The sequence below is a fragment of the Leifsonia psychrotolerans genome (genome assembly GCF_013410665.1).
Classification (GTDB): Bacteria; Actinomycetota; Actinomycetes; order Actinomycetales; family Microbacteriaceae; genus Cryobacterium; species Cryobacterium psychrotolerans_A.
Genome location: NZ_JACCFM010000001.1, coordinates 515,370 through 1,438,115, shown reverse-complemented (window position 1 = coordinate 1,438,115; position 922,746 = coordinate 515,370). Strand labels below are relative to the sequence as shown.

At 63.7% G+C, this 922,746-nt stretch carries 867 protein-coding genes, 18 tRNA genes, 1 other RNA gene, 11 pseudogenes and 1 riboswitch (2 of these 898 running past the window's edge); of the genes and pseudogenes, 369 read left to right on the top strand and 528 right to left on the bottom strand.

Translation table 11 applies throughout. The features are described 5' to 3' along the window. Positions 1-463, top strand: the 3' end of a protein-coding gene (locus tag HNR05_RS06735) for a glucose-6-phosphate dehydrogenase (RefSeq protein WP_179578320.1). It extends 914 nt beyond the left edge of the window; 463 of the gene's 1,377 nt are visible here — the last part of the coding sequence; its start codon lies off the left edge, out of view; the stop codon is at positions 461-463. Here the strand turns inward: HNR05_RS06735 and HNR05_RS06730 are convergent. Both HNR05_RS06730 and HNR05_RS06725 read right to left on the bottom strand, forming a co-directional pair. Then, complete coding sequence (locus tag HNR05_RS06730) at positions 460-855, bottom strand: hypothetical protein (protein ID WP_179578319.1); 396 nt, start codon at positions 853-855, stop codon at positions 460-462. The two genes, HNR05_RS06735 and HNR05_RS06730, sit on opposite strands and share 4 nt — an antisense overlap. 89 nt (positions 856-944) lie before the next feature. Next, entirely contained in the window at positions 945-1,133 is a 189-nt protein-coding gene (locus tag HNR05_RS06725; RefSeq protein WP_179578318.1) for a hypothetical protein, read from the bottom strand. Positions 1,134-1,317: 184 nt separating this feature from the next. Between HNR05_RS06725 and HNR05_RS06720 the strand changes: the two genes are divergently transcribed. The 10 genes from HNR05_RS06720 to serA all read left to right on the top strand — a co-directional run bounded on the left by HNR05_RS06720 (position 1,318) and on the right by serA (position 13,882). Continuing rightward, a complete protein-coding gene (locus HNR05_RS06720) occupies positions 1,318-3,501 on the top strand; it encodes a bifunctional alpha,alpha-trehalose-phosphate synthase (UDP-forming)/trehalose-phosphatase (protein WP_343062491.1) in 2,184 nt (727 codons plus the stop codon). 112 nt (positions 3,502-3,613) lie between these two features. After that, complete coding sequence (gene ilvD, locus HNR05_RS06715; RefSeq protein ID WP_179578317.1) at positions 3,614-5,308, top strand: dihydroxy-acid dehydratase; 1,695 nt, start codon at positions 3,614-3,616, stop codon at positions 5,306-5,308. A gap of 133 nt (positions 5,309-5,441) precedes the next feature. Further along, the gene (locus tag HNR05_RS06710; RefSeq protein ID WP_425485101.1) at positions 5,442-7,181 is read left to right on the top strand and encodes an acetolactate synthase large subunit; all 1,740 of its coding nucleotides are present in this window, start codon (positions 5,442-5,444) and stop codon (positions 7,179-7,181) included. Between the two features lie 3 nt (positions 7,182-7,184). After that, positions 7,185-7,694, top strand: a complete 510-nt coding sequence (ilvN, locus tag HNR05_RS06705) for an acetolactate synthase small subunit (protein ID WP_179578315.1) — start codon at positions 7,185-7,187, stop codon at positions 7,692-7,694. 77 nt (positions 7,695-7,771) lie between these two features. Beyond that, complete coding sequence (gene ilvC, locus HNR05_RS06700; protein WP_179578314.1) at positions 7,772-8,800, top strand: ketol-acid reductoisomerase; 1,029 nt, start codon at positions 7,772-7,774, stop codon at positions 8,798-8,800. A 166-nt stretch (positions 8,801-8,966) separates the two neighbouring features. Next, positions 8,967-10,487 carry a M81 family metallopeptidase gene (locus HNR05_RS06695; protein ID WP_218869054.1) on the top strand — a complete coding sequence of 507 codons (1,521 nt, stop codon included), beginning with the start codon at positions 8,967-8,969 and terminating at the stop codon, positions 10,485-10,487. A gap of 30 nt (positions 10,488-10,517) precedes the next feature. Continuing rightward, entirely contained in the window at positions 10,518-11,267 is a 750-nt protein-coding gene (locus HNR05_RS06690; RefSeq protein ID WP_179578312.1) for a copper homeostasis protein CutC, read from the top strand. Then, a complete protein-coding gene (locus HNR05_RS06685; RefSeq protein WP_179578311.1) occupies positions 11,264-11,791 on the top strand; it encodes a DNA polymerase III subunit gamma/tau in 528 nt (175 codons plus the stop codon). The genes HNR05_RS06690 and HNR05_RS06685 overlap by 4 nt, the downstream gene beginning before the upstream one ends. After that, positions 11,791-12,165: a hypothetical protein gene (locus HNR05_RS06680; RefSeq protein ID WP_179578310.1), complete on the top strand. Its 375-nt coding sequence runs from the start codon at positions 11,791-11,793 to the stop codon at positions 12,163-12,165. Before HNR05_RS06685 ends, HNR05_RS06680 begins: the two co-directional genes overlap by 1 nt. 124 nt (positions 12,166-12,289) lie before the next feature. Beyond that, a complete protein-coding gene (gene serA / locus HNR05_RS06675) occupies positions 12,290-13,882 on the top strand; it encodes a phosphoglycerate dehydrogenase (RefSeq protein WP_179580644.1) in 1,593 nt (530 codons plus the stop codon). 77 nt (positions 13,883-13,959) lie between these two features. Here serA and HNR05_RS06670 read toward each other — a convergent pair whose 3' ends face one another. Continuing rightward, positions 13,960-14,547 (bottom strand): TetR/AcrR family transcriptional regulator, encoded by a 588-nt coding sequence (locus tag HNR05_RS06670; protein WP_246318364.1) that lies wholly within the window; start codon positions 14,545-14,547, stop codon positions 13,960-13,962. 47 nt (positions 14,548-14,594) lie between these two features. On the opposite strand from HNR05_RS06670, the gene HNR05_RS06665 reads away from it, so the two are divergent. From HNR05_RS06665 to HNR05_RS06650, 4 genes are read left to right on the top strand one after another with little or no spacing between them, the layout of a single operon-like run. Further along, complete coding sequence (locus HNR05_RS06665) at positions 14,595-16,160, top strand: MFS transporter (protein ID WP_179578309.1); 1,566 nt, start codon at positions 14,595-14,597, stop codon at positions 16,158-16,160. Positions 16,161-16,216: 56 nt separating this feature from the next. Continuing rightward, positions 16,217-17,284 (top strand): 3-isopropylmalate dehydrogenase, encoded by a 1,068-nt coding sequence (locus HNR05_RS06660; RefSeq protein ID WP_179578308.1) that lies wholly within the window; start codon positions 16,217-16,219, stop codon positions 17,282-17,284. A 45-nt stretch (positions 17,285-17,329) separates the two neighbouring features. Next, positions 17,330-18,442 carry a branched-chain amino acid aminotransferase gene (locus tag HNR05_RS06655; RefSeq protein WP_179578307.1) on the top strand — a complete coding sequence of 371 codons (1,113 nt, stop codon included), beginning with the start codon at positions 17,330-17,332 and terminating at the stop codon, positions 18,440-18,442. 28 nt (positions 18,443-18,470) lie between these two features. Continuing rightward, on the top strand, positions 18,471-19,235 hold the full coding sequence (locus HNR05_RS06650; RefSeq protein ID WP_179578306.1) for a fumarylacetoacetate hydrolase family protein: 765 nt from the start codon (positions 18,471-18,473) through the stop codon (positions 19,233-19,235). Between the two features lie 21 nt (positions 19,236-19,256). Here the strand turns inward: HNR05_RS06650 and HNR05_RS06645 are convergent, their stop codons facing one another. Further along, positions 19,257-20,336, bottom strand: coding sequence for an aminotransferase class V-fold PLP-dependent enzyme (locus tag HNR05_RS06645; RefSeq protein ID WP_179578305.1), 1,080 nt, complete (start codon positions 20,334-20,336; stop codon positions 19,257-19,259). An 81-nt stretch (positions 20,337-20,417) separates the two neighbouring features. On the opposite strand from HNR05_RS06645, the gene HNR05_RS06640 reads away from it, so the two are divergent. From HNR05_RS06640 to HNR05_RS06615, 6 genes are all read left to right on the top strand, one after another. Continuing rightward, positions 20,418-21,452 carry a LysR family transcriptional regulator gene (locus HNR05_RS06640; protein ID WP_179578304.1) on the top strand — a complete coding sequence of 345 codons (1,035 nt, stop codon included), beginning with the start codon at positions 20,418-20,420 and terminating at the stop codon, positions 21,450-21,452. 11 nt (positions 21,453-21,463) lie between these two features. Beyond that, a complete protein-coding gene (gene gltX / locus HNR05_RS06635; RefSeq protein WP_179578303.1) occupies positions 21,464-22,984 on the top strand; it encodes a glutamate--tRNA ligase in 1,521 nt (506 codons plus the stop codon). Beyond that, positions 22,981-23,943, top strand: coding sequence for an NAD(P)/FAD-dependent oxidoreductase (locus HNR05_RS06630; protein ID WP_179578302.1), 963 nt, complete (start codon positions 22,981-22,983; stop codon positions 23,941-23,943). Before gltX ends, HNR05_RS06630 begins: the two co-directional genes overlap by 4 nt. An 82-nt stretch (positions 23,944-24,025) precedes the next feature. Beyond that, positions 24,026-24,097 (top strand) — tRNA-Gln (locus tag HNR05_RS06625). A 73-nt stretch (positions 24,098-24,170) separates the two neighbouring features. After that, the gene (locus tag HNR05_RS17920; RefSeq protein ID WP_343062490.1) at positions 24,171-24,488 is read left to right on the top strand and encodes a helix-turn-helix transcriptional regulator; all 318 of its coding nucleotides are present in this window, start codon (positions 24,171-24,173) and stop codon (positions 24,486-24,488) included. Continuing rightward, complete coding sequence (locus HNR05_RS06615) at positions 24,481-25,686, top strand: tyrosine-type recombinase/integrase (protein WP_179578301.1); 1,206 nt, start codon at positions 24,481-24,483, stop codon at positions 25,684-25,686. Before HNR05_RS17920 ends, HNR05_RS06615 begins: the two co-directional genes overlap by 8 nt. Positions 25,687-25,814: 128 nt before the next feature. Here HNR05_RS06615 and HNR05_RS06610 read toward each other — a convergent pair whose 3' ends face one another. Next, entirely contained in the window at positions 25,815-25,988 is a 174-nt protein-coding gene (locus HNR05_RS06610) for a hypothetical protein (RefSeq protein WP_179578300.1), read from the bottom strand. A gap of 387 nt (positions 25,989-26,375) precedes the next feature. Next, complete coding sequence (locus tag HNR05_RS06605; protein WP_179578299.1) at positions 26,376-26,675, bottom strand: integrase core domain-containing protein; 300 nt, start codon at positions 26,673-26,675, stop codon at positions 26,376-26,378. A 70-nt stretch (positions 26,676-26,745) separates the two neighbouring features. On the opposite strand from HNR05_RS06605, the pseudogene HNR05_RS17535 reads away from it, so the two are divergent. From HNR05_RS17535 to HNR05_RS06590, 3 genes and pseudogenes are all read left to right on the top strand, one after another. Beyond that, a pseudogene (locus tag HNR05_RS17535) lies at positions 26,746-27,057 on the top strand (integrase core domain-containing protein); the annotation flags it as partial. Between the two features lie 190 nt (positions 27,058-27,247). After that, on the top strand, positions 27,248-27,403 hold the full coding sequence (locus HNR05_RS17530) for a hypothetical protein (RefSeq protein ID WP_246318363.1): 156 nt from the start codon (positions 27,248-27,250) through the stop codon (positions 27,401-27,403). A 731-nt stretch (positions 27,404-28,134) separates the two neighbouring features. Then, positions 28,135-28,497 carry a hypothetical protein gene (locus HNR05_RS06590; protein WP_179578297.1) on the top strand — a complete coding sequence of 121 codons (363 nt, stop codon included), beginning with the start codon at positions 28,135-28,137 and terminating at the stop codon, positions 28,495-28,497. A gap of 105 nt (positions 28,498-28,602) precedes the next feature. On the opposite strand, the gene HNR05_RS06585 is transcribed toward HNR05_RS06590, so the two are convergent. Together HNR05_RS06585 and HNR05_RS06580 are read right to left on the bottom strand one after the other, a co-directional pair. Further along, a complete protein-coding gene (locus tag HNR05_RS06585) occupies positions 28,603-31,908 on the bottom strand; it encodes a hypothetical protein (RefSeq protein ID WP_179578296.1) in 3,306 nt (1,101 codons plus the stop codon). A 378-nt stretch (positions 31,909-32,286) separates the two neighbouring features. Further along, positions 32,287-33,188 (bottom strand): annotated as a pseudogene (locus HNR05_RS06580) (IS982 family transposase). A 239-nt stretch (positions 33,189-33,427) separates the two neighbouring features. Between HNR05_RS06580 and HNR05_RS06575 the strand changes: the two are divergent. After that, a complete protein-coding gene (locus tag HNR05_RS06575) occupies positions 33,428-34,672 on the top strand; it encodes an IS256 family transposase (RefSeq protein WP_179577758.1) in 1,245 nt (414 codons plus the stop codon). 42 nt (positions 34,673-34,714) lie between these two features. On the opposite strand, the gene HNR05_RS06570 is transcribed toward HNR05_RS06575, so the two are convergent. From HNR05_RS06570 to HNR05_RS06560, 3 genes are all read right to left on the bottom strand, one after another. After that, positions 34,715-35,779 carry an IS630 family transposase gene (locus HNR05_RS06570; RefSeq protein ID WP_179578295.1) on the bottom strand — a complete coding sequence of 355 codons (1,065 nt, stop codon included), beginning with the start codon at positions 35,777-35,779 and terminating at the stop codon, positions 34,715-34,717. Between the two features lie 553 nt (positions 35,780-36,332). Beyond that, entirely contained in the window at positions 36,333-37,748 is a 1,416-nt protein-coding gene (locus tag HNR05_RS06565; RefSeq protein ID WP_425485100.1) for an IS1182 family transposase, read from the bottom strand. A gap of 163 nt (positions 37,749-37,911) precedes the next feature. After that, the gene (locus tag HNR05_RS06560; protein WP_179578293.1) at positions 37,912-38,517 is read right to left on the bottom strand and encodes a hypothetical protein; all 606 of its coding nucleotides are present in this window, start codon (positions 38,515-38,517) and stop codon (positions 37,912-37,914) included. An 889-nt stretch (positions 38,518-39,406) separates the two neighbouring features. On the opposite strand from HNR05_RS06560, the gene istA (HNR05_RS06550) reads away from it, so the two are divergent. The 3 genes from istA (HNR05_RS06550) to HNR05_RS06540 all read left to right on the top strand — a co-directional run bounded on the left by istA (HNR05_RS06550) (position 39,407) and on the right by HNR05_RS06540 (position 41,903). Next, complete coding sequence (gene istA, locus HNR05_RS06550; RefSeq protein WP_179580434.1) at positions 39,407-40,873, top strand: IS21 family transposase; 1,467 nt, start codon at positions 39,407-39,409, stop codon at positions 40,871-40,873. Then, complete coding sequence (gene istB / locus HNR05_RS06545) at positions 40,870-41,601, top strand: IS21-like element helper ATPase IstB (protein WP_179577398.1); 732 nt, start codon at positions 40,870-40,872, stop codon at positions 41,599-41,601. Before istA (HNR05_RS06550) ends, istB (HNR05_RS06545) begins: the two co-directional genes overlap by 4 nt. Positions 41,602-41,717: 116 nt before the next feature. After that, entirely contained in the window at positions 41,718-41,903 is a 186-nt protein-coding gene (locus HNR05_RS06540; RefSeq protein ID WP_179578292.1) for an integrase core domain-containing protein, read from the top strand. Positions 41,904-42,490: 587 nt separating this feature from the next. Here the strand turns inward: HNR05_RS06540 and HNR05_RS06535 are convergent. From HNR05_RS06535 to HNR05_RS06510, 6 genes and pseudogenes are all read right to left on the bottom strand, one after another. Then, positions 42,491-43,144: a hypothetical protein gene (locus HNR05_RS06535; protein ID WP_179578291.1), complete on the bottom strand. Its 654-nt coding sequence runs from the start codon at positions 43,142-43,144 to the stop codon at positions 42,491-42,493. Between the two features lie 15 nt (positions 43,145-43,159). Then, positions 43,160-43,639 carry a single-stranded DNA-binding protein gene (locus tag HNR05_RS06530; RefSeq protein WP_179578290.1) on the bottom strand — a complete coding sequence of 160 codons (480 nt, stop codon included), beginning with the start codon at positions 43,637-43,639 and terminating at the stop codon, positions 43,160-43,162. Positions 43,640-43,714: 75 nt separating this feature from the next. After that, positions 43,715-45,487 (bottom strand): TraM recognition domain-containing protein, encoded by a 1,773-nt coding sequence (locus HNR05_RS06525; RefSeq protein WP_179578289.1) that lies wholly within the window; start codon positions 45,485-45,487, stop codon positions 43,715-43,717. Further along, the gene (locus HNR05_RS06520) at positions 45,484-46,059 is read right to left on the bottom strand and encodes a hypothetical protein (protein ID WP_246318362.1); all 576 of its coding nucleotides are present in this window, start codon (positions 46,057-46,059) and stop codon (positions 45,484-45,486) included. The genes HNR05_RS06525 and HNR05_RS06520 overlap by 4 nt, the downstream gene beginning before the upstream one ends. After that, positions 46,059-46,289: pseudogene (locus tag HNR05_RS06515) on the bottom strand (ATP-binding protein); the annotation flags it as partial. The pseudogene HNR05_RS06515 and the gene HNR05_RS06520, both read right to left, overlap by 1 nt. Before the next feature lie 683 nt (positions 46,290-46,972). Next, the gene (locus HNR05_RS06510; protein ID WP_179578288.1) at positions 46,973-48,094 is read right to left on the bottom strand and encodes a chymotrypsin family serine protease; all 1,122 of its coding nucleotides are present in this window, start codon (positions 48,092-48,094) and stop codon (positions 46,973-46,975) included. A 100-nt stretch (positions 48,095-48,194) separates the two neighbouring features. Here HNR05_RS06510 and HNR05_RS06505 point away from each other — a divergent pair. The 6 genes and pseudogenes from HNR05_RS06505 (at position 48,195) to HNR05_RS06480 (ending at position 55,778) form a co-directional block, all read left to right on the top strand. Further along, positions 48,195-49,486 (top strand): IS3 family transposase gene (locus HNR05_RS06505; RefSeq protein WP_179577428.1). Its coding sequence is split into 2 segments (ribosomal slippage): positions 48,195-48,465 and positions 48,465-49,486, totalling 1,293 coding nucleotides; the frame shifts between segments, so codons are not numbered across the junction. Positions 49,487-49,720: 234 nt separating this feature from the next. Continuing rightward, positions 49,721-50,647 (top strand): hypothetical protein, encoded by a 927-nt coding sequence (locus HNR05_RS06500; RefSeq protein WP_179578287.1) that lies wholly within the window; start codon positions 49,721-49,723, stop codon positions 50,645-50,647. A 647-nt stretch (positions 50,648-51,294) separates the two neighbouring features. Continuing rightward, complete coding sequence (locus HNR05_RS06495; protein WP_179578286.1) at positions 51,295-51,936, top strand: IS3 family transposase; 642 nt, start codon at positions 51,295-51,297, stop codon at positions 51,934-51,936. A gap of 69 nt (positions 51,937-52,005) precedes the next feature. Continuing rightward, positions 52,006-53,816, top strand: a pseudogene (locus tag HNR05_RS06490) (IS481 family transposase). A 39-nt stretch (positions 53,817-53,855) separates the two neighbouring features. After that, on the top strand, positions 53,856-55,292 hold the full coding sequence (locus tag HNR05_RS06485) for an IS30 family transposase (protein WP_179578285.1): 1,437 nt from the start codon (positions 53,856-53,858) through the stop codon (positions 55,290-55,292). Between the two features lie 219 nt (positions 55,293-55,511). After that, positions 55,512-55,778, top strand: a complete 267-nt coding sequence (locus HNR05_RS06480) for a hypothetical protein (protein ID WP_179578284.1) — start codon at positions 55,512-55,514, stop codon at positions 55,776-55,778. Positions 55,779-55,816: 38 nt separating this feature from the next. Here HNR05_RS06480 and HNR05_RS18055 read toward each other — a convergent pair. After that, a pseudogene (locus HNR05_RS18055) lies at positions 55,817-55,927 on the bottom strand (IS1/IS1595 family N-terminal zinc-binding domain-containing protein); the annotation flags it as partial. A 531-nt stretch (positions 55,928-56,458) separates the two neighbouring features. Beyond that, entirely contained in the window at positions 56,459-59,521 is a 3,063-nt protein-coding gene (locus HNR05_RS06475; RefSeq protein ID WP_179578283.1) for a beta strand repeat-containing protein, read from the bottom strand. A gap of 309 nt (positions 59,522-59,830) precedes the next feature. Between HNR05_RS06475 and HNR05_RS06470 the strand changes: the two genes are divergently transcribed. From HNR05_RS06470 to HNR05_RS06460, 3 genes are all read left to right on the top strand, one after another. Continuing rightward, complete coding sequence (locus HNR05_RS06470) at positions 59,831-61,591, top strand: alkaline phosphatase family protein (RefSeq protein WP_179578282.1); 1,761 nt, start codon at positions 59,831-59,833, stop codon at positions 61,589-61,591. Between the two features lie 202 nt (positions 61,592-61,793). Further along, the gene (locus tag HNR05_RS06465; protein ID WP_179578281.1) at positions 61,794-67,427 is read left to right on the top strand and encodes an Ig-like domain-containing protein; all 5,634 of its coding nucleotides are present in this window, start codon (positions 61,794-61,796) and stop codon (positions 67,425-67,427) included. A 97-nt stretch (positions 67,428-67,524) separates the two neighbouring features. Further along, positions 67,525-69,210 carry a copper resistance protein CopC gene (locus HNR05_RS06460; RefSeq protein WP_179578280.1) on the top strand — a complete coding sequence of 562 codons (1,686 nt, stop codon included), beginning with the start codon at positions 67,525-67,527 and terminating at the stop codon, positions 69,208-69,210. Between the two features lie 69 nt (positions 69,211-69,279). On the opposite strand, the gene HNR05_RS06455 is transcribed toward HNR05_RS06460, so the two are convergent. Further along, entirely contained in the window at positions 69,280-70,386 is a 1,107-nt protein-coding gene (locus HNR05_RS06455; protein WP_179578279.1) for a sensor histidine kinase, read from the bottom strand. Next, on the bottom strand, positions 70,361-71,038 hold the full coding sequence (locus tag HNR05_RS17915) for a response regulator (RefSeq protein WP_179578278.1): 678 nt from the start codon (positions 71,036-71,038) through the stop codon (positions 70,361-70,363). Before HNR05_RS17915 ends, HNR05_RS06455 begins: the two co-directional genes overlap by 26 nt. Before the next feature lie 401 nt (positions 71,039-71,439). Between HNR05_RS17915 and HNR05_RS06445 the strand changes: the two genes are divergently transcribed. Together HNR05_RS06445 and HNR05_RS06440 are read left to right on the top strand one after the other, a co-directional pair. Further along, complete coding sequence (locus HNR05_RS06445; protein ID WP_179578277.1) at positions 71,440-71,700, top strand: DUF6458 family protein; 261 nt, start codon at positions 71,440-71,442, stop codon at positions 71,698-71,700. Between the two features lie 63 nt (positions 71,701-71,763). Beyond that, positions 71,764-72,513, top strand: a complete 750-nt coding sequence (locus tag HNR05_RS06440) for a phosphatase PAP2 family protein (protein WP_179578276.1) — start codon at positions 71,764-71,766, stop codon at positions 72,511-72,513. Between the two features lie 7 nt (positions 72,514-72,520). Here the strand turns inward: HNR05_RS06440 and HNR05_RS06435 are convergent, their stop codons facing one another. Then, positions 72,521-73,333: a DUF1206 domain-containing protein gene (locus HNR05_RS06435; RefSeq protein ID WP_179578275.1), complete on the bottom strand. Its 813-nt coding sequence runs from the start codon at positions 73,331-73,333 to the stop codon at positions 72,521-72,523. 38 nt (positions 73,334-73,371) lie between these two features. Here HNR05_RS06435 and HNR05_RS06430 point away from each other — a divergent pair, with 38 nt between their 5' ends. The 8 genes from HNR05_RS06430 to HNR05_RS06395 all read left to right on the top strand — a co-directional run bounded on the left by HNR05_RS06430 (position 73,372) and on the right by HNR05_RS06395 (position 81,102). Next, on the top strand, positions 73,372-74,112 hold the full coding sequence (locus HNR05_RS06430; protein ID WP_179578274.1) for a phosphatase PAP2 family protein: 741 nt from the start codon (positions 73,372-73,374) through the stop codon (positions 74,110-74,112). A gap of 45 nt (positions 74,113-74,157) precedes the next feature. Next, positions 74,158-75,126: a diacylglycerol/lipid kinase family protein gene (locus HNR05_RS06425; protein WP_179578273.1), complete on the top strand. Its 969-nt coding sequence runs from the start codon at positions 74,158-74,160 to the stop codon at positions 75,124-75,126. Positions 75,127-75,165: 39 nt separating this feature from the next. Continuing rightward, on the top strand, positions 75,166-76,773 hold the full coding sequence (locus HNR05_RS06420; RefSeq protein ID WP_179578272.1) for a phospholipase D-like domain-containing protein: 1,608 nt from the start codon (positions 75,166-75,168) through the stop codon (positions 76,771-76,773). 155 nt (positions 76,774-76,928) lie between these two features. Beyond that, positions 76,929-77,660, top strand: coding sequence for a phosphatase PAP2 family protein (locus HNR05_RS06415; protein WP_179578271.1), 732 nt, complete (start codon positions 76,929-76,931; stop codon positions 77,658-77,660). 58 nt (positions 77,661-77,718) lie between these two features. Then, on the top strand, positions 77,719-78,384 hold the full coding sequence (locus HNR05_RS06410) for a response regulator transcription factor (protein ID WP_179578270.1): 666 nt from the start codon (positions 77,719-77,721) through the stop codon (positions 78,382-78,384). A gap of 14 nt (positions 78,385-78,398) precedes the next feature. After that, the gene (locus HNR05_RS06405; RefSeq protein WP_179578269.1) at positions 78,399-79,406 is read left to right on the top strand and encodes an ATP-binding protein; all 1,008 of its coding nucleotides are present in this window, start codon (positions 78,399-78,401) and stop codon (positions 79,404-79,406) included. A 218-nt stretch (positions 79,407-79,624) separates the two neighbouring features. Beyond that, the gene (locus HNR05_RS06400; protein WP_218868827.1) at positions 79,625-80,428 is read left to right on the top strand and encodes a COG4705 family protein; all 804 of its coding nucleotides are present in this window, start codon (positions 79,625-79,627) and stop codon (positions 80,426-80,428) included. After that, complete coding sequence (locus HNR05_RS06395; protein WP_179578267.1) at positions 80,407-81,102, top strand: DedA family protein; 696 nt, start codon at positions 80,407-80,409, stop codon at positions 81,100-81,102. The genes HNR05_RS06400 and HNR05_RS06395 overlap by 22 nt, the downstream gene beginning before the upstream one ends. A gap of 96 nt (positions 81,103-81,198) precedes the next feature. Here HNR05_RS06395 and HNR05_RS06390 read toward each other — a convergent pair whose 3' ends face one another. Further along, entirely contained in the window at positions 81,199-82,170 is a 972-nt protein-coding gene (locus tag HNR05_RS06390) for a hypothetical protein (protein ID WP_218868826.1), read from the bottom strand. Next, positions 82,148-82,885: a cytochrome b N-terminal domain-containing protein gene (locus tag HNR05_RS06385; RefSeq protein WP_179578266.1), complete on the bottom strand. Its 738-nt coding sequence runs from the start codon at positions 82,883-82,885 to the stop codon at positions 82,148-82,150. The genes HNR05_RS06390 and HNR05_RS06385 overlap by 23 nt, the downstream gene beginning before the upstream one ends. Before the next feature lie 243 nt (positions 82,886-83,128). Here HNR05_RS06385 and HNR05_RS06380 point away from each other — a divergent pair, with 243 nt between their 5' ends. Continuing rightward, a complete protein-coding gene (locus HNR05_RS06380) occupies positions 83,129-83,662 on the top strand; it encodes a DUF488 domain-containing protein (protein WP_179578265.1) in 534 nt (177 codons plus the stop codon). 55 nt (positions 83,663-83,717) lie between these two features. On the opposite strand, the gene HNR05_RS06375 is transcribed toward HNR05_RS06380, so the two are convergent. The 3 genes from HNR05_RS06375 to HNR05_RS06365 are packed head-to-tail and all read right to left on the bottom strand — an operon-like array spanning position 83,718 to position 85,184. Continuing rightward, complete coding sequence (locus tag HNR05_RS06375; protein WP_179578264.1) at positions 83,718-84,050, bottom strand: hypothetical protein; 333 nt, start codon at positions 84,048-84,050, stop codon at positions 83,718-83,720. Continuing rightward, the gene (locus tag HNR05_RS06370) at positions 84,043-84,642 is read right to left on the bottom strand and encodes an Asp23/Gls24 family envelope stress response protein (protein WP_179578263.1); all 600 of its coding nucleotides are present in this window, start codon (positions 84,640-84,642) and stop codon (positions 84,043-84,045) included. The genes HNR05_RS06375 and HNR05_RS06370 overlap by 8 nt, the downstream gene beginning before the upstream one ends. Next, positions 84,639-85,184 carry an RNA polymerase sigma factor gene (locus tag HNR05_RS06365; RefSeq protein WP_246318361.1) on the bottom strand — a complete coding sequence of 182 codons (546 nt, stop codon included), beginning with the start codon at positions 85,182-85,184 and terminating at the stop codon, positions 84,639-84,641. Before HNR05_RS06365 ends, HNR05_RS06370 begins: the two co-directional genes overlap by 4 nt. 275 nt (positions 85,185-85,459) lie before the next feature. Between HNR05_RS06365 and HNR05_RS06360 the strand changes: the two genes are divergently transcribed. The 6 genes from HNR05_RS06360 to HNR05_RS06335 all read left to right on the top strand — a co-directional run bounded on the left by HNR05_RS06360 (position 85,460) and on the right by HNR05_RS06335 (position 88,009). Further along, positions 85,460-85,939 (top strand): Asp23/Gls24 family envelope stress response protein, encoded by a 480-nt coding sequence (locus tag HNR05_RS06360; RefSeq protein ID WP_179578261.1) that lies wholly within the window; start codon positions 85,460-85,462, stop codon positions 85,937-85,939. After that, positions 85,936-86,127 (top strand): DUF2273 domain-containing protein, encoded by a 192-nt coding sequence (locus tag HNR05_RS06355; RefSeq protein WP_179578260.1) that lies wholly within the window; start codon positions 85,936-85,938, stop codon positions 86,125-86,127. Before HNR05_RS06360 ends, HNR05_RS06355 begins: the two co-directional genes overlap by 4 nt. Next, entirely contained in the window at positions 86,124-86,504 is a 381-nt protein-coding gene (locus HNR05_RS06350) for a hypothetical protein (protein WP_179578259.1), read from the top strand. The genes HNR05_RS06355 and HNR05_RS06350 overlap by 4 nt, the downstream gene beginning before the upstream one ends. A 59-nt stretch (positions 86,505-86,563) precedes the next feature. Next, positions 86,564-87,082 (top strand): DUF6286 domain-containing protein, encoded by a 519-nt coding sequence (locus HNR05_RS06345; RefSeq protein ID WP_179578258.1) that lies wholly within the window; start codon positions 86,564-86,566, stop codon positions 87,080-87,082. Further along, positions 87,079-87,765: a hypothetical protein gene (locus HNR05_RS06340; RefSeq protein ID WP_179578257.1), complete on the top strand. Its 687-nt coding sequence runs from the start codon at positions 87,079-87,081 to the stop codon at positions 87,763-87,765. Before HNR05_RS06345 ends, HNR05_RS06340 begins: the two co-directional genes overlap by 4 nt. A gap of 70 nt (positions 87,766-87,835) precedes the next feature. Then, positions 87,836-88,009 (top strand): CsbD family protein, encoded by a 174-nt coding sequence (locus tag HNR05_RS06335; RefSeq protein WP_179578256.1) that lies wholly within the window; start codon positions 87,836-87,838, stop codon positions 88,007-88,009. Positions 88,010-88,669: 660 nt separating this feature from the next. On the opposite strand, the gene HNR05_RS06330 is transcribed toward HNR05_RS06335, so the two are convergent. The 4 genes from HNR05_RS06330 to HNR05_RS06315 form a co-directional block, all read right to left on the bottom strand. Then, the gene (locus tag HNR05_RS06330) at positions 88,670-89,185 is read right to left on the bottom strand and encodes an RDD family protein (protein ID WP_179578255.1); all 516 of its coding nucleotides are present in this window, start codon (positions 89,183-89,185) and stop codon (positions 88,670-88,672) included. Between the two features lie 126 nt (positions 89,186-89,311). After that, a complete protein-coding gene (locus tag HNR05_RS06325) occupies positions 89,312-90,250 on the bottom strand; it encodes an ABC transporter substrate-binding protein (RefSeq protein ID WP_179578254.1) in 939 nt (312 codons plus the stop codon). After that, positions 90,250-91,035 carry an ABC transporter permease gene (locus tag HNR05_RS06320; protein ID WP_343062489.1) on the bottom strand — a complete coding sequence of 262 codons (786 nt, stop codon included), beginning with the start codon at positions 91,033-91,035 and terminating at the stop codon, positions 90,250-90,252. Before HNR05_RS06320 ends, HNR05_RS06325 begins: the two co-directional genes overlap by 1 nt. Further along, on the bottom strand, positions 91,032-91,715 hold the full coding sequence (locus HNR05_RS06315) for an ABC transporter permease (protein ID WP_179578253.1): 684 nt from the start codon (positions 91,713-91,715) through the stop codon (positions 91,032-91,034). Before HNR05_RS06315 ends, HNR05_RS06320 begins: the two co-directional genes overlap by 4 nt. 187 nt (positions 91,716-91,902) lie before the next feature. Here HNR05_RS06315 and HNR05_RS06310 point away from each other — a divergent pair, with 187 nt between their 5' ends. Continuing rightward, complete coding sequence (locus HNR05_RS06310; RefSeq protein WP_179578252.1) at positions 91,903-92,694, top strand: ABC transporter ATP-binding protein; 792 nt, start codon at positions 91,903-91,905, stop codon at positions 92,692-92,694. Next, the gene (locus HNR05_RS06305; RefSeq protein WP_179578251.1) at positions 92,687-93,460 is read left to right on the top strand and encodes an ABC transporter permease; all 774 of its coding nucleotides are present in this window, start codon (positions 92,687-92,689) and stop codon (positions 93,458-93,460) included. Before HNR05_RS06310 ends, HNR05_RS06305 begins: the two co-directional genes overlap by 8 nt. Positions 93,461-93,559: 99 nt before the next feature. On the opposite strand, the gene HNR05_RS06300 is transcribed toward HNR05_RS06305, so the two are convergent. Continuing rightward, positions 93,560-94,198, bottom strand: coding sequence for an MBL fold metallo-hydrolase (locus HNR05_RS06300; RefSeq protein ID WP_179578250.1), 639 nt, complete (start codon positions 94,196-94,198; stop codon positions 93,560-93,562). 89 nt (positions 94,199-94,287) lie between these two features. On the opposite strand from HNR05_RS06300, the gene HNR05_RS06295 reads away from it, so the two are divergent. The 10 genes from HNR05_RS06295 to HNR05_RS06250 all read left to right on the top strand — a co-directional run bounded on the left by HNR05_RS06295 (position 94,288) and on the right by HNR05_RS06250 (position 103,986). Further along, positions 94,288-95,190 carry a diacylglycerol/lipid kinase family protein gene (locus HNR05_RS06295; RefSeq protein WP_179578249.1) on the top strand — a complete coding sequence of 301 codons (903 nt, stop codon included), beginning with the start codon at positions 94,288-94,290 and terminating at the stop codon, positions 95,188-95,190. A 57-nt stretch (positions 95,191-95,247) separates the two neighbouring features. Then, positions 95,248-95,323 (top strand) — tRNA-Glu (locus HNR05_RS06290). Between the two features lie 251 nt (positions 95,324-95,574). Then, positions 95,575-96,600: a TerC/Alx family metal homeostasis membrane protein gene (locus tag HNR05_RS06285; protein WP_179578248.1), complete on the top strand. Its 1,026-nt coding sequence runs from the start codon at positions 95,575-95,577 to the stop codon at positions 96,598-96,600. A gap of 62 nt (positions 96,601-96,662) precedes the next feature. After that, on the top strand, positions 96,663-97,484 hold the full coding sequence (locus HNR05_RS06280) for a PP2C family protein-serine/threonine phosphatase (RefSeq protein WP_343062488.1): 822 nt from the start codon (positions 96,663-96,665) through the stop codon (positions 97,482-97,484). A 118-nt stretch (positions 97,485-97,602) separates the two neighbouring features. Then, the gene (leuC, locus tag HNR05_RS06275) at positions 97,603-99,072 is read left to right on the top strand and encodes a 3-isopropylmalate dehydratase large subunit (RefSeq protein ID WP_179578247.1); all 1,470 of its coding nucleotides are present in this window, start codon (positions 97,603-97,605) and stop codon (positions 99,070-99,072) included. 2 nt (positions 99,073-99,074) lie between these two features. Then, the gene (gene leuD, locus HNR05_RS06270) at positions 99,075-99,671 is read left to right on the top strand and encodes a 3-isopropylmalate dehydratase small subunit (RefSeq protein WP_179578246.1); all 597 of its coding nucleotides are present in this window, start codon (positions 99,075-99,077) and stop codon (positions 99,669-99,671) included. Positions 99,672-99,678: 7 nt separating this feature from the next. Continuing rightward, on the top strand, positions 99,679-101,049 hold the full coding sequence (gene murA / locus HNR05_RS06265) for a UDP-N-acetylglucosamine 1-carboxyvinyltransferase (RefSeq protein ID WP_179578245.1): 1,371 nt from the start codon (positions 99,679-99,681) through the stop codon (positions 101,047-101,049). Positions 101,050-101,191: 142 nt separating this feature from the next. Continuing rightward, positions 101,192-101,869, top strand: coding sequence for a lysophospholipid acyltransferase family protein (locus HNR05_RS06260; RefSeq protein WP_179580626.1), 678 nt, complete (start codon positions 101,192-101,194; stop codon positions 101,867-101,869). A 25-nt stretch (positions 101,870-101,894) separates the two neighbouring features. Continuing rightward, positions 101,895-102,983 carry an NAD(P)H-dependent glycerol-3-phosphate dehydrogenase gene (locus tag HNR05_RS06255; RefSeq protein WP_343062487.1) on the top strand — a complete coding sequence of 363 codons (1,089 nt, stop codon included), beginning with the start codon at positions 101,895-101,897 and terminating at the stop codon, positions 102,981-102,983. Continuing rightward, positions 102,889-103,986 carry a D-alanine--D-alanine ligase family protein gene (locus tag HNR05_RS06250; RefSeq protein ID WP_179578243.1) on the top strand — a complete coding sequence of 366 codons (1,098 nt, stop codon included), beginning with the start codon at positions 102,889-102,891 and terminating at the stop codon, positions 103,984-103,986. Before HNR05_RS06255 ends, HNR05_RS06250 begins: the two co-directional genes overlap by 95 nt. A 17-nt stretch (positions 103,987-104,003) precedes the next feature. On the opposite strand, the gene HNR05_RS06245 is transcribed toward HNR05_RS06250, so the two are convergent. After that, positions 104,004-104,510: a DUF3515 family protein gene (locus tag HNR05_RS06245; protein ID WP_179578242.1), complete on the bottom strand. Its 507-nt coding sequence runs from the start codon at positions 104,508-104,510 to the stop codon at positions 104,004-104,006. 24 nt (positions 104,511-104,534) lie between these two features. Between HNR05_RS06245 and thiL the strand changes: the two genes are divergently transcribed. Next, a complete protein-coding gene (gene thiL / locus HNR05_RS06240) occupies positions 104,535-105,542 on the top strand; it encodes a thiamine-phosphate kinase (protein WP_179578241.1) in 1,008 nt (335 codons plus the stop codon). On the opposite strand, the gene rsmD is transcribed toward thiL, so the two are convergent. Then, positions 105,532-106,104 carry a 16S rRNA (guanine(966)-N(2))-methyltransferase RsmD gene (rsmD, locus tag HNR05_RS06235; protein WP_179578240.1) on the bottom strand — a complete coding sequence of 191 codons (573 nt, stop codon included), beginning with the start codon at positions 106,102-106,104 and terminating at the stop codon, positions 105,532-105,534. The genes thiL and rsmD overlap by 11 nt on opposite strands. 106 nt (positions 106,105-106,210) lie before the next feature. Between rsmD and HNR05_RS06230 the strand changes: the two genes are divergently transcribed. From HNR05_RS06230 to smc, 15 genes are all read left to right on the top strand, one after another. Continuing rightward, entirely contained in the window at positions 106,211-108,475 is a 2,265-nt protein-coding gene (locus tag HNR05_RS06230; RefSeq protein ID WP_179578239.1) for an ATP-dependent DNA helicase RecG, read from the top strand. A gap of 67 nt (positions 108,476-108,542) precedes the next feature. Then, on the top strand, positions 108,543-109,031 hold the full coding sequence (coaD, locus tag HNR05_RS06225; protein ID WP_179578238.1) for a pantetheine-phosphate adenylyltransferase: 489 nt from the start codon (positions 108,543-108,545) through the stop codon (positions 109,029-109,031). Between the two features lie 98 nt (positions 109,032-109,129). Continuing rightward, positions 109,130-110,104, top strand: coding sequence for an AAA family ATPase (locus HNR05_RS06220; protein WP_246318359.1), 975 nt, complete (start codon positions 109,130-109,132; stop codon positions 110,102-110,104). Between the two features lie 2 nt (positions 110,105-110,106). Next, positions 110,107-111,459, top strand: coding sequence for a DUF58 domain-containing protein (locus HNR05_RS06215; RefSeq protein ID WP_179578236.1), 1,353 nt, complete (start codon positions 110,107-110,109; stop codon positions 111,457-111,459). Next, a complete protein-coding gene (locus HNR05_RS06210) occupies positions 111,446-113,827 on the top strand; it encodes a transglutaminase TgpA family protein (protein ID WP_179578235.1) in 2,382 nt (793 codons plus the stop codon). The genes HNR05_RS06215 and HNR05_RS06210 overlap by 14 nt, the downstream gene beginning before the upstream one ends. Positions 113,828-113,837: 10 nt before the next feature. Beyond that, positions 113,838-114,410 (top strand): YceD family protein, encoded by a 573-nt coding sequence (locus HNR05_RS06205; protein ID WP_343062486.1) that lies wholly within the window; start codon positions 113,838-113,840, stop codon positions 114,408-114,410. Between the two features lie 2 nt (positions 114,411-114,412). Further along, positions 114,413-114,616 carry a 50S ribosomal protein L32 gene (gene rpmF / locus HNR05_RS06200; protein WP_179578234.1) on the top strand — a complete coding sequence of 68 codons (204 nt, stop codon included), beginning with the start codon at positions 114,413-114,415 and terminating at the stop codon, positions 114,614-114,616. Positions 114,617-114,640: 24 nt separating this feature from the next. Next, positions 114,641-115,357, top strand: coding sequence for a ribonuclease III (gene rnc, locus HNR05_RS06195; protein WP_179578233.1), 717 nt, complete (start codon positions 114,641-114,643; stop codon positions 115,355-115,357). Continuing rightward, the gene (gene mutM, locus HNR05_RS06190) at positions 115,341-116,261 is read left to right on the top strand and encodes a bifunctional DNA-formamidopyrimidine glycosylase/DNA-(apurinic or apyrimidinic site) lyase (protein ID WP_179578232.1); all 921 of its coding nucleotides are present in this window, start codon (positions 115,341-115,343) and stop codon (positions 116,259-116,261) included. Before rnc ends, mutM begins: the two co-directional genes overlap by 17 nt. Before the next feature lie 73 nt (positions 116,262-116,334). Beyond that, entirely contained in the window at positions 116,335-116,880 is a 546-nt protein-coding gene (locus tag HNR05_RS06185; RefSeq protein WP_179578231.1) for a hypothetical protein, read from the top strand. Positions 116,881-117,071: 191 nt separating this feature from the next. Next, positions 117,072-117,230, top strand: coding sequence for a hypothetical protein (locus HNR05_RS17355; RefSeq protein WP_218868823.1), 159 nt, complete (start codon positions 117,072-117,074; stop codon positions 117,228-117,230). A gap of 181 nt (positions 117,231-117,411) precedes the next feature. After that, entirely contained in the window at positions 117,412-117,804 is a 393-nt protein-coding gene (locus HNR05_RS06180) for a GntR family transcriptional regulator (RefSeq protein ID WP_218869049.1), read from the top strand. Beyond that, complete coding sequence (locus tag HNR05_RS06175; protein ID WP_179578230.1) at positions 117,801-118,712, top strand: ABC transporter ATP-binding protein; 912 nt, start codon at positions 117,801-117,803, stop codon at positions 118,710-118,712. The genes HNR05_RS06180 and HNR05_RS06175 overlap by 4 nt, the downstream gene beginning before the upstream one ends. 47 nt (positions 118,713-118,759) lie before the next feature. Next, positions 118,760-119,527, top strand: a complete 768-nt coding sequence (locus HNR05_RS06170) for a hypothetical protein (RefSeq protein WP_179578229.1) — start codon at positions 118,760-118,762, stop codon at positions 119,525-119,527. Between the two features lie 78 nt (positions 119,528-119,605). Continuing rightward, complete coding sequence (gene smc / locus HNR05_RS06165; RefSeq protein ID WP_179578228.1) at positions 119,606-123,139, top strand: chromosome segregation protein SMC; 3,534 nt, start codon at positions 119,606-119,608, stop codon at positions 123,137-123,139. 18 nt (positions 123,140-123,157) lie between these two features. On the opposite strand, the gene HNR05_RS06160 is transcribed toward smc, so the two are convergent. After that, the gene (locus HNR05_RS06160) at positions 123,158-124,549 is read right to left on the bottom strand and encodes an FAD-binding protein (RefSeq protein ID WP_179578227.1); all 1,392 of its coding nucleotides are present in this window, start codon (positions 124,547-124,549) and stop codon (positions 123,158-123,160) included. A gap of 138 nt (positions 124,550-124,687) precedes the next feature. Between HNR05_RS06160 and ftsY the strand changes: the two genes are divergently transcribed. From ftsY to dprA, 17 genes are all read left to right on the top strand, one after another. Next, positions 124,688-125,563, top strand: coding sequence for a signal recognition particle-docking protein FtsY (ftsY, locus tag HNR05_RS06155; protein ID WP_179578226.1), 876 nt, complete (start codon positions 124,688-124,690; stop codon positions 125,561-125,563). Between the two features lie 9 nt (positions 125,564-125,572). Beyond that, positions 125,573-126,076 (top strand): DUF2004 domain-containing protein, encoded by a 504-nt coding sequence (locus tag HNR05_RS06150; RefSeq protein ID WP_179578225.1) that lies wholly within the window; start codon positions 125,573-125,575, stop codon positions 126,074-126,076. A gap of 39 nt (positions 126,077-126,115) precedes the next feature. Then, the gene (gene ffh / locus HNR05_RS06145) at positions 126,116-127,684 is read left to right on the top strand and encodes a signal recognition particle protein (RefSeq protein WP_179578224.1); all 1,569 of its coding nucleotides are present in this window, start codon (positions 126,116-126,118) and stop codon (positions 127,682-127,684) included. 6 nt (positions 127,685-127,690) lie between these two features. After that, positions 127,691-128,485: an LLM class F420-dependent oxidoreductase gene (locus HNR05_RS06140; protein ID WP_179578223.1), complete on the top strand. Its 795-nt coding sequence runs from the start codon at positions 127,691-127,693 to the stop codon at positions 128,483-128,485. 207 nt (positions 128,486-128,692) lie between these two features. After that, on the top strand, positions 128,693-129,109 hold the full coding sequence (rpsP, locus tag HNR05_RS06135; protein ID WP_179578222.1) for a 30S ribosomal protein S16: 417 nt from the start codon (positions 128,693-128,695) through the stop codon (positions 129,107-129,109). A 3-nt stretch (positions 129,110-129,112) separates the two neighbouring features. Beyond that, positions 129,113-129,349: an RNA-binding protein gene (locus HNR05_RS06130; RefSeq protein WP_179578221.1), complete on the top strand. Its 237-nt coding sequence runs from the start codon at positions 129,113-129,115 to the stop codon at positions 129,347-129,349. Between the two features lies 1 nt (position 129,350). Next, positions 129,351-129,953: a ribosome maturation factor RimM gene (gene rimM, locus HNR05_RS06125; RefSeq protein ID WP_343062482.1), complete on the top strand. Its 603-nt coding sequence runs from the start codon at positions 129,351-129,353 to the stop codon at positions 129,951-129,953. Between the two features lie 72 nt (positions 129,954-130,025). Further along, positions 130,026-130,748 (top strand): tRNA (guanosine(37)-N1)-methyltransferase TrmD, encoded by a 723-nt coding sequence (gene trmD, locus HNR05_RS06120; protein ID WP_179578220.1) that lies wholly within the window; start codon positions 130,026-130,028, stop codon positions 130,746-130,748. 27 nt (positions 130,749-130,775) lie between these two features. Further along, positions 130,776-131,291, top strand: a complete 516-nt coding sequence (locus HNR05_RS06115) for a hypothetical protein (protein ID WP_179578219.1) — start codon at positions 130,776-130,778, stop codon at positions 131,289-131,291. 201 nt (positions 131,292-131,492) lie between these two features. Then, positions 131,493-131,834: a 50S ribosomal protein L19 gene (rplS, locus tag HNR05_RS06110; RefSeq protein WP_179578218.1), complete on the top strand. Its 342-nt coding sequence runs from the start codon at positions 131,493-131,495 to the stop codon at positions 131,832-131,834. 77 nt (positions 131,835-131,911) lie between these two features. Beyond that, entirely contained in the window at positions 131,912-132,658 is a 747-nt protein-coding gene (gene lepB / locus HNR05_RS06105) for a signal peptidase I (RefSeq protein ID WP_179578217.1), read from the top strand. Further along, positions 132,658-133,311 (top strand): ribonuclease HII, encoded by a 654-nt coding sequence (gene rnhB / locus HNR05_RS06100; RefSeq protein ID WP_179578216.1) that lies wholly within the window; start codon positions 132,658-132,660, stop codon positions 133,309-133,311. The genes lepB and rnhB overlap by 1 nt, the downstream gene beginning before the upstream one ends. 12 nt (positions 133,312-133,323) lie before the next feature. Continuing rightward, the gene (locus HNR05_RS06095; protein ID WP_179578215.1) at positions 133,324-133,647 is read left to right on the top strand and encodes a DUF2469 domain-containing protein; all 324 of its coding nucleotides are present in this window, start codon (positions 133,324-133,326) and stop codon (positions 133,645-133,647) included. A 57-nt stretch (positions 133,648-133,704) separates the two neighbouring features. Continuing rightward, the gene (locus HNR05_RS06090) at positions 133,705-135,114 is read left to right on the top strand and encodes a glyceraldehyde-3-phosphate dehydrogenase (RefSeq protein WP_425485099.1); all 1,410 of its coding nucleotides are present in this window, start codon (positions 133,705-133,707) and stop codon (positions 135,112-135,114) included. Between the two features lie 164 nt (positions 135,115-135,278). Further along, positions 135,279-135,635 carry a YraN family protein gene (locus HNR05_RS06085; protein WP_179578213.1) on the top strand — a complete coding sequence of 119 codons (357 nt, stop codon included), beginning with the start codon at positions 135,279-135,281 and terminating at the stop codon, positions 135,633-135,635. Beyond that, on the top strand, positions 135,635-137,170 hold the full coding sequence (locus HNR05_RS06080; protein WP_179578212.1) for a YifB family Mg chelatase-like AAA ATPase: 1,536 nt from the start codon (positions 135,635-135,637) through the stop codon (positions 137,168-137,170). Before HNR05_RS06085 ends, HNR05_RS06080 begins: the two co-directional genes overlap by 1 nt. Further along, complete coding sequence (dprA, locus tag HNR05_RS06075; protein WP_179578211.1) at positions 137,167-138,423, top strand: DNA-processing protein DprA; 1,257 nt, start codon at positions 137,167-137,169, stop codon at positions 138,421-138,423. The genes HNR05_RS06080 and dprA overlap by 4 nt, the downstream gene beginning before the upstream one ends. On the opposite strand, the gene HNR05_RS06070 is transcribed toward dprA, so the two are convergent. After that, positions 138,406-139,806, bottom strand: a complete 1,401-nt coding sequence (locus HNR05_RS06070) for a leucine-rich repeat protein (protein WP_218868822.1) — start codon at positions 139,804-139,806, stop codon at positions 138,406-138,408. The two genes, dprA and HNR05_RS06070, sit on opposite strands and share 18 nt — an antisense overlap. Positions 139,807-139,994: 188 nt before the next feature. On the opposite strand from HNR05_RS06070, the gene HNR05_RS06065 reads away from it, so the two are divergent. Both HNR05_RS06065 and HNR05_RS06060 read left to right on the top strand, forming a co-directional pair. Further along, on the top strand, positions 139,995-140,903 hold the full coding sequence (locus HNR05_RS06065) for a phosphodiesterase (RefSeq protein ID WP_179578209.1): 909 nt from the start codon (positions 139,995-139,997) through the stop codon (positions 140,901-140,903). Next, positions 140,903-141,826, top strand: a complete 924-nt coding sequence (locus HNR05_RS06060; protein WP_179578208.1) for a tyrosine recombinase XerC — start codon at positions 140,903-140,905, stop codon at positions 141,824-141,826. Before HNR05_RS06065 ends, HNR05_RS06060 begins: the two co-directional genes overlap by 1 nt. On the opposite strand, the gene HNR05_RS06055 is transcribed toward HNR05_RS06060, so the two are convergent. Beyond that, positions 141,804-142,343 carry a murein hydrolase activator EnvC family protein gene (locus tag HNR05_RS06055; protein ID WP_179578207.1) on the bottom strand — a complete coding sequence of 180 codons (540 nt, stop codon included), beginning with the start codon at positions 142,341-142,343 and terminating at the stop codon, positions 141,804-141,806. The two genes, HNR05_RS06060 and HNR05_RS06055, sit on opposite strands and share 23 nt — an antisense overlap. A 318-nt stretch (positions 142,344-142,661) precedes the next feature. On the opposite strand from HNR05_RS06055, the gene rpsB reads away from it, so the two are divergent. From rpsB to HNR05_RS06010, 9 genes are all read left to right on the top strand, one after another. Then, positions 142,662-143,570, top strand: a complete 909-nt coding sequence (gene rpsB, locus HNR05_RS06050) for a 30S ribosomal protein S2 (RefSeq protein WP_179578206.1) — start codon at positions 142,662-142,664, stop codon at positions 143,568-143,570. An 11-nt stretch (positions 143,571-143,581) separates the two neighbouring features. Continuing rightward, on the top strand, positions 143,582-144,409 hold the full coding sequence (tsf, locus tag HNR05_RS06045; protein ID WP_179578205.1) for a translation elongation factor Ts: 828 nt from the start codon (positions 143,582-143,584) through the stop codon (positions 144,407-144,409). 108 nt (positions 144,410-144,517) lie between these two features. Further along, positions 144,518-145,249 (top strand): UMP kinase, encoded by a 732-nt coding sequence (pyrH, locus tag HNR05_RS06040; RefSeq protein WP_179578204.1) that lies wholly within the window; start codon positions 144,518-144,520, stop codon positions 145,247-145,249. Positions 145,250-145,280: 31 nt separating this feature from the next. After that, a complete protein-coding gene (frr, locus tag HNR05_RS06035) occupies positions 145,281-145,835 on the top strand; it encodes a ribosome recycling factor (RefSeq protein WP_179578203.1) in 555 nt (184 codons plus the stop codon). 14 nt (positions 145,836-145,849) lie between these two features. After that, the gene (locus HNR05_RS06030; RefSeq protein ID WP_179578202.1) at positions 145,850-146,830 is read left to right on the top strand and encodes a phosphatidate cytidylyltransferase; all 981 of its coding nucleotides are present in this window, start codon (positions 145,850-145,852) and stop codon (positions 146,828-146,830) included. A 48-nt stretch (positions 146,831-146,878) separates the two neighbouring features. Next, entirely contained in the window at positions 146,879-147,427 is a 549-nt protein-coding gene (locus tag HNR05_RS06025) for a DivIVA domain-containing protein (RefSeq protein ID WP_179578201.1), read from the top strand. Positions 147,428-147,540: 113 nt separating this feature from the next. Beyond that, positions 147,541-148,140, top strand: coding sequence for an aggregation-promoting factor C-terminal-like domain-containing protein (locus tag HNR05_RS06020; RefSeq protein WP_179578200.1), 600 nt, complete (start codon positions 147,541-147,543; stop codon positions 148,138-148,140). Positions 148,141-148,186: 46 nt separating this feature from the next. Then, positions 148,187-148,486, top strand: a complete 300-nt coding sequence (locus HNR05_RS06015) for an Rv1322 family protein (protein WP_179578199.1) — start codon at positions 148,187-148,189, stop codon at positions 148,484-148,486. Between the two features lie 33 nt (positions 148,487-148,519). Beyond that, complete coding sequence (locus HNR05_RS06010) at positions 148,520-149,248, top strand: alpha/beta hydrolase (protein ID WP_179578198.1); 729 nt, start codon at positions 148,520-148,522, stop codon at positions 149,246-149,248. A 15-nt stretch (positions 149,249-149,263) separates the two neighbouring features. Here the strand turns inward: HNR05_RS06010 and HNR05_RS06005 are convergent, their stop codons facing one another. Both HNR05_RS06005 and HNR05_RS06000 read right to left on the bottom strand, forming a co-directional pair. Then, positions 149,264-150,313 carry an AI-2E family transporter gene (locus tag HNR05_RS06005; protein WP_179578197.1) on the bottom strand — a complete coding sequence of 350 codons (1,050 nt, stop codon included), beginning with the start codon at positions 150,311-150,313 and terminating at the stop codon, positions 149,264-149,266. A gap of 39 nt (positions 150,314-150,352) precedes the next feature. Next, the gene (locus HNR05_RS06000; protein WP_179578196.1) at positions 150,353-151,966 is read right to left on the bottom strand and encodes a DivIVA domain-containing protein; all 1,614 of its coding nucleotides are present in this window, start codon (positions 151,964-151,966) and stop codon (positions 150,353-150,355) included. Positions 151,967-152,179: 213 nt separating this feature from the next. Here HNR05_RS06000 and HNR05_RS05995 point away from each other — a divergent pair, with 213 nt between their 5' ends. Both HNR05_RS05995 and HNR05_RS05990 read left to right on the top strand, forming a co-directional pair. Further along, a complete protein-coding gene (locus HNR05_RS05995; protein WP_179578195.1) occupies positions 152,180-154,021 on the top strand; it encodes a DUF8094 domain-containing protein in 1,842 nt (613 codons plus the stop codon). Further along, a complete protein-coding gene (locus tag HNR05_RS05990; RefSeq protein WP_179578194.1) occupies positions 154,018-155,001 on the top strand; it encodes a tetratricopeptide repeat protein in 984 nt (327 codons plus the stop codon). The genes HNR05_RS05995 and HNR05_RS05990 overlap by 4 nt, the downstream gene beginning before the upstream one ends. Positions 155,002-155,048: 47 nt before the next feature. Here HNR05_RS05990 and glgB read toward each other — a convergent pair whose 3' ends face one another. Together glgB and HNR05_RS05980 are read right to left on the bottom strand one after the other, a co-directional pair. After that, positions 155,049-157,265: a 1,4-alpha-glucan branching protein GlgB gene (gene glgB, locus HNR05_RS05985; RefSeq protein ID WP_179578193.1), complete on the bottom strand. Its 2,217-nt coding sequence runs from the start codon at positions 157,263-157,265 to the stop codon at positions 155,049-155,051. Continuing rightward, a complete protein-coding gene (locus HNR05_RS05980) occupies positions 157,262-159,298 on the bottom strand; it encodes an alpha-1,4-glucan--maltose-1-phosphate maltosyltransferase (protein WP_343062481.1) in 2,037 nt (678 codons plus the stop codon). Before HNR05_RS05980 ends, glgB begins: the two co-directional genes overlap by 4 nt. A gap of 81 nt (positions 159,299-159,379) precedes the next feature. Between HNR05_RS05980 and glgP the strand changes: the two genes are divergently transcribed. Further along, the gene (glgP, locus tag HNR05_RS05975; RefSeq protein WP_179578192.1) at positions 159,380-161,992 is read left to right on the top strand and encodes an alpha-glucan family phosphorylase; all 2,613 of its coding nucleotides are present in this window, start codon (positions 159,380-159,382) and stop codon (positions 161,990-161,992) included. A gap of 21 nt (positions 161,993-162,013) precedes the next feature. Here the strand turns inward: glgP and ybaK are convergent, their stop codons facing one another. Together ybaK and glgX are read right to left on the bottom strand one after the other, a co-directional pair. After that, the gene (ybaK, locus tag HNR05_RS05970; RefSeq protein WP_343062480.1) at positions 162,014-162,508 is read right to left on the bottom strand and encodes a Cys-tRNA(Pro) deacylase; all 495 of its coding nucleotides are present in this window, start codon (positions 162,506-162,508) and stop codon (positions 162,014-162,016) included. Positions 162,509-162,512: 4 nt separating this feature from the next. Beyond that, positions 162,513-164,567, bottom strand: coding sequence for a glycogen debranching protein GlgX (gene glgX, locus HNR05_RS05965; protein ID WP_179578190.1), 2,055 nt, complete (start codon positions 164,565-164,567; stop codon positions 162,513-162,515). 33 nt (positions 164,568-164,600) lie between these two features. Between glgX and HNR05_RS05960 the strand changes: the two genes are divergently transcribed. Beyond that, positions 164,601-165,788, top strand: coding sequence for a cysteine desulfurase family protein (locus tag HNR05_RS05960; RefSeq protein ID WP_179578189.1), 1,188 nt, complete (start codon positions 164,601-164,603; stop codon positions 165,786-165,788). Between the two features lie 47 nt (positions 165,789-165,835). Continuing rightward, the gene (gene mnmA, locus HNR05_RS05955; RefSeq protein ID WP_179578188.1) at positions 165,836-167,005 is read left to right on the top strand and encodes a tRNA 2-thiouridine(34) synthase MnmA; all 1,170 of its coding nucleotides are present in this window, start codon (positions 165,836-165,838) and stop codon (positions 167,003-167,005) included. Here the strand turns inward: mnmA and HNR05_RS05950 are convergent. Beyond that, a complete protein-coding gene (locus HNR05_RS05950; protein ID WP_179578187.1) occupies positions 166,995-167,624 on the bottom strand; it encodes a hypothetical protein in 630 nt (209 codons plus the stop codon). The genes mnmA and HNR05_RS05950 overlap by 11 nt on opposite strands. Before the next feature lie 49 nt (positions 167,625-167,673). Between HNR05_RS05950 and HNR05_RS05945 the strand changes: the two genes are divergently transcribed. The 8 genes from HNR05_RS05945 to HNR05_RS05910 all read left to right on the top strand — a co-directional run bounded on the left by HNR05_RS05945 (position 167,674) and on the right by HNR05_RS05910 (position 177,745). Further along, entirely contained in the window at positions 167,674-169,107 is a 1,434-nt protein-coding gene (locus HNR05_RS05945; RefSeq protein ID WP_179578186.1) for a cellulase family glycosylhydrolase, read from the top strand. A gap of 51 nt (positions 169,108-169,158) precedes the next feature. Continuing rightward, positions 169,159-171,441: an NAD-dependent DNA ligase LigA gene (ligA, locus tag HNR05_RS05940; protein ID WP_343062479.1), complete on the top strand. Its 2,283-nt coding sequence runs from the start codon at positions 169,159-169,161 to the stop codon at positions 171,439-171,441. Positions 171,442-171,642: 201 nt separating this feature from the next. Continuing rightward, a complete protein-coding gene (locus HNR05_RS05935) occupies positions 171,643-172,920 on the top strand; it encodes an alpha/beta hydrolase (RefSeq protein WP_179578185.1) in 1,278 nt (425 codons plus the stop codon). A 37-nt stretch (positions 172,921-172,957) separates the two neighbouring features. After that, positions 172,958-173,254: an Asp-tRNA(Asn)/Glu-tRNA(Gln) amidotransferase subunit GatC gene (gatC, locus tag HNR05_RS05930; protein ID WP_179578184.1), complete on the top strand. Its 297-nt coding sequence runs from the start codon at positions 172,958-172,960 to the stop codon at positions 173,252-173,254. Positions 173,255-173,256: 2 nt separating this feature from the next. Further along, on the top strand, positions 173,257-174,837 hold the full coding sequence (gatA, locus tag HNR05_RS05925) for an Asp-tRNA(Asn)/Glu-tRNA(Gln) amidotransferase subunit GatA (protein WP_179578183.1): 1,581 nt from the start codon (positions 173,257-173,259) through the stop codon (positions 174,835-174,837). Further along, positions 174,837-176,342, top strand: coding sequence for an Asp-tRNA(Asn)/Glu-tRNA(Gln) amidotransferase subunit GatB (gene gatB, locus HNR05_RS05920; RefSeq protein ID WP_179578182.1), 1,506 nt, complete (start codon positions 174,837-174,839; stop codon positions 176,340-176,342). Before gatA ends, gatB begins: the two co-directional genes overlap by 1 nt. A gap of 2 nt (positions 176,343-176,344) precedes the next feature. Then, entirely contained in the window at positions 176,345-176,650 is a 306-nt protein-coding gene (locus HNR05_RS05915; protein WP_179578181.1) for a hypothetical protein, read from the top strand. Continuing rightward, entirely contained in the window at positions 176,651-177,745 is a 1,095-nt protein-coding gene (locus HNR05_RS05910) for a VIT1/CCC1 transporter family protein (protein ID WP_179578180.1), read from the top strand. 17 nt (positions 177,746-177,762) lie between these two features. On the opposite strand, the gene HNR05_RS05905 is transcribed toward HNR05_RS05910, so the two are convergent. The 6 genes from HNR05_RS05905 to HNR05_RS05880 form a co-directional block, all read right to left on the bottom strand. Continuing rightward, a complete protein-coding gene (locus HNR05_RS05905; RefSeq protein WP_179578179.1) occupies positions 177,763-178,524 on the bottom strand; it encodes an anti-sigma factor domain-containing protein in 762 nt (253 codons plus the stop codon). Further along, positions 178,511-179,059: a sigma-70 family RNA polymerase sigma factor gene (locus HNR05_RS05900; RefSeq protein WP_179578178.1), complete on the bottom strand. Its 549-nt coding sequence runs from the start codon at positions 179,057-179,059 to the stop codon at positions 178,511-178,513. Before HNR05_RS05900 ends, HNR05_RS05905 begins: the two co-directional genes overlap by 14 nt. Positions 179,060-179,162: 103 nt before the next feature. Continuing rightward, a complete protein-coding gene (locus HNR05_RS05895; RefSeq protein WP_179578177.1) occupies positions 179,163-179,828 on the bottom strand; it encodes a class F sortase in 666 nt (221 codons plus the stop codon). A 19-nt stretch (positions 179,829-179,847) separates the two neighbouring features. After that, entirely contained in the window at positions 179,848-180,669 is an 822-nt protein-coding gene (locus HNR05_RS05890; RefSeq protein WP_179578176.1) for a DUF4397 domain-containing protein, read from the bottom strand. Positions 180,670-180,820: 151 nt separating this feature from the next. After that, positions 180,821-181,609 carry a cache domain-containing protein gene (locus HNR05_RS05885; RefSeq protein ID WP_179578175.1) on the bottom strand — a complete coding sequence of 263 codons (789 nt, stop codon included), beginning with the start codon at positions 181,607-181,609 and terminating at the stop codon, positions 180,821-180,823. Continuing rightward, positions 181,606-182,364, bottom strand: coding sequence for a FadR/GntR family transcriptional regulator (locus HNR05_RS05880; protein WP_179578174.1), 759 nt, complete (start codon positions 182,362-182,364; stop codon positions 181,606-181,608). The genes HNR05_RS05885 and HNR05_RS05880 overlap by 4 nt, the downstream gene beginning before the upstream one ends. Positions 182,365-182,479: 115 nt before the next feature. On the opposite strand from HNR05_RS05880, the gene HNR05_RS05875 reads away from it, so the two are divergent. The 4 genes from HNR05_RS05875 (at position 182,480) to HNR05_RS05860 (ending at position 186,546) form a co-directional block, all read left to right on the top strand. Next, positions 182,480-183,511: an ATP-binding cassette domain-containing protein gene (locus HNR05_RS05875; protein ID WP_179578173.1), complete on the top strand. Its 1,032-nt coding sequence runs from the start codon at positions 182,480-182,482 to the stop codon at positions 183,509-183,511. A 51-nt stretch (positions 183,512-183,562) separates the two neighbouring features. Further along, on the top strand, positions 183,563-184,750 hold the full coding sequence (locus HNR05_RS05870; protein WP_179578172.1) for an ABC transporter substrate-binding protein: 1,188 nt from the start codon (positions 183,563-183,565) through the stop codon (positions 184,748-184,750). 65 nt (positions 184,751-184,815) lie between these two features. Beyond that, positions 184,816-185,736, top strand: a complete 921-nt coding sequence (locus HNR05_RS05865) for an ABC transporter permease (protein WP_179578171.1) — start codon at positions 184,816-184,818, stop codon at positions 185,734-185,736. Positions 185,737-185,745: 9 nt separating this feature from the next. Continuing rightward, a complete protein-coding gene (locus HNR05_RS05860) occupies positions 185,746-186,546 on the top strand; it encodes an ABC transporter permease subunit (protein ID WP_179578170.1) in 801 nt (266 codons plus the stop codon). A 70-nt stretch (positions 186,547-186,616) separates the two neighbouring features. Here the strand turns inward: HNR05_RS05860 and HNR05_RS05855 are convergent, their stop codons facing one another. Next, the gene (locus tag HNR05_RS05855) at positions 186,617-188,311 is read right to left on the bottom strand and encodes an HNH endonuclease signature motif containing protein (RefSeq protein ID WP_179578169.1); all 1,695 of its coding nucleotides are present in this window, start codon (positions 188,309-188,311) and stop codon (positions 186,617-186,619) included. Positions 188,312-189,193: 882 nt separating this feature from the next. Then, positions 189,194-189,760, bottom strand: coding sequence for a TIGR03086 family metal-binding protein (locus tag HNR05_RS05850; RefSeq protein WP_343062478.1), 567 nt, complete (start codon positions 189,758-189,760; stop codon positions 189,194-189,196). A 109-nt stretch (positions 189,761-189,869) separates the two neighbouring features. Between HNR05_RS05850 and HNR05_RS05845 the strand changes: the two genes are divergently transcribed. From HNR05_RS05845 to HNR05_RS05835, 3 genes are all read left to right on the top strand, one after another. Next, entirely contained in the window at positions 189,870-191,108 is a 1,239-nt protein-coding gene (locus tag HNR05_RS05845; protein WP_179578167.1) for a DNA polymerase IV, read from the top strand. 4 nt (positions 191,109-191,112) lie between these two features. Beyond that, positions 191,113-191,445, top strand: a complete 333-nt coding sequence (locus HNR05_RS05840; RefSeq protein WP_179578166.1) for a spore germination protein GerW family protein — start codon at positions 191,113-191,115, stop codon at positions 191,443-191,445. Between the two features lie 129 nt (positions 191,446-191,574). Continuing rightward, positions 191,575-192,309: an avidin-fold protein gene (locus HNR05_RS05835; protein WP_218868820.1), complete on the top strand. Its 735-nt coding sequence runs from the start codon at positions 191,575-191,577 to the stop codon at positions 192,307-192,309. A 4-nt stretch (positions 192,310-192,313) separates the two neighbouring features. Here the strand turns inward: HNR05_RS05835 and HNR05_RS05830 are convergent, their stop codons facing one another. Continuing rightward, on the bottom strand, positions 192,314-192,901 hold the full coding sequence (locus HNR05_RS05830) for an Lrp/AsnC family transcriptional regulator (RefSeq protein ID WP_179578165.1): 588 nt from the start codon (positions 192,899-192,901) through the stop codon (positions 192,314-192,316). Between the two features lie 206 nt (positions 192,902-193,107). On the opposite strand from HNR05_RS05830, the gene HNR05_RS05825 reads away from it, so the two are divergent. From HNR05_RS05825 to HNR05_RS05805, 5 genes are read left to right on the top strand one after another with little or no spacing between them, the layout of a single operon-like run. After that, the gene (locus tag HNR05_RS05825; RefSeq protein ID WP_246318357.1) at positions 193,108-194,685 is read left to right on the top strand and encodes an ABC transporter substrate-binding protein; all 1,578 of its coding nucleotides are present in this window, start codon (positions 193,108-193,110) and stop codon (positions 194,683-194,685) included. Positions 194,686-194,708: 23 nt separating this feature from the next. Further along, positions 194,709-195,770 (top strand): ABC transporter permease subunit, encoded by a 1,062-nt coding sequence (locus HNR05_RS05820; protein WP_179578164.1) that lies wholly within the window; start codon positions 194,709-194,711, stop codon positions 195,768-195,770. Continuing rightward, positions 195,767-196,615, top strand: a complete 849-nt coding sequence (locus HNR05_RS05815; protein ID WP_179578163.1) for an ABC transporter permease — start codon at positions 195,767-195,769, stop codon at positions 196,613-196,615. The genes HNR05_RS05820 and HNR05_RS05815 overlap by 4 nt, the downstream gene beginning before the upstream one ends. A 2-nt stretch (positions 196,616-196,617) precedes the next feature. Next, positions 196,618-197,463, top strand: a complete 846-nt coding sequence (locus HNR05_RS05810) for an ABC transporter ATP-binding protein (RefSeq protein WP_246318356.1) — start codon at positions 196,618-196,620, stop codon at positions 197,461-197,463. Continuing rightward, positions 197,460-198,302: an ABC transporter ATP-binding protein gene (locus tag HNR05_RS05805; RefSeq protein ID WP_179578162.1), complete on the top strand. Its 843-nt coding sequence runs from the start codon at positions 197,460-197,462 to the stop codon at positions 198,300-198,302. The genes HNR05_RS05810 and HNR05_RS05805 overlap by 4 nt, the downstream gene beginning before the upstream one ends. A 259-nt stretch (positions 198,303-198,561) precedes the next feature. Here the strand turns inward: HNR05_RS05805 and HNR05_RS05800 are convergent. Further along, positions 198,562-198,647: transfer RNA gene (locus HNR05_RS05800), tRNA-Leu, on the bottom strand. Between the two features lie 38 nt (positions 198,648-198,685). Between HNR05_RS05800 and HNR05_RS05795 the strand changes: the two genes are divergently transcribed. Beyond that, a complete protein-coding gene (locus tag HNR05_RS05795) occupies positions 198,686-199,291 on the top strand; it encodes a response regulator (RefSeq protein ID WP_179578161.1) in 606 nt (201 codons plus the stop codon). Between the two features lie 113 nt (positions 199,292-199,404). On the opposite strand, the gene HNR05_RS05790 is transcribed toward HNR05_RS05795, so the two are convergent. Continuing rightward, a complete protein-coding gene (locus tag HNR05_RS05790; protein WP_179578160.1) occupies positions 199,405-199,830 on the bottom strand; it encodes a hotdog fold thioesterase in 426 nt (141 codons plus the stop codon). A gap of 82 nt (positions 199,831-199,912) precedes the next feature. Between HNR05_RS05790 and polA the strand changes: the two genes are divergently transcribed. The 17 genes and pseudogenes from polA (at position 199,913) to HNR05_RS05705 (ending at position 221,775) form a co-directional block, all read left to right on the top strand. Then, entirely contained in the window at positions 199,913-202,555 is a 2,643-nt protein-coding gene (polA, locus tag HNR05_RS05785; RefSeq protein WP_218868819.1) for a DNA polymerase I, read from the top strand. A 51-nt stretch (positions 202,556-202,606) separates the two neighbouring features. Next, positions 202,607-204,283, top strand: a complete 1,677-nt coding sequence (locus HNR05_RS05780; RefSeq protein WP_179578158.1) for a DUF885 domain-containing protein — start codon at positions 202,607-202,609, stop codon at positions 204,281-204,283. Between the two features lie 9 nt (positions 204,284-204,292). Next, positions 204,293-204,775, top strand: a pseudogene (locus HNR05_RS18050) (DUF4166 domain-containing protein); the annotation flags it as partial. Further along, positions 204,749-205,734 (top strand): annotated as a pseudogene (locus HNR05_RS18045) (epimerase). The pseudogenes HNR05_RS18050 and HNR05_RS18045, both read left to right, overlap by 27 nt. A 118-nt stretch (positions 205,735-205,852) precedes the next feature. Continuing rightward, positions 205,853-207,310, top strand: a complete 1,458-nt coding sequence (gene rpsA, locus HNR05_RS05765; protein WP_179578157.1) for a 30S ribosomal protein S1 — start codon at positions 205,853-205,855, stop codon at positions 207,308-207,310. Between the two features lie 90 nt (positions 207,311-207,400). Beyond that, positions 207,401-208,030 carry a dephospho-CoA kinase gene (gene coaE, locus HNR05_RS05760; protein ID WP_179578156.1) on the top strand — a complete coding sequence of 210 codons (630 nt, stop codon included), beginning with the start codon at positions 207,401-207,403 and terminating at the stop codon, positions 208,028-208,030. Positions 208,031-208,039: 9 nt separating this feature from the next. Then, complete coding sequence (gene uvrB / locus HNR05_RS05755; RefSeq protein WP_179578155.1) at positions 208,040-210,118, top strand: excinuclease ABC subunit UvrB; 2,079 nt, start codon at positions 208,040-208,042, stop codon at positions 210,116-210,118. A gap of 112 nt (positions 210,119-210,230) precedes the next feature. Continuing rightward, complete coding sequence (uvrA, locus tag HNR05_RS05750) at positions 210,231-213,107, top strand: excinuclease ABC subunit UvrA (protein ID WP_179578154.1); 2,877 nt, start codon at positions 210,231-210,233, stop codon at positions 213,105-213,107. Further along, positions 213,107-215,119: an excinuclease ABC subunit UvrC gene (gene uvrC / locus HNR05_RS05745; RefSeq protein ID WP_179578153.1), complete on the top strand. Its 2,013-nt coding sequence runs from the start codon at positions 213,107-213,109 to the stop codon at positions 215,117-215,119. Before uvrA ends, uvrC begins: the two co-directional genes overlap by 1 nt. A 61-nt stretch (positions 215,120-215,180) precedes the next feature. Beyond that, positions 215,181-216,056 carry an RNase adapter RapZ gene (gene rapZ, locus HNR05_RS05740; RefSeq protein ID WP_179578152.1) on the top strand — a complete coding sequence of 292 codons (876 nt, stop codon included), beginning with the start codon at positions 215,181-215,183 and terminating at the stop codon, positions 216,054-216,056. A gap of 52 nt (positions 216,057-216,108) precedes the next feature. Further along, positions 216,109-217,089 carry a DNA-binding protein WhiA gene (gene whiA / locus HNR05_RS05735; RefSeq protein WP_179578151.1) on the top strand — a complete coding sequence of 327 codons (981 nt, stop codon included), beginning with the start codon at positions 216,109-216,111 and terminating at the stop codon, positions 217,087-217,089. 137 nt (positions 217,090-217,226) lie between these two features. Then, a complete protein-coding gene (locus HNR05_RS05730) occupies positions 217,227-217,853 on the top strand; it encodes a superoxide dismutase (protein WP_179578150.1) in 627 nt (208 codons plus the stop codon). Between the two features lie 93 nt (positions 217,854-217,946). After that, positions 217,947-218,954, top strand: a complete 1,008-nt coding sequence (gene gap, locus HNR05_RS05725) for a type I glyceraldehyde-3-phosphate dehydrogenase (RefSeq protein WP_179578149.1) — start codon at positions 217,947-217,949, stop codon at positions 218,952-218,954. A gap of 10 nt (positions 218,955-218,964) precedes the next feature. Further along, entirely contained in the window at positions 218,965-220,179 is a 1,215-nt protein-coding gene (locus HNR05_RS05720; RefSeq protein WP_179578148.1) for a phosphoglycerate kinase, read from the top strand. Further along, entirely contained in the window at positions 220,170-220,970 is an 801-nt protein-coding gene (gene tpiA, locus HNR05_RS05715; RefSeq protein ID WP_179578147.1) for a triose-phosphate isomerase, read from the top strand. The genes HNR05_RS05720 and tpiA overlap by 10 nt, the downstream gene beginning before the upstream one ends. 132 nt (positions 220,971-221,102) lie before the next feature. After that, a complete protein-coding gene (gene secG, locus HNR05_RS05710; RefSeq protein WP_179578146.1) occupies positions 221,103-221,354 on the top strand; it encodes a preprotein translocase subunit SecG in 252 nt (83 codons plus the stop codon). 52 nt (positions 221,355-221,406) lie between these two features. Continuing rightward, positions 221,407-221,775, top strand: a complete 369-nt coding sequence (locus HNR05_RS05705) for an RNA polymerase-binding protein RbpA (RefSeq protein WP_179578145.1) — start codon at positions 221,407-221,409, stop codon at positions 221,773-221,775. Between the two features lie 95 nt (positions 221,776-221,870). Here HNR05_RS05705 and pgl read toward each other — a convergent pair whose 3' ends face one another. Genes pgl through tkt form a run of 6 tightly spaced genes read right to left on the bottom strand, consistent with a single transcriptional unit; the run spans position 221,871 to position 230,054 of the window. Continuing rightward, positions 221,871-222,641: a 6-phosphogluconolactonase gene (gene pgl / locus HNR05_RS05700; protein WP_179578144.1), complete on the bottom strand. Its 771-nt coding sequence runs from the start codon at positions 222,639-222,641 to the stop codon at positions 221,871-221,873. Continuing rightward, positions 222,638-223,606 (bottom strand): glucose-6-phosphate dehydrogenase assembly protein OpcA, encoded by a 969-nt coding sequence (locus HNR05_RS05695; protein ID WP_179578143.1) that lies wholly within the window; start codon positions 223,604-223,606, stop codon positions 222,638-222,640. Before HNR05_RS05695 ends, pgl begins: the two co-directional genes overlap by 4 nt. Beyond that, the gene (zwf, locus tag HNR05_RS05690; RefSeq protein ID WP_179578142.1) at positions 223,603-225,144 is read right to left on the bottom strand and encodes a glucose-6-phosphate dehydrogenase; all 1,542 of its coding nucleotides are present in this window, start codon (positions 225,142-225,144) and stop codon (positions 223,603-223,605) included. Before zwf ends, HNR05_RS05695 begins: the two co-directional genes overlap by 4 nt. Positions 225,145-225,174: 30 nt before the next feature. Further along, positions 225,175-226,782 (bottom strand): glucose-6-phosphate isomerase, encoded by a 1,608-nt coding sequence (locus HNR05_RS05685; RefSeq protein ID WP_179578141.1) that lies wholly within the window; start codon positions 226,780-226,782, stop codon positions 225,175-225,177. A gap of 2 nt (positions 226,783-226,784) precedes the next feature. Then, positions 226,785-227,906, bottom strand: coding sequence for a transaldolase (gene tal, locus HNR05_RS05680; protein ID WP_179578140.1), 1,122 nt, complete (start codon positions 227,904-227,906; stop codon positions 226,785-226,787). Between the two features lie 54 nt (positions 227,907-227,960). Next, positions 227,961-230,054, bottom strand: coding sequence for a transketolase (tkt, locus tag HNR05_RS05675; protein ID WP_179578139.1), 2,094 nt, complete (start codon positions 230,052-230,054; stop codon positions 227,961-227,963). Between the two features lie 297 nt (positions 230,055-230,351). On the opposite strand from tkt, the gene HNR05_RS05670 reads away from it, so the two are divergent. Further along, positions 230,352-231,272 carry a heme o synthase gene (locus tag HNR05_RS05670; RefSeq protein WP_179578138.1) on the top strand — a complete coding sequence of 307 codons (921 nt, stop codon included), beginning with the start codon at positions 230,352-230,354 and terminating at the stop codon, positions 231,270-231,272. Positions 231,273-231,285: 13 nt separating this feature from the next. On the opposite strand, the gene HNR05_RS05665 is transcribed toward HNR05_RS05670, so the two are convergent. Next, complete coding sequence (locus tag HNR05_RS05665; protein ID WP_179578137.1) at positions 231,286-231,900, bottom strand: hypothetical protein; 615 nt, start codon at positions 231,898-231,900, stop codon at positions 231,286-231,288. An 85-nt stretch (positions 231,901-231,985) separates the two neighbouring features. Next, on the bottom strand, positions 231,986-232,936 hold the full coding sequence (locus tag HNR05_RS05660) for a COX15/CtaA family protein (protein WP_179578136.1): 951 nt from the start codon (positions 232,934-232,936) through the stop codon (positions 231,986-231,988). A 277-nt stretch (positions 232,937-233,213) separates the two neighbouring features. Here HNR05_RS05660 and sufB point away from each other — a divergent pair, with 277 nt between their 5' ends. The 7 genes from sufB to HNR05_RS05625 all read left to right on the top strand — a co-directional run bounded on the left by sufB (position 233,214) and on the right by HNR05_RS05625 (position 239,854). Continuing rightward, positions 233,214-234,632 carry a Fe-S cluster assembly protein SufB gene (sufB, locus tag HNR05_RS05655; RefSeq protein WP_179578135.1) on the top strand — a complete coding sequence of 473 codons (1,419 nt, stop codon included), beginning with the start codon at positions 233,214-233,216 and terminating at the stop codon, positions 234,630-234,632. Positions 234,633-234,716: 84 nt separating this feature from the next. Beyond that, positions 234,717-235,886, top strand: coding sequence for a Fe-S cluster assembly protein SufD (sufD, locus tag HNR05_RS05650; protein ID WP_179580608.1), 1,170 nt, complete (start codon positions 234,717-234,719; stop codon positions 235,884-235,886). A 3-nt stretch (positions 235,887-235,889) separates the two neighbouring features. Further along, positions 235,890-236,216 carry a non-heme iron oxygenase ferredoxin subunit gene (locus tag HNR05_RS05645; protein WP_179578134.1) on the top strand — a complete coding sequence of 109 codons (327 nt, stop codon included), beginning with the start codon at positions 235,890-235,892 and terminating at the stop codon, positions 236,214-236,216. A 62-nt stretch (positions 236,217-236,278) separates the two neighbouring features. Then, complete coding sequence (gene sufC, locus HNR05_RS05640; RefSeq protein WP_179578133.1) at positions 236,279-237,043, top strand: Fe-S cluster assembly ATPase SufC; 765 nt, start codon at positions 236,279-236,281, stop codon at positions 237,041-237,043. 4 nt (positions 237,044-237,047) lie between these two features. Continuing rightward, a complete protein-coding gene (locus tag HNR05_RS05635) occupies positions 237,048-237,377 on the top strand; it encodes a metal-sulfur cluster assembly factor (protein ID WP_179578132.1) in 330 nt (109 codons plus the stop codon). Positions 237,378-237,529: 152 nt separating this feature from the next. Then, on the top strand, positions 237,530-238,159 hold the full coding sequence (locus tag HNR05_RS05630) for a TetR/AcrR family transcriptional regulator (protein ID WP_179578131.1): 630 nt from the start codon (positions 237,530-237,532) through the stop codon (positions 238,157-238,159). Positions 238,160-238,255: 96 nt separating this feature from the next. Further along, a complete protein-coding gene (locus HNR05_RS05625; protein WP_179578130.1) occupies positions 238,256-239,854 on the top strand; it encodes an ATP-binding cassette domain-containing protein in 1,599 nt (532 codons plus the stop codon). Positions 239,855-239,915: 61 nt separating this feature from the next. On the opposite strand, the gene HNR05_RS05620 is transcribed toward HNR05_RS05625, so the two are convergent. Genes HNR05_RS05620 through HNR05_RS05610 form a run of 3 tightly spaced genes read right to left on the bottom strand, consistent with a single transcriptional unit; the run spans position 239,916 to position 241,305 of the window. Continuing rightward, the gene (locus tag HNR05_RS05620) at positions 239,916-240,758 is read right to left on the bottom strand and encodes an SURF1 family cytochrome oxidase biogenesis protein (protein WP_179578129.1); all 843 of its coding nucleotides are present in this window, start codon (positions 240,756-240,758) and stop codon (positions 239,916-239,918) included. After that, positions 240,755-240,973, bottom strand: a complete 219-nt coding sequence (locus HNR05_RS05615; protein WP_179578128.1) for a hypothetical protein — start codon at positions 240,971-240,973, stop codon at positions 240,755-240,757. Before HNR05_RS05615 ends, HNR05_RS05620 begins: the two co-directional genes overlap by 4 nt. Further along, positions 240,973-241,305: a DUF3099 domain-containing protein gene (locus HNR05_RS05610; protein WP_179578127.1), complete on the bottom strand. Its 333-nt coding sequence runs from the start codon at positions 241,303-241,305 to the stop codon at positions 240,973-240,975. The genes HNR05_RS05615 and HNR05_RS05610 overlap by 1 nt, the downstream gene beginning before the upstream one ends. 138 nt (positions 241,306-241,443) lie before the next feature. Between HNR05_RS05610 and fabG the strand changes: the two genes are divergently transcribed. Continuing rightward, the gene (fabG, locus tag HNR05_RS05605; RefSeq protein ID WP_179578126.1) at positions 241,444-242,154 is read left to right on the top strand and encodes a 3-oxoacyl-ACP reductase FabG; all 711 of its coding nucleotides are present in this window, start codon (positions 241,444-241,446) and stop codon (positions 242,152-242,154) included. A gap of 23 nt (positions 242,155-242,177) precedes the next feature. On the opposite strand, the gene serB is transcribed toward fabG, so the two are convergent. After that, on the bottom strand, positions 242,178-242,825 hold the full coding sequence (gene serB, locus HNR05_RS05600) for a phosphoserine phosphatase SerB (protein WP_179578125.1): 648 nt from the start codon (positions 242,823-242,825) through the stop codon (positions 242,178-242,180). Then, positions 242,822-244,066, bottom strand: coding sequence for a glucose-1-phosphate adenylyltransferase (locus HNR05_RS05595; RefSeq protein ID WP_179578124.1), 1,245 nt, complete (start codon positions 244,064-244,066; stop codon positions 242,822-242,824). Before HNR05_RS05595 ends, serB begins: the two co-directional genes overlap by 4 nt. An 81-nt stretch (positions 244,067-244,147) precedes the next feature. Here HNR05_RS05595 and glgA point away from each other — a divergent pair, with 81 nt between their 5' ends. From glgA to HNR05_RS05580, 3 genes are all read left to right on the top strand, one after another. Beyond that, entirely contained in the window at positions 244,148-245,329 is a 1,182-nt protein-coding gene (glgA, locus tag HNR05_RS05590; RefSeq protein WP_179578123.1) for a glycogen synthase, read from the top strand. Positions 245,330-245,379: 50 nt separating this feature from the next. Continuing rightward, entirely contained in the window at positions 245,380-246,162 is a 783-nt protein-coding gene (locus HNR05_RS05585; protein WP_179578122.1) for an ABC transporter ATP-binding protein, read from the top strand. Positions 246,163-246,375: 213 nt separating this feature from the next. Then, on the top strand, positions 246,376-246,627 hold the full coding sequence (locus HNR05_RS05580; RefSeq protein ID WP_179578121.1) for a type B 50S ribosomal protein L31: 252 nt from the start codon (positions 246,376-246,378) through the stop codon (positions 246,625-246,627). A gap of 96 nt (positions 246,628-246,723) precedes the next feature. On the opposite strand, the gene HNR05_RS05575 is transcribed toward HNR05_RS05580, so the two are convergent. Beyond that, positions 246,724-247,410, bottom strand: coding sequence for a 3'-5' exonuclease (locus HNR05_RS05575; protein ID WP_179578120.1), 687 nt, complete (start codon positions 247,408-247,410; stop codon positions 246,724-246,726). Between the two features lie 82 nt (positions 247,411-247,492). Further along, on the bottom strand, positions 247,493-249,190 hold the full coding sequence (treS, locus tag HNR05_RS05570) for a maltose alpha-D-glucosyltransferase (RefSeq protein WP_179578119.1): 1,698 nt from the start codon (positions 249,188-249,190) through the stop codon (positions 247,493-247,495). Between the two features lie 167 nt (positions 249,191-249,357). On the opposite strand from treS, the gene HNR05_RS05565 reads away from it, so the two are divergent. Both HNR05_RS05565 and HNR05_RS05560 read left to right on the top strand, forming a co-directional pair. Next, positions 249,358-250,257, top strand: coding sequence for an alpha/beta fold hydrolase (locus tag HNR05_RS05565; protein WP_179580606.1), 900 nt, complete (start codon positions 249,358-249,360; stop codon positions 250,255-250,257). Then, positions 250,254-251,324: a glycosyltransferase gene (locus tag HNR05_RS05560; protein ID WP_179578118.1), complete on the top strand. Its 1,071-nt coding sequence runs from the start codon at positions 250,254-250,256 to the stop codon at positions 251,322-251,324. The genes HNR05_RS05565 and HNR05_RS05560 overlap by 4 nt, the downstream gene beginning before the upstream one ends. A gap of 7 nt (positions 251,325-251,331) precedes the next feature. On the opposite strand, the gene HNR05_RS05555 is transcribed toward HNR05_RS05560, so the two are convergent. Then, on the bottom strand, positions 251,332-251,931 hold the full coding sequence (locus tag HNR05_RS05555; protein ID WP_179578117.1) for a histidine phosphatase family protein: 600 nt from the start codon (positions 251,929-251,931) through the stop codon (positions 251,332-251,334). Positions 251,932-251,960: 29 nt separating this feature from the next. Next, complete coding sequence (locus tag HNR05_RS05550) at positions 251,961-252,860, bottom strand: NAD-dependent protein deacetylase (RefSeq protein WP_179578116.1); 900 nt, start codon at positions 252,858-252,860, stop codon at positions 251,961-251,963. Between the two features lie 105 nt (positions 252,861-252,965). On the opposite strand from HNR05_RS05550, the gene HNR05_RS05545 reads away from it, so the two are divergent. The 4 genes from HNR05_RS05545 (at position 252,966) to HNR05_RS05530 (ending at position 259,700) form a co-directional block, all read left to right on the top strand. Beyond that, a complete protein-coding gene (locus HNR05_RS05545) occupies positions 252,966-253,769 on the top strand; it encodes a TrmH family RNA methyltransferase (RefSeq protein WP_179578115.1) in 804 nt (267 codons plus the stop codon). Between the two features lie 28 nt (positions 253,770-253,797). Continuing rightward, on the top strand, positions 253,798-255,024 hold the full coding sequence (locus tag HNR05_RS05540) for a D-alanyl-D-alanine carboxypeptidase family protein (protein ID WP_218868817.1): 1,227 nt from the start codon (positions 253,798-253,800) through the stop codon (positions 255,022-255,024). 621 nt (positions 255,025-255,645) lie between these two features. After that, positions 255,646-257,331, top strand: coding sequence for an HNH endonuclease signature motif containing protein (locus tag HNR05_RS05535; RefSeq protein ID WP_179578114.1), 1,686 nt, complete (start codon positions 255,646-255,648; stop codon positions 257,329-257,331). 560 nt (positions 257,332-257,891) lie between these two features. Further along, complete coding sequence (locus HNR05_RS05530) at positions 257,892-259,700, top strand: DEAD/DEAH box helicase family protein (RefSeq protein WP_179580602.1); 1,809 nt, start codon at positions 257,892-257,894, stop codon at positions 259,698-259,700. 14 nt (positions 259,701-259,714) lie between these two features. Here the strand turns inward: HNR05_RS05530 and HNR05_RS05525 are convergent, their stop codons facing one another. Beyond that, positions 259,715-260,665, bottom strand: a complete 951-nt coding sequence (locus tag HNR05_RS05525) for an FUSC family protein (protein ID WP_179578113.1) — start codon at positions 260,663-260,665, stop codon at positions 259,715-259,717. Positions 260,666-260,767: 102 nt separating this feature from the next. After that, positions 260,768-261,943: a trans-sulfuration enzyme family protein gene (locus HNR05_RS05520; protein ID WP_179578112.1), complete on the bottom strand. Its 1,176-nt coding sequence runs from the start codon at positions 261,941-261,943 to the stop codon at positions 260,768-260,770. A gap of 105 nt (positions 261,944-262,048) precedes the next feature. Between HNR05_RS05520 and HNR05_RS05515 the strand changes: the two genes are divergently transcribed. Beyond that, the gene (locus HNR05_RS05515) at positions 262,049-262,528 is read left to right on the top strand and encodes an Lrp/AsnC family transcriptional regulator (protein WP_179578111.1); all 480 of its coding nucleotides are present in this window, start codon (positions 262,049-262,051) and stop codon (positions 262,526-262,528) included. A 91-nt stretch (positions 262,529-262,619) separates the two neighbouring features. Here HNR05_RS05515 and cspE read toward each other — a convergent pair whose 3' ends face one another. The 6 genes from cspE to HNR05_RS05485 form a co-directional block, all read right to left on the bottom strand. After that, complete coding sequence (gene cspE, locus HNR05_RS05510; RefSeq protein ID WP_055814297.1) at positions 262,620-262,823, bottom strand: transcription antiterminator/RNA stability regulator CspE; 204 nt, start codon at positions 262,821-262,823, stop codon at positions 262,620-262,622. Between the two features lie 194 nt (positions 262,824-263,017). Then, positions 263,018-263,863: a DUF3097 domain-containing protein gene (locus tag HNR05_RS05505; RefSeq protein WP_179578110.1), complete on the bottom strand. Its 846-nt coding sequence runs from the start codon at positions 263,861-263,863 to the stop codon at positions 263,018-263,020. An 81-nt stretch (positions 263,864-263,944) separates the two neighbouring features. Continuing rightward, on the bottom strand, positions 263,945-267,343 hold the full coding sequence (locus HNR05_RS05500) for an error-prone DNA polymerase (RefSeq protein WP_179578109.1): 3,399 nt from the start codon (positions 267,341-267,343) through the stop codon (positions 263,945-263,947). A 14-nt stretch (positions 267,344-267,357) separates the two neighbouring features. Beyond that, positions 267,358-268,971: a DNA polymerase Y family protein gene (locus tag HNR05_RS05495; RefSeq protein WP_179578108.1), complete on the bottom strand. Its 1,614-nt coding sequence runs from the start codon at positions 268,969-268,971 to the stop codon at positions 267,358-267,360. Between the two features lie 2 nt (positions 268,972-268,973). Further along, a complete protein-coding gene (gene imuA' / locus HNR05_RS05490; RefSeq protein WP_179578107.1) occupies positions 268,974-269,828 on the bottom strand; it encodes a DnaE2-dependent mutagenesis accessory factor ImuA' in 855 nt (284 codons plus the stop codon). 97 nt (positions 269,829-269,925) lie between these two features. Next, entirely contained in the window at positions 269,926-270,771 is an 846-nt protein-coding gene (locus tag HNR05_RS05485) for a slipin family protein (protein WP_179578106.1), read from the bottom strand. Positions 270,772-270,892: 121 nt separating this feature from the next. On the opposite strand from HNR05_RS05485, the gene HNR05_RS05480 reads away from it, so the two are divergent. Next, complete coding sequence (locus tag HNR05_RS05480) at positions 270,893-271,594, top strand: SOS response-associated peptidase (protein WP_179578105.1); 702 nt, start codon at positions 270,893-270,895, stop codon at positions 271,592-271,594. Between the two features lie 111 nt (positions 271,595-271,705). Here HNR05_RS05480 and HNR05_RS05475 read toward each other — a convergent pair whose 3' ends face one another. From HNR05_RS05475 to HNR05_RS05465, 3 genes are read right to left on the bottom strand one after another with little or no spacing between them, the layout of a single operon-like run. Further along, the gene (locus HNR05_RS05475; RefSeq protein ID WP_179578104.1) at positions 271,706-272,776 is read right to left on the bottom strand and encodes an enoyl-CoA hydratase/isomerase family protein; all 1,071 of its coding nucleotides are present in this window, start codon (positions 272,774-272,776) and stop codon (positions 271,706-271,708) included. Positions 272,777-272,800: 24 nt separating this feature from the next. Continuing rightward, the gene (locus HNR05_RS05470; RefSeq protein WP_343062474.1) at positions 272,801-273,250 is read right to left on the bottom strand and encodes an SRPBCC family protein; all 450 of its coding nucleotides are present in this window, start codon (positions 273,248-273,250) and stop codon (positions 272,801-272,803) included. A 4-nt stretch (positions 273,251-273,254) separates the two neighbouring features. After that, positions 273,255-273,716, bottom strand: coding sequence for a Dps family protein (locus HNR05_RS05465; RefSeq protein ID WP_343062473.1), 462 nt, complete (start codon positions 273,714-273,716; stop codon positions 273,255-273,257). Positions 273,717-273,915: 199 nt separating this feature from the next. On the opposite strand from HNR05_RS05465, the gene HNR05_RS05460 reads away from it, so the two are divergent. Beyond that, on the top strand, positions 273,916-274,080 hold the full coding sequence (locus HNR05_RS05460) for a hypothetical protein (protein ID WP_179578102.1): 165 nt from the start codon (positions 273,916-273,918) through the stop codon (positions 274,078-274,080). A 43-nt stretch (positions 274,081-274,123) separates the two neighbouring features. Here the strand turns inward: HNR05_RS05460 and HNR05_RS05455 are convergent, their stop codons facing one another. Beyond that, positions 274,124-274,777, bottom strand: a complete 654-nt coding sequence (locus HNR05_RS05455) for a DUF1345 domain-containing protein (protein ID WP_179578101.1) — start codon at positions 274,775-274,777, stop codon at positions 274,124-274,126. 179 nt (positions 274,778-274,956) lie between these two features. Between HNR05_RS05455 and HNR05_RS05450 the strand changes: the two genes are divergently transcribed. After that, entirely contained in the window at positions 274,957-275,895 is a 939-nt protein-coding gene (locus tag HNR05_RS05450; RefSeq protein ID WP_179578100.1) for a DnaJ domain-containing protein, read from the top strand. A gap of 37 nt (positions 275,896-275,932) precedes the next feature. On the opposite strand, the gene HNR05_RS05445 is transcribed toward HNR05_RS05450, so the two are convergent. Beyond that, a complete protein-coding gene (locus tag HNR05_RS05445; protein ID WP_218868814.1) occupies positions 275,933-276,808 on the bottom strand; it encodes a hypothetical protein in 876 nt (291 codons plus the stop codon). Between the two features lie 35 nt (positions 276,809-276,843). On the opposite strand from HNR05_RS05445, the gene HNR05_RS05440 reads away from it, so the two are divergent. From HNR05_RS05440 to HNR05_RS05430, 3 genes are all read left to right on the top strand, one after another. Then, a complete protein-coding gene (locus HNR05_RS05440) occupies positions 276,844-277,215 on the top strand; it encodes a hypothetical protein (RefSeq protein ID WP_179578099.1) in 372 nt (123 codons plus the stop codon). Between the two features lie 50 nt (positions 277,216-277,265). Further along, the gene (locus tag HNR05_RS05435) at positions 277,266-277,895 is read left to right on the top strand and encodes a hypothetical protein (protein WP_179578098.1); all 630 of its coding nucleotides are present in this window, start codon (positions 277,266-277,268) and stop codon (positions 277,893-277,895) included. 381 nt (positions 277,896-278,276) lie between these two features. Next, complete coding sequence (locus tag HNR05_RS05430; protein WP_179578097.1) at positions 278,277-278,456, top strand: hypothetical protein; 180 nt, start codon at positions 278,277-278,279, stop codon at positions 278,454-278,456. Between the two features lie 158 nt (positions 278,457-278,614). Here the strand turns inward: HNR05_RS05430 and HNR05_RS05425 are convergent. Further along, positions 278,615-278,699, bottom strand: a tRNA-Leu gene (locus HNR05_RS05425). Positions 278,700-278,856: 157 nt separating this feature from the next. Between HNR05_RS05425 and HNR05_RS05420 the strand changes: the two genes are divergently transcribed. The 3 genes from HNR05_RS05420 to mshC are packed head-to-tail and all read left to right on the top strand — an operon-like array spanning position 278,857 to position 282,344. Further along, positions 278,857-280,182, top strand: a complete 1,326-nt coding sequence (locus HNR05_RS05420; RefSeq protein ID WP_179578096.1) for a M20/M25/M40 family metallo-hydrolase — start codon at positions 278,857-278,859, stop codon at positions 280,180-280,182. Positions 280,183-280,200: 18 nt separating this feature from the next. Further along, the gene (locus tag HNR05_RS05415) at positions 280,201-281,055 is read left to right on the top strand and encodes an undecaprenyl-diphosphate phosphatase (protein ID WP_179578095.1); all 855 of its coding nucleotides are present in this window, start codon (positions 280,201-280,203) and stop codon (positions 281,053-281,055) included. 14 nt (positions 281,056-281,069) lie between these two features. Beyond that, a complete protein-coding gene (mshC, locus tag HNR05_RS05410) occupies positions 281,070-282,344 on the top strand; it encodes a cysteine--1-D-myo-inosityl 2-amino-2-deoxy-alpha-D-glucopyranoside ligase (RefSeq protein ID WP_179578094.1) in 1,275 nt (424 codons plus the stop codon). Between the two features lie 31 nt (positions 282,345-282,375). On the opposite strand, the gene HNR05_RS05405 is transcribed toward mshC, so the two are convergent. Next, positions 282,376-283,320, bottom strand: a complete 945-nt coding sequence (locus tag HNR05_RS05405) for a proteasome assembly chaperone family protein (protein ID WP_343062472.1) — start codon at positions 283,318-283,320, stop codon at positions 282,376-282,378. A 133-nt stretch (positions 283,321-283,453) separates the two neighbouring features. Here HNR05_RS05405 and HNR05_RS05400 point away from each other — a divergent pair, with 133 nt between their 5' ends. From HNR05_RS05400 to HNR05_RS05380, 5 genes are all read left to right on the top strand, one after another. Continuing rightward, entirely contained in the window at positions 283,454-284,173 is a 720-nt protein-coding gene (locus HNR05_RS05400) for an HAD family hydrolase (protein WP_179578092.1), read from the top strand. After that, positions 284,170-285,171 carry a tRNA (adenine-N1)-methyltransferase gene (locus HNR05_RS05395; protein ID WP_179578091.1) on the top strand — a complete coding sequence of 334 codons (1,002 nt, stop codon included), beginning with the start codon at positions 284,170-284,172 and terminating at the stop codon, positions 285,169-285,171. Before HNR05_RS05400 ends, HNR05_RS05395 begins: the two co-directional genes overlap by 4 nt. 105 nt (positions 285,172-285,276) lie before the next feature. Continuing rightward, positions 285,277-286,245, top strand: coding sequence for an FKBP-type peptidyl-prolyl cis-trans isomerase (locus HNR05_RS05390; RefSeq protein ID WP_179578090.1), 969 nt, complete (start codon positions 285,277-285,279; stop codon positions 286,243-286,245). 115 nt (positions 286,246-286,360) lie between these two features. Further along, positions 286,361-287,398, top strand: coding sequence for a WYL domain-containing protein (locus HNR05_RS05385; protein ID WP_179578089.1), 1,038 nt, complete (start codon positions 286,361-286,363; stop codon positions 287,396-287,398). Beyond that, positions 287,395-288,405 carry a helix-turn-helix transcriptional regulator gene (locus HNR05_RS05380; RefSeq protein WP_179578088.1) on the top strand — a complete coding sequence of 337 codons (1,011 nt, stop codon included), beginning with the start codon at positions 287,395-287,397 and terminating at the stop codon, positions 288,403-288,405. The genes HNR05_RS05385 and HNR05_RS05380 overlap by 4 nt, the downstream gene beginning before the upstream one ends. 210 nt (positions 288,406-288,615) lie before the next feature. On the opposite strand, the gene HNR05_RS05375 is transcribed toward HNR05_RS05380, so the two are convergent. Next, complete coding sequence (locus HNR05_RS05375; RefSeq protein WP_179578087.1) at positions 288,616-288,753, bottom strand: hypothetical protein; 138 nt, start codon at positions 288,751-288,753, stop codon at positions 288,616-288,618. A gap of 28 nt (positions 288,754-288,781) precedes the next feature. On the opposite strand from HNR05_RS05375, the gene HNR05_RS05370 reads away from it, so the two are divergent. From HNR05_RS05370 to lnt, 4 genes are read left to right on the top strand one after another with little or no spacing between them, the layout of a single operon-like run. Then, positions 288,782-288,982: a Sec-independent protein translocase subunit TatA gene (locus HNR05_RS05370; RefSeq protein ID WP_179578086.1), complete on the top strand. Its 201-nt coding sequence runs from the start codon at positions 288,782-288,784 to the stop codon at positions 288,980-288,982. A gap of 47 nt (positions 288,983-289,029) precedes the next feature. Continuing rightward, positions 289,030-289,782, top strand: a complete 753-nt coding sequence (gene tatC / locus HNR05_RS05365) for a twin-arginine translocase subunit TatC (RefSeq protein ID WP_179578085.1) — start codon at positions 289,030-289,032, stop codon at positions 289,780-289,782. A gap of 10 nt (positions 289,783-289,792) precedes the next feature. After that, the gene (locus HNR05_RS05360) at positions 289,793-292,234 is read left to right on the top strand and encodes a DEAD/DEAH box helicase (RefSeq protein WP_179578084.1); all 2,442 of its coding nucleotides are present in this window, start codon (positions 289,793-289,795) and stop codon (positions 292,232-292,234) included. Continuing rightward, positions 292,235-293,782, top strand: coding sequence for an apolipoprotein N-acyltransferase (gene lnt / locus HNR05_RS05355; RefSeq protein ID WP_343062470.1), 1,548 nt, complete (start codon positions 292,235-292,237; stop codon positions 293,780-293,782). It abuts the gene before it with no gap. A gap of 139 nt (positions 293,783-293,921) precedes the next feature. On the opposite strand, the gene HNR05_RS05350 is transcribed toward lnt, so the two are convergent. The 4 genes from HNR05_RS05350 to HNR05_RS05335 form a co-directional block, all read right to left on the bottom strand. Beyond that, entirely contained in the window at positions 293,922-294,287 is a 366-nt protein-coding gene (locus HNR05_RS05350; RefSeq protein ID WP_179578083.1) for an RNA polymerase-binding protein RbpA, read from the bottom strand. Between the two features lie 90 nt (positions 294,288-294,377). Next, entirely contained in the window at positions 294,378-295,145 is a 768-nt protein-coding gene (locus HNR05_RS05345) for a glycerophosphodiester phosphodiesterase family protein (RefSeq protein WP_179578082.1), read from the bottom strand. Between the two features lie 7 nt (positions 295,146-295,152). Then, the gene (locus HNR05_RS05340) at positions 295,153-296,112 is read right to left on the bottom strand and encodes an SPFH domain-containing protein (RefSeq protein WP_179578081.1); all 960 of its coding nucleotides are present in this window, start codon (positions 296,110-296,112) and stop codon (positions 295,153-295,155) included. Beyond that, complete coding sequence (locus HNR05_RS05335; RefSeq protein ID WP_179578080.1) at positions 296,109-296,582, bottom strand: NfeD family protein; 474 nt, start codon at positions 296,580-296,582, stop codon at positions 296,109-296,111. The genes HNR05_RS05340 and HNR05_RS05335 overlap by 4 nt, the downstream gene beginning before the upstream one ends. Positions 296,583-296,691: 109 nt before the next feature. Between HNR05_RS05335 and HNR05_RS05330 the strand changes: the two genes are divergently transcribed. Next, positions 296,692-297,453 (top strand): SDR family oxidoreductase, encoded by a 762-nt coding sequence (locus HNR05_RS05330; RefSeq protein WP_179578079.1) that lies wholly within the window; start codon positions 296,692-296,694, stop codon positions 297,451-297,453. 65 nt (positions 297,454-297,518) lie between these two features. On the opposite strand, the gene HNR05_RS05325 is transcribed toward HNR05_RS05330, so the two are convergent. The 5 genes from HNR05_RS05325 to dhaK form a co-directional block, all read right to left on the bottom strand. Beyond that, positions 297,519-298,115: an HdeD family acid-resistance protein gene (locus tag HNR05_RS05325; RefSeq protein ID WP_179578078.1), complete on the bottom strand. Its 597-nt coding sequence runs from the start codon at positions 298,113-298,115 to the stop codon at positions 297,519-297,521. A gap of 225 nt (positions 298,116-298,340) precedes the next feature. After that, on the bottom strand, positions 298,341-298,655 hold the full coding sequence (locus HNR05_RS05320) for a hypothetical protein (protein ID WP_179578077.1): 315 nt from the start codon (positions 298,653-298,655) through the stop codon (positions 298,341-298,343). A 63-nt stretch (positions 298,656-298,718) separates the two neighbouring features. After that, the gene (dhaM, locus tag HNR05_RS05315; protein ID WP_179578076.1) at positions 298,719-299,423 is read right to left on the bottom strand and encodes a dihydroxyacetone kinase phosphoryl donor subunit DhaM; all 705 of its coding nucleotides are present in this window, start codon (positions 299,421-299,423) and stop codon (positions 298,719-298,721) included. Then, entirely contained in the window at positions 299,420-300,055 is a 636-nt protein-coding gene (gene dhaL, locus HNR05_RS05310) for a dihydroxyacetone kinase subunit DhaL (protein WP_179580595.1), read from the bottom strand. Before dhaL ends, dhaM begins: the two co-directional genes overlap by 4 nt. A 10-nt stretch (positions 300,056-300,065) precedes the next feature. After that, positions 300,066-301,067, bottom strand: a complete 1,002-nt coding sequence (gene dhaK, locus HNR05_RS05305) for a dihydroxyacetone kinase subunit DhaK (protein ID WP_179578075.1) — start codon at positions 301,065-301,067, stop codon at positions 300,066-300,068. A 167-nt stretch (positions 301,068-301,234) separates the two neighbouring features. Between dhaK and glpK the strand changes: the two genes are divergently transcribed. Then, positions 301,235-302,749 (top strand): glycerol kinase GlpK, encoded by a 1,515-nt coding sequence (gene glpK / locus HNR05_RS05300; RefSeq protein ID WP_179578074.1) that lies wholly within the window; start codon positions 301,235-301,237, stop codon positions 302,747-302,749. Between the two features lie 6 nt (positions 302,750-302,755). Here glpK and trpD read toward each other — a convergent pair whose 3' ends face one another. Beyond that, positions 302,756-303,808, bottom strand: a complete 1,053-nt coding sequence (gene trpD, locus HNR05_RS05295) for an anthranilate phosphoribosyltransferase (RefSeq protein ID WP_179578073.1) — start codon at positions 303,806-303,808, stop codon at positions 302,756-302,758. A gap of 145 nt (positions 303,809-303,953) precedes the next feature. Between trpD and ctaE the strand changes: the two genes are divergently transcribed. The 6 genes and pseudogenes from ctaE (at position 303,954) to HNR05_RS05270 (ending at position 309,044) form a co-directional block, all read left to right on the top strand. Then, entirely contained in the window at positions 303,954-304,583 is a 630-nt protein-coding gene (gene ctaE, locus HNR05_RS05290) for an aa3-type cytochrome oxidase subunit III (protein WP_343062468.1), read from the top strand. A gap of 24 nt (positions 304,584-304,607) precedes the next feature. Beyond that, positions 304,608-305,420, top strand: coding sequence for a cytochrome bc1 complex diheme cytochrome c subunit (qcrC, locus tag HNR05_RS05285; protein ID WP_179578072.1), 813 nt, complete (start codon positions 304,608-304,610; stop codon positions 305,418-305,420). A 48-nt stretch (positions 305,421-305,468) separates the two neighbouring features. Further along, the gene (qcrA, locus tag HNR05_RS05280; RefSeq protein ID WP_179578071.1) at positions 305,469-306,539 is read left to right on the top strand and encodes a cytochrome bc1 complex Rieske iron-sulfur subunit; all 1,071 of its coding nucleotides are present in this window, start codon (positions 305,469-305,471) and stop codon (positions 306,537-306,539) included. Beyond that, positions 306,536-308,155: a cytochrome bc1 complex cytochrome b subunit gene (gene qcrB / locus HNR05_RS05275; protein WP_179578070.1), complete on the top strand. Its 1,620-nt coding sequence runs from the start codon at positions 306,536-306,538 to the stop codon at positions 308,153-308,155. The genes qcrA and qcrB overlap by 4 nt, the downstream gene beginning before the upstream one ends. 37 nt (positions 308,156-308,192) lie before the next feature. Then, positions 308,193-308,321 (top strand): annotated as a pseudogene (locus tag HNR05_RS18040) (putative RNA methyltransferase); the annotation flags it as partial. A gap of 42 nt (positions 308,322-308,363) precedes the next feature. Beyond that, positions 308,364-309,044 carry a methyltransferase domain-containing protein gene (locus HNR05_RS05270; RefSeq protein ID WP_179578069.1) on the top strand — a complete coding sequence of 227 codons (681 nt, stop codon included), beginning with the start codon at positions 308,364-308,366 and terminating at the stop codon, positions 309,042-309,044. Positions 309,045-309,411: 367 nt separating this feature from the next. Here the strand turns inward: HNR05_RS05270 and istB (HNR05_RS05265) are convergent, their stop codons facing one another. The 7 genes and pseudogenes from istB (HNR05_RS05265) to HNR05_RS05235 form a co-directional block, all read right to left on the bottom strand. Further along, entirely contained in the window at positions 309,412-310,191 is a 780-nt protein-coding gene (istB, locus tag HNR05_RS05265) for an IS21-like element helper ATPase IstB (RefSeq protein ID WP_343062467.1), read from the bottom strand. Next, a pseudogene (istA, locus tag HNR05_RS17900) lies at positions 310,188-311,745 on the bottom strand (IS21 family transposase). The gene istB (HNR05_RS05265) and the pseudogene istA (HNR05_RS17900) overlap by 4 nt, the downstream one beginning before the upstream one ends. A 760-nt stretch (positions 311,746-312,505) precedes the next feature. Beyond that, entirely contained in the window at positions 312,506-312,928 is a 423-nt protein-coding gene (locus tag HNR05_RS05255; protein ID WP_179578068.1) for a cytochrome c oxidase subunit 4, read from the bottom strand. Next, positions 312,929-314,659, bottom strand: a complete 1,731-nt coding sequence (gene ctaD, locus HNR05_RS05250) for an aa3-type cytochrome oxidase subunit I (RefSeq protein WP_179578067.1) — start codon at positions 314,657-314,659, stop codon at positions 312,929-312,931. A 3-nt stretch (positions 314,660-314,662) separates the two neighbouring features. Further along, on the bottom strand, positions 314,663-315,550 hold the full coding sequence (gene ctaC / locus HNR05_RS05245) for an aa3-type cytochrome oxidase subunit II (protein WP_179578066.1): 888 nt from the start codon (positions 315,548-315,550) through the stop codon (positions 314,663-314,665). 213 nt (positions 315,551-315,763) lie between these two features. Then, positions 315,764-316,141 carry an iron-sulfur cluster insertion protein ErpA gene (gene erpA / locus HNR05_RS05240; RefSeq protein WP_179578065.1) on the bottom strand — a complete coding sequence of 126 codons (378 nt, stop codon included), beginning with the start codon at positions 316,139-316,141 and terminating at the stop codon, positions 315,764-315,766. Positions 316,142-316,213: 72 nt separating this feature from the next. Then, on the bottom strand, positions 316,214-317,656 hold the full coding sequence (locus tag HNR05_RS05235) for a dipeptidase (protein ID WP_179578064.1): 1,443 nt from the start codon (positions 317,654-317,656) through the stop codon (positions 316,214-316,216). A gap of 38 nt (positions 317,657-317,694) precedes the next feature. On the opposite strand from HNR05_RS05235, the gene HNR05_RS05230 reads away from it, so the two are divergent. Next, positions 317,695-318,294: a DUF3043 domain-containing protein gene (locus HNR05_RS05230; protein WP_343062466.1), complete on the top strand. Its 600-nt coding sequence runs from the start codon at positions 317,695-317,697 to the stop codon at positions 318,292-318,294. Positions 318,295-318,345: 51 nt separating this feature from the next. On the opposite strand, the gene HNR05_RS05225 is transcribed toward HNR05_RS05230, so the two are convergent. Next, complete coding sequence (locus HNR05_RS05225) at positions 318,346-319,491, bottom strand: alkaline phosphatase family protein (RefSeq protein ID WP_179578063.1); 1,146 nt, start codon at positions 319,489-319,491, stop codon at positions 318,346-318,348. Between the two features lie 116 nt (positions 319,492-319,607). Here HNR05_RS05225 and HNR05_RS05220 point away from each other — a divergent pair, with 116 nt between their 5' ends. Then, a complete protein-coding gene (locus HNR05_RS05220) occupies positions 319,608-322,085 on the top strand; it encodes a DNA gyrase/topoisomerase IV subunit A (RefSeq protein ID WP_179578062.1) in 2,478 nt (825 codons plus the stop codon). Between the two features lie 29 nt (positions 322,086-322,114). On the opposite strand, the gene HNR05_RS05215 is transcribed toward HNR05_RS05220, so the two are convergent. Beyond that, on the bottom strand, positions 322,115-324,193 hold the full coding sequence (locus tag HNR05_RS05215) for a DNA gyrase subunit B (protein ID WP_179578061.1): 2,079 nt from the start codon (positions 324,191-324,193) through the stop codon (positions 322,115-322,117). Between the two features lie 160 nt (positions 324,194-324,353). Here HNR05_RS05215 and HNR05_RS05210 point away from each other — a divergent pair, with 160 nt between their 5' ends. Further along, entirely contained in the window at positions 324,354-324,590 is a 237-nt protein-coding gene (locus tag HNR05_RS05210; RefSeq protein ID WP_179578060.1) for a DUF7455 domain-containing protein, read from the top strand. Positions 324,591-324,654: 64 nt separating this feature from the next. Here HNR05_RS05210 and HNR05_RS05205 read toward each other — a convergent pair whose 3' ends face one another. From HNR05_RS05205 to HNR05_RS05185, 5 genes are all read right to left on the bottom strand, one after another. Next, positions 324,655-325,383, bottom strand: coding sequence for a type 1 glutamine amidotransferase (locus tag HNR05_RS05205; RefSeq protein WP_179578059.1), 729 nt, complete (start codon positions 325,381-325,383; stop codon positions 324,655-324,657). After that, on the bottom strand, positions 325,380-326,648 hold the full coding sequence (locus HNR05_RS05200) for a MurT ligase domain-containing protein (protein WP_179578058.1): 1,269 nt from the start codon (positions 326,646-326,648) through the stop codon (positions 325,380-325,382). Before HNR05_RS05200 ends, HNR05_RS05205 begins: the two co-directional genes overlap by 4 nt. A 9-nt stretch (positions 326,649-326,657) precedes the next feature. Continuing rightward, the gene (locus HNR05_RS05195; protein WP_179578057.1) at positions 326,658-327,890 is read right to left on the bottom strand and encodes an RNA polymerase sigma factor; all 1,233 of its coding nucleotides are present in this window, start codon (positions 327,888-327,890) and stop codon (positions 326,658-326,660) included. A 244-nt stretch (positions 327,891-328,134) separates the two neighbouring features. Continuing rightward, entirely contained in the window at positions 328,135-329,466 is a 1,332-nt protein-coding gene (locus HNR05_RS05190) for an MFS transporter (RefSeq protein WP_179578056.1), read from the bottom strand. Positions 329,467-329,510: 44 nt separating this feature from the next. Continuing rightward, a complete protein-coding gene (locus tag HNR05_RS05185) occupies positions 329,511-330,434 on the bottom strand; it encodes a proteasome assembly chaperone family protein (RefSeq protein ID WP_179578055.1) in 924 nt (307 codons plus the stop codon). A 98-nt stretch (positions 330,435-330,532) separates the two neighbouring features. On the opposite strand from HNR05_RS05185, the gene HNR05_RS05180 reads away from it, so the two are divergent. The 3 genes from HNR05_RS05180 to HNR05_RS05170 all read left to right on the top strand — a co-directional run bounded on the left by HNR05_RS05180 (position 330,533) and on the right by HNR05_RS05170 (position 334,967). Beyond that, positions 330,533-332,029, top strand: coding sequence for a leucyl aminopeptidase (locus tag HNR05_RS05180; RefSeq protein ID WP_179578054.1), 1,497 nt, complete (start codon positions 330,533-330,535; stop codon positions 332,027-332,029). A 105-nt stretch (positions 332,030-332,134) separates the two neighbouring features. After that, positions 332,135-333,508, top strand: coding sequence for a dihydrolipoyl dehydrogenase (gene lpdA, locus HNR05_RS05175; protein ID WP_179578053.1), 1,374 nt, complete (start codon positions 332,135-332,137; stop codon positions 333,506-333,508). Between the two features lie 67 nt (positions 333,509-333,575). Continuing rightward, a complete protein-coding gene (locus tag HNR05_RS05170) occupies positions 333,576-334,967 on the top strand; it encodes a 2-oxo acid dehydrogenase subunit E2 (RefSeq protein WP_179578052.1) in 1,392 nt (463 codons plus the stop codon). A 15-nt stretch (positions 334,968-334,982) separates the two neighbouring features. Here HNR05_RS05170 and HNR05_RS05165 read toward each other — a convergent pair whose 3' ends face one another. After that, on the bottom strand, positions 334,983-336,548 hold the full coding sequence (locus tag HNR05_RS05165) for a serine/threonine-protein kinase (protein ID WP_179578051.1): 1,566 nt from the start codon (positions 336,546-336,548) through the stop codon (positions 334,983-334,985). Between the two features lie 144 nt (positions 336,549-336,692). Here HNR05_RS05165 and HNR05_RS05160 point away from each other — a divergent pair, with 144 nt between their 5' ends. Beyond that, entirely contained in the window at positions 336,693-337,403 is a 711-nt protein-coding gene (locus HNR05_RS05160; RefSeq protein ID WP_179578050.1) for a DUF4191 domain-containing protein, read from the top strand. Between the two features lie 65 nt (positions 337,404-337,468). Here the strand turns inward: HNR05_RS05160 and HNR05_RS05155 are convergent, their stop codons facing one another. Then, positions 337,469-337,897, bottom strand: coding sequence for an RDD family protein (locus HNR05_RS05155; protein ID WP_425485074.1), 429 nt, complete (start codon positions 337,895-337,897; stop codon positions 337,469-337,471). A 177-nt stretch (positions 337,898-338,074) separates the two neighbouring features. Here HNR05_RS05155 and glnA point away from each other — a divergent pair, with 177 nt between their 5' ends. The 3 genes from glnA to HNR05_RS17505 all read left to right on the top strand — a co-directional run bounded on the left by glnA (position 338,075) and on the right by HNR05_RS17505 (position 340,056). After that, entirely contained in the window at positions 338,075-339,499 is a 1,425-nt protein-coding gene (gene glnA / locus HNR05_RS05150) for a type I glutamate--ammonia ligase (RefSeq protein WP_179578048.1), read from the top strand. A 125-nt stretch (positions 339,500-339,624) separates the two neighbouring features. Continuing rightward, on the top strand, positions 339,625-339,753 hold the full coding sequence (locus tag HNR05_RS17510) for an SRPBCC domain-containing protein (protein WP_246318353.1): 129 nt from the start codon (positions 339,625-339,627) through the stop codon (positions 339,751-339,753). A gap of 15 nt (positions 339,754-339,768) precedes the next feature. Next, positions 339,769-340,056 carry an SRPBCC domain-containing protein gene (locus HNR05_RS17505; RefSeq protein WP_343062678.1) on the top strand — a complete coding sequence of 96 codons (288 nt, stop codon included), beginning with the start codon at positions 339,769-339,771 and terminating at the stop codon, positions 340,054-340,056. A gap of 122 nt (positions 340,057-340,178) precedes the next feature. Here the strand turns inward: HNR05_RS17505 and HNR05_RS05140 are convergent, their stop codons facing one another. The 3 genes from HNR05_RS05140 to HNR05_RS05130 all read right to left on the bottom strand — a co-directional run bounded on the left by HNR05_RS05140 (position 340,179) and on the right by HNR05_RS05130 (position 344,949). Continuing rightward, positions 340,179-340,337: a hypothetical protein gene (locus tag HNR05_RS05140; protein WP_179578047.1), complete on the bottom strand. Its 159-nt coding sequence runs from the start codon at positions 340,335-340,337 to the stop codon at positions 340,179-340,181. Positions 340,338-340,588: 251 nt separating this feature from the next. Further along, a complete protein-coding gene (locus HNR05_RS05135; RefSeq protein ID WP_179578046.1) occupies positions 340,589-343,594 on the bottom strand; it encodes a bifunctional [glutamine synthetase] adenylyltransferase/[glutamine synthetase]-adenylyl-L-tyrosine phosphorylase in 3,006 nt (1,001 codons plus the stop codon). A 17-nt stretch (positions 343,595-343,611) separates the two neighbouring features. Beyond that, positions 343,612-344,949, bottom strand: a complete 1,338-nt coding sequence (locus HNR05_RS05130; protein ID WP_179578045.1) for a glutamine synthetase family protein — start codon at positions 344,947-344,949, stop codon at positions 343,612-343,614. Positions 344,950-345,029: 80 nt separating this feature from the next. Between HNR05_RS05130 and panB the strand changes: the two genes are divergently transcribed. Continuing rightward, entirely contained in the window at positions 345,030-345,899 is an 870-nt protein-coding gene (panB, locus tag HNR05_RS05125; RefSeq protein WP_179578044.1) for a 3-methyl-2-oxobutanoate hydroxymethyltransferase, read from the top strand. A 36-nt stretch (positions 345,900-345,935) separates the two neighbouring features. On the opposite strand, the gene HNR05_RS05120 is transcribed toward panB, so the two are convergent. After that, on the bottom strand, positions 345,936-346,124 hold the full coding sequence (locus HNR05_RS05120; protein WP_179578043.1) for an SPOR domain-containing protein: 189 nt from the start codon (positions 346,122-346,124) through the stop codon (positions 345,936-345,938). 12 nt (positions 346,125-346,136) lie between these two features. On the opposite strand from HNR05_RS05120, the gene map reads away from it, so the two are divergent. Further along, the gene (map, locus tag HNR05_RS05115) at positions 346,137-347,003 is read left to right on the top strand and encodes a type I methionyl aminopeptidase (RefSeq protein ID WP_179578042.1); all 867 of its coding nucleotides are present in this window, start codon (positions 346,137-346,139) and stop codon (positions 347,001-347,003) included. A 26-nt stretch (positions 347,004-347,029) separates the two neighbouring features. Here map and HNR05_RS05110 read toward each other — a convergent pair whose 3' ends face one another. Continuing rightward, on the bottom strand, positions 347,030-347,632 hold the full coding sequence (locus HNR05_RS05110; protein ID WP_179578041.1) for a mycothiol-dependent nitroreductase Rv2466c family protein: 603 nt from the start codon (positions 347,630-347,632) through the stop codon (positions 347,030-347,032). Positions 347,633-347,705: 73 nt separating this feature from the next. Here HNR05_RS05110 and HNR05_RS05105 point away from each other — a divergent pair, with 73 nt between their 5' ends. Then, a complete protein-coding gene (locus tag HNR05_RS05105) occupies positions 347,706-349,175 on the top strand; it encodes an SDR family NAD(P)-dependent oxidoreductase (RefSeq protein WP_179578040.1) in 1,470 nt (489 codons plus the stop codon). A gap of 10 nt (positions 349,176-349,185) precedes the next feature. On the opposite strand, the gene HNR05_RS05100 is transcribed toward HNR05_RS05105, so the two are convergent. Beyond that, on the bottom strand, positions 349,186-350,523 hold the full coding sequence (locus HNR05_RS05100; RefSeq protein ID WP_246318352.1) for a glycoside hydrolase 5 family protein: 1,338 nt from the start codon (positions 350,521-350,523) through the stop codon (positions 349,186-349,188). 67 nt (positions 350,524-350,590) lie between these two features. Between HNR05_RS05100 and HNR05_RS05095 the strand changes: the two genes are divergently transcribed. Then, positions 350,591-350,815 (top strand): hypothetical protein, encoded by a 225-nt coding sequence (locus HNR05_RS05095; RefSeq protein WP_179578038.1) that lies wholly within the window; start codon positions 350,591-350,593, stop codon positions 350,813-350,815. A 19-nt stretch (positions 350,816-350,834) separates the two neighbouring features. On the opposite strand, the gene HNR05_RS05090 is transcribed toward HNR05_RS05095, so the two are convergent. Further along, positions 350,835-352,193 carry a CoA transferase gene (locus tag HNR05_RS05090; RefSeq protein WP_218868812.1) on the bottom strand — a complete coding sequence of 453 codons (1,359 nt, stop codon included), beginning with the start codon at positions 352,191-352,193 and terminating at the stop codon, positions 350,835-350,837. A gap of 134 nt (positions 352,194-352,327) precedes the next feature. Here HNR05_RS05090 and pepN point away from each other — a divergent pair, with 134 nt between their 5' ends. The 4 genes from pepN (at position 352,328) to HNR05_RS05070 (ending at position 358,864) form a co-directional block, all read left to right on the top strand. Beyond that, complete coding sequence (gene pepN, locus HNR05_RS05085; RefSeq protein WP_179578037.1) at positions 352,328-354,871, top strand: aminopeptidase N; 2,544 nt, start codon at positions 352,328-352,330, stop codon at positions 354,869-354,871. 707 nt (positions 354,872-355,578) lie between these two features. Next, complete coding sequence (locus HNR05_RS05080; protein WP_179578036.1) at positions 355,579-356,709, top strand: mechanosensitive ion channel family protein; 1,131 nt, start codon at positions 355,579-355,581, stop codon at positions 356,707-356,709. Continuing rightward, on the top strand, positions 356,699-357,133 hold the full coding sequence (locus tag HNR05_RS05075; RefSeq protein WP_218868811.1) for a globin: 435 nt from the start codon (positions 356,699-356,701) through the stop codon (positions 357,131-357,133). Before HNR05_RS05080 ends, HNR05_RS05075 begins: the two co-directional genes overlap by 11 nt. A gap of 69 nt (positions 357,134-357,202) precedes the next feature. Then, positions 357,203-358,864 (top strand): FAD-binding dehydrogenase, encoded by a 1,662-nt coding sequence (locus HNR05_RS05070; RefSeq protein ID WP_179578035.1) that lies wholly within the window; start codon positions 357,203-357,205, stop codon positions 358,862-358,864. A 66-nt stretch (positions 358,865-358,930) separates the two neighbouring features. Here HNR05_RS05070 and HNR05_RS05065 read toward each other — a convergent pair whose 3' ends face one another. The 6 genes from HNR05_RS05065 to gabT all read right to left on the bottom strand — a co-directional run bounded on the left by HNR05_RS05065 (position 358,931) and on the right by gabT (position 366,997). Continuing rightward, entirely contained in the window at positions 358,931-360,499 is a 1,569-nt protein-coding gene (locus tag HNR05_RS05065) for an APC family permease (RefSeq protein WP_179578034.1), read from the bottom strand. 3 nt (positions 360,500-360,502) lie between these two features. After that, positions 360,503-361,381 (bottom strand): universal stress protein, encoded by an 879-nt coding sequence (locus HNR05_RS05060; RefSeq protein WP_179578033.1) that lies wholly within the window; start codon positions 361,379-361,381, stop codon positions 360,503-360,505. A 51-nt stretch (positions 361,382-361,432) separates the two neighbouring features. After that, on the bottom strand, positions 361,433-362,791 hold the full coding sequence (locus HNR05_RS05055) for a flavin monoamine oxidase family protein (protein ID WP_179578032.1): 1,359 nt from the start codon (positions 362,789-362,791) through the stop codon (positions 361,433-361,435). A gap of 77 nt (positions 362,792-362,868) precedes the next feature. Continuing rightward, positions 362,869-364,332 carry an aldehyde dehydrogenase family protein gene (locus HNR05_RS05050; RefSeq protein ID WP_179578031.1) on the bottom strand — a complete coding sequence of 488 codons (1,464 nt, stop codon included), beginning with the start codon at positions 364,330-364,332 and terminating at the stop codon, positions 362,869-362,871. 17 nt (positions 364,333-364,349) lie between these two features. Continuing rightward, positions 364,350-365,627, bottom strand: coding sequence for a Glu/Leu/Phe/Val family dehydrogenase (locus HNR05_RS05045; RefSeq protein ID WP_179578030.1), 1,278 nt, complete (start codon positions 365,625-365,627; stop codon positions 364,350-364,352). Then, entirely contained in the window at positions 365,624-366,997 is a 1,374-nt protein-coding gene (gene gabT, locus HNR05_RS05040) for a 4-aminobutyrate--2-oxoglutarate transaminase (protein ID WP_179580583.1), read from the bottom strand. The genes HNR05_RS05045 and gabT overlap by 4 nt, the downstream gene beginning before the upstream one ends. A gap of 159 nt (positions 366,998-367,156) precedes the next feature. Between gabT and HNR05_RS05035 the strand changes: the two genes are divergently transcribed. Continuing rightward, complete coding sequence (locus tag HNR05_RS05035; RefSeq protein ID WP_179578029.1) at positions 367,157-368,710, top strand: PucR family transcriptional regulator; 1,554 nt, start codon at positions 367,157-367,159, stop codon at positions 368,708-368,710. Here HNR05_RS05035 and HNR05_RS05030 read toward each other — a convergent pair. The 4 genes from HNR05_RS05030 to HNR05_RS05015 all read right to left on the bottom strand — a co-directional run bounded on the left by HNR05_RS05030 (position 368,707) and on the right by HNR05_RS05015 (position 372,109). Beyond that, positions 368,707-369,516: an ABC transporter permease subunit gene (locus HNR05_RS05030; protein WP_179578028.1), complete on the bottom strand. Its 810-nt coding sequence runs from the start codon at positions 369,514-369,516 to the stop codon at positions 368,707-368,709. The genes HNR05_RS05035 and HNR05_RS05030 overlap by 4 nt on opposite strands. A gap of 43 nt (positions 369,517-369,559) precedes the next feature. Beyond that, positions 369,560-370,336: an ABC transporter permease subunit gene (locus HNR05_RS05025; RefSeq protein ID WP_179578027.1), complete on the bottom strand. Its 777-nt coding sequence runs from the start codon at positions 370,334-370,336 to the stop codon at positions 369,560-369,562. After that, positions 370,326-371,276: an ABC transporter ATP-binding protein gene (locus tag HNR05_RS05020; protein WP_179578026.1), complete on the bottom strand. Its 951-nt coding sequence runs from the start codon at positions 371,274-371,276 to the stop codon at positions 370,326-370,328. Before HNR05_RS05020 ends, HNR05_RS05025 begins: the two co-directional genes overlap by 11 nt. Before the next feature lie 143 nt (positions 371,277-371,419). Next, positions 371,420-372,109, bottom strand: coding sequence for a DUF8185 domain-containing protein (locus tag HNR05_RS05015; protein WP_179578025.1), 690 nt, complete (start codon positions 372,107-372,109; stop codon positions 371,420-371,422). A gap of 68 nt (positions 372,110-372,177) precedes the next feature. Here HNR05_RS05015 and HNR05_RS05010 point away from each other — a divergent pair, with 68 nt between their 5' ends. Next, positions 372,178-373,053 (top strand): acyl-CoA thioesterase, encoded by an 876-nt coding sequence (locus HNR05_RS05010; RefSeq protein WP_246318351.1) that lies wholly within the window; start codon positions 372,178-372,180, stop codon positions 373,051-373,053. Between the two features lie 41 nt (positions 373,054-373,094). Here HNR05_RS05010 and HNR05_RS05005 read toward each other — a convergent pair whose 3' ends face one another. From HNR05_RS05005 to HNR05_RS04985, 5 genes are all read right to left on the bottom strand, one after another. Further along, entirely contained in the window at positions 373,095-373,571 is a 477-nt protein-coding gene (locus HNR05_RS05005) for an acyl-CoA thioesterase (protein WP_179578024.1), read from the bottom strand. 11 nt (positions 373,572-373,582) lie between these two features. Next, positions 373,583-375,265, bottom strand: a complete 1,683-nt coding sequence (ettA, locus tag HNR05_RS05000; protein ID WP_179578023.1) for an energy-dependent translational throttle protein EttA — start codon at positions 375,263-375,265, stop codon at positions 373,583-373,585. Between the two features lie 245 nt (positions 375,266-375,510). Then, the gene (locus tag HNR05_RS04995) at positions 375,511-376,662 is read right to left on the bottom strand and encodes a hypothetical protein (protein WP_179578022.1); all 1,152 of its coding nucleotides are present in this window, start codon (positions 376,660-376,662) and stop codon (positions 375,511-375,513) included. A gap of 180 nt (positions 376,663-376,842) precedes the next feature. Then, on the bottom strand, positions 376,843-377,343 hold the full coding sequence (locus HNR05_RS04990) for a DUF6993 domain-containing protein (protein WP_343062460.1): 501 nt from the start codon (positions 377,341-377,343) through the stop codon (positions 376,843-376,845). Positions 377,344-377,400: 57 nt separating this feature from the next. Continuing rightward, positions 377,401-377,901, bottom strand: a complete 501-nt coding sequence (locus HNR05_RS04985) for a single-stranded DNA-binding protein (protein ID WP_179578021.1) — start codon at positions 377,899-377,901, stop codon at positions 377,401-377,403. A gap of 211 nt (positions 377,902-378,112) precedes the next feature. On the opposite strand from HNR05_RS04985, the gene HNR05_RS04980 reads away from it, so the two are divergent. From HNR05_RS04980 to HNR05_RS04965, 4 genes are all read left to right on the top strand, one after another. Then, complete coding sequence (locus tag HNR05_RS04980; RefSeq protein WP_179578020.1) at positions 378,113-379,120, top strand: aldo/keto reductase; 1,008 nt, start codon at positions 378,113-378,115, stop codon at positions 379,118-379,120. A gap of 15 nt (positions 379,121-379,135) precedes the next feature. Next, positions 379,136-380,086: an EamA family transporter gene (locus HNR05_RS17895; RefSeq protein WP_179578019.1), complete on the top strand. Its 951-nt coding sequence runs from the start codon at positions 379,136-379,138 to the stop codon at positions 380,084-380,086. A 104-nt stretch (positions 380,087-380,190) separates the two neighbouring features. Then, complete coding sequence (locus HNR05_RS04970) at positions 380,191-380,415, top strand: hypothetical protein (protein ID WP_246318350.1); 225 nt, start codon at positions 380,191-380,193, stop codon at positions 380,413-380,415. Between the two features lie 102 nt (positions 380,416-380,517). Beyond that, a complete protein-coding gene (locus HNR05_RS04965; RefSeq protein ID WP_179578017.1) occupies positions 380,518-381,192 on the top strand; it encodes a hypothetical protein in 675 nt (224 codons plus the stop codon). Positions 381,193-381,281: 89 nt separating this feature from the next. Here HNR05_RS04965 and nadE read toward each other — a convergent pair whose 3' ends face one another. Continuing rightward, positions 381,282-382,103: an NAD(+) synthase gene (gene nadE, locus HNR05_RS04960; protein ID WP_179578016.1), complete on the bottom strand. Its 822-nt coding sequence runs from the start codon at positions 382,101-382,103 to the stop codon at positions 381,282-381,284. Between the two features lie 150 nt (positions 382,104-382,253). Between nadE and HNR05_RS04955 the strand changes: the two genes are divergently transcribed. The 4 genes from HNR05_RS04955 (at position 382,254) to HNR05_RS04940 (ending at position 384,048) form a co-directional block, all read left to right on the top strand. Beyond that, positions 382,254-382,523, top strand: a complete 270-nt coding sequence (locus HNR05_RS04955) for a hypothetical protein (protein WP_179578015.1) — start codon at positions 382,254-382,256, stop codon at positions 382,521-382,523. A 67-nt stretch (positions 382,524-382,590) separates the two neighbouring features. Further along, complete coding sequence (locus HNR05_RS04950; RefSeq protein ID WP_179578014.1) at positions 382,591-383,466, top strand: tyrosine-type recombinase/integrase; 876 nt, start codon at positions 382,591-382,593, stop codon at positions 383,464-383,466. A 15-nt stretch (positions 383,467-383,481) separates the two neighbouring features. Then, positions 383,482-383,557 (top strand) — tRNA-Arg (locus HNR05_RS04945). An 83-nt stretch (positions 383,558-383,640) separates the two neighbouring features. After that, complete coding sequence (locus tag HNR05_RS04940; RefSeq protein WP_179578013.1) at positions 383,641-384,048, top strand: putative periplasmic lipoprotein; 408 nt, start codon at positions 383,641-383,643, stop codon at positions 384,046-384,048. 217 nt (positions 384,049-384,265) lie between these two features. Here HNR05_RS04940 and HNR05_RS04935 read toward each other — a convergent pair whose 3' ends face one another. The 8 genes from HNR05_RS04935 to HNR05_RS04900 form a co-directional block, all read right to left on the bottom strand. Further along, a complete protein-coding gene (locus HNR05_RS04935) occupies positions 384,266-384,547 on the bottom strand; it encodes a hypothetical protein (RefSeq protein WP_179578012.1) in 282 nt (93 codons plus the stop codon). 2 nt (positions 384,548-384,549) lie between these two features. Then, a complete protein-coding gene (locus HNR05_RS04930; RefSeq protein ID WP_179578011.1) occupies positions 384,550-384,954 on the bottom strand; it encodes a hypothetical protein in 405 nt (134 codons plus the stop codon). 27 nt (positions 384,955-384,981) lie between these two features. After that, positions 384,982-385,677, bottom strand: a complete 696-nt coding sequence (locus tag HNR05_RS04925; RefSeq protein WP_179578010.1) for a M23 family metallopeptidase — start codon at positions 385,675-385,677, stop codon at positions 384,982-384,984. Next, the gene (locus HNR05_RS04920) at positions 385,677-386,543 is read right to left on the bottom strand and encodes a hypothetical protein (protein ID WP_179578009.1); all 867 of its coding nucleotides are present in this window, start codon (positions 386,541-386,543) and stop codon (positions 385,677-385,679) included. The genes HNR05_RS04925 and HNR05_RS04920 overlap by 1 nt, the downstream gene beginning before the upstream one ends. A gap of 65 nt (positions 386,544-386,608) precedes the next feature. Further along, the gene (locus HNR05_RS04915) at positions 386,609-386,827 is read right to left on the bottom strand and encodes a hypothetical protein (protein ID WP_179578008.1); all 219 of its coding nucleotides are present in this window, start codon (positions 386,825-386,827) and stop codon (positions 386,609-386,611) included. A 10-nt stretch (positions 386,828-386,837) separates the two neighbouring features. Then, entirely contained in the window at positions 386,838-388,508 is a 1,671-nt protein-coding gene (locus HNR05_RS04910; protein ID WP_179578007.1) for a Gp37-like protein, read from the bottom strand. Next, positions 388,508-389,380: a phage tail family protein gene (locus HNR05_RS04905; protein WP_179578006.1), complete on the bottom strand. Its 873-nt coding sequence runs from the start codon at positions 389,378-389,380 to the stop codon at positions 388,508-388,510. The genes HNR05_RS04910 and HNR05_RS04905 overlap by 1 nt, the downstream gene beginning before the upstream one ends. Positions 389,381-389,382: 2 nt before the next feature. Continuing rightward, a complete protein-coding gene (locus HNR05_RS04900; RefSeq protein ID WP_179578005.1) occupies positions 389,383-392,277 on the bottom strand; it encodes a phage tail tape measure protein in 2,895 nt (964 codons plus the stop codon). A gap of 44 nt (positions 392,278-392,321) precedes the next feature. Between HNR05_RS04900 and HNR05_RS04895 the strand changes: the two genes are divergently transcribed. Continuing rightward, a complete protein-coding gene (locus HNR05_RS04895; protein ID WP_179578004.1) occupies positions 392,322-392,534 on the top strand; it encodes a hypothetical protein in 213 nt (70 codons plus the stop codon). A gap of 14 nt (positions 392,535-392,548) precedes the next feature. Here the strand turns inward: HNR05_RS04895 and HNR05_RS04890 are convergent, their stop codons facing one another. From HNR05_RS04890 to HNR05_RS04825, 14 genes are all read right to left on the bottom strand, one after another. Continuing rightward, complete coding sequence (locus tag HNR05_RS04890; RefSeq protein WP_179578003.1) at positions 392,549-392,851, bottom strand: hypothetical protein; 303 nt, start codon at positions 392,849-392,851, stop codon at positions 392,549-392,551. Between the two features lie 53 nt (positions 392,852-392,904). Then, the gene (locus tag HNR05_RS04885) at positions 392,905-393,423 is read right to left on the bottom strand and encodes a hypothetical protein (protein ID WP_179578002.1); all 519 of its coding nucleotides are present in this window, start codon (positions 393,421-393,423) and stop codon (positions 392,905-392,907) included. A gap of 91 nt (positions 393,424-393,514) precedes the next feature. Next, positions 393,515-394,015, bottom strand: coding sequence for a phage tail tube protein (locus HNR05_RS04880; protein ID WP_179578001.1), 501 nt, complete (start codon positions 394,013-394,015; stop codon positions 393,515-393,517). 126 nt (positions 394,016-394,141) lie between these two features. Then, entirely contained in the window at positions 394,142-394,561 is a 420-nt protein-coding gene (locus HNR05_RS04875) for a hypothetical protein (RefSeq protein WP_179578000.1), read from the bottom strand. Further along, positions 394,562-394,993 carry a hypothetical protein gene (locus HNR05_RS04870; protein ID WP_179577999.1) on the bottom strand — a complete coding sequence of 144 codons (432 nt, stop codon included), beginning with the start codon at positions 394,991-394,993 and terminating at the stop codon, positions 394,562-394,564. It abuts the gene before it with no gap. Beyond that, positions 394,993-395,394 (bottom strand): DUF6093 family protein, encoded by a 402-nt coding sequence (locus HNR05_RS04865; RefSeq protein ID WP_179577998.1) that lies wholly within the window; start codon positions 395,392-395,394, stop codon positions 394,993-394,995. Before HNR05_RS04865 ends, HNR05_RS04870 begins: the two co-directional genes overlap by 1 nt. Beyond that, on the bottom strand, positions 395,391-395,963 hold the full coding sequence (locus HNR05_RS04860; protein WP_179577997.1) for a hypothetical protein: 573 nt from the start codon (positions 395,961-395,963) through the stop codon (positions 395,391-395,393). The genes HNR05_RS04865 and HNR05_RS04860 overlap by 4 nt, the downstream gene beginning before the upstream one ends. A 14-nt stretch (positions 395,964-395,977) precedes the next feature. Then, positions 395,978-396,823 carry a phage capsid protein gene (locus tag HNR05_RS04855; RefSeq protein ID WP_179577996.1) on the bottom strand — a complete coding sequence of 282 codons (846 nt, stop codon included), beginning with the start codon at positions 396,821-396,823 and terminating at the stop codon, positions 395,978-395,980. A 14-nt stretch (positions 396,824-396,837) separates the two neighbouring features. Next, a complete protein-coding gene (locus HNR05_RS04850; RefSeq protein WP_179577995.1) occupies positions 396,838-397,551 on the bottom strand; it encodes a hypothetical protein in 714 nt (237 codons plus the stop codon). Between the two features lie 78 nt (positions 397,552-397,629). Then, entirely contained in the window at positions 397,630-398,478 is an 849-nt protein-coding gene (locus tag HNR05_RS04845) for a hypothetical protein (protein ID WP_179577994.1), read from the bottom strand. Positions 398,479-398,863: 385 nt separating this feature from the next. Beyond that, complete coding sequence (locus HNR05_RS04840; protein WP_179577993.1) at positions 398,864-400,318, bottom strand: phage portal protein; 1,455 nt, start codon at positions 400,316-400,318, stop codon at positions 398,864-398,866. Positions 400,319-400,334: 16 nt separating this feature from the next. Further along, a complete protein-coding gene (locus HNR05_RS04835) occupies positions 400,335-401,609 on the bottom strand; it encodes a hypothetical protein (RefSeq protein ID WP_218868810.1) in 1,275 nt (424 codons plus the stop codon). A 370-nt stretch (positions 401,610-401,979) separates the two neighbouring features. After that, positions 401,980-402,381, bottom strand: coding sequence for a hypothetical protein (locus HNR05_RS04830; protein WP_179577991.1), 402 nt, complete (start codon positions 402,379-402,381; stop codon positions 401,980-401,982). 656 nt (positions 402,382-403,037) lie between these two features. Continuing rightward, the gene (locus HNR05_RS04825) at positions 403,038-403,250 is read right to left on the bottom strand and encodes a hypothetical protein (RefSeq protein WP_179577990.1); all 213 of its coding nucleotides are present in this window, start codon (positions 403,248-403,250) and stop codon (positions 403,038-403,040) included. Between the two features lie 22 nt (positions 403,251-403,272). On the opposite strand from HNR05_RS04825, the gene HNR05_RS04820 reads away from it, so the two are divergent. After that, on the top strand, positions 403,273-403,467 hold the full coding sequence (locus HNR05_RS04820; protein WP_179577989.1) for a hypothetical protein: 195 nt from the start codon (positions 403,273-403,275) through the stop codon (positions 403,465-403,467). Positions 403,468-403,506: 39 nt separating this feature from the next. Here the strand turns inward: HNR05_RS04820 and HNR05_RS04815 are convergent, their stop codons facing one another. The 20 genes from HNR05_RS04815 to HNR05_RS04725 form a co-directional block, all read right to left on the bottom strand. Continuing rightward, positions 403,507-403,659, bottom strand: a complete 153-nt coding sequence (locus HNR05_RS04815) for a hypothetical protein (protein WP_179577988.1) — start codon at positions 403,657-403,659, stop codon at positions 403,507-403,509. A gap of 687 nt (positions 403,660-404,346) precedes the next feature. Continuing rightward, a tRNA-OTHER gene (locus HNR05_RS04810) sits at positions 404,347-404,419 on the bottom strand. Positions 404,420-404,481: 62 nt separating this feature from the next. Next, a tRNA-OTHER gene (locus tag HNR05_RS04805) sits at positions 404,482-404,540 on the bottom strand. Between the two features lie 294 nt (positions 404,541-404,834). After that, a complete protein-coding gene (locus tag HNR05_RS04800; protein WP_179577987.1) occupies positions 404,835-405,470 on the bottom strand; it encodes a DUF7341 domain-containing protein in 636 nt (211 codons plus the stop codon). Continuing rightward, positions 405,467-405,706 (bottom strand): hypothetical protein, encoded by a 240-nt coding sequence (locus HNR05_RS04795; protein ID WP_179577986.1) that lies wholly within the window; start codon positions 405,704-405,706, stop codon positions 405,467-405,469. The genes HNR05_RS04800 and HNR05_RS04795 overlap by 4 nt, the downstream gene beginning before the upstream one ends. Then, entirely contained in the window at positions 405,706-405,903 is a 198-nt protein-coding gene (locus HNR05_RS04790) for a hypothetical protein (RefSeq protein WP_179577985.1), read from the bottom strand. The genes HNR05_RS04795 and HNR05_RS04790 overlap by 1 nt, the downstream gene beginning before the upstream one ends. Before the next feature lies 1 nt (position 405,904). After that, positions 405,905-406,177 (bottom strand): hypothetical protein, encoded by a 273-nt coding sequence (locus HNR05_RS04785; RefSeq protein WP_179577984.1) that lies wholly within the window; start codon positions 406,175-406,177, stop codon positions 405,905-405,907. Then, the gene (locus HNR05_RS04780; protein ID WP_179577983.1) at positions 406,167-406,358 is read right to left on the bottom strand and encodes a hypothetical protein; all 192 of its coding nucleotides are present in this window, start codon (positions 406,356-406,358) and stop codon (positions 406,167-406,169) included. Before HNR05_RS04780 ends, HNR05_RS04785 begins: the two co-directional genes overlap by 11 nt. Beyond that, the gene (locus HNR05_RS04775) at positions 406,355-406,792 is read right to left on the bottom strand and encodes a hypothetical protein (RefSeq protein WP_179577982.1); all 438 of its coding nucleotides are present in this window, start codon (positions 406,790-406,792) and stop codon (positions 406,355-406,357) included. Before HNR05_RS04775 ends, HNR05_RS04780 begins: the two co-directional genes overlap by 4 nt. Then, entirely contained in the window at positions 406,785-406,952 is a 168-nt protein-coding gene (locus tag HNR05_RS04770) for a hypothetical protein (protein WP_179577981.1), read from the bottom strand. Before HNR05_RS04770 ends, HNR05_RS04775 begins: the two co-directional genes overlap by 8 nt. A gap of 426 nt (positions 406,953-407,378) precedes the next feature. Then, complete coding sequence (locus tag HNR05_RS04765; RefSeq protein WP_179577980.1) at positions 407,379-407,801, bottom strand: hypothetical protein; 423 nt, start codon at positions 407,799-407,801, stop codon at positions 407,379-407,381. After that, the gene (locus HNR05_RS04760) at positions 407,798-408,106 is read right to left on the bottom strand and encodes a hypothetical protein (protein ID WP_179577979.1); all 309 of its coding nucleotides are present in this window, start codon (positions 408,104-408,106) and stop codon (positions 407,798-407,800) included. Before HNR05_RS04760 ends, HNR05_RS04765 begins: the two co-directional genes overlap by 4 nt. Next, entirely contained in the window at positions 408,103-408,420 is a 318-nt protein-coding gene (locus HNR05_RS04755; RefSeq protein ID WP_179577978.1) for a hypothetical protein, read from the bottom strand. Before HNR05_RS04755 ends, HNR05_RS04760 begins: the two co-directional genes overlap by 4 nt. Positions 408,421-408,574: 154 nt before the next feature. Next, on the bottom strand, positions 408,575-409,030 hold the full coding sequence (locus HNR05_RS04750; protein ID WP_179577977.1) for a single-stranded DNA-binding protein: 456 nt from the start codon (positions 409,028-409,030) through the stop codon (positions 408,575-408,577). Positions 409,031-409,032: 2 nt separating this feature from the next. Then, positions 409,033-409,215, bottom strand: a complete 183-nt coding sequence (locus tag HNR05_RS04745) for a hypothetical protein (protein ID WP_179577976.1) — start codon at positions 409,213-409,215, stop codon at positions 409,033-409,035. Continuing rightward, positions 409,215-410,081 carry an LvrA C-terminal domain-related protein gene (locus HNR05_RS04740; protein ID WP_179577975.1) on the bottom strand — a complete coding sequence of 289 codons (867 nt, stop codon included), beginning with the start codon at positions 410,079-410,081 and terminating at the stop codon, positions 409,215-409,217. Before HNR05_RS04740 ends, HNR05_RS04745 begins: the two co-directional genes overlap by 1 nt. 2 nt (positions 410,082-410,083) lie before the next feature. After that, entirely contained in the window at positions 410,084-410,449 is a 366-nt protein-coding gene (locus HNR05_RS04735) for a hypothetical protein (RefSeq protein WP_179577974.1), read from the bottom strand. Then, the gene (locus tag HNR05_RS04730; protein ID WP_179577973.1) at positions 410,446-410,646 is read right to left on the bottom strand and encodes a hypothetical protein; all 201 of its coding nucleotides are present in this window, start codon (positions 410,644-410,646) and stop codon (positions 410,446-410,448) included. Before HNR05_RS04730 ends, HNR05_RS04735 begins: the two co-directional genes overlap by 4 nt. Next, positions 410,643-410,765, bottom strand: coding sequence for a hypothetical protein (locus HNR05_RS17740; protein WP_281369790.1), 123 nt, complete (start codon positions 410,763-410,765; stop codon positions 410,643-410,645). Before HNR05_RS17740 ends, HNR05_RS04730 begins: the two co-directional genes overlap by 4 nt. Next, on the bottom strand, positions 410,762-411,331 hold the full coding sequence (locus HNR05_RS04725) for a hypothetical protein (protein WP_179577972.1): 570 nt from the start codon (positions 411,329-411,331) through the stop codon (positions 410,762-410,764). The genes HNR05_RS17740 and HNR05_RS04725 overlap by 4 nt, the downstream gene beginning before the upstream one ends. A 119-nt stretch (positions 411,332-411,450) precedes the next feature. Here HNR05_RS04725 and HNR05_RS04720 point away from each other — a divergent pair, with 119 nt between their 5' ends. Further along, positions 411,451-411,624: a hypothetical protein gene (locus HNR05_RS04720; protein ID WP_179577971.1), complete on the top strand. Its 174-nt coding sequence runs from the start codon at positions 411,451-411,453 to the stop codon at positions 411,622-411,624. Positions 411,625-411,632: 8 nt separating this feature from the next. On the opposite strand, the gene HNR05_RS04715 is transcribed toward HNR05_RS04720, so the two are convergent. The 16 genes from HNR05_RS04715 to HNR05_RS04640 all read right to left on the bottom strand — a co-directional run bounded on the left by HNR05_RS04715 (position 411,633) and on the right by HNR05_RS04640 (position 421,343). Next, entirely contained in the window at positions 411,633-412,430 is a 798-nt protein-coding gene (locus HNR05_RS04715; RefSeq protein ID WP_179580577.1) for a DNA-methyltransferase, read from the bottom strand. A gap of 119 nt (positions 412,431-412,549) precedes the next feature. Then, positions 412,550-413,119: a hypothetical protein gene (locus HNR05_RS04710; protein ID WP_179577970.1), complete on the bottom strand. Its 570-nt coding sequence runs from the start codon at positions 413,117-413,119 to the stop codon at positions 412,550-412,552. Between the two features lie 446 nt (positions 413,120-413,565). Beyond that, the gene (locus tag HNR05_RS04705) at positions 413,566-414,417 is read right to left on the bottom strand and encodes a PD-(D/E)XK nuclease-like domain-containing protein (protein ID WP_179577969.1); all 852 of its coding nucleotides are present in this window, start codon (positions 414,415-414,417) and stop codon (positions 413,566-413,568) included. Next, positions 414,414-414,812 (bottom strand): RusA family crossover junction endodeoxyribonuclease, encoded by a 399-nt coding sequence (locus HNR05_RS04700; protein WP_218868809.1) that lies wholly within the window; start codon positions 414,810-414,812, stop codon positions 414,414-414,416. The genes HNR05_RS04705 and HNR05_RS04700 overlap by 4 nt, the downstream gene beginning before the upstream one ends. Beyond that, on the bottom strand, positions 414,809-415,078 hold the full coding sequence (locus tag HNR05_RS04695) for a hypothetical protein (protein WP_179577968.1): 270 nt from the start codon (positions 415,076-415,078) through the stop codon (positions 414,809-414,811). The genes HNR05_RS04700 and HNR05_RS04695 overlap by 4 nt, the downstream gene beginning before the upstream one ends. Next, complete coding sequence (locus tag HNR05_RS04690; RefSeq protein ID WP_179577967.1) at positions 415,075-416,361, bottom strand: AAA family ATPase; 1,287 nt, start codon at positions 416,359-416,361, stop codon at positions 415,075-415,077. Before HNR05_RS04690 ends, HNR05_RS04695 begins: the two co-directional genes overlap by 4 nt. Beyond that, positions 416,358-416,549, bottom strand: coding sequence for a hypothetical protein (locus tag HNR05_RS04685; RefSeq protein WP_179577966.1), 192 nt, complete (start codon positions 416,547-416,549; stop codon positions 416,358-416,360). Before HNR05_RS04685 ends, HNR05_RS04690 begins: the two co-directional genes overlap by 4 nt. Beyond that, positions 416,549-416,809, bottom strand: a complete 261-nt coding sequence (locus tag HNR05_RS04680; RefSeq protein ID WP_179577965.1) for a hypothetical protein — start codon at positions 416,807-416,809, stop codon at positions 416,549-416,551. The genes HNR05_RS04685 and HNR05_RS04680 overlap by 1 nt, the downstream gene beginning before the upstream one ends. 88 nt (positions 416,810-416,897) lie before the next feature. Then, on the bottom strand, positions 416,898-417,164 hold the full coding sequence (locus HNR05_RS04675; RefSeq protein WP_179577964.1) for a hypothetical protein: 267 nt from the start codon (positions 417,162-417,164) through the stop codon (positions 416,898-416,900). Next, entirely contained in the window at positions 417,161-417,631 is a 471-nt protein-coding gene (locus HNR05_RS04670) for a hypothetical protein (RefSeq protein ID WP_179577963.1), read from the bottom strand. The genes HNR05_RS04675 and HNR05_RS04670 overlap by 4 nt, the downstream gene beginning before the upstream one ends. A gap of 56 nt (positions 417,632-417,687) precedes the next feature. After that, positions 417,688-417,831 carry a hypothetical protein gene (locus HNR05_RS04665; RefSeq protein WP_179577962.1) on the bottom strand — a complete coding sequence of 48 codons (144 nt, stop codon included), beginning with the start codon at positions 417,829-417,831 and terminating at the stop codon, positions 417,688-417,690. 140 nt (positions 417,832-417,971) lie between these two features. Next, a complete protein-coding gene (locus HNR05_RS04660) occupies positions 417,972-418,148 on the bottom strand; it encodes a hypothetical protein (protein WP_179577961.1) in 177 nt (58 codons plus the stop codon). Between the two features lie 496 nt (positions 418,149-418,644). Beyond that, a complete protein-coding gene (locus tag HNR05_RS04655; protein WP_179577960.1) occupies positions 418,645-419,388 on the bottom strand; it encodes a phage antirepressor KilAC domain-containing protein in 744 nt (247 codons plus the stop codon). Positions 419,389-419,494: 106 nt separating this feature from the next. Then, positions 419,495-420,349 (bottom strand): hypothetical protein, encoded by an 855-nt coding sequence (locus HNR05_RS04650; protein ID WP_179577959.1) that lies wholly within the window; start codon positions 420,347-420,349, stop codon positions 419,495-419,497. Then, entirely contained in the window at positions 420,346-421,119 is a 774-nt protein-coding gene (locus HNR05_RS04645) for a hypothetical protein (RefSeq protein WP_179577958.1), read from the bottom strand. The genes HNR05_RS04650 and HNR05_RS04645 overlap by 4 nt, the downstream gene beginning before the upstream one ends. After that, entirely contained in the window at positions 421,116-421,343 is a 228-nt protein-coding gene (locus HNR05_RS04640) for a helix-turn-helix domain-containing protein (RefSeq protein ID WP_179577957.1), read from the bottom strand. Before HNR05_RS04640 ends, HNR05_RS04645 begins: the two co-directional genes overlap by 4 nt. A 134-nt stretch (positions 421,344-421,477) precedes the next feature. On the opposite strand from HNR05_RS04640, the gene HNR05_RS04635 reads away from it, so the two are divergent. Next, positions 421,478-421,741, top strand: a complete 264-nt coding sequence (locus tag HNR05_RS04635) for a helix-turn-helix domain-containing protein (protein ID WP_179577956.1) — start codon at positions 421,478-421,480, stop codon at positions 421,739-421,741. 114 nt (positions 421,742-421,855) lie between these two features. On the opposite strand, the gene HNR05_RS04630 is transcribed toward HNR05_RS04635, so the two are convergent. Both HNR05_RS04630 and HNR05_RS04625 read right to left on the bottom strand, forming a co-directional pair. Continuing rightward, positions 421,856-422,116, bottom strand: a complete 261-nt coding sequence (locus HNR05_RS04630; protein WP_179577955.1) for a thioredoxin family protein — start codon at positions 422,114-422,116, stop codon at positions 421,856-421,858. Positions 422,117-422,130: 14 nt separating this feature from the next. Continuing rightward, positions 422,131-422,349, bottom strand: a complete 219-nt coding sequence (locus HNR05_RS04625) for an SCO4848 family membrane protein (RefSeq protein ID WP_179577954.1) — start codon at positions 422,347-422,349, stop codon at positions 422,131-422,133. 82 nt (positions 422,350-422,431) lie between these two features. Between HNR05_RS04625 and orn the strand changes: the two genes are divergently transcribed. The 3 genes from orn to HNR05_RS04610 all read left to right on the top strand — a co-directional run bounded on the left by orn (position 422,432) and on the right by HNR05_RS04610 (position 423,655). Next, a complete protein-coding gene (gene orn, locus HNR05_RS04620) occupies positions 422,432-423,052 on the top strand; it encodes an oligoribonuclease (RefSeq protein WP_179577953.1) in 621 nt (206 codons plus the stop codon). A 45-nt stretch (positions 423,053-423,097) separates the two neighbouring features. Further along, positions 423,098-423,173, top strand: a tRNA-His gene (locus HNR05_RS04615). 131 nt (positions 423,174-423,304) lie between these two features. Further along, positions 423,305-423,655: a metallopeptidase family protein gene (locus HNR05_RS04610; protein ID WP_179577952.1), complete on the top strand. Its 351-nt coding sequence runs from the start codon at positions 423,305-423,307 to the stop codon at positions 423,653-423,655. 7 nt (positions 423,656-423,662) lie between these two features. On the opposite strand, the gene HNR05_RS04605 is transcribed toward HNR05_RS04610, so the two are convergent. The 5 genes from HNR05_RS04605 to HNR05_RS04585 are packed head-to-tail and all read right to left on the bottom strand — an operon-like array spanning position 423,663 to position 427,383. Continuing rightward, positions 423,663-423,923, bottom strand: a complete 261-nt coding sequence (locus HNR05_RS04605; RefSeq protein ID WP_179577951.1) for a hypothetical protein — start codon at positions 423,921-423,923, stop codon at positions 423,663-423,665. Positions 423,924-423,952: 29 nt separating this feature from the next. Further along, entirely contained in the window at positions 423,953-424,516 is a 564-nt protein-coding gene (locus tag HNR05_RS04600) for a nucleoside/nucleotide kinase family protein (protein WP_246318349.1), read from the bottom strand. Further along, the gene (locus HNR05_RS04595; protein ID WP_179577950.1) at positions 424,509-425,291 is read right to left on the bottom strand and encodes an energy-coupling factor transporter transmembrane component T family protein; all 783 of its coding nucleotides are present in this window, start codon (positions 425,289-425,291) and stop codon (positions 424,509-424,511) included. Before HNR05_RS04595 ends, HNR05_RS04600 begins: the two co-directional genes overlap by 8 nt. Continuing rightward, on the bottom strand, positions 425,288-426,742 hold the full coding sequence (locus HNR05_RS04590; protein ID WP_179577949.1) for an ABC transporter ATP-binding protein: 1,455 nt from the start codon (positions 426,740-426,742) through the stop codon (positions 425,288-425,290). Before HNR05_RS04590 ends, HNR05_RS04595 begins: the two co-directional genes overlap by 4 nt. Beyond that, entirely contained in the window at positions 426,742-427,383 is a 642-nt protein-coding gene (locus tag HNR05_RS04585) for an ECF transporter S component (protein WP_179577948.1), read from the bottom strand. Before HNR05_RS04585 ends, HNR05_RS04590 begins: the two co-directional genes overlap by 1 nt. A 32-nt stretch (positions 427,384-427,415) precedes the next feature. After that, positions 427,416-427,516, bottom strand: a riboswitch (TPP riboswitch). Between the two features lie 328 nt (positions 427,517-427,844). Between HNR05_RS04585 and HNR05_RS04580 the strand changes: the two genes are divergently transcribed. After that, positions 427,845-428,615 carry a phosphatase PAP2 family protein gene (locus HNR05_RS04580; RefSeq protein WP_179577947.1) on the top strand — a complete coding sequence of 257 codons (771 nt, stop codon included), beginning with the start codon at positions 427,845-427,847 and terminating at the stop codon, positions 428,613-428,615. On the opposite strand, the gene HNR05_RS04575 is transcribed toward HNR05_RS04580, so the two are convergent. After that, positions 428,569-429,729, bottom strand: a complete 1,161-nt coding sequence (locus HNR05_RS04575) for a low temperature requirement protein A (protein ID WP_179577946.1) — start codon at positions 429,727-429,729, stop codon at positions 428,569-428,571. The two genes, HNR05_RS04580 and HNR05_RS04575, sit on opposite strands and share 47 nt — an antisense overlap. Before the next feature lie 188 nt (positions 429,730-429,917). Between HNR05_RS04575 and HNR05_RS04570 the strand changes: the two genes are divergently transcribed. After that, complete coding sequence (locus tag HNR05_RS04570) at positions 429,918-430,070, top strand: hypothetical protein (protein ID WP_179577945.1); 153 nt, start codon at positions 429,918-429,920, stop codon at positions 430,068-430,070. Between the two features lie 101 nt (positions 430,071-430,171). On the opposite strand, the gene pyk is transcribed toward HNR05_RS04570, so the two are convergent. The 30 genes and pseudogenes from pyk to HNR05_RS04420 form a co-directional block, all read right to left on the bottom strand. Further along, the gene (pyk, locus tag HNR05_RS04565; protein ID WP_179577944.1) at positions 430,172-431,617 is read right to left on the bottom strand and encodes a pyruvate kinase; all 1,446 of its coding nucleotides are present in this window, start codon (positions 431,615-431,617) and stop codon (positions 430,172-430,174) included. Between the two features lie 73 nt (positions 431,618-431,690). Next, positions 431,691-433,148 carry a glutamate synthase subunit beta gene (locus HNR05_RS04560; protein WP_179577943.1) on the bottom strand — a complete coding sequence of 486 codons (1,458 nt, stop codon included), beginning with the start codon at positions 433,146-433,148 and terminating at the stop codon, positions 431,691-431,693. Beyond that, positions 433,141-437,718: a glutamate synthase large subunit gene (gene gltB, locus HNR05_RS04555; protein ID WP_179577942.1), complete on the bottom strand. Its 4,578-nt coding sequence runs from the start codon at positions 437,716-437,718 to the stop codon at positions 433,141-433,143. The genes HNR05_RS04560 and gltB overlap by 8 nt, the downstream gene beginning before the upstream one ends. Positions 437,719-437,899: 181 nt before the next feature. Then, positions 437,900-438,874 carry a prolipoprotein diacylglyceryl transferase gene (lgt, locus tag HNR05_RS04550; RefSeq protein ID WP_179577941.1) on the bottom strand — a complete coding sequence of 325 codons (975 nt, stop codon included), beginning with the start codon at positions 438,872-438,874 and terminating at the stop codon, positions 437,900-437,902. A gap of 70 nt (positions 438,875-438,944) precedes the next feature. Beyond that, complete coding sequence (trpA, locus tag HNR05_RS04545) at positions 438,945-439,772, bottom strand: tryptophan synthase subunit alpha (RefSeq protein WP_179577940.1); 828 nt, start codon at positions 439,770-439,772, stop codon at positions 438,945-438,947. Beyond that, positions 439,769-440,980 carry a tryptophan synthase subunit beta gene (gene trpB / locus HNR05_RS04540; RefSeq protein ID WP_179577939.1) on the bottom strand — a complete coding sequence of 404 codons (1,212 nt, stop codon included), beginning with the start codon at positions 440,978-440,980 and terminating at the stop codon, positions 439,769-439,771. Before trpB ends, trpA begins: the two co-directional genes overlap by 4 nt. Next, positions 440,981-441,751 (bottom strand): indole-3-glycerol phosphate synthase TrpC, encoded by a 771-nt coding sequence (gene trpC, locus HNR05_RS04535; protein WP_179580571.1) that lies wholly within the window; start codon positions 441,749-441,751, stop codon positions 440,981-440,983. Between the two features lie 15 nt (positions 441,752-441,766). Next, positions 441,767-441,988 (bottom strand): DUF6704 family protein, encoded by a 222-nt coding sequence (locus tag HNR05_RS04530; RefSeq protein ID WP_179577938.1) that lies wholly within the window; start codon positions 441,986-441,988, stop codon positions 441,767-441,769. Positions 441,989-442,023: 35 nt separating this feature from the next. Beyond that, positions 442,024-442,713, bottom strand: coding sequence for a Trp biosynthesis-associated membrane protein (locus HNR05_RS04525; RefSeq protein ID WP_179577937.1), 690 nt, complete (start codon positions 442,711-442,713; stop codon positions 442,024-442,026). Then, the gene (locus HNR05_RS04520) at positions 442,714-444,246 is read right to left on the bottom strand and encodes an anthranilate synthase component I (protein ID WP_179577936.1); all 1,533 of its coding nucleotides are present in this window, start codon (positions 444,244-444,246) and stop codon (positions 442,714-442,716) included. A gap of 13 nt (positions 444,247-444,259) precedes the next feature. Beyond that, a complete protein-coding gene (gene hisI, locus HNR05_RS04515; protein ID WP_179577935.1) occupies positions 444,260-444,619 on the bottom strand; it encodes a phosphoribosyl-AMP cyclohydrolase in 360 nt (119 codons plus the stop codon). Next, entirely contained in the window at positions 444,619-445,380 is a 762-nt protein-coding gene (gene hisF, locus HNR05_RS04510; protein ID WP_179580569.1) for an imidazole glycerol phosphate synthase subunit HisF, read from the bottom strand. Before hisF ends, hisI begins: the two co-directional genes overlap by 1 nt. A gap of 15 nt (positions 445,381-445,395) precedes the next feature. After that, positions 445,396-446,235, bottom strand: coding sequence for an ATP phosphoribosyltransferase (hisG, locus tag HNR05_RS04505; protein WP_179577934.1), 840 nt, complete (start codon positions 446,233-446,235; stop codon positions 445,396-445,398). 52 nt (positions 446,236-446,287) lie between these two features. Continuing rightward, positions 446,288-446,551 carry a phosphoribosyl-ATP diphosphatase gene (locus HNR05_RS04500; protein WP_179577933.1) on the bottom strand — a complete coding sequence of 88 codons (264 nt, stop codon included), beginning with the start codon at positions 446,549-446,551 and terminating at the stop codon, positions 446,288-446,290. A 12-nt stretch (positions 446,552-446,563) separates the two neighbouring features. Beyond that, positions 446,564-447,229, bottom strand: coding sequence for a ribulose-phosphate 3-epimerase (rpe, locus tag HNR05_RS04495; protein ID WP_179577932.1), 666 nt, complete (start codon positions 447,227-447,229; stop codon positions 446,564-446,566). Between the two features lie 9 nt (positions 447,230-447,238). Beyond that, positions 447,239-448,618, bottom strand: a complete 1,380-nt coding sequence (locus HNR05_RS04490; RefSeq protein ID WP_179577931.1) for an RsmB/NOP family class I SAM-dependent RNA methyltransferase — start codon at positions 448,616-448,618, stop codon at positions 447,239-447,241. After that, positions 448,615-449,532: a methionyl-tRNA formyltransferase gene (gene fmt, locus HNR05_RS04485; RefSeq protein ID WP_179577930.1), complete on the bottom strand. Its 918-nt coding sequence runs from the start codon at positions 449,530-449,532 to the stop codon at positions 448,615-448,617. The genes HNR05_RS04490 and fmt overlap by 4 nt, the downstream gene beginning before the upstream one ends. Further along, entirely contained in the window at positions 449,533-451,548 is a 2,016-nt protein-coding gene (locus tag HNR05_RS04480; RefSeq protein ID WP_179577929.1) for a primosomal protein N' family DNA-binding protein, read from the bottom strand. 2 nt (positions 451,549-451,550) lie between these two features. Next, entirely contained in the window at positions 451,551-452,744 is a 1,194-nt protein-coding gene (gene metK / locus HNR05_RS04475; RefSeq protein WP_179577928.1) for a methionine adenosyltransferase, read from the bottom strand. A gap of 84 nt (positions 452,745-452,828) precedes the next feature. Further along, a complete protein-coding gene (gene coaBC, locus HNR05_RS04470) occupies positions 452,829-454,046 on the bottom strand; it encodes a bifunctional phosphopantothenoylcysteine decarboxylase/phosphopantothenate--cysteine ligase CoaBC (RefSeq protein WP_179577927.1) in 1,218 nt (405 codons plus the stop codon). Positions 454,047-454,082: 36 nt separating this feature from the next. After that, entirely contained in the window at positions 454,083-454,340 is a 258-nt protein-coding gene (rpoZ, locus tag HNR05_RS04465; RefSeq protein WP_179577926.1) for a DNA-directed RNA polymerase subunit omega, read from the bottom strand. An 88-nt stretch (positions 454,341-454,428) separates the two neighbouring features. Further along, a pseudogene (gene gmk / locus HNR05_RS04460) lies at positions 454,429-455,348 on the bottom strand (guanylate kinase). After that, complete coding sequence (pyrF, locus tag HNR05_RS04455; protein WP_343062459.1) at positions 455,341-456,243, bottom strand: orotidine-5'-phosphate decarboxylase; 903 nt, start codon at positions 456,241-456,243, stop codon at positions 455,341-455,343. The pseudogene gmk and the gene pyrF overlap by 8 nt, the downstream one beginning before the upstream one ends. Beyond that, positions 456,243-459,533: a carbamoyl-phosphate synthase large subunit gene (carB, locus tag HNR05_RS04450; protein ID WP_179577925.1), complete on the bottom strand. Its 3,291-nt coding sequence runs from the start codon at positions 459,531-459,533 to the stop codon at positions 456,243-456,245. Before carB ends, pyrF begins: the two co-directional genes overlap by 1 nt. Further along, positions 459,533-460,717: a glutamine-hydrolyzing carbamoyl-phosphate synthase small subunit gene (gene carA / locus HNR05_RS04445; protein ID WP_425485073.1), complete on the bottom strand. Its 1,185-nt coding sequence runs from the start codon at positions 460,715-460,717 to the stop codon at positions 459,533-459,535. The genes carB and carA overlap by 1 nt, the downstream gene beginning before the upstream one ends. Position 460,718: 1 nt before the next feature. Continuing rightward, positions 460,719-461,324, bottom strand: coding sequence for a PH-like domain-containing protein (locus HNR05_RS04440; RefSeq protein WP_179577923.1), 606 nt, complete (start codon positions 461,322-461,324; stop codon positions 460,719-460,721). Further along, complete coding sequence (locus HNR05_RS04435; protein ID WP_179577922.1) at positions 461,317-462,675, bottom strand: dihydroorotase; 1,359 nt, start codon at positions 462,673-462,675, stop codon at positions 461,317-461,319. Before HNR05_RS04435 ends, HNR05_RS04440 begins: the two co-directional genes overlap by 8 nt. Continuing rightward, positions 462,676-463,626: an aspartate carbamoyltransferase catalytic subunit gene (locus tag HNR05_RS04430; RefSeq protein ID WP_179577921.1), complete on the bottom strand. Its 951-nt coding sequence runs from the start codon at positions 463,624-463,626 to the stop codon at positions 462,676-462,678. Then, positions 463,623-464,180: a bifunctional pyr operon transcriptional regulator/uracil phosphoribosyltransferase PyrR gene (gene pyrR / locus HNR05_RS04425; RefSeq protein WP_281369787.1), complete on the bottom strand. Its 558-nt coding sequence runs from the start codon at positions 464,178-464,180 to the stop codon at positions 463,623-463,625. Before pyrR ends, HNR05_RS04430 begins: the two co-directional genes overlap by 4 nt. Before the next feature lie 89 nt (positions 464,181-464,269). Beyond that, positions 464,270-465,745 carry an APC family permease gene (locus HNR05_RS04420; protein ID WP_179577919.1) on the bottom strand — a complete coding sequence of 492 codons (1,476 nt, stop codon included), beginning with the start codon at positions 465,743-465,745 and terminating at the stop codon, positions 464,270-464,272. A gap of 172 nt (positions 465,746-465,917) precedes the next feature. Here HNR05_RS04420 and HNR05_RS04415 point away from each other — a divergent pair, with 172 nt between their 5' ends. Both HNR05_RS04415 and HNR05_RS04410 read left to right on the top strand, forming a co-directional pair. Beyond that, complete coding sequence (locus HNR05_RS04415; protein WP_179577918.1) at positions 465,918-466,445, top strand: SixA phosphatase family protein; 528 nt, start codon at positions 465,918-465,920, stop codon at positions 466,443-466,445. A gap of 194 nt (positions 466,446-466,639) precedes the next feature. Further along, the gene (locus HNR05_RS04410) at positions 466,640-467,689 is read left to right on the top strand and encodes an NAD-dependent epimerase/dehydratase family protein (protein WP_179577917.1); all 1,050 of its coding nucleotides are present in this window, start codon (positions 466,640-466,642) and stop codon (positions 467,687-467,689) included. Positions 467,690-467,700: 11 nt separating this feature from the next. Here HNR05_RS04410 and HNR05_RS04405 read toward each other — a convergent pair whose 3' ends face one another. From HNR05_RS04405 to HNR05_RS04380, 6 genes are all read right to left on the bottom strand, one after another. Beyond that, positions 467,701-468,705 (bottom strand): Rv1681 family radical SAM protein, encoded by a 1,005-nt coding sequence (locus HNR05_RS04405; protein WP_179577916.1) that lies wholly within the window; start codon positions 468,703-468,705, stop codon positions 467,701-467,703. Then, positions 468,699-469,508 (bottom strand): Rv1680 family SBP-like protein, encoded by an 810-nt coding sequence (locus HNR05_RS04400; protein WP_179577915.1) that lies wholly within the window; start codon positions 469,506-469,508, stop codon positions 468,699-468,701. The genes HNR05_RS04405 and HNR05_RS04400 overlap by 7 nt, the downstream gene beginning before the upstream one ends. Positions 469,509-469,513: 5 nt before the next feature. Next, positions 469,514-469,888 (bottom strand): Rv1678 family membrane protein, encoded by a 375-nt coding sequence (locus HNR05_RS04395; protein WP_179577914.1) that lies wholly within the window; start codon positions 469,886-469,888, stop codon positions 469,514-469,516. Then, positions 469,885-470,421, bottom strand: a complete 537-nt coding sequence (locus HNR05_RS04390) for a DoxX family protein (protein WP_179577913.1) — start codon at positions 470,419-470,421, stop codon at positions 469,885-469,887. The genes HNR05_RS04395 and HNR05_RS04390 overlap by 4 nt, the downstream gene beginning before the upstream one ends. Positions 470,422-470,484: 63 nt before the next feature. Further along, positions 470,485-471,636, bottom strand: coding sequence for a sensor histidine kinase (locus tag HNR05_RS04385; RefSeq protein WP_179577912.1), 1,152 nt, complete (start codon positions 471,634-471,636; stop codon positions 470,485-470,487). A 7-nt stretch (positions 471,637-471,643) separates the two neighbouring features. Next, on the bottom strand, positions 471,644-472,363 hold the full coding sequence (locus HNR05_RS04380; protein WP_343062458.1) for a response regulator transcription factor: 720 nt from the start codon (positions 472,361-472,363) through the stop codon (positions 471,644-471,646). A 111-nt stretch (positions 472,364-472,474) separates the two neighbouring features. Between HNR05_RS04380 and HNR05_RS04375 the strand changes: the two genes are divergently transcribed. From HNR05_RS04375 to fadE16, 4 genes are all read left to right on the top strand, one after another. Continuing rightward, positions 472,475-473,137 carry a glycosyltransferase family 2 protein gene (locus HNR05_RS04375; RefSeq protein WP_179577911.1) on the top strand — a complete coding sequence of 221 codons (663 nt, stop codon included), beginning with the start codon at positions 472,475-472,477 and terminating at the stop codon, positions 473,135-473,137. Further along, positions 473,134-473,760 carry a TIGR04282 family arsenosugar biosynthesis glycosyltransferase gene (locus HNR05_RS04370; RefSeq protein ID WP_179577910.1) on the top strand — a complete coding sequence of 209 codons (627 nt, stop codon included), beginning with the start codon at positions 473,134-473,136 and terminating at the stop codon, positions 473,758-473,760. The genes HNR05_RS04375 and HNR05_RS04370 overlap by 4 nt, the downstream gene beginning before the upstream one ends. Then, the gene (locus HNR05_RS04365; RefSeq protein ID WP_179577909.1) at positions 473,757-475,187 is read left to right on the top strand and encodes a glycosyltransferase family 87 protein; all 1,431 of its coding nucleotides are present in this window, start codon (positions 473,757-473,759) and stop codon (positions 475,185-475,187) included. The genes HNR05_RS04370 and HNR05_RS04365 overlap by 4 nt, the downstream gene beginning before the upstream one ends. Before the next feature lie 120 nt (positions 475,188-475,307). After that, entirely contained in the window at positions 475,308-476,441 is a 1,134-nt protein-coding gene (gene fadE16 / locus HNR05_RS04360) for an Rv1679 family acyl-CoA dehydrogenase (RefSeq protein ID WP_179577908.1), read from the top strand. Positions 476,442-476,523: 82 nt separating this feature from the next. Here fadE16 and HNR05_RS04355 read toward each other — a convergent pair whose 3' ends face one another. From HNR05_RS04355 to HNR05_RS04330, 6 genes are all read right to left on the bottom strand, one after another. After that, entirely contained in the window at positions 476,524-477,255 is a 732-nt protein-coding gene (locus HNR05_RS04355; protein WP_179577907.1) for a DsbA family protein, read from the bottom strand. Positions 477,256-477,303: 48 nt separating this feature from the next. Next, positions 477,304-477,723 carry a transcription antitermination factor NusB gene (gene nusB / locus HNR05_RS04350; protein WP_179577906.1) on the bottom strand — a complete coding sequence of 140 codons (420 nt, stop codon included), beginning with the start codon at positions 477,721-477,723 and terminating at the stop codon, positions 477,304-477,306. Next, complete coding sequence (gene efp / locus HNR05_RS04345) at positions 477,723-478,283, bottom strand: elongation factor P (protein ID WP_179577905.1); 561 nt, start codon at positions 478,281-478,283, stop codon at positions 477,723-477,725. The genes nusB and efp overlap by 1 nt, the downstream gene beginning before the upstream one ends. A 91-nt stretch (positions 478,284-478,374) precedes the next feature. Continuing rightward, positions 478,375-478,812, bottom strand: coding sequence for a type II 3-dehydroquinate dehydratase (locus HNR05_RS04340; RefSeq protein ID WP_179577904.1), 438 nt, complete (start codon positions 478,810-478,812; stop codon positions 478,375-478,377). A 74-nt stretch (positions 478,813-478,886) separates the two neighbouring features. After that, on the bottom strand, positions 478,887-480,746 hold the full coding sequence (locus HNR05_RS04335) for a BCCT family transporter (protein WP_179577903.1): 1,860 nt from the start codon (positions 480,744-480,746) through the stop codon (positions 478,887-478,889). Positions 480,747-481,052: 306 nt separating this feature from the next. Continuing rightward, on the bottom strand, positions 481,053-482,717 hold the full coding sequence (locus tag HNR05_RS04330; protein WP_179577902.1) for an HNH endonuclease signature motif containing protein: 1,665 nt from the start codon (positions 482,715-482,717) through the stop codon (positions 481,053-481,055). 691 nt (positions 482,718-483,408) lie between these two features. On the opposite strand from HNR05_RS04330, the gene HNR05_RS04325 reads away from it, so the two are divergent. After that, positions 483,409-483,735, top strand: a complete 327-nt coding sequence (locus HNR05_RS04325) for a cupin domain-containing protein (RefSeq protein ID WP_179577901.1) — start codon at positions 483,409-483,411, stop codon at positions 483,733-483,735. A 15-nt stretch (positions 483,736-483,750) separates the two neighbouring features. Here HNR05_RS04325 and HNR05_RS04320 read toward each other — a convergent pair whose 3' ends face one another. From HNR05_RS04320 to HNR05_RS04305, 4 genes are all read right to left on the bottom strand, one after another. Beyond that, entirely contained in the window at positions 483,751-484,317 is a 567-nt protein-coding gene (locus HNR05_RS04320; protein ID WP_179577900.1) for a hypothetical protein, read from the bottom strand. A gap of 242 nt (positions 484,318-484,559) precedes the next feature. Beyond that, positions 484,560-485,150: a hypothetical protein gene (locus HNR05_RS04315; RefSeq protein WP_179577899.1), complete on the bottom strand. Its 591-nt coding sequence runs from the start codon at positions 485,148-485,150 to the stop codon at positions 484,560-484,562. 89 nt (positions 485,151-485,239) lie between these two features. After that, positions 485,240-486,616 (bottom strand): APC family permease, encoded by a 1,377-nt coding sequence (locus HNR05_RS04310; RefSeq protein WP_179577898.1) that lies wholly within the window; start codon positions 486,614-486,616, stop codon positions 485,240-485,242. A gap of 16 nt (positions 486,617-486,632) precedes the next feature. After that, complete coding sequence (locus tag HNR05_RS04305) at positions 486,633-488,372, bottom strand: amidohydrolase (protein ID WP_343062457.1); 1,740 nt, start codon at positions 488,370-488,372, stop codon at positions 486,633-486,635. 134 nt (positions 488,373-488,506) lie between these two features. Here HNR05_RS04305 and HNR05_RS04300 point away from each other — a divergent pair, with 134 nt between their 5' ends. Then, positions 488,507-489,124, top strand: coding sequence for a TetR/AcrR family transcriptional regulator C-terminal domain-containing protein (locus HNR05_RS04300; RefSeq protein ID WP_179577897.1), 618 nt, complete (start codon positions 488,507-488,509; stop codon positions 489,122-489,124). Here the strand turns inward: HNR05_RS04300 and HNR05_RS04295 are convergent. From HNR05_RS04295 to HNR05_RS04275, 5 genes are all read right to left on the bottom strand, one after another. After that, entirely contained in the window at positions 489,121-489,585 is a 465-nt protein-coding gene (locus HNR05_RS04295; protein WP_179577896.1) for a nucleoside deaminase, read from the bottom strand. The genes HNR05_RS04300 and HNR05_RS04295 overlap by 4 nt on opposite strands. Positions 489,586-489,660: 75 nt before the next feature. Continuing rightward, positions 489,661-490,560: an ABC transporter permease gene (locus tag HNR05_RS04290; protein ID WP_179577895.1), complete on the bottom strand. Its 900-nt coding sequence runs from the start codon at positions 490,558-490,560 to the stop codon at positions 489,661-489,663. Then, entirely contained in the window at positions 490,560-491,621 is a 1,062-nt protein-coding gene (locus HNR05_RS04285; protein WP_179577894.1) for an ABC transporter permease subunit, read from the bottom strand. The genes HNR05_RS04290 and HNR05_RS04285 overlap by 1 nt, the downstream gene beginning before the upstream one ends. Then, positions 491,618-493,255 carry an ATP-binding cassette domain-containing protein gene (locus HNR05_RS04280; RefSeq protein WP_218868808.1) on the bottom strand — a complete coding sequence of 546 codons (1,638 nt, stop codon included), beginning with the start codon at positions 493,253-493,255 and terminating at the stop codon, positions 491,618-491,620. Before HNR05_RS04280 ends, HNR05_RS04285 begins: the two co-directional genes overlap by 4 nt. Continuing rightward, positions 493,255-494,349 carry a BMP family protein gene (locus tag HNR05_RS04275; RefSeq protein ID WP_179577893.1) on the bottom strand — a complete coding sequence of 365 codons (1,095 nt, stop codon included), beginning with the start codon at positions 494,347-494,349 and terminating at the stop codon, positions 493,255-493,257. Before HNR05_RS04275 ends, HNR05_RS04280 begins: the two co-directional genes overlap by 1 nt. A gap of 144 nt (positions 494,350-494,493) precedes the next feature. Between HNR05_RS04275 and HNR05_RS04270 the strand changes: the two genes are divergently transcribed. Together HNR05_RS04270 and HNR05_RS04265 are read left to right on the top strand one after the other, a co-directional pair. Beyond that, complete coding sequence (locus HNR05_RS04270) at positions 494,494-496,116, top strand: PucR family transcriptional regulator (protein ID WP_179577892.1); 1,623 nt, start codon at positions 494,494-494,496, stop codon at positions 496,114-496,116. A 48-nt stretch (positions 496,117-496,164) separates the two neighbouring features. Beyond that, a complete protein-coding gene (locus HNR05_RS04265; protein ID WP_179577891.1) occupies positions 496,165-498,084 on the top strand; it encodes a plasmid pRiA4b ORF-3 family protein in 1,920 nt (639 codons plus the stop codon). Positions 498,085-498,370: 286 nt separating this feature from the next. Here the strand turns inward: HNR05_RS04265 and HNR05_RS04260 are convergent, their stop codons facing one another. Together HNR05_RS04260 and HNR05_RS04255 are read right to left on the bottom strand one after the other, a co-directional pair. Beyond that, a complete protein-coding gene (locus HNR05_RS04260) occupies positions 498,371-499,552 on the bottom strand; it encodes a glycosyltransferase (RefSeq protein WP_179577890.1) in 1,182 nt (393 codons plus the stop codon). Position 499,553: 1 nt separating this feature from the next. Next, positions 499,554-500,165, bottom strand: a complete 612-nt coding sequence (locus tag HNR05_RS04255; protein WP_179577889.1) for a TetR/AcrR family transcriptional regulator — start codon at positions 500,163-500,165, stop codon at positions 499,554-499,556. Between the two features lie 93 nt (positions 500,166-500,258). Between HNR05_RS04255 and HNR05_RS04250 the strand changes: the two genes are divergently transcribed. Both HNR05_RS04250 and HNR05_RS04245 read left to right on the top strand, forming a co-directional pair. Continuing rightward, positions 500,259-501,719 (top strand): plasmid pRiA4b ORF-3 family protein, encoded by a 1,461-nt coding sequence (locus tag HNR05_RS04250; RefSeq protein WP_179577888.1) that lies wholly within the window; start codon positions 500,259-500,261, stop codon positions 501,717-501,719. A gap of 121 nt (positions 501,720-501,840) precedes the next feature. After that, positions 501,841-502,221 (top strand): DUF7715 family protein, encoded by a 381-nt coding sequence (locus HNR05_RS04245; RefSeq protein WP_179577887.1) that lies wholly within the window; start codon positions 501,841-501,843, stop codon positions 502,219-502,221. On the opposite strand, the gene HNR05_RS04240 is transcribed toward HNR05_RS04245, so the two are convergent. Continuing rightward, positions 502,218-502,958: a hypothetical protein gene (locus tag HNR05_RS04240; protein WP_179577886.1), complete on the bottom strand. Its 741-nt coding sequence runs from the start codon at positions 502,956-502,958 to the stop codon at positions 502,218-502,220. The two genes, HNR05_RS04245 and HNR05_RS04240, sit on opposite strands and share 4 nt — an antisense overlap. A 194-nt stretch (positions 502,959-503,152) precedes the next feature. Here HNR05_RS04240 and HNR05_RS04235 point away from each other — a divergent pair, with 194 nt between their 5' ends. Further along, positions 503,153-504,208, top strand: coding sequence for a zinc-dependent alcohol dehydrogenase family protein (locus HNR05_RS04235; protein ID WP_179577885.1), 1,056 nt, complete (start codon positions 503,153-503,155; stop codon positions 504,206-504,208). A 79-nt stretch (positions 504,209-504,287) separates the two neighbouring features. After that, on the top strand, positions 504,288-506,522 hold the full coding sequence (locus HNR05_RS04230) for an MMPL family transporter (protein WP_179577884.1): 2,235 nt from the start codon (positions 504,288-504,290) through the stop codon (positions 506,520-506,522). Between the two features lie 61 nt (positions 506,523-506,583). Here HNR05_RS04230 and HNR05_RS04225 read toward each other — a convergent pair whose 3' ends face one another. Further along, positions 506,584-508,941 carry an ABC transporter permease gene (locus tag HNR05_RS04225; RefSeq protein WP_179577883.1) on the bottom strand — a complete coding sequence of 786 codons (2,358 nt, stop codon included), beginning with the start codon at positions 508,939-508,941 and terminating at the stop codon, positions 506,584-506,586. Positions 508,942-509,270: 329 nt separating this feature from the next. Here HNR05_RS04225 and HNR05_RS04220 point away from each other — a divergent pair, with 329 nt between their 5' ends. Together HNR05_RS04220 and HNR05_RS04215 are read left to right on the top strand one after the other, a co-directional pair. After that, positions 509,271-509,957 carry a TetR family transcriptional regulator gene (locus tag HNR05_RS04220; protein WP_179577882.1) on the top strand — a complete coding sequence of 229 codons (687 nt, stop codon included), beginning with the start codon at positions 509,271-509,273 and terminating at the stop codon, positions 509,955-509,957. Positions 509,958-510,006: 49 nt separating this feature from the next. Continuing rightward, positions 510,007-511,044, top strand: coding sequence for a bifunctional methionine sulfoxide reductase B/A protein (locus tag HNR05_RS04215; RefSeq protein ID WP_179577881.1), 1,038 nt, complete (start codon positions 510,007-510,009; stop codon positions 511,042-511,044). A gap of 18 nt (positions 511,045-511,062) precedes the next feature. On the opposite strand, the gene aroB is transcribed toward HNR05_RS04215, so the two are convergent. From aroB to HNR05_RS04155, 12 genes are all read right to left on the bottom strand, one after another. Beyond that, on the bottom strand, positions 511,063-512,157 hold the full coding sequence (gene aroB / locus HNR05_RS04210) for a 3-dehydroquinate synthase (RefSeq protein WP_179577880.1): 1,095 nt from the start codon (positions 512,155-512,157) through the stop codon (positions 511,063-511,065). Continuing rightward, on the bottom strand, positions 512,154-512,687 hold the full coding sequence (locus tag HNR05_RS04205) for a shikimate kinase (RefSeq protein WP_179577879.1): 534 nt from the start codon (positions 512,685-512,687) through the stop codon (positions 512,154-512,156). The genes aroB and HNR05_RS04205 overlap by 4 nt, the downstream gene beginning before the upstream one ends. A gap of 2 nt (positions 512,688-512,689) precedes the next feature. Continuing rightward, a complete protein-coding gene (gene aroC, locus HNR05_RS04200) occupies positions 512,690-513,898 on the bottom strand; it encodes a chorismate synthase (RefSeq protein WP_179577878.1) in 1,209 nt (402 codons plus the stop codon). Positions 513,899-513,944: 46 nt separating this feature from the next. After that, entirely contained in the window at positions 513,945-514,850 is a 906-nt protein-coding gene (locus tag HNR05_RS04195) for a shikimate dehydrogenase (protein ID WP_179577877.1), read from the bottom strand. Further along, positions 514,828-516,288, bottom strand: a complete 1,461-nt coding sequence (gene mltG / locus HNR05_RS17890; RefSeq protein WP_343062456.1) for an endolytic transglycosylase MltG — start codon at positions 516,286-516,288, stop codon at positions 514,828-514,830. The genes HNR05_RS04195 and mltG overlap by 23 nt, the downstream gene beginning before the upstream one ends. 2 nt (positions 516,289-516,290) lie before the next feature. Beyond that, the gene (ruvX, locus tag HNR05_RS04185) at positions 516,291-516,761 is read right to left on the bottom strand and encodes a Holliday junction resolvase RuvX (RefSeq protein ID WP_179577876.1); all 471 of its coding nucleotides are present in this window, start codon (positions 516,759-516,761) and stop codon (positions 516,291-516,293) included. A 3-nt stretch (positions 516,762-516,764) separates the two neighbouring features. After that, entirely contained in the window at positions 516,765-519,419 is a 2,655-nt protein-coding gene (gene alaS, locus HNR05_RS04180) for an alanine--tRNA ligase (RefSeq protein WP_179577875.1), read from the bottom strand. A 40-nt stretch (positions 519,420-519,459) separates the two neighbouring features. Further along, positions 519,460-519,699 (bottom strand): hypothetical protein, encoded by a 240-nt coding sequence (locus HNR05_RS04175; RefSeq protein WP_179577874.1) that lies wholly within the window; start codon positions 519,697-519,699, stop codon positions 519,460-519,462. 68 nt (positions 519,700-519,767) lie between these two features. Next, positions 519,768-520,142 (bottom strand): DUF948 domain-containing protein, encoded by a 375-nt coding sequence (locus tag HNR05_RS04170; protein ID WP_179577873.1) that lies wholly within the window; start codon positions 520,140-520,142, stop codon positions 519,768-519,770. 124 nt (positions 520,143-520,266) lie between these two features. Then, the gene (gene rpsD, locus HNR05_RS04165; RefSeq protein ID WP_179577872.1) at positions 520,267-520,896 is read right to left on the bottom strand and encodes a 30S ribosomal protein S4; all 630 of its coding nucleotides are present in this window, start codon (positions 520,894-520,896) and stop codon (positions 520,267-520,269) included. A 351-nt stretch (positions 520,897-521,247) separates the two neighbouring features. Then, positions 521,248-522,939, bottom strand: coding sequence for an HNH endonuclease (locus HNR05_RS04160; protein WP_179577871.1), 1,692 nt, complete (start codon positions 522,937-522,939; stop codon positions 521,248-521,250). A gap of 548 nt (positions 522,940-523,487) precedes the next feature. Beyond that, positions 523,488-524,840: a replication-associated recombination protein A gene (locus HNR05_RS04155; protein WP_179577870.1), complete on the bottom strand. Its 1,353-nt coding sequence runs from the start codon at positions 524,838-524,840 to the stop codon at positions 523,488-523,490. A 195-nt stretch (positions 524,841-525,035) separates the two neighbouring features. Here HNR05_RS04155 and HNR05_RS04150 point away from each other — a divergent pair, with 195 nt between their 5' ends. From HNR05_RS04150 to HNR05_RS04140, 3 genes are all read left to right on the top strand, one after another. Further along, positions 525,036-525,839, top strand: coding sequence for a peptidylprolyl isomerase (locus HNR05_RS04150; protein WP_343062454.1), 804 nt, complete (start codon positions 525,036-525,038; stop codon positions 525,837-525,839). Between the two features lie 88 nt (positions 525,840-525,927). After that, positions 525,928-527,160 carry a DUF349 domain-containing protein gene (locus HNR05_RS04145; RefSeq protein ID WP_179577869.1) on the top strand — a complete coding sequence of 411 codons (1,233 nt, stop codon included), beginning with the start codon at positions 525,928-525,930 and terminating at the stop codon, positions 527,158-527,160. Between the two features lie 90 nt (positions 527,161-527,250). Then, complete coding sequence (locus HNR05_RS04140; protein ID WP_179577868.1) at positions 527,251-527,856, top strand: hypothetical protein; 606 nt, start codon at positions 527,251-527,253, stop codon at positions 527,854-527,856. A gap of 142 nt (positions 527,857-527,998) precedes the next feature. On the opposite strand, the gene HNR05_RS04135 is transcribed toward HNR05_RS04140, so the two are convergent. The 13 genes from HNR05_RS04135 to HNR05_RS04075 all read right to left on the bottom strand — a co-directional run bounded on the left by HNR05_RS04135 (position 527,999) and on the right by HNR05_RS04075 (position 542,182). Further along, positions 527,999-530,251 (bottom strand): RelA/SpoT family protein, encoded by a 2,253-nt coding sequence (locus tag HNR05_RS04135; RefSeq protein WP_179577867.1) that lies wholly within the window; start codon positions 530,249-530,251, stop codon positions 527,999-528,001. Positions 530,252-530,321: 70 nt separating this feature from the next. Further along, on the bottom strand, positions 530,322-531,323 hold the full coding sequence (secF, locus tag HNR05_RS04130) for a protein translocase subunit SecF (protein WP_179577866.1): 1,002 nt from the start codon (positions 531,321-531,323) through the stop codon (positions 530,322-530,324). Continuing rightward, a complete protein-coding gene (gene secD, locus HNR05_RS04125) occupies positions 531,323-533,059 on the bottom strand; it encodes a protein translocase subunit SecD (RefSeq protein ID WP_179577865.1) in 1,737 nt (578 codons plus the stop codon). Before secD ends, secF begins: the two co-directional genes overlap by 1 nt. 69 nt (positions 533,060-533,128) lie before the next feature. Continuing rightward, on the bottom strand, positions 533,129-533,524 hold the full coding sequence (gene yajC, locus HNR05_RS04120; protein WP_179577864.1) for a preprotein translocase subunit YajC: 396 nt from the start codon (positions 533,522-533,524) through the stop codon (positions 533,129-533,131). A gap of 75 nt (positions 533,525-533,599) precedes the next feature. Next, positions 533,600-534,649: a Holliday junction branch migration DNA helicase RuvB gene (gene ruvB, locus HNR05_RS04115; RefSeq protein WP_179577863.1), complete on the bottom strand. Its 1,050-nt coding sequence runs from the start codon at positions 534,647-534,649 to the stop codon at positions 533,600-533,602. Next, on the bottom strand, positions 534,646-535,278 hold the full coding sequence (gene ruvA / locus HNR05_RS04110) for a Holliday junction branch migration protein RuvA (RefSeq protein ID WP_179577862.1): 633 nt from the start codon (positions 535,276-535,278) through the stop codon (positions 534,646-534,648). Before ruvA ends, ruvB begins: the two co-directional genes overlap by 4 nt. Continuing rightward, positions 535,275-535,895, bottom strand: a complete 621-nt coding sequence (gene ruvC, locus HNR05_RS04105) for a crossover junction endodeoxyribonuclease RuvC (RefSeq protein ID WP_179580555.1) — start codon at positions 535,893-535,895, stop codon at positions 535,275-535,277. Before ruvC ends, ruvA begins: the two co-directional genes overlap by 4 nt. Positions 535,896-535,905: 10 nt before the next feature. Then, complete coding sequence (locus HNR05_RS04100; protein WP_179577861.1) at positions 535,906-536,670, bottom strand: YebC/PmpR family DNA-binding transcriptional regulator; 765 nt, start codon at positions 536,668-536,670, stop codon at positions 535,906-535,908. A gap of 220 nt (positions 536,671-536,890) precedes the next feature. Next, positions 536,891-537,484: a pyridoxal 5'-phosphate synthase glutaminase subunit PdxT gene (gene pdxT / locus HNR05_RS04095; protein WP_246318348.1), complete on the bottom strand. Its 594-nt coding sequence runs from the start codon at positions 537,482-537,484 to the stop codon at positions 536,891-536,893. Between the two features lie 10 nt (positions 537,485-537,494). Continuing rightward, positions 537,495-538,397 carry a pyridoxal 5'-phosphate synthase lyase subunit PdxS gene (gene pdxS / locus HNR05_RS04090; protein WP_179577859.1) on the bottom strand — a complete coding sequence of 301 codons (903 nt, stop codon included), beginning with the start codon at positions 538,395-538,397 and terminating at the stop codon, positions 537,495-537,497. 96 nt (positions 538,398-538,493) lie between these two features. Continuing rightward, positions 538,494-539,027 (bottom strand): HIT family protein, encoded by a 534-nt coding sequence (locus tag HNR05_RS04085; protein ID WP_343062676.1) that lies wholly within the window; start codon positions 539,025-539,027, stop codon positions 538,494-538,496. A gap of 43 nt (positions 539,028-539,070) precedes the next feature. Next, entirely contained in the window at positions 539,071-541,020 is a 1,950-nt protein-coding gene (gene thrS / locus HNR05_RS04080; RefSeq protein WP_246318501.1) for a threonine--tRNA ligase, read from the bottom strand. A gap of 82 nt (positions 541,021-541,102) precedes the next feature. Beyond that, positions 541,103-542,182 (bottom strand): hypothetical protein, encoded by a 1,080-nt coding sequence (locus tag HNR05_RS04075; RefSeq protein WP_179577857.1) that lies wholly within the window; start codon positions 542,180-542,182, stop codon positions 541,103-541,105. 216 nt (positions 542,183-542,398) lie between these two features. On the opposite strand from HNR05_RS04075, the gene HNR05_RS04070 reads away from it, so the two are divergent. Further along, positions 542,399-543,583: a glycosyltransferase gene (locus HNR05_RS04070; protein ID WP_179577856.1), complete on the top strand. Its 1,185-nt coding sequence runs from the start codon at positions 542,399-542,401 to the stop codon at positions 543,581-543,583. A gap of 118 nt (positions 543,584-543,701) precedes the next feature. On the opposite strand, the gene HNR05_RS04065 is transcribed toward HNR05_RS04070, so the two are convergent. From HNR05_RS04065 to HNR05_RS04055, 3 genes are all read right to left on the bottom strand, one after another. Then, positions 543,702-543,773: transfer RNA gene (locus HNR05_RS04065), tRNA-Val, on the bottom strand. Between the two features lie 29 nt (positions 543,774-543,802). Continuing rightward, positions 543,803-543,873, bottom strand: a tRNA-Cys gene (locus HNR05_RS04060). A gap of 61 nt (positions 543,874-543,934) precedes the next feature. Further along, positions 543,935-544,006 (bottom strand) — tRNA-Gly (locus tag HNR05_RS04055). A gap of 359 nt (positions 544,007-544,365) precedes the next feature. On the opposite strand from HNR05_RS04055, the gene HNR05_RS04050 reads away from it, so the two are divergent. The 3 genes from HNR05_RS04050 (at position 544,366) to HNR05_RS04040 (ending at position 547,885) form a co-directional block, all read left to right on the top strand. Next, a tRNA-Val gene (locus HNR05_RS04050) sits at positions 544,366-544,438 on the top strand. A gap of 363 nt (positions 544,439-544,801) precedes the next feature. Then, entirely contained in the window at positions 544,802-546,097 is a 1,296-nt protein-coding gene (locus tag HNR05_RS04045) for an MFS transporter (protein WP_179577855.1), read from the top strand. A gap of 12 nt (positions 546,098-546,109) precedes the next feature. Then, the gene (locus HNR05_RS04040) at positions 546,110-547,885 is read left to right on the top strand and encodes a sulfatase-like hydrolase/transferase (protein ID WP_179577854.1); all 1,776 of its coding nucleotides are present in this window, start codon (positions 546,110-546,112) and stop codon (positions 547,883-547,885) included. 22 nt (positions 547,886-547,907) lie between these two features. Here the strand turns inward: HNR05_RS04040 and HNR05_RS04035 are convergent, their stop codons facing one another. The 3 genes from HNR05_RS04035 to zapE form a co-directional block, all read right to left on the bottom strand. Further along, positions 547,908-548,438: a type II toxin-antitoxin system PemK/MazF family toxin gene (locus HNR05_RS04035; RefSeq protein WP_343062453.1), complete on the bottom strand. Its 531-nt coding sequence runs from the start codon at positions 548,436-548,438 to the stop codon at positions 547,908-547,910. 567 nt (positions 548,439-549,005) lie between these two features. Further along, complete coding sequence (locus HNR05_RS04030) at positions 549,006-550,229, bottom strand: ammonium transporter (RefSeq protein ID WP_179577853.1); 1,224 nt, start codon at positions 550,227-550,229, stop codon at positions 549,006-549,008. Positions 550,230-550,350: 121 nt separating this feature from the next. Continuing rightward, a complete protein-coding gene (zapE, locus tag HNR05_RS04025) occupies positions 550,351-551,418 on the bottom strand; it encodes a cell division protein ZapE (protein WP_179577852.1) in 1,068 nt (355 codons plus the stop codon). Positions 551,419-551,582: 164 nt separating this feature from the next. Here zapE and HNR05_RS04020 point away from each other — a divergent pair, with 164 nt between their 5' ends. Then, positions 551,583-552,485 carry a sulfurtransferase gene (locus HNR05_RS04020; RefSeq protein WP_179577851.1) on the top strand — a complete coding sequence of 301 codons (903 nt, stop codon included), beginning with the start codon at positions 551,583-551,585 and terminating at the stop codon, positions 552,483-552,485. A gap of 40 nt (positions 552,486-552,525) precedes the next feature. After that, the gene (locus HNR05_RS04015; protein ID WP_179577850.1) at positions 552,526-552,969 is read left to right on the top strand and encodes a SufE family protein; all 444 of its coding nucleotides are present in this window, start codon (positions 552,526-552,528) and stop codon (positions 552,967-552,969) included. Between the two features lie 15 nt (positions 552,970-552,984). Here the strand turns inward: HNR05_RS04015 and HNR05_RS04010 are convergent, their stop codons facing one another. Continuing rightward, a complete protein-coding gene (locus HNR05_RS04010; RefSeq protein WP_179577849.1) occupies positions 552,985-554,133 on the bottom strand; it encodes an alpha/beta fold hydrolase in 1,149 nt (382 codons plus the stop codon). Between the two features lie 112 nt (positions 554,134-554,245). Between HNR05_RS04010 and HNR05_RS04005 the strand changes: the two genes are divergently transcribed. From HNR05_RS04005 to HNR05_RS03990, 4 genes are all read left to right on the top strand, one after another. Continuing rightward, a complete protein-coding gene (locus tag HNR05_RS04005) occupies positions 554,246-554,842 on the top strand; it encodes a DUF3000 family protein (RefSeq protein WP_179577848.1) in 597 nt (198 codons plus the stop codon). After that, entirely contained in the window at positions 554,835-556,058 is a 1,224-nt protein-coding gene (locus HNR05_RS04000; RefSeq protein ID WP_179577847.1) for a ribonuclease D, read from the top strand. Before HNR05_RS04005 ends, HNR05_RS04000 begins: the two co-directional genes overlap by 8 nt. Positions 556,059-556,134: 76 nt before the next feature. Next, positions 556,135-557,334, top strand: coding sequence for an acetyl-CoA C-acyltransferase (locus HNR05_RS03995; protein WP_179577846.1), 1,200 nt, complete (start codon positions 556,135-556,137; stop codon positions 557,332-557,334). A 3-nt stretch (positions 557,335-557,337) separates the two neighbouring features. Continuing rightward, positions 557,338-559,476, top strand: a complete 2,139-nt coding sequence (locus HNR05_RS03990) for a 3-hydroxyacyl-CoA dehydrogenase NAD-binding domain-containing protein (RefSeq protein WP_179577845.1) — start codon at positions 557,338-557,340, stop codon at positions 559,474-559,476. A gap of 261 nt (positions 559,477-559,737) precedes the next feature. Here the strand turns inward: HNR05_RS03990 and dxs are convergent, their stop codons facing one another. Beyond that, positions 559,738-561,684, bottom strand: a complete 1,947-nt coding sequence (gene dxs / locus HNR05_RS03985; RefSeq protein ID WP_179577844.1) for a 1-deoxy-D-xylulose-5-phosphate synthase — start codon at positions 561,682-561,684, stop codon at positions 559,738-559,740. Between the two features lie 154 nt (positions 561,685-561,838). Between dxs and HNR05_RS03980 the strand changes: the two genes are divergently transcribed. The 3 genes from HNR05_RS03980 (at position 561,839) to HNR05_RS03970 (ending at position 564,695) form a co-directional block, all read left to right on the top strand. Further along, positions 561,839-563,332 carry a carboxylesterase/lipase family protein gene (locus HNR05_RS03980; protein ID WP_218868806.1) on the top strand — a complete coding sequence of 498 codons (1,494 nt, stop codon included), beginning with the start codon at positions 561,839-561,841 and terminating at the stop codon, positions 563,330-563,332. Positions 563,333-563,594: 262 nt separating this feature from the next. After that, positions 563,595-564,260, top strand: a complete 666-nt coding sequence (locus HNR05_RS03975; RefSeq protein ID WP_179577843.1) for a DedA family protein — start codon at positions 563,595-563,597, stop codon at positions 564,258-564,260. Positions 564,261-564,371: 111 nt separating this feature from the next. Further along, entirely contained in the window at positions 564,372-564,695 is a 324-nt protein-coding gene (locus tag HNR05_RS03970) for a hypothetical protein (RefSeq protein ID WP_179577842.1), read from the top strand. Positions 564,696-564,726: 31 nt separating this feature from the next. Here the strand turns inward: HNR05_RS03970 and HNR05_RS17885 are convergent, their stop codons facing one another. Continuing rightward, the gene (locus tag HNR05_RS17885) at positions 564,727-565,395 is read right to left on the bottom strand and encodes a thermonuclease family protein (RefSeq protein WP_179577841.1); all 669 of its coding nucleotides are present in this window, start codon (positions 565,393-565,395) and stop codon (positions 564,727-564,729) included. 191 nt (positions 565,396-565,586) lie between these two features. On the opposite strand from HNR05_RS17885, the gene HNR05_RS03960 reads away from it, so the two are divergent. Continuing rightward, entirely contained in the window at positions 565,587-566,141 is a 555-nt protein-coding gene (locus HNR05_RS03960; protein ID WP_179580547.1) for a GNAT family N-acetyltransferase, read from the top strand. Here HNR05_RS03960 and acnA read toward each other — a convergent pair. The 5 genes from acnA to dut all read right to left on the bottom strand — a co-directional run bounded on the left by acnA (position 566,090) and on the right by dut (position 573,439). Then, positions 566,090-568,918, bottom strand: a complete 2,829-nt coding sequence (gene acnA, locus HNR05_RS03955) for an aconitate hydratase AcnA (RefSeq protein ID WP_343062450.1) — start codon at positions 568,916-568,918, stop codon at positions 566,090-566,092. The two genes, HNR05_RS03960 and acnA, sit on opposite strands and share 52 nt — an antisense overlap. 160 nt (positions 568,919-569,078) lie before the next feature. Then, on the bottom strand, positions 569,079-571,505 hold the full coding sequence (locus HNR05_RS03950; RefSeq protein WP_179577840.1) for an HAD-IC family P-type ATPase: 2,427 nt from the start codon (positions 571,503-571,505) through the stop codon (positions 569,079-569,081). 4 nt (positions 571,506-571,509) lie between these two features. Then, complete coding sequence (locus HNR05_RS03945; protein WP_179577839.1) at positions 571,510-572,304, bottom strand: DUF3159 domain-containing protein; 795 nt, start codon at positions 572,302-572,304, stop codon at positions 571,510-571,512. A 44-nt stretch (positions 572,305-572,348) separates the two neighbouring features. Continuing rightward, positions 572,349-572,975 (bottom strand): DUF3710 domain-containing protein, encoded by a 627-nt coding sequence (locus HNR05_RS03940; RefSeq protein ID WP_425485072.1) that lies wholly within the window; start codon positions 572,973-572,975, stop codon positions 572,349-572,351. Then, positions 572,972-573,439, bottom strand: coding sequence for a dUTP diphosphatase (dut, locus tag HNR05_RS03935; RefSeq protein ID WP_179577838.1), 468 nt, complete (start codon positions 573,437-573,439; stop codon positions 572,972-572,974). The genes HNR05_RS03940 and dut overlap by 4 nt, the downstream gene beginning before the upstream one ends. 38 nt (positions 573,440-573,477) lie before the next feature. On the opposite strand from dut, the gene HNR05_RS03930 reads away from it, so the two are divergent. Beyond that, positions 573,478-573,924, top strand: a complete 447-nt coding sequence (locus tag HNR05_RS03930; RefSeq protein WP_179577837.1) for a DUF3093 domain-containing protein — start codon at positions 573,478-573,480, stop codon at positions 573,922-573,924. A 14-nt stretch (positions 573,925-573,938) separates the two neighbouring features. Here HNR05_RS03930 and HNR05_RS03925 read toward each other — a convergent pair whose 3' ends face one another. After that, complete coding sequence (locus HNR05_RS03925; RefSeq protein ID WP_179577836.1) at positions 573,939-574,232, bottom strand: DUF4193 domain-containing protein; 294 nt, start codon at positions 574,230-574,232, stop codon at positions 573,939-573,941. 199 nt (positions 574,233-574,431) lie between these two features. Between HNR05_RS03925 and sepH the strand changes: the two genes are divergently transcribed. Continuing rightward, positions 574,432-575,595, top strand: coding sequence for a septation protein SepH (gene sepH / locus HNR05_RS03920; RefSeq protein WP_179577835.1), 1,164 nt, complete (start codon positions 574,432-574,434; stop codon positions 575,593-575,595). 54 nt (positions 575,596-575,649) lie between these two features. Then, positions 575,650-576,696 carry an aromatic acid exporter family protein gene (locus HNR05_RS03915; RefSeq protein ID WP_179577834.1) on the top strand — a complete coding sequence of 349 codons (1,047 nt, stop codon included), beginning with the start codon at positions 575,650-575,652 and terminating at the stop codon, positions 576,694-576,696. A 115-nt stretch (positions 576,697-576,811) separates the two neighbouring features. Here the strand turns inward: HNR05_RS03915 and HNR05_RS03910 are convergent, their stop codons facing one another. Further along, entirely contained in the window at positions 576,812-577,375 is a 564-nt protein-coding gene (locus tag HNR05_RS03910; protein ID WP_179577833.1) for a YceI family protein, read from the bottom strand. 179 nt (positions 577,376-577,554) lie between these two features. Between HNR05_RS03910 and HNR05_RS03905 the strand changes: the two genes are divergently transcribed. Next, the gene (locus HNR05_RS03905; protein ID WP_179577832.1) at positions 577,555-578,313 is read left to right on the top strand and encodes an oxygenase MpaB family protein; all 759 of its coding nucleotides are present in this window, start codon (positions 577,555-577,557) and stop codon (positions 578,311-578,313) included. A gap of 22 nt (positions 578,314-578,335) precedes the next feature. Here HNR05_RS03905 and HNR05_RS03900 read toward each other — a convergent pair whose 3' ends face one another. From HNR05_RS03900 to HNR05_RS03885, 4 genes are all read right to left on the bottom strand, one after another. Beyond that, the gene (locus HNR05_RS03900; protein ID WP_343062447.1) at positions 578,336-579,046 is read right to left on the bottom strand and encodes a hemerythrin domain-containing protein; all 711 of its coding nucleotides are present in this window, start codon (positions 579,044-579,046) and stop codon (positions 578,336-578,338) included. Between the two features lie 83 nt (positions 579,047-579,129). Beyond that, the gene (locus HNR05_RS03895) at positions 579,130-579,615 is read right to left on the bottom strand and encodes a hypothetical protein (RefSeq protein WP_179577831.1); all 486 of its coding nucleotides are present in this window, start codon (positions 579,613-579,615) and stop codon (positions 579,130-579,132) included. Between the two features lie 31 nt (positions 579,616-579,646). Then, positions 579,647-581,020, bottom strand: coding sequence for a GH1 family beta-glucosidase (locus HNR05_RS03890; RefSeq protein ID WP_179577830.1), 1,374 nt, complete (start codon positions 581,018-581,020; stop codon positions 579,647-579,649). 176 nt (positions 581,021-581,196) lie between these two features. Next, complete coding sequence (locus HNR05_RS03885) at positions 581,197-581,604, bottom strand: YchJ family metal-binding protein (protein WP_179577829.1); 408 nt, start codon at positions 581,602-581,604, stop codon at positions 581,197-581,199. Positions 581,605-581,702: 98 nt separating this feature from the next. On the opposite strand from HNR05_RS03885, the gene HNR05_RS03880 reads away from it, so the two are divergent. Next, a complete protein-coding gene (locus HNR05_RS03880; RefSeq protein ID WP_179577828.1) occupies positions 581,703-582,746 on the top strand; it encodes an SDR family oxidoreductase in 1,044 nt (347 codons plus the stop codon). 46 nt (positions 582,747-582,792) lie between these two features. On the opposite strand, the gene HNR05_RS03875 is transcribed toward HNR05_RS03880, so the two are convergent. From HNR05_RS03875 to rplU, 10 genes are all read right to left on the bottom strand, one after another. Next, positions 582,793-582,866 (bottom strand) — tRNA-Ala (locus HNR05_RS03875). A gap of 75 nt (positions 582,867-582,941) precedes the next feature. Further along, positions 582,942-583,319 carry a ribosome silencing factor gene (rsfS, locus tag HNR05_RS03870; protein ID WP_179577827.1) on the bottom strand — a complete coding sequence of 126 codons (378 nt, stop codon included), beginning with the start codon at positions 583,317-583,319 and terminating at the stop codon, positions 582,942-582,944. Positions 583,320-583,359: 40 nt separating this feature from the next. Then, a complete protein-coding gene (locus HNR05_RS03865; RefSeq protein ID WP_179577826.1) occupies positions 583,360-584,322 on the bottom strand; it encodes a hypothetical protein in 963 nt (320 codons plus the stop codon). Further along, entirely contained in the window at positions 584,319-584,912 is a 594-nt protein-coding gene (gene nadD, locus HNR05_RS03860; RefSeq protein ID WP_425485071.1) for a nicotinate-nucleotide adenylyltransferase, read from the bottom strand. Before nadD ends, HNR05_RS03865 begins: the two co-directional genes overlap by 4 nt. Before the next feature lie 14 nt (positions 584,913-584,926). Then, entirely contained in the window at positions 584,927-585,133 is a 207-nt protein-coding gene (locus tag HNR05_RS03855) for a hypothetical protein (protein WP_179577825.1), read from the bottom strand. A gap of 59 nt (positions 585,134-585,192) precedes the next feature. Next, positions 585,193-586,455: a glutamate-5-semialdehyde dehydrogenase gene (locus HNR05_RS03850; protein WP_179577824.1), complete on the bottom strand. Its 1,263-nt coding sequence runs from the start codon at positions 586,453-586,455 to the stop codon at positions 585,193-585,195. Between the two features lie 9 nt (positions 586,456-586,464). Further along, positions 586,465-587,271 carry a glutamate 5-kinase gene (proB, locus tag HNR05_RS03845; protein WP_179577823.1) on the bottom strand — a complete coding sequence of 269 codons (807 nt, stop codon included), beginning with the start codon at positions 587,269-587,271 and terminating at the stop codon, positions 586,465-586,467. Continuing rightward, a complete protein-coding gene (gene obgE / locus HNR05_RS03840; protein ID WP_179577822.1) occupies positions 587,268-588,851 on the bottom strand; it encodes a GTPase ObgE in 1,584 nt (527 codons plus the stop codon). The genes proB and obgE overlap by 4 nt, the downstream gene beginning before the upstream one ends. A gap of 80 nt (positions 588,852-588,931) precedes the next feature. Further along, complete coding sequence (gene rpmA, locus HNR05_RS03835; protein WP_179577821.1) at positions 588,932-589,189, bottom strand: 50S ribosomal protein L27; 258 nt, start codon at positions 589,187-589,189, stop codon at positions 588,932-588,934. An 18-nt stretch (positions 589,190-589,207) separates the two neighbouring features. Then, on the bottom strand, positions 589,208-589,516 hold the full coding sequence (gene rplU, locus HNR05_RS03830) for a 50S ribosomal protein L21 (RefSeq protein WP_179577820.1): 309 nt from the start codon (positions 589,514-589,516) through the stop codon (positions 589,208-589,210). A gap of 203 nt (positions 589,517-589,719) precedes the next feature. Between rplU and HNR05_RS03825 the strand changes: the two genes are divergently transcribed. Continuing rightward, the gene (locus tag HNR05_RS03825) at positions 589,720-590,001 is read left to right on the top strand and encodes a DUF4031 domain-containing protein (protein ID WP_179577819.1); all 282 of its coding nucleotides are present in this window, start codon (positions 589,720-589,722) and stop codon (positions 589,999-590,001) included. 85 nt (positions 590,002-590,086) lie between these two features. Here HNR05_RS03825 and HNR05_RS03820 read toward each other — a convergent pair whose 3' ends face one another. Continuing rightward, complete coding sequence (locus HNR05_RS03820) at positions 590,087-592,648, bottom strand: Rne/Rng family ribonuclease (protein WP_179580537.1); 2,562 nt, start codon at positions 592,646-592,648, stop codon at positions 590,087-590,089. 278 nt (positions 592,649-592,926) lie between these two features. On the opposite strand from HNR05_RS03820, the gene HNR05_RS03815 reads away from it, so the two are divergent. Next, entirely contained in the window at positions 592,927-593,529 is a 603-nt protein-coding gene (locus HNR05_RS03815; protein WP_179577818.1) for a vitamin K epoxide reductase family protein, read from the top strand. 162 nt (positions 593,530-593,691) lie between these two features. On the opposite strand, the gene ndk is transcribed toward HNR05_RS03815, so the two are convergent. From ndk to HNR05_RS03790, 5 genes are all read right to left on the bottom strand, one after another. Then, positions 593,692-594,114 (bottom strand): nucleoside-diphosphate kinase, encoded by a 423-nt coding sequence (gene ndk / locus HNR05_RS03810; protein WP_179577817.1) that lies wholly within the window; start codon positions 594,112-594,114, stop codon positions 593,692-593,694. After that, positions 594,111-594,434: a DUF4233 domain-containing protein gene (locus HNR05_RS03805; protein ID WP_179577816.1), complete on the bottom strand. Its 324-nt coding sequence runs from the start codon at positions 594,432-594,434 to the stop codon at positions 594,111-594,113. Before HNR05_RS03805 ends, ndk begins: the two co-directional genes overlap by 4 nt. 41 nt (positions 594,435-594,475) lie before the next feature. After that, positions 594,476-595,852, bottom strand: coding sequence for a bifunctional folylpolyglutamate synthase/dihydrofolate synthase (locus HNR05_RS03800; RefSeq protein ID WP_179577815.1), 1,377 nt, complete (start codon positions 595,850-595,852; stop codon positions 594,476-594,478). After that, positions 595,845-599,264 carry an isoleucine--tRNA ligase gene (gene ileS / locus HNR05_RS03795; protein WP_179577814.1) on the bottom strand — a complete coding sequence of 1,140 codons (3,420 nt, stop codon included), beginning with the start codon at positions 599,262-599,264 and terminating at the stop codon, positions 595,845-595,847. Before ileS ends, HNR05_RS03800 begins: the two co-directional genes overlap by 8 nt. Before the next feature lie 249 nt (positions 599,265-599,513). Next, positions 599,514-600,179 carry a TetR family transcriptional regulator gene (locus HNR05_RS03790; RefSeq protein WP_179577813.1) on the bottom strand — a complete coding sequence of 222 codons (666 nt, stop codon included), beginning with the start codon at positions 600,177-600,179 and terminating at the stop codon, positions 599,514-599,516. A 102-nt stretch (positions 600,180-600,281) separates the two neighbouring features. Between HNR05_RS03790 and HNR05_RS03785 the strand changes: the two genes are divergently transcribed. The 7 genes from HNR05_RS03785 (at position 600,282) to HNR05_RS03755 (ending at position 609,000) form a co-directional block, all read left to right on the top strand. Next, positions 600,282-601,952, top strand: a complete 1,671-nt coding sequence (locus HNR05_RS03785) for an ABC transporter substrate-binding protein (RefSeq protein ID WP_179577812.1) — start codon at positions 600,282-600,284, stop codon at positions 601,950-601,952. Continuing rightward, complete coding sequence (locus tag HNR05_RS03780) at positions 601,937-602,938, top strand: ABC transporter permease subunit (protein WP_179577811.1); 1,002 nt, start codon at positions 601,937-601,939, stop codon at positions 602,936-602,938. The genes HNR05_RS03785 and HNR05_RS03780 overlap by 16 nt, the downstream gene beginning before the upstream one ends. Beyond that, positions 602,935-603,792: an ABC transporter permease gene (locus tag HNR05_RS03775; RefSeq protein WP_179577810.1), complete on the top strand. Its 858-nt coding sequence runs from the start codon at positions 602,935-602,937 to the stop codon at positions 603,790-603,792. The genes HNR05_RS03780 and HNR05_RS03775 overlap by 4 nt, the downstream gene beginning before the upstream one ends. Next, positions 603,789-605,534 carry a dipeptide ABC transporter ATP-binding protein gene (locus tag HNR05_RS03770; protein WP_179577809.1) on the top strand — a complete coding sequence of 582 codons (1,746 nt, stop codon included), beginning with the start codon at positions 603,789-603,791 and terminating at the stop codon, positions 605,532-605,534. Before HNR05_RS03775 ends, HNR05_RS03770 begins: the two co-directional genes overlap by 4 nt. A gap of 115 nt (positions 605,535-605,649) precedes the next feature. Beyond that, entirely contained in the window at positions 605,650-608,274 is a 2,625-nt protein-coding gene (valS, locus tag HNR05_RS03765; RefSeq protein WP_179577808.1) for a valine--tRNA ligase, read from the top strand. A 10-nt stretch (positions 608,275-608,284) separates the two neighbouring features. Further along, positions 608,285-608,731, top strand: a complete 447-nt coding sequence (locus HNR05_RS03760; RefSeq protein ID WP_179577807.1) for a GNAT family N-acetyltransferase — start codon at positions 608,285-608,287, stop codon at positions 608,729-608,731. A gap of 2 nt (positions 608,732-608,733) precedes the next feature. Beyond that, positions 608,734-609,000: a hypothetical protein gene (locus HNR05_RS03755; protein ID WP_179577806.1), complete on the top strand. Its 267-nt coding sequence runs from the start codon at positions 608,734-608,736 to the stop codon at positions 608,998-609,000. Between the two features lie 21 nt (positions 609,001-609,021). Here HNR05_RS03755 and HNR05_RS03750 read toward each other — a convergent pair whose 3' ends face one another. Further along, positions 609,022-609,855, bottom strand: a complete 834-nt coding sequence (locus HNR05_RS03750) for a methyltransferase domain-containing protein (RefSeq protein ID WP_179577805.1) — start codon at positions 609,853-609,855, stop codon at positions 609,022-609,024. A 54-nt stretch (positions 609,856-609,909) separates the two neighbouring features. Between HNR05_RS03750 and HNR05_RS03745 the strand changes: the two genes are divergently transcribed. Further along, positions 609,910-611,955 carry a M3 family metallopeptidase gene (locus tag HNR05_RS03745; RefSeq protein WP_179577804.1) on the top strand — a complete coding sequence of 682 codons (2,046 nt, stop codon included), beginning with the start codon at positions 609,910-609,912 and terminating at the stop codon, positions 611,953-611,955. A gap of 210 nt (positions 611,956-612,165) precedes the next feature. Here the strand turns inward: HNR05_RS03745 and HNR05_RS03740 are convergent, their stop codons facing one another. The 6 genes from HNR05_RS03740 to HNR05_RS03715 form a co-directional block, all read right to left on the bottom strand. After that, entirely contained in the window at positions 612,166-613,386 is a 1,221-nt protein-coding gene (locus tag HNR05_RS03740) for a benzoate/H(+) symporter BenE family transporter (RefSeq protein ID WP_218868804.1), read from the bottom strand. A 124-nt stretch (positions 613,387-613,510) separates the two neighbouring features. Then, positions 613,511-614,791, bottom strand: a complete 1,281-nt coding sequence (gene clpX / locus HNR05_RS03735; RefSeq protein ID WP_179577803.1) for an ATP-dependent Clp protease ATP-binding subunit ClpX — start codon at positions 614,789-614,791, stop codon at positions 613,511-613,513. Positions 614,792-614,938: 147 nt separating this feature from the next. Beyond that, positions 614,939-615,607, bottom strand: coding sequence for an ATP-dependent Clp protease proteolytic subunit (locus tag HNR05_RS03730; protein ID WP_179577802.1), 669 nt, complete (start codon positions 615,605-615,607; stop codon positions 614,939-614,941). A gap of 15 nt (positions 615,608-615,622) precedes the next feature. After that, the gene (locus HNR05_RS03725; protein WP_343062675.1) at positions 615,623-616,243 is read right to left on the bottom strand and encodes an ATP-dependent Clp protease proteolytic subunit; all 621 of its coding nucleotides are present in this window, start codon (positions 616,241-616,243) and stop codon (positions 615,623-615,625) included. Positions 616,244-616,408: 165 nt separating this feature from the next. Then, the gene (gene tig, locus HNR05_RS03720) at positions 616,409-617,818 is read right to left on the bottom strand and encodes a trigger factor (RefSeq protein ID WP_179577800.1); all 1,410 of its coding nucleotides are present in this window, start codon (positions 617,816-617,818) and stop codon (positions 616,409-616,411) included. A gap of 39 nt (positions 617,819-617,857) precedes the next feature. Continuing rightward, positions 617,858-617,934, bottom strand: a tRNA-Pro gene (locus HNR05_RS03715). Positions 617,935-618,132: 198 nt separating this feature from the next. Between HNR05_RS03715 and HNR05_RS03710 the strand changes: the two genes are divergently transcribed. Then, positions 618,133-618,203: transfer RNA gene (locus HNR05_RS03710), tRNA-Gly, on the top strand. A 401-nt stretch (positions 618,204-618,604) separates the two neighbouring features. Here HNR05_RS03710 and HNR05_RS03705 read toward each other — a convergent pair. From HNR05_RS03705 to HNR05_RS03695, 3 genes are read right to left on the bottom strand one after another with little or no spacing between them, the layout of a single operon-like run. Further along, entirely contained in the window at positions 618,605-619,294 is a 690-nt protein-coding gene (locus HNR05_RS03705) for an FMN-binding negative transcriptional regulator (protein ID WP_179577799.1), read from the bottom strand. A 33-nt stretch (positions 619,295-619,327) separates the two neighbouring features. Beyond that, complete coding sequence (locus tag HNR05_RS03700; RefSeq protein ID WP_179577798.1) at positions 619,328-620,314, bottom strand: Fpg/Nei family DNA glycosylase; 987 nt, start codon at positions 620,312-620,314, stop codon at positions 619,328-619,330. 2 nt (positions 620,315-620,316) lie between these two features. Next, on the bottom strand, positions 620,317-620,805 hold the full coding sequence (locus HNR05_RS03695; protein ID WP_179577797.1) for a ribose-5-phosphate isomerase: 489 nt from the start codon (positions 620,803-620,805) through the stop codon (positions 620,317-620,319). Positions 620,806-620,874: 69 nt separating this feature from the next. Here HNR05_RS03695 and ppgK point away from each other — a divergent pair, with 69 nt between their 5' ends. Next, positions 620,875-621,657 carry a polyphosphate--glucose phosphotransferase gene (ppgK, locus tag HNR05_RS03690; RefSeq protein WP_179577796.1) on the top strand — a complete coding sequence of 261 codons (783 nt, stop codon included), beginning with the start codon at positions 620,875-620,877 and terminating at the stop codon, positions 621,655-621,657. Between the two features lie 75 nt (positions 621,658-621,732). On the opposite strand, the gene rnpB is transcribed toward ppgK, so the two are convergent. The 7 genes from rnpB to HNR05_RS03655 all read right to left on the bottom strand — a co-directional run bounded on the left by rnpB (position 621,733) and on the right by HNR05_RS03655 (position 628,286). Continuing rightward, an RNA gene (rnpB, locus tag HNR05_RS03685) (RNase P RNA component class A) lies at positions 621,733-622,116 on the bottom strand. 26 nt (positions 622,117-622,142) lie between these two features. Beyond that, positions 622,143-622,880: a CT398-like coiled coil hairpin domain-containing protein gene (locus HNR05_RS03680; RefSeq protein WP_179577795.1), complete on the bottom strand. Its 738-nt coding sequence runs from the start codon at positions 622,878-622,880 to the stop codon at positions 622,143-622,145. A 52-nt stretch (positions 622,881-622,932) separates the two neighbouring features. Beyond that, positions 622,933-623,754, bottom strand: a complete 822-nt coding sequence (locus tag HNR05_RS03675) for a Nif3-like dinuclear metal center hexameric protein (protein ID WP_179577794.1) — start codon at positions 623,752-623,754, stop codon at positions 622,933-622,935. Positions 623,755-623,781: 27 nt separating this feature from the next. Next, positions 623,782-624,216, bottom strand: coding sequence for a hypothetical protein (locus HNR05_RS03670; protein ID WP_179577793.1), 435 nt, complete (start codon positions 624,214-624,216; stop codon positions 623,782-623,784). Between the two features lie 84 nt (positions 624,217-624,300). Further along, positions 624,301-626,202 (bottom strand): APC family permease, encoded by a 1,902-nt coding sequence (locus tag HNR05_RS03665; protein WP_246318493.1) that lies wholly within the window; start codon positions 626,200-626,202, stop codon positions 624,301-624,303. 113 nt (positions 626,203-626,315) lie between these two features. Next, positions 626,316-626,993 carry a response regulator gene (locus HNR05_RS03660; RefSeq protein ID WP_179577791.1) on the bottom strand — a complete coding sequence of 226 codons (678 nt, stop codon included), beginning with the start codon at positions 626,991-626,993 and terminating at the stop codon, positions 626,316-626,318. A gap of 9 nt (positions 626,994-627,002) precedes the next feature. Beyond that, on the bottom strand, positions 627,003-628,286 hold the full coding sequence (locus tag HNR05_RS03655) for a sensor histidine kinase (protein ID WP_179577790.1): 1,284 nt from the start codon (positions 628,284-628,286) through the stop codon (positions 627,003-627,005). Between the two features lie 182 nt (positions 628,287-628,468). Here HNR05_RS03655 and HNR05_RS03650 point away from each other — a divergent pair, with 182 nt between their 5' ends. Beyond that, the gene (locus HNR05_RS03650; protein ID WP_179577789.1) at positions 628,469-629,023 is read left to right on the top strand and encodes a DUF4352 domain-containing protein; all 555 of its coding nucleotides are present in this window, start codon (positions 628,469-628,471) and stop codon (positions 629,021-629,023) included. A 93-nt stretch (positions 629,024-629,116) separates the two neighbouring features. Further along, a complete protein-coding gene (locus tag HNR05_RS03645; RefSeq protein ID WP_179577788.1) occupies positions 629,117-629,611 on the top strand; it encodes a DUF2127 domain-containing protein in 495 nt (164 codons plus the stop codon). Between the two features lie 138 nt (positions 629,612-629,749). Here the strand turns inward: HNR05_RS03645 and HNR05_RS03640 are convergent. Both HNR05_RS03640 and HNR05_RS03635 read right to left on the bottom strand, forming a co-directional pair. Then, positions 629,750-629,822 (bottom strand) — tRNA-Val (locus HNR05_RS03640). 129 nt (positions 629,823-629,951) lie between these two features. Further along, positions 629,952-630,428 carry a peroxiredoxin gene (locus HNR05_RS03635; RefSeq protein ID WP_179577787.1) on the bottom strand — a complete coding sequence of 159 codons (477 nt, stop codon included), beginning with the start codon at positions 630,426-630,428 and terminating at the stop codon, positions 629,952-629,954. 234 nt (positions 630,429-630,662) lie between these two features. On the opposite strand from HNR05_RS03635, the gene aceE reads away from it, so the two are divergent. From aceE to HNR05_RS03600, 7 genes are all read left to right on the top strand, one after another. Next, positions 630,663-633,389, top strand: coding sequence for a pyruvate dehydrogenase (acetyl-transferring), homodimeric type (gene aceE / locus HNR05_RS03630; RefSeq protein WP_179577786.1), 2,727 nt, complete (start codon positions 630,663-630,665; stop codon positions 633,387-633,389). 7 nt (positions 633,390-633,396) lie between these two features. Further along, positions 633,397-634,602, top strand: coding sequence for a helix-turn-helix domain-containing protein (locus HNR05_RS03625; RefSeq protein ID WP_179577785.1), 1,206 nt, complete (start codon positions 633,397-633,399; stop codon positions 634,600-634,602). 750 nt (positions 634,603-635,352) lie between these two features. After that, positions 635,353-636,597: an IS256 family transposase gene (locus HNR05_RS03620; protein WP_179577421.1), complete on the top strand. Its 1,245-nt coding sequence runs from the start codon at positions 635,353-635,355 to the stop codon at positions 636,595-636,597. 411 nt (positions 636,598-637,008) lie between these two features. Further along, positions 637,009-637,929, top strand: a complete 921-nt coding sequence (locus tag HNR05_RS03615; RefSeq protein ID WP_179577784.1) for an acyltransferase domain-containing protein — start codon at positions 637,009-637,011, stop codon at positions 637,927-637,929. Between the two features lie 55 nt (positions 637,930-637,984). Next, a complete protein-coding gene (locus HNR05_RS03610) occupies positions 637,985-638,989 on the top strand; it encodes a beta-ketoacyl-ACP synthase III (protein ID WP_179577783.1) in 1,005 nt (334 codons plus the stop codon). A gap of 61 nt (positions 638,990-639,050) precedes the next feature. Then, on the top strand, positions 639,051-639,299 hold the full coding sequence (locus tag HNR05_RS03605) for an acyl carrier protein (protein WP_179577782.1): 249 nt from the start codon (positions 639,051-639,053) through the stop codon (positions 639,297-639,299). A 134-nt stretch (positions 639,300-639,433) separates the two neighbouring features. Further along, complete coding sequence (locus HNR05_RS03600) at positions 639,434-640,669, top strand: beta-ketoacyl-[acyl-carrier-protein] synthase family protein (RefSeq protein WP_179577781.1); 1,236 nt, start codon at positions 639,434-639,436, stop codon at positions 640,667-640,669. Positions 640,670-640,751: 82 nt separating this feature from the next. Here HNR05_RS03600 and HNR05_RS03595 read toward each other — a convergent pair whose 3' ends face one another. Continuing rightward, on the bottom strand, positions 640,752-641,273 hold the full coding sequence (locus HNR05_RS03595) for a DUF3145 domain-containing protein (protein ID WP_179577780.1): 522 nt from the start codon (positions 641,271-641,273) through the stop codon (positions 640,752-640,754). Between the two features lie 236 nt (positions 641,274-641,509). Here HNR05_RS03595 and HNR05_RS03590 point away from each other — a divergent pair, with 236 nt between their 5' ends. Next, positions 641,510-642,091: a helix-turn-helix transcriptional regulator gene (locus HNR05_RS03590; protein ID WP_179577779.1), complete on the top strand. Its 582-nt coding sequence runs from the start codon at positions 641,510-641,512 to the stop codon at positions 642,089-642,091. Positions 642,092-642,106: 15 nt separating this feature from the next. On the opposite strand, the gene HNR05_RS03585 is transcribed toward HNR05_RS03590, so the two are convergent. Then, entirely contained in the window at positions 642,107-643,843 is a 1,737-nt protein-coding gene (locus HNR05_RS03585) for a bifunctional 3'-5' exonuclease/DNA polymerase (protein WP_179577778.1), read from the bottom strand. A 147-nt stretch (positions 643,844-643,990) separates the two neighbouring features. Between HNR05_RS03585 and HNR05_RS03580 the strand changes: the two genes are divergently transcribed. After that, positions 643,991-644,812, top strand: coding sequence for an MIP/aquaporin family protein (locus HNR05_RS03580; protein ID WP_179577777.1), 822 nt, complete (start codon positions 643,991-643,993; stop codon positions 644,810-644,812). A gap of 44 nt (positions 644,813-644,856) precedes the next feature. Here HNR05_RS03580 and HNR05_RS03575 read toward each other — a convergent pair whose 3' ends face one another. Beyond that, positions 644,857-645,510, bottom strand: coding sequence for a phosphoribosyltransferase family protein (locus HNR05_RS03575; RefSeq protein WP_179577776.1), 654 nt, complete (start codon positions 645,508-645,510; stop codon positions 644,857-644,859). A 300-nt stretch (positions 645,511-645,810) separates the two neighbouring features. Here HNR05_RS03575 and kdpF point away from each other — a divergent pair, with 300 nt between their 5' ends. The 10 genes from kdpF to HNR05_RS17350 all read left to right on the top strand — a co-directional run bounded on the left by kdpF (position 645,811) and on the right by HNR05_RS17350 (position 658,422). Then, positions 645,811-645,918, top strand: a complete 108-nt coding sequence (gene kdpF / locus HNR05_RS17880; protein WP_218868802.1) for a K(+)-transporting ATPase subunit F — start codon at positions 645,811-645,813, stop codon at positions 645,916-645,918. Beyond that, positions 645,918-647,591 carry a potassium-transporting ATPase subunit KdpA gene (gene kdpA, locus HNR05_RS03565; protein WP_179577775.1) on the top strand — a complete coding sequence of 558 codons (1,674 nt, stop codon included), beginning with the start codon at positions 645,918-645,920 and terminating at the stop codon, positions 647,589-647,591. The genes kdpF and kdpA overlap by 1 nt, the downstream gene beginning before the upstream one ends. 4 nt (positions 647,592-647,595) lie before the next feature. Beyond that, on the top strand, positions 647,596-649,758 hold the full coding sequence (gene kdpB / locus HNR05_RS03560; protein WP_179577774.1) for a potassium-transporting ATPase subunit KdpB: 2,163 nt from the start codon (positions 647,596-647,598) through the stop codon (positions 649,756-649,758). A gap of 23 nt (positions 649,759-649,781) precedes the next feature. Beyond that, positions 649,782-650,420, top strand: coding sequence for a potassium-transporting ATPase subunit KdpC (gene kdpC / locus HNR05_RS03555; RefSeq protein ID WP_179577773.1), 639 nt, complete (start codon positions 649,782-649,784; stop codon positions 650,418-650,420). Positions 650,421-650,423: 3 nt separating this feature from the next. Beyond that, positions 650,424-652,937, top strand: coding sequence for a DUF4118 domain-containing protein (locus HNR05_RS03550; protein ID WP_179577772.1), 2,514 nt, complete (start codon positions 650,424-650,426; stop codon positions 652,935-652,937). After that, the gene (locus tag HNR05_RS03545) at positions 652,934-653,659 is read left to right on the top strand and encodes a response regulator (protein ID WP_179577771.1); all 726 of its coding nucleotides are present in this window, start codon (positions 652,934-652,936) and stop codon (positions 653,657-653,659) included. Before HNR05_RS03550 ends, HNR05_RS03545 begins: the two co-directional genes overlap by 4 nt. A 161-nt stretch (positions 653,660-653,820) precedes the next feature. Next, complete coding sequence (locus tag HNR05_RS03540) at positions 653,821-654,594, top strand: metal-dependent hydrolase (protein ID WP_179577770.1); 774 nt, start codon at positions 653,821-653,823, stop codon at positions 654,592-654,594. Positions 654,595-654,660: 66 nt separating this feature from the next. Beyond that, positions 654,661-655,047, top strand: coding sequence for an META domain-containing protein (locus HNR05_RS03535; RefSeq protein WP_179577769.1), 387 nt, complete (start codon positions 654,661-654,663; stop codon positions 655,045-655,047). 239 nt (positions 655,048-655,286) lie between these two features. Further along, positions 655,287-657,365 (top strand): MMPL family transporter, encoded by a 2,079-nt coding sequence (locus HNR05_RS03530; RefSeq protein ID WP_218868801.1) that lies wholly within the window; start codon positions 655,287-655,289, stop codon positions 657,363-657,365. A gap of 553 nt (positions 657,366-657,918) precedes the next feature. Continuing rightward, positions 657,919-658,422 (top strand): type II toxin-antitoxin system Phd/YefM family antitoxin, encoded by a 504-nt coding sequence (locus tag HNR05_RS17350; RefSeq protein ID WP_218868800.1) that lies wholly within the window; start codon positions 657,919-657,921, stop codon positions 658,420-658,422. 1,252 nt (positions 658,423-659,674) lie between these two features. On the opposite strand, the gene HNR05_RS03520 is transcribed toward HNR05_RS17350, so the two are convergent. Both HNR05_RS03520 and HNR05_RS03515 read right to left on the bottom strand, forming a co-directional pair. After that, complete coding sequence (locus HNR05_RS03520) at positions 659,675-660,262, bottom strand: DUF305 domain-containing protein (protein ID WP_246318344.1); 588 nt, start codon at positions 660,260-660,262, stop codon at positions 659,675-659,677. An 83-nt stretch (positions 660,263-660,345) separates the two neighbouring features. Further along, the gene (locus HNR05_RS03515; RefSeq protein ID WP_218868799.1) at positions 660,346-660,837 is read right to left on the bottom strand and encodes a hypothetical protein; all 492 of its coding nucleotides are present in this window, start codon (positions 660,835-660,837) and stop codon (positions 660,346-660,348) included. Between the two features lie 235 nt (positions 660,838-661,072). On the opposite strand from HNR05_RS03515, the gene HNR05_RS03510 reads away from it, so the two are divergent. Both HNR05_RS03510 and HNR05_RS03505 read left to right on the top strand, forming a co-directional pair. Further along, on the top strand, positions 661,073-661,339 hold the full coding sequence (locus HNR05_RS03510) for an SHOCT domain-containing protein (RefSeq protein WP_179577766.1): 267 nt from the start codon (positions 661,073-661,075) through the stop codon (positions 661,337-661,339). Beyond that, complete coding sequence (locus HNR05_RS03505; protein ID WP_179577765.1) at positions 661,339-662,802, top strand: multicopper oxidase family protein; 1,464 nt, start codon at positions 661,339-661,341, stop codon at positions 662,800-662,802. The genes HNR05_RS03510 and HNR05_RS03505 overlap by 1 nt, the downstream gene beginning before the upstream one ends. 30 nt (positions 662,803-662,832) lie before the next feature. On the opposite strand, the gene HNR05_RS03500 is transcribed toward HNR05_RS03505, so the two are convergent. The 6 genes from HNR05_RS03500 to HNR05_RS03475 form a co-directional block, all read right to left on the bottom strand. After that, a complete protein-coding gene (locus HNR05_RS03500) occupies positions 662,833-664,131 on the bottom strand; it encodes an APC family permease (RefSeq protein ID WP_179577764.1) in 1,299 nt (432 codons plus the stop codon). A 48-nt stretch (positions 664,132-664,179) separates the two neighbouring features. Beyond that, positions 664,180-665,058: a WD40/YVTN/BNR-like repeat-containing protein gene (locus HNR05_RS03495; RefSeq protein WP_179577763.1), complete on the bottom strand. Its 879-nt coding sequence runs from the start codon at positions 665,056-665,058 to the stop codon at positions 664,180-664,182. A gap of 158 nt (positions 665,059-665,216) precedes the next feature. Then, positions 665,217-665,759 (bottom strand): DUF6153 family protein, encoded by a 543-nt coding sequence (locus tag HNR05_RS03490; protein WP_179577762.1) that lies wholly within the window; start codon positions 665,757-665,759, stop codon positions 665,217-665,219. Positions 665,760-665,832: 73 nt separating this feature from the next. Beyond that, complete coding sequence (locus HNR05_RS03485) at positions 665,833-667,974, bottom strand: heavy metal translocating P-type ATPase (RefSeq protein WP_179577761.1); 2,142 nt, start codon at positions 667,972-667,974, stop codon at positions 665,833-665,835. An 85-nt stretch (positions 667,975-668,059) separates the two neighbouring features. Then, on the bottom strand, positions 668,060-668,386 hold the full coding sequence (locus tag HNR05_RS03480; protein WP_179577760.1) for a heavy-metal-associated domain-containing protein: 327 nt from the start codon (positions 668,384-668,386) through the stop codon (positions 668,060-668,062). A 23-nt stretch (positions 668,387-668,409) separates the two neighbouring features. Then, positions 668,410-668,691 carry a metal-sensing transcriptional repressor gene (locus tag HNR05_RS03475; RefSeq protein WP_179577759.1) on the bottom strand — a complete coding sequence of 94 codons (282 nt, stop codon included), beginning with the start codon at positions 668,689-668,691 and terminating at the stop codon, positions 668,410-668,412. 770 nt (positions 668,692-669,461) lie between these two features. Here HNR05_RS03475 and HNR05_RS03470 point away from each other — a divergent pair. Further along, positions 669,462-670,421, top strand: a pseudogene (locus tag HNR05_RS03470) (type IV secretory system conjugative DNA transfer family protein); the annotation flags it as partial. 83 nt (positions 670,422-670,504) lie between these two features. Here HNR05_RS03470 and HNR05_RS03465 read toward each other — a convergent pair. Further along, a complete protein-coding gene (locus HNR05_RS03465; protein ID WP_179577758.1) occupies positions 670,505-671,749 on the bottom strand; it encodes an IS256 family transposase in 1,245 nt (414 codons plus the stop codon). Positions 671,750-671,807: 58 nt separating this feature from the next. On the opposite strand from HNR05_RS03465, the gene HNR05_RS03460 reads away from it, so the two are divergent. Together HNR05_RS03460 and HNR05_RS03455 are read left to right on the top strand one after the other, a co-directional pair. Next, positions 671,808-672,416 carry a single-stranded DNA-binding protein gene (locus HNR05_RS03460; protein WP_343062442.1) on the top strand — a complete coding sequence of 203 codons (609 nt, stop codon included), beginning with the start codon at positions 671,808-671,810 and terminating at the stop codon, positions 672,414-672,416. Positions 672,417-672,425: 9 nt separating this feature from the next. Further along, positions 672,426-673,010: a hypothetical protein gene (locus HNR05_RS03455; protein ID WP_179577757.1), complete on the top strand. Its 585-nt coding sequence runs from the start codon at positions 672,426-672,428 to the stop codon at positions 673,008-673,010. Between the two features lie 101 nt (positions 673,011-673,111). Here the strand turns inward: HNR05_RS03455 and HNR05_RS03450 are convergent, their stop codons facing one another. Continuing rightward, positions 673,112-673,351 carry a hypothetical protein gene (locus HNR05_RS03450; RefSeq protein WP_179577756.1) on the bottom strand — a complete coding sequence of 80 codons (240 nt, stop codon included), beginning with the start codon at positions 673,349-673,351 and terminating at the stop codon, positions 673,112-673,114. A 475-nt stretch (positions 673,352-673,826) separates the two neighbouring features. Here HNR05_RS03450 and HNR05_RS03445 point away from each other — a divergent pair. Beyond that, positions 673,827-674,971, top strand: a protein-coding gene (locus tag HNR05_RS03445; RefSeq protein WP_179577755.1) for an IS3 family transposase whose coding sequence is annotated in 2 segments (ribosomal slippage) — positions 673,827-674,106 and positions 674,106-674,971 — 1,146 coding nt in all. Because the reading frame shifts where the segments join, the coding sequence is not laid out codon by codon here. Between the two features lie 85 nt (positions 674,972-675,056). Here HNR05_RS03445 and HNR05_RS03440 read toward each other — a convergent pair. From HNR05_RS03440 to HNR05_RS03420, 6 genes are all read right to left on the bottom strand, one after another. After that, positions 675,057-675,977 (bottom strand): tyrosine-type recombinase/integrase, encoded by a 921-nt coding sequence (locus HNR05_RS03440; protein WP_179577754.1) that lies wholly within the window; start codon positions 675,975-675,977, stop codon positions 675,057-675,059. Positions 675,978-676,243: 266 nt separating this feature from the next. Continuing rightward, the gene (locus HNR05_RS18035; protein ID WP_425485070.1) at positions 676,244-676,405 is read right to left on the bottom strand and encodes a helix-turn-helix transcriptional regulator; all 162 of its coding nucleotides are present in this window, start codon (positions 676,403-676,405) and stop codon (positions 676,244-676,246) included. Between the two features lie 6 nt (positions 676,406-676,411). Further along, positions 676,412-676,534, bottom strand: a complete 123-nt coding sequence (locus HNR05_RS18030; RefSeq protein WP_425485069.1) for a hypothetical protein — start codon at positions 676,532-676,534, stop codon at positions 676,412-676,414. A 107-nt stretch (positions 676,535-676,641) separates the two neighbouring features. Then, positions 676,642-676,715: transfer RNA gene (locus HNR05_RS03430), tRNA-Ile, on the bottom strand. Positions 676,716-676,841: 126 nt separating this feature from the next. Then, positions 676,842-678,083: a glycosyltransferase gene (locus HNR05_RS03425; RefSeq protein WP_218868995.1), complete on the bottom strand. Its 1,242-nt coding sequence runs from the start codon at positions 678,081-678,083 to the stop codon at positions 676,842-676,844. Positions 678,084-678,255: 172 nt separating this feature from the next. After that, positions 678,256-679,167, bottom strand: a complete 912-nt coding sequence (locus HNR05_RS03420; RefSeq protein ID WP_179577752.1) for a DMT family transporter — start codon at positions 679,165-679,167, stop codon at positions 678,256-678,258. Between the two features lie 40 nt (positions 679,168-679,207). On the opposite strand from HNR05_RS03420, the gene def reads away from it, so the two are divergent. After that, positions 679,208-679,774, top strand: a complete 567-nt coding sequence (gene def, locus HNR05_RS03415) for a peptide deformylase (RefSeq protein WP_179577751.1) — start codon at positions 679,208-679,210, stop codon at positions 679,772-679,774. A gap of 4 nt (positions 679,775-679,778) precedes the next feature. Here the strand turns inward: def and HNR05_RS03410 are convergent, their stop codons facing one another. From HNR05_RS03410 to dusB, 14 genes are all read right to left on the bottom strand, one after another. Continuing rightward, positions 679,779-680,084, bottom strand: coding sequence for an AzlD domain-containing protein (locus HNR05_RS03410; protein WP_179577750.1), 306 nt, complete (start codon positions 680,082-680,084; stop codon positions 679,779-679,781). Continuing rightward, entirely contained in the window at positions 680,081-680,779 is a 699-nt protein-coding gene (locus HNR05_RS03405) for an AzlC family ABC transporter permease (RefSeq protein ID WP_179577749.1), read from the bottom strand. Before HNR05_RS03405 ends, HNR05_RS03410 begins: the two co-directional genes overlap by 4 nt. Before the next feature lie 19 nt (positions 680,780-680,798). Further along, positions 680,799-681,677 carry a sensor histidine kinase gene (locus tag HNR05_RS03400; RefSeq protein ID WP_179577748.1) on the bottom strand — a complete coding sequence of 293 codons (879 nt, stop codon included), beginning with the start codon at positions 681,675-681,677 and terminating at the stop codon, positions 680,799-680,801. Positions 681,678-681,793: 116 nt separating this feature from the next. Beyond that, entirely contained in the window at positions 681,794-684,496 is a 2,703-nt protein-coding gene (locus HNR05_RS03395) for a DUF8696 domain-containing protein (protein WP_179577747.1), read from the bottom strand. 248 nt (positions 684,497-684,744) lie between these two features. After that, a tRNA-Asn gene (locus HNR05_RS03390) sits at positions 684,745-684,817 on the bottom strand. Between the two features lie 64 nt (positions 684,818-684,881). Further along, entirely contained in the window at positions 684,882-685,850 is a 969-nt protein-coding gene (locus HNR05_RS03385; protein WP_246318485.1) for a D-isomer specific 2-hydroxyacid dehydrogenase family protein, read from the bottom strand. 102 nt (positions 685,851-685,952) lie between these two features. Further along, positions 685,953-686,870 carry an ATP-binding cassette domain-containing protein gene (locus HNR05_RS03380; RefSeq protein ID WP_179577746.1) on the bottom strand — a complete coding sequence of 306 codons (918 nt, stop codon included), beginning with the start codon at positions 686,868-686,870 and terminating at the stop codon, positions 685,953-685,955. 4 nt (positions 686,871-686,874) lie between these two features. After that, entirely contained in the window at positions 686,875-688,587 is a 1,713-nt protein-coding gene (locus tag HNR05_RS03375; RefSeq protein ID WP_179580515.1) for a dipeptide ABC transporter ATP-binding protein, read from the bottom strand. A gap of 20 nt (positions 688,588-688,607) precedes the next feature. After that, positions 688,608-689,696 (bottom strand): ABC transporter permease, encoded by a 1,089-nt coding sequence (locus HNR05_RS03370; RefSeq protein WP_179577745.1) that lies wholly within the window; start codon positions 689,694-689,696, stop codon positions 688,608-688,610. 2 nt (positions 689,697-689,698) lie between these two features. Further along, positions 689,699-690,790 (bottom strand): ABC transporter permease, encoded by a 1,092-nt coding sequence (locus HNR05_RS03365; RefSeq protein WP_179577744.1) that lies wholly within the window; start codon positions 690,788-690,790, stop codon positions 689,699-689,701. A gap of 99 nt (positions 690,791-690,889) precedes the next feature. Further along, positions 690,890-692,527, bottom strand: coding sequence for an ABC transporter substrate-binding protein (locus tag HNR05_RS03360; protein ID WP_179577743.1), 1,638 nt, complete (start codon positions 692,525-692,527; stop codon positions 690,890-690,892). A gap of 216 nt (positions 692,528-692,743) precedes the next feature. Continuing rightward, positions 692,744-694,618, bottom strand: a complete 1,875-nt coding sequence (gene dnaG / locus HNR05_RS03355; RefSeq protein ID WP_179577742.1) for a DNA primase — start codon at positions 694,616-694,618, stop codon at positions 692,744-692,746. 48 nt (positions 694,619-694,666) lie between these two features. After that, entirely contained in the window at positions 694,667-695,917 is a 1,251-nt protein-coding gene (locus HNR05_RS03350; RefSeq protein WP_179577741.1) for a deoxyguanosinetriphosphate triphosphohydrolase, read from the bottom strand. Between the two features lie 76 nt (positions 695,918-695,993). After that, a complete protein-coding gene (gene dusB, locus HNR05_RS03345) occupies positions 695,994-697,157 on the bottom strand; it encodes a tRNA dihydrouridine synthase DusB (protein WP_425485068.1) in 1,164 nt (387 codons plus the stop codon). Positions 697,158-697,191: 34 nt separating this feature from the next. On the opposite strand from dusB, the gene HNR05_RS03340 reads away from it, so the two are divergent. Next, positions 697,192-697,707: an aminoacyl-tRNA deacylase gene (locus tag HNR05_RS03340; protein ID WP_179577740.1), complete on the top strand. Its 516-nt coding sequence runs from the start codon at positions 697,192-697,194 to the stop codon at positions 697,705-697,707. A gap of 151 nt (positions 697,708-697,858) precedes the next feature. Here the strand turns inward: HNR05_RS03340 and HNR05_RS17730 are convergent, their stop codons facing one another. From HNR05_RS17730 to recO, 4 genes are read right to left on the bottom strand one after another with little or no spacing between them, the layout of a single operon-like run. Then, entirely contained in the window at positions 697,859-697,990 is a 132-nt protein-coding gene (locus HNR05_RS17730; protein ID WP_281369785.1) for a hypothetical protein, read from the bottom strand. Positions 697,991-697,997: 7 nt separating this feature from the next. Continuing rightward, positions 697,998-698,675: a DsbA family protein gene (locus HNR05_RS03335; protein ID WP_179577739.1), complete on the bottom strand. Its 678-nt coding sequence runs from the start codon at positions 698,673-698,675 to the stop codon at positions 697,998-698,000. Between the two features lie 38 nt (positions 698,676-698,713). Then, positions 698,714-699,544, bottom strand: coding sequence for an isoprenyl transferase (locus HNR05_RS03330; RefSeq protein ID WP_179577738.1), 831 nt, complete (start codon positions 699,542-699,544; stop codon positions 698,714-698,716). Then, the gene (gene recO / locus HNR05_RS03325; protein ID WP_179577737.1) at positions 699,541-700,263 is read right to left on the bottom strand and encodes a DNA repair protein RecO; all 723 of its coding nucleotides are present in this window, start codon (positions 700,261-700,263) and stop codon (positions 699,541-699,543) included. Before recO ends, HNR05_RS03330 begins: the two co-directional genes overlap by 4 nt. A 99-nt stretch (positions 700,264-700,362) precedes the next feature. On the opposite strand from recO, the gene HNR05_RS03320 reads away from it, so the two are divergent. Both HNR05_RS03320 and HNR05_RS03315 read left to right on the top strand, forming a co-directional pair. After that, positions 700,363-701,022, top strand: coding sequence for a TRIC cation channel family protein (locus HNR05_RS03320; protein ID WP_179577736.1), 660 nt, complete (start codon positions 700,363-700,365; stop codon positions 701,020-701,022). Positions 701,023-701,108: 86 nt separating this feature from the next. Beyond that, complete coding sequence (locus tag HNR05_RS03315; protein ID WP_179577735.1) at positions 701,109-701,843, top strand: hypothetical protein; 735 nt, start codon at positions 701,109-701,111, stop codon at positions 701,841-701,843. Here HNR05_RS03315 and leuA read toward each other — a convergent pair. Both leuA and HNR05_RS03305 read right to left on the bottom strand, forming a co-directional pair. Continuing rightward, positions 701,840-703,606, bottom strand: coding sequence for a 2-isopropylmalate synthase (gene leuA, locus HNR05_RS03310; RefSeq protein WP_179577734.1), 1,767 nt, complete (start codon positions 703,604-703,606; stop codon positions 701,840-701,842). The two genes, HNR05_RS03315 and leuA, sit on opposite strands and share 4 nt — an antisense overlap. A 441-nt stretch (positions 703,607-704,047) precedes the next feature. Further along, the gene (locus HNR05_RS03305; RefSeq protein WP_179577733.1) at positions 704,048-704,224 is read right to left on the bottom strand and encodes a hypothetical protein; all 177 of its coding nucleotides are present in this window, start codon (positions 704,222-704,224) and stop codon (positions 704,048-704,050) included. A 16-nt stretch (positions 704,225-704,240) separates the two neighbouring features. Between HNR05_RS03305 and HNR05_RS03300 the strand changes: the two genes are divergently transcribed. Further along, positions 704,241-705,641 carry a recombinase family protein gene (locus tag HNR05_RS03300; protein ID WP_179577732.1) on the top strand — a complete coding sequence of 467 codons (1,401 nt, stop codon included), beginning with the start codon at positions 704,241-704,243 and terminating at the stop codon, positions 705,639-705,641. 165 nt (positions 705,642-705,806) lie between these two features. On the opposite strand, the gene HNR05_RS03295 is transcribed toward HNR05_RS03300, so the two are convergent. Continuing rightward, a complete protein-coding gene (locus HNR05_RS03295; protein ID WP_179577731.1) occupies positions 705,807-706,586 on the bottom strand; it encodes a rolling circle replication-associated protein in 780 nt (259 codons plus the stop codon). 438 nt (positions 706,587-707,024) lie between these two features. Between HNR05_RS03295 and HNR05_RS03290 the strand changes: the two genes are divergently transcribed. Then, the gene (locus tag HNR05_RS03290; RefSeq protein ID WP_179577730.1) at positions 707,025-707,732 is read left to right on the top strand and encodes a TIGR02391 family protein; all 708 of its coding nucleotides are present in this window, start codon (positions 707,025-707,027) and stop codon (positions 707,730-707,732) included. A 6-nt stretch (positions 707,733-707,738) separates the two neighbouring features. Here HNR05_RS03290 and HNR05_RS03285 read toward each other — a convergent pair whose 3' ends face one another. From HNR05_RS03285 to HNR05_RS17490, 6 genes are all read right to left on the bottom strand, one after another. Then, positions 707,739-709,352 carry an HNH endonuclease signature motif containing protein gene (locus HNR05_RS03285; protein WP_179577729.1) on the bottom strand — a complete coding sequence of 538 codons (1,614 nt, stop codon included), beginning with the start codon at positions 709,350-709,352 and terminating at the stop codon, positions 707,739-707,741. Positions 709,353-709,509: 157 nt separating this feature from the next. Next, a complete protein-coding gene (locus tag HNR05_RS03280; protein ID WP_179577728.1) occupies positions 709,510-709,800 on the bottom strand; it encodes a hypothetical protein in 291 nt (96 codons plus the stop codon). Between the two features lie 208 nt (positions 709,801-710,008). Next, positions 710,009-712,465 (bottom strand): bifunctional lysylphosphatidylglycerol flippase/synthetase MprF, encoded by a 2,457-nt coding sequence (locus HNR05_RS03275; protein WP_246318342.1) that lies wholly within the window; start codon positions 712,463-712,465, stop codon positions 710,009-710,011. After that, complete coding sequence (locus HNR05_RS03270) at positions 712,462-713,715, bottom strand: alpha/beta hydrolase (RefSeq protein WP_179577727.1); 1,254 nt, start codon at positions 713,713-713,715, stop codon at positions 712,462-712,464. The genes HNR05_RS03275 and HNR05_RS03270 overlap by 4 nt, the downstream gene beginning before the upstream one ends. A gap of 126 nt (positions 713,716-713,841) precedes the next feature. Continuing rightward, positions 713,842-714,540, bottom strand: a complete 699-nt coding sequence (locus tag HNR05_RS03265) for a response regulator (RefSeq protein WP_425485098.1) — start codon at positions 714,538-714,540, stop codon at positions 713,842-713,844. Next, entirely contained in the window at positions 714,540-716,402 is a 1,863-nt protein-coding gene (locus tag HNR05_RS17490) for a sensor histidine kinase (protein ID WP_246318341.1), read from the bottom strand. Before HNR05_RS17490 ends, HNR05_RS03265 begins: the two co-directional genes overlap by 1 nt. A gap of 170 nt (positions 716,403-716,572) precedes the next feature. Between HNR05_RS17490 and HNR05_RS03255 the strand changes: the two genes are divergently transcribed. Further along, on the top strand, positions 716,573-717,325 hold the full coding sequence (locus HNR05_RS03255) for an SDR family oxidoreductase (protein ID WP_179577725.1): 753 nt from the start codon (positions 716,573-716,575) through the stop codon (positions 717,323-717,325). A 56-nt stretch (positions 717,326-717,381) separates the two neighbouring features. On the opposite strand, the gene era is transcribed toward HNR05_RS03255, so the two are convergent. From era to hrcA, 8 genes are read right to left on the bottom strand one after another with little or no spacing between them, the layout of a single operon-like run. After that, on the bottom strand, positions 717,382-718,284 hold the full coding sequence (gene era, locus HNR05_RS03250) for a GTPase Era (protein WP_179577724.1): 903 nt from the start codon (positions 718,282-718,284) through the stop codon (positions 717,382-717,384). After that, positions 718,268-719,596 (bottom strand): hemolysin family protein, encoded by a 1,329-nt coding sequence (locus tag HNR05_RS03245; RefSeq protein WP_179577723.1) that lies wholly within the window; start codon positions 719,594-719,596, stop codon positions 718,268-718,270. The genes era and HNR05_RS03245 overlap by 17 nt, the downstream gene beginning before the upstream one ends. After that, positions 719,596-720,060 carry an rRNA maturation RNase YbeY gene (gene ybeY / locus HNR05_RS03240; RefSeq protein ID WP_179577722.1) on the bottom strand — a complete coding sequence of 155 codons (465 nt, stop codon included), beginning with the start codon at positions 720,058-720,060 and terminating at the stop codon, positions 719,596-719,598. Before ybeY ends, HNR05_RS03245 begins: the two co-directional genes overlap by 1 nt. Beyond that, positions 720,057-721,073, bottom strand: coding sequence for a PhoH family protein (locus HNR05_RS03235; RefSeq protein WP_246318482.1), 1,017 nt, complete (start codon positions 721,071-721,073; stop codon positions 720,057-720,059). The genes ybeY and HNR05_RS03235 overlap by 4 nt, the downstream gene beginning before the upstream one ends. A gap of 58 nt (positions 721,074-721,131) precedes the next feature. After that, positions 721,132-721,494 carry an HIT domain-containing protein gene (locus tag HNR05_RS03230; protein ID WP_179577720.1) on the bottom strand — a complete coding sequence of 121 codons (363 nt, stop codon included), beginning with the start codon at positions 721,492-721,494 and terminating at the stop codon, positions 721,132-721,134. A 19-nt stretch (positions 721,495-721,513) separates the two neighbouring features. Continuing rightward, the gene (locus HNR05_RS03225) at positions 721,514-722,305 is read right to left on the bottom strand and encodes a 16S rRNA (uracil(1498)-N(3))-methyltransferase (protein ID WP_179577719.1); all 792 of its coding nucleotides are present in this window, start codon (positions 722,303-722,305) and stop codon (positions 721,514-721,516) included. A 5-nt stretch (positions 722,306-722,310) separates the two neighbouring features. Beyond that, positions 722,311-723,417 carry a molecular chaperone DnaJ gene (gene dnaJ / locus HNR05_RS03220; protein WP_179577718.1) on the bottom strand — a complete coding sequence of 369 codons (1,107 nt, stop codon included), beginning with the start codon at positions 723,415-723,417 and terminating at the stop codon, positions 722,311-722,313. Positions 723,418-723,445: 28 nt separating this feature from the next. Next, the gene (gene hrcA / locus HNR05_RS03215) at positions 723,446-724,468 is read right to left on the bottom strand and encodes a heat-inducible transcriptional repressor HrcA (RefSeq protein WP_179577717.1); all 1,023 of its coding nucleotides are present in this window, start codon (positions 724,466-724,468) and stop codon (positions 723,446-723,448) included. Positions 724,469-724,620: 152 nt separating this feature from the next. On the opposite strand from hrcA, the gene HNR05_RS03210 reads away from it, so the two are divergent. Together HNR05_RS03210 and HNR05_RS03205 are read left to right on the top strand one after the other, a co-directional pair. After that, positions 724,621-725,064: a DUF4870 domain-containing protein gene (locus HNR05_RS03210; protein ID WP_179577716.1), complete on the top strand. Its 444-nt coding sequence runs from the start codon at positions 724,621-724,623 to the stop codon at positions 725,062-725,064. Positions 725,065-725,107: 43 nt separating this feature from the next. Next, a complete protein-coding gene (locus HNR05_RS03205; RefSeq protein WP_179577715.1) occupies positions 725,108-725,482 on the top strand; it encodes a DUF4870 domain-containing protein in 375 nt (124 codons plus the stop codon). Between the two features lie 75 nt (positions 725,483-725,557). Here HNR05_RS03205 and hemW read toward each other — a convergent pair whose 3' ends face one another. Genes hemW through HNR05_RS03185 form a run of 4 tightly spaced genes read right to left on the bottom strand, consistent with a single transcriptional unit; the run spans position 725,558 to position 729,844 of the window. Further along, positions 725,558-726,787: a radical SAM family heme chaperone HemW gene (hemW, locus tag HNR05_RS03200; protein ID WP_179577714.1), complete on the bottom strand. Its 1,230-nt coding sequence runs from the start codon at positions 726,785-726,787 to the stop codon at positions 725,558-725,560. 2 nt (positions 726,788-726,789) lie between these two features. Continuing rightward, positions 726,790-727,437: a DUF1990 domain-containing protein gene (locus HNR05_RS03195; protein ID WP_179577713.1), complete on the bottom strand. Its 648-nt coding sequence runs from the start codon at positions 727,435-727,437 to the stop codon at positions 726,790-726,792. 4 nt (positions 727,438-727,441) lie between these two features. After that, on the bottom strand, positions 727,442-729,292 hold the full coding sequence (lepA, locus tag HNR05_RS03190; RefSeq protein WP_179577712.1) for a translation elongation factor 4: 1,851 nt from the start codon (positions 729,290-729,292) through the stop codon (positions 727,442-727,444). Positions 729,293-729,349: 57 nt separating this feature from the next. After that, positions 729,350-729,844 carry a DUF2087 domain-containing protein gene (locus tag HNR05_RS03185; RefSeq protein ID WP_179577711.1) on the bottom strand — a complete coding sequence of 165 codons (495 nt, stop codon included), beginning with the start codon at positions 729,842-729,844 and terminating at the stop codon, positions 729,350-729,352. Positions 729,845-729,948: 104 nt separating this feature from the next. Here HNR05_RS03185 and HNR05_RS03180 point away from each other — a divergent pair, with 104 nt between their 5' ends. The 6 genes from HNR05_RS03180 to rpsT all read left to right on the top strand — a co-directional run bounded on the left by HNR05_RS03180 (position 729,949) and on the right by rpsT (position 735,405). Beyond that, positions 729,949-731,280, top strand: a complete 1,332-nt coding sequence (locus HNR05_RS03180; RefSeq protein ID WP_179577710.1) for a sensor histidine kinase — start codon at positions 729,949-729,951, stop codon at positions 731,278-731,280. Then, entirely contained in the window at positions 731,277-731,903 is a 627-nt protein-coding gene (locus HNR05_RS03175) for a response regulator transcription factor (RefSeq protein WP_179577709.1), read from the top strand. The genes HNR05_RS03180 and HNR05_RS03175 overlap by 4 nt, the downstream gene beginning before the upstream one ends. Then, positions 731,903-732,619, top strand: a complete 717-nt coding sequence (locus HNR05_RS03170; RefSeq protein WP_179577708.1) for an alpha/beta fold hydrolase — start codon at positions 731,903-731,905, stop codon at positions 732,617-732,619. The genes HNR05_RS03175 and HNR05_RS03170 overlap by 1 nt, the downstream gene beginning before the upstream one ends. A 393-nt stretch (positions 732,620-733,012) precedes the next feature. Next, a complete protein-coding gene (locus HNR05_RS03165; protein ID WP_179577707.1) occupies positions 733,013-734,794 on the top strand; it encodes an HNH endonuclease signature motif containing protein in 1,782 nt (593 codons plus the stop codon). A 66-nt stretch (positions 734,795-734,860) separates the two neighbouring features. Then, entirely contained in the window at positions 734,861-734,995 is a 135-nt protein-coding gene (locus tag HNR05_RS17725) for a hypothetical protein (RefSeq protein WP_281369784.1), read from the top strand. A 149-nt stretch (positions 734,996-735,144) separates the two neighbouring features. After that, the gene (gene rpsT, locus HNR05_RS03160) at positions 735,145-735,405 is read left to right on the top strand and encodes a 30S ribosomal protein S20 (protein ID WP_179577706.1); all 261 of its coding nucleotides are present in this window, start codon (positions 735,145-735,147) and stop codon (positions 735,403-735,405) included. 101 nt (positions 735,406-735,506) lie between these two features. On the opposite strand, the gene holA is transcribed toward rpsT, so the two are convergent. From holA to HNR05_RS03135, 5 genes are all read right to left on the bottom strand, one after another. Next, entirely contained in the window at positions 735,507-736,550 is a 1,044-nt protein-coding gene (holA, locus tag HNR05_RS03155; protein ID WP_179577705.1) for a DNA polymerase III subunit delta, read from the bottom strand. A 48-nt stretch (positions 736,551-736,598) separates the two neighbouring features. Then, on the bottom strand, positions 736,599-739,121 hold the full coding sequence (locus HNR05_RS03150) for a ComEC/Rec2 family competence protein (RefSeq protein ID WP_179577704.1): 2,523 nt from the start codon (positions 739,119-739,121) through the stop codon (positions 736,599-736,601). Then, positions 739,118-739,855, bottom strand: coding sequence for a helix-hairpin-helix domain-containing protein (locus tag HNR05_RS03145; protein ID WP_179577703.1), 738 nt, complete (start codon positions 739,853-739,855; stop codon positions 739,118-739,120). Before HNR05_RS03145 ends, HNR05_RS03150 begins: the two co-directional genes overlap by 4 nt. Before the next feature lie 129 nt (positions 739,856-739,984). Continuing rightward, complete coding sequence (gene leuS / locus HNR05_RS03140; protein WP_179577702.1) at positions 739,985-742,513, bottom strand: leucine--tRNA ligase; 2,529 nt, start codon at positions 742,511-742,513, stop codon at positions 739,985-739,987. A 43-nt stretch (positions 742,514-742,556) separates the two neighbouring features. After that, positions 742,557-743,999 (bottom strand): chorismate-binding protein, encoded by a 1,443-nt coding sequence (locus tag HNR05_RS03135; protein ID WP_179577701.1) that lies wholly within the window; start codon positions 743,997-743,999, stop codon positions 742,557-742,559. Between the two features lie 58 nt (positions 744,000-744,057). Between HNR05_RS03135 and HNR05_RS03130 the strand changes: the two genes are divergently transcribed. After that, complete coding sequence (locus tag HNR05_RS03130; protein ID WP_179577700.1) at positions 744,058-744,714, top strand: DedA family protein; 657 nt, start codon at positions 744,058-744,060, stop codon at positions 744,712-744,714. Here HNR05_RS03130 and cydC read toward each other — a convergent pair. From cydC to HNR05_RS03110, 4 genes are read right to left on the bottom strand one after another with little or no spacing between them, the layout of a single operon-like run. Next, positions 744,711-746,393: a thiol reductant ABC exporter subunit CydC gene (cydC, locus tag HNR05_RS03125; protein WP_179577699.1), complete on the bottom strand. Its 1,683-nt coding sequence runs from the start codon at positions 746,391-746,393 to the stop codon at positions 744,711-744,713. The two genes, HNR05_RS03130 and cydC, sit on opposite strands and share 4 nt — an antisense overlap. Next, complete coding sequence (gene cydD / locus HNR05_RS03120) at positions 746,386-748,023, bottom strand: thiol reductant ABC exporter subunit CydD (RefSeq protein ID WP_179577698.1); 1,638 nt, start codon at positions 748,021-748,023, stop codon at positions 746,386-746,388. The genes cydC and cydD overlap by 8 nt, the downstream gene beginning before the upstream one ends. 4 nt (positions 748,024-748,027) lie before the next feature. Next, entirely contained in the window at positions 748,028-749,032 is a 1,005-nt protein-coding gene (cydB, locus tag HNR05_RS03115; RefSeq protein WP_179577697.1) for a cytochrome d ubiquinol oxidase subunit II, read from the bottom strand. A gap of 9 nt (positions 749,033-749,041) precedes the next feature. After that, positions 749,042-750,451 carry a cytochrome ubiquinol oxidase subunit I gene (locus HNR05_RS03110; protein WP_179577696.1) on the bottom strand — a complete coding sequence of 470 codons (1,410 nt, stop codon included), beginning with the start codon at positions 750,449-750,451 and terminating at the stop codon, positions 749,042-749,044. Positions 750,452-750,557: 106 nt separating this feature from the next. Here HNR05_RS03110 and HNR05_RS03105 point away from each other — a divergent pair, with 106 nt between their 5' ends. Both HNR05_RS03105 and HNR05_RS03100 read left to right on the top strand, forming a co-directional pair. Next, complete coding sequence (locus HNR05_RS03105; protein WP_179577695.1) at positions 750,558-750,935, top strand: BlaI/MecI/CopY family transcriptional regulator; 378 nt, start codon at positions 750,558-750,560, stop codon at positions 750,933-750,935. A gap of 27 nt (positions 750,936-750,962) precedes the next feature. Next, positions 750,963-751,919 (top strand): M48 family metalloprotease, encoded by a 957-nt coding sequence (locus tag HNR05_RS03100; RefSeq protein ID WP_179577694.1) that lies wholly within the window; start codon positions 750,963-750,965, stop codon positions 751,917-751,919. A 20-nt stretch (positions 751,920-751,939) separates the two neighbouring features. Here the strand turns inward: HNR05_RS03100 and HNR05_RS03095 are convergent, their stop codons facing one another. From HNR05_RS03095 to HNR05_RS03075, 5 genes are all read right to left on the bottom strand, one after another. After that, entirely contained in the window at positions 751,940-752,866 is a 927-nt protein-coding gene (locus tag HNR05_RS03095) for an ABC transporter substrate-binding protein (RefSeq protein ID WP_179577693.1), read from the bottom strand. Beyond that, entirely contained in the window at positions 752,850-753,605 is a 756-nt protein-coding gene (locus tag HNR05_RS03090; RefSeq protein ID WP_179577692.1) for an ABC transporter permease, read from the bottom strand. The genes HNR05_RS03095 and HNR05_RS03090 overlap by 17 nt, the downstream gene beginning before the upstream one ends. Continuing rightward, positions 753,602-754,261 carry an ABC transporter permease subunit gene (locus tag HNR05_RS03085; RefSeq protein WP_179577691.1) on the bottom strand — a complete coding sequence of 220 codons (660 nt, stop codon included), beginning with the start codon at positions 754,259-754,261 and terminating at the stop codon, positions 753,602-753,604. The genes HNR05_RS03090 and HNR05_RS03085 overlap by 4 nt, the downstream gene beginning before the upstream one ends. Further along, positions 754,258-755,106 (bottom strand): ABC transporter ATP-binding protein, encoded by an 849-nt coding sequence (locus tag HNR05_RS03080; protein WP_179577690.1) that lies wholly within the window; start codon positions 755,104-755,106, stop codon positions 754,258-754,260. Before HNR05_RS03080 ends, HNR05_RS03085 begins: the two co-directional genes overlap by 4 nt. A 99-nt stretch (positions 755,107-755,205) precedes the next feature. Further along, positions 755,206-755,901, bottom strand: a complete 696-nt coding sequence (locus HNR05_RS03075) for a TetR/AcrR family transcriptional regulator (protein WP_343062440.1) — start codon at positions 755,899-755,901, stop codon at positions 755,206-755,208. Positions 755,902-756,023: 122 nt separating this feature from the next. On the opposite strand from HNR05_RS03075, the gene HNR05_RS03070 reads away from it, so the two are divergent. Next, positions 756,024-757,103 carry an App1 family protein phosphatidate phosphatase gene (locus HNR05_RS03070; RefSeq protein WP_343062439.1) on the top strand — a complete coding sequence of 360 codons (1,080 nt, stop codon included), beginning with the start codon at positions 756,024-756,026 and terminating at the stop codon, positions 757,101-757,103. A 19-nt stretch (positions 757,104-757,122) separates the two neighbouring features. Here HNR05_RS03070 and HNR05_RS03065 read toward each other — a convergent pair whose 3' ends face one another. Genes HNR05_RS03065 through hisD form a run of 3 tightly spaced genes read right to left on the bottom strand, consistent with a single transcriptional unit; the run spans position 757,123 to position 759,956 of the window. Beyond that, a complete protein-coding gene (locus tag HNR05_RS03065; protein ID WP_179577689.1) occupies positions 757,123-758,154 on the bottom strand; it encodes a quinone-dependent dihydroorotate dehydrogenase in 1,032 nt (343 codons plus the stop codon). Between the two features lie 10 nt (positions 758,155-758,164). Continuing rightward, the gene (gene nrdR / locus HNR05_RS03060; protein WP_179577688.1) at positions 758,165-758,620 is read right to left on the bottom strand and encodes a transcriptional regulator NrdR; all 456 of its coding nucleotides are present in this window, start codon (positions 758,618-758,620) and stop codon (positions 758,165-758,167) included. 25 nt (positions 758,621-758,645) lie between these two features. Continuing rightward, positions 758,646-759,956 carry a histidinol dehydrogenase gene (gene hisD / locus HNR05_RS03055; RefSeq protein ID WP_179577687.1) on the bottom strand — a complete coding sequence of 437 codons (1,311 nt, stop codon included), beginning with the start codon at positions 759,954-759,956 and terminating at the stop codon, positions 758,646-758,648. A gap of 87 nt (positions 759,957-760,043) precedes the next feature. On the opposite strand from hisD, the gene HNR05_RS03050 reads away from it, so the two are divergent. Then, on the top strand, positions 760,044-760,568 hold the full coding sequence (locus tag HNR05_RS03050) for a flavin reductase family protein (protein ID WP_179577686.1): 525 nt from the start codon (positions 760,044-760,046) through the stop codon (positions 760,566-760,568). On the opposite strand, the gene HNR05_RS03045 is transcribed toward HNR05_RS03050, so the two are convergent. The 22 genes from HNR05_RS03045 to HNR05_RS02940 all read right to left on the bottom strand — a co-directional run bounded on the left by HNR05_RS03045 (position 760,565) and on the right by HNR05_RS02940 (position 784,904). Then, the gene (locus HNR05_RS03045) at positions 760,565-761,338 is read right to left on the bottom strand and encodes a lysophospholipid acyltransferase family protein (protein WP_179577685.1); all 774 of its coding nucleotides are present in this window, start codon (positions 761,336-761,338) and stop codon (positions 760,565-760,567) included. The two genes, HNR05_RS03050 and HNR05_RS03045, sit on opposite strands and share 4 nt — an antisense overlap. A 34-nt stretch (positions 761,339-761,372) precedes the next feature. Further along, positions 761,373-764,897 (bottom strand): DNA polymerase III subunit alpha, encoded by a 3,525-nt coding sequence (gene dnaE, locus HNR05_RS03040; RefSeq protein ID WP_281369783.1) that lies wholly within the window; start codon positions 764,895-764,897, stop codon positions 761,373-761,375. A 38-nt stretch (positions 764,898-764,935) separates the two neighbouring features. Continuing rightward, positions 764,936-765,859, bottom strand: a complete 924-nt coding sequence (locus HNR05_RS03035) for an RluA family pseudouridine synthase (protein WP_179577684.1) — start codon at positions 765,857-765,859, stop codon at positions 764,936-764,938. Between the two features lie 8 nt (positions 765,860-765,867). Beyond that, complete coding sequence (gene lspA, locus HNR05_RS03030; protein ID WP_179577683.1) at positions 765,868-766,500, bottom strand: signal peptidase II; 633 nt, start codon at positions 766,498-766,500, stop codon at positions 765,868-765,870. After that, entirely contained in the window at positions 766,490-767,146 is a 657-nt protein-coding gene (locus tag HNR05_RS03025) for a DivIVA domain-containing protein (RefSeq protein ID WP_179577682.1), read from the bottom strand. Before HNR05_RS03025 ends, lspA begins: the two co-directional genes overlap by 11 nt. A gap of 99 nt (positions 767,147-767,245) precedes the next feature. Continuing rightward, positions 767,246-767,539 carry a YggT family protein gene (locus HNR05_RS03020; protein ID WP_179577681.1) on the bottom strand — a complete coding sequence of 98 codons (294 nt, stop codon included), beginning with the start codon at positions 767,537-767,539 and terminating at the stop codon, positions 767,246-767,248. A 7-nt stretch (positions 767,540-767,546) separates the two neighbouring features. Further along, positions 767,547-768,047 carry a cell division protein SepF gene (locus HNR05_RS03015; protein WP_179577680.1) on the bottom strand — a complete coding sequence of 167 codons (501 nt, stop codon included), beginning with the start codon at positions 768,045-768,047 and terminating at the stop codon, positions 767,547-767,549. A gap of 36 nt (positions 768,048-768,083) precedes the next feature. After that, positions 768,084-768,770 carry a YggS family pyridoxal phosphate-dependent enzyme gene (locus tag HNR05_RS03010; protein ID WP_179577679.1) on the bottom strand — a complete coding sequence of 229 codons (687 nt, stop codon included), beginning with the start codon at positions 768,768-768,770 and terminating at the stop codon, positions 768,084-768,086. Between the two features lie 5 nt (positions 768,771-768,775). After that, positions 768,776-769,933: a cell division protein FtsZ gene (gene ftsZ / locus HNR05_RS03005; protein ID WP_179577678.1), complete on the bottom strand. Its 1,158-nt coding sequence runs from the start codon at positions 769,931-769,933 to the stop codon at positions 768,776-768,778. Positions 769,934-770,072: 139 nt separating this feature from the next. Further along, entirely contained in the window at positions 770,073-771,080 is a 1,008-nt protein-coding gene (locus tag HNR05_RS03000) for a cell division protein FtsQ/DivIB (RefSeq protein ID WP_179577677.1), read from the bottom strand. A 13-nt stretch (positions 771,081-771,093) separates the two neighbouring features. Then, positions 771,094-772,491 (bottom strand): UDP-N-acetylmuramate--L-alanine ligase, encoded by a 1,398-nt coding sequence (murC, locus tag HNR05_RS02995; protein WP_179577676.1) that lies wholly within the window; start codon positions 772,489-772,491, stop codon positions 771,094-771,096. Between the two features lie 86 nt (positions 772,492-772,577). Continuing rightward, positions 772,578-773,645, bottom strand: a complete 1,068-nt coding sequence (locus tag HNR05_RS02990) for a UDP-N-acetylglucosamine--N-acetylmuramyl-(pentapeptide) pyrophosphoryl-undecaprenol N-acetylglucosamine transferase (RefSeq protein ID WP_179577675.1) — start codon at positions 773,643-773,645, stop codon at positions 772,578-772,580. Then, positions 773,642-774,844 (bottom strand): putative lipid II flippase FtsW, encoded by a 1,203-nt coding sequence (ftsW, locus tag HNR05_RS02985; RefSeq protein WP_343062438.1) that lies wholly within the window; start codon positions 774,842-774,844, stop codon positions 773,642-773,644. The genes HNR05_RS02990 and ftsW overlap by 4 nt, the downstream gene beginning before the upstream one ends. Further along, a complete protein-coding gene (gene murD / locus HNR05_RS02980; RefSeq protein ID WP_246318339.1) occupies positions 774,822-776,342 on the bottom strand; it encodes a UDP-N-acetylmuramoyl-L-alanine--D-glutamate ligase in 1,521 nt (506 codons plus the stop codon). The genes ftsW and murD overlap by 23 nt, the downstream gene beginning before the upstream one ends. Continuing rightward, positions 776,327-777,418, bottom strand: a complete 1,092-nt coding sequence (mraY, locus tag HNR05_RS02975) for a phospho-N-acetylmuramoyl-pentapeptide-transferase (protein WP_179577673.1) — start codon at positions 777,416-777,418, stop codon at positions 776,327-776,329. Before mraY ends, murD begins: the two co-directional genes overlap by 16 nt. Further along, positions 777,415-778,845, bottom strand: coding sequence for a UDP-N-acetylmuramoyl-tripeptide--D-alanyl-D-alanine ligase (locus HNR05_RS02970; protein ID WP_179577672.1), 1,431 nt, complete (start codon positions 778,843-778,845; stop codon positions 777,415-777,417). The genes mraY and HNR05_RS02970 overlap by 4 nt, the downstream gene beginning before the upstream one ends. Further along, positions 778,846-780,390, bottom strand: coding sequence for a UDP-N-acetylmuramyl-tripeptide synthetase (locus HNR05_RS02965; protein ID WP_179577671.1), 1,545 nt, complete (start codon positions 780,388-780,390; stop codon positions 778,846-778,848). A gap of 12 nt (positions 780,391-780,402) precedes the next feature. Continuing rightward, positions 780,403-782,187, bottom strand: coding sequence for a peptidoglycan D,D-transpeptidase FtsI family protein (locus HNR05_RS02960; protein ID WP_179577670.1), 1,785 nt, complete (start codon positions 782,185-782,187; stop codon positions 780,403-780,405). Positions 782,188-782,190: 3 nt separating this feature from the next. Further along, positions 782,191-782,805: a cell division protein FtsL gene (gene ftsL / locus HNR05_RS02955; protein ID WP_179577669.1), complete on the bottom strand. Its 615-nt coding sequence runs from the start codon at positions 782,803-782,805 to the stop codon at positions 782,191-782,193. Further along, entirely contained in the window at positions 782,802-783,755 is a 954-nt protein-coding gene (gene rsmH, locus HNR05_RS02950; RefSeq protein WP_179577668.1) for a 16S rRNA (cytosine(1402)-N(4))-methyltransferase RsmH, read from the bottom strand. Before rsmH ends, ftsL begins: the two co-directional genes overlap by 4 nt. A 107-nt stretch (positions 783,756-783,862) precedes the next feature. Then, positions 783,863-784,294, bottom strand: coding sequence for a division/cell wall cluster transcriptional repressor MraZ (mraZ, locus tag HNR05_RS02945; protein WP_179577667.1), 432 nt, complete (start codon positions 784,292-784,294; stop codon positions 783,863-783,865). 217 nt (positions 784,295-784,511) lie between these two features. Next, on the bottom strand, positions 784,512-784,904 hold the full coding sequence (locus HNR05_RS02940) for an SCO2097 family morphological protein (protein ID WP_179577666.1): 393 nt from the start codon (positions 784,902-784,904) through the stop codon (positions 784,512-784,514). Positions 784,905-784,979: 75 nt separating this feature from the next. On the opposite strand from HNR05_RS02940, the gene HNR05_RS02935 reads away from it, so the two are divergent. After that, positions 784,980-786,065, top strand: a complete 1,086-nt coding sequence (locus tag HNR05_RS02935; RefSeq protein ID WP_179577665.1) for a polyprenyl synthetase family protein — start codon at positions 784,980-784,982, stop codon at positions 786,063-786,065. Between the two features lie 8 nt (positions 786,066-786,073). On the opposite strand, the gene HNR05_RS02930 is transcribed toward HNR05_RS02935, so the two are convergent. Further along, entirely contained in the window at positions 786,074-786,415 is a 342-nt protein-coding gene (locus tag HNR05_RS02930; protein WP_179577664.1) for an Rv2175c family DNA-binding protein, read from the bottom strand. A gap of 171 nt (positions 786,416-786,586) precedes the next feature. Between HNR05_RS02930 and HNR05_RS02925 the strand changes: the two genes are divergently transcribed. Next, positions 786,587-787,858, top strand: a complete 1,272-nt coding sequence (locus HNR05_RS02925) for a muramidase family protein (RefSeq protein ID WP_246318338.1) — start codon at positions 786,587-786,589, stop codon at positions 787,856-787,858. Between the two features lie 115 nt (positions 787,859-787,973). Next, positions 787,974-789,929 (top strand): Stk1 family PASTA domain-containing Ser/Thr kinase, encoded by a 1,956-nt coding sequence (gene pknB, locus HNR05_RS02920; RefSeq protein ID WP_218868975.1) that lies wholly within the window; start codon positions 787,974-787,976, stop codon positions 789,927-789,929. 72 nt (positions 789,930-790,001) lie between these two features. On the opposite strand, the gene HNR05_RS02915 is transcribed toward pknB, so the two are convergent. The 3 genes from HNR05_RS02915 to HNR05_RS02905 all read right to left on the bottom strand — a co-directional run bounded on the left by HNR05_RS02915 (position 790,002) and on the right by HNR05_RS02905 (position 793,142). Then, a complete protein-coding gene (locus tag HNR05_RS02915; RefSeq protein ID WP_179580497.1) occupies positions 790,002-791,330 on the bottom strand; it encodes a class II 3-deoxy-7-phosphoheptulonate synthase in 1,329 nt (442 codons plus the stop codon). Between the two features lie 131 nt (positions 791,331-791,461). Beyond that, on the bottom strand, positions 791,462-792,151 hold the full coding sequence (locus tag HNR05_RS02910; RefSeq protein WP_179577662.1) for a lysophospholipid acyltransferase family protein: 690 nt from the start codon (positions 792,149-792,151) through the stop codon (positions 791,462-791,464). A gap of 43 nt (positions 792,152-792,194) precedes the next feature. Beyond that, entirely contained in the window at positions 792,195-793,142 is a 948-nt protein-coding gene (locus HNR05_RS02905) for an ROK family glucokinase (protein ID WP_179577661.1), read from the bottom strand. Between the two features lie 170 nt (positions 793,143-793,312). Here HNR05_RS02905 and HNR05_RS02900 point away from each other — a divergent pair, with 170 nt between their 5' ends. Then, entirely contained in the window at positions 793,313-795,148 is a 1,836-nt protein-coding gene (locus HNR05_RS02900; protein WP_179577660.1) for an AMP-binding protein, read from the top strand. A gap of 57 nt (positions 795,149-795,205) precedes the next feature. Here the strand turns inward: HNR05_RS02900 and HNR05_RS02895 are convergent, their stop codons facing one another. The 3 genes from HNR05_RS02895 to HNR05_RS02885 form a co-directional block, all read right to left on the bottom strand. Further along, a complete protein-coding gene (locus HNR05_RS02895; RefSeq protein ID WP_179577659.1) occupies positions 795,206-795,697 on the bottom strand; it encodes a peptide deformylase in 492 nt (163 codons plus the stop codon). A 64-nt stretch (positions 795,698-795,761) separates the two neighbouring features. Further along, positions 795,762-797,102, bottom strand: a complete 1,341-nt coding sequence (locus tag HNR05_RS02890) for a MinD/ParA family ATP-binding protein (protein WP_246318336.1) — start codon at positions 797,100-797,102, stop codon at positions 795,762-795,764. A gap of 34 nt (positions 797,103-797,136) precedes the next feature. Further along, positions 797,137-800,541, bottom strand: a complete 3,405-nt coding sequence (locus HNR05_RS02885; RefSeq protein WP_179577658.1) for a pyruvate carboxylase — start codon at positions 800,539-800,541, stop codon at positions 797,137-797,139. A 77-nt stretch (positions 800,542-800,618) separates the two neighbouring features. Here HNR05_RS02885 and HNR05_RS02880 point away from each other — a divergent pair, with 77 nt between their 5' ends. Beyond that, positions 800,619-801,434 carry an AAA family ATPase gene (locus HNR05_RS02880; RefSeq protein ID WP_179577657.1) on the top strand — a complete coding sequence of 272 codons (816 nt, stop codon included), beginning with the start codon at positions 800,619-800,621 and terminating at the stop codon, positions 801,432-801,434. Positions 801,435-801,507: 73 nt separating this feature from the next. Here HNR05_RS02880 and HNR05_RS02875 read toward each other — a convergent pair whose 3' ends face one another. The 6 genes from HNR05_RS02875 to HNR05_RS02850 form a co-directional block, all read right to left on the bottom strand. Then, the gene (locus tag HNR05_RS02875; protein ID WP_179577656.1) at positions 801,508-802,059 is read right to left on the bottom strand and encodes a MerR family transcriptional regulator; all 552 of its coding nucleotides are present in this window, start codon (positions 802,057-802,059) and stop codon (positions 801,508-801,510) included. Between the two features lie 248 nt (positions 802,060-802,307). Beyond that, positions 802,308-803,006 (bottom strand): transcriptional regulator FtsR, encoded by a 699-nt coding sequence (gene ftsR / locus HNR05_RS02870; protein ID WP_179577655.1) that lies wholly within the window; start codon positions 803,004-803,006, stop codon positions 802,308-802,310. Beyond that, positions 803,006-803,458, bottom strand: a complete 453-nt coding sequence (locus HNR05_RS17485) for an FHA domain-containing protein (protein WP_179580493.1) — start codon at positions 803,456-803,458, stop codon at positions 803,006-803,008. Before HNR05_RS17485 ends, ftsR begins: the two co-directional genes overlap by 1 nt. 49 nt (positions 803,459-803,507) lie before the next feature. After that, positions 803,508-804,125 carry a CDP-alcohol phosphatidyltransferase family protein gene (locus tag HNR05_RS02860; RefSeq protein WP_343062435.1) on the bottom strand — a complete coding sequence of 206 codons (618 nt, stop codon included), beginning with the start codon at positions 804,123-804,125 and terminating at the stop codon, positions 803,508-803,510. Between the two features lie 11 nt (positions 804,126-804,136). Next, positions 804,137-804,610, bottom strand: a complete 474-nt coding sequence (locus HNR05_RS02855) for an NUDIX domain-containing protein (protein ID WP_179577654.1) — start codon at positions 804,608-804,610, stop codon at positions 804,137-804,139. Between the two features lie 22 nt (positions 804,611-804,632). After that, the gene (locus HNR05_RS02850) at positions 804,633-805,187 is read right to left on the bottom strand and encodes an adenine phosphoribosyltransferase (RefSeq protein ID WP_179577653.1); all 555 of its coding nucleotides are present in this window, start codon (positions 805,185-805,187) and stop codon (positions 804,633-804,635) included. Positions 805,188-805,236: 49 nt separating this feature from the next. Between HNR05_RS02850 and HNR05_RS02845 the strand changes: the two genes are divergently transcribed. Continuing rightward, positions 805,237-805,608, top strand: a complete 372-nt coding sequence (locus HNR05_RS02845; protein WP_179577652.1) for an RNA-binding S4 domain-containing protein — start codon at positions 805,237-805,239, stop codon at positions 805,606-805,608. Between the two features lie 12 nt (positions 805,609-805,620). Here the strand turns inward: HNR05_RS02845 and HNR05_RS02840 are convergent, their stop codons facing one another. Further along, positions 805,621-807,054, bottom strand: a complete 1,434-nt coding sequence (locus HNR05_RS02840; RefSeq protein WP_179577651.1) for a lipase maturation factor family protein — start codon at positions 807,052-807,054, stop codon at positions 805,621-805,623. A gap of 143 nt (positions 807,055-807,197) precedes the next feature. Beyond that, entirely contained in the window at positions 807,198-808,673 is a 1,476-nt protein-coding gene (locus HNR05_RS02835; protein ID WP_179577650.1) for a flotillin family protein, read from the bottom strand. A 111-nt stretch (positions 808,674-808,784) separates the two neighbouring features. On the opposite strand from HNR05_RS02835, the gene clpS reads away from it, so the two are divergent. Together clpS and HNR05_RS02825 are read left to right on the top strand one after the other, a co-directional pair. Further along, positions 808,785-809,069, top strand: coding sequence for an ATP-dependent Clp protease adapter ClpS (gene clpS, locus HNR05_RS02830; RefSeq protein WP_343062434.1), 285 nt, complete (start codon positions 808,785-808,787; stop codon positions 809,067-809,069). Continuing rightward, positions 809,066-809,578: a DUF2017 family protein gene (locus HNR05_RS02825; RefSeq protein ID WP_179577649.1), complete on the top strand. Its 513-nt coding sequence runs from the start codon at positions 809,066-809,068 to the stop codon at positions 809,576-809,578. The genes clpS and HNR05_RS02825 overlap by 4 nt, the downstream gene beginning before the upstream one ends. Here HNR05_RS02825 and csrA read toward each other — a convergent pair. Both csrA and HNR05_RS02815 read right to left on the bottom strand, forming a co-directional pair. Then, the gene (gene csrA / locus HNR05_RS02820) at positions 809,552-809,812 is read right to left on the bottom strand and encodes a carbon storage regulator CsrA (protein WP_179577648.1); all 261 of its coding nucleotides are present in this window, start codon (positions 809,810-809,812) and stop codon (positions 809,552-809,554) included. The two genes, HNR05_RS02825 and csrA, sit on opposite strands and share 27 nt — an antisense overlap. A gap of 21 nt (positions 809,813-809,833) precedes the next feature. Continuing rightward, entirely contained in the window at positions 809,834-810,655 is an 822-nt protein-coding gene (locus HNR05_RS02815) for a sigma-70 family RNA polymerase sigma factor (RefSeq protein WP_179577647.1), read from the bottom strand. A 317-nt stretch (positions 810,656-810,972) separates the two neighbouring features. Between HNR05_RS02815 and HNR05_RS02810 the strand changes: the two genes are divergently transcribed. The 4 genes from HNR05_RS02810 to fliW are packed head-to-tail and all read left to right on the top strand — an operon-like array spanning position 810,973 to position 814,162. Further along, positions 810,973-811,458, top strand: coding sequence for a flagellar protein FlgN (locus HNR05_RS02810; protein ID WP_179577646.1), 486 nt, complete (start codon positions 810,973-810,975; stop codon positions 811,456-811,458). Continuing rightward, positions 811,458-812,876 (top strand): flagellar hook-associated protein FlgK, encoded by a 1,419-nt coding sequence (gene flgK, locus HNR05_RS02805; RefSeq protein ID WP_179577645.1) that lies wholly within the window; start codon positions 811,458-811,460, stop codon positions 812,874-812,876. The genes HNR05_RS02810 and flgK overlap by 1 nt, the downstream gene beginning before the upstream one ends. Positions 812,877-812,879: 3 nt before the next feature. Continuing rightward, positions 812,880-813,761 carry a flagellar hook-associated protein FlgL gene (gene flgL / locus HNR05_RS02800; protein WP_179577644.1) on the top strand — a complete coding sequence of 294 codons (882 nt, stop codon included), beginning with the start codon at positions 812,880-812,882 and terminating at the stop codon, positions 813,759-813,761. Then, complete coding sequence (fliW, locus tag HNR05_RS02795) at positions 813,758-814,162, top strand: flagellar assembly protein FliW (protein ID WP_179577643.1); 405 nt, start codon at positions 813,758-813,760, stop codon at positions 814,160-814,162. Before flgL ends, fliW begins: the two co-directional genes overlap by 4 nt. Before the next feature lie 117 nt (positions 814,163-814,279). On the opposite strand, the gene HNR05_RS02790 is transcribed toward fliW, so the two are convergent. The 30 genes from HNR05_RS02790 to HNR05_RS02645 form a co-directional block, all read right to left on the bottom strand. Beyond that, positions 814,280-816,034, bottom strand: coding sequence for an HNH endonuclease (locus HNR05_RS02790; protein WP_179577642.1), 1,755 nt, complete (start codon positions 816,032-816,034; stop codon positions 814,280-814,282). An 840-nt stretch (positions 816,035-816,874) separates the two neighbouring features. Then, the gene (locus HNR05_RS02785) at positions 816,875-817,786 is read right to left on the bottom strand and encodes a hypothetical protein (protein ID WP_179577641.1); all 912 of its coding nucleotides are present in this window, start codon (positions 817,784-817,786) and stop codon (positions 816,875-816,877) included. Between the two features lie 25 nt (positions 817,787-817,811). After that, complete coding sequence (locus HNR05_RS02780) at positions 817,812-819,812, bottom strand: flagellar biosynthesis protein FlhA (protein ID WP_246318475.1); 2,001 nt, start codon at positions 819,810-819,812, stop codon at positions 817,812-817,814. A 53-nt stretch (positions 819,813-819,865) separates the two neighbouring features. Further along, positions 819,866-820,963, bottom strand: coding sequence for an EscU/YscU/HrcU family type III secretion system export apparatus switch protein (locus HNR05_RS02775; RefSeq protein ID WP_179577639.1), 1,098 nt, complete (start codon positions 820,961-820,963; stop codon positions 819,866-819,868). Then, on the bottom strand, positions 820,964-821,722 hold the full coding sequence (locus HNR05_RS02770) for a flagellar biosynthetic protein FliR (RefSeq protein ID WP_179577638.1): 759 nt from the start codon (positions 821,720-821,722) through the stop codon (positions 820,964-820,966). A 2-nt stretch (positions 821,723-821,724) separates the two neighbouring features. Next, the gene (fliQ, locus tag HNR05_RS02765) at positions 821,725-821,997 is read right to left on the bottom strand and encodes a flagellar biosynthesis protein FliQ (protein WP_179577637.1); all 273 of its coding nucleotides are present in this window, start codon (positions 821,995-821,997) and stop codon (positions 821,725-821,727) included. Beyond that, positions 821,997-822,827: a flagellar type III secretion system pore protein FliP gene (gene fliP, locus HNR05_RS02760; RefSeq protein WP_246318335.1), complete on the bottom strand. Its 831-nt coding sequence runs from the start codon at positions 822,825-822,827 to the stop codon at positions 821,997-821,999. Before fliP ends, fliQ begins: the two co-directional genes overlap by 1 nt. Before the next feature lie 29 nt (positions 822,828-822,856). Next, positions 822,857-823,318 (bottom strand): flagellar biosynthetic protein FliO, encoded by a 462-nt coding sequence (locus HNR05_RS02755; protein WP_179577636.1) that lies wholly within the window; start codon positions 823,316-823,318, stop codon positions 822,857-822,859. After that, entirely contained in the window at positions 823,318-824,016 is a 699-nt protein-coding gene (gene fliN, locus HNR05_RS02750) for a flagellar motor switch protein FliN (protein WP_179577635.1), read from the bottom strand. Before fliN ends, HNR05_RS02755 begins: the two co-directional genes overlap by 1 nt. Positions 824,017-824,018: 2 nt before the next feature. Then, entirely contained in the window at positions 824,019-824,921 is a 903-nt protein-coding gene (locus tag HNR05_RS02745; protein ID WP_179577634.1) for a flagellar motor switch protein FliM, read from the bottom strand. Positions 824,922-824,997: 76 nt separating this feature from the next. Further along, complete coding sequence (locus tag HNR05_RS02740; protein ID WP_179577633.1) at positions 824,998-825,798, bottom strand: flagellar motor protein MotB; 801 nt, start codon at positions 825,796-825,798, stop codon at positions 824,998-825,000. Next, complete coding sequence (locus tag HNR05_RS02735; protein ID WP_179577632.1) at positions 825,795-826,616, bottom strand: motility protein A; 822 nt, start codon at positions 826,614-826,616, stop codon at positions 825,795-825,797. The genes HNR05_RS02740 and HNR05_RS02735 overlap by 4 nt, the downstream gene beginning before the upstream one ends. After that, a complete protein-coding gene (locus tag HNR05_RS02730; protein WP_179577631.1) occupies positions 826,616-826,897 on the bottom strand; it encodes a flagellar FlbD family protein in 282 nt (93 codons plus the stop codon). The genes HNR05_RS02735 and HNR05_RS02730 overlap by 1 nt, the downstream gene beginning before the upstream one ends. Before the next feature lie 211 nt (positions 826,898-827,108). Next, positions 827,109-828,269, bottom strand: coding sequence for a flagellar basal-body rod protein FlgF (gene flgF, locus HNR05_RS02725; protein ID WP_179577630.1), 1,161 nt, complete (start codon positions 828,267-828,269; stop codon positions 827,109-827,111). Between the two features lie 55 nt (positions 828,270-828,324). Then, positions 828,325-828,771, bottom strand: coding sequence for a flagellar hook capping FlgD N-terminal domain-containing protein (locus HNR05_RS02720; protein ID WP_179577629.1), 447 nt, complete (start codon positions 828,769-828,771; stop codon positions 828,325-828,327). Between the two features lie 15 nt (positions 828,772-828,786). After that, a complete protein-coding gene (locus HNR05_RS02715; protein ID WP_179577628.1) occupies positions 828,787-830,124 on the bottom strand; it encodes a flagellar hook-length control protein FliK in 1,338 nt (445 codons plus the stop codon). After that, the gene (locus tag HNR05_RS02710) at positions 830,121-830,840 is read right to left on the bottom strand and encodes a C40 family peptidase (RefSeq protein ID WP_179577627.1); all 720 of its coding nucleotides are present in this window, start codon (positions 830,838-830,840) and stop codon (positions 830,121-830,123) included. The genes HNR05_RS02715 and HNR05_RS02710 overlap by 4 nt, the downstream gene beginning before the upstream one ends. A 2-nt stretch (positions 830,841-830,842) precedes the next feature. Continuing rightward, positions 830,843-831,265, bottom strand: coding sequence for a flagellar export protein FliJ (locus HNR05_RS02705; protein WP_179577626.1), 423 nt, complete (start codon positions 831,263-831,265; stop codon positions 830,843-830,845). Beyond that, positions 831,265-832,593 (bottom strand): FliI/YscN family ATPase, encoded by a 1,329-nt coding sequence (locus tag HNR05_RS02700; RefSeq protein WP_179577625.1) that lies wholly within the window; start codon positions 832,591-832,593, stop codon positions 831,265-831,267. Before HNR05_RS02700 ends, HNR05_RS02705 begins: the two co-directional genes overlap by 1 nt. Beyond that, positions 832,590-833,195, bottom strand: coding sequence for a FliH/SctL family protein (locus HNR05_RS02695; RefSeq protein WP_179577624.1), 606 nt, complete (start codon positions 833,193-833,195; stop codon positions 832,590-832,592). The genes HNR05_RS02700 and HNR05_RS02695 overlap by 4 nt, the downstream gene beginning before the upstream one ends. Next, positions 833,188-834,207, bottom strand: coding sequence for a flagellar motor switch protein FliG (gene fliG, locus HNR05_RS02690; protein ID WP_179577623.1), 1,020 nt, complete (start codon positions 834,205-834,207; stop codon positions 833,188-833,190). Before fliG ends, HNR05_RS02695 begins: the two co-directional genes overlap by 8 nt. Continuing rightward, entirely contained in the window at positions 834,204-835,784 is a 1,581-nt protein-coding gene (fliF, locus tag HNR05_RS02685; RefSeq protein WP_179577622.1) for a flagellar basal-body MS-ring/collar protein FliF, read from the bottom strand. Before fliF ends, fliG begins: the two co-directional genes overlap by 4 nt. Continuing rightward, the gene (fliE, locus tag HNR05_RS02680) at positions 835,784-836,089 is read right to left on the bottom strand and encodes a flagellar hook-basal body complex protein FliE (RefSeq protein WP_179577621.1); all 306 of its coding nucleotides are present in this window, start codon (positions 836,087-836,089) and stop codon (positions 835,784-835,786) included. Before fliE ends, fliF begins: the two co-directional genes overlap by 1 nt. After that, positions 836,089-836,481: a flagellar basal body rod protein FlgC gene (locus HNR05_RS02675; RefSeq protein ID WP_179577620.1), complete on the bottom strand. Its 393-nt coding sequence runs from the start codon at positions 836,479-836,481 to the stop codon at positions 836,089-836,091. The genes fliE and HNR05_RS02675 overlap by 1 nt, the downstream gene beginning before the upstream one ends. Then, positions 836,481-836,822, bottom strand: coding sequence for a flagellar basal body rod protein FlgB (gene flgB / locus HNR05_RS02670; protein WP_179577619.1), 342 nt, complete (start codon positions 836,820-836,822; stop codon positions 836,481-836,483). Before flgB ends, HNR05_RS02675 begins: the two co-directional genes overlap by 1 nt. A gap of 121 nt (positions 836,823-836,943) precedes the next feature. Further along, positions 836,944-837,225, bottom strand: coding sequence for a hypothetical protein (locus HNR05_RS02665; RefSeq protein WP_179577618.1), 282 nt, complete (start codon positions 837,223-837,225; stop codon positions 836,944-836,946). Beyond that, on the bottom strand, positions 837,215-837,637 hold the full coding sequence (gene fliS, locus HNR05_RS02660) for a flagellar export chaperone FliS (RefSeq protein WP_179577617.1): 423 nt from the start codon (positions 837,635-837,637) through the stop codon (positions 837,215-837,217). The genes HNR05_RS02665 and fliS overlap by 11 nt, the downstream gene beginning before the upstream one ends. Positions 837,638-837,678: 41 nt before the next feature. After that, positions 837,679-839,070: a flagellar filament capping protein FliD gene (gene fliD, locus HNR05_RS02655; protein WP_179577616.1), complete on the bottom strand. Its 1,392-nt coding sequence runs from the start codon at positions 839,068-839,070 to the stop codon at positions 837,679-837,681. A 135-nt stretch (positions 839,071-839,205) separates the two neighbouring features. Further along, entirely contained in the window at positions 839,206-840,039 is an 834-nt protein-coding gene (locus HNR05_RS02650) for a flagellin N-terminal helical domain-containing protein (RefSeq protein ID WP_218868791.1), read from the bottom strand. Between the two features lie 112 nt (positions 840,040-840,151). Continuing rightward, the gene (locus tag HNR05_RS02645) at positions 840,152-842,356 is read right to left on the bottom strand and encodes a transglycosylase domain-containing protein (RefSeq protein WP_179577615.1); all 2,205 of its coding nucleotides are present in this window, start codon (positions 842,354-842,356) and stop codon (positions 840,152-840,154) included. A gap of 230 nt (positions 842,357-842,586) precedes the next feature. On the opposite strand from HNR05_RS02645, the gene HNR05_RS02640 reads away from it, so the two are divergent. Together HNR05_RS02640 and HNR05_RS02635 are read left to right on the top strand one after the other, a co-directional pair. Further along, complete coding sequence (locus HNR05_RS02640; protein WP_179577614.1) at positions 842,587-843,591, top strand: PrsW family intramembrane metalloprotease; 1,005 nt, start codon at positions 842,587-842,589, stop codon at positions 843,589-843,591. Further along, positions 843,588-845,015, top strand: a complete 1,428-nt coding sequence (locus HNR05_RS02635) for an MFS transporter (protein ID WP_179577613.1) — start codon at positions 843,588-843,590, stop codon at positions 845,013-845,015. The genes HNR05_RS02640 and HNR05_RS02635 overlap by 4 nt, the downstream gene beginning before the upstream one ends. A 9-nt stretch (positions 845,016-845,024) precedes the next feature. On the opposite strand, the gene HNR05_RS02630 is transcribed toward HNR05_RS02635, so the two are convergent. The 6 genes from HNR05_RS02630 to HNR05_RS02605 all read right to left on the bottom strand — a co-directional run bounded on the left by HNR05_RS02630 (position 845,025) and on the right by HNR05_RS02605 (position 850,196). Then, the gene (locus HNR05_RS02630; protein ID WP_491044421.1) at positions 845,025-845,909 is read right to left on the bottom strand and encodes an ABC transporter permease; all 885 of its coding nucleotides are present in this window, start codon (positions 845,907-845,909) and stop codon (positions 845,025-845,027) included. After that, entirely contained in the window at positions 845,899-846,846 is a 948-nt protein-coding gene (locus HNR05_RS02625; protein ID WP_343062431.1) for an ABC transporter ATP-binding protein, read from the bottom strand. Before HNR05_RS02625 ends, HNR05_RS02630 begins: the two co-directional genes overlap by 11 nt. Further along, positions 846,843-847,901 (bottom strand): LolA family protein, encoded by a 1,059-nt coding sequence (locus tag HNR05_RS02620; protein ID WP_179577612.1) that lies wholly within the window; start codon positions 847,899-847,901, stop codon positions 846,843-846,845. The genes HNR05_RS02625 and HNR05_RS02620 overlap by 4 nt, the downstream gene beginning before the upstream one ends. Before the next feature lie 75 nt (positions 847,902-847,976). Then, on the bottom strand, positions 847,977-848,543 hold the full coding sequence (locus tag HNR05_RS02615) for a hypothetical protein (RefSeq protein WP_179577611.1): 567 nt from the start codon (positions 848,541-848,543) through the stop codon (positions 847,977-847,979). A gap of 82 nt (positions 848,544-848,625) precedes the next feature. Beyond that, entirely contained in the window at positions 848,626-849,450 is an 825-nt protein-coding gene (locus tag HNR05_RS02610; protein ID WP_179577610.1) for a cytochrome c biogenesis CcdA family protein, read from the bottom strand. Then, a complete protein-coding gene (locus HNR05_RS02605; protein ID WP_179577609.1) occupies positions 849,450-850,196 on the bottom strand; it encodes a DsbA family protein in 747 nt (248 codons plus the stop codon). Before HNR05_RS02605 ends, HNR05_RS02610 begins: the two co-directional genes overlap by 1 nt. Positions 850,197-850,308: 112 nt before the next feature. Between HNR05_RS02605 and HNR05_RS02600 the strand changes: the two genes are divergently transcribed. The 3 genes from HNR05_RS02600 to crcB are packed head-to-tail and all read left to right on the top strand — an operon-like array spanning position 850,309 to position 851,656. Next, positions 850,309-850,827, top strand: coding sequence for a universal stress protein (locus tag HNR05_RS02600; RefSeq protein ID WP_179577608.1), 519 nt, complete (start codon positions 850,309-850,311; stop codon positions 850,825-850,827). Positions 850,828-850,829: 2 nt separating this feature from the next. Further along, positions 850,830-851,282, top strand: a complete 453-nt coding sequence (locus tag HNR05_RS02595) for a CrcB family protein (RefSeq protein WP_179577607.1) — start codon at positions 850,830-850,832, stop codon at positions 851,280-851,282. Next, a complete protein-coding gene (gene crcB / locus HNR05_RS02590; protein ID WP_179577606.1) occupies positions 851,279-851,656 on the top strand; it encodes a fluoride efflux transporter CrcB in 378 nt (125 codons plus the stop codon). Before HNR05_RS02595 ends, crcB begins: the two co-directional genes overlap by 4 nt. Positions 851,657-851,688: 32 nt before the next feature. Here the strand turns inward: crcB and HNR05_RS02585 are convergent, their stop codons facing one another. The 6 genes from HNR05_RS02585 to HNR05_RS02560 form a co-directional block, all read right to left on the bottom strand. Beyond that, a complete protein-coding gene (locus HNR05_RS02585; protein ID WP_179577605.1) occupies positions 851,689-852,471 on the bottom strand; it encodes an SDR family oxidoreductase in 783 nt (260 codons plus the stop codon). 35 nt (positions 852,472-852,506) lie between these two features. Further along, positions 852,507-853,031 carry a MarR family winged helix-turn-helix transcriptional regulator gene (locus HNR05_RS02580; protein WP_179577604.1) on the bottom strand — a complete coding sequence of 175 codons (525 nt, stop codon included), beginning with the start codon at positions 853,029-853,031 and terminating at the stop codon, positions 852,507-852,509. Between the two features lie 82 nt (positions 853,032-853,113). Further along, entirely contained in the window at positions 853,114-854,577 is a 1,464-nt protein-coding gene (locus HNR05_RS02575; protein ID WP_179577603.1) for an MFS transporter, read from the bottom strand. Further along, complete coding sequence (locus HNR05_RS02570; protein ID WP_179577602.1) at positions 854,570-856,627, bottom strand: ABC transporter ATP-binding protein; 2,058 nt, start codon at positions 856,625-856,627, stop codon at positions 854,570-854,572. Before HNR05_RS02570 ends, HNR05_RS02575 begins: the two co-directional genes overlap by 8 nt. A 2-nt stretch (positions 856,628-856,629) precedes the next feature. Continuing rightward, the gene (locus tag HNR05_RS02565; protein WP_179577601.1) at positions 856,630-858,366 is read right to left on the bottom strand and encodes an ABC transporter transmembrane domain-containing protein; all 1,737 of its coding nucleotides are present in this window, start codon (positions 858,364-858,366) and stop codon (positions 856,630-856,632) included. Between the two features lie 140 nt (positions 858,367-858,506). Beyond that, a complete protein-coding gene (locus tag HNR05_RS02560; protein ID WP_179577600.1) occupies positions 858,507-858,713 on the bottom strand; it encodes a hypothetical protein in 207 nt (68 codons plus the stop codon). Positions 858,714-858,863: 150 nt separating this feature from the next. Here HNR05_RS02560 and HNR05_RS02555 point away from each other — a divergent pair, with 150 nt between their 5' ends. Together HNR05_RS02555 and HNR05_RS02550 are read left to right on the top strand one after the other, a co-directional pair. Beyond that, complete coding sequence (locus HNR05_RS02555) at positions 858,864-860,078, top strand: CaiB/BaiF CoA transferase family protein (protein WP_179577599.1); 1,215 nt, start codon at positions 858,864-858,866, stop codon at positions 860,076-860,078. A 5-nt stretch (positions 860,079-860,083) separates the two neighbouring features. Next, positions 860,084-861,271, top strand: coding sequence for an acyl-CoA dehydrogenase family protein (locus HNR05_RS02550; RefSeq protein WP_179577598.1), 1,188 nt, complete (start codon positions 860,084-860,086; stop codon positions 861,269-861,271). Positions 861,272-861,529: 258 nt separating this feature from the next. On the opposite strand, the gene HNR05_RS02545 is transcribed toward HNR05_RS02550, so the two are convergent. From HNR05_RS02545 to HNR05_RS17480, 5 genes are all read right to left on the bottom strand, one after another. After that, entirely contained in the window at positions 861,530-863,131 is a 1,602-nt protein-coding gene (locus HNR05_RS02545; RefSeq protein ID WP_179577597.1) for an HNH endonuclease, read from the bottom strand. A 357-nt stretch (positions 863,132-863,488) separates the two neighbouring features. Then, positions 863,489-864,055: a hypothetical protein gene (locus HNR05_RS02540; protein WP_179577596.1), complete on the bottom strand. Its 567-nt coding sequence runs from the start codon at positions 864,053-864,055 to the stop codon at positions 863,489-863,491. Between the two features lie 263 nt (positions 864,056-864,318). Further along, positions 864,319-864,915, bottom strand: coding sequence for a hypothetical protein (locus HNR05_RS02535; RefSeq protein ID WP_179577595.1), 597 nt, complete (start codon positions 864,913-864,915; stop codon positions 864,319-864,321). A 67-nt stretch (positions 864,916-864,982) separates the two neighbouring features. Next, positions 864,983-865,804 (bottom strand): aggregation-promoting factor C-terminal-like domain-containing protein, encoded by an 822-nt coding sequence (locus HNR05_RS02530; RefSeq protein WP_179577594.1) that lies wholly within the window; start codon positions 865,802-865,804, stop codon positions 864,983-864,985. 404 nt (positions 865,805-866,208) lie between these two features. After that, the gene (locus HNR05_RS17480) at positions 866,209-867,240 is read right to left on the bottom strand and encodes an aggregation-promoting factor C-terminal-like domain-containing protein (RefSeq protein ID WP_246318334.1); all 1,032 of its coding nucleotides are present in this window, start codon (positions 867,238-867,240) and stop codon (positions 866,209-866,211) included. Positions 867,241-867,401: 161 nt separating this feature from the next. Between HNR05_RS17480 and HNR05_RS02520 the strand changes: the two genes are divergently transcribed. Beyond that, a complete protein-coding gene (locus tag HNR05_RS02520) occupies positions 867,402-867,755 on the top strand; it encodes an MmcQ/YjbR family DNA-binding protein (RefSeq protein ID WP_179577593.1) in 354 nt (117 codons plus the stop codon). Positions 867,756-867,807: 52 nt separating this feature from the next. On the opposite strand, the gene HNR05_RS02515 is transcribed toward HNR05_RS02520, so the two are convergent. The 4 genes from HNR05_RS02515 to HNR05_RS02500 all read right to left on the bottom strand — a co-directional run bounded on the left by HNR05_RS02515 (position 867,808) and on the right by HNR05_RS02500 (position 874,194). Beyond that, a complete protein-coding gene (locus tag HNR05_RS02515) occupies positions 867,808-868,542 on the bottom strand; it encodes a peptidoglycan DD-metalloendopeptidase family protein (RefSeq protein ID WP_179577592.1) in 735 nt (244 codons plus the stop codon). A gap of 380 nt (positions 868,543-868,922) precedes the next feature. Then, positions 868,923-872,120, bottom strand: a complete 3,198-nt coding sequence (locus tag HNR05_RS02510; RefSeq protein ID WP_179577591.1) for an HsdR family type I site-specific deoxyribonuclease — start codon at positions 872,118-872,120, stop codon at positions 868,923-868,925. Positions 872,121-872,476: 356 nt separating this feature from the next. Further along, a complete protein-coding gene (locus HNR05_RS02505; protein ID WP_246318333.1) occupies positions 872,477-872,917 on the bottom strand; it encodes a helix-turn-helix domain-containing protein in 441 nt (146 codons plus the stop codon). Between the two features lie 206 nt (positions 872,918-873,123). Continuing rightward, positions 873,124-874,194, bottom strand: a complete 1,071-nt coding sequence (locus HNR05_RS02500; protein ID WP_179577590.1) for a PDDEXK nuclease domain-containing protein — start codon at positions 874,192-874,194, stop codon at positions 873,124-873,126. A gap of 160 nt (positions 874,195-874,354) precedes the next feature. Here HNR05_RS02500 and HNR05_RS02495 point away from each other — a divergent pair, with 160 nt between their 5' ends. After that, entirely contained in the window at positions 874,355-875,941 is a 1,587-nt protein-coding gene (locus tag HNR05_RS02495) for an SNIPE associated domain-containing protein (RefSeq protein WP_179577589.1), read from the top strand. A 47-nt stretch (positions 875,942-875,988) separates the two neighbouring features. On the opposite strand, the gene HNR05_RS02490 is transcribed toward HNR05_RS02495, so the two are convergent. The 6 genes from HNR05_RS02490 to HNR05_RS02465 form a co-directional block, all read right to left on the bottom strand. After that, positions 875,989-876,294, bottom strand: coding sequence for a helix-turn-helix domain-containing protein (locus tag HNR05_RS02490; protein WP_179577588.1), 306 nt, complete (start codon positions 876,292-876,294; stop codon positions 875,989-875,991). Next, positions 876,294-876,653 carry a type II toxin-antitoxin system RelE/ParE family toxin gene (locus HNR05_RS02485; RefSeq protein ID WP_246318332.1) on the bottom strand — a complete coding sequence of 120 codons (360 nt, stop codon included), beginning with the start codon at positions 876,651-876,653 and terminating at the stop codon, positions 876,294-876,296. Before HNR05_RS02485 ends, HNR05_RS02490 begins: the two co-directional genes overlap by 1 nt. Before the next feature lie 61 nt (positions 876,654-876,714). Continuing rightward, positions 876,715-877,698 carry a 5'-nucleotidase gene (locus HNR05_RS02480; protein WP_179577586.1) on the bottom strand — a complete coding sequence of 328 codons (984 nt, stop codon included), beginning with the start codon at positions 877,696-877,698 and terminating at the stop codon, positions 876,715-876,717. A gap of 3 nt (positions 877,699-877,701) precedes the next feature. Beyond that, positions 877,702-878,835 (bottom strand): restriction endonuclease subunit S, encoded by a 1,134-nt coding sequence (locus HNR05_RS02475; RefSeq protein ID WP_179577585.1) that lies wholly within the window; start codon positions 878,833-878,835, stop codon positions 877,702-877,704. After that, entirely contained in the window at positions 878,832-880,628 is a 1,797-nt protein-coding gene (locus tag HNR05_RS02470) for a type I restriction-modification system subunit M (protein WP_343062430.1), read from the bottom strand. Before HNR05_RS02470 ends, HNR05_RS02475 begins: the two co-directional genes overlap by 4 nt. After that, positions 880,628-882,808: a hypothetical protein gene (locus HNR05_RS02465; RefSeq protein ID WP_179577584.1), complete on the bottom strand. Its 2,181-nt coding sequence runs from the start codon at positions 882,806-882,808 to the stop codon at positions 880,628-880,630. Before HNR05_RS02465 ends, HNR05_RS02470 begins: the two co-directional genes overlap by 1 nt. Positions 882,809-883,071: 263 nt before the next feature. Between HNR05_RS02465 and HNR05_RS02460 the strand changes: the two genes are divergently transcribed. Beyond that, a complete protein-coding gene (locus HNR05_RS02460; RefSeq protein ID WP_179577583.1) occupies positions 883,072-883,605 on the top strand; it encodes a hypothetical protein in 534 nt (177 codons plus the stop codon). Positions 883,606-883,668: 63 nt separating this feature from the next. Continuing rightward, a complete protein-coding gene (locus tag HNR05_RS02455) occupies positions 883,669-884,799 on the top strand; it encodes a TM2 domain-containing protein (protein ID WP_179577582.1) in 1,131 nt (376 codons plus the stop codon). Between the two features lie 150 nt (positions 884,800-884,949). Here the strand turns inward: HNR05_RS02455 and HNR05_RS17475 are convergent, their stop codons facing one another. The 6 genes from HNR05_RS17475 to HNR05_RS02430 form a co-directional block, all read right to left on the bottom strand. Continuing rightward, entirely contained in the window at positions 884,950-885,354 is a 405-nt protein-coding gene (locus HNR05_RS17475; RefSeq protein WP_343062673.1) for an SbcC/MukB-like Walker B domain-containing protein, read from the bottom strand. Next, the gene (locus tag HNR05_RS17875) at positions 885,254-888,400 is read right to left on the bottom strand and encodes an ATP-binding protein (protein WP_179577581.1); all 3,147 of its coding nucleotides are present in this window, start codon (positions 888,398-888,400) and stop codon (positions 885,254-885,256) included. Before HNR05_RS17875 ends, HNR05_RS17475 begins: the two co-directional genes overlap by 101 nt. After that, on the bottom strand, positions 888,397-889,173 hold the full coding sequence (locus HNR05_RS02445) for a DUF4194 domain-containing protein (protein WP_218868790.1): 777 nt from the start codon (positions 889,171-889,173) through the stop codon (positions 888,397-888,399). The genes HNR05_RS17875 and HNR05_RS02445 overlap by 4 nt, the downstream gene beginning before the upstream one ends. Further along, positions 889,163-890,719: a DUF3375 family protein gene (locus HNR05_RS02440; protein WP_179577579.1), complete on the bottom strand. Its 1,557-nt coding sequence runs from the start codon at positions 890,717-890,719 to the stop codon at positions 889,163-889,165. The genes HNR05_RS02445 and HNR05_RS02440 overlap by 11 nt, the downstream gene beginning before the upstream one ends. 163 nt (positions 890,720-890,882) lie before the next feature. Continuing rightward, positions 890,883-892,541, bottom strand: a complete 1,659-nt coding sequence (locus HNR05_RS02435) for a cation:proton antiporter domain-containing protein (protein ID WP_179577578.1) — start codon at positions 892,539-892,541, stop codon at positions 890,883-890,885. Between the two features lie 157 nt (positions 892,542-892,698). Continuing rightward, positions 892,699-893,607 (bottom strand): LysR family transcriptional regulator, encoded by a 909-nt coding sequence (locus tag HNR05_RS02430; protein ID WP_179577577.1) that lies wholly within the window; start codon positions 893,605-893,607, stop codon positions 892,699-892,701. A gap of 123 nt (positions 893,608-893,730) precedes the next feature. Here HNR05_RS02430 and HNR05_RS02425 point away from each other — a divergent pair, with 123 nt between their 5' ends. The 4 genes from HNR05_RS02425 to HNR05_RS02410 are packed head-to-tail and all read left to right on the top strand — an operon-like array spanning position 893,731 to position 897,527. Continuing rightward, positions 893,731-894,642 carry a pseudouridine-5'-phosphate glycosidase gene (locus HNR05_RS02425; protein WP_179577576.1) on the top strand — a complete coding sequence of 304 codons (912 nt, stop codon included), beginning with the start codon at positions 893,731-893,733 and terminating at the stop codon, positions 894,640-894,642. A gap of 58 nt (positions 894,643-894,700) precedes the next feature. After that, positions 894,701-895,534, top strand: a complete 834-nt coding sequence (locus HNR05_RS02420) for a carbohydrate kinase family protein (RefSeq protein ID WP_218868789.1) — start codon at positions 894,701-894,703, stop codon at positions 895,532-895,534. A gap of 57 nt (positions 895,535-895,591) precedes the next feature. Next, a complete protein-coding gene (locus HNR05_RS02415; protein ID WP_179577574.1) occupies positions 895,592-896,206 on the top strand; it encodes a phosphoribosylanthranilate isomerase in 615 nt (204 codons plus the stop codon). 49 nt (positions 896,207-896,255) lie between these two features. Beyond that, the gene (locus HNR05_RS02410) at positions 896,256-897,527 is read left to right on the top strand and encodes an MFS transporter (RefSeq protein WP_179577573.1); all 1,272 of its coding nucleotides are present in this window, start codon (positions 896,256-896,258) and stop codon (positions 897,525-897,527) included. A gap of 3 nt (positions 897,528-897,530) precedes the next feature. On the opposite strand, the gene HNR05_RS02405 is transcribed toward HNR05_RS02410, so the two are convergent. After that, entirely contained in the window at positions 897,531-897,689 is a 159-nt protein-coding gene (locus tag HNR05_RS02405; protein ID WP_179577572.1) for a hypothetical protein, read from the bottom strand. A 139-nt stretch (positions 897,690-897,828) separates the two neighbouring features. Here HNR05_RS02405 and HNR05_RS02400 point away from each other — a divergent pair, with 139 nt between their 5' ends. Next, entirely contained in the window at positions 897,829-898,650 is an 822-nt protein-coding gene (locus HNR05_RS02400) for a putative protein N(5)-glutamine methyltransferase (RefSeq protein ID WP_179577571.1), read from the top strand. Between the two features lie 114 nt (positions 898,651-898,764). On the opposite strand, the gene HNR05_RS02395 is transcribed toward HNR05_RS02400, so the two are convergent. The 4 genes from HNR05_RS02395 to mgtA form a co-directional block, all read right to left on the bottom strand. Beyond that, entirely contained in the window at positions 898,765-900,450 is a 1,686-nt protein-coding gene (locus tag HNR05_RS02395; RefSeq protein ID WP_179577570.1) for a long-chain-fatty-acid--CoA ligase, read from the bottom strand. Positions 900,451-900,490: 40 nt separating this feature from the next. Next, on the bottom strand, positions 900,491-901,672 hold the full coding sequence (locus HNR05_RS17870) for a DUF8805 domain-containing protein (RefSeq protein WP_179577569.1): 1,182 nt from the start codon (positions 901,670-901,672) through the stop codon (positions 900,491-900,493). A 24-nt stretch (positions 901,673-901,696) separates the two neighbouring features. Next, the gene (locus HNR05_RS02385) at positions 901,697-902,140 is read right to left on the bottom strand and encodes a DoxX family protein (protein WP_179577568.1); all 444 of its coding nucleotides are present in this window, start codon (positions 902,138-902,140) and stop codon (positions 901,697-901,699) included. Positions 902,141-902,228: 88 nt separating this feature from the next. After that, the gene (mgtA, locus tag HNR05_RS02380; RefSeq protein ID WP_179577567.1) at positions 902,229-904,880 is read right to left on the bottom strand and encodes a magnesium-translocating P-type ATPase; all 2,652 of its coding nucleotides are present in this window, start codon (positions 904,878-904,880) and stop codon (positions 902,229-902,231) included. A gap of 163 nt (positions 904,881-905,043) precedes the next feature. On the opposite strand from mgtA, the gene HNR05_RS02375 reads away from it, so the two are divergent. The 3 genes from HNR05_RS02375 (at position 905,044) to HNR05_RS02370 (ending at position 908,852) form a co-directional block, all read left to right on the top strand. Beyond that, positions 905,044-906,873, top strand: a complete 1,830-nt coding sequence (locus HNR05_RS02375) for a DEAD/DEAH box helicase (RefSeq protein WP_179577566.1) — start codon at positions 905,044-905,046, stop codon at positions 906,871-906,873. Positions 906,874-906,977: 104 nt separating this feature from the next. Beyond that, positions 906,978-907,139, top strand: coding sequence for a hypothetical protein (locus HNR05_RS17460; protein ID WP_246318330.1), 162 nt, complete (start codon positions 906,978-906,980; stop codon positions 907,137-907,139). 78 nt (positions 907,140-907,217) lie between these two features. Next, positions 907,218-908,852 carry an alkyl/aryl-sulfatase gene (locus tag HNR05_RS02370; RefSeq protein WP_343062429.1) on the top strand — a complete coding sequence of 545 codons (1,635 nt, stop codon included), beginning with the start codon at positions 907,218-907,220 and terminating at the stop codon, positions 908,850-908,852. Here the strand turns inward: HNR05_RS02370 and HNR05_RS02365 are convergent. Next, entirely contained in the window at positions 908,842-909,315 is a 474-nt protein-coding gene (locus HNR05_RS02365) for a methyltransferase family protein (protein ID WP_179577565.1), read from the bottom strand. The two genes, HNR05_RS02370 and HNR05_RS02365, sit on opposite strands and share 11 nt — an antisense overlap. A gap of 111 nt (positions 909,316-909,426) precedes the next feature. On the opposite strand from HNR05_RS02365, the gene HNR05_RS02360 reads away from it, so the two are divergent. The 3 genes from HNR05_RS02360 (at position 909,427) to HNR05_RS02350 (ending at position 912,602) form a co-directional block, all read left to right on the top strand. Next, a complete protein-coding gene (locus HNR05_RS02360) occupies positions 909,427-910,053 on the top strand; it encodes a hypothetical protein (RefSeq protein ID WP_179577564.1) in 627 nt (208 codons plus the stop codon). A gap of 109 nt (positions 910,054-910,162) precedes the next feature. After that, positions 910,163-911,416, top strand: a complete 1,254-nt coding sequence (locus HNR05_RS02355; protein WP_343062428.1) for an ANL family adenylate-forming protein — start codon at positions 910,163-910,165, stop codon at positions 911,414-911,416. Continuing rightward, positions 911,409-912,602, top strand: coding sequence for a thiolase family protein (locus HNR05_RS02350; RefSeq protein ID WP_179577563.1), 1,194 nt, complete (start codon positions 911,409-911,411; stop codon positions 912,600-912,602). The genes HNR05_RS02355 and HNR05_RS02350 overlap by 8 nt, the downstream gene beginning before the upstream one ends. Positions 912,603-912,609: 7 nt before the next feature. On the opposite strand, the gene HNR05_RS02345 is transcribed toward HNR05_RS02350, so the two are convergent. Next, positions 912,610-914,049 (bottom strand): trimethylamine monooxygenase, encoded by a 1,440-nt coding sequence (locus HNR05_RS02345; protein WP_491044420.1) that lies wholly within the window; start codon positions 914,047-914,049, stop codon positions 912,610-912,612. Between the two features lie 138 nt (positions 914,050-914,187). Next, positions 914,188-915,318 carry a cation:proton antiporter domain-containing protein gene (locus HNR05_RS02340; RefSeq protein ID WP_179577561.1) on the bottom strand — a complete coding sequence of 377 codons (1,131 nt, stop codon included), beginning with the start codon at positions 915,316-915,318 and terminating at the stop codon, positions 914,188-914,190. A gap of 122 nt (positions 915,319-915,440) precedes the next feature. On the opposite strand from HNR05_RS02340, the gene HNR05_RS02335 reads away from it, so the two are divergent. Both HNR05_RS02335 and HNR05_RS02330 read left to right on the top strand, forming a co-directional pair. Beyond that, complete coding sequence (locus HNR05_RS02335; protein ID WP_179577560.1) at positions 915,441-915,605, top strand: hypothetical protein; 165 nt, start codon at positions 915,441-915,443, stop codon at positions 915,603-915,605. A 9-nt stretch (positions 915,606-915,614) separates the two neighbouring features. Further along, positions 915,615-916,502, top strand: a complete 888-nt coding sequence (locus tag HNR05_RS02330) for a class I SAM-dependent methyltransferase (RefSeq protein ID WP_179577559.1) — start codon at positions 915,615-915,617, stop codon at positions 916,500-916,502. 34 nt (positions 916,503-916,536) lie between these two features. Here the strand turns inward: HNR05_RS02330 and HNR05_RS02325 are convergent, their stop codons facing one another. The 3 genes from HNR05_RS02325 to HNR05_RS02315 are packed head-to-tail and all read right to left on the bottom strand — an operon-like array spanning position 916,537 to position 919,152. Further along, positions 916,537-917,163, bottom strand: coding sequence for a TetR/AcrR family transcriptional regulator (locus HNR05_RS02325; RefSeq protein WP_179577558.1), 627 nt, complete (start codon positions 917,161-917,163; stop codon positions 916,537-916,539). Beyond that, positions 917,156-918,451, bottom strand: coding sequence for an ABC transporter permease (locus HNR05_RS02320; RefSeq protein ID WP_179577557.1), 1,296 nt, complete (start codon positions 918,449-918,451; stop codon positions 917,156-917,158). The genes HNR05_RS02325 and HNR05_RS02320 overlap by 8 nt, the downstream gene beginning before the upstream one ends. Then, entirely contained in the window at positions 918,448-919,152 is a 705-nt protein-coding gene (locus HNR05_RS02315; protein ID WP_179577556.1) for an ABC transporter ATP-binding protein, read from the bottom strand. The genes HNR05_RS02320 and HNR05_RS02315 overlap by 4 nt, the downstream gene beginning before the upstream one ends. Positions 919,153-919,366: 214 nt before the next feature. Here HNR05_RS02315 and HNR05_RS02310 point away from each other — a divergent pair, with 214 nt between their 5' ends. Then, positions 919,367-920,977: a DUF222 domain-containing protein gene (locus tag HNR05_RS02310; protein WP_179577555.1), complete on the top strand. Its 1,611-nt coding sequence runs from the start codon at positions 919,367-919,369 to the stop codon at positions 920,975-920,977. 92 nt (positions 920,978-921,069) lie between these two features. On the opposite strand, the gene HNR05_RS02305 is transcribed toward HNR05_RS02310, so the two are convergent. After that, positions 921,070-922,464, bottom strand: coding sequence for a basic amino acid/polyamine antiporter (locus tag HNR05_RS02305; protein ID WP_179580466.1), 1,395 nt, complete (start codon positions 922,462-922,464; stop codon positions 921,070-921,072). Between the two features lie 140 nt (positions 922,465-922,604). Continuing rightward, on the bottom strand, positions 922,605-922,746 hold the 3' portion of the coding sequence (locus HNR05_RS02300) for a choice-of-anchor Q domain-containing protein (RefSeq protein ID WP_179580464.1). 1,457 nt of this gene lie beyond the right edge of the window; the window shows 142 of its 1,599 coding nt (coding positions 1,458-1,599); its start codon lies off the right edge, out of view — the gene reads right to left on this strand; the stop codon is at positions 922,605-922,607.

Below are 922,746 nucleotides of genomic sequence, written 5' to 3'. Positions count from 1 at the left end.
GGTGACGGTCGACATCAATACCTGGCGCTGGACCGGCGTGCCGTTCACGCTGCGCTCGGGCAAGGCGCTGGGGCAGCGGCGGCGCGAAATCGTGATCACGTTCAAGCCGGCTCCGCATCTTCCTACTGGGTTGGAGGGACGAGACGACCCGAGCGTGTTGCGCATCATGTTGGCGCCCGACGAAATGGCACTCGAAATCAACATCAATGGTCCAAGCGATCCGCGCGTTCTGGAACGCGCGAGCCTGACCGCGACGTTCGGGCCCGGGCAGCTGTTGGCGTACGGCGAAGTTCTCGAGAGCCTGTTTGACGGCGACCCCGCCTTGTCGGTGCGGGGCGACACCGCGGTGGAATGTTGGCGGATTGTGGCACCGGTTTTGACGGCCTGGCGTGATGGAACGGTACCGCTTGACGACTACCCGGCCGGTACGGCAGGCCCGGCCGATTGGGCTCCGCTCGGCTAAGAAATCTCGCCGGCGAGCGCCATGTTCTGAGCGCCCGTGGGGGCGACGGAGGCGGGGGGAGCGGTATGCGGATCAACCCAGACCGAGATCGGCGCCGGAGTCCACGGGAAGGCCGTGGGTTCGACCGAGCGTTCGCCACGGAGTTCCGCCTTTTCGGTCGCGAGCAGTGTCGTGAGAAGCGTGGCGACTTCGTGAGCTTTCAGGGCATGGAAAAACACATCGGTGTCGTCGGCCGTCCGCGGAATCAATGTCCATTGCCCGGTGGCACCGATGAGTTCGGCGAGTCGATCGTGGAGTAGCTCGAATACCCGTTCATCGCTGAGCTCGGGAAGCGCAGTCTGGATGACGGGAGCGTGAATGACTGGTGCGACGCGACGTCGGCGACCGAACACGAGGAGCCCCTCTCTGAAAAGAATGCAGGCATCTCTAGTGTCGCCGCCACCACGCCATACGCCGCTCTGACACGCCGCAGACTGCGCGGTCAGTCTTCGATTTCGCGCCTGTTGGCCTCCGTGATCACGGTTCCGATGGCGACGGCAGCGCTGGCCGCCCAGCCCACCCAGATCAAGATCAGGCGCCAATCGCGTGGACCATGACGCGTTGCCTGCACGACACTCCAGGCGCCGGTGATCACTCCCAGCATTGCGCTGTTGAAGATGAATCGTCGCATCGCGACCTCCCAGGCTTGTCGAAAGTGGTCTCGTTGAAACCCACAGTACCGGCAAGGATGCCGACTGGTAGCCTCGGAATCATCACACAAGGCGTGGTTCGTCGTAACCCGCCGGACGGGCGCTGCTATTTCTTTACCAACCCAGCAATCAAATTCCTGTGGCCGCGCCACGACGTTTTCGTTCGTGGTGGTGTCCAACCGGCTGCCCGTCGATCATGAGCTCGCCGAGGACGGAACCGCGACGTGGCGCGCGTCACCCGGCGGGCTTGTCACGGCGCTCGAACCGCTGATGCGTGCCTCCGGTGGTGTCTGGGTGGGATGGCCGGGAGTCGCCGACCAGGAGTTCGAGCCATTTGAGAACGACGGAATCTCGCTGGTTCCCGTTTCGCTCAGCCAGCACGATCTGGAGTTCTACTACGAGGGCTTCTCCAATGACACACTCTGGCCGCTCTATCACGACGTGATTTCACCGCCGAGCTTCCACCGGGAGTGGTGGGATTCCTACGTTGAGGTCAACCGCCGATTTGCTGATGCTGTCGCAGCGGTCGCCGCGCCGGGTGCGACAGTGTGGGTGCACGATTATCAGCTCCAACTGGTGCCGCGGATGCTGCGCGAAGCTCGTCCCGACCTGGTGATCGGGTTCTTCAACCACATCCCTTTTCCGCCGTACGGGATCTATTCTCAGTTGCCGTGGCGCAAACAGATCCTCGACGGGCTCCTCGGCGCGGATCTGATCGGATTCCAACGCGTGGCCGATGCCGGAAATTTCTCGCGCGCAGTCCGTCGCCTGTTCGGCTATCCGACGCGGGGCACTGCGATTGACGTTCCCGACGGAGGGCAACGGTTCCGCCGGGTCGTCGCGCGGCACTTCCCGATCTCGATCGATGCCAATGCGTTCGAAGAACTCGCACGGCGACCCGATATTCAGGCACGATCCCGCCAGATTCGAGACGAACTCGGTAACCCGAAGACGATTATTCTCGGGGTGGATCGCCTGGACTACACCAAGGGCATCGGGCACCGATTGAAGGCATACGGTGAGCTTCTGGCCGAAGGCCGGTTGATCGCCGAGGACGTCACTCTGGTGCAGGTGGCAAGTCCCTCCCGCGAGCGCGTCGGAGCCTATATGGATCTCCGTGACGAAATCGAGCTCGCCGTTGGCCGTATGAACGGCGACTACTCGACGATCGGTCACCCGGCAGTGAGCTACCACCACCACGGCTACCCTCGTGAAGAGATGGTCGCCCTCTATCTGGCCGCAGACGTCATGCTCGTGACGGCACTGCGCGACGGGATGAACCTTGTCGCCAAAGAATATGTCGCCGTGCGGTTCGACGAAGACGGTGTTCTCGTACTCAGCGAGTTCACCGGGGCATCCGACCAGCTCAAGCAGGCCGTGTTGATCAATCCGCACGATATCGAAGACGTCAAGTCGGCGATTCTGCTCGCCGTGAATATGCCGAAGCCGGAACGAAAACGGCGGATGCGCGCCCTGCGTCGCAAGGTCTTCGACAACGATGTGGCGGCTTGGTCGGCCTCGTTCCTCGAAACCTTGACCGGGGCCGCGAAGGTGGCGCCGGGTGTGCCGGAGAACCTCGTTGCTGCTCTCAAAGAACTCAGCGCGGCCGACACGCTGCTCGTGGCTCTCGACTTCGACGGCACCATCGCGCCGTATGTCGACGACCCGGACGAGGCCCGCGCGGTCGACGGGGTGGCCGAGGCCGTACGGCGCCTGCTCGACCTTGATGGCGTGCGTGTGGCGTACGTGTCAGGCCGCGCATTGGCGAGCCTGCGCCATGTTGCGGAGCCACCCGAAAACGTGCTCTTGACCGGCTCGCACGGCGTCGAAGTGAAGCTCGACACCCCCACCATTGAACTCAACCTCGTGGCGGGTGAGATCGAACAACTCGAAACCCTGGGCCGGGTTCTGGAACGCATTGCCGGCTCGGTGTCGGGAGCCTGGGTCGAACACAAGCCGGCCGGCCTGGTCTTGCACACCCGAATGGCTAGTCGTGAGGAAGGAATGGCCGCGCAGCGGGAAGCTCGCGCTCAGGTCGAAGAACTTCTTCCGCTCATGACAGTGCGGGAGGGGAAGAACGTGTTGGAATTCTCGGTGCGCTCCCGCACAAAAGGTGATGCCCTCACGCTGCTTCGTGACCACACGGGTGCAGACCGCGTGATGTACGCCGGAGACGACGTGACCGATGAAGACGCTTTTGCCGTGCTGCATGCGGGGGACCTGGGGCTGAAGATCGGTCCGGGAGCCTCGCTGGCGGGGTTCCGTGTGCATGGTCCGGAGGAAGTCGCGCAGGTGTTGGCCCTGCTGGCCGACTTCCGGAGTGCGGCGGTCGCCGCGCGGTCCCGCTAGGTTCGCTGCTGCACTCGGAGGGAGCCGCCGCAGTACGTCGGATGAGGTGGGTCTGAGAGGAGGTTCGGAGAGGTGCGCCGTTGCGGCGTCGCCGAGGTTCTAGACTCTTTGCATGTCTGAGTTCGATCTGAAACCGAGAAGCCGCGTCGTCACCGACGGAATCGAAGCAACTACCTCACGGGGAATGCTTCGTGCCGTTGGAATGGGTGATGCTGATTGGGAGAAGCCCCAGATCGGAATCGCGAGCTCCTGGAACGAAATCACCCCGTGCAATCTGTCGCTCGACCGCCTGGCGCAGGCGTCGAAAGAAGGAGTGCATTCCGGGGGCGGCTACCCGCTGCAGTTCGGCACGATCTCCGTCTCCGACGGCATCTCCATGGGCCATGAGGGAATGCACTTCTCACTCGTCTCCCGGGAGGTTATCGCCGACTCCGTGGAAACCGTCATGATGGCCGAGCGGCTCGACGGCTCCGTGCTGCTGGCCGGCTGCGACAAGTCGCTGCCCGGCATGCTCATGGCCGCCGCGCGTCTCGACCTCGCCTCGGTTTTCCTCTACGCCGGATCGATTGCGCCGGGCTGGGTCAAGCTCTCCGACGGCACCGAAAAAGACATCACCATCATCGACTCTTTTGAAGCGGTCGGCGCGGTCAAGGCCGGCCGGATGACAGTCGAAGACGCCAAGCGCATCGAGTGCGCCTTCGCGCCGGGCGAGGGTGCCTGTGGCGGAATGTACACTGCGAACACCATGGCCAGTGTCGCCGAGGCTCTGGGAATGAGTCTGCCCGGCTCCGCCTCGCCCGCCTCGGCCGACCGCCGTCGTGACTACTACGCGCACCGCTCGGGTGAAGCCGTCGTGAACATGCTGCGTCTCGGTATCACCGCCCGCGACATCCTCACCAAAAAGGCGTTTGAGAACGCGATCGCGGTGGCCATGGCTTTCGGCGGTTCGACCAACGTTGTCTTGCACCTGCTCGCGATCGCCCGTGAGGCCGAGGTCGATCTGACTCTTGACGACTTCAACCGCATCGGCGACACGGTTCCGCACATCGGCGACCTCAAGCCGTTCGGCAAATATGTGATGAACGACGTTGACCGTCACGGTGGAGTGCCGGCCGTGATGGCAGCACTGCTCGAAGCCGGTCTGATTCACGGCGACGCCCTCACTGTCACCGGTAAGACCGTGGCCGAGAACCTGGCCGAGATTAACCCGCCGGAGCTCGACGGCGAAGTCATCCGCACTCTCGACAACCCGATCCACGCCACCGGTGGCCTGACCATCCTCAAGGGCACCTTCGCGCCCGAGGGCGCTGTCGTGAAGACGGCCGGCTTTGACGCATCGATCTTCGAGGGACCCGCCCGCGTGTTCGAGCGGGAGCGTGGCGCGATGGATGCTCTGACAGAAGGCCTGATCAACAAGGGCGACGTGGTCGTCATCCGTTACGAAGGCCCGAAGGGGGGCCCCGGCATGCGCGAGATGCTTGCCATCACCGCGGCCATCAAGGGTGCTGGGCTCGGCAGCGATGTACTACTATTGACTGACGGACGATTCTCAGGCGGCACAACCGGACTGTGCATCGGCCACATAGCACCCGAAGCGGTGGACGCAGGTCCCATCGCCTTCGTGCGCGATGGTGATCTGATACGGGTCGATATCGCAGCTCGCACGCTCGACCTACTTGTCGACGAATCAGAGCTCGCCGCCCGCCGAGAAGGCTGGGCCCCACTGCCCCCGCGCTACACCCGCGGTGTTCTCGCCAAGTACGCCAAGCTTGTTCATTCAGCGGCCGAAGGCGCAATCACCGGGTAATTAGCACCCACCATCCGTTACAGAAGTTGGGAACTCACCTCTCATGACCACGGAATCTATGCCCGTGCCATCTCCATCCACCTCCGCTCAGTCCGCGAGCAGCCAGCGCGGCGACGGCGCAACCGAACCGGTGATGATCACCGGGTCTGATGCAATTCTGCGCACACTCGAGAAACTGGGCGTCACCGATGTCTTCGGCATCCCGGGCGGTGCCGTCATCCCGTTCTACGATGCCCTCATGGCCCAGGATGCGATCCGTCACATCCTCGTGCGGCACGAGCAAGGTGCGGGCCACGCTGCCGAGGGGTACGCCTCGGCGAGCAATCACGTCGGTGTCTGCATCGCGACATCGGGTCCCGGTGCCACCAACCTGGTCACCGCGATCGCCGACGCCTACATGGACTCCGTTCCGCTTTTGGCGATCACGGGCCAGGTGTTCTCAACCCTGATGGGGAGCGACGCTTTTCAGGAGGCCGACATCGTGGGAATCACGATGCCGATCACGAAGCACTCGTTCCTCGTGCGTCGGGCTGAAGACATCTCCGCCGCTGTCGCCGCGGCCTATCACATTGCGTCGACGGGTCGCCCCGGCCCCGTTCTTGTTGACATCACGAAGGACGCTCAGCAGGGCATGACCGCGTTTTCGTGGCCGCCCAAGGTCGACCTGCCCGGCTACCGCCCGATCACCAAGGCGCACGGTAAGCAGGTTCAGGCCGCGGCCCAGCTGCTGGTCAAAGCCACGAAGCCCGTGCTCTATGTCGGCGGTGGCGTCATCCGCGCCCAGGCTTCGAGCGAGCTGTTGGCCCTGGCCGAAGCGACGGGTGCTCCCGTCGTGACCACGCTGATGGCGCGCGGGGCATTCCCCGACTCGCACCAACAGCACCTCGGCATGCCGGGAATGCACGGCACTGTTCCCGCAGTGCTCGCGCTGCAAGAATCAGATTTGATCATTGCGCTCGGCGCTCGGTTCGACGACCGGGTAACCGGGAAGACGAGCGAGTTCGCACCGGGCGCTCAGATTGTTCACGTCGATGTCGACCCGGCCGAGATCTCGAAGATCCGCACGGCAGACGTGCCTATCGTTGGCGATGCCAAGGATGTCATCGCCGACCTCACCGTTGCCTTTGCCGAGGCGAAGGGCGATTCTGAGCTGGACACCGCGGCGTGGTGGAGCTACCTGAACGGTCTGCGCGAGAAGTTCCCGCTCGGTTATACGGAGCCCGCCGACGGTCTGCTGGCCCCCCAGTACGTCATCAAGCGCATCGGCGAGCTGACCGGGCCGGAGGGCATCTATGCCGCCGGTGTGGGCCAGCACCAGATGTGGGCGGCGCAGTTCATCAAGTACGAGCGCCCGAACGCCTGGCTGAACTCCGGTGGCGCCGGAACCATGGGGTACTCGGTTCCCGCCGCGATGGGCGCGAAGGTTGCCCAACCTGACCGAGTGGTCTGGTCGATTGACGGCGACGGATGCTTCCAGATGACCAACCAGGAGTTGGCCACCTGCACCATCAACAACATTCCGATCAAGGTCGCGATCATCAACAACTCGTCGCTCGGCATGGTTCGCCAGTGGCAGACCCTGTTCTATGACGGACGGCACTCGTTCACCGATCTCAACACCGGTCACGACACCCAAATGGTGCCTGACTTCCTGAAGATGGCCGACGCGTACGGTGCCCTCGGCATCCGTGTCACGCGTGCCGACCAGGTCGACGACGCGATCAAGCTGGCACTGGCCACCAACGACCGCCCGGTCGTGATCGACTTCGTGGTCAGCCGTGACGCCATGGTCTGGCCGATGGTGCCGCAGGGCGTCAGTAACAGCCAGGTTCAATATGCCAAAAATCTAGCCCCGACCTGGGAAGAGGAGTAAGCCATGAGCACCCACGTTCTGAGCCTCCTCGTGGAGGACAAACCCGGTCTGCTGACCCGCGTGGCCGGCCTGTTCGCCCGTCGCGGCTTCAATATTGAAAGCCTCGCTGTCGGTCACAGCGAGATCGAAGGGCTCTCGCGCATCACGATCGTCGTTGATGTCGAAGACCAGCCGCTCGAGCAGGTGACCAAGCAGCTCAACAAGCTGATCAACGTCATCAAGATCGTCGAGTTAGACCCTGCACAGTCAGTGTTGCGCGAACACCTTCTCATCAAAGTGCGGGTCGACAACTCGACGCGTTCCCAGGTGCTCGAGGCCGTCACGCTGTTCCGTGCGCGTGTCGTCGACGTGGCGACGGATGCCGTCGTCATCGAGGTCACCGGAGACTCCGGCAAGACTCAGGCGCTGCTTCGGGTGCTTGAACCCTACGGAATCAAAGAGCTGGCGCAGTCCGGCTTGCTTGCGATCGGCCGCGGTTCGAAGTCGATCACAGAACGCGTGTTCAAGAACTAGACCAACCCCCGGTGATCGCACGTGTCGAGATCCGGGTCTCGACAAGCTCGACCAACGATAATCAAGGAGAAATACCCGTGTCAGAGATTTTCTACGACAAAGACGCAGACCTGTCGATCATCCAGGGCAAGAAGGTCGCCGTTATCGGTTACGGCTCGCAGGGCCACGCCCACGCGCAGAACCTGCGCGACTCCGGTGTCGAGGTCGTTGTCGGCCTCAAGGAGGGCTCGAAGTCGACGCCCAAGGCGCAGGAAGCCGGTTTCACCGTGCTGACCGCCGCCGAGGCATCCGCCTGGGCTGACGTCATCGTCATCCTCGCACCCGACCAGGTGCAGCGTCACCTGTACGCTGACGACGTCAAGCCGAACCTGGCTGACGGCAAGACCCTCGTCTTCGGCCACGGATTCAACATCCGCTTCGGCTACATCGAGGCTCCCGAGGGCGTCGATGTCGTCATGGTCGCTCCGAAGGGCCCGGGTCACACCGTGCGCCGCGAGTACGAAGCTGGCCGCGGCGTTCCCGTCATCGTTGCCGTCGAGAAGGATGCGACCGGCAACGCCTGGCCGCTGACCCTGAGCTACGCCAAGGCGATCGGTGGCCTGCGTGCCGGCGGCATCAAGACCACCTTCACCGAAGAGACCGAGACCGACCTGTTCGGTGAGCAGGCTGTGCTCTGTGGTGGCGCGTCGCAGCTCATCCAGTACGGCTTCGAGGTGCTGACCGAGGCCGGTTACCAGCCGCAGGTCGCCTACTTCGAGGTGCTGCACGAGCTCAAGCTCATCGTCGACCTGATGTGGGAGGGTGGCATCGCCAAGCAACGTTGGAGTGTCTCCGACACCGCTGAGTACGGCGACTACGTCTCCGGCCCGCGCGTCATCGACCCGAGTGTCAAGGAAAACATGAAGGCCGTTCTCGCCGACATCCAGAACGGTGCATTCGCAGACCGCTTCATCACGGACCAGGACGCCGGAGCTCCGGAGTTCCTCGCGCTGCGCAAGAAGGGCGAAGAGCACCCGATCGAGGCCACCGGCCGTGAGCTGCGCAAGCTGTTCGCCTGGAACGCGTCGAACGACGACGACTATGTGGATGGCGAAGCCGCCCGCTAGTCTCTCGGCTCGCTGAGTTCAGAAAGCCCGTCTCGACATTGTCGAGACGGGCTTTCTCACGTGTGCGGCACCGTAGGCTAGTCAGGCCGCACGTCAGTGCGTGCGAACGTGTGAAGGGATACCAGCAGTGACGACGACCGATGCATCCGAAATTTGGTGTGGACCGCTGGACGCGGTCGACGAGGGAGGGCTTTCCCGCCCGCGTATCGGCATCGGCGGAATTGCGATCGAGTCAAGCACCTTCTCCCCGCATATCAGCGCCGACGACGCCTTCACGGTGCGTGAGGGCGACGTTTTGCTCGCCTACTATCCGTTCCTCGCTCCAGGTAGTGAGTTGCGCGACGCGGCCGAGTGGCTCCCGCTCATGCAAGGCCGCGCTCTCCCCGGAGGCGCCGTTGCCCGCGAGACCTACGACAGCATGAAGCAGCAGATTCTCGACGGCATCGCAGCGAACGGTCCGTTCGACGGATTCTTCTTTGACATCCACGGGGCCATGAGCGTCGTGGGGCTGGTCGACGCTGAAGCAGACCTGGCGCGCGCCGTTCGCGCCGCCCTCGGCCCCGATGTGCTGATCTCCGCCGCGATGGATTTGCACGGCAATGTGTCCCGGGAACTGCTCGACGAGGTCGACCTCATCACCGCATACCGCATGGCACCGCACGAAGACGAGTGGAACACCAAAGAACGTGCTGTCTTCAACCTGCTGGGCCAGCTTCGTTCCTCGGTCGGCACCGATCCCGCGGCCAGACGCCCGTTCAAGGCCTGGGTGCAGGTTCCCGTGCTTCTGCCGGGTGAGAAGACCAGCACCCGCATCGAACCCGCGGCCAGCATCTATGCGCAGGTTCCTCTGATCGAAGCCCTCGAGGGTGTGCTCGACGCAGCGGTCTGGGTCGGCTATGCCTGGGCTGACGAACCTCGTTGTCAGGCCGCAGTGGTGGTCACCGGCTACGACCAGGCCCTCATTCAGTCCGAGGCGTCACGCCTCGGACGACTCTACTGGGATTCCCGTGCCGATTTCGAATTCGTCGCCGATGCTCTGCCCTTGACGGAGTCGATCGATGCGGCGCTGGCGGCCCCTGACCAGCGCCCATTCGTGATCTCGGACTCGGGTGACAACCCGACGGCGGGTGGTGCCGGAGACGTCTCGTGGACTCTCGGTGAGCTACTCGCCCGCCCCGAGTTCCAGGACGGCGCAGTCAGCGTCATCCACGCGTCGATCTTCGACAGCGCTGCCGTCGAGCAGGCCGTCGCGGCCGGTGTCGGTGCGCACGTCGATCTGCAGGTCGGCGGTCGTGTCGACCCGGGCCCACGTGGTCCCGTCGCGCTGTCCGGCACCGTGTTCTCGATTACCGAAGGCGATCCGATCGCCGGCACCCAGGTTGTCATTCAGTCCGGTGGCGTCCACGCGATTATCACGTCGCGGCGCAAACCTTTCCACTACATTGCAGATTTCACGGCGTTGGGTCTTGATCCGCACTCCACCGACATCGTTGTGGTGAAAATTGGGTATCTGGAGCCAGAACTCTTCGAGCTGGCGGTGGGGTGGAAGCTCGCGCTGACGCCCGGCGGCGTCGATCAGGATCTGCTCCGGCTGGGCCACAGTCACCTCGCGCCCGGCGTCTTCCCGTTCGCTGATGCGGGTGACGATCCGGAGCTCGAAGCCATCGTCACGCGCCGCGTATCCTAACAACCGAACGACGTGATTTTCAGGAGAATAATGCCCACTCGAATTCCAGACGTTGAAATTGCAATTCAGGATGTCGACGGTCTCGGCGTTGCCCTCGCGGTGGGAGCCGACCGGGTCGAGTTGTGCAGCGCCCTCGGTGTCGGCGGCCTGACCCCGTCGATCGGCATCATCGAGTCGACCGTCGAGACCGCCGCTGCAGCGGGCAAACCCGGATTCGTACAGGTGCTGGTGCGCCCGAGGCCGGGCGGATTCGTCTACTCGTCCGCCGAAATCGACACGACGGTGCGTGACATCCGTGCCGCACGGCACGCCGGTGTCGGCGGTGTCGTCGTCGGCGCACTCACGGCTGACAATCGGGTGGATGTCGCAGCCACCCGAGCCTTCATCGATGCGGCGGAGGGGATCACTGTCACGTTCCACCGCGCGATCGATGCCGGGGGAGACCCGATGGCTGCGCTCGACGCGTTGATCGAGCTGGGGGTCGATCGGGTACTGACGTCCGGCGGGTATGAGCGGAGTCTCGACGGCCGCGATGTTCTCGCGGCTTTGGCCACGCGTTCCGCGGGGCGTCTGCAGATCATGGCGGGCGGCGGTGTGAGCGTGGAGAGTATCGTTGCGCTGCGCGCGGCTGGCGTTGACGCCGTGCACCTCTCGGCTAAGCGAGCGGTGAGTACTGCTGGTCCGACCGGTCCCGGCGGTGGGTTGGCGTTCTTCGACGTGACGGATGCCGACGTGGCGGCAGCAGCGGTGGCGGCGGCGCGCAGTACCCTGGAGCCATGACCCCAAAGGATGAACCCGAGGACGCGCTGAGTTGGGCCGGTGACGACGACCCGACGCTGGCCCCCGGACCGAGCGATTCCGCAGAGTTGCCGGAAGGCTGGACTGTCGTGGGCCCGGCGACCGCCCAGACCGCCCAGACCGCCCAGACCACTCACACTCAGCCTGTGGCCGCTCAGAGCGCTGAGCGCCCTCAGGTTGCGGCCGAGGATTCTGACGCCAGAGCAGGCTCGCAGATCGGCAGTTCGATCGCCCTCGTGGGACTGGGAGTGCTCGGCGGTATTTACCTTCTGTATACGATCGGCTGGTTCGTCGGTGTCTCGCGCATTCGCAACCCACTCGCCGACCCAGTGGGCGAATTCATGTTCACGCTCGGGACCTGGCTGGCCGTTGCGGCAGCACCCCTCTGGTTCGGCGCAACATTCTGGTTGACGATCGATCGCCGACGCGTGCGCATCCTCTGGCTGGTGATCGGCGTCGTTCTGCTGGTGCCGATTCCGTTTATCACTGGGGTGGGAGCGCTCTGATGACCGAACTGAATGCCAACACGGATGCCGTGACCGCGGGTGCAGCACAGCGCACCACGCCGCGCTGGCTGAGCCTCGTGATCGCGATCGTCTTCGGGATCTTCTACGTCTACGACATGTGGGAGGCCATCGGAAACCTCGTCGGGCTCAACAACGCGGCGCTGAGTCTTGACACCGCGCTGAGCGGCTGGGGCTGGAGTGTCTTGATCGGTGCCATTGTGTTGCCGGTCGTGGTCTTCGCGCTGGCGTACCTGCTGGGCCGTCAACGCGGGGCGCTGGCGCAGGCCGTGCTCCTCTTCGTGGGTCTGGCCCTGGTGGCGGTGCTCACGCTCGACATCATGGTGACGTTCGGTTTGGGGCGCTTGCTCGTTTAGGTGTGATTTCAGCGCCCACGACAGCCAGTAGAATCGCTTAATATCTGGCGCCCCACGGTCGCGGCGCACGCATCCATTGTCGAATCATGCAATCGAAGGATCTATTTCCGTGTCAAATGCCGCCCTGTCGAAGCCGGTTGTACTGATCGCAGAGGAGCTTTCGCCCGCTACGGTCGATGCGCTGGGCCCCTCCTGCGAGATCCGAAATGTTGATGGCACGGATCGCGCTTCCCTTCTGGCCGAGCTGGCCACGGCATCCGCTGTTCTGGTGCGGTCTGCCACGAAGATGGATGCCGAAGCGATCGCCGCCGCGCCACTGTTGAAGGTCATCGCGCGTGCGGGTGTCGGTCTCGACAACGTCGACATCAAGGCGGCCACGGCGGCCGGCGTCATGGTTGTCAACGCGCCGACGTCGAACATCATCTCGGCGGCAGAGCTCACCGTCGGCCATATTCTGAGCCTGGCCCGCCACATCCCGGCTGCCCACGGCGCCCTGGCCGAAGGCCAGTGGAAGCGCTCGAAGTACACCGGCATCGAACTGTATGAAAAGACCGTCGGCATCATCGGTCTCGGCCGGATCGGGGCCTTGATTACGACCCGACTTCAGGCCTTCGGCGTCAACGTCATCGCCTACGACCCGTACATCACCTCGGCTCGCGCGCAGCAGCTCGGTGTGCGCCCGGTCAGCCTCGATGAGTTGCTTGAGCAGTCGGACTTCATCTCGATCCACATGCCGAAGACCCCCGAGACCACGGGCATGATCGGCGCCGAACAGCTGAAGCGCATGAAGCCGACGGCCTTCGTTGTCAACGTCGCACGCGGTGGGCTGATCGACGAGGCTGCACTGTATGAGGCACTGGTCGCCGGCACGATTGCCGGTGCCGGGCTCGACGTGTTCGTCAGCGAACCGCCGACCAACTCGCCGTTGCTCGGCCTGCCGAACATCATCACCACCCCGCACCTCGGCGCTTCGACCGACGAGGCGCAGGAGAAGGCCGGCGTCTCTGTTGCGAAGTCCGTGCGCCTTGCGCTCGCGGGCGAGCTGGTTCCGGATGCCGTCAACGTGGCCGGTGGAGTGATTGACCCCTACGTCCGCCCCGGAATTCCGATGGTCGAGAAGCTCGGTCAGGTCTTCTCCGGCCTCGCCTCACACAGCCCCCTCACGAGCGTAGACATCGAGGTGCGCGGCGAGCTCGTCGCCTATGACGTCAGCGTTCTCAAGCTGGCCGCACTCAAGGGCATTTTCACGAACGTTGTCAGCGAATCCGTCTCGTACGTGAACGCGCCGCTGCTTGCCGAGCAGCGCGGAATCGCAACCCGGATGATCACGGACGCCGATTCGCCGGAATACCGCAACGTGATCACCTTGCGCGGTGCGCTGGCCGATGGGTCGCAGGTCTCGGTCTCCGGAACCCTCACCGGCACCAAGCAGATCGAAAAGATCGTCGAGATCAACGGCTACGAGGTCGAGGTTCCGTTCGCAAAGAACCTCATCGTCATGCTGTACACCGACCGTCCGGGCATCGTCGCCGTCTACGGCCGCGAGTTTGGCGAGGCCGAGATCAACATTGCCGGCATGCAGATCGCACGCCACGTGGCGGGGGGAAAGGCGCTCAGCGTCCTGACCGTCGACTCGCCGGTTCCGGCAGGCCTGCTCTCCTCGGTGCGCGACGCAATCAGCGCCGACCTGATGGTGGAGATCGACCTCACCGAGTAATTTCTCAGCGGAAAAAGAGGGCGAGCCGTTGCGGCTCGCCCTCTTTTTCGCTGTGGTCGGGCGTCGAGCGCGGGCGTTCAGGCGCGCGGTGGAATAACCCGCGCAATGACGTTCAGCAGCCGGTCGAGCCCGGCCTCCGAGACGTCGTAGCCGGAACTGACGATTCCGTCGGACACGGTCGACTCGTAGTAGAGACCGTCACTGATCAGAGCGACCAACTGTGCGACGTCACGGTCACCCACGGCCTCTTCGATCACCTCGACCCATTGCCGCCGAAAGCCGGCCAACATCTCACTCGCTTGCGGATGCGAGCCCTGGGCCAATCGGGTGACCGCGACGAATGTGCGGTCGAGCGGAGTTCCGGTGCTCGCCGAGGTGCGAATCAAGAAGTCCACCGCGCCCGCGGGTGCCGAGCGGATGTCGAGGATGTCGGCGGCGACAAGCACGCCGAGCCGAGCCAGGAGGCCTTCGATCAATGCGGCCTTCGAGCCGAAATGATAGAGCAGGCCGCCCTTCGACACCCCGGCGGAGGCCGCGACGCCGTCGAGGGTTGCTGCACGCTCTCCATGCTCGATCAGAAGATCCTCAAACGAGTCAAGGAGTCGATCGCGAGTCGGAGTGGGTGGTGCCATTCCCTCAGCGTAGCGAGCAGTGTGGTGAGCCATGGGAATCACTGTACCGGCTGGACGGTATAGTGGACGAACATCCTCGAATGAGAAAGTTGCTTTCCGTGTCCTCCCACACCGGCTCCCATCCCACACTCGCGCCCACATCAGTCGACGCCGACGGACCCCGTGCGGGCCGTCGCGGCTGGTGGGCGCTGGCCGTCCTGATGCTGCCGGTGCTGTTGATTTCGATCGACAACACGGTCTTGAATTTGGCGCTTCCGGCCATTTCTGAAGCGCTGAAGCCGAGCGGCACCGAGCTGCTCTGGATGATCGACATTTACCCACTCGTGCTCGCGGCCCTGCTCGTGTCGATGGGGAGCCTGGGGGACCGCGTTGGTCGCCGCACGCTTCTTCTGGTCGGCTCGGCCGGTTTCGGTGTCGTCTCGGTGCTGGCGTCATTTTCGACGAGCATCGAATTACTGATCATTGCCCGCGGAACGCTCGGATTCTTCGGCGCGATGCTGATGCCGTCGACCATGTCACTGCTGCGTTCGATCTTCACGAATCGCGACCAGCGGCGGCTCGCGATCGCGATCTGGGCGAGCGGGTTCGCCGCCGGATCGGCATTTGGTCCCGTCATCGGGGGATTCCTGCTCGAGCACTACGCCTGGGGTTCCGTCTTCCTGCTCGCCGTGCCATTCCTCGTGCCACTGTTCATTTTCGTACCGATGCTGGTGCCCGAATCCCGCGACCCCGACCCGGGGCGCATCGACGTGATCAGCATCCTGCTCTCGCTCGCGGCCATGGCGCCGGTGGTCTTTGGGATCAAGACGTTCGCCGAACGCGGGTTGGAGGTTGTTCCTGTCGTGTCGGTGCTGATCGGACTCGGCGCGGGCGTTCTTTTCGTGCGCCGTCAGTCCCGCCTCAGCCATCCCATGCTGGACCTCCGGCTGTTTCATCGAGGAGCGTTCAGTGGCGCGATCGGGGTGAACCTGCTGAGCGTTGTCGCTCTCGTCGGCGGACTGTTCTTCGTCTCGCAGTACCTGCAGCTCGTCCTGGGACTGTCACCGCTTACTGCCGGTCTCGTGCTGGTGCCGGGCCTGATTGTCATGATCGCATCCGGCCTCGTGGTCGTGCCCATCGCCCGGCGAGTGCGTCCGGCCATTCTGATTCCGATCGGTTTGCTCATTTCGGCATCCGGTTACGCCGCAGTGGCGCTGATCGGCGACGGCATCACGGCGGTTGGTATCGGCGTTGTGTTTGTCGCCCTGGGCGTTGGTATCGGTGCCGCCGAGACGGTCTCGAACGAGTTGGTCATCGCGAATGCGCCGGCCGAGAAAATGGGAGCGGCTTCGGCGGTGAGCGAGACAGCGTATGAATTGGGCGCGGTGCTCGGCACAGCTATCCTCGGCACGATTCTGACGGCTGCCTACCGCAACGCGGTTGTGCTGCCGGACGGCCTGAGCGCCGCCCAGCAGGAAGCCGCCCACGAAACGTTGGGGGGCGCTGTTGCCGTCGCCGAGCAGTTGCCGACGGAAATCGCCTCCGAACTTCTGGTGTCGGCGCAGCACGCCTTCGCAAGTGGAATCGGGCCGACGGCGTGGATCGGGGCCGGGCTGGTGCTCGCCGCCGCGGTCGTGGCCGTCACCACACTCCGAAAGGCCCACTAGCCCCGTCAGGTCGCAGTAGGGTTTATTGACCACACCCATACGACACACGGAGCGCTATGTCACGTCAGATCAAGCTTGCACTCATTCCCGGCGACGGCATCGGGCCGGAAGTCGTCGCCGAGGCCGTCAAGGTGCTCGACGCCGTGACCGCCGGATCCGACGTGCAGATCGACAAGACGCACTTCTCGCTGGGGGCGGCTCGGTTCCTCGAGACCGGCGATGTGCTCACCGACGCTGACCTTGCGGCGATCTCCTCCCACGACGCCATCCTGCTGGGCGCGGTCGGGGGAGTACCGGGCGATCCGCGTTTGGCGAACGCCAACATCGAGCGTGGGCTGCTGCTGAAACTCCGCTTCAGCCTCGACCACTACGTGAACCTGCGCCCGAGTGTGCTGTTCCCCGGTGTCGCCAGCCCGCTCGCAGAGCCCGGCGACGTCGACTTCCTCGTCGTGCGCGAAGGCACAGAAGGCCCGTACGTGGGTAACGGTGGGGTCATTCGGCAGGGAACTCCGCATGAGATCGCGAACGAGGTCTCGGTCAACACGGCCTATGGCGTCGAGCGCGTTGTGCGCTACGCCTTCGAGGCGGCGCGTGCGCGCTCGCGCAAGAAGCTGACCCTCGTGCACAAGACCAACGTTCTCGTTTTCTCGGGCAGCCTGTGGCAGCGCACCACGAACGCCGTGGCGGCCGAATACCCCGACGTGGCGGTCGACTACCTGCACGTCGACGCCGCGACGATTTTTCTTGTCACCAACCCGAGTAGATTTGATGTCATCGTCACGGACAACCTCTTTGGCGACATTCTGACCGATCTTGCAGCCGCAATCAGCGGCGGCATCGGCCTGGCGGCATCCGGGAATATCAACCCCGATGGCCACTTCCCCAGCATGTTCGAACCGGTCCACGGTTCGGCGCCCGATATTGCGGGCATGCAGGTGGCCGACCCGACCGCGGCAATTCTTTCTGTCGCCCTCCTGCTCGACCATCTCGGCCTCGCGGATGCCGCTGCCCGCGTGAGTGCAGCGGTGACCGCCGATATCGCCGCCCGGCGGGGTACCGATGCCCCGGCATCACGCACGACGAGTGCCGTTGGCGACGCGATCGTCGCCCGACTGAGTAACTAATAAACAGCGCCTGACCGAGCGCACTGCAAAGACAAAGGATCTTCTATGACCGACGCATCCGCCACCACGTTCCCGCTGAGCTTCGCCCTCACTCCGTCTCAGGCGGCTCGCGCCGACGCTGAGCGTGAGGCCGTCTTGGCCGACCCCGGCTTCGGTAAGCACTTCACCGACCACATGGTCACAATCGACTGGACGGTCGAGGCAGGCTGGCACGACGCTCGTGTCGTTCCCTACGGCCCGCTTCAGATTGACCCGGCCTCGGCCGTGCTGCACTACGCCCAGGAGATCTTCGAGGGGCTGAAGGCATACCGTCATGCCGACGGCTCCATCTGGACGTTCCGCCCCGAGAAGAACGCCGAGCGCCTGCAGCGTTCAGCCCGCCGCTTGGCGCTGCCCGAGTTGTCTGTCGCTGACTTCATCGAGTCGGTCACGCAGCTCGTGCGGATCGACTCGAGCTGGGTGCCGACCGCAGCAGAGGCAAGCCTCTATCTGCGCCCGTTCATGATCGCCAACGAGAACTTCCTGGGCGTGCGCGCGGCTCAGACTGTGGCCTTTCACGTCATCGCGAGTCCGGCCGGCGCCTACTTTTCCAACGGCGTCGCACCGGTGAAGATCTGGCTCTCGTCGGAATACTCGCGTGCCGGTCGCGGTGGAACGGGAGCGGCGAAGTGCGGCGGCAACTACGCAGCGTCCCTTCTGCCTCAGATGGAGGCAGCCGAAAACGGATGCGCGCAGGTTCTCTTCCTCGACGGTGAGACCGGAACCCACGTCGACGAACTCGGAGGGATGAACGTCTTCTTCGTGTACGGCACCGATCGCCTCGTCACCCCGCGCCTGACCGGCACAATCCTCGAGGGCGTCACTCGCGACAGCATCATCCAGCTCGCACAGGACCGCGGGATGACGGTGGACGAGCGTGACGTGAGCATTGCCGAGTGGCGCGACGGTGTCGCATCCGGAGCCATCACCGAGGTCTTCGCCTGTGGCACGGCCGCCGTTATCACTCCAATTTCGCAGCTCAAGGCCGCGGATTTCGAGATCGGCGATGCCGATTCCCCGGCCGGCACCATCACGATGGCGCTGCGGGAAGAACTCACCGATATCCAGCACGGACGTCGCCCAGACCGCCACGGCTGGCTGACGCGCCTCGACGCGTAGTCGTCCGGCAAACCCCGAACGGAACACCATGAAAATCGCACGCTTCGCCCACCAGAACGCCATCGCCTACGGAATCATCGACGACGAAGATCTGGTGGTGTTGAAGGGCGACCCGCTGTTTGCCGGGTTCGAGCCGACGGGGGATCGCGTACCGCTTCACGGTGTCACGCTGCTGGCCCCCGTCATTCCCCGTTCCAAGGTCGTGGCGGTGGGCAAGAACTATCACGACCACGCGGCAGAAATGGGCGGCGAGGCACCTGCCGCACCGCTGCTGTTCCTCAAGCCGAACACCGCCGTCGTCGGCCCTGGAGACGCGATCGTCCTTCCGCCGCAGTCGAGCCAGATTGAGCACGAGGGCGAGTTGGCCATCGTGATTGGGCGGATTGCGAAGAACGTCTCGGCCGAGAATGCCGAGCGGTATATCTTCGGCTACACCGTGGCCAACGACGTGACGGCTCGTGACCTGCAGCACGCAGACGGCCAGTGGGCCAGGGCCAAGGGTTTTGACACGTTCTGCCCACTTGGCCCGGTTATCGAGACGGAGCTCGACGTCGATGAACAGACCATTCAAACGCGTGTGAACGGTGAGGTGCGCCAGTCGGGCGTGCTGGCCGACATGGTGCATAAGGTGGGGGCGATCGTCGAGTACGCGTCGAGCGTCTGGACGCTGCTTCCCGGCGACGTGATTCTGACGGGAACACCGGCCGGTGTCGGCCCGATCGAGAATGGTGACACGGTCGAGGTCGAGATCAGCGGCATCGGAGTCCTCCGGAATCCTGTCGTACGCGCCTAGCGCGACGGGCCACCCTGAGCGCTAAGCCAGGGCGTTGAGCGCATCGGCGACGTCGGTGGCGTCATTCCAGAGATGGAAGGCGGCGCGAGCCCGTCCGGCGCGGGCCGAGGCGGTGATGCCCGCGTGAGCGAGCCGAGAGACGTCGTTTTCGGCGGCATCCGGCCAGGTGACAATCGCCTGCCCTTGGCGGGGGATGCCGAGGCCATCGCAGAGGGCGTCGCCGAGCCCGACGGCGTGATCGCGCACAGCAGCGATATCGAGGCGGCTGAAAAGTTCGAGGGCCGGGCGGGCGCCAACCCAGGCCGGCCAGGCCGGAGAGACATCGAAGCGGCGGGCATCGGCTGCCAGGTTCATTTCGGGGCCGTAGCACGAGGCCCACGGGTTGCCTCCGGCATACCAGCCGACCTGGCTGGGGCGGAGACGGGGCAGAAAATCGTCTGACACCGTGAGGAACGCGACGCCGCGTGGCGAACAGAGCCATTTATACGCGTGGCAGGCCGTTGCGTCGAAGAGCGATGCGTTCACGGGAAGCCAGCCCGTGGCTTGCGTGGTGTCGCAGAACGTGCGCGCGCCGTGCGCTCGTGCGGCGGCGACGATCGAATCCGTGTCGGCGAGAGCGCCCGTCGCAGACTGCACGAGCGAAAATGCGACGAGCCAGGTGCGGGGGCCGATGTGATCGGCCAGGGTGTCGAGTGAAGCGTGCCGCACCGTGACGCCGCGGTGGGCCTGAGCGAGAAAGGGGAACACCATCGAGCTGAAGTCGCCGTCGACGCAGAGAACTTCGGCGCCATCCGGCACGGATGCGGCGAGAAGGTTGGCCATCACCGAGACCTGTGAGCCAATTGCGACCTGCGCCGGGCGCACGTTGACGAGGGCTGCGTACGTGCTTCGCACGTCATCGACAACGGCGCCATAATGGCCGGGATTCGCCCGACCGGCGGCCCAGTCTTGTGCGTCCTGGGTGAGAGCGTCGACGGTATCGCGGCTGGGGAGCCCCATCGTGCACGCCGCGAGGTAGCCGCGCGCCACACCGTACCGAGATTGGGCGTCGGCGAGACTGAGAACGGCTGTGTCGGGCGTGATGTCGGCTGGTGCTGGCATGGTGACAGCTTGCCCCGAGGCAATATATTCGACAACCGCCGGTAGATGATGCAAAGCATAAGGTCCCGTTATGGTTGGAACATGAGTCCTACTCCCGTGACCGGTTCCGACCTCGATGCCCATGCGCTGCGTGCGGTGCGTGCGGTGGCGGAGTTCGGCTCGATCACGGCCGCTGCTGTCGCGCTCGGCTACAGTCAGCCGGCCATCAGCCAGCTTCTGAAGCGGCTCGAGCAGCGCCTGGGGATGCCTGTGGTTGAGCGGGTCGGGCGCGGGGTGCGACTGAGCGCGGCCGGCGAGGTGCTCGCGCGGCACGCGCTGACGGTCACGACTGCGCTCGACACCGCCGCCGCCGAACTGGCTGAATTGCAGGGGCTGCGGGCGGGCCGCATCCGACTCGCTGCATTTCCCTCTGCCTCAGCCAGTCTCGTGCCGCAGCTGCTGGCGCGGCTGAGTGCGCGGCATCCGAACGTGACGGTCACGTATTTGGAGGCCGAGCCGCCCGAAGCCGTTGCCGCGGTGCGCGAAAACAGAGTCGACGTGGCCCTCACGTTTAGCTATCCGGGCGACCACTCCGACCCGTTTCCCGGCAGTGCCAGCGGGTTGAGTCAGATCGAGCTGTGCCGTGACGAGATGATGCTCGTGTTGCCGGCCGCACACCGTCTGGCCGAACGCGATTTGATCGACCTCGTGGATCTGTCCGATTCGACGTGGATCGGCGGCTGCCCGCGGTGCCGCGGTCACCTGCTCGAACTCTGCGATCGTAGCGGCTTCAGTCCACGGATCGCCTTCGAAACAGACAACGTGCAGGCGGTACTGGGGCTGGTCGCCGCTGGAATCGGCGTCGCCATGCTCCCCGCAATGGCACTGGAATCATCGGGAGGCGACGATCGGGTGGTCATTCGTCCGACCGCCGCGCGGGATCATCGCACCGTGCATCTCGTGACGGCGGTGGGGGCCGAACGGATGCCGGCACTGTCTGTTGCGGTGCGGCAACTCGTCGCGCTCACGGGCGCGGCGGGACAGTCCACCGTTTCATCCCGGGCTGAAAGTGCCGACGTGGCATGCGCAGAACCACACACCAGCCATACAGCCCGCTCCGAGCGCACTCTGAACTAGAATCGGTTGTGATGTCTGAGACAATTTCGCACCCCTTTTCCACGGCCACCGGAACCGACGTTCGTGTGCGCTTCTGCCCCTCGCCCACCGGAACGCCGCACGTCGGGTTGATTCGCACGGCCCTGTTCAACTGGGCCTACGCGCGCCACACCGGCGGCAAGCTCATCTTCCGCATTGAAGACACGGATGCCGCGCGCGACAGCGAGGAGAGTTTCGGTCAGATTCTCGAGGGTCTGCGCTGGCTCAACCTGGATTGGGATGAGGGTGTCGACGCCGGGGGACCGCACGGTCCGTACCGTCAATCTGAGCGCTCCGACATCTACCGTGATGTGATCGCCCAGCTTGTCGCCTCCGGCCACATTTACGAGAGCTTCGCCACCGGCGAAGAGATCGAGGCGCGGAATGTGTCTCTCGGTCGCGACCCGAAAATGGGTTACGACAACTTCGAGCGGGACCTGACGAGTGAGCAGAAGGCCGCTTACCGCGCCGAAGGGCGCTCGCCCGCGCTGCGATTGCGTGTGCCGGATGAAGACCTCTCCTTCGACGACCTGGTTCGCGGCGAGATCACGTTCCCGGCGGGCTCATTCAGCGACTTCGTCGTGGTGCGTCCGAACGGGCATCCGCTCTACCCATTTGTGAACCCCGTCGACGACGCTCTCATGGGCGTCACGCACGTGCTGCGCGGCGAGGATTTGCTGTCGTCGACACCCCGCCAGATCGCGCTCTACCACGCGCTGATCGACATCGGACTGGCCACCTTTGTGCCGCGTTTCGGCCATCTGCCCTACGTGATGGGCGAGGGAAACAAGAAGCTCTCCAAGCGGGACCCTTCCTCGAACCTCTTTCACCACCGTGATCGCGGCTTCATTCCCGAGGGCCTCGTGAACTACTTGGCGTTGCTCGGATGGTCGCTCACCCATGATCGCGATGTCTTCTCGATCGATGAAATGATCGCCGCCTTCGACGTCGAGAACGTGAACCCCAACCCGGCCCGATTCGATCTCAAAAAGGCCGAATCGATCAACGGCGACCACATCCGCCTGCTTGATACCGCTGACTTCGCTGAGCGCACGATTCCCTACCTCGTCGCAGCCGGTGTTCTCTCCGAGCCGCTGACTGATGAGCAACGGGCAGTGCTCAGCGCCGCGGCACCGCTCGTGCAGGAGCGAATCGCCCTCCTCGGCGAGGCTCCGGCCATGCTCGGCTTCCTCTTCAGGCCGGGCGCTGATCTCGTACATGAAGCAGATGCCCGTGCCTCGCTTCCGCAGAACGCCGGCGAGATCCTCGACGCATCCGCCGCTGCACTCGGTGATATTCCCGAATCGGAATGGAACACCGAGCGCGTGCATGTCACGCTCACCGAGGCTCTCATCGAGACGCTCGCGCTCAAGCCACGCGTGGCGTTCGGGCCGCTACGGGTCGCGATTTCGGGGCGTAAAGTATCGCCACCGCTGTTTGAATCGATGGAGATCCTGGGTAAGACCGAATCGCTCGCCAGGCTTGCACGTTTGTCGGACACTCTCACGGCATGACCGACCAGTACGACGTCGTGATCATCGGCGCGGGCCCGGCAGGGCTCGCCGCCGGTTTGAGCTTGGTGCGTGCGCGTCGGCGCACTCTCATGATCGATAGCAATCGGCCCCGCAATGCGGCTACGCTCCGTTCGCACGGATTCATCACCCGCGATGGGGTCTCACCGCTTGAATTGCGAAAGATCGGCCGGGGGGAATTCGAGGGCTACCCAGCGGCGCAATTCCACACCGCACTCGCTCTCTCCGTCACAGCGACTAACGTCGATGAGATCTCGGGGGATCTGTCATTTCACGAATCCCGATTCAGAGTGGTGACGCGCGGATTGCGTGGTGAAGCAAGCCGTGACGTCAGCGCGCGCACTGTGCTCATTGCGACAGGCCTGCTCGAGACGCTGCCGGCATTGCCCAGCATCCGTGCCTGGTACGGAACCAATGTGCATAGCTGCATCGACTGTGATGGCTACGAGAAGGCGGATGCCGCGCTGGCCTTGATCGGCGAGTCCGACGATCTTGCCGAACGCGCTCTGCTGATCTCGCAGTGGACGAGCGATCTGATCGTGTTCACGAACGCTGTTGGAACCGTCACCGCTGCGGACGAGGCAGCATTATTGCGCCGCGGCATCCGTGTGGACCGTCGCCCGATCGCGGACGTGGTCGGCGAGCGTGGAGCGATGACCGGCGTGCTTCTTGCCGACGGTGAGGTCATCGCGCGTGAGGGTGGCTTCGTGCGCCCGGGGTGGGCGCCCGCCATCGACTACCTCGACGCCTCGGTGCTCGGGCAGCTGGAGAGGGATCGTGACGGACTCGTCGTGGTCGATGATCAGGGCCGCACCTCGATTGCGGGGCTGTACGCGGCGGGGGACTCCACTCCGCCCGGCGCTGAACAGCTGATGGTAGCTGCCGGCCTCGGGGCGCGTGCGGCTGCGGCGATCAACCGCGACCTTATCGGCCCACTCTAGACACGCCCGAGTGTGCTCGGTTTGGAGCGGCTCTGCACTCTGGGCTAGGGTAGATCCCGGTTCGTTCTTCGGAAAAAACCGATGGGGTATGGTGTAATTGGCAACACGGCTGATTCTGGTTCAGTTGTTCTTGGTTCGAGTCCAGGTACCCCAGCAGTAAAAGGCGCAGGATTCCGCGGCGATATCATCTATCGCCCATCCTGTCCACGAGGCCCGAAACGGCCCGTGTGACCAGAAACGGCCCAATAACCCCCGTGCGGGGTGGTCGCGGCGTTCTGCTGCCCGGGTGGATACGGACCCGTCCCGACCCAGCCGGGCTGCTCACGGCTTCGGTCGTGCACCTGGTGGGTATGGACCCGACGACGCAGATTGCTCCGACATTCCTCACGCAGCGGGAACTCGCCGAGTTGCTCCAACTGCCCGAGCGGACGTTGGAGGACTGGCGCCTGGCGCACACCGGTCCGCCGTATCTGAAGCTTGGCCGACACGTGCGATACGACCTTCATGATGTGCTCGCCTGGGTCCAGGAGCAACGGCATGGCTAGGCCGCAGATCCCAGCCGGTGAGCTGGGCAACATCGTCGTAGGTATCCTTCCGAGCGGCCGGTACCGAGCCCGCGCGTCCATCCGTGACGACAGCGGAGCCCTGCAGCGACTGGCCGCGGTGGCCGACACCGAGGAAGCAGCGCGAGCTGATGTCCGCCGGCAGGCGATGGCGATCGGCACCGGCAGTTCCGGGGCACTCTCGCCGTCGAGCACGATCGCCGAAGCGGTCGCGCTCTGGCTGTCCCAGATCCTCACCCGGGCGAAGGCCGGCAGCCTCGCGTACTCGACCTACGAGTCGTACGAGACGACCGCGCGGGTGATCATCGTGCCGCGCTGCGGGGGAGTCCGGTTGGACCGGCTGACCGTCGGCCGCTGCGACCGCATCCTGCAGCGGATCCTGGAGGAGGAGACGATTTCGAAAGCACGTCGTGCCCGAGCGGTGTTGAGTCTCGTGTGCGGCTACGCCGTGCGCGACGACGCGCTGGGGCGCAACCCCGTACGCGACGTGCAGCGCCTGCCGACATCGCCGAAGAAGGAGTCCGCGCTCACTCCCAAGCAGATCAACGCCATCCGCGAGCTCATGCAGCAGTGGCGGGTCACGCGGGATGACGGCCCAAGGCCCAACTACCGCTCCTTGATCGACGGCATGGACATCATGCTCGGTACCTCGGTGCGTATCGGAGAGTGCCTCGGCCTGCGCCGCTGCGACGTGGACATGACAACCCAACCGCCGACCCTCACGGTCAACGGCACGATCGTCAGTACCAAGGCGCAAGGAACGCACCGAAAGGATTCGCCCAAGCGCTCCCGACAGCGGCGGAGCATCGCGCTTCCGTCGATGGCCGCAGCGGCCGTGCGCCGTCGGCTGGCACTTGCCGAACCCGACCCGCAGGCATTCTTGTTCCCCACGAGGACCGGCCGCTCGCTGAGCGTCAGCAACTACGAGCGCCTGCTCCGCGCGTTCGTAGACGCCGAGCGCACGGTGCTGTCTTCTCTCGACATCGACGTCGACGAATACACGACTCACCTATATCGGCGGACGGCCGCGACGCTCATCGAGCGAGCCGCGGGAATCACGCTTGCATCTCGGCTGCTCGGGCACGCGAGCGAGCAGATTACGCGGAGCAGCTACGTCGTGACCGCTGAGCAGGTCGACCCGGTGACGGCAGAGATCCTCGATCAGGTCCTCGGTGGGTGACTGCCGTCAGGTGCCGCGCAGCAGGGCCGATGCGAGGTATTTCCGACCGCGCTGCCACCCGAGCGTTGCGCCCGCGACACTAACGGAGCTCTTCATCGATCGAGGGAGAACGGAGGCGTTGGCTCGGATCACTCGCCGTCACACAGGACTGAAATCCACCTGGGTGCCGTATAGAATGCGGCCTCGGCCTCGCGCCATCTGGCGATGTCGTCGACGACGAACTGTACGACATCTTCATCGCGAACGCCGATGACGGCCATGTTCTCGCAGATTGAGCGATCAGGATCGAGCACGGCGTTCACGGCTCAGATCATGGACGAGGCCTTCGGCGACCTCTTTTGCACGTCGCTCACCGAACGCCTCGCCCGTTAGGACGCGGCAGCGAACCCCGCGGCCAGGTCGGCGTAGAACGCGCCCTCTGCCGCGCAACGCTGGGCGATATCGTCGAACACGAACTGCACGATGACCTGCGGACGGGTCACTGATCATGGACCGGAAGCTGCTCCTCGGAAGGTTCCAGAAGCCGCGGGAGGCCAGCTGAGAGATGTTGGCATTGGCGGTCAGGTCTTCGTAGTCCTGGACGGGGTGACGGTATTGCCGGTCCGGGGGCTCTTGCGTATGACGCCCGCGGGCCCAATACCGGGACACCCACGAACACCTTCGCAATCCGGTGTGAACCGTCCCGGTTTTCATGCCGCTGTTTTGTTAGCGGCTCCACCGGTTGATGGGACGTTGATTTCATCGTAGTAGGCGGCCTCGTACTCCTCGGGCGGAACGTTCCCGAGGGCACTGTGCAGACGCTCGTTGTTGTACCAATCGACCCAATCGAAGGTGAGCTCTTCCACGTCGGCGAGCGTCTTCAGCGGGCCCGACCGGAACGGTGATCCCTTCTGCACGGCTTCGTTCTTGTAGAGCCCCATGACCGTCTCGGCGGCCGCGTTGTCATACGCGTCACCGACCGACCCGATCGAGGCGACCAGGCCCTCCAACTCGACGGTCTCGGTGAACCGAATCGACGTGTACTGCGATCCCGCATCGCTGTTAAGCCGAATTCGGCTTAACAGCGATCGCGGCGTGCAGTATCGTGCCGTGCGCTACACCGACCGCCTCGCCGAGGCCGAAGCGGTCGCCTCGGTCGGGTCCAAAGGCGATAGCTATGACAACGCGATGGCCGAGGCATTGAACTCGCTCTTCAAAGCCGAACTGATCCGCAACCGCGGCCCCTGGAAAGGGATCGATGATCTCGAGATCGCGGTCGCGGAATACATTGACTGGTACAACCATCGCCGGCTCCATGGCGAGATTGAATATTCGCGTTCTTGGGGGCCATTGTTATTGCCGTCGGGGGCCAGCGATGCGATCAACGGTTGATGTTATTGGGGGCCAGGGGTAACACGCCGCCGGGCACCACGAAATTCGTGAAGAAGCCGGCCGCGCTCGCGCTCCTCCCGATTTCCGGGTGGCCTCTCGCTCAGCCCGCCGAGGAAGGGCGGGGCGCGTTGCTCGATGCTCTTGGATCGGCGCGACGTCAACATCGTCACCTCGACGGCGTTCCGCACCAGTGCGGCATAAGGGCGGGCGCCAGGGTCTCGGCTCTGACGATCACACCGACGTCGATGCCGACGCGATCACCGACCGCATCGTGCAGGACGCCATTTGGGCAGAGAACGGTGTCCACAATATGCGAGAACACACCGCCGGCCAGGTCAAGGCGTAAAGGCTCGCGCGGTCGGGCGCCAGCGGCCCCCGACCGCGCGACAGCCCGGCACCGAACGGCAATACCAGTTGCCCCCGAAGGCAATATTCAATGGCCCCCGACCCCGCAAATACTCAAGATCGGTCATATTCCCCCGGTCGAGGCCGAGAGCAACTTCTATTCACACCTGCCCGCCCTCAGAGAGATGGAACGGGTCTAACCGAGCCTCTAACAAACTCGGGGCTTGACAGATCGAGGTATCGCGCACCATCGTCTTTGACGCACCCCGCCACGCCCGTGCCTTCTTCGGCGCATTGGTGAGGGATAACTTGGATATCGGTCGACCGGAAAGTGTCGAGTTGCTCTTCACCGGTCACGCCCCGCACTCCCGCCGGGCGCATCCGATCGTGAACCGGACACCATGCAAAACCAGAATCGTCACCGTCGGCACCCAAGTCACGGTGAACGCGTTCTTCAAGCACTCTCGGATCAAACAGTATTTGAAAGACGGTCGTGCCCTGCGGATCGAGACTGTCATCAACTCTCCGAGAGATCTGCAATGCCTGCGTCGTCTGGAACACCTGGACGAGCTACAACCCAAAGCCCGTGACATCAATGCCCGACTGCTTGATAATGAATGTGTCGGGTAGGACTGTGTCCTTGCGAGCCCAGCCTTTGAGCGGGTCGCGTCCCCCACGGTCTCCGCGAACGGGAGATGGGCTCCAGCCATCCGTTTTGGCGACCCTCGGGTCATGGCCCTGCTCGGCGCACTGTGTGTCAGCCTCAACATTCTCGGATTCACCCACAGGAGCCTGCGCGCCCTGATGAACCAGTTCCTTGACACCGACTACAGCCAGAACCAGATGAGCTACGACCTTGCCCGGCTCCGCGTGAACGGCCTGATCCAACGCCGACCCCACACAAACAGTTACACCCTCACCCGCGACGGCCTACGCGTGGCCTTGTTCTACACGAAAGTGCACAACCGGCTCCTACGGCCGCTGATCGCCGCCGACGCCCCGCCCGCACCAGCCGAGTTACGGCAAGCACTGAAGACCATCGACAACCAGATCGGCAACTACATCAACGACGCACAGTTGGTAATCACAGCCTAAAACTCACGACAAAACTCCGACTTCTGGCCACCAAGTAAAGCTAGGGCAGGACGCCCGCGCAGCGCTACTACATAACGAATGCCCCGCGGTGGCCGTCCTCAACAGTTACGCTCCCGCTCGGCCCGGATATGAGCAAGAGGCCGACTGAGGGTTCGGCCTACTCAGCGGCGGCCCAAACAACTCGTAACTCTCCACCTCCCAGTTGTAGGTCCAGAGCATTCCTGACTCATCCAGATAGGAATCGAGGTCAATCACATGGCTCGCACTACTCGGCAGCGATTCATATGGCTCGACCAAGTCTGGGTAGTAGAAGTTGAATCGGTAGAGTTCGGTTTCGTCAGCGCTAAGCAACCCGTCAACTGACCCCCACTCGGAAAGCAGGGCTCGCTCATACTGACGCGTGCCTGGGTCCTTCACCAAGGCTTCACCGAAAGACGCCGTCCAGAGGTACCCATCAGTATCAATAGCCAGAATGTTCTGGTCTACGACATGCACCTCTTTGAAAGAGACTCCGGATGGCGATATCTGCCGCGACGAATAGTCAAACAGCAAGTAATTGTTCACGATTTCTTCGCTATCCCAGCCCCAAAGGCCCCAAACATACACGGAACCGCTTGTGGTCACCCCAGCGGCGGTGGAGAAGCTCCCTCCGGAAGAGGTTCGAGAACCGCTGCCAGACGCAAAGACAAAATCGGTTCCCGGCATCACTTTGGCAAATGTGTCTGACCTCTGAAAAGTCTCGTGGGTTCCACTCTGATTGCTGCCAACGCCAGAGACATAGCCACTCTGCCAAAGGCCCCCCGTCGTATCGATAGCAAGTATCACATGGGGCTGCCAGGATGCGGAAACAAACGAGGTTCCAGGCGATATAACTACTCGATACCCAACCGCAGGAGAGCTTGAAGGCTCAACCAAAGCTCCGCTCGATGTTATGGCGAGGGATGCATACAAGGGGCCCTGCAGCATGCGAGCGAAATCCGTGTATTGCGATTCCCAAACAGGCAAGCCAGGATTTGCGAAAGGTGATCTCAGGTTCGGCAGCCCCCTAATCGCCACGTTTAGCTGCTGCGCTGAACACGAACTGAGTGCCGCCTGAGCTGCACTGAACACGCCAGAATAGCTCCAGAGTCGACCTCGACTGTCAATTTGAGCGCTTCTGCTTGAGCCCTCCTCCCATCGCAAGGACGGATCCCGCGTCGTCTCGGCGAAAAAGACGTCCAAGAAGCAAGGGGAGTCGTCCCCTATGAGACATATGAAGCCAACTTGGTTGAACGCTTGGATATTCGTCCACTGCCGTTCGCCGTCGTAGGAGTACCAGGCCTCGTGGCTTGGCATCTTGCGTCTCTGTCCAACGACGCTAACGGTGCCGTCGCGCCATGCATGCACAATGGCTGTCGATGCAATCTCACCCACCTGAATCCCAAGGGGTAGCTTGCAGAAGGGGTCTCCGGCAAGAAGATCCAGAGTAATAGAGACGTACTCGTTGGTCGCATCATGTGGAATAAATCGAAGACCGTCGTCATCGGCCCTGCGCGTCGCGATCACGTCATCGGTCACAGCGTCACGAAGCTTGGTTAGGCCGACTTGCTTCGACGTGGAAGTAGCTTTCGAATCAAAATTGTAAGTGAACCCCATTTGGGTTCGGAAAGTGCCGCCGTTCCCGGGCTGTTCAAATGTGCGATCGTCGCCCGAAAATGCAATGCCATTGTTCTCCGGAATTTCCTGAAAAGCAACGCACGCATCGGTGAATACCCCAGAAATACGCCGATCACTGATGAAGGTCCTGTAGTCAAACGAGAATGTCTTCGCTTCAAAGCTGGCCGAGGGCGTTGAACGCGCGGCGGCAGGCTGCGACAGGACTTGGGTTGATGTGAGCTGCTTTGACGACAGAATTGTGTCCGACACCCCTCCTACCCGTATTTCTGTTTCGGGCCCCGAATTGCCAGCGGCATCAGTCTGATAGGCAAACCAAACGTACTCGGCGTCGTCCGTGAGGTCGCTTACGCCGCAGTCAAAGTGCCCCTGCGCGTCTGCCACTCCGGAGCAGACGCTCGAACGATCCAGACCTAGGACAGACACTGTGGCCCCTGGTTTACCAACTGCTGAAACCTCGATCTGTCCGAACTCGACGTTGGTCCCGAGTGACGGCCGTTCTACTGCGACCGCCGGCGGGAGTCCAGCAGATAGCGAAACTGGCTCGCTTGATAGCAACCTCGGCTCAGGCTCCGAAAGATCCTGAAGTTCCTGCTGGGCGAACCAGACGTATGAACTGTCTGAATTGAGGCCAGTAATTGCGCATTCAAACGACCCCGTCGCTGTAGCGACAGCGTCACACCCTGTTGTGCGGTCGGCGGACCAAATTCCTACGTCGCTTTCTGGTTCCGCCTCGCCAGCCACAATCAGCACCCCGTTGGTCAATGGCTGTGTCGCTGGTGGAAGTCCAATTAGCGTTACGGGAGGAAGCCCATATCCCCAGCTAATTGAAACATCCGTGCTGTGAACTCCGCCAGGTGAAACCTGTTTCGCACTCCACGGTGTCAGAAAAAGCTCTGGGTCTTGCACCGTGCATGAGAATTCACCTGCCGGGTCAGACCCGACGACGCTACATACTGGTGCTCCATTTGCGTCAACTATGACTACCATGGCTCCCAGCAGGGAGACTCCGCTCACGTCAATTGACGAGCCCGGCGCAGCATCCGTTGAGATCGGGGAAGAAATCGTGGGCGGCGGCGGCGTTTTCAAGGGGCTTTCGTCGGCTTCCTTTACCGCCAGGATTGAATATTCGTGCTCTGCACCTGATTGCAAGTCGGTCAATGCGAAATAGGTGCTCTGGGTTGATGACACCTCCGAACCGTCCATTAGTACGGTGTAGTAGTCGGCCTGGGAGTCTACCGACCAGGCCAATGCCACCGTGGTGGGCGTATTGGCAACGACCAGATTTGGCAGGGCGTACTCGAGAGGGGTTAGAGGATCTACGTCCCAATCGATTGTGCCAAGGGTTGGTCCCTCATCAGGGTCTGGATCGGGATCATACGCATTAAGAGGATCCATCGGGTCCAACGGTAAGACGGGCAACGCGGTACTTTGCGTACTGGCCGAATACACTGTAATCACTACCGGAGTACCGAGTGTGGTCTGGCCCGTAAGAACGTCACGTGGTCCATTGATACTTGCAGGAGAATCGAGGACCACCGCATTTCCCTCTTGGTCCTCAAAGGAGCTAAGATTCGCAAGATCTAACGCGAGCGGATAGTCATTGCTTTCCTCAGCCATCGCTGGAACTGATTCCGAACTCACGACGAGACCAATCAGTACGAGTCCAGACAACGCGACGCTTAAAATTCGACGAAAATCGATCACGATTCCATCCCCCTTGAGACGACTCTGGTTCTTCTCGAAGGGAAAGGTCAATGCTCGGTTCCCCGTGCCATTATTAGCAGATCACTAACTTGCATCGCGCCCCCCTTTCGGGGAGCCTACTGAAGCACCTAGTGATCCTTGGTGTCCGAAACCTTGACGATTGTCTTGAGTTTTTGAACGGCGTATCGTGTGCTTCACCGCTCCACAATTGCAGGAAGTTTTTCCTGACCAGCCATTTGGGTGGCACGACTGATCATTTCAGTGATCAGCACTTCGGCGTAGCGGTTGGCCCCGGGCAGATTTTGTGCACCGCAGGCGTTAGTCGGAGTGCGCACAATCAGGCGACAGCCCCTGAAGCCGGCGACCGACGCAAGAATCGCACCATTCCGCTCGGCGGTCAGAGGAGAATCCTCACTGGATGAATGAGTCCTAATGGTCGTAGGCGATGAGGGATCGTTTGTTGGGCGTGCCGATGAGCCAGTTGTGCCAGATTCCCGCAGCCAGGGCGAGTAAACGGCCGGCGACGCGGGAGTAGAGCCCGGTCGGGGTGCGTCCGCCGTGGTCTTCGAGGGTGAGTTGGCCTTTCAGGGTGTCGAACACGGACTCGACCCATTGGCGGATGCCGCCGAGTTTCCCGAATCGGGGTTTCTCGTCCTTGCGGTCAGGGCGGATCAGTTGGGCCTCGAGCTCGTTGGTGATGAAGGCTTCGAAGTCGCGTCCGGCGAAGCCTTTGTCACCGATGATGATCTGACCGGGGCGGATCAGGTGCTTGTCGTGGCGGAGCATGGCCTCGGCCGCTTCGCGTTCCCCAATCTTCGGGCCCGCGAGGCCCCAGACGACGGGCATGCCGTCCGGGGTGCAGACCAGATAGAGCCGGAATCCCCAAAGAAGCGGGAGTGTGAAGCGCAGTAGCCGTAACCGGCGTGGCCGGCCAAATCTGAGCGCTTCACGGTCTCTCTCGATTTCCCGCACGGCACCGGGGTGGAATCGATGAGCCGGTTGATCTCGCCCCAGGATGGCGTGTCTCGGGCGAGTTCGGTGATGACCGCGGAGAGCAGCCCGGTGGCCTGCCGGACACGTTTGCCCCACCCGGACTGTTGGGGCAGGTTCGGGAACATGCCGGCCAGGTGGGTGTGGGCGTAGCGGATCCATTTCCGGTCGGCGGCGATGCCGAGCAGGTGCTGGGCGACGACGAGGCAGAGCAGCTCGACATCGGTCAGGACGGGTTTCCGGCCGGGGTGTTTGTCTCGCGACAAGCCGATTGCGGGCAAGATCCGATCGTCCACATGCACGTACAGTGTGGTCAGGAGGGTGTTGAGGTCAGTTTTCACACACCGGGTTTAACACCCTCCGCCAGCGCTTGCTCGGATTAACGCGCCGGTAGTTCATATGAACTAGTGTCCTGCGCCGGTAGTTCGTTGTAGAAGTCGTTTGAGGGATTCGAGGGTCACGTCCCGTGTAGTGGTGTAAATCTCGGCGTTTGAGCGTTGCTTCGCCAACGTGAAGAGCCACCGTGCGATGGTCAGTGAGAACCGTTCAAAGTTCCTCACAGAAAAGACACAAACACACGATGGCTCTTGACCAGTCTGCCCTGCTTGACCTGCTCGCTCAACTCAAGCTCACCGATGTCACCGACCGGATCCGGTCTGCGACGGAATCGCTCTACCAGGAACTGATCGATGCGGAGGCGACCGCGTTCATCGGCGCCGCGCCATTCGAACGCTCCGACGGGCGCACCACCCACCGCAACGGCACCCGCCCACGCACGTTGACCACCACGGCCGGGGACCTGGATTTGAAGATCCCGAAGCTGCGTGCCGGCACGTTCTTTCCCGCGCTGCTGGAGCGCCGCCGGCGGGTCGACCAGGCGTTGTTCGCGGTGGTGATGGAAGCGTATGTGCACGGGGTGTCCACCCGGAAAGTCGACGATCTCGTCAAGGCGCTTGGCGCGGACTCCGGCATTTCCAAGTCCGAAGTCTCTCGTATTTGCGCCAGCCTCGACGCGGAGGTCGGGCAGTTCCGCGACCGCTCCCTGTCGACTCACGACTTCCCGTATGTGTTCCTCGACGCGACGTACTGCAAAGCCCGGGTGAATCACCGCATTGTGTCCCAAGCGGTCGTCGTCGCGGTCGGTGTCGCCGCCGACGGACGCCGGGAAGTCCTCGGATTCGATGTCGGAGACACCGAGAACGAGCCGTTCTGGACCGGCTTCCTGCGGTCGTTGAAGGCCCGCGGGTTGGACGGCGTGAAGCTGGTCATGTCCGACGCGCACACCGGGCTGAAGAAAGCCATCGGGACCGTGTTTCAAGGCGCCAGCTGGCAGCGCTGCCGGGTGCATTTCATGCGCAACGTGCTCGCCGTCGTGCCCAAGGGCAGCCAGGAAATGGTCGGCTCGATCATTCGCACCATCTTTGCCCAGCCCGACAAGGAACACATCCTGAAGCAGTTCGGCGAGGTCACCACGATGCTGCAGCGTTCACACCCCAAGGTCGCACTGATGCTCGTCGACGCCCAACACGACGTGCTCGCGTTCGCTGACTTTCCGCAGCGTCACTGGCGGCAGATCTGGTCCACCAACCCGTTGGAACGCGTCAACAAGGAGATAAAGCGCCGCACCGACGTCGTCGGCGTGTTCCCGAATCCTGCGGCGCTCCTCCGGCTCGCCGGGGCCGTGCTGGTCGAGCAGCACGACGAGTGGGAAGCCGCCGACCGGCGCTACTTCTCCGAAGCGTCCATGCTCGAACTCACGATCATGAACGCCCGGCCCGAAACCGTCGAGCAGGTGACCGCACTCCCCGAGCTGAAGGCCGCCTAAACTAAAACAACTGACCCGCACGGTGTTGAGAAACTCCACCACTCAGCGGGACGTGACCGATTCGAGGATCTGTTCCGCGGACTTGGTCCAGATGAATGGCTTCGGGTTCTCGTTCCATCCTTTGACCCATTTGCGGATGTCGAATTCGAGCGCCTGGACACTGCGGTGGTCTGAACGCTGCAGAAGGTCAGCGGTGACGTAGGCGACGAACCGTTCGACCTGGTTGATCCAGGATGAGTACGTCGGCGTGAAGTGCATGTGGAACCGGGGATGCGCTTCGAGCCATTTGACGATCGTGGGGCTCTTGTGAGTGCTGTAGTTGTCGCAGACCAGATGAACCTCTAACTCGTCGGGGACTTCGGTGTCGATCTTGGTCAGGAACTTCTTGAACTCGATGGCCCGGTGGCGGCGGTGGATGCTGGAGATGACGGTGCCGTCGAGGGTGTTGAACGCGGCGAACAGGCTGGTCGTGCCGTGGCGCACATAGTCGTGGGTGCGTTTCTCGGGCATGCCCGGCATCATCGGGAACGCCGGCTGTGAACGAGCCAGGGCCTGCACCTGGGACTTCTCGTCGACGCAATAGACAACGGCCGCCTCGGGTGGATTCAGATACAGGCCGACGATGTCGTAGACCTTCTCCACGAACTGCGGATCGTTCGAGAGCTTGAACCCGTCCTCCCGATGCGGTTTCAGCTCGAATGCTTTCCAGATCCGTCCGATCGTGGACTTCGACAAACCCGAACGTTCAGCCATCTTCGACCGGGACCAGTGGGTTGCGTTCTTCGGCGTCGATTCGAGCGTGTTGACGACAACCTCTTCGATTTGCTCGGCAGTGATCGTCGGCGGGCGCCCGGGCCGCGGCTCGTCGACCAAGCCATCCAGCCGAGACTCAACGAAGCGGGCCCGCCACTTGCTGACCGTGTTCGTCGAGCAGTGCACCCGCTCGGCCACCGCCTTGTTATCCAGGCCTTCACCGCAGCCGAGGATGATCCGTGACCGCAACGCCAACGCCTGCGAGGACTTCGCTCGCCTGGACCAACGCAGAAGTTGCTCCCGCTCCTCAGTGGTCAGAATCAGCTCAGTCTTGGGGCGTCCAGTTCTTGGCATACCTCATTTTACAACTTAACAAATGAATTTCAGGAGCAGGACACTAGCGCCAGGCTGCTGCCCGAGAACCTATTAGGACTCACTCATCCAGTGAGGATTCTCCTCTGACCGCCGAGCGGAATGGTGCGATTCTTGCGTCGGTCGCCGGCTTCAGGGGCTGTCGCCTGATTGTGCGCACTCCGACTAACGCCTGCGGTGCACAAAATCTGCCCGGGGCCAACCGCTACGCCGAAGTGCTGATCACTGAAATGATCAGTCGTGCCACCCAAATGGCTGGTCAGGAAAAACTTCCTGCAATTGTGGAGCGGTGAAACACACGATACGCCGTTCAAAAACTCAAGACAATCGTCAAAGTTTCGGACACCAAGGATCACTAGGAGCGCGGGTCAGTAGTGGCGCTAATCCTCGGCAGGGTTAGCGATAGTGCTGTCGCGGCGGCTCTGAACCGGTCCGGGAGGCCGAGGTTTTCGAATTTGGTGCGTTACGGTGCCGACTGAAAACAGGGCCAGCACCGCGTTGCATCATTCGCCAGTTGGGCGGCCCGCCCTGCCCTTTAGGTCGCTGGGCGGGCTATGAGCGCGGCTTGCGCGGCCAGAATCGCTTTGGTTTTCATGGTGTGCAGTTTCATCAGGTTGTGGCAGGCGGCCAACAGATCCCACTCGTGGGCCGCTTGCTCCAGCCCGCGCAGCAACACGAACTTCACTTGCCGAGTGTGGATCTGACCAAACACCGGCTCCACGATCGCTTTGCGCCTGGCGTAGGCCGCGCAGCCCTTGCCCGTTTTGAGTTTGCGTGCCATGCGTTCTCGGAGCGTCGCATTGGCCGGGATCCGGCCCCGGGGAATCTCAGGAACACACTCACCATGTTTCACTCTCCCCGTCGCGATGAAGAATTCCGTCTGCCCGTCACGGTTCGCCTCAACCGTCTTCGCGTAGTCGAGGTTCGTTCCCGAGCAGTAACCGGCATCGGCGAGGACCTGCCGGGGCAATACACCCACCGTTTCGTGGAGCTTCTGAACCAGCGGCACGACCTGTTCAACATCCACGGCGACATTCGTCAGCGTCGTCGCGACGATAATCTGGTAATCCGCATCAACGATCGCTTGCGCGTTGTAGCAGTAGTGAAACGAGCCGTCCGCGGTCTTCATGATCCGAGCGTCCGGGTCGGTGAAGTTACGTTGCGCTTTCGGAGCGACGACCGCGTTCTTCGCCGCGTCCTCGCCCTTCCGGGTGACGTCTTCGTCGTCATCATCACCCTTCTCACGGGCCTTCTTCTCCGCGTCTTTCCGGGCCCGAGCCGCCGCGTCGGCTTCCAACGCGGCCTTCGCCTCGGCAAGTTTCACCAGGCGAGTCTCCCGCCGGGCCAACTCGTCCGGCAGCTCATCACCGCGCTTGTCTTTGCCGAAACGGGCGTCCTCGGCGTCATCGATCGCGTCAGCATCAGCCAGAAGCGCGGAGACCTCCTCGGCGAGGATCTTCTGCTTCTCGCTCAACCGGGCATAACTCATCGCTTTGCGCCGGGACGCGTTCGCCCGCACCTTCGTTCCATCCAAAGCGACCTGACCCAAGGACACCATTCCGGCCGCCCGGCAGAGCTCTAACGCTTGCAAGAACACATTCCCTAACGCGGAAAGGTGACGTTTCCGGAATCGGGCGATGGAACGAAAATCGGGTGCTTGCTGCGCGGCCAACCAACGAAACGCGACCACATCCACGCAGACCCGCTCCAACTCCCGCGAGGAACGCACGCCGACGCAGTAACCATAAAGGAGCACACGCACCATCAGCCGAGGGTCATACGGCGGCTGCCCCTTCGTCTTGGCATAGGAAGCATAAAACTTACTCAGATCCAGAGACTCGACAATGTCCGCGATGAAACGAGACAAGTGGGTCTGCGGCAGCCAGTCCTCCAACGACGGCGGCACCAACATCACCGCGGCCGGCTCAAACGCCCGAAACCGCTTATTCACCCCAGCCCCAGCCTCGACGCCCTGATCGACGGGGTCCACATGCTCAAGCTCAGCCGCGGGAAACAGGCCATCCGAATCGCTCATAACCAATTTTCCCAGCCCGGAGACCCCGGGCGGGGAAATCGGTCGGCGTTTTAAGATTCGCCACTACTGACCCGCGCTCCTAGGGCAGGAAACCTATTGTCGCGAGCGCAAGACCGGGAACGCTAGCAAGCGTGACACGGATCCAGCTGTTCTTGCAGAGCTCATAGATGATGTTCCCGAGGATTGAGCACCACATTCCGGGAAAGAAGGCAATGAACCCTCCCCCCAGAGGATCGCCCCACCGGAAAGTACCGAAAATGAATCCGGATAACACTGCAAGACATGTCCCGACTACGCCAACAAACAGCCCCCGCATGACCCATGATTCAATTGCAGCTTCCAGCTTGAACCTCGAATAGAGGGTAGCTATCAGCACCGCGAGCACGACGGGGATAAGAGCCCAGGTTGAGGCGGCAAGATTGCCTGCGGCAATGAGTAGTGGAGAGAACTCTTCCCCCAGTATCGTGTGGCACGACGGCGATTTTCGAAGACATAAGTTGTTCTGGAAGAGGGACACGTACAAGAGCGCACCGAGTGCGAACACCGTGTAGCTGGAAACCACAGCAACGATCACGACGGGCGGTCGCCGATGCCACCATTTGTTCGAGGGCTTTGCGGGGCTGTCGGACGGCACTGTCGCGTAGGCGGAACTGTGTCCCTGACGTTTCGGCATAGCGTACAGCATGGCACCATTGGGGGCGAATCGCAGCTAGCGACCTACCTAAAACACGCGAACAGTCAAGAAGCAGTGCGAGTTTGTACCCTCCATAGCTAGGCAAACCGGCCGTGCGGCAATTGGCGGTCGAGGTGCCGACCCTTCTGCAAGGACGCTATGCGAGAGCAGGAAGGACCATCGACCGTGGGAATCCAGCACTGCGCACGTACGAAGTGCTTTCAGCTGGGACGCTGGCGAGGATCAATCAGCAATCGCTGACCGTCCCGTACCCTATCTCTTCGATATACGAAATCGGGATTGAATGCCGCCACCCCCACCGCGCCCCTCGCCCGACTCGCTGAAGACAGGCTCCGCATTCTTCACAGCCTCCGATAACACCAAATGGTTAAGCCGAGGAAATGGTGACCAGCCCCCGCCAACACTGGCCAGCACCCGACTCCTCGGCTTAACGTCAACCTCGGCATAATCCGAGTTAAGCCGAATTCGGCTTAACTCGGACCGCGACGCCCAATACGCGTCCGGACAGATCACCGCGTTCGCTACGGCGAACGGCATCACCCGGTCGATGGGATACACCGGGATCTGCTGGGACAACGCCCTGGCCGAGAGCTTCTTCGCGACCTTTGTGTGTGATCAACTCTTTGTAGGCCGTTTCGGCGCTGGATTCCTGCCAAGTTAGTGGCTGGTTTCCTGCCAAAAGAGCGCTAAGAATCAGGCCAGCAACTCCCCGCCGCGACGATGGGTTCGGGGACTGCGCGAGATTGAGATCACCCGGTGGCCGAGGCCGTCTCCAAAGCGATGGAGACATGGGCCCGCCACCGCCCAGATAGGTTCCTTACGGCGTGTCTACTGCCAAGCGGTCGCGCCGGAAGGAACCAGGAAGCAGATGACGGTACCCATGTCCGTGCAAGAAAATATCAGAACACTCGATTCCCAAGGAATCACGGGCCGTGAAATCGCCCGCCGGTTGGGAGTCAGCCGCGACGCGGTGGTGAAATACGCCGGCCAACTGGACTACTCACCGAGGCCGCCAGCGCCGGTGGCCAGGCCCGCCGGCTCGGCCATGACCGGGTTCGAAGCGACCGTTGAAAAGTGGTTGGGCGAGGACCAGCGCCGGCCGCGCAAGCAACGGCATACGGCCAAACGGGTCTTCGACCGGTTGGTCGCCGAGCAGGCTTTCACCGGCAGTTATTCGCCGGTGCAACGCTTCGTGAAGAAGTGGAACGCCCTCCACCGCCAGGCCGGTGAGGGCTTTACCGAACTGGTCTGGCCCGCCGGCACCGCGCAGGTCGACTTCGGGCAGGCCGAGGCCATCATCGGCGGAACCCGGCAGGTCCTACACATCTTCGTCGTCACGTTCCCGTTCTCGAACATGCGCTTCGTGCAGGCCTACCGCGGCGAAACAGCTGAGTGCGTTTGCCACGGGCTACGCACCGTGTTCGAGCACATCGGCGCCGCACCCCGGCACCTGGTCTTCGACAATGCCACCGGCATTGGCCGACGCGTGGGCACCAAAGTCGTCGAGAGCACACTGTTCGGCGCGTTCAAACTGCACTACCGATCCGAGTCCCGGTACTGCAATCCGTATTCCGGCCACGAGAAGGGCAACGTCGAGAACGCGGTCGGGTTCCTCCGCCGCAACCTGATGGTCCCCGAGCCCGAAGCGGCCACACTGCAGGGCCTGAACGCGGTCCTGATGGCGCGGTGCCTGGCGTTAGCGCCGGCGTTGCACTATCGCAAGGGCCTGCCCGTGGGCGAGCTCTTCGCCCAAGACGTCGCCGCGTCTCTGGCACTGCCCGGCGTGGGGTTTGACCCGGTGCGATACGAGTCCCGCACCGCCGACAAGACCGGGAACCTGCTCATCGACGGGAACACCTACGCGGCCGGGTCTGCCTTCCACAGCCGCACCCTCACCATCGGGCTCCGCCACGACGTCGTCGAGATCCTCGACGAGCACGCCACACCCGTCCGCTCCCTCCCGCGCGCGTTCGGGAGGCAGACGGAGACGATCTTCGAACCGGCCGCCCTGCTGCCATTACTGGTGACCAAGCCCGGAGCCTGGGGGCATTCCCAGCTCCGACCGTTGGTCCCCGAGCCGGTTCGCGACTGGCTCGACACAGCTACCGCCACCAATCGGCGCCGACTGCTCAGCGCCGTCGATGCCGCGTCGGGATCGGCCGGTTTCGACGCCGCTATCACTGCTGCTGACCTGCTCATCCAGCGCGGAGATATCCCCGAGATCGCCGCACTGGGCATGCTCGCCCGGCGCTTGGCCGACGGCACCACCCCGGCAGCGGAAAACGTGGACCTGAGTGTTTATGACATCTTCACCAGCGTCAACACCGTGACGGGAGAAATAGCATGAGCCTCGTCACCGTGCAGGACATCATCGAGACCGGCCGTCAGGCGTCGCTGACCAACACCGTGCTGGCCGAATGGGCAGAGAAAGGCACCCCGAAGCAGCGTGAGTACCTGCACGGGATGCTCCTCGCCGAGCACGAATCCCGGCAAGCATCACGCCGCCAACGACTGTTGAGCGCCGCCCGGCTCCCGGCGTTGAAATCACTCACAGGTTTCGACTACTCCAACGTCAAGTTCCCCGAAGACTACGGCCGGGAAGAGCTGACGTCGTTAGAGTTCATCAACAGGGCCGAGGACCTCGTCCTCTACGGCGATGTCGGCACCGGCAAAACCCACCTCGCCAGTGCTCTGGTCGCCGCCGCCTGCCAGCAAGGGATCCCGGCACGCTTCTTCACTACCTCGTCACTGGTTTTGCAACTACGCCGCGCCAAAGACGAAGGCCGCCTCGATCGGGAACTGGCCAACATAGCCAAAAATCGATTACTCGCAATTGACGAATTCGGCTACTTGCCGATCGATACCGAGGGCGCCCGGCTCCTGTTCCAAGTCATCGCGGACGGTTATGAAAAAAGAAGCCTGATCATCACCACAAACCTCGAGTTCTCCCGCTGGGGAACGGTATTCGGCGACGACAACATGGCCGCAGCCGTCATCGACCGCATCGTCCACCACGGTCGCCTCCTCCAGTTTCGCGGCGAGTCCTACCGCGTCAAACACGCCCTCATGAAATAGCCCCGGCCCAAAAAACCGGCCGTTGAGGCCGCCGTGCTCAACTGGCCGGAAACGGTGCCGCACTGGCCGGTTAATTAGCGCTGAAATGGCCGGCTTCAAGTTGACAAAACACAACCTTGAAAACGGAGTTCTACTACCGCCGCATTTGGCCCACCCGGGCCCGCGCGATCCGCGACGTCGCCGCATGGATCGAGGACCGCTACAACCGCCGCCGGCGGCACTCCTCGATCGGGCAGGTCACACCCGTGGACTTCGAGATGCAATACTCGTCACAGGCCGCTGAGATCCAACTCGCCGCTTAACCCGTGTCCACTCGCTGGGGTCAAGGCCACACCCATGCGCGGAGAAATCTCTTGTGGCCTTGCCGCTCTCCGGCTAAGTTGAATCAACCTTGGACTGCCCGTTGGGCTTGGCTTGGGTTCGCGGTTGGAAGTTCGACTCTACTTTTGGTCATCGCTACCGGCGCCATCACTATCGGTTGCATCTCACTCTTCACTCACAACATGACAGGACGCAAGAGCCTGAAATCCGTGAAGCAAGTCAGGGCAGCAGAGAAAGAGGCTCCTATGAGAAAGGCAGTTAGCGGTTTCGCTCTCTACATTTCAAACGTCAGTAGCGGAGTCCTAGGCACGGTTCTCTTTGAGATGGCCACCCGAACCAAACCTTGCGGTCAGAAAGCTAGCTGTGCGGTATGTGTAACGTCTGCTCACTGGTCGCGAAACTGTGTCGCAAGCGGTTCCGCTTCCGGTCTATTTCAGCCGATGCCTTTCACTCGAGTGAGGACCAGTTCGCACCCCCGGGGAACTAAGTAGTGCACGCTGCGCTCGGCGTCCTGCTCTGAGCGTGCGCGCTGTGCGCGTCGTTCAGAGGTCGCCGAGCACCTCATCCGTCAAGAAGAGGCAGAGGCCTCCGCGGCCAGGTCGGCGTAGAACGCGTCTTCGGCCGCGCGGCGTTGCTCGACATCCTCGAACACGAACTGCACGAAGTCTTCGTCACGATCGGTGATGGCCGAGTCCTCGACGGTGAGCGCCGGGCCTTCTCCGGGCCAGCTTGTTTGCCGCGTCGGCCGGTCACTGTCCAGCCGCGTCCCGGATGCGGCCACCCAATCACGCAGGCGTTGCCGGGCGTCCGAGAAGTCGCGGTGCCAGCCCAGCGGGGCGGAGCCATTCTGCTCGGGGTCATACGCGGACAACCAGTGCAGGTGCAGCGCCGACAATTCCCACACCAGCTCGGGGTGGCGGTGCCAGGACGGCGGAATGGCATTTGCGCCGAGTCCGTAGGTGCGGCGCAGCCAGTTCACCCAGGCGTTCAACTCCAGCCACTCGGTCTCGGCCTCATCGGCGGTGAGCAGGTTCCAGTTGATCGGGTGGGGTGGCTCAGGCAGCGATTGGTCGTCAAAGGCGCCGGCTTCGTCAGCGTCGGGGGGCTCAGGCTCGTCGGGCTCACCTCCGTCGGGCGACGGGTCGTCTGCACGTGGGTCCTCGTCTGCTCCGAGGGACTCAGCGCGTTTATCACCGAGCAAGGTCTGGTCGTTGTGTCGCATTGTTCGCTCTCCCGCTCAGAGCGAAGGCGCCGTGACGGGCGGGGTGGCCGCAGGCGATGCCGGTTCGATAGGCGGGAAAACTGACTGCTCGGCGGCCCGCTCAACGCTCGGAGCCGGCTCGACGCCCGTGGCCTGTCGGCGGCTGCGGTCGACGGTGTAGATCGTGCGGGCAACGTCGTGCCCGAGCCGTTTGGCAACAAATTCCTCACCGGCTACGGTCTGCCCGTCCTTCTCGTAGGAGTACGCGTGGATGTAGCCCTCGGCGATGAAGCTGTCAGCCTTGGCAAACTGCTCATACGCCCGCTCAGCGCTGCGCCGGTACATCACTAGGTCGTGGAAGCTCGTCTCGTCCTGGGTGAAGCTGCCGTCGTCGTGGCGAATGTAGTGCTCGCGCCCGACTCGAGCGTAGAACTTGGCGTCGCCCTTGGACGTGAACGAGAGCTGCGGGTTGGAGGCGATGAATCCCGATAGAGACTCCTGGGTTCGGATGGCCATTAGATTATTCCTTGTCTGTCACACGGACCCCGGTGGGGCTGTTCATATCAGGCAGGTGCGCACGCAAAACCCAAGTCAGACTCGGCGCAGCAGCGCCTCGATCCCGGCGCGGTCGGCGAGGAGGTCGCGCACCTCCGGGCGGGTGGTCCATTCGCGCATCCGTGTCACGATCGGCGGTGCGGAGCGCAGCAGCACCAGAGCGGTGCCGTAGGGGAACATACGAATGACATCGGGAGGCATGATCGCGACCCGACGCACGGAAAGCTGGGCTGAGCGGGAACCGCGGTCGCCGACGGTTTGCGAATCGGTGATCTCGTCCCGCTCGCCGATGAGGTTGGTGAGGTCTTGGAGGTCGCGGGCGTTAGACGCGCCGCCGAGGATGATCTTGACAATGGAGGCGTTCCAGATCGCGGTGGCTGCGTTGTCGCCCCACTTCTCCCGCGCCTGGGCGAGGGACTGCAGAACCGGCATCGTCGTGATGCCGGTGCCACCGCCCTCGGCCATCAGAACGGGCAGCGACGGTAGCGGCGCAAGGTTGCCAATCTCGTCGAGGGCGAACAGCACTGGAGGGTCGAGTCGCGCGCCGGCCGAGTGAACAGCCATCCGTCGGGCGGTCTCCACGAGGTCTTCGATGAACGCCGCAACCAGCGCCGACGCAGCACCGGCTCCGGCGCCGGTCGCCAGCAGATACAAGGTGCCCGACTCGCGCAAGAACGCCTCAGGGTCAAACGCCTCATCCTCACGCGGACTGACCGCATCAAGCACCCTCGGGTCCGCGAGCGCCGACAGGGCAAGTGAGACGCCTTGCCAAATGGAGTCGCGGGTGCGCGGATCTGACTCGATCATCGCCCCCAACGACTCGGCCCACCCCATCGCAGCCCCGGGATTCGACGTGAGGATCGCCACGGCATCGGCGGCAGCCGAAGGGTCAAGCGTCCACCGGAACAGCTCGGAAGGCGGCCGATGATCGAGGGCGGCGGCATGGAGCAGAGCCTGGAGTGCGGTGCGGGTCTTGCCCTCCCAAAATCCGCCATTGTCCACGCCTCCACCGCCAAGTCCAGTGCCGGCGGCCAGACCCGTCGCACGGATCATTGCCGTGAGTGGGTCGTCGCATCCGCGCACGGGCGACCAGCGCAGCCCCGCGGGCAGTCCGTCGGCGAGGTGCTGAGGGTCGAACACTGCGGTGGGGCCCCGCCGTTCGCGCGCCCGAAGTGTCGCGGTGAGGTTGTCGGGGCGGGTCGACGTCGTCACGACGGCGCCGGGCGCATCGAGGATTGAATTGATGACGATGTGCGTGCCCTTGCCCGAGCGAGGCGGACCGATTAGCAGGATCGAGTCTTCCACGCTCGCCCACACCCGCCGGCCGTGCGACGTGCCAAGCAGATAGCCGACATCGACAGCCCGTGGTTTCTCCAATGACGGCCGTAGCGTGCGCGCTCGGCGGAGCAGCGCGGCATCGGATGCCGTGCGCGCGACATCGGCGCGGGTGGCGGTCCCAGCGATGCGATACGGGTCCTTGTTGGATTGTCGACCGTGCTCTATAAACTGCCGCCAGGCCCACGCAGCGGCTGTCCCTGCGACGCCAAGGAAGATGCTTGCGATAGTCCAGAAGGCGACTGGATTCAGATTCGGACTACCGAGCGGCGTGCCGGGATTCACCGCATAGAAGAGCACCCCAATCCCGCCACCGAATCCCGCCGTCGGTTGCGCCACTCCTGTCACCCAAGCGGCGACAAACCCCGCGACACGCAGCAACCCTGAGAGCCCAGCCACGGCCACGAGCCCACCCAAGGCGAGATTCGTCAGCTCGTCGCCGTGCGCACCCGATCCCATTGCCGAGCCGTTCATCGCGCGTGTACGAGTATGAGCGTGCCGGAAATTCGGCCAAGCAAGATGACTTCGCTGGTCGCGCTGAAGGCCCGGATGTCTTCCGTCACAAATGACCGGGCAGAACCGTCCGGGGCAGCACCGGTGTGCGCGACAATGACCGCGACGGCGACATCCTCGCCGGGAATGAACCCCTCACCGCCGACTATCGTCTGCGCCTCGATCGGCGCTGGAATGAGCGATACGGGGGACGGCTCAGGCTCTCGCATCAGACCCGGCACCGGTGCACGATTCCGTCGCGCAAAGGGGGTGATGATGTCCGTGAACACCGTCCCGTCGGCTTCGTTGACCTCCACACGTACCGGGCAGTGGCGTTGCACGGTCAGCTCATCGAGAATCGTCGCAAACGAGGAACGCCCCCAGGGCGGTCCGAACGGCGGCGGCGCATACGGCTCACCATCGACCGTCACAGTCATGGTCGCATCCGGGCCGATCGTCATCACGACGAGCGGCAGTGCCACCGGCATGTCTACCCAAGGCTCGCCATAGTTCGCCGACATGGTGCGCCGGTAACGGGGCTGCGGGCGGCTCATTACACGCCCCCGGTCATGCGGCTCGTCGTATCGAACAACGCCAGCTCCGCCGGATGGAGTTGGTGCTGCACGACGAAGCTGCGGTCCTTGATCCGCCACAGTCCCTGCCCGGTGCCGAGGCCCGGCAGGAGCGCCTGCTCCGTGCCGGTCAGGCCAAGCGCGGTTCCGGTCGAGCCGAGTTGATCGGCCTCTTGCCGGTAGATGATGCGCGTCTCGGCATTCGCCAGCAGCTCCGCGGGATTCTGCCCCAACAGCGGGTTGCCGAACCGGCCGAGACGACTCTCAGTTGTTCTTGGTTCGAATGCAGGTGCCCCAGCACTAACCCCTGAATCTCCTCCGAGATTAGGGGTTTTCGTATTTCTACGCTTACTGCCCGCCCCGGAAGCATTTCAATGTTCGAGCTGTTTGGGAGATGAGAGCGGAAGTCGGCGCGAAGTCCGTACTATCGATTGAGGCTAGGACAAGGGCGGAAGTGTTCCGATCTTCTCTCCATCGAGATGCACCGCGATAGAACTACTAGTGTCCAAGCCTCGGGGAGTGGTCGCGATGTAGCTCGTCATTCTCACGTCAGCGGAACAGTCCTCGGGAGTCGGAGCCGTGTCGATCGCGATCCTAGAACTGGACTCCACAATCAGTGATTCGGGAACCAGCCCGCAGCCGCCGCCTGTCAACGTGAGTATGATCTCGTCGCCCTGGGGATCGGACCACGCAACAGGAATCTCACTGCTTGTCCCGTCGATGGGTTTCCATACGGGAGCGGGATTAGCAGTAACCGAAGGAATCGGTGCAGCTGGCGCTGTACAGCCAGTGACCGCTAGGGCAAGAAGGGTAAGCAGAGTGAGCGAGATCCTGGCATTGCCGGGTCGGGCCGTCGAGTAGGAGATCTTCGCACTCATAAGTCCTCAATTCATCGTTAGTCCAAGGAGAGATTCCACATCGACATTATCGGTCCAATGTTTGTGATTCGGCCCCAGTTATTGCACCCTCGGCCTCCGCTGCTTGCGAACTGAGTCGACCAATTCGAACAGGTAACGGTGCTGTTTGTGCCATTATTTCGCACAGACGTGATAATGCCGAGGCCGTACGTTACTCCATTGATCGTCGCGTACGCGGGCCCGCCGCTATCGCCCGGGCCAATGGATTGATCGTTGCCATTCATGATGGTCGTCAGGTTGAGTACGAGGTGAGTCACGCTGCCGTACGAGATATACGCGTTCGTATTGACCTCGGAGGCCGTGAATCCGCAGTATTCGCCGTCGTAGGCGCCGCTTATACACAGCGGCATGCCGGCCCACGGATTCGAGAACGCGTTGATTTCGATGAGCCCGGTGCCGTTGGTCGCGCCAGTCCACATCGAACGAGAGCCATCTGCAGATATCAGCTCGGCATCTGGCGCATTGTTTGCAAACGACCGATTTGTGACGCCACCAATGAAGCTGTTGATCCCGTGACTTATCGGAGAGGTGGCGTAGTTGTACACGGAAGCTGTCAAACCGAAGCAGTGGCCAGCCGTCAAGATGTACTTGTTGCCATTGGTATTCCATTTGACGGGGAATGAACTTGTACACCCCCTGCTGCTACGGTCGGTGATGAAATCGCCTCCGTACCATTCTGGATTGTCCGACCAGCGCGCATTGGCGCCCTGGTCCTCAATGGCGGCGCCGTACTCAACCTCCACACCGACACCATATTGTCGCTGGAGCGAACTCACCCGTTCGCTATTTTGGTCCGACACCTTGAGGAGAATACTGATGTCCTGGGTGATGCCGACGCTTACTGTCCCGGTCAGCGCGCCGTTCGCTATGTCAGAGCCAATCTTTGCAAATGTTGCTTCAGCTTGAACGCTGGTGAGGTGGCCCAACCTCAGGTCAATCTTGTCGGGTGGCACAGCCAGCAGATCGCTGACCTTAGATAGATCGCCCTCGTCGATCCGAGTAAGGTAGATCGCCAGCACATCTTGATCGTCGTTCTTGCCGGTGGCCATGCCGCCGTATTTGTCAGGGAATACCTGCGGACCGATGTCTCGGATCTTCATCGCTCCATAAAAGACGGCATCCGACAACGGGTACGGAGCTGGCTCTGACTGAACCGTCCCTGATTTCCTGCCGCTTTCTTTCTGGTGAAAGGATTCGGTTATGCCCAAGAAACACCCAACAGAGGTTCGCGAGCGAGCGGTTCGTATGACCCTTGATCGTTTGAAGGATTACCCGTCGATGTGGGCTGCGTGCCGAGACCTGGCACCGAAGCTGAACATCGGCGCGGAGACGTTGCGGAAGTGGGTCACCCAGGCGCAGGCCGACGCCGGCGAACGGACCGGCCCCACGAGCGAGGAGCTTGAGGAGATTAAACGTCTCAAGCGGGAGAACCGGGATCTGAGGGAAACGAACGACATCCTCAAAGCGGCGGCGTCTTTCTTCGCGAGGGAGCTCGACCCTCGCAACCGTCCATAGTTGCTTTCATCCTGGGGATGAAGGCGAACGGCCATGGAGTCGAGTTGACGTGTGGCGTCCTGCGCGAGCAGGGCGTCGCCGTTACTTCACGGTCGTATCGTGCGTGGAAGACCCGCGCTGCCGCCGCACGAACCCGGAATGATGCCGCCCTCATCGACATCTTCAAGACGCTGCGGGTGAGGGATGCGAAGGGCCGGCAGCAGCCCGAGGTTCTCTACGGGCGGCGGAAGATGACGGCGTGGCTGGCCCGCAGCGGGTTCTCGGACGTGTCCAAGCACACCGTCGACCGGTTGATGCGTCTGGAGGGCATGAACGGCCTCGTCCGCGGGCGCAAGCCCCGCACATCGACGTCGTCTGGGAAGGACTCGGCTCGGGCTCCTGACCTCCTCAAACGCAACTTCACTGCGCCCCGCCCGAACCATAGCTGGGTGACGGACTTCACCTACGTGCCGACGTGGGGCGGTTTCGTTTATATTGCCTTCGCGATCGACCTGTTTTCGCGGGCGATCGTTGGCTGGCAAGCCTCGACGGTGAAGGACACCCCATTCGTCGAGGAGTGTTTGAAGATGGCGCTCTGGCGCCGCGACCACGCCGGTCACGCGGTGAAACCGGGAATGATTCATCACTCCGACGCCGGGTCGCAATACACGTCGATTCGGTTCACCGAGACCGTCGTCCTCGAAGGTCTCGTGGCCTCGATCGGGAGCGTCGGCGACGCCTACGACAACGCGGCCGCCGAGACCGTCATGGGGCTCTACAAGAACGAGGCCATCGCAAAGAACTCACCGTTCATGACGGGCCCGTTGAAGACCCTCGCCGATGTTGAAGCAGTCACCTTCGACTGGCTCGATTGGTACAACAATCGGCGCCTGCACAGCTCGCTTGGGAACATGCCGCCCGAGGAATACGAGCGCAACTACTACGCTGAAACAAACGGCCCGTTAAACGACGAAGCCGCCAACAAAACGGCGGCATGAAATCCGGGACGGTTCACAATTTCTCCCGGCTCCAGTGTTCTGGCAGGATATGTCCGGGGGGAGGTTTCTCTCGTTGACGGGAGAACTAGATGATGAAATTCAGGACAACAACTCGAGTGCGGGGGGGTAGGACTAACAGTATTTGTTTCGATAGCACTTGTTGCCGGTTCGATTCAGCCGGCTTACGCCGACGAGATACCCGACATCACAAACCCCTCTGAGATCATCTCGGCGTTGGCACCGGAACTACTAGCAGAATCTCCTGCTCGCCAAGACAGCATCGAGATTTCTGGCGGAACAGATGGGGAAGGCGTCGCTCTAACCGTGCCTGATCTGGCTCCCGACGGACTAGGCGTCACGTTTGGAATCAGCTTTACCGTGGACTATGCCACCGAATCTGACTCGGTAGATTCCGGCCTCACCGTCCTGACCACTACGAGTGACGACGTGTCTGCCTACGTCCAGCCGATGGCCACGGGTGTGCGCGTCCTCACTGCTATTGCAAGCGCCGAAGCGCCAGGCGACTACACCTACACTTTTGACGTTCCTGAAGGCACTTCCCTTGTTGAGGGCGTCGGTCGCTACTATCTGTCGGACGACGATCGGGTTTTGGGCGCACTCTTGCCCCCGTGGGCAGTAGACGCTGCGGGAGAATCAGTCCCGACCTCATATTCATGGGCTGACGGAAAACTTACACAGCACGTCGATCTTTCGTCGCCACGCATCTCGTTTCCTGTGCTTGCAGATCCCGCCTGGGGTTACGCTGTCGAGTACAAGCTCACCAAAACGGTGGCAGCGAACAAAGCACTACTCAAGAAATGTTTCAAGTGCTATTTCCCGGTTCCGGGAGCTCCCAAAGCATTCCCAAAGGTTGGCCAATTGCTTCCGCTGATGGTGGGGCCGGCGAACTTTAATTGCACATTCAAGAACGAATTCAATGCAACCAACTGGTTTGCGTTCCAGTTTGATGCGACGAAAGCCCATGTTGACAAACTTGGATCAAATATTGTGTTCGAGTTCAGAGCTTTGAGCAACGGAACTCGATATCTGATGGTCTCCGCTTACGTAGTCAATGACGCGTTCTGGTTGAAGAATCCTGCTTACCAGGCGGGTACGTATGTCAACTGGAAAAATTTCGCCAGCAATCTGAATAAGGCGTAGGGCATTGTCTGCTCATTTTTTTGTCCTGGCCTATGGACTGTTAGAGAGAGGGACGTGCTTGTGAGCCAGTTCAATAAAGCAGGTGTTGGTCTTCTGCTCTTCGCTGCTGCTTCGGTAGGTGGTGGAGGGATCGGTTTCAGCGTCGGACTCGCTACATCTTTGCCTAGTCCGTTCGCTCCTTGGATAGCCACGTTAGGCGCTGTCATCGGCGCGATCAGTGGCCTTGTGTCAATGCTCGTGGGCCTGTTGGCCTATCAGTCGACTCGGAGCCTTCGTGCGGACAAGGCAAGAGGGGGTGTAGTTGTCGGCCTTGCCGCCTTCGGCGCTACAGCTACGGCATGGGCGCTTCTCACCATGGGCAATGCGTCGTATGTTGTGCCTCTGGTCACCGCAACATTCGTAGTTAGCGCATTAGCGGCCGCGGTTGTCTATCCAGGTCTACACCGGACCTGTGGTTCCGCGTCTGCGTGACGAACTTCGCCTGCAAAGAATTCTGCGGCACTGCCCAGGAGCTCGCCAGGGGGGAGCGCTTGCGGTCATTCTGCGCGGTTGTGGGTTTACGGGCGTCCTGAACGTAGACGATGTCCTTGCCGTGCTACGCATGTTCCTCCCCTGAACGAACCTGGGGGCGGCGGCGGCCCAGGTTCATGCAGGCCAAGTTGACGGCAGCAAGCTTGATGGCGGCAGGTGGAGCACGAGATGGTCTTCCGGGATCTGTTCTGCGTGAGCAGGGCGTGCAGGTCGCTCCACGGTCGTATCGGGCATGGAAGAAGCGACCGCCCGCAGCACGTACGATCGATGACGCGGCCGTCGTCGACGTGCTGCGCGGACTTCGCGAACGAGACCAGAAAGGCCCCCAGAAACCCGAGGTGCTCTACGGGCGCCGAAAGATGACGGCGTGGCTGGCCCGGCAAGGATTCGACGGGATCAGCAAGCACACCGTCGACCGACTGATGCGCCAAGAGGGCATGAATGGGCTCGTGCGCGGCCGGCGCACCCGCACCACCATCCCAGGCAAGGACGGCCTCCGCGCAGTCGATCTGCTCAACCGGGACTTCAGCTCCCCGCGCCCGAACCACGCCTGGGTGACGGACTTCACCTACGTGCCAACGTCTTGGATTCCAGCGATCGTCGCAACACCGACGACGAGGAGTTGGGATGTCGGCGAGGAAATGTACAGAACAGCAGAGGATTGCGTTCATGGCGATGATCGATCGTGGGTGCTCGGTTCGTGCCGCCGCTACCACGGTCGGGGTGCATTGACGTGTAAGGGTTCAAGACATGTTTGACCCCTCGTCATCGGGACATCATTGACGCTTCATCCGTCAGCATCAGCCTCAAATTCATGCCGAATAAGGATGAATCAGTTGCCGAGATCGCCGCGCGAGTGTCCGTGGAGATCAAGTTCCGGGCAGTGACGGCGGTCCGCGAGGGCAGCCGCATTGTCGACGTCGCCGAACAGTTCGGGGTATCGCGACAGACAGTGACAGCGTGGAAGAAGCGTTACGACGCCGATGGACTTGCCGGACTGGCTGCGGCGTCGCGACGGCCACACTCGAGCCCCAACCGAATCGCTCCGGAGGTGGAGGCGTGGATCTGCGAGATGCGGCGTGAGCATCGTCGCTGGGGCGCCCGGCGAATCGCCTATGAGCTGAAACTGCAGATAGCAGACCGCGGCCCATCACGGTCGACGGTGCACAGGGTGCTAGTGCGAAATGGTTTGGTCAATGCCCAGGAGCAGCAGCACAAACGTGTCTACAAACGGTGGGCCAGGGAAACGCCGATGCATCTGTGGCAGCTCGACCTGGTCGGCGGCGTCCACATCGAGGGCGGTCGCGAGTGCAAGATCCTGACCGGCATCGACGATCACTCCCGATTCGTTGTCGTTGCGGCGGTACTCGAGCGGCCTTCTGGCATTGCCGTCGTCGAAGCGTTCATCGCGGCGATGCACCAGTGGGGCGTCCCGTTCGAGGTGCTGACCGATAATGGAAAACAGTTCACAGGCAAGTTCACCCGGCCGTTGCCGGTGGAAGTCTTGTTTGAGCGAACGTGTCGTGAGCACGGCATCTCGGCGCGCTTGACGAAACGTCGCTCCCCGACCACCACGGGAAAGATCGAACGCTTCCACCGCACTCTGCGACGGGAGTTGCTCGATGAAGTCGGAGCCTTCGCCTCGATCGAGGCAGCCCAAGCTGCGGTCACCGAGTGGGTTCACGCCTACAACACCCAACGCCCTCACCAGTCGTTGGACATGGCCACCCCTGCGAGCCTATTCCGCCCACGACCAACGTTGTCGGCGTCAGCGGCTGCGCCAGAGACGGCCGGCACCGATGTCGTGGCCGCCCAGACGTCACAGATGCCGCGCATTGCGGAGTCAACCGCACCCACGGCCCTCGAGATCGATCTGCGCGTCCCTCCCTCGGGCGTGGTGGCTCTCGCTGGCATCCAACAGCTGTGGCTCGGCAAAGCACTCGCGGGTCAGACGGTCACCATCTGGACAGACCTCACTAGCACCCACACGCTACTCGGGGACGAAGTCATCAAAACCATTCCGTCACGGCTGACCACCGCTGACCTGGACCGGCTCAAAATGCGTGGGGCACGTCCAGGACGCTCCGAACCTGCCCTTCCCGCGGTCAACCCCGACAGGCCATCGGGCATACAAGGTCCTGTCGAGGTCGACCGCACCGCGACCCGCGACGGCGTCGTGACTCTCCTCGGACACCATTTGACGCTCGGTGTCCGGAACGCACGACAACGCGTGACCTTGCGGATCGACGGCGGCTTGATCCATGTCATCGCCGGCGGCCACCTCGTCAAGACGATGCCCAACCCACTCTCACCCCTCGATGCAAAGCGTCTATCGGGCGTGCGCCAGGCAACTACGCCGCTGCCACCGGCTCCGGCATCAGGACCACAACGAGTTCAGCGAACAGTTCCCAAGGACGGGGTCGTCATGGTCGCCGGCCAACGTCTCCGAGTCGGCCGCACTCACACCGGGAAAATCATCACCGTCATCGTCGAGGATCACCACTTCCGGGTACTCGACGGAGAGGCCGAACTCTCACTCCACGCACGCACATCAACCAAGGCGATCCGAAACTTCAACGCTCACAGGAGCCCAAAACGTCAAGCATCTCCCGACGACATCACGTCAAAGATGTCCTGACCCCATACACGTCAGCATCCAGATGCTGGATACAAATGGATGAAGCTGGCTGGGTTATCGACGCCTCGGAGCACGCAACGGCGCTACTCAGCGGAAGAAAAGGCTGAGTTCCTCCGGCGCCTTGCTCTCACGAGGAACGTGTCGAAAGTCGCTCGCGAACTCGGCTTCAACCGAGTCACTTGCTACGTCTGGGCGCAGAAGGCCGGAATTTTCACCTCCGCTGCCTCCGACGCTAAACGGCAGCAATTCCTCCAGCTGCGACGGGACGGATTCTCTCGTAGAGTTGCCGCCGAGCAGTTGGGGGTTGAGAACCACCAGGCGTTCGACTGGGACAAGGGCATCCGTGTCTTCTCGAAGGGCCGCATCCATCCCGATGGGCGTGTGGTTCCTTACCGTCCGGCAGAGATACTTTCGAACGTGAAGAACTCTAGAACTGCGTGGGTCCAAGGCGAGCGCGTCGCGCTCGACAAGATCGAGAAGGTCATCAACCCCCGCTTCGTGAGTCTCCTCGACCGAGAAAGGATCAAGGACCTGCAGATGGCAGGTAGATCGATCCGACAGATTGCGGTCGCTCTCGGCCGGGCGCCGTCGACAATCAGTCGAGAACTGCGACGCAACACTGTCGGCCGCAGCGGTTACCTGTCCCACACCGCCCACCGCGCCTCAGCGAAGCGTCGCGAACGACCTCGTACCGCCAGACTCGCCCGGGAGGGGCCCCTGCGCGACTATGTGGCGGGAAAGCTGACCAAGCGATGGTCCCCGGGGCAGATCAGTCATCGTCTTCGGCGAGACTTTCCCCATGACCGGGAGATGCGCGTGAGTGTCGAGACGATCTACCAGGCCGTCTACGTTCATGCCCGCGGCGAGCTCACCAAGGAGCTCACTGCCGGGCTCCGTCGGGGTCGCCGACGCCGGAAGTCTCACAAAAGTGCGACGGCCCGCACCAGTCGATTCACCGACACGATGACGCCGTTGTCCGAGAGGCCCGCGGAGGTCAACGATCGAACGATTCCCGGGCATTGGGAGGGCGATCTCATTATCGGCGCGGGAAGCGGGTCGGCCGTCGCGACGCTCGTCGAGCGCACCACCCGATATGTACTCCTCGGGCATCTCCCGATCGAACGGACCGCGGACGCAGTCCGCGACAGCATCGTCACCGCGTTCAGCGTGCTTCCCGCCCAGTTGCGTCGCACGTTGACGTGGGATCAAGGGGTGGAGATGAGCGAGCACCGAAGCTTTGTCAGGGCGACCGACATGGCGGTCTACTTCTGCGAGGCTGGCTCGCCCTGGCAGCGCGGCACGAACGAGAACACGAACGGGCTCCTGCGCCAATACTTGCCTCGCAAAAGTGACTTGCGCACCTTCACCCTCGCCGACCTCGAATCAATCGCGGCGGAACTCAACGAGCGGCCTCGGAAGACCCTCGGCTGGGAGACTCCGGCCGAACGCTTCACTGCTTTACTAGACACTGCATAGATTAGAGCGTTGCGACGATCGCTGGAATCCAAGCCGGTCCGGGTTCGTCTACGTCGCCTTCGCGATCGACCTCTACTCGAGGGCGATCGTCGGCTGGGACGCCGCGACGATTAAGGACACGGCGTTCGTCGAATGCTGCCTGAAAATGGCGCTCGCGCGCCGTGACCACACCAGCAGAGGCCTTCAACGAACAGCTACGGTTGCTGCAACAACCAGGTGTTGCATCGACCGGTTGAACTCGCCCAATACACGTCGATTCGGTTCACCGACACCGTCGCCTTGGAGGGGCTGGTGGCGTCGATCGGATCAGTCGGCGACGCCTACGACAACGCGGCCGCCGAGACGGTGATGGGGCTCTACAAGAACGAAGCCGTCACCTCCCAGCACCACGCGTTGTTGCGCCGCAGCGACCGGCCGGTTTTCGTGCCGGTGATCTCGGCCTGGGACTGCTTGCCGAGCAGCCATGCCACGAACTGTTCGAGCTGATGCCTTCGGCTCAGATCAGGGCGCTTACGCACCGCGGAAGAACCGCACTCGGGGCAGCGCCACCGTTGGGTTCCCGCAGCGGTCCGCCCGTTCTTGACCAGGCCCCGTTTGAATATCAGACACAGGCTCGAATTGAAGGTAGTAACCACAGCTAAAGGCTGCCGAGTAAGACGAACCCGCGCTTGCCCAGTGCTGGCGCGGCTAGATCAAGATTCCATCCACACGTTTTGGCCCCTTACCCCCGATTCACCGGACTGGCAGCCGCGTACTATTCCACCCGGTTGCTATCGATGAGGGGCGCCGCCGAAGAACTTTGAGGAAGGCCTCGCCCGCAGCGGCGCCGAGGCGACGGCGACTCATTCTTTCCAGATTGACGCCGGTTCGACAAAGTTTGAGAGGCCAGCAATGAACTCGACATCGATCCGCGGAAATAAGTTGTAGGCGATGTTCTTGGGGGTCCGGATTGCACCGCTGGACCATTGAGCCGTTAGTGTCGCAAACACGACCTTGTTAGCGTTAGGTCCGGTCGCTGCCCTGTTCGCACCCACGTGGCTATGCGGCGTTCCTCGGGTGCGAGGCGTCTGGGCTCGCACGATTGTCCTCTCATGGGGCTCGCCAAAGTCATCCGCGAAGTGTAACGGCGATCGCGCGGCGGACTGCGGTGAGGCTGAGGCCGCGTCTTAGCTATTGGTGCCCTTTGGGCGTCGGCCAATACGGACGAAGGCAAGACCGATAAGGGTCAAGGCAAGAGTCAGACCGGTTAGCGGCCATACGGGCAGATCCTGTCCGGTGGAGGCAAGCTCCACTCCTGTCCCCAGGCTGCTGGAAGGTCCTGTGCCCGATTGAGGTGCGGCAGCGATAGTCGATGCCGTTTCCAGATAACCGGTTGTCCCGTCGGCTGTGACGCCGGCGGCGACGAAGGTGTGGTCGCCGATAAGATTCGGCACCTGGATGGTCGCAGCGAACGTTCCGTCTGCGTCGGCGGTCGCCTGTCCGACAACGACCGGGAGCGAGTATACGCCGAGGATGATTGGTGCCCCCGCGGCGAATCCGCCGCCGCTGAGGTGCAGGGTCTGCCCGACGGTCGTGTGCGCAGTGACCCCATACAGCCTTCCGGTGCTCGCGGGAAGACCCAGCGGGAGGACACTGGTCGGGGGCAGCACGACCTGGACGATGAGCGACTGCACGGCATCCGGGCCCACGCCGTTGGAGGCCGTCACGGTCAGCAAATACCCGGCTGGCGCAACAGTCGTCGTCCCGGACAGTGTGCCTGTCCCGTCGCCGTTGTCGGTGAATGCGAGACCGTTGGGCACAGTGCCGGTGACGGTCAGGGTGGCCGGCGCGGCGGGCGCACCGGTTTCGGCGGTGACCGTGAACGAGCCTCGTACTCCGGCGGTGAAGGTCGTCGTCGGGTCGCTCGTGATGCGGGGCGGGCCGTCGACGGTCACAACGAGGTGCTGCACCGTGTCGACCGTTACACCGTTGGACTCCGTGATCGTCAACGGGTAGGTTCCCGGGGCGTTTGGCGTGCCGGCCAGGGTGGCCGTCCCGTCGCGGTTGTCAACGAAGCTCACACCTGCCGGTAGCGTCCCAGTCACAGTCAAGGTCGGCGGCGAAGGGTGACCGCCATCCGTCGTTACGGTGAAGCTTCCCGCCGACCCGGAGGCGAACCTCACGTGATCGGCGCTCGTGATGGTGCCCGACTCATTGACCGCGAGCGTGAACGCCTGGTCGGTGTGCCCGGCGGAGGTCGTCGCGGTAAAGGTCAGCGCGAAGGTTCCGCCGGTGCCGGAGGCGGGTATCCCCGAGAGCGTCGCAGAACCGTCACCGCCGTCGGCGAATATCACCCCGGCTGGGAGTTCCCCCGTCTCGGTCAGCACGGTGGCGGACGGGAAGCCCGCCGTCGTACCGATTGTGAACGTTCCGGCGGCGCCGACCGCGAATGCCTCGGTGCTTGCCGTGGTGAAAGCCGGCAGCTCGGTGACCGTCAGAGTGAACGCCTGTGTCGCGTTGAGGGCCGAACCGTTCGACGCCGTCAGGGTCACGGGGTAGCTGCCACCCGAGCCGACGGCGGGAGTGCCCGTGAGACTCGCCGTTCCGTCGCCGTTGTCGACAAACGAGACTCCGCTCGGCAGAGACCCCTGTTCCGTCAGTACGGTTGCAACGGGAAAGCCCGCTGCGGTCGTGATACTGAACGAGCCAGCCTGACCTACCACGAGCGTGGCATGGTCGGCGCTAGTGAACAGAGGCGGCCCGTGGACTGTCAGCGTGAAGCTCTGAACGGCCGGTGCGGTCGCGCCCCCGGTCGCAGTCGCGCGCACCGTCACGTCATATGTACCGGCCGTCCCGGCCGCGGGAGTGCCGGACAGCACGGCGGTCCCATCGCCGTAATCGACGAATGTGACACCCGAGGGAAGGGATCCGGTCTCAGTGAGTGCGGTGGCCGTTGGGTAGCCAGACGTCGTGGTCACGGCAAAAGTGCCCGCCGAACCGACGGTGAACGTCGCGTGGTCAGCGCTGGTGATCGTCGGGGACTGGTCGACGTTCAGGGTGAAGATCTGCGATGCGCTCGGGGCAAATCCGTTCGCGGCGCGGAGCGTGAACACGTAGGTTGCGCCCGCACCGGCCGGTGGTGTGCCGGTGAGCGAGCCGGTCCCGTCACCGTTGTCAGTCAGCGTGAGCCACGCCGGGAACTGCGCACCCGTCCTCGACAGCGTGGCGCTCGGGATGCCGCTGGTGGTGATCGCGGAACTCCCGGCAGCGCCGACCGAGAAGGTCGTCGTGTTCGCGCTGGTGAAGGCGGGGGCCGTCCCGACCAGCAGTGTTGCCCCGGTGGCCGTGGCGGACGAGGCCGAGTTGGTGAAGACGGCGCGGTACATGTTGCCGTCATCACCGGCGACGGCAGTGAACGTGTACGTGGTGTTCGTCGCTCCGGCGATGTTCGTGTACGACGCTCCGCCGTTCGTCGAACGCTGCCATTGCACGGTCGGAACCGGTACGCCGCTAGCGTGCGCGGTGAAGCTCGCCGATGCGCCCGGGTTCACGGTCTGATCGGCCGGATTGGCGGTGACGGTGGGTGCCTGATTCACCTGGATGATCAGGGCCTGCGATCCGTGCGGCGAGACACCGTTCATGGCGCCGAGCGTGACCGGGTAAGTCCCACCGCTTCCGGCGGTGGGGGTGCCCATGATGGTTGCCGTTCCATTCCCGTTGTCGGTGAAGGTGAGCCCGGCCGGCAGGGATCCGGTCTCCGTGATCGTCGACACGGTGGGTGCGCCGCTGGTCGTGACGGCGAAGCTCCCTGCGGTGCCGGTACGGAAGGTCGCGGCCGACGCGCTCGTGAACGCCGGCGGCTGCCCAACTGTCACGGTGAAGGTCTGCATCGCATTTGGTGATGTGCCGTTGGATGCCGTCAGCGTGATCGGGAAAGCTCCGCCTGGTCCAGTCGGGCTGCCTGCGAGCGTTGCGGTCCCGTCGCCGTTGTCGGTGAAGGTGAGACCGGCAGGAAGAGTCCCGCTCCTGGTGATCGCGGGTGTCGGAGACCCGGTCGTTGTCGCGGTGAAGGACCCTGCCTGGCCGACGGAGAAGTTCGCACCGTTTGGGCTGGTGATGGCGGGCGCCTGGTCGCCCGCTGCGTACGCCATGCTGGGAAGGAGTGCGAGTTGCGCCACCACAGCGAGTGAGACGACCATCGCCAGCCTCGGGACGACACGGCGGATCTTCGCGGCTAGCAATGTGCCCATATCGGGTATTCCCCTTACGGCGGTAAACACCGCTTATACACGTGGGGCTACGCCCTCAACTCGTTCTGCACCTGTGGCACAACTGACCTCGGCAGACACCAGCGTGCTTAATGTATCTGAAACGACGGGGCCAAACAAGACCACGTGATTCGCGTCTGCCCGCTCAGCCTGGCTTTGGGCGCGAGGTGGTTTCCGGTTTCCCCGTGAGTTGAACTGTTGATGTCCATCTGGTCGGTGAGGGTGTGTGGTGAACTAGCCGAGGGCACATGATTCCTGTCGTACCATGAGGAAACTCGATGGGATGCTTTGATGGACGAAAACCAGCCACCGTCCTCCGCGCCGAAGGACCTGCCCGATGCCACACGTCGAACGTTTCTGAAGCGACTGGGGATTGGTGTCGCCGGTGCCGCGACGCTGGGTGCGGCCGGGGTCGCTATCGGGTCTGCCGTCACCGGCCCGCGAAAGCCACTCACGTTCGAGGATGAGGAATCTGACCCGACGAAGGCGTTCGACCACGTGGTGGTGGTCATGTTCGAGAACAGGTCCTTCGATAACGTGCTGGGGTGGCTGTACAAGCCCACCGAGGTTCCCGCAGGATCATCGTTCGATGGTTTGCACCAGGGCTCGTATTCCAACCCGATCCCGGGCACGGCCGAGACGATCGCCGCGCACGTGTATTCGGGGTCGACGGATGTGGTGATGTCGAGTCCGATCCCTGACCCGGGCGAAGCGTACTCGCACGTGAACACGCAAATCTTCGGCACGGTCGATCCTGAATCGAACAGGGATCTGCATAAGAACGGGTTGAGCGCACCTTACAACGCGCCGTCACCGGGACAGAAGCCGACGATGTCGGGATTCGTCGAGGATTACATCATCAACTACGAGGCCCTCGCGAAAGGCGCACGGACGCCGACCAAAGCGGAATTTTCGCTGGCGATGGGCGGGTTCTCGCCCGAGATGCTCCCGGTGTTCTCGGCACTCGCCAAAGAGTTCGCCGTGTTCGACCATTGGTTCGGGGCAGTGCCGTCGCAGACATACTGCAACCGTTCGTTCTTTCACGCGTCCACCTCCAACGGGTTCGTCACCAATCGTGGCAACGGGGGGTATGAAAAATGGTTCGACCCGCAGCGTTCCGCCGCACCGACTATCTTCAACCGGCTCACGGACGAGGGGCTGGACTGGCGGGTGTACTACGACAAGGCACAGCTGATTTCGCTGACCGGGATGATGCATGCCACTGCCACCCAGAAATACTGGAAGACGAACTTCCGCACGATGGAGCAGTTCTACCTCGATGTCGCCGAGGGGAATCTTCCGGCGTATTCATTCGTCGAGCCGAGGATGGTCTTCAACCACAACGACATGCACCCACCCTACGGCGAACTCCAGGTAGGGAACAACGGGGAGAGCGGTGTCGTCGTCAATGCGGCGGTGTCCGATGTGCGTGCCGGTGACAAGCTCCTCCACGAGCTCTACACAGCCCTGCGCACGTCCAACAGCAGCATGGGTTCACATGCGCTGAACACTGCCATGCTGGTCACCTTTGATGAGCACGGCGGCACCTATGACCATGTGCCCCCACCGGCTGCGACGCCGCCGGGAACGGGGGAGAAGGGCGAGATGGGCTTCGCGTTCGACCGTCTTGGACCTCGGGTCCCCGCCATCCTGATTTCCGCATATACCGCGCGGAACACCATCATCAATACGACGAAGCACCACGGGTCGCTCATCAGCACCCTCACCCGACAGCACGGCCTGATGCCCCTCACTCACCGGGATGAGGAGGGATCGGACATGTTCGATGCCATCAACCTCACGACGGCTCGCCCTCTGGTCGAGTGGCCGATTACCCACGCGGCGTACGTTCCGGCGGATATCGACGGGGAGCTTGACCCGAGAGCCGAACAGAACAAGGCGAAGAAGCTCAGCAATCCGGCTCAGGGCTTGCTCGGGATGCTGATCACCAAATTCGGCGACCCCGCAGCTCCGGTCCCCGACAGTTACGAAGATGCGTACGCGGCGTTGACCGAGCTGGGACAGGGCCTGTTCGGCACAGTCGATCCGTAGCATCCGGGTGGAGGACATACTCATGAGCCGAATCAGCTCCAAGCACGTGAGCGCGGATTCAGGTCAGCAGGCACACGCGCTGTGCTCGTAGCCGCCGTTTCTGGCGAGATGACACTTGTGTCATAAATGGCCCTTTTGGCCCCTCGGGCGAGGATTCTCATCGCTAAGAGTCCGCAGCCCGCGCCAATTGTTAGGGGACACCATGCAAAAACCTGCCCGCCCACCCTTCCAGCAGGTCCCAAGGCGTCGCTCTGCCGGGCAGTCCGTCATCGCGATCGCCGTTGCGTTGGCGCTGCTGATCAGCGGCGTTGGCCCCTGGGGAGGGATGCGCAACCTCTTCCAACCCGATGCGGCCCAGGCCGATACCCCGGCGAGCGCCACAGACATGACGAAGGTGCCACACTACTTCGGCCCGTACCCCAACTGGGCGAACAGCCCGCAGACGTTGGCGGACGCGATGGTGAAGATCAGCGTCGGAACTCCGACACCGGTTCTCTTCGGCAACGCGCTGACCAAGCGCATGTACGCGACTGACTACGCGAAGCCGACTGGCGAGTTGGGTCCGGTGCTGGTCGTGCTCGACCACACCAAGCTGCCCGACGGCACCCTCAACGACTTCCAGAGCTGGAACCAGGGCATCGCCGGAGCGAGCCCGACCACCTCCGCGGGGAACCTCTTCCACGCGCTGGTGCTGCGTCCCACCGGCACCGCGGGGGAGTACACGGTCGTCTACGCCAGTGACCAGTTGACGGTGCCGACGCCGGCTGCGGACACCGGAGAGGTCACGACCTATTCAGTCCCCGCGGTGCACGTGCAGAAGAACGACGTGATCGGCTTCTACGGCCAGGGGATTCCGGTAGACACGGATATCCCGGCCAACGGCGATACTTTGAGCACGCCGGCGACCGGTGACACGACGCTGGCCACCAACGTCGCCCCCGCCACGGACAGCACGATCACGCTCGGCGCCTCGAACTACCCGAACTTCTCTCACGACCGCACCTACTCGTTTGGTGCCAACGTCACGCCGACGGTCACCGACCCGAGCACGGGCGCGGAGGCTACGGCCTCGGTCGATCCGAAGACGGGCGCCATCTCCGGTGTCACGGTAACCAGCCCGGGGGCCGGCTACGCGGTTCCGCCCAAAGTGGAGATCCTGACGGCTGGAATCACGCCGACCACGGTGGCTCAGGCCACCGCCAAGATCGCCACTGGCGTCATTACTCTCATTGACGTCAACGAGACCGGGTACGGGTTCACCGCGCCGACGGTGACTCTGACCGGCGGAAACCCCTCTGCGGGCTCCGCGGCGCATGCGTTGGCCAGCGGGGCAGTCGATAACCTGACGCTGACCGACGGCGGAAAGGGGTATCCGGCCCAGCCGCTACTGACCATCTCCAAGCCTGACCTGGTCGGCGGCGAGCAGGCAACCGGCAGTGCGACGATGGATGCCAACGGCGTGGTCACCGGCGTCGAGATTGCGAACGCGGGCAGCGGGTACACCTCCGCCCCGACCGTCACCCTCGCCGACGCCAGCAAGACCGCTCCCGAACTGGCGGCCAAAGTCGAGGCAACCATCGGTATCACCCGCATCGACGTCACTGATGGTGGTGCGGGCTACGATTCCGCACCAACCGTGACGATCGCCGACACCGTGGGCACAGCTGACAAGGGTGCCAGTGCCACCGCCAAGGTCGCGGTCAAGGGTTCGGTCACTGACATTGTGGTCACCACCCCCGGGGCGGGCTATCTGACCCCCGGGATCAAGAAGTTTGTTGACACCCTTCCAGGGCAGGGAGAAGCCAACGCTAATGACCTCGGCCAGTACATCCCGGTCGCGGTGCCCGACACCACGACCTACCCCGGAACCGACTACTACGAGATCGCGGTCGTGCAGTACCGGATGAAGTTCCACCGCGACTTGCCGGCCACGTTGCTCCGCGGGTACGTTCAGCTCTCGACCAGCGTCGTCCCCGGCAAGAAGGTCGCCCTGGGCAACGCCAACCTCGACCCAGCCCTCGCCGACAGCCCGATCAGCTTCACCGGAGTGGATAAGCCGCACTATCTCGGCCCGACGATCCTCGCCACGAAGAACAAGCCTGTTCGTGTCCTGTTCCGTAACCTGTTGCCTACTGGCGTTGATGGAGATCTGTTTCTCCCGGTCGACACCTCGGTGATGGGTGCGGGTGCCGGACCGGACATGATGACGCTCAACCCTGCCACGAACATCCCCGAGGACATGGCACAGGACGAGGGGAGTGTCCTCGACGGTGTGCGCAACCCGATGTGCGGGGAAGCGCTGAAGCCGACCACGTGCTACTCGGAGAACCGTGCCACTTTGCACCTCCACGGCGGCATTACCCCGTGGATCAGCGATGGGACACCGCACCAGTGGGTCACCCCCACGGGTGAGAACACGGCATACCCGAAGGGCGTCAGTGTCAGCAACGTCCCGGACATGCCCGACCCCGGCCCCGGTGCGGAGACCTTCTTCTACACCAATCAGCAAAGTGCGCGGATGATGTTCTACCACGACCACTCATGGGGTATCACTCGGCTCAATGTGTATGCCGGCGAGGAAGCGGGATACATGATCACCGACGAGACAGAGCAGAAGCTGATGGCTCCGGGTGGTGCTCTCGACGGTCTCGGCATGGGGATCCCGCTCACCATCCAGGACAAGACTTTTGTGCCAAGCGCGACGCGGATGGCTCAGCTCGACCCGACCTGGGACGCGAAGAAGTGGGGTGGGGAGGGTAACCTCTGGCAGCCACACGTCTACATGCCTGCGCAAAACCCGGGCGACCCCAGCGGGATGAGCGCCTTCGGGCGCTGGTTCTACGGCCCGTGGTTCTGGCCGCCGGCCAAGGACGCCAAGTACCCGCCCATGGCCAACCCCTACTTCGATCCCAACTGCGACCCGAATGTGGCTGACTTCTGTGAGCCGGCCCTAGTCCCGTCGACGCCCAACAACTCGGTGGGAATGGAGGCCTTCCACGACACGCCTGTGGTGAACGGCACCGCCTACCCCACGACGACCATGGATCCAAAGTCCTATCGGTTCCGAATCCTCAACGGCTCCGACGACCGGTTCTGGAACCTTTCCTGGTATGTCGCCGACCCGGCAACCGGCACGGAGGTCGCGTTGAAGGCCAGCGAGCTCGCACTGGCACAGACGGACCCGGTCGTCATGCCGACGCCGGACACCACGAAGAGCCCCAAGGGCCCAGACTGGATCCAGATTGGCAACGAGGGCGGCTTCCTGCCGACCCCAGCCGTGGTCCCCGCCCACGAGACCACATTCATCACCGACGCAACCCGGTTCGATGTCGGCAACGTCGACCAGCACTCTTTGCTGCTCGCTCCAGCCGAACGGGCCGACGTCATCGTCGACTTCTCCGCTTACCGGGGGAAGACGCTGATTCTCTATAACGACGCACCAGCGGCGTTCCCTGGCCGGATCCCCGGTTACGACTATTACACCGGTGGACCAGACATGTCCCCAGCTGGCGCTCCGACAACCTTGCCCGGCTACGGACCTGACACCCGCTCCGTCATGCAGGTCAAGGTGTCGAACGCGGCGCCCGCGCTGGCTTTCGACCGCCCGAACACCACGGCTGACCAGATGGGTAAGCTGATGGCCGCGTTCGACCACCACACCGACGCGGCCGGCAATCCCGCCGGGGTCTTTGAGTCCAGCCAGAATCCAATCGTGGTCGGCCAGTCGGCGTACAACCAGGCCTATGGGACGAACTTCGTCCGCAATGGCTACTGCAACGCGGCCGTCACCCCGGCCGCCACGTGCGACGGCTTCGCCCGTATCGCTGAGCAGGGAGGAGAGCAGTTCAAGTTCGACACTCTGTCGGGCAACCAGCTCAGCATCCCTATCGAGGGCAAGAGCGTCCACGATGAGATGAATGCCGCGAACTTCGATGAGTGGGGCCGCATGAGCGGCAACATCGGGTTGGAGGCGCCAGGGGCAACACCGCTTCTGCAAAACATCATTCTCTACCCGTACGTCAACCCGGTCACGGAGAAATTGGACGGAACAAAGGGGACCAACAGCCTCAAAGTAACCCCGATATCCACCAACGCCGACGGCACCCAGATCTGGAAAATCACACACAATGGTGTGGACACGCACCCGCTGCACTTCCACCTCAACGACGTCCAGTTGCTGAACAGAGTCACCTGGGACAACATCATCATTCCTCCTGAACCGACAGAAATTGGCTGGAAGGACACAGTGCGGGTCAGTCCGCTGGAGGACACCATCGTGGCGGTCCGGCCCATCCTGCCAAAACTCCCGTTTGCCATCCCGGATAGCAACCGGCCGCTGAACCCGATGATGCCGCTGGGTGCCAAGGGCTCGACGACCGGCCCGAACGGATACGAAGCAGGGTTCAACAACACCGATACCAACGGGAATCCGATCGATCCAATCAGCAACGTCATGACCAACTTCGGCTGGGAATATGTGTGGCACTGCCACATCCTCAGCCATGAGGAGATGGACATGATGCGGCCTATCTCGGTCAGCGCGCCTCGCACCCTGGCGGATGCCTCAGTCGTGAGTTTCACCCGACCCGCGAGTGACGTACTGCTGAGTTGGACGGACGGGACCCCGGTGGCAATAACTGATCCCACTACCTGGGGAAATGCGAAGAACGAGATCGGATACAAGATTGAGCGTGCGCCACTAACCAATGGCACGGCTGGTACGTACGCCCAGATTGCCACCACGCTGGCGAACGTCACGACCTACACCGACAAGACCGCCGGTGCCGGACAATACGCATACCGGGTGACAGCCTGGAATGCGGCCGGAAACACGGTGTCCGCGCCTGTGCTCACTGCCACCACCGTTGCCACGGTGCCGAAGGCTACCAACCAGAACCCCTCATCCGGGGTGACAAATGTGGCGACCAATGTTCGGCCGACCGTCACCTTCAACGAGGCCGTCACCGGCGTTAGCAACACCACGTTCACGCTGAAGCAGGGCACCACGGCCGTTGCGTCCGCGGTGACGTACAACGCGGGGACGCGAACGGCTACGCTCACCCCGTCGTCGGCACTGAACGCTGACAAGACGTACACACTCTCGTTGACCACGGCTATCAAGAGCGTGTCAGGTGGCTCGCTGGCAGCGACGAGTTGGACCTTCATCACCGGTCCTGCCCCGAGGGTCACCAACACCAATCCGGCGGCCGGCGCCACCGGCGTCGGTCGGGGAACCACCACCACGCGAACCCCGTTGAGAGCAACATTCAGCGAAGCCGTGACCGGGCTCCCGACCACCGCCGCCAGTACCTCCAACTTCACGTTGAAGCTGGGGACGGCGACCATCGCCTCGAAGGTGACGTACAACGCCTCCACCCGGGTCGCCACCCTGACCCCGGATGCCCCGTTGGTCAGTGACCGCAGGTACACACTGTCCCTGAGCAACAGAGTCAAGGACGTGGCAGGCAACCCGCTCCCCGCCACGACGTGGACGTTCGTCACCGGCCCCGCCCCGGTCGTCACGGCTCGAACCCCGGCGGTCAACGCCACTCGGGTCAGCCGCACGGCGAACATCACCGCAACCTTCAGCGAGGCTGTCACTGGCCTGCCGAGCAGGGCTGCGATGAGTGGGAACTTCACCATCAAGCGCACGTCGAACGGTTCACTCTTCACCTCGGTCGTCAGCTACTCGAGCACGACGAAAGTGGCAACGCTCAACCCGACCGGCACGCTGTTGGCCAACACCCAATACACCGTCTCCCTCAGTAGCGGGATCAAGGACGCCGCTGGCAATCCGCTGGCTCCCGTCACGTGGACCTTCACAACGGGCACCTAGCAGATCCCACAACACGCACCGCCGCCCGGACATCGGGGCCGGGCGGCGGTGCCACCGGCCTTGCACGGTCACTCCCATGCAGGACAAGGAGGCTATTGTGCCGAGAAGAACGCCGCCCGGGACCAGTAACCCGGAAGCCCGCGCCCGGGGCCTGCTGGTCCGCTGGCTCCTCGGGCTGTTGCTTGCAACAGTGACGCTGCTGCTACTGCTGCCCGCGACCCCGGCCTTCGCCCACGCAGAGCTGCTGTCCACGATGCCGGCAGACGGTGCGTTATTGGCTGAGGCGCCAAGATCTGTCGCTCTGACCTTTGACGAGGAGGTCTTTCTGGTTCCCGAGGGCTTCCAGCTCTACGACGCCAACGGCGGCCATCGCACGGTGTCTGCGGAGGCTGTAGACGCGACTGTTCGTGTTAACCTCCCGTCTGGGCTCGCCGAGGGCAACTACGTGCTCGGTTGGCGGGTGGTTTCCGACGACTCTCACCCGGAATCCGGGGTTCTGTCGTTCACCGTGGGCCTAGCCAGTGCATCGGTACCGACCGTCGTCGAGAACGACGCCGGGCCGGTGGACGCCCTCTACGGGATTCTCACCGCGCTTGGCTATCTGGGCCTGTTCTGTCTCGTGGGCCTCACCGTTTTCGACCTCTGTGTCGCCCGTACCTCGGCGGTGGGCCATCGGCTACCCCGGGTGGCCGCACTCGTCGCCGTGAGCGCATACGTGCTGCTGGTGCCCCTCGCTGTGGCGCGCCAGCGGGGGCTGGCTCTCGGTGCGTTAGTCAATCCAACGGTCGTCTCCGCGGGATGGTCAGGGGGTGCTGCGGTGACGCTGGTCCTCGCCGCCTCCGGGGCCGCGCTGATGCTGCTCGGGGGGCGGTTGCCGCGCCGGGCGGGCGTGTGGGTCGGGGCGGTGGGGGTCGCGGTGGCGCTGGTGTCGGTGCTCCCTGTCGGCCACACCCGGACATTCGGACCCAGCTGGCTGGTGATGGGCGCCGATGTGGTCCATGCCGCAACGGCAGCGGTGTGGTTTGGAGGTCTCGTGGCTCTGATCCTCCACGTGACCCGCGCCCGACGGCGGAAGGACGATCCGGCCGAGGCGGCCAAGGTCCTGGCCAGGTTCTCCACCCTTGCAGGGGGTCTCGTCGTCCTGCTGGGCATTACCGGGACAATCTTGGCCGTGGTGATCGTCGGTTCGGTGCCTGCCCTCGTGGGCAGCGCCTACGGTCACCTGTTGCTGGCCAAGCTCGGCATGGTCGCGCTGATCGGCGGTCTTGCGGCGTGGAACCGGTTCGGCCTCGTCCCTCGCCTAGAGCGCGATCGAATCACCTGGCAGGGCTGGCGTCACCTGACATTGGCGATCCGACTGGAAATGGTGGGCTTGGTGGTGGTCATTGGGCTCACCACAGCACTAACGCTGCAGAACCCTCGCGCGACCGACACCTTCGCTGAGCCGACTCCCGTGGGGATTCCGGTGCTTGCCGAGCTCGGTACCGGTCACCTGACCGGCCGGTTCGGCCCGGGCGTGGCGGGGGTCAACATCATCACATTTTCCCTCACCGACGCGGGGGGTGCCCCCATCGAACCGCTCGACATTCCGCAGGTCAGTGTGTCCGAGCCGAACCTGAGCCTCGGACCCCTGGCAGCCACGGTCGAGCCCGGGATGACGCCGGGTAGCTTCCGGGCCGAGGTCGTGCTGCCCGTGGCGGGTCAGTGGAAGATCACTGCCGCTGTTCGGATCAACGAGTTGGAGCGGCCGGCAGCCATCACCGATGTGGTCGTCGTGGAATGAACCAAACCGGTTCCAACGAGAAGTGCGACGCCGGACGCTCCGCGCCCGAACGCGGAGAGGCATCCGCTTTCAGGGGCGAACGTCGAGCAATTCACCGGGGGGATCACGGTCTGCCGAATCGTAGACGGTTTCGGCGAGGGGAGGAGGGAGCGCTGACAGCAGCGGGAGTTGAAGAGTGAAAGTGGTACCGTGACCGAGCGAGCTGGTCACCGAGACGGTCCCGCCGCGCGCTTCCGTGGCGGCTCTGACGATAGCCAGACCCAGGCCGCTGCCCGCCCTCTCGCCTGCGGTCGACGCGGTCCGGAAGATCTCGAAAACGGTGTCCAAATCGGCGGCGGGAATGCCCGCGCCAGTGTCCTGAACGGTCAGTACCAGGTGGCCGCCCCGCGCATCCGCTGTCATCGCGATGGTGTCTCCGGGACCGGTGAACCTGACCGCATTCTCGAGCAGGCAGTCCAGCACTGCCTCGAGTCGCTCGTTATCGCCTTGCACAGTGCCGACTGCGCTCCGAGCGCTCCAGATTCGGTCGGCCGTAACCGACCATCTGCGCAAGATTTCGACCAGCATTCGGTCGACGTCGACCGGCTCGGGTGCCGACACATCCACGACCCGGACCAGGGTGAGCAAGTTGGTCGCCAATGCGGAAGCCTTGACGAGTTCGGCCACCACTAGTCGGGCGTCCTCGCGCACCGTTGGCTCGGCTGACTGGTCAGCGATGAGTTGCGCGTAGCCGCGGGCGATGGTCAATCGGGTGCGGACCTCATGCGAACCAAAACGGGCGGCGTTCTCCCGCTGCTCACTGCGGTGACGTTCCGCTTGCTGCAAAGCCTGCAGCCGAGCCTGTGCGGTCCACTGCCGGTTCACGTGCCATATTAACAGCGAGATGATGGCCCCCATCAGGAAGATCTCGCTACATTCTTCCCAATTGATGACCCCGGTCATCGCGTGGCGGACGAGGGCCACCCCCGTCACTATTGTTATGACGATGAAGACGACGACGGTGGCGCGTCGAGGCCACGGGCATAGTCCGTAGAGGAGCGCGAAACTGGCCCAGACGAGGTGATAGGGGATAGTTTCATTGCCGGGCAGCGCAAAGGTGAGGTAGCAATTCACCCCTGCGAAGATCGCCCACGCGACGACGAGGACTGTCTTAAGCCGTGATCCGATATCCAACATTACGCACCGTTTCGATCTTGTCGTTGGACAGTTTCCAACGCAGCCGGCGAACGCAGACGTCGACGACGTTCGTGCCGGTGTCAAATTTCGTCCCCCAGACCCACTCGAGCAGTTCGGCCCGGGTACACGGCTCGGGTGCCCGCTGGACGAGGAAGGACAACAGCACGAACTCCCGCTGGGTCAACGGAATGCGGCGCCCCTCGACCACGAGCTCCCGTTGCAGAAGGTCGATCTCGATTCCCGCGCTGCGGAGGTAGCGGGTGGCCTTTGCGGCCGAGGCCATCGACATTGCGGGCGTCCGTAGACGGGTATTGACCCGGGCGAGTAACTCGGCATTGTCGAACGGTTTGGCCAGGAAATCCACTGCACCGCCCTCCAGAACTCTGACTCTGGTCGTCACGTGTGTCATCGATGACAACACCAAAACTCGACTCGAGGGACGAAAACGCATCAGCTCGGCGAGAACATCCTCGCCGCGTCCGTCCGGCAGCAGGAGGTCCAGGAGGATGAGATCCGGGTCGACTGTGCGGATCGCACGGAGGGCATCGACAGCCGTGCCAACCACGGTGACGGTGTAGTCGGGAACGCAGAGGATGCGGCCGAGGAGTCGGGCCAATACGGGCTCGTCCTCGACGACTACGATTCGATTCACGTCGGTGTCCGTTTCTCCCGCGTCGCGTCAGTTTCGCCACGTGCGGGGGGCAATCGCACAACTTCAATTCCGGTTCGCGCCACAGCCGGGTTTCCGTGGCTGCGAAAGCAATGTAGCGCGGATGTCCTCCAAATGGGGGACTCGCAGGCACCCCCAAAGGGGGCACATTACGCATCGGTGAAAGTGCGTCTCGTCGCTGGTGATAGGGGCAGGGAGGGCACATGCATCCGGTCGAGGGACGAAGGGATCGCTGAGGGCTGACTGCTTCAGGGCTGCATCGCAGCCCGCTCGACGATGAATGAGTATCATTGGCCCATTCGGTATGACACGAAGTTGAGTGTCAGACGACATTCACAGAATCGGGCGGACCAGCGATAGAAATTCGCTCGGAGAGGATAATCATGGGAATCGGTACAGGAATTGCGTTAGTTGTGATCGGAGCTATTTTGGCGTTCGCGGTCAACGTTGATCTCGGCGGAGTCGTGAACCTCTCCCTCATCGGCTACATCCTGATGGGGGCCGGTGTCGTGGTGTTCCTCATCAGCCTTGTCCTTGTGTTGCGTCGCCGTACGTCGACTGCGACGACCCGCACAGCGGTCGATCCCGCGAGTGGTGAGCAGATCACCCGCAGCACCCGCGACACGAATGACCCTCTGGTCTAACTTCTCTGGAGTGACTCGACCTCGGTGCAAACGTGGGGTGGGTTGTTCGAAGGGAGGTCAGCGATGACAGTACCTGCGAGCGACGCGCCTGGGGCCCTGCGTCGGTTCCACGAGAAGTTCATCGTCGAAGTCCGACCTATGCCGGCACCCTCGCGCCGCAACCTGTATATCGTTGCCGGCGTGCTCGCCGCGATCGGGTTGGTCGCTTTCTTTGTGATTCTGGATTCCGTGCGGGAGAGCGACGGTCTTTCCGTGATCGACAAACCGGTACAGGCGTGGCTAGAAGGGCTGCTCTCGCCGACGCTGACGGTCGTGATGGCGATCATCGCCACGGTTTTTGGGCCGATCGCCCTGCCGATCATCGTCCTCGTTACCACGGTGTGGTGGGGTTTCGCGGCACAGCACGCGTGGCGTCCTGCGCTTCTTGCCGTATCCATGATCGTTGGTGTCGCGACTGTCCAGATCCTTGCTCCCGTCATTGACCGCCAGCGACCGGCGATCAGCACAATGCTGCTCGGGGTGGATCACACTCCATCGTTTCCGTCAGGGCATGTGATGGGTGCGACCGACTTCCTCCTGATCACCACGTTCCTGGTATTCTCGCGTCGCCGTAATCCGGTCGGGACGGTGATCGCTTTCATCGTGGCAGTCATCCTCGCCCTCGCGACTGCCGCATGCCGGATCTACTTGGGATACCACTGGCCGACCGATGTGCTCGCCTCCATCTCGCTCTCCCTGGTACTGCTCGGGGTCGTGATCGCCGTCGACACCGGGCGGACTGTTCGAGTCGAGCCGCCAGCAGCGCCGGAGTAGGAGCGGATCAGAGCAGGGCGAGTCGAGCGCGGAAGAACGCGTAGATGCCGTAGGTGATCCACCCCACGCCGATCGCGATCAGCACGGCGACGCCGAATGGCACACTGAGGAACGACTTGAGCGCACCGTCCAATCCGGTCGTCTTGCTTGGATCGTGTGTCGCAGCACCGATGAGGAACAGCACCCCGACCGCGCCGAGAGCCACTCCGCGGGCCACGTAGCCGACAGTGCCGAGGATTCTCACCCCACTGCCCGCGAGACCGGATGGCACACGGATGTCCCGTTCGAAGCGTTTGCTGACCCCCTTGAACACCATGTAGCCGCCAACGCCGAGCAAAGCCAGCCCAATGACGAAGACGATGACGACGCCGCCTGGAGTCTTGATCAGCGCGGCCCCCATCGTGCTGGTGGATTGGGCAGAACTCGCGGTTCCCCCCATCGCGAAGGTGTAGGCGGTGAAAGCGAGGACGAGGTAGATGATGCCTTTGGCGAGGCTCTCCACGATGTGCGCGGCCCGCGAACGCTTGCCATCCCAGGAGTGATCGAGTACGGCGCTGAGAAGCAGCCACAGGCCGAGGGAGGTAAAGGCGATTGCGGCGGCCCACAACAAAAACAGGCCGCCCGGAGCCTGGGTGAGCTGGGCGAGCGCCCCGGACTGGTCGGCTTCCTTACCGCTGCCGGTGCCGGTTGCCAGGGCAATGGCGATGGAGCCGATGATGATGTGGAGAAGCCCGCTTGCGACGAAGCCCGCGCGGGCGAGAACGCGCAGCGCCGTGCTGTTCTGGGCCGTCTGGGCCGCCTGCTTCGGTGAAGAGGCCATGGCGCCAATCATAGCGACGCCCCGCCTACGATCGATGAATGGACGAAAAGTTGAGGAATATCGTCGACGGGGATGGTCCTGGTGAGGTGCGGATCGCTCGATTGTGGTGGGTGGTCTCGGGTGCCGGGGCTATTCTTCTCGTCATCCTCCTCGCTGCGGTGATCTTCTACCGAGAGGCCAATAAGCCGTTCGGCTTCGAGGTTGAGTGGATGGGGGAGCTGGTCGAGGCGCGCGCCCCGGTGTGGACGATCCCGGCGCTCGTGTTCAACTGGGTCGGCGGCGGTATCAGTTCAATTGTCTTCGTGCCGCTCACAATAATTGGTGGGCTGTTGATCTGGCGGCGCCCGTGGGCAGCCCTCTATTACGCGGTCGCGGCCGTGACGAGCGTGACACTGGTGCTGATCATCAAGAACCTTGTGGGGCGCCCGCGACCGACGGAGATCCTCGTGCAACCCGATTTTGGCTCCTTCCCGTCCGGCCACAGTGCGAATGCGGCACTCATTGCGACGACGCTCGGCATCATCTTCTGGCGAACATGGATCTGGGTGGCCGGTACGGTCTACACCGTTCTGATGATGCTCAGTCGGACCTACCTCGGTGCCCATTGGATCTCGGACACTATCGGCGGCTTGCTCATTGGGGTCGGTGTCGCAGTCATCCTCTGGGCACCTTTCGCCATGCGGCTCTACCGTGAGCGACGGCTACCCCACCCGCCGATCTGGGTGAAGCGGGGCCGGCATCCTGCGCTCCCGGATGCGGCGGGCCAGGTCAAGCCATAACCCCCAAGCGTGTGTGTGGATTGACACGCCCCGTAGGGTGGGTGCATGCGCGCTACCGTTATCTACAACCCGGTCAAAGTCGAGCTGGATAGTCTCAAGGCCGCGGCGGCTCGGGCCGAGAAACGCCACGGCTGGGACGAATCTCTGTGGATCGCGACGACCGAGGAGGATCCCGGCGTCGCCCAAGCAGGCGAGGCCATTGAGAATTCCGCCGATGTCGTGATCGCCGCTGGGGGCGACGGCACCGTTCGTGCAATCGGAGAGGGCTTGCATGGCTCGGGAATCCCTCTCGCGCTCCTGCCCTCCGGAACGGGCAACCTACTCGCGCGCAACCTCGACTTATCGCTGCGTGACCTCGACGACGCCGTCGAGACGGCCTTCTCAGGCGTCGACAGGCCGATCGACGTGGGCATCATCGACCTCCGGCGGCCGGAGTCGTCGGTGGATCGCCGTGCATTTCTCGTGATGGCAGGCTTGGGTATCGATGCCCAGATGATCGAGAACACCGATCCCGCCCTGAAAAAGCGCGCAGGCTGGCTGGCCTACGTGACCTCCGTCGTCAGGTCGCTTCGCGACGGCAACGAGCTCCATGTCCGGTATCGTCTGGGCGACGGTGCCACTCGTCGGTCGACGGTGCACACGTTCATCGTCGGCAACTGCGGGTCGCTCCCCGCCAACATGGTGCTCATGCCAGATGCGCAGATCGACGACGGTCTCCTCGACATCGTGATGCTGCGTCCGGAGGGCGCGCTGGGGTGGGTGCGGATCTGGATTCGTGTGGCCTGGGAAAACGGGATCCTCCGGCGCACTCGCACGGGTCGGCGCCTTCTTGGTAGGTCGAAACCCATCAGACCACTGGTATATGAAAAATGCGCGACCCTCGAAGCAAGCTTCGGGCGGCCCGAGAAGATCGAGCTGGACGGGGATGCTTTCGGTGAGGTGACCGCGATCCGTGTGAGCATCGACGGCGGAGGCCTGCTCGTCCGCATGCCGCGCGACGAAACGGCAAACTGACTGCTCCTCCTGCATGTGGCCCTGAGTAGAATTCGTGGGGTGAACAACGACGTCGGTGAGTGGTTCCTGAACCATGCAGAGCGGGGGAACGCGGCTGGCGCGCAACCCGGGTCTGTTGAGCCACGCTCGTGGTCGGAGGGCAACCTTGTTCGCCCTCTTGTGCACGGGGCGACATACTTCGCCCGGTTACACGAAGAACTAGCGGCATTGCGGCCCGGCGACCGGGTCTGGTTCACCGACTGGCGTGGGGATGTGGACGAGCGGCTGCTACCGGATGGCCCAACGATCGGCGAGTTGCTCGCGGGGCTCGCGGCTGCAGGGGTGAAAGTGCGGGGGTTGGTCTGGCGGTCGCACGGCGCGCGCGCGTCGGCGCCGATGAGCGGAACAACTAATGCGCTCTTTGGTCGCCAGATCAACGAGGCCGGGGGAGAAGTCCTGCTGGATCAGCGAGTGCGTCCGTTTGGGTCCCACCATCAGAAGTTCTTCGTTCTTCGGCGTCGTGACGATCCGTCGCGGGATGTCGCGTTCGTCGGCGGGATCGATCTCTGCCACAGTCGCCGTGATGATGCCGACCACGCGGGTGACCCGCAAGCACTGAGCATCAATTCCCGGTATGGAGACCGGCCCCCGTGGCACGATGCCGCTCTCGAGCTCCGAGGCCCCGTCGTCGCCGATGTGTTGGCCGTGTTCGCCGAACGCTGGAATGACCCCAACCCCTTGGACAGCCGCACCCCGTACCGGATGCTCGTGCAACGACTCGCCGACATGCCCCGTCACCCCAAGCCGCTCCCCGAGGCCGCTCCGCCCCCACCCCCGGCCGGTCCGCATGCTGTTCAGTTGTTGCGAACCTACGCCCCGAAACGGCCGCCGTTTCCCTTCGCTCCAGCCGGGGAGCGCAGCATTGCGCGTGCCTATGTGAAAGCCTTTGCCCGAGCTCGCTCATTCATCTATATCGAGGACCAATATCTGTGGTCGGCGGAAATCGCCGGGCAGCTCGCCAAGGCGCTCATCCGCAACCCTCAGCTTCAGGTGATCGTGGTGGTGCCCCGCTACCCCGACTCGGACGGCCCTCTCGCGGGGCCCCCCAGTCGTCTCGGTCAACTCCGTGCACTCTCGATGCTGCATCGCGCAGCACCTGACCGGTTCGGGGTATTTGACCTCGAAAACGTCGGGGGTACTCCGGTCTACATCCACGCGAAGATCTGCATCATCGACGACACGTGGTTCACCTGCGGGTCGGACAATTTCAACCGACGCTCGTGGACCACGGACAGCGAAATCACCTGCGCCGTCCTCGATGCCCCCCACGACAATCGGGTCGAGCGCGGCGTACGCATTGAAGATCAGCCTTCTGACCGGTTAGCCCGAGATTTGCGTCTGCAACTCTGGGCCGAACATCTGGGCCTCACGCATGATGACCCCCTGCTCGATACCGAAGACGGCCTCACGCTCTGGAGGTCCGCTGCGAATGCTCTGGATCAGTGGCACGAAACCGGACGCAGCTCCCCGCGGCCGATCGGACGCGCACGCCAGCACCACACTGAACCCGTCTCCCGGCTTCAACGCCTCTGGGCGGCACCGATCAACCGAATCATTGTTGACCCGGACTCCCGACCGCGCAAATTGCGCCAGACCTCGCAGTTCTGAAATGCACGGTAGTGCGCTCACCACGCCACAGCCGATGAGTATTCGAGGTGCGCAGTGGCGGTGCGAGCAGAGAACGCATTCTTAGAGGAATCTGAGGCTCCCGGTCGCAGACTCAAGTGGTTGGCCCGATGGAAGCCACTGCAGAAACGAGTGAAATGACAGTGTTAATTTCGATGCCCGACGTGTCGACGGCGAGGCGGGCAGACCCCCTGCGCCCTCTCGCCCACCCGGTTTCGCTGGTCATCGCGAGTGTCGTCGCACTCTGCGCGGTCGTCGGATTCGGTTTGTTCGTCGCCGGTTCGTCGGGCTGGTCGACCTCCGAGCTCGGCGTCGATCAATGGCTGAGCCTGCGACACTCACCGGTTCTCGATGGCATCGCACTCACGATTGCCTGGCTGTTTGATCCGGCAATGGCCGGGGTGATCGTCCTGGTCTCGGCAGCGGTTGTGGGAATCGTCACCCGCAACCCCGGGCGGGTTCTGACGCTGCTTGGCATGATCGCCGTCGCCTGGGGCGGAAGCGAAGTGCTCAAACGGATCGTGCACCTGCCACGACCCGATGCCACCCTGCTGGCGCATCCACTGCTCACCGAGCACTCGTTCAGCTACCCAAGCGGGCACACGTGCTTCGTTGTAGCCCTCGGCGCCGCGGTGATCTTCCTCGTTCGGGATCACCGGTATCGACCGGTGATCACCGCCGTGGCGATCCTCGCGACGGTTCTCGTTGCGGTGTCTCGCGTCTACCTTGGTGTTCACTACCCAACGGACGTCGCGGCGTCGATCGTCTACTCGGTCGCGGCATCCATTCTTGCGCTCGTCGTCTGGTTGCGGTACGTGTTGCCGCACTTTCCGGCCGCACTCAGGGAACGGCCGTCGCGTCAGGTCTGAACTGCGTGGAAAGGGCAGTTAGATTTGTCACCAAGCGAAACGGAAAAACGAGCACACCATGAGCACGACGCAGCCTCGACTCCTTCTGATCGAAGACGACCGCGAACTCGGACCGCTGATCAGGGGCGTGCTTGAGGCGACCTACCACGTCGAGTTGGTGGCCGACGGCCAGGCTGGCCTTGACCTGGCCATCCGTGTCGATTTCGACGTACTCGTCATCGACCGCCGGCTGCCGACCCTCGATGGGCTGAGCGTTGTGCAGGCGTTGCGCGCGCACCACGTCACGACGCCGATCCTGCTTCTCACCGCGCTCGGCACGATCGCCGACAAGGTTGACGGGTTGGATGCAGGCGCCAACGATTACCTGGTCAAGCCATTCGATTTCGACGAACTGCTCGCCCGCCTCCGGGCGCTTACCCGGGAGTTCACCAGCGAGGGACCGGCCGTCGACATCGGTGAGTGGACCTTTTACCCGGATGACCACAGCATCCACTCACCGCACATCGGTCGCATCCTGTTGACGCCCCGCGAGTCAGATCTGTTGCGGCTGTTCGCCACCCAGCCTGATCGCACGTTCAGCCGCGAGCAGGTCTTGCATACTGTCTTTCAGGTCGGTGAGCAACCGGGAACCGTCGATACCTACGTGCACTATCTGCGCCGCAAGACCGATAAGGACATTGTGTTGACCGTGCGGGGCCGTGGCTATCGTTTGGGCCAGCTGTGAGCGGGCCTCGAGGGGTGGCCGTCGATAGCGATGCCGCCGCGGTTGGGCGTGCGGCACGGATCATCGGCTGGCAGATCACCGCCGGGGCCACGGCACTTGTGCTGTTCCTGGTGCTCGCCTCCGTGATTTTCATCATCAACCAATCGCAGCCGGCCGAACTTCTTGAAAGGCCGAAACCCGGCGAGAGCCGTATCTATATCGACTCGACAGCCGTGCTCGTCGCCCTGATTGTGGTCGGGATCGTCGCCATTGCGATCGCCGGAGTGCTCAGCTGGGTTGTCGCCCGGCGAGCAGTGCGCCCCCTCGGCGATGCGCTGCGGATGCAGCGAAGTTTCGTCGCGGATGCGAGCCACGAACTCCGCACCCCACTCACCGTACTTGACGCACGGATCCAGGTGTTGCAACGGGGGCTTGCTCCGAGCAACCCGCTCTCGCCGCCGATGGCAGACATCCGTCGAGACACTCTCGCTCTTGTTGGGGTCGTCAACGACCTGCTGTTGGCTGCGGCGAACGAGGCGCCGGAGGGAGCGGTCCCGGTCGTCAACGTTGTTCCTCTGGTGGAACAGTCAGTGGAATCGATGCGGGTTCTGGGCGACCAACGGGGGGTGCGGGTCGAGTTCGTGCACGAACACGGGCACAACCACGCGGCCACGGGTGAGGTTCTGGCCTCTATTCCGGCGACGAGTATTCAACGTTGCGTCGTGGCGCTACTGGATAACGCGATCGCTCATTCTCCGAATGGATCTCGGGTTTCGGTGACGCTTCAGGTGTCGAAGTCAACCTTCGATCTGGTGGTCGCCGACCAGGGCACGGGAATTCAGGGCATTGATCCTGCGCACATATTTGATAGGTTCGCGCACTCGACAGCGCCTGAGTACCCGTCGGAACATCCACGGAGTGGGTTTGGCATCGGGCTTTCTCTTGTCCGCGAGATTGCGGTGCGAAACGGCGGGCGGGTCAAGCTGAGTGCAACCTCGCCGGCTGGAACGACGTTCGTGATCACCTTTCCGTTGGTCCGTTGATCGGGCTCACCCCCGCTGATCGAGCTCACCCCAGCTGATCGAGCTCACCCCCGTTGATGAGCTCACCCCCGCTGATCGAGCGTGTCGAGATCCAGGGACCACCTCTCGAGATCGGTCCGCGACAGGCCCGACCACCGGCTCTTGGACGTTTCTGAGAACGCATCCGCTCAACTGGACAGACACGGGCGCACACTGCGCCCCCACCGAAACGGATGCCCATGTCAGATCTCACGGCGACACGTGTCGACCGACGCGTTTCCACCGGCCGGAGCAAGGTTCCTGAGCCCACTGCCATCTTTTGGACCATCAAGATCCTCGCCACCACGGTCGGCGAAACGTTTGCCGACCTTCTGGCGACGAACCTGAATCTTGGCCTGACTAACACCACCATCGTGATGGGAGCATTGCTCGCAATCGTGCTCGTTCTCCAGTTCCGCTCGATCCGCTACGTGCCTGGAATCTACTGGCTGGCCGTCGTCCTGATCAGCATTGTCGGCACACTGATCACTGACAATCTCACCGACAACTTCGGCATCCCGCTCGTAACGACAACCATCGTCTTCGCCATCGCACTCGCCGTCGTTTTCGCCGTCTGGTACGCCAGCGAACGCAGCCTGTCTATCCACTCGATCACGACGCGGCGCCGTGAAGGGTTTTACTGGCTCGCGATTCTCTTTACCTTCGCACTCGGGACCGCGGCCGGCGACCTGATTGCCGAAGGCCTCAACCTCGGCTACTTCGTCTCAGCGCTGCTCTTTGCCGTCGGAATTGCCCTGGTCGGCTGCGCCTACCGGTTCGCAAAGTTGAACGCGATCTTCGCGTTCTGGCTGGCATACATTTTGACCCGACCGCTCGGTGCTTCACTCGGTGACTTGCTCTCGCAGCCGCTGGCGGACGGTGGACTGGGCCTCGGAACCATCGGGACCAGTGCCATGTTCCTCGTCGCGATCCTTGGCCTGATCATCTCTGTGACCGTCACCCAATCGAAGGAGTTGGTCTCATGGCAGGCGGATCGCCGATGAGCAGCGGGCTGAGCAGTGGCATTCTCGACCCGCAAGCGCTGATCGGCAGCGCGGGCGTCTGGGGCTTGGCCGTTGTCTGTCTGATCGTGTTCGCCGAGACTGCACTGCTCGTCGGGTTCTTTCTGCCCGGTGACACCCTGCTCTTCTTCACCGGCGTGCTCACCCTCACCGGCGCGCTGCACGCCCCGCTCGGGGTGGTGGTTGCTGCCGTGAGTGTCGCGGCAATCCTCGGTGATCAGGTGGGCTATCTGATCGGCCGCCGGGCCGGGACGGCAGTCTTCAACCGCAAGGAATCCGGGCTGTTCAGCCGGGCCAGTGTCGCACAGACCGAATCCTTCTTCGAGCGGTTCGGATCCATGACGGTCACGATCGCCCGCTTCGTGCCGGTCGTTCGCACCTTCGCACCGGTCATCGCGGGCGTTGGTTCGATGCGCTACCGCTCATTTATCATCTTCAACGTGATCGGTGCCGTCGGATGGGCCGGTTCGGTCATTCTGCTCGGCTTCGGCCTCGGTCATATCCCTGGGGTCGCCCAGTTCACGGCACAGTACATCGACCTGATCCTGGTCGGCATCGTTGTGCTCTCGACGGTTCCCGTGCTCGTGCGCAGCCTGCTCGTGCGTCGGCGGGCACGATCGAGGCGAGCGGATGCGTTGAATCGCACCCTTGACTAAAATAACTGTCGGTGCTGGCGGACTGCTGTCGCCGATGCTCGTCTCGATCTGCGCTGGCGCCTTCGGGCCACCGGCGGTGGTTCTCGTACGCGTCGTCTAGCGCCGCCGGTAATAGTCGCGCCAGATGAGCCGATGGATCGGGATCCAGCGCGGCACCGAGCGCAATCCGGGAATGAACGGGATGAGCGCGAGAATCACCGTGAGAACCAGCATGATGAGAACGACCATGAGGTCCGCGTTCGCCAAATTGCCGATTAAGGGAACCTGGTACCAGAACGAGAAAAGCCAGAGCCAGGATTGGCCCGGATAGTTGCCGGTCTCATTCATCACTCCCCACTGGTCACCCGTGAGATGCATGCTGTCGGCGAGTCCCGGAAAATACGCGCCATCGCCCAGGAAGAGAATGCTGCGCGTGTAGTCGGTGTTGAAGAATCCGCCCTCAGACTGGATGGCTCCGTCGAGGGCGCCGGCACGGGCGACCTTCAGAAGGCTGTTCGTGAGGCTCGGCACGGGTCCGTAGTTGCCAGCCTGAATCTGTCCGGGATCGTTGTTCGGCGCCTTCGCCAACGCGTCGGAATAGGCCATCGCCCACGACTCCCTGGTCGCGGCGGGGGCGCTGTTCCAGACGGCGCGTGCAACAGCCCCAGCCTGGAGAACCGTCAGCGGCGTCGTCACAAAGTCCGTCGCGGTGTCGACGGGCAGACGGATGCCGGAGAGGCTCTGCAGATCTATCGGACCGAGCGTCTGGGTGGCGCCGGTCGTCGCGGAGTAGGGCGGACCATACGAGGCAGTGTCGGAGGTGCCGGCGAGTTCAGCCGCAGCCGTCGCCACGAAATCATTCGGTGCGGCGATCGACCACGACTGCAGTGTGATGCTGGGTTCATCCGGCGAACTGGCAATCGCGGCCAGCCCGACGGCAAGCACGCCCACGACGATGACGCCGATCGACAGTTCCTTGAAGAGGTCGTACTCACGTTCCGCCCCGCGCCAGGGTCTCGCAGCGAGAGCGTGTCGGCGGCGGGCCACATCCGTGCGTGCGTTGGGTTCATCGTGATTCTGGTTCAACATGATGTGAACTCGCCTCCGCTCGCGGGAGTGCGTCGCCCAGTTCTGCATCGCGCAGCTGTGCATCGCTCTCGTCGGCCTCGAGCGGGGGCACGACCCCGTGCATCCGCACGAGGATGACGTGCATCGCCACGATGACGATGACCGCGAGGGGGAGGAGCGTGATGTGCCACATGAGCATCTGGCCGAGATTCGCCACGTTGAACCACGCGCCGATGCCCGTCGCATTGAGGGCATCCTTTGCCTCGAAAGCGATCCACTGCGCGTCGAAATTGGTTTGAACCAGATACCCGGTGAACGCGGCAACAATCGATACAGCAAAAGAAAACACGCCCGTGATCCAGGTGAGGGCTCGATGTCCACGCCAGGCAGCCATCCAAAATTTGCCCCAGAGATGTACGACCATGAAGACGAAGAACAGCTCGACGCTCCAGAGGTGCACGCTGTTGACAAAGTGTCCGAACGCCGAGAGGTGGTACCACATCGGTCCGTTCAAACTGAGAACGACGCCGGATGCGATGATGAAGATCAGTGCGGCCAAGGCACCCATGCCGAAGACGTAGATCCAGGAGGCGACGTAGCTCGGCTGGGTGTTCGGCAGCAGCTTGTCGGGCGGAAGCTTCTTCAGGAGCCAGCGGCGGGAGCGCCCCGTCCACGACCGATCGACTTCGGCATCGCCGTCAGTCCCCGCCGTTTGCGCCGGTGTCTCGACGCTCATTTCCTTCTCCTGGTACCGGGGAATGGAACGACAAGGGCAAGGACAAACAGAGCCAGCATGACGAGGATGATGATCAGGTTTCCCAGCTGAATATCGAATATGCCCCAACTCAAATAGATGCCGCCCATGGAATCCTCCAGAGTTTCGGTGGTTCACTCACGAGCTTGCTCGCTGCTCGCCTGAGTAGGTAGGGACCTTGGTCCCGACTTGGGGCAGCGGCACCGCCGGAGCCACAATGGGGAGATGGGCCCAACGAAGGTGTTTACGATCGGCCATTCGACGCATCCGCTCGACGAGTTCATTCTGATGCTCGAGAACAACGCGGTTCAGCGGCTGATCGATGTGCGAAGTGTGCCAGGATCCCGCCACAATCCACAGTTCGGTGAGCACGAACTCGCCCGAAGCATGCCGAACGCAGGCATCGACTATGGGCGGCTTCCGAAATTGGGTGGGTTGCGGCACACGCCCGTGGCCCAGGCGACCATCAACGGAGCGTGGCGAAACAAGAGCTTCAGCAGCTACGCCGACTACATGCAGACGACCGACTTCGCTGAGGGTATCGACGAGCTCATTTCCTTGGCTCGTGAGCAAACGGTGGCCATCATGTGCGCTGAAGCCGTTCCATGGCGTTGCCATCGGTCTCTGATTGGCGATGCTTTGCTTGCCCGACAGATCAGGGTCGACGACATTATGAGCGCGACATCCACTCGGCCGCACTCGATGACCCGCTTCGCACAGGTGGCGGGAACGCGTGTCTGGTATCCACCGGAATCGTGATGGTGGCATCTCACGTCACGGTGACTGAGTGCGCTCCGAGATTCTGGCTTGACAATCAGGCGATGCGGTTCACCGTGAGCGTGATTGTCGTGTGAACGGTCGTGCCGACAGCACCGCGGAGAAGCTCCCGAATCGCCGCGACGACGAGCGTTGTGGTGAGGGGCGTGGGGATCTGGGCGCTAACGGCAACATTGGCGTGGATCGCGAGGTTGTTGTCTTCTAGCCGGACCGAGACGTGTGCGGGCGGTACGGAGCGTGCTCCGAGCCCCGAGCGGATCTTTCTGGCCGCGGTGTCGGTGGCACCCTCGCTTGGGTACACCCCTACGACGCCGGGGATCCGTTCGATGGCGGCGGTGAGCCGGGATGGGAGTGTTGTCGCGTCAACCATCGAGCCGGGCCTCTCTCGAATGTACGTCGATCGCATGGGCGTCGGCGACAGTGATGTTGATGGCTGCAACGTGCAATTCGGTGTGGTCGACGAGCGACCGAGAGAGGGCATCTCGAAGAAGGTGAATGAGTGAGGGAATGGATTCGCGCCAGTAGACGCTCACCGCCACATTCACAGTCACCAGTGCGCCGGGAACCGTGACCTCGCCGGCAAGCGAGCAGCTGATCATGAGAACTCCCGGCACCGCGTCCCCAACCGTGCGCAGGAGCCCACGCACGGCTCCTTCAGTCACGTGAAGTTGAACGGCCGGGTCGGGGTGAGACAGGGGGATCATTCGGCCGGCCCTGGATTCGGTGCCGAGGCGCGAGAGGATCGTCGCGATCCACCCCTGAGCCAGTGGTGCGGAAAGCTCGCCATCACGTTCGATCAGCGGCACGGAGAGGCTGCGCAGTCGGGCAAGCGCGGCTAACACCATTTGGGCTTGGGGGGAGCTTTCAATCTGCGGATCGCGCGGGGTGCGTCCCCGGTCGAGGTAATCGGTGAGCTGTTCCACCGGGTACTCGTCGCGTGGGGGGCCGCTGGGTTCGCTCATCTCCAGCCCTCCATCGTCCGAATCAGCGTTGCTCTGGCTCGGGCCAGTGTGCCACGCACGGCTGGATGCGAGATGCCCAGTTGCTCGGCGATCTCATCGTAGGAGCATCCGCCCACCTCATACAGCAACCAGCACTCGCGTTGCGCCGTGGGAAGCTGAAGCAACGCGGAAGAAAGGTCCTCGACTGCCGAACGGATCTCAACAATGTGCTCTGTTTGCTGGGCTGCGGGAGATGAAAATGCCTCGGCGGTCAGCGTGGCAGTCGGTTTGCGCGCGCGGATCACATCGAAGCTCTTGCGGCTGACGACCCGCATCAGCCAGGCACGCGCGGCCGAATAGTCGCTGAGGCTTTCCAACTGTTCCCACGCGGTGATGAACGTTTCCTGCACGACGTCGTCGGCTTCGTTGGAGGAGTTGAGGAGGCGCTGTGCATAAGCACGCATGCCCGGCGCGTGTCGCCGAATCAGCACCTCGAACGCCTGCTTGTCCCCGTCGATTGTGCGGGAAACCAGGACGTTGTCGGCCACGCGAGTGAGGGCCAATCCGCCGCTGCCTTCACCCATTTTCACCGCCGACAGTTGTGTGATTCAGAACATGACGCTTTCGCTTACGTCTTACCTGCACATCTACAACTGCACAAGCCCATGCCCACCCGCGGTGACGGTGTGACCGCGTGGGCGCTGTCCGCTCGGACCGACAGCATCTTTTGTTGTCGCGGACGTGACGTTTCGCGTCGGTCACACGTCTTATGGGTAGATCGAAAATTTGTGCGCACGGATCAGCCGATGCATGCGCTGTGAAATCAAGGAGCAGTCAGATGGCAAACGAGAATCTCAATCAGAGCACGTCTGGCCAAACGGTCCAGCCGGGCGCGGCGCGCATCCCTGCGGCAACGGGGATGAGTTCGAGCGGGAAGACAGTGATCGCTGATGGTGTGATCGCCAAGGTTGCGAGCATCGCCGCGCGCGAAGTTCCGGGCGTCTACGCACTGGGTGGGGGCGCCGAACGGATGCTCGGTGCCGTGCGTGATGTGATCGGTAATACCGATCACGGACAGGGTGTCCGTGTCGAGGTGGGCGAAACCCAGGTCGCGGCCGACCTGACAATCGTCGCTGACTACCCGGTCCCACTGCAAAAGGTCGCCGACGATGTGCGTGCTGCGGTCTACCAGGTCATTCAGGAGCTCGTCGGCATGGAAGTCACTGAGGTGAATGTGACTATTTCTGATGTGCACACCGGAGATGACGACGCGCAATCAACGGGCGAGAATGTCGGTAAGGGAGCGCGAGTCCAGTGAGCCACACCATTGTCGGTGCGGCGATCGGGGCGGTGCTCGCTCTGACCTGGATCACGTTCGGCTTTTGGGCTTTCGTGTTCGTCGCTGCCGCCATGGTGATTGGCGCAATCGTGGCCCGGCTCATGGACGGGAAGATCAGCCTGTCCGGCATTGTCGCGGCGTTCCGCGGGAAACGCACCTCCTCATGACAGACCGGGACCAGCCGGCGGGCTCCAGCACCTTGGTCGGCCGCAACAGGATCACGGCGCGGGCGCTCAGAGCCGTGGCTGCGGCAGCGGTCGCCGAGACACTGAACGTCGCGGGCCGGGCTGTGAGCGCTGACTTGGCCGACGATCACGGAAAGCTGGCGGTCACAGTACGTGCCGCCATCCCGGTGGTGTCTTTGGCCGCTATCCAGAGGAATCCGCGAGCGCTGGAGCTCTCTGGTGGAACCCTCCTGGAGCGGTGTGAGCGAGCGCAACGGCAGACGAAGGAGCGAGTCGAGCAACTGACCGGCCGGCGTGTGTCCCGGGTAGATATTCGTGTGACCAACGCCCGGATCGAGGGGGAGGAGCGAGTGAGATGAGAGACCGGCGTTCACTCTATCGGCGCATCGTACGCCGGGAGACACACTCGTCTCGATCCGTGCTGGCTGTTCTGCTCGCCGTCGTCGTGATGATCTTCAGCGCCTGGGTGGCCACCGAGTCGGTCTTGAACGTATTGGGTATGCGGGCGTTGCTGGTTGCACCCCGAGACGCGGCGAAGGCGATCGTCGGTATTCCGGATCAGCCGATGCCCGTGTTGATCCTGATCGGTGCGAGTGCGGTCGTCGTCGGATTGATCATTGTGCTGGCAGGGCTCCTGCCGGGGCGGCGCCCTCGCCATCACCTGATCAACGACCGTCTAGCCATGGTCGTCGACAACGAGGTCGTTGCGTCCGCGCTGGCGCGCCGCGCCGCGCTGGTTGCCGGGGTCGATCCTGACAACGTCAGCGTGAGCGTGTCACACCGCCATGCCGTCGTTCGCCTGACACCGGTTTCCGGCCTGCCGGTTGACGAGGCACTCGTGAACGACGTCATTGGGGAGGAATTGGCGTCGTATGGTCTTCGTCCTCAAATGCGTGCGACGGTACTGATTAGATCGGAAGGGAAAGTCGGCGCATGAATAGCACCAATCGTGTCTTGAATCGCTTGCTGATCTTGCTCGTCGGATTCGCTCTGCTGGCAGCCGGAATCGCGGCGATTCTGCTCGGAACTGTCACGTCCATTCGTGACGGCTGGAAGCAGAATGCACCCGATGTCTACCGCACAGTCAGCAACTGGCTGGAGACCACGCCACTGACTTCCACCGGGCACAGCTGGATTTGGATAGCGCTTGCGCTGGTGTGCGTGCTCGTGATCATCCTCATGCTTCTGTTCATCTTTCGGCAAGGTCGCGGCCACGCCGGAAGCCTTGTTGCACGGCGCACCTCCGGTGCGTCGTCGCACCAGCAGGTCGGGGGCACCGTCATCATTGACGCCGCAGTGGCACAGCAGACGCTTCTTGAGTCGTTGAACGGCAACACTGAATTCGTCTCGTCCTCTGTTTCGACATACCGCATTCACCGGCAACAGGTGCTGAAGATTTCAACCGCAGTGCGACGCGGTGTCTCCCCTCCACGAGCGGCCGACACGATTCAGATGAGTCTGCAGGCGTGGGACCGACTTCTCGGAACCCAAGTCCCGACGCTCATTCAGCTCAGCGGTGGGGTCAGAACCCGACTGAGTTCAACGACCAGGCTCCCGGAGCACGCCACACAAAACGTTCAGCCAACGGCTCCGCTTGAGAGTGAAGTCGTAGCGCGTTAGCCCTCACGGAAACGAGCCAGGGCTCGATGTGAACGACACGTCGGGCAGACCGCACAGAAGGAAGAGAACAATGAGCACATCGGACAAAGCCCGTCACGAAGCAGAAAACGTAAAAGGGAAAATCAAGGAAGCCGTCGGGCATGCCACGGGCGATGACGAAAAGGTCGTGGAAGGCAAGGGGGATCAGGCCAGCGCGAAACTGAAGAAGGCTGGCGACGACGTCAAGGATGCGTTCACGAGCTAAACCGCTTCAGTCCGTAAAAGTGGATGCCCTCGCACCGGCCGCTCTGGCTCGGTGAGAGGGCATCCACCCGAGTGCGCTCGCCACGAGGTGACGCGCCCAATGATGCCTAGGCCGGCCGCTGTCCGGGCCCCGGCTCTGGGGCTACTGGTCCTTCGTCCTCATGCTCGGCATCCTCCGAGCGTGGATGTTGTCCTGGTCCGGGCTCCGGAACGACGTCCTCTTCCTCGTAATCGGGAACCTCGGAGCTGTCGTCTGGCCGTTGGCCGGGTCCGGGCTCCGGAACGACGTCCTCTTCCTCGTCGTCGGGAGCATCCGAGCCTCCGCTTGGCCGTTGTCCTGGCCCGGGTTCTGGCACTACTTCATTGTCGAGATCTGGATTGGTCATCTTCGGGTCCTCTCAGTGTTCTCGGGTTACCGATCGAGTCTGTCGCGAAGCGCTCGTCACAGCCTGAGCACAGAGTACTCGGGGTACCCACGCCGGGCGAGGTTCGAGAGCGATGGATTGCCGCCCGGTGCAGCGATTCACATCTCGGGTGCAGAATGCCGAGCGTAGTTTCGGCCGGATGGTCCGCACTGTCGAGACAGGGCGGTTCGAGCGCAGTCGCCTGACTCGCCGTGATCGGGTCGCTCGTGACGGCCGTCGAAATCTACTTCGCACGGTTAGCTTCGTTGTAGCGCCCGGGTTTCGGCTTTGTCGATGCTCACGTGGTGCGTGCGCACTACTGGATCGGTTGAACCGTTCAAAGCGCTCAGAAGCGAGTTGAGGGGCACAAAGTAGAACAGAACGGTGCGCAGAAACATCAACCATCCGCTGCGCCACATTCCAGGTCCTGATCCGTCGCGTAACTTCACCAGCCTCGTGCCGGCTATGAGGGTTCCGAGGGAATTCCCTCCGACGCAGAAAAAACCGTAGAGCCACGGAAAAAAGAGCACCATCACGATGCCCACGAACACGCCGACGTCAACGCTGTAGGACAAATCGGCCATGCCGACTCCGGCGAGTGCGGACACCAACAGGACGATGCCCATGTCGACCGCCCAGGCGGCGATGATTCGCCGATCCCGGGCACGCACGCCCCGGCTGCCATCAAGGAAAGGTCCGGTGCGTTCGCCGCTCCAGGCTCCAATGCTGGCCTCGGCTGGCTGCGCGTGCACATCGAGCACAGGATGGCTCATGAGAGGCCTGCCCCTGAAAGCAGGGGCAGGCCGGATGTCGTATAAGCGGGGATCATTTCTGAATCCTATTGGATCACGGAAACCGTCGGCGGGCCATGCTGTGACTGGCGGCGCAGGATGCCGTTTCTACTTCTTCAGCAACCCCTCCTTCGTCAGCCAGTCGCGTGCTGCGACGGCCGGCTGGGTCTTCGAATCGCCCTCGACCTGGTCGCGCAATGCGATCAACTGGTCGGTCGTGAGTGTGGCGGAGATGGCATTGAGCACCGTTGCGAGCTTGGCACTGTAGATGCTCTTATTGAGAAACGGGATGACGTTCTGTGCTGCAATCAAATGCTTCGGGTCGTCGAGTACCTTCAGCTTCGCCGTGACCAAATCCGGAGAGGTCGTATAGATGTCTGCAACCTGAACCGCATTATCGACGAGTGCCTTCACCGTCGCCGGTCCGCCGTAGTCCTCGATCGACGTGAAGGTGACCTGAGTGACACCGTAGGTCTCCTTGAGCCCAGGGATGCCGTATGGGAGTGTTCCAAACTGCGGGTTGGCGCCCAGCGCGAAGGGTTCAATCTTTGACAGATCCCCGATCGAGCTGAGACCGTATTTGGCGGCCATGGCCTGCGTGACGACGTAGGCGTCTTTATCCTCAGCGGGGGACGGATCGAGGAGTTGGAAGTCGCTCGGCACTGCCGTCTTCAGAGCGCTGTCGACTTCATCCGTCGTGCGCGCGGTGGCTTTCGTGTCGTAGAAGAAGAGCAGATTGCCGTTGTACTCGGGCATCAGGTTGATGGACCCGTCGATCAGTGCGGGGATCGTAGTCTGGCGTGGTCCGAGGCCGAACTTGGTCGACACGGTGAAGCCCGCATTCTCGAGAGCGAGGGCGTAAATGTTGCCGAGAATCTCGCTCTCCGGAAAGTTGAAGGAGCCGACGATGATCTTTGCTCCTTGCGCACCGGTCGTCTCGGGCGCTGCCTTCGTGGGATCGGAGGTCGAGCATCCGACGAGCGCGACGAGCGCACCGAGTGCGAGCGTTCCGGCGAGAAAACGGGTGCTACTTCTGGCTGTGGACATCAGGGGTTCCCTTCTTTGGCGGACGATAGTGCAAACGGTCTCTGCAGTGAGGGCTGAAAGCGAGCCTTCACTTTTCTGCGGGCCGGCCGGGGAGGGCCGCCTCGGCGAGTGAGTCGCTGGGTCAGCGCAAAGAGGCCGTCGATGACGAGCGCGAGCACGGTGACCAGAAGGGCGCCGCCCAGGATCTCGTTGTTGTTGTTCAGGCTGATTCCCGACGCGATGATGGCGCCAAGCCCGCCCAGCGAGATGTAGGACGCAATCACGGCCGTCGCGATCACCTGCAGCACGGCCGCACGGATACCGCCGATAATCAGGGGGAGCGACAGCGGAATCTCGACTTTGAACAGAATCTGCCGCTCGGTCATCCCCACCGCTCGAGCGGCATCAACGGTCTCCGGATCGACGGACTCCACACCGGCGTAGGCCCCGGCGAGGATTGATGGGATGGCGAGCACGATGAAGGCGATGATCGAGGCGATGAAGGCGGTCGCCGTGAACGGCACGGTCAGTCCGATGACCACGAAGAGGGCGCCCAGAAGACCGAGGGTGGGCACGGCTCGCATCGCGCCGCTGAAGCCGATGACGAACTGACGCCCGCGCCCTGTGTGGCCGATGTAGAACCCGAGCGGCAGGGCGATTGCGGCAGCGATGGCCACCGACACGAGCGTGTAGGTGAGGTGCTCAATGATGCGGTCTTGGATCGGCAGCGGACTCTGCGAACCGGGCACATAATTGGCGGGGTCGACAAGCCACGCGAGTGCGCTGAGAAAGAACTGCACAGTCACGCACCCCGTTCCAGTGTGACGAGCGACGGTTCGCGGCGGCCCCGTTTGGTACCACGTGGCCAGGGCATCAGCATGTGGCCGATCCAGACCAAGATGCTGTCGAACACGAGCGCGATCAGCAGGCTTGCCACGATGCCGACCGCAATCTCTTCGAAGAATTGTCGCTGTTGGCCGTCGGTGAACAGATACCCGAGGTTGGCGGAGCCGACGAGTGCGCCCACCGAAACGAGAGCGACGGTGCTCGCCGAAACGACGCGCATACCGGCGAGCAGAACCGGCCCGGCGAGCGGAAACTCGACCGTCCAGAACAGCGACCAACGGGAGTGCCCGAGCCCGGTCGCGGCTTCGATTGTGTCTGCTGGAACGGAAGCGAACGCATCCGACGCCGACCGCACCATCACTGCAATCGCATAGATCGTGAGGGCGACCACGATGTTGATCGGGTCGGTGATGCGAGTGCCGAGAACGTAGGGGAGGATCACGAACAAGGGCAGCGATGGAATCGTATAGAGCAGGCTGCCGCCGCCGACGATGACAGACCGCCACGACTTCCATCGGCTGGCCAGCCACCCCAGAGGAACGGCCGCACAGAAGCCGAGGGCGATCGGCGGGACGCTGAGGAGCACGTGATTGACCGTGAGCTGGCTGATGAGACCAAAATTCGAAATGATCCAGTTCATACGACCGATCCATTCGTCGGCGGAAGCGGGCCTTCACGAAGTATCTACCCAAATTGGGGGAAATGCCCCTGTGCGTTATGAATTCGATTCATGCCGGAGGGGTCGGAACCGTGAGGGCAAGGCCTCTGGCCATCCCAATGCGTGACTCGTGAGCAGGAATACGGTTCGTCAGGCATATATTTGCGTCATGGTTGATGACAAGCAGCCGGGCACCGCGTCTCGAATTCTGAGCGTCACCGATTTGGTTGTGCGCTATGGTGCTCAAATCGCCGTCGATGGCGTGACACTCGCGGTCGAGACCGGCGAGATTTTCGGTTTACTCGGACCGAACGGCGCCGGCAAGACGAGCACACTCAGCGCAATAGAAGGACTCGTCAAGCCACAGTCCGGGGCGGTGATCATCGATGGCATTGACGTGCTGCGCGACCCGATTGCGGCCAAGGCGCGCATCGGCGTGCAGTTGCAGCAATCCAGCTTTCAACCCGAGCTGTCGATCGAACAGATCGTGCTGCTGTACGCGGGGCTTTACGGGGTCCGACTCTCGAAAATGGAGATCATCGGTCGTCTGCGAGAGATCGGCCTGGACGGGGAACTAGGGAAGTCAGTCAAGAAGCTGTCCGGCGGGCAGCAGCAACGGCTCTCGCTGTTGATCGCGGTTATTCATACTCCGCGCCTGCTGTTGTTAGATGAGCCCACGTCCGGGCTGGATCCGCAATCTCGCCGGCAGCTCTGGAACCGCATCGAGTATCTGCGCGCCGGTGGCGGCAGCATCCTCCTCACGACGCATTCGATGGAGGAGGCGCAGGCCGTCTGCGATCGGGTTGCGATCATCGACAGGGGCACCCTGCTTACAGTTGGAACTCCGAACGAATTGATCGCGAAGCATCGCACGGATCCGCGCGTGCTCAAAGTGGCGCGCACTGAGGTCACCCTGGAAGACGTCTTCATTGGATTGACGGGGAGTGAGATTCGTGACTGAGGGCCAGACCGTAGCGAACGGGCCGTCAGTCTCGCTCATGATGAGGTCGCTGCTTCGTGCTGATCTCGTCGTGCTGGCGCGTAGCGGCCGCACCCTGATTTTGAACATCGCCGTACCGATCGTCATCCTGGTGATCACCAACTTCGGCCACGGCTCGCTCACATTCGGGGGAGCATCATTTCTGATTGGGATGGCCATCACCTACGGGCTCATATCGTCGAGCCTGATCGGATACGCGCTCAATCTGTCCCGCGATCGTGAAATCGGTGTGCTGCAACGGCTGCGGGTCACGCCGGCCCCAACCTGGAGCATCATGGCCAGTCGCATCGTCGTGCAACTCACCGCCAACCTCGTCACGGCGATTATCGTCTTGGTGTTCGGAAGCATCATATATGCGGTGACCTACACGGTCGGCGAGTATCTACTGGTGTTGGCAGTGGCGGTGCTCGGCGGCGCAGTGTTTCTGAGCATTGGCCAAGCAATTGTCGCGCTCATCCGGTCGTCCAGCGTTGTCAATGCGGTGGGACGTGTGCTCTACATCGGACTCATCCTTGTCGGAATACTCGGCGTCACCGGAATTCTCGGCAGTGGGTTTCAATCGTTCGCTGAGTGGACGCCCGTCGGCGCAGTGATCGATCTGTTCAATGGGGTGCTCCACCTCGCAGCGTGGAGTTCGGCCGACACCAACTCCCTCAGTGCATGCGCCGCCTACATCTCGGTGTTTTCGTTCATCGGCATCCGCTGGTTTCGCTGGGAAGCCCGTTGAGAAACCACCCGTCGGCCACCACGTGTGACTGTGCCACCTCGTGTCACTGTGCCACCTCGTGTCACTGTGCCACCTCGTGTCGCAGTGCCAGATCGAGCCCTACAGGTCGAGCGTGTCGCCCGGTTCGAGTGCGAAGAACGTGCCCCCTCCGTGTTCCGTCGCGAATTTGATACGGACATTCGACATTTCTTTACCGGTGCGGGAGAGCACCATCTCATGGGTTGGAAAGCTCTGGCGCGGAGAAACTGCCATGACGTAGTCCATCACCTCGCTGATCTTCAACCAGGGTGCGCCGGCAGGAACCGCGAGGGTGCCAACGTCAACGCCCGCAGGAATCGTGAACGAATCCCCGGCGTAGTAGAGCTCGTCGTTGACCAGCACGCCCACGTTGTCGATCACCGGAATCGAGGAGTGGATCACCGCGTGCGTGGCCCCGAAGAAGCGCAGGGTGAACGGGCCGACCTCGGTGGTGTCGCCGTCGGCGACGACAGTGATCGGGTAACCCGCGGCCGCGGTCGCGACACCGGCCGGCGCGAAGATCACCACATCGGGGTTCATCTCGAGAATGCGGTCAAGCTGCTCTGGAGTCCAGTGGTCGGCATGCTCGTGGGTGATCACGACGGCCGCCGTGTTCGCCGTTTCGGTCAGTGCCGTCGTGAACGACCCCGGGTCGATGTACAGCTTCGTGCCGGATCTCTCCAGCACCAGGGCGGCATGCTCCAACTTGGTGAGTTTCATGCGTCGAGCTAACCCTTCTTTCTCGGCCCATGCAACACGCGCTGGTGGATGGGCCGATTGGGCGTGCAGAGACCGCCATACTCTCCCTTATGCCTGTTTCCGCCCTCCGACTCGCCGTGGCGATCAATCCGCACGCATCCTTTGGGCGTCGAGCGGATGTCGGCCCCCGTGTCGTTGAGGCGCTGCGGGCGGCAGGGCACACGGTTTTCTCCCTGCACGAAGCCAATATCGAACTGTTGCGGTTGAGCGTGCAGGAGAGCGTGCTCGCCGGAATTGATGCTCTCGTGGTCGTGGGCGGTGATGGCATGGTGAGCCTGGGTACGAACGTGGCAGCCGGGACGGCGCTGCCGCTCGCGATCGTCGCCTGTGGCACCGGTAACGACCTTGCGCGAGGCCTGGGTATTCCCACCGGAAACACCGCCGAATCGGTTCAGTATTTACTCGAATCGTTGACGCGGCCACCACGAGCCATTGACGCCGCCCGCGTGTGCCATGGCGGACTGACCACGTGGTTCGCAGGCGCGCTCTCGGCCGGATTCGACGCGGTCGTCAACGAGCGTGCAAATCTCATGACACGCCCGAAAGGGGCGAGCCGCTACATCTTTGCACTCCTGCGTGAGCTACTGACTTTTCGTCCGATTGCCTATCGGGTGACGGTTGATGGTGTCACGTCGGAGGTGCGCGCGATGCTGATTTCGGTGGCCAATAATGTCTCGATCGGCGGGGGGATGCGCATTGCGCCTGAGGCGAAAATCGATGACGGATTCCTTGACCTGTTCCAGGTGAAACCACTGTCTCGTCTGGCGTTTCTTCGGGTCTTTCCGAAAGTATTCTCCGGCACGCATACAGGCCACCCGCGCGTCGAGTTGCGCCTCTGTCGCAGCGTTCGGATCGAGGCAGAGGGGGTTGTCGCCTACGCCGATGGTGAACGGGTCGGAGCCCTCCCCGTGCAGGTCGACATTGCCCCGGGGGCACTCCTCCTCTACGTGTGATTTGCTCAGTTTGGTTCTGTGTGGAACCGTGTGACATACTCATTGAGTTGCAAAAACGGCCCCATCGTTTAGCGGCCTAGGACATCGCCCTCTCACGGCGGTAACGCGGGTTCGAATCCCGCTGGGGTCACCAACACCAGCCCCCGACACGTGATTATCACAGTGCCGGGGGCTTTTTCGTGTGCGCACCGCGTCCGTTCGAACAGGTAGAGTTGGTGCTACGAAGGGGAGTATCCCTCTGAACTCGATTCGGGTTCTATGCCGCATTTCGTCAATACGGGTTCCACGGTTGGAGCCCCGGATGCGGTGGTGCTGAAATTTCAGTACGGGAGAGACTTTCGGGCTTTGTGCTACCCGCACTCCCCGAATGCTGAAAGGCGCCCCGTGACTCTCGCTTTACCCCTCTGGTTTGAAATCGGATCTCTGGTCGTTTTGACCCTGGTGCTCGTGGCCGATCTGCTGATCGTGTACAAACGCCCCCACGTGCCGTCGATGAAAGAAGCCACCCTGTGGGTGGTGTTTTACGTCGCCCTGGCTCTCGTCTTCGCGCTACTCATGCTGCTCTTTGCAGGCGGCGAGTATGCCGGGCAGTTCTTGGCCGGTTGGCTCACGGAATACAGTCTGTCGATTGACAACCTCTTCGTATTCGTCATCATCATGGCCCGGTTCTCGGTACCCAGAAAGTATCAGCAGGAAGTTCTGATGGTCGGCATCATCATCGCCCTTGTGCTGCGCGGAATCTTCATTTTGCTCGGGGCTTCGCTGATCGAGAACTTCAGCTGGATTTTTTACATTTTCGGGGCCTTCCTTCTTTACACGGCCGTGCACCAGGCACTCTCAAAAGAGGAAGACACCGAGAACACCGAGAACGGTCTGATCCGCTACCTGCGCCGTCACATCCCGATTTCGACTGCCTTCGACGGCTCGAAGATGCGCACGCTGGTCAACGGCAAGAAGATCTTCACGCCCATGCTCATCGTGTTCATCGCGATCGGAACGACCGACCTTATATTCGCGCTGGATTCCATCCCGGCGATCTTCGGCATCACGACAAGCCCCTTCATTGTCTTCACCGCAAACGTGTTCGCGCTGATGGGCCTCCGCCAGCTGTATTTCCTGCTCGGTGGGCTGCTCGAACGCCTCGAATATCTCAAATACGGCATCGCCTTCATCCTGTTCTTCATCGGCGTCAAGCTCTTCTTCCACGCACTGCACACCAATGAGGTGCCGTTCATCAACGGCGGCAACGGTGTCGACTGGGCTCCTGAGATTGACACCTGGACCTCGCTGGGCGTCATCATCGCCTCGATGACCATCGCGACGATTGCCAGCCTGATCAAGGCCAACCGCGATGCGCGACGTCGAGGCCACACACTGGCAGAAGAAATCAAGCCGGTCGACAGCGAATAGTCCGCGCAGGCTTGCTACGGTTGAGAGGCGAATGAGGTCGGATTGCGTAAGCGGGGTGTGCAGTGGCTGTAACAGGGCAGGAAGAGCTGACTCTGGACGGAGCGCGTGCCCAGGTGAGCTTCGGCGCTCGTAGCGATGTCGGAGCCGTGCGCAAGGTCAACGAAGACAGCTTTCTCGCCGCTGCCCCCGTATTTCTTGTCGCAGATGGAATGGGCGGTCATGCCCGCGGCGACGAAGCGAGTCGCACCGCGGTGGGCGTGTTTGAGGAGCACATTGAGGTGGGGGCGCCATCCACTCCCGAGCGCATTTTGGATGCCATCCATTCGTCGAATGATGCAGTAGCTGACCTGCACACCGGCGAGGACGTCGGGTCTGCCGTTGCCGGTACCACGCTTGCCGGCGTCGCGTTCGTCGACGCGGGCGATGGGGTGGGTTTATGTTGGATGGCATTCAACATCGGCGACTCGCGCATCTACACCTGGGATGGTCACCAACTCGTGCAGTTGAGCGTCGACCACTCGGTGGTGCAGGAGATGGTGGATGCCGGGCTCCTGCGGACCGAGGATGCCGCAACGCACCCCAAACGAAATGTCATCACCCGGGCCATCGGAACAGATGACTACGCCGACGCCGACGTCTGGCTGATTCCCGTCGAGGGGCGCCAGCGGTTCCTGATCTGTTCTGATGGGCTCAGCACTGAGCTTGACAGCCGCGAAATTGCCCAGATTCTGACGACCGCGGACGAGGTGGAGCCGTCGGCCGCGGCGTTGGCCAGCGCGGCGGACGCCTTGGTCGAGGCGGCAATCGCGCGGGGCGGTCGCGACAATGTGACCGTCATCATGCTCGAATCGACGCTGGCACCCCACGGCGAGGTGTTAGCCTAATTCCATGCTGCGTGGTCGACTCCTTCTTCTCTGCCGCGACGAGTCCTCGTTCTAAGGCCTCCCTCGTCGCGGAGTCTGTCGTCGGCTCATCACCATTGCTGAAGGAAGAGCATCCACCATGAACAACGCACCCGAAACGGGAACCCCCGCGCGCACTTTGGCCGCAAAGGTCTGGGACAAGCACCTCGTCGCCAAGGGCGAAGACGGCACTCCCGACCTGATCTACATCGACTTGCACCTCGTGCACGAGGTCACCAGTCCGCAGGCCTTCGACGGCCTGCGCCTGGCCGGTCGCCCGGTGCGCCGGCCCGATCTGACGATCGCCACTGAAGATCACAACACCCCGACGCTTGCCATCGACAAGCCGATCGCGGATCTGACCAGCCGCACCCAGATTGAGACGTTGCGGCGCAACTGTGCCGAATTCGGCGTTCGCTTGCACTCGCTGGGTGACATTGAGCAGGGCATTGTTCACGTTGTCGGTCCCCAGCTGGGACTGACCCAGCCCGGCATCACCGTAGTCTGCGGCGACTCTCACACCTCCACTCACGGCGCGTTCGGCGCGATGGCATTCGGCATCGGCACCAGCGAGGTGGAGCATGTGATGGCCACCCAGACGTTGCCATTGAAGCCCTTCAAGACCATGGCCATCACCGTTGAAGGCACCTTGCGCCCCGGCGTCACAGCCAAGGACATCATCCTGGCCGTGATCGCCAAGATCGGAACCGGCGGCGGCCAGGGCTACGTCTTGGAATACCGTGGCAGCGCCATCCGTGCCCTCTCGATGGAGGGTCGAATGACGATCTGCAACATGTCGATCGAGGCCGGTGCTCGCGCCGGCATGGTGGCACCCGACCAGATCACTTACGACTACCTGAAGGGCCGCGCACACGCGCCGGAGGGGGAGGACTGGGACGACGCCGTCGCCTACTGGGAGACACTCGCCACCGACGAGGGCGCCACATTCGACGCCGAGGTGGTGCTGGATGCCAACACGCTCGAGCCATTCGTCACCTGGGGGACCAACCCCGGGCAGGGCGTTTCGCTGTCGGAACAGGTTCCGAATCCGGCCGAGATCAGCGACGCCAACGAGCGTTCGGCGGCGGAACGTGCGCTCGAATACATGGATCTCGAAGCCGGCACGCCCATGAAAGACATTCGCGTCGACACCGTGTTCTTGGGTTCCTGCACCAACAGTCGGGTGGAAGATCTGCGTGCCGCTGCCGAGGTCCTGCGGGGCCGCACCATCGCCGATGGCGTGCGGATGCTCGTGGTTCCCGGATCCGCCCGCGTGCGCATCGAGGCCGAGGCCGAGGGCCTTGACAAAATCTTCACCGACTTCGGGGCAGAGTGGCGCTTCGCCGGCTGCTCCATGTGCCTCGGCATGAACCCGGACCAGTTGGCGCCGGGGGAGCGTTGTGCATCCACCAGCAACCGCAACTTCGAAGGCCGGCAGGGCAAGGGCGGCCGCACGCACCTCGTCTCGCCGCTCGTCGCCGCGGCGACCGCCATCCGGGGGACGCTGTCGAGCCCCTGGGATTTGGCGAACGATGCGGAAGCAAACCTGATCACGGACGGAGCAAAATAGTCATGGAAAAGTTCACGACCGTCACCGGTGTGGGTGTGCCGTTGCGCCGCTCCAACGTCGACACCGACCAGATCATCCCCGCCGTATACCTCAAGCGGGTCACCAAAACCGGCTTCGAAGACGCACTCTTCGCCGGTTGGCGCGCCGACCCCGACTTCGTACTGAACCAGCCGGCCTACCAGGGCGCACGCGTGCTGGTGGCCGGCGCGGATTTCGGCACGGGGTCCTCGCGTGAGCACGCGGTCTGGGCGCTGCGCGACTTCGGTTTCGACGTGGTGCTCAGCCCCCGGTTCGGCGACATCTTCCGCGGCAACTCCGGCAAGCAGGGCCTTGTGGCCGGCCAGATCACTGAGGCAGACGCCGAGCTGCTCTGGAGCGCCATCGAGGCGAGTCCCGGCATTGAAATCACAGTCAATCTGGTTGAAAAGACGGCTCACATCGGCGACCTCACAGTCTCATTTGAGATCGACGATTACACTAGGTGGCGGTTACTCGAAGGTCTCGATGACATCGGACTGACCCTGCGCGATGAGGCGCGAATCGTAGAATTCGAATCCCAGCGGGAGTCATGGCGACCCCGCACTCTCCCTGCAAGGTAGGTAATTTGTGAGCACACTCGGTCAAGACGCGCAGAACCATGGCGCAGCCGTCGGTCTCCTCGGTGATCGCATCACCATCCGTGGCGGACGCCCCCTGGTCGGTCGGATTGAGCTGAAGGGTGCGAAGAACCTCGTGACCAAGGCCATGGTCGCGGCTCTCCTCGGCGAAACGCCGAGTGTGCTGAAGGATGTTCCGAACATCAGCGATGTTCGAATCGTGCGAGGCCTGCTTGAGGTTCACGGCGTCAAAGTCACCGACGGCGAGGAGCCCGGCGAGCTCATCCTCGACCCGATCAACGTCGAAAGCGCGCACTTTGCCGACATCGACGCTCACGCGGGTTCGTCGCGTATCCCGATCCTGTTCTGTGGCCCGTTGCTGCACCGACTTGGTGAGGCGTTCATCCCCGACCTCGGGGGCTGCCGCATCGGCGACCGCCCCATCGACTACCACCTCGAGGTGCTGCGCAAGTTCGGCGCCGTCGTCGAAAAGCAGCCGAACGGCATCCGGATGTCGGCGCCGAACGGCCTCAAAGGCACCAAGGTCGACCTGCCATACCCGAGCGTCGGTGCGACCGAGCAGGTGCTGCTCACGGCCGTGCGTGCCGAGGGAATCACGGAGCTCAAGGGCGCGGCGATCGAACCCGAGATCATGGATCTCATCAACATCTTGCAGAAGATGGGTGCCATCATCACCGTCGACACCGACCGAGTGATTCGCATCGAAGGCGTCGAGCAGCTGAGCGGATATCAGCATCGTGCGCTTTTCGACCGCAACGAGGCCGCCAGCTGGGCTGCCGCTGCACTGGCCACCGACGGCGATATCTTCGTCGGCGGTGCCCGTCAGGCCGAAATGATCACCTTCCTGAACGTGTTCCGCAAGGTCGGTGGGGCCTTCGACATTCACGACGACGGCATCCGTTTCTACCACCCTGGTGGAGAGCTGAAGCCCGTCATCATCGAAACCGATGTGCACCCCGGGTTCATGACCGACTGGCAGCAGCCGCTCGTGATCGCCCTCACCAAGGCTCACGGCGTGTCGATCGTGCACGAGACCGTCTATGAGCAGCGTTTCGGCTTCGTCGACGCGCTGGTTGAGATGGGGGCAACGATCCAGATTCACAAGGAATGCCTGGGCGGTCACCCCTGCCGGTTCGGTCAGCGCAACTTCAATCACTCCGCGGTCATCACCGGACCGGCGAAGCTGCGCGGTGCCGACATCGAGGTTCCTGACCTCCGGGGTGGCTTCAGCCATCTGATCGCTGCACTCTCGGCCGAGGGCACGTCAACCGTCAGCAACGTGGGAATCATCGCACGTGGCTACGAAAACTTCATTACCAAGCTCGAGCTGCTCGGGGCGGACTTCGATCTCGAAGGATAATAGGTCTGTGCCAGCTTCACATTCAACGCCAGCCTCGAGTCCAGCGCCAGATTCCGCATCGTCCGCTTCGTCGGGGAGAACGCGCTCTGAAAAGAGCCGGCCGTCGATCTTTTGGCTGCTGGCGGCAATCGCCGTGCCGCCCATGAACCTGATCGCCAAGTTCGAGATCAGGGACCGGGAGAAGTTTCCGACGCAGGGTGCCTTCGTCTTCGCGCCGAACCATTACAGCGAGATTGACCCGGTCGTCATGGGCATGGTCGCCTGGAAACTCGGGCGACTGCCCCGGTTTATGGCCAAGGGCTCGCTGTTCACCATTCCGGTGATCGGCTACCTGCTGACGAAGTCAGGCCAGATTCCCGTGCAGCGGGGCGGATCGATGCGCGGCAGCGAACCGGTGAGAGCAGCAGAGCGCCTCGTCGAGAACGGTCAGATGCTCGTTGTGTACCCGGAGGGCACGCTCACGAGGGACCCCGATATGTGGCCGATGCGGGGCAAAACCGGCGCCGTACGGGTGGCATTGGAACAGAACATCCCGGTCGTTCCTGCCGCTCACTGGGGCACGCAGGGTGTTATGCCCCGGTATTCGAAGAAGATCAGCCTGTTCCCTCGTAAACACATCACCGTGAAGATTGGCGACCCCGTCGATTTGGATCGATTCCGTGGCCGCAGTCTCGACTCGGCGACCTTGGCTGAGGCGACCACCGCTGTCATGGATGCGATCACCGCACTGTTGGAAGACATCCGCGAAGAGAAGGCGCCCACGAAGCGCTGGAACCCCGCAGAACACGATCAGAAAGAGACAGGTCGTTTTGAAGCCTAAGGTTCAGCCAGGAACCCGAGTCGCAGTGCTCGGTGCCGGAAGTTGGGGAACCACGTTCGCCAAGATCCTCACCGATGGTGGAGCAGATGTCATGCTCTGGGCGCGTCGACCAGAGCTCGCGAAAGAGATCACCGAAGGTCGACGCAACAGCGATTACCTGCCGGGAATCAACCTGCCCGTTGGCCTGCGCGCCACATCACGGCTCGACCTGGCTCTGCACGGTGCGGAACAGGTTTTCGTCTCGGTGCCCAGCCAGTCGCTGCGCGAGAACCTGGTCTCCGCCGAACCGTACCTGGCCTCAAACGCGCTCATTGTGTCGCTGATGAAGGGCGTCGAACGCTCGACCGGCCTGCGCATGAGTGAGGTCATCGCCGAGGTCCTCCCGATCGACCCGGCACGCATCGCAGCCATCTCAGGCCCGAATCTCGCGCTTGAGATCGCCAAAGAGCAACCCACCGCAGCCGTCGTTTCCTCGAGCAGCCTCGAGACCGCGCAGGCCATCGCGATGCTCGCCAACACACGCTACTTCCGCACCTTTGTGAACACGGATGTGATCGGTACCGAGTTCGGCGGCGTGCTGAAGAATCTCATCGCCGTGGCCATCGGCATTGTTGACGGGGTCGGTTACGGCGAGAACACCAAGGCTTCGATCATCACGCGCGGGCTCGTTGAGATGACCGATTTTGCGGTCGCGTACGGCGCCCAGCCCGAGACATTGGCGGGTCTCGCTGGTCTCGGCGACCTCATCGCGACCTGTCAGTCGCCGCTGTCGCGCAACAACACCGCGGGTCGCCTGCTCGGTCAGGGGTACAGCATCGCCGATGTGACCAAGCAGATGCAGCAGACCACCGAAGGTCTCGCATCTGTCGGTCCCGTTCTCGAACTGGCGAAGGCGAAGGGCGTCGACATGCCCATTGTCGAGCAGGTGCGCCAGGTGCTGGCTGGCACGCTGCACCCGAAGGACATCGCTCCTCACCTCACAACAGACTCCGGCGAACCGCAGGGCGAAAGGACAATTGATGGACAAGCTCACGGTAGCCGTGCTCTTTGGGGGACGTTCAAGCGAACATTCGATCAGCTGCGCCACGGCGGGCGGAGTACTGACGGCGCTTGACCGCAGCCGCTACACCGTGATCCCGATCGGGATTACACGGGATGGTGCTTTCGTTCTCGAAGACGATTCCCCAGCCAAATTCGCGCTCAACACGCAGTCACTGCCCGAGGTCATCGACAATGGCAGTCGCGTGAGCTGGCCCGAGAGCACCCAGAGTAGAGAACTTCACGTCACCGACGCGTCCGGAACACGCTCGCTCGGTGCCGTTGACCTTGTATTCCCGATTTTGCATGGACCGTTCGGCGAGGATGGCACCATTCAAGGCATGCTCGACCTCGTCGGCTTGCCGTATCTGGGCTCGAAGGTTTTGGCGTCCTCACTCGGTATGGACAAGCACTTCACCAAGACGGTATTTCAGCAGGCAGGGCTGCCCGTCGCTCCATGGCACACCGTCACGGCGGATGCGTGGGCGGCGGCACCCGAAGCGGCCTACGCCGCGCTGGACGAATTGGGGCTACCCGCGTTTGTGAAGCCGGCCCGGGCGGGCTCGAGTGTCGGTGTGAGCCGCGTCGAGAGCCGCGATGAGCTAGCCGGGGCGCTGGCCGTTGCGTTCGCCGAAGATACCAAGGTTCTGATCGAATCGGCGCTCGTCGGGCGTGAGATTGAGGTTGCGGTGTTGCAGGGGCGTCCGGGGGAGCCGACCCGGGCATCCGTGGCCGGTGAAGTCGTCGTCAGCGGCCGTGCCTTCTACGACTTTGCGGCGAAGTACCTCGATGCTCCCGGCATCGATCTGGTCTGTCCGGCTGTGCTCGACACGGCCGAGCTGGCCGAGATGCAGACGCTTGCGATTCGTGCCTTCGACGCTATCGACGGCGCCGGTCTTTCGCGGGTCGACTTCTTTTTGACCGCCGACGGCTGGGTGATTAATGAGATCAACACCATGCCCGGCTTTACCCCCATCTCCATGTTCCCCAGCTGCTGGTTGGCGAGCGGTTTCGACTATCCGAGTCTCATCAACGAACTCATCGACGTGGCGCTGGCGCACGCGGCTCACGGCTCGTAGCCAGCCCCGTACAGCGACTAGGGAGCAGGGGTCGCCTCGGGCAGCTGCAGGTCTTCGGCGCCGACGCACGCGCTGCCGTTGGTCGGCGCATACGAGACCGCGTTCGACAGATCTGCGAGCACTGTCGAGCCGGCCACCGTGCCCGAGTCCAGAACCACTTCGACGGCCGGTTCGCGGCCGTAGGTGGTGAAACGATAGGTGGGCGCGGCGGAATCGTCCTCAATCCAGTCGATGCCGTTGACGCTCACGCAGGCCTGTGTGGTCGGCCCCGGCACGGCGACGCCGCAGTGCAGCAGGATGGACGCCGGGTCGCCCCACGCGCCGGTTCCCTGCGCATTCGTCTCACGCTTCGTCTCATCGGCAACAGCGGCGGGCAGGTGCACCACGACGGCGGCGCAGCCGGCGTCGATCGCATTGGCGGCGGGCTGCAAGGGAACTGCGGCTGCGCATCCGGTCAGCAAAGCTGCACCAGCGGTGAGGGTCAGGGCTGCGGCAGTGAAACGTGCCGGGAATCGGAGAGTCATCGGATCCAGGCTACCGTTTGAGACATGACGAATGCTGCGGAACCGCCTTCCACTCGATCCGAGACGTTGGCCGATCTAAGTGAGGGCCAGGTGCTCGCTCGGATCTTTCCGCGCCTGCCCGACGCGGATGCCGCACTGCTCGGCCCGGGCGACGACTGCGCGATCGTCGCCGCGCCGGACGGCCGATTCGTCGTCACGACCGACATGATGATTCATGGCCCCGACTTTCGGCTCGCTTGGTCGACCCCGTTCGACCTCGGCTGGAAGGCAGCAGCCACCAACCTCTCCGACGTTGCTGCGATGGGTGCGCGCCCGACGGCGCTTGTCGTGGCCATCGCCGCACCGCCGCACACCCCGATCGAAACCATCGAAGGCATTGCGGACGGTCTGCGCTCTGCCTGCGCAGCGCTGTCGCCCGGCTGCGGCGTCGTCGGTGGCGATCTTTCGGCGTCCGACACGCTGACACTTGCCGTGACGGCATTCGGCGACCTTGACGGGCGTGCCGCCGTGCTGCGCTCTGGTGCGCGACCGGGAGACATTGTCGCCCTGGCCGGTCGTCTCGGTGAGGCCGCGGCCGGTCTTGAGCTGCTCTTTCGAGAAGGCGTCGATGAGGCAGGAACCCCGAACGCCGCGCGGGCAGACGCGCTCAAGGTGAGGAATCCGGAACAGCTCGCCGCTCAGCTGCGGCCCGAACCTCCCGTCACGCTCGGTCCGGTTGCGGCGGAGTGCGGAGCAACGGCCATGCTCGACGTCTCAGACGGACTCGCGATCGATGCGGGACGCATCGCCCGGGCCAGTGGGGTGGGAATCGACTTTCGATCGACCGCGCTCGGTGACCACATCGAGCGTGCGCTCAACGGCGGGGAAGACCACGGGCTTCTCGCGACTTTCCCCGCTGGATCCGAGCTTCCCTCCGGATTCCGTGCGCTTGGCACCGTCACTGCAGGGGCCGGCCTGATTCTGGTCGACGGCAAGCCACACTCGCAGGGCGGGTGGGACCCGTACCGCGGGTGGAACGGTGCTATCGGGTAGCCGTTTCGGCGTACCAGACCGTCGTCTCGCCGTATTTCTTGCGGTTCACGAGCACGAGCGCATCGCCCCAGTCAGGCTCGGGTGAACGGGTGCTGCGTTCGACAACGACGAGCGCGTCGTCAGAGAGGAGCGTCGCGAGCGTGGCCAGGTTCTGCGCGAGATCCTCATCGGTCAGCTCGTAGGGCGGGTCGATGAAGACCAAATCGACCTCGGTGGTTGACGAATTCAGGAATGCTTGAACAGATTGGCCCGTCACCAGGATGCGTGGCGCATCTCGTGAGGGAGCCCGCTTCGAGATAGCTTCGGCATTCTTGCGGCAGAGTGCAGCGGCCGTTGAATTCTTCTCGACCAGTGTGACCGAGCGGGCCCCGCGACTGGCGGCTTCCAAGCCGAGCCCGCCGGATCCGGCGTAGAGGTCAAGCACCCGCGTGTGGGCGATGGCATCGCGGGAGTCCAGCGCCGAGAAGATCGCCTCGCGTACGCGGTCGCTTGTGGGCCGGGTGCCGCTCTTCGGAACGGCCAAGGTCAGATTTCCGGCAAAACCGGCGACGATTCGAGTCATGTCGCTTCGAGCCTACCGGTGGGGTGCGACGAGCCTCAATTGCAGCCCTCCCCGATTGCAGCGCTCCTCGGCTGCGAATGACAGTGCTGCCGAATACCATCAAGACATGACTGGTACTCCACCTGCCGACCACCACCACAGTGCTGCGGCTGCCCCGTTGTCGGTGCCTGCCGCAGGTGTGACTCTCGACACCACGGTGCAGGCGCTGGCCGGGGGGCGCACGGCGACACCCTTGACCAAGGCGTTTGGGATCGTCACGGTGGGTGACCTCCTCAACCACTACCCGCGCCGTTATGCGCGCCGTGGTGAACTCACGGCGGTCAGCGAGGTGCCGCAGGGCGAGAACGTCACGCTCGTCGGCGAGGTGCTGTCGGTCGAGAGACGCAGCATGAAGTCGCGCAGTGGTTCCATCGTCGAGGCTCGTATCTCAGACGGTCACGGCATCCTGTACCTCACATTTTTCAATCAGCCGTGGCGCGAGCGCGATTTGCTCCCCGGCCGCCGCGGGATATTTACCGGCAAGGTGACCGCGTACAAATCAAATTTGCAGCTGGCTCACCCCGACTACGAACTGTTCGAACAGGCGAGTGACGCTCCCACTGATTTCGATGCTCAACAACGCTGGTTAGAAGCGCCCATCCCGATCTACCCGGCGACCGCGGCCGTGACCACCTGGACGATCCAGAAGACCATCGCCCTCGCCCTCGACGGGCTCGGCGCACTTCCCGATCCGCTGCCGGACGAGATCCGACGCGAGCGCCGGTTGGTGGGCCACCGTCAGGCACTCGAGCAGGTGCACCGTCCGCAGAAGGATGCGTCGTGGTTACAAGCGCGGGACACCCTGCGTTTCACTGAAGCCTTCGTGTTGCAATGCGCGCTCGTGCAACAGCACAGCGCGGCACGAGAGCGCCACACCCTCGCCCGCACACCGCGTGCCGACGGCTTCCTCGCACATTTCGATGCCGGTCTGCCCTTCACGCTGACGAGAGACCAGAAGATCGTGGGTGCCGAGATCGCGCAGGATCTCGCCTCCACGTCTCCCATGAACCGCCTGGTGCAGGGTGAGGTGGGCTCGGGAAAAACCGTCGTGGCGCTGCGGGCCATGCTGGCCGTTGCCGACTCGGGCGGACAGTCTGCGTTGCTCGCGCCGACCGAAGTTCTGGCCGCCCAGCACCTCCGATCAATCGTGCACATGCTCGGGCCCGACCGCGCGGCTGAGCTTCGACCCCTCTTGCTCACGGGGCAACTCTCGGCCGCCGAGCGCAAGAAGGCGCTGTTGGGAACGGTGTCCGGTCAGTCCCGCATCGTGATCGGAACTCATGCGCTGCTGGGTGATGCGGTGTCGTTTTACGATCTCGGACTGGTGGTTGTCGATGAGCAGCACCGCTTCGGCGTCGAGCAGCGTGAGACGCTGCGGCAGAAGGGAGACACGCCGCCGCATGTGCTCGTGCTCACTGCCACGCCTATTCCGCGCACCATCGCCATGACGGTGTTCGGCGACCTCGATGTGAGCACGATCGCCGAGTTGCCGAGCGGTCGGCAAGGAATCGAGAGCTTTGTCGTGCCTTTGGCTGAGAAGCCGGCCTGGGGTTTACGCGTCTGGACCCGGCTCGCCGAGGAACTCGCGCTCGGTCGACAGGCCTTCGTGGTCTGCTCGGCAATCTCTCCCACTGTTCGTGAGGAGGGCGAGGAGGGCGCGGATGATCCCGGTGAGGGAACCGCGGTGTCGGCCTCGGGGCACCCCGCCGCCAAGGCCAGGCCGACGACGGTTGAAGAACTCATCGTCGAGCTTCGCGCCAAACCCGCTTTGGCGGGCGCTCGCATCGCACCGCTACACGGCCGTATGACGAGCGAGCAGAAAGATCTCACCATGCGTGCCTTTGCGGCCGGTGAACTCGATCTGTTGGTGGCAACCACGGTCATTGAGGTCGGCGTCGATGTGCCCAATGCATCGGCCATGGTCGTGATGGATGCCGACCGGTTCGGCGTCTCCCAGCTGCACCAGCTGCGCGGCCGGGTCGGGCGCGGTGCGGTCCCTGGCCTGTGCTTGCTGGTGACTGAGGCCGAGGCCGAGTCGATGGCGAGACAGCGAGTGGAAACCGTTGCCTCGACTCTGGACGGTTTCGAGCTTGCTCAGGCCGACCTCGAGCTCCGTCGAGAGGGCGACGTTCTCGGTGGCTTGCAATCGGGCGGCAGGTCCTCGCTGCGGCTGCTGCGCGTGGCCACCGACGCCGATTTGATCACCGATGCGCGCGCGGCAGCCCAGCAGCTTGTCGGCGGAGATCCAGGCCTCCGGACGATCCCCGCACTGCGCGAGGCCGTGCGACGTCGCCTCGACGAATCCGAGCGAGCCTGGCTCAGTAAGGGCTAAGAAACGATGCCTTCCAGGTTCATGTCAAGCCGAGCGTGCGACTGCGGCTGGCAGTAGTGTGAAGCGTATGCACCGGATCGCCGTTGTCCCTGGATCATTTGACCCCGTCACGCTCGGGCACCTCGACGTGATCGGGCGCGCCGCCGGTCTCTTCGACGAACTGCATGTGCTTGTCGTGCACAACCCCGGAAAGACTGCGCTCCTGCCCATCGCACAGCGGGTCTCGTTGCTCGAACAGTCCATCGCCGACGCACGCCTGCCAGGCACAATTGTCGTCGCATCCTGGAGCATGGGACTTCTCGTGGACTATTGCATTGATGTCGGGGCCAGTGTGCTCGTCAAAGGGATCCGGTCGCAGATCGACGTGGCATACGAGACACCGATGGCGATCGTCAACCGGCACCTGGCCGCCGTCGAAACCGTGTTCCTGCTTCCCGACCCGGCCAACGCACACGTGTCGAGTTCTCTTGTGCGCCAGGTTGCAGCCCTGGGCGGCGATATTGCTCCGTTCGTCCCGGCTGCGGTCGCTAATTATCTGCAACGGGCGACCGTATGACAGCCGGTTCTGTTCCGCTCCGTGCGGAGGTTCCCTCGATCCTCCGCACGGAGAAATCCACCGCTCGCGGCAGTTCATTCGGTGAGGAGCGTCAGGTGATGCCCAGCTCAGACCTGCACGCTGCTGCGCACGCCATCATCCGCAACGTCGAAACCGTCATCGACGGCAAGACCGACGCGGTTCGCACTGCGCTCACGGTGCTGTTGGCCGGGGGCCACCTCTTGATTGAAGACGTCCCGGGCGTCGGAAAGACGATGCTGGCCAAGGCCCTGGCCACATCAGTCGACTGCTCGGTCAGCCGCATTCAGTTCACGCCGGATTTACTGCCCTCGGATGTGACGGGCGTCTCCGTCTTCAACCAAGCCGAACGACGCTTCGAATTCAAGCGAGGAGCGGTCTTCGCGAATATTGTGATCGGCGACGAGATCAATCGGGCCAGTCCGAAGACCCAGTCGGCGTTGCTGGAATGTATGGAGGAACGCCAGGTCACTGTCGACGGTGTCACGTATCCGCTCACGGCGCCGTTCACCGTGGTGGCCACCCAAAACCCCATTGAGATGGAGGGTACCTACGCATTGCCCGAGGCTCAACGCGATCGATTCATGGCCAGAATCTCGATGGGATACCCCGATACCGGCTCCGAACTGGCCATGCTCGATTCCCGCGATGTCACCAGTCCTCTGTCCCGTCTGTCTGCTGTCGTGTCCGGCGAAGAGTTGCGGGCGATGATGGTCGCGGTACGACACGTTTTCGCCTCTAACGCCGTCAAGGAATACACGGTTGCCCTGGTCCGCGCCACCCGTGACGACAGAGACCTGCGTCTCGGTGCGAGTCCGCGAGCGACACTGCAGCTGATCCGTGCCGCGAAGGCTCAAGCCGCGCTTCACGGGCGAGACTATGTGCTTCCCGACGATATCGACTCTCTTGCCGTACCCGTGCTCAGCCATCGCCTCATCCCCACGGGACGAGCGCTCGGCCATCACCATGATGACAGTGCGCCACTGGTCGAAGAGATCATCACGAGAATCATCGAGTCGACGCCTGTTCCGGCAGGCCTCCCTCGCCAGCCGTAGTCATGTCGGCACTCAGACGGCTCGCCCGCGAGGTGTGGTTGCCTCGATTGACGCGGCGCGGCGTGGGCTTTCTGATCATCGGCAGCGGAGTGTTCCTGGCGGCGCTATTTCTCGACAGACGCGATCTGATCTTCGTCGGTGCCCTCCTGGTTGCCATGCCGATTACAGCGGCGTGCTACGTGGGCTTCCGACAGGTGAAAGTGCAGGTCTCACGGACGTTCCGGCCAGCCGTCGTGTCGGCGGGGAACTCGCTTCGGGTTGCGGTTCAGGTGCGCAACCGGGCCTTCCGCCCGCTATACGGGGTGCGGTGGTCTGAGAGCACGTCTGCCGGATTGTCGGTGCCGGGTGCTGCCGCGCTGCCCGCCCTGGCACGCAGTAGCGGCGCTCGAGGGAGCAGAGCAGACCGTGTTGTCCTCGACTACCGGCTGACGCCGACCTGTCGTGGGCTCTATGACCTCGGGCCGCTCGTGCTCCACACCTACGACCCCTTCGGCCTGGCCTATGGCCGGAGGCTCGGCGGCACGGTGGCCGATCTGATCGTGACGCCCCCGGTCACGGCCTTGCCCGGCCTCGGGCTCGGTGTGGCCGGCGGCGAGGGCAATGCCCGTGAGCTTCTGCATCATCACAATCCGCATTCTGATGAACTGATTGCGCGGGAGTATCGGCCCGGGGACCCATTGCGTCGCGTGAATTGGCCGGCGACGGCTCGGCACGGCGAAATCATGGTGCGGCAGGAAGAACAACGGAGCATCCCCTCGGCACGGCTCGTGCTCGATACGACGATGAGCGGCGTACCCGATCACGACAGCCTCGCGGGCAGCGACTGGTTCTCGCGCCACGACGATGCCTTCGAGACGGCAATAGAACTGACCGCATCAATCGGAGCCCACCTGATCGATGCCGGCTTCCGTGTGGCTGTCTCAGAGCTCGGTGCGAGTCAATTGGCGCCGGGGGCCGGGACCGAAACCGGCGGTCTACGGGGGGACCCCCCGGCCGTTTTTCTTTCGCCGGGTGGAAGCCGCGAGCTTCTCGAAGGCCTGGCTGGCGTCGTGCCGGTTCTGCGCGGCGCACTGCGGGCGGAGGGCCAGCCCGGGAGGACGACGGGGGTGAGTCGTCGGCGTGAACCGACCTTTGCCGTGCTCGTCGCGATCGACGAGGAGGATGTCGCCGACTTGGCCAGGCTGAGCACCACCTCAGATCCGGCCATCGCGTTCGTGATTCACACGATGGGCGCCCCGCTGATCGATCGCCTTACCGACACCGGCTGGACCTGTATCCCCGTTCGGAGCACGCACGAGATCGCGTCGGCCTGGGATCTCGCCCTGCGGGGAAGGTCCGCTCATGACGCGATCTGACACGCGTCATGAGTCCTTGTGGCCGCTCACACTCGCGCTGCTGGTATTTCTCGCTGTGGGCGTCAGCGCATTGGGTGAGCTACTCGCCGGTTCCGGCTGGTGGGTCGCAATGGTGGGCGTTGCCGCCGTCGTGCTGGGTTTCGGGGCGCTATTCCGCAGAGCGGGGATGGATCGACGCCTGGTTCCGTTGGCCGGCGTCGGAGTTCTCGTGGGCGTTCTGACTCTCTTCTTCGGAGCAGGAACCGGCATTGTCTGGCTGATCCCGACGCCGGCGACGATCACTCATCTCGATGGACTGATCGCTGCGGGGTCGGGGTCGATCGCGATGCAGAACATTCCCGCAACGGTCGATAGCGGCATACTCTTTCTTCTGACGGCGGGAGCCGGCCTCCTGGCCGTTGTGATGGATGCCCTCGCGATCGCCTTCCGTTGGCCGGCTCTGGCAGGGCTCCCCGTGCTGATCACGCTCGCCGTGCCCGGCCTCCTGATCGATGGCGGGGCGTCGCCCACAGTCTTGACGCTGGCGGCGGTGGCTTATCTGGGCCTTCTGCGGATCGATGTGCGCCTCAGTCGGCGTGCCGAGGCCCGCCTGGCGTCGAAGGAGCGGAGCGGGCCGTCCGGGGCGCTTCCGGGCCGGAGCGGCCCCGGTCCACTTTGGGGGTCCGTCGTCGTCGGGAGCATCGGCATTGTTGGTGCCCTGGTGCTCAGCATCGTCACCCCGGCGCTCGGAAACAGCGACCTGGTGGGTACTCGGGCGACGGGCTTGCTCTTCGGATCCGGGGTGAGTCCACTGATCGACATCGGCACAGATCTCAGGCGCCCCGAGGCGACCCCCGTTTTGCATTACACGACGTCGGCCAGCGAGCAGCCCTACTTCAAACTGCTGACCCTCGACCGCTTTGCGGGCAATACCTGGACGAGCTCGGATCCGCCGGGACGCACCGACACGCCGGTCGCCGACATGACGAGACCTCCCGCGCTCTCTGAGACGATCCAGACCGTCGAGTCAACGACCCAGGTGAGCATCGACCGTGTGGCGACGACGTGGCTCCCGGCTCCCAGCCCGGCCGTCGCCGTGAACGGGTTGAGGGGGAGTTGGTATTGGAATTCCTCCGCTCAGGTGATCACCAGTGCCAATTCGACGACGCGAGGGCAGCAGTACCGTGTGACCGCTCTGCAACTCGCGCCGACGAAGGAGCAGCTGGGTTCGGCGGGGACCTCGTACCCGGAGAGCATGGGAGTGGACCTGGAAGTTCCGGTTCCACGCCCCGGCATCATCGACCAGACCGCCCGAGAGGTGACGGCAGGTTCGACCTCGCCCTACGAGATGGCGGTTGCCTTGCAGGACTACCTGCGTGGAGAGCAATTCGTGTACACCACGGAGGCCCCGGTATCGAACGACAGCGGGGCCGGAGTTGACGTCATCGGCAGGTTTCTCGAGGTGAAAAGCGGCTACTGCGTGCACTTCGCCTCTGCCATGGCCATCATGGCCAGAACTCTCGGTATCCCGGCACGAATTTCAGTCGGTTACCTACCGGGCGTGCGCGCACAGGCCGCCGGAGTCGGCTCTAACGAATTTCAGGTCGATTCGCATGACCTGCATTCCTGGCCTGAATTGTATTTCGGAGGAATCGGCTGGGTTCCCTTCGAGCCGACGCCCGGCCGCGGAACGGTGCCCGGCTACGCGACACCAACGACCGTGACCGCCCCGCAGACCTCTCCCAATCAGCCCGTACCATCGACCGCACCGCGCCCGCAGCAGGCTCCACACGGCCTCATCGCCGCGGAACCGCCGGCGGCCCAGCGTGAGGCCGAGGCTGCGGGGAGCCTGCAGCGGCTGGTGTTCGTCGGCCTCGGGGTGTTGCTTCTCCTCGCTGCTCCGCTCACCGTGCGTCGACTTCGCCGACGCGGCCGCCTGAGGCGACTCGAGCTTCCTGGGGGAGCTGGGCGAGAGGCGTGGCGTGAGCTGGCCGATTCGGCTCTCGATTATGGACTCGACGTTTCGGACACGCAGACTGCACGCGAACTTGCCTCGGCGATCAACGAGCGTGTCGGGGCACGACCGGAACCGACCGAGGTAGCCGCGGCCGAGGTGGCTTCGGCGCTGCAGCGTCTTCTGGTCGACGAGGAGCGTGCCCGGTACGCGCGCCCGAACGGTACCGGTCCTGTGGGGGAGGCGGTTTCGCCCCTCGAGGCAGCTGTGCGGGAACAAAGCGCGCTCGACCTCCGCGTCGTCACGCGGGCGGTACGCGTCGGTTCAGGCCGCCGCAGCCGTATCCTCGCGTTGGTGCTTCCGGCGTCGCTCTGGCCGTCGGTGCTCGGCGGTCTCCACGTCAGGCGGCACGGACGTGCAGTCCGGGACGCGTAAGATTTGTTCTGTGAGCAAGTTCATCAAAACGCCGTACAAGATTGAAGTGCGCGACCTTATCAACCGACCGGGCACCATGCACGAACGCCACCTCGACATCGTTGTTCCCGACCAGCTCGGTGAGAGTCTCGTGGCGGTGAAGGCCGGTTCGGTGCTGGCCACAGAGCTGCGCCTTGAGTCGCTCCATGAGGGCATTTTGGTGACCGCAGAGGTCTCCGGAATCGCCGCCGGAGAGTGCGGTCGATGCCTGATTGACGTCGAGTTGCCTGTCCAAGTCGAGATTCAGGATCTTTTCGCGTACTCTTTAGACGAAGCTTTTGAGTTTGAGGTTCAAGATGACCACGTGGATCTTGAACCTCTGATCAGGGATGCGGTGGTTTTATCACTGCCCTTCCAGCCGGTTTGCCGGCCGGACTGCCCCGGTCTCGACATGGAGACTGGGCTGCGGCTTGCCGAATCCCCGGTGCTCGAACCACAAGAAATACGCGATCCTCGGTGGTCAGCGCTTGCGGGATTCCAAGCGTTCGAAGACATTAACGCGGATGAAGACATCAACGTTGAAACAGATAGAGAAGAGAAGTAGTCATGGCAGTTCCGAAGCGCCGGCAGTCACGCAGCAACACCCACTCGCGTCGTTCGCAGTGGAAGGCTGAGGCCCCCACGCTGGTCAAGACCGTTGAAAACGGCAAGGTCACCTACAGCCTCCCGCACCGCGCGAAGGTTGTTGAAGACTCCGCGGGCACCCCGCTGTTCATGGAATACAAGGGCCGCAAGGTCGCCGACGTTTAGTCGACAGATTTCGGTATACCAGTCATGACCGGTATGCGCGCCGAGGGTTCGTCTTTACAGACTGCCCTCGGCGTATCTATTGATCCAGAGATTCTCGAGCTCGCGCTGACCCACCGGTCATACGCGTATGAGCACGGTGGGATCCCCACGAACGAACGCCTGGAGTTTCTCGGTGACTCGATTCTCGGGCAAGCCGTGACCGTCATGCTCTACACGGAGTATCCGCACCTCAGCGAGGGGGACCTGGCAAAGCGGCGGGCCAGCCTCGTGTCGACTGCGGCCCTCGCCCAAGTGGCGCGCGGAATCGGCCTCGGGCCGTACATTCGCCTTGGGCGTGGCGAGACTCTCACGGGCGGCAACGACAAGGCTTCGATTCTTGCCGACACCGTCGAAGCGCTCATCGGTGCCGTCTATCTCGATGCAGGCGTTGACGTCTCGACGGCGTTGGTGCTGCGCCTGATCGCACCGTTACGTGCAGACCCGACACGGTTCGGCGCATCGTTGGATCCGAAGACGGCGCTGCAGGAACTGGCCGCGCACCGGGCAGCCGGTGTACCGGTGTACACCGTCACTGAGAGCGGTCCCGATCACTCCAAGGTGTTTGAGGCGACGGTTGCCGTCGGTGCGCTCGTCACCGCACGTGGTCAGGGAACGAGTAAGAAGCATGCCGAAATGGCCGCGGCGCTCGAGGCCTGCGCCATTCTTGGCCGCAGCGACGAGCCGCGTGCCCGAACTTCCTGAAGTCGAGGTCGTGCGGTCCGGAATCGAGCCGGCGATCACGGATGCCGTGATCGCAGGTGTCGAGGTTCTGGAACCTCGGTCCCTGAAGCGGCATGTGGGGAGTCCCGAATCATTCGTCGCGCTTCTCGAAGGGCAACGTCTGACGGCTGCGGTGCGTCGCGGTAAGTTTCTGTGGCTTCCCTTGGCGTCGAGCCGTGCATTGGTCGTGCACCTCGGAATGAGTGGACAGGTTCTCATGCGCACCCCCGGCGCCGCCGCCGATCGGTTGCTACGCATCAGGCTCCACCTCGATCATCCGACACACGGTGAGCTCTGGCTCAACTTTGTCGATCAACGGATCTTTGGAAGCATGGCCGTCGATACGATGCAGCCCACCGCTGACGGGAGGCCAGCCGGGTTCAGCGGTTCCGCCACGGCAGGAAGCTGGTCGACTCTGATCCCCTCGCAAGTGGCGCACATTGCACGGGATCCGCTGGATCCGGCATTCTCTGACAGCGCGTTCTTCACCGCGTTGGCCCGCAAGAATACGGGCATCAAACGCGCCCTTCTCGATCAGGGCCTGATCAGCGGGGTGGGCAACATCTACGCCGACGAGGCGCTCTTTGCCGCACGCCTGCACTACGCGCGGCCCGCGAATTCACTGTCGCGCGCGAAGATGAAGACGCTGCTTGCGGCGGTGCGCAGCATCCTGCAGAAGGCACTCGCCGAGGGGGGTACGAGTTTCGACGCCCAATACGTGAACGTCAACGGCGAATCCGGCTATTTCTCCCACAGCCTGAATGTTTACGGGCAGCAGGGCAAACCGTGCCCGCGCTGTGGCACCACGCTGGTGCGGGAGTCGTTCATGAACCGCGGCTCGCACTTCTGCCCACGCTGTCAGCGCACGCTTGTGTCGTTCCCGTGAAAACGCTGGCGGGACGGTGCGGTGGGTGCATGGTACGTGCCTTCAGAAGGCATCGTTGCGCTAGGGTTGCGCCGTGACCGCGGCTGACCCCCCAGACCTGAACAACGTACCCAACGTGCTCGACTACTTTGCCACGCAGGAGCCTGAGATCGCGCAGTTCGCACAGCTTTTGCTCACCGATGGGGGGAATGTATTGGCGGCCTGGGGGCCTGTACAGATGGCCGTCTGGCACCTTGACGTGCAGCGCGGCGATTGGATTGTGCGGTTTCACAGCGAGCGGGGCTTCGTTGAGTGGGTGACGGTAGCTCGCGCAGCGAGTCCGTCGCCGCAATGGGATGACTTCCGTCCGATAGGTCTTTCAATCTTTATCTGGGCACGCGCAAACGGGGTACCGTTTCGACTCGATGAACCAGACGACATCGATCACGACCTGGTGGCACATGGACGCGATGCGTTGGACTGGTTGAGTGAGGGTCACGACGAGTCCTTCGAGCAGGTGTACCAGGCGTGGATCGGATATCGCCATGCACGAGGCGGACGTGACGGGGACGCCGTGCGATCCCTTCAGGCTCACGTCCTCGCAACCATGGAAGCCGCAGCAGGGGATTCATCGGACTGACGATGGTTGCATCGTTTCTGCCACCAGGGTGCGGACCGCATCGCGCAGAATCGGAGTGCCCGGGCGAGGTATTTCGCCCACAGCCTGAATGGCTTCGGGCGGCAGGGCGACGGCCGACGTGACGACCAAGATGACGGACTACCGGGTCATCCCCCGTGGGTGAGGCCGGCAGCGGGTACGGTGACGCTCCCGTGCTGGCGATCTGGTCAGACACCACGACGCCAGTGGAGCGTGTGGCCGGAGGGATGATCGGCAACGAGATCGGTCACGAGATCGGTCACGAGATTGGTCGCATGACCTTCAGCCTGAACTCGTTAATCCACGACTGCCCCGTCCCCGGTTTCGGTTGATCCCGCGACACGCCGCACCTTATGCCCGCGACACGCCGCAACCGGCGCGGTCACCGAATCCGGGGACAGTGCGGATGCTGAGCGTTGGGGCGCAGGTGTTGACAAGTGCGCCCGCAGATGGTTGGTTAGTTACATAAGTAATTAACCAGTGAACCTAGGTTCACCCGGAAAGTGGGCCATGTTGATCGAGGAAGGCAAGCCGATCTTCGTTCAGATCGCCGAGCAGATCGAAAACGACATCATCGAGGGAAGCCTCGACGAAGAGGCTCAGGTTCCCTCGACGAACGAGTTTGCAGCCTTCTATCGAATCAACCCCGCCACGGCGGGCAAGGGCGTCAACGTGCTGGTCGAAGAAGGAATCCTCTACAAGAAGCGAGGCATCGGCATGTTCGTGGCAACCGGAGCGAGGCAGAGACTTGTGGGCAAGCGAACCGACGAGTTTCGGGAGCGCTTTCTCCGGCCACTTCTGAGCGAGGCAGCGAAACTCGGGATCGCTCCCGCGCAGGTGGCCGAAATGATTCACACGGACACAATTCACACCGACGAGACTCACAAGGAGGCGGTTACCTCATGACCTATACACCAGTTGCTCCGGCCGTGCGCGTCGCGGGCCTCACGAAGCGGTTTGGCCGTTTTACGGCCATCGACGACGTGAGTTTCGACGTGGAATCGAACAAGATCTATGGTTTGCTCGGGCGCAACGGCGCCGGCAAGACCACCATCATGCAACTGCTCACCGGCCAGCAGTTCGCCTCGGGCGGCCAGGTAAACGTCTTCGGCGAAAACCCGGTGGAGAACGCGTCGGTGTTACAGCGAATCTGCTTCATCAAGGAGAGCCAGAAGTACCCGGACAACTTCAAAGTCAAGCATGTGTTGAAAAGCGCGCCGTGGTTTTTCGCCAACTGGGATGCGCAGCTCGCCGACCGACTCGTCGAAGACTTTCGGGTGCCGGTGAATCGTGAGCTCAAGAAGATCTCTCGCGGCCAGCTCTCGGCCGTCGGAGTCATCGTTGGCCTCGCCTCGCGGGCGCCGCTCACCTTCTTCGATGAGCCGTACCTCGGCCTCGACGCCGTCGCTCGGCAGATCTTCTACGACCGCCTGCTCGAGGACTACGCCGAGCATCCACGCACGATAATTCTCTCCACCCACCTGATCGACGAGGTGAGCAACCTGCTGGAGCACGTTCTCCTGGTCGACGAAGGACGCATTCTTCTCGACGAAGACGCCGAACGGTTGCGGGGCAGCGCGTGCACCATTGTCGGGCGCAACGCGGATGTCGATGCTTTCGTCGCAGGCCGCGAGGTGCTGCACCGCGAGGGCATCGGCGGCCTCGCCTCGGTGACCGTGAACGGCTTGACCGAGGAGGAGCGTCGAAACGCGGCCTCGGTCGGACTCGAACTGGGCCCGGTTTCGCTCCAACAGCTGATCGTACGAAAGACGGTCAGATCGGGCCATTCTGAGGATTGGAACGCCCGCTCATGAACACGACGACCACACCATCCGCTCTGTCCTCACCGTTGGAGACGCCCGTGACGAGACAACACCCGCAGGAAGTACCCCGCACGTCGGTGGCCCGCATCTGGAGCGTCGTGCGGATGCACCTCGTCGACCGCCGCACCTACATCGGAATCCCCTGGCTGATCGTCGCATTCGCTTTCGCTGTCAGCATTATCATCTCGAACATCATCGGCTTCGCGACGGGCGAAGGGCTGAGCGGCGTGGCGGCGACGGAAGGCCAACGCTACAGCTGGGCCGTTCTCGCGCCGCAGTGGTACCTCATCGTCGTGGCCGTGCAATCGATCGCCTTCGGGTTTCCGTTCGCTCTCGGCTTCAGCGTGACCCGCCGTGAGTTCTACCTCGGAACCTCACTGCTTTTTGTGCTGATCTCGGCGTTCAACGCCGCGGCGTTCACGCTGCTCACCCAGATTGAAAGGCTCACGCACGGCTGGGGCCTCGGCACGTACATGTTCAACGCACTCTGGTTCGGGCAGGGGGCCTGGTACGTCGACCTGTTGTCGTTCTTCGTGACACAGCTTCTCGTATTCTTCATCGGCGCCTCCATCGCCACGGTCTATATGCGCTGGCGGATGCCGGGCATGCTGATCTTCTGGATCTCGCTCGCGCTCTTGCTGCTCGGTACTGTCGCCCTGATTACGTACACGAGCAGTTGGCCTGCCGTGATCACGTGGTTTTCGGCACAGGGGACGGCCGGAATCTTCGCCTGGTTACTCATCCCCGCGGTCGTGGCCGCAGCCGGCGGGTTCCTCGCATTGCGAAGAGCCACTCCGAAGAACTAGACGCTTCTGCCGCACCGTGTCGGGTACCGTAGACCCAGCACTGTGACAGCAAGCGGTTGACCGGAGAGGGCGGATGCGTTGTATCTGAAGAGCCTCACCCTCAAGGGGTTCAAATCGTTCGCTCAACCAACGACCTTCGCCTTCGAACCCGGCGTGACCTGCGTCGTCGGACCCAACGGCTCCGGCAAGTCGAACGTGGTCGACGCCCTCGCCTGGGTGATGGGGGAGCAGGGTGCGAAGACCCTCCGCGGCGGCAAGATGGAAGACGTCATTTTCGCCGGCACCTCGACTCGCGGCCCTCTCGGCCGTGCGGCGGTGACCCTCACGATCGACAACAGCGACGGCGCTCTGCCCATCGACTACACAGAAGTCACGATTTCACGCACCCTGTTTCGCAACGGGGGAAGCGAATACGCCATCAACGGGCAGACCTGCCGGCTCCTCGACCTGCAGGAATTACTGAGCGACTCTGGCTTGGGTCGCGAGATGCACGTCATCGTCGGACAGGGGCAGCTCGATGCCGTTCTGCAGGCAAGTCCCGAAGATCGGCGCGGATTCATCGAAGAGGCCGCCGGCATCCTCAAACATCGTCGCCGTAAAGAGAAGACACTGCGCAAGCTCGATGCGATGCAGGCCAACCTGACGCGCTTGAGCGATCTGGCGGGGGAGATTCGTCGGCAACTGAAACCTCTCGGCAAACAAGCGGAGATCGCCCGTGAAGCACAGGGGATCGCGGCTGTTGTGCGTGATGCGCGGGCGCGACTTCTGGCCGACGACGTGCTCACGGTACGCACGGCGCTCGACGCACACGGGCGCACCGAGAGCGAGCGTCACTCGGAGCGCTTGGTGGTGCAGGAACAGCTCGAACAGAAGCAGCTGCGCATTCAACGCCTCGAGCAGGCGCACCGGGGCGACGCCGTCGACCGGGCCCGTCGCACGAGTTTCGGATTGGAATCGGTTCAGGAAAGACTGCGTGGGCTCTACACGCTTGCAAATCAGCGGCTGGCATTGCTCGGTGCCGAAGCCATCGAGCGGGACCACGGCCCGACGATCACCCCGGCGATGGTGCACGAGGCCGAGTCCGAGATCGATCGGTTACGCGCTGCCATCGGCACGGCCGAAGCTGCCTGGGCCGCTGCGCAGTCTGTCAGCGCGCGTGCCCGCGGCGAGCTTGATGCAAGTGACGAGCACATCGCTGCGCAGGCAGCCCTGGTCTCGCAACATGACCTCGACATCTCCACACTGACCGGCCTCGCCAACACTGCGGCGTCCCGGCTCGCCGCCGTGCGCGGCGAGGTGTTGCGTCAGATGCACGCGCTGGATGCTGCGAATGAGCGTCGGCTGCAGGCGCAGGGGCGGGTGGATGCATTGAACGCAGAGGGTGATGGGGAAGCCGCCGATGCCGAGACGGATACCGACTTCGCCGACATTGCCGAGCGCGCCCAGGCCGCCGTCGTCACCGGTGAGGCCGATATCGAACGGCTTCGTGACATCCTGCACTCGCACGAACGCGAGCGTGATGCGCTGGCCGCTCGCCACAGCGCGCTGTCACTGGCACTCGATCAAAAAGACGGTTCCTCGGAGCTGATCGGGGCTGGCCTCGACGGTGTGCAGGGGCTCGTCGCCGAACACGTTCGCGTGCGGCCGGGGTTCGAAGCGGCGATCGCCGCAGCGCTGGGCACTCTGGCCGATGCGGTACTGGTGGAGAACCGTGACGCCGCGTTCGTCGCCATTGAGCATGCCCGTGACGCCGATCTGGGTCGAGTCGACGTGATCGTCGGCGACGCTGGCTCACACGGCTCCGTCGCGATGATCGAGCTTCCCGGAATCGTATCGGCGGGCTCGGTCGTCACCGCTCCCGCGGGTGTTCTCGGAATTCTGGCGTCCATTGTGATCGCCGATGATCTCGCGGCAGCACGGGTGGCTCACGCGCGGTTGGTGGCCGCGGCATCCGCCGGACCAGTCACGGTCATCACGAAAGCCGGTGACGTGCTGAGCGAGTTTGTCTTGCGGGGAGGCACCGGAGCCAAGCGCAGCACGCTCGAACTCGTCGCGGAACGCGAGAGTGCGGCCGAACGGTTGAGCGAGGTCGCGGCTCGGATCGAGAGCGAACGTGTCGAATTCGACGAGTTGCGCGCGCTGCTGCAGGCGCATCGCAGCCAGGCGGCGAGCGCGCGGGCGGCTCAGCGCGACCATGATTCCCGCCGCGCCGCTCACGTCGAGAAGGTCAACCGCGCCACCGTGCAGGTCGAGGCGGCTGCAGCCGAGTGTGAGCGGCTGTCGAGCGCTCACGGTCAGACCGGCGCGGCAGTCATCGAGGCCGAAACGGCAGCGAATGCGGCGCTGGCGACGCTGCGCGCCGCGCAGGCCGTGCCGCGGCCGATCCTCGATGTGAGCTCACGCGACGCCCTGTTCGCCCGACTCGAGACAGCCCGTGAACGTGAGGTTGAAGCGCGGCTTCAGGTCGAGACTGCGCGGGAGCGGGTCAGTGCGGCGGAAGCCCACGCTGCCGCGCTCGCACACCAACGTGACGACGAGCGGGCCGCGGCCGACGATGCGGCCCGGCGGGCGGTGATCCGTCGGCGCCATGTGGATGCCGCCACGGCGGTGGCCACTGCGTTGCCGACACTACTGGCCTCTGTCGACGCAGCGGTCAATGAAGCGCGAGTGAAGCTGAACACGGCAGAAGTCGAGCGCAGCAGCCAGGACGAAGAGCTGCACGCGCTTCGTCGAGCCGAATCAACTCTGCGTGACAGGCTGCAAGCGATCACCGAGAACGTGCACGGGCTCGAACTGCAGATCTACGAGAAGCGGCTGCATCTGTCCAACCTGCTCGAGCGAGCGGGCAGCGAATTGGGTCTGGTCGAAGACGTGCTGATCTCCGAGTACGGCCCCGATTTACTCATCTCGCCGACGAACGAACAGGACCCACCCACCCGTTTTGATCGAACGGAACAGCAGAATCGGCTGGCGATCGCGCAACGCACGCTCGCGCAGCTCGGCCGGGTGAACCCACTCGCGCTCGAAGAGTTCGCGGCGCTCGAGCAGCGACACCTCTTTCTGACGGAGCAACTCACCGATCTCACGAAAACCAGGGCCGATCTGCTGACGATCATCGACGATATCGACGGCACGATGGAGCTCATTTTCGCGAGTGCCTTCGACGACACGAAGGCCGCATTCGCCGAGGTGTTCCCCGTGCTTTTCCCAGGCGGCACCGGAAGCATCTGGCTGACCGATCCGGACTCGATGCTGACGACGGGCATCGACGTGTCGGTCAGGCCGGCCGGCAAGAAGATCGAGCGGCTCTCGCTGCTCTCGGGCGGTGAACGCTCGCTTGCCGCTGTCGCGCTGCTGATCGCAATCTTCAAGGCGCGGCCAAGCCCGTTCTACATCATGGATGAGGTTGAGGCGGCACTCGACGACGCAAACCTCGGGCGGCTGCTCACCATTTTTGAGGACTTGCGTGAGACAAGCCAGCTCATCGTGATCACCCACCAAAAGCGCACAATGGAGATCGCGGATGCGCTCTATGGGGTGTCGATGCGGCACGACGGGGTCTCGGCCGTCGTCGGCCAGCGGGTGGGACGCGATCAGGAACGAGTGTCCTGACCGCGTACCAGCATCGGTCTAGGGGAGGGCCCTGTTGCTGCGGAAGAGGTTGTTCGGGTCGACCCGGCGCTTGATCTCGGCCAACCGAGCCAGTGCGGCGGGGGAGTAGGCATCGGCGAGTTGCGCTCCGTTTCCCAGCATTGATGGAAGGTTTCCGCTGCCCGCACGGCCTCGCATCGCCTGGTCAAAGGGGGCAAACACCGCCTGGCGGTCGATGACGCGTGTGGGGTCCATGATGATCGCTGCAGCGAAGGTGACGAAGCCACCGTCGAGGTGCCCGGCCACACCTCCCGAAGCAGCCTGCGCATCCGCCTGGGCGCCACCCAGCGGCCGCACCTGCAACAACGTGAGACCGGCCGGGGTTGCCGCGCGGAAGGCTGCGATGAGAGCGTGCAGACTCTCGGAATCAAGTGTGGCCCCGACCGCCGACCAGTCCTCGGCGGCGCTCGGTGCTGTGGGTTCGTCAGAGACGGCGCCGAGCTGCGAAGGAATGAACTCACGAGTGAGATCGACGAGGGGCGTGACGGCGGCCAGCAAGGGAGCAAGCAACGTCTGGCCCGCGGTCGCGGTGCCGACGAAGACCACGTCGACCGTTGCCACCGTCTGCCCGCGAAGCGGCGGCGGAACCATTTCGATGTCGGGAAGGTTCATCATGCCCAGGATGATGTTGAGTTCGTTCGGGGCGTCGTCCATCAGGCGGGCGGCCTGATCGAAGACGACCTCGGCCACTGCTCCGGGGAACAGAAGGCGCCCGCCGAAGAGAGTCGGAGCCGGGAACAGCGTGATCTCCAGTGCCGTGACGACGCCAAACAATCCGCCGGCGCCTCGCAGTCCCCAGAGCAGGTCGGGGTCGCTCTCGGCGGTGATGCGCTGCAGAGTGCCGGTCGCATCCACGAGCTCGACGGCCACGATTGAGTGGGCCGCGACGCCATAGGTGCGGCTGAACCAGGAATGCCCGCCGGAGAGCAGATAGCCGGCCACCGTGATGTCCGGGTTGGTGCCGGGCAAGGCGATCAGGCCGGTACCGTCCAGCAGTGGCGCAACGCTGCCCCACTTCACGCCGGCACCGATCCGAGCGGTGCGCGAGTGAGCGTCGATCGTCACCTCATCGAAGGCCGTGGTGCGCACAAGGATGCAGTTCTCCATGCTGCCGTTGGCGCCGTGGCCGTTGGGCTGCACGGTCACGGTGAATCCTTCGGCGGCGGCGACGGCGAGGAGCAACTGCACGTCGGCGATAGTACGCGGGTAGGCGACAGCGGCAGGGCGCTGATCGACCGCGAGATTCCACGGGCGACGGGCTGCATCCCAGCCCTCCTCGCCCGGCCGGATGAAGGCGCGACCGAGTTGATCGGCCACGGTCGCCAAAGCGGCCTCTGATCTGGTTGATTCTTCTTCTGACAGCTGCGTCACAGCGAGGCCCTTCAGGGAGTGGTTGGCGGTGCCGAGTGGTTCAGTGCACAGGTTATCGACTCGCCTCGGGTCCCGCCACACAACGCCCGCCACCGTGCGCCATCCGGGAAGAGCTGGACGGCACCGTAGGCTAGACGCATGGCAGATCGCACCCCCTGGTCACTTTCCGGCGCCCTTCGCGGCATGTTCGCGAAGAAGACAATCGACGCTGAGACGTGGGACGATTTGGAAGACGCGCTCATCACAGCCGACTTCGGGCCGGCAATCACCGAGGCGATTGTGGCCGATCTGCGTGCGAAAGTCTCGAAATACAACACGACAGACCCGAAGGATCTGCAGCGGATGCTGCGTGAGGGCATCGAAGAACGCCTTGCCCGCCTCGATTCCACGCTCACTCTCAGTGATCGTCCTGCCGTCGTGCTCGTCGTCGGGGTCAATGGGGTCGGCAAGACCACGACCATCGGTAAGTTTGCGAAGTTTCTGCGCAATCACGGACGGACTGTGCTGATCGGGGCCGCCGACACGTTCCGTGCCGCCGCCGTCGAGCAGCTGGCTACCTGGGCCGACCGGGCCGGTGCCGAGATCGTCAAGCCGCAGGCGCAAGGTCAGGACCCAGCATCCGTCGCGTTTCAAACGGTTGAGCGGGCCAAAGCAGAGAATTTTGAAATCGTCATTATCGACACGGCCGGGCGCTTGCAGACGAAGGGCGGGCTCATGGATGAGCTCACCAAGATTCGTCGGGTGCTCGAAAAGCAGGCACCGATTGCCGAGGTGCTGTTAGTGCTCGACGCGACGACGGGGCAAAACGGACTGGCGCAGGCCGAAGCATTCATCGCACACGCCGGCGTGACGGGACTGGTTCTGACCAAGCTCGACGGTTCCGCAAAGGGCGGCTTTGTTCTCGCAGTTCAGGAGAAGACCGGCATCCCGATCAAATTGGTGGGTCAGGGTGAGGGAATCAACGACCTCACCGGCTTTACCCCTCACGTCTTCGCACAAAATCTCGTCGGATAGGACCCCACCATGACCATCGAACATGACTTCTTCGGCGTACTCGGCAGCGACGGTGCCGGGGAGATGTATTGGTCTGAGGTGACGGAACTGGGCGACCAGAACGTCGACATCACCCTCAGCGCACCGGATGAGGATTCGGTGAAGCCGGAGTCGCTCGACATCGCGGCCGCCATGGTCAACGCGATTGAAGATCTCGACACTCAGGTGCGGGAGTCGCTCGTCGCCGAACTCAGTTCCGAGGGATCGACGACGGCGCAGTTCATCGAGCAGTCCATCGACGACCTCGGTCCCGAAGCGCTCGGTGACGCCGTGATCTGGGATTCGGGTGATCAGCAGATCGATTTTTTGCGCTCACTACGGCTGCAACGGGTGGGCTTCTACCCGCACCACGGCGGCAGCGACGAGCACTTCGCATTGCTCGACTATTCGATCGCACCGCACGAGACCGACACCCTTCTCATCATCGCGATCGACATCAACGGCGACACCGTGACGATCTCCATCGACGACTGAACGTTCAACACTCCTCACTGCGGTTAAACTAGAGCCACAATGGCTACTTTTGGAAACCTCTCAGAACGCCTCGCCGAGACCTTTAAGAATCTCCGCACCAAAGGCAAATTGTCGGCAGCGGATGTCGACGGCACCGTTCGCGAAATCCGTCGCGCTCTTCTCGACGCCGACGTGGCGTTGGCCGTCGTCAAAGACTTCACAGGCAAGGTTCGTGAACGTGCCCTCGGTGATGAGGTCAATAAGGCGCTGAATCCGGCCCAGCAGGTCGTTCAGATCGTCAATGAGGAGCTGATCCAGATCCTCGGTGGCACGCAGCGTCGCCTGGAATTCGCGAAGAAGCCGCCGACCATCATCATGCTGGCCGGTCTGCAGGGTGCGGGTAAGACGACCCTCGCGGGCAAACTGGCGAAGTCACTGGCCAAAGACGGCCATACGCCTCTCCTCGTCGCGGCCGACCTCCAACGACCCAACGCCGTCACCCAGCTGCAGGTCGTGGGCGATCAGGCCGGCGTGCCGGTCTACGCGCCCGAGCCGGGCAACGGCGTGGGCAACCCCGTGAAGGTGGCGCGCGATGCGGTGAAGTTTGCGTCGCAGAAGTTGTATGACGTTGTCATCGTTGACACCGCCGGACGCCTCGGCGTCGACGCCGAGCTGATGAAGCAGGCCGCCGACATCCGTAAGGCCATTGACCCCGACGAGGTGCTCTTCGTCATCGACGCCATGATCGGTCAGGATGCCGTGGCAACGGCCAAGGCGTTCCAGGACGGTGTCGACTTCACCGGTGTCGTCTTGACCAAGCTCGACGGTGATGCCCGCGGTGGCGCCGCACTGTCGGTGGCGTCGATCACCGGGCGCCCCATCATGTTCGCCTCGACGGGCGAAGGCCTTGACGACTTCGAACCGTTCCACCCCGACCGTATGGCCAGCCGCATCCTCGACCTCGGTGACATCCTCACCCTGATCGAGCAGGCGCAGGGTGCTTTTGACGAGGATGAAGCCCGTAAGGTCGCCGAGAAGTTCGCGACCGACAGCTTCACTCTCGACGACTTCCTCGGCCAGATGCAGCAGCTGCGCAACATGGGTTCGATCAAGAAGATGATGGGCATGCTGCCCGGTGCCGGCGCCATGAAGGCGCAGCTTGACAACTTCGATGAGCGTGAGATCGTGCGCACCGAGGCGATCATCCAGTCGATGACGAAGGCTGAGCGGGTCACCCCGAAGCTGCTCAACGGCTCGCGGCGCCTGCGCATTGCGCGTGGTTCAGGCTCGAGCGTCACCGAGGTCAACCAGCTGGTGGCGCGCTTCGAACAGGCCGCAAAGATGATGAAGACCGTCGCCAAGGGGGGTGTGCCGAACATCCCCGGCATGGGACCGATCCCCGGCGCCGGCTTCGGTGGCGGGCGTGGCAAGCAGGTGGCGAAAAAGAAGGGCTCGAAGTCGGGTAACCCGGCCAAGCGTGCCGCCGAAAATGCGGCACTCGCGTCCGGCGAGAAGTCGGTCGCCGCCGGCGACGGTTCAGGCGGGTCAGGATTCGGGCTCGGTGGCGGAGCGAAGGGTGGCCCGACCGAAGACGAGATGGCTGCCCTGCAGAAGATGCTCGGACGTTAGCTCAGCATGACAATTCGTCGAGACCCTCGCCCGGTGCGCTTGGGCGTGCAGATCGCCCCGCAGCACGCCTCCTACGCCACGATCAGGACAGCCGTCGCCGGCGTTGAGGCGCTCGGTGTCGATGTGGTGTTCAACTGGGATCATTTCTTTCCGCTGTCGGGTGAGCCGGATGGGCTGCATTTCGAGTCGTGGTCGCTCCTGGCCGCCTGGGCCGAGCAGACGACGACGATTCAGCTCGGTGCTCTGGTGAACTGCAACAGCTACCGCAACGCCGACCTGCAGGCCGACATGGCCCGCACTATCGATCACATCAGCGGCGGGCGCTTCCTCTTCGGCACGGGAGCCGGCTGGTTCGAGCGCGACTACGACGAATACGGCTACGAGTTCGGTACCCCCGGAACGCGGCTCGACGCGCTCGAATCCGACCTGCAGCGCATCGAAGCCCGCTGGGCGCGGCTCAACCCGCCGCCAACCCGCGACATCCCGATTCTGATCGGCGGAGGCGGCGAGAAGAAAACGCTGCGCATCGTGGCCAAGCACGCCGACATCTGGCACTCGTTCTCGACCCCGGACGTGATGAAGCACAAACTCGGAGTGCTCGACGGCTGGTGCGCGAAGGTCGGTCGTGACATGAGCGATATCGAGATCTCCACCGAGTTGCGCTCACGCACGACCGACGAAGCAGACGCCCTCTACGACCTCGGTACCCGACTCTTCACGCTGGGGCTGTCGGGACCCCACTATGACCTCTCCCCGGTTGTGGACTGGCTGGCCTGGCGCGACAGCAAGAACGCATCCTGAGTTCCACGCCGTCGAACCTGAACATTCGTTCAGAGGGTTGTGCTGCGTCGATTATCGGAATGCGCGGGGATCTGACAGAATGGTGAGTCGAGTGCTCCGTAACCCGACCCTCTAATCAGGTGAAGAGACTCCCATTGAGCTTCTGCCGAGTGTGCCCCCACGCTCACGGCGTTCAGTTCGCCAAATTATCAACATCACAGGAGAATTGTGGCTGTCAAAATCCGTCTGAAGCGTCTGGGAAAGATCCGCGCTCCGTACTACCGCATCGTTGTCGCCGACTCGCGTACCAAGCGCGATGGCCGTGTCATCGAAGAGATCGGTCAGTACCACCCGACCGAAGAGCCCTCGGTTATCAAGGTCGACTCTGAGCGCGCCCTCTACTGGCTGGGCGTCGGCGCGCAGCCGACCGAGCAGGTTGAGGCACTGCTGAAGCTGACCGGCGACTGGGGCACCTTCAAGGGTGACAAGAACGCCGTGAACACCGTTCGCGTCAAGGAGCCCAAGGTTGCCTTCGTCGCCGACGAGAAGAAGAAGCCGGTCCTGAAGCCGAAGGCTGAGAAGCCCGCGGCCAAGGTTGAGGCTCCTGCCGAGGCAGCAGAGAACACCACCGAGGACGAGGCGTAAATTTTGCTCGCTCCCGCACTTGAGCACCTCGTCAAGGGGATCGTCGATCACCCGGACGATGTGCACGTTGCTGCAAAAAACTCCCCCCGCGGCGATGTTCTCGAGGTTCGTGTGAACCCCGAGGACCTCGGTCGGGTCATCGGCCGCTCGGGTCGCACCGCGAAGGCGTTGCGCACCCTGGTGGCTGCACTGGCCGACGGCAAGCGTGTTCGTGTCGACGTCGTCGACACCGACTTCTAAAGTGAACGAGAACACGCCTCCACGCACCCAGCTTCGGGTGGGGCGCCTCACCAAGGCCCATGGCTTGAAGGGTGCGATCAAGCTGGAAATGTTCACGGATGATCCGGGGCGTCGTTTCGTCCCGGGCGCCCGGTTCACTCTTCAGGTGCCGAGCGGTTCGCCGTGGCACGGCAAAACCCTTGAACTCGTCGAACTGCGCTGGTACAACCAGCAGCCGGTCGGCTTTTTCAAGGATGTGCCGGATCGCACTGCCGCTGAAAGCCTGGCCAAAGCGATTCTCTGGATCGAGCAGGATGCGGCAGAAGCATCTGATGAGGAAGACGCCTGGTACGACCACCAACTGGTCGGACTCGCGGTTGTGCGCGACGGGGTGCAGGTCGGAACGATTGCACGTCTCGACCACATGCCCGCTCAAGATCTGCTGATCGTCAAGACGCCCGCGGGCGACGTCATGGTTCCGTTCGTGAAAGCGATCGTTCCGTCCGTCGACATCGCGTCCGGCATCGTAACCGTCACGCCTCCGACAGGATTGTTCGAAGAGCTTCCCGACGAGCCGGACGACGCGCCTTCCGAGGCCGCTCCGTCTGACGAAGCGACCGAATAGGTTCGACACTCTGGCCCACTGCATCCGTTTTCGGAGGCAGTGGGCCATTGCTGTTCCCTTAGAATTAGCCCTATGCGCATCGACATCGTCACGATTTTTCCCGAGTTCTTCGATGTGCTGGACATCTCGCTGCTTGGCAAGGCCCGGCAGGCTGGCCTGATAGACCTGAGCGTGCACAACCTGCGGGACTACACGCACGACCGTCATCGCACGGTTGATGACACGCCCTATGGCGGTGGTGCCGGAATGGTGATGAAGCCCGAGCCGTGGGGCGAAGCGTTCGACGCGATCCTGCCCGAGGCGCAGACGAACGGCGTGACAGAGGGGAGCCCGCTGGTCATCTTCCCCTCACCGGCCGGCGACGTCTTTACTCAGAAGATGGCGCGCGAGCTGGCCGCCGAGCCGCACCTCGCGTTCGGCTGCGGGAGGTATGAAGGCATCGACCAGCGCGTCTTCGATGACACGGCCACGAAATCGCGTGTGCGATTGGTCAGTCTCGGCGACTACGTGCTCAACGGGGGAGAAGTTGCCGTGATGGCGATGATCGAGGCAATTGGACGCCTCATTCCTGGCGTTGTCGGGAATCCCGCGAGTCTCGTCGAAGAGTCACACGAGGACGGTCTGCTTGAGTATCCGAGCTACACCAAGCCGGCACGCTGGCGTGGGCGAGACGTTCCTCCGGTGTTGATGAATGGAAACCACGGCCTGATCGCGGCCTGGCGGCACGAACAGCAGCTCGAGCGCACGGCGCGTGTTCGCCCCGACCTTCTGCCTGCGGCGAACTCAAAGGAATAGTCAGGCGCACCTGGATAGTCTGAACCCGTGATCATCCGTCGCGCATTCTTCTTTTGGCAGTTCATTGCTGTTCTCGCGCTTCCACTCTGGTTGGTGGTGGGCTGGCCAATCTTCGGCGGGGGCGGCTGGCAGGTCTTCGGGGTGTTCCTCGGCGCCGTGGGTCTCGGTGTGGGACTGCTCATCGTGAGCCTGCTGGTTTATGCGCGCAAAGAGGTGCGTACCGACCGAGCGGTGTCCTGGCTGGACGTCGGGGTGCTCAGCCTTTGGCACGCCACGATCATCGCTGTCGGTTTCTATCCTTCCTCGGCGTCGTGGCTGGCGACGGTCATGGTGGTGCTTGGGCTCGCTGCCCTGTGGTGCGCGCTCGGGGAACTCGTTACCGCTGCACGCAAACGGATGCAGTCGATGATGACGTTGATTGAGCAGACTGCCCAGCCGCGTGCTGCGTTCCCTGACTCCAGCCGCCCTGACTCCAGCCGCCACGACGCCAGCCCGAACGACCCCAGCGTCATCATCGTTCAAGAGAAACCGACCGAGCCCTAGCTCGGCCTGAGCGTCTCGCTTTGCGAGGAGGGCCGGTTTCGTGACACAATTAGCGATTGTGCCGCGGCAAGCCTCTGCCACAGGGGAGCTGCATCAAGTCGGCACGCACTCTTTATTCAGTTGCCGAGGCAGCACACGCACTGTGTGGTGCCGGAGCATAAGCCGTGTTCGACCTGTGGCGGGCGCAGAGAGCGAAATATCATGCATATTCTCGACCACGTGGATGCCGCATCCCTGAAGTCGGACATCCCCGCCTTCCGGGCTGGCGACACCGTCAAGGTTCACGTCAACATCGTTGAAGGCACGCGCTCGCGTGTGCAGGTCTTCCAGGGCGTCGTTATCGGCCGCTCCGGTGAAGGCGTTCGCGAAACGTTCTGTGTTCGCAAGGTCAGCTTCCAGGTCGGCGTCGAGCGTACCTTCCCGGTGCACTCGCCGGTGATCGCTGAGATCGAGGTCGTCACACGTGGCGACGTTCGTCGCGCCAAGCTGTACTACCTGCGCAACCTGCGCGGCAAGAAGGCAAAGATCAAGGAAAAGCGCTAACACGACCGTCACAGGTCGTACTGCGCTTTTACTGAGCTCCTCACCCCATAAACTGGGTGAGGAGCTCAGGCGGTTAAATGACAGAAGACACCCTGCCCTCGCGATCGGATCGCCGGGCCTTGGAGACGAAGCGCAAGAAGCGTAGCGTCGCACTATTCATCCGTGACCTGTTGGTCATATTTGTGGTCGCGCTGCTGATCTCATTCCTGATCAAAACATTCCTCATCCGGTCGTTCTACATCCCGTCCGGGTCGATGGAACAGACGCTGCTCGTGAATGACCGCATTCTCGTCAACCAACTCGAACCCACGTTGATGCCGATCGATCGTGGTGACGTGGTTGTCTTCCAAGATCCGGGCGGGTGGCTCAGTCCGCAACCCCAGGTCGAACAGAATCCTCTCGTGGCCAGCGTGGACTGGCTGCTCTCGGTGGTCGGCCTCTCGGCTCCCGACAGCAACGACCACCTCATCAAACGTGTCATCGGACTACCGGGAGACCACGTCGTCTGCTGCAATGCTCTGGGTCAGATGAGTGTGAATGGGGTCCCGCTCTCAGAGCCTTACGTGAAGCTTCCACCCGGGCAATCAAAGGTGTCTGAGGTCAACTTTGACGTCATTGTGCCCCCAGACTCCCTCTGGGTGATGGGCGACAACCGGTATAACTCGAAGGATTCTCGTTTCAACGGCGATACTCCGGGCAAGGGCTTCGTTCCCGTGCGCAATGTCGTCGGCCGTGCGCTCGTGATCAGCTGGCCGATCAACCGCTGGACCTGGCTCGATGACTATCCCGAGGTCTTCCGGGGCGTCGAAGAGGGAACCCGATAGTGGCCGTCGCCGACCCCACCCTGGAATTCGAGCAGTCTCTGTTGGCCGCCGGTGCGCGCTCGGTGATCGGATGCGATGAGGTTGGCCGGGGTGCGCTGGCGGGCCCCGTCGCCGTCGGTTTCGCCGCAATCGATCACTCGGTCGGCCCCATTCCGGTCGGGCTTCGCGATTCCAAGATGCTCAGTGAAAAGCGGCGTGAGGCCCTCGCGCCACTGGCGGAATCCTGGGTGCTGCACTCTGCGGTGGGCCTGGCCTCCGCCGAGGAGGTGGACCGGCTAGGCATTATTGCCTGCCTGGGCCTCGCCGGAAAGCGTGGCCTTGTGGAGTTGCACCACGCCGGGATAGACGTCTCGGAAAGTGTGGTGTTGCTCGATGGCAACGACGATTGGTTGAATAAGGCGCTTTCCACCCCGCTTCGCATCGTCACGCGGGTGAAAGCCGACCGAGACTGTGCGTCGGTCGCCGCGGCATCCGTGATTGCCAAGGTGCACCGCGACCGACTCATGATCGCCGCCGATGCCAGCACGCCCGGCTATGGCTGGGCTGGCAACAAGGGGTATGGCAGCGCCGCGCACCTCAGCGCGATCGCAACGCGCGGGGCAACAGCGCTGCACCGCACCTCGTGGCTGAAGCTTCCCTCCGCCACGGCGTAGGATTGAGTCACCATGGAAGAAGACGAATTCGAGGACTACGACCGCGAGGTCGAGTTGGCGCTGTACCGGGAGTACCGCGACGTCGTCGGGCAATTCCAGTATGTCGTTGAGACGGAGCGACGTTTCTATCTTGCAAACGACGTTGATCTGGTGCGCCGCGACACGGAGCACGATTTCTACTTCGAGTTGACCATGAAAGATGTCTGGGTCTGGGACGTGTACCGTTCTGACCGTTTTGTGAAGTCGGTGCGGGTGCTCACGTTCAAGGACGTCAACGTGGAAGAACTCGCATCAAAGGAGTTCGAGCTGCCCAAAGAACTGGCGCTCGACGAATAACCGAGAAAGGTAACTGCTTTTTTGAGTCAGGAATATGATCAGCGTCGAGAATCCTGGATCGAACGGGAGGCGATGGCTGAGGCCATGATTCCCCTCATCGGCGGTCTCTACCGGCACAACAATGTTGTGACCTCGATCCATGGCCGCAGCCTCATCAACCAGTCGGTGATGGGAGTGGTGAAAGCCCACCGGTTTGCTCGCCAGCTTGACGACGTCGAGCTGGAGCCAGAAGAGACGCTGCCGATGCTGCGCGTGATGAGCGAGATGAAGCTGGGAGCGGCGTCTATCGACCTGGCGCGGCTTAGCCTGGCCTACAAGGCCCAGGACTCCGCCCTCAGTATTGAAGACTTCGTGCGCGAGCAGTTGGCTGACATCGCAGACCAGCACGGTGTCGACGGCCGGTCGAGCACCGATGTCGTACTGTACGGCTTTGGTCGGATCGGACGCCTGGTGGCACGCATCCTGATTGAACACGCCGGGGGTGGGCACGGCCTACGCCTGCGCGCGATCGTCGTGCGTAAGGGGTCAGACAATGACATCACCAAACGTGCGAGCCTGCTGCGCCGCGACTCGGTGCATGGTCCCTTCGACGGCACCATCGTCGTCGATGACGAGGCCAACACGATTCTTGCCAACGGCACTCTGATCCACGTCATCTACTCGAGTGACCCGGCCAGCGTTGACTACACCGCGTATGGCATTCACGACGCGATCGTCGTCGACAACACCGGTCGCTGGCGGGATGCCGACGGGTTGTCCCAGCACTTGAAGTGCCCCGGCGTCGCGCGGGTGCTGCTCACCGCGCCGGGTAAGGGTGCGCTGAAGAATATCGTGCACGGCATCAACCATGACACCATCACCGCCGACGATCGGATCGTCACGGCGGCATCCTGCACCACCAACGCCATTACCCCTGTGTTGAAGGCCATGGTCGACAGGTTCGGCATCGTAGACGGTCACGTCGAGACGGTTCACTCGTTCACGAACGACCAGAACCTGATTGACAACTTCCACAAGGGCGACCGTCGGGGGCGTTCAGCGGCGCTGAACATGGTGATCACCGAAACCGGTGCGGCGAGCGCCGTGGCGAAGGCTCTGCCGGAACTGGCGGGCAAGCTCACCGGCAACGCCATCCGCGTTCCGACGCCTGACGTGTCGATGGCGATCTTGCACCTGAGCCTCGAAAAAGAGGCCACCAAGGACGAGTTGAACACGTACCTGCGAAACATGTCGTTGCACTCGTCATTGCACAAGCAGATCGACTACATCGATTCGCCCGAGGTGGTGTCGAGCGACTTTCTCGGCTCGCGCCGGGCCGGTATCGTCGACGGGCTAGCCACGATCAGCACGGGCAAGAAGGCGATTCTCTATGTCTGGTACGACAACGAGTTCGGCTACAGCTGCCAGGTCGTGCGTGTGCTCGAGGAGATGGCCGGGGTTCACCCGCGCGTGTATCCCGAGGCGTAATCACACGATCTAGTTGCAGCACCCGGCCGGGCCAGAGACATCTGGTCCGGCCGGGTCGTTAACCGGCACCCTCCCCAGGAAGGCCCCCGCCGGGTTGTGCACCGAACCCGCACTTTTCGCTGCCGCCGGCTTCAGCGTCGGCGACACTTCAAGCGGAGGTCGTCATGGCGAAGAAGGATGTGGTGGGCAAGCACGGCGAAGACGTGGCCTGTGACTACCTCGTGGCGCACGGCTATCGGGTGGTCGAACGCAATTGGCGGTGTGTGCAGGGCGAAATCGACGTGATCGCCGAAAAGCGCGGCGCGGTAGTCTTCGTCGAGGTCAAGACTCGATCAGGGCTGGGGTTTGGGCACCCGTTCGAGGCGATCACCGTCGTGAAACTGGCGCGACTGCGCCGGCTCGCCGCGGCCTGGTGTGCACAGGCTGAGCAGCGCCCCCGGCGCATCCGTATCGATGCGATCGCCGTCATCGCGTCGCCCGGTGCGGAACCGGTGATCGAGCATCTCGAGGGTGTGTTCTGATGGGGCACGCGTTGACGCACGCGGTCGCCCTGATTGGGCTCGCTGGGGCGCTCGTCGAAGTCGAGGCCGACATGTCCGACCAGTTGCCGGCCATGGTGCTGATCGGGTTGCCTGACGCGGCGCTGTCGGAGGCGACCTCACGCGTGCGTTCGGCGGCGAAGAACTCGGGTTGCCCGCTCACGCATAAGAAGCTCACGATCAATCTCTCGCCGGCGTCATTGCCGAAACACGGCTCTGGCTTCGATTTGGCCATCGCCCTCGCCTGTCTGGCTGCCGACGACGTGGTCGACGCGTCGTCGGTGAAGTCTGTCGTGCACATTGGTGAGCTCGCGCTCGACGGGCGGCTGCGGCCCATACTCGGAATGCTGCCGTCGGTGGTCGCGGCAGCACTCCACGGACCGTGCACGGTCATGGTTCCGGAAGGAAACGCCGACGAAGCGCGGTTGGTGCCGGGAGTTCGCGTCATCGGAGTGAGTTCCTTGCGTGACGCAGCGATCTGGCACGGCGCGGTGCTCGAGCCGGTTCTGGTGGAGCCTCTGCGCCTTCCGATCGAACCAGACATCCGGGCCGACGACCTTGATCTTTCAGACGTCGTCGGAAACGATGACGTGATTCTCGCCCTGCAGATTGCGGCTGCCGGGGGCCATCACGTGCTGATGGTGGGTCCTCCGGGGGCAGGCAAGTCGATGCTGGCCGCCCGCCTGCCGGGCCTGCTGCCCGATCTTGATGGCCCCGCGTCGCTCGAGGTGAGTTCGCTACGTTCCCTGAGTGGCAGAGGCATCGGAACGTCGCTGATCGTGCGCCCTCCTCTTGAGGCCCCTCATCACACCGCGACGGCAGCGGCAATGGTGGGTGGCGGGAGTGGCCTGATCCGACCGGGTGCGGCGGTGCGGGCGTCACACGGTGTGCTCTTTCTGGATGAGGCGCCCGAATTTGCCGCCTCCGTTCTTGACGCGTTGCGTCAGCCGTTGGAATCGGGTGTCATCAGCATTCACCGGGCCAATGGGGTCGCCCACTTTCCCGCCCGATTTCAGCTGATCATGGCTGCCAACCCGTGTCCGTGTGGTCAGTTCGGCGCGGCAGACCGGGAATGCACCTGCCCGCCCAACTCGAGGCGACGCTATCTCGCCCGCATCTCCGGACCGTTGCTCGACCGCATCGATATTCAGTTGACGATGCGTCGAATCACTGCCGCGCAGCTGCGCGTGGCGACAGACGAACCCCGGTTGTCGACCGCGGAGGCACGGGAACGGGTGATCAACGCGCGTGCCGCAGCCGAGGCGCGGTGGGCGGGCACCCCCTGGTCACTGAACTCACACGTACCGGGCACCTGGCTGCGTGGCCAGCGGATGCGTCTCGCGCGGGCTACGACTGCGCTCCTTGACCGAGCGCTGGAACGAGGCGGCCTCACCATGCGTGGATATGACCGGGTGCTGAAGGTCGCCTGGAGCATCGCTGATCTTGAGGGTGTGAGTGGCCCGGGTGCCGAACACATCGGTCAGGCGCTCTATCTCAGAAAGGGAATGTCATCATGATGCGCTTTGAACTGGACGAGTCCCGTGTGGTGGCGCTGGCCTCGGGAGTGCGCCGCGAGGAGTTTCCCGATGCGGTTGCCGCCGCAGAAGGATTCGCACGTGCCGCGTGGACGACTCTGACCGAACCGGGTGACGGGCTGGCCGGGATGCTCGTCGGCAGTCTGGGAGCGGCGGGCGCATTGAAGCTGATTCTCGAGATGCCCTCGCCACAAAGGCTCGGTACGGCAGTTCGAGAAGCGGGAGTGGCACCCGACGAGGACCTTCTCGAGGCGCTGGGTGAGGCACTGCAACGCTGGACGCCGCGGCTTTCCTCGACCGACGTCATCCATTCGCTCGAACAGGCGTCCCGCACCGGAATCCAACTGCTGCTGCCGGGTGATGAACTGTGGCCCAGCGCCATCGACGACCTCGGTGTTCACGCGCCTTTGGCCTTGTGGTGGCGGGGAGCGCCGCCAGCTTTGGCGGCGCTGGAACGATCGATTGCGCTCGTGGGTGCCCGTGCCTCCACCGGCTACGGCGAACACGTTGCGATGGACTGCGCAGCAGGGCTCGTCGACCGAGGCTTTGCAATTGTGTCGGGAGCCGCGTACGGAATCGACGGTGCGGTGCATCGGTCAGCGCTTGCGAGCGGAGGTCGAACTGTGGCCTTTCTTGCGGGGGGAGTCGATCGGTTCTATCCGAGCGGTCATGACGCTCTGCTGGGCCGAATCGCCGAGGTCGGGGCGGTGCTGTCCGAACTGCCATGCGGCGCCGCACCGACCAAATGGCGGTTTTTGCAACGCAATAGACTCATCGCGGCGTCGAGCAATGCCACCGTCGTTCTGGAGGCCGGTTGGCGTTCGGGCTCTCTCAACACGGCCGGGCACGCAGCGGCTCTCGGGCGCCCACTGGGTGCGGTGCCCGGCCCGGTGACGAGCCCCACCTCGACCGGTTGCCATCGTCTCATCCGTGAGTACGATGCGGTCTGCGTGACGAACGCTGCAGAAATGGCAGAGCTGGCCGGCGCTCGGGAGCAAGCCTCGTTCAACCTCGACGCCGCCCCAGTCGAGGCCACGGGTGCATCGTCCGACGCACGCACGAGCGAACAGATTCGGGTGCTCGATGCGTTGAGCATGCGCTCTCCCCGCACGGTCTCCGACGTCGCCCGGCGGGCCGGACTGACCACTGCGGCGGTGATCAGCGCTTTGGGAGCGCTCGACCTCGAGGGAGGTGTCAGCCGGCGAGAGGCCGGCTGGCTACGCGGACGGCACTGACTGCCGGGGCTTCCCCGTGTGCCGTCGTACCACGATCAGTCCGGCCCCGATGAGCAGCATGGTCAGACTGGCCCCAATCAACCCGGTCTGGTCCAGAACGCCGGTACGGGCGAGTTGGGTGGGCGGGACGTCGTGCGCCGAGGGGCCTGATTGGCCCGGCGTCGTCTCATCGTCCGTAGCTGGCGGAACATCGGCGTTCTTGGTCCAGCCGGCGTAGACAATCGTGTCCGAGTCGATTGCCCCGGTGAACTCGAACGGTGTCGTCAGGGCCTCATCAGCGAACCAACCCGTGAAGGTCCAACCGAGTGCACTGGGAGCCGCCGGCGCGGACGCCGCACCTCCAACAATCACACTCTGCGCCGCGATCGGGTCGCCGTGGCCGTTCAACTCGAATGTCATGGTGGCGAGTGCCTGCGTGGGATAACCGAACCAGGTGGGGCTGGTGTATCCGCCCGCTGCCTGCGCGTCGCCGAATGCCAGCGGATAGGAAACAGTCACGTTGAATGCGGGCCCGAACGAGCCGTCGAAGTCGCCGTTGACGCCGGTGCCGGCAAACACCATGTCGGCGGGGGCCGCGCCGGTGAACGTGACGTTCGTCAGAGTCGAGTTTTGGGCCGTGAAGTCGATGAGCCACGGGTCGGTGAAAGGCTCCCAATCCCAGGCGAAGTTCTGCGTGAACGCACTCCCGGCGATTGACTGGATAGCGGTGCCGATTGTCACGTCCTGCAGCTCGTTGAACGCGAATGCAGCCATATCGATACTGACGACTGAGTCAGGAACGTCGAGCGAAGTGAGCTGGTTGCCGGCAAAAGCAAGACCGCCGATTGTGGTCACCGAACGCCCAAGATCGAGCGACGCCATACCGTTCTGATAGAAGGCGTAGTTGTCGATCGAGATGACTCTGTCTGGAATGACGACGGACTGCAAATAATTGTTGGCAAACGCGTCGTTGCCAATCGATGTCAACTGGCTCGGGAGAGTGATCGTGGTCAGGTCGTTACCTGCGAACGCAAGAGCGCCGATTGTGGTGATGGAGTCCGGCAAGGTCACGTCGGCCAATCCGGCGCCGTCGCCAGACCCTAGGAACGCCTCCTCGGCAATCGTGGTCACGGGATACGCCTGGCCGCCGGCCTCAATGAGGGCAGGAATTGCCAGGGCGGTTTGACCGTTTGAATCAGTGAAGGAGAGCACCGTCGCGCCGGCGGCGGGATTCGCCGAATCGACCGAGTAGGTTAGGCCGTCGATGTCATGAGTGAGCGGTGCTGCGTGAGCCGGAGCTGCGAGTGTGAGGGAGCCGGCAGCGACGAGAATTGCACCGCCCAGCAGGCTGAGTCGTCGAGCAAACCTTCTGGCGTCAATCGTGTGCGCACTTCTCGTATCCAATTCGGGCATTGTGGAAAATCCTGCAATCTCTGTGCGCGCACAGTGGTGGAGTGGCCTGATCTGATCGCGCAGTTCGGGTTCGGCACGTTCGCCAATACTAGTGATTCCGTGTTCGAGGCGTTGTATTCTGGCTGTACTGCGGGAGCTCGATGTGTCGCGTCGAATACCGTCGTGAGCGAGAGGGCCGCATGGCAGTTACACAGCACCAGCTAGGTCAGTATCCGTTGGCGGAACGCGTGATTGTTCATCTGAGCGACACCCACCTACTCAGCCGCCATCGCCCTCTTTACGGAACAATCGACACCGACCGGCTGGTGAGTCGCGTGCTGGAACAAGTGGAACGGTCAGGCTTGCGGCCCGACGCGATCGTTGTCACCGGTGATATCGCAGATCGCGGTGAGGCCGATGCCTACCGGCGCATCCGTGACCTCGTCGAAGCGACGGCGAAGCAGCTTGGCTCACAGCTGATCTGGGTGATGGGAAACCATGACGCACGCGGGGCCTTCCGCACCGAGCTTCTGCGGGAGCCCGCCTCAGCAGAGCCTGTCGACCGCGTCGTTGATATTCGAGGTCTGCGCATCGTCTCACTCGACACAAGCGTGCCCGGCTACCACCACGGCGAACTGGGCGAGACGCAGCTTGACTGGCTGGCCGGTGTACTGCGCGTCCCTGCTCCACACGGCACTCTGCTCGCCCTGCACCACCCGCCGATACCCACGCCATTGTCGCTGATGAGCATTCTCGAGTTGCAGAAGCAGGAGAGGCTCGCCGAGGTCGTCCGAGGGAGCGATATTCGAGCGATCCTGGGTGGGCATCTGCACTACGCCACGACCGGACTCTTCGCGGGAATCCCCGTGTCGGTCGCAGCCGCCACGTGCTACACCATGGATGTCAGTGCGCCGGTGCGCGAACTGACCGGGGTGGTCGGTGGCCAATCATTCAATCTCGTGCACGTGTACGACGACCAGATCGTGCATTCAGTGGTGCCGGTGGGGGAGTTTGATGTCGCAACCCACTTCGACGCGACCTTTCTGGCCCGCTTGGAACTGTTGAACGCCGACGATCGCCTGAACGCCTTCTCGAAACAGGAGCGCTGATGAGCTCCGAGTGGAATGAAATGTCGGTTGCCATCGACAATTTTCTGGCCTACCTGCAGGCCGAGCGCGCGTACTCCCTGCATACCGTGCGTGCGTATCGCTCTGATCTGACCCATCTTCGTGAATTCGCGTCGGCCCGGAACGCGACTGCTGTGCAGGAGCTCACCCTCGATCTGCTGCGCGACTGGGTGTGGCTGGGCAGCCAATCGGGGTTGTCCCGGGCCACCCTGTCACGCCGTTCCGCGGCGGCGCGGAGCTTCACGGCGTGGCTTGTGACGACAGAAACCCTGGCGACGGATCCGGGCGTTCGATTGCGGTCACCGAAACCGGGTCGACCGCTGCCCCGAGTCATCAATCGCTCGCAGATGCACGATCTCTTCGCATCGCTCACGCTTCGTGCCACGAGTGCAGACCCGGCGGCACTGCGCGACCTGGCCATCATCGAGTTGCTCTACGCCTCGGCGCTGCGCGTCTCCGAGCTCGTTGGCCTCGACCTGAGCGATGTCGACTTCGATCGCCTCACCGTTCGGGTCACCGGCAAGGGGGCCAAAGAACGCGTGGTGCCCTTCGGTGTTCCCGCCCAGACCGCACTCGTCGACTACCTGCGTCAAGCCCGCCCGGCGCTGACCGATCCGACTCTGCCCACCGCGGCACTGTTCATCGGGGCCCGGCGGACCCGACTCGGCGTGCGGTCGGTGTATCGACTCGTCGCGGGGCTGGTGTCTGACCTGCCCGGCAACGGCCCGGCCGGCCCGCACGCGCTGCGGCACACGGCAGCCACTCATCTCCTGGACGGAGGAGCGGACCTGCGTGCGGTTCAAGAACTGCTGGGTCACGCCAGTCTGGGTACGACTCAGATTTATACGCATGTCTCGGCCGAGCGGCTCAAGCAGAGCTATCTCACGGCCCACCCTCGCGCCTGAGTGGCTGTAGTGGCTGCAGCGGCAGGAGGACGGCGCGCGGGATGCCCTGGATCAGGGCGAGGGGCGAAATGTACTCCCCGTGGAGCCGCACCCCGACGTGCAGGCAGAGGGAGTCGCAATGGGCGCCCGCCGCGACAGTGCCGATCGGCTGGCCGGTCGTCACCTGATCGCCCACCGAAACCACCGCCGTGACGGGCTCGAAGCTGGAGACCAGATCGCCGTCATGACTGAGCGAGACGATGTCGCGGTCGACAACGTGCCCGGCAAAGCTCACGGTGCCGACGAACGGGGCAATCACGACGGCCCCGGAGCGGGCGTCGAGATCGATACCGCGGTGCCCGGCGGAATAGGGCGTTTCGGGCACCAGGAACGGCCGGATGACCGGTGAATACCCCTGCACCGGCCAGGACCAGCGCGGTGTGGACGAACTCGGCGCGGCGGGTGGGGCTGACGCGCCGGCGAGGCCGACAATGGTCGCGGCCACGACCAACGATCGAATGATTCGCGATGTACTCATGCGGACCAGCGTGCCGAAGGGATGACCCTCCGAGGCCGGGTGAACGCCAAACAGTGGAGAACTCCACGGGTGCCGGAGTGTGCAGGGGCCTTGCCGCACGGGGGAGCACTGTGGAAGTGGTAGAGTTTTTGAAGCATCCCGGTCATTCGGGATGACTACGCGTGCCCACATGGCTCCCACACCCACTCGGTCCTGACTTCCTCATGAAGCGCAGGCGGTTGTGCGCCGGGCACCAGGAGTAATGATCAACCGATCATTGCGCAAACCGATTGTCGTTGTGCTGCCCAGGCGCACAACGTCGGATAAGGAGAACGGCTCATGGCCGTCGTAACAATCCGCCAGCTGCTCGACAGCGGCGTTCACTTCGGGCACCAGACCCGTCGCTGGAACCCGAAGATGAAGCGCTTCATCTTCACCGAGCGTTCGGGCATCTACATCATCGACCTGCAGCAGTCGCTCGCATTCGTCGACAAGGCTTATGACTTCGTCAAGGAGACCGTCGCACACGGCGGAACCATCCTCTTTGTCGGCACCAAGAAGCAGGCACAGGAATCGATCTCGGAGCAGGCGACTCGCGTCGGCCAGCCCTACGTCAACCAGCGCTGGCTCGGTGGCCTCCTCACCAACTTCCAGACCGTGTCGAAGCGTCTCGCTCGCATGAAGGAACTGGAAGAACTGGACTTCGATGACACCGCGAAGAGCGGTTTCACGAAGAAGGAACTGCTCATCAAGAAGCGCGAGCTCGTCAAGCTGCACAAGAGCCTCGGTGGTATCCGCAACCTCACGAAGACGCCGTCGGCGCTGTGGGTTGTCGACACCAACAAGGAGCACCTCGCTATCGACGAAGCCAAGAAGCTTGGTATCCCCGTCATCGCGATCCTCGACACGAACTGCGACCCGGACGACGTCCAGTACCCGATCCCGGGCAACGACGACGCCATCCGTTCGGTCGGCCTGCTGACCCGCATCATTGCGGACGCAGCGGCAGAGGGCCTCATCCAGCGTCACCAGAAGCCTGAAGAGGGCGTCGAGGTTGAGCCGCTGGCTGCCTGGGAAGCAGAGCTTCTCCAGGCCTCAGAGACCACCGAAGCTGAGTCCACCCCGGCCCAGTCCTCCGCCGAGACCGCCAAGGTCGCCGACGCGGCTGTGGCAGCCGTCGAAGCCGACTTCGTCGAAGGCGAAGTTGCCGCGGTTGTTGCAGAGTCCGCCGCTGACGAGACCAAGTAAGGAACCCAGTTATGGCAAGCATTAGCCTCGCTGACGTCAAGGCCCTGCGCGAACGCCTCGGCACCGGCATGGTCGACACCAAGAACGCTCTCGTCGAAGCCGATGGCGACATGGAAAAGGCCGTCGAGATCCTGCGTCTTAAGGGTGCAAAGGGCAACGCCAAGCGCGCTGACCGTTCCACCTCTGAGGGACTCGTCGCCGCCAAGGAAATCGGCAACACGGCCACACTGATCGAACTCGCGTGCGAGACCGACTTTGTTGCGAAGGGCGACAAGTTCGTCGCCCTGGCCGACAAGGTTCTGGATGCGGTTGCCGCCGCCGCTGCGACCACACTTGAGGAAGCTCTTGCAGCTCCCGCGGGTGCCGGTGACGTCGCAACGCTCATCAACGACGAGGCCGCAATCCTCGGCGAGAAGATCGAGCTGCGTCGCATCGCAGCCGTTTCGGGTGAGAACTTCGCAATCTACCTGCACAAGACCAGCAAGGACCTGCCCCCGCAGGTCGGCGTTGTGGTCGGCTACACGGGTGACGACGCAGAAACGGCTCGCAGCATCGCGCAGCACATCTCTTTCGCCGACCCCGAGTTCCTGTCGAAGGACGACGTTCCTGCCGAGGCCGTCGAGTCCGAGCGCAAGATCGTCACCGAAATCTCGAAGAACGAAGGCAAGCCCGAAGCGGCACTGCCCAAGATCGTCGAGGGTCGTGTGAACGCCTTCTTCAAGCAGGTCGCACTGCTCGAGCAGGATTACGCCAAGGACAACAAGCAGTCGGTGTCGAAGGTTCTCTCCGATGCAGGCGTTACGGTCTCAGGCTTCGCCCGATTCAAGGTCGGCGCGTAACTGAAACTATGAGGGAGACCGGATAGCGTAAGCCATCCGGTCTCCCTTTTCTGTGCGCCCACGCGCCAGTAGCTTTATCACCAGGACACAACGGAAGGGCTCGTACGCATGTCAGAAACGATCCAGAATCAGACAACCACGAAGCGCAGAGTTCTCCTCAAGCTTTCCGGCGAGGCATTCGGAGGCGGCGCCCTCGGCGTGAATCCCGACGTGGTGGGCGCGCTCGCCCGTGAAATCGCCGAGGCTGCCAAAACAGTAGAGATTGCCATCGTCGTCGGCGGCGGCAATTTCTTCCGCGGCGCCGAACTTTCCCAGCGCGGCATGGATCGCGGTCGTGCCGATTACATGGGAATGCTGGGTACCGTGATGAACGCCCTCGCGCTGCAGGACTTCCTGGAGCAGGCCGGCGCCGAAACTCGTGTGCAGTCGGCCATCGCGATGACCCAGGTGGCTGAGCCGTATATTCCGCGCCGCGCAGAGCGCCACCTGGAGAAGGGTCGCGTTGTTATTTTCGGTGCCGGCGCCGGGCTGCCGTACTTCTCGACCGACACCGTTGCCGCACAGCGCGCGCTCGAAATCTCGGCCGACGTGGTGCTTGTCGCCAAGAACGGCGTTGACGGCGTGTACTCCGACGACCCGCGGACCAACCCTGACGCACACAAGATCGATGCAATCACCTACCAGGATGCCCTCCAACGCGGGCTGAAGGTCGTTGACTCGACCGCTTTCAGCCTGTGCATGGATAACGGCATGCCGATGCAGGTCTTTGGCATGGCACCGGACGGCAACGTCACGGCGGCTATTCTCGGTGCCGACCTCGGCACCCTCGTGTCCAACTAAGATTAGTGAAGCCCACACAGAAGGAGTCCCCGTGATTACGGATGTTCTGTCCGACGCCGCCGAGCGTATGACTAAGACGCTCGAAGCCGCCAAAGATGATTTTGGCACTGTGCGCACCGGACGCGCCAACCCCCAACTCTTCGCCAAGATCATGGTGAGCTACTACGGTACGCCGACCCCGCTGAACCAGCTGGCGGCACTGCAGAACCAAGAAGCACGCACGCTTCTCATTACCCCCTACGACAAGGGTGCACTGCGCGATATCGAGCAGGCCATCCGCGACACGCCCAACCTGGGAGCCAACGTCGGCAACGACGGCGCCATCATTCGGGCCAGCCTTCCCGAGCTGACCGCTGATCGCCGCAAAGAGTTCGTGAAGATCGTGCGCACCAAGGGTGAAGACGCCAAGGTGTCCGTGCGCAACATCCGTCGCAAGGCGAAAGATGAGCTTGACGCGTTGAAAAGTGAAGTCGGTGACGACGAGGTGGCGCGCGCTGAGAAAGAGCTGGAGCAGATCACGAAGAGCCACGTTGACAGCATCGACGACGCGTTGAAGCGCAAGGAATCCGAACTCCTCGAGCTCTAGGGGAGATCATCGACATGGTGGATGATCCGCAGGGGGGCCGACCGCACCGGCGGGGGCATGGCGTCACCCGTGCCGAATTTCGTGCGCAGGTGCGCCAGAAGCGTGCCGACGTGGAGCGTCAGGTGCACGCGACACGCGCGCAGATCGACGCGACGAACGCCCGTATTGAAGCGCGCACCGGCCGTAACCTCATTCTGGCGATTCTGATCGGCCTGGTGCTGGGTCTCGCCCTGGTGGGCAGCCTCATTTTCATCAAGGAACTGTTCATGGCCTTTGCGGTCGTGATCGTTGGGTTTACGGCGTTTGAATTCGTTCAGGCGCTGCGCCATGCCGGCCGGAACGTGCCGCCTATTCCTGTGGTTATCGCGGCGATCTCCGTGGTCCCGGCCGCGTTCTACTGGGACGCACCGGGACAGTGGCTGACCTTGCTCGGGGGGATCGCCTTCATCGCGCTCTGGCGCGTCGTTGAAATGGCCTGGCCCAGTCGGCGGGTGCCGCCTGCCGACATGTTGAAAGACATCGGCGGCGGATTTCTCGTTCAGGTGTACGTCGTTTTTCTGGCAAGTTTCTCCGTGCTGCTGACGACTCAGCCGGGCGGGGAATGGTGGACCCTGGCGTTTATTCTCCTGGTTGTTTCGGCGGACACCGGCGCCTACGTGAGCGGACTGAATTTCGGCAAACACAAGATGGCGCCGACCATTAGCCCGAAAAAGACCTGGGAAGGCTTTCTGGGCGCGGTGCTCGCGTGCCTGATCGTGGGAGTTCTGCTGGCACTGTTCATGCTGGGCGAGCCGTGGTGGTTCGGGCTGATTTTCGGTGCCGTGATGGTGCTGACCGCGACATTCGGTGATCTTGCAGAATCCCTGATCAAACGTGATCTCGGGATCAAAGACATGAGCTCATGGCTCCCGGGCCACGGGGGGTTCCTCGATCGACTCGATTCGATTCTTCCGTCTGCCGCCGCTGCCTACGCGCTCTACCTGATCTTCGCCTAGCCGTGTCGCCTTTCGACAATGCGTGCGTTCGTGGGGGAGAATGAGCCGGTGAGCACTACGTTTCCTCGAACCGGCAAGAAGACCCTCGGCTATGCCATTTCCCAGGTGGACGACTTCCTCGCCTCCGCCCGGCAGGCGTACGACGCTGCAGGCCCGTCCGACACGCTCACGGCGCAGCAGATCCGCGCCACGGCATTCTCGATGGCAAAGAACGGTTACTCCGCCGAGCATGTGGATGCCGCTCTTGAGCGCCTCGAAGACGCGTTTGCGGCCCGCGAACGTGCCGGAGCGACCCAGGCGGTGGGGGAGGAGGCCTGGCTTGCCGACGCGCAGCGTGAGGCCCAGGTTCTCGTGGCCCGCCTTCGCCGACCAGGCGGAAAGCGCTTTGCCCGGACCAGTTTTTTGAGTATTGGCTACAACCGCACCGATGTCGATCGCTTTTCCTCCCGGCTGGTGAAATACTTCGACAGTGATTTTCCGCTCACCGCCGACGATGTTCGGGGCGCAGTCTTTCGCCCACAACGCGGCGGGTACCGCGAAAACCAGGTCGACGCCGTGCTCGACAGCGTCGTGGACGTCATGTTGGCCGTGCGCTGATCGTGCGTGGCGATCTGGCTCAGGCACGGGATTTCGGCTAGGGTCGAATACCGATGGGTAGATATTCGAAGACAATCGAGCGAGTCGCGGTCGTGAGGCCGGTGAAAGCTCGAATGTACCGACCCCCTTCGCGTAGCCGCGCCGCTCTGTTCGTGTTCGCGTTCACTGCCGCGTCAAGCTTCATCCTCGTGAACGTCGTCGATCCGTATTCTGGCGCAACCGCTTCCCCGTATTACCAAGCGCCCTCGGATCGCTTTGGCGGGTTGAACGAACAAAGCATTGTCGTTGCGTCGACGTTCAACCACACAATCACCCGGGACACCTTCCGCTCGGAGGCCGCACCCCCGCCCCCGCCTCCTCCCGTCGCCGAAACCGCCCGCTTCAGCGCGCCCGCAGCGGCGATTCCGGATCCAGGCTCAGCACAGGCGTACGCTGCCGGCGCCGTGTCCGCTCGCGGCTGGGGAACCGAGCAGTTCGATTGCCTGGTCTCGCTCTGGAGCCGCGAATCGGGCTGGCGAGTGAACGCAATGAACGGCTCGAGCGGGGCTTACGGCATTCCGCAGGCCTTGCCCGGCTCGAAGATGGCCTCAGCGGGCAGCGACTGGGAGACGAACGCGGCAACCCAGATTGAGTGGGGCCTCGGCTACATCGGCGGTCGCTACGGGAGTCCCTGCGGCGCCTGGGCGCACTCTGAGGATGCGGGCTGGTACTAGCCACTTCGCGATCGGTGCGGGCAATTCTCTCCCATAGACTTGTTTCATGCCTCGCAGTAACCGCCCCAAAGGACACCGAAATGGCCCGGGCGAGCCTGAGGCGAACGACCTTTCCCAGCTTCGTGCGGGGTGGCGTCGCAGCGAAACCAAACGTGACGGCGAGTGGAACGTGCAGCCCATCTCGGCTGCCCAGGCGGTGAAGAGCTATCTCTGCCCCGGCTGCAACCTCGAAATCGCCCCGGGGCGTTCACACCTCGTCGCCTGGCGTGCCGACGGTGTGACCGGTGACGCTGCCGACGTTGCCGGGCGCCGACATTGGCATTCGCACTGCTGGCGGATCAAATAGTCACCCACTCGCACTATTCCTGAAGGAGCTCAAATGGAGCACGACACCGTCGAGGTCCGCGGAGGCGTCGAACTGCCGGCCCTGCGCGAGCACATTGAACTGCACACGAGTGACGGAGTGACTCTCGTGGGCGAACTGGCGACGCCCCGTGATCGTGTGCCGGTCGCAACCCTCGTGACCCTGCATCCTCTGCCCACCGCGGGCGGTTTCATGGACTCGCACATTCTGCGCAAGGCATCGGGACGGCTTCCCGCTCTCGCCGACATCGCCGTGCTGCGGTTCAATACGCGTGGAACCAGTTCGCCGCGCGGCACGAGTGGCGGCACGTTCGGTGCGGGTGTCACCGAACGTGCCGATGTTGCCGCGGCAATGGACTTCGTCAGGGCACGGTCATTGCCGAATCCGTGGCTCGTCGGTTGGTCGTTCGGCACGGAATTGGCCATCAAATACGGGCTCGAGCATCCGATCAGGGGCGCCATCCTGCTCTCCCCTCCGCTGCACCGGGCCACGGATGCCGAGTTGGCGGCGTGGGCCGGTGACTCTCGCCGTCTCGTCGCGCTGATCCCAGAACATGACGACTATCTGCAGCCGGCCGAGGCGCGCGAGCGTTTCAGGAGCGTTCCCGACGCCACGTTGATCGCCGTCGATGGTGGCAAACACCTCTGGGTGGGCGAGAACCAGACTCGCCGCGTGCTCAACGAAATCGTCGCGGTTGTCAACCCCGCGGCGGCGCCGTTGCCCACGGTGTGGACGGCGCCGTAGCCGCAGGGCGCGTGTTTAGAGTTCGTTCTGGCGGGGGACCACAACCTGCTTGATGATCATGAGCACCGATGCGGCGACCGGAATCGCGATGAGCGCTCCGAGAAGGCCCAGCAGGCTCCCTCCGGCCAACGCTGCGATCACGACGAGTGCGCCCGGCACCGCAACCGCCCGGTTCATGATGTTCGGGCTGAGAACGTATGCTTCGACCTGCATGTACACGAGATAGTAGATTGCGGCGACGAGCGCGGTGAGCGGTGAACTTCCGATGCCCGGAATTAAACAGGTCAGCACGATGATCACCGAACCCGTGATGGTACCCACCAGCGGAATGAGCGACAGCAGGAACGCGATGAACGCGAGCAGGGCCGGGAATGGAGCCCCGATGATCGAGAGAAAGATGAAGCTGAGCACGCCGTTGCAGGCGGCGAGTGCCGCCTGGCCGACCACATAACGGCCGACGGCCGTCGTGATTTGCTCGCTCAGGTCCGCGAAACGCTCACGCTTTGATGCGGGTACAAGCTGGTACGTCGCGCGTTTGAGGCTTCCGAGGGATGCCGTGAAGTAGAGCGTGAGAATGAGGATGATCAGGCCACCGAAAAGTCCGCTGACGACGGCGAGGCCCGATTGCACGATGGTGGAGGTGATGCTGGTGAGATTGCCTCCGAGGTAGTCGGTGATCGAGGAAGCAATCTTGTCGATCTTGAGGGCCGGGAACTGCTGTTGCAGATCATCGATCAGTGTCGACGTATTGATGCCGTCGATCAGCTGAGGAATGATTTTTGAGAGCTTGGCGACCTGGTCGACGACGATCGGAATGATCGCGAAGACGACGCCGGTGAGTACCCCCAGTACTCCCACCAACACGGTCAAGATGGCGGCCCAGCGCGGGAACTTCTTCTTCTCGAGCCACGATACTGCCGGGTCGAGTCCTAAGGAGAGGAACAGCGCTGCGCCGATGTACGTGATGATCGTTTGCAGGGTGATCACCGAGCTGATGATGAGCAGGCCGACGCCGACGCCGAGCGTGCCGATCAGCCCCAAGCGAAACGCGTTGTGGATCTTCACTGGTTCATCCCCATCTTTCGGTCAACCGGTCACGTGGAACTATTCGGTATCGGAGGCGACCTTCTCGGCTTGCGTCAGAACTCCACGCAGGCTCTCGAAGTAGCCGGCGACGGCATCGCGTTCAATACGAATCTGGGCGAGTCGGGCATCTGCGTCGGCCACGATCGCGTGAGTGCGGTCCTCCGCATCCGCAACGAGCGCGCTCGCCTTGTCTTGAGCGTCCTGCACGATCCGCTCGGCCTGGTCTTCTGCGGCCTGCTTCTGGGCCTTGGCTTCGTCGCGGGCAACCGTGTCGAGTTGCTCATTGAGCGCACGCAGTTCAACGGTTCGATTCGACGTCTCAGTCAGCTGGTTCGTGGCATCCGCTTGGAACTTCTGCGTCTGTGAAACGGCTTCCTGGTGACGGGCAAGCAAGTCCTTCTCTGCCTCGTCACGGCGCGCCTTCAACTCGACCTCGAAGTCGGCACGGGCCTGTTCGATTTCACGCTTCTGCCGGGCAGCCTCGTGCTCGCCCTTCTTGCGAGCTGCGGTGAGGTGATTCTCAAGATCGATTCGAGCCTGTTCGCTCTCGGCCTCGAAGTCGGCCCGGGCCTGCTCCGTGCCCCGGGCAAGGTCGGCTCTGGACTGCTGCACCTCGGCGGCGAGATCTGCCCGAGCGAGACCGAGCTCGTGGGTCACCGCGGCACGTTTGCGGTCGAGTTCACGGGCCAGATCGGTGTGAGCCTGGTCGCTCCGCACGTCGAGGTCGATGCGAGCCTGTTCGATCTCGCGTGCAAGCTCAGTGCGCGCCTGCTCGAGCTCTGCGGCGAGATCGGCGCGTGCATCTTCGATCTCCTGGGCCAGGGCGATTCGACTGGATGCCGTCTCGCGCTCAAGATCCACGCGGGCCTGTTCGGTTTCGGCGGCGAGGTCGATGCGAGTCTGCTCGGTTTCGCGAGTCAGATCTGCACGCTTCTGATCAAGTTCATGGGCGACCTCGGCACGGGTGAGCTCTGTTTCACTCGTAAGTCCTGCCGCAATTTCGCGAGCCTCGGTGGCTTCACGCTGGGCAACGACTCGGACTTCGGCGGCTTCCCGTTCGGCGTCGGAACGGATGGCAGCAACTTCACGCTTTACTGTTGCGCGCAATTCGGCGGCTTCCGTCGCAACGGCACCGCGGGTGAAGGCTGCCTCATGCGCGGCATCCTGCGTGATCAGTTCACGCTCTTCCTGAGCGCGTGCGACCAGATCATCAGCCTCAGCTCGGGCGTCTTCCAGGATCCGTCGGGCCTTGATGGTTGCGTCAGACAGTGTGCGCTCGGCGTGCTCGGTGGCATCGCGACGGAGAGCCTGCACCTCGCCCTCGACGGAGGCGCGCAGCTTGTCTGCGTCGATGTCGGCCTGGGCGATCACGCGGGTTGACTGCTCTTCAGCGACCCGCAGTGTGTTTTCAAGTTTTGTGCCGAGACCCGAAAATGTGGGGCTTCCGACTTCTTCGATCTCGGCGTTGAGCTCGTCGATTCGGGCGGAAAGACGCTTGATCTCTTTGCCGGCCTCGGTGCTTTGTGCGTTGGCCTGAATCAGATCGCGGCGCAGGCCCTGCAGGGCCTTGTCAACCTCGTCCTTGTCATAGCCGCGAAAGGCCTGAGTGAAGTCACCTTCGTCGGTCGCCACGTTTTTCTCCTCATAACGGTGCCCGAACTCAACGAGCCTTGCAATTTTAGCCTGACCGGAGATCCAATCATGCCGACTCGCACAAGGCTACTATTAGGCGGCACTCAGGGTGACCCAGTATCGTTGCGTTTCTGTGTCTGTTGTCTTTCAGGCTCGAAAAGGGGTTGCGCGTACATCATCGCGTCACTGCAATGGCAACACAGGAAGGTATTCGTGCGTTTTGTTTTTGCCATCGTGGCACTCGTCTTATCGGTCGTGATGATCGTGCTCGGCTTCGCCCAGCGAACGGTGTTCCTCGAGCCGGCCTCAACCAGCCTGAGCGCGAGCATTCCCGACGGTGCTCCCTACGCCGTTATCGACGCGTCGGCACTGGCCGCGCATGCAGGGCCGCAAACCCTCACGATCAGTGGCGGTTCACCCGTGTTCATGGCCTATGGGCGCAGCGAAGACGTGCGTGCCTGGGTTGATGGATCGACCTATTCCGACGTGTCGCTGAAGAAGGACGGCACAGCGCTGAAGGCAAAGATCCACACGGCGCCGGCACCTGAGACGCCGTCGTCAACGTCGTCACCGTCGACTCCGTCGCCCTCCTCTCCGCCCGCCATCGGGACGCCGGACGCCACTGCCGCGCTTCCGACGAATCCTGCTGGCTCTGACCTCTGGCTCGAGGAATTCAGCGCGCAGCAGCACCTGACACGAACGATCAACGTGCCGGCGGGAATTTCGGTGATCGTCGCATCGGACGGAACGAAGCCGGCCCCGACTCGGGTGAGCGTCGAATGGCCCACCAATAACGCCACCCCGTGGGCTGGACCCTTGATCGTCGGGGGTGCCGTTCTGGCCCTGATCGGGCTCGCACTCTATCTGTGGGCTCTTCTGCACCTGCGTCGTTCGCAAGGGCCCCGTCGCAACCTTCCGCGAGGTCCCCGAATGCCGAAGCTTCCGCGCGCGCCGCGGCCGAAAGCCATCAAGGCGAGTGAGATCACCGGTCCGCGTCGATCAATGATCGCGATCGTGCCCGTGCTGCTTGTTTCGGGCCTGGTACTCACGGGGTGCTCACCGGATTTCTGGCCCAGCTCGTCCGGCGCGGTCACGCCGACGGCCTCACCCACGTTGGACGCGACAGCAGCTCCCGACGCGGCCGCTGATATCCCGCTCCCGGCCGTGACAGTGCCGCAGCTGGAGCAGATCGTTCACCGCATCGCCGCTGTTGCCACCGAGGCGGACACGTCACTGAGCTCCGACGCGATCGCGACTCGGTTCACCGGGCCCGCGCTGGAACAACGCTTGATCAACTATAAGATCCGTGCCGTGAAGGCAGACGTGGCCCCGGTACAGGCGATCCCTGACTCCACTTTTGCGCTCACCCTTCCCCAGCAGTCGCCAGGATGGCCGCGCATGGTGATGACGGTGGTCGAAGGAACAAACCCCAAGGAAGCTCCGACGGCACTCGTCTTGACGCAGCAGTCGCCGCGCGCCAACTATCTCGTCGAGTACGCCATTCAGCTGGTCCCGGCTGCCCCCGTGCCCGACGTGGCCCCGGCCGCGATCGGTGCCCCGATCATCAAGCCTGACGTCAAACTTCTGGTGTTGCCGCCAGACAAGATCGCCGCGGCTTATGGGGATGTCCTGCAGAAGGGGGAGGCGAGTGAGTACTCCGACCTGTTTGAGGTGAAGGGTGACACCTTCCGTGCTCAGGTTCAGGCCTCTAAGGATCAGACCGCTGCCGAGCTTCCGTCGACCGCCGCGATTGAGTATTCGGTGGCTCCCGGTTCCGGGCAGCCGCTCGCCCTGGCGACGAACGACTCGGGAGGAATCGTCGCCGTGAACCTCAACGAGATCGCGACCGTGAGACCTGTCGACGCCGGCGCAACTGTGAGTTCGAATCCCGATTCGGCCAGTGCGGCGCTGTCGGGTGTGGCGTCATCCGCCAAGGGTCTTCAAAGCACCTATTCCGACCAGCTTCTCTTCCATGTTCCGGCCGCTGGCTCGGGCGAAAAAATTGTTCTCCTTGGTTTCGCCCAAGGACTGATTGCTTCTGTGGAGCTCCCATGACCTCTGTTCCTCCCTCCGGCGTCAATCTCCGTGGCGCTGTCGATCTCTCGTCACTCGTGAACCGACCGGCACCCGGAGCCGCCTCGGCACCCCGCGTGGCGGGCGATCCTGGGGCAACCGGTGCCGGTGCAGCCGGCGCCGTCGTGCCGGTTCCGAGCCTCGTACTCGAGGGCACCGACGCCAACTTCGGTGAGCTGCTTGAGCTTTCGATGAGCGTTCCGGTGATCGTCGGACTGTGGGCCGCGTGGTCAGAGCCGAGCACGACGCTCACCCCCGTACTGGCGAAACTCGCCACCGAGTTCGGCGGGCGTTTCGTGCTCACCACAGTCGATGTCGATGCCAACCCTCAGCTGGCACAGGCGTTTGCCGCGCAATCGGTGCCGACTGTTGCCGCTGTGCTCAGCGGTCAGCCGGTTCAGCTCTTCTCCGGTGCCATCCCTGAAGCCGAGATTCGCGATGTCGTCGCTCGACTGCTCGACCTCGCCGCGCAAAACGGGGTCACTGGTGTCGCGGAATCGACAGATTCAGCAACCGATTCCGCGGCGGCCGAGCCCGTCGAACCGGAATTGCCGCCGCTGCATCAGGCTGCCTATGACGCCATCGAGCGGGCGGACTACCCGGCAGCTATTGCCGCATACAAGTCAGCCCTGGCCAGCGATCCTCGCGACACCATGGCCGTCGCCGGCCTGGCGCAGGTGAGCCTGCTGCACCGGCTGCAGGGTCAGACCATCGAACAGATTCGGAGCCGGGCCGCCGCGGCCCCCGACGATGTCGATGCACAGCTGTTGGTGGCCGACCTCGACCTGTCGGGCGGACATATCGCGGACGCGTTCGACCGGCTGCTGAGGTTGTTTCCGACGCTCGATGCGGCGGGTAAGAACCTGGTGCGGGCGCGACTTCTCGAACTCTTCGAGGTCGTCGGGGTGGAAGACCCTCGGGTGGCCCCGGCTCGTGCACGCTTGGCTGGACTGCTCTACTAACTCCACACCACTTTCAGGTCGTCCTGTCCGTTTCGGCAGCCGTCGTTTCAGTGCCTCAGCTTCAACCAGAGGCCGGCCAGCGGCGGCAGCGTGAGCGAGACAGAGGCCGGTCGGCCCGCCCAAGGCTCGGCCACAGCATGCGCCTGTCCGAGGTTGCCGACGCCGGAACCGCCGAACTCATGGGCATCCGTGTTCAGTAATTCATCCCAGATGCCGGCGGCGGGCAGCCCGATTCGATAGTCGACGTGCGGAGCGCCTGAGAAGTTGAACAGGCAGGCGATGGGGTTGCCGTCTGAGTCCCAACGCAGGAACGAGACGACGTTCTCGGCTGCCGCCCCACCGTCCAACCACTCGAATCCGGCCGAATCATTGTCGAGCGCCCACAGGCTCGGTGTCGCCCGATAGGTTCGGTTCAACGCGCCGACAAGTGCGAAGAGACCTCGGTGGTCGGGCTGGTCGAGCATCCACCAGTCGAGGCCGCGTTGCTCACTCCACTCGGAGCGCTGGCCGAACTCCTGGCCCATGAACAGCAATTGTTTACCCGGATGCGCCCACATGAACGACAGGTACGCGCGCACATTAGCGAGCTGCTGCCACGAGTCGCCGGGCATCTTTGACACCAGGGAACCCTTGCCGTGGACGACCTCGTCATGGCTGATCGGCAACAGAAAATTCTCACTGAACGCATACGCGAACGAGAAGGTGATGTCGTTGTGGTGATACGCGCGATACACCGGATCGACCTGCATGTAGCGCAGCGAGTCGTGCATCCAGCCCATGTTCCACTTGAGCCCGAAGCCCAATCCGCCGGCGAAAGTCGGCGCAGTCACGCCGGGCCAGCTGGTGGATTCTTCGGCGATGATGAGAGTACCCGGGTTGCGCTTATAGGCGGTGGCCGTGACTTCTTGGAGGAGCGCGATCGCCTCGAGATTCTCGCGCCCACCGTGAACGTTCGGCGCCCACTGGCCGTCTTCGCGCGAATAGTCGAGGTAGAGCATCGATGCGACGGCATCGACACGCAACCCGTCGATGTGAAACTCCTCGAGCCAGTAGAGGGCGTTGGCGACCAAGAAATTGCGCACCTGCGGTCGCCCGAAGTCGAAGACGTAGGTGCCCCAATCCAGCTGTTCTCCGCGTCGGGGGTCAGGATGCTCATAGAGGGCCTGGCCGTCAAAACGGGCCAGTGCGAAGTCGTCTTTCGGGAAATGGCCCGGTACCCAGTCCATAATCACGCCGATGTCGGCTTGATGCAGCCTGTCAATCAGGTAGCGCAGGTCGTCGGGATGGCCGAATCTGCTCGTCGGGGCGTAATAGCCGGTCACCTGGTAACCCCACGAGGGCCCATACGGATGCTCCGCGAGCGGCATGAACTCGACGTGCGTGAATGCGAGCTCGTGCAGATATTCGATCAGTTCATCGGCGAGCTCTCGGTAGCCCAGCCCGGGTCGCCACGATCCCACGTGCATCTCGTAGATGCTGAGTGGTGCGTCGTGCGGGTCGGTGGCCGCACGGCGGTGCAGCCAGGCGGCATCCGCCCACTCATAGTTGGTCTGTCCGATCACCGAAGCGGTCTTCGGCGGCAGCTCCGTGTACCGAGCCATCGGGTCCGCTTTGGTGACCCATTCGCCGGCCGCGCCGAGTATCTCAAACTTGTACGCAGAACCCGGCTCCAGTGCCGGCACGAAGATCTCCCAGACGCCCGTGCCGGCCAGGTTGCGCAGGCCATGAGCAATGCCGTTCCAGGCATTGAAATCGCCGATCACCCGCACCGCCTGGGCGTGTGGCGCCCACACCGCGAACGCCGTGCCGGTGGTCGTGCCACGCACGCCGCCGTGGTCACGATAGTGCGCGCCCAGCACCTCCCACAGGCGTTCGTGTCGGCCTTCGCTGATCAGGTGCAGGTCGAGTTCGCCGAGCGTGGGCTGGTAGCGGTAGGGGTCGTCGGTGATCCACGGTGGGGCATCCGCATATCGGGTGTCAATCACGTAGTCCTGGGGCCCCACGATCGACACACCCTGCCAGATGCCGAAGCCGAGGTGGGCCAGCTCGACGCGGGCGCCGGTCGCCAGAACCGCGGTGACCTCGGTGGCGAGGGGGCGGAGGGCACGGATGACGGTGAGCGGGTCGGTAACCTCCGTCGCGCCGAACGGGTGGGCACCGAGCACGGCGTGGGGGTCGGCCGAGGCGCCGTCGGCGATGCGGGCGAGAACCTCAGCGGGGATCTCAGGAACGGGGACGCCTTCGGCGTGCCGGGCGGGTGTCATGGGCGCACTCCGTGTCGTGAGGGGAGAACGTGCAGGATGTGCACGGGTTCGGTGAAGGCATCGAGGCGCACATAATTGTCGCCCGACCAGGTCCAGATCGACCCGGTGATGAGGTCGTGCACGTCGTACGCCTCACCCGGCGCGATGCCGAATCGGCTCACGTCGAGGTGCACCACGCTCTGTCGCACCGAATGAGGGTCGACGTTCGCCACAACGATGACGGCGTCGTGCTGCCCGGTGCCCGTGAACCGGGCATCCAGGAACTTGCTGTAGACGAGGATGCCACTGTCGTCGCTGTCGTGAATGTGCAGATTGCGGAGTTGTCGCAGTGCCGGATGCTCGGCACGGATACGGTTCAGCAGGGTGAGGAACGGGGCCAGGGAAGTGCCTGCCGCCTCGGCCCGCGCGAAACTGCGTGGTCGATACTCGTACTTTTCGCTATCGATGTTCTCTTCGGCCCCCGCCCGGGCAACGCTCTCGAACAGCTCAAAGCCGGCGTAGACGCCCCAGCTGGGGGCCGCCGTCGCGGCGAGTGCCGCGCGGATTTTGAACGCAGCGGGACCGCCGAACTGCAGGTACTCCGTGAGAATGTCCGGCGTGTTCACAAACAGGTTGGGGCGCAGGTAGTCGGCCGTCTCGTGGGCGAGAGAGTCGAAGAACTCCTCGAGCTCCGCCTTTGTGTTGCGCCAGGTGAAATAGGTGTACGACTGCTGGAAGCCCACCTGGGCGAGGGCCTGCAACAGGGCCGGACGGGTGAAGGCCTCGGCGAGGAAGACGACATCTGGGAACTCGGCATTCACCGTCGCAATGAGCCATTCCCAGAAGTCGAGGGGCTTCGTGTGCGGGTTGTCGACCCGGAAGATGCTCACCCCCGTGCCAATCCAGTGCCGCAGCACACGCAGCGCTTCGGCACGGATGCCGACGGGATCGTTGTCGAAATTGATCGGATAGATGTCTTGGTACTTCTTGGGCGGATTCTCGGCGTATGCGATGCTGCCGTCGGGCAGCGTCGTGAACCACTCGGGGTGCTCGTACACCCACGGGTGATCCGGTGAGGCTTGCAGCGCGAAGTCGAGGGCAATGTCGATTCCGGATGCCGCGGCCTGGGCGACGAAGAATCTGAAGTCGTCGAGGGTGCCCAGATCGGGGTGTACCGCATCGTGCCCGCCCGCAGACGAGCCGATGGCCCAGGGCGAACCTGGATCGAACGGGCCGGCCGTCAACGTGTTGTTGGGTCCTTTCCGGAAGGCATGGCCGATCGGATGGATGGGCGGCAGATAGACCACGTCGAAGCCCATTGCCGCCACGTCGGCCAAGCGCGGCGCGGCGGTGCGGAACGTACCACTGGTCCAGGATCCGTCGGGAGCCTTGCGCGCACCCTCCGAGCGGGGGAAGAACTCGTACCAGGAGCCGACCCCGGCCCGGGTGCGCTCCACAACGACCCGGCGGGATTCGGATTCGCTCGCGAGTGAGGTAAGGGGATGCACGGCGAGTGCCGCCTGCAGCGCTGGGTCGTCGACCAGAGCCAGGCGCTCGGCGGCCGGAACGGCGGTGTCGAGGAAGGTGCGGGCGGCCGCGGTGAATCGGCGCTTGTCGGCGGCTGAACGGGCCGGCTCGGCGGCCGCGCGCCGGGCCAGCTCGGCCCCGAGTGCGAACGTCAGCTCGACGTCGAGGTCGGCCGGAATCTTGATTCGCGCCGTGTGGACCCAGGTCGCGAAATCGTCGGAATAGGCGCGTACCCGATACCGCCAGCAGCCCTGCGCGGTGACCTGAACGAGTGCCTCGTAGCGGTCGGTGCCCGGTGCGACGAGCCGCATCGGATGGGAGGTCTCGGTTTCGTTGGGGGAGATGAGCAGCAGGGTGACGCCGATCAGATCGTGCCCTTCGCGAAACGCCGTGGCTCGAAACGGCACCACCTCGCCGACAAACGCCTTCGCCGGCCAGCGATTGTCGTTCAGCTGCGGGGACAAATCGAGGATCGGAATGCGTCCGATGCCGGGGCCTGCTGACTGCTTCTCTGCTCTCGGGGTCACACCTTGACCGTAGCGTGAAATACACTCAAATCAGGCTCTGCGCTGTATCCATTCGTCACAGTGCGCCCCTAGGGTTGAGCCGTGAAGGCGATCCGCAAATTTACCGTCCGTGCTGTTCTTCCCCCTGCGCTGGCCGCACTCGACGAGTTGGCCGGCAACCTGCGCTGGTCCTGGCATGAGCCCACCCGCGTGCTCTTCGATCACATTGAGCCCGAGCTGTGGCGCGAGGTGGGTCACGACCCGACTGCGCTGCTCGGAGCCGTCGCTCCGGCGCGACTCATCGAGCTGGCGTCCGACGTCGACTACGTCGCGGGCGTCAATGCGATGCGCGACGACCTGCGCGAGTATCTCGAGAAGCCGCGGTGGTATCAGGGGCTGGACGGCGACAAACCGGCGGCTATCGCCTACTTCTCACCCGAATTCGGTATCGCCGCAGCGCTGCCGCAGTACTCCGGCGGCCTCGGAATTCTGGCCGGGGACCATCTGAAGAGCGCCTCCGACCTCGGAGTTCCGCTGATCGGTGTCGGATTGTTCTACCGCGCCGGCTACTTCAGTCAGGCGATCGCGGCCGACGGCTGGCAACTCGAAAGCTACCCGCTGCTGGATCCCGACGGGCTGCCCTTGTCGGTGGTCAGGCGCCCCGACGGCTCGGCGATGCCCGTCGCGCTGGCCCTTCCCGACGGCCGTACTTTGCACGCACGCATCTGGAAGGCCGCCGTCGGCCGCATCACCCTGCTGCTTCTCGACACCGACATCCCGGAAAACGACGATGACCTGCGTCAGGTCACCGACCGTCTCTATGGTGGCGGCGGTGAGCATCGGCTGCTGCAGGAGCTGCTGCTGGGCATCGGGGGAGCCCGCGCGGTCAAGCGATGGACCGCGCTCACCGGGCATCCCGAGCCGGATGTCTTTCACACCAACGAGGGCCATGCCGGCTTTCTCGGCCTCGAACGCATCTCGAGCCTGATGGGTGAGGGCCTTGACTTTGGCGAGGCTCTGCAGGTGGCCCGGGCCGGTACCGTTTTCACCACACACACGCCGGTGGCGGCGGGCATCGACAGATTTGAACTCGATCTGGTTCGGCGCTACTTCAGCTCCGATCTTCTGCCGGCCGTGAACGTCGATGACGTGCTGGCGCTCGGCGCCGAGGCCGACGGGGCGGCTGACGTGTTCAACATGGCGGTGATGGGCCTGCGTCTCGGCCAACACGCCAATGGGGTGTCGAAGCTGCACGGCGAAGTGAGCCGACGCCTGTTCGCAGCTCTCTGGCCCGGATTCGACGAATCCGAGATCCCGATCGACTCGATCACCAACGGCGTGCATGCCCCCACCTGGACCGACCCGGCGCTGCTGGCCCTCGCCGAGACTCGGCTCGGCACGAGCGACACGGCGAACGCGGACTGGGCGTCGTCGCGGGTGAGCGATGACGAACTGTGGGCCGTGCGCACCGCACTGCGTCACCAATTTGTGACGGATGCCCGGCTTCGGCTGGCCGACAGCTGGCGCCAGCAGCACCCCGGCGGTACCGTTCCCGGCTGGATCGGCGACGTCTTCGACCCCACCGTGCTCACCATCGGCTTTGCTCGCCGGGTGCCGAGCTACAAACGCCTCACTCTCATGCTGCATGATCCGAATCGGCTGCGCGCCCTCCTCACCCACCCCGAGCATCCGATCCAGATCGTGATCGCGGGGAAGTCGCATCCGGCCGATGACGAGGGCAAGCGTCTGATTCAGCAGATCGTGCAGTTCGCAGACGACCCGAAGTTGAGACAACGGATCGCGTTCCTCCCCGACTACAACATCGCGATGGCCCAGTTGATGTACCCGGGCACCGACGTCTGGTTGAACAACCCGCTGCGGCCGTTCGAGGCCTGTGGCACGTCGGGCATGAAGGCGGCGCTGAACGGCGCGCTCAACCTGTCGATTCTCGACGGCTGGTGGCCTGAATACTATGACGGACAGAACGGCTGGGCCATTCCCTCGGCGAATGCCGGCGGCGATGCTGCCGAACGAGACAGGTTCGAAGCCGAAGCGCTCTACGATTTGATCGAGCATCAGGTTGCGCCCTCGTTCTACGACCGGTCCGAGACGGGCATTCCCGTGCGGTGGGTCGACTCGATCCGGCACTCCCTCGCCGGGCTCTCACCCGAGGTCTCCGCCGACCGGATGGTGAAGGATTACGTCGAGAAGATGTACCGCCCGGCCGGACGGGCCGAGGCTCGGCTGTCGGCCGACAACTACCGAGCCGCGCGGGAGCTCGCCGCCTGGAAACACGCGGTGGTCGAAGCCTGGCCCGGCGTCTCGGTGGCGCATGTCGAATCGGGTGGTGTGGCCGAGGTTCCCGAGGTGGGTGATGAGCTTCATCTGCGGGCTCACGTGCACCTGGGCGGGCTGTCGCCGGACGACGTGAACGTTCAGGTGGTGTACGGAACGAGCCACCGAGACGACGAACTGAGCGACGTGCACGTTCAGACGTTGACACCGGCAACGGGGACCGACCCCGATGCTGCTCCAGACGTGGCTGCGGATGCCGCCCCGGCTGCCGAGGGGAACGGCACCGATGGTGCGCGCCTGTTCGTCGGCACGGTCACGCTGAACCACTCGGGAGGCTTCGGCTACACCGTGCGGGTGGTGCCGAGGCATCCCCTGCTGCACAGCGCAGCCGAAATGGGGCTCGTCGCTGTCGCCGGCTGAGCCGCCTCGCGTGCTGACCCGTTAGCCGCGGGCGAGTGCGACGAAGGTTCCGCCGGTCGCCCGGGCAAGCGCTGCGGGGGCAAGCTCGATGTCGAAACCGCGGCGGCCACCCGAAACGAACACGGTGTCGAAGAGTTCGGCAGACTCGTCGATCACCGTCGTCAACGCGGTTTTCTGACCGATCGGGCTGATGCCGCCCACCACGTAGCCGGTCTTGCGCTCGGCGAGTCGGGGGTCGGCCATTGTCGCCTTCTTGGCGCCGACTGCTGCCGCGAGAGCCTTCAGATCGAGCAGGCCTGTGACCGGCACAATGGCGACCACCAGCACACCGTCCGCATCGGCGAGCAGCGTCTTGAAGACGCGGTCCGGTTCGAGACCGAGCTTCTCCGCAGCCTCGAGCCCGAAATTGGGCGCGGCAGGGTCATGCTCATAGAGGTGCGGCAGAAAGGCGATCCCGGCCTGCGTCAAAGCGAGGGTTGCGGGCGTGCCGGTGCCGCCGGTCGTCTTCTTCACCACGCCTCTAGTCTGCACGGTACAACTGCATCGAGGTTCCGGCGACGACAACCCGGGACCCGGGGCCCAGAGGGGTGACGGCAGCAGCCGGATCGGGAACGGCATCGAGGTTGGAATCCCAGAGCAGGGTGTACGCACTGACCTCTGGATGCTCGGCCAGTGTCACGACGGTGTCCTGCTCAAGGGCATGCACGACCAGCAGTACCCGGTTTCGCTCATTCTGCGTCGGGGTTGAGGCAGTGATGTACTGCAGCGTGCGTTGCTCGGGGGAGTTCCAATCGGATTCCGACATGGAACCGCCGCCGGTGTCGTACCAGTCCATCTGGCTTGAGCCCGGCACATGCTCGCCGAGGCGGGCGTAGTGCTCGGGACGAAGCGCCGGGTTCTCGCGCCGCACCTGCAGCAGGCGGCGCGTGACGCCGTACAGGTCGTGCTGCCAGGGCTCGAACTCCCAGTTGAGCCAGGTCAATTCGCTGTCCTGGCAGTAGGCATTGTTGTTGCCGCGTTGACTGCGCCCGAACTCGTCGCCGGCCGTGATCATCGGCACACCGGCCGAGAGCAGCAGGGTACCGAGTAGGTTGCGCATCGCCTTGCGCCGGGCCGCGAGGATGACCGGATCTGAGCTGGGGCCTTCGACGCCGTGATTGAAGGAGTTATTGGTGTCGGTGCCGTCCCGGTTGGCTTCGCCGTTACCCAGATTGTGCTTCACGTTGTATGCAGTCAGATCGGCCAGCGTGAATCCGTCGTGGGCCGTGATGAAATTGAGGGAGGCAAGCGGTCCACGCTCGGCGGCAAACGTATTCGCCGACCCGGCCAGGCGGGTTGCGAATCGGCCGATCCCGCTGCCGGCCGACCCGCTCTGTCGGGCCTGCGCGATGTCGCCGAGCCAGAAATCCCGCATCCGATCGCGGTAACGATCGTTCCACTCCGTCCATCCGGTGGCGAAATGCCCGGTCTGCCAGCCGCCGGGACCCAGATCCCACGGCTCGGCGATGATCTTCACGCCGGAGAGCCGGGAGTCGTCGCGGATGGCGGTGAGGAGGGGATGGTCGGGCTGAAAGTTCAGATCGGCGTCCCGGCCGAGCGTGACGGCCAGGTCGAACCGGAACCCGTCAATCTGCACCTCGTCGGCCCAGTAGCGCAGGGAGTCGAGCACCAGACGCTGCGGAACCTCGTGTGAATAGTTGACGGTGTTGCCGCATCCGGTCACATCGAGGGAGGCGCCGGAGGCGTCGTGCCGGTAATAGGCGGCATTGTCAATGCCGCGCAGGCTCGTCACCGGCCCACCCAGGCCTTCCTCAGCGGTGTGGTTATAGACCACGTCGAGGATGACCTCGAGGCCGGCCTCATGCAGCAGCCTGACCATTGTTTTGAATTCGGTAAGCACGGCCCCGGGCCCCGCTGCCTGCGCCGATGAGGTTGCGTACTCCGGGTGAGGGCTGAAGAAGTTCGCGGTGTTGTAGCCCCAATAGTTGATGAGTCCCTGTTTGATCAGGCGCTGCTCGGGCAGAAAGGCATGTACCGGAAGCAACTCAACCGAGGTGACACCGAGATCGGTGAGGTAGGCGATCGTCTCGGGGTGGGCGAGTCCGGCGTAGGTGCCGCGCAGTTCGGCGGGGATGGCTCGGTTCTGCTTGGTGAGCCCGCGCACGTGCGCCTCATAGAGCACGGCGCGACCATGCGGAATCTGTGGCTTCGTCGAAGACCCCCAGTCGAATGCGGTGTCGACGACGACCGAGTGGTAGCGGCCGGTTCCGACCCGCACCACGCCCCGCGAATAGGGCTCGATGAGCGTCAGTTCAGGCTGAAAGGCGTTGTTCGTGCCCGACGGACCCGACACTCGAATGCCGTAGCGACGCCCCGGCACCAGCAGAGGCGTCGTCGCCGACCACACATTGTGACTGTCCCGCGCCAGGGGAAGAGTCGTGACGATCCAATTCGGGTCGGTGTCGTCGAAGAGGCAGAGCTCCATGGCATCCGCCTGCTCGGACCATACCCGCAGCTCACCACCACTCGGGGTGAGCCGCACTCCGAGGTCGTGCAGATCATCAGAGGCACTCATGCGTTCTAGAGTAATGAGTGTGAGGTGTGTGAAATGACCGTTTACCTGGACCATGCGGCGACGACACCGATGCTCCCCGCTGCGATTGATGCCTATGCGCAGGCGATGACCCTGGTCGGCAACCCTGCTTCGATCCACAGTCACGGACAGAATGCGAAACGGATGCTCGAGGAGGCTCGCGAGCAGGTGGCCGCGAGCGTCCGCTGCGACCCCATTGAGGTGGTCTTCACCGGCGGGGGAACCGAATCGGTGAACCTGGGAATCAAGGGACTGTACTGGGCGCGCTCGCCGCGCCGCCGCATCCTCGCTCCCGGGGGAGAACACCACGCCACTATCGACACCATTGATTGGTTGGTCAGTCACGAGAACGCCCTCGTCGAGTGGATCCCGCTGGATGCACTCGGCCGGATCGACGTGGCGGCACTCGAGCGCGCAATTGCCCGCAACCCCGACGACGTCGCGCTCGTCACCCTGCTCGCCGCGAACAACGAGGTCGGAACCGTGCAGCCCGTGGCAGACGTGGCGGCACTCGCCGCAGCCCACGGTATCCCCGTTCATATCGACGCCGTGTCGGCCTATGGGCACCAACCGATCGACTTTGCGGCGCTCGCCGCGGTGGGTGTGTCTGCCCTCAGCATTTCGGCCCACAAGATCGGTGGTCCAGTGGGCATCGGTGCCCTCGTTCTGGCCCGCACCGCGAAGGTCGAACCATTGATCCACGGTGGTGGGCAGCAGCGTCAGGTGCGCAGTGGCACACAGGACGTCGCGGCGGCCGTCTCCTTCGCCGTGGCCGCCACGGCGGCAACCGCGCAGATCCGCTCAGAGACTCTGCGTCTGGGCGCCTTGCGTGACCGGCTGGTTGCGGGCGTGCAGGGTGCGGTGCCCGCGGTCGTCGTGAACGGCGACCCGGATGCCGCCGGCCGGCTCGCCGGTACAGCCCACTTCACCTTCGGCGGCTGTGAGGGCGATTCGTTGCTGTTCCTACTCGACGTCGCCGGGGTATCGGTCTCGACAGGGTCGGCCTGCCAGGCCGGCATCGCCGAGCCCTCACACGTCTTACGCGCGATGGGTCGGAGCGAGGTGGAGGCTCGGGGGGCGTTGCGGGTGACGCTCGGACGCACGACCACTGCCGATGACATCGACGCGTTGATCGCAGCACTGCCGGCGGCGTATGCACAGGCGTCGCTCGCCGGGTTCGCCGACCGCACTCCGACGCTTTAGTTTCGGCGGCCGAGCGACACTCAGCCAGTGCCGCGTACACTTATCCGGTGAAGGTTTTAGCAGCAATGAGTGGCGGTGTCGACTCCGCCGTCGCCGCTGCCCGCGCAGTCGAGGCGGGGCATGAGGTCGTGGGGGTGCATCTGGCCCTCAGCCGAATGCCGGGAACGCTCCGCACCGGCGCCCGTGGCTGTTGCACCATTGAAGACTCGATGGATGCCCAGCGCGCCGCCAATATCATCGGGATCCCGTACTACGTCTGGGACTTCTCCGAACGTTTCAAGCTCGACGTCGTTGACGACTTCATCGCCGAATACACGGCCGGGCGCACCCCGAACCCGTGTATGCGCTGCAACGAACGCATCAAGTTCGCCGCGCTGCTCGAGAAGGCGCTCGCGCTCGGATTCGACGCCGTTGCGACCGGCCACTACGCGAACATCGTCACGGATGCCGACGGCAACACGGAGCTGCACCGCGCGGCGGCCTGGGCGAAAGACCAGTCCTACGTGCTGGGCGTGCTCACCGCCGAGCAGTTGGCGCACTCGATGTTCCCGCTCGGGGCGACCCCATCGAAGGCCGAAGTGCGTGCCGAAGCCGCTGAGCGCGGCTTCTCCGTCGCGAATAAACCCGACTCCCACGACATCTGTTTCATTCCCGACGGCAACACCCGTGGCTGGCTCGCCGACAAGGTCGGCGCCGAACCGGGCGCCGTGCTCGACCGGACAGGCGCGGTGATCGGCACGCACGACGGAGCCCTCGCCTTCACGGTCGGTCAGCGCAAGGGGATCAGCGTCGGATTTCCGACCAACGACGGCAAGCCGCGCTTCGTGCTTGAGATTCGCCCCAAGACCAACGAGGTCGTCGTCGGACCCCGTGCGGCCCTCGACATCGCGGAGATCGCCGGCTCGAAGTTCACCTGGGCGGGACTCCCGCCCGCACATCCCGATCTGGCGTTCGACTGTGAGGTGCAGATTCGCGCCCACGCCGACCCGGTTCCCGCTGTCGCACAGGTGGTTCCCCTCGCGGACGCTGACGGTGTCCCCGACGGTGCGGTTGAACTCAAGATCATTCCGAACGAGCCTCTGAACGGCGTCGCACCCGGACAGACCGCCGTGGTCTACGTCGGCACGCGGGTGCTGGGCCAGTGCACGATCGACCGCACGGTCTCTGCGGTCCCCGTCGACCTGGTTGCCGAGTCTCAGGCGGCAGTCAGGGCGTAGCCACACCTCGGTGGGGCTCCGGCCCGATGAGCGGCTCCGGCCCGATGAGCGGCTCCGGCCCGACGAGAGGGGCCGGATCCGTCGCACGGGGACGGCTGGCGAGGCGCACGAGGGCGGCCACGATGCCCGGCAGAATGCCGACGGCGCCACCCCAGATCGCAGCGAACAGCACGGCGCCGACGAGAATGCCGAGATAGCCGATGAGGTTGGCATCGACGACGAACGTGGTGTAGATCGCGCGGATCAGGTTGCCGACGATGACGCCGCAGACACTCGCACCCCAGGCCGCCCAGAATGCACGGGCCGCACCGCCGTTCGGATGTCTGCGGACAGAATTCTCGAGACGCATCGCCGCGACGACAAGCATCGCGGCCGCTGCGATCAGGTCGACAAGAAAGAAGCCCGCGGTGGTGCCGCCGAGTGGGCTGAGGCGAACCGGTGGAATGCCGAAGGGAACGCCGATGGCACCCGGCACGAGAAGCACCGACGCGTGGGTCGCCCAGGAGCCCATGATGCTCCAGGCGCCGAACAACGCTGACGTGAGAAAAAGAATGATGAGGGCCGTCAGCCCGGGGCGGTGGTCGACACTGATCCACCGCGCGAAGATTCGCGTGTGCATACGGCCATACTAGGGTCAGTCGTTTCCGTCACCGTCGAATGGATCCAACATGAATCGTGCTCGGGTCTTCTCCCTGGTTGCTCTGGCTGCCCTGGTTGTCGCCGGAGGTGAGAGTGCATTCGTGCGACAGCTGATGCCGGTTGCGGAGCGTTCGGCGATCACTGATACGAGCGGACGAGCCCTCGGACTGCACGGATTCTCAACCGCCGGGAGTGCTAAGTCGTCTGTCGACGGCCTGCCACGCTTTACCGAGGCGGACCTGGCCCGTGAAAATGCCGACATGGGCACGAATTTCGTGCGGTTCCTGATCTCCTGGCGCGCTGTGGAGCCGCAGCCTGGAATCTACGATCAGGCCTACCTCGCCGAGGTTGAAACCCGCGTCGACTGGTTCGCCAAGCAGGGCTATCACGTCATGCTCGACATGCACCAGGACCTGTGGGGAACCGAGATCGTGCCCGGCATGGGGATCGGAAATGGTGCACCGGGCTGGGCGACGTACACCGACGGTCTTCCGATCGGCCAACACGATATGTGGGAGCTCTATTACCTCGATGCGGGGGTGATCCGGGCGTTCGACAACTTCTGGAACACCACGGGCACCCACCCCGAGTTGATGGACCACTACGTCAACGCATGGAAAGCGGTCGCGACACAGTTTGCCTCCAATCCGACGGTCATCGCCTACGACCTGATGAACGAGCCGTTTGGCGGCACGCTGCAGGGGCCCGCTTTCGAGGCCGGCCCGCTGACGAACCTGTACCAGCAGAGCCTCGACGCCATCCGCACCGTCGATCCCGACAGCTGGGCGTGTCTGGAGCCGCAGGCGATGGGTGTGAACTGGGGTCTGCCGAGCGGTCTGGGCGTCGTGACCGACTCGCGCCCGGGCGAGGCGAGGGTGGCGTTCTGCCCGCACCTCTACCCGCTCGCGATGGATCTCGGCGGCGGCTACTCGGGCGGTTCTCGCGACATGGTCGACGCGACCATCGCCTCGTGGATCGGCAACACGAAACGCACGGCTGCACGGCTCGGGAACGTTCCGATCATTCTCGGTGAATTCGGTCTCGACACGACGCTGCCGGGCGCCCTCGATTATGTGGACACGGTCTACGCGCAGATGGATGGCATCCACGCCGGTGTGGCCTATTGGTCACGTGATAACGGCTTGTGGGGGCCGTACGACACCGACGGCGTCACCGCCCGCAACCTCGTCGCCGCGATCGACAGGCCCTACCTGAGGGCGGTCGCCGGGACTCTCCAGACGCTCTCGAGCGCGCCGGATCGACTCGAATTCAGCTTCACGCCGGATGCCGCAGCCGCCGCCCCGACAGAGCTTTACCTTCCTGCAGTGGGGTTCCCACACGGTGCCGCGGTCGACGGGGCCACGATTGCACACTGGGATACATCGAGACGAATTCTCACGCTGGACGCGCCGGGCAACCCGGCCGCCACGCAGAACATCGTCGTGGTTGCGGCCGACGGCTAATCGCCGCGTGCCCGGCGTTTCGGTGTCGGTCCTGATCTCTAAACTGGGGGAGTGGCAGAGACGACTATCCCCGACGACCTCGACCAAGCCCGCGGCGAAGCTGAAACGTTGACGGTCCGCATTCTCGAACTGCGCGAGGCCTATTACGAAAAAGACGCGGCCGTCGCTTCCGACGAGGACTACGACACGCTGATTCACCGACTGGAGGCGATTGAGAGCGCCTTTCCCGAGCTCGCGAGCCAGGACAGTCCGACCCAGACCGTGGGCGGACGAGCGCAGAGTCTGTTCGACCCGGTCACGCACGCTGAGCGCATGCTCAGCCTCGACAACGTGTTCAGCACCGACGAGTTTGTGGCCTGGTCGGCCAAGGTCGAGAAAGATGCCGGCCGGCCCGTACGCTATCTCTGCGAACTGAAGATCGACGGCCTTGCCATCAACCTGCGCTACGAAAGTGGTGTTCTCGTCTCGGCTGCGACCCGCGGTGACGGCGTCGTCGGCGAAGATGTGACTGAGAACATCGACCTGGTCCCCGGCATTCCTCGGCGCCTGTCCGGCAGCGGGCATCCGTCGCTCGTCGAGGTGCGCGGCGAGGTCTTTTTCCCCGTCGCGGCCTTCCAAGAGTTGAACGCCGAGCAGGAGGCCGCCGGTGAACGGCTCTTCGCCAATCCGCGCAACGCAGCGAGCGGGTCACTGCGTCAGAAGGCCGAGGGTAAGAATGCCGACCAGCTGCGTCTCATGCACGCGCGTCTCTCACGACTGCGCATGCTCGTACACGGCATCGGCGCGTGGGAGAATCCGCCCGTCGAAACCCAATCTGACGTCTATCAACTTGTTGCCACGTGGGGTCTGCCCACCAGTAGCCACTACCGGGTCACCGACCCGGGTGCAGGGGCCGCCGGTGAAGCCGTCGAGTTCATCCGCTACTTCGGTGAACACCGCGGCAGTGTCGAGCACGAGATCGACGGCATCGTGATCAAGATCGATGAATTGGCCTTACACGCCGAGCTGGGGGCGACAAGTCGAGCGCCGCGGTGGGCGATCGCCTACAAATACCCGCCCGAGCAGGTCAACACCACGCTGCTCGACATACGCGTCGGAGTCGGTCGCACCGGACGTGCGACCCCCTACGCCGTGATGGAGCCGGTTCGGGTCGCCGGCAGCGTCGTGCGTCAGGCCACTCTGCACAATCAAGATGTGGTCAAGGCCAAGGGAGTGCTGATCGGCGACACCATCGTTCTGCGGAAGGCGGGCGATGTCATTCCCGAGATTCTCGGGCCGGTCGTCGAACTGCGTGACGGCACCGAACGTGAGTTCGTCATGCCTGAGTACTGCCCCGAATGTGGCACGCGCTTGCGTGCAATGAAAGAGGGCGATATCGATCTGCGCTGCCCGAACGCGAAGGACTGCCCGGCGCAGGTGCGCGGGCGCGTCGAGCATGCGGGTTCCCGCGGCGCCCTCGATGTCGAGGCGCTCGGAGAGGTATCGGCCGCGGCCCTCACCCAGCCGCTCGAACCGGCCGAACCTCCACTGCACACCGAAGCGGGGTTGTTCGACCTGCGCGTCGAAGACATCTTTCCGATCAAGGTCGTGGTGCGTGACTCCGAGACCGGCATGGCCAAGACCAATGACGATGGCAGCGAGCGCACCGACACTCCGTTCAAGCGAGCCCGCAAACCCAAAGAAGACGGTGAATTCGACCCCGCTGCCGCCGAGTTCACCGGGGATGAGTTCTTCGTTCCGTCAACGAACGCGATCAAGCTCATCGCCAACCTCGATAAGGCGAAGACCGCCCCGCTCTGGCGTATTCTGGTGGCCCTCAGCATTCGCCACGTCGGCCCGGTTGCCGCTCGAGCTCTGGCCGGCCACTTCGGCTCACTCGACGCCATTCGGGCCGCGTCCCGGGAAGAACTAGCCGAGGTCGACGGTGTGGGTGGAATCATCGCCGATGCTGTGATTGCCTGGTTCGAGGTTGACTGGCACCAGCACATCCTCATGCGGTGGGCGCAGGCCGGCGTGCAATTCGCAACACCGGGCCACCCGGGGCCGGGGGCTGCTGCGGCCGCCGGCGGAGTGCTTGCGGGTCTCACCGTCGTCGCGACCGGATCTCTTGACGGATTCACGCGAGAGGGCGCACAGGAGGCGATCATTGCGGCCGGAGGCAAATCGGCGTCGAGTGTGTCGAAGAACACCGACTTCGTCGCTGCCGGGCCCGGGGCCGGCTCCAAGCTGGCCAAGGCTGAACAGCTGGGCATCCGAGTACTTGACGCGGATGGTTTCCGCATCCTTCTCACCGCTGGCCCTGAGGGCTTGCCCCCGCTCGCCGTGGCACCGTAACGACGCGCCATAATCACCCCAGAAAGGGGGGAGACAGCGTCTTCGCGGGCCGGACTGCGCTGAGTAGGGTTAAGGCACCGGGTGCCTATCCGGCGTGGGGCCAACGGTGTGCCCTTCGAGTACGAGGGGACCGGCTCGAGTTTGCTGTTCAATCTGGCAGCGGTATTGGCAGTCTCGCTGGCTTTCGGGGGGACGCCCGAAGTGGCAGCTGTTCATGTTGCGCCTGAAATCGCGCCGTCGACGTCTGTCGCGGTGCCTGCCACGCCTGCCGGTTCGGCGACGGTTCTTCCCGTCGCTTTACGGCCCGTTCGTGGGTCTGGTGTCGGTACGTCTCGTGCCGCGGCATCCGGAATCGAAACCCTCACCGCGATGGCCGCGCAGAGCAGTGCAGAGCTGAAGCGGTTCATGTCGTCGCAGCTCGCGAACGTGGATGCGCTGCTCGCCGCCCCGCCCGCGGCGCCCGCCGTGGGTCGATGGTGGCAGGATTTGGGGGCCGATCAGCGCGCAGCCCTCACTCACGCTGCTCCTCGAGTCGTCGGAAACCTCGACGGCATACCATTTCAGACCCGGAACGAGGCCAATCGTCGGGAGCTCTCGGACGCCGTGGCCCAGCTGAAGAAGAGGTTGCGCTCAGCGACGACGGCAGGTGAAGAAAGCGAGCTGGAGTCCGAAAGTGCCCTGCTCGCGCAGGTCAACGCGGCAGTCACGCCCCGGGTGGGTGGGGCTACGCGATACCTGGTGCAACTCGATCCCGCCGACGGCGGGCGGGCGGCGATCGCGATCGGCAATCCCGACACCGCCGACTTCGTGACCTATCTCGTGCCGGGTTTGAATTACGGAGTTCGGGATCAACTCGTCAACTGGGCGGCCACCGCCGAGGACGTGTACGAGGAAGAAAGATCGGTGTTGCGTGCAACCCGATTCCAGACCGACCGGCTCCCCACCGTCTCGGTAATCGCCTGGATCGGATATCAGACGCCGGATCTCTTCACCGTCGGCGGGCTTGAGCGTGCCGAAAACGGTGCCATTCTCCTCGAGCGAGCATGGCAGGGTCTGAGCGTCGCCCGCGGTGCCCACCAGCCGTACCTCAACGTGATCGGTCATTCCTACGGCTCGACTGTGGCACTCGTCGCGTTGGCCAGCGGGGCGGTACGGGCTGATTCGCTCATTCTCGTCGGCTCGCCCGGGAGCCCCGCCCAATCCGTCGAGGAACTCGCTGTCCCGGCGCGCACCGTCTTTGTCGGGGAGGCCGACTGGGATCCGGCAGCCAATAGCGCGTTCTTCGGAAGCGATCCCGGCTCTGCCGCGTTCGGAGCGAATCGGCTCGGCGTCTCGGGATCACGCGATGCGGTAAGCGGCCGGTGGCTGAACGGTTCGATCGGTCACAACGCCTATTTCACCGTCGGAAGCGAGTCGCTGCACAACATGGCGCTCGTCGGCACAAACAATGCGAATCTGGTGACCGGCCGCTCCGAATAGAATTGAAGGATTCACTCGACGAACCGTACGGAGTTTCATGTCTGAAATCACGGCCGAGCAGGTGGCCCACCTGGCACACCTCGCCCGGATCGACCTCAGTCCCGAAGAGATCATTGGTCTCACCATTGATCTCGGCCAGATCGTCGACTCAGTCGCACAGGTCACGGCTGTCGCCACACCTGACGTGCCGGCGACGAGTCACCCGATGCCGCTGACCAACGTCTTCCGGGAAGACGTCGTCGTGCCATCGTTGACGGTCGAGCAGGCACTCTCGGGTGCCCCCGCACGCGACGGCGACAAGTTTCGCGTGCCCGCGATCCTGGACGAGGAGTAACAATGACCGACCTGATCACGCTGTCCGCAGCGAACCTCAGCACCCTCCTTGGCGACGGATCCGTCTCCAGTGTCGAGGTCACGCGTGCCCACCTCGACCGCATCAGTGCGGTCGACAGCGACCTTCACGCGTTTCTGCACGTGGCAGAGGACGCGGCACTTGCTACCGCCGCCGACGTCGACGCGCGGCGCGCATCCGGTGAGAAACTCGGCCCGCTGGCCGGCGTTCCGATCGCCATTAAAGACGTGCTGGCCACGCACGACATGCCCACCACGTCGGGCTCCAAAATTCTCGAGGGCTGGATTCCGCCCTATGACGCCACCGTCGTCGCCCGGTTGCGCGCGGCGCACCTGATCCCACTCGGCAAGACCAACATGGACGAGTTTGCCATGGGGTCCTCGACCGAGCACTCCGCCTATGGCCCGACCCGCAACCCGTGGGATCGCGACAGGATCCCCGGCGGCTCCGGTGGGGGTTCGGCGGCGGCGGTCGCCGCCTTCGAGGCGCCACTGGCCCTCGGCAGCGACACGGGCGGATCGATCCGTCAGCCTGCCGCCGTCACCGGTTCGGTCGGCGTCAAGCCCACCTACGGTGGCGTCTCGCGCTACGGCGCCATCGCCCTCGCCTCGTCGCTCGACCAGGTCGGCCCGGTTTCACGCACGGTGCTCGACTCCGCACTCTTGCACGATGTAATCGGCGGGCACGACCCGTTGGACTCCACGTCGCTGCCGGATGCCTGGCCGTCGATGACCGCTGCGGCACAGGCCGGCCTCGCCGACGGAGCGTTGAAGGGCGTGCGTGTCGGTATCGTGAAAGAACTGAACGGTGCAGGCTTCCAGGCCGGCGTCACGCAGCGCTTCGACGAGACCGTCGCGATGCTCACCCAAGCCGGCGCCGAGATCACCGAGGTCAGTGCGCCAAACTTCGAGCACGCCGTCGCCGCCTACTACCTGATTCTTCCCGCGGAGGCATCCAGCAACCTGGCCCGCTTCGACTCGGTGCGCTTCGGCATCCGTGTCGACCCGGCCGATGGATCGATGACGAGCGAGCGCGTGATGGCCGCCACCCGTGAGGCCGGTTTCGGTCCCGAGGTCAAGCGCCGCATCATCCTCGGTACCTACGCCCTGTCGGCTGGCTACTACGACGCGTACTACGGCAGCGCCCAGAAGGTGCGCACACTCATTCAGCGTGACTTCGCTGCGGCGTTCAGCCAGGTCGACGTGCTCATCTCCCCGAGTGCGCCCACCACCGCCTTCAAGCTGGGCGAGAAGGTCAGCGACCCGATGGCGATGTATCTGAATGACATCACGACGATTCCGGCCAACCTGGCCGGCATTCCCGGAATGAGCCTGCCGATCGGTCTCGCCCCCGAAGACGGCATGCCCGTCGGACTGCAGATCATGGCACCGGCCCGTGCCGATGCTCGCCTGTACACGATCGGCGCCGCCATCGAGCGTCTGGTCGAGTCGAACTGGGGTCACACCCTGCTCAGCCAGACACCCACACTCGTGCCGGGCACCACACTGAACCACCCAGCACTCGGCACTGACCGAGCATTCGTCACCGAAGGGGGCACCCTCTGATGAAGAAGGCTGCACTGATGGACTACGACAAGGCCCTCGAGTTGTACGAGCCGGTGCTCGGCTTCGAGGTTCACGTCGAACTCAACACCAAGACCAAGATGTTCTGCGGCTGTGCCAACGAATTCGGCCAGGGTGCCAACACGAACACCTGCCCGACCTGCCTCGGACTGCCCGGCGGACTGCCGCAGGTGAACAAGCAGGCGGTCGAGTCGAGCATCCGTCTGGGCCTGGCCCTCGGCTGCGAGATCGCCGAGAACTCGCGGTTCGCCCGCAAAAACTACTTCTACCCCGACACGGCGAAGAACTTTCAGACCTCGCAATACGACGATCCGATCGCCTTCGACGGCTCCTTGACCATTGAACTTGAGAGTGGCCGCGTGGTCACCGTCGAGATCGAACGCGCCCACATGGAAGACGACGCGGGAAAGCTCACTCACAAGGGTGGCGCGACGGGCCGCATCCAGGGTGCCGATTACTCGCTCGTCGACTACAACCGTGGTGGCGTGCCGCTTGTCGAGATCGTCACCCGCATGATCGAGGGCGGCGAGGCCGATTCGCCGGAGATTGCCAAGACCTATGTGGCCGCTGTGCGCGAGATCGTCAAGGCGCTCGGCGTCTCGAACGCGCGCATGGAAGAGGGTAACGTGCGCTGCGACGCCAACGTGTCGTTGCGCCCGCGTGGATCCGGCATACTCGGCACTCGCACCGAGACCAAGAACGTCAACTCGTTGCGTTCGATTGAGCGCGCCGTGCGTTACGAGATTCAGCGCCAAGCTGCCGTGCTCTCCGCCGGTGGAACCATCACGCAGGAGACCCGGCACTGGCACGAAGACACGGGCGTGACCAGCGCGGGTCGTCCCAAGAGCGACGCTGACGACTACCGCTACTTCCCGGAGCCCGACTTGCTGCCAATGGCACCGTCGCGCCAATGGGTTGAGGAGCTTCGGGCGACCCTGCCCGAACCGCCCGCCGCCCGCCGGAAGCGACTCCAAGCCGACTGGGGTTTCGCGAACCTGGAATTCCAGGACGTGGTGAACTCCGACCTGCTTGATGCCGTCGAGGCGACTGTCGCCGCCGGCGCCGGCGCTCAGTCTGCCCGCAAGTGGTGGACCGGTGAGATTGCTCGCCTGGCCAATGCGCAGGGTGTGGCATCCGATGCACTCATTCAGCCGGCTCAGGTCGCCGCACTGATCGAACTGGTCGACGCCGGCACCCTCACCGACCGCTTGGCTCGCCAGGTGCTGGAGGGTGTCATCGCCGGCGAAGGAACTCCGGCCGAGGTCGTGCAGTCCCGCGGTTTGGCCGTGGTCTCTGATGATGGCGCGCTGATCGCGGCGATCGATGAGGCACTCGCCAGCCAACCCGACGTCATGGAGAAGATTCGCGACGGGAAGGTGCAGGCCGCCGGCGCTGTGATCGGCGCCGTCATGAAGGCCATGCGGGGCCAAGCGGATGCCGCCCGAGTGCGCGAACTTGTGCTTGAACGCGCGGGAAGCGCGAACTAGGCATGCGTCGACGACGCGACTCCGACGAGTCCGCGACCTCGCACGCCGGCACCGGTTTCGGTGTTGGCGTGCAGGTCGTGGTTCGACTGGATCGGAGCAACTATCCCGGCACGCTCATTCTTGACCCAGCGGGTGTGATCGTCGCTCCCGGCGAGACGCTGGGAGCGGCGTTCTTCGCGCCGCTCAGCAGGCGTGAACCGGTGTGGGAAGTGCAGTTTGAGGAACCGTTCATCGGCCTCGACGGCTCGGGACCGCACGATTCTGCGCGTGTGCCGGAAGGCCAGCTCGAGATCGCGCCCGAGGCGTAGGTGGAAGCGGCACGGGTTCCGAGCGACTCCGATATTCGCCGGTGGCGACGGTATCTCGCCGATGAGCAGGCTGAGGGCGCGGTTTACCGGGACCTCGCACGGCGTCGCAGCGGCGAGGAACGCGAGATTCTCCTTGCCCTTGCTGAGGCTGAGGGCCGCCATGAGGCGCATTGGCGTCAGCTTCTCGGCGAACAGGTCGGCGCGTCACGGCCGGGGGCACTCCGCACCCGGCTGCTCGGCTTCCTCGCCCGGCGCTTCGGTTCGGTGTTCGTGCTGGCCCTCGCACAGCGAGCGGAGGCGCGTTCGCCGTATGAGGCTGACCTCGATGCGACAAATGCGATGGCAGCCGACGAACGCATTCACGAAGAGGTTGTTCGCGGTTTGGCTGCTCGGGGGCGACTGCGGATGTCCGGCACGTTTCGCGCCGCGGTGTTTGGCATCAACGACGGCCTGGTGAGCAACCTGGCCCTGGTGCTCGGCATCGGAGCCACCGGCGTGCCGGCCGTCACCATTTTGTTCACCGGTTTGGCGGGGCTCCTGGCGGGCGCTCTCTCGATGGGCGCGGGGGAGTACGTCTCGGTGCGCTCCCAACGGGAGCTGCTGGAGGCGTCATCGCCGAATCCTGAAACCAGCAGTGCACTGCCGCACCTCGACCTCGAGGCCAACGAACTCACGCTGGTCTACCGGGCCCGAGGAATGTCTCCTGTCGAGGCCCAGCAGCACGCACGTGAGGTGCTGCGTGGCGTCGCCGCAGCCACCGGTGCGGTGGCGGTGCCGGAGGATTCGCTGGCTTCGGTGATCGACGAGCATGAAGCGATCGGCACCGGCATCAGCGCCGCAGTGTCGAGCTTCTGCTTCTTCGCCTCAGGCGCGCTGTTGCCCGTACTGCCGTATCTGCTCGGCATGCAGGGCCTCGCGGCGATCATCGTCGCAGCGCTTCTGGTGGGCCTCGCGCTGCTGGGAACGGGGGCCGTCGTCGGCCTGCTGTCTGGCGCACCGCCGCTGAAACGGGCGCTGCGTCAGCTGGCCATCGGCTTCGGCGCTGCCGCCGTGACCTACCTGCTCGGCCTGGTGTTCGGCACCTCGCTCGGATAACGGCCGAGCGCCCGTGTTCACGGGCCGGTGGAGCCGGGTTCAGTGAACGAGCCGCGCACGATCGAGTCGCCGGAGTGAGCGGGGTTTCCGTCGTCCGGCTCCTGCGAGATGTCCACCACCGAGTATTGGCGCAGGTCGACATCGCTCGGGATGCTGAACTGTCCGCGTGACCCGTCGAGCAAGCCGAGGCTCACGAGCCCCGACGTCTCTGGATTAATCAGCCACACCTCGCGCAGGCCGCCCGACGGGGCATCTAAATTGACCTGCAACTGACGCAATCCATCGATGTCGGCGAGTGTGGCAGAGCCGGAAGCGTTCCAGTTCGGGAACGGCTCTAATGACGCCTCGGCCAAGACTCGTTCCGTTGCGACCGGCCACAGGTTCGTGCCGATCACTCCGGTGATGATACCCACGAACAGGGCGGCAGCGGCCAGCGGCCACCATTGTCTAAAACCACCGGAGCGACTCCGGTCGCGGTGGAGAGGGGTGACGGATGCAGACCTCTCAGCTCGGGGTGTCGGCGGGTCCGTGGTTTGGAGGGGGTCCTTCGCCACGGCATCGGTCAGAGCAAGTTCGGAATGTATCGCGCGCCAGACTCCCGTCGCCGGCATCTCAAGTTTCTCGCCGACAGCAGCACGGCCCGTCGTCACGAGGCTGTGGATCGCCGCCAATTCGGCGGTGCAACGTGGGCATGCGGAGACATGGTCGCGTTGGTCGCGAGTAAGCTCGCCATCACCCAGAGCAATCATGACCACGGTCTCTTCATCAAGATGCATCATTCACCTCCAAACGGGTTCGTAACCGACTCAAGCTTCGTCGAATATGACTCTTCACGGTACCGAGCGGTAACCCGGTGGTGTCAGCGATCTCGGAATGCGTGAACTCACCGTAGAACGCCAAGGTCATCACCTGTCGCGGCACCTCTTCGAGCCGGGCCAGTTCATCGGCCAACACCAAACGATCAACCAGATCGCCGTCGACGACGTGGCTGGCGGTGATCGCTGCGTGAGCGCTCGCATCGTGTACACGCTGCGTTCGTGACCGGGCTTCCAGCGCATCCGCGATTCGACGCCGCGTGATTCCCACCAACCAGGAACCGAGGGCACCACGATCCGAATCGAATGTGGCGCGCCCGCGCCAGGCAGAGATGAAGACCTGCTGAGTCACATCTTCCGCATCTGCGGTCGAGCCGAGTGAGCGCAGCGCGAGGGTATGCACGAGCGGGGCCCATCGTTCATACGCATCGGACAGGGCGCGTTCGTCTCCGGAGCAAAAGGCAAGCGATAGCGCAGAGTCGTCGTGGAATGCGGTCACCTGTCTCTCATTCCCTCCGCCATCGAACAGAGGTGTCTTCGGGGTGGTTCATCAGTGCGAACTCTTTCGGTTGTTCGATGGCTGCCCCAGTCTACTGACCGGTTCACATTCGGGGCAGCGCCGTGACGATGACGTTGGAGAGATACGTGAGTCGCTCGTAGTCGAACTCCCCGCCACAGGTAACGATCGTCAAACGCGGCGCCCCCGTTCGGTCGAAGACGCTGGACCACGGAACATCGTTCTTGATGACAAGGCCCTCCTGCGCTACCTCATAGATCACGTCGGTGCCATCAGTGGTCGTGACGACGACCTCGGTTCCGGGAGTTGCCAGCGGAAGCCTCGCGAGGGGGCCTAGATCGTACCGGAGGGAATCAACGTGGGCCGCGATGACAACGCTGCCGCTGTCGCTGCCCGGCCACGCGCCGTAACGGTACCAGGCAGCATCAGCGGGGTTTTCCGGAAGAGCCATCGCCCCGGTTTCGGCGAGTCCGACGGGCTGGACGGTCATATCGACGTCGAGTGCGTCGATCCGTAGGCGCACCGGCGGTACGGCCTCGGGCTGTTGCGAATCGATCCCGGCGTTCACCCGTGGAACATCCACCTGGGCGGTCGGCGGCGATGAGGGAACTGCGGCTGAGGCACTCGGAGCCTGGGCAGGCTGCTGGGCGTCGCTCGACGTTTTCGTGGGAGCACCCGCACAGCCGACCGAGGTCACGAGCACGGCAAACGCCGCAACGAGAAGCCCGAAGATTCTCGTTGCGGCGTTCATCCTGGAGCTCCTGGGCAGCTTAGCGGCGTGCGTGGGCACGAACGGCGACGGCACCGGCAGCAGCGACCAGCAGCCCGGCAAAGCCAGCGCCGATCCACAGGCCTGTTGCATCGAAGGGAGAGTTCGTGGCTACCAGACCGGCTGATCCTGCGGGGATGCTGGTGGGGTTGGAGTGCAACCCGTCAATCGTCTGGATGGCGAGCTGGAGGTTGTTGGCTTCCAGGCTGCCCCAAGCGTAGACAATGGTGTTCACTCCCTCGGCGACATTGACATCAGCCGGCCCGATGACCGGAGCGGTCGTTCCCGTTGCAGCCACAGAGGCTGACACGACGCCAGCAGGAAGGTTCAACACCTTCTCATCAGGGTTCACCAGGTCGGTGATGACCGGGCTGCCACCGGCGAGGATATCGACTGCGGGGGCCGCTGCTACGTGACGTACGGTGAGGCGACCTTGCCCGGCATCCAGCATCGAGATGTCGTTCGTGAAGAGTGTGGCGCTGGGTTCGCCCGCTGCGGTGAGGTGCGCCACGGCCGTGTAATTCCCACCCGCAGCCAGTGGAAGGTCAATCGGGCCGAGCACGGGGTTCGAGTCATCCGTTGCGTCGGACGCAGTGATGGCCACACTGTACGTGCCGGCGGCCAGCGACAGGGGACCCGCGAGCGTTCCCGGGGTGAAATTGTCGAGCGTGAGTTCACCGTTGACGTAGACGTCGACGGTCAGGTCAGGAATGCCATGCAGTACCGACAGCTGGGCGTCACCCTCAGCCGCGTGTGCCGGTACGAGAGCGGCAACCGCGATGAAGGCTCCGGCGGCGATGCCGGTGGCGAGTAGCTTGCGCATTGTTCTTCCTCCTACTAATGCCCGAGGGCGAAATGTTGCTTTCATAACTACTTCTCTCGGGGGCATCGGTTTGGATGCAGCGGGAGCAGAAAAGTTTTAGAAAGTGTCAGGAGGATCGGGAGCAGCAGGCGGCGGCAGCCGCGGAGAGCGCTTAGGGCTCGGTGAGCGCGGAAACCAAAAGGAGGCCACTTAATCCGCACTCGACGACTTCATAGCCTTCGTCAAGGACTCGGGGGGCGTGGTTGCGGTCAGAAGGCTGCGGTTCGGTCAGTCCGCGCAGACGCAGGAGCGAACCTGTTGCCAATCGAGCGTCGGTCGAGACGAGAACGCGTCCGTCGGGATTCACCAGAGTCGTCGTCGAGCGCGCGGTGTGCAGTTGGGGGAGGAGATTTCGCTCCAAGTCCCGCACGTACATGTCGGCGCCGACAACACCAACGATCTCGCTCCCGAGCCTGACGGGAGTCGTGATGGTGAGCGTGTATTCGTCGGTGCAGAGGTAGTCGACGAAGGGGCCTGTGATGTGTCGGGCCCCGGTGAGAAGGGGCGTGCGCCACCATTCGAGTGTCGTATAGTCCCGAAATCCGTCAGCGCTCGGGTCTGCGAGCACCTGGAGTCGACGGGTCGCTCCCAGCTCGCTCGGTGTGCCAAAGGTGTTGCGATCGCCCAGCCACCAGGCCAGGTGCCACGGTGCATCCGGAATGAAATGTGGCCGGGCGACGAACCCCGCTCCGATCACCAAACCTGTGGGGTCACCCAGCAGGGGCGTGACCTGCGCGCCAACGAGTGCGTCGATGTCCTCGTGTCGGAGACCGTCTGCACGTCGGGAAATGAAGTCTTCGATGAGCTGATTCCACAGGTCGATCTGGGCGAAGGTGCGATCGAAGAGCGCGCTGACCGCGAGCGCGCTCTCGGCAATGGACGTGTGCACGACGTTGTTCACGAGTCTCTCTCTAGTTCGAGTTCTGTTTTCGCATCGATGAGGGCTTCGATCGCCTCGTCGATCAGGATGGCGGTGGCGCGACGCGCGGCATCGGAGTCGACGCTTTCGATGGCGGCCACAATCTGTTTTCGGCGGTCGGCCGCTCGATCGCGATTGGGTTGCTCGCGCAGTCCCAACCAAATGAACGAACCGAATTCGGCCTGCATCCGCAGCTCTTCGCGCACCAGGCGAGCCGATTGGCTCAGAGCTGCAACATCGAGGCTAAACGTGAGTTGACCGCGACGGCACGACCCCTCGTGAGCGCGGTCGATCGTGGCCAGCAGGCGACGAAGGTTTTCGGCGTCGGCCGGGGTGGAGCGGTCGGCCGCCAGTTCGGCAGCCATCGAGGCGATCGCGGAGTAGTGCACCCCGATGTCACGAATTTCGACCCGTGACAGAGCGCGCAGCCGTTCGGCGAGGAGCGCGGGGTAGTCCTGGTCGGTGAAGGTGACGAAGCTTCCGCCGTCGCGACCACGGCGGGTGACAACCAGGCGGTTGTCGCGCAGAGTCTCGAGCGCTTCCCTGGCGGTGACCGTTGCGACCCCGAATTGTTTGGCCAAGTCGGCTTCGCTGGGAAGACGTTCGCCGTTGCCGAGTACTCCGAGCACGATGGCATCGGTGAGACGCTGGCTCACCAACTCCGCGCGACCCGCGCCCTCGAGGGGCGCAAAAACCGCAGCACGGGCCGCTCCGCCCGAGCCGATGTACTGAGGCATGCAGGGCCCTCTCCCATGTTGTAACTCGACCGTAACATCTGGCACTAGCTTTTAGACATCTGTTTCCATATGATTTTGAAATCGCACGGATCTGCGGCTGAGAGAGGCAACACACGTGATAGGTGCAACACCGGCAATCAGGCTGACCGGCCTGACGAAGACGTTCGGCACAGTGAACGCTGTCGACCGCGTCGACCTTGATATTGCTGAAGGCGAGTTCTTCTCGATGCTCGGGCCGTCCGGTTCGGGCAAGACGACGGTTCTGCGACTCATCGCGGGATTCGAGCAGCCGTCCGCGGGCACCATCGAGCTGTTCGGCCGTGATGTGAGCGGGCGGGCACCGTTCGACCGCGACGTGAACACGGTGTTTCAGGACTACGCCCTGTTCCCTCACATGAGTGTTCTCGACAACGTGGCCTATGGCCTTCGGGTGCGCGGCGTCGCCAAGAAGGCGCGTCACGCGCTGGCCCAGGAGGCGCTCGAAAAGGTTCGTCTGGGCGAGTACGGTGCGCGCAAGCCGGCCCAGCTCTCGGGTGGTCAGCGTCAGCGTGTCGCTCTTGCCCGGGCGACCGTCGTGCAGCCCAAGGCACTACTGCTTGACGAGCCGTTGGGCGCCCTCGACCTCAAGCTGCGCGAACAGATGCAGGTCGAACTGAAAGAAATTCAGCGCGATCTCGGGATCACATTCATTTTCGTCACACACGATCAAGAAGAAGCACTGACGCTGAGCGATCGCATCGCAGTGTTCAACAACGGGCGCATCGAGCAGCTCGGCAGTCCCGCTGAGATCTATGAGCGCCCGTCGTCCCCGTTTGTCGCCGCGTTCGTGGGGACCTCGAACTTGTTCGACAACGCGGTGTCCGCCCGGCTTCTCGGTCGCAGCGGGACGCACTCGGTGCGCCCCGAGAAGATGGTTGTCTCTCGAATCGGCAGCTCAGCGTCAACCGCCGTCACCGACCGAACCGCCGTGGGCACCCTCGCCGAGGTCATCTACGTCGGCAGCGGCACCCGGCTCATCATTGACTTGGATGCCGGCATCCGTGTCACGGCCCTCGAACAGAACGACGCGCACCGAGTTGACATCGATCAGCGCGGCGCCCGTGTGCATGTGGGTTGGCACGACCGTGACGTCGTTGCTCTCGCCTGACACGCCCACACCATTTTTCACACACGCACGACCCAAACAACGGAGAAAGCAATGAAACGGTACACAGCACGCCGCGCATCAGCGCTGATGAGCGGACTGGCAGTGGTCTCTGCGGCCCTGCTCCTCACGGCCTGCGGCACCAGCGCCGCCGCACCCAGCGAGACCAAGGCCCAGGCGAAGCTGGGTGATAACGAAGGGCAGGTCTCCCTTCTCGCCTGGCCCGGCTACGTCGAAGATGGCAGCAACGACCCCAACGTCGATTGGGTGAGTGCGTTCGAGAAGGACACGGGCTGCACGGTCACGAGCAAGACCTATGGCACGAGCGACGAGGCCTTCAACCTGATGAAGACTGGCGAGTACGATGTTGTCGCCGCCTCAGGTGACGCATCGTTGCGTCTGGTTGCTGCGGGCGACGTCGCTCCGGTGAATACCGATCTCATCCCGAACTACTCGGGCATCTTTGACTTCCTGAAGATGAAGGCCTGGAACAGTGTCGACGGTGTCTCCTATGGTATCCCGCACGGGTACGGCGCCAATCTGCTGATGTACAACACGGATGTCGTCAGCCCGGCCCCGACCTCGTGGGATGTCGTGTTCGACAAGTCGTCGGACTACGCCGGAAAGGTGACCGCTTACGACTCGCCGATCTACATCGCAGATGCCGCTGTTTATCTGATGGCTCACCAGCCCGACCTCGGCATCACCAACCCATACGCGCTCGACGAGACGCAGCTTGCTGCGGCTGTCGACCTGCTGAAGGCGCAGCGCCCGAACGTCAGCGAGTACTGGTCGGACTACCTCAAGGAGATCCAGGCCTTCGAAACCGGCGACTCAGTCGTCGGAACCACCTGGCAGGTGATCCGCAACTCACTCTCGGAGGGAACCAAGGCCGAGGTTGTGCTTCCGTCCGAAGGAACCACGGGGTGGTCCGACACCTGGATGATTGCGTCAAAGGCCAAGAACCCGAACTGCGCGTACGCCTGGCTCAACTACATTGCCAGCCCGGAAGCCAACGCTGCGGCAACCGAGTACTTCGGTGAAGCGCCGTCGAATATTGGGGCCTGTGACTTCACCGAAAACCCCGATCACTGCGCCACCTTCCACGCCGGCGACGCCGACTACGCGTCGCAGATCTGGTACTGGTCGACCCCGATCGCGAAGTGCCTGGATGGACGCACCGATGTGACCTGCACCGACTACGCAGCCTGGACAACGGCCTGGCAGGAAATCAAGGGCTGATGACGCCGCACCAGACCGAGTCAGTCGGTAGCTCAGTTGGCACGCACGAAGAATCGAGAAGTTGAATGACTGATGTGACGACATCCGTCGCACGGCCCGCCGTTCCCGCACCTCGGGAATCGATGGCCAGGCGCGGATCGATCTTTCTCAGCAAGCACCCACGGGTGCGACTCTCCCTGATTCTCTCCGCGCCATTGTTCTGGCTCGGTCTGGTCTACATCGCGGCGTTGGCCGCGCTGCTTATCACTGCGCTCTGGACCGTGGATAGTTTCACGGGCCAGATCTCTCAAACCTGGACGCTCGACAACATCATCACGGTGCTGACCGGTTCGCTGTACCAAACAGTGACGCTGCGCACAGTGGGAGTTGCGTTGCTCGTCACCGTGATCGACGTGGCCATCGCGCTGCCTATCGCGTTCTACATGGCCAAGGTGGCGAGCCCACGGATGCAGCGCATCCTGGTGATCGCTATCCTCATGCCGCTCTGGGCCAGCTACTTGGTCAAGGCGTACGCCTGGCGTTCGGTGCTCTCGCAGGGAGGCATCTTCGACTGGTTGGTCTCGCCGTTCGGGGGTCAGAGCCCCGGCTATGGCCTTCCGGCCACCATCATCACGCTCTCGTACTTGTGGCTGCCCTACGTGATCCTGCCGATTTATGCCGGGCTGGAACGCGTGCCGGACTCCTTGCTTGAAGCATCCGGCGACCTGGGCGGCAGGACCTTTCCGACTCTGCGTCTGATCGTGCTGCCCATGATTTGGCCGGCGATTATCGCCGGCTCGATCTTCAGTTTCTCGCTGTCGCTCGGCGACTACATCACGGTGAACATCGTGGGTGGTGCGAACCAGATGCTAGGAAACCTTGTGTATACCAATGTCGGGGCAGCGAATAACCTGCCGCTGGCTGCAGCCATCGCCCTCGTCCCGATCTTGATCATCTTCGCCTACCTGGCCGCGGTTCGCCGCACCGGTGCGCTGAACAACCTGTAGGAGCATCCCGTGCGTCTGAGTCGCCCCTCCCGGGTCTTGCTCGGCGGAATCACCGCCGTCATCCTGGCCATTGTCTATCTGCCGCTCCTCGTCGTTCTTCTCAACTCGTTTAGCACCAGCCAGAATCTCACCTGGCCCATTCCCGGTTTCACGCTCGAATGGTGGGGCAAAGCCTTCCAAAGCCAGGGTGCGTTGGATGCCGTTCTCACGAGCGTGCAGATCGCTCTGCTCTCCACGACCGTCGCCCTGGTGCTGGGCACGCTCATTTCGCTCGGGCTCTCGCGGTTCGACTTTTTCGGCCGCGACGCCGTGAGTTTGCTGGTCATTCTGCCGATCGCGTTGCCGGGCATCATCACCGGACTGGCACTCAATAATGGCTTCCGTACCATCCTGGGCGTGCAGCTGTCGCTCATGACCGTCGTGATTGCGCACGCAACCTTCTGCATTGTGACGGTCTTCAACAACGTGATCGCCCGGTTGCGCCGGCTTGGCACCAACTTCGAGGATGCCTCGGCCGACCTCGGCGCCGGCCTCTGGACAACATTTCGGCTTGTCACCTTTCCGCAGCTGCGTTCTGCACTGCTGGCCGGTGGTCTGCTGGCCTTCGCCTTGAGTTTCGACGAGATCATCGTGACCACATTCACGGCTGGCGCGGGTGTTACAACCCTGCCCATCTGGATCCTGAACAATCTCTTCCGGCCGAACCAAGCCCCTGTCGTGAACGTGATCGCCGTCGTGCTCGTGCTCGTCTCGATCATCCCGATCTACGTCGCCCAGAAAATTGCCGGGGCAGAGAAAGTGACCCGCTAAACGGCGTACGCCGAACTCTCGAGCACCGGCCGCGTCAGGCACCCGGTCGACTCGTCGCCGTTGCCGCGGTTCAGTCGGTGCGGTGGGTGTCGGTGCGGTGGCGGTTGGCGTCGCGCCAGGTGCGGCTCGGGTCGATCCAGGCCGGGGCTTTGACCCGGGGTCGGCCGTTGACCATGAGGATCTCCCAGCCGGAGGTTTCGATGGTGTGATGATGTCGCCAACACAACGCCACACCATTGTCGACTTCGGTGACGCCGCCTTTGCTCCAGGGGATCACGTGATGAAACTCGAGCCACTGTGTGGGTGCATCGCAGCCGGGAACGCCGCAGCCGCCGTCGCGGGCGAGGATCGCCCGGCGTTGGGCACGGTTGAACAGTCGTTGCGGATCGGTCAGCGTCAGAACCTCACCGTTCGGACCGAACAGAACCGTTTGGGTGCCTCCGGCACACATCATCTGATCCACCGTACGAAGTGAGATCGGGGCGTCGACGCCGTCGATCCAGCCGACACCGCGACCGGCTTCAATATCATTCACGTTCACATGCACCACCACCGTCGGCGGTGCACCACCAATGCTGGGAGTGCCGTCGGCCTGGGCCAACTGGGTGAACATGCCGCGCAGAATATCGGCCCGCTTCTCACCAGCGGTACGGGTGTCGACATCATCGAACTCATGCCCGGCCGCCCCGGGAAGAGGCACCTCGGCCGAGGCTGCACCCTGACCGTGGTCGTCATGGTCATGGTCATGGTCATGGTCATGGTCATGGTCATGGTCGTCGTGGTCGTGGTCGTCGCGTTCGTGGTCACGGTCGTCGTGCTCGCGGTCGCGCTCGTCAGTCAAGTCGTGTCCGTCGGGACCGTCGTGGGCATCCTGCTCGGAGCGGTCGTCGCGTGCCTCATCGCGGGCTTGCTCGGCGGCCGTCGGAAACGCGGGAGTCTTTCGGGCGGCAATGAACGCGTCGAAGGTGAGGTTCATGATTCCGTACAGATCAGGAGTCACCCCGCCCCGCACCGGGTAGACGCCGTCTTTGAAGCGGCCGAAACTGATCGTGCTCGTCGCCTCACCCTCGACCTCATTCGGCGCCACCCCGTCGGGGTCCAGCGCCGCCTGCCACTGCAACATCTGCACCCGTAGTGAGTCCGCCGAGAACGCAAAGCCCGCGCCCGGCTCACCCTCATTCTCGGCCGTAATCGTTCCCGTCGCCGCAGACACCAGAGCGCGTTCCGCAGCCGCAAGATCATCGGGGGCAACACGCGGGGAGATCTCGGCCAGACCGGACATGATCACCTCCGCCGCATCCACCCCCAGTGAGCCGTCGGCGACCGCGGCACCGACCGTGGGGAACAGGGCGGGGATGATCGTGCCGACGTGTTGCGTGTCCTGCATTCGCAGGCCGAGCGCGCTGCGCCGTTTCGCTTCACGGCCGGAAATGCGGGTGACCCGGGTGATCAGGTCGATGCCACTCGTGCAGCCCCGCTTCGCCGCGAGGGAGTCCCGGCCCAGCCACCGGCCGGAGCGTTCCTCGACCGTCGCCGCCACAGCCACCCGGCCCGCATCAACCAGCCGGCCCACGCCTTCGAACGCGCCGAGCACACCGAGGAGGTCGTCGTCGGTGAATCGGTCGGGGCTGACGGTTCCGAGCCCGGCCCACAGTGCCTGCGTCTGTTCGAGAACCGCCAGCACCGCGGCCGCGGTCGGTGCCGACGCACCCGAGGCGGGTGTCGGCTCCGAGGCGGAGACGGGGGGTGGGGAGGTGATTGACATAGCTCTATTCTCCCAAAGAACGAACATGATTACGAGCTTTTCTCAGTAGCGGTGCATAAGCTATCGTACGTGTGTCTGTGGAGGGAGTAGTGACGCACCCGCGTTCAGACCCTGCCCGCGGGTCTCGAGGGTGGCTCACGGGATCTCGACGAGCTCGATCAGCGGTGTGGGGTCGATCAGCGGTGTGGGCTCGATCAGCGGAAGTGCGCGGGGTCGATCACCGAACCGTGGGCCGAGCGTGTCGAGACCACGGCCCCCGGTCTCGGGACCGGCTCGCGGGATCTCGACGAGCTCGATCGGCGGGGAGGGCTGGATCTGCGGGGTGGGCTGGATCTGCGGGGAGGGCTGGATCTGCGGGGTGGGCTGGATCTGGGGAGGGGTGCGGGGTTGGTCCGCGACCCGTGGGTCGAGCTTGTCGAGACCGCGCTCCCCGGTTTCGAGGGTGGCTCACGGGATCTCGACACGCTCGATCAACGGGTGAGCTCGATCAACGGGTGAGCTCGATCAACGGGTGAGCTCGACCAGCGGTGCGGGCGGGCGCGCGGGTGGACGCACCGCTCCTGGCGCCGGTCTGCGGCCATCGACCAAGTTGGGGGCACACGTCGGCCGAGCCTCCGGCACCACCGACGAAACGGCGTCGATGCAGGGTGGTTCGATCGAGTTGGCAGTATCGGAGACGTGCAGCGTCGGGTCGGATGCCCAGTGCGCATTGATCAACGGTGAGAATATTGTGCTGCCACCTGAATGTGAGCGAGCCGGCGTGGAAGCAGTCGCTGTCGCAAAGGGCGAAGGGCGCAACGCGGTCGATGTCACGTTCGGCAACGACGGGGAAGCATTCCTCCACTCTTTGACGAAAGAGGCCGTCGCAGCAGGCGCTCGGAGCTATCGGTCACGACGATCGTCGCGTCCGGTCAATGCCAGAAGACGCGACTGCAGCGGAGCGTCGTCGGCAAGCGGCACGGGAGAGGCAAACAGTCCGCTCGCTTCAAGTGTCTCCTTCTGCGGTTCGAACACCGTCCAGACTGCTTCGACCAGGCGATCGTCGAGGGACTCATCGGCAGCCGTGGCCCGGGCCAGATCCCATGAGTGGATCGTAACATCCGAGACCTGCTCGCGCAGATAGTCCTCCAGCGCGACCGTGTCGTAGGACAGATGCACCAGAGTGCCGGGGGAGGCGCTGCGCCAGGCTTCGGTGGCCAGCGCCGAGTAGCGCTGCCATTCGGCGGCAAGATCGTTTCCGAGTGGCGCGAGCTCCTGCTTGGCTTCAGACACACGAAGGCCCCGAAGCAGTGGCGGGATCCATTGCTGTTCGAGCACGACATGGCGCACCAGGTCGCGCACCCGCCATTCCGTGTCGGGTGTCGGCGCATCCCAATCGGTGATGGCGTCGACCCGAGCCGAGAACTCGGAGTGGGCTTGGGCCTGAAACGTCAGCCAGTCGTCAGTCACGATGCATCCCTTCTTGTCTGCGCACGCGCGCGCTGTCTTCTGAAACCCTCGCCACGCCCCAAACATTCCGTCTTTTCGCCTTCACAGCGCTACCGGTTAGTGTCGCACCATGAGCAAACAGGACGGAAGAGGGCGGCAGATTTCCGCCCGCACCGTTGATGACAGCTCGGCCACGATTCTGCACATCGATCTTGATGCCTTCTTCGCCTCGGTCGAGTTGCTCGACCACCCCGAACTTGCGCACAAGCCGGTGGTCGTTGGCCATCGCTCCGGACGCTCTGTCGTCACCGCAGCCAACTATGTCGCCAGACGCTACGGGGTCAACTCGGCCATGCCGATGTCGATCGCACTGCGAAAATGCCCGGATGCCGTGGTGCTCGAGCCGCATTTCGAGCGCTACGCGGCCTACTCTCGCCAGGTAATGGCCATCTTCAATGACCTCACGCCACTGGTCGAACAGCTCGGAAGTGACGAGGCGTTCCTGGATGTCGCGGGCGCTCGACGCCTGCACGGTTCGCCTGCCACGATCGGCGGGCTGATCCGCCAACGGGTGCAGGCAGAGACCGGACTGACCTGTTCGGTGGGTGCGGCATCGACCAAGTTCATTGCCAAACTCGCCTCGGGGCGGGCGAAGCCCGATGGGCTGCTGGTCATTCCGGCCGACAAGGCGCTGAATTTCTTGCACCCGCTGCCCGTTGGCGCCATGTGGGGAGTTGGCGCCAGCACCGAGCAGGCTCTGACCCGGCTGGGCGTGCGCACGATCGGTGACATCGCCCACACGCCTCTCGCCGTTCTGACGTCCTCGCTCGGTGAGGTTTCCGGGCACAAGCTTTTCGAGCTGGCCTGGGCGCGAGACGCACGCACGGTGACCGTCGAACGCGAAGAGAAGAGCATCGGCCATGAGATGACCTTCGAATACGACGTGTCCGATCGTGCCGTCTTGCACAGTGAAATCCACCGGCTCAGCGACGAGGTGGGCAGTCGGCTGCGACGAGCGGGTCTGGTCGGGCGCACGGTCGTTCTGAAGCTTCGCTACCCCGATTTCAGCACGGTGACACGGTCACGCACACTTGCCGAACCCACCAATGTCGGCCGCCGCATTTATGAAGAGGCCACTGCAAGTTTCGACGCCCTCGCGACCCGCGGCATCCGTGTGCGCCTGATCGGTGTGCGGATGGAGCAACTCGGCGATGGTGCGGGAACCGCCCAAGGGCTCTGGGACCCCGACGAGGACTGGCGCGAGGCCGAGCTCGCCTTGGATTCGGTACGGGCCAAGTTCGGCCGCGGAATCGTGGGTCCGGCCTCACAACTGAAACCGAAGCGAGCGGATGGCGGTGGGGTAGCCTAGCCGCATGACCAATTTCGTTCTGAAAATCGCGGAAAGCATCGGCAGCATGGGCGTGAAGTCGGCGTACGGGGAACCAATCGACGTAGACGGAGTCACGATTGTGCCCGTCGCACTCGTGCAATTCGGTTTCGGCGGCGGGGAGGACAGCGAAGCTGAGGGTTCAGGACCGGTCGGCGGTGGCGGCGGTGGCATGGCCGTTCCCATCGGCGCCTACGTCACAGAGAACGGCAAGGCCAGGTTCGAGCCCAACCTGATCGCCCTGTTGACCGTCGGAATCCCGTTTGTCTGGGTGGCCGGCCACACACTCTCGCGCGTGATCCGTGCGCTCAAAAAGTAGTTAGACGTTTTGTCGGCAGAAACTCGATTATGCTCTCAACTTTCGAGTGAATCTCCATATTCACCGGATGTTCTGGACTGATTCAAGCGAATTTCTGTACAGAGTGTGGAGGGCCTCATACTCGAGGGCGTGACCACTGAACTGATTTCTGCGCCCATTCCCGCGTCAATCGACGGCCTGGAGTTCGTGATGACCTCCTCGACGGGGAGCGAGGTTGCCGACGCCCCGACGCGTTTTCGTTACCAGCAAGACGGGCAGATGGTCTGGGGTGCCTATCGGGGGGACACCGTGAACGTCGGGCGTTTCGTCGGGCGCAGGGATGGCGACCAGATTACGATCAGCTTTGCTCACCGTCTCACCGACAGCGACGAGATCGTGTTGGGGACGGCCTCAAGTGAGCTGCGGCGCACCGAAGAGGGCACGCTGCATCTCTTCGAGACGTTCGAGAAGAACGGCGAGCCGCAGACGAGCATCTGCATCGAGGCAGAGAGTACCGGCGGCTGGGATGCTGCACTTCCGGCGAGCGAAGGTTCCCCGTCGGTCAACGGGCTGGTTTTTGACCTGTCGACCACGACCGCGAGCGTCGTGGGGGAGACTCCGACCCGCTTCGAGTTCTTCGAAGCCGCTGGAATCACCTGGGGACGCTATTTCGGCGACACCGTGACGACGGGTCACGTTGCCGGGCGCTACCGGGACGGCGTGATTGACGAGTTCTTCGTTCACCACGTCGTGGCGAGTGACGCCACCCTGCTCGGCGAGAGCAGCACCCGCGTTCAGACGCGCGAAGACGGTCGCCTCGAACTCGTCGAAGACTTCGTTCTTGATGGCGTGCCCGGCTACAGTGTGTGCGTGCAGGTGAACTGAGCCGCTAACGCCCGAGGCTGGTCCGGCTCGGGTTCACCCGGGTAAACCGGGTCAGTCCGAGCGGGGCGACAGGTGGCATCCGCGGGGGAAGGTCGCTGGGCAGCAGGAACGGCCGATCGAAGATCTCATCGAGAACGAGCACGGTCTCAACCGACTTGACCTCGGGCAAGGACGCGAGCACGCCGATCACGAAGTCGTGAATCGCACCCACCTCGTCGCCGCGGATGAGCAGCATCACGTCGTGCTCACCCGTCGTGACGCGGCACGACTCGATGGCCGTCATCTGCTCGATGCGACTTCGGAACGAACTCCAGGTTTGTGGATGCACCGAAAGAAAGACCAGGGCGCAGATCCCGAGTCCTGCCTTGGCCGGATCGACGCGGGCGCTGAAGCCCGTGATGACGCCGTCGTCCATCATCTGTTCGACACGGGTGTAGACGTTCGCTCGAGACACGTTGATGCGTTCCGCCAGCGCAGCCATCGAAATACGGCCATTGTCTCTCAGTTCGGCCAAGATCTTGAGGTTGGTCTCATCGAGTGGCTGAGGTGATTGTCCAGGGGGCGGAGGAGTGCTGCTGGCTTTGCTAGACATAATGCTGCTTTTTCCGTTCGAACGAGACGCAATTTCTGTCGAATAAGGCTTTGATTGGACAGACTAGCGGCAACTGTGCAAATCTCAAGCAAAGCCGTCCAGAGGCAGAATGATCGGACGGTCAGGTTGGGCAGCCGCCAAGCGTGGCTTTTTCGCGAGCGATGCTGCTTGACCACAATCCCCAGTTCACGAGAAGGAGTTCCCCCTTGCGCAAGAACACCCGCTACGCCACCACGGCCCTCGGCCTGACTGTGGCGTTGGCCCTGACCGGCTGTGCAGCGTCAGCGCCCCGCGACGGCAATGCTGCCGCCCCCACCAGCGTCGTCATCGACACCGCCTTCACCCTTGAAACCGGCGACCCGGGCCGCAACTACGTCCCCACCGGCTACATGGTGTCGAAGGCCGTCTACGAAACTCTCCTCGACTTCGCCGGCTCCGACGAAAGCACCCCCGTTGCCGGACTCGCCAGCTACACCGCGAACGATGACGCCACCGAGTTCACCTTCACGCTCGACACCGACCGGGTGTTCTCGGACGGCACCCCGATCACCGCTGACGACGTCGTCTTCTCGCTCAACCGCGTGAAGGGCATGACCGAAAGCAAGGCCAACTTCCTGATGGAAGGCATCGAGGTCACGAAGGTCGACGATTCCACCGTCGTGCTGACAACGAAGACACCGTCGCTGAAACTGCCGGCGCTCATGACCAACCCGTCGCTGGCCATCGTCAACTCCGCGGTCGTCATCGAAAACGGTGGAACCACTGACAACTCCGACGCCGCAGAGAAGTTCCTCAACGGCACGTCCGCTGGTTCGGGCCCGTACATCATCGACTCGATTGACTTCGAGTCGCAGGTCGTGTTGACCGAGAACCCGAAGTACAACGGCGCAGAAACGCCCGACTTTACCCGCGTGGTCATCCGCAGTGTTTCCGAGAGTGCCACCCAGAAGATGAACCTCGAGGGTGGAGATTCGCAGGTCGCCATCGACCTGAGCGGCGACCAGGTTGCGGCGCTCGGCTCGAACATCTCCGTCACGTCGACTCCGTCGGCCCAGACGATCTTCCTGCTGCTCAACCAGAATCCGGCCGTCAGCCCGGTCACGTCGAAGCCCGAGTTCGCCTCCGCCGTGCGCTACGCACTCGACTACGACGCCCTGCTCGAACTCGCCGGTGCCGGCTCCGAGCAGGCGACCGGCGTCATCCCGCCGTCGTTCCTCGGCGCGCTCACCGATGGCGTCACGCAGGACCTGGCCGCCTCGAAGAAGGCCCTCGCGGCGTCCGGCTACGCCGGTGAGACCGTCACCCTCGAGTACCCGAACGATTACCCGGTCGGCGGCGTGAGCTTCACCCCGCTCGCCGAGCGCGTTCAGTCACAGCTTGCCGAGGCCGGAATCACGGTTGAGCTCGCTCCGGCGCCGTTCACCACCCAAATCGACGAGTACGTCAACGGCCGTGAAGCCTTCAGTATCTGGTTCTGGGGCCCTGACTACGCCGACTCGGCGAACTTCCTGCCGTTCGCCGCGGGCGCCAAGGTTGGCCTTCGCGCCGGCTGGACCGCAGAGCAGAACCCGGCCATCGTCGAGCTTGCCGCATCCGCTGAGAACGCGACGAGCATGGACCAGCGTGCCGGTGCGTTCAGCGCCTTCGCGCAGGGCCTGCAGGAACAGGGACCGTTCGTTCCGCTCATCGTACCGGGCTCGAACATCGCGACGGCCAAATACATTTCGGGTGTCTCGTACAACTCGACGTGGACGATGGACATCGCCGAACTGCACAACAAGTAGCACCAACCATTAAGGAATCCAGCGTGGGAAAAACCACCCGCGCGACCCGCACGTCCCCGGCCAGGTCTGTCCTGGCCGGGTACGTGCTTCGTCGCCTCGGAATGTCAGTCTTGCTCCTGTTCGGCGTCACACTCGTGACGTTCACTCTCGCGAATCTCGTTCCGGGCAACCCGATCGTGGCCGCACTCGGTGAGGGTGCCGCAAGCAACCCCGCCACCGTGGCCGCGTACATCGCCAAACACGGCCTCGATCAGCCCTTGCCGATGCAATACCTGACCTATCTCGGCAACCTGTTCCAGGGCAACATGGGCGTCTCCCTGCGTACCAGCCAGCCCGTTGCGACCGACCTGCAGAAGGCAATTCCTGCCACGGTCGAAGTGGCCATCGGAGCCATCATCGTGAGCCTCGCCCTGGGCGTGACGCTCGGTTCGATCGCCGCTTACCGCCGCGGCCGGATCAGCGACCAGCTCGTGCGCGTGCTGTCCCTCATCGGCTTGAGCATTCCGACGTTCTGGATGGCGCTGGTCAGCTTCAACTTCTTCTTCCTGCAACTGCGAATCGCCCCCGGCTCCGGCCGACTTTCCCCGATTCTCAGTCCGCCTCCGACCGTGACGGGTCTCTACACCGTCGACGCGCTTCTGGCCGGCCAATGGGTGACCTTCATGGACGCCCTGGCCCACCTGATGCTGCCGGTATTCGTGCTCTCACTCTTCACCATCGGGCTGCTGACTCGGTTCGTGCGCACCTCCGTGTTGGAGGTGCTCGACGCCGATTACGTCAGGGCCGGGCGGGCCAAGGGCCTCGGCGGCCCACGGATGCTCTTCGGCTACGTGCTGCGCGGGGCGTCACTGCCGATCCTCACCATCGTCGGTCTGGCCTTCGGCTCGCTACTGTCCGGCACCGTCCTGGTCGAGGCCGTCTTCGCCTGGCCGGGCCTCGGTAGTTATGCCTACAACTCGGCCACCAGCCTGGACCTGCCCGGAGTGATGGGTGTCGGCCTCGTCGTCGGCTTCATCTACCTGAGCATCAACTTCGCCGTCGACCTTCTCTACGGTGTTCTCGACCCGAGAGTGAGACTCGCATGAAGCGCCGGCTGATCCGCGTGCCGAAGGCCTGGGTGACGCCGCTCGGCGTGATCGGCTTCGTCGTCGCAGCATTCTGGGTGGTTGTCGCGTTCACCGCGCCACTCTTCGTTCCGTTCGACCCGTTGTCTCAGAAACTTCCACGCCTGCAGGCACCCGGCGTCGACACACTGATGGGCACGGATGCCCTGGGCCGCGACATCTTCTCCCGCCTGATGACCGGGGCCAGCGTTACCATTCCGCTCGCACTTCTGCTCGTCGTGATGTCGATGCTCGTGGGCACGCTGATTGGTGCCATTGCCGGCTACTTCGGCACCTGGGTCGACGAGGTGCTGATGCGCCTGACCGACCTGGTCATGGCGTTCCCCACGGTCATCCTCGCCATGGTTGTCGCTGCCGCTCTCGGCCCGTCGCTGTTCAACGCCGTCATCGCGGCCTTCGTCGTGTCGTGGCCGCAATACGCCCGGATGACGCGCAGCATCGTGCTCGGCTTGCGCACGCAGAACTATGTGATGGCCGGTCGGCTGCTGGGCTTCTCGCCCGGCAAGACGCTGCGGGTCGATATCGCCCCGAACGTCGTCGGTCCGATCCTCGTGCTCGCCAGCCTCGACATCGGTACGGCGATTCTGTTGCTCTCGGGGCTGTCGTTCCTCGGCCTCGGTGCGCAGCCGCCGACGCCGGAATGGGGCTCGATGATCTCGGCCGCCATGGCCAATTTCGACAGCTGGTGGATCGGCGTTTTCCCGGGACTGGCGATTCTGACGGTCGTGATGGCGTTCAACTTCTTGGGGGACTCCCTGCGTGACATTTTCGACCCGACGTCCCAGTTGAGCCGGACGGGAGCCTAACCATGACGATGACCACAACTGCCGCATCCGTGACGCCGAGACCCGTTGTGACGGTGCGTGATCTGACGATTGCAATCGGTGCGAAGAAGAGCCCCAAGCGCATCGTGACCGGAATCAGTTTTGATCTGGTTCCCGGACGCATTCAGGGGCTGGCCGGTGAGTCCGGCTCCGGCAAGACGGTTTCGTCGCTCGCGATTCTCGGCCTGCTGCCCGCGAACGCTCAGGTCGGCGGCTCGATTGAGCTCGACGGCACTGAGCTCGTCGGCATGAAGAACCGCGCGTTGAACACGATTCGCGGACGTCGCATCGCGATGATCTTCCAGGACCCGTCCTCAAGCCTGCACCCGCAAATCACTGTCGGGTCGCAGCTGACCGATCATGTGCGCCGCCACCTCAAGCTGAACAAGACGGATGCCCGGGCGCGCGCGATCGAGTTACTGACCCGGGTGCGGGTACCCAGCCCCCACGAGGCGCTGGGGCGGTATCCACACCAGTTCTCCGGCGGCCAGCGACAGCGCATCGCGATCGCCATCGCTCTGGCCTGTGACCCGGTCGTTCTGCTCGCCGACGAGCCCACCACGGCACTTGACGTGACTGTGCAAGCCGGCATCCTGCACCTCGTGAAGGATCTGGCCGTCGAACGTGACCTGGCCGTGCTGCTCGTCACCCACGACCTCGGCGTGATGAGCGCGATTGCCGACGATGTCGCGGTGATGCGGAACGGTGCGATTGTGGAATCAGGCTCCCGCGAGCAGATCTTCACCGACCCGCAGCATGCCTACACGCGCGAACTGCTCGATTCCTTGCCGGGCGCGCAGCGGACCGTCACGAAGGAGAACTCCCGATGAGCGCATTGCTGCAGGTCAGCGACCTTGTCGTCGAATACCACGGGGCACAGGTGGTGCGCGCTGTCGATGAGGTGTCGCTCTCCATCGAGCCCGGCGAGGTGCTCGCCCTGGTGGGAGAGAGTGGCTGCGGAAAGTCCAGCCTGGCTCGGGCCGTCGTCGGCATGGAGAAGCCGCGCTCGGGCAGTGTGAGGTATCGGGGCACCACGGTGCCGCTGCTCGGTGTTCGACGCCGCGAGAAGCGGTTCACCTCGATTCAGATGGTGTTTCAAGACCCGAACTCGTCGCTGAACCCCCGGGTCAAGGTCGGCCAACAGATTAGCGAAGGCATCACAACGGCGCTCGTCCGCGGCGAAGCCGGTTCGGTTCCCGAGGAGTGGCTGGAACGAGTCGGCCTGCCGACCTCGATGGTCGGTCGGTACCCGTACGAGCTGTCGGGCGGTCAACGTCAACGTGTCGCCATTGCCCGAGCGTTGGCAGCGCGGCCCGACGTGCTCGTTGCCGATGAGCCCATTTCGGCCCTGGATGCCTCGAGCCAGGCATCCGTGGCCGACATGATGCGCCGTCTGGCGCTCGACGCCGGGGCCGGCCTGCTGTTCATCTCGCATGACCTTGCGATCGTGCGCCTGATCGCCGACCGCACCGTTGTGATGTACCGCGGTCGGATTGTGGAGTCGGGTGTCTCAGAGCGCATCTGGAGTGACCCGATGCACCCGTACACGCGGGCTTTGCTGTCGGCGATCCCCGAACCGGACGGCCGAGGGGTTCTGCCGGCTGCACCCGCAGCCGAGGCTCCGCTGGAGTGGCGTAGCGCGCTGCCACACGCTCTCGACCGCGTCTAGGTGGCGGCCGCGCACGCCGTCGGTGATGCCGTCGTGCGCTGTCGCGACTCTGCAGATGTTGGTGCTCTCGGCGTCGAGCGGGCGCGTCGCGTGAGATGAACGGATGTGCAGCGCATCCACTCGGGGCGCTGGGCACACTGTCAGGATTTACTGTCGAGACGACAGCAGTCGTCCGGGTGCCCACGAAATCCATCATCCCGTCAGATCAAGAAAAGGCCTGACTCTCCAATGAATCATTGGGGAGTCAGGCCTTCATGTTTGGTGCCGGTGGTGGGACTTGAACCCACACGTCCTTTCGAACAAAGCATTTTGAGTGCTCCGCGTCTGCCATTCCGCCACACCGGCTCACAACACCTCGACAAGAATACCGTAGGCTTTTACCTGTGACTGACCAAGACGTAACCCCCACTCCTCCTCGCCGCGTCGTTGTGGCCGAAGATGAGTCCCTCATCCGCCTCGATATCGTCGAGATTCTCCGCGATAACGGCTTTGACGTTGTCGGCGAGGCCGGTGACGGTGAGACCGCGGTGGCCCTGGCGCGTGAGCTTCGTCCGGACCTCGTGATCATGGACGTCAAGATGCCGTTACTGGATGGCATCTCGGCCGCTGAGCGCCTCTCTAAGGAGCACATCGCTCCCGTCGTGCTACTCACCGCCTTCAGCCAGAAAGAGCTCGTCGAGCGCGCCAGTGAAGCCGGTGCCCTCGCCTACGTGGTGAAGCCGTTCACGCCGAACGACCTGTTGCCCGCCATCGAGATCGCGCTGTCGCGTTACAGCCAGATCATCACCCTCGAGGCCGAAGTCGCCGACCTGGTCGAGCGCTTCGAGACTCGCAAGCTCGTCGATCGCGCCAAGGGCCTGCTCAACGAGAAGATGGGCCTGACCGAGCCCGAAGCGTTCCGCTGGATTCAGAAGGCCTCGATGGACCGCCGTCTGACCATGCACGACGTCTCGCAGGCGATCATCGAACAGCTCTCCGCCAAGAAATAGCCGTTCGCGCAAATCTCTCACCGAAAGCCCGACCACGAGAACCCAAGCCAGGTCGGGCTTTCGTCGTCTCACGACCACGTCGTCTCACGCGTCCACCCGGCTGGGCCCAGTGACTACTTCTGCTGGGGCATGTCCCGAATGATGTTCGTCATGCGAATCGTGCAGCAGCGACGATCCTGATCGTCGGTGATTGCGATCTCGTGAGTCGTCAGCGTGCGACCCAGGTGAATCGGGGTGCAGACGCCCGTGACGAAACCCTGTGTCGCCGAACGCGAGTGCGTGGCATTGATCTCGATGCCAACGGCGAGTTTGCCTGCGCCGGCGAACAGAGTGGCTGCCATCGAACCGAGCGATTCGCCGAGCACAACAAATGCGCCGCCGTGCAGCAACCCGGCCGGCTGTGTGTTGCCGTCGACGGGCATCCGTGCCACGGAACGCTGAATCGAGAACTCGAGAAACTCCAGCCCCATCTTTTCGGCCAGCGCTCCGATGCCGAAGGTCTCGAGCATGCGGGCGGCGGCTGCGGTCTGATCGGTCATGGTCACCTTCGCTGGCTTGCCCGGCAGTGTCGGATGACGCTTGTAGGCTGGGTCTGTGTCGGACTCCGAAAAGCCTACCCTTATGATCATCGACGGCCACTCGCTGGCCTTCAGGGCGTTCTACGCCCTGCCCGTCGACAGCTTCCAAACCCGCGATGGGCAACATACCAATGCCATCCACGGGTTTCTGTCGATGCTTCTCAGTTTGCTGCGCAACGAGAAACCCACCCACATCGCCGTCGCCTTCGATATCTCCCGCTTCTCGTTCCGCACTCGTGAGTATCCCGAGTACAAGGGCACGCGTGGCGAGACGCCGTCGGAGTTCATCGGCCAGATTCCGTTGCTGCAAGACGCATTGGCCGCAATGAACATCACAACCATTACGAAAGAGGACTACGAGGCCGACGACATCCTCGCCACGCTCTCGGTGCGTGGCTCTGAGGCCGGCTACAACGTTCTGGTCGTCTCGGGCGACCGTGATGCCATTCAGCTCGTCAACGACGAGGTCACCCTGCTTTATCCGGCTAGCCAGGGCGTCTCGGCTCTCAAACGTTATGATCCGGATGCCGTGCGCGAACGTTACGGAATCGATCCGCATCAGTATCCCGATGTCGCCGCGCTCGTCGGCGAGACCAGCGACAACCTGATCGGTATCTCGAAGGTGGGGGAGAAGACCGCCGTCAAGTGGCTCGGCCTCTACGGCAGCCTCGACGGAATTCTCGAGCACGCCGACGAAATCACGGGCGTCGTCGGAAACAATCTGCGGGAGCAGAAAGAGAACGCCATCCGTAACCGGCGTCTCAACCGCCTGCTCACCGACCTCGACCTGCCGGTCGGCGTGACCGATCTTGAGCGCAAACCGATCGACGAGCAGGCCGTCCGCGACATGTTCGAACGGCTCGAGTTCAAGAGCCTGCTCGACCGCGTGCTCAAGCTCGAGGGTGGTGGCGGCCCGGCCACGGCCGCCGCCGTCGCGGCGGTCGTCGAGAAGGCCGTTCCCGTTGCACCCCGAGCACAGGATCTTCTCGACGAAGAACTTCGAGCGTGGATCGCGCGCGCTGTAGCCGCAACCCCGCACGGCCTCGGCGTCACAGTCGAGGTGCAGGAGGGCCGTGTGATCGGCTTCGGCCTCGCGAGTCTGACCGAGACGGTCAACCTGCCGTGGCAGGCCGGGCGCAGCGACTACCTGCCGCTCGAAGAGTGGCTGGCAAGCCCGCTGCCCAAAATTCTGCACGATGCCAAACCGCAGCTCAAGGCGCTCGTGCGCAGCGGCTTGGCCTTCGACGGACTCGCCACCGATACGCTCGTTGCCGGCTGGCTGCTGCGCCCGGGCGGGCCCGACAAGACCCTCGCCGACCTCGTCACCCGCTACCTCGACGAGACGCTGCCCACGCACGATCCCAACCAGCTCATGCCTGACGACTCGGCCGGCGTTCCCGTGCAGGCCTGGTATGCGCTGCGCGTGGCCCCCGCGATTCTTGATGCCCTCGACACCGGCTCCCGCCGAGTGAACACCGAGATCGAGATGCCGACGCTGCTCACCCTGGTCGACATGGAGCTCGCCGGTGTGGCCGTGTCGCATCCAGAACTCGCCGAGCTCTCGGCCCAACTGGCCGACACCGCGGCGACCCTGGCCGCCACCGCTTACGGCGAGATCGGCCGTGAGGTGAACCTCGGCTCGCCCAAGCAGTTGCAAGAGGTGCTCTTCGACCAGCTCGGCATGCCCAAGACCCGGGCGAACAAGACGGGCTTCTCAACGGATGCCGGTGCTCTCGCCGATCTCCAGGCCAGCAACCCGCATCCGTTCCTGGGTCTGCTTTTGCAACACCGTGACGCCACAAAGCTGCGCCAGATCGTCGAGACCCTCGACAAGGCCATCGACGAGACGGGTCGCATCCACACCAACTACGTGCAGATCGGCACGGCAACGGGCCGCATCTCGTCGAATGACCCGAACCTGCAGAACATTCCGGTGCGCACGCCTGAGGGTCGGCGTATCCGCGCGGCGTTCCATGCCGGCGAGGGCAGTGAGAGTCTGCTCACCGCCGACTACTCGCAAATCGAAATGCGCATCATGGCGCATCTGTCAGAAGACGCCGGTTTGATCGAAGCATTCAACGCCGGTGAAGACCTGCACCGGTTCGTGGGCGCGCGCATTTTCGGTGTCGCTCCCGAAGACGTCTCCGGCGAGATGCGCTCGAAGGTGAAGGCCATGTCCTACGGCCTCGCCTACGGGCTGAGCGCCTTCGGCCTGTCGAAGCAGCTGCGCATCGAGACCAAAGAAGCCAAGAAGCTGATGACCGATTACTTCGAGCGTTTCGGTGCCGTGCGCGATTATCTGCGTCACGTGGTCGAGCAGGCCAAGGTCGACGGCTACACCGAGACGATCTTCGGCCGTCGCCGACCGTTCCCCGAGTTGCACAGCCCGAACCGCGTGCTGCGCGACAACGCCGAACGTGCCGCGCTCAACGCACCCATCCAGGGTTCCGCGGCCGACATCATGAAGCTGGCCATGAACTCGATCGCCGTCGACCTGAAGGCACGCGACCTTGCGTCGACCATGCTGCTTCAGGTGCATGACGAATTGATCTTCGAGGTGGCACCCGGAGAGTGGGACGTGGTGAAAGATATCGTCACGCATCGGATGCAGACGGCGGCCGAACTGCTCGTTCCGCTCGATGTGCAGGTCGGCCGTGGAGACAACTGGGACTCGGCCGGGCACTGATTCGCCCGAATCGATCGCCGGGGTGTCGTCGGCCTGTTCTAGGCTGAAGGCATGACGAATGAAGCTGCGCGCACCCCGACTCCGATCGATCAGATTGCGGAAGACTGGGTCGACACTCTTGTCGACCTCGACCCGACCATCGGCACTTACATCGGGCGCACCGAGGTCAACGGCCGGCTTGCCGACTACTCGCCGGCCGGCCACGAACGTTCGGTTGCAGAAATCAGCAGGACGATCGCGCGACTCGACGCGGCGGTACCCGTCGACGACGTCGATGTGGTGACGCAGACCGACCTGCGCAGTTCTCTTGCGCTCGAACTCGAAAGCGCCGCGGCGAACCTGCAGCTGCGCGATCTGAACGTCATCGCGTCGCCGCCCCAAGGCATCCGCGATGCGTTCGATCTCATGCCGACGGGCACGATCGACGACTGGGAGACGATCTCTTCGCGCCTCGGCGCCGTTCCCGCGGCCATCGACGGCTACATCGAAACCTTGCGGCTCGGCATCGAACGCGGCGTCACCCCTGCCAAGCGTCAGGTGCGCGAGGTGGTCGAGCAGGCCAAGCGCATTGCGGCCCGTGACGGCTTCTTCACCGGGTTCACGGAGGGTGCGCGTCCGGAGTCCGGCACCATTCCCGATTCACTTGCCACCGACCTGCAGGCCGGCGCCCGCGGTTCGGCTGAGGCGTATGCAAAACTCGCCGGGTTCTTGAGCGACGAGCTCGAGCCGGTCGCCACCGCGAAAGACGCCGTCGGCCGCGAGCACTACGCCCTCGCCTCGCGCCAGTTCCTCGGTGCGACAATCGACCTCGACGAGACCTACGAGTGGGGCATCGAAGAGCTCGCCCGCATGGTCGAAGAGCAAGAGAGCATCGCTCATCAGATCAAGCCGGGTGCTACTGTGCTCGAGGCGATCGAGCTGCTCGATGCCGACCCGTCCCGCAAGCTGTACGGCACCGAAGCCCTTCAGAAATGGATGCAAGAGACCAGCGACCGCGCCGTCGCCGAGCTCTCGGCCAGCCAGTTCGACATTCCCGACGAAATCAAGCGTCTCGAGTGCATGATCGCGCCCACGCAAGAGGGCGGCATCTACTACACCGGCCCCACCGACGATTTCTCCCGCGCGGGTCGCATGTGGTGGTCTGTGCCGCAGGGCGTCACCGAGTTCGACACCTGGCGTGAACTCACGACCGTTTACCATGAGGGTGTTCCGGGCCACCACTTGCAGATCGGTCAGGCCGTCTACAACCGGGCAACACTCAACACCTGGCGCCGCCAGCTGGCCGGTACCTCCGGCCACGCGGAAGGCTGGGCGCTCTACGCCGAGCGTCTGATGGAACAGCTGGGCTACCTTGACGACCCGGCCGACCGACTCGGCATGCTCGACGGACAGCGGATGCGCGCTGCCCGCGTCGTTCTCGACATCGGTGTTCACCTCGAGAAGCAGCTGCCCGACGGCTCCGGCCCGTGGACGGGCGAGTACGCCTTCGAGTTCCTGGGCCAGAACGTGAACATGAACGACGGCTTCGTGAAGTTCGAGGTGAACCGCTACCTCGGCTGGCCGGGCCAAGCCCCGTCATACAAGGTCGGCCAGCGCATCTGGGAGCAGCTGCGCGACGCCTGCCACGAGCGCGAAGGCGCATCCTTCTCGATCAAGGACTTCCACAAACGGGCCCTCGACCTCGGCGGTGTCGGCCTCGACACCCTGCGCTCGACACTGCTGAAGTAGCTCGCACGCGTGTCGGGGAGTCCAGTTCTTTCGCCGTACGAGACAGCGTGGGGCGGGCTCCCCGACACGTTGCATCCGCGATTGCGCCGCTATTTCGGCGCGATCCCGGCGGGCCGGCACGGCTTCGTAACCGGTGTCTTCGAACGGGTCGGAACTCCCCGGCGCTGGCTGTGGCCGTTGCTGACGCTGCTCGGGCGACCGGACGTCATCTTCCCGGGCTGGCATGAGAACGTGCCGTTCACGGTGGTGAACCGTCCGGACGCGTCTGCCGTGCTGGCGGAGCGCACGTTTCACTTCCCCGACGGCGACCGCACCATGGTCGACGCCATCACGGCGGAGGCGACATCGCCGAAATCCGGAGGGCTCGTCGACTATCTCGGCTCCGGGCGCCGCCTGCGTGCGAGCCTGCGGGCATCCGTTTCACAGGGTGCATTGCATCTCACGTCGACCGGGGTCGGCGTACGGATTGGGCGCCGGTGGCTGAATCTGCCGCCGAGACTGTCTTTCATCGGCGGTTACCTCGCCCGGGCCTATCGCGCGGAGGGCGCCGAGGTCTCTCTGATCGGTCGGCAGGGCCCCGACGCGGGTTGGGGCGACACGGCCGGAATCGCCACGTTGCTTGAGGGGGCCGACCTGCTGGTCAACCTCGCCGGGAAGAGCGTGAATTGTCGGTACACGACGGCGAACCGGGTAGAGATCCTGCGTTCGCGGGTCGAGACGACCCGCGAGCTTGCCGATGCGATTCAGGCGTGCACCGTGCCCCCGCGCCTCTGGGTGAATTCGTCGACGGCCACGATCTACCGTCACTCCGAGGATCGGCCGATGACCGAGACCGAAGGAGAGATCGGAACCGGCTTCTCGGTCGGTATCGCCACGGCGTGGGAAGACGCATTCTTCGAGGTCGAGCTGTCGAAGACGCGCAGGGTCGCGCTGCGGATGGCCATCGTGCTCGGCGACGGCAGCGCCCTCGTGCCGCTGATTCGGCTCGCCCAGTTCGGTCTTGGTGGGCCCCAACTCGACGGGGCCTGGTTCGGAACTGCCGCCGGGCGACGTGCCGGCACGTTCCACGAACGCCGCGGGGGAGGCGGTCGACAGAAGTTCAGCTGGATACACTTCGATGACGTGCTCGGCATCATCCGGCACCTCAGCAGAATGAGCGGCTCGACGGCGTCATCAATGCCGCGTCCCCCAATCCGAGCGACAATCGCACGATGATGGCGTCACTTCGTCGGGCGGTGGGTGCGTCATTCGGGCTTCCGATGCCACGCTGGATGCTCGAAATCGGCTCGGTGGCGATCCGCACTGAAACCGAGTTGGTGCTGAAAAGCCGCTGGGTTCTTCCCGACCGGGTCCTGCGTGACGGCTACATCTTCGCCCACCCCGATCTGGAACCGGCGCTGGTCGACATCGTGCATACCCGAAACTTGCCGAATACGCCAGTCAGTAGCTAAGATTGAACGTCACGTTCGTGACGACTCTCACTGCCTCGCGCGGAGAATTCTGAATCTCAAACCCTGATCTTCAGACTGCGTCTGGCCCGATATATGTCCATACTGGAGCAACTACTATATGACAATCGCAACGACCGACAGGGCACCCAAGCAGGTCGCCATCAACGACATCGGATCTGCTGAAGACTTTCTTGCCGCGGTCGAAAAGACGCTGAAATTCTTCAACGATGGAGACCTCATTGAGGGAACCGTCGTGAAGATCGACCGCGACGAGGTTCTCCTCGACGTGGGTTACAAGACCGAGGGTGTCATTCCCTCCCGCGAACTTTCCATCAAGCACGACGTTGACCCTTCCGAGGTTGTCAAGGTCGGCGACCTGGTCGAGGCCCTCGTTCTTCAGAAAGAAGACAAAGAAGGCCGCCTCATCCTGTCGAAGAAGCGTGCTCAGTACGAGCGTGCCTGGGGCGACGTTGAGAAGATCAAGGATGAAGACGGTGTTGTCACCGGCTCGGTCATCGAGGTTGTCAAGGGTGGCCTCATCGTGGACATCGGTCTCCGTGGCTTCCTTCCCGCATCGCTCATCGAGCTGCGTCGCGTTCGCGACCTGACCCCGTACCTGGGCCAGGAAATCGAAGCGAAGATCCTCGAACTCGACAAGAACCGCAACAACGTTGTTCTGTCGCGTCGTGCGCTGCTCGAGCAGACCCAGTCTGAGAGCCGTACCACCTTCCTCAACAACCTCCAGAAGGGACAGGTCCGTAAGGGCGTCGTCTCGTCGATCGTCAACTTCGGTGCGTTCGTCGACCTGGGTGGCGTTGACGGTCTGGTTCACGTCTCCGAACTCAGCTGGAAGCACATCGAGCACGCCAGCGAGGTCGTTGAGGTTGGTCAGGAAGTCACCGTCGAGATCCTCGAGGTTGACCTGGACCGCGAGCGCGTGTCGCTCTCGCTCAAGGCAACGCAGGAAGACCCGTGGCAGGTCTTCGCCCGCACCCACGCCATTGGCCAGGTTGCACCGGGTAAGGTCACCAAGCTCGTTCCGTTCGGTGCGTTCGTTCGCGTTGCCGAGGGCATCGAGGGCCTGGTTCACATCTCCGAGCTGAGCGGCAAGCACGTCGAACTGGCCGAGCAGGTTGTTTCGGTTGGCGACGAGGTCTTCGTCAAGGTCATCGACATCGACCTCGAGCGTCGCCGCATCTCGCTGAGCCTCAAGCAGGCCAACGAGGGTGTCGACCCCGAGGGCACCGAGTTCGACCCGGCCCTCTACGGCATGCTCACCGAGTACGACGACCAGGGCAACTACAAGTACCCTGAAGGCTTCGACCCGGAGACCAACGAGTGGCGCGAAGGCTTCGAGACCCAGCGTGAGAAGTGGGAGCAGGACTACGCTGCAGCCCAGGCTCGCTGGGAAGCTCACAAGAAGCAGGTTGCTTCGGCAAACGACGAGGTCATCGCTGTCGGCGATGTCGCATCGGCTGCTGGCTCCTCCTTCTCGAGCGAGGCTGCCGGCGCCGGCACCCTGGCCGACGACGAGGCCCTGGCTGCACTGCGCGAGAAGCTTTCGGGCGGCAACTAGTAACACTCCGCAGTTCTTCTGAATTGCAGCGCATGAGGCCGGTCCCTTCGGGGGCCGGCCTTGTGCGTTAACCCCGGCTAGAGTTTCACTGTGTATGTGATTGGACTCACCGGCGGGATCGCAGCGGGCAAGAGCACGGTGGCACGGCGTCTCGTCGAGCATGGAGTCACGCATATCGACGCCGACCAGCTCGCCCGCATCGTCGTCGCACCGGGCACGCCGGGCCTGCAAAGCATTCGCGAGACGTTCGGCGCAGGAATGTTGAACTCCGATGGCAGCCTGAACCGGGCGGCGCTTGGCGCACTCGTCTTCGCGGATGGCGCCGCGCGCGCTCAACTCAATGACATCGTGCACCCGGCCGTGCGTGTGCTTTCCGACGCACTCCTCGAGGCTGCCGACGCCGCCGATCCGGAGGCTATCGTCGTCTACGACGTGCCCTTGCTCGTCGAAGCCGCGGTCGGGCATCCATTCGACGTCGTCGTCGTGGCCCATGCCCCAGTAGAAACCCGTATCGCTCGAATGGTCGAACTGCGCGGCATGAGCGAAGCGGATGCCGCGGGCCGCATCGCCGCACAGGCCAGCGATGCCGATCGGCTCGCGATCGCCGACGTCGTGATTGACACCGACGGCACACTCCAGCACACCCTCTCACAGGTCGATGCACTGTTCGAGCGTGTGAGCGCGGCGTCCGCTCAGTCAACTGTCGGTGGTGCTCCCTAAACTGGAGTCATGGAACCCACGCGCTCCGTTCACCCCTTCGAAGTCATCAGCGAGTACACCCCGAGCGGTGACCAGCCCGGAGCTATCGCCGACCTCGCCGCCCGTATCACCGCGGGCGAGACCGACGTCGTGCTGCTGGGCGCCACGGGAACGGGTAAATCGGCGACGACGGCCTGGCTGATCGAGCAGGTACAGCGTCCCACGCTCGTACTCGCCCACAACAAGACGCTCGCGGCGCAGCTGGCCACTGAGTTCCGTGAACTGATGCCGAACAACGCTGTCGAGTACTTTGTGTCGTATTACGACTACTACCAGCCCGAGGCGTACGTGCCGCAGACCGACACGTTCATCGAGAAAGACTCCTCGATCAACCAAGAGGTCGAGCGCCTCCGCCACTCCACCACCAATTCGCTGCTCAGTCGTCGTGACGTGATCGTGGTTTCGACAGTGTCCTGCATCTATGGGCTCGGCACTCCAGAGGGGTACCTCGAAGCGATGATTGCGTTGCAGGTGGGCCAAAAGGTCAACCGGGACTGGCTGGTTCGCAAATTCGTCTCGATGCAATATCAGCGCAACGACGTCGACTTCTCCCGGGGCAACTTTCGGGTGCGTGGCGACACGATCGAGATCATCCCGATGTACGAAGAGCTCGCGATTCGCATCGAGATGTTCGGCGACGAGATCGAGGCGCTCTACAGCCTGCACCCGCTCACCGGCGACATCGTCAAGAAGCTCGACGCGGTATCGGTCTTTCCCGGTTCGCACTACGTGGCGAGCGACGATGTCATGCGGCGCGCGATTGGCACCATCACAGAAGAGCTTACCGAGCGGCTCGAACAGCTGGAGCGCGAAGGCAAACTGCTGGAGGCTCAGCGGCTGCGGATGCGCACCATGTTCGACCTCGAGATGATGGAGCAGATCGGCTTCTGCTCGGGTATCGAAAACTATTCGCGGCACATCGACGCCCGCAAGCCCGGCGAGGCGCCGCACTGTCTACTCGACTATTTTCCCGATGACTTCCTCGTCGTGATCGATGAGTCGCACGTCACGGTGCCGCAGATCGGCGCCATGTATGAGGGCGACTCCTCCCGCAAGCGCACCCTCGTCGATCACGGCTTTCGGCTGCCGAGCGCCCTTGACAACAGGCCGCTCAAATTCGGTGAGTTCAAGAACCGTGTCGGCCAGACGGTGTATCTGTCGGCCACACCGGGCAAATACGAAATGGGAATCGCCGACGGCATCGTCGAACAGATCATTCGGCCGACCGGTCTCATTGACCCTGAGGTGATCATCAAGCCCAGCGAGGGCCAGATCGACGATCTTCTCGAAGAAATTCGAGCTAGGGCCGAGCGAGACGAACGAGTGCTCGTCACCACGCTCACCAAGAAGATGGCCGAAGAGCTCACCGACTACTTCACCGAGGCCGGAGTGCGGGTGCGCTATTTGCACTCCGACGTTGATACGCTGCGTCGCGTCGAGCTGCTCTCCGAGCTGCGGGCCGGTATCTACGACGTGCTGGTGGGCATCAACCTGCTGCGAGAAGGCCTTGACCTGCCCGAGGTCTCGCTCGTCGCCATTCTCGACGCCGACAAAGAGGGCTTCCTGCGCTCGTCGACGTCACTCATTCAGACCATTGGGCGCGCCGCCCGCAATGTGTCAGGCCAGGTCCACATGTACGCTGACCGTATTACGCCGTCGATGGCACAGGCAATTGAAGAGACCAACCGCCGGCGCGAGAAGCAGGTCGCCTACAACACGCTGCACGGCATCGATCCGACGCCGCTCCGCAAGCGCATCGCCGACATCACCGACATCCTGGCACGTGAAGAGGCCGATACCGCGGCACTTTTGGCCGGGCGCGACAAGCGAGGCGGCAAGGGAAGCAAATCTCCGACTCCGAATCTGCGCCGGGTTGGCCTCGCGGCAAACGGGGCCAACGATCTCGAGTCGATCATCGCAGACCTCAACGGGCAGATGCTTCAGGCCGCCGGCGAACTCAAGTTTGAACTCGCGGGTCGCCTGCGCGATGAGGTTGCGGAACTGAAACGCGAGCTGCGCCAGATGGAAAAGGCTGGACATCTCGGCTAAGCAGCCGCACGAGCGACGCACATCGCTCCAATCAGTGAATGTCGAACATATGTTCGCTCAGAGCGGATGCCGGTCAGGCTGTTTCCAAGGCTGGACTGCATAGAATCAACGGGTGTCTATTTCCAAAGTAGCCGGCTCAAAGCTCAGTGTCCGCGGCGCACGTGTGCACAATCTCCATAATGTCGATTTGGAGATCCCGCGTGACTCTCTTGTCGTCTTCACGGGCCTGTCCGGCTCGGGAAAGTCGTCGTTGGCATTCGATACGATTTTTGCCGAGGGGCAGCGACGCTACGTCGAATCTCTGTCGGCCTATGCTCGGCAGTTCCTCGGCCAGGTCGATCGTCCCGACGTCGACTTCATCGAGGGCCTGAGCCCAGCGGTCTCAATTGATCAGAAGTCGACCAACCGTAACCCCCGATCGACGGTCGGCACGATCACCGAGATTTACGACTACATGCGTCTGTTGTGGGCGCGCATCGGTGTTCCGCACTGTGCTGTCTGCGGAGAGATCATCCAGTCGCAGACCGTTCAGCAGATCGCCGACCAGATGATGGAGCTCGAAGCCGGGACTCGATACCAAATTCTGAGCCCTGTCGTGTCGCAGAAGAAAGGCGAGTTCGTCGATCTGTTCAGCGAACTTGCCGCTGGAGGATACTCTCGCGCCGTCGTCGACGGCGAACAGATCCAGCTGAGCGAGCCGCCCACGCTGAAGAAGCAGCAGAAACACGACATCTCGGTCATCGTTGACCGGCTCGTGGCCGCTCCCGAGCTTCTCAGCCGCCTCACCGACTCGCTCGAGACCGCACTCAAACTCACCGACGGTGTCGTTCAGATCAACTACGTCGACCGCGACGGCGACGAGGCCTGGCAGAGCTACTCCGAGAAGCTGTCCTGTCCGAACAACCACCCGGTACAGCTCACCGAAATCGAGCCGCGCACGTTCTCGTTCAACGCACCGTTCGGCGCCTGCCCCGAGTGCTCGGGACTCGGTACTCGCATGTCGGTTGACCAAGATCTGCTGCTCGGCGACCCGACCCTCAGCATTGCCGAGGGCGTCGTGCTGCCTTGGACGACTCAGGGCAAGGGGCTGTTTCAGTACTACGAGAAGCTGCTCGACGGACTTGCCCGCGACCTGAAATTCTCACTCGACACTCCCTGGAAGAAGCTGCCCAGCGACGTGCAGAACGCTGTTCTGCGTGGCGACAACTTCGAGGTGAAGGTCAAGTGGAAAAACCGCTATGGCCGTGAGATGAGTTACACCTCAGGCTTTGAGGGTGTTGTTCCATACATCGAACGGCAGTACCTGCAGGCCGAGACCGACACCCAGCGCCAGCGTTGGGCCGAGTATCTCCGCGAGGTCAACTGCCCGGTCTGTGACGGAACCCGGCTGAAGCCCGAGGTGCTCGCGGTCAAGATCCACGCGTCAAGCATCGCGGATGTCTGTGAGCTGAGTCTCACCGATGCCCGTGCGTTCATGGACACGCTCGAACTCACCGAGCGGGAACAGGCCATTGCCGCACAGGTGCTCCGTGAGATCAAGGTGCGCCTCGACTTCCTGGTGCGGGTCGGCCTCAACTACTTGAACTTGGCACGCGCCGCCGCGACACTGTCGGGTGGCGAAGCGCAGCGCATCCGTCTGGCCACTCAGATCGGTTCCGGGCTCACCGGCGTTCTCTATGTGCTCGACGAGCCGAGCATCGGTCTGCACCAGCGCGACAATCGCCGACTGATTGAGACCCTGGTGGCGTTGCGCGATCTCGGTAACACGCTCATCGTCGTCGAGCACGACGAAGACACCATTCGCACGGCCGACTGGATAGTCGACATCGGACCCGGCGCCGGCGTGAACGGCGGACACGTCGTGCACTCAGGGTCCTACGACGACCTCCTGTTGAATACACAGTCGCTCACGAGCGACTATCTTGCCGGGCGCAAGTCGATCGCGACGCCCACGACACGCAGGCCGCTCGACCCCGAGCGCGAGATCGTGGTCACGGGCGCCGCAGCGAACAACCTCAAGAAGGTCAACGTGAGCTTCCCGCTCGGCACCTTCACGGCCGTCACCGGCGTGAGCGGATCTGGTAAGTCCTCACTCGTGAATGACATCCTCTACCGGGTGCTCGCAAACCGTTTGAACGGTGCACGCAAACTTCCCGGCAAGCACACCCGGGTGACCGGCCTCGACCATCTCGACAAAGTCATTCATGTCGATCAGGCACCCATCGGGCGTACCCCGCGCTCAAACCCGGCTACCTACACGGGTGTCTTCGACCGTATCCGCAACCTGTTCTCGGAAACCATTGAGGCCAAGGCACGGGGCTACCTGCCGGGCCGGTTCAGCTTCAACGTCAAGGGTGGGCGCTGTGAGGCCTGCTCGGGTGATGGCACGTTGAAGATCGAGATGAACTTCTTGCCGGATGTCTATGTGGCCTGTGAGGTCTGCCAGGGCGCTCGGTACAACCGCGACACCCTGACCATCCACTACAAGGGCAAGAACATCGCCGAGGTTCTCGATATGCCCATCAGCGAGGCGGCCGAGTTCTTCGAGCCGATCTCGGCGATTCACCGCTACCTGAAAACGTTGGTTGAGGTGGGTCTGGGCTACGTGCGCCTGGGGCAGAGCGCAACGACGCTGTCGGGCGGCGAAGCGCAGCGGGTGAAGCTCGCGACTGAACTGCAGCGTCGTTCGAACGGACGCAGCGTCTATGTGCTCGACGAACCCACAACGGGTCTGCACTTCGAAGACGTGCGTAAGCTCCTCCTCGTGCTGAACAGCCTCGTCGACAAGGGCAACACGGTGATTGTGATCGAGCACAACCTCGATGTGATCAAGTCGGCGGACTGGGTGATCGACCTGGGACCCGAGGGCGGCTCCGGGGGAGGGCGCGTGCTCGCCACGGGTACGCCGGAACATATCGCCACGGTCAAGAAGAGCCACACGGGCACATTCCTCAAGGAAGTGCTGGCCGCTGACCATTCCGTGACGTAATGGCAGATGCGCTGAGCTACCGTCCGAAGACGGGGGAGATCCCCACCGACCCCGGGGTGTATCGGTTCCGCGACGACACCGGTCGGGTGCTCTACGTCGGCAAGGCCAAGAACCTGCGTGCGCGGTTGAGTAACTACTTCGCACCGCTGACCAGCCTGCACGAGCGCACACGCCGCATGGTGACCACGGCGCGCAGCGTCGAATGGACCGTCGTCGGCACCGAGGTCGAGGCATTGCAGCTCGAGTGGACCTGGATCAACGAGTTCGACCCGCCGTTCAACGTGCAGTTCAAGGACGACAAGTCCTACCCCTACCTGGCGGTGACCCTGGCCGAGGAGGCACCGCGCGTGCTCGTGACGCGCACCACTGGCATGAAGGGCGCTCGCTATTTCGGACCTTACCCGAAGGTCTGGGCCGTATATGAAACGATTGACCTGATGCTCAAAGCGTTTCCGATTCGCACCTGTAACCCAGCCAACTACAAGCGAGCGATGACGAGCGGCAAACCATGTTTTGCGAGCCAGATCGGGCGGTGCTTCGGTCCGTGCTCGCAGAAGGTCACGTTCGACGAGCACCGGGCCGTCGTCAACGAGTTCGTCAGCTTCATGGGCAGCCAGGACCGCAAACTGATCAACACGCTCACCGCTGAAATGAAAGTGGCGGCAGCCGAGCAGAACTATGAACTCGCCGCGAAGCGGCGGGATCAGGCGATGGCGCTCGAAGCCGTGCTCGAGAAGAGCGCCGTGGTGCTGCGTGACTCGGTTGACATCGACCTGTTCGGCATCGAGCAGGACGAATTGGCGGCTGCCGTGCAGCAGTTCATCGTGCGCGGCGGGCGCATCCGTGGAGTGCGCGGGTGGATGGTAGACAAAGAACTCGATGTGTCGACCGGCGAACTGATCGACTCGATTATGCAAACCGTGTACTCCGCCGACAATCCGCCGCCACGCGAGATCGTGGTGCCGGAGCTGCCCGATGATGCTGAGGCTCTTGATGCTTGGCTCGCGCAGATGGCGGGGCGCAAGGTGAAGCTTGTCGCCGCCCAGCGCGGAGAAAAGGCGGCGCTGTTGGCGACGGCCACTCAGAACGCGAAGCAATCGCTCCTGCTCTATAAGTCGCGCCGCAGCTCCGATTTTGTGGCACGCTCGAAGGCGCTGGAAGACATCCAAGAGGCCTTGGAGATGCCCGACGCCCCGCTGCGCATGGAATGCTATGACGTCTCCCACCTTGGCGGCACCAACATCGTTGCCTCAATGGTCGTCTTCGAAGACGGCTTGCCGCGCAAAGATGAGTACCGTCGCTTCAACATCCCAGAGTCCACCGACGACACCGACTCTCTCTACCGCGTACTTACCCGCAGGCTGGCGTACCTGAAGCCCGAGGAGGGTGAGCTGGGCGCCGCTCAGACGGACGCCGCCGCTCAGACGGATGCCGTCGCTCGTGACGGTGCCCAGATGAGGATCACCGAGATCAACCGAGACGGCTCCGCGGCCGGTGAAGGAGGCGTCGAGACGGCGGCAACAGAGGCGGAAGTCGCAGCGCAGGTCGATGACGATGCCGCCAAGCGTCGCAAGAAGTTCAGCTACCGGCCGAACCTGCTCATCGTCGACGGCGGCCAACCTCAGGTCGCGGCGGCGGCGCGTGCTCTGGCCGAGTCCGGGGTCACCGGCATCGTTCTGTGTGGTATCGCCAAGCGACTCGAAGAGATCTGGCTGCCGGACTCCGACTATCCGGTGATCTTACCGCGCAACAGTGACGCACTGTTTCTGATCCAACGCATTCGTGACGAAGCACACCGTTTCGCCATTACGCACCAACGCACGCGGCGCAAGCGCGACATCTCGTCGATTCTGGGCGAGATTCCGGGCCTGGGGCCGGCGCGAGTGAAGCTGTTATTGCGTCACTTCGGCTCCGTCGCTCGTCTACGCGAGGCCTCGGTTGAGCAAATTGGCGACGTTCACGGACTGGGCGATGTGCTCGCGGCCACGATTTACCAGCATTTGCGAGCCTGAACAGGCGCGCAATCGGTAGGCTGAGAGCACAGACTCCCCTCGAACGAAGGCGCTATCGACAATGTCAGCTGAGAACGAGCAGCAGGAGATGCTGATCGTCACTGGAATGTCCGGAGCCGGCCGTTCGACGGTCGCAAACGCCTTGGAAGACCTGGGCTGGTATGTCGTCGACAACCTTCCCCCGCAAATGCTTCGGCCCCTCGTCGAATTGGTCTCTCGGGCCGGAACGAATCTGCCGAAGATCGCGGCCGTGGTCGACATCCGTGGTGGGGAATTCTTCAGCGACTTCCAAGACATCGTCTCCGCGTTGAGAAAAACCGGCACGGTTCGGGTCATCTTCCTGGAGGCCCGAGACGACATTCTGGTTCGCCGCTTCGAATCGGTGCGGCGCCCGCACCCGCTGCAAGGCGATGGCACCCTGCTCGATGGGATCAGCGCGGAGCGAACCCGGTTGCAGGCGGTGCGGGAGTCCAGCGACAGCGTCATCGATACCTCTGATCTGAACATCCATCAGCTGGCAACAACCATCACCGAACGCTTCTCTGACGAAAACACTGCCGGTGTGCAGGTTACAATTATGAGCTTCGGTTTCAAGTACGGGTTACCAACGGATGTTGACCATGTCGCCGATGCCCGCTTCCTGCCGAATCCGTTTTGGGTTCCCGAGCTTCGTTCCCATAACGGTCTCGACGAGCAGGTGCGCGACTTTGTATTGGCTCAGACCGGTGCGCGTGAGTTCATCGATCTCTACGCTGCGTCTTTGGAGCCGGTGCTGGCCGGCTATCAGCGGGAGAACAAACGGCACGCAACCATTTCGATCGGCTGCACGGGCGGAAAGCATCGTTCTGTAGCTCTCGCGGTGGAGCTTGCCACCTTGATCTCGACATTTCCTGGCGTTGCCGTCAGCATCAAACATCGCGATCTGGGTCGCGAATAACTTCGGTCACCACTCCTCGAGGGCGACCAGAACAACAGAATGGAACATACGATTGGCACTCACCGCCGACGTTAAAGACGAACTCACCCGCGTCGAGGTTTCGAAGACCTCGGTTCGGGCCGCCGAGCTGGCCACAATCCTCCGGTTCGCCGGTGGGTTGCACCTGATCTCCGGACGGATCGCGATTGAGTCGGAGCTCGACACCGCCTTGCTCGCTCGGCGTGTGCGCAAAGACCTCGCCGAAATCTATGGCGTTCGGAGTGAAGCAAAAGTGATCCCGGCCTCTGGCCTGCGCCGCACGAATCACTACCTGGTTCGTGTTCTGGAAGGCGGCGAGACACTCGCCCGCCAGACAGGATTGCTTGACGCGCGTCGTCGCCCCATCCGGGGCCTGCCGAACCGTCTGACCACCGGTTCGCGCGAAGAGATCGCCGCCGTCTGGCGGGGTGCGTTCCTCGCTGCTGGCACGCTGACCGACCCGGGCCGCTCCGCTGCGCTCGAAATCACCTGCCCCGGCAACGAGGCGGCGATGGCACTCGTGGGCGCTGCGGGGCGTCTCGGCGTTGCCTCGAAGGCCCGTGAAGTGCGGGGTATCCACCGCGTCGTCATCCGCGATGGCGATGCCATCGGTGCCATGCTCGTACAGATGGGGGCGGCCGAGACCGTTCTCAACTGGGAGGAATTGCGTCAGCGTCGCGAAGTGCGCGCGACAGCCAATCGCCTCGTCAACTTCGATGACGCGAACCTGCGGCGTTCGGCCCAGGCTGCGGTTGCGGCCTGCGCTCGCGTGGACCGCGCCATGGAAATTCTTGGCGACGACATCCCCAAACATCTGCGGTACGCCGGTGAACTTCGGTTGAAGTTCCGTGACTCGAGCCTCGACGAGCTGGGTCACCACGCGGAACCGCCGATGACCAAGGATGCCGTGGCCGGACGCATCCGCCGTCTGCTCGCAATGGCAGACAAGAAGGCCGTCGACCTGAACATTCCGGGCACCGACGCAAACCTTCCGCCCGACCTCGACGACGTTTAGGGAGCTGTTCTCCAGGGGCACTCGGTTCACCGGGTGCCCCCTTTCTGACCTGACTAGACTGAAATAGTCGCTCATGCTGCCGGTGTGTGCTCGCTCTCGAGCCCGTCCAACCGGCAACTCATCAGAGGAGAAACAGAATGCCCGAATACACACTGCCGGCTTTGCCGTACGACTATGCGGCCCTGGAGCCGAGCATCAGCGGCGCCATTATGGAGCTGCACCACGGAAAGCACCACCAGGCGTATGTGACCGGTGCGAACACCGCGCTCGCGCAGCTCGCCGAGGCCCGTGACTCGGGCAACCTGGCCAACGTCAACAAGCTGCAGAAAGACCTCGCCTTCAACTTGGGTGGTCATGTCAACCACTCGATTTTCTGGACGAATATGTCGCCCAACGGCGGCGACAAGCCCACCGGCGAACTCGCCGCGGCCATTGACGACTTCTTCGGTGACTTCGACAAGTTCCAGGCCCACTTCGCTGCCACAGCCCTCGGCGTGCAGGGATCCGGCTGGGCTGTTCTCGCCTGGGACTCAATCGGGCAGCGCCTCATCGTGCAGCAGTTCTTTGACCAGCAGGCCAACTTCGCCGCCGGAACTGTGCCCGTTCTGATGCTTGACGTGTGGGAGCATGCCTACTACCTGGACTACCGCAATGTTCGTGCCGACTACGTCAAGGCCTTCTGGAACATTGTTGATTGGGAAAACGTGCAGAAGCGGTTCGAAACGGCACGCCAGAAGACCAAGGGCCTGCTGCTACTGTCATAGCCAGATGGTGTCCCATGGACCCATCCATGGGACACCGGCGTCCGTCTGATCACCTCCACGCGCCGTAGGCGCCCTCAGTAACAGGAGTTATTCGTGTCTGTAAAGATCGGTATCAACGGGTTCGGCCGAATTGGCCGTAACTACTTCCGTGCAGCTCTCGCCACAGGCAGTGAGCTCGAAATCGTCGCGGTCAATGACCTCACCGACCCGAAGACTCTTGCACACCTGCTCAAGTACGACACCATCACCGGGCGGCTGAACGCGACAGTTGAACTCGACGGTGACCACATCGTCGTCAACGGCAAGCCGATCAAGGTTCTGGCTGAGCGCGACCCGGCCAACCTGCCGTGGGCCGAACTGGGCGTCGACATCGTCATTGAATCCACTGGCTTCTTCACCAAGGCCGAGCTTGCGCGCAAGCACATTGCCGCCGGCGCCAAGAAGGTGCTGGTTTCTGCCCCCGCGACGGGCGACAACGTCGCAACCATCGTGCTCGGCGTCAACGAAGCATCCTACGATGCGGCAGTGCACGACGTCATCTCGAACGCATCCTGCACGACCAACTGCCTCGCACCGTTGGCGAAGGTGTTCATGGATAACTTCGGCATCGAGCGTGGCCTGATGACGACGGTTCACGCGTACACCGCAGACCAGAACCTGCAGGACGGCCCGCACAGCGACCTGCGCCGCGCCCGTGCTGCCGCCGCAAACATCATCCCCACCTCGACAGGGGCGGCCAAGGCTCTCGGCGTGGTCATCCCCGAGTTGATCGGCAAGCTGGACGGTTACGCTCTGCGCGTTCCAGTTCCGACCGGTTCGATCACCGACCTCACCGTGACCGCTTCGCGTCCGGTCACCGTCGAAGAAGTGAACGCGGCCTACAAAGCTGCAGCAGAGGGCCCCCTCAAGGGGATCCTCAGCTACACCGAGGACCCCATCGTCTCCAGTGACATCGTGGGCGACCCGCACTCGTCGATCTTCGACGCCGGCCTGACAAAGGTCATCGGCAACCAGGTTAAGGTTGCCTCCTGGTACGACAACGAGTGGGGTTACTCCAACCGTCTTGTCGACCTGACCGAGTTCGTCGCAGAAAGCCTGTAGGGATAACGCAGTGACGCTCCGCACCATTGAATCGCTTGGCGCTCTGCGCGGCAAGCGTGTCATCGTCCGTTGTGATTTGAATGTGCCGTTGAAAGACGGACAAATCACCGATGACGGCCGCGTGCGGGCGTCGCTGCCGACGCTCACCGCTCTCGTTGCGGCGGGGGCGCGGGTGGTGGTGGTTTCCCACTTGGGGCGCCCCGACGGCAAGCCGAATCCGACGTACAGCCTCGCTCCGGTTGCCGCTCGACTGGCTGAGCTTCTCGATTCCCCGGTCGCCTTCGCCACGGATACCGTCGGCGACGTGGCAACAGCAGTGGTGGACGGCCTGGCCGACGGCGATGTCGCCGTTCTCGAGAACCTGCGTTTCAACGCGGGGGAGACCAGCACGAGTGTCGACGAGCGTGTGGCCTTCGCGGCTCAGCTCGCTTCTCTCGGCGACGCTCTCGTCTCTGACGGCTTCGGTGTCGTACACCGCAAGCAGGCCAGCGTCTACGAGCTGGCCCAGGCTCTGCCGAGTGCGGCCGGACTCCTGATCGCCGCAGAACTTGACGTCCTCGACCGTTTGACTGAGAAACCCGAAGCGCCGTACACGGTCGTGCTCGGCGGCTCGAAAGTGTCAGACAAGCTCGGGGTCATCGGCCATTTGCTTCCGCGTGTGAATTCGCTGCTGATCGGGGGCGGCATGCTGTTCACCTTCCTTGCGGCCCAGGGGCACAAGGTCGGCTCCAGCCTGCTCGAGGCCGACCAGCTCGAAACCGTGCGGGGCTACCTCGCCGAGGCCGATCGCCTCGGCGTGAAGATCGTGCTTCCGACCGACGTCGTCGTTGCCTCGAAATTCGGCGCAGACGCCGACATCATTGTGACCGCGGCAGACGGAATTGAAGACACCCCGTTCGGCGCCTCCGGACTGGGCCTCGACATCGGCCCCGCAACGGCGGCAGTATTTGCCGACATTATTCGTACCTCGAAGACGGTGTTCTGGAACGGCCCCATGGGTGTGTTCGAACTTGCGCCGTTCGCCGAGGGAACTCGTACCGTTGCCGCTGCGCTCACCGAGGTCGATGGCCTCAGCGTGGTCGGCGGTGGCGACTCAGCTGCGGCCGTGCGCATTCTCGGCTTCAACGACGACCAATTCGGTCACATTTCAACCGGTGGCGGCGCAAGCCTCGAGTTCCTCGAGGGTAAGCGACTGCCTGGACTGGAGGTCCTCGGATGGGCATAACTACTCACCCTCGCCGCACGCCACTGATGGCGGGCAACTGGAAGATGAACCTGGATCACCTCCAGGCGATCGCATTTGTGCAGAAGTTGGCGTGGAGTCTCAAGGACGCACGCCACGACTTCTCCACCGTTGAGGTTGCTGTCTTTCCGCCGTTCACCGACCTGCGCTCAGTTCAGACGCTGATCTCGGCTGACAAGCTCCCGATCACCTTCGGTGCACAAGATGTTTCGGCTCACCAATCCGGTGCCTACACCGGCGAGATTTCTGCGGCATTCCTGGCGCAGCTCGAATGCCAGTATGTGATCATCGGCCACTCTGAGCGGCGCACTCTGCACAATGAAACCGACGAGGTCGTCGCAGCGAAGGTGACCGCTGCCCTCGGGCACAACCTGGTGCCCGTGATTTGCGTGGGTGAAACCGCAGCAGACTTGGCCGAACATGGGCCGAGCGCCGTTCCCGTCGCCCAGCTGCGCGCAGCCCTGACCGGAGTGACAAATGCCGCGGACTTCGTCGTCGCCTATGAGCCCGTGTGGGCCATCGGTTCCGGCCAAGCCGCAACGCCGGAGCAGGCCGAACAGGTTGCCAGCGCGCTTCGCGCGGTGGTGAATGAGATGCTCGGACAGGATGTCGCCGACAAGACGCGCATCCTCTACGGCGGTTCGGTCAAGGCCTCCAACATTGCGGGGTTCATGCGAGAGCCAAACGTCGATGGTGCACTCATCGGTGGAGCGAGCCTCGATATTGCTGAGTTTTCGAGCATCGCCCGGTACCAGAAGCACGTCGGAGTTTAGCCTTCGCCACCGGATGCTGACGCGCGTGCCACCGGCACGCGCGGGTTGTTCTGAGACAAGGGCGGCCGTCAGGCTATAATTACCAATGGCTCCGGTGGTGCCGTCATGCCACCGCATTGTGAAAGGTTTCGCGTGGAGATTCTCCAGGTTGTGTTGCAGGTAGTACTCGGAATTACGAGCCTTCTGCTCACCATGCTCATTTTGTTGCATAAGGGTCGCGGTGGCGGCCTCTCCGACATGTTCGGAGGTGGAGTGACGTCGGGTCTGGGTTCATCAGGCGTGGCCGAACGAAACCTCAATCGTTTCACCGTCGCTCTTGGGTTGCTCTGGATCTCGACGATTATCGTCCTCGGTCTGATCACCAAGTTCGACACGGGTGCCTAAGACGACCCTGGTCGTGTGGCACTCACCAACTTTTTTTTAGCAGAGGAACATAATGGCATCTGGTGGAAGCGCAATCCGCGGCTCCCGTGTAGGAGCAGGCCCGATGGGCGAACAGGACCGCGGTTTTCACGCGGACCGCATTAAGGTGTCCTACTGGGATGCCCTCGGCAACGAGACGGTACGCTACTTCGCGGCGAACTTGCCGGACGAAGAAATTCCCGAGACCATCGATTGTCCGACCTCCGGCTTGCCGGCCGGCCGCGACCGTGAGAATCCGCCGTCGGTGGTCAAGCTCGAGCCGTACAAGACTCACCTGGCTTACGTGAAAGAACGTCGCACGGAAGAGGAGGCTGAGTCGCTTCTTGAAGAGGCGCTCGTGCAGCTTCGCATCCGTCGGGGCAAGCTGAAGCCGACGAACTAGTCGACGCGCTGGCGCAATGCCAGACAGACGCGAATGTGGCCCGGTTGAATGAATCAACCGGGCCACACGTGTGCGTGCCTGTGACAGCGCGGGTTTTAGTAGCTCGGCGCAATCAGGTTCGACGGAACTTCAGCGGCGGCCGTCTTGTCGACGAAGAAGACCGTGCGGCGTCGACCCTTGATGCCGGCGACGGGAACTTCGTCGCGACTCGCTCCGGCTAAGGCGAGGCCAAGCGCTGATGCCTTGTCGGCGCCGGCCAGAACCAACCAGACGCGTTCCGACGAATTCAGTGCGGGACGTGTAAGGCTCAGCCGTTCGGGCGGCGGCTTGGGGGAGTTGTGCACCGCGACGACGCTTGATTCCGTCTCACGGATGCCGTTCATATGGGGGAAGAGCGAGGCGATATGGCCATCTGGACCGACACCGAGAAATGTGATGTCAAACCGGGGATAGTCGTCACCATCGGGTGCGGCGGCAGCGAGCTCTGTGGCATACGCGGTGGCCGCATCCTCAAGCGAGACACCGTCGTCTGACGCGGCGAAGGCATGGATGTTCCCGGGCGGGACGGCGATGTGGTCAAGCAGCGCCGACCGGGCTTGGCCCTCATTGCGTTCGGAATCGCCCCGCGGTAGCCACCGCTCGTCACCCCACCAAAACTGCACTCGTTTCCAGTCGATGGTGTCGCGGGCTGCGGAGGCGTTGATGGCCTCGAGCACTCCAATGCCGACGCTGCCACCGGTCAGGACCACAGTCGCAACATCGTTTTCGTCGAGGATATCGACGGTCTTCGTGATGAATCGCGCAGCGACTGAACCGGCCAAGGACTGCTTGTCGGCGTGCACAAGCACGCGCCGTTCGTTCGTCACGAGGTGACTCCGATCTGTTGGGCGACGGGATCAGCCAGGTCGGGCAATCCCCGCGTGATGACCTGACCGTACAATTCGTCGGGGTCGAGACGTCGCAGCTCATCGGCCAGGCAGTCGCGCAGGTTGCGGCGTTTCAAGGACAGATCCTGCGTGGGCTGGCCGGGCTGAACCAGGGTGGCCACGTCGGGTATCTCACGATTCAAAGAAATCACGCCTGATGCGCGGGTGAGCTGCACGCCACGGATGCCGTTGGCGAGCGGGCCGGTGGTGAGCTCGTAGTCGACGGGAACCTGCAAGGCCATCTGCAGCCAAGCCGCAAGGAGTGCGGTCGAGGGGGAGTCGGCGGCACCGGTCACCTGAACCGCCGTCACCGCTTCGTAGGGAGGCTGGTCCAGGACGGCAGCAAGCTGAGCACGCCACAGGGTGAGCCGCGTCCACGCGAAGTCGGTGTCGCCCGGTCGGTAGGTCGTGCACAGTCGGTGCAACGCTTCCTGGGGGTTGGGGCGCGCCGATGCGTCGGTGATTCGACGGTAGGCGATTCGACCCAGTGGCGACTCGGCGGGTATTTCGGGTGCTTCACCGGGCCACCAGGCGACGACTGGAGCATCGGGGAGCAGCAGACCCGTCACGAGGCTTTCGGGGTCGGCGGCAGCCTCGCCGTAGATACGCAGAACGATGACCTCGCTGGCGCCGGCATCGCCGCCGACGCGAATCTCTGCGTCGACGCGCGCCGCGGCATCCGTCGTAGGGGTATCCGCGCCAGTGGTCGACACCACGATGACGCGCATCGGATGCTCACGCGACGCGTCGTTGGCGGCCTCGATCGCTTCTTCCTCATGCCCATGCGTTGCAGCGATGATGAGGGTCAGTACGCGGCCGAGAGCCACAGCGCCACCCTCTTCACGAATGCGTACCAGAGCCTTCGAGATCTTTGATGTGTTGGTGTCGGGTAGATCGACGATCATGGTCGCCTCCAGGTGCGGCCGTCGCGGGCCAAAAGTTTATCGGCGGATTCGGGACCCCACGTGCCGGGACGGTACTGTTCCGGCTGGCCTTGGCCCGCCCAGTACTCTTCGATCGGGTCGAGAATCTTCCAGGAAAGCTCAACCTCTTCGTGCCGCGGGAACAGCGGCGGGTCGCCCAGCAGCACGTCGAGAATGAGACGTTCGTAGGCTTCGGGGCTGGCCTCGGTGAACGCGTGCCCGTAGCCGAAGTCCATCGTGACATCGCGCACCTGCATGCCCACTCCGGGCACCTTCGAACCGAACCGGATCGTCACGCCCTCGTCGGGCTGAACCCGGATGACCAGGGCGTTCTGACCGAGTTCAGCGGTCTGGCTTGCGGCGAAGAGATACTGGGGAGCGCGTTTGAAGACCACAGCGATCTCGGTCACACGGCGCCCCAGACGCTTACCCGCACGGAGGTAGAACGGAACGCCGGACCACCGACGAGTGTCGATCTCAAGGCGCAAAGCCGCATACGTTTCGGTGAGCGATTCGGGGTTCATCCCGTCTTCTTCGAGGAAGCCGAGAACCTTCTCACCGCCCTGCCAGCCTCCGCCGTACTGACCACGCGCCGTGCCCGTTCCGAGATCCTCGGGGAGACGCACGGAGGCCAGAACCTTCTCCTTCTCGTTCCGGAGGTCTGCCGCATCGAACGAAATCGGTTCTTCCATCGCGGTGAGCGCCAGAAGCTGTAGGAGATGATTCTGGATGACGTCGCGGGCGGCGCCGATCCCGTCGTAGTAGCCGGCTCGACCACCGACTCCAATGTCTTCAGCCATTGTGATCTGCACGTGGTCGACGTGGTTCGCGTTCCAGAGCGGCTCGAACATTTGGTTTGCGAAGCGCAGGGCCAAAATGTTTTGCACCGTCTCTTTACCGAGATAGTGGTCGATGCGAAACACGGAGTCGGGTGGGAACACGGACTCGACGACGTCGTTCAACTCGCGGGCTGTTTTCAGGTCGCTGCCAAACGGCTTCTCGATCACAACGCGGCGCCACTGATCCTTCTTCTGATCGGCGAGACCCGAACGACGCAGCTGCTCGGTGACCTGGGGGAACGCCTTGGGCGGGATCGAGAGGTAGAACGCATGGTTTCCCATGGTTCCACGCTCCCGATCCAGCGCATCGATGGTCGTCTTCAGCCGCTCGAAGGAGTCGTCGTCGTCGAAGGTTCCGGAGACGAAACGGATGCCCTCAGCCAGCTGTGCCCAGACATCCTCATGGAATTCCGTCCGCGAATATTCCTTGACGGCGTCGTAGACGACCTTCATGAAATCCTGGTCATCCCAATCCCGTCGGGCGAACCCGACGAGAGCGAACCCGGGCGGTAGGAGCCCCCGGTTGGCAAGGTCATAGACGGCGGGCATGAGTTTCTTACGCGACAGATCCCCGGTGACGCCAAAAATGACGAGACTCGATGGTCCGGCTATGCGGTTGAGGCGATAGTCGGAGGGCGAACGCAGCGGGTTGAACTCCGGAGTAATTTCCACCGGGGACATGCGGCTCCTTTTGAGAAAACGGACGGACTGTTAGCGCAAGGCGTCGAACAGCACGGTGAGGTTCGATGCCGGTTGCGTCAACGTGAGCGTGAGCACAGGGCGCCCATGCTCAGCGAGCACACTGGCGTCGCCGCTGGCTTGGGCTTGGATAAGTTGCCCGAACGTGAACGGTCGGTCGGGAATGTCGAGATCCTCGGCCGGTGTGGCCAGAATTTGCAGGAAGACACCGGTGGCCGGTCCGCCCTTATGGAATTGCCCGGTCGAGTGCAGGAACCGTGGGCCCCAGCCGAACGTGACCGGGCGGTGGCAGAGTGCGGCGACAAGGTCACGAGTCTGTTCGAGCTCGGGCAAAGCGAGACGGTCGACGTACGCCTGGATCGAGACGTAGCCGTCGGGACCCAGCTCTTCTAAGAGTGCATCGACGGCTGAGGCCAGGTCGCTGGCCGCACCGATGACGTGTGGAGTGCCGCGGACCTCGATGCCATCCGAAATGAACGCCGCGGGTTCGGGTTCCGGCCGGGCGTCGAGAAGGCCGCGGGTGGCGACCTTCGCCGATTCCACGTCGGGTTGGTCGAATGGGTTGATACCGAGCAGACGGCCGGCGACAACCGTGGCGTACTCCCAGACCAAGAACGCCGCTCCGAGGGTGCCACTGACGCGGATCTCGTCACGACCGCCATGGTCGCCAAAGATATGGACGCCGGCGTCGTCAACTACGCGAAGCACCTGGAGATCGGCCAGATTCTCGGTGAGCTCGGGAGCATTCGTGCCCAATACGACAGGCAGGATGCCGGTGCTGTTCTTTCCGGTGGATTCCGCGATGAGCTGCTCAGCCCAGTCGGGGAAGCCCACGATGTGGGTACCGTCGGCGACGATGGCCAGTTTGTCGCGTCGCGGCGAGGTTGCGGCGATGGCCGCGCCCAGCACGAGCCCGGGATTGTCGGGCGAGTCGATAGCCAGGGCCAAAGAAATCGATTCGGCCTCGTCGAGCAGTTCTGCGATATCGACGCCGGCCAGGCCGGAGGGGACCAGTCCGAAGGCGGTCAGAGCGGAGTAACGGCCGCCGATATTCGGGTCGGCGTTGAAGACGCGGTAGCCCGCTTCATGGGCCGATGCTTCCAACGGAGAGCCCGGGTCGGTCACGATGATGATGCGCTCGACCGGATCGATTCCGGCGGCCTCGAAAGCACGCTCGAAGACACGACGCTGGCTATCGGTCTCAACCGTTGAACCCGACTTCGATGAGACGACCAGCGCTGTCTGGGCCAAACGATCGGTGAGTGCTGCGAGCACCTGACCTGGATCTGTGGCGTCGAGCACAGTGAGTTCGACGCCCGCGGTGCGCGTGATGACCTCGGGTGCCAGCGACGAGCCGCCCATGCCGGCCAAGGCGATGTGGGTGACTCCCTGGGCCCGCAACTCGTCACGCAGTGCGAGGATCTCAGGCAGGAGCGGGCGTGAAACGACGACGGACTCAGTCCAGCCGAGACGCTTACTGGCCTCATCCTCCGCCGCGGGACCCCACAGCGCTGGGTCCAACGCCGTGATGCCGGATGCGACGAGGTCGTCGACGAGCGCAGGAACCGCGGTGCGGACGGCCTCAGCCGCCGCACCGCTCACCGAGATGCGGAAGCTCATGGTTACGCCGTAACCGGTGCGGCGCCGAGGGCGGTGGCGACAGTTTCGAGTAGTTCATCCCACGAAACGATGAACTTCGCGACACCTTCTTCTTCGAGCACCCGTGTGACATCGTCATACGAGATGCCCTGGGCGGCCAGCGCGTCGAGCACAGCGTTGGCTGCGGCGTAGGAGCCCGTGACGGAGTCGGCCGGAATGACGCCGTGGTCGAAGGTCGCCTCCATGGTCTTCTCCGGCATGGTGTTGACGACCTCCGGGGCGACCAAGTTGGTCACGTAGAGGGTGTCGGGCAGCGACGGGTCTTTGACACCGGTCGAGGCCCAGAGCGGACGCTGCTTGTTGGCGCCGGCTGCACACAGGCCGACGGCTCGCTCGCTGGCGAATTCCTGCTCGTACACCTGATAGGCCAGCTGTGCGTTGGCGACGCCGGCCTGGCTCTTCAGAGCGAGTGCGGCGTCGGTGCCGATTGCTTCGAGGCGGTTGTTGATCTCGGTGTCGACGCGCGACACAAAGAACGAGGCCACGGAGTGGATCGTCGACAGGTCGATGCCTGCAGCCTTCGCCTTCTCCAGGCCAGACAGGTACGCGTTGATGACCTGGCGGTGACGCTCGAGGCTGAAGATCAACGTCACGTTGACGCTGATACCGAGCGCGATCGTCTCTGTGATGGCTTCAAGACCGGCAATGGTCGCCGGGATCTTGATCATGGCGTTGACGCGATCGACCTTGGCCCAGAGCTGCTTGGCCTGGGCGACGGTCCCAGCGCTGTCGTGGGCGAGGCCCGGTTCGACCTCGATCGAGACGCGACCATCGACACCGTTACTGCGGTCATAGACCGGACGGAAGATGTCGCTGGCTGCGGCCACGTCGTCAGTGGTGATCTCGAACACGGCGTTGGCGACGCTGGAGTTCGCTGCGGCGAGTGACGCCACCTGCTCGGCATACGCTTCGCCCTTGCTGAGGGCCCCCGCGAAGATCGTCGGGTTGGTCGTGACGCCGACGACGTTCTTCTCGTCAATCAGTTTCTGCAGTCCACCGGAGACGATGCGGTCGCGCGAGAGGTCATCGAGCCAGATGCTGACGCCAGCAGCGGAAAGCTGGGCGAGGGGAGTGGTTTCAGTCATAATGTCTTTCTCCTTCAAATGCTGTGCTGTATCAAGCGAGCGGTGCATCGGCACCTAGTGCGCGGCGAGGGAATCCTGGGCTGCGGCGACGACGGCTTCCGTTGTCATACCGAATTCGCGGAACAACGTCTTGTAATCGGCCGAGGCACCGAAGTGCTCGATCGAGACGCTGCGACCCGTGTCGCCGACATAGCCTGTCCAGGTCAACGCGATTCCGGCCTCAACCGATACCCGTGCAGTGATCGCCCTCGGCAGCACCGACTCGCGGTACTCATCCGTCTGCTCTTCGAACCACTCCAGGCACGGTGCGGAGACGACGCGAGCGTTGACGCCCTGTGCCTTCAGCGCCTCGCGAGCCTCAACAGCCAGCTGCACTTCGGAACCCGTGGCGATCAGGATCACGTCGGGTGTGCCATTCGGAGCCTCGGCGAGAACATAGGCACCCTTCGCGACGAATTCGGCCGAAGCGAAGACGTCACCGGATGCTGCGCCGTCGCCGCGCTCGAACACCGGGATGTTCTGGCGGGTCAGGGCGAGCCCGGCCGGGCCGTTGCGACGTTCGAGGATCGTCTTCCACGCCCACGCGGTCTCGTTGGCGTCGCCGGGGCGCACGATGTCGAGGCCGGGAATGGCGCGCAGGGTGGCCAGCTGTTCGATCGGCTGGTGGGTGGGGCCATCCTCGCCGAGTGCCACGGAGTCGTGGGTCCAGACGAAGATCGACGGCACCTTCATGAGGGCGGCGAGACGCACTGCCGGGCGCATGTAGTCGCTGAAAATCAGGAAGGTTCCGCCGAAGGCACGCGTGTTGCCGTGCAGCACGATGCCGTTCAGGATCGCAGCCATCGCGTGTTCACGGATGCCGAAGTGCAGCACGCGGCCGTACGTGTTTCCGGTCCACTCGTGCGTGGAGTGCTCGCTCGGAACGAACGATGCTGCACCGGCGATCGTGGTGTTGTTGGACTCGGCGAGGTCGGCTGAGCCGCCCCACAACTCGGGGATGACGGGTCCAAGTGCGTTCAACACCTTGCCGGAAGCGGCACGGGTCGAGACTTCGGTGCCCCGATCGAACACCGGGAGTGCCTCTGCGACACCCTCCGGCAGTTCGCCGGTGAGGATACGGTCAAGCAGGATCTTGCGCTCCGGGTTCGCCGCCGCCCAGGCGTCGAAGGCCACGTTCCACTCGGCGTGCTCTGCTGCACCGCGCACGAGGGCCTGCCGGGTGTGGGCGATAACCTCGTCTGCCACCTCGAAGGTTTGTGCTGGATCGAAACCGAGCACCTCCTTCACAGCGGCAAGCTCTTCGGCGCCGAGTGCAGAGCCGTGAATTTTTCCGGTGTTCTGCTTCTTCGGGCTCGGCCAGCCAATGATGGTCTTCAGGATGATCAGCGACGGCTTGTCGGTCACGGCCTTGGCCGCCTCGATAGCGTCGTTCAGCTCGGCGACGTCTTCAACATATTCGCCGGTCTTCTTCCAGTCGACGACCTGGACGTGCCAGTTGTATGCCTCGTAGCGGGCGTGAACGTCTTCGGTGAAAGCGATGTTGGTGTCGTCTTCGATCGAGATCTGGTTGCTGTCGTAGATCGCGATCAGGTTGCCAAGCTGCTGGTGGCCGGCGAGCGAGGACGCCTCGCTCGTGATGCCTTCCTGCAGGTCGCCGTCGCCGGCGATCACGTAGACGAAGTGGTCGAACGGGCTGGTGCCGGCATCGGCCTCGGGATCGAACAGGCCACGCTCGTAGCGGGCCGCGTAGGCAAAGCCAACCGCAGAGGCGAGGCCCTGGCCGAGTGGTCCGGTCGTGATCTCAACACCGTCCGTGTGCCCGAACTCAGGGTGTCCGGGTGTGAGCGAGCCCCAGGTGCGCAGCGCCTTGAGATCATCGAGTTCGAGGCCGTAGCCGCCGAAATAGAGCTGAACGTACTGGGTGAGCGAACTGTGGCCGACCGAGAGGATGAAACGGTCGCGACCGAGCCAGTCCTTGTCTGCGGGGTCACGGCGCATGACCTTCTGAAACAGGAGGTAGGCAGCGGGGGCCAGGCTCATGGCCGTGCCCGGGTGCCCATTACCCACCTTTTCGACGGCGTCCGCTGCGAGAATTCGCGCGGTGTCCACGGCCTTGTTGTCGATCGAATCCCACTGCAATGCTGCCACTTGTTCTTGACCCTTCTAGAGACACAGAGGGCAGGTTGTCGAAAACCCGCTCCCAATTGAGGTGTAGCGCGCCCGTCGACATCATCGGTTTCGTAGTGATAGGGGCTCCCACCGCTGATCTGCGCGGGGGTGCTATCACATCGAATTCGGGGAGCTCTCCCAGTATACGGAGCACCGAACCCGCAATGTCGATTCCCGGCCACCCTCACACGTGCGACGCGGACCTGCGCGGGCGCGCCCAGGCCTCCTTGAACAAGTGGCCTAGAATCAGGAGGACAGCAGAGCGTTAGAGGAGCAATGGACGTCGCCGTAACAACTCGTACCGATAGCGGACGAATGGGTATCCGCCAGACAATCAAGGCCTACGTGGCCCTGACGAAACCGCGAGTGGTCGAACTGCTACTGGTCGTGACAGCTCCGACCATGATTCTGGCAAAGCAAGGCCTTCCCGACTTCTGGCTGGTTCTGGCGACGCTGATCGGTGGTGCGTGCAGCGCCGGTTCTGCGGGCGCATTCAACTGCTACTTCGACCGTGATATCGACCGGGTGATGAAGCGCACCAAGGGGCGCCCGCTCGTGACCGGTGAGCTCACCGATCGTCAGGCACTTGTTTTTGCGTGGGCTCTGGGAATCTTCTCGATCGGTTGGCTCTGGCTCTTCACCAACCTGCTCGCCGCAGCGCTCTCACTCGGCGCGATCCTCTTGTACGTTGTGTTCTACACGCTCATTCTCAAGCGTCGCACGGCCCAGAACATCGTCTGGGGTGGTGTCGCCGGCTGCATGCCCGTCTTGATCGGCTGGGCGGCGGTCACGAACGACCTGTCCTGGACGCCGTTCATTCTCTTCGCGATCATCTTCCTCTGGACGCCGCCGCACTACTGGCCGTTGTCGATGAAGTACCGCGCCGACTACCAGGCGGCTGGAGTACCGATGCTGGCCGTCGTGCGTGGCCGTGTGCAGGTCGGCCTTCAGGTCATCCTGTATGCCTGGGCAACCGTCGCCTGCTCACTGCTGTTGATCCCCATCGCTGACATGGGCGTGGTCTACACGGCCGTCGCACTCGTGACAGGAGGATGGTTCGTCTACGAGACGCATCGTCTCTACAACCTCGCTATCCGTCACGAGCACGTTTCGCCCATGCGGGTCTTCCACGGCTCGATCGCTTACCTCACGTTGCTGTTTCTGGCCGTGGGAATCGACCCACTGTTACCTTTCTGATCCGCCTGAACCGCTAAAGCACGCGGACGAGTCTCACCTCGACGCGACGGGTGTCGTCGCGGTGGAGCACGAGGGTGACGATTCGTCCTGCCTTCGTGGTGGCGAATGCGCTGAACTCGGCGCAGGTCACTCGCACGGCGGACCGAGAATCTACCCGTGTGTCACCGGGAGGGGTGCGACGCCGCTGAAAATCGATGGTGGCGGGTTCGCCCGGAGCAGCGTCGATGTACTGCTGCCGTCGCGCCTGTCGCTCCGGCCGGAGACCAGAACCCACCTCGTAATGCGATGTGCGGTAGCTGTTCACGACCTGCGCCAGATGCAGGGAGAGTGCGTCGCGCACCGGATCGCCCCGGCGACCGCTCGAACCAGGAACATCGGTGAAGACAAAACCGCGAAATTCCCTGCCCATCATGCCACGGGCTGTCTGTCGAAGACCGAAGTCACCATGCGCATCGGCGAGCCAATAATGTGCCTGGGCTTCGAGGTGTGCGCCGTCCCGGCCGAACCAACTCCATCCGCGCTCCAGCAGCGCGGCCTGCGGCACGAAACCGAAAATGGGCGGACCGAATTCGGCCAATCGTGTGGCATCGTCAGCGAAATTCGGTAGAACATTTCGGGCAGTGTTCATGCCCACAGGATAATCGCCCACTATTCCCCTGAACAGGGGGCATGCGTCGCGAACGACACCGACCGTGATCCCACGGCCGCTCGGCTTAGACCGAACCCGCCGCTGCGGTGGAGGCATCCGTCGGAGCGGCAGCGCTGCTGTCCGTGGTGAGCACAGCGGTCGGTAGCCCCGCCGGTTTTGTGAGGTGCAGGATCAGCGAGACCAGTGCCGAGACCAGCACGCAGGAAAGGATCATGTGGATGCCGACCATAAGCGGCGGAAGACCTGTGCGGGCCTGAAGCAATCCGACTCCGATCTGAACGAGTTCGACGACGAGAAGCAGGGCCGCCCAGGGCAACGTCTGCAGCCGGAGGCGGAATGCTGCGAACAGCAACACGAGGGTCAGCGCGAAAGTCGTGTAGGCCGGCCACGCGTGGATGTGTTGGAGCAACTCGGAGTTCAGACCGTTGCGGGGCGCATTGGCATCGCCCGCGTGCGGGCCGGATCCCGTGGTCATGATGCCGACGAGAACGGTGAGAGCCACGACAACGCTTGTGAGATGCGTGACGATGAGATACCAGCGGGGGACAGCAACAACCCGCGGCCCCATTTCCGTGTAGGTGCGGAACACGAACGCCGTGCACAGCCCCGCCAGAATCGCCGAAATAACAAAGTGCAGCCCGACCACGTAGGGGTTCAGCTGCGTCCAGACGCTGATGCCGCCGATGAACGCCTGGGCGGGAATGCCGAGGCCCGCGAAAAGGGTGAGGCGGAAGAGATCCGGACGGGTCTGACGCATGCGCCAGACGGAGAGAAAGGCCACGATGGCCAAAATTCCGAGCGCGACGCCGAGCAGGCGGTTGCCGAACTCGATCAAGCCGTGGATGCCCATTTCGGGCGTGTTCACGAGGGAATCCGCCGTGCAGGCGGGCCAGGTGGGACAGCCCAATCCTGAACTCGTCAAGCGCACCAGCCCACCGGTTCCGACGAGCAGAATCTGCGCGGCCAGATAGACCCAAGCGATCACTCGAATTCGAGTGTCGACGACTCTGGGCATAATCCGATTCACTGGTTTTACTTCCTGTTCCGCTCAGCAGATGGGAAAACGCTGCCATTCACGACAATTGCCTCCGCCAACCTGTAGAATTAGGTGTTTCATGGACTTCTCACGCTCTGGCGCGTGGTTCGAGCGCAGTGCGAGTCGTCCATGTCAATCTTAGGTACGCAACGTAGCCATCCTCGCAACCCGTTCTCGACAGGGTCTCCTTCTGAAACCATGTCCGGGAATGACCGGACTGATATCCGGGTTGTGCTGGATAGGAGAAGAGGTAAGTATGTCGGACGTCTTGCTTGACCGCCCTGAGCTGGAAAGCCTGGGGGTGTACGAGTTCGGCTGGTCCGACTCCGACGCCGCCGGGGCATCCGCCCGCCGTGGCATCTCACCCGAGGTTGTCACCGACATCTCGAATCTCAAGAGCGAACCCGAATGGATGCTCAAGCGTCGACTCAAGGCGCTGGAGCTCTTCGAACGCAAGCCGATGCCGACCTGGGGTGCAGACCTGTCAGAGATCGACTTCGACAACATCAAATACTTCGTTCGCTCCACCGAGAAGCAGGCCCAAACGTGGGAAGACCTGCCGGATGACATCAAGAACACCTACGAGAAGCTCGGCATCCCCGAAGCGGAGCGTTCGCGCCTCGTCTCCGGTGTTGCGGCCCAGTACGAGTCCGAAGTCGTGTACCACCAGATCAACGAGGACCTCGCGGCCCAGGGCGTCATCTTCATGGACACCGACACGGCTCTGAAAGAACACCCCGAGTTCTTCACCGAGTACTTCGGCACCGTGATTCCGTCGGGTGACAACAAGTTTGCGGCGCTCAACACGGCGGTCTGGTCAGGTGGCTCGTTCGTCTACGTGCCGCCCGGCGTGCACGTCGAGATTCCCCTGCAGGCCTATTTCCGCATCAACACCGAGAACATGGGCCAGTTCGAGCGCACCCTGATCATCGCCGACGAGGGCAGCTACGTTCACTACATCGAGGGCTGCACCGCCCCGATCTACAAGTCTGACTCGCTGCACTCGGCCGTGGTCGAGATCATCGTGAAGAAGAACGCCCGCGTGCGCTACACGACGATCCAGAACTGGTCGAACAACGTCTACAACCTGGTCACCAAGCGTGCAACGGCTGCCGAAGGCGCCACCATGGAGTGGATTGACGGCAACATCGGTTCCAAGGTCACCATGAAGTACCCGTCGATCTATCTGATGGGTGAGCACGCCAAGGGCGAGACCCTGTCTGTCGCATTTGCCGGCCCCGGCCAGCACCAGGATGCCGGCGCCAAGATGATTCACATGGCTCCGTACACGCAGTCCTCGATTGTCTCGAAGTCGATCGCCCGAGGTGGCGGTCGTGCCGGTTACCGTGGTGAAGTTCGGATGGATGCCGCGGCGCACCATTCGGCGAACACCGTGCGGTGCGATGCGCTGCTGGTGGATACCAAGTCACGCTCCGACACCTACCCGGCCATCGACATCCGTGTCGATGACGTGCAGCTCGGCCACGAGGCGACAGTCTCCCGTGTAAGCGAAGAACAGCTCTTCTACCTGATGAGTCGTGGCATGCCGGAGGACGAGGCCATGGCCATGATCGTGCGCGGCTTCATCGAACCCATTGCCCGCGAACTCCCGATGGAGTACGCCCTCGAACTCAACAAGCTCATCGAAATGGGCATGGAAGGATCCGTCGGTTAAATGTCCGTCGCCTCTGTAACTACGAACAACGATAAATCTACGAACAACGCGAACAGCACCAACGGCGACACTGCGTCAGAAGCAATGCCCACCGCCGGACAGCACGGAATCAAAGAGCACTCGGATGGTCGTTTCGGTTTCATCCCGGTGCAGACCCGTTCTGACCGGTTCAAGAGCGTCAACGTCGCCGACTTCGAGGCCGTCACCGGCCGCGAATTGGTGTGGAAGCTTTCGCCTGTCGCCAAATTCACCGATCTGACCGCCGGCACGCTTGACGGCTCGACCTACGACGTGTCGTCAACGGATGTTGCTGGCGTGAGCGTCGACTGGGTGGGTCGCGACGACGCTCGCATCGGTCTCGCGGGGCTGCCGGAAGAGCGCGCTTCTGCGAACGCCTGGGGTGCATTCGAGAAGGCTCTCGCCATCACCGTCAGCGGCGAGGAGCCGAAGGAATTCACCCTCACCCGGGCGAATCTGGGCTCTGCTCCACGTGGTGCTCACACCATCATCGACGCGAAGCCGTTCAGCCAGGCTGTCGTGATCCTCGAGAACACGGGCGATGCCCGCCTGACCGAGAACGTTGAGATCATTCTCGGCGAGTCGGCGAACCTCACGGTGATCACGGTGCAGGAATGGGATGACACCGCAGTTCAGCTGTCGAATCACTTCGCGACGATTGGCCGAGACGCACGTCTCAAGCACATTGTGGTCACACTCGGTGGCAGCATCGTGCGTGTGAATCCGTCGATTCACCTGGTCGGTTCCGGCTCAGACATCGAAGCTCTCGGCCTGTACTTCGCCGACGCCGGTCAGCATCTCGAGCAGCAGGTCTACATCAACCATGTCGGCCCGCACAGTCGCAGCCGCGTCACCTACAAGGGTGCGTTGCAGGGGCAGGGCGCGCGCACGGTGTGGATCGGTGACGTGCTGATCGGCAACACCGCGACCGGTACCGACAGCTACGAACAGAACCGCAACCTCGTGCTGACCGAGGGGACTCGGGCCGACTCAGTGCCGAACCTCGAGATCGAGACCGGCGACATCCTCGGCGCGGGGCACGCCAGTGCCACCGGCCGCTTCGACGATGAGCAACTCTTCTACCTACAGTCGCGCGGTATCAGCGAAGACGAGGCGCGCCGACTTGTCGTGCGCGGCTTCCTCACCGAGATCGTGCAGAAGATCGGCTCAGCGCCGCTCGAAGCCCGGCTTCAGGAAGCGATTGAAACCGAACTGCGCGGAACGGACGGCGAGTAAACCATGGCATCCGTAAAAATTTGCGGTTTCGATGACCTCGAACCCAACCAGGCCGTCAAAGTGGACATCGATGGTGTTCCGATTGCCCTCGTGCGCGACGGCAACGGCGACGTTTTCGCGATCGGTGACACCTGCACGCACGGAGATATCTCTCTGTCAGAGGGTTTCGTCGAAGACGACACCCTGGAGTGCTGGGCGCACGGTTCGAAGTTCTCACTCCGAACCGGCAAGCCGATCACCCTCCCGGCCTACGAACCGGTGCCTGTTTATCAGGTCGAGTTGATTGACGGCGACGTCTACATCGACCCCACTGTCATCCTGCCCGTATAGCTCCCTGAGGCCCAGCCTCCCGGCGCTTGCGCGCTGGAAGAAACGAAAGAGAAAACTGATTCATGTCTGTTCTTGAGATCAAAGACCTGCACGTCAGCGTCGAGACCGACCAGGGCACCAAGCAGATTCTGCGCGGCGTCAACCTCACGATCAATGAGGGCGAGATTCACGCGATCATGGGGCCGAACGGCTCGGGCAAGTCCACCCTGGCGTACACGATCGCCGGCCACCCCAAGTACCACGTTGAGAGCGGATCCATCCTGCTCGACGGCGTCGAGGTGCTCACGATGACCGTCGATGAGCGTGCCCGCGCTGGAATGTTCCTGGCCATGCAGTACCCGGTCGAGATTCCCGGCGTGTCGGTGACGAACTTCCTGCGCACGGCCAAAACCGCGATCGACGGGGAAGCACCACCCATTCGCACCTGGATCAAGGATGTTCGCGGCGCGATGGCGAACCTCAAGATGGACAAGAGTTTTGCCGAGCGAAACGTCAACGAGGGGTTCTCCGGTGGCGAGAAGAAGCGCAACGAGATTCTGCAGCTTGAACTGCTGAAGCCTAAGTTCGCCGTTCTCGATGAGACCGACTCCGGTCTCGACGTCGACGCACTGAAGATCGTCTCCGAGGGCGTCAACCGGGCCAAAGAGACTACGGGGCTGGGCCTGCTGCTGATTACGCACTACACGCGTATCCTGCGCTACATCAAGCCTGACTTCGTTCACGTCTTCGTCAACGGACGCGTGGCCGAGCAGGGAGGCCCCGAGTTGGCGGACCGCCTTGAAGAAGAAGGCTACGATCGCTATTTGACCGAGTCGAACGTAGGCTAATCGTATGGTTTCAACACTGAGTCCGGCGCGCTACGACGAGGTCGAGGAAGCGTTGAAAGACGTCATGGATCCCGAGCTCGGCATCAATATCGTCGACCTCGGGCTCATCTACGACCTGGGCTGGGACGACGACAACGACGCCCTCATCATTCACATGACACTCACGTCGGCCGGCTGCCCGTTGACCGATGTGCTTGAGGAACAGACGGCCGAGGCGCTCGATGGCGTCGTCGACCAGTTCCGCATCAACTGGGTGTGGATGCCGCCGTGGGGTCCCGAGAAGATCACCGATGACGGCCGCGACATGATGCGCGCTCTCGGCTTCTCGATCTAATTCTCGCGCGGGTCGCCCGTCGGTTCGCGTTTCACAGCGCCTTCGTTGTCACAACGAGGGCGCTGTGTGCTTTGTCGTCGCAGGTCGCCTGAGAGGTGCGTGCATAGCACATTCGAACCACATTCAAGTTCATGGAATGCTACTCTAATTTCATGGCTGATCTGGAGACACCCTCGGAAAGACGTCGTCGTGAGCGCGCCGCGGCAACGAAGCAGGAGATTGCCGTTGCCGCGAGCAGGCTTATGCTTTCGCGGGGCTACGTGGCCAGTTCTCTCGCTGCGATTGCGGAGGAAGCCGGTGTGGCGGTACAAACGATCTACAATTCTGTCGGCAATAAGGCCGAGCTGCTCTCTGCTGTGCTTGACCTGGCAGCCGCCGGCCGTGATGCACCGGCGCTCGTTCCCGCAGTGTTGCGCTACCGGGTTGCGGCGGCCACGAGCGCGCCCGTGGTGATTCGGGTACTCGCCGACTGGTTCCTCGAAGTCAACGAACGCACAGCAGATATACACCGAGTGATCAGTCAAGCCGCAACGGTCGACTCGGAGGTGGCGGAGCTCGAGCGTAAACGAGCAGCAGCCCGACTGCACAACTATGGCGAAGCGGCGTCGTCCTTGCGCGTGCTTCACGGCCTTCGCGGCGGAATGAGCGACCATGAAGCAGCCGCCGCAATCTGGGCGCTGGGGCACCCGCAGGTGTACCGCACGCTGGTGACCGAGTTGGGCTGGGGCTCGGTTGCGTATCGCGATTGGGTCGAGAAGGCCCTCCGGGGAAGCCTCGCCTGAGCACGATCGGTGCGCGCGCGGCGCGCGTGCAAATATACTAGAGAGTTGGTCCGGTCGGGCCGTCTCTGTCATCCCTCTTCTGAACGGACTATTGCTGTGCTCAGTGTGCAAGATCTCGAAATCCGAGTGGGGGCACGCGTGCTCATGGAAGGCGTGAACTTCCGCGTCTCCGATGGCGACAAGATTGGCCTCGTTGGTCGTAACGGTGCCGGCAAGACGACCCTGACAAAGACCCTGGCCGGGGAGACGCTGCCCACGAAGGGCAAGATCGAGCGCATCGGGGAGATCGGCTACCTGCCGCAGGACCCGCGTTCGGGTGACCCCGAGATGCTGGCGCGCACGCGCATCCTCGACGCACGTGGTCTCGGCTCGATCGCGCTCGGGATGCAGGAGTCAAGCATGCTCATGGGGGACTCGAATGACTCAATCGCTTCGGCGGCCATGCGCAAGTACGGCTCGCTTACCGATCAGTTCAACGCTCTCGGTGGCTACGCCGCCGAGGCTGAAGCGTCATCCATCGCGAGCAACCTGAGCCTGCCTGACCACATCCTCGACCAGCAACTGAAGACGCTCTCGGGCGGTCAGCGTCGCCGCATCGAGCTGGCCCGAATTCTGTTCTCCGCGGCCGAGACCATGATCCTCGACGAGCCGACCAACCACCTTGACGCCGATTCCGTCGTCTGGTTGCGCGAATTCGTGAAGAGCTACCGTGGCGGATGCATCATCATCAGCCACGACATCGAACTCGTCGGCGAATCGGTGAACCGGGTCTTCTACCTGGATGCAAACCGCACCATCATCGACGTCTACAACATGAACTGGAAGAACTACCTGCGCCAGCGTGCCTCCGATGAGGAGCGCCGTCGCAAGGAACGCATGAACGCCGAAAAGAAGGCGTCGACGTTGCAGATGCAGGCCGCCCGATTCGGTGCGAAGGCCAGCAAGGCCGCCGCAGCTCACCAGATGGTGGCTCGCGCCGAGAAACTTCTCTCCGGCCTCGAGGCCGTACGCGCCGTCGACCGGGTGGCCAAACTGCGCTTTCCCGAGCCGGCTCCCTGCGGCCGCACGCCGATCATGGCGACGAACCTGTCGAAGAGTTACGGCTCGCTTGAAATCTTTGCCGGTGTCGATATGGCCATCGATCGCGGTTCTAAGGTCGTCATCCTGGGACTGAACGGTGCGGGGAAGACGACCATGCTGCGCATGCTGGCCGGCGTCGACGCGTCGGACACCGGTACGATCGAACACGGCCATGGTCTGCGCATCGGCTACTACGCCCAGGAACACGAGACGATCGATGTGAAGCGCTCGGTGCTCGAGAACATGGTGTCCTCATCGCCCAACATCACTGAGATGGAAGCCCGTAAGGTGCTCGGTTCGTTCCTGTTCACGGGTGACGACTCTCACAAGCTCGCCGGTGTGCTTTCCGGCGGTGAGAAGACGAGACTCGCGTTGGCCATGATTGTGGTTTCTGGCGCCAACGTGCTTTTACTCGATGAGCCCACGAACAACTTGGACCCGGCCAGCCGCGAAGAGATTCTGGATGCGCTTGCTCACTACAGTGGGGCCGTTGTGCTGGTCAGTCACGACGAGGGGGCCGTTGAGGCGTTGAACCCCGAGCGTGTGCTGATTCTTCCGGATGGTATCGAGGATCACTGGAATAAGGATTACCTCGACTTGATCACGCTCGCGTAGGCGGCTGAGAATCGACGAAGGCGGCGGGCATGTGCCCGCCGCCTTCGTCATTCCCGTTCGGTCAGCGTCGGGAGTCGAGCAGTGCGTCTTCCACTTCGGCATCGCTGCGCGGCTTCGCGGCCTTGCGCCTCGCACGCTGGGCAGCCCGCTTCTGTTCTTCGGGATCCTCGGAGTTCACATCACGATATTCCTGGCGTACCGCCCAACCGAGGCCGATAAAGGCAAGCACGCCGAAGACGAACCACTGGAACGCATACGAGAGGTGTGGCCCTTCGTCCGCGGGGGGTCGCACGACTGCCACGGGGCGGGTCGCGGAGGCTGGATCCTCAGAGGCCATCAGACCGTAGGCGCCGGTGTAGGTCGGAGTTCCGAGCCGCTTCTCGATTTCGGTGAGGTTGATCGTTGCGACCTGGTTGCCACTCGCGGTCCGGCCGATCAGAGTGGGCTCACTTGCTTTGAGGCGAGCAACGACAGTCACAGTTCCGGTGGGTGCTGCGGGAACGATATCGGGGGCATCCTGTTTGTCGCCGGTCGGCACCCAGCCGCGGTCGACGATGAACACGGTTCCGTCGGAAAGCAGGAGTGGCGTGAGAACCTCGAATCCCGGCGTGATATTCAGTGGGCGGTTGCGCACCAGCATTTCGTCATCGATCAAATAGGTTCCCGTGAGTTGTACCGGAAGCCATTTCTGCGATGCGGTGAACGCGTCGAGGGAGGGCAGCGCCTCCGCCACCGGGATCGGCGCGGCGTCGAAATTGTTGGTGACCTTCGCGATCTCGGCGAGTGCCTGGTCGCGGCGGGCGACTTGCCACATTCCCAATCCGGCGCAGGCCGCGGCAAACAGCATGGCAACGGCAAGATAGCCGGCCCAGCGCTTCGAGACGGCAAACCTCCATCCCCTCATGCGTTGACCGTCATGGCCGCAACCGTCAGGGGAAAATCGCGGGCACCGAGAAACTCGCGCAGATACTCGACATGCTCATCACAGGCAAGCCAGGTCCTGACACGACCCTCTTCATGAATCTTGGGGTTGCGCCAGTCGAGTCGCCAGGTGGCATTCTGCCGACAGCCAGCCCGTGAACAGGTGGGGGAGGTGAGGTCGGCGCCAAGCCCGAGCATTATGAATCCTTCGTATCGGTCGGCGGGCTGGGGGGCAGATCAGCCGACGGCTGGGCATCGGTGCGGCCATCGTCACGACGGAAGACCTGAATTGCCCCAGGCCGAACCACCTGGGACCCCGTTGGATCCGAATGAACGTTGGCGATGACGACGGCAAAATAGGGGAGTGTCACGGCCCCGATGGCGCAGACCAGTAGCCACCAGCCGTGCACGAACAGCATGAGAACGATGCAGATCACGCGGATGCCCATGGCAATCGAATACTTGATCATTCGATTGCGGCGTTCGACCTCGGGCGAGATCGGAAGGGAGGTGATGGACTGCTGTTTCATGGGAGGCTGTCGCTTCGGTGAGCCGGCGGAAGTTCTTTCCTCCAGCCTACGTCTCGTGGGGCATCCGCGGCGACGCTCTAAGCTTGATTTCACAGATCCCCGGCTTTTCGGCAGCTGGGCGACAGATTGGAAGACTGAATGACGACGGCTCGCACTGTTCTTGTTACCGGCGGCAACCGAGGTATCGGTTTCGCCATCGCCGAGGAGTTTCTGGCTCAGGGTCACCGGGTAGCCGTGACCGCACGAAGCGGAAACGGCCCCGAGGGCAGCTTGACGGTGCGCGCAGACGTCACCGACGCAGCATCGATCGACGCGGCGTTCACCGAGATCGAGGCTGCCTATGGACCGGTCGAGGTTGTCGTCGCCAATGCCGGAGTCACCAAAGACATGTTGCTCATGCGCATGTCAGACGAGGATTTCACGTCGGTGATCGACACCAACCTCAGCGGCGCTTTCCGCGTTGTGAAGCGCTCCTCGAAGGGCATGCTGAAAGCGCGTTTTGGGCGCATCATTCTGATCTCAAGCGTGGTCGGGCTGTATGGCTCCGCCGGTCAGGTCAACTACTCCGCGTCGAAGAGCGGACTGGTGGGGCTTGCCCGCTCCGTTACCCGCGAGCTGGGCGCCCGCGGGATCACCGCGAACGTCGTCGCCCCCGGTTTCATCGAAACCGATATGACAGCCGAGCTTCCCGAAGCCCAGCAGATCGAATACAAACGCAACATCCCGGCCGGGCGCTTCGCCACAGCCACCGAGGTTGCCCGGGTAGTCACGTGGCTCGCGAGCGACGACGCCGGCTATATCTCCGGAGCCGTCATCCCCGTCGATGGTGGACTCGGGATGGGCCATTAGGCCTCGACTGAGCTCCTGAGCGTCTAACCGCGGAGCCCGAGCAGCGGGAGGACCGCCGAGAGGTCGGCCACGTCAATGACGAGGTCGGCCTCTTCTTTCACCCGCGGTTTCGCATTGAACGCGACGGAGAGCCCTGCCACAGCCATCATTTTGAGATCATTGGCACCATCGCCGATTGCGATGGTGCGGCTGATCGCGATGTCTTCGCGCGCTGCCCAGTCGAGCAGGGCCTCGGCCTTCGCCGCGGCATCGATGATTGGCCCCCGCAGTCGACCGGTGAGGTGGCCGTCGACGACCTCGAGGCGGTTGGCACGCCAGTGGTCGAGGCCGAGTGACGCGGCAAGCGGGTCGAGCAGTTCATGGAAGCCGCCGGAAACCACGGCGACGGCACTCCCGTGCGCGTGCACCCCGGCAATCAACTCGTGAACGCCGGGAGTCGGGCGGATGAGGCGCCCCACCTCGTCAAACACGCTCGTCGGCAGGCCGGCCAGGGTCGTCACGCGAGCTCTCAAACTTTCGGCGAAGTCGAGTTCGCCGCGCATGGCACGCTCCGTCACGTCGGCGACGAGGTCGCGCGACCCGGCTGCATCCGCCAGGAGTTCGATCACCTCGTCTTCGATCAGTGTCGAATCTGCATCCAGAACAATCAAAAAACGAGTTGAAACAGTCACGGTTGAACGTGCACTCCCTTGCCTACGACGGTAATTCCTGAATCGGTCACGCTAAATCCGCGAGCCAGATCGCGACCCCGGTCCATCCCGATGCTCGCGCCTACTTCAACGACGACATCCTTATCGAGGATGGCACGGTTCACTCGGGCGCCCGAGTGAATCTGAACCCGGTCGAAAACAATGGAATCGACCACTCGGGCACCAGAATCCACCGCTGTCCACGGACCGAGCACACTGCGCTCGACATGAGCGCCGGAGATGACGCAACCGAGTGAGACGATCGAATCGATCGTAGTGCCCAGGGCGCCGGCCCCATCGCGCACAAACTTCGCCGGGGGAGAGTTGAGCTGTTGGCTGAAGATCGGCCAGCCCTGGTTATAGAGGTTGAACACCGGCAACGCAGAGATGAGATCCTGGTGGGCTTCAAAGAACGAATCGATGGTTCCCACGTCGCGCCAGTAGTACCGGTCGCGGTCGGTTGAGCCGGGTACCTCATTGCGTTTGAGATCGTAGACGCCGGCCTCACCGCGCGAGACGAAGTCGGGAATGATGTCGCCGCCCATGTCGTGACTGGAATCCGGCCGATCGCCGTCACGACGCACCGCGTCGATGAGGGCGTCGGCGTTGAAAATATAGTTGCCCATCGAGGCGAATACCTCATGGGGTGCATCGGCCAAGCCCACCGCGTCGGTGGGCTTCTCCGTGAACTCGCTGATGCGGTCGGGGCTGGCCGCGTCGACGGCGATCACGCCGAATTGGTCAGCGAGTTGAATCGGCTGACGGATCGCAGCGACGGTGGCCATCGCTCCGGACGCGATGTGGGCATCGAGCATCTGGCTGAAGTCCATGCGGTAGACGTGATCGGCGCCGACCACCACGACGTAGTCAGGTTTTTCGTCGTGGATCAGGTTGAGGCTTTGCAGGATGGCGTCGGCCGAACCGCTAAACCAGCGTTTGCCCAGGCGCTGTTGGGCCGGAACCGAGGCAATGTACGAGTTGAACAGCCCGCCCGAAACGTGCCAGGTCTGGGAGACGTGCCGGTCGAGGCTGTGCGATTTGTACTGCGTCAGGACGACCAGTTGGGTGAGGCCGGAATTGATCAGGTTGGACAGCGCAAAATCGATCAACCGATAGTGACCACCGAACGGTACTGCCGGTTTCGCGCGGTCTTCAGTCAATGGCATTAATCGCTTGCCTTCGCCACCGGCGAGAACGATTCCAAAGATCTTCGTGGCCTTCATGACTACACAGTAGGGCCTTTGGTTGTCCGATGGGGTGAATGTGAACGTGTGGGACGGTGCAGCCTGCGCTAGCTTTGCTGCATGCGAGTGGATCTGCTGACGAAGGAATACCCGCCCGAGGTGTATGGGGGCGCTGGCGTGCATGTCGCCGAGCTGGTGCGAGCTCTGCGCGCCGATCTCGATGTCGTTGTTCGGTGTTTCGGTGCCCCACGGCACGACCCCGACACATATGCCTACCCGGTGCCGATCGAGTTGACGGATGCGAACGCGACGCTCTCGACGCTGGGCGTCGATCTGCAGATGGCTCACGACGTCGTCGGGGCTGATCTCGTCCATTCCCACACGTGGTACGCCAACGGGGCCGGCCATATTGCCAAGTTATTGCATGGCATCCCGCACGTCGTCACCGCACACAGCCTGGAACCACTGCGGCCGTGGAAGGCGGAACAACTCGGCGGCGGTTATCGGGTGTCGAGCTGGATTGAGAAGACCGCGTTCGAGGCAGCAGACGCCGTGATCGCGGTGAGCGACGGCATGCGACGTGACATTGTGCGCAGCTATCCGGCACTCGACGAGTCGCGAGTGCACGTCGTCTACAACGGGATCGACCTCGAGCGTTGGAAACCGGTCGTGGCTGACGACTGTGTGCGCACCCTCGGCATCGATCCCGACCGTCCCTCCGTTGTTTTCGTTGGACGGATCACCCGACAGAAGGGGCTCCCGTATTTGCTGCGGGCCGCGGCACTGCTGCCCGACGACGTGCAACTGGTGTTATGTGCCGGGGCACCGGACACCCCCGACATCCTCGCGGAGGTCACCGCCGGAGTGCGAGCCTTGCAGGAGCAACGTTCCGGCGTGGTCTGGATCGATCGTTTACTTCCGCAACATGAACTCGCTGCGGTGCTCACCGCGGGCACGGTGTTCGTCTGCCCATCGATCTATGAGCCGCTGGGAATCGTGAACCTCGAGGCGATGGCGTGCGCGCTGCCCGTTGTGGGCACGGCGACGGGCGGCATTCCGGAGGTCGTGTCCGACGGCGTCACCGGCCGGTTGGTGCCGATCGAACAGCGCCAGGACGGAACGGGTACCCCGATAAACCCCGAATTGTTCGTCGCCGACCTGGGCCGGGTGCTGAATGAGGTGCTTGCCGACCCGGCGGCAGCTGCCGAGATGGGGCGTGCCGGGCGATTGCGGGCGGAACGCGAGTTCGGCTGGGGGCAAATCGCCACACGCACCAGGGAGATCTACGCGGGTCTACTCTGACCGGGCGCCGAGGGTTCGGGGTGGGCTGCGGCGCCAGATAACATGGGTCTATGGTCAACGTTCTTCAATTCACCGACGTATCCGTCGTCCGGGGTGGCAACACCATCCTCGACCAAGTGAGCTGGAGTGTCGACGACAATCAGCGCTGGGTGATTCTGGGGCCCAACGGTGCCGGGAAGACCACTACGCTGCAGATCGCCGCAGCGATTGCATACCCGACGACCGGTCAGGCCGAGGTGCTCGAAGAGCCGCTGGGATCCAGTGATGTGTTCGAACTGCGGCCACGCATTGGCTTCGCGTCGACCGCAATGGCGCGCAAGATTCCCGGCGCCGAGAAGGTTATTGACGTCGTGATGACCGCCGCCTACTCGGTCACCGGACGCTGGAACGAAGAGTACGACGAGATTGACGAGCGACGCGCGCAGCGGGTGCTCACCGAATGGCGTCTCGACCACCTCGCCGACCGTAAGTTCGGCACGCTCAGCGACGGCGAGCAGAAGCGTGTGCAGATCGCCCGTGCCGTCATGACCGACCCCGAGATTTTGCTTCTCGATGAGCCGGCAGCAAGCCTTGACCTCGGTGCCCGCGAAGAGCTCCTTCAGCTTCTCGGTGGCTATGCCAGTGAAGCAAGCTCGCCCGCAATCATAATGGTCACGCACCACGTCGAGGAGATTCCGCGTGGCTTTACCCACGTGCTGCTGCTCGCCGGCGGTCGCATCGTCGCGGCCGGTCCGCTGGCTGAGGCGCTCTCGACGGAGTCACTGACCGAAACTTTCGGACTCAACATCGAACTCACCGAAAACGACGGGCGTTACACGGCTCGCGCCGTCTAGAGTTGACTAGATCCACTGCCCGAGTAGATCGCTGCGTGACTGGTCGCAGTTGACCTGACTGGCAGACGCCGATGAAGGTTTCTGCTAAACTTGGTAGCTGGCCCCTGGGCCACTCAGTTTTATCGCCATATTCGGCTTCGTATCACCCGATCATCGCGCAGTACTTACGTAGTTTCATCGCGCTCCACCTCGAATAGCAACAAGGAAGTCTTCATGAAGTCTGACATTCACCCCACGTACGCTCCCGTGGTTTTCCGCGACCTGGCGTCGGGTGCGACGTTCCTGACCCGTTCGACGGTCTCCAGCTCGAAGACGATCGAGTGGGAAGACGGCACCACGTACCCGGTCATCGACGTGGAAATCTCCTCGGAGTCGCACCCGTTCTACACCGGTAAGCAGCGCATCATGGACTCCGCTGGACGCGTTGAGAAGTTCAACACGCGTTACAAGGGCTTCGGCGCGTAACACGTCTTTACAGAAGAAGGCGATCGGCTTCGGCCGATCGCCTTCTTCTGTTGTATCGGGCCAAGGGCTTCTCGGCGACGCTGTCGGGCGCGCGAGCTAGCGCTCTGGCCAGCCGCCGTCTGCCACGAAGCTCGGGTCACGCTCGCGTCGCATATAGGACTGGAAGCTCTCGGCCTGTTCGCGGCTCCAGCTCACTTGGAGCTCGTGGAGTTCGGCGGCGGTGGTCGGCAGCTTGCCGCCGTGTACGCGGGCGATGGCCTGGGCGACGTGTCCGGCGGCGATCGCGTCGGCGCCCGAGTCGTGGGCTGCGTCAAGAACAACCTCGTAGAAGGCGCTTGCCGCTTCGAGCGTGCGCTTCCCTTTGCGGTAGCGGTCGACCGCCTTGTCGATCACCAGTGGGTCGATCACCGGAGTGGGGGAGTCGAGCGGTGCAACTGCATGGCGCCGCGCCTCGCGATTGAGCAAAGTGAAATCGTACGGTGCGTTGTAGGCCACAACGGGAATGCCCTGTTCGAGTGCCCGGCGCAGCGCTGAGACGATCTCGGCGACGGAGGACGCGGCATCGGCCCCGTGGGTGACGGCATGCTCAGTGGTGATTTTGTGCACGGCAGTCGCCTGCATCGGAATTTCAACACCCGGGTTGACGAGCCAATCTGTGCGCTCGGTCACAACTCCGGCAGCGTCAAGAATCGCCACCGTGGCAGAAACAATGCGGCTGGTCTCTACGTCGATTCCCGTTGTCTCAAGGTCGAATACGGCGAGGGTGTCACTCCAATTACTCATGGTCACAGCCTATGGGCGACCACCGACAGCGCCGGCGAGCCACTCCCGTCGGAGCGGCAGATTCACCGGCAGTCCTCTGCGCTCACCCGCAGTGCAGCCAATAAAAGCTCTGGGCTCCCAGCGTGAGCGTGAGGCCGCCGTCGTCGCCAAAGCTCGGGAAGACTGCGCCGCCGAAGATGTCGTAGAGGCGGCTACCGGCGAGTGTTGGATCGTCGATGCGGAACGCGACGGGGTTGTGGGCAAAACTGAACACGCAGAGGACGGTCTCGGGCTGATCACCGTGTTGCGTGCCGGAGCCGGCATATTCGCGAGTGAACGCAAGGACTGACTCATGGTTCGTGGTCAGCACACGGATCTCGCCCAACCCGAATGTCGGATGGGCCTTGCGCACGTGCACGACATTGCGCACCCAGTGCAGCAGCGACCCGGATTGGGCGAGTTGCGCTTCCACATTGGTTTGAGTGTAGTGATACACCAACGATTGGACGACGGGAAGAAAGAGCTTGCCCGGGTCTGCGTCGCTGAACCCGGCGTTGCGGTCCGGCGTCCATTGCATCGGGGTGCGCGAGCTGTCACGGTCAGGCAGCCAGATGTTGTCGCCCATCCCGATTTCATCGCCATAGTAAAGAAACGGGCTTCCCGGAAGGGCAAACAGCAACGCGTGGGCAAGTTCAAGTTCGGCCCGTGAATTGTCGAGCAGCGGCGCAAGTCGGCGACGGATGCCGACGTTGGCGCGCATCCGGGGATCGTAGGCGTACCAGCCGTACATGGCCTGGCGATATTCTTCACTCACCATCTCGAGCGTGAGTTCGTCGTGGTTGCGTAGAAAGACACCCCAGCCCGCACCCTCCGGGATGTCGGTGGTCTCCGAGAGAACCCGCACCAACTCAGCTGCCTGTTGCGAGCGTAGCGAGTAGAAGATACGCGGCATGACCGGAAAATCAAACGCCATGTGGCACTCCGGCTCGTCATCCGACCCGAAGAATGCCGCGACCTCGCGTGGCCACTGGTTCGCCTCGGCAATCATGATGCGTCCCGGGTAATCACGATCGACCATGGCACGCAGCTTCCTCAGGAACTCGTGCGTGGGAGGCTCGCCCTCTCCGTTGCCCTCCTCGGACTCGAACAAGTAGGGGATCGCATCGAGTCGGAACCCGTCAACGCCGAGGTCGAGCCAGAATCGGACGATGTCGAAGATTGCCTCGTGTACGGCCGGATTGTCGAAGTTCAGGTCGGGTTGGTGGGAGAAGAATCGGTGAAAATAGAACTGTCGACGCACAGAATCGAATGCCCAGTTGGATTCCTCGGTGTCGGTGAAGATGATGCGGATGTTCGGGTATTTGTCGTCGGTGTCATTCCAGACATAGAAGTCGCCGTAGGGGCCGTCGGGATCTTCACGCGATTGTTGGAACCAGTCGTGCTGATCAGAGGTGTGATTCATCGGGAGGTCGATGATGATGCGCATATTACGTTCGTGCGCTTTGGTGACGAGGTCTTTGAACTCATCGAGGGTGCCGAATTCGGGCAGGATCGAGTTGTAGTCGGAGACGTCATACCCGCCGTCCCGGAGCGGCGAACGGAAAAACGGGGGAATCCATAGCGCGTCGACGCCCAACCACTGCAGATAGTCCAACTTCGAGACCAGCCCGGCAAGATCGCCCGACCCATCCGCGTTGCTGTCCACGAATGAGCGCACCATCACCTCATAGAACACCGCACGCCTGTACCAACGCGGGTCAAGCGTGAGGCCGGGCAGCTGGATGGGGGCGGTGAAACTCACGTCATAACCTTTCGGCCCAGGGGGAATGGGCGGGTGACTCTAAGACGAGTCTAGATTCAGATGCACGATGTGTGCAGCATGCGTGCAGAAGATGCCCAGTCTCGCCAGTGTGACCCCCGGTATCGGCGGGTGCATTCGCCCAGCCGAGCCCATCTAAACTGAGGATGATGACCGTTCCCTCGCCGTATGCTGATCTGCTCGCCCGGATCCCCCTGCATGAGCACGCCGTGACGGTGCTCGGCAGCACCACCCGGTATTGGGAATATGGGGACTCGGCCGCGCCCACCACCATCGTGATGGTGCACGGTTTTCGCGGCGACCACCACGGGCTGGAGCCCGTCGTCGCCCAGCTGTCAGGCGTACGCATCCTCTCTCCTGACCTTCCCGGCTTTGGCGGATCGGAGCCGCTTCGTCAAGCCGCTCACGATATCGACGGCTACGCCCGGTGGCTGAGCGAGTTCGTGCGCCAGGTGGCGCCGAGCGGGCGTTTTGTTCTTCTCGGCCATTCATTCGGCTCGATCGTCGTGTCGGCGGCTGTGGCGGGCGGTCTGCACCCGGATGACGTGGTGCTGGTCAACCCGATTGCCGCCCCGGCGCTGTCGGGGCCGCGCGGGATCCTCACCCGTCTGGCCGTCTTCTACTACTGGGCCGGCGCGACGCTCCCCGAGCGCCTCGGGTTCGCACTGCTGCGCAACCGCCTCATCGTGAGGGTAACCAGTCTGGCAATGGTGAAGACGTCGGATCCAGCGCTGCGGCGTTGGATTCATGACCAGCACGACACGTACTTCTCGGCGTTTTCTGACCGCCGAGTGGTGCTCGAGGCCTTCCAGGCATCGGTATCGAACGACGTCAGCGAGTTTGCCGCGGCCATCACGCCACGCACGCTCCTGATCGCGGCCGACCGAGACGACATCACTCCGATTTCCGCGCAGTACACCCTGCAGAAGCTGTTCCCGGATGCCTCGCTGCAGGTGATCGAGAACGTCGGGCACCTGATCCATTACGAAATGCCCGCCGCCGCCGCGCGGCACCTGCAGAACTTCTTGGCCGAGGAGAAGACCCCGTGAAAATCGTGTTCGACTGCCGATACACCCGCTTCGACCGTCACGACGGCATCAGCCGGTACACTGCGGGCGTCGTCACCGAGCTGGCCGCGCTGCATCCCGTCACCATGCTGATCAGCGATCACCGTCAGCTCGACCTGCTGCCCACCCTGCCCTGGCAGCTGGTGAGCGCGCCAACGAGCATCCGTGAACCCTTCGTCGCTCGCACGGTCAACCGGCTCAATCCCGATGTGGTCTTCAGCCCCATGCAGACAATGGGTTCGTGGGGCCGCAAATACAAACTGATCCTCACCGTTCACGACCTGATCTATTACCGCAACCGCACCCCTCCGCGCGATCTGGCGGCCCCGATTCGCCTGCTCTGGCGGCTCTACCATCTGGCCTGGTGGCCGCAACGCATGCTGTTGAACCGAGCGGATGCCGTGGTCACGGTCTCAGAGACGACAAAGTCACTGATTGCACAGCATGAACTCACCACCCGCCCGGTGGTGGTGGTGCACAACGCGGCGGATGCCGTGGCGGCTGTTCCCGGGCGACGCGACGCGCCCGAGAAGGCCTCACTGGTCTACATGGGCTCGTTCATGCCCTATAAGAATGTCGAGACTCTGGTGCGCGCCGTGGCTGGCCTACCCGGCTACGAACTGCATCTGATGAGCCGGGTGAGCGATGCTGAACGAGCGCGACTCAGCGCGCTCGCGCCACAGGCAGAACTGATTTTTCACAACGGTGCGTCGGACGAAGAATACGTCGCGACGCTGCGGTCCGCGACGGCCCTGGTGACCGCCTCGCTCGACGAAGGGTTCGGAATTCCGTTGGTCGAGGCCATGGGCCTCGGAATCCCGGTGATCGTCAGTGACATCCCGATCTTCACCGAGATTGGCGGGGATGCTGCGCTCTTCTTCGATCCGACGCTGCCCGACTCGCTCATCGACGCTGTGCAGGAGCTGATGAGACCGGGGGTGTGGGCTGCACGCTCACAGCTCTCGATCGCTCGGGCTCAGAAGTTCACCTGGCGAGCGTCGGCCACGACGCTGTTCAGCCTGTTGAAAGAGACAGTCCGCGGGTCGTGATTGGTGTTCAGCGCGGATGGGGGACGATGTCGTCGATGTGACGCACCGTGGCATCGAAATGCGTGAGTATCAGCTCGTCGTCGGCCCAGACGAAGTCGTGCACCGAGCCATTCGCGATCAGTTCGTCGTGCCGCGGACGTTCGCCCTGTGTGACGTGACGGAGGAGTGTTCCGATCACGCCACCGTGGCTGACGACGAGCACCGATCTGCCCGGATGCTCTGCAGCGATACGCCTGAACGCGGGTAGCACCCGGTCGAGCACGTCTTGCCGGCTTTCGAGGCCGGGCACGGCGACGCCATCCGGAAAGCGCGCCTGTCGTTCGGTGAAGGTGAGCCCCTCGATCTCGCCGTGATGACGTTCGGTGAGGGCAGGAACTGCGTTCGGTCCGGGCAGACCGAGTTCGCCTGCGATGATCCGTGCTGTCTCGTCGGCGCGCGACAGGGGGCTCGACACGATCAGATCCCAGGCGCGCGCCCGCAAGCGCGCGCCAGTCTCTGCCGCCTCGGCCCGGCCGGTTGAGTTGAGCGGGATGTCGGTGCTTCCTTGAATTCTTTTGTGCAGATTCCAGTCGGTCTGGCCGTGGCGCACGATGGAGAATCGTGTCATGGTGCGGGCCTCAGCATTTCTCTCGGGTGTCAATGTAGCCAGTGCTCCGGTGATGAGCCGACAAGTCGCCGGGCTAACCCGGACAGCGATTGTGACGCACCGGCATCCAGTTTAACCAGCGCACGGGCGTCGCCCTTCGTCGCGCCGCGATTGATCACGATGATGGGAAGGGCGCGCCGACGGGCCTGCTCGAGCAGACGGATGCCCGAGTTCACTGCGAGTGAGGACCCCGCCACGATCAGGGCGTCGGCAGCCTCGATGAGCGCGGAGGCCTCGCCGAACCGCTCCGTCGGAACGAACTCGCCGAAGAAGACCACGTCGGGCTTCAGCAGGCCACCGCACACCGAGCACGCCGGAATCTGAAAGCCGTCGATGTCGCTGACCTGTGCGTCGCCGTCGGGGGCCAGAGCGACGGCATCGGGGCTCAGCAGCACCGGGTTGAGTGTGGCCATCCTGTCGGCGATGCTTGCGCGGGCGTAGGTCTGACCGCAGTCGAGACAGAGCACGCGGTCGACGGCGCCGTGCAATTCGACGACACGCGTGGTGCCCGCTCGTTTATGCAAGCCGTCCACGTTCTGGGTGATGACGCCGCTGATCAAGCCCGCCCGCTCCAACGCGACGAGTGAGCGATGTCCCAGGTTGGGCTCGGCCGCGTTGAAGCGTTGCCAGCCGATGTGGCTTCCAGCCCAGTACCGTTTGCGAGCGTGTTCCGAGCCGAGAAAAGCCTGGAACGTCATGGGGGTGCGTTGTGGCGCACCAGCACCGCGATAGTCGGGGATTCCGGAGTCGGTGCTGAGGCCGGCACCGGTCAGCACCGCCGTGTGACGGCTGGCCAAAATATCGGCAATATCGTCAAGAATGGCCTCGACGGCGGGTTCGATGGCCGGTTCAATGCTGGGTTCGAGAGCGTCAGCCCGGTTCACGATCATTGCGGCTTTCCATTTCGTGGTCTACCTGAGTCTAAACACGCCGGTTTCCTCGTTTGTTTCCGACCTGACAGTCTTGGTGTGACCCCAGCGCAGAAAGGTGCCTTCGTGCACATCGTTCGTATTGAGAATCTCGACCAACCCGGCCTGGCCGACTACTCGAGGCTGACCGACGTTGCACTCCGCCGCGTTTCCGAGCCGGAGGGCGGACTCTACATCGCGGAGTCGTCCAAGGTGATCACCCGCGCACTCGCTGCGGGGCATCGGCCTCGTTCGGTGTTGGTGCAGGAACAGTGGCTGGCCGACGTTGAGCCGCTTCTGGCGGATTGGCCCGACGTGCCGGTGTACGTGGGGGAGTCGAAGGTTCTCGAGAAGCTCACGGGCTATAACCTGCACCGTGGCGCCCTCGCGGCCATGCACCGTCCGCAACTCGCCCCCGTCGCCGACATCCTCAGGGATGCCCGTCGCATTGTGATTCTTGAAGACATCGTCGATCACACCAATGTGGGCGCAATTTTTCGTTCCGTGGCCGGTCTGGGTGCCGATGCCGTGCTGATCACGCCCCGCTGTGCCGACCCGCTGTACCGACGCAGTGTTCGGGTGAGCATGGGAACGGTGCTTCAGGTGCCGTGGACCCGTCTGCCCGAGTGGAGCGAAGCCGCACCGTTGCTGCATGACGCGGGATTCCACCTTGCTGCTCTCGCCCTCTCCGATGAAGCGGTCACCCTCGACGCATTCGCGGCGGATGCCCCTGACCGAGTTGCGCTCATTCTCGGGACCGAGGGTGATGGTTTGAGTTCCCAAGCCCTTGCCGTGGCCGACACCGTCGTGACGATTCCGATGCAGCATGGCGTCGATTCGCTCAATGTGGCCTCGGCCAGCGCTCTCGCACTCTACGTACTGCGGGTTTAGTCAGCTTCACGCTGGTTAGGATTGATGAATGCCGCTGTCCCGACGCCAGATCTATCGCCGCCGCCGCACTGTATTTTTCGGGGGGTTTTTGGTCGTCCTCGGCGTGGTGATCTATGGCGTCAGCACGGGCGTGGCGACGCTGCCTGCCGCCGCTGCATCCCTGACTGAGCCGGCACCGCTGACCCAGCCGGCTGCCGCGCCGGCCTGGCCGGGATTTGGGTCCGGAGCGATCGGTGCGGTTGGTTTCGACGGCGTGCTTGCCGCATCTGGCGGAACCGGCCCTGTTCCGATCGCCAGCATCACCAAGACGGTGACGGCTCTCGTGATCCTCGAAGCGAAGCCGCTCGCAGCCGGTGAAGCCGGTCCGACGGTCAGATTCACCGATGCCGATGTCGACATCTACTACGACACCATCGCCGAGAATGGCTCGTCGGCACCCGTGGTGGCCGGGATGGAACTCACCGAGCGGGAAGCTCTCGAGGCGATGCTGCTGCCGTCTGCCAACAACTACGCCGAATCACTGGCAATCTGGGCGTACGGCTCCGTCGATAGTTACCTGGCTGCGGCTTCCACGTGGATCGCTGCACACGGTCTGACCGGCACAACGATCGTTGACACAAGCGGCCTTTCACCAGACAGTGTGAGCACTCCGGCCGATCTCGTCGAAATCGGCAAGCTCGTGCGGGCCGCTCCGGCCCTCGCGGAGATCGTGTCGATGAAGACCGCGGTGCTGCCGACCATCGGCACGGTCAGCAACACCAACAAGCTCCTCGGCGACTTCGGCGTTGACGGTATCAAGACCGGAACCACCGACGAAGCGGGGGCGTGCTTACTGTTTTCAGCCGACGTCACCGTCGGAAACAAGACAGTCACTCTTGTGGGCGTCATGCTGGGCGGAGAGACTCATCCCGAGCTGAACCAAGCGGTCAGTGCACTGATCGAGAGCGCGAAGGCGGGATTCCACGAGGTGGAGCTGACGACTGCAGGAACCTCGATCGGCTCCTATTCCACGGCCTGGGGGCAGTCGGCTCACGCCGTGACGGCAACGGATGCCTCGGCTCTGGTCTGGTCAGACACCCCCATCACGACACGTGCTCAGGCTCAGCCGATGCGGGTCGGCAGCACGGGCGCCGAGGTCGGCACGCTCGATTTCGTCGTGGGCACGCGCACAATCACTGTTCCGCTTGTTCTGCGGGGTGCCCTCACCGATCCGGGGGCCGGCTGGCGATTCTCGCACCCTGGTGAGCTTTTCTAGTAACCCTGAGCGAGTCCAACCCGTTGGTGGAGCCCAACCCCGGTGATCGGGCCCACCCCGGTGATCAGTCCTCCCCGGTGATCGGCCCCGCCCCGCTAATCGAGCCCTCCCCGCCGATCGACCCCACCCCGCTGATCGACCCCACCCCGTTGATCCAGCTCGTCGAGATCCCGTGAGCCACTCTCGGGACGCGGGGGCCGGGGTCTCGACAAGCTCGACCCACGGTCGGTGGTCGGCCCCGTACCCCTCCCGCCGATTGACCCCTCCCGCCGATCGACCCCTCCCGCCGATCGACCCCTCCCCGTTGATCGAGCTCGTCGAGATCCCGTGAGCCAACCTCGAGACGCGGGGGCCGAGGTCTCGACAAGCTCGACCCACGGTCGGTGGTCGGCCCCGTACCCCTCCCGCCGATCGACCCCACCCCGCCGATCGACCCCTCCCGCCGATCGACCCCACCCCGTTGATCGAGCGTGTCGAGATCCCGCGAGCCACCCTCAAGACTGGGGAGCGAAGTCTCCGCCGGCTCCGCCCTCGTTCCCTCCGCAGACACACGTACGAGAACTTATCCACATATACTGAGAAGGGCTCGTAATCATGTTCGTTTTTTCGGAGAATAGAGCTATGTCAATCACCTCCCCACCCCCCGTCTCCGCCCCGGAGCCGACACCCGCCCCGGGTGCAGCGGCACCGACCGCGGCCATGCTGCTGGCGGTGCTCGAGCAGACGCAGGCACTGTGGGCGGGGCTTGGCCTGGTCAGCCCCGACCGGTTCACCGACGACGACCTCCTCGGTGTGCTCGGTGCATTCGAAGGCGTGGGCCGGCTGGTCGATGCGGGCCGGGTGGCTGTGGCGGCGACGGTCGAGGAACGCTCCGGCCGGTGGCTGGGCCGGGACTCCCTCGCCGCGAAGCGGGGCTGCACGAGTGGCATCGACCTGATCACCCGGGTCACCCGGGTTTCTGGCCGTGAAGCGAAACGGCGTAGCGCGCTCGGTCTGCGGATGCGGGACACGCAGCACGTCGGAACGATCATCCCCGCCTTGTTCCCCACGGTGGGTGCCGCGGTCGCTTCGGGCTTGCTGGGGGTGGATGCGGCGGAGGTGATCATGTCCGGTCTGGCCGAGATCTCCCCGCGCGTCGCCCCCGATGATCTTGCGGCCGCGGAACGCGCTCTGGTGTCTGCGGCGACGGGCACGATTACGGCCGAGAATGAGGGTGAGCCGGGCGCGGGCTTTGCGTTCTCGGCGGACTCGATGCGGGTGCAGATGTTGCAGTGGCAGGCGGCGCTGGACCCCGACGGGGTGGCGCCGAACGAGGTCGAGGGTGAGGCGACGAGCACGATCAGTTTCGGCCGCTTCAAAGACGGTGTGTATCCGGTGCGGGGCGGGGTGACTCCTGATCTGTACGGAATCATGAACCTCACCTTCGACGCGTTCATCGCCGCCCGCAAAACCCCCGCGTTCCCCACCGCCGCCGAACAAGCCCGCGACCAGGCGCGTGCCAACGACACCGACGACCGCGCCGAGCACGACGACCGCGCCGAGCAGGATCCCCACGACGGTCCCGACGGACACGACTTGAACGACGAGCACGACCGCGAGCACGACGACCGTGACCACGAACGCGATGACCACGACCACGACCATGACGACCACGACCACGGTTCAGCCTCAGCCGAGGCTCCTCTTCCCGGGTCGGCCGGGCATGAGTTCGATGACGTCGACACCCGTACCGCTGGTGAGAAGCGGGCCGATATTCTGCGCGGCATGTTCACCCAGCTCGCTCAAGCCGACAGCACTCCCAGTATTGGTGGTGCAGCGCCGACGGTGGTGGTGCATGTGAACGTGAACGATATTGAATCCGGTCGCGGTGTCGGCTGGATCGACGGCGTCGACGCCCCCATCTCACTTCGCACGGTCGATCAGATGATGTGTGCCGGAGGCACCCAAACGGTTCTGTTCGGTCCGAACGGTGAGGTTCTCACCCTGACCGATCCGCAACGACTGTTCAACCGCGCCCAACGCCGGGCGATCCTCGCCCGCGACGGCGGCTGCGGCGTTCCCGGCTGCGACGCCCCCACACAGTGGCTCGAGTTTCATCACGTGATCCCCTGGATCAAAGGCGGCACCACCGAAGTCGACAATGGTGTGGCGCTGTGTTGGCGACATCATCACACCATCGAAACCTCCGGCTGGGAGATCCTCATGGTCAACGGCCGACCCCAAGTCAAAGCCCCGGCCTGGATCGACCCGACCCGCACCTGGCGCGACGCCAACCGCCACCGCACCGACACCCACCGCCGCGACTGAGCACGCTGGGGCTAACGCGCCGCGACTGAGCCGCCGCGACTGAGCCGCCGCGACTGAGCCGCCGCGACTGAGCCGCCGCGACTGAGCCGCCGCGACTGAGCCGCCGCGACTGAGCCGCCGCGACTGACGCGCCGCGGTTGAACCCGCCGCGATTGAACCAGTTGTGTCAGATTCCGGCGGGCAAGGTCTGGACTGTCGAGCCGGCTCTGGCGCGTCGTCGGCCCGGTCAGATGACGTCGCCGCCGCCCGACGAAATTGTGATCGGTCCGGGTTCAACGCGAGCGTTGCATCAAGCAGGGAGACGATCTGGTGAATCAGCTTCCCGCGAACAGTAAGATTTTCTGTCGCAGAATCCGAGATCTCGCAGCTCAACACGTTGGTGAGACGATCCGCCTACCTTCCGCCTTCACCAGGAATTTCGGCGTTAGGGTCGCCGATTCGTTCAACAAGATTGCGACTGATTGCCACAGGGCCCGACCGCTGATGCTCTGATCTACTCACGTGCACGTGCTTCCCCTGGCCACGAGCATGGCCACAACTTGATAGATTCTTACGAAGTGATTACTCCACCTGTCTTTGGCCCCGCGCAGGGAACAAGTGCCGCCGAACATCTTTCGCCGTCGTTCCCGGAGCGTGCTGCTTGGGGTACCGCCAGCAAGTTGCGCGCCTGGCAGGCGGAAGCCCTCGAGCTCTATTTCGCGAACGAACCGCGCGACTTTCTGGCCGCAGCAACGCCCGGAGCCGGCAAGACTACGTTCGCGCTGCGCCTGGCCGCAGAGTTGCGTTCTCGGCGAGTGATCGACCGGATTACCGTGGTTGCACCGACTGAGCACCTCAAGAATCAGTGGGCGACCGCGGCGGCCCGCGTCGGGATCCGTCTCGACCCCACATTCCGCAATGCCGACGGCCGTTACGGCAACCACTATCACGGTATCGCCGTCACCTACGCGCAGGTTGCGGCCCGAGCGGCATTGCACCGCGACATCACGCTGTCGAACCGCACGCTCGTGATTCTCGACGAGGTTCACCACGGCGGAGACGCGCTGAGCTGGGGTGATGCGATTCGTGAGGCGTTTGATCCGGCCACCCGGCGACTCTCCCTCACCGGCACTCCCTTTCGCTCCGACACCTCACCGATTCCGTTCGTGAGCTACCTGCCCGATAAGCACGGCATTCGCCTGTCGCAGAGCGACTACAACTATGGCTATGGCCGGGCGCTCGAAGACGGTGTCGTTCGGCCCGTCATGTTCATGGTGTACGCAGGGCACATGACCTGGCGCACCAAGGCCGGCGAAGAGATGGAAGCCAAGCTCGGCGAAGGCAACACCAAAGACATCACCTCCCAGGCCTGGCGCACGGCGCTCGACCCAGGCGGCTCGTGGATCCCGGCAGTGCTGCGCGCGGCCGACCAGCGGCTCACCGAGGTGCGTCATGGGATTCCGGATGCTGGCGGCCTGGTCATCGCGACAGACCAGACGCAGGCGCGCGCCTACGCCTCCATGCTCGAAGAGATCTCGGGCGAGAGCGTGACGGTCGTTCTCTCTGACGAGAAGGAATCCAGCGACCGTATTGACGAGTTCTCGCACAACACCAAACGTTGGATGGTGGCCGTGCGCATGGTGTCTGAGGGTGTCGACGTGCCGCGTCTCGCGGTGGGCGTGTACGCGACCAGCGCCTCCACGCCGCTCTTCTTCGCGCAGGCCATCGGCCGCTTCGTGCGCGCCCGACGCCGGGGTGAGACCGCGTCGATTTTCCTCCCCGATGTGCCGGCGCTTACCGGCCTCGCCGGGGCGATGGAACTGGAACGTGACCATGCCCTCGACCGGCGCAACCGTGACGACGAAGGCGACGGGATGTACAACCCCGAAGATGCCATGGTCGCCGAGGCGAATCGACAGGAGAAGGGCTCCGACTCTCTCGGCGAGGAGTTCCTCTGGCAGGCCATCGACTCACAAGCCACGTTTGATCGTGTTGTGTTCGACGGTGCCGAATTCGGCCAGTTGGCCGAGCCCGGCACCGACGAAGAGTTTGACTTCATTGGAATCCCCGGCCTGCTTGAACCCGAGCAGGTGTCTGAACTGTTGCAGCAGCGCCAGGCCAGGCAGTCGAAGCGTTCCACCGACAAACGCAAAGACTCGGTGACGGGTGAAGAGCAACCGGGGGAGCCGGCGCTCTTCCGCACGCTCAAGGAGCAGCGCTCGGTCTTGAACAGCCTCGTGGGAATTTGGGCGAAGCAGTCCAGCGAACCACACGGAATGGTGCACGCCGAGCTGCGGCAGCTCTGTGGCGGCCCGGCCGTCGCCCAGGCTAGTGTGACCCAACTGCAGAAGCGCATTGACGTACTGCGCCGCCGACTCGGCCGCAGCTAGAGCGAGATTCGACCCTACGTGGTGCTTGGGCTGACCTCGCGCCGGCTTTCCCAGCGCCGAAGCACCAACGCGATGAGCACCGCAACGACAAACCCAATGAGGGTGAAAATCACGCGCTCGATAGTTAACTCGAAGCCGCGGCTCACGTCGCCGAGAGAGGCGAAGATGAGCAGCATCGGCGTCAGCGCAAGGGCCTGCATCAAATACGCCCCTCCCATGGAGTACCACATCAGCAGGAACAAGCAGAGCACTGCCACAATTACGGCACCCCAAACGGGGAGCAGCGTGACGGCAAGTAGCGCAATCACTGCGCCCAGAAAGGTGCCGATTAGCCTCCCGTTGAGTGTCTCTCGCCGCTGATTGGGCAAGGGGCGCAACGCCATCAGGATGGTCACGGCAACCCAGTAGCCGTGGGGAACATTGTTGGCCAAGCTCCAGTACATGACTCCGGCGCACAGTAGTCCCACCACGATGCCGTGTTCCCAGGCCGTGCGGGTCTCAACGGGTTGAATAGGGGCCTGGAATTTCAAAAGACGCACAATCAGTGCCCCCACGGCACCGCCGGCGATAATCCACAAACCCGCCGACCACCAACTGAGGTTAATAGGACCGGCTCCGAAAAGGATGATAATGATGGGTGCCAACGACAAGAGCCCAGCCGAGCGTTGATTGGCGACCGCGAACAGGATTGCCGACAAGAAAATGAGGGCTGCGATCGCCCACGGAGTGGAGCCGGCCCAGGACGCCAACGCTCCCAGGGCGGCACCGATCAGCACCAGGACCGCCGTCTGGCGCGGACGGCTGACCGGGGTGACCGCCATCCCCAACCCCATGGCCAGGCCGAATCCCATGCTCGCCGACGTGCCACCGACCACGCTGACGATGGCCGATGGCACCAGGATGGCGACGAGCAGTTTGAGCGTGGTCGGCAGGGTGCCGGGTTGCGGACGGGTTAAGAATGCCATGGTGATCAAGACCCTTCGCGGGCGCAGATAGACACATTCCTCCCACGCTGGTGCAGCCGCGAGTGGGCCGGGAGGTACCACCCAGAATAGCGCGGCCGAGGTCTAAACCGCGTCGAGCGCCTGCAGGATATCGGCGGTTAGATCATCGGCATGCTCCAGGCCGATAGAGAGACGCACGACCCCCGCAGCCGGGCGGGCACTCGCTTCGACCGGGCGATGCGTCAGCGAGGCCGGATGCTGCACCAAGGAGTCGATCCCGCCGAGCGACACGGCGTGGGTGATGAGTTTGCAGGCTTCGGTGAACCGGCGTGCCGACTCGTAGCCGCCGACCAAGTCGAGGGCGATCAGCGATCCGGCACCGGAGGCCTGCGTGCCAATCAGCCCCTGTGGGTCCTGACCGGGCAGCCCCGGGTAGAGCACGCGCGCAAGCGCCGGGTGCCCGACGAGTCGGCGCGCGACCTCGCCGGCGATCTCCTGTTGTGCGCGTACGCGCACGGGCAGGGTGCGCAGGCCCCGGTGCAGGAGATAGGCGGCAAAGGGGTTCAGCAGTCCGCCGGTCAGTGCGCGCACCTGGCGCAGTCGCACCATCCACTCGTCTGGCCCCGAAACGGTTCCGCCCATGACGTCGCCGTGTCCGCCGAGGTACTTCGTGGCGCTGTGCAGCACCAGCGTGGCCCCGAGCTCGATCGGACGCTGCAGCACGGGAGTGGCAAAGGTGTTGTCGACGAGAACGGGAACCGACCCGGCGGCTGCGACGACGGCGCGGATGTCGACCAGTTCGAGGGTTGGGTTCGCGGGGGATTCCAGAATGACCAGTCCGGTGTTGGCCTGGATCGCGTCGGCGACTCCGTCGACCGTCGCCCAGGTCACCTGAGTGCCGAGCAGACCGGTGTCGAGCACATGGTCGGTTCCGCCGTAGAGCGGGCGCAGTGCGATGATGTGAGGCTTGCCCGCGGCCACGGTTGCCATCAGGGTGGCCGACAGCGCCGCCATACCGGTCGAGTATGCGACCGTGCCCTCCGCCCCTTCCAATGCGCTCAGGGCGTTCTCGAAGCGCGCCACACCGGGCTGCCAGAGCCGCTGGTAGACCGCGGAGTCACCACTGCCGAGCACGCCGCCGGTGGCAAGGTTTTCATAAGAGTCGCCGCCGGCTTCGACACCCGGCAGCGGGTTCGTCGTCGAAAGGTCGATCACCGGAACGTGCGAGCCTGACTCGCTGACCCCCTCCATGCCGGCGTGGACTGCAAGGGTTTCAATGTGTTGTGAGGCAGGGTGCATTAGTTGACCAAAACAGATTCCGAGCCAATGCGCAAGTATCCGCGCAGAATCTGCCAGTGGGCTAAATCGAATCGAATAAACTGTGGGAAACGAAAGTGGGCACGCATGGAATCGAAGAAATCAGAACTCGACAGAGTCGACCGGGCGCTTCTGCGGGCTTTGTCGGTGAATGCGCGTGCCTCGGGTGCGGCTCTGGCCACCGAGATCGGTGTTGCCGAATCGACGGTGTCACTGCGACTGCGCCGGTTGCAGCAACTCGGCCACATTCGAGGCTACCGGGCAAACATCGACCTCGCCGCCCTCGGCGCGTCGCTGCAGGCGCTGATCTCGGTACGTCTCGCCAAGCACGCGCGCGGGCAGATCGACGCATTCCGCAACGCGGCACCCCACTGGCCCGGCGTGATCGGCCTCTTTCACACGGCCGGTGCCGACGATTACCTGCTGCACGTGGCTGCGGCCGACGCCACGCACCTGCGCGACTTTGTACTGGAACATCTCGCTGAGCATCCTGCCGTCGCTCACACCGAGACCAATCTCATCTTTGAGTACGTCGACGGCGACGGCTGGCAGGACCTCGTCAGGTAGGTCGGCGCACGAAAAGAAGGCCCCCGCCGAAGCGGGGGCCTTCTCGTAACTACGCGCTCAGAGAGCGTGCAGATCACGCATCTAAAGTGATTTAGAGAGCGCGGATGTTCTCGGCCTGCGGACCCTTGGGGCCCTGCGTCACCTCGAACTCAACCTTCTGGTTCTCATCGAGCGACTTGTAGCCGCTCGAAGCGATTGCGGAGTAGTGCGCGAACACGTCGGCGCTTCCGTCGTCGGGCGCAATGAAGCCGAAGCCCTTTTCAGCGTTGAACCATTTCACGGTACCTGTTGCCATTTTGAAACTCCTCCAGGAGTGTAAGACCGGCCCCGACTGTCGGGACCGTTCGTCGCGGTATTCGTCGTCCGCTTCCGAAAGGAATGTGGCGCACAGACCGGGGTCAATGCGTTTTAAGACGTGCAAGCACTACAACTTCTTTACAAACCCTAGACCATGAAGATGCAAACTCACCCGAATCTTTCAGAACTTCGTTATGAAGCGTTATCTACCGTTACAAAGTCGATGAGCTGTTCGACACGTCCGAGCAGCTCTGGTTCGAGGTCGGCGAAGGTGCGAACCTGGCCCAGGATGCGCTGCCACGCCCGCGCGATGTCAGCTTGTTCGGCGTGCGGCCACCCCAACGCCTGGCAGATTCCCTTCTTCCATTCGATGCTGCGCGGAATGGTCGGCCAGGCCGTCAGACCGAGCCGAGCGGGTTTCACCGATTGCCAGACATCGACATACGGATGCCCGACGACAAGCACATGCGCGCCGTACGGCCCGCGGGCCACGGCCTCGGCGATGCGGCTCTCCTTGGAGTTCGGTACCAGGTGGTCGACCAGCACGCCGACCTTGCGCGTGGCACTGGGGCTGAACGCGGCGAGGAGCTCCGCGAGATTGTCGACACCCTCGATGTACTCGACGACGACGCCCTCGATGCGCAGATCGGCACCCCATACTTTTTCGACGAGCTCGGCGTCGTGGCGTCCCTCGACGAAGATTCGGCTGGGCAGCGCGACCCGGGCCGGGGCATCCGCAACGGCGAGCGAACCGGACGCCGTTCGTCCGCGCTGAGTGGGGGCTGTGGCTTTCGGTGCCACGAGCACGACCGGCGCGCCGTCGATCAGAAAACCGGGGCCGAGCGGGAACAGCCTCAGTTTGCCGTGTCGATCTTCGAGCGTGACGATCTTCTTCTCGACCCGAATGACCGCGCCGCAAAAGCCCGTGGTGGCTTCTTCGACGACTAAGTCGCGGGTGGCCTCCTGGGTTGGAATTACCTTCTTGCCGACGTCTCGCCAGCCCTGTGCCAGCACGTCGTGTCCGTATCGATCATCCATCACCCACACGACGTTAGCCGAAACCGTTGCGCGCGCTTGGCGAGATCGGGTGACCGGTTCTCGAGAGCAAAACGCGACGAGCTACCGGAAGTCACGGGAATTCATCCGCGCCCCCACCGTCAGCGACTCGAACCGGTCGGCAATCAGATTTGTGACGCCCTCGGGCGAACGCTCCAGGATGCCGCGCACCACGAGGGCGGGCGACTCGCGGGCGATGCGTCGGTAGTGATTCCAGACTCCGATGCCGGCGATCACGTTGAGGGTTCCCGTTTCATCTTCGAGGTTGATGAAGGTGATGCCGCCGGCCGTTGAGGGGCGCTGTCGGTGGGTGACCACGCCGCCAACCTCGATGCGTCGGCCAGACTCGTGCGTGGCCAGCTGCTCGACGCGGAGGGCCCCGCGGGCGTCTAGCTGTGCCCGGGCGTGTCGGATCGGGTGGTCGTCGGTCGAGATTCCGGTCGCCCACAGGTCGTACACCACCTGTTCGGCCGAGCTCAACAGGGGCAGCAGCGGAGGTTGCACGCTGACCATCGACCCGCGCAGGTAGGTGTCTTTGTCTTGGCTGGCATCGCCGGCGTTCCAGAGTGCCTCCCGGCGTTCCAGTCCGAGCGAGTCGAAGGCGCCGGCCGCGGCGAGCGCCTCGAGCTGTTCGGTGTTGGCCCCGACGCGACGGGCGACATCCGCCATCGACGAATAGGGCCCGTAGGCGTCTCGCTCGGCGACCAAACGTTCGGCGAGCTCGTGCCCGATCGTCTTGACTTCGGCCAGGCCGAGCCGCACGGCGAGGGAGGCGTCGCGGCGATGCTGCGCCCCATCGGGCGGCACCGAGCGGTCGAAGAGCGGCACAGGAGGCTGCTCCTGAGCCAGGCAGCTCGCACGGCCCTGTGCTGCGGGGCCAGCCACCGTTTCGAGTCCCGCATCACTGCCCGAGCGCAGGATGTCGGGGCGCAAGACGACGACGCCGTGCCGACGGGCATCCGCCACCAGTGACTGCGGCGAGTAGAACCCCATCGGCTGGGCGCGGAGGAGGGCGGCGAGGAATGCTCCGGGATAGTGCAGTTTGAGCCAGGCGCTCGCGTAGACGAGCAGGGCAAAGCTGATCGAGTGGCTTTCAGCGAAACCGAAGTTCGCAAAGGCCTCGATCTTCTCGTAGATGTTGTCGGCGATGTCACCGGTGATGCCGTTCTCGGCCATGCCCAGGTAGAGCTTGGCCTTGAGCGAGGAGATTTTCTCGACTCCCCGCTTGGATCCCATCGCCCGGCGCAGCAGGTCGGCATCTTCGCCGGTGCACCCGCCGACGGCCATGGCCATTTGCATGAGCTGCTCCTGAAAGAGCGGTACCCCCAGGGTGCGTTCGAGCACCGGCTCAAGCTTCGGATGCAGGTAGGTCACCTCCTCTAAGCCGGTCTTCCGCCGGATGTAGGGGTGAACGGCACCGCCCTGAATCGGGCCGGGGCGGATGAGAGCGATCTCAACCACCAGGTCGTAGAACCGGCGCGGCTGCAACCGGGGGAGTGTGCCCATCTGCGCGCGGCTTTCCACTTGGAAGACGCCGATTGAGTCGGCCCGGCAGAGCATGTCGTAGACACCGGCCTCTTCGCGCGGAATGGTGTCGAGCCCCCACGTTTCGCCGAGATGTTCGTCGACGAGGTCGAAGGTGTACTGCAGTGCGGCGAGCATGCCGAGCCCCAGCAGGTCGAACTTGACCAACCCCATCCAGGCGCAGTCGTCTTTATCCCACTGCAACACCGTGCGTTTCTCTTTACGTGCGTGCTCGATCGGGCACACCTCGCCCACCGGGCGATCGGTGAGGACCATCCCGCCTGAGTGGATGCCGAGGTGTCGAGGAAAGGTGAGCACCTGTTCGGCCAGTTCGACGACTTCAGGCGGAATGTCGTGCTCGCCGCTCGCGACCTGCCCGCCCCAGCGTTCGATCTGCTTCGACCAGGCGTCTTGCTGCCCGGTGCTGTAGCCAAGCGCCTTCGCCATGTCGCGCACGGCGAACCGAGGCCGATACGTGATCACGTTGGCCACCTGCGCGGCATTCATGCGTCCGTACTTCTCGTAGACGTACTGAATGACCTCTTCGCGCCGATCCGAGTCGAAGTCCACGTCGATGTCGGGTTCTTCGTCGCGCAGGCTCGAGAGAAAACGTTCGAACGGCAGTCGATAGAAGATCGAGTCGACGGCGGTGATACCGAGCACGTAACAGACCGCCGAATTGGCGGCCGAGCCGCGTCCCTGGCAGAGAATGCCGCGCCCCTTCGCAAAGTGCACGATGTCGTGCACGATCAGGAAGTAGCCGGAAAAGTCCTTCGCCTCGATCACGGCGAGCTCCTTTTCGAGGCGCACTTTGACGTTGTTGTTGTAGTCGGGATATTTCTCCGCCGCGCCCTTCCAGGTGAGCGCACGCAACCAACTCATCGGGGTATGCCCCTCGGGCACCTGCTGCTTCGGCAGCCGGGGGCGCGCTCGGCGCAGGGAGAAAGCGAGTTCATTGGCCAGAGGAACAGTGCGGGCGACCGCGCCGGGGAACCGAATGAACCGGGCGGCCATTTCGGCGCCGCTGCGCAGGTGTGCGCCGGCGGCGGATGGCAGCCAGCCGTCCATCTCGTCCAGGCTGCGGTGGGCACGCACCGCGGCCAGGGCGCCGGCCAGACGGTGTTCGGCCGGCGTGGCGTAGTGCACGTTGTTCGTGGCGATCACGGGCAGGTTGGCTTCCGTGGCCAGGAGGGCCAGGGTGTCGTTGGTGCTGCTGTCCTGCGGATGCCCGTGGTCGAACAGTTCCACGTAGACGTTGCCCGCGCCAAACAGGTCGACCAGACGGGCCAGTTCGCCCGCAGCGGCCGCCGGCCCGGCCACGGCCAAGGCCTGACGCACGGCGCCCTTACGGCATCCGCTCAGAACCACCCAGTGCCCGTCGGCCTGCGCGGCCAACTCCGACAGGTCGTAGAGGGGGCGGCCTTTCTCGTTTCCGGCGAGTTGAGCGTGGGTGAGGGCGGAGGCGAGCCGGTGATAGCCCTCCTGCCCGCGGGCGAGAACCAGCAGGTGGCTGCCCTCGGGATCGGCGATGCCGTTCTGCGGCGCACCGAGCCCGAGCGAGAGTTCCGCGCCGAAGACCGTCGTGATGTTCGGAAAGCTCTCGGCGGTCTCGGCCAGTCGCACGGCGCCGTAGAAGCCGTCATGATCGGTGAGGGCGAGCGAGGTCAGGCCGAGCCGGCTCGCCTCTTCGAGCAGCTGTTCCGGGGAGCTGGCGCCATCGAGAAAGCTGAAGTTTGAGTGCACATGCAACTCGGCATACGGCACGATCGGGCCGTCGGGCGTCGCGGATTCCTCGTGCGGGGTGTACGGCTGCCGTTTTTTCGACCAGGCCGGGCTGTCGCCGCCGTCGGCTGCGGGTGGTGGCCCGCCGGGGCGACGCCGGTCGGAGAGTGTGCGTTCCAGCTCGGACCAGGGGATCGGCGGATTACTCCAACCCATGGGGATTCCTTTCGTCAGTCATAACGGGCCTCCGCCTTCCACTCATGGTCTTCGAGGGCGAGCAGCCAGGCATCGCCGTCGGCATCGACCACCTGGAACCGGTGCACGGTGCGCCCGCACGCGGCATCCCACCAACGTTCGACGACGGGCCACGGGCCCGCCCAGGCTTCGACCGGCCGCAGGTCGCCGGGGCGGTTCGTGGGTGAGAACCGGTCGGGCAACTCGGTGAGTAGGCCACGCTCGTCGACATCGACCGGCTCGCCGGCCGCGGTGATCAGGGCGATAGGGGGGCGGTCCTGGAACACGGTTGTGGGGGGCAAGCCCGGCATGCTGCCGGGCCACGGCTGCGCTTGCGCTCGGGGGAGGGCGGAAGCACTGCCCGGGACTTCATCGCCCCAGGGCACGAGGATTTGGCGGTCGGCGAGCATACGCCCGCCGCCGATCACCGCGGTGAGTACACCCTGATGGCCAAGCATGCTCTGCACGCGGGTGAGCCCGTGGTGGATGCGCTCGTCGGGGCCGGAGCCCCAGAGGCCCTGTTCGTGGTGACTGGTCGAGTCGACACGTTCAGGCATGATGTGCACCTTGACGATGCCCGAGCGCAGGCCGGCATCGATCGTGCCGCCGCCCTGCAGCTGCCAGCGCACACGGTCGACGACATCGGCCGCGCTGAACCAGCGTGGGTGCAGCCAGCTGCGCAGCGAGATCTCACCCGACTCGGTACGTACCTCGATCTGTACGGCGGTACAGACGAGTCGGGCCTGGGTGAGCCCGTCAATGAATTGCTCGGCCGAGGCGCGGATGGCGAAGGTCACCTGATCGACGCGGTCGAGCGCCGGCTCGAACTCGATCAGCAGGTCGCGCAGTTTCGGCGGCACCCGAGCGACGACGCTGCGACTGTCGAGGCCGCTGGCCTTCTCGTGGGCTTGCGCACCCTCCGGGCCGAACCGACGGCGCACGTCGAGCGCCGGCAGAGCGGCGAAGTCGCCGAGGCTGTGCACGCCGAGTCGGTGCAGCAGGGTCGACAAGCGGGCGTCGACGACGAGGGTGATCGGCAGCGGCGCGAGAAAACCGGGGGAGGCGCCGGGCGGGACGATTCGCACGGCGTCGCTGAGCGTCATGTCTTGTGTGGCCCGTGCGGCCCGCGCCGGCCGCGTGGCGCGTGCGGCCTGTTCGGCGGCGAACGGTCCGTCGGCGACTCCCACGCGGACGTCGGGAATTCCCAACGCAGCGAGCCGATTGATCAGTGCGGCCGCTGCCTCCGCCTCGCCGCCGTAGTAGCGACTGGGGCCGCGGGCCCGAATAGCGCAGGTGCCCGGGCGCAGCAATTGCACGCCCGGTGTGATCTCTTCGACGGTGCTGATCACCGGCTCGAAGGCGCGGGCGTCCTGGACCGGGTCGTAGGGCAGCAGCGTCAACGTCGTGCAACGGTACTGTGCCTCACGCACTGTGAGACCACGCTGCACGCCCTCCGCCCGAGCGGCGCGGGAGCAGGCAAAAATGAGGCCATGGTCGACCAGGGCGAGGGGAACGTCTGTCGATACCGGGCACTCCTCGGCCCGGGTAGCCGCGATGATCGGCCAATCGGGGCACCAGAGCACAATGGCGCGGGTGAGTCTGGCGGCCATGGCTACCCGGCCCGGTTCAGTACGGGAACGGCTCGCGGCCAGTTTCGAGTGCCGGCTGCCGGCGGTACGCCTGCCGGCTGGGTGACCGGCCGAGCGGCCTGCTGGAACTGCTGGGCGGCATCCGGCAGGAGAAGGCGGCTGCTGCGGGGGCGAGCAAAGCCGGTGCGTCCGGTGACGGAGGCGACGGTGACTTCGCGGGCCGAGAGCAGCCCGTGGCCGTGCCCGAGACCGCTCCACCGGCTGTCGACGATGCGCAACTGTGCCTCGCTCTGCGGCCACTCGCCGACCACGATCAACGCGCAGCCGCGCTGACGGAGCCGGGCTCCGAGGCGGGCCACATCGGAGTCGCTGGCCTGCAGGGGCGGGCGGGTGACGACCACCGGGAGAACATCGACGAGGGCGGCCGTGACCGTGAGCCAGTGGGCACCGGGATCCGGGACGAGCACGAGGCGCTCGAGGTCTATGCCGAACCGGGCTGCGGCTTCGGCACCGAAGTCGGGCAGGCCGACGACCCCGCACCACGACCCGCTCTGTGAGGGGCCGGCCAGAAGGGCCATCACGAGCGTGGTGGAGCCGAGTACCGAGTAGGCGGCACCCTGCTTGAGTGCTCCGCCCGGAAGAATGTCAGAGAGCGCGGGTAGCGTGGGCAGCGTCTTCGTGGGCAGCGTCGTGGCCTGCATTCCCGTGATGCGCTGCTGCAGCGCTGCGACACGGCTGTGTCGCGATTCGGATTCGGATTCTTCTACGAATTCCTGCCCCGATTCCTGCTCAATACCGCGCACCGATTCGCGCACGGCAGTGCCGCGAATCGCATACTCACGCCCCGCGGAAGCGGGGGAGGCGGCGGGAATAGACATACCTCAATGCTCGAACACGCATTCGAATATGTCAAGAGCTCATTCGCATGCGGCGTGTCGCGCGAAGCGAGCAGTGGCACCGGCCTCGAGTCGACGTTCAGACGGCTTTCGGCACCGTGTGCGGCTTCGCAGAACGAGCCTGGGTGACGGCATCCGGCGCCAACGTGCCGCTGGCCGCTGTCTCGCGGGCGAGGAAGCTCCCCAGCTCCCCGATCGTGCTCATCAGCGGTGACGGAAAGACGACGAGCGTGTTCTTGTCGACGCCGATTTCAACCAGAGTCTGCAGGTTGCGCAGTTGCAGGGCCAACGGGTGCGCCATCATGGTGTCCGATGCTGCGCCCAGCGCCGCCGCGGCCAATGACTCGCCCTCAGCGGCAATGATCTTGGCTCGCTTATCCCGCTCGGCTTCGGCCTGCTTGGCCATGGCACGCTTCATCGTCTCGGGCAGCAGAATGTCCTTCAGCTCGACCAGTGTGACTTCGACTCCCCAATCGAGGGTCTGCACATCCAGAATGCTCCGGATGTTCACGTTGAGAGTGTCCGTTTCGGCCAGGGTTTCATCGAGCGTGTGTTGGCCGACGACCTTCCGCAGGGTGGTCTGGGCGATCTGATCGATCGCTGATCCCACGTTCTCAATCGCGATGACCGACTTCACCGGGTCGACGACGCGGTAGTAGGCGACAGCCGAGACACCCACACTGACGTTGTCGCGGGTGATGATGCCCTGTGACTGAATGGGCAGGGTGACGATCCGCAGCGACACCCGGTGCATCACGTCAACCAGGGGGATGATGAACCGCAGCCCCGGCATCCGCGTGCCGGTCAGGCGTCCGAACCGCAGAACCACGCCCTGCTCATACTGCTTGACGACCCGAATTGCCATCGCCACCAGGATGAGAAGAACGATGACGACAATGATCCACACGACGATTTGAGCAACCATGAGAGATTCATCTCCACTGCGGTGATAACACGTCACCGGCACTCTTGATCGTCCTCGCACACGCTGGATCTTGGCCGTGAGCTGTCGCTGAATTGTCGGTGCGGGGCGCTAGCCTATGAGCATGTGTGGTCGATTCATCATCACTGATACAGCGCCCGACCTTGTCGCGATGTTCGACGTCGAGCACGAGGGCGAGAACATTCCCGAACCGTCGTGGAACGTCAAGCCGACCGAGCAGATTCCGATCGTGCTCGAGTCCGCCAAGCAAGAGCCGGCGGTGCGCCGGCTTGAGGCCGCGCGCTGGTCGCTTGTGCCGTCGTTCGCGAAAGAGCTTGTCTCGCCGTACCCCACATTCAATGCCCGCGCCGAGACGGCGGCCGAAAAGGCCACCTTCAAGAACTCGGTCGCATCGAAACGGGCGTTGATCCCGGCGACCGGGTACTACGAATGGCATACGGTCGGCACGACAAAGACGCCCTATTTCGTGCATTCCGACGATGGTTTGCCGTTGGCCTTCGCCGGTCTCTACTCCTGGTGGCGCAACCCGGCGCTGGCCGAGGCCGACTCGGCTCGCTGGGTGCTTTCCGCCACGATCCTCACGACGGATGCCCAGGGTCCCCTCGCCGAGATTCACGATCGTATTCCGGTGGTGCTGCCCGAGGAATGGTGGGATCACTGGCTCGACCCGACGACGGTCGGCGACCAGTCGCTCGTCGACGCCGCAGTGGCGGCCTCGCGCGAGACCGCCGACCTGCTGAGCTTCTATGAGGTCGGACCGATTACGGGCAATGGCCCCGAGTTGCTCGAGCCGGTGAATCGGTAATCACAGAACCCCGCAGCTCCTCAGCCAGCGCACCCTGAGGGATAGCCCAATCGGCTCTGATCTCGCAGAAGGTTCGGCGACGTGAAAGCGTTCAGAAATGCGGCGGTGGCCTCACCAGAGCGCTTCAGCCAACGGGTGGCCCAGAACGCGCTCCGCGAGGCCCGCCGGCAGATCGTCGAAACGGGCCGGAGTCCAGCTCGGGGAACGGTCCTTGTCGATGACCTGTGCGCGGATGCCCTCCCGCAGATCAGGCTGGCTCAGCAGCCAGGTGGCGGCTCGAAACTCCAGCTCGAGCGCCGCACGGAGGTTCGGCAGCGTGCGCGAGGTGCGGAGTGCGGCGAGCGTAACTGTCAGTGCTGTCGGCGACAGCGACCCCAGGTTGTCTGCCGCCACGTTCGCTGCAGCGGCGGCCGGATCCGAGTGAGTATCAGCCCAGGCGCGCAGGTTCGCACAGATCTCGGGCACAGTGTCCGCCGCGTAGCAGGCGTCAATCCAGCCGCGCTGCGCCATCAGCTTCGACGGCTCCGGTGTCTCATCGAAGAGCAGCACGATCTCGCTGGGGGAGCCGGGGTCGGCCCGCTCCGCGAAGGCCTGGAGCAGATGCGGCACCAGGGCGGACGGCACGAAATAGTCGGCCAGGCCAATGGCGAGCGCATCCGACGCCGTCAGGCTCACCGCGCCGAGGCCGAGATACGTGCCGAGCTCGCCCGGCGAGCGGCTGAGCAGCCAGGTGCCGCCGACGTCCGGGCAAAAACCAATGCGGGTCTCGGGCATGGCCAACCGTGACCGCTCGGTCACGATCCGGATGCCGGCATGACCAGCCAGCCCGATTCCGCCGCCCATCGTGAGCCCATCCATGATCGCCACGAATGGCTTCGGGTACTCGCTGATCAGCGCATTCAACCGGTACTCGTCGCGCAGAAAACGCCGGGTTGCCTCAGCGTTGCCGGCGACCGCGTTCTCATACATCACCCGCACATCGCCGCCCGCACAGAGTCCGCGGTCGCCGGCGCCGTCGAGCACGACCAGCGAGATCTCCGATGAATCGATCCATGCCGTGAGCGTGTCGGTCAGTACGGTCACCATCTCCTGCGAGAGCGCATTGAGTGCGTCGGGCCGATTGAGCGTGAGACGACCGACGCTCTCGTGCACGCTGATGACGATCTGGCTGGTGTCGGTCATGCGTCAAAGGTACTGGGCTGCACCTTACGGCTGCGCGTTCTCGCTCAGTCGCGCATCCAACTGCTCCAGGATGCCCGGCCAGACCTCCGCCTGCCGGCTCGCCGTCTGGGCCGTGGGAAAACCGGCGTGGCGGAGCCTCAACAGCGTGCCCTCGCCGTGTGGAACGAGCGAAACGGTGACGACGGTTTCGGCGCCCAGTGTGTGCGTCGTCACCCACGTCAGTTCGATCAGCCGGTCGTGTTCGAGTTCCAGAAAGCGGCCGTAGTGCGCGTGGCGGATGCCGGCGTGCTGAGTCTCGAAAAAGAACGGCGCGTTCACCTCTGGCAGCATCGACACCGAACCGCGGGCGGCAAGCCAGAGCTCGAACCACTGCGTCCAGGCGTCGTAGAGATCGGCCGGTTGCGCGCGCATGAGCCGCTCAATCGTGAAGTTGTGCGGGCGCTCCGTCAGGTCGGGAGGCGCCAGGCCGGTCACCAGCTCAGTCCTGATTCCCCGCTGTGCGGTTCTCGGCGCTGACCATCCAGGCGAACTGTTCGAGCTGTGCGATGGCCCCGTGCAGGATATCGGCCGAGGTCGGGTCCTCGTCGTCGACCTCGTCGTGCACGGCGCGCATCGTGCCGACCACCGTGGTCAGGCGTTCCGTGATGAGATCCACGGCATCCTTCGTGTCGACCTCGCCATCGGGGAACGACGCCAGGTGCGTGGTGTCGGTGACCGTTTCGCTGCGGCCGTCCGGCACCGCGTCGAGAGCACGCATCCGTTCGGCGATGGTGTCAGAGAAGCCACGCACTGCGTCGACGATCTCATCGAGTTGCAGGTGCAGGTCGCGAAAGTTCGCGCCGACGATGTTCCAGTGGGCCTGTTTGGCTTGCAGGTGGAGCTCAATCAGGTCAACCAGAACTGACTGCAGGTTGCTGCGGAGCGTTTCAGTGGCACGCACGATGTTCCTCCTCGACGACGATGGGCAGGCCTGCCCAGTCTGCGGGCGACCTCGCTTCACCATAACCCCGGCGGCCCACCCGGTGAAGGGTGGATTGTGTCGCTCGCTGCGTGTGGTTCGAGCCGAATGCCCCTGAACCGATAGGCTCGAGTATCAGCCTTGCGCCGTCTCGCAGGCATCGTTTTGAAAGGTCCTGCCCATGAAAATCGTCACCTTCATCGTCGCCTTCGCCATTTTTGTCTTCGGTCTGTGGCTCTTTGGGCTTGCATTCGCGGTTGACGCCTGGCAGGCCGCAATCTTCTTCGGCGGGATCATCGCCGTTTCGCTGGCCGTTTTCATCCCGGTGCAGGTTCTGCGCGACTAGATCGTTCAGGGCGTGGGCAGCGCTGAAGCGTGTGCAGCGCACGCTAACGCGGCAGCCCGGCCACCAGGTTGATCAGGGTGGCCAGAATGACCGAGCCGAAGAGATACGAGAGCAATCCGTGTCGCAACGCCGTCGCGCGCACCGCATGTGTAGTCAGATTCGTGTCTGAGACCTGAAACGTCATCCCGAGCGTGAAGGCCAGGTAGGCGAAGTCGCTATAACGCGGCGGCTCCTTCTGGTTGAAATCAACCCCGCCGTCCTCGCCGGAGTAGTACAACTCGGCGTAACGCAGCGTGAACAGCGTGTGGATGAGCAACCACGACAGTGCGACGCTCAACACGGCAAAAGCCGCGGCGGTGACCTGGCTGGCGTTCGAGGTTCCGTTGGCGCCACTCAGCAGCAGAACAATCGCTCCGAGGCTCGCCACGCTCGCGATGACGAGCAAAAGGCCCGACACGCTGCGGGACGGATCTTCGCGCGTGGCGTGGCTGGCGGTGGTCGCGGCATCCATGCGCCCGATCAGCGCCCAGACCCACAGTACGTAGGTGATGGAGGCTCCCGCCCACGCCACGACAGCGGCGTAGGTCCAGAATTTGAAAATGGCACAGATCGCCAGACCCAGAATGCCGACAATGAGCATGACGGCCAGGCGAAATGCTGAGCGGTGCGCGGGCCGTGCGAAAATCGAACTAGTCATGGCTGATCGTTGCATACAACGCCGCGAAAACGGCGCTGACGCCGCACCGGCATGGTGCATGTCGTGCTGATCGCGGCGATACCGGCACGGTTCGGCGAGATGTCAGAATTATTCGATAGTTTAAGTGACGACCTACGGGTCACAAGCCCTGGCCAACCCAGTGAAAGAGATCATTTCGGATGCACGACAGTCCTGCCGCATCCACCCCCTATGAGGTGTTGGGCGTCGCCGTTTCGGCGAGCGAAGACGAGCTGCGTAAGGCGTATCGACGCCTCCTGCGGCAGACCCACCCCGATGTCGGGGGTACCGCAGCACGGTTCCAGGCCGTTCAGGATGCCTGGGACCGAGTAAGCAGCCCCGAACGGCGTGCCGCGTACGACCGCAACCGCTATACCGGGGCAGAGCCGGTGCCTCCCGGCGCATCCGCCGCCCGACCGACGGGCTCGCGGCCTGGACGCACCAGTTCGGCCGGTCCGCGGGCCCGCATGCACGGCCACCCGGGCGGCGTCGCCCGCCAGCAGTACCTGAAACTGATGCGGGAATGGTCCGGCCGTGGCACAACGCTGGATGACCCGTACGCCCCCGATCTCATTCGGTCGGCGCCGCGAGAGATTCGACACTGGTTGGCGAAGGCCCTGGCCGAGGAGAACACGGCCCAGCTCGTGGCGAACCTCGGCATCGGCTATACCGCCTGGCATGACGTCGAAGCGGGGTCCTCGGGTGTGAAGCTCGACCACGTCGTGCTCGGCCCGGCCGGTCTGTTCGCCATTCAGTCGAATGACTTCGGTGGCCCGATCGAGTTGCGCCGCGGCGAACTGGTCGGTGACGCCGTGGCGGGCCAGAAGCCCCTGCATGACCTGGAGGTTGCTGCCAAGGCGCTCTCCAAGGCCCTGCGCGTGAAGTTCACCGCGCTCATCGTCGTGGTGCCGGATGCCGCGCTGAGCGAGCCGCTCGAGCTTCCGGCGCGCGGGCGTCGCCCGATCACGGTCGTCGTCGGGCGGTCTCGAGTCGTCGGCGTACTGCGTGCGGGAATGCCCGGTATGTCGCAGGGCAGTTTTGAGAAGGTGTTTGAGCTGCGCAGTACCCTGCAGAACGGCATCCGCCTGATTATGACCTAGGCGCCGAGCCGAGCCGCACCACACCGAGCCGCACCTCTCAGCGCAGCTGCAGCTTTTCGACCCAGTAGTCGAGGAACGCCGCGCCGGCCTCATCGTGGATCTGCTCGCCCATCACGATGACGGGGTAGGGGCGTTCCAGGATGCCGTCGGCCGGCCGCACGTCGACGTGGGCCACGTCATAGCCCGCCGCATGCAAGTGGTCTGCCATGAGATAGTCGCTGCGGGAGTCGCCGACCGAACGCCACACGTCCGGCAGCGGCCCGGACTCGGCGAAGAAGGCCAGCGCCCGCTTCGCGCCGTGATCCTTGTCGAGGGTGATCGACTCGACGTCGGTCGAGATGATGGTGGGGTCGAGGCGGAATGGCACGGCGCCAGTGGCATCCGGTCGCTCGTCGTCGCCGTAGCGCACCCCGAGCCCATGCCTCGAGACGATGTCGAAAGCGGCCTGGTTGAAGGCCGGCTGGGCGGCGATGAACGACGCGTGGTCGACATCCGTGCGCTGCTCGACCGAGACCATGGCTTGCTTGGTCTCGTCGAAGAACATGGTGTCGCCGAAGCGTGTCTCGACGAGGGTGCGCAGGTCGTCGACGACGGCCTGGGGGAGAGCGACTGTGTCGTCAATCACAGTGTCGCCCATGCCCTCAGCCGTGATCGGAAACCAGACGGCGCCCTTCTCGCAGACGCCGTACATGCGTAGGTTTGCTGGCAGGCCGGCGGCCACGAGCGGCGCGATGACCTCCTCCCGAATGAACGCGGACGAGCGCCCTGTGATGAAAGCGATCGGCACATTGGCGCCGGCCAGCAGAATGAGGTCATCGATGATGCTCGGGGTCGCAACGGTCCGGGTGACCGGGCTGGCAATGGGGCCGTCAACGTCGAGGAGCAGGCCGAGGGGGGAGTGGATGGCAGACATCCGCCCATTCTTGCATTCACCTAAGCTGGGTGGAGATGATTACCAGACGAGAAGCCGCAGTTCGCCTCGATATTCCACTCGAGATGGCCACACGTAACGGAATTCCGTCGCGACTGTCCGCGGCGCAGGTCACCGAACTTGACACCAACCCGCCAGCCTGGTTGGCCCAATCGCGTGCAAACCGCACGGGCAAGAAGCCCGTCTGGGTTGAGCTGGTCTGCGCTGTCTGTGGGTTCACTGAAGCGGTTCGGCCCAAGAAGTGGTGGCCCAGCTTCACCTATCTCAGCTGCGATTACCACGGCGCCGACGAGCTGCCCGCGCCCGAGGACGGCCTGCGCCGCAGCGAGGTTGACGGCATCGGTAGCCGCCTTGTCGGGATCGTCGACGAGGCGCCGCGCGACGCGTAGCCTGTCCCACGCTGCGTGGCAGCGATCTTCGTTCGACCAAGGGAGTATCGGTGACCCACGCATATCAGCTGTATGAAGACATCGACGCGCAGTGCCTCTGCTGCCGTGCCCTGCAGCCGTTTCACTTCACCTCGGCCGCCGATCAGGTGGTCTGTTCCTTCTGCGTGCGCCATATCGGGGCCGACCGTGCCGAGCGCCGCGACAGCGACCACGTGGCGCTCTGGAGCGAGCTCTACAGCGAGTTGCAGGATGTTCAGCGTGAGGCCGTCGCGGACGCCACCCTGCTACTGGCCGAGCGGGACGCGTCGATTACATCCCTGACCTCACAGGTGGGCGAGCTGCGCGGCCTGGTGGCTGGCCAATTCGATCAGACGGATGCCGGCGGCATCCGTGCCGTGCTCGAGAACGACCTGGTGAAGCGGGCCGAGCGCAAGATCGAGCTTGCGACCCGACGGAACGACCGAGCTCTCGCGGCACTCTGGCGTGTGGCGCGGGTGCACGCTGACGACGCGACCAACCCCACGCAGTGCGCCTGTGGCCGCAGCGTGATGCAGTGCCCGGACCGACCGATCATCGAGGGCATGCGGCAGGAGCTCGGCGAGTGGGAGGCCCGTAACGTCGCCCTGCACCAGGCGGGCGAGCGCCATGGCCTTCCGTCGGAGCATCCGGCCCTCGGCTGACCGAACTGCCGGTCGCGGCCACCGTTCGTCAGCGAGGCGGGCCCGTCGCACACGGAGTCAGGAGCGCTGAGGATGCTCGCGCATGCTAAGGATGTTCGCGCACGTTCGAGCATGCGCGAACCGCCCTAACCTGCGCGAACCGCCCTAACCTGCGCGAACCGCCCTAACCTGCGCGAACCGCCCTAACCTGCGCGTGCCGTTCGGCCCGTGAATGTGCGAACCCGGGGGCGATTCGTACCTCACGACACCACGCGAGTGAGCAGTTGTTGTTGCCTCGGGATGGGTGAAGCAACAACAACTGCCCACTCGCGGCGGGGGAACGACGTATCCCGGGCGTGCAGCGGTGACTCGAACGAGACTCGAAGAAGTTCGCGTGAATGCGTGACTCCGGGGGAGATCCCGATCGACCGCGCCCACGAATTCATCCCTACCCAACCCCCAGAGCTCGAACCGCTCACGGACGAGAACAGTGAAGAACCGTCGGAACCGGACTACTACGGCGCCGGTATCACCGCCGAGGAAGGCCTCTGGATGCGCTCAGGCTGGGCCGGCAGCGCATGACACGCCCGACGCCATCCACACGTTTTGGCCTATAAGCCTATAAGCCCCCCTATAAGCCCACAAAGTTCTGGTTAAACGAGACAGGGCCGGATCATATGATCCGGCCCGTGAACTGTCTCAACCAGTTCTCGTCGATTGTTTCACTGAAACAATCTTCGTGTCCGAGGGGGGACTTGAACCCCCACGCCCTATACGGGCACTAGCACCTCAAGCTAGCGCGTCTGCCATTTCCGCCACCCGGACTGGATGTTTGTCTGCAATCTGTTTCTTGCTGACGAGGTAATAACTTAGCACGGTTTTTCGGGGGTCAAAAACCACTCGTGAGCCAGTGGCGGCGAGCAATTCTCAGCTTGACGGCGTGGCGTGCGGGGTGAATGCCCGAACCGGTAGCGTGAGCCGCATGGCAAACACAGGGAATGCGGCCCCCGCGGGCGACGAACTCGATCTCACCGCAGAAATCGCTCGCGATCTGATCCGGTTCGACACCAGCAATTTCGGTGACGGGCGCTCGAACGGCGAGACGGATGCCGCAGAGTACGTGGCCGCACATCTGCGCGGCCTCGGCCTGACCCCCGAGATCATCGAATCCGAGCCTGGCCGCACGAGTGTTGTCGCGCGGGTGAAAGGCCACGACTCGTCACGGGGGGCTCTGGTCGTGCACGGCCACCTCGACGTCGTGCCGGCCGACCCCGCGAACTGGTCCGTGGATCCGTTCGCGGGCGTCATCAAGGACGGCCTGCTGTGGGGGCGTGGCGCCGTCGATATGAAGAACATGGATGCCATGATCCTGGCCTCCCTCCAGGACATTCTCGGGGCCGGTCGGGCGCCGCAGCGTGATCTGGTCATCGCCTTCTTCGCCGATGAGGAAGCCGGGGGAGTGTACGGCTCGCACTACCTCGTGGACAACCGACCTGAACTCTTCGCCGGCGCCACCGAGGCCATCAGCGAGGTGGGCGGATACTCGATCACCTTCAACGACCAGCGCGCCTACCTTCTGCAAACAGCCGAGAAGGCAATGCTGTGGATCAAGCTCGTCGCCCGTGGCACTGCCGCTCATGGGTCGCGGCTGATTCATGACAACGCCGTCACGCGTCTGGCCGAGGCCGTCGCCGCGGTCGGCCGCAAGGAATGGCCCATCCATTTGACCGACACCACATCGACCCTCCTGAACGAGGTGGCCCGAATCTTGGGCGTCGACCCGCAGAAGGTCGGCCCCGACGAGTTGGCGATCGCAACGGGCACTGCATCCGGATTCATTTTGGGCAGCCTCCGCACGACGTCGAACCCCACGCTCCTGAAGGGCGGTTACAAGCACAACGTCATTCCCGACACCGCTGAAGCCCTGATCGACGTGCGCACGCTGCCGGGTGAGGAGAAGGCCGTCTTGGCCGAGATCGCCGAACTCGTCGGCCCCGACATCGAAATCGTCGTGATGCACGCCGATATCGGCCTCGAGAATGCGTTCGACGGTGCGTTGATCGACGCGATTCGCGGCACGCTGGGCCGCCACGATCCCGACGTGCCCGTGTTGCCCTACATGCTCTCGGGGGGAACCGACAACAAAGCGCTGCACAAGCTCGGCATCACCGGCTACGGCTTTGCACCCCTGAAACTCCCCGCCGATTTGGATTTTCCCGGCATGTTCCATGGCGTTGACGAGCGCGTGCCGCTCGACGCATTAGTGTTTGGCAGGCGGGTCCTGACCGACCTGCTCACGACCTACTAGCAAGCGGAGCATCAGCACGTGGAATTCATCAACGCCATCATCCTCGGCCTCGTGCAGGGGCTCACCGAGTTTCTGCCGGTCTCGTCCAGTGCTCACGTCAGCATTATCGGCCAGCTGATCGGCACGGGTGAAGATCCCGGTGCCCGTTTCACGGCGATCACCCAGATCGGTACCGAGCTGGCCGTGGTGATCTATTTCTGGCGTGACATCACCCGCATCATCGGCCACTGGGCGCGTTCGCTCGTCGGCAAGATCCCGCGCAACGATCCGGATGCCCGCATGGGCTGGCTGATCATCCTCGGCTCTGTGCCGATCATCGTTCTCGGCCTCCTCTTCCAGGACCAGATCGAGACGACGCTCCGCAACCTGTGGATCACCGCCGCCATGCTCATCGTCTTCGGCATCCTGCTTGGAATCGCCGACTATGTGGGAGCCAAGAAGCGCCGCTTGAAAGAACTCACGGTGCGTGACGGCACGATCTACGGCTTCGCCCAAGCCCTCGCCCTCATTCCCGGAGTCTCACGGTCGGGCGGCACCATCACGGCTGGCCTCTTCATGGGATATGAGCGCAAGGCAGCGGCCCGCTACGCCTTCCTGCTGGCCATTCCTGCCGTGCTCGGCAGCGGCTTCTACCAGGTCTACAAGTCCATCGCCAAGCCGTGCCTGGTCGGTGCCACCAACTGCACTCCTGAGGTCTTCGGCCCGCTCGCCACACTGATCGCCACGATCGTGGCGTTCGTCGTCGGCTTTGTCGTGATCGCGTTCTTCATGAGCTACATCTCGAAGCGCAGCTTCCTGCCGTTCGTGATCTACCGCATCCTGGCCGGCGGCGCACTCCTCGTTCTGCTTGGCACGAACGTCATCACGGCGTAGTTAGGCTGGATCACATGCGCTCCTGGAATCGTCCCGTCGTCCCGGCCCTTCCGGGGAACTCGTCCGCTCTGTTCCTGCACGACACGGCCTCGGCTGCGCTGGTGCACGCGCAGCCCACGGATGTCGCCCGACTCTACGTCTGTGGGATCACCCCCTACGACGCGACCCATCTCGGGCACGCGGCCACGTACCTCGCGTTCGACACGCTGCAGCGCGTGTGGCTCGATGCCGGCTACCAGGTCCACTATGCGCAAAACGTGACGGACATCGACGATCCGTTGCTTGAACGCGCCACGGCCACCGGCGTGGACTGGCGTGAACTTGCCGAGTCGCAGGTTGAACTCTTCCGCACCGACATGGAGGCCCTGCGCATCCTTCCGCCCGACGACTATGTTGCGGTGACCGACGTGATCGACGAGATCGCCGAGGCCGTGTGCCTGCTTGAGGAGGCGGGGTTGGCCTATCGGGTCGATACCCCGGATGCCGCGCTCGACGCGGCTGGTCTGCCGGGCTTCGACCTCTACTTTGATATCGCCGCCGCGGAGACGGCGGCTCCCTGGCGCCTCGGCGACGAGAGCAACCTCGATCGTGCGACGATGCTCGCGCTATTCGCCGAGCGCGGCGGTGACCCCGACCGTCCCGGCAAGCGCGATGTACTCGACCCGTTGCTCTGGCGCGCGGCCCGCGACGGCGAACCGTCGTGGCCGTCCCGTGTCGGGGCCGGGCGCCCGGGCTGGCACATTGAATGTTCCGTCATCGCTCTCAAGGAGCTGGGCACCGACTTTACGGTGCAGGGCGGCGGCAGCGACCTGATCTTCCCGCACCACGACATGAGTGCCGGGCACGCCGCTGCGCTCTCTGGGCATCCGCTCGCGGGTGTGTACAGCCACGCTGGCATGGTCGCCTACCAGGGCGAGAAGATGAGCAAGTCCCTCGGCAATCTGGTGCTGGTGTCGGGTTTGCGCGCTGCAGGCACTGATCCTCGGGCGATTCGCCTTGCGCTGTTGGCGGAGCACTACCGCAGCAACTGGGAATGGACCGGCGACAAGCTGGCCGGCGCCGAGGAACGCCTCGCACGGTGGAGCACGGCATTCGCCCCCGCGGCCGCGTCGTCGGCGAACGGCCTGGAGTCATCCGACGCCGTGATCGGTCGGCTGCGGGCGGCCCTCTGCAACGACCTCGACACGCCCACTGCCCTGCGGGTGCTCGACGAGGCGGCCGAGCACAACCTCGACAATCCGACCGCGCTGGCCGAGGCAATCGACGCGCTGCTCGGCGTGAAGCTCTAACGGTTCCGCCGGTCCGTACCTCGGGTTACGGCTAACCCGGCCCGTCGCCAGCTGGCCGTCCGTCGGCCCAGCCGTCTCGGCCGTCCCTGCCGTCACCACGCTTGCGCAGGTACTGCTCGAATTCGTGAGCGATCGCCTCACCGCTGGCTTCCGGCGAATCCACGGTGTCGCGTGCCTGCTCGAGTTGAGCGATGTACGCAGCCATCTCGTCGTCGTCGGCGGCGAGAGCGTTGATGCCGGTTTCCCACTCGGCGGCCTCGCTGACGAGGTCCCCGCGCGGAATGACAACGTCGATGATCTCTTCGAGTTTGTCGATGAGGGCGAGAACGGCTTTGGGGGATGGGGCGTTGTGAACGTAATGCGGTACGGATGCCCATATCGAAAGGGTGGGAATTCCCACGGTCTCCGCGGCATCCGAGAGCACACTCAGAATCCCGACCGGTCCCTCATAATTGCTGCGTTCAATCTGGAGTTCCGCACGCACCGAGGGGTTATCGCTCGACACAAAGATTGAGATGGGGCGGGTGTGCGGCACATCGGCGAGCATCGCTCCCAGAAAGACCATGCCACTGACGTCGGCGGCCAACGCAGCGTCGAGTATTTCGGCGGCAAAACTCTTCCAGCTGCGGGAGGGTTCGGTGCCGACAAGAAGGTAGATGTTGCCGGCGTTCGTACCGCTGATCTGCAACTGGGCGTCTTCGGCGAGGGGGATGCTCGCGATGCCGGGGGCTTCGGGGCCGTACATGACGGCTCCGGGCCACTCGATTTCTCGTTTGCCCTCGTCGTTGGCGCTGATCGTGGGGCGATTGAACTGGTAGTCGAAGTACAACTCGGGGTCGACGGCGGCGATTTCGTTCAGCGCGAGGAGCTCCTGGAGAGTGCGAACGGCACCGGTGGCCGCCTCGCCTGCATCGTTCCAACCTTCGAAGGCGACGACGAGGAGCCGTCCGCCTAAAAACCCATTGCCGTGTGCCACTCTGTGAAACCTCGCCCATTCCGAGCGCCGCGACGGCGCACCCACAGTCAAGGATAGGCCGTGCCCTCTACACTTGAACCCCGTGAACCTGATCCGAACCAATTCCTCTCTTCCTGCCGCAGTCCTGTGGGACATGGACGGGACCATTGTCGACACCGAGCCGTACTGGATGCTGGCCGAGACTGAACTCGTCGCGTCATTCGGGGGCACCTGGACGCATGAGGATTGCATGCAAATGGTCGGTAACGGGCTCGAGAAGTCGGCTGAAATCTTGCAGGGCGCCGGCGTCGACATGGAGATCGATGCAATCGTCACCCTGCTGACCAATCGGGTGCAAGAACAGCTCAACAGCCATGGACTGCCCTGGCGCCCTGGTGCGCTGGAACTCCTCACGGCCTTGTCTGCGGCCGGGGTTCCCATGGCGCTCGTCACCATGTCGTTGAAACGGATGGCCCAGCAGATTGCCGACAAGATCACCGAGCAACTCGGCGAGTCACCCTTTGCGACGATCGTCGCCGGAGACATGGTCACCGACCCTAAACCGCATCCTGAGGCCTATCTGCTCGCCGCAGACATCCTCGGTGTCGATCCCGTGCACTGCATCGCAATTGAAGACTCGGTGCCGGGCCTGGCCGCCGCGGTGTCGGCTGGAACCATCGCGATCGGTGTTCCCCACCAGATCGCCTTGGCCTCAGCCGACGACTACATCCTGTGGGCCAGCCTGGCCGGACGGGGGCTCGACGACCTTGCCGAGCTGTACCACGACCGGATCGGCTCCCTCGATTCGAACCACTCCGAAACCATCACCTCCCGCCCGACGGCGCACGAACTCGAGGACGTATCACGCGCATGAGCGACAACCAGGTCATCCAAAATAGCGGGCCCTTCCGAGTGGGCGACCGCGTGCAGCTCACCGGCCCCAAAGGCAAGCTGAACACCATCTCGCTCGAACCGGGCAAGGTCTTCCACACCCACCGAGGCATCCTGGCCCACGATGACATCATTGGGCTGCCGGACGGCTCGGTGGTCACCAACAATGTGGGCGTCGAGCACCTTGCGCTGCGCCCGCTGCTGAACGACTTCGTCATGTCGATGCCGCGTGGCGCAGCGATCATTTATCCGAAGGATGCCGCGCAGATTCTGGCTCAGGCCGACATCTTCCCCGGAGCCACCGTCGTCGAGGCCGGTGTCGGCTCGGGCGCTCTCTCGCTCTGGCTCCTGCGGGCCATCGGGCCATCGGGGCGCCTGGCCTCGTTCGAGCGCCGCGAAGAGTTCTCCGATGTTGCCCGCGACAACATCGCCACCTTCCTCGGGCACGACCCTGAGAATTGGACGATCACGCTCGGCGACCTGTCCGACGCGCTGCCCGACGTGATGGAAGCGCACAGCGTCGACCGCGTCGTGCTCGATATGCTCGCCCCGTGGGAATGCCTGCCGGCCGTTTCTGACGCGCTCAAGCCCGGCGGTGTGCTGCTGTGCTACGTGGCGACCGTCACACAGCTGTCGCGTGTCGCCGAGGCGATCCGGGGTTGTGGGCTGTACACGAACCCTGATTCAAACGAAACGATGGTACGCGGCTGGCACGTTGAGGGCCTTGCCGTGCGTCCCGACCACCGCATGATCGGACACACCGGCTTTCTCATCACGGCGCGACGCCTCGCACCGGACACCATCCTGCCCGAGCTGAAGCGTCGCCCGTCGAAAACCGACTTTGCCGATGCTGATTTTGAGGCCTGGACCCCGGGTGCTCTTGGAGAACGTAACGTGAGCGGAAAGAGCATGCGCAAGCGCGTGCGCGCCGCCGGCGCCAGCGCTGCGCTCTCGAAAGCGCGCGACCTCGACGCCGACTGAGTGCCTCGATCGCGGTTAGGATGGCGTGCGGCCCGCCACACGCGATTCGTGCCGCACCGACTTTCACTATCTTTGTACCCACACCCCGTATTGAATTGAGGACTTGTGCGTAAAGCATCAGCACTGATCGCCGTTGCCGCGCTGCTCGGCGTCGCTTTGACCGGCTGCAGCGCAGCCGACACGTCGGCGTCAGATTGTCAGTCGCCGGTCTCCGCCGGAGCCGCCTCCGCACTGATCGACGTCACCGGCGACTTCGGGAAGGCGCCCACGGTCGACTTTCCGACGCCGTTGAAGACCCAAAAGACCCAGCGCAGTGTGGTCATCCCGGGCACCGGACCCGATCTCGTCGAGGGCCAGATGGTGAAGGTTGACCTCAGCGTCTACAACGGAAGCACAGGCAAATCCATCGAGCAGACCGGGTACGACGGCACCAGCCAGCCGTCCCTCGTTCTGAGCGATGCCACGATCACCGGTTTGCGTGATGGCCTGCTGTGCGCTCAGCAAGGGTCCCGCGTCGCCGTCGCCGTGTCACCTGACGATGGTTTCGGCCCGCAGGGTGGCCAGGAAGCGCTCGGCGTCGCGAAAGATGATTCGCTCATCTTCGTGATCGACGTGGTCAAGGCTTACCTGCCGCGCGCCAACGGCGCCGACCAGCCGGAGATCTCCGGCCTACCCGCCGTCGTTCTCGGCGCGAAGGGTGAGCCTGGAATCACGATTCCAGCCGGAGCAGCACCGAACACGCTGAAGATTGGTCTGCTCAAGAAGGGCACGGGGGCCACCGTCAAGGAAGGCGACACGGTGACAGTTCAGTACACCGGTGTGGTCTGGGACACCAAGCTGGTCTTTGATTCCAGCTGGGAACGCGGCACTCCGGCACAGTTCGTTGCTGCTGACGGATCGAAGACTCAGGGCGGCGTCATCCCCGGCTTCGCCGAGGCGCTGATCGGCCAGAAGGTCGGTTCTCAGGTCATTGCTGTCATCCCGCCCGATCAGGGTTACGGCGAAAAGGCGTCCGAAAAGATTCCGGCGAACTCCACCTTGGTCTTCGTCGTCGATATCCTCGGCGTGAACTAACCAGTCGCAGCCCCCGCACTGCAGAATGCCCCGTACCCGCCGTCACCGGTAGGCGCGGGGCATTCGACTGGCTCGGGTCCCGAGTCGACCGCCCCAATCATCTAGAATCGCCCTTGTGCCGCCCATTTCTGAGAAACCACACGCTGTCGCGATCGAGGAACGACTGTTCAGCCTGGTGCTGGCGCTCATCGCCACTGAGATTGGGTTGACGAAGGCAGATATTCTGTCGACGGTGCAGGGCTACCGCCAGCGCTATGTCACGGGCGGTGACAACGCGAGTCTCGAACGCCAGTTTGAACGCGACAAGGACGACATCCGGGAACTCGGCATTCCACTGGAAACGATCGAACCGACCGATGACCCCGGCAGCAATCACTCCCTGCGTTACCGCATTCCCAAGGGGCTCTACGATCTGCCGAGCGACGTGGCGTTCACGCCGGATGAGCTCATGCTGCTGAAGCTGGCAGGAACGGTGTGGCGCGAAGGATCCCTCTCGACGGAGTCTCGGCGGGCGCTGACGAAACTCAGTTCATTGGGTGGTGAATCGACCGATCCGATTCTCGGCTATGCGCCGAGTGTACGTGCTCGAGAGGCGGCGTTCGAGCCGCTTGCCAAGGCGCTGGATCGCGGAACTGTTGTGGCGTTTCTCTACCTCAAGCCCGGGGAGATCGAGCCTCGACGGCGGCAGGTCGCTCCGCGAGCTCTGGTGCTACACGACGGCCGCTGGCATCTGTCCGCCACCGATCAACAGGCGTCCGCGTCCCGCACGTTCCTGCTCTCCCGCATCGTCGGCCCGGTGCAGAACGTTGCCGGCGCGACGAACGCGCCGCACAGCGAAGGCCAAGCGCAGGCGGCTCTCGATGAGCTTGACCGGCTCTGGCATGCCAATCTCGCCGAAATCGAGGTCGAGCCGGGCAGCGATGCAGCCGTGCGACTCGGCAGGCGGCAGCAGGGGACGGCACCGACTGAAACCAGCCTCACTCTGCACTACACCGACCTCAATATTCTCGCCGATGAGTTGGCGGGGTACGGCCCCGAGGTCACGGTGCACTCACCCGCGGCGCTTCGCCAAGCGGTGCGCAGCAGACTTGTCGGAGTGCGGGATGCCCACGGAATTCCGTCGACCCATGGCGAAAAGAGCACTGACGCATGAGCACCCGAGGCGGATTCGGCGCCGCCGACAAACTGACTTTCTTGCTCTCGTTGGTTCCCTACCTCACCGAACATGACGATGTGAGCGTTGCGGATGTCGCCACTCACTTCTCGGTGGGCGCAGACCGCGTGCGCGATGCCGTGCGACTCATCGCAATGTCCGGCATCCCCGGGGAGACGAGCCAATATCTGCACGGTGACCTCTTCGACATCCAGTGGGATGAATTCGAGCAGAACGACCGAATTGTGCTCACCCATTTGGTGGCCATCGACGACGCACCCCGGTTGAGTTCCCGCGAGGCTGCCGCGCTCATCGCCGGTCTGCAATATCTTTCGGCCTTGCCCGCGAACGCCGACCGTGAGGCCATCGCCTCGCTGATGGCCAAGCTCACCCGTGGTTCGTCAGGCACCCCGAGCGAACTTGCCGTCTCGGGGGCGGAGGCCGACCTGGCGCTCGCGACGATTCAGGCGGCCGTGCGTCACGGCGTGCAAGTCGAGTTCGACTATCTGAATGCTCGGGGCGAGCAGGTGCAGCGTCGGGTCGACGCGTTGCGCATCGAGTCGGTTGACAACGACTGGTACCTGCGCGGATGGGACCATCTGCGGCAGGCGGTGCGCACATTCCGGCTCGATCGTATGCGTGCCGTGCGCGAGACCGACTCGAATGTCGGTCAGCACGCCGCCGACGTCGTGGTCCCCGATCGCTTGTTCGAGGGTTCTGACGACGACGTGACTGTGCTCCTGGAACTTCCGGCCTCAGCCCTCGCATTGCTGGCCGATTACCGACCCGAAGGCGTCGAACCGAGCCCCACCGCACGAAGCGCTGATCTCATTCGGACGAGAGTACGCGTCGCTCATTTTCACGGCCTGAAACGTCTGGTCGCGAGTATGGCCGGCATCGTCACCGTCATCGAACCCGTGGCAGCGCGACAGGCGGTCGCCGAATGGGCAGCGGCCGGGGCCGCTTCGTACGACGACGAACCGTTGCCCGACCGGGCGGGGCACTAGCGGATGCCCTGGTGGTCGTGGGTTCTGATTTGGAGTGGTCTGGCTCTGGCGCTTGTGGCAATGATCGTCTGGTGTGCGCTGAGACTATTCGGCAAGCTCATGAAGGCCTCTGACGCATTGGCTGAGCTTGGCGATCGTGTCGCTGATGCGTTTGCCGGGGCCGATCCATTCGCGGATCCGTTCGCCGACCGAATCCGCGAGGGCGAGAATTCACTGCCAAAAATCCCGGCAATCTTTCAGGATGCCCACGAATTGTCCGTCCTGCGGGCCCGGAGCAGGGCCGACACGGCTCGCCGCCGGCAAGAACGTCGAGATGAGCGCGTTCGGCGCGGTAAACTGTTGAGTCATACTCCTTCGAACTAGAGGACACAGCCTCATGTTGCAAAACCTGACCGGATGGCACTTCGTGATCATCCTTTTCGTCGTTCTGCTGTTGTTCGGTGCTCCCAAGCTTCCGGGCCTCGCACGGAGCCTCGGGCAGTCGATGAAGATCTTCAAGAGTGAGATCAAGAGCGACAAGGTCGACGAACCGTCCAGCGAAGCGACCGCGCCGGTCGACCCCTCGACAAAGTCATAACTTTGGGGGCAGCGCGCGCCCCGCGAAGTACCAGTCGTGACGGAAAGATGTCGCTCGGCCAGCACCTCGTGGAGCTACGGAAGCGGTTGTACCTGGCCGCGGCTGGTCTTTTGCTCGGCGCCATTGCGGGCTGGTTCCTTTCGGATCTTGTCTGGGGTTCATTGCGTGAGCCGATTTACGCGATCATCGAAGCTCAGCACCGCAATGCTCAGATCAACTACCCCGACATCACCTCGGCATTCGATCTCAAGCTGAAGATCTCGCTCTACGTTGGCTTAATCGTCTCGAGTCCGATGTGGCTGTATCAGATCTTTGCTTTTCTCACGCCGGGCTTGACTCGCACAGAGAAGAAGTACACCTTCGGGTTTTTCTTCACGGCAGTGCCACTTTTCCTCGCCGGCTGTGCGGCGGGTTGGTTTGTGCTGCCCCATGTCGTCGAGCTCATGACCAGTTTTGCCCCATCCGAAGATGCCGCGTTGATCAACGCGCAGAACTATTTCGACTTTGTTCTGAAGCTCGTCGTGGCCATTGGTATCGCGTTCGTGCTGCCCGTTTTTCTTGTGCTGCTTAACTTCGCCGGCATCCTCAGCGCGGCGTCGATCATCAAATCGTGGCGTATTGCCATGTTGGTGATCATTCTCTTCACCGCGATCGCGACCCCCGCTGCCGACGTCGTGTCGATGTTTTTGCTCGCGATTCCGATGGTCGTGCTCTATTTCACGGCGTATGGCATTGCCTGGCTGCAAGACCGACGCGTCGCCGTGCGGGTAGCGGCGTTCAACAAGGAAGTGGCCGTCTAGGCCGGAATCTGTGACCGATAACCTGTCGCCCGCGGAGCGTTTCACCGCGGCACAAGCGCGAGCACGCCATCCGCGAGTTCAGAGTTTCCAAGCCGGCCTGTCGTTCGATCTGGATCCGTTTCAGGTCGCGGCGTGTAGCTCGATCGAAGACGGCAACAGTGTTCTTGTCGCTGCACCAACCGGTGCCGGGAAGACGATGGTTGCCGAGTTTGCGGTGTTTGTGTCGATGGCGCTTCCAACGGCGAAGGTGTTTTATACGGCACCGATGAAAGCCCTCAGCAACCAGAAGTTCCAGGAATTCGTCGCCACGTATGGCGCCGACGAGGTGGGGCTGCTCACGGGCGACACCAATATCAACGCCAATGCGCGGATCGTCGTGATGACCACCGAGGTTCTGCGCAACATGCTGTACGCAGACTCGGATCTTCTTCGCAACCTCGCGTTCGTCATCATGGACGAGGTGCACTACCTGGCCGACCGTTTTCGCGGTGCCGTCTGGGAAGAAGTGATCATTCACCTGCCGCAGACCGTGCGTTTGGTCTCGCTCAGCGCCACGGTGTCAAATGCCGAGGAGTTCGGTGACTGGCTTCAGGCCGTGCGTGGCAAAACTGATGTGATTGTGTCGGAGGAGCGGCCTGTTCCGCTCGAGCAGCATGCGCTGGTCAAGAGCACGCTGCTCGACCTGTTTGATTCATCCGCTCGAGCGGCCACCCACCGGGTCAACCCCGAATTGGTACAACTCACTCGAGGCGGCGGAGGCGGCGCGGCATCCGGTCTTGAAGGCGGTCGGCGCGGCGGCGGGGGACGCTACCACCAGCGCATGCAGCCTGAAATGGGGCGGATGGATCGCTCTGAAATCGTACGGATGCTCGACGGCAAGCATCTGCTTCCCGCCATTTTCTTCATTTTCAGCCGGGTCGGCTGCGACCAGGCCGTGCGTCAGGTGCTGCGTGCCGGAGTGCGTCTCACCGATGAACATGAGCGAGACGAGATTCGCGCTATCGTCGACGACCGGTGTCGCACACTTCTCGACGAGGACCTGGCCGTGCTCGGCTATTGGGAATGGCTTGACGGGCTCGAACGCGGGGTCGCGGCACACCATGCCGGCATGCTTCCCGCTTTCAAAGAGGTCGTTGAAGAACTGTTCCAGAAGAAGCTTGTCAAGGCCGTCTTTGCCACCGAGACGCTCGCCCTCGGCATCAATATGCCGGCCCGCACGGTGGTGCTCGACAAGCTCGAGAAGTTCAACGGTGAAGCTCGTGTTCCGATCACGCCGGGGGAGTACACCCAGCTCACGGGGCGCGCCGGGCGCCGGGGCATCGACGCGCTCGGTCACTCGGTCATCCAGTGGCAGCAGGGCCTCGACCCGCAGGCAGTCGCGTCGCTTGCCTCCCGCCGCACCTACCCGCTGAACTCCAGTTTCAAGCCCACGTACAACATGGCAGTGAATCTGATCGATCAGTTCGGCCGGACGCGCACCCGCGAGGTGCTCGAATCTTCGTTTGCGCAATTCCAGGCCGACCGGGCCGTTGTCGATCTAGCCAGAACCGTGCGCCAACAGGAGCAGTCTTTGGCCGGCTTTGCCGAGTCAATGAGCTGCCACCTGGGCGATTTCACCGAGTACTCGTCACTGCGCCGACAGCTGACCGATGCGGAACGTGAGAGCAACCACAGCGATCACGATTCACGCTCGGTGCGTGAGAAACGCCAGCGTGAACTGCAGAGTCTACGCAAACGGTTGAAGGCGCATCCGTGTCACCACTGCCCCGAACGCGAGCAGCATGCGCGCTGGGGCGAGCGTTGGTGGAAGCTCAAACGGCAGACGGATGCCCTCACCAAACAGATCAATTCCCGCACCGGAGCCATCGCTCGCATCTTTGATCGCGTAACCGACGTACTTCTCGGCTTCGACTATCTCGTCGCCGACCCGTCCGGCCAACTCACCCTCAGCGAGAGCGGCCGTACTCTGCGTCGCATCTACGCCGAACGCGATCTACTCGTTGCTGAGTCGCTGCGGCGCGGGCTCTGGAACCAGCTGGACGCGGCGGCTTTGGCCGCGATGGCGTGCGCTCTCGTCTTCGAGCCGCGGCGCGACGAGGGGCTTATCGACGCGCGGTATCTGCCGAAAGGGCCGTTCCGCCCCGCCTTGGACGACACTCAGGAGCTCTGGAGTCGTCTCGACGACCTCGAACGTGACCACCATCTGCCCGGGAGCAACCCGCTGGCGGTCGGGCTCAGCCTGGCCATGTGGAAGTGGGCTCGTGGTGCGGCACTGGGCGACGTCCTCGAGGAGGCAGACATGGCCGCCGGGGATTTCGTGCGCTGGACCAAACAGACAATCGACCTGCTCGATCAACTTTCCGTGGTGGCCGATGGGCACGTCGGCCGCACCGCACGCCAGGCGATGGATGCCGTACGCCGTGGCATCGTCGCTTACTCCTCGGTGGCGTAGGTGACGCGTCGACGCGAGCTCGTGCGCCTGCCACTCTGGGCCGCGGTGCTTCTCGCAGCCGGAGCCGGAGTAGTTCTGGACGCCGCATTCCCAGATCGCAATTGGTGGATGCTGGCACCCGTCGGGGTTGCCCTCATGCTGATCGCTCTGCTTGGGCGTGGTCCATGGACCGGCCTCGTCGTCGGCCTGGTTGCGGGTCTGTCCTTCTGGGCGGTTCACATCAGCTGGCTCACCCTCTACCTTGGCCCGGTACCCTGGCTGGCGCTGGCTGGGCTCGAAGCAATCTTCTTCGGCGTCGGGATGGCGCTGATCGCCGTTGTGCTGCAGTGGGGGCCTCGTGTGTGGCCGTCGGCGCTGGGTCGTCTCGGCATGGTGCCCGTCGTCGTTGCCGGGCTCTGGACGGCGCGTGAAGCGTGGTCGGCGGTCTGGCCCTACGGTGGGTTCGCCTGGGGCCGCGTCGCAATCTCACAGTCAGAGAGCCCCTTCAATTCTCTTGTCGTCTGGGTCGGGATGTCGGGTCTCACCTTTGTGGTGGTGTGGCTGAGTGCGCTCGTCGTTCAGCTGCTGCGGGAAGAGCATCTGGCAGCTTTGACTCGCGCGGGCGTTGCCATCGGAGCCGTGGCGCTTCTGTTGGTCCTCCCGGCCTGGCCGACGATTCAATCCGGCACAACTCGGCTTGCCGCCGTTCAGGGCGCTTCGGATGCCGGTCTCTTTGCACACAACGCGCCCGGGCAAATTCTGAACGACCACGCGTCCGCGACACTGCCGTTGGTGGGGGACAAGGTCGACTTCGTGGTCTGGCCCGAGAATGCCAGCGATATCGACCCCACACGGTCAGCAGAGGCCGCGAAGATCGTCAACTACATCAGTACTGCGATGGACGCGCCGCTGATCACCGGCACCATCACCGAGCGTGATGGCCTCTTCTACAACACATCATTGCTCTGGAAGGCGGGGCAGGGTGCGGTGCAGTGGTACGACAAGGTTCATCCGGTGCCGTTCGCCGAATACATGCCGGATCGAGCGTTCTGGCGCCCGTTTGCCCCGCAGCTGATCGACCTGATCTCACGTGACTATCAAATCGGCACCCGGAGCAACGTGTTTGACATCAACGGCATCCGTGCAGGAATAGCAATCTGTTTCGATATTGCCGACGACCAGCTGGTGCACGAGATGGTCGAGCGGAAGGCCGAGATCATTCTTGCGCAGACCAACAATGCCGATTTCGGGCACACTGACGAGAGCGTGCAGCAACTCGCGATCGCACGCTTGCGGGCGATCGAGGCCGGCCGTACCGTCGTGAACATCTCGACTGTCGGTTCCAGTGCGATCATTGCGCCTGACGGTTCGACGATCGCGAGTCTGCCCACCTGGGTTCCCGGGTCGATGGTCGAGACGGTGCCGCTCAGCACCACCGTCACTCCCGCCATGGCTGCCGGCCGGGGGATCGAATGGTTGCTCTCAGGCCTCGGACTCGCGGGCGCAGCGTTGTGCGTCTGGGGTGCAGTGGCGGCAGGCGCGGTGAAACGGAAAGCGTCACGCGGTTAACGGAGAAAGCCACGCGATATCGCGTGGCTTGATCCGGTCCGTACAGTGCTAAACGCATACAGTGCTAAACGCATACAGTGCTAAACGCATACAGTGCTAAGCGCATACAGTGCTGAACGAAGATCGGGCCTGTCTCCCGTCAGGCGCCGACTTTTCGTTGTCCGCGCCGGGCCCGCAGGAAGGCCAATCGTTCTTCGAGGAGCTCCTCGAGCTCGGGCACAGTGCGACGCTCCAACAGCATGTCCCATGGCGTACGCGCAATCTTTTCATCGGAGTGATCGACGATCACCGGCTTCGAATCGACCAGGCGCGTCGCGACGTGCGCGCAATGCTTGCACTCCCATTCATCGGGAGCTTCCGCGTCGGCAGAAAAGATCATGACTGTTTCCTGTCCGCATGTCGCGCACAGGTAGGTGTAACTGGCACGTGGGGAAAAGGTGACACCCTCTTCGGTCTGAAGGCTTTGTGCGCCTAATCTCATTCCACGCAAACTGCGATCCGCCATCGTGTGGTCTCCTCTCGCGATGCAACTTCTAGTTCTAACCCATCTAGCTGGGCGTTATCTTTCCGTTACACGACTTTGTGGAGCCAACTCTCAGGAATGGGCTGCGATCACGGCCCGCGCAATGTCACAGCGGTCTGTCATGATGCCGTCGACCCCGAGGTTTAGAAGTCGTGTCATTGCGTGGGGATCGTTCACAGTCCACACGTGTACCTCCACTCCGGCGGCGTGCATCACCCGCACAAAGCGAGGTGTGACGATTCTCAGGAACTTGACCTGCTCAGGAACCTGCACCGCCTGAACATCGCTCAGAATGCGCCGAAGTTGACGGGCCGTTCCGAGCGAGCTGGCGGCGAGAACTCGCTGCAAGATGGCTGTCGACGCCGAGGTGGCGACGCCGGGCAGCAACTCGACGGCGGAAACCCGATTGCTTTCGGAGAACGAGCCGATCAACACACGGTCTGTCGCGCGAGCGTCGAGTATGGCTCGCGCGGCAGGAACCGCGGCGCCGGCGACTTTGATGTCGAGGTTGAATCGTGCGTGCGGGAAAGCGCTGAGGGCGTCGGCGAGCGAACAGAATGATTGTCCGGCACCCAGGGTGATGCGGCGAAGCTCTGACATGGTCATCTGGTTGACACGGACGGCGCGTCCCGCGAGACGCTGTAAATCAGGGTCATGGCTGAGCACGGCCACGCCGTCCTGGCTGACGTGTACATCCGTTTCGAGATAACCGACACCTGTTGAGAGGGCGTTCGCGAACGCAAGCAGCGTGTTTTCGGGGGCCTCCAGCGCGAGTCCTCGATGCGCGAAGACGCGCGGTCGCGGGGATGAGAAGAAGGCGGAGCGTGAGCCCGCTGACATGGGGACTTTAGCCCTGCTGGAACGGGGGAGCGGAGGCCGGTCCAGCAGCGGGGCCTCCAGCGCCCGGGGCTCCCTTCGTGCCAAAAGCCTGGCCGATACCCTTCATCGCCTCGGTGAACTCGCTGGGGATGACCCAGAGCTTGTTGGCGCTGCCCTCGGCCAGTTTCGGCAGGGTCAATAGGTACTGGTAGGCCAGGAGCTTCGGGTCGGCGTCGCCGTCGTGGATCGCCTTGAACACGGTGGTGATGGCCTCTGCCTCGCCCTGTGCACGCAACACCGCGGCTTTGGCGTCACCCTCGGCCGAGAGGATCGCGGCCTGCCGGGCGCCCTCTGCCGTGAGGATTGCAGACTGCTTCGTACCCTCTGCGGTCAAGATGAGGGCACGCCGGTCACGCTCGGCCCGCATCTGCTTTTCCATCGAATCCTGGATGGAGTGAGGCGGGTCGATAGCCTTGAGTTCCACACGGCCGACGCGAATTCCCCATTTTCCGGTTGCTTCGTCAAGAACGATGCGCAACTGTCCGTTGATGTTGTCTCGGCTGGTCAGGGCCTCTTCGAGATTCAGCCCGCCGACCACGTTGCGCAGCGTGGTCGTAGTGAGCTGTTCGACGGCACCCAGATAGTTGGCGATCTCGTATGTCGCTGCGCGGGCATCCGTCACCTGGAAGTAGACGACGGTGTCGATCGAGACCACCAAGTTATCTTCGGTGATGACCGGTTGCGGAGGAAACGAGACAACCTGTTCACGCATGTCGATCAGCGGACGAAGTCGGTCGACGAAAGGAATAAGCATGTTCAGGCCCGGCATGAGCGTCTTGTGATAGCGACCGAGTCGCTCCACGACGCCGGCGCTGGCCTGGGGAATGATGCGCACGGTCTTAAAGAGCGCGACGATCAGGAATGCCACGAGGGCCAGAACGACGAGAACGACGACGACGAGCAAAACGATTGAGCCGGTGTCGGTCATGATGACGTCCTTTCAGTGGGAACGACGATTGCCGTCGCTCCATCGATTTCAGCTACGGTAATCGTCTCTCCCGGTTCGACCGTCCGCGAGGGGGTCGCGGGGGAGAGGCGAGCGGTCCAGGTTTCGCCGTTGTCAAGCTGTACCTGACCACCGGTCTCGGTGATGGAGAGCACAACTCGCCCACCGAGGCCGAGCAGGGCGTCCACGTTGGTCTTGCTGGGGTCTCCGCCGCGTTTCAGAGCCCTGAGCAACGGCGGACGGATGGCGAGCAGCAGCAAGAGGGAGACGCCGACGGCGATGATCAGCTGCAGCCACCAGGGTGCGTTGAGCAAGCCCGAGAGCAGGCCGCCCAGGCTGCCGAGAGCGATCATGAAGAACGTCAGTTCCAGGGTCACCATCTCGACCGTCACAAAGACCAAAATAAGCGCGAGCCAGATGATCCAGCCGTAGTCCGAAATGAACGTCTCCATGGGCCCCCTCTTCTCAATTCTCTTCTGACGCTAGCAGGTGCACGATGGGATCAACGGGCTTCATTGGTAGTGTCGTTTTGTTGAACCCGATCTATTTTGAGGAGTACGTGTGACCAATCCACTTGCAGCAGGAACACTCGAGGGCAAGCGTGTACTCGTCACCGGTTCATCCCGGGGGATCGGCGCCGATACGGTCGGCTACTTTGCCGAGGCGGGCGCGCAGGTCGTCATCAACTTCCGTAATAAGGAGGCACGTGCCGTCAAGCTGGCCAATGCGATTCGTGCGGCCGGTGGAACGGCACTGACCGTCGGTGCCGACCTGACCGACGCCGAGTCAGTGCGCAGCATGCTCAGCGTCATCGAGACCGAATTCGGCGGCCTGGACATCCTGGTGATGAACGCGTCGGGTGGCATGGAGAGTGGCATGGCGGCCGACTATGCGATGCAGCTCAATCGCGACGCTCAGGTCGCCGTGCTGCGCAGCGCCCTGCCACTTCTTGGTGAGGGAGCTCGCGTCGTCTTCGTGACCAGCCACCAGGCTCACTTTATTGAAACCACGCCGACCATGCCGGAGTACGAGCCCGTCGCGCGCAGCAAGCGGGCGGGGGAGGACGCATTGCGTGCGCTCATCCCCGAGCTGGCGGCGAAGGGGATCGAATTCGTGGTGGTCTCCGGCGACATGATCGAGGGCACCATCACCGCAACACTGTTGGAGCGGTCGAATCCCGGCGCGCTGAGCCTCCGTAAAGAGTCGGCCGGCCGTCTCTACAACGTCAGCGAATTCGCGGCCGAAATTGCACTCGCCGCGGTGGAGCCGGTTCCGGCAGGCAACACGCGCTACGTCGGCGATGTTTCAGGATTTGGCGCGTAACCGTCGCTCCGGAATGCACGCGCAGGGCGCTCCGCTGAGGGGCGCCCTGCGCATTATGTCAAGAGTTAGGAGGCGCCGGCGAGCCGCTTGAGCGCACGGCCGAAGGTGAAGGCCTGCACAAGCTGGATCACGCCGGAAATCAGCAGAAAAATTCCGCCGATCACGACGAGTACATTGATTGACTCCAGCGGCGAGATCAGTACGACGATTCCGGCGAGCACACTGATAATCCCGAATACGATTCCGAACCAGCGGCTCGAGTCGCTGGCGGTTTCAACGATTGCCGCGATTCCTTCGATGATCCACGAGATTCCGATGATCATCGCCAGCACCACCAGTGAGTTCAACGGGTTTCTGATTGTCACGATGCCGGCAACGATGAGCAGCACCCCCAGAAGAATCGCGAGCACCCGAACGCCGGCGCTTGTGCCGGCTGCGAAGATGCCCCGGGCCACCCGGAAGATTCCGGTGACGAGAAAGTACACGCCGAACAGTACGGCAACGATGGCGACAGTTTTTTGCGGCCAGGTCAGCATCAGGACCGCGAGAACGATTGCGAGAATTCCGCTCAGTGCGATTGCGATCCGAATCCACATGACTTCTGATTTGGTCAGCCGCGCTGAGTCGATTGTGAGATCAAATACCGTGATTCCGTTGGACATCGTCGTTCCCCTCGGTCGATCGTGATCGGTGCTGCGTATCACGGCGTTACCGCTGTGCGTTGGGCACCAACGCTAGCCCAGTTCCCGCCTGTGTCGGAAGTAAGAAATCCACTTTCTGATACTTTCCGCACTGTGTCCGATAATGCACATTATGTCAGCTTGTGTGTGTTGGGTACGGGAATCGCCTCCCCCCGCGTATCGATATGGTCGCACTCCAGGCAGTGACTATTCGGCTGTGGGATCCGGCTTCGCGTCGGCGTTGATGACCATACCGAACTCATTCACCCGCTTGAAGACGTCGCGGTCTCCGGCCGTGACTGGCGGACCCGGACAGATCAGAAGCGTGTTCTGGCTCGAGTGATCGATCGTGTGTTCCTGCATCGAGTGACCGCAGATCGGGCACACCGAGAGGTTGCTGATCGTGGTCGCCTCGTAGATACCAGCCGGCGGGTTCTCAAAGGCCGGTCGCAATTTGTCCTCGACCCATTCAAAAAGGTGCGCGTATGTCCCGGCTGCGCGGGACTTTCTGTCCTCTACCATGTTGCACACCCTACGCCGCATCAGGCTGGCCGCGCAGAAATCTTTCTGCGTCAACGCCAGCAATCAGGCTTCGCCGAATCCTGATTCGATGAGCGCAGCCAAAGCCGTGACGGCGTCGGTGCCACCGGGGTCAGCGGAGGCGAGCTCGACCTGGGTGCCCTGGGTCAGACCAAGCGCCATGATTCCCAGAAGGCTCTTCGCGTCGGTTCCGTTCACCGTCACCCGGGCGGTAAACGTGGTGGCGAGCTTGACGAATTCTGCGGCAGGCCGGGCATGGAGCCCGTCCCGGTTGCGAAGGGTGACTGTGCGGCTCACTTTCTGCTCGGAGGGTGGCGCTTCAGTCGAACTGGGTGTGGACACCGATGCCGTTCTCGCGGCTGCCACAACTGCCTCAAGGTCTCCCCCGCTTTCAGCCGCTACTGCCGCGGCAACACCGCCTTCGACCAGCGCCGCGTCAACTATTACGACGCGTGCGGCCAGAAGGGGGTCGAGAAAATCTCGAGCGGTTTCTGCCGTCAAATAGGCGGAGCCGAGATCGCCCAGGATCACGACCCCGGCGCCGGTGTCCGCTGCTGATACAGCGGCAAGAACACGGTCGAAGCTTGTGCCGAGCTCACCGTCTGCTGTGCCGCCGGCTGAAACAAGCGTGGTCTGAGGTGCCATCTGGCGTGCCAACTCGACGAGACCGTCAGCGATTTGAGCGCTGTGCGAGACGAAGACCAGGCCGACGCGTCCGGATTTCGAGTCGGCATCGGTAGCGCTCGTCATGAGTTGGCGCTTTCAGCAGCGGCATGCAAGATCAGCGCGGAGGATTCAGCACCTGGATCGCGATGGCCGATCGCACGCTCCCCGAGATAGCTCGCCCGACCCTTACGGGCAATCCACGACTCGGTGTCGAGCGCTCCAGCCGAGGCCGCGTCGGCGGCAGCGATCAGGATCGCCGTTGGCGTCGCGCCGGAGGCGTGAGAGCGGGCGGCCGCATCGACTGCAGGGGTCCAGGCATCCACCATCGTCTTGTCGCCGGCCTCGGCCTTTCCGCGAAGCACAACTCCATCGCGGGCGGCGGCAAGAAGGTCGACAATCGCTTGGCCATCAAGCACCGTAAGGCCGGCAATGCGAACCGAACCTTTGAGGAACGCGGTGCCGTAGAGCGGTCCGGCGGCCCCGCCGACCGTCGAGATCAGCGTGGTCGCCACGAGCTTGAAGACATCGGCCGGCGTTGCATCCGCCGGCAAAGCGTCAAGCTGTGGTAGCACCGCTTGAAAGCCCCGATCGAGGTTTTCTCCGTGATCGCCATCGCCGATATCGCGGTCGAGCGTGTTCAGCGCGGCCCGATGTTCGCTGATCTTTTGTGCGCTGAGTGTAATCCAGGCCCGTGCCCAGTCGCCGCCGAGACTCATCATCTATCCTCTATCTTCCCCACCGCAGTGCCGCGGTCTCAACCGGGGCGTCCCACAACTCAGTGAGTTCCTCATCAAGCTTGAGCAGGGTCACTGAGGCCCCCTGCATCTCCAGAGAGGTTGTGAAGTTGCCGACCAAACGCCGGGTGACGTCGATGCCGGCTGCAGCGAGAACTTCTGCCGCCCGTCGAAAGATAATGTACAGCTCAATCAGCGGGGTACCGCCCATGCCGTTGACGAGCAACAGAACCGTGTCGCCACTCGCAAACGGCAGGTCCGTGAGGATGGCATCCAGGAGGCGGTCGACGATGGCATCCGCCGGTTCCAGTTTGATGCGTTCGCGTCCGGGCTCACCGTGGATACCGATTCCTATCTCGATCTCATCCTCAGCCAAGGTGAAGCTCGGCTCCCCCGCGTGCGGAACCACGCAGGGAGTCAAGGCCACCCCCATCGTGCGCACGTTGGCGTTGACCTTCTCGGCAATTCGCACCACAGACGCGAGGTCGTCGCCCCGTTCGGCGGCTGCCCCGGCGATCTTTTCGACGAGCACTGTGCCCGCCACCCCCCGGCGTCCCGCGGTGTACAGCGAATCCTTGACCGCCACGTCGTCGGTGATGATGACGGCGCGGACCTCAATGTCCTCTGCAGCGGCGAGGTCGGCGGCCGTCTCGAAGTTGAGCACGTCGCCCGTGTAGTTCTTGACGATGTGGAGCACCCCGGCTCCCCCGTTCACGGCCTGTGTCGCGGCAAGAATGGGATCGGGCGTCGGCGAGGTGAACACGGGGCCCGGTACAGCAGCATCCAGCATGCCAACGCCGACGAATCCAGCATGCAGCGGTTCGTGGCCGCTGCCGCCACCGCTGACGATGCCCACTTTGCCCGCAACAGGCGCATCGCGTCGAACGATGTAAGTCGGTTCCTGCGACACTCGCACCAGGTCGGGATGGGCGGCCTGGAATCCCGCTACGGCTTCGGCAACTACGTTCTTCGGATCATTGATGAGTTTCTTCATGACTGTCCGTTCTATCAGGAGCTCCTGGCTCCAAACTACGCCTAGGCATCCCGGGCGGTAAGACCGTGCGCCATTCCGGCGCTGCTATTCCGCTGTCTGAGCCGCGGGGTTAGTGTGTGGTTGCTTATCCCATATAGCCTGCCGCACATTCTTCAAGGGAGCTCAAGATGGCTGACTACATCCTCGCGATCGACCAGGGAACGACAAGTTCCCGCGCGATCGTGTTCGACCGGTCCGGATCGATCGTCTCGTCCGGCCAACTCGAACACGAGCAAATCTTTCCCCATGCGGGCTGGGTAGAACATGACCCCGCAGAAATATGGAATAACACCCGGGAAGTGATTGGTAAGGCGCTGTCTCAAGCGAACATCACCCGGCATGACATCGCGGCGATCGGAATCACCAACCAGCGAGAGACGGCGGTGGTGTGGGATAAGACGACGGGCGTGCCCGTCTACAACGCCATCGTGTGGCAGGACACCCGCACCCAACCGATCGTCGACCGCCTCGCCGCCGACGGAGGCATCGAGCGGTTCAAAGCCCAGGTGGGCCTCCCCTTGGCCACATATTTCTCGGGCACCAAGATCGTCTGGATTCTTGAGAACGTCGAGGGCGCCCGAGCGAAGGCTGAGGCTGGCGACCTTCTCTTCGGAACAACGGACTCGTGGGTGCTCTGGAATCTCACCGGCGGGGTGAATGGTGGGGTGCATGCAACGGATGTCACCAACGCCTCCCGCACCATGTTCATGGACTTGGAGACGCTTCAGTGGGATGACGAGATTCTTGCTGCGTTCAATGTTCCCCGTTCAATGCTTCCCGAGATTCGTTCATCGTCGGAAGTGTATGGGGAAGCTGAGCCGAATAGCCTGCTGCGGGAAGTGCCTGTTGCGGGGATCCTCGGTGACCAGCAGGCCGCAACGTTCGGCCAAGCCGCGTTCGACCAGGGTGAGGCCAAAAACACCTACGGCACCGGCAACTTCCTGATTTTCAACACGGGCGAAGAGATCGTTCACTCGAAGAATGGACTCCTGACCACTCTCGGCTACAAGCTCGGGTCCGCCGCACCGCACTATGCGTTGGAGGGCTCCATCGCCGTCACCGGGTCGCTCGTCCAGTGGTTGCGTGACAACCTCGGCATTATCGACTCTGCCGGCGATATTGAAGCGTTGGCACGCACCGTCGACGACAACGGTGGCGCCTACTTCGTGCCGGCATTTTCGGGTCTGTTCGCGCCGTACTGGCGCTCGGATGCCCGCGGTGCTCTTGTGGGGCTCACCCGTTTCGTCAATAAGGGTCATATCGCACGCGCCGTGCTGGAGGCGACAGCGTTCCAGACCCGCGAGGTCATCGACGCCGTGAACGCCGATTCAGGCGTTCCTCTGACCGAGATCAAGGTTGATGGCGGCATGATTGCCAACAACCTTCTCATGCAGTTCCAGGCCGACATCCTCGGCGTGCCTGTCGTGCGGCCCGTCGTCGCTGAGACCACGGCCCTCGGTGCGGCCTACGCGGCCGGCCTCGCGGTGGGGTTCTGGCACGACCTCGATGACCTGCGTGCGAATTGGCAGGAAGACAGCCGGTGGACCCCGAACATGTCAACGGAAGAACGTGAGCGGCAGCTGCGCAGTTGGAAGAAGGCTGTCACCAAGACGTTCGATTGGGTCGACGACGACGTTCAGTGACCCGATTTACGCGCGGGTAGCGGCCACCCAATTGGCGAGCTTGGCAGTGGCCGCACCCGAATCGATAGCGTCGGCTGAACTCAGCATCTTGGCGCGGAATCGATCAAGGATGCTGATCTGACTCTGGGAAGGATCCTGTGCCAACTCGAAGGAGACAAGTCCTGCGGCGGCGTTGAGCAGCACGATATCGCGCACCGGTCCGTTCTCTCCGCTGAACACCGCGTGGACGACGGCCGCGTTGTGTGCGGCGTCTCCCCCGGCGAGATCGCTCATCTTCGAACGCTTGATACCCAGGTCGCGCGGATCGATGTCGTGCTCGGTGACGAGACCGCGTGAGATCTCCCAGACGTGGCTGTGTCCCGTGGTCGTGAGCTCATCCAGGCCGTCGTCGCCGCGGAAGACCAAAGCCGTCGCACCGCGGGTCTGAAAAACACCGACGAAGAGGGGTACTCGCGCCAGGGACGCCACACCGACAGCGGAAGCCTCGGGTCTCGCCGGATTGCAAAGCGGGCCGAGGTAATTGAAGACGGTGGGGATGCCAAGTTCGGCGCGCACCGGTGCAGCATGACGGAATCCGGGATGGAAAGCGGCTGCATAGGCAAACGTGATCCCGGTCCTCGACAAAATCGCCGCGACGGAGTCGGCTGAGAGGGTGAGGTCGATACCGAGCGCTGCAAGCACATCGGACGAGCCCGAATCGGAACTTGCCGCCCGATTCCCGTGTTTGATCACCGGAACGCCGGCGGCCGCGCACACAATCGATGCCATCGTCGACACATTCACGGTGCCGAAACGATCGCCTCCGGTGCCGACGATGTCCAATGCCATCGGGTCGACCGGCAGCGGCACAGCGTAATCCAGGATTGCGTCACGAAATCCGACGATCTCGTCGACGGTTTCACCTTTGGCCTGCAGCGCGACGAGGAAGGCTCCCATCTGAGCTGGGCTGGCCTCCCCCGCCATGATCTGTTCCATGCTCCACGCGGCGTCAGCGACGCTGAGATTCTCTTTGGCAAGCAAAGAAGTCAGGATCTTGGGCCAAGACTGCAATTCAAACATGGCCACAATCGTAGGGGAAATTGGGCAACTCTCCCGAATTGTCGGGGGCAGATGACCCTGAGTAAGGCTGACCTAACAAGGAAGTTTCTGCGACAGGCATGTCTGAATGAGAAAAACCTGAACGAATATCGGCCATAATGGAGGGGTGACGAGCACCTCAATTACTCATACGGCGGTTCCGCCCGTTGTGAACCGGCCCAACAGCGTGGCAGTGGGCACCATTGTCTGGCTGGGCAGCGAAGTTATGTTCTTCGCTGGCCTATTTGCCATTTACTTCACTCTTCGGTCGACTTCGCCCGAACTGTGGCAGTTCGAGACTGACAAACATAACTTCACCTATGCGTTGATCAATACGTTGATCCTGGTGTCGTCGTCGGTCACCTGCCAGTTCGGTGTCTTTGCGGCCGAGAACTTGAAGTCACGGGCGACCGGATGGAAGCCGAGCCAGTGGGGCATGGTGGAGTGGTTCTTCCTGACCTATGCGCTCGGAGCGATCTTCGTGTCTGGACAGGTGATGGAGTACGCCACTCTCGTCTCTGAGGGTGTCTCTCTCAGCTCCAACGCTTACGGCTCTGCGTTCTACCTCACCACGGGATTCCACGGAATCCACGTGACCGGCGGTTTGATTGCATTCCTTCTGGTCATCGGCCGTGCGTTCGCAGTGAAGAACTTCGGTCATAAAGAAGCCACCAGCGCCATCGTGGTCTCGTACTACTGGCACTTCGTCGACGTCGTCTGGATCGGGCTTTTCCTGGTCATTTACGTTCTCAAATAGAAATCAGGAGCGGACAACCTCAGCATGCCCGAGAACAGAAAACCAACGGCCCGCCAGGCTCGCAAAGCCGGCCGCCGTCACCCCCTGGCCAGCGTGGCCCTTATCGCGATTGGCTTGCTCTTTACCGGCGGGGCCTACGCAGCGTTCAGCACGAGCACTGCCAGCGCCCAAGCCGACGTGTCGAGCCAGCAGACCATCGACGAAGGAAAGAAGCTTTTTGCGGCGAACTGCGCCACCTGTCACGGCCTCGCCGCCGACGGAACCGCCGATGGTCCGAGCTTGATCGGCGTCGGCGCAGCCGCGGTCGACTTCCAGGTCGGTACCGGTCGGATGCCGATGGCGATGAACGGTCCGCAGGCTCAGCAGAAGCCCGTGCAGTTCACCGACGAGCAGATCGCAGCTCTTGCGGCTTATGTCGGCTCGCTGGCCCCCGGTCCCTCGATTCCCGAGGGCGAGGTGCTAGATGCGAAGGGTGACCTATCAAACGGTGGCGAGCTCTTCCGAATCAACTGCGCCATGTGCCACAACGTCGCCGGAGCCGGTGGCGCACTGACCGAGGGTAAGTTCGCTCCCCCATTGATGGGTGTCAGCGCGACGCACATTTACGAAGCGATGATTACCGGACCGCAGAACATGCCGGTGTTCAACGACATGAACATCTCGCCTGAAGGCAAGCGCGACATCATTTCTTACCTCAAGTACCTCGAGAACAACCCGTCACCGGGCGGTTTTGCGCTGGGCTCGCTGGGACCCGTATCCGAGGGCTTGTTCCTCTGGATCTTCGGACTCGGTGCAGTCGTGGCGTTGACTGTCTGGATCACGGCAAAGTCAAACTAACCGGATTCACGGTTATGACACAGCGTATAAAGCCCCTGAAGGAGAACAATGGCCAAGGACGATAACGGCGGGAAGGACATCATCGCCGCCGACTCGCCCGGCGCACACCCGGAAGCATCTGCCGGTACCGCCGTCGTCGCACGGGATGCCGTCGCTAACCCGGGTCTTCCTCCGCACCGCAAGCGCGTAACAGACCTCGACCCGAAGAAGGAGCGCACCGCAGAACGTACGGTGTACACGCTCTTCTATCTGTCGATCGTCGGCAGCGTGTGGGCGATTGCGGCGTACATGATCTTTCCGATCATTCCCGAAGACACCGGTTCGGTTCGCCTGAACAACCTCTTCATTGGAATCGGCCTCGCTTTGGCGCTTCTCGCCATCGGGATTGGTGCCGTGCACTGGGGCAAGGCGATCATGTCGGACCACGAAGGTGTCGACGAGCGTCACCCGGTTCAGGGAACTGACGAAACTCGGGCCCGCGCTATCGAGATCTTTCAGGAAGCGAATGAAGAGTCCGGTTTCGGCCGTCGCACACTGATTCGTAACAGCCTGATCGGCGCGCTCGTGGCCTTTCCGCTTCCCGCCGTCGTTCTCTTCCGTGGCCTCGGCCCGCAGGACGAGAACCCGGTCGAGTTGCTCAGCCACACCATGTGGAAGAAGGGCACGCGCCTCACGATCGACCCGAGTGGCACTCCGATCAAGGCATCCGACGTCACATTGGGCTCGGCTTTCCACGTGATTCCTGAAGGCCTGGTTGATCTTGAGCACGGCCGGCTTGAAGAGAAGGCCAAAGCGGCTGTTCTTCTCATGCGGTTGAAGCCTCAAGACCTTAACGAGCTGCCGGAGCGCAAAGACTGGTCGTACGACGGAATTGTCGCCTACTCCAAGATCTGCACCCACGTCGGTTGCCCTGTTGCGCTCTACGAGCAGCAGACGCACCACCTCCTCTGCCCCTGCCACCAGTCACAGTTCGACGTGTCGAACCACTGCGAGGTCATCTTCGGACCGGCCAAGCGGCCACTCCCACAGCTGCCCATCGCCGTCGACGCTGAGGGCTACCTCATCGCGCAGAGCGATTTCACCGAACCCGTCGGACCGAGCTTCTGGGAGCGTTCTTGAGCACGTCAACCACCACGAGCGCACCCGCCGAGGCTAAAAAGTCGGGCGGCTTCACCGCTGCAGCGGCGAACTACCTCGACGAGCGCACCAGCATCTCTACAGCGGTCAAGGAGCTAGGTCGAAAGATCTTCCCTGACCACTGGTCCTTCCTTCTTGGTGAGGTGGCGCTGTATAGCTTCGTCATCATCTTGCTGTCCGGAAGCTTCCTGACTTTCTTCTTCCAGGCGTCAATGACGCAGATGTTCTACGACGGCTCCTACGTACCGTTGAAGGGCGTCGAGATGTCTGCCGCCATGGCGTCGACACTCGACATCTCCTTTGACATTCGCGGTGGTCTCCTGATGCGTCAGGTTCACCACTGGGCGGCGCTTCTCTTCGTCGCCGCCATCGGACTGCACATGCTGCGCATTTACTTCACCGGTGCGTTCCGCAAGCCGCGTGAACTGAACTGGGTGATCGGCTTCGTGCTCTTCATCCTCGCGATGGCAGAAGGCTTTACCGGCTACTCGCTCCCCGACGACCTGCTGTCCGGAAATGGCCTGCGAATCATCGATGGAATCATCAAGGGCATCCCCGTCGCCGGAACATGGATTTCGTTCCTGCTCTTCGGCGGCGAGTTCCCGGGTGAAGATATCGTCGGTCGCCTCTACTCACTGCACATCCTGCTGCTGCCGGCGCTGGTCGTCGCGTTCATCGCAATGCACCTTCTGTTCGTCGTTGTTCACAAGCACACGCAGTTCCCCGGTGCAGGTAAGACGAACCAGAACGTCGTCGGATTCCCGGTTCTGCCGGTGTATGCCGCGAAGGCAGGCGGATTCTTCTTCATCGTCTTCGGCGTCGTGATGCTGATGGCGTCGTTCTTCACCATCAACCCGATCTGGAACTACGGACCGTATGACCCGTCGCCGGTTTCAGCCGGTACCCAGCCGGACTGGTACATCGGTTTTGCCGATGGGGCTCTGCGTCTGATTCCACCGGGATGGGAGACCGTTTGGTTGAACCACACCTACTCGTGGAACATCCTGGCACCGCTGGTGATCATCGGTATCTTCATCGTCCTGGTGATGTTCTACCCCTTCATCGAGGCGTGGATCACCGGAGACAAGCGCGAGCACCACATCCTGGATCGCCCGCGTAACGCTCCGACCCGCACCGCGATCGGCGCTGCCGGTGTCACCTTCTACGCGGGCCTCTGGGCTGCTGCGTCGTCGGACATCATTGCGACGCACTTCCACGTCACCATGGAAGGCGTGATCCACGCGATTCAGGCGATCACGGTTCTCGGACCGATCCTGGCCTACCTGCTGACCAAGCGCGTGTGCCTGGCCTTGCAGAAGAAGGATCGTGAGATCGTGTTGCACGGCTTCGAATCCGGTCGCATTGTTCGCCTTCCCGGCGGAGAGTACATCGAGGTTCACCAGCCGGTCGATGAATACGAGCGCTGGAAGCTGGTCAGCTACAACGACTACAAGCCTCTGATGATTCGTCCGAATGCGAAGGGTCAGATCACTGGCGTTCAGCGCCTCCGCGCTGCACTCTCCCGGTGGTTCTTCGAAGATCGGATCGCTCCCGTCACCAAGGGCGAACTCGAGCAGTCGCACGGTGACCACCACTAGTCACGGCTAGTATTCGACATCAACAGATCGGGCATCGATGTCACTCCAGACTTTGTCGGAGTGGCTTCGGTGCCCGATCTGTTTTGGTGTCCTCACACCACGCGAGCCTCTCGCACTCGTCTGTCGCCACGGCCACTCGTACGATGTGAACAAGCGGGGCTACATCACTCTGTTGAGCGCGCACGGTCTCATCGGAGACAGTCCGGCGATGCTCGATGCTCGCGATGCATTCCTCGGCGCCGGCTGGTATCGACCACTTCGCGAGGCGTTGAGCGCCCACGTGGCCGCCGTGGAGCCACGGAAGGTACTCGATGTGGGTTGTGGCACCGGCTATTATCTGACCGGCGTTCTCGATGCCGTCCCCGGGGCTTGCGCGCTCGCGCTTGACATCTCCCCCGCAGCCGTCGGTAGAACTGTGCGTCGAGGCGGTGAGACTCGCTCCCCTGTTGACGGGCTCGTCGCGGATGTGTGGTCGCCGCTCCCGATCGCCGACGCGGCTGCGGATCTCATTCTCAACGTGTTCGCACCTCGCAATGCCGCGGAGTTCGCACGAGTTCTTCGTACCGATGGTGTTCTTGTCGTCGTCATCCCCCAGCCGTCCCATCTTCGCGAGCTGCGGGCAGCCGGACTGGCACTGGGCCTGCAGAACGACAAGGCGGCACATCTGATCGACGGGTTGGCTGTCCACTTCAGGATGGAGTCGCGTCAGGAACTCTCATTTCAGATGAGTCTCACCGCGTCCGAGATCGCGGCCCTCGTCGGTATGGGCCCGTCAGCGCACCACCATGAGGCGGGCGCTGACTCCCCTGCGCCTGGCGCCCGACAGTCTGTGACAGCTGCATTCGAGATCGTGAGCTTTCGTAAAGTGACGGTGCCCACGCAGCAGTAGCAGGATCGCGCTCACAACCACCCCATCATCAGGTCCTCGTCGACGGGATCTGGATCGGCTCCTGGCACTTGCTCATCGCCGTCGCCGAAACCCTGCAGGTCCTCGCTTGGCAGTGGTCCGCCCGGGAGCCCACCGCAGCCTGACGAAGACGCGGCGCTGCGTGTTTCACGTTCAGATGAACATCCGCCGCCACCTGAAGTTCAGTCTCCGAACCGATGGTGGCCGGCGACTGTCAATGGCCAATAGGAACTGCCCACAGGCGGCCAGCAGAAAATGCCCGCTGGTGGCCATGAAAACTGCCCACACACGGCCATCAGAGCTGCCCACCTGGGGTTCGGTGGCGTTGGCCGTGCGGAGCGTGCGGGGTTTAGTTCATAGCGGTGACGCCTTTCCCGGCGAGGGCTTGGGTGAGCCGGATCGATTCGCCCGAGGTTTGGCAGACGTGCGCGTGGTGCAGGAGCCGGTCAACGGTCGCCGTCGCGAGGGTTTTGGGCATGAGCTCGTCGAAACCGGCCGGGTGCAGGTTCGACGAGACCGCTATGGACCGTTTCTCGTAGGCGGCGTCAAGGAGCCGGTAGAGCCCTTCCGCGGCGTCCGCACCGACTTCGAGCAGGCCAATATCGTCAATCACAATCAGGTCGGCCCGAAGAATGCGGGTGACGACTCGGTTGACGGAGTCGTCGGAACGGTGGGCGCGCACCAACGCGCCGAGGTCCTCGAGGCGGAACCAGGCGACTCGCAGGCCCGCCTCCACGGACTGCTGGCCGAGGGCTTCAAGGAAGAACGTCTTCCCGGTGCCGCTTGGCCCGCAGACGACGACGTTCTCCTTCCGGGCAACCCATTCCAAGGTGCGTAACGCCTCCCGCGTCGGCAACGGAATCGAGCACGCGGACTCGTCCCAACTCTCGAACGTCTTCCCGGTCGGGAACCCGGCCGCTTTCCGCCGGGCGGCGAGCATCGAGCGGGATCGGCCGGTGACTTCCTCGACGAACAGGGCCTTGATCATCTCCGCTGGTTCCCAGCGTTGCGCGCGGGCCGTCGCAATCAGCTCCGGTGCGAGCGCGCGGGCGTAGGGCATCTTCAGCTGCCGCATCAACGATTCCAGCTCCGCCGGAAGCGCAGGCGGAGCCGCCTGAGTGACGCTCACGCGCTCTCCTCCCACTCGTCGGAGTCGGTCGCAACGACGTTGAAGACGGGCACGAGCGGTTGCCCGATTGCGGCCCACCCGGCCGTGCCCTGCGCCAGAGACGTGGCCTCGTCGGCACGATGTGTCTGAGCCCGGGCGAGGTTCGTGCCGAGGATCGACGGAAGGTCCCCGGTCGCGAACCGCCCGTAAGCGGCCGCGGTGCCCAGGGCCTCATCGACCCGTTCGATACCGCTGATCTTCGCCAGGGCGGCCGCGTCGGCCATCTTCACATTCATCCGTGTCGTGACCGACGCGGCCGCCTCGATCAGCCAGGCGTGCGCGCCCGCACCAATGCCGAGAAAGTCGGCTTCTGCGGCGCTTCTCGCCTTGATCGTGTACTCGCCCGGGATCTTCTCCCGGTGGTCGAGGAAGTGTGCGTCGTCGAGCTGCGGGCTGCCGGGCCTGGCCCGCTGGTGCCGGGCGACTTCCATGGGGCCGTCGAGGCCGACGTGCACGACGATCACCTGCTCGTCGGCGCCAGCGCCATGACTGCGCACGAACACCTCCGCGGCGAGCAGGAACGACGGCACCGAGTACTGACCGTTCTCGAACGTGACCATCGGAGTGTTCGGCGGCACCATCCGGGTCAAGCCGAACGCGATGGTGTGCGGGGCCGACGGGATGCGGGGCAACCGCAGCTGTTCCTCGGCGAGCATCGACGAAGGCTTCCGCCGAGTGGCGCGGTGTTCCCGGTTGTTGACGTCATCCATGAACGCATCACAGGCCGCTTCGATCTCGGCGAACGAGTCGTACTCGGCCCGTAGGTTGGTGTTCTTGGGCACAATGTCGGCCTTGGCGACCTTCACCGCCGCTTCCACCCCGCCCTTGGAGGCCGGGTCGGAGGGTTGGCAGGTCAGCACGGTGACGCCGTAGTGGCGGGCGAAGTCCATCGTCTGATGGTTTCGCGCCGGGACGCCGGCGATATGCGACACCGTGACCGTTTTCTCGTTGTCCGTCAGCACATACGTCGGCGCGCCCTCGAAGCAGGCGAAAGGTGCGATCCAACGCGGCGAACACGCTCGGTGCCGTGCGGTCCCGCAAAGCGATCACGATCCGGAACCGACTCCACGCCAGCCAGGCCACGAACAACACCGTCTTGCGGCCCTCGATCAGCGGGCCGTCACCGAAGTCGTACTGTAACCACATCCCCGGCTCCGTCACCCACGGCCGGTGCACCCGGGTGTGCCCGAGCCGGAACGCGGCCCGCACCTGCGCGACCGCTCGACGCGTCGACCGTTCCGACCCCTCATAGCCCAACGAACCGAGCTTCTCGTGGGCTTTATCGGCGCGGATCTTGCCATGCGAGGCGACGACCCACTCCTCGATCTTGTCCATGAACGCGTCCGTGACCCGCCCCCGATACGCCGGTTCGGCGATCGGCTTACCCGCGTCACGGGCGGCGACATGCCGGGCAACCGTGTGATGGGAACAGCCCGTCAGCTCGGCTGCAGCGCGCAACCACCCGGTCAGGTCGTAGGCAGCAAGTATTTCCATGATTTCTCCGTCAAACTTCATTCGGGCCTCTTTCTGGGCGACTTTGGTGCGTTTTAGACACCGTCATCAAACCCCAGGAAGAGGCTCCCGCCGCTTAACCACGGTCGGGGTGAACAGGAAGTGGGCAGATCTCATGGCCACCAGTGGGCAGTTCTGTGGCCGCCAGTGGGCAGTTTCGTGGCCGCCTATGGGCAGTTTTCCATGGCCGCTAACATTTCACTTCGGTTCGCCCCGGCAACGCCCGCACCACTTCGCCGCCGGAAGGCGGTATCAACAATGGAATCTGCACCGTGCTGCGCCTGCACCGCGGAACGAGTGAGGCGCATATGAAACGCGCCGCGGAGTGGTTCCTCTACCTGCACGAGGTCCCTATCGATCGCGCTCACGAACTCATCCCAGCACCGGCCCGAAACCTGAAATCGGTTATCGACGAGACTGGCGAGGAGCCCACTGAAACGAGCTACTACGGCACCGGCCTCAGTGCGGACGAAGGGCTCTGCAGCAGCTCAGGATGGGCCGGCCGAGTATGACACGCCCGAACTCATCCACACGTTCTTGCCCTTAGTCCACAGCGGGAGACGACTGGAACAGCCTGTCAATGGCCACGAGGAACGTGCCCATAGGCGGCCAGCGCAACCGCCAGCTCGTGGCCACGGAAACTGCCCGCTGGCGGCGGTGAACGGCTGCCCAGGAAACTGATTCAGCCAAATCGCGGAGAGGCTTCCGTTAAACACGACGGCGCCCTCCGTGTGGAGGGCGCCGTCGTTTCGTTCGGTGCTGTTTAGCGGGCGAAGAGTCCGCGGTAGTACTCGTAGACCCAGCCGACGAGACTAATCACGCCGACGCCGACTGCGATGAAGCAGATCCAGAATCCGATTCCGAGGCCCAAGAACAGCAGCGCAGCGCTGGCCGCGAGCATGATCGGCCACCAACTCCAGGGGCTGAAGAAGCCCAGCTCGGGATCACCGTCATCGATGTTTGCGTCGAGACGATCTTCGGGCATCTCGCCGCCCTGCGCCTTGTGCACGCGGTCGAGGTAGAAACCGACAAACGCGAACAAGATGGCACACAGTGCCAGGGTGATGGTGCCCGCCCACTCGACCTTGGCATGGGCCGGATCGAGGAGGCTCCATACCGTGTAGCCGGCACTGGAGATGGCGAAGAATACCGTCAGGATCCAGAAGAGATTGACGTTGGCTTTCATTTACTTGACCTTTTCCGAGGCGGCGTCATAGGTGGGAGAATCCGGCGCATCCTTTGCCGGACCGATGCCGACCGGGATACCCACCTCGGGGTGGTTCAGGTCGAACGCCGGGCGCTCGGAGCGAATGCGCGGAATCGAGGTGAAGTTGTGGCGCGGCGGCGGGCACGACGTGGCCCACTCAAGCGACGAGCCGTAACCCCACGGGTCGTTCACTGTGACCTTCGGTGCCTTGCGCGCCGTGATGTATACGTTCAAGAAGAACGGGATCAGCGACGTGGCCAAGATCATGGCACCCACGGTAGAAAGTTCGTTCATCCAGGTGAAGCCGTCGTCGGGCGAATAGGTCGCGTAGCGACGCGGCATTCCCACGACACCCAACCAGTGCTGCACCAGGAACGTGGTGTGGAAGCCGATGAAGAGCAACCAGAAGTGCCACTTGCCGAGCGACTCATTGAGCATCTTTCCGGTCCACTTGGGCCACCAGAAGTAGAAGCCACTGAACATCGCGAAGACGACGGTGCCGAACACAACATAGTGGAAGTGTGCCACAACGAAGTATGTGTCAGAGACGTGGAAGTCCAGCGGCGGCGACGCCAGAATGACACCGGTCAGACCGCCGAAGGTGAACGTCACTAAGAAGCCGATAGCCCAGAGCATCGGCGTTTCAAAGGTCAGCGACCCCCGCCACATGGTGCCGATCCAGTTGAAGATCTTCACCCCCGTAGGAACCGCAATGAGCATTGTCATGAGCGAGAAGAAGGGCAACAGTACCGATCCCGTCACATACATGTGGTGAGCCCAGACAGTGACAGAGAGAGCAGCAATCGATATCGTTGCGTACACCAACGTCTTGTAGCCGAAGATCGGCTTGCGACTGAACACCGGGAAGATCTCAGAGACGATACCGAAGAACGGCAGCGCAATGATGTACACCTCAGGGTGACCGAAGAACCAGAACAAGTGCTGCCAGAGAATGGCGCCACCGTTCGCTGGATCGTAGATGTGCATGCTGAAGATGCGGTCACCGGCAGCAGCGAGAAGTGCAGCAGCAAGAACAGGGAACGCCATCAGGATCAGGATCGAGGTGACCAGCGTGTTCCAGGTGAAGATCGGCATACGGAACATCGTCATACCCGGAGCGCGCATCGTGATGATGGTCGTGATGAAGTTCACGCCACCGAGGATCGTCCCGAAGCCCGACAGGCCAAGGCCGACCATCCACAGGTTCCCGCCGGCGCCCGGCGAGAACGTCGTGCTGGCCAATGGCTGGTAGGCAAACCAGCCGAAAGATGCCGCACCCTGCGGGGTGAGGAAGCCGGCCACGGCAATCAGGCTACCGAAGTTGAACAACCAGTAGGAGAAGGCGTTCAGCCGAGGGAAGGCCACATCGGGTGCGCCGATCTGAAGCGGCATCAACGCATTCGCGAAGCCGAAGAACAGCGGGGTAGCGAACATGAGAAGCATGATCGTGCCGTGCATCGTGAACAGCTGGTTGTACTGCTCCTTGGTCTGAACGATCTCGAGACCTGGAGCGAACAACTGAGCGCGAATGACCAAAGCCATCACGCCGCCGATGCAGAAGTAGATGAACGAGGTGATCAGATACATGTATCCGATGACCTTGTGGTCAGTGGAGGTGATCCACTTGACCAGGATGTTGCCCTTGCGTTCGGCCGAAGGTGAACCAACGGGCGCAGTCGAACTCGGGGCGGGTGCTGTGATGGTGCTCATGGACTAGTGGCCCTCCTCTGTCGTCGGGGCGCCCGTGCCCGGAAGATTGCTGTTGCGGTCGTATTCCTGGCCAAGCTGACCGGTGTAGCCAGCAGAACGAAGAGACTGGATGTATGCGTCGTAGTCAGCCTGCGAGACGACCTTCACGTTGAAGAGCATGAGCGAGTGGTACTCACCACAGAGCTCCGCACACTTTCCGGCGAAGGTACCAATGCGCTCCGGGATGAGCGACATGTAGTTGGTTTTGCCCGGGATGACGTCTTTCTTGTAGAGGAAGTCGATGACCCAGAACGAGTGCACGACGTCGCGTGACTCAAGCTTGAACTCGACCTTGGCACCGACCGGCAGGACCAGCTCGGGGAGCTTGGACTCGTTGATGGTGCCGGCCGGAGCATCAGGAACCGGCTGGGCCTGGACGCCTTCCGAGTACACGTCTTCATTCACGTAGTTGAAGTCCCAGGCCCATTGCTTGGCCATGACCTCAATCTGAACGTCAGGCTTGTCGAAGCGAGCCTCGATCGCGGCCTGGTCACGCGCGGTGAAGGCGAAGAAGCCGATCACCAGGATGAGGGGAACGATCGTATAGAAGATCTCGATGGGCATGTTGTAGCGCATCTGAACCGGGAGACCGGTCTGACCCTTTCGGCGGCGGTAGACGACCACAGCCCAGATCGTGAGGCCCCATGTGATGAGGCCGACGATGAGAAGAACAATCCACGACGTCGTCCAGAGTCCTGAAATGCGCGAAGTGTGGTTTGTCACCGCCTCTTCGCCATCAACAAAACCGGGGAGAAAACCATTCAGCTGGGCGGTAGTACACCCGGCAAGAACAATCGTTAATGTCGCTGCGATTGGAATTGCAGCCCATCGGAGACGGCGATGTGTGCGCACCGGTGACCTTTCGGGAGACTCGAGGGCACTTCACAGGAAGTGCTTTGACCGGTTCTAGCCTACTCTCCGAGATGCCGCCCCATGTGCACTCTGAGGCCCGAGTTGCGCAATAAACCCTCAATCTCGGCTGAATTCGGCCTTGAAAATCTCACAGAAACCAAAATAGGAGACTGTCCTGACGGACAATCTCCCAGTTTGGCGTGCTTATGGGTCTTAGTGGAACGAGTCTCCGCAGGCGCAACTTCCCCCGGCGTTGGGATTGTCGATGGTGAAACCCTGCTTCTGAATGGTGTCCTCAAAGTCGATGGTGGCGCCTTCAAGGTAGGGCACGCTCATCTTGTCGACGATGACCTCGACACCGTCGAAGTCAACGACGGCATCGCCGTCAAGCATGCGCTCGTCGAAGTAGAGCTGGTAGATCAGCCCGGAGCAGCCGCCAGGCTGCACTGCGACACGCAAACGCAGGTCATCGCGACCTTCCTGTCCGAGCAGGCTCCGCACCTTATCGGCAGCAGCCTCACTCAGGCCCACAGCGTGAGCTGCCGCTTCGTCGGCGGCCTTCGTCGGGACGGCAGTGGTGATGTCGGTCATGGTGCTCCTTGGTCTGTCAATGCTGCTCCGATTCTAACTCTGCCCAACTGCGAACCGGCCGAAAGCATTCCTTTAGTCGGGAAAGTTGTTCGAGGCGACGATTGTGCGTTCGTTGAGGCGCCCAAGCAGAAGGGCCTCACTGAGAATGGCGCGTTTGAACACGCCGAGGTGCAACGACTCATTGGGGCTGTGGGCCCGGGAATCGGGGTCTTCAACACCGGTAACCAAAATCTGTGCCGATGGAAAGACGCGCACAAGATCCGCGATGAACGGGATTGATCCACCGACCCCAATGTCAACGGGAGCCACGCCCCAGGCATCGGCCATCGCCGAACGAACCTCGGCTACGGCCCAGCCGCTGGTGTCGACGAGGAACGGTTCGCCGGTGTCCACGTCATCGAACTCCAGGTGAGCGCCGAAGGGAGCGTGGGAGATCAGATGAGCCTCGACCGCATCATAGGCCTCCTGAGCCTTCTGGCCCGGTGCCACACGCAGGCTGATCTGCACTCGAATCGCCGGTGACAGCGTGTTTGACGCGTTGTCGACCGAGGGTGCGTCAATTCCAGTGACGGTGAGCGAGGGCTGAGCCCAGATGCGACTGAGGATGCTGCCCTGACCGATCGCCGCCACGCCCTCAAGCAGGCCGGCCTCGAGTCGGAGCTGACCCTCGGAGTATGCGGGGGTCACCTGGTCATGACTGGTCAGTCCTACGACGGCAACGCTGCCCTGCTCGTCGTGCAAGGTGGCGAGCAGTCGGATGGTCGCGATCATCGCGTCCGGAACCGCTCCCCCGAACATTCCGGAGTGCGACGCATGCGACAGCGTGCGCACGGTCAGTTTGAATGTCACGTTTCCGCGCAGCCCAATCGTGAGGGCCGGCGTGTCAATGTCCCAGTTGTTGGAGTCCGCCACGACGATCACATCGCCCGAGAGCGCATCATGGTTCTCATCCAGGAACGTGGTGAACGAGCCACTTCCGAACTCTTCCTCCCCCTCAATGAAGAGGACGAGTCCAAGATCAAAGTCTGTGCCGGTGGCTTCGATCACGGCACGGATCGATGCGATGTGGGCCATCACGCCGGCCTTGTCGTCGGCCGCCCCGCGACCATAAAGTCGATCGCCGCGCACCGTCGGCTCGTAGGGGTTCGACTGCCATTCCTCATCTTTTCCGGGGGGCTGCACATCGTGATGTGCGTAGAGAACCACGGTCGGCTTGCCGTTTTTCGCCGCGCGGGTGGCCAGAACGGCGGGCTGACCCAGATGGTCGCTACCGGGAAGCGCGGCTTGTTTCACCTCGACCGAGTCGAACACGCCGAGAGAGCGCGCCAAAGCGGCAACGGCGTCGGCACTTTCGCGCACGTGGGCGCGGTCAAAGGCGGCCCACGAGACCGACGGAATGCGCACCAGAGCGCAGAGATCCGAAATCGTGGCGGCGAGCCCACCCTCGACGGCGTGTCGAAGCGCGATATCGAGGCTGGAAGCACCGTGAGAGTCTGTCTTCGAGGTATCCGTCATAGAGGTAATCTTAAACCAAACAATCGCAAGGAATTAATGTGGCTAAGAACCCCGTAAACCCCGACGCCCAACCGTCGATCGAGTCTGCCGAAGAGACGGCCGCCCGTCTCGCTGCCGATGCTACGGCCGGCAAAGGCCAGGCCACCCCAACGCGCAAGCAGCAGGAGGCCGCCAATAAGCGCCCCCTGGTGCCCGGTGACCGCAAGCTTGCAGCCAAGCAGGCTCGTGAGAAGTCGATGGAGGCACGTGGACGTGCCCGAATCGGCATGGCGAACGGTGAGGACAAGTACCTGCCCGTGCGTGAGCGCGGCCCACAGAAGCGCTTCGTGCGCGACTACGTCGACGCGCGCTTCAACGTGGGCGAATTCATGATCCCGGTGATGTTCCTGGTGATTTTGCTCACCTTTTTCCCCGACCCGCTGGTGCAGACCTATGGGATCATCGCCCTCTGGGCGTTCTTCCTCGTGGCCGTCGTCGATTGCTTGATTCTCGGTTTCATCGTGACCAAGAAGGTTGGGGCGAAGTTTGGCACGGGCAAGGCAGAAAAGGTGCGTTGGTACGCCGCAATGCGTGCCCTGCAATTGCGCCCGATGCGTCTGCCGAAGCCGCAGGTCAAGCGCGGCCAGTACCCCGCCTAGTTCGCCTCAGTCGAGCTGATTCGGTTGATCGCGTTCGCCGTCTGGTTCTGTTCAGACGGCGAATGCACCGGCGCGAATCAAGGGGATGCGTACTTCCTCATCGGTTAACGATCCGTGTTGGCCCACCATTGAGCGCGGAGCCTGATTCGTTTCACGTGAGTCGTAGTAGGCGACAAGTTTGCGCGCTGCGACGATGACGTCGCCAATCCGAGGACGCACTTCGTCGGCCACCGGTCCGAAAAGACCCGCTTCGATCGCTTCGTCTCGGGTGAAGACCCAGGCCCGATCCGCTTCGGTGTCACGCCAGCACTCGGCGAGAACATCAGCAGCACCGTCCGCAAGTCCCGCTTCAAGGTAGAGGTGCAGACAGCGCGGGTCTCCCCCGATGTGGCGCACGTGGGCGACGAGCGAAGGAACCGTGTCAAACAGGATGTGCTTGGTGCTCGGCACATCGATCACGCCGTGATCCGCCGTCACGAGAAGCCCCTCGGTGGCGCCGAGGCCTGACTCGAACCGGGCGAGCTCCCCATCAAGTATTTCGAGTTGAGCGAGCCATTTGGGTGATTCCCAGCCGAACGCATGAGCTGCGATGTCGAGTTCGGCAACATAAAGATAGATGAGTGCCCGGGGTGTCGTATCCAGCACCCGGCGGGCCATTGCGAAGCGATCGGCGATGCTTTCGGCCGAGAGATAGGTGGCGCCGCGCAGAGCGGCTTGGCTGAAGCCGGAACCGTAAAAACGTTTGGGCCCGATTGCGAAACTCGGAACACCGACAGCCGCTGAGCGTTCGAAGACCGTCGTGGCTCGCTGCCAGGTGGCCGGCTGCATTCCCTCGTCCCAGCCGCTGAGCTGATTCACCACCCTGTCATTGTCGGCATCGCGCACCTTATAGCCGACAAGGCCATGCTGACCGGGCTGCACACCCGTTGTGAGGGAGGCGATGCCGGCAACAGTCGTTGCTGGGAACACACCCTCGATCACCGCCGATTTGGTGAGCCGCGTCGCGAGGAAACGGGCGTGTCCCGCGCGGGCCTTGATCGCACTCACGCCAAGCCCGTCGGCGAGTACGACGACGGCCTTCTCGACGGGCGGCAGCGAGAACACGTTCTGCTTCCCCGCCAAGGCCGCAAGAGAACTTGTGAGAACATCGGCAAGGCGCAGGGCTCCGAATTGACGGGCCGGTAGAATCATGGGCATCGGAACAAGTCTTCCACAGCTATTCCGGTTTTTCCGCGATACCCGAACCGCGTCCATCCGAACAGTGCGCTGTGCAGGCCTGATTGCACCGAGCACGCCTCAAGCAGAATCCACGAATGAGCCGCTCAGAACCTACTCCGCCCGCTGTGATCGCCGAACGTATCGAAGACGTCGATGTCTCCGATGAGATGCAAGGCTCGTTCCTCGAATACGCGTACTCGGTTATTTACTCGCGTGCCCTGCCCGACGCCCGCGACGGCCTCAAGCCCGTGCAGCGACGCATCCTCTACCAGATGGCAGAAATGGGGCTGCGCCCCGACAAAGGACACGTGAAGTCTGCTCGTGTCGTCGGCGAGGTGATGGGCAAGCTCCACCCGCACGGTGACACCGCAATCTACGACACGCTAGTGCGCATGGCGCAAGCGTTCACACTGCGTGTGCCGCTCATTGACGGGCACGGCAACTTCGGCTCGCTCGATGACGGCCCGGCTGCGTCCCGCTACACAGAAGCGCGCCTCGCGGCACCCGCCCTGGCCATGACCGAGAATCTCGACGAAGATGTCGTGAACTTCGTGCCCAACTACGATAACCAGCTCACCCAACCTGAGGTACTGCCGGCCGCCTATCCGAACTTGCTTGTGAACGGCGCCAGCGGCATCGCCGTCGGCATGGCCACGAACATGGCACCACACAACCTCATTGAGGTCGTCGGTGCCGCGCGCCATTTGCTTGCGCACCCTGATGCGAGCCTCGACGAGCTGATGGAGTTTGTTCCCGGACCAGACCTTCCAACCGGCGGCACCATTGTGGGCTTGTCTGGAATCAAGGATGCCTACGCGACAGGCCGCGGCAGTTTCAAGACGCGCGCTCGTGTCTCGATCGAGGCCATCTCGGCTCGCAAGACCGGGCTGGTCGTCACCGAGTTGCCCTACCTTGTTGGCCCCGAAAAGGTCATCGAAAAGATCAAAGAAGGCGTCAACTCGAAGAAGCTTTCAGGTATCTCCGATGTGACCGACCTCACCGACCGCATGAAGGGTCTGCGGCTCGTCATCGGCATCAAGACCGGGTTCAGCCCTGAAGCGGTCCTCGAGCAGCTCTACCGCTACACGCCCCTCGAGGATTCCTTCAACATCAACGCGGTCGCACTCGTCGACGGCGGCCCCCAGACCCTCGGCCTGCGCGAGCTGCTCGTCGTATACGTCGGTCACCGCATTGAAGTTGTGACCCGTCGAAGCGCCTACCGGCTCGCTCGCCGCAAGGAGCGCCTGCACCTGGTGCTCGGGCTTCTCATCGCCATCATCGACATTGATGAGGTCATTCAGGTCATCCGAACGAGCGACGACAGCGAACAGGCCCGCAAGCGCCTGATCGAGGTCTTTGAGCTCAGCCAGCTACAGTCCGAGTACATCCTCGAACTGCGCTTGCGCCGTCTGACCCGCTTCTCCCGCATTGAGCTTGAGTCCGAGCGTGACCAGCTCGAGGCGGAGATTGCCGCCCTCGAGAAACTTCTCAGCAGCAAGAAGGCCATCCGCACCCTCGTTTCCGACGAGCTCGCGGCGGTCGCCGAGAAATTCGGTACCCCCCGACGCACTCTGCTCACCGAGGCCAAGCCGAGCATTGCGGGTGCCGCTGCCAAGCGGGGTACTCCGGTGGTTCTGGAGGTGCAGGACGCCCCGACGCGTGTCTACGTGAGCGTCACGGGCCGCATTGCCCGGGTCGACGTCGCCGAAAGCAACGAAACCCTGCCCGACCGGGCCAGCCCGGTGAAGCGCCGCAGCAAGCATGATGCCGTGCTCTCGGTGCTTGACACGACAACTCGCGCCGAAATCGGGGCCGTGACCAACCTGGGTCGACTGATCCGGTTTACTCCGGTTGATCTGCCGCTGATGCCGTCCAGTTCGATCCAGCTGGCTGCCGGCGTGAAGGTCGGCGATTACCTGGCTCTGTCGAATAAGAGCGAGAAGGTGTTGGCGATCGTCTCGCTCGACTCCGAGCAGCCGATCGCCTTGGGCACGAAGCAGGGCGTCGTCAAGCGCCTCGCCCCGGGCGACTGGGCGAACAAGCCCGACTTCGAGATCATTGCGTTGAAGGCGAAAGACGAGGTTGTAGGAGCCGTCCAGGGCGGCGACGATGACGAGCTTGTCTTCGTGACCTCAGATGCACAGCTGCTTCGGTTCTCGGCTGGCGGCGTTCGCCCGCAGGGCCGGGCCGCAGGTGGCATGGCAGGCATCAAGCTTTCCGCTGACGCTGCGGTCATCGCCTTCACCAGTGTGTCACCAGCAGATGCCGAAACCGCAGTCGTCGCGACGGTTGCCATCGGGAGCCAGACTCTCCTCGGCGTTGACCCGGGTAGCGCCAAGGTGTCGGACTTCACCGAGTTCCCGGCCAAGGGCCGCGCGACGGGTGGTGTGCGTGCCCAGCGTTTCCTGAAGGGCGAAGACACCCTCGCGGTCGCCTGGGTCGGTGCTGCGCCGGCACACGCCGTCGCGTCTGATGGATCCCCGCGCACACTGCCGGAATCCGGTGCGCGCCGCGATGCTTCCGGCGTGATGCTCGATGCGGTCATTGGCGCCATCGGCGCGCAGATCAGCTAGGTCACGCGCCGGCGGACTACGGCTCGCGGCTAGACGTCGATCCGGTCACGCGAGAGGCCGTCGGCGCTGTCGATGATGAACTCTTTGCGGGGCGCCACATCGTTGCCCATGAGCAACTCAAACACGGCGCCAGCCGCTTCAGCATCGGAAACGCGAACTCGTCGCAGCGTGCGATGCGCTCGCTCCATTGTCGTCGTTGCAAGCTGATCGGCATCCATCTCGCCGAGACCCTTGTAGCGCTGGATCGGATCTTGATAGCGCTTGCCGGTGCGCTTCAATCCGGCCAGAACGCCCTGCAACTCGGCCTCCGAATAGGTGTAGATCGTCTCGTTCGGCTTTGACCCGGGGTTCATCACGACCACCCGGTGCAACGGCGGAACCGCTGCGAAAATACGGCCATCCTCGATCATCGGACGCATGTACCGGAAGAATAAAGTGAGCAGCAACGTGCGAATGTGTGCGCCATCCACATCGGCATCACTCATGATGATGATCTTGCCGTAGCGAGCAGCCGACAGGTCAAAACTGCGGCCAGAACCGGCACCGATCACTTGAATGATCGACGCGCACTCCAGGTTGCCGAGCATGTCAGCCACCGACGCCTTTTGGGTGTTCAAAATCTTGCCGCGGATCGGGAGCAGCGCCTGGTGTTCACTGTCTCGGGCCAACTTGGCCGTTCCCAGTGCGGAATCGCCTTCGACGATGAACAACTCGCTGGTAGCCACATCATTGCTGCGGCAGTCAACGAGCTTCGCCGGAAGCGACGAACTCTCAAGCGCATTCTTGCGCCGCTGGGTCTCTTTGTGGGCCCGAGCTGACAGCCGCGACTTCATTTCGGCGACAACTTTGTCGAGTACCAGGGCCGACTGGGCTTTATCGTCGCGCCTGGTCGACGCAAACCGCTCGCCGAGAGTCTTCGCGACGACGTTGGCCACGATGGCCCGTACCGCGGGAGTGCCCAGAACCTCTTTGGTCTGGCCCTCGAACTGAGGCTCGGGCAGGCGTACCGTCAGAACGGCGGTAAGGCCGGCCATGACATCATCCTTCTCGAGCTTGTCGGTACCCACCTTCAGCCGGCGTGCATTCTGTTCGACCTGTGCCCGCAGAAACTTGACCAATCCAGCATCAAAGCCGGCCTGGTGTGTTCCCCCCTTCGGAGTGGAGATGATGTTGACGAAGCTTCGCACGACAGTGTCGTAGCCCGTTCCCCAGCGCAGCGCTATGTCGACCTGGCACTCACGCGTGAGCTCTGTGGGGACCATCGCACCCGTGTCGCTGAGCACCGGAACGGTCTCGGCGAACGTGCCCTGGCCGGTCAGGCGCCAGGTGTCGGTGATCGGCGAATCAGGTGCCAGGTGATCGACGAACTCGGAGATTCCACCGTCGAATTTGAACGACTCATGGAGGGGCTCTTCGCTGCGCAGATCGTCAACTTCGATGGCCAACCCGGGAACGAGAAAGGCGGTCTGTCGGGCGCGGCCGAGCAGGTCTTCCGTCTGGAACGTTGCGCCCTTGGTGAAGATCTGCCGATCGGCCCAATACCGCACACGGGTTCCGGTCACACCGCGCTTCACCTTGCCGATGATGCGCAGTTCGCTGGTGTCTTGGAACGGGGTGAACAGAGCATCCGGGCTCTTCTCTCCCGTGTCCGTGAAAATACCGGGCTCGCCCCGATGGAAAGACATGGCGTACGTTTTGCCGTCGCGGTCCACTTCAACGTCGAGTCGCTCCGACAACGCGTTGACGACTGAGGCACCGACGCCATGCAGACCGCCAGATGCCGCGTAGGAGCCGCTGCCGAACTTGCCCCCGGCATGCAACTTGGTGAAGACCACCTCGACACCAGACAGGCCGGTCTTCGGTTCGATGTCGACAGGGATGCCGCGGGCGGTGTCACGCACCTCAACACTGGCGTCAGGATGCAGCACGATATCGATGCTCGTGCCGTGCCCGGCGAGAGCCTCGTCGACGGAGTTATCGATGACTTCCCACAGGCAGTGCATGAGGCCGCGTGAGTCGGTGGACCCGATGTACATGCCGGGACGTTTGCGGACTGCCTCGAGTCCTTCGAGAACAGAAAGGTGCCGGGCGGAATAGTCAGAACTCACAACTGTTAAGACTAGTGAACACAATTGAATTTACGGTTTCGACACTCGCCGCCCTCACTACGCGGTGAGCGAAATAGGAGCCACATGGCTCGTATCCGAGGTTCAGGCGTGTTTACATGGAGTATCAGGGTTTTACGCTTCACAACTGGAGGAGGAGAACATGTCCCAGATCGCCACCGAGAATGGTGCCGTCGACGCACAGGGAGCCCCCCACCAGCTCACCGCAGCAGACCGCTGCGACGCGTGTGGCGCGCAGGCTTACATTCGGGTCGTCGTCAACAACAGTGAGTTGCTGTTTTGCGCCCACCACGGCCGTAAGCACCAAGAGAAGCTGTCGGCCATCGCCGAAAGCTGGCACGACGAGTCGAGTCGGCTGTTGGAAGATCACCGGTCCTAAAACACGAACGCACCTCATGCCCCTGCACGACGATCGCAAGATCGTTCGAGCAGGGGCATTGTGCTTACTCCGTTTCGAGTGAAAGGCGCGATGCGATCTGATTGCGCGCGCCCTGTGCCATGGCATCGGCGAACGCCGCATCTGCGCCCCGCTGATACACCGCACCATGACGGGCCAGCATGACCGTGAGCAGGTGATCGGCGAATCCTGGGTTGCGAGCGAGCACCGGACCGTGCAGGTGAGTACCGAAGAACTCCCCCATGACAATTCCTTCGAATCCTGCGCCGTTCCCCGAGCCCGAGATCACGCGGCCCAGTGGTGAGCCTTCGGCACCGACATAGTCACGGGCATGATTCTCGAAGCCGATGAGCCTGCCGTACTTGGACGCGACAACAAGATCGTCGGTCACCCGCTCCGGGCGCGGGACGGCTCGGCCAGCAACCAGTCCGAGCCCCTCGATGACGGTGCTGTCGTGCTGCTCGATTCCCCAGCTGAGCAACTCCCAGCCTGTTCCAATAGCAAGAATCGGTACTCCCCCGGTCGACCAAACGCGGAATTCATTCGCAAGTGTGGCCAGGATGTCACGGGCAGCGACCAGATCGGTGTCGGAGCCCGAGCCGACGACGACGGCGTCAACGACGTCGGGCAGATCTGCCGCAGTGCGTACTTCGATGATGTTCGCGTCATACCCCGCCCACCGGACGCGGGTGGCGAGCACCCGCGCGTTGGCAGCATCACCATTGGTGCCAAGAAGCTCGGGCAGCAGGGACACGATCGTAAGCGGTGCGGTCATACCGGCTCCTCGGCATTCGAGGTGAGGCCGAGGTGAGTCCGGGTGCGACGCATCGAGTCGGCAGAGAAAACAATGGTCTTGAGTCCGTTTGGCGGATCATCAAGGAGGAGAAAGTCATCGAGCGCGCGGCCCAAATCGGGCTCCACCCGGTCGACCGCTACTCCGTCGTAGGCGAGTTGCAGGGCGATATCGAACGCCTTTGACCCCGAAGCGATTAGGACGTGTGCGAGTGGTGACGTGTCCACCGGCCAGAAGTAGGACGGGTCGCGTACATCAGAGCCGATCGCGATCATGATCTGCTCGGTGCCCGGTTCGAGGCTGTCGACATTGAGCTGAAAACTTGCAGGATTCTGCACCAGAACGAACTCCACCATGCGGCCGCGCACCGAAACGATTTCACCCCGCCCGAAAACGGGCGGAATCGACGAAATTGCCGCGAGAGCAACAACCGGATCAAACCGTTCACCGAGTGCGGCGCGCGCGGTAGCCAGGGCAGTCACGGCATCCACTGCATAGTGGGTGCCCCGAGCCGGAAGAGTGAACGCGTAACTGCGGCCGTCGACGTTCACCTCGGCGCGCAACCCGTCGACGCGGGTCAGCACAATGCCATCCGCAGCGGTCAGTCGCTCGGGCGCAGTCAGGCTGTAACCGAGTCCACGAGGATTCGCTGCGAGAACCTCGGCCGACACCCCATAGCGATCGATACGGGCGGGACCGGTGAGGCGCTCCCCCAGCCACACCAAATGCAGATCGTCACTATTCAGAACCACGGAATCGGTGGCTCTCACGGCGATCTTCGCCAGCATTGATGCGACCATATCCGAGTCATGGAACCGGTCGATCTGATCGACCATCACATTGGTGAGAGCCACAACACGCGGCTTCAGCGAGTCCGCGATGAGTGCGCCGTGGCCTTCATCCATCTCAAGTACTGCGATGTCGCCCTCGATGCGGCCGCGGAGGCTCACCTCTTCGAGAAGAGCAGACGTGAGCCCCTGGGTGATATTGGCGGTCGAGGGGTTGGTAAACACCGACACCCCGTGCGCGCGCACGGCCGCAACCAGCATCTTGGTCGTGGTCGACTTACCGCTCGACCCAGTGACGATAACGAGTCCGCCGGGGAAGCTGTTCAGCGTGCGGGTAAGGAATCCGGGCGCGATCGCGTTGACGACGACGCCCGGAATTGCCGAACCACCACCCGGTTTACGCCACCGGGCAAGCTTCCGTACGATTCTGCCGATGAGAATCGCCGGCGCATATCGCACCTGCAAGATCTACTCGAGGTAGTCGCGCAGCGACTGCGAACGCGACGGATGACGCAGCTTGGCCATCGTCTTCGACTCGATCTGGCGGATGCGCTCACGCGTCACACCGAATGTGTCACCGATCTGGTCCAGCGTCTTCGGCATGCCATCGCCCAGGCCGAAGCGCATGCGGATGACCCCGGCTTCGCGCTCGGACAACGAATCAAGCAAGCTCTCGAGCTGCTTCTGAAGCATTGTGAAGCCCACCGCGTCGGCAGGTACAACGGCTTCGGTGTCTTCAATCAGGTCACCGAATTCACTGTCACCATCTTCGCCGAGCGGGGTGTGCAGCGAGATGGGCTCACGCCCGTACTTCTGCACTTCGACAACCTTTTCAGGAGTCATGTCCAGTTCGCGGCTCAGCTCTTCGGGCGTTGGTTCGCGACCCAGATCCTGCAGCATCTGACGCTGCACTCGCGCGAGCTTATTGATGACCTCAACCATGTGAACCGGAATACGGATAGTACGGGCCTGGTCGGCCATGGCGCGTGTGATGGCCTGACGGATCCACCAGGTGGCATAGGTCGAGAACTTGAAGCCCTTGGTGTAATCGAACTTTTCGACTGCACGGATGAGACCCAGGTTGCCTTCCTGGATGAGGTCGAGGAACTGCATTCCGCGGCCAGTGTAGCGCTTGGCGAGCGAGACCACGAGGCGCAGGTTGGCGCCGAGCAGGTGGCTCTTCGCACGGGCGCCGTCTTTCGCGACCCACTGAAGTTCGCGTCCGAGAGAGCTCTTCTTCTCGGCGTCGGTCATGACCGACAGTTTGTCTTCAGCGAACAGGCCAGCCTCAATGCGCATGGCCAACTCGACTTCTTCGGCCGCATTCAGAAGGGCGACCTTACCGATCTGCTTCAGGTAGTCCTTGACCGGGTCAGCAGTGGCACCGGTGATGGCGCTTGAGTAGACCGGCACTTCGTCATCGTCGTCGACGAGAGAGAGCACGAGGGCGCCACTCGGAAGCGGTTCGGCCGGGGCCGGGCGCTTGGTGTCGTCGTCGTCATCGAAAGCATCATCGGCGACAGGCTCGGATGCTTCTTCCTCGGCTGCTTTGGCGCTTGCGCGCTTGCGCGGGGCTGCAGGTGCTTTTTTCACCGCCGCGGCCTTGGCCTTGGTAGCTGGAGCCCGCTTCTTGGGCGCCTCTACTACGGGCTCCGGGCTCTCTGTGGTGTCCGTCGCCTCTGACTTTGCGGGGATTGCCATTCGAATACCTCTCATGCTTGGTTATTGCACCGGCAAACCTGGCGATAGTGCCTTCGATCGGTGCGAAACCGGTCGATATTCGTCACGACGAACTGGATTTGGGCAGTACAAGGACCCATGTCAAGTCCGGACGCTGCAGTCAAGCAACGCACTCTTCGACGCAGAGGCCAAAGATTTCCGGAACCAGAACGGGTCCTGCCTCAATTATTGCACGGTTTGGGGAGGGAGCAAGCCACGGCACAGGTCAGTTGCTCTTGTGCCGTCGCCACTTCCTAGAGAGTGCAACCCAGATCGGAGCCACTTCTATTCCCTCGTCACGTGACATGCCCCGGCGCGTGCGCCGACGGGCCCGAAGAAGAAAGACGACCCCGACGCCGATGACCAGATATTGCACGGCGAAGGCCGTTCGAAACGAGCCGAGTTCGTAGAGGTCACTCCTCCCACCCGCGCTGATGCGCCATCCGTTCTGGAGGTCGAGAAAAACGCCGATCAGGTACATCGAAACGAAGCTTGCGGTGAATCCGCCCACGTTCACCACACCATTCGCCGCCCCCAAGCTGCGCTGAGGGTTGAATGTCCGGGCAAAATCGAAGCCAATCAGTGAGCCGGGACCACCGATACCCAACACCACAAGCAGCAGGGCGATCACCCCGATCGGCGGCGTTCCCGGCCACAGCAGCACCACGGCCCAGGCTGTTCCAATTGCCGCCACGATTCCGAGAACGATATTGCTGCGACGCAACGGATACCGCGCCGAAAGCAGCCCGAGAATCGGACCGAAGATGAGGCCGGCGCCCACGAGGATGGTCAGCATGGCCGCGGCGAGGTGCGGTTCATAGCCGAGCCCGTAGACCATGAACGGGAACCCCCAGAGCAGGCTGAAAACGGTGCCCGACGACTGGGTGACATAGTGCGACCAAAAACCCAACTGAGTGCCGGGCCGTTTGAAGCTGTGTCGAAGCTGAGCGATTGCCGCTGCCCAGGTCGCCGGCCGTGGATGGTCCTCACTGTGGGCCGGTCGATCACGAATCACGATAATCACGGCGATCAAAGCAATAACAGCCACAGATGCCGCGGACAGGAACGCAGGCGTCCAGCCCCACATACCCAGAATCCACGCGAGAGGAATCGCAGAAACCACTTGACCAAGCTGGCCGATATTCCCCATCCATTGGGACAGCTGGGGCACGATGCGCCCGGAAAACCACGAGCTGATCAGGCGAATAACGGAGATAAAGAGCATCGCATCACCGGCGCCGACGAGGATGCGTCCGATCACGGCGACCGAGATTGACGGGGCGAAGGCGAGCGACAACTGGCCCAGCACCATCAGGGAGGTGCCCGTCAGAATCAGAACACGGGGGCCGAAACGGTCGATGAGCACGCCAACGGGAATCTGCATTGCGGCGTACACGATGAGTTGAACGACGGCGAGACTCGACAGAACCGCGGCTGAGCCACCAAATCGCTCTGTGGCGGCTACCCCGGCAATACCCATCGACGTGCGCTGCAAGATCGCAGAGAGGTAGGCAAACGATCCGATTGAGAAGATAAGCCAGGATCGTCGGGAGTTCACTCCATCAAACCTAGCAAGGCGAAAGCAGGGGAACGAACCGGCGATCAGGCAGGCGAGTCGTCGTCTTTGGTTCGACGGATAGCGAGGAACTTCTCAAGCTCGGCCGCGATCTCGTCGGCTGAGGGAAGTTCGCCGTCCTCGTCGGTGAGTGGGGAACGCAGGGTGCTGCCCTCCATATATGAGTCGTAGCGCTGTTCAAGGGTGCCGACCAGTTTCGCGAGCTCAGGGTTCTCGCCGACCTGCTCGTTGATCCGGTTAAGGAACTCCCGGTTCTGCTCACGCAGATGATCGGTCGGAAAAATCAGTCCCGTCGCGGCGCTGGTGCTTTCCAGTGCGGACAGGGCCGCAGAGGGGAACTCGGTGTCAGCCAGGTAGTGCGGGACCAGCAGAATGTAGCCGACTGTCGATGCCCCGCTTTCCTGCAAACGGAACTCAAGCAAGTGCAGAACATTGGCCGGCACCTGTGTGTGCGGGCGCCACACCGACATGGTTTCGACCAGATCTGAGCGGGTGCCGCTCACCGTCACGCCAATGGGCCGCGTGTGCGGCACGGGCATCGGAATGGCATGAACCCAGGTGGTCGACACGACAGAGAAGCGTTCGACGAGCTGCACAAGCGCAGTGGTGAACTGCTCCCAACGAAAATCTGGCTCGAAGCCGGCAAGCAGAAGGAATTGCTGGCCGATCTCGTCACGTGCAAGGTAGAGCTTCAGGCTCGGGGCCTGGTAATCGGTGAGGTGATCCTCGTCGAAATAGATGATCGGACGGCGTGCGCGGTAGTCCAACAAGACATCGGTATCGAATGTTGCGATCACCGTGTGCTCAAGAGTGCCCAGCAGGTATTCGGTGAACTGCGACACCGCGCCACCGGCGTCGGCGAATCCGGTCAGGCCTGCGACCAGGTGCAGCCCATCAGGAACGACGGCAGATTCGTCGCTCAACTCGTAGAGGTCACCCGGATCACGCATGCGTCAACTCTAATCGGCCCCTTCCGCAGGAGGCGTCCCATTCAGCAAGGCCCCATCGTGCCCAGAGCGAACAGCGGCAGCGTGGATAGCATTGAGGAATGGCCATTCCTGCTTTGTCCTTGACCACCCTGCCGAGCCACGAATCGACAGCCGACGTGCTCGTCGTCGGATCCGCACAGACTCCGGACGGGCCCGTTCTCATCGCCGATGCGGCGTTCAGTGCGGTCGCCGAGTATTTCGAGGCCATCGGTGTTACCGGTGCTCGCGATGAGGTCGTGCGCCTTCCCGGTCTCCTGGGGGCTGCGAAAAGCATCGCGATTGTGGGCCTCGGCCCGGTAGCCGCCGCTCTCTCCCCCGATGCGCTGCGCCTGATGGCCGGTTCCGCGGTGCGCCAGTTGACCGGCATCGCTACCCTGGCCTTCGCTGTGCCCCTCGAAACTGACGAACAGAGTGATGCCGTGCTCGAAGGCGCAGCATTGGGTTCCTACTCATTTACGGCGTACCGTCACGACACGCTCGCCACCAGGCGATCGACGGCGACCCGAATCGACGTTCACACGCAGCAGGGCGATGCGACCGCTGTGGCTCGGGCGATCGTCATCGCCGAGGCCATGGCGCTCGTCAAAGACCTCGTGAACACGCCGCCCGTCGATCTGTTTCCACAATCGTTTGCTCAACGTACCGTTGACGCAGCGGCGGGACTACCTCTGAACGTCACGGTCTGGGACGAAAAGCGGCTTGCCGCAGACGGATTCGGTGGCATCCTGGGCGTTGGACAGGGCTCAACTCGCCCTCCACGTCTCGTCAAGGTGAGCTACTCCCCTGACGAAGCGACGAAACACCTCGCCCTGGTGGGAAAGGGCATCACCTTTGACAGCGGCGGGCTCTCCTTGAAGCCCGCCGGGTCAATGGTCGGTATGAAATACGACATGACGGGCGCAGCGACAGTACTGGCAGTGGTTCTGGCCGCCGCGAAACTCACTCTCCCCGTGCGAATCACGGCCTGGCTATGCATTGCCGAGAACCTGCCGTCGGGTTCGGCCACGCGGCCGGACGACGTGCTGCGGATGCGCGATGGTCGCACCGTTGAGGTTCTGAACACCGATGCGGAAGGACGCCTGGTGCTGGCCGACGGCCTCGTGGCTGCGAGCGAGGAGAACCCGGATGCCGTCATTGACGTCGCCACCCTCACCGGTGCGGCCACCGTGGCGCTGGGCACACGCTACTTCGCGGCGATGGGCGACACGACCCTGGTTCAGAGCGTTCTGGCCGCGAGCGAGGCCGTCGGCGAGCTGGCCTGGCCGATGCCTTTGCCCGGTGAACTTCGTGCCCTCTTGAACTCGGATATCGCAGATATCGCCAACGCGAAGATTGGGAACAAGGCGGGAGGCATGCTGTTGGCCGCGGTTTTCCTGCGCGAGTTCATCGGGACGAATGGCGATGGAGTCGAGGCCACGGCAATTCCGTGGGCCCACCTCGATATTGCCGGAAGCGCCCAAAACGAAGGCCGCGGTTGGGGCTTTACGAACCCCGGACCGACCGGTGTTTCGTTGCGCACACTGATCAGACTGGCCGAGGACTTTTCACGCCCGTAGTACAGTCATAGAGGCAAGAGTTGCTTGCCGCAGGACTCCGGCCCCCAGATCATGAATCTGCCGGCCGGTCGTAGCTGAATTCGTAATTCGCGAGGGAGTAGCTGGGTGTCGGAGCAGAATTTTGACATTGTCGTTCTCGGTGGTGGAAGCGGTGGATACGCAGCAGCATTGCGTGCGGTCCAGCTCGGTTTCACTGTTGGACTGATTGAGAAGGACAAACTCGGTGGCACCTGCTTGCACCGAGGGTGTATTCCGACCAAGGCACTGTTGCACTCGGCCGAGGTGGCCGACGTGAGCCGTGAATCGTCGAAGTACGGTGTGACCACGACATTCGGCGGCATCGACATGGCAGCGGTCACGTCCTACCGCGAAGGAATTGTCGCCAGCAAATTCAAGGGTCTGCAGGGCCTGATCAAGGCGCGCGGCATCACGGTCATCGAGGGTGAAGGTCGCCTGATCTCCCCCACGACCGTTCAGGTCGGTACCGACACCATTGTCGGCAAGAACGTCATTCTTGCCACCGGTTCGTACTCGCGCTCCCTGCCCGGGCTTGAGCTCGGCGGTCGTGTGCTCACCAGCGAGCAGGCACTTGAACTGAACTTCGTTCCGAAGAAGGTCGCCGTGCTGGGCGGCGGCGTGATCGGCGTCGAGTTCGCCAGCGTCTGGAAGTCATTCGGCGCTGACGTGACCATCATCGAGGCCCTCCCTCACCTGGTGCCGAACGAGGAAGAATCGATCTCGAAGCAGCTTGAGCGCGCCTTCCGCAAGCGTGGCATCGAATACTCACTCGGCGTGCGTTTCGCGAACGTCACCCAGAACGAGAGCGGCGTCGTCGTCACCCTCGAAGACGGCAAGACGATCGAAGCCGAAATTCTGCTTGTCGCTGTCGGCCGTGGACCCTCGACTGCTGGTCTCGGCTTCGAAGAAGTTGGCATCACCATGGATCGTGGCTTCGTGATCACCGATGAGCGCCTCGCCACGAATATCCCTGGCGTCTACGCGGTCGGCGACATCGTTCCCGGCCTGCAGCTGGCACACCGCGGCTTCCAGCAGGGGATCTTCGTTGCCGAGGAACTCGCCGGACTGAACCCGATCATCGTCGAAGACCTCAATATCCCCAAGGTCACCTACTGCGATCCTGAGGTTGCCTCTGTGGGTTACTCCGAGGCGAAGGCAGCCGAGAAATTTGGTGCCGACCAGGTCTCGAGCTACGAGTACAGCCTCGGTGGCAACGGGAAGAGCGCCATCATCGGTACGACCGGTTCGATCAAGGTCGTGCGCGTCAACGACGGCCCCGTGGTCGGTGTTCACATGATCGGCGCCCGCGTGGGTGAACTGATCGGAGAGGGCCAGCTCATTGTGAACTGGGAAGCGTACCCAGAAGACATCGCGCCCCTGATTCACGCCCACCCCACCCAGAACGAAGCGCTCGGCGAAGCATTCCTCGCTCTCGCCGGAAAGCCGCTTCACGCACTGTAGACCGACACGTTCGGTTGTATTTTTCCCCATCTCAAGACAGACAACTGGTTTCAAAGGAGACAAGCGCATGAGCGAATCCGTCAGCCTCCCGGCACTCGGCGAGAGTGTCACAGAGGGTACGGTTACCCGCTGGCTCAAGAACGTAGGCGACCGCGTGGAGGTCGACGAGCCACTGCTCGAAGTGTCGACCGACAAGGTGGACACGGAGATCCCCTCCCCCGTCGCCGGTGTGATTGAGGCAATTCTGGTTCAGGAAGACGAAACCGTTGAGGTCGGCACTGTGCTGGTCACTATCGGTGACGGCTCTGCTGCGGCGCCGGCACCGGTTGCGGAGGCGCCCGCTGCAGCTCCCGTTGCTGAGGCACCTGTTGCAGCTCCCGTTGCTGAGGCTCCCGCTGCAGCACCAATTGCTGCTCCGGTTGCCGCCCCCGCGCCCGTCGCGGCTCCCGTTGCTGCTCCAGCCCCGGCTGCCGCTCCCGCACCGGTCGCGGCTCCCGCACCGGTCGCGGCTCCGGTTGCCGCACCGGTGGCGGCTCCCGCACCGGCTGCAGCACCGACCAGCCGCGGATCCCACGCGGGAACCTCGGGGTACGTCACCCCGATCGTTCGTAAGCTCGCCAACGAAGCAGGTGTCGACCTGTCGACGGTTGTCGGAACGGGTGTCGGCGGACGCATCCGCAAGGAAGACATCGTTTCGGCCTCGTCGTCCTCGACCGTTGCGGCTCCGGCAGTTACCGTCTCGGCGCTGCGCGGAACCACGGTTCCAATGTCGCGTCTGCGCAAGGTCGTCGCTGAACGTGCCGTCATCTCGATGAACACGTCGGCGCAGTTGACGACCGTCGTCGAGGTCGATGTCACCCGCGTCGCGATACTTCGCGACAAGGTCAAGGGCGAATTCGTTGCCAAGACCGGCAACAAGCTCTCCTTCCTGCCATTCTTCGCATTGGCGGCTGCTGAGGCTCTCCAGGCCCACCCGATCATCAACGCCACGATCGACGGCGAATCGATCGTGTACCCGGCGCAGGAGAACATCAGCATCGCGGTCGAGACCGAACGTGGACTGCTGACGCCTGTCGTGCGTGACGCTGCCGGACTGGACATCACCGGCTTCGCGGCTCAGATCGCCGACCTGGCCGAGCGGACCCGCGAAAACAAGCTGAAGCCGGACGAGCTCTCGGGTGGGACATTCACGTTGACCAACACGGGTTCGCGCGGTGCCCTGTTCGACACGCCCGTTGTGTTCCTGCCGCAGAGCGCGATCCTGGGGACCGGAATCGTCTACAAGAAGCCTGTCGTGATCACCACTGACGGCCTCGACTCGATCGCCATCCGCTCGTGCGTCTACTTGGCACTGTCCTACGATCACCGCATCGTCGATGGAGCAGACGCCGCAGGTTTCCTCAGCACCATGAAGCGTCGCCTTGAGGCTGGTGCTTTTGAGGGCAACCTCGGCCTGTAGAACGGTTCTCGACCCTCAATAGTCGAAAATCTCGCGTAGTCGCCAACCGGCCTCGCCCCTGATGATCAGGAGCGAGGCCGGTTTGTTGTTGGTGGGCACCGCATCTGCGGCGGCCACCGCGATCAGCACGGCGTTGCCGGTGCGCTCAACCAGGCTCAGCGCTTCGGCATTGGGCTGTAGCAGCGGCACGCCCGCGGATGGCACGTTCGGGTTCGCCTCGTTCAGTTGTTTCATGCGAACGGTGTAGCTATCTGTTGCCAGCAGGCTGGATCCGGCCTGGTCGACCTGATCGAGGCACAGTACGGATGCCGCAGCCACGCACTCCGCCCGCCGACGAAGGAGCGCCACCGTCGCGGCCAACGGATCGTCGCCGGTGATGGCGGTGAGCGCGGCCGGATCCGGGGCGGGGATGATCGATGTGGTCGTCTTCTCCGGCTGGCGTGGGTTGGTTCGGGCGCCTGACCCGTCGACGGGACGCGACAAGCTGAAAAGGGCCGCGGCGGTAAGGGCCACTGTCAAGCCGGCCACGAAGATGATGCGCCGGCGCCCACGAAGTCGGCCATCAAGCCGGCCATGGCCCCACGTCGTTACGGCGCTCAGGGCGCGGGTGCAACGTTGACGGGCCAGAAACACCACGATCGAGCGGCGCGCCGGCGCGGCATGCGAAGCCTGATCGGCAACTCCGGTTGCTCCGGCAACTCCGGCAACTCCGGTGCCTCCGGCAACTCGAGCAGCAGTGCCCGCGACCATCTCTGGCACGGCGAGTGTTGCTGCGTCGCGAGGGGCACGACGGAGGGATCCCGCGGTATAGGGCTGAATCCGAACGGCCTCGGCCGCCGCCCACTCGAACAAACTCCGTTCGAGGACCTGCAGTCCTGATTCGAACGGCGTCGTGTGGCTGGCCATCTCGAAGCGCGCGGCGAGTGCCTCAGAGCGCCGTGACAGCGCATCATCGGGGCTGAGAGCGGCGAAGACCGTGCGGAGCAGTGCGACGAGTCTGTCGCAGTCGGCACGGATCGACACGGTGCGCGCCATCGCGTCAGCACCATGCGGTTCCGCCCGGCCGAGCCCCGCCAACACCGGGCGCCCCGCGATATCAAACAGGATGCCTGAAGGCCCCAACGCCGGCAGGCTGAAGCCGATCGCATGCATTTGTTCGAGGGCTTGCACCGCCCGAGCAAGGATGGTGACGGCTTCGCCCGGGCGGAGAGCCACCCCGCGGCTGAGGACTTGGGTGAGGGATCCGCCACCCAGATACTCGAGAACAACGCACACGCGGCCATCCGCCAGACGAGCCACATCGAGTACCGCGGCGGCAGTTCCGGGAGGAAGAGACGTGCGAATGCTCATCTCGCGTTCAATTCTGGCTCCGTCGGTGCCGGGTGAGAACAGCTTGAGCGCGACCGTGCGCGACGGTGGGTCGTGCACCGCAACCGGCGTGAGGGCGAAGCCGAGATGCACCTCGGCGTCACGGCTCACACCGAGTTTGCGCACAACCCGGTAGCCGGCGATGACGTTCATGGTGCCGGTCGCCTCGCCTCCACTGTGCGTCACCGGTGAGCTGGCCTCAGTTCTGATCATCGGGCTATGGTCCCGCGGGCGGCATGGTGACGTCGTGCGCACGCGAGAACCGGTGCACAGTTCGCTCAGGGCGGACCGGGAGAGGGAGCGGACCGAGTGCCGAATCGGTCACGAGGCATACCGTGACTCGATAGTCTTAGAGGCATGGCACGCAGCAAGGATAAGACTCCCCGCAAACCAAAAGAGCCCGGCCGCTTGAAGCAAATGTGGCAGGTCTTTCAGATGACGAGACGCTACGACTCGCGGATCACCCTGTACCTGGTGCTCGCGTTCATCCTGCCGATCGTTGTGACCGTCGCATTCGCCCTCCTCACCGCCCCGGGCAACGGTCTGACTCTGGCATTGTGGATCGTCGCCGGAGTACTCGCCGGAGTGCTCGCAATGCTCATCATTCTCGGGCGTCGCGCCGAGAAAGCGGCCTATTCACAGATCGAGGGTCAGCCCGGTGCCGTGGGAGCCGTGTTGCGCAGCTCCCTCAAGCGCGGCTGGGTGGGCAGTGAGATGCCCGTCGCCGTCAACGGCAAGACGCAGGATGCTGTCTATCGCGCCGTCGGGCGTGGTGGCGTTGTACTGATCAGCGAAGGCCCTCGCTCACGCACCGGACGCATGATCGACGATGAGCGTCGCAAGGTCGCCAAGGTGCTCGGCACTATTGCCGTCACGACGATCGCCGTCGGACCTGACTCGGATGCCGTGCCGCTGCACAAGCTGGCCCGTAAGCTCACCCGGATCAAGCCCACGCTGACCAAGGCCGAAGTGCTCGCGGTCAACAACCGCCTGAGTTCACTCGGCACGCAGCTGCCCATTCCGAAGGGCGTCGACCCGTTCAAGGCGCGCCCCCAACGCGGCCGCTAACTCTTGATTCATCGGCTCAGCGCACTGCTGAGCTCACGGCTCCATCGCCGGCATGCTTCTGTTCGCTACGCGCGAATCAGGACCGTGCCGGCGATTTTGTCATGAAAGCCGCGCTGATCTGAATCCCAGACCAGGGCCGGCACGACAATGCCGAGCAGGATCGAGCGCACGATCGGGCGCCAGAGGCCGACCCAGCCTCCGGCTAGAGCCACAACACGCATGCCGAGCATCCGTTGCCCAATACTGCCGCCGAGCGTCGGAATAAAGACGATCTGCATTCCGACGAAGATCAGGCTGATCGCGAGGGTGTCGTAGTTGAAGAAGAGCGCGGATGCTGCGGTGGCCAGAGCCCAGTCGATCGCCACTGCGGCGAGTCGGCGTCCGAGGCGGCCGACCGAGCGGGGGCCTGTCTGGGGCAAGCCGAGTCGTTCGCCCGGCCACTCGCTGGGGGGAAGCTGGCCGAACGAGACTGATTGTGAAGAAGAATGTGGCACCACCCGAGTCTACCGAGAGCCCGACTGCCCGAGATCCGACGTCACAGGACGTTCACGAACACGCCCTGTAACACGCATGAAACATTCGTGTCACGGACGGGAAATCACCGACCGGTAAAGTCGTAGATGGCCGCAGTGCGCGACTGAACCAGATCCACGCCGTTTGGAGTTAACCGCATGTTCCGCGATTCCTCAGAAGTGCTCACCTTCATCAAAGAGACCGATGTCAAGTTCCTCGACATCCGTTTCACCGATATGCCGGGTGTTCAGCAGCACTTCAACATTCCCGCGTCGACCGTCGACGAGGAGTTCTTCACCGTCGGCCAGATGTTCGACGGCTCATCCATCCGTGGGTTCGCGACGATCCACGAGTCGGACCTGCAGCTCATCCCCGATGTGACCACCGCGTACATCGACGCGTTCCGCGCCGAACGCACGCTCATCATGGTCTTCGACATCTACAACCCGCGCACCGGCGAGATCTACTCGAAAGACCCGCGTCAGGTTGCCAAGAAAGCCGAGAAGTACCTCGCCTCAACGGGTATCGCTGACACCGCGTTCTTCGCCCCCGAAGCGGAGTTCTACATTTTCGACGACGTGCGCTACGAGATCAACCAGCACACGAGCTTCTACTCGGTCGATTCCAGTGAAGGCGCCTGGAACTCGGGCAAGAAGGAAGAGGGCGGCAACCTTGCCAACAAGACCCCGTTCAAGGGTGGCTACTTTCCGGTCAGCCCCGTTGACCAGCACGCCGATCTGCGCGACGACATCTGCCTCAAGCTGATCGACGCCGGGCTCATCCTCGAGCGCAGCCACCACGAGGTCGGCACGGCCGGTCAGGGCGAGATCAACTACCGCTTCGACACCATGGTCGCCGCGGCTGACGACATCCTCAAGTTCAAGTACATCGTGAAGAACACGGCTCACGAGTGGGGCAAGACCGCCACCTTTATGCCGAAGCCGCTCTTCGGTGACAACGGATCGGGCATGCACACCCACCAGTCGCTCTGGGCCGACGGCAAGCCGTTGTTCTACGATGAGGCCGGCTATGGCGGACTTTCAGACATCGCCCGTTGGTACATCGGCGGCCTGCTCAAGCACGCCCCGGCTGTGCTCGCTTTCACCAACCCGAGCGTGAACTCGTTCCGTCGGTTGGTTCCGGGCTTCGAAGCTCCGGTCAACCTGGTCTATTCGGCAGGAAACCGCTCGGCCTGCATCCGTATTCCGATCACGGGCACAAACCCGAAGGCCAAGCGCATCGAGTTCCGTGTGCCGGATGGCGCCAGCAACCCCTACCTTGCCTTTGCGGCCCAGCTGATGGCCGGTCTCGACGGCATCAAGAACCGGATCGAGCCGCACGAACCTGTCGACAAGGACCTGTACGAGCTGCCGCCTGAAGAGGCCAAGAGCATTCCGCAGCTCCCCGCCTCACTCGACGCGGCTCTGGACGCTCTGGAGGCCGACCATGACTTCCTGCTCGCCGGCAACGTTTTCACGCCGGAGCTCATCGAAACCTGGATCGCCTACAAGCGTGAGCACGAGATCAAGCCGCTGGCTGCCCGCCCGCACCCGTTCGAATTCGAGCTGTACTACGGGGTCTAATCGACCGCAAAGTAATGGGGCCGCATCCTTTCGAGGATGCGGCCCCAGCGTCGTTAACGACGCAGCGGTGCGGTGAAGGGGCGAGTAGGGTGTCGGGTCCAACCCAATCCGATGAGGAGAAGCCGATGGCCGACGACTACGTGGCAACATCCAGCATCACAATTGCGGCACCACGGGAACGGGTATGGGACGTACTCACCGACCCCGACGCGATCAAAGAGTTCATGTTCGGCACTGATGTCGAGACGAGTTGAGCTGTCGGCGGCCCGATCGTTTGGCGCGGCACCTGGGAAGGCAAACCCTACGCGGATACGGGCGTGATCCTCGAGTTCGAACCGGGTCGAAGACTCGTGAATACTCACCACAGTCCGCTCAGTGGGCAACCTGATCTGCCGAATAGCCGGCACACACTGACCTGGACTCTCGACGGTGACGACGACACGACGCGCCTCACCTTGGCGCACGACAACAACCCCCGCCCGGCCGCCGCTCTGCACTCCCACGGCATGTGGGACAGCCTGGTCGCGAGTGTGAAATCGATCGCGGAACGCAGGTAGTACCTGGAGTAATCCTCGTGCCGCTGCCCCACGCATCCGCCGAGTGTCGCCGTTTGGGTCGAGTAGCCCTGTTGCGCCGGCGATTCTCGGCACAAACGGCGACTTTCGACGGGGATGCGCGCTCAGCTGGTGGTGGCCGCAGGCCGCTGGTACTTCGGCAGCCGGTCCGTTTCCAGCGCCCGATCGACCGTTCCGCGCGAGACGCCGACGAGCCGGCCGATCTCCCGCTTCGAGTGCTCGCCCGTCGAAAACAGTTGGCGTATCTTCGCCCAATCATCCATATTGATCACCTTCCATACTGGTCGGTGGCCCTGTTTTCAATCGGCGTTAATGGCCCTATTTTCGGTCGGCGTTAGCAAGTGCCGCGATTCGTCCGTTTTTGTCGCGTACGCCAGTACAATGCGACCGACGAGAGGAGCCTGTGGTTATTCTCGGCAGCACGCGGATGTCGTCGGTCGCGTCTGAGGGGTGGCCTGCGGGATCTCGAGCCGCGGGCTCGTCCCTCGCCTGCTCCTCAATCACCGAATTGGGGTTAGGCGGGGCCGTAGAACTCTCGCTCGAAGACCGCTCGGGCGCGCCGGGTGACAGCCAGATAGTCTTCGTCGAGGCGGTTCGCCGAGCCGGGCGGATACTCCATCACCCGCGCGATTCCTTCGAGCTGGGTTCGGTCGATCGGCAGCACATCCGAGCTTTTGTTGGTCCACAGGGTGATCGCCGACCGGGCTCGGGATGCGAACACCCACGCCGCGCGCAGGGTTGCGGCATCCGCCTCGCTCACCAAACCTGCGTCGCATGCCTCGCTCAACGCGTCGAGGGTCGATGTGGTGCGCAAGTCGGGAATTGCTGCCGCGTGCTGCAATTGTAGAAGTTGCACGAACCACTCGACGTCGCTGAGCGAGCCACGGCCGAGTTTCAGATGTCGGCTCGGGTCGGCCCCTTGCGGAAGCCGTTCGTTCTCAACACGAGCCTTGATGCGTTTCACCTCACGCACATCTTGCTCCGAAATCGCGGCCGGGTAACGCACGCTGTCGGCGACCGCCTCGAAGTCAGCGAGCAGGGCGCGCTCCCCCGCCACGCCACGCGCACGCAACAACGCCTGCGCTTCCCAGGTGAGCGACCAACGGCGGTAGTAGGCGGCATAGGAGTCGAGGGAACGCACGACGACGCCGTTCTTGCCCTCTGGTCGTAGGCCGATGTCGAGATCGAGCGGGAGCCTGCTGTCGTCGGTGAGACGACCGAGTTCACGGACGATGAACTTCGCGCGGTCATGCGCGGCTTCACCCTCAAGGCCGGCCGGCCGAAACACGTACATCACGTCGGCGTCCGAGCCAAAGCCGATCTCGGCTCCGCCGAATCGACCCATCGCGATCACACCAAATTCGATGCCATCGATCGCCGGATGCCGGTCGTCGAGCCCTGTACCACGAATGGCAGCGATCACCGCTTCAATGTGAGTCGCCATCACGGCAGAGAGACCGTGGGCGAGCTCTTCCTGGGTCGATCTGCCCAGCATCGCTGAGAAAGCCAAGCGCAACACTTCGCGGCGGCGGGCCGTGCGCAAGACACCGGCCGCGGCATCCGCGGCGGTGTGCCGGGCGAGCACGGAACGCGCCTCATCGCGGAGCACCGAGAGCGGACGGGGCCTGAGGTCGACTTCGTCTTCGAGCCACGCCACCGATTCGGGGATCGTCTCGAGAAGCTCACCGATGTAGCGCGAGCCCGAGAGCACGCGCGTGAGCCGCTCGGCCGCCCCCGACGAATCGCGGAGCATCCGAAGGAACCAATAGGTGGAGCCAAGGTCGTCGCTGAGCCGCCGGAAAGCGAGCAGCCCATAGTCGGGATCCGACCCCTCAGAGAACCACTGCAGCATCACGGGCAGCAAATGGCGTTGAATTGTCGCGCGTCGCGACACGCCTCCGGTCAGCGCGGCGATGTGAGCCAATGCTCCGGCGGTGTTCCGAAAGCCGATGGCGGCAAGTCGTGCCTCGGCCTGACCGCTCGTCAGGTTGAGGCCTTCAGCGGGCAGAGAGGCCACAGCCGACAGCAGCGGGCGATAAAACAACCGCTCGTGCAGCCCTCGCACCCGCTGCTTCGTCTCGGACCAGATCGCGGTTAGGCCTGCTGCGCTCGATGCCAGGCCCGTGGCCCGGGCCAGGATGCGCAGATCCTCGGGGTCACGCGGCAGCAGATGCGTGCGCCGAAGCCTGCGCAGCTGCAGGCGATGCTCCATCAACCGCAATACGCGGTAGTCGTGCGCGAACTCGTGAGCCTCAGCGCGACCGATGTAACTATTCTCGGCCAGGGCGGCAAGTGCGGGCAGCGTGCCGGGCTGGCGCACAGCCGGGTCGGACTGTCCGTGCACAAGTTGAAGAAGCTGCACGGTGAACTCGATGTCACGAAGACCGCCCGGACCCAACTTGAGTTGCACGTCGACCTCGTCGGCCGGAATGTTCGCCGTGACGCGTTCGCGCATCTGCTGCACCGATTCGACGAAATTGTCGCGACTTGCACTCGACCACACCTTGGGCGCAAGAGCATCAACATAGGCCTGGCCGAGAGTGCGGTCGCCCGCGAGCGGCCTGGCCTTCAGCAGCGCCTGGAACTCCCAACTCTTCGCCCAGCGCTCGTAATAGGCCCGGTGCGATTCGAGCGAGCGCACGAGTGCACCGTCCTTGCCCTCTGGGCGCAGATTCGCATCGACCTCCCACAGCTCGGGTTCGATCGTTGCCTCGTTGAGTCCGCGCATCATCAGCACGGCCAGGCGCGTCCCGATATCGACGGCGCGCCCGGTCGAGAGTTCGGCAGACTCATCGCCGTCTGCCACGAAGATCACGTCGACGTCGCTGACATAGTTGAGTTCGGCTGCGCCGGCCTTCCCCATTCCGATCACGGCAAAGCGGGTCGAGGCCACTTCGGCGCGGGGAAACACGCCGGGGCCGGCAACCGGGCCGGAAGCCATGGTGCGGGCCACCGCCAGCGACCCCTCCAGAGCTGCCGCCGCCAGATTGGCTAGCGCAGTCGCAATCTCATCGACACCGCCGGCAGGATCGAGCTGTTCGAGATCGTACGCGGCCAATTCAGCCAACCGACTCCGGTAACGCACGCGCAGGGCGACCCAGCCCTGCTCCTCGACGAGAGACGCGAAGCCGTCGACCGCGCCGACCGAATCAAGCAGATCGTTGCGATACTCAGCGGCATCCGGAATATGGGTGCACGCTCGAGCCAAAACGGCGAGTTCGTCGGGATGGCGCAGGAAGAACTCCGCAATGCCGGAAGAGGCACCGAGTACGAGGAGGAGACGCTGAGCCGAGGAGGGGGACCGCACAAGTGCGAGAACCTCTGCCGGCGCCTGTCGCAGGAGGTCGAGAAGTGCGCCAAGCGCGGCATCCGGGCTCGCCGTCTTCGCCAACAGGGCGAGGAGCTCGGTCGCCTCGGGGGCGCCGAGCTCCTGTGCCTCGGTCAGCCGGGCTCGCGCCGCGCCGAGTTCATCGAAACCGACGCGGGCAAGCTCGGTGAGGTTTAGCGGGGCACGTGCCATGGGGTGTACGCAGCGACTTAGAGCATCTCGAGGTTCTTGCGAAGCTCGAACGGTGTCACCTGGGCGCGATAGTCCTGCCACTCCTGCCGTTTGTTCAGCAGCACGTAGTTGAACACCTGCTCCCCCAGCGTCTCGGCGACCAGCTCAGAATTCTCCATGTGTTCGATCGCCTGGTCGAGGCTGGCCGGCAGCGGGTGGTAGCCGAGCGCGCGACGCTCTGAATCACTGAGACTCCACACGTTGTCTTCGGCCTCGGGCGGCAGCTCATAGCCTTCCTCGATGCCTTTGAGGCCGGCCGCGAGCATGAGCGAGTATGCGAGATACGGATTCGCGGCCGAGTCCATGGCCCGGTACTCGATGCGTGAGCTCTGGCCTTTGTTGGGCTTGTAGAGCGGCACACGGACGAGCGCAGAGCGGTTGTTGTGGCCCCAGCAGACGAAGCTCGGGGCTTCATCGCCACCCCAGAGTCGCTTGTACGAGTTGACGAACTGGTTGGTCACCGCTGTGATCTCCGGGGCATGCCGAAGGAGACCCGCGATGAATTGGCGGCCGGTCTTTGAGAGCTGGTACTGGGCGCCGGCCTCGTAGAACGCGTTCGTGTCACCCTCGAACAGTGACACGTGGGTGTGCATTCCCGAGCCCGGTTGATCCGACATCGGCTTGGGCATGAACGTCGCGTACACGCCCTGCTCGATCGCGACCTCTTTGATCACGGTTCGGAACGTCATGATGTTGTCGGCGGTGGTCAACGCATCGGCGTAGCGCAGGTCAATCTCGTTCTGACCCGGGCCGGCTTCGTGATGGCTGAACTCAACAGAGATCCCCAGGTCTTCCAACATGCGCACCGAGCGTCGGCGAAAGTCGTGTGCCGTTCCGCCCGGGACGTTGTCGAAATAGCCGGCCGAGTCGACCGGAATCGGACCCTTTTTGCCGATCTTCGACGACTTGAGCAGGTAAAACTCAATCTCGGGGTGCGTGTAGAAGGTGAAACCGCGCTCGGCCGCCTTCGCTAGCGTGCGCTTCAGCACGTTACGGGGGTCGGCTACGGCGGGCTGTCCGTCGGGCGTTCTAATGTCACAGAACATACGCGCGGTGGGATCGACCTCGCCGCGCCAGGGCAGAATCTGGAACGTGGTGGGGTCTGGGTGCGCCAGCACATCGGCCTCGAACGACCGCGTCAGACCTTCGATGGCGGAACCGTCGAAACCGAGGCCCTCGACGAATGCGCCTTCCACTTCTGCCGGGGCGATCGCGACAGATTTCAGTGTGCCGACGACGTCGGTGAACCACAGTCGAATGAACTTGATGCCCCGTTCCTCGATTGTCCGAAGAACGAAGTCGCGCTGCTTATCCATCCACGCCCTTTCTGTCGTCTCTAGGCTAGTTGCTTCCGATCACATCGGGAGTGATTTCCAGGCCTGACTACACTGAACTCATGCCCGACGTGACTGCATCCGAAGCCCAGAACGCCCCTGCAGAACAAAACCCGTACGGCCCAGCGCCGACCGGGCCGAAACGAGTTCGCACACGACACTTTCAGACCGCGAAAGAGCAGGGCGTGCCGATCACCGGTTTGACCAGCTACGACATGCTCACCGCGCAGATCTTTGATGCGGCCGGCATCGACTTCCTTCTCGTCGGCGACTCTGCCGGAAACAACGTCTTCGGCTACGAGACCACCCTCCCCGTGACCGTCGACGAACTGATTCCTCTGACCCGTGCGGTTGCCCGGGCGGTGAAGCGCGCGTTTGTGATCGCAGATATGCCGTTTGGTTCGTATGAGGGCAGCAAGGACGAAGCCCTGCACACGGCCGTGCGGTTCATGAAAGAGGCGCAAGCTCACGCCGTGAAGCTCGAAGGTGGGGTGCGCAGTCGCAAGCAGATCAAGCGGATCGTCTCGGCCGGCATCCCTGTGATGGCACATGTCGGCTTCACTCCGCAAAGCGAGCACGGCCTGGGTGGGCACATCATTCAAGGGCGTGGCGGTGCAGCGGACCAGCTGATCGATGATGCCCTCGCCGTGCAAGACGCCGGCGCGTTTGCGGTTGTGCTCGAGATGGTGCCGTCGGATGTCGCGGCGCAGGTGACCGCCGAGCTCGAAATTCCGACGATCGGTGTCGGGGCTGGCCCGAACGTCAGCGGACAGCTGATGGTTTGGACGGACTTCGCCGGGATGAGTGATGGTCGCGTGCCTCGATTCGTCAAGCAGTACGCGAATCTGCACTCGGTCTTGACGGACGCCGTCAGTCAGTTCAAAGACGACGTCGCGAAGGGCATCTACCCGGCGCCGGAGCACAGCTACTAACCGGTCTCACACTGTCGTCACGATGCTCTCACGCCGTTAGCGGTCGTTCTCGCGGTCTTCCTCAGCCCACTTCGCGCTGTTCGCACGCAGCTTCTCCAGCGCGTGTGCCGCATCGTTTCTCGTCGCGAACGGCCCCACACGGTCCGCCGAGGGCGACACGAAGCCTTGTTCGACCTCGCCCGTGCGCATGTTGTACCAAAACTGGTGTTCAGTGTCATCGGCCATAAGCTTGATCCTATGCCTCACGATTCAGCCGGTCACCTTATCCCTGGAACGGTCTCAGCGACCCGCACTGTTCCCCTGCACATTCCCCGCCCGGAATACGTCGGCAAGAAGAGTCCGACCCCGTTCACCGGCTCAGACGTCTACTCCCCCGAGAAGATCGAACTGATCCGAGAGTCGGGGCGAATCGCCGCACAGGCCATCGCAGCGGTCGGCCGCGCCATCCGCCCGGGTGTGACTACCGAGGAACTGGACGCAATCGGACACGCGTTCGTGCTCGCTCACGATGCCTACCCGTCGACGCTGGGCTATCGCGGCTACCCCAAGTCGCTGTGTAGCTCGATCAACGAGGTGATCTGCCACGGCATTCCCGATGACACCGTTTTGAGCGACGGCGACATCGTGAACATCGATATCACGGCCTATAAAAATGGGGTGCACGGTGACAGCAATGTGACGTTCATCGTCGGCGAGGCGAGCGAGGAAGTCACCCTGCTCGTCGAACGCACGCGTGAGTCGCTGGCTCGTGGCATCAAGGCAGTAGCCCCCGGGCGTCAGGTCAACGTGATCGGACGGGCCATCGAGTCGTACGCCAAGCGATTCGGCTACGGTGTCGTGCGCGATTTCACCGGGCACGGCGTGGGCGAGTCATTTCACTCCGGCCTGATCATTCCGCACTACGACTCGGCTCCGCTTTACGACACTGTGATGGAGCCCGGCATGGTGTTCACGATCGAGCCCATGCTGACTCTCGGCAGCCATGAGTGGGACATGTGGGCGGATGACTGGACCGTCACCACCAAGGATAAGAGCATCACGGCTCAGTTCGAGCACACGCTCGTTGTCACCGAGCGCGGCGCCGAGATTCTCACGCTGCCATAAGAACTCGGCTCCATACGCATCCGGGATCAGTCGAAGATGGGGTCCCGGGTGCGCGAGCGCTTGATCTCAAAGAACCCGTCGTAGCTCGCGACGGCGACAACACCGTCCCACAGCGCCAGCGCCTGCTCACCCTTCGGCGCTGGAGAGATGACCGGGCCGAAGAAGGCGACCCCATTGACGGCAATCACGGGGGTCCCGACATCCTGACCCACCCGGTTGATGCCCTCGAAGTGGCTCGCCCGCATCTGCGAATCGTGGGCGTCGCTGTCCGCCCACGCCGCGAACTCGGCGGGCAGGCCCACCTCAGCCAGCGCAGCAGGGATGACCTCGTCAGGGTTGGAATTACCGCCCGGGTGAATACGAGTGCCGAGAGCGTCATAAAGCGGCTTCACGATCTGCCGACCATGCAGCTCCGCAGCGGCGGCAACCAGCCGCGTGTATTTCAGCGCGCGCGGGAAGAAGGCCTTGTACTCCTCGCTGACCTCGACATTTTCATTCAGCACGGCCAGGCTCATCACGTTCCACGTGACTGTGAGGTCGCGCAATGCGGCGACTTCATCCACCCAGCGGGAAGTCATCCAGGCCCAGGGGCACGACGGGTCAAACCAGAATTCTACGGAATCAGACATTCTGCCAGCCTAGGGCCGTTCGCCGCCGGGACAGTGGGGCATTCTCAGATACTCGCCGTCGTAGAATCGTCTAATGACTTCAGAGCCTGAGACGCAGATTGACCCGCACGAGCTTGAGGTCACCCTCCGCGTTCTGGCCTCCCTCGCGGATGTCGATCCGGACGACCCCGATTTCGTCACGGTACGTCAAGCCACGGCCAAAATGTTCAAGTCGGTCAAGGTCGTGCGCCGCGCCGAAAAGCGTCAGGCGATCGCCGAGGCCGACCGTGACGTCATCGCGGCCACCGCGACCGGTGCTCCGACGCGGATCGACGATGAGACCCGTGGCGCGCAGCTGACCAGAGGGACGGATGCGCCCACTGCCGGCGAACTGCTCGTGGCCCGCCCCTGCTACATCTGCAAGCAGCGCTACACGCTCGTTGACGCGTTTTATCACCAGCTCTGCCCGAGCTGCGCGACGCTCAGCCACGCCAAACGCGACGCTCGTACCGATCTCACGGGCAAGCGCGCGCTTCTGACCGGCGGCCGCGCCAAGATCGGGATGTACATTGCGCTGCGCCTCTTGCGTGACGGCGCACACACCACAATCACCACCCGTTTCCCCCGCGACGCGGTGCGCCGCTTCGCAGCGATGCCCGACTCGGGCGAGTGGCTGCACCGCCTGCGCATCGTCGGCATCGACCTGCGCGACCCGGCCCAGGTCATCGGGCTCGCCGACTCCGTCGCAGAGCAGGGCCCGCTCGACATTCTGATCAACAACGCGGCGCAGACCGTTCGCCGCTCCCCCGGCTCATACTCTCCGCTGGTCGAAGCCGAGTCGTCGCCGTTGCCCGAGGGCCCGATGCCCGAGATCGTGAGCTTCGGTCACACGAACGACGCGCATCCGCTGGCCTTGGCCGCGTCGGTCGCGACCCACCCGATCCTGGCCGCCGCGGCCGGTGCCGGCGTACTCACCGCGGATGATCTGACCGCGCTCGCACTCGCACCCGGTTCGTCGTCGCTGGCGCGTTTGGCCGCCGGCACCGCGATCGATGCGGGTGGGCTCGTTCCCGACCTGCACACAGAGAACAGCTGGACGGCGAACGTCGAAGACGTCGACCCGCTCGAGATGCTTGAGGTTCAGCTGTGCAACACCACGGCACCGTTCATTCTGGTCAGCCGTCTGCGTGCCTCGATGGCGTCCTCGCCCGCACGCCGTACCTACATCGTGAATGTGTCGGCGATGGAGGGTGTCTTCGGCCGTGGCTACAAGGGACCCGGCCACCCGCACACCAACATGGCCAAGGCCGCAATGAACATGCTTACCCGCACGAGCGCTAAGGAGATGCTCGGCGACGGCATCCTGATGACGAGCGTCGACACAGGGTGGATTACCGACGAACGCCCGCATCCGACCAAGGTGCGTTTGGCCGAAGAGGGCTTCCACGCTCCGCTCGACCTGGTGGATGGCGCTGCTCGCGTCTACGACCCGATCGTGCGCGGCGAAGCCGGCGAAGACCTTACCGGTGTCTTCATGAAGGACTACAAACCCGGCACCTGGTAGACCGAGACAGTCAGCCGGTCACCGTGTTGACGGCGGAGTACCGTCCGACGAAACGTGGATCATCACCGGCGTCGATCACGTCGCTGATCCCCCGGTCAGCCAATACTGCGGCATCCCTGGCCTGACTGGACAGCACGAAACTCGGGTTGAGGCCTGAGCGGATGGCACCAAGCCATGCCTCGAAGACGGCGCCGCCCGGGCTCAGGGCCGCGCGCTGAATGGGTATGTCGTGTTCATCGACGGGGATCACGATCGCGGTCGGACGAGCGGGCACCTCGGGGCGTGCGCCGCTGAGTTCTCGGGCCAGTTCGCCGAAGACCCGACCGGCGGGTTTGACCCGACCGGCGTTGTCGAAGAGCCCCAGCGTATATTCCAGTTCAGGAAAGTCCACCAGCGAGCGACTAACGTCGTGTGAGCACCACCAGGTGACGCCCCATAGATTTTGCGTGCTGGCGACCGAGCGCACCGTCGCCTCGAGGAATCCGTGCGTCTCGGCTTCGGTCAGGCAGTTCGATGGCGCTCCGACCTCCTGCAACCAGATCGGGCGCCTGTGGTTGGTGGCGAACGCGCGGGACAGCTCGATCAGGTACTCGGCGTGTCGATCGGCGGCCACCGAGCGTCCCCCGTACTTCTGGGCTGTGCCGTTGAAGATCCAGGAGTGGATGGTGGTCATCCTGCCCAAACGGCTGGCCTGGGGTGGCGTGAACGGATGCCCGTCGAGATACCAGACGGCGTCATACTCGCTGTGCACGTGCGTCGCATTTGGCGCCGCCGAGACGGCAGCATTGAGCAACACCGTCAGCCACTTCTCGGCCTCGACGATTGTGGTCGGCATGGGCGTCGGATGTGGTCGGTCGGCGAACTGATTCACTTCGTTGCCGAGGGTGAGGCCCATGAAGTTGGGGGCATCCGCCAACGCCGCACCGAGTGCCTGCACCAGACGCACCTCGGCCTCAAGCACCTCAGGATCGGTGAACATGTTGCGGGTGTGCCAGGACGACAGCCACGACGGCAGAAAGTCAAAGCTCGACAGATGCCCCTGAATAGCGTCGACGCTCGTGTCGAGGCCGAGTTCGGCGGCGATATCGACGACGGCACGCACATCGGCGATCGCCTCGGCGCGAATCAGCGCGCGGTTGGGCTGCAGGATCGGCCAGAGCGGAAAGATGCGCACGTGGTCGAGGCCAAGCTCGGCGATCGAGGAGAAATCGCGTCGAACCCGGTCAAGATCCAGCGCCAACCACGAGTGCATCCACTCGTGGGCCGGCGTGTAGTTGACCCCGAAACGCAGTGATGTGTCGGCGGCGAGACGAGGCGAGGGCAATTCGGCCATGGTTGATGCTGTCATCCGTGTTGCACGCGGTCAACGCGCGTATCGTTAGTGGTGACCCCACGGCCTCATCAGGAGGACCACCATGACACACACCAAGAGCCTGCCACCCGTCGAAGACTGGTGGCCACACCTCGACATTCCGGCTAAACAGTGGTTCGTCGCTCATCTCGAGGGCGCGATTCCGGCGAACATCCTCGCGGAAATCACCACGATCTGCGACATGGCGTCCGCTCCCTCCTCGGGCGACGTTTTTCTGACACCCGCCGAGCGCAGCTTCATCGCGACGCAGATCGAGTTCGTGGACTAAGTCCACTGCACCAGGTCGACTAACGCCAGACGGGTCGGTCCAGGCCGAGTGCCCTCGCGGGACTTGCCTCAAGCGTCACGCCGCCGATGCTGCTCGGATACCGCAATCGCCGGGCATCACCCCAACTCGTCGCTTCGGTGTGCGCAACGAAGTCGTCGTCGTTCAGATCACGGAACGGCGTGTGGTTCCCCTCTCCCCGGCGCCCCAGCAACACCTGGGCAGTGCGGGCCAGGGAGAGCCTCGCTGATCGGCCGACCCCGGTTTCTCGTTGATGGGCGAGCGCACTGAGCGTCGCGGCGGCCATCAGGTGACCCGTCGCGTGGTCGAGTCCCTGCACCGGCAGCGGCCGCGGGCGGTCGGCATGGGTCTCGCGCATCCCGGCATCGGCGATGCCGGTGCTCATCTGTACGAGGCTGTCGAACCCACGACGCCCGGCGAGTGGACCGCTCCAGCCATAGGCGTTAAGAGACACGTCAATCAGGCCGGGGCGCAGGCGCTGACGATCGGCCTCTCCGAAGCCAAGGCCATCGAGGGCACCCGGGCGATAACCGTGAACAATGACATCGGCGGCGGTCAGCAACGCGCTGAACGCGTCTCGATCGGCCTGGTTGGTGAGGTCGAGTCGCGCCGTGCGTTTGCCCAGGGTGACCTCCGGGATAAGCGTTTCGTCCCAGTCCGGCGGGTCGATCCGCAGCACGTCCGCACCGAGCAACGCAAGGTAGCGGGTCGCCACGGGGCCGGCGAGGATTCGGGTGAGGTCGAGCACCCTCACCCCGCGCAGTGGGCGGTCAGCGGATGCCGAGTGCAGCGCGACGCGCCCGGCACCGAGATCCTGCCACGCGATGAGGGGTTCGTTCGCGAGCGCGATTCCTGGAACGCTGTGCGCCCATTCGTCGGGTGTGCGCATGACGGCCGCGCATCCGCCCGCATCGACGATGGCCGCCTCAAGTTCAGCGCCCGACCACGTCGCGACTGCGGCTACGACCGCGTCAGCAGCATTTTCAGCACCCAGGACCGACATCCCCAGCACCGAGAGCGCGGCGGCTCGGTGGGCGGGCGCGTTGGTGTGCAAACGGATCCAGCCGTCGAGTGACCTGTAATCGCCGGCGATCGGATCCCAGGGCGACGCAAGCGCCCAGCCGACGGGGTAGAGCGACCGATCGAACCATGCCGACGCACGTCGTCGGTCGACGCGCACTTCGGTGGCGCCGGCAACCGCGGCTGCAGCGAGTGCGGCCGCCCCGAGGGCCGCAGTGGCGAGTTCGGAGACAGGGAAAACGGACTCAAGACCACCTCCAGAGTGAAGAACCAGCCCCTCCGCACGCACGCCTGGCAGCACTGCGGCCATCTCGTTCAGCAGTCCCTCTTCTGTCGACATAGCGGAATTCTGCCACAGGGATAACGCGGTGCCGATAGGCAGAACTGGCTAGGCTTGATCATCGTGCACCGCCGCCACAAGCGACGGGAGGACTCGTGAGCAGCATGAGTCCGTGAACTGAATTGGAGAAATCGTTGCCCGGAGAAAACCTGACCAGGGTCGAAGCCCACGAGCGCGCCGCACTCGTCGCCGTCCACAGCTATGACGTCACCCTCGACCTGACGACCGGGCCTGAGACCTTCGCCAGCACGACAACCGTGACCTTCGCCGGCACTCCCGGCGCGAGCACCTTCATCGACGCCATCACGCGTACCGTGCACTCGGTGACCCTGAACGGTGTCGAGCTCGACCCCGCAGTTGTGAGCGACGGCATCCGCATTCAGCTCGACGATCTCGAAGCCGAGAACGAGTTGACCGTCGTCGCCGACGCCGTCTACACCAACACCGGTGAGGGATTGCACCGCTTCGTCGACCCGGTCGACAACGAGGTCTACCTCTACAGCCAGTTCGAGGTGCCGGACTCCCGCCGCATGTTCGCGGTCTTCGAGCAGCCCGACCTCAAGGCGTCCTTCGCGTTCACCGTCACCGCCCCGGCGAACTGGGAAGTTGTCTCGAACTCGACGACGCCCGAGCCCACGGATGCCGGCAACGGCGCGAGCATCTGGGCGTTCGAGCCGACACAGATCATGTCGAGCTACATCACCGCGTTGATCGCCGGCCCCTACGCGGTCGTGCGCAGTGAGCTCACCTCCCGGGACGGACGCACGATCCCGCTCGGCGTCTTCAGCCGCAAGAGCCTGTCGGAGTTTCTCGACGCCGACTACATCTTCGAGAAGACCCGCCAGGGTTTCGCCTACTTCGAGGAGAAGTTCGACTACGCCTACCCGTTCGAAAAGTATGACCAGCTCTTTGTACCGGAGTTCAACGCCGGCGCTATGGAGAACGCCGGCGCCGTGACGTTCACCGAGAGTTACGTGTTCCGCTCGAAGGTCACGGATGCCGTCAAGGAACGCCGCGTCGTCACCATCCTGCACGAACTCGCCCACATGTGGTTTGGCGACCTTGTCACCATGAAGTGGTGGAACGACCTGTGGCTGAACGAGTCGTTCGCCGAGTGGGCCTCGACCATCGCAACGGCCGAGGCCACCGAGTGGACCGAAGCCTGGACCACCTTCGCCGCGATGGAGAAGAGCTGGGCCTACAAGCAGGACCAGCTGCCATCGACCCACCCGGTCGTCGCCACCATCAACGACCTCGAAGATGTGCTCGTCAACTTTGATGGCATCACGTACGCCAAGGGCGGTTCGGTGCTCAAGCAGCTCGTCGCCTGGGTCGGGATCGACGCGTTCTTCACCGGTGTCGCCGCATACTTTAAAAAGCACGCCTGGGGCAACACCGAGCTGAACGATTTGATGGTCGAGCTCGAGGCGGCCAGTGGTCGCGACCTCTCGGAGTGGACGAAGCTGTGGCTCGAAACGGCCGGCGTGAACACGCTGCGTCCCGAGATCGAGGTCGACGAATCCGGCATAATCACGGCCTTCTCGGTCGCACAGTCGGCAGCCGCCGACTACCCGACGATTCGTCCGCACCGCCTCGCCATCGGCTTCTATTCCCTTCAGAATGGCGCACTGGTGCGCACGCACCGCGTCGAACTCGACGTCGATGGTGTGCGAACGGATGTCGCCGAGCTCGTCGGTCAGACCCGTCCCGATCTCGTCCTGCTCAACGATGACGATCTCGCCTACGCGAAGATCCGTCTCGATGACGCCTCACTGGCCGTGGCCATCGAGCACCTGGCCGCGATCGAGAGCCCGCTGGCGCGTTCCCTCGTCTGGGGCTCCGCGTGGGATGCCACGCGCGACGCCGAGACGTCGCCGCGCTCCTGGGTGCGCCTGGTGCTGAACAACATTGCGACCGAGACCGAGTCGACAACGCTGCGGACCGTTCTCGGCCAGCTGGTTCTGACCGCCACCAGCTACGTGGCCGAGGAACACCGCGCCGCGGTTGTCACCGAGGTCGGCGATGCACTCTGGGCTCTCGCCCAGAAGGCGGAAGCCGGTAGTGATGCACAGTTCCAGTTTGTGAAGTTCTTTGCGGCCATTGCCACAACGGCCGAGCACCTCGATGCCATTGCGCAGCTGCGCGACGGATCGGCACCGCTCGCGGGCCTCGAGATCGACACCGACCTGGCCTGGGAGCTGCTCATCGCTCTCGTGGCCGGTGGACGTGCCGACGGTGCGGCGATCGACGAAGCCCTCGCCGCCGATAACACTGCCAACGGTGCACAGTCGGCCGCGCAGGCCCGCGCTGCACTGCCCACGGCCGAGGGCAAGCAGGCGGCCTGGTCATCACTCATCGATGTTGACACTGCTCCGAACACCATCGTGCGCGTCACTGCGGCCGGATTCCTCCGCGCTGACGACACCGCACTGCTCGAGCCCTTCGTGGCCAAGTACTTCGAGATGCTGCAGCCGGTCTGGGCCTCGCGGGCGTATGCGATCGCCGAGAAGATCATCATCGGTCTGTACCCGGCGCCGCTCGCTAACCAGCAGCTCGTCGACGCGACTCACGCGTGGCTGAATGCCAACGCCGAGCCGCCGGCGCTGCGCCGTCTGGTCACCGAGAACCTGGCCGGCGTCGAGCGTGCGCTGGCCGTGCAGGCGCGCGACGCGCAGTAGGTGGTGCACCCTCTGATCGAGCAGAACCGTCGATCGAGCAGAGCCGTTGATCGAGCAAAGCCGTTGATCGAGCAAAACCGTTGATCGAGCGTGTCGAGATCCCATACGAGGGTCTCGACAGGCTCGACCAGCGGGTGCGCAAAACCGTCGATCGAGCGTGTCGAGATCCCATACGAGGGTCTCGACAGGCTCGACCAGCGGGTGCGCTCGACCAGCGAATGCGCAAAACCGTCGATCGAGCGTGTCAAGATCCCAAACGAGGGTCTCGACAGGCTCGACCAGCGGGTGAGCTCGACCAGCGGGTGCGCTCGACCGTCGATCGAGCGTGTCAAGATCCCATACGAGGGTCTCGACAGGCTCGACCAGCGGGTCAGCTCGACCAGCGAATGCGCAAAACCGTCGATCGAGCGTGTCGAGATCCCATACGAGGGTCTCGACAGGCTCGACCAGCGAGTGCGCTCGACCAGCGGGTGCGCTCGACCAGCGAGTGCGCTCGACCAGCGGGTGCGCTCGACCAGCGAGTGCGCAAAACCGTTGATCGAGCGTGTCGAGATCCCATACGAGGGTCTCGACAGGCTCGACCAGCGGGTCAGCTCGACCAGCGGGTCAGCTCGACCAGCGGGTCAGCTCGACCAGCGGGTGAGATCGACCCACGAGAGGGCGAGGTTCAGGGTTTGTCCGATGGGCCTCAGTAGACTGAAACCAATATGAATCTTGACTCTTTCTGGGCAGCGATCGGTGCCTTCTTCAGCGCCGAGATCATCGGCAAACTCATCACGATCCTCATCATCATCGCTGTCGCCCTGCTCCTACGCTGGGTGCTGCACTTTGCGATCGACCGAATTGTCCGGCGCATTGTGTCGGGCGCCAAGAAGAAACAGAACGTCACAGACACCCAGGCATTAAACGTGTCGCCGCTCGCTGCCGTACGCGTCGTGCAACGCACCCGCACCTTGGGCTCGGTTCTCTCGAATGTCGTGAACGTGCTCATTCTGGTGATCAGCGTGCTGTGGATTATCCAGACGTTGAACAGCACCATCCTCGGCTCATTCGCGCTGCTCACCGCAGCCGTCGGTGCCGGCCTCGGTTTCGGAGCGCAGAACATCGTCAAGGATGCCCTGAATGGTCTCTTCATGGTGATGGAGGACCAACTCGGCGTCGGTGACGTCGTCGACGTCGGCCCGGCCACCGGCATGGTTGAGGCCGTCGGCATTCGCATCACCCAGGTTCGCGATGTCAACGGCATCCTCTGGTTTGTGCGCAACGGCGAGATCCTGCGCGTCGGCAACATGTCGCAGGGCTGGGCCCGCGCGATCATTGATCTCGCGGTGCCCTACGACACCGACGTCGACGCGGTACAGGAAGAAATTCTGCGGGTCGCACTCGAGATGTCGTCGAGTAGCAAATGGCGCTCGCGCATGCTCGAAAAGCCTGAGGTGTGGGGCCTCGAATCCATTTCAGCGGATGCCCTCGTCATTCGGTTGGTCGTCAAAACCCGTACGTCGACCAAAGATGACGTCTCGCGCGAGCTGCGTATCCGTTTGAAAAAGGCGCTTGACGAGATGGGTCTGACCCTGCCGTCGCTCAACAGCGTGGTGTTGACGGGCTTCGACGGAGCAGACAGCGTCACGGGCGCCCGCCCGCCGCGCACGCGGCCGGTAAACGTTGTGGCCGAGGCCAAGCCCGCACGCAAGACGAAGCGACAGCCGGCAGTGGCCTCCGCGGCGCCGTTGGCCCCGGGCGTCGCCCTGACGGCCCCCGCTCAGCGCAAGCCTGCCACCGCTCCACGCCCGTCCACCGGCATGAACAGCAGCACGGAGAAGAACAATGGCAACTGACCCGACCGGAGTGCACCTCCGAAGTGACGAACACGGCGCCGCCATCGGCCCGACATTCTATGAGCAGGTTGGCGGCCAGGCCTTCTTCGAAAAGCTCGTCACCGACTTCTATGCCGGAGTGGCGACCGACCCCGTTCTGAAGCCCATGTATCCGGAGGAAGATCTCGCCGGGGCGATTGACCGCTTCACGATGTTCCTCGAGCAATACTGGGGCGGCCCGGGCTCCTACAGCCAGAAGCGAGGCCATCCGCGACTGCGGATGCGTCACCAGCCGTTCAAGGTCAACCCCGACGCCCGTGACCGTTGGCTCGGTCATATGAGCGACGCGCTTGACCTCGCGACGATTTCACCCCTGCACCGTGAAGTGCTCTGGGACTACCTTGACCGGGCTGCCCACGCAATGGTCAACACGTTCGAGGAATAATGCGCGATGCCCGTCATGGTGTGTGGCCTCCCCTAGAATCGGCACACACCGTGACAAAGGAGCCACAGCATGAATCTGTCGACCACCGAAGCCGATGTCATCGTCGTGGGAGCCGGCCTCGCTGGTCTCGTCGCGACAGCCGAGCTGGTGGACGCCGGCAAGCGGGTTTTACTGGTCGACCAAGAGCCGGCCGCGTCGCTCGGAGGTCAGGCGTGGTGGTCATTCGGTGGACTCTTCCTGATCGATTCTCCCGAACAGCGTCGAATGGGCGTCAAGGATTCCCTCGAACTCGCCACACAGGACTGGTTCGCCAGCGCCGGCTTTGACCGGGACGACGATGCCTGGCCGCGGCAGTGGGCATCCGCCTACCTTGATTTCGCAGCCGGCGAGAAACGAGCCTGGCTTCACCAGAAGGGCGTCAGGTTTTTTCCCGTGGTCGGTTGGGCCGAGCGTGGCGGCTACACCGCCCTCGAACACGGCAATTCGGTCCCCCGCTTTCACATCACCTGGGGCACCGGCCCGAGCCTGATCGAACCGTTCGTCACACGCGTGCGCGAGGGGATGCAGGCCGGTCTCGTCACGACCCTTCACCGTCGGCGAGTCGACGAGCTTATTCTCGACGACGGTGCCGTCGTCGGCGTGCGCGGGAGCATCCTGTCGCCAAGCAGCGCCGACCGCGGGCAGGCGAGCAGCCGCGAGGTCATTGGTGACTTCGAGCTGCGCGCCTCCGCAGTGATCGTTGCGAGTGGTGGAATCGGAGGCAATCACGATCTCGTGCGAGCTCACTGGCCGAAACGCCTGGGGACCGCCCCCACACATCTGCTGTCAGGGGTTCCCGCACATGTTGACGGGCGCATGCTCGGCATCGCCGAACAGGCCGGTGCTCGGCTGATCAATGCTGACCGCATGTGGCACTACACCGAGGGGATCACCAATTGGGATCCGGTCTGGGCGGCCCACGGCATCCGGATTCTGCCCGGCCCCTCGTCGTTGTGGCTCGATGCGACGGGGAAGCGTCTGCCCGTCCCGCTCTTTCCCGGCTTCGACACTCTCGGCACACTCGAATATCTTCAGAAGACAGGCTACGAGCACAGTTGGTTCGTGCTCACCCAGAAAATCATCGAGAAGGAGTTCGCACTCTCGGGCAGCGAGCAGAACCCCGACCTGACCGGCAAGGACCTCCCGCTTCTCGCCAAGCGCATCACCCCTGGCGCGCCGGGCCCGGTCGAGGCATTCAAGGAGAAAGGCGTCGACTTCGTTGTGGCCGACAGCCTGCCCGAGCTGCTGGCAGGAATGCAGAAACTCTCCCCCGACGTGAAGCTCGACTTCGCGCAGATCGCGAAGGAGATCGTGGGGCGCGATCGCGAGCTCGACAACGACTTCTCGAAGGATGCGCAGATCAACGCCATCCGGCAGGCCCGCAGCTATCGGGGCGACAAGCTCATTCGCGTGGCCAGCCCTCACAAACTGCTCGATCCGAAGGCCGGGCCGCTGATCGCGGTCAAGCTGCATATCCTCACTCGCAAAAGCCTGGGCGGCATCGAAACAGATCTGTCCGCACGCGCACTCGGTTCCGACGGACAGCCGGTGCCCGGACTATACGCGGCAGGTGAAGCCAGTGGTTTCGGTGGTGGCGGCATGCACGGCTACCGTTCACTCGAGGGCACCTTCCTCGGCGGCTGCCTGTTCTCGGGTCGCACGGCGGGCCGGGCGGTCGCCACGGCCCTGTAGCGGCCCCGTTATTGTCGAGAAGCGCTGCTGTTCGGTAGCGGCGAGGGGTTCAACGCCACGACGACGTTAGCGACGGATGCGCATCCTGGCACTCGCCGGCGCATCTTTGCTCAGTGTTTCCCCTCGGAAAAATGCGGGACGTTGCCTCGACTGCACCACCATGATGATGGCACCGGTCAGCAGGATCACCATGCCGAGCACGAAGACGAGGCCGAGCCCGAACACTTGTGAGCCGCTGCCGTAACTCGGGTCCATGCTGTCGACGAGCGTCGTGACGAACAAAACGCTGAGGATGAGCCCACCGATCAGCGGGAACACAAGGGTGAAAAATGCGTTTCGCACCGAGTCGAACCACTGATGACGGAAGTACCAGACGCAGGCGAAGGCGGTCAGACCATAGTAGAAGCAGATCATCATGCCGAGAGTCGTAATGGTGTCCCACAGCACGTCTTCGCTGACGAAACGCATCACCGTGTAGAAACCTGCAGCGACGAGAGCAGAAATGATCGTGGCGTACCCGGGTGTGAAGAAGCGCGGGCTGACCTTGGCGAACTTCGCCGGCAGCGCCCCATAGTGTCCCATCGCGAGCAGTGTCCGTGCCGGTCCGACGAATGTTGACTGCAGTGAAGCAGCGGAGCTTGACAGCACGGCGATCGACATGAGCAGCGCGAGCGGGCCGAGAACGGGTCCGGCAAGAGCGAAGAAGACGTTCTCCTGAATCTTCGGGTTGCCTAACCCCGTACCGGTGTCACCCAAGCCTGCGTATGAAATTGCCGTGATCGCGACGAACAGGTAGACGAGAACGATGATCACGACGGTGAGGGTTGCGGCCCGACCCGGAGTCTTGCGTGAGCCCTTGGTTTCTTCGGACATCGTGAGGGTGACGTCCCAGCCCCAGAAGATAAAAATCGAGAGCGATAGCCCGGCGGCGAATGCCGAGAACGAACTCACGGCGAACGGGTTGAACCAGTCCGCGGTGACAGGAATGTGATCAGGCGCTGTACCGTTCATGATGTGCACGACGGCTGCCACACCGAACGCGATGAGAATCAGCAGCTGGAAGCCGACCAGCCAGTACTGAACTTTCTGGGTGGTCTGCACGTCACGGTACGAGATCCACGTGGCGATGAGAATGAAGACCAGACATGTCGCGACGTTGATGAACGGGTTTCCGGCGAGCTCCGCAATGGCCGAGTCCCCACCAAACACCTGCGAGATCATCAGATAGAAGAAGTCCACGGCGATGCCCGCAAGATTGCTCAGCACCACGATTGTCGCAGCGATGAGCCCCCAGCCGGCCATCCACCCAATCCATGGCCCGAAGGCGCGAGTAGCCCACGTGAACGAGGTTCCACTGTCTGGCATGGCGTTGTTCAGTTCGCGGTAGCCGAGCGCAACGAGCAGCATCGGTATGAACCCGACCAGGAAGATCGCCGGCAGCTGCACGCCGACCTCGGCCACAGTCGGTCCGAGTGCACCGGTCAGGGTGTAAGCCGGTGCGATGCACGAGATCCCAATGACGATGGCCCCGAGCAGACCGATCGAGCCCGAGCTCAGGCCCTTCTTCGACAACCCGCTGGGTTCTGCGGATGCGGAGGCCGGACTGGTGTCGACGACGGTGTCAGCGGTTGCCATATGTTAAATTCCTTGCGTGAGGTGGGATTCGCGCGGCACGACGATCATCGGCACGGGAAGTGCGCGCAGCATTTTGGCCGCTGTTGAGCCGAGGAACAGTCGACGCGGTTGCGCCAAACGACTCGACCCGACAAGCACGATTTCATCAGGGTTCCAATCGAGGGAGCCGATGGCCTGCTCGATGCTGTCGCCGAAGACGACGTCGGCCGTAGCGACAACCGACTCCGGGAGTCGTGCCGCGGCATAGTTCAGCACTTCCTGCGCGTGGATCGCGCCGTGCTTGGAGACAAGCTTGTCCTCGACTCCCCCCGGAAGATCGACTGCGACAAGCGAGACGAGCCGTAGCGGGACGTGTGCCGCTGCAGCGAAACGGATGCCGGCAGCCAACAAGACCTCGGAGCCGGCCTTGGTGCCGATCGTGCAGGTCATGCGGCTGATACCCAACGCGTGGCCGGCATCCGCCGTGCCAATGGGCGCCAGTGCGACGGGTACCGACGAGCTGTGCAGGAGATCGGCCGCCACACTGCCAAGCGTGAATCGGCCGAAGATCCCGTCGTGCGCTGCACCAATGACAATGAGCATCGCCCCAAGAGAGCCCGCGGTGTCCATCAGCCCCGCTGAGAACGTATCGGCGTAGACAAGATGGGTCCTCGTCGTGACCTCGGCGGGTACCCGGCGTGCGGCATCCGCCAACCAGCCTTCCGACCGATCGTGCAGAAACCGGTCGTAGCCGGCATCGCTCGGCACGAGTGTGGGCCGGTGTTCGCTGTGCAGCACCAAGACGATGTCGAGGGTCGCCCCCCAGGATCGAGCGAGCCGCGCGCCCAGCGCGAGTGCATCCGATCCTGCGGGTGTGGCCGTGTAGCCGACGATGAAACGCATCGTGCTCCTCAATGTGACTCGGTGCCGCACAGCGGCCGGGTGGTGTGACTGTTACTTGGCGTCTGTGGCGATGATCGCGGCAGCAGCCTCACGCCCGACGCGGATTGCACCGTCGACGTGCTGGTAGCCCTTGCCGGCCATGTCGCTGCACGAGAACGAGATCGGTCCCACAGGCGTGCGTAGGTCGGCTCCATAACGGGCCAATCCGCCCATGTCGAAGCTTGCCGCGTAGGCTCCACGGGTCCATTCTTCGCTGCCCCAGTCGCTTTCGTAGTAGACGACAGGGTTGAGGGCCTTCTCGCCGTAGTAGTGCGACAGCGAGGTGAGGATGCGCTGCTTGCGCTCCTCTGCCGTCAACGTGAAGACGCCGTCGGCTTCCTCGTCGGCGACAAAACCGACGAGGGTTCCGCGCGGGTCTTCGAAGTTGGTGTTGTCGTAGGCCTCGTGCACGAGCTCGTACGGGCTGAACGCGGTGCCCGAGAGGTCGTCTTCACGCCAGAATGGGGTGTCATACACAGCGTGAACCTTGATGACGAAACCCATCGACAGGTGCTGGTGTAGCTGCTGCTGACGGCGCGGGAGCGAGGGCTCGAACGAGATCCGGCTGATCAGCACCGGCGGAACGGCAATAATCACGCGGCGCGCGTTCACCTCGAGGCCATCAGTGATGGCGGTAACGCCGGCGTCACTCCAGCGGAGGGTGCGCACGGCTTGGCCGAGGTGCACATCATCGCCGAGACGTTCGGCGAGCAACAGCGGAACCTGCTGCAATCCACCGACAACGCGCTTGTCGAGGATGAAGTCGGCGTCGACAAGGTTGCTGAAGCTGCCGGCACTGGCGGCCATCAGGAGAGCCTGAAGGGCCGAGAAAGCGTGGGCCGGCTTGGTGAGCATGGCCCCGGCAATGAACATCCCGATATTGTCGCGGGCTTCCTGGTCGTCGGTCTGTGACTCCAACCAACGGCTGAATGACACTTCATCGAGCTCCTTCGCACGCGGGTGATCCCACGGGCGCTCGGGGTCCATCTCGGCAACGAGAACGTCGAGCTTCTCGATCAGCGAGACGATTTCGTGCTCGGTCTGTACCGGAACCGGGAAGATGTCTCCTTCGAAACGGCTCAGTTCACCGGCCGCGTTGATGTAGATGTTTTTACCCTCGCGGTAACGCTCGTAGGTGGCCAGGCCCAGATCGTCCAGGGTCTCGATGAGCGCATCCTGGTCGGGCGAAACCCACTGGCCGCCGATCTCGAGCATTGCGCCGTCAATATCGTCGGTCCAGAGACGACCTCCAACACGATCGCGGGCTTCGAGAACGGCCACGGTGAGCCCGGCCTTCTTCAACTCGGTGGCGGCGGTGAGGCCGGATGCCCCGGCGCCAATAATGATGACGTCACGGTTGATCGTGGTCATGATAACTCCTGAATTTCTTGGTGGTGAACAAAAATGAGTGGCGACCACCCGAGGTTCCGGGGGTCGCCACTCATCGGTTAGGAAGCGGGAATGAGGGTGTATTTGGTCGACAGGTACTCGTGGATGCCTTCGAGGCTGCCTTCCCGACCGAGACCCGACTGCTTGACGCCGCCGAACGGAGCCGCAGCATTCGACACCAAGCCCGTGTTCAGGCCCATCATGCCGGTGTCGAGACGGTCGATCATGCGCTGGCCGCGAGCCAGGTCGGTCGTGAATACGTAGCCGATGAGGCCGTACTCGGTGGCGTTCGCCAGGCGCACTGCTTCGTCTTCGCTCTGGAAGGTAGTGATGCCCACGAGCGGCCCGAAGATCTCTTCCTGAAGCAGACGGCTCTCAGCGGGAACGTTTGTCAGCACGGTCGGCTGGTAGAACGAGCCGGGGCCCTCCGGACGCGCCCCGCCGATGAGAAGCTGCGCACCGCGTTCGAGCGCATCCTTCACCATGGCGTCGGTCGACTCGACGGCTGCCTCATTGACGAGCGGACCGAAGGTGACCCCGTCGTCGGTGCCGCGACCGATGGAGAACTCGGCGACGCGCGCGGTGAGACGGCGTCCGAACTCAGCGGCGATCGATTCGTGCACGATGAAACGGTTCGCTGCCGTGCAGGCCTGGCCGGTGTTGCGGAACTTGGCAAGCATGGCGCCGTCCACCGCCGTGTCGAGATCGGCGTCGTCGAAGACGACGAACGGAGCGTTGCCGCCCAGTTCCATGCTTGTGCGCAGAACACCCTGGGCGGCCTGAGCGAGCAAACGCTGGCCGACCGCGGTCGAGCCGGTGAAGCTGAGCTTCCGCAGACGCGGGTCGGCGATGATCGGGGCCGAGACGGTAGACGAGGTCGACGTGGTGATCACGTTGACGACGCCGGCCGGAAGTCCGACCTCTTCGAGCAACTTGACGAAGAACAGAGTCGTCAGCGGGGTGAGCTCGGCGGGCTTGACGACCACAGTGCAACCCGCAGCAAGAGCCGGAGCGATCTTGCGGGTGGCCATGGCCAGGGGGAAGTTCCACGGCGTGATCAGGAAGCACGGTCCAACTGGGCGCTGCGTGACGATCATGTGGCCGGTGCCCTCGGGGTTCTGACCGTACCGTCCGCTGATGCGCACGGCCTCCTCGCTGAACCAACGCAGGAACTCACCGCCGTAGCCGACCTCGCCACGGGCCTCGGCCAGCGGCTTGCCCATCTCGATGGTCATGAGCAGCGCAAATTCTTCCTTGCGCTCCTGCAGCAGGTCGAACGCGCGACGCAGAATCTCGCCACGCACACGCGGTGCCGTCGCAGCCCAGCTTTCCTGAGCTGCAACCGCGGCATCCATGGCGGCAGCACCGTCTTCGACACTGGCGTCGGCGATGCGAATCAGTTCAACGCCGGTGGCCGGGTCATACACAGGAAGAGTTTTGCCCGTGCTGCTTTCGCGCCACTCGCCGCCGATGTACAGGCCTGTCGGAACCTTCGCGAGAAGGGCGACTTCGTTCTCAGACACGACTGTTACTCCTTTGCTCACGGGTACAACCCGCGAATCTTGTGGGCCTCGGCGACGCGTTCGACGGCGAGAATTGTGGCGGCGGCACGCAGGGTCAAGGCGCGCTTGGCCGCGTATTCGACGACCTGACGCCACGCTGCCTGCATGCGCTCGGCGAGCTTGGATTCGACTTCCTCGGCGTTCCACCAATAAGCCTGATTCGCCTGCACCCACTCGAAGTAGGAGACGATGACGCCACCGGCGTTGGCGAGGATATCGGGTACCACCAGGATACCGCGCTCCTCGAAGATGCGGTCGGCGGCGGGCGACGTGGGACCGTTGGCGCCCTCGACGATGATCGTGGCGCGCACGCGTGCAGCATTTCCCTCGTGTAGAACACCCTCGACGGCGGCCGGGACCAAGAGGTCAACGTCAAGCTCGAGCATGTCGAGAGCATCGAACTCATCGGCACCTGTGAAACCGACGACAGAGCCTGTCGCCCGCATGTGTTCGCTGAGCGCAGCAACGTCAAGTCCGGTGTCGTTTCGCACAGCGCCATACTGGTCGCTGATGGCCACGACGAGAACGCCCGCCTCAGCAAGGAACAACGCGGCGTCGTGGCCCACTTTGCCAAAGCCTTGAACAACGGCTGTGGCGCCCTGATGACGGATGCCATGGTGGGTCAGCGCGGCGAGAGCGATGTGGGTGACGCCCCGCGAGGTGGCGCTGGCACGACCGTGCGATCCGCCGAGGCTGATCGGCTTGCCGGTGACGATTCCGGGCACCGTATAACCCTTGTTCACCGAGTAGGTGTCCATGATCCAGGCCATGGTCTGCTCGTCGGTTCCGACGTCGGGTGCCGGGATGTCGCGCTCCTGGCCGATGATCGGCAGGATCTCACTGGTGTAACGCCGTGTCACTCGCTCCAGCTCGGCCATCGAGTGCTGGCGCGGGTCGATGTTGATGCCCCCCTTGGCACCGCCGTAGGGCACGTCGAGAAGGGCGCACTTCCAGGTCATCCACATGGCCAGGGCGCGCACCTCCTCGATGTGAACATTCGGGCTGTACCGCAGTCCGCCCTTGGCCGGGCCGCGCGAGAAGTTGTGCTGAACCCGGTGTCCGATGTAGAGACGGCTCGATCCATCGTCCATGCGCAGCGGGACGCTGACGGTCATCTCACGTCGCGGCGTGGCTAACATGTTGTAGATGCCCTGGTCGTAACCGAGAACGGCGACAGCTTCGGCCAGTTGAGCACGTGCGTCCTCGAGGGGGGTCGCGGCTGGCGCGGTGACAGCGTCGGCAATGATCAGACTCATGCGCTGGCCAGCGCTTCGGCGACGACGGAGATGCCCTCGGTGAGGAGGGCGTCCGAGATGGAGAGCGGCGGGAGGAAGCGGATGACGTTGCCGTAGGTGCCACAGGTCAGAACGATAACGCCCTGCTTGTGTGCCTCAGCGGCGACGCGGTTGGTGAGTGCGGCATCCGGTTCGCCCGTCGTGGGGTTAACCAGCTCGATGGCGATCAGAGCGCCGCGTCCACGTACGTCGCCGATGCGCGAGTCGTTCGCCTGCAGCGCGCTGAGCTGGCTGGTAAGAAGCGCGCCGATCTCGCGTGCACGCTCGACGAGGTTGTCTTCCTGGTAGCTCTCGATGGTCGCCAGTGCTGCCACGCAGGCCAGCGGGTTGCCACCATAGGTGCCACCGAGGCCACCGGCGTGAGCCGAGTCCATAATGGCGGCGCGTCCGGTGACGGCCGACAACGGCAGGCCCCCGGCGATGCCCTTGGCGGTGACGATGACGTCGGGCACGATTCCTTCATGTTCGCTGGCGAACAGGTCGCCGGTGCGGGCGAATCCGGTCTGGACCTCGTCGGCGATGAAGACGACGTTGTTCTCGGATGCCCACGCGACAAGGGTCGGCAGGAAGCCTTCGGCCGGAACGATGAAGCCACCCTCGCCCTGTATGGGCTCGATGATCATGGCGGCCAGGTTGGCAGCGCCGATCTGCTTCTCGATCTGGAGGATGGCGGCCTTGGCCGCGGTCACGCCGTCGAGTCCGTCGCGGTACGGGTAGGACATCGGTGCACGATACAGCTCAGAGGCGAACGGTCCGAAACCACTCTTGTACGGCATGCTCTTTGCGGTCAGGCCCATGGTGAGGTTCGTGCGGCCGTGGTACGCGTGGTCGAAGGCGACAACGGCCTGCTTGCCGGTGTAGTGACGGGCAATCTTGATCGCATTTTCGACGGCCTCGGCACCCGAGTTGAACAGCGCGCTCCGCTTGTCGTGGTCGCCCGGGGTCAGACGGTTCAGAGCCTCGGCGACCTCGACGTAGGAGTCATACGGGGCGACGGTGAAGCACGTGTGGGTGAACTGGTTGAGCTGGGCAGCGACGGCGGCGACGACGCGCGGGTTGCTGTTTCCGACGCCGGTCACGGCGATGCCGCTTCCGAGGTCGATCAGGGAGTTACCGTCGACGTCGACGAGCACTCCACCACCGGCAGCAACCGTGAAAACGGGGATGGTGGTTCCCACGCCGGATGCGACGGCTGCGGATTTGCGCGCCATGCGTTCGAGGGATTTCGGGCCGGGAATTGCGGTGACGAGTCGGCGTTCCTGCGGAAGCGACGGACCTCCACGCGGAACGTCAAGTGAGGAATCCAGCGGGGGGGAATCGACGAGGGTCATAGCTACTCCAGTTCTCAGACCGATGTGCACCGACGCGGGGAAGGCGTCGATGCCGATGACGTAATCGTAAGCACGACGGTCGGAGTCAGACTGTGCCAGAACGTATAGTTGAAGCATCCGCATTCGCCACTGAGTACAAACTGTTGAAAGTGATCGTCGATGCTTCTCACCGTTCGCCGTCTGTTCAGTCAGCCACAGCTGAAGCTCCGGCTTCTGACCAAGGACGCGGCCCTGCCCGCCGGCGCACTCGACGCCACGGTGGAGTGGGTGCACAGTTCCGATCTGGCCGATCCGACACCGTTTCTCTCGCCCGGCCAGGTGCTGCTGACGACGGGAACCCAGTTCGACCGTGACGGTCCGGGCGACGACCTCTACCTCGACTACGTGGCCCGGCTCCAACGCCGGGGAATCGCCGCGCTCGGGTTCGGCACCGAAGTAGTCAGGGATGGCACCCCTGACGCGTTGGTCGCGGCGTGCCTCAGTCAGGGCCTCCCCCTGGTCGAAGTGCCCTACCTCACGCCGTTTATTGCCGTCGCGCGCGCTGCGGCAGAGATGGTCGCCGAAGAACGATATGCGCGGCACACCTGGGCGCTCAGCGCTCAGCGTGCCATCTCCTTGGCCGCCTTGCGCCCGGATGGCCTGAGCGCGACACTGTCCGAGCTGTCGCGACAGCTCGACCACTGGGTGGCCCTCTTCGACGTCGGAGGCAACGTCGACCACGTCTTCCCCCGTGATGCTTTCGCCGGAGAAGTTCTGTCCGGCAGTTCCTTCGCCACGGTTCAGAGCGAGGCACGGCGTCTGTTGGCTCGCGGTCAGCGAGCGAGCGCGACGATCGTGGTGGGCGGCGAGACACTGACGCTGCAGACGCTGGGACGACGTGACCAATTGCGTGGCGTGCTGGCCTTGGGCGGCGCCGCGGAACTTGACCAAGCAAGCCACGACGTGGTGACATCGGTGATCGCGCTTGCGGGTCTCGCCTTAGAACAGAACCACGCCTTGGCCGGCGCCCGGGGGCACTTGCGTTCCGGGCTGCTGCATGTTCTGCTCGGCGGCAACCGTGAGCTGGCCGAAAGCATTTCCCACGAAATGTGGGGCCCACTCCCCGTCGAGCCCGTGCTCTGTGCCGTCACCTCCGTTGCAGGTCCCCGACATGATGCGATGACGGAGTTCCTTGAGGTACGCGTCGAAGAACAACAGGGAACCGTCTTCTTCGCCGTGCAGGATGACACGGTCGTTCTTGTGCTGCATCCGTCTGCCCGTGCTGTGCTCGATGACTTCTGTCGCACATTCGGTCTGCACGCGGGGCTCTCGGACCCGACAGACTATTCCGACTTGGCGCGCGCCCTCGCCCAGGCAGGGCAGGCACACGAACGCTCCTACGAAGGGGAACCCAGCGTGGTCGAGTTCGACACCATCTCGCGCCAGGGCGTCCTGGCGTTTCTGGCCCGGACGGATGCCCGGGAAGTCGGGCGCGCCACACTGGCCCCCGTGCTCGGCCACGACGCCGCCCACGGAACCGAGCTTTTGCGCACGGTGCAGGTCTGGCTTGAACACAACGGAGCGTTCGACGCGGCGGCTCGCGTGCTCGGAGTGCATCGGCACACCGTGCGCAGCCGGATCGAGCTGGCCGAAACTCTTCTCGGCCGTGACCTGGGCGCTTTTCACGCGCGCGCCGACGTGTGGGCCGCGCTACTCGCGACCGCTCCGGCTTAGCCGCGCAGATCGCGCGTGCGGAACACAAGCACCGCAGCCACCGCGAGTGCGAGGCTTACGCCGGCGAGTAACGCCAGATGGCCGCCGTTCGCCCCGTGGGCGAGCGGATCTGAGGAGAGGTAGTAGTACCAGGGACTGAACTTCTGGCCAACCGCGAGCGACGCGTTCAGCGGCAGGAAGGTGTTGGCGGCGAAGGCCAGCACCGCGACCACCGTCGGCACCAGGGTCGCGAGCCGTTTGCTCCCCGTCGCCGCCCCGATGAGAAACCCGAGCGTTCCGAACAGGATGCCGAGAAGAAGCGTGTGCGCCGCGGCGCCGGTCATGCCCGCCGTGGTGAATCCGAGCGTGCCGATCGCAGTGCCGAGCAGAAGGCCGAGCCCGACACAGACGGCGACGATCACAACAAGCACGCCCATGCCGATGATCTTTGCGGTCAGAAAAGCACTGCGGCCGATCGGCGTACTCAGGTTTAGCCCGAGGGTCTTGTTCTCTTCTTCGCCCGCGGATGCCGCGGCCGCGCTCATCACGCCAACCACGATCGCGGCGGCCGGGGCGAGTACGGAGAGCAGTTCGGCATTCGCCCATCCCGTCGACGTTGAGAGATCCGTTCCACCGGAAATCGCGGCAACCAGGTCTGTCATGGCCGGAGGCATAGTCTGGAACGCCTCCCGAAGCGGTGGCCACAGTAGGCCGATCAGCGCACCGATGACGAGAATGTAGAAGGACGCAACGGCGGCCAGCGGGGCGCGGTCCGTGACCGCTTTGCCGATGAGCGTCGAGAATGTCGCACGGCGGATGATCGCCATCGGCCGTCCCCTCGCGGTCGAGCTGTGTGCTGAAGTCACGGCGTCATCCCCTCAGATCGCGCCGGGCGAAGCCGAGGTACGCAATGACCAGGGCGACGGCGGCAATCCCCGCAAGCACCAGCAGGTTCCAGCCATTGATCCCGGTGCTCAGGGGATTACTCCCGGCAAAGTAGTACCAGGGGCTGAGTTTCGCCCAGGTGGCCAGGTTCGCCAGCGGCAGCATCGCGTTCGACGCGTAGGCGACGACGGCCAGGCCCGCAGCAAGCCCACTCGACAGCCCCGAACGTCCGGTGAGCGCGCCGACCGCGATCGCGATCGCCCCGAAGGCAACCGCGAGGAGCAGCAGATGGATGCAGATGGCGGTGAGCCCGCCCAGTTCGAGGCCGATGCCAGAAGCCGACGAGGAGATGACTGCGCCCGCCCACAGCAGCAGGCCTGCTCCGAGCAGGCCGGCGAGCAGGGCGAGCGCCTTCGAGGTCACGATCGACGTTCGGGTGAGGGGCTGTGCCGAGAGCATTGACATGGTGCCCTTCTCTTCCTCGCCCGCGATCGTTGATCCGCCCACCGCAATCGTGTAACCGACCAGGGCCGCTGGCGCAACCAGGTTGAAGAGCTCCCCGACGGCGTACCCACCCGCGCTTCCCCCACCGATGAACGCCGTCAGCGCCGGGGGAAAACTGCCGGTCATTTGTGCGATCGCCGTGCTGAGACTCGAGGTCAGCGCGAAGATGAGCACGCTCATCCCCGCGAGGATCAGGCCCAGGAACAGTGCCGACCAGCGACGCTCCCTCAACTCATGGCGCAGCAGTTCAGCGAACATGATTCGTCGACTCAGCCTGCGAGGCCGAGGCCTCGCCTACGGCGTCAGCCTCGTCACCGCGATAGTAGGCCAGGAAGATCTCCTCCAAGTCCTCCTCTCGACTGGTCAGATTCAGCACTTCGTAAGTCGTCGCCGCGCGAAGCACATCCGTCACGGGCCCCTCATAGGAGATGTGAACGTGCGTGCCGTCGACCGTTACCTCACGCACGCCGGTCACACCTGCGAAAGTGTCGGCCGCGAGAGGCTGGGCGAACTCGAAGTCGAGGCGTCGCACAGCCTTGCGTTTGAGATCGTCGATCCGTTCAACGACGATCAGACGCCCGTCGCGAATGATGCCCACCCGATCTGCGATGCGCTCGACCTCGGACAGGGTGTGGGAGGACAGAAAGACCGTGCTTCCTCTCTCACGCGCCTCGGCAAGCAGTGTCAGGAACTCCTGTTGCATCAGCGGGTCGAGCCCTGCGTTGGGTTCGTCGAGAATGAGCAGCTCTGGCCGGTGCATGAACGCTTGAATCAGCCCGATCTTCTGCCGGTTGCCGGTCGAATAGTCTTTCACCTTCTTCGTCAGGTCGGCCTGGAGTCGCTGCGCAAGCTCATCCACGACGGCCTGCTCGACGCCGCCGCGGAGACGCGCAAAATAGCGAATCGTCTCTCTCCCCGTCAGGTTGGGATACAGGGCGAGGTCCCCCGGGACGTAGCCGACGCGGCGCCGGATGGCCAGGCTGTCGGTGTGCGAGTCCAGGCCGAGGATCGTCGCCGAGCCCACGGTGGGCCGGATCTGGTCGAGCAGCGTACGGATCGTCGTTGATTTACCGGCACCATTCGGGCCGAGGAAACCAAACACTTCGCCTGTTTTGACTTCCAGATCCATCTCGTGCACCGCGGTGACAGCGCCATACTTCTTCGTCAGTGAGTGCGTCAGGATTGCCGGGTCAGCCATCGTCTTCCCCCGTATCTAGCCGTGAGGCAACCAGCTCTAGCGGGTGCGCATGTTCACGAGACTAAACGCGTGAGCACGCACCCGCAAGGAAAATCTGTTCCGTCTCTCGCACCGACACTCGCTCTCGTGCACGACGCCGGAGACTAGCCCTTCAGCGTCCAGGCTTTGCGGCGCACGAGAACATGGCCGCGGCTCGTTGTCAAACGAGTCCAGGGTCCCGTTTCAAACAGTGAGACGGACTCTCCGTTCGACAAAAAGCCGAGGCTGAATGCGGCGAAACCGGCGCCCGCAGGAACGAACTCGAGGCCCTCGATGGGACGGCTCCACACCTCAGAACGCACCCGCTGAACGATCTGCTCCCCGGTTCCCGTCGGAATCGCGCTGGCCACCTCGTCGATGCCTGCGCGCGCCGCGGCCTCGAGACGTGCGGCATCCGTCTCGCCCTGCGTGTGCCAGCCCCCCTTGGGCGGTGAGATGCCCGCCCAGGTGACCGTGCTCACCTGCAGCGGAACGGCAATCTTCAGCGGCCCATCCGGGGCCTCCGCCGGGGATCCCGCACGCGCGTTGAGACGGGCGACCCGGTCGAGAAGCGACCGGATGGGAACGACAACATCGAGTTCAATGGGTTCACTCAGCGCGAAGGTACGCAGGCCCAACACCGTGGGGCTGCCATCGAGCAAGCCGCGCGGATAGAGGATCGCCGAGTAGACGGCGAGCACGCCCGACGCGGAGATCAGTCGTACCGCCCCGTCTTCAACCCGGCTCGCACGCGAAAGATACACATGCAGGTCGGCAAGGGACTGGGAATCTTGGAGAGAAAATGATTGGCTCATCTCCTCCTAAACTACCAAGGTGGCGTGCAGTTCACGACGCATTCGCCACGCGAGCCTGAGGAGGCAGCATGAACACGCCGATGCACGGTCTTCTGGCCGCGTTGGATCTGACGGATACGGGTGCCCGCACCAACGAAGACATCTTCACCGGCCCGTCGCAGTGGATGCCGCTCGGGCGTGTTTTCGGCGGTCAGGTGCTTGCTCAGTCGTTGATTGCCGCCATGCGCACCGTGGCCGATGATCGTAGCGTGCATTCAATGCACGGCTATTTTCTGCGCCCCGGCGACGTCAACCACCCGATCACGTTCTCGGTCGACCGCATCCACGACGGCCGCTCCTTTTCGACCCGACGCACTCAGGCGTATCAGAACGGCCTGCCGATCCTCTCGGCGATCGCGTCGTTTCAAGACGAGGACGAAGGGCTCGAGCACCACGTCGAGATGCCCACCGATATTCCGGATCCTGAGTCGCTGCCCTCAGCGGCCGAGTCCCTAGCGCTGGTCGACCACTCGATCGCGCGCTACTGGGCGAATGAACGTCCCTTTGACATTCGACACGTCCCTTCTCCGATCTACCTCACCGTCGACGGCGAGCACACCTCTCGTCAGGCCGTGTGGATGAAGACCTTCGACCCGCTTCCCGACGATCCCAACCTGCACCGCGCAGCGCTGGCGTACGCGAGCGACTATTCGATCATCGAACCGATTATGCGTAAACATGGCGTTGCCTGGGCAACACGGGGGCTGAAGGCAGCCAGCCTCGACCACGCAATGTGGTGGCATCGATTCGGACGCGCCGACGAGTGGGTTCTGTTCGTGCAGGACTCCCCCTCAGCCCAAAGTGGTCGAGGACTTTCTACCGGAAGCATCTTCAGCCGAGATGGCGCTCTTCTCGCAACTGTGGCCCAAGAGGCAATGCTTCGTGTGCCGACAAATGCCGACTGAGAAGGGACGTCGGACGCTAGCCCGGGTCAAGCGGCACCGTGTCAGCGTCGTGCGAAGGCAACCGGGTCTTCGAGGTAGGGCAACCAGGCCGCCCGTTCGATGTCATTGATCCGTCGCGGGCGCTGTGAGGTGGCGTCGACGAGAACGATTGTCGTCGTCGCTCGGGAATAGAGCACGGCCGGAGTCGTTTCGGTGGGGCTCCAGACCTCGTAGCAGACGTCCAGACTGGCGCCACCGAGTTTGCCGAGCCACAGCCGGACATCCAGTGGAGCGCGCAGGTACGGCACCGGTGCGAGGTATTCGATCTCCTGGCGACCGATCAAGGTCAGGGTGTCGGAGCCGGGTCGACCGTCAAGTACCGCTGTGCTCGCGCCGATGGCGGACAATGTTGCTTCGTCATCGGCCCAGAACGCCAAGATGCGCGCCTCCTCAAGGAGACGCAGCATCTCGGCATTGTTCACGTGACCGTAGGCGTCGAGGTCAGACCATCGCAACCGAATGGGCACATGCAATTTCATTGCTGAGCCGCTTAGTCGCGTGTGAGCTTGCGGTAAGCGGAACGGTGAGGCTTCGCGGCATCCGCACCGAGGCGTTCAATCTTGTTCTCCTCGTAGGACTCAAAGTTGCCCTCGAACCAGTACCAGTTCGCCGGGTCTTCCTCGGTACCCTCGTAGGCCAGAATGTGAGTGGCGATACGGTCAAGGAACCACCGGTCGTGGGTGATGACCACGGCACAACCCGGGTATTCCAAAAGAGCGTTCTCGAGGGAACCGAGGGTCTCGACGTCAAGGTCATTTGTCGGTTCGTCGAGCAGCAGCAGGTTGCCGCCCTGCTTGAGCGTGAGCGCCAGGTTCAAGCGGTTGCGCTCACCTCCCGAGAGCACTCCAGCCTTCTTCTGCTGGTCGGGCCCCTTGAACCCGAAGGTCGACACGTAGGCGCGGGAGGGAATTTCGGTCTTGCCGACCTGGATGTAGTCCTGACCGTCTGAGACGACCTCCCACAAGGTCTTGTTGGGGTCGATGCCGCCACGACTCTGGTCGACATAGGAGATCTCGACGGTCTCTCCGATCTTCAAATCACCGGAATCGAGCGGCTCGAGACCGACGATCGTCTTGAACAGTGTCGTCTTACCAACACCGTTGGGGCCGATTACTCCGACGATGCCGTTACGCGGCAGCGTGAAGCTGAGGTCGTTGATGAGCACACGTCCTTCGAAGCCCTTCTGCAGCTTCTTCGCATCGATGACCTGCGCCCCCAGACGCGGTCCCACCGGAATCACGATCTCTTCGAAGTCGAGTTTTCTGGTGCGTTCGGCCTCGGTGACCATTTCTTCGTAGCGTGCGAGACGCGCCTTCGACTTGGCCTGGCGGCCCTTTGCGTTCGAGCGCACCCAGGCGAGTTCCTCGGCCAGGCGCTTCGACAACTTCGCGTCCTTCTTGCCCTGCACCTGCAGACGTTCCTGCTTCTTCTCGAGGTAGGTCGAGTAGTTGCCTTCGTAGGGGTACAGGTGCCCGCGGTCGACCTCGGCGATCCACTCGGCAACGTGATCGAGAAAATACCGGTCGTGAGTGACGGCCAGTACGGCGCCGGGATACTTGGCGAGGTGCTGCTCGAGCCACAACACGCTTTCGGCGTCGAGGTGGTTAGTCGGTTCGTCGAGAAGCAGCAGGTCGGGCTTCTGCAGAAGAAGCTTGCACAGAGCGACGCGGCGCTTCTCACCGCCCGACAGGTTGCCGACCGCGTAGTCGCCCGGCGGGGTGCGCAGGGCATCCATGGCCTGTTCAAGCTGGGAGTCAAGATCCCACGCATCGGCGTGATCGATCTCTTCCTGCAGAACCCCCATTTCAGCGAGCAGCGTATCGAAGTCAGCATCCGGCTCCGCCATCGCCAACGAAATCGCGTTAAACCGGTCGACCTTGGCCTTGATCTCGCCCACGCCTTCCTGCACGTTTTCAAGAACGGTCTTGGTCTCATCGAGCTCCGGCTCCTGCATCAGGATGCCGACGGTGTAGCCAGGGGTCAGCTTGGCCTCACCGTTGCTCGGGGTGTCGAGCCCGGCCATGATCTTCAGGATCGTGGATTTTCCCGCACCGTTCGGACCGACGACGCCGATCTTGGCACCAGGAAAGAACGACATTGTGACGTCGTCGAGAATAAGCTTTTCGCCGACCGCTTTGCGCGCTCGGACCATCGAGTAAATAAATTCGGCCACGTCTGTCCCTAAACTCTCATGATGCCTACAGCGCCCCGCGCTGTCTTGTCTGTACGCCTCCCGCGGGAGAGTGAGGTCTCTCACCTCTCGCGGGGCACAACGCCGATCTCTCTGCGCGCGCAGAGCGCGAGGGCTCGTCGCCCTCTTCGAGGATAACGGCAAACCTCTGGCACTTCGCCAGCGGATCGCCTCTCCCGGGCGCAGGAGCCATTTCTGAATGCCGCTTTCACTCCCGCACCGACGGATTAGCTGGCGGGTTGCGCGAAGAGTGTGATCGCGACGAGCAGCACAGCGAGCGCGGCAAACCCGCTTTTCCGAAGGAATCCGGAGCACGTCCGGAAGGCGATAATGGCCTCCACCGCGTAGTACGCGGCGAACGCGCGGGAGGCGACTGTGACCAGCGTGAAGGTGGGCACGACGGCGGCGATCGCAATCGCCGCCACGCCACTGATCAGGTAAGGCCGGGCTCCGTGGAACCATCTGCTCAACCCTGTGAGATTGCCTCGTGCTGCCTCGGTGTCGGCGATGGCCGCACTGAATTGGCTCAACACCGCGGAGAGAACCAACGGCAGTGCCAACCACGGCGCGATTCGGTCGGTGATGTTCAGCAGCGTAGTGTCTGGACCCGCAGCGGTTCCAAGCCCCATGACGGGGGTCGCGACGGCGACAAACCCGATATAGATGGATGCGGCCACCAGCTGCGCCGCCCGTGAGGCTCTCACCAGGGTACGAGCGTCGTAGTGGTCGCCGAGAAAACGCACTGTCTCAAAACCTTGAACGGTGATCACCAAGCCACCGAGCACCAGAAGCGCCTCCAACGGCCCGAGCGGTGGCAGGGGTGGGAGACGCAGAGAAGACGAGCCGAACAAGGCCCCATCGTGAAACAAAAGAACACCACCGAGAACGGTGGTGAGCAGCAGGACCGTGACCAGCGAGATTCGGTCGAGCCGATCGAGTCCCGTGAATCCGCGCAAGATGCCGATGGTGATGATCAACACCACAGAAAGGCCGGCGATGATCGGTTCCAGTATCGCCGAGCCGGTGGGGATGAAGTAGCCCACTAGATACTGCGCCATGATGCGCAGGTACAGCGCGACGGAGATGACGTAGGCACAGACGATCACCCCATCGCCCAGCCGGCCGATTCGGGCCGTTGTCTGGTTGAGAGTTCCGTCCGCCTTCTGCTGCCCGACGACGGTGACGTTGTGTCGGATGACGGTGCCCACAAGCCACGCGAAGGCGCAGATACCGATCGCCCCGAGGACGGCGAAAACGCCCAACGCCCGTTCGAGAATCGGCGCGATGATCAACAGCCCCGACCCAAGGATTGAGGCCAAGGGCGTCACCGCGGCGGCGCTCACCCCGCGCACAGTGGTCCACGTGCCCGTCGATACCACGGCTCAGTACACTGCAGTCAGCGGGCATGGACAGTGAGCGTCGCTACCGGATTCGCTGGTCATAGCGCCCCTCTCGGCCACAGCTCCCTCGGGAGCCTACGCCCGGAGGCCCTGAAGCGACGACACATGCCCCCACATCCGCCGCCCAGGTTGTGCTCAAAGTGTGCGGGCGGCTACCCGCTACCAGTCAATCGGGCGAGTGGTACCCACAAGACAGGTGCCCGAAGCGAGTATCGGTGCGACGTAGCTGTGGTAGCCGGTAGCAGCACCGCTCTGCCCAACCAGGCACTCGGAATTGAAGCGAACGCTAAAGAGTACCGAGTCGGCGGCGAGGTCGACGGTCGTACGGTCCGGGGTGAGTTCCATCTGAGTTTTGTCAAACCCGCCCACTGCGAGCGCGTCGATGAAGTCCCGGCCGCCAGCCTCGGGGTTGGCTGTGAGGACGTTCTGCGAGATGAAGTCGAAGTACGGCAGATTTTCTGTCGCACTCTCAGCTGGGTCCAACACAGGGGCAGTCGTCGGCGCCGGAGCCGACGCCGACGGCGCCGGAGCAGCCGGTGACGTCGACGGCGATACCTCCGAGGCGCTGCAGCCGGCGAGGGCGATCACAAGGGTGACCGCCATCCCAGCTCCGGCGACAGCCATTCCCCGACGTACGCTGACGCGCTTCACTGCAGCCACTCGTGATCCTCCCCTGTTCGCGACATGCGAACGACGTACAAGTCTGATTCTCTGAGTCTACGGCGCGTGAAGGGCCGACTCCGTCGGCAGGAACCCGTCGTCGGATGGTGCGTCGGATGGCGTATTCGGCCATCCTTCCGGGCCGCAGGTGTCATCGGTGGGACCGACGCTAGGCTCCTCGGTGGCGGACGGCGCAGGGGCTGCCGCCCCATTCCGCTGGGAACGAGTAGTGCACCAATTGAGGTCATGACCGACGAACTCAGCGTCAAGATCGAGCGAGATCCCCTTCTTGTCTCCGCTGACCCATTCCTTCAGATACAAGCTCCCTCCGACGATGATGTGCTCACCTTTACGCAGTGAGTCACGCACGTTGGGCGCAAGCTTCCTGAACGCAGAGACGTTGTACCAATTGGCTCCCGTCTCGATCCAGACGTTGCTCTTGTCGTAGTAGCCCTGATTAGAGACGAGCCGAAACTTCGTGATGATGCCCCCGGCAGCTTGTGTGGCCTCGCTCAGTTCGCTGCCCACAATGCCTGTGATGGTGATTCGATTCTTCATAGTCCTCTCCCGGCACGTTTGCAGGGCTCCGGGCGAACCCCGAAGCACGCGACCCGGATGCGAACTCTCGTGCCAGTCTGAATCGTTCCGGGCCGCGCATCCTGAGTCTGCGACGGGTGGACAGCGACCGGCGTCGACGGATAACCAACGGTGAACAATCGGGTACGCGCCGGGTTGTGGAGATCGGTTGACAGGACTCTAGAGTTGCTCCATGACTTACCTTGCCGCCGAAGAACGCTACTCGACGATGCCGTACCGGCGCACCGGACGGAGTGGCCTCACACTCCCGGCGCTGTCGCTTGGATTGTGGCACAACTTCGGGCACGCCCGCGCCATCGAGACACAGGCCGACGTACTGCGCCGCGCCTTCGACCGCGGCATCACGCATTTCGACCTTGCCAACAACTACGGCCCCCCTCCCGGCTCCGCTGAGACAAACTTCGGGCGGGTATTTGCCGAGAACTTCCGTCCGTATCGTGACGAACTGATTGTCTCGACCAAGGCCGGCTATGAAATGTGGGCGGGCCCGTACGGCGAATGGGGTTCCCGCAAAAACATGCTCTCCTCGCTCGACGCCAGCCTGGGTCGGATGGGTTTGGACTACGTCGATATTTTTTACTCACACCGCCCAGACCCCGAGACGCCGATCGAGGAAACCATGGGAGCGTTGGCTACTGCGGTGCAGCAGGGCAAGGCACTCTACGTGGGAATCTCCAACTATGACCCAGCACAAACCCGAGCTGCGTACGCAGCTTTGGCGGAATACCGGGTGCCCCTGCTCATCCATCAGCCGCGCTACTCGATGTTCGACCGCACGAGCGAGGACGGCTTGTTCCCGGCCCTCGAAGAACTTGGAATGGGCAGCATCGCGTTCTCGCCCCTCGCCCAGGGCCTTCTCACCGACCGATACCTCGACGGCACTGTGCCGATCGGTTCCCGGATTGCAACCAGTCACTTTCTTGACGAATCTGCACTGAGCGAGGTCTACCTCACACGCGCCAGGGCCCTGAACGACATTGCCGCCGGTCGGGGGCAAACGTTGGCTCAACTGGCCATCACCTGGATTCTGCGCCAACCCACCGTGACAAGTGTTCTTGTCGGTGCATCGAGCGTGGCACAGCTCGAGCAGAATATCGCGGCGCTCGACTCCCCCGCGCTGACGGCTGCTGAGATTGCGGCGATCGAACCGTTCGCAGTGAACGGCACTTCGGTCGACTAGGCCGTCGACTCGTCCGTGGGCTACCTCTACGCCATCCTCGCTTCGCTGCTGTTCGGCCTGAACGGCAGTACGACGAAGGTCATCGTCGAGGCCGGAGTGACCCCGGCTCAGCTCACCTTCGCGCGGGTCACGATCATTGCGGTGGTGGCCGGCGTGGTCTTGCTCATCAAGAACCGTCACGCCTTTCGAATCACCAGACGACAACTGCTGGTCATGGCGGGACTTGGCCTGTTTGGTGTGGCACTCGTGCAGTGGTTCTACGCGACGGCTATCAGTTTGCTGCCGGTCGGAATCGCACTCATGCTCGAGTATTCGGGCGTGCTGATGGTTGCAATGGCGGCCCGCTTTGTGTTCCAGGAGCAGGTGAAGGCGCGTATCTGGGTGGCGATCGGCGCGGTCTTGGTCGGAATGGCCTTGGTGGCGCAGATCTGGGCGAGTCCGCTGTCGGGCTTGGGAGTCATCGTTGGCCTCTTGGCTGCAGTCTGCTTGGCGGTGTACTTTCTTGTGGGCGAGCGTCAGGTGGCATCCACTTCGCCCCTTGCGGTGCTGTTCTGGTCGATGCTGTTCGCCAGTGCATTCTGGTTCTTCTTCAGCGCATGGTGGCAGTTCGATCCGATGCTGCTGGTTTCGCGGACGAGTCTCGGCGGCAGCCTCGAATCTGTCTCGCTGCCACTGTGGCTCCTTCTGCTCTGGAACGGTCTGATCGGATCGTTCATGCCCTATCTGCTCTCGTACCTTGCGTTGGCCACACTCAGCGCGACGGGTGCGGGTATCGTGTCGACCTCGGAGGTCATCTTTGCCTTTGCGTTCGCGTACCTGTGGCTTTCCGAATCGCTGGACGTGATCCAAATGCTGGGCGTGCTGATCGTCCTGACCGGTATCGTGCTCGCTCAGACTGCTCGAGCGGGACAGACTCTTGACCTTGATCTGGCGAGACGAGATCCGCCCGTCACGAAGCAGCACTGAGTCCGCCGAATGGCTGCCGCCGCCGATGCGCTGTCGGTGGTGCGCCGTACTGTGAAACCACACTCACCCACGGCCGGCTGACGTTCGGAGAAATCATGTCCTCGATGTTCCACACAGAGTCCTCGCGCAGCGGCACCCTGGCCCTCGTGCCGGTGCGTGAGGGGCTGTGGCGAGTGACGCGGCCGAACGGCGCCGTTCTTGGCCACATCGAGCGCCGACTCGATCCGCGCGGTGACCGATTCGCCGCGCGTCGGCTCACGGCAGCGGGCCGCATGCTCGATATCGGCTTGTTTTGGCAGCGGGATGACGCAGCCGAGTGTTTTCGCTGAGACGCACAGGTGATGACATGTCCTCGGTACGTTTCACCCCCGGTTGAGGCACGCCGATGCCGCTGACCGAATACACGGTGCTTCGCCGGTACAGTGCGGCATATGTACTGGTGGAATAGTTTCTATACGTGGCTCACAAACGTCAGCACCCAACCGGTGTTTTTCAGTGTTCTGATCTTCATTGTCGGAGTTGCCGTTGCGGGTGCGCTCTCGGCCTTCATCGCTCGGGGTGCGATCAAGAGCCTGCTCACCCAGCGTGACCGAGAGCAGCGGGTTGCCGCGATCGGAGCACTCGTTGATGCCGCAACCGAGGCCTCCGTCTGGAACTCGTTGACGCCGCAGGAACAGGTGTTGGCCGACCGCACAGTCGGGCAGGCCGACATTCAGGTGCGGCTTCTTCCCATCAAGGGCTCGGATATCGCCGCGAACTGGGCAGCCCATCAGCTCGCCGAACTCAAGCGCACGTCGGCCACCTTCGGCTATCAACTCGAGCCTGCCGTTCACGAGTTTCGTGACCGCTTGATTGAGTGGCAGAACAAGCCATCGCGGGCACGCAAGATTTTTCTGGCCGATTTGAACCGGTGGCGCACACAGGTTTCTGCCACCGAAGAGACGTTGGTGGCCGAGCAAGACGCGTGGGTCGCAAAGAACCACCACAACCAGTTCGCTGACGCCACGTCGGCGCCCTCAACCGAGACGCAGAAACTTCTCGATGATGTGCGGGCTCTCGAAGTGCGCCCCGCTGAAACCGGTGAAACTGCCGTCACGCCGGTTTAGCCCTCCCGACCGAGACCGCGACGTCCTCGTCCGCTGATGCGCCGGCATCAGCGGACGAACCGTTTAAGCTGTGAGCTCTCGCAGCGGGCCTAGCGCCACCAGTCGTCGAATGGTGAAGCGGGAACACGACGCTTATGCCCAGAGGCCAGGTAGCGTGCCTCCAGCGCCGTCGCAACCGCATCATCGACCGGGAGCCCCTCGAGGTAATCGTCGATGTCCGAGTAACGCAGGCCCAGGTTCACTTCGTCGGTCTGCCCCGGATTCTCATCAAGCAGATCGGCGGTGGGGGGTTTGAGATAGAGGCGCTCGGGCGCACCCAACTCGATCAGAAGCGATCTACCTTGCCGCTTCGTTAGACCCGCCAGCGGCAGCAGATCCGAGCCGCCGTCACCGTATTTGGTGAAGAACCCGGTGATAGCTTCTGCCGCGTGGTCGGTCCCGACCACCAGAAGGCCGTTCTGCCCAGCGATGGCGTACTGGGCGATCATGCGCGCTCGCGCCTTCACATTGCCCTTGTTGAAGTCGGTCATCGCCTCACCCAGGCTGTCGCGATACTGCTGTTCGAACCCCGTCACGGCAGGCTCGATATTGAAGATCGCCTGCGACTCCGGCCGGATGAATTCAAGCGCCAGCGCGGCATCTGCTTCGTCGTGCTGCACGGCGTAGGGCAGGCGCACCGCAACAAAGCGGGCCTCACGTCCGGATTCGGCGAGTTGCTCGATCGCGAGTTGACACAACCGCCCCGCCAGTGAGGAGTCTTGTCCGCCACTGATGCCGAGCACCAGACCGCTCGCACCCGTGCGCTCGATGTAGTCGACGAGGAACTGCACACGCCGGCGCACCTCGCTCGCCGGATCGATCGACGCCGCCACGGTGAGATCCGCGATGATTCGTGCCTGGATTTCTCGCATGTGCCCCCGGCAGGATTCGAACCTGCGACCAAGAGATTACAAGGCCCCGGTTTCTCACATCTCCAAGGAGCGTGAAAGGCGGCTGTCACGGGGTGTAGCTACTCACCCTCGCGGCAGAACCAGTGTATCCGGCCCGAAGCGTCGTGCAGCATGACTGCCGACCCGTACTCCGGCACCGTCTACCGGGACATGGTGAATGCGCTCGATGCAGTCGATGCAGCACATGCCATGGGATCAGGGGACGTAGAAACGGCTGCCGACGCTGGGGCCGCAATCCGACAGATCGATATTGCCATTCGCTCGTTGAACTCAGCCCGCGAGAAGCTCGAGATCGTCGCGTCCGCGTGCAACCGGAAGCTAGATGATGCGATATTAACGCGCGCGGTCGCAGACCCCCACAAGGGTCACAACCCCCAGTAGTCGGGCTGTCTGCAAGGCGAAGCAATCCGTACTGTCAAGACAACAACATTACGAACCGGGGGAAGTCTTGCAAGATGCACCATTGCTCGCCTACTGGGCCGCCTACATGCGCGCACAGAACTGCACCGACCGCACCGTCAAGGAGCGACTCATCTTCATGCGCGCCATGCTGCGCCACACCGGCGCTGAATCCCTGATGGCCATCACCAAGATGCAGCTTGTAACATTCCTCGGGCGCGCCGACCTTACTGGCAAGACAAAGCAGAACTACCGGTCATGTCTCCACACGTTCTTTTCATGGATGCAGGATGAAGAGATTCGCCAGGACAACCCGGCCGCACGTCTCCCCCGGCCCCGCGCCGAACGCCACGAACCAAACCCCGTGCGAACCTCGGACATTCAGCGCGTACTAGATTCCGGCATCTACGGACACACGATCATGAAGGTGTTGCTGTATTCGTACCAAGGGCTGCGAGCGTCTGAGATCGCCGCCGTGGCCGGGGAGAGCATTGACTGGGAGTCGCGCCGCATCTTCACTGTCGAGGGGAAAGGGCGCAAGGAAGTATGGCGACCTCTGCACTCGGTCATCTGGCAACACGCAGTCGACAACGGCTACCCGCGCAATGGGCACTGGTTCCCTGGCCTTATCGACGGCGAACACGTGCGCGGCAAGTCAGTCAGCAACACCCTCTGCGCCGCATTCAAACGCGCCGGCATTGAGCACAAGGCCCATGACATGAGGAAGTGGCACGGGACCACGCTGCTCGCACTGGGCGCCGACTCGCTCGACGTTCAACACTCGTTGCGCCACAGTGACGGGCAATCGATGAGCGCCTACGTGCTGCCCGACGAACCGCGCATCCGTGCAGCTATGGAGCTTCTCCCCCGCGTCGTCGTGCCCATCCGCGGGAGCCGTGTGAACGTCGATCAGGTAGCGGCGTAGTAATCTGTTCTGGTTGCCTCTGTAGCTCAGTGGATAGAGCAGCGGCCTTCTAATCCGCTTGTCGTAGGTTCGATTCCTACCAGGGGCACCAGTCGCAAGAAGAACGCTCCACCTGAACCCGAATCAGGTGGGGCGTTTCGCTTGGGGCGTGCGCCCATGCGATAGCCTCGCCCCATGAATAAGATCCTCCCCGCCATCGCTGCAGTGTTCCTGCTCGCCGGATGTTCGAGCGCCGTCGAGCCCGTTGCCACTCCGACGCCGACCGCTGAGGTCGTTGCAAACCAGGACGCATGCGCGACCTTCGGGGAGGTCACTGTCGATCTTGCCGAGGTAATCGTGAACCCGCCCGCTGACAAGACGCTGATCGAAGCTACTGATGGGATGGTTCAGCGATTCGATGCCGCCTATCTTGTGTCCGAGGGCGACGTGAAAGCGCGCATCGGCAAGACGATGGACGAACTGCCGTCGTCAGGCCTCCACATGCTGTACCTCGACGGCGAGGACTACCTTGCCAATATCGCGGCAGTCGGGCGAGCATGTGAGGCCGAGGGTGCGAAAATGAAGATCGTCGGATGGAGCTAGTCCCGGCGTAGACTCCCCGCATGGATGACCTGGCCGACCTCGACACCCCGAACTGCCCGACATGCTTACACCCGATGGCGCCGACCGTGGGCGCTTGGTGGTGCGCTGGCTGTCAGGTCGCGGTGCGGCCGGGAGTTAACGACAAATAGCCCGCCCACCATCCGAAGATGATGAGCGGGCGATTATAGATTTCTATAGGGCCGAGTCCTATACGTGCCTACACGGATGGGCCGTTGAGAACCTCGCGTGGCGCAGACCCGAGGCCGATGATCGACAGCCACCGGTTCACGGTCTCGTTCGCCATGACACGGGTGATGACTCCCTGCAAGACGAGGAACTGTGCGAGGACAGCAGTGAGCGCGTCGGACGGCCACGCCTGATTGACGATCGCGAGCAGCTGCGGGACGACGACAGCGCCGGTAACGATGGCCGAGAAGACTGTGCGCCAGACGCGCTTGTTCTTGAACCAGATGGTTGCGGTCGGTTGAACGTGAGTCACGGTTACTCCTTGCGGTCGTCGCGGAGCACTTTGAGCTCTGCGGGGGTGAGTGTTTCTTCGAGGTGGCGGAGGTGGTCACGGTCGGATGCTGCGGCCTGCCTGTCGGTGAGCGCTTCCTTGCGGATGCTGCGGATGTCGGAGCGCAACCCGCCGATGTCGGAGATCGCACCCTTGACGAGGTCGGACAGCCCTTGAAACTTGTCGTCCAGGTCGTCGCGCAGATTCAGCGGCTTCCCGTCCGGTTTCATGTGCGAGTTCTGCACGTGCTCCTGAGTGGACTTCGCGTACTGCCTGGTGCGGTTCACCATTGCGACGATGATCACGCCAATGGTGCCGACTACTGCGGTGAGGATCGACCCGAAGACGATCACGAGCTGAATCTGTACGGGCTCGGTGAGTGTGGTCATGCGTGCCCCTCCCAGGACGGGAAGGGGTTACTTGCCGGTCTTGTCCGCGGGCAGCACGGGGTGGCCGTTCCACGATGGGATGAGCTTCGTGATGAGGTCGCCGACCATCTTGCGCAGGCCGGCCTTCGGGTCGGTCAGCGCCCACGCGATGATGTCGAGCTTCTTGTGTACGGCCCCGCCTGTGCCGTCGTGAAGTGCGTTCAGTTGCGGCCGGACGCGTTCGCTGAGCATCCAGTGAACCTCGGCCAGCATCTTCTCTTGTGCGGGTGTCATATCGTCCTCCAGTGGGGTCGTGCCGGTTGCGGCGGTGGTGCTCATGTAGTCGAGCGGGTTGACGGCGCGGCCGTCTGCGAGGTGGTATTCCTGGTGTCCGTGCACGAACCATCCGGCTTTGGAACCCCAGGGGCCACCGGTGCGACCCATGACGCCGATGGTTTGCCCCTGTGTGACGGTGTCGCCGACTTTCACGGCCAGCGAGTCCATGTGCGCAATGCGCGACCATGTGCCGTCCGCGTGCGTGATGATGACGTGGTTGCCATAGGTGCTGCCTTTGGACCATCCTGCGTACGTGACCCTCCCGTCTGCCGGTGCGACCATTCGCAGGTCGTCGGCGGTCGAGTTGCCGTGGCCGATGTCGATGCCGACGTGCGGATTCGTGCGGCCAACACTCTCCCCATGCTCGGACGTAATGCCGCCCCGAGCGGTCTTGATGAGGCGCGCCATTACCGGGTGTCCTCTACGAAGACCGCCCATGTTATCTGCGTCGCAGGGCAGCTCGATCCTGAGCGGTTAGCGACACTGAACCCACCGTCAAGGTCATTGAGAACGTTCTGACCGATCGACAGGCGATTATCGAGGGGCGTTCCCTGCATCCCCCGCACCGTGAAGCCGTAGACAATGACGCCGGTGTGGTGGAAAACTACGTTTGTAGTGGCGTTGTTCGCCAGCGTTGGAACGTCAACCACCCCGGTGCGAATAATCATCGTGCGACCCATGAGCTTCGAGTCGATCTGTGCCTGGGTGTAATACTGGGTGTCGTGATTGTGGATGGCGGGCGGGAACGTCGCGGGCATCCCGGGCAGATTGTCGAATCGCAGCCCGGTGAAAGCGCGCCGGTCAACGACGTTCGCGGCGGTGATCAGTGACGAGTTCGCGGCTACAGCGACCGACCCAAGCAACAGTTCGAATGTTCCCGATGCGGTCGGCGGGTCCTGTGTGATCGCGGGCAGAACCGGCGTAGCAGCAGGTACACCCTTCTTCACGTAGATGCGGGCCTCGTTGATCGACCCGTACTGCATACGAATCACGATCGCGTCAAGGCGTGGCATGGACGTGCCGACATCGATAGGCAGCGTGATCGTCGCGTCGCTGGTGTAGAAATGCCCGCGAGTGAAAGCCTCACCCGCAGGAACCTTCACGAACAAGCCCGACGAATCACCGAACGGTTTCAGCTTCGAATCAGCAGACGAGCCGACGACACCAGACAGAACGATCTTGCTCATCATCGCCGAATACTCGGCATCGGTAGTGGTGCCGTAGCCGGTTGACTGGCTGGCGGGCTTGACGAAGGGGTACGACCGTTCGGCCATGATGCTCCTTAGAAATACGAAAGCCCCGCACAAGGCAGGGCTGAGAGTGAAAGGGTGGGGATTGCTCAGGCCGACCGAATGTCAGCGAGTACCGCGGCCAGCAGCGCCTCCACCGCAGAGACAGCGCTTCGGGGGAAGGTGAACGTCACATACCCTGCGACGCTCTCATGACGCACGGTCACGCTCGTTTCTGTCAGCTCCGCAAACAGCGGGCACCCGTCAGCGTCCAGCGACTTGTAGCTGATTGCCCGATGCTCAGTGATGACTTCTTCGCGCTCGATCAATGAGGACTCCTTAGAACTTGATGGCGAACCGCTTAGTGATGTACGGCTGTAGGTTGTTGTGCGCCGCATTATTGCCCGCCGAGGTGGTTGTCAATGGCGTGCCGGAGCCGCTGGCGTTGTCGCTGCGTCGGACGGTTTGCAGGCCGCCCGTCGTGCCCTCGAAGTACGCCGTGATGCCGTGTGCATGAGATGGCATCTCGGCTGCGGTGAGCTGGTGTGTTTTCGCGCCGCCAGTTTTACCCATCGCGTTGAACTCGGTTTGGCCGCCGTCGTAGCCAACTCCCACGCGCCCGTTATGGTTCGGCAGGTTGAAGGTCGTAGACCCATTACCAACCCCGTAGGTTGTGCCGATCAGCGCGAAGAGATCCGCATAGCTTGTGCGTGAAACCGCAGCGCCGTCCTCAATCAAAAACCCGACAGGGGGCGCCGACCAATACCCTTCAATTGACGTGCCAACCGGGAATGGGCTTGCAGTGGACGCCTCAGCATTCCGTTCCAAAGCCGACACCCGCGAATCAGTCTTCGAGACCTTCGCCGCAAGAATCGACTCCCAATCAAAACCGCTGGGATCGCCAACAGTCGCACCAACCATCACGCCATCGGACGTGATCGAAATAGGAACCTCAGTCACCGCAGCGACCGTCTCCACATCACCAACCACAATCGTGACAATCGAACCCAGATCCCACTCAGTGCCGAAACCCTCAGCCATATCAGCCGACGGCACAACCTGCACCGACCGAACCGTATCGCCCTCTTCCGACAGAAGTTCGTCAGCAGCAGCCAGCAACTCCGCGCTGTCATCCGTCTGACGTTGGTCAACGAACCGCTCAATACGGCGACCCCACGCAGTCTCAGCAGCAATCGACGCAGCGGACTGACGGCGCAGAATGCGACGCTTCGTACCCTCACCCTGACCCGCCACGGTCACATCCGTCACGCCCGGCGCCGAATACGCATATTTCGTAGACGACACGTTGCCGTTGTCAATATCCCAACGCACGTAAGCCGACACGTCAGCAGTCGCCGTCGTTCGAAACTCGAGCGCCGCACCGTTCTGGAAAACGCCAAACCGCAACCGCTGACCAATAGCGATCTCGCCGAGCAGCTCGAGCATGTTCTGAAAACGCGGCGACTTCTTCACCGTCCCACCGCGGGCACCATTCGCACCCATCAGAAGCTTGGAAGCAAAAGCGCCACGACGAGCAGCTGGCGCAGACGGGCCAATGTTCGCATTCACGTAAGCGTGCATGACCGTCTCGGCCGCACCCGACCTATTGTCATTCGCAACAGTCTGCGTCGACCGGTCGCCATTCGACGGCTGCGGCCACGCCTCAGCATCCGCAACAATCACATCATCCGACACACCAACGATCGTCCACGTGCCGCCCGGATCCTCCGTAGATGCGTCATGCGTGGCATCCGTCATCGGACCCGACAGCAACACGCCACTCGGGCCCGAAATGATGATGCCTGACCCCGGCGCACGCAACAGCGCACACTCAGGATGCAGAACCTCCACACCATCCCGCAGCACCGAATGCGGCAACGATAGCGACCACGACCCCAACGTATTCAACCGAGGCACAACCAGCACATCCGTCATGTCCGCCTGAGAAACCTGCCCCAACCGAACCAACGCACGATCCCGAACCTCGACCGTGAAATCATCCGCATACATCAATAGACGACCTCCCGTCGAGGCTTGAACAGGCCAGCAACCGCAGACACACCCGGCACCGCATTCGGCATCGTAATATCCACCGTCGAAACGCCAGTCGGCAAGAACGGAAACTTCGGCGCCGGCCCCAGCAACGGGTACCGGTTCGCGCCCGTCTGATCCGTCACCGACACCCGCTCACCATCAGCGACAATCGTGATGATCTCGCCCGCCACCAAAGCGGACTTGAACACAAACCCGCGCCCATTGATCGAAATAGTCGGCGGGCCACCAGGGCCAGTGATACGCCACTCAACAGGGCACTCCACATCGCCCGGGTTCTCCACCTGAATGGAACCGATCGCCGACGACGACATAACCGGAAGCTCAGCCAGGTGCGGGAGCAAACCAACCAGGTCATCATTCCGAACCATGAACTCGGTTGCTGTGCTCGCCAACCAATAAGGGTTCGGGCACATCACCGCAACCGTCGCCGTGTACACCCACGGGAGCGCATCCGAATGGTCCAGTTCGAGGCCCGACGTGTAAACGAAAGGCACCTCGAAAGCTGAACCGTCCGCGAACTCCGCCACCAACACCGGCTGAGGCTGACCGCGAATAGTGCGCGTCATGCTCCGCAGATCCCTGATCAGATCGCCCGTAGACAGGCGGTCATCGCCCAGGAAAATCAGCCCGAGATCCATCGGCTTAGCACCGACACGATCCCCGGCAAAACGGGCCCCGTCACCAGCGCCACTCACAAACCGCGGATACACCGGGCCGACACCCAAGCCCGCAGTGCCCGACTGCAAACCATACGGGCCGCCACCATCCGTATCCAAACGGATCGTCGCGAACCCAGCCCTCTGAATAGAAAACTCGACCTCAGCCATACCTACCTCCGAATCTTCAAGCGTCGTGCAGCCTCAAAGGCCTGATCGGACAAGGAACGGCCAGCAGCCGGGGCAAGCTGGAACGTGGCTTGGAACGTGTCGCCCGAGACCGACGAGCCCGCCGCATACTGAGCACGAGACGGTGCATACTGAGGCGGACCAAGGCGACCCAGCGCATCCAACGCAATCGACCTGTTTCGTTCCTCCATCCCCGGCTTCCCCGAGATGTACGCCTCCCAGCCCGTCTCTTGCTCCGCGAAACGGTGAATGCCACCGGGCCGACCCTTGTAAATGCCAGTCGGGAAACCACCATTCGCAAACGGTTGAGCCACATCACCGACGAACATGTTCCCGTTCGCGCTACCCCGCTCAGAGCGCGCCTCGTCCTGGTAAAGCTGGTGCAGAGTGACCGTGCCCGTTGCGCCAGCGCTGATCCTGTCCATGCGGGCCTGAATGTCAGCCAGTCGAGCAGCCGCAGCCGTCGTCTCCGCAATGATCTTGATCTCCTTCTCAGAAGGCATGTTCACAATGTGGTCAGACAAGAACTGAATCTGTTCATCAGTCGCCCCCAGATCGCGCGCGCGCTGCAGCACCGCATCACGCCCAGCCGCAAGGTTCGCCACATACGTCTCAGTGCTGCCATCAAGCGCAAACTGTGCCGCAGCAGCCGTCTGGTAATCACCGGCAAGACCAGTGATCATCTCCATGTTGTCGCGGCCGGACTGCGTAGCCTGATCGAGAGTCAGCGTGTAATCAGCGACGCCGTCATTGTTCTCATCCAAACCTTCCCGAGCCTTCCGAATTGCCTCATCAGCATCAGCGAGCGAGTTCTGCCACTTGATGTTCTGGGACACCGCATCTTGACCGATGCCGTTTGCCTCATTGATCGTGTCAATGAGCGTGCTCAGTTCCTGCTTGAGCCCTGATGTTTCATCAGCAGCTTTCATGTACGCGTCAGCAGCCGTGAGTGCCGACTTCTCCGCATTGCCAAAAGCGAGCTTCAACAGGTTCGTCTTGTTCGCAGCCTCGTCCGAAGACGTGACATTGATACCGAGCTCGTTTGCCTGTGACTTCAGCGCGTCGAGATAATCCGGCATCGTGTTCAGCATCCGCCACTGTTCGGCAGTGTTCAGCTTGTACTCGTCGGACAACATCCGGAATCCGGCCTGAGCTGCCGGGAGGTCGGACGACGCCAGCCTCCCAAGCCCCTCGCCAGCACGCTTGAACACGTCAAGAGTGGCCTTCTGCCCGTTCGTCTGCGAAAGCGCATCAAAGAAGTTCGTGGACGAGTGCGCCGCAGACTCGAGAGCATCGCGCACGTCGCCAGCGCCAAGCTTTACCTCAGCCAAAAAGGTCGCGTCGACGCCCTTGCTGGCTACCGCCAGAATCTGAGCGGCCGAGCTTGCCGTGCGGAGACTATTGTCAACCTCGTCTGCGCTCGACTTTGCACCGTCGAGAGCCTTCGTGAGGATCGCAATTCCAACCGCAGCAGCAGCCAGTGCAATGCCGAAGGGTCCGGTCATGAAAGTGGCTGCGGCGCCAATGGCCTTCCCTGCTCCGGCAATCGCGCCCTGCATGGCAACCGCGCCAGCAGCGACACCCGGCATCGTGGATGTCGTCAGCGTTGCGAGGGCCGCGCTGAACTCTGCAATCTTCGGGACAGTGAGTAGGAACGCACCACCGGCGAGAGCAGCAGCAGCAGCCACCGCACCGATTACCAGCGCGGTCTGCTGGATCGGCAGGGGCGCGGCGTTGAAGATGTCGAGCAACTCGGTTGCCGTCTGCGTCAAGAGCCGGAGCGAACCATCCGCAGCTGATCCCATTTTGATCAGCGCAGTGTCGAAAGCCCCACCGAGAGCCTCAGTGTCCCCGCGTAGGTTGTCAAGCTTCAGGCGCGCAGTCTCAGCCGCATAACCCGCGTCATCAACCTTGCCAATCCATTCACCAATTCCCTTAGCGCCCTGGTCATACACGACCGAGGCGGCACGCACGGCATCAGAACCGAACATGACCGAGAGGGCAGAGTTTCGCGCCTCCGGAGAGAGGTCCTTGAGCGCTCCTTGCAGCACGCCGGCGAACTTCTCCATGCCAATGAACTGGCCCTGCGCATCATAAGCAGAGATGCCCAGCTTGTCCATCTTCGCTGCGGCCTCAGCCGACTGCGGGGTGAGGCGCTGCAACATCGTCTTCATCGACGTACCAGCGTCAGAGCCAAGCAAACCAGCAGCCGCAAAGGCAGAGAGCGTTCCCGTGGTTTCCTCGATCGAGAGGCCCGTCTGAGACGCAATCAGGCCACCCTGATTCAATGCCTGCGAGAGATCCTGAACGGAACCCATCGCCTTGCCCGCGCCAGCGGCCAACAGGTCGGCCACGTGGGGGATGTCAGACCCCTTGAGCTTGAACTGCGTCAGAGCCGTAGCCGCGATGCCAGCCGCATCAGCGACGCCCAGCCCGCCCGCAGAGGCGAGGTCGAGCGCGCCAGACAGGCCGCCGCCGATAATGTCAGCCGTCGAGATGCCAGCCTTCGCTAACTCATCAACAGCATTAGCCGCCTCAGTCGCAGAGAAGACCGTCGACGCGCCAGCCACCATTGCCGCATCACGCAGCAGCGCCATGTTTTCGGCAGACTCATGCGTCGAAGCCTTGACCTCTGACATCGCCTGGTCGAACTCAGCGAACTTGTTGACAGCGATACCGACACCGACAGCAGCAAGAGCACCAAACGCCGTGATGCCAGCGCCAGCCGTAGCCATAGCGGCCTTCTGCTCCGCAAGCTTCGCGTTCAACTTCCCCGACTCGGACGTGACCTTCTTCGTCTTCTCGGCGGCTAAGTCCATGCCCGTGACAAGGCCGGAAGCGTCAACACCCAGGACGACTTTTACTTTGCGATCCGTCATGAAAGCCTCCCGGCAAGTGTTGAATTATTCGGTAGGCTCAGCGCATGAGCGAAAGCATGAAGGTAGGCACCCGCCCGCAGTGGGCCACATTTGTTGCGACCGGGTTCTTCGTGGCCGCATTCGGGCTGTTCATCCTTGCGATCGGGTTCCTCGCGGGCGGATCGCCGATCGTTGGCGTCGGCAGCGCACTGATTGCACTGGGCGCAATGATCGGGTTCTTCGGCGCCTACGGATACTTCATTAGTCATCGCAGTTAGCGACGAAATAGGCGCTAACCCTCAGGTGCACCAGCCGCGAACTCCTTGAGCTCAACGCTCCACACATGCCCCGCACGTGAACCGTCAGGGTTTTCCTTGTAGAACTGCTCTTGCAAGTCACCGACGGCCTTCGCGGCCCAGTTGATCTTTGGGCCGTGAGGCACGTACCGCTTGCCACTCTTGTAGTTGTTCGGGTTCGCGTCATCGCTCATCGCAACCGCGAGTTCTTCGCCATACACCCCGTACTCAGAATCAAGCTCGGACGACGCGATCAACATGTCAACCTGCTCGTCATCGAACTGGGACTCACCCTGCACGGGCGCCCACCCCCACAAAACGCGAGGGGCGACACCCATGCTTCGGGCGAGAGCTACTTCTTTGCGGAGGCGGTAGCTACCTCGGAGGAGTTTTTTAGTCGCTCCAACCGCTCCTGCGGCTCCGTCACATTGAGCGCATACGTGCCCTGCAGGACGATACTGAACCCCGGCGAACCGATCAGCGCCCACAGTTCAGCCCACTCCTCAGCGGTCTGTGCCAGCTCATCCTCGCCATCGAGGATTACAGCATGGTTCACAGCAGCCGCGGCCGCTGTGATGTTCATGTCATACCCGCTGACCTTCGTCAGGGAAACCCACTCGACAGGTGGCACCTTATACAGGCGCACCGTCACGAGAGTGTCGCGCTCCTGAGCCTCAATGGCCGCGATCTGCGACTGAATGTCAGCGACATCCGACTTCGAAGCCACCGTCTTGGCTTTGACCGCAGCGGCCAACTGGGCCATAAGCTCATTCCGCTTGCCGTCCAGGTCTGATTTCAGGGCCACGACGACATCTTTGAACTCGCGCTCAACAGCCTGCGCCGCAGCCTTCTTCTCTGCAAACGTGCTCATAACAAAAACCTCCACCGGGATCACCGGGACAAAGAAAAAACCTGCTGGGGCGTCCCGGTGGAAGCCGCCCCAGCAGGGGCTTGGAGAGTGGTTACGCGACCATCGCGACTTCTTCGCCGATGACGTTCGAGAGAGCGACCTTCTGCTTCAGCGAGAACTTGCCCGTGCCATCCGGCGAACCGGGGCTGCGGATTCCGAGGGTGCCGGTGTAGACGCGCACCTTGTCGGCGACGGTGATGTCCGCCGCATTCCGCACGCGCCGGCGCTCAACGAACGCACCAACGAGGCCGGGAACGAGAACGACGGCCGCGGAGGTGGCGTCGTCAGAATCGACGTACTCAAGCGAGAGTGATGCGGTGATCTTGCCGAGAGACTCGAGATCCTGCGGGAGCGTTGCCCGCCCGTCCTTGTTGATCTCCTGATCTGAAGTCGGCGACCATCCGGCAGGCGTGAAGCTGTACGTGACGCGCTTGCCAGCCTTTACCTCCGTGACCTTTGGTGCCAGAGGGTTAGCCAATGTCGGCACCCAGAAGACGGTGAGCATGCCCGTCTGGTCGACAGCGGGAGGAGCGATTTCGATTACATCGGCCATAGCCGTGTTCCTTTCGGTAATCCACCGGGGATAGATGCCCAAGCGGGCTCACCGAGCGGATGCCCGGTGAAGCGGGGGTTAAAAGCGAAAAGCCCCACCGAAGTGAGGCTTAGAAAGCGTTTGGGGTTAGAGGGCGTCGGCAGACCAGCCGATTTCCAGGACCTGATAGGCGAGTCCAGGGTTGATGTCGTTGTCAACCTGAATCGGAAGCGGAGACTCGAACCAGAGCTTGCCCGACTGCTCGCCAGGGACGCTCATCTCGACACCGAAGCCGTTGATCACGAATCGGTCTTTGAGTTGCTTCACTGCTGTCGCAACCTGCCCGTAAGACGAGCCGACGACATGCAATGTGAAGCGCGGATGCTGGGTGGAGTTCGAGCCCGTGTTGCGCTCCTGCGTGTCCGCACCATCAGCCGGATAGATCACCAGGTATGGGGTCGTGGGGATTTTGCCCACTGGGTCCCTCGCAACCAACACGAACGTCTTGGACGCAAATGCTGGGGCGGTCTTCGCGAGAGATTCGATCGCGGTCGTGTGCTGCTGCATCTAAAGGCCCACCGCCTTCAACGCATCATCGATAGCCTTCTCGATGCCATGCTCGAAGTCATCCTGATTCGCCTCAAGGGCATTGCGGAGGTCATTGCTCGGAGCCAGCGGAACCTTCTTGCCGCCATACGTTGCATTCGGGGCGCCAAACTCACGCAAGTTGCCGAGCTTCCCACCAGCACGACCCTTGTCATAGCCGATCTCAGACGTGATCGAAGAGCCAGACAATGCGGCCTTCGCCTCCGTGTCGTACGTGATCGCCGCAGCCGCACCGCTCCACATCTCCGAATCACCGACCGACTTCTGAGCAGCCTTCTTTACCTTCAATGACGTGACCTGAATGGCCTGACGAATGAATGGGCCAGCGTTGTCACCCACCTTGCCGAGATCAGCGGCCAGCTTCGTCAGTTCGGAGAAATCGAAGTCAGCCATTACGACGCCTCCTCTACGGGGAACCTGCGCGCGGTCGCATACGTCTGGTGATGCACACCCTTGACACGCAACCTGGAACCGATCAACGACAGATCAAGCTCATTCGCTGTAATCGTCGCCACATCATCCGTCAGCACGCCACCCGACGTCGACACCGGAAGCGACAGAATCAGGTCATCCTTCGCGATCACCATGCCAGGAATCTGAGCCGTCACAGTCGACGTGTTCGGGATCGTCAACTTGCACGGGCCCGAATAGACCGTGATGGTGACAGGGACCCCTTGGAGAGTGTCCGGGTCCATGACAGTCTCGCCGGTGTCGCGGGTGATTGTGCAGGTGGAAGTCATCAGGCGTTCAGCGTGAGCGCGGCCCATGCGGGTAGCGCCCGCTGCGGTGCTCACGGCCTCGTATCCGAAACGTGAACGTCACCGGTCGAGAACTGACGCCGAATCAGAGCAATGTTCCGAGCCGAAAGCGTCATTCCCGTATCCTCGCCAGCGTTCGCAAACGCCAGCTTGAAGTCATCGATCGAGACCGACGACAAGCCGCCAATTGACAGGCCAAGTTCGTTCTCAAGCAGCTGCAACGCTTGGGAAACGAGTACGCACGCCCACCGCTTCAACCCTTCAGGGGCCAGCGCATAACCGTACGTGAACGTGACCTCAACCCGTTCCTGCTGCCTCGTCTCCACCCGATCATCGACCCAGCGGAACCAGATCGGTGCCCCTCCCAATGTGACCGATGCCACCGACACAACGGGGAACTGCGGCAGTGCCACAGTTCCCGTCGTGTCAGGCCAGGCCGCGAACGTAGATGTGGCTTGCGGGTAAACCTGCTGACCAATCACATCCTCACGGAGATAGGTGGACGCACTCTCAAGCAGCGTCGTGATCCAAGCAGCCTCAACGCCCACCGTGAAGGTGCGGTTCAGAAGCTTGCCCAGATCGTCATATGTTGCGAATGCGTCCACCAGATACTCCTTCGTTAGCTCGCGGTGAATGCCGCGATGCCGGCCGGACGGAACGCCTTAGCGCCGTACACGTGCAGACCGCGGAGGCGGTCGCTGAACGAGTCGGTGTCGCGCAGGCCCTCGGTCTTCTCGATCTGCGAAACGAACGAGAACGACGGCTTGTACCAAGCGACGGCCTGGGGCTTAGCAACGTTCGGCAGGTTCTCCGACACGTACACGTCGAAGCCGAGCAGGCGGCCAACGTTCGCGTTACGCAGACCTTCAGCCGAACCGGACTGGTCAACGTTCGTGATGCGCGACGCAGCCTTCAGGAGCTGCGACTCGAACTCTGCGTTGATGACACAGACGCGGTTGCCCTGCGGAACCTTCGCCTTGTTGAGCACCAGGCGGAGCTTGCCGATCACATCGAAGGCAAGTTCACCGCTGGTGACTGCCGAAGCGGTCTGGTGGGCGTTCGTGGTGGAGAGTGCGTTGAGGATGAACTTATCGGCATCCTCAGCCATGCCCTCAGCCGCGGAACGGGTGTAGGACTCGAGCGAGCCCGCAGCCTGTGCGCGGTCGATGTCATCGATGAGGAAGTCAAACGACTTCTCCTGATCAATGAGCAGGTCTGCCTTGGTGGACGTGATCGCGTCCGGTGCCGTGCTCCGCGGGATCTTGACGCCAGGCGCGGATTCCTTGACGCCGGCCTTGTAGTCCTTGATTGCGATCGCGCCCGCGGTGTTCACGCGAACGGTGTTACCCGAACGGGCGTCACCCTCGTACTCGCGGTTGACGAGGCTGGCAGCGATCGCGATCTGACGGAAGTCCATCAGCATCTGCGAGTTCCAAATGATAGGTGTGAAGTTAGCGAGAGTCATCTCTGCGCCTTTCTTTAGGAGGTGATGCCCATGAGCTTGTTGAGGCGGCCATCCTTGCGAGCCGCCACGACCTGATCAGGGGACATGGATTCGAGTTCTTGCTGTGTGACCTGCGAGAGACGAGCACTCTTGCCCTTCCCGCCCTGATCGCCGGAGCCCTCGAACTTTCGAGCGCCACCAGCGGCAAGGTGCGGTTTGCGGGCAAGGAGGTCGTCAATCGCGTCGTCCAGTGCGGCGGAATCGACTTCTCCGTCTTCGTTCACGTCGAAGTCATCGAGGTTGAGGAAAGCGAGAGCATCGGCAGGGTCGGCAAGCTTCCCCTTGGCTGCGGCGCGAAGTTCAACCTTCACGATGCGGCCGTTGGCTGTCTTGTTCGCTTCTGCGCGAGCTTCTGCACGGGCCGTCTCGAGCGCCTGCTCTTCGGCGGGCTTGTCCTTCAGGGCAAGCTCTGCACGGAGTTGGTCGAGTGCGGCCTGCGCATCCTTCGCCTTGAGTCGCTCAGCATTGCGCTGGGACTTCATCGCATCGAGTGCTTTCTTGCCGGGATCCCCGAGAGCGCTTTCGCCCGCATCGGTTTCGTCGGCATCCGCGTCAGCGGCGGCATCCTCAGTGACTTCATCCGCGGTGCCTGCAGCTCCGTCAGGTGCGCCGTCGATGAATCGAAGACGTGGCCTGTTCCAGAGCAGCGGGCGGGCGGCGTGTGATTTGGGTGTGGTCGTTTCCGACATGGGGAATTGCTCCTTATGTGGGTTGGGTGACGCATTGCGCGCCGTTTCTTCCGCCCGTAAGGAGCGGGAAGCTTTGGGTTAGAGGCGAAGGAGCGACGCCAGACGACGCACCGAATCGGCGGCGTTCGGGAGCTTCGCGATTTCCTTCTGCAGCACCGTCTCGAGCAGTGCAAGATCGCCCGGAGCAAGAGGTGTCCGAAGCGAGAACAGGTCAGCCGAGTTCGCGCCAACAGAACGCGGCCAGTAGCCGGTCGTGCGCGCCTCGCTGAGCCGGTACTGAGCATCGAACAAGCGACGTTCCGCAGCGGTCATCGTTGCGCGGTCAAGCGGATCCCTAACACCTGTACTGCGGGCAGTGAGAACACGGTCACGATTCGAGCCCGCAACAATTGGGCGGCTGATCGGCACGCTGTAGCTCTCGCGCATGCGCCCGAAGATGTTGCCGCCAGCAGTCTGCGGGCCCGTGATGTAACCCTGTTCGGTCATCATCCGGATTGCATTCGAGCGTGTGCCAGCCGTGCGGTAGATGTCATCAATGGTCATCTTCGACGGGGTGCCATAGCGAAGATTCGACTTCGCCGTGCCGAGCCCGCGAGCCTTGATGTTCACGGCACGGTAGATGTCGCCACCGTCTTGGATCGACCGCGCCTCAATGCGCCCGAACGCTTTGGTCTGCGCTTCGGGAGTGAGCGAGTTGAAGTAGGCGTAGGGGTCAGTGCGTAGATCGCCACCGACATTCTCCGATGCAGGAATGTGCCGGCAGTCGCAGCGCGGGTGACGCTGAAAGCCCTGATTCCATCGAAACCACTTGCCCGCCAGGATCACGCAGCGCGAGCATGATGGTGCATTCAGCATCCGCACATATCCGGTGAGTGTCGGCCGCTGGGCAATGTCGGCGCCAACAACAGACCGGCCAGTGTCAGCCATGACTGTTAGCAGCATGCCAGTCAGCCATTCGCCCGCAATTGCACGGGCAGCGGTCGAGGTTTCCCCGCGACCCACTGCGGCCTTGGCCCTAACCACCGACTGATCCAGCAACGTGCCCATATCGCGACCATCCGGCGCGAACTGAACAAACGCAGAAGGGACCAGGGCCCCAGCCGGAACCGCAATCTGGTTAGTCTCCGCCAACACCTTCGGGGTGTACGCCACAGACGACGTCGCAGCAGCCAAGCGGCCCACCTGCACGACCTCAAGGACGCGGGGACGAACAACCGCCCAATCAGACGAGAAGTCGTCCCCAACGCGCCGCCAGAGCTTCGCAGCAGACGCCACAGTGGTAGCCGCTATCTGCTGCTGCTGTGCGTAATACCTATCCGCCGAAAGGAGCGTTTCCAAGATGGGTCAGCTCCCTCGTAGCGGCCGCAAGCTGCGGGTCAAGTAGCTCCTGCTCACGCATCGCCAGGATGCGCTCAATCTCTACCGGGCCGAGACCGTAAAGCTCCATCAGGTACTCGAGCGGGAACCCGATCGACTTGAGCTTCACAAGTGCGTCAGCGAGTTGAGCGTCAGAACGAATCTCCGCGCTCGCCCACGAAATAGTCGACAGACGAGCCTGCCGAGCCAGCGCCTGATCACCCAACGCCAAAGCAATGAGGCGGTATACCTCGCGCAAGGCAGGTGCCACACCGCGCTGAAACTCCATCGTCTTCTTGACGAGGCCAATCTCAGACGCCTTCAAGCCCTCGCCGTTCACGTTCGACATGCCCGTCTTGCTGATCAGGTACGTCGGCGGCGTGCGAGTCTGAGAGGCGATATGCCCCACGCCGATCTCGATCGCATCCGTGAACACCTTGAGGTCAGCGGCAGCCCACGAATCAATCGCAGTGTCCTCGCCCGACAGATACAGAAGGCGTTTCTCAGCGAGATCCTTGATCTCGATCGCCTTCTCACCGATCTTCTGCCCGTTGCTGTCGAGAATCGGCATCTTTGGCGGGCCCTGATGCAAAACCACACGGGCAGGCATTGAGGCATAGTCAGCCGACAGCGCGAGGTACGCCCAAAGCAGGTTGATGAAATCCTGCATGGGAATCACGCCGGCGATCTCGGACAGCGGGTCTCCGCCCAGCCGAGGCCGGTTCGGAATCTCCACGACCGGAACGTCACCGATCGGGTTATTCAGCGGCCATGTCTCACCGGACACCTCGCGAGGAATCCAGCCATCATCCGCCGACGCCTTTACCCGACCCTGCTGTGCCTGCGACTCCCGGTCATCCTTCGACCGTTCACGTGGGCGCTCAAACTTCCAAAGCGCATCCGCAGTGTAGAGGGTCGCGTACTCGGTAGTTTCATCCAGCCACGTCTTGAGCGCAGCCTTCCGGAGTCGCGGGTTCTCCCAGTCGTACTCAATCTCAACGTTCGACGGGTGTTCCCACGTGACCTGCGGCTGATCGTTCTTGTCGCCCCACACAGAGACGAAAGAGCGACCCGTGGTTAGCGACGTAACGAAGCCCTGCGAAGACTGCATCTCCATCTCGTTCAACAGCCACTGTTCCCACAGAATGCGAGCCGCTTCAGTGCCGTTATCCCCGAGCATCTTGATACCGGTATGGCTGAGGCGTTCCGCTTCCGCGGTGATCACCGGCCCGCACCAGTTATCCGAGAAGCCGTCGTAGCGGGCCGCGTTCGCCTTTCGCCACTCCTCCGTTGCGAAGCTCAGCGGCTGCTTACCATCCGCGTATTCCTCGCTCTTCTCGATGGCAGGCCGGCGCGCATTCAGCCGGGTATATATGCGGTTTACCAACCGGAGGGCTTCAACAGCATCCACGGCGCCCCCTTAGTGGCTAGAAATACACGTATTCGTCTTCTTTTTCGTCCCGAGCGCCGTCAGCGATCGCGTCACAAACTGCTTCGTGCGCGAGAACCGACGACATCGTGAGGTCGAACTTCTGGTGATCGGTAGGCTTGCCGAGGATGTACTGCCGCAAGCCGGTGAGCTTGTCGACGTTGCGGGAACGAATGATCGCGTTCCGCATATGCGTTTCCACGTCCGGGTCGCCGTCATGCGTGAAACTCGAATCCGTGTTGTACACGTCAGTGCGGAACCGCTCGAGCGACGCGTGCATGGCTGAGATCCGGTTTGTCTGCCACTTGACGAACTTCTTTTCGCCGTAGGCAGCAGCCCAGTTATCGATGTCGGTCTCCCAGAACATCGGGTCACAATAAGCACGCACGATCTCGAACTCAGACGCCAGCTCCGACATTGCCGCGTTCACTTCCGAGTGCGGGATCTTCCCCTGCCAATCGGACGGCTTCCAATAAGTCTTGAGCCGCTTCTCGCCATAGACAGGCAAGAACTGGTGCCCGTCAAGCGTCTCGAGCCGGATACCGGTGTGGTCGTTGTTGTCCGAACCGTCAAAGCCCAGACAGACCTTCGTGCGAGCAGAAACCGTGATCGGCCCAGCGGCCTTCTTCGCTTCCCACTTCGCCATATCCATCCACGAACCAGAACCCGCCTTGACACGGTTCCCGTAAAAGCGTTCAGCCTCAGCAGGGCTCGTCTCCATCAACGCCACAGACTCCGCATCAACCGTCCGCAGGTCAACCCACGGCGACGACGCATAGTTCCACTTCAGGATCAGCATGCGATCCTTCTTGAGGGCGAAATCAAGATGCACAGGCGGCGGGAAATGATGCTTCAGGATGTCCGGAAGCTGCGACTCCATCTGATCCTGCAAAACACTGTTCTCGGCAGGGTCATACGGGTTCGAGGAATGCGAAACGCGCCCACCCATACCACCGGCACCACGACGCAAGTTCCGTTCGAACTTCTTCATGCCGTTGGATTCAGTCCAGAGGCCCGTCTCGTCACACTTGCCGGCCGAGATGCGCGCGCCAAGCTTGCCGTCAGCCTTCGACGTCACAATCTCGACGCGCGAATCACGGTTCCGGTTCGGGTGACGAATGAACGCCTCGCCCGTCTTCGGAATCACGTTCGCCAGCGGGCCGTCATCGATCATCGGGACAAGAGCGCCCCAAGTGTTCTCAACCTGATCCTCAACAACAGCCGCAAGCTGAATGCGAGGCGTCGGCCATGGTCGGCCCTTCGGCTCGCCCACCTCGTAAAAATATGGGGTATCCATGCACGGGCAACCAGCCCACGGACAGATGTACATCTCACCCTCGGCGGCCCACCCGTCAAACAGGCACGGGCCAACGAACTCGAGGCACGTCTCAGCAGCCACGCCCGGCGACTTACCAACCTTCTGAGCAGCAACCCACAACCCGATGCGATACCTGAACGCCGCAGCACGATCGCCAACCTTCGCCGTCGAGCGCACCTCGTACCAATTCGCCATGTAGACGCGGTGATCGAGAGACGGAACGAACGGGGTGCCAGCGTTATCACCATCAGGGACAACACAGTGTTGCTCGATCCACCACATGCCGAGATAGCCAAGAGAACGAGTGCGAGGCGGAACAGAGTAACTAGGGCTTTTCAACAGCAACCCCAGTCAGCCAAGAGCCCGTCGTCGTCCTTCGAGCAGATGCAGCGGCCGGCGCAGACGCAACCGAAGAGGCGCCCGTCGAATCACTGATCTGCCAACCGTTCTGACGCATGCCAGCAACGGAAATACCAAGCTCTGTCTCCATGCGAAGAACAGCAGTCTTCAAACCAGCCGAAGCCTCCGCCGCCGTCGACTCAAGAAACGCACGCACATAAGCGGCAACCTGATACTTCAACCCGAGAGACGCCCACGCAGCAGCCTGCGGCTTAGACCAGAGGTCAGCCCAAAGCTCAACCTCAACCGTCAGTGCATCACTGAGCGGGAACTCCGGAACATCACCCTTGAAACCAGCACCGGGAAGATCAGCCCAGTCCTTATTCATCGACCGGTAAGAGTTCGGATCAGGAGCAGGCCCCGAACGAGCACGCGCGCCACCAGAAGCCATAGCAATCACCCCTCAACCGCCTTGCGCGGATCGGAAAACCGACCCATTGCGGGGCGATCGGAAAACGTTTGAACCCATCTGAGGTTTTTTCCACCTCCCCCGCGGCCTTCAGCGACAGGGGTGCAGGGGGTCCCTCCCCACCTCACCGGGCAGGCAACAGGGGTCAGACGGGCGGCCTATCGGGCGTTCCATCCACCTGGCTGGTGCTGTGCGGTGGACGCGTCGTGACAGGGCTTACAGAGCCCGCGGCCGTGCTTGGGGTCGTTGGGGTCCATGTGCAGGTCGGTGAGTTCTTTGCGTGAGCGTGGGTAGTGGTCGGCCACGGTGGACTGAGCTACCTGGCAGAGCACGCAGATGGGGTCACGCTCGAGCACGCTGGGGCGGAACCTCTTGGTGTGTCCTGTGGAGTTGTATCCACGTTCGGTGCTGGTTCCCCTGGCCCGGTCTGCCTGCACCCTGTGGGTGTGGCACCTGCTGCCTTCGGTGGATGGGTAGAGCTTGGGGCATCCGGACACTGAACAGACGCGCATGAGCCACCTCTTTAACCACGAGTAGCCCCGCGGTTAGGCGAGGCTATTGGGTGGCAGCGTCGGTTACTTCCGGTTGCGCCACATCTCGTAGGCGTCTTCGGAGGGGAATTGGTACAGCTCACCGTATGGCACGAGCGGGCTTACCGCGACGGCTGTCGATGTTGCAGTTTCGATTACTACGACACCGCAAGATCCCGTGACTAGCGCCTTCTCGAGCGCTTCTTCTATGAGCGCGCCGCGTTGCTGCATGGACTCGTTGATTATCTGCTCGAGCATGCTTCCACTATACACTGGAAGCATGATCTTCGATGAGAACGAGCTGCGCCTGACGGTCAAGAAGATCGCTGATCTCGACGCTTTGCGCGTTACCCGTGTCCAGTACCGTGACCGCCAGATACGTGCAGGGCTTGCGGCCGGCTTCACTTGGAAGCAGCTACAGGACATCACTGGGCTGACGCCTCGAGCGATTGCACTGGCGATCAAGCGGGTCTAGTCGCCTGCCGTGTCCCGCCTGGTCGCATTGGCTGGGTCATTACTCGCGCCCTCGAACCACGTTGACCTCTTCGGCCCCATGCTCGAGGTCGTAAGCCTGCGCGTAAGCCTCTTCGGTCTCGGCGTCTGTGCGCTCTGCTGGTACGGGGAACGTCACGAATGCGTGAGTGTCGGGGATCTGCACGGTTCGCATCAGATCGCCCCTCGATACATTCGACGCACGTCGCCAAGGTCGAACCCGGCGTGCTCGCTCGATGTCGAGTACGCCGCGGCTTGCCGTGCGTCGATGTCGCGTTGCGTCTCTGGTCGCACCCATGTGCACGGCCCGGTGTGCGTCGTCATGGCGCATCGTTCGCCCTGCATTGGCTGATCGGGCTTCGTGTGCGGGCACTGGTTGGGGAAGTTGCTAGGCGTCATTGCCTTGCCTCTCGTTCATCTGAAACCCGATGCGCACAGACCCGTCGTCGTCCTGTTCGGATCGTTCTGTGTCGGAGTGCGTGTCTTGGTGTTCGACTGGGTGGCGGTGGTTCTTGCGCCACTTGGCTACTTGCTTTGGCTTGCCGGAGATCCCAGCACCGCATCCGCACCACTCACGCATCGGTGCTCATCGGATTGGCCCGTAGTACCAAGCCACTCGTGCGGCGTACCGACGCGTTTCGCCGCGCGGCTTCGACAGGTGCACCCATTGCGCTCGGTAGCACCTGGCAAATGCCCATAGGCCTCGTGGGGTCAGTCGTCGCCAGCTGGTGCTTGGTCGCATCGGGTCTCCCTGTTGAAAGTGGACGGCGGTAACTGGCATCCCTGCCGGGACTTCGCGCCAGCTGATCCCTCACGCCCATGCATAGGTGTGAGGTCGCGTGCCGTCGAAGGCCACGCATCGTGGGAGCAGCAGGAATCGAACCTGCCGTGCACTGGTTTACAGCCAGCGCTGTCACCTTGACTCTTCTACTCCCAAACGGTGGGTCGTCACCCTGTGTGCGGCACTTACCTGGCTGCCGCGACCTTTCGGTACACGTTCCGGTGGCAGGGCTCGAACCTGCGCGCCTGTGGCTCTACCGACTGAGCTACACCGGACCTTGATTGCTCGTTCTTCCGCGCTTCCAGTGAGCTCCTGGGTTACATCCGCCCGAGCGGTGCGCGATCACCAACCCGCATGACGGTGCGGGCCGGGTTAGTTCCCCTTGTCAGCCATTCGACCGTCTGCGTGGTGGCTCAGCTTGAGGCTGGCCCGGAGATTGGTGAGCGGTGATGGGTTGGACAGGGGAAGTGGAAACAAAAAAGGCCCCGATCCGAAGATCAGGGCCTTTCTCAAGTTGTTGCGCCTGGCTCTGGGCAGAGCTGTAGAGCGCATTTACAAATATACTATCTTCACCCCGCTTCCGCTACTTGGCCTGCGGCGTGTCCTTCTAGCTCAAATGCGAGTTCGCGGGCGTTCCAGACCTTCTCGCAGAACCGACACATGGCGGTTGCGCTGCCCACTGGGTCGTCCGGTCGGTAGCGGACGATCAACGGGTGGTGGTACCGCTCACCTGCTTTCCACCATTCCTTTGCGCCACAGGTCGGGCAGTCGTCGGGTAGCTCCTTCTCCCTCGGTCTGTCCATCATGGCCTCGATGCTACGCGCCCATTTCCCGAGCTGCTTGACGCAGAAGTCCTCACGGGCCTCATCTGCCGGTCTCGACAGTGTGGCGACGTACCATGCGCGGAGATCATTGGCCGGCTGATGTGTCGGCATGATCTTCGCGCTGTGGCACCAGCTGTCGATCTGCGCGGTGATCTTCATTGCCTCGAACAGTGCCCCAGTGTCGAGTGGCGCCCTTTCGGATGCGAGTGAAGCGCCTGACGACGATCCGCCCATGCTCGACTGAATCGACGCTTGCAACCGTTCCAGCAGTGACGGCAGCACGACAGGTGACGTGCACGTGATCCCGGCATCGTTCGACTGGATCACCATTGACCGCACCGGTTGGGTGAGCGCGTCGACGGCGGATAGCAGGTCGCTCATTCGGTTCCGCCCGTCTTGCACTTCTCGTCGCACCAGCCCGACCAGTGCCCGCGCCCTTCGGTGCACAAGCACAGCCCCATGCGCTCGCCACGGCTGGGCTCGTCGCCATACGTGTCGATTGAGTAAGCGATTGTCGCCAGGTCGCCTTGCACCTGCCGCCCGTCGATGCTGCCCCAGTCGCCTCGGATTGCCTGCCCGTATTCAGCGAGCAGTCGCTTTGTCTTCTCTGCGCTCATCACTCGTCCTTCCTGACCGGCACGTCTAACCACCGGCCGTTCTCTTTTGGTTCCCCCAGGTCGACGGGGTACAGCCCGCGTTTGAGGATTTCGCTTTCCAACCAGTCCTTGCCCTCCCGTAAAGCAGTGGCGGCCTCTACCCGAAGGAAGAGACCGCCATTTACGCGTTGGGTGAGCCGGATGCGTTCATCAGCCACGTCAGTCCTCCCACCTGTATGTCCATCCGGGGAACAGCTCGCCCCCGTGCTCATCGCAACAGCCGCACTCGCTGTGCGCGGTCGGCCCCCACATCGCCGCGTACACGCTCGCTTTGTTATCCCAGTCGATGACCGGGGCCATGACGACCCATGTGAACTCGGCGCGTTTGCGGCACTTGAAGCACCATCGGACGCCCATCGAGTCGCGGGACGATTCCGCCATCTGCGGGCCGTGGCAGATGATCACAGCTGGTGCGATCTGTTCAATCACCATTCGCTTCACCTCTCTCGTCATCCGTCTCGGCCACCGCGAGTTTGATGCGTGCGAGAGCGTCACCCGACATCGGAATCTCAATGTCTCGGTCGTTCCAGCCGTCCTGCGGGATCTCGTCCGTGGCGGTTTGCCAGTTCTCGTCCGTGATCCTTTCTGAATCCAGATGCCCTGATGCGCTCATCGTTCTTCACCTCTCTCGTTGGGGGTCGCGAGCCACTCGTGGGCCTCTTTCGTCGTGTCGAAACGGGGGCTTGTTGGCTCCCACTTCACGGGTGGCTCGCACGCCTCACCTTCACCAGGGAGTGCAGCGCAACGGGCGCAACCGGTAGCGAGCGGGTCGGTCGGTGCCGGGTCGAAGTCGTGGGATTCGTCAGGATCGGCGGGTGTATACGGGTTCACCGGCTCCGGTATGCCTGGCAGGTTCATTACCACGCCGTAGCCGATGCCAACGTTCAGCCCGACTTCCCACGCTTCCGCTTTCGCGTCGGCCACCACCTTGGTGAGCCAGCGGTTGAACTCTTCGGCGTGGGCGCCGTCGCCTTCCCCGTGCGTGCGGTTCTGATCTTCGGCCCACCATTCCCGAATGTCAGCGGTCGTCGGCGTGTACTCACTCATCTGCTGCCTCGCTCTCGTCAGGCTCGTACTGCTCTTCAACGCTCATGGTCACTGTCAAGCGGCCACTCTCGCTGAGGTTTGACTTGTCGATACGGATCACTCCCACGTCAGACACCTGCGCCTCGTTCACTGCCGCGACAAAGGCACGCAGATCAGCCACAGTGAATCCATTCGACTGCAACGAGCTTGCGTGCCTTGCTCCGCGCCTGTGTGTCGTGTTCGCCCATGCGTGCGCCATTATTCGGTCTCGCTCTCATCAGGGGCCACCGAAAGCACTGTCGCTTTCGGGTGCGCTTCGTTCGCATGAGCAAAGAACTTGCCCTGCGCTTCGGCTTTCGTCGCGCCGTTGAATACCTCTCGGCATCCGGTGCATGTCCATGTCCACATCAGCGGGCCTCGCTCTCGTCAGGGGGTGTCGGGACTGCGTACGGGTGGTACTCGCCGGTGACGTAGCAGAACTGCGGAAGCGGGCCTTCGAGTGACCCATCGCAGTCGAGACATGCGACACGCCTGAATCCGCGCGCGATGATCTCGTCACCATGTACGCACCGAACGTGTCGGTGCTTGCAGAACGCGTTGACCCACTTCACCCCTCGCCCTCCGCATCCGGTACGGGGAGCCAAGGGCCAGCGGGAATTGCGGAGATGCCCATCACTCGGCGATGACCGCGTGGACCGTTCAGCCCGGCCCCGTACTCCCATTCCACCGTTACCGGCTCGGCTGGGGTGCTGAGTTTCGCCAGCATGGCGTCCAGTAGCGTTCCGTCCGTCTCGTAGCATTCGCGAAAGAACGGGTGGCGGGCGATTGCCTCCCACGCCTCGATCCGCTGATCTTCTGATTCCGGCTCGGCGGGCTTCCGGAAACCAGCGGCCAGGATTGCGTCGGTGAACTTGTCTTTCAGCGGCTTCATGTCCTGCCCGAGCAGACGCGCCTGGGCTGGCTTTGGGAAGTTCGAGACGTTGAACAGCACGCCTCCGATTGCCCTTGCCAGTTCTTCGCGGTCGGTCATTTCGTCTCGTCCTTCCCGAGTGCGTCGATAGCGGCGAGAGCGCCACGGTTTCCCATCACCCAGCCGCCCGCAAGCGCCGGGGGTACGGCGAGAGCAGGCGTTGAGTACTCCACCGCTTCCCGTGCCAACCTGACACCCTCGGCGATCAGGATCGGGGCGACGGCGTGGGCATATTCCCGGTAGTCGTCCTTGCGTGCCTCGCTGAGTCGATACCAGACGGATGTCGCCCCGTTAGCCGCGGCGGCATTGTCCGACAGCGCCTTCGCTGCCGCCTCAATCACTTCTTCACTGCCCTGCATGCTCATTCGTCGTCCTCTCGTTCCTTTTTGCAGGGGGCGCATTCGCACTCGTCGTCGGAGCTGTTGTGAAGCCACGACACCTCTGCCACCGCCACGCTGGGGTAGCCGTAGACATCCATCGACACCTGAGCGAAGTACTCGCCGTCGCAGTACACGGCGCTGAGCGAGCACCCGCGACCGGGCCGCGACTCTTCCATCCAATGCACCGCCCACTGGTAGTTCTCCAGATCGGCCGGGATCGTGCTCGTGTCGACGTACTGCTGAACCTCCGCGACAGCTCCGGGCCATGCCGCAGCTTGACGCTCGGTCATCTTGCTCATGCGTCTTGCTCCTTCGTCTCTGGTTCGTTCGGGCAGCGAATGGCGCTCTTGCCCAGTGGGGTGCGGCATCGACCGCAGATGTGCTCCGGTGCGTCCCGGCCTTGCGTGGATGGGGCGTGAATGCCCCCGTTTTGGCTTCCGTTGAAGTTCATGATCAGAACGGCGTGCCCTGGTCGGCCCACTCGCCCGCAGACGCGACAGAACCACCCGGGGTAGACCACTGCTCGTTCTGTGAGTTATGAGCGGCAGGAGCGGCGCCCTGGCCCCCGCGGCGCGGCTTCTGCGCGATACGGGCGATCGTCGGATTCACCACAACGAGATTCACGCCCGATTTACCGTTCGACTCCCATGCATCAACCTTGATCCCCGTGCCCGTCAACGACACCAACGCACCCTTGCTGATCAGATGCGCGACAACCTCCGCGTGATCCTCCCAGAACGTCGCCTTGAACCAGACCGTCTCGCCCGAATCTTCCCACTGGTTCGTCTGGTCATTCTTCCGCTGCGGCGTCACCGGGACAGACACGTCCACGACCGCTTTGCCGTTCGCGTTCCGAACCTCAAGATCCTTCGCGACGAAACCCTCGATGTTGATAGTTGCTCTAGCCATGATTACTTGCTCTCTTTCGTGTTGTTCGCCGCAGCCCCGATGAGCTGCAGCTTCTTCGTTTCGTTGTCGTAGGCGCGCGTCAGCGTGGTCCTGATAGTCGGCTCGAACTGCTCCTTGACCACGCGCCACTTCTGCCGGGTTTCGAGGAACACCGCGAACGCGAGATCTGATTCAGTGAGATTCATCAGAACTCCCTCCCTTCGTCCCTGTCCCGTGCGCACGAGTCGCACGGCATCGGATAGTTCGCATGAATCGGGCAATCAGCCGGACGCGCCACATGATGCTGAATCGGCGCTTGTGACGGCTGCCACGCCTTGTCCGGTGTGAAAGCCACCTGGTCTTCGTCCTCCCACCGACGAGACCGCAACCAGCCAGCCGGGAACTTCAGCAGCGACTTGTCCTGACCGATGTTCAGGAGCGCGTAGGACTGAGCGCCGGCCGTGAGTGTCGCGAGGTCGGTCGTCTTCCTTGCTGCGGTGAATGCCTTCGCTGCATCTGCCTTACTTGCCTTGCGCGGGTAGACCTCCCACCACTGAGCAAATTCTGTTGAATAGTTACTCACCGCAGGTGAGCTATCTACTTCTTTAGAAGTAGATGGATGGGATGGGATGGGATGGGATGGGGCAACCCGAACTTCTTCCGAACTTCGCCCGAACACATCCCGAACGTTCGCCGGTTGTTCGCCCGAACGTTCGTCATCTGTTCGGTCTTTGTTCGCCCGAACACCTCGTTTTGCCGCGCGAACTTTCTTCATCCGCTCCTGCGCCGCAAGACGCTCAGCCTCCACCTCTTCCTTCAGCGGTTGGTAGTCCTCCCAATCCTTGAATTGGTAGCCACCCTCAGCCGCATCCCACAGGACGGACTTCACAAGCTCGGCAGCTTCATCAGGGCTGCCGCCGAGTCTCGTCACCGTCCTGTCGGGCACGAAACCATCCGTCAGATACTTCGCACACCACGACCCAGCAACCGTCCACAGCCCGATAGCGGCCATGCTCAAATCCACAACTTTCGGATGACCGTGGAAACCGTCATCAACCTTGAACCAGGGCATTCCTAACCTCCTTCCATTCGTCTCATTGCTTCTTCTTCTCCGATTTCGATCACGCGCCCGTCGTCGGTGAGTAGGCACCACCCGTGCGATGCATGCTCAATCGGCACCGTCGACGGGTCAGCGAAACCGGACACCTTGATTCCCCGCCGCACCGCTTCCGCCTGCAGCTCCGGGTCAGACTCGATCAGCCCGTTTCGGATCGAATCAAGCCACACCACGTTCGACAGGCGGTGCTTGTTCTTCCGCCCACCCATGCCGCCCTGACGGTGCTGCGGAACCAACGTGTCCGAATCGACGCCAGACCATGCGCACCGGTGACCGTCACGTTCCTCGATCGCACGAAGAGTGGCCTTCGGCGTGATGGTCATGCGGCGACCTCATGCCCCTGGCACTTGTGGGCGAGCTCCATCAGGATCTGCTGGAACATCGGCTTGCCACAGTGCGCGCAGTGACCACACGACGCCACAACGTGAATGTCGCCGCGCTCTGGGATGCACGCGAGATCCGCCGCATCAGGGTCAGGCTCGATCCCGAGTGCGTCGAAGTCGAACGCGAGTTGCGTCATGGCCTCAACTCCCGGTGGTCATGCTCGATCGCCGCCGCCACGTACCCGTAGACGCCGCCGATTTCGCGCCGGAACTTCTCGGCCACGGTGGCGATCTCCTCCCACGTCGGCGTGCTCATGCCTTCCCTTTCTGCGCGTGGTATCGGATGCGTGCGGCGTCAGCTACAGCGTCAGCGCATGATTTGCCGGTCTCTGCGATTGCGGGGCACACGTCACCGGCGCGGCACTTGAAGGTGCTGTAACCGGATACGGTGCCGTGCTTCGCTTCGGGTCGTGACGTTGTGCCTTTGCGTGCTCTCCACATGAGGCGTGCCTTCTCGCGGCCTGCTTCCGCGCATGAGGGAAGGCCTGCCGCAATGGCTGGGCATTCGGTCGGTGGCTTGCAGCGTTTGTATCCGGTGGTGGTGCCGTGTACGAGACCGTCAGGGCCGATAATCCCTTTGGTGACACGTGGGGTCGGTGCTGCTTTCGCACGCTTCACAGTGGCCTTGACGGGCTTCGCGGGTCTCGCGAATACTTCCCGCTCAGCCGACGCAACACCCGCGTCAACCTGCTTCCGGTACGCGTAGTCACCCCGGTAGCGAATCGCTGCTTCCCGACACGTCATCAAGCCGGTGCGGTGATTCAGGCAGGCGGTGTCGTTGATGCAACCGGCCGCGAACTGGGCAGGGGTTCCGTGGGTCATTTGTTCACCTCGAGCACTTTCTCAAACGGGATTCGGTCGACCCACGAATAACCGGTGTCGACAGATACGGACTTGCCATTCACACGCACGACTCGATGCCAGCCGGTCACAGTGCGGACGTGTTGCGCCCCGATGATGTCGGCGTGAGTGAGTCGAACTCGGGCGGCTTCCGCTTCCATAGCGGCAACCATGCGGGCTTTGTGGGCGTCGATCCGCTCGCGCCTCTGCCGCTCTATCTCAACGTCAATCTGCCGGTCGGCTTCGGCGTTCTTCCGGCGCACCTCCTGAAGTGAAATGCGGGTCATGCGATCGCCCCGAAATCGAAAGGCTCGGGCGTCGCTTGCTCAGGCACGTAGAGCGTCAGTTGGTTTTCCACGCGAGGCCGAATGGTCGACTCGAAACCGGCGCAGAACTCCTTCTTGATCTCGAACCCGTACCCGACGCGGCCAAGATTCTCAGCGGCCAGCAAGGTCACGCCAGACCCTGCGCAGGGGTCAATGACAACGTCGCCGGGGTCGGTGAAAATCTCGATCAGCTGTTCCAGTAGCCGTACTGGTTTCTGCGTCGGGTGCACCTTCGGAGTCACGGTGTCGCGCGGGAAGTCCATGACGTTCATGACCATGCGGCCGTTGTTGTTGAACATCGGCAGCTTGTCGCGGTACAGCAGGATTCCGTACTCGGCATTTCCCACAATTCGCATGTTGGCTTTGAGTACCTGCGGTGAGAAGTTCTTGCGAAACACGAGGTTGATGTAGTGATTGAACCCGTGCTTCTTGCCCTCTTCGATCAGCTCCATCTGCTGGTCGAAAGCACAGAATACGATCATGCAGCCCGCAGTCCCGGTCTTCTTCGGCTCCTTCACCAGCAGGCGCGACGTGAAGTGCATGAACTCCGAAATTCGGAAGTCATTGTCAGTGTCGAAGAACTGTTTTCCCGCAACCTCCGACTGCCCATTCGCGATATCTCCACCGACGTACCATTGCGGGTTGCTCCCATAGGCATCCGTTCCCGTGTTGTACGGAATGTCGGCAATGATCAGCTGTGCTCTCGGCACGTTGTAACGCTTGTGGTTCTGAAAGTGATCGTTTATGAGCTGCATCACTTGGCCCCTTTTTCGGGCGCGCTAATCTGTTGGTTCATCGTTTCGCTCTCTCAGCGTCGGTGGAAAGAAACGGTGACCTGCCCGTCAGATGGGCAGGTCACCTCTTGGAGTGTGGGTTACGCCAGAGTGGGATTCTTGGCCTCCCGATATGCGGTGAGGATCACATTGAGGATCACGTCGCCGGCATTTGCGGCTCGCGCGGCAGTTCCGAGGCCGCTGATCAGGTCAGCGTCGCACTCTGTCTCAGCCAGCTCTTTCAGCCAGTCACGCCCGGACTCATCCTTGGGTGGCCTCGGCGGCGTGAGTGGCTGCACAGTGAACGGTGCACGCTTCCCACGGGTCACGGTCAGTGACACTTTCAGTGGCCCGTCAATGTGCGACATGTGCGAAATCTGGATGCCGCCCACCTCGTCCTTCCCGAATCGGATCGTCGGATTGCGGAACAGAGTCAACTGGTGGCCGACATGCTTCGACCCGTCTGCACCCCACGCGGACACCATGACGCGCCGCATCGACTTCGAGGGCTTGTAAGGGCGACCGGGGCCGAACTCTTCCGTGACCACATTCACTGGCTGCTCAGCGCTGCCTGAACGCACCTCCACGATGGTCACTGTGCGTGGGCCAGTCATGAGGTCATCTGCATTGAGCTGATCCGACTTCGGGGCGATACTCTCCGTCAGGTTCATGCCCTATCTCCTTTCTGTAGTTGTGTATCCGCGGCCAGCGCAGGACGCGCAGTAGTCAGCTCCGGAAAAGCAGTGTTTTGCCCGACATCGCCCGCCGCTTCGATGCCCGGTTCCCTTGCATTTCATGCAGGTTGCGCCGCGTCCGGTCCCGTCGCAGGTGCCGCAAAAGATCCCATCCGCAAGAACGCGTTTCATCTCCCGGTAGGTGCGGGGTGCATTGTTGTCGGTTCGCGTTTCCATTTCTTCGCGCAGCAATTCTGTGAGGTTGTCCCATTCCGGCAGCAGGCGGTCCCACTCCTTGGAGCGACCGGCCATGCGTCCCCGGATGTCACTTGTAGTCAAGCGGCCCTCGCAGTAGCGAACACACCGGAGCATGTCCGAGGGGTCCCAGGGGTGATTGTTGCCATAGCCAGCGATGGCTTGCGCGGACAGCCCTGTTGGATATGTCATGTCAATTCCTCTTCTGCGTACACGGCCCACATGGGCGGTTGTAGCGGGTCGCCGCTCTTGTATCCGGGCCATCTGCCAGTGCGCATGCATTCGGCGTAGGTTGCGCGTGCACGCTTGCCCTTGGATGCCCCGAGCTCCGCGAACTGCTCCGACAGTTCATGCACGGCGACAAGGTGAGGCGCGGCCGTCTCGACCACAACGAACTTCATGCGCGGGTTGAACTCACCCGTGACAATCCCGTAAGCCTCGAGATACCATTCCTGCTGCACGTCATAACCGAAGTTCGCGACAGTCTTCTCGAATTCACGCGGTGCCGCCGACTTGCCCGTTGTTTTCAGGTCGACGCACCACGGGTCGGTCACGGTGAAGTCGGGCAGGTAATCGAACCGGGCCCGCATCTCCACGCCCGTCACAGGGTCAGTGGCGAACACGGATGCTTCGGCTTGGCCTGACTGCTCGAACAGGCTTCGTGCTTCCGGGTAAGCCAGAACAGCCTCAGCCATTCCGTCGACCTGCCGAAGTTTCGCAGCATCCAGAACGATCAGCCCGTTCGCGCGCTGCTCGGCCACCCATTCGACCGTTGCGGCCTTCGTGGACACGCTGCCCGATGGTGTCAGGTGCTCGTCTGGATAGCCGATCGCTTGCGCGCCGACGCCCAGCACCTTGGAGTGGGTCGCTGTGCCCAAATCGAAGGCATCCTTATGTGGCTGTGGGTGTGTCTTTGCGTAGTGATACCGCGCCGGCGAATCGAGGATCTGTCTTGCCTGAGTCGATGACAGTTCCGGTCTGGCATGATATTCGTGCTCGGGAAGATCGTTGATAATCCCGGTCAGTTCCTTTATGCTCATTCGATTTTCTCGATTCTCAGTTCCATGTGGGCAATCCCGCCCTTGACGTATTCGATGACCGGCATGACCTTCACCATGAGATCGGGGGTGTCGTCGGTGACCACGCCCGCATCAACCAACCCATCGCACATTGCCTTCAAGGTGGGCACGATGTTGTCGGCGTCGCGTCTCGCCTTTGTGGTGACGAACCAGGTCAGTTCGACCCGGCATTTCCCCAGTTCGGGGATACGGTGCGCGAGCTTCGCGGTGGCGTCACGAACGGATCGGGTGAGTTTCGCTTTGTGCGCCCAATGCAGCCGTTGGTTCGCGGTCACAGGCGGACGCGGGTAGTCAAAGTGCAGGACGGTCACGAACTCGCCACCCGGCGTCTGGTGCTGCTCATTCAGGAGAGTCACGAGAGGCCCAACCCTTCGGCAACGTCGGCGCGAATTGCACGCCACCGATCGGTGTCCTGCATGCCTTCCCACGGCCTCGTGAAATCGACTGCACCGTAGTTCAACCCAGCCGTGGTGATCAGGTTCGCGATCCGCTGCTGTTCTGCGAGGTAGAGGGTTGCGTGGACTTGGGCGAGTGAGACCTTCTCTGCGTTGGTCATCGCGTGGGTGTCGTACACGCACGCTTCGAGGTAGCTGTCGGCCGCTGCCTTGTGGTCGATGCTCATGAGGCAAGCTCGCCGTCTACGATCGTCCAACCGATCTCGCGGGACTCGTCACGGTCGCGCTCGATGACGACGTAATAGCCGCGCTCAATCGCCAGCTTCTCAATGCCCGCCAGGGACACCGCGTCGAGCATGTCGCCGTTCTTGATGAAGATGATGCGCAGATCCGGCTTGCCCTGAGTGAACAGGTCGAACGCGATCACGATCTTCATGCCTGTGTTGACCTGCTTGAACGGCACAATCTCACGGCCCGTGTCGAACGTGATGCCGGTGTCATCGATGCCGAGCCCCTTGACCGGGAACACTGCGGCTTTGAGCGCGTCCGCTTTGCGCTTGTCGATCTCAGCGAGTTTCGCCGTGGCCTGAGCCGAGAGCGCCGACTGCGCAGCGAGTTCGTCGGCGACGATGCCTCGGTGAGCTTGCGCGCGGATCTTCGCATTCAGGGCGTCGATGCCGTCGAGGCTGGCTCGCAGATCCGTGTCGTCCTTCCGCTCAAATGACTTGTACGCGTCAAGGGTGAGCGCCTCCGCTTCCTGCGCCCGGCTGAGGAACGTTCTGGCGGCGTCGAGTTCTTCGATGAGGCGGGCGACATCTGCCTCAGCGTTCTCACGCGCCGTCTGGGTACTACTGGCTGAGCGGTGCAGCGTGTCACCCTGCGCGTTGTGCTCACGGATCTCTTCCAACTCCCGCATGAGCGCAGACGCTGACTGCTCCTCGATTGGCAGGGATTCGTCAACGGGGGCGAACGCGGCCAACTGGCTTTCGAGCTTGCCCACCTCTCGATTCACGTCAGTGCGTCCGTCGAACGTGCGCTTGCGTTCAGCGTCGAGAGCGTCGAGGTCGAACGGCAACTCGATGCGGCGCAGCAGTTCGGCGCGCTGATCCTTCGCATCCATGTCCGAGAATGCTTCGGTGTCGAACACCTGGCCGCCAGTGGATTCCTTCATGAATGCGGCGGGGCTGCCGTACTTCGCGCCGTCGTGCGCCTTCACGGTCAACGTCCCGGCGCCGTTCTTCTTGAAGTCGACTCGGGCGATTAGGTCGGTGGTTGACATCTGAATGAACGAGCTGTCGGCCTTGTCGTTGATGGGTTTCGTCACCGCATCCTTGCCCTTCACCCCGGCAGGATCGAACAGCTGATAGATGCCGTTGACGACACTCGACTTCCCGGCGCCGTTCGGGCCAGCGATGATGATGCAGCCGGGGCCGCGAGGGGTGAACTCGACGGTGGCGCGAACGCCCTGGAACTGGCTGACGGTAAACTTCTTGATTTCTTGCAGGGTCATGATGATGATGCCTTTCGATTGGTTGTGTGAACCCGCACCGCGATAGCCAGCGCACTGAACGCGAGGATGCCGAACAGCAACCATGTGCCGTCATATGCGGGAGGTCGGGTGAAGGTGATAATGAGGACGGCCACCGCGAGGGTTGCGGTGGCCGTGCAGGTGAGGCGGAGTTTGCGGTGAGGGGTCATCAGGTTGTCCTCTCGAATGGTTCGATTGAGGTGTAACGGTCCCGGACGAATGAGGCGCGCATGAATGTGTTCCGGTCGTAGTCGTCGCGTCCGTCGTCGTCTGGGGTGGCGCTGATGGTCACCATGTCGGCGTTGAGTGCGACGATCCAGCCGTCGAGTGGTTCGCCCGGTTCGCGGCCATGGACGCGCTGGGTGATCAGTACGCGGTCGCGCAACGCCGGGGTGTACGTCGGCTTCGATCTGGCATAGAAGCCGCTCACAGTCGCCCGACTGCCGCGATGATCTGCAACGCGATGACCCCAGCGAGAACCCACATGGTCAGGTAGACGAAACGGATCGTTGCGGGGGTCATGCGATCACCTGCACCCCGTAAGCAGCAAGGGCCACGAACACGGCCACGATGAGCAGCAACCCCAGGTAAGCCAGGGCGATTCTCAGTCGTGACTTGCGCGGCGCCGGGATTGCTTCGGCGGTCTGAACGGCGACGCTCCCAGTTGCGGGCTTCTGCTCAGTCCGGATGCGGCGAACGTCAGCAGCAACCCACGGCTTCGAGTGCTGCGCGATTACCTCAGCGTGAACGTCGAACTGAGGGTTTGCGAGATTCGGGCGGGTCATGAGGTCACCCCGAACTCAGCGGCGATCTGTTTGAGATCGGCTTCACCGCCATCGCCCATCAAGCTGAAAATGACCAGCTTCGCTACCCGGTTCAGAACCTTCTCGGCAGTCACGGCGACAGGCTCAAGGCGAGTGAATGGGGCGAATCCTGCGACGTGCTCGTCGTTAAACCATCCAGCCGAAGACTCGACCTTTAAAGCAAGGTTGCCGTTTGTCTGGAATGACCAAATACCACCAGTCGCATCCATGTAGATTCCGGTTTCAGTCGGCAGCACCACCGGAGCCACCGGGCGGTCGAGAAGGAAGAAGTTTCCGGTCGTACGCGGGTCGGCGGTGTCGCCGTCAGATTCGGCAACGTATTCGTGAGCGACCGTTGAGCGGAGCCGCTCGGTGTATTCCTTCCGGATCAGATCGCCCTTGCGGATGTCCTCACGTCGGATTGGGGTGCGTACAGTAGAAGTGTTCATTGGTAGTCCTTTGATCTGGCCCCTGTTAGCGCAGGGGCTTCTTTGTTTGGGGTGGGTTAGCCGTTAGCGGGGCTCACCGCGTCATGCGGGTAGTAGATGACCTCTCCGGCGGTGAACTCCACTCCGTAGTGCGCTTTGCCAATCGATACGATGACGCCGAGGCCATCGAGCGTTCTGATGACATCCTTGAACTTGAGCATTCGCGCTCCTTCTGTTTGTGGTTAGAGGCCAGCCCGGCAGCATCAACCGCCTCCCATAGGTAGGAGGGTTGACCTGACCGGCCTTGTGCGACGCTCGGAATCGAACCGAGACAAGCCCTTACGCCTCGCCGCGGTGAGTGCTAGCGATGGCGCTTGAAGAATTCGCTGTCGAAGCCCTTGTCGAAGTCCGCCTTGAACGCCTTTGCTCGGCGGACTGCGATCGATGCGACGGTGACCCAGATGATGAGCCAGAGCGACGCGATCACAGCCGCTGCCCAGATGACGAACCAGATGATTGCGTTCCAGTCGATGTCCATGTGTTTCCTTCTCTCTTATTGGTGAGTGCCGGGGCAGGGAGTCGAACCCCACCTATCAGCGGGCACATGCAGGCCCGCACCACACCGGCAATCACTCACGCCACGCCCTGCAATGGCTCGCGTCAGTGATCGGTAAAACCAACCTCCCGGCTGCTAGAAATCACCCGCGCAAACTGCGTGAGGATCATTCGTGAGAGTCGTTCTGGTCTGCTGTGGAGTTGTCAAAGAGCGGTTTTGATTCGCGCAACCCCTGTATCGAGGCGCGACGAATAGTGCTGGGGTGACCGGACAGTGAGGGTCAACCCAGCTGGGGAAGGGGGTGGTTAGCCCGTGGTGGAGGTCATCAGGGCATCCCTGTAGGACCGGTATTGGCCGGGGGTCATCGACACCAGCTCGCCGCGAAGGGGGACCAGCTTGACCCGCTTCACGCGAGGGATACCGGTGCATCCACCGCACAGGCAGAGCAGCCACGGACAACGGCGGGTCGATGAGTTATTCATGCGACCACCGCCAGGTCGAGCGACCCGAGCCGGACACGCAACCGTTCAAGGCCGCGAACAGTCACGCGTACCTGAGGCGGGTCAAGAACGACAGCGCCGGTCTTCGGGTGGTAGTGGCTCATCGGCTTCTCGGCCAGATAGCCGGCATCGACAGCCGTCTGGAATGCTTTCCACTTCCCGTGAGAACCACGGAAGATCCAGCCAAGATCGGCAAGCTGCTTGAACAGGCGCGCCTGCCCCGTCTCAATACCGGCACGCGCCAGGATCTTCGCCGCATCAGCAACCTCATAGTCACCGTCAGCAGAGGCGAGTTCATCCCATGCTTGGACCTTCGGGGCATCGATCGCGACCTTCGCCTCGAGCTGTACTGCGCGCTGCTCGGATTCGAGCGCGAACTGCAGAATCTCGAGGCGGGACATCTCAGCGGGCGGGACGACCTCGCGTGCCATGTCGAAGAACGCCCGCACAAGCGCCTTCTTGAACGACCGAACCTGCTCAGTGTTTCGCTGGAACGTCATCAGGAGCGTGGCCTGCTGCTCGTTCAAAAGAGCGACACGCACCTGAGCGTTGTTGTAACCAGCCCGCATTTCAAATGCGACCTGCCCAAAGTCTTCGAAGTCAGAGAGGTTGGCGTGGATGAGCTGCAACACTGCGCGGTGCTCAACGCCCGAGCCTTCTGCGATTGCCTCCGACGAGACGACAACAGTGCCGGCGTATCTGAATGGGGTGAGCGCGCTCATCGTGCCACCCGCTCTGCACGCATCTGCACTGCACGGACGCGCAGGTAGACGACGGTGAGGATGACCGCGCCCGGGATGGACAGGTACGCGTGGATGGTGTCGGGGGTCATGCTGCGGCCTTCCCGCTCTTTGCGAGGGGTGCGGGGATGGGGGTCCAGCCGAGAATTGAGCTACCCAGCTGGAGCTTGCTGAGTTCCTCGCCACGGATGTAGGCGTTCCATGTGCGGAACATGAAGAACAGCGCAGTGGATGGCTTTGTTTGGACGCGCTTGAACGATTCGGCAGCGACGCGCTTGTGCAGTGTAGCGATGGGGTCTCCCGCGCCAGATGTGCGCAGCCCCTTGATCCGATCGAAGAAGTCGGATGCGGCATCCGGGTCGATTTCCACAAAGGCGTGGTGCGCGGTCGCGAGGGCCCCGATCGGGAGGCGCAGAGCGCGCTTGAGCTTTGACATTTCGGCGGTCGACTCGGCGAGGTTCGGGAACTCTTCCATGTGCGCGAGCACCTCTGAGTGCGACAGTTGCGAGTCGCGAGGCGAGGCCATTGCGTGAGTGAATCCGCCGGCGACCCATGCTGCGTGGATGTTGCAGACCGCGGCGAGGTCCTTACCGTTCGCGAACCCGTTCAGGCCGAGGGTGTCAGCGTTGGACCGGGGAGCGCCGGAGTCCATGACGGACATTGCGTCGAGAGTCACGCCGCGTACGACAACCATTGTCACCGTCACGTCTGCGCGGATGATTGCGAGGAGTCGGTTCTGCCCGTCGGCAAGGTTCCCTGCTACGTCGAACTTGATCGGCTCGCCGGTGATCTGCCAGTTGCCAGCGATCATGTCGCGGGCGTAGCGGGCGATGCGCAGTTCTTTCGTGCGACGGTTCTTGACGTTCTTCGTGAGGTATTGCTCAGCGATTGCGGGGGTGATGTTCTCGATGACGATGGCCGGGAGTGCGGTTGCGGTGGTCATTCGGTATCCTTGTCTTGTGTGTTGAATGCGTCGAGGATTCCTTGGCAGGACTCGATAGCGAATTGCAGGTGGCCTCGCAGGTGTGAGGCCACCTCTTCTTTGTTTCGGGTGAATCGGTCGTCTTCGGTGATGCGCTGAAGTTTCTCGATGGTCTTGTGGAGTTCCCAGCCGGTGTCTCTGGCGGTTTCAGTGAGCGCACGTCGCTGTGGGGTCTTCGGTTCCTGTGTCTTGTACGTCTTCCCGTCGAGGCCAGTTACGGTCTTGACCGTGTGCGTCTCAGTGACGGTGGTGGGTGCGTCGAAGACTTCACCGGTGTCGAGGTTGACGGCGGCGAGGGCTGGGAAGTTGGCTTCGGAGGCCGAGTTTGCGCCGGTGAGCCTTTGGGTAGTGCCGGGAGCGTCGGAGAGCTCAGGTGGCAACTCGGTTGCCACCTCATTAGCGTGAATGTCCTTGGATACCATCTGTCGGGTCACGCCCACGATCGGCGCAATTGCCCGAGTGCTCATGCCGGCTGCTGACAGCTCCCGTACGACCTCGCGCCGAACCTCTACGCCGAGGCGGGAGAGTGCGCCGCCGAACTGATCTGAGACGTACGCTCCGACTGATGGATAGCCCAGCACATCATGCGCGCCGCGTTCAATCGCCTCACGAATCAGCGGCATCACAACTTCGTAGTTGTCGGCAATGGCATCGAGACGGAAAGTGATCTGTTCCGTGATTGTCTCAGCCTCATCGTGGGTCATCTGCGGGATGACGGCAACGGTGGTCACGCCGCGATCTTCTCGGTGAGAATGATCTGCACGTCGAGCCCCGCCGCCGCAGCGATTCTGTTCAGGTCGTCCAGGGTGATAGGCGTGTCGCCTGCGAGCCTTCGCGATATGGCGGATGATGAGTAGCCGGTGACGGATGCGGCCTTCTGCTGCGACACCTTGGCACTGAACAGTGCCACTCGCAGAGCATCCGGTACCCGGTGAGTGGGTAGTGATTGGGTCATGTAGGTATTTCTACCCACTGAATGGGTAGATACCTAATCCATTCCGGTGCGTGTCGTTGGTTCTACCCGCTCAGCGGGAACTTCTACCCGCCCAGCGGTTGACATGCCCGGAATGCGTCCAATATAGTGAACCCATGAGAAACGCGACCGTAAGCAAGTTCCCCGAGCAGACCAGCCATCGGAACAACGTTGCAGCAGCCGTGCGCGCGCACATGGGCGTCCGACAGATCAAGGATGCCGCGCTGGCCCGCGAGATCGGGATGACTCAATCCACGATGAGCCGCCGCACCAATGGCGAAATGCCATTCGACGTAGACGAGCTGGGGCGCATTGCGCGCGTCTTCGGCATCAGTCTCGTTGAGCTGATCTCAATGCCCAAGGGGCACCCTTCAGATTAGAAGGCTCCTGCTCTATCCCCTGAGCTACGGGGGCGACCTATCGAGACTACTACGCCAACGTGGCCCTGCTCGAATGCAACTGGCCTCGCGCGTGCACGCGTGCAACGTTCGGGGTCAGATGGCCTTGGCCGCGGCGACCAGCACCTGATCGAGAGTGGGCGCGCCGACGGCGCGGAATACCTCGACGCCCGAAGCGTTTCGCACCAGCACGGTCGGCGTCGAACGGATCCCGTTGGCCTCAGCCTCGGCGTTATCTCGCGCGACGTCGAACTCGGACACTGTCGCGTTCGGCACCATCCGCGCCACCTCAGCGAGAACCTCGCGCGTCTGCAGGCACGGCTCGCAGAACGCGGAGGAGAAGAAGACCAGGTCCATCAGAACTCTTTTCGTTAACCCGCCGAAAGGGCGAAAATCGCAACAATCAATGACACGACCGCCAAGACCAAGGAAATTCCGATCAACACGGCATGCACAATCAGGAACTTCGTCGGTTTGCCCGTGGCATCCCGAGCTCGGACATCCTTGTTGACTCGCTTGTAGAACTGCGGCCAGACCACAAAATTCCAGAGTGCGTTGACGAGAAGCAGGATGGCGAGTGTTGTAATCATTGACAACAGTCTATGAAGTGCGTCGCCTCCGCGCTGGCACTCCCGCAGAACGCTGGGCTCAGCCCGCCAGTAGACTCAGGGAATGACAAATAGCAGTGACCGGTTGGTATGGATCGACTGTGAGATGACCGGCCTTGACCTCGGCGTTGATGAGCTTGTTGAGATCGCCGTCGTCATTACGGACTACGACTTGAACCCGGTCGACCCGGGAATCGCGATCGTGATCAAGCCCGATGACAACGCGCTCGAGCAGATGAGTGACTTTGTGCGCGACATGCACACGACCTCCGGTCTGATCGAAGAGATCCCCGCCGGCGTGAGCGCGGCAGAGGCCGAGTACCAGGTGCTCGAATATGTGCTCAAGTTCATCCCTGCCGAGCAGCGGGCGCCGCTGGCCGGAAACTCGATCGGCACCGACCGCGGGTTCATCTCCAAGTACATGCCGCGACTCGACAATCAGCTGCATTACCGCAACGTCGATGTGTCGTCGCTGAAAGAGCTTGCGCGCCGCTGGTACCCCCGCGTGTACTTTAATGCGCCCGCAAAAGACGGCGGACACCGTGCCCTGGCCGACATTCTTGAATCAATTCGGGAACTCGCATATTACAGAAAAGCCCTGTTCGTGGCCGATCCGGGACCCTCAAGTGACCAGGCAAAAACCTTCGCAAGCGAGGTGGTGAACATCTTCGCCCCAAAGATGTAATAGGATTCTTGAGTTGCCTTCTTCAGCGAAGAAAAGCAGCACATGGTGGGTATAGCTCAGTTGGCAGAGCGCCTGGTTGTGGTCCAGGAGGTCGCGGGTTCAATCCCCGTTACTCACCCCAATGATTGATCGGCCTCGAGTCGAGCGCACAGACCGGCCTTGAGCCGAGAACACGGTCCGACTGAACGTGTTGGCCGGGTCGGTTCAGGCCAAGAGTTCAGAGTGCTGCTTGAGTCATGCCAAGCTCGACCTATGCTTCAGTTAGACCATGAGGGTTTCGAACGCCTCGTCATCGATGAACTCGATCTCTTGCCCGACGACATGCTCGACGGGCTCGACAACGTCATCTTCGTCGTCGAAGATCTTCCCGAGGACGGCTCGCTTGACCTTCTGGGCTTGTACGACGGTATCGCTCTCACCGAGCGTGGGCAGTATGGCTTCGGCGAGATGCCGGACCGGATCATCCTCTACCGCCAGCCTCTCCTCGCGTTCTGCGCTGACATCGACGAGTTGCGCGACCAAATTCACATCACGCTGGTGCACGAGATTGCGCACTTCTATGGAATCGATGATTCCCGGCTCCACGAACTTGGCTGGGGCTAGTCCGGGACTAGTCCGGGTCAGTGTTCGATTCCACCGGGTCGCTGTCCCCACTGTCAAAGACGTACCGCACGTGGAGCTGGCCCTGCACGTCGCGCTGATCAGAACTGTCGTACCAAAAGAGAGATTCCATACTGTCGATCGCAGCGACCATGCTGACGCGCGGCTCTGGTCGCCCGTGCACGAGCACCCGGCGGTCGGTCTGCCCTTCAAGAGGGCCATCTGTGAACTCAGCGATGTAAAAGATGTCGCCTGCATCGGCACTGGTCATGGCACCAATCTAGACCTGTCTGGCGTGAATCATGCCTTTTCGGTGGAGGAGAAACGGATGGTCGCCCGTCGAGCGGGCCGATCACGGTTCACATACTCCGCCCATTCGCTGTCCCATTCGTCCCAGTGAGCGCGAAAGACCTCACCATCGCGGTCGAGAGCACGCTGCTTGCGCACGCGGTCGTCAGCATCGATCCAGACACGAACCTGCGCGAGTGGCGCATTCGCGGCCGCCATCGCGCCACAGCCTTCCACGATTAGAGGGCGAGTGCCCTCGACCGTGGTCCATTCCCCGGGAGCTTCCTTCGACCAGTCAAAGCGTTGCCAGGCCGCCTCAGCGCCGAGAGAACGGGGGTGCAACAGAAAGCGGTTGAGGTGCAGGATGCCGGCATCGAGACCAGCCCAGCCCGGATAGATGTCATCGAGGCGCACGAGCGTTGGTCGGCGTGATCCCGGCCACTGAGCCAGCAGCTGATCGGCCAAGGTGCTTTTTCCCGCACCACTCGGACCATCAATGAGCATCACTCCCGCGTCTGGAAGGGCGCGCACCGCGCTCCACAGCGTCGCGGTCACATCAGTTGGCTGATCATCCAAGAACAAAATTCCAGCTTCCCGTCAAGACAGCGACTGTCACGGCCAGGGCCGCCACCAGCGCACCGAGTGCGATCAATCCCCATTCGCGCGCACCAAATGGGGATTCCCGGGCCCAACTGCGCGGCGCATCCGACCCGAAACCTCGGGCCTCCATTGCTGTTGCCAATTTGCTTCCTCGCCGAATTGACAGGACGAGCAAGGCGAAGGCTTGGCTACCGACGCGCCGAATTGCATGACCGTCGGCCACACCTCTGGCCCTCCGTGCTAGCTCGAGCGCATGCCAATCGTCGATGAAGAGCCCCACCAACCGCAACCCGGCTAGCCCTCCCAGCACGAAACGTGCGGGCAACCGCACCACCTGCGCCAGCCCATCTGCGAGGTCGGTCGGGTCGACGGTGATGAAAAGGACCACGGCGGGTAACCCGATCGCCAGCACACGCAGCAGTGAGGCGAGTGCGAGCGCTGCGGAGCCCTCTGTGACGTGAATGAGCCCGAATGACCAATAGACGGCTCCCGATTCCTGGCCATACAGCAGAGTCGTCACCGCGACGGTGGGAGCGGCCAGCCACACCGGGAGGGTGCGCCAGACCAGGGTTCGGAGAGACACTCCCGCAAACAGAAACAGCACGAGTTCACAGCAGAGCGCAACCGCCGCAGACACCCAGTCGATCGTGAGCACGAGCACCCCGGCAAGAAGAAGGGAGGCCCCGAGCTTGGCGACCGGGTTGATACGCCCAATTCCCCTGTCGGTGCGGGGCGGCGTCAACACGCTCATTGTGGCGTCCCCACGGGCAGATTCAGGTCGAGCCGGCGGTCGGCCAGCGCCGTGACAAACTCGGTGTCATGCGAGACGGCGATGACCCCGGTACCCTCATCTGCAAGCTCAGCGAGCAACGTGACGATCTCTTGCCAGGTGCGACAGTCTTGCCCGAATGTGGGCTCGTCGAGCACCAACAGGCGGGGCCGACTCGCCAGTACCGTGGCCACTGACAACCGCCTCTTCTCCCCGCCGGAGAGAGTGAACGGGTTTGCTTCGGCGAGATGATCAAGGCGCAAACGCTCGAGAAGACCATCGAGGTGCCGTCGGGTGTCGGCGGTGTCCCGCCCGAGTGCCTTCGGTCCGACGGCGAGCTCAGCACGTACCGTGGCCGCAATGAACTGATGCTCCGGGTCTTGAAACACCGTGCCGATACGCGGGAGCAGCTGACGCGACTTCCACGCGATGGGGCTGGGGCCTGCTCCCGCGGCGAATCCGGGCGTCGCGACAACGCGCCCCGAACCGGGCTTCAGCAGTCCCGCCACTGTGAGCGCTAGCGTCGATTTGCCGACGCCGTTCTTTCCGGTGATCACCTGGATCTCGCCGGAGTTCACGGTGAGATCCAGATCGGACTGCACGATCTGACGGGGCGTGCGTGCGATCCCGAGCGACTCGGTGCGGAGCAACGGCTCGCTGGCACCGGTTGGGCGACGAACCGGTGCCGGCGCTGGACGCTGGGGAACCCAGACACCATTTTCCGCGAGCCGCTCACCGTGCGAACAAAGCACATCCGTGGGCGGCCCATCGGCCAGAATGCCACCGCCTGCGTCGAGCACGATGATTCGATCGACGAGATCTTGCCAGATCGAGACCCGATGTTCGATCACGACGAATGTGGCATCGGTGTGCGCAAGCACGCGCGCGACCGAATCACGCACCTCGCGCACGCCGTCCGGATCGAGATTCGCCGTCGGCTCGTCCAGCAACAGCAAAGAGGGGCGCATGGCTAGCACCCCGGCCAAGGCCAAGCGCTGCTTCTGCCCGCCGGAAAGCCGAGAAGTGGGGTGGTCTAACGGAAGGTCCAACCCCACCATCTCAAGCGCACCGGTGACCCGCGACCAGATCTGTTCACGCGGCACGCCGAGGTTCTCGCAGCCGAACGCCACATCGTCGCCCACCCGGGCCAGAATCACCTGAGAATCCGGATCTTGCAGCAGCAAACCGGACTGGCCGCGAACAGCGCGCGGATCGACACCGTTCACCAGAAGCTCACCGGTCTCTTCGCCCTCGTCGTCTCCCCCCTGCACGCCGGCGAGGGCGTGCAGGAGGGTCGATTTACCGGCACCGGATGCGCCGAGGAGCAGCACGCGTTCCCCCGGCTCAATGCGGAGGTCCAGATTGCCAACGGCCCAGCGCTGGCGCCCGGCGTGGCGCCAGCCCCATCCGCGCGCGTCAATGGATGCGGTCATTAGACGCGCCGTCCAGCCTCCCGCCCAGCGGCAAACCGGCTCAGCGCCCCTGTTCTCGCCAAGCCACGCATGGCGAACCAGGACAGAAGTCCGGCGATCACCGCACCCGAGATGATGGCTGAGATGGCGTACACCGTCACAAACGGCGCCGCAGAGCCCGGGTACCACAGCAGAAGGTCGTTGATGGCCATCGCGAGACCGGCGGCGGCACCCGCCAGCACAGCAACGAATACCCGGTAGTTGACGTAGAGGAATGCGGCGAAGACGAGTTCAGCGCCCAAGCCCTGAACGACACCCGAAACGAGTGTCAACGCCGCCCACTGGTTACCGACCAGCGTGGAGACAACGGCGGCGATCAGTTCGGTGTAAATAGCTGCGCCGGGCTTGCGAATGATCAAACCGCCGAGCACTCCAGCGAAGAGCCACCCGCCGCCCAGCAAGGCTTGCAGCCCGGGAAGCAGCGGCTGCAGCAGGCCGCTCAGCGGGTTGGATGCCTGATTCCAGACCACAAAAATAAGACCGCTCGCCACGCCAATGACACTGGCCACAACGATGTCGACGACTCGCCAGCGAACATTTCTCGGCGGCCTCGTTGAGGTGCGGGAAAGTGCGGCGTGATTGAGGGTTGATGATGCGTGCACTGTACGTGCCCTTTCTATAGACCAAAAGAGGGCACGGGTTAGAGAAGCCTTCCTGCGCTGGCATGATCCAGATCAGGTTCGACGGTCGAAGCTTGAGAAGCTTCCTCTCAGCCCGGCTCACCGGACTCCCGTGTTCGGTTTCAGTATAGCGCCGCTTAGAATCACTTCATGGGACCACAGGGTGCGATCGAGCACCGACTGACGAGAGGTGGCTAGCCATCGGCATCCTCATCGCACTCGCCGTGCTCTTGCTCGTGTTGCTGAGGCTCTTCATTCGTCGCAACCGTCGGCTACGTCGAGGTCTCCCGGTTCACAACCCCGCACGTATCCCCCTGTGGGTTCGGCGTCGCTGGGCGCACCGTCGCTGGCCTCGCCTGCGTTGGCCTCGCCTCCGGAGGCGGGGCCAACGGGCGAGTTAGGCTGCAATCTAACGCCCAGCCTGAGGTATTACGTTCTTCAGCGTGCAGAATTCTCAGCTCCCGTCCCGTGCCCGACTCGCTCTGCTCCCTCAACCGCGGCTCTGGCCGCTGTGGGCAGTGTTGCTGACCGCATTGACGCTCACGCTCGGTTACGTTGTGACCTCGGTTCGCGGATTCTCCCCGCTCGAACTCACTGTCGATCAGCAGCTCAGTCGCGACCACGATCCGTTTCTCACCGCACTCGCGCTGGGAATCGATGTGGTGCTCTCTCCCCCGGGGATCATCATCATTCTTGGCGTGCTTTTTCTGTTCCTCCTGGTTGTGCGCCGATCCCCGGTGAACGCGATCGCGGTGGCAGCTGTCGCCGGCATCGGTTGGCTCTCTAGCCAGGCGTTCAAACTCGCCGTGGTTCGACCCCGCATCGATTCGAGCCTCCTCACCGACCCGCTCGTCAGCGAACACGGCCATGACAGCTTCCCGAGCGGGCACATGAGCTTCGCCGTGGCGCTCGCCGTGGCGCTCTATCTGCTCGCGCGCGGCACACGGTGGGCAAAACTCGTCGCGATCATCGGCGTCATTTTCGCGCTGGTGGTTGGCCTGTCCCGGGTGTATCTCGGTGCGCACTACCCGACGGACGTGCTCGGGGCCTGCCTCGGATCGCTCGCTGCAATTCTGTTGTTCATCGGATTGTGGAACCGCTACGGGTTGCGCGTGCTGGGCAGCATCCGTGTACTCAACCGAATCGGGCCGGTGCCATCCACTCCGGTCACCGCTCCTCGCGAACGGTCGTACGCCCCGCGCCACGCCGAGTGATCGCGGCCGGGGCCACCAGAACCGTGATCACCACCACGGCGCCGGCCACCAGCTCAGTGCCCGTGACAACCGGCGCCAGCGACAGCAGCCCCAACGGGAGTGCAATCCCGACGATGGCCCAACGCAGCACTGCGCGCAGTGGGTCGCGGTAGCGCAACATAATGAGGGCATTCGTGCCGTAAAACAGTGCAATTCCGCAAGCGATCGAGATGGCGGCCCCGGTCGGCAGCGGGTGGGTCGGTTCGGCGACCGCCGTGCCGAGCCCGGCGGACAACAGTACAACAGCCACGACGACGAGGAACGGCAGATACATCACCGTGTCCCGCAATGCGCCCACATTGCCCTCAACCTGCAGACGGTGCCAACTGCGTTCAGCCGTCTCGGCACCATACGTGAAGAAGGCCCAGGCGAGGAGAGATATTGCGGCAAATGCAAGAAGCGCTGTCAGTCCCGACGTGAGGCTCCAGCTGTCGCTGAGCTCGGCGAACACCGCGAGCACCGATTCTCCGAAGACGATGACGACAAAGAGTCCGACGCGTTCGCTCAGGTGCTCAGTGTTGAGCGCCTGACGGAGCCAGCTGGCTTGGCGGCCCAGGAACGAAAGGAGAAGAATCTCGAGCAGAATCGCTGTGCCCCACAGCCACCATTGCGCCGGTTGGGGCACAGCGGCCGAAACCCCCCAGAGCACGGCCGTGACACCGCAGTAGAGCACCGGACGATACCAGGGCACGCCCCGGCGCCGGCCCTCGGACCACCAGGCGTAAAACAGCACCAGCCGCAGGAGAGAGTTTCCGAGGGCGTAGACCCAGGCGCGCTCGCCGAGACCCTCAACGCTCGCCGCTGCCATCATTCCGACGCCGAACATCGCGATGCTTACCAGGAGCCAGATCTGACCCGTCATTCTCTCCCCGAACAGGTTGAGGGTGAGCATCACATTCACCCAGGCCCACCAGGCCGGAAAGAACAGCACGATGAACGTCAGAAAGTTCACCGGCTGCGGATCACCATGCAAGCCGATCGCCAGCTGGCCGACGAAGGCCGCCATGACGAGATCGAAGAACAGCTCAAGCCAGTTGGCGTGCCGTGAACCTGCCGTCCGACTCACATCGCTCACGCCAGAGAGCATACGCCGCGCCTTTACTCCTCGCCGGAGACACGCCCAGCCCGTGAGCCGCGCTGGAGCTATGAGAACAGCGGATCGGCGCTGACCAGCTCCACCGCCGCTGATCACCCGTGTTGCGCGCGCTCCCCCGGGCACTGACTATGACCGTGAGCCCTCAGTCATCTAGTCTCGAGAGCACCATGAAAGATAACCCTCAGCTTCGATTCATCATGGTCATTATGGCGGTTCTCGTCGCCCTGGTGGCCGTTGTCATTCTCGTACAGCTCACGCTTCCGCCCGAGGATGGCGTACCGGTTCGACCTACAAGCGTTTCGACCGTGAATCCGGGCTAATGCGCACCCCTCCTGCTGCTCGCTGAGACCTCAATCACCCTGCTTAAAGCACGCAGCCCCGCCCCGTCGACGACGGAAGCGGGGCTGCGCGAACGACAGGCTTAGACCTTGGCGTAGGCCGGTGCGGCACCATTGTGAGCGTCGCCCACCTGATACACCCGGATGTCGTTGGTCGAGCCGACGATTCCGGGAGGGGATCCAGAGATCACCACGACCTTGTCGCCGATCTCGGCCAGACCCTCGTCGAGCAAGATCTTGTCAACCTGGCCGAACATGGCGTCGGTGTGCGTGACACGATCAACGAGGAACGTCTGAACGCCCCAGGTAAGGGCCAGACGGCGACGGATGCCCGGCTCCGGCGTGAACGCAATCATCGGGATCTTTGAGCGAATGCGGGCCATCCGGCGTGCAGAGTCGCCTGATTCGGTGAAGATGCAGACGTACTTCGCATCGACGAACTGGGCAACCTCGCTTGCGGCGAGCGTGATGGCGCCACCCTGCGTGCGCGGCTTCACGGTCAGCGGCTGGATGCGTTCGAGGCCGTGAACCTCGGTCGAGTCCACAATGCGAGCCATGGTCTGCACGGTCACGACGGGATACTCACCCACGCTCGTCTCACCGCTCAGCATGACGGCATCCGCGCCATCCAACACGGCGTTGGCCACGTCGGACGTTTCCGCCCGCGTCGGCACCGGGCTGTGGATCATCGATTCGAGCATCTGCGTCGCAACGATGACCGGCTTGGCCATGCGGCGGGCAATCTCGACGGCACGCTTCTGCACGATCGGCACGGCCTCCAACGGAAGCTCGACACCCAGGTCACCGCGGGCGACCATGATGGCATCAAACGCGTCAATAATCTCTTCGAGGTTGTCGACGGCCTGCGGCTTCTCAATCTTGGCGATCACCGGAACCCGGCGGCCTTCCTCGTCCATGATCTCGTGCACACGCTTGATGTCTGCCGCGTCACGCACAAAGGAGAGCGCGATCAGGTCGGCGCCCAGCTTCATGCCCCAACGCAGATCAGCCTCATCCTTCTCGGAGAGAGCGGGAACGTTCACCGCGACACCGGGCAGGTTGATGCCCTTGTTGTTCGAGACCGGGCCGGCGACGATCACTCGAGTGGTGACGACGACGCCATCCGTCTCGACGACCTCAACCTTCACCTTGCCATCGTCGATGAGCAGGAAGTCGCCGGGGGCCACATCCTGGGGCAGCCCCTTGAACGTGGTGCCACAGATCTGCTGGTTGCCCAGGATGTCTTCGGTCGTGATCTTGAAGATGTCGCCGACGGCGAGGTCGTACGGGCCGTCCTCGAACTTGCCCAGGCGGATCTTCGGGCCTTGAAGGTCCACCATCACTGCGATGGCACGTCCAGAGTCGTTGGCAGCCTTACGCACATTCGCGTACACGCTTTCGTGCACCTGGTAGGTGCCGTGGCTGAGATTCATGCGGCATACGTCGACGCCGGCATCAATGATCGCCCGAATCTGTTCGTAGCTCGATGCTGCCGGCCCGAGGGTGGCAACGATTTTCGCGCGTCTCATACTGCTAAATCTCCGATTCCGCGCCTGAACGGCGCCTTGTGTGACTGCGAGGAAATAAAGGTGGGGGGATTCGTTAGATCGAAAATGGTCGATCGGTGGGTATGACCGGGGCAGGAAGACGGGTGCTTCCCACCAGGTAGGTGTCGACCGCGGCCGCGGCGGCGCGACCCTCTGCAATAGCCCAGACGATCAAGGATTGTCCGCGGCCTGCGTCGCCGGCCACAAATACGCCTTCGTAGCTGGTTTGGTAATCACCGGCACGTTCGACATTACCCCGCCCATCGAACGGAAGCTGCAGTTGCGCCGACAGTTGTTCAGATTCGGTGCCGGTAAAGCCGAGCGCGAGCAGCACCAGATCCGCGGGAATCTCCCGTTCAGTGCCCGCTTTCGGCACCCGGCGGCCGTCGAGATACTCGGTTTCGGCGACACGAATTGCGCGCACCTCCCCCGCCTCATTGCCGAGGAATTCGATTGTCGACGCCAAGAACTGGCGGGTTCCGCCTTCTTCGTGAGCGCTCGACACCTCGAACAGTGTCGGCGAGATCGGCCACGGCTGGTGCGACGGCCGCTCGGTGCCCGGCTGGATTCCGATCGCCAGGTTGGTGACGGATGCCGCGAGCTGGCGGTGCGCGGTTCCAATGCAGTCTGCTCCCGTGTCACCGCCGCCGAGAACGACGACGTGCTTTCCCGCGGCACTGATCTGTGCGTCTACGACGTCACCGGCGCCCACCTTGTTCTGCTGAACCAGGTATTCCATGGCGAAATGCACCCCGGTCAGGTCACGACCGGGAATGGGGAGGTCACGCGGCACGAGAGCGCCGGTCGCAACGATGACCGCGTCATAGCGGGCACGCAGGTCGGCCCAACTGATGTCGACACCGATGTTCACACCGGCACGGAATCGGGTTCCTTCCGCCTTCATCTGGCCCAGACGCGCCTCCAGGTGTGTCTTCTCCATCTTGAAATCAGGAATGCCATAGCGCAGCAGCCCACCGATGCGATCGTCGCGTTCGAAGACCGCGACGGTGTGTCCGGCACGCGTCAACTGTTGGGCAGCCGCCAGTCCGGCCGGACCCGATCCGACCACGGCAACCGTCTTGCCGCTCAGCCGCCCGGGCAGCTGCGGGGTGACCCAGCCGTTCTCGAAGGCCTGGTCGATGATCGATACCTCAACCTGTTTGATGGTAACGGCGGGTTGGTTGATGCTGAGAACACAGGCGGACTCACACGGGGCCGGGCACAGACGACCGGTGAACTCGGGAAAGTTGTTTGTGGCGTGCAGTCGCTCGATCGCCTGTTCCCCCTCGTCACGCCAGGTCAGATCGTTCCACTCGGGAATCAGGTTGCCGAGCGGACAACCCTGGTGGCAGAACGGAACTCCGCAATCCATGCACCGTCCGGCCTGACGCTTGAGCGTGGCGGCATCACCCTGCTCGTAGACCTCTTTCCAATCCATCAAGCGCACAGAAACCGGTCGACGGGCCGGAAGCTCGCGCTCAGTCGTCTTCAGGAATCCCTTCGGATCAGCCATGGGTTACCTCCAGAATGCGGTTCCAGACAACATCGCCATCAGGGTCAAGCCCTTCGTCGAGTGCCTGTTGGCGGGTCGAGAGCACTGCGGCGTAGTCACGCGGCAGAACCTTGACGAATCTCGTCAGTGTCTGATCGAGATCGGCCAGGAGCCGGGCGGCGAGAGCCGACTCGGTCTGGTCACGGTGCTGTTCGAGCAGGTCACGCACGATTTCACGGTCGGCGCTGCCGAGTTGCTGCAGCTCGAGTTCCCCTGAATCGAGGGACTGTCGATTCACGTTCTCGGGGCGGAGGCCGTAGACGTACGCGGTACCACCTGACATTCCGGCGCCGAGGTTGCGTCCGGTACCGCCCAGGATGAGCGCCAGTCCGCCGGTCATGTATTCGAGGGCATGGTCGCCCACTCCCTCGACGACCGCCGTCGCCCCGGAGTTGCGCACGAGGAAGCGTTCGCCGACGATGCCACGAATGAACATCGTCCCCTCCGTGGCGCCGTATCCGATCACGTTTCCGGCGATCACGTTACGCTCGGCCGGAAACACGCTGTGTCGGTCCGGCCGCAGGGTGATGGAGCCACCCGAGAGTCCCTTTCCGACGTAGTCGTTCGAGTCCCCCTCGAGGTGAAGGCTGATACCGCTCGGCAGGAACGCCCCGAACGACTGGCCGGCGCTCCCCCGTAGCGTCACGGTGATCGAGCCGGCCGGCAAACCATTCTCGCCGTGCCGCACCGTCACCTCATGGCCGAGCATCGTGCCGACGGCGCGTTCGGTGTTGCGGATCGGCAGATCGATCGACACCTGGCCGCCGTGTTCGAGAACACGGGCACTCTGGCGGATCAGCTCGTTGTCGAAGTGCGCCTCCAACTCGTGTTCCTGCGGCCGGCTGAATTGCCGGGGTTCCGCATCAGAAAAGTCGGGGCCGACCAGAATGGGCGTGAGGTCGAGACCCGCTGCCTTCCAATGTTCGAGCGCCCCCTCGACATTGAGAAGTTCGCGGTGCCCGATCGCTTGGTCAAGGCTCGTGAAACCCAACTCAGCGAGGTACTCACGTACCTCCTGTGCAATGAACTGGAAGAAGTTGACCACGTAGTCGGCCTTGCCGCTGAACCGCTTGCGCAGCTGCGGGTTTTGAGTGGCGACACCGACGGGGCACGTGTCGAGGTGACAGACGCGCATCATGATGCAGCCTTCGACCACGAGCGGCGCCGTCGCGAAGCCGAACTCTTCGGCACCCAACAGGGCACCGATAATCACGTCGCGGCCGGTCTTCAGCTGACCGTCGACCTGCACAACGACTCGATCACGCATTCCGTTCAGCATGAGGGTCTGTTGGGTTTCGGCCAAACCGAGTTCCCACGGGGTTCCGGCGTGTTTCAGCGAGTTCACGGGGCTGGCTCCGGTTCCACCGTCGTGGCCCGAGACGAGGATGACGTCGGAGAGAGCCTTCGCCACACCGGCAGCAACGGCACCGATCCCCGATTGGCTGACCAGTTTCGTGTGGATGCGTGCTTTCGGATTGGCCCGTTTCAGATCGAAGATGAGCTGTTTCAGGTCTTCAATCGAATAGATGTCGTGGTGTGGGGGCGGCGAGATCAAGCCGACCCCGGCCGTCGCGTGACGCGTGCGGGCCACCCACGGGTAGACCTTGGTCGGCGGCAGCTGTCCCCCTTCGCCGGGTTTGGCGCCCTGGGCGAGTTTGATCTGAATGTCGTCGGCGTGCGTGAGATACATGCTCGTCACGCCGAACCGTCCCGACGCCACCTGCTTGACCGCACTGCGCCGCTCGGGGTCGAGCAGGCGATCCAGGTCTTCGCCGCCCTCTCCCGTGTTCGACTTGCCACCCAACCGGTTCATGGCGATGGCCAGGGTCTCGTGAGCCTCTTGCGAGATCGAGCCATAACTCATCGCACCGGTCGAGAACCGTTTCACGATCGACTCGACCGACTCGACGGTGTCAAGCGGCACCGGCCGTCTGGCGCCGGGAGCGAGTGTGAACATTCCCCGCAGCGTCATGAGCGACGCGGCCTGATCGTCGATCAGCTTCGTGTATTCCCGAAAGATGTCGTAGCGCCCGGTGCGTGTCGAGTGCTGCAACCGGAAGATCGATTCAGGATTGAACAGGTGGGGTGCGCCGTCACGACGCCACTGGTATTCGCCGCCGGTCGCCAAACGCTCGTGCGCGGTGACTGCCGCATCCTCGGGATAGGCCGACGTGTGACGATCGAGGTTTTCGGCCGCCACAACGTCGATGCCAATACCGCCCAGTTTGCTTGTCGTTCCGGTGAAGTAGCGATCGATGAACTCGTGACTGAGGCCGACAGCCTCAAAGGCCTGAGCACCGGCGTAGGACGAAACCGTCGAGATGCCCATCTTCGACATGATCTTCAGCACCCCCTTTCCGAGCGCCTTGATCACGTTCTGCACGGCCTTTTCGGGCGACACCTCGGTGATGAAACCGCTCCGCACCAGGTTTTCGCAGGTTTCCATGGCGAGGTACGGGTTCACCGCCGATGCGCCATAACCGACCAGGAGCGCGACGTGATGCACCTCGCGCACGTCGCCCGCTTCGACGACGATTCCGACCTTCATCCGGTTCTCGGTGCGAATCAGGTGATGATGCACGGCTGAGATGAGCAGCAGCGACGGGATCGGCGCGAGGTCTTTGTTTGAATCTCGATCGGAGAGCACCAAGAAGTGCGCCCCATTGTCGATGGCCGCATCAACTTCGGCGCAGATGGCGCTCAGTCGGTTCTCGAGCGCGCCCGGGCCCTCGTCGAAGCGGTAGAGACCACGGATTGTCGTCGTCATACGGCTGCCCGGCGCCGGGTCGATGTGCTGGATTTTGGCCAGTTCGTCATTGTCGATGACCGGGAAGTCGAGAACAACCTGGCGCGCATGCTCAGCGCCGGCCGTGAGCAGGTTGCGCTGCGGCCCGAGTGCCAGCCTGAGTGAGGTGACGACCTCTTCGCGAATGGAATCGAGCGGCGGATTCGTCACCTGCGCAAACTGCTGCGTGAAGTAGTCGAAGAGCAGCCGGGGCCGTTCGGAGAGAATCGCGATCGGGGTATCAGAACCCATGGCGCCCAGCGGCTCCGCACCGGTGCGGGCCATCGGTGCGAGCAGAATACGGACCTCCTCTTCGGTGTACCCAAATGTGCGCTGGCGCCGCACAACCGATGCCGGCGGATGCACGATGTGCTCACGCTCTGGGAGGTCCTTGAGATTGATGCGGCCCTCGTCAAGCCAGTCACCCCACGACTCACTCGCAGCCAGCTCGGCCTTGATCTCGTCGTCTTCGATCAGACGGCCGGCCACGGTGTCGACCAGGAACATCTTGCCGGGACGCAGACGGCCCTTCCGAACGACGCGGCTCGGGTCGATGTCGAGCACGCCGATCTCACTCGCCAAGACGACAAGACCATCGTCGGTGATCAGGTACCGCCCCGGACGCAGACCGTTTCGGTCGAGGGTGGCTCCCACGAGGGCTCCGTCGGTGAACACAATTGCCGCCGGGCCGTCCCACGGCTCCATCAGCATCGACTGGTACTCGTAGAACTCACGGCGTTCGGCGTCGAGGTTCGGCTGGTTCTCCCACGCTTCCGGAACCATCATCATCACCGCGTGCGGGAGCGACCGCCCCGACAAGCTCAGCAACTCCACAACCTCATCGAATGACGCCGAGTCACTTCCCCCGGGGGTGACGATGGGCAGCAGCGGGGCGAGATCGCCGAGCAGCTCGGATTCCAGCTGTGACTGGCGGGCACGCATCCAGTTGCGGTTACCCTGCACCGTATTGATCTCACCGTTGTGGGCAATCATGCGGAACGGCTGGGCGAGCGGCCAGGAGGGGAACGTGTTCGTGGAATAGCGCGAGTGCACGAGGGCCAACGTCGAGGCGAAACGGGGGTCGGACAGATCCGGGTAGAACGGCTCGAGCTGCAACGTCGTGACCATGCCCTTGTACACCAGTGTGCGACAGGACAGCGATGCGAAGTAGATCTCCAGTTCGCGCTCGGCGCGCTTCCGCAACCGCCACGCCTGCCGGTCGAGCTCAATTCCGCCCAGCGGCGCACCGGTCTGGGTGGTGAGTGCACTCGTCAGAAAGAGCTGCTGAATGGCGGGCATCGCCGCGCGGGCCAGGGTTCCGACCTCGTCGGGACGCAGCGGTACTTCGCGCCAGCCGAGCACGATCAGACTCTCCTCGGCGGCCAGTGCGTTGATCTGCTGCTTGATGGCGCTCCGGGCAGTCGGATCGGTGGGCAGAAACGCGTTCCCGACCACGTAACGCCCGTTCACCGGCAGATCGAAGTCGACGACTGCACGCAGAAATCCATCGGGGATCTGCGTGACGATCCCGGCCCCATCTCCGGTGCCGGCGTCAGAGCCGACAGCTCCGCGATGTTCCAAGTTGCGCAGAGCATCGAGGGCCAACGTGATGATGTCGTGCCCGGCCGTGCCGCGCAACGTCGCGACCATCGCAAGCCCACAGGCGTCGCGTTCTTCGGCCGGATCGTACAGCCCCTGGGCCTCTGGCAACGTGCTGAACCGGGAAAAGGGAGGCGTAAGTGCCATGAAACGGTCCTCACAAACTAATCAAATAGCTGGTAGGGACGTCAATGGCCCGGGGGCAATGAAGAACGTGAGGACACCGAAATTGCGGTGCGATCAGTGTTCGTGAGAGAGGCCGTCACCGCGAGCCATCAGCGATGGCGTCGGATGACGGGCCGGTCAGGAGTGTGGGTGTCTGAGACTCTCAGTGCGAGTCGCGGGTGCTTGTGGCAGCGACTGTGTCCGAACCGTGGGAATCGATGGCGTCGTTGCCGTGAGTATCGTTCGTGGATTCGGTGTGTTCGGATTCTACATCAGGGTCGGGCGCTGTCCATTCACGACCCGGCCGGTACGGACTGGTTTCGATGCCGATGTGCTCCTGTCGCTGCACGAGCAGCAGTATGAGGCCGATCAAAACAGCGAGGAGGGCAGCCCAGACGTTGGTGCGGATGCCCAAGAAGATTTCACTCGGGTCGAGGCGAATCGTCTCGAGGTAGCTGCGGCCCAGACCGTACCAGATGAGGTACACAGCGAACGCGCGGCCCCAGCGCAGGTTGAATTTGCGCTCGAGGAACAGAATGACGGCGACGCCAATCAGATTCCAGATCATCTCGTACAGGAATGTGGGCGTGAAGAGCGTATCGGCGGGCAAGCCGACCGGGAAAGCTGCGTTCGAAACGGGAACTTCAAGGCCCCAGGGCAGCGTCGTCGGCTGACCGAAGAGCTCGACGTTGAACCAGTTGCCGAGACGGCCCATCGCCTGGGCGACGAGCAGGCCGGGGGCGACGGCATCCGCAAACGACCAGAAACGAATTCCGGTGAGCCTGCAGCCGATCAACGCGCCCACGGCACCGCCGAGCAGCGCCCCGAAGATGGCGTTGCCGCCCTCCCAAATCGCGAAGACGTTCCAGAGGTTGGCCCCCGGGAAGAAGTAGTCGCCGGGGTGCGTGAAGACGTGGTAGAACCGGGCACCGACGATGCCGAGCGGGACCGCCCACAGAATGATGTCGAGTACGATTCCCGGCTCAGCGCCGCGCTTGGTCAGACGGCGACTCGTCATCACGGTGGCCACGATGATTCCAGCCAGAATGCACAGCGCGTAGGCGTGAATCTGAAACGGCCCAATCGTGAAGGAACTCCACTCCGGGGTCGGGCTGGGAATGCTCAGGGGAAAAGACACCGCGGTACTACCTTTCGTCGTGACACACAGTCACTGCAGACGCCCGACTGGGCGTCTCGGTCAATTTATCCTATGTGGTGGGGCGTGAAGAGCGGGCACCCGCCGCGAGCTCGGCGGCGAGGGCGCCGACAGCCGCAACTCCCCCATCAGCCAGGGCCTTCACCAGGGCTGAGCCGACAATTGCACCGTCGGCATAGCCGAGAATCTCCCGCACCTGCTCGGGCGTCGAAATGCCGATTCCGACACACGCACTCGTCGATCCAGCCGCACGCAGTCGGTCCACGAGGATGCGTGCGGCTGCGTCGACATCGGCGCGCGCGCCGGTGATTCCCATGGTGGAGACGGCGTAGACGAATCCACGGCTTGCCTCCACCGCCTGGGCAAGTCGGGCATCGGATGAGGAGGGCGCTGCGAGGAAGACCCGGTCAAGACCCGTCCGCTCACTTGCCGCCAGCCAGGCGGATGCCTCTTCGGTGATCAAGTCTGGAGTAATGAGGCCGGCCCCGCCGGCCGTAAGCAGATCGTCGGCAAATCGATCGACCCCGTACTGCATGACGGGGTTCCAGTAGGTCATCAGCAAGATCGGGATGTCGGCCTGCGCCCGAATCTCGCGCACCGCCTCGAACGCGTGGCTCAGCCGAAACCCGTTGGAGAGTGCGGTCAGAGTGGCGGCCTGAATGACCGGACCATCCATCACCGGGTCGGAGTACGGCACACCCAGCTCGAGCACGTCCACGCCGTTGTGAGCCAGGGCGACTGCAGCATCAATGCTGCCCGCCAGGTTCGGGAAGCCGACGGGAAGGTAACCGATCAAGGCGCCGCTCCCGGCGTCACGGCGCCGAGCGATGGTCTGTTCGACGGCGCTGATGGTTGCCGGTTTGCGGGGCGTACTGCTCATGATTGGGACGCGCCTTCGTCGAGCAGATCGAAATAGCGACCTGCGGTTTCCATGTCTTTGTCACCACGGCCGCTGAGATTCACCAGGATTGTGGCATCAGGGCCGAGCTTCTTGCCCAGCTCGAGCGTGCCCGCCAGGGCGTGCGATGACTCGATCGCGGGAATGATGCCCTCGGTGCGGCTGAGCAGAAGCAGGGCGTCCATGGCTTGCGCATCGGTCACCGGCAGATAGTTTGCGCGATTGATGCTCGCCAGCCAGGCATGCTCTGGCCCGACACCCGGGTAGTCCAGTCCGGCTGAAATCGAGTGCGACTCGACGGTCTGTCCGTCCGCATCCTGCAGCATGATGCTCCGAGCACCGTGGAGCACGCCGGGAGTCCCCTTGGTGATGGTGGCGGCATGACGCGGCGTATCCGCACCGTCTCCGGCCGCTTCATAGCCGTAAAGCGCCACGTCGGCGTCATCGAGGAAGGCGTGGAAGATACCCATCGCATTGGAGCCACCACCGACACACGCTGTAACGGCATCCGGAAGCCGCCCAGTGAGGTCGAGTACTTGCTGACGGGCCTCCTCGCCGATGATCTTCTGAAAGTCACGCACCATGGCCGGGAACGGATGCGGGCCGGCAACCGTTCCGAAAATGTAGTTGGTCGTTTCGACGTTGGTGACCCAGTCGCGCATCGCTTCGTTGATGGCGTCTTTGAGAGTGCGCGAACCGGCCTTCACCGACACGACCTCGGCGCCGAGAAGGCGCATGCGCGCCACGTTCAGCGCCTGACGCTCGGTGTCGACCTCGCCCATGTAGACGACGCAGTCCAGCCCGAACAGAGCCGCCGCAGTGGCCGCGGCCACACCGTGCTGCCCCGCACCGGTTTCAGCAATAACCCGGGTCTTGCCGATGCGCTTGGTCAGGAGAGCCTGACCGAGCACGTTATTGATCTTGTGCGAACCGGTGTGGTTCAGATCTTCGCGCTTGAGGATGATGCGCGCGCCACCGGCGTGCGCCGCAAACCGGGGAACCTCGGTGATGATCGACGGTCGGCCGGTATAGCTGCGGTGCAGCTCCATCAGTTCTGCCGCGAACGCGGGGTCCTGTTTGGCCAGCTCGTACTCGGCGGTGAGCTCGTCGAGTGCGGCGACCAGGGACTCGGGCACCCACCGCCCGCCGAAATCGCCGAAATAGGGGCCCTGCTCTGCGCGAAGTGACATTTATACCGCCAGGAATTCGGAAAGGGTGTGAAGGGGATCACTCGTGACGAGGGCTTCGCCGACGAGTACAACGTCGGCTCCGGCCGAACGGTAGTGGGCCACATCGGACGCCGTCTTGACCGCGGATTCGGCGACCCGGATAACGCCCGACGGAATCGATCCGGCGAGGGTGCCGAACAGATTCGCGTCAAGCTCAAAAGTAGAGAGGTTGCGGGCGTTCACGCCCACCAGCCCGGCGCCAACGTCCAGCGCCCTCCTGACCTCATCTGCGCTGTGGGTTTCAACCAGCGGCGTCATGCCCAGTTCGAGAATCAGCTCGTGAAGCGTGAGGAGTGTCTTCTGGTCGAGAGCCGCGACGATGAGCAGAACGAGGTCTGCTCCGACTTCGCGCGCTTCGAAGACTTGGTACGCCTCGCCGATGAAGTCTTTGCGCAGAACAGGAATCTGAACGGCCTGGCGCACCTGGGCCAGGTCATCGAGCGAACCCTTGAATCTGCGGCCCTCGGTGAGCACGCTGATGGCGCTCGCCCCACCGGCCTGGTAGGCCGTGGCGAGAGCCGCCGGGTCCGCAATCTCAGCGAGAGCACCGCGTGAGGGGCTTGCTCGCTTCACCTCGGCGATGATTTTAACGCCGTCTGCCGGCGCGAGCGCGGCCAGCGCGTCCAGTGCCGGGCGTTGCGCACGCGCAGCCGCCTCGACCAGCGCAAACGAACGAACCGAGCGACGCGCCTCGGCGTCGGCCAGTGCTCCGGCCGTCAGCTCAGCGAGCAGGTCGGTCGCCACGTGTTAGTGACTCGAAGCCGTGTCTGAGACGCCGTAGCCGACACGGGCCATAACCCAGCCCACGATCAGACCAACAACGAGCAGAACGGCAGAAGCCCAGACGAGCCAGGCCGCTTCAAAAAAGAACGCCACAGTGCCGATGGCGAATGCCGCGAGCATGATGACGACGGCGGTCCATGCTGCCGGCGAATGGCCGTGACCGGGGTCAATGGACTCGATGCTCATACTTCTCCTTGAGTTGTTTAGGGTACGGGGCAAGTCTAGCGGGTAGGGTCTTCGCCGCGGCTCAGATCGTCCCAGTCGCCCACAGAGTCGTGACCCGATGGGTGGTCGACCGCGTCGACAGCTGCAGCCGTCTCGGCATCCGCATCGGCAGCGGTTGCGGCCGCACGCGGCGCGTCAGGTGTGGCCGGGACAGGCTCCAACCGAACCGCTTGATAGCGCGTGGTGGGGCCGGGCCACCGGCCAACGGTGATGATCACGCTGACTCCGGTGACCAGCATGAGGGCAGCGGCGACGAGGGCGAGATACGGCCAGAATGTGAGGTCTGCCGATGACACGCCGGCTACGACCGACTCGTGTCCGGCTATGCCCGTCGCCGCGGTAACTGCGGCCGAGCTGGCCGCAGCGGGGTCAGTGACCGCCTCGAACACTGCGAGGCCGACCGAGAAGCCGAGCAGCGCCTCCAAAAAGCCCAGAATGATACGGATGATGGTACCCGCGATCGTCAACGCCCCGGCCAGCGCCAGGCCGGCGAGGGCCAGTGCGGTCAGCGCGGGAGCCGCGACGGAGCCGTCGACGTTCAGAAGAAGGTCGGACCCGGCCTGCGTGGACAGTGTCACGACCACCCAGGTTTGGGTCCAGGCGAGCAGCGCCAGAGCACTGGCGACAATAATCGTGAGAATATGCAGCAGTTTGAGCCGCTTACCCGACGAGCGTTCTCGGGACATCTATTTCACTCGTTTCATAGCGTTGGCGACCGCGACCGCACGCAGCGGCGCGGCAGCCTTGTTTTGCGACTCGTTGTATTCAGACTCGGGGTCTGAATCGGCGACGAGCCCGCCGCCGGCTTGCACCCGCGCGACCCCGTTGGCGATCGTTGCCGTGCGAATGGCGATGGCGAGGTCGGCGTCGCCGGCGAAGCCGAAGTAGCCCACGACTCCCCCGTATACTCCGCGCTGCGCGGGTTCGAGGGCGTCGATGATTTCAAGGGCACGGGGTTTCGGTGCCCCCGAAAGCGTTCCAGCGGGGAATGTGGCACGGAACACGTCGATGGCACTCTGACCGGCGAGCAAGTTTCCTTCAACCGAGGAGACGAGATGCATGATGTGACTGAACCGCTCGACCCGCATGAACTCGGTGACCTCGACCGACCCCGCCGCACACACCTTGAGCAGGTCGTTCCGAGCCAGGTCGACGAGCATGAGGTGTTCTGCGCGCTCCTTGGCGTCTCCGGTCAGCTCGATCTCGTAGTCGGCGTCCGCCTCAGGCGTGGCTCCGCGCGGCTTCGAGCCGGCGATCGGATGCGTGAAGACCCGCTCGTTCTGGACCTTCACGAGGGCCTCCGGTGACGAGCCGACGATCCAATAGGGATCACCGCTTGGCGAGTCGAGGCTGAGCAGGTACATGTACGGGCTCGGATTCAGGCTGCGCAGCACGCGATAGACGTCGATCGGATGCGCCGTGCATTCCTGATCGAAGCGTTGCGAGATGACGACCTGAAAGATGTCACCGTCGACGATGTGTTGTTTCGCGGTGTCCACGGCGGCCAGGAAGTCGGCTCGTTCGGTGCGGTGTGTCGGGGCTGCGGGTGTCGACAGGTCGACCTCGGCCAGCCAGGCCTCCCCTGGCTGGGCGAGACGGGACTGCAACGAATCGAGACGTGCCTGCGCGTCGGCCCAGAGGGTATCCGGGGTATCCGTGCCGTCGTTGAGCACATTCGCGATGAGCTGCACAGTGCCGAACTTGTGGTCGAGCACAACCAGGTCGGCGACGAAGCTGAACGCCTGACCCGGAACGTCATAGTCGGCGGCCGGTTGATTCGGCAGGTGTTCGAGCTGCCGAATCGCTTCCCAGCCGATGAAACCGACAAGTCCGCCGGTGAGCGGCGGGTGTTCGGGGAGGCGCGGCGTCTGCCAGGCGGCGTAGAGGTGAGCGAGCGCCTGCAGCGGTCCGAGGTTGGACGATTCGCCGAGGGCGCGCTCGGCCGAAATGCCGTAGTCGATCCACGCGACGTCGTTACCACGCTGGGTGAGCACGCCAAACGATGAGACACCCACGAACGAGAACCGCGACCAGATTCCGCCCTGCTCGGCCGATTCGAGCAGGAAACTACCCGGAGCGCCGGCGGCGAGCTTGCGGTAGATCCCCACCGGGGTCTCGCCATCGGCGAAGAGCTCACGGATGACCGGAATGACGCGGTGCCCGGCGAGTAGCTCGGTGAACTGGTCGTGGCGCGTGGTTCCGGCTGTCGCGTCGATCATTCGGGTCGGTCCTTCACTCGTTGGGGATTGTCGTCACGGCCAGGTCGCGGCCGTCGAAGCAGGTACGGGTGCCGGTGTGGCAGGCGGCACCGACCTGGTCGACCTGCACGAGCAACGTGTCGTTGTCGCAGTCGAGCGCGGCGGCACGCACGAACTGTGCATGGCCTGAGGTGTCGCCCTTGCGCCAGTATTCCTGCCGGCTGCGCGACCAGAACGTCACGCGCCCCTCGACAAGAGTTCGACGCAGTGCCTCGCGGTCCATCCAGCCCAGCATCAGCACTTCCTGACTATCGAACTGCTGAATCACCGCGGGCAGCAGACCGTCGGAATTGAAGACCGCGGCATCGAGAGCCTCGGTTGCAGACACCGTCATCAGCGCACCAGCATTCCTGCGTCGCCGAGCTCACGCTTGACGTCGCCGATCGTGAGTTCCCCGCTGTGAAAAACGGATGCGGCAAGCACGGCATCCGCACCCGCAGCGATGGCGGGTGGAAAGTGTTCGAGGGCGCCGGCTCCGCCGGAGGCGATCACCGGCACGGTGCTGAAGCTGTGCATGAGCGCGATGAGTTCCGTGTCGAAGCCGTTCTTGGTGCCGTCGGCATCGATCGAGTTGACGAGCAGCTCGCCGGCGCCGAGTTCGAGTGCGGCCGTAGCCCAGGCAACCGCGTCGAGATCGGTCTCGGTGCGCCCTCCGTGGGTGGTCACGACGAATCCGGATTCGGTGCGCCCGGAGCGCTTGACGTCAAGCGAGAGCACGAGGACCTGCGAGCCGAATCGGTCGGCGATCTCACCGATCAGGGCCGGGCGCGCGATGGCCGCGCTGTTCAGACCGATCTTGTCTGCTCCATGCCCCTGCAGGCGTGCAACATCTTCGACGCTCCGGATGCCGCCGCCGACGGTGAGCGGAATGAAGACCTGCTCTGCGGTGGCGCGCACCACGTCGTAGGTCGTGGAACGGTTGTCGACCGTGGCCTTCACATCGAGGAAGGTGAGTTCGTCGGCACCCTGCTCGTAATACCGGCGGGCCAGTTCGACCGGGTCGCCCGCGTCGCGCAGGTTTTCAAAGTTCACGCCCTTGACGACGCGGCCGTCGGCCACGTCGAGGCACGGAATCACTCGCACCGCGAGAGTCATTGTCATCCCCCGTTCTTAGAGGCGCGCGTTGTGAATCGAGGTGACCAAAATGGCACGGGCACCGAGTCCGTAGAGCGAGTCCATCACGTTGTTCATGTCCTTGCGCGGAATCATGACACGCACGGCCACCCATTCGGGGTCGTGCAAGTTCGAGACCGTGGGCGATTCGATGCCGGGGGCGAGTTCGCAGGCCGCGTCGAGCTGGGCCCGGGTGATGTCGTAGTCCATCAGCACATACTGGCGGGCGACGAGAACTCCCTGAAGGCGGCGCAGCAGTGTGGCAATGCCGGCGTTCTCGTTGGCCGAGCTGATCAGCACTGCCGTTGACTGCAGGATGACCGGTCCGAAGATCTCGAGGCCGGCCTTCTTGAGCGTGGAGCCTGTCGAAACAACGTCGGCGACGGCATCCGCGACACCCAACTGAACGGCCGATTCGACGGCGCCGTCGAGTGTCACGAGCGTGACAGTCACGTTGTGCTCGGCTAGGAACGTTTCGACGAGTCCGGGATAGCTGGTGGCGACGCGCAGGCCTTCCAGATCTGCGAGGGTGCTGAACCTGCCGGCCGGGCCCGCAAAGCGGAAGGTTGAGTCACCGAAGTCGAGACTGGCGATCTCGGTGGCCGTCGAGTGCGAGTCGAGCAGCAGGTCGCGGCCGGTGATGCCGACGTCAAGCGCGCCGGAACCGACGTAGGTGGCGATGTCGCGGGGGCGCAGGTAGAAGAATTCGACGCCATTGGCGGGGTCGGAGACGACGAGGTCGCGCGGGTCGCGACGGCCTGTGTAGCCGGCCTCAAACAGCATGGTTGAGGCGGTCTCTGACAGGGATCCCTTATTTGGGATGGCAATACGCAGCATGGGAGAACTTTCTGGGGTCAGGGTGACAGTGTCTGAAACGAAGGAATACCCGTTACAGATGTCGGTAGATGTCGGCCGGGGTGAGCCCCTTGGCCAGCATCATGACCTGCAGGTGGTAGAGCAGCTGGGAGATCTCCTCAGCCGTCTCGGTGTCGCTCTGGTACTCAGCAGCCATCCACACTTCTGCGGCTTCTTCTACGATCTTCTTACCAATCGCGTGTACGCCGGCGTCGAGTTCACGGACGGTTCCGGAACCCTCGGGCCTGGCTTCGGCCTTCTGCGTGAGTTCGGCAAAAAGCTCATCGAAATTCTTCACAGGTACAGGCTACTAGTGCGCGTGGCTGTGCTTGTCAGCGGCGGCACGGAGCAGAGCGATCTGAGCGGTCGGATCGCCGGTGAATACTGCTGATCCGGCGACGAACGTGTTGGCACCTGCTTCGGCGGCGATGCCGATGGTGTCGATGGTGACGCCGCCATCGACCTGCAACCACACGTCGAGTCCCTGCTTCTGCACGGCATCGGCGAGGGTGCGGAGCTTCGGCATCGTCGACTCCATGAAACTCTGACCGCCGAAGCCGGGTTCGACGGTCATCACGAGCACCTGGTCGAACTCGGGCAGCAGGTCAAGATACGGCTCGATCGGGGTGCCGGGCTTCAGCGCGATTCCCGCACGGGCACCGATCTGGCGCAGCGTGCGGGCCAGGGCGACGGCATCCGTTGCCGCTTCGGCATGAAAAGTAACTGAAAATGCGCCGACCTCGGCATAACCGGGAGCCCAACGATCCGGGTCGTCGATCATGAGGTGAACGTCGAGCGGAATCGGTGAGACCTGCTGCAAGCGCTCAACCATGGGCAGCCCGAACGTGAGGTTGGGCACGAAATGATTGTCCATGATGTCGACATGCACGAGGTCGGCGGTGCGAATGCGCCCCAGCTCGCTCTCGAAGTTGGCAAAGTCGGCGGCAAGAATGCTCGGATTGATTCTAGTCGTCATGAATTCACCCTAGGCGTTGCGCTCGATCAGCGTGATGAACATGGCGTCTGTGTTGTGACGGTGCGGCCAGAGCTGCACTGAGGTCGGGTCGCCAGCCAGGTCGAGTTCGGTCACCGCAAGCGACTGCACGACGGCTGCAGTGTCGAGCTGCCGGACCCGGTCGCCCCAGGCCTTCAGCGCTGTCGCGACGATTCCGCGGGTTTCGGCAATATGCGGCGAGCAGGTGACATAGGCAAGGATTCCGCCGGGCGCGAGAGCCTTCAGCGCGGCGTCAAGCAGGTTGGACTGTAGGCCGGACAACTCTGCAACGTCCTTCGGCTGTTTGCGCCAGCGCGCCTCAGGGCGACGACGCAGGGCGCCGAGGCCCGTGCACGGCGCGTCAAGCAGGATGCGGTCGAACGTGTCGGCATGACGGTCGGCGATCCGCGTGCCGTCGATCTCCCAGACCGGCACGTCGAGCGGCACCGGGGCCAGGGCGTTCCGGACGAGTTCGGCGCGGGTCGGCACGACCTCGTTCGCGACGAGGTAAGCGCCCCCGGCCAGTGCCTCGGCCGCGAGCAGTGCAGCCTTGCCGCCGGGGCCGGCACAGAGATCGAGCCAGCGCTCGTCGGCACGCACCGGGCGCGCCCGAGTGAGCGCAAGGGCGGCAATCTGAGAGCCTTCGTCTTGCACACGGATGCGGCCCTCATGCTGCTTCATCAGGGTGAACGGGTCTCCGCCGGCCAGCACGAATCCGGTCGGGGAGAACGGATCGGCTTCGCCGAGACTCGCGGCAAGCGACGGATCGGTCAGACCGGGCAGCGCAACCATGTTCACGCGCGCCGCCTGATTGTCGGCCGCAAGCAGCGCTGTGAGCTCGTCGGCGCGGTTCTCGGCCAGCAGCGACTGCCGCAGGGCACGCACCACCCAGACCGGGTGCGAGTAGAGCGCGGCGAGTGTGTCGTCGTCGCTCGTGGTCGCCTCGAGCACGCGCTCCCGCCACTCGTCGACGCTGCTCCGCGAGATGGTGCGCAACACGCCATTGGTAAACCCGGTCGCCGAGCGGGAGCCGACCTGCTTCGCCAGTGACACCGACTCGTTCACCGCGGCATGCGTGGCAACGCGGGTCGACAGCAGCTGATGGCTGCCCAGCCGCAGCACGTCGAGGATCGCGGGATCGATCGCGTCGACCGAGCGGCCGGCGGCCAACGCGATCACGCGGTCGTAGTAGCCCTGCATGCGCAGCGTGCCATAGGTCAGTTCGGTGGCCAGTGCGGCATCTGCCGTGTTCAGCGCCGCTCGCTTGATCTTCGTGGGCAGCAACAGGTTCGCGTAGGCATCCGTCTCGCGCACGGCAGCGATGACCTCATAGGCGACCCGACGGGCCGGCTGCACAAAATCGACACTCATGAAGCGATCACCTCGGATGCTGCCACGCCACGCCACCAGTCGATTGCACTCATTGGGTTCTTTCCAGCTGGTTGCACACGCAGAAGCTCAAGCGGCTCTGTCGCGGTGCCGATCAGCACTTTCTTTTCGAATTCACGGATGCTGCCTGCTGGCAGCGCAGGAAGGCCGCGCGTCGGGGCGGCTTCCAGAAGTTTGAACCGGGCGTCAGCGATCACCGTGAACGCTCCGGGCTCGGGCGTGACGCCCCGCAGACGGTTGTAGACGGCATCTGCCGGCTGCGTCCAGTCGATGCGGGCGTCGTCGATGTTGAGTTTGGGGGCCAGCGTCACGTCGCCGGCCTGCGGCACAGCGACCGCGGAGCCGGCAGCCAATTCGTCGACGACGCGCAACAGCAGGTCGGCGCCGCTGTGGCTGAGCGCCTCCAGCAGGCTGCCGCTTGTCGCGTCGGCGGGAAGCGGCACGGCGAAACTACCGAAGACCGAGCCGGCGTCGAGTTCGGCGACGAGTTGGAACACCGCAGCGCCGGTTTCGGCGTCACCGGCGATCACTGCACGCTGTACCGGCGATGCCCCGCGCCATCGGGGCAGCAGCGAGAAATGCAGGTTGATCCAGCCGAGACGAGGGACCGACAGCAGGGGCTCGCGCACCAGTCCCCCGTAGGCGACGATGACGCCCAGGTCGGGCTGCAGTGCAGCGATCTCTGCCGTGGCCTCGTCGCCGAGGCGGTTGGCCTTGATCACGGGGATGCCGCGCGCCGACGCAGCATCGGCCACCGGCGACGGGGTGAGCACGCGCTTGCGCCCGAGGGGGGCGTCAGCCCGGGTGACGACTGCGGCGATCTCGTGCGCGGAGCCGGCCAACAGGTTAAGACTGGGGATGGCGACCGCGGGGGTTCCCGCAAAGACGAGTTTCATTTAGAGCAGCTCCGGGTCGTCGAATCGTACTTTGAGTGTAGGCGCTGGGCGGAACGAGCCGCCCTTCGGTGCACGACGCCTGCTGGCGTTCTGCACAACGTGCGCCTTAAGAACGCGCGCCACCTCGTCGCCATGCGCGTAGCCGAACCGCACGACGGCACGCACCAACGGCGCGTCGGTCGTGACCGGCCCGAGCACGTCGACGTCGGACAGCTCGCCGAGTTCGAGCAAGGCACGATCCACATCGTCGGCTGTGCCCACGACGGATGCCACGCGCACCGCGGGCGGGAACCGCAACAATTTGCGGTCGGTCAGCTCGGCATACGCGTAGGCAGCAGGACGCCAGCCGTTCACGGCGGTGGCGAGAGCTCCGCCGACCCCGACAAGAATGACTGGCGCGCCCGGCGCCGCCAACGCCGCGGCGTTCGACCACCAGCGCAGACAGTCCTCGCCGACGCGTAGGGACTCGCGGGCGAGCATCCGTTCGCCGTCAAGCAGGAGAATTGCCCGGTAGCCGCCCGTCGGAATGGGTTCGGCGCCCCGAGTGGCGATCACGAGAGCCGGTTCGGCGCCCAGCGTTTGAATCGGGTGATCGCCGTCGGCCACGATGACACGGGAGCCGGGGAAGGCACGGCCGAGTTCTTCGGCGGTACGGCCGGCGCCGACGGTCATCACCCGGAAGGTGTGGCCTTCGCAATGAACGCAGGTCCAGCCGACGGCCAGGGCGCCGCACCAGCGGCAGGCCGGCGTCGAACCGGCCGACTTCTGACCGAGCGGCCCCTGACAGGCGGTGCACCTGGCCGGCTTTTTGCAGGTCTGACAGGCGAGAAACGGCGCATAGCCGGGAGTGGCGACCTGCACCAAGACCGGACCGTCGGCGATGGCTGCCTTTGCCGCAAGCCACGCGGCCGTCGGAATGCGGGCGGCGCGCGCCTGCGGGTCTGGCTCCCCCTGAAAATCTGTGGGAATGACCCGCGGATGTGTGTCTTTCGCGGGGTTCACCTCGTCGAGCCAGCCGACAGCCACGAGGCGCTGAGCCTCGACACTGCGCGAGTGCCCCAGCAGCACAAGCGCGCACCCCGTGAGTTCCTGGCGAACGAGCGCGGCGTCACGGGAATGCACGTACGGGCTGAGCGGCTCACCGTGCAACGGGTCGCCGTCGTCCCACAGCATGATCAACCCCAGGTTGCGGGCCGGAGCGTAGACGGCCGACCGGTTGCCCAAAACAATGCGCGGAGCCGCGCCGAGGCAGGCCAGGAACGCGCGGTACCGATCGGGGTTGCTCTGCCGGGCGTCGACGCGACTGACCGCCTCGGCTGGCGCGAGCACGTCGAGGGCGGCCTGCACTTGGTCTTGGTCACGAAAGTCTGGCACGACGATGATCGCGCTCTGGCCCTGCTCCAGGGTCTGCACCGCAAGTTCGGCGAGCGTCATCGCCCAATGACCGATCGTGGTGCCGTTCGGCAAGCGCACGAGGCGCGGCACTGCAGCAATGGCGCGGCGGCTGTGCTCGGCCACGATGCATTCGAGTACGCCGGGCGGGTAGTCGGCGAAACGAACGTGGCCATCAGAGGCAACTGACTTCGTCGGCGAGATGTCGACCGCAGATTCAGCCGATTCTTGTGCAGCCACCCAGGCCTTCTCGACCCGCACCTGCCGGCCGGGCACCGCGAGACGGATGATGTCGTTCGCGTTCCCGGCGGCGCGATCGGCCAGGCGCCGGGCCAGGGTGTAGATCTCGGACTGAAGCACGGGAACGGTCGACACAATCGAGTCGATCGGGCTGAGCTTGCCACTGAATTCGGGAATAACCCCCTCAGCGGGCAGCTCAGCCGGGTCGATGACCTCGATCAGATAGCCATCGGCCACCCGACCCTTCGAGCGCAGCGGCATCCGCACGCGCACACCCGGAACCGCGTGAGCGGCAAGCTCGTCGGGAATGGCGTAGTCGAACAGGTGGTCGAGCTGCGGCAGCGGAGAGTCGACCAGCACTCGCGCGACGAGCCCGGTGCGCATGACTAAAGCTTGGCCGCTACGCGCAGCTCGTCGACGCGGTCGAGACGCTCCCAGGTGAAGTCGGGAAGCTCGCGGCCGAAGTGACCATATGCCGCAGTCTGCGCGTAGATCGGGCGCAGCAGGTCGAGGTCGTTGATGATCGCACCCGGGCGCAGGTCGAAGACCTCGCGGATCGCAGCAGTGATGGCGGTGTCGCTCATCACGCCGGTGCCGAAGGTTTCGACGTAGAGCCCCACGGGAGACGCCTTGCCGATGGCGTACGCGACCTGAACCTCGAGGCGTTCGGCCAGACCGGCCGCTACTGCGTTCTTGGCGACCCAGCGCATGGCGTAGGCGGCCGAACGGTCGACCTTCGACGGGTCTTTACCGCTGAAGGCCCCGCCGCCGTGACGGCTGGACCCCCCGTAGGTGTCGATGATGATTTTGCGCCCGGTGAGCCCGGCGTCACCCTGCGGACCGCCGATTTCGAATCGACCTGTCGGGTTGATCAAGGTTTGGGCCGACGACGAGTCGAGGTCGATCAGATCGAGAACCGGTCGAATCACGAGTTCTTCGACCTCGGCGCGCAGCTGTGCGGTCGTGACCGAGGGCGAGTGCTGGCTCGAGACGACCACGGTTTCGACCGTGCGTGGCCTGATTCCGTCGTAACCGATTGTGACCTGGGTTTTACCGTCGGGGCGCAGGTAGGAGAGGTCGCCGGACTTGCGCACCAGGGCGAGACGCTCGGCCATACGGTGTGCGATCCAAATGGGAATGGGCATGAGTTCGGGAGTCTCGCGAGTGGCATAGCCGAACATGATGCCCTGGTCGCCGGCACCCTGCTGGTCGTAACGCTCAGTACTTGACTCTTCGCGCGACTCGAACGCGGCATCGACACCCTGCGCGATGTCGGGCGACTGCCCGCCAATCGAGATGGAGACGCCGCAGGAGCGACCGTCGAACCAGACGTCGGAAGAGTTATAGCCGATATCGGTGATGCATTTGCGTACGATCGAGGGAATCTCGACGTAGGCTTCGGTCGTCACCTCGCCGGCAACGTGCACGAGCCCAGTCGTCACGAGAGTCTCGACGGCGACCCGACTGTGCGGGTCTTCGGTGAGAAGCGCATCGAGGATGCTGTCGGAAATCTGGTCACAGATCTTGTCTGGGTGACCCTCCGTGACGGATTCCGAAGTGAAAAGGCGTAGGTCGCTCATCTGGCCCGACTCTGTAGATATCTACAAGCTAGAAAACTGAAAGGTAAGGAACTGGAGGCCGTTCGTTTCGCGCCGAGGCGCGGATCAGACGACCACGTCAAGAATACGATTGGCCACCGACAATTTCGCTCCGGAGGCCTCATTCACTATAGCTCCGTGGGCATCGAGCACGATGACGGTGTTGTCATCTGACGCAAAGCCCTCGTTCCAGCCCACCCGGTTGATTACCAGGAAGTCGCAGCCCTTACGGCTGACCTTCGCGCGCCCGAGCGCCAGCAGCGCGTCGGTGTCGGCCTCGGTCTCAGCGGCAAAGCCGATCACGATCTGACCCGGTCGGCGGGCGGCAGCTAGAGCGGCCAAGATATCGGGGTTCTTCACGAGCTCGAGAGTGAGCCTGTCGCCGGTGTGCTCTTTTTTGATCTTGCCCTCCGCCACGGTGACCGGGCGGTAGTCGGCCACGGCGGCCGCCATGATCAGCACGTCGGTGTCTCCTGCAGCGGCCTGCATCGCGGCGTTGAGCTCACGCGCACTCGACACCCGGATGACCTCGACCCCCGCGGGCGGGTCGACCTCGAGATTCGCGGCGACCAGCGTGACTCTGGCGCCGCGGCTCGCCGCGGCCTCAGCCAGGGCGACTCCCTGCTTGCCGCTGGACCGGTTGCCGAGAAAACGCACCGGGTCAAGCGCCTCGCGGGTGCCGCCGGCGCTGATCAGCACACGCCTGCCCGAGAGATCGCCAGCCGCGGAATCCGATTCTGACTGAGATGCGGCCAGCACGGCGAGGGCCCCCTCGACGATGACCTCGGGCTCTTCCATGCGCCCGGCGCCGATATCGGTGCCGGTCAGGGCACCGTATCCGGGGCCGATGATGGTGATGCCTCGGCTGCGCAGGGTGGCCACGTTGGCCACAGTGGCCGGGTTGTTCCACATTTCGGTGTGCATCGCCGGGGCGATTACCAGCGGAGCGGTGCTGGCCAAAATGGTGTTGCCGAGCAGATCGTCGGCCAGGCCCGCGGCCAGCTTTGCGATGCTGTTGGCCGTGGCCGGAGCCACGACGATCAGGTCGGCACTCTGCCCAATGGCGACATGGCGCACCTCGGCGACGCCCTCATAGAGGCTCGTATGTACCGGGTTGCGGGAGATCGCCTCGAGCGTCGGGGCACCGACGAAACGCAGGGCCGCGTCGGTTGCGACGACATGAACGTCGTATCCGCGCAGCACGAAGGCGCGCACAACGTTGACAGCCTTATAGGCCGCGATGCCGCCGGTGATACCGACGACGATCGTGGGGACTGTCGACATTCTGCGCGCCTCGGTGTTAACCCTGATCGAGATGAATTATTCGACGATAGGCGTCGAGATCAGCTTGTCCTCGTTGATCTCACGCAGGGCAACCGAGAGCGGCTTGTCTTCGACGGTGGAGTCGACGAGCGGTCCGACGTTGTCGAACAGGCTGCCTTCGTGCAGGTCAGCGTAGTAGTCGTTGATCTGGCGGGCGCGCTTGGACGCGAAGATCACCAGGGCGTACTTGGAGTCAACCTTCGAGAGCAGGTCGTCGATGGGCGGGTCGATGATGCCAGCGGGCTTGGTGGCCATTGGTGTCACTCCTTCAGAGCATTGCGCAGAATGCGCAGTCAGTGGTTCACAGACGTCGAATGCGACGTCATAGTCAAGGCCTGTGTGCTTATGGGCGCGCAGAATCCTTGCGAATCTGCATCAAGTCTACGACCTCTCGCGCCGCCTCGCTCACTGTGTGGTTCACAACACGGTAATCAAACTCGTCTTGAGCCGCCAATTCGAGCTTGGCCGTCTCGAGTCGCCGGGCCTGTTCCTCAGCATTTTCGGTGCCCCGACCGGTCAGACGGCGCACGAGTTCGTCCCAGCTGGGAGGAAGCAGAAAGATCAGTTTCGCCTCGGGCATCGCCTCACGGACCGAGCGCGCACCCTGCAAATCGATCTCGAGCAGCACGCTGTGGCCGGCCGCGATTGCCGCGTCGACGGGGCCGCGCGGTGTGCCGTAACGATTGGCGTTGTGCACAATCGCCCACTCCAGCAGTTCGCCCTCGGCGACCAGGCGGTCAAACTCAGCGTCGTCGACGAAAAAGTAGCTGACGCCTTCGGTCTCGCCGGGGCGGGGAGCGCGCGTTGTCGCGGACACCGACAGATGGACATCAGGGAAGTTCTCACGGATGTACCCGGCGACGCTCCCCTTGCCCACTGCGGTGGGTCCGGCCAGAACGAGCAGGCCCGGCGTCACGAAAACCTGCGCGACGCCGGCAGACCGGCCAGGAAGTCATGCAGGCGCTGACGCTGGTGAGTGCCGAGGCCACCGAGACGCTTCGACGGTGAAATGCCGAGCTTCTCGATGATGCGCTGCATCTTGGTGACGCCGATTGCCGGAACGCTCGTGAGCAGCTCGGTCACGCGCAGGCGACCTTCGACGCCGTTCGGGTCTGCGGTGGCGGTGGCCAGTACGTCGAGCGGCGAACGCTCACGTGCGGCGACCTGCGCCTTGACTGCGGCTCGGGCCCGTCGAGCAGCGACGGCCGCTCGGGATGCCGCAACACGGTCAACGTCGGGAGGGGTGGACTTGGTCTCAGCCACGGGCAGTGCCTGCTTCCGCTACTCGGTGCCGGATCATCTCGGATATCCGGTCGGGTCCGGAAGAGAGGATACTGCGTGATTCACTCAGGATAACGCCCGAAGCGTACCCCCCGAACAGGGCAACCAGTTGAGAGGGGGTTGCGCCCTGATGTCCAAAGCCTGGAGCGAGAACCGGCGTCAACGCCTCCGTCGGCGTGTCGGACACGTCGATCCCGAAACTAGCCAGGTCGAGGGTCGCGCCCAGCACCACCCCAATCGACCCGAGAGCCGACGTCGACTGGCGCACATTACGCTCGGCAACCTCGTCGAGGATGGCGCGCGCGACGCTGCTTCCCTGGTGCACGCCCTCCCCCACAACGGCGCGCTGGAGCGCGGCCCCCTCCGGGTTCGACGTAGCGCTGAGCAGGAACAGGCCCTTTCCGCCACGGTCGGCGACCTCGAGGGCGGCATCGAGCGAGCCCACCCCCATGTAGCTGTGCACCGTGAGCGCATCGACTTCGAGCGGCGCGCCGGGCGTGAGCCAGGCCTCCGCATAGGCTTCGACGCTGGTGCCCAGATCGCCGCGCTTGGCATCGCCGATCACGAGGAGGCCGGCCGCCCGGGCGTCGGCGAGCACGCGCTCAAGCGCAACATATCCGGCGGAACCAAATTTTTCGAAGAAGGCGACCTGCGGCTTCACGATGCCCGCCTGGCCCGCGGCCGCCGCGACGACCGTGCGGCCGAAGCTTTCGGCGCCCGCCGCCGAGTCCGGCAGATTCCAATCGTCAAGCAACCAGGAGTGTGGATCGATTCCGACACACAGCTGGCCGTGCCGGGCGAACGTCTGCTCGAGACGTTCGCCGAACGGCACGACCGGTGCGACCGGCCCAGACAACCCGTTCGTCTGGGCTGTCACTACTTCAGTGCTGCTTCCCGCGTGATCGCGTATTCCTGCAGGCTCGTCACATCAAAGCCGTCACGGATGGCGTCGATGGAGGCCACAGCCGCAGCCAGCTCGGCAATGGTCGTGAACAGGGGCAGGTCGCCGGCTACGGCAGCCGCACGAATCTCGTAGCCGTCGGCCCGGGCGGTGCGGCCGCCGGGCGTGTTGATGACGATGTCGACCTTCTCCTGGCGGATGAGGTCGACGATTGAGCCCTCACCCTCCACCTGCTTTTCGCTGAACTTGCGCACCAGCTGAGCGTCGATTCCATTGCGCTTCAGCACCATTGCGGTGCCCTCGGTCGCCATGATGTCGTAGCCGAGTTGAGCTAAACGCAGGATCGGCAGGATGATCGCGCGCTTGTCACGGTCAGAGACCGACACGAACACGGTGCCGGTCAGCGGCATTCCGCCATACGCGGCCATCTGGCTCTTCGCGAACGCCCGGGGGAAGTCACGGTCGATGCCCATGACCTCGCCGGTGGAGCGCATCTCCGGGCCGAGCACGGAGTCGACGACGTCACCGGCCGGGGTACGGAAGCGCTTGAACGGAAGCACGGCCTCCTTGACCGCCACCGGCGCATCCAGCGGAACACGGGAACCGTCGATCTCCGGCAGCATTCCGCTCTCTCTGAGCTCGGCGATGGTGGTTCCGACCATGATCAGCGAGGCGGCCTTCGCCAGAGTGATGCCGAGGGCCTTGGCCACGAAGGGCACGGTGCGCGACGCACGCGGGTTCGCTTCGAGCACGTAGAGTACGCCGGCGCCGATCGCGAACTGAACGTTCAGCAGGCCCCGCACGCCGATGCCCTGCGCGATGGCGAGCGTGGCGTCACGCACGCGGTCGATCTCGGCTCTGCCGAGGGTGACCGGCGGCAGCGTGCAGCTGGAGTCGCCGGAGTGGATGCCGGCCTCTTCGATGTGCTCCATCACGCCGCCGATGTAGAGCTCGTGGCCGTCATAGATAGCGTCGACGTCGATCTCGATGGCGTCGTCGAGGAACCGGTCGACCAGCAGCGGGTGCGAGGGGCCGATGATGCCCTGGCCGGACATGCGGGTGAAGTAGTCCGCCAGCGACGGGCTGTCGTAGACGATCTCCATGCCGCGGCCACCCAGCACGTAGCTCGGGCGAACCAGAACCGGGTAGCCGATCTCCTCGGCCACGACGACCGCGCCGGCATAGTCGGTGGCGGTGCCGTTGCGTGGGGCGAGCAGGCCGGCCTCGTCGAGAATGCGCGAGAACTCCCCGCGCTCTTCGGCCAGGTCGATGGCTTCGGGCGTGGTGCCGAGAATCGTGATGCCCTCTGCCTTCAGCCCCTTGGCCAGTCCGAGAGCGGTCTGACCGCCGAGCTGCACGACGACGCCGACGAGCTCGCCGCTCTGGCTTTCGGCGTGGATGATCTCGAGCACATCTTCCAACGTGAGCGGCTCGAAGTAGAGTCGGTCGCTGGTGTCATAGTCGGTCGAAACCGTCTCGGGGTTGCAGTTGATCATGATGGTCTCGTAGCCGGCATCGGACAGCGCGAACGAGGCGTGAACACAGGAGTAGTCGAATTCGACGCCCTGACCGATGCGGTTCGGGCCGGAGCCGAGAATGACGACCTTCTTGCGGTCGCTCGGCGTGACCTCGGTCTCCTGGTCATAGCTCGAGTAGTGGTACGGCGTCTCGGCCGGGAACTCGCCCGCGCAGGTGTCCACGGTCTTGAAGACCGGGCGCACGCCAAGGATGTGGCGCACCTTGCGCACGTCTGCTTCGCCAAAGCCGCGCAATTCGCCGATCTGGGCATCGGAGAAGCCGTGGTCTTTGGCCAAACGCAGGATGTCGGTGTCGAGCGTGGCCGACGCGGCGACGGCATCCGCAACCTCGTTGATCAGCACGATCTGGTCGAGGAACCAGGGGTCGATCTTGGTGGCCTCGAACACCTGCTCGATGGTGGCGCCCTTGCGGAACGCCTGCTGCACCGTGACGATCCGGCCGTCGGTGGGAATCTCAGCGACGGTAAGCAGCTCGTCGAGGCTCCGGGTCTCTTCGCCCCAGTGGAACGACGAGCCGCGCTTCTCGAGGGAACGCAGGGACTTCTGCAGGGCCGAGGCGAAGTTGCGTCCGATGGCCATGGCCTCGCCGACCGACTTCATGGTCGTGGTGAGGCGAGCGTCGGCGGCCGGGAACTTCTCGAACGCGAAACGGGGAACCTTGACCACGACGTAGTCGAGGGTGGGCTCAAAGCTGGCCGGGGTGACCGAGGTGATGTCGTTCGGGATCTCGTCAAGACGGTAGCCGAGGGCGAGCTTCGCCGCGATCTTGGCAATCGGGAAACCCGTTGCCTTGCTGGCCAGGGCCGAGGAGCGGGAGACCCGCGGGTTCATCTCGATCACGATGATGCGACCGTCGGCCGGGTCGATCGCGAACTGGATGTTGCAGCCACCCGTGTCGACACCGACGGCACGGATGATGTCGATCGAGATGTCGCGCAGCTTCTGGTACTCAACGTCGGTGAGGGTGAGCGCCGGAGCGACGGTGATCGAGTCGCCGGTGTGCACGCCGACCGGGTCGACGTTTTCGATGGAGCAGACGACGACCGTGTTATCGGCCGTGTCGCGCATCATTTCAAGCTCGTACTCTTTCCAGCCAAGAATCGACTCTTCGAGCAGCACCTCACTGTTCGGGCTCTGGTGCAGTCCGTCGCCGACGATGCGGCGCAGTTCTTCCTCGGTGTACGCAAAGCCAGAACCGAGGCCGCCCATCGTGAACGAGGGCCGTACCACGAGCGGGTAACCGAGGTCTTCGGCGAACCCGACGGCCTCGTCGACCGTGTGCGCGATGTAGGAGCGGGCCACGCCGGCGCCGGCGGCGATGACGAGGTCTTTGAAGATCTGACGGTCTTCACCCTTGTTGATGGCCTCAAACGAGGCACCGATCAGTTCGACGTTGTACTTCTCGAGAATGCCGCGCTCGTGCAGCTGGATGGCCGCGTTCAGTGCGGTCTGGCCGCCGAGCGTCGGCAGGATGGCATCCGGGCGCTCCTTGATAATGATCGACTCGATCATCTCAGGGGTGATCGGCTCGATGTACGTGGCATCGGCGAAGTCCGGGTCGGTCATGATCGTGGCCGGGTTCGAGTTGACCAGGATGACGCGCACCCCCTCTTCGCGCAGCACGCGGCAGGCCTGAGTGCCCGAGTAGTCGAACTCGCAGGCCTGTCCGATGACGATCGGGCCGGAGCCGATCACGAGGACGCTGTTGATATCGTCGCGCTTGGGCATTACTTGGCGTCTCCTGCTCCGATAGTCGCCTGATGGGCAACTACCACGTCCTTGAATCGATCAAAAAGATGGTTGGCGTCGTGCGGCCCCGCGGCCGCCTCCGGGTGATACTGCACGCTGAACGCGGGAATGTCGAGGCAACGGATGCCCTCGACAACCTTGTCGTTGAGGCTGTAGTGACTCACCTCGACCTTGCCGAAGCCGGTACGCGAGTCGTGCGTGCCCTCGATGGGCATGTCGACCGCGAAACCGTGGTTCTGTGAGGTGATTTCGACTCGGCCGGTGGCCTTGTCGAGCACCGGCTGGTTGATGCCGCGGTGACCGAACGGCAGCTTGTAGGTACGGAAACCGAGCGCACGACCGAGAAGCTGGTTGCCGAAGCAGATACCGAAATAGGGCAGACCGGCCCGCAGGCATTCCTGCAGCAGTTCAACGTGCGCGTCGGATGCCGCCGGGTCACCCGGCCCGTTCGAGAAGAACAGCGCATCCGGCTTCAGCGAAAGCACATCGGAGGCCGTGACCGACTGCGGCAGAACGAGAACCTCAAAGCCGCGCTCGGCGAGGAAGTTCAAGGTGGACTTCTTCACGCCGAGGTCGAGCACGGCGACGGAGCCGATGCGCTCACCCTGCGCGGGAACCGAGAATGGGTCGACCGTCGAGACCTCGTCAGAGAGGTTGCGGCCGGCCATGTTTGCCCCGTTGCGCACGATCTCGAGCTGCTCCGACTCGGAGAACTCGAGAGCCTCGCCCGAAAAAATACCGGAGCGCATCGCACCGGCCGAGCGGATGTGACGGGTGATCGCACGGGTATCGATGCCGCTGATACCGACGACGTCATTCGACAGAAGATCCTCGTCGAGGCTGCGCTGGGCACGGAAGTTCGACACCACACGCGATGGCTCGCGCACCACGAAACCGGATACCCAGATGCGGCTGGACTCCATGTCGGTGTCGTTGACACCGGTGTTGCCGATGTGCGGCGCGGTCATGAGCACGATTTGGCCGGCGTACGACGGGTCGGTCAAGGTCTCCTGGTAGCCGGTCATTCCGGTGGCGAAAACGAGCTCACCGAGGGTCTGGCCGGTCTTGCCATAGGCATGCCCGACGAATCGCTTGCCGTCTTCCAGCACGAGCACGGCGGGCGCCCGGTTGGTGATGGAGTGGTTGTTGGGTGAGTAGCTCACGCTACGCCTCACTTTCGGTGGAGAGATCCGGGCTGCTGGCCCCGGGAGCGATGGAACGAAGAGCATCGACGATGCGGCCTCTGTCGGCCGGATCGGTGATGCGGAAGTAACTGTCAACGGATGCGCCACCGGTTGCAGGGCCGTTCGGCCCGGCTTCCGTCGCGGCAAGACGCCAGCCCACCAGGAGCAATCCCCCGGTTTCAACCGCGCGATCGATGGCCCAGGTGGCTTCGGTGACGAGTTCGATAGCCTCGGCCGGCACGTAGACGGGCTCTTCGCCAGTGGGCACGATCGTCAGTCCGGGCGCGATCGCACGATCCACCGCGGACACTCCCGGGCCGGTGACACGCAGCGTGGCGCGGGCGCGGAAGGCCAGGTTGCGAATGGCGAGACGCTCCAGCGGCTCACCACGCGGAGTCGTGGCGACATAGAGCACGGGCGCCTCGGCCCGAACGGATGTCGTGTCAGCGGTGCCCGAAAGCGGTGCCGGATATCCGGCGGTCAAGGCGGCGTCGCGCCTGCTCCGTCGCATCCAGCTGCGCCACATCAGCGCGAGAAGGCCGAGCAGAACGACAACGACGATGACGCCGGGAATGAGCTTATCCATGGTGGGCTCCCGCTTCGCGCATCCCCGCAGCGTGGGCGGCGACCTCGGCAGCGGGGCGGAGCACTCCGTCGAGCACCGTGGCGTAGCCGCGGTGAAACGTGGCACGAACCTGTCCGGGCAGGGTCATCTCAAGATACGGCGAGTTGACGCCCTTGCCCGCCAGATCGTCGGTACCGAAGATGCGGTTGACCGCCGGGTCGTAGAGCGTGAGTTCGGCGACCGCACCGGTCACGAGCGCCTGGCCCTGGCCCAGGATGCGTCCGATGCGTGCCGGCGTGCTGGAGAGCACTCGGGCGACATCCGCCCAGTCGAGCAATCCGGTTGCCACCACCGAGGCGTGCACGACCGAGAGTGCTGATTCGAGACCGACCATTCCGTTGGCCGCCGCCTCCCATTCGCAGTCCTTCGCCTCGATCGGGTGTGGCGCGTGGTCGGTGGCGACGATGTCGATGGTGCCGTCGGCGAGGGCCGCACGCAGAGCCTCAGTGTCTTCCCGGCGACGCAGTGGCGGGTTCACCTTGAACCGCGCGTCATAGCCGGTGAGCAGGTCTTCGGTGAGCAGCAGGTGGTGCGGCGTAACCTCGGCCGTGACCCGGATGCCGCGGGCCTTGGCCCAGCGGATCACGTCGACAGAACCGGCGGTCGAGACATGGCACACGTGCAGGCGGGAGCCGACGTGCTCGGCGAGCAGGACATCGCGGGCGATGATCGATTCTTCGGCCACTGCCGGCCAGCCGACGAGGCCGAGTTCGGCCGAGATGGAGCCCTCGTTCATCTGGGCGCCCTCGGTGAGGCGTGGCTCCTGGGCGTGCTGGGCGATCACGCCGTCGAAAGCCTTGACGTATTCGAGTGCTCGCCGCATGAGCAGGGGGTCGGAGACGCAGAATCCGTCGTCAGAGAAGACACGCACCTGGGCGCGGCTGTTCGCCATCGCGCCGAGTTCGGCGAGGGCTGCGCCCTGCAGGCCGACTGTCACCGCGCCGATGGGCTGCACTCTCACGTAGCCGGCACGTTCGCCCAGGGCGAGAACCTGCTCGACGACGCCGGCGGTGTCTTGCACCGGCGACGTGTTCGCCATGGCGAAGACGCTGGTGAAGCCGCCGACCGCTGCAGCCTGGCTGCCGGTGAGAACCGTCTCACTCTGTTCATAACCGGGCTCACGCAGGTGGGTATGCAGGTCGACGAGGCCGGGCAGGGCAACGAGTCCGTCGGCATCAATCAGTGTGGCGCCACCGGCAGACAGCGCAGTGCCGGTTTCGAGGATGTGCCCGTCGGCAAGAAGGAGATCGGTGCGGTGGCCGTCGGGCAGTGTGGCTCCGCGAATCAGAAACCGTTCGTGCTCATTCGACATTTATGAATCCTCCCGATCGCCGGAGAGCAGCAGATAGAGTGCCGCCATCCGAACTGACACTCCATTGGTTACTTGCTCGAGCACGCTCGACTGAGCGGAATCCGCCGCTGCCGACGAAATTTCCAAGCCGCGGTTCATGGGGCCGGGGTGCATCACAATGCTATCCGCCCGCAGGCGCGCAAACCGCGCGTCATCGAGTCCCCAGTTACGCGAATATTCACGACTGTTGGGGAAGAATGCCGCATGCATGCGCTCCTGCTGGATGCGCAGCATCATGATCACGTCGGGGTCGGCGTCGACGGCAGCGTCGAGGTCGTAACCGATCGTGGCCGGCCAGGCCGACGGGTTGGCCGGCACAAGGGTCGGCGGCGCCACGAACGTGACGACGGCGCCGAGCGAGCTGAGCAGCCACATATTCGACCGGGCCACGCGGGAGTGCAAAATATCCCCAACGATCGTGACGGTCACACCATCGAGGTCTTTCCCCCGGGATGCCGCGCCGTGGAGGCGGCGGCGAATCGTGAACGCGTCGAGAAACGCCTGGGTCGGATGCTCATGCGTGCCGTCCCCGGCGTTGATGATGCCCGCGTCGATCCAGCCGCTCGCGGCCAGAACGTGGGGCGCCCCGGATGACGGATGACGGATGACGACGCCATCCGCTCCCATCGCGGCCAGGGTCTGCGCTGTGTCTTTCAGGCTTTCGCCCTTCGAGACACTGGATCCCTTGGCACTGAAGTTGATGACATCAGCAGAGAGGCGCTTCGCTGCGGCCTCGAACGAGATGCGGGTGCGCGTGGAGTCTTCGAAGAAGAGGTTGACGACGGTCTTGCCGCGAAGCGTCGGCAGTTTCTTGACTTCCCGCTGGCCGACATCCGCCATGTCTTCCGCGATGTCAAGCAAGTGGATCGCCGCCGCGCGGTCGATGCCCTGAGTGGAGAGGAGGTGTCTCATGCCTGCACTCCGCCGTCGTTCACAGATTCGATACTGACGAACTCGTCGCCGTCGGTCTCAACCAGGTGCACGTTGATGCGTTCATCGGTCGAGCTCGGCAGGTTCTTGCCCACGAAGTCGGCGCGGATGGGGAGTTCGCGGTGGCCCCGGTCGACGAGCACGGCCAGACGCACAGCGCGCGGCCGACCGTGGTCCCCGAGTGCGTCGAGGGCTGAGCGGATGGTGCGGCCGGAGAACAAGACGTCATCAACGAGTACGACGGTCTTGCCGTCGACGCTGCCAGGTACATAGGTTGGGGCCGGTGTGCGCGTGCGGGTGTGGGACAGGTCATCGCGGTACATCGTCACATCGAGCGTTCCGACGGCCACGGGGGCCGCTGTCGGCTCGATCTGGGCGATCGTGTCGGCGATCCGACGGGCCAGAGCAACGCCTCGAGTCGGAATGCCGAGGATCACGAGGTTCTCTGAGCCACGATTGGACTCCAGGATCTCGTGCGAGATCCGAGTCAACGCTCGAATAATGTCAGCCTGCTGCAGCACGGTACGCGCCATCAACCGACTCCCTTCCCCGTCTCACAGGACGGCTCTTAAAGGTTGTCAATACGTTTTCAAGCCTAGCAGGAACAATCAGGCGCTTTGGCTGCCTAGCGTGGAGCGTCGAGGTCAATGTTCTCCGGCGAGACCGCATCGAGTTCGTCGGGAAGTTCCAACGGACGCCGCTGGAAGTATGCCGCGCCTTTCTTCCAGAACAGCACGAGCGGGATGATGCCGAGGGCGAGAGCTCCGATGCCGATGATCACCACGATTGTCTCGAGCGACGGAATCGACACGATGAAGATCCAGACCATGAAGAGCGCGCCCAGCGCCGGCCACAGTCCGATGAAGATGAAGTTCTTCACCGACGTGAAGATCACCTTGCGGTAGGCGACCACCACGGCGATGCCGGCCAGGGCGTAGTAGAAAGCGATCTGCAGGCCGATCGAGCTGATCGCATTGCTCAGGATGTCGCCCACAGTGCCGAGGAAGTTCGAGCCGATGAACAGCACAACTGAGACACCGGTCACGACCAGAGTCGCAAATGCGGGCGTGCGCCACTTCGGGTGGGCGTGACCGAACCGCTCCGGGATGGTGTGGTCACGGCCCATCGCGAACAGGGTGCGGGTGACTTGGATCAGCGTGGTCTCGAGAGTGGCAATGGTCGAGAGCATGACCGCGATGATCAGGATCTTGCCACCGATTCCCGGCCAGATCGCCTCGCCGAGCACGCCCAGAACGTTTCCGCTGTTCGCGTCGATGGTCTTGGTGGGCAGAATCACGAGAGTGGCGATCGTGAAAACTTCGAACAAGACGAACACGATGATCACACCGATGATGCCGCCCTTACCGGAGGCTTTACGCCCGTTCTTCGTTTCTTCGTTGAGGTTGGATGCCACGTCCCAGCCCCAGTAGTAGAAGGCCGCGATGAGCGCTGCCGCCACGAATGCGCCGGTACCGGTGAAGTGGCTGAAGCCGAGCCAGGACCAGGAGAAGTCGGGCCCGGCGTGACTCGAAACAATGGCGTGCACGATCGCGGCAATGGCGAATACCACCAGGATGGCCACTTCGATCGACGACATGATCCACTGGGCGCGGGCTGTGATTCGGACTCCCACGAGTACGCAGGTAGCCATGATCAGAAACCAAACCGCACCGATCCCGGTCACCAGGGGCACGTTGCCCATGTTCTCGGGACTGAACAGCGCCACGGTCATGACCCCGGCGGGAAGCGCACCGGCCACCATAAAGATGGTGGCCGAGACCACCAACGCCCAGCCCGAGAAGAAGCCCAGGATGGGGTGCAGGGCACGACCCACCCACGAGTAGGAGGCGCCGGCGTTGACATCGGCGCGGCCGAGGTAGGAAAACGCCCAGGCGATGCCGAGCATGGGAAGACCGCACCACAGCAGCGCGGCGGGGCTGGCGAGTCCGGCAACGGCAACCAATGTTGCCGTCGTTGCCGCAATCGAATAGGCGGGAGCGCTGCCGGCGACCGCCATCACAATCGACCCGGCGGCTGTGATTCCGTCGGCTTGCAGCTGATGTTCGGGCACCTGAGGCTTCACGACGTCGGTGTCGGCCATGGTCTTTCTCCTTCGTGCACCCCCGACAGAGTTGTGCACCCCCTACGCTTTTCAGGCAGAACATAGCACCGGTGCGGGGGGCTCGACAGCGCCTCCCGGCACCCTGCGGGTGAGAATCTCAACAGAAATGAGGAGGCTGCGGCGCACGGCCCGAGAGTTCTAGGCTGAGCGCATGACTGAGAAACCCTCGAAGCGCCTGGTGATCATGCGTCACGCGAAGTCGGATTGGCCTGACGGAGTCTCAGACCACGATCGACCGCTGCTGGAACGGGGCTATCAAGAAGCGGCATTGGCCGGCCTCTGGCTGCGCGACAATGACGTGCGACCCGACTACATTCTCTGTTCATCGGCGGTGCGCACCCAGCAGACCTGCGCGGGGGTGCGCGCCGCACTCGGTGCCGGCATCCCTGAGCCTGTCGTAAGCGAGGAACTGTATGCGGCTTTCCCGAAACGGATGCTGTCGGTCATCAACCACGTGCCCGACAGTATCCGCACCCTGCTCGTCATTGCCCATATGCCCGGCGTGCAGGAACTGATCCTTGCCCTGGCGTCGGCGCATTCACAGGCGCTCGCTTACCAACAGGCCACTGCGCGCTTTCCGACGAGCGCGCTGGCCGTCTTGACTGTTGACAAGCCGTGGGTCGAGCTCGACGGTCAGGACGCCCTGCTGCAGCGCTTCGTCGTTCCGCGGGCTGAGTAAGTAGAGGCTGGCGGTCCTGTCACCGGATCGTAAGGCTGTCCCGCAGACAACGGATGCCGTTGGTGTCACAGTGTTCAGAGGGTGGATGCAGAACTGGCAGGAGCACGAATGGCAGATCAGGGATTCGAGAGAGACGGTCCGATCGGCCCGCCCGGAGATGCCGGGCACCAGCCGGGTGGCACATGCGAGGCGCCATGACGCGACTGCTCGTCACCGGAGGTGCTGGCTTTATCGGCTCACACATTGTGCAGGCGGCGGTGGCCCGGGGCTGGTCGGTGCGCGTGCTCGATTCACTCCGGCCCGACGTGCACGGCAGCCGGCCGGTGCTGCCCGACGCAGTCGACCTCCACGTCGGGGAGGTGGCAGACCGCTCGGCGCTGGATGCCGCCCTCGACGGCATCGACGTGGTCTGCCACCAGGCGGCCAAAGTCGGGCTCGGCGTCGATCTGCAGGACGCGCCGGACTACGCGCGCTCCAACGTCCTGGCCACGGCGGAGCTGGTCGCAGGACTCGTGCGACACGACGTCAGCCGGGTGCTGTGTGCCTCCTCAATGGTCGTCTACGGCGAGGGCATGTACCGCGGCCGACACGGCGACGTTCGCCCGCCGAGTCGTCGGTCATCCGATCTGGGCGCGGGCCGGTTCGATCCGCAGGATCCGGAGACCGGCGAGGCCCTCGATCCGGCCCTGCTCGGGGAGGACGCTGCCCTCGACCCGCGCAACGTCTATGCGGTGACCAAGCTCGCCGAGGAACTGCTGCTCGCCAGCTGGGCCAGGGAAGTCGGGGGCACTCTCGCCAACCTGCGCTACCACAACGTTTATGGACCCGGGATGCCGCGGAACACGCCGTATGCAGGTGTCGCGTCGCTGTTTCGCTCGGCCATCGAGCGCGGTGAGGCGCCTCGAGTCTTCGAAGACGGCGCACAGCGCCGCGACTTCGTGCACGTGCATGACGTCGCGACGGCTAACATCGCCGCGGTCGGATGGAGCGCCGCGCAACAGCCCGGCACGGTTCGGGCCTTTAACATCGGCAGTGGTGAGGTCACCACAATCCTGCAGATGGCCACCGCGCTGGCAACGAATGCCGGTGCCCCAGCGCCCGTGGTCACCGGGGAATTCCGTGCCGGCGACGTACGGCACATCACGGCGAGCTCGGACCGTGCTCGCCGGGAGTTGGACTGGCAGCCGGTGGTGGGTTTCGCACAGGGCATGCGTGAGTTTGCCACCGCCCGGCTGCGGGACTGACGCCCGGCAGGTCAGGCGCAGGGAAACCATTCCGCCGCGGCGTTGGCGCGCACCCGGTGTTCGATGAAACGGCGGCGTATCTCGTCGATCGCGTCGGCGAGCGGAAATATCTGGCTGGTGACCAGTTGGTCCTCATGGTCGGCAGCGACAGGATGCCAATACACGCCGTCCGCTGTAATCGTGACCTCCGGGATGAGTGACTCGACCGTGAGCTCGATACCTGCCTCGGCATTGCCTCGATGGGCGAGGGCCCGAATAACTTGGTCGTCGCGCTCGATCCCGATCGAGTCAAGGAAGTCGTGAAAGGGCCCGAGCTCATGAATTTGCTCGGCCGGCAGGGTCGCGGCTACTTTCACCCGAAACCCCTCCTCATGGGCGATGCGAATGCCGGCAACGGCGCGCTGCCACGAACGGGCACCCCGGTGCGCGTCATGGCCTTCGGGGGTGGCGGAGTCGACGCTGATTTGCAGCGTGAGACGATCCCGGTTCATCCGTCGCAATCGTTCAAGCCGGTTGCCGTTGAAGAGCATCCCGTTGGTGAGCAGCGTGGTCGGAAGCCGGTCAGTGCACGCGGCGACGAGTTCGTCGAGGTCGGGAAGCAGGAACGGTTCCCCGCCGGTGAGGATGAGTTCGGACACTCCTGCCTCGACCGCTTCGGCCGCAAGCTGCCGCACCCGGTCGATGCCGAGCGCACGCCGGTCGGCCTGCGGCGAGGAGCGCACGCAGCAGTAGTCGCAGGCCAGATTACAGTCGAAATTGGTGTACATCCACAGCCGGGTTCCCGGAAGATGGTCCGCCGAGAGACCGGCGAGGGGGTCGCCGCGGATGCCACGGCGCACCGTCGCGCTCCACCCCGTGAATTCGAGAAGCTCATTGCCGGTGCGCGTGCACCACTCGCGAATGATTCGTCCGCTCTCTTCGCTGTCGTGCGGTTCGATCGGAACGGTCACGGTGTCGCCGGTGTGCACGGCACCGATGCGGCCGACCAAATCGAGGACAACGCTTCCGGTCACCATCGGGGCGCCACTTCCTGCTCCTGAACCGCCTCAAAAAGCGACCCGTAGCCCTCCATCCGCGGTCGCACCCACTGTCTGAGGCCCTCCATCTCGAGGATGGGGCGGTGGGCCGGGTTCTCCCAGTCCATCGCCAGCAGGTGATCAACCCAGGGAGCGACACGGGACTCGGGCTGCGTGGTGAGTGCCGTGAAGTTGCAGTGACTGTAGTGCGGCGACTCCCAGAACGCCTCGAAGGCACCGGGCATCAGCTCGTCCCGGCCGATCGCATCCCAGGTGTTGATGCCGATCGCCGCCGCGTCGGCTCGCTCGTCGAGCACCGCGCGCAGCGCATCGAGTTCGCTCCGACCGGTGTCGCCGTGTTTGCCCACATCGCTGTCGATGCGCAGCAGTTCTACGCTGTCACCGAGGCCTGCCTTCCGGAGAAAATGGATGGGCAGGATCGCGGCTTGCGCGGAATCTTGGGAGCCGAGCGCCAACCGTCGGCCACTGAGACTCGCGAGCCCCTTCATGCCAGCACCCGCGTGACTGATGAATACTGACTGGAACACGGTGTCGGTGTCGCGCGCGGCGACGGCCGTGCACTCACCACCGGTCTGAAGCACCGTGCGCACCCAGGCAAGGTTGGTATTCCAAGCCAGGTCGATGCTGCCGTCGATCAGCGCGTCGACCTGCCGGCCATAGTTCGAGAAAAGGATGAAGTCCATCTCAGACGGCGTTCCGGCGAAGTATTCGCGCATTCCCTCCCAGATGGTGACGACGTTGGGCGTATATGCCACCGCACCAACGAGCAGAGGATTCGACATGGGTGTCATTCCCTTTCATCCGAGGGCGGCCGATTTCGCGCGACGAGTGCGACCACGAGCAGCCCAATTCCGAGACCGCCGATCAGCGCCATTGTCGACGCGTTGCCGCCCAGCAGGTTCGCTGACCGGCCGAGCTGCACAAGCTGCAGCAGGGCTGCTCCCACGAAGGCTGCTCCGCTGACGACCGTGAGCGCCACACTGCGCACCCGCGACGCCACGATCGCCAGCAGGCCGAGACCCAGCAACACCCACGCGCTTGCCCCGGGAACCTCGATGAGGTGGACCGCCGGTGGGAGCCCACCGGTCAGTGCGAACGCACTGCCGACGACAGCGGCGATGCCCAGGGCGAGCACGGCATTCGCGAGGGGCCGCGTCATCATGAGAGCCTCACCATAAGTCGCGCAAATCGGGTTCCGGATGCGGTCCACGATGGGCGCAGAACCCCGTCCAGGCCGTAGCAACGACCAGCGGCGGTGGCGAACAGTGCGATGTGCGCCAGCAACATCAGGTAGTAAGACCAGTGCCATTCGTGGGGAGCGTTCAGAACCGACAGCGTGATGGCGATGGTCTGGGCGATGCCGATCACCGCCCAGAGCCGCGTGGCGAGGCCGATCAGCAGAAAGGCTCCGAGCCCGCCCTCAATGAGAATCGTCGTCCAGCCAAAGAACTCGATGCCGGGGCGCACGACGGCGTCGACAACCGCAGAGTATGGCGGAAAGACCGGGTGACTCACGGCCAATCCGCTCCAATAGTAGAGGCCACTGTTGCTGGCCCTGCCGAAGTCGGGCGGCACCTTCCACCCCACGTTCTGAATCCAGAGCAGGGCGACGCCGACCCTCACGATTGCGATCAGCACGCGGCTGGATCGCGCATCCAGAGCGCTGGATGCGTGCGTCGCGAGCGGCTCGATCATGGCGACTCCCTTCTGGTGCTCTCATCAAAGACCCGCGTCGGCCGTGCGACAACCACCGAGTGCTTACGAACCGCGAACGGATGACGTGAGATCACGGGGAATCACAAGATCGAATCGGCAGCCACCCGGCACATTGCACACGCTGACCTCGCCTCTGTGGGCGGCCGCAATCCCCCGCACAATCGCCAGCCCGAGTCCCGCCCCACCGGAGGCGGACGGGTGCGGGGTGCGGGCCGCCGAACCGCGCCAGCCCGGCTCGAAGATCTGGGCCAGATCGCTCTCTGCGATGCCACCACCTCGATCGATCACCGCGACGCTGGCCTTGCCGTCGACAATCTCCACTTTGACCGTGATCGGCGAACCGGCCGGCGTGTGCTGGATCGCATTGAGGAGCAGATTGCCGACGGCCCGCGACAGTGCTCTCGGGTCGGCCGTGACCGAAAGATCTTGGCCGGGGGGCGAGTGAAAGTCAATCTCACGACCGCGCGAGAGCGGGCGCAGGTCGGCGACGGTATCGCTGACAACGTCATAGAGTGACACACTCTGCAACGTGAGTGTGAAGGTGCCGGCATCGATCTTGGAGAGTTCGAAAAGGTCGTCGACCAAAATTGAAAGCCGCTCGGCCTGCTCCCGGATGCGCCCGTAGTAGTTCGGCGGATTCTCAACCATCGAGTCTTCAAGGGCCTCCGCCATCGCCCTGATACCCGCCAACGGGGTGCGCAGGTCGTGGGAGATCCACGCGATGAGCTCCCGGCGAGACTTCTGCACCGATTCCTCGTGTTCTCGGGCCTCAGTCAGCTTCGCACTCGTGGCCGTGAGCTCCGCCGCCAGGTTGGAGAGTTCCAGGTTGACCCGACGACCGGTGTTCTCGACGATTTCTCCGTCGCCGATGCGCCGCGCATCCCGTGAGAGTGCACGGGAGTTTCGCACCACGACCCAACCGAGCACGGCAACAAGCATGAGGGAGAGCGCGCCGGAGATGACAGCGATGTTCGCGGCGACGCTCAACTCATGTGCCGAGAGGAACATTGCGTTCGCCGCGGCAATCATGCTCAACACCACCGCAAGGATCGTGGAGGTCACGACAACGCACGCCTGCACGATGATCGAGGTGCGGCGGAGCCCGAGCAGCACTACGACACTTGCTGCCATCACCGCCAGGGTCGCGCCCAAGGCGATCGAGGCGAGGGCGAGCAGATCAGGGAGAGGGATCATCAGGAGTTCACAGGTCCAGCCGGTAGCCGATACCCCAGACAGTGGCGAGAATCAACGGATGTGTCGGGTCGCTCTCGATCTTCTCGCGCAGCCTGCGTATGTGCACCGTCACGGTGGACAGGTCGCCGTACGTCCAGCCCCACACGGCACGCAACAGTTCCTCACGACCGAAGGTCTGATTCGGCCGTTTGAGGAGGAACGCCAACAGATCGAATTCACGCACGGTCAGGGTGAGCGGTTCACCCTCACGGGTGACAATGCGAGCGTTCGGATCCAGGCGGAACGGGCCGCGTTCAAACGGAGACTCCGGCATGAACTCACTCACCGAGCGGCGAAGAACCGATTGCACCCGCAACACCAGTTCCCGTGGCGAGAATGGCTTGGCCAGGTAATCGTCGGCGCCGGCCTCGAGACCGAGTATCCTCTCATCCTCGGCGCCCAGCGCAGTGACCATGATGATCGGCGTCCGGCCGAGTTTCCGGATCCGACGACACACCTCGATCCCGTCGATGCCCGGCAACATCCGATCAAGCACGATGAGGTCGGGTGGAGTGCGTTCCACTGAACTGAGCGCATCGAAGCCGTCAGAAGCTCGGTCGACGATGAATCCCGCCGCCTGCAGGTAGGCGGTAGAGACCTCAGACACCGTCGGGTCGTCATCAACGACGAGCACGCGGCGATCCACGAGGTCGTCATTCTCAATTGGTGCTGTGACGGGAATAAGCACCCCTTCAGACTACGTACCGTCGGGCCCGCCTGCGCCGCCAATTTCACACTGTCCTCGATCCGTAACACTGGGGCCCTCGACGCTGGTCGGTCGCAGGCATAACCTCAAACCATGCGATCCCCCCGGGTTGATGTCGTGCTGCCGTGTCTGAACGAGCGCGACGCGCTGCCGTGGGTTTTGTCGCGAATTCCGGCCGGCTACCGAGCGATCGTGGTCGATAACGGAAGCACAGACGGCTCAGCAAAGGTCGCACAGGCGGCTGGTGCGACAGTCGTGACGGAGCCATGCCGTGGTTTCGGCGCGGCTGCGCAGGCGGGACTCGCCGCAGCTTCCGCACCGCTTGTAGCCTTCTGCGACGCGGATGCCTCGCTCGACCCGGCCGAGTTGCCCCGGTTGGTGGAGCTGCTGATGGCCGACGAGGCCGACCTCGTGCTCGGGCGTCGGCGGCCCACGGCGTCGGGTGCCTGGCCGCCACACGCGCGGCTGGCGAACGCCATCCTTGCAGCCCGCATCTCCCAGAGAATCGGCTCGAGGCTGTACGACCTCGGCCCGCTGCGCGCCGCGCGCACGGCCGAGCTACGCCAGCTCGCACTCATCGACCGGAGGAACGGCTATCCCCTGGAAATGGTGATCCGCGGTGCTGAGGCGGGCTGGCGCATCGTCGAGTCCGACGTTCACTATGCGCCCAGAGTCGGGCGCTCTAAGGTCACCGGCACTGTGCGCGGCACGATCGCCGCGGTCTTCGATATGGGCCGAGTGCTGGGGCGACTATGACCACACTCGTCGTCATCGCGAAGGAGTGCTTACCGGGAACGGTAAAGACTCGCTTGCACCCGCCGTTTTCCCTGCGGCAGGCTGCGACGCTCGCCGCAGCAAGCCTCGAGGACACCCTGACGGTGGCGGCCCGCGTGCCGGCGACCCGGCGCGTACTCTACTTCGACGGAGACACACCGCCCGCGACCGCGGGGCGTGACTGGGAGGTGGTGTCGCAGTGTGAGGGAACGCTTGACGTGCGGTTGGCCGGGATCTTCGATCTTCTCGACGAACCCATGCTGCTGATTGGCATGGACACCCCTCACGTCACGCCCGGCATGCTCGCCCCGGCGTTCGAGTCGTGGCCGAGTGACGTGGATGCTTGGATCGGCGCGGCATCAGACGGGGGGTTTTGGGCGCTCGGACTGGCCGACCCTCGAGGGAGGCTCACCCGCGGCATCCAAATGTCTCGCCCCAACACCGGAGCCGAGCAGCGCCGGGCCTTGGTACGCGCGGGCCTGCGGGTGCGGGATCTTGTGGAGCTGCGGGATGTGGACACCGCGGCGGATGCGGCGGCCGTGGCCGCGCAGATTCCGAACTCGCTCTTCGGTCTGGCCTTTCGAAATGCGCTTGAGGAGCTATGACTCACGCCCCTGTGCGCCGATCCCCCGCACTCATCATCACGGCGCTGCTGGTGGCGGCGACTGCCTCGCTCATCGGATTCTGCGTGACGACGCTGAATCTGTCCAGCCAACACGACCGGTTTGCCTACGGGGTCGTGGTGGCTGGGGCCTGGGCGATGTTCGCCGCCGCCTGCATCGCGGCTATCCGTGTGCCCGACCGCATGGTGCGCGCGATGGTCGTCGCGGGCGCACTTGTCATTGGGGGCGCCGCGCTGCTCGGTACGCCAAACACCAGCACCGACTCGGCCCGCTACGCCTGGGACGGAATCGTCGCCGGCGCCGGAATTTCCCCGTACGACCACGTTCCCGCGGATGAGGCGCTCGCCGGGCTCCGCCCGGAGTGGCTCTTCCCCGCACCCGTGCGGACCGCGGGTGGGCCCGAGCAGTGCACGGGAACGCACATCGTGGAGACCACCTCCGTGCCGAGCGATAAAGTGCTCTGCACCGCCATCAATCGTGCTCACTCGCCCACCATTTACCCGCCTATGGCCGAGCTCTATTTCTTAGGTGTGCGCCTCGTTGTCCCGCCGAGCGCAGAGTACCGACCCTTTCAAGTGGCCGGGCTCGCGGTCTCACTTCTTATTAGCTGGATGCTCCTGAACGCGCTGCGCCGCCACGGGCAGAACGAGCGCTGGGCTACGCTCTGGGCGTGGTCGCCCTTCGTCGCCCTCGAGGCCGTCAACAACTCCCATGTCGACGTCCTCGCCGTGGCCCTGGCACTCGCGGCGACACTGCTGGTCGCATCCGGTCGCCGAGTCTGGGGCGGTGTCGCGCTCGGAGCATCCATCGCCACCAAGCTCGTTCCACTCATTGTGGCGCCGCCCCTGCTCCGGCGACGGCCGCTCGCCGTGGTCGCGGCGTCGGTCGCGACGTTCGCCGGGCTCTACCTGCCCTACGTGCTCGCCTCCGGCCCGAGGGTATTGGGCTACCTGCCGGGTTATCTCGCCGAGGAAGGCTACGACAACGGAAGCCGGTTTGCACTTCTCGGAACGGTACTCCCCGCCACGTGGACGCTGCCGGTGGCAGCTGCGCTGCTCGCCATTCTCGCGGGCGTGTGCCTCTGGTGGGCCGACCCTCAGGCTCCGTGGCTCGCCCAACTCGTACTCGTCGGCGCCACCGTGCTCGTGATCAGCCCACGGTACCCGTGGTACGGCCTGCTGCTCCTCCCCTTCATCGTGCTGACTCATCGCTGGGAGTGGCTCATCGTGCCGCTCGCCTTAACCGAATGGCAGGTCCGGCCGGACATCATCGCGTTCCGCGTCGCACTCGCCGTGGCCGCGATCACGGTGGTTATCGGTTGGGCGATCCGCCGATCGAAGCGGCAGCCCGGGCTTCCTCGCATGGCCGCCCGCCGAGATCGACAACACCGTGGCATCCGTGGTTCGTAAGATCTCGGCCTTGTCAGCATGAGCGTGCGCAGAGTTGACTTGATGCGATCGCGCGCCTCGGCCTGCCGAGACCGCCCACCCCGCACCCCGACTCGCACCTGCACGGGAAAGGTACCAGCCATGGACGTCACCGACAGACTCGACCCCGTTCTCACCGTCGCAGCCGCGCACGCGAGTGACGTCGACAAGGAGGCCCGGTTCCCGATCGAAGCGGTGGACGCGCTGCGTGCATCCAACCTTCTCGGCCTGACCCTGCCAGTCAGCGTCGGTGGCCTCGGCGGCGGACCGCGCGATCTCGTACGGGTCGTCAGCGCCCTCGCGGGCGCCTGCGGTTCGACGGCAATGATCTATCTCATGCATATCAGCGCGGCGATGCCTCTTGCGGCAGCGCCGCCACCCGCCTTTCCCAATCTGCTTGGCGATCTGGCCACCGGCCGTTCACTCGGCTCACTGGCCTTCTCCGAAGCCGGATCCCGCTCACATTTCTGGGCACCTGTGTCCCAGCCCTCCGAGGACGCCGATGGCATCCGCATGATTGCGAAAAAGAGCTGGGTCACCTCCGCCGGGCAGGCCGATGTCTACGTTGTCTCGACCCGATCGCCAGATGCCGCCGGCGTTGACCTCTACGCGATTCAAGCGCACACCGAGGGTGTGGCGATCGATCGTGCGTGGGCGGGCATGGGCTTTCGCGGGAACGAATCGTGCCCCATGACCTTCGACCTCACACTCAGCCCCGACCAGCGGATCGGTCCCGCGGCCGGAGGCTTCGATCTGATGATGGGAACCGTACTGCCCTGGTTCAATCTCGGAAACTCGGCTGTGTCGCTCGGGCTCGCCAGGGCAGCCGTTGAGGCCGCTGTGCGCCATACGACGGGCGCTCGGCTGGAACACCTCGACACAAGCCTCTCGGCGCTGCCGACCATCCGGGCGCAGCTGGCCAAGATGTCGATCGACCTCGCCATGGCCGCGGCCTATCTCGACCAATGCGCCGATCGGGTGGCCGAACCTCAGGACGACACCCCACTTCATGTGCTCGGTAGCAAGGCCGCATCCAACGACGCCGCATTGCGGATCACCGATGCGGCGATGCGGGTCTGCGGCGGGGCCGCGTTCTCACAGCAACTCCAGATCGACCGCTACTTTCGCGACGCCCGCGCCGGGCACGTGATGGCGCCGACGGCCGACGCACTCTACGACTTCTACGGCCGTGCCATCACTGGGCATCCGCTCTTCGACGCACCCGCCGCGGAATAAACCATGGGCCCGTTCGCATACGCGCTTGCACGTGAATGTTCGACTCGTGCAGGGTGTGCGGCCGGGAGCGTGATGCGCCCGATTAGCCCGCCGTGATAAAAGCGGCGAGACCCTTGGCGTCGTTGACCTGACCGGTGAAGCTGTTGCCATTCACCAGCACAGTCGGCGTGCCCTCGACCTTCGGAATGTCGGCACCCTCGATCGGGCCTGCCAGAGCTGCATCATTGATGTGCTGCACCCACGAGCCATACGCCTGTGTCGTCACGCACTCCGAAATGTCAGAGACACCCAGATCAGACGCCAGTTTGACAAGAGCGGCGTCATCGATTCCCGCGGAACCTTCTTCGGGCTGGTCGTCGAAGAGAGCCGTGAGGTAGGGCAGTGTCTTCGTCGGATCGGCGACAGCCACACAGGTGAGTGCACCACCGGCGCGAGTCGAGTATTCGGTGCCCTGCGAGAGACGGTTCAGAAAGTTCATCGGGTGCAAACGCAGGGTAATCGTGCCGTCGTCGACGAATGAACTCAACTGCGCACCGTTCGTCTTGTCGAAGACGCCACAGATCGGGCACATCGGGTCGAAGTAGACGTCGACCACGGTAGCGCCGGAGCCCACCGTGAGGAATCCGCCGTCGAAGTCGGCGGCACCACTGGTTCCCGTGGGAATCGGGGCGGCACTCGGCGCGCTGCTGCCTCCGGTGCCTCCGGTATCCCCACCGCCGACGGGTGCGCAGGCGGCCACCCCGACGGTCATGACGGCGGCAATAGCCAGTGCGGAGATCAGGGTGCCCAGGCGGGGCTTCATGCTGCGTGACATCAGAGTGCTTTCGTCGAGGGCCGCTGGGCCTTGGCGGGTGGTGAAGTTTTAGGCAGAGGGAGCCGTCTGGGCGATGCGTCCGAGCAGACCGTTGACAAAACCGGCGGAATCGGTCGTCGAGAGCACCTTAGCGGCCTCGACAGCCTCATCAATCGCGACGGCGTGCGGAACGGCGTTGTTGAACAGGATCTCCCAGATGCCAATCCGCAAAATGGCGCGGTCGATCATGGGCATCCGTGAAAGTGTCCACCCCTGCGAGTAGGTCTCGATGAGTTCGTCGATCTCCTCGCGGTGATCGACGACGCCATCAACGATCTCGCGGGCGTACAGCCACGACGCCTGACGGTCGGGTTCGCTCGTCGCGCGAACCGCTTCGGCTGCAAGCGAATCTTGGATCGTGATCTGCCGCACGTCGGCGGAGTACAGAATGTCAATGGCGCGCTTGCGCGCCTTAGTGCGAGCGCTCACTAGTTGACACGGCCGAGGTAGTCACCTGTGCGGGTGTCAACCTTGACCTTGGTGCCGGTCTCAAGGAACAGCGGAACCTGAATCTGGTAGCCGGTCTCGACGGTGGCGGGCTTGGTGCCGCCGGTCGAGCGGTCGCCCTGCAGGCCCGGCTCGGTGTAGGTGATCTCCAGCACGACGGATGCCGGCAGCTCAATGTAGAGCGGGTTGCCGTCGTTCAACGCCACGGTCACCGACTGGTTCTCGAGCATGAAGTTGGCGGCATCGCCGACGACAGCGGCCGGAACGTGCAGCTGGTCGAAGTCAGAAACGTCCATGAAGACGTAGGAGTCACCGTCGGCGTACAGGTACTGAAAGTCGCGACGGTCAACGTTCTCGGTCTCGATCTTCGCACCGGCGTTGTAGGTGCGGTCGACGGTCTTTCCGCTGACGACATTCTTCAGCTTGGTGCGCACGAACGCGCCACCCTTGCCCGGCTTGACGTGCTGGAATTCGATGACGGTCCAGAGCTGGCCGTCGATCTTCAGTACAACGCCATTTTTGATATCGGCGGTAGATGCCATGAAAAGGTGATCCATTCGATTGGGAAAGGTATGGCCGGTCCCGGCCTCAAACGAGTGTAGTTGCCGCAGAGACGAGTGCCAAAGACACAGTTTACGGGCGAAAAGTGAGAAAGTTCAGTGCAAGCCGGTAGGAATCGAATCCGAAGCCGGCGATCACCCCGGTTGCGACGGCGCTGACGACACTCGTGTGCCGAAACGTTTCGCGGGCGTGCGGGTTCGAGATGTGCACCTCGATGAGCGCCACGCCAGCCTTCGTGACGAGAGCTGCGGCATCCCGAAGCGCGTAACTGTAGTGCGTGAAGGCGGCCGGGTTGATGATCACCGGCGTGTTCGTGTCGACCGCTTCGTAGAGCCAGTGGATGAGTTCGGCCTCGTCGTCGCTCTGGCGCAGATCGATGGTCAGGTCGTCAGGAGCTTCACCGGCGAGGTAGTCGCGCAGATCGTCGAGGTCGGCGGCGCCATAAACGTCGGGTTCACGACTACCCAGGCGACCGAGGTTCGGACCATTCAGAACGAGGATCTTACGCATCCCCTCAGCCTAGTGAGTACGGAGGGGGCTGGCGCAGTAGCGGTTCGCTTCACTCGGTCGACCCCGACCCGGCCTCAGCTTCGGGCACCCGGGTCGTCGGGTTCCACGCCGGTGTGTGGAGCGGTGCTGGCGTCTCCGGTAGCGCGGCCATCTGCGCCGGTGTCGCCCGTGCTGGTGCCACCGTCGTGGGAATCGCCGGTGTCGGCGCCACCCATACTGGCGCCTTCGGAGGCTGGCGCTCCGGTGTCGACGTTGGGGGTGATAATGCCCACGGCATCCGTGAGGCTGCGCGGTGTGGCGCGCACGAAACGACGCAACCACCGTGGGGTGCGCACGGCGAGTCCGTGTTCGATCTGATCTTCGACCTCCAGTCCGTAGTGCTCGCCGATGCGTTCGATCAAGAGGGCGCGTTGTGCTCTGTCGTGGGCTTCGCGTTCTCGTTTAAAGGCGATGTACGTCGACCAACACATCAGCAGCATCACGACGCTGAAGGGAAGGGCGATGATGATCGCCGCGGTCTGGAGCGCTTTCAAACCACCGGAAAGTAGGAGTGCAATAGCGAGTACGGCAGTGATGAGGGTAAAGAAGACTCGGGCCCAGCGGCGCGGTTCGAGGTCGCCGCCCGTGGCAATCATGCCCATCACAAGCGCGCCGGAGTCGGCCGAGGTGACGAAGAAGATCGTAATGATGATGATCACACCGATGGTGAGAAAGGTCGTTCCCGGCAGGTGTGCAAGCAGCGCGAACAGGGATCCATCGAGGTCGACGGTGCCGTCGGAACGAAGCAAGCTGACGCCCTTGAGTTCAAGGGCAATCGCGGAGCCCCCGAGCACGCTGAACCAGAGCACTCCGATCAGGGTCGGCACCAGGATGACACCCACCACGAACTGCCGCACCGTGCGACCTCGGGAGATTCGGGCGATGAAGATGCCCACGAAGGGTGCCCAGGCGATCCACCAGCCCCAGAAGAATGAGGTCCAGCTGGCCTGCCAGGCCTCCCCTGCTTTGCCGGTGAAGGCGCTCACGTTGAACGACAGTCCGATGAAGTTCTGTATGTAGTTGCCCAGAGACTGCACGAACTCGCGCAGCAGAAACGCGGTCGGCCCAGCCGCAAGCACGTAGAGGAGGAAGAGGCCGGCCAAGATCAGGTTGATGCTGGAGAGCCATTTCATCGCACGTGAGACGCCCGAGAGCACCGAGAACAACACCAGTACGGTTATGACAAGGATGATGATGAGCTGAGTTGTCACAGTTGGTTTAGCGATGTTCGCCGATGAGAGCCCCGAGCTGATTTGGAGCACGCCGAGTCCGAGCGACGTCGCAACCCCGAAGAGAGTACCGACTAGAGCAACGATGTCGATGAGGTTGCCCCAGCCGCCGCGCACCCGCTTGCCCAGTAGTGGCTCGAGCGTCCATCGGATGGAGATCGGCCGACCGCGGCGGTGGATTGCATAGGCCAGGGCCAGTCCCACGACGACGTAAATGGACCAGGCGTGAATGCCCCAGTGCAGGTAGGTCTGGCTCAAAGCCTGCTGCGCCAGCAACGACTGGGAGCCCGTGACGCCGGGCTTCGGGGTGATGAAATGGCTGAGCGGTTCGCTCACGCCATAGAAGACGAGACCGATACCCATACCGGCTGCGAAAAGCAACGAGAACCACGCCATGAGAGAGAATTCAGGTTTGTCGTCGTCCTTGCCGAGCTTGATATCACCGAACCGACTGAAGCCCACCCAGAAGCAGAAGATGACGAAGAACGTGGCGATCAGGACGTAGTACCAATTGAACGTGTTGACGATGCTTGTCTGGATGGTGCTGAAGAGCACCTCAGCTGCCTGCGGGGTGACAATGGCGAACGTCGCGAAGACGAGGACTATGGATGCCGCAGGCCAGAAAACCCAGCGGTGCACGGGTGAGCGTTCCGAGTCGGTCGCCATGGTTCCGAGGGTATCCCCCGAGCTTCTTGCGGTCGAGGGCGGCTCTCCCCTGGGTACCCAACCAGCATGTGGTACTCGGCCGGTTGGTCGTGGCGGTTGAGGCGTGGCAACTTCGGCGCAGCGAGTAGGGCGTGGAGGCTGGGGCGTGGAGACTGGGGCGGGCGGATGAGGCCCGTCGGGCGAGTCGCGGCGGGTCGGTCGCGGCGGTTCAGTCGCGGCAGGACAGTCGCGGCAGGACAGTCGCGGTAGGACAGTCGCGGCAGGACAGTCGCGGCAGGACAGTCGCGGCGCATCAGTCGCGCCGCATCAGTCGCGGCGGTGGGTGTCGGTGCGGTGGCGGTTGGCGTCGCGCCAGGTGCGGGTCGGGTCGATCCAGGCCGGGGCTTTCACTTGGGGGCGGCCGTTGACCATGAGGATCTCCCAGCCGGACGTTTCGATGGTGTGATGATGTCGCCAACACAACGCCACACCATTGTCGACCTCGGTGACGCCGCCTGTGCTCCAGGGGATGACGTGATGAAATTCGAGCCACTGTGCGGGGGCATCACAGCCGGGAACGCCGCAGCCGCCATCGCGGGCGAGGATCGCCCGGCGTTGGGCACGGTTGAACAGTCGTTGCGGATCGGTCAGCGTCAGAACCTCACCGTTCGGACCGAACAGAACCGTTTGGGTCCCTCCGGCACACATCATCTGATCCACCGTGCGAAGCGAGATGGGGGCGTCGACGCCGTCGATCCAGCCGACACCGCGCCCGGCTTCAATATCGTTCACGTTCACATGCACCACCACCGTCGGCGGTGCACCACCAATGCTGGGAGTGCTGTCGGCTTGGGCCAACTGGGTGAACATGCCGCGCAGAATATCGGCCCGCTTCTCACCGGCGGTACGGGTGTCGACATCATCGAACTCATGCCCGGCCGACCCGGGAAGAGGCACCTCAGCTGAGGCTGAACCCTGACCGTGGTCGTCGTGGTCGTGGTCATGGAGGTGCTCGTCGTATACGTCGTGTCCGTCGGGACCGTCGTGAGAATCCTGCTCGGAGCGGTCGTCGTGGGCATCCTGCTCGGCACGGTCGTCGCGCTCGGAGCGGTCGTCGCGGGCCTGGTCGCGGGCTTGCTCGGCGGCCGTCGGAAACGCGGGGGTTTTGCGGGCCGCGATGAACGCGTCGAAGGTGAGGTTCATGATTCCGTACAGATCAGGAGTCACCCCGCCCCGCACCGGATACACACCGTCTTTGAAGCGGCCGAAACTGATCGTGCTCGTCGCCTCACCCTCGACCTCGTTCGGTGCCACCCCGTCGGGGTCCAGCGCCGCCTGCCACTGCAACATCTGCACCCGCATCGAGTCCGCCGAGAACGCAAAGCCCGCGCCCGGCTCACCCTCATTCTCGGCCGTGATCGTGCCCGTCGCCGCACCCACCAGAGCGCGTTCCGCAGCCGCAAGATCATCGGGGGCAACGCGCGGGGAGATCTCGGCCAGACCGGACATGATCACCTCCGCCGCATCCACCCCCAGCAAGCCCGAAGCGACCGCGGCACCGACCGTGGGGAACAGTGCGGGGATGATCGTGCCGACGTGTTGCGTGTCGCGCATCCGCAGGCCGAGGGCGCTACGCCGTTTCGCTTCCCGGCCGGAAATGCGGGTGACCCGGGTGATCAGGTCGATGCCACTCGTGCAGCCCCGCTTCGCGGCGAGGGAGTCCCGACCCAGCCACCGGCCGGAGCGTTCCTCGACCGTCGCCGCCACAGCCACCCGGCCGGCATCAACCAGCCGGCCCACGCCTTCGAACGCGCCGAGCACACCGAGGAGGTCGTCGTCGGTGAACCGGTCGGGGCTGACGGTTCCGAGCCCGGCCCACAGTGCCTGCGTCTGTTCGAGAACCGCCAGCACCATGGCCGCGGTCGGTGCCGACGCACCCGAGGCGGGTGTCGGCTCCGGGGCGGAGACGGGGGGTGGGGAGGTGATTGACATAGCTCTATTCTCCCAAAGAACGAACATGATTACGAGCTTTTCTCAGTATATGTGGATAAGTTCTCGTACCTGTTTCTGTGGAGGGATCGAGAACTTGAGCCGGTCGAGACTGCGGCCATGGTCTCGAGAGTGGCTCACGGGATCTCGACACGCTCGATCAGCGGAAGGGGTGCAGGCTCGAACGCCGAACCGTGGGTCGACCGTGTCGAGACCCCGCCCGCGAGTCCCGCGGGTGGTGCGCAGGATCTCGACGAGCCCGATCAACGGAAGGGGCGCGGGACCGATTACCGATACGTGGGTCGAGCGTGTCGAGACCCCGACCCCCGGCCTCGAGGGTGACTTTCGGGATCTCGACACGCTCGATCAGCGGCGTGGGAGGAGCGGTCAAAGGAAGGGGTCGTCTACCGACCGCCGGTCGAGCTTGTCGAGACCCCGCCCGCGAGTCTTGAGGTTGGCTTACGGGATCTCGACAGGCTCGATCAGCGGATGGGTGCGGGTCGAGCGCCGAACCGTGGGTCGAGCCTGTCGAGCCCTCGGGCGTTAATCTCGACGAGCTCGATCAGCGGGGTGGGTGCGATCAGCGGGGTGGGTGCGGGCTCGCGCGCAGGCCTGCGGGTCGGGCTGGGTGCGGGCTCGCGCGCAGGTCTGCGGGTCGGGGCGGGCTCGATCAACAACGGGCTAACGTGAGGGTATGGAACACTATGCCGTCCCACTCGTCTTTGTCAGCGATCTGCTCGAGAGCTCTCCCGTTACTCCGGGCAGGCTCGGCCACAGCACGGTGCTCACTTCACCGGACGTGCGCGTCGTCGTTCTTTCCTTCGAGGCCGGTCATGTGATGAAAGAACACCGTGCCCCCAAGACATTGATCTTGCAGGCTCTCGACGGATGCCTGAACGTGACCGCAGCGGGGCAGCTCACCACGCTCGCCCCCGGTGCCATCCTGCGCCTGGAAGCATCGCTGCCGCATGAAGTTGAGGCTCTCGAAGATTCGAGACTCATGCTCACGCTGATCGGCTGACTCGTATCGAACGGTTCAGCAGCCGGGGGCCTGGGGTTTGCCGCGACAATCCGAACCCACAAGCAATGTCTTGGCCTGGCCAACCACCACCGTGAACGCGGGACCCGCAACCGACACCGTGCCGGCGACCGTGCGCCACGCCCCACTGTTGAACCGAAACTCGGCCGTGTAAAGCGCCCGCGGCGTGACCACGAACGACCCGGACTCGCCATAAACATGGCTCGTGGCCGTCTCATCAAACTCCGCACGCCCCTGCGCAGCCCACGACGCACCACCCGTGCCCGTTCGACCGTGCGAACCGTCACCATACGCCCAACCGAAGCCCAGCGGAGTAAAGCGCACCTCCGCCAGATACCCCAACAGAACACCACTACGCACATGCGCCTCCGCCCGCGAATAGAAATTCGCCGGCAGCCCCACGATCGCCCACCCATTCGGCTCCATGCCACTTGTCGGCGTCCCCGCCGGAATATTCACCAGATCACCCACCCGCACCACCAGGCCCGGATCACACGGCGCCCCCACCGGGCACTCCGATCCAAACGTGTCACGCGTGAAATAGAGCGGGTCATTAACATCCATACCCGGCGCCGCACCTCCACCGTCAGCGCCCGCGCCCGGCTCCCCCTCACCAGACCCGCCCCCGCCAGTGTCATACCCGCCGCCCACCGTGACACCACCCCCGTCATCATCGACCTTCCCGCCGACAGACGGAGGGCATGTGCTTGTCGCGGCGTCCCATCCGACGCACGCCCCACTTCGGACTAACGCATACACCGGTGAACCTGCCAAACTCCCGTAGACGAGAGATAACGCAGTCGTCATCAGCAGAAATCTTCGCCACTCCACGACTCTGACCTTTCGACTAGCAAGACACGCTTAGCGCCGCTGACAAAACTGACCTCAAGTGGGTATCTAACTTCGCGATCCGGCGGAACCACGGAGACTTCGTCAGAATCAACTACATCGGTCTGGGACACGTCGAGGCATAGATAGACAACCAATGATCCATCGTCAAGATTGGCGCTTTGAATTACCAGCGAATCGAATGCAAGCTGTCCGTGGCCTCGAAGTCCGGACTTTGACAATGAACGCATTGACTCAATTTCTGCATCCAATGCCTGTCCGACAGCAACGCGAGCCATGCGGTCCGGATCAAGACCACCTTCTTGCCCAATAAGACTTGAGAGAGCCTGATACTGCGCATACGCAGCCGTCGCCGCTGCCAGCGCTTCCGCGTTTGACGCGAAAACCGGCTCGTGCGTCGAAGGAGCAGGGGTCGGTGGCGACACCGGCATCGACGTGCATCCGGCGAGAAGAAGAACCGAGGTCACTGCCGCGACAGCGCACACCGCGAGCGCAGGCATCGCTCGATCGGCGGGCCACGTACGGCAACGATGAGTCATCATGCTCATGCCGACACCGTAGGGCAGATCGGCGCCGACTCGCACGATTTATCCACAGCTCGTGAGGCCTCCCCAATGGCGAGGCCTCGCGAACTGCTCTACTCCTTCAGATCGAGCATCGGAACTGGGCGGCGGAACCCTCGGGTGATCCAAGCCAGGTAGGCCAGCCCGACCCCGAGCCAGATCAGCCCCACCAGCAGCGTGCGCGGCGAGAGGCTGGTCCACAACCAAATCGTGAGCGCGAAGCCGATCGCGGGTACGAAAAGATAGCTGAACAGGTGGCGACGGCCACGCAGATGCTGCCCGATGAAGTAGTGCTTGATCACCGACAGGTTGACGGCCGAGAACGCGATCAAGGCGCCGAAACTAATCATCTCGGCGAGCAAGCCGAGATCAATCACGAGCGCGATCAACGACACGGCTGACACCGCGAGAATCGCCAATACCGGCGTACCAAAGCGCACATTGATCTTGCCGAAGAATCGCTTCGGCAGCACCCCGTCGCGTCCCATCGCAAAGAGAATGCGGGAGACGGATGCCTGTGAGGCCAGCGCCGAACCCGCGGCGCCGGCCACGTAGGCCGCGGTGAAGAACGTGACAAGGAAGCTTCCCCCGGCCTTGGCCATCACGTCGAGGGCTGCGGAGTCGACATCCGTGAAGAGGTGCGACGGCAGCACCAGGTGGCCGATGTAGGCAAGCCCGACGAAGATCACCCCGGCCAGGATCGTGACGATCATGATTGCCTTGGGCAGGTTCTTGCGCGGATCGCGGGTCTCTTCGGCAAGTGTCGAAACTGAGTCAAAGCCGAGGAACGAGAGGCAGAGCACCGCGGCGCCAGCGGCGATGGGCAGGAACCCGCCGTTCTCACCGGTTCCAGTGAATGGTGCAAGCGGGTCGACCGCCCCCGCGCCACCGATCACGCCGATGGCCATGGCCACGAAGACCACGATGAAGATCGTTTGCACGGCGATGATCAGAATGTTGGCGCGTGCTACCGACACAATGCCGACGATGTTCAACACTGTCACCAGGATGATGGTCGCGAGAACAAACGTCCACGCGGGCATCGCGGGAAAGGCTGCGTTCAGGTAGATACCGATGACGAGGTAGTTGATCATCGGCAGGAATAGGTAGTCGAGCAGAAGCGCCCAACCGGCCAGGAAGCCGATACCGGGACCGAAACTGCGCTGAGTGTAGGTGTAGGCGGATCCCGCAAACGGGAACGCCTTCGACATCAGCCCGTAGGAGCGCGCGGTGAACACCATCGCCACCAGGGTGACGAGGTAGGCCAGCGGCAGACGTCCCCCGGTGATCTGGGTGACGAGACCATAGGTCGTGAAGATCGTCAGCGGCACCATGTAGACCAGGCCGAACAGCACGAGTGAGGGCACGCCCAGAACACGACGCAGGTGGCCCTCCCCTGCTGCCGTGCCGGGCGGTGTGGCGGTGAGCGGTTCAGCGGAGGAGGAGCTCATAGGTGTGGATCCTTTCTCAGCTCGCGCGATACGTCGGTGTACCGGCGAGATAGGTGGAACGGATGCTCGCAGCCGACAATTCGGATGCGGCGCTGGTGCGCGGGTCGCTCTCAAGCCAGACCAGGTCGGCACTCGCGCCCACCTCAATGCGGCCCCACGCGGCAGCCGAAGAGATTCCGGGCCCATCCGACGACGCAGCGAAATCTGCGGAACCCGTCGCGCTCTCCGGGCGAACGCGGTCGGCGAACGCCTGGTAGGCGACTCCGCTCGAGTACGCGGCGAGGGCGGCTTCACGGCTCAGCCTCTCCTGCGGGACCCAACCGCCAGCGGGCTCACCGGCGTCGTTGGTGCGCTGCACGGCGACAGCAATGCCCGCCAAAGGATCGGCCGACGAGACGGGCCAATCAGAGCCGAACGCCAGCGGGGCGCCGAGACCGCTGAGTGTCTTCATGGCGTACTGGCGCACGCTGCGCTCCGGGCCAAGGCGCGGCAGGGTGAGCTTGGTCATCAGGTCGTCGAGTTGCGCCCAGAGGGGCTGCATGGTGGCGATGACACCGAGCTTCGCGAACCGTTCGAGGTCGTCGACGGCGGCCAATTGCACGTGGGCGATCACGGCACGGCGATCAGACGAACCGTTGACGCTATCGGCGCGTTCGATGGCGTCGAGAGCACAGCGCACGGCGGCATCGCCGATGGCGTGGATATGGGTTTGGAAGCCAGCCGCATCGACGGCTATGACCGCTTCGGCCAGCTGTTCCGGCGTCCAGACCAGCATTCCGTGGTCATGCAAGCCCGTGCAATAGGGCTCCAACAGGGCGCCGGTTTCGTTCTCGACGACGCCGTCGGCGAAGAATTTGACGCTGTGCGCCGTGAGCAGCGGGTGGCCGAGTTCTTCGACCCGACGTCGGGCCGCGACCATCGCCGGGAGCGTGTTCGGAAAGTGCCGAGGATCGGCGAGCAGCGCAAGGTTGATGCGAGTGGACAGAGCACCGGATGCGGCGGCGGCGAGGTAGGTGTCGACATCCGCCGGCTCAACCCAGGCGTCTTGCACCCAGGTGACGCCGAGGCTGGCGAAGTGGGCCGTGGCACGACGGAGCGCGTCGACGCGGTCCTCGAGACTGTGCTCAGGGCTGACGGCCGTGACGAGGTCGACCGCGCCCCATTCGCGCAGAGTGCCGAGCGGACTGCCATCGGATCTGCGCGGGATCTCACCGAGCACGGGCTCGGCTGTCGACGCGTCGATGCCAGCGAGTTCGAGGGCTTTCGAATTCACCCATATCGTGTGGTAATCCCAGGCGCGCAGCATGACCGGTCGGTCTGTCACCGCTTCGTCGAGCCACCGCGCGTCGAAGAGGCCGTTCTCGGCGAGGCTGCCGTCGTAGGAGGCTCCCACGATCCACTCCTCGTCGGGGTTCGCTTCGGCATAGCGGCGCACTTCGGCGACGATCTCGGCGATGCTCGAGCAGCCGCGCACGGCGGGGCCGCAGTCTTCGAGACCGCCGAGAAGCGGATGCGCGTGGCCGTCTCCGAACGACGGCATCAGGAATCCACCGTCGAGGTCGACGACCTCCAGCGGTGCGGCGCTGTTCCCGGTCGAGGCGGCCCAGGCAGCAGACGCATTCGCGACGTCTTCTGCTGCGGCGCCGACGGCGGCAATACGACCGTCCACCACGAGCAGCGCAGTTTCGTCGGGAGCGTCCGCACCCATCCAGACGGTTCCGTTGGTAAAGAGCCTCTGTCGGCCGGATGCGCTCACGTGGTGCCCTCCATTGGGTTGTGCTTGATCTGAAAACGAGAAATCATACGAACGAACGTCGTTCGTCTGAATGCGTATTCGGTAGAGTACGTTCTCTAGCTCCAAATGCAAAGCGGAAATCGGGAAGGCCGGCCATGAACCTCACGAGTAGACAGATCGCGCAGGCGGCACTCGACCTGATCGACACGTTCGGCAGCGAAGCGCTCACGATGAAGCAACTCGCCACACAGCTGAACCGCCGGCCGTCGTCCCTCTACAACCACATCGCCGGTAAAGACGACCTCATCGAGCGCATGCGTGCTCTCATCGTCGAGGACATCGATACGTCGAGCTTCGCGACCGAGCCGTGGGACGACGCCCTGGTTGCCTGGGCGCGCTCGTATCTTGCAGCCTTCGCGGCGCGGCCCAACACCATCCGTTTGCTGGCGACGACGCCAATCACGGATCTGTCGACGCTGCGCATGTACGACGTCGTCATCTCAGCGCTCATCGAGAGCGGTTGGGCGGATGGCGAAGCCGTTGCGGTGATGCGCACCGTGGAGGCACTTGTGCTCGGCTCGGCGCTGGACATCATCGCGCCGGATTCATTCCTCTCAGCGGATGTCGTCCCACCCGATCTCGCGACGTTGCACCGCGCGCTCGACCCGGCTCATGCCCAGACGTCCAGCGCCGAGGCAGCCTTCGAACTCGGTCTTCGCGCTCTCTTCGACGGGCTGCGCGCCAACCGGGCTGCGCACGCCGAGATTAGCTAGGCCGCCGCCCCCTCCTCGCCGATGTCCTCGTTCCAGAGCACCGGTTCCTCCCGAATGAAGTCACTCATCAGTTGCACACAGTCCGCGTCGTCGAGAACCACGACGTCAACCCCGCGCGAACGCAGGTAATCCTCGCCGCCGGAGAACGTCGTGTTCTCCCCAATGATGACCCGTGGAATCTTGTAGAGCAGAATGGCGCCCGTGCACATGTCACACGGCGACAGCGTCGTGACCATCGTGGCGCGCGCATACACGCTGGCCGGCAGCCGCCCGGCGTTCTCGAGGCAGTCCGTTTCACCGTGCCGAATCGCGCTGGCCTGTTGCACCCGCCGATTGCGCCCCACGGCGAGCACCGCGCCATCAACGATCAACGCCGCCCCAATCGGAATGCCTCCCTCGGCACGGCCAGTACGCGCTTCGGCCACGGCGAAGGCCAATTGTTCAGAATCTGTCAGAACCATCTTTTGTCTCCAATCGGAATGATGGGCGGGAAAATCACGAGGAAAGGCACGGGCTCGCCCTGCAGCCGGCTGCGGTCAGGCACGGCGGTAGGGCTTCAGATAGGCGCCCGGATAGCGAACACCACGACCCCAGATCACCAGTGCGCCGATGACGACAAGATAAGGGAAGGCGATTAGTAGCTCGTTCGGGATACCGCTGAACAGCGGGGTGATCGCGAGTTGCAGTTGCAACGCATCGGCGAACCCGAACAACAGCGCACCGGCGACAACCGGCCAGACGCGCCAGCGCCCGAAGATCACCAGGGCGATGCATATCCAGCCGCGCCCGCTCACGATATCCAAGGTGAAGCTACCGAGCAGCGACACGGTCAGAAAGGCACCGCCAATGGCCATGAGTCCGCCACCGGCCATGAGCGCCGCATAACGCGTGCGGGCAACCGGGATACCCGCGGCATCCGCGGCCTCGGGGTTCTCCCCCACGGCGCGCAGCCGCATACCGAAGCCGCTGGAGCGCAACACCCACCACAGCACGGGAGCAAGCACCAGAAATGCCAGGTAGGTCATCGGGTACTGGGCGAAGAAGGGGATCCCGCTAAAAAGGCGGGAGAACTTGGCGGTGACCTCCTGCGAACCGGTCGCGAAGAGCAGACGGTTGGTGAAATCGCTGGCGGCGATCAAGAGCAGTGTCACCCCGATGCCGGCGACGTGTTGGTTCACTCCCAACGTCACGGTGAGGAGCGCCATCAGCGCACCGGCCATAACTCCGGCCACAACAGCCGCCCCCAAGCCAAGCCATGCGGAACCCGAGGTGGCCGCGATGAGAAAGCCCACGAACGCCCCCGCATACATGGTGCCCTCAATGCCGAGGTTCATGATGCCGGCACGTTCGTTCAGAATGGCCCCGAGAGCCGCCCAGACGAGCGGCGTCGCGATGGTCAGCGAGGCTGCCAGCACGGCGATCAGAGGAAAGTCCATCAGGGGGCCCTCCGTTTCACTCGAACCACTCGGTAGTGGCGCGCCGACAGCGCCGCCACGACCGTGAGGAGCAGGGTCGAACTGACGATCGCGCCCATCTGAGTGGGCACGTGCAACACAATTGACGCGTTCTGGGCGCCTACCGCGATGTCGCCGAGCAGAATCGCCACGAGCAACACACCGCCGGCCGAGAGCGCCCCGAGCGTCGCCACGACGATACCCGTGTAGCCGTAGCCGTTCGAGATCGTCGCCGTGAGCTGATGCTGCACGCCGAGCACCTGACTGGCTCCCCCCAGGCCCGCGATCGCACCGGAGACGAGTGCAGCACGCCATTTCAGAGAGTCGACCGGGATGCCCGAGAATCGGGCGGCTCCCGGGGCCTGCCCGGCGGCGCGCAGGCGCAAACCGAGCGGGGTGAAAGCCATGATCACGCCGGTTACGATCACCAGCACGATGGCGATGATAAGCCCCCAATGCACGCGTGAACCATCGAGTAGACGTGGCAGCTCATAGCCGGCCCCAAACCGGTCGGAGTCCGGAAAGCCGGTTGTCGAGTTGCGCCACGGCCCATTCAGCAACCCCTGCACGAGCAAGAGGGCGACCGGGTTCAGCAGCAGAGTGGTGACCACCTCATCGATGCCGACGTTTCGTTTCAACCAGGCCGGCAACCAGGCCCAGACCGCACCGCCGAGCGCCCCCGCGCCGAGTGCCAGCGGAAGCGCCAGCACCGACGGGGCATCCCGCAGGTAGAGCGCCGGGATCGTCGCCGCAATCGTGCCAGCCAAAAATTGGCCTTCTGCACCGATGTTGAAATAGCCGACCCGAAAGGCTATCGCGACGGCCAAACCGGTGAAAATCAGCGGCGTTGCGGCCAGCAGCACCTCGCCGATTCCGGCGAGGCTGGTCAGTGGGGTGATCAGATAGCGTTCGAAGGCGGCCACGGGGTTTGCGCCGGCCAGCCGGATCGGGCCCGCGGTGAGCACGAGGGTGAGAATGACGGCGACCAGGATCGCCACCAGCGTGAGCCAGCGGGACTCGCTCGCGCGCCTCAGAATCTTCACGACGCCTGCCCCATCATCAGAACACCCAGCTGTTCGCGCGACGCATCGGCGGCGGGCATCTCACCGATGATCCGGCCCGAGAACAGAACCACAATGCGGTCGCAGAGGCCCAGCAGTTCGTCAAGATCTTCCGAGATGAGCAGCACTCCGGCACCGTCGTCGCGCAGCGCGCGCAACTGGGAGTAGACATACTCACACGCCCCGATATCGAGGCCGCGTGTGGGCTGGGCGGCGACCAGGGCTCGCGGGTTGCGGGCGATCGCTCGTGCCAACAGCACCTTCTGCATGTTGCCGCCCGAGAGCGAACGGATCGGATCTGACGCGTTGGCCCGAATGTCGAACCGGCGCATCAGCTCGGCCACATGCGCCCGCATTCGACGGCGGCCAAGAAACGGGCCCACCCGAAACTGGTCGAGGTCTTCGAGGACCAGGTTCTGCTCAACCGTGAGGTTCGGCATCACGCTCCCCCGGCGGTCTTCAGTGAGTCGCCCGAGCCCCGCGCGGAGCCGTTCGGTGACTCCGGCGGTGGTGACATCGATCGGGCCGACATGCACCGTTCCGCTGCTGGCTTCGATCATTCCGCCGAGCACCGAAACCAGCTCAGTTTGGCCGTTGCCCGAGACGCCGGCGACACCCACGATTTCACCAGCCGCGACGGTGATCGAGACGTTGTCGAGTAACGGTTTGGCCGACCCCGCGAGAGTCAATTCGCGAATGGCGAGAGCGGGCCCGAGACCCGACGGCACGACTACGGGGGCAGGATGCTCGGAGGTCCGTTCGGAGGCCCACCCAGCGGTGTCTGCTTCTTCGTCGGGCCTCAGCCCGACCACCGTGGCGAGGGCGTCGACGTCGTCTTCGGAGGTCGCGGCGACGGCATCCGCACCGACCATCATTGCTGCGATCTGCCGCGGAGCCAGGCCTGCCGCCGGCACACTGGCGACGATACGACCGCGCCGCAGAATGCTCACGCGGTCGGCGATAGCCACCACCTCATGAAGTTTGTGCGAAATGAAGATGACGCCCATTCCCGCAGCAGTGAGCCGTCGAATTGACGCGAACAACACCTCGACGTCCTGCGGCACGAGAACCGCTGTTGGTTCGTCGAGGATCAGCAACCGGCAGTCGTGAAAGAGTGCCTTGACGATCTCGACTCGCTGACGTTCGCCGACCGAGAGCGTTTCGATCACGGCATCCGGGTCAATCGTGACGCCGATACGGGTGGCGGCTGCCAAGACTCGCGCCCGCGCTGCGCCGCGATTGATCGCGCCGAGGCCGACCCCCGCGAGCATCAGATTTTCGGTGACGGTCATGGTGTCGACCAGCGAGAATTCCTGCGTCACCATGCCGATTCCGGCGGCCATCGCGTCGGCCGGCGAGGAGATGCGCACTCTCTGCCCGTTGATGCGAATCTCGCCACGATCGGGCTGGCTCAAGCCGTAGAGGATGCGGGTCAGTGTGCTCTTACCGGCGCCGTTCTCGCCGAGAAGCGCGTGCACCTCGCCTGTCTGCACGGCCAAATCGATGGCATCGTTGGCCACGAGCGCCCCGAAGGTCTTGGTGATCCCGACCAACTCGGCCAGGGCCTCACGGGGTGCGGCATCCTGTGCCGTTACCCCGACGACACCGATAGTCACTACTGACCGACGGTGGTGGAACCGGCCGGAGCTTCTTCATTCACCGGGGTGGTGAACGTGCCGGCGACCATCTCAGCTTGGCGCTTCTCCACGTGGCTGATCAGATCGGCCGGGATCGGGAACGTCGTTGTCGTGCTGATCGGGGCGATGTCGCTGCCGCCGTTGGCCAGAAAGGAATATTTGCCGAGGTTGCTGGCCATGAAGGTTCCGGCCGCGACGTCGTTCACGACGGAATCGATGGTGGGTCGCAGATTCCAGAGCAACGACGTGACCACGAAATCCGGTGCCTGAGACTGCTGATCGACCATCATGCCGAACACCGGAAGCTTGTGCTCGGCGGCGGCGGCGATCACGCCATCGCGTTCGGCAAAGAGCACATCTGCGCCACCGGACACGGCTGCTTCGGCCGCTTGTTTGGCAGTCGCCGGGTCGAAGAAGGAGTTGATGAATGACACCGTGACCGTTGCTGTCGGGTTGGTCTGTTGCACACCCTCAATGAATCCGTTCACGATGCGGTTCACCTCGGGAATCGGCATCGCTCCGATGACACCGATCGTTCCGGTCGTTGTCAGCCCACCGGCGAGCATTCCTGCCAGATAGGCAGGATCCTGGAGCCAGTTGTCGAAGACGCTGAAGTTCGGAGCCTGCTCAGCACCACCGGAACCGAATGCGAAGGCGGTCTCGGGAAAGTCTTTGGCCACGGCACGTACGGCGTCTTCGGCGGCGAAAGCGTCGCCGATGATGATGTCAGGATGCTGGCTGCCGATGATGTCGCGCAGCGCCCGCTCCATCTCATCGGCCGTGCTCAGGTTATCGACGTGCTGGTAGGTGATGGTGCCCTCGTCGGCCGCGCTCGTCAACGCAGCGTGGATCGCGCCGTCCCAGGGTTCTTCGAGTGGGGTGGCAAAGGCGCCGAACACGAACGGAACGGAGCTCGTGCTCGTCCCCGCTGCGCCGCTGCTGGCCGGCTCGTTGCCGGTGGCACCGCCGCATCCGCTCAGCACCAGCGCCGTGATCGTGGCGCCGACGGTGACCGCCAGCATTCTTCCGAAACGTCGATTCGGGGTGCCGGGGAAACGTGCGCGACGGGTCATGGCGACTCTCTCTCACTCGATGTGGCTGTGGCTGTGGCTGTGGCTGTGGCGTGACTCGACCCTACGGGGGTCTCTGCGCTGCACCATAGAGTCAATGCGTCATTTCTTCCCCAATGATCCGTGACACTCTGTACGGTCGGAGTCATGGCCCTCTCTGTCGCGGATCTACTCGCCCTCCCCGTTGTGGCACGCGCTCGACCCGAAGTGGTCAGCGGTTCGCGTCTGACCGAGCGCCCGGTGCGGTGGGTGCACACGAGCGAGATCTATGACATCGCCCCGTTGTTAAAGGGGGGCGAGGTGTTACTCACCACCGGGCTCGGCTTGGTGGCCGTGGCACCGGAAGCCCGCCGTCGATACATCGCGACGCTCGCGCGGGCCGGAGTGGCCGCGCTCGTGCTGGAACTTGGTCGCACGTTCTCGACAGTGCCCGACGACATCGTGGCCGAGGCCCGACGGGTTGACTTGCCGCTTGTTCTCCTGCACGGAGTTGTGCCGTTCGTGGATGTGTCCGAAGCCGCGCACACACTGATTCTCGGCGATGAGCTCACTGCGCTCCGGGCTACCGACAGCATGCGCGACGAACTGCTGCAGGCGTTCGGAAGCAGCCGGGGGCTGATCGAGTTCGTTGGAGCCGTCGGGGCGATTGCCCGCTGTCCGGCAGCCGTCTATACGACCGGCGGTGAACTGATCGCCGGTAGTGCACCCGATGAGGAGACGCCGGGCGAGCGGGTCGCCGGGGCCAGCGTAAGCCCGGCCGAGCCGAGCGCCGTTCGGCACACCGTCGAAACGCGCATCACGGTTTCGGGCGAGGACTGGGGCCGTCTCGTGTTGCAGGCGGCGGAAACACCCCGGCTGCGTGTGGTGATGGCAGCGGCCGCGCCGCTGATCGCCATCGAAGTCCAACGCTACGGAGCGTCACCCGCCCACCGAAGTGTGGCCGGCGCGGAACTTCTCCGCGACATGGTGACCGGCCGCTATCTCTCGACGGCCGAGCTCACTTCCCGGGCCGGCGGCGTCGGAATGACCCTGCGCCCCGACCAACGTGCCATCGCACTGTGCGTGCCGAATCGGCCGCATCCGTCTCGTGCCCCGGGGGCGGCTGCGAGCGTGTCGGTTTCCTCCCCCACGACCAGCATTCTGATTGCCGCGCGTGCGGCAGCCACTCGAGTATTCGGGGTGGCGCTGGTGGCCGACTACGAAGGCGACATTCTGATTGGCGCGGCCGTGCGGCCACGCGAGGTGCGCACCGTGCTTGATCAATTCGCCGACGAACTGCGCCGTGAACTGCGGTCGACGACCGGTGGCGGCGTTCTTGTCGGTGCCAGTCCGCTGGTCGAGAGCGTATCCGCGCTCGTGAGTGCGTGTGCGCAGGCGCGCGAGACGGCACGGATGGCCCTGCGACTGACGCCATCGGCGACTGTGGTGCTGGCCGCCGATTTTGCGTTGTACCAGCTCCTGATGTCGTTGGTGGACGATGAAACACTCGAGCAGTTCGTCACCGATCAACTGGGCGAGCTTTTGGAACACGACGCGCGCACCGGCGCCGCACTGGTGCTCACCCTGGACAGCTATCTGGCCGCGGGAATGTCGAAGACGCGGGCGGCCGAGACGCTCGGCATCCGCCGTCAGACGCTCTACAGCCGGTTGGCGCGAATCAGTGCGTTGCTGGGCGGCCTCGATCTGGAGAACCGCGAGCGGCGCACTGCTCTTGACCTCGCATTGGTGAGCTGGCGGCTGCGGCTTGCGGCACCGGGCAGCAGTCACTGAGCTTTCATGTGCGGTCGGAGGCATCACATGCGGCGAGAGGCTTCAAGGATGACAGCGCCGCACCCACCGGCAGGAACCGGGCCAGGAGGAGAAGATCCACTGCAGGCTGAGCGCCGCGACAAGGTCGGACAGCGTGAACTCGGGAAAGTCTCGCACTCAGAGCGGATTGCAGTGCCCCAGTATCGTGGAATCAACTCGCGGCATCCGAGTCAGTTTCCGGCCTGGTACGAGCTGCACACGCTCGACATCGCCCATCTCAACGCCCTCGCGATTCGCCGTGATTTCAGCGACCTCGGTGCAGGCGGCCCCGCACCCGTTCCCCTTACGGCCGACGAGCTCGCACGTCTTGATGACACCGACGACAACCACCGGCTGGCCGAGCACCAGGCGACCGACGAGATCACCGATTTCTTGAAAGTACTCTTCGGGATCAGCCACACGCTCGACCACGGGCTAACGCTCGCCAACCCCACCGCGCATACCCTCACGAGCCTTCTCGACTCGGCCGAATCAGTATTCAAGCTCGGCCCCCTCCTCGAAACGCTCTTCGACACGTTGCTGCACTACCTCGAGTTCCTCGATGAGACCGGCCAGTGGCGTGCCTCCGACGCTGAGATCGACGCCAGTTTCGAAGTCATCGCTCAAGCCGAGGCCTTTCCCGGCGGACTGATGCCAACGCTGCTCGCGTCACTCGATGACGTCCCCGAGTTGCGTGAGAGCGAGCTGTGGCCGGCTCTCGAGGCCCTCACGATCGTCACCGGCCTCGACCGTCTGCTCGACTGGATTGGCGAAGGGCGTCCGCTCACCAGCGACGGCGATCTCCAGCCGGGCGATATCGCAACTGTCGCCGCTCTGATCGGCCTTGACCCGGCCGACTCCCACGAAGCGGGTTCACTCAGCGCTGTACCCGCACTTGCCATCTGGTGGCGAACTCTCGTAGACCTGCAGATGATCGACACGACGGATGCCACGCTCCGACCGGGCATGCAGGTCGCACATTGGCGCGCGACCGGCACCCAAGGACGTGTCGAGGCGCAGATGGATCTCCTCGCGGTGTACCTCGAACAGTGGTTTGCCGAAGAAATCATGAGCGAGAACCAGAATGCGCTGCTCACGATCATGCATCTCATTGCACAGCTCACCGTCGCAGTTCGCCCGGCGCTGTTTTTGGGCCTCGGCAACGCGGCAGTTTCAGCGCTCCTCGATCAGACGATCGGAGATCTCGGCCCACGCGAGGGCGGGAATGACCGCACTCAGGCGGTGCTCGAGCACCTTCAGATCGCGGGCATTCTCGAGGCCACCCCGGCCGACGACGGCACCGTGCGTTACCTGGTGCCGGCCGGCCTGCGCGCCCTCATCGCTGATTCCTTGCAGGTCCTCGCCGCACCCCTCCTGTCTGAAATGGAGCCGGAGGACGAGGAGCCAAGCGAGGTGCCAACCAATGAGCATCCGCTCGGCACGCTTTTACAGCTGCGCATCGACCTCGTCGACTCACGACCACGCGTCTGGCGAGGCCTGCAGGTCAACGCGCATGCGACGTTCGCCGAGTTGCACGAGATCATTCAGAGCGCGTTCGGTTGGCAGAACGCGCACTCGCATGTGTTCGAATGCGAGGAGTGGAGTGACGGCGGCGAAGGCTCACTCACGTTCGGGCTCGCCCACGAACTCGCCGAGCAGTTCGGCATCACTGATGAGACCTCGGCCTCAATCGGATCGGTGCTCGCGCAGCCCGACGACGAGCTTCTCTACGTTTACACGCCCGACGACGATTGGGAACTCACCGTGCGTCATGAGCAGATGTCCGAGACTGACACCGACGCGACGCCCCGCTGCGTAGACGGCGGCGGGACGGCTCCGGTGGACGTCGTCACGCGCAGTGCTGGCGGCGCTCTCTCTGCGAAGCAGACACGATTCAGTCTCAAGGAAACGAATGCCCGGCTTGCCTCGCTGAAAGAGGTGAAACGCTGAGTGGTTCACAAGCACAGGTGGTTCACAAGCACAGGTGGTTCACAAGCACAGGTGGTTCACAAGCACAGGTGGTTCACAAGCACACGTGGTTCATAAAGGCTGATCGAGAGGTTTTTTAGCATGTGACTCTGTGAAGTGGAATTGCATGCCAGCTGCAGCTTGAAAACCGGTGAGGACGAGACCGGAATGGTCGTCGACTGGGTGTGAACGGAATACGAAATCGTCCGCGGCGAAGCGCTGGCGCGTGTTGACGAGTTCCACATGGGGCGTGAAAATCGCTGTCACATCACCCGGAGACACCTCGAACTGCCCCGCCTCTGCGGGCCGGACACGGGCGTTCCGCCGCGATCAGGCCGGCGGCCACTTCCGCCCCGTTCTGCGAACGTACGAGCGCCCCGAGGCGAACGGCAGCCTGCCGGTACGGGTTCGAGCTCGGGTCCGCCAGCATCCGTTCGACCGCGGCACGAACCTCCCCCACCGTCGCCTTCTTGCCCAGCGCCAGCCCGGCGTTCCGTTCGGCGATCACCTGCCCGATCACCGGCTGGTCGAAGCTCAGATTCATCGGAATGATCAGCAGCGGCAGATCGTGCGCCAGTGCCAGCATGGCCGTGGCATGCCCGCCGTGGCTGATCACGAGCGACGCCTGCCTCATCAGCTGCTCGTGCGGCACAGAGCGGCGCATCTCCGCATTGGCCGGAGCGCGCAGCTCGGCGGGGTCGATCGCCGGGCCGGTGGTGACGACAGCACGCACGGGCAGTCCGCCCAGCGCATCTATGATGCGTTGCAGCGCCTCGCGCTGCCCGGCAATCGCGGTCGTGCTCAGGCTCACGAGCACCAGCGGGGCAGAGGCCGATTTCCGGCCGATCGACGCTGCCGCCGGGTTCTCACGCAGGTTTCGCGGCACCACCGGGCCGGTGAAGTCGACCCCGGTGTAGTCCACCCCAGCATGCGAGCCGACGTCCAACTCCTCGAGGGTCGCGGCCAGGATGCGATCGGCCGAGGCATATAGTGGGCCCGGATTGATCCGCTTGACGCGCGCGATCACCGACAGCGGTCCCGTGGTGAGCGTGGGGAACATGACGCCGTAGAGCGTGTGCACGAGCACCGAGTAGGGGATGCCGGCGCGAGCCGCACCCGCCATCGCTCCGACGAGCAGGCCGTCGATCACCACCCGGTCGGTGGCCGTGCGCTGCACCGATTCGACGAGGTCCTCCCCCATGCCTGTGTCGGTGAAGACTGCCGCGTAGGCGAACGGCGCCGTCATCGCCGACCGTGCGGCGAGCACAGACCAGGGTTTCGCGTGTCGGTACGCCTCGAATTCGAAGCCGGCGACGTCGATTGCCGCCTTCTGGCTCGGATGCCCAAGAAACCGCACGGCATTACCCCGCCTTTTCAGCTCAGCGGCGATCCCGAGAGCCGGCGGCACATTTCCGCCCCCATCCCAGGTGACGAACAGCACGGTGAACATTTCACGTCATCTCCTCATTCTGCTTTCCGCATTCATTCACGATCGCGTGCACGAGCAGGCGCATCCGCAGTTCGGTGTCAACCCGGCTCAGGGCACGGTCGCGCCGCAGCAGCTTCCAGGCGTAGACGTCGGTCGCCACGACAAGCAGGTCGGCTGCGGCCAAGGCGGCGGACGGCGGCAGACGCTCGAGCTGCGGCTGAAAAGTCGTTTGCACCCAGTCACGATGTACCCGCCGACCCAGGTCGACCACGTCGTGCACGCGGGCGTCGGAATTCTCTTGGCCGAGCATCCGCATCACCCAGTCGCCGCGCTCCTCATAGTGATCGACCACCACCACGATCGCCGCGGCGACATCACCGACCGGAGCGGTGCGCTCCTGCTCGATTTCGGTACGGGCGACCTCGGTGGCCGCGTCGAGCAGCCCGTCACGACTGCCGAAGTGGCGCAGGATCGTCTTCGTCGAGACTCCCGCGCGCTCGGCCACGTCGGCGAGCACGATCTCGAGGGTGAGCTTCTCGGTGCTGAGCGCAATCGTTGCACTGAGGATGCGCTGGCGCGTCTCGTCCAGTGCTGCCGCGCGCGTGGTCATTGCATAGGGTCGGGTAGTTTTCATGTCACTATCAGTGGACTCCAATAGCGGAATCGAGTCAAGGGGCATCGCCGCCACCCGCATCGTCAATTCCACGCAACCTGCCAGACTTGACGCATGGCCGCTTCCACACCACACGACCTGACCGAGCGCATCCGTTATCGTCTGCGCGTGAGCTTGCTCGAGAGCGAACCCGAGATTTGGCGGCTCGTCGATGTGGACGGCTCGCTCGCCCTCGATGAGTTGCACACTGTGCTGCAGCTCGCGATGGGCTGGCAGAACTCGCACCTGCACGAGTTCACCGAACTCAACCCGCATGACGGACGGCACGGGCTGCCCACGATCGGCCGCGAGCCGCTGCACTGGAGCATGGAAAGCGACGACGACGACCCCGGACTGCCCGAGGCCGAGTGGACCGTCGCAGGCGTGTACGCGGATCTCACCGGGCCGCTCTATTACTCGTATGATTTTGGCGACGGCTGGACCCACCGGGTCGAGCTGATCGAGACCGGGCAGTATGGCGCGGACGAGCCGGGCGCCGCATCCGCGCCGCGCGCTGTACTCGTGCGCGGCGAACGGCGCGGGCCGCTCGAAGACTCCGGCGGACCGCACGGCTACGCCGAGGTGCTCGAGGCGCTCAACGATCCGGAGCATGAACGATACGACGATCTGCGCGAGTGGGTCGACGTCATACTCGGCTCCTGGCGCAACCTCGACCCGAACGCGCTGGACGTCGATGCGGTCAACCAGTCACTTCGTCTCGAACTCGGTTCGCTCGCAGATGCCGCGGTGTCAGACGCGTGGGCGGCAACCGAAGCCGCCCACCCCGACCGCCCCACCACCATCTTCGACGTCACTCTCGGCCGCGTGCCCATCGCCCTCAGAAAATCACTTTTGCGCCGCGCGCAACGTGGCACCGCCCTGGACGCGGCCGTTATCGCCCCCGCCGACGCGGCACGCATGGTGGAGCCGTTCGTCTGGCTGATGCGTCGCGCTGGCACTGATGGCATTGCACTCAGCAAGGCTGGCTGGATGCCTCCGGTCGTGGTGAGCGATGCGATGCGCGAGCTCGGCTGGAAAAACCGGTGGCACGGCAAATTCAACCGGGAAGAGTTGACGATGCCCGTGGCCAACCTGCGCGCCAGCGCCGTGCAATTCAAGCTTCTGCGTAAGTACAAGGGCAGGCTGCTGCTGACGGTCGCGGCGAAGCGGTTGCTGGGCGACCCGGTCGCCCTCTGGCACTACCTGGCACAGGCCCTGGTGCAGAACCAGCGTTCTGAGGCGGAGCGCGACGCGGTCGTGCTGTTTGCACTGGAGGTGGCATCCGCTCGTTATGAGAGCTTCGGTGATTATGCGGAACCCATCGGGAAGAGCATGAGGGCGCTGGGCTGGGCCATCGATGGCCAGCCCATGGGCGAATATGACGTGATCGGCCTGATCCGTGACAGCTATCACACGTTTCACGATCTGGGCGTGCTGTCGCGGGGTCGATTGGGCAGCTCGACCGTGACCGACGCCGGGCGGGCGTTTGTGCGCGCGATGCTACAAATTCCTGCAGTTCATGTGGAGGTGCCTTAGTCAACCTGTGGCACATGTCGTCGGACCTGACGACTCGGCACGGTTCGGTCGTGGGATGTCATGTCGGTGGCAGGTCGTACCGTTACTGCTGTGCCAGTCCTATCTGATTCAGGAGGACCAAATGAAAGTACTTGTGGCAACCACCACGACCCAGGGCGACCGCGATGATGACTTCTCACACACGGTTGATGGTGAACTCGTCTTTGATGCCGGCCAATGCGACCGAGTAGCCCAAGACGACAGCTGGGATTGCGAGTGTTCACTCTCATTTGCGGGTGTGGCGTCCGGCGAGTTGACGACAACCGCGGTCGTCGTCGACCTGCCGATGGACATCAAGCAGTTCATGCGTGCATTCCGCGATGGGTTGGCCCGCACCAACATCTGCCGCGAGTGTGCTGCCGTGTATGCCCATCGAGCACGAATATGTGCACTGCAATGGCCCATCGGTACCATCATCGAGCGGGATCGCGACGTGATTCAGGAACGCCTGCCCGTCGGTTAGGCGCATGAGTAGGGCCTGTCGGCTGGAGCCGCGATCGAGGCCCGCCGCCGTCCACGCAGATGCGTCGTAGTCGCACTGTCGGATTCGTTCGCTTCGTCCGCTGATGCATCTCCGGACTGCCCATTGCGCGGCCCGCGCAGCAGACGCACCCCGACCATGAGCCACCACAACGAGAAGACCAGCCAGGCTCCGCCCGCGAGAAAGACTCCGAAACCCAAAACGAGCAGCTGGAGAATCTCGAGCGGTGGCAGCAGCAGCCCCAGAACGCTAATGGGCACCCCAATGGTCAGGCAGGCACCAATCAACCAGCCGAACGTGCTGAGAAACGGGGAGAATGCGCCCAAGCGCCCCAGTCGACGGTTCAGCCAGATCAACCAGATTCCTTCAAGAACGAGCACCGTGAGTGTCGCCGCCACTGACACCTCGACGGCGACGAGGTGCAGCACAAGCAGCAGCGCGAACGCGGCTTCAACGATCAAGAGGATCGCGAGAGCGGGGGCGAGAACGCGTGCGCTTGGCCCCGGCCGAGCCATGCGGCTGAGGTACAGAACAAGCACGGCCGACAGCACACTCGCTCCGGCTGTCAGCACCTCGTAGCCGGCGCCATATCCGTAGGGTCCGTTGAACGGTAGCTCGACGGCGAACATGAGCAGGAGAAGCACGCTCGCGATCACACCCAAGAGCGCGACGGCGAACGCCACCCATGCCGCCTGCGCATCCCGCATGAACTTCGACATCTGTGCTCCCGACGTGGCTCGATCCCGCCGACAGACGACGAGGCACTTCCCATTCATCACAGAGAGTACGCCGATCACCGCCGCTCGTCCCGGGTGCGGATCAGACACCCCTTGTAATGCCTCGGCCCAGCGGTACTCTCCCGAGTACCACCCCCTCATCACAAGCCATCACACGATGGCCGTCAGGAGTCGTCATGAAAGCGCTCGTCTTCAAAGGTCCCGGACAGAAAGCATGGGAAGAGGTGCCGAACCCCACGATTCAGCACCCGACCGACGTCATCGTGAAGATCGACACCACCACAATCTGCGGCACCGACCTGCACATCCTGAAGGGCGACGTCGCCGCGGTCACGCCGGGACGCATCCTCGGCCACGAAGGCGTCGGCACCATCACCGAGATCGGGGCCGCGGTCACAACCCTCGCTGTCGGTGACCAGGTCATCCTGTCCTGCGTCTCTGCCTGCGGCAAGTGCGACTATTGCAAACAGGGTGTCTTCGCACACTGCCTCGGTGACGAGGGAGCCTCCGGCATCGGCTGGATCTTCGGCCACCTCATCGACGGCACCCAGGCCGAGTATGTGCGCGTGCCGTACGCCGAGACCTCTGTCTACCATTTGCCCGCCGGGGTCACCCCGCAGCAGGGAACGCTGCTCTCCGACATCCTGCCGACCGGCCATGAAATCGGCGTGCGTTATGGTGCCGTCAAAGCCGGCGACGTGGTCGCCGTCGTCGGCACTGGCCCGGTCGGGCTGGCCGCCATCGCCACAGCTGGTCTCTACGGCCCCTCCCACATCATCGCCATCGACCTCGATGCCAACCGCACCGAAGCCGCTCGGGCGTTCGGGGCGACGGATGCAGTCGTCTCCAGCGACGCCGACTGGAAAGAACAGGTCCTCGCCCTCACCGACGGCCTCGGGGTCGATGTCGCCATCGAGGCGGTCGGGATTCCGGCCACGTTCCAGATGTGTATCGACCTCGTACGCCCCGGCGGCCACGTCGCCAACGTCGGCGTGCACGGGAAGGGCGTCGAGCTGGCCCTCGATGCACTCTGGATCACAAACATCACCCTCACCATGGGCCTCGTCAACACCAACACCACCAGCACGCTCCTCAAAATGGTGGCACAGGGCAAGATCCCCGTGGCGCCATTCGTCAGTCACACATTCGCCATCAACGACATCGTCGAGGCCTACGATGTGTTCGGCCGAGCTGCCGAGACGAAGGCACTCAAGGTGATGCTCATCGCGTGAATCTCTCGGGGAAAAGTTGGTACGGCAAGAGTAGTGTGGCCGAATCACCGACGTTCACCAACCGGGAAAGAAGCGCGGCATGTTGCGCACCGTGGGCGTGGCGATGGCTCGCCACCGTCTCATCGTTCTCATCTGTTGGGTGGTCTTCCTCGCCGCCTGCGCTGCCACTGCGCTCGGTGGCGTCACGGGTGAGAGCCTGTTCGACCGGCTCTCCAGCGCAGGTCCCACCGTCGACGGCGAGGCCAGCCACGCGGCGCACCTGATCAACACCAGTCAGAACGCGAATACCGAGTCGCTCTCGCTGCTGCTTCACGGTGTCGACCCGAGCTCCCCCGGGCTGAACGCCGTTCTGAGCGAAGCCAGCCACGATCTCGCGGCAATTCCCGGTGTCACAGCCGTCGTCGATCCCCTCGCCGTTCCACCTCTGGCAGACGGGCAGCCGGCCCCCGTGGCCGCGCCGCTGCTCTCCCCCGACGGCACCGGCCTGTTGTTCACGGTGAGCATGGAAACCACCAACGGCACCCTCAGCGACAGCCTGCTCACCCAGGTCGAGAGCCGGCTGGACGTCGCGGCCGGAGACATCCGTCGTCAATCCCCCGACGCGATGGTCGAAGTCGGCGGCAACCCCCTCGTTGTGAAGTCACTCGTCGCCGTGGCCCAAAACGACTTGGAAAAGGGCGAACTGATCTCCCTTCCCATCGCCCTCCTGGTGATGCTCATCATCTTCGGCGGCTTTCTCGCCGCCGCCATGCCGCTCATCGGGGCCGGGGCCTCGATTCTTGGCGCACTCGGCTCGCTGTTCGCATTCACCTACCTGCTCGACATCAACATCACCGTGATGAACGTGATCACCGTGATCGGCCTCGGCCTCTCGATCGATTACGGCCTGCTGATCGTCAGCCGGTTTCGCGAGGAATTTCGCGCGCGGGTCACCGAGCTGAACCCGGTGATCAAACAGACCGCGTTCGAACGCCACGAACTGATGCTGCAATCGGTCGGCACGACGGTCAACACCGCTGGACGCACGGTCTTGTTCTCTGGGCTCACCTTCGCCCTCGCCACACTCGGCCTGCTCGTCTTCGAACCCGCCATCATCAAAGCAATCGCTATCGGCGCGGTTTCGGTCGTGGTGATCGCCATCCTCACCGCTCTTGTGCTGGTGCCGGCTCTACTCGGCTATTTCGGCGAACGGCTCCTGAAGCCGGGGCTGCTCACTCGCATTCCCGGGCTCGGCACTCTGCTCAGCCGGTTTGGCGATGTCGCGCCGGCCGAGGGCTTCTTTTCGAAACTCACCCGCGGGATTCAACACGCGCCGCTCCTCGTCGCACTGGGCAGCCTCGTCGTTCTGCTGCTGCTCGGTAGCCCGGTTCTGAGCCTCACCGTGTCGAACAGCGGCGATGAGGCTATTCCTGCGTCGTCGAGCCAGGCCGCCTTTCTCACCGCGCTGGGCGACAATTTTCCGTACGCCGTTGCGCCTCGCATCGAACTTGTCAGCCAGACCGACGAACCCGCTGCCGCGGCCTGGGCGGCCCAGGTCGGGGCGTTGCCGCATGTCACCGGGACCACGGCCCCGGTAGCGGCCAACGGCTATTGGGTGTCACAGGTCACCGCGCAGACGCACCAGGGCGCCTCTGTCGTGCGTGAGATCCGAGCCGATCGGCCCGACTTTCCGAACTGGGTCGGGGGCACGGATGCCGCATCCGTCGACTACATCGACTCGCTGGTGCAGGGAGCCCCCTGGGCAGCCATGGTGATCGCGCTCGCCACGTTCGTGTTGCTGTTCCTGATGACGGGCTCGGTCGTCATCCCTCTCACAGCCCTCCTGATCAGTGTGCTTTCACTCGGGGCTTCGATCGGCGTGCTCGTGTGGGGCTTCCAGGAGGGAAATCTCGCAGGGCCGCTCAACTTCGACCCAGCTGCGGTGTCGGGAGTCGACGCCCTGGTGCTCGTTCTGGTACTCGTCTTCGGCTTCGGACTCGCGATGGACTATGAGATGTTTCTGCTCGCACGCATCAAGGAGCATCACGACCGCGGTGAACCCACACGGCTGGCAATCGAAACCGGGCTGCAGAGCTCGGGCCGCATCATCACGTCCGCGGCCCTCATTATCGTGCTGGTCTTCGCGGGCTTCGCCACCGGCGAGCTGATGCAGATGAAGCAGATTGGCGTCGCCTTGGCCGTGGCGGTCCTGCTGGATGCCACACTCGTGCGATCCGTGCTCGTGCCAGCGGTCATGACATCGCTCGAGACGGTTCTCTGGTGGGCACCGCGCTGGATGAAGCGTGTGCAGCAAAGGGTGGGCCTACACGAATAGCCGCGGCCGGTGTGACGCCTGGGGGCGTCGCACCGGCCGCAGCCCTGCACACTCACTCGACTCAGTCGACGGAGACCCGTTCGGCCAGTTCGGTCTGCTCGGGGCCTTCGACTCGGGCCTCAGCGCCATCGCCCTCTTCGACCCGACCCTCGACGCCGTCGGAAGCCTCAACCCTGGAATCCGTCTTGGATTCCGTCTCGGACATGTCGCCGCTGCCGTTTCGCAGCCTCCGAGCCGATCGTGCGTTGTGAAACGCACTGATGATGAGGTTGGCGACCAGCCCGAAGATACCCCAGACCGAGAGGGTCAGCAGGAACGAGCCGAGCCCGGCGCCACCGAAGAACGCGATCGAACGTATCGCTCCCAATGCGGCCGGCAGCGGCAAGACGTCGTGAAGGGTCTGGAAAAGGCCCGGCTCCATGTAGGTCGACAATCCACCACCCGACGCAGGCACCCCGATGAACATGAACACCGTGACGATCGGAACAACCGACAGGATTCCCATGAGACGAGCCACAGCCGCCGTGACGAGTCCGAGGCAGAAGATCGTCAGCGCGCCGATTCCCAGAAGCGGCAGCACCGGCCCATGGTAGGCCCCGACCAGCGGGCCGGCGATGACCCAGGTGATCAGCGACATAAAGATCGACCAGACGGCAAGCGTCGGCAATTGCTTGCGCACGCGCAGCTGCCACGGCGCACCGCCCACGAGCACTGTCACACCCAGGAAGCCAGCCATCACCCAGCCCATCGCGATGTACATGCTGACCGCACCGTTGGTGTCGGTGGCTGGCAGCGGAGCAACATCGACAGGCGTGATTTCCACGCCCATCTGAGCAGCGACCTGTTCGGCGACGCGCTGAACCACCATCTGCTGCCCGGTTCCGGCGGCACCCGACGTAATCAGTGTCGCGGTTGGGTGTTCGGCATCCGGCAGAACGAAGGCGCCGACCAGCTCACCACTGAAAACCATCTCGCTCGCTGTGTCGACATTCGTCAGGGTGCTGATCGTGAACATACCGTCGGTGTTCTGCGCCAAGCCCTCGGCCAGTTGCTCGGCCTGCGCACTAGTGGCGGACACCACCGCGATCGGCATATTCGCGGGACTGGGGCTGTGCATTGCGGAGAGCATGATGCCGAGCATCAGAGCGACCATGGCAAACGGGAAGATCGCCAGAATGAGGTAGCGTACCGGCGTCGAGCGCGGCTTTCCACCAGGCATTGCGGGTTTGCGCTCGCTGCGGGGATTAACGGATGTCGGCGTCGGGTCGACCACAGGCGCGGCCGGAGCTGATTCAAGAACTGTCGCCGGAGCTGTGTCAGACACCGTCGCCGAAGCTGGTTCAAGAATTGTCGCCGAGGCGGCCAGCGCCTTCGCCTTCTTCTTACGGCGGCCGAGGTCGATGCCCGCCGTCACCAGCACCGCGAGCACCGCGGCAAACACGAATCGCCACAGATAGCCGGCGACTCCGGTGCCACCGAAATAGAGCACGGAGCGGAATGCCTCACCGGCTCCGGCCAACGGCAGAACCCCATGGAGGAAGCCAAAGAAGCCCGGCATGGTGTGCACAGACATCGCGAGGTTGGAGGCCGGCATTCCGAGCACGACAACCAGCAGCATCCCGACCAGCACGGCGGCGGCGCCGAGGATGCGCGAGAGGAACAGCTGCACGAGCCCGATACTGAAAACCGTCAACCAACCGATCCCGAGAATTGCTGCGGTGTGGCCGCTGAAGGAACCGATCACCGGGCCGGCGATGAACCAGACGATTGCGCTCATCAGTGCCGACCAGCCCGCCCAGACGGGCACGAACCGGCGCAACCGGAGGAGTTCAGGAGCGCCCGTGAGCATCAGTCCGATCGGCATGTAGCCGGCCAGCATGAGAGCCATGGCCATGAACATGGCGGCAATTCCGGCGCTATCGTTCACCGGCAAGGGCGCAACATCGGTGTTCTCGACGGTCAACCCGGCGTCAACCGCGAGCGGAGAAAGGATCTGCGTGACCACGGATGCCTGCGAAGCTCCAGCCGCCGACGCCGTGTAGATCGTTGCGACGCGGTCAGCCGAACCATCGGCCGGCAGGGCAATCGCCCCGGAGATCTCGCGGTCCTGCAGCAGCTTCTCGGCCTGGGCGACGGAATCGACGATCTGGATCGATGCGGGCGAGTTCTCCGCCTTCTCCAGCGAATAGACAGCGCCTTCAGCCGCCGAACCGCTGCCGATGACGGCAACCGGCATGTCGTGGGGAGAGGGAGCATGCATGGTGCCGAGGTAGGTACTCGTCATCATGATGACCATGAGGAATGCGAAAACGAGCGACCCGATCACCGCAGCGATCGACTTCTTGCGGTCGTTCGTGGATGCAATGGGGCCGGATTCCGGCGGGGTGTCGGTGACGACGGGTGGGGAGGTTAGTGACATCTTTCTTCCTCGCCGCTGAAGGGCGGCAGCTGAAATCGAGCGCGCCCGGATGGGATGCACGCGGGGACGGAGCCAGGGCTGCAGAACCTGCCCAGTGACAGCTGCAGGAACAGCTGCCCGTGCGGCGGAAGTGGCGACCACTCACAAACGCGGGCTCGTCATCGTGCCGTGCGTTTCGCGAAGGCGGCAGCTGTGGCGTCCCGGAAAAACCAATATACGCCACGTGACTTATAAAAGCAAATGGGGCCGTAGACTGGATGTCATGACCCGCGCCGGCTGCGAAACGCGCGAACCGGGCACATCCGTCCTGACAACGATCGGAAGACAACGTGGCAAGACCCAGCGCCCCGGCCCGCGAGGCCCTGATGAATGCGGCCGAACGCCTCATCGGCCAGCATGGAATCGCGCAGGTGTCCAGTCGACGAATCGCCGAAGAGGCCGGAAACACCAATCATTCCGCCGTCGCCTACCATTTCGGCAGCCGGGAAGGCTTGCTCCAAAAAATGGTTGAGCGCCAGGTGTCCGATCTCGAACCCGCGCGAGCCGCAATCATCGACGCCCTCGGCGACACCGGTGATGTCATCGACTATGTTCGCGCCACGGTCGTACCGATGACCGACTCTCTCGGGGCACTGCCTCAGCCGAGTTGGCGCGCACGGTTCATTCGGCAGGCATTGGCCGATCCCGCCATCGGCAGTCTCTTCGATGATGATCCGCTGCTCGGCCCGAGCCTGCGTCGCGTGACCCGCATCCTGCACTCGCGAATGGCCCACATTCCCGACGACATCATCAACGGACGCTTCACCCTGATGGCCCATCTGATCACCGAAGCCTGTGCCGCCTACGAGGAGAGCATCAGCATCCATCCCGAGCACGCCGACTGGTCGGCAACCGGACGGTTTCTCACGGATGCCGCCGCCGGGATGCTGAGCGCACCCGATACTTCTCAAGCCGGCTCCCAGGTTGCCGGGAACAGTAGACCTCACCCATCCGTTATCTCCACCGGCACCGAATAACAGGTGTCACCGGGCGGCTTAGCCCGCTTTGCCCTGAAGGAGGAATAGCGTGTCAGACGAATACCGCAAGACACCGGAGGCGGTCGCCCGCCTCACCCACGATCAATACCGGGTCACCCAGAAAGAGGGCACCGAGCCCGCATTTCGGAACGAATACTGGAACAATCATGACCCAGGAATCTACGTTGACGTTGTCTCGGGACAGCCCTTGTTCGCCTCGACCGACAAGTTCGACAGTCGCTCCGGTTGGCCCAGCTTCAGCCGACCCATTGAGCCGGAGGCCGTCGCCGAGAAGACGGATCGCGGACTCTTCGGAAAACGCACAGAGGTGCGCTCCTCCGGCGCGGACAGCCACCTCGGCCATGTTTTCAACGACGGCCCGGCCCAGGCCGGTGGGCTGAGATACTGCATGAACTCGGCGGCCCTGCGCTTCGTGCCCGTCGACGAACTCGACGGAGAAGGTTACGGTCGCTACCGGTCATTGTTCCCCGCGACCGACGCCGCTGGCACTCCCACTCACGCCGCACCCGGCTCCCCCACCCCGTCAACAGAAGGAGAACCATCCATGACCACCGCAACCGAAACCGCTATTCTTGCCGGCGGATGCTTCTGGGGCATGCAGGATCTGATTCGCACGCGCCCCGGCGTCGTGTCGACGCGTGTCGGTTACACCGGCGGTGAGGTGGCGAACGCCACATACCGTCACCACGCCGGCCATGCGGAGGCGATTGAAATCGTCTTCGACCCGACGCAGACCAGCTATCGAAACCTACTCGAGTTCTTCTTCCAGGTGCACGACCCCACCACGCGCGACCGCCAGGGCAACGACCTCGGCTCGAGCTACCGCTCGGCCATCTTCACGACGAGCCCCGAGCAAGTTACGGTCGCTCACGACACCATCGCCGACGTCGATGCTTCCGGTCTCTGGCCCGGCGCTGTCGTGACCGAAGTGGTGCCGGCCGGAGCGTTCTGGGAGGCCGAACTGGAGCACCAGGACTACCTGATCAAGCACCCGGGCGGTTACACCTGCCACTTCGCGCGTGCCGGTTGGGTGCTTCCGAAGAGGAATGCGCAGCCAGCGGCGTAGCGCGCTGGGGCGGTGCCGCTAGGAACCGATCGCCTGGTAGGCCATGAACAGCAACGACGCGTCGGGCCCTTCGAGCACCGTCGGCTTGCCGACGTCGTCGAGCACGATGAAACGAAGCATGCCACTGCGGGTCTTCTTGTCGCGCTGCATCGTGGCCAGCAGCGTCTTCCACCGTCCTACGGGGTAGGTCGTTGGCAGCGTGAGCGATTCAAGGATGCTGCGGTGCCGGTCGACAACCGATTCCGGCAGACGCCCGGTGAGGTGCGCCAACTCGGCAGCGAACATCATGCCGACAGCGACGGCCGCGCCGTGGCGCCAGCCGTAGCGCTCGGCGTGCTCCACCGCGTGACCCAATGTGTGGCCGTAGTTCAGAATTTCACGCAGGTTTGCTTCCTTGAAGTCCTCGCCCACGACGCGCGCCTTCATTGCGATCGACAGTTCGACCAGACGGCGAAACTCGGCCGTCTTCGGGTCGGTGGCGACGGCGACATCCGCTTCGATGATGTCGAGAATCTCGGGTACCTGGATGAAGCCGGCCTTCACAATCTCTGCGAAGCCGGCGAGAATCTCATTGCGCGGCAGATCGTCGAGAGTGTCGAGGTCACACAGCACGGCGCTCGGCGCGTAGAAGGTGCCGACGAGGTTCTTGCCCTCGGCCGTGTTGACACCGTTCTTGCCACCGACGGCGGCGTCGACCATGCCAAGAACGCTCGTTGGAATCTGCACGAGCTTCACGCCCCGCAGCCAGGTTGCGGCGACGAAGCCGGCCAGGTCTGTCACGGCGCCACCGCCGAAGCCGATCACGGCATCCGTGCGGCTGAAGTCGGCCTGGCCCATCACGCCCCAGCAGAACGCGGCCACCTCGACCCGCTTCGCCGCTTCGCCATCGGGAATCTCTGCGATGAGCACCTCGTAGTTCTCGAGCAAACTCTCCCGCAGGGCAACGGCCCGCGCGCCCACAGTCGAGGTGTGCACGATCAGTACCTTGCGCACGGTGGTGCCAAGCTGCTCCGCCACCTGGCCGACCAGGCCACGGCCCACGAATACCGGGTAGCTGTCGACACCGCTCACGGTGATTGTCGTGGTGCCGTCAGGAACAGTCATCTCAGTCATGATCTCTCTCTTACCCACTCCACGATCTCGTCGACGATCTGTTCGACCGCGCGATTCGATGTGTCGATGTGGATGCTTGCCAACGCCTCGTAGATGGGGCGCCGTTCATCAAAAATTCGTTGCCAATCGGCGGTACCGTTCGTCAACAGCGGGCGTTTCCCGCCCCGAATCCTGTTCGCGACCGCGTCGGCCGTCGCGCTCAGAAAAATGACGGTGCAGCCCAGCAGGTCCGCCTGGGTAGCCGGGTCGAGCACGGCTCCGCCACCGAGGGAGACGACCGATTCGCGCGTTTCGACGGTGGCACCGGTCAGCGCGTCAACCACCGCGCTGCGCTCCAGCCTCCGAAAAGCTGCTTCGCCCGACTCCTCAAAAATCGCCGCGATCGGCCCGTTCTCGGCCACCACACGCTTGTCGGTGTCGACGAACGGCACTTTCAGCGCCGCGGCGACCCGCTTTCCAATCCGTGTCTTTCCGGACGCCATGGGCCCGATGAAGACCAGCGGAAAGAGCGGGCGCGACGGGTGAGCCATCGCTAGAGCGTTGCGTCGCTCGACGCACCCGTCGTGAGGTTCTGGGGAATGTTCGCCAGGTACGACTCCAGGTTGCGACGGGTCTCAGCAACCGAGTCGCCGCCGAACTTCTCGAGCACGGAGTTCGCGAGCACGAGCGCCACCATCGCCTCGGCTACGACACCCGCTGCGGGAACCGCACAGACGTCAGATCGTTGGTGGTGAGCGGATGCCGCCTCCCCCGTCGCAACATCGACTGTGCGCAGAGCGTGTGGGATGGTCGCGATCGGCTTCATCCCGGCTCGAACCCGCAGCACCGTGCCCGTGCTCATGCCGCCCTCTGTACCGCCGGCCCGGTCACTGGTGCGCTGGATGGCGCCGTCATCAAAGACGAGTTCATCGTGAGCGGCCGAACCGCGGCGGGTGGTGGTGAGGAAGCCATCGCCGACCTCGACGCCCTTGATCGCCTGAATGCCCATCAGCGCAGCCGCCAGCTGCGAGTCGAGGCGGCGGTCCCAGTGCACGAATGAACCGAGCCCGGGAGGAAGATTGTAGGCCAGCACCTCGACGATGCCGCCGAGCGTGTCACCGTCTTTGTGCGCGGCATCCACTTCGGCCACCATCAACGCCGATGTTTCGGGGTCGAAGCAGCGCAGCGGATCGGCGTCGAGGGTGTCGACATCGCTCGAAACCGGCAGCGGTGCGTTCTCTGGCACCCGAACCGGGCCGATCGAGAGCGTGTGGCTGACCAGGGTGATCCCAAGCTCGGCGAGAAAGCCGCGCGCAACCGCACCAAGCGCGACTCGCGCTGCGGTCTCTCGTGCGCTGGCCCGTTCGAGCACCGGGCGGGCCTCATCAAAACCGTACTTCTGCATGCCGACCAAGTCGGCGTGGCCGGGTCGGGGGCGGGTCAGAGCAGCGCCGCGACCACGCGCGAGCTTGGCCGGGTCAACCGGTTCCGCACTCATCACCTCGACCCACTTGGGCCATTCGCTGTTGCCGATACGCACTGCGACCGGGCCTCCGAGTGTGACCCCGTGGCGCACGCCACCCGAGATGTCGAGCACATCCTCCTCGAACTTCATGCGCGCACCTCGGCCATAGCCGAGTTTGCGGCGCGCAAGGTCGAGGCGGATCGATTCCAGTGTGACCGGAACTCCGGCGGGCAAACCCTCGACAATGGCGATGAGTTCGGGACCGTGGGATTCTCCGGCAGTGAGCCAACGAAGCATGGCTCCTATCTTTCCATAGGCCGAGCCCGTGCTTTCACCGCAGTGATCAGCTCGTGAGCACGGCCCGCATCGCGGCCAACACGGCCGACTCGTCCGGCAGCGCCTCAAACGCATCACCCGAGACGAAAATGCGCACTTGAATCAACGCCTGATGCAGCAGCATTGCCTCACCCGAGAGCGCCGTGCCTCCGGCCGCGACCCACGCCTGTGCGAGGGCGCTCGGCCAGGGCGAGTACGCCACATCGAAGAGCGCCGCACTGTGCCGGAACTCCCGCGTGAACCCGGTCGTCAACTCGGTTCCACCGGGCAGGGTGCTGATCACAAGCTCGGTCGGATGTATCGGCGCGTAGTAGCAGTCGGCGGACGCGGCCTCCGCGAACTCCGTCACCGTGATGGTGAGACCCACACGGCGTGCCACCTCAACGAGAGGTGCAGCCTTCTGCCGGTTGCGTACGAGCACCTCGACTGATTCGGCACCGAGTTCCGCGGCAGCGGCCAGAGCAGAGGCAGCGGTCGCCCCGGCCCCCAGAACCACGACGTTGCTCGCTGCGGTGATACCCCCCTCGGCCAGTGCGTGAACGAGACCGGGGACATCCGTGTTGAAGCCAGTCGGACCGGACGATCTCGTGCCCAGGAGCACGGTATTGACGGCTCCGGTGAGCACGGCGAGTTCGGACAGATCCGCGATGAGCGGCAGCACCTCGTGCTTGAACGGCATGGTCAGCGACAGCCCACGCCACTCGGTGCCCAGCCCCGCAATGAATGATGCGAGCTCGCCCGAGGCCAGCTCAACCGCCTCATACTGCCAGTTCAGGCCGAGCGCCCGGTAAGCGGCGTTGTGCAGAGCCGGCGACTTCGAATGTGAGATCGGCGAGCCCACCACGGCCAGCCGGTGAGGCGTCGCGTCGGCCGGGGAGACGGGCGAGGGGCTAACCGTATTCGGGGTGTTCATCCATCCAGGCTAGCCACTTTGCGACCGCAGCTTCATGTTCTGCCCAGGTTGTCGAGAAGATCGTCTCGCCCGTGTCAAGGTTCCAGGTGACGAAGTAGAGCCAGGTGCCGTCGGCCGGGTGCACCGCAGCATCGATGGCCAGGTCACCGGGGTTCGAAATTGGTCCAACCGGCAGCCCCGGGTGAACATAGGTGTTATACGGGTTGCTGGCATCTTCACGCTCGGCATCGGTCGTCGTGACGCGATGCGTTTGGCCGGTGCCGTAGGCCACCGTCGCGTCGGACTGCAGCAGCCTGCTCGGCCACTGTGCCGGGTCGAGTCGGTTCAGGAACACGCGCGATACCTTGTAATAGTCGTTGCGTAGCCCGGCTTCCTTCTGAATCAGCGACGCGAGCACAATGGTCTTCCATCGTGCGTCCACCGCGACCCCGGCACTATCGAGTGCTTCGAACTGACGGTCAACGAGGGTCTTGAGCGCGTCGTGAGCTGTGACGCCGGGCGAGAAAGTGTACGTCGCCGGAAACAGGAACCCTTCGAGAGTCTTTGCCTCGGGCGGCAACCCATACGACGAAACGTCGGCGGCCGCGGCCTGCACGTCGGCCAGTGGAATCCCGGTTCCTTCGGTGATGAGCTGATAAATGTCGACAGCTACCGTTCCCTCGGGAATCACCACAGTGCGTTCGAGCTTGTTCGCAGGATTCTGTAGGGCTTTCAGAGCGGATGCCGCACTCATCTTGGCGGCCAGCTTGTAAACACCCGGCTGAAAAATGGGCGCCGGTGACGTTGTGAGCAACAGATCGTAGAACGCGCCGTAACTGGCGACGACCCCCTGCTTGGCGAGCGTGTTCGCGATGTCCGAGCCGTTGTCGCCATCGTGAATCATGATGTTGACGGTTCCCGTACCGGATCCTTCAAAGTCCGCCGGACCCTGGGTCTTGGCGACCACGGCATTGATCAAAGAGATGACTGGGCCTTGAAACGCCACGACGACGCCACCGACGAGGGCGGCCACGACCACGAGCACGATCAGGCAACCCCAGGCTCCCGGGCGGCGCTTCTTCTCACGGGGCGGGGTGTCGGCAAGTTGGGAGCGTCGGCGTGATCGATCGGCGGAGGCGCCGGCGTGCCGCGCATCACGCCGAGTGGGCGTTGTACCCTCCCCGCCGAGATGGGTGCCGTGGCCACGTTCATGCTGATGTGGACCGGCCGATGGAACGGCGTCGGCCGGGGGGTGGAGCTCGGCGGTCGCGTGGCCGTGCGCGGAGATTCCACCGAGAAACTCATCCCAGCTGAGCGCTGACGGCTCGGCCGACGGCTCGGGCGCCGACGATCCGGACGCCGACGTTCCGGCAGCCGATGCTGGGGGAACGTCAGCCGGAGCACCGGACCCCGTTGCGTTCGGATCCTGCGGCTGATCTTCGGGGAAAGTCGACGACACGCTCACGGCCTTTCGGTCGGGTCAACGGGTGAGCCGGGCGGCTTCCCGGAGGCACGCTCGGTGTCAAGCGCGTGTTGCAAAATTATCGTCGCGGCTACCTGATCAACCACGGGACGTTGCGTCTTCGCCGAACGGCCAGACGCCCGCAATGCGGACTGCGCTGAGACCGTCGAGAGGCGCTCGTCGACCATACGAACCGCAAGCCCCAGCGCATCCGCCAGCGCCGCGGCGAAGTCGAGGGCGTCCTGCGTTGACGCGGTCGCGTTTCCCGACAGCGCCAACGGCAGTCCGACCACGATTTCGACGGCGTCGAGTTCAGTTGCGATCGCGCCAATGCGGACGATGTCTGTCACACCGTCCGCCGCGCGACTCACGGTTTCGACCGGTGTCGCCAGAAGCCCGTGGGCATCGCTGCGCGACACCCCGATGCGAGCCTTGCCGACGTCTACGCCCAGCCGTACGCCGTGACGCATGCCCTAGCGGCTCACGGCGTCGCGCACGGCATCGAGCGCGGCCGGAAGCGCGTCGAGTGACGGCCCGCCCCCCTGAGCCAGGTCGTCCTTGCCGCCCCCGCCACCGCCGAGAATTCCGGCGACGGCCTTGGCCAGCGCGCCGGCCTTGTGCCCGACGTCACGGGCGGCTTGGTTCGTCGCAACGATCACAACTGCCTTGTCGCCGACGGATGCCGCCAGAGCGACAACAGCAGGCTCACTGCCCAGACGCTCCCGCGTCGTGGTCACAAGCATGCGGACGTCATCGGCAGAGTTCAGCGTTCCCACGTTCTCAGCGACCAACGTCACCGAACCGACGCGCGCGGCACCCGATAAGAGCGCCGGCACCCGCTCGGTCAGTGAACGGGCCTCAAATGCGGCGATCTTTTTCTCGGCAGCCTTGAGGTTCTGCACCAAGTCGTTGATGCGCTCGGGAAGCTGCTCGCGCGGAGTCTTGAGATTCTGAGTGAGCTGCGAGACCAGGGCGCGCTCGGCGGCTAGGTCGCGGAAAGCCTCGAGGCCGACCAGGGATTCGACGCGACGGTTGGTGGAACCGACCGACACCTCACTGACCAGGTTGATCATGCCGATCTCGGCGCTGGACGACACGTGGGTTCCAGCGCAGAGTTCACGCGACCAGGGTCCGCCGATGTCGACGACGCGCACGCGATCACCGTACTTTTCGCCGAAGAGCGCCATTGCGCCGAGAGCCTTCGCCTCATCGAGCGGCAGCTCGCGGGTGACGACCTCGAGGTTGTCGCGGATGGCGTTGTTCGAAATCTCTTCGATCTCGCTCCGGGTCGCGGGCGAGAGTGCCTGATTCCACGAGAAGTCGAGGCGGAAGAAGCCGGCCTTGTTGTACGAGCCGGACTGATGGGCGTTCGGGCCAAGCACCTGGCGCAGAGCCGCGTGCAGAATGTGGGTACCCGAGTGGGCCTGTCGGGCGCCGCGACGCCAATCGGCGTCGACGATGCTCGTGGCGGTATCCCCCACGCCGACTTCACCGGTGCGTACCGTGACGGTGTGGCTGATCAGGCCCTTGACGGGCTTCTGCACGTCGCGAACCTCGAGCTCGAAGCCCGTTCCGACGATGAGACCGACGTCGGCAGCTTGACCGCCCGATTCCGCGTACAGCGCGGTTTCGTTCAGAATCACCTCGGCCGTTTGGCCAGCGACAGCCTTCGATACCGACACACCGTCAACGATCAGGCCGAGCACACTGGACTGGGTCTGCATTGTGTCGTAGCCGGTGAAGACCGTCTCGCCGTGTGCGCGGAATGCGCTGTAGACGGAGAGGTCAGCGATGCTGGTCTTTTTTGCCTTGGCGTCGGCTTTGGCCATGGCGCGCTGCTTCGACATCAACGTGTCGAATGCGTCGCGGTTGACCGTCAGCCCGGCCTCTTCGGCCATTTCGAGCGTGATCTCAATCGGGAAGCCGTACGTATCGTGCAACAGGAATGCCGTGTCGCCGGGCAGCTCGGCTTTGCTCTGAGCCTTGGTCTTCGCGACGGCCAGATCGAGCACGCTGCTGCCACTGGCGAGCGTGCGCAGGAAGGTCTCTTCCTCGGCGAATGCGCCCTGACTAATGCGGTCGTAGTCTGCCTTGACCTCAGGGTAGGCGGTGCTCATGGCGTCACGCGAGGCAGCGAACAGCTCAGGGAAGGTTGCCGTGTCGACGCCCAACAGGCGCATGGCACGCACGCTGCGTCGCATCAGACGACGCAGAATGTAGCCACGGCCTTCGTTTGACGGCGTGACGCCGTCACTCATCAGCATGAGGGAGGACCGCACGTGGTCCGCGACGATACGCATGCGCACGTCGTCGTCGTGGTCGGCACCATAGCGGCGCCCGGATAGCTCAGCCGCACGGTCAAGAACCGGGCGAACCTGGTCGATTTCGTACATGTTCTGCACGCCCTGCTTCAGGAATGCGACGCGCTCGAGACCCATGCCGGTGTCGATATTCTTCTTCGGAAGTTCGCCGAGAATCTCGAAATCATTCTTGCCGGTTCCCTCGCCACGCAGGTACTGCATGAAGACGAGGTTCCAGATTTCCACGTAGCGGTCGTCGTCAGTCGCCGGGCCACCATCGATGCCGTAGGCGGGGCCGCGATCGAAGAAGATCTCCGAGCAGGGTCCGGCCGGACCGGGCTGTCCGGTTGACCAGTAGTTGGTGTCCATGTCGAGACGCTGGATGCGCTCTTCCGGCAGCCCCAGGGCACGCCAGTAACGAATGGCCTCGTCGTCGTCTTTGTAGACGGTGACCCACAGATCCTTCTCGGCGAAGCCGTAACCGCCGGCGTTTTCGGGCGTGGTCAGCAGTTCCCAGGCGTAGTTGATCGCCTGTTCCTTGAAATAGTCACCGAACGAGAAATTGCCGTTCATCTGAAAGAAGGTTCCGTGGCGCGGGGTCTTGCCGACCTCTTCGATGTCGTTTGTGCGGATGCACTTCTGCACGCTTGTGGCGCGCGGGAAAGGCGCGGGCACCAGTCCGGTGAGATACGGCACGAACGGGACCATTCCGGCCACCGTGAAGAGGAGAGTGGGGTCGTCGCTCACCAAAGAGGCGGACGGGACGACGGTGTGTCCACGATCGGCGAAAAAGTCGAGCCAACGCCCGCGAATGTCAGCAGTCTGCATGTGTTCCGTAATTCAGAGGGGAATGAGTGGTGAAAAGGTATTAGTTGCCGGCGGAGGCGACGGGGTCGACGGCTGCGTCGGCCTCAACCTCGTCGCCGCCGAGCGCTGCCCGCAGCTCAGCCTCACGCTGACGGTAACCGTCGGACATGGCCTCACCGAACTCGCGGGCCTTGGTGTCGAGATCGCTGAAGAACTGCTTGCCTTGCTGGGTCTTATTGACCTCGTGCGCGACGACGAACCCAGCGGCTACGCCGACAACCAACCAGATGAAGTTCTTCATGACAATGCTCCCTGATGTCTGGTGAACGCTGCTCGTCGCGCGGGCGCTCGTCTGTTAAGAGTAGTGCTTCAGCCCCTGCGGTGCCTGGACCCTAGCTGGCGACTCCCCTTGAATGCCGCACGCACGGCCGCAGAGAAGCCGGCGAGCTTGATCAATGGGCCGCCGACCGTCGCTGCACAGAGGGCGACGAGCGCCGACACGTTGCCCGTCACATCCGCAACATTGCCCGTGATGGTGTCGATCCTGGCCAGTTGTTTATTGGCTTCTTGCATGGTCGTCGTGGTTTCGTGCAGCAGCGGCGTGATGTTGTCGCTCGCCTCGCGAATGGCGTGGGTGGTCTCGTCAAAAACGCGTCCCAACTTGATCAAAGGAATGGCGATGAGGCCTACCAGTACAGCGAACACGCCGGCGGCAACCAGCCCTGCAATGTCTCCACCCGACATAGAAAATGCCTTCCATTCCACCAACGGCATATGCCGGCGAACAATCGCCGGATACGAAAAGGGCGGACCATCCGATGGATGATCCGCCCTCAAGCGTAGTTCAGTTCAGCTAGTTCAGCTCAACTTAGCGAGCTGCGTAGTACTCGACGACGAGCTGGACTTCACAGGTCACGGGGACCTCTGCACGCTTCGGGGCGCGCACGAGGCGAGCCTGAAGCTTGTCGAGCTCGACCTCAAGGTAGGCCGGGAGCTTCGGCAGAACGTCGACGTGGCCGCCGGCTGCTGCAACCTGGAAGATGTCCATGCCTTCGCTCTTGGGCTTGACGTGAACCATCTGGCCCACCTTCACGCGGAACGAGGGACGGTCAACCAGCTGGCCGTCAACCAGGATGTGACGGTGCACGATCATCTGGCGAGCCTGAGCGGTGGTGCGCGCGAGAGCGGCACGAACGAGCAGGGCATCGAGACGGGTCTCGAGGATCTCAACCAGGTTCTCACCGGTCAGGCCCTTGGCGCGACGAGCCTCCTGGAAGGCGATCTTCAGCTGAGCTTCGCGGATGCCGTACTGGGCGCGCAGACGCTGCTTCTCGCGCAGACGAACGGCGTAGTCCGAGTCAGCCTTACGCTTGGTGCGGCCGTGCTCGCCCGGAGCGTAGGGACGCTTCTCGAGGTACTTGGCTGCCTTCGGCGTGAGGGCAATGCCCAGTGCGCGCGACAGGCGGGTCTTGCTACGGGTACGTGACTTAGTAGACACGGTTTCCTTTCAATGGTTCTCAAACAGGGAATCCCAGGCCGAATCTGCACGCAGACGGATGCCCGGGGAAAGTCAGAGGGGTGTTGCCGCGGGCCGCTCGGCTACAGAGCGAATCCCAACTTTCTGATTGTGGTCGCAGCCGCACGCCAAAACCAGTAGTAGGCAGCGTCAAGACTAACACACGGTGAGCGACGAGGAGCCTCTTCGCCACGCAGGATTCGGCCACTTCTTTTCGATGTGAATCGCAAGTAGGTGCGTCGAGCCGGGTCCAGTCGATACGAGGGCTCAGTCGCTACGTGTGGGCTCAGTCGCTCCGTGTGGGCTCAGTCGCGGCGGCTCAATCGTGGCGGTTCAGTCGCGGCGGTGGGTGTCGGTGCGGTGGCGGTTGGCGTCGTGCCAGGTGCGGGTCGGGTCGATCCAGGCCGGGGCTTTCACTTGGGGCCGGCCGTTGACCATGAGGATCTCCCAGCCGGAGGTTTCGATGGTGTGATGATGTCGCCAACACAACGCCACACCATTGTCGACTTCGGTGGTGCCGCCTTTGCTCCAGGGGATCACGTGATGAAACTCGAGCCACTGTGCGGGAGCATCACAGCCCGGAACGCCGCAGCCGCCGTCGCGGGCGAGGATCGCCCGGCGTTGGGCACGGTTGAACAGTCGTTGCGGATCGGTCAGCGTCAGAACCTCACCGTTCGGACCGAACAGAACCGTTTGGGTGCCTCCGGCACACATCATCTGATCCACCGTGCGAAGTGAGATGGGGGCGTCGACGCCGTCGATCCAGCCGACACCGCGACCGGCTTCAATATCATTCACGTTCACATGCACCACCACCGTCGGCGGTGCACCACCAATGCTGGGAGTGCTGTCGGCCTGGGCGAACTGGGTGAACATGCCGCGCAAAATATCGGCCCGCTTCTCACCAGCGGTACGGGTGTCGACGTCATCGAACTCATGCCCGGCCGACCCGGGAAGAGGCACCTCAGCTGAGGCTGCACCCTGGCCGTGGTCGTCATGGTCATGGTTATGGTCGTGGTCGTCGTGGTCACGGTCGTGGTCGTGGTCGCGCTCGCGCTCGTCGTGCTCGTCGTGCCAGTCGCGGCCGTGCTCGTCGCTCAGGTTGTGGTCGTCGTTCAGGTCTTGTCCGTCTAGCTCGGCGCGGTCGTCGCGGGCCTGGTCGCGGGCTTGTTCGGCGGCGGTCGGGAATGCGGGGGTTTTGCGGGCGGCAATGAAGGCGTCGAAGGTGAGGTTCATGATTCCGTACAGATCAGGAGTCACCCCGCCCCGCACCGGGTAGACACCGTCTTTGAAGCGGCCGAAACTGATCGTGCTCGTCGCCTCACCCTCGACCTCGTTCGGTGCCACCCCGTCGGGGTCCAGCGCCGCCTGCCACTGCAACATCTGCACCCGCATCGAGTCCGCCGAGAACGCAAAGCCCGCGCCCGGCTCACCCTCATTCTCGGCCGTGATCGTGCCCGTCGCCGCACCCACCAGAGCGCGTTCCGCAGCCGCAAGATCATCGGGGGCAACGCGCGGGGAGATCTCGGCCAGACCGGACATGATCACCTCCGCCGCATCCACCCCCAGCAAGCCCGAAGCGACCGCGGCACCGACCGTGGGGAACAGTGCGGGGATGATCGTGCCGACGTGTTGCGTGTCGCGCATCCGCAGGCCGAGGGCGCTACGCCGTTTCGCTTCCCGGCCGGAAATGCGGGTGACCCGGGTGATCAGGTCGATGCCACTCGTGCAGCCCCGCTTCGCGGCGAGGGAGTCCCGACCCAGCCACCGGCCGGAGCGTTCCTCGACCGTCGCCGCCACAGCCACCCGGCCGGCATCAACCAGCCGGCCCACGCCTTCGAACGCGCCGAGCACACCGAGGAGGTCGTCGTCGGTGAACCGGTCGGGGCTGACGGTTCCGAGCCCGGCCCACAGTGCCTGCGTCTGTTCGAGAACCGCCAGCACCATGGCCGCGGTCGGTGCCGACGCACCCGGGGCGGGTGTCGGCTCCGGGGCGGAGACGGGGGGTGGGGAGGTGATTGACATAGCTCTATTCTCCCAAAGAACGAACATGATTACGAGCTTTTCTCAGTATCTGTGTATAAGTTCTCGTAGGTGTGTCTGTGGAGGGATCGAGAACTTGAACCGGTCGAGACCACGGTCAAGGGTCTCGAGGGTGGCTCACGGGATCTCGACGAGCTCGATCAACGGGGCGGACTCGATCAACGGAAGTGCGCGGGGTAGACCGCCGAACCGTGGGTCGAGCTTGTCGAGACCTCGTGCGTTGGTGTTGAGGGTGGCTTACGGGATCTCGACAGGCTCGATCAACGGAAGGGGTGCGGGGTCGATCACCGAACCGTGGGTCGAGTGTGTCGAGACCACGGTCCCCGGTCTCGGGACTGGCTCGCGGGATCTCGACGAGCTCGATCAACGGTGTGAGCCCGATCAACGGTGTGAGCTCGATCAACGGTGTGAGCTCGATCAGCGGGGTGGGATCGATCAACGGAAGAGATCCATCAACGGGAGGACTCGATCAACGAGGGCTCCCGATGAGCGGACGCATCCGATCAATGGCCGAGGTACGACGACGTCGACTACTCGCCACGCACAATCCGGCGGATCTTCGCCAACCTCGCCGACACCTCACGCTCGTTACCGTGCTCGGTGGGTTCGTAGTACCGCACATTCTTCAGCTCATCCGGCGGGTACTGCTGGCTGACCACACCAATGGTGTCGTCGTGCGGATACTTGTAGCCCTTGCCGTGACCGAGCCGCTTGGCCCCTGCATAATGCGCGTCGCGCACGTGCTTGGGAACACGCCCACCCTTCCCTGCCCGCACATCGGCGATTGCCGAGTCGATTGCCATGTAGGCAGCATTGGACTTGGGCGCCGTCGCGAGATGCACGACGGCTTGGGCAAGCGGAATGCGCCCCTCCGGCATACCGATGAGTTGCACGGCGTCGGCCGCAGCCACGGCAATCACGAGCGCCTGAGGGTCAGCCAGCCCGATGTCTTCGGAGGCGAGCACAATGATGCGGCGAGCAATGAAGCGGGCATCTTCGCCGGCCTCGATCATGCGGGCCAGGTAATGGAGGGACGCGTCGACGTCGGAACCGCGCACCGATTTGATGAACGCGCTGATCACGTCGTAGTGCTCGTCGCCATTACGGTCGTAGCGCAGCAGTGCTCGGTCGACGGCGAGTGCCACGATCTCAGTCGTGATCACCGGTTTGCCCGATTCGTCGGCGTCGGTCGAATCACCTGCCGTCGAGAACGCCGAGACGGATGCCGCCTCGAGCGCAGTGAGGGCGCGGCGTGCATCGCCGGAGGCCAACCGGATGATCGCATCGCGAGCATCCGCCTCGAGAACGAAGCGATCGGCGAGCCCGCGCGGATCGACGACGGCCCGATCGACCACGACGCCGAGGTCGTCATCGCTGAGCACCTCGAGGGTGAGCAACAGCGAGCGGGAGAGCAGCGGCGAGATCACCGAAAACGACGGGTTCTCGGTGGTTGCAGCGACAAGAATGATGACACCGTTTTCGACACCGGGAAGCAAGGCGTCTTGCTGAGCCTTGCTGAATCGGTGAATCTCGTCGAGGAACAAGACGGTCGAGAGCCCGTACAGGTCACGACTGGTACGCGCCTCTTCCATCACCTGTCGCACGTCGCGCACGCCGGCGGTGACCGCGGACAGCTCAACGAACCGTCGGCCGGAGCTGTGCGCGATGGCCTGCGCCAGAGTGGTCTTTCCGGTACCCGGAGGCCCCCAGAGAATGACGGAGACACTCCCCCGCTCACCGGTCTTATCACTGGCCAGACTCACCAACGGTGAACCGGGAGTGAGCAGGTGGCGTTGCCCGGCAACCTCGTCAAGGGTTTTGGGGCGCATCCGAACGGCGAGAGGCGTGGCGCCTGTGCGCAGTCCAGGTTGAGCATCCGACATGACACCCAGCGTAGTTTGTACCGCTGACAAGGGCGCGTCAGTCGCGGTCTCAGTCGCGCGCGCCGACGCCACCATTTGTTCAGTTTCCCCTGGTTGCGTAGAGTTCATCGTGGTCGAGCACGCAACGCGTGCCCGACTGTATTGTCTGCCCCGCATATTGCGGCACTGACCTCACGGTCAATCAGGAGGATCCGAGTGGCCCAGAACCCTAAGCAGGAGCGCGAAGCTCGCGCCCGCGTGCGCAGCTATCAGGCACGTCGCAACGTGCACGAACACCAAGTGAAGCGTCGTCGCCGTGACAATATCGTCGCCGGCAGTGCACTCCTCGGGGTGATCGTGCTCGCAGTCGGAGCTCAGCTCTTCTTCTTCAACGGTGGACCGGGCACTCCGGCGGCCAAGCCCAGCGCCTCCCCCACCGCGTCGGCGACCCCGACCGATGCTCCCCCGGCTGCGGCCGGAGAAAACAATGGCGATGTACCGCCGTCGACGCTCGCCGAGGATCGCACCTGGACCGGCACGATGACGCTCAACGACGTGCCGCTCACGTTCGAGCTCGACGGAAAGCTTGCCCCACAGGGTGTGTCGTCGACCATTAGCTTGATCCAGAAGGGCTTCTACACCGGCCTGTCCTGCCACCGTCTGACCACGGGGGGCTTCGACGTGCTGCAGTGCGGCGATCCCGACGGCACCGGTGGCGGCGGCCCCGGCTACAGCTACGGCCCCATCGAGAACGCTCCCGCCGACAACCTCTACCCGGCCGGCACCCTTGCGATGGCGCGTCAGGGCGGCAACGGGTACAGCATGGGCAGCCAGTTCTTCATCGTGTATGGCGACACCACCATCCCGGCAGATAACGCCGGAGGCTATACCGTGCTCGGAAAGGTCACGGGCGGGCTCGACAAGCTGAAGACCGAAATCACGGATGCCGGGGTCGAAGGCGGCGGCAGCGATGGCAAGCCCGTCGTTCCCACAACGATCACTGCGGTCACAGTTCAGTAGGAACTGCCCGCTCTGCGCCAGCGTGCAATAGGCTGGTTCCGTTATGTCCCCATCTCTGGGTCGACAATTATTCTAAAAGGTGAGGCTCTTGACTACGACAGATCAGCAACCATGGGGTCGCGTAGACGAAACCGGCACGGTTTACGTGCGCGAGGCGTCGGGCGAGCGTGCCGTCGGGCAGTATCCTGACGCCACTCCCGAAGAGGCATTGGCCTACTTCGAGCGCAAATATGTCGAACTGAACGGCCAGGTCACTCTGCTCGAACAGCGTGCCAAGGGCGGCGCGCCAGCGGCAGACATCGCCAAGGCCGTCGCGAATCTGCAGGCCGCGCTCGTCAATGCGAATGCCGTTGGAAACCTTGCCGCTCTCACTGAGCGTCTGGGCGCCCTCGGTGGCGCAGTGACCGAGTTGACCGAGCAGCAGAGTGCAGAGTCGAAGGCACAGGCTGCCGCCGCTCTGGCCGAGCGCGCACTCATTGTCGAAGAGGCCGAGCGCCTCGCCGCCGAAGATCCGGCCAAGACGCAGTGGAAGCAGGCCAGCGCGGCTCTCGACGCTCTGTTCAGCCGCTGGCAGGCGCACCAGCACGACGCGCCCCGCATTCCGAAGGGTGAGGCGAACGAGCTCTGGAAGCGATTCCGTGCCGCACGCACCATCATCGAGCAGAACCGCAAGGCGTTCTTTGCCGAACTCGATAGCTCACACAAGGACGTCCGCAACCGCAAGCAGCAGCTCATCGCGCAGGCCGAAGCTCTCGCACCGCAGGGCGCCGACGGCATCAACACGTACCGCAATCTGCTCGACGACTGGAAGCTGGCCGGACGCAGCGGTAAGAAGCAGGACGACGCCATGTGGGCGAAGTTCAAGGCTGCCGGAGACGTGCTCTACGGCGCGAAGTCTGAGATTGAGGCAGTCGAGAACGAGGAGTTTGCGGGCAACCTCGAGTTGAAGCTGGCCCTCCTTACCGAGGCCGAGCCGCTGCTCACTGAAACTGACCGCACCAAGGCCCGCACCGCTCTCAGCGCCATCCAGCGTCAATGGGATGAAATCGGCAAGGTTCCGCGCGACCAAGTCAAGGTCATCGAGGAGCGCATGCGCAAGGTGGAAGCCGCCGTGCGCAAGCTGGACGACGACCATTGGAAGCGCAACAACCCCGAGACGAAGGCTCGCACCGAGGGCCTCACTGGTCAGCTGAACAGCGCCATCGCCAAGCTGGAGGCCGCACTGGCCGCCGCAGAGGCGAGCAAGGATGCCAAGGCGATCGCCGAGGCCACCGAGGCACTGGAAACGCGTAAGGCGTGGCTGAAGGCGATCGGCCAGTAGCCGACTTCTTCACAGGAGTGAAGGCCGGGATCTATTCACAGATCCCGGCCTTTTTTCATGTGGCGGTAGCCGAGGGACGATCCTAGGGGAATGCCCCATCGCCTGAGCGCTGTGCTCAACGACCTCGACCTTCCGCTCGCCGAACTGTGTTGCGCACGACTCGACGGTGAGCTGTTCAAGATCGACGAGTTCTGGTACCCGGTCGATAGCGTCGACGGCATCGAACTGCGTGCACAGGCTCTCAGCCTCCTTGCTCCCCCGCGGGCGATCGCCGAATTGCATAGCGCCACCTGGATCTACGGTCTGGAGCCCGCGCCATTCCGTCACCAGATCTGCGTCGACGTGACCGCCCGGACGTGGGTCGATGTGGCCAGCGCTCTCGTCCCGCGTGAACGGCGACTCGTCACCTCAGACACGCAGGTCCGGGCGGGGTTTCGCCTGACCACCCCGTTGCGCACAGCGGTTGATCTGGCACAGTGGTCTCACCTGGGCACTCCCGACGTCGTGCCACTGCTCGCCGCCGTCTTGCGTTTCGGCGGCTACCGGGATACCGCAGCGGCGGTGAAGCTCTGTGCCTCCCGACGCTCCACGAATACTAGCCATGCCCGTACGAGACTGGCCGCGGCGCAGGCATTTCTGTTCGCGGATGCCCCACAAGCCGACCCGGACACCCCGACACGCGACCTCCGCCCGTGATCTCAAGCCAAAAACTCGACCCGCTCGGTCGACGACAACCCGCTGGTCGACGACAACCCGCTGGTCGACGACAACCCGCTGGTCGAGCTTGTCGAGACCCCGCCAGCCGCTCCCCGGACTAATAACCCCGGACTAACGAGCCTTAGCCGTCACTCACCCGGTACACGTCGTAGACGGCGTCGATACGGCGCACGGCGTTCAACACGCGGTCGAGGTGGGTGGTATCCCCCATCTCGAAGATGAAGCGGCTGAGCGCCAACCGGGCGCTTGAGGTGTTGACCGTCGCCGAGAGAATGTTGACGTGATGCTCGGAAAGCACCCGCGTGACATCCGACAGCAGACCAGAGCGGTCGAGCGCCTCAATCTGAATCTGCACCATGAACAGGCTCTTTGAGGTCGGCGCCCATTCCACGTCGATCATGCGCTCGGGCTCTTTCAGCAGCGACTGCACGTTGTGACAGCTCGCCTGGTGCACCGAGACGCCGGAACCGCGCGTGATGAAACCGACGATCTTGTCGCCGGGTACCGGCGTACAACACCGAGCGAGTTTCACCAGGATGTCGGGCGCGCCACGCACCAGAATTCCCGAATCGCTGCTGCGCAACGTCTGCGTGCGGCCGCGGGGAGCAACCGGAAGATCAGTGCTGTACACCTCTTCAACGGTCTGCAGCGAGGCCAGCACCTTTTCAAGCACCGACTGGGTCGAGACGTGGCCTTCACCCACCGCGGCATACAGTGCGGAGACGTCTTCGTACTTCATCAAGGCGGCAACCTCGGCGAAGGAATCCTGGTTCATCAGTTTCTGCAACGGAAGGTTCTGTTTACGCATCGCACGGGCGATGGCATCCCGGCCCTGCTCGATCGCCTCGTCACGACGTTCTTTGGTGAACCACTGGCGGATCTTGTTACGCGCCCGCGGGCTCTTGACGAAGTTCAGCCAGTCCTGACTCGGCCCCGAGTCGGGGTTCTTCGAGGTGAACACCTCGACGACATCGCCGGTCGATAGCGTACTCTCGAGCGGCACGAGGCGACCGTTGACCTTCGAACCCATGGTGCGGTGGCCCACTTCGGTATGCACCGCGTAGGCGAAGTCGACGGGCGTCGCACCCGCCGGCAAACCGATGACTCGGCCCTTGGGAGTGAAGACGTAGACCTCTTTGGCGCCGATCTCGTAGCGCAGCGAGTCCAGGAACTCTCCCGGATCGGCGGTCTCGGCCTGCCAGTCGGAGATATGCGCCAGCCAGGCCATGTCGGTGTCGTTGTGCGGACCTACGCCGGTCGACTTGCCGTTGACCTGTTCTTTGTACTTCCAGTGCGCCGCCACGCCAAATTCTGCACGCTGATGCATCTCTTGCGTACGAATCTGAATTTCGACCGGCCGGCCGCTCGGACCGAGAACCGTCGTGTGCAGTGACTGATACAGGTTGAATTTGGGGGTCGCGATGTAGTCCTTGAACCGGCCGGGCAGCGGCGTCCACCGCGCGTGAATCGCGCCGAGCACGGCATAGCAATCACGCACCGAGTTCACCAAGACACGGATGCCGACGAGGTCATAGATCTCGTCGAATTCGCGGCCCCGCACCACCATCTTCTGGTAGATCGAGTAATACTGCTTCGGACGCCCGGCGACCTTACCCCGGATGCGGGCTGCCTTCAGATCATCGTTGATGTTGTCAATGACTTGCTGGACAAACTCTTCACGCTGCGGAGTGCGCTGCTTGACTAGGCTTTCAATCTCGGCATACAGCTTGGGGTACAGCACCGCAAACGAGAGATCTTCGAGCTCCCACTTGATGGCCTGAATACCCAGTCTGTGCGCGAGCGGCGCGTAGATCTCGAGCGTCTCTGTCGCCTTGCGGGCGGCCGACTCTGCCGGCACGAAGCCCCAGGTGCGCGCGTTGTGCAGCCGGTCCGCGAGTTTGATGATGAGCACACGGATGTCTTTCGACATGGCGACGATCATCTTGCGAACGGTCTCGGCCTGCGTGCTATCGCCGTATTTCACCTTGTCGAGTTTGGTGACGCCATCGACGAGCATCGCGATCTCGTCACCGAAATCGGCACGCAGCTGGTCGAGCGTGTACTCGGTGTCCTCGACCGTGTCATGCAGCAGGGCCGCAGCCACCGTCTTCGGACCGATCCCGAGATCAGCGAGGATCTGAGCGACGGCGACCGGGTGGGTGATATAGGGCTCCCCACTACGGCGTTTCTGACCCTGATGCGCCAGATCTGCCGCGGCGTAGGCCCGCTCGATAATCGAGAGTTCAGCCTTCGGGTGGTGCATGCGCACCGTCTTGATCAAGTTCTCGATCGCACCGGCCGGCTGAGCCCGAGAAAAGATGCGGGGAACAAGGCGGCGAAGTGACGCAGCCGACGGAGTCGCCGTTTCTGACATCACTTCACCTCACCTGTTCGATTCACCGTGTCTTGTTCAGCACAGTACAGCTGTTCGCTGCGCGTTTGACCTACGCGCTGACCTCGGCCTTTGCGTCCTGGCTGGCTTTCGCCTGCAGAGCCAGCGCCTTCTTGTCTGCCTTGCGGATGGCCGGCTCTCCTTCACGCAGGTTCGCGTAAAGAGGCGCGGCGATGAAGATTGTCGAATAGGTACCGACGATCATACCGATGAGCAGGGCAAGCGAGATATCGCGCAGTGTGCCGGCTCCCAGGATGAACGCACCGATCACCAGAATGGACGCCACGGGGAGTACCGCCACGACCGAGGTGTTGATGGAGCGCACCAGGGTCTGGTTGACAGCCAAGTTGACCGATCCGGCAAACGTGCGGTTCGACTCCTCCGCAGTGTTTTCGCGCACCTTGTCAAACACCACGACGGTGTCGTACAGCGAGTAACCCAGGATCGTCAGGAATCCGATCACTGCGGCCGGCGTGATCTCAAAGCCGGTCAACCCGTAGAACCCGGCAGTGATGATGAGGTCGTGCAGGAGGGCGATCATTGCCGCAAGCGACATCTTCCAGGTGCGGAAGTACAAAGCCATGACGACGGCTGCAAGAGCGAGGAAGATCAACAGACCGCGCAGCGCCTGACCGGTGATATCCGCGCCCCACGACGGCCCGATGAATGACGAGGTGACCTGGGTCTCCGGAACGTCATACGCCTTCGCCAGGGCGGTGCTGACGTCGCGGCTATCGTTCGAGGTGAGCTGGTCGGTCTGTACCTGGATCGAGTTCGTGCCCACAGTTGTCACCCGTGCAACGGCGTCCGGAACGACATTGGCGACGGCATCGGATGCCGGTGTCTGGCCTTGTGCCGCGACATCCGACACGACGAATGTTGAGCCACCGGTGAACTCGATGCCAAAGACGAACCCACCACGCAGCAGTGGTCCGACGATGGCGATAAGAATCATCACGGCCGCAACCAGGTACCAGACCTTGCGCTTACCGACAATGTTGAACGAGCGTTTGCCCGTGTGCAGGTCGTTACCGAACTGGGAGAAGCTGGCCATTAGGAATTCTTCCCCTCTTTCGATCCACCCTGGGCGGCGGCCTCAAGTTCGGCGGCCTTCCGTTCGGCGATCGTCTGACGTTTTTCGGCTTCTTTCTTCGAAGAAGCGGTTTTGGTGGATGCCACGGCGGCCGACGGTCGGAACTGCGCCCGACCGCGATAGGCGGCTCCCAAAGCACGGGGGTCCAAGCCACTGAACCGATGGCCCTCACCGAAGAACTTGGTCTGAGCGAGCAGCTGAAGCATCGGGTGGGTGAACAGGATCACGACCAGCACGTCGACGATCGTCGTGAGCCCGAGTGTGAGCGCGAAGCCCTTCACGTTGCCGACGGCCACGACGAACAGCACGGCTGCGGCGAGGAAGTTGACCGTGTCGGACGCCAGGATGGTGCGGATGGCGCGCTTCCAACCGGCCTCAACCGAGGACTCGAGGCCGCGTCCGTCGCGCAGTTCGTCACGAACCCGCTCGAAGTACACGATGAACGAGTCGGCCGTGATGCCGATCGCGACGATCAAACCCGCGACACCGGCCAGCGAAAGACGATAGCCCTCCCGCCAGGACAGGATCGTGATGATCAGGTATGTGATGATCGCGGCCACGGTGAGCGAAGCCACTGTAACGAGTCCGAGGAGCCGGTATTGGATCAGTGAATAGATCACCACCAAGATCAAACCGATCAGGCCGGCGATCAGACCGCTCATCAGCTGGGTGGAGCCGAGGGTGGCCGAGATGGTCTCGTTGCTCTGCACGGTGAAGCTGATCGGCAGTGCGCCGAACTTCAGCTGGTCGGCAAGAACCTTCGACGTGTCCTGGGTGAAGTTACCGCTGATCTCTGGCTTGCCGTTGGTGATCACGGCCAGGGTTCGAGGAGCAGAGATGACGGAGCCGTCCAGCACAATGGCGAACTGGTTCTGCACTCCCTGCAACCCGCTCAGTCGCTGGGTTACGGAGGCGAACTGCTTGGTTCCCGTGGCATCGAAGACGATGTTCACGGCCCAGACGCCCGTGGTCGCACCACTCTGCGTGGTCTGCTGGCCGTTCGTGGCGTTGGTGATGTTCTCGCCGCTGACCTCGACCGGTCCCAGGATGTACTTGACCGAGCTGTCTTCTTCACAGGTGATCAGAGGCTTGTCAGCGGGAGCGACATTGGTCGTGTTGATGCTGGAGCATTCGAATGAGTCGTACTCGGCCTGCAGCTCGGGGGTGACCCAGGCCAGGTCGCTGGCGTTCGTCGGCTTGGTCGTCGGAGTCTCCGCCGGTGTCGGCTCAGTAGCTGGAGTGGCGGACGGCTCGGCAGACGGCGTAGCCGTGCTCCCGTCGCTGCCCATACTGGCCGGGGACGGCTGACCCGCTTCAAGCACGGGCCGGAACTCAAGCTTGGCCGAGGATTCGATCCGGTTGATCGTTTCCGCGTCGGGGGTGCCGGGAATCGACACAACGATGTTCTGACCACCCTGAGTGTTGATCTCGGCTTCCGAGACGCCCGACGAGTCAATGCGCTGACGGATGATGGACACAGCCTGATTCAGCTGCTCCTGCGAGACGGTCTGACCCGAAGCGAGCTTCGGAGCCAAGATAATCTGTGTGCCGCCCTGAAGGTCAAGTGCGAGCTTCGGCGCCCACGCGCCCCCACCAAAGGCGACGCCCAAGCCATTGATCGCGACGAGGCCGACAATAATGACGCCTAACCAGATGAGGGAACGTCGGGCCTTCTTGACCGGGGACGACTTTGCCACCTATGAACTCAGCTTTCTATGCTCGTGCCCGCGCTGAAAGGCGCGGGCACGGGAGAGGGAGAGGGATTGTTACGCGTCGCCCTTTTTGGGCTCAATGTCGTCGTGGTCGACACGCTGGCCGAACTCGGGCTCACCCAGGAGAGTGGCGTGGTCCTGGTTGAGCTCTACACCGGCGTGCTCATCATCGGTCAGGACCTCGACGTCGCGGGGCTCAACCACACGGGCGATGGTCTGACGGTGGATCTGCACGGTGGTGCCGGGCGCGATCTCAAGCGCGACCTTGTTCTCTTCTTCGTCAATCGACACGATGGTGCCGTAAAGACCGAAGTTCGTCATCACGTCTGCGCCGGCGACGATGGTCGTCTGCAGCTTCTCCTGGTCGGCTTTGCGCTTGCGCCCATTGCGGAACATGAAGAAAACGAGCAGCGCCAAGACGGCGAGCATGACGAGGGTCATCAGATCCATGAAATTGTGAAACCTTTCGATTGTGGCTTGTCAACCACATCAGTCGAATAACTGGGCGTTGCGAACCATCCTGAATTATAAGTCATCAAGTGTGAGACCTACCTGAGGATGATCAAGCCCAAAGTGCCGCCACGCTGCGGCAGTTGCTACGCGTCCTCGAGGAGTCCGCGTGAGGAATCCTATCCGTACTAGGAAGGGCTCAACGACCGCTTCGACGGTTTCGGCCTCTTCTCCGACCGAAACTGCCAGAGTATTCAGGCCAACTGGCCCACCCCCAAAACGGGTCAAAATGATGTTCATCACCTCGCGGTCAAGCCGATCGAGCCCAATCGCGTCGACGTCGTAGAGCTCGAGAGCGGCGTGCACAGCCGCAAGGTCGGCGCGACCGCCGTGCACGAGTGCATAGTCGCGAACCCGCCGCAGAAGCCGGTTCGCGATGCGAGGAGTACCCCGGGAACGTCCTGCGATCTCGGCCAGCGCCCGGCGCTCGATGTCGAGGCCGAGCAGAGGAGCGGCCCGCGTCAACACCTGCTCGAGTTCGTGCTCCGCGTAGAACTCCAGGTGGGCGGTGAAACCGAAGCGATCTCGCAACGGGTTGGGGAGCAAACCCGCGCGTGTCGTGGCGCCGACCAGCGTGAAGGGCGCGAGTTCAAGTGGCACTGACGTTGCACCGGCGCCCTTGCCGACCATGATGTCGATGCGAAAGTCTTCCATCGCCAGGTAGAGCATTTCTTCGGCGGACCGGGCCATGCGATGAATCTCGTCAATGAAGAGCACCTCGCCCGGCATCAGCGACGAGAGCACTGCGGCGAGGTCCCCTGCGTGCTGAATGGCGGGGCCACTCGACATGCGGAGCGGGCGGTTGTCTTCATGGGCCACGATCATAGCTAGCGTGGTCTTGCCGAGCCCCGGCGGGCCGGCCAAAAGAATATGGTCCGGTGTGCGTTTCTGCATGGCCGCCGCGGTGAGCAGCAATTGTAACTGACCGCGCACCTTCTCTTGACCGACGAACTCGGCCAGGCTCTGTGGCCGCAATGCGCCTTCGAAAGCCAACTCGACGTCGCCCTCGACCCTGGGATTGGTCAGTTCGATTTCGCTTTCGTGGCCGGTCAGATCCGCGTTCATGAGCGATTCCCGACCGTGTGCTGAGCTGGGCCGAGTCGAGACAGCGACAGGCGCAGGATCGTGGCCACAACAGCTTGATCGGTCTCGTTTGCTGCCGCCATCGTCTCGTCAACGATCTGTATCGCAACTCGCTCTGGCCAGCCCAAGCCGATCAAGGCGGTCTGCACCGTGGCGGCGACACCACCGGCGGCACCGGTCGGGCGACCAACTGGAGCTCCGGCATCCTCCGTCAGGTGCACCTTGCCCGCCAAAGACAGCACGATGAGCTTCGCCGTCTTCGGGCCGATTCCGCTCACCTTGCGGAAGGCTCCATCGTCTTCGGTCTGTACGGCCCGAGCGATCTGGTTCGGGGTGAGAGCCGCAAGCACGCCCAAGGCCGATTTGGGGCCGACCCCGGTGACGCCGACCAGAAGCTCAAATACAGCGAGCTCCCCGGCGGTGGGAAAGCCGAACAGGGTGAGCGAATCTTCGCGCACGATGAGGGTGGTCAGAAGCAGCGCTTCGTCACCGATACGCACCGACAACGCGGTGGACTGGGTGGTTTGCACGGCCAAGCCCACTCCCCCGACTTCAATGACGATTGTGCTGCCGACGGCGGAGAGAACGGGGCCACGAACTGAAGAGATCACCGCTTTAGACTACGCGGCACGACCGACGAGCCCGCCTTCTGCTCCGCGGCGCGCCATGCTTGTTGTGCGGGTGTCAGCGCCGCCCGGGGCGCGCCGACTTCGGATGCGGCAACGGATGTCGCAGTCGGCAGGGTTCCGCCGGCCGCGCCCGTGCGCCAGGCATGGCAGATCGCGAGGGCCAACGCATCGGCGGCATCCGCAGGCTTCGGAATCTCGGCCAGGCCGAGGATGCGGGCCACCATGGTGCCGACCTGTTTCTTCTCGGCGTTACCGTAGCCGGTGATCGCGGCTTTCACCTCGCTTGGCGTGTGCAGGGTGACCGGAAGGTTGCGCTCGGCCGCGAGTACCAACGCGACGCCACTGATCTGGGCCACGCCCATCACGGTGCTGACGTTCTGCTGCGCGAAAACCCGCTCGATCGCCACGAATTGTGGCTGGTGGCGGTCGAGCAGTTCTTCGATGCCCTGACTGATCAGCAACAGTCGCCGTTCAAGCGGCATATCAGCTGTGCTGCGCAGCACCGTCACGTCGACCAATGTTGCCCGGCGGTTGCCGGCAACGTCGACAACACCGACGCCACAGCGGGTGAGGCCCGGGTCGATGCCGAGCACCCGCACCGCCATCGGATTACTCTGACTCAGCCTGAAGCTGCGCCTGAACCTCGGGAGTGAGGTCATAGTTGCTGTAAATGTTTTGCACGTCGTCGAGGTCTTCGAGAGCGTCGATCAGGCGAAACACCTTGTGAGCGGTCGGAGCGTCGATATCGACCTTGAGCGACGGCACGAATGCGGCATCTGCCGAGTCATAATCGATGCCCGCATCCTGCAGCGCCGTGCGCGTGGCGACGAGATCGCTGGCCTCGCAGAATACTTCGAAGGTTTCACCCTCATCGACCACTTCTTCGGCACCGGCGTCGAGCACTGCCATCAGAACATCGTCTTCCGTGACACCGGCAGATTTCGGAACGACCACGATGCCCTTGCGGTGGAAGTTGTAGGCCACGCTTCCGGGGTCGGCCATGGTGCCGCCACTCATCTTCATGGCGGTGCGCACCTCGGCGGCTGCACGGTTCTTGTTGTCGGTCAGACACTCGATCATGATGGCGACGCCGTGTGCTGCATAGCCTTCGTACATGATCGTCGTGTAATCGACAGACTCGCCACTCAGACCAGCACCGCGCTTGACGGCGCGGTCGATGTTGTCGTTGGGCACAGAAGTCTTCTTCGCCTTCTGGATGGCGTCAACCAGCGTCGGGTTACCCGAAAGGTCGGCTCCGCCCATCTTGGCGGCAACTTCGATGTTTTTGATCAGCTTCGCAAACGCCTTGGCCCGACGCGAGTCGGTAATGGCCTTCTTGTGCTTGGTGGTGGCCCACTTGGAGTGCCCGGACATGAATCTCCCGTTGTAGTACTTGCTTCGTGCTTGCTTGTCGCACATTCTGTGCACCACCGGGGTGCCACCCCAGTCTAGAACAGCGGGGCGGCATCCGTCGGCGTCCCGCGCGCCCCACCTCATGTCGTGGGACAGCGCCGCGAGATACCTCGAATAGCCCCTTGAACCCCGATCAAGGGGCCATTTGGGGTATCTCGCGCCCGATTTACGCGCGCGAGAGCTACGCGTTGAACCCGGCCGACGCGACGGTACGCAGGAAGTATTCGTGAAAGCGGTACTCCCCCGTGATCTCGGGGTGGAACGACGTGCCGAGCAGGTTGCCCTGCGTCACCGCAACACAGCGGCCATCCGCCAGCGTGGCCAGCGCCGTGGCCTTCGGGCCAACGGTTTCAACGACGGGTGCGCGAATGAACGCCGCGTGCACCGGCGGCTCGCCGAACTGCGGAATGTCGAGATCGGTCTCGAACGAGGCCGTCTGCGAGCCGAACGCATTGCGGCGCACGGCGATGTCCAGGCCGCCGATGCTCTCTTGGCCCTCGATGCCGTCCAGGATGCGGTCAGCCAACATGATCAGCCCAGCACAGGTTCCGTAGACGGGCAACCCCAAGCGCACGGCAGCGCGCAACGGCTCGGCCAGGCCGAACAATCGCGACAGCTTGTCCATGACGCTGGACTCGCCGCCCGGAATCACCAGCCCGTTGACACGGGCCAGTTCTTCCGGGCGACGAACATGCACGACATCGGCGCCGAGCGCGCGCAGAACATCCGCATGCTCACGAAAATCACCCTGGAGGGCGAGAACTCCAACGCTCATGAAGCGAGTGTTACCAGCCGCGCTCGGAGAGGCGGTGCGGGGCAGCGAGGTCTGACACATTGATGCCGACCATTGCCTCACCCAGACCGCGCGACGCATCAGCAATGACCTTGGCGTCGTCGAAGAACGTAACGGCCTTGACCACGGCGGCCGCGCGCTGCGCCGGGTTGCCCGACTTGAAGATGCCGGAACCGACGAAGACGCCGTCTGCACCCAGCTGCATCATCATTGCGGCGTCGGCCGGGGTGGCCACGCCACCGGCGGTGAAGAGCACGACGGGAAGCTTGCCCGTCTCGGCGATCTCGGCGACGAGAGCGTAGGGAGCCTGCAGTTCCTTGGCGGCAACGTACAGCTCGTCCTTGCTGAGGGCCGCCAGGGCACGGATCTCACCGTTGATCTTGCGGATGTGCTTGGTTGCTTCTGAGACGTCGCCGGTGCCGGCCTCGCCCTTCGAGCGAATCATGGCAGCACCCTCGTTGATGCGGCGCAGCGCCTCACCGAGGTTCGTGGCGCCACAGACGAAGGGAACCTTGAAGTTCCACTTGTCGATGTGGTTGACGTAGTCCGCCGGGCTGAGCACCTCGGACTCGTCGATGTAATCCACGTCGAGTGCCTCGAGAATCTGAGCCTCGACGAAGTGGCCGATACGGGCCTTGGCCATGACCGGGATCGATACCTCGGCACGGATGCCGTCGATCAGGTCGGGGTCGCTCATCCGGGCGACGCCACCCTGTGAGCGGATGTCGGCCGGAACACGCTCGAGGGCCATGACAGCCACGGCGCCGGCATCTTCTGCGATGCGAGCCTGCTCAGCGTTGACGACGTCCATGATGACGCCGCCCTTCAACATCTCGGCCAGGCCACGCTTGACGCGGCTGGATCCAAATTGCTCTACGGAAGTGGTGTTAGTCATGAGGTCGATTCTAATCCTTGCGTGAGGGACGGGGCGGGACAGGGAAGGCTGGAGCGCGGCCCGTGGGCCGCCGTAACGGAGAACTGTGGGTGAGAACTACTGCTGGGACGCGGGCCAGGCTGCCGCGATTTCCTGACGAACGTCGCCAAGCAAACGAGGCAGCGCCTTGGTGCCGGCGATGATCGGGAAGAAGTTGGAATCCTGCGCCCAGCGCGGCACGAGGTGTTGGTGCAGATGGTCGGCGATTCCCGCCCCGGCGATTCGGCCCTGGTTCATGCCGATATTGAAACCGTCACAGCGCGACGTTGCCGTCAGCACCCGCATGGCGGTCTGCGTCAGGCTCGCAATTTCAGCTGTCTCATCCGGCGTAGCTTCGTCATACATCGCAATGTGACGGTACGGGCAGATCAGCACGTGTCCGCTGTTATAGGGGAACAGGTTCAGCAGCACGTAGGCGTGCGTGCCGCGTGCCACGATGAGGGCCTTCTCGTCGTCCATCTTCGGGGCGAGGCAGAACGGACAATCATCGGAATGCGGCTGCTGGCCATCTTGGATGTAGACCATCCGGTGCGGCGTCCACAGTCGCTGGAATGCGTCAGGAACCGCGGCGAAGTCGGAGGAGTTCTCGATGTCGACTCCCCCGACGGCGCTCGCACCGTTACTCGACTCGCCTTTACTGGACACTCGCGAACTGCTCCTGGTTCGTCACCTGCGCACGGGTTTCGATCGACGCCAGGATGCGGCGCACGGCCTCGGCGACCGGCACCCCGTTTTCTTGGCTGCCGTCACGGAATCGGAAGCTGACCGCTCCGTTGGTCTGGTCTTCTTCGCCGACGATGAGTTGGAAGGGAACCTTGGCCTTGGTGTGGTTGCGGATCTTCTTCTGCATGCGGTCGTCGGAGTTGTCGACTTCGGCGCGCACGCCGGCCTTCTTCAGCGTGGCGATGACGTCATCGAGGTAGGGACCATACTGCTCGCTGATCGGGATACCGACCACCTGCACGGGGGAAAGCCAGACCGGGAACGCACCGGCGTAGTGCTCTGTAAGCACCGCGAAGAATCGTTCGATCGAACCGAACAGGGCACGGTGAATCATCACCGGGCGCTGTCGCGAACCATCGGGTGCGGTGTACTCGAGGTCGAAACGCTCGGGCAGGTTGAAGTCGAGCTGGATGGTCGACATCTGCCAGGTACGGCCGATCGCATCGCGAGCCTGCACCGAGATCTTGGGCCCGTAGAACGCCGCTCCGCCCGGATCGGCGACCAGCTCAAGACCCGATTCGGCGGCTACTTCAGCCAGCGTCTGCGTGGCCTCGTCCCAGTCCTCGTCGGTGCCGACAAACTTCTTCGGGTCCTTCGTCGACAGTTCGAGGTAGTAGTCCTCCAGGCCATAGTCAGCCAGCAACTGCAACACGAAGTTGAGAGTACCGGTGAGCTCTTCCTTCATGCGGTCGCGCGTGGTGTAAATATGCGCGTCGTCCTGGGTCATGCCGCGCACCCGGGTCAGACCGTGCACCACGCCTGACTTCTCGTAGCGGTAAACCGACCCGAACTCGAACAAGCGCATCGGCAGGTCGCGGTAGCTGCGACCGCTCGAGCGGAAGATCAAGTTGTGGAACGGGCAGTTCATGGGCTTCAGGTAGTAGTCCACGCCCTGACGCGTCACGTGACCGTCGGCGTTGCGTTCCTCGTCGAGGTGCATCGGCGGGAACATCCCGTCGGAGTACCAGTCCAGGTGGCCGGAGACCTCGAACAGGTTCGACTTGGTGATGTGCGGGGTGTAGACGAACTCGTAGCCGGCCTCGGTGTGGCGCTTGCGTGAGTACGCTTCCATTTCTTGACGGATCACGCCGCCCTTGGGGTGGAAAACCGCGAGGCCGGAACCGATCTCTTCGGGGAAGCTGAACAGGTCGAGTTCGGCGCCGAGCTTGCGGTGGTCGCGCTTCGCCGCTTCTTCCTGTCGGGCCTGGAAAGCTCGCAGTTCGTCTTTGGTCGGCCAGGCCGTGCCGTAGACACGCTGCAGCTGCGGGTTCTTCTCGGAGCCACGCCAGTAGGCGGCGGCCAGACGGGTCAACGAGTAGCCGTTGCCGATCATGCGCGTGTTCGGCAGGTGCGGGCCGCGGCAGAGGTCTTTCCAGAGTGTCTCGCCGGTCTTCGGGTCGACGTTGTCGTAGATGGTGAGTTCGGCGCCGCCGACCTCGACCGACTCGTTGTCTGCCCCGAGTTCGGCGGTTGCGTCGGCGGCGCCACCCTTGATGCCGATGAGTTCAAGTTTGTACGGTTCGTCGGCGAGCTCGGCGCGAGCCTCGTCATCCGTCACGACACGGCGCACGAAACGCTGCCCTTGACGGATGATGCGGTCCATGGCCTTTTCGAGCGCCTTGACGTCGTCGGGGGTGAACGGTTCGGCCACGTCGAAGTCGTAGTAGAAGCCGTCGGTGACGGGCGGGCCAATTCCGAGCTTGGCGGTCGGGTTGACTGTCTGCACAGCCTGGGCGAGCACGTGTGCGGCGGAGTGGCGCAAGATGTTCAGCCCATCCGGCGAATCGATCGTGACAGGCTCGACGACGTCGGTCGTCGTCGTCTGCGTGGCGAGGTCTTTCAGTTCACCGTTGACGCGCATCGCGACAACAGACCGGTCGGTGAAAAGCTCAAAGCCGTCAACCACGTAAATCACTCCCTGATTTGTTACGAACCCTTCAACTTTAGTGGGAGCTGGCATCCGCCGTGACGGCAGCGATGTTCCGAACGAAAATTACCAGCCAGCCGAAGATGAACGCCGCCGCGATCAGCTCGAACGCGGTGAGGTTGTAATAGCCGATCGGAAAGAACATCACGGCCGCGACGACGATGCACCCTAGGAATGAGTAGCCGAGCAAAAAGAAGGTGCGCGGAAATCCCGGCAGCAGCCATCTGAGCGCGATCATGAGCACGAAGAACAGCACAACCATGCCTGTCGCCACGGTGTTGTGAACGATCAGTGCCCGATTCACCGGAACCAAGCCGACGCAGGCGAGCAGGATCCCGATCGCGACGAGTGCCCATTTGATGAGGGCGATACGGGCGCTGGCCTGGCCGAACAGACGCTTCGTCCAGGCCGAGAGATCGTTTGTTGCGTAATCGGCCATGATCGTGATCGTGGCGCCGGCCAGTATCAGGGTCACGTTGAAGGCGAGACTCGAGAAATCCCTCGTCGTGCCCAGAATGCTGAAGTTGAACTCCCACCAGTGCGGATCCGCCGTCGTGGTCATGCTCAGAAGCACGCCGCTGCTCAGGAACACGGTGAGCAGGTTCGAGAGTGTGTAGGCCGTCGTCGTCGCCGCTGAAAGCGACAGAAAGTAGGCAGTAGCAGCGCCGCTCACTCCCACCAACATCGTGCCCGTGAGCGTATCGACCCGGAGCCCCTGGAAGGCGGTCTGCAGCGTCGAGAACATGACGAGGCAGAGCATGCAGTAGATCGCGACATGCGTGAACGTGAGGGCTGTCGTGTCCCAGGCGAAGCGCAGTATCCGTCGTTTGGCGCCGGTCTTAGCCGCGATACGTCGTGAGGAGTCAATCGCGCTCACGACATAGGCAATGCCTCCCGTGAGCGACCCCGCCAGGATGGCGAGCAGGCCGACCGACCACCCCTTCCAGAGTGGCAAGTGCGTACCGTGCATGACCAGCAGCGCACAGAGCCCGGCCAGGACAAACGCCCCAGCGGCCAGGATGATGGCGCGCGATTCGACCCGGATGGCATACGTCTGTGCGAACGATCTCATCGCCGGCAGACCTGTTTTGTGCATGATGTGAGGCTAGTCCCTGCGTGCTGAATCACTCCCGAAAGGAGACTGCGGTATCATCATCCGACGGCAGCAGCGTCTGTGCTACACCCTCTCGTGGCCGATTCGGCGGGAGGCTTCACCAGATGACGACCGCGACGACGCGGGCCGCTGCCGGTTAACTCGTGCCGGAGCGTTCAGAGCCCGAGATGCCTTCATCCCAGATTGGAACACCCGACTGTGCCTGATAGGTCAGACCGTCCGCTGCGCGTTCTCATCGCGACAGATACTTTCGCCCCCGATCTCAATGGAGCCGCACGGTTCGCCCGCAACCTCGCGGTGCGCCTTGCTCGCAGGGGGAACTCAGTGCACGTCGTCGCCCCGTCGACGACCCTGGTCAGCAGTTCGCAACCTGAACTCTTCGACGGTCAATTGATCACCGTGCACCGTCTACGCAGCGTGCGTTGGTTACTCCACGACTGGATTCGCTTTCCGCCGCCCTGGGAGATCCGCAAGGCCGTCGGTTCCCTTCTCGACGAGATCGAGCCCGATGTCGTGCACATTCAGTCGTTCATCAATATTGGCCGATCGGTCAGTCTCGAAACGACGGCCCGCAATATTCCTCTCGTGGCCACAAACCACGTAATGCCCGACAACATCGTCGAATACAGCGGACTCCCCCGGCAGTTGCATCCGCCGCTCACCCGCTGGGGCTGGTCTCTCGCCTCGTCGGTGCTGACCGAAGCCGACATCGTCACGAGCCCCACGCCCATCGCCGCCGGCTACCTCGAAGAGAACACCACAGTGAACAGGGTGATTCCGCTGTCCTGCGGCATCGATCTCGGTCGCTTCAGACCGCACTTCAACCGCCCGGCCACGAACCGCGTTCTCTATGTCGGACGCCTCGATACCGAGAAGAATCTCGACATCCTCGTGCGTGCGTGCGCGATGCTTCCAGCCGCCTTGCAGGTGCAGCTTGACATCGTGGGTGGCGGCACCGAGCTGCGGCGACTGCAGAAACTCGCGGACCATCTGGGCGTCACCTCCCGGGTGACGTTTCATGGCCGCGTGACCGACGCGGCGATCGACGAGCTCTATGCGCAGGCATCCGTCTTCGTGATGCCCTCGACGGCCGAGTTGCAGAGCATCGCGACGCTTGAGGCGATGGCCAGCGGCGTGCCGGTCGTACTCGCGGATGCCATGGCCCTGCCGCACCTCGTCGATGAGGGGCGGAACGGCGTGCTTGTGCCGCCGCAGTGCTCGGAGTCGCTTGCGCAGGCGCTCGAGAGCATTCTTCTACTTCCGGACGAGGACTATTCGACCATGCGTCGGTGCTCCTACGAGCACTCGCTCGCGCACGACAGCACGGCCGTGACGTTGCGGTTTGAGGAGCTCTATCGCGACGCTCAGGCAATGCGCACGTAGCCGGGTGTGACTACAACGCTGTGCGCGCCGTGTCATCCATTCGTAAACGAGCGATCTGGCGCAGAACAGAACACGATTGTTAACGTAAAAAACCCCCGTTTTACCGGGGGTTTTACTGTGGGCGATACTGGGATCGAACCAGTGACCTCTTCCGTGTCAGGGAAGCGCGCTACCGCTGCGCCAATCGCCCAGATTCAAAGAATCGCTTCTCGGAATGTGAGGTGGATACGGGATTCGAACCCGTGTATACGGCTTTGCAGGCCGCTGCCTCGCCTCTCGGCCAATCCACCATATTGGGTTCTACACCAAATGAAGAGAACCGCCCCTCTCGGGGCGATTCTGTTCCATTCGAGCGGATGACGAGATTCGAACTCGCGACCCTCACCTTGGCAAGGTGATGCGCTACCACTGCGCCACATCCGCACTTCGCTCGCAGTTGCTCACTGCTTGCGTTGAAAACTCTAACCGATGCCGGGTGCAAGTTCCAAAACCATGAATATGCGGGCGTGTCGCGCGGTTCTCCTCCACGCACGCTTCGGCATCATTCCCGGCGAGCGACTGAAATCAGCGTCGGCCCCGTCTGGGAACGCAGCCCCGCCGACGAGGGGCCGCCTCGCCCGAAGCCATGAGCGCCGGAATCAGCGAGGGCCCCGAGCGTGGACTGGCCGGAAACCTCGCGCCTCCCCCGTGCCGCACCACGCGCGGGAGCGCCCCGATGTGCATTGAGGCCGCCGCGTGGGCTAGTATCGTGAATCGCGGTTGAAGAAGCTTTCGCCGCCTGAGGGCGATTGGCGCAGTTGGTAGCGCGCTTCGTTCACACCGAAGAGGTCATCGGTTCGAGTCCGGTATCGCCCACAACAAAACCCCCGGTTTCCGGGGGTTTTTTTGTTTCCCGCCCCCTCGTGGCACACAGATCCTCCGCCCACGACCGCATGAGCGCAACGACAGATCGCCTGGGATTCTCAGTTCCAGAGCGGATCGCACTGCGATGCACGATCCCGACAAGCAGAATCCGCAGGAATGGGACGAGGGGCAACGGGGTGCGCGAGCGAACGTCAGACACAGGCCTCACTTCTGTGTGGGTGGGCTGCCAAGGGCGGCACCTCACTGTACCGAGGGACGCAGCCGCCCCACCGGCTCACCGCCCAGTTCCCCCGCTGTGGGCTGATCTGTCGTTGGACCTTGACCCCTGCGGGCAAGCATCCCCATACTTCAACAATGGCCACGCCAGATCAGACACAGAAGTCTGCAGTCCCGATCACGACCGATTTCGGCGCGCCCGCAGCGAGCGGCGCTCCCCCGGCCGGCTCAGCCATCCCTCTGGTCAGCCGTGCCTGGCTCTGGAACTTCGCCCTGATCTGGTTTGGATTCTGGCTGCTTGTCATGTTGCCCGGCCAGTTCATGGTGGCCAAGATCAGCGCCCACGTCGCACCCGCCGACAAGGTGGCGGTGGCCTCGTTTCTCATCGCGGAGATGGCCGTCGTCATCCTCGTGACCGTGCCGATCATCGGCGTGCTCTGTGACCGCACGCGCAGCAGGTTCGGCCGTCGGCGCATCTGGGCGGTCGGCGGCTTTCTCACCGCTGCGATTCCGTTCGCGCTCGTGGGAGTGCAGGCAAGCTGGCCGGCCATCGCAGCTCTCATCGCCGTCGTGGCCGTGGGCCAGTCTGCGATTCTGGTATCGCTCTCCGCAATGATCGCCGACCAGGTGCCGCGCGCCCAACGTGGTCGTGCGTCGGCAGCGATGGGAGTCCCCCAGGTCTTCGCACTTGCCATCGGCATGGTTCTCGTGACGATGCTGGTCACGTCGATCCCCGGCAGCTGGGCCCTGATCGCCGGACTCGCACTCCTGTCGGCCGTCCCCTTTCTGCTCTTCTTCGCGGAGCCCCACGATGCAAGTCCCGCGCCTCAGGCGTTCGTGAAAGGCATTCGTCACGCGATGACCTGGCCGAACGCCCGCTCTCACCCCGGCTACTACTGGGCAATGACCTCTCGCGTCCTCATCAATGCCGGAAACCTGGTCGGGACCACCTATCTGCTCTTCTTTCTCGCCGATATTGTCAAGGTGGACGACCCCGACACCTCCCTGCTGGTGCTGATCCTGATTTACCTGGTGGCCTGCGGAGTGACGTCCTACCTGTGCGGCATCCTGTCGGATCGATGGGGGCGTCGCCGCATTTTCGTGGCGCTGGCCGCCCTCTTGCAGGCGGCAGCGGCGCTTCTGCTGGCCATGGCGCCGAGCTGGGAAGCGTCAATGGTTGCAGCGGTGCTGCTCGGCCTCGGTTTCGGGGCCTTCCTCTCGGTCGACCAGGCTCTGATCACCGATCTTCTGCCCGACCCGGCCACCCACGCCCGCGACCTCGGTATCATCAACTCGGCTCAGCACATCCCGATCGCTCCGTTGGTCGGCTGGCTCGTGCTCAGCCTCGCCGGGTATCGCTCTCTGTACGCCGTGGCCGCCGTCATTATTGTGCTCGGGGGCCTCGCGGTCTACCGAATCAAGTCCGTTCGATAACCGGGAGTCTGCGTGAAAGCCATCGTTGTCATGTTCGATACGTTGAATCGGCGCTTTTTGCCGCCCTACGGATCGAACTGGGTGCAGGCACCCAACTTCGATCGACTGGCCCGCACGAGTGCCACCTTCGACAACTGCTACGGCGGGAGCATGCCCTGCATGCCGGCCCGTCGCGAGATGCACACCGGGCGGTACAACTTTCTGCACCGAGGCTGGGGCCAGCTCGAACCGTTCGACGACTCGGCACCCGAGATGCTCAAACAGAGTGGCGTCTATACCCATTTGGTGACCGACCATCAGCACTATTGGCTGGATGGCGGCGCCACCTATCACCCGCGATTCAATAGTTTCGAGTTCTTCCGCGGGCAGGAGGGCGATGAATGGAAGGGCCACGTCGCCGACCCTGTCGTCCCCGACGCACTGCCCGCGGCGACCAACCTCGATCTGCGCCGTCAGGATTGGATCAATCGGGAGTATCTCAGTGATGAGGCCGATCATCCGCAGACCCAGACCTTCGATGCAGGGTTGCACTTCATCCGCACCAACCATGCCGAAGACAGGTGGTTCGTGCAGATCGAAACGTTCGACCCGCATGAGCCCTTCTTCAGCTACCAGGAGTTCAAGGCGCTCTATCCGGAGGACCAGTACGACGGGCCGGTATTCGACTGGCCAGACTACAAAAAGACGACCGAGACAGCTGAGCAGGTGGACCATCTTCGGTATGAGTACGCCGCGCTGCTCTCGATGTGCGACCGGTCTCTCGGTCGGGTGCTCGACGCCATGGACGAGCATCAGCTCTGGGACGACACCATGCTGATCGTGTGCACGGATCACGGCCTTCTCCTCGGCGAACACGAATGGCTCGGCAAAAATGCGCCCCCGTTCTACGACGAGACGATCCACACCCCGCTGTTCATCTGGGACCCGCGCAGCCGGGTCGCCGACGAGCGTCGAGCCGCCCTCGTGCAGACCATCGACCTGGGGCCGACGCTACTGGACTTCTTCGGCGTCGAGCCCACATCGGACATGCACGGCGTGCCCCTGCGGTACACGGTCGCCGATGACACCCCGGTGCGCGAAGCCGCCCTGTTCGGAATTCATGGCGGGCACGTCAATGTGACGGATGGGCGCTACGTCTACATGCGCGCCTGTGCGGCCGCCGGCAATGAGCCGCTGGTCGAGTACACACTGATGCCCACAAACATGCGCGGTCGGTTCACCCCGGAGACGATGCGTGAGGCCACCTTGGTGGAGCCGTTCGACTTCACCAAGGGAATGCCCGTGCTGAGGCTGCCGAGTTTCGCCTACACCGACCCGATTGCGTTCGGCACGCTCCTGTTCGATCTTCAGACCGACCCCGATCAGGAGCATCCACTCGACGATGCCGAGATCGAACTGCGCATGATTGGCCTGCTTGTCGACCTCATGAGAGAAAACGATGCTCCGGCTGAGCAGTACGAGCGACTCGGACTCCCCCAATCGGGTGCTGTCGGGGCCGAACATTTGCTCATCACGGCGCAGTGGGCGCAGGTGCAGTCGTCCCGAGAAAAGCCGCTGTCGGCCGACGAGTTTCCCCATGGGCGGGTTGACGTACACACACCGCTGCGCGCGCTTCTGGCCGATGAAGCGGCCCTCCAGGTGTTACGCACTCATCTCGGCCCGCTGGCCGACAGCCCGCTGCCCGAGGAGGCTTTGGGCATGTCGTTGTTCGAGATCACAGCGGTCGCCTACGGCATCATCACACCCGACGCGCTTCGCCGCATATCCGCTGACCTCGCCGACGTCTGAGAGCCACCAGGGCCACGGTGCCTTACAGCCAGCCGTAACGACGACGTAATGCCTCGGCAACCCGCTCAAAGCGCACGGAATCAAGCGAAGCCGCTTCCCGGCGCACGCCCCCCGGATGCACCCGGAAGACCCGATCGATATTGACCCAACTCTGCCGTCCCTCTCGGTCCCATGAACCCGGTCCGAGCTCGACGAAATCGCCCTGGCCCGTGTGGTCCTTGCTGGTGAGTTGAACAGCCAGCAAGGTGCCGTTCTTTGCCTCGGCGACGATGACCACCGGGCGATCCTTGCCGCGGCCATCACGCTCCTCGAAGGGAACCCAGGTCCAGACGATCTCCCCGGGATCCGGTGAGCCATCTCGGTTCGGTTCGTAGCCGAGCCTCACACGACCGAGCCGACGCGGGTCAACCTCGCTCGTCGCATCCGCCCCGAACTGACCGAGCGAAATCGGTGCGGTTCCCTGTGGCGCCCGCGGCGGTGCCTGAACGGGGACCTTCCGCGCAGGGCGCAGAAACGACAGCAAGGCTGTGAGAAAACGCGGGGTGCCAGACACACCCGAACCTTATCCCAGAGCAGCGCGGCGTACGTCGCTGTGCGAAACACGGCGAGACTGAATCGATGTTCAGCTCAGATCCCTGCGCACGGACCGCGACCGTGAAAAGGATCCCGCTTTCACCCCTAATATCTGTGCGAGGCCGCCCCGCGACAGTCAGCTTCTGCTCTCCGGTGAATCCGGGCTTCACCGCCCAATGTAGAGCACGTGCGTCGACAATCGCCTGCCGGTCCGGATCACCAGTGAACACGACACGAGTCATTCCAGGCCACATGAACCCACCATCGCAGCTCATCGCACTCGCCGTGGCATGTTGCGATTTCTCACCGATGTACTCCGCAGGCACCAGTTCGGCTCAGCCGCCTCGAGTTCACGCTCCGCATCGGCTGGATGCCGCGCCGTCTGCTCCAAGACTGACGTCGCGGCAGCCATTCCCGCACCGTCGTCGGACGTTGTCGCCGTAGACAATCCGCCACCTGCGCGGAGCCGATAACGAAGGCTGATGAGTGTCGAAGCACTCGTGGACTCTGTGTGAATGCCCCGGAGAGAGTCTCTGTGATAAATCGATTACGACTCCGTCGTCAGAGCGTATGCCTCTTCTCCATGCACGGAGGTGTCGATGCCGGCAACCTCGTCGGCGTTCTTGACCCGGAAGCCGATGGTCTTCTCAATCGCAAAGCCGAGAGCGAAGGCCACGGCGAAGGAGTAGATCAGCACCGAGAATGCGGCAATCGTCTGCACCATCAACTGGCCGAGGCCTCCCCCGGTGAAGAGTCCGGTGTCCATCGCGAAAAGGCCGAGGTACAGCGTGCCGATCACTCCCCCGACGAGGTGGATGCCGACGACGTCAAGTGAGTCGTCGAAGCCGAGCCTGAACTTGAGTTCGACGGCCATCGCGCAGACGGTGCCGGCTGCGACGCCTAACAACAGCGCCCAGCCGGGCTCCAGATTCGCACACGCCGGCGTGATGGCGACAAGGCCCGCGACGGCACCGGATGCTGCGCCCACCGACGTGGCTTTGCCATCCTTGATCTTCTCCACGATCAGCCAGCCGAGCACCGCTGCGGCAGTAGCCCCGAGCGTGTTCACGACGATGAGGCCGACGTTGGCGAGGCCGTTCAGCCATTCGGCACCGGCGTTAAAACCGAACCAGCCGAACCAGAGTAGGGCCGCTCCCATCAGCACGAGGGGCACGTTGTGCGGCTTGGCTATTCCCTTCTGGAAGCCGACCCGCTTGCCGAGCACGAGGGCCAAGGCCAGGGCCGCGGCACCTGCGTTGATGTGTACGGCAGTCCCCCCGGCATAGTCGATGACGTTCGGCAGCCCGAGGGTCGTGCCGAGACTCATGATCCAGCCGCCGCCCCAGACCCAGGCTGCGACGGGAAAGTAGACCAGCGTGGCCCAGACGCCCGCGAAGACCATCCAGGAGCCGAATTTGGCCCGGTCCGCAATGGCGCCTGAGATGAGCGCCACGGTGATAATGGCAAAGGTGGCCCCAAAGGCTGCTCCGACGAGGTCGGTGTTGGCCGTCTCCCCCTGGGCGAGTGCCCCGAGACCGAACTGCGTGAAGGGGTTCCCAGCGAAGCGCTCGGGGGCCTCGACGGTGCTCATGCTGAACCCATAGAGGATCCAAAGCACTCCGATCAACCCGAGGGCACCGAAGCTCATCATCATCATGCTGACGACGCTTGTGGCCTTCACCAGCCCTCCATAGAAGAACGCGACCCCCGGTGTCATCAACAACACCAATGCGGTGGCCGTGATCCCCCATGCGATGCTTCCCGAATCCATAGCTTCTCCTCACGTCTCGACTGTGCACTTAGTTTCGGGTGCAGAGGTTTCAGGTGAAGCGCGGGAGTGTTTCGCGCGGGTTACGAGCGTACCCGGGGCGTGAACAGCGTGTTTCGGGGCCCTAGTCGCCGTGCGGCGGCAGCTCACCGGTCGTCAACGCGATCATGCGCGAGAGTGAACGGAGGTACTTCTTGCGATAGCCGCCGCCGAGCATGTCCTCGGCGAATACCTCGTGCAGCGGCAGGCCACTGGCGATGATGGGAATCTCGGCGTCGTAGACGCGGTCGATGAAGGCCACCAGCCGCAAGGCATCCGTCTGATCGGTCAGCAGGAACACGTTCGACAGCGCGATGACGTCGACATCACTGATGATTTTGATGTACTTCGACGGATGCACGGTGCTCAAATGTGTGATCAAGCTGCCGAAGTCATCGATGGTGACGTGAGAGCCTCGCGCGTCGAGGGTCGCGACCATGGTGTCGAGTTGTGCAGTTTCGACCGCAACCGCCTGGCCCGAGGTGTCACGCCGACGGTAGTCGAGGCCGTCGATGCGCAGGGTCTCGAAGTTCGATGACATCGCCTGGATCTCGCGCAGAAAGTCAACGGCCGCGAAACGGCCCTCACCGAGCGAGTTCGGCGGGGTGTTCGAGGTGGCGGCGACGCGGGTGCCGGTGGCGATGAGTTCACCCAGAAGGCGCGTCATCATCATGGTGTCTCCTGGATCGTCGAGCTCGAACTCGTCGATGCAAATGAGCTTGGCCCCGCTGAGCTGCCGCACCGTGTCGGCATAGCCGAGGGCACCGACCAAAGCGGTGTATTCGATGAACGTGCCGAAGTATTTTGTTCCCGGCGCTGCATGCCACAGCGCCGCGAGCAGATGGGTCTTGCCGACGCCGAACCCACCGTCGAGGTAGATTCCCGGCAGTTCGGTCTTCGGCTTGCGATTGCGCGAGAAGAAACCGCCCGGGCGTTGCTGCGCCCGCCACACGCCGGCGAATTCGCGCAACCGCTCAACGGCGCCCGCCTGCGACGGGTAATCGCCGTCTGGTCGATACGACTCGAACGAGGCCCTCTCGAACTGGGGCGGCGGAACCAGCTCTGCCACAATCTCGGCGCCCGTGATCGATGGCGAGCGGTCAGCCAAATGCTGAACCGGCCGGTTGGCGTGAAGTTCCGCGGCTGCGGTCATGGTGTCGTACCCGTGTTTCTCAATCGAAAATCTGCGTCGAAGCGTGACAGCGCGGATGCACGCAGCGCCCGCACCGCGTAGATTCGTACTGTCGGCCGGCTCAAGCCTAATCCGCACCCACACCAAACTTTTGCGCCGAGTCGGCGCGCTCCAGGAGGTTCGTCATGTCCGCCCCATTCGATCCGGCCCCAAAACTCTCCTCCTACGCCCACCCCGAGCGTCTCGTCACGACCGAGTGGTTGGCCCACAACCTGCACACTCCCGGTCTCGTCGTCGTTGAGTCCGACGAAGATGTGCTGCTGTATGAGACCGGCCACATTCCCGGTTCGGTGAAGATCGACTGGCACACAGAGCTCAACGACCCCGTCGAACGAGACTTCATTCAGGGTGAACGCTTCGCCGAGATGCTCAGCGCAAAGGGAATCGCGCGCGACAGCACAGTCGTCATCTACGGCGACAAGAGCAACTGGTGGGCGGCTTACGCCCTGTGGGTGTTCACGCTCTTCGGTCACGAGGATGTGCGCCTGCTCGATGGTGGCCGTGAGAAGTGGATCGCCGAGGGCCGCGAACTCACCACGGACAAGACTGTCGTCAGCCACGCTGACTACCCCGTCGTTGAGCGCAACGATGCCCCCATCCGTGCCTATAAAGACGATGTACTCGCTCATTTCGGCCAGCCGCTGATCGACGTGCGCTCGCCCGAGGAATACAACGGATCCCGCACCACGATGCCCGCCTACCCCGAAGAAGGCGCACTGCGCGCCGGTCATATTCCTTCGGCGGCATCCGTGCCGTGGGCGCGTGCGGCGGCGGAGGATTCGACGTTCAAGCCGCGCACGGAACTCGATGCCATCTACCGCGGCGAAGCTGGACTCAACGACGGCGACACGGTGATCGCCTACTGCCGAATCGGCGAGCGATCGAGTCACACCTGGTTCGTGCTCACCCACCTGCTCGGCTTCGAGAACGTACGCAACTACGACGGCTCCTGGACCGAATGGGGCAGCGCGGTGCGGGTCCCGATCGTCACGGGCACCGCTCCCGGCGACGCCCCCGTTCCGCGTTAGCGATCGGCTGGCTCCGGCCGCTCATGGGAGAATAGACGAGATGACTGACGTGACCCTTCCCTCACAGCTGGCCGAGATTCGTGACGATTTTCTCGAACTCGAACAATCGGACCGCCTGCAGCTTCTCCTCGAATTCGCAAACGAGCTGCCGGCGCTTCCCGCGCGCTACGAAGACCATCCCGACCTGTTCGAACGCGTCGTGGAATGCCAGACCCCCGTCTTCATCTTCGTCGAGATCGACGACGAGAACGCCGTGCACCTGTACGCCACGGCGCCGCGCGAGTCACCGACCACGCGTGGCTTCGCCTCGATTCTCGCTCAGGGTCTCGACGGGCTGAGTGTCGATGAGGTGCTCGCTGTGCCCGACGACTACCCGCTCACGATCGGACTCACCCAGGCCGTCTCGCCCTTGCGCATCCGTGGCATGACGGCAATGCTCGGCCGCACGAAGCGCCAACTGCGCGAGCGCATCGCCGCCGCCTGACTCAGAAGGCTCGCATCAGCGCGCGGTGAGGTCGTCCAACCAGCTGCGGATCGCTCCCGTCCATTTCTCCGAATCGTGGTTCCACAGTTTGGTGTGCCGCGCCGTCGCAAACGGCACGAAGGTGATCAGATCTGGCCGTCGAGCAGCCAACGCTCGCGATGCGGTCGAGGGAACGTAACCGTCGTCGTCGCTGTGCAGGAGCAGCACCGGAACGCGTAGGTCGGCGGCTCGAGCTACGAGATCCAGCCGGTGAAAGTCGATCGGGGCGCTCTGGCCGGTCAGAGCACGCCCCCACCGGTGCCCCATCACCTGTATCGCCCCGCGGGCCACGGATGCCGGCAGTCTGAGCAGCGTTCCTTGGAACGCGACGACTTCGGCCCAGTTGATCACCGGCGAGTCCAGAACAATCCCGACCACATGACTGCGGTGACGCGCCCGCAGTGCGGTCTGCAGCACGATGGCGCCGCCCATCGACCAGCCCATCAACACCACACGTTTCGCGCCGTGCGCGAGAGCGAAATCCAACGCAGCGTCGATGTCTTGCCATTCGGTGTCACCGAGCCCATAGCGCCGGTCGGTGCTGAATGGAGCATCACCGTCATTTCGATACGAGACGAGCAGACTCGTGTAACCCGCGTCGCGGAATACGCTGACCGCGCGCAACGCTTCTTGCCGTCGAACCGCGCGGCCATGCACATGGATCGCCCAGTCGCCGGATTCGGCGTCGGCCTCACGGGCGGGCGGGATCTGCCAGGCTGGCGCCTGTCCACCCTCAGTGCGAATCAGCACGTTCGTGAACGGCACCGGCAGCGACCAAGGGCCGAGGTAGACCCAGCCGCTCCAACGCCCCATGCGCGCAGTGCCGAGGTTTCCGAAGTCGACCCGCTCGACTCTCCGCGTCACACTGTGGGGATCTGAAGCGAGGATCTCACCGAGGCGAGCGTGGCCGGCGTCACCCGAGAACCAGAAACCGTAGTGGCCGGGCACCATCGAATCGGGGGTGGCCTGCAGGGTGAGAGTGCCGGCCTGCAGATCGGCGGCAATCACACGGACGTCGTCGCTGTTCTGGCGAGGCGGAGTCACCACGGTGCGCGCCATCACCGAAATCAACACGCCTAGAGCAGTTGCACCGGCCAGAGCAAGCGCACCGGTGCCAACGGCCACAGCCCCGAGAATTCGCGCCGACTTACTTCTACATCGCATGCTCGCCATACCTACCTCCGCACGGTCGGCGTGCCTCAGCGACAGCGCCCGAAAAAAACTCTAGTCTGCTCACGTGCCCCAACCAGAGGACGATACAAAGCTCCCCCCGGAGTTTGCCGCGGTGATCGAGACGATCCGCACTGCTCACCCCCGACCGGAACTCCTCATCAACGAGATTCCGGCCCCCCGCAACCTCGCCCCGTACGCGTTTGCCCTGGCGGCAGATATCTCCCCCCGCCGGCACGGCAGCGACTCTGACCTGGGCACCGGCCGTTTCGTGCTCCTCTACGATCCCGACGAGCCCGAAGAATGGGATGGGGCGTTTCGGGTCGTCTGTTTCGCGCAGGCCCCCCTCGAAACCGATATCGGCTTGGATCCGTTCCTCGCCGACGTCGCGTGGGCTTGGCTGGTCGATGCGCTCGATGCGCACGGCGCGCAGTACACCGCGGAGTCGGGAACCGCCACCAAGGTTTTGTCCTCAGGCTTTGGGGAACTCGCCCAGCACGGCGACGGCGCCCAGATCGAGCTGCGCGCCTCGTGGACGCCGATCGACGGCGATATCGCCGCTCATGTCGCCGGATGGGGCGACCTACTCTGTATGCTCGCCGGGCTTCCCCCAGCGGGCGAGGCCATCAACATCCGTTCCGCACGACGAGCCACCCATGGCTGAATCAGAAACCGAGAACCCCGTGACCGGACACCCTGTCATTGACACCCGCGAAGAATATAACGCTGCGGTCGCGCTGATTGCGGCCGGCAGCGGACCCATCGGCATCGATGCAGAACGTGCCTCGGGGTTTACCTACTCGCAACGCGCGTACCTCATTCAGATCTACCGGCGAGATGCTGGCACGTTCTTGTTCGACCCGCCGGCACTCGGTGATTTCAGCGAACTCAACGCGGCATTGACCGATGTCGAGTGGATTCTGCATGCCGCCAGTCAAGATCTAGCGTGCCTGCGTGAAGTAGGCCTTCATCCCGCGCGCATCTTCGATACCGAGTTGGCCGCACGCCTGCTCGGCTTTCCTCGCGTCGGACTCGGCACGGTCGTCGAGGAACTTCTCGGCATCCACCTGGCCAAAGAGCATTCCGCGGCGAATTGGTCAAACCGCCCGCTTCCCGAATCGTGGCTCGTCTACGCCGCCCTCGATGTGGAGCTGCTGCCCGATCTGTTCGACATCATGGTCGAGATGCTCCACGAGTCGGGGAAAACCGAGTTTGCGGCCCAAGAGTTCCAGGCGGCCCTCGATAAACCTGCGAAGCCGACACGCTCTGACCCGTGGCGCAAGCTCTCGGGCGTACATGCGATTCGCGGACAGCACAATTTGGCGGTGGCCCGCGAGCTGTGGCTGGCTCGCGACGAACTCGCCCAGACACTCGACGTGGCCCCGGGGCGGCTCGTTCCGGACTCATCACTCGTTGCGGCTGCGCGCGTCTCCCCGACCAGCCGTCAGGCACTGGCCGCGTTGCGCGAGTTCAGCGGCCGCGCCACACGCACCGAACTCGACCGCTGGTGGGCCGCAGTGCAGACCGGATTGACCACAACCGACCTTCCCGACACCCGGGTCGCTGGCGACACGTTGCCGCCGCCCCGCGCCTGGGCCGAGCGCAACCCCGAAGCCGATCAGCGGTACAAGGCGGCACGCGCCGCCATCACGGCTCTCTCTGAAGAGCGCTCGATCCCGGTTGAGAACCTGCTCACCCCCGACTATCTGCGCCGGGTGTGCTGGGCACCCCCCGCCGATGCGACGGGGGAATCGGTCGGTCGCGCCTTGGCCGCGCTGGGTGCTCGGCCGTGGCAGATTGGGGCAACTGCACAGCTGATTGCCGATGCCTTTGTCGATGCGCTCCAAACGATCGACACCCCAGTCGACCCCGCTTCGTAGAAAGAAGCAAACGATTCGGCCCAGATTTTGTGGGCATCCTAGGGTTGAGCCAGATTGACCGATTAGTGGAGGCATTGTGGCCGAGAAAGCAGAAGTCGTCTTCGTCGACGGGGTTCGCACCCCGTTTGGACGCGCTGGCGAGAAGGGCATGTATTGGAATACCCGGGCCGATGACCTTGCGGTCAAGGCGATCATCGGGCTCCTGGAACGCAACCCCTCCGTCCCCGGGGACCGCATCGATGATGTCGCAATCGCTGCCACAACACAGACCGGTGATCAAGGTCTGACGCTCGGCCGCACCGCGGCGCTGCTGGCCGGACTGCCGAAGTCGGTCCCCGGCTTCGCCATCGACAGAATGTGCGCGGGCGCGATGACCGCGGTGACCACCATGGGCTCCGCCATCGGCTTCGGCGCCTACGATCTGGCGATCGCCGGTGGCGTCGAGCACATGGGTCACCATCCGATGGGTTTCAATGCCGACCCGAACCCGCGTTTTCTTTCTGAACGACTTGTCAGCGCCGACGCGCTGAACATGGGAAACACGGCCGAACGCATCCACGATCGTTTCCCCGAATACACGAAGGAACGTTCCGACCGCTTCGCACTGCGGAGCCAGCAGAAGGTGGCCGCCGCCTACGCGGCCGGCAAGATTCAGCCTGACCTCGTACCCATTGCCATCCGCACTGAATCCGGCTGGGGCTTGGCGACGCGCGATGAGGCACCCCGACCCGACACCACGCTCGAGGGCCTCGCCGGGTTGAAGACTCCGTTCCGTCCGCACGGTCGGGTCACGGCTGGCAATGCCTCCGGTTTGAACGACGGTGCGACGGCCTGTCTACTGGCCAGTGGTGACGCCGCACGCGAGCTCGGTCTGCGCGTGAAGATGCGAATGGTGAGTTTCGCGTTCGCCGGAGTCGAGCCCGAGGTCATGGGGCTGGGACCGGTGCCGTCGACCGAGAAGGCACTGCGCAAAGCCGGTCTGTCGATCGCCGACATCGGCCTGTTCGAGCTCAACGAGGCCTTCGCGGTGCAGGTGATTTCATTCCTTGACCACTTCGGTATCGACGACGACGACCCCCGAGTCAACGAATTCGGCGGCGCGATCGCAATCGGCCACCCTCTCGCCTCCTCCGGCGTCCGGTTGATGAACCAGCTCGCCGCCCAGTTCGCCGAGCATCCCGAGGTGCGTTACGGCGTCACCGCGATGTGCGTCGGGCTCGGCCAGGGCGGCACCGTGATTTGGGAAAACCCGCACTTCAACCGGAAGGCAGCGTAAGCGATGACCGACTACACCACCATCGATTTCACCCCTCTGCTCGAACTGTCGGCAGACGAGGTCGTCACTCACTCCTTCGTGCGCGATGTTCCGCTCTCAAATGGGCGTACCCTCGCCCTCGTCACGCTCGACAACGGACGCGACCACACCCGGCCAAATACGCTCGGACCGGCCACACTCCTCGAATTCTCTGCAGTGATGGATGCGTTGAAGGAACGCGCCGCCCGCGGCGAGATTCACGGTGTCGCCGTCACCGGCAAGCCGTTCATTCTCGCCGCCGGCGCCGACCTGAGCAAAGTCGCCGAAATTCCGTCCTTCGCCGTCGGTAAACTGCTCGGCCAGCTCGGCCACCATGCTCTGGGCAAGCAGGCAGAACTCGGCGTGCCGTCGTTTGTCTTCATCAACGGGCTCGCCCTCGGCGGCGGTCTCGAGATCGGACTGAACGCCGACTATCGCACCGTCGATGAGTCTGTTGCGGCAATCGCGCTCCCCGAGGTCTTCCTCGGACTGATCCCGGGCTGGGGCGGCGCCTACCTGCTGCCGAACCTGATCGGTATCGAGAACGCTTTGAAGGTTATTATCGAGAACCCGCTCAAGAACAACCGAACCCTCAAGGGCAAAGACGCTCTCGCACTCGGAATAGCAGACCAGATGTTCCCGGCATCGACGTTCCTCGAAAAATCGATCGCCTGGGCCGACGGCGTGATCGCCGGCACGACGAAGGTGGAACGCCCGAACGCCCCCGGCAAGGTCGAAAAGATGGTCAAGTGGGACATCGCCATCGGTGTCGCCCGAAAGATGCTCGAGAGTCGCATCGGTTCCGTAGCCGCCTCGCCCTTTGTCGCCCTCGACCTGCTCAAGGCCGCGAAGAGCGGTACGAAGGCTGAGGCGTTCGAGCGTGAAGACGAGGCCCTCGCCACGCTTGTCACGGGCGACCAACTGCAGGCCAGCATCTACGCCTTCAACCTGGTGCAGAAGCGAGCCAAGCGTCCGGCAGGTGCCCCCGACAAGTCCCTGGCGAAGCGCATTGACAAGGTCGGCGTTATCGGCGCGGGCCTGATGGCCAGCCAGTTCGCGCTGCTCTTCGTACGCCGCCTGCAGGTGCCCGTGGTCATCACGGATCTGGACCAGGCCCGGGTCGATCGGGGTGTCGCGTACATTCACGACGAGATCGTGGCCCTCCACGGCAAGGGGCGCATCTCACAGGACGAGGCAAACCGCCTGCAGGCACTTGTCACCGGAACAACGGACAAGGCTGATTTTGCGGACTGCGATTGGGTGATCGAAGCCGTCTTTGAAGAACTCAGTGTGAAGCAGGATGTGTTCGCTGAGACCGAGAAGCACCTCTCCCCCGAGGCAATTCTCGCCACGAACACCTCATCGCTCTCGGTCGCGCAGATCGGCGCGAAGCTCGAACATCCCGAACGCCTCGTCGGCTTCCACTTTTTCAACCCCGTCGCAGTGATGCCGCTGATCGAAGTCGTGAACGCGCCCGCGACCAACGAGCAAACGCTTTCGACGGCCATGGTCATCGCCGGCAAGCTGCGCAAGAACGCCGTGATCACACGCGACACCCCGGGCTTCGTGGTCAACCGCCTGCTGGCGAAGCTTCTCGGAGAGGCGATGCATGCCGTCGACACCGGCACTCCGTTCGAGGTCGTCAACAGCGCGCTCGACCCGTTCGGGCTGCCGATGAGTGCGTTCGAACTGCTCGAACTTGTGGGTCTCACGGTCGGTGCTCATGTACTCGACACGCACCATGCGGCGTTCCCCGACCGCTTCTATGACAGCGAGAATCTGCACACACTCGCCGAGCACGGTAAAATCTTCGACCGTGACGCGAAGGGAAAGATCAAGGGCTTCGATAAGGGCGCTGTCAAGATTGTCGCCGGTGGCACCACCCCGATGACGAGCACCGAGATCCTGAAGCGGGTCGAAGACGGTTTGGCCGATGAAATCAAGCGGATGCTGGACGACGAGGTCGTGCACGCGGCAGAGGACATCGATCTGTGCATGATTCTCGGTGCCGGCTGGCCGTTCCAGATGGGAGGGGCAACGCCGTACCTTGACCGCGTGGGCGCAAGCGAACGTGTCTTCGGCGGATCGTTCCATGACCCGCACATTCGCGGGGTCGGCCGGTAACGCACCCTTCGACCGGCCCGGCCACTCATGTGGTCGGGCCGGTTCCCGCTGTGCAGGAGCGGGTTGTGAACCCGGTTACCCGTTGAGGGGCGCCATGTCGGCGTAGCGTTCACCGGCGGGTGGCTTGATCGCGTTCAGGGGTGCGAGGTGGGCGGGGCCTTCGATGATACGACTCGAGATGCGGCACAGGTCAAGCGGACGGGGCCCACCTCCGAGAAACCTCAGAGCCGGTATCGGCGTCGTCCCTCTCGGAAGAAGCGTCTAGGGTCGAGGCACCATCGGGAGCGCCCCGGTGGAGTCATCGGTCGCAACCGCGCGAGCGCGGGGGAGTTTGCTGCCCTGCACCATGTCGACGACATCACGCGTGATCTGCACCGCGGTGAGTCCGACACGTTCGAGAATCTCGGCCCGAGTGCCGTGGTCAAGGAATTCGTCGGGCAAACCCAGTTCTGTTACCGCGGTGTCGACGCCGGCACCACGCAGATCCTGACGGATGCGTGTGCCGATACCACCGACCCGGATACCGTCTTCGATACTCACGACCAGACGGTACTCGGCGGCCAGGCCCATGATGCTCTTCGGCACCGGCACGACCCACCGAGGGTCAACGACCGTGGCTCCGATGCCTTCCGTCGCCAGTCGTGCCGCGATCTCGAGGCCCATCGCCGCCATCGGGCCAACAGTGATGATGAGCACGTCTTTCTGGGTGCTTTCCCGCAGCACGTCAACCCCGTCGTCCAGACGACGTATCTGGTCATATTCCACGCCAACACTGCCCTTGGGGAAGCGCAATACGGTGGGACCATCGTCGACGGCGACGGCCTCAGCGAGTTCTTCACGCAGCCGCGTCGAATCGCGTGGTGCGGCCAGGCGAATGCCAGGCACGACCTGCAAGATCGCCAAGTCCCACATGCCGTGGTGGCTCGGTCCGTCGGGGCCCGTGACCCCGGCCCGGTCGAGAACAAAAGTGACGCCTGCTTTGTGCAGCGCGACATCCATCAAAACCTGGTCGAAGGCTCGGTTTATGAACGTGGCATACAGCGCCACGACCGGGTGCAGTCCGCCGAAGGCAAGCCCGGCAGCGGATGTCACGGCATGCTGTTCGGCAATTCCCACGTCGTGTACGCGCTCAGGAAAACGCTCGGCCATCTTGTGGAGGCCTGTGGGTCGCAGCATGGCAGCGGTGATACCCACGATTCGCTCGTCGGCCGCGGCCAGGAGCACGAGCTCGTCGGCGAACACCGAGGTCCAACTCGCTGCCCCGGCCCTCTCGACCGGTTCGCCGGTCTCTGGATCGATCTGCCCGACGGCGTGGAACTGATCGGCGGTGTCGTTCAGCGCGGGTTCGTAGCCTTTGCCTTTCTGGGTAATGGTGTGCACGATCACCGGGGCACCGTAGCCCTTCGCCTGGGTCAGCGCTTCCAAGAGTGCTTCGATATCGTGGCCGTCGACCGGTCCAATGTATTTGATGTCGAGGTTCGAGTAGAGCGCTTCGTTGTTCGAGAAGCGGCTGAGGAAGCCGTGCAGTCCGCCGCGCACACCACGGTAGACCGCTCGTCCCGGAGCACCCAAGTGGTCAAAGGCCTCTCGGCTCGACAGGTAGAGGTTACGGTAGCTGCGGCGTGTGCGCACGGTATTCAGAAAGCGGGCCATGCCGCCGATCGTTGGCGCATAGGAACGTCCGTTGTCATTCACGACGATGATCAAGCTACGGTCGTTGTCGTCGCTGATGTTGTTCAGCGCTTCCCAGGTCATGCCGCCCGTCAGGGCACCATCCCCGACGACGGCGATGACGTGCCGGTCGGTCTGACCCGTCATTGTGAAGGCACGGGAAATTCCGTCTGCCCAGGAGAGCGAACTCGACGCATGCGAACTCTCGACGATGTCATGTACAGACTCCGAGCGCTGCGGGTAGCCGGCCAGGCCGCCACTCTGGCGCATCCCGCTGAAGTCCTGTCGCCCCGTGAGCAGCTTGTGCACGTAGGACTGATGCCCCGTGTCGAAAACGATCGCATCCTTCGGCGAATCGAACACCCGATGGATCGCCACAGTGGTCTCGACGACACCGAGGTTCGGCCCGAGGTGTCCGCCCGTCTTGGCGATCTCGGTGACCAGGAACTGGCGGATCTCAGCGGAAAGCTGAATCAGCTGTTCCTTCGAGAGGGCGTCGAGGTCGCGAGGACCGGTGATCGACTCAAGAAGGGTCATGTACTGCCTTTCGTGAACCGGCGAGCCGGTCGAATCTGTTCCATCGATTCTACGCTGCCGATCTGCGCTCGTTCGCTGCGCTCGTTCGCTGCGCTCGGCCGTTCGATTGATGTCCGGCATGATGGAAACGTTACCCAACTCCGAAGGGGCACCGATGACACAGCCTGAACCTGCCAACACGGCCACGATGCCCCACGTCAGAGTTGAAGAGGGAGTTCTTCGCGGGTCTCGATCGGGCGGCGTCGACCGCTACCTCGGCGTTCCCTACGCGGCGGCTCCTGTGGGGGACGATCGGTTCTCTCTCCCCCAGCGTGTGGCACCTAGAAACGACGTGCGTGACTGCAGCGCATTCGGGCCAACATCGCCTCAGCTTCCCTACAGCGGTGGCATGGAGAACTTTCTCTCGACGGTCACGATTCCGGGTGACGAGATACTCAACCTGGCCGTGTGGGCGCCCGCCGCTTCCTCCGCTCCCTCAGCGGAGCGAGGCACCGGGCATCCGGTCATCGTCTGGATTCATGGCGGCTCACTCACGCGCGGCTCAAATGCGATCGAGGCGTACGACGGAACCGCATTCGCCCGTGATGGAATCGTGTTCGTTTCGGTAAACTACCGTCTCGGCGCTGAAGGGTTCTCGGTGCTCACCGGTGCCGATCTCAACCTGGGCCTCGCCGATCAGGTGGCAGCCCTGCGCTGGGTGCGTCGCAATGCCTCCAGCTTTGGCGGTGATCCGAGCAATGTGACGGTGATGGGCGAATCGGCCGGCGCTCTCTGCATCGCAGCGCTTCTCGCGCTTCCGGATGCCGCGTCGCTGTTTGACCGAGCCATCATGCAGAGCGGAATGCCCGATGCCCGCCCGCGTTCGCAGACCCGACGGATCAGCGCGCTGATGGCCAAGCGTCTCGGTATCCCTGATTCGCGTGAGGCCTTTTCCTCGAGGAGTGGAGAGCGTATCTTGGCCGCTCAGCAGCAGGTCACAGCCGGCACGAATCCGATCACCGGCGGACCGGCGTTTGCACTCACCGTGGGCGATGAATTCGTTCCGGTCGACCCTGCCGGGGCGCTGCAGAGCGGTGCAGGATCAACGATTCCGCTGCTGATCGGCACCAACAGCGAGGAGTACCGGCTCTGGTTCATGCCTACTGGTGTGATCCATAGAATCGGCTGGCTCCACATCGCTGTCGCCATGTTCAGATTCAGAATTTCGACACGCACAGTCCGGCTGTACCGTCGCAACCGCCCCGGCGCCACGGTCGGCGAGCGGTTTGGAGCGTTGGCCACTGACCTTCTGCTGCGAGTTCCGGTGAATAAGCTTGCCGATGCCCGGTTCGCCCGGCCTGGCCAAGCCACGACCCACGTCTATGAATTCGCCTGGCGCTCGCCGGTGGGCGATCTCGGAGCGTGCCACGCTCTCGAGATCGGCTTCGTCTTCGACACACTCGACAGTACGGATGGCGCGGCCATGGCCGGCCCCACTGCCCCACGGCCGCTCGCCGACGCCATGCATGCGGCCTGGGTGCGCTTTGCGCGCACCGGTGATCCCGGCTGGCCGGCCTGGAACCCCTACCGGCCGGTGAAGACCTGGGATGGCGAGACGAACGGTGTCGTGCATTCGCCGCGCGAGGAAGAACGTTCGAGCTGGGACTAGCTCAGCGTGCGCAGTATGAATACCTGAAAGCGCTCCCGGAATCCAGGAACGCCCAGAAGCCCTGGCCGACGGCCGACGGCAACGTTTACCGACAACCAGCACGATCGAGCGGCAGACGTTCCCGAGGATCTCGGATACGCAGGCAGTCGCGCCGCTCGCAGGAATCTACCTTCTTGGAACTGTAGGGTCGAAGTCGACCGTGGGCATCTGATGTCCGCCGGAGTCGCCCGCACCTGGATCGGGCCGAAAGGAACACCTCCTCATGCAGCACACCCTTCTGGGCATCGATTTTCTCGATGCCAATTGGCTGATCCACTGGTTTGGACCGTTTTTGCTGGTGGGTGTCGCCGCGGTGATTTTCGCTGAGACCGGGTTCATCGTTCTCTCGTTCATGCCGGGTGACTCGTTGCTCTTCACCGTCGGGTTGCTCACCGCGACCGGGTTCGTGAATTTTCCGATCTGGGTGACCGCGGCTGTTGTTTTTGTGGCTGCATTTGCTGGCGACCAACTCGCCTATTACCTCGGCCGCACGGCCGGGCCGGCCATCTTCACGCGCGACGAGAGCAAATTTTTCAATCCGGCGAACGTGGAACGCACCAACGCCTTCTTCGACAAGCACGGCGGCAAGGCGATAATCCTCGCCCGCTTCCTGCCCGTTTTCCGGGCTTTCGTGCCCGTCGCCGCTGGGGTGGGGCGAATGCCGTACCGCACCTTCATTACGTTCAATCTGGTCGGCGCGTTCCTCTGGGGGGTTGGTCTCACCCTTGTGGGCTACTTCCTCGGTCAGATCGAGTTCGTCGCGAAGTACTCAGAGTTCTTCATCATCGGCATCATCCTGATCTCGGGCATCCCGATTTTGATTGAGCTGTCGAAGGCGGCACGCACGGCCGTTGCGGCGCGCCGCACCCGTGTGGCATCCGTCGACTAGGCACCATACACTGCTCTCCGAGTCGGATGTGCAGCCAAAGCTGGTGCCATCGACCGGGCTGGGGCTAGCGTGGTCGCACGAGCAGATGTGCGACGGAGCTGGGGGAAGACGATGAGCGAATCAGCAGAGCCGGATGCCGTTCCGTCGGCGGGCCCGCTGCCGGTTGCCGGATCTGCGCTTGCCGCTTTCGCCCTGGGAATCGGCGCGATTCTGGCTCTTCCGCTCTCAACGCCTCTGGCACCGATGTGGGCCGTTGGGGCGATTCTCGCGGGAATCGCATCGCGTCGGCGCCTGCGGAACGACCCGTCAGTGCGCGGGTCCCGCCTCTCTGTCGCCGGCTTTCTGCTGGGTATCGTCGCCGCGGTGATCAGCTTCGTGCCGTTCTGGTTGCCGCTTCTCTTCACTGCGCTCAACCCGGCCACCTACTTCGGATGAGGTGATCGGTCGCCGCCCAAACCCGCAAGAACTAGCAGGCGCCCCAGAGGCCCGCGCCACTCGCCCTGGCCGATTCTTCAGCCGCCGCGAGAACGTCGACGTAGGTCTCATTCGGTGGGATCGACAGCGTGACGGCCGAACCACCGGCGACGAGGTCGAAGTTCACGAAGCGGCCGGCGTCGTCCCAGAGATAGAACAGGCTGCGCCCGTAGGTGTCGAGCGGACCGGCATCGGCGGCTGCCCACACGCGGCTGCCTTCCGGCAGCAGAGTGCGCAGGTGCTCGGTTGCCTCAGCACCGAAACATTCGGCTGAATCGCCCACCTCCGGCGTGTCAAGACCGATCAGACGCACTTTCAGCCGGTCGGCGCGCGTTTCTGAGGCCGCGAGCGACTCCGGGTACAGAAACAGCGTGTCCCCGTCGTGCACATAGTCGACGATCATCGGCGCCGCCCCCTCCGGGCGAGACGGCGCCTGAGGCACCTCACCAGGGCCAACCGCCGCGGCGTTGCCGACCACAGCGGTGCCGCCCGACGCGTTCGCGTCAGCCCCGGACTCTGCTGCCGAGCTGAGCACCCCGCGCAGCCAGTCCGGCCCCGCTGCGAGAACCGCCCCAATCTGCGGCTGGAACACAAAGCACGCGGCGGCTACCACCACAACGGTCACCAGCAGCCGAATCAACGTGCCGTTCGTAATTCTCACGCTGTCGAGACTAGGGCACGTCAGGCGAAGCGCGGGGAAGCGGCGCATAGAATCGACCGGTGATTATTCGCCGCTACTCCCCCACGGATGCCCACGCCACGCTCGACGACTTCACCCGCGCCGTGCACGACGTCGCAATTAACGACTACACCTAAGCGCAGCTCGACGCCTGGGCACCCGCCGACCGCAACCTGACCGAGTGGGCTGCGAAACGGGAGCTGGCCAACACCGTCGTCGCAGAGCTGGACGGCCGCGTGATCGGCTTCACCGACATCGATGCTGGCGGATACATCGACATGATGATCGTCCTCCCTGACGCGACACGGCAGGGAGTGGCCAGCGCATTGCTCGGCTACGTGACGGCCAGCGCGCACGCAGCCGGAATCCGCGTGCTGACCAAACATTCCAGCCTCACGGCCCGCGCCTTCTTCGAAACGAACGGATCCGACGTGGTCGAGGTGCGGCATCCGTTAATCCGTGGGCTCATCTTAACGAACCTCGCGATGCGCAAATCTTTACCCACCTCACCCCGCGAGATCGGAGTTGTGGTCGTTATTGCGCATCGAAAACGACAACAACTCCGATCTCGCGGGAATGATGAGGGGAAGTTTTCGCAATTTCGATCTGGATACACGAAGAGAGGACGAATTCTTTCGAATCCGTCCCCTCTCACACGCGCGGTACGCGGTACCGACTATGCGACGAGCGAGCGCAGCACGTACTGCAGAATGCCACCGTTGCGGTAGTAGTCGGCTTCACCCGGGGTGTCGATGCGCACGACGGCGTCGAATTCGACAACGGCCTTGCCAGCCGGCGAGTTCTCGGTCGGGGTGGCGACAACACGAACCGTCTTCGGCGTGGTGCCGTTGTTCAGCTCTTCCAGACCCGTGATCGAGACCGACTCGGTGCCGTCGAGGCCCAGCGTCGCCCAGCTCTCACCGGCAGGGAACTGCAGCGGCACAACGCCCATTCCGATGAGGTTCGAGCGGTGAATCCGCTCGAAGCTCTCGGAAATCACTGCCTTGACGCCGAGCAGGCTCGTACCCTTGGCCGCCCAGTCACGCGACGAGCCGGAGCCGTATTCCTTGCCACCGAAGATGACCAACGGGGTTCCGGCAGCCTGGTAGTTCTGCGACGCGTCATAAATGAACGCCTGCGGGCCATTGGCCTGCGTGAAGTCACGGGTGTAACCGCCCTCCACATTGTCGAGAAGCTGGTTGCGCAGACGGATGTTGGCGAACGTGCCACGAATCATGATCTCGTGGTTACCACGACGCGAGCCGTAGGAGTTGAAGTCCTTGCGGTCGACGCCATGCTCAACGAGGTACTGGCCGGCGGGGCTGTCGGCCTTGATGTTTCCGGCGGGGCTGATGTGGTCGGTGGTGACCGAGTCGCCCAGCTTGGCCAGAACGCGAGCGCCCTGGATGTCACTGACCGGGGTGGTCTCCATCGTCATGCCATCGAAGTACGGAGGACGGCGCACGTAGGTCGACTTCTCGTCCCACTCGAAGATCGCCCCGGTGGGCGTCTCCAGGGAACGCCAACGCTCGTCACCGTCGAAAACACCGGCGTACTGGGTGGTGAACATGCCCTTGTTGATCGAGGTATCGATCGTGTCCTGCACCTCGGCGGCGTCGGGCCAGATGTCCTTCAGGAAGACGTCGTTACCCTCGGTGTCCTGCCCGAGAGCGTCAACCTCAAAGTCGAAGTTCATCGAACCGGCGATGGCGTAGGCGATGACAAGCGGCGGGCTGGCCAGGTAGTTCATCTTGACGTCGGGGTTGATGCGACCCTCGAAGTTACGGTTACCCGACAGCACGGCGGTCACCGCGAGGTCGGACTCGTTGACGGCAGCCGAGACCTCGTCAAGCAGCGGTCCCGAGTTGCCGATGCACGTGGTGCAGCCGTAGCCAACAGTGTAGAAGCCGAGCGCTTCGAGGTCGTCGGTGAGCCCAGCCTTGGCGTAGTAGTCGGTGACAACCTTCGAGCCGGGAGCCAGCGTGGTCTTGACCCACGGCTTGACTGTGAGGCCCTTCTTCACGGCGTTACGGGCCAGCAGACCGGCTGCGAGCATCACCGAGGGGTTCGAGGTGTTTGTGCACGAGGTGATTGCGGCAATGGCTACCGCACCGTGATCGAGCACGAAGTTCTCACCGGTCGACAATTCCACCGGAGTCGGCTTGGAGACCGAAGCGGGAGCGTGGCTGTGGTGAATGTGGTGGTGCTGGCTGTGCTCGCTCTCGGGGCTGTTTCCGGGCGGGTCCGAGGCCGGGAACGACTCGGCGGTCTCGAGATCGACCAGGTCGTGGTCGGCGTCGGCGTAGTTCAGCAGGTCCTTTTCGAACTGTGACTTCGACTCGGTGAGCACGATACGGTCCTGGGGACGCTTCGGGCCCGCGATCGAGGGAACGACGGTCGAGAGGTCGAGCTCGATGTACTCGCTGAAGACCGGCTCGGACTCGGGGTCGTGCCACAGCTTCTGCAGCTTGGCGTACGCCTCGACGAGGGCAATCTGCTCATCGGCGCGGCCGGTGAGGCGCAGGTAGTCCAGCGTGACGTCATCGATCGGGAACATGGCAGCGGTCGAGCCGAACTCGGGGCTCATGTTGCCGATGGTGGCACGGTTGGCCAGAGGAACGGATGCGACGCCCTCGCCGTAGAATTCGACGAACTTTCCGACGACGCCGTGCTTACGCAGCATCTCGGTGATCGTGAGTACGACATCCGTTGCGGTCACAGCTGTGGGGATCGAGCCGGTCAGCTTGAAGCCGACGACCTTGGGGATGAGCATGGAGACGGGCTGGCCGAGCATGGCAGCCTCGGCCTCGATTCCGCCCACGCCCCAACCGAGCACGCCCAGGCCGTTGACCATGGTCGTGTGCGAGTCGGTGCCGACACAGGAATCGGGGTAAGCCTGCAGCACGCCGTTGACGGTACGGGTCATCGTGACGCGAGCCAGGTACTCAATATTGACCTGGTGCACGATACCGGTTCCGGGCGGAACGACCTTGAAGTCTTCGAACGCGGTCTGGCCCCAACGCAGGAACTGGTACCGCTCACCGTTGCGCTCATACTCGATCTCGACGTTCCGCGCGAGGGCGTCCTCGGTGCCGAAGAGGTCGGCGATGACGGAGTGGTCGATGACCATCTCGGCCGGAGCAAGGGGGTTGATCTTGTTGGGATCGCCACCGAGAGCAGAGACGGCCTCACGCATGGTGGCGAGGTCGACGATGCAGGGCACGCCGGTGAAGTCCTGCATGATCACGCGAGCGGGCGTGAACTGGATCTCGGTGTCGGGTTCCGCGGTGGGAACCCAGGAGCCCAGGGCCTCGATCTGTGCCTTGGTGACGTTTGCGCCGTCTTCGGTGCGCAGAAGGTTCTCGAGCAGCACCTTGAGGCTGAACGGAAGCTTCTCGTAACCGGCTACCGCGTCGAGACGAAAGACTTCGTAGTCGTTCTCACCGACGCGCAGGGTGTCTTGTGCCCCAAAACTATTTACCACCGTTTTACCAAGCTCAGACACGATGCCCTCTCCTTCGACGAAGCCGACGGGAAGCCGCCGACCAAACCTAATCTTTGTGGCCCGAACCCCACTATTGCCAGCAAGGTTAGCCTAACTGCGGGCCGCTGGAACCGGCCTGCCCCGCGAGAAAACTATCTCGATGTCAAGATAACTCTATCAGTCAGACCCGATCGAAGACGACGCCGCGCCGCCGTGCGATCCGGTAAACGATTTCGATTCCGATGGCTCCGATCGCACCGACCATCAGCCCGTAGACCAACGCGAAATTCCACTGCACCTCGACGAGAAAGAACCTCCTCGCCCACGGCAGCACGCACGCGAGCACCATGATCGCGCTCACTCCGAGAAGCAGCGCATACCTCCAACCGTTGAGCGGACGCGCGAGAACGCACAGAATCCAGAGCGAGACCAGAAACAGTGCCACGGTCGTCACACTGCGGGCTTCAACCAGCGAAACACGATGGTGCACGGGCAGAAAGACCGCTAAGACGGATGCCGCCGCAATCGCTCCGGTTGGAATGGCATAGCGGATGACGCGGCGAAGAACCCCGGGAACGTACCGCCGTTCGTTCGGCGCCAGCGCCAACAGAAAGGCCGGAATGCCAATTGCCAGACCGCCTACGAGCGTGAGCTGGCGCGGCAGGAACGGGTAGGGAACGGCCAGTACCGCCGTCGACAGTGCGAGCAGGATTCCGTAGACGGTCTTCGAGAGGAACAGATTGGCCACGCGCTCGACATTGCCGATCACGCGTCGGCCGAGCGCCAGCACGTGTGGGAGTTGGGCAAACCGGTCGTCGAGCAGGACGATGCGTGAGACGGCGCGCGTGACGGCCGTTGCCGTACCCATGGCGATGCCGAGGTCGGCGTCTTTGATCGCGAGTGCATCGTTGACGCCGTCACCGGTCATCGCGACCGTGTGCCCACGCCGCTGGAGCAGAGCTATCGCGCTGCGTTTCTGCTCGGGACTGACCCGGCCGAACAGGCTCGACGTGTCGAGCGCCTGTGCGAGGCCGTCACCGTCACCGAGGCCGTCACCGTCAGGAAGTGTTCCGGCGTCCGTCGTGGGTCCGGGCAGCCCGAGAGTGCCAGCGATCGAGGCGACGGTTAGAGGGTTGTCGCCGGACATGATGATGACCCGCAGTCCTTGGGCGCTCAGGTACGACAGCGTCGCCGCGGCGTCGGAGCGGAGCGTTTCGCCCAGCACGACGAGCGCAACCGGCGTGAGGGAAGTTGGCCTGTGGGCCGTTGGCGACGCATCCCCATTCAACTCTCCCGCGAGCCGCACCAGCGCCAACGTACGCTGCCCGCGGGAGGCCGATTCTGCAGCCTGTGCCAGCTCGGCCGGATGAGCCGACAGTAGGCGTTCCGGTGCGCCGAGCAGCCACGACGACTCACTCGCACCCACCCGCACCGTCACACCACTCACCCGCTCCGCCGAGCTGAAGGGCTGGCGCGCCAGCACCGTGGCCTCCCCTGGCGAAAAGTGGGAACCCAACACGCGCGCGGTCAGATTGGCCGCGTCATCGGCACCGAATGCGCCCAATACCGATTCCAGTAGCGCTGGCGGCGTCCCGTCGAGAGACAGATAGCGATCGAAGTCGAACTCCCCCGTCGTCAGGGTTCCGGTCTTGTCGAGGCAGAGCACATCAACCCGGGCCAGCACCTCCACTGCGGCCAGCTCCTGCACGAGAACCTTCTTTCTGGCCAACTGAATCGCGGCGACCCCGAAGGCGAGGCTTGTCAGCAAGACCAGACCCTCGGGAACCATGCCGACAACGCTGGCGACGGCATCCGCGATTGCCCGGTGCCACAGATCCGCGCTGCTCGCTCCGGTGCCAGCCCCGGTCACGTCGGTGCCCGACCCATGCCGTGCGCCGTAGAGCACAAAACGGCCAATCAGGGTGATCGCGATGACCGGACCGAGAATCCACGACAGATAGACCAGGATGCGTGTGGTCGCTTCCCGAAGTTCAGACTTCACGAGCGAGTGCCGTTTGGCCTCGGCTGTCAACCGGTTGGCATAGGAGGCGGCGCCCACCGCGGTGGCCCGCGCGTAACCCGCTCCCCCCACGACATGCGAACCCGACAGAAGCGCGTCGCCCTCACGCTTCTCGACAGGCTCGGACTCCCCGGTGAGCAACGCTTCGTCAATGACGAGAGCCGAACCCTGCAGCACCCGGGCGTCCGCCGGAATCTGATCGCCCGGGCGCAGCACGATGACATCATCCTGAACGACGTCGGCCAGCGCGACGTGGGTCAGCACGCCGTCACGTTTTACTGCAGCGGTGGGTGCGGCGAGCAGAGCAAGGCGGTCGAGCACGCGCTTTGCGCGCAGTTCTTGCACGATGCCGATGAGCGCATTCGCCACCACGACTCCATAGAAGAGGCCGTCGCGCAAGTCCCCAAGAAGGAGCACAGCGATGAAGCAGATGGTCAGGATGGCGTTGAACAGCGTGAAGATGTTCTCACGCAGAATGCCACCCAGAGTGCGCGAGGTGAGATGGACGCTCGCATTGCTGCGACCATCGGCGCGCCGCTCGGCCGCGTCGGAACTGCTCAGTCCCTGCAACGCGTCGACGGCGGCCATGTGATCAGTCCTCGGCTGAACTCGCTGAATCGGCTGTCGGCACCGAGTCGGCCGGCCGTGCGGCATCCGTCTTCGTATAGATCGCCCGCACCATCAGCCAAGAGACGACGAGGAGTGGCGCGTAGAGGGGAATTCCCATCAGCAGCTTGGTTGCGCCCAACCATTCGAAGTTGCCCGCGTAATACAGCGGCAATTGCACGGCGAGGCGCAGCGCGAAGAGTCCCGCCCAACACACGGTGAGCAGCGTGAGCGCGCGTCGTTTCGACGGATTGCTGCGCCATTCGACGCCGTCACCCATCAAGAATCCGACGGCTACACCGATCAGGGGCCACCCGACCAGAGCCGAGATCAGCAGCACTGCGCCATAGGCGCCGTTGGTCCAGAAGCCCGGCAGGTAGAAGCCCTCAGCCTTCCCCGTCATCAGGGCAAGCACCGCACTGATCGCGATTCCGGCGAGACCACCGATGGCCTGCGTCACCGTCTGCTTCTGTGCGAGCCGCAACCCGGCGAAGATCAGCCCGATCACGATCGGCGCGATGATGGCCAGAACGAGGTCGCGCGTGAATGTGTACGCCAGCAGAAAGACAAGACCGGGCAGCACCGCCTCGATCAGGCCGCGGATGCCACCCATCGACGCCAGCAGAGCCTGGCCGCTGATCGGCTCGCCCTCGGCCGCCGGCGCAAAACCCGCCCGCGCTGCGGCGGCAGCCATGCTCTCGGCGAGAATGCTTCGCTCGGGCGCAGCATCCGTCGCGGGCTGCCACGACTCGTCGGGGACCTCAGGCTTCTGGTCTGACATCGATTCATTCCTCATTGCTGCTGCGCTCAGAACTACTGCGGCGCCTAGACGTCGACGCTTCCGCCCGCACCCGGCGTCGCCGGCATGCGCAGAGGAATGAGATCGCGCGGCGGCATCGGTGTTGAGCCACGCACCACGACGATGCTGCGGAACAGGTCTTCGATGTGTGCTGCGGCTTCGGGATTCAAGGCCCCTTCACCGGCAATCACTCCGCGCAGGAACCACCGCGGGCCGTCGACGCCAATGAAGCGAGCAAGCCTGGTCGATTCGGTTGACCCTTGGCCGGCTGCGACGGGAATCTCAGCGACGAGTTCCGGGCCGAAGGGACCTTCACGCAGCGTGGTGGTGCCGCCTTGCTTGCCGATCTGGTCGGCGATCTGATCTCGAATCTCATGCCACAGTCCGATTGACCGCGGTGCGGCGAATGGCTGCACCTGCAAAGTGGAGCCGGCGTAGTCCAGTCCGATAGCCACGACACGCTTGCTCCCCTCTTCGATCTCGAGGCGCAGGTGGAGTCCTTCGCGGGGAAGGATCTTCACGCCGCCGAGGTCAACGTACGGGCGAACCGGGTTTGCTTCAGCCTCGTCGAGGGGACCCGCGGTCTCGCGGTCCTCCGGCGCTGACTTCGGCAGGGATTCCGGAGTCGACTCCGGCTGGGAAATGTCACTCACTGTGCTTCTCCTGATGTGGATGTGGTCTGTACGGCGACCCCGGTGGAACCGAAACCGCCGTCGCCGCGCAGGCTGCCAGGCAGCCGGTCAACGGGAATGAATGTCGCACGGGTCACCGGCATGATGACCATCTGGGCGATGCGATCGCCGGCGTTCACCGGGAACGACGCGGAAGAGTCGGTGTTGAGGAGCGCGACCTTGATCTCGCCGCGATAGCCAGCGTCGATGGTGCCCGGCGAGTTCACGATGGTGATGCCGTGCTTCGCCGCCAGTCCGCTGCGGGGAACGATGAACGCCGCGTAGCCGTCGGGCAGGGCGATCGAGACGCCTGTGCCCACGAGGGCGCGTTCACCCGGCGCCAGCACAAGGTCTTCACTGGAGTGAAGATCGGCTCCGGCATCACCGGGATGCGCGTAATTCGGAACGAGGGGAGCAGTAATCAGTACTTCGACGCTTTCTGTCACGTGTCGAGGGTAGTGCAGAAGTCTGATCGAATAGAGCCATGCCTCAATTTCGCGAAAAACTCTGGCCCTCACCCTGGGTCTTCATTGCCACAGCCCTCGTCATCCCCGCTTGCATCCTGGTGTTTGTGCCGATTTCACTCCTCGCCGGCATCATCACGGCCATCGTTTTCTATGGTGCGATTGTGCTGATCCTTGTGCTGACATCGCCCACAGTTGAGGTGAAAGATGGCATTCTCTCGGCTGGACACGCCCGAATCTCGGCAGAGATGCTCGGCGAGGCCCTGCCCTTCGAGGGCGAGGACGCCCGGGCAGAACGCAGTACCCGAATGGACATGCGCGCCTGGCTCCTGATCCGGGGATGGATCGCACCCGTCGTGCGCATTCCGATCACGGATGCGAATGACCCCGCCCCCTATTGGATCGTCTCGACTCGGTACCCACAAAAATTGGCCGCCGCGATCAATGGATCGCGACGGCCACTATGAATAACTCGGTGTGTCTACGCGTCACATTCTCGGCACACAGGGCCGAGCTTTGATTCACGAGACATCTGCGAACGGTGCTTCACGAGGAAGCACTCCACACAGGTGAACTCGTCGGCCTGCGGGGGCAGGACGACGACGTCGAGGTCAAGGTCGGAGAGATCTGCGCCGGGCAGGTCAAACCCGCCTGGGTTGTCCGCGTCGTCAACATCCACGACTCCGGACATCTTGTCGGGGACACGCTCCTTGAGGGCCTCGATCGACTCAGAGTCGTCTTCGGTCTTTCGTGGTGCGTCGTAATCGGTTGCCATGCCCATCCATTTCAGTAACGCCGATAAAACGAAATCGGCGGGCACAGTTTGCATCATTCAGAGACGAATAGCAAACCCTTATTTGAAGTCGTGTGCCTCTGAGAGGGGTCAACTTACGGCACGCCCGTCATATTCCCTCTGAAAGAGCGGAAAGCATGACATTCTGAGAATCAACAGGGATCGCGAGAGGGCTTTCGCCATGCAGGAATTGAAAGTAATCGGAGTCGAGAACGGCGCGCTGCTCGCAGCGAGTGAAGAGGGTGACCGTTTTCGGATCGCCATCGATGAGGTTCTCCAGTCCCGGCTTCGTCAAACCCAGATCGAGTCGGTATCGGGCGCCAAATTATCGCCGCGCGAGATCCAAGCTCACATTCGTTCGGGCCTGTCGGCTGAGGACGTGGCAGATGTGACAGGAGCGTCGCTCGACTACGTGCGGCGCTTCGAGGGACCAGTACTCGCCGAACGCGAATACATCGTGTCGTCGGCGCTCGGCGTACCCGTGCATACCGCGCTCGATTCTGACCCGTCGGAGTCCGGCGCTACCTTCGGCAGCGTCATCCGTGACCGTCTCGCCTCGCTGGGTGCGAGCGATGAGCGGTGGGCCAGCTGGAAAGAGCCGGCCGGCGGCTGGATTCTCAAGCTTTCATTCACCGCAGACGAAATACACCACGATGCCCGATGGGGTTTCGAGCCGAAGAAAAATGCGCTGACGCCGATGGGCAGCGAAGCCATTGCACTCTCCCAGCACGGAGAGCTGAAAGGCGGTCTGATTCCGCGTCTGCGTGCGGTCGGAGCCGAGACAAGCGCGGCCGATGTTTCCCGCTTCGACAGCGGCGCTTTTACGTTCAAAGAACTTCAGGTCGACGAGGTGCTGAACGACACGGCCCCCCTGCCCGACCCGGTGCCCTACGCTCGTCCGGGGAGCACGAACGACGCTGCCGCCAACGCGGCAATTTCGCGGGCTGTGGAACCCACGGCCACGCTCTCCGAAACAGCTGATCTTCTGGAGGCGCTGCGTCGTCGCCGTGGCGAACGCGAAGCGGCAGCCACACCGTCTCCCGCCACCGCCGAGTTGCCGGTCATTTCGGCATCGGCCGTCTCGCCCTCCGCCACGCCGAGCCCCGCAGCCGCACTTTCTCCGGTACCGGCGCCGTCCACAGACGGCCGCGACGACATCACGGCGCACCTCGACCGGGCGCCAGACCCTCAGCCCGCAACCGAGGCGATGCCGAACGTGTGGGCCAGCCAAGCTGCCAAAGCTCAGGCCCGAACGTCGACCACTCCCCCGAAACGCGGCCGGGCTTCGATGCCCAGTTGGGACGAAATCGTCTTCGGCGCTCGCAGTGATGACGACCTCGCCTGACCGCTCGATTCTGAAACGGCGTGAGCTTTCTCGTCAGGCCGCTAGCCTGAACGGGTGCAGTTAACGGCGAAATTTCGGAGCAACACACGGGTGCCGCTGCTCCAGGCGGTGAAAACCTCTGTGGCCACCGTTCTCGCGTGGATTGTTGCGCAGCTACTTCTTCCCGGCGAACTGCCAGTGTTTGCGGCCATTGCGGCGCTGCTCGTGGTGCAGCCCAGCATCAATCAGTCGCTCGGTAAGGCCATTGAGCGCTGCCTCGGCGTCATCGGGGGTGTTCTCGTCGCCTACGGAGTGAGCCTGATCTTTGGGACGTCCGGCGGGATCGTGTTGCTGGCAATTGTGGTGTGCATCATGCTCACCTGGGTGCTTCGGCTGGCGCCCGGTTCGGCGAATCAAGTTCCCATCAGTGCCATGTTGGTGCTGTCGATTGGGGTACAGACGCCGGGCTATGCGTTTGAACGCATTCTCGAGACGATTCTTGGCGCCGGGATCGCCCTTCTCGTGAACGTCGTGATCGTGCCCCCGGTACTCCTGGCGCCGGCCGGTGACGCGCTCGATCGATTGAACTCCGAGGTCGCCGACAGCTTGGATCGGGTGGCTACGGCGTTAAAGCTGCCGCAGTCCCGGGCCTCACTCACTGAGATGATGCTCACCGCCCGGCTGCTACGTCCCATGCTGAATGCTGCAGACAAAGCTATCGTGCAGGCCGAGGAAAGCCTCACCCTGAACCCGCGGCAGGCCGCGTATCGGCGCGTGCTCGACGCGGACCTGGAACGCCTCGATCGCCTCAAATCGTTGGTGACTCGAACCGTCGGGATGACGCGCGCGCTGCATGACCACTACGACGACAGCCTGTATCTAGAACCGACGGTTCAGGCGCTTTCGCTGGAGTTGGTGCGAGCCGCCCACGACCTGCGACTTCTCACGCGTGGGGACGACCCTGCCGAGTCACGCTTCATCCCGCATGGCGACGACGAACTCGCCCTCACCTCACCACTTGTCATTGCCGCTCCGCCACCCCAACATTGGATTCTGATCGGTTCCCTGATGGAAGACTTACGTCGTGTCCGCGAGGAAATCATCGGCGAACCGCTGAGCTGACGCGGCAGGGGTCACAGCGGCCCAGTGGCCCAGTGGCCCAGTGGCCCAGTGGCCCAGTGGCCCAGTGGCCCAGGAGCACAGGGCCCACCGAAGTGGGACCCGCTGCCCCCGCTCATTAGTCCTGGTTCAGGCTGGCCTGAAGCTCGAGTGTGATTGTCACCGTCGAGCCCAGCAACACGCCACCGGTCTCGAGTGCTGCATTGTAGGTGAGACCAAAGTCTTCGCGGTTCACGACGGCCTTGGCGGTCGCTCCGCCCTTGTAGTTTCCGTAGGGGTCGGTGCCGAAGCCACCGAAGTCGAACTCAAAGGTGACCGGCTTAGTCACACCCTTTATGGTGAGATCGCCGTCGACGAAGAACTCACCCGAGACCTCGCGGGCGCCCGTCGAGACGAAGTCGATGGTTGGGTACGTGGCGGCCTCGAAGAAGTCTCCGGTGCGCAGATGACCATCACGGTTCGCGTCGTTGGTGTTCACCGATGCAACCTGAGCGGATGCCGTCACGCTCGAGTCCACGGGATTCGGAGCCGTGATAAATGTCGCGTTGAACACATCGAAGGTGCCCTTGACCTTGCTGATCATGATGTGACGAATACTGAAACCCACCTCACTGTGAGTGGGGTCGATGGTCCAGGTGCCGGCCTTGTAGCCCGGGATGCTCGTTGTGATGGTGTCGCTCATGCGTTCTCCTTGAATATTTGGAAAGCCAATGGGAAAGCCAACGCTTCCCACAGATATATGCAAGCGCATGGAGATTCGGATTATTCCGACGACACCACCCCATTTTTGGACCGTCGCTGTCGGCACGACTTTCTCAGACGCCGGGGCTAGGCTCGGGCATTCAGGAGGACACCGTGACCATGCCCGACACCGCAGCCGAGGCGATCTTGATCGCCGGGGGCGGGCGCGCCATCCTGCTGCAGCTAGCCCATCCGGCAATCGGGCATGGCGTCGCCCAGCACAGCAACTTCGAGCACCGCCCCCTCGATCGCTTGCACGCCACTCTCAGCTACGTCTACGCCGTCGCATTCGGCACTGAGGAGGATCAGCAAGCCGTGCGCCGCCGTGTCAACCGGGCCCACGCTCCGGTACGGGGTGACGGCGACCCCGAGACCCCGGCCTACAGTGCGTTCACTCCCGACCTCCAGCTCTGGGTCGCAGCCACCCTCTACGACTCGGCTATGACCGTGCACCGGCGCGTGTTCGGCGAGCCCAGCGACGCGCTCGCTGACCAGCTCTATCAGGCGTATGAAGCCCTCGGCACTGCGCTTCAGATGCCGAGGGGGCTGTGGCCGATCGACCGCGAAGCCTTCGCCCGCTATTGGGACGAGCAGTTGGCTGCGTTGCAGACGGATGCCGTCACCCGCCACGTCGCCCACCAGCTTCTCCATCCCCGCCACGGGCCCGTCTGGCTGCGCGCCGTGATGCCACTCGGGCGTCTGGTCACGACGGGCCTCCTCCCGGCGGAGCTGCGGGACGCTTTCGAACTACCCTGGACCCCGCGCGACGAACGTCGCTTTGCCCGCACCATGCGCATGACGGCCCGACTCTACCCCGCGCTACCCCGTGGCATCCGGCAGTGGCCGAAGAACCACTACCTTCGGCAACTGCGCGCCTGACCAGCGCGATATCAGAGCACTCTCAGAGCGGTGCCGCCCCGTAGACCAGCCGGTAGTTCTTCTCATACTGACGTCGCCCAATGACACGGTAGAGCAATCGGATCGGGGCGGGAACGTTCTCCCTCAACCACCCTGCGCGCTCATCGGGGGCAAAACCTTCAAGAATGAAACCGAGCTGCACCATCAGACGCTCGCGCGGTATCGCCGTCCGGCCATGTGCCCCCAGCAAGTCCCATTCCTGTTGAGTGAGCGTTACCCCGGCCACCGGAAGAATCTGCCGTTCCTCTTGGCCGAGATGGGCGAAGAGGAGAGCCTTGATGGTCGTCAGGATATCGACGACGGACTCGGCATCCTCGACGGCATTGGTAGTTTGCCAGAGCTCGACCGCGTTCTCGAGTTCACCGAGTTCAAGGGCAACCGCCTGGTGTTGGGCACGCATCTGGCCGACGTGCAGTGCACAGGCCGGAGCGCGTGATTCGAGCTTCTCCCAGAGCAGAAGATCCTCGCCTTGATGATGAGCGTGCAGTCCGGCCGAGACCTCACGCACATGGGCGCCGACGACAGCCGAACGCACCGAGTCGCCGACGGGAACCCCCGCGACGAGCGCCGGCAGATCCGTGAAAAGCCTCCGAAACATACCGTGGATGACGAGCATGTCGGCGGTGTCACAGCCCCGCACAGTTCCGGAGGGACCGGCGGACCCCTCACGAGGTGCGGACAACTCATCTGACACGGCGAGCCTCACTTCTTCGGGTGGATGAAGCCAGAATTGTTCGGACGATCGCGGGCAGACTATCACCGCCGCCGGGACTGCCGTTAGGGCTCTGCCGAAGCCACAGTCTCGATGAAGACCCTTTTGTACTGTCGCCCATCCGGGAGTTCGACGGTACGACTTTCCAGTGTTCCCCGACTTATTCGCAAATAGATCGCTTGCGCACTCACCCCCAGCTGCTTCGCCGCCTCGGCTACCGATACCCCGGGCAGATCGGTCGGCACCGAACTCGGGCGGGCCGCACGTTTTCGCCCCGCATCATGCCGAGCCGAAATCTCGTCGTCGCTGCCCTGCCAACGCCACTTGGCGGCCGCGACCCCGAGACCGGCAGCCGCCGCGATCTCGTCCCAGTTCGCCCCGTCACCCTGCGCGGCCCGGACGCTCGCCAACGTCGCGGGGTCTGCATCGAGTTCGGTCAGCAGAGCACGGATGGCCGCCAATCGCTCCACCGGGTTGCCCTGGCCCGTTGCATCCAGTTCGGTCAGGCGGGCGAGAGAGGCGACCGTGTGCGGCGCCAAGAAATGTCCCATGGCTCCACGCTAGCGCCCGCGCCGCCACCCGTCAGCGGTGCGCCTGGATGAGATCGCGATACCAGCGGAACGAGTCCTTCGGAATACGCTCTTGCGTTTCATAGTCGGTGTAGATCAAACCGAAGCGCTGCGAGAAGCCGACAGCCCATTCGAAATTGTCCATCAGGGACCAGTGGAAATAGCCGCGCACATCAACGCCGGCCTCGATCGCGTCGGCCACCGCTGCCAGGTGTGCGGCGGTGTAGTCGATCCGTCGCTCGTCGGCGATCACACCGGTCTCATCGGGACCGTCATTGATGGCGCATCCGTTCTCGGTGATGTAGATCGGCGGGAGTGCATCGCCGTAGCGCGCCGTGAACGAGGTGAGAAGTTCAGTGAACGCGGCGGGAATCGACGGCCAGCCGAAGTCCGTGAGCGGATATCCCTCAATCTCCTGCAGCGCAAACGGAAGGCTGGCATCGAGCTCGTGGCCATCGACCAGGCCCCCGGTTTCGCCCGGGCCGACCGGTGCCGACACCAGAGTGGGGTTGTAATAGTTGATGCCGTACCAGTCGATCGGGGTCGAGATCGTGGGCAGATCATCTGCGGCGCCCTCGGGCAGGAACGGCGCCAATTCCTCCGGGTAGCGACCGAGCAGAATCGGGTCGGCGAACACCCAATTGGCGAGGGCATCGTAGAGACCGGCTGCTTGCTGGTCTTCCGGGCTTTCGCTCGCCGCCCAGGTGGGCGCGTGATTGTTGGCGATACCGATGTTGTTGGCACCTGCCGCGCGCAGGGCACCGACGGCCTTGCCATGCGCCAGTAGCTGGTGGTGGGCCGCCGGCAAAGCGCCAAAGCCCAGCTGCAGGCCGGGTGCCTGAATTCCGGCGCCGTAGCCCAGCATGGTGAGGACGACGGGTTCGTTGATCGTAATCCAGCGCGGAATACGGTCGGCGAAATGTGTGCCCATGATGTGCGCATAGTCGGCGAACTTGTCGGTGATATCGCGGTTCAGCCAGCCCCCATCCTGCTCGAGTGTCAATGGGGTGTCCCAGTGGAACAGGGTTGGCGTGGGAGTGATGCCGGCCTCGAGCAGACCATCGACCAGACGATCGTAAAACGCGAGTCCTTCGGCGTTGACCGGGCCGGACCCGGTGGGCTGGATGCGCGGCCAGGCGAACGAGAACCGGTAGGCGTCGACCCCGAGGTCTTTCATCAGGGCAATGTCTTCCGGGTACCGGTGGTAGTGGTCACACGCGACCTCTCCGGTATCACCGTTGATCACACGGCCGGGTTCGGCGCAGAAGGCATCCCAACTGGAGAGTCCTCGACCGCCCTCGTTCACTGCTCCCTCGATCTGATAGGCAGCCGTTGACACTCCCCAGATGAAGGAAGACGGCAGTCGGGGGAAACGAGGGTTCGTCATAGCTGACCTTTCACGCATCATTGCGAGGGACTCCGAAGGCTATCCCCCCGGTTTCATCCCATGATCGGGCATAATCCCCGTGGACGCGACGATAATCTGCTCAATTCGACGAGATTCAGCAGATTCTCAGCGACGCTCGCGCCGCCGCCCACTGTGCGTGGCCTGGACCGCGTGGTCTAGTCGGAGCGCCCGTCGATCGCGTCGAGATAGGTCCAGTTGCGGTTGAACCGGACGAAGCGGCTCGTCTCGTGTTGCGAACCGCGTTCCGCGCCGTCTCGGTAGTGAGCGGTGAATCGGACGACCCCGTCGCCGTCGAACAGGCCCCCGCGTTCGGTGTGCTCTACCTCGAGGCGGATCCAGCGCAGAGTGGAGTCGAGGTCCACCGTTGCAGGGCGGGTGCTCGGATGCCAGGTGCGCAGCAGATAGTCGGAATCGCCCACGGCGAAGGCCGAGTACCGAGAACGCATCAGCAGTTGCGCGGTTGGCGGAGTGGTGCGATCAGTGTGGTAGCTGCCGCAACATTCGGCATAGCTCTCACCGCTGTCACACGGACAACGTAGGGCGCGGGATTCCAGCAGGCTCACGTTCTCATTATCGGGCCTTCGGGTGCGATCCAATGTACGCACTATTCTGGCCGCGCTATCGCGCCTAACATGGGACGGTCGCGACGAAGGAGACTCACATGGCCGGAGAATTGGTTCTTGTCACGGGCGGGTCGGGTTTTGTCGGCGCCGAGTGTGTCGCACAATTGCTCGACGCGGGCTATCGCGTCAGAACCACCGTACGCTCCCTCTCCAGAGAATCAGAAGTCCGTGCGCTGGTCGCGTCCGGCCGTGATGCCTCGGCGGATGTCCTCGGTGTCGTCGAGGCGAATCTTCTCTCGGACGATGGCTGGGCCGACGCTGTTGCCAACTGTGACTTCGTGCTTCACGTCGCCTCGCCGTTTCCGGTGACGCAGCCGAAAGATGAGGATGACCTCATCATCCCTGCCCGTGACGGCGCGTTGCGGGTATTGCGCGCCGCGCGGGATGCCGGCGTCAAGCGGGTCGTGCTCACGTCATCGTTTGCAGCAATTGGATATGGGCACCCCCCGCTGAGCCGCCCCTATACCGAACAGGACTGGACCGACGTGAACGGCGAGAGCGTCAGTGCCTACGCCAAATCTAAAACAATCGCCGAACGCGCCGCCTGGAATTTTGTTGCCGACGAAGGTGAAACCCTGCAACTTGCGGTGGTCAACCCGGTCGCTGTCTTCGGGCCGGCGCGTGGCACCGACCTCTCGACATCGGTTCAACTTCTGCGCCGTCTTCTGATGGGAGCGGTGCCGGCCCTCCCCCGCATCTCGCTGTCAGCCGTCGATGTTCGGGATGTCGCCGATCTCCACCTGCGCGCATTGACACATCCGGATGCCGCCGGCGAGCGATTCATCGCATCCGCTGGGCCCCCCGTGAGCTTTCCTGAGATCGCCCACCTTCTGCGGGAACGCCTGGCGGATGCCGCCAAACACGTCCCGTCGCGAATCCTGCCCAACTGGGTCGTACGGGCAGGCGCACCGCTGAACTCCACGATGAAACAGCTCGCGTCTCAGCTTGGTGCGCCCAAACTCATTTCCAACGACAAGGCCCGCCTCCAGCTGGGCTGGTCGCCTCGCTCCAACGAAGAGTCACTTCTGTCGGCGGCCGAAAGTTTGGTGCGCCTCGAGTTGCTGACCAAACAGGGGTCCTGATTAACGACGAAGAGCCCGACACATCGTGTCGAGCTCTTCGTGAGAGTGGATCCAAGGGGATTCGAACCCCTGACCCCCTGCATGCCATGCAGGTGCGCTACCGGGCTGCGCCATGGACCCTCTCGCCGAACCGGATCTCTCCGGAACAACTCGTTTAGATTACTACACATCCAACCGAGCGCGAAAATCGCGCCGTTACTCGCGCGTGTCGCGCACCGGAAGATCGATCGGCACGACGGGGCAGTCTTTCCACAGTCGCTCAAGCCCGTAATACGCACGCTCTTCTTCATGGAAAACGTGAACGACCAGGTCGCCAAAGTCGATCAGAATCCACCGGCCTTCGGCACGGCCCTCCCGGCGCAGGGGCTTGTGGCCGGCTTCGATCAGCTTGTCTTCGACCTCACCGGCGATCGCGACCACGTTGCGTTCGGAACGACCCGTGACGATGAGGAAGATGTCGGCAAGCGGCAGCGGCTCGGAGACGTCGATGGCAACAAGATCTTCCCCGGCCTTCGAGTCGGCGGCGGCGGCGGCCACCTGGAGGAGCTCGAGAGCATGGGCAGAAGCGGTCATCGAATAAATCCCTGAGTTGGTGAAGCAAATATGGACAGCATTAGAAAATATTGAAAATGAATGCGCCGACGAACAGCGCGATGACGCCCAGCGCCAGCGCTGCGGCGGTAATGGCCAAAACCGTCGGCAACCAGGCCGCGTCCTTCTTGGGCGGAGTCATGACGCCACGCGTCGATGCGTGGCTGCTCACTGCCCGGCTGGCACTGACCGGAGCAACATCCGTCGTCGCGCCCGGCTCATCGATCTGATCGAGAAGGTGGTCGCCGTCGGAGGAGTCAAAACGGTCGGGGTGGGCGCCGGTGGAGCCCAGGCTGCGGGGCAGGTCGATCGAGCCGGTGACCAGAATCTCGCCCGTGCTGGTCAGCGGTCCCGAGGTGCGATCGTGCAGTGCCACAGCGGGCAGGATCAGAGCGTTGGTGGTCGTCGGGATTCCCCCGGCACCCAGCCCACGAGAAATCAACTGGTCGAACGCCTGCACCGGGTCGATAACACGCACGTGCTCGGCATCGCCTCGCACTTCGGGATCGATCGACCAATGTCCCACTGGCGGATGCAGCCCCCGTGATGAATCCGCGTCAGCGGCCGGTATGGTCGCGGCTATCGGCAGAAGCACCGTTGGTGCTTCCTCCGAGGAAACGTCTGCGGCGCTGGTGTCAGTCTCGTCCTGCGCGGCCTTCACGGCACGCAATTCTCGACGCGTCATCGTCTGTTCACGAGAACCGAAATGGCCGTCATCAGGCTCGGTGCCCAGAGGTTCACGCGCGCGGCGCTGAACCGGAAGAGCTTCAGCGGATGCCTTCGCGGCTGCCTCGGCCTTCTGGATGAGTTCGGTGAATGATTCAGCCTGAGCCGGCGGCTCTGAGAAGACGGACGACGGTAGTGACTGGTCAGACGCTGTCGCCTGAGGGTACGCCTCATCTGTGGTCGTGGACCCCTGCTGGCTCTGCGCCAACTCGCGGGCTTGCCGTCGCGTCAGCGGCTGCGGGCCGTTACCCAACGTCATGCCACACTCCGATACAGATGATGCTTTGAGATGTACTGGACGACCCCGTCGGGGACCAGATACCAGACCGGGAAACCCCGATTTACTCGCGCACGGCAGTCTGTCGATGAAATCGCCAGTGCCGGAACCTCAAGCAAGCTTACGTCCTGATCAGGCAATCCCGAAACGCTCAGCTCATGTCCCGGGCGACTCACAGCCACGAAATGAGCGAGGTCCCAGAGCTCCTGCACGTCTTTCCAACTCAGAATTTGCGAGATGGCATCTGCTCCGGTGATGAAGAAAAGCTCCGCATCAGGGCGTTCATCACGCAATTCGCGCAGGGTGTCAATCGTGAAGGTGGGACCATCGCGGTCGATATCGACGCGGCTCACCGTGAACCGTGGATTTGAGGCCGTCGCGATGACGGTCATCAAATATCGGTGTTCGGCAAGAGTGACGTCTTCTTTCTGCCACGGATGACCCGTCGGGACAAAGACAACTTCGTCGAGATCGAAGCTTTGCGCGACCTCACTGGCCGCCACAAGGTGTCCGTGGTGGATCGGATCAAAGGTTCCACCCATCACACCGATGCGCGGACGACGTTGCGTCACCGAGACAACGACGCTCAGTGGCCGCTGTGTCCGGGAGCGCCGCCATGAGCTGCCGCGTAGGCGTCAGCCTTAGCCTGGTGACGATTGGCAACATCGCGGTAGGTCCAGAGAACGGCACCGAGGGCGATGAAAAGAACCAGTGGAATTATGCCGTACACCAGAATCGGCAGGGGCAGCGCGACGTGACCGGCTTCGGCCAGCACGGTGGTTACCAACGACATGAAAAACTCCATTCACTTCACGAAGACGGTCAGGACCCGCCTCGACCATCTTAGTAGGGCTACGCCCGCACCTGGCCGCTGCCACGCACGATCCATTTGGTACTCGTCAGCTCGGCCAGCCCCATCGGACCGCGCGCGTGGAGCTTTTGTGTCGATATTCCGACCTCGGCACCAAAGCCGAATTCGCCACCGTCGGTGAACCGTGTCGACGCATTCACCATGACCGCCGCAGAATCGACCTCGTTCAGGAACCGTTCGGCGTTGACGATGTCGTTCGTGATGATCGACTCAGTGTGCCCGGTGGAGTAACGGCGAATATGCCCAATCGCGTCGTCGAGAGATTCCACCACGGCAACTGCAAGGTCAAGGCTCATGTATTCAGTCGCCCAATCCTCCTCCGTCGCGGGGACGCCCTGTGGGAACAGCTCCCGGGTGCGCTCGTCGGCGTGAATGGTGACCCCCGAGGCGGTGAGCTTGGCAAGCACCTCCGGCAGCAGCCGCTGTGCCGCCCCCGCATGCACGAGCAACGTTTCGAGCGCATTGCACACGCTCGGACGCTGAACCTTCGAGTTGTGAACGATGTCCACCGCCCACTCCAGCGGGGCACTCTCGTCCAGGAAGATATGAACGACGCCCGCACCGGTTTCGATCACGGGCACCGTCGATTCATTCACGACGGTGTTGATGAGATTGGCGCTCCCCCGCGGGATCAAAACGTCGACCCCACCGCGTGCACGCATCAGCAGGTTCGCCCCGTCGCGGCCGAATTGGTCGATCGTCTGCACCGACTCGGCCGGCAGGCCACTGGCCGAGAGCGCGCCCTGGATCAGGTCGACCAAAACCCGGTTGCTGTTTTCGGCGGCCGAACCACCGCGCAGAACCACAGCATTTCCGCTCTTCAAGGCAAGCGCAGCGATGTCGACGGTGACGTTGGGCCGCGCCTCGTAGATCACGCCGACGACGCCGAACGGCACGCGCACCTGGCTGATCTTGACACCGTTCGGCAGGCTACTGCCGCGCACGACCTCGCCCACCGGATCGGTCAGCAGCGCGATCTGCAGCACGGCATCCGCCAGAGCGTCGATGCGTGCGTCGTCAAGCCTGAGCCGATCGAGAAGTCCCGTGCTCAGCCCGTTCCTCTCACCGGCTTCGAGATCGGCTCGATTCGCCTCGACAATGGCGGGCACGTTCGCCCGCAGCGCCGCGGCAATCGCCTCCAACGCCGTGTTCTTCAGCGCGGTCGGTGAGCCGGCCAGCGCCAGCGAAGCGGTGCGGGCCGCAGTCAAAGTGGGAGTGAGCATGGTGACGGGAATCGACGACATGCCGCCAGTTTAGGGGAGCGGACGTCCGGTGGGCGAAGGCGACGGCTCGAACCAGGTACCGACGTGTTCTCCGCGCAGGGCCGCGGCGACCAGCGTCGTAGCGGTGACCAGCACGGCGGTGCCGGCATCCGCTGCGATGCGTGCGGCGGACACCTTGGAACTCGCGCCGCCGGTGCCGACACCGGAGGCTCCGGTCGAACCGAACTCGACCCCGGGCAGCGGATCGCCCGCAGTGATCCTGTCGATCCGCTCGGCCCCGGGAAGATGCGGTGGCTTGGTATACAGCGCATCGACATCGCTGAGCAGAACGAGCACATCGGCCGCGACCAGCATTGCGACGAGCGAGGCCAACCTGTCGTTATCGCCGAACCGAATCTCGTGCGTCGCCACAGTGTCGTTTTCATTCACGATCGGCAAGATCCGCAGTGCCAACAGCCGTTCCATTGCCCGCTGGGCGTTGCTGCGGTGCGACGGGTTCTCCAGGTCCCCCGCCGTCAGCAACACTTGGCCGGCGACGATGTCATACCGGTCAAGACTGTCTTGGTAGCGGAAAATCAACAGATTCTGGCCCACGGATGCCGCAGCCTGCTGCGTGGCCAGGTCCGTCGGCCGCTCGTCTAGGTTCAAATACGGCATGCCGGTGGCGATGGCCCCCGATGACACGAGTACGATCTCGGCCCCGCGACCGTGTGCCTCGGCGAGGGCGTCGACCAGCGCCGGGATTGCTCCGGCATTCTCGCCACTGATCGACGACGACCCCACCTTGACAACGATTCGAGCGGCTCCGAGGATGCCGGACCGGTCACTCACGCTCACTCCGAGTCGCCCTCCGGGCCGGCTGCGGATGCGGATGCAGAATCGGCGGCGCCGACCTGTGCCCCGGAGAATTCTTCTCCATCGCTCAGCCACAGACCCTGCTCGCGCTCACGAATGAGCTCCGCCCGCGCTGCAGCCTTCGCGTCCATGCGGGCGAAGTACTCTTCACGACGCTGATTGCTGGTGCGGCGGGTCGACTCGTCGAGACGCGTGTCCGTGCCACGTGGCGCGGTGATGAGTTCCGCGGTCGAGGTCAGGGTGGGCTCCCAGTCGAAGACGACGCCGTGGCCCGGACCGATGATGACGGTTGAACCGGCAACGGCTCCGGCCTTGAACAGTTCGTTCTCGACGCCGAGCTTGGCCAGACGGTCCGCGAGGAAGCCGACGGCCTCGTCGTTGGTGAAGTTGGTCTGCATGACCCAACGCTCGGGCTTCGTACCGACGATCCGGTAGATGTTTCCGAACGAACCACCCTCGACCTTGACCTCGAATCCGCCGTCGTCGACGGCGGTCGGGCGCAAAACAATGCGCGGCTTCTTCGCCTCGACGGCGGCACGCTCAACGCGTCCGACTTCCACGGTCTCGGCCAATGCGTAGTTGAGCTGCTTGAGGCCCTCGTGCGTGACAGTCGAGATCAAGAAGACGCGGTAGCCACGCGCTTCGAGGTCAGGGCGCAGGAATTCGGCCAGTTCGCGGGCCTCGGGCACGTCGATCTTGTTCAGGGCGATCAGCTGCGGACGCTCAAGGAGCGGCTTTTGGCCGTCGGGAACCGGGTAGGCGGCCAACTCGCCGAGGATGATGTCGAGATCGCTGATCGGGTCGCGTCCCGGGTCGAGCGTGGCGCAGTCGAGCACGTGCAGCAAGGCGGTGCAGCGTTCGACGTGGCGCAGGAATTCGAGGCCGAGTCCCTTGCCCTCGCTGGCACCCTCAATCAGCCCAGGCACGTCAGCAATGGTGTAACGGGATTCACCGGCCTGTACGACGCCGAGATTCGGCTGCAGGGTCGTGAACGGGTAGTCGGCGATCTTGGGACGCGCGGCCGACATCGAGGCGATGAGGCTGGATTTTCCGGCCGATGGGTAGCCCACGAGTGCGACATCAGCAACGGTCTTCAGCTCGAGGTAAACGTCGCCTTCCCAACCGAGCGTGCCGAGAAGCGCGAAGCCGGGGGCCTTGCGCTTGGTCGACGCGAGTGCGGCATTGCCGAGCCCACCCTGGCCGCCGGGAGCGACGACGAGACGTTGGCCCGGCTCAGACATATCCATGAGCTCGTTGCCGTCGACGTCTTTGACAACCGTGCCCAGAGGAACGGCCAGCTCGCGAATCTCTCCGTTGTGGCCGTTCCGGTGGTCGCCCATACCCGGACCGCCGTTGTCGGAGGTGCGGTGGGGTGCACGGTGGTAGCCGAGAAGCGTGGTGACCTGCGGGTCTGCAACGAGAACAAGGTCTCCCCCGCTGCCGCCGTTACCGCCGTCTGGGCCGGCGAGAGGCTTGAACTTCTCTCGCTTCACCGACACACAGCCGTCTCCTCCGTTGCCCGCTCGCAAGTGCAGCGTGACCTGGTCAACGAATGTGGCCATGTGGTGTGCCCCTTTCAGGTGGCGAAAAAATACGTAAGGGCGAGCCGAAGCCCGCCCTCACGTTTAGAACAAGTGGATGCCTATTCGGCAGCCACCACAATGTTGACGACCTTGCGGCCGCCCTTTGCACCGAACTGAACTGCGCCAGCTTCGAGAGCGAACAGCGTGTCATCGCCACCACGTCCGACGTTCACGCCGGGGTGGAAGTGGGTGCCACGCTGACGGACGATGATCTCGCCCGCGCTGACAACCTGACCGCCGAAGCGCTTCACGCCGAGGCGCTGTGCGTTCGAGTCACGACCGTTGCGAGTGGAACTCGCACCTTTTTTGTGTGCCATCTGTCTTGCTCCTCAGGCCTAGGCGATGCCGGTGATCTGAACGCGAGTGAGCTCCTGACGGTGCCCCTGACGCTTCTTGTAACCGGTCTTGTTCTTGAACTTCTGGATAACGATCTTCGGGCCACGGAGGTCGTTCAAAACCTCGGCGGTGACCTTGACCTGAGCCAGTGACTTGGAGTCGGTGGTGATCTTGTCGCCGTCGACGAGAAGCACGGCGGCCAGCTCGACGATGCCGTCCTTGTCAGCCTTGATTCGGTCCATCGTAACGATGGTTCCGACCTCTACCTTCTCCTGCCGGCCACCGGCGCGCACAACTGCGTAAACCACTTTAACGTACCTATCTCTGGGGAGCCGGGGGGTCCCGATTCCTATTGTGGAAAGTCACTGGGATGAACGAGCCGAATCGGCTCATTTCTTTTCAGAAAACCTTGGCGAAAGCGTGAACCTAAAAGTCCAACACACACCAAGGGTCAACTTTAGCTGACCAAATGCCCCTCGGTCAAACCGACAGGCATCCGTACAATTCAAATATGACCGTGTTGATCGACAAACCACTGTGGCCCGCTCACAACACGCTCTGGTCCCATCTTGTCAGTGATTCCTCGCTGGAGGAACTTCATTCGTTCGCGGCGCGACAGGGTATTCCACGGCGCGCATTCGATCTGGACCATTACGACGTACCCGAGGCGCGCTACGCGGCCCTGGTGGCCGGTGGAGCGCTTCCCGTGACCATCCGGGAACTCGTCACTCGACTGCGTCAGAGCGGTTTACGAATCACGGCCAAGCAACGTCGGGGCCTCCCCCGCTCCTGAACGCGGCTGCCGCGGAAATGACACATGCGGGCCCACGTGAACACCGGGACCCGCATGTGTGCCGTTACCGGCGTCGTCGGTCGATCTAGTTCTTCGACTCTCCCACCGGAGCGATGATCGGCTGGGCGGCCTGCGTCGACCCACCCGCCGTCGAACCGCCGGCCGTCGTCACCCGGCGGCTGCGCGAACGCCCTTGACCGGGCTGTTTGGGCTCGGGAAGCGCCTCAAGCACCGAGTCGAGCAGCTGATCGGTGACCTGCTTGCTCACGGGGCGCTTATTGCGCTGCGACTTGCGAACCGGGATGTCGAGAATCTCGACTGACTCCGATTCGGTCTCGACAACGCTCGCGGGCGGAGCATCGACCGGAGCCTTCGCTACTGCTGCGCCCTGAGTCTCCGACGTCGGCTCGGTGCGCGCTCCGGCAGCGACGACCGGAATCGAGCCGGTGTGGGTAATCGTGCTGGCGGCGATCAGCGCCAAAGCGTGCTTGGCGTCCTCGGTGATTCCGTGGGTTCCGTTGCTGCCCTTGGGCGCCTCGACCCCCGCCGGAGCGGCGGTGTTCTGCGCAGCGTTCGACTCGGAGCGGCTGTTATTACCACCGTTAGTGTTTCCACCGTTGCCGCTGTTGCCGTTATTGCTGTTATTGCTGTTAGTCCCGTTGCTGCTGCTAGTGCCGGACCTGCCCCGCGGGCGTCGTTCGATCGCAGGCTGAGCGGTCTGACGGTGCTTCACCACGGGGTCGTGGTGCACGATGATTCCTCGTCCCGCGCAGACTTCACAGTTTTCGCTGAACGACTCGAGCAGGCCGAGACCCAACTTCTTGCGCGTCATCTGCACGAGTCCGAGCGAGGTGACCTCGGCCACCTGGTGCTTGGTGCGGTCGCGGCTCAAGCACTCGATTAGGCGACGCAACACGAGGTCGCGGTTCGACTCGAGCACCATATCGATGAAGTCCACGACGATGATGCCGCCGATGTCTCGCAGGCGAAGCTGACGCACGATCTCTTCGGCAGCCTCGAGGTTGTTCTTGGTGACGGTCTCTTCCAGGTTTCCGCCGGAACCGACGAACTTGCCCGTGTTGACATCGACCACCGTCATGGCTTCGGTGCGGTCGATCACCAGCGATCCACCGGACGGCAGCCATACCTTGCGGTCCAGCGCCTTCTCAATCTGCTCCGAGATGCGGTACTCGTCGAACGCGTCCTGCGTCGGGTTGTCGTACTTCTCGATGCGTTCCATCAAATCCGGGGCAACCTGGCGCACATAGCTTTCGATGACCTCGCGGGAGTCTTCACCCGAGATGACCATTTTGTGGAAATCTTCGTTGAAGACATCACGCACAATCTTGATGAGCAGATCGGGTTCGCTGTGCAGAAGCGCCGGGGCTTGCACGTTCTCGACCATCGAGCTGATGATCGCCCACTGCGACGTCAGTCGGTTCACATCGAGAGCCAGTTGCTCGTCGGTTGCGCCTTCGGCCGCCGTGCGCACGATTACGCCGACGTTCTCCGGCAGCACTTCCTTGAGGATCTTCTTCAGGCGTGCGCGTTCGGTGTCGGGAAGCTTGCGGCTGATGCCGTTCATCGAACCGTTGGGAACGTAAACGAGGTAGCGGCCGGGCAGCGAGATCTGACTGGTGAGACGGGCCCCCTTGTGACCAACGGGGTCCTTGGTGACCTGAACCAGCACCTTGTCGCCGGGCTTCAGCGCAAGTTCGATGCGGCGGGCTTGGCTGCCCCCCGGAGAGTTCTCGGCTGCAGCTTCCCAGTCGACCTCACCGGAGTAGAGCACAGCGTTGCGGCCGCGTCCGATATCAACGAACGCCGCTTCCATGCTGGGAAGAACGTTTTGCACCTTGCCGAGGTAGACGTTCCCGATCAGTGATGCGTCTTGGTTCTTGGCCACGTAGTGCTCGACCAACACGCCATCTTCGAGAACGCCGATTTGAATCTTGTTGTGCTTGGCACGCACAACCATGGCTCGGTCGACCGATTCACGACGAGCCAGGAACTCGGCTTCCGTGATGACGGGGCGGCGACGCCCCGCATCGCGACCGTCACGACGTCGCTGTTTCTTGGCTTCGAGCCGGGTGGAGCCCTTGATGCGCTGGGGTTCGGTGATCAGCTCCGGTTCGCGCGGAGTACGCACCTTGACCACGGTATTCGCCGGGTCGTCGGAGCCCGAACGGCTCTCGTCGCCCGAACGGCGGCGGGCACGACGACGAACCGTCGACGATTCTTCGTCATCGAAGTCGTCCCGGCGAGTGCTGCTCCGCGGTGGGAGCGGCAGGATGTCCGGCGCCTGAAAGATCAGCGACGTCGTGGGCCGGCGAACCGGTGCCTCCGGCGGCGTCACGACGTCTGGGGTCGCCTCGACGGCTTCGGCCACACTGGTGCCCCCCAAGCCGGCCGGGGCACTCGACGTGCTCGGCTCGACGTTCTCCTGCGTTGATTCAGGATTCTCTTCGCGTGCAGCAGTGGCCACCCGTTGCTCGACCGGCGGCTGCTCAACCGCGGGCTGCGCGACCGCGGGCTGCGCGACCGCGGGCTGCGCGATCATGGACTGCTCAACCGGTGCGGTTTTGCGTGCGGACTTGCGCGTGCCGAAGAGGCCCTTGCGCTTCTTGATTTCGTTGTCTTCCACCATCACTGGTGTGCTCCTTGACCGGTATGGGCAACCGCGCCACCCATCCGGGTACTCTCTCGTGCGACGGCAACGCTTACGCGTTTCCCCCGCGAATCCTAATTTCGTCTGCAACCGGCTCTGGGCTCTGGTTGCTAATACCTTTGGTCGTGGGACCAATGAATCTGGGCGATTTCAGCCCATTAAGCCTTCTTTGGGGTCTACCCGAGCGCGGCTCGGGTGACTTCCTCGATTATCGCATGCAAACGCACGATCGTGCGCGCGGCGCGTGACATAATCCGATGGTGCCTCCCAGCGAACCCCTCACGCGCACGCGCGGCCTCGGTATTTTTCTCGTTATCGGCGGTGCGATCGCTTTCGCAGCAGCCTTTGCGCTCACCCTCGACAAGATTCATGTGTTGCAGAACCCGGACTCGCAACTCTCCTGCAATTTCAGTGTCCTGATCGGCTGCAGCAAGAATCTCGCATCGTGGCAGGGGGCCCTTTTCGGCTTTCCCAATCCGCTGATCGGACTCGCCGCCTGGAGCGTCGTCATCACCATCGGCATGGCCATCTTGGCGGGTGCCCGATTCGCCCGGTGGTTCTGGATTCTGTTCACCGCAGGCGTCTGGGCGGCGCTGGCCTTCGTGATCTGGCTCATCGCCCAGAGCATCTTCGTGCTCGACGTGCTCTGCCCGTGGTGCATGGTGACCTGGGCCGTGACCATCCCCACGTTCTGGGCTGTCACGCTGTACAGCCTCAAGGAAGGCCATATTCCGGCATCGGCATCCGTCAGACGGCGCGCGGCCGCGGCCTACTCCTGGATTCTCGTGATCACTGTCGTCTGCTACCTCATCTTCGCCGTCGTGGCGCAACTGAAGATGGATGCGCTGGGTCGCCTCTAGCTCCACCCCTTCACGCGAAATCGGAGTTGTGGTCGTTCTCACGCTGTGAGAACAACCACAACTCCGATTTCGCGAAACGTTGCTTGAGGGTTGGGGGTTGTACGGGTTGTACGGGTTGTACGGGTTGTACGGGTTGTACGGGTTGTACGGGTTGAGGTGGGGCTACTTGAACCAGAGCGCCAGCTCACGCGCGGCCGACTCAGGCGAGTCCGATCCGTGCACGAGGTTCTGCTGAACCTTCAGTCCCCAGTCACGCGCCAGATCACCGCGGATGGTGCCGGGAGCTGCGGTCGTCGGATCGGTGGTGCCGGCCAGGCAGCGGAAACCCTCGATCACGCGGTTTCCCGCGATTCGGAATGCGACGATAGGGCCGCTCTCCATGAACTCAACGAGCGGCTCGTAGAAGGGCTTGCCCTCGTGCTCGGCATAGTGCGTCGCGAGTAGCGTTCGATCGGCCTGAAGCAGCTTCATATCAACGAGGGAGTACCCCTTGGCTTCGATGCGGCGCAGAATCTCACCGGTCAGATTGCGGGCGACTCCATCAGGCTTGACCAGAACCAGGGTTTCTTCGATCGGGGTGCTCATGCGTTCTCCTTCTGATGATCTAACTTCGTGCCAACGACCATGCAGTACGTCCACATGGCCGCGAAAATAGCGCCGACAAAAAATAGTGTGGGGTTCAAGAATCCCGCTGCGATCACAATGACCTGAACGGCCCAGCCGATCAGATAGGCCCACTGAAATCTCAGCAGGCCGACAGTGCCCACCATGATGATGAGAAGTACTGCGCCGCCGCCGAGCGCAGCCAGCGGTGGCAACGCCTTCAGCCCGAAGAGCACCAGCGCAGCCAAAAACACGACGATCACCTCGAAACCGAGCACGATCGAGGCGAGAGAGCGCTTCACAGAACGCGGCGCCGGTGTGCGCGGCGTAGCTCCCGGGCGCCTCACTGCGTCATCCATTCGCTGGCCGAGGCCACGGCTACCGCCTCGCCCACAAGCGTGATCGACCCGGCCACCACGACGGCACGGCGCTTTGCCTGACCAGCCCACTCGCGTGCGGCCTCGAGAGCCTCGGTGAGGTCGCCGAACCGGAAGGTCGTCTCATCGCTCGTGAGATCTGCGATCTGGTCGGCGAGTTCATCGGCGGGGATTGCGCGTTCCGAGTGCGACTGGGTGACGTGAAAACGGGTCGCCCTCGCGGCGAGAGCCGAGACAATGCCCGGCACGTCTTTGTCTGCCAGGATGCCGATGACCACGGCGATCTCGTCGAAGTCGAAATACTCCCCCAACGCGTCGCTGAGCGCCAGGGCGCCGTGCGGGTTATGGGCGGCATCCACCAGCACGGTCGGCTCAATGCCGACGAGTTGCAGGCGTCCGGGCGAGGTCACCGTTGCGAAGGCTTCGGTCAGAAGATCGCCGACGAGCGGCTGTGTGCCGGCCCCCAGGAACGACTCGACCGCCGCAATCGCGACCGCGGCATTCTGTGCCTGGTGGGTACCGTACAACGGCAGAAACAGATCCGTGTAGGTGCCGGCAAGCCCGCGCACCGTGATGAGCTGCCCGCCCACGGCGACATGCGAGGCCAGAACGTCGAACCCGTCACCCTCGTGAGCCAGCGTCGACTCAGTCAGTTCGGCGGCGCGCACGATTTCGGTCCGCGCCTCGACGCTTTGCTTCGCCGAGACGACGGCCGCTGCGGGCTTGATGATGCCCGACTTGGTGCGGGCGATCTCGGCGACAGTGTGACCGAGACGCGTGGTGTGATCGAGCGCGATGGGGGTGAAGACGGCGACTTGCCCATCGGCCACGTTGGTGGAGTCCCACTCGCCGCCCATGCCGACCTCGACCACGGCGACATCCACCGGCGCATCGGCGAAGCTGGCAAACGCGAGGGCGGTCAAGGCTTCGAAGAAGGTGAGAGGCTCGTCGCCGGAAGCGATCAGCTCGGCGTCGACCATCTGCAGGTAGGGCGTGATGTCGGCCCAGTTCGCGGCCAGAGCCTCGTCACTGATCGGAACGCCGTCGATCATGATGCGCTCGTTCAGTCGAACGAGGTGCGGGCTGGTCATCAGACCGGTCCGCAATCCGTATGCACGCAGAATGCTCTCGGCGATGCGGCTCGTGCTGGTTTTTCCGTTGGTGCCCGTGATGTGAATGACCGGGTAGGCGGACTGCGGATCGCCGAGCAATTCGAGCACCCGACGGGTGGGTTCCAGGCGTGGGCGGGGAGCGGACTCGCCGACTCGGCGAAGCAAGGCGGTGAGCACGGCATCGCCGGCCTCACGCCAGTCGTCGCTCTGAAAATCGTCAGTGTCAGACATTGGTCAATCCATTCTCTCGTGCGACAGCAACGATGAGGGGGCCCTGGTTGACGTAGGCCTCCGTCTCGAAGCGCACATGGTGTTCGCTCGTGGCGCCCGTGATCGACTGCAGCGACGCGGTCGTGATGTCGACTGCATCCGTTGCGGCGAGGCCCGTGGCGGGGCTGTGCACGGCGAACCTCAGAGCCAGGGTCTCCCCCGCGACGTCGACCGAAACAGCACGGGCGAACGAGTCGGCATCCTCCTGGTCGAAAAAGACGAGGTCAAGACGGATGCGGTCGCTCACGTCGAAGCCGGCCGCCTTGCGGGTGTCCTGCACCGCGCGGATCACGTCGCGGGCGAAGCCCTCTGACTCGAGTGCCGGTGTGGTTTGGGTATCGAGCAACACGAAACCGCCGTCGGCCAACAGCGCACGGGCGACATCGCCTGCACCTGAATCGTCCCCGGTGGCCAGCACGAGCTCATACTCACTCGGTTCGAGTGCAATGCCACCGGCGGTGACGATGCCATCGGTCTCACTCCAGTCGCCCGTCCGAGCGGCCTTGATGACCTGCTGCACGTTCTTACCGAGGCGCGGGCCCGCGGCACGCGCGTTCACCGTGAGCTTGGAGGTGATGCCGTACGCGGCAGCACTGTTCTCGGCCAGCTCGACGAGCTCGACCGCCTTGACGTTGAGCTCATCGCGGAGGATCGCCTCGAACGGCGCGAGGATGGCCGTGTGTGAAGCGACGACGGTGAGTTTCGCGAGCGGCAGTCGAACGCGCAGACCGGCCTGCTTGCGCAAGGACAACACCGTGGAGCTGATCGTGCGCACCTGGTCCATCGCCGCGACCAGTTCGGGGTCGGCGGGGAATGCCGAGGCGTCGGGCCAGTCGGTGAGGTGCACGCTGCGCCCGCCCGTCAAACCCTGCCAGATGCGCTCGGAGATGAGAGGCAGCAACGGGGCGGCGACTCGCGTCACCGTTTCGAGCACCGTGTACAAGGTGTCGAAGCCCTCTGCTCCGGAGCCGTCTTCCGCCACTCCGTCCCAGAACCTGTCGCGCGATCGACGCACGTACCAGTTCGTGAGCACGTCCGCGAAGTCGCGCAGTTTGCCGGCGGCGAGTGTGCTGTCGAGCTGTTCGAGATCGTGTTCGACCTCCTCGATCAGGTCGCGCGTTTTCGCCAGCAGGTAGCGGTCGAGCACATCGGTCGAGTCGGTACGCCAGGTCGCCTGATATCCGTTCACGCCTGAGGCATTCGCGTAGAGGGAGAAGAAGTACCAGGTGCTCCACAACGGCAGCATGACCTGGCGCACACCCTCACGGATGCCCTCTTCGGTGACAACCAGGTTGCCGCCGCGCAGCACCGGGGAGCTCATCAGGAACCAGCGCATGGCATCCGAACCGTCCCGATCGAAGACCTCGTTCACATCGGGGTAGTTGCGCAACGACTTCGACATCTTTTGGCCGTCGTTGCCGAGCACGATTCCGTGGCTGATGACGTTTTTGAATGCCGGTCGGTCGAACAGCGCGGTGGAGAGCACGTGCAGCAGGTAGAACCAGCCACGGGTTTGCCCGATGTACTCCACGATGAAGTCGGCCGGGTTGTGGCTGTCGAACCAGTCGCGGTTTTCGAACGGATAATGGGCCTGCGCGAACGGCATTGATCCGGAGTCGAACCAGACATCCAGCACGTCTTCGATGCGACGCATGGTGGACTGGCCAGTCGGGTCGTCGGGGTTCGGCCGCGTCAGCTCGTCGATGTACGGTCGGTGCAGGTCGGTCGGGCGCACTCCGAAGTCGGCCTCGAGCTCGTCGAGCGAGCCGTAGACATCGACGCGCGGATAGTCGGGGTTGTCGCTCTTCCAGACCGGGATGGGTGACCCCCAATAGCGGTTGCGGCTGATCGACCAGTCGCGCGCGTTGGCGATCCATTTACCGAACTGGCCGTCTTTCACATTGCCCGGAACCCAGGTGATCTCCTGATTGAGTTCGACCATGCGATCACGGAACTCGGTCACCCGCACGAACCAGCTCGACACGGCCTTGTAGATCAGCGGGTTGCGGCAACGCCAGCAATGCGGATAGGAGTGCTCGTAGCTCGCCTGGCGGATGAGACGCCCCTCGGCCTTGAGCATCAGGGTGAGCGGCTTGTTGGCATCCGACCAGAGCATGCCCGCGACCTCGGTGACCTGAGCCAGGAACTTTCCGCCCTCATCGAGCGAGAGGATGACGGGGATGCCCGCGGCCTCGCACACCTTCTGGTCCTCTTCACCGTAAGCAGGGGCCTGGTGCACGATACCGGTGCCGTCAGCGGTCGTGACGTAGTCGGCGACGAGGATCGTCCACGCGTTCTCGGTACCCCACTCCTCGGTATCTGCGTAGTAGTCGAAGAGGCGGTCATAGGCGACGCCCTCGAGGTCGCGTCCGACGACGGTGCGCGAGACGGCGGCGAGAGCATCGGCCGCGCTGTCATAGCCGAGGTCCTTCGCGTAGTTGCCCACCAGGTCGATCGCCAGCAGGTACTCGGCACCGAGCACCTCGGTGGACCCACCGGCGTGAACCGACGCGTCATCTTCCCGCAGCACCGTCGCATCCGGGGTTCCATGGGGCCCGGCCGGCAGAACGGCGTATTCGATGTCGGGGCCCACGGCCAGGGCGAAGTTCGTCGGCAACGTCCACGGGGTCGTGGTCCAGGCGAGGGCCCGCACCGCGGTCAGCCCGAGCGCTTCGGCCTTCGTGCCGACGAGCGGGAACGTGACGGTGACCGTCTGGTCCTGGCGCATCTTGTAGACGTCGTCGTCCATGCGGAGTTCATGGTTTGACAGCGGGGTTTGGTCGCGCCAGCAGTACGGCAGTACGCGGTAGCCCTCGTAGGCGAGGCCCTTCGTGTGAAGCTCCTTGAACGCCCAGATCACCGACTCCATGTAGGTGATGTCGAGGGTCTTGTAGCCTTTCTCGAAGTCGACCCAGCGTGCCTGGCGGGTGACGTAGTCCTGCCATTCGTGGGTGTACGTGAGCACGGAGTCGCGGGCGACGCCGTTGAACACGGCGAGGCCCATCTCTTCGATCTCGCTCTTGTCGGTGATGCCGAGGCGGCGCTCGGCCTCAAGCTCGGCGGGCAGCCCGTGGGTGTCCCACCCGAAGCGGCGGTGCACCTGCTTGCCGCGCATCGTCTGGAAGCGGGGGAACAGGTCTTTGGCGTAGCCGGTGAGCAGGTGGCCGTAGTGCGGGAGGCCATTCGCGAAGGGCGGGCCGTCGTAGAAGACCCATTCTTCGGCGCCCTCGCGGTTGTCGATCGAGGCCTGGAAGGTCTTGTCGTTCTTCCAGAACTCCAGCACCTCCTCCTCGATGGCGGGGAAGTTCGGCGAGGATGCGACGCCGCTCGGCGCGGCGGTCGTGGCGGGGGTCTGACCCTGGGGGTACGTCATGGTTCTCCTGGACGATTCGGCTCTCGAAAACGACAACCCTGTTCCACGAGGACGAACGATTCTCGCCTCGAGAATCGCCGCGGTACCACCTCGCTTGCCGCCTCCGCCCTCTCAGGCAGGTGACGACCGCTTATTCATCGGCGATGACGGGCCGAACCGTTCGGTTCTACCGGGAACGACGCCAGGCGTCGAACCGTTCCTCCGAAGACTCCCCGGTGATGGCCGGATCAATGTCGTTCAGCGACAATTCTACCCTGTCGGCAGGAGCGCATCGAAACCCGCACAGACAGGATCGATGGCCGAGGCCAGGCTGGGCGCAAGCGACCCGCGCTGCACCCCCGACCGCGCCCAGCCGAGCGCGGCGACGCCCACAGCCGCACATACGGCCGCCGCGAACGCTCGACAGAGCGGGTCCCCCGCAACCCGGGCGGTCTGGTGCTCGAGCGACCGGGCGAGCACATCGGCCTGAACGGTGAATCGTGGCAGAGCGGATGCCTGCAGCTCCGTGGTAGTCCCCATCAGGTCGTACTGGGTCAGCGCCCACGGCACCTGACCGGGTGCCATCTCGTCAGCCAGGGCGAGAAGCGCAGTGCGCACGATCGAGACGGGTGTCGGGACGGGGCCGACGGCATCCGTTTCGGCGGGCCGGGCCGTTGCCGTCGCCGCGGCGAGCGCCGCGGGCAGACCCGACAGAATCTGGTCGACCTCGACCCAGAGCAGGTCGCTTTTTGCCGGGAAATAGTTGAAGAAGGTGTTACGGCTCACTCCGGCGCGTCGGGTGATCTGTTCGATGTTCGTCGCCCGATAGCCCTGTTCCAGGAACAGCTCGGCTGCGGCCTCCTGCAGCATGGCTCGGGACGAGCCGTTCGGGCGACCCGTCCGGCCGAATGAGTGGTCGGTCTGGAGAGCGTTCATGAGTGACTTCCGCAGGCTCTACGATGGAGAGAGCCCATCACTTAATGGACTCAGTCCAACAACTCTAGTGTGCGCGAGAGCGCGACGCGAGAAAGAAGTCTGATGAGCACGAGTCGCCCCTCTCGCCGCCCGACCAGCGCTACCGCTGTTCCCCTGTTCGCCGGGCTGGCGGTTGTCGCCGTCGCCATGACCGGCTGCACGTCGGCCACTCCGGGCCCCGTGAGCACCAGCACCCCTCGCGCCGGCGGCACGCTTACCTACGCGTCCGGGGATGCCGAGCCGACCTGCCTCGACCCGCATGTCGGTGGCAACTACCCCCAGGCGCTGGTGAGCAGTCAGTTCCTCGAGCCCCTGGTGTCGCGCGACAGCACGGGTGCCATCATCCCGTGGCTTGCGGCATCCTGGACCGAGGGCACGGACGGCCTCACCTGGGACTTCACGCTCCGCGACAAGGTGACCTTCAGCGACGGCACCCCGCTCGATGCGGCGGCCGTGCAGGCCAACGTTGCCCACCTGCAAGACCCCGAGACGGGTTCGTCGACCGGTTACCTCGCTCTGGCGAAGGTGGCGTCGACCGAAGTCGTCTCCCCGAGCGTGGTGCGCTTCACCATGACTGAGCCAGACAGCGCCCTGCTCGAATCGCTCTCGCAGCCCTGGCTCGCCATCGAGTCCCCGACGGCGTTGAAGCGCAGTCAGGACGAGAATTGCCAATCCCCCGTGGGCACCGGCCCGTTCACCGTGACGAGTTGGCTCAAGCAGGATGCCATCACCCTGACGAAGAACCCGAACTACACGTCGCCGCCCGCCGACGCCACGCATCAGGGCCCCGCCTACCTCGACACCATCATCTGGAAGTTCATTCCCGAATCGGCTTCCCGCTATGCCGCCTTGCAGGCCGGTGAGGTCGACGTCATAGACAACGTGCAACCCGACACCATCGTGCTGGCCGAGAAGAGCAAGACCCTGCAGCACCTCGACGCCCCGCGTCCCGGGGCAGCCAACCGCATCGAACTGAACTCGAGCACGGCGCCCTTCGACGATGTGCGCGTGCGCGAGGCATTCATCCGCTCGGCCAACGTCGACGACGCCGTGACCAGCCTGTTCCAGGGCACCGCGACGCGTTCGTACTCTGCCCTGTCGAGCATCGAGCCGCTCGCAGTGTCACGCCCCGACCTCTTCGGCTACGACCCGGCTGCCGCGAACGTCCTTCTCGACACCGCCGGCTGGACGGCGCGAGACTCAGCGGGCTATCGGGTGAAAGGCGGCGAGCGCCTGCGCGTAAAACTGCCGATCAGCACCAACCAGTCGATTCCGGCTGAGCAGTCGCTGTTCGAGCAGATCCAGGCGACGGCGAAGGCCACCGGCTTCGAGGTTGTACTCGAGCCGATGGATCTGTCGAGCTGGTACGGCGCCCTGGGCGCGCACGAGTACAACGCGGTGAGTGCGCCGTACACGAAGGTCGGCCCCGACGTGCTGCGCATCCTCTACCACTCGAGTGGAATCATTCCGGCGCCGAGCGGCTACTTCGCCAACAACGCTCAGGTGAATGATCCTGCCCTCGATGCCCTGCTCAGCCAGGCTGGCCAGGTCTCCGACCCCGGCGAGCGAGCCACGCTTGAGGAGCAGGCCCAGAACATGCTGCTTGACGGCTTCTACCTGCTGCCGCTGTACGACCAGCAGAACCACTTCCTGCTCGGTGCCGACGTGGCCGGCGTACGCGCGCTGCCCACCGTGTCAGTCCCGACATTCCAGGGCGCGTGGCTGAACCGGTAGCGGCCGCTCGCCGCCGCTCCTCCACCGGGGCGGCGGCGCGTGCCGCGCTCTGGCGAATCGGCGGCGCAGTTTTCGTGCTCTGGGCCGTGGCGACTCTCACGTTCTTCGCTGTGCGCGTCATTCCCGGGGATCCGGCGCTGGCCATTCTCGGCGGCCCCGGATCGCAGGCGTCGGCCGAGGCGCTCGCGGCGGTGCGTGCCGCATACGGACTCGACCAACCACTGCTCCTGCAGTACCTCGCCCAGCTCGGGCGCCTGGCGACCGGCGATCTCGGCCACTCCTACGCCCTCAACATGGATGTCGCCCCGCTCGTTCTGCCCCAGCTGGCCGGCACCCTGATTCTCGCCGTCTGCTCACTCGCACTTGCCTGGGTCTTCGCGCTGGGGTTTGCCCTCTGGACCACGCGCGGCGGACGCATCGTCGAGGCGATCGGCTCCGGCCTCGAGGTGGTGGCCGCAGCCCTGCCGCATTTCTGGCTCGCTACCACCTTGATCGTGGTGTTCAGCCTGTGGCTCGGTATTCTCCCGCCAATCAGCACCCCGGGTGCGGCCGGACTCGTCCTGCCTGTGCTCACCCTCGCCATCCCCCTGGCCGGATTCCTGGGCCAGGTCATGCGTCCGTCACTGCTGGCAGCGTTGGAATCCCCCTTCGTGTTGGCCGCTCGGGCGCGCGGTGAGAGCGAGTCCGGGGTGCGCTGGATCCACGCGGTGCGTCATGCGGCGGTTCCGGCAATCAGCCTGACCGGGTGGGCATTCGGCTCATTGATCAGCGGTGCGGTCGTGGTCGAGACGATCTTCGCTCGGCCGGGACTCGGTCGCACGCTGTTGACGGCCGTCACCGCACGCGATGTTCCCGTCGTTGTCGGCGTCGTGCTGATCGTCGCGGTCGCCTACATTCTGATGACCCTGCTGACGGATGCTGCGACCCGGCTGGCCGACCCCCGCCTCCGTGAGGCAGCCCCGGCCGGGAGTGGGGAGCGACCATGAGCGACCTCGAGATTGCCTCCGGGCTCGGTCGAGCGCGGCGCGCATCACCGGCGGCTGTGGTCGACGTTCCCAGCGTGCTCGCCGGCGCGCTTTTGCTCTTTCTGCTCGCGGCCGCCACCGTTCCGTGGTTCGTTGCCCCCGGCGACCCACTCGCGATCGATCCGCTCGCGGCGTTCGCCCCGCCCTCCGCCACCCACTGGTTCGGCACCGACGAATCGGGGCGCGACATCTACACCCGTGTGGTGCATGGCGCGGGCAGTTCCCTGCTGATCGGTTTTCTGGCGACGGCGATCGGGCTGGGCCTCGGAATCCTGATCGGCACGATCGCCGGCATGAGCGGCAGGATCGTCGATTTCGCGCTGGGTCGTTTCGTCGAGGTACTCTTCGCGTTCCCCGGCTTGCTCGTCGCACTGCTGTTCATTCTGATCTTCGGTCCCGGCGTGGCCACAGCAACCATCGCTGTCGGCCTGGCCACCGCGCCCGGCTATGCCCGCATCATCCGGGCTCAGTTCATCACCGTACGCCGCTCGGCGTTCGTCGAGGCGGCGACCGTGCTCGGGCACAGCCCCGCCCGCATCCTGCGCCGCCATATTCTGCCGAACACTCTCGCCCCGCTTTTCGTGCTCGCCACGCTCGGCCTCGGCCAAGCCATCGTCTGGGCGGCGGCACTCAGCTATCTCGGACTCGGAGCGGCCCCTCCTGCCGCAGAATGGGGCGCCATGCTCTCGGCCGGACGCATTTATCTCGGCTCGGCCTGGTGGATGAGCTTCTTTCCCGGCCTCATGATCGTGGCGACGGCTGTCGCGGCGACGGCGCTGGGTCGCGGCATCGAACGACGGATGCGCCACGCATGAGCGAGCAGATCGCGGCATCCGCTGCGCCCGCCGTGCGCGTGCAGAACCTGCGGGTGGCATTCCCCACACCGGCGGGTATGACCCCGGTCGTCGACGGTGTCTCGTTCGAGGTGCGACCGGGTGAATGTCTGGCACTGGTCGGCGAGTCGGGGTCGGGCAAGAGCGTGACGGCTCGCAGCCTGCTCGGCCTGGCCGGGGCCCGCGCTCGCGTGCAGGCCGACGAGCTCAGTATCGGCGGGGAGAGCATGCTTCGCCTCTCTGACGCGGCTTGGCGCCGGCATCGCGGACGCTCCGTCGGGCTTGTGCTGCAAGACGCCCTGGTCTCGCTCGATCCCCTGCGCACCGTGGGGCGCGAGGTCGCCGATCCGCTGCGGCTGCACACCACGCTGCCCCCTGCCGAGCGCGCAGCGAAGGTCGTGGAACTACTGGAACGCGTCGGCCTGCCCGACCCTCGGCTGCGAGCGGCCGCCCGCTCCGGCGAACTCTCGGGTGGCCAACGCCAGCGTGCACTCATCGCCTCGGCGATCGCCCTCGACCCGCCGCTGCTCATCGCCGACGAGCCGACGACGGCTCTCGACGTGACGGTGCAAGCGCAGATTCTCGATCTGCTCGCCGAGATCACTGCGGCGGGAACCGGTCTGCTGCTGATCAGCCACGATCTGGCCGTCGTCGCCCGAATCGCCGACCGGGTCGCGGTCTTTCACGACGGCCGCATCGTCGAAACCGGGCCGACCGACGACGTGCTCTCCGCGCCGCGGCATCCGCAGACCCAACGGATGTTGCGGGCCGTGCCCGTCGACAAACCGCGCGGCTCACGACTCTCGCTCGGTACAGCGGAGCGGACGCCGTCGCGCCCCTCGACGCACCCGCTGACGCACCCGCCGACACTGACGCGACCCCGTACCGGGCCTCCCGCCACCGGGCCCTCCGCCACCGGACCCTCGCCCGACATCGTGCTCGACGCAACTGGGCTGTCGAAGAGTTTTCGCGGCCCCGACGGCCGACATCGGCTCGCCGTCGACGGCGTCTCTTTCCAACTGCACCGCGGAGAAACGTTGGGCCTGGTCGGCGAATCAGGCTCTGGCAAGACCACAGTTGCTCGGCTCGCCCTCGCGCTCTCCACCCCCGATGCCGGAACGGTCCAGGTACTCGGTCAGGAATGGACGAGCGTCACCGAAAAGAAGCGTCGCGGTGTGCGCCGCCAGATCGGCGCCATCTACCAGGACGCCCTGGGCTCGTTCGACCCCCGTTGGACTGTCGGTCGACTGCTCACCGACGCCATCCAGCCCGTATCGCTGTCCGAGTCCGCGTCCGAGTCCGCGTCCATGTCCATGTCCGTGCCAGCGCTGACCGCCGCCGAGTTACTCGACGGGGTCGGCCTCCCCCCGTCGTTTCTCAGCCGGCATCCGCTTGAGCTCTCGGGTGGGCAGCGCCAGCGGGTCGGAATCGCCCGAACCCTGGCCGGTCGTCCCCACATTCTCATGTGCGATGAACCGGTCTCGGCGCTCGACGTGGGCGTGCAGGCCCAGGTGCTCGATCTGCTCGACGAACTGCAACGCGAATTCCAGCTCTCACTGCTGTTCATTTCCCACGATCTCGGCGTTATCCAGCACATGAGCGATCGCGTCGCCGTCATGCAGAACGGGCGCATCGTCGAAATCGGCGCGACAACCCCGGTGCTGGGCGACCCTCAACATGAGTACACCCAACGTCTGCTCGCGAGTGTTCCACGACTCGGCTGAGCCGCGTTTGCCGCTCGTGCGGTCAAGCCGAACAAGCGCATCCGGTAGATTAGAGGCCTCACACTTCAGGCACCTCATCACCGACACGGTGTCGCCCAGACCGAACCGGAGAGTCATGTCCAGCGCCGACCGCGTCCCCGAGAAACCCGCCCTTGAAGGGCTGGAAGCCAAATGGGAGACCACCTGGGAAGGCGCAGGAACCTACCGGTTTGACCGCGAAGCCGCCCTGACCGCGCGTGACGCGAATGCCGGAACCACAGGCAGCACCGGGGCCGTCTTCTCGATCGACACGCCGCCGCCCACCGCATCCGGTTCGCTGCACATCGGCCACGTCTTCTCCTACACTCACACGGATGTCATCGCTCGCTTCCAGCGCATGCGCGGCAAGAACGTGTTCTACCCGATGGGCTGGGACGACAACGGACTGCCCACCGAGCGTCGCGTGCAGAACTACTACGGCGTGCGCTGCGACCCATCGCTGCCCTATGAGGCCGAGTTCGTGCCACCACACGAAGGCGGGGACGGCAAGAGCATCAAGGCCGCCGATCAGAAACCGGTCAGCCGTCGCAACTTCATCGAACTGTGCGAACGACTCACCACAGAAGATGAGAAACAGTTTGAAGCGCTCTGGCGCACGCTGGGCCTCAGTGTCGATTGGACCCAGACCTACCGCACCATCGGCCCGGAGGCCCTCTTCACTTCGCAGCTGGCCTTCCTCGGCAACGTCGCCCGCGGCGAGGCCTACCAGGCCATGGCCCCAACACTGTGGGATGTCACCTTCCGCACGGCCGTCGCCCAGGCCGAGCTCGAAGACAAAGAGCAGCCGGCCGCCTACTACCGGGTCTCATTCGAGAAGACTGAGGGCGGCACCATCGAGATCGAGACCACGCGTCCCGAACTCCTGCCGGCCTGTGTTGCCCTGGTGGCACATCCCGACGACGAGCGCTACAAGGCGCTGTTCGGCACCACCGTGCGCACCCCGCTCTTCGATGTCGAGGTGCCGATCCTCGCCCATCACCTCGCCCAGAAGGACAAGGGCAGCGGAATCGCAATGATCTGCACCTTCGGCGACGTGACCGACGTCGTCTGGTGGCGTGAACTCGACCTGCCGAACCGCGCAATCATGGGCTTCGACGGCCGCATCATCGCCGACGCCCCCGACGTGATCAGCTCCGAGGCCGGACTCGCCGCTTATGCAGAGTTAGCCGGCAAGACCGTCTTCTCCGCCAAGGCCGCCGTTGTCGAGTTGCTCACGTCGAGCGGCGACCTGATCGGCGAACCCCGCTCGATCGTTCACCCGGTGAAGTTCTTCGAAAAGGGCGACAAGCCACTCGAAATCGTCTCGACCCGCCAGTGGTATATCCGCAACGGTGCCCGCGACGAAACCCTGCGCGCGCGACTGCTCGAACACGGCAACGACCTCGAATGGCACCCCGACTTCATGCGCGTACGCTACGAGAACTGGGTCAACGGCTTGACCGGCGACTGGCTGATTTCGCGTCAGCGCTTCTTCGGCGTTCCGTTGCCCGTCTGGTACCCGCTCGACGCCGACGGAAACCCGGTCTTCGACGAGCCCATTGTCGCCACTCGTGAGATGCTGCCCGTCGATCCCTCGAGCGACACCGCTCCGGGCTACACCGAGGACCAGCGCGGCATCGCCGGCGGCTTCCGTGGTGAAGTCGACGTGATGGACACCTGGGCCACCTCCTCCCTCACCCCGCAGCTCGCCGGCGGCTGGGAGCGCGACCCCGAACTCTTCACCCTCGTCTACCCGTATGCGCTGCGCCCCCAGGGCCAAGACATCATCCGCACCTGGCTGTTCAGCACCCTGCTGCGTGCCGAACTCGAGCACGGTAGCTCGCCGTGGAAGCACGCCGCGCTGTCGGGCTTCATCGTCGACCCCGACCGCAAGAAGATGTCCAAGTCGAAGGGCAACGTCGTCACCCCGGCCGGAATGCTTGAGCAGCACGGTTCGGACGCCGTGCGCTACTGGGCCGCTTCGTCACGCCTCGGCACCGATGCCGCGTTCGACCCTCAGAACCCGACCCAGATCAAGATCGGTCGTCGTCTGGCGATCAAGATCCTGAATGCGTCGAAGTTCATCCTGAGCTTCACAGGCGACGCGGATGCCACGGTCACCGAGCCGGTCGACGCGAGCATGCTGGCGAACCTGGCCATCGTGGTCGAGACGGCGACGGCAGCGTTTGAGAACTTCGACCACGCGCGTGCGCTCGAGACGGCAGAGAGCTTTTTCTGGACCTTCTGCGACGACTATCTTGAGCTCGTCAAGGAGCGCGCTTACGGTGAGGTCGGCCCCGAGCAGGCGTCCGCCGTCGCCGCCCTGCGCACTGCGCTGTCGACGTTGCTGCGCCTCTTCGCGCCGTTCGTGCCGTTCGCCACCGAAGAGGCCTGGTCCTGGTCCAACGATGACTCGGTGCACCGTGCACCGTGGCCCGTTGCCGCCGAGTTGGCTACCCCGGCCGTGTCCGGGGATGTCGCTTTGCTCGACCTTGCCAGCCGTGCTCTCACCGGCATCCGTCGGGCGAAGACCGATGCCAAGGCGTCGCAGAAGGCTGATGTCGCAACCGCTTCGATCAGTGGTCCGGATGCGGATATCGCACTGATCGCATTGGCGGCGGCCGATTTGGCAGCCGTGGGCAGAATCAAGGAATTGTCATTTATTGCTGGCGTTGAGTTGGCCGTTACGGATATCGTGCTCGACACGGTGTCAGAAAGTTAAGGGGAACCTCATGTCTGTACAGGTACGCACGCTGGGCGACAAGGATTTTTTCTCCTGGCTCGGTCTCTTTGAGGGCTACAGCGAGTTTTACAAGAGTGAATTGACCGATGAAAAGGCCCTACAGGTCTGGAGCTGGATCATCGACAAGAACCATCCGCTTGAGGGTGCAGTCGCCGTCGACGGTGACGGAACGTTTGTGGGCTTCACCCACTTCCGCATCGTTCCCGACACGCTCCGCGCCACCAACGGCCTCTTCCTGGACGATCTGTTCGTCTCGGATGAAACGCGCGGTGCCGGTGTCGGACGGGCGCTCATCAACCACGTGCGCGACTATGCGGCAACGCACAAGCTCAGCGGTATTCAGCTGATCACCGCGGCCGACAACACCACCGCACAGCGCTTGTATGACGACATGGGCACCCGCACCGAGTGGGTCACCTACGAGATTGCGCTCTAGACGTGCAGCTCGGAACGCGCTGGCCGCTCGGCGATCCGGTTCCCACCGGACTGCCCCACGTGGTTGAAATTGCTGTGCAGGCTGTCGAGGAAGAGCTCACGGCCCTCGGCGAGGACAACAGCGCTTGGCGCTGGACGCTCACCTGGCTCGAGTCGAAGCCCGTGCTCGAACTCGACGACGGCACGATCATTCGTTATAACCCGACGGAAGACAGCGCGACAATCACGCAGCCGATGGGGCCGATCGACGACGAAGACGACTGGGTCTAACCCGGTCTCACCGTTCGCCGCCTACTTGCGGGCGATGACCTCGCCGTGCGGCATCGCGAACCACCCGTCGGGGTGGGCCGCCCAGGTCTGCCACGCGGCAGAAATCGTCTGCAATTCGCTCAGGTCGGCGGCCCCGGATTCAATGGCGTGCGTGGCAAAGTTCGAATCGACGGCGCGTTCGGCCCAGGACTGCCCCCACCATTCACGTTCTGCCTCCGAGGCGAAACACCAGATCGACGCACCGCTCGTCACGTCGTCGAAACCGGCCAGTCGGCTCCAGGACTTGAGCGAGCGTCCGGCATCCGGGTCACCGCCGTTCCACCGGTGCACGGCCTGGTAGGCGGTCATCCAGGCGGCGAGGCCCGGCAGCGCTGGGTGCCAGATCACGCCGCCGTAGTCGACCTCGCGCGCCGCGAAGATGCCGCCGGGCTTCAGCACCCGGCGAATCTCGGTGATTGCGGCGACCGGGTTCGCCACATGCTGCAGCATCTGGTGCACGTGCACGACGTCGAAACTGTCGTCGGCGAAGTCGAGCGCGTAAACGTCGCCGATCTGAAAGCGCACGGTGTGCAAGCCCTCGTCCTGCGCTAGAGCATTCGCCTGGTCGACGATGTCGGGCGACGCATCAACTCCGATCACCACGCCGGGGGCGACCCGGCGCGCCAGGTCGACAGTGATTGTGCCGGGCCCCGAACCCACGTCGAGCACCCGTTGGCCGGCCGCGAGGTATGGGATCAGATACTCGGCAGAGTTCGCCACAGTGCGCCACGTGTGTGAGCGCAATACGCTGGGGTGGTGACCGTGCGTGTATTTCTCACGGGCTGCGGTTTCGAAGCGATCGGCCGAATCAGTCATAGTCAGAGCCTAGAACTGATTCCCGCGGCAGTCGCGCGAAAGTAGGCTGGGGAGATGGTCGACACTGCGAATCCCTTCCTCACTCCCAGCACCCTCCCCTATCAGCTGCCGCCGTTCGCCGACATCCGTGACGAGCACTATGCGCCGGCTTTTGCCGAGGGCATGCGTGAGCAAGCGGCCGAGGTCGCCGCCGTCGCCAGAAACCCCGAACCCGCGACCTTTGAGAACACGTTTCTTCCCCTGGAGCGCAGCGGAGCCACCCTCGGCCGTGTCGCCCGTGTGTTCTCCAACAAGTGCTCATCTGACTCATCAGAGTTCACTCTGCAGCTCGAAGAGGAACTCGCCCCGCAGCTGGCCGCGCACCAGGACACCATCACACTCGACCCGGCCCTGTACTCCCGCATCCAGGCCGTCCACGCTCAGCTGGACGCACTCCCTCTCGACGCCGAATCGCGCTATCTGGTGGAGAGGTACTCGACCGAGTTCACGCTCGCCGGAGCCGGGTTGTCTGCCGAGCAGAAAGAGACGCTGCGCGACTACAACCAGCGACTCTCGACCCTGACCACCCGGTTCGAGAAGAACCTGCTTTCGGACACCAACGAACTGGCCGTCGTCATCGACGACGTCGCCGAGCTCGACGGACTCGCACCCGGTGAGATCTCCGCGGCAGCCGAGGCCGCAACGGAGCGCGGTCTGACCGGCGCATACCTGCTCACCCTGGTGCTGCCGACCGGACACCCCGCCCTCGCAGACCTCACCAACCGTGCCGTTCGCGAACGGGTCATGGCGGCGTCGCGAGCCCGCGGCATCCGTGGCGGTCAACACGACAATCGCGATCTCATCCTGCAGATCACCGGCTTGCGGGCCGAACGCGCTCGATTGCTCGGCTTCGACACCCACGCGGCAGCCGTCACCGCTGACCAGACGGCAGGCACTCCCGAGGCCGTCGCCGCAATGCTCGTTCCCCTTGCCGCAGCAGCCGCCGGCAATGCCCGCGCCGAACAGGCGCAGTTGCAGGCCCAGATACTGGCGAGCGGCGAGACGTTTGAGCTCGCAGCTTGGGACTGGGCCCACTACGCCGAGGCCGTGCGCCGCACAACGTATGCCGTTGACACGGCGGCAATGCGCGAGTACTTCGAACTCGAGAAGGTGCTTCGTGATGGGGTTTTCTATGCGGCAACGCTGCTCTACGGCGTCACTTTCACCGAACGCAGCGACCTGACCGCCTGGCACCCGCAGGCTCGGGTGTTCGAGGTGAAAAACGAGGACGGTTCCCCCGTTGGCTTGTACATCGGCGACTTCTACACGCGCGATTCAAAGCGCGGCGGCGCCTGGATGGACTCGCTCATTCAACAGAGCACGTTGCTCGGCACCCCGACCATCGTGATGAATAACATGAACGTGCCGAAGCCCGCCGCGGGTGAGCCCACACTGCTGAGCTATGACGAGGTCAACACGCTCTTCCACGAGTTCGGGCACGCCTTGCACGGCCTGTTCGCGCAATCGACGTATCCGAAGTTCTCCGGCACGAACGTCTACCGCGACTTCGTCGAGTACCCGAGCCAAGTCAACGAAATGTGGATGCTGTGGCCCGAGGTTCTCGCCAACTACGCGACACACTATCGAACGGGCGAGGCGTTGCCGCGCCAACTCGTCGAAAATTTGCGTGCCTCCTCGACGTTCAACGAAGGCTTCGCAACGAGCGAATATCTGGCTGCGGCACTTCTAGATCAGGCCTGGCACAGCATCGACGCCGACACCCACGTCACCGACGTCGCAGCCTTCGAAGTCGAGGCCCTGGCTGCAGTCGGCCTCAACAACCCGGCCATACCCCCGCGCTACGCCAGCACGTATTTCGCGCACACCTTCTCGGGAGGCTACGACGCAGGCTACTACTCCTATATCTGGAGTGAGGTGCTCGATGCGGACACCGTCGCCTGGTTCACGGAAAACGGCGGGCTGACTCGGACCAACGGCGAGCGGTTCCGCACCCGCCTGCTCGGCGTCGGCGGCACGAAGGACCCGTTGGAGGCCTACCGGGACTTTCGCGGTCGTGACGCCGACGTCCAGCCGCTCTTGGACCGTCGTGGCTTGAACTAGCCTCCGTCGCGCCCTGAAATAGCCGCCGTCGCACCCTCAACCAGGGCCGCCCGTCGCGTCGTGACCCAGCCGCCCGTCGCACCCGTCTTCCTGACCCCTCACCCGTACCCGTCACTCCCGCCCCCGCCCCGCCCCGGTTTCTTTCCGCCTGGGGAGGGCGAGGACGGGCGCGCCCGGCACGGGCGGCACGGCACGAGGCCCGAAGCCCGGTTAGGGTCCGACGAGGGGTTCCGCCCGCGGGGCATCCGTTGGGGTCGGCGTGTGCCGCCGGAGACCGCCAAGCCAGAGCATGATCACGCCGCCGACGGCCAAGCCCCAGAAGGCCGACCCGATGCCGAGGATCGAGATTCCCGACGCCGTAACGAGGAACGTCGTGATTGCTGTGATGCGGTGCCGCGGGTCGTCAAGTGCACCGGTGATGCTTGTCACAAGCGCTCCCAGCAGCGCCAAACCGGCAACCGCTGTGATCAGGATGGGTGGCGATGCTGCGACCAAGGCTGCGGCGAACCCGGCCCCGAGGCCGAGCACAAGGTAGACGACCCCCGATGAGAGTGTCGCGATCCAGCGTTTCGACTTCTGCGGGTGTGCCTCCGGACTGGCCATCAGCGCTGCGGTGATGGCGGCAAGGTTGATGCTGTGGGCACCGAACACTGACCCCGCGACGGTGGCCAGGCCTGAGGTCACGAGAATCGGCCGCGGTGAGGGCCTGTACCCGAATGTAGAGAGGACGACGAAGCCCGGCACATTCTGACCGGCCATTGTCACGATGAAGAGTGGCAGTGCGAGGCTCACGATCACCGCAGCGTCAAAGGTCGGGGCGGTGAAGACGAGTGCCGGCGACGACGTGGAGGCCGTGAGCCAATCCGTTCCCGCCGTCAGCGCAATACCGATCGCAGCAACGACCATCGCGGCGGGAACGGCCCAGCGCGCGGCGAAGCGCATGAGTACCAGCCAGACCACGATGACCGGAATGGCGAGCAGAGGCTGCTCGACTGCAGCAGTCACGGGTGCCAGGCAGATCGGAAACAGAATGCCCGCGAGCATTGCGCTGGCGATGGGCTTCGGAATGCTTGTGATCGCCCGCCCTAACGCCGGCCAGAGTCCTGTCAGCACAATCAGAACACCACAGACCAGAAAAGCTCCAACGGCAGCGCCGAAGTTGTGAGTGGTTCCACCGGCGGCTACAAGCAACGCGGCCCCGGGGGTCGACCAGGCGAACGAAATGGGGATCTTGAACACCGCGGGCACGACAATGCACGTCAGTCCGACCAGCAGACAGAGCGCAAGAAGGGCGGATGCCGCTTGGGCGTCGCTTGCCCCGACAGCATGCATGCCGGCGATGACAAGCACGAACGAACTCGCGAATCCGGTGATCGCGGCGACAATACCGGCAAAGACGGGCTGAAAGATGGGTTCGACTCCTCGTATCAACGCCCGTATGCACGCGGCGACTGTCGGAACCTTAGAGTCTCCTCAGCCTCAATCAACTCCGGTTTGCATCGGCGCAGGCGATACGCCACTCTACGCCTACCGCAGTTCGATTGATCGGCGCGGCCTAAGCTGACTTCTCTTCGCGCAGCATCGGGTGTGGCACAATCGTCGGCGCCGCATTGTCGAGCACCGCCTCACGTGTGACGACCACGCGAGCCACCTCGGTGCTCGAGGGCACCTCGAACATGATCGGCCCGAGCACTTCTTCCATGATGGCGCGAAGGCCTCTCGCCCCTGTTTTGCGCAGCACGGCCAGATCGGCTATGGCCTCAAGCGCCGGCTGTTCGAACTCGAGCTCAACGCCATCGAGCTCGAACATGCGCTGGTACTGGCGCACGAGGGCGTTTTTGGGCACGGTCAAAATCTGCATCAGGGCCACCTGGTCGAGCTGGGTGACCGTCGTGACGACGGGCAGACGACCGATGAACTCGGGAATCAACCCGAACTTATGCAGGTCTTCTGGAAGCACTTCACTGAACAGGTTCACGTCGTCGCCCTTGCTGTGCAAGGGGGCACCGAAACCGATGCCCTTCTTGCCCGCACGCGACGAAATGATTTCTTCGAGGCCGGCGAACGCGCCGGCCACGATGAAGAGCACGTTGGTGGTGTCGATCTGAATGAATTCTTGGTGCGGATGCTTGCGCCCGCCCTGAGGAGGTACCGACGCCACGGTCCCTTCCAAAATCTTGAGCAGCGCCTGCTGCACGCCTTCACCGGACACGTCACGCGTGATCGACGGGTTCTCGGCCTTGCGGGCAATCTTGTCGATCTCGTCGATGTAGATGATGCCGGTCTCGGCACGCTTGACGTCATAGTCGGCGGCCTGAATGAGCTTCAGAAGAATGTTCTCAACGTCTTCTCCGACGTAGCCAGCCTCGGTCAGCGCCGTCGCATCGGCCACGGCGAACGGCACGTTGAGTCGCTTCGCCAGAGTCTGAGCAAGGTAGGTCTTGCCGCAGCCCGTTGGGCCGATCAGCAGAATGTTCGATTTGGCGATCTCGACGTCGTCGTGGAGTGCATCGGCAGCGGTCAGCGTGCTGCGTGCACGAACTCGCTTGTAGTGGTTGTACACCGCAACGGCCAGCGAGCGCTTGGCTGCTTCTTGACCGATGACGTATTCCTCGAGAAACCCGTAGATCTCTTTCGGCTTGGGCAACTCAAATTCACCGCTGGCTTCCTCGGCCCCCGCCTCAGCGAGACGTTCCTCGATGATCTCGTTGCACAGTTCGACGCATTCGTCGCAGATGTACACTCCAGGGCCAGCAATCAACTGCTGAACCTGCTTTTGGCTCTTCCCGCAAAAGGAGCACTTGAGCAGGTCGGCGCTTTCGCCTATACGGGCCATCTGTCAGCCTCCTTCATCGGGTCAATTTGTGGGTGCTGTTGCCTTCGAGCCTAGCCTGTGGCTCCGACACTTGCGTGCATGACGGGCCCGAAGCGAAACGGCGCGCCGCGGGACCGCGGCACGCCGTTTCAGATGCTCAAATGTCGACTATTTGACGAGCGTCGGCACATTCTTGCGCGACGTGAGAATCTGGTCGATCAGACCGTACTCGAGAGCCTCAGGAGAGCCCAGGATCTTGTCGCGATCGATGTCTTTGTGCACCTGCTCCGGCGTGCGGTTGGAGTGATGCGACAGCGTCTCTTCGAGCCAGGTGCGCATGCGCTGAATCTCGGCGGCCTGAATCTCGATATCGGACGCCTGACCGCCACCCTGGCCGCCGACAGACGGCTGGTGGATCAGGATGCGCGCGTTCGGCAACGCGAGACGCTTGCCCGGCGTCCCACCGGCCAGCAATACGGCCGCAGCGGACGCTGCCTGACCGAGGCACACGGTCTGCACGTGCGGACGGATGTACTGCATGGTGTCGTAGATCGCCGTCATTGCTGTAAACGATCCACCCGGCGAGTTGATGTACATGACGATGTCCCGGTCGGGATCTTGGCTCTCGAGCACCAGAAGCTGAGCCATCACGTCATCGGCCGACGCGTCGTCGATCTGCACACCGAGGAAGATGATGCGGTCTTCGAACAGTTTTGCGTAGGGGTCTTGACGCTTGTAACCGTAAGCCGTGCGCTCTTCGAACGTCGGCAGGATGTAGCGTGCCTCGGCCGGGCGAGCGAGGCCGCCGGCCTGGGGGGTGAAGTTGGTGAATTCCATTGTGGTCCTGCCCGTCTACTTCTTGTTCGCTGAGTCGTCAGTGCCGCCGCCGCCAACAACTTCTGAGGCGAACTCGCGCAGGTGATCCACGAAGCCGTACTCAAGGGCTTCCTGAGCCGTAAACCAGTTGTCGCGGTCGTTGTCGATGAGAATCTGCTCGACGCTCTTTCCGGTCTGCTCGGCGGTGAGCTCCGCCATGCGCTTCTTCATGTCAAGGATGACCTTGGCCTGCGTCTGAATGTCGGCAGCCGTGCCACCGAATCCACCCGACGGCTGGTGCAGCAACACGCGAGCGTTCGGCGTGATGTAGCGCTTGCCCTTCGTGCCGGATGAGAGCAGGAACTGGCCCATAGATGCGGCGAGGCCGATCCCCACGGTGACGATATCGTTCGGTACAAACTTCATCGTGTCGTAAATCGCCATTCCCGCCGTGATCGAACCTCCGGGCGAGTTGACGTACAAGTAGATGTCCCGCTTAGAATCTTCGGCGGCAAGGAGCAGGATCTTCGCACAGATCTCGTTCGAGTTGTCGTCGCGGACCTCTGAGCCGAGCCAGATGATGCGGTCCTTCAGCAGTCGGTCAAAAACACCGGTGTTGGGTGTCTGTTCGGCCATGTCGCGCTCCGTTTCAGTTATCGCTTCAGAATGAATCTATCGGAGCAAACGCGGCAGAACTGCTCTGTTCGCCCTCGGCAGATTGCCGGATGTCGCGGGGGCGAACCGCTGGTGGGTCGAATGGCCCCCGCACGCAGAAAGGGCCGAATGTCAGAGACATTCGACCCTCCCCTGCTCGCTTCGAAATTACTCGGCTGCTGCGGCCTTCTTGGCGGATGCCTTCTTCTTCGGCTTCTCCTCGACGACAACTTCTTCGACGACCTCGACGGGCGCCTCGGTCGAGTCAGTCGCCTCGGCGGCATCTTCTGCCGGAGCGTCATCGGCCACGGCCGTGAACTCGGAGAGGTCGACCTTGGCGCCGTTGGTGTCAACGACAGCAGCCTTTCCGAGGGCAATGGCGAGAGCCTTGTTACGGGCAACCTCAGCAACCATCGACGGAATCTGACCGTTGCTGGAGAGCGCCTGAACGAACTCGCTCGGGTCCATGCCGTACTGGCTGGCGCCCTGGATCAGGTACTGGGTGAGCTCGTCCTGGCTGACCTGGACCTTCTCTGCCTCGGCGATGGTGTCGAGCAGAATCTGCTGACGGAACGTCTTCTCGCTGGACTCGGTGACCTCCGCGCGGTGCTCGGCGTCTTCAAGACGGTTCTCACCCTCCAGGTGACGGTGCACCTCGTCTTCAATGATCGCGGCGGGGATCGGAACCTCGACGGCTGCGAGCAGCTGCTCGATCATCTTGTCGCGGGCCTGCGTGCCCTGGCCGAAGACCTTCGAGCGCCCGACCTGAGCCTTGAGGCTCTCGGTCAACTCGGCGATGGTGTCGAATTCGCTGGAGATCTGAGCGAAATCATCGTCGGCTGCGGGAAGCTCGCGCTCCTTGACGGCGTTGATGGTCACGGTGATCTCAGCGGTCTCACCCTCGTGCTCTCCACCCATGAGGTTGGAGTTGAAGGTGGTGGTCTCGCCGGCGGTGAGCGAATCGAGTGCCTCGTCGATGCCCTCGATCAGGTCGCCCGAGCCCACCTCGTAGGAGATGCCGCTTGCCGTGTCAACCTCGGTGCCGTTGATTGCTGCAACCAGGTCGATCTGAGCGAAGTCGCCGGTCTTGGCGGGACGGTCGACAGTGACCAGGGTACCGAACCGAGCGCGCAGGGTGTCGAGTTCTTCGGCAACCTCGGCGTCGGTGATCTCGACAGCGTCGACCTCGATGGAGAGGCCGTCGTACGTCGGCAGCTCGATCTCAGGGCGCACGTCAACCTCGATGGCGAGGTGCAGATCTCCGGAGAAGTCCTTGTCACTCGGCCATTCGACAATGTCGGCTTCGGGACGGCCCAGGGGGCGCAACTTCAGCTCGGTGACCGCCGAACGGTAGAAACCATCGAGGCTCTCGTTGACGGCGTGCTCGAGCACAGCAGACTTGCCGAGGCGCTGGTCGATCATGGCCGCGGGAATCTTGCCCTTGCGGAAGCCGGGAATGTTGATGTTCTCAGCCATGTGCTTGTAGGCGTGGGTGATGCTGGGCTTGAGCTCCTCGGGCGTCACCGTAATGGTGAGCTTGGCGCGCGTGGGGCTCAGCTTTTCGACCGTGGACTTCACGTTGGGACTCTCCTGTGTCTAAAGGATGTACTGGGGTGATGGTCGGGGCGACAGGATTCGAACCTGCGACCTCTCGGTCCCAAACCGAGCGCTCTACCAAGCTGAGCTACGCCCCGGATCGCCATCTCAACCCGATGTGCCACACACCGTCATGCAAAAAACACACAACAGGCGCAGTGACCTCGGTCAGTCTACTGCACCCACACGGATGCCGTGGTGCACGGCCTCCTGCGCGGCGAGCCGTGGGGGCCGATGGCACCGCGCACGTGAAAATCTGTACTACGATATTCGAGTGCCCAGTTGAACCGGGCAGCGGGGCTGTAGCTTAGTGGTAAAGCCTCTGTCTTCCAAACAGATGATGCGAGTTCGATTCTCGTCAGCCCCTCAGATCGCAGAACCCCCTCCCGCGCCGAAAGCGCTCGGAGGGGGTTTTTTGTGTTCGAGACTTCCGCTCTCAGCGCAATCGGGTAGCGGGTGGAATTGACGGCATCGCTCGCAACTCAGTGTGCCGGAGTAGTCAGAAGCACGTCCCAGGCCTGCCCCCAATCAGGAGGTCAATCCGTCGAGGCTGACCGCCAGCCAGACGAGCCTGAGCGTCTACGTCACGACGCCGACGATGAAATCGACGCCCATTCCGTGCAGGAGGTAGAGCCCGTAATGCCCGTTGATCAGCGGACGAAGCAGGCCACCGAGCGTCGACATGGGCTTCCCCGGCGACTCCCAGCTGGGCGAGAGGATGGCGGGTTGTCCCGGGCATCCGGACTGATGCGGGGGAAAACCCCCGCCTCACACGATGCAGGGTGAGGAGCTGACCGTGGTGTCGCTGGACGACACCGTCGCCCGCGCTCCGGCGTTCCCACCGTGAACCCGGCGCATCTCGGCGGCGAGCGATGCACTCGCGTACGGCCCGTCTCCCTCAAGCTCCCCGATGATGCGGTCAACGGTTTCGAGCGCTTTGTTCTGACTCATTTTGTTCTTGGCGACGAATCGATCGACCCGCATCCGAAAACCCACGGTTCCGCTCACGATTCGCGCGGCATAGGCCGCGTTTTCGAGTGTGCCGTTCATTCGACGCGGTTCAGGCATTCGATCTTCGAAATGGTCGACGAGTGTGTCGAGCACCACGAGGTTCTCGGCATCCGTCAGAATTTCTGGCGTACCGTACAGGTGCGCCGTGACGAAATTCCAGGTGGGTACCGCCGGTTTGGCGTCATACCAGCACGGCGAAATGTAGCCGTGCGGACCCTGAACGATCACAAGAAGCTCGTGGCTGCCGAGTTCGTGCAACCGCTCATCGGGGCGCCCGACATGGCTGAGCAGCACGATGTCGTCGGCCGATTCGTCCAGGATGACCGGGTAGTGCGAGGCGATCAGCACGGTGTCGGTCGAACTGACCATTGTCACCCACGGGTTCTCCCGAATGAGCCGCTTGATCTCGGCGATCTCACTGAGCACGAAACTGGGATTCTGTCTCACGGGCGTCCTTAAGTGTCGGTCAGGTGAGGATGGTCATCGTTGGCAACTCGGGCACCAATAGAGCTTGCGGGCCCCCATCTCTTCGAGGGTGATATGGGTTCCGCAAACTCGACACGGCAGACCCTCGCGCTTATAGACCCAATGCCGGTCCGCACGATTGGCCATGGCCAAGCTGTACGCGTCTCCCTCGAGGTTGTCCATCGTCATCATCTGACCGGTTTCGACACCGATCGTCAGCAGATGCGCCCAGTCGTTCCAGAGCGCTCGCACGGTGTCGTCGGTCAGCGATTTGCCGGGCGCATACGGGTTCAGTCCGGCTCGAAAGAGCAGTTCGGCGCGATAGACGTTGCCGATACCACTGACCACGCTCTGATCCATCAGGATCAACCCGATCGGGGTCGACTTCTTGCGCACGGTCGCGACGAAACGATCCTCGGCCTCAATGCTGGGGTCCAGAATCGGGTCGGGCCCCAGCTTGGCGATCACGGCGTCCACCTGAGCGGGCTCGAGCACCTCACAGGCCGTCGGCCCTCGCAGGTCTGCGCACACCGTGTCGGTGAGCAGACGCACCCGCACCTGACCGATCGGCTCGGGCGGGAACGTTTCGGGAGCGTACGATTCTTTCTCTTGCTCGGACATGCGCACCCGCGTGCGACGTGGCGCGCCGATCGAATGCAGGGAGTTCTCACCCGCCGAATCGAGAATGGCCGGGACGGTCGTGCCACGCTGGTTCGTCTGCCCCATCCGACCGTTGGCGGACGCGATCGTGGCATCCATCATGATCTCGCCGGAGAAGTCCCAGGCACCGTACAAGCCGAGGTGCACACGCAACCAGAGGTCGTGGTCGAACTCCAGGAACATCTGTTTGCCGACCGCGCGCGCATCGGTCATGACATGGCCGTCAAGCTGGGCAGCGCCAGCGACGAAGCGCCCCTGCGGAGAGGACAGCGAGACGCGGCTGCCCACAAAGTTGCGTTGGAACTGACGTGCGATCCGGTGGACGGAATGACCCTCGGGCACGGTTAGCGCTCGATGCCTTTGCCGGCGATGTCACCCGTTGTCTCATATTCGGCCAGTTGTGCGATGCGTCGTACGTGGCGCTCTTCCGCGGAAAACGGCTCGGCGATGAATGCGTCAATGAAGCTCGTCGCGTCTTCGATGGTGTGCTGGCGGGCACCGATCGAGATGACGTTAGCGTCGTTGTGCTCGCGGGCAAGCCGGGCGGTGCTGAGGTTCCAGACCAGTGCGGCCCGAGCCCCGGTGACCTTGTTGGCCGCCATCTGTTCGCCGTTGCCGGATCCGCCGAAGACCACGCCCAGAGCTTCGATGCCCTCGGACTGGTCGTCGACGACGCCCTGCGCCGCGTTGATACAGAATGCCGGGTAGTCGTCGAGTGCGTCATAGGTCTGGGGCCCATGGTCAATGACCGTGTGACCGGCGGCCGTGAGGTGCGTGAACAGATGGCGGCTGAAGTCCAGACCTGCGTGGTCGGTGGCGATGTGGATGCGCATGGCACCAGTCTATTTAGTCCGCCGGAATACACATGCCCACGCGCCACGTGCACACGATAGGTTGGCAGAATGAACGCGACGACGGCAATCGGCATTGATATCGGCGGAACCGGAATCAAGGGGGCCGTCGTCAACGTGATCACCGGAGAATTGCTTTCCGATCGCGTCAAATTGTCCACCCCGAAGGGCGGCAGCCCCGACGACATCATCGCCACCACACGTCAGCTGCTCGACACCATCTCGCAGGGCCAAGGATCGCTTCCAATCGGCGTCTGCTTTCCCGCCGTGATCAAGAACGGCCGCACGATGTCGGCCGCCAATATTTCGCGGGACTGGATCGGCCTCGAGGCAGAGAAACGATTCGAGGCCGCCTTCCACCAGCCCATCCACTTCGTCAACGATGCGGATGCAGCGGGCCACGCCGAGGCCCAGTATGGGGCGGCCAAGGGTGTCCGTGGCGTCGTGCTACTCACCACGCTCGGCACGGGCATCGGCTCGGCTCTCCTTAACGACGGCGTGCTCGTTCCCAATACCGAGCTCGGCCACCTCGAGATCGACGGGCACGATGCCGAAACTCGGGCAAGCTACTCGGCCAAAGAGAAAGACAATCTGAGCTGGGAGAAGTGGGCCGGACGCCTTCAGACGTACTACACGACGCTCGAGAAACTCTTCTCGCCCGACCTGTTTCTGGTGGGAGGAGGGGTCTCAAAAAGCTACCAAGAATTTCTGCCACTGCTGACCTTGCAGACCCCCATCATCCCGGCCGAGCTGCGCAACAACGCCGGCATCCTGGGTGCCGCATCGCTGGCCGTCCAGACGGCTCCCCCTGCGCCGCGCCGTCAGGACATGTAGCGAAAACAGTCAGCTTCGTTCGTGGCTGCGCAATCAGCCTGCTGTCGCGACTTCGCAACAGGATGCTGCGAGAAGGGAATGGGCCAGCTGTTACGCCGGGTTCTGTCCCGGTTTCGTGCGAACACGACACCATGGACGGTCATCTATCTGGGGACTACGTTGCCGCAGCCCTCTAGCGGTCTACCCGAAAACTTGGCGAGCAGCCTCAGCGTTTTCTGTCTGACCTTGCTCCGGACGAGGTTTACCAAGCCGACCAAGTCACCTTGGCCTCTGGTGGTCTCTTACACCACCGTTTCACCCTTACCGCCGGCGTGAGCCAGCGGCGGTCTACTTTCTGTGGCACTGTCTCGCGGGTTACCCCGGGTGGGTGTTACCCACCGTCCTGCTCTTCGGAGCCCGGACGTTCCTCGGCATCCGTGTTTCGAAAAACACGCATGACGCGACCGTCTTGCCGACCCATTCCTGGAACCTAGCTTACAGTGCGCTTAGATACCCGATTCTTCGGTACGCACCAGGATGGCCCCGCAGTCGGGGCAGAAGACGACGTCGTTGACCGGTGCCAAGCGCACCGCCTCGAGGTCGTTACCGGTGAGGGTCATGGTGCATCCGCTGCACGTGCGGGCGCGCAGCAGAGCTGCGGCGTTCCCGTGGCCCGCCACATAACGCTTCTCGTACAGCGCGACGAGCTCGTCCTCAATCGTCGCTGCGACGGCAGCGCGGTCGCGAACGTTGTCGCCGAGCTGCTTGTTGACACCGGCGAGCGCTTCGTCACGCAACGCCACGGCCTGTGCGATCTGGGCCGCAATCGCAGCACCCTCGCTCTCGGCTAACGCAACGACGGCTTCCTGAGCCTCAACCCGCTCCATCACGGCGATCTCGATCTCTTCCAGGTCACCGAGACGCTTCTTCAATGCCGTGAGTTCGGCCTCCAGCGCCTGAATGTCCTTGACCGAGGAGCTCGTCTGCAAGCGATCGCTGTCCCGCTTGATGCGGCTCTCAACAACGCTGACGTCCGATTCGATGCGGCGCAATTCAGTGCGGGCATCCTCCAACTCGCCGGTGCGAGTGGTCACCACCTGACGGTTCGCGTCGGCGGTAACACCCAACGCGGCGATCTCAGCGTGCTGCGTCAGCGCGGATGCCTGGTGCTTGAGCTGCTGCGTCTTGATGTCGAGGGCCTGGAGCCGAAGCAGCTCTTTCTGTTCTACGGGAGTTGCCTTCACGATTTCCTGACCTTTACGAGTGTTGAGTGTGAACAAATGGAGGTGGGCAACGTCACTGCGTGATGACGAAGTCCCAGGGGTCCGTGCGCAATTCGCTGACCGTCACGACCACGCCCGGCAGTGCCTGCCGCAGTTGTTCGGCCGCAGTGTCGAGCCAGAGCCATTCGCTAGCCCAGTGCGACACATCGATGAGCGCTGGTCCGGAACCGGCCGCCTTCGCCTGCTCGCGCGACTCGGAAGCCGGGTGATGACGCAAATCAGACGTGACGTACACGTCGGAGCCGCGCACCAGTGGGTGGCCGAGCAGCGAGTCGCCAGCTCCTCCGCAGAGTGACACGGTTTCGACACGGCTCGTGTAGTCGCCGGCGACACGCACCCCGGATGCCGTCGCCGGCAGCAGCTCGGCGAGCCTGCGGGCCAGCTGCCCGAGTGTGGTCGGCTGGGCGAGGCGTCCGACACGGCCGATGCCGGTGCCGGGAGCGCTACTCACGGTGATCGGCTGGGTGTCAACCAGTCCCAAACGCTGCGCGAGCATGTCGGAGACACCGTTCTCGACCACATCTGCGTTGGTGTGGGCGGCCAACAGCGCGCAGTCGGCACGAATCAAGCGCGCCAGCAACGCGCCCTTGTACCGGTCTTCGGCCACGGACGTCACACCGCGCAGGAGCAGTGGGTGATGAACCAGAAGTAGATCGGCGTCTGCCTCGATGGCCTCGTCGACCGTGTCTGCGACGGCGTCGACGGCCAAGAGAATCGACTCGACCGTGCTGGCCGGATCGCCACTCACGAGGCCGGAGGCGTCCCATGCTTCCGCGCCGGAGAGCGGCCACAGTTCGTGAATGACAGCGGTTGCTTCTGCGAGGGTAACGGACACCCTGCCAGCCTACCGGTCGCGGACTTGTCAGCCCTGATGCCCCCGCGAGTGATGCCGGCTCCACAGCCATCGCCGCTGGTTGCGCGGGAGCACCAACTCGTCGTCCTCGATCCGCGACGATGAGACCGGCTCGGCCGGCACCACTGTGACGTCGTCGGCGTCATCGACCAAAGACTCCTCGAACCCGGCCTTGACGATCGGATGCGAGTGAGTCGCCAGATCTTCGGCCAACTCAATCGAGAGGTCGGCCTCATCGTCGGGCCCGGCAGCCGCCGGAACCCCGGCCTCTACCGGAAGCCCCTCGGCCGCCGGAAGCCCCCCGTCCGCCGAAAGCCCCGCACGCGTCGGCGCCCCCACATCCCGCGCACCCCCCGCGCCCGCCACGGTATCCGGCGCGGCCGCGGCCTCCCGCTCGGCTCGGCGCCGGGCGGCACGGGTGCCCGGCTGCGGTTCGTCAGTCATGCGCTCATCATAGTGAGAAAACCTCAGGAGCCCTGGGGGTCGCGCCCGGACGGCCGCGCTGACAGTTGGCTGACATGGATTCAGTTAGCTGACATGGATTGAGGGGCGCCGTCGCGCATTTGGCTCAGCTTCGCGCAGCACCTCCCGCGTGACCGGGGCGGTCTCCCCCATGCCCGTAATCAAAAACCGGAACATATTCGAGATCGGGTTTCCCTCGGTCCACTCGAAGTAGATCTCCGGAATAACCCCGGTCTTGTCTCGAATTTCGAGCAGCACCGAAGCGATGGTGTTCGGAACGTTTCCGCTGACGACCTCGAGCACCCGGTAGCCGTGTCGCGCCGATCCGGTGACCACCAGGTCTTCCTCAAAATCAGACGAGTCCGAGGGGTGCACCTCAAGAAAGATCACCAAGGAGCCGGGCGGAATGTGGCCGTAGCGCCGCTCATCCCTGCTCTTCTCTTGATACTCCGCATCGGTGTCGTCGCCGGGCTCATGCGAGATCAACCGCACGGCGTCGTACTCGTCGGCATCGCTCATCACATATTCCAGGGCGGTCTCGTCCAATGTGACCGACGTGGCACGCAACTGGAACGATCGTCCCACGCGCGAAATCAGCGAGATCGTGAGGATGCCCAGAATGAACAACGCAGCGATGCGCACCCCGTCTGGGCGTTCGAAGATATTGGCAATCGTCGTGTACAAGAAGATCAGGGCGATGAGGGCGAAACCCACGGTGCGCCAGCGTTGCTGTCGACGCCGGGCCGAGAGGGTGACCGCGACAGATGCCGACGTGATCAGCACCAGCACTCCCGTGGCATAGGCGCCGCCCTGCGCGTCGACATTCGCTTGGAACACGATCGTGATCACGAAGGCGATCGCCACGAACACCAGCACGAGTGGGCGCACGGCAGCCGCCCATTGTGGCGCCATGCCGTACCGGGGCAGATAGCGCGGCACCAGGTTGAGCAGGCCGGCCATCGCTGACGCCCCGGCGAACCACAGAATACAGATGGTGCTGATGTCGTAGACCGTTCCGAAACCAGACCCGAGGTACTCGTGCGCCAGGTAGGCCAGTGCACGCCCGTTGGCTGGCCCGCCCGATTGGAAGGCCGCCTGCGGAATGAGCAATGTCGTGACGATGCTTGACGTGATCAAGAACCCGCTCATGATCAGTGCCGCGGTCGTGAGCAGCCGTTTCGTCGAGCGGATGCGCACCACGGGATTGTTCTCATCGTCTGATGCGCTGCCTTTTACCTGTGGCATCACGGCGACTCCGGTTTCAAAACCAGAGAGGCCCAGGGCAAGTTTCGGGAACACCAGCAGCGCAATGGCGATCATCATGAGCGGATCGCCGTGCTGGGCGGTCAGCGCCGCCCACCAGTCCGGGATCACCACCACGTTGTCGACGACACGGCCGATGGAGACCACGATGACCACCAGGTTCAGCACCAGGTAGACCGCGACCAGCACCACAGCAATGCCGATCGCCTCTTTGAAACCGCGCAGAAAAACGGCACCGAGGAGTGCGATCAGAAAGAGGGTCACCGCGATCTGCTGGCCGTGCAGCCAGGTGGGCACGAAGGGATTCTCGAGGGCGTGCGCCGTGGCATCCGCTGCCGAGAGCGTGATGGTGATCATGAAGTCAGTGGCGGCAAAGCCCAGCAAAATGAGCACGAACAGCTTGCCGGCCCACCAGGGCAGCAGCTTCTCCAGCATGTGAATCGAGCCGGAGCCACGAAAGCTCTCGGAGGCGACGCGGCGGTAGACCGGGAGCGCACCGAACAGCGTGAGCAGCACAAGAACGATTGTCGCAATCGGCGATAACAGACCGGCGGCCAGCGCTGCAATGGCAGGCTGGTAGCCGAGCGTCGAGAAGTAGTCCACGCCGGTCAGGCACATGACACGCCACCAGGCGTGAGTCTTCTCGGCGACTTTTGCGTGAGGTCCGACATGATCGCCGCGCGGATCGACGAGACCGTCAAGCATCCACGCGCGAAATCCAGATCGCGAAACCCTCGGTGTGCTCACGTGCACAGAGTACGCCCGGCCACCGACTCACGTGCGTGCAGCTGCTCCATCTCGCACGGGCGGCACACTCATCAGGCGAGCCCGGAACGGGCCACGACAACAGCGAGCTGAGTGCGGTTTCGGATGCCCCACTTCGTCTTGATTCCGGCGAGCGCGGACTTCACCGTGGTCTCGGCGACGAAAAACTGAGCGGCAAGTTCGGCATCGCTCGCGCCGGTGACCAGTGCGAGAGCAAACTCATGTTCCCGCGCGGTGAGCTGGGCGAGCTTCTCCATCGCATCCCGGCGCGCATCGGCAGTACGGGAGTCCTGCACCCACTGAGTCAGCTGCCGTGCCGCACGGGGTGAAAATTCGGAGTCACCGGCGGCGACGTGCCTGACCGCGTTCACGATCCGGTACGGGTCTTCATCCTTGAGGAGAAAACCGGCGGCTCCCGCCGCCACCGCGTCGAGCACCCGACCATCTTCATCGAACGCCGTCATCATGAGCACGGCCGGTGTGGCCGCGTGTGCTCGCAGCGCACGCACGACGGACACTCCGTCCATCACCGGCATCCGTACATCGCACAGGACGACATCGGGTGCCAGCTGGCGGACGGCCTCGACCACGTGACTGCCGTCGGAACGGCTTCCGACGATGAGCAGGTCCTCGGCCGTATTGAGTAGCGCGGTAATGCCGGCGGTGGCCATCGGGTCGTCATCAACAATGAGAATGCGAATGGGGCGGCGGTCCAGCTCCGGCGAAGTCACCGAGCCAGTTTAGCGACCGACCCAGGGCAGCCAGGCGACGACCGCAAACGTTCCCTCTGCCGTTTCACCGGCTTCGAATGAGCCGCCGACCAGTGCCGCTCGTTCGCTCATTCCCACCAATCCGTTGCCTCCGCCGGTTGACGTCGGGTGAGCCTCGGGCACCAGCCGGTTGACGATTCGTATGGTCACCCCGGTCTCCGGGCCAGCGCGCAGATCGACCGAGAGCGACGCGCCGGGCGCGTGTCGGCGCACATTTGAGATTGCCTCCTGAACGATTCGGTAGGCGGCGTGCGCCACTGACGGGGAGCACGCCGACGCGTCTGCGACGAACATCTGTGTGCGCACGTCGGTTCCTTCGCGCACGGCTGCGTCGATGAGTCCGGGGATGTCGACAAGACCAGCGCCGGCTCCCGTGTGAAGCTCAGGATTCCGCAGCACACGAACGACCGAGCGGACGTCGTCGAGGGAATGTTGTGCCGACTCCCGTACGGCACGCGCTGCTGCGGTTGCGCGGGCATCCGAGTCGCCCACCTGAAGTTCGAGGGCGCCGGCGTGCAACGAAACAGAGCTCAACCGCGCGGCCAGGGTGTCATGCAGCTCTCGAGCGATCTCGTGACGTTCCCGTTCGATCGACACTTCCTGATGCAATGCCGCGATGTTGCGGGCCGCGGTGACATTCCCCCGTCGTGCGGTGTCCCGCTCCGCCCTGATCTGTCGGGTGACCCCGTATGCCGCAAACGGCGCAACCGCGAGCGCAGCGAGAATGGGCACCACCCAGAACAATGCAAGTCGTGCCGCAGACCCCTCTGCCGATCCTCCCGACAGTGTGGCGAGGTGCGAGGTTTCAGACGCAACATCCCAGCAGAACGAGACGATCGTCGCTGCATAGGTCGCCCCCATCATCGTCCAGCGCACCCAGCCGCGCCGGGCGGCGGTCAGCGCAGCGAGCGCGACCAGCGCGGGGAGCGGTGTCGTCGGAAGGGCCACGGTGAGCGCGGTCGCAAGAATGGAAATGAGGAGTGGGAAGCGATGCCGCCAGATCAGCAGAACCGACACGGCGAGCATGGGGAACACCCCGACAATGGCCAGAGCCTGCACGGCAGACGGAAAGGTGCTGTGCTCTCCCCCGTGGGTTCCGCCGGCTGACATCACCAGCAATGCGCAGAGAACAGCAAGCGCGATCGAGCCGGTCAGTGCCCAGGTGCGGCGGGAGCGGGAGCGCGGTGGATAGCTGCCGGCTGGTGCGGTCGATACCGCCCAGCCGTCAGACGGGAGAGGCGGTGCGGCGGTCATGTCTCGATCGTAGAGGCAGGTTTGGCGCCTCCCCCACCGACGTTCGTACCGGTTGGCGCCACGACTTCCCCTCCTTTCGGTCAGAGCGTCCGGGCCGAATCGACGTGGCCGGGAGTTGCGCCAGATGGTGGTCTAGATCCGGCCGATCGGCCGCACAGACCGCACTCACCAGGAGGCATTCCTTGTCGTCACGTTCCATCACTTCGCGTTCCACCCTCGCCGTAGCCACCGCAGCCGTCGCCGTCATCATCGCGCTCACCGGCTGCAGTGCTGGCGGCGCCTCGGGGGCAGTGTCAGGCGGATCCTCTGCCGACAGTTCCGCGGACGAGACGCCGACGGCGCCGGGGCTGAATGTTCCCGTCACAGTCGGCGCGTTCGAGTTCACCGCGCTGGCCGCGGCCGACGCGGGCACGAGCGTCGGTACAGCTCCGCTGACGCAGACCGCGCAGGGCACTTTTTTCCAGTTGGACCTCAAGATCATGAATGTCGGCGACGCCCCCGAGACATTCATCGTCAACTATCTGAAGCTGGAGGACGCCGATGGTAAGACCTACAACGCCGATGCCAGCGCGTCGCTCTACGCTGGAGGAGACGCGCAGGCGTGGATCGCGGCCATCAATCCCGGAAACGCGGTGCAGGGTCCGATCCTCTTCGATCTGCCGGCAGGTGCCAAGCCGGTGAAGCTGATCGTGAGCGACAGTATGTTCAACGACGGAACAGCGATCACGCTCGACTAGGCCACTCGTCCTCACCGCGTAGCGAAGCGAAGCACGAGGTCAGGTTGGGCTCTGATTCCAACCTGGCCGCTTCGAGAGTGCTTGGATAGGCGCATGAAGGCCATCACACCCGGCCGCCCGGCTTCTCGTGCTCGTATCGCCGAGCTGGCCTATCGAATCGGCATCTGGCTGAAGGCCATCGACGGGCTGATCGAGTTGGTCACCGGTGTCTTGTTGTGGGTCGCTCCCTCGGTGCTCCGAGCCGCTCTCGCACCGATTGTGAGCACGGATGCCGACGATCGTTTCATTCGGCACCTGGTCGCCACCGCGGCCGGCCGACTTGACACCGGCATCGCGGCCGGTGCGCCGCAGATCATCATCATTTTTCTGCTCAGCCATGGCATCATCAAGCTGGTGCTGGCGTACTGCCTCATCCGCGGCTACCACTGGGTCTATCCCTACGCCATTGGCGTTCTGGGACTGTTCGCGCTTTATCAGATTTATGCCGTCATCCGTTCGCCCAGCATCGGCAGCATCATTTTCCTGCTGCTCGACCTCGTCATTGTCGCCCTGATCTGGCGGGAGGCGCGCCTGGTGCGCGCACGCTGACCGGCAACGAGTGCGGGGAGCAGAACGACGGCCACAGGCAACAGCGCCCACCGCGGTGGCCGAACCCACGGGCGGGTGGTGTTCGCTCAGAAAACACAGAAGACCCCGGCCGAGGCGAGGGTCTTCTGCAGTATTGGGTGGGCCCTACCGGGATCGAACCGATGACATCCACGGTGTAAACGTGGCGCTCTACCAGCTGAGCTAAAGGCCCTGACAATCGGTGAGTACACCGAATCAGGTCGTTTCACACTATAGCGAAATCGCGCGGCTCGTTCGAACCACGACGAAGGGCCGGGCGCGTCACGGGGTCGTTCAAAAACTCCCCACTCGAGCGGCGAGGTTACGCCGGCACACCCGGCAGCAGCTCTTCAAGTGCAGCCCGATACGCGGCCAGCGGGCGCGCCTCGCCCGGAGCCGTGATGAAACTAGCCCGGATGATGCCCTCCTGGTCGATCAGGAAAGTCGCGCGGTTTGCGAACCCCTTGTCGCCGAGAAATACCCCGTATTCCTTGGCCACCCCGCCGTGCGGCCAAAAGTCGGCCAGCAGGCTGAATTCGTAGCCTTCCTGCTCGCCCCAGGCACGCAGAGCGTGGCGGGAATCGACAGAAATGCCGATCAATTCGACGCCGCGCTCGGCAAAAATTGCGAGGTTGTCGCGCAGTTCGCACAGCTCACCGCTGCAGATTCCCGAGAACGCGAGCGGGAAGAAGACGAGTGCGACGGCCTTTTCACCGCGGAACTGGCTGAGTTGAACCGATTGACCGAATTGATTGACCAGTTCGAAATCTGGTGCCTGGATGTCATTCACCAGTGCCATAATTCTTTTCCTTTCCGACCTGCGTGAAACCCGCGGTCGAGCCGGTTGCATAGCCTAGCCCGCCTGAATGTGGGAACCAACACTGCCCGCGCAACGCCGCTGGCTCGGGGCGTGCGTTCACGGAGTTCAGCAAGAATCAGTAGGCTGACGGTGATGCCGAATGGTCGCGATCCGACCCTCCTTTTTTGCGGCACGATAACCCCGGCACGATCTGCCACTAGAGAGAGGTCGAGTGTGACTGTCAACGACCAGGATCCGTACTCGATGGACAATACCGACGCTGATCCAGAAGAAACCGCCGAATGGTCGGAATCGCTGGAGGCGCTCGTCGCGGCCCACGGCCACCAACGCGGCCGCGAAATCATGCTGAGCCTGCTCAAGCGTTCCAAGGAACTGCACTTGGGCGTGCCGATGGTTCCGACTACCGACTACATCAACACCATCGCCGCCGAGAACGAACCGGCTTTCCCCGGCGATGAAGAAACCGAGCGCCGCTATCGTGCCTGGATCCGCTGGAACGCGGCAATCCTCGTGCACCGCGCTCAGCGCCCCGGCATCGCTGTCGGCGGCCACATTTCGACCTATGCGTCGTCGGCGGCCCTCTACGAAGTCGGCTTCAACCACTTCTTCCGCGGCCAGAACCACCCGGGCGGTGGCGACCAGATCTTCTTCCAGGGCCACGCCTCCCCCGGCATCTACGCCCGGTCCTTCCTCGAAGGCCGTCTGACCCCGAATCAGCTCGATGGCTTCCGTCAAGAGAAGTCGCACGCCGGCGGAGGGCTCTCCTCCTACCCGCATCCGCGCCTCATGCCGGATTACTGGCAGTTCCCGACCGTCTCGATGGGTCTCGGCCCGATCAACGCGATCTACCAGGCGCAGGCCAACCGTTACCTCACCAACCGTGGCATCACGGATGCCAGCGACCAGCAGGTCTGGGCGTTCCTCGGTGACGGCGAAATGGACGAGGTCGAAAGCCGTGGCCAGCTGCAGGTTGCCGCGAACGAGGGACTCGACAACCTCAACTTCGTGATCAACTGCAACCTGCAACGTCTCGATGGCCCGGTGCGTGGCAACGGCAAAATCATCCAGGAACTGGAAAGCTTCTTCCGCGGTGCCGGGTGGAACGTCATCAAGGTCGTCTGGGGTCGCGAATGGGACTCGCTGCTCGCCAACGACACCGACGGCGCCCTCTTGAACCTGATGAACGTCACGCCGGACGGCGACTACCAGACCTACAAAGCCGAAAGCGGCGCCTACGTGCGCGAGAACTTCTTCGGCCGCGACCCGCGTGCCCTGAAACTCGTCGAGGGTTACTCCGACGACGAGGTCTGGGGCCTCAAGCGCGGTGGCCACGACTACCGCAAGGTGTACGCCGCTTTCAAGGCCGCGTCCGAGCACAAGGGCCAGCCCACAGTCATCCTGGCGAAGACAGTCAAGGGCTACGGCCTCGGACCGAGCTTTGAGGGTCGCAACGCGACCCACCAGATGAAGAAGATGACCCTGGAGAACCTGAAGACCTTCCGTGACAGCATGCACGTGCCGATTACGGATGCTCAGCTTGAAGAGAACCCCTACCTGCCGCCGTACTACACCCCCGGCGACTCGGACCCAGCGATCCAGTACATGCACGAGCGCCGCCGCGAACTGGGTGGCTACCTGCCGGAGCGCCGCACCAAATACACCCAGGTCAACCTGCCAGAAGATTCCACCTACGCCATCTCGAAGAAGGGCTCCGGCACGCAGGAGATCGCCACCACCATGGCATTCGTGCGTCTCCTGAAAGACCTGCTGCGCTCGAAGGACTTCGGCAACCGCATCGTGCCGATCATCCCCGACGAAGCCCGCACATTCGGCATCGACGCGTTCTTCCCGAACGCCAAGATCTACAACCCGAACGGCCAGCACTACACCTCGGTCGACCGGGAGCTGCTTCTTGCCTACAAGGAGAGTCCGCAGGGTCAGATCTCGCACGTCGGCATCAATGAAGCCGGCGCCATGGCTGCGTTCACAAACTATGGAACGTCGTATTCGACGCAGGGCGAACCCCTCATTCCGATGTACGTGTTCTACTCCATGTTCGGCTTCCAGCGCACCGGCGACGCCATGTGGGCTGCGGGCGACCAGATGGCCCGTGGATTCATCATGGGCGCGACCGCTGGTCGGACCACCCTGACCGGTGAGGGCCTGCAGCACGCTGATGGCCACTCGCACCTGCTCGCTTCGACCAACCCGGCTGTCGTCTCCTACGACCCGGCCTACGGTTACGAGATCGGGCACATCATCCGCGACGGCCTCGACCGCATGTACGGTGGAACGCACACCGATCCGAACGTCATGTACTACATCACGCTCTACAACGAGCCGTACGTGCAGCCGGCCGAGCCGGAGAATGTTGATGTCGACGGCATTCTGCGCGGGCTTCACCGCGTCAGCGAATCCGCCGTCGCCGGCCCGAAGGCCCAGTTGATGGCCTCGGGCGTCGGAGTCACCTGGGCGCTCGAAGCGCAGACGCTGCTCGCCGAAGATTGGGGTGTGTCGGCGGATGTCTGGTCGGTCACCTCGTGGACCGAGCTGCGCCGCGACGGCCTGGCCGCGGAGGAGCACAACTTCCTCTACCCGTCTGAGCCCGAGAAGACGGCCTATGTCACCGATAAGCTCGCCGGTGCCGAAGGCCCGTTCGTAGCCGTGTCGGATCACATGCACGCCGTGCCCGACCAGATTCGCCAGTTCGTTCCCGGCGACTTCGCCACACTCGGTGCAGACGACTTCGGTTTCTCTGACACTCGCGCGGCAGCCCGCCGCTATTTCAAGATCGACGGCCCGTCAATGGTCGTGCGCACCCTGCAGCTCCTCGCTCGCCAGGGCAAGGTCGACCGCAGCCTGGCTGCAGCCGCCATCGAGAAGTACCGACTGCATGACGTGAACGCTGGAACCACCGGCTCTGCCGGGGGCGAGAGCTAGCACCCACGTGGCACCGGCGCCCAAGACGAAAGAGCAGACGCTCGCCTGGCTTCGAACGATTTCAGGCGAGCTGTCCACGGCAACCCTCAAGCGGCTCGAGGACACGCTGCCCTGGTATGGCGAAATGCCACCCGGGCGGCGGTCCGCCGTTGGGCTTGTCGCGCAAGCGGGGATCACCTCGTTTATCTCGTGGTTCGACGATCCCACGTCGACACCGTGGATTGCTGCCGACGTCTTCGGCGCCGCGCCACGCGAGCTGCTGCGCTCGATCAGCCTGCAGCAGACGTTGCAGTTGATTCGGGTCACCGTCGAGGTCGTCGAGGAGCGCGTCAAAGAGGGCGGCGAGCTGCTGCGCGAGGCGATCCTGCTCTACTCGCGAGAGATCGCCTTCGGCTCAGCGGATGTCTACGCGCGCGCCGCCGAGGCGCGGGGACTCTGGGACGCGCGCCTCGAGGCCCTCGTGGTCGACTCCATTCTCTCCGGGGAATATGACGACGAGCTGCCGAGCCGCATTGCGGCTCTCGGCTGGCACGGTCATGGTGAGGCCTGCGTTCTGGTGGGCACAACCCCGAAAATGCTTGACGTCGATCAGCTGCGCCGCGCCGCGCGCCACATGTCAGCCGATGTGCTGATCGGCGTGCAGGGTAACCGTCTGGTACTCGTGATCGGCCGCGCACACCCGGCACCGACCGAGGGTGATGATGCGGCGACGGGCCCCGCCATGCTCAGCTTCATGGAGATCGCCGTTGCCCTCGAACCGCATTTCGGCTCGGGTCATCTGGTGCTCGGTCACGAAGTGCCGGCGCTTGTCGATGCGTCGAAGAGTGCCAAGGCCGCATTGGCCGGTTTCGCGGTCGCCCGTTCCTGGCGCAATGCCCCGCGACCGGTGCAGGCCGACGATCTGCTGCCCGAGCGCGCACTGGCCGGGGATCCCCTGGCCCGCGCCACACTCATCCATCGCGTCTACCGGCCGCTGCAGGCCCATTCGACTGAGCTGCTGACGACACTCTGGTGCTACCTCGACAACGGCCGTTCACTCGAAGCGACGGCCCGGGAACTGTTTGTGCACCCGAATACCGTGCGTTACCGCCTCAAGCGCGTCTCGGAGGTCATCGGCTATGACGCGACGGGCGCCCGGGAGGCTCTCATTCTGCAGTCCGCATTGATCATCGGCTCGATCAGTGACCACGACGGGTCGACCCGGCGTCGCTAGGCAGGTTCCCGCCGCCCCCACACCGCCGGTTCGAGCCACACCGTAGGTCGAGCCACACCGCTGGTCGAACCAAACCGCTGGTCGAACCACCCCGCAGGTCGAACCACACCGCCGGTCGAACCAAGCCGCCGGTCGAACCACACCGCCGGTCGAACCAAGCCGCTGGTCGAGCTTGTCGAGACCCAGCAAGCCGACCTCACCCCCCCCGACCACAAGATCTCGACACGCTCGATCAACGGATCCCTCAACCCCGCAGGTCAAGCCCACACCGCTGGTCGAGCTTGTCGAGACCCAGCAAGCCGACCTCACCCCCCCCGACCACAAGATCTCGACACGCTCGATCAACGGATCCCTCAACCCCGCAGGTCAAGCACACACCGCCGGTCGAACCACACCGCAGGTCGAGCTCGTCGAGACCCAGCAAGCCGACCTCACCCCCGACCACAAGATCTCGACACGCTCGATCAACGGATCCCTCAACCCCGCTGGTCGAGCTTGTCGAGACCCAGCAAGCCGACCTCAACCCCCGACCACAAGATCTCGACACGCTCGATCAACGGATCCCTCAACCCCGCAGGTCGAGCTCGTCGAGACCCCGCAAGCCGACCTCACCCCCCGACCACGAGGGTCACGTCCCGTGGAGTGGTGTAAATCTCGGCAGGCCCGCGTTGCTTCGTTAACGTAGTGAGCCATCGTGTAATGGTCAGTGAGAACCGATCAAAGCTACTCACAGAAGGACACAAACACACGATGGCTCTAGACCAGTCTGCCCTGCTCGACCTGCTCGCTCAACTCAAACTCACCGACGTCACCGACCGGGTCCGGTCGGCGACCGAGATGCTCTACCAAGAACTCATCGATGCGGAGGCGACCGCGTTCATCGGCGCCGCCCCGTTCGAACGCAGCACGGGCCGCACGGCCCTCCGCAACGGCAGCCGTCCCCGAACGCTGACGACGACGGCCGGGGACCTCGATCTGCGAATCCCGAAGCTGCGTGCTGGGTCGTTCTTCCCGGCCTTGTTGGAGCGGCGCCGGCGGGTGGACCAGGCGCTGTTCGCGGTCGTGATGGAGGCCTACGTCCACGGCGTCTCGACCCGGAAGGTCGATGACTTGGTCAAAGCCCTCGGCGCCGACACCGGCATCTCCAAGTCGGAAGTGTCGCGGATCTGCGCGGGCCTGGACGAGGAAGTTGCGCAGTTCCGTGACCGCACCCTCGCCGCCCAGGACTTCCCGTATGTGTTCCTCGACGCCACCTACTGCAAGGCCCGCGTCGGGCACCGGATCGTGTCCCAGGCGATCGTCGTCGCGGTCGGCGTTGCCGCCGATGGGCGCCGGGAAGTGCTCGGCTTCGACGTCGGCGACAGCGAGAACGAGGGCTTCTGGACCAGCTTCCTCCGCTCGTTGAAGGCGCGCGGCTTGGACGGGGTGAAGTTGGTCATGTCTGACGCGCACACCGGACTGAAGAAGGCCATCGGCACCGTGTTCCAGGGCGCCGGCTGGCAGCGCTGCCGGGTGCACTTCATGCGCAACGTCCTCGCCGTGGTGCCGAAAGGCTCCCAGGACATGGTCGCGTCGATCATCCGCACGATCTTCGCCCAGCCCGACGCGGAGCACATCCACAAGCAGTTCGGCGAGGTCACCACCATGCTGGGCCGCTCGCACCCGAAGGTCGCCGCCATGCTCACCGACGCCCAACCTGACCTGCTCGCTTTCGCCGGGTTCCCGCGCCGGCACTGGCGGCAGATCTGGTCGACGAACCCGTTGGAACGGGTGAACAAGGAGATTAAGCGCCGCACCGATGTTGTCAGCGTCTTCCCGAACCCCGCGGCGTTGCTGCGCCTGGCCGGGTCTGTTCTGATCGAGCAGCACGACGAGTGGGAGGCCGGCGAACGCCGCTACTTCTCCGAGGCGTCCATGCTCGAGCTGGCCACCATGACCAACCCGATCGAGACCGTCAATGAGGCGGTGATCCTCCCCGAACTCACCGCCGCCTAAGCTAGAACAACTGACCCGCACGGTGTTGAGAAACTCCACCACTCAGCGGGACGTGACCACCACGAGATCTCGACACGCTCGATCAACGGATATATCAACCCCGCTGGTCGAGCTTGTCGAGACCCCGCAAGCCGACCTCAACACCCGATCACGAGATCTCGACACGCTCGATCAACGAATAATCCGACCACGAGATCTCGACACGCTCGATCAACGAATAATCCGACCACGAGATCTCGACACTCTCGATTAACGAATCATCCGATCACGCCAGCTCGCCGCGCTCGATCAACGGATACCGCCGTCGCTCCCTCTCTCTCACGGATCGTCTAACAGATCCCACAAGGGAAAACACAATTCTTGGTGGAGTGTCAACACTCCGTCACGCGATGAGGTTGCAAGACTAGACAGGTGATTGTCGTCGTCTGCCCTGGACAGGGCTCCCAAACCCCCGGATTCCTTGCATCCTGGCTGGAACGCCCCGACTTTGCGGCGGAGCTGCGCGAGATCTCCGACGCCGTAGGAATCGACCTGGTCGCCCACGGAACCGTGAGCGACGCCGACACGATTCGGGACACCGCTATCGCCCAGCCGCTCATTGTCGCCGCCGGGCTGCTCACTCTCCGGGCGCTCCTGGCGGACGGCCGCCGCGAGAAGATCTCCGGAATCGCGGGGCACTCCGTCGGCGAGATCACGGCCGCAGCCGGAGCTGGAATCCTGAGCAATGCCGAAGCCGTGCGTTTCGTGAGCGAGCGCGGCACCGCGATGGCCGCAGCCGCTGCAGCGACCCCCACCGGTATGAGCGCCGTGCTTGGTGCCGACGAAGCCGAATTGCTCGCCCGCCTGATCGAACTGGGTCTCGAGCCCGCCAACTTCAACGGCGGCGGTCAGATCGTCGTGGCCGGCGCCCCGGCTGCCTTGGCCACACTGGCCGAGACTCCCCCAACCCGCGCCCGCGTCATTCCGTTGCAGGTCGCCGGCGCCTTCCATACCCGCTACATGCAGCCTGCCGTGCAGCACCTCGCCGAGGTCGCGAGCGGGCTCACCGTGAGTGACCCCACACTTCCGATTTGGACCAACAAGAGCGGCAACCAGGTCGAATCGGGCGCAGAGTTCGTGAATCTGATGGTCGGCCAGGTCTCCTCGCCGGTACGGTGGGATCTGTGCATGGCAGCTTTCGCGGAGGCCGGCGTGACCGGAATCATCGAGGTCGCCCCCGCCGGCGCCCTCGTTGGTCTGGCCAAGCGTGGCTTGAAGGGCATCCCCACGGTGGCCATCAAGACTCCCGACGACCTCGAGGCCGCCTGGGCCCTGATCGACGCCGACGTGTGATCGAAGCCTGAACCAGCCCGCGCACTCGACCCTGAAACTCGACCAAGAGATACCTATGATGAAGCCCATCCTGAAGCAGTCGCACGGCCCCCAGTTCACCCGTATCCTCTCGGTCGGCGCAGCACGCGGCGACCTCAATGTGCCGAATGACGACCTGGTCGGCCCCATCGATTCATCCGACGAGTGGATCCAGCAACGCACCGGCATCATCTCCCGCACCCGCGCCAGCCGCGATGTGCAGGCACTTGACCTGGCGACGGATGCGGCCCGCGAGGCCATCGAAAAGTCTGGCATTCCGGCTGATCAAATCGACGCCGTGATCGTCGCAACGATCAGCAACATCCAGCAGACCCCGTCGATGGCCGCCGTCGTCGCCGACAACGTCGGTGCCAACCCGGCCGCCGCGTATGACGTAAACGCAGCGTGCGCCGGGTACGCCTACGCGATCGCGCAGGCCGACGCACTCATCCGCGCCGGTGCCGCACACTACGCTCTCGTGATTGGCGCCGAGAAGCTCTCCGATGTTGTCGACCCCACCGATCGCAGCATCTCGTTCCTGCTCGGTGATGGTGCGGGCGCCGTCGTGATCGGCCCGAGCGAGTACCCCGGCATCTCCAGCACGGTCTGGGGCTCCGACGGTTCGAAGGCCGGCGCCGTGGGAATGAACCACACCCTGGCCGAATATCACCGCGGCGAATCCCCCTGGCCGACCCTGCGCCAGGAAGGCCAGACCGTGTTCCGTTGGGCCGTCTGGGACATGGCGAAGGTGGCCAAGAAGGCCTTGGATGCCGCCGGGATCACCGGCGCAGACCTCGCCGCGTTCATTCCGCACCAGGCGAACATGCGTATTATCGACGAATTCGCGAAGCAGTTGAAGCTTCCCGAATCTGTCGTCATCGCCCGTGACATCGCCACGACCGGCAACACCTCTGCCGCGTCAATCCCGCTGGCTACGCACCGTTTACTCGAAGAACACCCTGAACTCAGCGGTGGCCTTGCCCTTCAAATCGGCTTCGGTGCTGGCCTAGTCTTCGGCGCGCAGGTCATCGTTCTGCCGTAAGGCATCCCCCTTCCCCCTAAACTAGGTCTCGGTCAAACGAGACACCCCCAAGGAGAAAAAAATGGCACTGTCCACCGAAGAAGTTCTTGCCGGCTTGGCCGAACTCATCAACGACGAGACCGGCATCGCGACCGACTCGGTTGAGTTGGGTAAGTCGTTCACCGACGACCTCGACATCGACTCCATCTCGATGATGACCATTGTCGTCAACGCAGAAGAGAAGTTCGACGTGAAGATCCCCGACGAAGAGGTCAAGAACCTCAAGACCGTCGGCGACGCCGTCGAGTTCATCGTGAAGGCACAGGACTAAGACCTCATATCGAGGGCAGGCCGCCCGTGTGACGGTCAGCCTGCCCTCGATGAAGAGCGAGTTGCCCGCTCTGCGGTCGACCTGCTCTTCCTGGGGCATGCCCCTTTGCTTTTTTCGTCTCTTGGAGAACCGTTATGACCAAAAAGATCGTTATCACCGGAATCGGTGCGACCTCCCCGCTTGGCGGCACGGCAGCTGACACCTGGTCTGCTTTGCTCGCCGGTGAATCCGGCGCTGCCACGCTTCCGTTTGAGTGGGTGGAGCAGTACGAGCTTCCCGTTACTTTTGCCGCACGCGCCAAAGTCCGCCCCGAAGAAGTTCTCGAGCGTCCGGTCGCAAAGCGCCTCGACCCTTCGGCACAGTTCGCTCTCATTTCTGCCAAGGAAGCCTGGGCGGATGCGGGTGCTCCCGATGTTCCCGCTGAGCGCCTGGGCGTTGACTTCGCCACGGGCATCGGTGGCATCTGGACTCTTCTCGACGCCTGGGATGTCCTGCGCGACAAGGGACCGCGCCGGGTGCTCCCCATGACCGTTCCGATGCTGATGCCGAACGCGGCAGCGGCTGCGGTGTCGATGCACTTCGGCGCGCGCGCCTTCGCTCACACCGTCGCATCCGCCTGTGCCTCAAGCACGGAGTCGATCGCGAACGCGTATTCGCATCTGCAAGCCGGACTTGCCGACGTGGTGATCGCCGGTGGGACCGAGAGCGCCATCCACCCGATCACCCTGGCGTCGTTCTCCTCCATGCAGGCACTGTCGCGTCGCAACGACGATCCCTCGCACGCCTCGCGTCCCTACAGCGTCGACCGCGACGGCTTCGTCATGGGCGAAGGTGCGGCGAGCCTGGTTCTTGAGACTGAAGAGCATGCACTCGCCCGTGGCGCCCATATTTATGCTGAGGTCGCGGGAGGCGGCGTGACCGCCGACGCGTACCACATCACAGCGAACGATCCTGAGGGTCGCGGGGCCAGCCGCGCCGTGCAGCTCGCACTGGACCTCGCCGGTGCCAGCCCCGACGACGTCACTCACATCAACGCCCACGCCACGAGCACCCCCGTCGGCGACATCGCAGAGTATGCGGCGCTCCGCGCGGTCTTCGGCAGCCGGGTCGACGAGATTCCCGTCTCGGCAACCAAGGGCGCAACCGGCCACCTCCTCGGTGGCACCGGAGCACTCGAGGCCATCTTCGCCATCCTCGCGATCCGTGACCGTGTGGCTCCTCCCACGATCAACCTCACGACGCAGGACCCCGAGATTCCGCTCACGATCTCTGGTCAGCCGATGCCACTCGGCGCGGGTCCGCAGCTGGCCATCAGCAACTCGTTCGGATTCGGCGGCCACAACGCCGTCGTCGCATTCCGCAGCGTTTAGAGACCGGCACAACCCGCACCACCTCGCTTCACCAGAAATGACCCCGACCGGGAAGCCACCGGCGGGGTCATTTCTGGGTTCGTCAGCCGACCTGGTGCAACCAGATCACGGCGTTCATGTCACTGGCGTGACGGAATGGCTCAAGCGCATCGTCCCAAGCCTGACCGAGCGCCAGTCGCAGCTCGCGATGCAAATCGAGAGCGTTCGTTCCGGCCGCCACGAGCGCGTTCCGCACCCGATCCTCGGGAATCACGATGTTTCCCACGGTGTCGGTTTGGGCGAAGAAAATGCCCAACTCGGGTGTGTGGAACCAACGTCCGCCGTCGACACCGAACCCGGCGTCCTCGGTCACCTCAAACCGCAACTGCTCCCAGCCGTGCAGCGCCGACGCCAGTGCCGCGCCGCTGCCGGCTGGCCCCTCCCAGTAGAACTCCGCACGCTGAGCGCCTTTCAGCACCGGCTGCTCGGACCAGTCGAAGTGTGCAGCCTCGCCCAAGGCGCGGCTCACAGCCCATTCCACATGGGGGCAGAGCGCCCGCGGTGAGGAATGCACATAAAGAACTCCCCGAGCAGCGGGTGCGTGTCGGGTTGAAGCTGCCGTCATCGTATTCTCCGTTCAGGTGAGGTGCGTCTTCCCCAACGGCCTCGTCACGGTAATTCCGGCAGTGCTGTTCAGTTGTCGGCGGTGAAGCCGTTAGCTGATTATGACTCAGGGCATCACCTGACCACAACCAAGCACCGATGATGAGGAAGCGACTTTCGCGCCGGTGCCCGGGGCGGCACCGCCAGGATTATGTATATTCGGTATATATTGAGCGGTCAGATCCATTCGGAGGCACGGTGTCGGTACGGAACAGTCTTCTCTCGATCCTGACTCTGGGTCCGGCCTACGGATTTCAACTCCACCGTGAGTTGCGCTCGCGAACCGCGGGTCGGCGCAAAGTCAATGTGGGTCAGATCTACGGCACTCTCGAACGGCTCGTCCTGCAGGGCGCCATTGAGTCGGCCGGCCTCACCGTCGATGGCCTGCCGCTCTACCGATTAACGCCGCTCGGCACACGCGAGGGTCTCGCCTGGTTGCACGACACCGAGAGCATCATCGGTGAAGAATGGACCGATCTCGTCGACCGGGTGCTCATCGCATCCTCACTGCCCGACGTCGATGTTCTGCATATCGTGGCTGCGTACCGCGCGCGGTGGACTGCCGATGTGGCGGGACCCGAGCCCGACGCCGACATACCGGATCAGCGTTCACTCGCCGCCGCGGCTACCCATGCATTGGCTGAGGCTGCTCTCAGGTGGCTCGACGACGCCGAGGCAGCGCTGCGCGCCGCGCGGCCTGGTGCCTTCCACCGTGCGTACAGCGAGGACCGTCCGCGTCGAGGACGGAAGCCTGCGGGGCCAGCCCACAGCACTCTCTAACTGCCCGCCTCCGCACTATTTGGCCTCGGCATAACTGTCGACAATTGCGACAGTGAGTGGAAAGTCAACCGGGAAGTCGTGAAAGAGCAGCCGGCCGGCGCGCGCCGCAGAATTCTCGATGATCTGGGCGACGCGGTCGGCGAGTGCGATCGGAGCATGCACGATCACCTCGTCGTGCAGGAAGAAGACCAGATGAGGAACGGCGGCAAACGGATTCGTCTCGGCCTCCGTCTCGATTGCCGGCTGAGTGGGCGTGTCAGTAAGAGTTTCGTGCGCCAGCGCCAGCAGCGCCTTACGGATCTCGGCCATCCAACACAGGGCCCATTCGGCAGCGCTGCCCTGCACAATGAAGTTGCGGGTGAAGCGCCCCCAGTCGCGAGCCTGGCTGCGCGCCCGGCGCTCGTCGTTCGCCGACGCGTCGGGCTCCGACGCCCGGGACTGCGTCGCCAGCCAACTTTCGCCGGGCCGCGGAGACGAGCGCCCGAGACGGGTTGTCACGATGTCACCCCGCTCACCGGCGCGCGCCGCAGCCTCGGTGAGTCCCAAGGCTCGTGGATAGGCGCGGGCGAGTCGCGGCAGAAGCCTGCCGCTCTCCCCCGTGGTCGCCCCGTACATGGCGCCCAACATGGCGACCTTGGCATGGTCACGCGTTTCGACGACGCCGCTGGCCACGATTCCGGCATAGAGATCGGTGCCGCGCCCGGCGTCGGCCATCGCCGTGTCGCGCGAAAGTGCGGCGAGGATGCGCGGCTCAAGCTGAGCGGCATCGGCCACGACGAGCTTCCAGCCGGCGTCAGCCACGACGGCGCCACGCACCTGCTTCGGCAGCTGCAAGGCCCCTCCGCCCTTGGCTGCCCACCGCCCGGTGACGACGCCACCGGGTACATAGTCGGGGCGAAAACGGCCGTCGACGATCCAGGTGTCCATCCAATACCAGCCGTTCGCACTGAGAAGACGCGAGCGCTTCTTGTAGTCGAGCAACGCCGGAATCACCGGATGCTCGACGTCGCGTAGTTCCCACGCCCGCGTCGATTCGACGCGCAACCCCGTGCGCCGCAGCGCCTTCAACAGGTCTTGCTGGGAATCGGGGTTCAACAGCGGGTCGTCGAGATGCCGCCGAATCTCGCCTGCCAAATGCTCCAACCGCGCCGGTCTCGTGCCGGGGGCGACGCGCGGACCGAGTACGTCGGTGAGCAGCCTGTCATGGATGTCGGTGCGCCACGGCAGACCTGCGAACTGCATCTCAGCGGCGATCAACGCACCGACGGACTCGGCAGCGAGCAGAAGCCGCAGCCCGGCCGGCTCGGCCGAAGCGGTGACCGCCTCGAGCTGGCGCAGCAACTCGGCAAGCGATTCGTCGTCGCCCGCGTCATCCGCACTGTCGTTCATGAAGTCAAAGAGTGTCGCCGCGGGAGAGGCGATCTCTCCGGGCAGCACCGCCGAACCGTCCCACCCCGTCGGCGCGGCGCGTGCGAGCGCGCTGGCGGCCGTGAGTTCGGAGTTACGCAGAATCACATGACACAGCCGCAGATCATGTGCGCGCTGCACACGGATGCCGGCCGCCAGCAGCTGCGGATACCACCGTGCCGTATCGTCCCAGACCCAGCGTGGCGCCGCAGGCTCCTCGTGCCGGACAAAGCTGCGGAACTCGACGTCGCTGAAGTGCTGCGTCGGTGAGGTCTCTGCCCCCGCCGGGTCGACGGAGCGAACGAGAACTCCCCCATCACCGGACCGACTCACAACGCGATACACACTTCAATTCTCCACTGTGCCACCGACACCGCTGCGCAGTGCCTCGCGCAGTGCCTCGCACAGTGGCCTCGCAGTGCCTCGCTCCCGTGTCGAGGGGAGGTCTATGCTCACGACGACACGTCACTCCGATTGAGCTTGGGAGACACGATGATGAATCAGCGCACACCAGACAGCACAGTGCGGTTCGAGCGCTGGTTTGAACTGGAAATCATCCAGCCGATGGCAGACTTCAAGAATCCACGGCAGGAGTGGCGGCGCCTGGTGTCGGAGCTGTTCGGCACCTTCCTCTTGGTGATCGTCGCGGCCGGGGGCGGCATGATGAGCCAGGCGTTCCCCGGCACCATCAGCCGCACTGCAGCAGTGGTCGCGCCGGGCCTGATGGTGCTCGGGATCATCCTTTTCATGGGTAGGGTCTCCGGTGCACATCTGAATCCCGCCGTCACCCTCGCGTTTTCGATGCGGGGAGACTTCCCGTGGCAACGCGTGCCCGGCTACATCCTCGTCCAGTTGATCGGAGCGACGCTCGCGGCATGGTTTCTGCAGGCGGTCATCGGAGTGTCCGCCTCCGCGGGATCGAACTATACGGCCGCGGACTATTCCTCGTTCCAGGCGTTTCTGATGGAGGCACTTCTGACCCTCGGCCTCGTCAGCGTCATTCTCGGTACGGCATCCGGTGCCCAGAACCTCGGCGTGATCGGCGCGATCGGCGTCGGTAGCTACATCGCATTGGCCGGGTTATGGGGTAGCCCGATTTCGGGCGCGTCGATGAACCCCGCTCGCACGTTCGGACCCGATCTCGTCGCTGGGGACTTCACCGATTACTGGGTCTATCTCGCCGGACCGGTCGCCGGCGCTGCCCTCGCCGTGCTTCTGGCTTTCGTTCTGCGCGGCCGCGGTGGGGGGCGCGCCGGGTCAGGAGCGGCCCAGGGAGACCTCGACACCGAGGTTTCTCGTCCCACACAAGCCTGAGCCACCGGGGCCCCGCCCAACCGGGTCGGTCCCGAATACGTCACCTAACCCCAGATCTCCGACAGCGCTGCGACTGTCTCGTCGTCACTGAGCTGATGGAAGTCCCCGTAGAACGCTCCGATTGCCCAGAATGCCCGCGGTGCATGCAGGAAAACGACGACATCCGCCGCCTGCCCCATCTCGGCGAGCGTGTCCGCCGGGCCTACTGGCACCGCCAAGACGGTGGATGCGGCGCCCTGCGCGCGCAGGGTGGACAGCGCCGCACGGGCGGTTGCGCCGGTTGCCACACCGTCGTCAACGACGAGCGCACAGCGACCGCGCACGTCGAGCGGTGCACGCGAACCCCGATAGCGGGCACGGCGCCGGTCGATCTCCCGCAGCTGCTCGGCTCGAGCTTGGTCGAGTCCGGCGCTGTCGCGACCAGTCGCCTGATAGACATCGTCGTTGATCACGGTGAGCGCGTCGGCGCCGGTTTCAGTAGGGTCTGCCACCGCGGCGAGCGCCACTTCGGGGTAGCCCGGTGCGCCGATCTTCCGCACGATGAGCACATCGAGTGGCGCTCCGAGCGCGCGCGCTACCTCGACCCCGATCGGTACTCCGCCGCGCGGCAGCGCGAACACGATCGGGTCGTCAAGATGCAGGGTCAGCAGGTGTTCGGCGAGCCGACGGCCGGCATCCGTGCGGTCAACGAATATCACGCGAGGCTCCTCCTGCCACAGGTTAGACCGTTCCCGGTGCCACGACGAGGACGCGGTTCTTATGCCGCTATCGCTGTCGTGCAACCGGCAGTGGGAACCGTGAGGATTACGGTCCCAGCCGTGAGGATTTCGTGAGGATCCATTTCCGCACCGAGCCCGGGGTATCTAATCGTTCACTGCGCCTCGCGGCGTCCCCGCTCCGACTGGGAGCGGGGTCCTCTCTACAGCAGGAGTATTCGTGCTCGACCTTGTTTACGTGCTCGGCATTATTGCCGTGTTCGCACTCGTCGGCCTCATCGCGTGGGGGGTTGGGAAGCTGTGATCTTCTTCAATATCCTCGCCATTGTGCTCGCCGTCGCTTCGATCGCCTACCTCGTGTACGCCCTCGTGAAACCGGAGCGCTTCTGATGGCGGCCTGGTTCGCAATTCTGCAGGCCGCCACACTCGTGGTCGTGCTCGCCGTGTTGTATCGCCCGCTTGGCGACTACATGGCCCGCATCTACACGTCGACGAAAGACCTGAGGGTCGAACGCGGCTTCTACCGTCTGATCGGCGTCGACCCACGCTCCGAGCAAACCTGGCCGTCCTATCTGCGGGGAGTGCTGCTCTTCTCCCTCGTTGGTGTGTTGCTCGTCTACCTGCTGCAGCGCGCTCAGACGATCCTCCCCTACTCGCTCGGCTTCCCCGCCGTCCCGGAGGGGCTGTCGTTCAACACTGCGGCATCGTTTGTCTCGAACACCAACTGGCAGTCCTATTCCCCGGACGTCACGCTGGGCTATGCCGTGCAGATGGCCGGCCTCGCGGTGCAGAACTTCGTCTCAGCCGCCGTCGGTATCGCCATCGCCCTGACCCTGATTCGTGCATTCGCCAGCCGCAACAGTGGAACCATTGGCAACTTCTGGGTCGATCTGACTCGGGGCACGCTGCGACTACTCCTGCCCCTCTCGGCGGTCGGTGCCGTCATCCTCATCACGGGTGGTGTGATCCAGAACTTCAACGGCTTCACCGAGATCACCACACTCACCGGAGGCACACAGTCGATTCCGGGCGGGCCAACGGCCTCGCAAGAGGTGATCAAGCTGCTCGGCACCAACGGCGGCGGATTCTTCAACGCGAACTCCTCGCATCCGTTTGAGAACCCGACGGCCTGGACCAACCTGTTCCAGACCGTGCTCATGCTTGCGATTCCATTCAGCTTGCCGCGCACCTTCGGACAGATCGTCGGAAACCGCAAACAGGGTTACGCGATCCTGGCGGCCATGGCCTCGATCTTCGTGATCTCCCTCACCGCGCTGACGCTGCTCGAATCGGCAGGCGCCGGCACGGCTCCGCTTGCAGCCGGCGGCGCAATGGAAGGCAAAGAGGCGCGATTCGGTATCGCCGGTTCGACGCTTTTCGGCACCACGTCAACACTCACTTCCACGGGCGCTGTCAACTCGATGCACGACTCGTACACGTCACTCGGCGGCATGATGCCGATGCTGAACATGATGCTCGGTGAAGTTGCACCGGGCGGCGTGGGCTCGGGTATCTACGGCATGCTCATTCTCGCCGTGATCACGGTGTTTCTTGCCGGCCTACTCGTCGGCCGCACGCCCGAATACCTGGGCAAAAGGATCGGCACCCGAGAAATCACACTCGCGAGCCTCTACATTCTGGTCGTACCGACCATCGTGCTCGCCGGCACCGCACTGAGTTTCGCGATTCCGGCGATTCGAGCGGATGTTCTGGGCACGTCGATCTGGAACCCCGGCCTCCACGGTGTGTCGGAAGTGCTCTACGCGTTCACCTCGGCCGCGAACAACAACGGTTCGGCCTTTGCCGGTCTGACAGCGAATACTCCGTGGTTCAACACCGCTCTGGGTGTCGCGATGCTGCTCGGCCGGTTCATTCCGATCGTCTTCGTGCTGGCACTGGCCGGCGCCCTTGCGAAACAGGATTCGATTCCGGCTACCGCAGGAACCCTGCCGACCCACCGGCCGCAATTCGTCGGCCTGCTCGTCGGTGTCACGATCGTGATCACCGCACTCACCTACTTTCCCGTTCTCGCGCTGGGTCCCCTGGCTGAAGGGTTGCAGTAACTCCATGTCCACTCTCACCCGTACCACCGACAGTGCCGAGGCGCCCTCCGGCGTTCCGGCAGCCCACCCGCAGACCCGGGCGGTCACCACCGCCCAGCTGCTGGCCGCCGTACCCGGCGCCATCCGCAAACTCGACCCGCGTCTGATGTGGCGAAACCCCGTCATGCTCATCGTCGAGGTCGGCGCTGCACTCACGACGGTGTTAGCCCTCGCCGAACCGTTTCTCGGTGGAGCCGCCGAATCCGGCGGATCGGCTGTTCCGCAGTCATTCACCTGGGGTATCACGATCTGGCTCTGGCTGACGGTTCTCTTCGCGAACCTGGCCGAATCGGTGGCCGAAGGCCGCGGTAAGGCGCAGGCCGAGAGTCTGCGCCAGACTCGCACCGACACCAACGCCAACCGGGTGACCGGCTACGACCCGAGCGGCAACCCGTCGGCGGAGCGCATCGCGCTCACGGCAGTCTCTTCGGCCGACCTGACCCTCGGCGACATCGTCGTGGTCACCGCCGGGGAACTCATTCCCGGTGACGGTGACATCGTCTGGGGAATCGCCTCGGTCGACGAGTCGGCCATCACCGGCGAATCGGCTCCGGTGGTGCGGGAGTCCGGCGGTGACCGCAGCGCGGTCACCGGCGGCACCCGGGTGCTCTCCGACCGCATCGTGGTGCAGATCACCAGCAAGCCCGGTGAGACCTTCATCGATCGCATGATCGCCCTGGTCGAAGGTGCCTCGCGTCAGAAGACGCCCAATGAGATGGCGCTGAACATCCTGCTCGCCAGCCTGTCGATCATTTTCGTTGTCGTGACACTCACGATCAACCCGATCGCCGAGTATGCCGGCGCAGCCGTGAGCGTTCCCGTCTTGGTGGCACTGCTGGTCTGCTTGATCCCCACCACGATCGGTGCTCTGCTCTCGGCCATCGGCATCGCCGGCATGGACCGGCTGGTCCAGCGCAACGTTCTTGCCATGTCCGGCCGCGCGGTTGAAGCCGCCGGCGACGTAACGACGCTGCTGCTGGACAAGACCGGAACGATCACCTACGGCAACCGCCGTGCGGCTGAGTTCGCCCCGCTGGTGGGCGTCAGCCAGGACGACCTGATCGACGCCGCGGCGCTCTCCTCCCTCAGCGACCCCACGCCCGAAGGCACGTCGATCGTCGATCTGGCTGTGCTCAACGGCTTCATCGTGCCGACGAAACGCATCGGCGAGATTGTGCCGTTCACCGCACAGACCCGAATGAGCGGACTCAATTTCGCTGACGGCTCGCAGATTCGCAAGGGTGCCGGCTCGGCCGTGCTCGAGTGGGTCGCGGAGTCAAACCGTGTTCCTGCCTCGGTCGAGGCCGAGCTGCAGACCACGGTCGAGCGCATTTCGACGGCCGGTGGCACACCGCTCGTCGTCGCCACTCGATCGGCAACCGGGGAAACCCAGATCCTCGGCGTCGTCTACCTCAAGGACATCGTCAAGGAGGGAATCGCGGAACGCTTCGCCGAACTGCGAGCCATGGGCATCCGCACGATCATGGTCACCGGTGACAATCCCCTCACGGCGAAGACCATCGCCGCGGAGGCCGGAGTCGACGACTACCTGGCCGAGGCCACACCCGAAGAGAAGCTCGCGCTGATCAAGCGGGAGCAGGCCGGCGGCAATCTGGTCGCCATGACCGGTGACGGCACGAACGATGCTCCGGCGCTAGCGCAGGCGGATGTCGGCGTGGCCATGAACACCGGAACCTCGGCAGCCAAAGAGGCCGGGAACATGGTCGACCTCGACTCCGACCCGACGAAGCTCATCGACATTGTGCGCATTGGCAAGCAGCTGCTGATCACCCGTGGGGCGCTCACCACGTTCTCGATCGCGAACGACGTGGCGAAGTACTTCGCCATCATCCCGGCGATGTTCGCCGGGGCGTTCCCCGGGCTGGCACTGCTGAACATCATGCAGCTGCACTCCCCCGCATCGGCCATTCTGTCGGCGGTGATTTTCAATGCGATCATCATCATCGTGCTGATTCCGCTGGCACTGCGGGGTGTGAAATATCGGCCGCTGAATGCGTCGAAAGTGCTCAGCCGCAACCTGTTGGTCTACGGCCTGGGTGGAGTGATCGCGCCGTTCATCGGCATCAAGATCATTGACCTGTTCATCACGCTGATCCCCGGCTTCTAGCTCGAGAAACGGAAAATACGATAATGAGTTCAACTCGCACCACGGCCCGGAACTTCTGGGTCGCCCTCCGCGCGATGGTGGTTCTCACCGTCGCTCTCGGAGTGATCTACCCGCTGGCGATCACCGTCATCGGCCAGACGGCACTGCCCTGGCAAGCCAACGGCTCCCGGCTCGGCGCCACCGGGACGACTGCCAACAGCACGGATGCCACCGGCACGACAGTCGGCTCGGCCCTGATTGGGCAATCCTTCTCCGACGCCGCGGGTGTTCCTCTGCCCGAGTGGTTTCAACCGCGGCCGTCCGCCGCCGGCGATGGCTACGACGCGTCCGCATCCAGCGGCAGCAACTGGGGTCCGGAGAACCCCGACCTGATCGCCGCGATCGCGCAGCGGAAGTCGCAGATCACCGCGGCCGACGGTGTCACCGAGCGCAGCATCCCCGCGGATGCCCTGACGGCCTCATCGTCGGGCCTGGACCCGCACATCAGTCCGGAAAACGCACGGATGCAGGTCGATCGGGTCGCCGCGGCGCGCGGGCTGTCACCGCGCCGTGTCGAGGCCCTCGTCGAGTCTAAGATTCAGGGACGGGACTTTGGTGTGCTGGGCGATCCCATCGTGAACGTTCTGCAGCTGAATATTGCGCTTCAAGAGATGGATCAGTAGCCGATGAAACACGGCCGACTTCGAGTACTCCTCGGCGCCGCACCGGGCGTCGGGAAGACCTACAGCATGCTCGAAGAAGGCAGACGCTTGCTCGATGACGGCAAAGACGTGGTCGTCGCGATCGTGGAAACCCACGGTCGCGCGGCCACGTCCGGCATGCTCGCCGGGCTTCCGGTCATTCCCCGTGTGACGGTCTCGCACCGCGACATCCAGCTGACTGAGATGGATCTGACCGCCGTGCTCGCCCGGCATCCGCAGATCGCCCTCGTCGACGAGCTGGCGCACACGAACGCGCCCGGCTCGGTGAACGAGAAACGCTGGCACGATGTGCAGGCTCTGCTGGATGCCGGTATCGACGTGATCTCGACCGTCAATATTCAGCACGTCGAGTCGTTGAACGACGTGGTGCAACAAATCACGGGTGTGGTGCAGCGTGAGACGTTGCCCGACAGCGTGTTGCGCGGCGCCGACCAGATTGAGGTCGTCGACGTGGCCCCGCAGGCGCTGCGCGATCGTTTGGCCGAGGGCAACGTCTATCCGGCCGAGCGCATCGACGCCGCCCTGTCGAACTACTTTCGTCTCGGCAACTTGATCGCCCTGCGCGAACTCACCCTACTGTGGCTCGCGGACGAGGTGGACAGTGCGCTGCAGGCCTACCGATCCGAACACGGAATCAGCACAAAATGGGAGGCCAGAGAGCGCGTTGTCGTCGCCCTGACCGGGGGTCCGGAGGGCGAAACCCTCATTCGACGCGGCGCCCGCATCGCCGCTCGATCCTCGGGTGGCGAACTGCTCGCTGTGCATGTGATCAGCCAGGACGGCTTGCGCACACCGCACCCTCAGGCCCTCGCCGAACAGCGCGCCCTGGTTGAAGAGATGGGCGGCAGCTTCCACCAAGTGGTCGGCGACGATGTCCCCCGCGCGCTCGTCGAGTTCGCCCGTGCTGCCAACGCCACGCAGCTGGTTGTCGGCGTCAGCCGGCGCCCCCGGCTGATGGCCGCCGTCACGGGCCCCGGAATCGGGGCCACGGTCATCCGTGAGTCCGGCGACATCGACGTGCACATTGTCAACCACTCGGCGGCCGGCGGCAGATTCACGTTGCCCCGGCTCGGCGGGGCGCTCTCGCTGCGTCGGCGCAGTGCCGGTTTCGCTCTCGCCCTGGCCGGCGGTCCGCTTCTGACCTGGCTGCTTGTCTCGATGCGCTCAATCGACTCGATTACCAGCGATGTACTCAGCTACCAGTTTTTGGTGGTGCTCGTCGCGCTGTTGGGCGGACTCTGGCCGGCGCTGTTCGCCGCAGTGCTATCGGGGTTCACGCTCGACTACTACTTCGTTCAACCTCTGTACACGATCACGGTGTCTGAGCCGCTGCACCTGCTGGCACTCGGGCTCTATATCGTCAATGCCGTCTTGGTCAGCTATGTCGTCGACCGCGGCGCCCGGTTGGCCCGGCGGGCCCAACGTGCCGCCGCCGAATCCGAGCTGCTCGCCACCGTCTCGGGCAGTGTGCTCCGGGGTGAGGACGCCCTACAGGCTCTCGTCACGCGCACCCGGGAGGCGTTCTCCCTCACCGGGGTTCGGCTGCGCGCCGGCGACACCGTGCTCTGCTCCGACGGCGACCCCGGTTCGAACTCCGGCGAGCACGGCAGCCCCACATCCATGCCTGTCGGCACGCGAGCGGTATTGGAGCTCTACGGCCCCGACCTGGCTTCCTCGGAACGTCGGCTGCTCACGGTAATCGCCACCCAGATCGATGCGGCGCTTGAGCACAACGACTTGGCTCGCACCGCCAGCGAGATCGGCCCGCTGACCGAGGTCGATCGCCTCCGCAGTGCTTTGCTCGCCGCCGTCGGCCATGACCTGCGGCGGCCACTTACGGCTGCGACGGCCGCCGTCAGCGGGCTGCGTGCGACGGATGTGCCGCTGAAGCCCGAAGACCGCGCCGAGCTTTTGGCGACGGCCGGGGAGAGCCTCGCCTCGTTGTCGGGCCTGATCACGAATCTCTTAGACGTCAGCCGGCTCCAGGCCGGCGCCTTGGCCGTGATCGCCGAGCCGATGGATGTCTCCGAGGCTGTAGTGCCGGCCCTCGACGAGCTCGGGCTCGGACCGGAGTCGGTCGAGCTCGACCTGCCCAGCGATCTCGGCCTCGTGGTGGCCGACGCGGGCCTGCTCGAACGTGTGATGGTGAATTTGCTGGCCAATGCCATCCGGTTCTCGCCGATCGATCGGCGGGTGCGCATCTCGGCGAGTGAGTTTGCGGGCACCGTGCAGATTCGCGTGATCGATCATGGGCCGGGGATTCCGGTGGACCGTCGAGACGAGGTCTTCATTCCCTTTCAGCGGCTCGGCGACACCGACAATCTGACCGGCCTCGGCCTCGGCCTGGCTCTGTCCCAGGGGTTTGTTGCCGGCATGGGCGGTTCGTTGGAGGCCGACGACACCCCCGGCGGCGGACTCACCATGGTCATCACGCTTTCCGCATCGACCCCCCTGACCCCAACCGAGGCTGCACTATGAAGATCTTGATCGCCGACGACGACCCCCAGATTCTGCGGGCACTACGCATCACACTGGGTGCGCGTGGCTATGAAATTGTGACGGCCAACGATGGTGTGGCGGCACTCAACGCCGCGATCAGCCATCATCCGGACCTGGTGATGCTTGATCTCGGCATGCCGAACCTCGACGGCATTGGCGTGATCGAGGGCCTGCGCGGCTGGAGCCAGGTTCCCATCCTTGTGGTCTCGGGGCGCAGCGGCGCGGCCGACAAGGTGGATGCCCTCGATGCCGGCGCGGACGACTACGTCACCAAGCCGTTCTCGATCGACGAACTGTTGGCGCGCATTCGGGCGTTGACGCGTCGGGTCACGACGAGCGACGAGAACCCGGTTCTGACACTCGGCGATGTGCAGGTAGACCTGGCGGCCAAGCAGGTGGCGCGGATCGTTGCGGGCCGCACCGAGGGCATCCGCTTGACCCCGACCGAATGGTTGATTCTCGAAGAGCTGCTCCGCAACCCGGGCAAGCTGGTCACCCGAGAAGCACTGCTCACGCGGGTATGGGGGCCGAATCACACGGGTGACAGCGGCTACCTTCGCCTGTATCTGGCCCAGCTGCGCAAGAAGCTCGAAGCCAGTCCGTCACATCCGCGCTATCTGCTCACGGAGGCAGGAATGGGGTACCGGTTCAGCCCCGACGCGCCCGGCGTAGCGGAGCAGTCCGCACTTCCTCGCGGGTAAATTTTCACACCGTGGCCAGGGCCGCGGCATTGACGGCCGGGCGAACCTCAGCGCCGCGGCAGCCCAGCCCAGCCGGCGGATGCGAGGGTTGAGCCGGACCGCACCTCGATGCGGCCGCGGTTGACGTGCAGTCTGACCGTCGACCCGAAAGCGGCACCGCCATGATGGGATCACATCACGCCCTCAGTGGTGCCGCAGTCTGGGTTGCCATCACGTCGACCACCCCGGAGCTCCCTACTCTCGGCTGGGTTCCGCTCGGCCCGACCAGTATCGTTCTCGGCGCCATCGTCTGCGCCGGAGCTGCGCTTCTTCCCGATGCCGACCATCACAACGCCACCATCGCGCATTCCCTGCCCGGTATCGGCACATTGGCGACAGGCTCGATTCGGGCGGCATCCGGTGGGCACCGCCACGGCACTCACTCCCCGCTCATGGCCGCATTGGTTCTTATCACAGCGTTTGGGCTCACGCAGGCCGGTTGGCCCGCCAACGCGGGCGTCGGCCTCGGACTCGTGCTGCCGGCCGTCATCGCGGCGGCATTGCTCGCCTTCGCGGTCAAGGTGCTGCGGATCGTGCGGCAGTGGCGGGCGGCCTGGGTCGTTGGAGTGATCATCTCCGGTGCGATCAGTTGGTACCAACCGGCTCACTGGGCCTGGCTGCCGCTGTGCATAGCCGTCGGCTGGATCACTCATCTGATCGGCGACCTCCTGACCACGGGTGGATTGCCGCTCTTGTGGCCGCTCGTGCTCACGGCGCCACGCGCTGTCGCACGGACGCCGGTCCTTCGCCATCTCTGGTCGACCGGCGGCTTCATCTCTCTTCCGCTGCTCGGCAATGCGGGCTCGTGGCGCGAGTGGTGTCTGATGGTTCCCACCGCGCTCTACGCGGCCTTCGGCATCCTGCGCGCGTTGGGGCGGATGCTGCCCGTGGCCTAACCGGTGCCCCCAGAATCGTCGGCCCGAGGCATGGCGACTTCTCAGGCAACGCGCTACGCTCCGAAAATGGCTAGATCGTTCCAGAAAGGCGCGACGCTGATCGTCGCTACGGCTGTTCTCCTTCTCACGGCGTGCGTTCCGATCAATCCCGCGGTTGTCGATCCGGCCGGCGTCTGGGGAAACGCAGATCCGGTCACTCAGCAGCCGTATCTCGCCATCTCCGCCGATGGCAGCGCCAGCGGCAGCGACGGCTGCAATATGCTGCAAACGGAGTGGACCGGCAGCGGACAGACGATGACGTTCAGTTCGATCATCGCCACGACGGCCAAAGAGTGTACCGGCGTTGACACGTGGCTCGTCCGTGCTGCAGCGGCCGAAATCGACGGCAGCACGCTCATCGTGCGCGATGCGGCCGGCGAGCGAATCGGAATCTTGCCACGGGCCGCAGAGTAGTCAGGCCTGTCATCGAGGCCAGTCGAATTTGACGTCAATCCGTCGCGCGAATGGCTGCGTGAAAAACCTCAATCACCTCGGCGAGGAATGCGGATACCACGGCACGGTCATCCTCCGAGAGCTGCGCGGCCACCCGCATCTACCGAATTCACATTTCCCTAGCCTGGCATGATTCACCATATCAAACACTGCTAGTTTATCTGATAGCTAAATAAGTTAGCGACTTATGATGTGGAGAAATGGTGACAGCGATCTGGCGTTTTATTAGTGGTCGGCGGACCGCGTGGGCTGTACTCATCGGCACAATAGTGGCGGTCGGACTGCTGTTCTCCCTTCTCCCCAAGAATACCGGCGACGATTTTCCCAGCACGGGGCTTCCCTCAAGCAGCCAAGCGGCGCAGGTAGACGAAGCGTTAGCGAAGTTCCCCTCGGCGGAGCAAACCGCGGCCATCATGGTGTGGAGCCGAGACGGCTCGGAACTCACCGCGCAGGATCGTAGCGCTATCAGCGCCCAAGCGACCGCCCTGGGTGACCTCTCCACCGCGCCGCGCGCCACCGCTGCGCGGTTCAGCGAAGACGGAACCGCAGCAATTTCAGTGGTGCCGCTGAATGCGATAGCCGTTGACAAGGATGTGAATGGTACCGCCGACGCGCTGCGCACAACGGCCGCAGAGAATCTGCCGGCGGGCCTCAACAGCTACCTCACCGGCGGTGTCGGATTCCAAGCAGACATTTCCAACGCCTTCGCCGGTGCCGACTTCAAGCTCCTCCTCATCACGGTGATCGTGGTTGCGGTCTTGCTGATTATCACCTACCGCAGCCCGGTGCTCTGGATCGTTCCGCTCATCGTGGTTGGTCTCGCCGATGGCCTCGCGGGAGTCGTCGTGTCGGCCCTGGCTGAGCCATTTGGCATCACGCTGGATGCATCGATCAGCGGCATCCTCTCCGTTTTGGTTTTCGGTGCCGGCACAAACTACGCGCTCCTGCTCGTCGCACGCTACCGCGAGGAACTCCTCAAAGTCGAGGACCGCTCGGCCGCGATGCTGATCGCTGTGAAAAGCGCAGGACCGGCAATCGCAGCCAGCGGCGGCACTGTGGCGCTGAGCCTCATCACCTTGCTGTTCGCTGAACTCGCCGGAAACCGGGCGCTGGGCTTCGCCTGCGCCATTGGTGTCGTTATTGCCATTCTTTTCGCCCTCATCACGTTGCCCGCAGCGCTCGTCGTCTGCGGCCGAGGACTCTTCTGGCCGTTCATCCCCCGCGTGGTGGAGACTGCCGCACAGCATAAACCAGGATTCTGGACACGCCTCGGACGCGGAGTATCCCGACGACCCATCGTCATCACTGCAGTATCAGCGGTCGGTATCGGCGTACTCACCCTCGGCCTTTCCGGCTTCTCAGTCGGACTCTCCCAAACCGATCAGCTTCTCGGCAACCCCGATTCGGTGGTTGCCCAGAAGATCGTCGACACCTCATTCTCGGCAGGATTGACCAGCCAGACCACCGTACTCACCCCCGACGATGCTGCAGGAGAAGCCACAACGATCGCCGAGAGCATCTCCGGCGTCGACTCCGTCACCCCGGGCGAGAGTGCCAACGGGCTCACCAAGCTCACCGTATCCCTCAACGATGCCCCCGGCAGTGACGGCGCTTTCGCGACGATCACGATGCTTCGGTCAGCGTATGCCGCTGAGTCCGGCGCTGTTGGTGAGACCATCGTCGGCGGAAGAGACGCCACTGCGCTCGACAACCTCACCTCCGCCGAGCGCGATCAGGATCTGATCATCCCCCTCATCCTGGCAATCGTGTTCGTCATCCTCGCCGTCCTGCTCCGGTCCCTCATCGCACCGGTGCTCCTGCTCGCGAGCGTGCTGGCCACGTTCTTCGCAAGCCTCGGCGCATCCAATTGGATCTTCATCAATCTGCTCGGTTTCCCCGCCTTCAACACCAACGTGGTCCTCTTCGCTTTCCTCTTCCTCGTGGCACTCGGTGTGGATTACAACATCTTCCTGACCACCCGGGCTCGGGAGGAACGCGAGCTCCACGGCACCTCTGAGGGGATGATCCGCGCGCTCTCCTCGACCGGCGCGGTCATCACCAGCGCCGGGATCGTGCTCGCTGCTGTCTTCGCGGTGCTCGGCGTGCTGCCCGTGGTCGCACTCACCCAGATTGGCGTGATCGTCTGCATCGGCGTGCTCCTCGACACTCTCGTCGTTCGAACCGTGCTCGTTCCGGCACTGGTATTCATTACAAAGGACTTCTTCTGGTGGCCGTCACCGATCGTGAGAGAAATGAAAGGAAAAGGTCCAGGCGCCTGAAACATCGACGCGCAAGGCAGAGGAACTCCAGCGGGCACCTCCGGGTGGTGCCATCTGATCTCGGAGCATTTCCCAGCACATCGAGATCGTCCCGGGAAAATTGCCCAAATCCTCGCCGGCGGGCTCGGGCAACACCCGCCTCGTCGTCAGCATGCTGTCGGCGTAAAAGATGAACTTGGACGAAATCCACGAGAAACTACTCAGCGATTCGAATGCTGCGCGCACCACGGCAGTGCGAGCTGCAACAAGGGGATCTGCGTCATCCTCGGCTGCCGGAATGGTGACAATGCCGCCGAAGTAGGCTTCGTAGGCTTGACACGGGATTCCGTAGCGGTAGACGCGAACCCCGACGGATGCTTGAGGGAGATCCGCCGGTGAACCATCGTCGTATGAGCCGACCTGGCCACCCCCCGTCGGAGGTGTGCCGTGCACCTGAACGTGACGACCCGACGCGTCAGTGACACCATCAGCACAGAGCCGACAGAGATAGTTCGGGTATCGCGGGTTCTCCCGTGTCGGGCTGGCACAGAGCGGGCAGGCTTGTTGAACGTCCATGGAAGAAGTATCCACTGTCGTTCGAGCAGATCCCGACAAGGGGCTGTTCGGCATCATCCAGCAGGTGAACGACGACCACACCGCCGTCGAAGTCGTCTCCGAGCGCGGAACCGCGGTCATCAGGTCCAAGGACGACTACGACGCGCTGACAGAGACGGCATACCTGCTGCGCAATCCCGCGAACGCTGACGACCCGTTCGCCGGCATCGGCAAGCCCGAGGCGCTCAAGCAGCAGCCAACGGGTCGTGAACACGAAGACCGTCGACGCCGAGCTCCAGATCAGCGAGGTCGCCGCTCAGAACGCGATCGACAAGATCGCAGAGCCCGGGGTGCTCACGAAGGTCAGCGCCGGCAACAGGAACAGCATCTGGCAGGCGCCCAACATCCTCGCGGCGCTGGACAGCTTCGGAGACATCTGCATTTCTTCCCCGACGACTTCGCAGCCGACATGGACGAGCTCGATGTCTATCTCGGAGGCGCCTCAGAAATTCCAAGCGTATAGTAACTTCCTTCAGCTCCAGAAGATCGTCGCTCTTCAAAACCGATTTTGCATTCGCAGCTCCCGCTTTCGCCGCCTTTCCAGTCCGCGGAAGCAGTTTCCTGACACGATTCATACCGCCCGGAACGGGCTTGATATCGTCTGCGTCCGTGGACTCCAGGAAGCCCCGCGATCCTGCGACGCGCAGGGCATTCCGAGGGTTGCTCGGCACGCTCCATCCAGCGGCCAGATAGCACGAGTACACCGGGCTGCGGGTGGACTTCGGAAGGTTTGGACAGGATCGGCTCCACCCCTGCCCGGAGCGAGACGTCTGCTTCCCAGCGAATCATTTGTAGGGTGGACGGGACTTGAACCCGTGACCGACGGATTGCGTCAGGACAAGTCCAGACTGCCCACTGCCGCTCTGAAACCTAGACAGATCTCGGTTGATCTCGATCTGACCCGGAGTTCCTTGAAGATGGTGTTCTGATCATACTTCAAAGGTTCGACTCATCTCGATTGGTCTCGACTCAAAAAGTGGTGAATAAACGGATACGCCTCAAGTGTCGGAGGGTTCTTTGTTATAACGAAGTCACGGGTGGAATGGCGACGATCCACAGGAAATGCCGGCAGAGTCACCTGTTAGCCAAGGGTGACTCTTCGTGCACTCATGAAGGGTCGGGGATCGATTCGGGCGCCGTCGACGCGGACCTCGAAGGGCGAGTGGCATCCGCTTGAAGCGCCGGTCGAGCCGACCGCGGCCTGAGACGTGTCGACGCCAGAAACCATGTCGAGTGCGGGAAGTGGGACACTCACCATGAAGAGAGCCGCAAAAACCATCGCAGTGGCACTGACTGCTCTTCTTTTGCCAGACATCTTCGTCAGTGCGGGTGCAGCATGTGGCTCACCAGTTGGGCCAGAAGCGACCTTCCAGCTTGCAGCTGTTGTTTCTTGCGAAGAACGAGGCGGTAGCGGGGCTTATTGCTCCATCGAGGAACGGTCTTCTGCTTCTCGCAGCTCGCGTCGGGTTGTGGGCCGTGGCGCGCTGCGACGCGCGGCAGCTTCTGCGTCCCGCAGCGCGCGACGCGTCGTGGGCGGTGGGGTGAGGGCGTGGTCATCCATGTTTTCTCAGCTATCGAATAGTGGAGTGCGGGCACGCAAAAAGGTGCACCAAAAGTCTTCAGTTCGAAGAAGGTGGGTGGGAGCCGCAGATAAGGGGGAACGGGCTCCCACCCTGGGCGCGGCGGCTTCTGCCTCGCACCCGGTTTGAGACGGGCTAGCTGCCCGCGAGAAGGTCCTTCATCACGGTGATCTCGTCCGACTGAGTCGCCACGATGGTCTCCGCCATAGCGATGGCGTCAGCGTTCTTGCCGTCGGAAATCTCGGATTGAGCCATCACAACGGCTCCCTCGTGATGAATGATCATCTGCTCGAGAAAAAGCCGACCGGCTTCTGCATCGGGTGCCTCGGTGAGAGCCGTCATGTCGCTCTCGGACATCATGCCGCCGCCGTGGTCCATTCCAGGCATACTGGTTTCAGCCGCACCCCAGTCACCCAGCCACTGCTTCAGCTGATCAATCTCCGGCTGCTGCGCATCCTTGATCTGAGTGGCAAGCTCCCGGATCGGAGCGTCGATGCCATCCTTCGACAGGAGGGTATCGCTCATCTCAACTGCTTGTTCGTGGTGTGGGATCATCATCTGCGCAAAGGTCACATCAGCGTCGTTGAACGATGCTTCTGCTGCCGAGCTAGAGCCGCTGCTGCTACCGCTATCCGTCGCTGGGGTCGCGGCAGCACAGCCGCTGAGTATGAGTGTGACGGCTACCGCTACACCGATTACTAGTTTCTTTCGTACGTCAAACATCGCTATTTCCTTCGTCATAGAGGTCGTGGAACACTTCGTCCCGAGCGAGGCTTGGCCTTACTCTGCGGACGTGAAATGTCGGCCTAGGTGCGACTGATGGAAAGAGCTGTGAGGTCAGGGTTAACGAAGCGCGAAGAAACGTGCCGGGCTGTCAAGTTCAGGCGCGCACCCGCATCGAGAAGCTGCCTGGATAGGGCCGGCCGCTTGGCAAGAGATGCAGTCAGTGCACGAACCACGAGCATGACGCACGACATGATCACGACCATGCAGCTGAGCGCGCCCTGCACGCAGCTCTCGTCACAGTCGATAACGGAGCTTGCCGCTATCAAGACGACCGCCGCTGTCGATGCCACCAGTGGCCCCGCTATGAGGTCGCTGGCATCAGCGGATGCAGCTCTAGGGGACTCATGGGTACCCGCGACGGCTGCTACGGGTGAGTCGAAATGGTCTGCTCCCGCGGTGTGCATTGCGAGGAGGCCCAGGATGACCGCGGCCATGACGAAGATGCTGACAAGCGACGACTGGAAGGCGCGGGCACCCGGAAGTGAGACGCTGCGAATCGTGGCGAGACGCATTCCACCTCCATAAGACTTACCTGTCGAAGCTGCTGCCAGCTTCATACCCCCCTAGCGTACTAGCGCACCTGGGGCGCGAAGCTGGACAGTTGCCTCGCATCCGGTCCGCATAATACCCAGAGGGGTATATTTGAAGGCGAGGTAATGCGTCATCTGGAGGCGGCAGCGCACCTATTTGGTTCGGGCACCTTGATCGATCTCAGCGGCACAACGCGAACGAGAAGGGAACCATCAAATGATGTACGGAACTGTTTTCGACATGTGGTGGATATGGCTGTTTGGGGCGGTTGCCGTTGCCGGCCTCATTGTTCTGGTAGTCGTGATCGTCCGTGTGGCGGGAGGCGGCATTAAGCAGAACCAGCAGCCCGGATCTACCCCCATTAGTCCCGGCCCACATGGCACGAGCACGCCCCGTCAGATCCTTGACGAGCGTTACGCACGCGGTGAAATGACGACCGAAGAATACCGCGAGCGTCTCACGGCACTCAACGAGGGCCGCTGATGCAACCCATCAGCCGCCGCCACGTTCTTGTTCTGGGAGGAATCGGTGCTGCCGGGGTATTCATCGGTGGAACCGGTCTCTTCGTTGGTTACCAGTCCGGGCCCGTCCCAACCAACGCATTGGCGCCCACCGGATCGACACTTGCTGAACCCAAGATTCTTAGCAGCTCCAATGGCGTCCTGGCCGTGCGATTGAATGCGGCCGAAGGGCCCGCCCGTACCGCCGGCCGAGACGCGAGTGTCCTGTCTTACAACGGAGGCGTTCCAGGCCCCACCCTGTTCGTGCGGCCCGGGGATCTTCTGCAGGTCACGGTGGAGAACAGACTCTCCACTACCACTAACTTGCACGTGCACGGACTCCATGTATCACCGGAGGGTAACAGCGACAACGTGTTCGTGGCCATCGAGCCCGGTGACTCTTTCGACTACGCATACCGGCTTCCTGAGAATCATCCACCCGGCGTGTATTGGTACCACCCGCACCACCACGGCATGGTGGCGGCACAAGTTTTTGGCGGTCTTTACGGAGCCATCGTTGTGGAAGACACGACCCCGATTCCGGTGACTCGAGAGAGGGTTCTCGTCATCTCGGACATCACCCTCGATGCCGAGGGCCACATCCCCGAATCGTCTCCAATGGATCAGATGATGGGCCGCGAGGGCGCAATGGTTCTGATCAACGGTCAAACCTCCCCACAGCTGAGTGCCGCACCCTCGGAGCGGGAGCGGTGGCGCATTGTCAACGCGTGCGCATCCCGATACCTGAAGCTGCGCCTCGACGGCCAGACGTTGCAGCTTCTCGGTATGGACTCCGGCCGCTTTGAAACGCCCCGCGATATCGAAGAGCTATTGCTTCCCCCGGGCAATCGGGCAGACCTGCTCGTTACCATGGCGGCTGGCACGTCAATCCTGCGCACTCTTCCGGTTGATCGAGGTGGCACGGGGATGATGATGGGCGGTGGTGCGGCAAGCTCTGACGGTGCGGACCTCCTCACCCTCACTGTCGCGGGAGAAAGTGCTGACGCTGCTGCATTGGAAGCGGTGCCGAGGCAGCTTGCTCCGCGAGACCTGCGGACCGAGACGGTCACTGGCCGCCGAGAACTGACCTTTGCCATGGGAATGGGGAGGGGCATGGGGGGCGGAATGATGAGTTTCACCATCGACGGCAAACCATTTGATGCCGAAAGGGTGGACACCCTCGTTCGCGCTGGAGCAATCGAGGAATGGACCCTGACTAACACTTCCCCGATGGATCACCCGATCCACCTACACGTGTGGCCCATGCAACTCATGACTCCATCGGCCGACGATGCCCCGCTCTGGCAGGATGTCGTCAACGTGCCCGCCCGAAGCAGCGTGCGGGTGCGTATCGCCTTCGAAGGCTTCACCGGAACGACGGTGTATCACTGCCACATCCTGGACCACGAAGACCTCGGGATGATGGGCATCATCGAGGTAGCGTAGCCCGCGCTTCCAAGATCCGTCAGCACTCCCTTACGTCATCGAGCCGGCAGTTCGGCTCCGGGTTCGGACCACGATGAACTGAGCGGCAAGGATTGCCGCGGCAACGGCCGCTGCGATGACAACGGTGAGCGGATCACTTTCAACTTTGAGAATCGTGAAGGGGACGAGAATCGCTAGGTCGAGAAGAATCGTGAGTATCGGCGCCCATAGTTTCGCGTGGATCTTTGTGCGGAGATGCCGGATCACACCCCACTGCACGGCAATATCCATCGCGAGATACAAGAATGCTCCCATGGATGCGATCTGACTCAGATCCAGGAACGCTGTCGCAAGAATCGCGAGCCCTGCGGTGATGATGAGCGGTTGCTGAGGGACCCGCTTGGGTAGTGACGGCGCCTGGCGCATCTCTTGCAGCATCCCGTAGAGACGCGAGACCGAATACAGGCTGGCCAGCAGCCCCGACAGGGTGGCGACGACCGCAATCGCGACCGTAATCCATATCCCCCACTGGCCAAAGAGCGGTTCGGCAGCGGCAGCTAGGGCATAGTCACGGGCCTTCACCGCACCAGTTGCTCCGATGCTGGAGGCAACAGAAATGGTGATCAGGAGGTAGAGGACCGTGCAGATCGCGAGCGAGATGATGATCGATCGTGCAATGTTCTTCTTGGCATCCCGAATGTCATCGCCCTGATTGGTTATCGTCGTGAAACCTTTGTAGGCCAGCACACAGAGAGTCGCGCCAGCCAGAAGGCCCATAACATTTGGCGAGTCTCCGGAACTGTGAGCGAACAGGCCATCGCCCGCGACACTCGTTCCAACCAGCCCGGCAATGGCAAGCACCGCGATGCCGACAATCTTCAGAATCGCCGTGGTGGTCGCTGACCCTTCCACAAACCTATTCCCGAGCAGATTCACGGTGGCCGCAGCCACGATCGCAAGTACACCAAGGATAGGAACGAGAATCGCCGAGTCTTGCAGGCCAAAGGGACGCAACAAGTAGGTGCCAAATGTGCGAGCGAGGAGGCTCTCAGCGACCACCATGGACACATACATGAACAGGGTAAAAGAGCCAGCGGCCACACCTGATCCGTAGGCGTCCTTCAACAGCATTGCGATCCCGCCCACGGACGGGTTCACGCTGGAGTAGCGGGTGTATGAGTAACTGCTTACGCCGGCTACGACCGCTCCGAGCAGAAACGCGAGCGGGAACCAGTCCCCCGCGAAGCCCGCCACCTGACCGACGAGCGCGAAGATTCCTGCGCCGATCATCACCCCTGTGCCCAGCGAGATGGACCCGGTCAGTGAAATCTTGCCGTCCTTCTCAGACATCTGAGCTCCATTCTTCGCGGGAGTCGCAATCGATCAGGAGGGTGTTCATCAGCTTGCAGGCACCAGGACGGTCCAGGACTTTCCTCCATCGGCGCTGGTGGCGACGCCGCTATCGTCGGCGACGGCAATCACTCCGGTGCTGTTGACGGTGAGCGCTGCAGCAGCGCCAGTGACCGTGCCCGTGGTGGTCCACGACTCGTCGGCTTCGGCCGATCCAGCCCAGAGCGCCCCTTGCTGGTCGATTCCGACGAGGCCGCCTGTGCGGGTGGGGTCGGCGGCGATCAGGACCAATTGCGGTGCACCTGCCAGCAGCTCGAATGTTGTTCCCGCATCGTGGCTGACGAGGACACCCTCTGCGGTGGTCGCGGTGAGCAGAGTGGGGTCTTGGCTGTCGATGCTCAGGTCTCGAGCGTTCAACGGTGACGCTTCGATCCAGGTGCTTCCGGCATCAGTGCTGCGCATCAGTACTGGTTTGTCTGAGGGCACCCCGATCACAAGGTTGGGATCCGCGGAAGAGGTCTGCAGAATATGGAAGTCGGTGGATCCCGCCAGGGACACGGCTTCCCAACCGGTATCGGGCGTGTGGCGGACAAAACCGATGTGCGGGGCCGCGAATGCGTCATTGTTGTCTGCACCAGGGTGGCCGGAGACAAACACCGTCTCGCCTTGGGCGGTCATACCCATCGCGTCAAACGAGACATCTCCGAGAAGGGAGACTGTTCCCGGCTGCATCCCGGTGGCGTAGACGCCATCGTGAGAACCAATCAACAGCTGATCCGGTTCGCTAAAGGACAGCTGGTGAATGTGCTGAAGTACAGGCGGTCCCGCAGCGGAATCCACGCTGGTAGCCGCGCATGCGGTAGCCACGAGTGGGATCGTCAGAGCGAGTGCGAGTGGGAGAAGAAGTCGGCGGGGTCGGATAGTCATGATGGGGTCTCTTTCGTGAAGTTGGGGAGAATCGACGGAGGAGCTCACTCGCCACTAGGCGGTGTGCTCCCTCAGCACTAAAGGCTGATGAAGAAGGTGCGCGGTGCAGCAATTAATCGGCGTTCAACCCGTCAATCAGTTGCGGCGGCGCGACCCCATCACGTTCGACTGATACCCAGAGCATCCAATGAAGGCGGTGGCAACACGACTGCAATGTACCGGGCGGGCCCCGAGAAGAGTCGGAGAAGGAGTGACCACAACTGCCGATGCCAGCGTCCCATCAGGCGAGGGGCAAACAGCATCAGTGCAACGGTGAGAAGTGCCAGGATGCACAACATCGTTGCCATCGACAGATCCCCCGCGCACCCGGCACAGTCCTTTGCGAAGTTGGCAACACCGGATGTCACGACTGCTGAAGCAGCAACGACGTGGTGAAGTGCTGCGCTCACCTCGGGCTGCGCACTGGCCTCGGAGATCGCACCGGCCATCGTTGCGTTCGCCTGCGGGGCTGGCGCGAGAAAAGAGTGCATTGCCAAAATGCCGACAATGATCCCGATCGCAAGGGCAACCCGCACCAACATCGTGCCTGCCCAGTCGGCCCGAGAGGCCCGAGGGGTAGCGTTGCTGACGCCGGGCTGCACAAAGCTCTCTCGTATGCGAGGTGCACCGTGAGATCGACGTGCGACGATGAGCTGTGGCATGGTTCCTTCCGGTGTCATCGTACTTTGTAGCAGCCCTCTACGACTGATAAACGGCTCAGTTCTCGAAAGAGCCTTACTGTTGGGTGTAGCGTTCCGGGTTTAGGTCGAGTCGACGCAGTAGTTGAGCGTTGAGTGCAACTACGATCGTGGACAGCGACATGAGAACAGCACCGATCGACATCGGCAGGATGAATCCGATCGGCGCGAGCACACCTGCGGCGAGGGGCACCGAAATAAGGTTGTAGCCGGCGGCCCACCAGAGGTTCTGCGTCATCTTGCGATAGGAGGCCCGGGAAAGCTCGATGACCGACACCACCGAACGGGGATCGTCGCTGGCCAGAATGACACCGGCAGTCGCGATAGCAACATCCGTGCCCGCACCAATGGCAATGCCCACGTTCGCCTGGGCCAGGGCAGGGGCATCGTTGACACCATCGCCGACCATCGCGACAATACGACCCTCGCTCTGCAACTCCTTCACCTTCGACGCCTTGTCCTCGGGCCGCACGCCCGCAAAATACCTGTCGATGCCAAGTTCGGCAGCCACGGTCGCGGCGATCGCTTCGGCGTCACCGGTAATCATCACCACCTGCACATCACGATCGTGAAGCGCGGCAATCGCTGCATGCGACTCTGTGCGAATCTCATCGGCAAGGGCAAGTGCACCAACCACCTCCCCGTCGATCAGAACGTGCAGGATGATTGAACCCTGGTCGCGCCACTGATGAGCGATCTCTAGCTCAGTGCCGTTCTCTTGCTCGAGCAGGTATGGCCCACCAACCTGCACTTCCCGGTTACCGACGCGCGCCTTCACCCCAACCGCTGGCGAGGACTCGAAATCAGTCGATTTCGGCACATCCAGGTTGCGATCGGCAGCTGCAGCGACTATCGCGCGAGCAAGCGGATGCTCGGAGTCCGACTCGGCGGCCGCGGCCAATGCCAGCAACTCATCGGCATTGAAGCTGCCCGATGGCTCGATCGCGGTAACGGCCGGGTTGCCCTTGGTGAGAGTGCCGGTCTTGTCAAACAAAACGGTGTCGACCTTGCGCATGGTCTCGAGCGCCATCCGGTCCTTGATCAGCACGCCTGCCTTCGCGGCACGTTCTGTAGAAATCGAGACCACCAACGGGATCGCCAGACCGAGAGCGTGAGGGCACGCGATGACGAGCACCGTTACGGTGCGAACTACGGCCGCATCCGGCATCCCGATCAGGGTCCACACGATTGCGGTGATGATCCCGGCTCCGAGGGCAAACCAGAACAGCCACCCGGCGGCCTTGTCGGCGAGCCGCTGCGCGCGCGATGATGACGCCTGCGCCTCGGCGACCATTTTCTGGATGCCCGCCAATGCGGTGTCGTCACCCACGGCGGTGATCTCGACACGGATACCTGAATCGGTTGCAACGGTACCTGCGACAACGTGGTCGCCTTCTCCGCGGCGCACCGAAACGGATTCGCCGGTGATCATGGACTCGTCCATGCTCGCCGCACCCTGCGAGACACGCCCATCAGCGGGCACCCGCCCGCCCGGGCGAACAACAATGATGTCGCCAACCCTCAGCTCGGCCGGTGACACAGTCACGGTCTGGTCACCCTCGACGCGTTCTGCCTCATCCGGTAGCAACGCAGCCAAAGAGTCCAGCGCAGAGGTGGTCTGAGCCAGAGACCGCATCTCGATCCAATGCCCCAGCAGCATGATCACAATTAGGAGCGCGAGCTCCCACCAAAAGTCCAGGCCGTGATCCAACAGCCCGATGCTCGCACCCCATGAGGCAACGAACGCCACCGTAATCGCGAGCCCAATCAGCAGCATCATGCCGGGCTGGCGCGAGCGAATCTCGCTCACCGCCCCGGTCAGGAACGGTGCACCGCCCCAGACATACATGACCGTGCCCAGGACAGGCGAGATCCAGCCGGTCCACGCCGCACCCGGCAACGAGTATCCGACAAGCATGGCAAACATGGTGGAGAACCCGACAACCGGCACGGCCATGACCAGCATGATCCAAAATAGCTTACGGAACCGCGCAACGTGATCCCCGTTACCAGCATGACCGCCGTGGCCCTCGTGTTGGTCCTCCGAACCGTGGTTCATGGTCGCGCCGTCATTCTGCATCGCATGGTGTGCGTGCGCGTCAGGCACCTCAACGCCCTCCGGCGCGGCCTTGTCATGAACTGCGGGAGAAGAAGCGGCGCTGTGATCGTGTTGGCTCATGAGAGCCTCCCTGCTATTTCGATGATTCGAGTTGCACATGGCCGAGGAAACAGCCATGCGACGGCATGCAGAACGGGATGCCGAGTTACGAGGCGCTATCCACCAGCGAATATCCGGCCTCACCAATGGCGGCGCGCACTTGCTCGAGATCGAGTGCACTTGTACTCGACACGGTCACGGTGGATGAACCTCCAGCGTTCAACTCAACGCCGACGCTCTGCACACCATCGAGTGCGCTGAGCTCTTCAGTGACACTCGCAACGCAGTGCGAACACGTCATACCCTCAACCTTAAACTGCGCCTGTAAGGCGCCTTCGGTCGCGATAAGCGGTGTTGATGCGGTTGAGCTAGCGCAACAGCTGCATTCCGCAGCATCCGTCAAGCCCAGGTCTGTACGTTCATTTTCGGTCATAATGTTCTCCTTAGTCATAGTCTTCACGAACCAACCAGGCGAGCGATCGCGGCGTTGGCCTCACGAATCTTTTCCTCAGCCACAGGGCCACCCTCGGCGGCTGCTTCGGCGACGCAATGGCTCAAGTGCTCACCGCGCACGAGCAGAGCGACCGATTCCAACGCTTTCGTGGCGGCCGAGACCCGGATCAGCACATCGTTGCAGTAATTCTCAGCCTCTACCATCTTGGTAGTGCCGCACACCTGTCCTTCGACGCGGCTCATGCGTCGGAGTACATTGTCCGTGCTATTGGTGTATCCGCTCACATGAGAACAATACCCCCCTGGGGTATATCGCACAAGTGGATATCGCTTACAGGCTCCGCATATGCACTTGACGAATAATCATCGTAACCACTCCCCTGACGGCCAATAGGTGCACGCGGCACAACGAACGGTTGGATGAAAATGCAACACCTTCGGGAGTGCTCGCGATGCGCGCTGACCAAGTCCCCACGAGAGGAAGAGCCTGCCCGCGCCCGCCCCAGCTAAATGCCGTGCAATATTCGGCAGTCAAATGCAAATGATCCGAAAACCGTCTCAGGGATATGCCTGATCAGTGGGACTTTGGGGCAACAAAAAGGCACTTGAATCCATGACCTTCAGCAAAACGAGTCGAATAACTAGTCGCCTAGTAGGCCTTAGAAATCACTCTGATCAGCAATTCTTTGTAGGGCGGGCGGGGCTTGAACCCGCGACCGACGGATTCCGACACGGCCTCTTTCGCGGCCCAGTCCCGAACCCAACACCTAGATTGATCTCGCTCTGCCTAGGGGTTTCTCGTGCGATGTGCTCCGATTCTACTCCGATTCCTCGACTCGCCTCGAGCGGTCTCGAGTGAATAAGTGGTGAATAAACGTGCGCGCATCAAGTGTCGTGCATCATGAACTCCGTGGCCTCTTGCCGCAGCCTCGCTCCGCTGCCCAAAGCGGCGAGGATCGGAGCTTCAGCCTCGACCAGCCCTCGCTAACACCCGTCGAATCCGCCGTCACCTACCTAATAGCGGGGAAAGCCTGAAGAGCCTCAACGATACGATCGGCCCAGCCCGCACTGCTCTCCAGTCCTTACTGCACGCGGCCGCACTTGATCGCTGCACACCCGCAGAACTATTTCGCTGGACCCTAGATCCAGCTGCCGCACACGATGCCGTCTCGATCCTGATGAGTTCCACCACCGCAGCAACCGGTTGGGGCGATTCCCTCCAAGCAATGCTCGAGTCCGACCCACGCACGCGGGACTCCATCTGGCAAGGGGTCTCCCTCGCACTTGGCGCGCTGGCTGACCCAAGGGTGCTGGATGCCGTGTCACCAAGCGAGGGCGAAGGCTTCGACCCCGAACAATTCTTGCTCAGCAACGGCGCTCTCTACCTCCTCGCAACAGGGACCGGTTCGAACAACTCCGCCGCCCTCGTCTCCGCTTTCGTGGAGGATCTCGTCGAAACAGCTCGGCGTCTCGCCGCGAGAAGCGCGGGTGCACGACTCGATCCGCCATTGCTCCTCGCACTCGATGAGATCGGTAACCTCGCTCCCCTGCCTTCGCTTCCGAACCTCATGGCAGAAGGCGGCGGTACCGGCATCACGACGATGCCGGTTCTTCAGTCACTCGCACAGGCGCGAACGAAATGGAGCGACAACGCGGCCGGCGCTATATGGGACGCCTCGATCGTAAAGATCGTCCTGGGTGGGGCATCCAACTCACGAGACTTGCAAGACCTTTCAACTCTTATCGGCGAACGCGACGAGACAACAGCCTCGACGACGATCGGCGACCGCGGCTCCCGTTCATCACAGAGGTCTATTCGACGGGTCGCGATCATGCCGCCCGACACCATCCGCACCCTCCCATTTGGAACGGGCCTGATAATGCTCCGCTCCGCACCTCCTATCGTGGCGCGACTGCGCACTTGGACGGACCGCCCAGACTCGAAGGAACTGCGATCAAATCGAGAAGAAATTGAGTCGCTACTGCGCGTTCCAATGCCCGAAAAGCGCACCTAGCAAAAGCTCCGACTCACGTTAAAAGGGTCACGTCCCGCTGAGTGGTGGAGTTTCTCAACACCGTGCGGGTCAGTTGTTTTAGTTTAGGCGGCCTTCAGCTCGGGGAGTGCGGTCACCTGCTCGACGGTTTCGGGCCGGGCGTTCATGATCGTGAGTTCGAGCATGGACGCTTCGGAGAAGTAGCGCCGGTCGGCGGCTTCCCACTCGTCGTGCTGCTCGACCAGCACGGCCCCGGCGAGCCGGAGGAGCGCCGCAGGATTCGGGAACACGCCGACGACGTCGGTGCGGCGCTTTATCTCCTTGTTGACGCGTTCCAACGGGTTGGTGGACCAGATCTGCCGCCAGTGACGCTGCGGAAAGTCAGCGAACGCGAGCACGTCGTGTTGGGCGTCGACGAGCATCAGTGCGACCTTGGGGTGTGAACGCTGCAGCATCGTGGTGACCTCGCCGAACTGCTTCAGGATGTGTTCCTTGTCGGGCTGGGCAAAGATGGTGCGAATGATCGAGCCGACCATTTCCTGGCTGCCCTTGGGCACGACGGCGAGCACGTTGCGCATGAAATGCACCCGGCAGCGCTGCCAGCTGGCGCCTTGGAAAACGGTCCCGATGGCTTTCTTGAGCCCGGTGTGCGCGTCGGACATGACCAGCTTCACGCCGTCCAACCCGCGGGCCTTCAACGACCGCAGGAAGCCGGTCCAGAACGGCTCGTTCTCGGTGTCTCCGACATCGAATCCGAGGACTTCCCGGCGTCCGTCGGCGGCGACACCGACCGCGACGACGACCGCTTGGGACACAATGCGGTGATTCACCCGGGCTTTGCAGTACGTCGCGTCGAGGAACACATACGGGAAGTCGTGAGTCGACAGGGAGCGGTCGCGGAACTGCCCGACCTCCGCGTCGAGGCTGGCGCAAATACGAGAGACTTCGGACTTGGAAATGCCGGAGTCCGCGCCAAGCGCCTTGACGAGATCGTCGACTTTCCGGGTGGACACCCCGTGCACATACGCTTCCATCACCACCGCGAACAACGCCTGGTCGACCCGCCGGCGGCGCTCCAGCAGCGCGGGAAAGAACGTGCCGGCACGCAGCTTCGGGATCTTCAAATCCAGGTCCCCGGCCGTGGTGGTCAACGTGCGTGGGCGGGTGCCGTTGCGGTGGGTGGTGCGCCCGTCGGAGCGTTCGAATGGCGCGGCGCCGATGAACGCGGTCGCCTCCGCATCGATCAGTTCCTGGTAGAGCGATTCCGTCGCAGACCGGATCCGGTCGGTGACATCGGTGAGCTTGAGTTGAGCGAGCAGGTCAAGCAGGGCAGACTGGTCAAGAGCCATCGTGTGTTTGTGTCTTTTCTGTGAGGAACTTTGAACGGTTCTCACTGACCATCGCACGGTGGCTCTTCACGTTGGCGAAGCAACGCTCAAACGCCGAGATTTACACCACTACACGGGACGTGACCCGTTAAAAGAATGCACCGAACGACGTGGCATGGGCTGCGCACCTTCTAGTGAATGCGGATCACGATTTTCCGCCCGATCACAGGAGATAGAGCACATGCCCCTTCACACTCAGCAATCACTCTCGGGATTCATTGCCTCGGAACCACAACAGTCAGTCACAGAGAGCGGCGACACCAGATTCTATGTACGTGTAGGCCAGCCGCATTTCCGTCGCGAAGAGAACGGAGGCTTCACGGAGCTCGAACCAAGCTTCCACGACCTTGTGGCGTATCGGGCCACGGCCGACCGAGCACTCACACGATTTGCCAAGGGCGACAGTTTTGTCGCTGAAGGATACATTCACTCGTTCCAGGTCGACCGAGACGGCGAGGTCATCGAACGCGAGGAATTCGTCGCCAAGAAGATCGGTCATGACCTCGCCCGAACAAACTATGAGGTGGACAGAACACATCGCCCGGCAGCAACTATCGGTCTCGATAGCCCTACCGCACAGGCATCACTGCCCGCCCGAAATTCCAGCGCGACAGCGCTCGGGCGGTGATCCCACACTATGTCGGAGTCGTCGGGTGACTGGCTGTTTCGCGATCAGGATGTCGCCTCTGGCGGCGACTCTTTCGACGACCTCGATGGGTCGCTCCTTCCTGAGCCTCCACACCCAGTGAACTGGAACCTCCTGACAGCGGCGGACGCAGAGATTGAGTGGATCGAACTCAATCGGTGGGTGAACTGGCTAAGAATGACGTATGGGCTCCCGGCCTCCATCGTCCCCCCTTTTTGGCACCGTCATACTGAACTTCTTTGGGAGCTCTCCGCCCTCCACCTGCATTGGCTCTGCGCCTACGACCCCGACCAGCACGGCTCCGCGCCATTTGGTTGGCACCGCGACTTCGCCGATGCGCGCCAACGCCTCCATGACTGGGTTGCGACGTCAGAAACACGCCTCGACCGCGACCGGCCCACGCGCCAGACAATTTGGCCCGGTGAGCTGTCGCTGAGTGACGTCGAAGATGCAACAATTACCGACCGCGACGAGGACTTCGCGCAGTTCGTCGCCACCGATATCGCGTCTCGACGCGACGCTGAGAATGCGTTCTATGCACAGGCGCGTTCGAACCTGCCAGCCCAGGGTTCATAGCGAAAGATGTGCAGAAGTATGGGCACCAACTACGCATCCAGGTAGCTGGGTATCGAGTGCTCTTGGTAAGTGCCGCTTACACTCACCACGTCCATAGCGGCTCATGTGCCGCGCGCAATCCCACCTAGGTTCACTACCTTTCGATCTGAACTAACGAACACCCGCTGGACTTCGAGCACACCGTCGCGAATTGCTAACGGCTTGCCGTCGACCCAACTGGGTACCTCGAGCGCGTCTGCTGCCCAGTTCAGCCTGCCGATCAGGACGCCATCCTTGAAGGCACTCCACCGCTCCCCATCAAAGGTGATTGTCAATTTGTCTCCGACGTCGATTCCTGCCATTGCGCTTGTCACTGACCGCCGTTCTAGCGTCGAAACGGTCGGCGTACCGCGAGCCCACAGGTCGCGAGCGTATCCAGTAGAGAATCCAAATATGCGATCACCATTCTTATGGGGACCTCCTAGGACCGGGTACTTCTCCCAATTCGCCATGAACCATAACCTAGCTGAAGAAGCGTCGGTTGCGGACGTAGTCGTATCGCGCTTTCCAAACCATCTGTCGTACTCCTACGCCCGCTATGTCACGCCCATTTCGGAAGCCTTCACCACGCTCGCTCAGAGCTGCGGTGACACCAGCCTCAAATCGGTGTACGAACTCGAACGGAACGCGCGCCATATCCTGAATTCCACGTCGGGTGCTCAGTTACGGCCCCGTCACACGAGCACGCAACAGGCCGTGTCGAGGACAACTGGGACTGCCCCCGGTTTGGTTGACTCCTGACCTGTGGAGATTCGTCTTCGCTGGAAAGATGTCTTTATGCCCAAGTCCTACCCACCCGAGTTCCGACGCGATGTTGTCGCGGTCGCCCGGAAGCACGAAGCCCCGCTGAACCAGATCGCGAAGGACTTCGGGATCTCCGAGTCCTGCCTGGCGAACTGGCTGAAGAAGGCCAACGTCGAAGACGGCGTCAAGCCCGGCGTGACCGAGAAAGAATCCGCTGAGTTGCGCGAAGCGAAGAAACGAATCCGGCTCCTCGAACAAGAAGCCGAGGTCATGCGCCGGGCTGTCGCCTATCTCTCCCGGGACGTCAACCCAAAATGATGTACCCGCTGGTCCTTGAAATGGCCGTCGATGGTGTTCCCGTCACGGTGACCTGCCGGGTGTTGGGCTTCTCCAAACAAGCGTTCTACCAGTGGAAACGCAACCCCGTCTCCCAACGCGACTGGGACGACGCCCACCTCACCAACGCCGCCTGGGACGCCCACCAGGACGACCCCGCGTTTGGCTACCGGTTCATCGCCGACGAACTCCACCAGGCTGGCCTGACGGCGGGCGAGAACCGGGTGTGGCGGCTCTGCTCCCAGCAGCGGCTCTGGAGTGTCTTCGCGAAGAAACGCGGCCTCACCCGCAAGGCCGGCCCGCCCGTGCACGACGACCTCGTCGAGCGGGACTTCACCGCGACACGCCCGAATCAACTCTGGCTGACCGACATCACCGAGCACCGCACCGACGAGGGCAAGCTCTACCTCTGCGCGATCAAGGACGTCTACTCGAACAAGATTGTCGGGTACTCCATCGACTCCCGGATGAAGGCGTCGCTGGCTGTCGCCGCGGCCCGCAACGCGATCAGTCAACGCACCATCGACGGCACGATTTTGCACTCCGATCGCGGGTCCCAATTCCGCTCCAACGCCTTCGTTCGCGTGCTGAAGAACAACGGCATCACCGGGTCGATGGGCCGCGTCGGCGCGTGCGGCGACAATGCCGCGATGGAGAGCTTCTTCGCGCTGCTGCAGAAGAACGTGCTCGATCGGCAACGCTGGACTACCCGGGAAGAACTGCGCCTGGCGATGGTCGTCTGGATCGAAAGGACCTATCACCGTCGACGCCGCCAACGACGACTCGGCAAGCTCACGCCAATCGAGTTTGAGACAATAAACGTGGCCCTCAAAGCCGCGTGAAACCACTAACCCTTCGAGTCAACTGAACTCGGGGCAGTCCCACTTGCCGATCACTGTGCACCACCCAGCTCCGCGACTTCTACCCTCAGGCGGGAGGCGCCAACCTCTGCAACACGATCGCGGGCTCAGACTTCACGGTGCGATCCGGCTCGGCATAATGTTCCTTTGTTGTCGATGTCGAAGTGTGGCCCAGCATGTCAGCCGCAGCCTGGAGTCCGAGTTCGTTTGCGAGCAGCGTTGCACCTGTTCTCCGGAAGGCATGCGGCGTGATCTCCATATCCTCTAGACCCCCAAACTTTAGGATCTCGCGGAAGGTTCGCCTGACGTTGTAAGGCGCCAGCGGAGTACCTTTCCGGCTGAAGAACAGCAAGTGGTCCGGCTCCTCACCCGCGATCAAGGCCAAGCGATGCCGGATAACTTCGGCAGCAAACGCAGGGATTGCCACGACACGATTCGACTCATGCGTCTTCGGATGCTCTTGTCGATAGACGCCCTTTCCCGTGCCAACGATTATGGTGCCGTTGATGTGAACACGAGGTGGGTCAGCAGCCATATCAACGTCGCACTTGCGAAGCGCCAGGGCCTCGCCGATGCGCGTTGCCGTTCCCAGCATCACCTCGATCAGCTCGCGCACTTGGCCGTCAGGCTTCGGACCTTTCGTGCCATCACCCATGCGCCAGTCGCGAGCGGCAGTTCGGATCGCAGAGATTTGCTCTGCAGTGAGTGCTTTAGGGATGTGTTTCGGCTTCTTCATTCGCGAAGTTTCTTTGACAGGATTGCGAGCGATGATCTCACGCCGCACTGCGAACCCAAGGACCATGCTGAGGATGGTGCGGGAGTGCTTCGCGCGCGCGTATGAAAGCGCACGCTGCACCTTCAAGAAGCGTTCTATGCGACCCACAGTTACCTCCCGCACGGTGAAGTGCTGGAACGTCGGTAGTACGAGGCCTCGCAGTTCGCGCTCGTAGATCTCCTTCGTGCTATCGGCACGGTCGACGTCGAGCATCAGGTCCTCTAACCATGCGTCAGCGAGCAACGTAAATGGCGAACCTGCCGTCAACGAGTCGATTGTGTCGCCACCGTGCGCCCGCGTGGCCAGAATCTGTTTAAGCGAACTTGCTGCTGCGTTGCGGCTTGAGTCGGTCGCGGTAACCTTCCGAGTCTGACCGTCCCAATCCCGGAAGCGCGCGGTAGCTCGGAAACGGCCAGGAGCGATCTCGACTGTCTTGATAGAGCCGAAGGTACTCACCGGCGTACGGGGTCGGCCGGCCATCAGCGCTGAACCTCGCGGACCGTCAAGCTGAAGTCAGGCTCGTGAAGGCCATCCAGCCAATGAACCACATCAGAAACCCGGTAGCGAATCTCTCGACCTACTCGAATACCAGACGGACCGCGCCCGTCTGTGCGCAGGTCGTAGATGGCCTGAGCGTGCACGCCGAGTTACTCGGCGAGTTCGCTGGTGGTGAGCACGGGCTCGAGGCCAAGCCCGGAAAGCCGGTCGGTGTCCATAACTCCTAGGTGCACGAGGCGTGCCCAGATGAGTCGAACTGGGTCGAGCAACATACGCACAGGCGACCGCTGCGGGCCGGTTGTGGTGAATAAACGGTGACTGCATCAAGTCTCTGCCTTTTCAATAAGACAAGAAACCCTGGTCAGACTATGTTTCAGAGTAGGGCGGATGGGACTTGAACCCATGACCGACGGATTATGAGTCCGCTGCTCTAACCAGCTGAGCTACCACCCCAAAGCGCCGCACACGAGACGGCGACGCTCCGACGGCGTCCATGCGTGAAAAACCCGCTGGCGCCAATTCTCCACGATACAGGCATTCGCCGCCCGGCGAACAACGCCGGTCCGCGCCCGAATCACATTACTCGGCGCTGTGCGAGGCCGCCCCATTGTTGATCTGGTCGGGCACAGCTTCGCCGCGATACAGGTGTTCAAACGTGTTCAGCGTACGGTTGATGTCGTGTGACTCGATCAGTTTCAACGACTCATTCTTGAACGCATTAAGCGCGTCGGGCGCCGCCGTGAGCACCGTGAGGAGCTTGTCGGCCAGATCGCGAGAATTACCTGGTTCGAACAAATAGCCATTTGCCTCATCGTGCACGAGGTGCGGCAGCGCCATTGCATTGGCCGCGACGACGGGCAGCGCCGACGCCATAGCTTCCATGGTGGCAATGCTCTGCAGTTCCGCGATCGAGGGCATCGCGAACACCGTCGCCCGGGAGTAGGCCGCGCGCAGTTGCGCATCCGTCACATAGCCCGTGAACGTTACCCGATCACGGATGCCGAGGGTGTCAGCCAGGTGCTCGAGGTTACGCTTCTGGTCGCCCCCACCCACGATCTCGAGCTGTGCGTCCAGCTCGGCCGGGAGCAGCGCCACGGCCTTCAGCAGCACATCGATCTGCTTCTCACCGGTCACTCGTCCGACGAAGAGAATGCGGTTCTCGGTGCGCGGCTCAAAGTTGGGTGAATAGTTGTCGGCATCGATCCCGCACGAGATGGCACGCACATCGGTGAGACCGGTGTACTTCTCGAGGAATTCCGCGGCACGCTGCGTCGGGGTCGTGACCGCCTCAGCCCGACCGAACGTGCGGCGCGCAGCCTTCCACGCCATTGCGATCACGCGATCTTGCAGTCCCTTGGGGATCAGCGTGAACTCCAGCATGTTTTCGGGCATGAAGTGGTTGGTGCCGATGATGCGGATGCCGCGCTTCTCGGCCTCAATCGTGACGCCACGGCCCACGTTGATGTGGGACTGGAAGTGAACCACGTCCGGTTTGAAGTCGTCGAGAATCCGGCGGGAAGTGCTGCGAATGACCCACGGAAGCGCATAGCGCAGCCAGTCGTGCGGGTACCAGCGCCAGCTGGGCAGACGGTACACGGTGAGCGGCTGACCCTCGTGCGTCTCGTCGAATGTTCCGTACTTGCGTGATGCAGCCGGGGCAAGCACGCGCACAGTGTGCCCGCGAGCCACCAGGCCGGCAGCAAGGCGCTCGGCAAACCGCGCCGCACCATTCACATCAGGTGCGAAGGTATCGGCTGCAATCAGAATGCGGATCGGCTTCTTCGCCGCCGGTGCGTCGTGCGCAGGCGCGCTGCTCGGCAAATCGGTCGAATCAGTCAAGAGGTGAAGTCCCTACGTTGGTGAGCCGGGAAGATCATCCGGCGATCTGTGAGTGCTGATGGCCGCGCCGATCAACCTCGCTCGCAGCCTATTCTAAACCGATGCGCCCTCACGAGCCCCCGACACGGCGTTTCCACTTGGCTTTCATCGAGCTTTACTCGGATTGCGGGTGGTATTTGGCGAGCAGGAACACACCCCAGATAGCAATGAGTCCCGCGATGATAAAGGCAACGGCAGCCCAGGCCGGCGCTTGGGAAGCCTCCCCCAGCACGACGATTCCGATGCCGACTGCGACAAGGGGGTCGACAACGGTGAGCCCGGCGATGACCAGATCGGGCGGTCCAGACGAATAGGCGTTCTGCACGAAGTAGCCGCCAAGACCGGCCGCGGCCAGAAGACCGATAATGCACAGGACCGCCAACCAGTCCACGTTGTTGTGCTGAATGCGGTTGATGATGACTTTTGCCAGGGTCGCCACGAACCCGTAGAGAACCCCCGCTCCGATGATGTAAAAGATCGCCTTGAACTTGTTGCGCAAAAAGAAGAACGCCCCACCGACGAGCACCAGCATGACCGCCAGAATGATCAGGATCGTGATGAGGTTTTCGGTGGTGACCGGTTTATCGACGGCGGTGAATGCGGCAACCGTGACAAAGAGACCGACACCTCCCACACACATGCTGATCGCGATGATTGACGCCCGGTTGAGGCGCACCTTCGACACGCGGGCGTTGAGAATTGCGGTGATGACGAGGGCGACGGCACCAAGCGGCTGCACGACGATCAGCGGCGCGAACGCCAGGCTGGAGAGTTGGAACACGACGGCCAGGCCCAGCATAAGTGTGCCGACCACCCATGACGGGCGAGCGAGCAACAGCGCAAGCTGGCGCAGATTGAGACCCGCCGAGGCAGCCGTGGTCTTCGCCTCCACCTTGTTGACGCCACGGTGCTGCAATTGCGCACCCAGCGAGAGGAAGACTGCCCCGATCAGGGCGAGCGGGATACCGATAGCCTGTCGGGGGTCAATCGGGAGTTCCGCGGCGAGATCGGTCAAATCGAGGTGCACCCCTCGACCCTATCCGCCCGAGAACCGATATTCTTGCGAAATGGCCGTTCGACCGATTGTAATTTCAGGTGACCCCGTTCTTCACTCCCCCGCGCAACCCGTCGTTGATTTCAACGACGACCTGCGCGCGTTGGTGCAGGACATGTTCGAGACGATGGATGCCGCCCCCGGCGTCGGATTGGCGGGGCCTCAAGTCGGGGTGCCGCTGCGGCTCTTCACGTTCGGCTATCTCGACGACGACGATGTGCAGTGGCGTGGCGTCGCCATCAATCCGGAATTGTGGATCACCCCGGTTCCGGCCGGTGAAGCCGATGAAGATGAGGATGTCGAGGGGTGCCTGTCCTTCCCGGGTGAGCGTTTTCCGTTGATGCGGGCACAGTCCGCGATCCTGAAAGCCGTCGACCTTGACCAGAAGCCGTTTGAGATTCGGGCAGATGGCTGGCTGGCGCGTATTTTTCAGCACGAGTTCGATCATCTCGACGGCACCCTCTACGTGGACCGGCTCGAACACCACTACTCGAAGATCGCTGTGAAGGTTCGTCGAAAGAACGGGTGGGGCGTCGACGGCCTCAGCTGGCTGCCGGGAGTCGACAACCTCGACGACTGACTCGTCAGGCGAATGCTCTGAGGGCCGCTGCGACCCCGGCGGCCACGACGATGACCACAATAAACGGCACCCTCAGGGCGAAGAGCGCAACCGCGACAAGAACAGCCGGAACCCGCGCGTCAAGCACAAGTGACTCGCCCGCGCCGAGCGTCTGGATGGCGATCAGCGCGGCGAGCAATGCCACAGTCAGCAGGTCTGCGATGCGGGCCGGGGCCGGCTTCTTCAGAAGGGACGGCGGCACGAGATAGCCGGCCTGTTTGATCAGCAGACAGCCGATCGACGCGAGAATGATGATCTGCCACAGAGTCACAGTGGATCCTCCGTGTTGCCGAACCAATTGAACCAGCCCACAAGCACGGCCACCACCGCGGCGGCCAACATCGGCAAGCCCGGCATCAGCACCGGTGTGAGCAGTGCAGCCACGACGGCCGCCACGATGGCGACGGCGATCGGCTGACGGCGCTTCAGGCGCGGCCAGAGCAAGCCGACGAACGCGGCAGCAGCGGCCGCATCCAACCCGTACCTACTGGTGTCGCCGAGTGCATCGCCGATCAAGGCACCAGCGAGCGTGGTGAGGTTCCAGCCGACGAACACCGTCAGGCCGGTCACCCAAAAGCCAATGGCGCGGCTGAGCGGTGTTGGCTGGGCGAGTGCGACCGCCGTCGACTCGTCAATGGTGATCCAGGCGGCCGCGAGGCGCTTCCACCGGCCGCTTCCAACGATCGGAGAAATTCGCATGCCGTAGATCGCATTGCGCGTACCGAGCAGTAGCGCGGCGGTGATCGCTGACGGGCCGGCAGCCAACCCGCCCGACGCGAGAACCCCGACGAGCGCGAACTGCGAACCCCCGGAGAACAGCACCAGGCTCAGAAAGCAGGTCTGCCAGACGGTCAGTCCGGCAGCGACGGCCAACGCCCCGAATGAGACACCATACGCAGCGGTAGCCACACCCACCGCCAGGGCGGCCCGAAGCGCAAGCCTGCGATTCAGGCCTTCACCCTGCATGATCAGTGGCTGTGGTCGATCAACTGCGGTCGAGGTCGACGCCGTGAACACCGTTGTGAAAACGCAACCCCGGGAACACGGCAGAGACGGTGAAGCCGACTCCAGGAACGGTTCCGGCGTTGAACACTCCGCCAAACAGCTGCGCCCGTTCCCGCATCTGAGTGAGGCCGGCGCCCGCGATGTTCTCGCTGAGCGCCTTCAAGTCATCGTCGATCGAGTAGCTGGTGCGTGCGGCAAACTCGTCGGCATTGGCACTTTCGCGACGCGCTGCAGCACGGATGCCGTCGTCGTCGATGAGCATCTGCAGACCGTCGTGGGTCCAGGTGAACGCGATTCGAGCCTCAGTGCCCACGCCGCCGTGTTTGAGCGTATTGGCGAGGGCTCCCTGCAGGATGCGGAAGATCGCGAGTTCGGCGCCCGGCTTGAGCGGGAAGCCCTGCCCGGTCTCGGTGTAGCTGACGACCAGTCCGGCGTCACGCATGACCCGAAAAAGGTCACGGGCGGCCTGCAATCCGGGGCCTTGTGTCGCCACCGATTCGCCCTCCCGGGCGATGGTCAGCACGCGGCGCATGTCCGCGAGGGCGTCACGGCCGTCGTCGGCCACGGCCGTGACTGCGCGCACAGCGGTCGACGGGTCGCTCTCGGCGGTGTACCTGGCACCTTCGGCGCGAGTGATGAGTCGTGAGATGGAAAGCACCGCGATGTCCTGCAGCTCACGGATGATGCCGAGTCGGCCCTGCTGCTCGGCCAGCGAAAGCTCAAGCTCGATGCGCACGCGCTCGGCCGCTGTACGGTCGAATCGCGTGCGACGGCTCTTCGCGACGGCAACGATCCACAGAACAAGAAAGAGTACGGCAAGTGCCGCGAGGGCAACGCTGATGATGAGCCAGAGATCCAACCGAATCGCCTTTCGTGCGCCGACGTGTGCCGTACGCGGGAAAACTACAACTATACGGGCATGGCTCTGTCGTGCGTGTCCCCCCACGGGCAGACCGGACGGTCGCGACGACGCGACTAGCGCTGGCTGCGGCGTCGACTCCGAATACCCAGGGCGAGTACTCCGGCTGCCACCAGCAGCGTCGCGCCCAGGAGGCCTCCGCCGAGCGAGGCCGTGCCGGTCGCAGCGAGCGGCGTCTCAGGCCGGCTGGGCATGGGCGTGGGCGTCGATACTGGGCTGGGGGTCGGCGTGGGTGTGGACGTCGGTGTCGGAGACGACACGATGAACTCAACGCGGGCCTGCCCCGAGGTCGCCCCGGTGAGAGTGACAGCGTGCGTGCCCGCACTGGTACCGGCCGGAATGACCCATTCAAACGTGACAGCTCCATGCGCATCGGCGTCCGCGGTTCCGAGCGTGACTGACCCGGAACCCGCATCGGCATCCATCACTGCCGTGACCGACTCACCGGGGGCGAAGCCCGTCCCGGTCACTGACTGCTTCTTCCCGGGGAGCAGGCTGCCGGTCTCGACTGTCACCGCCTGGTTGGTGACGGTGACCGTGTAGTGCGCTTGGCCCGTCTGGCCGAGGTTGTCGGTCATGGTGACGGTAAACGCCACCGTCGACGTCGGTGTGGTTGCGTCGGCCGGCGCTGCGGTGAACGTCACGTCCCCACCGATGGTGACGGTCGCCTGGCCGGAATCGGGTGCGCTCGTGATCTCGGCCGAGCGGATGCTGCCGGTCGTGACCGGGTTCGCGGCAAACATCTGGCGTGCTCCGGCCTTGATCGTGGCCGTGCCGCCGCTGAGGCTAGGCGCGGCCTGCACCGTTGCCGTGACCGTGTCGGAGAACACCGCATCCGCTCCCGTCAGGCAGTTCGTCACTGCGGCGCGGTACGACGTCGCCGCCGTCAGCCCCACTGCGGTCAGAGTTGCGCCGGTCGCCACCGCGGTCGGGCTCCACGTACCGTCACCGTTCTGCTGGAACCATTCGATTGTGGGGGTCGGATCGCCGCTCGCCTGCACACTGGCGGAATAGCTGCCTCCCGAGACGATCGACGCCGACACCGGCTGCACCGTCACCAGAGGGGCCGCGCCATAGACGAAGCCACCTGCAACTATGGTCTTCAGTGTCTTTCCGAGCTCGGTCCGGGTGACCACAACGTCAACCGGGCCACACACTCCGGTCGGGGCGGCCGGAGTAACCACCGACCACTGACCCGAAACCTGTGACAGCCCGGTGCCTGCAGTGCCGGCGAACGATACCGCTGTCACCTTCGCGGGCTGCGGCGATTGCACCGCGGTCGACCGGTCTACCTTGGAACCATCGCCGAGCTGCGAGTTGCTGTTGAGCCCCCACGCGTACCGCTGGCCGTCCGACCCCAGCCCCATCGCGAAGTAGGCGCCCACGGCAATCTCGGTGAAGGCGAATGCGGGGTCCGACACCGTGGCCGGGGCACTCACCCGCACCGCGATCGATCGACTCGTTTTGCTGCCGTCACCGAGCGTCCCAATGTTGTTGTACCCCCAGGAGTACCAGGTTCCGTCCGAACCCAATCCGAACGTCGATGAAAAGCTTGTAATGACCTTCGTGAACGTGAAGTCGGGATCCGTCACCGTGCCGGGAGCGCTCACCTGCACCGGGACCGAGCGATTCGTCGTGCTGCCATCGCCGAGCTGACCGTACGTGTTGACCCCCCAGGCATACCAGAGGCCGTTGGACCCCAACCCGAAGGTCACATTGCTGTTACCGAAGATGTCTACGAACGTGAAGGCGGGGTCGGTCACGGTGCCGGGCGTGCGCACGCGCACTGGGCTCGACCGCGACACGACGCTGCCGTCACCGAGCGTCCCCACTCCGTTGTACCCCCAGGAGTACCACAGTCCGTTCGACCCCAGCCCGAAGATTGAGAGTCCGTTGGGGGTGATCTTGGTGAAGGTGAAGGCGGGATCGGTCACGCCGGTAGGCGTGCGCACCCGCACCGGGGTTGTCCGCTTCGTGACACTGCCGTCACCGAGCTGGCCGAGGTTGTTGTTCCCCCAGGCATACCAGCGGCCATCCGACCCCAAGCCGAATGTCGAGTCGTTTCCCCCGATGATGTCCGTGAATCTGAAACTGGCATCCGCTCCCGGCGTGCGCACCAGCGCGGGGGCGGACTGGTTTGCTTCCGTGCCGTCTCCGAGCTTCCCTTGATAGTTGTATCCCCAGGCATACCAGTGGCCATCCGTCCCCAACCCGAACGCCGAGTCGACACCGATCGTGATCTTCGTGAACGTGAAGTCGGGATCGGTCACCGTGGCCGGAGTCTTCACTTTCGTCGGGAAGAGCGGTTGCCCATTACTGCCGATGCCGAGCTGTCCGCTGGAGTTGCTCCCCCAGGCGTACCACTGAGCGTCAGATCCCAGCCCGAACATAAATCCGTTTCCGACGGCGAGCGTGGTGTACGTGAAGTGAGGATCGGTCACCGTGGCAGGCGTCCTCACTCGCACCGGGTTTGACTGATGTGCCCCGCTGCCGTCGCCGAGCTGATAAAAGGTGTTGTCTCCCCAGGCATACCAGCGGTCATCCGCGCCCAGCCCGTACGCCGACGAGCCACCGCTGACGACGCGGCTGAATTGCAGTCCTGCCGGCAGAGTGCCGCTGACCGTGGTCCCACCAGCGGTCGGTCCCGTCGACGGCGCCGGTTCGGCTGTTGCCGGTTGCGGCACCAGCACGAGGGCAGCGACGATGCCGACGCCCGCCACCAACGATCCAGCCTTCGCCCACGCTGACAAAATTGACACAGAAGTAGCTAGACGGGGCATTACGCACTTTCTCAAGAAAGGAAACGGCGCACACAAACACGGAACGCGAGCAACCCACACATACCTGGACCAAGAATGAATATTCTTCGCTCAAGGCTACGAAAACGCGGCCTCGTTCCACAGACCCCCAAACGGGGCAAAAACTTTATACAGGCGACATGACACGTGCCCGAGGAGGGGAGGAAGCAAAAAAGACCACCAGGGGTGGAGCCCTTGGTGGCCTTTCGCTCCCCGAGTTGGACTCGAACCAACAACCTGCCGGTTAACAGCCGGCTGCTCTGCCAATTGAGCTATCGAGGAATACTGCTTGAGCAGCGTTGCTACTTTATCAAAGGTTGGCGGATCACCAAATCCGACGCGCCCATCAGTAGCCTGCGCGAGGGTCAACGACGCCGACGAACCGCGAGTTTTCAAGGAAAGCACGCACATTGACGCGAATTCGCTCCGCCAAGAGCGCGGTGGTCATCTCGGGCGTGTCCGCCATGTGTGGTGTGATCAGGCAGCGAGGCTCCGTCCAGAGCGGATGTCCGTCGGGCAGCGGCTCGGGATCCGTCACGTCGAGCGCGGCACCGGCGATGGTGCCCGCGGCCAAGGCAGCAACGAGCGCGTCGGTGTCGATGAGGCCACCCCGGGCGATATTCACCACGACGGCATCCGCTCCGAGCACGGCCAACTCGTCCGCCCCGATCAGGTGCCGGGTCTCCCCCGTGAGCGCTGCTGCGATGACCAGCACTTCGGCGTCGGGCAGTACCTCCACCAGGGCGGCTGCGGTCACTGTCCGATCGGCACGCCTCACCGGCTGGGCGCTCCGCCGCACGATTGTGGTGTGCACGCCGAACGGCTCCAACAACCTGAGTAGCTCGAGCGCGATCCCGCCCGCACCGACGATGACGACACGACGCCCGTAGAGTGAGCGCCCGGCCGGCACATCGTCCCAGCTCGTAGCGCGCGCACGGCGCGGTAAGACGCGCAACGTCGCGAGGATGAGCGCCAGGGCATGTTCGGCGACGGGCTGCGCGTAGGCACCCTTCGCGCTCGTCCAGAGCACATGCCGATTCGCCGGAGCGTCGAGGATGCTGGTGAACGCGTCAACGCCTGCCCACGGCAGCTGCACCCATCCGATCTGGGGGTTCGCGGCGAGAACGCCGTTCAGTTCCCCCGCCCGCTCTGACGACAGCCAGATCAGGCCGCGGGTGCCAGTTGACAGCGGCACGAGAGTACCTCCCGCAGCCTCGACGGCCGCAGCGAAGGCATCCTCTGACCGTGGCAGCACACTGATCGGGCCGGGCTCAGGTCTGCGCCCGTGAAGATCAGGCGCCAGACCTGGTGCCAGGTCTGGTGCCAGCACGGCCCGGTGTTGCGGCGCGCACGATTCCGTCACAGGGTGGCCTTCGGTGAGCGCTTCTGTGGCTTCGGGGTCGGCCGAGCGACGGTCTCAGGCCGGGTCGACATCGTCGAGCTCCTCATCGTCGAGTTCCTCATCATCACTCGTCTCAACCCTGCTGGCTTCCACCTGCTGCGTGCTTCCCGCGGTTCCAGCCGCCAATGCTCGGGCCATATCTGCGACATACGGATGCCACGGGTTGTCGAAGACCTCGTCGATCGTTCCGAGACCGACAAGCACGCCCTGATGCATGACCGCGATCCGGTTTGCGACGCGGCGGAGCACGGCCAGGTCATGGCTGATCACAAGAGCCGAAAACGCGCGTTCCCGCTGCAACTCGCTGATGAGATCGATGACGGCGTCGCGCACCGTCACATCCACGCCCGCCGTCGGCTCGTCGGCGATCAACAGTTCCGGCCCGCAGACGAGCGCCCGGGCCAGGGCGACACGCTGGCGTTGCCCGCTGCTCAGTTGGTAGGGAAAGGAATCGAGCACGGCCAGCGGCAACCGAACGGCGTCGATCATCGTGGCAACCTGGGTGGCCAGCGCCGTGCGGTTGTAGCGCCGGTCGCGAGCAAGAACGGGCTCGGCGACGATCTCGGTGACCGTCATCGTCGACGGCAGCGTGTCGGCGGCATCCTGCGCGAGTAAGCCCACACCAAAGGTGAGCCGGTTGAGCTTACTCCGCCCGATGCGCCGCAGCGGGAAGCCGAGAACCGTGGCCTCTCCTCCGGTGATCTGCGGGCGAACATCGCCAGAATCGCTGCTGAACGCGGCACCGGAGAGCACCCGGGCCAGCGTGCTTTTGCCCGATCCGCTCTCACCCAGTAGACCCAGAACCTCGCCGGGCGCCAGCTTGAGCGTGAGGCCGTGCACCGCCACGAATGCTCCACTGGCGCCATGCGGCGGATACTCGATGGTCAGATCACTCGTCGAGATCGGAAAGGCTGAGGTTGTGCCGCGGGTCATCCCTCTATCCTGCCGCACGCAACCGCCGAAGCCCCTCTCTGCGAAGGGCCTGTTGAGCCGGATCAGGAACCGGCAATGAAGCCAGCAGGCGCTGCGTGTAAAGGTCTTTCGGTGCTCCGAGAACCTCGGCGCCGGTGCCCTCTTCAACGATCTTGCCGCGGTAGAGAACGGCGATGCGGTCGGCCAGAATATCGACGACCGCGAGGTCGTGGCTGATGAACAGTGCGGCGAAGCCGAACTCTCTCTGCAGTTCGGCGAAGAGTTCGAGCACTCGAGCCTGCACCGACACGTCGAGAGCGGATGTCGGTTCATCGGCGATCAGAAGTGCAGGCTCAAGGGCCAGTGCCCGGGCGAGGCTGGCACGTTGGCGCTGTCCACCACTGAGTTCGTGCGGGAATCGGTCGCCGTAGGCGCGTGGGAGCTGAACGGCTTCGAGCAACTCGTTCACGCGTGCCCGCGCCGCAGCCGGGTTGGGTGCCCGGCCGTGCACGACAAGCGGTTCTGCCACGCAGTCGGCGATGGTCAAAAGTGGGTTGAAGCTCGATGCCGGGTCTTGAAAGACGAATCCGATTTGGGAACGTAATCCCCGAAATCTGCGCTCTCTGAACCCGTTCATCTCGTGGCCGAGCACCTGCAACGAGCCCCCGGTCACCCGGGTCAGGCCGGCGATCGCGCGCCCGGTCGTTGTCTTTCCCGAACCGCTCTCGCCGACCAGACCGAGCACCTCGCCGGGACGAATGCTGAAGCTGATGCCGTCGACGGCGGTGAAGCCGGTCTTACCGAACCGTCCGGGGTACTCGATCCGGAGATTATCGGCTACGACAACGGGCGCCTGTTCCGCCCAACCCGCCGGGCGGGCGTCGGCCCGGGCCTGAGCCCGAACGATGCCCTGTCCCACGTGGGGAACGGATGCCAGCAGCCGCTTGGTGTAGTCGGCCTGCGGGTTACTGAACAGTGTCTGCGCGTCGGCTTCTTCGACCACTTTTCCCTGGTACATCACGGCGACTCGGTCGGCGAGGTCGGCCACGACACCCATGTTGTGGGTGATGAGCACGATGGCGGTGCCGAACTCGTCGCGGCAGCGGCGCAACAGGTCGAGAATCTCGGCCTGCACCGTGACATCCAGGGCTGTGGTCGGTTCGTCGGCCACGATCAGGCCGGGGTCGAGAACCAGGGCCATGGCGATGATGATGCGCTGCTTTTGCCCGCCCGAGAACTGGTGCGGGTAATAGTTGACGCGTTCCTCGGGGTTCGGGATTCCGACTCGGCCGAGAATCTCGATCGCCTTCTGCTTGGCCTCGGCGCGGGAGAACGTGCCGTGCGCCCTGATCCCCTCCATAATCTGCCAACCGACGGTATAGACCGGGTTGAGCGAGGTGGACGGCTCCTGGAACACCATCGACACGTCGCTGCCCCGCAGCGCACGCAGTGTGGCACCGCTAACCGAGAGCACATCGTTCTCGTTCGATCCGTCCTTGCTGCGCAGAATCACGGCGCCGCTCGCGATCGCGGTGTCGGGCAACAATCCCAGCAGGGTCTTGGCGGTCACGGTCTTGCCGCTCCCACTCTCACCCACGATGGCCAGCACCTCTCCCGGCGCCACACTCAGGCTGACCCCGTCCACGGCTTTCACCGCGCCGGCATCCGTCGAAAACGAGACATCCAGGTCGGTGATCGTCACGATGTCCGCCCGCGGGGCGCCGTCGGCGCTCCTCACCGAATTAGTCGCAGTGTCGGTCACGGTCGTGCCTCATATCCATCGTCGTCTGAGTGTTGTACCGGTTCGAGCGCCTCGATATCGAGCACATCGTCGAGTGAGCCGCCGGGCACAACCGAGGTCTCGGCGACCAGCCCGGACGACTTCGCCACCCGGCGCCGTCCGCGCAGACGCGGGTCGGCAAGGTCGTTCATGCTCTCACCCACCAGCGTGATTCCCAACACGACGAGCACGATCGCGAGGCCAGGGAAAAGGGCCGTCCACCAGATCCCGCTCGTGACATCCGAGACCGCCTTGTTCAGGTCGTACCCCCATTCCGCGGCCGAGGACGGCTCGATGCCGAAGCCGAGGAAGCCGAGTCCGGCCAGGGTGAGGATGGCCTCGGAGGCGTTGAGGGTGAAGATGAGCGGCAGGGTGCGGGTGGCGTTGCGCAGCACGTGGCGGAACATGATCCGGCTGTTGCTGGCACCCAGCACCCGGGCAGACTCGACGAAGGCCTCGGATTTGATGCGTACGGTTTCGGCACGAATCACCCGAAAGTACTGCGGAATGTAAACGACGGTAATCGAGATCGCCGCGGCAAAGATGCCACCCCACAGATCTGACTTTCCACCTGAAATCGCGATCGACATCACGATCGCGAGCAGCAGCGACGGGAATGCGTAGACGGCGTCGCAGACGACAACGAGCACGCGATCGAGCCAGCCCCCGAAGTAACCTGAAACCAGCCCGAGCATGACGCCCGCAAAGATCGACAGGGTAACCGCCACAATGATCACCAAAAGCGCGGTACGGGCACCCCAGATCACCCGTGACAGCACGTCATAGCCGCCGACGGTCGTGCCGAGCAGATGCTCCGGGCCTGGCGGCACTTGGGCACCGAACAGGCCGTCAGGCCCGCGTAGTTGAGCAAAACCGTACGGTGCGAGAACGGGCGCGAACAGCGCCGTGAGCACGAAAACCCCGGTGATGACGAGGCCAACCACGAGGATGCCGCGTTGCAACCCCATGCTCTGCCTGACCTGTCGGATGACGGGCAGTCGGTGCCAGAAGGGCTCTTTACCGGGCACGAGTGCGGCGCCGGTCGCGGGAACGGATGTCACGGTCATGATCAGTACCTCACTCGCGGGTCGATGATCGCGGCAATGATGTCAACGATGAAGTTGGACAGGGCGACGATGACGGCGAGCAGGGCCACAATGCCCTGCACGGCCACGAAGTCACGCGACTTCAGGAACTCGGCGAGCATGAATCCGAGGCCCTTCCACTCAAACGTCGTCTCGGTGAGCACGGCACCGCCGAGAAGCAGCGCAATCTGCAGCCCGATCACGGTGATGATGGGGATGAGTGCCGGTCGGTAGGCGTGTTTGCGCACCAGACGAAATTCGTTCACGCCGCGCGAGCGCGCAGCGTCGACATAGTCAGTGCCGAGCGTGCCGATGACGTTCGTGCGCACCAATCGAAGAAAGACGCCAGCTGTGAGCAGGCCGAGGGTCAGACCGGGCAGCACCGCGTGCACCAACACATCGCCGATAATTGCCGGGTCGCCACTCTGAAACGCGTCGATCAGATAGATGTTGGTCTTGTTCGGCAGCATCTGCAGCGTCAACTCGGTGCGGGTCGTCGCCCGGCCGTTGACCGGAAGAATACCCAGCCAGACCGAGAAGATCAGCTTGAGCAGCAGGCCGGCAAAGAACACCGGTGTTGCATAACACAGGATCGCGAACACGCGCAGAGTCGCATCCGTCGCCTTGTCGCGCCAGTAGGCGGCGGCCATGCCGAGTGGGATACCGACGATGAAGGCAACGATGAGGGCATAGAACGCCAGCTCAAGCGTGGCGGCACCGTAGGTGAGCAGCACCTGGCTGACCGGCTGGTTGGTGCTGATGGTCGTTCCGAAGTTGCCGGTGAAGATCTGGCCGAGATATTCGAAATATTGCACCAGGATGGGCCGGTCATAGCCGGCCTCGTGGATGCGCACTGCGAGCTGGTCGGAACTCAGCCGGCCCCCCAACGCCGCGGTGATCGGGTCTCCCGTCGTACGCATCAGCCAGAAGACCATCGAGACGAGAATGAATATGGTCGGGAAGATCAGCAGAAAGCGAACGACGATATACCGCCAGATCCCTCCCCCTGAGGGCTTCTTCTGACGGATACCGATCGAGTCGGGGGTGACGGAGGGCGTCGTAGCCACAGTGGTCATGGTTGCCTAACGGTTGCACGGGCGACGGGGGCACCCCGTCCGATTAGACGAGATGCCCCCGGGTGTTCAAGCGGGACGGTGAGCCCGCAGCGTGATTTTCTAGCCCTTCGCGAGTGCGGCGTAACGGAACTTGAACGACGCGTCGAGCGTTGTTTCGGTGCCGGTCACGTTCGCGCCGGTGACGGCAACCTGAGCGCCCTGCAGCAGCGGCAGGGTCGACAGATCTGCGGCAACCGCGTCTTGGATCTTTTCGATCATGCCGGTGCGCTCGCCCGCATCAGGGGTAACGGCCTGCTTGAGGATCAGGTCGTTGACAGCCGAATTGTCGTAGTGGTTGGCCAGGAAGTTCTTCGTGAGGAAGAACGGCGACAGGTAGTTGTCGGCGTCGGAGTAGTCCGGGAACCAGCCCAACTGGTACGCCGGGTACACGTCGGCGGAACGGTCCTTCGAGTACTGCACCCACTCGGTGGTCTGCAAGTTCACGGTGAACAGGCCGGTGGATTCCAGCTGGTCTTTGACCAGGGCATACTCGTCACCCGATGACGGGCCGTAGTGGTCGTTGCTGTACTGCAGGTTGAGCACCACCGGGGTCGTGACGCCGGCAGCCTCGAGTGTGGCCTTGGCCTTAGCGGCGTCGGGGCCGCCGTTGCCATCGCCGTAGAGCGGTTTCAACGACTCCGTGGCACCGGTCAGACCAGCGGGAACATAGGAGTACAGCGGGGTGAACGTGCCCTTGTAGACCTGGGACGCGATCTCTTCACGGTCGATGAGGTCGGCTGCGGCCTCACGCACAGCGAGGGCCTTGCCGGCGTCGGCCTCGGCGGTCGTCGCACCGTATGGCTGCGTGTTGAAGTTGAAGACGATGTAGCGGATCTCGCCACCGGGCCCATCAACCACCTTCACCTTGTCGTTGCCGCGCAGGCTGTCGATGTCGGTAGCCGACAGCGAACGCCAGGCCACGTCGATCGCGCCTTCCTGCACGTCAAGCTTGAGGTTCGATGCATCCGCGTAGTACTTCACGTTGACGACATCGCTCTTCGGCTTACCGAGAAGACCCTGATAATTCGGGTTGGCCTTGTAGGCGATCAGGTTGTTGAAGTCATAGCTCGTGATGTCGTACTGGCCGGCGAAAGCGTGGCCGTCGACGATGTCTTTATCCGGCGTCAGAGCATCGGCCGAGAAGACCTCTTCGTCGACGATCGGACCGACCGGGCTTGAGAGCACCTGTGCGAATGTCTGGTCGTTGGCCGCCTTGAGGTTGAAGACAACCGTGGTGTCGTCTTTCGCGTCGACGCTCTCGAGATTTGAGAGCAAAGAGGCGGGCCCGTTCACATCGTTGATCTTCATCTGACGGTCGAAGCTGAACTTCACGTCGGACGAGGTGAGCTTGTGGCCGTTGACGAACGTCAGGTCGGGCTTCAGCGTTACCGTGAACTCGGTCGGTGCGGTGAACTCTGCCGAGACTGCAATGTCAGGCTTCACATCGGGGCTGCCGTATGGGGTGTTCATGAGGAATGGGAACACCTGGTTCATCACACCGAAGGAGCCGTTGTCATAGGAGCCGGCGGGATCGAGTGCGGTGACCTTGTCGGTCGTGCCGATGAGCATCACCCCACCCGCGGCATCCGTCGACCCTCCCTTGTCTCCTCCTGCGCAGGCGGAGAGCACGAGGGCTGCCGCGGCGATTGTCGCCGCGGCAGCAAAGACGCGAGTGCCGTGTGTGGGTGCGGATCTCATCCGAAACTACTTTCTGTCGAGGTCTCATGCAGCGCCGCGAAAAGCCTCGACAGCTGCAGTGCTGTAGAGATAGAAATAGCACAGAAAGCACTCGGCTTGTCAGCAAAACGGCACTTCTTTACCGAGCCGCAACAATCACTTCGAGCGCGAACACTCTCAATTTCGCGCAAAACCTGCGTGAAATGAGCGGTGATTGCATGGCTTGCGCCAGCCGGACTACTCTTCGCGCAGGTTGCGCCGCTCGGCCTCGACGCGCACCAGCTCACGTTGCACGGCGACGAAAACCTCGCGATCGGTGGCATCCGTGCGCTGGAGACGACCGAGCAGCTCAGCCTTCTGACGCAACAGATCGCGGTCGATCAACGACACCGCAATGTCTTTCACGTACCGGGTGAGGTCGCGCTCGGTGCGCTCGGGCAGCGGTGCGACGGCGAGCTCCTTCACGAGGTTGCCGAGGGATTCCGGCACGTCGGCGACGATCCGGTCGAGCCAGTCGCTGTCGGCCGAGTACTGCAGGTTGACCGCAATCGCATCACGCACCACGGCGAGCGAGGGGTGCACGATCGTCGCCTGTACGGCACGGTTGATCACGTCAGCGCCGATCTGGGCCGGTAACTGCACCATCGCCATCAGGGCGTCACGTTCCAGCCGCGTGGCGGGGTCATTCGGAAGCTCGACCATCGAAAATGGCGCTTCGACCACCGGCTCGGCAGGCGTGTCATCGTACCGGCGCGGCGGCGGCTGAGCGCCCTCATTCTTGGCCTTGGACTGCGCCTGTGACTGGGCCTGCGCCACAGCACGCTGCACCTCAGGCATGTCGAGGCCGAGCATGCGGGCCAGCTCGCGCGTATAGCCCGGTCGCAGGGACGGGTCACGGATGCTGCCGACCACCGGCGCCGCGGCGCGCAACGCAGAGCTGCGGCCCTCGACGGTGTCGAGATTATATTGACTGAGCACCTGTCGAATCATGAACTCAAACATCGGCTTCTTTGAGTCGATCAATCGGCGCACGGCGTCGTCGCCACGTTTCAGACGCAGGTCGCACGGGTCGAAGCCCTCGGGCGCCACGGCGACGAAGGTTTGAGCGGCGAAGCGCTGCTCCTCGCCGAACGCACGCACGGCGGCCTTCTGACCCGCCGCATCCGGATCGAACGTGAAGACGACCTCGCCGATGCCACTGTCATCGCCGAGTACCCGGCGCAACACCTTGATGTGATCGACGCCGAACGAGGTTCCGCACGTGGCGACGGCCGTGGTGATGCCGGCCAAGTGGCACGCCATTACGTCGGTGTAGCCTTCGACCACGACCACCTGATGGCTGCGCGAAATGTCACGCTTGGCCAGGTCGAGGCCATAGAGCACCTGTGCCTTGTGGTAGATCGGTGTTTCGGGCGTGTTCAGGTATTTGGGACCCTTGTCGTCGTCGAGCAGCTTGCGCGCGCCGAAGCCGATGGTCTGTCCGGTGATGTCGCGGATCGGCCAGACCAAACGGCCCCGAAACCGATCGTAGATGCCGCGATCCCCGCTCGAGACAAGGCCTGAGAGCGTGAGCTCATCGACGCTGAAGCCCTTGCCCTTGAGGTGGTTGGTCAGCTCGTCCCAGCTCTTCGGCGCGAAGCCGATGCCGAATCGATCGGCGGCTGCCGAATCGAACCCGCGCTCTCCGAGAAACTGGCGACCAACCTCCGCGCCAGGGCTGCCGAGCTGTGCCACAAAGAAGTCGGCTGCGGCCTGGTTCGCCGCATAGAGCCGGGCCCGGTTGGTGTGATCCGGCGCGCCCTGGCCGTCTTCATAGTGCAGCTGCAAGCCCACGCGGGCGGCCAGCCGTTCGACGGCCTCGCTGAAGCTCACATGATCCATCTTCTGCAAGAAGGAGTAGACGTCGCCGGATTCGCCGCAGCCGAAACAGTGGTAAAAACCGACCTGTGGGCGCACATGAAAACTGGGGCTGCGTTCGTCGTGAAAGGGGCACAGCCCCTTCATCGATCCAACGCCGGCAGACTTCAGGCTCACATAGTCGCCGATGATGTCGGCAATGTTTGTGCGGGCCTTGACCTCTTCGATGTCACTTTGTCGAATCAGTCCAGCCATGGTGTCGATTCTAGTTGCCCGAGCATCTGCATTCGGGGTGAGCGCGGCCTACGCGCCAACGAGGCGCTCATGCCAGGCCATCGCCGATTGGTCGGTGAGACTCGCGACCTGGTCGACGACGACGCGCTTGCGAGCGGCATCGTCGGATGCTGCGCGCCAGTCTTCGGCAAAACCCGAGTCGAGCGCCGTGCCACCGCTGGCGAAAAGCGTGTCGGCCAGTGACGTGAGAATCTCACGCTGCCGCGCATAGATCGGTTTGCGTGTGGTGGTGGACATCACAAAGGTCGCAACGATTCCCTTGAGCACGGCGATCTCGGCGGCAATCTCACGTGGCACCACCACCGCACCACCAAAACGGATGAGATGGGCGGCCGGGTAGGACTCCCGTGTGGCCTGCACCGCGGCACCGGCGAACCGTCCGATCAGCTGGCTCGTCAGATTTTTCAACCGACCCTGGTCTTGACGGCTTCCGCTCCAGCTTTCAAGCCAGACGTCAAGCGAGTCGAGCCGGTCGAATGCCGCGATGAGTTCGGCGTGCGGAATCTCGCCACCGATCCACTCATACATCGATGCCACGAGTTCTTCGTGATTGGCCCTGCGCGAGAGCGCCGCGACGTCGACGTAGCCGTTGAAGACGGCATCTTCGAAATCGTGCACCGAATAGGCGACGTCGTCGGAGAGATCCATCACCTGGGCTTCGATGCAGAGCTGTCGCTCGGGCGCACCGGAGCGCAACCAGGTGAAGGCATCAATGTCGTCGCGGTAGAAACCGAATTTCGCCCGCCCGCTGGGGTCGGCCACCGACGAGTCGGCCGGCCACGGGTACTTGCAGCTCGCGTCGAGACTGGCTCGCGTGAGGTTGAGCCCGAAGCTTCGACCGTCGGCCCCGAACACCTTGGGTTCGAGACGGGTGAGCAGCCGCAGCGTTTGGGCGTTGCCCTCGAAACCGCCGACATCCGCCGACCAAGAATTCAACGCCTTTTCACCGTTATGCCCAAACGGCGGATGCCCGATGTCGTGCGCCAGGCAGGCCGAGTCGACGATGTCGGGGTCGAGGGCCAGCCGATTCGCGAGTTCGCGACCGATCTGGGCGACCTCCAGCGAATGGGTGAGCCGGTTGCGGGCAAAATCGAGACCGGCCGACGGGCTGAGCACCTGGGTCTTGGCGGCGAGCCGACGCAGGGCGCTCGAGTGCAGCAGTCGCGCACGGTCACGCGCGAAGTCGCTGCGCTTCGAACGGTGTTCCTCGGGCAGCCAGCGTGCTTCGTCGTGCGCGCTGTACCCGGTCTGGTTTGCCACTGCGGTGTGCTCCTTCGAAATGTCTCGTCACCTTCACCGTAGCGACTGCAACCGACATCGGCGCGCAGCCTGCAGCCTAACCGCCGCTGGTGTCGCCTTCGCCCTCGGTCAGGTTGGCCCGTTCGGTGCCGCCCATCTCTTGCGAGTCAAGCCAGCCATCAGGCAGCGCCGGCCGCTTGGGTGTGCCGGCACGTCCGCGCGGGCCTTCGGCTTCGGCACCCGGGTAGGGCTGGTCGTCGTCGAGCGTGCCGAGCAGATCGTCGAGCTGGGCCAGTGATTGCACGGTGGCCAGGCTGGCCCGCAGGTCGCCCCCCACCGGATAACCCTTGAAATACCAGGCGACATGCTTACGGATGTCGCGGCAGCCGCGCTCTTCGCTGTCAAAGAACTCGGTCAGCAGTTCGGCGTGACGACGGAACGCCTTCTTTACCTGACCCAGGTTGGGCTCAGCCTTGACGTGCTCGCCACGGAACGCCGCGGCGAGGTCGCCGAACAGCCACGGGCGCCCCAGGCAGCCGCGCCCGACGACGACACCGTCGCATCCGGTTTCGTAGACCATGCGCAGTGCGTCATCGGCCGACCAGATGTCACCGTTGCCCAGAATCGGAACGGAGGAGATCGTGCTCTTCAGCTTCTCGATGGCAGACCAGTCGGCCTGGCCGGAATAGAACTCAGCGGCGGTGCGAGCGTGCAGCGCGATCGCCGCGACACCGGCTCCCTCGGCGGCTTTGCCGGCCTCGAGGAAGGTGAGGTGATCGGAGTCGATGCCCTTGCGCATCTTCACCGTCAGCGGCAGCGGGCCGGCGGCTGTGACCGCAGCCTCGACGATCTCACGAAACAGGCCGAGTTTCCAAGGCAGCGCCGATCCCCCGCCCTTGCGGGTGACTTTGGGCACCGGACAGCCGAAGTTCAGGTCGATGTGGTCGGCGCGGTCTTCGGCGACGAGCAGGGTCACGGCGTCAGACACGGTCTTCGGGTCGACACCGTACAGCTGAATGGAACGGGTCTTTTCGCTCTCGTGGTGAGTGATGAGACGCATCGACTCCGGAGTGCGTTCGACGAGCGCGCGCGACGTGATCATTTCGCTCACGTACAGTCCGGCACCGAATTCGCGGCACAGCCTGCGGTAGGCCGTGTTGGTGATGCCGGCCATGGGCGCGAGCACAACGGGAACATCGAGCTCGAGTGAGCCGATCGAAAGCGGTGCCGCCGGGCTTATCGTAGGTGTGGGAATCATCATCGAGATCAATTGTCCCAGAAATGGCTGGACGCTGATGCAGAACGCACACCCGGCTGCGGAACCGGGCGCACCGGGCGAGGCTCGCGCGGGCCGGGAGCGGGTCGAGTGGGATGCCGCCCACCGCGGGCTGCCTGTGCGCATCGTCACGCGGCCCGCCGCGCTCAGTCTGTATGAAGCCGCTGCCCTGCTCGGCATCGAGCCCGACGGTATCGTCAAGACGCTCGTCGTGAAACGCTCCAGCGGGGACTACCTCTTCGCGCTGGTGCCCGGTGGCCGCAGGATCTCCTGGCCGAAGCTCCGTGCCCTGGTCGGCGTCAACAAGCTGGCGATGCCGGATGCCGCTCTCGCGTTCGACGCGACAGGGTACGAACGCGGCACCATCACGCCTCTCGGCAGCACACATGCCTGGCCGGTGTATGCCGACGAGTCGCTGGTGGGCCGCGAGGTCGCGATGGGTGCCGGAGAACACGGATATAGCGCCTTCGTCGATGCCGACGAGCTGCTCGCGGCATTCGACGCGACGGTCGCGGACATCAGCGATCCGGAGTAGCCGGCTGAACGAGGGTCTCGACAGGCTCGACCAACGGCCACGCGTCGAACGAGCCCTCACCGTCGATCGAGCCTGTCGAGATCACGCGACCACGTCCCGAAGACGAACCACGAGATCTTGACAGGCTCGACCAGCGGGCCAGATCTGGCTTCTAGACGCCGCAGGCGCCTCCGCCGCAGCATCCACCGGCTTCGGCCTCGCCGATCAGTTCGATGGTGGGTACGCCGGCCGGCGCGGCTGCCTCAGTGGTCAGGGTCGGGGTCGGGGTGTCTGTGTTGCTCATGGTCTGTTTACTCCTCGGTCGATGCTGCGGGGGCCGAAACGGCCGACTTCTCTGATCGTACTTGTTCGAGAACCTGGGTGAACGTTGCTGCGTCCTGTGCCCCCGAAACGCCGTACTTGCCGTCAATGACGAAGAACGGAACGCCCTGGATGCCATATTCCTGGGCCAGCGCGACGTCGGCCTTGACGTCGGCGAGGAATTCGTTGGTGGACAGGGCGCGCATTACGTCGGCTCGGTCGAAGCCGATCTCGGCGGCAATGTCGGCCAGGTCCTCGACGCGGCCGACGTGCTCGCCATCGACGAAGTATGCCTGGAGCAGGCGTTCCTTCATGTCAAGCTGTCGACCCTTCGACTTGGCATAGTGAATGAGCTCGTGCGCCTTGACAGTATTGGTCTGCTGCACGGCGTCATAGTCGTATTCCAAACCGACGCTCGCCGCGATGTCTGTCACGTTCTGGAGCATCTGCTGAACCTGCTCGAGGGGCATGCCCTTGTGCGTGCTGAGATACTCGGCCGGACTGCCGTCGAAGTCGACCGGTGTATCGGGCGCCAGCTCGTAGCTGTGGTACTCCACCTCGACGTCGCCATCGAACTGGGCAACGCCCGCCTCGAACTTGCGCTTGCCGATGTAGCACCAGGGGCACTGAATGTCTGACCAGATGTCTACTTTGATTGTTTCATTCACCCCAGGCGCAACAGCACCGGTCGGCCGGATATTCCCTCTCACCGAGCGGGCGTGTCGACCGCGCCACCGTACCGGCGATTGCGTGAGGCGTAAAGCTCGACGGCCCGCCAGAGGTCGACCCGCGAGAAATCGGGCCAGAGAGTGTCGAGAAAGACCATCTCTGCATATGCGCTCTGCCAGAGCATGAAGTTGCTGGTGCGCTGCTCGCCCGAACTACGCACGAACAGGTCCACATCGGGCAGGTCAGAAATGTAGAGGTGCTTCGCAATCGCCTTCTCGGTGATGCCGGACGGCTTCAAACGGCCGGCCGCGACGTCCTCGGCCAGCTGGCGCACGGCATCCGTGATCTCGGTGCGTCCGCCATAGTTCACGCACATCGTGAGGGTGAGCACATCGTTACCCGCGGTAAGTTGCTCGGCGTACTGCAGTTCAGTGATGACGGATGCCCACAGCTTGGGTTTTCGCCCCGCCCAACGCACCCGCACTCCCCACTCATTGAGCTGATCGCGGCGGCGGTGCAGCACGTCGCGGTTGAAGCCCATCAGGAATCGTACTTCGTCCGGTGACCGCTTCCAGTTCTCGGTCGAGAACGCGTAGACGCTGAGGTGTTTGACGCCAATCTGGATCGCGCCTGCGACGACGTCGAGCAGCGCCGCCTCCCCCGCCTTGTGCCCGTCGACACGCGGCAGACCGCGCGCGTTCGCCCAGCGCCCATTGCCGTCCATGACGACGGCGACATGCTCGGGCACGACCTTCGCTGCGATCTCGGGCGGGTAGACCCCGGTCCAGTCGAGAGGCTTGAACGGCACTGCGTTTTTGTGGGTGTACTGCGGCGAATCATTGTTCTTGGCAAAGGGGTTGCGGCTCATCGGCTGACGTGCTCCAGGGATCGGAGGCCACGCTCGAGATGCCACTGCGTGTAGGCAGCGACGACCCCGGTGGCCTGGGCTTGGGTCTGGTTCGGTGAGGCTTTCGCGTAGTCCCAATCACCGGTGAGCAGAGCCCCGAGCAGGGTAATCGTCGGCGCGTCGAGGCGGGGTGCACCGGGCGGAGCACAGTCAGCACAGACGACGCCGCCCAGTTGCACGACCACGGCCGAATGCGGCCCGACGGCTCCGCAGCGCGAGCAGTCCTGAAAGCTCGGAGCCCAGCCGGCCATGGAGAGAGCGCGCAACAGGTAGGAATCCAGGGTGAGGCTGGCGCCGTGTTCGTGGCGCGACAGCGAGCGCAGGGCTCCGACCAGCAGCAGATACTGTTGCAGGGAGCCCTCGGACTCGGTCAGCTTGTCGGCTGTCTCGACCATCGCGCTCGCCGCGGTATAGCTCGGATAGTCGGCGGTGATCTGCGCGCCGTAGGAGCCGAGCGACTCAGCTTGCGTGATCACGTCGAGGCTGCGCCCCTCATACAGTTGCACGTCGGCGACCATGAACGGCTCGAGACGGGCCCCGAATTTCGAGCCGGTGCGCCGTACCCCTTTGGCGACGGCGCGCACCTTGCCATTGTGGCGGGTGAGAAGCGTGACGATACGGTCTGCTTCGCCCAACTTCTGGGTTCGCAGCACGACGGCTTCATCACGGTAGACAGGCACCCCTTGATTCTCCCACCCCTTGCTGCGCTGCCGCAGACAATCGGATGCCGCGTGGCGTCGCTGTGCGAATCGGCTCGCGCGTCGTGATACCAATAGTGAGTGACTTCGAGCCTCTTCACCATTCCCCTGTGGATCGACCTGACCGCCGTGGCGATCGGCGCCATTCAGGGGGCCATGTTCGCCGGACGATTCACCGACCGTCGTTTCGACCTACTCGGAGTCGCCCTGATCGGAATCGTCGTTGGCCTTGGTGGCGGTCTACTACGAGACATCCTGCTCGGCGGCGTTCCCGCCGCGCTCCAAAGCAATTGGTACCTGCCGGTCGCGACCGGTTTCGCGCTGCTGGGGATGCTGCTGCAGCGCCTCTTCACACGCTTGAACCCACTGATCATTGCGCTCGACGCGGTGACCATCGGGCTGTTCGGCGTAATCGGAACCACAAAGGCGCTCTCCAACGGCCTGCCCGAAATTCCAGCCCTCTTCGTCGGGGTCGTCTCGGCGGTCGGCGGCTCAATCTTGCGCGACGTGATGCTGAACGTACCGATCGCCGTAATGCACGTCGGATCGCTCTATGCGGTCGCCGCCGGAGTGGGCAGCGGATTGCTGGTCATTCTCGTGCTCCTCAACGTGCAGATCACGGTGGCGGCAATCATCTGTGTGATCGTGACGACAGTGATCCGAATTCTTGCCGCCAAGTACGGCTGGAGCCTGCCACAGCAACGAGCGATCGGCAGCTGGCCGCGCTGGCGTCGTCGATAGTCTGCCGCTCGCTGTGTGGCTCTAGCCTTTCCCGCCTGCCGGGTAGACACTGGAATTACCATTTTCAGCGGGCAGGGAGGTTTCTCATGTCGCCACACGCCATCAGTTCACCTGACTTCATGCCGGTGCTTTCGCGAGGCAAACATCGAACCCCGCGCAGCGGCGGGTGCTTCATGGAGTTCGCGTCGTACCTGGCGGGAGAAACGTGGAGCGATCATCCCGCCTGCACGCATCCGCAGCTTGCCTCACTGGCGCGCATGACAAACGACTGCACCTCCGACGCCGCCCGCTCGAACCTGGCGGCTCTCATTCCGTCGGTGATCGGATTGCGTGGCGACGACTCCGACGAACAACGGATCAGCCTGATCGTGGCCCTGCGGGCGGCAACCAGCGCGCTTCCCGTAGCGAATCTGGAACGGCAGCGCGCCCTTGCGGTCGGCATCCTCACCTGCGAACACATGCTCATGCGGCATAGCGGCGGATTCTCGAGTGGCATGCGAGCTCAGACGCGCCAGGCCTTCGCGCAAGCGCCCGACACCGAAAAGTGGGCGCGTCACTTCATCGTCGAGGCCGGCTCATTCGCTCACACCAAGTTCACGTCACGCACGGCTGACTCCATTGTGCGCACGGCGGTGCAGGGCATTGCCGAGGCCTGCGACCCCGACATCGACGGACGCCTGAACCGTTTGCTCACTGCGGCGATCGACGACTGCACGACGGCACTGGCCGAGACGGATGTCGCGGAGAGTGCGACACCGACGGCGACGGCGACGGCGACGGCTGCTGAATCGCAGGCCGCGCCGCCGCTCAGGACTCGCTAGACGCGTGCCAGCGCGCGGTCAGCACTGTCGATGCGTACACCGCGATTGACCGCCGAAACGACGGCCTTCAGGGAAGCCGTCGAGATGTCGGCGTCGATTCCGACTCCCCAGTAGCGCGTGCCGTTGACATCGAGTTCGACGTAGGCGGCAGCAGTGGCATCGCCCCCGGCCGACATGGCGTGCTCGACGTAGTCGTACAGGGTGATGTCGAGGCCGCGCTCGGCCATCACGCCGAGGAACGCCGCGACCGGGCCATTGCCGGATCCGGTGGCCGAACCAACGACGTCGCCGTCACGCAGATCAACGGTGAGTTCGACGGACCCCGAGAGGTCACTTGCGGTACGCGTCGAGAGGAGCTCGAAGCGACCCCACTTGGCGTTGGCGTCGGCCAGCTTGGTCGGCAGGTACTCGTCGTTGAAGATTGCCCAGATTTGGTCGCTCGAAACCTCGCCACCCTCGGCATCCGTCTTGGCCTGCACAACGCCCGAGAACTCGATCTGCAGCTTGCGCGGCAGGTCGAGAGCGTGATCGGTTTTCAGCAGGTAGGCGACTCCGCCCTTGCCGGACTGCGAATTGACCCGGATCACGGCCTCATAGCTGCGGCCGAGGTCTTTCGGGTCGATCGGCAGGTAGGGAACCGCCCAAACGAGGTCGTCAACGCTTCGTCCTGCGGCCTCAGCCTCGGCGGCCATTGCTTCGAAGCCCTTCTTGATGGCGTCCTGATGCGACCCGCTGAATGCGGTGAAGACAAGGTCGCCGGCCCAGGGGCTGCGCTCGGGAACGGGCAGTTGGTTGCAGTGCTCGGCGGTGCGTTTGACCTCGTCGATGTTGCTGAAGTCGATCTGGGGGTCGATGCCCTGCGTGAACAGGTTGATGCCGAGGGCGACCAGGTCGACGTTGCCCGTGCGCTCACCATTGCCGAACAGGCAGCCCTCGATGCGGTCGGCGCCGGCCAGATAACCCAGCTCTGCGGCGGCGATGGCCGTGCCGCGGTCGTTGTGCGGGTGGAGCGAGATGATGATGTTCTCGCGCTGGGCCAAGTGGCGACCCATCCACTCGATCGAGTCGGCGTAGATATTCGGGGTCGACATTTCAACCGTCGACGGCAGGTTGATGATGACCTTGCGCTCGGGCGTCGGCTCGAAGACTTCGACGACCTGGTTGCAGATATCAACGGCAAATGCGAGTTCGGTGCCGGTGTAGCTCTCGGGCGAGTACTCGTAATAGATGTCGGTGCCGGGCACCAGTGATTCCATCTCGCGGCAGAGGCGCGCACCGCTCAAGGCGATGTCGATGATGCCCTGCTTGTCTTGACGGAAGACGACGTCACGCTGCAGCACACTCGTCGAGTTGTACAGGTGCACGATGGCCTGCTTGGCGCCCACGAGTGACTCGTAGGTGCGACGAATGAGGTGTTCGCGCGCCTGGGTGAGCACCTGAATGGTGACGTCATCCGGGATCGCATTTTCTTCGATGAGGCTGCGCACGAAGTCAAAGTCGGTCTGACTTGCCGACGGAAAGCCGACCTCGATCTCTTTGTAGCCCATGCGCACGAGCAGGTCGAACATGATGCGCTTGCGCTCGGGGCTCATCGGGTCGATCAGAGCCTGGTTGCCATCACGCAGATCGACCGCGCACCAGCGCGGTGCCTGCGTGATCTGTTTGCTCGGCCAGGTGCGATCGGGCAGGTCTACCCGGAACTGCTCATGGTACGGGCGGTACTTGTGGATCGGCATAGCCGACGCGGTCTGGTTGTTCTTCATGATCCGTGATCTCCTCGCGAGTGGTGATGAGCCGACGACAAACTCCGCGACGAGGGAGGCCTCAGATTAGGACTCGTCGCGGCAGCTAAGGAGGAGCGCACCAAACAACACGAATATAGGCTAGCACCGTTTTTCTTTCATGCCTGGCACACCTCGCTACACTCCCAGCTTGCCTCTTGTGCCGGGGTGCTGTGACGATGAACGGTGGATGCCGTGCCGCCGACACCCACTGGGAGCTTTGCTCCGCGCGCCGGAGCCCTGTCGCGCGGGTTCAGTCGCGATGGGAGTCAGTCGCGCATCAGCCTCGGAAGGTAAGTCGCTGCGCGTCAGTCGCGGAGCGTCAGTCGCGGCAGGTCAGTCGCGGCAGGTCAGTCGCGGCAGGTCAGTCGCGGCAGGTCAGTCGCGGCAGGTCAGTCGCGGCAGGTCAGTCGCGGCCGCGCGTCAGTTGCGGCGGTGGGTGTCGGTGCGGTGGCGGTTGGCGTCGCGCCAGGTGCGGCTCGGGTCGATCCAGGCCGGGGCTTTCACTTGGGGGCGGCCGTTGACCATGAGGATCTCCCAGCCGGACGTTTCGATGGTGTGATGATGTCGCCAACACAACGCCACACCATTGTGCATCAATCACTAATATGACCGTATGACTGAGCCTCGCAATGCTGCGATCTACGCCCGCATCTCCTCCGACCCGACCGGGCAAGCACTCGGTATCAGCCGTCAACTCGAGGACTGCCGACGTTTGGCACATGAGCGGGGCTGGACGGTTGCCGAGGAGTACGTCGACAACGACATTTCTGCCTACTCCGGCAAGAGCCGTCCAGCGTATCACCGGATGGTTTCGGACATTCAAGCCGGTGCACGGGATGCGGTGATCGTCTACAACCTGGACCGGCTGACCCGCCGCCCGGTCGAACTCGAGCAGTTCGTCGAAGTCTGCGAGGGCGCCGGGTTGCGCCAGCTCGCGACGGTGACCGCCGATGTGGACTTGGGCAACGATGACGGTCTATTCATGGCCCGGATCTTTGCGGCATTCGCGGCGAAGGAATCCGGTCGGAAGTCGGAGCGCCTGCGCCGCAAGGCACGGCAGAACGCCGAAGCCGGAAAACCGGGCGGCGGCCCGAACCGCCCGTTCGGGTACGAGGCCGACAAGATCACCGTGAACCCGGTCGAGGCCGAGCTGATTCAGCAAATTGTGCGCCGAGTCCTGGCCGGAGAATCAATCCGGTCGATTGCGACCTGGTTGGACGCGGAACGCATTCCGACCAGCGCCGGCGCGGAGTGGCGCACGAGCACGGTGCGCATGATCCTAAAGTCCCCGCGGATTGCCGGCCTGCGCTCCCATCTCGGGGAAGTGGTCGGACCGGCCATCTGGGATCCGATCATCACTGTGGAGCAGCGTCAACAGCTCTTGAACGTGCTCGCGGCCAAGATCGCAACGGGGCGACGCACCCCGCGCAGCTACCTCCTCAGCGGGATGCTCCGCTGCGGCAAATGCGGAGGCCGACTCTTCTCCTCTCCGCGGGAGTTCGAGCGCCGCTACGTGTGCCTGTCGGGGCCGGATCATCGCGGCTGCGGCGGCGTCACGGTGACGGCCCCACCGGTAGAGGAATGGATCGCCGCCGCCGTGCTCTACCGGCTGGACACACCACAGATGGGCGACACCCTCACCGGCAGGCTTGCCAATGATGCCCGGCACAGCGAACTACTCGAGCAGCTGGACCGCGACCAAGCAAAACTGACCGAACTAGCGGAGATGTGGGCGGACGGCGAGATCTCCCGCGCTGAGTGGAAGGCAGCCCGGGAGCCCCTCGATCACCGCATCAAAACCACCGACCGGCAGCTCTCCCAGATCACCGGAACGACAGCACTGGAAGGGATCGTCGGCCACGGCCAGGAATTACGCGAACGGTGGGATGAGATGAACCTGGAACGGCAGGCCGCGATCGTCGCCGCCGTGCTCGATCATGCGGTGATCAATCCAGCGGTGGTCAAGGGTGGGAAGTTCAATCCGAACCGGATCGTGCCCGTCTGGAACCTGTGAGGCCCGGCACCCCGGCTCGCCCCTCCGGGGCACGCGCCGGGGCCCCGGACCCCAACAGGGTCCCCACCCGGCCCACAACGGCGGCATCGGCCACGAACACCGGCACCCCTTGAGCCGCGCAGGTTCTCTCGACCCACGCCCGCACCGCATCCAGGTCAAGTCCCATCATCGACCCCACTGCGCCCAAATTGCCGGGGCACCCTGCCAATCGGCGTTCTCCGCCGACGACCACCGCGTGAGCGGGGCACTACTCATCAGCTCGGACGCTTCCGCGATCACCGCATCCGAGGACGAGGCGGACAGGCGCATCACCTCCGGCTGAAACCCTTGAGCCACGTCATAGCGGTGCAAGCCCAGATCCCGCACGGTCGGATCGGCGAATGTTTTTGCAACGTACTTCGACAGATACCCCGCCGCGCGCCGCGCCTGCGACAAGGAACCGGAGCCGACTGGGAGATCTCCGAGCAGCTTGATGTGCACAAAGCCATGCGGCCAGGAATCAACAATCAGCGAGCGTTTGATGAACCGTCCGACCGCGAAGTGCGCGTGCAGGCCGTGCCCGGACTTGTGCCACTCCGGCACCCACGCATAGGGCAATGCTGCCCCGCCCAACGCATCTCGTAGCTGGCGGAAGAATCCGGCAAGATGCTCACGCAGTTGCGCCGGGTCATGATTGCCCGCACCCGCGTAGGTCAAGGTTCCCAAACGGTTCAGCCGGTTCGCCGCGCAATACCGGCGCAGACGCGCTCGAGCCCTTCGCCCGGCCTCGGCAGCCGCGCGTTCCGGATCCCGCGCCGAGCCGGGAGCAACATACTCCGGCACTCGGCGTACCGAGTACTGGAATGACCCGCCGCCCTCTCCGGAATCCGGATAGAGACTGAAATGCCATCCGGCATCCGGGCGCACAAGAGTTCGCAGATATGACTGTGAGGAGTTGGGAAGCATAAGGGACCAGTGCTCGAAGCCGACAGGGACCACCGAAGGGCCGTCGACAACAGCAGGACCGACGCGCGCTTCAGCACCCGGATTTCAACCGGGTCTGGCCTCTAGTCGTTTCAATTCGAGCGGGGACACTGGCCTTCTAGCGCCGCTCAACCTCACTGAGGTCCCAGGTATCTATAGAGAATCTAATTTATGCAACGCCTCAAGCGCCGCGTCCTTATGTATAAAACATTCATACCGGAAGCCGTGCAGCGTTGTCATTCGTTCCCAGCATCTTCCAAGCTGCCGCGGTTCCGACGGCCTGTGGCCGTCGAAACCTTGCCTTCGGATCGCGCTACCGCGCTCCCAAGTTATGTTGCAGATTCAAGTAAAGGCGCGCCCGCCGGGCGCGACACGGGTGGGAATAGATTCTCGCGGTCGATAGACCGATAGCGTGCTGTCATGGACGTTGACTGGGCCTTGAAACAGCTTGACCTGTATCTGTCGCTGCACGAACGAGTGCCGCTCCCACCGGAAGAGGTCAAGCCGAATAAGAAGACCCGGCTGCGGGGGTCGGTCGAGGAGCGCAGCAACGCTCAAAACTCAGTGCTGGCTATCGCCGAAGTCATCGACCGTGAGCGCCCACGCTGGGCTGGAGAATCTCTCGTCAGACGCCTGATCTGGGAACTGACCGAGGGCGACGAGGCGCGAGAAAAACTGGGCGCAGAGGGCGACCCTCCACCGCTTGTCGAGGGCAAGTCCCTTCACCCATGGGTATGGGAAGCAGCGAGACCGCATTGGACGAGTGGCAACCACGACGCTGCGGTGTGGGCTGCTGCCATCAACGTAAACTCCCGGTTGCAGCGCAAGGTCAACAGGAAGGAAATCGGAGAGGGCCAACTCGTGCGCGAGAGTTTTAGTCCCGAGTCCCCCAAACCAAACGTGCCGCGATTGCGATTGTGCGATCCGTCGAACGTCAGCCTCTTCAAGGACATGCATGTAGGCGCGGGGAACTTCGGACAGGGCCTTTTCTCAGCGGTACGAAATGTCGTCAACCACGTCGAGCCGGATGAACACAGCTTTAGGGACGCAGATGCCATCGAGGCGCTAGCCGCATTCAGTTTGCTCGCTCGCTGGATCGAGCGCGCTGAACTAGAGACCGTGTCTTAGGTCGTATTAGCGATTGACGCCGTTGTCGACTTCGGTGACGCCGCCTTTGCTCCAGGGGATCACGTGATGAAATTCGAGCCACTGTGCGGGGGCATCGCAGCCGGGAACGCCGCAGCCGCCGTCGCGTGCGAGGATCGCCCGGCGTTGGGCACGGTTGAACAGTCGTTGCGGATCGGTCAGCGTCAGAACCTCACCGTTCGGACCGAACAGAACCGTTTGGGTCCCTCCGGCACACATCATCTGATCGACCGTGCGAAGCGAGATGGGGGCGTCGACGCCGTCGATCCAGCCGACACCGCGCCCGGCTTCAATATCGTTCACGTTCACATGCACCACCACCGTCGGCGGTGCACCACCAATGCTGGGGGTGTTATCGGCTTGGGCCAGCTGGGTGAACATGCCGCGCAGAATATCGGCCCGCTTCTCACCGGCGGTACGGGTGTCGACGTCATCGAACTCATGCCCGGCCGACCCGGGAAGAAGAGCCTCGGCTGAGGCTGGACCCTGGCCGTGGTCGTCATGGTCGTGGTCGTGGTCGTGGTCATGGTCATGGTCGTCGTGTTCATCGCAGTCGTGCTCGTGGTCGTGTCCGTCGGGACCGTCGTGGGCATCCTGCTCGGCGCGGTCGTCGTGCTCGGAGCGGTCGTGCTCGCGGCCGTGCTCGCGGCCGTGCTCGCGGCCGTGCTCGTCGTTCAGGTTGTGGTCGTCGTTCAGGTCTTGTCCGTCTAGCTCGGCGCGGTCGTCGCGTGCCTGGTCGCGGGCTTGTTCGGCGGCGGTCGGGAATGCGGGGGTTTTGCGGGCCGCGATGAACGCGTCGAAGGTGAGGTTCATGATTCCGTAGAGATCAGGAGTCACCCCGCCCCGCACCGGGTAGATGCCGTCTTTGAAGCGGCCGAAACTGATCGTGCTCGTCGCCTCAACCTCAGTCTCATTCGGCGCCACCCCGTCGGGGTCCAGCGCCGCCTGCCACTGCAACATCTGCACCCGCAGTGAGTCCGCCGAGAACGCAAAGCCCGCGCCCGGCTCACCCTCATTCTCGGCCGTGATCGTGCCCGTCGCCGCAGACACCAGAGCGCGTTCCGCAGCCGCAAGATCATCGGGGGCAACGCGCGGGGAGATCTCGGCCAGACCGGACATGATCACCTCCGCCGCATCCACCCCCAGCAACCCCGAAGCGACCGCGGCACCCACCGTGGGGAACAGCGCCGGGATGATCGTTCCGACGTGCTGCGTGTCCCGCATTCGCAGACCGAGGGCGCTACGGCGTTTCGCTTCCCGGCCGGAAATGCGGGTGACCCGGGTGATCAGGTCGATGCCACTCGTGCAGCCCCGCTTCGCCGCGAGGGAGTCCCGGCCCAGCCACCGGCCGGAGCGTTCCTCGACCGTCGCCGCCACAGCCACCCGTCCCGCATCAACCAGCCGGCCCACGCCTTCGAACGCACCGAGCACACCGAGCAGGTCGTCGTCGGTGAACCGGTCAGGGCTGACCGTGCCGAGCACCGCCAGAGAAGAGCGGGCCTGTTCGACCGCCGCCAGCACCATGGCCGCGGTCGGTGCCGACGTACCCGGGGCGGGTGTCGGCTCCGGGGCGGAGACGGTGGGTGGGGAAGTGATTGACATAGCTCCATTCTCCCAAAGAACGAACATGATTACGAGCTTTTCTCAGTATCAGTGCATAACTTCTAGTACCTGTGTCTGTGGAGGGATCGAGAACTTGAACCGGCCGGAACCGCGGGCATGGTCTCGAGGGTGGCTCACGGGATCTCGACGAGCTCGATCAGCGGGGTGGCTCGATCGGCGGGAGGGGTGCGGGGCGATCACCGAGCCGTGGGTCGAGCTTGTCGAGACCTCGCGCCGCGGTCTCGAGGATGGCTCGCGGGATCTCGACAGGCTCGATCAGCGGGGTGCGGTCGATCAGCGGGGTGGGGTCGATCAGCGGGGTGGGGTCGATCGGCGGGGTGGGGTCGATCAGCGGGGCGGGGTCGATCGGCGGGGCGGGGTCGATCGGCGGGAGGGGTGCGGGGCGATCACCGAGCCGTGGGTCGAGCTTGTCGAGACCTCGGTCCACGGTCTCGAGGATGGCTCGCGGGATCTCGACAGGCTCGATCAGCGGGGTGGGGTCGATCGGCGGGGTGGGCTCGATCAGCGGGAGGGGAGCTCAATCAGCGGGAGGGGAGCTCAATCAGCGAAGGGTCGGGGCCGACCGAGGGCGGCTGGTCGGGGCCGACCGCGGGCGGCTGGTCGGGCTCGCCGACCGGCGAACCCACAGGCACCAGTTAGCCGAGACCACGCACGAAGGCGAGCGCTTCTCGCACCGACAGATCCGGGAGATAGGCCCGCGCCAACGCGACACCGATCGCGGGCAAAGCGACAGGCTCGGGGTAGGCCATGAACAAGGGCTGGAATTCGGGCTGGAATTTACGTTTGAAAGCGAGCAGAGAGTGAAATCCGTAGACCGGCTCGAGCACCCGCCCGACGAAGTCGAGCAGACGGCCAGGAAGCTCTTCGGTGTGAGCGAGCGGCGCGGCCGAAAGACTCAAAAACTCGATCTCCGGCCGTTCGCTCATCATGCGGGCGGTCTGCGCAATCAAGAACTCCATCACTCCGTTCATGCTGTCCGGGCGACGGCGCATGAAGTCGAGGGTCCACCCGACGATGACGCCCTCGCGGTAGCTCGGCATCCAGCTCGTCACGGCGTGTACGCGGTCGTCGGCGTCAACGGCCAGCATCAGCCGAACGTCCGGATCGCGCAGCTCGTCGATGCCGCCCAGCGTGAAGCCGAGCTCCGGCAGTCCCTTCTCCTGCACCCACTGCTCTGAAATCTCGGCGATCTGTAGCGATTCCAGCACCGGCAGCGCTCGATAGCTCGTCCATTCGGCCCGCACCCCCGCGCGGTCGGCGCGGTTGATTGACGAGCGGATGTCCTGCCACTTCTTGCCCGTCGTATCCCAGAGTCGCGGCCGCAATACCGTCTCCTCCCCCACGCTCATTGTCTGCCAGCCCATTTCGGCGAACAGGCCCTGCCACCGTTCGTGCAGGCTGTAAAAGACGGGAATCCAACCGTGGTCGTCGCACATCGTGGCGAACTCGGCTATGGCCTCCGGAACATCCGTGTCGGGCCCGATTGGATCGCTCGTCGTGATGGCCACGTCGTTCACCACCCGATAGGCGATCATGGTCGTTCCGGAGGGAGCGAACCAATACGAGTTGCCCGCCCAGGTCGCGAGGTAGGCGAGGGATCCACCGCCGCCCGCCTCGAGAAGAGTGCGCAGCGTGCGGGCGTGCTCGGGATTCGCCCCGACCGGCGCCGCGCGCAGACAGAGGATGGCGCCCACGATCACGACGATCCAGAACACCGGGCCGACCCAGTGGTAGAGCGTGCCCGTGAGCCAATTCGTCGGCAGAAACGAGACCCGTTCGATACGCAAAAAGCCGACGGGTATGAAACGTTCCGGCACATCCGCGAGAAGGTCGAGAAAACTCGGTTGCGGGCTGAACCCGCTGCGCAGCAGGCCGCCAAGTCCGACGTAGACGGTCGAGAGCACCAGCAGCGTCGCCGCGGCCGTCAGGGCGAACCGGCGCGGCCCGCCCGGGCGACTCCGCACGGGGAACTGCTTCAGGTTCAGCACGAGTACGACGGCGGTGGCGGCCGGAACGAGCACCGAGACGACGAGGGTGAGAGCGATCTCCCAGTAGCGCGTGGCATGCGGATGCCAGACGAACGACTGACCACTGATGGGGAGCAAACCGTAGTACCAGGCTCCGAGCGCGGCCAGTCCGAGGTTCACACCAATCGCCAACCAGGCCGCGAACCGCCTTCCCCGTGACAGACCGTACGCGGCGACGAGCAGAACGAGCAGCGGCAACAGGCTGACCAGCACCGGGCCGACACCGCCGAGGCGTTCGAGCGTCAGCTCGTGCACACACTGCAGGGTGACGTCGCCGAAGAGGCAGCGGTCCCGTTCGATGCCGGCGCCCGAGAAGTCGGGATTGAAGAGCAGCCCGAGGGGCGCCAGAATCCCGAAGCGACCGCCCGAGAAGCTGGTCACGACGGGTCCGAGGGCGAGAACGCCGACGACGGCCGCGAGCAGGGTGCGGGTCTCGTGATGTGAGCTCCGACGCCACATGAATCTGACCGGGCGTGGCTGAAAAGCGAAACCGAGTCCCCACCCTGCTAACGCCGCGACCAGGCGATACAGATCGGCGGGTTGGCCGGAGTAGAGCACCAGCATGAGCACACTGGCGAGGGTGACGACCCGGATGCGGCGTCGCCAGAGTGGGCCGGCAAAGCAGCTGGCCGCCATGATGCTGCCGGTAATGGGCGTCAGCGGGTCGATCACCCACAGGCCACGCACATGCTGTGACCACAGCTCTCCGCCGGCCACACCGACGCTCTGCAGGAGAATGCCGATGCCGGGGCCGAGAACCGCGGTTGTCACGAAGGCCACGACCGTGCGCGCACTCCCCATGAGACGTTCGGCGGAGCCCAGAACGAGCACTGCGGCAACCAGGACGACCACCAGTTGGGCGCTGCCGGCGGTGAAGAACACCGAACCAAGCGGTGACCACCAGCGGCCGAGGTGCACGACAGAGTCGTAGCCGGTTCCGACGAGGAGGTGAATTCGCCCGGCCGGCATCCGCACGGCGTCGGCGATGAATGCCGTGACCAGAATCAGTGCGGCGTACCCGAGCGCGAACGGTTGGCGTTCAGCCAGCCTGAGGACTCCTTTCATCGCGCAGCCAGGCCGAGATCTGCCGCGACGAGCGGGATCGTGTTCGTGAAGGCCCAGGTGACGGTATGCCAGTCGTGCGCGGTCCCCGGCGACACAAGCAGTGTGGATTCCACACCGGCCCGGGTTGCGCTGGAGGCGAGGATCTCGGACCACGGCAGGTAACGATCATCATTCCCGCCCACCACGAAAATGGCCTTCATGCCGTGATAGGGCGCGTGGGCCAACAGGATCGCCGAGGGCGCAGCGGCAGCGAAGGCCGCAGCATCCCCGCCAAAGCCCGCCGTGATGGTGTTGCGCAATGTGCCGTTTTGCGGAACCAGTTCAGATGAGATGGCGAGAATGGTTCCGTAGAGTTCCGGATGCGCCGGGCCGAGTTGCATCGAGCAGGTCGCGCCCTGCGAGAATCCCCCAATGGCCCACCCGTCGGGCTCGGCCGACACCCGAAAGTGGGCGCGGATCCAGTGGGGTACATCCACGGTCAGGTAGCTCGCCGAGTTGCCGAGCGGCGAATCGAGACACATCGGGTTGCGCTCGGGCGAGCCGAGCTGGTCAGGCACCACGACGATGGGCGCGTAGCCGTTGTGGCTTTGCGCATACTCGTCGAGCACCGTGGCCAAGTGACCCGACGAAAAGAGGTCGACCGGGCCACCGGGTTGACCCGACATCAGCTCCATCACCGGCAAAATCGGAGGGTCGGCCCGACGGGCCACCGGGGGCAGATAGACAAGCGCCTGACGGGCGTCGAAGTGCGACGTGGAGGCGGGAATCGTGACGGTGCCGACAGTGCCGTGACTCAGGTCGGGATGCGCAACCGTCGAGGTGTCAAGGGCTGGATAGAGCGGCAGCCCGAGCGCACTGCGCACGGTCGTGAAGGCCCCGAAATCCGCGTTGATGCCCAATGCCGCAGTGAGTATGAAGAGCGGAATTGCGATGAGTGCGATGATCTTTCGCCGCCACCGACTGCGGAACAGATTGGTGACCGCCAACGCAACTCCGGCGACGCAGACACTCACCCACAGTCGCGTGACCACAGAAAGCGAGATTCCGTAGACGTTCCAGACGTCGCTGATCAGCCAGGCCAGCATCCACCCGAGAAGCAGAGCGACCAGCACCACGAGAGTCGTGATGAGCGCACCGCGCAACGGCCGTCGGCGCAGCAGCAGCACCAGACAGAACACGCTGGCACCCGCATACAACCCGACGAGCAGCGGCCCGCCGACGATGTCGGCGTTCAGCAGTGGATTGTTCATCGATCCTCCGCTGCTACTCTCACACCTCCGCGCCGACTACAGGGCTCAGGCGACAGGTTCTGAGCGAGGATTCAGGGTAGCCTGACCGACGCCCAGGAGACGCTCAGCGAATTCACGACTCCCGTCTCAGTCGACGGAACGGGCGCCGTCCTTGTGGGTCAAACGATGTTGAAAGGCGAACACCACGAGCTGAACGCGGTCACGCAGCGTGAGCTTGGACAGGATGCGACTGATGTGTGTTTTCACCGTGGCCTCGGAAAGAAATTCCCCCGCCGCGATCTCTGAGTTGCTCAGACCGCGCGCGGCAAGCTCGAAGATCTCCCGTTCACGACCGGTGAGTGTGTGGAACGCCGCGGGAACCGGTTCGTGAAGGGCTTGGCGCCGCTCGAAGTGCTCAAATAGCTCGCGGGTGGCCGACGCCGCGATCACCGAGCTGCCGGCATGTACCGTGCGAATTGAGGCGAGCAGAAACTCGGGGTCGGCATCCTTGAGTAGAAATCCGCTGGCACCGCCCCGAATGGCTTTCGTCGCGCTCTCGTCGAGATCGAATGTGGTGAGCACGACAATGCGCGGCGGGGTTTCGCCCCGCGCATCGGCCCCGGCCAGGATCAGTTCGGTGGCACGGATGCCATCCATCACGGGCATTCGGATGTCCATCAGAATCACATCAGGCCGTTTCTCGGCCGCCATCTGCACGCCTTCGGAACCGTTACCGGCCTCACCGACGAATTCAAGGTCGGGTTGCGACGAGACGAGCATCCGAATTCCCGCTCGGAAGAGCGCCTGATCATCGACCAGGGCGACGCGGATCGTGGGTGGTGTCATCATGCGTGTGGCCTCCCAGCCGGAAGTGTGGCGGTCACCAGAAAGCGGCGGTTCACACTCTCGGTGGTGAGTGTGCCTCCCGCCAGCACGGCGCGTTCCCGCATGCCGGGCACGCCGTGGCCGACAGCCCCGTGGTCCATTGCCGTGTCCCGCACGGCATTTTCGACGGTCACGACCAGCTCAGTCGGCTCCCAGCTGAGCTCGAGGCGGACGCGGTGGTCTGGATCACCATGGCGCAGCGCGTTGGTGAGCGCCTCCTGGATGATGCGGTACACGGCCAACTGGGCACCGGAGCCCAGCGCGAACGGTGTTCCCGAGTTGCGCCAGACCACGCTCAGCCCCGTGCCCCGCATCTGCTCGATCAGGCGGCCCAGGTCTGCCAGCACCGGCTGAGGACCGCTCGACTGCTCCTGGCGGAGTTGGGTGAGCAGGATGCGCACGTCGGCCAACGCCTCTCGGGCGGTGAGCGAGATGGTGCTGAGCGCAGAGTCGACGGCGGCCGGATCGGTCGCCCGTGCATACCGGGCGCCATCCGACTGGGCAATGACGACAGCGAGAGAATGGGCGACAACGTCATGCATATCACGGGCGATACGGTTGCGCTCCTGCTCGACCACCACGGTGCGTTCGGCGGCACGCTGGTCGTCGACGGCCCGGGCCTCCTGTCGACGGCTCTGTCTGGCGTTATGCCAGGTACGCACGAGCAGTCCGAGCGTCCACGAGAGGCCGAGCACGGCCAGGCAGGCGATGAAATACAACGCGATTTGACTTGCTATACGCCCGAGCACGCCCGGTGCCACTCCGGCGAAAGCCAACTCGGCCAGGCCGACTGAGGGAAACTCCCCCGAGTTGACGAGCACCAAATACGCTGAGGCAACGAGCGCGCCCACACCCACCGAGGCCAGACCCACCCACTTCAGGATGCGTCCCCCGTAGGCCGCCGTTGCATAGAGCACCGCCAGAATTACGACGTTGGCCGTGAGCGTGTCGAGGCCAAAGCCCATCTGCAGCAGTGCGGTCGCCCACGCAATCATCAGTGCGGCGGATGGTGACAGGCGCCGCACACTCAGGGCGGCCCCGAACCCGAGCACCACGACGGTCTCACCGACTGAACTATTGCTTGAGGAGACGAAACCGAGCAGCACGAAGAGAACCGCGATCAGAGCGTCTGCGGCGAACTGGCGCATGGTCAATTGACGAACCCAGCGGGACGGACCGACGGGAAGCAGGCTTTCTCCGCGAGAGGCCGTCTCGTCACGCCTCATCAGCCACCCCTCGAAACCGCTCAGGGGACGTTCGCCGGGTTGCGCTCGCCGCTCGGCGTGAATCTTGACGAGCAGTCCCGTCAGCCACGCACCGACGAGCAGCGCCCCAATCATCTGCAGGCCGACCGCGTGAATGCCGAGCACGATCATGGTGCCGAGCACCCCCGTCGAGCCGAGTAGGCCGGCAGAACCGAAGATTCCCCCGGAGGCCAGCAGACCGAAACCGACGATCGCCGACACGACGAAGGCTCCGGTCAGGCCGACACCCCGCGCAGCCCGAGAGCCGTAGGCGCTTGAGCCGAAGAAGACGAACAGTCCGACCAGGCACAGCGCCCAGGCCGGGTTGCCGAGCCCGGGCACGAGCTGGCCGGCGATCAGCATGAGGGAGAAGACCCCCGCGGCCAAGGCTCCACCGGGGAGAATGCGGGAAATTCCGAGTGCCGCGGCCAGCAGAATGATCGCGCTGAACGCACCGCGCTCCCCCGTCCAGAGCGCAACGAATGACCAGAGAAACAGGAAGGCGACTGCGGCGATGGGCTCAAACGCCCAGCGAAAACGCTGCACAAAGGGTTCCTCTGCGGCCATCGTTTCGCTCATCGTTCAAGAGTATGGTGCTTACTCCGATCGAACCGAGCCCCAGCCCCGATCTCGCTCGCACGGCGGCCGAAATCATCCGCTGGATGTACACCGACCGCGCTCCCACCCAACAGGCATATGCTGTCGTAAAGACAGTATATTTTTGACACACTCGTCGAAGGAGAACCACCATGTCAGCAGTACTCGAAAACAAGGTCGCCCTGGTCACCGCCGGTGGCGCAGGCATCGGGGCCGCAATCGCCCTGCGCCTGGCCGCCGACGGAGCCAGCGTTGTCGTGTCCGATGTGAACGACACGGCCGGCCAGAGCATCGTCGACCAGATTGTGGCGGCGGGCGGACAGGCCGCGTTCAAACACGCCAATGTCGCCGATGAGGCCGAGGTGAACGCTTTGATCGACTTCGCCGTCGCGACCTTCGGCGGCCTGCACTTGGCCGCCAACAACGCCGGAATCGGCGCCATGCCACACCGCATCGACCAGGTCACCGACGCCGAGTGGGACCGCACCATCGCGGTGACCCTGCGAGGCACCTACCTGTGCATGAAAGCGGAAGCGGCGCATTTCCTCGCCAACGGTGGCGGCAACATCGTCAATACGGCGTCCATCGCCGGATTGAAGGCCACCCCGAACCTCAGCCCGTATAGCGCAGCCAAGCACGGCGTCGTCGCGCTGACCCGCGGCACCGCACTGGAGTACGCCACCGACAACATCCGGGTCAACGCCGTCGCACCCGGCGCTATCGACACCGCGGCCCTGGCCGGACTGCCCGAGGCCGACAAGGCCATCTACACCGCGCAGGTACCGATGAAACGCCTCGGCCAGGCATCCGAGATCGCCAGCGCCGTCTCGTGGCTGCTTTCCGATCAGTCGAGCTTTGTCACCGGGGTGGTTCTTCCCGTCGATGGCGGAACGCTGAACGCCTAAATCGATCCAACGGTGGGCGGCTGCTTCTGCGGCCGCCCGCTCGTGTTTCTCCGCGCTTAGAAGCCCAGGCGACCCAGCTGCTTCGGGTCGCGCTGCCATTCCTTCGCGACCTTGACGCGCAGCGAGAGGAAAACTCGCTTGCCGACGAGCGGCTCGATCTGCTTGCGGGCACGCGCACCGACATCCTTCAGCCGACTACCGGCGTGACCGATGATGATGCCCTTCTGGCTGTCACGCTCGACGAAAAGGTTGGCGTAGATCTCGACCAGTTCCTGATCGTCGCGCTCGATGATGTCGTCGATTGTCACGGCGATCGAGTGGGGCAACTCGTCGGTGACCCCTTCAAGCGCGGCCTCACGGATGTACTCGGCGATGCGCGATTCGAGGCTCTCGTCGGTGACCGCGTCGGCGGGGTACAGCGGCGCCTCGCTGGTCGGCAGCAGACGCAACAGCTCGGTCGTCAACGTGTCGAGCTGAATGTGGCTGGTCGCCGAGATCGGCACGATCGCTTCCCAATCGCGCAGCTGTGACACGGCCAGAAGCTGGTTCGCAACACTCGTCTTCGATGACGCATCGATCTTGGTGACGATCGCCACCTTCTTGGCGCGCGGGAAGGCATCAAGCTGTTCGTTGATGAACTTGTCCCCCGGGCCGATTGGCTCGTTCGCGGGAATGCACAGGCCGATCACGTCGACGTCGCCGAGCGTAGCGGTGACGAGCGAGTTGAGACGCTCACCGAGCAAGGTGCGCGGGCGGTGGATGCCGGGTGTGTCGACCAGAATCAGCTGGCCGTTCTCCTGGTGCACAATGCCACGGATGGCGCGACGCGTGGTCTGCGGCTTCGACGACGTGATCGCCACCTTCTGCCCCACGAGCGCGTTGGTCAGTGTGGACTTGCCCACGTTCGGTCGTCCGACGAACGAGACGAAACCCGCGCGGTACTCATCTGCCTTGGCCATTGCCATTTACTCCTTCATCATCAGACGGAGCCAGGAATGCGGTCTGCGCATCGATCAAGGCTTCGTCTCGTTCTACCAGCACGGTGCTAATTCTTTTGCGACGACCCTCGGTGCGCTCGGCGGTGAGGATCAGCCCACTCATCGTTGCGACGGAGCCGGCCACCGGCAGACGCCCCAATGCCTTCGCCAGCAAGCCTCCGACGGAGTCGACGTCATCGTCATCAAGGTCGAGGTCAAACAATTCGCCGAGCTCATCGACGGCCAACCGCGCGTTCACCCGAAAGTGTCCATCGCCCAGGTCTTCGACCTCGACCACATCGCGGTCGTACTCATCTGAGATGTCGCCGACGAGTTCTTCGATCAGATCTTCCATCGTGACCAGTCCGGCAATTCCGCCGTACTCATCGACAACCATGGCCAGATGGTTTGACTCCGTCTGCATCTGCCGCAGCAGGGCATCCGCTTTCATCGATTCAGGCACGAATTGGGCCGGCCGGGCGAGCTCGTCGACCGTGAGAGCGTCTGCGTTGATCGGCCGCTCGTAGACGAGCTTGGCCACATCGCGCAAGTAGAGGATGCCGATGACATCGTCCACCTCGCCGGCCAACACCGGCATACGGGAGTTGCCCTTACTCAGGAACAGGCCCATTGCGGCACCGATCGTCGCTCTGGCGTCGATGGTGACCATGTCGGTGCGCGGCACCATGACCTCGCGCACGACGGTGTCGTTGAACTCGAAGATCGAGTGAATGAGCTCACGGTCGTCTTCTTCGAGCACGTCGTGCTCGGTTGCCTCGTCGACCATGCTGAGCAGTTGATCTTCCGACGTGAATGTCGTGAGGGCGGCCCGCCCGGGCGTGACCCGGTTGCCGAGGGCGACCAGTGCGTTGGCGATCGGTCCGAGCAGAAAACGCAGAAAGTGCACGAGCGGAGCCGTGAACGTGAGCAGTTGGCGCGGACGGGCCCGCCCGACGCTGCGCGGGCTGGCCCCGACGAGCACGAACGACACCGCGGTCATGATGAGTGCCGCGAGCAGCAGGGCGATCCACAATTCGTCAATCGCCGTTGCGAAGAACAACGTCACCAGCACGGCCGCGGTGGTCTCGGCGATGATTCGCATAAAGTTGATGGCGTTCAAATGCGCGCCGGTATCGTCGGCAATCGCCTCGAGCGACTTCTTCGAGCGCGACGTCTCGGCCATCTCCGCGATGTCGGCACGGGAGAGCGAGGTCACCGCGGCGTCGACGGCGGCCATGAGGCCACCAAAGGCGACCAACACGATTGCTGCGGCAAGAAACCAGCCGAGAAACATCAGTTGGCGCGTCTCTCCTGCATGGCGAAACCGATCAGAATTTCACGCTGAATCCCAAACATCTCTTTTTCTTCGTCGGGTTCTGCATGATCGAAGCCGAGCAGGTGCAGCACACCGTGTGTGGTGAGCAGCAGCAGTTCGTCGAGCGTCGAATGACCGGCCGTCACGGCTTGCTCCTGCGCAACCTGGGGGCACAACACGATGTCGCCAAGCAGCCCGGGCGGGGTCTCGGCCTCGGCTGTTCCCGGGCGCAGTTCATCCATCGGGAAGCTGAGCACATCGGTGGGACCCGGCTCGTCCATCCACTGCACGTGGAGCTGCTCCATTGCCCCCTCGTCGACCAAAACAATAGCGAGCTCGGCATCCGCATGCACGTGCATCGCGTCGAGGGCGAAGGCCGCGAGACGCAGAAGCGCGGCCTCGTCGACCGGGATGGCTGATTCGTTGTTGATTTCGATGCTCAACTCGGTCTCCGTTTCAGGTGGCGGTCGCCAGTACCGCGGGTTCGGCGTTCGGCACGGTCGGCGAATTCACGGGCCTGCTCGGCTTCGTAACGCTGCGCTTGCTTCTGTGCGTCATATTCGGTGTACGCATCGACGATGCGCCCCACCAGGGAATGCCTGACAACATCTGCGCTGGTCAGGCGTGAAAAATGGATGTCGTCGACGCCGTCGAGCACGCGCGTCACGAGACGCAGACCGCTCGCCCCGGCGGGCACATCGACCTGCGTGATGTCGCCGGTGACGACCATTTTCGAGCCGAAACCGAGTCGGGTGAGAAACATCTTCATCTGTTCGGGCGTCGTGTTCTGGGCTTCGTCGAGCACGACGAACGACGAGCTCAGGGTGCGGCCGCGCATGTACGCGAGCGGGGCGACCTCGATGGTGCCGGCCGCAAGCAGCTTGGGCACGAGCTCGGGATCCATCATCTCGTTGAGGGCGTCATAGAGCGGACGCAGGTACGGGTCGATCTTGTCGGTGAGGGTGCCGGGCAGAAAGCCCAGCCGTTCCCCCGCTTCGACGGCCGGACGCGTGAGAATAATGCGCTCGACCTCTTTGCGCTGCAAGGCCTGCACGGCTTTCGCCATCGCCAAATAGGTTTTACCGGTTCCGGCCGGTCCGATGCCGAACACGATGGTGTTCAGGTCGATCGCGTCGACATACTCTTTCTGGCCCGTCGTCTTCGGACGGATGCTCGTGCCGCGCGACGTGAGGATGGCCTGCCCGAGGAGGTCAGACAGGCTCTGCGAGGCATCGCTGCTCAGCATCCGTGCCGAGGCGGCCACCGCAGACTCACCGAACGGCTCACCGTGACGAATCATCAGCTGCAATTGGTCGATCAGGCGGCGCACGGCATCGGTGTCGCTCGCCGAACCGGTGAGGGTGATCTCGTTGCCGCGCACGTGAACACTGACGCCGGGATACTGCTTTTCGATGCTGCGAAGGAAGCGATCGTGCGGCCCCAGTAGTCGCACCATGGCGATACCCTCGACCTGCAGATGCACATCAACGCGCGTCGGTTCCGACGAGTCATGATCATCGACTGCCAAGGGTGCCCTCCCCCAGTCCGCCGCCCAGAACGTGTGCGTGCACATGGAATACGGTCTGTCCGGCGGCTGCGCCGGTGTTGAACACGAGCCGAAACTCCCCGCCGGTGCGCTCGGCGGCGATCTCGTGGGCGACGCGCACGAGTTCGGCCAGCAGGAGCGGGTCACCGGCGGCGAGTTCGACGACGTCACGGTATTCGCCGGTCTTCGTCGTGACGACGATGTGCACGGGTGCCTGCGGGTTGATGTCTTCGAACGCAATGATCTGGTCGTTCTCGGCGACGATGGTCGCTGGGATTTCACGCGCGACGATGCGGCTGAAGATGGACGGTTCTGCCCCAGAAGAAGTCATACTGCTATCTTAAGCGGCGCTACCAACGACGAAGCGTCGCGTTCAGGATGGCGAGGGCCGCCGGCCCGGCCGTCGAGGTGCGCAGCACCGTGTCGCCGAGGCGCACGCGCGTGGCGCCGGCCGCCTCGAGGGCGTCGAGTTCGCTGGGCGCAATTCCGCCTTCGGGGCCGACGATGAGCAGGATGTCACGCCGGCTGGTGGCATCCGCGGCATCGTCGACGTCGGCCTCGACGTCGGCCTCGAATTCGACCACGAAGTCGACCTCGGTCAGCCGCGCCGTCGCACTCGGCTCCAGCAGCAGCATCCGCGTCTCAGTGGCCAGCTTCACCAGCTGTTTGGTGCTGACCAGGTCGGCCACCACCGGAAGCCACGGGCGAATCGACTGTTTGCTGGCCTCGCGCACAATGCTCGCCCAGCGTTCTCGACCCTTCGTGACTTTCGCGCCTTCCCAGCGTGAGATCGACCGAGCGGCGGTCCACGGGATGACCCCGTCAACGCCCAACTCGGTCGCCGCTTGCACGGCCAGTTCGTCCCGATCGCCCTTGGCCAAGGCCTGCACCAGAACGATGCGCGGTGTCGCCGCTGGGGTCAGCTCGCGCGTGTCGACCAACAGGGTCAGCTCGGCCGGCTCAGCCGTCACGACGGTGCCGTGCAGAATCATTCCTGCCCCGTTGCCGAGCAGCAGTTGCTCGCCCGGCCGGATACGGCTGACCGTCACGGCATGCTTGGCCTCACTGCCGCCGATGCTCACGGTGGAGCCGGGCGCGCAGAGCGAAGCACTCAGGGTTTCATCGAGGAAGAAATGGGCCATCAGACTTAGCCGAGAAACCGGTCGCGCAGCTTCGCAAACAGCCCCTGTTGAAACTGGCTGAGCGCCGGAGCCGGCGTCTTGTGACGGGCTGCGAACTGTTCGATGAGTTCTTTTTCTTTGTGGTCGAGCTTGGTGGGAGTGACCACATGCACGCCGATCTTCAGGTCGCCGCGGCCGTTGCCGCGTAGCTTGGTGACGCCGCGCTCCTTGATCGTAATAACCTCGGCACTCTGCACACCCGGCTTCAGCTCGACCGCGATATCGCCATCGAGGGCCTTGACCGTGGCCGTTGTGCCCAGGATGGCGTCGGTCATGGGCACCTCGATGGTGGCGAGCAAATCGTCGCCGTCACGGCTGAACACGTCGTGGTGGCGCACCTTCATCTCGAGGTACAGGTCACCGTTCGGGCCACCGGCGGGCCCGGCCTCGCCGCTGCCGGGCATCTGCAGTCGCAGACCCGTCTCGACGCCGGCCGGAATGTCGACGGCGACGGTACGACGGGCGCGCACGCGGCCCTGCCCCTGGCAGGTCACGCACGGGGTGGCGATGACGGTGCCGTAGCCGCGGCAGCTGCCGCAGGGGCTGTTCGTCATGACGTTTCCCAGCAGAGAACGCACGGCACGCTGGATGTTTCCGGTTCCGTGGCAGATGTCACAGGTGACCGGCGATGTGCCGGGCTGGCAGCACGATCCGTTGCAGGTCGCACAGACGATAGCCGTGTCGACCTCGATCTCACGGTGCGTGCCGAAGATGACCTCGTCGAGGTCGAGCTCCACACGTAGCAGAGCGTCCTGTCCCCGTTCACGGCGGGATCGCGGGCCGCGGCTCTGGCCGCCGCCGCCGCCGAAGAAGGTTTCGAAGATGTCGCCGAAGTTACCGAAGTTGCCGCCGTCGAATCCGCCACCGCCCTGGCCACCCCGGTCATATTTTTGACGCTCAGTGGGGTTGCTCAGCACGTCATAGGCGTGAGTGACGAGCTTGAACTGCTCCGAGGCATCCGCCCCGGGGTTCACATCGGGGTGCAACTGGCGGGCCAGCTTGCGGTACGCCTTCTTGATCTCGTCGGTGCTGGCGTCACGCTCGACGCCAAGAACTTCGTAGTGGTCAGCCAAAGGTGGCTCTCCTCGTTGATTCTGGTGGTTAGTTCTCGCCCAGCTGGCGAGAGAGGTAGCGGGCCACCGCACGAACGGCGGCCATGTTGTTGGAATAATCCATGCGGGTCGGACCGAGCACACCCAATCGGGCGAAATCGCCGCCGGGTGCGGAGTACCCGCTCGTGAGAACGGATGTCTCGCCGAGACCGAACGACGCATTCTCGCGTCCGATGCTCACCGCGACGCCGTGCAAGTCAGTCGCCATCTCGCCGAACAGGCGCAACAACACGACCTGCTCCTCGATGGCGTCGAGCACCGGCGAGATACTGCCGGTGAAGTCTTCTTCGGTGCGCACCAGGTTGGCGGCTCCGGCCATCACGAGCTTGTCGTGACGGTTTGCGCCGATCTGGTCGACGAGAGTAGCGGTGATCAGGTCGACGACGGGCTGCAGCTCGCGCGGTCCGACGCCGGCCAGCGCCGTCAGCGCCGCCGCGGCATCCGCCATCGTTCGGCCGCCGACGACGGAATTCAGTCGCGCACGCACCTCGCCCAACGTGTGCTCGTCGACGGAGCGTGGCAATTCGATCACGCGTTGTTCCACCCGGCCCGAGTCGGTGATCAGCACCGAGAGAAGGCGGGTCTCACTGAGAGGAACCAGTTCGATGTGACGCACCTTTGCGCGAGACACCGAGGGATACTGCACCAGGGCAACCTGGCGGGTGAGTTGGGAAAGGAGTCGCACGCTGCGAGCGAGCACCTCGTCGAGGTCGGCGGATTGGCCGAGAAAAGCCTCGATGGCCTGTCGTTGCGCTGCCGTCAGCGGGCGCAGGTCGGCCAGGTGATCGACAAACACTCGATACCCCTTGTCGGTGGGGATGCGGCCCGACGACGTGTGCGGAGCGGCAATCAGCTCTTCTTCTTCAAGCAAAGCCATGTCGTTGCGGATCGTCGCGGCCGACACCCCGAAAGAATGCCGTTCGACGATCGATTTGGAGCCAACGGGTTCGCGGGACGCCACGTAGTCCTGCACGATCACGCGCAACACTTCGAGACTACGATCAGACACCATTTGAGATCGCCTCCCCTGCCCATTGTTAGCACTCACACTGACTGAGTGCCAATCATATCCTGTCCGGCTGAGTGAACCCATTGCTCCGCACCCGGTGCCGCAGTACCGTTAAGAGGGCATTGATCCCTCTTCCTTCGCTGAAAGGCATGATGATGAGTGACTCACAAGCCCCGCTCCCCGACGATCCTCACCTCGGCCAGCACCCACCAGAACACCCCACTCAGCCTGCTGCTCCCGTGGCTGCCCCACTCACTCAAGCACAAGATTGGCAGTGGGCTTCGCTCGCTCACCTCGGCGGCATCCTCAGCTTTCTGCCGTCGCTGATCATCTGGCTCGTCTTCAAAGATCGCGGACGGTTCACCGACGAGCAAGCCAAGGAGGCCTTGAACTTTCAGATCACACTCGTCTTCGCCTACGCAATCATCTGGATCGTCACCGGATTCCTCACCGTCGTCACGCTCGGAATCGGAGCCGTCGTCGGACTGCTCGTCTGGGTGGTGTGGATCGCGAGTGTGATCTTCTCGATTCTCGGCTTCATGCAGGCGAAAGACGGGCATCCCTATCGCTACCCGTTCGCGGTGCGACTGATCAAGTAGCTAGTCTCTACTCGTAACCCCCTCCTTGACGAAAGTGACTGCCATGACTTCCCTGCCACCGACCGGCGACACCCCCTACCAGGCATCGGCTCCCCTCAGCCCCGCCGACGAGAAGCTCTGGGCGACCCTGATCCACATCGGCGGAATCCTGTTCGGGTTTCTGCCGGCGCTGATCGGCTACCTGATCCTTCGCGATCGCGGCCCCTTCATCCGTGAGCACACGGCCACGGCTCTGAACTTTCAAATCACCCTGTTGATCGCGTATGTCATCGGCTGGGTCACAGCGTTCCTGCTTATCGGATTCCTGATCTTGCTCGCCGCCTGGGTTCTCAGCATCGTCTTTGGGATCATGGCCGCCCTCGCCGCGAACGCCGGCAAGCCGTACGTCTACCCGCTGACGATCAAGTTCGTGAGCTGACCCAGGCTTGTTCCCGGGCGCCTCATCCCGGAGGCCTCATCCCGGAGGCCTCATCCCGGAGGCCTCATCCCGGGGCTAATCGTCGGCGAGAAGACGGCGCACGACGGCATCCGCGAGCAGGCGCCCACGCAGCGTCAGTTCGATGGAGCCGGCAAAGGCTGCCTTCGGGTCGATGAGCTCGTCGGCGATCAGCCCGGCCACCGCGTGCCGGCCCTGGTCGCCGAGCGAGGCGGCCGGAATACCCTCACGGATGCGCGAGCGCAACAGCACTCGCTCGACCTCGCGCGTCGCCGCGTCGAGGGTCTCGCGTCCCGCGGCCGGCGAGTGACCGGCGAGCACCCGGTCGGCATACGCGGCCGGATGCTTGACGTTCCACCAGCGCACCCCACCGACGTGGCTGTGCGCGCCGGGGCCGACGCCCCACCAGTCCTGGCCGGTCCAATAGGCGAGGTTGTGGCGGGAACGGTGCGCATCATCGGTCGCCCAGTTGCTCACCTCGTACCAGCCGTAGCCCGCAGCGGCGAGCTTCTCATCGGCCAGCTCGTAGAGGTCTGCCTGATGGTCTTCGTCGACGTGCGCGACCTCACCACGTTTGATCTGCCGTGCCAGCTTGGTGCCCTCTTCGACGATCAACGAGTATGCGCTGATGTGGTCTGGCTTCTGGCCGATGGCGTAGTCGAGGCTGGTGCGCCAGTCGTCGAGGGACTCCCCCGGCGTGCCGTAGATGAGGTCGAGGCTCACGTCGAGGCCGGCCTCGCGCGCCCACTGCACGACGAGCGGCACCCGGGCCGGGTCGTGCGTGCGTTCCAGCGTCGCGAGCACGTGCGGCACCGCCGACTGCATGCCGAATGAGACGCGGGTGAAGCCGGCCTCGGCCAGTGCGGCCAGATAGGCGGCGTCGACCGAGTCGGGATTCGCCTCGGTCGTCACCTCGGCCTCGGGCGCGATACCCCAGGTGTCACGCACGGCCTGCAGCATCCGAATCAGGTTCTCGGCGGGAAGCAGGGTCGGCGTTCCGCCACCGAAGAAGACGGTCTGGGCAGTGCGGGCGGGCAGACCCGATTCGGTCAGGATGCGCCCGGCGGCCTCTATCTCAATCACCGCTTGGCTGGCGTAATCGCTTTGCTTGACCCCACGCAGCTCGGTGGCGGTGTAGGTGTTGAAATCGCAGTAGCCGCAGCGCACGCGGCAGAACGGAACGTGCAGGTAGACGCCGAAGTCGCGTTCCCCGGCGCCCTCGATGACCGAGGCCGGCAGCAGACCGTCAAGCGGTGCGGGGTCACCGAGCGGAAGTGCGCTGGGCATGTCTAGGCCCCCGATGATGGGTGCAGGGCGCGCAGGTACCGTTTGGTGTATCGCTTCTGCTGATAACGCAGATAGGGCGTGGCGAGGGTGTACTTCCAGTTGCTCGGCTGCGAGAACGAGCGGATCGCGAGCCAGACGGTGTCATCGTCGTGACGTTCAACGATGAACGACACTTCTCCGCTTTCGGGATGACCGGCCATCGTGCCGTAGGCGAATCCGATCCGGTTCGCCTCGTCGATCACATAGACGACACGCACCGGGGCGACGACCGTGAACGGTCCGGCCTTGATGTGAAGCTTTGCCGTCATGCCATTGGAGATGTACGGCGTGCCGTCTTCGCCAAACGTCGCCTCGTTGACCGGATGACTCTGATCTCTCGAGGGGATCCCATATTCGTCGAAGACGATTCCGGTGTATTCCACGCCGGTTCCGGCCTCGAAGTCGGTGACCTCAATGCCGCTGCCGCGCTGCACACCCCACGACATGAGTGATGCCGCGGCCGCGTGAAAACGCTCCTCACCGCTGCCCAGCTTGACGATGTGCTCCGCCGGCCGTGTTCCGGGCGGCGGGTAGATCATGAGGTCGTCGGCGAGGGTTCCCCCGATCGCCCCATAGGTGACGGAGGCATCGGTGAATGTTGCGCGGCGCATCAGACTACTTTTCTTTCTTCTTTTCGGTATCTCCGGTGAGCGCCGCAACAAATGCTTCCTGAGGAACTTCGACCCGGCCGACCATCTTCATGCGCTTCTTGCCCTCCTTCTGCTTCTCGAGGAGTTTGCGCTTACGGCTGATGTCACCGCCGTAGCACTTGGCCAGAACGTCCTTACGGATGGCCCGGATGCTCTCACGCGCGATGATGCGCGCTCCGATGGCGGCCTGAATGGGCACTTCGAACTGCTGACGCGGGATCAGTTCGCGCAGTCGCGTTGTCATCAGCACGCCGTAGGCATACGCCTTGTCACGGTGCACGATGGCGCTGAACGCGTCGACCTGCTCGCCCTGCAGCAGAATGTCGACCTTGACCAGGTCTGCTTCCTGCTCGCCAGTGGGTTCGTAGTCGAGCGAGGCGTAGCCGGCGGTGCGGCTCTTCAGCTGGTCGAAGAAATCGAAGACGATCTCGCCGAGTGGCATGGTGTAGCGAATCTCAACCCGGTCTTCACCGAGGAATTCCATGCCGAGCAGCACGCCGCGGCGGCCCTGGCAGAGTTCCATGATGACGCCGACGTAGTCTTTCGGCGCGAGAATTGCGGCCCGAACGACCGGCTCCTCGACCTTGGCGATCTTGCCGCTCGGAAACTCGCTCGGATTCGTCACGGTGACGGTGCGCTTGTCATCGGTGGTGACCTCATACGGCACGCTCGGCGCCGTGGCGATCAGGTCGAGGTCGAACTCGCGCTCCAGACGCTCGGTGATGATCTCGAGGTGCAACAGGCCGAGGAAGCCACAGCGGAACCCGAAGCCCAGAGCAACGGATGTCTCGGGCTCGTAGACCAGCGAGGCATCAGACAGCTTGAGCTTGTCGAGCGCCTCACGCAGCACCGGGAAATCGCTGCCGTCGATCGGGTAGAGACCCGAGAAGACCATCGGCTGCGGCTCGGTGTAACCCGGCAATGCTTCGGTGGCCGGTTTGGCCGCCGTGGTGACAGTGTCACCGACCTTCGACTGGCGCACGTCCTTCACGCCGGTGATGAGGTAGCCCACCTCGCCCACACCGAGACCCTTGCTCGGGGTGGGCTCCGGGGAGCTGACTCCGATCTCGAGGATCTCGTGGGTGGCCCGAGTGGACATCATCTGGATCTTCTCGCGCGGCTTCAGCTCACCGTCGATCATGCGCACGTAGGTGACGACGCCACGGTAGCTGTCGTACACCGAGTCGAAGATCATGGCGCGGGCCGGGGCATCCGCGTTGCCTTTCGGCGCCGGAATCTGGCTGACAGCCAGGTCGAGGAGTTCGGGAACGCCCATTCCGGTCTTGCCGGAGACGCGCAGCACATCGTCGGGGCTGCCGCCGATGAGGCTGGAGAGCTCCTTCGCGTACTTCTCCGGGTCGGCCGCGGGCAGGTCGATCTTGTTCAGCACCGGGATGATCGTCAGATCGTTTTCGAGGGCCAGGTACAGGTTGGCGAGGGTCTGGGCTTCGATGCCCTGCGCCGCGTCGACGAGAAGAATCGCGCCTTCACAGGCGGCCAGGCTGCGGGAGACCTCGTAGCTGAAGTCGACGTGGCCAGGCGTGTCGATCATGTTGAGCGCGTAGGTCTGACCGTCAAGTTCCCACGGCATCCGCACGGCCTGGCTCTTGATAGTGATGCCGCGCTCACGCTCGATATCCATCCGGTCGAGGTACTGCGCACGCATGGCTCGGTCGTCGACGACGCCCGTAATCTGCAGCATGCGGTCGGCAAGGGTCGACTTGCCGTGGTCGATGTGGGCAATGATGCAGAAGTTACGGATGAACGCGGGGGCAGTTGCGGCCGGTTCAAGCGCCTTGAGAGCTCTCGGTGACATGATCTGCCCATTCTCCCATGACGGGGCGGTCTCGGCTGCCGACTTCGTCGACCGAGCCTATTTCGCGGGCAGCCAGTAGGAGCCACCATCCGGTGCGCGCTCCAGAAGCCCATGATCGATGAGGGAGCGGCGCACCAGCGCGACATCGTCGCTGAGGCTGCTCAATCGCTGGTTGACCTGCTTCTCAACGAGAACTTCTCCTGGCACGAAGGCTTGCGCTGTGAGCCATTCGAGAAATGCCAGACGTTCGTCGCGAGTGGCAGGAAACCTGTCGATGCGCCCATCCGCGCGGAGAAAACGACGGAAGCCTTCTCTCGAGGGGCGGTCGGCAGGCTCGGCGAGCAGCACTCTCAACGACTCAGAATCAACGGCGAGGTCACCCTCGTCGTTCCGGATCAAGATTCCGGACCGTTCCAACTTCACGAGCGCCGTCGCGCGCTGTGCGTCGGTCAGCGGCGTGGCGGCGTGCTCCGCCAGGATCACTTCGGCGTATGCCGTCCGCAGGTCAGGGTTCGCGAGCATCGCCACGATATTTCGCCAGGCGATCGCCATCTGATTGCCTCCTTCGTGCTCCGCTGATCTCGCGCTCGACCCTACTGCACCCTCACTCCTTTGATGGATGCCCCGCGCGAGCCACGTTGATTAGGCTGAAGGCAATGTCCACCCCAGATGCAACCCTCGGCGCTCGACTGCCGCATTCCGCGCTGACCCCGGTCTTCACCGGCCTCCGCATCGGATTGCACACCCTCATCGTCGCGCTCACCCTGTTTGTCATTGTGCGGGCGTCATTCGGCGTCTGGCCGCTGCCGGGCGTGATCGTGGCTCTGGCCGGACTCTTCCTCGGCGTTTACGCCGCGGGCGGCGTGCTCGCTCGCACGCACAGCCAACGCTGGATTACTCCGGTCTGGCTGACCGCGCTCATGATTCTGTGGCTCGCGCTCACGGTGCTCGCCCCCGACGCGTCCTATATCGTCTTCCCTCTCTTCTTTCTGCAACTGCACGTGCTGCGGCTGCGCTACGCCATTCCGGCGGTGCTCGTGAGCGTGATTCTCGCCGTCTGGGCCCTCAGCTACCACCTCGGCTGGAGTCTCGGCGCGGTGCTCGGCCCGCTGATCGGCGCCGGCGTGGCCGTGGCCATCGGTCTCGGCTACCGGGCGCTGCTGGCCGAGGCGAACGAACGTCAGCGGCTCATCGCCGATCTTCTGGCCACCCGGGCCGAACTGGCCGCCACCTCGCGCCAGGCGGGCACCATCGCCGAGCGTGAACGTCTGGCGCGCGAGATCCACGACACCGTCGCGCAGGGGCTCTCCAGCATTCAGCTGCTCATCCACGCCGCCGAGCGCACCGTGACGGATGCCGCAGCGCGAGCCCACCTGGAACTGGCCCGGCAGACGGCCGCCACGAATCTGCACGAGACGCGCCGCTTCATCCGGGAGCTCACCCCTCCAGCACTGGAAACCCAATCGCTGCCCGGTGCGCTGGCCCGTCTGGTCGAGACGGCCACGGCTGCGGCGGCGCCGAGTGCTGAGAAGACCGCGGTGAGTCTGCACATCACGGGCGACCCGCTGCCCCTGCCCATGCGCCTCGAGGCGACACTGTTGCGCATCGCGCAGGGGTCACTGGCGAATGTGAGTCAGCATGCGCACGCCACGCGCGCCGAGATCACGCTGAGTTATATGCCCGATGAGATCGCGCTCGACGTGGTCGACAACGGGCAGGGCTTCGACGTCGCGGCGCTGACCGACGTCGGGCGTCCCGATTCGTTCGGCCTGATGGCCATTCGCCAACGGGTCGAGCAGCAGGGCGGCAGTTTTGTGCTCGAATCGCAGCCGGCCCACGGAACGGCGCTCGCCGTGACGTTCCCGCTTGATGAGGACGAGATAATAGAGCCGCGGGAGGTGGGGCCTGAAGCTGTAGACGCTGCTGCCGACGCCGACGCTTCTGACGCCGACGCTTCTGCAGACACGGAATGGGAGGCCCAGGAATGATTCGACTTCTTCTAGCCGATGACCATCCGGTGGTGCGGGCCGGCCTGCGAGCCTTGTTCTCGGCAGAGCCCGACTTCTCGGTGGTCGCCGAGGCCACCACCGCCGAGGAGGCCGTCGAACTCGCCGCGCAGGGTGTCGCCGACGTCGTTCTAATGGATCTGCAGTTTCCGGGCGAACTTCAAGGCGCCGCAGCGACCCGGCAGGTGCGCTCTCGATCGAACGCACCGCACGTGCTCGTGCTCACGAATTACGACACCGACGCCGACATTCTGGGGGCCATCGAAGCCGGAGCGAGCGGGTTTCTACTCAAGGATGCCCCGCCGATCGAACTCGTGGCCGCCGTACGTGCCGCTGCGGCCGGCGAGAGCGCACTGGCTCCGGCCGTCGCCTCACGCCTTGTCACGCGCACGCGCGTGCCCGAGACGAGGCTGACGCTGCGAGAAACCGAGGTGTTGGCGCTCGTCGCCGCCGGGCGTTCGAATCGTGAAATCGGGGCCGACCTGTTTCTGAGTGAGGCCACCGTAAAGTCGCATCTCGTGCACATCTTCACCAAGTTGGGCGTCAACTCGCGCACCTCGGCTGTCGCCGCGGCTCGCGCGGCAGGAACGATTAGAAGCAACTGATGAGCGAGCCTGTCGCGGTTCTCTTCGTGCACGGCATCCGCACCTCCGCCACGATGTGGCGCCACCAAGTCGACGCCCTCCAGAGCAGGGGCCACCGGGCACTGGCGATCGATCTGCCCGGCCACGGAAGTCGACTGGGCGAAACATTTTCGGTCGCCGGGGCGCTCAATGCCATCGACGCCGGTGTGCGCGACCTGGGCGGGCGGGTGCTTCTCGTCGGGTTGTCGCTCGGCGGCTACTACTCGATTGCCTATGCGGCGCGGCATCCGGAAGCGGTGGCCGGACTCATCGCTGCCGGCTGCTGCGTGGTTCCTCGTGGCGGGCCATTGGCCGCGTACCGCGGGTTGGCCGCGGTCATCCATCGACTACCGGATCGCGGGCTCTGGCTGCACACCGCAGCAGTGCGCGCATTATTGCCCGCGGCCGCGCAACGCGATGTACTCGCCGGCGGTGTGGCACTCGACGTCATGGATGCCGGCCTGCGCGCGACGGGCACCCTGCACCCGTTGGCGGATTTGGCGGCGTATCCGGGGCCGGTCTGGCTCGTGAATGGGCGCTACGACCAGTTCCGGCTACAGGAGCGGCGTTTTCGCGCGGTGTGCCAGAACGGAACTCGTGTGCTGATCCCCGGCGCCACGCACCTGTCGAGTCTTGCCCAGCCAGGACGATTCACTGCGGTGGTCGCGACAGTCGCTAGGCGCCTTTCGGCGGCGTGACCGGGCGCGAATCGCTTGCCGTCGCGTGCGCTGATCTGCGGTTGGGAACCGTCGCGTGCGCTGACTTCAGACGTGGAGTTCGTCGTGGACCCGTCGGGCCGTCGAGCCCCAACCCTGATTCCGTGGTGTCACTGGGACATGCACCGAAACGGAATACTGAACCCTTCTAAACGCTGAGCCGCTCTGAATGCTGAGCCGCTCTGAATGCTGGGCCGCTCTGAATGCTCAACACCTCTGAATACGGACCCCCTCTGCACACTGAACCCCTCGGAATACTTGGTCCCTCGAAATTCAGAGCCGGCGCGCCCCATTCGTCGAACATTGTTCGAATGTTTGGTGGGATTAGTGAGGAATGCTCTTGTCTGATTCGTATTCATGTTCTAAAATGGGGGTATGGATGACCCGCTAGAAGTCCCGAGACAAACCCCCTTCGACCCGCTGAGAAAGCTCAGCACCACGGAGTGGCAAGCCCGGGACGAGGGGGCGGTTGCGGCCTCTGATGCGAGGCGGGACGAGCCCGAGTGGGACGAGCCCGAGTGGGACGCGCCGGAGTTGCGGCCGATCTATGAGGCCTGGCTGGCAAACATCCTCGCGCTGGGTGCGGAGTACGATCCTCGGTTCGATACCATCCCTGGCTTCAATTCTGCGGCCGAGCTCAGGCTCACTCCGGCGGCCGGCCTCAGGCTCGAGCTGCCAGCCGGTTCCATGGCCGATTCCGCAACCGGGTCCCCGGCCGGTCCGGCGTTCCCGCTCGCCTCCCGTCCCGAGCCCGGCCCGGCCCCACTGGATCTGGTCAGCTTCTTGCCGACATCGATCGGGGTGGCGGCCACGGCGACAGCCGTCGCGGTGATCGGAACTGCGATCGGCGCGGCCGAGGTGGCGGCGCGGGAAGCGAACCGGGCGATGGCCGCGCACCTGGAGGCGTTGACGACGGTGATCGAGATGGCCCGACAGAACCCGAGCATCTACCTCACCGAATCCGGGCTGCTGCAACCCGACGCCGTCGACCTGGCTGTGCGCTGCGCGGCCCTCGACACCGCCCTGCACTTACACCTCACCCCGGAACTGGTCCGCACCCGCGCCCACGAGGGCCACGTGCTCACCGCGTCCCTGCCACAAGTGTGGGCGTTGTTCCAGGCCGGCCTGATCGGCTACCCGCAGGCCAGTGCTGCGGTGCACTTCCTGACCGGTCTGACCGACCCGGCCCGGGTGGCCACCTACGACACCGAACTGGCACTCAAGGGCCCCAGGCTCACGCCGGGTGTGTTCCGGCAGAAGGCCCGCACCCTGGCCGACCGGCTCCGCGCCGAACCGGCCGAACAACGCCACGCCCGCGACGTGACCGAACGAAGGGTGAGTGTTGAGCCGGCCCCGAACGGGATGGCCTGGTTGAGCGCGTTCATCAGCGGCGTCGACGCCATCCGCATCACCGCCCGACTGAACGCGACAGCCAAACGCATCGCCCGCGACGAAACCGCCGCACGCACACAGGCCGTCGCCACCGCCCGGGCCGCCGCCCGCCGTTCCGTCCGGCGGGCCGGCCTGACCGGCCCCGAAACCCACGAATTTGTTGCCCGGGCCGGGCAGGACGCCGCCGCCCGGCACCCGCGTCGTTCCCGGGATCAGATCCGGGCCGACCTGTTCGTGGCCTGGCTGGCCGGTGACGGCACCCCGACCGCCGCGAAAGTGCGCCCGCTGCTGCTGGTGCCGATCCTCGGCCTGTTGCAGAAAAGTGACCAGCCGGCCGTGCTGCACGGCTACGGTCCGATCGACAGCGTCACCGCAGCCCAACTCTTCGACGACGCACCCGCGTTTCGCCGGGTCGGCATCGACCCGATCAACGGCACCATCCTCAACTTCGACCGCACCCGATACCGGCCCACAAAAGCCCAACGCGACATGCTCGCCGCGATCTATGGCACCTGCGCCGCCGAGGGCTGCACCCGGTTAGCCGTAACCGCCGAAATCGACCACGTTCACGAATGGGAACGCGATCACGGCCCAACCAACCTGGCCAACCTGCTCCCGTTCTGCAGCCCCGACCACCGAATCAAAACCCACTCCAAAATCCGATACGCCAAAGCAGCCGACGGCACCGTCACCGTCAGCACCCCCACCGGCTACATCGGACACTCACAACCCGAACCCCCACTGCCCGACAAACCGCCGTTCTAAAGCATCGCGACACATGGCCTCCGATACATAGCCTCCGGCACATGGCCCGAGTATCGGATCACGAATATGCCAAGTGCTCCGCGCCGCATCCAGATCGATCGACCAATCGATGTTGTCTTCGACTTCTTCACACACCCAGCCAAGGATCAGAAGCGGGGCCCTGATCTTGACACAGCGAAGGCGCTGATCGAGGCCCACTGACCACCGCCGATTATCGCGATCGCCGACAAGATGATAACGTTGCTTGTTGACTTGCGTGTTGGGTCCCACCCCACACGACTTTCGCCGCAGAGCGCCCCTCTACCGCCGCGCGGCAACTCCAAATCAGAATCTAACGAAAGCGTATAAACGTGGCAAACATCAAGTCGCAGATCAAGCGTATTGGCACCAACAAGAAGGCTCAGGAGCGCAACAAGGCGGTCAAGAGCGAGTTCAAGACCGCCATCCGCGCCACCCGCGTCGCCGTCGCCGCTGGCGACAAGGACAAGGCCGTCGCGAGCCTCGCCGTTGCTTCGAAGAAGCTCGACAAGGCAGCCAGCAAGGGTGTCATCCACAAGAACCAGGCAGCAAACAAGAAGTCCGCGATCTCGAAGACGGTCAACGCTCTCTAAAGCGCGCTGTAAAGAAGCCCCCGTTATCACGGGGGCTTTTTTGTGCCTGCGACGGCTTGCCCTACGACGGCTTGGCCTACGACGGCTTGGCCTGCGACGGCCTACTCGGCGCCGCGACGCGCGATGATCCCAATGAGCTTCTCGAGAGCGAAGACCGGGTCTCGCCCGGCACCCTTCACGCTGGCATCGGCATCGGCGAGGGCACGAATACAGTTGGCAAGACCCTCGTCGGACCAACCGCGCAGGTCTTTCTGCGCGCGCTCGACCTGCCACGGGGCAAGACCGAACTGTGCGGCCAGCTGTCCGGAACCGCCGCGCACGCCGAAGAGTTTCGCCATGGTGCGAATCTTGCTGGCAAACGCAGCGACGATCGGAACCGGGTCCGCGCCGGACGCGAGAGCGTGGCGCAGAATCACCAGGGCGTCACCCAACCGGCCGGCAATGGCAGCATCCGCGACCTTGAACGCATTGGCTTCGACCCGACCACCGTAATAGCGGTCGACCGTGGTCTCGGTGATCTCGGCGGTGGCGTCGGCGATGAGCTGCTGGCAGGCTGCCGAGAGTTCCGCCAAATCGTCGGAGAACGCGCCGACCAGAGCACGCAACGCGCTCGCGGTGACCCGTTTGCCCGCTGCCTTGAACTCAGCCGTCGCGAAGTCGTACTTCTCGGAGTCCTTTTTGAGCTCGGCGCAGACGATCTCGATGCCACCACCGGCCCCGGAACGAATCGTGTCGAGCAGCTTCTTGCCGCGCACCCCACCGCCATGGCGCAGCACAACATAGGCGCCCTCGGCAGGGTTCTCGAGATACTCGAGCGCTTCAACCAAGAACGCATCACTGCATTTCTCGACGTTGCTCACCCGAATCAGTCGGGGCTCGTCAAACAGCGACGGGCTGGCGACGGTGACGAGTTCGCCCGGCGCATAACTGTCGGCCTGAATGTCGTTGACCTCCAGGCTGGCGTCTTCGAGCTTCAGAAAGTCACGCAATTGACGGATGGCGCGTTCGGCCAGCACAGTCTCGGTGCCGGAGACCAAAACGATGGGCGCCGGACGCACCTGATGCCACGCCAACTGTGGGATCGCTGCCTTACTCGACGCCGCCTTGCTCGGTGCTGCGGCGCGTGCGCCAGATCGTGCCGCCACGCGACCCCTTTCGATTGCTCATTCCAGCCTAGTCGGGGCCGGCGACAATCATTTCGAGCGCGCCTGTCGTTCGGTCCACACCGTCAACGCCCCGTCGCCCTGAGTTGACGGCGCAACCACCGTCAGCCCCTGCCGGTCGGTGCGCATCGCGACGGTGCCGACCGAGGCCAACAGATCGAGAAGCCGCTTCGTCGGATGCCCATAGCCGTTGTCAGCCCCCACCGAGATGAGCCCGACCGTCGCCTGCAATTCGGCATAGAATTCGGGGCTCTGATCACCCGAACCGTGATGCGCCACCTTGACCACGTCGACCGCACCCGGCCGCGATGCCGCCCGCATGGCATTCTGCGACTCTTCGCCGAGATCGCCGAGAAAGATCGAACGGATGCCGCGCCCATCGAATTGCACCGTGACACTTCCGGCATTCCCCACGTACGCGACCGTGCCGGAGCGAGTCGGCCAGAGCACCTCCCAGCGCAGGCCGCCCAGCGTTCCGACATCACCACGCGCCGCCACTCGCACCTCGGCTCCCCCGGCACGAAGCCGGTCGTGCAACCACTCATCGTTCGCGTTCTCGGGTGGGCCAACCAGGGCGGTGTCGACGCGACCGAGCACGGCCTTCAGACCCCCGACATGATCGAGATCGTAGTGACTGAGCACGAGCAGGTCGATGCGGTCAATGCCCAGTTCGCCGAGGCAGGCCGCGAGCGGCGTCGGGTCTGGCCCCACATCAACCAACGCCGTCTGCTCGCCGTCGCGCACCAGCACGGCATCTCCCTGGCCCACGTCGCAGGCGGCGATCTGCCAGGTGGACGGAAAGGATGCGGCCCGACTGATGCCGGCACCCGCGAGCGTTCCGAGGTAGCCGCCGGCGACGATCAGAAGAATTGCCGATGCAGCGGCGGGCCACCGGGCGAGGAGCCGCCGCCGGGCCGGCACGCCGTCCGGCTCCGGCTCGGGCTCGGGCTCGGGCTCGGGCTCAATTGATCGCCCTGGGTCATCGCTCCGAAACAGCAGGGCGAGGGCGAGCACCGTCACGACCGCGATCAGCAGCACGCCCGCGAACCCGCTGAGCCACGGCATCCGATTTCCCCACAGCCCGCTCACCGTCTGGGCAACAGCGGCAATCCACGCGGACGGCAGCCACGCGATGTGTGCCAATACTGCGGCGGCACCGGGCCACAGCGGCCCCACCAGACACGCTACGAGCCCGATCACGGTGGCCAGCGGCGCGGCCGGAGCGGCCAGCAGATTGGCCGGCACCCCATAGAGCGCCAGCGTCGGCGACAGTAAGAGTAGAACCGGCTGACAGGCGAGTTGCGCCGCCAAGGGAATGGCGATGACCGCTGCAAGGGGCTGTGGCATCCACCGGCTGAACGACCGTGTAAGCGGCCCCGCCAGCACGAGCAGGCCGGCCGTGGCGAGCACCGACAGCGCAAAGCCGTAGTTACGGCTCAGCCAAGGGTCGACCACCAGCAACACAACGACGACAAGGCCCAGGGTCGCCACCCCACGGCTCGGACGGCCCAGTCCGCCGACGATCAGCACGACTGAGGCCATCACGGCCGACCGCAGCACACTCGGTTCCGGCGTCACCAGCACGACGAAACCCGCGAGGGCGATCAGTGCGACGACGATACGCCAGGTCCGTCGCAACCCGAGCAGGCGCCCGAACAGCATGATTCCGGCGATGACCACCGCACAATTAGCCCCCGAAACCGCTGTCAGATGACTGAGCGAACTGGCCTTCATCGCCAAATCGAGCTCGTCACTCACCGAGCTCGTATCGCCGATCGCCACGCCCGGCAGCAGGTCACCGCCATCGCCGGGCAGCCCAGCGGCAGTAGCCGAAAAGCCGCTGCGCAGCGTGTTGGCCCAATCGAGCCAGCCCGCCGGCGCCGTGAGGACTTCGACGGGGCTGCGACCGAATAGCAGCGCGGATGCCGCGTCACCGGCATCCGTCAGGACGAGCGAGCCGGTGAGCCGCACCTGTTCGCCGATGCGTAAAGAATCGGCGGGGAGCGTGGCGAAGACCAGGACGGGCGCCGACATGCGCGTCTGTTCATCGCCGCTCCGGAGCGTGTTGAGGGTCGCCCGGAACCGTCCGCGGCTGGCTTGGTTCGACGGGCCGCTCACACCCCCGGGCGCAGGGCCAAACGACTGTGACGCCACGGGAAGAGTCCAGACGGTGAGGGTGGCCGTGACAACGGCGTGGTCGGATGCCGCGGTGCGCAGCGCGGTCGGCACCCGATTCGGCGCCTCGGCCAGAATGGCCGAGGCGACGAGGGCCGCGACAGCACAGGCCACGGCCAGCGCGGCCCACACGCCGAGACCGCCTTCAGGCATCGGCTCACGGGATCTCGAAACGATCATCGGCGTGAACAGCCGCTCGCGACGACGGCGAACGGTCACGAACAGCACCAGAATACCGATTGCCGCGGCCCAGAGCACCGCCGCGGCGACCACGACGACCGGTCGCGGCGTCGCAATCAACAGTCCTGCCGCGAGCCAAGCCGCCAGGGCCGGACCACCCAGACGCAGATCAACGGTTCTCTGCGGCCCGGCCTTCACGTCGTGACCAGATCTTTCAGACCATCGAAGGTCTTTTGACCAAACCCGGCAACGTTGCGCAGCTCGTCGACGCTCGCGAAACGCCCGTTGGCGTTGCGATAGTCGATGACACGCTGCGCCAGAGCCGGTCCGATGCGCGGCAGCGTCTCAAGCTCGGCCGCCGTCGCAGTGTTGAGGTTCACCCGGCCGGCCGGCACTCCCTCCGCGCCGGTGCCGCCGGTGGAGCTTCCGGGGGGTGCGCCCGGTTGAATTTCACCGAGCTCGGGAAGGTAGAGCTGCTCGCCATCGCTGACCAGCCTGGCCAGATTTGCACCGGCCGGATCGGCCGTCTCGGTCAGTCCCCCCGCCGCGGCGATCGCGTCGACGACCCGGGCGCCCTCGTGCAGTTCGAGAAGTCCGGGCCGACGCACGGCACCCAGTACATGAACGAAGATGATCGCCTGCTGCTCGGGCAGTGGGCGAGCGGTCGATGTGCCCGGCGCCCCCGCATCCGCGCCCGGCGCAACCGGCGCAACCGGCGCAACCGGCGCAACCGGCGCAACCGGTCTGACGGTCTCACTGCCCGCGGCCTGCCCGATCGCCGACACGATGACGCCGACGATGAGTGCACCGATGAGCAGAACGATTGCGGCTCCGACCCCGATGCGTATGCGGGCATATCCGATGCGGGCAGATCCGATGCGGGCAGACGGATGCAGCCGTGAAAGTGGGTCGTTCTCGGGTGCAGCGTCCATTCCGGCAGGCTAAGCCGCACGGTTCCACGGCCTGCAACATTCTCTGCAATCGGTGGAAGGCCGGCACAGCGACGGGCTGTGGAGGCCGGGACGGGTCCGGCCTCCACAGCCCGTGTGACGCGAAACCGGCTACGGCTTTGTGACGATACTCACCATGCGCGGTGCACGCACGATCACCTTGACGATCTGGCGATCACCGATCGACTTGATGACTCCGGCGGACGCGCGGGCGAGCGCCTCAAGGTCGGCTTCCGAGATCGTCGGAGCGATCTCGAGCTTGTCGCGCACCTTGCCGTCCACCTGCACGATGGCCGTGACCGAGTCTTCGACGAGCAGAGTGGGGTCTGCCTTCGGCCAGAGAGCGAGGGCCACGAAGGGCTCAAAACCGAGGCGCTCCCACATGTCTTCCGCTGCATAGGGGGCGAACAGGTTCAGGGCCAGGGCCGTGACCTCGGCTGCTTCGCGCACCGCGGCATCCGCGGCACCGGCGCCCGTGTCGATCGTCTTGCGGGTCACGTTGACGAGCTCCATCAGGCGGGCAACGACGACATTGAACTTGAACGCCTCGGTCAGTCCGGGCGCATCGGCCAGGAACTTGTGCGTCACACGACGCAGTGCCAGGTCGCCCGTGGCGAGGTCGATGCCGGGAGCGCTCGCGACGTCCTTGGCTACCCGCCAGGCGCGGGCCAGGAACTTCGCCGAGCCGACCGGCGAAACGTCTGCCCAGTCGATGTCGTCTTCCGGCGGGCCGGCGAACGCCATCGTCAAGCGCACGGCGTCGACGCCGTGACGTTCGATCTCTTCGGTGAAGTAGACCAGGTTGCCCTTGCTCTTCGACATCTTCGTGCCATCGAGAATGACCATGCCCTGGTTGAGCAGAGCCTTGAACGGCTCCTCGAAATCCAGGTAGCCCAGATCGTGCAGCACCTTGGTGATGAAGCGGGCATAGAGCAGGTGCAGGATGGCGTGCTCGACACCCCCGACATACTGGTCGACCGGGGCCCACCGGCGAGCCTCTTCCGGGTCAAACGCCTGTGTGTCGTCGTTCGGGTTCAGGAAGCGCAAGAAGTACCACGAGCTGTCGACGAATGTGTCCATGGTGTCGGCATCGCGCAGGGCCGGGCTGCCGTCGATCGGGTTGGGAACGTTCACCCACTCGGTCGCTCCGCCGAGCGGGCTGGTTCCCTTGGGCTTCAGATCGAGCCCCTCGGTGGGCGGCAGCAACACCGGTAGCTGGTCTTCAGGCACCGGAATCTCGGTGCCGTCTGCACCGTGGATGATCGGAATCGGGGTGCCCCAGTAGCGCTGGCGAGAGATCAGCCAGTCGCGCAGACGGTAGTTTTTCGTCGCACGGCCGGTTCCAGCGGCCTCGAGCATCTCAATCGAGCGGGGAACGGCTTCACTCTTGGCGAGGCCGTCGAGCGGGCCCGAGTTGATCAGCGTGCCGTTGCCGGCCAGCGCCGTACCGGTGACAGCGGGATCGTTCGTCGCACCGTCTTCTGCGGTGTTCGGCACGTCGACGACCACACGCACGGGCAGGTCGAACCGGCGGGCGAAGTCCAGGTCGCGCTGATCGTGCGCCGGCACGGCCATGATCGCGCCGTGCCCGTAGTCGGCCAGCACGTAGTCCGCGGCCCAGATCGGCAGGCGCTCCCCATTGATCGGGTTGATCGCGAAGCGACCGAGGAACACACCGGTCTTCTCACGGTCGGTGGCCTGACGCTCGATCTCGGTGCTGTGCTGCACCGTCGCGAGGTACTCGGCGAAATCGGCCTTGATCTGATCGGATGCCGTGGCCACGAGTTCGGTGGCCAAGTCGGCATCCGGAGCCACGACCATGAACGTCGCGCCGTGCAGGGTGTCGGGACGCGTGGTGAACACGCTGACGCGCTCGTCGCGACCCTCAATCTCGAAGTCGACGTCCGCGCCGATCGAGCGACCGATCCAGTTGCGCTGCATCTGCAGCACCTTGCTCGGCCACGCTCCCTCAAGCTGGTCGAGGTCGTCGAGCAGACGGTCGGCGTAATCCGTGATCTTGAAGTACCACTGCGTGAGCTTCTTCTTCACGACCACGGCGCCGCTGCGCTCGCTCGTGCCGTCGGCCAGCACCTGCTCGTTGGCGAGCACAGTCTGGTCTACCGGGTCCCAGTTGACCCAGCTGTCCTTACGGTAGGCGAGGCCCTTCTTGTACATCTGCAGAAACAGCCATTGGTTCCACTTGTAGTACTCGGGGTCGCTGGTGTGAATCTCACGTGACCAGTCAAACGATGCCGCATAGAGCTTCATGCTCTTCTTCTGCTGTGCGATGTTGTCGTAGGTCCAGCCACGCGGATCGATGCCGCGCTTGATCGCGGCGTTCTCGGCGGGCAGGCCGAAGGAATCCCAACCGATGGGATGCAGCACGTTGTAGCCCTGGTGACGCCAGTAGCGCGCAACGATGTCGCCCAGCGCGTAAACCTCGGCGTGGCCCATGTGCAGGTCGCCGGACGGGTATGGGAACATGTCGAGCACGTACTTGCGGGGGCGAGCGTCGTCGGTGTCGCTCGTTGCGAACGGAGCGTGCTCTTCCCAGACGGGTGCCCACTTCGCCTGAAGTGCGGCGAAGTCGTAGATGTCGCCCTCGGCCTCGGTCGGTGTGTTGTCGTGCTCGTGTGCCACGTGACTCTCATTCGGTGCGGTGATGAAGCGTTCCCCTAGGTTACTAAACCCTGAGTGGCCCCGTTGCGCCTCCGGTGCCGGCTCCGAGAACGGCGAGCAGCGCCGCAGCCTTGATGCGCGTCTCCTCGATTTCGTCATCGGGATCGGACAGTGCCGTGATGCCTCCACCCGTGCCGATCGAGGCGCCGTCTGGCCCGAGCACAATGCTGCGGATGACCATGGCCAAATCGAGCGCGCCGTCTCGCCCCAGATAGCCGAAGGCTCCGGCGTAGATGCCGCGTGAGCCGTTCTCGAGTCGGTCCAGGATGCGCATGGCGCTGGCCTTCGGCGCTCCGGTCATCGAACCGGCCGGGAAACAGGCTGCGAGGGCATCCACCGCGGTGAGGCCCCAGGCGAGGCGCGCTTCGACTGTGCTGACGAGTTGGTGCACGTGTGGGTAGCTCTCAACGGCGAGCAAGCTGGTCACGGTCACGGTGCCGAGTTCGGCAATGCGGCCCAGGTCGTTGCGCATGAGGTCGACGATCATCAGGTTCTCGGCGCGTTCTTTGTCGCTCGCCAGCAGTTCGGCGTTCAGCCGGGCGTCGGCGGCGAGGGTTGTCCCGCGCGGTCGGGTGCCCTTGATCGGCTTAGTCGTCACCCGCCCGGTCGACGTCACGCTGAGGAACTGCTCCGGCGACGCGCTGAGGAGCGCGAACTCGCCAAAGCGCAGCAGGCCGCCGTGGTGGCTTGGACTGCCGGCGCGCAGCCGCAGGTAAGTCTCGACCGGGTCGGGCCGTACCGGCAGCGAAATCTCGTTGGTGAGGCAGAGCTGGTAGGCGTCTCCGGCCGAAATGGCGCTCTGGCATTCGAGCACGAGTTCGCGATAGGCGGCAGGGTCATGCCGCCAGGTGGCCACGACGTCGGGGGGCTGCGGCGCGCCCAGCGCCACCTCGGCTGCACGACCGAGGCGGTCAATCACGTCGGCAACCCAGGCCTCGACGCTCTCCTCGGCACTCTCATCGACGCCGTCTGCGGCAGGCACAATCAACTCAACCGAGCGGGTCGCATGATCGAAGGCAATCATTCGGTCAACGTCGAGGAACGCTGCGTCCGGTTGCCGCGACGCATGAGTGGGAGTTCCGACGGTCTGGGCTCCGAGCTCATAACCGAACCAGCCGACCCAGCCGAGTTCGAAGCTCACCTCGCGCTCTTTTTCGCCACGATGATCGCCCAGGTCCTCGCGCAAAAAGTCGAAGATCGTCTGCGGCACAACCCGCGCTTCGTGGTTTCGAGCCGCCGGAACAGTGATGCGAACCGTTCCGTCGGCAACAGACTCTGTCACGAAACGCGAGGAGCCTGATGCCGCGCCCAGATAGCTGATTCCCTGGGTAGCACCCGCACCCGCGTCCAGCCAAAAGGCATGGCTGTCGTTCCGGTACAGGCAGGTGAAGACTGTCGCAGGGTCCCACCAGCCCTCCAACGGAATACGGCGGGTCGTCACAGGCACACGCCCAGCCTAGGCCGCAGTGATGCTGCGTCGAGTTCTGCAGCCTAGGCTAAGCCTGATGAACGACATCCTGACCTGGATCCTCGACGCCGTCTCCACCGTCGACCCGGCCATTCGCACGCTTCTGGCCGGCATCGGCATGATGCTGGAAACGTCGGTTCTTGTCGGCCTCATCGTTCCCGGTGACACGATCGTGATCGTCGCTTCCACCGCGGTTCAGGGGCCGGCACAGTTCGTCGCACTCGTGGTCGCGATTATCACCGGATCACTGTTGGGCGAGAGCATCGGTTTCGCTCTCGGACGCTACTTCGGCCCACGCATCCGACGCAGCCGACTGGGACGCCGACTTGGGGAGAAACGCTGGGCTTCTACCGAGGCCTACCTCAAGAAACGTGGCGGCGTTGCCGTGTTTCTCTCCCGTTTTCTGCCGGTGCTTCATTCTCTTGTTCCGCTCACCGTCGGCATGAGCACCATGCGCTACCGAACGTTCATGGCGTGGACCATTCCCGCCTGCGTGATCTGGGCGCTGGCCTACGTGGGCGTCGGGGCCGCGGCGGCGGGCAGCTATCGCGAGCTTTCCGAGCAACTGCACTTCGCCGGCTACATCTTCGTGGGCATCATCGCCGCGTTCAGTGTCCTCGTCTTTGTAGCGAAGAGATGGCTCCATCGCGTCGAAGCCCGTCACATGAGCACCGACGACGAGTCCCCCTCCTAAACCCGTGAGACGTCGAGACGAGCGGTGATCAGTTCGGCCGGCACGGGCGTGTGGGAAATGAGTAGAACCGCACGGTCTTCTCCGGCCGCCTGCAAAATATCGCGCACGAGCCGGTCGGCGAGCTCGGTGTCGACGTTGGCCGTGGGTTCGTCGACCACGAACACCGGGAAGTCAGCCAAAATCGCACGGGCCAGCGCGATGCGCTGCGCCTGGCCACCCGAGACGAGCGCTCCACGCTGCCCGACCGGTGCCTCCAGCCCGCCGTGCGAAGCGGTCCACTCCCCCAGCCCGACCCGGTCGAGCACGGCGAGCAGTTCGTCATCGGTCGCCGTCTCCCGAGCAAAGAGCAGGTTCTGTCGGATGCTGTCGTCGAAAAGCCAGGGCGTCTGTTCGCACAGCCCCACGACGCGGCGCACATCCTGCTGCGTCAGCTCGTGTGCCTCAACCCCGCCGACACGGTACGAGCCGGTGTAGTCGAGAAACCGCACGAGCGCGTGGGCAATCGTGGTCTTGCCGGAGCCGCTTCGACCGGCCAGATGAACCCGGTCGCCCGGTGCGAGCGTCAGGTTGATCCCCGAGACAGCCGGCTCGGTGTGACCGGGCCACCGCGCCGACAGCCCACGCAGCTCGATCAGCGGAGCGGTGCCCGCCGCGAGGTCGGGAAGGACGGCTGCGGATGCTGCCGCCACGTCGACCGGGATCTCCGCCGGCACCGTCTCGGGTACCGCCTCAGCCACCCGGGTGGCGCTCGAACGCACCTGCCGCCAGACGCCAAGCGCCGCCGGAATCGCCGCGAAGACCTCAAAGACGGCCAGGGGAACCAACACAATCACGGCGAGGGCGGGCCCGTTGATCCCGCTGCCCTCTGCCCCACCACCGAGCAGGGGAATCCCGACGACGAGAGCCGCGACAGTCGCCGCTCCGGCGAACAGCGACATCAACGCCGCCTGGATGCCCACGCCGAAGGCTCGGCGTGCCGACGCCCGTCGCAACCGATCGTCGGCGTCGGCCAGCCCCGACAGGCGTGTCTCGAGCGCGCCGAAAGCGACCAGCACGTCGAGGTTTTCAACGACCTCAAGCACCTCATTCGTCAAGGCTCCCCGCAAGGGAGCGATCGAGCGCTCAGACGAGGCGGCGACCAGCCCGGAAATCACCGTGCCGAGCACCGCGCCGAGCACGAGGCAGACGGCGAGAGCAAGACCGGCTGCCGGCATCACCGTGCACACGCCGATGACGCTGAGCACGGCGACGATTCCCGCGGTCACGAGCGGTTGCACGACCCGTAGCGGCAGGTCCTGCAGGTCATCGACATCACGCACCAGTCGGGCCAGCAGATCACCCCGTCCGGTCGACGCCAGGCCGGCCGGTGCGAGCGGGATGATCCGCTCCAGCATGCCCACCCGCAGCGGAGTGAGCTGTCGGAAGGCGGCATCATGGCTGAGCAACCGCTCCAGATAGCGGAACGCCGAACGACCCAGAGCGAAGGCTCGCACCCCGACGACGGCCATGTTGAGGTAGAGAATGGGCGGCATTTCGGCCGCCCGGGTGATCAGCCAGGCAGAACAGGCGAGCAGCGCCACGGCGCTGACGGCACTCAGCACACCGGCGGCCAGCCCCGGAACAAAACGGCGGGCCGGCGGCTGAGCGAGGCGAAGGATGGTCTGACTGGGGTTAGACATGGGCGATCTCGCGCATCCGGATCAGGTGGTCGGCGGCGGCGATGAACGCGGGACGGTGGCTGATCACGATCACGATTCGCCCCGTTTCCGCCAGTGCACGCGCCCCGGCGATCAAGGCGCTCTCTGCCTCAGAGTCGAGGGCCGAGCTCGGTTCATCCAGCACGACGACCGCACAGTCGTGGGCCAGCGCCCGATAGAACGCCCGGGCCACGGCCACCCGCTGCGCCTGGCCGCCGGAGAGCCCCTCGCCACCGACCCCGAGCACGGTGGCCGGGTCGAGGTCGGACGCCCCGGCCCAGGCGAGTGCGGTCGCTGCGAACGCGGGATCGCGCGTTGCGTCGCCCAGCGACAGGTTGTCTTCGATGCTGCCGGCGAAGAGCCCCGGACGCTGCCCGGCCCAGGCGAGCCAGGATCGCGCCGTTCCGCGGGTCAGCGTCTCGCCACCGAGTGCGATCTCGCCGTCGTAGTCGAGGTGGCCGTGCAAGGCGGTGACAACAGTCGATTTTCCGGCACCGCTGGGCCCGGAAATTACGCTGAGCACACCGGGCTCGAAGCGCGCAGAGAACGCGCTCACCGTTTCACGCTCGCCGCGATGAACGGTGAGGTTGCTGAAGCTGAGCATTCCCGCCTCGGTGGCTGCGGAGGCTCCCCGGGGCAGAACTGACGCGGAGCGAGCATCCTTCTCTTCAATAATCTCGAACACACCCTCGGCCGCGGCCAGACCATCAGCCGCCGCGTGGAACTGTGCGCCGACCTGGCGAATGGGCAGGAACACCTCCGGGGTCAGCAGCAACACGAACAGGCCGATCGCGAGGGTCAGGGAGCCGTCAATGAGGCGCAGCCCGATCGTCACTGCGACGAGGGCGACCGAGAGGCTGCCGGCAAGTTCCAAAACAAACCCACTGAGGAAGGTCACTCGAAGCACCTTCATCGTGCGCTGCCGGTAGTCCTCGGTGATCGTGCGCAGGCGCGCGCCCTGCCGGCGCTCACGGCCAAAGATTTTCAGCGTTCCCATGCCGCCGACCAGGTCGAGGAAGCCCGCACCGAGGCGCTGCAGGGCCTCCCACTGCTGACGCTGCACGGTCTGGGTCGCCCAGCCGATCAAGATCATGAACACGGGGATGAGCGGCAACACGATAACGATGATGATGCCACTGGGAAGGTCGTTCAGAAAGACGACGAGAAGCAAAATGGGGGTTGCAATCGCACTGAGCAGCAATTGCGGCAGATACCGGGCGAAATAGTTGTCGAGTGCGTCGAGCCCCGACGTGATCAGGGTGGCGATGCGCGTGTTCTGCTGGCCGGCGAGCCAGTCGGGCCCGCGCCGGGCGACGGTGTCAAGCACCTGGGCACGCAGCTGGCTCTTCACCGCTGCGGCACCACGCTCGGCGACGCCATCCTGCAGCCAGATGAGGATCGCCCGCACGATGATGACGGCCGCCAATGCGCCCACAGTCGGCGCCAGCTCAGCCAGAGGATCGCCCGCAATGGCACGCACAATCGATTGGCTCAGTAACCAGGAGAACGCGATGACCACGCCCGTCTGCGCCACGCTCAGGGCACCGGATGCTGCAAAGAACCAGCGGGCGGCTGAGGCGTAACGCAGAAGGCGTGGATCGAGTGGACGCATGGTTCTAGTGTGCCGCAGCCTCAATGTGAGAACGGGTCACGCGCTTACGGAACACCCAGTAGGTCCAGCCCTGGTAGGCGAGGATCAGCGGCATCGCGATGAGTGCGGTCCAGCTCATCACCGTGAGCGTATACGGCGAGGAGGAGGCATTCGCAATCGTCAGGCTGTTCGCGACGTCGTTACTGGCCGGCATCACATCGGGAATCAGTGAGGCGAACAGCGACAGCACGGCCAGCGCAATGGTTGCGGCCATCAGAGCGAACGCCCAGCCTTCCTTGCCGCGCAGGTTGGCGAGGAACGAGACGATCAGCGCCACAGCAGCCCCCGCTGACAGCAGAGCGGATGCGATGCTGCCGTACGCAAACGTGGTCCAGACCAGGAAGCTGGCCGCGACAAGGATCGTGATGACACCCGATTTGATGGCGAGCCGGCGCGCACGCACTCGAATGTCTCCGTCCGCCTTCAACGCCAGGAAGAGCGCACCGTGGGTGAAGAACAGCAGCAGGGTCGTGACGCCGCCCAGCAGAGCATACGGATTCAGCAGATCGAAGAAGGTTCCGATGTAGTTGTGGTCGGCATCGAGTGGAACACCGCGCACGACGTTGGCGAATGCCACACCCCAGAGGAGTGCCGGCACGGCCGAACCGACGATGATCATGCCGTCGAACCAGGCTTTCCAGCGGGATTCCGGGCGTTGGTGTCGGTATTCGAACGACACGCCACGGGCGATCAAGGCGAGCAGAATCAACAGCAGAGCCAGGTAGAACCCGCTGAACATCGTGGCGTACCACTCGGGGAAGGCGGCGAACAGCGCAGCGCCAGCAACGATCAACCAGGTCTCGTTGAGATCCCAGACCGGGCCGATCGTATTGATCATCACGCGTCGATCGGTGTCGTCTTTGGCGAGGAACGGCAGGGACATGCCCACGCCGAAGTCGAAGCCGTCGAGCACGAAATATCCGACGAAGAGGGCGGCAATGAGCCAGAACCACAGAGTTGAGAGATCCATCAGCTGCTCCTAGTAGACCGTGGCACGGGGTGCCAGCTCGCCGGATTCGGGGTGGGGTTCCGGAAGCGGATCCGGCCCCTTCTGCACGGCACGAATGATGAGCTTGAACTCGACCACGGCCAACACACCGTAGATCAGGGTGAAGGCGACCAGTGAGATCAGCACTTCGAGCCCGCTGACGCCGGGTGAGACGCCATCCGCGGTTTTCAGCAGGCCGAAGACCAACCAGGGTTGCCGCCCCATCTCAGTGAAGACCCAGCCGACGATCATGGCGCCGAGCGAGAGCGGGAAGCTCCAGATCGCGACCTTCCAGACCCAGCGGCTCTTCGGCGAACGCCCCTTGCGGGTGACCCACAGGCCGACGACGGCGATGAAGACATGCAGCAGGCCGAGCGCGATCATCCAGCGGAATGACCAGTAGGTGACCCAGATGATCGGCGTGTAGTCGCCGGGGCCGTACAACTGCACGTACTGCGCTTGAAGGTTGTTGATGCCTTCGACGGTGCCGTCGAAACTGTGCGTCGAGAGCAGCGAGAGCAGATACGGAACACGAATTGAGAACAACTCGCTCACGCCGTCGGGAGTGCCGAGGGTGAAGATCGAGAACGACGCGTTTGCACCGGTTGCCGTGTGATAGAGCGCCTCGGCGGCGGCCATCTTCATGGGCTGCGCGTCGACCATGGCCAAGCTGAGCTGGTCGCCCATCAGGGTGGTCAGAATGCCGGAGATCACCATCATCCAGAGCCCGAGCTTCAGAGCCGGCCGCATGGTCTCGAGGTGCTGGTTGCGGTAGAGGTGCCACGCCGCAACCGAGATGATGAGGCCGGACGACACCATGAAGCAGGCGAAGAGCGTATGCGGGAAGGCCGCCAATGCAATGGGGTTGGTGAGAAGTTCACCGATGCTGGTGAGTTCGGCTCTGCCCTTCTCCGGGTTCATCTGGAAGGCAACCGGATTTTGCATGAACGCGTTCGCCGCAATGATGAAGTAGGCCGAGGCGATACTGCCCGCCGCGGTGATCCAGATCGTGGCGAGGTGCAGGCCCTTGGGCAACTTGTCCCAGCCGAAGATCCAGAGGCCGATGAAGGTGGCTTCCAGGAAGAACGCCACGATGCCCTCGAACGCGAGTGGGGCGCCGAAGACGTCACCGACGAACCGGGAATAGTCCGACCAGTTCATGCCGAACTGGAATTCCTGCACGATTCCCGTCGCAACGCCGATGGCGAAGTTGATCAGGAAGATCTTGCCGAAAAAGTGGGTCAATTGCAGATAGATGGGCTTGCCGGTGCGGTACCACGCCGTCTGGTAGATCGCCACGGTGACGACCATTCCAATCGTCAACGGAACGAAGAGGAAGTGGTAGACCGTGGTCAAACCAAATTGCCATCGTGAGAGCAGTAACGGATCCAGCCAGTCCATCGTGAGCCTTTCGCTCGAATCTTCATGCAGGGTTTTCTACGCCACGTAGAACAATACACTTCTACGCGGTGTAGAAAGTACACGTCCGACGCTGTAGACTGAGGGCATGGCACGCTTGGGTGAATTGGAACGGTCGATGATGGATGTCCTCTGGGACACCAAGATGGCGCTCTCCGCCAACGATCTGCGCGAGCACCTGATCGACCCGGCCGCGGCGACAAAGAAGGAACTCGCCACGACCACGGTGCTGACCGTGCTGTCACGCCTGGAGGCGAAGGGCTTCGTCACACGCGACCGTGCGCGACGCCCGCACGTGTATCACGCCGTCACCTCGCGGGCCGAGCACACGGCTGAGCTTATGCACGAGGTACTCGGTTCCGCCCCCGACCGCGAGGCCGCTCTGGCCCGGTTCATCGGGGCGGTGAGTCCCGCCGAGGCGGAGACCCTGCGCGAACTTCTCGGCGGCGTGCCGGCGCGCACCTAACGCCGACGCCTCACACGTCCACGTCTCGTGCTGCTTGCCGCCTGGATTCTCGCGCTCCTCGCCGTCGCACTCGCGGCGCCGGTTCCCATTCTGCTCTCGCGCGCCAGCTGGCCATCGCGCTCCCCCGCGCTCGCTTTGGTGCTCTGGCAAGCGATCGCGTTGGCCGGCGGACTGTCGATGATCGGCGCCATGCTCACCTGGGGCCTGATCCCATTCGGGCAGACCTTGACCAGCGCTCTGACGGCGTTGAGCACCAGCATCCTGCAGGAAACGCTCCCACCCGGCGTGAACTTCATCCACGTCTTCGCACTCTGCGGCGCGTTCTTTTTAGGGGCACACCTGCTGCTGAACCTCGTGCTCACCTTCGTGCGTGCGGAACGGCAACGGCGCCGGCACCATAACCTGGTCGATTTGCTCAGCGAGCCGCTCCACGGCCGCCCCGGCACCCGCGTGCTCGACCACGCCGCACCTGTCGCCTACTGCCTGCCCGGTGCGATGCGTTCGATCACGGTGCTCTCCGGCGGGCTCCTGACCCTCCTCGAACCCGACGAGCTGCGTGCCGTCATTGCGCACGAGAAGGCGCATCTCTCGCAACAGCACCACATGGTGCTGCTGGCGTTCAAGTCCTGGAACAGTGCCCTGCCCTGGTTCCCGATCGCGAATCGGGCGGAGAAGGCGGTGGCCCTGCTGGTCGAGATGCTCGCCGACGATCAGGCCCGGCGCGCGGTCAACGATCGCACCCTCGCCCGTGCGATCGCACTCGTGGGCACGGCGGGTGAGTCCGGCGGGATCGCCGCGAGTAACAACGCGAACGGGACGACGACCGACACCGCGGATGCCGAGCATCCGTTCGATCTCGTCATGCCCCGAGTCAATCGTCTCCTGGCCCCACCCGCGCCGCTCCCCCTGGCGGCGCGGGTCAGCGTGGTGCTCGTCTCGCTCTCGCTGCTCGCGGTACCCACCGCCCTGCTGCTGGCAGCCTGACCGCGAGTGCTCGGGTGCGGTTAGCCGAGCCCGTTGTGCTTCAACCAAGCCGTCGCCAGAACTGCTGCAGACTTCTGTTCGTTGACGCTCTGGTCGTTCAGGCTCACCAATTCCTTCTCGGAAAGCTTGGCGCTGATGTCGTTGAGCACGGTCGCCGCCGTGTCGTCGACCTTCTTGGACACAATTGGCACGACATTCGAGGGGAAGAACAGGTGATCAGGGTCGGTCAATGCGACGAGTTTGCCTGAGGCCCAGGCCGGGCTGGCGGTGTAAATGTTGGTGAGTTGAATCTGATTGTCTTCCAGCGCCTTCACCGTGAGGGGGCCACCACCGTCTTCGACGGGGATGAAACCGGCGATCTTGACGCCATATTTTTCTTCCAGCGCCGTGGTGCCGTAGGGCCGGGTGGCCAATTCGGAGTTGCCACCAACCTGGATCGGCTCCGTCACGTTGGTCAACGAGGCGATATCGGTGAGGTTGTAGCTGTCAGCGAAGGCCTTCGTCACCGTCCACGTGTTTCCGTCGCTGGCCCCGGCCTGATCGAGAGCCCGCAGGTTGCTGGGAATCGCCTTCTGCAGTGCGGCGTAGACCTCATCGGTGGAGCCACTCACGGCCTTCGGGTCAAGCGCCTGCAGAAGGTCTCCGGTGTACTCGGGGAAGACATCGATCTTGCCCTGTTCGATCTCGGGCAGGTAGACCTCGCGCTGGCCGATTCTGAAATCACGCTGCACGGTGAAGCCCTTGGCTTCGAGCGCCTGCGCATAAATCTCCGCGACGATCTCGTTGGAGTAGTAGTCCTGCGACCCCACGACGAGTGTGTCGCCTGAACTCGTACCGGAGGATCCGCTGCTCAGAGGACTACCAGTTGAGCACCCTGAGAGGGCGACAGCCGCCCCGACCGCGACCACGCTGATGAGCGCGAGCCGGCCCTTATATGTTCGAAACATTGATTTTCCCTTCATCGATGGGCAACCCCATCATCGAGCGAGGCCGGATTGACCTCGTTCGAACTGTTGCGGCACGGCCCCGGATGACGCCGCGTGGAACAACAAGTCTCTGCACAAGTGCGAACACGCCCTCGAGGAGCAGCGCGAGCAGGATCACCAGAATCGATCCGGCCAGCATGACCGGGTAGTCGTTGGCGGACTGTCCGGTGAAGATGATCCGGCCGAGTCCGACATCCGCCACATAGGCGGCCAAGGTCGCCGTTGCGACGACCTGCAGGCAGGCCGAACGCAGGCCCCCGATCAACAGGGGAAGTCCCAGCGGAACTTCGACCGAACGCACGATCTGCCACTCCGACATTCCGACGGCCCGTGCTGCATCGATCGTGCGCCGATCGATCGCTTCGAACCCGGCATAGGCGCCTGCCAACAGTGGCGGTATCGCCAGAATGGTCAGGGCCACGTACGGGGCGCCGACGCCGATCCCGACCCAGAGCGCCACCAGCGTGAGGAGGCCGAGCGTGGGGATCGCTCGCAGCCCGCCCGACATCAGCACGGCGAGGGACCGCCCCCGGCCGGTGTGGCCGATCAGATAGCCAATCGGAATGGCGATGATCGACGCGAAAACCAGGGTGAACGCCGTGAACTCCAGGTGCTGCACCACCCGCACCGGGATGGCGTTGAACCCGCTGTAGTGTGCGGGGTCGAGGATCCACTGCACCGCTTCAAGCAGGTAGTTCATGCGTTCGCATCCGCGCGCCGGGTGACCGCATGCGACCAGGGCATCAGCACACGTCCCGCAGCAACGAGAAGCCCATCGAGCACGAGGGCGATGACGACAGTGATCACGATTCCCGCGATGATCTCAGATTGAATGCTGCGCTGAAAGCCATCGGTGAACAAGCTGCCGAGATTCTGCACACCGATGATCGCGCCGACCGTGGCCAGGCTCACGGTGCTGACCGCTACGACCCGCAGGCCGGCTAGAAGCACCGGGCCCGCCAGCGGGAGCTCGACGCGCCAGAATGCACTCCACCCCGAAAAGCCGACGGCCGCAGCGGATTGGCGCACATCAGCGTCGACCGAGGCCAGGCCGTCCGCCACAACGCGCAGCATCAGTGCGACGCCGAAGATGGTCAGCGCCACGATCAAGTTGATCGGAGAGCGCACTTCGACCCCGATGATGAGCGGCAACACAATGAACAGCGGAAACGAGGGAATGGCATAGAGAAGACCACCGGCGGTGAGGATCAAGCCGCGCGTCGGTCGATAACGATTCGCGAGCCACCCCAACGGAAGCGCCAACACGAAGCTGAACACGATCGCCGGAACGCACTGCACCAGGTGTTCCAGGGTCAACGCCCCGATATACCCCAGGTTCTCCAGAACCCAGGTCACCGCGGCTCCTCGCCGGAGGCACGCTCCGGCGGAGTTTCAACGAGCACCCCGGCGAGCCGACCGTGCGTGTCAACGAGAACGGTGCCACCGTGGCTTGTTTCAGCATGCAGCGCTCGTTTTCCGCGGTCGGCACCCACGAAAGTCGCGACGAAGTCGGAGGCGGGATTCGCAAGAATCTCCGCCGGGGAACCAACTTGAGCGATCATTCCCCCCTTTTCGAGGATCACCACCTGATCGCCGAGCAAAAAGGCTTCCTCAATGTCATGGGTCACGAAGACGACGGTCTTGTCGAGCTCGCGCTGCAGGCGGATCAGCTCCTGTTGAAGCTCGGATCGCACAATCGGGTCGACGGCTCCGAACGGCTCGTCCATGAGCAGAATGTTGGGGTCGACGGCGAGCCCGCGAGCAACACCCACACGTTGCTGTTGACCGCCGGAGAGTTGGCTGGGGTAGCGATTCGCCAGGGAACGATCGAGGCCCACCGTGTCGAGCATCGCGAGTGCATCCGCCCGAGCCTTCTTCTTCGGCACCCCCCGCAAAAGTGGCACGGTGGCCACGTTGTCGAGCACAGTGCGGTGTGGAAGCAGGCCCGAGTTCTGCATGACGTAGCCAATCCCGCGGCGCAGCTTCACCGGTTGCCGGGTCGCGATATCGACGCCGTCGATCTCGACCCGCCCGCTGGTGGGGTCGACCATCCGGTTGATCATGCGCAGCAGGGTGGTCTTTCCGGAGCCCGAGGAACCGACCAGCACCGTCGTCTTTTGGGTGGGCAACACGAGGCTGAAGTTCTCAACCGCCCGGGTGCCGTCGGGGAACTGCTTGGATACCGCGCAAAATTCGATCATCTGTGGCTCATTCCTCGAATGGGGTCGGATCAACACGTGCCAGGGGTTAACCCAACCATTGTTCGGAGCCCGTTGCAAAAAAGATTGCCGGAATAGCCGCTACTCCACGAGCTGCGAAAGGTAGCTCTCGCTATCGCGGCTCGGCACACGCGCGCTCGGACCGTAGTGACTCACCAGGTAGTCGTGCAGGATCCGTCGACACTCGTCGAGGTAGCGCTCGTCACCCTTCGGGTTGTCGTAGAAGGCCCGGGCGATGATGCCGTCAGCCATTTCAACCGCCACTTCGAGACGGAAGATCAACTCGGGTCCCCCCGGAAGGCCGAACTCCTCGCTCAGAACCGTCGCCAGACGCCGGGCAAAGAAGTCGCCGCCGTCGTCTGCGCGCGTGCTCTGCTCGCGGTCAACGAAACGCACGATCCGAAAACCCGGCTCGGAACGGTACAGGTCGATGACTGCCGAAACAGCGCAATCGACGGCGTCCCACCAGGTCTCCGGCTCGCTGATGTCGAGCTCGAGAACGACGCGCTGCCGGAAACGTTCCTCGGCACGGGCGCGCAACGCGTTCAGCACCGCGACCCGATCGGGGTAATACCGATAGACGGTCCCGATCGACGCCCCGGCCCGCTCGGCGACCATGGCCGTCGTGATTCGGTCGAAACCGACCTCGTCGACGATTTCCGCTGCCGCATCAAGAAGTGCGGAGAGTCGGGCAGCACTGCGCTGTTGAATGGGTTCAACGCGGATTTGGAGATCTTGGGTCTCAGCATCCATGCTGAAGATTTCACTAAATGCCACGTTTCCTCCTGGTCATCGAATTTCAATTCTACGGGGAACAACCAAGCACGCGTTTCACCCCCCGTTCGGGGGTTGGGGCCGCACGCCCCCTCCGGTTCGGCGAGGCATGACACACTGGAGGGGTGCCACCATCCCCCGCCGATCGCTCGAATGCGACGTCTCCGACGAACCTGATTCATCGAGCCGCACGCATCGAGGACAGCTTTCATGAGGTGCGCGGCCGTCTCGCTCGTCGCCGTGGCCATCTTCCGACGGTGATCCCCTACGCCGGCTACGGCACGACACAGTGGGTGCGCATCCTCTGTCGCGTTCTACTCGCCAAGCCGCTGAAGCACAAGCCATATGAATCGGCTCGCAGGTTTCGTCGGCGTGCGGAACGCCGCGAGGCGGGCATCCGAGGCTGGCGCAGCTTCACGAGCGTGCCACTGCGCGACGTCACAGTCACCATCGACATCAATGGTGTCATTCATCGTGTGCACGCCGACCGTGGTGGCGTCGTCGACACCGTGGTGCAGATCGAGCTGTCCCCCGGACGCCACACCGCCCGACTGCATACCGACTCCTCGGTGACGGTCGAGGCTCCGGTGTTCGTCGTCGCACCGATCGTGACCAACGGCATCATTTCTGATGTCGACGACACGGTGATGGTGACGACTCTGCCTCGGCCGTTGCTCGCGGCGTGGAACACCTTTGTCCTCGACGAGCATGCCCGCGTTCCCACCCCCGGGATGTCGGTGCTGTTGGACCGCCTCGCGGTCAAAAACGTCGGGGCCCCCATCATTTACCTCTCAACCGGGGCCTGGAACGTCGCTCCGACCCTCACCCGGTTTCTCTCGCGCAACCTGTATCCGGCAGGAACCCTTCTGCTCACCGACTGGGGCCCCACTCACGACCGCTGGTTCCGCAGCGGACGGGACCACAAAAGCGCCAACCTCCGGCGCTTGGCGGGCGAGTTTCCCGAGATTCGATGGATTCTGATCGGCGACGACGGTCAGCACGACGAGGCTATCTATGCCGAGTTCCAGCGCGAGTTTCCCGGCAGCGTGGCCGCTGTGGCTATTCGGCAGCTGTCGCCCGGCCAGGCCGTACTCGCCGGTGGCCGGTCAAAAGATACCGCGCAGGGAACACCGGATGCGCCATGGTTTTACGGGCCGGACGGATCAAGCCTGGCCGACCAGTTCGCCGCACACGGCCTGCTCTAGTGATGTGCGCGGGCTGAGCTCAGTCGCGCGATAGACGATCGAGCCCGCGATTGATTTCGCGAGCCCACAGGGGGCCGCGGTACAGAAATGCCGTGTAGCCCTGCACCAGCGTGGCACCCGCCGCGAGGCGTTCCGCGACGTGCTCGGCCGTCTCGACACCCCCGACCGAAATCACGCACAGATCGGCGGGAACCGAGGCTCGGATGAGGCGCAAGACCGCCAGCGAACGCGCGTGGAGCGGCGCGCCTGAGAGACCGCCGGCGCCCGCTGCCTCGACGATCGCGGCATCCGTCGTCAGATTGGCACGAGACAACGTGGTGTTGGTGGCGATGATGCCGTCCAGGCCCAGGTCGACGACGAGCTCGGCGATACGCGTCACCTCCTCATCGGAGAGGTCGGGGGCGATCTTCACCAGGAGCGGCGTGGTGCCCGCCGCAGTTTTGACGCTGCCCAGCAGCGGGGCGAGACGGTCGAGTTCCTGCAGCCCCCGGAGTCCCGGGGTGTTCGGCGAACTGACGTTGACGACGAGGTAGTCCGCGAGGGGAGCCAGGGCTCGCGTGCTCACCAGGTAGTCGGCCGTGGCATTCTCGACATCGACGACGCGGCTCTTGCCGATATTGATGCCGAGAACCGGGCGCCCCGCGATCGAACGCACGCGCTCCAGCCGACCGGTCGCTGCCGCGGCTCCGCCGTTGTTGAAGCCCATCCGGTTGATGACCGCTCGGTCTGCGATCAGGCGAAACAGACGCGGCGTGGGGTTGCCCGGCTGCGGAACGGCGGTGAGAGTTCCGACTTCGACGTGCCCGAATCCGAGCTGGCCCAGCCCGATGACGGCTTCGCCGTCTTTGTCGAAGCCGGCGGCCACACCAAAGGGCGACTCGAATCGCAGGCCCAACGTCTCCACGCTCTGATCGGTGCGCGGGCGGGTGAACCGGTGGACCAGACGCCCGAAGCCCAGTGTGGGCAGTGCCCGAATGACCGTGAAGGCGAGGTGGTGTGCACGCTCGGGATCAAGTTTGCTGAGCACGAGCGAGAAGAAGAGTCGATACATGTGGGGGCGGTTACCGCTCTGCGCTGTCGGCACGCAATTGACTGATGGCGCTCTCGAAGTCGTCGAGAGATTCGAAGGCTTGGTAGACGCTGGCAAAGCGCAGGTAGGCGACCGTGTCGAGCTCGCGCAGCGGCGGCAGAATCGCCAGCCCGATGTCGTTCGCGTCGATCTGCGATGCACCCGTCTGCCGAATCGTCTCTTCGACCTTCTGCGCCAGAACGGCCAGGTCAGAGTCGGTCACCGGACGGCCCTGGCAGGCCTTGCGCACGCCCGAGACGATCTTCTCGCGGCTGAACGGTTCGACGGCACCGCTGCGCTTGATGATGTTCAAACTCGCGGTCTCGGTTGTCGAAAAGCGCCGTCCGCACTCCGGGCATTGACGGCGGCGGCGGATCGAAAGACCGTCGTCGCTGGTACGTGAGTCGATGACTCGGGAGTCCGGGTGGCGGCAGAACGGGCAGAACATCGTGATCCCAGCCTAGCGTGGGCCGCTACTCCCCCGCGAACCTCGCGCGCACCGCGTCGCCGTGGGCCGGCAATGCTTCGGCGTCTGACAGCGCGGCGATATTGCCGGCGACCTCGCGCAGAGCGTTCTTGTCGTAGTGCACGACCTGCTGCGGACGCAGGAACGTGTAGGCGCCGAGCCCCGACGAGAATCGTGATTGGCCGCCGGTCGGCAGCACGTGATTCGACCCGGCCGAGTAGTCGCCCAGGCTCACTGGCGAGTGCGGCCCGACGAAGATCGCGCCGGCATTGCGGATGTTCGCGAGTACGGCATCCGTATCGCCGGTCTGAATCTCGAGGTGTTCCGGCCCGAACGCGTTGCTGAACGCTGCCGCGGCCGCCAAGTCGTCGACGAGCACGAGGGCCGACTGGGGGCCAGACAGAGCGGCCGTGACGCGCTCGGAGTGCGTCGTCGAGGCGGCCAATTCACGCAATCGGGCCTCGACGTTCTGGGCGAGTGCCACCGAGTCGGTCACGAGTACGGCGGCGGCCAACTCATCGTGTTCAGCCTGGCTCACCAGATCGGCCGCGACAAATTCGGGATTCGCTCCCGAGTCGGCGATGACGAGGATGTCAGTGGGGCCGGCCTCTGCGTCGATGCCGGTCTGACCGCGCACCAGACGCTTCGCCGCCGCCACATAGACATTGCCGGGGCCTGTCACCAGCTGCACCGGGTCGAGCCCCAGGTCGGCGACCCCGTAGGCAAATGCCCCGACAGCGCCGGCGCCACCCATGGCGTAGACCTCGTCGACTCCCAGGAGCGCTGCGACGGCCAGAATTGTGGGGTGCACGCGCCCACCGAAGTGGCTCTGCGGCGGTGAGGCCAAGGCAATGTGTGCGACCCCGGCGACCTGCGCGGGAACGACGTTCATCACGACGCTTGACGGGTAGACGGCCTTGCCGCCGGGAACGTAGAGCCCGACCCGGTCGATCGGCTGCCAACGCTGGGTGATTCGGGCACCGTCGGCGATCGTCGTTGTGCGAAGCGGTGGAACCTGCGCTTCGCTGGCCCGGCGCACGCGCCGAATGGTCTCGTCAATGGCCGAGCGAACCTCAGGGGTGAGTTGGGCCAACGCCTCCGTAAGATGTGAGGCGGGAACTCTGATGTGGTCGGGGCGCACACGATCGAGGCGCTCGGCCTGGTCGTAGAGTGCCGCGCCCCCGCGCGCGCGGACGTCCTCGATCAATTCGGCTGCGACATCCATGGCCGCCGAAACGTCGGTGAGCGAGCGTGGGACTGCAGCGAGGAGTTCGGCCGGGCTGAGGGTGCGACCGCGAAGGTCAATCGTCTGGATCATCGTGATCCAGCCTATCCGCGAACTTTCAGTGCTGGGGCATAGGCTGGAAAGGAAAGCGAGAACTCCACACACATGAATTCGAGAGCTATGCCCGCACTACCCGCGTCGAACCCTCCGACAGAACCGGTCGATCTGGCGGCGTTTAAACATTCGTTCCGACGACATGCGGCTGGAGTTGCAGCGATCACAACTCTCGCTGACGACGGCACTCCGGTCGGCTTCACAGCCACCTCGCTCGCCTCACTCTCAGCGGTTCCGCCGCTCGCCACGTTCAACATGGCACGCTCAGCGAGTACCTGGCCGGCTATCGCCTCGAACGACCGCGTCATCATTCATATGCTCGGCGTACGCAATCAAGCCGTCGCAGAATTGCTCGCCGGCCCGCACGCGGCACGCTTCGTGGGCGACCACTGGCATCCGGGCCCGTACGGCCTGCCGGTGCTGAACGATGTGACGTCGTGGATGGTCTGTCGCATCGTCGAGCGCGTCTCTGTGCACAACAACGCGGTTGTTGTCGTGCATATCGAGGGCGGTGGAATGGGTGACGACGACGACGCCTTGCTCTATCACGAGCGCAACTATCGCACGCCGGGTCTGATCGAACCGCGCTAAACCGTGCCGGCGGCTTCCTCGCGACGTCGCCGGCGCTCGGCCTCGGCAACCGCGGCCTCCTGCGGAGTCGGCGCGCTGCCGCCGAGATGCTTCGGCTGCCACCAGGCCCCGGATCCGTCGATCGGATAGCTGGTTTGGAGGTCGTCCATCAGGCCCTGCAAGGTGGAGTGCAGCCGCGACGTTTCCGCCCGAGGATCGGCGTCGGGCGCGATTGCGATCGGTTCACCGACGGCGAAGTCGATGGGTGCCCCGAACGCCTCGCAAAGCGTGGGCCGTCGGTTTTTGGTGAGCAGCCGATGGCCGCCCCAAATGGCGATCGGGATGATCGGAACGCCGGCCTCGGCTGCCATCCGAACGCTACCGGTCTTGAGCTCGCGCACGGTGAACGACGTATTCACCCCGCCCTCCGGAAAGACGCCCAACACTTCACCGGAACGCAGTGCGGCGACGGCGGCCGCGTACGCCTCCGCGCCGTGACTCATATCGACGGGAATGTGCTTCATCCCCCGCAACAGAGCACCAACGACCGCGCCGTCGAACGCACTCTGCTTCGCCATGAAGCGGATGCGGCGGCGGTTATGCTTCCACATCATCCACTCGCAGAGCGCGAAATCAAGGTAGCCGAAATGCGTGATTGCGAGCACCGCTCCACCGGCATCCGGAAGGTTCGCGGCGTTGACGACCCGAGGCTTCACCCGGAGGAGTCCGAAAAGGACACGACCGGCGACGATGGCTGTCGTGTAGATCGGTTCACGTGCCCGTTTGCTCATGCCCTCAAGCGTACGGGGAAATGGCTCCCCGGGATCAGGTCAGGCAGTACGGCCCGAGCAAACTCTTCAGCTCACCGAACAGGTCCGGGCTGACCTTGACCTTGAACGGCAGCTCGAAGACACGCGCCAGATCCCCCTTTACCAGCTTCAACCGCAATTCAGCCGAACCGGTGTGCCGCTGCAATACCTCGGCCAAAGCCTGCACCGTCACCTCAGTCGCTCGGTTCTCAAACAGGGTGATCGACAATTGCCCGGCTTCGTCGACCTGACCGAGCTCGGGCGCAAACACACTGTAGGCGTGCAGGTTCATTCCGTCGTCGCGCATACTCACGCGGCCGCGCACGACCACAATGGTGTCGCTGATCAGGTCAGCGGCAAATTCTTGGTAGGCCTTGCCCATGAACATCGCCGTGATCTCGCCACTGAAGTCCTCGACGTCGATCATGCCGTACTGATTGCCCGACTTTTTGGCCACCCGATGCTGCACACCGGTGATCAAGCCGGCGACGGTCACGGTGTCGCCGTCTTGCGTCGCTTCCGACGCCATCAGATCGGCGATTGTCGTGCTGGCATGCTTCGCCAGCGGAATCTCAAGCCCGGCCAGAGGGTGATCCGACACGTAGAGCCCGAGCATGTCGCGTTCGAAGGCGAGTTTCTCTTTCTTGCTCCACTCCGGTCGTTCCGGTACCTTTTCGGTGTTCTGGGTGTCGTCGTCGAAGAGACTGTCGAAGTCGAACCCGACGTTGCCGTGTGCCTCGTCGCGTTTGATCTTGACCGCCGATTCAACGGCAGACTCGTGAATCTCGACCATGGCCCGCCGCGTCGCCCCGAGTGAGTCGAACGCACCGGCCTTCACCAGCGATTCGACGGTGCGCTTGTTGGCTACCTGAATCGGCACCTTGGCCAAGAAGTCGTGGAACGACTCGAACCGGCCCTTTTCCTTGCGGGCCTCACGGATCGCATCCACCACGTTGAATCCGACGTTCCGCACCGCCCCGAGGCCGAACCGGATGTCCGTGCCGACGGCCGCAAAGTAGCCGATCGACTCGTTGACATCAGGGGCCATCACCTGGATGCCCATTCGCCGACACTCGTTGAGGTACAGCGCGAGCTTGTCGCGGGAGTCGCCGACACTGGTCAGCAGGGCGGCCATGAACTCGGCCGGGTAGTGCGCCTTGAGGTAAGCGGTCCAGTAGGAGAGCACGCCGTAGGCCGCCGAGTGCGCCTTGTTGAAGGCGTAGTCGGAGAAGGGCAGCAGGATGTCCCAAATGGTCTTGATCGCTTCCGGCCCATAACCGTTGCCGGTCATGCCGGCGGAGAATCCCTCGAACTGCTTGTCGAGCTCCGACTTCTTCTTCTTGCCCATCGCGCGACGCAACAGGTCGGCCTGCCCGAGCGAAAAGCCAGCCAGCTTCTGCGCGATCGACATGACCTGCTCCTGATACACGATCAGGCCGTAGGTACCACCGATGATGTCCTTCAGCGGCTCTTCCAGCTCGGGGTGGATCGGAATGATCTCCTGCAGACCGGTCTTTCGCAGCGCATAATTGGTGTGCGAGTTCGCACCCATGGGGCCCGGACGGTAGAGCGCGATCACGGCCGAGATGTCTTCGAAGTTGTCCGGCTTCATCGAGCGCAGCAGAGCGCGCATCGGGCCACCATCGAGCTGAAACACCCCGAGCGTGTCGCCACGGGCCAGCAGCTCATAGGCCAGGGGATCATCCAGTAGGAGGTCTTCGAGCACCGGTCGGTGTCCGCGGTTCTCTTCGATGTTGTCGAGGGCGTCGTCCAGAATGGTGAGGTTTCGCAACCCCAGAAAGTCCATCTTGATCAGCCCGAGCGATTCACAAGCCGGGTAGTCGAACTGGGTGACGATCTGGCCGTCGGCCTCACGCTTCATGATCGGGATGATGTCGATCAACGGGTCGCTCGACATGATCACGCCGGCCGCGTGCACACCCCACTGGCGCTTCAGATTCTCGAGGCCCAGAGCAGTGTCGAAGACGGTGCGGGCCTCAGGATCAGAGTCGATCACCGCACGGAAGTCGACCGCCTCCTTGAAGCGCGGGTGGTCTTTGTCGAACATGCCCGTCAACGGCACATCCTTGCCCATGATCGCGGGCGGCATCGCCTTGGTGAGCTTGTCGCCCATGCCGAAGGGGAAGCCGAGCACGCGCGAGGAGTCCTTGAGCGCCTGCTTGGCCTTGATGGTGCCGTAGGTGACGATCTGGGCGACCCGCTCGTCGCCGTACTTCTCGGTGACGTAGCGGATGACCTCGCCGCGCCGACGCTCGTCGAAGTCGATATCGAAGTCAGGCATGGAAACGCGGTCCGGGTTCAGGAACCGCTCAAAGATCAGTCCGTGCACGAGCGGGTCGAGGCCGGTGATGCCCATGGCGTAGGCCGCCATGGAGCCCGCGCCTGAACCGCGGCCCGGGCCAACCCGGATGCCCTGCTGCTTCGACCAGGCGATGAAGTCGGCGACCACGAGGAAGTAGCCGGGGAAGCCCATCTGGGTAATGACCCCGACCTCATAGTCGGCCTGTTTCCGCACGTCGTCCGGCACGCCGTTCGGGTAGCGGTCCAGGAGGCCGACCTCGACCTCTTTGATAAACCAGCTCTCCTCGTTCTCGCCGTCCGGCGTCGGGAATCGCGGCATGTAGTTGGCCTTGGTGTTGAACTCGACGTTGCAGCGCTCGGCGATGAGAAGCGTGTTGTCGCAGGCCTCGGGATTGTCACGGAAGAGGTGCCGCATCTGCTCGGCGGTCTTCAGGTAGAACTCGTCAGAGTCGAATTTGAAACGGTTCGGGTCATCCAGCGTTGACGCGGACTGCACGCAGAGCAGCGCCGCGTGAGCGGTGGCGTCGTGGGCGTGCGTGTAGTGCAGGTCGTTGGTGGCCACCAGCGGCAGGTTCAGCTCCGCGGCCAAACGCAGCAGGTCGCTCATGGTGCGGCGTTCCACGTCGATGCCGTGGTCCATTACTTCGCAGAAGTAGTTCTCGGCACCGAAGATGTCGCGCAGTTCGCCGGCGGCCTTCTTCGCTTCGTCGTACTGGCCGAGACGCAGACGCGTCTGCACTTCGCCACCGGCGCATCCGGTCGTTCCGATCAGACCCGTCGAGTACTGACTGAGCAGTTCGCGGTCCATGCGCGGTTTGAAATAGTAGCCCTCGAGCGATGCTCGCGACGACAGCCGAAACAGGTTGTGCATGCCTTCGGTGGTCTCGGAAAGCAGCGTCATGTGTGTGTACGAGCCGGCACCACCAACGTCGTCACGGCTCTGCGCGTTGGTGCCCCATTTCACGCGGGTCTTGTCGCTGCGGTGCGTGCCCGGCGTGATGTAGGCCTCGGTGCCGATGATGGGCTTGATGCCGGCTTCGGTGGCGGTACGCCAAAAGTCGAACGCACCGAACACGTTGCCGTGGTCCGTCACCGCGACAGCGGGCATCTTCTGCTCGATGGCCGCCTCGATCAGGGGTTTGACCCGGGCGGCACCGTCAAGCATCGAGTACTCGCTGTGCACATGGAGGTGAACGAACGAATCACTCTGAGTGGTCAAGACTGCTCCGAAATGCTTGTGGGTGGTAAATATCTAGCTTATTCGGCGTCGCGCAGAATATGCAGCGCGTGAGCCAAATCGGGAGCGTACTCCGAGGTGTAGGTCACCCAATCGCCACTCTCAGGGTGTGCGAACGACAGCTCCTTTGCGTGCAGCCACTGCCGGGTGAGGCCGAGGCGAGCCGAAATCGTGGGGTCGGCGCCATACATGGCGTCGCCGACGCACGGATGTCGCTGTGCAGCCATGTGCACACGGATCTGGTGGGTGCGGCCCGTTTCCAGATGAACTTCGAGCAGCGAGGCAGAGGGGAATGCCTCCAGCGTCTCGTAGTGGGTGATCGCATGTTTGCCGTCGGCAATCACGGCAAACTTCCAATCCGACTTCGGATGGCGACCGACGGGCGCGTCGATGGTTCCCGCGAGCGGGTCGGGATGGCCTTGAACGACCGTGTGATAAATCTTGTCGACTTCACGGTCGTGAAACGCACGTTTGAGCGCCGTATAGGCGGTCTCCGACTTTGCCACGACCATGAGCCCGCTCGTCCCCGCGTCGAGGCGGTGCACAACCCCGGCCCGTTCGGCTGCACCGGAGGTGGAGATGCGGTAGCCGGCTGCGGCCAACGCGCCAACGACCGTCGGACCGGTCCAGCCGACGCTCGGGTGGGCTGCCACACCGGCGGGTTTGTTGACGACCACGATGCTGTCGTCGTCGTGCACGATGGTGAGATCGGGAACCGCGATGGGAACGATTGCGATCTCTTCTTTGGGCTTCCAGTTCACTTCCAACCAGCCGCCGGCTTTCAGCCGATCGGATTTGCCGACGACGATGCCATCAAGAAAAACCCCGTCGGCCTCGGCGACGTCGGCAGCGAAGCTCCGGGAAAACCCCAGGAGCTTCGCGATCCCGGCGTCGACACGCACGCCTTCGAAACTGTCCGGCAGAAAGAGGGAACGGGATTCCATGGCGGTGTTCAGGACTCGTTCCGGGGATCAGTGTCAGTGCCGGCAGCAGTGTCAGTGCCGGCAGCAGTGTCAGTGTCGGCAGCAGTGTCAGGGTCTGTAGCAGAACCGGCGCCCGCAGCCGCCGAATTCTTGAGACGTGCGCCGTCGAGGCCAACGCCACGAATGGTCAGAACCATGAACAGGATCATGCTCGCGACGATGCACATATCGGCGACGTTGTAGATAGCCGGAATCAGCCACGGCGTTGAGAGAAAATCGATGACATGACCCGAGCCGAAACTCGGCGGCCGCAGCAGACGATCGGTGAGGTTGCCCAACACACCGCCGAGCAGAAGGCCGAAGACCACGGCCCAGGCGACAGAACGGATGCGGGAGGCGAACCAGATGATGAACACAACGACGGCCGCAGCCAGGAGTGTGAAGATCCAGGTCATTCCACTGGCAAAGGAGAAGGCCGCGCCCGGGTTCCGGACGAAGTGTAGTTGAAACACATCGCCCAGAACCCGAACAGCAGTGCCTTCGGTCAGATTTGCTACTACGAGGGCCTTCGTGACTTGGTCGAGCGCATACGCGCCCACCGCAACGAGGGCCAGTACAAGAAGAGTGCTGAAGCTGACCTTCGCGCGGGAACTACGCGCCAAAGCCCTGGAAGCTCGACTTCGGAGCGTTCTGGGCGTTGCCGCTGCCCGCACCAACCGGCGACGCAGAGTCAAGCTCGTGCAGCTGACCCTCGATGTAGCTCTTCAGCTTCTGACGGTACTCGCGCTCGAAGGTACGCAGTTCGTCAATCTTGGTCTCCAGAACCGAACGCTCCTGGTCGAGAGCGGCGATCTGAGCGCGCTGACGCGCTTCGGCCTCGGCGACGACACGGGCTGCGGTGGCGTGACCTTCAGCGATCAAGGCATCGCGCTTCTCGGCGCCTTCCTTGACGTGCTCCTCGTGCAGGCGACGGGCCAGCTGCAGCAGGTTCGTGGTTCCGGCGGTCTCATCAACCGCCTCCGCCACGGGAGGCGCAACGGATACGGGAACCGGCGCTGCGACAGGCTCGGCGACGACAGCGGCGACCGGCGCAGCAGCCGCCACGGGTGCAGCAGCGCGCACCGGCTCGGCAGGCTTTCCGCCGTCAGCCGAGAGCTGAGCCTTCAATTCTGCGTTCTCTGCGGTCAGGCGGCGCAGTTCGACGACGACCTCGTCCAGGAAGTCATCGACTTCATCCTGGTCGTACCCCTCACGGAACTTGGTCGACTGGAACCGCTTGTTGACTACATCTTCCGGAGTTAGCGCCATGGCTTTCCACCCTTAGAACTCGAGTTGCGAACAAATATGAAACGTATACCGAACAAGAATACATGCCGGAGCCTGAACGTCTCGGCACCACGCGAGCGACTAGAAGGCGCCGGCGATTGACATGCCGATAATGCAGCAGAGCATGGTCAACGTCCAACCGAAGTCGAATGAGACCTGTCCCAGCGACAACGGGGGCATGATCCGTCTGAAGAACTTGATGGGCGGATCGGTAATCACATACACCGCCTCGATCACCACCAAGACGAATCCCCGCGGCCGCCACGCATGGTTGATTCCACGCACGAGGTCAACGATGAACCGGCCCCAGAGCACGAAAAAGTAGAGCAGGAATGCGGTGTGCGCAATGCCTGCGATCAGGGCGACGACCAACACAGAAAGACTACGACTGGGCGAAGAACGACGCCTCGGCGTCTGCGTCTTCACCAGAGTTCTCGCCGGAAACCACGACGTGCGACGGCGAGAGCAAGAACACCTTGGCGGTGACGCGCTCAATCTTGCCGTACAGCCCCTGCGACAGGCCACTCGCGAAGTCGATCAGACGGCGGGCGTCTGCGTCGCTCATCTGAGAGAGGTTGATGATAACGGGGATGCCGTCGCGAAAGGACTCGGCGATCGACTGCGCGTCGCGGTACTGGCGCGGGTGAACGGTGAGGATCTCGTTCATCTCCGACGCAGCCACGGTGCGCGGGGTCGCCGTTTTGTGCAGGGGCGTCACTGGTGCACGGCCGGCGTCGCGGACGACGGGAGCACTCTGCGCAGCCGGAGTGTGCGCGTTGTGGTGCTGCGCAACGGCGACGGGAGCGTTGGCGGGCGCCTCATATTCCAGCTCTTCGTCTGCAAGACCCAGGTAGACCATGGTTTTCTTGAGCGGGTTGGACATCTGAACCTCCGTGTTGGTAATGCTTCTGCTTCGAGATTAACGCTCAACCGGGCGAATCCCGGTGATTGCGGATCCAATTCGCAGGTGTGTCGCGCCCTCGGCGATGGCGTCGATGTAGTCTGCCGACATTCCCATCGACAGGCTCGTCGCTTCGGGAGCCACCGTGCGCACCGACTCACCCAGCTCACGCACGTGGGCGAAGGCACGGCGCGCCGCCTGATCAAGCGGCGCGACGGCCATCAGGCCGCGGAGCCTGAGCCCCGGGGTGACGAGTACCGTCTCGACGAGGCGGAGCAGGCCCGCGGGCGCCACACCGCCGCGTGCCGGGTCATCCGTCAGATTGACCTGAATGAAGCATTCCACCTGCGAGTCGTCCGAGGCGAGAGCAGCCACGAGGGAATCACGATCGACCGCATGGATGACGTCGGCGTAGGCGCGCACCTGCCGGGCTTTTTTACCCTGCAGCTGTCCGATGAAATGCCACCGAAGATCGCGATCCACCAGAGCCGCCGCCTTGACTTGGGCCTCTTGATGACGATTTTCACCGATATCGCGCACGCCCAAGTCGGCCAGCGCTTCGATCACGCTGACCGGGTGGAACTTGGTGACGACGATCGTCGTCACCTCGCCCGGCGGTCGTCCCGCCGCACGAACAGCGTCCTCGACGCTGCCGCGCACGGTCGCGAGGCGTTCGGCCAGCCCGGGGAACTCAGGCGTGTTCATCGGGACTACTTCAGAAAGTCGGGGACGTCCAGGTCGTCTGACTGCTCTTCGAACGCCGGATCGGCCACGGCCGGGCTCGAGTCAACGGCCATCCAGGCCGCCGATGCAGCAGGTTCGACGGGAGCAGTCACCGGGGCACCGGCTGCGGCTGGCGTCGACGCGACACCGGCGGCAACCAAGTCTGCGTGACGGACCTCAACGGCCTTGGCACCGGGCTCACCACCATCGAATCCGGCAGCGATGACCGTCACGCGCACCTCGTCGCCGAGCGTGTCGTCGATGACGGCACCGAAGATAATGTTGGCCTCGGGGTGAACGGCCTCCTGCACCAGGCGGGCCGCGTCGTTGATCTCGAAGATTCCAAGGTTCGAGCCACCCTGAATCGACAAAAGCACGCCGTGCGCACCGTCGATCGAGGCTTCGAGGAGCGGCGAGGCGACGGCGAGCTCCGCGGCCTTGATGGCGCGGTCAGCGCCGCGCGACGATCCAATACCCATGAGGGCGGAACCGGCGCCCTGCATGACCGACTTGACGTCGGCGAAGTCGAGGTTGATGAGGCCGGGGGTCGTGATCAGGTCCGTGATTCCCTGCACACCGGCGAGCAGAACCTGGTCGGCCGTCGCGAAGGCTTCCAGCATGCTGATGCCGCGGTCGCTGATCTCCAGCAGTCGGTCGTTCGGCACAACGATGAGGGTGTCGACCTCGTTCTTGAGTGTGGCGACACCGGTTTCGGCCTGAGCCTGGCGACGCTTGCCCTCGAAACCGAACGGCTTGGTCACGACACCGATGGTGAGAGCGCCGATGGACTTCGCAATGCGAGCGACGACGGGAGCGCCGCCGGTACCCGTTCCACCGCCTTCACCAGCAGTGACGAAGACCATGTCGGCGCCGGCCAGCGCTTCTTCGATCTCTTCTGCGTGATCTTCGGCAGCACGACGACCCACCTCGGGGTCGGCACCGGCGCCGAGACCACGGGTCAGATCGCGACCCACGTCGAGTTTGACGTCGGCGTCGCTCATCAGCAGCGCCTGAGCGTCGGTATTGATAGCAATGAACTCGACACCACGGAGACCGAGCTCGATCATACGGTTCACGGCGTTGACGCCACCGCCGCCGATTCCGACAACCTTGATGACTGCGAGGTAGTTCTGGTTTGTTGACACGTCCGGTCCTCCGGTGAAACCCTAAACCTTTACTCGAAGTTTAAAGTTATGCTGAGTATGCAATTGCTGATTAAAAGTTATGTGCGACGGGGCACAGTACGGGGAGGCGCGCCCGCGTGTCGCGAAGTACGCGGGGAAGTCACCTCAAGACGGCGCTGTCCGGTGACGTGACGTCATACTCGTTCACGGTTCCCGGCGGGTAACTCACCATCAGCGCAGCGAGCACGACGGCCTTGTACTCCGAGCGCTCGGCACTCCCCCAGACCACGCGGGACCCTTCGGCGAGAGTGAGCGTGACATCGTCAGTGGTTGCCGCGGTCACCGTGTCGACTCGCGCCCTGACCTCCTCGGGCAAGGATCGGACCACGGCCGCTGCAGCGGTGAATCCGGCATGACCGGGGCCATTCGCCGCGAGGATGATCGGAAAGCCGGCCGGCCGTTCACCGCTCGAGGCCACGACGACGCCGGCAGCGTCGACGAGGTCGAAACCGCCCTCCGTCTGCACGAGGCCCACGGGTTCGCGCTCGACGATCCTCACGACAAGCGTGTTCGGCGGGTGGCTTTCAGTGACGTAGCTCTGAATCAGGGTGAAGCTCGCCAGCTCCCGTTTGATCCGAGCGACATCGACGATCGGCAACGGCGTTCCGAGCTGGCCCGCCAGTGCCTTCTGCACCTGCTCGGCCGGAATACGACTGGTCCCGATCACATCGATCGTGCGCAGTGCCATCAGCGGCGAGTATGCGCCGATGACGACGAAGGCGATGAGCCCGGCTAAGGCAGAGCCGAGTACCAACCAGGTGCGCTTGCGGCGACGAGAACGCCAGGTGAAGCGACGCACCTCATCGCGCTCGTAGCGCCTTCTGTTGCGCTTGGCCGCACGCAGCTGCGTGCGGGCTGCGGATGGCGTGAGAGTCGACGGTGCAGGCGGCGTGATCTCGTCCAGTGTCTCGCGGGGCTCCCGGGCCTCGGCGACGCTCGACACACTGGCCGCTGCAGCGATCGTTGAAATCACGATCGGTTCGGTCGTTGCATCGAGCGAGCGGCTGCGCACAGTGCCACGGGTCCGGCGCGTGACGGGCGTGACCGGAGCCGACACCGGCTCCGGCTCGGGTACCGCCGGCTTGCCGGGGCCCGCCGGCCGCTTCATCGGGCCTCACCCGTCATTCGTGCACCCGCCTGAGCGATTCGAGCAGCTGGGGAACAATACGGTTCACGTCACCACAGCCCAGTGTGACCACGAAGTCGCCGTCGCGAGCGACCTCGGCCACGTAGTCGGCGGCGTCCTGCCAGTCGGCGATGAACGCGACACGTGAGGAGTCCTGGAACCGCTCGGAGACGAGCGCTCCGGTCACACCGGGCTCCGGATCTTCGCGCGCACCGTAGACGTCGAGCACGACGGTGTGATCGGCGTGACGTTCGAGGGTTTCAGCGAATTCACGCGCGAACAGGCGCGTGCGGCTGTACAGATGCGGCTGGTGCACCGCAATGATGCGACCGGTGCCGACGACGGTGCGCGCGCCGGAGAGCGCAGCAGCCACCTCGGTCGGGTGGTGCGCGTAGTCATCGTAGACGCTGACCCCGCCGACGGTGCCATGCAGCTCGAACCGGCGCCCGGTGCCGCCGAACGTGGCGATGGCGGCGAGTGAAGCGGCCGGCTCGAAGCCGAGTCCGACGAGCACGGCGAAGGCGCCTGCGGCGTTCACCGCGTTGTGGCGGCCGGGGACCAACAGGGTGGTGGTGTAGTCGACGCCCGCCCAGGCGACGGTGAAGCTCACCGGGCCTTCAGTGACGATCGAGTGCACGCGCACGTCGGCGTCGGCATCCTCACCGAACGTGATGATGCGCTTGTCGACGAGCTGTGACGTGACCTTGACCGCACCGGGGTCGTCGGAGGAGACGACGACGAGCTCGGCTGCCGACTGCGCGAATGCGACGAAAGCCGCTTCGAAGGCTTCGACTGAACCGTAGTGATCCAGGTGATCCGGATCGACATTCGTGATGAGCGCGACGGCCGTCTGATAGAGCAGGAACGATCCGTCCGATTCGTCGGCTTCGACGACGAAGAGGTTGTCTCGTCCAGCCGCCGAACTCACACCGAGCGTCTCAATCACACCGCCGTTGACGAAGCTGGGATCGGCGTCGAGTCCGAGCAGGCCCGTGACGATCATACCGGTCGACGTGGTCTTTCCGTGGGCGCCGGCGACGGCGACCAGGCGTTGCTCTTTGACCAGCCAGGCCAGCGCCTGAGCACGATGCAAGACGGGCAGACCCCGCTCGAGAGCCAACACATACTCGGGGTTGTCTTGCCAGAGCGCCCCGGTGACAACAAGGGTGTCGGCCGCGCCGACGTGTGCGGCATCGTGGCCGATCGAGATCGTGGCGCCCAAAGCCCGCAGCGCCGCCACGTTCTCGGAATCCTTCTGGTCAGAACCGGTAACCGTATGGCCAGCCGCGAGGAAGAGCCGGGCGATACCGCTCATGCCCGCTCCCCCGATACCCACGAAATGAACGGCTCCGAGGTCGAGCGGTACCGAAAGGGTGAGGTCGGGCTTGATCACGGTAGAAATACTCTTCTCTGGGTGGGGCTGTGTCGACACGGTGCCAGAACAAACTTACGCGGCACCGGCTGGGAACGCGGGATTGGTCAGCGAACGCGGTGAATCAAGTCAAGCATTTTCTTCGACCCGTCACGGACCCCGACGGATGCCGCGGCGTGAGACATGAGGGTCACCCGGTCGCCGTCGGTGAGCAACGGGATCAGCTGCTCCGTCACCCACGCCGACGTGAACTCGGCGTCGTCGACCACCAGTCCCCCGCCGGCACCGACGACATCCGCCACGTTGAAGCGCTGCTCGCCGTTGCCAACCGGATATGGCACGTAGACGGCCGGAATGCCGAGTGCGGCGAGTTCACTGACGGTCGCCGCACCGGCCCGCGACACGGCGAAGTCAGCGGCCGAGAGAGCCAGATCCATGCGGTCGCAGTAGGCGAGCATGCGATAGTGGCCGAGCTGTGGATCGCGCACCTCAGACTTCTCGCCCGTGATGTGCAGCACCTGCCAGCCCGCTTCGATGAGTGCAGCGGCCGAGTCGACGAGCGTCGAATTGAGTCGTCGGGCACCGAGCGACCCACCCGTGACGAGCAGGGTCGGACGTGCCGCATCGAGCCCGAAAAGACGCACCGCCTCGTCACGGGACGCCACGCGGTCGAGTGTCTCGATTTCGTGGCGCAGCGGCATCCCGACGAAGGTAGCGTGTCGAATCGGGGTGCCGTGGAACGCGACGCCCACATGGGTGGTCGAGCGGGCACCCAGCCGATTGGCCAGACCCGGTTTGGCGTTGGCCTCATGAATCACGATCGGAATTCCCGCGCGGCGGGCGCCCAGGTAGGCGGGCGTCGACACATAACCGCCGAATCCCACGACGACATCGACACCCCGGGCGGCGATCAGCTCGGTCACGATGCGTATGGCGCGGCGCATGCCCGGCAGGAACGTCACGGCCTGCTTGTTCGGCCTCCGCGGGAACGGAACCTTGGGTATCACGATCAGCTCGTAGCCCCGAGCGGGAACCAGGCGCGCCTCGAGACCCTCGGCCGTGCCGAGCACAAGCACTGTCGAATCGGGTTCGGAGGCTCGGATGGTGTCGGCGACGGCCAGCAACGGGTTCACGTGCCCGGCCGTTCCACCGCCTGCAAGCAGATAGGTCGTCATGCGGTTTCTTTCACTGGGTCGTGGGCAGAGTTGTCGGCGCGGGCGAACGACAGCGTGATGCCGATCGCCAGCATCGTCGTGAGCAGGGCTGTGCCACCGGCGGAGATCAGAGGGAGTGGAACGCCCAGAACGGGCAGCAGGCCGAGCACAACGGCGATGTTGACGAGGGCCTGCCCGATGATCCAAACCATGACGGTCGACGTCGAGATTCGCCCCTGCACGGTGGTGCTTCCGCGCATGATCCGCACGAATGAGATGGCGAGCAACACGAACATGAACAGCACGACGATCGCGCCGATCAGGCCGAGTTCCTCGCCGATGATCGCGAAGATGTAGTCGTTGTCTGCCGCCGGCAGCCACGACCACTTTGCTTTCGAATTGCCGAGGCCCACGCCACCGATGCCGCCGTTGGCCAGGGCCCAGGTGCCGTGCAGCGGCTGCCAGCACTCAGTGGAAATCTTGCCGGTGTAGTCGTCGCAGCCCTTCCCGATGAAGCTCATGATGCGGGTGAAGCGGTTCGAGCTCGAGACGGCGACGATCAACGCAAGCACGGCGCCGAGACCGAGCGGCAGCAGAATCATCTTCATTCGCACACCGGCGAAGACCAGCGCCCCGAACAGCAAGCTGGCCATGATGATCACGGTGCCGAGGTCGCCACCGATCAGCACGAGACCGATGGCCACGCCGCCGACGCCGAACACCGGAATGTAGATGTGTCGCCAGTCGTCGAGCTTGTCCTGCTTCTGCGCGAGGATCATGCCGAGCCAGATCACCAGGGCGACCTTGATCGCCTCCGAGGGCTGGAACTGGAACGATCCCACGGCGAGCCAGTTCGTGTTGCCTCCGATTTCGATGCCGAGCGGGGTGAACACCACGAGGCATTGGGCGAAGCAGGAGGCGAGCAGAAGCGGCCAGGAGATGCGTGCCCAGAATTTCGGCGGCATTCGGCTCGCCACCAACATCATCGGGATCCCGAGAATGGCGAATCCGCCCTGTTTCAGGATGCCGCCGAAGAAACCGGCCTTCCCCACATAGGACTCGACCGACGACGACGACAGCACCATGATCAGGCCGAAGGCGACAAGGAACAGTGTGGTGCCGAGCAGAAGAAAATAGTTCGCGGACTCAGCCCGGAAAACGCGCCCCAGTGAGATGCGGGCCGAGGAGCCAGCGGCCTCAGTCACGGGCGGATTCGTCACCCGCCTCACCTCCGAGGTGGTTCCGAACAGCCTGGGCGAACAACCGACCGCGTTCCGAATACGACGCGAACTGGTCCATGGACGCCGAGGCAGGTGCCAACAGCACCACGTCACCCGCGCGGGCGAATGACGCGGCTGCACTGACGGCATCCGGCATCACCAGTGCCGAATCGGTGGTGTCGATCTCGATCACCGGCAATTCGGGGGCATGGCGGGCAAATGCCGCGCGCAGCGCCGAGCGGTCGACGCCGATGATGACGGCGGCCCGCAGACGCGGAACATGGCTGGCCACCAGATCGTCGATGTCGACACCCTTGAGCAGTCCGCCGACGAGCCAGACGACCGAGTCGAAGGCGCGCAATGACGCGTCGGCCGCATGCGGGTTAGTGGCTTTGGAATCGTCGACCCAGCGCACATCGTCGACAACGGTGATGATCTCGATGCGGTGCGCATCGAGACTGAAATCGGCCAGCGCGGTGCGGATGTCGGCGGGCGAGACGTCGAAGGAACGGGCCAGCGCACTGGCCGCAAGAATGTTCGCCACGATGTGTGGAGCGTCGAGTCCGGCGGCAGCCAGGTCGGCGAGCGTCGTGATTTCGAGAGCCTGCTGCTGCCTCTCCGCCAGGAATGCCCTGTCGCAGAGAATCCCGTCGACGATACCGAAGTCGCTCGGCCCCGGCACGCCCAGGTCGAACCCGATCGCACGAGCCCCCTCCTGAACATCGGCATTTTCGACCATGATGCGGGTCGCCGCATCGGCCTTGTTGTACACGCAGGCCGTGTGTGTATTCGCGTAGACAGTCGCTTTGGCAGCGCGGTACGCGGCGGCTGAGCCGTGCCAGTCGAGGTGGTCGTCCGCCACGTTGAGGCAGACGCTCGCCCAGGGCATGAGCGCACCCGGGCCGCGTGTCGGAAGGTGGTGAAGCTGGTAACTCGACAGTTCGACGACGAGGGCATCCCAGCCCTCAGGGTCGCGGATGGCATCGAGCACGGGAACCCCGATGTTGCCGCACGGCGCGACGCGATGGCCCGCCGCCGCGAGCATACTTGCGGTCAGCTGCACGGTCGTAGTTTTGCCGTTGGTTCCGGTGACCAGAATCCATTCGGCCGGCGTCCCGACCTTGTCACGCAGGCGCCAGGCCAACTCGATGTCGCCCCAGACCGAAATCCCGTTCGAGGCGGCCCAGAGCAACAGCGCGTGATCGGGGTGGTATCCCGGCGACGCGATCAGGACCTCGGGTCGGTGGTCGACGAGCTCGGGGGGAATCTCGGTGTCCGAGGGCTGCACGAGTCGCGCACCGATCACCGGCAGAAGCTTCGCACGCTCCTCATCGGGGGTGCTGGCCACGACGAGAACGTCGGCGCCCAGCTCGGCGAGAGTGTCTGCCGCGGCGAACCCGGTCACACCGAGTCCGAGCACGGCCACGCGCAGGCCAGACCAGTCGGCATGCCAGCTCGTCAATCTCTCGAGGATGTCAGCCATCAGCGGGAGAGCCATTCCAGGTAGAACGTGCCGACACCGGCCGCGACGAGCAGTCCGCCGATAATCCAGAACCTCACCACGACTGTCACCTCGGCCCAGCCCTTGAGCTCGAAATGATGATGGATGGGGCTCATCAAGAAGATCCGTTTACCGCGGGTGATCTTGAAATACGCCCGCTGCACAATGACAGAACCGGTTTCGATCACGAAGAGGCCACCGATCAGAACGAGAAGCAGTTCGGTGCGGCTGAGAATAGCCAGCGCGGCCAACGCTCCACCGATCGCGAGAGAACCGGTATCGCCCAGGAAGATCTTCGCCGGTGATGTGTTCCACCAGAGGAAACCGATCAGACCGCCGACGATCGCCGCGGCGACGATCGCCAGATCAAGCGGGTCGCGCACATCGTAGGACTTTGCCAGATCCGCGAGATCTGAGCCGCCAAACCTGGCCTGGTTTGACTGCCAGAACCCGATGATGATGAACGAGCCGATCGAGAGGATTGACGCGCCGGTGGCGAGCCCGTCGAGGCCGTCCGTCACGTTCACCGCATTCGATGTTGCCGTCACGAGCAGGCAGATCCAAATGATGAACAGAATGGTTCCGGCGATGATGCCCAGGGCCATGAAGTCAATCGGCAAATCACGCAAAAATGAGATCTGGGTCGAGGCCGGAGTCACGCCGTGCGTGTTCGGGAATTGGATCGCCAACCAGGCGAAGGAGCCGGCCACGACGACCTGGCCGGCCACCTTCGACCAGCCGCCGAGCCCCAGACTGCGTTGGTTGCGCGTCTTCATGAAGTCGTCGATGAAACCCACGAGCCCGAGCCCGACCATCATGTAGAGCACGAGCAGCGGCGAGGCGGGAATGTGCTCACCGGTGACCCACATCGCGGTGAAATAGCTCACGAGCGTGCCGAGGATGATGATGATTCCACCCATCGTCGCGGTTCCCCGCTTGGAGTGGTGGCTCTCGGGACCGTCATCGCGAATGAACTGGCCCCAGCCCAGCTTCTTGAACAGCTTGATGAACAGCGGAGTCAAGAAGAGAGTGAAGCAGAGCGACAGGGCTCCGGCAATCAATAAGGCTCTCACGAGAACAATTCTCCCAGCCGGTCGCCCAAGAAGCGCAACCCTGCCGAATTCGACGACTTGACGAGAATGAGATCCCCCGGTTTCACAGTGTTGTGCAGGAGTTCAAAGGCGTCATCCGGCGTGTCGGCGAAGACGGATTCGCCGTCCCAGGACCCTTCGTTGATCGTACTGATGTGCATGCGGCGGGCAGCTGCGCCCACGACGACAACCTGGGAGATGTTCAGGCGCACGGCGAGCAGGCCGATGCGGTCGTGTTCTTCGCCCGCCAACTCCCCCAATTCGCTCATCTCGCCGAGCACGGCGATGGTGCGCTGACCCGGCGTTGCAATCTGGGCGAGTGTCTTCAGAGCGGCGGTCATCGAATCGGGGCTCGCGTTGTAGGCGTCGTTGATGATTGTCACACCATCACGGCCCCCCATCACTTCCATGCGCCATCGCTCGGCGGTCTGCACCGATTCCAACGCGTCAACAATGTCGTCGATCGCCACGCCGAGAATCTCGCACGCGGATGCCGCGGCCAGTGCGTTCATGACGTGGTGCTCCCCGAGAACCTTGAAGCTCACCGGGCGGTGCGATCCATCGGCGAGGTGCAGAACGAACGTGGTGCCGGCCGCGGAAGCGTGCACGTCGGTGGCTCGAACGCCTCCCGTGCCCGGTGCGACCAACGGGCTGTCGATCCCGAACCAGGCGACCCGGGCCGCGGTGTGCTCGGCCATGCCGGTGACACGCGGGTCATCGGCGTTCAGCACCGCGACATCCGTCGACAGCAGATCGGTGACCATTTCAGTCTTAGCCCGCACTGTCGACTCGATGCCGCCGAATTCACCGGCGTGTGCGAGGCCGACCTTCAGCACGATCCCGATGTCGGGGCGGGCCATGGCCACGAGTCGGGCGATTTCGCCGACGCCGCTGGCTCCCATCTCGGCGACGAGAAAACGAGTCTCTTCGGTGAGTTCGAGCATGGTCAGCGGCGCGCCGACCTCGTTGTTGAATGAGGCGCGGGCCGCAATTGTCGGCCCCACGCGTTCCAGAACGGCTCGGATCAGGTTCTTGGTGGTGGTCTTGCCGTTGGAGCCGGTCACGCCGACGATCTTCAACCGGCCGAGGCCGCGCACCCGCGCGACGACCTCGGTCGCCAGATCGCCGAGCGCCGTGACCGAGTCCGGCACGATGAGCTGCGCCACGGGAAGGTCGAGAACCCGTTCGACGATGAGCAGAGCCGCGCCCCGCTCGAGCGCCGTGGGTGCGAAGAGATGCCCGTCGGTGAACTCACCGGGCTTGGCCACGAAGATGGCGCCCGGCACGATCTCGCGGGAGTCCGTGTGCACCGATCCGGCGACACGATCGGACTCGGTGAGAGCGGAGCGATCCAGGTACAGCGTGCCACCGGTGGCGGCGGCGATCTCGGTCAGAGTGAGAGAAATCATTTACAACCACCCGGCTTCGCGCAGCGCCGCTCGTGCGTCGTCGCGTGCAGAATAGGGAATCTTCACTCCGGCCACCTCGTGGTAATCCTCGTGACCGGGGCCGGCGTAGAGAATCGAGTCCCCCTCCTGGGCCAGCGCGAGGGCCGTGCGGAACGCGGTGCGCGGGTCCGCGACCTCGTGCACCTCCCGGTCGGGAACGGCCTCGCGCGCACCGGCGATCAGTGTGGCGCGTATTGCAGCGGGATCCTCGAAACGGGGGTGGAAGTCGGTGATTACGACGACATCCGCGCCGCGGGCGGCGATCGCGCCCATCTCGGCGCGCTTCGTGGTGTCGCGGTCGCCGTCGGCGCCGAAGACCATGATCACGCGGCCGGGCGTGAACTTCCGAATGGCTTCGAGGGTGTTGAGAAAGGCGTCAGGGCTATGTCCGTAGTCGATGTAGACGAGCGGTCCCCGATCGCCCGAAACGCGCTCGGCCCGGCCCGGGATATAGGCGTCAATGCCACCATCGCGACCCAGGGCGTGCTCGATAGCCCCGAGATCGAAGCCCGACTCGACAAGCATCACGATCGCGAGTACCGCGTTGGCCGCCATATACCAGCCGAGCAGCGGAACGCGCGCGGTGAGACGACGCCCGTCGGGGCCCTCGAGCACGAATTCGGTGAACAGTGCGCTCTCGGCGACGACACGCATCCGCCAGTCGGCATCGACGTCGTCGCGGGTGGTCAGGGTAGTCACCGGAATGCGGCACTCATCGACGATACGACGGCCCCAGTCCGAGTCGACGGTCACCACGCCGCGACGGGACCTGTCGGGTGAAAACAGCTCGAGCTTGGCCTGAAAGTAGTCCTCCATGGCGTCATAGTCGTCGAGGTGGTCATGGCTCAGGTTGGTGAAGCCGGCCACGTCGAAGACGAGTCCGTCGACGCGGTGGCGGCTGAGAGCCTGCGCGCTCACCTCGATGCCGACGGCACGGACCTCGGCCTCGCGCATGCGCGCGAGCAGCGCGTGGAGTTCGCTGGCCTCCGGTGTCGTCAGGTTGCTCGTCACCGCGATGTCGCCGATTCGGCGTTCTGCGGTAGAGGTGAGACCCGAGACGATGCCGAGTTGGTTCAGGATGGCGCTCAAGAGATAGACCACGCTGGTCTTGCCGTTGGTACCGGTGACGGCAAACAGCGTCGCCGGGTTTTCGTCGGTGCGGTAGATCCACGCCGAAACAGCGCCTAATGCAGCCCGGGCATCCGGAGTCACCACAATGGGCAGGCCTGCGTGGGCGGCGAGCTCTGCACCAGCGGGATCGGTGAGGATGGCAACGGCCCCCGCCTCGGCCGCTCCGGCTGCGAATGTCGCGCCGTGGCTATTGCGACCGGGAACACCCACGTAGAGGTCGCCGGGTTGAACCGTGCGTGAGCTGAGGCTCACACCGGTTACTTCGAGTCCGTCGATGTCATCGCGCAGATCGAGGTTGAATTCTTCGACAAGTCCCGACAGCGACCGGGGTACCGGATGCTGTGGGCGAAGAGCCGAGGGCGCCGAGTTGGTCACAGGCTCGCTTTCTTACCAGGTGGCAGGGAGTGCAGGTGCAGGAGCGCCTGAGGGAACTGCCCGATACTTCTTCAGCACCTGACTCATGACCTCTTGGAAGATCGGAGCCGGTGCGGCAGACGTATTCATGTTAACAGGATCTGCCAGTGTCACCGAAACGACATACTTCGGAGCATCAGCCGGCGCGAACCCGGTCACCGACACGATGTAGCCCTTGGAATAGCTACCGTCGCCATTCGACATCTGCGCCGTTCCGGTCTTTGCGGCAACGCGGTATCCGGGAATCTTCCAGGTGTCTGCCAGCCAACCCTGCTGATAGACCATCTCCAGCATGTCTGCGGTACTGCGTGCGGCCGACGCCGAGACGACCTGCCGTCCGGCTGCCGCTGGCACGTCGGTCACCGTTCCGTCGGCGTGCGTACAGCCGGCGACCAACTGCACGGGCATGCGCACGCCTCCGTTGGCGATCGTCTGGTAGATGCTCGCGGACTGAACCGCTGTCGTGGTCAGACCCTGCCCGAACATTGTCGCGTAGTCGGTCTGGTTGTCCCAGTCTTCCCACGGGTGAAGAATGCCCGAGTCTTCGGCCAGGAAGCCGGCTTCGCTCTCAGTGCCGACCCCGAACGCCGTCATGTAGTCGTAGCGCTGCTTCTCGCTGAGCAATTCACCGAACTTCGACATGCCGGTGTTCGACGATTCGATCAGCACGCCGGTGAGGGTGAGATTCAGGTCTCCGTGGATCGAGCTGTCGTTGATGTCGGCGCCGTTGGCCGGAATATAGCGGTAGGGAGCGACGACGTGGGAGTCGACACTGGCCAGGCCGGCATCCAGCACGGATGCCGCAGTGAGCGCCTTGAAGGTAGAGCCCGGTTCATAGGAGGCGGTGAAAGCCCGGGAACCACGGTCGTCGGGATTGGGCGTGCCATCGATATTGTTCGGGTCGACCGCCGGATAGTCGGCCACGGCGACGAGTTTGCCGGTTGTCACTTCCTGAACGATGACGTTGCCCCACGCCGCCCCGGTCTTCTGGGCCTGCGCCGCGAGAGCCTGCGCGGCGAACCACTGCAGATCTGAGTCAATTGTCGTCACGATCGTGCCGCCGTCTTTCGCCGCCTTCGTGGTGACCGTGCTGCCGGGCAACGGAACGCCGTCGGCGCTTCGTTCATAGGTCTCTTCACCGTTGGTGCTGGCCAGACACGAGTCCTGACCGAGTTCCAGACCCGCCTGCGCTTCCCCCTCCCCCGAGACGAAGCCGACGAGGTTTCCGGCGACCGCCCCGTTCGGGTAAGACCGACTCGGGTGCTTCTTGAAGGTCAGCCAGGGGATATCGAGTGCGTCAAGCGCCCGGTAGGTGTCGACATCCACGGCCTTCTCGACCGACGCCCAGTCCGACTTCGGGTTGTCGGCCAACGCCGTCGAGATGATCGCCACGATCGCCTCCGGGGTCTGACCCGTGATCGCACCGATCGCCGCCGCAGATTCGGCCAGCGGAATCTTCACGTCCTTCTTGTTGACCGTGCGTTCGATGGGCTCGACGGCCATTTTCGGCGACAGGTTGACCTCATAGCGCATCACTGTGCCGGCCAGCACCGTGCCGTCGGCCGCTCGAATGTCACCTCGTGCGCCGTAAACCGGCACTTCGATCGACCGGTTCCCGACCGAGTCGGCGCTGAGCGTATCGGCACGCACCACCTGGATGTCGACGAGCTTGACCACGAAAACGACGATGATGACGAAGAGCAGCACGATTGTGCTAAAAATGCGTCGCCGCTGAGAGATGGTGTTTGCAGATCTCATGGGTTAGCGGGTCGTGGGTGTCGGCAATCCACCGCCGGTCGGTGGCGCTGGCGCAACCGGGGCCGGGGCAGGGGCAGGGGCTGTAGCGCCAGCGGGGCTCGGAGCGGGCCCCGCGACAGGTACGTCAGTCTGCGGAATCTGGGTCACGAGTGGCATCCCGACCAACAACGAGTTCGGCACGAGCGCGGCGGCCTTGACACCGCTTGCGGTTGCCGCGCTCGGCGCACCGAGCACGGCGCCATCGGAGAGACGCAGGTAGACCGGGTTCGAGTTGCTGACCATCCCCAACGCCTCGGCGTTCGCGGACAGCGCCTGCGGTGACGACACGCGCACGAGGTTTTCACGCACACTCTCGGCAGTCCGGCTCAGTTCGACCTGGGCGTTCTGCAACGACGAGATCTGGTAGGCGCCCTGGGATACCCCGACACTCACCAGCAGCTGCACGCAGATGATGACGACAATTCCGGTGATCGCGGTGAACGCATAGATGATGCGCGGACGTGCCTTGCGCTGGCTGCGCGTGGTGACGATGTGAAGCTGTCGTTGGGCCGGGCCGTGGTCGATCGTGTGCTCGGGAAGCGCTGCCGGGCGCATCACCCGGGCGAGGTTGTCGCTCATTCTGCTCTCCGGATGCGCTGGGCTGCACGCAAGCGCACGGGCGTCGCTCGAGGATTGACTGCTTTCTCGTCGCCGGAAGCCAGCTCGGCACCTCGAATCACGAGGGAGAACACCGGTTTGTGCTCGGGGAGCTCGATCGGCAGGCCCGCGGGCGCGCTCGAGCTGGATGCCGCTGCGAACGCACGCTTGACGATGCGGTCTTCAAGAGATTGGTAGGCCATCACCACGATGCGTCCGTTGACGGCAACGGCCTCCATGGCGGCCGGAATCGCACGTTCCAGCACGGCCAATTCCTGGTTAACCTCGATGCGAAGGGCCTGGAACACCCGTTTGGCCGGGTGCCCTTGACGCTGAACGGCAACCGGTGTCACCGCGGTGATCACCTCGACGAGCTGGGCCGATCGCACGAACGGTGTGTCGATCCGGGCCGCGACAATGGCTTGGGCATAACGGGCAGCCAGCTTCTCCTCGCCGTACTCCTTGAAGATGCGCCGCAGATCCTGCTCGCTGTACTCGGCGAGGATCACCTCCGCCGTCAGAAGCGACGTGCTGTCCATGCGCATGTCAAGTGGCGCGTCTTTCGAATACGAGAAGCCACGTTCGACACGGTCGAGTTGCAGTGACGAGACACCGAGGTCGAACAGAACGCCATCGACTTCGTCGATGCCGAGCGAGTCGAGAGCGTCACCGATGCCGTCGTACACGGTGTGCACGAGGTGGATGCGGTCCGCGAAAGGCGTCAGACGTTCCCGAGCGATGGCGAGGGCGTCGAGGTCCCGGTCGAGTCCGACGAGAGTGAGGCCGGGAAACCGGGTCAGAAACGCCTCGGCATGACCAGCCATACCGAGTGTGGCGTCGACAAGAACCGCGCCGGGCTTGTCGAGTGCGGGGGTGAGAAGTTCGACGCAACGCTCCAGCAATACCGGGGTGTGAATGTCGTTAAGGTCCATAGATAGTGCCGGGATATGGATCCAGTCCTGATTCCTGATCCCCATCCATTCGACCTGGCACCGGGGAAGTGTGTCAGGGATGAACGGCTGGGAGTCAGGCGCCAGGGTTAGAAGAGTCCCGGAATCACCTCCTCCGTGGTGTTGGCGAACGAGGTTTCCTGTTCGGCGAGGTACAGATCCCATGCCGCGCTGTCCCAGATCTCGACGCGGCTTCCCGCACCAATCACTGTCAGTTCGCGATCGAGACCCGCGTAGTGACGCAGGTTCGTGGGAATGGTCACCCGGTTCTGTTTGTCTGGCATCTCAGCGGAGGCGCCCGACAGAAAAACACGGAGGTAGTCACGAGCCTGTTTGCTCGTGACCGGGGCCTGGCGAATCTTCTCGTGAAGCTGCTCGAATTCGGTGTTACTGAACACGTAAATGCAGTTCTCTTGTCCGCGCGTCATCACGACACCCTCAGAGAGCTCGTCCCGAAACTTGGCCGGCAGGATGATGCGCCCCTTCTCGTCGAGCTTGGGTGCGTAGGTTCCCAGGAACATCCATCACCCCATTTCTTCCGGCCACGGGACAGGTGTTGCTCCACTTTACTCCACAACCACCCACTTACTGATGAAAACGAGGGATATTCGTGCGTTTCTCCCCCAAATTGCCTGAAGGGTCGCCGAACAGCACCGTGGAGGGCCGTGGAGCGGACAACAAAAAAGAGCCGATCCACCGGATCGGCCCTTCTGTACTGCGTGGTGGTCGGCTGAACGCCTAAACGTGTCCGTCTTGACGACGGTCCCAGCGGTCATTCATCTTGTCCATGAAGCCCTGGTCTGCACCTCGGGACTGAGTGGATCGTGCGCCGGACGCGGCAGCGGCGTCGGCCGCAGAAAAGTGCGAGGCCGAGCGACCGGGACTGATCGCGAGCAACACGCCGGCGAACATCACCACAAAGCCGATGATGCCAAGCCACAGCAAATGCAATGCGACCCCGGTGATCAATAATGCGATCCCAGCCACGACCAGGAGAACCCCGAGAGCGATGGATCGGTAGTTAGGACGAAGCCTGGTGGCTCCGACAGTCGCCACAAAATCAGCGTCGTTGTGATAGAGGCTGCGCTCCATCTCTTCGAGGAGTCGCTGCTCCTGTTCTGAAAGCGGCATCTCATTCCCTCCAATTACGGGATCGAGCGGGTTAGCTCTTAATTCTAGCGCCGCTGAGGTGGCTAGGCTAGGCAGGTGGTTGAAAGCACTCATCTAGTCGATCTTGTTCAGTCTCGCATAGAGAACTTCGTAGCGAGTCGTGATTCCATTGTGTCCTCGATTAGCCCGGACCTCACCGACTTCGTCGAGTTCTCACGGCAGTTTCTCAGCGGTGGCAAGCGCTTTCGCGCTCAATTCTGTTATTGGGGCTGGCGCAGCATCGCACCGGCCGATTCCGATCTCTCGTCCATTGTGTCGGCTGCCGCCGCTCTCGAGATTTTTCACGCCGCCGCGCTGGTCCATGACGACATCATCGACAACTCAGACACGCGCCGGGGGGCGCCGTCGGCCCACAAACTCTTCGAGGGTCTGCACAGCAGTTCGGGCTGGGCCGGCAACTCGGGCGAGTTCGGTCGCGCCAGCGCGATCTTGCTGGGCGACCTGATGCTGGGCTGGAGCGACGAGCTCCTCGACGACGGCCTGGTCGAGGTGCCTGACACCCGCGCCGCACGCGCCGCACGGGTGGAGTTCAATCGGATGCGCACGGAGGTCACCGCCGGCCAATACCTCGACATCCTCGAGGAACGCGCCTGGCTCACACAGCCGGCCTCCGAGTTGCTGGCCCGCGCCCACCGCGTGATCGTGTTCAAGTCGGCGAAGTACAGCGTGCAAGCGCCACTCGTGATCGGCGCAGCCCTGGCCGGCGCGAGTGCCGAGCAGCTGGCCGCACTCTGCACTGTCGGGCTCCCTCTCGGAATCGCCTTCCAGCTCCGGGATGATCTGCTCGGCGTCTTCGGCGATGCCACGGTGACGGGAAAACCCAGTGGAGACGATCTGCGCGAGGGCAAACGAACAGTTTTGATCGCGGTGGCCCGAGACAACGCCTCCGACGCCGTACGCAACCTGATCGACGAATACTTGGGCGACCCCGAGCTGGATACCGAGCGGATCAGCCGGCTTCAACAGGCCATTCTCGCCAGCGGCGCTGTCGAGCAGGTGGAAGCCCTCATCGCGCAGAACGTTGCCGAGGCTCGAGCGGCACTCACCGCTGCGCCGATCGGGCCCGAAGCAAAGGCCGCGCTCGAGGCGCTTACCGAAACCGTGACGCAGCGAACTTTCTAACCGCGGGGTTAGGCGAGGGCCTGGGCGACGCGGCGAACCTCTGCCTTGCGGCCGGCCCTTAACGCTTCGATCGGCGAGACACTCAGACTCTCGTCGACGCCGAGCAGCCAGTCCATCGACTGCTCGTCGGTGAACCCATCGTCCGCGAGCACGAAAATCGTTCCGCGCAGTTCACTGATCGGCGCGCCGTCTTTCAAGAAGATGGCGGGCACCGCAAGCTTGCCGTCACGCCGCACCGCGAGCAGTGCCTTGTCGTCAAGGAGCTGTCGAACTTTGCTCTGGCTGATGCCCAGAAGGTCGACGAGGTCGGGGATGGTCAGCCATTCTTGCGCAGAAAACGTGTCAGTCACCCTCCAACCTTGCCATGAGTGTGGGTCTTCCGCGAAACAGCTCACGAAATCCAGCAGACGATGCCTGTGAAAACTCTCGAAAAATGTCTTCAGAATCACCGGCACGCCTGTTTGACTCGCCTATTCATCTGTGTCAGCGTGGAGGATGCACCACTAGTAAAGGGGACATCAATGCCGACACCGCACCAGGACGAGACTCCGGTCGGCGATGGACGTCGGGGAATGCGACGCTCCCGCAGGCTTCTGGCCAGCATTCCCGTCGTGCTCGTGAGCGTGATCGCCATGACGTTCAACATGTCCTCCCCCGCCGAGGCTGCTGCCCCTGCCAAGAAGCCGCTCAAGGCCAAAAGCACCATTCCGGGCACCCGAACCGCCATACCGGTGAAGGCCGCCGCTGCTTCCGAGCAGGCACCTCACGAATACCTGGTGGTCGAGGGCGATACGATCAGCGGCATTGCCGGACGGTTCGGCCTCTCAACCGCGTCGGTTCTTGCCTTGAACGGCCTGGGCTGGTCGGCAGTCATCTTTCCGGGCCAGAAACTCACTCTGAATTCCGCGCACTCGAGCATCACTGCAGCGACGCCGACCCCGTCGGCGGCCAGCGAGATCGCCCGCTACACAATTGCGAGCGGCGACACCATCAGCGGCGTCGCCGCTGCACACGGATTGTCGACCGATGCCGTGCTCAGCGCAAACGGCCTGTCGACGAGCAGTGTCATCTTCCCCGGGCAAACGATCGTCCTTCCGGCCTCCGGGACGGGCGCAAGCGCCGCAACGCCTGCATCGGGATCGGGACCATCGGTGTCCAGCAGCACGCCGGTCACCGCCACCTACACCATTGTCAGTGGCGATACCCTCAGCGGCGTCGCATCCTCCCTCGGAGTCTCGATGCAATCGGTGCTGGACGCAAACGGCCTGACCCTGTCGAGCATGATCTACCCCGGCCAGATGCTGGCCATCCCCGGCGGCGCAGCAGCCTCCCCCGACGTCGCGCCTGCCGTCTGGGTGACCCCGCTGGCAGAGGTGCCGAATGTCGTGCCGCTCACCGACGAGATGCGCCGCAATGCTCAGACGATCATTTCGGTCGGACGCTCGCTCGACGTCGGCGACTACGGCATCATCGTCGCGCTGGCTGCGGCCGCTCAGGAATCCACTCTCAGCAATCTCGGCCACGGTGACCGTGACTCGCTCGGGCTGTTCCAGCAGCGCCCGAGCTTCGGTTGGGGTACGCCCGAAGAACTCACCGATCCGGCTCGCGCCACCCGCGCATTCTTTGGCGGCGCCCAGAACCCCAACGAGAACACACGTGGGCTGCTCGACGTCGCGGGCTGGGAGATGATGACGGTATCTCAGGCCGCTCAGGCCGTGCAGATCTCGGGGCATCCCGACCTCTACGCAAATTGGGAGCCGTCGGCCCGCGCGTGGCTCACTCAGCTGGGGTAAATTCGTCTGTCGGGTAACAAGTTCTGTACGAAACTCGTGGCTCACGGTGTTTTATCGGGGCTAACCCATTCCCGTTCCCTAGACTCGACGAGTGAGTGATACCCCGAGCGACCCGATGCTCGGCCGTCTGATTGATGGCCGCTATCAGGTGCGCTCTCGCATTGCCCGTGGCGGCATGGCCACCGTGTACCTGGCCACCGACCTGCGCCTTGAGCGCCGCGTGGCGATCAAGATCATGCACGGCCACCTGGCCGACGACAACACGTTCAAAAGTCGTTTCGTGCAAGAAGCTCGCTCTGCCGCTCGCCTCGCGCACCCGAACGTTGTGAATGTCTTCGACCAGGGCCAAGACGCCGACATGGCCTACTTGGTCATGGAGTACCTCCCCGGTATCACGCTGCGTGATTTGATCAAAGACTACGGTCGACTCACCCCCGAACAAACCATGGACATCCTGACGGCTGTGCTGAGCGGACTGGCTGCTGCACACAAGGCCGGCATCGTGCACCGCGATCTGAAGCCCGAGAATGTTCTGCTCGCCGACGACGGGCGCATCAAGCTCGGTGACTTCGGTCTGGCCCGTGCGGCCAGCAATAACACCGCCACCGGCCAGGCTCTACTGGGCACGATCGCGTACCTCTCCCCCGAATTGGTCACCCGAGGGGTTGCCGATGCCCGCAGCGACATATACGCGCTCGGCATCATGACTTACGAGATGCTCACGGGAGAGCAGCCCTACGTGGGCGAAGCTCCGATGCAGATCGCCTATCAGCATGCCAACGACACGGTCCCGATGCCGAGTGCCACCGTGCCCGGATCGCCCGCGCAATTCGACGACCTCGTCGCCTGGGCCACGGCCCGCGATCCTGAAGATCGCCCCCGCGATGCCCGAGTCATGCTCGACCGGTTGCTCTCGGGCGAGCCGCTTGGTTCCCCGGAGTCCGGGTCGGTTCGAGGCGGTGCCGGGGCGACCCTCGCCAGCGCTGACCAGGCAACCACCGTGCTGACGAATGATGCTCACGCCGCAACCATGGTATTGCCGGGTGAATACTCTGACATCGCCGATGCCGAGACCCAGATCTTCGGCTCCACCCCACTCGCCGCCGGAGCCGCCACGGCCGGGTCCTCCGGTTCCGAACCGCCGACGGAGCACGGTGCTTTGCTGGCGACCAAGGCTGACAAGCGTAAACGTCGAGGATATCTGCTCTTCGTGGTGATTCTGCTCGTCGCCGCCCTTGCCGGTGGGACAGGGTGGTATTTCGGTGTGGGCCCCGGGTCGCAGGTTGCCGTGGCGAAAACCGTCGGACTGCCCCAGGAGAAGGCGACACAGAAGCTGACAGCGCTCGGCTTCGAGGTCGTACCAGTGAAACGTACCGACCCCGAGATCGCACCCGGAACCGTCATCGCCTCCGACCCGTCCGGCGGGAACGCTCCGAAGGGGTCACGAATCACGATCTTCGTCTCGATCGGGCCAAAGATTCTTCAGGTTCCCGACGTTATCGGGGCGCCGGAATCCGATGCTCGTGCGCAGCTGGCCGAGTTCAGCATCGGTGAGTCGATCCGGGAGTTCTCGACGGGCGCGCCTCTCGACACGGTGATGGCCGTTCTCGATGCCACCGGCAACCCGGTCGGCCCCGAACTCGCCGAACGAGCACCGGTGACACTGCTGGTTTCTGCCGGAGTGATTCCGGATGTCGCCGGTCAGACCGTCGACGAGGCCACGGCGACACTCGACGCCGTTGGACTTCACGCCGAGGCAGGCGAGCGCGTCTTCAGCGATGACTTCGCCGACGGCGCGGTCATCATGGCCCTCGCCCCCAGCGAAGCCGCGGTTCGTGTCGGGGACACACTGACGCTGCGCATCTCGAAGGGACCCGACGTCGTCGAGGTGCCTAACGTGATTACCGGTCAGACCATCGCCAGCGCCCGCAAACAGCTCGAGGCTCTCGGTTTCGTCGTGACCTCGAACGTTCCGCAGTTCCTGGAGGGGGCAGTCGTCGCCGGCGCCCAAGACGTTGATGCCGGAAAGATGGCGAAGCGTGGCTCCACCATCTCGGTGAACTTCTACTAGGCCTCACCCGCCGTTCAACGACTGAGGGCCCGTTCCGACCGAAGTCGAAACGGGCCCTCACAGCTGTTCGCTCTACCGAACCGCGAGTTCCTCCGCTACCAGGAATGCGAGTTCCAGCGATTGCATGTGGTTCAACCGCGGGTCGCAGAGTGATTCATAGCGCGTCGCAAGCGAGGCCTCATCGAGGTGCTCCGACCCGCCGAGGCACTCGGTGACGTCGTCACCGGTGAGTTCGACGTGGATGCCGCCCGGGTGCGTTCCCACGGCACGGTGCGCTTCAAAGAAGCCCTTGACCTCGTCCACGACATCCTCGAAACGACGAGTCTTGTAGCCATTCGGTGTGGTCATGCCGTTACCGTGCATCGGGTCGGTGACCCACAAAGGCTGGGCGTCGCTGGCCTTGATCGCCTCGAGCAGCGGCGGCAGCGCGTCACGGATCTTTCCGGCACCCATGCGGGTGATAAAGGTCAGGCGTCCGGGCTCCCGGTGTGGGTCGAGCAGGTCAACCAGGCGCATCATGTCGTCGGCCGTGGTCGACGGGCCAAGCTTCACACCAATCGGGTTGCGCACCCGCGACAGGAAGTCCACGTGCGCGCCATCCAACTCACGCGTGCGCTCCCCGATCCAGATGAAGTGGGCCGATGTGTTGTAGGGGGTTCCGGTGCGCGAGTCGATGCGCGTCATCGGCCGCTCGTAGTCCATCAACAGCCCTTCGTGGCTGGTGTAGAACTCGGTGCGCTTCATGGCATCGAAATCGGCACCACAGGCGATCATGAACTTGATGGCGCGGTCGATCTCCTTGGCCATCTTCTCGTAGCGCTGGTTGGCTGGGTTTGCCGCAAAGCCCTGATTCCAGCTGTGCACCTGGCGCAGGTCGGCAAACCCACCCTGCGTGAAGGCACGAATGAGATTCAGAGTCGACGCAGCGGTGTGGTACCCCTTGATCAGGCGCGCCGGGTCGGCCTCGCGTGATTCCGGGGTGAAGTCGTAGCCGTTGACAATGTCGCCTCGGTACGCCGGCAGTGTGACATCGCCGCGCGTTTCGAAGTCGCTGGAGCGCGGCTTGGCGAACTGACCGGCCATACGCCCCATCTTCACGACGGGCATCGAAGCGCCATAGGTGAGCACGACGGCCATCTGCAGCACAGTCTTGACCCGGTTGCGGATCTGATCGGCGGTAGCACCGGAGAACGTCTCCGCACAGTCGCCGCCCTGCAGCAGGAATGCCTCTCCGCGGGCCGCTTCGGCCAAACGGTCGCGCAAAATGTCGACCTCGCCCGCGAAGACGAGTGGCGGCTGAGTCTCCAACTCGGCGGATGCCGCGGCCACGGCGCCTGCATCGGGCCACGAGGGCTGCTGCTTGATGGGGAGCGTGCGCCAATAGTCCAGGCCCGCGATCACAGATTCGTCTGCCAATACGACTGGTTCGGTGGGGTCTACCACTGACGGGTTCCTGTTTCTCTTCGGCGGCGCGCACGTACTGACGCCGCGATGTGGGGGTCGTCTGTCAAAACGACAGCGATTGACGAAGCTTACCGCGAAAGGGTTGCGCGCTTTTCTTTCACGCTGCTCGCGTAGACGTCCTCATAGCGTTGTTCGCTGAGCTGCCGCAGCTCGTACATCAACTCATCGGTAACGCTGCGCAGCACGAAGCGATCACCCTCCATGCCCTCGAACCGGCTGAAGTCGAGCGGTTTTCCAATAATGATGCCAATACGACGCACACGCGGCAGCCGAGTTCCGGTCGGCATCGCCTTCTCGGTGTCGATCATCGCGACCGGAACGATGGGAGCGCCGGCCTCCAGCACCATGCGGGCCACACCGGTGCGACCTCGGTACAGTTTCGCGTCCGGGCTGCGGGTTCCCTCGGGGTAGATACCGAGAACGCCCCCCGAACCCAGCACGCGCAGGCCCGTGTTCAACGAGTCTTCTGAGGCCTTGCCACCCGATCGATCGATCGGAATTTGCCCACTCGCCGTCATGAACAGCCGGGTAGCCCAGCCTTTCAGTCCGGTGCCGGTGAAGTATTCGCTCTTGGCCAAAAAGGCGACTCGACGGGGCACGACGAGTGGCAAGAACACAGAGTCGATGAAGGAAAGGTGATTGCTCGCGAGAATCACAGCACCGTTTTTCGGGATGTTCTCCAGGCCGATCACCCATGGACGAAACAGCCCGAGCAGCACCGGACCGACGACAATGTTCTTCATGATCCAGTAGAACATTGCGGCTCCTTCTTTCTCACAGGTCGACGTCAACTCTTTCAGACTACTGCGCGTCGGCGCCGAGCCGCGCGAGATCGGCTGCGCCCACCACACCGGCGTCGTTGACGAGCTCAGCGATGGCGAATTCTGCCTCGGGGTGGTAGCCCCGGGCGGGAAGGTGGTCACGATAAGCGGCGCGAATCGGCTCAAGCAACAGATCTCCGGCCGCGGCCACTCCTCCACCAAAGACGAACACTTGGGGGTCGAGAACGGCACCCAGGCTTGCACAGGCCTGACCCAACGACGCTCCTAGTTGGCGCAATGCCGCGAGAGCCCCCTCATCGCCAGCCATGATCAGGTGCCCGACATCCGCCCCGGTCAGCACGCCGTTGCGTTCGCGCCGTGCGGCGAGTGCGACGCCCACGCCTGGCGCATCCGCACACTCGTTTGCGATACGCAGAAGCGCCCGACCCGACCCGTACTGTTCGATGCACCCGCGCGCGCCACACCCGCAGGGCAGCCCGTCGGGAACGAGCCGCAGGTGACCCAACTCGGCGGCGGCGCCGAAACCGCCGCGGAAGAGTCGGTCGTTGGCGACGATCGCCCCGCCGACACCCGTGCCGATCGTGAGAGTGACCATGTCGCTGTAGAGGCGCCCGGCGCCATAGCGAAACTCCGCCCATCCTGCCGCGTTCGCATCATTCTCGACAATCACGGGCAGGTCGATGCGCGCCTCGAGCTTGGTACGAAACGGCTCGTTGCGCCAGTTGATGTTCGGGGCGTAATAGACGGTTGATTGGGCAGAGTCGATGAAACCCGCCGCGGCAACTCCGACGGCGCCGATCTGTTCGCCGCTTGACAGCGACGTGATCATCGCGACGACGGCATCTTCCATTGCGCGCGGATCGTCGGCTGGGCTCGGCACCCGCTCCGCACGCAGAATAGTTCCGAATTCGTCGACGATCCCCCCGGCGATCTTTGTGCCGCCGATATCGATGCCAATCGCGTGCACGTCGAATGCCTTCCGGTAATCGGGCTGGGGTTCAGAGCAGGGAGCAGGCTCCCCAATACTGGGGGGCAGCACCCCTATAGTGTAGTAAACCAGCTAAACGCAGGGCGAAAGCCTCAATCCGCCGCGCGGTGAGCTGCGAACCTCGCCCGCCCGGTACCAAAGGAGTTGCCGTGAAACAGATCGACATGCCTGCCGTAGTCCCCGCGGACCCGCGCGCCAATTGCACTGATTTGCTCGTCGATCGGCTAGCCGCCACGCCCGATTTGGTGCTCTTTTCACTGCCGAGCGCCGCGGGCTGGCTGCCCGTGACAACTGCAGAGTTCCACGCCCAGGTCATCGCCCTGGCGAAGGGCTTCGTTGCCGCGGGTATCGAGCCCGGCGACACGATCGGTTTGATCTGCAAGACCCGTTACGAGTGGACGCTGATCGACTTCGCCGTCTGGTTCGCCGGTGCGATCCTCGTGCCGATTTACGAGACCAGCGCTCCGAGCCAGATTCAGTGGAACCTGAGCGACTCTGGAGCCACATCGATCATCGTCGAGACCGCCGATCACTTTTCGAAGTTCGACGAGGTTCACCCCGACCTTCCGCGGATTCGCTCTGTCTGGCAGATCGACCTGAACGACCTCGACAAACTCGTCGCCGCGGGAACCGATGTGACGGATGCCGAAATTGAGCGCCGCCGCAGTCTTGCCGTCGGCGAGGACATTGCCACCCTCATCTACACGTCGGGTTCCACGGGCAAGCCCAAGGGCTGTGTGCTCACGCACTCGAACTTCGTTGAAACCAGCCGTAACTCAGGCGTCGCACTCCGTGAGGTGCTTGTCCATGAGGATGGCGCTTCCACCCTGCTCTTCATCACGATCGCCCACGTGTTCGCGCGCTTCATCGCCGTGCTCTGTGTCCACTCCGGTGTGCGCGTGGGGCACCAGGCCGACACCAAGCAACTGTTGCCGTCACTCGGCAGCTTCAAACCCACATTCCTGTTGGCTGTCCCCCGCGTCTTCGAGAAGGTCTACAACTCGGCCGAGCAGAAGGCTGAAGCCGGCGGCAAGGGCAAGATCTTCCGCGCCGCGGCCGCACTCGCTGTCGAGCATTCGCAACTGGTTGAAGCCGGAGCGACGATCCCGCTTCGGAAGAAGATCGCGTTCGCGATTTACGACCGGCTCGTGTACAGCAAATTGCGCACCGCAATGGGCGGCAATGTCCGGTATGCCGTCTCGGGCTCTGCCCCTCTCGGTGCGCACCTTGGGCACTTCTTCCACAGCCTCGGAATCGTGATTCTCGAAGGCTACGGTCTCACCGAAAGCACTGCTCCGGCCACGGTGAACCTCGCCACCAAATCGAAGATCGGCACCGTCGGCCCGCCGCTTCCCGGCGTGTCTGTGCGCGTCGACGATTCGGGCGAGGTGTCGATCAAGGGCGTCGACATCTTCAAAGAATACTGGCAGAACCCACAGGCCACGGCCGAGGGGTTCGAGGACGGCTGGTTTAAGACCGGCGTCCTCGGCTCCTTCGACGACGACGGCTTTCTCACCATCACCGGTCGTAAGAAAGAGATCATCGTCACCGCCGGCGGCAAGAATGTTGCCCCGGCCGCGCTCGAGGACCCGATCCGATCCAACCCGCTGATCGGGCAGGTCATCGTCGTCGGCGACCAGAAGCCGTTCATTGCCGCGCTGATTACGCTCGACCCCGAAATGCTGCCGGTCTGGCTGAACAATAACGGCGAGGACGCCGGTCTCTCTCTGGCCGAAGCGGCCAAGAACCCGGCGGTCCTGGCCGAGGTTCAGCGCGCCGTCGACAGCGCCAATGACCGAGTGTCCCGGGCCGAATCGATTCGCAAGTTCGAGGTGCTCTCTATCGAACTGACCGAAGCCGATGGCTATTTGACTCCGAAGCTCAGCATCAAGCGCAACATCATCATGCGGGACTTTGCGGACAGCGTGGAGCGCATGTACGCGGGCTCGACCGTCACCGAGAGTCAGCCCGTGATCCGCGACTAGCCCTGCCGAGACGACGAAGCGCCGCCCACGTCGTGGGCGGCGCTTCGTCGGTGCAGGTCAGAACCAGTCCGACTCGCGCACTTCCTTCATCGCGGCCCTGCGGCTCTCCCGATCGAGCCGGTCCAGGTACAGCAAACCGTCGAGGTGGTCGGTTTCGTGCTGCAACGCCTGAGCCATCAGCCCGAAGCCCGACACCTCGATGGCAGAGCCCGCCAGATCAATTCCGCTCACACGAGCGAACGGATAACGCTGGGTTGCATACCAGAGGCCGGGCACCGAGAGACATCCCTCATCGACGAGCTCGGGTTCGCCCGACAGCTCGACGATCACCGGGTTCAGCACGTAGCCGATTTCACCGTCGATGTTGTAGCTGAAGGCTCGCAGGTTCACACCGATCTGCGCAGCAGCGACCCCGGCACGGCCGGGAAGCTTGACGCTGTCGACGAGGTCGGCAACCAGACCACGCACCCGATCATCGATCGATGCGATCGGCTCGGACACGGTTTTCAAGACGGGATCTCCGAAGAGACGAATCGGGCGCTCAGGCACAGTGACTCCCTGATAGAACGTAGCGGTTGACAGATGGCGCAGCAGAGTGGTGCAGCGAATGTGCCTAGACGGCCCGCGTGGCCGGAAGACCCTCCACGACCAGAGCAGCCAGAGTACGCGACGCCAGCTGAGTAATCGGTTGAAGATCCTTATAGGACACCACGCTGCCGGCAGCCAACTGCGGGTCGTACGGAATCCGTACGATCTCGCGAACGCGCGACCTGAAATGAGACTCAATCTCTTCAAGCTTGACCAGGTTCGTTCCCTGGGTTGCCGTGTTGAGCGCAACGATGGCATTGCTCACGAGCGCACCGTATCCGTTTGCTTCGAGCCAGGTGAGTGTCTCGGAGGCCAATCGGGCTTCATCGACGCTGCCACCAGAAACGATCACGATCGAATCGGCGCGCTGCAGCGTGGCCCGCATAACCGAGTGCACGATTCCCGTGCCGCAGTCGGTAAGAACGATCGAGTAGAACCGTGCGGCGAGGTCGGCGACGACGTTGTAATCATTTTCGTCGAACGCCTCAGAGAGCAGTGGATCGGTGTCGGAAGCGAGGATGTCGAGACGGGTCTCGTCACGAGAGACAAGGGCAGAGAAGTCGGTGAAACCACCGATCGACGCGGCCTTCACGACCACATCGCGCACGGTTGACCGCGTCTGCTTGCTCACGCGTTCGGACAGCGTGCCACGATCGGGGTTCGCATCAATGGCGATGACCCGATCTTCACGGGCATCCGCCAGCGCCATGCCGAGCAGCGCAGTGACCGTGGTCTTACCCACCCCACCCTTGCGTGTGAGAACCGGCACGAACCGGGCGCCCCCCTCGAACTGCTTTCGGATGCGAGCCGCCATTTCGTCGGCCGCGCGTACCTTCGCCGAGTCTCCGAGGTTGACCAGGTGCAGTGTGACGGCATAGACGAACTGGTTCCAGCCGCCCCGGGGAGCCTTCCGCGTCTTGCGTGTGACGTTGAGCAAACGATCAGAGGTGAGCATCGATGCCGCTTCGGGCGCTCCCCCGGCTCCGGAGTGGGACCGGCGTGCCGGAGAAGCCTGCGATTCTGACGCTCCGAATGCGTCGACGGGCACGTGGGTCGAGCGAGTCGAGCGCTCCGAACGGGCAACCGTGGGCGTACTGATTTCAACGGTGTGCGTCGAGGGTGAGCCCGCTGAGGTCGCCCCGCTGCCGCGCTCTCGCAGCGATTCGACGGCACGCGACCGCGACGACACCGGCTCGGCTGGAAGGGCCACACTCAGACTGTCAGGCAGCGCTGCAGCCAGGTTCACAAAAGTGTGTGGCGGCAACTCGCTGTGATACTCGTCGCCGGGCTCACTCGCGCTCGGCGCATCGGGCTCGGTTGCGACACTCTCGCCGCTGGTGCCCTCATCGGTGCGTTTCTCTGACAAAAGTCCTGTCTTTCCCTCGTTTTGCCCCTTCAGCCTAGCGTGGGCGAACGACAACGAGCAGATCGCCCGCGTCAACCTGCTGGGTTTTCGGAATGGCAAGGCGTTCAATCGTACCGGCGATCGGGCTCGTGATCGCGGCTTCCATCTTCATTGCCTCGATAGAGGCGACGGCCTGACCGGCTTCGACGGCGGCACCGTCTTCGACCTTCAGCGTGACAACGCCCGAGAACGGAGCGGCGATCTGACCCGGCTTGTTCGTGTCGGCCTTCTCGGCCGCCTTGGTCTCGACGTTGATGCTTCTGTCCCGCACAAAGACGGGGCGCAACTGGCCGTTGAGAATGGTCATGACGGTGCGCATGCCCTTGTCGTCGGCTTCACCGATGGCTTCGAGTCCGGCGTAGAGGCGCACACCCTTGTCGATTTCGATGATGCTCTCACGGCCCTGGTTGAGGCCGTAGAGGTAGTCGATGGTGTCGACGACAGACAGGTCACCGAACAGCTCACGAATCTGCTCGAATTGGCGCGTCGGCGCCGGGAAAAGCAATCGGTTCAGCATCTGACGACGCGCCGTGCTGGTGCCGTTCAGAGCGGCTCGCTCCTCGTCGGTGATCTCGGTCACGCCCGTGCGTACCGTGCGTCCGGCGAGCACCTTCGTGCGGAACGGTTCCGGCCAGCCGCCGGGCAGGTCGCCCAGCTCGCCCGCCATGAAACCGACGACCGAGTCCGGCACATCGTAGTTGCCCGGGTTCTCGGCGAAGTCGGCCGGGTCTGCCTTCACCGCGGCAAGGTACAGGGCGAGGTCGCCGACGACCTTCGACGACGGAGTGACCTTGGGCACCCGGCCGAGGATCGCATCGGCTGCGGCATACATGTCTTCGATCAGCTCGAAGTGGTCGGCCAAGCCCAGGGCAACCGCCTGGGTGCGCAGGTTGGAGAGCTGGCCGCCCGGGATTTCGTGCTTGTAAACGCGCCCCGTGGGCCCGGCGAGGCCTGACTCGAACGGACGGTAGACGAGACGCACGGCCTCCCAGTACGGCTCCAGGTCGAGCTCGTTCTGCAGTGAAATTCCAGTGTCACGTTCGGTGTGGGCGAGAGCCGCGACGAGGGCCGAAGCCGACGGCTGGCTCGTCGTGCCGGCCATCGATGCCGACGCGACGTCCACGGCATCCGCGCCGGCGGCGCTGGCGGCCAGCAGCGTTGCCAGCTGACCACCCGGGGTGTCGTGCGTGTGAACGTGCACGGGCAGATCAAAGCGCTCGCGGAACGCCGTGACGAGCTTCGCGGCCGCGGCGGGGCGCAGGAGGCCGGCCATGTCCTTGATCGCCAGGATGTGCGCACCGGCATCGACGATTTCCTGGGCCAGGCCCAGGTAGTAGTCGAGGGTGTAAAGGTCTTCGTCGGGGTTCATCAGATCGCCGGTGTAGCAGACGGCTACCTCGGCAACGGCGGTACCGGTGGCGAGCACCGCGTCGATGGCCGGACGCATCTGGGAGACATCATTCAACGCATCGAAGATGCGGAAGATATCGACACCGCTGGCGGCGGCCTCCGCGACGAAAGCATCCGTCACCTCGGTCGGGTACGGCGTGTAGCCGACGGTGTTGCGACCGCGCAGCAGCATCTGAATATTGATGTTGGGCAGCGCTTCGCGCAGTGCCACCAAGCGCTCCCACGGGTCTTCGCCGAGGAAACGCAGTGCCACGTCATAGGTGGCACCACCCCACGCTTCGACCGACAGCAGTTCGGGTGTGAGACGGGCCACGTACGGCGCCGCAGCGACAAGGTCGCGAGTGCGCACCCTCGTCGCCAGCAGCGACTGGTGGGCGTCACGGAACGTCGTATCGGTCACGGCCAGTGCGGTCTGTGCGCGCAGTGCCTGGGCGAAGCCCTTCGGGCCGAGCTCCTGCAGACGCTGGCGCGAACCGGCGGGAGCAGGCTGGTTCAGATCGATGACAGGCAGCTTCTCCGCCGGGTGCACTGTGGTGACCGGTGTGCCGTTGGGGTGATTCACGGTGACGTCGGCGAGCCAGTTGAGGATCTTCGTACCGCGGTCCTTCGACGCGCGGCCCTTCAGCAGTTCGGGACGCTCGTCGATGAACGAGGTGCTCAGGTCGCCGGCGGCGAAATCGGGGTCATCCAACAGAGCCTGCAGGAACGGGATGTTCGTCGATACGCCACGGATGCGGAACTCGGCCAGGGCGCGCTTGGAACGGGTGACCGCCGAGGCGAAGTCGTGACCGCGGCAGGTGAGCTTGGCGAGCATCGAGTCGAAGTAGGGGCTGATCTGGGCACCCGGGTTGATCGTTCCGCCGTCCAGACGCACTCCGGCACCGCCCGGTGAGCGGTACGTGGTGATCTTGCCGGTGTCGGGACGGAAACCCGCAGCCGGGTCTTCGGTTGTGATGCGGCATTGGAGTGCGGCACCGCGCAGGACGATGTTCTCCTGATGCAGGCCCAGGTCGGCCAGCGTCTCACCCGCGGCGATGCGGATCTGCGAGACGACGAGGTCGACGTCGGTGACTTCTTCGGTCACGGTGTGTTCGACCTGGATGCGCGGGTTCATTTCGATGAACACGTGCTGACCGGCGCGCTCCCCCTCGGTATCGAGCAGGAACTCAACGGTGCCGGCGTTGACGTAACCGATCGACCGAGCGAACGCGATGGCATCCTGGTACATGCTCTGCCGCACGCCCTCGTCAAGGTTCGGCGCCGGTGCGATCTCGATGACCTTCTGGTGGCGACGCTGCACCGAGCAATCCCGCTCAAACAGGTGCACGGTTTCGCCGGTCGAGTCGGCGAGAATCTGTACTTCGATGTGGCGGGGGCGCAGAACTGCCTGCTCGAGGAACATCGTCGCGTCACCAAAGGCACTCTTGGCCTCGCGCATTGCCTCTTCGAGGGCCCCGCGCAGGTCGGCTTTGGTCGAGACGCGGCGCATACCGCGACCGCCGCCTCCGGCGACGGCCTTCGCAAAGATGGGAAAGCCGATCTCATCGGCCTGGCTGATCAGAAGGTCGACGTCTTCCGACGGCGGCGTCGATTTCAGCACCGGGACCCCAGCGGCAATCGCGTGTTCCTTCGCGGTCACCTTGTTGCCGGCCATTTCCAGCACGCTCTTACCCGGCCCGATGAATGTGATTCCGGCCGCGGCGGCCGCCTCGGCGAGCTCGGGGTTTTCCGAGAGAAAGCCGTAGCCGGGGTAAATGGCGTCGGCGCCGGATTCCACGGCGACACGCACGATTTCGGCGACATCAAGGTAGGCGCGCACGGGATGACCCGGTTCGCCGATCTGGTAAGCCTCGTCGGCTTTCAGGCGGTGCAGCGAATTGCGGTCTTCATACGGGAACACCGCAACGGTCTTCGCACCAAGCTCGTAGGCGGCGCGAAAAGCCCGAATGGCAATTTCACCGCGGTTGGCAACAAGAATCTTGGTAAACATGCAGACCTTTCGAACACGACACGGCACACAGCCAACGGTTAGGTTCTGCCAGCCTACTGAAGGTAACGTTGCTACTTGTGCACGTACTTAGCGTCAGCTCCCTCAAGGGAGGCGTAGGAAAGACCACGGTGACCCTTGGTCTGGCGTCTGCCGCGTTCGCACGCGGCATTCGCACACTCGTTGTGGATCTCGATCCACAATCGGATGTCTCAACGGGAATGGACATTCAGGTCGCCGGCCATTTGAACGTGGCCGATGTTCTGGCCTCCCCCAAAGAAAAGACCGTGCGTGCGGCCATCGCCCCGAGCGGATGGACCCGCGGTCGTCCCGGCACGATCGACGTGCTCATCGGTAGTCCGTCGGCCATCAATTTCGACGGGCCGCACCCGAGTATCCGTGATATCTGGAAGCTCGAAGAAGCCCTCTCGACGGTGGAGTCGGAATACGACCTTGTTCTGATCGACTGTGCTCCGTCACTCAATGCGCTGACCCGCACCGCCTGGGCCGCGAGCGACCGTGTCGCCGTCGTGACTGAGCCGGGGCTATTCTCGGTCGCTGCAGCAGACCGCGCCCTGCGCGCCATCGAAGAGATTCGCCGCGGCCTGAGCCCGCGTTTGCAGCCGCTCGGCATCATCGTGAACCGTGCCCGCACTGCATCACTGGAGCACCAGTTCCGAATCAAGGAACTGCGCGACATGTTCGGCCCGCTTGTCCTCAGCCCGCAACTTCCCGAACGAACCTCCCTGCAGCAGGCACAGGGCGCAGCCAAGCCCCTGCACATCTGGCCGGGCGACAGCGCGCAAGAAATGGCACGGTACTTCGACCAGCTGCTCGACCGGGTGCTGCGCACGGCGCGCATCGGCGAGTACGCTGAACCGGCCCGCGAGGTCTAAACGCTCAACCGATCGTGCGCCCGAAGAGATCGTGCGCCCGAAGAGATCGTGCGCCCGAAGAGATCGTGCCGCCCTAGGAGATCTTGCGACTGGTCCGGCGCTGGGCTAGCTCGTCGGCCGGGTCGATGGCGGCGATGTCGAGCTCGACAAGACTCGTCTCGACCTCACGCAGCACCTTGCCGACAGCGATGCCGAACACACCCTGACCGCGGCTGACGAGATCGATGACCTCGTCGTTCGACGTGCAGAGGTAGACGCTGGCGCCGTCGCTCATCAGGGTGGTCTGGGCCAGATCACTGACGCCCGACTCACGCAGCTGGTTCACTGCCGTGCGGATCTGCTGCAACGAGATTCCGGTGTCGAGCAGTCGCTTGACCAATTTGAGCACCAGAATGTCGCGAAAGCCGTACAGACGCTGGGAACCGGATCCGGCAGCGCCACGCACTGTGGGCTGTACCAACTCAGTGCGGGCCCAGTAGTCCAGCTGACGATAGCTGATCCCGGCAGCGCGGGCAGCCACTGCGCCACGGTAACCGGAGTTCTCATCGAGTTCCGGCATTCCATCGGTGAACAGCAGATCTATGCCGTACCGGGAGGCTTCGCCCTGGGAATTGACTTCACTCATAGGTTTGCCTCTCGAAATTGATCTGCGACGCACTCGGTTCGCACTGACCACGCTATCGAGGCGAAGGGCCTCTATCGGTGACATCCGTTAGACGGATTCGGCGTGTCGAACTCTCTCTCGCACGAAGAGAAGATCGACGGGTGACGTACGTCAAGTCTACGACCACAACACTCAGGCAAGCTGGGAGCAGACTACATCAATTCCCGGCCCTGATCATGGCCGAGATCCGCTGCGCCGAGGCGTGAAGCTTAGGTCGTAAGTCGCCCGAGAGCCGAACGAATCAGACTCCCCCGCACGACTTCGAGTTGGCCGGCGATTTCGACGGCCATGTCACTGGCCTTGGCGCGGCTCGAGGCGTCCTTGCGCCTCGACAGCGGCACCAATGCGCTCTCAATCAGGCCCAGCTCCCGCTCTGCGGCTCCACGGAAGCCGCGCAGGTGGCGCGGTTCGATTCCACTGCGCTGCAACTCAACGAGCGCACGCAGCACCTGCAGTGATTCCTCGCCGTAGTAGTCGGCGGGCAGAATGATCGACGCTGAAATCGCGTCGTGCAGCAGCGAGGTCGACGCGCTGGCCTCACGCAGCAACTCGTCCTTCGACAGGCGTCGCGGAACAGACAGCATCGTCGGGCCCAGCGTTACGCCGCCGGGTAGCGTCGGCGACAATCCTGCATCGAGGTCTTCGAGGTACCCACGAATAACCTTGAGCGGAAGGTAGTGGTCGCGCTGAGTCGACAGGATCAATCGCAGCCGCTCGAGGTCGCTCGCGCAAAACTTTCGGTACCCCGATTCGGTGCGCGCCGGGGACACCAGGCGCTGCTCCTCGAGAAAGCGCAGCTTGGACGGCGTCAGGTCGGGAAACTCCGGTGTGAGCCGGGCCAACACCTGGCCGATGCTGAGCAACGGCGCCGTGCTGGAAGAACGTGCCCGAGCAGGCTGTGCGGCCACTATTCGCTCGCCGCGCGCACGAGGTCGAGTCTCGAGGCGTAGAAGGTGAGACGGAATTTACCGATCTGCACTTCTGCACCGTCGGTGAGCAGCGCCCGTTCAATGCGAGTGCCATCAAAGTAGGTACCGTTCAACGAACCGAGGTCGTTCACCTCGAACGCCGTGCCATGACGCACGAACTCGGCATGACGGCGGGACACCGTCACGTCGTCGAGAAAAATATCTGCCTCGGGGTGACGTCCCACCGATGTGACATCGGAGTCGAGCAAAAACCGGGCACCCGTGTTCGGGCCGCGGCGCACCACCAACAGTGCCGAGCCCGACGGCAAGGCAGCGACCGCGTCGTGCTCTTCAACCGTGGCAGCGCCGTCGAGAGCGGCAAGTTGAGCCGCAAACTCCTGGCTGAAGTTTAATGTCGTATCGGTGCTGCCCGTCGAGCTATCGGGCGCCACGACGCGCTCGGGTTCGTGCGTCTCGTCGGAATTTCCCACCGTATACCTCCTAGGGTTCAAGCGTATCGGATGGAACAGGCACTGGGACTCGCGGCAGGCGAATCACGCGCAGAGTTTCGATGGCGTAGATAATTCCGGCCCACCAGTAGAGAAAGGCGCCCCACAATCCGAATGCCCATCCGATTGGTTGCGACCACCACGCCACAGCAGGGAACGCCTCGCCGAGCATGATCATTGGCAGAGCGTAGAAAAGGCAAAAAGTGGCGACCTTGCCCAGCTGATGAACCGGAAGCGGGCCGAAGCCGAAATTGGCCAGGATGACGCCCAGGATGAGCAGAAACACATCCCGTCCGACCACGACGAGCACAATCCACCACGGAACGAGGTCGCGAGAGGCCAACCCGATCAGGGCAGCGAAGATGTACAGGCGGTCGGCGGCCGGGTCGAGCAATTGGCCGAGTCGGCTGACCTGGTTGAGTGCTCGGGCCAGGAAGCCGTCGAGAAAGTCTGTGGCACTGGAGATGACCAAGACGAGCAGCGCCCCGGCATCCTGCCCCTGCATCAACAGCGTCAGAAACACCGGCACGAGGGCCAGCCGAAGAAAACTCAGCAGATTGGGCAGGGTCAGCACCCGAGAGCTGACGTCGTGTTCTGCTGGCCGTGCCACAGTTCCCGAGTCTATTGCGTGATTTCCCCGGCACGCGAGTGAAGGCGCTCTCGAAGCCCCGGCCAGCTGGCTGCGAATCCGGGGTGAAGTGGCAGAGCCTCGACATCCCCGATCGCGACCCAACGCAGTTCGATGCTCTCTGGGTCGCTAATCACCGGCTCGAAGAATGCAACCGCCTCGACGACGACGGTCGTGTACGACCAGAAGCCGAGGTCGAACACCGAGGTGAAGCGCCGCTGCACGGCTTCGGCCGGCACGCCAGCCTCTTCTTTCGCTTCGCGGAGCGCCGCATCGACGGCTGACTCGTTGTCATGTCTGGCACCGCCCGGCAGACCCCAGGTATCGCCGTGATGGCTCCACAGCGCACGGTGTTGCAACAGGATGCCGCGGTCGGCGTCAAGCACCAACAAACCGGCAGCGCCATAACGGCCCCAGTACCTCTGGCCGTTGGATCCGTAGACCCAGGCATCTCCGCTCTCGCTCATCGAATCGGCATTCAGTGCGCAGTCATAATGCCACGATGGCGTGCACGTCGGCGTTGCCCAGGCGGCTGCGCCCGTCGAGCTCCTCGAGCTCCAAAACGACACCCACTCCGGTCAGGGCGTAGCCGGCGCGCTCGATCAACCGCATTGTGGCCGCGATCGTGCCGCCGGTCGCGAGTACGTCATCGACGATGAGCACGCGAGAACCCGCGGGGAGTTGGCCGAGCTCGAGCTCCAACCGAGCAGATCCGTACTCCAGGTCATATTCCTCGGTCAGCACCGCACCCGGTAGCTTGCCGCCTTTACGCACGGCGAGCACCGCAACATCCGCCGCATAGCCGATCGCCGCAGCGAGCAGAAAACCGCGCGCTTCGATGCCGGCGACAGCATCGAAACGGCCCTGAAAGCGGCCGACGAGGGCGTCAATCATCGCGCGAAATGCAGCGGCGTTCGCAAACACGGGGTTGAGATCGCGAAAAACGATGCCGTCGAGGGGGAAATCGGGATACGAAGCGAGCAGGGAGTTCACCTCGTCGGCGGCAGAGAGTGCGGATGCGGTAGACGTGTCGGGGAAAGTCACCTCACAAGATTAGGCGTTCGACCTGGGCGCTGGGCCATAGAGTCGAAGCATGGATGCCGCACCGACCGCCCGCGTCGACAGCTGGACCTGGGCAGTTCGGTTGTTCAAGACCCGCTCACAGGCCACCGCCGCCTGCCGCGCCGGTCATGTGAAGGTGAACGGAGACCGGGCGAAATCAGCGCAGCCGGTGCGGGTGGGCGATGAGGTGCGGGTGCGCATCGCCGGTTTCGACCGCATCGTCGTCGTGTCGCGCGTGGTCAGCAAACGCGTGGGCGCCACGGTCGCGGTGGAGTGCTTCATCGACAAGACTCCCCCGCCACCGCCCAAAGAGGAAGTCGCGCTGCTTCCCGTACGTGACCGTGGCAGCGGCCGCCCCACGAAGCGCGAGCGGCGTGACATCGAGGCGCTGCGCGGACACTGACTCGTCTGCACGCTAGCGCCGCACCTGGGCCAATGAGACCGCATCGACAAGCGCGTCGACCTCGACGCGTACCCACCAGGCCTTCGTCTGAGTACGCTCGATGCGGGTGGAAAAGCGGTAGAGAAACACGCGGGCCCGCACCCAACGCGGCGGCGTTTCGGGGAACGGGTTCACCCTGAGCAGGCGCAGGGTGGGCCGATCCCCCTCGAGCAGACGCACGAGGAACATCTCGAACCAGCGCCCATCCCGCGCACCCAACGCCAGGAACCACATCAGCCAGTCCAGACGCAGATGGTACGGGGCGAACTGGCGCGGCATCCGCTGGGGGGAACCCGGTTTGCCCCGAAACTCGTATTCGAGCCAGTCCCCCGCTCCTGGTGTCTCGGCGGCCGAGCCCTCGACGATGATCTCGAAGCGCTCCGTCGTGACCGTGCCGAAAGCGCCGTACGCATTCACCAGGTGGTAGCGGTTGAAACTCGCATTCATCAGTTGGTGGCGGGCGAAGAGGTTCCTCAGCGGGCGGTAGCTGAGCACGATCAGCCACGCCGTCACGGCGAGGACCACGACGACGAACCAGATCGGCGTGGGTGACGTTATTCGCGCGTCGTGCAACCCGGGAATGAGCACTCTGAACGCTCCGTCGTCGACTGCAGAGAACGCCAGCACAATCGTGATCCAGTTGAGCCAGGCGAAGTTGCCGGTGACAACGAGCCACAGCTGGGTCAGGATCACAATGGCTGCGGCAACGGATGCGACGGGCTGGGGCGCGAAGAGAAAGAGGGGCACGACCAGCTGCGCGAAGTGGTTGCCGAGCACTTCGCCGCGATGCATCCAGCGCGGCAGGTGGTGCACGAACCAGCTCACCGGGTTCGGCATCGGTTGTGTCTCGTGGTGATAGTAGAGCGCGCTCAGGTCACGCCACTCTCTGCCACCGCGCAGTTTGATCAGGCCCGCACCGAACTCGAGGCGGAACACCAGCCAACGCAGGAAGAAGATGATGACGAGGGGTGGCGCCACAGCATTCGAGCCGAGGAATGCCACGATGAAGCCGGCCTCACAGTGCAGACTTTCCCAACCGAATGAGTAAAAGGTCTGGCCGACGTTCACGATCGAGAGATAGACGACCCAGAGCGTGAGGAACAGCAGCAGCGGAAGCCACGGCGGCCCGAGTTGAGGCAGACCGGCAACGAGAGTCGCGGCGATCAGGCACGCGCCGATCGAGAGCCCCCGAAGCATCCGGTCGGAATAACGCCAGTGAAACAGGCTCGGTGATTGCCGAAAGCTGATGCGAGAGACAAAGCTTGGAACGGGCAGCAAACCGTGTTGGCCGAGGAGTGCCGGAAACTGATCGAGCGCCGAGAGGAAGGCGATGAGGTAGATCGCAGCCACCCCGCGTTGCAGGATCTGGCGTGCGATCTCGTAGTCCCCGGCATCCCACCAGTTCATCTCACCCGCTCGTCCAGCCCTCCCTCTCGCACACCACGCTAGGCCGAGTGCCGCGGCTGTTCAACGGTACGCCGCTCGCGGTGAATATCTGAGTGCCGATCAGGAGGTCGCCGCGCCGACGAGAGGGGCGCGGCGACTCCACGCTACGTGGCGAGTGGTGCCGCCAACTCGTTGTCGAGCTCTTCCGGAGCGGCCAACTCGTACTCGTCGGCCGAGACGTGCAGTCCCGAGGTCGATGAGCCCGTGCTGCGCAGTGCCGCGCCGGCGGCGGCACCGGTGGCCGCGCCCCCGACCAACCCGCTCAGGAGTTCCTTGATGCCGACGCCCATTGTCGATGAGAGCACAGAGTCGACCTCGGCAAAACCGGATGCGACGTTCTTCGACAACTGGCTGGCGCCGTCGGTCGAAATGACCGTCAGCTGGTCGATGTTGCCCATCGGCGCGGCAAGCTCGTGAGCGATCTGCGGCAGCATCTCGACCATGCGCAGTTGCAGGAAGGCTTCCGACTGCTGCGCGAGCGCCTCGGCGCCCAATCTCGTGGCCTCGGCCTCGGCTGTACCGCGGGCAAGAATCGCGTCGGCGTTGGCCTGTCCCTCGGCCCTGATCGCCTCGGCGGTGGCGACACGGCTATCGCGATCGGCGTTGGCTGCGGTGACGGCGGCTTCTGCCGCGGCCGCGGCGGCAACCTTCACGCGGTAGGCGTCAGCATCCGCAACGGCGTTGACCTCTGAATCAAGCTCGGCCTTTCGGAGGTTGGCCCGGCGCTGGGCGGTGAGCTCCTGCTCCTGCACGATCGCCTGCTGCGCCTTCGCCTCGGCCAGTGGCTTGGCCGCAGCAGCTTCCGCCGCGGCCTTATCGGTGTCGAGCTGCAGGGCTGCCTTACGCAAAGCAAGAGTGTTCTGAGCCTCGGCAACTGCCTGCTCAGCGCTGATCGCGGCCTCCTGCGCCTCGCGGTTCGCCTGGTGCTCGGCTACCTCGGCCTGGCGACGGACCTTCGCCTGCTCGGCACGACCGATGTCACGGATGTAGTCGTTCTCGTCGGTGATGCCCTTGATCTCGAACGAGTCGACGTCCAGGCCCTGATTGGCCAACGATTCACGTGCGGTGGCGAGCACCGAGGTGCCCAGTTCGTCGCGCTTCTGGATGATTGTCATGACGTCGGTGGCCCCGATCGAGGAACGCAGCGAACCGGACAGCACCTCCTGAGCGAAGTTGTCGATGTTCTTGTCCTGGCCGAGGAAGCGCTGTGCGGCCGCGCGGATCGCGGCCGGATCGTCGCCCACCTTCACGATGGCGACGGCCTCGACCGTGAGGGTGATGCCGTTTTTGTCCTGGGCGACGGCGGTGATCTCGATCGCGCGGCTGCGCAAGCTGATCTTGAAGGCTTTCTGGAAGAACGGGGTGATGAACACGCCCTGGCCGTGTACGACGCGTTGACCAGACTGCTCGGTTGTCGCGCCGTCAATGACGGTCTTGGTGGACTTTTTGCCCGTGATCACGAGCGCTTCGTCGGGGCCGGCGTTCTTATAGACGCTCTTCGCATAGATCAACGCGATGAGAAGTAGAAAAATGACCCCGACAATGATGCCGGGAGCAGGACTAAACAAGAAGTCGAACATGATGCCCTTTCGATCGCGCTCAATGATGGTGCACGAAGAGAGCACCCCCGCCGACCAAACTACAGGGCTGCCGGGTTGGACGTGTCGGCTGCGACCTGTCAGGCTTGAGACGTGACCAAGACCGCAGCACATCCGAACGTGCGCGAGGCCGTCGGATTCGACCGCCCCTGGGTCACCGTGGTCTGGGACGATCCGGTCAATCTCATGTCGTACGTGTCATACGTCTTCCGCAGCTATTTCGGCTTTCCCGCTGACACGGCAGAACAGCTGATGCTGCAGGTTCACAATAATGGCCGCGCCGTCGTCGCCACCGGCAACCGTGAAGAAATGGAACGTCACGTGCAGGCCTTGCACGGCTTCGGTCTGCTTGCCACCCTCGACAAGGCCGGCGAATGATGGAGATTGTACGCACCGTCGACGGCGAGATCTCGGCGCATTTCGAAGCCGTCGAACTCGATCTTCTGCGTCTGGCCACCACACAACTGATCGAACTCCTCACCGACGCGAGTGACGACCCCGACGTGGCCGGAAGCGATCCGGCGATCCAACGGATGCTCCCCGATGCCTACCTGACCGACCCGGAGGCCGCGGCAGAGTTTCGACGTTTCACCGCCGACGATCTCATGGCGGGCAAGATTCACAATGCCACGACGGTGTTCGACTCCCTCACGACGGCCCAGGACTCGGCTGACGCCGCAGAATTCGCGGTGATTGTGCTCACTCCGGACCAGGTGCAGAGCTGGCTACGCACCCTCACCGATCTGCGGCTGACGCTGGCGGCACGCCTGAAGATCACGCCCGATGGTCGCTTCGGCCTACAGGGATCGGACGCGGCATTCCTCGGCGAACTCTACGAGTGGCTCGGGATGGTTCAAGAGTCAGTCGTCTACGCGATCGACCGCTGAGCCGAGCAGTCCGCCGAGGCTCGCTTTGAGGCGTTCCTCGGCCGAGGCATCCGTCTGGCTTGCCTCACGATTGGCTTCGGCGACGGCACGCACCACCTCGTCACGCTGGATGCGCACGCCACGCGGAGCATCGACACCCAGTCGGATGCTGTCGCCACGCACGTCAAGCACGGTGAGTACGATGTCGTCACCGATGAGGATCTTTTCCCCTTGTTTGCGCGTCAAAACCAGCATTGCTTCAGCCTACCGTTCCGCTCAGGACACTGCCTGACCCGGTTCAAACACGCGTTCCCGACGGGCCGTGTTGATGCCGAACATCGCCTGCTCAGCCAGCCGCGCCAGGTAGGCGCTTCGATTCGCCGGCGCGATGCGGGACTGCAAAACGTAGCCGGTGTCGTCGACATCGGCATAGTGAGTCGCCAAGCCGTCGCGCAGCAGACGGATGGCTTCTGCACGCTGTTGAGACACGGCCGAGTGAGTGGTGCCCAACTCTTCAGCCAGCTCTTTCACCGTGCGGTCCCCGAAGTACACCTGCTCGACGATGTATCGCATCTTGACGGGCAGGGAGTCGACGGCCGCTCGCAGGTAGGCGACGCGCTCCGCAGTCAAAATCCGTTCCTCGGGCATCGCCGTTTCGGCGACCAAGTACTCGGCCGTGGTGTCATCGAGTGTGGACACGGTGCGGCTGGCATCGGCCAGTCCTGCGGCCGCCACGCTCCGGTCGACGCCCATCGCCGCGGCGATCTCATCGACATGCGGAGTGCGACCCAGCGCGGCGGCCAGGGTCTCCTGCACGGCGAGGGTCTCTTTGATGCGACGCCGGGTCGAGCGGCTTGCCCAGTCGATGGAGCGCATCTCGTCGGCAAACGCACCGATGATGCGTCGACGCGCAAATGCACCGAATGGAATTCCGAGCTCAGCATTGAACGCGTCGGCCGATGTAATGAGGGCGAGTGCCCCGGCCGACGCAAGATCGTCGCGTGAGAGATGACGCGCCTTGGCCCAGACCTCTGAAACGAGGTAGCCAACGAGCGGAAGGTTGTCCACAACCATACGGTTGCGAAGTGCCTGATCCATGCGACCCCTTGAAAAGATTTGTGGAATCCCCCACACATTGCCAAATCGACGTAAACGTGCACAAGTTTTCGCTGCTGTGAAACCACTGAGTAGTTATGTTTCAAACTTACAAGCGGTGGGGCGTAAAGCTGCCATTTTTGACCCCCCTTTAAGGGCAGACAGCGTCCCATCTTTGGAGGACACCCACAGGGACGATAAAACTGGTGTCGTGACTAACCTCTGTACACTTTCGTCCGATAGTGCTCTATGTCAGGCACACCACCAGGTGCCAACCCACCCGTAGTGGCCCGTCTGGTTCGGCGCGAAGGAGATGATCGATGAGCATTCATGAGCTTTCTGCGCTGCTGTGGAAAGAACGCGAGCTCTTAGAGCTCCTCGTCTACAAACTTGAGGTCGAGCGATTGCTTCTCACGAGCGGCAAAACCCGATGGATCGGTCGCGCCTCTGAGGAGATCGAGCAGGTCACAACGCGCCTTCGCTCTCTCGGACTCGCTCGCACCGTCGAAGTCGCTGCGATAGCCCGCGAGTGGGCAACCTGCGAGGATGCGACACTGCGCGAGCTCGTTGCCGCGGCACCCTCCGAGATATGGTCAGAGCTTCTCGACGGTCACCTCACCGGTCTCCAACAGCTGGCAAACCAGATCCGCGAGCTCCGTGACTCGAACGAACAGCTTCTGCGTGCCGCGTCCCGTTCGACCCAAGAGACATTGGCTAGCGCCCATCTCTCGGCAAGCACGTACGACGCCCACGGCAACTCCGCCTCACACGACATGACTTCACGCCTCGTTGACAAGGACATCTAATGAGTACCTTCAGCGGATTGAACACCGCCTTCACCGGACTGACCGCGGCACGAACCGGGATTGAGGTCGCTGGGCAGAACATTGCCAACGCGAAAACTGCCGGCTACACCCGCCAGCGTGTCAGCCTCGAGGCCGCCCAGGCGCTTACAGCGTCCGGCCGACTCACGACCCGTCTTGCCACGCCGGGGCAGGGCGTCACTGTCACCGGAATCGCTCGTCTCGGCGACGCGTTCCTTGATGCCCGCGTGCGCACCTCATTTGCCGCCGCCGGCTACAACGGCGTTCGTGCCTCCGCACTGTCAACACTCGAAAGTTCATTGAACGAGCCAGGAAAGAACGGTATTTCGGCGCAATTGGGCGACTTCTGGGGATCCTGGGGCGACCTCACCAACAATGCCGGTGATGCCGCTGCAGGTGCCGTGGTCATCGAGGAAGCCGGCGTGCTCGTCTCCCAGATCGCCGCAGGCTACTCCGCGGTCGCCGCGCAGTGGAATGCGACGCGCTCATCTGCAGAAGGTCAGGCCAATGATCTGAACTTCGCGGCCTCACAGGTTGCCGCGCTGAATGTGCTGATCCGCGACACGCGGGCAGCCGGCGGTTCGGTCAACGAACTACTCGACCAGCGCAGCCAGTACACCGCCCAGATCGCGCAGATCGCCGGCGGCACTGTCAACGAACGCCCGGATGGCACTGTCGAGGTTCTGATCGGCGGCAACCCGATCGTCTCCGGCTCCACGGTCAACCCGGTCAAGCTCAGCGGCACCTACGCGATGGATGGCGGGGCGCTCACCTTCGAATGGGCGAAGAACCCGGGTCGGCCGGTCGGATTGACGAGTGGAGAGCTTGCGGGGTCGCTGTCTCTTCTCGCACCGGCCAACGCAACAGGCACGGGGGGCGCACTGGCGGAGGCCGCAGCGTCATACAACGCGCTGGCGACCGCCCTGTCGTCCCAGGTGAATGCGGTGCACAGCGCCGGCTTCACGACGGCCGGCGTAACAGGCCTCGATTTCTTTGCCGTTGACGCCACGAAGCCCGCCGCGCTCGGCCTCAGCGTCGTCGCTCAGTCGGTCGCTGACATTGCAGCCGCTGCCCCCGGCGCCGGCGCCCTCGACGGTTCGATCGCCGATGCGATCGCCCAGCTGCGACACGGGAACATTTCACCCGATGCCCACTGGTCAACTTTCGTCAGCCAGGTTGCCGTCACCACGAAAAGCTCGCTGCAGCAATCGGCTTTGGCCGACCTGGCCGCGGCGGGCGCAGCAGCAGCACAGCTCTCGAGTGCGTCGGTCGACATCGACGAAGAGAACGTCAACCTTCTGATGAGCCAGACGGCGTATCAGGCCTCTGCCCGCGTCTTCACCGCAGTGGATGAAATGCTCGACACGCTCATCAACAAAACCGGATTGGTTGGTCGTTAACCCGTGATCACGCGAGTCACCTCATCAACAATGATGAATGCGTCCCTGCGCAACCTGCAGACCGCTTCATCAGAACTCGCCCGGCTCCAGAACCAGGCCTCTTCCCGTAAAGCGATCGGCGTACCCTCTGATGATCCGGCTGGAACCGCAGACGCCCTCCGGGTGCGCTCGGCCATCAAGTCAAACGATCAGTATGCCCGTAACGTGAACGATGGCAATGGCTGGCTCACCGCGGCCGACTCAGCGCTCACCGGGGTCTCCGAGCTTCTGAGAAAGGCCAGAGATTTAACGGTTCAGGGTGCCAACGATGGTGCGCTGTCGATCGAGGCGAAAGAGGGCATCGCCGCAGAGCTGGTCACGATCCGCGACGCTCTCCGCGCTCAGGCCAACACCAACTATTTGGGTCGCAACGTGTTTGCCGGCACCTCGGATGCCGAGGCTGCCTTCGCCGCGGACTATTCGTATTCGGGCGGTTTGGGTTCAGTTGATCGTCGGATCGGTGACGGCACGACGGTGCGCGTCGACGTCGACGGTGCGGCAGCCTTCGGAACGGGCACACAATCGATGTTCGCCGAGCTCGATGCGATCGTCGCGGACTTGCGGAGCGGCGTCAATGTGAGCTCACACCTCGCCGTTCTCGATACTCGCCGTGATTCAGTTCTCTCTGCCCTGGCAACGGTCGGTGCGCGCCAATCGATGGTGTTCGACGCCCAGGAGACCAACCTGAGTCGCTCTGTCGAGCTTGAGGCTCAGCGCTCCGGCATTGAGGATGTGGTTCTGGAGAAGATTGTTCTGGAGCTCTCATTGCAGGAAGTCACCTACAAGGCCGCGCTCTCAGTAACCGCCCGAACGCTCCAGCAAACTCTGATGGACTTCATCCGATGAATGAATCGATTCCCGAGAACACCGCTCTGCGTTTCGTCGCCTCCCCCTTCGGCCTGGAGCCGGTGCGCGATTACACTTTGACCCCGGTCGCAGGAAGCATTGGACTCTATTCATTGCGCCCGGACGTCGCCGAACAGACACGTTTGTTCCTGCTCGACGCATCGGTTCACGCAACGGCATATCAGCCGGTTCTCTCCGAAGAGCAGTGCGCACTCATCGCGCTGACACGTGCAGAAGACGCCTGGTTGTTCGTTGTCGTCAACCCGGGTGCCGACGAGACTTCGGTGAATCTGATGGCACCGATCGTCGTGAATCGCGCGAACGGACAGTCCGCCCAGGTCATACTGGATGATGCTGCGTGGCCGTTGCGCGTACCGCTGAGTGAGCTTACTGCGGTCTAGTCGGCTGGCTTCGTCTGACGGCGACAGGTTTGTCGCGGCAGGTTCAGTCGCGCCGGGTTCAGTCGCGCCGAGTTCAGTCGCGCCGAGTTCAGTCGCGCCGGGTTCAGTCGCGGCGCATCAGTTGCGGCGGTGGGTGTCGGTGCGGTGGCGGTTGGCGTCGCGCCAGGTGCGGGTCGGGTCGATCCAGGCCGGGGCCTTCACTTGCGGTCGGCCGTTGACCATGAGGATCTCCCAGCCGGACGTTTCGATGGTGTGATGATGTCGCCAACACAACGCCACACCATTGTCGACTTCGGTGGTGCCGCCTTTGCTCCAGGGGATCACGTGATGAAACTCGAGCCACTGTGCGGGGGCATCGCAGCCGGGAACGCCGCAGCCACCGTCGCGGGCGAGGATCGCCCGGCGTTGGGCACGGTTGAACAGTCGTTGCGGATCGGTCAGCGTCAGAACCTCACCGTTCGGACCGAAGAGAACCGTTTGGGTGCCTCCGGCACACATCATCTGATCCACCGTGCGAAGCGAGATGGGGGCGTCGACGCCGTCGATCCAGCCGACACCGCGCCCGGATTCAATATCGTTCACGTTCACATGCACCACCACCGTCGGCGGTGCACCACCAATGCTGGGCGTGTTATCGGCCTGGGCCAGCTGGGTGAACATGCCGCGCAGAATATCGGCCCGCTTCTCACCGGCGGTACGGGTGTCGACGTCATCGAACTCGTGCCCGGCCGACCCGGGAAGAGGCACCTCGGCCGAGGCTGCACCCTGACCGTGGTCGTCATGGTCATGGTCATGGTGATGGTCGTCGTGTTCATCGCAGTCGTGCTCGCGGTCGTGGCCGTGCTCGTCGTGCTCGTCGGGACCGTCGTGTCCGTCGGGACCTTCGTGTCCGTCGGGACCTTCGTGTCCGTCGGGACCTTCGTGGGGATCCTGCTCGGCACGGTCGTCGTGCTCGGCGCGGTCGTCGTGCTCGGCGCGGTCGTCGCGGGCCTGGTCGCGGGCTTGGTCGCGGGCTTGTTCGGCGGCGGTGGGGAACGCGGGGGTTTTGCGGGCGGCGATGAATGCGTCGAAGGTGAGGTTCATGATTCCGTACAGATCAGGAGTCACCCCGCCCCGCACCGGGTAGATGCCGTCTTTGAAGCGGCCGAAACTGATCGTGCTCGTCGCCTCAACCTCAGTCTCATTCGGCGCCACCCCGTCGGGGTCCAGCGCCGCCTGCCACTGCAACATCTGCACCCGCAGTGAGTCCGCCGAGAACGCAAAGCCCGCGCCCGGCTCACCCTCATTCTCGGCCGTAATCGTGCCCGTCGCCGCAGACACCAGAGCGCGTTCCGCAGCCGCAAGATCATCGGGGGCGACGCGCGGGGAGATCTCGGCCAGACCGGACATGATCACCTCCGCCGCATCCACCCCCAGTGAGCCGTCGGCGACCGCGGCACCGACCGTGGGGAACAAGGCGGGGATGATCGTTCCGACGTGTTGCGTGTCGCGCATCCGCAGGCCCAGGGCACTACGCCGTTTCGCTTCACGGCCGGAAATGCGGGTGACCCGGGTGATCAGGTCGATGCCACTGGTGCAGCCCCGCTTTGCCGCGAGGGAGTCGCGGCCCAGCCACCGGCCGGAGCGTTCCTCGACCGTCGCCGCCACAGCCACCCGTCCCGCATCAACCAGCCGGCCCACACCTTCGAACGCACCGAGCACACCGAGCAGGTCGTCGTCAGTGAACCGGTCGGGGCTGACGGTTCCGAGCACTGCCAGAGAAGAGCGGGCCTGTTCGACCGCCGCCAGCACCATGGCCGCGGTCGGTGCCGCTGCACCCGGGGCGGGTGTCGGCTCCGGGGCGGAGACGGGGGGTGGGGAGGTGATTGACATAGCTCTATTCTCCCAAAGAACGAACATGATTACGAGTTTTTCTCAGTATCGGTGCATAACTTCTCGAAGCTGTGTCTGTGGAGGGATCGAGAACTTGAACCGGTCGGAACCGCGGGCATGGTCTCGAGGGTGGCTCACGGGATCTCGACACGCTCGATCAACGGAAGGGACCGAGCGACGAGAGGGGTGCGGGTCGATCGCCGAAGCGTCGGTCGAGCGTGTCGAGACCGCGCTCCCCTGTCTCGAGGGAAGCTCGCGGGATCTCGACGGGATCGATCAACGGAAGGGACCGAGCGACGAGAGGGGTGCGGGTCGATCGCCGAAGCGTCGGTCGAGCGTGTCGAGACCGCGCTCCCCGGTCTCGAGGGTGGCTCGCGGGATCTCGACAGGCTCGATCAACGGTGTGGGCTCGATCAGCGGTGTGGGCTCGATCAGCGGAGCGGGCTGGATCTGCGGAAGGGGTGCGAGGTCGGTCAGTGACCGTGGGTCGAGCGTGTCGAGACCGCGCTCCCCGGTCTCGAGGGAGGCTCGCGGGATCTCGACGAGCTCGATAAACGAAAGGGTGCGGACTCGAGGGAGGCCCGCGGGATCTCGACGAGCTCGATCAACGAAAGGGTGCGGACTCGAGGGAGGCCCGCGGGATCTCGACGAGCTCGATCAACGAAAGGGTGCGGACTCGAGGGAGGCCCGTGGGATCTCGACGAGCTCGATCAACGAAAGGGTGCGGACTCGAGGGAGGCCCGCGGGATCTCGACGAGCTCGATCAACGGAGGGGTCGATCAACGGAGGGGGCTCGATCAACGGAAGGGGTCAATCAGAGTCGATCGACGGCCCCGGTTGTTAAGGGCGGAGGAGACGCCCGTCCGCCCAGGCCACTGGTGCGCCCAGCTGAGAGACGGTTTCTGGCGTCGTCGTCATGGCCAAGCCGAGCACAGCGACAGCATCGATTCCGCCCGAAGCCGCGACGATCGACACCCACGCCTGCGTGTCTTCATGTTTTCGTCCGGCGTCCACAACCACCCAGACCTGGTCGGCCTCGAGCGCGGCGATATCGGCGCCCCAATCGGCGCCAGGCTCGATGCCGTACGCCACGAAGCCGCTCCGCTCCGAGCGCACTGCTTCGGCGCGGGCGCGGAGCGCGGTGCGTCGATCGGTGACTGCCAGCACGTTATCCAGCACGATCGATCCACCGACGCAGACCGCAGCCGGCCCCGCGCGACCCGCCAGGGAATGCGCGACCCGCAACGAGTCCGTGCGAAGACCAATGATCAGAACAAGGTCGCCGATGCCGTTCTTCACCGCAGGAATCGGAGCGGGCACGGGCAGCCGCGGCATCGCCGGAAACCCGACGGGGAACGTGGCAGAGGATGCGACAGTGCCTGCTGGGCCGCCTAACTGCTCGGCGACAGTCGCCGCGAGCGGCGCGGGGTCGAGCGGCGCGGGTTCGACCGGCGCGGGTCCGACAAGATCGTTCAGCCCGTCGTACAACGCATCGAAGTCGGCTGAGCTCGTCGACAGCACAGGCTTCGGCACCCCCGTGCCGTGCAGCAGGTCTTCTGCGTCGTCGGCTTCGATCAGAAGCGCAGCGATACCGGCGCGATTCGGCAGGGCCATTCCAACCGTCGGCGTTGCGACGGCCTCTACCTCAACCGTCACCTCGACGAAGTGCTTGGCGAGGAATCCGCCGATACCGCCCTGCGTAATGCGTTCTGCAGCGACGATGCGCGCTGAAGCGCCATGTTCAGCAGCCACGCGCTCTCTCAGCGCAGGCAGGCTGTCACCTCTCAGCTGAAATCGCGTCTTCACGGCGCACCACTCCTACGGTTTCGATCTGGATAGTGGCCACGGTCGCCTCGTTGTAGGACAGCACGGGGAGCCCGTTCACCTGAGCGGAGACAAGACGGTGCATGGCCGGACGCAGCGCCGGGGCACACACCAGCACGGCCGAGAAGCCGCGCGATTCGATGCCCGCAACAGCCTCCTTCACCGAATTCATCACTGCTTCGAGGCGGTCGGCGTCCATCAAGATCTGCGAGCCGATCTCCGACGGACGGAGGCCCTCGATCAGCGATTGCTCGAGGAGGGGGTCGATCATGATCACCCGGAGCGTTCCTTCGTCAAGATACGGAGCCGACAGCGCCGGACCGAGCGACTGACGGGCCGCCTCGATGAGGCCTTCCGGGTCGGTCGACACCCTCGCGCGTAACGACAGCGCTTCATAAATGCGCGGGAGATCATTGATCGGCACTTTCTCGGTCAGCAATCCCTGCAACACACGCTGAACCTCGGCGAGGCTGAGCGGGTTCGGCGTGAGTTCGTCGACGGCAGCCGGATTCACCGCCTTCACGCTGTCGGTGAGCACGCGAACGTCTTCCCGGCTGAGCAGGCGAGCCGCATTGTCGGTGATCACCGCGGAAAGATGGGTTACCACGACCGAGACCCGATCGATCACGATCGCTCCGGTCATCTCAGCCGAATGCCGCATCTCGCTGGGAATCCATTTTCCGCTCAAGCCAAAGACGGGTTCTACGGTCGCCTCGCCCGGAAGCCCGTCGAGGAAATCGCCGAGCGCCAACACCTTGCCGGCTGGCGCGATGCCACGTCCGACTTCAACGCCGGCGATGCGCAGCGAGTAGGTCGCCGACGGCAGCTCAAGGTTGTCACGGGTGCGTACCGGCGGAACGACGAACCCGAGATCCAGGGCGATCTTGCGTCGCAGTGCCTTCACCCGGGCAAGCAGATCGTCGCTCGCGTCAGAAACGATGTCGACAAGGTCGGGCGCCAGCAAGATTTCAAGAGCATGCACCCGCATCCCCTCAATGATGTCGTCGGTGGTTTCAGGCTGCGGAGCGTTCTCGAGGCGTTGTGCGGCCTCGACGGCAGCCTCGGCCTTCGTTTCAGCGATTTTGAGGCGCTGGGCCATAACGATCAGACCGGTGCCGACGACGACGAACGGAACGATCGGCATGCCAGGGATGAAGCCCATCACAATTGCGGCGCCACCGGCGATGATCAGCGCGGTACGGGACTGACCGAGCTGCTTCGACGCCGTCGTACCCATGTCTTCCTCGGCGTTCGACCGGGTGACGATCATGCCCGTCGAGACGGCCATCAGGAGGGCAGGAATCTGCGTCACCAGTCCGTCACCGATCGTGAGCAGCGTGTAGGTGTTGACGGCGTCGCCGAGTTCCATCCCCCGCTGCACCATGCCGATGGTGATGCCACCGATGATGTTGATGATGATGATGATGATTCCGGCGATCGCGTCACCCTTGACGAACTTCGACGCACCATCCATTGCGCCATAGAAGTCGGCTTCGGCCGAGACCTCGGCGCGACGCGTTCGGGCCTGGGCGTCGGTGATCAGCCCGGCATTCAGGTCCGCATCGATGGCCATCTGCTTACCCGGCATGGCGTCGAGGGTGAACCGAGCGCCCACCTCGGCGACACGTTCGGCACCCTTCGTCACGACAACGAACTGAATCACGATGAGAATCAAGAAGACCACGGCGCCGATGACGATGGATCCACCGACCGCGACCTCGCCGAAGGCAGCGATCACCTGGCCCGCGTATCCGTCACCGAGCACCAGGCGGGTGGAGGCGACGTTCAGGCCGAGCCGGAACAGCGTTGCAACGAGAAGCAGCGACGGAAAGACCGAGAAATCCAGCGGCTTCTTGACGAACATCGTCGTCAGCAGGATCACCAGGGCGAGCACGATGTTCACGATGATCAGAAGGTCGAGAATCGGAGCCGGCGTTGGAACGATGAGCAACATCAGGATGCCGACCACCCCGATGGGCACGGCAATCTTCGACAGGTTGCGGTTCACTAGTTTCCTCCGGGGGTGAGGGCGGGCTGAGTCATGGTGTGGATTCCCGATGAGGCGCCTCGACGAGTCAGTGCGGCGACAAAGGTGAGCACACGGGCAACGGCGTTGTAGAACTCGACCGGAATCTCGGTGCCGACATCGCAGGCGGCGTGCAACGCGCGAGCCAACGGGATATCAGAGACCATCGGCACGTTCTCGGCTGTGGCTTCCTCACGGATGCGTGTGGCGTTATGACCCGAGCCCTTGGCGACGATGCGGGGGGCCGACTTGCCGGGCTCGTACTTCAGTGCAACGGCTACGTGGGTGGGATTGACGATCACAACATCGGCCGTCGCGACGGACGCGATCATTCGGTTGCGGCTCATCGCGAGCTGCCGGGAGCGCCGCTGCGACTTGATCAGGGGATCACCGTCGGAGTTCTTGTTCTCATCGGTGACCTCCTTTTTCGTCATTCGGGTCTGCTTGCGGTTGCGCTTCATCACGACGAACACATCGGCGGCAGCCAGAAGCAGCCCGGCCGCAACGGCCGCAATCATCAGCGCGGTGGCCCCCTCGGAGGCTGCCGCGATGACGGCCGTGATACTCAGGCCGCCCGACGTCATGAGCACCGGCATCAGACCCTGGATCACGGCGTAGAGCACCAGACCCACCACTGCCGTCTTCGCCAACGTCTTCACGCCCTGCCACAACGCCTGGGTGCCGAACACCCGCTTGATCCCCTTCACCGGGTCGAACTGCTCGAATTTGCCGGCGAGTTTTTTAGGGTGGATGCCGCCTTGCGCGGCCGAGCCCACGAAAACAGCCACGACGACGGCGGCGAGCATGAGCGACATGGTCGGCACGATCGTCGACAGCCCCTCACCCAGGAGTTCGAGCGCCGTTCCGGTCTGCGGCCTGGCCGCGACCTGGCCGATCGCGAACATCTGGTGGGTTGCCGCTGCGGTTCCTGCCGTGATCGTGGCCGGCAGCATGACCGCCGCGGCCCCCACGCCCAGCCAGGCCGTCACATCCTGCGACTTTTGAAGCTTGCCCTTGCTGCGCACATCCTTCATGCGCTTCTCGGTGGCGTTTTCGGTTCTCTCTTGAGCGTCAGACATCTAGCGCACCCCCAGAATCAGACCGACGGCGTTATCGGTGAGCCGGGCCACCACATCCGGCAAGGCGGCAAAGACGAGCCCGCCGAGAGTCAGGGTGATCATGACCTTCAACGGGAACCCCATGGCGAACGCGTTGAGCGCCGGGGCGACACGAGTGAGCAGCCCCAGGCCGGCATCCGCAAGAAAGAGCACGACGATGAGCGGGCCGGCGATCTGCACCGCCGCCAGAAACATCTGCGAGACCCCGGTGACGATGAGTTGTGCAGGGTGCGCGAGATCGAGGCCGCCTCCGAGCGGAATCACGTCGAAGGTTCGGGTCAGTCCCCCGATGATCAGCAGATACGCACCCGACGACAGCAGAAGTGCCAGCGCGGTCATGTGAAAGAACCGACTGAACTGGGCACCGTTGATCTGTGTTCCCGGGTCGAAGCCCTGCGCCATCTGAAACCCACCGAACATGTCGATGAGGTTTCCAGCCGACTGAACCGCGGAAAAGACGAGCAAGACCAGAAACCCGAGTGCCCCTCCGACGAGCAGCTCCAGAATCAGGGCCCCCACGAAACCGGCGGTGTCGAGCGAGACGTAGTCTGTCGTGATCCGCGGCGAAACCGCCACAGCCAGGCCCAACGCCAGCATCGCCTTTACCCGCGCCGGGATCGCCTTATAGGAAAATGGCGGTGCGATCACGACGAAAGCCGTCATGCGCACGCTGGCCAGCATCACGGCTTCGATCCAGTTCAGGTCAAGGGGAATGTTCACGCTCAGCCGCCCAGCAGCCCAGGAATTTTGTCAAACATCGCGTGGGTGAATGAGACGATCTCCGCGATCATCCAGTGGCCGGTGATCAGCAAGGCCAGCGAGACGGCGATGGCCTTCGGAACGAACGAGAGCGTCACCTCCTGAATCTGGGTGATCGACTGGAACAGGGAGATCGCGAAGCCCACGACGAGCGCCGTGATCAACACGGGCGCTGCCAACTTTGCGGCAACGACGAGCGCCTGCAAACCGATGTCGAGTACTGCGTTGCTGTCCATTAGTTGTAACTCTCGATCAGCGACGTGATGATCATGGCCCACCCGTCAACGAGGATGAACAGCAGGATCTTGAACGGAAGCGAGATCATCACCGGCGGCAGCATCATCATTCCCATCGACATGAGTGCGGCCGAGACCACCAGGTCGATGACGAGGAATGGGATGAAGATCACGAAACCGATGATGAACGCGGCACGGAGTTCGGAGATCATGAACGCCGGGATCAGCGTGATCATGTCGACGGATTCCGGGCTCGCCGGGTTCGCGGCTCCGCCCGCCCGCAGCATCAGTGCAAGATCCTGCTCCCGCGTGAAGTGCAACATCCAGGTGCGCAACGGCTCGGAACCGGCGGCGAGGGCGTCATCGAAACTGGCTGTTCCGGCGAGATAGGGCCGCACACCGAGTGTGTTCACCTCGGTCAGTACCGGCCACATGATGAACAGGGTGAGAAACAGGGCCAGCCCGGCGAGTACCTGATTGGGTGGGATCGAGGGGAGCGCGAGGGCATTTCGGGCCATCGCCAGCACCACGAAGATTTTGGTGAACGACGTCATCATCAACAGAAGCGCCGGCGCCACCGACAGCAGCGTGATTCCGATCAGGGTGACAATGGCCGACGACGGCGTTCCATCCGGGCCATTGATATCGATCGAGACACCACCGCCACCGCCGGGGGTCGCGGGTCCCCCCGGACCGACGGGCTCACCCGGGTCACCGGGAACGGCGTGGCTGGGCGTTGTCTGCAGGAGCAGAATCGCGGCGGCAATGATCGCTGCCACGGAAAGCATCGCAGCCCAGCGCCACACCGTTGCCGACCGCGGCGCGTGCATCCTGGGCAGTGAAGCCCTGGAGAATGACACTATTTCAGTCCTTGCCTCAGCGCGGCGAAGGAGAGCTTCCATGTCTCAGCCGAAAGAATTGATCCGCGGAGCATTCCTTGCGATGCGGGTGGGGTGAGCGAGTGTTTGGGTCCTGCAGGGTTGATGTCGACCGGCACGGAGTCCGCCTGCGGGTCCGCGGCCTCCGGCAGGTCGAACCCGGCCATGGCAAAGGCGAACTCATCGGCGGCGATACTGCTTTCACGCTGATACAGCACGTTGACCGCCTGCTCGGTCACGCCCAGCACGAATCGTTGCCCCTCGGCCTCGATGATCACCACGGATGCCTTTTGGGCGAGTCCCTGACGGCTGATCACCGTGATCGGGTTGGCTACTTTTGCGGCGCGGCTGCCACTGGTCAGCCGCTTATGGGCAAACCAGATGACAGCCAGAACGGCGGCGAGCGAGAGCAGAACTCGCAGCGCAAGAAACAGAGTGTCCACTACGCCAGACTGTCCGGAACATCCATGATCTTGGTGACCCGCACGGCGTAATCCTGGTCAACCACGACGACCTCGCCGTGAGCAATCAGACGACCATTGAGCAGGATGTCAGCGGGGGCTCCTGCCGACCGGTCCAACTCGACCACTGCACCCGGTTCCAGACCCAGCACCTCGCGCACCGACATCCGCGTGCGTCCGATCTCAACCGTGAGAGACATTTCGACGTTGTTGATACGTCCCAACTTGCCCGCGACCGGTTCGTTCGAGACCAACGCACCGGAGGTGCTGTTGTCACGCAGACGAATGGCGAACCAGCCCACGGTGTTCGCACCGTCGCTGAGGGAGTACACCTGGGCCGCAGCGTCGTTGAACAGGTCGGTCGCGTTATCAATGCGGGCGGTGCCGAGCACACCGTGACCCAGCGTGCCGGCCGCGGCTTCCAGAGCCGGCCGCAGAATGTCCGTCACGGCCACAGCGGTCGAACCTTCGGCCAGCGCGACACCGAGCGAATCGGTGTCGAGGAGCGCAATGGCCAGATCGGCGGACTGTGAGCCGACGACGGTGGCCTGCACGGACTGCGAAACCTCCTCGCCCAGCCGAGGTCCCGAGGTGCGCGGCGCGGCAACCAGCACCGAGGCGTTCGGGATGAGTGCGGCCAGCGCAGCGGCAGCGTCTGCGTGCAGGGTGGTCGTTGGCATGATCAGTTGTTCTCCTGAATTTCAGTGATGACGCAGGCCATCCGCGAGCCGGTGGCTCCGACGGCGGCATACGCGAGGGTGTGGCCGTCCACGGCGACATCCAGCGGCTTATGTCCGGCATGCCCGAGTGGAATGAGATCGCCCACGGCCAAGGCCAGGATGTCGGCCGCCCACACGCGCTTGCCCGGAAATTGCACGGCGACGTCGACGGGCACGTGCGACACCTGATTTTGAATCAGATCCGCAGCATCCGTGGCGTTGATCACCGGGTTGGCAGCGCCCAATTGGCGCAGCAGCACGTCGGCGGGAATTGCGAGCGTCGCATGTGAGGCACGCTCCCCCACCTGAACGGTGAAACTGGCGACGATCATCAGTTCTGACGTGGCGGCGGCCTGGGCGAACTGGGAGTTGTGGTGAATGCTGTCGACCACGATGTCGGCCGACAGCAGGGGGCCGAACGAGTAGCGCAGATCGTCGATCGCGTCAGCCATGAGCTTGCGCATCATCGACTGTTCGATCTGTGTGAATTTGCGTTCGGTTTCGTTATGCGAGCCGTTGCCGCCGAGCATGTGGCTGAACCAGCCGAGTGCGGTCAAGGTGGGCAGCTGGATGACGGCCTTCGAGTCGTGACCGGCGAGGGCGAGCAGCACCATCGCCGTCGTGCTGGGCAAGGATGCCGCGTACTCGTCGTATGTGTGCATCGAGACGAACTCGAAATTGACCTGCGACCGCACACGAACTTTGGCCGTCAGCTGGGTTCCCCACTGACGGGCGAAGGTCTCAAAAGCCAGCTCAAGCACGCGGGAGTGTTCACGGGCGAGCGTCGTCGGACGCCGAAAGTCGTAAACCTCGGCATCTTTCGCCGTCGACGGCAGGGTTGGCTTCACTTCACTCCGAGTGGTCATCAGATCTCACAATCGACCGGCGACCCCGGTTCGTTAGGTGTAGGCCGCACTCTTTCTGCTCACGCGGACCCCCGCACTACTGTGTGCCGAGCAAGCCGGGAATGAGGGCACGCACTGCATCGGACTGATCCGAGAGAACAACCACGTCGACCCGACGATTCAGTGGACTCTCGTTGGCCGCGGACGGCCGCGCGGAGCCGTAGCCAACCGCAGAAGCACGCTGTTGGGCGAGTCCGCCCTGCTCGACGAAGTAGCGCACAACCTGGGTGGCTCTGCCGCTGGAGAGCTCCCAGTCGGTGGGGTACATGCCCGAACTCCCGATCGGGTCCGCATGTCCTTCGACCGACACTTCGTTCGGGATGCCGGCAATCACCGGTGCCACAATACCGAGCACCGCGAGGGCCTTCTCGGTCATCACCACGCTGTTGCCGCTGAAAAATGTTTCGGCGCCGATCAGACCAACCGTCAAACCCCGCTCGGTGATCGTGAAGTTGACGGCATCCGCCAAACCCTGAGTCGTCAGGCCGGCCGAGATCTGATCGCGTACCGCCGTCAGATCCTCGATCTCTTTCACGGCAAGATCGGCGTTCGCGTTGTACACCGTGTTCTCGTACAGCGACCCTTCCTTGCCGATGTCCTCGGCCCGAACCACGATTCCCTCTGCCGTGTCAACGGTCTCGCCCGCCTCGGTGCCAAAGCCCGTCGCCAGTGACGCCCGCAGCTTCTCGAATTTTGCCGCATCCACGGTTGACATGGCATAGAGAACGATGAACATGCACAGCAGCACCGTGACCATATCCATGTATGAGGCCATCCAACGCTCGTCGTTGTGCACCTCTTCGTTGTCGACGCCGCGACGCCGCCGCGGGGCGCTCACGCTGCCTCGCTGTCAAACAGGTCTTCCATCTTGGTGGACTTCTGCTCGGCCTTCTGCTCGGCCTTCGACAGCTTTCGCTTCGGCACCATGGCGCTGAGGCGCTCCCCCAGCAGACGAGGCTGGCTCCCGGACTGAATGGCCAGAACGCCCTCAAGGATGAGATTCATGCGCTCGGTTTCGAGTTCGGCGAGACGGTTCAACCGGTCACCGATCGGCAACCAAATGAAGTTGGCCGAAAGCAGGCCCCAGAGGGTTGCGACGAACGCCGTGGCGATCGACGGCCCGAGCGTGCTGGGGTTGTCGAGGTTTTCGAGAACGTGCGTGAGTGACACCACGGTTCCGATAATGCCCACCGTCGGCGCGTAGCCACCGAGCGCTTTGAAGAACTTTCCGGCTCCGCGATTTACCTTGGAGGTGGTGATCACTTCGTCTTCGAGCAGCGTGCGCAACTCTTCGCCATCTGTGCCGTCTGCAATGTTTTGCAGGGCATCTCGGAGGTAGGGATCCTTGACGTTTGCGGCTTCCTGTTCGAGGGCGAGAAGACCGTTCTTCCGTGCTGTCTCGGCCAGGTGCACCATCTGGTCAATCACCTGTTTGGGCTTCTCGACCTTGCCGCGGAACGCACGCGGCAACGCCGTGAAGGCCGAGACGGTGTCGGTCAGCGTCGAGCCGGCGATGCCGACAGCGATTGTCGCACCGAAGACCAGAATCATGGGCGGCGGAAGCAGAATGGAGGTGACGTGGGCACCCTCCATGGTGATCATCGCAAAGAGGGATCCGAAGGCCAGAAGGAGGCCGATTATGGTTGCGGGATCCATCAGTTCTTCCTCGGTTCGCGCGGTTCCCAGGGCTGCTCGTCCGGAACGGCTTCCAGATGACGGATGCCGTGGATCGGATAATCGGCTGGCCGACTGGCCAGCTGAATCACGCGAGCGCGATATGCCGCAATCTTGTCGATCACCTCGCTCATCGTCTCGGTCACGATGAATGTCGTGCCGTCGACGAGCACAAGGGTGGTGTCTGGATTCTCGTGAATCCGCTCAACGAGGTCGGGATTGACCGCGAAGTGGCTCTGGTTCAGCCGGGTGACTACGATCATTCTGTCCTCGTGATGTCGATGAAGTGAAGCCGTCGATCATACTGTCGGCTATCCTTCGGGATTCGTCAGGAGCCCAACGAATTTTGTGTCCACACATATGCCGACACGGGTGCAGGGCGACTACTTTGACTCCCTCCCGCCCCCCATGTGAGGGGTTAAACGCGTCAGGGCGGCCCGAGAATCTCGGAACCGCCCTCACCCTCTGTCGTTCTTAACGCTTCAGGTTCGTCAGCTCCTGCAGTACCTCGTCGGAGGTGGTGATGATGCGGGCGTTGGCCTGGAAACCGCGCTGAGCCACGATGAGGTTCGTGAATTCCTGGGACAGGTCGACATTCGACATCTCGAGGTAACCGTTGGTCATTCCACCGAAGCCGGGGTCACCCGCCGCCCCCAGCACGGCATTGCCCGAGCTCACACTGACGCGGTACGTGGAGCCGCCGGCCTTCTCGAGTCCACCCGGATTTGCGAAGGTCGCGAGTGCGATCTGGGCGATCGAGCGGGTCTCGCCGTTGCTGAACGTGCCGAGCACAGTGCCGTCCGACGCGATGGAGTACGACGTGAGGGTTCCCGCCGCGGCACCGTTCTGGCTGTTCACCGCGATGGTCGTCAGGTTTGCGGAGCCGGTGACCGCCGACATGTCAACGGAGATGCCGCCCACGGGGAACGTCGAGGGGCCGGTCAGAACTCCGCCGGTGAATGTGAGCGCACCGGCCGTGGTCGTGCCGTCGCTGACATCCCAACCCGCAACGGTTTTCGTGAAGGTCAACGCCAGCGTCGTCTTGTTGCCGGTCGCGTCATACACGTCGATGTCGCGAGCCAAAACGGTGCCGGTGACGGCATCGCCGGGAAGGTTTCCGCCCACGACCGCCGAGGTCGTCGTCTTGGCCGGAACCGTGGCCTGCAGCGGCAGGGTGATCGGGCCGACGGCCGCACCGACGGGAATCTGCCCGTTGACCGCCGCGCGGCCCTGCACGAACGAACCGTCAGCAGTGACGAGACGGCCCAGCGAGTCGAAGTCGAAGGCGCCATTACGGGTGTAGCGGGTCTCGCCGCCCGACTGCACCAGGAAGAACCCGTCGCCGGCAATCATCAGGTCAGTCGGCTTTCCCGTGGCCTGAGCCGAGCCCTGGGCGAAGTTGGTCGAGACCGCAGCGACCTGCACGCCAAGCCCGACCTGAGCCGGGTTGGTGCCTCCGACCTGATTCCCGGCGCCACTGCCGTTCTTCACGACTTGGGAGAGCGTGTCCTGAAATTGCACGGCTGACGACTTGAAGCCGACGGTGTTGACGTTGGCGATGTTGTTGCCTGTGACGTCGAGCATGGTCTGGTGCGAACGGAGTCCGGAGATGCCGGAGTAGAGCGAGCGGAGCATGATGACCCTTCGGTTGGGAGCTGGTGAAGAAGTGGGGAGCTAGTGAAGACGCTGTCTAAGGAGTGGGAACGGGTGCAGGAACGGGCTTGGGAGTCGTGATGCCCGAGATGACGTCGAGCGGCACCTCCACGCCGTCAATCGTGACGAGCGGAACCGCACCCTTGAAGGAGACGGATGTCGCGATGCCGGTGACCTCAGTGCCGTCGGCATCCCGGTAGGTCACCGTGTTGCCGATGAGGTTGGCTGCGGCGGTACGCATCTGAAGACCGAAGTTCTCATCGCTGGTCTTGTTCATCGCCGTCATCTGCTCCATCATGGCCAGCTGAGTGGTCTGGGAGATCATCTCGTTGGTGTCCATGGGCGAGCTCGGATCCTGGTTGCGCAGCTGGGTGACGAGCAGGTGCATGAACACCTCGCTGTCGAGAGTTTGCTTGGCCACATCTGTGGTCGGCCTCGAGTACAGGCTCGTACTCGAACCGGCTGCGACTGCTTCTACGGTCATCTTCGTTCTCTACTTTCAGGCCACGACGTCGAGAGTCGACGTGCTGTGGAGGTTCGGGCGAAGCACTGCTGGCTGCGCGGTGGGCACTCGTGTCGTGGCTGTTTGTTCCTCGGTTTGGACGCCGCCGCGCGTCGGGGTCTCCCCCGCGTCCGGTTCGCTCTGCCCCGAAAGATCCAGGTTTGCGTTGAGCCCCATCGCGGCCACGTCGCGCCGCAGATCGGTCATGATCTGCCTGAGGGAATCCCGACTGAGTTCGGTTGGCGCGAACAACTCGATCCGGATCTGCTCACCGGCGACGTGCGCGCGTACGGTGACCGGGCCGAGTGTGTCGGGGCTGACCGTGATGGTCAGCGTGTGCTCACCGTCTGCGGCGCCGGCCAGGCTGAACAGTGGCTTCGCCAGCTGTTCGGTGAGCGGCGGAGGCGTTGGTGCTGCGGCCTGCTGCACGGCAGCGGATGCCGACGCGCCCGGGGCCGACACCGGTGCGGTTCCTGGCACTGCCGGCGATACGGCCGCACTGGATTCAGCGGCCCGAGTGGCTCCCTCGGCGGCCGCGGGTGCCGCGGGGGCCGGATCCGAAAGCGACGTCGCCGCGTCCGGCGCAGCGTCGGAATCGGGCGCAGCTTCGGCGTCAGGCGCAGCGTTCACGTCAGGCGCGCCGTTCACGTCAGGCGCGCCGACGGCGCCCGGCGTTGCCGGCGACGGAACAGTGCCGGTCATCAGACCAGCCACTCCCCCCGGGCTGCCCGTCACCAGCGGCGCCAACCCGGTCGGGGCGGTGCCACCCACCGGTGTTTCAGCGGATGGCGTCGGGGTTGCGGCTCTGCCCGACGACGATTCGGTGCCCTGCTGCACGCGAACGGCGCCGGACATCGCAGTCATCTCGGCCCGCGCGCCGCCCTGAAGCTCAGCCGTGGACAGATCGGTGGCCTCCGTGCTGATCGATGCGCCATCCGTGTCGGCCGCCCCCGTGTCGCCCGCGCTCACACGCACCTCTGCGGAGGTCACGAAACTCGCAAGCGCCGGCATGCCGGCCGACCCGAATGCGCCCGGCGGAATCGGCAACACGGCCGTTGCCGCGGGGTCCGTCGTGCTCTCTGCCGGCGTTTCGGCTTGTGCATCGGCCGGGGTGCCGGTCGGGGTGCCGGTTGGCTTGTCCGTGGCGGTGTCGTCAGCCCGGGTGTCGTCAGCCCGGGTGTCGTCAGCCCGGGCGCCCGATGCCCTGTCGGCCGCGGCCGTGTCGCGGAGTGCCGCGGCGAATCTCTCGGCCCCGGCCGACGCGCTCACCCCGGGTGCAGGCGTGCGAGCGGGCGCCGCAGGGGGCGCCACGAAAGTCGGAATCAACACGGTCATAGTGCACTCCCTGGGGAACGTCCGGCAAACATCGACATCCGGGCAGCGGCGATGAGGTCTGTGATGTTCGGCGACGCGCTCGCGGTGCCGCCCATCGAGGTGATCAGGCTGTTCAGCGTCGCCGCTGAGACGTCAGCGTTCGACGGAAGCATGCGGTTCAGACCGGCCGCGGCGGGCGAGGCCCCAGCGGCCGTCACGCGACGAATCGTCTTGATGTCGGCATCCGTCAGATAGTTCTTTTGTAACGAGACGGTGCGCCCCTCGTAGGGAGCATGGATGATCATGCCGTCACCTGCATAGATCACGATGTGGTCGGCGTTGTGGGTGACGATCAGGTCGCCCGGTTGGGCGTCGGCAAGAGAGCCGACCTCCTCGCCCAGGTGCTGCTGTGTGCTGACCACCCGTGGAGCATCGATGCCGAGGTCGGCGAGCACCCGCTGCACCAGGCCGGAACAGTCCATTCCCGACGCGTCTTCGCCGCCGAAGACATAGGGAACGCCCAGGTATTTTTTGGCCGCCTCAACGATTGCACTCCCGGTCACGCCGGCGGGTGCAGCACCCGGCGCGGCGGTGGCCCCCATGGTCTGTGAAAACGATGCGGCGGTCGAAGCCGATGCACCGGTTCCCACGACGGATCCAGTGCCCACCCTGCTTGAGAGCTGCAGCATCCGGTTTTCGATCTCTCCGATGCGACTCAACGCGTCAGTTATTGCCATGCTTATGCCTTATCCCCGCCCCGAGAGTGGATCCCTGTCGCAATTTCGTCGATCGCGGCTTGTTCGGTGTGGCGCTCCGCCGCATCGACAGCGCTGGAATGCTTCTCTTCCAGCCGTTCTAGCCCCTTCGACCTGCTTCGAGCGGCGCTGTACGCCTCGCGCGCCTCGTTCGCCGCGTGCTCCTGCTGACGCAGGGTCGCATCGAGCTCGGCGAGCATCGAGCGCGACGATGCTCGGGCAGCGGCGACGGCCCGGAGCACGTCGACACTGGCCACTTCGTTGTCGGTTCCACCCAGCTTGCGGCGGATCTGTGCCTGGCGGGCCGCATTCTCGGCCACCCGAGCGTTGGCATCGGCGAGGGCGCCTTCGGCCTGTTCTTGTTCGAGATGGCGCAGGCGCAGCAGCCCCGCGAGAGAGAACACCATCAGTGCCCTCCCAAGGTCGAAACGAGTTGTTCCAAACGCAGCCAGGCCAGATCGGCCGGGGTGTGATCGTCCATGCTCTGACGCAGAAAACCGTCGATCGCGGCCTGATGGGTCAGCGCGGCGTCGACGAGCGGGTTGGTTCCCGGGCGGTACGCACCGATATCGATCAGGTCTTGGGCATTCTTCCGGGCGGCCATCACCGTGCGCAGCATCGTTGCCATCTCCCGCTGCGGCGCGGATGTCACCTTCGAGGCGACCCGGGAGATGGAGGCCAAACTATCGATGGCCGGGAAATGACCGGTCACGGCGAGCTTCCGGTCGAGCACGACGTGACCGTCGAGAATGGACCGGGCCGCATCCGCAATCGGCTCGTTGTGATCATCGCCGTCGACGAGCACGGTGTACATTCCGGTGATCGAACCCTGTTTCGCCGTTCCCGCACGCTCGAGAAGCTGGGCCAGCACTGAGAAGGTCGATGGCGGATAACCGCGCGTGGCCGGCGGCTCCCCCACCGAGAGACCGATCTCACGCTGGGCCATGGCCACCCGGGTGAGGGAATCCATCATGAGCATGACATCGGCACCGGTGTCACGAAACGACTCGGCAATGCGCGTCGCCACGAATGCGGCGCGCAGGCGCATGAGCGCGGGCTCATCGGATGTCGACACGACGACGACCGAGCGGGCGAGACCATCGGGGCCGAGGTCGTCCTCCAGAAACTCGCGCACCTCACGCCCGCGCTCTCCCACCAGGGCGATGACCGATACTTCGGCATCCGTTCCCCGGGCAATCATCGACAGCAGCGAGGACTTTCCGACTCCCGAGCCGGCGAACAGACCCATGCGCTGGCCGCGACCGATGGTCGTCAAGGTGTCGAGCACACGCACGCCAAGCTGGACCGGTGTGTCGATGCGGCTGCGATGCATGGCCGACGGTGATGCGTTGCTGAGTGAGACGAAACGATCGACGGTGAGCGGACCGAGCCCGTCGATCGGTCGACCCAAACCGTCGAGAACACGTCCAAACAATCCGGCACCGGTCGGCACCAAGACCGGCCTGCCGCTCGAACGAGCTGCCGAGCCGACGAAGATGCCATGTAGGCGCCCGAGCGGCATGCAACGCACGCCCGCGGTCGTCGTCGCGACGACCTCCGCTTCGACAGGGTGTGTGTCGCCGATGCTCACCAGATCACCGACAGCGCAGCGCAAACCGGCAATCTCAACACTCAACCCCACGACGGCCGTGACACTCCCCACGCGTTCGGGTGCTGCGGCCGAGAGTGCGTCAGCAAAACGGGCTCCGCGGGGCCGAAATCCCACGGTGGTCAACGCGACGATCCGACCAGCGCAGCGCGGGCACGCTCGAGGGCACTGGCGATCTGAACGTCCAGATAGCCCACCGGCAACTCAACGATGGCATCGCCGGGCCGCAGCGCGGTGTCGGCCACCAACGGCACTCCCACATCGTCCGAGTCGCTCGCGCGAAGCACCTCGAGATCGTTCGGATGGAGTCGAATCGACACAGCGAAGCGGGCGTCGTCCTGCCCGAGCGCCCGCACCAGCGCGGTTCGGGCACTCGTCTCGCCGCGACTGAGCTCGCTGCCCAGCACCGCCTCTGCCAGTTCAAGACTGGCGACCGCCAACGCACTCTCGACCGACTCGATCGTTTCAACCACGCGGGCGTGCAGCGCCGAGGTCGCGGCTGCGAGCACGGCGCGCCCGTGCGCCAGCAGTTCGCCGTCACGCGCGCGCTGCGCGTCGGCCGCAGACTGTCGGGCCAGCTCGCGAACCGCCGATTCCTGCTCGGCACGACGAATCCCCTCGGCATAGCCGGCAGCGTGACCGCGCGTGCGTGCCGACGCCAGCTCACGTTCGGCGTCGATGCTGCGAATCGTCGGAAAAGCAGTTGTCGTAAAGGCGGGGCTACTCAACGAAGCCGTCCTCCTCGCTGCGGTGCACGGTGATCGTGCCGCTCTGCTCCAGTTCACGGATCGCACGCACCACCGCAGCTCTGGCCTCTTCGACCTGCGATTTGCGCGACGGTCCCATCGAGTCGAGCTCGTCGGTCAAGAGTTCGCGGTTGCGTTCGGAGAGATTGTCGCGAATCGTCTGCTGCACATTCTCTGCCGAGCCCTTCATCGCCATCGCCAGAATCGTCATGTCGATGCCGCGCAGCACATTCTGCACATCGCGAGCCTCCAGCTTGACGATGTCAGCAAAGGTGAGCAGCCGTGAGCGAATCTCTTCGGCCAGCTCCGGATCCCGGGCGTCGAGCCCTTCGAGCAGGGCGCGTTCCATTGCGACGTCGGCTCGGTTGATGATGTCGACGAGCGGCTGAACGCCCCCGACGACCTCAAACGAGTTCTGGGGAGCAACGACGGCGGCAGCACGAGACTTGAGGCTGCCGGCGACGAGTGCGATCGACTCCGGAGTTGCACTCGTCATTGTCGCGATGCACTGTGCGACATCGGTACGCAGATCATCGTGAAGGCCGCCGAGCACAGCGGATGCGTGGGCCGGGCGCAGGTGGGCGACAACGAGCGCGATGGTCTGTGCCATTTCGCCGTCGAGCAATGTCGCGATCTGCCCGGGCTCGGCGCTGTCGAGAAACTCGAACGCTTTACCGGCCATGTTGGAGGCGACCCGATTCATGACGCCGGCCGCCCGCTCGGCTCCGAACGAGAGTTCAAGCAGGCCCGTGGCGAAGTCGGTGCCGCCGCGCGCGGCGAGCCGACCGGTCGAGACCATGGCGTTGAACTCGGCGAGGGTGTTCTCGGCCACGTCGGCGTCGACTCGACGCAAGCGCACAATCTCGGCGGTGATGTCGGTTGCCTCGGCCTCGGTGAATTGGGCCATCACCGTCGCTGCGACCGCGGATTCCAGGTTCATTAGAACGACGGCGACCTTCTGGGTGCCGGTCAGAGCAGACTTCGAGTCGATCATGCGCCCTGCCTCTCATCCATCAGGCCACGCAGCAGCGCCGCGGTCTTCTCCGGGTTCTGGCTGGCCAGCTGGGAGATACTTCGTCGGTTCAGATCCATGCTGTTCGGTTCAGGTTCGGGCATCAGCACGGGCGGAGGTTGAACCTCGATCGCACGCTGCGGGACGGCGGGCAGTACCTCGGTCAGGAGAGGGACGTCGTCGAGCTCAACCGGCGTACGTTCCTCTTTCGAACGACGCATGAACAGCACGAGCGCCAGGATGATCGGCGTCAGGATGCCCAACACGATCATTCCGGTACGAATCAGGCCGGCGGTTCGGTCTGCCGCTGCCGCCTGCTCAGCGGCGGCGAGAGCCTGAGTGGCCCCTGCTGCGGCCGACGCGTTGAAGGCGACAGTCTTGACGGTGACCGCGTCACCGCGCTTCGCGTCAATACCGGCCGCGGCCGTGACCAGCGCGGCGATTTCGGCGTTACTGACACTGGGCGAGGCATCTTTGTTGATCGCCACTGACACGGTTTGGCGAGCCACGGCGCCGGCCGGAACCGTGCGTGACTCCGATACTTTGTTCACCGCGTTGTCGCGCACCGTCGCCTCGGAGTTGTAGGTGCCGTCGCCGGAGCCGCCATTGGGTACGGCGATGTTGTCCGGTCCGAGCACACCCCCGGTTGCGGTGCCGTTCCCGGTTCCGGTGTAGGTCTCGGTGTTTTTCGATTCGCTCAGCGGAGACACCTCGGGTGACTGCGTGAATGTCTCGGTGATAACTTCGGCCGACTCTGCGCTGATCGTCGCCGATACGGCGACGGTCGAGTTGCCGGAACCGACAATCCGGTCGAGCATCACCTGCACGGCGGACTGCACCCGGCCCTCGTAAGCGGACGTCTGTTTGTCGGAGCTGCCGGTCGCACCCGTTCCCACGGCGGAAAGCACGGTGCCGTTCGAGTCGATGACGGCGACATCCGTTGCCTTCATTCCTTCGATCGAGGCACTCGTGAGATGAACGATGGCTGTCACCTGATCGGTCGACAGCGTCACCCCGTTCTGCGTCTCAACGAAGACGGATGCCGTCGGGTCGAGTTTGCTCACGACGAAGACCGTCTCTTCAGGAATCGCAAGTTTTACCGAGGCGAGCTTGACGCCCTTCATCGCTCCGATGGTCGCCGCAAGCTCGCCCTCGAGCGCACGCTTGTACGTCACCGACTGCTGAAACTCGCTCGTGGTGACCCCCATGGTGTCGAGCAGCGCGTACCCGCCGGTCGAGGACGACGGCATGCCTGACGCGGCCGCGGCAAGCCGCTGATTGTAGACCTCGGCTTCGGGAACCAGGATCGTCGAGCCGCCGTTCGTCAGTTCGAACTGCACGTTTGACGAACGGAGCTGCTCGACGATCGTGCTCGCGTCTGCTGCACTCAACCCGGAGAACAGCGGGGTGAGGGTGGGCCTGGTGATCCAGGTTCCGAGTGCGATAGCACCGAGCACGAGCACGGCGACACCGATGATCGTGACGGTGCGCTGCGCCGCAGAGAACCCCCCGGCGACACCCTTTGCTCGTGAAAAAAACGACGTGAGTGTGCGTTGCACTAGGCCTGCATCCTCATGATCTCAGTGAATGCGTCGACGCCCTTGTTGCGCACTGCAGCGACGAGTTCAAGCGTGACCTGGGCACGCGTGGAAGCGAGAGTCGCATTATGGATGTCGTCAAGGTTGCCCGTCACGGCCTGCAGAGCCAACGTCTTTGACTCGGCCTGGAGGGCCTGGGCTGCGTCCACGGCTCCGGCCAACGACGTGGCAAAGCCGGAACCGTCAGTGGGTTCGGCACGCATGGTCGGTGAGACGTAGCCAGTGGCCGTGACACCGGAGACGGCGGCGAGGGCGGCGAGGGGCATTAGTTACGTCCGATCTGTAGTGCAGCTTCGTAGGAGCCTTTCGCGCGGTCGACGACAGCGGCGTTTGCCTGGTATCCACGCTGGGCCAAGATGAGCTGGCTCATCTGCGATCCCATATCGATGTCGGGGTAGCGAACGTAGCCCTTGGCATCGGCGAGAGGATTCGTCGGCTCGTAGGCGAGACGACCCTCGGGATCTCCAAAAGCAGCACCAGCCACAAAGACACCGCCCTGCCCGGCTCCGGCCTCAGCCACGATATACCGAGCCTGAAACGCCGCACCGTCGGTCGAGGTGGCGGTGTTCACATTCGCGAGGTTGTCGGCGATGGCATCAAGCCACTTACGGTGCAGCGACAGCGCGCTTCCGGCGATGCCGATTGCGTCGAATGTCATCAGTTGGTCTTCAGCGCTGTGCGGATCGACGTGAACTGCCCACCGATGGCCTGAGTGGCGAATTGGTAGCGCAAAACCGTGTCGACGTTCGACAGAGTCTCGGTGTCGAGATTGACGTTATTGCCGTTGAGCTGCGTGGGCTCCAACGAGGGCTGCGTCGTGGCGACGACGCGGCCGTTGCCCGTGTCGATCGACTTCGCAAGGGCGTCTTCGAACTGCACTCGCTGCGCGCGGTAGTTCGGGGTGTTGACATTGGCGATGTTGTTGGCAATCGCGCGCTGGCGCTGCGACAGCCCATCAAGCGCGCTGCCCAACGCGACAGCGGTCACGGAATCGAACACGACGTACCCATTTCAGGTCGAGAAGCTGCGCGGCCGATCCGTGGCCCAAGGATGAGCGATCCATGCTCACCTCTTGCTATCGACCGTTTCTTGCCCCCCGTTAGACGGGCACGATAAATAGCTAGCCCGTGACGTCGAGATAGATCGATCGGGGCTGGGGACTCGGTACCGAGCGCACTGCATTCAGTTGCTTCGCCGTGGCAACGAGCTCTGCCTCCATGACCTGAATCTGCACGTGCTGTGCATCAAGCAACCGTCGAGCCCGACCATCGAATTCGCTCGGAAGGGCGCCGAGACCCGGAGGCGGCACCCACGCCACGCTGTCCGACATCGTGCTCTCGCTGTCGAAAACCAGTGCGGTTTCCAGCTCCGTCAGAAAGACGTCCCAGCGCTCAAGCGACATTCCAGCCCCCGGCGTTCGGCGTCGGAGCGCCGGGCGACGGCAGCGCGCCCGCCGCTTCATGCCAGGTGGCGCGCAACGGCTCGAGGTGAGAAATGCATTCGTGCGTCAGAGCGATGTCCCGGTTCACGTTCGCGTTGATCAAAGCACTGTTGACATAGGCGTAGAGGGCGAAAAGGCCCTCCGCGCCAGACCATGCTGTGAGGTCGAGCGAGGACTGCAGTTCCGCCACGATGTCCTGTGCATGCAGCAGTTGCTCGGACGCCTTCGTCCAGTCGCCGACGGTCTGCGCGGCTTCAGCCCGATGCAGGTCAAGCAGTAGGCGATCGTAGAGCATCGTCAGAAGCTGTGTCGGCGTGGCCGACTGGATCGCATTTCTGTTGTACTGGGCGAGTTGGTTCGCTGCACGTGACATGGGTTCTGGACGCCGGGGCGCCGCTCTCCGATCGGGTGGGATTACTTGTTGCTGGAGTTCCAGCTCGGAAGACCTGAGATCTGCGAGGCCAGGTAGCTGGACTGGCTGTTCATCTTGCCCAGGGCAACCTCAAGCGCCGCATAGGTGCGCTTCAAGGTGCTCTCCCGGGCAGCGAGCCGACGATCCCAGGAGTCGACCTGCTTGTTCATGGTTTTGACCAGTGATTCCTGACTGGTGATCTGGTTGGTCAGCAGTCCCTGGTATTTATCGGAGATCGAGGCAGCAGCGGTTTCGACCCGGCCGGCGATCGTTGCGATCATTCCTTCGGCCTTCGCCGGGTTGGCGGCCAGCGCCGCAGCGAACTTTTCGGCGTCGAAGACAAGCGAGCCGTCTGCGCTGAAGCTGATTCCGACCTCGGACGGCGAGAACCCATCGATCGGCTGGCCCACCGCAGAGACAATGCTCTGCTTGATGGATTTGATCGTGCTGTTACTGGAGAACGTTCCCAGAGCCGTCACCACCGTGCCATCGGCCTCGGTCTTCTGCGTGGTGAGCGACTTGGCCGTAATTGTTCCGAAGATCGCCGACAGCGCATCGGTCAGTTCCTTGACTGTCGCCGTGGATGCCTCGGCGTTGCGCCCCACCATGAGTGAGACGGGGCCGGCCGACACGGCGGTCACCGTGACTGCGACGCCCGGAAGGAGCTCGGCGAACGTGTTGGTCGCCGACGAGATCGTCTGTTCCGCCGCGGTTCCAGCCCACAGTTTCACTTCGGCATTCTGGGCATCGCGAATCACTGCTCCGCCGTCATCCAGCAGATTCGTCGCCGTACCGCCATCGACGGCCGTGGCCGTGCCCCGAAAAACGGTGAAAGCTGCCGCGTCGCCGCTCGTCGACGACACCATCTGCAGGCGATACTGGGGAATCCCCCCGGCATCCACCCCACTCGCCACCTTGGTGGCCGACACGCCCGCTCCGGCAGAGTTGATGGCTCGCACCACATCGTCGAGCGACCCCGATGCCGCGACGACCTGGGTTTTTGTCCCGTCCTGGGCGACGAAAGTGAGAGTGGCCGGATCGTCGGGCCAAGCCGACATCGGCCCGCTGACCATGGTCTGTGCCTGCGCCAGCTGCGAGACAACGATGTCGACGCTGCCCGCGGCTGCGCTGCTGCTGGCCGTGCCCGTGGCGGCTGGTGATGAGCTCGTGACGGTGAACGCCTGCAACGCGGTGGGCAGCGTGACCTTCTTGGCCAGCGCGGCCAGCGCAGCAATCTTGCCATTCAACGCTTGCAAGTCGGTGATCTTCGACTGAGCGCCGGTGACTTTCGCCTGCAGCAATGTCTTCGGAATAGCCTCAACCTGCATCAGGGAGGCAATCAGCGCGGTGGTGTTCAGACCGCTGGCAAGGCCATCGAGCGCGAGGTTTCCCACGGAGTTCCAATCTGGTCGTGCAATCGAGTCGAGTAACGAATGACGTCGGGTGATGCGACGAAAGAGCCTGGCGGCTCGGCGGGGCGTAATCCCCCTCCCGGATGCCGCCAGGCTCTTTCAGTAGAAGCTTCGGGTTTAGCCGAGGAGCTTCAGAACGCCCTGGTTGGACTGGTTCGCCTGCGCGAGCATGGCGGTGCCGGCCTGCGACAGGATGTTCGCACGGGTGTAGTTGACCATCTCGGAAGCCATGTCGGTGTCGCGGATGCGCGACTCGGCGGCGGCCAGGTTCTCAGCGGAAACGTTGAGGCTGTTGATGGTCGACTCGAAGCGGTTCTGCACGGCACCCAGGTCGGCACGAGCGGTCGAGATCGCCGTGATCTGCGCGTCGATAGCGACGATCGACGTTGCGGCATTTGCCGAGGTGGCGAACGTCAGCGCGCTGACAGCGGTTGCAACCGTGGTGGTGTTCGCACCGGCGAGGCTGATGCTGATCTGGTCCTCGGCAGCAATGCCACCGGCGCCGACCTGGAAGGTCAGAGCGGTTGCGGAGCCATCGAGCAGCTTGATGCCGTTGAAGTTCGTGGCGGCACCGATACGGGTGAGCTCCGATGCGAGCGCGTCGGATTCGGTCTTGATCGCCGCACGCGAGTCATCGTTGTTCGAGTCGTTGCCGGCCTGAACTGCAAGGTCACGCACGCGCTGCAGGATCGAGTGGACCTCGGTCAGGGCGCCTTCTGTGGTCTGGATGACCGAGATGCCGTCCTGAGCGTTACGGGCTGCAACCTTGCTGCCGTTGACCTGCGCACGCAAGCCTTCGGAGATGGCCAGGCCGGCTGCATCATCAGCGGCACGGTTGATACGCAGGCCGCTGGAGAGCTTCTCGAGCGACTTCGAGAGTGCGTTCTGCGTGTTGGACAGGTTGCGGTAAGCGTTGTTTGCCGCGGTGTTCGTGTTGATCTGCATTCCCATGAGAAACTTCTTCCTTGAGCTGGGGTGTACCGGCCCATCCATGGGCCTTCACAACCCACCATCGACCAGGGGCACCCCGGCGTAAGAAGCGAAAGGAAGTTTTTTCTGTGTCCTATTGGGTCGCAGAGGGACCGCCGGCAGAGACCACCGCATTAGCCGACGAGCTCGGGAAGCTTCCGCCGCCATATTTCGCGTTCGCCACCGACATGACCATCGGCCACATCCGATGCCGAGCGGTCGCGGCTTGGCCGCTGTCGAAGTAGGAGGCCCGCTGGTCTTGGGCGCCGGTGAGACTCACGACGGCGACGACGGTGGCCACCGTGGTGCTCGCCCCGCTCATCCAGGTGTCTTTGTTGCCGTCGGTCGTTCCCGTCTTACCGATCATCGGAACGCGCGGACCCGTGCTTTGGTACGACTGCACAGCAGTACCCTGTGTCATCACAAGCTGCAGGGCATAGTCCATCGCACCGGCCACAGCCGGAGTGACGGATTCCGTGCACGTCGAGGGAGGTACCGGCACGGCGGCCCCATTCGCGCCGACGATCTTGTCGATGGCGATCGGCGTGCAGGTGACCCCGTTGTTCGCGATCCCCGCGAACGCCACGGCGACCGAGAGCGGTGCCACCTCGTTTGTGCCGATCACCGAGGCAGCGCTCTGTACGAGAGGGGTGCCATCCGCCCGATGCATGTCGAAGGCTTGAGCCGTCTTGCGGATGCCGCACAGGTCAAGTTTCTTCGCCATGCCGATGTAGCCGGTGTTGATCGAGTCGATTGTCGACTGCAACGCGGAATAGTGCGAGCCGGTCTCGCTCGACGAGTCGTTCTGTGGCGACCAATGCTCACTGTCGTAGTTCTGCGGCCCCAGGCAGCTGTCTTGGAATGTTCCCCAGCTGGCCTTGACTCGCGAGTCGACCGTTTGGTTCAACGTATGACCCTCTTTCAGCCATTCGGCGAGGGTGAATACCTTGTAGGTCGACCCGGGTTGGAAGCCATCCGAGCCACCATAGTCATAGTCGGTGTTGTAGTTGATGGCCGTGTAGTTCGGGCCCGTTGCAAGCACGGCGGGGTCCTGGCTATAGTCCTTGTTCTGGGCCATCGCCAACACACGCCCCGTTCCCACCTGCACACTCGTGACGACCCCGCCGACATCCCAGCCGGGGAAGGTCTGGGGCACGTTCTGAGCAATCGCGTTCACCGCCGCGTTCTGGAGGTCGAGGTCCAGTGAGGTGTATACGTCGTAGCCGCCACGCTTGAAGTTGAGCATTCTGGCATCGACATTCGCACCGAAGGTCGGGTCGTTCTGCAGAATGTGCGTCACATAGTCGCAGAAGAAAGCGCTGGCTCCCGCTGTCTGACACCCTGTGCTCGGCTCGTGGATGCTGGGTTCGATGGGCGTCTTGATCGCCGCCTCATACGCGGCGCGGGTGATTTTTTTGTATTTGAGCACCGCACCGAGGATGTAGTCGCGGCGCGCCTTATTGGCGGCGTAGCCGTTCTTGGCCCCGTTGGTCGGGCTCTCGGGTTGGTCGAGCTCAAACTTGACCGGATTGTTCACAATGGCAATCAGGCTCGCGGCCTGAGGCAGCGTGAGCGCCGCGGCCGTCGTGCCGTAGTAGTAGTTCGCCGCCGCTTCGATGCCGTACACGGTTCCACCGAAACCGGTGATGTTCAGGTAGCCCTGCAGGATCTGATCTTTCGTGTACTTCTTTTCGAGGCCGATCGCCAAACGCATTTCTTTGAGCTTGCGGTCAACCGTGGTCTCTGTGGCGTCGGTGTAACAGGTTGTTTCTGATTTCTGGCTGCTGAGCAGGTCGCATTTCTGAACCAACACGTTCTTCACATACTGCTGCGTGATCGAGGAACCCCCCTGAGTCTGCCCGCCGGTGATCATGCTCATTATTGCGCGCAGCGTGCCCTGGAGGTCGATTCCGCCGTGCTCGTAGAAGCGAGGGTCTTCACCGGCGACCAGTGCGTCTTTCACAAATTGGCTGACCTGATCCGATGCCACGTCTACGCGATTCTGGTCATAGAACGACGCCAGCAAGACTGGAGTGCCGTCATCCTGAGTCGCGTAAATGTTGCTCTTCTGCGCGAGCGGTCCGATCGCCAGATAGTCGGGCAGGTTGTCGAAATCGGTGATTCCGTTTGACGCAGCGATGCCGGCCAGGGCGAGCGGCGGCGCGACAGCAACAGTCACGAGCACGGCGAGCGCGAGGCTGAGCCCAATGCCACCCATCAGCCCGCCGAACACTCCGAGCGTGGAGCGCCGTTTCGTTTCGGCTGGGGGGCGAGCGGAGGAAGCAGCGATGGTCCTCACCCCTCACTTGAGTGTTCACGAATGATTGTTTTATGGAACATCAGGCGAGTGCCGATGTCCAGCGCTCCGGCACAGGATGTGAGGATTACCAGGCTTTCGCCGGGAACGCTGAATGGTGGCTGGTGCACTGGTCGGCATTCGTTCTTGACCGCAGTTGGGCCACGAGGCCACTATGGGCACGGATGGCGCTGTTCGGCGCCGGGTTCGGCAGCCGATGAGGAGCGTCTGAGATGAGTTCAACGATTCAGAGTCCGATTCTGATATCCGCCGCTCACCCACATCACCGTCACGGCTGGTGGTGGAAGACCTTTCTGGTGGGAGTTGCACTCTGGGGAATCACCATCGGGGTGACGGCCATGACTCTCAACAGCAACCTCATCCCCACCCTGATTCTGCTCGGTAGTTTCCTCGTGCCGTTCTGCGTCGTGCTGTTTGTGATGGAGCGCACAATGGACACCATCAGCACGATGCAGATCCTCCTCGCCTTCTTCGTCGGCGGCATGTGCGGGGTGCTCGGTGCCTCTCTGCTCGAAGTCAGCCTGCAGCCGACTGTGTTCACCTATGTCGGCGTCGGCTTCATCGAAGAATTCGTCAAGGGTGTGATCCTCGTGATCATTGGCTGGAAGGTCATGCTCAAGACAGCCGGCCAGGGTGCGCTGCTCGGCGCAACGGTCGGTGCGGGCTTCGCCGCTTTCGAATCGGCGGGCTACGCCCTCAACGCAGCGATCACGTCGCAGGGTCTCGACCTGGTCTCGCTGTTGCAGACCGAAGTGCTGCGCGCACTCTTGACTCCGGTGGGCCATGTGCTGTGGACGGCGATCCTCGGTGCCGCGTTGTTTGGTGCAGCACGCGGGCAACGGCGCTATCGTGTCTCGTTCGGTCTCGTGGGCGCTTTCGTCGGCGTCGCTCTGCTGCACGCGCTCTGGGATTCAATGAGCGGTATCACCGCGGTCGTCGCCCTGCTGTTCACCGGTACCACCGTTCGAGATCTCACGTTCGGATTCATCCCACCAGGCTCGGCTCAGGAGGCCCAGTCCCTCGCCTCGGTGCTCTACGTCCTCGGGGTGATCATCGCCGCCGCACTGGGCGTCGTCATGCTCTGGCTCATTCTGCGCTTCCACCGGCGTGCAGACCGTCGCCGGGAAGCCGCTCTTTCACCGATGGACGCCGAGGCACGGGTTCTCGATCCGGCGCGCGAGGGCGACGACGCGAGTGAGGCCGTTGCTCACGAATGACCGTGACAGGTGGAGTCGGATTCCGCTCAGAACGTGGACCTATTCTGATCTCGCTCATGCTGACGACGGGCCTTGTCGCGATCGACTCGACAATTCTCGCCACGGCCGTGCCGTCGATCGTGGCCGACCTCGGTGGTTTCGCCCAGTTCCCCTGGCTCTTCTCGGTCTATCTCCTCGCGCAAGCCGTCACTGTTCCGGTCTACGCGAAGCTCTCCGACACCCTCGGCCGTAAACCGATCCTACTGATCGGTATCGGGCTGTTCCTGCTCGGCTCTGTGCTCAGCGGCTTCGCCTGGAGCATGCCGGCACTGATCGCCTTCCGCGCCATCCAGGGTCTCGGCGCCGGCGCCGTACAACCGATGGCGACGACAATCGCCGGCGACATCTACACGGTCGCCGAACGAGCCAAGGCTCAGGGGTACCTGGCGAGCGTTTGGGCTGTCTCGTCCGTTGTCGGGCCGACTCTCGGTGGCCTGTTTTCGGAATTCGCCACCTGGCGCTGGATCTTCTTCGTCAACGTTCCGCTCTGCCTCATTGCGGCGTGGATGCTCACCCGCCACCTTCACGAAAAGATCGAACGTCGTTCACACCGGGTCGACTATGCCGGCGCCGTTCTGCTCACCCTGGGCCTCACCGCACTCATTCTGGCGGTACTCGAGGGCGGGCAAGCGTGGGCCTGGGGCTCGCCGCAGAGTATCGGAATCTTCACCCTCGGCATCCTGCTGTTGGCGGCCTTCGTCATCGTGGAGCGGCGTGCCGCCGAACCGATCCTGCCACTGTGGGTGTTCTCCCGTCGACTGCTGCTCACGACAACACTCGTCGCGCTCGGCGTCGGAGCGATCTTGATCGGGCTCACCTCCTACGTGCCGACGTATCTGGAAGGCTCCCTGGGCGTCACTCCCCTCATCTCGGGTCTCGCCCTGGCCGCGCTGACGATCGGCTGGCCGATTTCGGCCTCACTCTCGGGCCGGTTCTATCTGCGCATCGGTTTTCGCAGCACGGTACTTCTTGGCATGGCGATCACACTGGTCGGCACGCTCTCCCTTGTGCTGTTCGCCCGCACGCCCGATCTGCTCGCGGTCGCGCTCGGTTGCTTCGTGATCGGTCTCGGCCTGGGCCTGAGTGCGACGCCGAGCCTCATCGCCGCCCAATCGAGCGTTCCGTGGAACGAACGCGGTGTCGTCACGGGCACGAACATGTTCGCTCGCTCAATCGGTAGCGCTATCGGAGTCGCGATCTTCGGGGCGATCGCGAACGCGATCTTTGCGGCATCCGCCGCCGGAGCGCGCAATCCGACCGTGGTCACCGAAGCCGGAGCGAGTGTCTTCCTGGCTGTTCTCGTCGCCGCTGCTCTCACCGTCGTTGCGGGCCTGGCCATGCCGCGGGCGCGCGTCGAAGACGTCGAGCTGCACACGACGCGGTGAGGGAATCGCCTACGACAACACGTCTTTCGTGACAAATCGCCCGTAGGCGAGCGCCCCGAACACCGCCACATAACCGAGCTGCAGCACCGCATTGTCGCCGAACGAGTTCCAGGAGATCGGGTCGCGCAAGAGATCGGCGAAGCCGAGCCAGTAGTGGCTGAACAGCCACGGATGCAGCCACTCGAGTTGCGGCAACGCGTCGAGAACCTGTGATGTCACCGACAGCACAATGGTGGCGGCCATGGCACCGACCGGCACATCAGTGAGTGTCGAAATGAACAGGCCGATCGCCGACAAACCCAGCAGCGAGACGGTCACAAATGCGGCAATCAGCAGCAGTCGCAGGAGCGACTCGCCGAGGCCCACGGTGGTGCCCGACAACAACGTCACCGGACCGATCGGAAAGAGGATCGCGCCGATCGCGGTGCCGGCCACGACCACGGTGAGCGTCGCGCTCGCGCAGAAGACTGCGGCGCCGACGTATTTGACCGTGAGCAGTCGCACCCGGCCGGCCGGCGCGACGAGGAGGTAGCGCAGGGTGCCGTGCCCGGCTTCGCCGGCGATGGTGTCGCCGGCGACGACACCGATCGTCAACGGCAGGAACAGCGGAATCGACACCACGAGAGCCGTGACGCCCACAAACAGACCGTTCTGCGTGATCTGCCCCAGAAATGCGGGCCCGCGCCCCGCCGTCGGCGAAGCCATCGTCACCCGCACGGCGATGGCAATGAGGATCGGTATGGCCGCGAGCGCCGCGAGCATCGCCCCGGTGCGTCGACGCCGATAGAGCACGGAAAGCTCAGAGCCCAGAAGTGCCCAGCCCACACCCCGACGTGTACTGCGCGATCTACTGGGCGCTGTTGCTCTACTGGGCGCAGGTGGTCTACTGGGCAATGTCGAACCCCTCCCCGGTGAGTTCCACGAAACGTTCCTCGAGACTCATCCCCTGCACGGTGAAGCCGCGCACGCGAATTCCGCCGACGACGAGCGCCGCGACGATTGACTCGGGCAGAATCTCCCGCTCGAGCACGGCCGTGACCGTGGACCCATCGGTCCCGGGAATCAGACCCAGGCTGGCCAGCACACCGAGTGCGAGCTGCGCATCCGGTGTCTCGACCCGCACCTGCGTCTGCCCCACCTGACGCAGCTCGTCGAGGGTGCCCTGTGCCACAAGGCTGCCCGCGCTCATCACACCGGCATGACTACAGATCTGTTCGATCTCGGCGAGCAGATGGCTGGAAACGAATACCGTGGCGCCGTCATCGGCGAGTGAGCGCACCAGGCTGCGTACCTCCCGGGTGCCCTGCGGGTCGAGCCCATTGGTCGGCTCGTCGAGAACCAGCAGTTCCCGCGGCTGCAGCAAGGCGTTTGCGATTCCGAGTCGTTGCTTCATGCCCAGCGAGTAGGCATGCACCTTTTTGTGGGCCGCGTGAGTGAGCCCCACCCGGTCGAGCGCCGCGCCCACCCGCGCTCGCCGGGTTGCGCCCGGCGCGGTGCGGTCGGCTGTGTCAAGCCGATGCAGGTTCGCTGCCCCCGACAGAAAGGGGTAGAAGGCAGGGCCCTCCACAAGCGCGCCGACCCGGGGCAGAACGTCGTGAAGTCGCTGCGGCATCCGCTGACCGAGAACGCTGATCTCGCCGGCGTTGGCCGAAGCAAGCCCCAGCAGCATGCGGATCGTTGTGGTCTTCCCTGACCCGTTGGGGCCGAGAAAACCGAAGACGCTGCCGCGGGGAACGCTGAGGTCGACGCCGTCAACAGCCGCATGACTACCGAAGCGCTTGGTCAGCCCCCGCGTTTCGATTGCCAGCGGTGCCGACGAGAGGTCACTCACTGAGCGGCTGCGGCCTGAAGCCTGGCAGTTGAAACCGCTCCGGCGAACACCCGCCCGTCGGTGGTAAGCAAAACGTTGGCCAGCGAGGTCGAGAAGACTCGGCCCCCGGTCACGGCTTGGGTCAGCTCGGGGTATAGCGGGGAACTGGTCAGCGAGGCGGGAACGGTTCCCGGCGGCAACTCGAGCACGGCGGACCAGCCGGACCCGATCACCGTGTGTGGAACGGCTGTGGCATCCGGGGTGGGCATCGCATTCATCGTGGGCAGGGATTGTTCTTTCACCGTCACCCCTGCCGGCGGAGTGAACGTGAACAGACTTGCTGACGGTGCCGCCAGGCTCAAATCGGTGAAGGCGATTTCAAACGCGGGTGCCGACTGGCCGACGGCGTGTACGTCGACGCTGAGCGGAAGCCCGGTCGTTCCGTCGACGGCGATCGAGACCGAGCCGACGAGTGTGTCGCCCGCCTTCGGGGTGAGGACGAGGGTGTACGCGGCGCGGCCGGCAACGGTGGTGTCTGGCCCGAGAGCGACCGAGGTCGATGGGTCGATCGCGGCCAGGAACTTCTGGGCGACCTGGGCTGGCGTCTGAATGGTTGTCGGCACGGGCGAGGCGACGTCGCCGCCCGGCATGCTCGCGGGCACGGTCACGTGTGTAGCCGTCTGGTCGGCGGTGTTGTAGTACCAGAGGTCGCTTCCGTTCCGCACGACATCACGTTCGGCGAGTGAGTCGAGCACCTGCACTCGCGTCTTGTCCGAACCATCGAGGTAGACCCGTGCAGTATGGGAACCGGTGAGCAGGTCGAGCATCGACGTCGCATCCGGGCCGGCGGATGCGGCGCCAATGGGCAGGTCGGGAATCCCAAGATCGGAGGTCTGCTGCACGGTGCCCGACAGCGCGGTGACCGAACTGGAGCCGATCAGTTCGAGCACTTGTGCAGGAGTTTGGCCGGGCAGATCGGACGCGGCCGTTGCCATCATCGGCACGACAAGAACCCCGGCCGCGATCACGGCCGGAACGACGATCGCCGGCATCCAATGCAGCCAGACCCGAGTCATGTCACAAACCTCCCGAACAGTGTCCCCTGGTTCGAGACTACGCTGATCGCGTCGAGAGTGGCAGCCTCGACGGGGTTAGAGTTCGAGGTCGTCGGCAACCGTTGTGATGCGTGCCGGAACGAGGTGCCCGTGGGCACCCGCCGGAGCGACGATCTCAAGGTGGCGCAGACGTGGTGCGGGTGCGGCTTCCTGGCTGAGAATCCACTCGCCGACGAGAATCATGGTGCCCACTTTCGACCACACGGCAACGCCGGTGAGGGTGAAGTCGCCATACGCACTGTCATGCAGGCGCGCCCGCACGAGATCACCATGAGCAAGAGCCGTCACCGCCGATAGATCACCGGCTGGCTCGTCTATGCTTTCCACCGAAATCTCGGTTGGGGTCTCCCCTGCCACCTGGGTGATCGTGAGGGTCTGCAGCGTCTTGTCCGGCTTGAGGTTCTGTTCCAGGGCACGCCCGGCCAGGGTGAATGAGCCGATCGAGGCCGACAGATGCGCGGTTCCAGCCACGTTGAAGGCACCGAAACGCTCGGTAAAGAACGTCGCACTGACCGAAGCCCACGAATCCAGTGCGTTAATCGATGCCGTCAAGTCCTTGACGTTGCGCTTACGCGGCACGACCAATTCCTGCAGTTCTGTCACGGTTCTCCCTCGGTTGGTGCTCTTGAAACCCTAGCGCGGACCACAGTCGCGATTGGCTTCGCCACCGGCCTGAAGCCAGGTTTTACTCGTGTCGTGCGGCTGCGCGTCGACGCGACAGCGTCCACCACCAGAGGAACCCCACGGCCGCGAGCATCGCCCCCAGTACGACGAAGGTCACGTCACCGAGGCGCAGACCGGTGCTTTGCGCCCACAACTCGACCTCGTATTGTTGGCGCACCCCCAGGATGCCGTCGAGGCCGGCCGTGCCATCCGTGACCAGCAGGAGCACCCCGACGGCGATCATGAACAGGCCCGAGAGAACCTCGACCACGGTGGATTGCCAGGGCCCGATGCGAATGGTGCGCGGCTTCAACCAGCGCCGATTTCCGAGATCGAACGCGTCCCAGAGCAGGGCCAGCACAAAAACCGGCACGACCATTCCCACGGCATAGACGGTGAGCAGAAGACCGCCATACGCCGCGTTACCGCCGAGCGCCGCAATCGTGAGGATCGCGCCCAACACGGGCCCCGAGCACGTGCCGGCCAGTCCGAATGCGACGCCCAGCAGAAAGACCGACAGCACACCGGTGCCGCCTCGGTGCTGCATGCGCGGCCACCGCACACGCAGCCCAGCCAGGTGCAGCGCACCGAACAGGATGATCAGCACGGCGGCGATCGTCACGATGAGACTGCGATAAGTCAGCACGAGTCCGCCCAGCGAACCGGCGAAGACCCCGATCGGAAGCAGCATCGCCACCAGACCCAGGAAGAAGAGTGCGGTGCGGCCGAGCAGACGGGTGCGCGTCGTGAACGCGTACGCGAAGAACGAGGGAAGCAGCAGCGCCGAGCACGGACTGAGCAGGGCGAGCACGCCGCCGAGGAACGCCGCCGCGAGCCCGATCTGCATCAGCGCCCGGCCTGGCGCTCGATGGCCAGCTGGAACACCTCAAGCGGCTGGGCGCCAGAAATCATCTCGGCTCCGACCAGGAACGCGGGGGTGCCCGCGATGCCGAGCGCACGCGCTTCATCGACGTCGATCTGAATTGCCGCAGCGTGCGCGGGCGAGTCCAGGCTCTGTTCGAATGCAGCCAGGTCGGGAACGCCGATCTGAGCGGCGAATGCAATCAGTTGTTCGCGGGGCAGCTCCGGGTGCCCCCGGTCGGGTGCTGCCGCGTGCACGGCCTCCTGGTAGTCCCAGAACAACCCCTGTTCGCCGGCCGCGCGCGCGGCAATTGCTGCATTGATCGACTGCTCACCGAAGAGTGGAAGGTCACGCCATTCAACCCGCAACGTGCCGTCGGCAACGTAGCTGTCGATCAGTGGCGGCAGAGTGTCCCGCGCGAACAGGCTGCAAAACGGGCACCGGTAGTCGGCATACTCGATCATCACGACCGGCGCGTCGAGGGCGCCGATCGCGAGCGGATCTCCGTCGATTCGCCGGGCCAAGTCGGGAACCGCGGCCGGCGTCTCGGTAGGAGTCTCGGCGGTGTCGGCGAAGGCCTCGGCACTCGTCGACGGAGTCGGCGATGAGGCTTCCGAAGCCGCCTGCGGCGATGCCACGACGACCGCGGTGACGACCGACCCAATGACGGCGGCGGTCAGCGCCACAAGAATGAGCGTCGAGAACGGATAGGTACGACGGCTGGTTGGCATTACTTTCCCCCACAGTGCATGAACCTCAAGCCTAAGCGAGAGTTCGCCGCCGCTTCACCCGGGAACCGTCACGCTCCCCAGCGAGTAGCCTCCCAGCGAGTAAGATCCCACTATGACGGCGAACGAAAACGCACCCGCGCGCCATCCGGTCATCGTCGGTGTCGCCCCGGGGCAACCCACGCATGTTGTGGAACAAGCCGCGCGCTTCGCCGCCCAGTTCGGGACCGACCTCATCTGCGCCCACGTCAATCCCGGTCGCTACGCGGTTGACGAAGCGATCGACGGCAGTGTCGTTTCATCGTCCATTGATCCGGATTTCGTCGACAACCGTGAAGAAGTCTTCGACGCGAATCTCGCCGCCTCACTGGCCGCCGTCCTGGCCAATGCGGGAATCTCCTGGCGCACACTAGTGCTGGCCGGAGACGTCGCCACGGCGCTCGGCCATCTGGCCGAAACCGTCGACGCTGCGATGATCGTGGTCGGTACCCACGATGCGTCGATGAGTGGCGGAATCCAGGAGTTCTTCAACCGCTCTGTCGCCACCGGCCTCGCCCACCATCAGCACCGCCCGGTCGTGGTCATTCCAACGCACTCCCACGGTAGCGACGCCCCGAAGCTGGGAAAAAAGTAACAGTGACCGCGTCCCGACCGTCCCACCTGAGGTGGGGGTCCATTGCACTCGTCGGCCTCGGCGGCACCGTCGGCACCCTCGCGCGCGAAACAATCTCGCTACTGGTGCCCTCATTCGGCGCTTTCTCGATCGCCATTCCACTGATCAATCTCGCGGGGGCGTTTCTTCTCGGCTTCCTGTACGAGGCCCTCACCCGCGTGAGCCCGCGTGAGCCCCGAGCGACACGGTTGCGGCTCCTGCTGGGCACCGGCTTCTGCGGCGGATTCACCACCTACAGTGCTTTAGCCACCGACGCAGCAGTGTTGAACTCGTCGGGGAATCTTGTCCTGGCGGTGGCGATCCTGGCTTCAACAGTTGTCTTCGGCGCCGTGGCAACCTGGCTCGGCATTGCGGTGGGAGCCCGCGTGTCCCGGCCTCGACCGAGTGCCCCGTCAGCCGGAACGGCAGCCCCGTGACACCCCTGGTGTATGTCGCGCTGGCCCTCGCCGGAGGGGCGGGAGCATCACTCCGGTTCGTGCTCGACGGGCTGATCCGAACCACAGTTCAGACGGCGTATCCGTTTGCGACCACTCTCATCAACGTCTCGGGCTCACTCCTGCTGGGCCTCATCACGGGCCTGGCCGCACAGTTGCTGCTCCCCCCGGAGCTCGCCCTCATTCTCGGTGCTGGCTTCTTGGGCGGCTACACGACATTTAGCACGGCCAGCTACGAAACAGTTCGTTTGATCCAGCAACGCCGCTACGGCGAGTCGCTCGCCAGCGGCGTCGGGATGCTGATGCTCGCGGTGGGTGCAGCAATGCTGGGCCTGTGGATAGCGTCTCTGTTCTAACGCTTCGCACAGACCCAGCAGTCAGACGTGTGTTACCAGGTCTTGTCGCCGCGCACGACGGCGTCGTAGCCGCCATCGACGAAGACGACCTGACCGGCCAGGTGCGAGTTCTCTTCGCTCGCAAGCCAGGCCAGAAGACGAGCGGCAACGATGGGCTCCATCGGGCCGTTCAGCGGCATCGGCACCTGGGCGGTCAGCTGCGCACGGCCCTCGGCGGTGGCGACGAGGTCGCGCGTCATCGGGGTGAGCACGACGGCCGGGGCGATCGCGTTCAACGGGATTCCCGCGCCCGCCCACTCCGGAGTGATTGCCGTGCGACGCACCCAGCGAGCCAGTGCCTGCTTGCTCGTGGAGTAGATCGCGTAGCCAACGTCGGGTCCGGCGGCCTGCAGCTCCTGGGCGCGGGCGATGGCGTCGGCCTCGGTCCCGTCGGTGAAGGCCGCGAGAAGCGCGTCGTCGTGCGGGTGCAGCGACGCCATCGAAGCAACGGTGACCGCACGCGGAGCATCCGACTTCAACAGCAGTGGGCGCAACCCCTCAAGTGTTGCGATCGCGCCGTAGTAGTTGACACCGGCGGTGGCTGCGATCGGCGCAGCGAGTCCCGCCACGGCGACAACGGCGTCGACGACGCCGCCGGAGAGTTCGGTGACCTGGTCGACCATCGCGGTGCGGCCATCATCGGTGGTCAGGTCGACGTTGACGTCGCTGCCCTTCAGATCGACGCCGATAACGCGATGCCCCTGGCCGGTGAGCAGCTCACTGGTGGCCTTCCCGATTCCGGATGCTGCGCCCGTGACGACATAAGTGCGTGACATTGTTAATCTCCTTGTTGTTGATTTCTGGGGGGTTGCTACGCCGACTGGATATCGGCGGCGTAGCGCAGCGCACTCAGTTCGAAGCGCTGAAGTTGGCGGGCAAATGCGGCACGGTCGGTCGAGGACCAGCCGACGAGAATGTCATCCATCATGGCGTCACCGGCCACGACGAGCGTGTGCATGAGCGCGACGCCCTGGGGAGTGAGTTGCAACAGCGAAGCGCGGGCATCCGCGGGGTCGGCGATCTTCTCGACGAAGCCCTGTTCGATCAGCTGCGCGCTGATCTTACTGACGTTCGAGGCGCCGACACGCAAGTGCCCGGCGAGTGTCGAGGGCCGCATGGCGCCATGTCTGGCCAGCATCGTCACGCCGACGACGCTGGTGGTGTCGAGGTCGGTTCCAGCCTGACGGGAGAGGGCGCTGATGAATCCGCCGGACCCCCAGACCGAGAAGACGGCAAGCAGAGCCGCCAGCGGCTCTGAGCGATAGCGTGCAGGGTTGTCCGGCACTGCGGCAGTCTGCTCGCTGGAAAAACGTGCCACATCCTGTACATCACTCATCGACGTCATGTCTCCAGACTTTTACTGTCGTAACGACAGTATATTCCCTTAAGTCTGGGACGCAACCGAGCATCACGAGAGATCAGTGCGTGTCGACCCGTTTCGGCAGGGCGAAAACAAGCAACAGCGCGACGACGCTGAAGGCGGCGCTCACAGCGAGCGCCGCAGCCGCACTGCTGGCGAAGGCGTCGGCGACGGCTGCCGGAGTGTGACCGGTGACGTTCAGGGTGCCGAACAGCACGCTGCCGATCACGGCGATGCCGATCGCGCTTCCGACGCGCTGCATCACACCGATCACACCGCTGGCCGCTCCCGCCTCGGATCGATCGACCGTGGCGACGATGAACTGGGCGTTCGGGGCGATGAACAGGCCGCTGCCGAGACCCGCCACGAGCAGCGGAACGAGGAGGGTCCAGTTGGTGAGGTCGCTCGCCGGAACGAGAAGCAATGCGAGCCAGAGCCAAATCAGACCAACGGTGACCATGCCCGTACCAATGAGCAGAACCGTGCGGCCCAGCCGCCGAGCCAGCCGGTCGCTTTGAGCCGCACCGAAGATGCTTCCGATGGCAAACGGCACCGAGACGATGCCTGATTCCAGTGCACTGTGCCCCAAACCCGCCTGCCAGAAGATCGAGATCGTGAAGAAGATACTGGTGAACGCCGCGAAGTAGACCAGTGCGAGGATGACTCCCCCGCTGAAAGCCGGATGCGCGAAGAGGTGCGGGGGCACGAGCGGAGAGCCATCCGACTTCGCCAGGCGCACCTGCCAGAACGCGAATGCGACGATGAACAATACGCCTGCGGCGAGGGTGAGGAACGTCCAGAGCGGCCAGCCCTGGTCTTCGCCCTCGATCAACGGCACGAGGAGCGCGACGAGACCGGCTGAGAGCAGCACGAGTCCGAGCCAGTCACTGCCGCTCTTGCCGTAACCCTCGTTGCCGCCGGGCAGCAGAATTGCCGCGGCGACCAGCGCGATCACGCCGATCGGCAGGTTGACCCAGAACACCAGCCTCCAGCCATTCTCGTCACCGAACGCTTGGATGATGAGGCCACCCAGAATCGGGCCGATTGCTGTTGACACACCGATCACGGCGCCCATGATGCCGAATGCCTTGCCGCGAACGCGCGGCGGGAACATGAGTTGAATCATCGCGGTCACCGCGGGAACGAAGACACCGCCGGCGAGACCCTGGATGACACGGGAGACGATCAGCTGCAGGTCGGTCTGAGCCAAACCGCAGAAGAAGCTCGCCACGGTGAACAGCGCCAGGCCGGTGAAGAACACCCATTTGTGGCCGATCCGGTCACCGACGCGACCGGCCGGGATGAGTGCCAAACCGAACGCCAGGGCATAACCCGAAATGATCCAGGAGAGTGTCGCCTCTGACGCGTTGAGGCTCGTGCGAATTGTCGGCAGTGCCACGTTCACGATCGTCGTGTCGAGCAGCGCCATGAACATGCCCATCAGCAGCACGATCAGGGCGATCCAGGCGCGACGGGGAACAGTCGGGACTGCACCGGGGGCCGGCGTGGTGAGGTCAGACATTGATTGGTTCTTCCGTGTCGGAGTTCTGTGCCGCGGCATCCGTCTCGGCCTGTGGCTCGCCACCCCGGAACTGCGCCTGATAAAGCCCATAGTAGGCACCGCGGGTTTTCAGCAGTGTTTCGTGGTTACCCTGCTCGACAATACGCCCTCCATCCATCACGAGGATGGTGTGAGCGTCACGAATCGTCGACAGGCGGTGTGCGATCACGAACGAGGTGCGATCGGTGCGCAGCGCGGCCATGGCCTGCTGCACCAAAATCTCGGTGCGGGTGTCGACTGACGAAGTCGCCTCGTCGAGAATGAGCAGCGAGGGGTTGGCGATGAACGCACGAGCGATTGTGATGAGCTGACGCTCGCCCGACGAGACGCTGCCGCCATCGGCGTCGAGCACGGTGTCGTAGCCGTCGGGCAGCTGGCGCACGAATCGGTCAACCATCGTCGCCTTCGCCGCGGCGACGACCTCGTCATCTGTTGCGTCGAGACGGCCATAGCGGATGTTCTCGCGAATAGTTCCCTCGAACAGCCAGGCGTCCTGCAGCACCATCCCGACCTGCGAACGCAGTTCAGCGCGTGACAGCGATGTGATGTCGACGCCGTCGAGCAGGATGCGCCCGCCCGTCAGCTCGTAGAACCGCATCACAAGGTTCACAAGCGTGGTCTTGCCTGCGCCGGTCGGACCGACGATGGCGACGGTCTGTCCGGGCTGCGCCAAGAATGACAGATCGGTGATCAGCGGCTTCGTGGGGCTGTAGCTGAACGAGACGTTGTCGAATTCGACGTGGCCGTCGGTGCGCTCCGGCAGGTGAGCTGTGACGATCTCGGGATCTTGCTCGTCGGCATCCATCAGTTCGAACGTGCGCTCGGCCGAGGCCACACCCGACTGCAACATGTTCGCCATACCGGCCATCTGGCCGAGCGGCTGGCTGAACTCGCGGGAGTACTGGATGAACGCTGTCGCGTCACCCAGCGTCATCTGACCTGAGGCCACCTTGAGACCACCGGCAACGGCGATCATCACGTAGGAGAGGTAGGAGACGAAGGTCATGGCCGGCATGATCATGCCCGACACGAACTGGGCGCCGAATGAGGCAGCGAACAGTGTGTCGTTGCGCTTGTCGAACTCCTCGAGCATCTCGCGGTCGCGACCGAATGCCCGCACGATCTCTTGACCGGAGAAGGTCTCTTCGATGTGTCCATTAAGCGCGCCGGTGTTCTTCCACTGGGCGGCGAAGAGTTTCTGCGACTTCGCACCGATTACGCCGGCGATGATCCCCGACAGTGGCAGGGCGATCAGCGCAATCAGGGCAAGCTGCCACGACACGATGAACATCATCGCGGCGATGCCGATCACGGTCAGCAGCGACTGCACGAGCTGCGAGAACGCCTGCTGCAGAGCCTGCTGGATATTGTCGACGTCGTTGGTTACGCGCGACATCAGGTCGCCGCGCTGCCGGGTGTCGAAGTAACGCAGCGGCAGGCGGTTGAGCTTGTCTTCGATGTCTTGGCGCAGAGTGTAGACGACGCGCATGACGAGGCCGTTGAGCACCCAGCCCTGCGCCCACATGAGCACAGAGGCCACCACATACAGGGCGAGAACGATGGTGATCAGGCGGCCGAGTGTCGGAAAATCGACGCCCTGGCCCGGCACGACCGTGGTGCCCTGCAGCATGTCGGCGAACTGGTCGTTGCCGGCCGCGCGCAGGCCGTCGATGGCCTGCGCGAGTGTTTGGCCACCCTTCAACTGGGCGCCGATGACGCCGTTGAAGATCACGTCCATGGCCTGGCCGAGAACCTTGGGGGCGACGACCGTGAGTACCACCGAGACCGTGACGAGGACGACGACCAGGGTCATCTTCGCGCGCTCGGGGCGCAGCAGGCCCATCAGCCGCTTGGCCGCCGGCCAGAAGTGCTGGGCCTTCTTGCTCGGCGTTCCGCCGAACATGTCGCCGTCGGCCTCCGTCGGGGTGAATTCGGTCTCAAACTCGTCGACGGTATCGACGACATTTTTTGCGGCCGCACGTGCAGCCCGACGATCGTTGCGTTTCGCCATGGTTATGCCACCTCTTCAACGCTGAGCTGAGATTCGACGATCTGGCGATAGGTCTCATTCCCGTCGACCAATTCTTCGTGTGTGCCGCGGCCCACGATGACACCGTCGTCGACGACCACAATCTGGTCGGCCCCAATGATGGTGCTGATTCGCTGGGCGACGATGATTACCGTGGCGTCACCGGTCGCTTCGCCGAGGGCGTCCCGCAAGCGGGCATCCGTCGCGACGTCGAGCGCCGAGAACGAATCGTCGAAGAGGTAGACCCGAGGCGTGGCCACGAGGGCACGGGCGATGCAGAGCCGTTGACGCTGGCCGCCGGAGACGTTCGTGCCGCCCTGGGCGATCGGGTCGTCGAGACCCTTTTCCTTGCTCTTCACAAAGTCTTCACCCTGGGCGATGCGGAGTGCCTGCCACAAATCGTCGTCGGTCGCCGAGGCCCGGCCGAACCGCAGATTCGAGGCGATCGTGCCCGAGAAGAGATAGGGCTTCTGTGAGACGAGGCCGACCACACTCGAGACCTGATCGCGGGTGAGGCGCGACACGGGAACTCCGTCGATCAGCACCTCACCGGCCTGCGGGTCGTAGAGCCGTGGAATCAGGTTGATCAGCGATGTCTTGCCGGCGCCGGTGGAGCCGACGATGGCGGTGGTCGTGCCCGGTTCGGCCGTGAAGCTGATGTTGTCGAGCACGGGACGCTCGGCGCCCGGGTAACCGAAAGTCACGTTGCGGAACTCCACGCGGCCGTGGGTCGGGGTCTCCTCAGTGGGTTCGCTCGGGCCGGCTTGGCTCGATTCCGTACCCATCACATCCGCAATACGCTCGGCGCAGACGACGGCACGGGGAATCATCATGACCATGAAGACACCCATCATCACGGCCATCAGAATCTGCAAGAGGTATTGCAGAAAAGCGGTGAGCGAACCGATCTGCATGTCACCGGCATCGACGCGGTGGCCGCCGAACCAGAGCACGGCGGCGGTGGCGAGGTGCAACACCATCATGATGACCGGGAACATCAGCACGAAGATGTTGCCGACCTTCACCGAGACCCGGGTGAGGTTCTCATTCGAGGTACGGTAACGCTCGGATTCGAACGGTTCGCGCACGAAGGCACGCACCACACGGATGCCGACGATCTGCTCGCGCAGCACGCTATTGATTCCGTCGATGCGATCTTGCATCTGACGGAACAGCGGCATGAGCAGGTAGACCAAAAAGCCAACGATGATGAAAAGGGTGGGGACCGACACCCAGACGAGCCAGGACAGCCCGGCGTCTTCGCGCAGCGCCATGATGATGCCGCCGATGCACATGATGGGCGTCGAGACCATGAAGTTGAGGGTCATCAACACGAGCATCTGTACCTGCTGCACGTCGTTTGTGCCCCGCGTGATCAGGGTTGCGGTGCCGAAGCGACCGAGCTCCAGGGCGCTGAGCGAGTCGACCTTGCGGTAGAAGTCGCGCCGCATGTCCCGGCCGATGGCCATGGCCGTGCGGGCGCCGAAGTAGATGGCGCCGATGGCCGTCGCCACCTGCACCAGGCAGACCGTGAGCATTGTCATGCCGGTCGACCAAATGAAGTCGGTGTCACCGGTCGAGACGCCCTTGTCGATGATCTGCGCGTTCAAGCTCGGCAGATAGAGCGAAGCGATAGTCGAGATGAGTTGCAGCACGAAGACGGCCGCGATCCACGCCTTGTAGGGCGCGGCGTGCTTCAGCACGAGGGAGACGAGAACCACACGGAGTCCAGACGATTACAGATTCGAAAAATGAAGGGAATCGCGACCTCAGTTTGCCGCGCGTTCTGCCTGTCGGCGCAGACAACGCGCACCGGTAGCTGAAAAACTATGCCACATTTCGGCTCACTTTGGTAACCGGATCAGGCCACCATCGCGGAGTCGTAGAGCAGATAGGAGCCGAAAAGGGCTGCCGCCACGAGTGCCGCTGCCCCCGCTCCCCGCGCGCGCTCCGGCAGGGTTCGGTCGAGGCCCAGCGGAACGGCCAGGCCGATCGCCAGTTCGAGCCACCACTGCGGGCCGGGGAGGTGGGGCCGTCTCGGATGAGCGCTGAGCAGAGGCGCATGCATCGGCATCGGACACGCGGCGCGCTCCCCTCTGATCGCCCGCTCGGCGAGTCTCTTCCCGCCCTCTGGACAGTCGGGCCAGTCTGCCGTCGGGTGTCACACGGTATCTTTGAGCGGAAGAATCGGATCTCGAATCACACGGGGGATGAACCAATGACGCCACATCTACCACCCGGCGAGCCCACAGCTGGAGCGCCCCAGCTCGGCGCGCTTTCTGGAATACGGGTCGCTGACTTCTCTCGCGTTCTCGCCGGACCCTACGCGACAATGATGCTCGCCGACTTCGGCGCAGACGTGATCAAGATCGAGCATCCGGCTGGCGACGACACACGCACCTGGCGCCCACCGGTCGACGCCAACGGGATGGCCACCTACTTTTCAAGTGTCAACCGGGGCAAGCGTTCAATCGTGTGTGACCTGAGTACCCCTGAGGGGCTCGCCACGGCCACACGACTCGCGTTGTCGGCTGACATCGTGATCGAGAATTTTCGGCCGGGCACCATGGAACGATTCGGTCTGGGCTATGCCGAATTGTCCGCGCAGCGTCCGGCTCTTGTCTACTGCTCGATCACGGGTTTCGGCGCCGAGGCCGGGGCAGCGTTGCCCGGCTATGATCTTCTCGTACAAGCGGTGGGTGGGCTGATGAGCATCACCGGAACCGAACCAGACAAGCCTGCCAAGGTGGGTGTGGCTCTGGTCGACGTGCTGACCGGGCTGAATGCCCTCGTCGGAATTCAAGCCGCACTGCGGGTGCGCGACAGCACCGGCCTCGGCCAGCGCGTCGAGGTGAATCTGTTGCAATCGTTGCTCGCCGGCCTCGTGAACCAGGCGGCGAGCACCCTCACGACGGGGGTCTCCCCCGCACGGCTGGGCAACGCGCATCCGAGTATCGCGCCCTACGAAACGCTGAACGCCGCCGACCGAGTAATCGCGATTGCTGTGGGAAATGATCGGCAATTTCGCAACCTCACCGAGGTTCTCGAACTCACCGACCTGGCCGACGACCCCCGGTTTGCGACCAACCCCCAGCGAGTCGCGCACCGAGACATGCTGCATGACCTGCTCGAGGCCCGACTCATCGAGCGACCGGCCGCAACCTGGCTTCCGCTGCTGGCCGCGGCGGGTGTGCCGGCTGGGCCGGTGAACACCGTGGCCGAAGCGCTGGAGCTCGCCGACGAACTCGGCCTGGCAGGCACCGCGACGATCGCGGGGGCCCCTCACGTCGTGAACCCCATTCGACTCTCGGCCACTCCCCCCACGTATCGTGCCGGCCCGCCTCGGCTGGGCGAGCATGAGGGCGCCGAGTGGCTGCTAGATTCCATCCCCCTGACCGTTGCACCCGCAGCATCCGTTCTCACCAAGGAGTAAGCACAATGACCCACGCCGGCACTGACACTTCTTCGCTCGCCGTCGACACGGTTTTCGACCTCGATGCCTTGCTCACCCCCGAGGAGATCGGGTGGCGCGACCGAGCGCGCGAATTTGCGACGACGCGCATTCAGCCCACGATCGAGCAGGACTTTGAGAACAAGCACTTTCGCCGTGAGTTCATCGCCGAGCTCGGTGCCGCTGGATTCCTTGGCATGCATCTCTCGGGCTATGGCTGTGCCGGCGCAGGCGCCGTCGCCTATGGCCTGGTCTGTCTGGAGTTCGAGGCGGTTGACAGCGGATGGCGCACGTTCGTCTCGGTGCAGGGATCCTTGGCGATGTCGGCAATCGCAAAGTTCGGCTCTGAGGAACACAAGACCACCTGGCTGCCGAAGATGGCCGCCGGAGACGCGGTGGGTTGCTTTGCGCTCACCGAGCCGACCGGTGGCAGCGACCCGGCAGCCATGGAGACGACCGCGACCCGTGACGGACATGACTGGGTGTTGAACGGCAGCAAGCGCTGGATCGGGCTGGCCAGCATTGCCGATGTGGCCGTCGTGTGGGCCCAGACAGACGAGGGAGTGCGCGGCTTTGTCGTGCCGACGAACACTCCGGGGTTTCGTGCCGTCGAAATCGACACCAAGCTCTCGATGCGGGCATCCATTCAATGCGACGTCACCCTCTCGGACGTTCGCCTGCCGGCCACGGCAATGTTGCCGGACGCCCGAGGACTTTCTGGACCGTTCAGCTGTCTGAATGAGGCCAGGTATGGGATTGTCTGGGGTGTGATGGGTGCCGCACGTTCGTGTCTTGAGGTGGCAATCGCTCGATCGACGAGCCGCCGGGTTTTCGACAAGCATCTCGGCGAAATGCAATTGACACAGCTCAAGCTGGCAAACATGTTCCTTGAGTATGAGAAGGGCACATTGCTCGCTCTGCACCTGGGACGCCTGAAGGAGCAGGGGCAGCTCACGCCGAATCAGATCAGCGTGGGCAAGCTGAACAATGTGCGGGAGGCAATCGCGATTGCCGGTGAGGCACGGTCGATCTTGGGCGGCGACGGCATTACCTCGGAGTTTCCGGTGATGCGGCACATGGCCAATCTCGAATCGGTGCGCACTTACGAGGGAACCGACGAGGTGCACACACTCGTGATCGGGCGCGCGCTGACCGGCTTCGCCGCGTTCAAATAGCCGGCACTCTGGGGGGTAGCGGCGGGTTCAGTCGCGGCAGTTGGCTCAGTCGCGGCGGGCTCAGTCGCGGCGGGCTCAGTCGCGGCGGGCTCAGTCGCGGCGGGCTCAGTCGCGGCGGGCTCAGTCGCGGCGGGCTCAGTCGCGGCGGGCTCAGTCGCGGCGGGCTCAGTCGCGGCGGGCTCAGTCGCGGCGGGCTCAGTCGCGGCGGGCTCAGTCGCGGCGGGCTCAGTCGCGGCGTGTTGGCTCAGTCGCGGCGGTTCAGTCTCGGCGGTGGGTGTCGGTGCGGTGGCGGTTTGCGTCGCGCCAGGTGCGGGTCGGGTCGATCCAGGCCGGGGCTTTCACTTGGGGTCGGCCGTTGACCATGAGGATCTCCCAGCCGGACGTTTCGATGGTGTGATGATGTCGCCAACACAGCGCCACACCATTGTCGACTTCGGTGGTGCCGCCTTTGCTCCAGGGGATCACGTGATGAAATTCGAGCCACTGTGTGGGGGCATCGCAGCCGGGAACGCCGCAGCCGTCGTCGCGGGCGAGGATCGCCCGGCGTTGGGCACGGTTGAACAGTCGTTGCGGATCGGTCAGCGTCAGAACCTCACCGTTCGGACCAAACAGAACCGTTTGGGTGCCTCCGGCACACATCATCTGATCCACCGTACGAAGCGAAATGGGGGCGTCGACACCGTCGATCCAGCCGACACCGCGCCCGGCTTCAATATCGTTCACGTTCACATGCACCACCACCGTCGGCGCTGCACCACCAATGCTGGGAGTATTATCGGCCTGGGCCAGCTGGGTGAACATGCCGCGCAGAATATCGGCCCGCTTCTCCCCAGCCGTACGGGTGTCGACATCATCGAACTCATGCCCGGCCGACCCGGGAAGAGGCACCTCAGCTGAGGCTGAACCCTGACCGTGGTCGTCATGGTCGTGGTCGTGGTCGTGGTCGTCGTTCAGGTCTTGTCCGTCGAACTCGGCTTGGTCGTCGCGTGCCTGGTCGCGGGCTTGTTCGGCGGCGGTGGGGAACGCGGGGGTCTTGTGGGCGGCGATGAACGCGTCGAAGGTGAGGTTCATGATTCCGTACAGATCAGGAGTGACACCGCCCCGCACTGGGTAGATGCCGTCTTTGAAGCGGCCGAAACTGATCGTGCTCGTCGCCTCACCCTCGACCTCGTTCGGTGCCACCCCGTCGGGGTCCAGCGCCGCCTGCCACTGCAACATCTGCACCCGCATCGAGTCCGCCGAGAACGCGAAGCCGGCGCCCGGCTCACCCTCATTCTCGGCCGTAATCGTGCCCGTCGCCGCAGACACCAAAGCGCGTTCCGCAGCCGCAAGATCATCGGGGGCAACACGCGGGGAAATCTCGGCCAGACCGGACATGATCACCTCCGCCGCATCCACCCCCAGTGAGCCGTCGGCCACTGCGGCACCGACCGTGGGGAACAGTGCGGGGATGATCGTGCCGACGTGTTGCGTGTCCTGCATTCGCAGGCCGAGCGCGCTGCGGCGTTTCGCTTCACGGCCGGAAATGCGGGTGATCCGGGTGATCAGGTCGATGCCACTCGTGCAGCCCCGCTTTGCCGCGAGGGAGTCGCGGCCCAGCCACCGGCCGGAGCGTTCCTCGACCGTCGCCGCCACAGCCACCCGGCCCGCATCAACCAGCCGGCCCACACCTTCGAACGCGCCGAGCACACCGAGGAGGTCGTCGTCGGTGAACCGGTCGGGGCTGACAGTGCCGAGCACCGCCAGAACCGAGCGGGCCTGTTCGAGCACCGCCAGCACCATGGCCGCGGTCGGTGCCGACGCACCCGGGGCGGGTGTCGGCTCCGGGGCGGAGACGGGGGGTGGGGAGGTGATTGACATAGCTCTATTCTCCCAAAGAACGAACATGATTACGAGCTTTTCTCAGTATCGGTGCATAACTTCTCGAAGCTGTGTCTGTGGAGGGATCGAGAACTTGAACCGGTCGAGACCACGGTCTACGGTCTCGAGGTTGGCTTACGGGATCTCGACAGGCTCGATCAGCGGAAGGGGTGCGGGCTCGAGCGCTGAACCGTGGGTCGAGCTTGTCGAGACCACGGTCCACGGTCTCGAGGCTGGCTCACGGGATCTCGACAGGCTCGATCAGCGGGAGGGGGTCGATCAACGGATGGGTGCGGCTCGATCACCGAACCGTGGGTCGAGCGTGTCGAGACCACGTATCCCGGCCGCGAGACTGGTTCAACAGCCGGGGGCCTGGGGTTTGCCGCGACAATCCGAACCCACAAGCAATGTCTTGGCCTGGCCAACCACCACCGTGAACGCGGGACCCGCAACCGAAACCGTGCCCACCACACTGCGCCACGCCCCATTGTTGAACCGAAACTCGGCCGTGTAGAGCGCCCGCGGCGTGACCACGAACGACCCGGACTCGCCATAAACATGGCTCGTGGCCGTCTCATCAAACTCCGCACGCCCCTGCGCCGCCCACGACTCACCACCCGTGCCCGTTCGACCGTGCGAACCGTCACCGTACGCCCAACTGAAGCCCAGCGGGGTAAAGCGCACCTCTGCCAGATAGCCCAGCAGAACACCACTACGCACATGTGCCTCCGCCTGCGAATAGAAATTCGCCGGCAGCCCCACGATCGCCCACCCATTCGGCTCCATGCCACTTGTCGGCTTGGCCGCCGGAATATTCACCAGATCACCCACCCGCACCACCAGGCCCGGATCACACGGCGCCCCCACCGGGCACTCCGATCCAAACGTGTCACGCGTGAAATAGAGCGGATCATTAACATCCATACCCGGTACCACACCCCCACCATCCGCACCCGCACCGGGCTCCCCCTCACCAGACCCGGCTCCGCCCCCGCCGGTGTCATACCCGCCGCCCACCGTGACACCACCCCCGTCATCATCGACCTTCCCGCCGACAGACGGAGGACACGTGTCGTTTGCGATGGATTCCTTGCTGCATGCATAAGCCGTCGCAGGAGCCGCCTCCAACACGGCAAACGTCAAAAGTGAAACCAGGCCAACGGCAATAAGGGAGGTTCGTAATCCACTCATGGGCAGACACCAGAACCTTCCCAAAGCTCTACCGCGGCGACGACGAGTCGGCTCGAAGCAAAGCGATCCGGGCTGAGAGAAACCACGGTCGGAAACCGATCAGCACGGCCAGCAGGCACCGTCGAGATCCCTCTGCTGTCCAGCATCTCGACTTGTGATAGGTCCGAGCAGACATATACCGACACGGTTCCATCAACTACAGACTGAAGAGTTACGTTCGAAAAGGAAGTTTCGCCAGTCATCCGGCGCCCTTCAGCTGCTAAGTTCGTGTAACTTTCGATCTCGATCTCGGCCATCTCCTTCGACGTGAACTCACGGATTCGGTCCGGCCCGGCGCCACCTTCCCGCAAGATCCGGTCCGACATCTCGTTGTAGCCGGAATACGCTTCAGTCGCCGCCCTCAGCGCCTCCTCATTTGAGGCAAAGATCGGCCCGGGAGCCGTCGCTTGAACGCTCGGCCGCGGAACCGGTGTGGACACACATCCGCAGAGGAGCAGAGCCGAGATCGTGACCAGACCGGTCACCGTCATGATCAACCCCGGCACCGCATGCACGGATGAGCCCGCGCTGGGGCGACGAGTGAACACGGTCATGCCGACACCGTAAGGCACTTCCGAGCCGCCGCGCGCGATTTATCCACAGCACGGCAGTCGCGCGAACTCAGTACCAGCCGGCAGATTCCAGGTGATCCCAGGCGCCACACGGAGTGCCGTAACGCCCCGCGATGTATCCCAACCCCCAGGTGATCTGGGTGGCGGGATTCGTCTGCCAGTCGGCGCCGGCCGAGGCCATCTTGCTTCCCGGGACGGCCTGTGGAATGCCCGTCGCGCCGCTCGAGGCGTTGTACGCATTCACATTCCAGCCCGATTCCCGAGACCACAGGCTGACCAGGCACCCGAATTGATCATCGCCCCAGCCATACTGCGCGGCCATCAGGTCACGGGCGATCGCCTGAGCCCCGCTCGGGTCGGTCGGAGCGGCGGGACGCGATGACACTGCGGGGCCCTGCGCAGACACCACGGATGCACGCGCTGCAGCATCCGCCGCATCCGCCGCGGCCTGCGCAGCAGCGGCAGCCACAGCAGCAGCAGCAGCAGCGGCCGCCTGCTCGGCAGCAATCCGATCGGCCTCGAGCGTCGCAGCCGTCACCAGAGAGGCGTTGGCTTGGGTTTGGTCGACCAGAGCGAAGACCCGGTCCGAATTGAGAATAGTGTAGTTGCCCAGCATCGCGACGGACGCCGACAGCGCTGTCGCATCCGTCTTGCCCTGTGCCGCCGCGATCACGATATTCGCATTCGCGATGGTGGTTTGGGCATTCCGCTCGGCGTGGGCTGATGTGACGCCCGCGTAAGCGACAAGCTGCTCCTTGTGCATTCCAGTGCCGGCGGCTACAGCTGCCGTCTCGGCGACGCTGCTCTCGTGCCCCACCAACGCAAACTGCGTCACCGCGATAGTGCCGACCAGCGTACCGATCGTCAGCATCGCGCCGGTCGTGAAAATGATGTTTCGAGCTCGCGTTGGCCGGGACGGCGTGCGGACTGGCTCGAGGGGCGAAGGTCGAGCTGAGAACGAGGCCTCTGCGTGATCTTCTGTGTGAACTTCTTCGTGAGTCTGAGTTCGGGCTCCGGCTCGGCCTGGCGTGTGTGTTGTGGGGAGGGTAAGCATGACTTTCTCAAGCGAATTGCGAGCGCGGGCGCCACAATTCTTGATCAGTAGCGCTCGGCCAACGGTCGCGGCTGGCGCTGGTTTCAGTGTGGAGAAATCAACCTGAGCAAACCTCAGTAGCGCCGTCTACGCTCTCACGCCCTCACGCGAAAGTCCAAGGAATCATGCCTATATACCCAGTGGATGCCGTGGGATCCAGTCCTTCGGCGGGTTCAGTGACCCTAGTACCAGCCGTTTGAGACCGAGTGGTCCCACGCTCCACACGGGGTGCCGTACCGGCCCGCGATGTAGCCAAGCCCCCAGGTGATCTGCGTTGCAGGATTCGTCTGCCAGTCGGCACCAGCCGAGGCCATCTTGCTGCCCGGCAGGGCCTGCGGGATTCCGGCTGCCCCGCTTGAGGAATTGTAGGCGTTCACATTCCAACCTGATTCCTTGTTCCACAGGCTGACGAGGCACCCGAACTCGTCGTCGCCCCAGCCGTACTGCGAGAGCATCAGGTCGCGGGCAATCGCCTGCGCTCCGCTCGGGTCGGTCGGGGCAGCCGGCCGTGACGGGGCTGCTGCCGCCTTCTCGTCGGCGGCAGCCTGCGCGGCGGCCTCAGCGGCGGCCGCGGCAGCCTGCGCCGCGGCAGCTGCGGCCGCGGCCTGCTCCCCGGCGACACGGTCGACCTCAGCCGTCGCCGCGCGTACCGACGCCGTTGCGGCTTCCGTGCGTGCAGCAAGCTGCATCACGCGGTCTGGGATGAGCGCGGTCGCCGCAGTGGCCGTTGTCGTGCTGATCTGGGTTGTCTTGCTGAGTTCGGTGACCGATGCGGCGAGAACCGTGGCATCCGTTTTGCCCGCAGCCGCGGCGATCGCAACAGTGCCGTCATTGGCGACCGCCTCGGCGGTGCGTGTGGCAAATGCCGTCGCGAGAGTGACATGGATGCGGGCTTGCGTCACCTGCAGCCTGAGCGCGGCGGCCTGGGCCGATGCGGCAGCGCTGAGCGCCGCCTCATGCTTCGTCTGTTCGGCAGCATTGGCCATGACCGACTGCACCCCGAATCCGGTGCCGATGACGGCACCGATAGTGAGCACTGCCCCGACGGCGAGCAGATGCTTGCGTCCTTGACGGCGGCGGCGAAGCTGAGTGCGTGTTGACCCTGCGCCGACGTCGGGTGCCAGAGGGCCTTCCTCCCCCGCTGCACTGTCAGGAGCAGTGGTGCGAGTTGCGGAACGGAATCGAGCAGAGAGGGCAGCAAGAGCAGTAAGCATGTATTTTCACCGGTGAGCCACTCGGACGCGAGTCCAGCGGTTCGTGATAGACAAGCCACGGGCGAGGATCCGCTCGGGCGAAGGTGCAAGTATGCAAAGCTCATCTGCACGAAAGCCGCCATAGTGCTGTGAATGTCATCCAATTACGAAGGAGATCAACAATGTCGCCCGACGAGCTCACAGCCTTTCTGCTCGAACTCAACGGCGCCGACGAGACCTATCCCTTCGGTCCCGAAACCCGTGTTTTCAAGGTGCGCGGAAAAGTATTCTCGATCGACCGTCCGGATGCCGAACATCCGTCGATCACACTGAAAGCGCTCCCCGAGAATGTGCCGAGACTCATTCTGAGTGTCGAGGGAATCCTGCCCGGCTATCACATGAACAAAAAGCATTGGATTACGGTGCGGCTCGACGGATCGGTGCCCACGGCACATCTACGCGAACTCATTGCCGAGTCACACGCGATCATTGTGGCCAGCCTGCCGAAGACACAGCGCTTGGAGCTGCAGGGCTAAGCAGTGCCAAATATGGCTCAGCATCGATTCACCCTGGTGGGCGTCGAGGGGTTTAGCCCAGCGAGATTCCGCGCTCACTCATGAACGTCTCGGCATCCACCTGCGTACCGTCCACGTGAACTTCGAAGTGGAGGTGGGGCCCGGTGGCCGCGCCGGTGCTGCCGACCCGCGAGATCGTCTGGCCCGCAGCAACGGTCTCGCCCACACTCACGAGAATCTCGCTGTTGTGGGCATAGCCGGTCTCAATCCCGTTGCCGTGATCGATGAGCACCCAGTTTCCCAGCGAGCCACTCATTCCCGCGAAGATCACGGTGCCCCCGGAAGCCGCCACCACGGGCGATCCCGACGGAGCGGCAATGTCGGTGCCGCTATGAAAAGGATTGACGCCGGCGACAGGCGCCTCTGGGCGAGGCCCAAAGTGATCGCTGACGTGTCCCACCACGGGAAGCACCCAGCCCGAGCTCACCGGTTGGCCCGCTGGCGCGCTTGCGGCGGCTACAACGGGAGCCGGGGCCGGAGCGGGGGCTGCGGCAGAGGAGAATCCGTCGCGATGAATCGTGACGGTCACAGCGTCGGCAGCGACAACCATCGTCTGAGCCTCTGGTGCCGAGCTTGCCTCCTGGGCACCGGCGTGCGCATCTGATTCGACCGCTAATGCGGGGGTGGATGTCGACACGGCGAAGAGCCCCACGGCAAGCACGCCCATGCCGAGAAGCTGAAACTGCCTCGTGCGGGAGGTGGACGCCGGTGCGGCTGGAGCGGCATCCGTCGAGAGGGGCCTACGCACTGGCGCTGCGTCCGGGCTCGGCGAATGTATGAATCACGAAGTGCAGCACTGCAACACAGTGCATCGAGGCATGGGGCATCGAAGGTTCCGAATCTCGCCATTGTGGCGTCGTCGAGGGCCGGAATCCTCACGCTCTGGGGAAGGATTCCACGGTACGAGGGGGACGCACCTGCCCGACCATCAGCGGCCAGGCATAAGCACACTGGCCGAACCGGGAAAATTTCGGCCGCGCCAGGTGCACCCGCAAGACACTACGTTGCAGCCCTGAGAGACTCCCGAAAGGTGAGCCTGATTCATCTGTCAGTCGTCGCGGGTTCTGGCAATGGCGCGCGCCGATAGCGAAGCGATGCAGCCGAGCGCGCCGTAGGTTCGTTCGCCACTCAGGCCGCGCGCTCCTCGCTGTACCGGGGCGCCATCGACTCCATCTGCTCCATCACGAGCTTGATCGCCGTGGGCTGCTTGTCCGGCGGATACCCCGCCGCCACGAGCAGCCGCTTGATCGACGACCGCAGCTTGGCCCGCACGTCATCGCGCACGGTCCAGTCCGTGCGCACGTCGCGGCGCATGACTGCCACGAGATCACGGGCGATCTGCGCGAGCACACCGTCCCCCTGCGCGACCACCGCCGACTCGTTCTGCACCACGGCGTCGTAGAAGGCCAGTTCGTCGTTACTGAGCGCCGGCGTGAAGCGAGACCCGCGTTCCGCCTCCGCGGCAACCTCGCGGGCGAGCGCCACCAGTTCGGCGATCACCTCGGCGCTTGTGAGCTGCTGGTTCGTGTACTTGTTCATCAGCTCGCTGATGCGCTCCGAGAACGCGCGCTGCCGCACCAGGTTGTTCTGCGTCGACCGCTTCGATTCCTCGGTCAAGAGCTTCCGCAGCGCCTCAATGGCCAGCTGCGGGTTACGTGCCTTCTGCGTCTTCGAGATGAAGTCCGCGCTCAGGTCGTCCAGCGCCGGCTTCGGCATGCCGGCCGCCTCATAAATATCGAGCACGTCACCCGATGAGGTAGCGGATGCGATGAGCTCGCCGAGCAGGCGCTGCACGTCTTCCGGCACCGGCTGGCCCGACGCCTGCCGCTCAGCCGCATCGAACTTCGCCATCCACACCCGCACCTCTTCATAGAGCGCGATCTCGGGGCGGCGCTCCTCCAGCTCCTGTGCTCCGGCACCCGAGCAGAGCGCCCAGGCCCGCGACAGCTGCCCGGAGTAGCGACGGTAGGCGGCCGCCAACGACTCGAACTCGTCGTCGCCGGCCGGGGCGATGTTGCCCGGGGTCGCGGGGTTACGCAGGTAATTCACAGCACCGGTGACGGCGTTCAGGTAGGCCTTCGCCCCTCCTGCTACCAGCACCGCCTTCCAATCGTTGCCCGCGAGCAGCCCGCGCAGCGTGTCGACCAGTTGCACCGCAAGCACGATGGCATCGTCGATGTTGCGCCCGATGGGCTTCTCGGTCTGGTCGTTCTTCGAATACTCGCCGAGCGCTTTGGCGAGGTTGTCGGCGAGCGGCGCATACGCCACCAACAAGCCGTCTTCCTTGCCGCGGAACGTGCGGTTCACCCGTGCCAGCGTCTGCATCAGCAGCGCGCCCTTGAGCGGGCGGTCGAGGTAGAGCGTGTGCAGTGGCGGGGAGTCATAGCCGGTGAGCATCATGTCTTTCACGATCACGATCTGCAGCTCGTCATCGACGTTTCTCAGCCGCTCTTTGATCACGGCGTTGGCCGAATCCCGTCGCACGTGGTCGGACACCGGCGGCAGATCAGAGGCCGACCCCGAGTAGACGACCTTGATGACGCCCGTGTCGAGCTCATCCGAGTGCCATTCGGGCTTCAATGCCACGATCGCCGAGTACAGGTTGGCGCAGATTTCGCGGGTTCCACCCACGATCATCGCCTTGCCGGGTGCTTCGATGAACTTGCCCATCTGCGCGGTGCGCGTCTCCCAGTGCGCCACGATGTCGGCGGCGAGGGCGTTGATGCGATCGGGCGCGCCGTAGACGGCGTTCACCACGGCGACGGATGCCTCAATGCGGGCCCGCTCCGTGTCATCCAGCCCCACGGTCGCCTCGTCGGCGGCTTCGTCGAGGGTCTCGTCGGTGACATTCGTCGCCAGTGCCACGTTGATCAGGCGCGGTTCGAAGTAGACCGGCACGGTGGCTCCGTCGTCGACGGCCCGCGACAGGTCATAGATGTCGATGTAGTCCCCGAAGACGTCGCGGGTGTTGCGGTCGTCGAACGAGATGGGCGTGCCGGTGAAGGCGATGAGTGTGGCGTGCGGCAGGGCATCCCGCAGGTGACGGGCATAGCCGTCGAGGTCGTCGTAGTGACTGCGGTGCGCCTCGTCGACGACAACGATGATGTTGCGGCGATCCGAGAGCAGCGGGTGGTCGGTGCCGGCCTGCTTCTCAGCCTCGCTACGGCCGAACTTCTGCAGCGTCGTGAAGTAGATGCCGCCCGTGGTGCGGTTGCTCAGTTCGTCACGCAGTTCGCTGCGGCGCTTGATCTGCTTGGGCTGCTCGGGCAGCAACAGGCTCTGCCTGAATGATTCGTAGAGCTGCCCGTCGAGCTCGGTGCGGTCGGTGATCACCACGACCGTCGGGTTTTTGAGCTTCGGATGCCGCGACACCAGGTTCGTGTACAGCTCCATCTCCATGGACTTGCCAGACCCCTGGGTGTGCCAGACCACGCCGGCCTTGCCGTTGCTCTCCACGGCCTGCACTGTGCTGCCGACGGCCTTGGTCACGGCGAAGTACTGGTGTGGCTTGGCGATGCGCTTGAGCAGTCCGTCTGCGCCCTCGTCGAACGCGGTGAAGGAGCGCAGCAGCTGCAGGAAGCGTTCCTGGTTGTAGAGGCCGAGCAGCGCGATCTCCATGCCGGTGCTGGCATCCCAATCGCCCACGTCGCCAGGCTTCAGCGGCTCGCCGTCATCGTCGACGTTCCACGGCGAGAAGTGGTTGAGCGGCGTGAACGGGGTGCCGTATTTCGCCAAAATGCCGTCGCTGGCCAGCGTGAACACGCAGAACCTAAACGCCATCGGAAACTCGCGCAGGTAAGTGCCCAGTTGGGCGTGCGCGGCCGCGACATCCGCCGCCTGGCTCCCGGCCTTCTTCAGCTCGACGATGCTCACCGGCATGCCGTTGCAGTACAGCACCAGGTCGAAGCGGCGCGTGAAGTCACCCCGAATGAGCGTGACCTGGTTGACGGCGAGCCAATCGTTCTCGCTCGGCTCGGCGCTCAGCAGACGGATGCTCGCGTTGACCTCGTTGCCGTCGTCACCGATGTAGCTGAGGCGAAAGCCGTCGACCAGAAAATCGTGGATGCGGTGGTTCTCGGTGATCGCATCCTGCGACTTCGGCGACGCGATCTCGGCGAGGGCCTGCTGCAGGTACTCCCCCGGCACATTCGGGTTCAGCTGGCGCAGGGCCTGGAGCAGTCGGGGGCGAATGAGCAGCTCGTCCCAGCTGTCACGCTCGCCAGTGCCCGGAGCGATCTTCTCGCCCGCCAGCGGCTGCCAGCCCAACGGCTCGGCCAATTTGTCGAGTGCGAGCGCTTCCCACTCTGCTTCGCTGTACCCCGCCACGTCTTACCCCTAACGACCCAGGCCCATTGCGATCACAACGGATGCCACTACGAATCGTATGGGGCAACGCCCGCACCCCGCCGCAACGACCCCGATAGCGGGGGTTATCAGCCCCCTGGAGAACGAAGTCGACCTGTCCCGGTGGTTGAGGAGCGAACGAGCGTGAGCGAGACCGCGTCTCGAAACCCCGCGAGCCAACCTCAAGACAGTGCACCAGCGAACAATTCATAATCCGAGCGCCGCATTTTATGAGAAACGGCGTTTCTTCACAAAATGCGCGGTTGCCAATATGAAGCGTGATTCCTGCGAGCCGCTGGGAAGCTAATCCCCGCTCGCCAACGACGCTGAACGGGGCACTACAGGTCACCCAGTTCGTCGGCAGTCGCACGCAAGTCGTCAAACGTAGATCTGCGAGCAGCGTCTCGCTGCTGCTTGAAGGCCAGCACCTCCTGCGATCGCAACCGGGAATGACTACCGACTTTGACCGCAGTGATGTCGCCGGCCGCAATCCACTTCATCAATGTGGGCCGGGAGACGCCCAGCATTCGAGCCGCGACCGTTGTCGTCAGCTCTTCAGGCATCGACTGAACGGTGAGTGTTCCCCCCTCGGCGGTACGCTCAAGTACGTTCACCAGGAACCGAGCAAGCGCAGGTGGCAACGGCGATGAAACGCCGTTGAACGTAACAAGGACACCGGTAACGGGGGTGTCACACACCTCGTCGATCAGTTTTTCGGCTTCCACACGAACCTCGTCATCGACAAGAATCGTGTCTTCGCGCAGCATTGTCGGCGTCATGATGAGCCTGTGTCTTCCGTTATTTTCGGGCCGTCACCCGATTCAGTTTCGGGCCATCGCCCGTTTTCATTTCAATCACGCTTATGCTGCTTGCACATATAAGTGCAACATTAGTTGATGTTGGCCGTTCGCCCTAAGAGATTTTCCGAAGCCTCGACCGACGAACTCCGACGGTGCAGGTCGATCATCGCGCCGCGACCGACCCATCACGAGTCGTCGTCAGCACCGAGTTCCGCTTCCAAAGCCTCGATTGTCGGGAGGCTGGAGGCGAACTCTTCAGGAAGCGATTCGACGATGGCGCTCCGCCATTCCGTGACCCCCATCGGCACGGCTGAACCGCGCAAGGCGTACTCGGCCACCACACTGTTCTTGGACTTGCACAGCAACAGGCCGATGGTGGGTTTGTCGTCGGGGTGCGCCAGCAGGTCGTCGACGGCAGCCATGTACATTCCGAGCTGCCCGAGGAAACCGGGATCGAACCGCGTCGCCTTCAGCTCGACCACCACGTAGCAACGAAGCTTCAGGTGATAGAAGAGCAAGTCAACGTAGAACTCGTCACCGCCGATCTCGAGGCGCACCTGTTTTCCGACGAATGCGAAACCCTGCCCAAGTTCAAGCAGAAACTTCTGCACGTGGGCGACGAGCTGTGTCTCCAACTCCCGCTCGTTGCGACTATCCGTCATGGCGACAAAGTCGAAGATGTAGGGGTCTTTGGTCATCTGCTGAGCCAAATCTGAATCGCGGGGCGGAAGGGTGGCCGCGAAGTTGGTGATCGCCTTGCCGGATCGCTCGTGGAGGTGTGAATCTACCTGGTGAACGAGAACTGCCCGAGACCAGCCGTTCTCTATGGATGCGGATGCGTACCAGCGCCGGGTGGATTTGTCTGAGACCCTGTCGAGGAGCACGACATGGTGGCCCCATGGCAATTGTGCAACAAGCTGTTGCACAATTGCGTTGTCGTCCCAGCTGGCAGCGAGGGCGCGCATATAGTGAAGGTTCCGCGGCGAGAACCCCTTAGAGTCCGGAAAACGCTCACGCAGGTCCGACGAGAGTCGATCGATCACGCGACTCCCCCAGCCCTCTTCGGCTTGCCGTCGCAGGATGTCACGCCCAATCAACCAATACGTCGAGATGAGCTCTCGATTCACCGCCGACACCGCGCGGCTGCGGCCGTGCACTACCCGGCTAGAAACGGACTCGAGTAGATCTGGATACCACTCCGGCATTGTCGACCGGGCAGGTGGAGCAGGAAAACTAGCCTCAGCGTCGTCAGACATCGATGTTCCTCCGCATCGTTGACGCCGCGGGCGACTCCTGCGACGTGCTCTGCGGCCATCCTCCTCGGAGGGTCTGACACGCTTGGCCACCGCCCGAGAACCACGCGATCGAGCACCTACCCTGGAGGAAATACCACGAACGCATTCAGGGGGATCTGCCATGTCATTAGTCTTCAATCCTGCTCCCGGCTGGCCAGAACCTCCGGCTGACTGGGTCCCAGAAGCAGATTGGCAGCCAGACCCGGAGTGGCCGCCGGCCCCCGAGGGGTGGCAGCTGTGGATCGAACAGCCCGCGGCCGCGTCCACTCCCCAGGCGCCTTCGACACTCCCCCGCTGGGGACTTCGCAAGTTCGCGCAGTCAATGGCAGCCGAGCTCGAAACGCTGCGCGCGGCAAACGCCGAGCTGACGCTGGTGAGCACCGAATACTCGACGCTTCAAGCCACTCTCGACGCTGCACACGTCACCGACACGGTCGATGCCGTTCAGAAGCTTGAGGCTCATGCCGCCGACATCCGTCTGGGCATCGCGGCCGCCGAAGCGGCTGCTCGACAGAACATCGTCGCCATCGATGCAGAGGCCGAGCAACATCGCGCCGCCTTGGCCGCCGTCGAGGCACAGAGCGCCGAGCGCCGCACACAGATTGCACTGGAGGAACAAGCTCTCCAGGCCGAGCTCCGCACCCTCACCGCAACCGTGGTCAACCTGCGCGACACCGCTGTCTTGCAAGACGCTGGCCTCTTCGACTTTGAGCATGCGGCAGAGAACTCGCTGGAGCTGAAAGACAAACTGGACACCCTGCGCGCGAAGATCAAGGCCGAGGTGCGCAGCAAGGATGCCATCTCGTTCGACCCCTCGTCGTTCACGTTCAACAACTCACCCGCGCAGGGCGCGAAGTTCGTCAAAGAGTTCGCAACGCTCATGCTCCGTGCCTACAACTCAGAGGCCGAGAACTGCGTGAAGTCGGTGCGTGCGGGCAACCTCACCGCCGCCGAAGCGCGCCTCGACCGGGCGCGTGACACAATCTCCAAACTGGGCCTCCGCATGAATATCAACGTTGGGTCGCGGTACCACCGGATGCGCATGGATGAGCTGGGCCTGGCGGCTCGCTATCTCGTCGCTCTCGCGGCCAAGAAGGAGGCCGAGCGTGAAGAGCGTGCACGGCTGCGCGAGGAAGAGAAGGTTCTGCGCGAGATCGAAGCCGCCCGCGCGAAGCTCGACAAGGAACGCGCACAGTATGTCAAGGCGCTGGAACAGCTCCTGCAGCAGCCCGGCGCCGACACTACAGAGCTCGAGCAACGTCTCGCGCAGATCGATCTCGACATTGAGAACGTCGAGTTCCGCCGGGCGAACACCCGAGCCGGCCACGTCTACGTCATCAGCAACGTCGGCGCATTCGGCGAACGCATGGTCAAGATCGGAATGACAAGGCGCCAGGAACCCAACGATCGTGTGAAGGAACTCGGGGACGCCTCAGTCCCCTTCGCCTTTGACAAGCACGCCTTGATCTTCTCGAAGGATGCCGTTGGTCTCGAAGCCGCCCTCCACCGCGAATTCGCGCACGTTCGTGTCAACCGCATCAATCAGCGTCGCGAGTTCTTCTACGCAACCCCTGTCGAGGTTCGAGATGCCCTGGTGCGTCACGACGGTCACCTGCTCGACTTCGTCGAATACCCCGAGGCCGAGGAGTTCCGCCTGAGCCAGGCCATCTTCGACCAGGAGCGCCGGATTCTGACTGCGGTGGCGTAAACCCGACTGGCTGCCGCATTCGTCTGGCGAGAGACGGATGCGGCAGACTACGCGATCTGAAAGCGCTCGTCCCCGATTTCAACCTCGATACGCAAGGCCCCGCCGATCGCCTCGACGTACTTGCGCAGGGTGTCGACCTGCGCATGCTCAATGTCACCATGTTCGATACGCGAGACCCGGTTCTGGCTGACCTGCAACCGACTGGCAAGCTCGACCTGTGTGAGCTCGTGCGCTTCACGAAGTTCGCGGAGTCGATACGCGCGCACTTCTTCCAGCATCCGCTTCTTGTGCGCTGCAACGACCTCAGCGTCGACAGGGCGCTTGGCACGCATTTCGTCGAGTGTCTTTGCCATCAGGTCCTGCCTCCCAGCCTTCCAAGGTGTTCGTCAAACCGCCTATCGGCGATCGGGATGTTTAGTTTGTACCATTTCTTCCAGTTACCCGACTTGTCGCCGGCCACCAGAAGAATCGCGTTTCGTGCGGAATCGAAAGCAAACAGGACTCGTAATTCCGAGCGCCCACTGGAACCAGGGCGCAGCTCTTTCATGTTGTTGTGTCGTGAAGCGGTGACGGAGTCGACGATCGGCCGGCCCAGCTGTGGGCCGCGCTCCTCAAGCAGCTCCAGCGCCGCGATGACTTGCTCATAGGAATCCTGGTCGAGACTGTCCAGCCAGGTTTCGACCAGTTCGAGATCGATGAACCACTTCGACAATACAACTCCTAGGGTGTAGAACTCAAGTGTTGTGAGGAAACCCGACGTGCGGCCGTTCGCCCTACGCGTCGACCGTAGCTGCCACGTCCGACAATTCGGGTTCGGGTACGCGTCGGGCCTCGTTGGCAATGCCATACGGAATGTGCACGCTCGCCGCATACGCCGAGGTCGAGTCGAGGTGGTTCTTCTGATCGTCAAAGAAGATGTGCGGCTTCATCACCCGCAGAATCGTGCCCTTGTCGATTCCGCCCAGGAAGAATGCGTCATTGACCGTTACTCCCCAATCCTGAAGCGTCTGGATCGCCCGCTCGTGCGCCGGAGCGTTTCGGGCCGTGACGATTGAGATGCGCAGACGGAGCTCGTAGCTCGCATCCTTGTCGCGTCGCGCCTGCTCGATCCTCTGGATCAGGTTGAGGTCGCGCAGAAACTCACGCAGCGGCCCGGGCGAAAGCGGCACGCCACTGTTGGCAACCTCATGCGCCTGAAACGCACCAAGCCCACCCGGCCCTTGGAAGACCCGCTCCGATCCGTCATCGGCGATCACGCCGTCGAAGTCGAAGGCGATGCGGAGGGCCCCACCGTCCTCCTCGTCGACTGAAGCGGATGCCATCACCATGCCGGCGGGAAGTCCCCGTTCGAGCGCTCCCTTCACATCCGCCTCGTTGGCCGAGAGGAAGAGCGACATGCTCAGCGCCTCGATGTACTCGTAGGGCGAGCGCCCCTGCGTAAAGATGGCGCGGGTGATGGCCAGGCCGTGCGCCTCGATCGAGCGCATCACCCGCAGACCGGTCGACGGATCGTTTTTCGACAGCACGATCACCTCGACCAGAGGATCGCTGGCCTCGCGCAGGTCGTTCAGCCCCAGGAGCCGCTTGATGAACGGAAACGCGACGCCCGGCTGCAGCTGATCATCGATGTGTTCGTGCTGATAGATCCGGTACGGCTCTTCGCCATGCTCGTTGAAGTAGGCATCCGACTCGGTCAGATCGAACAGTGCGCTGGATGCGACGCCCACGACAAGCCGATTCTGCAGGTCGTACGGCATCGGTTACAGCACCTCGCCCAGCACCTTTTCGGCGTCACGCACCCGCAGCTTGCCCGACATGAGCAGAGGGAGGAGGGCGTCGCGGGTCGCGGCGAGGGTGCGGTTTTCATCGCGCATCGACTTCATGTAGCTGAACCGATCCGCTGCCAGTCGCGCAAACTGCGCGAGCCAGCCTGAATCCGGTGCAGGGAGCGTGTAGGTCGAAATATCCGCAGCTGAGACCCTTTGTCGACCTGACGTACCGACCATGTGCCGAATCGCGAAGTCGCGAAACGTCGGGTCAGTAGCCAGGAAATAGGACAGCTGTTTGGGAATTCCCGGCCGTGATCGAAGAACGATGAACTCGGTGGAGCCGACGCCAATTTGATCAGGCTCTAGAAAATCAACAAACCCGGTTTTCCTATTTTGCAGGCACGGCGTAATACGCGCTATGAGTGAATCGCTTTGCATGAATCGCACACCGCCCTGCGCTGGCCGATAGTCCCATTCGCTGATGCCACTCCCCGACTCGGGGAGCTTCTTCATGTCCAAGTAGAGTGCGTTGGGCTCCCGCGGCCGCGGGATTGCGGGGTTCACTTCAAACATCTGAAGGATCGAGATGTCAGGTGAGTTACCTGCTGCGGCTTCTAATCCGAGCCAGTGGGCTTCGACATCTGCCGCGAGCAACGCCTCCAACGTAGCGGCGAGTTTGGTATTGGCAGCGATCTTGTCGTCGAGCGCACCCAGCACCTCTGCGATTGCGCGCTGCTCACCGATTGGAGGAATGGAAACAGGAATGTCACGAAGGAAATTTCGGTTGAGCGACGGTTGAGCGCTCCCTGAATTGAATGCGGTGAAATCCATCGAATCAAGTATGTGGAACACCCAGCGTTCATCGTTCCCTTTGAAATCCTTAACAAAGAGACACGTATTAAGCGGCCAATAGGGCCCGCTCACATAAGTCGCGGTTCCAATTGCGGCACCGCTTCTCCCAATTGCGACGCCCGGACCCGAGTATTTCGCGGTGTCATGACTCCCGGTTATGCCGAAAGAACCAATGATTGGAACATCGCCATCGGTGCGTTCCTGGCTTGGCAGGTCATGGCCACGTTGAAGCTCGATGATCCCAGACACCGAGCCCAGCTGCCACTCGCTCACGACACCCTCCCCAGCTGCTCGCGCACAACCGCCGCGAGGCGCTCCGACTCGTCGAACTGGGTGAAGAGCTCGGCAGACAACCTCGCGATCTTCTCCTCGATCGGCTCGCCGTCGTCTTCGATTTCGGCCGCTCCTACGTAGCGGCCGGGAGTGAGGGCGTAGTCTGCGGCTTTGATTTCGGAGAGGGTTGCGGAGTAACAGAAGCCGGGTTCGTCGACGTAGTTGAGGGTGGGTCGCGGGGTCTCGACAAGCTCGACCAACGGAGTGTGCTCGACCGGCGGGGATTGCTCGACCGGCGGGGATTGCTCGACCGGCGCGGTTTGCTCGACCGGCGGGGTGGGGTGCGGGGTCTCGACAGGCTCGACCAACGGGGTGGGCTCGACCAACGGGGTGGGCTCGACCAACGGGGTTTGCTCGACCAACGGGGTGGTGCCACGCCAGGCATGGAAGGTACCCGCGATCTTGGCGATGTCTTCGTCAGACAGGGCTCGCTCGGCCCTGTCTACCATGTGGCCGAGGTTGCGGGCGTCGATGAACAGCACCTGGCCGGTACGGTCGATGCTGCCGTGGGCTCCGGCCGTCTTGTCTTTGGCGAAGAACCAGGTGCAGACCGGGATGCCGGTCGAGCGGAATAGCTGCGTGGGCAGCGCGATCATGCACGAGACCAAGTCGGCCTCGACGAGCTGCGCGCGAATGTCGCCCTCACCGCCCGAGTTTGACGACATCGAGCCGTTCGCCATCACCACACCGGCGCTGCCGCCGGGGGCGAGCTTCGAGATGATGTGCTGGATCCAGGCATAGTTGGCGTTGCCGGCCGGCGGAACGCCGTACTTCCAGCGTGGGTCGTTCTCGCTGCGCGCCCAGTCTTTGATGTTGAAAGGCGGGTTGGCCATGATGAAGTCGGCCTGCATGTCGGGGTGCTGGTCCCGCGCAAACGTGTCGCCCCAGCGGCTGGACAGGTTGCCGTTCAGGCCGTGGATGGCCAGGTTCATCTTGGCCATGCGCCAGGTGCGCTCGTTGAGCTCCTGCCCGTAGACGGAGATGTTCGATCCCTCCTTGTTGTGCGACTCGAGAAACTTCTCGGTCTGCACGAACATGCCGCCCGAACCACAGGCCGGGTCATAGACACGCCCATGGGTGGGCTCGAGCACCTCGACGAGCACGCGCACCACACCGGCCGGCGTATAGAACTCGCCACCGCGCTTGCCCTCGGCGTGTGCGAACTTCTCGAGGAAGTACTCGTAGACCTCGCCGAGAATGTCGCGGGCCTTCGTGGCGCCGTGCCCGGTGAAGCGAGCGGAGTTGAGCAGATCGAGCAACTCGCCGAGACGACGCTGGTCGAGGTTGTCTTTGTTGTAGATGCGCGGCAGCGTGGCGGCGAGCGACGCGTTGTCGGTCATCAGCAGGTCCATTGCCTCGTCGATGAGCAGGCCGATCGACTTCGGTGCCTCTCCGCCAACGGCAGGCAGGCCCTTGGCGTTCTCGGCCAGGTAGGTCCAGCGGGCACGGGCCCCCACCCAGAACACTCCACGACCGGTGTACTCGTCGACATCATCAATGAGCTGGGCGATCTGGTCGTCGTTCAGGCCATCGCCTTCCAGCTCGGCGCGAATCTGTTCGCGGCGCTCGTCGAAGGCATCCGAGACGTACTTGAGGAACACCAGCCCCAGGATGACGTCTTTGTACTGAGAGGCGTCCATCGAGCCGCGCAGCTTGTCGGCGGCCTTCCAGAGCGTGTCCTTCAGCTCCTTCATGGTGGAGGGCGCAGCGGCAACCTTGGTTTTCGGAGGCACTAGGGGGTTCCTTTCGTCGGAGGTACAGGTTCAGAAATCAGTGGGGTAATGGTGAAGCCGCCGTCAACGGCGCCCTCCATCAGAAGTTCGGTGAGTTCGTCGAGCCGGGCGAGCCGCTCGCGGGCGTCGGCCTGCTGTGAACGCACCGCGGCGAGGGCCAGCGCGAGCGCGTCGCTCTGCTCGGGCCGCACGCGACGCACCGGCCAGCGCATCCAGCGTTGGTGCGCGGCGGGCAGCGCCATGATGTCGGCGGCGAGCACGGCGTCGATCAGATCGTTCGGCGCGGCGGCCTCGGCCGAGGCGGCCGGCGCAATACGCAGGATGCGCGCGGGATACTCCACAACCGAGGTGCCCTCCGCGTCGACAATCGCCGCGGGACGCGGTGCCGTGATGAACACCACGTCACCCGGCTCCGTCACCCGACCTGCCGCATAGTCGGCGGCGAAACGCAGCCGGTCGATACTTCGGGTGCCCAGCGCACTCTTCCCCAGTACCTCGGCCGGCCCGATCAGACGGATGCCACCCGCTGAAGGTCCACCCACGACAATGTCGACGGGGTCGAGTCGGTTGCCCGGAACGTAACGCAACTGCTTGCCGGCGATCAGCTGTTCGACGGTCGAGGTCGTCGTGGAACGTGAGACACTGCTCGCCGCAGTGTGGTCGCGGGGAGTCGCGGCCCCAATGCCGATTTGCAGGCGACCGGATGCGGCATCCGTCGTCTCACCCGACTCATCGTTCAGCGCGGCAATCAGCGCCTCGGCGCGAACGGCCAGCGCGGCCGGAGCGGTCGCGTTGGTGGGAGTCGTGGTCTGCGCGCCGGCTACCAACGCTCCGCGACTGCTCAACAGCGTGCGGGTAAATACCAGGCGCGCAAAGCGGAACGAGTGCGCCCGCACAGCGGCGCGCGTGCCGAGCGACGCGGCCAGGTCGCCCACGAGGTCATCGGCGATGCCCGGCCCGAGGACGGCTGTGCTGAGATCCGCGACCATCGTCCAACGGTCAGCCAGTGGCGTGGCCGCTGCAGCGGCACCCAGCACCCAGACGGTCAAGGATTGCCGCGGCTTGCGAGCGAGAAGCCCGGCCGGCAAGCGCACGATGGCGCGGAGGCGTCCGGTGCGCATGACATCGGAGCGCAAACGGTCGGCGTCGGGCGTCAGGCCGGCATCACTCAGCACCGCCGAGGGGGCCACGATCACCGCGACCTGCTTGTCGTTCAGGTGCAGGGCGAGGGTGTCGATCGCGGTGAGCATCTCGAGCGCGGTCATCTCGGGGTGGGCTGAGTGCGGCAACTGTGCCACATGCACGGCGTGGGCGGTCAGCGTGAATGCGCCAGTCGAATCAACGTGCAAGGTCTGCCGCGGAATGCGGTGCACGAGCAGTCGGCGGCGCAGCAGACGTGCGGCCTCACCGGTCGAGTCGGCGGTGAGCATGGTCGGCTCCGCGCCGACGGATGCCGTCTCGGCGATGCGCAGAAGCAGGTCGCTGGCGCTGCCGGTCACGTCGACGAAGCGCTCGTCAGCGGAGGTGTCGACGCCGGCGCCAGTGCTGACGCCGTTCGCCGCAGCCAGGGCGTGGGCGATCTGCGCGACCAGATTCACCGCGTCGTTCGTGAGAGTCGTGTCGTCGAGGGCACCATCGCGTGCCCGAGGCCGGCTCGCCACGAGCAGCTCATAGGCGGCCGCCTCGCTGTAGGCGGCTTCGACAAAGGAATCGATGTACTGGGTCAGCGCGTCGACGTCGCCGGCCGGAATCGCCTCGATCTCACGGTAAAGCGTGTCGTCGTCGGGATCCTGCTCATCGGCGGCGTCGAGCAGATCGTCACGGTTCAAGCCCGAGAGCGAGTGACCGAGAGTGCTGCGCAACGCCAGAAGCGCGGTATGAGCGTCGAACGTTGTCTCGTCGGCCTCGGGATCGGTGCCGCCCAACACGGTGCGTGCGGGCCGGGCGAATGCTGCGGCGTCAGCCACGGCATCCGGATTATTGCCGTGCTCGGTCGCGGTAAGCCACTCGGCAATCTCCCGGGCGTCGAAGAGTTCTCGTGTGCCTGTAGTCGCAATCGAGCTCGGAAACGGCTCGGCGGCGCCGGCCGTGCGCTTACGCCACATCGAGACGACGGGGCGCTGCACCCGGGCGAGGGCGGCGATGTCGGTCATGGTCATGAACAGTGCTGGGTCGGTCATCGTCGTCGCTCCCCTCTGGCCGTGTTGAATCAGCTTAGAGGTGATGCCGTCGAATTGGTGACGAACCATTGATAAGTGGGGTTATCAGCAAGCACCACCTTGACTTTCGGCGTCTGGCCCTAGCGTGGCCACAGCAGACGAAGACCCGAACTCGACTGCATGCAGGCGGTGCCCAGCTACCAGGGGGAAGGCCGGTGCCGCCTGCACTCGTACCTGTTCGCGCCCATCACTCTCGTCACAACGCTCACCAAGGAGCCTATTTCATGGAACCCACTTCACCCGAAGTCGCACCCGCCGCAGAGGCCGAGGCTCCGACCAAGACCCGAAAGGTTCGGTCTTCTTCGTTCACCCTCGAGCTGCTGCCCACACTCCGTGCCGGCATTGCAACGGTGGGGGCGATTGCCGCACTCACCGTGTGGTTCGCCGCCGCACCCACTTCTGTGGATGCAGATTCGGTGCAAGCCCAGTCGAGCTACAGTGCCGTGCGCGATGCCCGGGCCACTCAGGACTCGCGTCAGCTTCTCGCTGGATCGGCCCCTCAGCAGACCGTCGTCAACACCTGGGCCACCGCCGACTTGCTCGAGATCGTCAGCGCCCAGCTCGACGATCTCGCCGAGCTGGACGCCGAGACGTTCGCGGCATCTCAGTCAACGACGGATGCCCGCATCCCGGCGCTTTTGTTCATCGGCGTGCTCGGGTTCTGCCTGATGGCCGCCGTGCAACCGATTGCGACGCGTCGGCGACCGAGCGATTCGCAGCAGGCCCCGGCCGAACCGGATATCGCCCGCTCGCTCTAACCTGCCCCGCCAGACACAACCCCGCACCCGTTTGACAACCCACATCACAGAGGAGTACCACCCATGACCGTTCTCAACACGACTCCCCCGCCGGCCGACGTGCCGGCATCCATTCCCGCGACTCAGCAGGAGCAGACCATTCCGTTCAACCCACCCGCCTACGCGCCGGGCGCTGCGGCATCCGCCCCCGCATCCGTCTCAGCTGAGCCCGTGTCGCAGAAGTCGTTCGTCACGACCTGGCTGCTCGCCTGGCTGGTCGGCGGACTGGGCGCCGACCGGTTCTATCTGGGCAAGATCGGCACCGGCGTGCTTAAACTCGTCACCTTCGGCGGGTTCGGCGTGTGGGTTCTCATCGACCTCATCCTCGTGCTGACCGGGAGCCAGCGTGACAAGCAGGGTCTGAAGCTCGCCGGGTTTGACCAGCACAAGAAGATCGCCTGGATCGTGACCGCTGCCGTGATCGTGCTTGGCGCCATCACCGGTGCCGTGAACGGAGCCAACGCATCAAAAAGTGCTGTCGATGGCCTCAACTCGGGGAGCGCCGTGGTGCAGCAGCCGGTTGCCGAGGCCCCGGCCCCGGTTGTCGAGAAACCCGCGGCAGAGAAACCGGCAGAAAAGCCCGCACCGAAGGCCAACGCCACCCAGGCCTGGGCCGACAAGACGTTCGGCACGTTTGCTCCGGTGACCCAGACCGGCACCGGCGACAACCTGATCACGCTGCCTGCCGGGGCAACCGCCGGAATTGTCACCGCGACGTATGACGGCTCGGCGAACTTCGCCCTCTCGGTGCTCGACGCCTCGAACGCGTCGACCGGTGAGCTGCTGGTCAACACCATCGGCGCCTACTCGGGCACCACCGTCTACGGCTTCAACGCGCTGGGCGACGGCACGACAATTCAGGTCATGGCGGACGGCAACTGGAGCCTGACACTCTCGCCTATCTCGGCCGCACCTTCCCTGGCTGGCGCTGGCGCTGGCGACGCCGTGTTCCTCTATAACGGCAAGGCAGGAAAGCTCACCGCGACGCACGATGGATCGGCCAACTTCGTCGTCATGGAGGAGACCGGCAAGGCCTTCAACTTCGGACTGCTCGTGAACGAGATCGGTGCCTACTCCGGAACAGTGCCGCTTTCCGCCGGCCCCTCGGCGCTCAGCGTCAAGGCCGACGGCAACTGGACGCTGCTGGCCGAGTAGGCCAATCAGTGTGAGTTGCGGACTTTCGGCCTTCGTTTTCGGAACTTAGGCGGAAAGTCCGCAACTCACCTCAACGCGTGAGGTCTAGGGTCACGTTTAAGGGGTGGCTCGCCTGATTTCGAGGCTCGCTCGCAGAGCTCGCTCCGCACCTCAATCACCGAGAGCGGGCACGAGCTCGGCAGCTCGGTCCTCTGCTGCTGCTTCGTCAACCGGCCCCGCCGCATCCGCTATCGGCGTGATGTACGAATAACCCTGCGCATGGTTCTTGGTGATCGACAGTACGAGTTCCATGTACGGTTCGAGCGCCGTGACCTTGTCGAGCGGGGCACCGACGATGAGCTGGAAGCCGAGTCCCTTCCACGCGGCGACCGCGCGGCCGGCGAACTCGGCATCCGACTTCACGAAGCCCTCGTCGAGGAAGACCGGCGCGAAACGCGGCCGGGTGCGACTCTCGTCACCGAGCTGAAAGCGCAGCGCGGCGCCGACGACGAACGCGACGAGTTCTTGCGACTCGCCACCACTCTTGCCGCCGAGCGATGAATAGGTACTGAGCACCTCGCCATCGATCGTCGTACGCACGGCTGTCACCTCGACGTGCCGGCGCACATCGAGCAGCAGGTCGCGGGTCGACGACGGCTTCGACTCGTCTTCCGGTTTGCGGATGCCGGCCATGAAGGCCTGCAGCCGCAAAAAACCGTTCCTCGGTCTGCTCATCGTCGAACTGCTCGGTCGCCCCGCTCGAGAGTTGCTTGAGTTCGGCGCGGAACGCCGTCGCATCGTCGCGGTGCAGGCGGCGCAGCGCGATCTGCAGGCGGTCCCGGCCGGCGCCGAACGGCAGCGTGGCCAGGATTCCGTTGATCGGCAGCAGGCGGTCCTCGATCTGTTCGATCGCGGTCTCGAACGCCCCCGCAAGCGGAACGAGATCCTGCCCGCTCCACGCCGCGAGGCGCTTCTTCCACTCCTGACGGCGCTCGTGCAAACCGAGCGTGAGCACCGAATCAAGAATGTCGCGGTAGCCCTGATAGGAGTCGAGCCCGGTGCCGATCGTGGGATCTGGCCAGGCCCGCTGGTAGGAGTCGAAGATGTTCCGCATCGCCCCGGCAGCTTGCACGGCACGATCACGTTCGATCATGGACTGCTCGGCGAGCCGCTCCCGCAGACGCTTCATCCCGGCGGCGAAACCGTCGAGAGCGGTCGGGTCACCGACGGCTTCAAATTCGGCGTCGAGGTGCGCGATCTGTTCCTCCGACAGTGTGACTACCTGCTCGTCGACGAGGCGTTCGAGCTGCGCGTTCACCTCGTCCTCACGATCGACGATCTCAGATTGTTCCTCGGCCAGCACGCGCGCCGCACGCTCGGCCTCAAACCGCAGCCCTTGAGCAGTGTCGAGCTCGGCGGTGAGGCGAAGCTCCTCCTCCTGCAGCGCTCGCAACACGTCGCTGTTGGCCAGCACGCGCGCCAGCTCGCCCTGTTTGTCAGTCAGCTGTGCCTCGGCGGCATCGACGTCGATCAACTCCCAGACGGCATCCGCCAGCGACTGGCTTGCGTCACGTCGGGCTCGCAATGCGGCAAGCTCCGCGCCGAGATCCTGAGCCGAGTTCGCCAGCCGCTGGGCCGCCGCGGTGAGTTCTGCGAGCTCCTCCGCAATCTCGTCTTGGCGGGCCTGGCTCGAGAATCCGATGATCGGCTTCTGGTCGCGGTTCATGCCGTGCGCCCCACGACTGCCGCTGCGGGTCTGCCCGCTCAGGGCGACATACGAGCCCTCCGCGCCGAATTCGGCGGCAGTCTCGACGCAGCGTGCGTCGAGCGAGGGCAGACACAGACGCTTCCGCAGCCACGCGCGAAACGGCGAGTCCTTATGCACGAGCTTGCCCGATACGACGTCCGTATCGAGCGGATGCCCGGGGTCGCCCGCCGCGGCATCCATCACCGCGCTGAGCGGTACGCCCTCGAAATGAATGCGCACCGGCAGCGCGAGGGGATCGATCGCGCGGCCCAGCGCGGCAAGCTTGGTCTCGTCGACCAGAAGGATGCGCGCGACAGAACCGAGCGTGACCTCGGCAGCCTGACGCCAGCGCTCTTCTCCAGGCGCCAGGTCGATCAGCTCGGCCACGAACGGCAGGTCATCGGCGGTCAGGCCGGCCGTCTCGGCGATCGCGAGGCGTGCGGAGTGCAGGTGCTCGGGAACCAGGCTGTGCCGTCCGTCGAGAAAGTCGCGCTCCTTCTTCAGCGTGCGAATCTGTTCTTCGAGCGGATACTGCTCGCGACGGAGCGCCTCGTGGCGTTCCTCGGCGTGCGCCTCGGCGGCGCCGAATGCAGCCAGGGTGCGAGCGGCCGCGGCCTGTGCCTCGGCGAACTCGGTGCGCGTGCCCAGCGGCTGTGCCAGCACCGCCACGCGCTCGTCGAATCGAGCGCGGGATGCCACCCGATCGTCGCGCTGCTCGGCACGCAGGGCGAGCTCGCTGCGCAGGTCGGCCAGCACATCGCCGCCGTTCTCGCGCTGGCGGCGCTGGCTCTCGGCCACCCGCGCTTTGAGGTCATTCTCGGTCGCAGTTGCCGCGCTCAGTTCCGCCCGAACACGGCTGCGGTCGGTGCGATTGCTGTCGCCGGCGACTCGGAGCAGGCGCTGTTCGGTGCCGAGTTCCCAGAGGCGCAACGGAGTGTCACCCGTGCGAGAGACCCCGAAGGTGTCGACCAGGTCGGCCTTGTCGTTGGCCAGAATGAACTGTTTCTGAAGCTCGGGAAGACGTTCCAGCACCTGGGCCTTCTGCGCCTCGGTGACCATGGCCCCATAGGACCGCTCGAGGTCCTCGAAGTGATTGACGGCCTTGTCGGCCGCCGCATAAGTGGCTGGGCGTTCAAGCACCATCGACTTGTACAGGCTGTCGACGGTCTTCACCTGCTGGCCGGCCTGAATGCGCGCGAGCAAACGCAGCGCCTTGCCGCCCTCACCGTTCGCCCCGATGCCGAGGCGCGTATAAAGCGTCTGGGCGAATGCAGCGTAGGTGTCGAACACCTCAATGCCCGCAAATCGGGCCTTGAGCGCGCGCTTCTCAAACTTGGCCGCAACCACGTCTTCGAGATCGCTGAGGTTCAAGGCGCCGTCGAACGTCGCCATCCGCATCGAGACGTCGGAGTAACTGTTCGTCGCCCGCGGCACGTAGTAGCTGCGCAGCACGGTGAAACGGCGCCGGTTGTCGTCGATGAAGGTCATCGCGATCGCGCCCCAGGCCGGTTCGCTTCCGCCACGCAAGACCTGGTCGTGCAGTGCGCCCGTCTCGGCCTCGCGGGTGTCGTCGGTCTTGCCACGCAGATAGGTGAGCACGTTGCGCTGCTCGGCGCTGCGCGCGCGCCCCGAGCCCGCATCGTTCGACGCACCGTTGAACGGGGTGTCAGACGGCATCATCAGGGCGAGGTAAGCGTCAAGCAGTGTGCTCTTTCCTGTTCCGGATGCACCCGATATCAGCGTCGCCGTCGCGGCAAGATCAACAGAATGGTGGCCGTGAAAGCCACCCCAGTTGACCATCTGAAACGTCTCGGCCCGCCACTGCGTGGTGCCCTCGGTCGCGCCATCGATGTAGAACAGCGGGGAATCACTCATACGGCAGGCTCCAGTTCGGCCTCGAGAATTGGCACTGCGGCATCCGCACGCTCAACGCTGTGGCTACCGTTTTCGGCACGTAGCCACTCAAGCAGCTCGGCCAGGCGTGCTACGGGCAGCAGCACCTCGATCACCGGGGCGATGCGGAATCGGTCCGGATCACTCGTGCGCAGCAGCACGTGCGCCTTGGCGAGTGCATCGATTGCAGCGGATGCCTTCTTCGCGTCGCCCGAACGGTTGGTCGCGTGCGCGGGTCGAAAGTGCGCCACCTTCTCGAGAAGATTGTCACGGTCGACGATGACGAATTCGTGGCCGTTAGCGCGTTCGCTGCGGAAGCGCTGGTGGAGCACCACGAGCAGAATGGTCTCTTCGCGGGTATACGAGGTGTCATGCAGCACGGTCGGAAAGACCACTCCACCCTCGCCCTGCGCCTGCCGTTTGAAGGCGACCTCGAAGTGTTTGTCGACGTGCAGGTCAAGGAACAGATCGTTGAGACGCGACTTGATGCGACTCGTCGAGGCGAGCAGGGTGCGCCAGGCTGCCGGATGCTCGGCGGCCGAGATATAGCGGTGCTTCAGCAGCAGCACGAGCGTGCGGCGTTGCGCAGCGGAGAGCCCGCCTTCGTCGCCCTCGAACAGGGAAAGGCTCTCTCCCTCGCTCTCGACGCCGTCGGTGTCGGTGTCGGTGCCGGTGTCGACGCCTGTGCCGGTGTCGACGCCTGTGCCGGTGCCGGACGCCTCTGCGGTGTCATCGCTCCAGTCGTCACTGGTCACTGTTTGCTCCATCAGTCAGGGCCCGAAGGGCCGCCTTTTCGTTGTCGCCGAGGGTGACCCGCGCTACCGCGAAGGTGCGCTGCGAGCCGTCGGGACGCACCGTTCGGTAGTGTTCGACGGCGCCATCATGGTTCGCGCCATCATGGTTCACGGCATCGATCTGCGTGGCGAGCTGCAGGAGCCCGAGAATCTCGACCGGACGGCGCAGCCCGTTCTCCAGCTTGTTGAATGCGGCCCCGATCGAGGCCACCTGCCCTGCCTCGAACGCGTCGAGCATCGCCTCGCGCATCTCCGCAAGCTGCGGTCCCCCCTGCTTGCGCATGTCATCGAGGCTCAACGCCTCGGGCGCATGCTGCGAGACATCAGCCAACGGCGCGGGCGGCACATGCGATTCAGGGTCGTAGAACCGCTCGCGCAGGTGCGGAGCGTCGAGGTTTCCCGGCATAATCTCGGTACGCACGCGCGACTGCGGGCCGGCCGTCTGCATCCAGGTGACGAGCTCGATGTTGATCTCACGCAGCAGCCCCTCCAGCTCACGATCTTTGACGATGTCATGGTTGACGATGTGCTCGCGCAGGGTCGTGGTGAGTCCGTTGCGCTGTGTCAAAACGTCGTCGATGCCGTTGCGAATCAGGCCGACCGTCGCGCCGAAGCTGCGACGCTCGGTGGGGCGAAGCCCCTCGGCGAAGGGATGGTCAAGAATTGCCTCGAGGTCGCGTTTCAGTTCGAGCAGCAGCGCATCATTGCGCAGAAGATCGAAGGCGCCCTCGAACGCGCGGCCTTCCGCGGTGAGCGACATGAGGGCATCCGTCTTGGCCAGGTACTCGTCGAGCACGTCGCCGATCGGGCGATCGTCGGACCGAAAGTCGTTGACGATCTGGCGGTGCATTGCGGCAACCGACTCTTCGACCCGTTTGAAGTCGCCGGGTAGCTGCCCGATGAGGTCGATCAGGTTGGCGTAGCCCTCCCGCATCTCTTCAACGGATGCCGGCGCGATCTCTCCCCCGGCGGCCAACCGATCGCGCTCGCTGGCGAGCTCGGCGATCTGCAGGTCGAGGCGACGGATGCGCTCGTCGCGATCCGGGTTGGCCTGCGTGGCGCGGTGGCGCACGGCGTCGACAATCATCGTCAGGCGAGACTCGCTGATCAGCGCACGATCACGCGACAGGCTCTCGACCAGCGACAGCGCCTCGAGCGCGTGGGAGGTGAGCGAGTAGCGCTCCTCGGCTTCACCGGCTGCGTCGCTGTTCGGGTCGCGACCGGCGTCGCGGCTGGTATCGCGATAGAGCCACTGGTCGTTCATCCACTGCACGCACAGGCTCCGGCCGGTACCGGTCGGTGTCTCGGTGCCGATCGTGCGCAGATCGGCCAGGTAGGCGTCGACCTGGGCATGCAGCCTGTCGCATTGCACGCTGCTGCGGTCACGACTGAACGACAGTGTGAACACGGCGAGCACGAACGGTGCCCATTTACGGTCAAGCAAGCGCAGCGTGGGCTTATCGAAGGCCTCGCGTACGCGAGCCAATTCGCCTGCAATGTCGCTCACCGAGGGTGTTCCTTTCGCGGGCCCGCCGAATGGGCCTCGTCAAGGGTACCTGGCCGTTTCACTTTGGCCGGGAGTGTCGCGGCGCAGAGTGTGGCGCTCGGCGTATGTTCCAGCCTGCGCCGAGCGCCTCAAGCCGCGCGCAGACTCGGAAGCCCCGACACGCTCAGCCTGCGGATCCGCCGCGCAACTCCAGCCGGATCTGGTCGGCATCAAGCACCGCCAACGCATTTCTCAACGCGCCCGCGCTGAACAGTCCGTCGTCACGCGCATCGAGCAGCGCCCGACGCTGCGCTTCGATCACGGCGAGCGCCTGCGGCTTCGCGGCGAGCGCCAGCCCGGTGGGAACCGATTTCGCAGCGTCAAACAGAAGGTCCAGGATGCCGCTGCGTTCGACGGCTTCCGCCTCGCGGTTGGATCCCGTCGCGGGTTTGACGAGTCCGACGACCCGGCGCAGGGTTCCCCCCTGGATCAGGAGCGATGCGGCCGCGACCACGAAGGCAATGAAGATGAGCAACGATCGATTCGGCGTTTCGGCCGGCAAGGTCTGCGCTGCCGCGAGGGTGACGGCCCCGCGCATCCCCGCCCACACCACGATGGTTCCCTCTCGCCAGCCCAGCGGGGCGGCAAGCAGATAGTCGATGTCGGCGCTTGCGCGGCGCACGCGGGTGCGCATCCGTTCCACCCGGCTGGGCGACGGCACAAGACTTCCACTCAGACCGTCACGTCGGTTGCCCGGGGGGCGCCCGTCGGTGGCCTCGGCAGCCGGGGGGACAGGGTTGTGCAGCCGCGCGGTGAACTCAGCCAACCGTGGCTTCAGGTGTTCACTGCGTCTGGCCCGGGCCCGAAGCCAGGCGAGCAGCGGAGCGACGTAGGCGGCCCGCACCAGAATGGTCAACCCCAGGGCCGCGGCCGCGATCAGAATCGCAGATCCGATGCCCGCGTTGTCACGGTAGACGTCGCCGACGATCGCGGTCAACTCCAGGCCCATCAACAGGAAGATGGTGCCCTCCAGCACCAGCTCGACGGTGCGCCAATTCACCGAATCCGACAATCGGTTCCGCGCAGAGAGCACGCGCGGAGCGCGATGTCCGGTCACCAAACCGGCCACAACGGCGGCGACAAGGCCCGAGGCCCCGAGCGCCTCGGCCGGTATCGAAGCCAGAAAGGGAACGGTGAACGACAACACAGTATTGACCGTCGCATCCGACACCCGGGATCGGAGCGCCAAATTGAGTCGTCCGATCAGGTAGCCGATCACCGCCGCGACCGCCACCGCGAAGACGAAGGTGCCGAGCACCCCGCCGAACGAGACGGATGCCGCCGTGCCGGCAATCGCGGTGCGTAACAGCACGAGTGCGGTCGCGTCGTTGAGCAACCCCTCACCCTCAAGGATCGAGACGACCCGAGGAGTCACCCCGACCTTCTTGACGATGGAGGTGGCCACGGCATCCGTCGGGCTCACGATCGCGCCGAGGGCGATCCCCCACCAGATCCCGATCCCGGGAATCACCCAAGCGAAGAACAGACCAAGCACCGTGGCGCTGATGACGACGAGAACCACGGAGAGCCCGCCGATTGCCCCGAATTCGCGGCGAAAGTCCATGGCCGGCATCGACACCGACGCTGAGTACAGCAAAGGTGGCAAGACTCCGGCGAGAATCCACTCGGGGTCGATCTGCACGGTGGGCACGAACGGAAGCAGACTGACGGCAATTCCGGCAACGACGAGCAGGAGCGGTGCAGCCACGCCGAGTCGCGTGCTCAACATCGATGCGACGGCTATGGCGAGCAGACCAAGCACGACAACGATCAGTATGTCCACAGGGCCCCCGGATCAGCCACGGGCTTCGGCGCTCGAAGCTCACCCGCAATCATGCCAACGATCCGACGCCCGCGGGTACTGCACCTCGGCGACACCCGGAAGCACCTGGTCAGTCAGTCGGCGCACGTCCCCCGCCGTCTCACCGGCCGCGACCTCGTCAACTCGTCGAGGCCGACAGCCCCGCAGCCACCTCGCGCACGAGTTCCCGAAGCTGCGCGAGCTGCGGTCGGGTGTCGCCCGTGCGCCACTGCATCGACAGCGGCACCGTCGCCGGCCGATCGAGCGGCACGGTCGTCAGCCCCTCCGACAGGTGGCCCAGCATCGACGACGGTACCAGCGAGAAAGCCCGCGATTCGCTGAGCAGATAGAGCCGCGAGCCCACAATGCGCGGCGGGCTCACCAACACCATCGGGCTCAACCCCCGTGATGTACAAATCTCCATCAGGTAGTCGTAGTAGACCGGGTTCTGTTCCCGTGACCACAGCAGCAGCGGCAGATCGTCGAGATCGGCCAGCGCGATACTGTCGCGCTGTGCCAACGGATGCGCTCGGCTGAGTGCCACATAGACCTGCTCGAGCGCGATGGTCTCGATCTGAAAGCCGTCCAGCTCGGTCAGAAAGCGGCCGAGCCCGATGTCGGCGTTCTCGACGACCATCTCGGGCGAGACGCCGCCCGTCTCGACCGGGATGTCTTCGATTCGCACCGACGGGATCTCCTGCTCGGCCCGGCTGATCACCGCGGGCAGCAGACGGTTCACCACACTCGGCGAGGCGACGATACGAGCAGCGCGCTGTCGGCTCGGATCGTGCAGGCGCACCTGGTCGAGAAGTCGGTCGGCTTGACTGAGCAGCATCCGCCCCTCGATCATCATGACCTCGCCGGCCGCAGTCACGGTGGCTGATCGCTTCGAGCGATCAAGCAGCGCGATTCCGAGCGCCCGCTCTAAGCGTCCGACCTCCTGACTCACCGTGGGTTGCGAGATGTGCAGGGCTTCAGCGGCGCGTCCGAAATGTCCGGCCTCGGCCACGGCGACGAAGATTTCGATCTGACGAAGCGTATATTGCATAGACAAAGCCTATCTAAAGTGCCTTGATTGTTTCTGGTTCTTTTGTGCTTTCGCCCCTAACCTTGACCTATCGGCTTCACCAGCCAGTCAGCCAGTCAGTCAGTTCAACAGAAAGAGTCGCTCATGACTTCTCCCGTCATCCACGTTTCACAGGAAGTCCAGGACGCCGTCCGCGACGGCCGCCCCGTCGTCGCCCTGGAGTCGACGATCTTCACGCACGGGCTCCCGCGCCCCCGCAACCTTGAGGTCGCGTTGGAGGCCGAGGCGAGCCTGCGTGCGCAGGGCGTTGTGCCCGCTACGATCGGCCTCTTCGACGGCGTCCCCACGGTGGGCCTCACCACCGAGCAGATCACGATCCTCTCGAAGACCGACAACATCGACAAGGTCAGCCTGCGCGACCTGCCCGTCATTCACGCGCTCGGACGCCACGGTGGAACCACCGTCGCGGCCACCGCGTTCCTCGCCCACGAAGCCGGCGTCAAGGTCTTCTCCACCGGCGGCCTGGGCGGCGTGCACCACGGCGCAGCCGAGAGCTTCGATGAGTCGGCCGACATGACCACCCTCGCCCAGGTGCCGATCATCGTGATCAGCGCTGGCGTCAAGTCGATTCTGGACATTCCCGCCACCCTCGAACGCTTCGAGACCCTCAACATTCCCGTCATCGGCTATGGCACCACTCACTACCCGGGCTTCTACGTCTCTGACTCTGGCTTCACCATCGGTTACGCCGTGAACACCCCGGATGAGGTCGCCGCCGTGGTCAAGGCCCGTGACGCACTCGGCCTGCCGCAGTCGGTTCTGCTCGCCAACCCGGTCGCCACCGACAAGCAGCTTCCCCCGGAGCAGCTCGACGACATCCTCGCCCGCGCCTGGGCCGAAGCCGAGAAGCAGGGCATCAGCGGCAACGCCTCGACGCCGTTCCTGCTCGATTTCATTCAGCGCGACACGAAGGGTGTCAGCCTCGACGTCAACGTCGAGGTCTACCGCGGAAACGTCGCGCTCGGTGGCCTCGTGGCCGCCGCACTGAGCCGCTAGGGCACGCGACATCGTGCTGGGGATCATTGGGGATCTCGTCGAAGACGTCATCGTCTGGATGGCTGAACCACTGAAACACGGAACCGATACCAAGGCCGAGATTTTTCACACCCGTGGCGGCAGCGCCGCGAATGTGGCGAGCTTTGCCGGCCGTCTCGGACCCACCCGGTTCATCGGATGCGTCGGCGACGACTTTCTCGGCGACTCGCTGGTGAAGGGCCTCGAGGCCGAGGGCGTCGACGTACGGGTTCAACGAGCGGGCAGCACCGGAACCATCGTCATCTTGATCGACGAAACCGGTGAGCGGAGCATGCTCCCCCACCGGGGCGCATCGACCCTGCTCAGCGAGGTCCCCGACGAATGGCTCGATGGCCTTCGGCTCCTGCACGTGCCCGCCTACTCCTTCAACGGCGAGCCGGTCGGTGCCACGACGATCGAGGTGATCCGGCGCGCCAAGGCGAAGGGCATTCAGGTCTCGATCGATGCCTCATCGACGGGCATGCTGAGCCAATATGGCGTGCAGCGTTTTCTCGACCTGCTCGTCGAGCTGCGGCCGGACTTCCTCATTGGCAACGAAAGCGAGAGCACCTTTCTCGGTCTCACGATCGATGGCTTGCCCGGACCGAATGCGTCGTTGCTGCCCGAAACCATCGTGGTGACAAAGGCTGGAGCCGACCCGACCGTTGTGCATCAGCCCGGCGCCGACGTGATCGTCGTAGCTGTCCCCCCGGTGACCGACGTGCGCGATCTCACGGGGGCCGGCGACGCATTCGCCGCAGGTTTTTTGGCGTCATACCTTTTGACACATGACCTGCGAGTGGCCTGCGAGGGCGGACATGCTGCCGCAGCTCGCGTGCTCACCTCCCCGGGAGCATCAATTTCGGCAGCGTAACGTGTGGGAGACATGACGATGGTGCGCGACGTTTCACCACCAGCAGAGAGTGAGCAGATGAGCCAGGTCTACGTAAAGGTATGCGGCATCAGCACAGCAGCTGCCGCCCAGGCTGTCGTTGACAGTGGTGCCGATGCGATCGGATTCGTCTTCGCACCCGGCAGCCCCCGACTCGTGAGCGTCGAACACGCCGCGGGCCTCGCGGCCGATCTTCCCGTCTCGATCGAAACCGTCGGGGTCTTTCGCAACCAGCCGCTCGACCTTGTGCTCTCCAGCGCGAGCCAGGCGGGCCTCACCACAGTCCAATTGCACGGCGACGAACCTGACGATCACTTCGATCGTCTCCGCGACGAAGGATTCCGCACCATTCGCGCGCTCTCGATCGACAGGTATCGCGAGGGCGCCGGCTCGATGAGGCTCGGCGAGGATCGAGTGCTGATCGACGCCGTCACTCCGGGCGCGGGAACAACATTCGACACAACAGACCTCGAGAATCGCCCGCCACACGGATTCTGGCTCCTGGCCGGCGGATTGGCCCCCGACAACGTGGCAGGCCTCGTTCGCGCCGTGCGACCCGGCGGCGTCGACGTCTCAAGCGGTGTCGAGTCGAGCCGTGGAGTGAAAGATTCAGGCCTGATCCGCGCTTTCGTCGCAGCGGCCCGCCAGGCGTAACACCCATCCCGTCGGTGCGACACCGACACCAACCGATTGCTACGACATTTTGAGTTCTTCCAACACCCTCACGGGCTCACAGCCCACGATTCAGCCCTCTTCCTCGACACCGTCCTCTCCGGCGCGCACCATGCTGCGCGTGGGCGGTCCCGTCTTCTTCCCGCTGGCTTTCATCAGCCGGCTCCCGTTCGCGATGACCGTCGTGGGTGTGCTGACGCTGGTCACCAGCGTGCGCGGTTCGGTCGCCGAGGCCGGCGCCGTCTCGGCCGTGACCGGAATCGGCACCGCACTCATCGGTCCGCTCGTCGGCTCGCTTGCCGACAAATACGGCCAGCGCCCGGTACTGCTGGTCGCCACCACGGTCAATGTGGTCAGCCTGATCGCCTTCTTGCTGCTCACGGCGTCCCCGGCATCCATCGCCTGGGTTGCCGCCCTCGGCTTCCTCGTCGGCGCCAGCACACCGCAGGTGGCCCCGCTGTCACGCACCCGCCTGATCTCGCTCGTGACGGCCAGAACCGACGGGTTGCTGCGCCGCAAGACACTGTCGCTCGTGATGAGCTATGAGTCGGTTGCCGACGAATCTGCCTTCGTCTTCGGCCCGGTCGCCATCGGAATCCTCGCTAGCGCATTCGGCGCCAGCGCTCCTTTGATCATCGCAGCGGCCATCGCCGCGACATTCGTTGTCGGCTTCGCACTCCACCCTTCGGCGAAGCGGCTGGAACCCGCCGAACTCACCCTCGCCCCCACACACTCCTTCCGGAGCCTGTTGCGCCCGCGCATCCTGTTGCCCACGGCCGGGATGTTCCTGGTCGGGGGGTTCTTCGGCTCGACGCTCACGGCGTTGACCGAGTTCATGCGTGATCAGGGCCTTGAACTGTCGACGGGCATCGTGTTCGGCGGGCTGAGCCTGGGTTCAGTGCTGGTCGCGATTCTGATCGTCTTCGCACCGGAGAAGTTCAGCCTGCGCGCCCGGTGGATCAGTTTCGGTACCCTCGCACTGCTCGCGGCACTCTCGCTGGTTGTCGCGACCTCGGTTGCTCTGGTCGTCGTCGGCCTCATCGCTGCCGGGTGTGGAATCGGTGCCGTGATCGTCACTCTCTTCACGACCGCGCACAAACGCACGCCAGCCGGACGCACCACAACGGTCATGACAATGCTGACCAGCGCGCTGGTCGTCGGTCAGGCCCTGGCCACCGCGCTCGGCGGGTTCATCGCTGAAAACGCGGGGGCACAAGCCGGGTTCGCTCTGGCTGCGGCACTGACCCTGCTGCTCGTGGTGACTTCCGTCATCAGCTTCGGCCTGGACAAGCGCGGCCAGTAGCGTTTACATCAGGGGGTGGTGCGGCTTGTCGACCTTTCGCAGGTGAGAGATCGCATCCGTCTCTTCCAGAGACGTGGTCTTGGCACGCTTGTTCGCGCGTTTTTCTTTGATGCTCTTTCCGGGCTTTTTCGTATCGTGCCGGTGCGGAGACTTGTCAGGCATGAGGTTCCTCCAAATTGTGGAGTTCATGTGACCCCACGGTCGTGTGAATCCTTGTTTCGACGCTACGCCTCTTGAGACGCAAACGAAACAATCAGGGGTATTCCTCAGAAAACGACGCGGTGTAGGGTGAGTCACCCCCATGACCACACCTCCGTCATCACCCTCGGCTGCCGCGCTGACCTCTCGGCTGCGCGCCGCGGGCTGCGTCTTCGCCGAAGACGAGGCCCGACTTTTGCTGTCGGTGCCGCAGTCCGACGCTGATCTCGAGGCAATGATCGCCCAACGCGTCGCCGGGTTCCCACTCGAAGCCATCCTGGGCTGGGTCGTGTTTTGTGGCCTGCGCATCGGGGTGGGTCCCGGAGTCTTCGTTCCCCGGCAACGCACAGAGTTCCTGGTGCGCGAGGCCGCCCGCCTCAGCCGGCCGGGTGCCGTGGTGCTCGACCTGGGTAGCGGTACCGGGGCTCTCGGCGTGGCTCTCGGTTCGATGGTCGACGGAATCGAGTTGCACTCCACCGACATCGATACGCCGGCCGTGGCCTGCACGCGCCGCAACACCGAACCACTGGGCGGCCGTGTCTACCAGGGCGACCTCTTCGCCCCGCTCCCCCCGGAGTTGCGGGGCCGCATCGACATCATGCTCGCCAATGTGCCTTACGTCCCCACGGATGCGATCGACCTCCTCCCACCGGAAGCCCGCGACCATGAGCCCCTCGTCACGCTCGATGGAGGCCTCGACGGGCTCGAAGTCTTGCGACGTGTTGCCGCGGAGGCCACCGATTGGCTCGCCCCCGGTGGAAGCCTGCTGATCGAAATTGGCGACAAGCAGAGAGCCGCTGCGACGGATGCCGTCACCGCCGGTGGCTTGACGGCGCGCGTCGTCGACTCAGAAGAGTTCTACGCCACTGTCGTGATTGCTCAGAAGTCACCCCGTCCCGTTGTTGAGGCTCGAGAGATTGCTTGAGATCCTGACGCAGTCGCTAACCGCTACTCGCGAGATGCGGACTTTGCAGGGTTTTTCCTGCTGTCGAAGGCCGAAAGTCCGCAACTCAACGGGCAACGGGATCGGAATGAGCTCTTAAAGCAACGGCAGCATTTGCTCGCGTACCTTTTTACGCAGAATCTTGCCGAGAATCGACCGCGGGGTGTCTTCGATCTGCACGATCCGGCGCGGGATCTTGTAGGCGGCGAGGTGATCACGACAGTGGGCACGCAGCGCTTCTTCGTTCAGGTCGGCGCCCGGTGCCAACTCAACCGCCGCAACGACCATCTCACCACCGCGCTCAAGCGGCTTGCCGAACACCGCCGCATCCACGACATCCGAGTGCAAACGAAGCACGGCCTCGACCTCTGACGGCGAGACGTTGAAGCCACCCGTGATGATGAGTTCCTTGGCCCGGTCGACGATTGTGGTGAATCCATCGTCGTCGACGGTGACGATGTCGCCGGTGCGCAGCCACCCGCCGGGCAGGCGCGTCTTCGCGGTCTCCTCCGGATTGTTCCAGTAACCCTGGAAGATCTGCGGGCCGTGCAGCAACAGCTCGCCGGGTTCGCCCGGCGGCATCTCGATCGTGGGGTCGTCGAGATCAACGACCTTCATCAGCGTCGATGGGAACGGCACCCCGATTGTTCCGGCGCGCCGGGTGGGATAGAACGGGTTGCCGAGTGCGACCGGCGACGACTCGGTCATGCCGTAGCCCTCAACCAGCAAGCCGCCCGACACCGATTCCCAGAGCTCAACCACATGGTCGGGCAGGTTCATCGCTCCCGAGATGCAATATTTGCAGGAGCGCAGTGAGACGCCTTTCTCCTTCGCCGCGAGCGCCGTGCGCTCATAAATCGGCGGAACCGCACAGTAGACGGTGGCCGGCGATTTCTTCATTGCGTCGAGGATGAGGCCAGGTTCGAATTTCGGAAAAAGTACCAGCAGACCCTGTTTGCGGATGCCGAAGGTCAGGTAGAGCGTCATGCCGAAGGCATGGAACATGGGCAGAATCGCGTACAGAATTTCCTTGCGCTTCTCGGCCCCGTGCATCCAGGCTTCGCCCTGAAGTGCATTGGAATAGAGGTTGAAGTGGGTGAGCATGGCGCCCTTGGGCTGCCCCGTCGTGCCCGAGGTGTACTGGATTGCAGCCAGATCGGTGACGGCCGGATGCGGGTGCTCGGGATCGATCACATCGTGGCGAAGCAGCTCTTTCCACGTCATGGCTCCGGGAGCCCTGGCGGTGAGAGCCTCCCGAGATTCGCGCAGACTCTTCACCGGGAGATACAACGCGAAGCGCTTCACAGCGGGGAACGCGTCGAGAAGGTTCACTGCGACGATGTGGTCGATCTCGATGTCGGCCGGGAACTCCGAAATGGCGGCCACGGATTTGTCCCAGGCAATCACGACACGAGCCTGATGATTTTCGAACTGGTGGCGCAGCTCGCGCGCGGTGTACAGCGGGTTGTGCTCGACAACGACAGCGCCAAGGCGCAGCACGGCGTAGAACGCGACGACGTGCTGGGGGCAGTTCGGAAGAATCAGAGCCACCCGGTCGCCGGCGCGCACGCCGAGGCGTCGCAGCCCTTCGGCCGCCCGTCCCACCTGATTACCGAGTTCGGTGTAGCTCGTGCGTCGACCGAAGAACTCCAATGCCGGGCAGTCCCCGGCTTCGGCCACCGAGTGCTCGAACATCGCGACGAGCGACTCGGTCGGCAACACGATCTCGGCCGGCACACCCGGCTGGTAGTTCTTGACCCAGGGCTGTTCAGTAGTCGCCATGTTCCCATCCTCCCGCTAACCGGGAGGTCGCGCCAACCGGTCACTCAGGAGAGTCGACGGGTGACCCTGGGGCACTCGAATACGGCGCCAGAAATTCGCCGAGGTGCGTCTCATACCGTTGGGGATCGACGTTCCAGCTTTGAATGTGGCCGGCGTGCGGCACCGGAACGTAGCTGGCGAGGGGAAGAGCGGCGGCGAACTGCTGGCTCTCGGTCGGTGGCACGAGCGGATCGGCCAACCCTTGAAACAACAGAATCGGCAGATCTGCGAACGTCTCGGTCTGGTCGAGCTGGTTGAGCATATTCAGATCGATGTCGCCGCGCCAGGAGACGGCCTGCTTGAGTGCGCCGCCCAGAAATCCAACGTGGGCGCGATCGGCCTGCCCCTGCAGCACGCCAGCCCAGTTGAGAACCGGGGCGTCGAGCACCATGCCGGTGACCCGAGGCGCATGGTCCGAGCGCTGCATGAACTGGGTGACCATGCTGCCACCCATCGAATCGCCGTACAGCACAAACTCTGTCGCGCCCTGCGTGATCGCGTAGGCGGCGGCAGCGTCGAGATCACGCCACTCCGTCTGGCCCAGGTCGATCAGACCGTTGGGGCTCGCTGGTGCACCCACGTCGTTGCGATACGTGATCAGCAGCGTAGGGAGCCCGGCGGCCACAATCGTGGGAAGGGGGCGCAATCCACTCTCGCGCTGACCGTCGATGCCGTGGACGAACAGCACCCACGTCGATCCGGTGCCCTTGACCTGCCAGGCCGGCATCGGCCCCAGTTCGCCGTCGACCTGCACGGTCGTGAACGGGATTCCCAGGCTCTGCTGGGGATCTGAGTTGTGGATGTTCGGGTTCAGCTGCACGGCTGTGCCAACGGCGAGCGCGCCCACGATCTGCGAAATGGGTCGTGTGACGCTGTCTTTCGTGGTCGACGAGATCGGCCCGATCGTCGCGGTTCCCGTCCCCGCTCCGGCCTCGGTATCCCAGACCAGACCGTAGGTACCCACGCGTTGGGTGGTGGCCAGCTTCGGCAGGGTGATCTCGCTGCTCGTGAGCGATAACACGGTGCCGGCCGACGAGGTCATCGCGTGATGGGGTGTCAAGAGCACCTGCGCGCCGCCGAAAACAATGACGCCACAGACGAGAGCCGTGACGCCCACGATCGCTCCGACCGTGATCCACGGCCAGGTGCGCCGCCGACGTGTGCGCATCCCCCGTAGTTTCACGCTGTCACTCTAGGGTATGGGTGGTCACCCGTGCGTGCGGGTGCGAGTGCGGCTGCGGGTGCGCCAAGCCCTCCACGCTCCGGTGCTCCAGAGCGCCCACAGCACGAGCAGGGGCTGAAACAACAGTCGGATGCCGCGCGCCTGGTCCGAATCCAGTCCAAACGCATTCGAATGAGTGAGATACTGCGAGATATTTCCGGGAAAGACAGCCACGAAGAAGGCAGCCACGACCCAGCCCACCGTGACGCGGCGCTGACGCAGCAGCAGCAGCGCTCCCCCGAGCGAGACCTCGACCACGCCCGAGGCGAGCACCACGGCATCTTTACTGAGCGGCACCCAATCCGGCACCTGTGAGGCGAATTCGTCACGTGCGAAGCTGAGATGGCTCACCCCCGCGAAGATGAGGAACAGGCCCAGGATGACGCGGCCGACGGTGCGTGGCACCGACCCCCGACTCTCGGTGCTCATATGGTCGGGCCGATCGGTGTCGGGACGGGCTGCAGAACTGCGGTGGCATCAGACATGAGTCGAGTCTGTCACCGGCGCGGTGGACCGGCTAGAGCCTCGTGACCCGATGCCGACGTGTGACCTTCTGGAGTGTCTGCGCGGTGCTGAACCGCGCCGCCCGCCGAGCCAGATGATGGCTGCGGCCTCGCACGCGTTCGGGAACGGAGACCGGAGTGTAATGGTCGAAGAACCACAGTTTGGCGAACTCGACCAGCACCAGATAGAGCACGACCATGCCGACGAGGGCCAGAAAGAACGGTGCCGGCAGCGGATCGAAGCCGAGAAGCCCGCCAATCGGCGACAGCGGAAGGTATGTGCCGATCACGACGATTCCGAGCGCCGCAGCAAGCAGTCCCGCTGACGGCCTGCTTCGAAAAAAGGGCACTCTGCGGGTACGAATCGCGAAAATGATCAGGGTCTGGGTGGCGAGCGACTCAATGAACCAGCCGGCCCGAAACTCGCCGGGCACGGCAGTGAAGACGAAGATCATCAGCGCGAAGGTGATGAAGTCGAAGATCGAGCTGATCGGGCCAAAGAGCAGCATGAACCGGCGAATGAACCTGATATCCCAGTGCGAGGGTGCCCGCAGTTGCTCAGGGTCGACGCGGTCACCGGGAATCGCCAGCTGACTGGTGTCGTAGAGCAGGTTGTTGAGCAGAATCTGCCCGGGCAGCATCGGCAAGAAGCTCAGCACCACCGACGCCGTCGCGGCACTGAACATGTTCCCGAAGTTGCTCGACGTGCCCATGAGCACGTACTTGATGGTGTTCGAGAAGATGCGGCGCCCCTCCGTCACCCCGTGAGCGAGAACGCCCAAATCCTTGTCGAGCAGGATGATGTCGGCCGCGTCTTTCGCGACGTCCGTCGCACTGTCAACGGAGATGCCCAGGTCGGCGCGGTGCAGCGCCAGGGCGTCATTGACGCCGTCGCCGAGAAACCCCACCGCTCGCCCTTTCTGCCGAAGCATGAGAATGATACGCGCCTTCTGTTCGGGAGAGACCCGGGCGAAGATGCTGGCCTCGCGCACCCTCTCGGTCAGATCGGCGTCGGAGAGTGCGTCGATCTCGGTTCCGTTCAGCGTGCCACCCGAGACCATGCCGAGGTCGGCGCAGACCCGCTCGGCCACTTTCGCATTGTCACCGGTGGCGATCTTGACCGCGATGCCGAGCTTCGCCAGTTCGGCAAGGGAATCCCGGGCGCTTTCCTTCGGCCGGTCAATGAAGACGAGAAAACCGTCGAGCACGAGATCTCTTTCGTCGGCCGGCCCGATCGTGGTCAGGTCGGGAGCCTCGCGGGTGGCCACGGCAACGACCCGCGAGCCGGCGTCGTACAGTGCGTCGAGCACGGCCGCGGCATCCGCAGGGAGTGCTCGGCACCGGGCCATCACGTCCTCGGGCGATCCCTTGGTCACGATCCGAACGGCGCCCGCGTGCTCCCGCACCAGCACACTCGTCATGCGCCGCTGGTGATCAAATGGAACGAGTGCCAATTGGGTGAACTGCCCGGCCTCGAACTGCCCCGCCAGCGGTGATTCCCAGAGTGCCGTATCCAGCGGATTCTGTCCGGCCACCGACACCTGCGGCGTCGAGTAGTCGACCTCCGTGGAGAGCAGGCCCCGGAGAAAAATCTGCTCGGGCGTCGTCTCTGGCCGCACGATTCGGGCGTCGGTGTAACTGATGCGCCCCTCGGTAAGCGTTCCGGTCTTATCGGTGACCAGCACATCCATGTCGCCGAGATCCTCAATGCAGATGAGGCGTTTTACGAGCACCTGTTCCCGTGCCAGCATGCGGCTTCCCGTGGCCAGGCAGGTGCTCACGACCGCCGGAAGCAACTGCGGGGTGATTCCCACGGCGATCGCCAGCGAGAACAAAAGGGACTCGAGCAGCGGGCGATGCAGAAGCAGATTGGCAACGAAGATGAGCGTGGTGAGGACCAACGCGACCTCAAGCAGCAGCACGGAGAAGCGACTCAGCCCGCGTTGGAACTCGGTTTGCGCCTGCCGGTCTCCGAGGCCGAGCGCGATCCGGCCGAATTCGGTACTCCCGCCGGTTGCCACGACGATTCCGGTGCAGGTGCCAGCCTGCACGACGGTGCCCATCAGGATGCAGGAACTCAGGTCTCCGAGAGCGGTATCCGCGGCCACCGGTTCCACACTCTTCTCCACCGGCAGCGACTCGCCCGTGAGGATGCCCTCGTCGCAGAGCAGATCGGTGCAGCTGAGCAGTCGGATGTCGGCGGGGATCACAGCCCCCAGCCCCACGTGAACGATGTCGCCGACCACGAGGTCGATCACGTTCACCTCGATCGGCGTGCCGTCCCGCACCGCGACGGCGCGGTGCGAAATGTTCGAGTGCAGCGCCTCCGAGGCCCGTTCGGCCCGAAACTCGTTGACGAAGCCCAGCCCGATACTGGCGAGCAGGATCACACCGATGACCGTCGAATCCGTGGTGTCGCCGACGAAGAGCGAGATACCCGCCGTGACAATCAGCAAGAGCAGGATCGGACTGCGAAATTGGCGGCCGAGCACCGCCCATCCGTTTGCCTTGTGCGTGCGGATGGCGTTGGGGCCATCGGCGACGAGTCGACGCGCTGCCTCGGACGATGACAACCCTCCCGGGGACGAGGCGACCGAGGCGAAAACGTCGGTCAGCTCACGCGGCGCCGCGTCCTGCACCGCACTGCGCACGATGCTCTCCGGCATTCGGTCACCTCCGACGCGTTCTCGCTCGCGCGCGCTAAATGCACTCTATGTCGACGCTGGCAGAGGGCGATAGTGCAGATTTAAGACGTCTTTTTCGCTTAATGCGTTGTTTTGCGGCCTCTCACGCGGTATATACACACTTTGGTCGGCTACCGTATAGAGAATGACGTCTGAAACATCCGCGCCGAGCGAGGCAGAACCTGCCAGCAAAGCGAAGCCCTTCTTAGAACTCGGGCTCTCCGACGCAGTATTGAAGGCGCTTAAAGACGTCGGCTACGAGACCCCCTCGGCCATTCAGGCCGCAACCATTCCCCCACTCCTTGACGGTCGTGACGTCGTGGGCCTCGCCCAGACCGGAACCGGAAAGACGGCAGCCTTCGCGCTGCCAATCCTGTCCCGCCTCGACCTGACCCAGAAGACCCCTCAGGCGCTCGTGCTTGCCCCGACCCGCGAGCTCGCCTTGCAGGTCTGTGAGGCGTTCGAGAAATATGCCGCACACCTCAAGGGTGTTCATGTGCTTCCCATCTACGGTGGTCAGGGCTACGGAGTTCAGCTTTCGGCGCTGCGCCGTGGCGTTCACATTGTTGTCGGCACCCCCGGGCGCATCATGGATCACCTCGCCAAGGGCACACTTGATCTCTCCGAGCTCAAGTACCTGGTGCTTGACGAGGCCGATGAAATGCTCAAGATGGGTTTCGCGGAAGACGTCGAGACGATTCTTGCCGACACCCCGGACGACAAGCAGGTCGCCCTCTTCTCCGCGACGATGCCCGCCGCGATCCGCCGCATCTCGAAGCAGTACCTGAACGACCCCGAAGAGATCACGGTCAAGAACAAGACCACGACCTCGTCGACCATCACGCAGCGGTACCTGATGGTGTCGTACCCGCAGAAGGTGGATGCCCTCACCCGCATCCTCGAGGTCGAGAACTTCGAAGGCATGATCGTCTTCACCCGCACCAAGAACGAGACCGAGACTCTCGCCGAGAAGCTGCGTGCGCGTGGTTACTCCGCAGCAGCCATCAACGGTGACGTCGCCCAGGTGCAGCGTGAGCGCACCGTCAACCAGCTCAAGTCAGGCAAGCTCGACATTCTGGTGGCCACGGATGTCGCCGCGCGCGGTCTCGACGTGGAGCGCATCAGCCACGTCGTCAACTACGACCTGCCCATCGACACCGAGTCCTACGTCCACCGCATCGGTCGCACCGGCCGCGCCGGCCGCACCGGTGACGCGATCAGCTTCGTCACCCCGCGCGAGCGCCGCATGCTCAGCTCGATCGAGAAGGCCACTCGCCAGTCGATCACGCAGATGCAGCTGCCGAGCGTCGAAGACGTCAACGTCACGCGTCTGACCCGGTTCGATGATGCGATCACGGCGGCCCTCGACCAGACCGAGCGCATCAGCACCTTCCGCGACATCGTCAACCACTACATTTCGCACCACGACGTGCCCGAGTCCGACGTGGCCGCAGCCCTCGCGCTGGTTGCGCAGGGCGACACTCCCCTGCTGCTGTCGCCCGAGGATGCTCGCGCTCAGCGTTTCGAGCGCGAGCAGCGCGAGCGCACCGAGCGCCCGGAGCGTGGCAGCCGCGATGACCGTGGCGACCGGAACGACCGCGGCGCCAACCGCTGGGAGCGCGACGACCGTCCGGCCCGCAGCGAGCGCCCGTCCGAGCGCCGCCCACGCACCGACAAGCCGATGGCCCAGTACCGTATCGAGGTCGGCAAGCGCCACAAGGTTGAGCCGCGTCAGATCGTCGGTGCGCTCGCGAACGAGGGCGGCCTGAGCCGTGACGACTTCGGTGCGATCAAGATTCTGCCCGAGTTCTCGATCGTCGAGCTGCCGGCCGACATGGCAAGCACCGTGTTCTCAAAACTCGAGAACACGCGCATCAGCGGCAAGCTGATCGAGCTGCGACCCGACCAGAGCGGTGCCGGTGCGCCGCGGCGCGAGTACAGCGACGACCGCCCGCCGCGGAAGCCCCGCTACTAACCCCGAATCACGCGACGAACACCGCTGCCCTTCCGCACACGAGTGCGGGAGGGCGGTTGTGTTTGCACCTTGTCGATTCGAGAACTCCAGGGCACAGTCTGAGCATGCAAAACTCATCCGTCTCCCCGTCCATCCAAGCCCAGCACCGCGAGCTACTGGCTTCGCTTCCACTCGGCGATACACGCGATTTCGATGATGCCGATCGCGGCTTTCTCGGCGCTCCCGCATCGGGAGTTGTGACGGGTTCCGACGGGCAGGTGGTCTAGGATGCCGACAGCTATGCGTTTCTGACCGGCGAGGCGCCGACGAGCGTCAACCCGAGCCTCTGGCGCCAGTCCCTCCTCGTGTCAAAATGTGGTCTGTACGAAGTCGTCGACGGCATCTACCAGGTGCGCGGTATGGACGTCTCGAACATCACCTTTGTCGAGGGCGAGACCGGAGTGATCGTGATCGATCCGTTGATCTCGACTGAGACCGCAGCGGCCGCCCTCGCGCTTTACCGCGAACACCGTGGGAACAAAACCGTTGTCGCCGTGATTCACACCCACAGCCACGTCGACCATTTCGGTGGCATCTTCGGAGTGGCTTCGCAGGCCGATGTGGATGCCGGTCGCATTCAGATCATCGCGCCCGAGGGCTTCGTCGAAGAGGCCGTCGCCGAGAACGTCTACGCGGGCGTGGCAATGGCCAGGCGCGCGGGTTACATGTATGGCGTGACGCTCGATCGAGATCCGCAGAACCAGGTCGGATCCGGCCTCGGCCAAACCACCTCACGGGGCGAGGTCGGCATGATCGTGCCCACCCTCTCGATCAGCGTGACCGGCGAAAGCCACACCATCGATGGCGTCGAGATCGAGTTTCAAATGGCGCCGGGCACCGAAGCGCCGGCCGAGATGCACTTCTACTTTCCCAAATATCGCGCCCTCTGCATCGCCGAGAACGCCACCCACACCCTCCACAATCTGCTCACCCTGCGCGGCGCACTCGTGCGCGACCCGCACGTATGGTCCGCCTATTTGACCGAGGCGATCGACACGTATGGGCCAAAGACCGATGTCGTCTTTGCTTCTCACCACTGGCCGACCTGGGGTCAACAGCGCGTCAACTCATTCCTGTCGATCCAACGTGACCTCTATGCCTACCTGCACGACCAGACCGTGCGGCTGCTCAACCTCGGCCATACCGGAGTGGAGATCGCCGAAATAATCCAGCTGCCGCCACAGCTCGAACGGGAATGGAACACTCACGGCTATTACGGCTCGGTCAGCCACAACGTGAAGGCAATCTACCAGCGGTACATGGGCTGGTTCGACGGCAACCCAGCGCGCCTGTGGCCGCACCCGCCGGTCGAACAGGCCACGCGCTATGTCGAGGCGATCGGCGGCATCGAGCGCGTCGTCGACTGTGCGCAGTCGGCTTTCGACGCCGGTGACTTCCGCTGGGCGGCTACCCTCCTCGACCATGCGGTCTTCGCTGACTCCGACCACGCGGGCGCACGGGCGCTGTACGCCGAGACACTCGAGCAGCTCGCCTACGGGTCCGAAAACGGAACCTGGCGGAATTTCTTTCTCGCGGGGGCGACCGAGCTGCGAAGCGGCAACTTCGGCACTCCCATTGCCACGTCCGTGCCAACCATCATTGCCCAACTCAGCCCGGAGCAACTCCTCGATTCCTTGGCCTTGGCCGTCGACGGTCCGAAAGCTTGGGATCATGACCTCGCCCTCGACATCACGCTCACGGACCTCGAACGAAACTACCGGGTCACGCTCAGAAACGGCGTTCTCCTCCACTCACGAAAGCCAGCTGACCCGGAGACGGCCGGTATGACACTGACCCTCACGAAAGCCCGAATGACCGCACTGCTCGGCGGTGATCAGACCGGGTCCGGCCTGCTGATGGGCGGGGATCCGAACGTTCTGCAGCAGCTCCTGGGTGTGCTCACGCACGGTGATCCGGCGTTCAACATCATCATTCCCTAGCCAGCCGCAAGCGTCCGATGCCGGGCACGAACCGGCCCACATGCGCGCCATACGCGAGGTATTCCGGATGCGCACTGATCAGCATCCGCTCTTCCCAACGCGCCTTACCGGCGAGCAGCCAGAGCAGCGCAAGCCAGACCATGATGTGCAGAAATGACGCGCTGACCAGCGTGAGGCCGAGACCGACCATGAGGTAGCCCAGGTAGATCGGGCTGCGGACGTAAGCGTAGATTCCGGTGGTCACGATCGCGGCATTCTGCCGTGGGATGGGAGTGGCCGTGAAGGCTGGACCGAGGCGCCCCGCACCGGCACACATCAGCAGGACACCGGCGACAAGAAGCACGACCGACGTGGCGATCACATACGAGGTCACCGGCCAGAGATCGCTGTGCTGCATCAGCACGAGTGCCGCCAGCAACAGAATCTGTACGATCACCAACCCGAACGCAAGTGCACGCTTCATAGTGCGAGAGTACGCCCGCCTCGCCCGGAATCCTTCCCCGGGAGTTCTCCCGTTCGCCTGTAGTCTCGAGACACGCCCGAAACGTGGGCATTCAGGTTCACCGGGGGGCGCATGAACAGGGAGTTGGCAGCGGCCGGCACGATCTCGCAGCTCCTGAAACCCAGACGCAACCTGTGGCAGAGCGCGTGGGTGGGCTGTGTCGTGCTGACGCTGCCCATCTTCGGTTCGCTCTATCTGCTGACAATTCCACACGGCACCTGGGTTCCATTCGCGCTCGCACACGCCGCACTGGTCCTGCTTTTCGCCCTTGCCGCCGCGCGTTTGAGAGGCGCGGGAATTCGTTTGCTTCCCAGCGGCATCCGTGAGCGCGCGTATTTCAGTCGGATGGTGTTCACCCCGGTCGATCGGATCGATTCGGTGATCGTGGTCAAGCTGCGCGACACCTACAGCGATGATGTGGCACCACAGCTGTTTATCGTTGACGCACAGGGCCGCACCCTGCTGCGGATGCGCAGTCAGATGTGGTATCCCGACGATTTCACGACGGCGATCCACTATTACTCAGTGCCCGTGCAGAGCGTCGAACCGGTGCTCAGTTGGGCTGAGCTTCGACAGTCGTACGGCGGCAATCTCAGTCGCTGGGAGCGTCATCCGGTGGTGACGATTCTCGCTGCCGCAGTGGTCTTCATGCTCGTCACCGTTCCCTTCGTGTTGGCCGTGCTGCCCGTCATCGAGTGAATAATCCGCCGACCGTCAGGCCTCGCCGACCCCATCGGGGCTGCAGGCATAACGTAACATCGAGGTGGACGGGAGAACCGTCGGACGGTGAAGGGCGTGTGGTGTCGGAGTGAACCTCGATCGCGTGGTGCTGTCTCGAGGCCCGCTTTCGCTCACCCTCCGTCAACTCGAGGAGCAGATTGCTGCTCGTCGTCGTCACCTCGGCGCGGTCACCGCACGGCTCATCCCGCTGTCGCTGAGCGACCCCGTCGAACTCGCCGTGAGCATCTGGGCGGTGCGAGAATCCGGCGGAATTCCGCTGGCCGGCGATGATCGTTGGGAGACAGAGTTCTGGGCCCGCCAGAGTGCTCTCGCGGCGGCTGCCATTCCACCACCCGGCGCGGCCTGGGCCGCGTTCAGTTCCGGCAGTAGCGGAAACCCCCGCGTCATCCTGCGCTCTGAGCACTCGTGGGCCGCGTCATTTCCGTGGCTGAGCACGGTGCTCGCTGTGACGGACGATGACACACTGTATCTCCCGGTTCCGACGGCATCATCGCTCACACTCTTCTCACTCGCCTACGCACGTGCCGTCGGCGCTGCCGTGCGTTTTCCGCCCGGTCATACGGTGTCGCCGGGTGACCTTGCCCACGTGACAGTGCTGCATGGAACCCCGAACTCACTGCAGAGCGTCGTGGATGCCATCGAGAGCGGTGTTCCGCATCGGCTTCGGCTGGCTGTGATCGGCGGAGCTACCCTGCCCCCGAGCCTGCGGGAACGAGCCGAATCCGCCGGGCTCCGCGTCGTTTCTTACTATGGGGCAGCCGAACTCTCATTTGTCGCATTCGACCCCGACGGGTTGGGCCTGCGTGCTGTACCCGGCGTTGAGACCCGGGTCGACGACGGAGCGCTCTGGGTGCGCTCGCCCACAATCGCCCTCGGCTACCTGGCTGACGCATTGGGGTCGCTCCGCCGCGACGACTCGGGTTGGGCGACGGTGGGCGACCTCGTGACCCTGCACCCGCACGGCATATTGCGCCTGGCCGGTCGCGGTGACGGCGCCATCCTCACCGCCGCGGCAACCGTGATTCCCGAGGATGTCGAAGCTGGTCTGCGCAGCCTTCCCGGAGTGGCGGATGCCGTGGTGTTCGAGCTGCCCGGACCGCGCGACGGGTCGTTGGTTGCGGCGGCCGTGGAGCTATCGGTCGGCTCGGGAGCCCCCACGCTTCGTGAACTGCGCGAGCAGGCGAAGATCGTTCTCGCCACGTCGCATCTGCCGCGCATCTGGTTCGGCCCGGACTCTCTTCCCCGCACCCTGACCGGAAAGCCGGCCCGCGCGCAGATTCGGCGCGACGCACTCGACGGAAAGCTGCCCCGACTTGGCTGATCTCACCGCCCCCGTTGTGATCGCGGCACGCCGCACGCCACTTGCCATTCGCGGGGCCCGACTCGCACAGATTCCCGCCGAACAGCTGGCCGCTGCCGTCATCGGCGCAACAGTGCAGGATGCACGAGCGCAGGATGCACGAGCGCAGGATGCAACAGCCGAACAAAGCATCCCGCGCTCCGTGGGCGGGGTGATCCTCGGCAACTGTATGGGCCCGGGCGGAAACCTTGCTCGCTTGTCCGCGCTGGCAGCCGGACTCGACGTGAAGGTTCCTGGGATGACGGTGGATACGCAGTGTGGGAGCGGGCTGTCGGCCATCCTCAGCACTGCCGCCGAGGCGCGCCTCGATGCCACGGAGCGCGTCTGGATCGCGGGGGGAACCGAGAGCGCCTCGACGGCGCCGACCCGGTCTCAGGCTGGACGTGCCTATGCACGAGCACCGTTTACCCCCGCAGGCTTCCCCGACCCCGACATGGGCTCAGCGGCCCAGGCGCTGGCCGAATTGGACGGCATCGACCGCCGGGCCCAGGATGCCTACGCCGAACGCAGCCATCGCCTGGCCCTAGCCGCACAGGCCGCCGGCCGCTTCGACGCGGAAATCGTCGCGCTCGGCCACGAACTGCACGATCACGGACCCCGCAATGGAATGCGCGCGATGCTCCCCCGCTTTCCGGCACTCTTCGCGTCGTCGCCGGAACACGCCGGAACCGTCACGGCCGGAAACTCGTCACGAAACAGCGACGGTGCCGCCGCCGTTGCCATCGTGGCCGGGTCGTCACGGGGCGAAGCCCCGGGTCTGGCCCTCGTCGCCTCAGCCACAATCGGATGCGACCCGTCACTTCCCGGCATCGGACCGGTTGACGCGGTCTTAGCCCTGCTCGCCGAGCGCGGTGTCTCACTCGACGACGTCGCAGCAGTGGAGATCGTCGAGGCGTTCGCCGCGCAAACCCTCGCCGTGCTCGGCCGGCTCGGGCTCGCGCCCGGCGGCGTGGTCGATTCTCGCGTCTGCGCCGACGGCGGGGCGCTGGCCCTCGGGCATCCGTGGGGCGCCAGCGGCGCCGTCAGCGTCGTACGGCTGTTCAGCCGTCTTGTACGCGGCGGCGCCCCGGCGGGTACGCTCGGTGTGGCGACCGCAGCCATCGGCGGCGGCATGGGCGTCGCCGCGCTGTTCGAGGTCGTGCGCTGACGATTCGCTAGGCGCGCGTCACGGCATCCGTCTCGGCAACAAGCCCCGCGATGTCGTCGGGCTGGGGGTCAGAGAGATAGCGCTCGAGACTGTCGTCGAGCTCGGCCAGCCATGGCGTGTGGTGCACCACCGCCATTGTTCCGGTCATCACCGAGGCGTACACCTCGTCGCGGTAGCCCAGAATGTTCTCCTGCTTGTCGTGCTTCCACTCCAAGAAGATGCGCACGACCTCGTCGAGGTCGAACATCGGGTAGTCGGTGAGGTCAATCAGGTCGCGAATGTAGTCCGCCTGGAACTGGATCTCGTCGGCCGCACCGTTCAGCTCGCCGAACCGGGTGAGCCAGGCGTTTATGTGACGACGCTGCAGTTCGGGGGCCGGCAGTACAGCGTCGCCGAGAATGAGGTCGCGCACGTACCAGGCCTGTGCATCGAACATATTGAACGTGAACCATTGGTCTTGCGCACCAAGGTAATACAGCTTGCTATTCGCCTCCGAGACCACGCCCCGGTAGAGCGCGTCTGGATACACATTGTTGGGTGAGGCGAGTGCCAGATCGGACGGTAAAAACGGATAGTGATGCAAATATCCGGTACAGAGCACAACCGCGTCAAAGTCACGGCTCGTGCCATCGCTGAAGTGAGCGGTGGAGCCGTCAAAGTGGTGAATGAGCGGAACCTCGTCGATTCCCTCCGGCCAGTCGAAGCCCATCGGCTGGGTGCGATAGCTGAGGGTGACCGAACGGGCACCCATCTTGTAGGCCTGCACACCGATGTCTTCGGCCGAGTAGCTCGCACCGATCAACAGCACGTCGCGGTCTGCGAGCGCCTCGGCACCGCGGAAGTCGTGGGCGTGCTTGAGGCTGCCGGGGAACGTCTCGATGCCGGCGAAGTCGGGCACATTCGGAAAGCTGAAGTGGCCGCTGCCCACGATGACGTGGTCGAACTCGCTCGTTTCGGTCGTGTGCGTCACGAGGTCTTCGACCGTCACGCTGAACGTCTCGGTCGGCTCGTTGTACTCGACCCAGCGCACCGCGGTGCTGAAGCGCACCTGCTTCTTCACATCGCTGTTCTCGAGCCGGCCGCTGATGTAGTCCCAGAGCACCGCGCGCGGCGGGTACGACGAGATCGGTCGACCGAAATGTTCATCGAAGGTGTATTCGGCGAATTCAAGTGCCTCTTTAGGCCCATTCGACCAGAGGTTGCGGTACATGCTCGAGTGCACGGATTCACCGTTGCCGTCCTGACCCGTACGCCAGCTGTAATTCCACTGTCCGCCCCAATCCTCTTGCTTCTCGAAACAGACGATTTCTGGAACATCTCGTCCGGCGATTCGAGCCGATTCGAAGGCTCGTAGCTGGGCCATCCCACTGGGGCCAGCTCCGATAATTGCGACGCGTGAAATCAAGCTGTTCCTTTTCCGGCCACGGGGGCCATTGAGCAACGCCACGTGTTCAGTCAGCGAAAGCCTTCTTCGCGATCCGTGACGTGAGGGATCATCATTCAGCAGGTCACAAATTTTATGGCGTGACACTATTGCGAAATGAGATTGCCGCGTGTTATAAGCATCGCGGCCTTCCCGACCCTATCATGTCTTGATTTTTGAGGCTGTGAGGCCCGTCGCCGCCGCGGAGAGTGCAATGGTGACCACCGCGCCCACGAGGATGCCGGCATCCTCGCCCGGTTTGAGGATTCCGTTCTGAATGCCGAGCGTCACGGCGGCAATCGGCACGCCCAGTTGGCCCGCGGAGGCCACGGCGTGAAGCCAGGGCAGTTTCACGATGCGGCCTGCCAGGTGGGCGAGAACTGCGGCGATACCGAGCGCGAGGCCCAGCAGAATCATCTCGGGATGGGCTGCGACTCCCCGCAGGTCGATCGACGCACCGAGCCATACAAAAAAGATTGGCCCGAAGAAGCCCTCGGTGATTCCGAAGAGTTGGCGGGCCAGACGCCGGGGTTCACCGACGGCCGCCAGCACCAGACCGAGTGCGAACCCGGCCACCATGATCGAGACCGAGGCAAACTGGGCCACGCCAGCCAGCCCGAACAACACCAGCATGCTGATGCGCAGCTCAAGTGCGAACCGCCGACGCTCCGAGAAGGAGTGGAGCCTCTGGCGCAGTTGTGCTCGATCCAACCGAGCCAGAATCAGACCGAGTAGCACGGCAACCACACTGATGATCCCGCCGGCCAGCAGCACCTCGGGAACGTGCCCGGGATTGAGAACGAGCGGAAGTGCGACGATGCAGGCGATGTCAGCGATGGCGATTTGCGCCACCACCTGGGCGATACTCGCCCCCTTCACGCCAACGGATTGCAGCATCGGCAGAACGAGTGCGGCGGATGAGGAGGCGATCAGTACCCCATAGAGCACAGCATGCCCCGTGCCGAAGGCCGCCGCGATTGCCACGGCCAGCACGGCCGCGAGCACTCCGACCAGGATGGTTCCGATCAGGCCACGCCAAAGCGCCCCTCGCACCGCGGCATCCCGAACCGGAACGTGCGAACCGACCACCACCATGGTCAAGCCGAAACCGATGGTGGCCAGCAGGGTGAACTCACCGTTGTGCGGGTTGACCAGGGCGAACCCGGGCGGCCCGATCAGCAGTCCGCCGAGCAGTTCACCGATGACCACGGGGATGCGCCAGCTGGTGCGGGCCGCCAGAAGCGGCCCGAGCAAGCCGGTGAGCACCACGAGCGCCAGCAGCGAGAAGGTCACGCGCCTCACACTAGTGGCGGGCGCATTCACCCGTGTAGCGTTGTCGTCACGTGGGGCAGAATGCGTGCCCGGTGAATACTCACGCGCAACCGAGAGTTCACGACGAAGGGAACCTGCTAGACATGACCGCGTTCATCCTCGTCATCGTTGTCGTTGCGATTCTGCTGCTGTTCGTGGGCGGACTGGTCAGCCTGCTGAAGTGGATGATCTGGGTTGGAATCGTGCTTCTGGTGCTCGCTGCACTCTTCTGGCTCGTGCGCACCCTCACCGGGCGCAAGAACTCCTGAAGCCCAGAGATGACTCCGCACACGCCGAACCACAACGGAAACCAGAGCCAGAGCCAGAGCCAGAAGCATGGGCACGAGCACGAGCACGAGCACGAGCACGACGAGCCCGCCATGGCCGAGATGCTCGATCTCGCTGCCGATGTGCTCGCCTCCTCCCTGTCGGAGATCATCAACTGGGTCGGCGGGCTTGCCCCGGCTGCACCGCGTCGGGTCGTCGATGTGGGCGCCGGAACCGGAACCGGGAGCCGCGCACTGGGGCGACGGTTCCCCACCGCCGAGATCGTCGCACTCGACCAGTCGTCGTTTATGCTCGGCCGCCTCGAGGCACTGGCTCGGGCCAACGGCCGGACCGATCGGATTCGGGCTCTGCAGGCCGATCTTGACGACGCCTGGCCTGACGTGCGGGAAGCGGATGTCGTGTGGGCAGCACTGTCGATGCACCACTTCGCCGATCCCGATCGGGTGCTGCGTGACATCCGCTCGGCCTTGAATCCCGATGGTCTCCTGGCGATCGTCGAGATGGATGCCTTCCCACGCTTTCTGCCTGACGACATCGGAATCGGCCGCCGCGGTCTCGAGCAGCGCTGCAGCGAGGCCGCAGGCGATGCGAGCTGGAACACGAATCTGGACTGGGGGCCCAACCTCGAACGCTCCGGTTTCGAAATTGTGGAGAAGCGCACGTTCGACATGGACGTTGATCCGGCCACGTCGAGCCTGGGCCGTTATGCGCACGCCTCGCTGCGCCGCACTCGTTCGACTCTCACCGGCATACTCTCCGACGACGATGTCGCTACTCTCGATCGCCTGCTGGACGAGGACTCCCCCGAGTCCATCCTGCGCCGCACCGACCTCACCGTCAGAGGGAGCCGCACCGCCTGGGCAGCCCGGAGCCTCTGACGCCCCCAGAGCTTCACGGCGGGCCCGGAACGCTTCAGCGCTCTGTGGGTGGGCTCGCAATCCGATGAATCAGGTCGATCGAGTGGGTGAACTCGTCCTCGGCCGACATCGCCGAATGCCCGTTCAGACGGCGCTGCATCGAATAGCGCATCACCGCGCCGGCCAGCACAACGACCATCCGCGCCTCATCGTGCACGTCGGACGCTGCCGCATCCCGCCCCTGCGCGCGGAATCGCTGCAGCACGAGGTGCGTCAGCCGCTCCTCATGCTCGGTCATGCGTGCCATCTGGCGGGCGAACAGTTCGGGCGTGCGACTAATTACGTCGAGCCGGCCCCGCATCAGCGTGCGGTCGAGTTCGTGTTCGGACAGGGCGAGCGCCATGATCGAGACGAGATCGCCGAGCACATCCGGAGTCGGGGCCGCGATGAAGCGGGCGAGCTCGGTGTCGCTGAGCTTCGGCGCTGAGGCGCCGAGAATGACACCTTCCTTCGAACCGAAATAGTTGAAGAAGGTGCGCTGCGACACCATGCTGGCGTCGCAGATTATCTCGACGGTCACCTGCTCATAGCCATGCTCGAGCACCAGAGCGATCGCCGCATTTTCAATGGCCGTTTGGGTGGCCGCGCGTTTCTTAGCGCGCAGCCCACCTGAACTACTCATAGCGCAGCGCGTCAATCGGGTTCTGTCGCGCGGCACGCCGAGCCGGAAGCGTTCCCGCAAGGAATGCAATGAGCATCACGACGACGATGATCACTGCGATGGATGCCGGCGCGAACTGCATCACTTGCAACCCAGGCAGCCCCGACAGCACGGTGTCGGCCAGCGCATTACTGATCACCGTGCCCACGCCAATCGCCAGCAGTGCACCGATCGCGCTGCCCAGGAACCCGATGAAGATGGCTTCCATGCTGAACAGGGCATAGACCTTGCCGCCACTCATTCCCATCGCTTTCATCAGGCCGATCTCGCGCGTGCGTTCCTGCACGCTCATCAGCAGGGTATTGATAATGCCGAACCCGGCAGCGATCAGGGCAATCACGGCGAAGGCGTTCAGCACACCGATGATTCCGTTGATCACACTCTCGAATGAGCCGAGCTGATCGGCCACGGTGAGCGCACTGTAACCTTTGTCCTTCAAGGTCGCTTGCAGCGCCTTGACCTGCGCGGTGCTCAGGTTCGCATCGAACTGAGCCGTCGCCACCGCGTAGCCCCGCACAACCGAGGCCGGGGTGCCCTCCCGCTGCACCTCGCTGATCGCAGTCGTGAGGTGTTGGTTCAACGCGGCACTACTCCCGAGCAGGGTCTCGTTCTGAACCCCGGCCACGGTGGCCTCAACCGTGCTTTGCACTCCCTCATAGCTTGTGACACCGATCGTAACCGTTGCCCCCACAGCGTCCTTCGCGGTGCCGAGGCCAAGGCTGGCCAGGTAGGGCGTCGGCAGCAATATCTGATTGTCGTTGCTGTTGTTGTCGAGCTGCTTTCCTGTGACCAGGTCCGCCTTGGTGATGGTGCCGGACGGACTCACCGTCAACACAAACTTGCCGTTGTTGCCGTACTGGATGTAATCAGGCGAGACGATCAGCAACGGTTCGACACTCATGATGCCGCTGACTGTGCCAATGGTGTCGATGTCCTTCTGGGTGAGCACCGCGGTGGAACGCCCCGGCCCACCAAATCCGCCCGTCGCCTTCGCCGCATCCGGCTCATACTTCTTCGGACCGGCGTCGACGCTCGGGGTCGTGTCGACGGCCGGTGAGATCGTGAAGACGTCGGTGGAGCCGATTGAAGCGACCTGCGCGTTGATGTAGTTGGAGACGCCGGTGCCGATCGCACTCGTGATTGTCAGTGTGAAGGCACCAATCACGATCGCGATAACGGTGAGCGTGGTGCGAAGACGGCTGCGGAACGTGTTCGCCACAGCGGCCTTGATGATGTCAATGGATTTCATGCGGAGGCCACTTCCGGTCCGGCGCTGGTCTCTTCGAGCCCATCGCGCATAAAGATCTGTCGGTCACAGCGTGCGGCCAGTTCACGGTCGTGGGTCACGATGATGAGAGTGATGCCCTGCTCTTTGTTAAGATCGAAGAGGATGTCCTCGACCACGGCGCCGGTGGCCGAGTCCAGGTTTCCGGTTGGCTCGTCGGCGAAAATCACGGTGGGGTTGTTGACGAGTGCGCGGGCGATGACGGCGCGTTGCTTCTGTCCGCCCGACAGGTTCGTGGCCTTGTTTTTCGCCTTGTCGGCAAGTTCGAGCTGTTCAAGTGCGGCCATGCCGCGAGCTTTGCGCTCTTTCGGTGCCACACCCGCGATGGTGAGCGGAAGCGTCACATTGTCGAGCACGCTCGCGTTGGGCGTAAGAAAGAACTGCTGAAAGACAAAACCGAAGTCCTGGTTGCGCAACCGGTTGAGTTCCTTCGTCTTCAACGTCTTCGCATCGACTCCGTCGACGAGCAATGTGCCTGTGTCGGGATCGTCAAGGAGAGCGAGCAGGTGCATCAGGGTGGATTTGCCCGAACCACTTTTGCCGACGATGGCAATTGACTCACCCGCGTGCACCTCGAGCGAGATGCCGCGCAGCGCGTCGAACCGGGTGGGCCCTTTGCCATAAGATTTGCTGATCGACTGGGCATGCAGGACTGTTTTTGTCATAGGTGTGAAACTTTCACTCAGCATCCGTCCGCACAATGCAGACACCCAATATTTGCACAGACTGCATCGATGACCAGGCCGCCTGAGGATCTTCACGGCAACTTCACCCGCCCCAGAATCTCCCACCTGTCGACTCGAACATTATTCTTATTACGGGGAGCGGAAATTGAGTTAAACTCTAGAATCTCTAGAAGATTTGTTCTAAAATGGATGCATGGACGACATGTTCGCAATCCCACCAGAACCGACCTTCGACCCGCCGAGTGTGCTCGGCGCCGAAGGACGTGAGGCATGGGTCTCCGAGGTGGCTGCAACGTTCGAGTCCGACCTTGGTGCTGGTGCTGGTTTCGGTGTCGGTTCGGCTCCACGGGAGCTGGTTTCCTCCCTGACCGCGATCATGGGCGCGCCGGCGCCTGTCACGGCTGCGGCCATCGATGTGGTCGGGCAGGCGATCGCTGATGCGGGAGTCGCCGTGCGGCAGGCGAACCGGGCGATGGCCGCGCACCTCGCCGCCCTGACCCGGGTGATCGAGGTGGCCCGGCAGAACCCGAGCATCTCCCTCACCGCGTCCGGGCTTCGCCAACCCGACGCCCTCGACCTGGCCGTGCGTTCGGCGGCAGCGGATGCGGCGTTGCACCTGCATCTCTCCTCCGACGTGGTGCGCACCCGCGCCCACGAAGGCCACGTGCTCACCCAGTCGTTGCCCCAGCTCTGGGCCCTGTTCCAGGACGGCACGATCGGTTACGCGCAGGCCAGCGCCGCGGTGCACTTTCTCACCAGCATCACCGACCCCGCCCAGATCGGCGTGTTCGACACCGAACTGGCCGGGGTCGGCCCCACGCTGACACCCGGCGCGTTCCGACAAAAGGCCCGCACCCTCGCCGAACGCCTCCGCGCCGAACCCGCCGCACACCGCCATGCCCACGACCTCGCCGAACGCCGTGTCAGCGTCGAACCGGTCCCCAACGGCATGGCCTGGCTGAACGCGAACATCAGCGGCGTCGACGCGACACGCATCAGCGCCCGCCTGAACGCCACAGCCAAACGCATCGCCCACAACGAAACCACCGCCCGCAGAAAAGCCATCGCAACCGCCCGCGCCACCGCCCGCCGCACCGCCCGACACGCCGGCCTGAGCCCCGCAGAGACCCAAGACCTCATCGCGACAGCCGAACAGGATGCCGCCGCACGCTGTCGCCGCCGCTCCCGCGACCAGATCCGCGCCGACCTGCTCGTGGCCTGGCTGGCCGGCGACGGCACCCCCACCGCCGCAAAAGTGCGCCCCCTGCTGCTCGTGCCCATCCTCGGCCTGCTCGGCACAAGCGACCAGCCGGCCGTGCTGCAGGGCTACGGCCCCATCGACCCCGTCACCACCGCGCAACTCTTCACCAACGCCCCCGCATTTCGCCGGGTCGGCACCGACCCGATCACCGGCGAGATCCTCAACTTCGACCGCACCCGCTACCGACCCAGCAAAGCCCAACGCGACCTACCCGCGGTAATCTACGGCACCTGCGCCTGCGACGGCTGCACCCGCCTCGCCGTCACCGCCGACATCGACCACGTCAGAGAATGGGCCCGCGACACCGGCCCCACCAACCTCGCCAACCTGCTCCCCCTCTGCGGCCCCGACCACCGCCTGAAAACACACTCCACACTCAGATTCACAAAAGAACCCGACGGCTCCGTCACCATCAACACCCCCACCGGCTACCGCAGCCGCACCACCCCGGCACCCCCACTCCCGGATCGACTCCCGGGCCCACGACCGGGCCCACGACCAGGTTCACGACCGGCACCGCTACCCGTCGATCCACCGTTCTAACCCGCCGACCCGACGCCCTGCACGAACACACTGCACGAACACACTGGTGCAACGAACTGGTGTATCACCTGGGTTGCACGTTCCGTCCCGGGCTAAAGCACGATCCAGCCCACTGCCAACGCCACGATGCCCACGAGCGCCCCGAGCAGCGACACGGTCAGAATGACGAGTTCTCGACCCGAGAACAGTTTTCGTCCCTGCTCGCGGCGCGCCATCACGAAGAACACGGTTCCCGGGGCATAGATCAGAAAGGCGACGAGCACGAATTTGAGTCCCGCTGAATAGAGCAGAAAGGCAGTGTATATGGTGGCGAGCAGCGCGATGATGAGCTCCCGCGTCCACCCGCGTGGCTGCTCCAGATATGTGTCTCGAGTAAGTGCAACTTTCAGACCGTAGGCCGCGGCGAGCAGAAAGGGAACCAGCACGAGTGCGCTGGTGAGGTCGAGGGCGAAGTTCAACGCATCCTTCGAGAAATACGAAAAGATCAAGATGGCCTGTCCCATGATCGCGGTCATCAGCAGCGCCGGAACAGGCACATCCGCTGCATTCGATCGGCGCAGGAACTGCGGCATATCGTTCGCTTTCGCTGCAACGAACAGTACCTCTGCGGCCATCAGCGTCCAGGCCAGGTAGGCACCCAGAACAGCGGCGATGAGTCCGACGCCGATGAACACCGAGCCCCACGGTCCGACAGCCGCTTCGAGCACCCCGGCCATCGACGGCTGATGCAGCTTTGCGATAGCGCTCATCGGCAGCACACCGTAGGAGACAATCGTCACCGAGGCAAAGATCGCGAACACGCTCAGGAAACCGAGGACTGTGGCACGTCCGACATCCGTTCGCCGCCTGGCATGCCGCGAGTAGACGCTGGCACCCTCGACCCCGAGAAACACGAAAACCGTCACGAGCATGGTGCCGCGCACCTGTCCGAACAGCGATCCGGTGTTCTCCCCGCCAGCCCAATTCGCGGTGAAAACGTCGAGTTTGAAGGCAAACAGGGCGAGCAGCACGAACACGACGATCGGCACGACCTTCGCGACTGTGACCACACGGTTGAGTACTGCAGCTTCTTTCACGCCACGCCTGACCAGAAAGAAGAAGGCCCACAGGCCCGCCGACGAGACGACGATTGCGAGCACGGTGTCACCGCTACCAAGTTCCGGAAACACTGCGCCCAACGTCGACATGATGAAAACCCAATAGAAGACGTTTCCGACGCAGGCGCTGGCCCAATAACCAAAGGCTGAGAAGAACCCCATGTATTCGCCGAAGCCCGCCTTCGCGTAGGCGAACACGCCGGCGTCGAGGTGCGGTTTGCGATTGGCAAGGCTCTGAAAGACCAGGGCGAGCATGAGCATGCCGCCGCCGGCGATCGTCCAGGCGATCAGAGCGCCTGCGACTCCGGTGTTTTCGGCGAATCTCTGCGGAAGGGAGAACACCCCGGCACCCACCATCGAGCCCACGACAATGGTGGTGAGAGTGAGCATTGAGAGCTTCGCCGAAGCCGGCACGGACAGGTCGGTTTCAGCAGAAGACACACTTCTATCATCCCCCGCCGATACAGGCTCTCGCGACTGGGCCGGCCCGAATGAGGCAGACCCTTCGCGAGTGCTGGCACCGCTGCTGATTACGCCTGGCTGTGCGCGCGCCGACGGCGCACGCCGAGTGCAGCGATACCGGCGAGCATCAACGCCCCAACAGCGAGCAGGATGCCGCTCGCATCCATTCCGGTCTCAGCCAACTCGGCCTTCGGGGCGCCCGCGGGGGTC

Excerpts from the sequence above, each read along its gene's own strand:
- HNR05_RS06725 (WP_179578318.1), bottom strand. The coding sequence starts at position 1,133 with ATGCGACGATTCATCTTCAACAGCGCAATGCTGGGAGTGATCACCGGC.
- ilvD (WP_179578317.1), top strand. The coding sequence starts at position 3,614 with ATGTCTGAGTTCGATCTGAAACCGAGAAGCCGCGTCGTCACCGACGGA.
- HNR05_RS06710 (WP_425485101.1), top strand. The coding sequence starts at position 5,442 with ATGATCACCGGGTCTGATGCAATTCTGCGCACACTCGAGAAACTGGGC.
- ilvN (WP_179578315.1), top strand. The coding sequence starts at position 7,185 with ATGAGCACCCACGTTCTGAGCCTCCTCGTGGAGGACAAACCCGGTCTG.
- HNR05_RS06690 (WP_179578312.1), top strand. The coding sequence starts at position 10,518 with ATGCCCACTCGAATTCCAGACGTTGAAATTGCAATTCAGGATGTCGAC.
- HNR05_RS06685 (WP_179578311.1), top strand. The coding sequence starts at position 11,264 with ATGACCCCAAAGGATGAACCCGAGGACGCGCTGAGTTGGGCCGGTGAC.
- HNR05_RS06680 (WP_179578310.1), top strand. The coding sequence starts at position 11,791 with ATGACCGAACTGAATGCCAACACGGATGCCGTGACCGCGGGTGCAGCA.
- HNR05_RS06670 (WP_246318364.1), bottom strand. The coding sequence starts at position 14,547 with ATGGCTCACCACACTGCTCGCTACGCTGAGGGAATGGCACCACCCACT.
- HNR05_RS06665 (WP_179578309.1), top strand. The coding sequence starts at position 14,595 with ATGAGAAAGTTGCTTTCCGTGTCCTCCCACACCGGCTCCCATCCCACA.
- HNR05_RS06660 (WP_179578308.1), top strand. The coding sequence starts at position 16,217 with ATGTCACGTCAGATCAAGCTTGCACTCATTCCCGGCGACGGCATCGGG.
- HNR05_RS06655 (WP_179578307.1), top strand. The coding sequence starts at position 17,330 with ATGACCGACGCATCCGCCACCACGTTCCCGCTGAGCTTCGCCCTCACT.
- HNR05_RS06650 (WP_179578306.1), top strand. The coding sequence starts at position 18,471 with ATGAAAATCGCACGCTTCGCCCACCAGAACGCCATCGCCTACGGAATC.
- HNR05_RS06645 (WP_179578305.1), bottom strand. The coding sequence starts at position 20,336 with ATGCCAGCACCAGCCGACATCACGCCCGACACAGCCGTTCTCAGTCTC.
- HNR05_RS06640 (WP_179578304.1), top strand. The coding sequence starts at position 20,418 with ATGAGTCCTACTCCCGTGACCGGTTCCGACCTCGATGCCCATGCGCTG.
- gltX (WP_179578303.1), top strand. The coding sequence starts at position 21,464 with ATGTCTGAGACAATTTCGCACCCCTTTTCCACGGCCACCGGAACCGAC.
- HNR05_RS06630 (WP_179578302.1), top strand. The coding sequence starts at position 22,981 with ATGACCGACCAGTACGACGTCGTGATCATCGGCGCGGGCCCGGCAGGG.
- HNR05_RS06615 (WP_179578301.1), top strand. The coding sequence starts at position 24,481 with ATGGCTAGGCCGCAGATCCCAGCCGGTGAGCTGGGCAACATCGTCGTA.
- HNR05_RS06590 (WP_179578297.1), top strand. The coding sequence starts at position 28,135 with ATGGCCCTGCTCGGCGCACTGTGTGTCAGCCTCAACATTCTCGGATTC.
- HNR05_RS06575 (WP_179577758.1), top strand. The coding sequence starts at position 33,428 with ATGGCTCTTGACCAGTCTGCCCTGCTTGACCTGCTCGCTCAACTCAAG.
- HNR05_RS06570 (WP_179578295.1), bottom strand. The coding sequence starts at position 35,779 with ATGCCAAGAACTGGACGCCCCAAGACTGAGCTGATTCTGACCACTGAG.
- HNR05_RS06560 (WP_179578293.1), bottom strand. The coding sequence starts at position 38,517 with ATGCTGTACGCTATGCCGAAACGTCAGGGACACAGTTCCGCCTACGCG.
- istA (WP_179580434.1), top strand. The coding sequence starts at position 39,407 with ATGTCCGTGCAAGAAAATATCAGAACACTCGATTCCCAAGGAATCACG.
- istB (WP_179577398.1), top strand. The coding sequence starts at position 40,870 with ATGAGCCTCGTCACCGTGCAGGACATCATCGAGACCGGCCGTCAGGCG.
- HNR05_RS06535 (WP_179578291.1), bottom strand. The coding sequence starts at position 43,144 with ATGCGACACAACGACCAGACCTTGCTCGGTGATAAACGCGCTGAGTCC.
- HNR05_RS06530 (WP_179578290.1), bottom strand. The coding sequence starts at position 43,639 with ATGGCCATCCGAACCCAGGAGTCTCTATCGGGATTCATCGCCTCCAAC.
- HNR05_RS06525 (WP_179578289.1), bottom strand. The coding sequence starts at position 45,487 with ATGAACGGCTCGGCAATGGGATCGGGTGCGCACGGCGACGAGCTGACG.
- HNR05_RS06520 (WP_246318362.1), bottom strand. The coding sequence starts at position 46,059 with ATGAGCCGCCCGCAGCCCCGTTACCGGCGCACCATGTCGGCGAACTAT.
- HNR05_RS06510 (WP_179578288.1), bottom strand. The coding sequence starts at position 48,094 with ATGAAGATCCGAGACATCGGTCCGCAGGTATTCCCTGACAAATACGGC.
- HNR05_RS06495 (WP_179578286.1), top strand. The coding sequence starts at position 51,295 with ATGCAGGCCAAGTTGACGGCAGCAAGCTTGATGGCGGCAGGTGGAGCA.
- HNR05_RS06485 (WP_179578285.1), top strand. The coding sequence starts at position 53,856 with ATGAAGCTGGCTGGGTTATCGACGCCTCGGAGCACGCAACGGCGCTAC.
- HNR05_RS06475 (WP_179578283.1), bottom strand. The coding sequence starts at position 59,521 with ATGGGCACATTGCTAGCCGCGAAGATCCGCCGTGTCGTCCCGAGGCTG.
- HNR05_RS06470 (WP_179578282.1), top strand. The coding sequence starts at position 59,831 with ATGGACGAAAACCAGCCACCGTCCTCCGCGCCGAAGGACCTGCCCGAT.
- HNR05_RS06465 (WP_179578281.1), top strand. The coding sequence starts at position 61,794 with ATGCAAAAACCTGCCCGCCCACCCTTCCAGCAGGTCCCAAGGCGTCGC.
- HNR05_RS06455 (WP_179578279.1), bottom strand. The coding sequence starts at position 70,386 with ATGTTGGATATCGGATCACGGCTTAAGACAGTCCTCGTCGTCGCGTGG.
- HNR05_RS06445 (WP_179578277.1), top strand. The coding sequence starts at position 71,440 with ATGGGAATCGGTACAGGAATTGCGTTAGTTGTGATCGGAGCTATTTTG.
- HNR05_RS06440 (WP_179578276.1), top strand. The coding sequence starts at position 71,764 with ATGACAGTACCTGCGAGCGACGCGCCTGGGGCCCTGCGTCGGTTCCAC.
- HNR05_RS06435 (WP_179578275.1), bottom strand. The coding sequence starts at position 73,333 with ATGGCCTCTTCACCGAAGCAGGCGGCCCAGACGGCCCAGAACAGCACG.
- HNR05_RS06430 (WP_179578274.1), top strand. The coding sequence starts at position 73,372 with ATGGACGAAAAGTTGAGGAATATCGTCGACGGGGATGGTCCTGGTGAG.
- HNR05_RS06425 (WP_179578273.1), top strand. The coding sequence starts at position 74,158 with ATGCGCGCTACCGTTATCTACAACCCGGTCAAAGTCGAGCTGGATAGT.
- HNR05_RS06415 (WP_179578271.1), top strand. The coding sequence starts at position 76,929 with ATGACAGTGTTAATTTCGATGCCCGACGTGTCGACGGCGAGGCGGGCA.
- HNR05_RS06410 (WP_179578270.1), top strand. The coding sequence starts at position 77,719 with ATGAGCACGACGCAGCCTCGACTCCTTCTGATCGAAGACGACCGCGAA.
- HNR05_RS06400 (WP_218868827.1), top strand. The coding sequence starts at position 79,625 with ATGTCAGATCTCACGGCGACACGTGTCGACCGACGCGTTTCCACCGGC.
- HNR05_RS06395 (WP_179578267.1), top strand. The coding sequence starts at position 80,407 with ATGGCAGGCGGATCGCCGATGAGCAGCGGGCTGAGCAGTGGCATTCTC.
- HNR05_RS06390 (WP_218868826.1), bottom strand. The coding sequence starts at position 82,170 with ATGTTGAACCAGAATCACGATGAACCCAACGCACGCACGGATGTGGCC.
- HNR05_RS06385 (WP_179578266.1), bottom strand. The coding sequence starts at position 82,885 with ATGAGCGTCGAGACACCGGCGCAAACGGCGGGGACTGACGGCGATGCC.
- HNR05_RS06380 (WP_179578265.1), top strand. The coding sequence starts at position 83,129 with ATGGGCCCAACGAAGGTGTTTACGATCGGCCATTCGACGCATCCGCTC.
- HNR05_RS06375 (WP_179578264.1), bottom strand. The coding sequence starts at position 84,050 with ATGGTTGACGCGACAACACTCCCATCCCGGCTCACCGCCGCCATCGAA.
- HNR05_RS06370 (WP_179578263.1), bottom strand. The coding sequence starts at position 84,642 with ATGAGCGAACCCAGCGGCCCCCCACGCGACGAGTACCCGGTGGAACAG.
- HNR05_RS06360 (WP_179578261.1), top strand. The coding sequence starts at position 85,460 with ATGGCAAACGAGAATCTCAATCAGAGCACGTCTGGCCAAACGGTCCAG.
- HNR05_RS06350 (WP_179578259.1), top strand. The coding sequence starts at position 86,124 with ATGACAGACCGGGACCAGCCGGCGGGCTCCAGCACCTTGGTCGGCCGC.
- HNR05_RS06340 (WP_179578257.1), top strand. The coding sequence starts at position 87,079 with ATGAATAGCACCAATCGTGTCTTGAATCGCTTGCTGATCTTGCTCGTC.
- HNR05_RS06335 (WP_179578256.1), top strand. The coding sequence starts at position 87,836 with ATGAGCACATCGGACAAAGCCCGTCACGAAGCAGAAAACGTAAAAGGG.
- HNR05_RS06330 (WP_179578255.1), bottom strand. The coding sequence starts at position 89,185 with ATGAGCCATCCTGTGCTCGATGTGCACGCGCAGCCAGCCGAGGCCAGC.
- HNR05_RS06325 (WP_179578254.1), bottom strand. The coding sequence starts at position 90,250 with ATGTCCACAGCCAGAAGTAGCACCCGTTTTCTCGCCGGAACGCTCGCA.
- HNR05_RS06315 (WP_179578253.1), bottom strand. The coding sequence starts at position 91,715 with ATGAACTGGATCATTTCGAATTTTGGTCTCATCAGCCAGCTCACGGTC.
- HNR05_RS06310 (WP_179578252.1), top strand. The coding sequence starts at position 91,903 with ATGGTTGATGACAAGCAGCCGGGCACCGCGTCTCGAATTCTGAGCGTC.
- HNR05_RS06300 (WP_179578250.1), bottom strand. The coding sequence starts at position 94,198 with ATGAAACTCACCAAGTTGGAGCATGCCGCCCTGGTGCTGGAGAGATCC.
- HNR05_RS06295 (WP_179578249.1), top strand. The coding sequence starts at position 94,288 with ATGCCTGTTTCCGCCCTCCGACTCGCCGTGGCGATCAATCCGCACGCA.
- leuC (WP_179578247.1), top strand. The coding sequence starts at position 97,603 with ATGAACAACGCACCCGAAACGGGAACCCCCGCGCGCACTTTGGCCGCA.
- leuD (WP_179578246.1), top strand. The coding sequence starts at position 99,075 with ATGGAAAAGTTCACGACCGTCACCGGTGTGGGTGTGCCGTTGCGCCGC.
- HNR05_RS06260 (WP_179580626.1), top strand. The coding sequence starts at position 101,192 with ATGAACCTGATCGCCAAGTTCGAGATCAGGGACCGGGAGAAGTTTCCG.
- HNR05_RS06250 (WP_179578243.1), top strand. The coding sequence starts at position 102,889 with ATGGACAAGCTCACGGTAGCCGTGCTCTTTGGGGGACGTTCAAGCGAA.
- HNR05_RS06245 (WP_179578242.1), bottom strand. The coding sequence starts at position 104,510 with ATGACTCTCCGATTCCCGGCACGTTTCACTGCCGCAGCCCTGACCCTC.
- thiL (WP_179578241.1), top strand. The coding sequence starts at position 104,535 with ATGACGAATGCTGCGGAACCGCCTTCCACTCGATCCGAGACGTTGGCC.
- rsmD (WP_179578240.1), bottom strand. The coding sequence starts at position 106,104 with ATGACTCGAATCGTCGCCGGTTTTGCCGGAAATCTGACCTTGGCCGTT.
- HNR05_RS06230 (WP_179578239.1), top strand. The coding sequence starts at position 106,211 with ATGACTGGTACTCCACCTGCCGACCACCACCACAGTGCTGCGGCTGCC.
- coaD (WP_179578238.1), top strand. The coding sequence starts at position 108,543 with ATGCACCGGATCGCCGTTGTCCCTGGATCATTTGACCCCGTCACGCTC.
- HNR05_RS06220 (WP_246318359.1), top strand. The coding sequence starts at position 109,130 with ATGCCCAGCTCAGACCTGCACGCTGCTGCGCACGCCATCATCCGCAAC.
- HNR05_RS06215 (WP_179578236.1), top strand. The coding sequence starts at position 110,107 with ATGTCGGCACTCAGACGGCTCGCCCGCGAGGTGTGGTTGCCTCGATTG.
- HNR05_RS06210 (WP_179578235.1), top strand. The coding sequence starts at position 111,446 with ATGACGCGATCTGACACGCGTCATGAGTCCTTGTGGCCGCTCACACTC.
- rpmF (WP_179578234.1), top strand. The coding sequence starts at position 114,413 with ATGGCAGTTCCGAAGCGCCGGCAGTCACGCAGCAACACCCACTCGCGT.
- rnc (WP_179578233.1), top strand. The coding sequence starts at position 114,641 with ATGACCGGTATGCGCGCCGAGGGTTCGTCTTTACAGACTGCCCTCGGC.
- HNR05_RS06175 (WP_179578230.1), top strand. The coding sequence starts at position 117,801 with ATGACCTATACACCAGTTGCTCCGGCCGTGCGCGTCGCGGGCCTCACG.
- ftsY (WP_179578226.1), top strand. The coding sequence starts at position 124,688 with ATGGCAGATCGCACCCCCTGGTCACTTTCCGGCGCCCTTCGCGGCATG.
- HNR05_RS06150 (WP_179578225.1), top strand. The coding sequence starts at position 125,573 with ATGACCATCGAACATGACTTCTTCGGCGTACTCGGCAGCGACGGTGCC.
- ffh (WP_179578224.1), top strand. The coding sequence starts at position 126,116 with ATGGCTACTTTTGGAAACCTCTCAGAACGCCTCGCCGAGACCTTTAAG.
- HNR05_RS06140 (WP_179578223.1), top strand. The coding sequence starts at position 127,691 with ATGACAATTCGTCGAGACCCTCGCCCGGTGCGCTTGGGCGTGCAGATC.
- trmD (WP_179578220.1), top strand. The coding sequence starts at position 130,026 with ATGCGCATCGACATCGTCACGATTTTTCCCGAGTTCTTCGATGTGCTG.
- rplS (WP_179578218.1), top strand. The coding sequence starts at position 131,493 with ATGCATATTCTCGACCACGTGGATGCCGCATCCCTGAAGTCGGACATC.
- lepB (WP_179578217.1), top strand. The coding sequence starts at position 131,912 with ATGACAGAAGACACCCTGCCCTCGCGATCGGATCGCCGGGCCTTGGAG.
- HNR05_RS06095 (WP_179578215.1), top strand. The coding sequence starts at position 133,324 with ATGGAAGAAGACGAATTCGAGGACTACGACCGCGAGGTCGAGTTGGCG.
- HNR05_RS06085 (WP_179578213.1), top strand. The coding sequence starts at position 135,279 with ATGGCGAAGAAGGATGTGGTGGGCAAGCACGGCGAAGACGTGGCCTGT.
- HNR05_RS06080 (WP_179578212.1), top strand. The coding sequence starts at position 135,635 with ATGGGGCACGCGTTGACGCACGCGGTCGCCCTGATTGGGCTCGCTGGG.
- dprA (WP_179578211.1), top strand. The coding sequence starts at position 137,167 with ATGATGCGCTTTGAACTGGACGAGTCCCGTGTGGTGGCGCTGGCCTCG.
- HNR05_RS06065 (WP_179578209.1), top strand. The coding sequence starts at position 139,995 with ATGGCAGTTACACAGCACCAGCTAGGTCAGTATCCGTTGGCGGAACGC.
- HNR05_RS06060 (WP_179578208.1), top strand. The coding sequence starts at position 140,903 with ATGAGCTCCGAGTGGAATGAAATGTCGGTTGCCATCGACAATTTTCTG.
- HNR05_RS06055 (WP_179578207.1), bottom strand. The coding sequence starts at position 142,343 with ATGAGTACATCGCGAATCATTCGATCGTTGGTCGTGGCCGCGACCATT.
- rpsB (WP_179578206.1), top strand. The coding sequence starts at position 142,662 with ATGGCCGTCGTAACAATCCGCCAGCTGCTCGACAGCGGCGTTCACTTC.
- tsf (WP_179578205.1), top strand. The coding sequence starts at position 143,582 with ATGGCAAGCATTAGCCTCGCTGACGTCAAGGCCCTGCGCGAACGCCTC.
- pyrH (WP_179578204.1), top strand. The coding sequence starts at position 144,518 with ATGTCAGAAACGATCCAGAATCAGACAACCACGAAGCGCAGAGTTCTC.
- HNR05_RS06030 (WP_179578202.1), top strand. The coding sequence starts at position 145,850 with ATGGTGGATGATCCGCAGGGGGGCCGACCGCACCGGCGGGGGCATGGC.
- HNR05_RS06020 (WP_179578200.1), top strand. The coding sequence starts at position 147,541 with ATGTACCGACCCCCTTCGCGTAGCCGCGCCGCTCTGTTCGTGTTCGCG.
- HNR05_RS06015 (WP_179578199.1), top strand. The coding sequence starts at position 148,187 with ATGCCTCGCAGTAACCGCCCCAAAGGACACCGAAATGGCCCGGGCGAG.
- HNR05_RS06010 (WP_179578198.1), top strand. The coding sequence starts at position 148,520 with ATGGAGCACGACACCGTCGAGGTCCGCGGAGGCGTCGAACTGCCGGCC.
- HNR05_RS05990 (WP_179578194.1), top strand. The coding sequence starts at position 154,018 with ATGACCTCTGTTCCTCCCTCCGGCGTCAATCTCCGTGGCGCTGTCGAT.
- glgB (WP_179578193.1), bottom strand. The coding sequence starts at position 157,265 with ATGACACCCGCCCGGCACGCCGAAGGCGTCCCCGTTCCTGAGATCCCC.
- glgX (WP_179578190.1), bottom strand. The coding sequence starts at position 164,567 with ATGAGTGCCTCTGATGATCTGCACGACCTCGGAGTGCGGCTCACCCCG.
- HNR05_RS05960 (WP_179578189.1), top strand. The coding sequence starts at position 164,601 with ATGACCGTTTACCTGGACCATGCGGCGACGACACCGATGCTCCCCGCT.
- HNR05_RS05950 (WP_179578187.1), bottom strand. The coding sequence starts at position 167,624 with ATGCACACGCGAATCTTCGCGCGGTGGATCAGTGTCGACCACCGCCCC.
- HNR05_RS05945 (WP_179578186.1), top strand. The coding sequence starts at position 167,674 with ATGAATCGTGCTCGGGTCTTCTCCCTGGTTGCTCTGGCTGCCCTGGTT.
- gatC (WP_179578184.1), top strand. The coding sequence starts at position 172,958 with ATGTCTGAAATCACGGCCGAGCAGGTGGCCCACCTGGCACACCTCGCC.
- gatA (WP_179578183.1), top strand. The coding sequence starts at position 173,257 with ATGACCGACCTGATCACGCTGTCCGCAGCGAACCTCAGCACCCTCCTT.
- gatB (WP_179578182.1), top strand. The coding sequence starts at position 174,837 with ATGAAGAAGGCTGCACTGATGGACTACGACAAGGCCCTCGAGTTGTAC.
- HNR05_RS05915 (WP_179578181.1), top strand. The coding sequence starts at position 176,345 with ATGCGTCGACGACGCGACTCCGACGAGTCCGCGACCTCGCACGCCGGC.
- HNR05_RS05905 (WP_179578179.1), bottom strand. The coding sequence starts at position 178,524 with ATGATGCATCTTGATGAAGAGACCGTGGTCATGATTGCTCTGGGTGAT.
- HNR05_RS05895 (WP_179578177.1), bottom strand. The coding sequence starts at position 179,828 with ATGAACGCCGCAACGAGAATCTTCGGGCTTCTCGTTGCGGCGTTTGCC.
- HNR05_RS05890 (WP_179578176.1), bottom strand. The coding sequence starts at position 180,669 with ATGCGCAAGCTACTCGCCACCGGCATCGCCGCCGGAGCCTTCATCGCG.
- HNR05_RS05880 (WP_179578174.1), bottom strand. The coding sequence starts at position 182,364 with ATGCCTCAGTACATCGGCTCGGGCGGAGCGGCCCGTGCTGCGGTTTTT.
- HNR05_RS05870 (WP_179578172.1), top strand. The coding sequence starts at position 183,563 with ATGAAACGGTACACAGCACGCCGCGCATCAGCGCTGATGAGCGGACTG.
- HNR05_RS05865 (WP_179578171.1), top strand. The coding sequence starts at position 184,816 with ATGACTGATGTGACGACATCCGTCGCACGGCCCGCCGTTCCCGCACCT.
- HNR05_RS05855 (WP_179578169.1), bottom strand. The coding sequence starts at position 188,311 with ATGTCAATCACCTCCCCACCCCCCGTCTCCGCCTCGGAGCCGACACCC.
- HNR05_RS05845 (WP_179578167.1), top strand. The coding sequence starts at position 189,870 with ATGAGCAAACAGGACGGAAGAGGGCGGCAGATTTCCGCCCGCACCGTT.
- HNR05_RS05840 (WP_179578166.1), top strand. The coding sequence starts at position 191,113 with ATGACCAATTTCGTTCTGAAAATCGCGGAAAGCATCGGCAGCATGGGC.
- HNR05_RS05830 (WP_179578165.1), bottom strand. The coding sequence starts at position 192,901 with ATGTCTAGCAAAGCCAGCAGCACTCCTCCGCCCCCTGGACAATCACCT.
- HNR05_RS05815 (WP_179578163.1), top strand. The coding sequence starts at position 195,767 with ATGAAGCGCCGGCTGATCCGCGTGCCGAAGGCCTGGGTGACGCCGCTC.
- HNR05_RS05810 (WP_246318356.1), top strand. The coding sequence starts at position 196,618 with ATGACGATGACCACAACTGCCGCATCCGTGACGCCGAGACCCGTTGTG.
- HNR05_RS05805 (WP_179578162.1), top strand. The coding sequence starts at position 197,460 with ATGAGCGCATTGCTGCAGGTCAGCGACCTTGTCGTCGAATACCACGGG.
- HNR05_RS05790 (WP_179578160.1), bottom strand. The coding sequence starts at position 199,830 with ATGACCGATCAGACCGCAGCCGCCGCCCGCATGCTCGAGACCTTCGGC.
- polA (WP_218868819.1), top strand. The coding sequence starts at position 199,913 with ATGATCATCGACGGCCACTCGCTGGCCTTCAGGGCGTTCTACGCCCTG.
- HNR05_RS05780 (WP_179578158.1), top strand. The coding sequence starts at position 202,607 with ATGACGAATGAAGCTGCGCGCACCCCGACTCCGATCGATCAGATTGCG.
- rpsA (WP_179578157.1), top strand. The coding sequence starts at position 205,853 with ATGACAATCGCAACGACCGACAGGGCACCCAAGCAGGTCGCCATCAAC.
- uvrB (WP_179578155.1), top strand. The coding sequence starts at position 208,040 with ATGGAACCCACGCGCTCCGTTCACCCCTTCGAAGTCATCAGCGAGTAC.
- uvrC (WP_179578153.1), top strand. The coding sequence starts at position 213,107 with ATGGCAGATGCGCTGAGCTACCGTCCGAAGACGGGGGAGATCCCCACC.
- rapZ (WP_179578152.1), top strand. The coding sequence starts at position 215,181 with ATGTCAGCTGAGAACGAGCAGCAGGAGATGCTGATCGTCACTGGAATG.
- HNR05_RS05730 (WP_179578150.1), top strand. The coding sequence starts at position 217,227 with ATGCCCGAATACACACTGCCGGCTTTGCCGTACGACTATGCGGCCCTG.
- tpiA (WP_179578147.1), top strand. The coding sequence starts at position 220,170 with ATGGGCATAACTACTCACCCTCGCCGCACGCCACTGATGGCGGGCAAC.
- HNR05_RS05705 (WP_179578145.1), top strand. The coding sequence starts at position 221,407 with ATGGCATCTGGTGGAAGCGCAATCCGCGGCTCCCGTGTAGGAGCAGGC.
- HNR05_RS05695 (WP_179578143.1), bottom strand. The coding sequence starts at position 223,606 with ATGATCGTCGATCTACCCGACACCAACACATCAAAGATCTCGAAGGCT.
- zwf (WP_179578142.1), bottom strand. The coding sequence starts at position 225,144 with ATGTCCCCGGTGGAAATTACTCCGGAGTTCAACCCGCTGCGTTCGCCC.
- HNR05_RS05685 (WP_179578141.1), bottom strand. The coding sequence starts at position 226,782 with ATGAGCTTCCGCATCTCGGTGAGCGGTGCGGCGGCTGAGGCCGTCCGC.
- tal (WP_179578140.1), bottom strand. The coding sequence starts at position 227,906 with ATGACTGAAACCACTCCCCTCGCCCAGCTTTCCGCTGCTGGCGTCAGC.
- HNR05_RS05670 (WP_179578138.1), top strand. The coding sequence starts at position 230,352 with ATGGACGTCGCCGTAACAACTCGTACCGATAGCGGACGAATGGGTATC.
- HNR05_RS05665 (WP_179578137.1), bottom strand. The coding sequence starts at position 231,900 with ATGAACACTGCCCGAAATGTTCTACCGAATTTCGCTGACGATGCCACA.
- HNR05_RS05660 (WP_179578136.1), bottom strand. The coding sequence starts at position 232,936 with ATGCCCAGAGTCGTCGACACTCGAATTCGAGTGATCGCTTGGGTCTAT.
- sufB (WP_179578135.1), top strand. The coding sequence starts at position 233,214 with ATGTCGGACGTCTTGCTTGACCGCCCTGAGCTGGAAAGCCTGGGGGTG.
- sufD (WP_179580608.1), top strand. The coding sequence starts at position 234,717 with ATGCCCACCGCCGGACAGCACGGAATCAAAGAGCACTCGGATGGTCGT.
- HNR05_RS05645 (WP_179578134.1), top strand. The coding sequence starts at position 235,890 with ATGGCATCCGTAAAAATTTGCGGTTTCGATGACCTCGAACCCAACCAG.
- sufC (WP_179578133.1), top strand. The coding sequence starts at position 236,279 with ATGTCTGTTCTTGAGATCAAAGACCTGCACGTCAGCGTCGAGACCGAC.
- HNR05_RS05635 (WP_179578132.1), top strand. The coding sequence starts at position 237,048 with ATGGTTTCAACACTGAGTCCGGCGCGCTACGACGAGGTCGAGGAAGCG.
- HNR05_RS05630 (WP_179578131.1), top strand. The coding sequence starts at position 237,530 with ATGGCTGATCTGGAGACACCCTCGGAAAGACGTCGTCGTGAGCGCGCC.
- HNR05_RS05620 (WP_179578129.1), bottom strand. The coding sequence starts at position 240,758 with ATGAGGGGATGGAGGTTTGCCGTCTCGAAGCGCTGGGCCGGCTATCTT.
- HNR05_RS05615 (WP_179578128.1), bottom strand. The coding sequence starts at position 240,973 with ATGCTCGGGCTTGGCGCCGACCTCACCTCCCCCACCTGTTCACGGGCT.
- HNR05_RS05610 (WP_179578127.1), bottom strand. The coding sequence starts at position 241,305 with ATGAAACAGCAGTCCATCACCTCCCTTCCGATCTCGCCCGAGGTCGAA.
- fabG (WP_179578126.1), top strand. The coding sequence starts at position 241,444 with ATGACGACGGCTCGCACTGTTCTTGTTACCGGCGGCAACCGAGGTATC.
- HNR05_RS05595 (WP_179578124.1), bottom strand. The coding sequence starts at position 244,066 with ATGAAGGCCACGAAGATCTTTGGAATCGTTCTCGCCGGTGGCGAAGGC.
- glgA (WP_179578123.1), top strand. The coding sequence starts at position 244,148 with ATGCGAGTGGATCTGCTGACGAAGGAATACCCGCCCGAGGTGTATGGG.
- HNR05_RS05585 (WP_179578122.1), top strand. The coding sequence starts at position 245,380 with ATGGTCAACGTTCTTCAATTCACCGACGTATCCGTCGTCCGGGGTGGC.
- HNR05_RS05580 (WP_179578121.1), top strand. The coding sequence starts at position 246,376 with ATGAAGTCTGACATTCACCCCACGTACGCTCCCGTGGTTTTCCGCGAC.
- HNR05_RS05575 (WP_179578120.1), bottom strand. The coding sequence starts at position 247,410 with ATGAGTAATTGGAGTGACACCCTCGCCGTATTCGACCTTGAGACAACG.
- HNR05_RS05565 (WP_179580606.1), top strand. The coding sequence starts at position 249,358 with ATGACCGTTCCCTCGCCGTATGCTGATCTGCTCGCCCGGATCCCCCTG.
- HNR05_RS05555 (WP_179578117.1), bottom strand. The coding sequence starts at position 251,931 with ATGACACGATTCTCCATCGTGCGCCACGGCCAGACCGACTGGAATCTG.
- HNR05_RS05550 (WP_179578116.1), bottom strand. The coding sequence starts at position 252,860 with ATGATCGTGAACCGGGCTGACGCTCTCGAACCCAGCATTGAACCGGCC.
- HNR05_RS05540 (WP_218868817.1), top strand. The coding sequence starts at position 253,798 with ATGCCGCTGTCCCGACGCCAGATCTATCGCCGCCGCCGCACTGTATTT.
- HNR05_RS05535 (WP_179578114.1), top strand. The coding sequence starts at position 255,646 with ATGTCAATCACCTCCCCACCCCCCGTCTCCGCCCCGGAGCCGACACCC.
- HNR05_RS05525 (WP_179578113.1), bottom strand. The coding sequence starts at position 260,665 with ATGGCATTCTTAACCCGTCCGCAACCCGGCACCCTGCCGACCACGCTC.
- HNR05_RS05520 (WP_179578112.1), bottom strand. The coding sequence starts at position 261,943 with ATGCACCCTGCCTCACAACACATTGAAACCCTTGCAGTCCACGCCGGC.
- HNR05_RS05515 (WP_179578111.1), top strand. The coding sequence starts at position 262,049 with ATGGAATCGAAGAAATCAGAACTCGACAGAGTCGACCGGGCGCTTCTG.
- cspE (WP_055814297.1), bottom strand. The coding sequence starts at position 262,823 with ATGGCAACAGGTACCGTGAAATGGTTCAACGCTGAAAAGGGCTTCGGC.
- HNR05_RS05505 (WP_179578110.1), bottom strand. The coding sequence starts at position 263,863 with ATGGATGATCGATACGGACACGACGTGCTGGCACAGGGCTGGCGAGAC.
- HNR05_RS05500 (WP_179578109.1), bottom strand. The coding sequence starts at position 267,343 with ATGGGTTGGAGTAATCCGCCGATCCCCTGGTCCGAGCTGGAACGCACA.
- HNR05_RS05495 (WP_179578108.1), bottom strand. The coding sequence starts at position 268,971 with ATGGCCGCCAGACTCACCCGCGCCATTGTGCTCTGGTGCCCCGATTGG.
- imuA' (WP_179578107.1), bottom strand. The coding sequence starts at position 269,828 with ATGTCTATTCCCGCCGCCTCCCCCGCTTCCGCGGGGCGTGAGTATGCG.
- HNR05_RS05485 (WP_179578106.1), bottom strand. The coding sequence starts at position 270,771 with ATGGTTGCTCAAATCGTCGTGTGGATCATTGTCGTCATCGTTCTTCTC.
- HNR05_RS05480 (WP_179578105.1), top strand. The coding sequence starts at position 270,893 with ATGTGTGGTCGATTCATCATCACTGATACAGCGCCCGACCTTGTCGCG.
- HNR05_RS05475 (WP_179578104.1), bottom strand. The coding sequence starts at position 272,776 with ATGACCGACACCAGCCAGATCGTCATCAGCGTGCACGAGAGCGTCGGT.
- HNR05_RS05460 (WP_179578102.1), top strand. The coding sequence starts at position 273,916 with ATGAAAATCGTCACCTTCATCGTCGCCTTCGCCATTTTTGTCTTCGGT.
- HNR05_RS05455 (WP_179578101.1), bottom strand. The coding sequence starts at position 274,777 with ATGACTAGTTCGATTTTCGCACGGCCCGCGCACCGCTCAGCATTTCGC.
- HNR05_RS05450 (WP_179578100.1), top strand. The coding sequence starts at position 274,957 with ATGCACGACAGTCCTGCCGCATCCACCCCCTATGAGGTGTTGGGCGTC.
- HNR05_RS05445 (WP_218868814.1), bottom strand. The coding sequence starts at position 276,808 with ATGTCTGCCATCCACTCCCCCCTCGGCCTGCTCCTCGACGTTGACGGC.
- HNR05_RS05440 (WP_179578099.1), top strand. The coding sequence starts at position 276,844 with ATGATTACCAGACGAGAAGCCGCAGTTCGCCTCGATATTCCACTCGAG.
- HNR05_RS05420 (WP_179578096.1), top strand. The coding sequence starts at position 278,857 with ATGGCAAACACAGGGAATGCGGCCCCCGCGGGCGACGAACTCGATCTC.
- mshC (WP_179578094.1), top strand. The coding sequence starts at position 281,070 with ATGCGCTCCTGGAATCGTCCCGTCGTCCCGGCCCTTCCGGGGAACTCG.
- HNR05_RS05400 (WP_179578092.1), top strand. The coding sequence starts at position 283,454 with ATGGACGGGACCATTGTCGACACCGAGCCGTACTGGATGCTGGCCGAG.
- HNR05_RS05395 (WP_179578091.1), top strand. The coding sequence starts at position 284,170 with ATGAGCGACAACCAGGTCATCCAAAATAGCGGGCCCTTCCGAGTGGGC.
- HNR05_RS05380 (WP_179578088.1), top strand. The coding sequence starts at position 287,395 with ATGAGCACCCGAGGCGGATTCGGCGCCGCCGACAAACTGACTTTCTTG.
- HNR05_RS05375 (WP_179578087.1), bottom strand. The coding sequence starts at position 288,753 with ATGACTCAACAGTTTACCGCGCCGAACGCGCTCATCTCGACGTTCTTG.
- HNR05_RS05370 (WP_179578086.1), top strand. The coding sequence starts at position 288,782 with ATGTTGCAAAACCTGACCGGATGGCACTTCGTGATCATCCTTTTCGTC.
- tatC (WP_179578085.1), top strand. The coding sequence starts at position 289,030 with ATGTCGCTCGGCCAGCACCTCGTGGAGCTACGGAAGCGGTTGTACCTG.
- HNR05_RS05350 (WP_179578083.1), bottom strand. The coding sequence starts at position 294,287 with ATGGCGGATCGCAGTTTGCGTGGAATGAGATTAGGCGCACAAAGCCTT.
- HNR05_RS05345 (WP_179578082.1), bottom strand. The coding sequence starts at position 295,145 with ATGTCAGCGGGCTCACGCTCCGCCTTCTTCTCATCCCCGCGACCGCGC.
- HNR05_RS05340 (WP_179578081.1), bottom strand. The coding sequence starts at position 296,112 with ATGACCGACACCGGCTCAATCGTTTTGCTCGTCGTCGTCGTTCTCGTC.
- HNR05_RS05335 (WP_179578080.1), bottom strand. The coding sequence starts at position 296,582 with ATGGAGACGTTCATTTCGGACTACGGCTGGATCATCTGGCTCGCGCTT.
- HNR05_RS05325 (WP_179578078.1), bottom strand. The coding sequence starts at position 298,115 with ATGTCCAACGGAATCACGGTATTTGATCTCACAATCGACTCAGCGCGG.
- HNR05_RS05320 (WP_179578077.1), bottom strand. The coding sequence starts at position 298,655 with ATGGTAGAGGACAGAAAGTCCCGCGCAGCCGGGACATACGCGCACCTT.
- dhaM (WP_179578076.1), bottom strand. The coding sequence starts at position 299,423 with ATGACGAGCGCTACCGATGCCGACTCGAAATCCGGACGCGTCGGCCTG.
- dhaL (WP_179580595.1), bottom strand. The coding sequence starts at position 300,055 with ATGAGTCTCGGCGGCGACTGGGCACGGGCCTGGATTACACTCAGCGCA.
- dhaK (WP_179578075.1), bottom strand. The coding sequence starts at position 301,067 with ATGAAGAAACTCATCAATGATCCGAAGAACGTAGTTGCCGAAGCCGTA.
- glpK (WP_179578074.1), top strand. The coding sequence starts at position 301,235 with ATGGCTGACTACATCCTCGCGATCGACCAGGGAACGACAAGTTCCCGC.
- trpD (WP_179578073.1), bottom strand. The coding sequence starts at position 303,808 with ATGTTTGAATTGCAGTCTTGGCCCAAGATCCTGACTTCTTTGCTTGCC.
- qcrC (WP_179578072.1), top strand. The coding sequence starts at position 304,608 with ATGCCCGAGAACAGAAAACCAACGGCCCGCCAGGCTCGCAAAGCCGGC.
- qcrA (WP_179578071.1), top strand. The coding sequence starts at position 305,469 with ATGGCCAAGGACGATAACGGCGGGAAGGACATCATCGCCGCCGACTCG.
- HNR05_RS05270 (WP_179578069.1), top strand. The coding sequence starts at position 308,364 with ATGCTCGATGCTCGCGATGCATTCCTCGGCGCCGGCTGGTATCGACCA.
- HNR05_RS05255 (WP_179578068.1), bottom strand. The coding sequence starts at position 312,928 with ATGAAAGCCAACGTCAATCTCTTCTGGATCCTGACGGTATTCTTCGCC.
- ctaD (WP_179578067.1), bottom strand. The coding sequence starts at position 314,659 with ATGAGCACCATCACAGCACCCGCCCCGAGTTCGACTGCGCCCGTTGGT.
- erpA (WP_179578065.1), bottom strand. The coding sequence starts at position 316,141 with ATGACCGACATCACCACTGCCGTCCCGACGAAGGCCGCCGACGAAGCG.
- HNR05_RS05235 (WP_179578064.1), bottom strand. The coding sequence starts at position 317,656 with ATGACGGATACCTCGAAGACAGACTCTCACGGTGCTTCCAGCCTCGAT.
- HNR05_RS05225 (WP_179578063.1), bottom strand. The coding sequence starts at position 319,491 with ATGCCCATGATTCTACCGGCCCGTCAATTCGGAGCCCTGCGCCTTGCC.
- HNR05_RS05220 (WP_179578062.1), top strand. The coding sequence starts at position 319,608 with ATGAGCCGCTCAGAACCTACTCCGCCCGCTGTGATCGCCGAACGTATC.
- HNR05_RS05210 (WP_179578060.1), top strand. The coding sequence starts at position 324,354 with ATGTCCCAGATCGCCACCGAGAATGGTGCCGTCGACGCACAGGGAGCC.
- HNR05_RS05205 (WP_179578059.1), bottom strand. The coding sequence starts at position 325,383 with ATGACCGCACCGCTTACGATCGTGTCCCTGCTGCCCGAGCTTCTTGGC.
- HNR05_RS05195 (WP_179578057.1), bottom strand. The coding sequence starts at position 327,890 with ATGGCAATCCCCGCAAAGTCAGAGGCGACGGACACCACAGAGAGCCCG.
- HNR05_RS05185 (WP_179578055.1), bottom strand. The coding sequence starts at position 330,434 with ATGCGTGATCCGGGTGACCTCTACGAGTTGAGCGACGAATCTGCCGTC.
- HNR05_RS05180 (WP_179578054.1), top strand. The coding sequence starts at position 330,533 with ATGGCCATTCCTGCTTTGTCCTTGACCACCCTGCCGAGCCACGAATCG.
- HNR05_RS05170 (WP_179578052.1), top strand. The coding sequence starts at position 333,576 with ATGAGCGAATCCGTCAGCCTCCCGGCACTCGGCGAGAGTGTCACAGAG.
- HNR05_RS05165 (WP_179578051.1), bottom strand. The coding sequence starts at position 336,548 with ATGATCAGAACTGAGGCCAGCTCACCGGTGACGCACAGTGGAGGCGAG.
- HNR05_RS05160 (WP_179578050.1), top strand. The coding sequence starts at position 336,693 with ATGGCACGCAGCAAGGATAAGACTCCCCGCAAACCAAAAGAGCCCGGC.
- glnA (WP_179578048.1), top strand. The coding sequence starts at position 338,075 with ATGTTCCGCGATTCCTCAGAAGTGCTCACCTTCATCAAAGAGACCGAT.
- HNR05_RS17510 (WP_246318353.1), top strand. The coding sequence starts at position 339,625 with ATGGCCGACGACTACGTGGCAACATCCAGCATCACAATTGCGGCACCA.
- HNR05_RS05140 (WP_179578047.1), bottom strand. The coding sequence starts at position 340,337 with ATGGATGATTGGGCGAAGATACGCCAACTGTTTTCGACGGGCGAGCAC.
- HNR05_RS05135 (WP_179578046.1), bottom strand. The coding sequence starts at position 343,594 with ATGGCACGTGCCCCGCTAAACCTCACCGAGCTTGCCCGCGTCGGTTTC.
- HNR05_RS05130 (WP_179578045.1), bottom strand. The coding sequence starts at position 344,949 with ATGGATAAGCAGCGCGACTTCGTTCTTCGGACAATCGAGGAACGGGGC.
- panB (WP_179578044.1), top strand. The coding sequence starts at position 345,030 with ATGCCCGACGTGACTGCATCCGAAGCCCAGAACGCCCCTGCAGAACAA.
- HNR05_RS05120 (WP_179578043.1), bottom strand. The coding sequence starts at position 346,124 with ATGGCCGATGACACTGAACACCAGTTTTGGTACAACATGCGCACGGGC.
- map (WP_179578042.1), top strand. The coding sequence starts at position 346,137 with ATGCCTCACGATTCAGCCGGTCACCTTATCCCTGGAACGGTCTCAGCG.
- HNR05_RS05110 (WP_179578041.1), bottom strand. The coding sequence starts at position 347,632 with ATGTCTGATTCCGTAGAATTCTGGTTTGACCCGTCGTGCCCCTGGGCC.
- HNR05_RS05105 (WP_179578040.1), top strand. The coding sequence starts at position 347,706 with ATGACTTCAGAGCCTGAGACGCAGATTGACCCGCACGAGCTTGAGGTC.
- HNR05_RS05100 (WP_246318352.1), bottom strand. The coding sequence starts at position 350,523 with ATGACAGCATCAACCATGGCCGAATTGCCCTCGCCTCGTCTCGCCGCC.
- HNR05_RS05095 (WP_179578038.1), top strand. The coding sequence starts at position 350,591 with ATGACACACACCAAGAGCCTGCCACCCGTCGAAGACTGGTGGCCACAC.
- HNR05_RS05090 (WP_218868812.1), bottom strand. The coding sequence starts at position 352,193 with ATGTCGACAGAAGAGGGACTGCTGAACGAGATGGCCGCAGTGCTGCCA.
- HNR05_RS05080 (WP_179578036.1), top strand. The coding sequence starts at position 355,579 with ATGAATCTTGACTCTTTCTGGGCAGCGATCGGTGCCTTCTTCAGCGCC.
- HNR05_RS05075 (WP_218868811.1), top strand. The coding sequence starts at position 356,699 with ATGGCAACTGACCCGACCGGAGTGCACCTCCGAAGTGACGAACACGGC.
- HNR05_RS05070 (WP_179578035.1), top strand. The coding sequence starts at position 357,203 with ATGAATCTGTCGACCACCGAAGCCGATGTCATCGTCGTGGGAGCCGGC.
- HNR05_RS05065 (WP_179578034.1), bottom strand. The coding sequence starts at position 360,499 with ATGGCAACCGCTGACACCGTCGTCGACACCAGTCCGGCCTCCGCATCC.
- HNR05_RS05060 (WP_179578033.1), bottom strand. The coding sequence starts at position 361,381 with ATGCGTTTCATCGTCGGCTACACGGCCACACCCGCAGGATCGGATGCA.
- HNR05_RS05055 (WP_179578032.1), bottom strand. The coding sequence starts at position 362,791 with ATGACCACGATCAACCGTGACGTCATCATTATTGGCGCCGGGGCATCC.
- HNR05_RS05045 (WP_179578030.1), bottom strand. The coding sequence starts at position 365,627 with ATGAGTCTGATCATTGCCGACGCTGTCACCGCGCCAGCCGCGACCCCC.
- gabT (WP_179580583.1), bottom strand. The coding sequence starts at position 366,997 with ATGACCCTCGTCGATTCCCCCCCGCTGGATTCCTCACTTGACGTTCCG.
- HNR05_RS05035 (WP_179578029.1), top strand. The coding sequence starts at position 367,157 with ATGCTTCTCACCGTTCGCCGTCTGTTCAGTCAGCCACAGCTGAAGCTC.
- HNR05_RS05030 (WP_179578028.1), bottom strand. The coding sequence starts at position 369,516 with ATGGCGATCATCCGCCGTGCGACATTCTCGACGCTCATCGGCAAAGCG.
- HNR05_RS05025 (WP_179578027.1), bottom strand. The coding sequence starts at position 370,336 with ATGTTCGCTGAACTGCTGCGCCATGAGTTGAGGGAGCGTCGCTGGTCG.
- HNR05_RS05020 (WP_179578026.1), bottom strand. The coding sequence starts at position 371,276 with ATGGCTGACCCGGCAATCCTGACGCACTCACTGACGAAGAAGTATGGC.
- HNR05_RS05015 (WP_179578025.1), bottom strand. The coding sequence starts at position 372,109 with ATGAGCCAATCATTTTCTCTCCAAGATTCCCAGTCCCTTGCCGACCTG.
- HNR05_RS05010 (WP_246318351.1), top strand. The coding sequence starts at position 372,178 with ATGAACACGCCGATGCACGGTCTTCTGGCCGCGTTGGATCTGACGGAT.
- HNR05_RS05005 (WP_179578024.1), bottom strand. The coding sequence starts at position 373,571 with ATGAAATTGCATGTGCCCATTCGGTTGCGATGGTCTGACCTCGACGCC.
- HNR05_RS04985 (WP_179578021.1), bottom strand. The coding sequence starts at position 377,901 with ATGAAGAATCGAATCACCATCACAGGCATTGTGGGCAGCGAACTGAGC.
- HNR05_RS04980 (WP_179578020.1), top strand. The coding sequence starts at position 378,113 with ATGACTTACCTTGCCGCCGAAGAACGCTACTCGACGATGCCGTACCGG.
- HNR05_RS04970 (WP_246318350.1), top strand. The coding sequence starts at position 380,191 with ATGTTCCACACAGAGTCCTCGCGCAGCGGCACCCTGGCCCTCGTGCCG.
- HNR05_RS04965 (WP_179578017.1), top strand. The coding sequence starts at position 380,518 with ATGTACTGGTGGAATAGTTTCTATACGTGGCTCACAAACGTCAGCACC.
- nadE (WP_179578016.1), bottom strand. The coding sequence starts at position 382,103 with ATGCGAGAAATCCAGGCACGAATCATCGCGGATCTCACCGTGGCGGCG.
- HNR05_RS04955 (WP_179578015.1), top strand. The coding sequence starts at position 382,254 with ATGACTGCCGACCCGTACTCCGGCACCGTCTACCGGGACATGGTGAAT.
- HNR05_RS04940 (WP_179578013.1), top strand. The coding sequence starts at position 383,641 with ATGAATAAGATCCTCCCCGCCATCGCTGCAGTGTTCCTGCTCGCCGGA.
- HNR05_RS04930 (WP_179578011.1), bottom strand. The coding sequence starts at position 384,954 with ATGACCACACTCACCGAGCCCGTACAGATTCAGCTCGTGATCGTCTTC.
- HNR05_RS04925 (WP_179578010.1), bottom strand. The coding sequence starts at position 385,677 with ATGGCGCGCCTCATCAAGACCGCTCGGGGCGGCATTACGTCCGAGCAT.
- HNR05_RS04920 (WP_179578009.1), bottom strand. The coding sequence starts at position 386,543 with ATGGCCGAACGGTCGTACCCCTTCGTCAAGCCCGCCAGCCAGTCAACC.
- HNR05_RS04910 (WP_179578007.1), bottom strand. The coding sequence starts at position 388,508 with ATGTATGCGGATGATTTCACGGTCGAGGTTCGGGATCGTGCGTTGGTT.
- HNR05_RS04905 (WP_179578006.1), bottom strand. The coding sequence starts at position 389,380 with ATGGCTGAGGTCGAGTTTTCTATTCAGAGGGCTGGGTTCGCGACGATC.
- HNR05_RS04900 (WP_179578005.1), bottom strand. The coding sequence starts at position 392,277 with ATGACGGATCGCAAAGTAAAAGTCGTCCTGGGTGTTGACGCTTCCGGC.
- HNR05_RS04895 (WP_179578004.1), top strand. The coding sequence starts at position 392,322 with ATGAGCGAAAGCATGAAGGTAGGCACCCGCCCGCAGTGGGCCACATTT.
- HNR05_RS04885 (WP_179578002.1), bottom strand. The coding sequence starts at position 393,423 with ATGAGCACGTTTGCAGAGAAGAAGGCTGCGGCGCAGGCTGTTGAGCGC.
- HNR05_RS04880 (WP_179578001.1), bottom strand. The coding sequence starts at position 394,015 with ATGGCCGATGTAATCGAAATCGCTCCTCCCGCTGTCGACCAGACGGGC.
- HNR05_RS04875 (WP_179578000.1), bottom strand. The coding sequence starts at position 394,561 with ATGCAGCAGCACACGACCGCGATCGAATCTCTCGCGAAGACCGCCCCA.
- HNR05_RS04870 (WP_179577999.1), bottom strand. The coding sequence starts at position 394,993 with ATGGCTGACTTCGATTTCTCCGAACTGACGAAGCTGGCCGCTGATCTC.
- HNR05_RS04855 (WP_179577996.1), bottom strand. The coding sequence starts at position 396,823 with ATGACTCTCGCTAACTTCACACCTATCATTTGGAACTCGCAGATGCTG.
- HNR05_RS04850 (WP_179577995.1), bottom strand. The coding sequence starts at position 397,551 with ATGTCGGAAACGACCACACCCAAATCACACGCCGCCCGCCCGCTGCTC.
- HNR05_RS04845 (WP_179577994.1), bottom strand. The coding sequence starts at position 398,478 with ATGGCTGACACTGGCCGGTCTGTTGTTGGCGCCGACATTGCCCAGCGG.
- HNR05_RS04830 (WP_179577991.1), bottom strand. The coding sequence starts at position 402,381 with ATGAATAAGGACTGGGCTGATCTTCCCGGTGCTGGTTTCAAGGGTGAT.
- HNR05_RS04825 (WP_179577990.1), bottom strand. The coding sequence starts at position 403,250 with ATGCTCGAGCAGATAATCAACGAGTCCATGCAGCAACGCGGCGCGCTC.
- HNR05_RS04820 (WP_179577989.1), top strand. The coding sequence starts at position 403,273 with ATGATCTTCGATGAGAACGAGCTGCGCCTGACGGTCAAGAAGATCGCT.
- HNR05_RS04815 (WP_179577988.1), bottom strand. The coding sequence starts at position 403,659 with ATGCGAACCGTGCAGATCCCCGACACTCACGCATTCGTGACGTTCCCC.
- HNR05_RS04800 (WP_179577987.1), bottom strand. The coding sequence starts at position 405,470 with ATGAGCGACCTGCTATCCGCCGTCGACGCGCTCACCCAACCGGTGCGG.
- HNR05_RS04795 (WP_179577986.1), bottom strand. The coding sequence starts at position 405,706 with ATGAGCGCAGAGAAGACAAAGCGACTGCTCGCTGAATACGGGCAGGCA.
- HNR05_RS04785 (WP_179577984.1), bottom strand. The coding sequence starts at position 406,177 with ATGGTGATTGAACAGATCGCACCAGCTGTGATCATCTGCCACGGCCCG.
- HNR05_RS04780 (WP_179577983.1), bottom strand. The coding sequence starts at position 406,358 with ATGAGCGCATCAGGGCATCTGGATTCAGAAAGGATCACGGACGAGAAC.
- HNR05_RS04775 (WP_179577982.1), bottom strand. The coding sequence starts at position 406,792 with ATGAGTGAGTACACGCCGACGACCGCTGACATTCGGGAATGGTGGGCC.
- HNR05_RS04765 (WP_179577980.1), bottom strand. The coding sequence starts at position 407,801 with ATGACCGACCGCGAAGAACTGGCAAGGGCAATCGGAGGCGTGCTGTTC.
- HNR05_RS04760 (WP_179577979.1), bottom strand. The coding sequence starts at position 408,106 with ATGAGCATGCAGGGCAGTGAAGAAGTGATTGAGGCGGCAGCGAAGGCG.
- HNR05_RS04755 (WP_179577978.1), bottom strand. The coding sequence starts at position 408,420 with ATGAGCAAGATGACCGAGCGTCAAGCTGCGGCATGGCCCGGAGCTGTC.
- HNR05_RS04750 (WP_179577977.1), bottom strand. The coding sequence starts at position 409,030 with ATGGCTAGAGCAACTATCAACATCGAGGGTTTCGTCGCGAAGGATCTT.
- HNR05_RS04745 (WP_179577976.1), bottom strand. The coding sequence starts at position 409,215 with ATGAATCTCACTGAATCAGATCTCGCGTTCGCGGTGTTCCTCGAAACC.
- HNR05_RS04740 (WP_179577975.1), bottom strand. The coding sequence starts at position 410,081 with ATGCCCTGGTTCAAGGTTGATGACGGTTTCCACGGTCATCCGAAAGTT.
- HNR05_RS04735 (WP_179577974.1), bottom strand. The coding sequence starts at position 410,449 with ATGACCATCACGCCGAAGGCCACTCTTCGTGCGATCGAGGAACGTGAC.
- HNR05_RS04730 (WP_179577973.1), bottom strand. The coding sequence starts at position 410,646 with ATGACGCAACTCGCGTTCGACTTCGACGCACTCGGGATCGAGCCTGAC.
- HNR05_RS17740 (WP_281369790.1), bottom strand. The coding sequence starts at position 410,765 with ATGAGCACGCCGACGTGGGAGGAGATCGCCACCGTGGCCGAGAAGTTC.
- HNR05_RS04725 (WP_179577972.1), bottom strand. The coding sequence starts at position 411,331 with ATGACCCACGGAACCCCTGCCCAGTTCGCGGCCGGTTGCATCAACGAC.
- HNR05_RS04715 (WP_179580577.1), bottom strand. The coding sequence starts at position 412,430 with ATGCAGCTCATAAACGATCACTTTCAGAACCACAAGCGTTACAACGTG.
- HNR05_RS04710 (WP_179577970.1), bottom strand. The coding sequence starts at position 413,119 with ATGAACCTGACGGAGAGTATCGCCCCGAAGTCGGATCAGCTCAATGCA.
- HNR05_RS04705 (WP_179577969.1), bottom strand. The coding sequence starts at position 414,417 with ATGAGCATAAAGGAACTGACCGGGATTATCAACGATCTTCCCGAGCAC.
- HNR05_RS04695 (WP_179577968.1), bottom strand. The coding sequence starts at position 415,078 with ATGAGCATCGACCACAAGGCAGCGGCCGACAGCTACCTCGAAGCGTGC.
- HNR05_RS04690 (WP_179577967.1), bottom strand. The coding sequence starts at position 416,361 with ATGACCCTGCAAGAAATCAAGAAGTTTACCGTCAGCCAGTTCCAGGGC.
- HNR05_RS04685 (WP_179577966.1), bottom strand. The coding sequence starts at position 416,549 with ATGACCCCTCACCGCAAACTCCGCCTCACCTGCACGGCCACCGCAACC.
- HNR05_RS04675 (WP_179577964.1), bottom strand. The coding sequence starts at position 417,164 with ATGACCCGCCCGAATCTCGCAAACCCTCAGTTCGACGTTCACGCTGAG.
- HNR05_RS04670 (WP_179577963.1), bottom strand. The coding sequence starts at position 417,631 with ATGAACACTTCTACTGTACGCACCCCAATCCGACGTGAGGACATCCGC.
- HNR05_RS04665 (WP_179577962.1), bottom strand. The coding sequence starts at position 417,831 with ATGCTCAAGTTCAAGGATGTCATCAGAACGCTCGATGGCCTCGGCGTC.
- HNR05_RS04660 (WP_179577961.1), bottom strand. The coding sequence starts at position 418,148 with ATGGACATCGACTGGAACGCAATCATCTGGTTCGTCATCTGGGCAGCG.
- HNR05_RS04655 (WP_179577960.1), bottom strand. The coding sequence starts at position 419,388 with ATGAGCGCGCTCACCCCATTCAGATACGCCGGCACTGTTGTCGTCTCG.
- HNR05_RS04650 (WP_179577959.1), bottom strand. The coding sequence starts at position 420,349 with ATGACCACCGCAACCGCACTCCCGGCCATCGTCATCGAGAACATCACC.
- HNR05_RS04640 (WP_179577957.1), bottom strand. The coding sequence starts at position 421,343 with ATGACCCAATCACTACCCACTCACCGGGTACCGGATGCTCTGCGAGTG.
- HNR05_RS04635 (WP_179577956.1), top strand. The coding sequence starts at position 421,478 with ATGAGAAACGCGACCGTAAGCAAGTTCCCCGAGCAGACCAGCCATCGG.
- HNR05_RS04630 (WP_179577955.1), bottom strand. The coding sequence starts at position 422,116 with ATGGACCTGGTCTTCTTCTCCTCCGCGTTCTGCGAGCCGTGCCTGCAG.
- HNR05_RS04625 (WP_179577954.1), bottom strand. The coding sequence starts at position 422,349 with ATGATTACAACACTCGCCATCCTGCTTCTCGTCAACGCACTCTGGAAT.
- orn (WP_179577953.1), top strand. The coding sequence starts at position 422,432 with ATGACAAATAGCAGTGACCGGTTGGTATGGATCGACTGTGAGATGACC.
- HNR05_RS04610 (WP_179577952.1), top strand. The coding sequence starts at position 423,305 with ATGCTTCAGTTAGACCATGAGGGTTTCGAACGCCTCGTCATCGATGAA.
- HNR05_RS04605 (WP_179577951.1), bottom strand. The coding sequence starts at position 423,923 with ATGACCAGTGCCGATGCAGGCGACATCTTTTACATCGCTGAGTTCACA.
- HNR05_RS04595 (WP_179577950.1), bottom strand. The coding sequence starts at position 425,291 with ATGAGCGTGTTGACGCCGCCCCGCACCGACAGGGGAATTGGGCGTATC.
- HNR05_RS04590 (WP_179577949.1), bottom strand. The coding sequence starts at position 426,742 with ATGACCGCATCCATTGACGCGCGCGGATGGGGCTGGCGCCACGCCGGG.
- HNR05_RS04570 (WP_179577945.1), top strand. The coding sequence starts at position 429,918 with ATGAAAGATAACCCTCAGCTTCGATTCATCATGGTCATTATGGCGGTT.
- pyk (WP_179577944.1), bottom strand. The coding sequence starts at position 431,617 with ATGAGACGCGCGAAAATCGTTGCCACCCTCGGGCCGGCAGCATCGAGC.
- HNR05_RS04560 (WP_179577943.1), bottom strand. The coding sequence starts at position 433,148 with ATGGCTGATCCGAAGGGATTCCTGAAGACGACTGAGCGCGAGCTTCCG.
- gltB (WP_179577942.1), bottom strand. The coding sequence starts at position 437,718 with ATGGCACTTACGCCTCCCTTTTCCCGGTTCAGCACGTTGCCAGAGGCC.
- trpA (WP_179577940.1), bottom strand. The coding sequence starts at position 439,772 with ATGAGCAGTACGCCCCGCAAACCGGCAACCATCAGCGCCGTCGAACAG.
- trpB (WP_179577939.1), bottom strand. The coding sequence starts at position 440,980 with ATGTCACTTCGCGCAGAGCAGGGCCCCTATTTCGGCGATTTCGGCGGG.
- HNR05_RS04530 (WP_179577938.1), bottom strand. The coding sequence starts at position 441,988 with ATGAGCATCGAGTCCATTGACCCCGGTCACGGCCATTCGCCGGCAGCA.
- HNR05_RS04525 (WP_179577937.1), bottom strand. The coding sequence starts at position 442,713 with ATGTCCCGAGAACGCTCGTCGGGTAAGCGGCTCAAACTGCTGCATATT.
- HNR05_RS04520 (WP_179577936.1), bottom strand. The coding sequence starts at position 444,246 with ATGATCGACGCGACAGCCGGAACCACGCGCCACGACCAGTTCACCGAG.
- hisI (WP_179577935.1), bottom strand. The coding sequence starts at position 444,619 with ATGACGGTGTCTGCAACCGAGGCTCTCGATGCCGCGGTCTTCAATTCC.
- hisF (WP_179580569.1), bottom strand. The coding sequence starts at position 445,380 with ATGACTCTCGCGGTGCGAGTGATTCCGTGCCTCGACGTGGCCGACGGC.
- hisG (WP_179577934.1), bottom strand. The coding sequence starts at position 446,235 with ATGCTGCGTATTGCCATCCCAAATAAGGGATCCCTGTCAGAGACCGCC.
- rpe (WP_179577932.1), bottom strand. The coding sequence starts at position 447,229 with ATGACGACTAGAATCAATCCGAGCATTCTTGCCGCCGACTTTGCCAAC.
- HNR05_RS04490 (WP_179577931.1), bottom strand. The coding sequence starts at position 448,618 with ATGAGTGTCGATTTTGTGCAGCCGGCCCGTCGGGTCGCCTATGAGGTC.
- fmt (WP_179577930.1), bottom strand. The coding sequence starts at position 449,532 with ATGAAACTCGTCTTTGCGGGAACCCCCGCGGTCGCCATCCCCAGTCTT.
- HNR05_RS04480 (WP_179577929.1), bottom strand. The coding sequence starts at position 451,548 with ATGCGCACCGGGCTCGTCGCGCGAGTGCTGGTCGACTCTCCGCTGCCG.
- metK (WP_179577928.1), bottom strand. The coding sequence starts at position 452,744 with ATGAGCGACCTACGCCTTTTCACTTCGGAATCCGTCACGGAGGGTCAC.
- coaBC (WP_179577927.1), bottom strand. The coding sequence starts at position 454,046 with ATGTCGACAGTCCCCACGATCGTCGTCGGTATCACCGGCGGCATCGCG.
- rpoZ (WP_179577926.1), bottom strand. The coding sequence starts at position 454,340 with ATGGCCACCAAGCCCGCTGGCATCATCGACCCGCCCATCGACGACCTG.
- carB (WP_179577925.1), bottom strand. The coding sequence starts at position 459,533 with ATGCCCAAGCGCGACGATATCAACAGCGTCCTCGTGATCGGCTCCGGC.
- HNR05_RS04440 (WP_179577923.1), bottom strand. The coding sequence starts at position 461,324 with ATGGATAAGCTCATTCCCGGCGTCATCGTCGTTGTCGTTCTGCTCGGC.
- HNR05_RS04435 (WP_179577922.1), bottom strand. The coding sequence starts at position 462,675 with ATGTCGAATGAGCACGAACGGTTTCTGATTCGCGGAGCCACACTGCCC.
- HNR05_RS04430 (WP_179577921.1), bottom strand. The coding sequence starts at position 463,626 with ATGAGACACCTCCTCTCCACTCAGGGCATCGACCGCGCGGCGGCGATC.
- HNR05_RS04420 (WP_179577919.1), bottom strand. The coding sequence starts at position 465,745 with ATGGCCGACACCGACGTCGTGAAGCCTCAGGTGCCCGAACATCAGCTG.
- HNR05_RS04415 (WP_179577918.1), top strand. The coding sequence starts at position 465,918 with ATGACTGAGAAACCCTCGAAGCGCCTGGTGATCATGCGTCACGCGAAG.
- HNR05_RS04410 (WP_179577917.1), top strand. The coding sequence starts at position 466,640 with ATGACGCGACTGCTCGTCACCGGAGGTGCTGGCTTTATCGGCTCACAC.
- HNR05_RS04405 (WP_179577916.1), bottom strand. The coding sequence starts at position 468,705 with ATGGTGACCGGAAGCGTTGTCCTCGATTTGGTCGGCCGCATCGGTGCC.
- HNR05_RS04400 (WP_179577915.1), bottom strand. The coding sequence starts at position 469,508 with ATGTCGAATCCTCTGCTCGTTGGTGCGGTGGCATATACGCCCAACGTC.
- HNR05_RS04395 (WP_179577914.1), bottom strand. The coding sequence starts at position 469,888 with ATGATGACGCGGCCCCTCGCGAATGCCGTGCTCGCCCTGGGCATCGCC.
- HNR05_RS04390 (WP_179577913.1), bottom strand. The coding sequence starts at position 470,421 with ATGATCGAGCCGCTCGCGACGCACGCATCCAGCGCTCTGGATGCGCGA.
- HNR05_RS04385 (WP_179577912.1), bottom strand. The coding sequence starts at position 471,636 with ATGATCCCTCTCCCTGATCTGCTCGCCCTCGCCTCGATCGCCTTGGGC.
- HNR05_RS04375 (WP_179577911.1), top strand. The coding sequence starts at position 472,475 with ATGCGATCCCCCCGGGTTGATGTCGTGCTGCCGTGTCTGAACGAGCGC.
- HNR05_RS04370 (WP_179577910.1), top strand. The coding sequence starts at position 473,134 with ATGACCACACTCGTCGTCATCGCGAAGGAGTGCTTACCGGGAACGGTA.
- HNR05_RS04365 (WP_179577909.1), top strand. The coding sequence starts at position 473,757 with ATGACTCACGCCCCTGTGCGCCGATCCCCCGCACTCATCATCACGGCG.
- fadE16 (WP_179577908.1), top strand. The coding sequence starts at position 475,308 with ATGGACGTCACCGACAGACTCGACCCCGTTCTCACCGTCGCAGCCGCG.
- HNR05_RS04355 (WP_179577907.1), bottom strand. The coding sequence starts at position 477,255 with ATGTCACGCAGCATGAAGCCCCGCCTGGGCACCCTGATCTCCGCACTG.
- efp (WP_179577905.1), bottom strand. The coding sequence starts at position 478,283 with ATGGCATCTACCGCCGATATCAAAAATGGCGTTGTACTGAAGATCGAC.
- HNR05_RS04340 (WP_179577904.1), bottom strand. The coding sequence starts at position 478,812 with ATGCGTAAGATCCTCGTTCTGAATGGTCCGAACCTCGGTCGCCTGGGT.
- HNR05_RS04335 (WP_179577903.1), bottom strand. The coding sequence starts at position 480,746 with ATGGCGACCGACTCGGAACGCTCACCCGTGCACCGCTGGGTTTTCTGG.
- HNR05_RS04330 (WP_179577902.1), bottom strand. The coding sequence starts at position 482,717 with ATGTCAATCACCTCCCCACCCCCCGTCTCCGCCCCGGAGCCGACACCC.
- HNR05_RS04325 (WP_179577901.1), top strand. The coding sequence starts at position 483,409 with ATGGAACACTATGCCGTCCCACTCGTCTTTGTCAGCGATCTGCTCGAG.
- HNR05_RS04320 (WP_179577900.1), bottom strand. The coding sequence starts at position 484,317 with ATGGATGTTAATGACCCGCTCTATTTCACGCGTGACACGTTTGGATCG.
- HNR05_RS04315 (WP_179577899.1), bottom strand. The coding sequence starts at position 485,150 with ATGAGCATGATGACTCATCGTTGCCGTACGTGGCCCGCCGATCGAGCG.
- HNR05_RS04310 (WP_179577898.1), bottom strand. The coding sequence starts at position 486,616 with ATGAGCTCCTCCTCCGCTGAACCGCTCACCGCCACACCGCCCGGCACG.
- HNR05_RS04300 (WP_179577897.1), top strand. The coding sequence starts at position 488,507 with ATGAACCTCACGAGTAGACAGATCGCGCAGGCGGCACTCGACCTGATC.
- HNR05_RS04295 (WP_179577896.1), bottom strand. The coding sequence starts at position 489,585 with ATGGTTCTGACAGATTCTGAACAATTGGCCTTCGCCGTGGCCGAAGCG.
- HNR05_RS04290 (WP_179577895.1), bottom strand. The coding sequence starts at position 490,560 with ATGGACTTTCCTCTGATCGCCGTGCTGGCAGCCTCGCTGACCATCGCG.
- HNR05_RS04275 (WP_179577893.1), bottom strand. The coding sequence starts at position 494,349 with ATGACCCGTCGCGCACGTTTCCCCGGCACCCCGAATCGACGTTTCGGA.
- HNR05_RS04270 (WP_179577892.1), top strand. The coding sequence starts at position 494,494 with ATGGCCCTCTCTGTCGCGGATCTACTCGCCCTCCCCGTTGTGGCACGC.
- HNR05_RS04265 (WP_179577891.1), top strand. The coding sequence starts at position 496,165 with ATGACAGCGCCGCACCCACCGGCAGGAACCGGGCCAGGAGGAGAAGAT.
- HNR05_RS04260 (WP_179577890.1), bottom strand. The coding sequence starts at position 499,552 with ATGTTCACCGTGCTGTTCGTCACCTGGGATGGGGGCGGAAATGTGCCG.
- HNR05_RS04255 (WP_179577889.1), bottom strand. The coding sequence starts at position 500,165 with ATGAAAACTACCCGACCCTATGCAATGACCACGCGCGCGGCAGCACTG.
- HNR05_RS04250 (WP_179577888.1), top strand. The coding sequence starts at position 500,259 with ATGGCCGCTTCCACACCACACGACCTGACCGAGCGCATCCGTTATCGT.
- HNR05_RS04245 (WP_179577887.1), top strand. The coding sequence starts at position 501,841 with ATGAAAGTACTTGTGGCAACCACCACGACCCAGGGCGACCGCGATGAT.
- HNR05_RS04240 (WP_179577886.1), bottom strand. The coding sequence starts at position 502,958 with ATGTCGAAGTTCATGCGGGATGCGCAGGCGGCATGGGTGGCGTTCGCC.
- HNR05_RS04235 (WP_179577885.1), top strand. The coding sequence starts at position 503,153 with ATGAAAGCGCTCGTCTTCAAAGGTCCCGGACAGAAAGCATGGGAAGAG.
- HNR05_RS04230 (WP_179577884.1), top strand. The coding sequence starts at position 504,288 with ATGTTGCGCACCGTGGGCGTGGCGATGGCTCGCCACCGTCTCATCGTT.
- HNR05_RS04225 (WP_179577883.1), bottom strand. The coding sequence starts at position 508,941 with ATGTCACTAACCTCCCCACCCGTCGTCACCGACACCCCGCCGGAATCC.
- aroB (WP_179577880.1), bottom strand. The coding sequence starts at position 512,157 with ATGACTGAGATGACTGTTCCTGACGGCACCACGACAATCACCGTGAGC.
- HNR05_RS04205 (WP_179577879.1), bottom strand. The coding sequence starts at position 512,687 with ATGGCTCACCCGTCGCGCCCGCTCTTTCCGCTGGTCTTCATCGGGCCC.
- aroC (WP_179577878.1), bottom strand. The coding sequence starts at position 513,898 with ATGCTTCGTTGGCTCACTGCCGGAGAATCCCACGGTCCCGAACTCATC.
- HNR05_RS04195 (WP_179577877.1), bottom strand. The coding sequence starts at position 514,850 with ATGAACACCCCGAATACGGTTAGCCCCTCGCCCGTCTCCCCGGCCGAC.
- ruvX (WP_179577876.1), bottom strand. The coding sequence starts at position 516,761 with ATGCGTCACGGCGTACGGCTGGGCGTAGACGTCGGCAAGGCTCGCATC.
- alaS (WP_179577875.1), bottom strand. The coding sequence starts at position 519,419 with ATGCAGACTGCTGACATTCGCGGGCGTTGGCTCGACTTTTTCGCCGAT.
- HNR05_RS04175 (WP_179577874.1), bottom strand. The coding sequence starts at position 519,699 with ATGAAGAACTTCATCTGGTTGGTTGTCGGCGTAGCCGCTGGGTTCGTC.
- HNR05_RS04170 (WP_179577873.1), bottom strand. The coding sequence starts at position 520,142 with ATGTCGGGTGGAGACATTGCAGGGCTGGTTGCCGCCGGCGTGTTCGCT.
- HNR05_RS04160 (WP_179577871.1), bottom strand. The coding sequence starts at position 522,939 with ATGTCAATCACCTCCCCACCCCCCGTCTCCGCCCCGGAGCCGACACCC.
- HNR05_RS04155 (WP_179577870.1), bottom strand. The coding sequence starts at position 524,840 with ATGTCGGATGCTCAACCTGGACTGCGCACAGGCGCCACGCCTCTCGCC.
- HNR05_RS04140 (WP_179577868.1), top strand. The coding sequence starts at position 527,251 with ATGCCCCATCGCCTGAGCGCTGTGCTCAACGACCTCGACCTTCCGCTC.
- HNR05_RS04135 (WP_179577867.1), bottom strand. The coding sequence starts at position 530,251 with ATGTCAGAAACGGCGACTCCGTCGGCTGCGTCACTTCGCCGCCTTGTT.
- secF (WP_179577866.1), bottom strand. The coding sequence starts at position 531,323 with ATGGCCAGCTTCTCCCAGTTCGGTAACGACCTGCACACGGGCAAACGC.
- yajC (WP_179577864.1), bottom strand. The coding sequence starts at position 533,524 with ATGGATCTGATGACCCTCGTCATGCTCGCCGTCTTGGCGCTGCTCGTT.
- ruvB (WP_179577863.1), bottom strand. The coding sequence starts at position 534,649 with ATGAACGCGGATCTGACCGGCCACGAAAGCGAAATCGAACTGACCAAT.
- HNR05_RS04100 (WP_179577861.1), bottom strand. The coding sequence starts at position 536,670 with ATGTCCGGGCACTCCAAGTGGGCCACCACCAAGCACAAGAAGGCCATT.
- pdxT (WP_246318348.1), bottom strand. The coding sequence starts at position 537,484 with ATGAGCGTTGGAGTTCTCGCCCTCCAGGGTGATTTTCGTGAGCATGCG.
- pdxS (WP_179577859.1), bottom strand. The coding sequence starts at position 538,397 with ATGACTAACACCACTTCCGTAGAGCAATTTGGATCCAGCCGCGTCAAG.
- thrS (WP_246318501.1), bottom strand. The coding sequence starts at position 541,020 with ATGCGCGTCAACGGTGAACTGAAAGACCTCGCCACGCAGACGACGACG.
- HNR05_RS04075 (WP_179577857.1), bottom strand. The coding sequence starts at position 542,182 with ATGCACAAAACAGGTCTGCCGGCGATGAGATCGTTCGCACAGACGTAT.
- HNR05_RS04045 (WP_179577855.1), top strand. The coding sequence starts at position 544,802 with ATGGCCACGCCAGATCAGACACAGAAGTCTGCAGTCCCGATCACGACC.
- HNR05_RS04030 (WP_179577853.1), bottom strand. The coding sequence starts at position 550,229 with ATGGATTCGGGAAGCATCGCATGGGGGATCACGGCCACCGCATTGGTG.
- zapE (WP_179577852.1), bottom strand. The coding sequence starts at position 551,418 with ATGACCGCAGCCGCGGAACTTCACGCCAACCGGCCGGTTCAGCATTTG.
- HNR05_RS04020 (WP_179577851.1), top strand. The coding sequence starts at position 551,583 with ATGTCCGCCCCATTCGATCCGGCCCCAAAACTCTCCTCCTACGCCCAC.
- HNR05_RS04015 (WP_179577850.1), top strand. The coding sequence starts at position 552,526 with ATGACTGACGTGACCCTTCCCTCACAGCTGGCCGAGATTCGTGACGAT.
- HNR05_RS04000 (WP_179577847.1), top strand. The coding sequence starts at position 554,835 with ATGGCTGAATCAGAAACCGAGAACCCCGTGACCGGACACCCTGTCATT.
- HNR05_RS03990 (WP_179577845.1), top strand. The coding sequence starts at position 557,338 with ATGACCGACTACACCACCATCGATTTCACCCCTCTGCTCGAACTGTCG.
- dxs (WP_179577844.1), bottom strand. The coding sequence starts at position 561,684 with ATGACCCTTCTTGAGTCGATCACCGGTCCTCGCGACCTCGACGCCCTC.
- HNR05_RS03980 (WP_218868806.1), top strand. The coding sequence starts at position 561,839 with ATGACACAGCCTGAACCTGCCAACACGGCCACGATGCCCCACGTCAGA.
- HNR05_RS03975 (WP_179577843.1), top strand. The coding sequence starts at position 563,595 with ATGCAGCACACCCTTCTGGGCATCGATTTTCTCGATGCCAATTGGCTG.
- HNR05_RS03970 (WP_179577842.1), top strand. The coding sequence starts at position 564,372 with ATGAGCGAATCAGCAGAGCCGGATGCCGTTCCGTCGGCGGGCCCGCTG.
- HNR05_RS03950 (WP_179577840.1), bottom strand. The coding sequence starts at position 571,505 with ATGGCCGCCGTCGACGCGTTGCAGGGACTGAGCAGTTCCGACGCGGCC.
- HNR05_RS03945 (WP_179577839.1), bottom strand. The coding sequence starts at position 572,304 with ATGTCAGACCAGAAGCCTGAGGTCCCCGACGAGTCGTGGCAGCCCGCG.
- HNR05_RS03930 (WP_179577837.1), top strand. The coding sequence starts at position 573,478 with ATGCCTCAATTTCGCGAAAAACTCTGGCCCTCACCCTGGGTCTTCATT.
- HNR05_RS03925 (WP_179577836.1), bottom strand. The coding sequence starts at position 574,232 with ATGGCAACCGATTACGACGCACCACGAAAGACCGAAGACGACTCTGAG.
- sepH (WP_179577835.1), top strand. The coding sequence starts at position 574,432 with ATGCAGGAATTGAAAGTAATCGGAGTCGAGAACGGCGCGCTGCTCGCA.
- HNR05_RS03910 (WP_179577833.1), bottom strand. The coding sequence starts at position 577,375 with ATGAGCGACACCATCACAACGAGCATCCCGGGCTACAAGGCCGGCACC.
- HNR05_RS03905 (WP_179577832.1), top strand. The coding sequence starts at position 577,555 with ATGCCCGACACCGCAGCCGAGGCGATCTTGATCGCCGGGGGCGGGCGC.
- HNR05_RS03895 (WP_179577831.1), bottom strand. The coding sequence starts at position 579,615 with ATGGGACATTTCTTGGCGCCGCACACGGTCGCCTCTCTCGCCCGCCTG.
- HNR05_RS03890 (WP_179577830.1), bottom strand. The coding sequence starts at position 581,020 with ATGACGAACCCTCGTTTCCCCCGACTGCCGTCTTCCTTCATCTGGGGA.
- HNR05_RS03880 (WP_179577828.1), top strand. The coding sequence starts at position 581,703 with ATGGCCGGAGAATTGGTTCTTGTCACGGGCGGGTCGGGTTTTGTCGGC.
- rsfS (WP_179577827.1), bottom strand. The coding sequence starts at position 583,319 with ATGACCGCTTCTGCCCATGCTCTCGAGCTCCTCCAGGTGGCCGCCGCC.
- HNR05_RS03865 (WP_179577826.1), bottom strand. The coding sequence starts at position 584,322 with ATGACGTTGGGTAACGGCCCGCAGCCGCTGACGCGACGGCAAGCCCGC.
- HNR05_RS03855 (WP_179577825.1), bottom strand. The coding sequence starts at position 585,133 with ATGTCGTTGGTAACCACCGTGCTGGCCGAAGCCGGTCACGTCGCGCTG.
- HNR05_RS03850 (WP_179577824.1), bottom strand. The coding sequence starts at position 586,455 with ATGTCGTCGATTCCCGTCACCATGCTCACTCCCACTTTGACTGCGGCC.
- obgE (WP_179577822.1), bottom strand. The coding sequence starts at position 588,851 with ATGGCCACATTCGTTGACCAGGTCACGCTGCACTTGCGAGCGGGCAAC.
- rpmA (WP_179577821.1), bottom strand. The coding sequence starts at position 589,189 with ATGGCACACAAAAAAGGTGCGAGTTCCACTCGCAACGGTCGTGACTCG.
- HNR05_RS03825 (WP_179577819.1), top strand. The coding sequence starts at position 589,720 with ATGACCGTGTTGATCGACAAACCACTGTGGCCCGCTCACAACACGCTC.
- HNR05_RS03820 (WP_179580537.1), bottom strand. The coding sequence starts at position 592,648 with ATGGTGGAAGACAACGAAATCAAGAAGCGCAAGGGCCTCTTCGGCACG.
- HNR05_RS03815 (WP_179577818.1), top strand. The coding sequence starts at position 592,927 with ATGGTGCCTCCCAGCGAACCCCTCACGCGCACGCGCGGCCTCGGTATT.
- ndk (WP_179577817.1), bottom strand. The coding sequence starts at position 594,114 with ATGAGCACCCCGATCGAAGAAACCCTGGTTCTGGTCAAGCCTGATGGA.
- HNR05_RS03800 (WP_179577815.1), bottom strand. The coding sequence starts at position 595,852 with ATGTCTGACACTGACGATTTTCAGAGCGACGACTGGCGTGAGGCCGGC.
- ileS (WP_179577814.1), bottom strand. The coding sequence starts at position 599,264 with ATGACGTACCCCCAGGGTCAGACCCCCGCCACGACCGCCGCGCCGAGC.
- HNR05_RS03790 (WP_179577813.1), bottom strand. The coding sequence starts at position 600,179 with ATGAACGCTCTCCAGACCGACCACTCATTCGGCCGGACGGGTCGCCCG.
- HNR05_RS03785 (WP_179577812.1), top strand. The coding sequence starts at position 600,282 with ATGAGCACGAGTCGCCCCTCTCGCCGCCCGACCAGCGCTACCGCTGTT.
- HNR05_RS03775 (WP_179577810.1), top strand. The coding sequence starts at position 602,935 with ATGAGCGACCTCGAGATTGCCTCCGGGCTCGGTCGAGCGCGGCGCGCA.
- HNR05_RS03770 (WP_179577809.1), top strand. The coding sequence starts at position 603,789 with ATGAGCGAGCAGATCGCGGCATCCGCTGCGCCCGCCGTGCGCGTGCAG.
- valS (WP_179577808.1), top strand. The coding sequence starts at position 605,650 with ATGTCCAGCGCCGACCGCGTCCCCGAGAAACCCGCCCTTGAAGGGCTG.
- HNR05_RS03760 (WP_179577807.1), top strand. The coding sequence starts at position 608,285 with ATGTCTGTACAGGTACGCACGCTGGGCGACAAGGATTTTTTCTCCTGG.
- HNR05_RS03750 (WP_179577805.1), bottom strand. The coding sequence starts at position 609,855 with ATGACTGATTCGGCCGATCGCTTCGAAACCGCAGCCCGTGAGAAATAC.
- HNR05_RS03745 (WP_179577804.1), top strand. The coding sequence starts at position 609,910 with ATGGTCGACACTGCGAATCCCTTCCTCACTCCCAGCACCCTCCCCTAT.
- clpX (WP_179577803.1), bottom strand. The coding sequence starts at position 614,791 with ATGGCCCGTATAGGCGAAAGCGCCGACCTGCTCAAGTGCTCCTTTTGC.
- HNR05_RS03730 (WP_179577802.1), bottom strand. The coding sequence starts at position 615,607 with ATGGAATTCACCAACTTCACCCCCCAGGCCGGCGGCCTCGCTCGCCCG.
- HNR05_RS03695 (WP_179577797.1), bottom strand. The coding sequence starts at position 620,805 with ATGCGCATCCACATCGCCACCGACCACGCAGGTCTGGACTTCAGCCGC.
- ppgK (WP_179577796.1), top strand. The coding sequence starts at position 620,875 with ATGAACGCGACGACGGCAATCGGCATTGATATCGGCGGAACCGGAATC.
- HNR05_RS03670 (WP_179577793.1), bottom strand. The coding sequence starts at position 624,216 with ATGACTGACGAACCGCAGCCGGGCACCCGTGCCGCCCGGCGCCGAGCC.
- HNR05_RS03665 (WP_246318493.1), bottom strand. The coding sequence starts at position 626,202 with ATGCTTGACGGTCTCGTCGATCCGCGCGGCGATCATGTCGGACCTCAC.
- HNR05_RS03655 (WP_179577790.1), bottom strand. The coding sequence starts at position 628,286 with ATGACCGCCGCACCGCCTCTCCCGTCTGACGGCTGGGCGGTATCGACC.
- HNR05_RS03645 (WP_179577788.1), top strand. The coding sequence starts at position 629,117 with ATGAAGGCCATCACACCCGGCCGCCCGGCTTCTCGTGCTCGTATCGCC.
- HNR05_RS03635 (WP_179577787.1), bottom strand. The coding sequence starts at position 630,428 with ATGGCACTGGTGAATGACATCCAGGCACCAGATTTCGAACTGGTCAAT.
- HNR05_RS03620 (WP_179577421.1), top strand. The coding sequence starts at position 635,353 with ATGGCTCTAGACCAGTCTGCCCTGCTCGACCTGCTCGCTCAACTCAAA.
- HNR05_RS03610 (WP_179577783.1), top strand. The coding sequence starts at position 637,985 with ATGATGAAGCCCATCCTGAAGCAGTCGCACGGCCCCCAGTTCACCCGT.
- HNR05_RS03605 (WP_179577782.1), top strand. The coding sequence starts at position 639,051 with ATGGCACTGTCCACCGAAGAAGTTCTTGCCGGCTTGGCCGAACTCATC.
- HNR05_RS03600 (WP_179577781.1), top strand. The coding sequence starts at position 639,434 with ATGACCAAAAAGATCGTTATCACCGGAATCGGTGCGACCTCCCCGCTT.
- HNR05_RS03595 (WP_179577780.1), bottom strand. The coding sequence starts at position 641,273 with ATGACGGCAGCTTCAACCCGACACGCACCCGCTGCTCGGGGAGTTCTT.
- HNR05_RS03580 (WP_179577777.1), top strand. The coding sequence starts at position 643,991 with ATGATGAATCAGCGCACACCAGACAGCACAGTGCGGTTCGAGCGCTGG.
- kdpA (WP_179577775.1), top strand. The coding sequence starts at position 645,918 with ATGGCGGCCTGGTTCGCAATTCTGCAGGCCGCCACACTCGTGGTCGTG.
- kdpB (WP_179577774.1), top strand. The coding sequence starts at position 647,596 with ATGTCCACTCTCACCCGTACCACCGACAGTGCCGAGGCGCCCTCCGGC.
- kdpC (WP_179577773.1), top strand. The coding sequence starts at position 649,782 with ATGAGTTCAACTCGCACCACGGCCCGGAACTTCTGGGTCGCCCTCCGC.
- HNR05_RS03550 (WP_179577772.1), top strand. The coding sequence starts at position 650,424 with ATGAAACACGGCCGACTTCGAGTACTCCTCGGCGCCGCACCGGGCGTC.
- HNR05_RS03545 (WP_179577771.1), top strand. The coding sequence starts at position 652,934 with ATGAAGATCTTGATCGCCGACGACGACCCCCAGATTCTGCGGGCACTA.
- HNR05_RS03540 (WP_179577770.1), top strand. The coding sequence starts at position 653,821 with ATGATGGGATCACATCACGCCCTCAGTGGTGCCGCAGTCTGGGTTGCC.
- HNR05_RS03535 (WP_179577769.1), top strand. The coding sequence starts at position 654,661 with ATGGCTAGATCGTTCCAGAAAGGCGCGACGCTGATCGTCGCTACGGCT.
- HNR05_RS03530 (WP_218868801.1), top strand. The coding sequence starts at position 655,287 with ATGGTGACAGCGATCTGGCGTTTTATTAGTGGTCGGCGGACCGCGTGG.
- HNR05_RS17350 (WP_218868800.1), top strand. The coding sequence starts at position 657,919 with ATGGAAGAAGTATCCACTGTCGTTCGAGCAGATCCCGACAAGGGGCTG.
- HNR05_RS03520 (WP_246318344.1), bottom strand. The coding sequence starts at position 660,262 with ATGTTTGACGTACGAAAGAAACTAGTAATCGGTGTAGCGGTAGCCGTC.
- HNR05_RS03515 (WP_218868799.1), bottom strand. The coding sequence starts at position 660,837 with ATGCGTCTCGCCACGATTCGCAGCGTCTCACTTCCGGGTGCCCGCGCC.
- HNR05_RS03510 (WP_179577766.1), top strand. The coding sequence starts at position 661,073 with ATGATGTACGGAACTGTTTTCGACATGTGGTGGATATGGCTGTTTGGG.
- HNR05_RS03505 (WP_179577765.1), top strand. The coding sequence starts at position 661,339 with ATGCAACCCATCAGCCGCCGCCACGTTCTTGTTCTGGGAGGAATCGGT.
- HNR05_RS03500 (WP_179577764.1), bottom strand. The coding sequence starts at position 664,131 with ATGTCTGAGAAGGACGGCAAGATTTCACTGACCGGGTCCATCTCGCTG.
- HNR05_RS03495 (WP_179577763.1), bottom strand. The coding sequence starts at position 665,058 with ATGACTATCCGACCCCGCCGACTTCTTCTCCCACTCGCACTCGCTCTG.
- HNR05_RS03490 (WP_179577762.1), bottom strand. The coding sequence starts at position 665,759 with ATGCCACAGCTCATCGTCGCACGTCGATCTCACGGTGCACCTCGCATA.
- HNR05_RS03485 (WP_179577761.1), bottom strand. The coding sequence starts at position 667,974 with ATGAGCCAACACGATCACAGCGCCGCTTCTTCTCCCGCAGTTCATGAC.
- HNR05_RS03480 (WP_179577760.1), bottom strand. The coding sequence starts at position 668,386 with ATGACCGAAAATGAACGTACAGACCTGGGCTTGACGGATGCTGCGGAA.
- HNR05_RS03465 (WP_179577758.1), bottom strand. The coding sequence starts at position 671,749 with ATGGCTCTTGACCAGTCTGCCCTGCTTGACCTGCTCGCTCAACTCAAG.
- HNR05_RS03455 (WP_179577757.1), top strand. The coding sequence starts at position 672,426 with ATGTCGGAGTCGTCGGGTGACTGGCTGTTTCGCGATCAGGATGTCGCC.
- HNR05_RS03450 (WP_179577756.1), bottom strand. The coding sequence starts at position 673,351 with ATGGCAGGAATCGACGTCGGAGACAAATTGACAATCACCTTTGATGGG.
- HNR05_RS03440 (WP_179577754.1), bottom strand. The coding sequence starts at position 675,977 with ATGCTCGACGTCGACCGTGCCGATAGCACGAAGGAGATCTACGAGCGC.
- HNR05_RS18030 (WP_425485069.1), bottom strand. The coding sequence starts at position 676,534 with ATGTTGCTCGACCCAGTTCGACTCATCTGGGCACGCCTCGTGCACCTA.
- def (WP_179577751.1), top strand. The coding sequence starts at position 679,208 with ATGGCCGTTCGACCGATTGTAATTTCAGGTGACCCCGTTCTTCACTCC.
- HNR05_RS03405 (WP_179577749.1), bottom strand. The coding sequence starts at position 680,779 with ATGCAGGGTGAAGGCCTGAATCGCAGGCTTGCGCTTCGGGCCGCCCTG.
- HNR05_RS03380 (WP_179577746.1), bottom strand. The coding sequence starts at position 686,870 with ATGACCCGCGGCACAACCTCAGCCTTTCCGATCTCGACGAGTGATCTG.
- HNR05_RS03370 (WP_179577745.1), bottom strand. The coding sequence starts at position 689,696 with ATGACCGTGACATCCGTTCCCGCGACCGGCGCCGCACTCGTGCCCGGT.
- HNR05_RS03365 (WP_179577744.1), bottom strand. The coding sequence starts at position 690,790 with ATGACCACTGTGGCTACGACGCCCTCCGTCACCCCCGACTCGATCGGT.
- HNR05_RS03360 (WP_179577743.1), bottom strand. The coding sequence starts at position 692,527 with ATGAGATCCGCACCCACACACGGCACTCGCGTCTTTGCTGCCGCGGCG.
- dnaG (WP_179577742.1), bottom strand. The coding sequence starts at position 694,618 with ATGGCTGGACTGATTCGACAAAGTGACATCGAAGAGGTCAAGGCCCGC.
- dusB (WP_425485068.1), bottom strand. The coding sequence starts at position 697,157 with ATGATGATTCCCACACCTACGATAAGCCCGGCGGCACCGCTTTCGATC.
- HNR05_RS03340 (WP_179577740.1), top strand. The coding sequence starts at position 697,192 with ATGCAGAACGCACACCCGGCTGCGGAACCGGGCGCACCGGGCGAGGCT.
- HNR05_RS17730 (WP_281369785.1), bottom strand. The coding sequence starts at position 697,990 with ATGAGCAACACAGACACCCCGACCCCGACCCTGACCACTGAGGCAGCC.
- HNR05_RS03330 (WP_179577738.1), bottom strand. The coding sequence starts at position 699,544 with ATGAGCCGCAACCCCTTTGCCAAGAACAATGATTCGCCGCAGTACACC.
- HNR05_RS03315 (WP_179577735.1), top strand. The coding sequence starts at position 701,109 with ATGTCGCCACACGCCATCAGTTCACCTGACTTCATGCCGGTGCTTTCG.
- leuA (WP_179577734.1), bottom strand. The coding sequence starts at position 703,606 with ATGAAGAACAACCAGACCGCGTCGGCTATGCCGATCCACAAGTACCGC.
- HNR05_RS03300 (WP_179577732.1), top strand. The coding sequence starts at position 704,241 with ATGACTGAGCCTCGCAATGCTGCGATCTACGCCCGCATCTCCTCCGAC.
- HNR05_RS03295 (WP_179577731.1), bottom strand. The coding sequence starts at position 706,586 with ATGCTTCCCAACTCCTCACAGTCATATCTGCGAACTCTTGTGCGCCCG.
- HNR05_RS03290 (WP_179577730.1), top strand. The coding sequence starts at position 707,025 with ATGGACGTTGACTGGGCCTTGAAACAGCTTGACCTGTATCTGTCGCTG.
- HNR05_RS03285 (WP_179577729.1), bottom strand. The coding sequence starts at position 709,352 with ATGTCAATCACTTCCCCACCCACCGTCTCCGCCCCGGAGCCGACACCC.
- HNR05_RS03275 (WP_246318342.1), bottom strand. The coding sequence starts at position 712,465 with ATGAAAGGAGTCCTCAGGCTGGCTGAACGCCAACCGTTCGCGCTCGGG.
- HNR05_RS03270 (WP_179577727.1), bottom strand. The coding sequence starts at position 713,715 with ATGAACAATCCACTGCTGAACGCCGACATCGTCGGCGGGCCGCTGCTC.
- HNR05_RS03265 (WP_425485098.1), bottom strand. The coding sequence starts at position 714,540 with ATGACACCACCCACGATCCGCGTCGCCCTGGTCGATGATCAGGCGCTC.
- HNR05_RS17490 (WP_246318341.1), bottom strand. The coding sequence starts at position 716,402 with ATGAGCGAAACGATGGCCGCAGAGGAACCCTTTGTGCAGCGTTTTCGC.
- HNR05_RS03255 (WP_179577725.1), top strand. The coding sequence starts at position 716,573 with ATGTCAGCAGTACTCGAAAACAAGGTCGCCCTGGTCACCGCCGGTGGC.
- era (WP_179577724.1), bottom strand. The coding sequence starts at position 718,284 with ATGGCCAAGGCAGATGAGTACCGCGCGGGTTTCGTCTCGTTCGTCGGA.
- HNR05_RS03245 (WP_179577723.1), bottom strand. The coding sequence starts at position 719,596 with ATGTTTCTCGGCTGGTTTCTTGCCGCAGCAATCGTGTTGGTCGCCTTT.
- HNR05_RS03235 (WP_246318482.1), bottom strand. The coding sequence starts at position 721,073 with ATGGTGCGACTACTGGGGCCGCACGATCGCTTCCTTCGCAGCATCGAA.
- HNR05_RS03230 (WP_179577720.1), bottom strand. The coding sequence starts at position 721,494 with ATGACTTCTTCTGGGGCAGAACCGTCCATCTTCAGCCGCATCGTCGCG.
- HNR05_RS03225 (WP_179577719.1), bottom strand. The coding sequence starts at position 722,305 with ATGGCCCATTTCTTCCTCGATGAAACCCTGAGTGCTTCGCTCTGCGCG.
- hrcA (WP_179577717.1), bottom strand. The coding sequence starts at position 724,468 with ATGGTGTCTGATCGTAGTCTCGAAGTGTTGCGCGTGATCGTGCAGGAC.
- HNR05_RS03210 (WP_179577716.1), top strand. The coding sequence starts at position 724,621 with ATGAGTGACTCACAAGCCCCGCTCCCCGACGATCCTCACCTCGGCCAG.
- HNR05_RS03205 (WP_179577715.1), top strand. The coding sequence starts at position 725,108 with ATGACTTCCCTGCCACCGACCGGCGACACCCCCTACCAGGCATCGGCT.
- hemW (WP_179577714.1), bottom strand. The coding sequence starts at position 726,787 with ATGCCCAGCGCACTTCCGCTCGGTGACCCCGCACCGCTTGACGGTCTG.
- HNR05_RS03195 (WP_179577713.1), bottom strand. The coding sequence starts at position 727,437 with ATGCGCCGCGCAACATTCACCGATGCCTCCGTCACCTATGGGGCGATC.
- lepA (WP_179577712.1), bottom strand. The coding sequence starts at position 729,292 with ATGTCACCGAGAGCTCTCAAGGCGCTTGAACCGGCCGCAACTGCCCCC.
- HNR05_RS03185 (WP_179577711.1), bottom strand. The coding sequence starts at position 729,844 with ATGGCGATCGCCTGGCGAAATATCGTGGCGATGCTCGCGAACCCTGAC.
- HNR05_RS03180 (WP_179577710.1), top strand. The coding sequence starts at position 729,949 with ATGTCCACCCCAGATGCAACCCTCGGCGCTCGACTGCCGCATTCCGCG.
- HNR05_RS03175 (WP_179577709.1), top strand. The coding sequence starts at position 731,277 with ATGATTCGACTTCTTCTAGCCGATGACCATCCGGTGGTGCGGGCCGGC.
- HNR05_RS03170 (WP_179577708.1), top strand. The coding sequence starts at position 731,903 with ATGAGCGAGCCTGTCGCGGTTCTCTTCGTGCACGGCATCCGCACCTCC.
- HNR05_RS03165 (WP_179577707.1), top strand. The coding sequence starts at position 733,013 with ATGGATGACCCGCTAGAAGTCCCGAGACAAACCCCCTTCGACCCGCTG.
- HNR05_RS17725 (WP_281369784.1), top strand. The coding sequence starts at position 734,861 with ATGCCAAGTGCTCCGCGCCGCATCCAGATCGATCGACCAATCGATGTT.
- HNR05_RS03145 (WP_179577703.1), bottom strand. The coding sequence starts at position 739,855 with ATGGACGCTGCACCCGAGAACGACCCACTTTCACGGCTGCATCCGTCT.
- HNR05_RS03130 (WP_179577700.1), top strand. The coding sequence starts at position 744,058 with ATGAACGACATCCTGACCTGGATCCTCGACGCCGTCTCCACCGTCGAC.
- cydC (WP_179577699.1), bottom strand. The coding sequence starts at position 746,393 with ATGTCTAACCCCAGTCAGACCATCCTTCGCCTCGCTCAGCCGCCGGCC.
- cydD (WP_179577698.1), bottom strand. The coding sequence starts at position 748,023 with ATGCGTCCACTCGATCCACGCCTTCTGCGTTACGCCTCAGCCGCCCGC.
- cydB (WP_179577697.1), bottom strand. The coding sequence starts at position 749,032 with ATGGATCTCTCAACTCTGTGGTTCTGGCTCATTGCCGCCCTCTTCGTC.
- HNR05_RS03110 (WP_179577696.1), bottom strand. The coding sequence starts at position 750,451 with ATGGACTGGCTGGATCCGTTACTGCTCTCACGATGGCAATTTGGTTTG.
- HNR05_RS03105 (WP_179577695.1), top strand. The coding sequence starts at position 750,558 with ATGGCACGCTTGGGTGAATTGGAACGGTCGATGATGGATGTCCTCTGG.
- HNR05_RS03095 (WP_179577693.1), bottom strand. The coding sequence starts at position 752,866 with ATGTTTCGAACATATAAGGGCCGGCTCGCGCTCATCAGCGTGGTCGCG.
- HNR05_RS03090 (WP_179577692.1), bottom strand. The coding sequence starts at position 753,605 with ATGAACTACCTGCTTGAAGCGGTGCAGTGGATCCTCGACCCCGCACAC.
- HNR05_RS03080 (WP_179577690.1), bottom strand. The coding sequence starts at position 755,106 with ATGATCGAATTTTGCGCGGTATCCAAGCAGTTCCCCGACGGCACCCGG.
- HNR05_RS03065 (WP_179577689.1), bottom strand. The coding sequence starts at position 758,154 with ATGTATCGACTCTTCTTCTCGCTCGTGCTCAGCAAACTTGATCCCGAG.
- nrdR (WP_179577688.1), bottom strand. The coding sequence starts at position 758,620 with ATGTTCTGCCCGTTCTGCCGCCACCCGGACTCCCGAGTCATCGACTCA.
- hisD (WP_179577687.1), bottom strand. The coding sequence starts at position 759,956 with ATGATCCAGACGATTGACCTTCGCGGTCGCACCCTCAGCCCGGCCGAA.
- HNR05_RS03050 (WP_179577686.1), top strand. The coding sequence starts at position 760,044 with ATGCCCGCACTACCCGCGTCGAACCCTCCGACAGAACCGGTCGATCTG.
- HNR05_RS03045 (WP_179577685.1), bottom strand. The coding sequence starts at position 761,338 with ATGAGCAAACGGGCACGTGAACCGATCTACACGACAGCCATCGTCGCC.
- HNR05_RS03035 (WP_179577684.1), bottom strand. The coding sequence starts at position 765,859 with ATGGAATCCCGTTCCCTCTTTCTGCCGGACAGTTTCGAAGGCGTGCGT.
- HNR05_RS03025 (WP_179577682.1), bottom strand. The coding sequence starts at position 767,146 with ATGGCGCTAACTCCGGAAGATGTAGTCAACAAGCGGTTCCAGTCGACC.
- HNR05_RS03015 (WP_179577680.1), bottom strand. The coding sequence starts at position 768,047 with ATGTCCAACCCGCTCAAGAAAACCATGGTCTACCTGGGTCTTGCAGAC.
- HNR05_RS03010 (WP_179577679.1), bottom strand. The coding sequence starts at position 768,770 with ATGAACACGCCTGAGTTCCCCGGGCTGGCCGAACGCCTCGCGACCGTG.
- HNR05_RS03000 (WP_179577677.1), bottom strand. The coding sequence starts at position 771,080 with ATGAAGCGGCCGGCGGGCCCCGGCAAGCCGGCGGTACCCGAGCCGGAG.
- HNR05_RS02990 (WP_179577675.1), bottom strand. The coding sequence starts at position 773,645 with ATGACGACCTATCTGCTTGCAGGCGGTGGAACGGCCGGGCACGTGAAC.
- murD (WP_246318339.1), bottom strand. The coding sequence starts at position 776,342 with ATGGCTCTCCCGCTGATGGCTGACATCCTCGAGAGATTGACGAGCTGG.
- HNR05_RS02970 (WP_179577672.1), bottom strand. The coding sequence starts at position 778,845 with ATGATTTCTCTCACTCTGACCGAGATCGCCGCCGCCACCGGTGGCACG.
- HNR05_RS02960 (WP_179577670.1), bottom strand. The coding sequence starts at position 782,187 with ATGAGATCTGCAAACACCATCTCTCAGCGGCGACGCATTTTTAGCACA.
- ftsL (WP_179577669.1), bottom strand. The coding sequence starts at position 782,805 with ATGAGCGACAACCTCGCCCGGGTGATGCGCCCGGCAGCGCTTCCCGAG.
- rsmH (WP_179577668.1), bottom strand. The coding sequence starts at position 783,755 with ATGGACCTTAACGACATTCACACCCCGGTATTGCTGGAGCGTTGCGTC.
- mraZ (WP_179577667.1), bottom strand. The coding sequence starts at position 784,294 with ATGTTCCTGGGAACCTACGCACCCAAGCTCGACGAGAAGGGGCGCATC.
- HNR05_RS02940 (WP_179577666.1), bottom strand. The coding sequence starts at position 784,904 with ATGCCGCTTTCAGAACAGGAGCAGCGACTCCTCGAAGAGATGGAGCGC.
- HNR05_RS02925 (WP_246318338.1), top strand. The coding sequence starts at position 786,587 with ATGCCGACACCGCACCAGGACGAGACTCCGGTCGGCGATGGACGTCGG.
- pknB (WP_218868975.1), top strand. The coding sequence starts at position 787,974 with ATGCTCGGCCGTCTGATTGATGGCCGCTATCAGGTGCGCTCTCGCATT.
- HNR05_RS02910 (WP_179577662.1), bottom strand. The coding sequence starts at position 792,151 with ATGTTCTACTGGATCATGAAGAACATTGTCGTCGGTCCGGTGCTGCTC.
- HNR05_RS02885 (WP_179577658.1), bottom strand. The coding sequence starts at position 800,541 with ATGTTTACCAAGATTCTTGTTGCCAACCGCGGTGAAATTGCCATTCGG.
- HNR05_RS02875 (WP_179577656.1), bottom strand. The coding sequence starts at position 802,059 with ATGAGTGAAGTCAATTCCCAGGGCGAAGCCTCCCGGTACGGCATAGAT.
- HNR05_RS02855 (WP_179577654.1), bottom strand. The coding sequence starts at position 804,610 with ATGAGCGAGAGCGGAGATGCCTGGGTCTACGGATCCAACGGCCAGAGG.
- HNR05_RS02845 (WP_179577652.1), top strand. The coding sequence starts at position 805,237 with ATGGATGCCGCACCGACCGCCCGCGTCGACAGCTGGACCTGGGCAGTT.
- HNR05_RS02840 (WP_179577651.1), bottom strand. The coding sequence starts at position 807,054 with ATGAACTGGTGGGATGCCGGGGACTACGAGATCGCACGCCAGATCCTG.
- HNR05_RS02835 (WP_179577650.1), bottom strand. The coding sequence starts at position 808,673 with ATGTTCGACTTCTTGTTTAGTCCTGCTCCCGGCATCATTGTCGGGGTC.
- HNR05_RS02825 (WP_179577649.1), top strand. The coding sequence starts at position 809,066 with ATGATGGAGATTGTACGCACCGTCGACGGCGAGATCTCGGCGCATTTC.
- csrA (WP_179577648.1), bottom strand. The coding sequence starts at position 809,812 with ATGCTGGTTTTGACGCGCAAACAAGGGGAAAAGATCCTCATCGGTGAC.
- HNR05_RS02815 (WP_179577647.1), bottom strand. The coding sequence starts at position 810,655 with ATGGATCAGGCACTTCGCAACCGTATGGTTGTGGACAACCTTCCGCTC.
- HNR05_RS02810 (WP_179577646.1), top strand. The coding sequence starts at position 810,973 with ATGAGCATTCATGAGCTTTCTGCGCTGCTGTGGAAAGAACGCGAGCTC.
- flgK (WP_179577645.1), top strand. The coding sequence starts at position 811,458 with ATGAGTACCTTCAGCGGATTGAACACCGCCTTCACCGGACTGACCGCG.
- fliW (WP_179577643.1), top strand. The coding sequence starts at position 813,758 with ATGAATGAATCGATTCCCGAGAACACCGCTCTGCGTTTCGTCGCCTCC.
- HNR05_RS02790 (WP_179577642.1), bottom strand. The coding sequence starts at position 816,034 with ATGTCAATCACCTCCCCACCCCCCGTCTCCGCCCCGGAGCCGACACCC.
- HNR05_RS02780 (WP_246318475.1), bottom strand. The coding sequence starts at position 819,812 with ATGTTGCTCATCGTTCCAACGCCGGCTCCGATTCTCGACCTTCTGATC.
- HNR05_RS02775 (WP_179577639.1), bottom strand. The coding sequence starts at position 820,963 with ATGTCTGACGCTCAAGAGAGAACCGAAAACGCCACCGAGAAGCGCATG.
- fliQ (WP_179577637.1), bottom strand. The coding sequence starts at position 821,997 with ATGGACAGCAACGCAGTACTCGACATCGGTTTGCAGGCGCTCGTCGTT.
- fliP (WP_246318335.1), bottom strand. The coding sequence starts at position 822,827 with ATGCACGCGCCGCGGTCGGCAACGGTGTGGCGCTGGGCTGCGATGCTT.
- fliN (WP_179577635.1), bottom strand. The coding sequence starts at position 824,016 with ATGCCAACGACCACCCTGCACGCAGACGCTGCCGCTGCGCTGGCCGCA.
- HNR05_RS02745 (WP_179577634.1), bottom strand. The coding sequence starts at position 824,921 with ATGACCACTCGGAGTGAAGTGAAGCCAACCCTGCCGTCGACGGCGAAA.
- HNR05_RS02735 (WP_179577632.1), bottom strand. The coding sequence starts at position 826,616 with ATGGATCCCGCAACCATAATCGGCCTCCTTCTGGCCTTCGGATCCCTC.
- HNR05_RS02730 (WP_179577631.1), bottom strand. The coding sequence starts at position 826,897 with ATGATCGTAGTCACCCGGCTGAACCAGAGCCACTTCGCGGTCAATCCC.
- flgF (WP_179577630.1), bottom strand. The coding sequence starts at position 828,269 with ATGCTCCGCTCGCTCTACTCCGGCATCTCCGGACTCCGTTCGCACCAG.
- HNR05_RS02720 (WP_179577629.1), bottom strand. The coding sequence starts at position 828,771 with ATGACCGTAGAAGCAGTCGCAGCCGGTTCGAGTACGAGCCTGTACTCG.
- HNR05_RS02715 (WP_179577628.1), bottom strand. The coding sequence starts at position 830,124 with ATGACCGTGTTGATTCCGACTTTCGTGGCGCCCCCTGCGGCGCCCGCT.
- HNR05_RS02710 (WP_179577627.1), bottom strand. The coding sequence starts at position 830,840 with ATGGCAATAACTGACGCGTTGAGTCGCATCGGAGAGATCGAAAACCGG.
- HNR05_RS02705 (WP_179577626.1), bottom strand. The coding sequence starts at position 831,265 with ATGGTGTTCTCTCTCGCGGGGCTGCTGCGCCTGCGCCATCTCGAACAA.
- fliG (WP_179577623.1), bottom strand. The coding sequence starts at position 834,207 with ATGATCGACTCGAAGTCTGCTCTGACCGGCACCCAGAAGGTCGCCGTC.
- fliE (WP_179577621.1), bottom strand. The coding sequence starts at position 836,089 with ATGCCCCTCGCCGCCCTCGCCGCCGTCTCCGGTGTCACGGCCACTGGC.
- HNR05_RS02675 (WP_179577620.1), bottom strand. The coding sequence starts at position 836,481 with ATGACATTCGACGCAATCGGCATCGCCGGAAGCGCGCTGTCGCTGCAC.
- HNR05_RS02665 (WP_179577618.1), bottom strand. The coding sequence starts at position 837,225 with ATGTCGCTTGAGCGCTGGGACGTCTTTCTGACGGAGCTGGAAACCGCA.
- fliS (WP_179577617.1), bottom strand. The coding sequence starts at position 837,637 with ATGTCACGTGCAGCGAACCAACTCGCCCAGTACAACAGAAATGCGATC.
- HNR05_RS02650 (WP_218868791.1), bottom strand. The coding sequence starts at position 840,039 with ATGGGAATGCAGATCAACACGAACACCGCGGCAAACAACGCTTACCGC.
- HNR05_RS02640 (WP_179577614.1), top strand. The coding sequence starts at position 842,587 with ATGAGTTCAACGATTCAGAGTCCGATTCTGATATCCGCCGCTCACCCA.
- HNR05_RS02635 (WP_179577613.1), top strand. The coding sequence starts at position 843,588 with ATGACCGTGACAGGTGGAGTCGGATTCCGCTCAGAACGTGGACCTATT.
- HNR05_RS02620 (WP_179577612.1), bottom strand. The coding sequence starts at position 847,901 with ATGACTCGGGTCTGGCTGCATTGGATGCCGGCGATCGTCGTTCCGGCC.
- HNR05_RS02610 (WP_179577610.1), bottom strand. The coding sequence starts at position 849,450 with ATGCAGATCGGGCTCGCGGCGGCGTTCCTCGGCGGCGTGCTCGCCCTG.
- HNR05_RS02605 (WP_179577609.1), bottom strand. The coding sequence starts at position 850,196 with ATGCCAACCAGCCGTCGTACCTATCCGTTCTCGACGCTCATTCTTGTG.
- HNR05_RS02600 (WP_179577608.1), top strand. The coding sequence starts at position 850,309 with ATGACGGCGAACGAAAACGCACCCGCGCGCCATCCGGTCATCGTCGGT.
- HNR05_RS02585 (WP_179577605.1), bottom strand. The coding sequence starts at position 852,471 with ATGTCACGCACTTATGTCGTCACGGGCGCAGCATCCGGAATCGGGAAG.
- HNR05_RS02580 (WP_179577604.1), bottom strand. The coding sequence starts at position 853,031 with ATGAGTGATGTACAGGATGTGGCACGTTTTTCCAGCGAGCAGACTGCC.
- HNR05_RS02575 (WP_179577603.1), bottom strand. The coding sequence starts at position 854,577 with ATGTCTGACCTCACCACGCCGGCCCCCGGTGCAGTCCCGACTGTTCCC.
- HNR05_RS02570 (WP_179577602.1), bottom strand. The coding sequence starts at position 856,627 with ATGGCGAAACGCAACGATCGTCGGGCTGCACGTGCGGCCGCAAAAAAT.
- HNR05_RS02560 (WP_179577600.1), bottom strand. The coding sequence starts at position 858,713 with ATGCATGCGCCTCTGCTCAGCGCTCATCCGAGACGGCCCCACCTCCCC.
- HNR05_RS02555 (WP_179577599.1), top strand. The coding sequence starts at position 858,864 with ATGACGCCACATCTACCACCCGGCGAGCCCACAGCTGGAGCGCCCCAG.
- HNR05_RS02550 (WP_179577598.1), top strand. The coding sequence starts at position 860,084 with ATGACCCACGCCGGCACTGACACTTCTTCGCTCGCCGTCGACACGGTT.
- HNR05_RS02545 (WP_179577597.1), bottom strand. The coding sequence starts at position 863,131 with ATGTCAATCACCTCCCCACCCCCCGTCTCCGCCCCGGAGCCGACACCC.
- HNR05_RS02540 (WP_179577596.1), bottom strand. The coding sequence starts at position 864,055 with ATGGATGTTAATGATCCGCTCTATTTCACGCGTGACACGTTTGGATCG.
- HNR05_RS02535 (WP_179577595.1), bottom strand. The coding sequence starts at position 864,915 with ATGACCGTGTTCACTCGTCGCCCCAGCGCGGGCTCATCCGTGCATGCG.
- HNR05_RS02530 (WP_179577594.1), bottom strand. The coding sequence starts at position 865,804 with ATGCTGACGATCGGTACGCTGGTCGGCACTATCGCGGTGACGCAGTTT.
- HNR05_RS17480 (WP_246318334.1), bottom strand. The coding sequence starts at position 867,240 with ATGCTTACTGCTCTTGCTGCCCTCTCTGCTCGATTCCGTTCCGCAACT.
- HNR05_RS02520 (WP_179577593.1), top strand. The coding sequence starts at position 867,402 with ATGTCGCCCGACGAGCTCACAGCCTTTCTGCTCGAACTCAACGGCGCC.
- HNR05_RS02505 (WP_246318333.1), bottom strand. The coding sequence starts at position 872,917 with ATGACGCCGACAATGCTGCGCGAAGACACGATTCTTGTCGATGACGAG.
- HNR05_RS02500 (WP_179577590.1), bottom strand. The coding sequence starts at position 874,194 with ATGTCTGACGACGCTGAGGCTAGTTTTCCTGCTCCACCTGCCCGGTCG.
- HNR05_RS02495 (WP_179577589.1), top strand. The coding sequence starts at position 874,355 with ATGTCATTAGTCTTCAATCCTGCTCCCGGCTGGCCAGAACCTCCGGCT.
- HNR05_RS02490 (WP_179577588.1), bottom strand. The coding sequence starts at position 876,294 with ATGGCAAAGACACTCGACGAAATGCGTGCCAAGCGCCCTGTCGACGCT.
- HNR05_RS02480 (WP_179577586.1), bottom strand. The coding sequence starts at position 877,698 with ATGCCGTACGACCTGCAGAATCGGCTTGTCGTGGGCGTCGCATCCAGC.
- HNR05_RS02465 (WP_179577584.1), bottom strand. The coding sequence starts at position 882,808 with ATGACCGACCCAGCACTGTTCATGACCATGACCGACATCGCCGCCCTC.
- HNR05_RS02460 (WP_179577583.1), top strand. The coding sequence starts at position 883,072 with ATGGAACCCACTTCACCCGAAGTCGCACCCGCCGCAGAGGCCGAGGCT.
- HNR05_RS02455 (WP_179577582.1), top strand. The coding sequence starts at position 883,669 with ATGACCGTTCTCAACACGACTCCCCCGCCGGCCGACGTGCCGGCATCC.
- HNR05_RS17875 (WP_179577581.1), bottom strand. The coding sequence starts at position 888,400 with ATGAGTGATTCCCCGCTGTTCTACATCGATGGCGCGACCGAGGGCACC.
- HNR05_RS02430 (WP_179577577.1), bottom strand. The coding sequence starts at position 893,607 with ATGCAATATACGCTTCGTCAGATCGAAATCTTCGTCGCCGTGGCCGAG.
- HNR05_RS02425 (WP_179577576.1), top strand. The coding sequence starts at position 893,731 with ATGACTTCTCCCGTCATCCACGTTTCACAGGAAGTCCAGGACGCCGTC.
- HNR05_RS02420 (WP_218868789.1), top strand. The coding sequence starts at position 894,701 with ATGGCTGAACCACTGAAACACGGAACCGATACCAAGGCCGAGATTTTT.
- HNR05_RS02415 (WP_179577574.1), top strand. The coding sequence starts at position 895,592 with ATGAGCCAGGTCTACGTAAAGGTATGCGGCATCAGCACAGCAGCTGCC.
- HNR05_RS02405 (WP_179577572.1), bottom strand. The coding sequence starts at position 897,689 with ATGCCTGACAAGTCTCCGCACCGGCACGATACGAAAAAGCCCGGAAAG.
- HNR05_RS02400 (WP_179577571.1), top strand. The coding sequence starts at position 897,829 with ATGACCACACCTCCGTCATCACCCTCGGCTGCCGCGCTGACCTCTCGG.
- HNR05_RS02395 (WP_179577570.1), bottom strand. The coding sequence starts at position 900,450 with ATGGCGACTACTGAACAGCCCTGGGTCAAGAACTACCAGCCGGGTGTG.
- HNR05_RS02385 (WP_179577568.1), bottom strand. The coding sequence starts at position 902,140 with ATGAGCACCGAGAGTCGGGGGTCGGTGCCACGCACCGTCGGCCGCGTC.
- mgtA (WP_179577567.1), bottom strand. The coding sequence starts at position 904,880 with ATGCCGGAGAGCATCGTGCGCAGTGCGGTGCAGGACGCGGCGCCGCGT.
- HNR05_RS02375 (WP_179577566.1), top strand. The coding sequence starts at position 905,044 with ATGACGTCTGAAACATCCGCGCCGAGCGAGGCAGAACCTGCCAGCAAA.
- HNR05_RS17460 (WP_246318330.1), top strand. The coding sequence starts at position 906,978 with ATGCAAAACTCATCCGTCTCCCCGTCCATCCAAGCCCAGCACCGCGAG.
- HNR05_RS02365 (WP_179577565.1), bottom strand. The coding sequence starts at position 909,315 with ATGAAGCGTGCACTTGCGTTCGGGTTGGTGATCGTACAGATTCTGTTG.
- HNR05_RS02360 (WP_179577564.1), top strand. The coding sequence starts at position 909,427 with ATGAACAGGGAGTTGGCAGCGGCCGGCACGATCTCGCAGCTCCTGAAA.
- HNR05_RS02335 (WP_179577560.1), top strand. The coding sequence starts at position 915,441 with ATGACCGCGTTCATCCTCGTCATCGTTGTCGTTGCGATTCTGCTGCTG.
- HNR05_RS02330 (WP_179577559.1), top strand. The coding sequence starts at position 915,615 with ATGACTCCGCACACGCCGAACCACAACGGAAACCAGAGCCAGAGCCAG.
- HNR05_RS02325 (WP_179577558.1), bottom strand. The coding sequence starts at position 917,163 with ATGAGTAGTTCAGGTGGGCTGCGCGCTAAGAAACGCGCGGCCACCCAA.
- HNR05_RS02320 (WP_179577557.1), bottom strand. The coding sequence starts at position 918,451 with ATGAAATCCATTGACATCATCAAGGCCGCTGTGGCGAACACGTTCCGC.
- HNR05_RS02315 (WP_179577556.1), bottom strand. The coding sequence starts at position 919,152 with ATGACAAAAACAGTCCTGCATGCCCAGTCGATCAGCAAATCTTATGGC.
- HNR05_RS02310 (WP_179577555.1), top strand. The coding sequence starts at position 919,367 with ATGGACGACATGTTCGCAATCCCACCAGAACCGACCTTCGACCCGCCG.
- HNR05_RS02305 (WP_179580466.1), bottom strand. The coding sequence starts at position 922,464 with ATGCTCACTCTCACCACCATTGTCGTGGGCTCGATGGTGGGTGCCGGG.